The sequence below is a fragment of the Fodinicola acaciae genome (assembly GCF_010993745.1).
Taxonomy (GTDB): domain Bacteria; phylum Actinomycetota; class Actinomycetes; order Mycobacteriales; family HKI-0501; genus Fodinicola; species Fodinicola acaciae.
Genome location: NZ_WOTN01000003.1, coordinates 1 through 916,319 on the forward strand (window position 1 = coordinate 1; position 916,319 = coordinate 916,319).

Consider the following 916,319-nt stretch of genomic DNA (forward strand, 5'->3'; position numbering starts at 1 on the left):
CCTGTCTCCATATTCCGCGGGGCGATAGCCGAGCCGCTTTCACATCTTTCTCGGGCCGCCTGACGGCACTTGGATCTCGACTCTCTCATCACCCCGGAATATGCAGACAGGCCCTAGGCGATGCGCTGGCGGATGCCGTCGAAGTGGCGCTCGGTCGCGGCCATCGCGCGTGGCACGTCGCCGGCGCGTACGGCCTCGTAGATCTCGCGGTGCTCGGCGGCGATCCCGGCCGCGTCGGCGTCCAGCTCGCCGAACTGGCGGCTCAGCTCGTGGTAGACATCCCAGAACGCGCCGAGCAGCTGCGCCAGCAGCCGGTTGTGCAGCGGCGCGTAGAGCTGGTCGTGGAACCGCCGGTCGGCCTCCGGCGCGGTGTGTCCGGCGGCGGCCGCGGTCTCCAGCTCGGCAAGAGCGGTTGCGACCCGCTCCAGGCTTTCCGGGTCGCTGGCCGCGATGACGCGTGGCACCAGACCGGTCTCCAGCGCGCTGCGCACCTCGACCAGCTCGCGGATCGCCTGCCGGTCCGTACGCAGCGACAGCTGGCCGCGAAACGCCAGGCCGTCGGCGAGGGCCTCCAGCTCAAGCTGTCCGACGTACGTGCCGAAACCGTGCCGGATCTCCACGATGCCGACCGCCTGCAGTGCCTTGAGCGCCTCGCGCAGTGAGTTGCGGCCGACGTCGAGGCGGTCCATCAACTCGCCCTCGGTCGGCATCGGGTCGCCGGGGTTGAGGCCGTCATCGAGGATCAGCTGCTTGATCTGGTCGCGGATCGCGCGCTGACTGGCAGCCGCCGTCGACCGCGGGGCGCGAGTGGACGTTGGCACTGTCTCCCAGCCCTTTCGACGATGGTCGTCGGAAACTCTACCCGCTCGCCCCGCCAACCTCACCGTACCTCCGGCGAGGGTGATGTTTCAGCGGTTGCCGAGCGCTGTTTCGACCGTCAAACGTCACCTTCGCATAGTAGTTGTGGCGGCTATTGCGACCAACGCGCACAATGCGATTTACGTTCCTACGCAAAGGAAACAGGCTCCACTCGACAATCTGCTGGTCAGTTGTGTCAAGGACGTAACGAAAGTACGACGCCACACCTCAGGAGCCGCACTTTCGTTACACAATTCAACTCCGATCCTGGACCGCCAAGCAGAAACTTTCCTTGGTCTCTCTTGGCAAAATCGCACACCCGCCATCCAGCGCACACCCTTTTCCACGCTCACAAAGAGCTGACGCGTTCCCACGCTTCGAGTGTGTGCACGAAATCGAATTTCGGCCTAGGGCCAAGCCGCGATCGTTTGGCCACGGAGGCGACGGCGGTCGGTCCATTGCCACCATCCCGGAGTACGGAAGGCGCAACGTGACCATCCTAGTGACCAGCGCGACCGGAAACACCGGACGCTGTGTGGTGGACCGCCTGGTCGGTGCCGGCCAGTGGGTGCGTGTGATGTCGCGCGACCCGCGCAGGGTCCGGCCGGATGTCGAGGCGGACCGGCCGGACCGCTGCGCGACCACCTCAACAGGGAGCGGATCGCACACCGCACTCTCGAAGAACACGTGGAAAACAGCGGCGCCGCCTGGACGCACGTACGGCCCGGCCTGCTGGCCGCCAACGCGCTCGGCTGGGCCGAGACCGTACGCACCAACCAAACCGTCACCGAGCCTACGCGGACGCCGGCTATCCGTGGGTCCACGAGGCGGACGTGGCCGAGATCGCGGTGGCGGCGCTGCTGACCGACGACCACCTCGACGCCGCCTACACCGTGACCGGGCCGGAAAAGTGACGCTGCGGGACCAGGTCAAGGCGATAAGTGCGACCATCGGCAAGGAAATCGCCTTCGAAGAAGCGACACCGGACGGCCATCCCGACTGGCTCGTCGAGCTGCAGGCCGGGTCCGTCGACGGTCCGGGATCGCTGCCACCGGCCGACACGTTCTGGCGGATCACCGGCAGGCAACCACGCACTTTCCAGCAATGGGCCGCAGATCACGCGAAGGACTTCCAGTCATGACGATCCTGGTGAGGCGGAGCGACCGGTCTGGTCGGCCGCCATGTCGTGACGGAGTCGCTGGCGGCACGCCAAAAGGTCGCGCACTGAGCCGCCGGCCGACCGATGCGGGGCAGGGCGGAGGCGAGGAATGGGCAGCGACCGTGCCGAGGGTGACCGGCCGGGCGGGTCGCACGTTTCGCAGTGGGCCGTCGATCACACCGCCACCTTCCTGTGACACAACCGACAAAAACCTACAGAGAATGACAAATCAGCGAGGAATTCGATCCAGATAGGCTGTCTCGGTGGACCAAGCGGGGAACGGCGACGGCGGCGCCGAGGGCCGACTCGTCGCGGACCGCTATCGGCTGCGGAAATGGATCGGCAGCGGCTCGATGGGTGAGGTCTGGCAGGCCCTCGACGAGCGGCTCAACCGGATCGTCGCGGCCAAGCAGCTGCTGCTGCCGGTCGGACTGAGCGAGGCGGACGCGGAGATCCTCCGGCAGCGCTCGTTTCGCGAGGGCCGGATCGCGGCCAGGCTGCACCATCCCAACGCGATCGCCGTGTACGACGTGGCCAGCGACGGCGGCCGGCCGGTGCTGGTGATGGAATACCTGCCGTCCCGCAGCCTCGCCGAGGTGATCGACGAGGACGGGCCGCTGCCACCGGAGCGCGTCGCCGACATCGGTGCGCAGGCCGCCGACGCACTGGCGGCCGCACACCGGGTCGGCATCGTGCACCGGGACGTGAAGCCGGCCAACATCCTGCTCGGCGACGACGGCACGACCAAGATCACCGACTTCGGCATCTCGCGGGCCAACGGCGACGTGACGGTGACCAAGACCGGCGTGCTGACCGGCACGCCGGCCTACCTTTCGCCGGAGGCCGCGCGCGGCCAGCCGACCGGACCGCCGTCGGACGTGTTCGCGCTCGGCGCCACGCTGTTCGCCGGCGTCGAAGGCGAGCCGCCGTTCGGCCGCGACGACAACACGATGGCGCTGCTGCACCTGATCGCGACCGGCCGGATCAACCAGCCGCACAAGGCCGGCCGGCTCGGTCCGGCGCTGCTGCGGATGCTCAGCGACAACCCGGAAAACCGGCCGACGATGGCCGAAGTCGCCAAGGAGCTCGCGGCACTCGCCAAAGCCGAGCCGGAGCCGACACCGCAGCCGCCGAGCCTGGTCAAGAAAAACCCGCCGAAGCCGGCGCTGCCCAACATCCCGAAGTTCATCAAGTCGTCGATCCCGCCGCCGCGCCGCGGCGAGCACACGCGAGCCGACCTCCCGCCGGCGCACGCCGCAGCGAGCAGCTGGTCGGTGACCAACCGCTGGCTGGTGATCATCGCGCTCGGCGCGGTCGCGGTCATCCTGCTGTCGGTCGGCGCGGCCCGGCTGCTGGCCGGTCCGCGTACGGTCACACCGCCGCTGCCGACACCGTCGCCGACGCTCAGCAGGAAACCGCAGCCGTCAGCGCCGGCCGCGCGGCCGAGCGCCTCGACGATCGCCTCCGGTCTGCTGGAGTCCGTGGTCACGCGGTATTACGGACTCGTGCCGGACGACCTCGACAGGGCGTGGGCGATGCTCGGTCCGAGGCTGCAGGCGCAGGGCCGCAAGGCGTACGACAACTTCTGGCAGCGGGTCAACGACGTGCGGATCGTGACGCCGCCGCGGGCCGCCGACTCCGAGGTGACCGTCACCATCGAATACAACTACGACGGCAAGGGCGCGTTTCGCGAGCAGCACCGGCTCGGCATGATCACCCGCTCCGGCCGCCCGCTGATCGACTCCGACCACGTGGTCGGCTCGCGGCGCACCGCGGACGCGACGCCGACGCCGAGCGCGTACTAGGGACGTTCGAGCAACGCGTCGAGGCCGACCGTCAGGCCCGGACGGCCGAGGATTTTCCGTACGGCCAACAAAACTCCGGGCATGAACGACGCGCGGTCGTAGGAGTCGTGGCGGATCGTCAGGGTCTCCCCCTCAGTGCCGCACAACACCTCCTGATGCGCGACCAGGCCCGACATCCGCACCGAATGCACCGGCACCTCGTCGACCCGCGCGCCACGCGCACCGTCCAAAGCGGACGTTGTGGCATCAGGCATCGGTCCGAGCTCGGCCTTGCGCCGCGACTCGGCGATGGCGGACGCGGTGTGCCGCGCGGTGCCGCTCGGCGCGTCGAGCTTGTTGGGGTGGTGCAGCTCGATGATCTCCATCGACGGAAAGTACGGCGCGGCCATCGCGGCGAACCGCATCATCAGCACCGCGCCGATGGCGAAGTTGGGCGCGATCATCACGCCGACGCCGGAGGTCGGCTTGAGCCAGTCGCGTATGGTCTGCAGCCGCTCGGCGTCGAAACCGGACGTGCCGACGACCACCGAGATCCCCTGGTCGATGCACCACCGGATGTTGTCCATGACCACGTCGGGGTTGGTGAAGTCGACGACCACCTGCGCGCCGGCGTCGGAGATGTTGAACAACCACTCGCCTTCGTCGACCATCGCCACCAGGTCGAGGTCGTCGGCGGCGTCGACCGCCTTGCACACCTGCGAACCCATCCGGCCGCGGGCGCCGAGCACACCGACGCGCAACGACGACTCGTTCATCGACGCACTCCCACATCGGCGAAGTCCTGGTCGCCGACCGGTCCGATGACACCGAGCGACATCGGCCGGTCGAGTATCTCGGAGGCTATCGAACGGACCTGCTCCGGCGTCACCGCGTCGATCCGGCCGAGCAGCCCGTCCACCGACAGGAAGTCGCCGTAGACCAGCTCGCTCTTGCCGATGCGGCTCATCCGCGAGCCGGTGTCCTCCAGGCCGAGCACTGTCGAGCCTTTCAGCATGCCCTTGGCGCGCCGCACCTCGTCGTCGGTCAGGCCTTTCGCGGCGACCTCGGTGAGCTCGTCGGACACGATCCCCAGCACGTCCTTCACGCGGCCGCGCGCGCAGCCGGCGTAGACCCCGAAGACGCCGGTGTCGGCGTACTGGCTCGCGTACGAGTAGACCGAGTACGCCAGACCGCGGCGCTCGCGTACCTCCTGGAACAGCCGGCTGGACATGCCGCCGCCGAGCGCCTGGTTGAGCACACCGAGAGCGAACCGCCGCTCGTCGTTGCGGTGGATGCCGACCGTGCCGAGCACGATGTGCGCCTGCTCGGTGTCCTTGTCGACGACCCGCAACGGCACCGACTCCAGCGCCGCCGGCTTGGACCCGCGGGGCTCGCGTACGGCCGCGTCGCCGTCCAGCAGCGGCTCGAAGGCCTTGCGCACCAGGCGTACGACGTGCTGGTGGTCGAGGTTGCCGGCGGCGGCGATCACCATCGTGTCCGGCGTGTAGCGGCGCTTGTAGAACGAGTGGATCTGCTTGCGGCTCATCTCGGTGATCGTCTGCGGCGTACCGATCACCGGCCGGCCGAGCGGATGCGCGCCGAACACCGCTTCGGAGAACACGTCGTGCACGACGTCACCGGGGTCGTCGTCGTGCATGGCGATCTCCTCAAGGATCACGCCACGCTCGGTCTCGACGTCCTCCGGCGTGATCAGCGACGAGGTGAGCATGTCGCAGACCACGTCGATGGCCAGCGGCAGGTCGTCGTCGAGCACACGCGCGTAATAGCAGGTGTATTCCTTGCCGGTGAAGGCGTTCGACTCGCCGCCGACCGCCTCCAGCTCGGCCGAGATGTCCAGCGCCGACCGCCGCCGGGTGCCTTTGAACAGCAGGTGTTCGAGGAAGTGCGACGAGCCGGCCAGCGCCGTGGACTCGTCCCGTGACCCGATGCCGACCCAGATCCCGAACGATACGGAACGCTGCGTCGGCATCGACTCGGTCACCACCCGCAGGCCGCCGGGCAGGACCGTACGGCGGACGGTGCCGCCGTACTGTCCCTCGGCCAGCGTGGTGGTCTGGGCCCGGCCTCGGCTCACGCCTGGTCGGCGGTTGCCGTGTCGTCGGCCGCCGGCGCGTCGGCCGGCTTCTCCTCGTCGCGGACCGGGATCAGGCTGATCTTGCCGCGGGCGTCGATGTCGGTGATCTCGACCTGCAGCTTGTCGCCGACCTTGACCACGTCCTCGACCTTGCCGATGCGCTTTCCGTTGCCGAGCTTGGAAATGTGCACCAGCCCGTCCTTGCCGGGCAGCAGCGAGACGAAGGCACCGAAGGCCGCGGTCTTGACGACCGTGCCGAGGAACCGCTCGCCGACCTTGGGCAGCTGCGGGTTGGCGATCGCGTTGACCTTGTCGATCGCGGCCTGCGCCGAGATGCCGTCGGTGGCGCCGACGTAGATCGTGCCGTCGTCCTCGATCGTGATGTCGGCGCCGGTCTCGTCCTGGATGCCGTTGATGACCTGGCCCTTCGGACCGATCACCGCGCCGATCTTGTCGACCGGGATGGTGATCGAGATGACCCGCGGAGCGTACGGGCTCATGTCGTCCGGCCTGTCGATGGCCTCGGCCATCACCTCCAGGATCGTCAGCCGGGCGGCCTTGGCCTGCTGCAACGCGGCGGCCAGCACCTCGGACGGGATGCCGTCCAGCTTGGTGTCCAGCTGCAGCGCGGTGACGAACTCACTGGTGCCGGCGACCTTGAAGTCCATGTCGCCGTACGCGTCCTCGGCGCCGAGGATGTCGGTCAGCGTCACGTAGGTGGTCTTGCCGTCGACCTCGTCCGAGATCAGCCCCATCGCGATACCCGCGACCGGCGCCTTCAGCGGCACACCGGCGTTGAGCAGCGACAACGTGGACGCGCAGACCGATCCCATCGAGGTGGAGCCGTTGGAGCCGAGCGCCTCGGAGACCTGCCGGATCGCGTACGGGAACTCCTCGCGGCTGGGCAGCACCGGCACCAGCGCGCGCTCGGCGAGCCGGCCGTGGCCGATCTCGCGACGCTTCGGCGAGCCGACGCGACCGGTCTCACCGGTCGAGTACGGCGGGAAGTTGTAGTTGTGCATGTAGCGCTTGGTGGTGTCCGGCGAGAGCGTGTCGAGCTTCTGCTCCAGCGCCAGCATGTTGAGCGTGGAGACGCCGAGGATCTGCGTCTCGCCGCGCTCGAACAGCGCCGAGCCGTGCACCCGCGGCAGCACGTCGACCTCGGCCGACAGCGTGCGGATGTCGGTCAGGCCGCGGCCGTCGATGCGGACCTTGTCGCGCAGCACGCGCTGGCGGACCTGCTTTTTGGTCAGCGCCTTGATGGCGCCACCGATCTCACCCTCGCGGCCTTCGAACTGCTCGCCGAGCTGCTCGTACGCCTCGGCCTTGATCTCGTCGAGCTTGGCCTCGCGCTCCAGCTTGTCGGCGATGGTCAGCGCGTCGGCCAGCTTGTCCGTGACGATCTTCGCGACCGCCTCGTACACGTCGTCGGTGTAGTCGGGGAAGACCGGGAAGTCGGCGGTCGGCTTGGCGGCCAGCTTGGCCAGCTCGGACTGCGCCTGGCAGAGCGACTTGATGGCTGGCTTGGCGGCCTCCAGGCCGGCGGCCACGATCTCCTCGGTCGGCGCCTGCGCGCCGCCCTGGACCAGGCCGTACGCACCGGCGGTGGCCTCGGCCTCGACCATCATGATCGCGACGTCGCCGTCCTCCAGGACGCGACCGGCGACGACCATGTCGAAGGTCGCCTTCTGGACCTCTTCGTGGGTCGGGAAGGCGACCCAGTCGCCGTCGATGAACGCGACGCGCGTGCCGCCGATCGGGCCGGAGAACGGCAGGCCGGCGAGCTGCGTCGACATCGACGCGGCGTTGATCGCGACCACGTCGTAGAGCGAGCCGGGCTCCAGCGCGAGCACGGTGCAGACGACCTGGACTTCGTTGCGCAGGCCCTTCACGAACGACGGGCGCAGCGGCCGGTCGATCAGCCGGCAGGTCAGGATGGCGTCCTCGGACGGCCGGCCCTCGCGGCGGAAGAACGAGCCGGGGATGCGACCGGCGGCGTACATCCGCTCCTCGACGTCGACGGTCAGCGGGAAGAAGTCGAAATGGCTCTTCGGCTGCTTGGACGCGGTGGTCGCGGACAGGATGACGGTGTCGCCGAACTGGGCGGTGGCCGAGCCGGCGGCCTGCCGGGCGAGCCGGCCGGTGCCGAACACGATCTCGCGGGTGCCGTGCTTGCCGTTGTCGATCACGGCGGTGGTGCTGTGGACCTCACTCGAAGTGAGATTGTCCGTCATGGGCGATGCCTCTTTCGTACGAGCCGGACCGCTCGCCTTCCGAGGTGGATCGCTGCCGGTCTTCGATCGAGGCACTCGGGGATTCTTTGGCCCGGATGCCACTACCGAGGACCGGCCACTTGCGTATTCCTACGTCAGCGGATGGCCCGGCGGTTGTGTTCGCGTACGACCAGGTGGCCGCACGAGTGGGGGGAGCGGCCGGTGGCCACTCCCCCGCTGGGTCTAGCGCCGCAGACCGAGCCTCTCGATCAGCGACCGGTAGCGCTCGATGTCGACGCGCTTGAGGTAGTTGAGCAGCCGGCGGCGGCGGCCGTTGAGCAGCAGCAGACCGCGGCGGCTGTGGTGGTCGTGCTTGTGCGTCTTGAGGTGCTCGGTGAGGTCCTTGATGCGCTTGGTCAGCATCGCGACCTGCACCTCTGGTGAACCGGTGTCGCCCTCGACGGTGGCGTACTCGGTCATGATGGTCTTCTTCTCTTCACTTGCCAGTGGCACAGGCTCTCCCTTACCGAATGCTCTGGTGTGGCCTCCGGTCCACGTCACGAAGGCAGGCAGTCACACGTCAAAACACACGCCGCACGTGCGGCGCACCACCAGGTTACCAGCCGGTGATGGACATGCCACCAGCAGTACACCGTCGGCGCGTCACCCGAGCACGGGACCACCTTGGCGCAGGCCCGACGACCTCGCAAATCATGCGCTCGCGGCCAGCGTCCAGGTGCGCCGGCGGTCCGCCGCTGAGCCGACACCGGTGTGCGCCAGCAGCACTTCCGTCGCCCCCGCGTCGAAGTATGCCCGTACGCCCGCGGCGACCGTCTCCTCGTCGCCGACGAGCGCGAGGTCAGCGGCTCGGCTGACCCCTTCGGCGGCGACGACGCGCTGGTAGCTCGGGAGCTGGTCATAGAAGGCGAGCAGCTCGGCCATCCCCGCCTTCACCTTGGCCACGTCGGAGGTGACGACCGCCGGCACGGCGGCGACGATGCGTGGCGGCTGGGCGGAGGCGGCGGTGATGGCCGGGACGATCTGCTCGGCGAGCGTACGCGGACCGGCGAGCCACCTGGCACGACGGTCGAGAAGCCGTCCACCGACCCGCCCGCGAACGTTGATCGCAGCACGCTCAGAGTGTCGCGCAGCCGCCGGATCGGTCGGTCGTACGAGACGCCGAACACGCTCTCCACCACCGGTTTCGCCGACAGCCCGACGCCGAGCGTCAAGCGGCCGCGCTGGCCGCCTGCACCGTCTGCGCCTGATTGGCGAGCACGATCGGATGGCGCGGACAGATCGGTACGGCGGCCGTGCCGAGTGCGATCTGCGGCACCTCTCGGGCGATCGCGGAGACGGCCGTCAACGCGTCGATGTCGAACATCTGCGAGATCCAGACGCCGCGTACGCCCAGGCTGGCGGCCTCTCGCGCGTAGTCGACCAACATGTCGACGGCATTGCCGCTTTGCCGGACGTCATTCGGCCCGAGTGGCAGCGTGATGCCGACGGTCATCGCGCTTTTCCTTCCAGGACAACGGTTTTCTCCTCGACGCGTACGCTCCGGCCGGCGACGACCGCGACGGCCAGGCTGGCGATGGCGAGCGCGACACCGATCCACGCCGGCGCGACGAAGCCGTATCCACCGCCGATCGCCAGGCCGCCGAGCCACGGCCCGAGCGCGATGCCGGCGTTGAACGCGGACGTGTTGGCGCTGGCGCCCAGTGGCGAGTCGCCGGCGAGCGCCATCGCGCGTGCGGTCATCGGCGGGTTCGTCGCGAAGGCGACGAAACCGAAGGCGAGAAAGACGACGACGGTGGCGATCTGGTTGTGGATCACCAGCGCGAAGCCGGTGAGTACGACGATCGAGGCGGCCATCATCGCGTACAGGCTGACGTCCGGCCGCCGGTCGGCGATCCGGCCGCCGAGCGCGATGCCGGCGATGCAGCCGAGGCCGTACAGGAACTGCAGGACCGGGATGGCGGCCGGTGAGAATCCGGTCACCTCGGTGAAAATCGGCGAGATGTAGCTGAAGATGCCGAGAAAAGCGGCCAAGGCGAGCGCGTTGGACGTGAGTGTCAGCCAGAGCCGGCCGCGCCGGAAAACGCGCAGACCGTCGATGACGCCGACCGCGCCGCTGGTCGATCGCGACGGGACCCAGACAGCCACAGCGATCCAGCTGAGCGCGGCGAACACCGACACCATCCAGAAGCTCGTACGCCAGCCGAACCGCTCACCGACCACGGTCGCCGCCGGCACGCCGATCACCGTCGCGATCGTCAGGCCACCGACGAGCACGGACAATGCGCGAGCGCGCTTTTCCACGCCGGCCAGTCCGACGACAACCGAGGCCGCGACACCGAAAAACGCACCCATCGCCATGGCGGCGACGACCCGGGAGACCATCAGGACGGCGTATCCAGGTGCGATCGCGCCAAGCGTCTGGCCGGCGACGAACAGCGCGAGCAGGCCGAGCAGTGCGCGTTTTGGCGCTATTCTCAGCGAAAGTACGGTCAGGACCGGCCCGCCGAACATCATGCCGAGCGCGAACCCGGACACCAGCAGACCGACCGCCGGAATCGACACGGCCAGGTCCTGTGACAGCAACGGCAGCAAGCCGGAGAGCATCATCTCGGTCGTCCCCATGCTGAAGATCGCCATCCCCAGCACGTACACGGCAAACGGCACGCCGACTCCATTCTTGACCTGTGGTTACAAAATTGGCGGAAAATTTTTAGAGGACGGCCACCGCCGCTTCGACCACGTCGCGAAGTCGCCGCCGGTCGGCGAACACGTCGTTGAGCACGGTCATGCCGTACATGGCACTGATCACCAACCGCGCCAACCGTCGCGCCGGCACATCGTCACGGATTTCCATCTCCGCCTGACCAAACTCGATCGCCGCGACCAGCGCCGTCTCGGTTTCACTGAACCGCTTACGCAAGACTGCCGTCAGCTGGTCATCGTTGCCACACATCTGCACAGCCGTACTCACCGCCAGACAACCCGCACGCCGTACGCCCGCCTGGTCGTTGTGCATGGTGAGCATGAGCAGGTCGCGGATGCGCTCCTTCACTGGCTTTGGGCCATCGAGAACGTCCAGTTGAGCAACCGCGCCACGCTGGTTGTAGCGCTCGAGGACACGGTCGAAGAGCTCGCGCTTGCCGGCGAAGGCGTTGTAGAGGCTGCCACGGCCGAGGCCGGTGGCGTCACAGAGGTCCTGCGGGGTGGTCGCGGCGTAGCCCTTGCGCCAGAAGACGTCCGTGGCCGCGTCGAGGACCTGCTCGACGTCGAAGGTGCGTGGTCTGGGCATGGGGTCGAGGCTACGACGTTTTGGAACTGGGAGTCAAGAACGGGGGGCTTGGAGGGGTGCGGTGGAAGGGGGTTTCGGGGTGCTGGAGGTTTGCGGTGAGAGGGGGTTGCGCGGCGATGGAGGTTTGAGGTGAGGAGGTGGGTGCGATTTTTGGTTGTCGCGTTGGCGAGGTGGTCTGGGTTTTCTGTTTGTTGCATTGGGTGGGTGGTTACGTCTTCAGCATTGTTGCGTTGGTGAGGTGGTTGGGCCTTCATGTTTGTTGCGTTGGGTGGGTGGTGGGTTTTCGCCTGCACGGCGGGCGCTCCTGCGCGGAGGGCGACCTCAAGGGAGGGGGCGCGGGAACGCCAATCATGTGCATTGAGGGTGCGGGCGGCGGTTTGTGGGCGGGGCTGGGTTCTCCAGGCTTGCTCGGTCACGTATGGAAGCAACCCGTCGGCATGCACGCCAATCACAGCGTCCGGGTGGTGTTGGTGTGACTGGTGTGGCTGATAATGCGGGTGAGGCAGCTTGACTGCGTAGTACTTGTCTAACAAGACATCAAAACGGACATCTGTTACAGCCGAGCGATCACAGCAGCATTACCAGCCTCAGTAGTCACACCCGCCACGGCCTCCGGTGATCACTACGGTGTGAAAGCCTTGTTTCTTGCGTCCAACGCTAGTAACTCGACATTCATGCCACCTGCGACTTTCTCAAGCCGGACATTTAGCGCTCCACACGTCTGTGCATCCCACATAGTGGACCTTCTCGCCACAGGCCGGGACGCCACGGCACCTGCGGCGCCCCAGCCAACCACAAACAAGACCCCGCGCCTCCCCTTGAGGTCGCCCGCCGCGAGGCGCAACCACCCACCCGACGCGACAATCAGAATTCAACACACTATGAAAACCTAGTGTTGCTCGAAAATGTCCCGGGTCCGCCGCACATCCTCGTCAATAGCCGCCACCAGCGCCTCGCGAGACTCGAACCGCTCGGTCCCCCGCAGCCGCTGCACAAATTCAAACCCTACGTGCTCGCCGTACAAATCCTCGTCGAAGTCGAGGACGAAGGCCTCCACGGAGAGGGCCTGACCATCGAAGGTCGGGTTGGTGCCGATGCTGATGGCGGCTGGCGAGGCGGTGGTTTTGTTGCCGCGGCCGCGGATGAGGCGGCCGGCGTAGATGCCGTCGTCTGGTACGGCGGAGTGTGGCATCGGCTCCAGGTTGGCGGTCGGATAGCCGAGCTCGCGGCCTCGGCGGTCGCCGCGTACGACGATGCCTTCGACGCGGTGGTCGCGGCCGAGGGCGGCGGCGGCCGCGGTGACGTCGCCGGCGGCGATGCAGGCGCGGACGTACGTGGACGAAAACGTCGTGCCGTCCGAGGCGACCAGCGGCACCGTCCGCGCCGTGAAGCCAAACTCCTGGCCCGACTGCGCCAGCGACTCACCGTCGCCGGCGGCCTTGTGGCCATAACGGAAGTTGGCGCCGACGACGACCTCGGCCGCGTGCAGGCCGTCGACCAGGATGTCGTGGACGAACTCCTTCGGCGCCAGCCGGGACAGCTCGGCGGTGAACGGCAACACGCACATGCCGTCGACGCCGAGCTCGGCGACCAGCTCGGCCTTGCGGGCCTGCGGGGTCAACAGCGCCGGATACGTCCCCGGCCGTACGACCGAGGCCGGATGCGGCTCGAAGGTGACCAGCACCGACGCGAGACCGGCCGTCGCGGCGCGGCCGACCGCGTCCTTGATGATCTGCTGATGTCCGCGGTGCACACCGTCGAACACCCCGATGGTGACCACCGACCGACCCCATCCGCGAGGCGTCGCCTCGATCCCGCGCCAGCGCTGCACCGGTTCCTCCTCGAGTCCCGGTGATCAGCGTAACGACTACGCCTGCCGCGTCGGCATCGCCACGATGTGCGGCAGGTTGACCCGCCGCGGCCGGCTGGTGGTGAAGGCGACCACGTCGGCGATGTCGCCGGCGGTCAGCGCCTCCATGCCGTCGAACATGCCCTCGACCTGGCTCTGCAGCTCGTCGGACGAGATGTGTTGTGCCAGCTCGCTGGCGGTCAGGCCGGGCTCGATGTTGGTGACGCGTACGTTGCGCGGGCTCAGGTCCGCGCGTACGTGCCGCGAGAACGCCGTCACCGCGGCCTTGGTCGCGCCATAGACCGAGTACGCCGGAAAGGTCATCCACGCGCCGATCGAGGAGACGTTGACCACATCGGCCGGTCCGTCGGCGGCCGCGGCCAGCAGATCCGGCGTGAACGTACGGAACGCCGCCAGCAACCCGGTCAGGTTGAGGTCGATCATCCGCTGCCACTCGTCCATCCGGCCGTCCTCGATGGGCGCCGGCAGCATCACACCGGCGTTGTTGACCAGCAGGTCGACGCGACCGAGCCGGTCGTTGACCGTCGCCTTCGCCGCGTCCAGCGCCGCCTGGTCGGTGATGTCGACCTCGACCGCGACCGCCGTGCCGCCATCCGCGGTGATCTTCTGCACCAGCTCGTCGAGCCGGTCGGCGCGGCGCGCCAGCAGCGCCACCTTCGCGCCATCGGCGGCCAGCCGCTGTGCGGTAGCGGCGCCGATGCCGCTCGACGCACCAGTGACGACCGCCACACGACCGGCCAGCGAGATCTCGTACGTGCCCATGATGTCGTTCCTTCGATCGGATTTCCGCTTACGACAACGACAATGCCTCGACTCGCGAGCCATGCCCAGGCTCCGCTGTGCATGGGTCGCCGGTGCCTAGTCCTGGCATTACCAGGCGCAAAGCGGCCGCACATCGCAGAATCGGTGGCATGGACGCACGCACCGAGCTCGGCGAGTTTCTCCGCACCAGGCGGTCGGCGCTGAATCCCGCGGACGTGGGGTTGACGCCGTTCGGCGGCCGGCGGCGGGTCGCCGGGCTGCGCCGCGAGGAGCTGGCGCAGCTGGCCGGCGTCAGCGTCGACTACTACACGCGGCTGGAGCAGGGGCGCGGCCGCAATGTCTCCGACGCCGTACTCGACGCGCTGGCTCGTGCTCTGCGGCTGGACGACGCGGAAACGCGCCACCTGCGCGATCTCGCCCATCCGACCCGCGTGACCCGCCGCACGAAGACGCAGCGCGTACGGCCGCAGGTGCAGCAGATCATGGACGCGCTCGTCGAGGTGCCGGCGGTGGTGCTCGGCCGGCGGATGGACGTCCTCGCCTGGAACGGTCTCGCCGCCGCGCTGATCACCGATTTCGGTGCGCTGCCGGCAAAAGAACGCAACATGATCCGGCTGTCCTTCGGCGACGACGAGAGCTTCCGCGACCTTTATCCGGACTGGCCGACGGTCGGCAAAGAGACCGTCGCGTATCTCCGCCAGGACGCCGGCCGCTATCCGGACGATCCGCAGTTGTTGGCTCTGGTCGGCGAGATGTCGGTGCGCAGCGCGCAGTTTCGCAAGTGGTGGGCCGCGCATCCGGTGCACAGCAAGACACATGGCACCAAACGTTTCGACCATCCGCTGGTCGGCCTGATGACGCTGACGTACGACGCTTTCATCGCCGCCGACGACCCCGACCAGATGCTCATTTCCTACACCGCCGAGCCAGGCAGCGCGTCGGCGGCGGCGCTGTCCCGCCTCGCCGCTCTCACCTCCGACGCGAAAGCCGAGCGCGCGGCGCTCTAGGATTCGGCCGTGGCTGAGCGCAGGTTTGGCGTACCGACTCCGGAGACGACCTCGACGGTGTACGACCGCGACTGGGACACCGCCGACGTTTCCGGCCAGACGTACGAGAACATCGCGTTCAGCCACGTCGACATGACCGACTCGACCGGCGACGGCGCGACGTTTTCCGAGTGTGTGTTCCGAAACGTGGACTTCAACGTCTCGACCTTCACCAACTCGGCCTTTCTCAACTGTACGTTCACCGGCTGCAACTTCTTCGACGCCAGCTTCACCGACTGCAAGCTGGTCGGCAGCATGTTCGAGCGTTGCGAGTTCGACCTGCTCAAGGTGCGCGGCGGCGACTGGTCGATGGCCGGCCTGCCTGGCGCCGACCTGCGGCGTGCCACGCTCACCGGCGTACGCATGCGCGAGGCCGACCTGACGGGAGCGCGATGTGCCGGCGCGACGCTGACGCGGCTCGTGTTGACCGATGCCGTGTTACACAACGCCGACCTGTCCGGTTGCGACCTGCGCGGCAGCGACCTGTCCGCGGTCGATCCGTTCAACGTCAAGCTTCAGGGCGCCACCATCGAGCCGGACCAGGCATTCGTCCTGGCCTCCGCTCTCGGCGTCGACATCCGCTGAAAGTGCGGTGAAACCGCGGCGTTTCCTACTCTCCAACCGGCGGATTTTGTTCCTGGCAGGGGAACAAAATCCGCCTTTTATGCCGGCGGGTCGAAGCGGCCGTCGACGGCGGTCCAGCCACCGTCGACGGCCAGCACCGAGCCGGTCACGAAACTTGCCGCGTCCGAGGCCAAAAACACGACAGCGCCGGCCAGCTCCGACGGCGCGGCCCACCGGCCGAGTGCTCCTTTCGCCGCGTACGCGTCATACCAGGCCGCGTCTTCCTTGATCTGCGCGGTCAACGGCGTCTCGACGACACCGGGCGCGACGGCGTTGGCGCGTACGCCGGACGGCCCGAACTCGGCGGCCGCGGTTTTGATCAGCTGCACCAAACCGGCCTTGGTCGCCGCGTAGACACCCTGCCCTGGCTCGACAACCGTGCCGCGGATGGAGGAAAAGCCGATGATGCTGCCGCGCTCGCGCTCGACCATGCCGGCGCCAAACGCGCGGATCAGCTCGAAGGTCGCACGCAGGTTGAGGTCGACGACCCGCTGGTATTCCTCGGTGGTGTAGGCCAAAAGCCGCTTCCGCACGTTGGTGGCGGCGGTGAAGACGAGGATGTCCGGCCGCAGTGAGCTGGCGGCGGTGCTGATCGCGGCGGCGTCCAACACGTCAAGCTCGTAGGCGTCGGCGGAGATCGGTCGCGCGGTCTCGGTCGCGGCCGACAGATCCTTGTCGGCGACGGTGACTTTCGCGCCGTGCGCGGCCAAAGCGCGCGCCGACTCGCGGCCGATGCCGCTGCCGCCGCCGATCACCAGGGCGTGCCGGCCGTCCAGCCGGAAGAGATCGACATAGTCCACTGTGGACACTCCCCTCTACGACGGCCGGATGACCGCCATGCGAGTGACGGTCAGCTCCTCGATGGCAAACCGGGGCCCCTCGCGGCCGACGCCGGAGTCCTTGACGCCGCCGTAGGGCATGGTGTCGGACCGAAAACCTGGCACCTCGTTGACGATCACGCCACCGACCTCGAGCGTTTCGATGGCCTCGAAAGCGGTGGCCAGCGACCGCGTGAAAACCGAGGCGTGCAAGCCATAACGCGACGCGTTCACGGTCTTCCATGCCTCGGCGAGCGACGAAAACCTCCGCACCGACACGACTGGTCCGAAGATCTCCTCGTCCCAGGCGGCCACCCCGTCGGCGGTGCCGACGAGTACGGTCGGCTCGATCGACCGGCCGGCACGGCCGCCGCCGGCGACGACCTGAGCGCCAGCGGCCGAAGCCTCGCCGATCCACGACAACACACGGTCGGTCGAGGCCGGGTCGATCAGCGCCGACACGCGCGTACGCTCGTCGCGCGGGTCGCCGACCACGACTTCCGTCAGCCGCGCTGCCAAAAGCTCGACGAACCGATCAACGATCGACTCGTCGGCGAGGATCCGCTGCACCGAAATGCAGGCCTGCCCGGAGGCGTAATAGCCACCGCGCAGCACGGCGTCGACTGCCGCGTCGAGATCGGCGTCGGCCGCGACGACCAGAGCGGCGTTGGATCCGAGCTCCAGCAACACTTTCCGCGGAGCCGCGTCCTTCGCGATCCGATGACCGACCGCGGCCGAGCCGGTGAACGACACGGCACCGATCCGCGGATCGGTCACCAGCGCCGATCCGACGGCCGCGTCGCCGGTCACCAGCTGCACGGCCGCCGGCACGGATTCCAGTGCCTGCCGGAAAAGCTGCACGAGCCACAGCGTCGCGAGCGGTGTCTGCGGCGCCGGCTTCACCACGATCGGACAGCCGGCGGCCAGCGCCGGCGCGATTTTGTGCGCTGCCAGCAAAAGCGGGTAGTTGAAGCCGGCGATCCCCACCACCACACCGATCGGCCGCCGTGTCCAGAAGCCGATCAGGCCGTCGCCGGACGGCAGCAGGTCGAGCGGCACTGTCTCGCCGTGCAGCCGCGCCACCTCCTCGGCGGCCGCCTCCAGCGTCACGAGCGTACGCGCGACCTCCACCCGGCAGTCGACCAGCGGCTTGCCGGTTTCCAGCACCAGCAACGATTCGAAGTCACCGCGACGCGCGGCCAGCTCGTCGCGTACGGCCAGCAACGCCTGCCGGCGTACCCGCGACGGCAGCGCGGCAACCTCCGGCCGCACGGCCACCGCGGCATCGATCGCCGCGTGCGCCAGCTCGACCGTGGCAACCGGCGCGGTGCCGATTTCACTGCCGTCGTACGGAAAACGCACCGACGCCGAGTCGGTCTCGACCCAGCCGGCACCGATCGGCAGTCCGCTCGGGAAACTCATGAGCTCAGGAACTCTCGCGCTGCGACCGCGTAAACCCGCGCGGCCGAGACGATGTCGGCGAGCTCCACGAACTCGTCGGCCTGGTGCGGGATCCACTTGCCGCCGGGACCATAGACGACCGTCGGAATCCCGGCGCGTACGGTCAAAATCGTGCCGTCGGTGGTCCCCGGCACACCACCGAAAACCGGCTCCGTGCCGGTCACCGCGGCATGCGCGCGAGCCAAGGACGCGACCACCAGAGCGTCCACCGGTGTGTCGACCGGCGGCCGGTTGACCGGCACCGTCACCGACGCGCGCAGCTGGCGCTCGCTGGCGATCCGCTCGGCGTGATCGGTCAGTCGTACGACCAACTCTTCGTGGTCGACGCCGGGAATCGTGCGGATGTCCGCGGCGACCGTGGCGGAGGCCGGGATGACGTTGATCTGGTCCAGATCACCGGCGTTCAACACGGTCGGCGTCACGTACGTCGGACCCAGATGCGGATGCGATCCGTGCCGTGCGGTGAAATCGGCCTGCAAATGATCGAGTACGCGCAGGAAATCCGCGGCCGCCGGGATCGGGTTGCGCGCGTGCTGCGGCATCGCGCCGTGCGCCATCGTGCCGGTGAAGGTGACCCGGAACCGCATGGCGCCTTTGGACACCGGACAGATCTCGCCGCCCTCCGGCTCGCAGACGATCGCACCGTCCACATCTGACACCACGCCGCTGTCGACCAGGTGGTGGACGCCGATCATCATGCCTTCCTCGTCGGCGAGCGCACACACCTTGACAGTGCCGGAAAATCCGCCGGCCAGCTGCAACGCGCGTACGCCGTAAAGCATCGCCGCCACACCGGATTTCATGTCCGCGGCACCACGACCGTAGAGCCGGCCGTCGCGGATCTCGCCGCCGTACGGATCGACCGTCCAGCCGTCCAGCGAGCCTTCCGTGACGACATCGGTGTGGCCTTCGAACAGCAGCGTCCGGCCGGGTCCGTCGCCGGTGATGGTGGCGACCACGTTCGGCCGGCCGGGCGCCGGCTCGGTGACGACCGGATCCCAGCCAAACTCGCGCATCTTCGCGGCGACCAGCCCGGCGGCCGGCGCCTCGCCGAAACCGGGCTCGTTGACCGTACGCAGCCGGACGAGGTCACGCGTGAAGGCGACGACGCCGTCGGCGTCGACCGGGATCTGCACATCGAGCCGTTGAGTCGAGGGTGGCGTCATCGGCGCTCCTTCGGTTCACTGGTCCGACCAGTACACTAACGTGATGGCCGCCACGAACAAAGTGCGATTCCAGGCAGTCGAGCCGGTACGCGCCTACCAGCGGGTCGTGGAGCAGGTCGAACAGGCGATGTTGACCGGCGCGCTGAAGCCCGGCGAGCGGCTGCCGAGCGAGCGGGAGCTGATGGCGCAGTTCGGCGTCAGCCGATCGACTGTCCGCGAGGCGCTGCGGGTGCTGGAGAGCGGCGGGCTCGTACGCTCACGGCCCGGCGACCCGCACGGACCGCTGGTGTTGCCGTACTCCCCCGCCGGCCTGCGAAAGTCGATGAGCCGACTGGCCCAGCTCGACCAGCTCAGCCTCGCCGAGCTGCTGCAGTTCCGGATCATGCTGGAGGGCCCGGCCTACCTGCTGGCCGCGCGGATGCGTACGGACGAACAGCTGGCCGAGATGGACGCGGCGCTGGCCGCGATGGAGCAGGCGAGCGAACTGGCCGCCTTCAGCGAGGCCGATCTGGCCTTCCACGACACGATCGCACGCGCGAGCGGCAACATGCTGATCGTCGTCTGCAGCCAGGTCGTACACGGTGTCGTGCTGGACATGATCGCCGGAAAGCTGGCGCAGTCGCCGCAACCGGAGTCGGTGATGGCGGAGACGCTCGACCATCATCGGCAGGCGCTGGCCGCCGTACGAGCCGGCGATGGCGCGCTGGCCGCACGGCTGGCGCGGGAGAAGCTTTACGAGTACTACGCCGACCACCTGTCGGCCGATGAGCAGACGGCGCTGAAGTGGCTGGTCAGCGAGGCGTGAGCCACGGCCGCAGGGCCAGGTCGGTGGCCGCGTAGAGCCGCCGGTTGACCTCGTCCGGATCGCCCGGAGGACTGGCGAGGAGCACCTGGAGCGCGCCGCTCACGGCACCGACGAAGGCGCCAACCAGCGCGGCGGCTGACACCTCGTCGAGGTCGTCAGGAAACGCCGGCTGCAGGGCCTGCGCGATCTTCTGCTGCGCCTCCAGCTGGATCTGCAGACCGCGACCGCGTACGGCCGGGACCGTACGCACCAGCCGGAGCCGCAGCGCGGTGACCCGGCCGACCATGTCGTCAGGACCGTTCAGGCTGCGCAGCGCGCGGAGCAGCACGTCGGCCGGCCGCTCGTCCGGCGCGTGGTCGGCGATCGCCGCGAGCGCGGCCTCGACCCGGCCGTCGGCATCCGGGAACAACACCTCTTCCTTGCTGGCGAAATAGCTGAAAAACGTCCGCGTGCCGATGTCCGCGGCCGCGGCGATGTCGGCGATCGTCGTGCCGTCATAGCCATCGCGCTCGAACAGCTCGACCGCGGCGTCGACGATCGCCTGGCGAGTGCGTCGCCGCTTGCGTTCACGCAGGGTGGCCATGCGCGCAGCCTATCGCAACCAGTGCCGATCTGCATTCATTGCAAATCTGCACTGAGTGCGGATACGCTGTCGACATGCGTACGGTGCTGATCAGCGGAGCCGGCATCGCCGGTTCGACGCTGGCTTACTGGCTGGCGCGCCACGGCTTCCGGCCGACCGTGGTGGAGCGCGCGGCGGGGCTGCGCTCCAGCGGCAACCCGGTGGACGTGCACGGCCCGGCCACCGAGATCGCGCGGCGGATGGGGATCCTGCCGCGGCTGCGCGAGGCCGCGACGCGGGCACCCGAGCTGGCGTTCGTCACCGCGTCGGGACGCCGGATCGGACCGCTGCGGCTCGGCCGGCCGAGCGGTGACGACGTGGAGGTGCCACGAGCCGACCTCGCGACGATCCTGACCGAGGCAGCCCGCGACGACACCGAGCTGATCTTCGGCGACCGGATCACCACCCTGCGGCAGGACGACCACGGTGTCGACGTGACCTTCGAGCGAGCCGCGCCGCGCCGGTTTGACCTGGTCGTCGGGGCGGACGGCCTGCACTCGGCCGTACGAGCGCTGGCCTTCGGGCCGGAGGAGCGGTTTGTCCGCCACCTCGGCCTCTACATCGCCACGCTGTCCTTCGGCCGGCCGGCGGCCGACCCGTCGGCCGTGGTGATGTACAACCGGCCGGGCCGGTCGCTGGCGGTCCACCCCGTACGCGGCAACGCCGGTGCCGGTTTCATCTTCCGCGGTCCGGCCGTCGACGGCCGCGACCCGCGGCAGGTCGTGGTCGACGCGTACGCGACCGAGGACTGGCGGGTGCCCGAGCTGCCGGACCTGACCGCGCAGGTGCGCGCCGCCGACGACCTCTACTTCGACTCGGTCAGTCAGGTGCGGCTGCCGGCCTGGTCGCGCGGCCGCGTGACGCTGATCGGCGACGCGGCGTCGTGCGTGTCGTTGTTCGGCGACGGCTCCAGCCTGGCGATGGTCGGTGCGACCACCCTCGCCGAGGCGTTGGCCAGCAACGAGGTCGGCACGGCTCTGCGCGCGTACGAGGCGAAACACCGCCGGCTGGCCAGCTCCCGTCAGCGCGGCTTCCGGATCGCCGCTGGCCTGCTCGTCCCGAAGACCTCCGGTGGCCTGGCGTTTCGCAATCTGGTCACCAGCGCGCTGCGGTCGCGTTCCTAACCGTCGTTCAGGCCCAGCGGGTCAGCCAGAATCGGCCGCGGCTTTTTGTAGAAACACGCAACTGCGCCGACATTGGCCGCTGGCTAGCGTCGAACCTAAGATGAGCGACAACGTCCAGATGGTGAGCGCAGCACCCCATGGCCACAAGCCGGCGGGGTGTCGTCCACCCCGGAACGCGGCCAGCACCCCGGTCGCGGGAGGAGCAGCCGTGTCCATCTCTTTCGACGTTCCCGTGTCAGCGACGCATCCGATCGACTCGCTGAACGAATGGATCACCCTCGGTCACGCCGCCGACGCACCGGCGATGGTGGCCGCGGATGGCACGCTCACCGGAGCTGCCGCTCATCTGCTCACTCCCGACCCGGCGCTCGCGCGTACGGTCTATCGCGACATGGTGCTGGCCCGCCGGCTCGACCACGAGGCGACCGCGCTGCAGCGGCAGGGCGAGCTGTGCATGTGGATCCCCAGCCTCGGCCAGGAAGGCGCGCAGGCCGGCGCGATCCGGGCCGTACGCGACACCGACATGGTCTTCCCGACCTACCGCGAGCACACCGCGGCGATCGCCCGGTCCGTGCCGGTGTCGGAGTTTCTGCACATGTTCCGCGGCGTCGGGCACGCCGGCTGGGACTCGCACAAGCACCGCTTCCAGATCTACACGGTGGTGCTGTCGGCGCAGCTGCTGCACGCGGTCGGCTATGGCATGGGCATCCAGCGCGACGGCGCCGACGAGGTGGTGCTGGCCTGCATCGGCGATGGCGCGACCAGCCAGGGCGACGCCAACGAGGCTTTCGTGTGGGCCGCCGCGCAGTCCGCGCCGGTAGTGTTTTTCGTGCAGAACAACCAATACGCGATCTCCGTGCCGGTGCGTTCGCAGTCCACGCAACCACTCGCGCGGCGCGCCGACGGCTTCGGCTTCCCCGGCCTCCGCGTCGACGGCAACGACCCACTGGCCGTACACTCCGCCGTCAGCGCCGCCGTCGAGTGCGCGCGTACGGGCGCCGGACCGGTGCTGGTCGAGGCCGTCACGTATCGCCTCGGCCCGCACACCACCGCCGACGACCCCCGCCGCTATCGCGACTCCTCCGAGGAATCGGTGTGGGCCGGGCGCGACCCGTTGGCGCGTACGCGCACGTTCCTGCTCAACCAGGGCTGGGCCGACGAGGCATGGTTGTCCACTGTGGACACTGACGCGGACGACTTTTCTGCCGAGATCCGATCCGCCTGCCTCGGCCTGCCAGATCCGTCCGCCGACAACATCTTCTCGCACGTGTTCGTCGAGGAAACGCCGGACCTGATTCGTCAGCGCAAGGACTTCGCCGCATACCAGGCAGGTTTCGCGGACTGAGCCGCTGCGGTGCCCCGGTGTCCGCTAGGTAGCGAGATGGTCCACCATGTGAGATCCATGAACATGGGTAGCGCTAAATGTCCCCCTTGTGAAGTTCGCAGATGGTGTGCATCTCGAGTTACTAGCGCTGGACGCAAGAAACAAGGCTTTCACGCGTCCGCGATCGCCTGAGGCTGTGACGGGTGTGGCTACTGAGGCTGATAATGCTGTTGTGACTGCGCCTTTGCAATAAATGTCCGGTTTGATGTCTTGTTAAGTCACCCGCCACAGCACGATCGTTTGGCGCCCACGCCGACGGGTTGCTTCCCACACGTGACCTGGCGTGCCCGGAAAACCCAGCCCCGCCCACAACCGCCGCCCGCACCGCTCATGCACACCGATTGGCGTTCCCGCGCCCCTCCCTTGAGGTCGCCCTCCGCGCAGGAGCGCCCGCCGCGCAGGCGAAAACCCAACCACCCACCCACGGAACAACCAAGAGACCCGGCCACTTTCCCAACGCAACAAAGGGAAGACGCAACCACCTCCTCGACGCAACAAGGGACGACGCACCACTTCGCCACTCAGCACACAGAAACCCACCCACCAAGACAGGCATTACCATTACACGGTTTCAGCGAACACTGCGACCGGTCGCGCCTTGCCACCCTTATCCTGCACCAGGGCCAAAAACCGCCCGTCCGGCCCGAACACGGCGACCGGCTCGGCCCCACCGGACGCGGTCAGGAAGCGACCATGCAGCACGTGCTCAGCGTCCTCCGCGTCCAGATCACGTCGTACGAACGTCTGCGCGGCCGCGTCGGCGAGCGGCACGGACACCGGATTTTCGCCTGCCTCAAGAAGATCGTCCAACGGCACGGCCTGTTTCAGGGTGAAAGCACCCACGGCCGTACGTCGCAATGCCGTCAAATGGCCGCCGACTCCCAGCGCGGCTCCGAGATCGCGCGCCAGCGCACGGATGTACGTGCCCGACGAGCAGCGAACGCTGACGTCCAGGTCAAAACACGATCCGACCACACGCGATGCCAGCAGCTCGAACGAAAACACCGTCACGGGCCGAGCCGGCAGTGACACGTCCTCACCGGAGCGGACGCGCGCGTACGACCGCTGGCCGTCGATCTTGATGGCGCTCACCGCCGACGGCACCTGCATGATGTCACCGGTCAGCACCGACATCTGGGCTCGTACGGCGTCCAACGAGGCACCGGAGGCGTCGGCCGAGGTGACGACCTCACCCTCGGCGTCGTCGGTGATCGTCGACTCGCCGAGCCGGATGGTCGCGTCGTACGCCTTCTCCGTCAGGGTCAGATGGCCGAGCAGCCGGGTCGCCTTCTCCACGCCGAGCACGAGTACGCCGGTCGCCATCGGGTCGAGCGTGCCGGCGTGACCGACGCGGCGCGTGTGCGCCAGCCGGCGGATCCGGCTCACCACGTCGTGCGAGGTCATCCCGCCAGGCTTGTCGACGATGACGAGCCCGCCCGGGCCCGCTGGTTGTTTGGCCACAGCACCGCAGTCAACCACACCGCGGTCAGCCGGTGCCGGTCTCGTCCGGGAGGTCGGTCTCCAGGTGGGTGAGCCGGCGCGAAGAGACGCCCCAGATCGCGACGGCGACGCAGGCCAGCCCGAAGACGACGAACTCCAGGCCGATCCCCCGACCATGTCCGGCGCCCAGAATCTGGCCGACGGTGCCGGCCAGCGGCCCGCCGGTGCGCATCAGCGGTTCGAACACATAGTCGGCCAGCGGACCCGAGGCGAGAAATCCGACCGGCGCGGTAGCCGTCGCGACGGTACGCCGTAACGCGAAAATCCGGCCCTGCACCTGCGGTGCCACCTTCAGCTGCCAGATCGCCTGGCTGCAGCCGTTGAGAACCGGTACGGCAAAGGAAAAACAGAAGAGTGCGACGGCGACCAACACGGGCGCGGGCCGCAGACCCGCGACGAGCGACGAAAGACCGAGGACAGCGCCGGCGCCGATCACACCGTAGACCTTCGTTTTGGGCCCACCCCACACACTCATCACCACACCGCCGGCGATCAGCCCGGCGGCGCTGGCCGACATGATGGCCGCCAGCACGCCACCGGTCGCGAACGATGCCACCAACGGCACCGCGAGCACCAGCGGAAATACCACGAAAAGGTTGTTCACCAGGAAAAACAGCAGGAGCCGGACGAGCCCCGGCCGGTCGGTCAGATATGTCCAGCCCTCCCGGATGTCGGCGCGGATCGACGACTTCTTCGGGTTTTTGCGTTCCGGCGTCACGATCCGTACGACCAGCAGCGCGGCGATCGCGATGAGGAACGAGGTCATGTCACTGAGCAGCACGCCGGCAAGCGCGAACAGTCCGACCAGCAGCGTCGCCAGCGACGGTGCGATCGTTTTGGCCACCGCGCTGGAAAGTTCGACCATGCCGGCCGCGCGGGCCATGTGCTTTTTCGGCACGGTCAGCGGCGGCAGTGTGGCGAAGGCCGGCCAGTGCAGCGCGTTGGCGACCGCGACCAGGCCGATCGTTGGATAGATGAACCACAGTTGGAAATGGCCGGTCAACACCAGCAACGCGAGCGTACCGACCGCCGCGGCGGCGAGCGCGTTCGCGCCGATGAGCGTCCGCCGGCGGTCCCACCTGTCCACGTACGCACCCATGATCGGTGCCAGCAGCACGATCGGAAGCTGCGCGAACACCATGATCAGGGTGAACGCGGTCGCCGAGCCGGTCCGCTGATAGGCCCACACACCGAGCGCGTACGCGGTCAGCTCCGACCCGATCAGCGACACGAACTGACCGGCCCAGATCGTCAGGAAAACCGGGAACCTCTTGGTGTCGACCTGCGCCGGAGCGGCCGCGGTGTCAGCCGTCATGGTGTGTCATCCGATCGGTTCGGCGGCGGCAGCCAGCCGCGGCGGGTGAAATAGTCCAGGACAGTACGGAAATAGCGGTCGTCCAGCACCGGCCTCGGCAGCTCGCCGGCCAGCGCCGCGTCGACGTTCTCGGTGCCGAAACGCGGCATCCGCCGGTCGCCGGTCGCCGCGGACAGGTTGCCGGCCAGTGGCTCCAGCGCGTTGTCGTCGCCGGCTTCCAGCCGCTGCGCCAACATCTGCCGCCACTCGTCGAACGGCACACTGCGCACCGGATAGCCGGCGGCACGCACGTGGTCGAAAAGCTCGTTCCACGGCAACGGTCGCGGATCCAGTGGATGGAAGGTGGCGCCGTTTGCTGGCGTACGCAGCGAAATCGCGACGATGACCCTGGCAACGTCATCGACGGAGGCCACCGACTGGGGATAGTGGCGCAGCGGCGCGAGGCCCAGCCGGACGCATCCGGTCACCATCGCGGTCATGTAGTCGTCCACATTGGACACTCCGGTGCGGCTGTCCCCCAGCACGACGCCGGGACGATAGACCGATGCCGGCACACCGCGCTCGGCCGCGATGCGCACCAGTTTTTCGGCGACCCACTTGCTTTCGCTGTACGCCGTGTCGTGCCCGACCGGCGGCGGCAGCGGCCCGTCCTCGGACAGTTCATCGGCGCCACCGACGACTCCGCCCGCGAGCACCGCGAGTGTCGACACGTGATGCACCGGGGTGCCGTGTTTGGCCGCCATCCGCAGGATTTCCTGCGTGCCGAGCACGTTGGCGGCCTTCAACGCACGATACGGTCGTACGAAGTTCACCCAGGCACCGCAGTGATAGATCGCGTCGACACGCCTGCCCAACGCGTCATAAGCCTCAGTCGGCAATCCAAACGCCGGCACAGCCAGATCACCGGGGACCGCCACGATCCGGTCGGCATCGGGCACCGGGAGCCCGGAGTCGGCCAACCGCGCCAAAATCCGCTCGTGGCCGGCGGCCGCGTCCGGTGCGCGTACGAGGCAGTGCACGACAGCGTCGGTCTGTGCCAGCAACTCGGCGCAGAGAAAAGTGCCGAGAAATCCGGTCGCGCCGGTCAGCAAAACCGCACCGGGTGGTCCGCTACGCACCGGCGCGGCCGGCACTATCGACGGATCGAGGACGGCCTCGGCGACGAGATCGACGGCCGGGCGCGGCTCGGCCTCGCCAGCCGATCGCCGGGCCAGCAGACCGCCGAGTTCGGCGACCGTGGGATGCGCGAACACGTCGCGTACAGTCAACGACCAGCCCTCGTCCGCACGCAGTCGCTTGACAAACTGCGCCGCCAGCAGGGAATGTCCACCCAACGCGGCGAAATCGTCATAGCGGTCGAGTTTTTCCTGTCCCAGCAGCTCCTGCCACAGCCGAGCGACGGCAGTCTCGTGGCGACCGACGGGTGGCTCGTACTCGTCACCAGCCTCGGCGGGCTCGTCCACGACCTCGTCGTCAGCAGGTGCGGAAGCGACCAGCCGGCCGGGTGGGATCCAGTGCCGGCGGCGTTGAAACGCGTAGGTCGGCAGCGGTACGCGGCGCGGCAGCGGATCACCGTGCACAGCCTCCCAGTCCGGTTCGACGCCGGCCTGCCAGAGCCGGCCGAGCGATCCGAGCAGGAATTTCAACGCCGGCTGGGGATCGGTGGCGCGCGGCAGGGACGCGACCGCCACCGGCGGCGGCGCCAACCGCTGCGCACCGATCAGCGAGGTCAGCGTCTGTCCCGGTCCGACCTCGAGCATCACCGCACCCGGTGTCCGCGTCGCTTCCCTGACACAGTCGGCAAAACGTACGGGCTGCCGCAGATGCCCGGCCCAGTACGCCGGAGAGGTCGCTTCCTCGGCCGTCAGCCAGCGGCCGGTAACACCGGACAGCACCGGAACGGCCGGCGCTGCCAGCGCGTACTTTCCCACTGCCGCCTCGAAATCGGCGAGATAGGGCTCGACCATCCACGAGTGGCTGGCCACGTCGATGTGCACGAGCCGGCTGTCGACGCCGTCGGCTGCCAGCTTGCCGGCGAGTCGCTCGATGTCCAGCCGCGGGCCGGAAACCAGCGTCAGCTCCGGGGCGTTCACCGCCGCGACCGACAACCGGTCGTCCAGCCGGGATCGCAGCTGCGCCTCGGAAAGCGCAACGGACAGCATGCGGCCGGCCGGCATCGCGGCGAACAGTTCGCCGCGCCGCACGGTCAGGTCCAATGCGTCCGGCAGCCGGAAAACACCGGCCAGGCAGGCCGCCGCGTACTCGCCGAGGCTGTGACCGAGCAGCGCGGCCGGCTCGATCCCCCACGACATCCACAGCTTCGCGAGGGCGTACTCGACGGCGAAGATCCCGGCGAGGACGACCGGCGGGTCGTCCCGCAGCACGGCCGAGAACGCCGATGGGAAAAGGAATCCGCGGATGTCGGCGCCGAGCATCGGCCGCAACAACTCGGCGCATCGGTCCACCTCGGACGCGAAAACCGGTTGATGCCGATAGATCTCCCACGCCATGTCCGGATGTTGGCTGCCACCACCGGGGAAACAGAAAACGACCCGACTGCGGTCGGACGGCACGACCCGCGGTCTTCCCAGTGACCGCAACAGATCCGCGGCCTCGACTGCGTCGCCGGCCACGACGTAGGCACGCCGGTCGAACCCACGCCGGCCGACCTGCAGTGTGTACGCGGTGTCCCGCAGGTCCGCCACGGCGTCGGCCAGCCGGCTCGCCGACGCGGTGACGGATGCGTTGGTGCGCGCGGAAATCGGCAGCAGCTGCCACGGCTGCTCGGCTGGCCGCCTGACCTGGGCCGGCGGCGCCTCCTCAAGGACGACGTGGGCGTTCGTGCCACCGACGCCGAAAGAACTGACGCCGGCGCGGCGGGCCGCGTCACCGGCGGGCCAGGCGAGCGCCGAGGTCGGCACGTAGAACGGCGACTCGTCCAGGTTGAGCTGCGGATTGGGCGATCGGAAGTTGACCACCGGTGGCAGTGTCTTGTTGCGCAGAGCCAAAACCGCTCGCAACAGGCCGGCCACCCCGGCGGCGGCGTCAAGGTGTCCGATGTTCGCCTTGACCGAGCCGAGCGCACAGAAACCGCGCCGGTCGGTAGAAACCCGGAACGCGTCGGTGAGCGCGGCCACCTCGATCGGGTCTCCCATCGGCGTGGCCGTGCCGTGCGCCTCCAGGTATCCGATGCTGTCGGCCGAGACTCCGGCGACCGCCTGCGCGGTCGCGATGACCTCGGCCTGCGCGCGGACGTTCGGCGCGGTGAAGCTGACCTTTGCGGCTCCGTCGTTGTTGATCGCCGTGCCGCGGATGACCGCGCGGATGTCGTCGCGATCGGCGATCGCGTCCGACAGCCGCCGTAACATCACCACCGCACAACCAAAGCCCGGCACGGTGCCACCGGCATGCGCGTCGAACGGCCGGCAATGGCCGTCCGGCGCCAACAAACCACCATCCACCTTCGGATATCCGCTTTTCAGCGGCACATTGACGGCCACCCCACCGACCAGGGCGGCATCGCATTCGTAGTTCAGCAGGGCCTGGCAGGCAAGGTGGGTCGCCACCAGCGACGTCGAGCACGCGGTCTGCACGGTCACCGCCGGTCCGCGCAGGTCGAACAGATATGCCACCCGGCCGGCCAGGAAGTCCTTGTCGTTGTAGTTGCGCGCGAAGTACGCGGCCGCCGAGCTCATGAACCGCTCGTTGGTGTAGAGGTTGATCGGCAGGTATTTGTTCATGAAGCTGCCGGCGTAAACGCCGATAGCGCCGTCGAACCGCGCCGGGTCGTGGCCGGCATCCTCCAAAGCTTCCCAGGCACACTCCAGAAACAGCCGGTGCTGGGGATCCAGCAGCGCGGCCTCGCTAGGGCTGAAGCCGAAAAACTCCGCGTCGAACAGGTCGGCACCATCGACGGCCCCGCTGACCGGCACGAAGTCCGGATCGGCGACCATCCGTGGGTCGACGCCCGCCGCGACCAACTCGGCCGGGTCGAACCGCGAGATCGACTCGACGCCGTCACGCAGGTTTTCCCAGAACTGTCGCACTGTCGCCGCACCGGGGACCCGGGCGGCGGTGCCGATCACCGCGATCGGTTCGAGCTGGTCGTCGCTCACGGCAACTCCCGCGCTGAGGCGCGTGCCGCGTTGCGCCGCGCCGCGCCGGCACGCACCGCGGCGTTTCGGCGATCCGACTCGACGCGAAGGGCCGGCGCCGAGGATCCGAGAGCGGCGGCCAGCGCGCGTACCGTCGGATAGCGGAAAATGTCGACCAACGAGACCGCCAGCCCGTGCTGCTCCACCAGCCGCGCGCGCACCCGCACGGCCAGCAGCGAATTTCCACCGATATCGAAGAAACTGTCGGCGCCGCCGACGTGGTCGACACCGAGTACGTCGCACCAGACGGCGGCGACCAGCCGCTCGCGCTCGCTTTCCGGCTCGACCGGGCTCGTGCGCGCGACCTGCTTGCGATCTGGCAACGCACCCCGGTCCAGCTTGCCGTTCGGCGTACGCGGCAACTGGTCCAGCCGGACATAGCGCGACGGCACCATCGCGGCCGGCAGAAACGCGGTCAGATGCGTACGCAGCTCGTCCGGCTCCGCCGCTCCCACATACCACACCACCAGCTGCTCACCGCGGATTCCCGCCGCACCGGCCGAAATCGCCGGATGCGCCTGGAGCGCGGCCTCGATTTCGCCGAGCTCGATGCGATATCCGTGCAACTTCACCTGATCGTCAAGGCGGCCCAGAAACTCCAGCTCGCCGTCGTGCCACCGCACCCGGTCGCCGGTGCGATACAACCGTCCACCCGGTTCGCCGGAAAACGGATCGGGGACGAACCGGGAAGCGGTCAGGCCGGGCTGGCCACGATAGCCGGCCGCCACGTACGGGCCACCGATCAGCAGCTCACCTGGCGCCCCGGTCGGCACCAGGCGCAGCCGGGAATCGACCACATAGGTGGAAACTCCGGCGAGCGGCCGGCCGATAGCGGCGGAGCTGCCGGTGGTGGCCCAGATGGTGGCCTCGGTCGGGCCGTACATGTTGTGCACCGATCCGTCCACTGTGGACACCAGCGCGTCGGCAAGGTCGGCCGGCAGCGCCTCGCCACCGACCAGCAACCGTTGCAGCGGTCGCAAAGCCACTGCGGTCCGTGGATCGGCGCAGAGCATCCGGGCCAGCGTCGGCGTACATTGCAGGTGCGTCACCCGATGGCGGCCCAGCTGGTCCGACACCGGCTCCTCGGTGCGTTGCGCCAGCAGTGCCGGCACCTCGGCGAGGCTTTCCAGGCCGGCAAGCACATCATCCGCGGCCAAGCCGAAATCGATCAGGCAGGCGACCTCGTCGACGCCGATCGCCGCGAGTCCCGCCACCGTGTCGGCGACCTTTTCCGGCGTACCGATCAACGCGGCGGTCTCGGTGAAACGGCCCACCGCACGGTCGACCAGCGCGTCCAGCTCGGCGGCCGGCAACGACCGCAGATCCCCCTGCGCGCCGGAAAATCCCGACAGCAGGTCCCACGACGTCCTCAGGTAGTCGGCGAGCGGTCCACGCGCTTTCTGCGTCGACGGGCCGACGAACGTGTGCACCATGACGGCGACGCGGCCCTCGCCGGGATGTCCCGCCCCGGCCCACGCCTTGCGATAGATCTCGATCTTGTCCGCAAGCTCGTCGATTCCGTGCCCGAGCAGGTGGGTGAGCAGCCCGGCGCCGAGCTCGCCGGCGAGCCTGAAGGTGTCCGGATGCCGCGCACTGGTCACCCACACCGGCAGCTCCGGCTGCACCGGACGCGGATACGTGCCAACCTCGGTGTCACCCCGCCGGACCGTTTCGCCGCGCCAAAGCCTGCGGACCTCCTCGATGCCGCGCAGCATGACGTCCTTGCGGTCCTCGTACGCATCCGGCGCGAGCACGAAGTCGCGCGGATTCCAGCCGGAGGCAAAGGAAATGCCGACCCGGCCACCGGACAGGTTGTCGACCAGCGACCATTCCTCGGCCACCCGCAACGGATCGTGCAGCGGCAGCACGACGCTGCCGGCGCGAATCGCGATGTTCTCCGTTATTCCCGCCAGCATGCCACCGATGACCGAAGGATTCGGGTAAAGACCGCCAAACCGATGGAAGTGGCGTTCCGGTGTCCACACCGCGGTGAATCCATTGCGGTCGGCGAACGTCGCGCCCTCGCGGAGCAGCCGGTAGGGATCGGGATCCGCGCTCGCACCGTCGGCGGCGTTGCCGAAGTAGAACAGGCTGAAGTCCACCGGCCGGACCGGCTCACGCTGGCCACGCGTTGGCTCGGTGGCACGTACGACCACCTCGAACCCGCGCGCCAACGTCCACAACAGCTCCAGAATCGAGATGTCGAAGGACATGCTGGTCAGGGCGAGCCACACGCCCGGGTCGTCGGCGCCGAGCAGATCGTCCATGCCAGCAGCGAAGGACGCCAGGTTTCGGTGCGTGACCGCCACGCCCTTCGGCCGGCCGGTCGAGCCGGAGGTGTAGATCAGGTAGGCCGCGTCGTCCAATGTGGACGGACGCGGTGTCGCCGACGTTTCGCCCGCATCGGCCACATCTATGACTGTCGCCAACCGCGCCGCGCGACGCAGCAGCCGGCCGCCGCTGACCACCAGCGGCACCGCGGCATCCTCGGCGACCATCGCCAGCCGGTCCGCCGGATATGCCGGATCCAGCGGCAGATACGCGGCCCCGGCTCTCAGTACGCCGAGCAGCGCGATCGGCAGATCGACAGAGCGGTCGAGCAGAATGCCGACAACCGTGCCGGGACCAGCGCCGGCGCCCGCCAACCGCCGCGCCAGCTTTTCCGCGGCACAGTCCAGTTCCGCGTACGTGAGCCGCCGATCCCCTGACGTCACCGCGAAAGCATCCGGCGTGGCCGCCGCCTGCCGCGCGATCTGGTCGTGAAGGGGGGCGAGCGGCCCGATCGGAGCACCCGTGCCGGCGGCAAGCAGGTCCGCGACTTCGGTGGCCGGCAACACCGGCAGCTCGCTCACCAAGGTGTCCGGCGCCGCGATCGCCGCAGTGACCACGGTGACATACTGTTCTGCCAGCCGTACGGCGGTTTCCCGGTCGAACAGGTCGGTGCTGAACTCCAGCCTGGCCCGGTCCGCGGCGATGCTCAGGCTCAGGTCGACCTTGGCCGTGCCGGAATCGCCCGCCCTGGCGCGTACGCGGCAGCCCGGCAACGACCACCCGGTCGAGTCGTCGTCGCGATAGCTGAACAACACGCCGAAAAGCGGGTTGCGAGACAGGTCCCGTCCAGGATGCAGCCGGTCCACCAACAGCTCGAACGGCACGTCGGCGTGCGCCAGGGCCTGCCGTACGAGGTCGCCGGTTTTCTGCACCAGATCGGCGAAAGTGCCGCCTTCGGTGGCCAACCGGAGCACGAGGGTGTTGGCGAAATATCCGATCAGCGGCTCGAACTCGACCCGGTCACGGTTGGCCACCGGCGTGCCGACCACGACCTCGTCGCCGCCGGTGTAGCGGCCGAGCAGGACCGCGAAGGCGGCAAGCAGAACGGTGAATCTGGTCGTGCCGGTCTGCCGGGCAATCGCGTCCACCGCCGGAATCTCGAAAGAGATGGCTTGGCCTCGATAGGTCGCGACGGGCGGGCGCGGCCGGTCGGTCGGCAGCGCCGGAATGTCCTCGACATTGTCCAGACGGCGCCGCCAGTAGCCGACCGACTGGTCGAATTCTCCCACCAGGCGCGCGAAATCGCCGTACTGGACCGCCAGCTCCGGCAGGGTCTCACCGCGATACAGCGCACTGATCTCCCGGCCAAGCACCTCCAACGACGGCCCGTCGCAGGCGATGTGGTGCACCGTCAACAAAAGGCGATGTCGTTGCGGCGCAAGCCGTAACAGGGTCGCTCGCAGCACCGGATCCTTTTCCAGGTCGAACGGCGATGCCGCGGCCTGTGTCGCATGTTCCTCGGCCGCCGACTCCGGCTGGCCGGACAGGTCGACCACCGGCAACTCGATCGGCTGGACGGCACGCACCACTTGTTCCGGCACACCGTCTTTGCCGCGATAGACCGTACGCAGGATGTCGTGCCGGGCGATGACGGCATTCAGCGCATCGGTCAGCGCGACGACATCCAGCGGCCCGTCGATCTGATAGTCCAGCGGCACGTTGTAGACCGCGGCTTCCGGCGCCAGCTGGTCCAGAAACCAGAGTCGTTGCTGCGGATAGGAAAGCGGATGAGTCGGCTCGGCCAACTGGGCCCGCAGGCGCGCGGCGAGCAGCTTTCTCCGGTCGCTCACAGCTGTTCCTCCCGCAGCAGTTCCTCGACCTGCTCGTCGGACAGTTCGTCGAGATTGTCGAGCAGATCCCGCAACTCCTGCCGATGTGGCGCCGGCGCCGCATCCCGCGTGGCCGATCCGACCGCGGTGGCCAGGTCGGCGATCCGTGGCCGGAGCAGGAACTCACCGAGCCGTACGCGGACGCCGAAAGCCGCGTTCACCTGTGCCACCAACCTGCTCGCCAGCAGCGAGTGACCGCCGGCGGCGTAGAAGTCGGTGAACACGCCGACGGTTTCGACGCCGAGCAAGGAAGCACACATGTCGGCGATCCGGCGCTCGGTTTCGGTGCGCGGTGCGGTCGCCTCGGCGATCCGCGCCGGTGGCGCGGCCGGCAGCGCTTGCCGGTCGACCTTGCCGTGCGGGGTCAGCGGCATGCTGTCCAGCCGTACTATCGCCGCCGGCACGAGGTAAACCGGCAGCCGTTGCACCAGAAACTCCCGCAGTCCGGCGGTTTCCTTGGCCACGACGTACGCGACCAGCCGGCGATCGCCGTCGCCATCCACCACCACTGCTGCCTCCGCGACGGCGGGGTGCTCGGTCAGCATCGCGGCGACCTCGCCCGGCTCGACCCGGAAACCGCGGATCTTCACCTGTTCGTCGACCCGGCCCAGAAATTCCAGCTCACCGTCGGACCGCCAGCGCACCAGATCGCCGGTGCGGTAGAGGCGGCCGCCGTCCGCGTACGGATCCGGTACGAACCGGTCCGCCGTCAACCCCGGTTTGCCGACATAACCGCGCGCGACACCGGGGCCGCCCACATACAGTTCCCCGGGAATTCCGCCGCCGACCGGCTTTCCGGCCCGGTCCATCACGTACGCGGTCGTGTTGGCGATCGGCGACCCGATCGGCACTGTCGTCACCCCGGCCGCGACCTCGTCGATGCGTGCCGCGTTCGTGCAGGTGGTCGCCTCGGTCGGACCGAAGTAGTTCACTATCCGATCGGGTTTGTGCTGCCGTGCCAGCAAAGTTCGCAACCGCTCCGGGCTGGCCGCCTCGCCACCGAACAGCACCGCGTGCATGCCGTCGAAAGCGTCGGGCGCGGTCGCGACCACCTCGTTGAAAAGCGCGGTCGTCAACAGCGTCGTCGTGACCGCCAGCCGACGCAGCTCGGCGGCGAACTCGGCTGGGCTCTGCACCACTTCGGGGTCGATCACGCACAGGCAGCCGCCGTGCAGCAATGGACTCCAGAACTCGAAGGTGCTGCCGTCGAAGGACGGGTCGAGAGCCTGCGAGATTCGTTGGTGCGGACCGAAATCGATGTAGTCCTGACCGAAGATCAGGCGCAGAACGGACCGCTGTTCGACCATCACCCCCTTCGGCCGGCCGGTCGAACCCGAGGTGTAGATGACGTACGCGAGACCGCGCGGATGCGCCACTGGGGCGATCGGCCGCAGCATTTCCGCGTCAGGAAAGACGATCGGCAGGCCGTCGACCTTCTTCGCCAACGTCCGGTCGGTGACCACGGCCCGTGCACCCGAGTCCGCCAGCATCCAGCGGATCCGGTCCGGTGGATTGGCCGGATTGATCGGCACGTACGCGCCGCCGGCTTTCAGCGCGCCGAGCAGGCCGACGACGAACTCCGGACCGGGTCGCAGCAGGACCGCCACTGGCATGTCGCGGCCCACACCGTAGGCCTGCAACTGGCTGGCGACTGCCTCCGAGCGCGCATCCAGCTCGGCATACGTGAGCTGCACCTGCCGATGCCGGACAGCGACCGCCGACGGGTTTTTGGCCACCTGCCGAGCAAATATCTCCGCGATGGTCGCGTCCTGCGGATACGGTTTGGCCGTACGGTTGACCGCCCGCACCAACCGCTCTTCGTCGTCCGCGGCGAGCATCGGCACCAGATCGACCGGCCGGTCGGGCTCGCTCAATGCCGCGCCGAGCAAGGCAAAGTAGTGATCGACCATCCGTCGCGCGGTCGCGCGATCGAACAGATCGGTGGCATATTCCCAAATCAGGGTGATGCCGTCCGCGCCGGCGGGGATCGCTACGACGTTGATGTCGGTCTTCGCCGAGCCGTTGTGCCGATATGTCAGCTCACCGGCCAGGCCGCCAAACCGCAGGTCGGGGATCGGCGAGTCGTGAAAGCTGAACATGACGCCGAAAAGCGGGTTGCGGGACGGGTCGCGGGCGATCTTCAACCGGTCGACCAGCCGGTCCAGCGGCAGGTCCTGCCAGGCATCCGCCTCGACCGTGACATCCCGGGCCCGGCGGGCCAGCTCGGCGATTCCGGCGGCACCGGCGACATCCAGTCGCAGCGGCAGGGTGTTGACCACCATGCCGAGCAGTTGTTCGGTCTCGGCCAACCGGCGGTTGGCGATGCCGGTGCCGACGACGACGTCGTCCTGTCCGGTGTATCGCTTCAGCAGTGCGGAGAAACCGGCCAGCATGACGCTGAAAAGCGTCACCTCGTTGGTGTGCGCGAACGTCCGTAGTCGCTTCACCAGCTCCGGCGGCACCGGCAGTTGGATGGCGTCACCACGGAAACTCTGCCGCGCCGGCCGGGGCCGGTCGGTCGGCAGCTCCAATGTCGCCGGCGCGCCGGCCAGTTTTCCGGCCCAGAAGCCAAGATGCCGCTCCAACACCTCGCCACGCATCCAGTCGCGTTGCCACGCGGTGAAATCGCCGTACTGGATCGTCGGCTCCGGCAGCGGGCTGGCCCGTCCACCCGCGTACGCCGGATAGATCGCGGTCAGCTCGCCAAGCAGCCGGGCCAGCGACCAGCCGTCGTGGACGAAGTGATGCTCGACCTGCACGAGCGTGTGATCGGTCTCGCCGTGTCTGAGCAGCGTCCATCTCGCCAGCGGCGGCTTGCTCAGGTCGAAGGAGGTCCGTACGGCGGCGGCGACGAGACTTTCCGACTCTGTCGCGCCGACCTCGATCACCGGCAGGTCGACCGGCAGCGGCGGCACGACCTGAGCCACGCCGACCCCGTCGACCTCCCGAAACCTCGTACGGAAGATTTCGTGCCGGCGAACGATCTCGGTCAGCGTCCGGCGCAGCGCATCGACGTCCAGCGCGCCGGTCAGCCGGATGGTGACCTGCGCGTTGTACGCGAGGTTTCCGGGCACCAACTGTTCCAGGAACCAGACTCGTTGCTGTGGCAGCGAAAGCGGCATCGGACCGGTGCGGTCGGTAGGCCGGATCGGCGGGATCGTGGGCCGGCCCGCCGCGGCAATCTCGGCGACCAGCCGCCCCACTGTCCTTGCCTCGAACACCGCTTTCGCCGGCAACTCCACGCCGAAGGCCGCGCGTACCCGCGACACCAGCCGAGCCACCGCGAGCGAGTTTCCGCCCAGATCGAAGAAGTCGTCGTCGACGCCGACCTTTTCCGCTCCGAGCAACGCCTTCCACACCTGGCAGAGCGTCTTTTCCGTCTCGGTACGCGGTGGCACGTACGGCGTGCTGCTGCGCGCATTCGGCATCGGCAGTGCGGCACGATCCAACTTTCCGTTGGTGGTGACCGGAAGCCGCTCCAGCAGGGTCCAGGCGGTTGGCACCAGGTGCGCCGGCAGTGTCTGCCTCAGCGCCGCGCGGACATCGGCGAGCAGCTGGTCGCCGCTGTGCCAGCCGGAGTCGTTTTCCCCGCTCTGCGGCAGTTCGGTGGCCGGGAGCCGGGTGGCGTAGACGTTGTGGAGGTCGGTGCCGGCCAGCTGAGGATCGCGTTTGGCGACAGTCCGATAGCCCTGTCTGGTCAGCAAATTCGTCACCGCGGCCAGCCGGCCGCCGGTGTCGTGCACCTCGACCACGAGTTGGTCGATCCGTGCGAAGTCGTCTTCTTTGAGACCGGCGAGCACATCCAGCTCGGCCTTCTCCACGTCGATCTTCAGCAGGTCAATATGCTCCACACCGCTGTCGGCGATGACGTCGCTCAATGTGCGCACGGCGCACTCGTAGGTCTCGGTCCGCAACCGGTCGGACAGCAGGTCGTCGATCACGCCGTCGGCCAGGTTTTCGGCCAACTGCCCGGAAACCAGCGAACGTACGACGCCGGCCTCGGCCCGCGGATCGGCATACCGGCCGGACAGCACGGTGGCGTGCGGATAGTAGGAGAACGTCGCGGTCCCGTCCACTTCTCCCAACGCGTACGGGAAAACCTCGGCGGTCACGCCGTGGACGGCCAGGTTGCGCCGCAGCAACTCGACCAGCGGTGGCATCGGCTCGAACGCGAAAATCCGGGCTCGCGGGCAGTTCTGCGCCACGAACAACGAAAACAGGCCCGCGTTGGCACCGACGTCGAACACACACGCGTCCTGCGGCAACCGGATGCCGCCGTCGGCGTACACCCGGTCGGTGAAGATCTCCTCGACCATGAAGTCGGCTTCGGCGCGGTTGGCGACGAAAGCCGTCATCCCACCCGGCAGCTCGACCCTGGTCTGTTCATCGTCAAAGGCGAGGAGACGACGGACCGCGGCCGCTCGCTCGCTGGATGGCACGACGTACGCCGCCAGCCGGTCCTCGCGCAGGACGACGGCCGCCTCGGCCACACCTGGATGGGCGAGCAGTGCTGCCTCCACCTCGCCGAGCTCGATCCGGAAGCCGTGCAGTTTCACCTGCTGGTCGGTCCGGCCAAGGTAGGCCAGCGTGCCGTCCGGCCGCCAGCGGACCAGGTCGCCGGTCGCGTACATCCGCTCGCCGGCCCGCGTCGGGTGGGGCCGAAAGCGATCGGCGGTCAACCCGGGGCGGTCGTGGTAGCCGCGGGCGAGTTGGGCGCCGGCCAGGAAAAGCTCGCCGGACTCGGCCGGCCGCAGGTCGTCGTCGAGGACGAGGACCTCGGTGTTCCACACCGGGCGGCCGATCGGCACCTCGACCGCGCCGCGTTCGTACGGCCACCACGTGACATCGATCGCGGCCTCGGTCGGACCGTAGAGATTGTCCGGTGATACCTGCAAAATCCGGTCGCAGTCGGCGGCCAGAGGGGCCGGCAACGCCTCGCCGCTGCACAGTACGCGGCGCAGGCCGCCACATCGACCGGCAGCCGGGTCATCCAGAAATGCCCGCAGCATCGACGGCACGAAATGGACGGTGGTGATGTCCTCGGCGACGATGGTTTCGGCCAGGTAGCGGGGATCCCGCTGTCCGCCGGGCCGGGCCAGCACCAGCCGCGCGCCGGCCATCAGTGGCCAGAGGAACTCCCAGACCGACACGTCGAAGCTCGCCGTCGTCTTCTGCAGCACGCGATCGCCGCTGTCCAGCCGAAAAGTCTCCTGCATCCAGCGCAGATGGCCGGCGATGGCGGCGTGCTCGACGACGACGCCCTTGGGCAGACCGGTCGAGCCGGACGTATAGATGACGTACGCGGCATCGCCGGGCCGCACCCGCACGAGCGGTTTTTCCTTGGACTGGCCGGAAATCGCCGGGTCGTCCGGACGTACGACGACAACGCCGTCGGCGGGCCGGTCACTGATCAGGATCCCGGCGCCGCAGTCGGCGAGCAGATAGCGGATCCGTTCGGCCGGATACTCCGGATCCACCGGCACGTACGCGGCACCGGCCGCGAGCACGCCGAGAATGGCCACCACCAGATCGAGCGAACGCGGCAACCGGATCGCCACGTATGCCTGCGGGCCAGCCCCCACCGCTCGCAGCTGGTGCGCGAGTTGGTTGACACGCACCGCAAGCGCAGCGTATGTCAGCTCGCCGTCCTCGCCGCGAACGGCGATCTCCTCCGGCCGGCCAGCGAGCAACCCCTCGAGCAGGGTCAGGCCGCGGACCTCCGGCCGGTCGGCACCGACCGCTGTGTGTTCGGTCGCCACCTAGTTTTCCCACCGATAGGGGCTAAACGACCACCCGTCCGGCCCGAGCGCGCAGCCGGCGCCGAGTGTCAACGGGTCACCCTTCCACGGCTGACGAAGCTCGGCACCCATCGCCACCACGCCTTCCGGTGCTCCGTCGTCGACCACGATCCGGATCGCCACGTCCGTGCCGGCCAAGACCTGCTCGCCGTTTTCCCGCGATGGCTGGAATCCGATCGTCTCGAGCGTGCCGATGATGCGCTTGGCGCGCTCGGCGCGGACCCGCAGGGTCACCGCGCCGATGTCGGCCAGCGCCTTGCCGGCCGAGTTTTCGGCCCCCAGCACGGCATCCAGATAGCCACGGCGGGTACGCCGGCCGTCCGCCTCCGGAAGCGCGCCGATATGTTCGTAGTAGACCGGTGAAACCGCGACGAACATCAGCGTCACCGGACTGTTCTCCCCCAGATTCGGCCGCACCAGCCGATACCACGGCAACGTGAGGTCACCTTCGACGGTGCGCTCGACGCGCCGCTGCTCAACCTCGGTCACGCCGGCGTCGAGCAGCCGCTGGTAAACGTCGTCCAGCGCGGCTTCCTGCTCGTACGAGAGCACGACACCACCGCTGATCCCCGGCAGTGGCGGCACCGCCGCGTCGAACAGTTCGAAAAGTGTGTTGGTGCCGGCGACGCAGACGCTGCCGTATTTGCCGCTGAGGTTGCTGCGCGCCTCCTTGACCTTGACCCGCGCGTAGTTTTCCCGCAGAAATGCGGAATCGCGGGCACGTTCGTACGTTTCGGTGTCCACCGTGACAAAGATGTGGTCGAGCAGTGCGTTGTCCATGCGGGTCCTTCAGTATGTGACAGGCAGGGTGCTCAGCTGGCGGAGCGAACCGGTGGCCAGCCATTCGGCCGGGCCGGCAAGCGCCAGGCCGGGGAGCCGCCGCAACAGCCGGTCAACCGCGATTTCGGCTTCCAGGCTGGCCATCGGACCACCGAAGCAGGTGTGGATGCCGGCGCTGAATGTCTGGTGTGACTGCCGACGGCGAGCGATGTCGAACCGGTCCGGTTCCGGATAAACCGCCGGATCGCGGTTTGCCGACGCCAGGATCGCCAGCACCGAGTCGCCTTCGGCGATGCGCTGCCCAGCAAGCTCGACGTCCGCTGCCGCCGTCCGGTTGGTCATCTGCAACGGCGGTTCGAGCCGCAGGACCTCGTGCACCGCGGCCGGCAGCAACGCCGGATCGGCGGCCAGCTTGGCTTTCTCGGCGGGATGGGTCAGCAACAGCCGTACGGTGGTCGCCACCAGCGCCGTGGTCGTGTGCAGCCCGGCGGAGGCGAAAACCAGGAAGAGTGCGTTGGCGACCAGTTCGTCGTCATCGACGAACGCACCGGCCTCCCGCGCCTCGACCAGCCTGGTGAGCAGGTCGTCGGCCGGCTCCTTGCGCCGGCGTTCGACGAGTTCTCCCAGATACTGGCCGAAATCCGTCACCGCGGCACTGGCCTGCCGCCAGGTCTGCTCGGTCGTACCGGTGCCGACGTTGCGCATCGGGATCGACCAGTCGACCAGTCGGGGCCAGTCAGGCTCGGGCACGCCCAACAAGCCGGCCACGACGTGGAAAGGCAGCACCGCCGCATAGTCGGCGACAAGGTCGGCCGCACCGGTGTCGAGCCGGTCGATGAGATAGTCGGCGATCCGGTTGACCACCGGTCGAAGCCGTTGCACTGCACCAACGGTGAAATGCGGCCACAACAGCTCGCGCAGCCGAGTGTGGTCGGGTGGATCGCGATGCGCGATCCAGGTGCGCGCCATCGCGAAATACGGCTTCGCGGCGTCCGGAATCGGCCGGGTCACCGGCTGGCCGCCGGTCGGCGACGGCGCCGACCGCCGTGCCTTCGCGAACCGTTCGTCCTTCAGTACGACCAAAGTGTCGGCGTGCCGGAAGACATACCAGGCGCCTGGATAACCGGCGAGTGCGGACACACCCCAGTGCACCGGGTCACGTTCGCGGTAACGCTGGTAGGTCGGATAGGGATTGCTGATGACATCCGTCGATGACGGATCGAACGGCGCAAGCGTTTCCTCGTCGGTCGAGACATCCGTCATCACGACCCCGCTCGCCGCAGGCTCGCCGGACGCATGTCCGTCCACACCTGGTCGATATGCGCCAAGCAGTTTTCCTTGCTGCCAACTGTGCCGTCCGCCGTCCAACCCGGCGGCAGATCCCGGTCGGCCGGCCAGATCGAGTACTGCTCCTCCCGATTGCGGACCACGACGAACTGTTGCGCCAACTCCATGCCACCGTCCCGACAAACAAGTGTATTCATGACAAAATCGCTCGCGACGACCAACGGAAAGTCTCCGTCCGGTCACCGCAAGCCAGGCCGGCCGTGGACTTTAGTGCGGAGATTCAGGAATGGGAATGCCGAACGCGAGACTTTCTGCCATCCGGCACCAACTTGACGCATCCAGTCGGTCGCAGTGAGAACTTTGTGGCCATTTCCGCGATTCAGGTCCCGGCCGACGAAGAGTCACCTAACCTTTACCTCGCCGACGCTTGTCGGAAACCCGTCAGGTCGGGACCGTCGCCACGATCAGGTCGCGGTTGATGGCTTGGTCGACGCGGTGGGCGAAGCCGCGGTAGGCATCGCCGGAGAGTACGCAAAAGCCAGCGCTGGCCAGGATCTCGGCGACCTCGTCCCACGAGCCGCCGTAGGTGTTCCACGAGATCCCGACGGCGCCGCCGGGTCGTACGAGCTTCGACCAGGGGCTGACGGCCTCGGCCAGCAGAGTCAACGGACTCCGCGACAGTGCCCCGGACTGCCGGCTGCCGTGCTGCACACCGTACGGCAGATCCGTGACCAACACGTCGAAGGACGCCGCCTTGAAGATTTCCGCGCTCCGCAACGTATCCGCGTTGACGAAGCAGATTTTCTGCGGCTCACCGGCTTTCCGGTCGCCGACCAGCGCGTCGAACCGGCGGCCGAGCCGCGCGCGGTTGCGACGCAGCGGCGTGATCTCGGCGGTGTGCTTGAGCCGCTTGGTCTTCAGCCAGGTGCGCAGAAATCCCGCGTACGCCTCGAAATCCTTGCCGTCCAGGTCAACGCCGGTGGCGTCGAAACCGTATGTCATCGCCTGGTTGAGTGTCGTACCGCGGCCGCACATCGGGTCGAGCACCCGCAGCCGGCGGCTAAGGAAATCGGCCGGCCGGTCGGTGGAGACGGCCGTGACGTTGAGCAGCAGCTTGGTGAACTGCTCGTTGGTTTTGCCGGCGTACTTGGGAATGCTGACCAGGTCGCTGGAAAACCGGTCAAGGCCGGTCGCCGGCACCGGCCTGAGCAGATCGCCGTGCAGCTCGAAAAGCGCGTACAGCGACGAAAGATTGGCCAACGCACCGATGTCCACATCGGACAGTGTGCCGTCGAAAACCAGGTACGGAACGCCGGCGAGACGCTCCTCGCGGATCGCCGACAACCGGCCGTCCAACAGCGTGGACGCGAAGACGCCCAGCTCTGCGGTCAGCAACGACACCGACGCCTCGGCATAGACGCGGTTCGCCGACGGTGCGATCAGCACGGCGTACATAGGGATTACGCCGCCACCTACTCGTCGTCCTCGTCGTGCTTGTACGGGTCGGCGTCACCGGCGTACGTGGCGCCGGCGGCGGTCGCGCGTACGGCCGCGTCGGACTGGCGGGCCTTCTCCAGCAGCTCGTCGAGCTGGCGAGCACCCTCCGGCACCTTGTCCGCGACGAACGCCAGCGTCGGCGTGTAGCGCACACCGGTCTGCTTGCCGACCGCGCTGCGCAGCACCCCGGTCGCCGAGTCGAGCGCGGCGCCGGCCTCGGCCCACTGCGTCTCGTCACCGAAAACCGTGTAGTAGACGGTGGCGTCGCGCAGGTCGCCGGTGATCTTCACGTCGGTGATCGTCACCATGTCGACCCGCGGGTCCTTGATCTGCCGCCGCACCATGTCGGCGACGATCTCCTTGATCCGCACCGCGAGCTTGCGTGCCCTCGCTGCGTCAACCATGACCGCTCCGTTCAGTCGTCTTCCCCGTACCAACGCCGCCGCGCGGACAACAGCTGGAGCTCCGGCCGCGCGGCCACGATGCGCTCACAGGCGTCGATCACGTCGCGCACCTGCGCCGCCTCCCCGGACACCACGGCCACGCCGATCTCCGTACGGCCGTGCAGGTCCTGGCCACCGACCTCGGCCGCGGAGACCTCCAGCTTGCGCAGGGCAGCCAGCACCGGACGGACGTACGACCGCTTGACCTTCAACGACCTGGAGTCCGACGGCAGCAGCACGTCGAAGACACACACTCCGGTGAACATGTTCTCCATATGTGGAAAAGCCCGGCGCCACCAAGACATCATCGGAACGCCGGGCCTGTTTCGGTTACGTGCGTGGCTTCTCGCGCATCTCGAACGTCTCGATCACGTCATCCACCCGGATGTCGTTGAACGAGCCGAGTCCGATGCCGCACTCGTAGCCCTCGCGCACCTCGGTCGCGTCGTCCTTGAACCGCTTGAGCGACTCGACCGTGAGGTTGTCCGCGGCCACCGCACCGTCCCGGATCAGCCGCGCCTTGGCGTTGCGGCGGATCAGGCCGGAGCGGACGAGGCAACCGGCGATGTTGCCGAACCGGCTGGACCGGAAGACCTCGCGGATCTCCGCGGTGCCGAGCTGGACCTCCTCGTATTCCGGCTTGAGCATCCCCTTCAGCGCCGCCTCGACATCGTCGATCGCCTGGTAGATGACCGAGTAGTAGCGGATGTCGACGTTCTCGCGCTCGGCCAGGTCGCGCGCGTTGCGCTCGGCCCGGACGTTGAAGCCGATGATCACCGCGTCGGCCGTACGCGCCAGGTTGATGTCGTTCTGGGTGATCGCGCCGACGCCGCGACCGATGATGTCCAGCTGGACCTCGTCGGCCACCTCGATCTTCAGCAGCGAGTCCTCCAGCGCCTCCACCGAACCCGACACGTCGCCCTTCAGGATGAGCGACAGGGTGGTCTTCTCGCCCTCCTTGAGCCGCTCGAAGATCGACTCCAGGGTCGGACGCGCCCGGCTGGCCGCCTGCTGAGCGTTGCGCTCGCGCGCGGCCCGCTGGTCGGCGATCTGCCGGGCCACCCGGTCCTCGGGTACGACCAGGAAGTTGTCGCCGGCGTCCGGCACCGCGGTCAGACCCAGGACCCGGACCGGCCGGGACGGACCCGCCTCCTTCACCGGCACCAGGTGCTCGTCGAGCATCGCGCGTACGCGGCCGTGCGCCTCGCCGGTGACGACCGAGTCGCCGACCTTGAGGACGCCGCGCTGCACCAGCACGGTGGCCACCGGACCGCGGCCGCGGTCCAGCCGGGCCTCGATCACGGTGCCCTGCGCCGGCACGTCGACCGGAGCGGTCAGCTCCAGCGCCGCGTCGGCGGTCAGCAGCACCGCGGACAGCAGGCCGTCGATGTTGATGTTGGCGCGGGCGGACACGTCGACGAACATGGTGTCGCCGCCGTACTCCTCCGGCACCAGGCCGTACTCGGTGAGCTGGCCGCGCACCTTGGCCGGGTCGGCGCCCTCCTTGTCGATCTTGTTGACGGCGACCACGATCGGCACCTTCGCCGCCTGCGCGTGGTTGAGCGCCTCGATCGTCTGCGGCTTCACGCCGTCGTCGGCGGCGACCACCAGCACCACGATGTCGGTGGTTTCGGCACCACGCGCACGCATGGCGGTGAACGCCTCGTGACCCGGGGTGTCGATGAAGGTGATCGCGCGGTCCTGGCCGTCGTGCTCGACGTGCACCTGGTATGCACCGATGTGCTGGGTGATGCCACCGGCCTCGCCGGCCACCACGTTCGCCTTACGGATGGTGTCCAGCAGGCGGGTCTTACCGTGGTCGACGTGACCCATGACGGTCACCACCGGCGGTCGCGCGACGAACTCGTGCTCGTCGTACTCGCCGTCGAACTCCAGGTCGAAGCGCGCGAGCAGCTCGCGGTCCTCGTCCTCCGGGCTGACGATCTGCACGTCGTAGTTGAGGTGCTCGCCCATCAGCTGCAGCGTCTCGTCCGAGCACGACTGCGTCGCGGTCACCATCTCGCCGAGGTTGAAGGCCTCCTGGACCAGCGAACCCGGGTTGGCGTTGATCTTGTCGGCGAAGTCGGCCAGCGACGCGCCGCGCGCGAGCCGGATCGTCTCGCCGTTGCCGCGAGGCGCACCGGACTGCATGGTCGGCGCGGACAGGTTGTCGAACTCTTGACGCCGCTGCTTCTTGGACTTGCGGCCACGGGTCGGCCGGCCACCGGGACGGCCGAACGCACCGGCCGTACCACCGCGGCCGCGACCGCCGCCACCTGGACGACCGCCGCCACCGCCACCGGAGCGGAAGCCGCCGCCAGCCGGCGCGCCGCCACCGCCGCCGCCACCTGGACCGCCACGGAAGCCGCCGCCACCGCCACCGCCGCCGGGACGACCGCCGCCACCACCGGGACGGCCACCGCCGCCGCCGGACCGCGCCGGTCCGCCGCGGCCACCGCCGCCGGGACCGCCCGGACCGCCACCGCCGGGACGCGGCGCGCGCTGCGGCATGCTGCCGGGGTTGGGCCGCGGCGGCATCATGCCGGGGTTGGGGCGCGGACCGCCGGGGCCACCCTGGCCGCCACCGGGACGCGGCGGCATGCCGGCACCGGGGCCGGGACGCGGACCGCGGTTGGGCGCATCGCCAGCGGACGGCGGGCCGGGACGCGGTGCACGCGGCGGCGGCGTACCGGCACCGACGCCGAACGGGTTGTTGCCGGGTCGCGCCGGACCGCCACGGCCACCGCCGGGACGCGGGCCGCCCTGGTTCTGGCCGGGACCCGGCGCCGCTGGCTTGGGGCCGGGACGCGGACCCGGCTTCGGCGCGTTGGGCGCGGTCGGAGCCGCGCCGGACGCGGCGGCCGGCTGTGCCGGCTTGGCCGGAGCCTCGGTCTGCGACTCGGCGGCGCGAGCCGCCGCGGCGGCCTCCTGAGCGGCCTGCATCTCGGCGAGCCGCGCCTCGGCGGCCTTCGCCTCCACACTCTGCGCGCTCGGCGCCGGACCGGGCAGCGGGCCACGGGCCGGTGCGCCCGGCTGCGGCCGCGGACCCGGCTTGGGGCCGGGCTTGGCCTGCGTACGCGGCGACGGTGCCTTCGGCTTGGCCGAGGAGCTCCTCGTCGACCCGGCCGACCCAGCCGACGCGGCGGCCGGAGCCGCCGGAGCCGACGCGCTGCCGCCACCGCCGGAAGTCTGCTGCTGGAAGGACTCGCGGAGCCGTCGCGCGACCGGTGCCTCCACCGTCGACGACGCCGACTTCACGAACTCGCCAAGGTCCTTCAACTTCGCGAGTACGGTCTTGCTTTCCACTCCGAGCTCTTTGGCGAGCTCATGGACGCGGGCCTTGCCTGCCACTGGTCTCCTTACCGGGACCGGCGGCGAACCCGCTCGATCCCACGGTTAGTGCTGAAGCCTGTTCATGCTGGCGACTTCATCGCTTGCTCATACCGGATCGACCTACTTCTTCCTCGCGTACGAACCGGTTGGTCCGCACTGTGTCCCCGTTGCCGTTGCCACGTACCGGTGGACCTCGTCTGTCGCGGGTTGGAACCCGGACACACGCAACGCGCGCGCGAACGCGCGCCGCCGTTCCGCCGATGCGAGACAGCCCGGGTCGGGGTGCAACCAAGCCCCTCGTCCCGGACGCCTGCGCGCCGGATCGGCCACGACCTCGTGACCGACCATGACGACGCGCAGAAGGTCTGCGGCTGGAGCCCTCTCCCGGCATCCGATGCACGTACGAACCGGAGCGTTCGTGATCTCAACTCCTGCAGGCACGCTGAATGGCGGGCTTGGTCTCCAAGCTTCCTCAGAGTCTACCCCGCGGTCGCGTTGGGGGCATGACCGGACGGAGACTCCGGTGCCGGGCTTTGCGCGTCGCTGCGGATGTCGATGCGCCAGCCGGTCAGTCGCGCGGCGAGCCGGGCGTTCTGTCCCTCTTTGCCGATCGCCAGCGACAGCTGGTAATCCGGCACCGTGACGCGCGCCGACTTCTCGGTGGCGCTGATCACCTCGACCTTGAGCGCCTTGGCCGGCGACAGCGCGTTGCCGACGAACTCGGCCGGGTCCTCGGAGAAGTCGACGATGTCGATCTTCTCGCCGTTGAGCTCGCTGGTGACGGCGCGTACGCGCGAGCCCATCGGACCGATGCAGGCGCCTTTGGCGTTGACGCCTTCTGCCTTCGTACTGACCGCGATCTTCGACCGGTGGCCGGCCTCGCGCGCCACCGCGGCGATGGTGACCGTGCCGTCGGCGATCTCCGGCACCTCCAGCGCGAACAGCTTGCGGACCAGGTTGGGGTGGCTGCGGGAGAGCGTGACCTGCGGACCGCGCATTCCCTTGGTGACGCCGATGACCAGGCACTTGATCCGCGAACCGTGACCGTACTGCTCGCCGGGCACCTGTTCGGCCGGCGGCAGCGTCGCCTCGATCTTGCCCAGCGACACCTGGACGAGACCGCGCTCGGCACGAGCGTTGTCACGCTGCACGATGCCGGCGATGACCTCGCCCTCCTTGCCGGCGAACTCGCCGAAGGTGACGTCGTCGGTGGCCTCGCGGAGCCGCTGCAGGATGACCTGCTTGGCGGTCATGGTGGCGATCCGGCCGAAACCGGCCGGCGTGTCGTCGTACTCGCGCAGCACCTCGCCGTCCGGACCGGTCTCGGCGGCCCACACGGTGGCCGCTCCGGTCTTGCGGTCGATCTCCACCCGCGCGTGCGGATGCGCCTCGTCGGTGTGCCGATAGGCGGTCAGCAGTGCGCTCTCGATGGCGGCGATGATCGTGTCGAACGAGATCTCCCGTTCGCGTTCCACGGCCCGCAGCGCGGCGATGTCGATGTTCACGTGGCCTCCCCTTCACTGCGCTGGCCGCCGGTGAACTCCACCTTGACCTTGCCAGGTCCCAGCTGCGCGTACTCCCAGTCCTGCGAGCCGCCATCGGTCCGCAGCGTGACTCCGGCGTCGTCGGCGGCCACGATCCGCGCCGTCAGCGCGCTGCCGCCGGCGGTCACCGCGACCAGCCGGCCGATGTTGCGGCGCCAGTGCCGCGGCTCGGTGAGCGGCCGGTCGACGCCCGGCGAGGTGACCTCCAGCGTGTACGGCGGACCGTCGAACTCACCGTCGTGGCCGTCCAGTGCCTTGGAGATCTGCCGGGACACCTCCGCCACCGCGTCCAGGTCGACACCGCCGTCGCGGTCGACCACCACGCGCAGCACGTCCCGCCGGCCGGCACGGCTGACCGTCAGGTCCTCCAGGTCGTAGCCGGCCGCCTCCACCACCGGCCGTACGGTCGGCTCGACGCCGTCGGCCGTACGCCGTGCCTGCTCCGCCGGCCTCGGGGATCCCGCACGCGTCCGGCCCCCAGCCGCCTGCCTGGACGTCCTACCCGCCACGGACACCTCCCCTGTCATAGGCACCAACCGACGAAAGAGCCCCGGCCGGACAGCCTCCGGCCGGTGCCTCCTCCGGCCACTGTGCAGTTATGGCCGCTCACACCACCTGCGGCGAGGATATCCGTTCCGGCCGCAACCGGCTCGTACGCCAGACGTCGATCATCGCGGGGCGGGCGTGGTATGGGAGGGGCCGCGCGTGTCACCGCGTCGCTCTCCCTGGAAGAATGATGGCCTGGTACGGGACGGGGGAAGGCGGGACGGTGGGTCACAGCCGGCGAGCGGTGCTGCTGGCCGGCGCCGGGTTGTCGGTGGCCGGGGTCGCGGCGTGCACGGGCCAGCCGGCGCCACCTGACCCGGTCACCACCGCGCTGAAAACGTTGCTGGCGGCCGAGAAGGCGTTGGCCGCCAGCTATGACCAGGCGGTCGGGCGGTTCGGTGTGCTCAACGAGCGCGTCGGTGGCGTACGCACCGATCACGCCGCGCACGTCAAGGCGCTCACCGCGCTGATCGCCAGGCGCGACCCGGAGCCGAGGCCGTCCGGGTCGGCTCAGCCATCCCCGGCGGGGTCGTTGTCGGCGAACTCGGCGAGTGGCGCCCGGCAGCAGTTGGCCGCGTTGGAACGTAAGCAGGCGGCCGCCGCGGTCGCGCTCTGCCTGACCGCCAATGATGAGGACGCGACGCTGTTGGCCAGCCTGGCCGCCTCCGAGTCCAGCCACGTCGAGGTGCTGACATGAGCGACCTGCCCGGCGCGTCGGCGCTGCAGGCCGCGCTGTCCGGCGAGCACGCGGCGATCTTCGGCTACGGCGTGGTCGGCGCACGCACCTCCGGCAACGACCGGTCGATGGTCATGGACTGCCAGGCCGCGCACCAAAAACGGCGTGACGCGTTGACCGCCCGGCTGACCGCCGCCGGCGTCGACGCGCCGGCAGCGAGCGCCGCGTACGGGCTGCCGTTCCCGGTCACCTCGGCGGCAGACGCGCGCAAGCTGGCGGTGACCATCGAGGAGCGGATCGCCGCGCTGTGGCGCGCCGCGGTCGCTCCGACCTCCGGCGACGACCGGCGTACGGCCGTCGACGCGCTGACCGACGCGGCCGTACGCGCGACGACCTGGCGGCAGCGCGCCGGCTCGCCACCAACCGTCCCTTTCCCTGGCTCTTAGAGACTGTTGGGGAACTGAGGCATGCGATAGCCGAGCCCAAACGTCGACTCTCGCGCACCTCAGCTCCCCAACAGTCTCTTAGGCGTGTCGCACGACTCGCCGGGAGATTTCCACCGCAAACCGGACATAACCTGATCCACAGGGTAGCCCCGCGATCACCAACCGATACGCACGTTGCAGACTGGTCAGCGATGCCTCTCCATTCCATGGTCACCGAAGCGGTCCTCGGCTATCTGGAAGCCGTCGACGAGCGAGCGCCTGGCCTGATCGAGGGCTTCTACCTGGAGGGATCGGCCGCGCTCGGCGACTTTCAGCCGCACGCCAGCGACATCGACTTCGTCGCCGTCACCGCCGCACGGCCGGACACCGCCGCGCTGGCGGCGCTGGCCGAGGTGCACGACCGGCTCCGCGACCGGCGCCGGCCGTATCTCGACGGTGTCTACGTGACCTGGGACGACCTGCCGCGCGGCGGCACCGACGAGCGCCGCCGGCCGCGCAGCCACGAGGGCCGGCTGACCGCCGACGGCAGTCCGCCCAACCCGATCACCTGGCACACGCTCGCGCGTTACGGCGTGCCGCTGCGCGGTCCGCAGCCGGCCGAGCTGGAGATCTGGACCGACCCCGAGCTGCTGGCACGATGGACCACCGGCAACCTCGACTCGTACTGGCGCCGCCGGCTCGACCGGACCGGCCGGCTGCTCAGCCGCGGCGGCGTGGTGTCACTGAGCGACTTCGAGGCCGCTTGGACGGTGACCGGCGTGACGCGGCTGCACTACACGCTGGCCACCGGCAACATCACGTCGAAGCAGGGCGCGTGCCACTACGCGATGGGAACGTTCGCGACGGAGTGGCACCGGATCGTCCGTGAGGCGCTGCGGCTGCGGCTCGGCAACAGCGGCTCGCTCTATCACAACAACCGGTTCGCGCGGCGCAACGACCTGCGCGCGTACGCGGCGATGGTCATCGAGTCGGCTCACGACCTGGTCAAGCGCTAGACCACTTGTCGATGACCGGCAGCAGCTCGGAGAGCCGCTGCAACACCGCGTCCGGCTCGCCCTCGGTGTGGCCGCGCTGCCAGTCCGGGATCGTGGAGTGCGGCACCCAGGCCGCCTTCATGCCGACGGCCTGCGCGCCGTACACGTCGTCGAAGAGCCGGTCGCCGACGAACACACACCGCGTCGGGTCGCTGGCGCCGACCGCCGACACCGCCGCCTTGAAGACCTCCGGATGCGGCTTGGTCCACGGCACCTCGCAGGTGTAGACGGCGCCGTCGATCTGGTCGAGCACGCCGTCCCTGGCAAACACGCGCTCGTGGTCGGCGCGCGGCCAGATCGTGTTGGACAGGACGCCGATCCGGATGCCGCGCGCGGCCAGTCCGGCGAACACCTCGGGCACGTCCGGGTCGAGATAGGTGTGCGGCTCGAACCACTCGTGATAGGCGGCCACCGCCACCTGGTGTGCCTCGCTCCCGGGGTCGAGGCCGGCGGAGCGGACGATGTCGGCGTACGTGGTGCTGCGGTGCTCGTCGCGGCTGCGCAGCCACGCGGCCTCCTCGGCGGCGGCCAGCGCCTTGGCCACCTCCGGGTCCGCAGCGGTGTCGCTCGCGGCCTGGTAGGCCTGCGCGTACGCGGCCCAGGATTCGGCCACGTCGATCACGTGCCAGGGAGTCAGCGTCCCACCCCAGTCGAAAATCACCGCGTCAATCAAGGGGGCAATAGTCATCTGGACATCATGCCGAGAGGGGCCGACATCGCACAGATTCATTAACCGACGTCACCCTCCGGAATGATGGACACGGGCAGGCTGGGGCCGTACGGTCAGGCAAGCCCGACATATCCCTGATCTCGAGGACCGCGCTCAGCCCCATGACCTACCCCGCGAACAAGATCATCATCCGGCACGGGATCGAGCATCCGACCGGCGCCGGCACCATCACCGGCGTGAGCGTGACCAGGGAGGACGACGGCACGCCGAGCGTCGTGCTGGCGGTCCGGCCGACCGACACCGCGCCGACCAACCGCGACCTGCGGCCCGGCGAGACGTTCGTGATCGGGCCGGAGAAGTGGCAGATGGCCGACCTGCGGCGGGTCGACACGCCAGACTGGTACGCGGTGCTCACGCGCGTCCGCTGACGCCGCCGGGCTCTTACGGCAGCGTCAGGATTTCGTAGCCGTCGTCGGTGACCACCAGGGTGTGCTCGAACTGCGCCGTCCAGCTGCGGTCCTTGGTGACGACCGTCCAGCCGTCGGCCCAGGTGTCGTGCCGGTAGTCGCCGAGGGTGATCATCGGCTCGATGGTGAAGGTCATCCCGGTCTCGATGACCGTCTCCAGGTCGGGGTTGTCGTAGTGCGGCACGTAGAGCCCGCTGTGGAACGTCTCGCCGACACCGTGGCCGGTGAAGTCGCGCACGACGCCATAGCCGAACCGTTTCGCGTACGAGGAGATGACCCGGCCGATCACGTTGATCCGCCGGCCCGGCGCGACCGCCTTGATGCCGCGCATGGTGGCCTCGTGCGTACGCTCCACCAGGAGCCTCGCCTCCTCGCTCACCTCGCCGGCGAGGAAGGTGGCGTTGGTGTCGCCGTGCACGCCGTCGATGAAAGCGGTCACGTCGATGTTGCAGATGTCGCCGTCCTGGATGACGGTCGAGTCCGGGATGCCGTGGCAGATCACCTCGTTGAGGCTGGTGCAGCACGACTTCGGGAAGCCGCGATAGCCGAGGGTCGACGGATAAGCCTTGTGGTCGCAGAGAAACTCGTGCACCACGCGGTCGATCTCGTCGGTCGTCACACCGGGCCGGACCTGCTCGCCACCGACCGCCAGCGCCTGCGCCGCGATCCGGCCGGCGACCCGCATCCGCTCGATCACGTCGGCCGACTTGACCTCGCTGCCGCGAAACGGCTTCGGCGCCTTCTTTCCGACGTACTCCGGCCGCGGGATGTCACCAGGCACCCGCCGGGCCGGCGACAGCTGGCCAGGAGTCAGTGGAGGTCGAGTCTGGGTCGGCATGCGCACCAGCCTACGACCTGGAGGTCGCGCAGATCCGGGGTGTGGGTGAGAGTCGAGATCCAGCGTCGGCTGCCGCCCGCTCCCCCGATCTGCGCGACCTCTCACGTCAGGCTGGGCCTTTCCAGACCGAGGTGCGCCGCGTCGGCCGCCGCCCTGCCGGCACCCCAGCCGTCGCGGTTGCTCACGCTGATGTCCAGCGGCCGCAGCCGCGGATAATGCTCGGCCACCGCCGCGTCGATCGCCTCGCGGCGGCTGGCCAGCACCGGCAGCAGCTCGGTGCCGGTGACGACCTCCTCTGTCACCTGCTCGGCGGCCGCGGCCAGCCGCTCGCCGATCCGGCCGGCGTACGCGACCAGGAACGACTGCCGGAACGACCGCGTACGCGACTGGCCGGTGCGGGTGACGTGCCGGCCGGCGGTGACCATCGCCCTGGTCGCCTGCACGAGCAGCGAGGTGGCCAGCAACACCGTCGCCTCCACGTCGACCGGGTCGCCGACGATCTCGGCGAAGCCGAGCGACGCGGTCACCACCGTGCGGCAGCGGTTGGCCGAGGCGACCACGCCGACCAGGCTTGCTTTCGCGGTCAGGTAAGGGTTTTCCAGCCACATCCGATGGGTCGTGGTGGCGGTCGCGGCGCCGCGCTCGTACTCCACCATGGCGCGCGACAGCGCATAGCGGCTCATCAGCTGCTGCGCCTTCGCCGACAGGGCCTCGGCCTCCTCGTCGAACTCCGTCGACTCGGCCTTGGCCAGCAGGCCACGGACCCGGCCGAGGATCTTCTCGTCGACACCGGCCGGCGGCCGCGTACCGACGACCGCCTGGCCAGGCGGCGCCGCGATGACCGGCAGCTTCGGCAGCGAACGGCACAGCGCCAGCAGCTCGATGACGACCGCCACCGCGTCGGTCAACGTGCGGCCGTGGCGCGCGCACCAGGACGGCAGGTGCGTGGACCCGCGGCCCCACCACACCGTGGCATCCAACTCCCGGAGCTGACCGGTCCAGCGATCGTCCAGCGTCGCCGGCGCATGCCTGGCACACTCGGTCGCCACCGCGTCGGCAAGATAACTCGCCGCATGCCGATCGAGCCGCCGCCGGCTGATCTCCACCATGTCGACCGGCAGCCAACCGCAGGTCGCGAGCATGCGTACGCGCACGCCCAGCAGCCAGCCCACCGCCTCGTCGAGCACGCGCGGCTGGTCACAGCCGTGCGCCACCAACCGCGCCATGCACCGCCGCAGCACATCCGGCATCCCCGCGTACCGCTGGTCGCCGGCGTCCCCGATCAACCTAGCCGCCAGATCCACCGGCGACAGCCCACCGCTGTTGGTCGTCACTTGTTCCTCCTGTCCGACCGGCTGCTGACAAACTCCCAGCCTCCCGGCCACCCCCGACAGTTTCGGCGACCCCTACCCTTTCCTCTCCCGCCGGTCCAGGTATTCCTCCAAGGCTTCGGCCACCAGCGCCGAGAGCGAGGTGTCGACATCGATGGCGTGGTGTTTGATGCGGCGGATGAGAGGTGGGGGGAGGTAGACATTGAACTGGATCTTGGTGGGGGGTTTGGAGGTTGGCATGTCTAGGATGCTAGCAATCTAGGGGTAGGTGGTTGTGGCTGTTGGTTGGTGCGTTGAGGAGGTGATTGCGTCGCCGGTTTGGTTGCGTTGGTGAGGTGGTTGCGTCCTCATGTTCGTTGCGTCGAGGGGTGGTTGGGTCTCCATGTTTGTTGCGTGGATGGGTGGTTGGGTTTTTCGCCTGCGCGGCGGGCGCGCCTACGCGGCGAGCGACCTCAAGGGAGGGGGCGCGTGGCCGCCAATCGTGTGCATTGGGGGTGCGGGCGGCGGTTTGTGGGCGGAGCTGGGTTTTCTGGGCTTGCTCGTATGGGAAGCAACCCGTCGGCATGCATGCCATCACAGCGTCCCGAGTGGTGTTGGTGTGACTGGTGTGGCTGATAATGCGGGTGAGGCAGCTTGACTGCGTAATACTTGTTAAACAAGACATCAAAACGGACATTTGTTGCAGCCCAACAATCACAACAGCATTATCAGCCTCAATAGTCACACTCGCCACGGCCTCCGGTGATCGCGGCGGCATGAAAGCCTTGCTCCTTGCGTCCAACGCAAGAAACTCGACATTCACGCCATCCACGACCCTCACAAGCCGGACATTTAGCGCTCCACATGCCTTCGCATCCCACATAGTGGACCCTCCCGCCACAGACCGGGACGCCACCGCAGCTCCGGCGCCCCAGCCGCGCTCCTGGTTCGCACCCCGTACGAAACCGCACACGCCGCACTCAACCGGACCAACAGCGAACCCCGCGCGCCCCTCCCCTTGAGGTCGTCCTCCGCGCAGGAGCGCCCGCCGCGCAGGCGCACCACCCCCAAAAACGCAACAAAATGAAGGCGCCACCAGCCCCCCAGCCGCAACAACCAGGAAAACGCGACCACCTCACACGCAACAAAATTGAAAACTGAACCACTTCTCCGTACCACCAAACGGAAGCGGCGCCGACAACCGACGACGCCGCTTTCACCAAACACCAACAAAATCAGGCAGGGTCACGCCACATTGGGTACATCCGCTCGCCCTCGTACGGCAAATCCAGCGGTTCCGCGCAATCGACGAAACCGGCCCGTTCGTAGAAGCGGCGGCTGTTGGAGTTGCTTGCTTCCAGATACGCGGGTTTACCGGCCTTGTCGAGCGCATCGCACCACGACTGTAGCAAAACCGTGCCAAGACCCTTGTTCTGAAATTCTGGCATGACACCGAAAAGCGCACAGTATTCATGGTCACCGCGACCGGTTGGGTGCGCATGATGCATCGCTTCGTCGAGGCGCTGCACTCGTGGTGTCCACTCGCCGCACGCCTCGGCCAGGCGTGCGTCGTAGTCTTCCGGGTCCGGGCCTGGTACGACGAAGTTGACGACCACGCCGGACAGGTCGGGGCTCACCAGCACCTCGCCGTGCTCGATGGCGTGGTCGACGGCGATGCGGAAGTACGACGGGAAAATCCGGGCTCGCTCGGCGTCGTCGGGGACGAGCCATCTGGAGACGTCGAGATGATGGAAAGAGGTCGCGATGACCTGAGCGACCGCGGCGCTTTCGGTGGCGTCGGCGCGGCGTACGTCTATGTCGCTCACGCCGCACCTGCCTGACGGCGCGGCTGCGGGTCGGAGCCGAACGGATTGGCGTTGGCGCCGGCGCCGAGGCCGATCGCGTTGTAGACGCCGGGCTTCGACCGGCGCAGGAACAGGCCCCACACGATGCCGCCGATGCCAAGCAAAAGGTAGACGATCGGGAAGACGAACCGCAGCGGCGAGTCCGGCGCGCCAAGCAGGGCACCGAAATTCGACAGGATCAGGATGACGACCGTGATCAGACCGAGGGTGGCCAGGATCGGCGCCACGATCCGCTGCCAGACCGACTCGCCGTCCGGATTGCGGTTGAGGAAGCCGACAACGGCCATCGACGTGCACGTGACCAGGATCAGTACGCCGAATCCGCCAACGGTTCCCAGCGTGAAGAAGAAGTTCACCAGCGGGTCGCCGTTGAAGACCGCGAAACCGATGATGAGCAGCAGGCCGATCGAGCTCTGCATGATCGAGGCCATGTACGGCGCGTTGGTCCGTACGCTGGTGCGGCCGAGGAACGCCGGCAGCACCCGCTCACGACCGAGCGCGAAGGTGTAGCGCGAGCATGTGCCGTGGTACGACAGCGCCGCCGCCACCAGCGAGGTCATGAACAGAATCTGGCCGATGTCGACGGCGAGGGTGCCGCCGAGGTTCTGCGCGACGATCGCGCCCGGCAGCGCGCTCTGGTATTTCTCCGCCGCGGTGTGCAGGTTGTCCGGGCCGATCGCGACCGACATGGCCCACGCCGAAATCGCGTACAGAACCGCCATGACGACAAGCGAAAGGTAGGTCGCCGCCGGCACCGTACGGTCATGTTCCTTGGATTCCTCGGAGAAAACCGCCGCCGCCTCGAAACCGACGTAACCGGTCACCGCGATCGCGAACGCGATTCCCAGGCCTGCACCGGAAAGGCTGGCCGGCGACAAGGTTTCCAGGCTCACCGATCCCTTGAACGGATGCGCTACGTCGACGATGTCATAGATCACCACGACGATGACCTCGGCGATCAGCGCGACCGCCAACACCTTGGAGTTGAGGTCGACGCGAAGCACACCCATCACCGCGACCGCGGCCCAGGCGATCAGCGAGAAAACCCACCACGGCACGCTCGCGCCGGTCTTGTCGTGCACCAGCGTCGCCAGCGTGAAACCGATGCCGCCATAGGTGGCCCACTGCATCATCCCGTACGCGAAGAGAGCGATGAACGAGCCGCCCACCCCAAGCGGCTTGCCCAGACCCTTCGCGATGTAGGTGTAGAACGCGCCGGCGTTGCGGATCCGCCTGGCGACCGCGACGTACCCGACGCAGAACAGTGCGAGCACGACGGCGACGATCAGGAACGCCAGCGGCAGGCCCTTGATGTCGGTCACCAGCCAGCCGGTGGACACCACGCCGGCGATGACCGTCAGCGGCGCGGCGGCGGTGATGACGAAGAAAACCACGTGCATGATGCCGAGCCGGTTCGCGGCCAGCGATGACGACACGATGCTCGATCGTGTGCCGAGAGTTGGCGGAGATTGGGCCATCGTGGAGAGCTCCAGTGAACGAGGGTGGGTGTGGGGTTGGACGAGGTCAGTGCCGCATTCGCAGTACGGCCTCGCCGATGAGACTGTGCACGGTCGCGGTGATCTCCCGCAGGGACGGGTCGGCCTTGGCGAGAATGCCATGGACGAACTCGGAAATCCTGGGCCCGTCGTCCCAGAGGTCCAGTTGCAGCATGCCGACCGCGCCGAGCAGCCCGCCGAGGAAGATCTCTCCCCAGGTGGTCTGTCCGCGTTTGCCGGCCAGTGCCGCCTCCAGCCGGCCGGACCGCCAGAACGCTCCTTCCAGGTCGGTCGGCCGGTAGACGATCACGGTTTTGAGCAGCCGCCGGGTTTCCTGTGGCTCCAGCATGCCGTTGCGAACCAGCCGGTTGGTCACCGTCGTGGTCGCGTTCTGGCTCAGGTACGTAAGCCAGGTCCGCACGTCGTGGTGCGGCTCGGCGAGCATGTTCTCCAGTATTTCCAGCGTCGCCGCGTCGTCCGGAAGTTTTCCGGTCAGTACGTGGATGCGACCGTCGCGCACCTGGATGTTGCGGGACAGCACCAGCTCCCCCACCAGAGCGCCGGCCAGCCCGCAGTCCAGCGCGACGGGACTCACCCGCGGCTTGCCCGTGCGGTCATCGTGTGCGATGAACCACAGGTCGTCGGCAACCCGCAGATGTTCGGCCCACAGGCGCTGATCACGTCTCAGCGTCATGAGCTCTCCGGCATCAGTAGCGTCCAGCCTTTCTGCGAGCGCATTCGCGGCCGCAGTGGTCATCCCGTTGGCGCGAAGACGACACGTCCCCGACATCGAGGCGATCCGGTGCGCTTTCCCACCTGCCGGGTCGGAGGGCAACCAACCAAGATCGCTCGCGGAGACCATACCGTTACGGCGTTCGCTGGACAATATCGCTCGGCGACGAAAACAACACGGAGGTCCGAGGAAGTACGGCAACCTGCGGCGTTATCTTCTACACCGCACCGAAATTCGAACGCGCGTTCGAATTTCGGTGCGGATTTTCCCGCCGGCTCAACTACGTCCTGTAGGGAACTGGACTACTTGCTGATAGGTAGGACGGTTTTGCCAGCTGATTTTCCCGTCCGTGATGCCGCCCAGCGGCCGCTGGATGATCGAATCCGCGCACCACTGGTCGCCTGCCGAACAATCCGCGTCCGCCGCGTACACCTCGTTGGCCGGTTGCGCGGCTGCCTGTTTGAGGCTGGCGGTCAACGCCTGCCGACAGGCCGATAGTTCGCCGTTTCCGCAATAGGTCGCGCCCAACCGGCTCGGCAGCGGCTGACCGAGCACCTGGTGCAGGTCGGCGTTGACATAGCTCCACCAGCCGTACTGGAAGGAGGAACCCTTGTGCGGCTGGGCCTCGTTGAGGCTCCCGCCACCGCCGGCGTCGCCGTTTTGTTGGCCGGAGGGCGATTCGTTGATCTGCAGCGTACGCGCGAGCGCGTCGTACAGGCCGTCCCCCATTCCCGGGGCGAACTCGGCCTTGACCAGAAGTGGCCACCAGGCGTCCAAAATCCGGATCGCCTCGGCGTTCACATATTTGTGGCTGCCGTAGCTGGTCTCGACCCGCTTGGCGCCGGCCTGCTGCCAGGCACGCAGGGTGGCCACCGCCGCCGACACGTCCGGGTCGGTGATCGGCGCGCTGTCCAGCACCCGCAACAACACCGGCAGCACGTCCTCGCCGCGCAGGTCGGTCTGTGCCGCGTCCTGCATGGCTTTGGTCAGCGACACGCGTGTCACTTTCTGACCACTGGCCACCATTGCCTTGACACGACTGTCCAGCAGTGCCACCCGGTGCACCGAACCCTGGCCGTAATCGGCCACGGTGAATCCGGCCGCCTGCTTGTTGTTCCAGCTGACGAAGTAGTCCTGGTCGATCGCCTGCGGATGCTGCGCCGCCGGTGTGTACTGTGCCGTGTTGGTGTCCGGGTCCCAGCCCCGCCACTGGTACGCCGGCTGGCCCCACACCGGCAGGTTACCGTCCACATTGGACGGACGGACCGGGTTGTGGCCGGAGTTGAAGTAGGCGGTGTGCTTGGCGTCCACGTAGAACCAGTTGAAGGTGAAGTTGATGTCGCCGGCGGCCTGCTGGAAGGCCTGCGGCGAGGTGATCGCCGACGGGTCGTTGAACTGCATGAAACCCAGGATCGAGTCGGCCTCGTGCCGATAGCTGGACCGCAGGCTGGTGAAGGCCACCGGTTTCCCACCGGACAGGCCCCGATACGTGACCAGACCGTATTTCGTCCGATAGCGCACCAGGTCGTACGACCCGGCCGGCGTCGAGTCGGCCGTCGTGGGCGACCAGGCATTGTGCACCGCCAGCCGCTCCATCGGCGTGCACTGTCCGTTGTAGAGATAGGAAAGTGAGTCCTTCGTCGCCGGCTTGCCGTCCGGCTCACACAGCTCGACGGCGAAGGTGTCGGTCACGTCCTGGCCCGCCGAGGTGGCGCTCCACGAGTAGTCCTGGCCACGGCCGATCAACACATACATGCTGATGCCGGCAAAGGAAATGCCGCGCGCGCTGATGCCCGGCCCCTGCAGCTCCTGGAGCATCAGCAGCTGCGGCGCGAAATATCCGGTCTGCGGACCGTAGACGGCGATCGGATGGCCGCTGTCGGTGTACGCGCCGGAGACCACCAGCGCGTTGGACATGCTGTGTTTCGTACTGGCGACGAACCCAGGACCGAACACGCCGTCGTTGAAGATCCCCCTGGCCGGCGAAAGATCGCGCGGATCAGGCTTCTTGCCAGACTTCGGTTGCGTCGTTTTCGGGCGTACGGCCAGAGTTTTCGCCGTTGTCGCGGAGCCCTGCGGATTTTCCACGATCGGCTGCGCGGTCAGCGAGCCGCTGTCCGGCATCGCCGCGCCCACCGGGTTTGCCGGCGCCGCGCCGTACGGGAACTGCTGTCCATTGTGGACGGTGAGGACGGCGGACGGGTCGTTTTCCATCCGCAACGAGCGCCAGATCCGGTCGCCTTCGGCAACGCCATAACGTGCCCGCGCGGCCTGGCGCACCTGCGCCGAGGCGATCTCGTTTCCGCCACCTGTCCCGAAAAGAGCGCCGATGACCGCCGCGATCGCGATCATGTCGGTCGGCTTGAACGGCTCGATGGTGCCGGCGTTGGTGATGGCGTCCATGTGACCGGTCAGCACGTACTCGCCGGGAAAGTTGCGGTTGGCGACCGACTGCGAGATGTAGGCGTTGATGCCGGCGACATAATCCTTGACGTCCTGCAATGCCTGCTGTCCGCGCGCGGAGCCGGACGCGAGCCGGTCGATCTGGCTCTGCAGATCGGCTTCGGTGTAGGGCGCGCCAGCCCACAAACTCTGCTCGAACGACCGGTTTGCCGGTGCGCCGCCAGCAAAAGTCGTCAGCGTCGCGCGGCCGACATGGCGCAGCAGGTCCATCGTCCAGAGCCGGTCGGCGGCACCGGCATAGCCGGCGCCGAACTCGGTGCCGGAGCGCGTTGTGCCGGTGATGTGCGGGACGCCGGTCGCCTTGTCGCGCACGATCGTCACATCCGGCCGCGGCGAGACCGTACTGGCGACCTGGTCGGCCGGCACGCCGAAGGACGCGTCGTTGAAGAAGGTGTTGAGCTGTGCCGTGGTGAGTCCGGTGTATTGGCTCGCCAGCTTCGCGTACGGTCCGAGCTGGTCGTCGGTGTGCGGCGGCCGCGTGCCGATCGTCCGGTTGCCGAGGATGTCGAGCAGCGTCGCGTTGCCGTTTTCCCCCGGCGGCAGGACGTCGCCGCACTGTCCCTGGCAATAGTCGGTGACCGCCGCCGGCCTTTTCGCCGCGTCGGCCGGTGTGGTGGCCGGCATTCCGGCCGCCAGGCAGGCGACCGCCAGGGCCGCGATGAGCAGGATCCGCAGTCGGGTCACGAGCCGCCTCCTCGCCGGTTTCCGCACACCTTGCCACTCTGTGTGACCTAGCGCACACATCGTGCGGAGTTTGTCACTCTTCGCCGCGAAGGGTGGACAAGGCGGCAAGTTGGACGCCATGCGCGTCCAAGTCAAACCGGCCATCTCTGGCTCATGTCACTACTTTCTGCTATCGTACAACTACATTGCGTAATTGATGATGTGGAGGTGTGGCATGAGCCGACCAGTGGTCGCGAGAGGTCGCGACCTCTCGTCGTACGACAGCAACGTCAACTACGGCGCGTACGACTTCATCATCGGCAAGTTCACCGAGTCGGACAATTTCGTCTCGCCCGGCGCGCTGGACCGGGCCAGAGCGACCCGCGCGGCCGGCAAGGTCTTCTCCGCATACCACTTCGCCAGGCCGGGCAACGGTGCCGCGCAGGCCGATTTCCTGCTGTCGGTGGAAATGCCGAAAGCCGGCGACATGCCCGGCTGGCTCGACTACGAGGTGAGCGGTCTGGGCATCGGGTTCGTCAACGCCTTCAGCGAGCGCTATCACGCGCGCACCGGCTGGTGGCCCGGTGTGTACGCGAATCTCTCGACATTCCAGGGAGAACTGCAGTCCGGTCGTGGCTGGCGGCGACCCGGCCAGCGCCTGTGGCTCGCCCGCTATGGCGCCAACGGTCCGGGCGTCGCCTGCGACATCTGGCAGTACCAGGGCGGCCCGGACCTGAACGTCGCGTACACGCCGCTGCCGGAAATGGTCATCCAGTCCGCCGGAAGGAGCGCCGAAATGGCCATGGTGACACTGTCCGACGAACGGGTCGCGGTCGTCGTCCGCGGCACCGATCGCCGTCCGTACGTCCGCGTGCTCGGCAGCGACGGAGGCGCGCGCACCGATTGGCAACTGATCGCCGACGTCGTGCTCGGCTCGGCGGTGGGCGCGACCACTCGCGACGGCACCGGACTGGACATGGTGGCGCTGGACAGCGACGACCGCTCGGTGCTGTTCATGGCGATGGCCGACGCCGAGCGGCCGCAGGAGGTCTACGTGCAGGACCTGCAGGGCACCGGCACCGGTGGCGCGCCGGGCATCACCGCCGTCGACGGCAACCTGATCGCCTCGGTCGCCGGCGTGCTGCCGCGGACCGGCGAGGTCTATCTCAACCGGTGGGACCGCGCCACCAACACCTGGCGCGGCTGGTGGGACGCCACCGGCCAGGCCAGCTGAGGCGGAGGTGCACCATGTCCGCCCAGGCATTGTGACCAGGCACCGATGACTTTCGTCTTCCTCGGACGTCCAATGATGGACGTCTGAGAGGAGACAGGATGGAGAAGGTTTCATCGGCCGACGGCACGGTCATCGCGTACGAGCGCACCGGCAGCGGCCCGGCGTTGGTGCTGGTGACCGGCGCTTTCTGCGATCGCCAGTCGAGCGCCACGCTCGCCGAGAAGCTGACCGGCTACACGGTCTACCGCTACGACCGCCGCGGACGCGGCGACTCCGGTGACACGCAGCCGTACGCGACGCAGCGCGAGATCGAGGATCTGGCCGCGATCGTCGAGGCTGCCGGCGAGCCGGCATATGTGTTCGGTCACTCGTCCGGCGCCGTGCTGGCGTTGGAGGCCGCCGCGTACGGCGTACCGATGCGGCGGCTCGCCGTCTACGAACCGCCCTACACCGGCGGCGGCGAGCCGGCCGAGCCGACGGCCGCGCGGCTGGCCGAGTTGGCGGCGACCGGCCACCGCGACCAGGCCGCCGAGGAATTCCTGCGGCTGACCGGCATGCCGGCCGAGGTCGTCGGCCACATCAAGACCAGCCCCGGTTGGCAGCCGATGTTGGCGATCGCGCACACGCTGGCATACGACGTGCGGCTCTGCGACGACGGCTTGGTGCACGCCGACCGGCTGTCCCGGATTTCGGTGCCCACCCTGGTGATGGCCGGCGGCAACAGCGCTCCGTGGGCGGAGCAGGCCGCTGACGCGGTGGCCGCCGCGGTGCCCGGCGCGCGTACGCGCGTCGTCGACGGCCAGGACCACGGCGTCGCCGACGAGGTGCTCGTGCCGTTGCTCGAGGAGTTCTACACGTAACGGTAGGTGGTGATCAGCTGGTCGACCGGCGCGCGGTCATCGGTGAGTGGCCTCGCGTCGCCGACCAGCGCGGCGAGCTGTGGCGCGCTCGCCACGTCGTCCGGCTCGCCGCGTTTCGCGCCGGCGGCGAGCAAAGTCTGCCGGTCGGGCAGGTCGCCGGCGACGATGACGAAGTTGCCACCTTCCTTGCCGTGCAGCGCTTTGCGGGTCCCCATCACCGTGACCGTCCCGAAAACCGCGCGTACCGTCGCGATTTCGGCCCCCAGCAAGGAAAGGGGCGGCAGGTCGATGACGTTGAGGACATAGACCCCGCCGGGACGCAGCACCCGGCGCACTTCGGCGGCGAACTCCTTCGTGGCCAGGTGCCACGGCACCGCGGTCGAGCCGAACGCGTCGCCGACCACCAGGTCATAGCCGGCGGCCGGCTCCGACCGGATGCTGACCCGCGCGTCGCCGACCCGCACCTGCAGGCTGTCGGACGTGCGCAGACCGAGCCGTTCGCGGCCGAGCCGTACGACCACCGGATCGACCTCTAGCACGCGGCTCGTCGACCCCGGCCGGGTGGCCGCCAGCCAACGCGGCATGGTGAAACCACCACCGCCGATGTGCAACGCACGCAACGGTTTTCCGACCGGCGCCATCGCGTTGACGACATCGCCATATCGTTGGGTGTACTCAAAACCGAGATAGCGATAGTCGTTGATGTCGACGTACGAATGGCGCGCGTCATCGAGCCAGAGCGTACGGCCACCAGGGCGCTGTGGATCATCGGTGACACGAGCGCAGTAGTAAGCCGTTTCGTAGTCGCACGGCACCGGCAGCGCCGCCGCACCACCGACTGCCAGCAACAGCACCAAAACCACGCCGACGACGGCTTGTTTGGTTGCCAGCCAACGTGATCCGACCAGCTGCCAGATCCCCATCGCGACCAGTACGACGCCGGTGCCCACCAGGATCACCGACACCGGCAGCGTCGCGAGCAGGACGTAACCGGTGAGGAACGTGCCGGCGAGGCCGCCGACCGTACCGAAAGCGCTGAACCGGCCGACAACCGTGCCGCTGTCTTTCAGTGTCCACAGCTGGGTTTTCACCACCACCGGACTGATCGCGGACAGCACCGCCACCGGCAACGCGGCCGCCAGGCCGATCAGAATGATGCTGCCGGCCGGACCGGTGTCGCGTACCAGCGGACCCACGGCCAGCACGATCGGCTTGCTGGCCAACACCAGCACGCCGCCGAGCGCCAGCAGCGGACCGATGATCGCCTTCGCCGGCCAAGTGTCCGCGGCCCAGCCGCCGAGGTTGGCGCCGAGCGCGATCGCCGCCAGCGTCACGCCGATGGAGGCCGTGTAGGTCTGGAAGGTGTTGCCGACGTACGGCGCCGCGAGCCGTACCGAGATCAGCTCAAGGACCAGCACCGCGGCGGCGGACACCACCACCAGCGCGATGGCCCACCAGCGTGCCATCACCGGCGTGCCTTCGGCGACCGCCACCTTCTCGCGAGTCTGCTGCATAGCCGCCATCTTGCCGAGCGGCCGCCGACGCACGGCAGACGGCCTGGAGACTACCTATTTATGTCCGCAAAATTGTGGCTTGGCCGGCTCTGAATCGAAGAGCCCGTGATAAGGGTTTGCGCACACTTCGTACGAGGGAGCCCCCATGTCCATCGCTGGTACGTTCCGTACGCTGGCGGCCGCCTGTCTGGCCGCGGCGGGGTTGGTCGCGTTCGCCGGTCCCGTGCAGGCGGCCACGAACTATGTCGCGCTCGGCGACTCCTACTCCTCCGGCACCGGAGCCGGCACCTGTGGCCGTACGACGACGGCCTATCCGGCGGTCTATGCCGACAAGACCGGCGCGACGCTGAACTTCCAGGCCTGCTCCGGCGCGAAGACCGGCGACGTACTGAACAACCAGGTCGGTGCGCTGACCGCGAGCACCAACCTGGTGTCGATCACCATCGGCGGCAACGACGCCGGCTTTGCCAACATCCTCATCTCGTGCCTGCTCGGCGGCGACTCCGGCTGCAAGTCGGCGACCGACCGGGCCAAGACCTACATCCACGACACGCTGCCGGGACAGCTCGACCAGGTCTACGCGGCGATCAGGAGCCACGCGCCGAACGCGAAGGTCGTCGTGCTCAGTTATCCGCACATCTTCACGCTCGCCGCGTCGTGTCCCGGCCAGCCGTCGCAGACCTCACGCGGCTATGGCAACTCGGTCGCCGACGCGCTCGCCACGACGACGCAGTCTTCGGCCGCCAAGGCCGGATTCACCTTCTCCGACGCGCGTACGACCTTCGCCGGACACGAGATCTGCTCCAGCGACCCGTACCTCGACGGCGGCAACTACCACCCCAACGTGAATGGCCACGCCAAGGGTTACGTACCGGCGCTGGAAGCCGGCGTCGGCTGATCTCGCGCGCCGGCTCTCCACTGCGGAGAGCCGGCGCGTTCTCAGCTGTCGAGATCGGCCAGGCTGGCCGCGTTCATCGCCGTGCGGAACGCCACTTCGGGATCGCCTTCGGCCAACCGGCCGGCGATGCGATCGATCCGCGGGTCGTCACCGAACCGCGACCGCAACATGATGCCGACCATTTTGGCCCCACCACGGGCTTCGCCGAGCGCCACACCGCGTGCCTCACCGTCCGCGTGCGCCTGGATGATGCCTGGCGACGGCGGGAACTCACTCAGGTCGAACGGCATCCGAGCTTCCCTCCCGGTCGCGGTGACCACGTCGAGCGGCAAGCATATCCGCGCGAGCGTCTCCGCGATTTCCATCAATGTCTTGGTATGCGGCGCGCCGGACTTCGCGATGGCTTCCAACGCGTCGCGCAACAACTGGCGACGGCCGCCCCGCGAACACTTCGCCAACACGGCCAACGGAGCCGCGGCCGGCCGCAGCAACAACTCGGCCGGGTCGCATTCGCGGAGCTTGATGACGTGGAAGTGCACCGTGAGCGCGTCACGCCGAAACTCCTCCTCGATCTCTCCCGCGCCGAGCAGCAGAATGAACTGCTCGATGCTGAAACCCGGAAAGCGCTGCCCCGCTCGAGCCAGGTATTCGACCATGCGCGCCGCGGCGTTTCGGTCGCCGCGACGAAAGAACTCGATGTGCGCCAACCGCCGGTCGCCGATCCGCACCAACAGGTCGACCCGCTGGCCGTGTGCCGGCAACTCCTCCGACTCCGCGACCACGTCGACCGGCGAACCCAGACCAAGCCACTGGCAGATGTCGCCGAGATGGTGCGCCGTCAGCCGCTTCAACGCGTTGTCGTAGATCGGTCCCGGCTGCTGTTCCCCCATGTGCCACCTCCTGCGATTGACGCTAGGAAGCGGGTCTGACAGAAATCGTGAGGAGCGTTGGATGGCGCGCCTACGGGCCGGCCGGACACCAGGACGCGGCTGGGATGCCGGTAGCGGTGCCGCAGAAGGCCTGAATGGTCGGCAGCACTTCGCCGTTCTCAACGCGCATGATCGCGATCGGCTTGTTGAGCGGTACGTGCCGCGCGATGTCGCCGCCGTAGTCGATCGCACCGGTAACGCCGTCGATGTGCTTGTTGATCTGCGCCGCCGCCGCAGACGTGTGGATCGCGGTGATCTCCCGCCAGACCGCACCGGGACTCACCGGGATGTCCGCGGACGACTCGCGCAGATACGCCGTGGCGCTGATAAACACCAGCGACGCGTCGTACGCCAGCGCGGCGTGACCGTCGAGCGACCGGCCGTCGGCGGAGTCCTCGAAGCCGAACATCTCGTTGAGCCCCAGGTAGAAGTCCCTTGCGACTCCGCGCGCCTGCGCGACCGGCGCCGGTGCCGCGGCGAACGAGGCGTAGTAGTACGGCAGGGCGCGGTTCTGTCGCCGTGTCGGCTGGTCGGCGACATAACGCGAAACGTCGTCGTCGCCGATGATCGTGGCGTCGCTGCCGCACAAGGCGGCGGCGCTGACAAAGTCGCCGAAGTCGGGGACGCCACGGCCGGCGAAGAAGACGACACCGCCGTACGAGCAGGTGGCGCGGCCGGCCGCCGCGGCATTGCCGAACAGCGGCTCCGCGTAGTGGACGTGCGCGGGATCCGCGCTGCCTGGGTCATTGGGCCGGAACGCCGCAGCGCTGACCGGAATCCCTCTCCGCCGCAAGGCTCGAAGCAGGTCCTCGCGAAGGTTGCTGCTGTATTTGTCGCTTCCGTCGTCAGAGTAGTAAACGCGTGCTGACGGCAGCTTCGGCTGCCGCTTGACGAACTCCGCGACCACCTCGGCCTCGCGCTGGTTTTGCGGCGCCACCTGGAAATACAGCGGGCTCTGACCGGCCAGCTCGTCGGCCGAGAGGGTCGAGGCGACCATGGGAATGCCGGCGTCGGTGATGGCCTGGATCGTGTCGCTGGTGGCGTTGCTGCTCATGTCCAGGCCGACGACTCCGACAATGCCGCGATCCCGCGCCGCCATCACGGCGAGCTGGCGGGCGACCCGTACACCTTCCCGCATGCCGCGACCGGCGTTCGCGACCAGTACGCGGACGATCGGATCGGCGGTCCCCCGCGCGACCAACTGGCGCCGCTGCGCCACCGCGACGCCTTCCAGCCCTTCCCGCGCCGCGGTCAGACCGTCGGCCGTGCCATTGGACGAGGTCAAGGCCTGCAGGCTGACCAGGGTGATGTACGGCCGCGCGGGATACGCGTCATGGAGTTGCGCCGCCTGCCTGTTCTGGTCGGCGATCCGATCCTCGACCTGCCGGATGTGATCGTTGGACGGTTGGAACATCGGGAAGGTGCCGTCGGCGACTCCGACGCACTCGAAGCCGGTCCAGGTCACCGAGTCGATCAGCGATCCGCAGTGGCTCTGCCGGGTCGCGGCCACCGCGTACGCACCACCGCCGACAACACCGCCAAGGAGGATCGCCGCCATGCTCAGCCGCATCCACCGCCTGGTCCACAGGAGCGGCCTGTCCAGCTGGTAGTCGCCGTGGTAGCCGCCGAGCGAATTCCACGCGCTGACGGCGACGGCCGGATCGGGAAGGTCCATGGTGTCGATCCGCAGTGGGAGAAACCAGGTGATCTTCCGGCGCGCCAGCCGGTCGATCGGCAGCGCCGCCTGCCAGCTACGGTAGGCCGTACCGGCGGCATCGGCTGTGGACTTCAGCCGGGCTCCTCGCACGGGGGCGGAAAGCACCGCCCGCACCGGCGGCGGATACTCGGATCCGCTGGTGATCAGCAACAACGGGTCGAAGTCGCCGAGTTGGTTGCGCACGGCGTTCACCAGCCGGAGCAGTTCGTAGCCGCCGTTGTCGGCGTCCGCTCCGTCGAGTAGGAGCATCGGATAACCCATGCGGCGCTTGCGCCAGACCTTCCAGAGACCGATCCGGTACGCCCGCCGCAAGTCCTCCAGGAACGCGTTGACCAGCAGCCGGCAGACGTATTCGGGATCCTCTTTCTGCCAGTGACCGTCGGTGAGGCGACGACCGAACCGCAGGAAGTTCCGGCCGGACAGCTTCGGCGCCAAATGCGGTTGGCGGACAAACCAGCGGTATTTCCCGGAAATGACAGGCACCCGACCGGGCACGGTGATCCAGAACCAGAGCAGGCTCACCACGAAGCAAAAGAAGAGAAACAACCGCAGCACCGGCGGCGCGTCCGGCAGCGAGCCGTCGATTTCTTGGACCGCGTGCCGAAAACGATGGTGCAGGCTGATTTTCTGGACGCGGAAAGCCAACGTCCGGTCCGGATGCTGATCGCCGTCGTCGATGCGCTCACCCATGAGCCACACCAGCAGCGTGAAGAGCGGAAAGCGCGGCAGCCGGCCACCGGTCGACTGCTGCACAAGACCTTTGCGTGCACTGACGAGGATGTCGCGTACGGGCTCGACATAGCCGTGCCGGCGAACCGGCGTCGGCTGCACCGCCAGATCGCGATAGACGTACGGCGTGGGTTCGGGCTCCGCGCTCTCGTGGAGCAGCTCGCAGATGACCTGGAGGGCCGGAAACCGGGCCCGGTCGGCGTTGACCAAGCAGAGCATTGGCAGTCCACGAGACCCGTCGACGTCCACCGGGTTGCGACGCCTCCAGCGCACCTCGGACTCGTGCAACTGCCGGGCCGGATCACCCGCCCTCGGTCGTTGCCGCAGCGCTCCGACGAGCTTCACCAGCTCGACAGCGCCCTTGAAAAGTAGTGGACCGGTTTTCCCCTCTTGCCCCCGCAACGTAGAGACCATGGCGCATCATGACACGCCGCGTCGGGACCGCTCCCCGAAGTCTGCGAACTGCGGCCGCGATCAGAACAGCACCGAGGCGAAGGTGCCGACCTGGCGGAAGCCACACCGCGCGTAGACGCGGCGGGCGGCGTAGTTGAAGTCGTTGACGTAGAGGCTCACGACCGGGGCGACCCGGCGCAGTGCGTGGTTGACGACGGCGGACATCGCGGCGGTGGCGATGCCTTCGCCGCGGCGCTCGGGGTGGACCCAGACGCCCTGGATCTGGCAGCACGACGAGGTGACCGCGCCGAGCTCGGCCTTGAAGACCACCGCGCCGTTCTCGACGCGTACGTACATCCGGTTGGCGGCGATGGCGCCGGCGACCCGGCCGCGGTAGTGCGCGCCGCCGTCGCGACCGATCGGCGAGACGCCGACCTCCTCGTGGTACATCGCCACGCAGGCCGGCAGCACCAGATGCATGTCGGCCGGCTCGGCCAGCCGTACGGTCGGGTCCGGCGACACCGGCGAGGGTCTGTCGGTGGCCAGCAGAGGTTGGCAGGCCCGAATGTCACGCGCCGGTCCCCAGTGCGGCCGCAGCGTCCCCCACAGCTCCAGCACGCTGTCCGCCTCGCCGAGGATCGACGAGCAGATCCGGCCCTGCATCAGCGCGCGGTCGGCGAAGGCACGCAGGTCGGCCGTGTCGGTGCCGAACGGCACCAGGTTGCCGCTGGACAGGCAGATGGCCCGCAGCTGCCGGCCGCGCCACGACCCCCACAGTTGCGCGCCGAGATGTTGCTCGGCCAGGCCGGAGGTGGTGAGCTTGGCCGCCACCACCGCGCCGCCCACCGGGTCGCGCTCCAGCAGCGAGCGTACGGCCGGCAGGTCGGGGCCGGTGAGTACGCTCGCGCGCTGCCTGGTCAGCATCACCGCAATCTATCGCGAGGCGGTTATTTCACCTCTACGACAGGCGCGAGTCCGCGCAGCTCCTCGGGCAGCTCGGTGCCCATCTCCTCGGCCAGCCGCAGAGCCTCCTCGATCAGGGTCTCCACGATCTGCGACTCCGGTACGGTCTTGATGACCTTGCCCTTGACGAAAATCTGGCCCTTGCCGTTGCCGCTGGCGACTCCGAGGTCGGCCTCGCGGGCCTCACCTGGACCGTTCACGACACAGCCCATAACGGCCACCCGCAGCGGCACCGGCAGGCCCTCCAGACCGGCGGTGACCTGGTCAGCGAGCGTGTAGACGTCGACCTGCGCGCGGCCGCACGACGGACACGACACGATCTCCAGGCCGCGCTCGCGCAGGCCGAGCGACTCCAGGATCTGCGAGCCGACCTTGACCTCCTCGACCGGCGGCGCGGACAGCGACACGCGGATCGTGTCGCCGATCCCCTCGGCCAGCAGCGCACCGAAGGCGACCGACGACTTGATGGTGCCCTGGAAGGCCGGACCGGCCTCGGTCACGCCGAGGTGCAGCGGATAGTCGCACTGCGCGGCCAGCTGCCGGTACGCGTTGATCATCACCACCGGGTCGTGGTGCTTCACCGAGATCTTGATGTCGCGGAAGCCGTGCTCCTCGAACAGCGAGCATTCCCACAGCGCCGACTCCACCAGGGCCTCGGCGGTGGCCCGGCCGTACTTCTCCAGCAGCCGCTTGTCCAGCGAGCCGGCGTTGACGCCGATCCGGATCGGCGTGCCGGCGGCGCTGGCCGCCTTGGCGATCTCGGCGACCTTGTCGTCGAACTGCTTGATGTTGCCGGGGTTGACGCGTACGGCCGCGCAGCCGGCGTCGATCGCGGCGAACACGTACTTCGGCTGGAAGTGGATGTCGGCGATCACCGGGATCTGCGACTTCTTGGCGATCGCCGGCAGCGCCTCGGCGTCGTCGGCGCTCGGCACCGCCACCCGTACGATCTGGCAGCCGGCCGCGGTGAGCTCAGCGATCTGCTGCAGCGTCGCGTTGACGTCGGCGGTCAGCGTGGTGGTCATCGACTGGACGCTGACCGGCGCTCCGCCGCCGACCAGCACACCGCCGACGTTGAGCTGGCGGCTCGCCCGGCGCTTGGCCAGGGTCGGCGCCGGCGGCGCCGGCATCCCCAGGTCAATGGACACGAGAACGACTCCCTTTACTGGAAGATCTGGATCGGGTTGACGATGTCGGCGGCGATGGTGAGTACGCCGAACACCAGGAGCACGAGCACCACGGCGTAGGTCAGCGGCATCAGCCGGGCGTAGTCGACCGCACCGGGGTCCGGCCGGCCGCGCCGGTTGGCCCACCAGGACCGGATCCGCTGGAACCACGCGACGACCACATGGCCGCCGTCCATCGGCAGCAGCGGCACCAGGTTGAAGATGCCGATGAAGATGTTCAGGCTGGCCAGGATCGACAGGATCAGCGGCAGGCCCTGCTGGCCCTGGCTCTCCAGCGCCTCGCCGCCGAGCCGGCTCACGCCGACCACGCTGACCGGGCCGTTCATGTCGCGGTGCGCGCCGGTCAGCGAGGCGATCAGGTTGGGCACCTTCTGCGGGATGGTGCCGAGCGCGGCGAACGTGCCGGTGAAGACCATGCCGGTGATCTGCGCGGCCTTGCCGGCGCTGCCGATGGGGCCGTAGTACTCGGTCTTGTCCAGGTTGCCGTAGAGGCCGATGGTCGGCGTCGGCTGCGCCGGCGCGCCGGCCTTGGCGCCAGGTGGGGTGCGCTGCGCGCTGATCAACGTGACCTTGCTCGAGACTGTCTTGCCGGCGCGCTCGTACGTGATCGGCACCGGACCGGTGGTCGGTGCGCTGCGCAGCGCCTGCTGGAAGGCCGCGTACGTCGGCGTCGCGACGTTGTTGACCGAGAGGATCCGGTCACCGCCCTTCAGCCCGGCCGCGGCCGCCGGGCTGGCCGGGTCACCGGCCTTGCAGGGGCGCAGCGCGCCACTGCTGTCGACCTCGTTCTGGACCACGACGCAGGTGGCGACCGACTTGACCAGCGCCGGCGCCTTGTCCGGCGCCTGCTGGACGGTGATGCCGTACACGCCGACGGTGATCCACAGCAGCACGAAGGCGATCAGAAAGTGGGTGAGCGAGCCGGTGACCAGCACGATGGTGCGCTTCCACACCGGCTGCCGGATGAACGAGCGGTGCTTCTCGTTCTCCGGCATCTCCTCCTCTTCCTCCGGCGTCATGCCGGAGATCTTGCAGTAGCCGCCGAACGGCAGCATGCCGATGCCGTACTCGGTCTCGCCGCGGTGAAAGGACCACAGCTTCGGGTTGAAGCCGACGAAGTACTTGGTGACCTTCATCCCGAACATCTTCGCGGTGAGCATGTGGCCCGCCTCGTGCACGCAGACCGAGATCAGGATGCCGATCGCCACCAGCACTACACCGAGTACATAAGCCCACATGCGCTATTGGTCTCCGGTCCTCATGGTCCTGCCGGTGAGCTCGCGAGCCCGCTTACGAGCCCAGTCCTCGGCCGCCAGTACGTCGTCCACGTCGGTCGGCTCCGCGCTGCCCAGGGTGGCCCGCGGTGCCTCGTCCAGTATTGCCGCAACAGTGTCCACGATGCCGGTGAACGGCAGGCTTCCGGACATGAACGCGCCGACGCACTCCTCGTTGGCCGCGTTGTAGACGGCCGGCAGCACTCCGCCGGCCTGGCCGGCGGCGCGGGCCAGCGACACGGCCGGGAAGCGCTCGTGGTCCAGTGGCTCGAACCGCCAGCTCTGCGCCCGCGTCCAGTCCAGCGGCACGATGGCCCGCGGGATGCGGTCGGGCCAGCCGAGCGCCAGGCTGATCGCCAGCCGCATGTCCGGCGGGTTGGCCTGCGCCAGCGTGGAGCCGTCGGTGAACTCGACCATGGAGTGCACGATCGACTGCGGATGCACGACCACGTCGATCTGCTCGTACGGCACGCCGAACAGCTCGTGCGTCTCGATGACCTCCAGGCCCTTGTTGACCAGGGTCGCGCAGTTGATCGTGATGACCGGCCCCATGTCCCAGGTCGGATGGGCCAGCGCCTGCTCGACGGTGACGCCGGCCAGCTCGTCGCGCGTGCGGCCGCGGAACGGGCCGCCGCTGGCCGTCACGATCAGCTTGGCGACCTCGGCGCGGCTGCCGCCGCGCAGGCACTGCGCGAGCGCGGAGTGCTCGGAGTCGACCGGCACGATCTGGCCTTCGCCAGCCACCCCGCGTACGAGCGGACCACCGGCGACCAGGGACTCCTTGTTGGCCAGCGCGAGCGTACGGCCGGCCCGGAGTGCGGCAAGCGTCGGCCGCAGGCCGATCGAGCCGGTGATCGCGTTGAGCACCACGTCGCACGGCAAGGCGGCCAGCTCGGTGGCCGCGTCGGGGCCGGCGATGATCTTCGGTACGGCGAACTTGCCGGACTCGTAGCCACTCGCCGCGGCCGCCTTGTAGAAGGCCAGTTGGAGGTCCTGCGCCATGGTCGCGCGAGCGACCGCGACGACGTCGACCTTGAGCTCCAGCGCCTGCGCGGCGAGCAGCTCGACGTTGCCGCCGCCGGCGGCGATGCCGACCACCCGGAACCGGTCGGGGTGGCGCCTCATCACGTCGATCGCCTGCGTACCGATGGAGCCGGTCGAGCCGAGCAACACCACCTCGCGAACCGTCACCGCTCCATTGTCCCGCACCGCCCGGCGCGACGCTGGCGCGGCCGCCGGAGGGGTCGGCTGGGTCACGTCGACGGCGGTCACCAGGCCGTTCACCTCTCCTCCACGCCGGTTGCCGGACGGTGGGCCGGACCGCGTACGATTGCCGCCAATTGCCGACACCAGCGGTAAACCTCAAGGAAACCATAAGATTTCCGTAAATAGCGCGCCGATGTGGACAATTAGCCACGGACCCCCTTAACGTATCGCCACGCGAACGGCCGGGATAGGACTTTTGTTGCCTCCCACCCGGCTGTGATCTGTCCCGCGCGTACAACGGCGCCACCACCTGCGAAAGGCCGGTATGAAGAAGCTCTCCCGTTCCCTGGTCGCGCTCGCCGCCGCCGGTGCGCTGGTCGTGCTGGCGGCGCCGGTGGCCTACGCCGGTGTGCTCGGCGGCCACCATCCCAGCGAACCGGCCGTGGACCTGGGTGAGGTCGTGTCGACCGCACTGCACAGCGACGCCACTTACTGGACACCGCAGCGGATGCGCAAGGCCAAGCCGGCCGACGTGCTGGCCCGGCGCGCGTACGACCGGCAGCGCAAGGCCGGCCTGCTCGGCGGCGTCGGCGACCTGGTCGGCACGCCGTTCAGCCTGCCCTCGACCAAGGCGGCCGCACCGGGGATCGCGCCGGTGGCGCACGTCGGCAAGGTGTTCTTCACCTTCGGCGGCGTCGACTACGTGTGCTCCGGCAACTCGGTCAGCAGCCGCAACCACGACGTGGTCGCCACCGCCGGCCACTGCGTCAACGAGGGTCCCGGCGCCTACGCGTCGCACTGGACCTTCGTCCCCGGTTACGACGACGGCAGCGCGCCGTACGGCAAGTGGACGGCGCGCAGGCTGGTGACGACCAGCCAGTGGGCCAAGAAGGGCGACCTCAACTTCGACACCGGTTTCGCCGTGCTCGCGACGCGGAGCGGCCGGCACATCGGCACGGTGGTCGGCGGCTCCGGCGTGGCGTTCAACCAGCCCAAGGGCCAGACGTACACGCTCTACGGCTATCCGGCGGACAGTCCGTTCGACGGCGAGAAGCTGCAGAAGTGCACCGGCAAGGCGGTCAAGGACTCCTACGGCAGCGCGGACCAGGGCGTCACGTGTGACATGACCGGCGGCTCGTCCGGCGGCCCCTGGCTGGTCGGCAGCGGCTCGCGCGGCACCCAGCAGTCGGTGAACAGCTTCGGCTACGACTCCGACCCGGACCGGATGTACGGACCGTACTGGGGAAGCGCCATCCAGGGCTCGTACAACTCGGCTAGCGCCGGTTGAACCGGCCACGGACGAACATGTAGGCCATCAGCAGGCCGAAGACGACGAGCAACACGATGAGCACGATCTTCACCACCCCGGCAGCATAGTCGCCGGCGGCCGTGCCAGACTTTGCGCAGGATGCCTTCGCGGCCTGCATAAGGAGGATGTTGCACGTGGCGGAAGAGGAGATGGTCACCTCCCCCGACCAGCACAAGCCTGGCCCGAAGAAGGCGGCCCGCATCGGCCTGCTCGTCGTCGCGGTGATCCTGCTGCTGATGAACTTCGGCAACCACCGCGGCCACGTCGAGGATCTCTGGCTGTGCGGCATCGCGGCGGGCCTGATCGCGATCCTCCTGGTCGACTGGGCCCTGCGCAAGAACGGCCTCAAGCGCGACAGCTAGTACGACAAAACCGCAGGGACCCCTTACGTCGCCAAGGGGTCCCTGCGGTTTTGTCGTACGGAAGGGTCAGCCGCGGCGGCCGAGCATGTTGCGGACCTCGCCGAGGGCCGCGTCGACCTCGTCCTCGTAGTAGCCACCCTGCACCAGCTCGAAGTGCGGCACCAGGTCCTCGGGGTCGATCCGACCGCCGGAGCGGCCGGTCACCACGGCGCTGATGCCGTCGAAGAGCCGGTCGACCTGGTCGACGTCATAGCCCGAGCCGAAGCGGCGCTGCTTGAAGGTGGAACGCAGCTGGTCGACCTTGGTAGCGTCCTGCGGCGTGTACGGCGAGGAGTTGCCGTACTGCGGCATCTCCGCGGTCATCTCCGACTTGCCGTGCCGGCCGTCCCTGCTGCCGACGCCGGGCAACGGGATGTCGGCGGCCCCGCCGGCCCCCTGGTTGCTCCACATCACCGTCGCGCCGGTGTCCCAGCTGCCGGGGTCGCGGCTGCCGCCGCCCTGTGTCTCCCAACCCTGGGTCTCCCACTGCCGGCCGTCGCGGTCCAGCTGGGCGGACCAGCTCTCCTCCTCGGCCGGCTGCTGCTGGCCGCCGGCGTACCCGGCGGCGCCGCGGTAGGAACCCGCTCCGGTCGGCTCCTCGCGGTAGGCCGGCTGCCCGTACGGCTCCTGGTAACCCTGCTGCTCGGCGTACGGCTCCTGATAGCCCTGGTCGTAGCCGGCCTGCGCGGCATAGCCCTGCTGCTGGTCGGGGTAGTCGCGCTGGTAGGGACCCTGCGGCTGGGCCGGCTCCTGGTAGTCGTCCTCGGGGAAGTCGTCGCGGAACTCCGACGGCGTGTCGAACTCGTCGGTCGGCGGGCCGCCGTCGGACGGGTCACCGTACGGGCTGGGCCGTACGGCCGGCATGAACTGCGTCGAGGCCTCGTCGGTCGGCGACGCCATGCCGACACCGCCGCGCGAGGTGCCGCGCGTGTTGCCGACCCGCGACGGGCTCGGCACGGCGGCCCGGCTGCCGACCGGCGTGGCGACCGCGGCCGCCGCGCCGCCGACCAGCGCGCCGGCTCTGGCCGCCGCCGGCTCCCGCCGCATCTCCCGGGACGGCAGCGCGGCTGGGTGTGCGGCCGGATGCGCCGCCGGCTGGTTCTCCATCTCGGTGAGCTGACGTTCGAGCCGGTCGAGGTGCTTGTCGACCTCCCACTCGTCGTAGCCGCCGAACCGTACGCGGAAGACCACGTTGTGGACTTCCTCCGCGGTCACCGGCGGGCCGTCCGGGTTTCCCACCAGGGTGGCGTCCACCCGTTCGAGAAACTCGTCGACCTCGTCGACCTTGTAGCCCCGGCGCAGCGCACGTCGCCGGAACCGCTCACCCGGATCAGATCCCTGCACCGTCACACCTCCGCCGCGGCCAACTGCCCGCATGCCCCGTCGATCTCTCGACCACGGGTGTCTCGTACCGTCGTCGATACGCCGCTAGCCCGCAACCGCCGGACAAACTCCCGCTCCGCTCCAGTGTTGCTCGCCGACCACTCGCTGCCCGGCGTCGGGTTCAGCGGTATCAGGTTGACATGCGCGAGCTTCCCAGCCAACCGGCGGGCCAGCAGATCGGCACGCCAGGGCTGGTCGTTCACTCCCGCGATCATCGCGTACTCGATGGAAATGCGCCTCCCTGTCGAATGCGCATAGTCCCACGCCGCCGCCAGTACGTCGTCAACAGGCCACCGCTGGTTGATGGGTACGAGCGTGTCACGCAGCTCGTCGTCCGGCGCGTGCAGGCTCACCGCGAGCGTCACCGGCAGCTTCTCGGCGGCCAGTTTCGCGATCGCCGGCACCAGCCCGACGGTGGACACCGTCACCCCGCGGGCGCTGATCCCCAGCCCCCGCGGCACCGGCTCGGTCAGCCGACGCACGGCGGCGACGACCCGCTGGTAGTTGGCCAGCGGCTCACCCATGCCCATGAACACGATGTTGGAGACCCGGCCCGGACCGCCGGGCACCTCGCCGGCGGCCAGAGCGCGCGCTCCCGCCACAACCTGTTCCACGATCTCGGCGGTCGAGAGGTTCCGCTTGAGCCCACCCTGGCCGGTCGCGCAGAACGGACAGCCCATAGCACATCCGGCCTGGCTGGACACGCACATCGTGACACGATCCGGGTAACGCATAAGTACGCTCTCGAAGAGCACTCCGTCGTACGCGCGCCAGAGCGTCTTGCGGGTCGTGCCGTCGTCGCAGGCGATGTCGCGCACGGTGGTCAGCAGGTCCGGCAGCAGCGCGGCGCCGAGCGTCTCGCGGGCCGCGGCCGGCAGGTCGGTCATCGCCGCCGCGTCGCCGGAGAGCCTGCCGAAGTAGTGGCGGGAGACCTGGTCGGCGCGGTAGGCCGGAAAGCCCAGCTCAGCCACCGCGGCGCGGCGCGCGGCGGTGTCCAGGTCGGCAAGATGGCGTGGCGGACGGCCTCGGGTCGCCTTGCCAGCGAGCCCGGGTCCGGTCAACGGCTCGGTGGAACCCGTTGCGGTCACGTCGGCTTCGAGATCGTCCAGGAGGGGCAGCGTCGTCATCGTGTGGCCCATTCTCCCATGGCCACCCACGAGAAGTCGCCGGTATGCAGGTGAGCCGGGTCATCCAAGGCATCCCCCACACAACCCAAAGTCGCGACCCGGTTGCTGACAGCAGAACATCTTACTCGGGTCGTATCGGTGGGTCACAGGCAGTGGTCAGCCATCGTTTCGGCGCCCTCAGTGCGGCGGTGCCAGCGAGGCCAGCAGGACGTACGCCACCGGCGCCGCGACCAGCACCGAGTCGAGCCGGTCCATGAAGCCGCCGTGGCCCGGCAGCAGGCTGCCCATGTCCTTGATGCCGAGGTCACGTTTCAGCATCGATTCGGCGAGGTCGCCCAAAGTGGCCGCGATCGCGATCGCGAGTCCGAACAGGACGCCGTACCACCACGGCCGGTCGAAGAAGAAGTGCATGAACAACGCGCCGGCGATCGCACACGCCAGCAGCGAGCCGGCCAGGCCTTCCCAGGTCTTGCCGGGGCTGGCCAGCGGCGCCATCTTGTGCCGGCCGAACAACACGCCGGTCGCGTACGCGCCGGTGTCGCTGCAGACGACCGTCGCCATGAAGGCGATCACCCGCAACGCACCGTCGCCGGGCACCAGGAGCAGGACGCAGAACCCGGCCATCAGCGGGATGTACGCGGCGATCAGCGCCGCCGAGGTCACGTCGCGCTGATAGCCGACCGGCCCGTCGCCGAGCCGCCAGAGCATCACCGCGATGATCGTCAGCACGAAACCGACGGCGAGCATCGAGGCGCCGGCGAACCAGGCCAACGCGATCATGCCGACACCGCCGGCCAGCAGTGGTACGAGCGGCGGCCGCGCCTCCAGCGGTCGTACGGCCCGGACCATCTCGATGACCGACAGGACGACCGCGACGGCCGCCACGACGGCGAAGACCGGCCGATAGATCAGCAGCGACGCGAGCACCAGCGCGCCGAGGCCGCAGCCGACGGCGATCGCGACCGGCAGGTTACGGCCGGCCTTGGGCGCGGCGGTCGGCTGGCGCTCGCGCGTGGCCCGGTGGCGACCCCGGCCGCCGGCCGGTTGCGGCTCGGCTGGCTGCGGTGTCGTCACAAGGTCATTAGACCTCAAGCAGCTCCGCTTCCTTGTGCTTCATCAGGTCGTCGATGGCGGCCACGTACTTGTGCGTGGTCTGCTCGAGCTCCTTCTCCGCGCGGTTGACCTCGTCCTCGCCGGCCTCGCCGTCCTTGCCGATGCGGTCGAGCTCCTCCTTGGCCTTGCGGCGCACGTTGCGGATGGCCACCTTGGCCTCCTCGCCCTTGTGCCGCGCCACCTTGACCATCTCGCGCCGGCGCTCCTCGGTGAGCTGCGGGAAGACGCAGCGCAGCACGTTGCCGTCGTTGGCCGGGTTGACGCCGAGGTCGGAGTCGCGGATCGCCTTCTCCAGCGCCGCGATCTGGGACTGGTCGTACGGCTTGACCAGCGCCATCCGCGGCTCGGGCACGTTGATCGAGGCGAGCTGCGGCAGCGGCGTCATGGCGCCGTAGTAGTCCACCATGATCTTGTTGAACATCGACGGCGCGGCGCGGCCGGTGCGTACCGAGCCGAGGTCCTCCTTGGCGACCTCGACGGCCTTTTCCATCTTCTCCTCGGCCTCGAGAAGTGCATCGTCGATCACGTTGGTCGCCTCCTGGAAATGCGGGACTGGCATTATGCCGCGTCCAACCGTATCGGTGCGCGGGGAACGCGGGGTGGGGAGCCTATCGGTTGGTGAGCAGCGTGCCGATCTTCTCACCGGCGATGACCCGGCCGATGTTGCCTTCGGTCAGCAGGTCGAAGACGACCATCGGCAGGCCGTTGTCCATGCAGAGGCTGATCGCGGCGGTGTCGGCCACGCCGAGCCCCTGGTTGAGCGCCTCGGCGAAGCTGATCTCGTCGTATCGCTTGGCGTCCGGGTTCTTCTTCGGGTCGGAGTCGTACACACCGTCGACCTTGGTGGCCTTGAGCACCACGTCGGCGCCGATTTCCAGCGCGCGCTGGACCGCGACGGTGTCGGTGGTGAAGTACGGCATGCCGGCGCCGGCGCCGAAGATGACGATCCGGCCCTTCTCCAGGTGGCGCATCGCGCGGCGCGGGATGTAGGGCTCGGCGACCTGTCCCATCGTGATGGCGGTCTGCACGCGCGTCTCCACACCCTGCTTCTCCAGGAAGTCCTGCAGCGCGAGGCAGTTCATCACGGTGCCGAGGATCCCCATGTAGTCGGCCCTGGCCCGGTCCATGCCGCGCTGCGACAGCTCCTCGCCGCGGAAGAAGTTGCCGCCGCCGACGACGATCGCGACCTGCACGCCGCTGCTGGCGACCTCGGCGATCTGCCGCGAGATGTCGTGCACGACGTCGGGGTCGACCCCCACCTCGCCGCCTCCGAAGACCTCGCCGGAGAGCTTGAGCAGCACTCGCTTCCAGCCCTGTCGGAGGTCGACCGCGGTCGGCGAGGGGTCGGCGGCAGTGGAGGTCATGAAGGTCTGGTCCCTCTCATCGGCAGATGTGCACTCACCGCAATGTATCGGCCGGCACCTGGTGACCAGGATCCCACCCCGCGTACCGCCTCACCTAGCCGGCGATCCGACAAGTTCATCGTTCTTGACAAATATTTCTGTCGGTGCGACGGTGGGACCATGCTGGAAATCGCGGTGATTGACGACCCGGCCGCGGCCGGGGTCTCGCTGGATCCGATGCGGTCCCGGTTGCTGGCCGAGCTGGCCGAGCCCGGGTCGGCCACCATGCTGGCCGCCAAGGTCGGCCTGCCCCGGCAGAAGGTCAACTACCACCTGCGCGAGCTGGAGAAATACGGCCTGGTGGAGCTGGTCGAGGAGCGCCGGAAGGGCAACGTCACGGAGCGGCTGATGCGGGCCACCGCGTCGTCGTACGTCATCTCCCCCGGCGCGCTGGAGGCCGTACAACCCGATCCGGACAGGGCACCCGACCGGCTGTCGGCGCGCTGGCTGCTGGCCCTCGCGGCCCGGCTCGTACGCGATGTCGGCGACCTGATCAAGGGCGCCGACCGGGCCGGCAAGCCGGTCGCCACGTTCGGGATGGACGGCGAGGTGCGCTTCGCGTCGGCGGCCGACCGGGCGGCCTTCGCCGAGGAGTTGGCCACCGCGGTCGCCAGCCTGGTGAGCAAATACCACGACGAGCGGTCCGAGCACGGCCGCCACCACCGGATAGTCGTGGCGATCCACCCCATCAAGAAGCCGAAGGAGCAACCTCGTGGGTGACGAGTTCGACATCAGCAAGGAAGTAGAGATCCCCGGCACGCCGGAGCAGGTCTGGGACGCCATCGCCACCGGACCCGGCATCTCGTCGTGGTTCATGGGCCCGCACGAGGTCGAGCCGCGCGCCGGCGGCCGGATCACCATGACCTACGGCGACTTCTCCGACGCCTCCACCATCACCGGCTGGGACCCGCCGAAGCGGCTCGCCTACCGCGGCGACCCGGCCGAGGACGGCTCGTTCCACGCGATGGAATACCTGCTGGAGGGCCGCGACGGCGGCAGTACGTGGCTGCGGTTCGTGCACAGCGGCATCACCTCCGACGACTGGGGCGATGAGTTCCTGGTGATGACCAGCTACGGCTGGGACCTCTACCTGTTCACGCTCGGCGAGTACGTCAAGCACTTCAGCGGCCGCTATGCCACGTACGAGGAGGTGCCGCTGCCGCCGGTCCCGGACGGGGTCGACATGTGGAGCACGCTGTCCGCGGCGCTCGGCCTGCCGGTGATGTCGCAGGTCGGCGATCGCGTACGCATGAGGCTCGACGGCGCCGAACCGGTCGACGGTGTCGTCGACTTCGCGCCCGGCTTCCCTGGTGTGCTCGGCATCCGCGGCGAGGACGCCTTCTATCGCTTCCACGGCCCCAACGGCATCGGCCTGCATCTGTTCGACGGCGATCCGCAGCAGGCCAAGGCAGCCTGGCAGCGTACTTTCAACAACGCTTTCGCCTGATCCAGCACAAAGCCGGTTTTGCCGCAACGCCCCGCTACTGGCACCTGCCAGTAACGGGGCGTTGCGGCAAAGGCGTGGCCTACGGCTGGCCGGCCTCGAAGCGCGCGAAGCGGGTGACGGTCACGCCGGCGTCGGCGAGCACCTGCTTGACGGTCTTCTTCTGGTCCTGCACGGAGGACTGCTCGACTAGCACGACCTCCTTGAAGAAGCCGTTGACCCGGCCTTCGACGATCTTGGGCAGCGCCGCCTCCGGCTTGCCCTCCTCCTTGGCGGTCGCCTCGGCGATGCGCCGCTCGTTCTCGACCACGTCGGCCGGCACCTCGTCGCGGGTGACGTAACGCGGACGCATGGCGGCGATGTGCATCGCGACGCCGCGCGCCACCTCCGGCTCGTCACCGGTGAACTCGACGATCACGCCGACCTGCGGCGGCAGGTCGCTGGAGCGGCGGTGCATGTAAGCGGTGGTCTTGCCGTCGAAGACGGCGACCTTGGCCAGCTCCAGCTTCTCGCCGATGACCGCGGACGCCGACTCGACGCTCTCGGCCACCGTCTTGCCGTCGGACAGCTCCAGCGCCTGCAATGCCGGCAGGTCGGCCGGCTTCTGGGCCCATGCCACGCCGGCGATGTCGGCGGCCAGCTGCTGGAACTGCTCGTTCTTCGCGACGAAATCGGTCTCGCAGGCCAGCTGGATCAACGCGCCGTCGACCGCGGCGACGATGCCGTTGCCGGCGGTACGCTCCGCACCCCGCTTCGCCGCCTTCGCCGCGCCCTTGACGCGCAGCAGCTCGATGCCCTTCTCGTGGTCGCCGTCGACCTCTTCCAGGGCCTTCTTGGCGTCCATAAACCCGGCGCCGGTGGCGTCCCGGAGCCTCTTCACGTCAGCGGCGGTGTAGTTCGCCATCTCTTTTCTCTCTCGTTTCGATGGTCAGGCGGGGCCACCCGGCCGTACGCGGTCCGGCCGGGTGATGATCATGCCGGGATCAGGAGTTGTCGGCGCCGACCGACGCGGTCTCCGGGGCGGGCGTCTGTCCGGCGGCCTCGGCTTCCTTGGCGGCGTTGCCTTCCAGCACCGCGCGCTCCCACTCCGGCATCGGCTCGTCGGCGCCGATCGCCGCCTCCGGCTTGTCCTCGCCTTCGGGCGCGTTGGACCGGCCGGCGCGCGCGATCAGGCCCTCGGCCACCGCGTCGGCGATGACCCGGGTGAGCAGCGCGGCGGACCGGATCGCGTCGTCGTTGCCGGGGATCTTGTAGTCGACCTCGTCCGGGTCGCAGTTGGTGTCCAGGATGGCCACCACCGGGATGCCCAGCTTGCGGGCCTCGTCGACGGCGATGTGCTCCTTCTTGGTGTCCACGATCCACACCGCGGACGGCACCTTGTTCATGTCGCGGAGGCCGCCGAGCGTACGGGACAGCTTCTGCCGCTCACGCGACAGCACCAGGGCCTCTTTCTTGGTGAGCACGTTCTCGCCACCGGTCTGCTCGATCATCTCGAGCTCCTTGAGGCGCTGCAGCCGCTTGTGCACGGTCTGGAAGTTGGTGAGCATGCCACCCAGCCAGCGCTGGTTGACATACGGCATGTTGACCCGCTGCGCCTGCTCGGCGACCGCTTCCTGGGCCTGCTTCTTGGTGCCGACGAACAGGATCGTGCCGCCGTGCGCGACCGTCTCCTTGACGAACTCGAACGCGGTGTCGATGTAGGTCAGCGTCTGCTGCAGGTCGATGATGTAGATGCCGTTGCGCTCGGTCAGGATGAAGCGCTTCATCTTCGGGTTCCAGCGCCTGGTCTGGTGCCCGAAGTGGACCCCGCTCTCCAGCAGGTTCCGCATGGTGACGACGGCCACTTCTGGTCCGCCTCCCTCTTGTCTCGCACGGCCTGAGCCGCGCTGGCTCGGTTGTCGCAGGTCACCGGGTTGGCGCCCGCCCTGGCGTCCCAGCGAGAAGGCGAACCGTCCAGGACCTGGACGGACCGAGACCTCGATGCTGCCGGCTGGCCGGCTGAGGACGCGCGTAGTCAACCCGCACACACGGGCTGCGTTATCAGTGTACGCGCCGCTCTGGCGCCTTTTAAGTCGGCCTACGCGGCGATGGCGGCGAAGAGCATCAGCAGGACGCCGGCGACGACGAAGACCAGCGGCGGGCTGACCAACCGCTGCAGCACCGGCTCCTCGGCTGGTCCGCGGCGCAGCAGCTGCGCGATCAGGCCGCCGGCCAGCGTGGCCGTACCAGCGAGCAACAGCGCTCCGCCGATGACCCCGTTGCCGTCGGCGGCCGGCAGGTGGCCGGCCGCGCGCCAGGTCAGCAGGCCGGCCGGGATGCCGATCACCAGCAGGCCGACGGCCACGGCGGCGACGCCGACGATGGCGCCGGCGCTCAGCGCCGCGCCCGGCAGGCCGCGCGGCGGCTGCGGCTGAGGCGGTGCCGGCGGAACAGGCGGGATGATCTGCGGCGGGACTGGGCCGGCCGGCGGCGACGGCTGCTGCTGCTGAGGTGGCACGTCCTGCGCGGAGTGCGCGCCCTGGCTGTATCCGGCCGGCTGGCTGACCGATCCGCTGCTGTAGACGGTGCCACCGGTGTTGGGCAGCTGCGTACGCCGGGTGGCGTCCGGGTCGAGCTGGCGGGTCGGGTCGTTCAGGTCGTCACGCTGGTTGGCGTTCGGCGGATAGCTCATGGGTCCCCATCCAACCGCACGCCGTCCGGACATGTGACCGGTTCATCGCGAGTCAGATGTCCGCGAGGTGCGCGATGTTGGCCTGGTCACCGGGATCGTCGCTGGCGGCGGCCGCGAACCACGCGTCGAGGATCTCGGCCAGCTGCGCGGCGGAGGTCAGGCGCAGGCTCAGCGCCAGTACGTTCGCGTCGTTCCACACGCGCGCTCCGCGAGCCGTCTCCGCATCGACGCACAACGCGGCGCGTACACCAGAAACCTTGTTGGCGGCGATCGACGCGCCGGTGCCGGTCCAGCAGCAGACGATCCCCTGCTCCGCGCGGCCATCGGCGACATCGCGCGCCGCCGCCTCGCTGGCCCAGGCCCAGTCGTCCCTCTCCTCGACAGACAACGCGCCATGCACGACGACCTGATGACCGCGCTCTTCCAGCAGGCGTACGACGTCACGCGCGACGCCGGTGTCCTCGTCGGCGGCGACCGCGATCCTCATCGGCCGAGCCATGCCAGCGCCGCGGTGGTCAGTGTCTCGACGCCGGTCGTCAGCGTCGGCTCGATCAGCGGCGCGAACTCCGGCGAGTGGTTGCTCGGCAGCGAGCCGAGGTCGCCGGACTGGAAGGCGGCGAAGACGCGCTCCGGCTCCAGGCCGCCCCAGAACCAGAAGACGGTCGGCACGCCGGCGGCGGCGCCGAAGTTGCCGACGTCCTCGCTCGCCGCCACGGTGGGCATCGGGATCAGCCGCTCGGTGCCGAAGTGCTCGGCGAACGCGGCGACCGTCCTCCTGGTGGCGTCCGGGTCGCTGACCAGCAGCGGCGCGCTGACACCCCAGGTGATCTCCGGCTCCGGCGCTCCGCCGGCGGCCGCCTCGGCACGTACGATCCGCTCGACCGCCGCGCGTACGCGGTCGCGCACCGCGGCCGAGTAGGTGCGGATGTTGACGCCGAGCTCGGCCTCGTCGGGGATGATGTTCTCCTTCGTACCGGCCTGCATCCGGCCGACCGTCAACACGGCGACCTCGCTCGGTGGCACCTCGCGCGAGACGATGCTCTGCAGGCGTACGACCGTCGAGGCGGCGATCAGCACCGGATCGACGGTGGCCTCCGGCCGCGAGCCGTGGCCGCCACGACCGCGGATCCGGATCTCGGCCGAGTCGGAGCTGGCCATCAACGGCCCCTCTCCGTGACCGACGAAGCCGGCCGGCAGCGGCGCGACGTGCTGGCCGAGCACGACCGACGGCTTCGGAAAGCGCTCGAACAGCCCGTCGTCGATCATCGCGGTCGCGCCGGCGGCCAGCTCCTCAGCCGGTTGGAAGACGACGTTGAGCGTGCCCTTCCACGACATGTCGGCCAACAGCGTCGCGGCGCCGATCAGGCAGGTGGTGTGCATGTCGTGGCCGCACGCGTGCATCAGCGGACCGGTGGCGGCGTACGGCAGGCCGGTCTTCTCCGCGACCGGCAGCGCGTCCATGTCGGCGCGCAACATGACGACCGGCCCGTCACCGCGCCGGAGCACACCGAGCACACCGGTGCCGCCAACCCTGGTGGTCACCTCGTAGCCGAGCGGCCGGAGCGCGTCCTCGACCACCGAGGCCGTCCGGTCCTCGTGTCCGGACAGCTCGGGGTGGCGGTGCAGGTCGCGGTAGACGTCCGCCAGCTCCTCGGCCAGTCCGGCCGGCCAGGTCATCGATTCTCCCGCCACATCAGCAGTCTGCCCCATCCGTACGCGCGCGCGGCGGTCATGAAACGGCGGGTCGCCAAAACTGTCGGCCACCGCTGGAAGAATTGAGGACGGGGGTCCCCAGGGGGCCCCGGGGGCGCGAGGTCCCCTGAGTCAAGTCTTCCAGGTGGGTCCGACAGTTTCGCCGACCAGCGCGGTGGCGGCTTGACCTTGTCGCAGTGACAAGGTTTCTACTGGCGGCATGACGCTCCTGCGGATCGGCGAGGTCGCGAGAATCGCCGGCATCTCGCCGCGGGCGGTCCGGCATTACCACCGGATCGGCCTGTTGCCGGAGCCGGCGCGGCGGCCGAACGGCTATCGCGGCTATGACATCGCCGCCGTCGTACGCCTGCTGCGCATCCGCCGTCTGATGGACCTCGGCCTGAGCCTGGAAGAGGTCGGCGCGGCGCTCGCCGATGACGACGGTCGCGAGCTGCGCGAGATCATCGCCGACATCGCCGCCGAGCTGGCCGAGCGGGAGGCGCGGATCCGCCGCCAGCGCGAGCGCCTGCTGGAGCTGGCCAGCCGCGGCGGCGACCTGACCGTCGACGCCGGCCTTGCCGAGGTTTTCGCTTTCTGGGACGAGAAAGCCGGCGACCATCCGGCGTACGCACGTGAGCGCCGCGTGGCCGAGCTGATGGCCGCGACCGGCTCGGGCGACGCCGTCGACAGGGCCATGCGCGGCGTCATGGACGACACGCGACTGGTCGAGCGCGGCCTCGCGATCTCCCGGCGCTTCGAGGAACTGGCCGACGACGCCAGCCAGCAGGCGATAGACGACGTGGCCGTCGAGCTGATCGCCTACGCGCGGGAGGTGACGGCACACTTACCGGCCGGCGACGACCAGGCGACCGACGTCGAGGTGTTCCTGAAGGCGGTCGGCTCGGACCTGAACGCCGCGCAGCGACAGGTCTTCCAGCGGCTGACCGGCGAGATCCGGAGATGGGCACAGCGATGACCGCCAACGTCCTCCTGCTGCAGCCAAAGATCGTGGTCGCGCTGGTCCGCTGGATCCTCCGCAGGCCTGACGTTGCGGGCGGCGTCCCGTTCGGCTGTCCGCGGGACACGTTCTTTCTGTGGGCGATCGTGGCCGGTACGGCGGTCGAGTTGGGGGTCGTCGAGTTCCTGCTGGTCATGCTGCGCGTGCCAGTGGGATGGACGGTCGCGGCGGCCGCCCTGCACGCGTACGCGGTGTTCTGGCTGCTCGGGATGATGGCCGGCTTCGCGGTGCGGCCACACCTGCTCACCGCCGAGCACGTCATCGTCCGCGACGGCCTGTTCACCGAGCTGACCTTTCCGTACGAGTCGGTCGCCGGCGCGGTCGCGGCGGTGAAGCGCGCCGACGGGTTCGGTGGCCGCACCGGCCTGAAGGTCCGCGACGGCGTGGCGACCCTGGCGTACGACGACGCGACGGTCCGGATCGACTTCCGGCCGGACGCGGTCATCTTCCGCGACGGCGTACGCGTGGCGACGCCGTACAAGAGCCTGTGGATCAGCGTCGGCGACGCGCCCGGGTTCGTTGAGTGGTTTTAAGCTCTCCGCATGACGGCAGGGCTTGTGACGCGGATGCGGGAGTTTGGCACGACCATCTTCGCCGAGATGTCGGCGCTGGCGGTGCGGACCGGAGCGATCAACCTCGGTCAGGGTTTCCCGGACACCGACGGACCGGCGGAGGTGATCGAGGCGGCCGTCGAGGCCCTGCGGACCGGACAGAACCAGTATCCGCCCGGCCCCGGCATCCCGGCGTTGCGCGCGGCGATCGCCGACCACCAGCGGCGCTGGTATGGCCTGGACTACGACAGGGACTCCGAGATCCTGGTCACCGCCGGCGCCACGGAGGCGATCACCGCGGCGATCCTGGCGCTGTGCGAGCCAGGCGACGAGGTGCTCTGCCTGGAGCCCTACTACGACTCGTACGCAGCCTGCATCGCGCTCGCGCAGGCGGTCCGCAAGCCGGTGCTGCTGCACGCGCCGACCGAGGAGGGCGGCCGGTTTTCCTTTGATCCGGACGAAATGCGTGCCGCGATCACGCCGCGGACGAAGGTGCTGCTGCTGAACTCGCCACACAATCCGACCGGATTCGTGGCCACCCGGGCGGAGTTGGCGGCCATCGCGGAGATCTGCGTCGAACACGACTTGGTGGCGATCACCGACGAGGTCTACGAGCACCTGGTTTTCACCGACGCGGCGGCCTATCGCGACGATCCCGCGGTCGCCGGTGTCCAAAGTGGACATATCCCGCTGGCGACCTTCCCCGGCATGCGGGAGCGTACCGTCCAGATCTCCTCGGTCGGCAAGACGTTTTCCTTCACCGGCTGGAAAGTCGGCTGGGTCTGCGCGCGGCCGGAGCTGGTTTCCGCGGTCACCAAGGTGAAACAGTTCATGACGTACGTGAACGCCGCGCCGCTGCAACCGGCGGTCGCGGTCGCGCTCAACCTCGGCGCCGGCTACTACCCCGAGTTCACCGCCGGCATGCAGACGCGGCGCGACCTGCTGCGCGCGGGCCTGGCCGACGCCGGCCTGACCGTCTTTCGCACCGAGGGGACGTATTTCGTCACCTGTGACGTGTCCAGCCTCGGCGTGACCGACGGCCTGGAGTTCTGCCGGTCGATGCCGGAGCAGTGCGGCGTGGTGGCGATCCCCAGCCAGGTCTTCTACGACCACGGCGACGAGGCGAAACGGCTCGTACGCTTCGCGTTCTGCAAGCGACCGGAGGTGTTGACCGAAGCTGCGCGCCGGCTCGGCAAACTCGGCCACCGCTAGCCAGATATCCTGAGAGTCATTATATTGAGGTCATGGCATCGCGTGACATGACCGAGCCGGCGTTCTTCGTGCTCACCGCGCTCATACCCGGCCCACGACACGGCTATGGCATCGTCGGAGAGGTCCTGGACCTGTCCGGCGGCCGGGTGAAGCTGAAGATCGGCAGCCTCTACGGAGTGCTCGACCGGCTGGTCACCGAAGGTCTGGTCGAGCTGGACCGCGAGGAACCGGAGAACGGCCGGCTGCGCCGCTACTACCGGATCACCAGCACCGGCCGGCACACGCTGGCCGCCGAGGCCGAGCGACAGGCCGCCAACGCGCAGCTCGCGAACGCGCGGCTGGCGCTCGGTGGTGCCTCGTGAACACTCTGGAATGGCGTTATTGGCGCGTCCTGCGGTTGCTGCCGGCCGCGTACCGGCAGCGGTGGCAGGACGACATGGTCGACGCCTTCCTGGAAAGCACCCGGACCGGCGATCCGGAGGCCGACGACTACCAGCGCGACTATGGCCGGCCGAGCCTTTCGGAGACCGGCAGCGTGGTCGCGTTGGCCGTGCGGCTGCGGCTCACCGGTTCGGCCGGCAGCTTCGGCTGGGGTGCGGCCGTACGCCTCGCGGTGCTGGTCATCCTTGCCGTACAAGCCGCTTATGGGCTGGTCACGCTGTCGAACGCGGTGTGGATGACCGGGTGGATTCACTGGCTGCCGACGCCGCCGATGACGGCACCGTCGCTGCTGCCAGCGATCTTCCACGCCGGCTGGTTGGTGGCGTTCCTGTCGTTGCTTCTCGGCTATCGCCGTACGGCCGTGTGGCTGATCGCCGGCGCTCCGGTCTTGAGCGCGATCAGCCAGCTGGCATTCGGCCACGTCGTGGCCGTCGGCACGATCTTCGATCTGATGCCGGCAGCCATCCTGGCGGTGGCCGTCGGATGCGCCTTCCAGGACGGCGTGCCGGCGCCGCGTCCCCTGCCATGGCTGCTCGCGCTCGCCGGTGGCGTCATCGTCGCTGTCGTCCCGTCGGTGACCGGCGGGTTCTGGGTGACGGGCGACAACGTGCTCGCCGGCCTGCTCATCGCCGGGTTGGTCGTCGCGCTCTGCCGTCCGTCGATCCCGGTGTCCCGGCAGCTGGCAATGGTCGTGCTCGCCGTCGCCCTGGTTGGTGCCCGGCTGCCGGCGCTGACCCTCATCGGCTATCAGGTGGTGTCCGAGTCCAGCCTGGCGCTCATGCCAGCCGTGTCCATCTACCTCGCGCAGAGCGTCGCGGTCGCCGCACTTGGCCTCGCCTGCGCGTACCGACTCCGCGGAGTGCTCTCAGCGGAGCCGCTTGGCCACTGACCTGATCTGTGCGCGTGGCGGCGAACCGCCTGCCAGGTCAGACGTGAGGTTGTGTTGCCGGCGGCTCATTGAGTGTGGGGAAATCCCGGTAGAACCGGGCCTCGATTGCGGGATTTTCCCGCACTCGACGCGCAAGTGACGCGACGGCGCGGAAAAGTCGGCCCTCCATGTGAGGCTGATTTCCGGGGGCCCATTTCTCGCGCCCGCGCGTGGGGGACCCCCCGAATTCCATTCTTCCAGCCGGTGCCGACAGTTTCGGCGAGCGCGACGCCTTGCATAGCACGGAAAACGCACCGAAAACAGTTGTCCACAGCCCGATTTTCTGTCCACAGATTCGCGATCCGACCGGTTCCCGGCCGCCGCCGGCCGGCAGGCTGGACGCATGCGCCACCTCCCGCCTCCGCGCTCCGGCCGCGCCGCCTTGGCGGCCCTGCTGTCGCTGGTGCTCGCCCTCGCCGGCTGGCCGGCCAGTGCGGCCGCCGCCGGCACACCGACGCTGATGTGGCCGCTGGACGGCACACCGCAGGTGACCCGCGGCTTCGACCCGCCGGACAGTCCGTACGGCGCCGGTCACCGCGGCGTCGACCTCGCCAGCACGCCGGGCGCGGTGGTGCGCGCCGCCGCTCCGGGACGCGTCGTGTACGCCGGCGACCTCGCCGGCCGGCCGCTGGTGTCGATCGAGCACACCGGCGGCCTGCGCACCACGTACGAGCCGGTCCAGCCGGCCGTCCACGCCGGCGACCAGGTCGGCTACGGCACCGTCGTCGGCCACCTCGTCGCCGGTCACCTCGGCTGCACGCGCGCGGCGTGCCTGCACTGGGGTGCCAGGCTCGGCGGGCAATACGTCGACCCGCTCTCACTGATGGAGGGACTCGGCGTGCCGGTCCGGCTGCTGCCGCTCAACGGCCACGGCCGGCGCGACATCGCACCGGCACGCGGCCTCGCGGTGGTGGCGGCCGCGCGACGCTGGCTCGGCACGCCGTACGTGTTCGCCGGCGGCGACGAGCACGGCCCCACCGGCGGCACCGAGCCGGGGATCGGCTTCGACTGCAGCGGCCTCACGCTCTACGCCTGGGCTCAGGTCGGCGTACGGCTGCCGCACACCGCCAGCGGCCAGCACCGGCTCGGCCGGCCGGTGCCGCCTGGCGCCGAGCGACCCGGTGACCTGGTGTTCTTCCACACCACCGGCGACCCACCCGACTACTACCACCACGTCGGCATCGCCATCGGCGGCGGCCTGATGATCGACGCGCCGCACTCCGGCGCCACCGTACGCATCGAGCCGGTCTGGCCAGCCGAATACGCCGGCGCGCGCCGATACTGACGAGGCCGCCCTGTCGGTTATCAAAAGAAAAGAGTCTCGGTGCATCGCGACGACAAGCGCTCGAACATATGCATCCGTGCACCGACAATCGCGCCATGGCGCAGGTGCGTCTTGCGGATGCTGCGTGACCCTCGGCTGGTCTGGCCGCAGGTCCCCCGCCGACGTGCCCTCTTCGATGTCATCGCTGCGCCCTTCGGTCGACATCGAGGCGCTCAAGGGCGAAGCGGGCGAGGATTTCGCCGCAGGCTGAGCAGATTCCCGGTGGGCACATCTGCTGGCCGGCGAAGGACACCCCTGGGTATTTCTCAGCCGCCTCGATGAGGTTTTCGGCCAGCTGACCGCGGCGCTGTAGCCGTGCCCCGCGTGAGGCGATCCGCCTCGGCGAGAAGGAGGTTGCCAAAGGGCTGGAAGCCGACTCTGACGCCGTTCAGCCCGCCGATCACGCGATGGATCGTTCCCCACTCCCAGATCGCGGTGGCGTCGACGCCAGTACGAGCGGCCAGACGTTCCGTCCTGACCCGCAAGTCGTCGCCGGAGTCGGGGGTGCAACGGACGATGGTCCCGAGGTCACATGCCGGTTCCGCCCTGAGGCCGTCGGGATCTATCAGCTTGAAGGTGGCGCCTTCTGCTTGGAGTGCGTTCGCTTCATGGACGTCGCCGTGCACCAGCACGGACGTTCGACGGTGGTAAGCGCGCTCGCGGCGATCGGCACATTCGACGGCGTCGTCGATCGTCGCCGCCGAACAGGGTCGTGCCAGCTCCTCCCAGAGCCGCGGTATGCGGTGCCGCATCCGATGTGCCAAGTCGGCGCCGGTCGGCAGGTCGATGTCGTCGTCGAGCGGGCGCCAGAGTTGCGCTACGAGGTCACACAACAGGTCGTGTTGCGCGTGATGGTCCACGATCACGTCGTGCATCGCCGGCCCGAGCCGCTCAAGCAGGAGTGCGTCTCGGGCAAGGTCGCGGCGGATCAGCCGTACGCAGCTCTTCCCCGCGGCGAGCTCGAGCGCGGTTGCTTCGTGGCCGAGCTGGCCTCGCCGTCCCGGCACCGCGACCTTCAGGACCGACGGGGTCCCGTCGGCGAGCGTGGCTTCGACGACCAGGGCACCGTGTCCTCCGCGCATCGTCGCGCCGATCGTCAGCGACCAGTCCTGGGCCAAGGAGTCCAGGACAGACGGCAGGCCGTCGAGCCATGCCGCGTGCCCGTCGGCGAGCGCGCTGTTCCGGACCTCATCGGGGATGTCGAGTGTCATCCGATTCATTTTCTCGCACCCGCCGCGGCACGAGGGCAGCACTGCTTGACGCCGGCCGACAAGTACGCTGTCCGGATGGCCTCCACCTCCGAGCACGTCGAGCTGCGCGACGACCTGCTCCGGCTGGTCACCGGCCGGCTGGTCGACCCGCTCGGCATCCTGCTGCAGTCAGAGGCGGCGGTCGCAGGCGTACGGCGGCAGCTGCGCAGCGACGCCGAGATGTGGGCCGCTCAGCTGCTCGGCGACGACCAGGAGCAGGCGAAACGGCTGGCCATCCGGCTGCTTGCCGCGCTCTATCCCAGCGACGAGCCGTTCCAGCCTCCCGACCAGTGGTGGCGCACGCCGCTGGGCCGCGTGGTCGCGCGTACGGTCGGCCATCCGGCCGCCGAGAGCCTGTCGCTCGCGGTCGCCGGCGCCATGCTCGGCATCAGCCGGCAGGGCGTACACGACCTGGTACGCCGGCACAAGCTCGACCGCCATCCCGACGGCGGCGTCACGTCGGAGTCGGTACGCCAGCGACTGCGCGGCTGAGAGGGCTCAGGAAGTCGGCGACGATCGGCGCCAGAATCTCCGGCGGCACCACGTGGCCGTGGCCGGAGACGATCCGCTGCCGGCCGTCCGGGATCGCCGCGGCGACCAGCCGACCGGCCTCGATCATCCACGCCGCACTCTCGCCGCCGGCGAGCACCAGCGTCGGCACCCGTACGTCGCGAGCCTGCTCCACCGGCGCGCGTCCGCCGCGACCGCGCGCGCTCAGCACCTCGTAGTCATACGGGATGGTCGCGGCATTGGCCTCCATCCAGCCCCACCACGGCCCGGACCGCATGCCGTCCACGACCTCGGCCGGCATCCCGGTACGAGCCAGGTGCGCCGCCACGGCGTCACCGAGCCGGCCGTCGGCGATGAGCGCCGCCACCTCGCCGTCCGGCTCGTCGTCGCTGAACGGCGGCTCATGCAGCACGAGCCGATCGATCGGCAGGCCAGCGGCGGCGGCGTGCAGCGCGAGCGCGGCACCGGACGAATGTCCATAGACCGCCGCCTCGCCGCCGACCGCCGCGATCAGCGCGGCCAGATCCTCGATCTCGCGACGCACCGCGTACGGCGCCGTGTCAGCGCTCGCACCTCGCCCCCGCCGGTCATAGTTGACGACCGCGAAACCGCCGGCGAGTGCCTCCGCGTACGGCAGCATCCCCTCACGTCCACACAACGCGCCGCCGATCAGCACCAACGGCGCGCCGGCACCGATCACGTCGTACGCGATGCGCGTGCCGTCAGCGGATGTCACGGTCTGGGTCATGTCCAGCTCCTCTCGTCACCAACGAATCGGAGCCGGCGCCGCGGTTTCGACATCGAGGATTTACGTTCGACGCGATCCTGCCGGCCTGACAGGATCGGCGCCGTGATTCCACTGGACACCTCACCGCGCGCGTTGGCTTTCCGCGCCGCGTACGACCGGCAGATCCGCCAGCGGCCCGGCAGCGCCAACGGCGGCACCATCGACAGGATCGGCCCGCTGGTCCGCAAGATCGGCTTCGACGGCGACGGCCTCCTGCTCTATCAGGGTGGCGCGAGCGGCGGCGAGCTCGACGAGCTGATCGCCAGCCAGATCGAACACTTCGGCAAGCTCGACCGGCAGGTCGAGTGGAAGTACTACACGTACGACGAACCGGCCGACCTGCCGGACCGGCTGGCCGCCGCCGGTTTCGTGCCGGACGAGCCGGAGTGCCTGCTGATCGGCGAGGTCGCAGAGCTGGCCGGCGAGTCGCCGCCGCCGGAGGGCGTGACGCTGCGCGAGGTGACCGGCCGGGCCGACCTGGAGCGCATGCGGGCGATGGAGGAAGCCGTCTGGGGTGTCCCGCACGACTGGCTGCCGGACGCGCTGACCCGCGCGATCACTGACGATGACCCGGCAACGGTCGTACTCGCGGAGGCCGGCGACCAGGTCGTCAGCGGCAGCTGGATCCGCTATTACACCGGCACGGAGTTCGCCTCGTTGTGGGGTGGCTCGACGCTGCCGGAGTGGCGCGGCCGCGGCATCTACCGGTCGCTGGTCGCGCACCGGGCGCGGCTGGCCGCCGAGCGCGGCTATCGCTATCTGCAGGTCGACGCGTCACCGGACAGCCGCGGCATCCTGGCACGGCTCGGCCTGCTTCCGGTCGCGGTGACGGTGCCCTACATCTGGCGGCCGCGCGGTGACTGACCGTACGCCGCTGCCGCTGGACGGTCCCGGTGTGAAGGTCGGCGACCCGCGCGAGCTGCTGCTCGGCTATCTGGACTGGTATCGCGAGGCGTTGCGACGAAAACTGGCCGGCCTGACCGACGCTCAGCTGCGCGCGCCGGTCGAGCCGTTCGGCTGGTCGCCGATCGGCCTCGTGCAGCACCTCGGCTGGGTCGAGAAACGTTGGCTGCGTTGGGGGTTCGCGGCCGCTGACGTGGTCGCCTATCCGGCCGGTGGCGACGCCGAGGAATGGGCCATCGACGCACCGACCGACGAGGTGTGGTCAGCGTACGAAGAGCAGGTGCGGCAAGGAAAAGCGGCGATCGGCGACGCCGGCCTGCAAACCGTCGCGAAAACCGGCGGACGCTTTCCGACCGAGGCCGACGCACCGCCGCTGGGCCGCATTCTTTTCCATCTGCTGCAGGAATACGCGCGCCATGTCGGCCAGCTCGACCTGCTGCGCGAACTCATCGACGGCACGACCGGAGAGTGACCCGGCACGACACCCGCGCCTCCTCGGCGCATACGCTCCTGACGTGCTGGTTTTGCTGCCACCGTCGGAGACCAAGGCGTCAGGCGGTCGTGGCCGTCCGCTGGATCTGGACAGGCTGTCCTGGCCGGAGCTCACCCCGGTCCGCCGCAAGCTCGCGGACGCGCTCGTCGAGCTGGCCGCCGACCTGCCGGCGAGCCTCGCGGCGCTGGAGCTGTCCGAGCGCCAGCTCGACGAGGTCGCGCGCAACGCCGTGCTGTGGGTCACGCCGACCATGCCGGCACTGCACAGATACACCGGTGTCCTGTACGACGCACTGGACCTCGGCACGTTCAGCCGGCAGGAACGGGTAAAAGCGCGCCGCCGGCTCGCGGTGGCGTCGGCGCTTTTCGGCATCGTCGGCGCCGCCGACCCGATCCCGGCATATCGACTGTCCGGCGGCAGCACGCTGCCGGCGATCGGCGGCCTGCGCGCCCTGTGGCGGCCGGTGCTGGAGCCGGTCCTGGCCGCGGTCGACGGCCTGGTCGTCGACCTGCGCTCCGGTGTGTACGCCGCGCTGGCGCCGGTCGCCGGCGCGGTGACCGTACGCGTCGTCACCGAGGACGACACCGGCCGGCGGCTGACCGTCAGCCACCACAACAAAATGTACAAAGGACGGCTCGCGGCGGCGCTGGTCCGCACCGGTCGCGAACCGTCCACTGTGGACGGTCTGGTGCGTACGCTGTCGCGGGCCGGGTTTCGCATCGAGCGATCCGGGACACACGACCTGGAGCTGCTGACCGATTAGGCTTGCCGCATGCCGCTCACGATCGCCGTCGCTCAGCCGGAGTGCGTCGCGTACGGCGTCACGAAAAACGCCGAGACGCATGCCGCGGTGATTCGCCAGGCGGATGCGCGGGTCGTGGTGTTTTCCGAGCTGTCGTTGACCGGATACGAGCTGGACGCGCCGGCGATCGCCGCCGACGACCCGCGGCTGGCGCCGATGGTCGACGCGTGCGCCGCGACCGGATCGATCGCACTGGCCGGTGCTCCGCTGCGTGGCGACGGCGACACGGCACACATCGCGACGCTGGCGATCGACGGCTCCGGGGCTGCCGTCGCCTATCGCAAGATTCACCTTGGTGGCGGCGAAAAACGCTTCACCGCCGGTGAGAAACCGGCCGTGCTGGCGGTCGACGGTTGGCGGCTCGGCCTGGCGATCTGCCGGGACACCGGCATCGCGCGGCATGCCGCCGACACCGCCGCTCTCGGCATCGACGCGTACGTCGCCGGGATCGTCGAGGACGACCTGCCTGCGCTGGACGACCGCGTCCGACGGATCACCACCGACCACAGCGTGTGGGTCGCGATCGCCAGCTTCGCCGGCCGCACCGGCGGCGGTTACGACCGGACACTCGGCCGGTCCGGGATCTGGTCGCCGGCCGGTGTCGCGGTCGCGCGCGCCGGCGCCGAGCCCGGCGAGTTCGTCCGCGCGGAGATCAGCCGACCTGCGACATGATCGCCAGCGGATGGCCGTCCGGATCGGCGAAGAAAGCCATCCACTCCTGCACGCCGGATTCGTGCCGGAAGATCATCTGCGGCGGCCGGATGAACTCGACACCGCGCGTACGCAGGTCGTCGTAGGCCGCCTGGATGTCCTCGACCCGGAAATAGAGCACCGACTGCTCGTCTTTCGGCTGGTCGGCGCGGCTGAGGAACAGCCGCGTCCCGGCGCAGTCGAAGAAGGCCAGATCGCCGAAGGTGTAGAGGTGCGGCAGGCCGAGCACCTCGCCATACCAGGTGACGGCTCGCGGGATGTCGCTGACCGTACGGGAAACCTGGCCGAGCTCACCGAGCATGACCGCTCCTCTCGCCGCGACCAGGTTAGCGGCGGCTACCAGCGCACGGGGAGAGCCTGCAGGCCGAAGACGGCCGCGTTGTACTTGAACGGCAGCTCGGCGACCGGCGCGTCGAGCGCCAGCGCCGGCACGCGGTCGAAGAGCGTACGCAACGCGGTGTCGATCTCCGCACGCGCCAGGTTCTGGCCCAGACACTGGTGAATTCCATAGCCGAAGGCCACGTGCCGGCGGCCCGACCGGTGGATGTCGAAGTCGTCCGGCCGCTCGAAGGCCCGCTCGTCGCGGTTGGCCGAGGCTGCCAACACGAAGACCGCCTCGCCGGCCTTGATGGTCTGGCCGCCGATCTGGATGTCCTCCACCGCCATCCGGTCGAAAGCGGCCCAGTCGACGATCGAGTGGAAGCGCAGCAGCTCCTCGACCGTGCCAGACCATTGCCGCGGATCGCCGGTGAGCTCCGCGAGCGTTTCCGGCCGTTCGATCAGGGTCAGCGCGCCGAGCGAGAGCAGATTGGCGGTGGTCTCGTGACCGGCCACGAGCAGCAGAAACGCCATGCCGACCAGCGCGTCGCGGTCGAGCTGGCCGGTCCGCAGCCGCTCGGTGACCAGCCGGCCGATCAGGTTGTCACCGGGCTCGCGCTCGGCGGCAGCGACCAGATCGTCGAGATACTGCCGGATCTCGGCTATCGCCTGGAAGCCTTCGGTCGGGTCGGCGTCGAGCTGGACGAACTTCTGCGTGCGCGACTGGAAGAAGTCGTGGTCCGCGTACGGCACGCCGAGCAGCTGGCAGATCACCAGCGACGGCACCGGCAGGCAGAAGGCCTTGACCAGGTCGGCCGGTGAGCCGGCGGCGAGCATGTCGTCGATCAGGCCGTCGACCGTACGCTGGATGCCTGGCTGCATCTTTTTCAGTCGTGGCACGGAAAACTCGGAGATCAGCATCCGGCGCAGCACGTCGTGCTCCGGTGGGTCCATGTCGATGAAGAAGCCGGCGCTGAGCGGCCTGGCCGTCGGTTCGTCGTCCATCACCCGCGGAAAGTCCGGCCGGCTGCTGTCGGTGCTGATCCGGCGGTCGGTCAGCACCTGCTGCGCCTCGGCGTGCCGGGTCACCACCCAGCCGGTCAGGCCGTTCGGAAACAACACTCGCACGACCGGACCGGCCGCACGCAGCGCCGCGTACTCGGCCGGCGGCTCGTACGGACAGCGGCGCATCATCGGAAAGGTCTGCGTGGCACCCGTGTCGGGCTGGATCGTCGTCATAATGTGGCCTCTGGAAGGAGTCGCCTTGATTGCTTACTTACACGAAAGTAAGCAATCAATCAGCCGGCGTCAAGGGACCGAACAGGCAGGAGCGGATGAGCGGCCGCCGTACCGACACCCGTGAACGGATCCAGCAGGTGGCGCTGGAACTGTTCTCCGAGCGCGGCTATGACAAGACCTCGCTGCGCGAGGTCGCCGAGCGGCTGGAGATCACCAGGCCGGCGCTCTACTACCACTTCCGCACGAAGGAAGACATCCTGGTGAGCGTCATCGACGACCTGAACGCGTCGATGGACGAGCTCATTGCCTGGGCCGCTGACCAGCCGCGCGACCGGGCCGGCCGGCTGGCCACGCTGCGACGCGTCAGCGCGCTGCTCAACGACAAGTGGCGGCCGATCCTGCGCTTCGCTCAGCTCAACCAGAACGCGATGCGGGACCTGCACAGCGGCATGCAGATGGAAGACCGCATGCTGTCGTTGATCTCGATGGTCGCCGACCCGGACAGTCCCCCGGAGCGGCAGTTCGAGTCGTGGCTGGCGATCATCGCGCTGCTGATGGGGACGATGCCGTTCGTCGTCCCGGCTCTGCGGGACGACGAACGCGCGCGGATCGCCATGGAAACGGCGATCCGGCTGATCGATCAACCCAAGGCCTGATTCATCGGCGCGAAAATCCGGTCACGCTCACCCGGCCACTGTCCATTGTGGATCATCAGCGGCGCCTCGTTCACGGCCTCCGGACCGTGCGCGCCGACCCAGTCGCACAGCCATGGATGCCGGTGGTCGACGTCGATCCTGACCGGTCCTCGCCACCGCTCGGTCAGCGCGGCGACAAGCGACGCGGCGGTGCGTACGTCCGGCGCGACCACCGGACCGACGACCAAGGTGTCCACATTGGACCAGGCGGCGCCGTACGCGTTGTCCGTCGCCAAAAATCGATCGGCGTTGCCGGCCAGCCATCGCAATGCCGGCGCGCGGTCGGCGCCGTACGCCGCCAGATCCAACGCGCCTACGCTGGTGGCAGCCGGCAGCTCTTCGGTCGCGTCGGCCTGAAACTCGCCGACGAAGGTCGTCACCGCGCCTGCGACGCGGAAGCCGATCCTTTCGTACAATGGCCGACCTTGCGTTGTGGCGTAAAGGAAAACCGTGGCGCCGCCAGCCGTTGCCAGCAGGTGCTCCATCAGCCGCCGGCCGAGGCCGCGCCGGCCGAAGCGCTCGGCGGTCAGCAACATGCCGATCGCCGCCAACTCGCCGCCGTAGCGGGTCAACGTGCCGGTGGCGGCCAGGCCGCCATCCGGCGCGTCGATGCCGAAGACCTCGCCGACGTCGAACATCATCGGCCACTTGCGGTCGTCGGGCGGCCAGTCGCGGTCCGCCGCCAGCGCTTGGCAGGCCGGCAGGTCGGCGGGCGTCAGGCGGCGCAGGCTCCAGTCAGCGGTCAACGGCGTAGCCGGTCACCCTGGTCGGCGTGACGCGTACGATCACGCGGACGAAACCCTCCGGATCGGGGTCCTTCGGTTTTCCGTCGTATTTCCAGGAAAGCTTGTCGTCGAAGGCGAAGGCGTCCTGCTCGGTGATCGTCGCCGTGCCGCGGATTTCCGCGTAGTTTTCCGGATCGCGCAGGTCGAAGACAGTGATGCTGACCCGCGGGTCGCGCCGCAGGTTGAGGTCCTTGCGCCGGCCGGCGACCGTACAGAACAGCACGTCGTCGCCGTCGCGGTCGATCCACATCGGCGAGGTCTGCGGCGCGCCGTCGGGATTCACCGTGGCAAGCACGGCGTAGTTCCTGCCGTCGACCAGCGCGCGGACCTTGTCGTTCAACGTCACTGCCATGACGGCAGCTTAGGCGCGGGACAACTCCATGATCCAGTTCGTTTCCCAGTCCTGGCCGCCGTCCGCCGAGAACGCCTGCTGCCAGCGCGCGCTCCTGTCGGTGATGTCCGACCAGGTGTAGCGAACCAGGATCGGCCTGCCGTCGTAGGTGTCCTCGCCGTAGAAGAGCCCCACTCCGTCCTGGAACCCGCCGCGTACCGGACTCGGCTCGAAGCGACCGAACCGGCTGTTGGCCCAGTCGATCGTCCACTGGCGCTTCTCGGGGTCGAACAACCGCACGGACATGCCGGAAAAGCCGCGGTCAGGCGCCTGGAACTCGTCGATGCTGACCGCACTGCCGGTGCCTTCGAACAGTTTCCAGGCCCTGGCTCGGCTGGGGAACTCGTCCCATTCGTTCCCACCGGACAGGATCGCCGTCAGCTTGCGGTTGTGCACTGTCCAGGTGCCTGGCAGGAAGTCGAAGTCGGCCGGCGAGCCCTTGATCTCGAACATGTGAGCCTTTCGTGTCGTTGGTGGACGTCAGCCTGGCCGCCATCACTGCCATCTACTGTCAGTGGTCCGCGGTATTTTGCCGAAGTGCGTGCGAGCCGACTGGTGTCACTGCTTCTGCTGCTGCAAAACCGTGGACAGCTGACCGCGCAGCAGCTGGCAGACGAGCTTGAGGTGTCGATCCGGACGATTTATCGGGACATCGAGGCGTTGTCGGCCTCCGGCGTGCCGGTCTACGGCGAGGGTGGGCCGAGCGGCGGCTATCGGCTGGTGGCCGGTTATCGGACCCGGCTGACCGGGTTGACCGGCGCGGAGGCCGAGTCGCTGTTCCTGTCCGGTGTGCCGGTGGCCGCCGCCGAGCTGGGGCTTGGCTCGATGCTGGCGGCCGCCGAGCTCAAGCTGCTGGCCGCGTTGCCCGCGGAGTTGCGGGATCGCGCCGGTCAGATCCGGCAGCGGTTTCACCTGGACGTGCCGGGATGGTTTCGGGAGGCCGAGCCGACGCCGTTCCTGGCGGCCGTCGCCGACGCGGTGTGGAAGCAGCAGCGCGTACGCGTGGACTACGAGCGGTGGTCGGGCCGGGTCGTGCGTACGCTCGAACCGCTTGGCGTCGTGCTGAAAGCCGGACTTTGGTATGTGGTGGCGGCTTGTCGTGGCGAGGTGCGGACGTATCGGGTGGCCAGCATCCTCGGCCTGGAGACGCTCGACGAGGTTTTCCAGCGGCCTGAGGGTTTCGACCTGCCGGCGTACTGGTCGGCGTGGGCTCGGCGTTACGAGGCCAGCGTGCACGAAGGCGAGGCGGTCGTCCGGCTGTCGATCGAGGCCGTCGCCAAGGTGCCGATGGTGCTTGGCCGAGCGGTCGCCGATGCCGTGGAGCTGACCGGTGTGGCGGACGGCGACGGCTTCGTACGCGCGAGGATTCCGGTCGAGAAACCGGCGGTCGCACACGATTTCCTGCTGAAGCTCGGCGCCGGCGTCGAGGTGCTGGAGCCGGCGGAGCTGCGCGGACTCATGGCCGCCACCGCGCGAAAACTCGCCGAGGCCTATCGGGTGGCGCCGACGACGGCCCAGTTGCCGTAACGCTGGCGAGCCAGCAGCGCGACCAGCCGCACCAGCATCATCAGCGACAGGCCGGACCAGATGCCGACCAGGCCCCAGCCGAAGAACAGCGACAACAAAATCAGGGGCAGATAACCCAAAAACGCCGCCGCGACCGTCGTCGTACGCAGATAGGCGGCGTCGCCGGCGCCGAGGAACACGCCGTCGAGCGCGAAGACGACGCCGGCGATCGGCTGCAGCACAACGAAAAACCACCAGGCCAGCGGAATCTGCTCAAGCACGCCGGTGTCGGAGGTGAACGCCTGCGGCAGAATGCCGGCCAGAGCCGCGAAAACGACGCCGACGGCGGTGCCGAGCAGCAGGCCGTAGGCGGTGATCCGCCGGGCCGCCTGTTTGGCCAGCGGCGCGTCGCCAGAGCCGAGCGCCGCGCCGACCAGCGACTGCGCGGCGATGGCGAGCGAGTCCAGGACCATCGCGAGAAATCCGTACAGCTGCAACACCACCTGGTGCGCGGCCGCCGCCTCGGCGGACGTACGCGCCGCGACCGAGGTGGCCGCGACGCCGGTGACCTGGAAGGCCAGCGAGCGGATCACCAGGTCACGACCGACCTTCAGCTGCGCGACCATCGTTTTCGCGTGTGGTCGCAACGAAACGTGCTCGGTGGTGAGCGCGCGGAGGAACAGCGCGGCGCCGACCAACTGGCAGACGACGTTGGCGACCGCGGAGCCTTCCAGGCCCCAGCCGACCGGATAGACCAGGATCGGACACAGGATCGCCGACGCGACGTTCGCGGCGAGCACGTAGCGGAGCGGCTTGACGGTGTCCTGGACGCCGCGCATCCAGCCGTTGCCGGCCATCGTGACCAACACGAGCGGAGCACCAAGCAACGCGATCCGCAGCCAGCCGGTCGCCGCCGCCGCGACCGGTCCGTCACCGGCCAGCGCGCGGGTCACCGGACCGGCCAGCAGCTCACCGATGACCAGCAGGATCACGCCGATCGCGAGCGCCAGCCAGGTCGCCTGTACGCCTTCGGCCACCGCCTCCGACCGCCGGCCGGCACCGTGCAGGCGCGCGGTGCGCGCGGTGGTGCCGTAGGAGAGGAAGGTCAGCTGGCTGGACACCAGCGTGAACAGGACACCGCCGAGCGACAGGCCGGCCAGCGGCACGGCACCGAGGTGGCCGACCACCGCCGTGTCGACCAGCACGTACAACGGCTCGGCGGCGAGCACCCCGAGCGCCGGGACCGCCAGCGCGAGCACACGACGCGGCCCTGCGTCCACCTGGGTGGCGGTCATCGACTCCTCTAACCGTAAGGGGCAGATGTGCTTTCTACCCCTGACACGCTAACACGCCGTCCACCACCTGCCGCCTCCCCATGTGGCCACCGCGACACGGCCGGAAAATGGACCCCCGAAACCAGTCTTCGCCGCGCGTACGACATTTCCTGCCCGCTCCGCATCTGCGGCCCGCTCCGCGGGGTCGCCGAAACTGTCCGCCGGTGGAGGCAACGTGGAACCCATCGGGGGGACCAAAAGTGACTACGCGTGTGAGCAGATGGTCAGGCGCGGGGGTGGGCCTGGCGGTAGGCGGCGCGGAGGCGGTCGGCGGTGACGTGCGTGTAGATCTGCGTCGTGGCCAGCGACGCGTGGCCGAGCAGCTCCTGCACCGTACGCAGGTCGGCGCCGCCTTCCAGCAGGTGCGTGGCGGCGGAATGGCGCAGGCCGTGCGGGCCGATGTCCGGTGAGCCGTCGACGGACCGCGCCGCCGCGTGTACGACGCGGCGCACGGTGCCGGCGCTGATGCGGCGGCCGCGAGCGCCGAGGAACAGCGCCGCGCCGCTCTCCGGGATGCGCAGCTCGGGACGCGACCTTTCCAGATATGCCTGCAAAGCACGCTCGGCCGGCACGCCGTACGGGACGGTACGCTCTTTGCCGCCTTTGCCGAACACGCGGACCAACCGGCGGCCGGCGTCCACCGACGGCAGGTCGAGGCCGCACAGCTCGCCGACGCGGATGCCGGTCGCATAGAGCAGCTCCAGGATCGCGCGGTCGCGGATCGCCACCGGCACATCCGGCTCGACGGTCTGGACGACCTCGGCGGCCTGGTCGCGACGCAACACCGCGGGCAGGTCACGGCGGGCGCGCGGGCTGCCGAGCAGAGCGCCGGCATCGGACGGCATGACACCGGTGCGGTGAGCCCATGCCGTGAACACGCGCGCCGCGGCGGCACGGCGGCCGATCGAGGTCTGCGCCGCTCCCCCGCTGCGCAGGCGCGCCAGCCAGCTGCGCAGATGCTGGAGCTCCAGGCCATCCGGCGAGGTGATGCCGAGCCGGTTGGCGTGGTCGAGCATCGACACGATGTCGGTGACATAGGCGCGTACGGTGTGCTCGGACCGCGCACGCTCGGCGGCGAGATAGCGCTCGAACCGGTCCACCGCCGCGCGATGGCCGGCCGGCAGTTCCTGCCGCATCACCTTCGTGCTGGTCGCCACCTCACGACGTTAACCCGCGCGCCGGGTCGGTTTTCCCCGTCGACACGCCGGAAAGCTCGCGTTCCAGTGGCGTGCGGAAGGCCGGCGTGATCCGCCGGTCGCCGATTGCGGTGGCCAGCTTCGCCACCTCCGCCTCGATCGTCTTCACCGCGTCGGAGCCGACGTCCTCCAGCAGCTCGTACGCGATCTCGCCGGTGTCGCGCTGAGCCCAGCCGCCGACGATCCGGCCGTCCCACCAGACCGTCGGACCGATGTTGCCGTTGTTGTCGAACAGCCGCGGACCGTGGTCGCCGAGAAACCAGCCACGCTCCTGCCAACCCATCGGCGTCGGATCGAGGCCCGGCAGCAGCGCGGCCCATGGGCGTACGCGCGGCGCCGGCTCCAGGTCGTCGGCGAGCGCGACTCCAGGCTGGCCGTCCAGGTCGACCTCCACCACGTCGAGGCTGGCCAACACCTTCCGCGTCTGTGTCAGCGGCCAGCCGGTCCACCACTTGAGGTCACCGACCGGCGCCGGACCAAAGGTCCTCAGCCAGCGCCTCGCCAGCTCACGGTTTGCCTCGTCGGCGTCGATCGGTGGCGGCGGCGCGCCGAGCCAGTCGCGCATGGTGGACCACGTGTAGAGCCGCGACGACCACGAGCTGCCGCCGGTCGGTCCGCGTACGATCCGGCCGTCGGCGGCGAGCAGGATCAGCACGCGGCCGGTGATGTTGACCTTCGCCTCGTACGGCTTGCCTTCGGACATCACGATCGGGGTCCGCAGCCGTGGCACGGCCGCCGACAACTGCGCCGCGGTCGCCTGGCCGCGCTCGTGCAGCGCCTCGTAGGTGGCCTCCTCGACCTCGTTCAACCAGGTCGCCTTGTCGCCGTCGATGTCGACCTGATCGAGCAGCTTGACGAGCAGTTTTCGTTGCTGTTCACCGACTTTTCGGGCAGCGGCTTCGTGGATCACCGGCACCGTCGCGACCGGCACGACGAACAGCGTGCGGCGCATGCCGAGGATCCGCAGCACGGACCGGTCGTCGTACATGGCGCGGTCGACCTCGTCAGGGTCTGGTTTGCGGATCCGGGACAGCACCGACAGATAGACCGTCGCCGGATCGCTGGCGTGCAACGCGACCATGGCCTCGGCGATCTCCGCCGTGCCGGCGACGCGCGCGGCCGGCGCCAGGCAGTGCCTGGTCGCGAGCCGCGCCCGTCGTTGCTCGACGCCAATCCGTACGCTCATCGGCCTGAGCCTACGGTGAGGCTCCGACATTTCCGGGCCAGACGCGGGTGTCAGGTCGCTGCGGGGAACGGCACGGTGTCCTGACCACAGCGGGAGCCAGGATCGGGCAGCTGTTGAGTCAGCAGGTATTTCGCACGAGCGTTGGCCGAGCAGACGCTTGCCTGCGAACAGTGGCCGAACCCGTCGATGGTCAACAGCTGCGCGTTGCCGAGCTCGAAGGCCAGATGAGTGGCCATCGTGTAAGGCGTGGCGGGGTCGAACGTCTGGCCGATCACCAGCACCGGCGCCGAGGTCTTGCGGTCCCACGGCCCGGCATAGCGCTCCTTCGTGACGACCGGCCAGGTCGCGCAGGCCACCTCGCCGTAGAGCTCGGAGCGGCCAAACGTGCGGTGCGCGGTCTCGAAAGCCGCCGCCAGCGGCGGATATTTCCGCTGGTCCCGCGGCATCGGCGCGTCGACACAGTTCACCGCGTAGTTGGCGTCGACGCTGTTGTACGAGTACGCGTCACCGGTCGCGGCGAGCGGACCCGGCTGCTGGTCGAAGCTCGGACCGACCCGCCGCTGGGTCAGCATCGACAGCGGCGCCGCCTGCGCCGAGCGCTTGGACGCCGCCGACCCGAACGCGAGGTCGTACACCCGGTTGAGCTCGGTGGCCAACGGCTTGAGCCGGTCGAGCCGGTAGAGCGCCGAGCCGACCGCGTCGGTGAAGCTGGAGATCGTCACCACGCCGGTGCCACCGGCCGGCAGTGGACCGGTGCGCAGCCTTTCCCGCAGCTTGTCGAACTTCTGCCGCGGAGTCAGCGATCCGCCGTACAGCGGACAGGCGGTGGCCGACGACTGGCAGTTGGCCAGAAAAGCGGCGAGCGCGGTCTCGAAACCGCCGGCGCGGTCGAGCTTGTTGGGGATCCGGTCGTTGGTCCGGCGATCGGCGTCCACCGGCCCGTCGAGCACCAGAGCGCGGACCTTGTTGGGAAAGACGTTGGCGTACGTCGCGCCGATCAGCGTGCCGTAGGAGAAGCCGACGAAGTTGAGCTTGGCGTCGCCGACCGCCTGACGCATGACGTCGAGGTCCTTGACCACGTTGAGCGTGCTCATGTGCCGGAGGAGCGGGCCGGCGTTCCTGCCGCAGGCCTGCGTGTATTTCCGGTTGGCGGCAAGCGTGTCGGCGATCTCGCCGCTGCTCAGCGGCACGCTCGGCACCGCGCCGAGCACCGCCTCGAACTCCGCGTCGGTGGCGAAACACCGCAGGCCGGAGCTCAGCGAGATGCCGCGCGGGTCGAACCCGATCACGTCGAACCTCGCCACCACGTCCTTGCCGAACACCCGCTCGGCGTTGCGGCCGTAGGCGCGGCCGGAGCCACCGGGACCGCCGGGGTTGACGAACAGGCTGCCGATCTTGTGCGCCTGGTCGTCGGCCTTGCGCCGCTCCAACGCGAGCTTGATCGTGCTGCCGTTCGGACGCTGGTAATCCAGCGGCACGGTCAGCGTGCCGCAGTCGACCTGCGGAGCGTCCGCACACGCCGTCCAACTGATCGTCGGCGCCGCTGGCGCGGCTCCGGCCGCATGCGGCACGGCCGCGCCGGCGATGACCAAACTTCCGGCGACCGCCATCGCTGCGGCCGCACACCTCCGCGTCCACCGCTCCACGCCAGCTCCTGTCTGCCGAACGCCAAAGGAAAAGAATGGTAAAGCTCGGGCTGACATTAGACCAGGACGACCTCTCTTATGGCCGCAAAGGAAACTTTTCCGCTTCATCTGACCACCGGTTTCACGACCCGCGGCTGGCTGTCGGCACGGCCGGCGGCGGCGAACCGTACGCGCGTGCCGTCGCGCTCCAGACGGCCGGCGACGGCGAGGCCGGCGACGATCTCCTCGATGCGAGCGGCGGCGACTGGGACGGCGGCCCGCAGATCGTCGAGCGGCATCCAGTCGACGGCCGGCATCGCTTCCACGACCGCTGACGACATCGCGTCGAGCGTGTCGCGCCAGTCCTTCGGCGCGCGCAGCGGTGCGGTCAGGTCGGCGCCGATCCGGCCGACCTCCTCCAGCACCTCCTCGGCCCTGGTCACCAGGCGAGCCGCCAACGGGCCGCGTACCAGCTCGTGGCAGCCGACCGAGCCGGCCACCGTCACCGGGCCAGGCACCGCCATGAGTGCGCGACCCAGCTCGTACGCCCGCCTGGCGGTCTGCTTGGCGCCGCTGCGTACGCCGGCCTCCACGACGACCGTGCCGGCGGTCAGCGCGGCGATGACCCGGTTGCGGACCAGGAACCTCGGGCGCTGCGGAGTGGTGCCCGGCGGCCACTCCGACAACAGAAGGCCGTCGACCGCGATCTTTTCGAAGAGGCTCGCGTGTCCTGGCGGATAGGGCACGTCGGCACCGCTGGCCAGCACCGCCACCGTCGGGCCGTCGGCGGCCATCGCACCTTTGTGCGCGGCGCCGTCGATGCCGTACGCGCCACCGGACACCACCGTCCAACCGCGGTCGGCGAGGCCGTAGGCCAACTCGCCGGCGACATGAGTGCCATAGCCGCTGGCCGCGCGCGACCCGACGATGGCCACCGACTTGGCGACGGTCTCGGCCAGCCGCGGCTGACCACGCAGCCAGAGCGCGACCGGCGGAGCGACCGTGCGGTCGATGGTCGGCAGCGACTCTCCGCCAGCCACCTTCCGCTGCTGGCGGTTGGCCAACGTCAGCAGCGCGTCCAAGCCGTGCGGCCACTCTCGGTCACCCGGCAGGACGAGCCGTACGCCCGCCTTGCCCGCTCGCTCGAGCAGCCGGTCGGCCAGGTCGAACGGCTCGAGGTGACGGTCGGAGTTGGCGGCGATCCGCCGTACCAGCTCCGCCGCGCCGACCCGCTCCACCGCGTCCCAGACCTTCAGGTCGCCGGGCTCCACCAACGCCGTCAACGCGGCCCTGGCCCGCCGCTCCTCGCCGTCGGTCATCACGCCGCCTTGCCGACGCGCAGCTCGACGGCCCGGTCCACGTCTTCGGCCGCCGGGATGGTGCGGCCGGCCAGGTCGCAGATCGTCCAGGAGACCCGCAGCACCCGGTCGTAGCCACGCGCGGACAGGTTGCCGCAGTCGAAGGCCACGTCCAAGCCGCGACGGATCTCGTGCGGCAGCTTGAACCTGCGGCGCAGCGCCGGACCCGGCACGTCGGCGTTGGTGGCCCAGCCGTACGGAGCCCACCGCTCGGCGGCGGCGTCCCTGGCCTGCCGGACCCGCTTGCGTACCACGGCCGAGGACTCCAGCTCCTCGGTCTGGCCGAGCAGGGCCGCCGGCCGGACCGGAAACAGGTTGATCCGCAGGTCGACCCGGTCGAGCAGCGGACCGGACAGGCGGCTGACGTACGCGCGGCGAGCCCGCGGCGTGCACTCACAGGCCGCGTCGCCTTTCGGCGAGGCGCACGGACAGGGGTTGGCCGCCAGCACCAGCTGGACCTTGCACGGATAGCTCATCGAACCGCCGGCTCGGGACAGCCGCACCTGGCCGCGCTCCAGCGGCTGGCGCAGCGCGTTGAGCACCGGCGACTTGAACTCGGTCGCCTCGTCCAGGAACAACACGCCGTGATGCGCCAGCGACAACAGGCCAGGACGCGGCATGCCGGACCCGCCGCCGACCAGCGCCGGCTCGGTCGCCGAGTGATGCGGCGCCTGGAACGGCGGCCGGCGGATCAGGCCGGTGCCGGGCGGCAGCACACCGGCGATCGAATGCACAGCGGTCACCTCCAGCGACTCCGTCTCGCTCAGCGCGGGCAGCAGGCCAGGCATCCGCTCGGCGAGCATGGTCTTTCCGGACCCCGGCGGCCCGATCATGGCCAGGTGATGTCCGCCGGCCGCAGCGATCTCGACCGCCGTACGGCCCTCCGGCTGACCCACCACGTCGGCCAGATCCGGGCCGTCGTCCAACTGCTCTCCGGTGACCGGCGCGGGTTCGTCGTCGAGGTCGAGCGTGCCGCGGGCCAAGCCGATCAGCTCGGCCAGGCTGTCGATGCCGGTCACCCTGATCGCCGAGCTCGCCAGCCTGGCCTCGGCGGCGTTGCCAGCCGGCACGATGGCCCACTTGACCCCGGCCTGGCTGGCCGCCACCACGGCCGGCAGCACACCGGGGACCGTACGCACCCGGCCGTCCAGCGCCAGCTCGCCGATCAGCACCGCGCCGGCCAGCGCGTCCGGCGGCAACGCCTCGGCGGCGAGCAGGATCGCCGCGGCCATCGCCAGGTCGAACCCGCTGCCGTGCTTGGGCACCGCCGCCGGCGACAGGTTGACCGTGATGCGGCCCGGCGGCCACTCCTCGGCCGAGTTGACCACCGCCGACCGGAGCCGGTCGCGCGCCTGGCCGAGCGCGGTGTCGGGCAGGCCGGTGATCACCAACCGCGGCAGGCCCTGGCTCAGGTCAGCCTCGATCTCCACCAGATGTCCCTCGATCCCGACCAGGCCCACGGAGGCGATCCTGGCGACGTTCACAGCACACCTCGCAAGTGCTGCACCTGCGTGCCGCGGTTGCTGGACAGCCGCACCTCGACGACGTCGAACCGCAGCTCATGCGCGTGGTTGCCGGAGTCGGCGAGCCACTGCAGCGCGAGGTTGCGCAGCCGCTGCGCCTTGTCGGCGCTCACGGCCTCGGCCGGTGTGCCGCAGACAGCGCCGCGGCGGGTCTTCACCTCGCAGAACACCAGCGAGTTGCCGTCTCTGGCGACGACGTCGATCTCGCCCATCCGGCAGCGCCAGTTGCGGTCGAGGACGGCCATTCCGGCGCCGCGCAGATGCTGCACGGCGACCTCCTCGCCGAACCTGCCGACCGCATTTCGGATCCTCATCGCTTCCGTCCCCCAGCCACGTCGCCGCCGGCAGGTGGTGCCGGCACCGGAAATCCTGCCTGGCGTGACCGGGACGTGGCGGGGGCCGGCGGAAATCTGTGGACAACAATTCGACCTGTGGAAAACGGCGCCACGGCACGAAAATCTGGTATTTAAGGCGTCCGTTTCGCTTGGCGCAGCTCGCGGCGGGGCCGTCGCGAACTCGACGTTTTCGTCGGTCTACAACGATATAGAGCACCAAAACGTCGAGTTCGCGAGCTTGCCGGCTCTGAACCTTCTTGTACGACACGAAACTGTCGTACATACGAGCAAGAATGGCCCCCACCCAGTCCGGGGCGGGGGGTGGGTGTGAGGCTCCGCCACCTTGAATTTTTTCTTCAGGTGGCAGAGCCGCGAGCCACCCCCGCCCCGAACTGGGTGGGGGAAGAATGGCAGGTGCGTACGACAATTTCGCGCCGTAGCGGGTAAAGCTGCTTACGCGGATTCGCCGGCGGCTCGGCGGGCGAAGAAGCCTTCGGCGTTTTCGTCGGTGAGTACGACCCGTCCGGCTGGCTGTGCGACCGGGCGTGCGGTGCCGGCGTCGGAGTGGCTCTGCCATTTGGTCGTACGCCACGGACTGTCCGGCTCGGTGGCCAGGATCTCGTGCACGTTGAGCATGTCGCGGTAACACGAGCCGAAGTCGCCTTCGTCGAAGCGCAGGACGCGGCCGAGGGCGTAGCCGGCGGAGAAGTCCGGCCACGAGGCGTACGCGGCCTGGCTCAGCTCACCGGCCTGCCTGATCAGGTTTTCGGCGGCGTCACGCGTGCAGTAGCGCGCCGCGAGTCCCCAGCGCGTCAGGTTCACCGCGCGGCCGTAGTCGTAGCCGGCAACGGTCGCCACGACCTGGTTGGCGTCCAGCATCCGCGCGTCACGGAAGGCGGCCTCGTAGTCGATGATCATGCAGAGCAGATCCAGCGTTTCCTCCAGCACTTCCTCGGGGATCTGCCGATCACGGGCCCACGCGATGAACTCGTTGCGCCACCGCTTGACCGACAGCGAGGCGGCCGCCGCACCGCCGAGCCGCTGGCGCATCCGCAGCAGCGCGTCGATCGCCGGGTCGCTGTTCTCCGCGTTGAGCAGGTAGGTGAGCTGTTTGGCCCAGTCCTCCGGGCCGTTGATCGACCAGTCGCCGCGAAGGCGCTCCATGTCGGAGCTGTAGTCGCCGCTGTAGGTGTTGATCGTGGTGTTCCAGATGGCACCGTTGCCGATCGCCAGATGCGCTCCGCAGGCCAGGCCGTGCGCCAACGGACCACGCGTCGGGCCACGGCGGGTCGTGATCAGCTTGTCGTGCGTGAACCGCCCAGGCGGTCGGCCGGGCAGCCGCAACCACTGCTGGATCATCTCGTAGCTGAACGCCGCCTCGATCGGCGTGCCGCGGTTGACGACGAACCAGCGATAGTCGTACGCGTCCTGCTCGGCCAGGTTTTCCCAGCGCGCGCAGTACGTCACCCAGTCGTCGTCCAGCTCGTTCAGCTCACCGACCGTGCAGACGTCCATGAACTGCCGGCCGAGCTCGGTGCGCAGCGGCAGCGGATAGCCCTTGGCCTCGCCATTGACCAACGCGTCGCCGTCAGCCTTCGGCACCCGCATGTAGACCTCGCCGCGGCCAAGGATGCGCTGGTACGCGGCGAGGTCGCCGCGGCGCTTCGCGACCTCGAGTTCCTTCTCCAGATATGTCGGCGGTTGCCAGGACGACACCGGCGGGCCCCTCTCCCATCGGGAACCCACCAAGACTATTCGGCGTCGTCACTCACTTTCTCCACGACCTCGCGGCCGGGCGACGACGTCCGGTAACGACCCGGCGCGGCCGTACGGGACGTGTCGACGTCGTCACCGCCCGGCCCCACGTCCGGCGTGAAAACACCTTCGGCCGGCGGAAAACTCTCCGAGGTGTAGTCGGCGGTGACGCCACCGGGATCGACGCCGTCCGGCGCGCCACCGTCCCGCGGCTGACCGGCGTGCAGGTCCGGATAGGCCTCCTGCGGCGTCAGCCGGTCACGGTCGGCCGGCACCTGCGCACCGTTCTGCTGCGCGGCACTGTCGTACAACGGCTCACTCATGCGGGCCGGTTACCCGTACGATGTGACCGCTATTCGCCGAACGGTGCCGAGCCGTCCGACGGCAGCGAGATGTCCGGCTTGTCGAGCTCCTCGACGTTCACGTCCTTGAACGTGACGACCCGTACGTTCTTCACGAAGCGGGCCGGCCGATACATGTCCCAGACCCAGGCGTCGGACATCTCCAGCTCGAAGTACACCTCGCCGTCGGCGTTGCGCACCTGCAGGTCCACCGCGTTGGCCAGGTAGAACCGCCGCTCGGTCTCCACCACGTAGGAGAACTGCCGGACGATGTCCCGGTATTCGCGATAGAGCTGGAGCTCCATCTCGGTCTCGTACTTCTCCAAGTCCTCTGCGCTCACTCGGCTAACACCCCCTCCAACTGCATATCATCGCTTACCGCGATCGACACGTGACGCTGCGACCCCAGCAACGTCGACACGTTGACGAACGACGAGCGATGGATCTCGCACGGTCCGTGTTCGGCCAGCGCGGCCGTGTGTTCGGCGGTGATGTAGCCCTTGTGCCGAGCGAAATCGTACTGCGGCCACGACTCGTGCAGCTGCATCATCAGCCGGTCTCGGGTCACCTTCGCCAGCACGGAGGCCGCCGCGATGCACGCGACGACCCGGTCGCCCTTCGGCACGGCCAGCGCGGGCGCGCACAGACCGTCGACCCGGAAGCCGTCGGTCAGCACGTACTGCGGCTCCGGATCGAGCATGCCGACCGACCTCCGCATGCCGTCGAGGTTGGCCGCGTGTACGCCGCGGTGGTCGACGTCCGGCGTGTCGATGACGACGATCGCGTACGCCTGAGCGCGCTTGACGACCTCGGCGTAGACCTCCTCGCGGCTGGCCGGGGTGAGCAGCTTGGAGTCGGCCAAGCCCGGCACCTCGCCGCGGCGCCCCGGCGGCAGCATGCAGGCGGCGACCACCAGCGGCCCCGCGCAGGCGCCACGGCCGGCCTCGTCGGCACCGGCGATGCGGTCGAAGCCGCGGCGGCGCAGCGCCTGCTCGATCGCGTACATGCCGGCCTCACGGCGGACGACCGTGCGGGGAGGTGCCAGCATCAGGCCACGCTCCGGATCAACTCGGCGAGGTTCGGTGGATAGATGGTCTCGCTGGTGGCCGACAGTTCCTCGGCCGACCACCATTCGTACCCGTGACAGGACGCCCGCTCCACCTCGTCCCAGCCACTCGTGTCGACCTCGATGTGGTCACACCGTACGACGTAGAAGACGTTGGCCTGCCGATAGGTCCTGCCGTTGAACGGGAAGTCCACCACCTCGCGAAAGACGGGCCCACGCAGGTCGTCGACCGTCACCCGCAGGCCGGTCTCCTCCGCCAGCTCGCGTACGGCGGCCTCGGAGGGGTCCTCGCCGTCCTCGATGCCGCCGCCGACGGTGATCCAGTACGCCGGCGTGTCCAGGTCAGCCGGATCGAAGGCGTTCATGAGCAACACCCGGTCGTCCGGGTCGATGAGCAGCACCCGGGCCCCGGCCCGGTCGATCACCCTGTCAGTCATCGCATCCCAGCGTAGATCCCTAGTGTCCCGACACTAGCGACTCGGTGGTGGTATGTGTTCGAAGGTCTCCGGCACCGGCAGGCCCGACCAGTGGTTCACCGGCCAGTAGATGGCGAAGGCCGGCCCCACCACGCTGCCTTCCGGGATCGTGCCTGAGTTCTCGTCGAGATGGATCCGCGAGTCGCCGGACAGGCTGCGGTGGTCTCCCATCACGAACAGCCGGCCAGCCGGTACGCGTACGTCGAAACGCCGGTCGGAGGGGTGGTTACCGGGATAGAGGTACGGCTCGGTGAGCGCATACCCGTTGATCGTCACCTGGCCGGTGGCGTTGCAGCACACCACGTGGTCGCCGGGCAGCCCGATGAGCCGCTTGACGAAGTCCTTGTCGGCCAGGCTCTCCCTCCAGGACGCCGGCGGCTCGAAGACGATCACCTCGCCGCGGTGCGGCGGACGCAGGTGATAGATGATCTTGTTGACCAGGATCTGGTCGTTGACCCGCAGCGTGTTCTCCATCGACGGAGACGGGATGTAGAACGTCTGCACGGCGAACTGGCGTACGACCAGGGCCACCACCAGCGCGATCACGACCAGGATCGGCAACTCGATCCAGAACGGCAGCCGTCGCCTGGACCGCTCCCCCGAGGCCATCGCCGCCGACTCAGCCGCCGGCCGGCTTCGGCACGCTGCCGAATATGTCTGGTACGCCGAGCGCCGTCCACCGGTTGACCGGCCAGTAGATCGCGAACGCCTCGCCCTCGACGCTGCTGATCGGGATCGTGCCCGAACTGTCCCGCAGGTGATAGCGCGAGTCGCCGGAGATCTCCCGGTGGTCACCGAGGACGAACAACCGGCCGGCCGGCACGGTCACGTCGAACCGGATGGTCGACGGCGCGTTGCCGGGATAGAGGTAGGTCTCCTTGAGCGGATAGCCGTTGACGGTGACCGCACCGGCGGCGTCACAGCAGACCACCCGGTCGCCGGGAGTGCCGATCACCCGCTTGATGAACTCCTTCTCGTTGGCCGGCGCGTTCCAGCTGGCCGGTGGCTGGAACACGATGATCTCACCGCGGTCCGGCGACCTGAAGTCGTAGATCAGCTTGTTGACCAGCAGTTTGTCGTTGAGCTCCAGGGTGTTTTCCATGGAGCCGGACGGGATGTAGAACGTCTGCACGACCCACGTGCGAACGACGAGCGCCACCACCAGGGCGATGACGATGAGGATCGGCAACTCGATCCAGAACGGGAGGCGCTTACGTTTCGGCTCAGCTCGCACCGAAACAGCCTACGATGCCGCCGCCGGCCGCCGCCGCCAGGTCCACGTCCTGTTCCAGTCGTGTTACCGCGCGCCATGATCGCTTTACTCCGCCTGTACGCGGCCAATGCACGCATGGCCACCATGCGTGCGTCCAGCGCAAGCATGGTGGCCATGCGAACTTAGGAGCGGCGACGGCGGCGGTACGGCAACATCAGCAGCAACGAGGAGTTGAGGCCGCCGAAGGTGTCCGGCACCTCCAGCGAGCCCGCGTGCGGGATCGGCCAGACGATCAGGAAAGCCCGGCCGATCACGTCGCTGACACTGATCGTGCCGTGCCACTTGTCGGCGATGTGATAGCGCGAGTCGGCCGACACGCCGCGGTGGTCACCGAGCACGAACAGCCGGCCGTCCGGCACCTTCACCGGACCGAAGGCGCGCTGCTCGACCGGCGTGTTGTCATGGACGTACGGCTCGTTGAGCCCCAGGCCGTTGACCGTGACCCGGCCTTGCCGGTCACAGCACCTGACCGTGTCGCCGGCCACCCCGACGACCCGCTTCACCAGGTCTTTCTCGCCTGGTGGCGTAGCACCGAAGAGGCTGCCGACGTACGCGCCGACGGTCGGGAAGAAGCCGGACGGCGGCGGCTCGGCGCCTTCCTCGTTCCAGTCGTCAGCGCCTTTGAACACCACGATCTCGCCGCGATGCGGCTCGCGTACGGTGTAGATGATCTTGTTGACCAGGATCCGGTCGCCGATCCGGAGGGTCTCCTCCATGGAGCCGGACGGCACCGTGAACGCCTGGACGAGAAACGCGCGCACCAGGATGGCGACCGCCAGCGCGACGCAGGTCAGCAGGATCGTTTCCTGAAACAGCGACAGCGGACGGCGCTCCCGGATCGCCCGATGCCGACCGCCACGGTGGCCGTGGCTGGGCACCGGGCTCTACGCCAGACGACCGCGCTCAGCGCGCGGTGGTCTCGCGCTTCTCCTTGATCTTGGCGGCCTTGCCCCGCAGGTCGCGGAGGTAGTAGAGCTTGGCACGGCGTACGTCACCGCGGGTGACGACCTCGATCTTGTCGATCACCGGCGTGTGCACCGGGAAGGTGCGCTCGACGCCGACGCCGAAGCTCATCTTGCGGACCGTGAAGGTCTCCCGGACACCGGCGCCCTGCCGGCGGATGACCACACCCTGGAAGATCTGGATCCGCGAGCGGTTGCCCTCGACGACCCGCACGTGCACCTTCAGGGTGTCGCCGGGACGGAATTCCGGGATGTCGGACCGCTTCTGGGCGGCGTCGAGCGCATCCAGGGTGTTCATCTCAGATCGCTTCCTTGTCTTTCACCGGGTCAAACGCGTCAATGCTGGCCCAGCGGCTAACGCGGGCTCATGCTGGCCCGGGAGCGGGCGGCAACCTGTCCATGGTGCCACAGGCCCGCGTGGCCGGTAAAACCGCCCGGTCCGCTTCGCTCAGCGCCTCCGGCGGCAGCGCCGCGAGCAGGTCGGGACGCCGCGCCGCCGTCCGGGTCAGGGCCTGTTCACGACGCCAGCGCGCGATCCGTCCGTGGTCGCCGGAGAGCAGGATCGGTGGTACGTCCCGGCCGCGCCAACTGGACGGTTTGGTGTAAACCGGATATTCCAGCAGGCCGTCCGCGTACGACTCCTCCTCCAGCGACGCCGGGTTGCCGAGCACGCCCGGCAGCAGCCGCGCCACCGCCTCGATGATCACCAGCGCCGCGACCTCGCCGCCGTTGAGCACGTAGTCGCCGAGTGAGATCTCGGTCACGCGCATCCGCGTCGCGGCCTCCTCGGCTACTCGCGCGTCGATGCCTTCGTACCTGCCGCACGCGAAGACCAGCCGCTCCTCCTCCGCCAGCTCGTGCGCGAGCCGCTGGCTGAAGACGGTGCCGGTCGGCGTCGGGACGAGAAGGCGGGCGTCGTCAGGCGCGAGCTCGTCGAGCGCCTCACCCCACGGCTCCGGACGCATGACCATGCCGGCGCCGCCGCCGTACGGTGTGTCGTCGACCGTACGGTGCCGGTCGTGCGTCCAATCGCGCAGGTCGTGGACCTGGATGTCGAGCAGGCCGCGGTCGCGCGCGCGACCGAGCAACGACTCGCGCAGTGGCGCGAGGTAGCCGGGGAAGATCGTGATCACATCGATGCGCATGGCGGCATCGACGCTACCGTTTGGCGATATGCGCAACGAATGGAGCCTGCTGGCGCCGTTGGGTCTCGCGCTGCTGCTCAGCTCGGCCATCGGACTGGAGCGCGAGATCCGCTCGAAGAGCGCCGGACTGCGGACGCACAGCCTGGTCGGCCTCGCCTCGGCGCTGATCGTGTTGCTGTCCGCGTACGGCTTCAGCTCGGTCCTCAGCCCCGGCCACGTCGTGCTCGATCCGTCCCGGGTGGCGGCGCAGGTGGTCTCCGGCATCGGCTTCATCGGCGGCGGCCTGATCTTCATCCGGCGTGACCTGGTGCGCGGTCTGACGACGGCAGCGACGATCTGGGTGGCGGCCGCGGTCGGGATGGCGTGCGGCGCGGGGTTGCCGTTGCTCGCGACCGCCACGACGGTCGGCCATTTCGTGGTCGTACTCGGCTATCCGCCGGTGGTGCGGTGGCTGCTCGGCCGCGGTCACGAGCCGCGGATCCTGCGTGTCACGTACGAAGACGGTCGCGGTGTGCTGCGGCGGCTGCTGTCGGTGTGTACGGACACCGGCTGGCTGGTGCGGCGGGTCGCCGTCGACAGCGAGGAAGGCGTGACCGCGGTGGTGGTGCTCACGCTGTCCGGACGCGGCTCGATGAACGACCTGATGGCGAAGCTGGGCGCGATGGACGGGGTCGTACACGTGGCGGCCGGCGACGACGAGGCCGCCTGATCCCACACTCCGCGGTGCGCCGGCCCGTGGCCGCGCGCGGTGACCGCCGCACGCATCGAATGCGCAAAGGAAGACCACTTTTGTCGCGGAAAGTGGGCCTACTTTGCACATTCGACTCAGAGCCCGTAGCGGGTGGTTCAGAGGTCGAAGAGGCCGGCTGGTGGGTCGATGGTGACCGTACGCGCGTCGACGGCGGTCACGATCGCCTTCACAAACGGCACCAAGTGAGTTCGGCCGTCGAGGCCGGTCAGGATCAGCAGGTCGCCGCCGGGGCCGTGGTCGACGGCGGTCACCGTGCCCAGTGGCGCGCCGGTGGGGTCGACGGCGGCGAGGTCGATCAGGTCGTGGTCGCGGAACTCGTCCGGATCGTCCAGCTCTGGCAGGTCGTCGGACTCCACGACGAGCAGGACGCCGCGGAGGCCCTCCGCGGCGTCCCGGTCGTCGACGTCCTTGAAGTGCAGCACCAGCCGGCCGCCGTGCCAGAACGCGTCCTCGACGGACAGCGGTCCGGCCGACTCGGGGTCGGTGGCCAGTACGGAGCCGAGCGCGAACCGGTCGTCCGGCTCGTCGGTGCGGACCTCGACGGTCACGTCACCGCGTACGCCGTGCGGACGACCGATCCGAGCGACGACCAGTTGCACAGTGTCAGTGCCGGTCGGTGTCGACCACGTCGACGCGTACGCCACGGCCGCCGACGCCGGTCATCACCTGGCGCAGCGCACGAGCCGTCCGGCCGCCGCGGCCGATCACCTTGCCGAGGTCGTCGGGGTGGACGCGCAGCTGCAGCGTCGAGCCGCGGCGACCGTTGACGACACCGACGCTCACCTCGTCGGGATGGTCGACGATCCCGCGTACGAGGTGCTCGAGTGCTTCTTCCAGCACTTAGGACTCCGAGGCGGCGGGCTCAGCGGCCTTCTCGTCAGCCTTGGCGTCGGCCTTCTTGGCCGCCTTCTTCTTCGGTGTGGTGGCCGCGCCCTTGCCGTCGGCGTTCTTGTCCGACTCGGCGAACACGGCACCGATCTCCGGACGCGGGGCCTTCGGCTCGGCGACCTTCAGCGGAGCCGGCGCCGGCTCGCCCTTGAACTTCTGCCAGTCGCCGGTCAGCTTCAGGATCGCGGTGACCGCCGCGGTCGGCTGCGCGCCGACGCCCAGCCAGTACTGCGCGCGGTCGGAGTTGACCTGGATGAAGGAGGGCTCCTCCTTCGGGTGGTACAGGCCGATCGCCTCGATCGCGCGGCCGTCGCGCTTGGTGCGCGCGTCGGCGACGACGATGCGGTAGTGCGGCGAGCGCATCTTGCCGAGGCGCATCAGCTTGATCTTGGTAGCCACGGGTGTGGTGTCTCCTACGACTGTCGAGAGCTGGTGGGCCGCGCCGGCACATGTGGGGACCTGGCCTGCGCACCCGGTGGACCCGGCCACGGCGGTTGAGAGGGTCCGCGCGGTCAGGTTCAGCGGTCCATTGTGCCAGATCCGCTGACCAGCAGCGCCGCCGGCCTGTCCCAGCCGGCCGGCAGCGACGGTACGGGCCAGGACGGGTCCGGCCGGAAGTCGGTCCAGGTGCCGTCGTACGGCCACCGGCCGGCCTCGGCGTCCTCGATCGCGGCCTGCGCCTCGACCCGCGCGCGCTCGGCCCAGGCGGCGCTGACCTGGCCCACCTCGTACGCGGCCGCAGCCTCGTCCTCGTCCTTGAGCTGCCAGCTCCGGTCCGGCGCCACGACGACGTCGAGTTCCAGGTCGTCGGTGTCAAAGCCGGCGGCGTCACCGTCGTCCCAGCGCACGTACGGCGTCTCGGTGTTGACGTACCAGTTGCGAAACGAGCCGTCCGGCGTGAAGAACCAGTGGACCGAGTGCCAGGTGTCCGGCCGCATCAGGATCAGCGTGCTGGTCCCCCGCCAATGGTCGTCGACCGTGTGCCACGGCTCGCGAAAGCGCTGCTCAAGTGGCACGTCCCTGACCTCGCGGCCGTCGGCGTAGCGGGGAAACCGCACCGGAGTCCCGTGCGCGAGCCACAGCACCGTACGGTCCGGCGTGTCCTCGACGACCGTGCATGGCCGTACACCTCTGAGCTCGCCATCGCGGTGATAGCGCACAAGCATCGTCTGCGGCATGCGACCAGTCTTTCAACCGACCGGTACGCGCCTGCCGGACAGCTCGTACAACCGCGCCAGCAGTCCCTCCGGATCGACACCGGCCGGCACCGGCAGGACAGCCGCGCCACGCTGCCGGATCATCAGCGCCAGCGGCCCGTCCCACGGCCAGCGCGAGTCGGTGTCGAAGGCCACATAACGTACGCGCGCGCGGAGATACGGGCGGATGTGCCGCACCGATTCCCACGGCACGAAGACCGCCTTCGCGGAGAAGACCGTGCGCCTCAGCCACAGGCCGCTGTCGTCGGCGGCGAGCATCGGCCCGCGCATCGCCAGCCGCAGCCAGCACCAGGTGAAAGCCAGCGCGACGGCGACGCACACCACGGACACGATCGACCATGGCGTGCCGACCCCCCGGCCGGCGAGCAGATCGGCGAAGCGCGGCAGCGAGTTGAGGATCCACACCGCGAGCACCAGGACCGCGATGGCGAGCAGGATCGCCAGCTGGCCGCGATGTGGTCGTACGACCAGCGATGCCGACTCCGGGATCCGCCTCACCCCGTCAGTCAACCAGCTCCGCGGTCACGTCGGGCGTCCAGTCGAGCTGGCCGAGCCGGTCGCGGGTCGCCAGCGCGCTCACGTACGCCTGCACGTCACGCAGCGGCAGAGCCGCGCCTTCGGTCCGCAGCCGGGAGATCACCGGCATGACCTCCTCGTCCCACCACTGGCTCGCCATCCGATCGCGGTCGGTCAACCGCCGGCCGGCCAACATCGACCGATAGGCCCAGGCCTCGGCCGCGTCGGCCAGCCGCATCCACTCCTCCGGAGCGTCGAGCCACAAGTCGGTGCGTACGGCGTCCGGCAGTGGCACGCGCTCCAGGAACAGCCGCTCCGCCGCCTTGTTCTCCAGGTGCGCGAGCGTCAGGCAGGCCATCGCGTACGCGGTCGTGCAGATCCACTGGACGCGCGCGGCGATCGTCGGCCGTCCCAACGCGCGCGACACTGACACGCGGTGGTGGCCGTCGCGGACGAAGTACATGTCGCCGAGGCGTACGAGGTCGACCGGCGGGAAATCGGAACCCGACTGTGCGGCTCGCGCCAGCGACTGCCAACGGTCGGCGAGCGCCGGGTTGAGCAGCCGGAAGCCGCGGTCGAAATCGCACGAGCGGCTGACCGTGCCGACCACCTGGTCGACCGGCACCTCGCAGCGCCCGACCTCGGTGACACCTTGCCTGCCGAGCGCCGCGACGGCGTCCTCCAGCGTCATGATGGCGTCCGGATTGTCGGCCCGGTCGCCAAGCGCCAGCCGCACCTTCGCCAGCACGGCCTTCAGCCGCACGTCGTAGTAGCCCATGACACAACAACAGATGCCGCGTTCACGATCTTCCCGTGCGGTAGTCGCGGGGTGGGACGCCGAAGTGCGCGCGGAAGCGTTTGGACAGGTGGAACTCGTCGGTGAAGCCGAGCGTACGAGCGATCTCGCGCAGCGTCATGTCGGTGAGCCGCAGCAGCGTCGCCGCGGCCTGCAGGCGGCGGCCGTTACGGAATGCGAGTGGTGGCTGGCCGACCTCGGCGACGAAGCGGCGGCGGAAGACGTCGTACGGCAGGCCGACCTCGGCAGCGATGACGCGCAGGTCGACGGCGCCCGCGAGATCCTCCGCGAGCCGTTCCGTGGCGGTGGCGACGGCCGGACTCAGGCCGCCGTCGTCCGGCGCGGTCGCGTCGAGCAGCCAGTCGGCCAGCGCCATCAGCTGATGTTCGGCGGCCAGCGGCGAGCGTGGACTAGCCCGCAGGACCGTACGCAGCGCGCTCGGCGACGGCGTGGCGCGCGGCTGCCGTGGTCCTGACCTGCCGACGATGCCGGCCAGCGTGTCGAAAAGCGGACCGGTGACGACGGCGAACAGCTCCGACCATCGCTGTCCTGGCGCCGTGCCATACCAGTGCGGCTCGCCGGGCAGGACGATCGTGACCGAGCCGGCGACGATCGGGTCGACCTGACCGTCGGCATACCGATAGCGACCGCGGCCATCGGTCACGAACGACAGGATGTACGCGTCCATCACCCGAAGCGGCGCCGGCACCCACGGCTCGTCGTCGTCGACCTCACCGGCCAGCACCAGCTGTCCGATCCGGGTCGGCGGCACATCGGAGGCGAGGATCCGGGTGTCCATCCGCCAAAACGTACATGGATCCGCCACCGTCGCCATTCCTGATCGCGCGGCGTTTTCCTAGCATCGACACCGGCTGAGTGGATGGAGGCGGAAAGATGGCGGTCACGGCCGAGATGTGCGAGCAGTACGCGAACGAAGGCTATTTCGTGCTGGAGCGCGCGCTCGACGACGAACAATTGGAGCTGCTGCGCGGCGGCGCGCAATATTCGATCGAGAAGATCGAGCGACAGATGGACGAGGCCGGAGTCGACCGGCTCAACATCAACGCGCGCGGCAAACGCTATTTCAGCCACATGATCTATCAGGACCGACCGGAGCTGCGGCGGTTTCTGTTCGGCGAGACGATGGCGCAGATCTGCCGCGCGACCCTCGGCGAGGAGGCATACCTTTTCTGGGAACAGTACGTCATCAAGGCCGGTGACCCGGACACTTCCTTTGCCTGGCACCAAGATTCGGGATACGTGCACGAAAACCACCGGCCGTATCTGACCTGTTGGATCGCTCTGGACGACGTGACCGAGGAAAACGGCTCCGTCTATCTCTTGCCATACTCACGATCCGGCATCCGGTCGTACGTGAAACACATCCCCGATCCGGTGGTCAACGACAAGGTCTGCTATTTCGGCTCCGATCCGGGGATCCCGGTCGTCGTGCCGGCCGGTTCGATCGCGGTTTTCTCCAGCGTGGTGATCCACCGCAGCGGCCCCAACCTCACCGACCAGCTGCGCCGTGTCTATCTGGCGCAGTATTCCGGTGAGGTCATCAGGAAGCAGGACGGCGTGCAGCCGTGGGGGTCGTACGAGCAGTTCCTCTCCGGCGGAAAGATGGTCGCCGGCATTTAGGCGGCGTGCCAGGACGGAGGAAGCGTGGGCAGCGGCCAGGACGGGTCCGGCCGGAAGTCGGTCCAACGGCCGTCGAACGGCGGCGCGCCCGCCTCGGCCAGCGCGATCAACCGCTCGCCGGCGGCACGGATGTGCACAGCGCTGGAGGCGTCCCAGTAACCGGGCAGGCCGGTGAGGTCGGCGAACTCGTCCTCGTCCTTCCACGACCACGTCCGGTCCGGCTCGAACCAGATGTCCAGCGCGTTGTCCGCGGTGTCGACGTATTGCACGCCGTCGACCACCTGCCGCACGTGCCGCTCCTCCAGGTTGCCGTACCAACCGGCGAAACCGCCGTCGGCGCGGAAAAACCACCACACCGACCAGTCCTCGGCCGGCGGGATCAGCATCAGGATGCCGGTGCCTCTCCATCGCCGCGGCCGCAATGACCGCGGCAACGACGCGGCCGCCACCACCCCGACATCACGTACGGACCGGCCGTCGGCGAGCTGACCGCGTACGACCGGAGTGCCACCGGCCAGCCAGAGCAGCAGACCGGTGGCATCCTCCGTGACGATCGTGGTCGGCAGCGCCGCATGCGGCTCACCGGCACGAAAATGCCGTACGACGACCTGACTTCCCGACTGCCAGGCCACGGTCTAGTACGACCGGCCGACCCACGCGGTCAGGCCTGACTCGTCAGGACTTTCCGGCACGCTGCCGTCCGCACGGGTCAGCACGCGTACGCTCACCGCGTCCTTGGCCAGCTCCGCCTCGCCTTCGACGCCGAGCACGTCCCACGGGATGCGAGCCCAGCCGGTCTTGGCCGCCTCGACGGCATCGCCGAGCGTCTTCACGTCCACAGTGGAGGATTCGCGGCGCTCCAACGCCTCCGAATACAAGGCGTCCTGGTCCTCGGTCAGCGCCGCCTTGGCGCCCTCGACCGCGGCGGACAGCGCGATCGGCGTCTTGGTGCCCGGCACGCGCCGCACCAGCGTCACTTTCTGCTCGGCGAGGTCGCGAGGACCGACCTCGATCCGCACCGGGATGCCTTTCAGCTCCGCGTCGACCGCGCGCCGGCCGAACGGCGTGTCGACCCGGTCGTCGAGCGCGGCGCGCACGCCTTCGCGGCGCAGGTCGTCGACCAGGCCCTCGGCGGCCGCGGCGACACCGTCACCGGCCTTGACGACGGTGACCAGCACCTGCGTCGGCGCGAGCCGCGGCGGCACGCGCAGGCCGTTGTCGTCACCGTGCGCCATCACGAGTGCGCCGATCATCCGCGTGGTCGAGCCCCACGAGGTCGTCCACGCGTGCTCGCGCGAGCCGCTGTCGGAGGTGAACTCGATGCCGAAAGCGCGCGCGAAGTTCTGGCCGAGCTCGTGGCTGGTCCCCATCTGCAGCGCCTTGCCGTCGCGCATCATCGACTCGAGCGTCATCGTGTTGATCGCGCCGGCGAAGCGCTCCTTGGCGGTCTTGCAGCCGGGCACCACCGGAATGGCCAGCACACCGGTCATCAGGTCCTGATACGCGTGGTGCAGGATCCGCCGCGCGTACGCCGCCGCGTCGGCCTTCGTCGCGTGCGCGGTGTGACCTTCCTGCCACAGGAATTCGGTCGTACGAAGGAAAACCCGCGGCCGCAGCTCCCAGCGCACCACGTTGGCCCACTGGTTGAGCAGCAGCGGCAGGTCGCGATAGCTCTGCACCCACTTGGCCATGAACTCGCCGATGACCGTCTCGGAGGTCGGCCGTACGACGATCGGCTCGTCCAGCTCCTTGCCGCCGGCGTGCGTGACGACGGCCAGCTCCGGCGAGAAGCCCTCGACGTGCTCGGCCTCGCGGGACAGATAGGACTGCGGGATGAACAGCGGGAAGTACGCGTTTTCCGCGCCGGCCGCCTTGATCCGGTCGTCCATCTCGCGCTGCACGCGTTCCCACAGCGCATACCCGGTCGGTCGGATCACCATGGTGCCGCGGACCGGGCCGTTGTCGGCCAGCTCGGCCTTGGCAACGACGTCCTGATACCACCGAGGAAAGTCCTCGGCCTGCGGGGTGAGCACTCCGGGTTTGGCCATGCGGCGAATTCTAGTGAACCGGGTTTGGCCGCCTACACACCGCAGTCAGGTGAGCGACGACCTCACCCAGTGGCACGTCCTCGCGGTCGCCGCTGGCGCGGTCGGTGACCTCGATCGTGCCGTTGGACAGGCCGCGTCCGACAACGGCGATGGTCGGCACGCCGATCAGCTCGGCGTCGTTGAGCTTCACGCCGGGACTGATCCGCCGTCGGTCGTCGAACAAGACGCGCAGGCCGGCGTTTTCCAGGTCTTTGGCCAGTGTCTCGGCGGTCTCGAAGACGGCGTCGTCCTTGCCGGTGGCGACCAGGTGGATGTCGGCCGGCGCGATCTCGCGCGGCCAGCACAGGCCGGCGCCGTCGTGGCTCGACTCGGCGATCGCCGCGACCGCGCGGGAAACGCCGATGCCGTACGACCCCATCGTGACGGTGACGCGTTTTCCGTTCTCGTCCAACACCGACAGGCCCAGCGCCTCGGCGTATTTGCGGCCCAGCTGGAAAATGTGGCCGATCTCGATGCCGCGCTGCAGGCTGAGCGGACCGGAGCCGTCCGGCGCCGGGTCACCGTCGCGCAGCTCGGCCGCCTCGACGGTGCCGTCCGGGGTGAAATCGCGGCCACAGACCAGATCGAAGACGTGCCGGCCGGCCTGGTTGGCGCCGGTCAGCCAGCGCGTACCGGCGACGACCCGCGGATCGACCAGATAGCGGATGCCGGTCACCGACTCCGCGCCGAGCGCCTGCGGGCCGATGTAGCCGCGGACGAGTGCCGGATGCGCGGCGAAATCGGTGTCGGCGAAGACATCGACTGTCGCCGGCTCCAGCTGTGCCTCGAGCCTTTTCAGGTCGACCTCGCGGTCACCCGGCACGCCGACCACCAGCGGTTCGCGCTTCCCGTCCGGATGGGTCAGCATCACCACGACGTTCTTGAGCGTGTCGGCCGCGGTCCATTTGCCGTTCTCACGCGGAAACTTCTCGTTGGCCAGCGCCACCAGCGACTCGATCGTCGGCGTGTCCGGCGTGTCCTCGACATGTGCCGCCGGCGCGTCGTCGTACGGGATCGGCTCAGGCGCAGGCGTACGCACCGCCTCGGCATTGGCCGCGTAACCGCCAGGCGAGCGTACGAACGTGTCCTCGCCCACCGGCACCGGACACAGGAACTCCTCGCTGCGCGAGCCACCCATCGCGCCGGACATCGCCGACACGATCACGTATTCCAGCCCCAGCCGGTCAAACGTCCTGATGTAGGCGCGGCGGTGGTTTTCGTACGACCGCTCCAAACCGGCGTCGTCGATGTCGAAGGAATACGAGTCCTTCATGACGAACTCGCGGCAACGCAACAGGCCGGCGCGCGGCCTGGCCTCGTCGCGATATTTGGTCTGGATCTGATAGATCGACAGCGGCAGGTCCTTGTACGAGGAACACAGGTCCTTCACCATCAGGGTGAACATTTCCTCGTGCGTCGGGCCGAGCAGATAGTCGGCCTGTTTGCGGTCCTTCAGCCGGAAAAGCGTGTCGCCGTACTCGGTCCACCGGCCGGTCACCTCGTACGGCTCGCGCGGCAGCAGCGCCGGAAAGTGCACCTCCTGGCAGCCGGCCGCGTCCATCTCCTCGCGGACGACCCGCTCGACGTTGCGATAGACCAGATAGCCCAGCGGCAGCCAGCTGTAGACACCCGGCGCGGCCCGGCGGATGTAGCCGGCCCGCACCATCAGCCGGTGGCTGGGGACCTCGGCGTCGGCCGGGTCGTCGCGCAACGTCTTCACCAGGAGCGTGGACATCCGAATCAACACCACGGCAGGGTAACCGGCGCGGCCGCCGGCGCTCGCTCAGGCCTCCGCGAGAGCCGTCTGGTAAGTCCCGAAACTCCAGATATTGCCTTCGAAATCCTTGGCCACGTACTCGCGCGAGCCATAGTCCTGGTCGGTGAGGCCGCGCACGATCACCGCGCCGGCCGCCTTGGCGCGGTCGTGATGCGCGTCCGGATCGGCGACGACCACATAGACCGAGGCCGCGCCGGCCGGTGTCGCCAGCGACTCGTCACCGCAGTCCTGGCCAAACATCACCAGGCCGTTTCCGTACGCGAGCTCCGCATGGACGATCGCGCCGTCGTCGTCCTGGTAAACACCCTTGGCTTGGAAACCGAACGCCTCGCACAGCCATTCCACCGCTTTCTGCGGGTCCTTGTATCGCAGCGTCGGAAAAATCGTCGCGAGCGCCATTGCCGTCCTCCTCGGGTCGCGGTTGTACGTCCTGAGTCTGCGCGACCGCGACCGACGGCTATTGCAAAAATCTGACCCGCTCTCAGACGTGCTGTGCGTCGAGTTCCATGTCGAGCTGCGGCCAGACGCTGTCCAGATAGGTCCCCGGCGTACAGCCGCCGAGCGCGCGGAAGTCTCGGACCATGTGCGCCTGGTCGTAGTAGCCGCACTCGGCGGCGAGCGCGGCCATGCCGTGCGGATAGCCGCTGGCCAGCATCCGCGTCGCGCGGTGGAAACGCAGGATGCGGCCGACCAGCTTCGGGGTGACGCCGACGCGCTCGCGGAACAGCGAGATGAGGTGCCGGTGGCTGTAGTCGGACTCGGCGACCACGCGGTCGATGTCGACCCGGCCCTGCGAGGCGGTCAGCAGGTCCCAGGCCCGCAGTACGCCGTCGGCGCGCATCGGATCCCGCTCGAAAGCCCTGGTCAGGCGGTCGGTGAGGAGCCGGTCGACGAGGTCGAAGCGGCTGGTCCAGTCGGGCTCCTCGGGCAGCCGCGCGGCCAGCTCCCTGAGCTCCAGGTCGCCGAGCTCGTCGAAGTCGATCATCCGGTCGGCGACCTCGTGCATCGGGATGCCGAGCAGCAGGTAGGCACCGATCGGCCGGAAGTCGAGCTGGAAACCGCCGGTGGCGCCGTCGTACGCGGTGCCGGCCCAGGTGCGGCGAAGGCCGGCCAGCAGCGACTGGTAACGCCGGGTGCCGGGCTGCAGCGGGTCGTCGATGATCAGCGGAGCCGCGAAGTTGATCACCACGACCACGTCGGCGTTGGGCATCACCCGCGGGTGGATCTGTGCCGCCGGTGAGTTCCAGCCGGAGTATCGGCGCAGGTAAGGCCGCAGCGCTGGCGGTGGCACACGGGTCACCAGCTCGGTGTCGTCACCACCGAGCACCTGCAGGTCCGGCCGTTCCATGCCTCCACCGTACGTCCTGGTTACCGGATGACGCGGCCGCGCAGGATCATGCGTGCGGGCTTGGCGAGCGTACGCAGGTCGCGGCGCGGGTCTTCGGCGTAGACGACCAGGTCGGCGAGGCCGCCCTCGACCAGACCGGACAGGCCGAGCCAGTCGCGGGCCTTCCACGACCCGGCCGCCAGGGCGTCCACTGTGGACATTCCGGCCTGGTGGAGTCGTACGATTTCCCGCGCGATCAACCCGTGGTCGATGCCGCCACCGGCGTCCGTGCCGGCGAAAATCGGCACGCCGGCCTCGTGCGCCGCCGCGACCACGCTCGGGAAACCGGCCATCAGCCGCCGCATGTGGTCGGCGTACGTGGGGAACTTGGCCTGCGCTTTCTCCGCGATGCCACCGAAAGTCTCGATGTTGATCATGGTCGGCACCAGCGCGGTGCCGGCTTTTGCCATGATGTCCAACAGATCCGGCGACAGGCCCGTACCATGCTCGATGCAGTCCAGGCCAGCGGCCAACAAATCCGGCAGCGCGTCCTCACTGAACGTGTGCACGGTGATTCTGGCGCCGTTGTCGTGCGCGGCTTTTACCGCCGCTGTCAACGATTCGCGGTCGTAGTTGGTGCCGAGATCGCCGGCCGCGCGATCGATCCAGTCCCCCACCAGCTTCACCCAGCCGTTGCCGGCCTTGGCCTGCTCGGCGACCGCCGCCGCCAACTCCGGTCCGGCCGCGTCGACCGCGATGTTGGGCAGATAGCGCTTCGGCGGCGCGATGTGCCTGCCGGCGCGCAGAAGTCGCGGCATCTCCGGCTCGTCGTCCAGCTCCGCGTACGGCGTCGGCGAGCCGGCGTCGCGGATCGTCAGCACACCGGTGGCGCGGTCGACCATCGCCAGCTCGCGCGCCTGCTCGACGGTCGCCGCGACACCAGGCGGCACGAGGCCGAGGTGGCAATGCGCGTCGACCAGACCCGGGACGGCCCAGCCGGACCGTACGACCGTCTCGGCGCCCGCCACCGGCTCGTAGGTCAGCCGGTCGCCGACAACGTAAATGTCGCGCTCGACCTCGTCCGGCAGCGCGACGGCCCGTACGTGCAGCGCCATCAGGCCGTGACGGCGACGCCGGCCTCGGCGGTGTGCACGAGGAAAGTCAGCGTTTCGTGGAAATAGAGGTCCACAGCGGACACGTCGTGGCTGAGATAGCCGATCGACAGGTCCTGGCCGAAGTACAGCTCGAAATCGCCGCCACGACAGGAAACCAGGCACGCGCCTTCGATCGCCGGCGTCCAGATGATGTCGCCGGAGACGATCTGGTTGAGGTGGTCGATCACCGGATATCCGTGGTCGGCCGCCTCGATCGCCGCCGTGTACGCGGTCGCGCTGAGCAAGAGACTGTAAGGCCCTTCGACACCTTGCGAACGCAGCCTGTTCAGTGCGTCACCGACCGCGTTGGGATAATCGCGCGCCTCGGTCGGCAGCGCGATGGAGTCCACAGTGGACGCCGGCCGGATGCCTTCGATGCCGGCGTCGGAAAAGCCGTCGAACACCAAGCGATCCTCGGCGTACGCGATGGTCTGCGCGGCGTCCTTCACCGGCTGCCAGTCGGAATCCTTGGCGCCACGCTCGACGTCGTCGACCGCGTCGCGCGTCACCGTGAACGGCACGCGCAGCTCGACGATCGGCTGAGCCGTGCGTACGCGTGCCTGCACACCACTCGCCGGCGCGGCGATGGCCTTGAGATGACCGGTGCCGACCGCGGACAGCGACGCCTCACCGGTGACGGTCACGTCGACGATCCGGCGCGCCGAGGCGTACGTGGCGAACGTACGCTTGGCCTCCTCCTCGATCTCCGACCAGGCGGCGGCCGAGATCGGAGCGAGTTCACGGTGCAGGTTGTTCATGGCTGGCTCCTTCGCAGGCTGCCGATTCCCAGTGACTCCGGCTGGGTTTCCGGCTGGTTGTCGAGGAATTCCGCGGTCGGCACGTAGAAAAGGGTGCCGGTGACCGGGGTGGAGAAATCGAGGATGCGGTCGTAGTTTCCCGGTGGGGAGCCGACGAACATGTTTTCCAGCATCCGCTCGGTGACGCTCGGAGTTTTGGCGTATCCGATGAAATAGGTGCCGAACTCGCCGTACGCCGGACGACCGAACGGCATGTTGTCGCGCAGGATCTCGCGTTCCGTACCGTCCGGCTCGGTGATCGTGTTGAGCGCGACGTGCGAGTTGCTCGGCTTTTCCTCGTCGGACAGCTCGATGTCGGAGAGCTTGCGGCGGCCGATGACCATTTCCTGGTCCTCCGTGGACAACGCGTTCCACGCGGTCATGTCGTGCAGATATTTCTGTACGATCACATAACTTCCGCCGTCGTCGGCCAGGACCGCGTCAGACGCGTCCGGACCCGTCGGGTTTTCCGTACCATCGACGAAACCCAGCACGTCACGCGCGTCGAAATAGCGGAAGCCCTGGGTCTCGTCGGCGACCGTGACCGCGCCGGCGAGCCGCACCATCAGCTGCGTCTCCAGCTCGAAGCACAGATCCATCCGCTCGGCGCGGAGGTGGAAGAGCAGGTCACCTTTGGTCGTCACCGACTTGTGCTGGTCGCCGGCGAACACCGGCAGCTCGTGCAACTCGGGCGGCTTGGGTCGGCCGTACAACCGGTCCCAGGCTCGCGACCCGATGCCCGCGACGCACGACAGGCCGCCGTCCAGCGACCGGAAGCCGACCGCCTTGACCAGGCCGGACAGATCGGCGAGCAGGCCGCGTACGGTGTCCTCGCCGCCGGCGTCGACCGTCACGACCAGGAAGATCGCGGCCCTGGTCAGCGGCCCCAGCACCGCCTGCGGCCGCGGCGGCACCTCAGCCGACCCCGCCGAAGTCACCACACCATCCCCATACCACACCCGTCCTTCTCCGGCCGTCGCTCATCCACACACCACCCCTCATCCTGCAGCCTCCCCCACTTCCCCGCTCCCCGACCCTCCCGCCTCTTTGGTCGCATGGCCACCATGCGTGCGTCCAACGCAAGCATGGTGGCCATGCGACCAACCGGTTATCCACAGGTGAGAAATTAGGTCAGCGCGGCCAGAGGCGCACGGTTCAGGATGTAGCTCATGAAACGGGGCCGATGGGCTGACCAGCCGGAGCTTCTGCGCAAGCGCAGCAGGCTCAACGTGATCAAGGCAAGCACGCTTCGCGAGCTTGGCATGAAGGACAGCACGATCTATCGCCGCTGTCGTCCGGACGGGCCTTGGCGTCGACTGCTGCCAGGCATCATCCTTCTCCAGTCGTCACCTCCGACCGCGGACCAGCGTGCGGTGGCCGCACTCCTGTACTGCGGGCCACTGAGCCAGATCACTGGCGCCGAGGCGTGTCGCCGCCACGGTCTGCGCCTGCCAAAACTCGGGGACGACCGTCTCCACCTTCTCAATCCGCACGAGACGAAGGTCGGCAGCAGCGGCTTCGTGCTGATCGAGCGAACGGCTCGCCTGCCGGAGCCGGTGGTGCGCGAAGGCATCCCGCTGACGCCTCTCACCCGAGCCGTACTCGACCTCACCAGGCGGATCCCGGAGGTCGAGCCGGTTATGCAGCTGGTCATCGAAGCGATCCAGCGGGGCCACTGCGTGCCAGAGGCGATGTCGAAGGAGTTGGAGATCGGTGGCCGACGCGGCTCCGCCATTCCTCGCCAGGTGCTCTCGCGGATCACCGACCTCCGTTCCGTCGCGGAATCTCACGGTCGCGACCTGAGCATGCGGATGAAGGTGCCTCCGTCGGACTTCAACGTCGACGTGTACGACGCCAACGGCAGGTACATCGGCAGGCCTGATCAATGGTGGGACCACATCGCCTTGGCACACGAGATCGACTCGTTCGACTTCCACTTCTGGAAGGACGACTACGCACGTACCGTTCAACGCGACACTCGATACGCGGCCGCTGGGATCATCGTCGTACGCACGCTGCCATCGCGGATCCTGCAGGAACCGGACGAGGTGCTGGCCGAGCTGGAAGCGGCGTATCAGGCGGCGCTCGCGCGACCGCGGCCCACCGTCCGCGCGATTCGTCGCGCCGCCTAGTTCGCATGGCCACCATGCTTGCGTTGGACGCAAGCATGGTGGCCATGCGGACTTTAACCACGTGCGGTGATGAATGGGATCGGAATCTTGTGTTGGACGGGGGCGGTAACCGAGGCGGAGGGTGATGGCACAGGCCACGTGGAGGAGTGAGATGGAATTCCGTACGCTCGGCGGCACCGGGACGATCGTGTCGACGCAGTGCCTTGGCACGATGACGTTTGGCAACGAGAGCAGCGAGGAGGTGTCGCACGCCCAGCTCGACCGGTTCGTCGAGGCGGGCGGCAACTTCATCGACACCGCCAACGTCTACTCGCGCGGCGTCTCCGAGGAGATCGTGGGCCGCTGGCTGGCCGGGAGCGGCCGCCGCGACGAGGTGGTGATCGCGACCAAAGGCCGCTTCGCGATGGGTGACGGACCCAACGACGTCGGCCTCAGCCGTACGAGCCTGACCCGCGCACTCGACGCGAGCCTCAAGCGGCTGCAGGTGGACACCGTCGACCTCTACCAGGCACACGCCTGGGACGCACTGACGCCGATCGAGGAGACGCTGCGATTCTTCGACGACGCGGTGAAAGCCGGCAAGATCCGGTACGCCGGCGTCAGCAACTTCCTCGGCTGGCAACTGCAAAAGGCCGCCATGCTCACCGACATCCTTGGCCTCACGCCGATCGTGACGCTGCAGCCGCAATACAACCTGCTGGTACGCGAGATCGAGTTCGAACTCGTCGACGTGTGCGAAAACGAAAACATCGGCATCCTGCCGTGGTCGCCGCTCGGCGGCGGCTGGCTGACCGGCAAATACCGCCGCGACCAGACGCCGACCGGCGCCAGCCGGCTCGGGGACGATCCCGAGCGAGGCATGGAGGCGTACGCGCCGCGCAACGCGCAGGAGCAGACCTGGCAGGTCATCGATGCCGTGCGCAAGATCGCCGAGTCGCGTGGCGTGAGCATGGCGCAGGTGGCGCTGGCCTGGACGGCCGACCGGCCGGCGGTCACGTCCGTGATCCTCGGCGCGCGGACGGTCGAGCAGCTCGACGACAACCTCGCCGCCGCCGGGCTGCACCTGAGCGACGAGGAGACCCGGCTGCTCGACGACGTGAGCGGCCCGATCGTCGGCGAATACCCATACGGTCCACAGGGTCGCGCGCAGCGCGCCTCCGGCCGCGAGCTCTGAGCGTTTTACGACGAGGTTTGGCGCACAATCCGGTCACCGCGCGAAAGACGGCCTGCCAAGCAAAGCGGTGAGCCGAGTGGTGAGGTCGTCGAGGTCGACAGGTCCTGACGTGTCGACCTCGACGAGGGGTCCGATCCCCACCGGCTGCCGGTATTCGTCGAGCGACGACGCGGCCAACGTCGTCAGGGCGTGCGCCGGATGAGCCGTACGCGCGCGTTCGGCGTAGCGGCGGATGATCTCCGCATCCGAACAACGGCAGCGAACTTCGACGAACCGGGCGTCGAGCCGGCGCAGGTGCTCCTGCTCGATCGCGCTGCCAGGCCGGAAATTCGCCTCCAGGATCACCTCCGGACACTGCGCGGCGACCAGCCACAGCACTTCCATGGCCGCCGCGCCGATCCGGCGCGACCAGGCGAGGTCACCCGCCGGTCCGCCCATTGCGTCGAAGATCGTTTCCTTGAGGTCGTCCTTGCTGATCAACGGCAGGTCCAACCGCTTGGCCAGCGCACGCGCCAATGTCGTCTTTCCGGCCGCCGGCGGGCCGGATACCAGAAGCACCAACCGCACGCGCCCAGCCTACAACGACGGTTGTCAGGGCCCGATGATCTCGCGGCAGGTAACGTGCTTTCGAGAGATCGCGGACAAGCTGCGGTGGACGTAGGAGACAAATTCGCATTGGCGCAAGTCCAGCTTCAGTGGCGTGCTGACGTCCGTCGCGGCCGTGAGGGCCGATGCGCTGACCGCGTGAGGTTCAACGACCGCTGGCTCTCCTGGGTCCTGGCGATCGCCGTCACCGCCATCGGCGGCGTCCTCCGCTTCGCATACCTGGCGCGACCGCACGACCAGAAGGCCGGCGCGCTGGTCTTCGACGAGATCTACTACGTGCCAAACTCCTGGTCGTTGCTGCACAAAGGCTATGAGCTCGGCGGCTATGACCTGTCCAAGCACGGCGAGTTCATGGCCCATCCGCCGATGGGGAAATGGTGCATCGCGGTCGGCCAGGCGCTGTTCGGCAACACGCCGTTTGGCTGGCGGTTCAGCGCGGCGGTCGCCGGCACCGTTGCGATCCTGTTGCTCGTACGCATCGCGCGGCGGCTGTTCGACTCGACGTTGCTTGGCTGCGCCGCCGGTCTGCTCCTGGCACTGGACGGCCTTGCCCTGGTGGAAAGTCGCACGGCGCTGCTCGACATCTTCCTGATGACCTTCGTGCTGGCGGCTTTCGGCTGCCTGCTGCTCGATCGCGATCGACGCCGTACGACCAACACACGTGTGCCTTGGTGGCTGTTGGCGGCTGGCCTGCTCACCGGCGTGGCCACGGGAGTCAAGTGGAGCGCGATCTACTTCGTACCGGTTTTCGCGGTTTTGGTGGTGTGGTGGGAAATCGGCCGGCGGCGGCTGGCCGGTGCCGACCGGCCGGTACGCGGGGCGTTGCTTTTCGGCACCGGCTGGATCGCCGTTTTCGTTGGCTGCGCGCTGATCGCGTACGTGGCGACCTGGACCGGCTGGCTGGTGACCAGCACTGGCTATGACCGCAATTTCTACGCCGACCACAACGGCCATCCGCTGCCGCCGGTCGTCAACGCGCTTTACAACCTCGGCGTCTATCACTACGAGATGTACCATTTTGGCGCCACGCTTGACAGACCGCACACCTACCAGTCGCAGCCGTGGAGCTGGCTGGCGATGCTGCGACCGGTGGCGTACGGCTATTCGACGGCCGGTCCGTGTGGTTCCGCTGAGTGTTCCGCGGAAACTCTGGCGCTCGGTACGCCGACACTGTGGTGGAGTTTCCTGCCCGCGCTGGCCGCCTGCTGCTGGCAGTGGATCGCGCGACATGACTGGCGCGGTGCGGCGGTGGTGATCTGCGCAGCCGCCGGCATCGTGCCGTGGCTGGCTTTCCCCAACCGTACGATGTTTTTCTTCTACGCGTTGCCGTCGCTGCCGTTCCTGATCCTGGCGGTGACGCTCGTACTGGGGATCGTGCTCGGCGACTCCTCCGCGAGCCTGCAGAGAAGGCAGGCCGGCGCGCTCGCCGCCGGCGCGTACGTCGTCATGGTCACGCTGACTTTTGCCTTTTTCTGGCCGGTCTACACCAGCGAGATGCTCACGTACGCCCAATGGCGGCTGCGGATGTGGCTGCCGTCCTGGATCTGACGCGCATGCCTAAGGCTTCTTGCGGTTTTGCAGTTGGTTGAAGTCGATCTGCGGCATTTGGAAGTTGGTCGGCAGGCCGCCGGCGCCAGGCGGGACCGGGCCGCCGGGTGGCAGCTGACCGAGCGGGTTGGCGGCGCCGCGCCGGACCGTACGACCGGCCTTGCCACCTTTGCGTTTGTTTTTCGGCGACTTGGTGGCCTTGCGGCGGCCGCCGAGGCCCGGCAGCCCCATCTGGCCACCCATCTGCTTCATCATCTTGCGCATCTCGAAGAAGCGGTCGACCAGCTGGTTGACGTCGGTGACCGTGACGCCGGAGCCGTTGGCGATGCGCAGCCGGCGCGAGCCGTTGATGATCTTCGGATCGGCGCGCTCGGCCGGGGTCATGCCGCGGACGATCGCCTGCACGCGGTCGAGATGCTTCTCGTCGAGGTCGGCGAGCTGGTCCTTCATCTGCGCGGCGCCGGGCAGCATGCCGATCAGGTTGCCGAGCGGGCCGAGCTTGCGTACGGCCAGCATCTGCTCCAGCAGGTCCTCCAGCGTGAAGTCCTCGCCACCGGTGATCTTGGCGGCCATCCGCTGCTGCTGCTCGGCGTCGAAGGCGGTCTCGGCCTGCTCGATGAGCGTGAGCACGTCACCCATGCCGAGGATGCGCGAGGCCATCCGGTCGGGGTGGAAGACGTCGAAGTCCTCCAGCTTCTCGCCGGAGGAGGCGAACATGATCGGCTGGCCGGTGACGTGGCGTACGGACAGCGCGGCGCCACCGCGAGCGTCGCCGTCGAGCTTGGAGAGCACGACGCCGGTGAAGCCGACGCCGTCGCGGAAGGCCTCGGCCGTACGCACCGCGTCCTGACCGATCATCGCGTCGACCACGAACAGCGTCTCGTCCGGCGACACCGCGTCGCGGATCGCGGCGGCCTGCGCCATCAGCTCCTCGTCGATGCCGAGGCGGCCGGCGGTGTCGATGATGACGATGTCGCGCATCGCGCGCCGCGCGTGATCGATGGACGAGCGTGCGACCTGCACGGGGTCGCCGACGCCGTTGCCCGGCTCGGGCGCGTACACCTCCACGCCGGCGCGCTCGCCGACGACCTGCAGCTGCTGCACCGCGTTGGGGCGCTGGAGGTCGGCCGCGACCAGCATCGGCTGGTGGCCGTTCTTGCTGAGCCAGCGGCCGAGCTTGCCGGCCAGCGTGGTCTTGCCGGCGCCCTGCAGGCCGGCGAGCATGATGACGGTCGGCGGGTTCTTGGCGAACTGGAGCCGGCGCGTCTCGCCGCCGAGGATGCCGATCAGCTCCTCGTTGACGATCTTGATGACCTGCTGGGCCGGGTTGAGCGCCTGCGAGACCTCGGCGCCGCTCGCGCGCTCCTTGATCGCCTTGATGAAATCCTTGACGACCGGCAGGGCCACGTCGGCTTCCAGCAGCGCGACGCGGATCTCGCGGGCCGTACGGTCGATGTCGGCGTCGCTCAGCCGGCCCTTGGAGCGCAGCGACGAGAAGACGGCGGAGAGCCGGTCGGAAAGTGTGTCGAACACGTGGCAGCAGTCCTCGGATCGCGAGCGGGCTAACTCCCTAAGCCTAACGACCTCTGGCCGTACGCGATGGCGGCATGGCCGTACGCGGCGATCGGGCCGGATGGTCGCATGGCCACCATGCGTGCGTCTGACGCACGCATGGTGGCCATGCGGCTAGGCGAGCTTGAAGGCGAGGTCGGTCTCCCACTTGGTCACGTCCGGCTGCGTGGTGGGGTCGGTCTGGTAGATCTCCAGCCGGCAACCCCAACGCTCACCGTCGCGGTCCCAGGTCAGTCCCTGCTGGTCGGCCCACGTCAGCAGGGCCGCCGTGGCGTCGACGAGCTGGCTCGGCGGACCGACGTGCGTGACCGTCGCGTACCGGCCGGCCGGGATGACGCCGCTGATCATCTCCGGCGCCGGGTCGACCGGGGTCTGGGTCGGTACGCCGGCCTCCATCTCCAACTCGCGGCCCATGTCGATCACGTTGTACTTGAGGAAAGGCGCGCCGGCCAGCGGGATGTCGTTGGCCATCAGCCAGCCGACGACGTCACCGATCCGGTCGGCGATGGCCGGGATGGAGGCCATGGTGACGGTGGCCCGGTAGGCGACGTACGGCTGCTCGTCGCGGGTCACGATGGTGGGTTGTGGAGTAGTCATGACCACACAGACCGTCGCACGCGGCGAAACTCATCGACGACCCTCCGACAAGATTTTTTGTCATGCGGCCTCTCAACCCACCCCCCACCCGACTCTGGGTGGGGGCCCAGATTGGCAGGTGGGTATGACAGTTTCGAGCCGTAGCAGGTAGTCAGGCGGTGGGGTCGGCGGCGGTGAGTACGGCCTTGTCGACCAGGTCGCGGGCGGCCGGGTCGGCGTAGGAGCCGTCGAGGTAGAAGGTGTCGACGGCGTCGACACCGAAGGTGGATACGCGCGCGCGGTCGACCTTGGCGCCGACGGACTCCAGCGCGGCGGTGACGCGATAGAGCAAGCCGGGCGAGTCGGCTGCGCGCAGCTCCAGCACGGTCCCGGCGCTGGCGGCACCGGCGACCCAGACGACGCGCGGTGGTGGGGCGGACGAAGGGCGGTACGAGCGGCGCATCGCACCGATCCGGCGGGACACGTCCAGCTCACCCCGGATGGCGCGGCGCAGCTCGCCGGACAGCAGCGTCGCGTCCGGCCACGAGCCAAACCGTGGCTGTGCCACCAATACGACGACGGCCATGCCGGCGACGGTACGCGCGTCGGCCGACAGCACCTCCAGACGATGGACGGTCAGGACGCCGGCCGCGGCGGCGAGCAGGCCACGCGAGTCCGGCGCGACGACGGTGACGGCACTGTCGTCGACCCACACGGCCAGCTCGCCGGAGTCGGCCAGGGCCAGCAGCTGCGACCCCAGCGGCGGCGGATCCGGCAGCTCACCTTCGCCGATCAACGCGTGCGTACGCTCCACCAGCGTCGACACCAGGCCGGCGCGCCAGTCGGTCCACACGCCGGCGCCGGTGGCGACCGAGTCGGCCTCGGTCAACGCGTACAACAGATCCAGCACCTGCTGGTCGTGACCGACCGCCTCGGCAGCGGCCTGGATCGTCACCGGATCGTCCAAGTCGCGGCGGGTGGCCAGCTGCGGCAGCGTCAGATGCCGGCGTACGAGCCGCCGGATCACCTCGACATCGGCGGCGTCGAAGCCCATCCGTTGCGCGTACGCGGCGGCGATCGGCGCACCTTCCACACTGTGGTCGCCGGGCAGGCCTTTTCCTATGTCGTGCAACAAAGATCCGACCAGCAGCAGGTCCGGCCGCGACACCCGGCGGGTGTGCCGGGCGGCCTGCGTCGCCGCCTCGACCAGATGGCGGTCGACGGTGAAGCGGTGCATCGGATTGCGCTGCGGCAGCGACCGTACGCGGCTCCACTCCGGCAACCACCGCTCGACCAGGCCGTGCCGGTCGCACGCCTCCCACACCGGTACGGCGGCCTCGCCGGTCCCGAGCAAGGACACCAAAGTCTGCCGAGCGGCAGCCGGCCACGGGACGGGCAGCTCGGCCCGCGACCGAGCGAGCCAGCTCAGCGTGTGCGTACTGATCGGCAACCGCGCATGAGCGGCCGCGGCCGCGACTCGCAGCGGCAGCAACGCGTCGGTGTCCGGCCGGGCCTCACGCGCCAGCACGACCTCACCGTCCTGCTCGACGACACCGTCGGCCAGCGGCCGCCGGTCGGGCTTGCCTCTGCGCAGCAGTCGCCGCCGGCCGGCCGACCATCTTTCCACCGCCAGCCAACAGGTTTCCGCGGCGTAGGCGATGCTGCGCGCGTCGTCGGCGACCCGCCGCAACAAGGCGTCGGAGTCGGCCAGGCCGAGCCGCTGAGCGACGTTTTCCTGCTCCTGCAGGCGCAACGTGTCCTTGCCGCGACCGGTCACCTCGTGCAATGCGTGTCGTACGTCCAAAAGTCGCTCGTACGCCTCGCGCGCGGCCGGCGACGGTCCCTCGGCGACCTGCGCATAGCCGGCACCGCGGATCGCCAGCAGGTCACGCAGGCCACCACGCGCTTCTTTCAGGTCGCCTTCAAGCAAAAACGCCAGCTCGCCATAGCGTTCCCAGCGCTGTAAGGAAGACTCGCGCAGCGCGGCGAGGTTGCGGGCCGCGTCGGCGCGCCAAGCCGCGCGCAATCGGGCCCCGAATGTGACGGCCAGGTCCCGGTCGCCGGCCACATAGCGCGCGTCCAGCATGCCGAGCGCGGCGCGTACGTCCTCGCCGGCGACCTTGGCCGCCTGCTTGAGCGTACGCACCGAATGGTCCAGACCGACGCCGGAATCCCAGACCGGATACCAAACCTTGTCGGCGATCTCGGCCACATTGGACAGTCCATCGTGGACGAGGACCAGGTCGACGTCGCTGCCCGGCACGCAGTCGCGGCGGCCGAGGCTGCCGACCGCGACCAGCGCGACGCCCGGCACGTCCGGCAGCAGCCCGGCCAACCACGCGTCCAGCCGGTCGGCGATCGCGCGCCGGCCGGCCGGACCGACCGCTTCAGAGTGCGTCAAAATCCCGCTCGCCGGTGCGTACGCGCACCACCTGCTCGACCGGGGTGACCCACACCTTGCCGTCACCGATCTTGCCGGTCCGCGCCGCGGCCACGATCGCCTCCACGACCTTGTCTGTGTCGTCCTCGTCGACCAGCACCTCGATGCGCACCTTCGGCACGAAGTCGACGGTGTACTCGGCGCCGCGATAGATCTCGGTGTGGCCTTTCTGCCGGCCGTAACCCTGCACTTCGGACACCGTCAGGCCGTTCACGCCGAGCGCGGCGAGCGCGTCCTTCACGTCGTCCAGCCGGAACGGCTTGACGACCGCGGTCACCAGTCTCACGACTCCTCCTTGCCAGCCTTGACCGGCTCGGCCTTCGGCGGCGCCACCGGCACTGGCGCCGAGTTGATCCGGCCGGCCAGGCCGCCGCCGGTGACGAAGAACTCGTACGCCGACTCCGCGTGCGAGGTGGTGTCGACGCCAGTGGCCTCGTCCTCCTCGGTGATCCGGAAGCCGATCGTCTTGTCCACGATCTTGCCGAGTATCCAGCTCAGCACGAAGGAGTACACCGCGACCAGCACGACACCGATCGTCTGCTTGCCCAGCTGGGCGAGGCCGCCGCCGTAGAACAGGCCGGCCGCGCCGGGCGTACCGGGATGCAGGATGCCGGTGACCCAGCCGTCGGCCAGGAAGCCGATGATCAGCGAGCCGGCGATGCCGCCGACCAGGTGGACGCCGACCACGTCGAGCGAGTCGTCGAAGCCGAGCTTGTATTTCAGGCCGACCGCGACGGCACACAGCGCGCCGGCGACCAGGCCGACCACGATGGCCCCCATCGGACTCACCGAGGCACAGGCCGGTGTGATCGCGACCAGGCCGGCCACCGCGCCGGAGGCCGCGCCGAGCGTCGTCGACTTACCGTCGCGCAGCTTCTCCACCAGGATCCAGGCGAGCAGCGCGGCACCGGTGGCGACCTGCGTGTTGATGAACGCGACACCGGCCTGGAAGTTGGCGGCGACCGCGGAGCCGGCGTTGAAACCGAACCAGCCAAACCACAGCAGGCCGGCGCCGAGCAGCACCAGCGGCAGGTTGTGCGGTTTGAACTTCTCCTTCGGCCAGCCCAGCCGCTTGCCGAGTACGAGCGCGAGCGCCAGGCCCGCGGCGCCGGCGTTGATGTGGACGGCCGTACCGCCGGCGAAGTCGAGTACGCCGAGCCGGTCGCCGAGCAGGCCACCCTTACCGCCGTCGAACATGAAGACCCAGTGCGCCACCGGGAAGTAGACGATGGTGACCCAGAGGCCGACGAACAGCATCCAGCCGCCGAACTTGGCGCGGTCGGCGATCGCGCCGGAGATCAGCGCCGGCGTGATGATCGCGAACATCAGCTGGAACGCCGAGAACACCAGCGTCGGCAGCGTGCCGGAGGTGCCGTCCAACGCGCCGCCGGCCAGGCCGACGTACTTCAGGTTGCCGATCAGGCCGCCGAACGCGTCCGGCCCGAAGCTCAGCGAGAACCCGTAGAGCACCCACAGGATGCTGACCAGGCCGATCGTCGCGAAGCTCATCATCAGCATGTTCAGTACGCTCTTGACGCGTACCATTCCGCCGTAGAAAAACGCCAGGCCGGGCGTCATCAACAGCACCAGTGCAGAGCTGGCCAGCAGCCAGGCGGTGTCGCCAGAGTCGATCTTCACAGGCATCCTCCTCGTGAGGACACGGTGGCTGCTGGCTGTTTCGGCTCCGGTTCACCGGCATTTCGTTGATGTTCCGCAATGTTTCGATCCTGTAACGACACCGGTGCGCGTTCGACATATCACCGCAAGTGCACGATCGGTGGCCGTTCGGCCAGACCTGCCGGCGATTGTCGGCGGTCGCCGGCACACTCGGGACATGGAGTATGTGAGCGCGGCCTTCGGCGTCGCGGCCGGGGCGTTGGTGGCCATGTCGCTGCTGGCCGCGGTCGCGCTGGTCGTGCTGGCGACGATGTGGCGGATCGCCGAATGGGTGCGGGTCGAGGCGGCCAGCCGGATCGACGCCGGCCTGACGCCCGACCTGGTCGGATATCTTCGCGGCGGCGGTGAAGCTGCCTTGCTGGCGTCGATCGCGCGGCTGCACGCGTCCAACGCCATCGGCCAGCCGGGTTTGGTGGCGACCGGGCCGTACGCCGGCGGCACACGGCTGGACTCCGCCGTCTACGCGGAGATCAGCGCGAAACCCGGGCGCGGCTTCGGCGACCTGGCGCGGTCGGCGAGCGTGGTCGCCGCTGTCGAAGCGGTCAGGGACACGCTCAAAGCCGGCGGCTATCTCGGCAGGCGGTCCGGGCGATGGCTGCGCCGCTGGGGCCGGCTGGTGTCCGTGCTGATCGGGATGTCCGGGTTGGCAGTTGGGCTCTTCAGCGTGTACGGGCGGTCCAGCGGCGGTGAGCTGACCGCGTTTCTACTGGTCGGGTCGGCGGTCGCCAGCTTCGTCCTGTTGGGGGTGCTGATCAGGGACCGCCGGCTCAGCGCGCGCGGCGAAGGTGCCGTGCGGCACCTGGCGCGCCGAGCACCGGAGTGGCCGTACGCCGTCGCCATCCACGGTGGGCCGGCCATCTGGAGCGTCGATCCGGCGTTCGCGGCGGCGGCCGGCATTCCGGGCCAGGTCTGACCGGAAAGCCGGGGACTCCCGCTGGCATGGTTGCGGCACACTGTGCTCACGAGCAGATCGGGGGTCGACAATGCCGACGTACGCAGCCGCTGGTGACACCTGGGGGATCTCCGGACCGGCCTTCCTTGGCCTGTACGCGTTCCTGCTCCTCGCCGGGATCGTCGTGGTGGTGGCCGCCAACATCCTGATCCGGCAGTGGAGCCGGCCGGCCGGCGAGGTGACGCTCACGCCGAGCGAAGCCGCGGTGTTGCGACACCGCGGCCAGCTGACACCGGTGTTGGCGGCGCTGGCCTACCTTCGTGCCGCCGGAGCGATCGCGACGACCGGCACGACGGCTCTGCGCGCGACCGGACCGCTGCCGGCCGGGTCTGGTCCGGTGGAAGCGGCCGTCCATCACGCGATCGCCAGCGGCGCCACGAAACTGTCGACGCTGCAGCACGACCCGCGGGTGGCGAGCACGATCACCGGCGTACGGGCCGACCTGGACCGGCGCGGCATGATCGAGCCGTTCGTGCTGGCGGTCTATCGGATGACGGCCAGCCTGGGGCTGGTCTTCGTCCTCGTGCTCGGCATCGTGCGCATGGTCGCCGGCACGCTCAACGGGAAGCCGGTCTCCAACCTGCTGGTGTTCGTCTTCCTCACCGGCGCCGCGATCGTGGTGGCGCTCATCGTCGGCGCGCGGAAGCGGCTGCCGGCCGCGGCGAAGGCCGGCCTGGACACGCTGCGGCGGCGTACCGGCGCCGACCGCCGCTATGCCGGCGCGTCGCAGCTCGCCGGACCGCTCGGCGCCGCGGCGTCGGTGGCGTTGTTCGGCGCGGCGGCGATCTGGGCCACCGATCCGGAGATGGCCGCCGCCGCCGGCGTACCGCGCATGACGAGCGGAGCCAGCGGCGGTGGCGACAGCGGTGGAAGCGGTGGCGGCTGCGGTGGTGGAGGTGGCTGTGGCGGCGGTGGAGGCTGCGGAGGCTGAGCGCTGCCTGAGAGGATCGAGGCATGGGACCGCTGAGCGGACGGGGACTCGGGATCGGCTGGCGGCCGGAGATCCACGCGTACGTCTCCAGGCTGCCAGGCCTGCGCTGGTGCGAGATCATCGCCGAGTCGGCGCGGCACACCGTGCCTGAGGGTCTGGACACGCTGATCGACCGCGGCGTCGCGGTCGTCGCGCATGGCACGCGGCTGTCGCTCGGAGGCGCCGAGCCGCTGGAGCCGGGTCGCGTCGCCGGGCTCGCGAAGGCCGCCGAGCTGCTGGGCTCGCCGCTGGTCAGTGAGCACATCGCATACGTACGCGCGGATGGCACCGAAGCCGGCCACCTGCTGCCGGTCCCCCGCAGCCGCGACGCGCTCGAGGTGCTGGTCGACAACGTGAAGCAGGTGCAGGCCGAGCTGCCGGTGCCGATCGCGCTGGAACCGATCGCGGCGCTGTTGGAGTGGCCCGACCAGGAGTTCACCGAGCCGCAGTTCCTGACCGAGATCTTGCAGCGTACGCAGGCATATCTGCTGCTGGACGTGGCCAATCTCTATGCCAACGCACGCAATCACGGTCGTGACGCGCTCGCGGAGCTCGACCAGCTGCCGCTCGAGCGCATCGCATATTGCCATGTCGCCGGTGGATCCGAGCGCGGCGGCCTCTATCACGACACGCACACCGATCCGACGCCGCCGGAGGTGCTGGAGCTGGTCGCCGAGCTGGCACGCAGGTCGCCGCGGCCGGCGCTGATGCTGGAGCGCGACGGCAACTATCCGCCGGCCGCCGAGCTGACCGCCGAGCTCGACTCGATCGCCGACGCCGCCGGCTGGGACCGGATCACATGACGCCACGCGAGCGGCTGGCGGCGAGGCAACGCGAGCTCGTACGAGCCCTGGTGGCCGGTGCCGCGGCGCCGGCCGGCTTCGATGAGTCGCGCGTACGCGCCACCGCTCGCGCGCTGCTTTCCAAGCGTGCTGGCGAAATCGCGGCCACCTGGCCACGGCTGCGGGTCGGCCTGGACGACCGGTTTCGCCAGCTGTTCTTCGACTGGGCCGACGGCCGGCCACCGCTCGGCGCTCTGGTCGACGGCTTTCTGTTCGCCGGCGACCTGGCCGACGCCGACGCGCTGCCGCAGCTCGGAGCCGAGGAGCTGGCGGACGTACGCGCGTGCCTTTTCCTTACCTCGCGCCAACATCTGCACCGGCGTCCCGGTTTCGCGGTCGGCCGCGCGACGATCGCGTCGTCCGATGGCGGCGGCACGGCGATCACGTACGCTGTCCGCGGCCGCATCCTGCACCGTCGCCGCGGTCACGGGGTGAGGTCGCGGCGGCGCCAGGAATAGAGGCCGATGGCGACCAGGGCGGCGGCGATCAGGGTCAGCCAGAGCAGGTTGACCGGCGACGCGCCGCCGGCCACCAGCACACTCGGCGTCGCCGCGTACGGCGACAGGAACGACACGTCGTCGACGATCCGGAACTCCGCCAACAGGTCCAGCAGCAGGAAAACGCCGAGCACGGTCCAGGTCAGCGCCGCGGCAAGCCGTGGCAGCAGACCGAAAAACGCGACGCCGAGACCGACCAGGATCCAGGTCGCCGGCACGTACGCCAGCGTCGCGAGCACCGAGGCGGCCAGTCGGCCGGAGGAGATCCCGGCACCGATTCCCAGCGCCAGCAAGGCAATCACCGCGCTGGCGAGCGCGACGACCAGGTGGCCGGCGATCCATCGCAGCCGGCCGACCGGCGCCGCCAACAGCGGCTCGGCCCGGCCGGCCGCCTCTTCCGACCGTGTCCGCAGGACACCGATGATCGCCACGCCGGTCACGATCTGGCTGATGACGTAAAGGACGACGGCGAAGAAGACGGCGGAGATGCGTGCGCCAGGACCGCCAAGAGCCGCCGCGTACGCGCGCATGGCCGGCGTGTTGAGCTGCTGGTCCAGGCCGCTGGACGCGAAACCGAGCAACAGACCCAAAAGCGCGAAGCTCACACACCAACCGACCAGCTGGCCACGCTGCAACCGCCAGGCCAGCGCGGTCGATCCGGTCAGCCAGTGCGTCGCACGTTCGCGGCCGAGCCGTGCCGGCAGCAGGCCACCGGCCACGTCACGACGCACAGACAGCGCGTACGCGCCGGCCGCCAGCGCCGCTGTTGCCAGGACCGGCAGGGAAAGCACCCACCAGTCGTCGGTGGCGTACGGTTTCGCCAGCCGCGACCAGCCAAACGGCGACAGCCACACCAGCCACGTGCCGGTCACGTCGCCGAGGCCGCGCAGCACGAAAAACGCGGCGGCGACGGCCACCGCGATCGACCGTCCGGCCGCGGCGCTCTGCGAGATCTGCCCGGTCATCCCCGCGAGCGCGGCGAAAACCCAGCCGCCGATGCCGATCGCCAGGCCGAACAGGAACGAACCGCCGGCCGGCTGTCCGACCGCGATCAGTCCGATCGCCGCCAACAGGCCAAGCGCGAGATTCGCCGCCATGACAACCAGAAGTGCGGCGGTCAGTGGCGCGTGCCGGCCGACGACGGTGGCGCCGACCAGCTCGCGCCGACCGGCCTCCTCCTCGACGCGTGTGTGCCGGATGACCAGCAGGATGCTGATCAGGCCGCCGATGATCAACGACGACGAGCTCAGCGTCCACGAGGTCAGGCCCCCGACACTGGACGAGAAGACCGTGCCACGCGTGAAAAGCTCTGCCGGGCTGCCGGCGACGCCGGCAGCGAACGCCGCTCTTTCGGCCGCGTTCTTGTAAAGGCCGTTCGTCGAGACGGCGACCGTCATCGGCAGCAGCGCGGTGATGAGGATCCACGCCGGCAGGATGACGCGGTCACGCCGTACGACCAGTCGCACCAGCGAGCCGGTGCCAGCCAACGCGTCCATCAGACGCCCACCTTCTCCGGCTCGGCGTCGTGGTAGTGCCGCAGGAAAAGCTCCTCCAGCGTCGGCGGCTGGCTGGTCAGGCCGCGTACGCCGGTCGACACCAGCCGGCCGAGCAACGCGTCCAGAGCGGCGGAGTCGACCTGGCACCGCAACCGGTCGCCGTCGACGTGGATGTCATGTATGCCAGGCAAATCGTCCAATGCCGGCACCGGTCCGGCCAGCTCCGCCGTCACCGACGTGCGCGTCAGGTGTCGCAGCTCCGGCAACGTGCCGGACTCGACCGTACGACCCGACCGTACGATGCTGACGCGGTCGCAAAGTGCCTCGACCTCGGACAGAATGTGGCTGGACAGCAACACGGTCCGCGATCGCCGGCGCTCCTCTTCGATGCACTGGTTGAAAACCGCCTCCATCAGCGGGTCGAGCCCGGAGGTCGGCTCGTCCAGGATCAGCAGCTCCACGTCGGACGCGAGCGCCGCGACCAACGCGACCTTCTGCCGGTTACCCTTGGAATAGGCGCGACATTTCTTCCTGGTGTCGAGCTCGAAACGCGTCACCAGCTCGGCGCGCCGTTTCGGGTCGATGCCACCGCGCAACCGACCGAGCAGATCGATCACCTCGCCACCGGACAGCGTCGGCCACAGCGTGACGTCCCCTGGCACGTACGCGAGCCGGCGGTGCAACTCGGTCGCGTCACGCCACGGATCGCCGCCGAGCAGCCGGACCTCGCCGTCGGTCGGCCGCATCAGGCCGAGCAGGATGCGGATCGTCGTCGTCTTGCCCGCGCCGTTTGGACCGAGGAAACCGTGCACCTCCCCCGCGCGCACCGACAGGTCGAGGCCGTCCAATGCGCGCGTACGTCCGAAATGCTTCACCAGGCCGCTGATGCTGACAGCCTCACTCATCGCTTTCCCCTTGCTGGTAACGGCTGATTCCGTCGCGCGCCAGATCGACGATGTCTTTTCCGACGAACTCCGGCGAAATGATGTCCAGACCGGCGCGTCCGACCCGATGGATCGCGTCGCCGTTGAGCGCGTCGGCGCCGAGTGCGCGCGCGACGTGGTTGTGCAGCACCGTGACGCCGAGCTTCATCGCGGTGAAGACGGCCGCCTGTGCGCGATTGTCGCTGAGCGGTTTTTCCGCGTGCTGCTTGAGATATCGCTCGGTTATGTCGACGATCTCGTCGAACATGGCGGCCGCCGCCGGCGATCCGTCGACCAGCGCGCGGCCGAGATAGGCCATCACCGGCGGTGCGGTTTCGTAGGTGGACGACAGAAACTCCGGGTCGTCGAGGTGCCGGTCGTCGATCGCCGTCCTGGTCGCGCCGCGGATGTAGTCCATGACGTACTCGTCGCAGGCCTCGCGCAGCTTCTCCTTCGAACCGAAGTGATGCTGGACGAGCGCCGGCGACACGCCAGCCGCCTCGGCCACCGCGCGGATCGTCGTGGCCTTGATGCCGCGCTCGCTCAACATCGCCAGCGCGGCATTGCGGATCCGCGCTCGCGCCGTCAGGTCCTCATCGCTCACTGAACGCACAACCAGCATCCTATACATACGTACAGCCATTTGTACAGTCGACCAGCTCGACCGCGTTCAGCGTTGGAAAGGCATATTTCGGGTCGCGTTTAACGACCGCTGAATCGCAGCTTGGGTGGAAGCCTTCCACTGTTAATGGTTTGTCGGTAAAAATCGTCATCGAAGCCGCCAGCAGGAGGACGCCATGACCGGTCTGCGAAGGTTCACGCTCACGGCGGGACTTGCCGCCGCCATCCTCGCGGCCGGCGCTCCGGCGTACGCCGACAGCAGCCGCTGCACGTCGGACAGCGGCTGCGCCGGCAAGGCGACGTTTGCCTCCTACGGAGAAGTTTTCACGGTGTACGACCAGAAAGCCGACGGCCACTCGGCCGCGCTGCTCTACTGGCTGCCGGACGGCGTCGGGCCGATCTACGTGTGGAACCACAGCGGCAACGGCACGTCCGTCAAGGCCGACCTGGAGCTGCCCGAAGGCAGCTGGGTCACCTATCGGGTCTGCCTCGGCGAATACGGCACGAAGCAGATCATCGCCTCGACCTGCGGCGCCACCATCACCGACTACGCCTAGAAAGGCCGCTGTGATGCCAAAACTCAGTCGCCGTACGTTCATCCTCGGCTCGGTCGCGGCCGGTCTGCTGACGATGCCGGGGATCGCCACCGCCGCCTTGCGCTATCCGTTTGAGCTCGGCGTCGCTTCCGGCGATCCACGGCCGGACGGCATGGTGCTGTGGACCCGGCTGGCGCCGGCGCCGTTGGACGTCGGCGGCGGCATGGGCACCGCGAATGTGGCCGTACAGTGGGAAATCTCCAAGGACGCCAACTTCGCGACCATCGCCGCCTCCGGCACCGAGACCGCGGTCGCCGGCGAGGCGCACAGCGTGCACGCCGAGCCGCGCGGCCTGGCCGCCGGCACCGAGTATTACTACCGTTTCAAGACCGGCGAGCACGTTTCTCCGGTCGGACGCACCAAAACCGCGCCGGCCGCCGGAGTCGAGCCGGCGTCGGTGACGTTCGCGATGGCCTCCTGCGCACATTTCGAGGAAGGCTGGTATCACGCGTATCGCGGCATCGCCAACGACGACCCGGACCTGGTGCTGTTTCTCGGCGACTACATGTATGAGAAGCAGTCCGGTCAGTCCACCAAGGTGCGCGGCTATGTGGACTTCGACGAGACCGACACACTCGACGAGTATCGCGTACGCTATGCGCAACACAAGACCGATCCCTATCTGCAGGCCGCACACGCGGCCGCGCCATGGCTGGCGGTTTTCGACGACCACGAGCTGAAGAACAACTGGTGGGGCTATCAGTCCGATGTCACCGCCACCCGGAAACAGGCCGCATTCCAGGCATTCTGGGAAAACATGCCGATGCCGAAGTCGATGAAGCCGGCCAACGCGGCCATTCCACTCTATCGGCGCGTCGGTTGGGGATCGTTGGCGCGTTTTCACATGATGGACACCCGGCAATATCGGTGGAAGCAGGCGCCAAACAACAACAACACAAACTGCACCGAGCTGAACCGCACGGACCGTACGCTCACCGGCGTGGCACAGGAGAAATGGCTCCTCGACGGCCTCGCCGCCGGCGGCTCGCGCTGGGATTTCCTCGGCCAGCAGGTGTTTTTCGCCTCGCAGGACAACGACGGCGCCGCGAGCACCTGTGACGTCAACGAAGACGCTTGGGACGGATATCCGGCCAGCCGCAAACGTATCGCCCAAGGCATCGTCGATCGGCACGTCCGCAACCCGATCGTGCTGACCGGTGACGTACACCGCCACTGGGCCAACGACCTGCGCGTCAACTACTTCGACCACGCCTCACCGCTGTTCGGCTCGGAGCTGGTCACCACCTCTGTCACGTCCAACGGCGGCACCGGTACGCCGGCGGGATTGGACAAGAATCCACATCTGCATTATGTGGCCAACAAGCGCGGATATGTGCGGGTCACGTTTACTCCGGCGCAGTTGACGGCCGAGTTCATGACGGTGTCGTCGGTGTTTGAGAAGGATCCGGCGAAGGTGACGATCGGTGTGGAGAAGCGGTATGTGGTGCAGGACGGTGTGGCTGGGTTGCATTCGGCGTAGGCGCGGGGCTCCCTGCGTGCGATAGATCAAGCGTACGTTGGGTAAATGGGTTGCGTCTCTTGTTTGTTGCGTCGGGTGGATGGTGGGCTTTCTAGTTGTTGCGTTGGGGAGGTGGTTGCGTTTTCTGTTTGTCGCGTCAGGGGGTGGTGGGTTTTTCGCCTGCGCGGCGGGCGCTCCTGCGCGGAGGGCGACCTCAAGGGAGGGGCGCGTGGATGCCAATCGGTGTGCATGGGGGTGCGGGCGGGGGTTTGTGGGCGGGGCTGGGTTTTCTGGGCAAGCCAGGTCACGTGTGGGAAGCAACCCGTCGGATGGAGCCGATGATCTTTGCTGTAGCGCTAAATGTCTGCCTTGCCGGTTTGTGTTGTGGTGGTAAGGCCTCCTTACGTGCGTCTGACGCACGCATGGGGGCCTTGCGAACATCGAGTGGCGGCGGGGGTGGCGCTGGTGTGACTGGTATGGCTGACAAGACATCAAAACGGACATCTTTGCCGGCCAGCAGTCATGACAGCATCCGCGAACCTCTCAAGGCGGACATTTAGGCCGCGCCCTCCCCTTGAGGTCGCCCGCGCGAAGGGGAGGGCGCAACCAGCAACCAGCTACACCTTCTCGGTCGACAAATACAGGGAATTGAACAGGAGCTTGAAAGTGCCGTGCGCCTGCGCGCGATGCTGGACGCTGAGGCCCAGCAACACGACCCGTCCCTTGCCAAACGGCGCATTGACCACGCTGCTCCGGCCGGCGACGACGTCCGCGCCCAGGAGCCAGCCGCTGCGCAGAATGCCAGCCTCAGGATAGCGTACGGGAGTCGAAATGCCGTCGGCGTTCGGGACGAAGGCGGGGCTGTGGTCAGAGTACGCGTCGAGATTGGCCGGCAGACCGTAGGTGACCGGGTCGGTCTCCACACGGTTGGCCACCACCGAACCAGGAGAATAGTATTTCGTCGACGGCAGGCCGGAAGTCACATCGGTGACCGGCAGGCCAAAGCCCTTGATCGGCAGCTCCGACGCGCCGTCGACGGTCACGATCGTGCCGCCGTCGGCGGCGAACTTGCGGAGGTTTTCCACGCCGGCAGCTGTCATGCCACCGGCATACTCCGGCGGGATGGTGCCGGCTTTCAGGCCGTCGCGCATCCGAGCGTACGTCGCGTCCGGGAGCACGATGACGTCATATTTAACGGAAAGATTGCCTGCGCGTACGTCCGCGTCGTGGACCTGCTGATAGCCGAAGGAAAAACCTTCCAGAACATAACGCGTCCAGCCTTCGTCGGCATTGCCGCCCCAGCCGTGATAGAGACCGACACGCGGCGCTTTCACCGCGACGGCACCGGACGGCTCGGCGTCGACAGCGGCGACGGTCAGGCCATAACGCTTGGCCTCGGCCAAAACCTGCGGATCGCGTACGAGGAACGTGCCGGCCGGCCACTGGCCGAGTGAGGTCGCCACCGGTGCGGTCGTACGCGTGACGGCGACACCGCGAGCCATCAGCCGGTTCATCGCGGCGAACGAATCATTCTGCCGCGTGTCCACGGCGTACGCGTATTTTGGCAAACCGGAGGGCACGACGGCCGGCGGCACCGGCGCTGTCGTCACCGTGCGGCTGTTCACGTTGAACGGAGCCGAAATCTTGTCGACGGTCACACCCATCTGATACTGCAGCGTCCAGCCGGCCATGTCGTATGGCCGTTCCGGCGAGCCGTCGGGGTTGCGGCGGTCCGGATACACCTGCGGATTGAGCAGGTCGACCACGGCGGCCCGGTACGGTTGCGCCGCGCGTATGACAAAACTGCCGGCTGGATAGGTCTTTCCGCCGGCGTCAAAGGAAGACAGCGCCTGCTCGACGCGGATGTTGCTCTGCCGTAACACGTTCACCATCTTGGTGGCGGTCGCCGGATCGGCCTGGTCGGCCGGGATCACGTACGACTCGTCGCCGCCGGCCACCACCGCGCGCTTGGCCATCCGATACGAGCCATAGAGCCACTGGAACCGGTCGACGTCGGCCTGGTGCAGATAGGCCCAGCCGGTCGACTCGATGTACGCGCAGCTGTCCGACTGGTGCCACCAGCCGCCTTTCCACGGCGACGGGTAGAAAGCCGACGGCTCGCTGGTCGACACGCCCTGGTACGGGAAGGTCTTGGGGAAGGTCGCCGGATCGTAGTACTTCGGCGTGGCCGAGGCGTGCGAGGTCTCGGTCAGGATGCCGACCTGGTTGTGGAAGGCCGGCGCCGAACGCAGGCCGCCGTTCCACCACTGGTCATACTGCTGGCGCGAGACCGCGCCGACCTTGCCTTCGCGGTCGAGCCGCTGCGTCATCGCGTCGCCGACCGAGTTGATGTCCCGGATGATCTCCGGCGGAATGTTGGGGTTGCTCGGATCCTTGAACGGTGGCACGAAAATCCGCGCCGGGAAGGCGGCCTCCTGGTGGGTGTTGTAGACCAGCTGCGGCGTCCAGTCGTGGAACAGCACCTTGCCGAGGTTGCGGGTTTCGGCCAGGTTGAACATAAACCAGTCGCGGTTGTCGTCGTGACCTGCGTACTTCTGGTAGAGCTCCGGATAGGTCGAGTCACGATAGGGCGTGCCGACGTGCTGCATGTACCAGTCGGAAATCTTGGTGGTGCCGTCCGGGTTGATGTTCGGTACGAACAGCGTCACGACGTTGCGGCGGATCGACCGCGCCTCGTCGGTCTCGGTGGTCACCAGGTCGTATGCGAACTGCGGTGCGGTCTGCGTCGGCGCGACTTCCGTCGAGTGGATGCCGAAGTCGACCCAGGCGATGGTCTTCCCGTCGCTGGCCAGCTGCCGCGCGGTCTTGTCACTGACCGTGCCCTGCGAGAGCTGTTGCGAGATTCGTTGGTATTTGGCCAGATTCTGCGGGGTCAGGTTCTGCGGGTCGGACACGATCGCCATGATCTGGTCGCGGCCCTCGGTGGTCTTTCCGAGGCTGACGATCCGCATCCGGTCCGAGGCCGCGTCCAGTGCGCGGAAATAACGGGTGATCTGCTCGTACGTCGAGAGTTTGTAGTCGGCGCACGGCTTCCAGCCGAGCACCGACTCCGGCCGCGGCGCGACCGACGCGGCCGCGATCGAGCCACTCAACAACGTGCCGCTCAGCGCCAGGCCGATCGCTATCGGCACGGCCACGGCACGTACGTGTTTCCGGCGCATCTTTCCCCCTAGCAAGAGAAATGACGGGCCTGTCGGACCGCCTCAGGCGGCTCGACAGGCCCTGGTCAAACTAATCAAAAACTCATTACTTAGGGAGAGGTTTTCTTTGGCCGGTATCAGACGTCGAGATCGACGACCACAGGCGCGTGATCGGACGGCGACTTGCCCTTGCGCGCCTCGCGGTCCACGTACGAGTCGGTGACCGCGCCGGCGAAAGCCTTGTTCGCGAGCACCAGGTCGATGCGCATGCCGCGGTTTTTCGGAAAGCAGAGCTGCCGATAGTCCCAGTACGTGAACGGATGGTCGTATTTGAGCGGACGCGGCAACAGATCCTGCAGCCCGGTGCCGACCACACCGGCCAGCGCCTCGCGCTCGGGAGCCGTGACATGCGTGTCGCCGGCGAACGCCGCCGGATCCCACACGTCCGCGTCGGTCGGCGCGATGTTGAAGTCACCGAGTACGGCGAACGGCCTCGTCCCCGAGGCGTCGTCGGCGACCGCCGCTCGCAACGCCTCCAGCCAGCGGAGTTTGTAGTAATAGTGCGGATGCTCGACCTCGCGGCCGTTGGGCACGTACACCGACCAGACGCGCACCGGACCGCAGGTGGCCGCGATGGCGCGCGGCTCGGCGATCTCCAGCATCGAGTCCTCGGCCTGGAAACCCGGCTGCTCCGGCAGGTCGCGGACGACCTCGGCGAAGCCGACCTTGGACAGGATCGCCACGCCGTTCCACCGGCCGGTGCCGTGCGCCTCCACCTCGTAGCCGAGCTCGCGCACGTCCTCGTACGGGAACGCGTCGGCCGCACACTTGAGCTCCTGGACACACAACACGTCCGGTTCCGCCTTGCCCAGCCAGTCCAGCACCTGCGGCAGGCGTACGACGATGGAGTTCACGTTCCAGGTGGCGATCCGCACAGCCAGAACCCTAACTGGTCAGGACGACCAGCCGTTGGGTCGCTCGGGTCATCGCCACGTACCGGTCGACCGCTCCTTCGATCCCTGTGCCGAAACGCTCAGGATCGACCAGCACCACCAGGTCAAACTCCAGTCCCTTGGACAGCACCGGCGTCAGCGACCGTACGCGCGGGCGCTCGGCAAACGCCGGATCGCCGATGACACAGGCGGTGCCGTCGGCGTTCTCGGCCAGCCACTCGTCCAGGATCGCGTCCAGCTCGGACACCGATCCGTGCCTGACCGGGATGCCGCTGGCCCGGATCGAGGTCGGCACGTTGGCGTCCGGCAGCGCGGCCCGGATGACCGGCTCCGCCTCGGCCATCACTTCCTCCGGCGTCCGGTAGTTGATCGTCAGGCCCGCCATCGTGACCCGGTCGAGGCCGACCCGCTTGAGCCGTTCCTGCCACGACTCGGTGAAGCCGTGCCTGGCCTGCGCGCGGTCGCCGACGATCGTGAAGCTGCGTGACGGACAACGCAGCAGCAACATCTGCCACTCGGCGTCGGTCAGCTCCTGCGCCTCGTCCACCACGACGTGTGCGTACGGACCGGCGAGCACGTCCCGATCGGAGGTCGGCAGGACGTCCTCGTTGACCAGGCTGACCTGCGCGTCCTCGCCGCGCAGCATGTTCACCAGGCCGATGCCGTCGTCAGGATCGGCGCCGGAGTCGCGCGCGGCCGAGATCAGGTTGTCGACGACCAGGTCCATGTGTGCGCGCTGGTCGGCGAGCGCGGCGGCGCGCCGGCGCTTCTGCCGTGCCGCCGCCGGATCGCCGAGCCGCTGCCGCGCCGCGTCCAGGTAGGGCAGGTCCGAGACCGTCCAGGCCTGCGGATCGCGCCGTTGCAACGCTCGCACCTCCTCGACGCTCAGCCACGGCGCGCATTTGCGCAGGTACGCCGGCACCGACCAGAGATCGCCGACCACATCGGCGGCCTCCAGCAGCGGCCAGGCGGTGTTGAGCGCTGCCATCAGCTCGTTGTTACGCAGCAACGACCGCCGAAGAAGGTCGTCGTCCAGCTCGCCTTCGTACTTGTCGGCCAGGATCTCCAGCAGCTCGCCCAGGATCAGCTCGCGCGCGTCGTTGTGCGGAACGCCGGCCTCTGCCGCGTCGAACGCCTGCGCCCAGTCGGCAGCGGTCAGCCGGATGCCGACACCGTCGACGGTGACCGTCGTGCCTTCCGCCGGCGGCTCCTCGTAGAACCGTACGGCCGGCTCGATCGCCTTCACCAGCTCGGCCGACGCCTTCAGCATCGCCACGTCCGGATCGGTCTCGACGGTCGCGATCGCGCCTTCCGTGACGAGGTCGCGCAGCGTGCAGGTGCGTACGCCCTCCTCGCCCAGACTCGGAAGCACGTCGGCGATGTAGGCCAGATACGGCCGGTGCGGACCGACGAACAGCAGACCGCCGTGCCGGTGGCCGAGACGCGGATCCGAATAGAGCAGGTACGCCGTGCGGTGCAGCGCGACGACGGTCTTGCCCGTACCAGGGCCACCGTCGACGACGAGCGCACCGGACGACCCGGCACGGACGATGGCGTCCTGGTCGGCCTGGATGGTGCCCAGTACGTCCCGCATCCGCGGTGACCGGCTGCTGCCGAGGCTCGCGATGAAGGCCGACTGGTCGTCCAGAGCGGCGGCGTGGCCGACCAGGCCGTCCGGCGTGAAGACCTCGTCCCAGTAGTCGGTGACCTGGCCGCGCGTCCAGCGATAGCGGCGCCGGCTCACCAGGCCCATCGGGTTGGCGTGGGTGGCGCCGAAGAACGGCTCGGCGGCCGGCGACCGCCAGTCGATCAGCAGCTGGCGGCCGGCGCTGTCCTTCAGGCCGAGCCGGCCCACGTACACCGGCTCGGGGTTGTCGGCGCTGACCATGTGACCGAGGCAGAGGTCCACACCGAAGCGCCGCAACGCGCGCAGCCGCGCGGCCAGTCGGTGGACCGCCAGGTCGCGATCGAGCGCGGCCTGTCCCATGCCGCCAGGTGCCCGGCGCTCGGCGTCGAGCTCCGCGGAGATCTCGGCGATCGACCGCTGCAGGCTCTCGGCGATCGCGGCGAAGTGCCGCTCGTCGGCGGCGACCAGCGCCGGATCGGCCTTGGCGGCGAGGTTGTCAGGAAGGTGGAACACGTGCACGCAGTGACTCCGATGTCCGCGGTTTGCTTACGGTCGGTGATTCTGCGGCAGCACCGGGGTCTTGTGGCAAGGCCTATGTTGCGGTATACGTTAAAAATGGAGGGAGGTCGTCCCTCCTTTTTTGTTGCGCTAGGCGCGCAGCGCGTGCTCCCAGTGTGCCCGCTCAGCGTCGAGAATCCGCAGGTCACGCATCGGCCGGCGAAGATGGCCGCGCTGCACGATGCGTACGAACGCCGGCTCACCGGCCGCCGCCATCCGCCGGATGCCCTCCACGTGATCGACGATCCGGCGGCGGATCACCCGCACCAGCCGCTCCCGGTCACGCGGCGTGAGGCCGTACGCGTCGGCGAACAGGCGCAGCCGCCGCGCCCGGTCGGGCTGCTTCCAGCCGAGCGTCGCCGAGTCGCGGTCGGAGAACAACGGGACCCAGGTCCACGCCGAGTACGCCACGTCGTAGATCCGCGCGCCGGGACTGGCCAGGTCGAAGTCGATCATCGCCAGGCTGCCGTCCGGCCGCCAGACCACGTTGTGCGGCGCCGCGTCGTGATGGCAGATCACCTCGGTGTCCGGCGGCGGTGGGCCGAACGACCGCCAGGTCGCGCCGGCCGGCGGCACGAAACCGCGCTGCGCGTCGTGGAAGAGCCGCAGCATGGTCGCGACCGTGGTCAGCGCCTCGTCGGTCGTCCAGTGCTCGGCCAGCGGATAGTCGCCGCACTCCCCCTCGACGAAGGAGAGCACCTCACGGCCCTTCTCGTCGATGCCGAGCGCGCGCGGGGCGCCGGTGTAGCCGACGGACTCCAGGTGCCGCAGCAACGCGTGCACGGCCGGCGTCCAGGGACCGGTGCTGCGGCGTACGGTGTCGCCGACCTTGACCACGGTCGAGACGTTGCCGCCGTGCAGCGGCGTCTCGTTTTCGTCGCGTTGCTGGGCCGGCGGCTGGCCGTACTGGTTGTGCGGCGGCGTCACCTGCTGCGCGATCGAGGTGTGCGGATGCTGGTAAGGCTGCGGTTGGTAGGGCTGGTAGGGCTGTTGCGGCGGATAGCCGGGCCATCGCTGGCCATTCTGTGGTGACTGGCTTTGGGGTGCCTGGTTCTGCGGCGACTGGTTGGGAGGCTGGTTGTAGCCCGCACCCGGCGGTGGCGGCTGGCTCACGCGGTCTCCCCCAGTAGGGCATCGACGAACTGCTCGGCGTCGAAGGGTGCCAGATCGTCCGGTCCTTCGCCAAGACCAACCAGTTTGACCGGAATGCCAAGCTCGCGCTGGACGGCGATCACGATGCCGCCCTTGGCGGTGCCATCCAGCTTGGTCAGCACCACCCCGGTCACGTCGACGACCTCGGTGAACACGCGTGCCTGCGCGAGGCCGTTCTGGCCGGTCGTGGCGTCGAGCACGAGCAGCGTCTCGTCCACGTCACCGTGCCGCGACACCACCCGCTTGACCTTGCCGAGCTCGTCCATCAGGCCGGTCTTGTTCTGCAGCCGGCCGGCGGTGTCGATCAGTACGGTGTCGACTTTGTCCTCGATGCCGCGTTTGACGGTGTCGAACGCCACCGACGCAGGGTCGGCGCCCTCCGGGCCGCGTACGACCTCGGCGCCGACCCGGGAGGCCCAGGTGGTGAGCTGGTCGGCGGCGGCCGCGCGGAAGGTGTCGGCAGCGCCGAGCAGCACGCTGCGGCCGTCGGCGACGAGTACGCGCGCGAGCTTGCCGCAGGTCGTCGTCTTGCCGGTGCCGTTGACGCCGACCATCAGCAGCACCGCCGGACGGTCGTCATGCGGCGCCGTGTGCAACGAACGGTCGACGTCCTTGCCGATCGCGTTGACCAGCTCCTCGGCCAGCAACGCGCGCAGCTCTCCGGTCTCGCGGGTGCCGAGCACGCGCGTACGCTCGCGCAGCCGCTCCACGATCTCGGAGGTCGCCTTGACACCGACGTCGGCGGTGAGCAGCGAGTCCTCGACCTCTTCCCAGGCATCGTCGTCGAGCCTGTCACGGGACAGCAGGCTGAGCAGGCCGCGGCCCAGCGTCGACTGCGAGCGAGCCAGCCGGGCGCGCAGCCGTACCAGCCGGCCGGCGGTCGGCTCCGGGACCTCGATGACCGGCTCTGGTGGCGCCTCGACCGCTGCCGGTGCCGGTCTCGTCGCTTCCGGCTCGGCGGTCGCCTCTGGTGTGCTCGTGTCCTCCAACTGCCGCTGAGCGTTGCGCCGCCGCAGCGCCGGCACGGCGTACGCGACACCGCCGGCCACCGCGGCCAGCACCACGATCGCGGCCACCACAATCGTGACGAGCACCCAATCCATGGCCGTAATCCTCCCAGATTGGAGCCACGGGGCTCGCCAAGGGCTCGGCCGGGTTGGCGCATGCGCTAGACATGGGGGATGCCGAACCTGCGCCTTGGACCCGTTCTTCGTTACGTGTCCAGCACGGAAGCGACCATTTGGGTGGAAACCGACGAGCCGTGCGAGGTGGACATTCTCTCGCATCGTGCGCGTACGGTGACGGTCGGCGGCCATCATTTCGCGCTGGTGTCGGTGGCGGATCTCACGCCCGGTTCGCGGACCGCGTACGAGGTGCGGCTGGACGGCGACCTCGCCTGGCCACTGGCCGAGTCGCCCTATCCGGCCAGCGTGATCCGCACGCCACTGCCGGAGCAGAAGCTGCGGTTCGCCTTCGGCTCCTGCCGGCACGCGACGCCGATGGCCTTCGGCGAGCAGAGCCCGCACGATCCGGACGCGCTGGACACGTACGCGCGGGATCTCGCCGCCGGCACGAAGACCTGGCCGGACGTGCTGATGCTGCTCGGCGACCAGGTCTACGCCGACGAGACCTCGCCGGACACCAAGGCCTTCATCGCGACGCGGCGCGACATCGAGCGGCCGCCTTATGGCGAGGTGGCCGATTTCGAGGAATACACGCGGCTTTACCTGGAGTCGTGGGGTGACCCGGACGTACGTTGGCTGCTGTCGACGGTGCCGAGCATGATGATCTTCGACGACCACGACGTACGCGACGACTGGAACACTTCCGAGTCCTGGCGCCGAAAGATGGCCGCGACCGACTGGTGGCACGGCCGGATCACCGGCGGGCTCGCGTCGTATTTTCTCTATCAACACCTGGGAAACCTGTCGCCGGCGCAGCTGGCCGCCGAGCCGACCTGGGCCGAGGCGCAGAAAATCAGCGCCGACGGCGCAGATGCCTGGGACCTGCTGGAAGGTTTCGCCGAGCGCGCCGACGCCGAGGCCGACGGCGGACCCGGCTATCAGTGGAGTTATCGCCGTGATTTCGGCCGTACGCGCGTGTTGGTGATCGACACGAGGTGTGGACGCGTACTGACCGACGGACACCGCTCGATGGTGAGTCCGCCAGAATGGGCCTGGATCAAGGAACAACTGGCCGGCGACTACGACCACCTGCTGATCGGCTCGTCGCTGCCCTGGTTGATGCCGCAGGCGATTCACGACATCGAGGCCACCAACGAGGCGATGGTCGCCGGCGTCTGGGGACCATCGTGGGCCGCCCGCGGTGAAAAGCTGCGACAGTTGGCCGACATGGAACACTGGGCCGCGATGCGCGAGTCTTTCGAGGCTTTCCTCGACCTCGTACGCGCCGTCGGCCGCGGCGACTACGGCCCACCGCCGGCGACAATTTGTGTGCTGTCAGGCGATGTTCATCACGCGTACGTGGCCGAGGCCGACATCGCCGGTGTTTCTTCGAAGGTCTATCAGCTGACCTGCTCGCCGGTGCACAACGACGTACCAGGATTCATGCGCGTCGGCTTCACCGCCGGCTGGTCCCGCTGGGCCGCGCGACTGACCCGGCTTTTCACTCTTGGCGCACGGATTCTGCGGCCGCGGCTGACCTGGCACAAGCTGGCCGGTCCATACTTTGGCAACATGCTTGCGGTTTTGGAGATCGACCGGCGTGCTTCCCGGATTACGCTGAACAAGTCGTACGCCGGCACCCGCGCCGCGCTGAAACCGGCGGCCGCCGTACCGTTGTCATGGCACAACAACCTGCCGCCAGCCAAGCCTCGCCGCGCCCGCCGCTAACCGGCCAGAGCCAGCACCCCGACCGCGAGCAGCCCGATGATCTTCGGGATTTCCAAGGCGATGTAGGCAAAATGCAGTCGTGACCGCGGCAGGTCCTCGCCGGCCAGCACGCGATCCGACCGGCGGTTGAGGCCTGGCCGTATGGCGATCAGCTGCACCAGCAAAACAACATCGATCGCGACGATCCCACCGACCAGCCGGGTGGCCGCGAACGCGGCGGCCAGCAGGACCAGCCCGAGGACCAGCTCGATCGCATTGAGCGCACGAAAAACCACCCGCCCGATGCCAAGCCCGATCGCCGTCGTCACGCCAGGCGCACGAAACTTCAGCGGCGCCTCGACGAACGAGATCCCCACCACCAGCCCAAACCACACGAAGCACACAGCCGCGACAACCGCCATAGCCCCTATTGTCCCTCCCCGTCTCGGCAGGTGACGGCACGGTCCACTATGCGACACCCGGCCGAGCCCGCCTCACCCGTATTGCCAGCCACACCAGTCACCGCCCGGGCCGCCACTCAATGTTCGCAAGGCCCCCATGCGTGCGTCAGACGCACGTAAGGAGGCCCTACTACCAAAACCCCAACGCACCAAACAGAAAACCCAACCACCCTCCACCGCAACAACCGCATGGCCACCATGCGTACATCCAGCGCACGCATGGTGGCCATGCGACCAAACCTACGAAACAGGCTCCGGCTCGCGGATGCGCTGGCTGATGACCTGCGTGATGCCGTCGCCGCGCATCGATACGCCGTAGAGCGCGTCAGCGATCTCCATCGTCCGCTTTTGGTGCGTGATGATCAGCAGCTGCGACGTGTCACGCAGTTGCTCGATCAGTGTCAACAGCCGACCGAGGTTCGTGTCGTCCAAAGCCGCCTCGACCTCGTCCAGCACGTAGAACGGCGAAGGCCGCGCGCGGAAGATCGCGACCAGCAGGGCCACCGCGGTCAGCGAACGCTCGCCGCCGGACAGCAGGGACAGCCGCTTGACCTTCTTGCCCGGCGGCCGCGCCTCGACCTCGATGCCGGTGAGCAGCATGTCGTCAGGATCGGTGAGGATCAGCCGCCCCTCGCCGCCGGGGAAGAGCGTACGGAAGACGACCTCGAACTCGGCCGCCACGTCGTTGTACGCCTCGGTGAAGACCTCCAGGATCCGCTCGTCCACGTCCTTGATGACGGTCTGCAGGTCCTTGCGGGTCTTCTTCAGGTCCTCCAGCTGTGTCGACAGGAACGTGTGACGCTCCTCCAGCGCGGCGAACTCCTCCAGCGCCAGCGGGTTGACCTTGCCGAGCAGCTGCAGGTCGCGCTCGGCCTTGGCGGCGCGTTTCTCCTGTACGGCGCGGTCGTACGGCTTCGGCTCCGGCGGCTCCTTGCCGTCGGCCTCGGCCTTGGCGAGCTCGGCGGCCGATGGTGGTACGAGCTGCTCGGGGCCGTATTCCTCCAGCAGCGTCTCGATCTCGATGCCGTGGTCCTCGGCGGCCTTGGTCTCGAGCGCGTCGATGCGCATGCGCTGTTCGGCGCGCGCCATCTCGTCCTTGTGTACGGCGTCGGTCAGTTTGTCCAGCTCCGAGGCCAGCTCACGCGTACGCGCGCGCAGGTTGACCAGCTCACCGTCGACGGCTGCTCGCCGGTCGTTGGCGGCGTCGCGTTCGGCGGAGGCGATCTCCAGCGACATCGCCACCTTCTCGGCGGCCTTTCGCGCGGCGACCGACACGGCCTTGGCGATCTGCGCGCCACGGATACGAGCGGCACGCGCGCGCTCGGCACGTTCGCGCGCGGCGCGCTCAGCGGCGGCGGCTCGTTCCAGCGAGTCGGCGCGACCGTGCAGCGCACGCACGCGTTCCTCGGCCGTACGCACCGCCAGCCGCGCGTCCATCTCACGCTGGCGCGCCAGCACGACCTCGGCGCTCAGCTCGTCCCGCTCGTCGGTCGACGGCTCGTCGTCGACCGGCGTGTCCTCGGCCGCGAACAGCCGCTCCTCCAGCGCGTTCAGCGCCTCCAGGTCCTGGTCGCGGGCCTCCTCGGCCTTGCGGCGAGCCGCCGTCAGCCGCTCGGCCTCACCGGTCGCCGACCGCGCCGCCGCGCCGAGCTGCGCCAGCTGCTCGGTGACCGCGTTGAGCCGCGCGTCGGACTCGTGCAGAGCCTGCAGGGTGGTCTCGACCTGCTCCTTCGCCGCCGCCGACGCGGCGGTCGCCGCCTCCAGCTCGGCGGCCAGCCGGCTGGCCTGCTCCTCGTATTCCTTGCGGTGGTGCTCGGCCTCGTCGACCGCCGCCTGCACCTCGATCAGGCTCGGCGCGGACGCCGAACCGCCGGCGGCCCAGTCGACACCGAGCTGGTCGCCTTCTGCCGTCACGGCGCGTACGGCCGGGTGATACGCGACCAGCGAGCGAGCCGCCGCCAGGTCCGGCACGAGCGCCACGCGATCCAACGCGCGTACGAGCGCACGCTGCAGATGCTCAGGAGCGCGGATCGCGTCGACCGCCCAGCGCGCACCGGCCGGCAGCGGCGGCCAGCTGTTGCGGTCGACCGGCGGACCGGAGCTGCCGATCAGGATGCCGGCCTGGCCGGCGTCCTCCTCGCGCAGCAGCTTCAGAGCCGTGATGGCGTCGTCGGCGGTGGCCGCGGCGACCGCGTCGGCGATCGGACCGAGCGCGGCGGCCAGCGCTGCCTCGGCGCCGGGCTCGACGGTCAGCAACGCGGCGACACTGCCGAGCAGTCCCGGCGCGCGCTCGCCGGCGGCCAGCAGCGCGGCGGCACCGTCCTTACGGCGCAGGCCGAGCGCCAGCGCCTCCTCGCGCGCCTTCCACTCGCTGGCCGACTTTTCCGCCGCACGCAACGCGTCTTTCAGCTCGTCGACACGTGCCTTGGCGGTCTGGTATTCCTCGCTGGCGGCCTCGTGCCGCTCGTCCAGGCCCAGCTCGCCCTCGTTGAGGCCCTCGATCTGCGCCTGCAGCGTGTCGAACTCGCTCTGCGCCTGCTGCGCGCGATCGACCGCCTGCGCGATGGTGGCCGACAGCCGCTCGATCTCGTCCGCCTTGGCGGACGTACGGCTGCGCGCCGCGTTGACCTGGCCGGTCAGCTTGGCCAGCCCCTCACGCCGATCTGCCACCGACCGTACGGCCGCGACCAGCGCTTTCTCCGCCTGCTGCAACCGGCTCTCGAACTCGCGGCGCGCCTCGATGGCGTCCTCAAGACGCTCGCTCTCGGTCTCCTGCAGTGCGGTGAGCTCGGCTTCTTCCTCGCGTACGGCGGCGGCCTCGCGTTCCAGCTGCTCCGGGTCGCGGCCGCTGCGCGTCTCCTCCGGCTCGCTGGACAGAAACCGTACGCGCTCGTCGGCCAGCTGCGCGGTGCCCCGGAACCGCTCGGCCAGCGACGACAGCTTGTACCAGGTCTCCTGCGCGCGAGCGAGCGCCGGCGCGAGGTCGGCGACCACCTTGTCCAGCTCGCCTTCGCGCTGCCGCGCCTCGCCGAGCTCGCTCTCCACGTACGTCCGCCGCTCCCGGATGGCCGCCTCGTCGGCGACCTCCTTCTCCAGCGTCGTACGCAGGCTGATGAAGTCGTCGGCGAGCAGTCGCAGCCGCGCGTCGCGCAGGTCGGCCTGCACGGTGGCGGCGCGGCGGGCCACCTCGGCCTGCTTGCCGAGTGGCTTGAGCTGGCGGCGCAGCTCGGCGGTGAGGTCGGTCAACCTGGTCAGGTTGGCGCTCATCGCCTCCAGCTTGCGGACCGCTTTTTCCTTGCGCTTGCGGTGTTTGAGCACGCCGGCGGCCTCTTCGATGAAGCCGCGGCGGTCCTCCGGCTTGGCCTGCAGGACCGAGTCGAGCTTTCCCTGGCCGATGATGACGTGCATCTCGCGGCCGATGCCGGAGTCGGACAGCAGCTCCTGCACGTCCAGCAGCCGGCACTTGTTGCCGTTGATCTCGTACTCGCTCTCGCCGGAGCGAAACATCCGGCGGGTGATCGAGACCTCGACGTACTCGATCGGCAGCGCGCCGTCGGCGTTGTCGATCGTCAACGTGACCTCGGCGCGGCCGAGCGGCGCCCGGCCGGCCGTGCCGGCGAAGATGACGTCCTCCATCTTGCCGCCGCGCAACGACTTGGCGCCCTGCTCCCCCATCACCCAGGCGAGCGCGTCCACCACGTTGGACTTCCCCGAGCCGTTCGGCCCGACGACACAGTTGATGCCGGGCTCGAACTTCAGGTGCGTCGCCGACGCGAAGGACTTGAACCCCTTCAGGGTAAGGCTCTTGAGGTGCACACCATCTCCGGATGTCGCAGTCGACTCAGCCGTTTAACCCGGACACTTTTCGCGATGACCGGGTGGACGGGGGATGAGAAGGCCGACGCCGTGTGAGTGGAGGTGCACCGGCGGGGGAAAGGGCCTGTCGCACAGGCCGCCTTGGAGGCGAAAGTTAGGTCAGGGCTGGTTCTTCCAGTCGGATCGCGTCCTCGGATACGGCTACCGCCGCGTGCAGCCGGTCGTTGTCGGCGCGCAGCCGAGCGACCTCGAACTCCAACGCACGTACCCGAGCGCGCAGCCGATGTACCTCATCGGTGAGACGCCGGTCTGGCGCCGTACCGACGTGGCCGAGCAGGGCCTTCGCCATCATGACTCCTCGTTGCAGCGCCAGCTGGTTGCGGGCGCAGACTTTTGAACCTCGGCAGTTGTACGTCACTCCAAGGCGGTCACCCCAGTGTCCGCCGGGTGGCACGACCGGTCAAGTTGGTCCCCCCACAGCCCGGTCGCACCTTGCTGACCAGCACAAACACTCTCCTAGGCACTTTCGCGCCCTCCCCGCGCCGGTCAGCGCTCCACAAATCCTACCGCCATCCCCCGGGCCGGTGACCAGCGCTCCACCACCGCGTCGACCCGGCCCGGCGTACGGCCGCTGTTGAGCGCCACCAACAGCCGCTCACAGTCCGTTTTATCCCCTTCGGCGACCACCTCGACGCGGCCGTCCCGAAGGTTTGACGCGTAACCCCGCAGGCCGAGTTCCAACGCGCGAGCACGCGTCCACCAACGAAAACCGACGCCCTGCACGTGACCGCGCACCCACGCGGTCAGCCGTACGACCTCCTGCTCCGCCACGCTCGCGACCTTATCGCCGGTCCGCTTAGGGGTGATCAGGAGATTGCTATGCGTGTCGCGTATAGCTGTCACGACTCGACGACCGACTTGAGGCGGTCGAGGGTGCGGCTGATGTTGCGCGTGTTCTCGGCCGTACGGTCGCGGACGCCGGTGACCGGGATGCTCGCGTATCGCAGCCACGCCGGCCGGCGGTCCCAGGTGCTCTCGGTGACCGTGCAGCCGTCGCCGGTCGCGACCAGGTCGAACTGCCAGCGCGCCACCGGCGTGCCCATGGTGATCACCTCGAACGCGAACCGCTTCCCCGGCTCGGCGTCGGTCACCCGGCTGACCGTCGACCAGCCACGCCGGCCGCGCCTGTTACGACCGCGAAACCGCGCGCCCACGGCCGCGGTGCCGCCGTCCAGCCACTCGCAGCTGACACATTCGGCCGAATACTCACCGGTCCGCGTCACGTCGCTGACCAGGTCGTACACCGCCTGCGGGGAGGCGCTGACGGTGACGGCGGCGCTAGCGGTGGGTGGGGTGGAAGGCATCGGTCTGCTCCTGTCCGGCGGCCTCGTCGGAGGACCCAGCCCACGCAGCGTACCGACGCGCGAGCACCGCGCAGGCCATCAGCTGGATCTGGTGGAAGAGCATCAGCGGCAGCACGATCAGGCCGACACCGTGCGCGGCGAACAGCACATTGGCCATCGGCAGACCGGTCGCCAGGCTCTTCTTCGAGCCACAGAACACGATCGTGATCCGGTCCTCGCGTGAAAACTTCAGCAGTTTCGCGGAGAAGTTGGTGATCGCGAGTACGAGCGCCAGCAGCACAACGTCCACGGCCAGCAGCGCGCCGAGCTGCCAGCCGGACAACCGCTGCCAGATGTGCGCCGCGACCCCGGCGCTGAACGCCGTGTAGACCACCAGCAGGATCGAGCCACGGTCGACCAGCATCAGGATTTTGTTGTGCTTCTGGACAAAGTCCGCGGTCCAGCGACGGGACAGCTGACCGATGACGAACGGTACGAGCAGCTGCAGAGCGATGTCCGGAATGGACGACGCGCTGAATCCGCCGCTCGCGGAAAGGAAAATCCCGACCAACAGCGGAGAAACGACCACACCGACCAGATTGGACAGTGACGCGCTGGTGATCGCCGCGGCCACATTGCCACCGGCGATCGAGGTGAACGCGATCGACGACTGCACGGTGGATGGCAGCACACACAGGAAAAGAACGCCGGCGTACAGCTGCGGGCTGAGCACCCCGGGCACCAACACCTGCGCGGCCATGCCGAGCAACGGGAAAAGCACGAACGTGGAGGCGAGTACGACCGAGTGCAGCCGCCAGTGTTTCAGGCCTTCCCACGCGGTCGCGGTCGACAACCGTGCGCCGTAAAGGAAAAACAACAGTCCAATCACGATGGTCGTCGCGTGGCTGGCGATCGTGGCGGCCAGGCCGGTCGCCGGCAGCACGGCGGCCACGCCGACGGTCGCCAGGATCGCCAGAATGAACGGGTCGACCAGCCGGGAAAGCCGTTTCACCAGCGCGCTCGCCGTGGCCTCGGTTGGCATTTCGGGCACGTGTAGCTCGACCTGTTCATGAACGGATCGCGGCGGATCGCGGTGCCACAACGCGGACACGGCAGGCCTTCCTGGCCGTACGCGTTGAGCGACCGGTCGAAATAGCCGCTGCTTCCGTTGATGTCGACGTACAGGCTGTCGAAGCTGGTGCCGCCTTCCCGCAGCGCTGCCTCCATGACATCGCGGACATGGACGACGATCGAGCGGATCGCCGGCGCCGTCATCGTCTCGGTCGGCCGCGCGTAATGCATTTTGGCGCGCCACAACGCCTCGTCGGCGTAGATGTTGCCGACGCCGGAGATCAGCGACTGGTCGAGCAGCGCACGCTTGAGTCCAGTGCGGCGGGCGCGAATGCCGGCGATGAAAAGCGACTCGGAGAACAGCTCTTCGAGCGGGTCCGGTGCGATGTGCTGCAGTGTCGCCGGCACGTCGGTGTCCGGATACAGGTCGTACGGCACGAGAGTGTCGACGAACATGCCGCCGAACGTCCGCTGGTCGACGAACCGCAGCTCGCGGCCGCCGTCGGTGAACGTCCAGCGGATCCGCAGGTGCGTCTCGTCCGGCGCGTCCGGCGGCTGCACGAGCAGCTGGCCGCTCATGCCGAGATGGCCGACGATCGCCTCACCGGAGTCCAGTGGCATCCACAGGTATTTCCCGCGTCGCCGCGCGGATAGCACCTTGCGACCGGCGACACGGTCGGCGAAGCCGGCGGCGCCACCGACCTCACGGCGTACGGCCCGCTGGTGCAGCACCTGCACGGCGTCGACCGTCCGGCCGGCGACCCACTGCTGCAACCCGGCGCGTACGGTCTCGACCTCGGGCAACTCTGGCACCGGAAAACCTTATCCAGGCCACACCGCCGCCGGTCAGCACGCACCGCGCGTATTTGCTCACACCCTTGCCGCGGTGCGGCGAAACTACGAGGTGGTGGCGGAGCCGTCGGCGATGGCCGGCACCGAGGCCGCGTCCGGCTGGCGGGAGCGCAGCAGCCGCCAGGCGGCTTCGGCGGCCTCCTGCTCGGCCTCCTTCTTGCTGTGGCCGGTGCCGCTGCCGACGTCCTCGCCGCTCACCACGGCGACCGCGGTGAACGTCTTGTCGTGGTCGGGCCCGGTGGCGGTCACCTTGTATTCCGGCACGCCGAGCGAGCTGTCCGCGGTCAGCTCCTGCAGGCTGGTCTTCCAGTCCAGGCCGGCGCCGCGCTCGGCGGCGTCCGAGATGACCTGGCCGAACAGCCGCTCGACCACCTCGAAGGCGGTCGGCATGCCGTACTGCTCGTAGACCGCGCCGATGACGGCTTCGAGCGTGTCGGCGAGGATGCTGGACTTGTCCCTGCCCCCGGTGGCCTCCTCGCCCTTGCCGAGGTAGACATGCGCACCCAGGCCGCCCGGCCCGAGCCTGCGGGCAACGGCGGCCAAGGCGCGCATGTTCACCACCGAGGCGCGCAGCTTCGCCAGCTGGCCCTCCGGCAGGTCGGGGTAGTCACGGTAGAGGCGGGTGGTCACCACCACGCCGAGCACCGAGTCGCCGAGAAACTCCAGCCGTTCGTTGGTCGGCAGGCCACCGTGCTCGTACGCGTACGAGCGATGGGTGAGCGCGCGTATCAACAGCTGCTCGCCGACCGGCACCCCGACCGCGTCGGTCAGGTCACTGGTCGGCGGACGCTGGTAGGTCTGCGCGGCGCGCTTTCCGGCTAACGGGGCATCTGATCCCTGGGCTACCGGCATAGGCTCTACGCCGGTCAGACCGCGATGACCTGGCGGCCGTTGTAGCGACCGCAGACGCTGCACGCGGTGTGCGGCAGCTTGGGGGAACGGCACTGCGGGCACGGCTGGGTCGCGACGGCCGTGGTCTTCCACTGCGATCGACGCGAACGGGTGTTGCTGCGCGACATCCGGCGCTTCGGGACGGCCACGGTCAGTTCTCCTTCTGGCGATGCGGCCGCGCGTCGCGACCCTGGTCTTCTGATCCTACGGTTGGCTCGGCCAGCGTCTGCAACGCCTGCCACCTCGGGTCGGCCTGCTGGTGGGCGTGACCGGCCGGCAGGTCGTCCAGCCGGCCGCCGCAGTCCGGGCACAGGCCGGCGCAGTCGGGCCGGCAGACCGGGTTGGCCGGCAGCGCCAGCACGATGGCCGTACGCACCGGCTCCTCGAGGTCGAGCGTGTCGTCGTGCAGCCGAGCGACCTCCTCCTCGTCGGTGGTCTCGGCCGTGGTGCTGGTGTCGAAGACGTACAGCTCCTGCAGGTCGACGACCAACTCGGTGTCGATCGGCTCCAGGCAGCGGCCGCACTCGCCGACCACCTGCGCGGTCACCGTGCCGGAGGCGTACACGCCCTCGCTGACCGCCTCCAGCCGCAGGTCGAGATCGAGCTCGGACCCCTCCGGCACGCGGATCATGTCCAGGCCGAGGTCGGCCGGCGCCGGCACCCGCAGCTGCGTCTCACGCATCTCGCCCGGCTGGCGGTCGAACTGGCGCACGCCGACGACGAACGGCGACCGGTGGTCGACGCCGGTCCGGCCGTGGCCAGTCCTGTTCTCGGGCATAGCGGTTTCTTGGCGGCTTCTCTGTGATTGGTGACAGCGCTGAGCGGCCCGCTGCATGCAGACCGAAGAAAGAGGCTACCTCAGCAACCCGTCCGCGTCGAAATCGGCCTCAAGGTCGCATGGCCACCATGCGTGCGTCCAGCGCACGCATGGTGGCCATGCGAGCTTTTAGAACGGCAGCGGGCCGGCGTCGTCGGAGGCCTCGTACGGACCGATCTCGGAGAGGGCCTTGAGCTTGTCGCGGCTGCGCTCGACGAAGGCCAGGTTGCGCTGCAGCGTCTGCTCGAAGTTGGCCAGCGCGGTGTCGATCAGCTGGTCGGTCTCCTCGCGGCGGCGCTGCGCGGAGGCCTTGGCCTCGGCGCGGATCCGGTTGGCCTCGTGCTGCGCCGCCACCGTGACCTCGGCGGTGGAGACCAGCCGCTGGTGCTCGGTGTGTCCCTCGGCGATGATCCGGTCGGCCTCGCGCTGGCCGGCCGCGACCAGCTTGTCGCGCTCCTCCAGCAGCGCCTGCGCGCGGCGGATCTCGGTCGGCAGCTCCACCCGCAGCTCGTCGAGCAGGCCGAGCAACTCGCCGCGGTTGATGATGCAGTTGGACGACATCGGAACGCCGCGCGCCTGCTCCACCATCGCGGTCAGCTCGTCGATGCGGTCCAGCGCCGCCTCGGTGCTGCCGCGCCGCTCCGGCTCGGCCGGCTCATAGCCGTACGGCTGCTGCTCGTAGGCCTGGTCGTACGGCAGCGGCCCGGTCGGCTGCTCGGCCACCGCCTCGCCACCGGCGAAGAACTGGTGCCGGCCGGTCTGGTCGGTCTCGCTCATGTCAGATCCCCCCTCGCCGGCTCAGCCGGACTGTCCGAACTGCTCGACGAGCCGCTTGCGCACCGCGTCCGGCACGTGCTCGGACACGTCGCCACCCCAGCGTGCCACGTCCTTGACCAGGCTGGAGGACAAGAAAGAGTGCACCGGGTTGGTCGGCATGAACAGCGTCTCGACACCGGCCAGCTCGTGGTTCATCTGCGCCATCTGCAGCTCGTAGTCGAAGTCGCTGACCGCGCGCAGGCCCTTCACCACCACCGGGATGTCCTTGGCCCGGCAGTAGTCGACCAGCAGGCCACGGAACGAGTCGACGACCACGTTGCCATAGGACGAGGTGACCTCACGCAGCAGCTCGATCCGTTCCTCGACCGGGAACAGGCCCTGCTTGCTCGCGTTCATCAGCACCGCGACCACGACCTCGTCGTAGAGCCGGCTGGCCCGGCCGATGATGTCGAGGTGACCGTTGGTGACCGGGTCGAACGAACCGGGACACACCGCACGCCGCACGCGTGACCTCCCTAACCTGGGACGGCCTGACCGTACCAAAGGGTGCACTCTCCGTACGCACGCTGGCGCACCGCGACGAGTGGATCAGGCCACATCCACGGCTCGTCCCGCGAGGAGCGTTCCACCACGATTGTCGCGTTTTGCCGCAGCCAGCCGTTTTCCCGCAGGTCAGTGAGCACCTTGCGCAGATCGTCGGCCGGCAGCGCGTACGGCGGGTCGGCGAAGACGACGTCGTACGCGCGCGGCGCATGGCTCGCCGCCAGCCGCTCGACGGCGGTCGCCTCGATGGTGACTTCGAGGCCGAGGCTGGCGGCGTTCTGACGCAGCGTGACCAACGCCGGTCTCGCGTTCTCGACCAGCGTGACCGCGAGCGCGCCGCGCGAGGCCGCCTCCAGGCCGATCGCTCCGGAGCCGGCGTAGAGGTCGAGGAAGCTGCAGTCGGCCAGGTCGACCAACGAGTTGAGGGTCGAGAAGAGGGCTTCGCGCGTGCGGTCGGCGGTCGGTCTGGTGTTACGGCCAGGTGGCACTTGTAGCCGGCGGCCACCGGCCACACCGGCCACGATTCTTGTCACGGGGGTGAGCCTAGGTGGTGCGGTCTTGGGCTTGGGGAGTGGCGCGGTGGGGCATGGGTGAGCTGTGGGCTGGCGGGGGCGGTGGCGGGGCAGTTGGCTGAGGCGGGGCAGTTTTGGTGCGTTGGGCAGGTAGTTGCGGCGTGGTTGCTGCATGGAGTGAGGGTGGTTGCATCTCCTGTTTCTCGCGTTGTGGAGGCGGTTGCGTCGTCCCTTGTTGCGTTGGATCGGTGGTGGATTCGCCCGTTTGTTGCGTCAGGGGGTGGTGGGTTTTTCGCCTGCGCGGCGGGCGCTCCTGCGCGGAGGACGACCTCAAGGGAGGGGCGCGTGGATGCCAATCGTGTGCATTGGGGGGTGCGGGCGGGCGTTTGTGGGCGGGGCTGGGTTTTCTGGGCCGACATTTTGGAAGCAACCCGTCGGTCTGGATGCCAGCGATTGCGCTGTAGCGCTAAATGTCTGTCTTGTCGGTTTGCGTTTGGTAATGGGGCCTCCTTACGTGCGTCTGACGCACGCATGGGGGCCTTGCGAACATCGAGTGGTGGCCGGAGTGGTGCTGGCGCGACTGCTGTGGCTGACAATGCAGGTGAGGCGGGCCGACTGCGTAATACTTGTTAAACAAGACATCAAACCGGGCATTGTTGCGAGCTGCCAATCACGGCAGCATCACTGGCCTCTTCAGTCGCATTCACCACACGACATTTAGCGCTACACACGCGCTCCTGGTCCATATACTGGATCTTCTCGCCACCTATCGGGACGCCGACGGCTCCTCGGCCGCGCAGGCGCCTTTTACCGAGCGAGAGCGCCCATCGGGTCCCAGGCTGGCAGGACGATCGGGTCGGTGTCGAGGGCGGCGGTCAGGTTGGCGGGCAGGGCCGAGCGGCGGGCGGCGATGACGAAGACGTATTCGCCGAACCAGGAGTCGTTCATGGTCCAGAAGCCGTCGTTGCCCTTGTCCTCGCCCCAGCTGTTCTCGACCCGCCACCGCCGCGGCGCGCCGTCGACCACGTCGACGCCGGTGAACAGCATCGCGTGGGTCATCTGGCTTTCGTGGTGCAGCAGCCGATCGGCTTTGCCGAGGCCGAAATCCGTATCATAGACGGATTCGTAATCGTAAAGCCGCACGTCCCACATGCCGAGCTCGGTGCTCATCTGCTGACCGACATCGCAACCGAACCAGACTGGCTCGCCGCCCACGAGGCTGTCCATCGCGAGCTTGCGCAGCACGTCGATCTCGGTATTCACATACACGACCGGCGGAGCCTCGACGATGTTTCCAAGGTATTGCACGGTAAACAGCCGCCCGGCGGGACTGGACGGTCGCGGGTCGTGCACCAGGCAGACATAGTCGTCCAGCGGCAGTTGGACGTACGTGTCGGCGAACTCCGCCGGCGTCAGCCAGCCGTCGCGGTGGAAGACCTTGTCGTCGTCCTTCCACTGCCACAGAAACGTCCGCGGCGGCGTGCCGAGGTGAATGCTCAGGACGCGGTGTACGACCTTGAGGATCTCTTCCTTGCGCTCGCGCCGCGCCGGCTCGTCCGGCAGCGCGCGCAGCGCGCGGGCACCTTCGCGCAACACCTTGCGCAGGATGCCGTTCATCGCGCCGGTCGCCGCGGCGCTGTCGGTCTCCGGCATGGCGACCTTGGGCACCAAGCCATATTTGCGGACCAGCGCGGCGAACATGTGCCACTGGCCGCCGTCGTCGATCGGCGACGACAGCAGGTGCGCCACCGTACGGTCGTCGACGTCGCGGTCGGCCGTCTCGATGATCGCCTCAAGGAAGTAGTTGGCGCGCTCCAGCTTGTCCCACCACTGGACGTACGCCTGGGAGAACTCGAAGTCCTTCACCCCGAGCTTGGCGGCCGCGCCGACCCGCAGCAGGTTGAGGCCGGCGAACATCCAGCAACGGCCGGACTTTCCCTGGTTGGTGACCTTCCAGTCGTCCAGCAGGTGCGACACCGAGCCGTCGATGCCGGTCACCACCCGCCGGTCCAGGGCGATGTCGGCGACCGCGGTCTGGGTCACCGCGTTCTGCATCAGCCGGTAGGCCGGCCTGGCCGCGAAATCCTTGTCGAAGAGTTCGAGGTGTTCGGTCCGCAGAGTGCGCTCCATGGTGAGGAACGCTATATCAGCGAACAAACTCCGCGTAGTCCTCGCATCACTGGACGTCCGGCATCGTCCACGTCGGCCCGTGGTCGCCGACCGGTACGAGATGCGTGACCGGATCCGGACCATCGAAGAAATGCAGCAGGAAACCCGGTGGCTCGGACCGGAAGGTGACCTCGGTGGCGCCGGTCAGGTCGAGGGTGACCTGGCGCGCCGTGCTCGGCGACACCGTCACCGTCGTGCCGCCAAAACGTGCGCTGACGGACCGGTGGATGTGACCGGTCAGCACGCGTACGACGTGCGGATGGGCCGCCAGCACCTCGGCGAAACCGGGAGCGGTCAGGCCGATCGCGTCCATGCCGGCGATGCCGGTCGCCATCGGCGGATGGTGCAGCGCGACCAGCGTCGGCGTGTCGGGCCGCTCGGCGAGGGTGGAGTCCAGCCAGGCCAGCCGGTCGGCGGACAGCTCGCCGGCGGCCGAGCCGGGGATGAGCGAGTCGAGCACCACCAGCCGCGTGTCGCGGATGTCCACCGCATACTGCACGAACCCCTCGCCCGGCAACGAGAACACCTGCCGAGCGGCGGCGCGATCGTCGTGGTTGCCGAGTACGAGGTGCACCGGCCACGGCAGGCCGGCCAGCAGCGGCCGCAGCCGTTCGTACTCGGCGACCTGGCCGTTGTCGACCAGGTCGCCGGTGATCACGACCGCGTCAGGTGCGTACGCGGCGACGGTCCGCAGGGCCGTACGCAGGCCGGCCTCCGGTCCGTCGCCGGCAGGTCCGACCGTGAGGTGCGGGTCGGACAGGTGCGCTATCAGCGTCATCCTTTGGAAAGATAGTCGGCCGAGTCCGGGTTGAGGAACGCGTCGACGGCGACCGCCAGTGCCGTGTGCTTGGCCAATGTCGGATCCTCGTTGACGATCTGCGTCGCGTCCTCGCGCGCGTGAAGGATCATCTTGCGGTCGCGCTGCAGCGACAGCAGCCGCAGCTGCGACCGCCGGCCGGACTGCGCGGCGCCGAGGATGTCGCCTTCCTTGCGGGCCTTCAGATCCAGCTCGGCCAGCTCGAACCCGTCCAAGGTGGACGCCACGTCGGTCAGCCGGGTGTGCGTCTTGGTGCCGTACGGAATGGTCGTCACCAGGAAACACATGCCGGCCGCCGAGCCACGGCCGACCCGGCCGCGCAACTGGTGCAGCTGGCTCACGCCGAACCGGTCGGCGTCCAGGATCACCATCACGGTCGCGTTGGGGACATCGACGCCGACCTCGATGACCGTGGTGGCGATCAGTACGTCGACCTTGCCGGCGGCGAAGGAGGTCATCACCGACTCCTTCTCGTCGGCCGGCATCCGGCCGTGCAGGATCCCGCAGCGTACACCGGCCAGCTCGCCTCGCATCAGCGCCGGCGCGACCTCCAGCACGGCCTGCAGCTCCTGCTTCTCGCCGCCTTCGTCGTCGTCCAGGAACTCCTCGTCGACGTCGTCGTCGGCGCCGCGCTCCTCACCGATGCGCGGACACACGACGTACGCCTGGCGGCCGGCGGCGACCTCGTCGCGCACCTTCTGCCAGGAGCGCTCGATCCACTTCGGCTTGTCGGCCGGCACGACGTGGCTGGTGATGCCGGCGCGGCCGGCCGGCAGCTCGGACAGCGACGACGTCTCCAGGTCGCCGTACACGGTCATCGCGACGGTCCGCGGGATCGGGGTCGCGGTCATCACGAGTACGTGCGGCGGTTTGTCGGACTTGGCGCGGAGGACGTCGCGCTGCTCGACACCGAACCGGTGCTGCTCGTCGATCACCACGAAACCGAGGTCGGCGAAAGTCACGCCTTCGGAGAGCAACGCGTGCGTGCCGACGACGATGCCGGCCTCACCGGAGGCCGCCTCGGCCTCGGCGGCGCGGCGGGCCGGCGCGGACAGCGAGCCGGTCACCAGCGTCACGCGCGTGGCGTTGTCGTCGGCACCGAGCTCTCCGGCGGTCGCCAGCGGACCGAGCAGCTTGCGCAGCGACCGCGCGTGCTGTGCGGCCAGCACCTCGGTCGGGGCGAGCAGCGCGGCCTGGCCGCCGGAATCGACGACCTGCAGCATCGCGCGCAACGCACACACCGTCTTGCCGGAGCCGACCTCCCCCTGCAGCAGCCGGTGCATCGGAAACGGCTCGGCCAGCTCGGTCGCGAGCGTCTTGCCGACCGCCAGCTGGCCGTCGGTGAGCCGGAACGGCAGCCGCTCGTCGAAGGCGTCGAGCAGGCCGCCGAGCCGGCCGGGCCGCGGCGTGGCCGGGTTGTCGCGAGCCGCGTGCCGGCGCTGCGCCAGCGTCACCTGCAGGGCCAGTGCCTCGTCGTACGCGAGGCGCTTGCGCGCCTCGTTGAGCGAGTCGCGCGTCGTCGGCCGATGGATCTCCTTGAGCGCGGTGGCCAGGTCCATGAAGCCGTGCCGCCGGCGTACGGCCTCCGGCACCGGATCCTCCGGCGGCGCGAGCATCTTCAGGACGAAGTCGACCGCCTTGGAGATGTCCCAGGTGGTGACCTCCTTGGTGGCCGGATAGAGCGGGATCAGGCCGGCCGCGAACACCTCCACCGGATCCTCGCCGTCGGCCAGGTCGGTCACGTCGATCGGCTTGAAGTCGGCGTTGGTCAGCTGGTAGGCGTTTTTGAACTTACCGACCCGGCCGGCGAACAGGGCCCAACCGCCGAGCTGCAGCGCGTGCACCCGCTTGCGCTGGTTGAAGAAGGTGACCTTGAGCCGGCGCTGGCCGTCGCCGACGGTGAACTCGGCGATGTGCAGCGGCTTGTCGTCGGTCTTGCGCCTGGTCTGGCGTACGTTCTTGGACACGATCTTGGCGATGATCGACACGTCCTCGTTGACCTTCAGGTCGCCGAGGTCGGTGGCCTCGCCGCGCTCGCCGTAGCGACGGGGGAAGTGATAGATCAGGTCGCCGACGGTCAGCAGGCCGAGACCGTCGGCCAGCTTGCGGGCCTGCGCCGGCTTGAGGATGCTCTTGAGCGGCTTGTCCATCGCATACATGACGGCTACGAGTCTGTCACTCGACACCGACAAGAACCGGCCGCGACACCTGACCGCCGGCGAACACCTGCGCCTCGGCCAGCGGCCACCGCGCGGCGACGTGCTCCTCGACCAGCTCGGCGAGGCCGTCCGGCGCGTCCGCTCCGGTGACGACGGTGACCAGCTCGCCGCCGGCGCTCAGCAGCCGGTCGATCAGGTCGGTCAGCGCCGACGCCAGCACCTCCTCGGCCGACCCGTCGGTGACCGCGATGACCTCGCCTTCGACCAGCGCCACGACGTCACCGGCACGAGCGCGGCCGGCGACCGTCAGCGACTCCTTGGTCGCCACCACCAGCTCGGCCCACCGCGTCGCGCCGGCCGTCTCCGCCATCGTGATGACGACGTCGTCGAAGCGGCGCTCCGGATCGAAGACGGCGGTGGCCGCCAGCGCCTGGACCGGCGACGCGACCGGTACGACCGTGACGCGGCGGCCGTCCTCGCGCGCGCCGTGAGCGGCGGTGTCGACGGCCGCGTGGCCGCTGCCTTCGCCTTCGACATCGGCCAGGCAGACGATGATGACCTCGGCCGCGCCGGTCGCGTCGATCGACGCGCGTACGTCCGCCGCGCGCACCGGACTCGCCGCCAGCACCGCGGCACCGGCCTCCTCAAGCACCTGCGCGAGGCCCGTGCCAGCGATAATGACCAGCACCGCGCGACCGGCCGGCCGCTCCGGCTCAACCGGCGGCTGGTGCACGTGGCCGGCGTGCGGCGCGTGGTCGAGCTGGTCGGCGAACCGGGTCACCGAGATGTGGTGTGGCCGGCCGGACTGGATGCCGGCCTCGATCGCGGCGCCGATGTCGTTGACGTGTACGTGCACGTTCCACGTGCCTTGGTCGGCGCTCACCACGGCCAGCGAGTCGCCCAGCGGCGCGAGCTTGCGGCGGAGGTGGTCGACCGCCGACCTGGTGGCGTCGAGCAGATACTGCACCTCGTACGCGGGTGGTCCGGCCGGCTTGGTCTCCTCCGGCTCGTCGGTGTCGTCGTCGAGGATCGAGCCGCCGGTGGCGACCGTCGTGAGCGCCTCGAACAGGACGAGCAGCCCGCGGCCGCCGGCGTCGACCACGCCGGCGGCGGCCAGCGCCGGCAGCTGGCTGGTCGTGCGCTGCAACGCCTGCGCCGCGCCGTCGGTCGCCGCTTCGCAGACCGACGCGAGGTCGCCGGCGGCCTTCGCCGCCTCGGCGGCGGCGCGCGCGACGGACAGGACCGTGCCCTCCAGCGGCTGCTCGACCGCCGCCGTACAGGCGTCGGCCGCCACTGTGAAGGCCTCCGCCAGCTCGGCCGGTGTCGCGACCCTATGGCCGGCCAGCGCGTCGGCCATGCCGCGCAGGAACTCGGCGACGATCACACCGGAGTTGCCGCGCGCGCCGAGCAGCGCTCCTCTGGCAGCATGCCGGAGCACCTCGCCGACGCGCTGCGCGTCCTTGCCGTCGGCCAACGAGCGGCAGGCGGAGCGCATGGTGAGCACGAGGTTCGTACCGGTGTCGGCGTCCGGCACCGGAAAGACGTTGAGGCCGTTGATCTCGTCGCGGTGCCGTCGCAGCTTGGCCAGACCGGCTGCACACCAGCGGCGCGCGATGGCCGCGTCGAAGACGCCGTCTGGTGTCGACACGGTGTGAGAGCCTAGCCTGCGGACCCGGTTTGGCCGTGGCCAATGGTGCTGGTTATTCTTGACAGGTTGCCTGCCGCACCCGATGGTGTCGCGTCACCGATCATGAGCTTGAGGAGAGAGTCAGTGTCCGCACATTGTGACGTCTGCGGCAAGGAGCCCGGCTTCGGAAACACCGTCGCCCGGCTGGGTAAGAACGCGATCAAGCGGCGGGTCAAGGGTCGCTCGGCGCGGATGTTCCGGCCGAACATCCAGTCCGTACGGACTGTCATCAACGGCACCCCCAAGAAGCTCAGCGTCTGCACCTCCTGCCTGCGCAAAGGCAAGGTCCAGCGGCGCGCCGCCTAGCACTTTTCGCCAGTGGGCCCGGTCGCTCGGCGACCCGGGCCCACTGCTGTCTCGGCCGGCGGTCTCAGGGGTTGGTGAAGTGGTCGTGTCCCGGCGGTCCGTCGTATGTGCCGCCGTCGACGGTCACCGCCGGACCGTGCGCGCCGGCGGCGACGACGTGGCCGACCGGCCGCCAGGACGCCGGCAGCCTCACCGCGGCCGGAAAGGTGGCCAGCAGCGCGTGGTCGTCGCCGCCGGTCAGGATCCAGCGCAGCGTGTCGTGGCCGAGCGCGGTGGCGGCGTTGGCCATCGCCTCCGGCACATCGAACGCCGCGCTCTCCAGGTCGATCGATACGCCGGACGCGCTGGCGATGTGTCCGGCGTCGGAGAGCAGGCCGTCGCTCACGTCGCACATCGACGTGGCACCGAGCGCCGCAGCGGTCGGCCCGGCGGCGTACGGCGGCTCCGGCCTGCGGTGAGCGTCGACGAGTACGCGCGGCGAACGGAAGCCGCGGGTCAGCGCGGCGATGCCGGCGGCGGCGTAGCCGAGCCGGCCGGCGACCGCCACCGTGTCGCCGGGTCGCGCGCCGGCGCGGGTCACCGGCGGTATGCCGGCGAGGTCACCGAGCGCGGTCGCCGAGAGCATGATCACATCGGCACGCGAGATGTCGCCGCCGACCACCGACGCGCCGATCCGCGCGCACTCGTCACGCAGGCCGTCGGTGAACTCCTCGACCCAGGCCACCTCGATGTCCGGCGGACAGGCCAGGCCGACCAGCAACGCGGTCGGCGCGGCCCCCATCGCGGCGATGTCGGCGAGGTTGGCGGCGGCCAGCTTGTGGCCAACGTCTCGGCCGGACGACCAGTCCCGGCGGAAGTGCCGGCCTTCCAGCATGAGATCGGTGCTTGCCACCACGCGACCGTCGGTCGCGCGTACGACCGCGGCGTCGTCGCCGGGTCCCAGCAGGCTGGTGGCCCCTTGCGGCAACCGTGCCAGAATGCCGGCGATCAGCCCGAACTCCCCCACATCCCCCACCGACACGCACCCTCCCCGACGGCTGAAGCCCCCCGCAACCGATCAACGCATGACGCGCATACGGTAGCGTCCGGTCGTTGAATGCCGTCGACGACAGCGTCAATAGAGGAGGTCCCGTTGGTCCAGGCCTACATCCTGATTCAGACCGAGGTCGGCAAGGCGCGTGATGTCGCGGCCACCATCGCCGAGATCAGCGGCGTCTCGAAGGTCGACTCGGTGACCGGCCCGTACGACGTCATCGTGCTCACCGAGGCCGACACCGTCGACGAGCTCGGCAGCCTGGTGGTCTCGCGCGTGCAGAACGTGCCTGGCATCACGCGTACGCTGACCTGCTCGGTGGTGCACCTGTAGCGACTGGTTTCCTTTCTCGCGTGTCCGACTCAGAGCGGAAACCACCAGCCACCGACCGGCGCGGCGCCGCGCGGCTGGCCGCGTTCATCGCGGTGCCGATCGCCGTCGTCGCCGGCATCGCGTTCTTCGCGATCCGATCCGCGACCCTGCCGCAGCCGGCGGCGTCGGCGACCCCATCCGTCGCGGCCAGCGGACCGGTCACGGTGACCGCGCCGCCGTCCGCGCCGGCGGACGTCGTGGCACTGTGCGGCAAGATGATCGGCTCGCTGCCGATCGTGCTGGACGGCAAGCACTCGCGCGCGGTGAGTACGGCCCCGGACCGCGTGGTGGCCTGGGGCGACCCGGCCGTCGTGCTGCGCTGCGGCGTCGCACCGGTGACGTATCCGCCGGACGCCAACCTGCTCGGCATCAACGGCGTCACCTGGTACGGCAAGGCCGTCGGCCGTGACGTCGTGTTCACCAGCATCGACCGTAAGGTGCCGATCGAGATCACCGTGCCGGCCGCCAAGGGCAACCCGTCCGACCCGATCGCGACGCTGTCGACGCCGATCGGCCACATCGTCCCGCCGAAGTGAGGAATGCGGGGCACCTGGCTCGCTGTTCACCCATCAGACATCCGATCGACGTCCGGGCCACCGGACGTCGATTGCTGCGAGTGGGGAGGGGAAACATGAGCGACCAGCCAGCCACCGAGGGCACCGCCGAGGTCTACGCGCGTGCCGAGCGGTTCCGGTCCGCCGGACAGCCGGCGGAGGCCGCTCGCATCCTCGAGCCGGTCGCCGCCGAGCACCCGGACAACGCCCAGGTGCTGACCACCCTCGCGCAGGCGTACTTCTCCTCCGCGCAGCTGGGCCGCGCCGAGGAGACCCTGCGCCAGCTCGTCGAGGTGGCCCCTGCCGACCACTGGGCCCGCTTCGTCCTCGGCCGTACGTTGGAACGCCAGGGCCGCTATCCGGAGGCCCTCGGCCACGTACGGCTCGCCGCCGCGATGCGCGACCATCCCGACTACCAGGCCACCCAGAACCGCCTCGAGGGCATGGTCCGCGACAACGTCTAAGAGGTCGCGCGGATAGGGGAGTGGGTGACTCCGCTATGGCCTCTCCGGCTGCGGCCGCTGCCGTGGCACGTCGGGTTTTTCCTTCAGTTCCCCGGCGATCTCGGTCGCCAATGCCGCCGCGCCCTGCAGTTGTCGGCTAGCGAAGCGCACGTCGTCGGCGAGATCAACTGGCCGGCGCGCGGCGGCCAGCCGGTGTGACTCGGCCAGCAGCGGGAGCGCTTTGCTGAGCAAGTCCGCCCGCTCGGCCGCCAGCAGTGCGTTTTCTCGTTGCAGCGCTCGTGTGTCCGCCGTACGCCCGAGCGCCCGCCCGCGCTGGAGGTTGCGCAGGATCCGCGAATCGTACGGCGACTCCGTCGGCGTACGTTGCAACCTGCGGCTCTGCCGCCTCGTCTCGACCCTGACCAGGGCGACGTCGACCACGAAGGCGACGGCGACCAGCACCAGCGAGCCGAGGACTCCTGGCAGCAGCCGCTGGCCCGCCACCTGGAATCCGGCGAATATCACCAACGTGCGTCCCCAACGCCATCTCCGCCGATCCCAGATGCTGTCCTCGGCCCACGCCCGTGCCGTCAGGCGTTCATCGGCCGAGCGCACGAGCGACCGCGCCGGGCCTGTGTATCGACGGAGGCCGGCGCCACCGTCGTCGATTCGGTCGAGGTAGCGGATGATGTCCATCATGTCGATGGTGAGTTGAAAGAGATCGGTCGCGGTTTGCCGGCGTTGCTGGCGATTTCGCATCAGCGGGCTTTGGTCAGCGCGTCGACCAGGGCGTCGGCGACCGGCAGGTCGAACTGCATCGCATACCAGCTCCACTCCGCGGTCGGGTCGATCTGCGTCAGCACCCACGGCCCGTCGCGCGGCACGGCGAAATCGAGAGCCGTGTAGCCAAGGCCGGTGTCCTCCTGGAAATCCCAGATCGAGCTCGCCACCTCGTCGGTGACGGTGGTCAGGTCGTACGCGTCCTCGTGCGTACGAAAGGCGAAAAGCCGGTTGCCGGCGACGATCACGTGGACGTTGACCTCGCGTTCGACGTATTCCTGGAAGAGAAATCCGTCCAGCCGGTGGTGCTGGTATTCGGCTCGCAGCACCGGCCGGCTGTACGCGGCGCCCGCTTCGGGGTCGACCAGCGGCACGCAGAGCACGTTTTTGCCATGTTTGCAGGCAAAGTCGGTGACGCCCTGCCGGTTGTTGGCCAGCAGGCTGGCGGGCAGCCGGAATCCGCTGTTCGCGGCCGCGGTCAGCAGCGGAAGCCGGTGTTCGTCGGTGTAGCGGCCCGGATGGTTGACCCACCGGCACGGCAGCGACGCGAGCATCCCGTACAAGGTGACGCGCGCGTGCGCCTCACGGCTGAGCGCACGCGGGCCGGGAACCATCCGGCGTACCGGCCCGGTGATCGAGTTGCCGCCCGGCTCGCGCACCCACAGCCGCGGCGGCCGGTAGTAGATCGCCGACACGTCCTCGACGGCGATCGTGTGGTCGATGGTGCGCAGCTCACCGGTCCAGCGGCCGTCATCGCCGTTGTCGCAGCGCAGCCGTACGTCCAGATGCATCGAATGCTCGAACTGGCTCGGATCCACCGGCGCGTAGCTGATCCCGCGCCGTGCCAGCGCATCACACATCGCCGTCGCGTCGGTGTCGCCCGCCGGCCCCACCACGACCACCATCGGCTCGCCCGGCACGTGCGACAGCGCCGGCTCCCTGTTGTCCAAGTCTTCTCCCGTACAGTGATTGCCCGATCTCGAAGTGCGACACGAGCTAACTGACACGGGCACTCGATACGCAAGTTGCGCTAGCCTCGTTTCGCCGGAAATGGCCGAAGATGTCGGATGAGCGCGGCGGCCGTTTCACAACGAGCGCTGTTCGTGGCTCGCTTCGTAGGGAAAAGTAGGAGGGGCCATGCCCACCACCGAGATCGGCTCGACCGTGCCTCGCCGCCAGCTCGGCCGCGAGCTGCGCAGGCTGCGCGAAGCCGCCCGGATCACCGTCGACGAGGCGGCCGAGCAGCTGGAGCTGTCGCGGGTCAAGATGTGGCGGATCGAGAAGGGCGCGTCGGCGATGCGGTCGCTGGACGTCGAGCACATGTGCCGCCTGTATGGCCACGGCCCGGACGCCGAGATCACCAAGGCCCTGATGGCCCTCGCCAAGGAAACCAAGGAAAAGGGCTGGTGGGTCAGCTACGCGGGTGTCATTCCGCGAGGATTCGAGGCATTCATTGGCTTGGAAACCGCTGCGTCGTCGATGTCCGCGTATGAGCCATCAATCGTGCCTGGCCTTCTTCAGACCGAATCGTACGCGCGAGCGATCGTGGAGAAGGGTGGGCCTGCCGAGCTTTCGCCTGCGGAAGTCGAGCGCACGGTCGAGCTGCGCATGGAGCGTCAGAAGATCTTGACGCGCACCAAGAAGCATCCAATACAGCTGGATGTGGTGCTGGGCGAAGAAATTCTCCATCGCCTCGTGGGCGGCCGAGCGGTCGTGGCGGAGCAGCTGCGCCACCTGCTCGTAGTCAGCGAGCGAGTCGACACAATCCGCATTCGGATCGTCGACAACGCGAGCGGCGCCCATGCCGGGTTGTCTACCGGCGGCTTCGCGTTGCTGGACTTTCCGCGTAGCGGGACGGGCAAGCCGACCGAGCCGACCACTGTCTATTTGAGTATCGGTTCGGCGTCTCTGTACCACGACAAGCCGCGAGTTCTCGGCTACTACCAGAAGACCTGGCGTGCCCTGGATAAATCTGCGCTTGACGAAGAAGCAACACGTGTCCTTGTCCGCGCTGCAATACAGGAGATGGAGAAGCCATGAATCCTGCCCTGACGTGGCGGAAGAGCTCCCGTAGCAATCAGCAGACGAACTGTGTTGAGATCGCGGACGCTGGCGATTTCACATTCGTACGGGACTCCAAGCTTGGGGATGACTCACCAGTCTTGAGCGTCGCTTCGTCCAGTTGGCGGTCATTTGTCGTAACCATCCGCGAGGGGACCCTCACTTGATAGCCTGACGCCTGCTGCGTACATACACGGGTGGAGTCCTAATGACCAAGATCATCGTTCCCGTCGGCTTCGACAACGGCCCGCGTTACGCGGCCTCCGAGTCAACGTCCAGTTACTACGAGCTCCTCTTGTCACACGATGAAGGCCTTGAGCTTCCTGCCGACGCGTATCGGGCGTGGACCCTTGCGGCGACAGACCTCCAAGCCCATCAAGACTTGGCCTTCACCCGCGAGCGGCTCATCAAGCTCGCGTCAGCCGGCCCGGAGAACGTGGAGCAGGCCGAGGGAATCATTCAAGGTCTGGTCGAGGCCGGCGCACTTGCCGAGTATGAACCGGGCACGCAGTCGGCAATTGAGATCCTGCGCCGACACCGGATGTTTCCGTTCGCCCAAGGCATGGGAAACACGCCAGATCGGCCGGACATGTTCAGGATCGGCCGCAACGGCGAAGTGTTGCTCGAAGTTTACTCAGATATCTACTCGGTATGGAGTCTCAACCTCGACAACTCGAACATCTGGGAGATGATCGAGGAATTCTGCCAACCGCCAGCGCCGCTGAGCGCCGAAGAGACGGCATACATGTTCGCCCAGGCATTGCCGACGTTGGTGACTCTGCAACTCGGTTATCTGATGCCATCATGAGTCAGCCAACGTTCACAAGAACCCCGACCAAAGGCAGACATCGCGTTGATCGGCCGGCGCGGTGGTGGCAGTTTTTACGCCGGAACAAGCTGACTGATGCGAAGGCCAAGGAGTCGCTGCGGGTCGAGAACCTGATCAATCGCGACAAGGCGTTCTGGGACATACCGACGAGGCTCGCGTTCAGCGGCGCGGTGACGGTCGCGACCTGGGCGCTGGGCAAGTACGTCGGCGCCCTGCCGATCAACGGGGTCGAAGTCTCGCAGTATCTCACCGCCATCGCCGCGCAGATCCAGGCGCTCCCGGGCGGCCGGGCGCTGACCGGCGCCATCGGGTACGCATCCGCCGCCGGGCCGCTGGCAGTCGGCACCGTTGCCGCCAGCTATGTCGGCGATCGCTACAAGTCCGGCCGCAAAGCCCAGGTCGAGCAGCAGAAAAACCAGGCGGAACAGCAGAAACGCGCGGAGCAGCGGCAACGCGGCGTTGACGTCGACACCGACCCGTACGAGCAGATTCACGCGCTGAAGACACAAAACGCCGCTCTCCAGAACGAAAACGCCGGATTGCAGGCGCAGGTGTCCGAGCTGCAACAGTTCAAGGCGTACGTGGAAGGGCAGTTCGCCGCGATCAACGACAGCCTTCGCGACGCCTACGGGGCACACGTCGCCACCAACCAGCGCATCGACAACCTCGAACGACAACCTGTTCCGTGGTCACGGCCCGACGATGATGATCCCGGCTTCGGCCCCGACGGGCCGCGCCCTCCGGCAGCACCCCCGCCTGGCGCCGGCCCGAAACCACCGGCGCCACCTCCAGCCGCGCCGTCGCAGATGCTCTCGCGCGAGACCTCCAACCAGGCGCGCAACCTGCTGTCGCGTGCTCAGCAAACCCAGCAGACACTGGGAAAGTCGAAGGCAGAACCACCGACTCCGCCCGCCGACCGGCAGCGCGGCGCGACGCCGTACCAGGCACCCGCCACCCCGAGTCGCCCCCGCCGATAGCTCCACCAGATTCTGACCATCTGTGCCTGAGCTATCACGTGCCGTGGATAACGATCTAGGAAATAAGCGACAATAGGTGGTGGTGGAGTCTGCGCGGCTGAGGGGAGCCGGAGCCATGACAGAAGCACCGCCCGCCACCTATCGCAGCGTTTTCGCGGTTGCCGAGTTTCGGAACCTGTGGCTCGCGCACATCCTGTCTGTCGCCGGTGACCAGCTGGCGCGGGTCGCGCTGACCGTGCTGGTCTTCGACCGTACGAAGTCGGCCGGCCTGGCGGCGTTGACGTACGCGATCTCCTTCGTCCCCGACCTGGTCGGCGGCGCGCTGTTGTCCGGCGTCGCCGACCGCTATTCACGTCGCGCGGTCATGGTCGTCGCCGACGTGGCGCGCGCCGCGTTGGTGGCGGTGATGGCGCTCGGCGGGCTGCCGCTGGCCGGCCAGGTCGTGTTGCTGGTCGCCGTACAGCTGTTGGCCGTGCCGTTCTCCGCGGCCCGGTCGGCGACGCTGCCCAACGTGTTGGAAGGCGACCGGCTGATCGTCGGCGTCGGACTGATCAACATGACGTACCAGCTCGGCCTGGTCCTCGGCTTCGCGGCCGGCGGCGCGGTGGTCGCGGCAATCGGTGTGAACGGTGCGCTGCTGGCCGACGCTGGCACCTTCGTCGTGTCGGCGTCGGTGATCGGTCTGGGGATCCGGCGGCATCTGCCGTCGCGTACGGCCGAGAGCCGGCCCAGCTGGTGGCATACGACGACGGCCGGCCTGCGGATCGTGGCCGGTCATCCGCGGCTGCGGCTGTTGGTGAGGTTCGCGTGCCTGTCCGGCTTCTTCGTGGTGCCGGAGGGCCTCGCGGTGCCGTACGCGGCGCAGATCGGCGTCGGCGCGGCTGGCGTCGGGTTGCTGTTGGCGGCCAATCCGGTCGGGACGGTGGCCGGGATGCTGGCGTTGAAGGCCGTACGGCCGGATCGCCGGCTTCGGCTGCTGGGACCACTGGCAGTGGCGACCTGCCTGGTCCTGCTGCCGACCTGGCTGGCGCCAGGACTGGCGCTGTCGGCACTGCTGTGGACGGTGAGCGGCGTGGCGAGCGCCCACGACATGATCACCAACGCGACCTTCGTGCAGACCGCACCGGATCACGTACGCGGCCAGGCGGTCGGCTTCGCGGTCGCGGCGTTGCGAGCCAGCCAGGGCTTCGCGATCGTGATCGGCGGCCTGCTCGCCCAGCTGTGGCGGCCGGCCGCGGTGATCGGCCTGGCGGCGGCCGCCGGCGTGGTGACGGCGTCCGTGATCGCCGTACGTTGGTCGCGCGTCGTAGGGCGTGGCGGCTGACGCGGTGCTGGCCTGTCGCACGCCGCTGGACGACAGGCGGACCGGGGCCGGTCACCAGTTGGAGTCGCGCATGGCTGTTCACCTCCTCCGGGCCAAGGATGTGAATAGCTCGCAGCAACGGGCTGCTCTCTCAGAGTGTTTTCTCCCACAGGATTCGTCAAATCAGCGGAAAGTAATTTACTTTCCGTGCTCACTCGACTACTCTTAGCTGCGGATTTGCATCCATCACGGGGCTGTAGGTGAGTACAGTGGGGGCACTGGAGCATCCGCGAACATGGTTCGCTAACTGGCGGCTATGGCAGGCGTCACGACAAGTCCTGATCTTTGTGGCGGTGATCGAAGCTGTCGCGGTCATCGCGTCGGCCGGTACGGCCATGCTGCTGCCGGTCAGCGGGGCCGACTGGGCCCGGTTCGGCGTGTTGGCCGTCGGAGCCGCGATCTACATCGAGCTGACCCGGTCGATCGAGCGGCAACGCGAGTTCGTCGCCGGCGCCGGGCCGTACGTCGACACCAAGTCGGTGTGGTCGTTCGCGGCCGTACTGGTCTGTCCGCCGGCGCTGGCCACGCTGATGGTGGTCTTCACGTACGCGCTGGCCTGGTTCCGGATCTGGCCGCGCCGGCGACCAAGCCCGCTCTACCGGTGGATCTTCTCCGCCGCGACCGTACTGTGCGGCACGCAGCTCGCGGTCGCCGTCCTGCACCTCGGCATGAGCCACTACCCCGGCATCCCCAGCGCACAGCTGCCGGCCGGCATCATCGACGTCGGCATCGTGGCGCTGGCCGGACTGGCGCGCTTCGCGGCCAACTACGGACTGGTCATCGTCGCGGCCCTGATGGCGTCTCCTGACCTCAAGCTGGCGAAGCTGATGGAGACCTTCGGCGAGCAGTCCCTGGAGGCCGCCGCGCTCGGCCTCGGACTGGTCGCCGCCACGCTCGTCACCCTGCAACCGGTCGTCCTCGTCGGTGTCGTCATCGCGCTGGTGGCGCTGCACCGCTGCGTACTGCTGGCGCAGTTTCGCCAGGCGGCGCGGATCGACGCGAAGACAGGGCTGTACGCGTCAGGCTGGTGGCCGCAGCTGGCGGAGCGAGCGCTGGACCGCGCCAAGGTGCGCGGCACCGGCCTGGCCGTACTCATGCTGGACCTCGACCATTTCAAGGACGTCAACACCAACTTCGGCCACCTCGGTGGCGACGAGGCCCTGCGCGCGGTGGCGCGGGAGATCGCGGCTGAGACCCGCGACTATGACATGACCGGCCGTTTCGGCGGCGAGGAGTTCATCGTCTTCCTGCCGGAGGTCGACACCAGCGAGGTGCACCGCATCGCGGAGCGGATCCGGCGCCGCATCCATGGCCTGGCCATCCCGAACGGCGCGTCGGACGAGCCGATCACCGGGCTGACCATCTCGATCGGCGCGGCGATCTATCCGGACGAAGGCATCGCGACGCTGGACGACCTGATCCGCGCGGCCGACAAGGCGCTGCTGCTCGCGAAGGACAGCGGCCGCAACCAAACCCGTATCGCCAACACCTTCTGAGTCTCAGGTTCGCATGGCCACCATGCGTGCGTCTGACGCACGCATGGTGGCCATGCGAACCTGTGGTCAGCGCAGGCCGGTGCCTCGGCGCAGGGCCGCGCGGACCAGCCGCGCCAGCAGCTCCGGATATGGCAGGCCGGTGGCGGCCCACATCGCCGGATACTGCGAGATCGAGGTGAAGCCGGGCATCGTGTTGACCTCGTTGACCAGCAGCTCACCGTCGTCGGTGTAGAAGAAATCGACCCGCGCGAGGCCGGCGCCGTCCAGCGCGGCGAAGGCGCGGCAGGCCATGTCCTGGATGCGGTCGATCACCTCGGCCGGCACGTCCGGCGGGATGTCGAACTCGGTGGCGTCGTCGAGATACTTGGTCTCGTAGTCGTACCAGCCCTGCCGCGAGCCGATCACCCGGATCTCGGACGGCAGGCTCGCCTCCGGACGGCCGCCGTCCTCGCCTTCCAGCACGGCGCATTCCATCTCGCGGCCGACGACCGCGGCCTCGATGAGCACCTTCGGGTCGACCTGGCGGGCGGTGGCGATCGCCGTCTCCAGCTCGGCCCAGTCGGACACGCGCGAGATGCCGATGCTGGAGCCGCCGCGCGCCGGCTTCACGAAGACCGGCAGGCCGAGGCGGTCGCGGTCGGCCTCGGACAGCGTCTTGTCGTGCGGCCGCAGCACCGCGTACGGTCCGCTGCGCAGCCCCTCGGCGGCGAGCAGCTTCTTGGCGTATTCCTTGTCCATGGCGACCGCAGAGGCCAGCACGCCGGCGCCGACGTACGGGATGTCGGCCATCTCCAGCAGGCCCTGGATGGTGCCGTCCTCGCCGTACGCACCGTGCAGCACCGGAAAAACGACGTCGACGCCGGACAGCGCGGCGACGCCCTCGTCCGGCCGTACGGCGAGGAAGGCGCGGGTCGTCGCGTCGGCCGGCAGCACGACCTCGGTGCCGGTGGACACCTCCGGCATCTCGCGGCCGGTCAGCCGCAGCTGCTCCGGGTCGCCGCTGGTCAGCAGCCACTGGCCGCGCCGGTTGATGCCGATGGGCACGACCTCGAACGCCGGGTTGGAGGCGAGGTGCTCCAGCACGCTCGCCGCGCTCAGTGCCGACACACCGTGCTCGGTGCTGCGACCGCCGAACACGACCGCGACCCGGATCTTGCGCTGACCATTCATCGCTGCGAGGTTACCTGGACGCCGTGTGTAATCGGCTCCTACCCCGGCGCGAGTCCGGGAAATCGGGTCCCGATTGCGCGGGTGACGGTCGTTACAGAGCGTGATCCAGCGCGGCGCTGACGTCGGCGACGAGGTCGGCGGTGTCCTCGCAGCCGGCGGAGAAGCGTACGAACCCATCGGGCACGTCGTCGCCACCCCACTGCGCGCGGCGGTCGACGGTGGAGTGCAGGCCGCCGAACGAGGTGGCGGCGCTGACCAGGGCCGACTCGGCGACGAACCGCGCGACGGTCTCCGCCGATGGCAGCGTGAACGACACGACGCCGCCGAAGCGGCGCATCTGGCGAGAGGCCAGCGCGTACGCCGGATCCGCCGGCCAACCGGGATAGCGCAGGCCGCTGACGCCATCGGTTTTTGCCAGCACCTCCACCAAAGCGAGCGCGTTGTCGGCCTGCCGGCGCAGCCGCAGGTCGAGCGTGCCGAGCGAGCGGTGCGCCAGCCACACCTCGAACGGCCCGGGCATCGCGCCGGCGGCCCGCCGCCAGGCCGCCAGCCGGTCGGCCAACCGCTGGTCGCGGCAGCCGACATGGCCGAGGATCAGGTCCGAATGGCCGGTCAACGCCTTGGTGTCGCTGGAAATCACCAGATCGGCGCCGAGTTCCAGCGCGCGCTGGCCGAGCGGGGTCGCCGTGGTGTTGTCGACTGCCACGAGCGCGCCGGCACGATGTGCCGCGGTCGAGATTTCGGCGATGTCACAGACATCCAGGCCGGGGTTGGACGGAGTTTCCAGCAACACCAACCGAGCGCCGTCGACCGCGGCCGAATGATCGGCGGCCGTCGGCACTTCTCGCACCTCGACACCGCGCGGCGCCAGATAGTCCGCCGCCAGCTGCCGAGTCGTGTAATAGCCGTCCGACGGCAGCACGACCGCGTCACCAGGCCGGAGAGACTCCAGCAGTACGGCCGAAACCGCGGCCATGCCGGTGGCGAAAGCGACCACCGGTCCGCCCTCCAGGCCGGCCAGCGCGGTCTCGAAATGCCGGATCGAGGGATGGCTGATCCGGCCATAGCCGTCGGCGGTGCCGGCCGGCTGGTCGCCGAGATGGAAAGGCGCCGCGAAAACCGGGCTCGGCAGCAGCGGCTGACCGGCCTGCGCCGGTGCCATGCCGCCGGTGACCACCCGCGTGCCGTCACCCCACTCGTTCACGCCGTCTCCGACTTCGTCTCGCGTCCCATCAGCTGTTTCACCGCCACCGCCGGCAAAACCCCGGAATGGCAGACGCGTACGACCTGCTCGGTCAGCGGCATGTCGACGCCGTTCTTGATCGCCAGGTCGAGCACCGAGCGGCAGCTCTTGACGCCTTCCGCGGTCTGCCTGGTGGCCGCCGTCGCCTCCGCGAGGCTGGCACCTTTGCCAAGCCGTACGCCAAAAGAGTGGTTGCGGGACAGCGGCGACGAGCAGGTGGCGACCAGGTCGCCGAGGCCGGCCAGGCCGGCGAAGGTGAGCGGGTCGGCGCCGAGCGCCTGGCCGAGCCGCGCGGTCTCGGCAAGTCCGCGGGTGATCAGCGTCGCCTTGGTGTTGTCGCCGAAACCCATCCCCTCGGCCATCCCGCAGGCGAGCGCGATGACGTTTTTCACCGCGCCGCCAAGCTCGCAGCCGAGCACGTCGTTGTTGGTGTACGGGCGAAAATACGGCGTTGTGGTGGCACGCTGCAGCCGCTTGGCGCGCGCGTTGTCGGCACAGGCGATGACCGTCGCGGCCGGCTGCCGATCGGCGAGCTCACGTGCGAGGTTGGGGCCGGACACGACCGCCACCCGGTCGGCCGGCACGCCGGTGACCTCGACGATCACCTCGCTCATCCGCAGGGTGGTGCCGAGCTCGATGCCCTTCATCAGGCTGACCAGCGTCGCGTCCTCGTCGATCCAGTCGCGCCAGCCTTCCAGCTGGCCGCGCAGCGTCTGCGACGGCACGGCGAGCACCACCAGCTCCGCACCGCTGATCGCCTCCTTGGCGTCGGTGGTCGCGGTGAGCGTCGCCGGCAGGCCGATGCCCGGCAGGTATTCGTCGTTACGGTGCGTCGCGTTGACCGCATCGGCGACCTCCGGCCGGCGAGCCCACAGCGTGACGTGGTTGCCGGCCTCGGCCAGGATCTTCGCGAACGTCGTGCCCCACGAACCGGCTCCGATGACGGCGCTGTGTTGCGTCACGAGGTTGCCTCCCGGCGGCGTCGCAGTCGGAACAGCGGTCCGGTCGGCGCCGGCTCGCCGCGCAGCTCGGCGACCATGTCGCGGAGCCGGAACATCACCTTCTCGGTGATCTCCTCGAGCAGCTCGGCGGTGACCGGCCGGTCCGCGTACGCGCTCAGGTCGATCGGGTCGCCGACGACCACCGACACCGGCGTACGCCACCGCGGCCGGAACTTGTTGGTGATCGGATGGTGGATCCGCTGCGCACCCCACTGCACCACCGGCACCATCGGCGCGCCGGTCAGCAACGCGAGCCGCGCGGCGCCGGTCTTGCCGACCATCGGCCACAGGTCGGGGTCCTTGGTACAGGTGCCTTCCGGATGCATCAGTACGAGGCTGCCGTCCTTGACCGCGTCGACCGCCGCCGCCAGGGCGAGCGCGGCGTCGGTCGTGTGCCGGCGTACCGGGATCTGGTGTGCGCCGCGCATCACCGCGCCGACCAGGCCCTTCTTGAACAGCGTGTCCTTGGCCAGGAACCGTGGATTGCGCGGCAGGTCGACGATGAAGTGGCCGAGCACCAGCGGGTCGACCTTGGAGATGTGGTTGGTGACCACCACGCCGCCGCCGGCCGGCACCTTCTCCTGACCGCGCCACTCGCGCCTGGTCATCAGCACCATGACCGGCCGGAGGAGGACGATCGCCAGCCCCAACCAGAACCCACGCTTCACTCTGGTCACACGGCCACCCCTGTCGACACACCCATCGACCGATCATTGCTCAGCCGGCGTACGGGTGTCGAGGCAGGCGGTCAGCCGGTCGGCAGGATGGTGACCTGACTGGCCGTACGCGAGGTGCCACCGCTGCCGGGCTCGCTGGTGACCGACACCGTGCTGCCGGCCTTGAGGTCGGTGGCCGCGCCGGCCGCCGGCTTGTAGACCTTGGCGCCAGGCGCGAGCGTCACGGTGACGCTGCCGGCGCGCGTCTGGAGCACCACGGTGTTGCCGGACACCGAGGTCACGGTGCCGGTCAGCGCCACGTTCCGGCCGCCGCCAAAGCCCTGGCCGCCGCCAAAGCCCTGGCCGCCCGGTCCGTAGCCGCCGCGCTGGAACTGGCCGCGCCCGAAGCCGGCCGGTGCGGTGAACCGGCCGGCCGCGAAGCCGCCGCCGAAGACGACGACCAGCGCGACCACCGCCGCGACGATCAACAGCGGCTTACGGTTTGCCGGCGGCTTCTGGCCACCGAGAGCTTCGCCGACCAGTGGTGCGGGCTCAGACATGGTTTCTCCTCGTTTTCACTCGTGCCGGAGTGCTTCGACCGGGTCGAGCCGCGCGGCCTGCCGGGCCGGCCAATAGCCGGCGACGATGCCGACGACCACGGCGGCGGCCACCGCGAGCGCGACACCGGACGCACTCGCGTGCGCGGATACGTTGATCGCCCGGCCGACCAGGCTGGTGGCGACCGCGCCGACCACGGCACCGACGGTCGCGCCGCCGATGGTCACCAGCACCGCCTCGACCAGAAACTGCAGCCGCAGGTCGCGCTGCCGAGCGCCGATGGCCTTGCGCGTGCCGATCTCACGCGTACGTTCGCGTACGGCCACCAACATCGTGTTGGCGATGCCGATCCCGCCGATGAGCAGCGCGATCGCGGCGATGCCGATCAGGAAGTTGCTGATCACCGAGGCCTGCTGGTCGGCCACCGCGAGCAGCTGGTCCTGGCTGACCACGGTGAAGTCGTCCGTCGCCGTGCCGGTCAGGCCGTGCCGCTGGCGCAGCAGCGCGGTGATCTGCGCGGTCGCGATCGTCGTCTGCGACGGATCGCGCAGCGACAGCGACACCGAGCGCAGCGAGTTGCCAGAGACCAGCCGGTCTGCGGCGGTGGTCAGCGGGATCAGTACGTAGTCGTCGGGGTTGAGACCGCCGCCGCCCTTCGGCTGCGTCACGCCGATGACGGTGAACGGGATGCCGTCGATCTTGACGCTGGAGCCGACCACGGTGGCCGGCGTGAGGCCGAGGTTGGTCACCGTCGTGGGACCGAGCACGGCGACCGGCAGCTTCCTCGCGTAGTCCAGCGCGGACATGAACGTGCCGACCTGCAGCGTGTAGCCGCGTACGGTCGCCTCCGCGGCCGTGGTCGCGGTGACGGTCGTCGTGAGGTTGTACTGGCCGCGTACGACCACACCGTTCAGCGCCACTTCCGGCGCGTACGCGGACACCGTCGGCAGCCGGCCGAGCGCCTGCGCGTCCTGCAGCGTCAGGGTGGTGGCCGAGCCGGCCGCCTGCCGTACGCCGCCGGTCGTCGTCGCGCCGGCCTGCACCGACACCAGGTTGGTGCCGAGGCTCGCCACGCCCTGGGTGAGCTGCGTACGCGCGCCGTCGCCGACCCCGAGCAGCGCCACGACGGCCGCCACGCCGATGATCACGCCGAGCGCGGTCAGCGCCGTGCGCAGCTTGTTGACCGCGAGCCGCCGCAGCGCCAGCCGGAGCGCTTCGGAGACGCTCACCGGACGAACCGGCCGTCGACCAGCTCAAGCCGGCGGGTCGCGGTCGCCGCCACGCTCGCGTCGTGCGTGATCGTCACCATCGTCATGCCGGAGGCATGCAGCTCTCCGAGCAGCTGGAGGATCGACGCGCCGGCATGCGAGTCGAGGTTGCCGGTCGGCTCGTCGGCGAGCAGCAGCTGTGGCCGCGTCACCAACGCGCGCGCGATCGCGACGCGCTGGCGCTGACCGCCGGACAGCTGCGACGGATCGTGGCTGAGCCGATCGCCGAGCCCCACCGAGACCAGCGCCTCGGTCGCGCGCTGCATCCGCTCCGCTCTGCGTACGCGCGCATAGACAAGTGGAGCAGCGACGTTTTCCAACGCCGACTCCCCCGCGACCAGGTTGAAGCTCTGGAAGACGAAGCCGATCGCGCGGTTGCGCAGGATCGCCAGCTGGTCGTCGGTCAGCGTCGCCGTGTCGACCCCGTCCACGTACAACGTGCCGCCGGTCGGCCTGTCCAGCAGGCCGAGCAGGTGCAGCAGCGTCGACTTGCCGGAGCCGGATGCCCCCATCACCGCGACCGACTCACCGCGCAGGACGGCGAGGTCGATCTCGCGTACGGCGTGCACGACCTCGTCGCCGACCTCGAAGTCGCGGCTCAGCCGTACCGCCTGGAGCACCGGCAGCGGCTGGGGCGGCAGCTCCATGGTGATGGCGCCGTAGGGGTCAGCGGCCACCGGTGCCTCCGCCATTGCCGGTGAACCGGCCACCGCCGCCGCCTCCTCCGAAGCCACCACCGCCACCGCCGAAGCCGCGGGTGTTGCCACCGGTCGTACCGGTGCTCTGCTGCGGGTTGACCACACCGGTGACGACCGTCTGGCCGACGCGCAGGCCGACCACGATCTCAGTGAGCTGGCTGGTGGTCAGGCCGATCTCCACCGGCGTGGACACCGGCGTGCCGTCCGGGCCGAGGATCTGCACGGTCGGCTCGGAGTCGGTGCCGCCGACCGCCGAGGTCGGCACGGCCAGGACGTTGGCATGCGAGGTGATCGTGATGTTCACCGCCGCCGACATGCCAGGCAGCAGGCCGGGCGGCAGCGTCGAGAGGCTGAGCGAGATCGGGAAGGTGACCACCGACGACGTACCACTGCTGGTGTTGGCCTGCACCGGCCTCGACACCACTGTCGCCGGCGTGGAGGCGCTGCCAAGCGCGGTGAAGGTGACGCTCGCGGACTGGCCGGCGGTCACGTGGCTCACGTCTGCCTCTGGCACGGACGCCTGGACCGTCATCGTGCTGGACCGCACGTCGATCGCGTCGGAGCTCGGCGGCGGCACGCCGGCGCTCAGGTTGACCGCGGTGACGACGCCGTCGAACGGCGCCTTGAGAGAGGTCGCGGCCAGCGCGTTCTCCGCGTCGGTGACCGCCTGCTGCGCCTGCTGGACGGCCACGGCGTCGGCGACGGTCTGCACGACGTACGAGCCGGTGCCAATGGCCGGACGTGCGCTCATCGACGTCGATGGAGTCGGCTGCGGACTCTGCGTCGGCTTCGGCGGCGGTTTCGCGGTCGTACGGCTGGGGCTCGGCTGGCTTTGGCTCTGGGTGGTCGCGCCGGCCTGCGCCTGCGCCAGCTGTGCCTGGGCCAGCGTCAGCTGCTGTCGCTGTGTGGTGTCGTCGAGCTTGGCCAGCTGCTCGCCTTTGCTGACCGTGTCGCCGACCGCGACCGAGACGCTCGTCACTTTCGCCGCGCCGCTGGCCGCCGACAACGCCGAGTTGCCGCTGCCTTGGCTGGAGCCGTTGCCCTGGTTCGAGCCGGTGCCTTGGCCACCACCGCTGCCGAAGGACAGCGCGACGTTTTGCGACGCCTGCGCCGTACCCGTCGCCTGGATCGTCTCGGACACCGTCGTCCTGACCACTTTCGCGGTCAGATAGCTGGTTTTGTCGGTGCCGCCGGACCGGGTCGCCACCGCCCACGCGCCACCGCCGACCGCGACCACGACGATCACGGCACCCGCTACCACCCATGCCGGCCTCAGCCGGATGCGACGTTGCATGTGCTGTTTGTAGGGAGCGTGGCTGTGATTGTGATGTGAATCGGCTGAGCGCGTACTGAGAGCGCTGTCGTCGGCTGGTGGGACAATCGAGATCGTGGTGTCGTCCCTGCGGTGGTCGGTGGTCATACCGGTCAAAAGGCTCGCGATCGCGAAGACCCGGCTCCGTCCGGGGCTGCCTGGCGTCAGCCATCTCGAACTCGTCACGGCGATCACCGCCGACACGGTCGCGGCCTCCATCGCCAGCCGCGCGGTCGGACGCGTCGTCGTGGTGACCGACGACGACGAGATCCGGCCGTCGCTGGCCGCGCTCGGCGCGATCTGCGTACCCGACCTGCCGGACGCCGGTCTCAACCCGGCGCTGGAGTACGGCGCGTCCGTCGCCGCCGAGCTGGCGCCGGAGGATGGCGTCGCCGCTCTCGGCGGTGACCGGCCGGCGTTGCGGCCAGCCGAGCTGGCGTCAGCACTGGCCGCGGCCGCCGGCGCCGACCGCTGCCTGGTCGCCGACACACCCGGCGACGGCACCGCGCTGCTGACCGCTGTCCCCGGCACGCCGCTGAAACCGGCCTTCGGACGCGGGTCGTACGAGGCTCATCTGGCCTCCGGCGCGGTGGCGCTGACCGGCGCGTGGCCGTCGCTGCGGCGCGACACCGACACGCTGGCCGACCTCGCCGACGCCACCGACCTCGGCCTCGGCCCGCGTACGGCCGCACTCGTCGCCGCGGTCTCGGTGGTCAGTTCCTAGTGTGTCCACCCTTCCGACAGCCTTGCTTGTCGGTGTGGCTTGCGGAGTCCATATATCCACGTTTGATGTCTTGTTAAAGCGGCCTCACCACCGTCACCCAAACCGGCAGGGCGGACATTTGGCGCTGCACGGCCCATTTTTGCGACGGTGACGCCCCGACTTGGCTTGAACTCAAGACCCCAGGCGATTTGTCCGTGTGCGACCTTGTTGCCCGTACGGATCGATTCAGCAGGTCAAGAAGGTGACAATGGGGCGCGCCCGGGCCTGTCCGAATGTCACCCGGCCAACTGTTTCCGCAGGTCAGCCCACCGCAGACGACGCAATCGGAATCCGATTGCGTCGTCGCTGGCGGGCGGTCAGGAGTCGCAGGCGAGGGACTGCTTGGCGCCTTCCGGTGTGCCGGCCGGGAACTGGTCGGGGCGCAGGCACTGCGGGCCGTACGCGGCGACGGTCACCTTCGAGCCGTCCACCTTGAAGATCATCGCCAGCGGGTCCAGGTCGTTGCCGCCGGCGTCCTGCGCCTTGAGCACTCCCCACGCGTACGAACCGCCGTCGCACAGCGGACCCGTGACGAATGCCACGTTCTTGACGTCGGGCGCACCGATAGCGCCGTTCGCGGCCGTCACCAGCCGCGGTTTGAGCGAGCCGACCGACTGCGGGCAGGCACCGGTCTTCACCGGCTTCGGAGACGGCGACGCGGCGGTCGGTGCCGACGCCGCGGCGGACGCGCTCGGCGTCGGCGTGGCCGTCGTCGTCGTGCTCGGCCGCAGAAGGAAAAACGCCGCCACCGCGCCGACCACGACCACGACCGCGGCGATCGCGCCGACAATGATCCAGCGCCGTCCACCGGAGCGTGGTTCCGGTCTGACGTGGGACATGCGACATCACTCCTGATCCGGCGGCGGCAACCCGAACCACATTACTGAGCCTTCGACACCGGCCGACGCCGGCCGAAGCGTTCCGGAGTTGGTGGTGTGGTGTTCACCAAACCGGGGGATGATGGCCGCCGTGAGTACGACTACCGAAACCGCCGACCAGAGCGTCGCGCCGGAGCCGGCCAGGCCGGTGCCGGCGCCGCTGCCGGACGACCGGTTCATCAACCGCGAGCTGTCCTGGCTGGACTTCAACGCCAGAGTGCTGAGCCTGGCGGAAAACCCACGGACCCCGCTGCTGGAGCGCGCCAAGTTCCTGGCCATCTTCGCGTCCAACCTGGACGAGTTCTACATGGTGCGGGTCGCCGGCCTGAAACGCCGCCAGTCCACCGGCCTGTCCGTACGGTCCCCCGACGGCCTGTCGCCGCGCGAGCAGCTGGAGCGGATTTCGGTACGCGTACTGGAACTCGTGGCCAGGCACGCCAACTGTTTCGTCAACGAGGTGCAGACCGCGCTGGAGACCGAGGGCGTCCGGATCGTGCACTGGGACGACCTCGACTCGACCGAGCAGGACCGGCTGCACACCTATTTCCGCGAGCAGGTCTTCCCGTTGCTGACCCCGCTCGCGGTCGATCCGGCGCATCCTTTTCCGTACATCTCCGGGCGTTCGCTCAACCTCGCGGTGACGGTACGCGACCCGGACGACGGCGCCGAGCGGTTCGCCCGGGTGAAGGTGCCGAACAACGTGCCGCGCTTCGTTTCGGTGGCCGACGGCGGATTCCTGCCGCTGGAGGACATCATCGCGGCACACCTTTCGCAGCTTTTCGAAGGCATGGACGTGGCCGAGCACCACGTCTTCCGAGTCACCCGTAACGCCGACCTGGAGGTCGAGGAGGACCGCGACGAGGATCTTTTGCAGGCGCTGGAACGCGAGTTGGCGCGCCGCCGGTTCGGCCCGGCGGTCCGGCTGGAGGTCGCCGAGACGATGACCGAGCGGATCCTGGACCTGCTGGTGCGCGAGCTCGACGTGAGCACCGCGGACGTGCAGCGGGTGCCGGGTTTGCTCGATCTGACCGCACTTTGGCAGATCTACGACGTGGACCGGCCGGAGCTCAAGGACAAACCGTTCGTGCCGGCGACGCATCCGCGCTTTGCCGAAGGCGAGACACCGCGCAGTGTTTTCGCCACGCTGCGGGACGGGGACGTGCTCGTCCACCATCCGTACGAGTCGTTTTCCACCAGCGTGCAGCGGTTCATCGAGCAGGCGGCCGCCGATCCGAACGTGCTCGCGATCAAACAGACGCTCTACCGCACGTCCGGCGACTCGCCGATCGTGGACGCGCTGATCGACGCGGCCGAGGCCGGCAAACAGGTCGTGGTGCTCGTCGAAGTGAAGGCGCGGTTCGACGAGCAGGCCAACATCACCTGGGCCAAGACGCTGGAGCGCGCCGGCTGCCACGTCGTCTATGGCCTGGTGGGCCTCAAAACGCACTGCAAGACCTGTCTGGTGGTACGCCAGGAGGGCTCGCAGATCCGCCGCTATGCCCACGTCGGCACCGGAAACTACAACCCCAAGACCGCACGCCTGTACGAGGACCTCGGACTTTTCACGGCGGATCCAGCGGTCTGCGCCGACCTCACCGACCTTTTCAACGTGCTGACCGGATATTCGCGGCAGACCCACTACCGGTCGCTGATGGTGGCGCCGTACGGCATCCGGTCCGGGATCATCCGGCGGATCGAGCGCGAGGTCGGTCACGTCCGCGCCGGCCGGCCGGGGCTGATCCAGATCAAGGCCAACTCCATTGTGGACGAACAGATCATCGACGCGCTCTATCGCGCCTCGCAGTCCGGCGTACGCGTCGACCTGCTGATCCGCGGCATCTGCGCGCTGCGCGCCGGAGTGCCGGGGTTGAGCGAAAACATCCACGTGCGGTCGGTGCTCGGCCGGTTCCTGGAGCACTCGCGCGTGCTGCGGTTCGGCAACGGCGCGTCGCCGGACCAGCCGGAAAGCTCGGCCTACCGGGAGGAGTTCTGGATCGGCTCGGCGGATCTGATGCACCGCAACCTGGATCGCCGGGTCGAGGCGCTGGTCCAGGTGACCGACGGCAGCGCGCGCCGGCGGCTGCGCGAACTGCTGGATCTCATGCTACGGCCGGAAACCGGCGGCTTCGACCTGCTGGCCGACAACACCTGGCGGCTGCGCACCGGAGCCGACGGCGAGCCGAGGCGCGATCCGCAGGAAGAGCTGCTGCACCGTACGGCATCGCGCGCGGACTGACACTTTGCCAGCAGACGCCAGCAATCCCCACTCAGCGCCACCGAGCCGGCCTGAGCGGGGTTCTCACGCGCGTTGGAGTGGCGAGCGGCTTTTGTTGCCGCTGCGGCGCTCTGCGCGCCTTCCTGTTAGTCGGAGGTCCGTCCCGTGAGTTCTGAGGCTGCCACCGGAGCCGCCGTACGCGCCGCCGGTGGTGTGCTGTGGCGGCACACCGGCGGCCCGACCGAGATCGCTCTGGTGCACCGGCCGCGTTACGACGACTGGTCGCTGCCGAAGGGAAAACTGGCCACCGGCGAGCATCCACTCACCGCCGGCGTACGAGAAGTCGTGGAGGAGACCGGCATCCGGCCGGTGCTCGGCCGCCGGCTGGTCTCCACCACCTATCCGGTCTCGGTCCGCGACACCATCGTCGACAAGCTCGTGGACTACTGGGCGATGCGCGCGGAAAGCGGCGATTTCCAGGTCAACGACGAGGTCGACGAGCTGCGCTGGCTGACCGTCGCGAAGGCGACAGAGACGGTTTCCTATCGGCACGACCGCGCCGTACTCGCCGACTTCGCGCGGATCGCGGCCGGGACGACCACGATTGTGTTGGTGCGGCACGGAAGTGCCGGCGACCGGCACCAGTGGCGCGGCGACGACCGGCTGCGTCCGCTCGACCCGACCGGCGCGAAGCAGGCCGGCCGGGTGGCTGGCGTGCTGCCGGGTTTCGGTCCGCGGCGGGTGATTTCCGCGGACAAGGTGCGGTGCACCCAGACCGTCCGTCCACTTGCGACAGTGCTGGGCGTGCCGGTGGAGGTCGACGACGACTTCGGCGAGGAACGGCACGCGCGCCGTCCCGGCCACGCCGCACAACTCCTGCGCGCGTTGGCCGAGGCCGGCGAACCGGTGGTCATTTGCAGCCAGGGTGGGGTGATCCCGGACAGCGTCGAGGAGCTGGCCGACGCCGACGGCGTACCACTCACGGATGTCCCGGCACGCAAGGGAAGTGTGTGGGCCCTCAGCTTCGCCGGCCGGCGGCTGGTGTCGGCCGACTACTACCGCAGCCTCAAGGCACCGAAGTAACGCACGAAAAACGCCGGACCGGCCGCGCGGCCGATCCGGCGTTTGGTGTCGTGCCTTGCGTTCCTACCGCTTGCGGGCCGGCGCCTTGCGGGCCGGGGCCTTCTTGGCGGCGGCCTTCTTGGCCGGCGCGGCCTTCTTGGCGGCAGCCTTCTTGGCCGGAGCAGCCTTCTTGGCGGTCGCCTTCTTCGCGGCCGGGGCCGGTCCGCGGCTCGCGCCGACGGCGGTGGCCTTGGTGGTGGCCTTGGCGCCCGGCGTCTTCGGCAGCTTCTTCGGGTCGGCGACGACCGTCTTGAAGCCAGTGCCGGGACGGAAAGCCGGCACCGCGGTCTTCTTCACCTTCACCGACTCGCCGGTGCGCGGGTTGCGAGCGGTACGCGCGGCACGCACGCGCTTCTCGAAGACACCGAAGCCGGTGATGGCAACCCGGTCGCCCTTGGCGACCGTGCGCTGGATCTCGTCGACGATCTGCTCGAGAGCGTTCGCCGCGGTCTTCCGGTCCTCGAAGCGCGTCGTCAGCGCCTCGATGAACTCGGCCTTGTTCACCATTGTCCCCTCCAGGGTACGTGTATCGGCCCCATCGAGGCCGTTCACCGAGGAACGGTAAGGCCTAACGGCCGAAGACACAAATATTCGTCGGCCGGATGTCGTTGCCAGACAAGGCTTTGGAGGGGTCCGTGGGGGCCTATCGGGGCCCTCGCTGACAAAACGGGGCGCCAGTTCCGGTGGCCCTTGGAGAGCCCGAAAAGATGGCTCGGCGGCTCGGAGGTCACGCAAAGATCGTATATATATTTGGAAAATCGGCGCAACGGCCGAACCAGTGACCGGCGTTCGGCGAGGTCGGTGCGGGACCTCCGGAGGCGCCGGCCGAAGCGACCCGCCAGCGTGTCATGCAGGCCACCAAAAAATTTTTCCCACTCTGGCGTGTCGCGAGGTCGTTCGGCGCGTCGCACGGCCCGGTCGGACCCCCTTGGTGGCCCCAAAACCGGCCTTCGCCGACCGCCGCGGCACGACCGGACGGCCCCGGTCTGTCCCGATCCGCGCTCTGCAAAGCAAAGTGCCCCACCCGCTTTCGCGGGCAGGGCACATCAACCGTTCGGGCTACTCAGGCGTCGACGGTCGTACGAGGCAGATATCCCGGCCGGTTGCGCTCAAACTCACCGATCTGGTCGGTGTGCCGGAGCGTCAGTCCGATGTCGTCGAGGCCCTCCATCAGCCGCCAGCGGGTGTAGTCGTCGATCTCGAAGGGAACGCCCTCCGATCCCCACCGCACCTCACGCGCGACCAGGTCGACGGTCACCTCCGTTTCCGGGTGGTCGACCAAATCGGCCTGCAGCTGCTCGATGTGCTTCTGGTGCAGCGCCGCGGCGAGCAGACCCGCTTTACCGGCGTTGCCGCGGAAGATGTCGGCAAACCGAGAGGATAGTACGACCCGGAATCCGTAGTCCATCAGGGCCCACACCGCGTGCTCGCGGGACGAGCCGGTGCCGAAGTCGGAGCCGGCGACCAGGATCGAGGCGCCGGTGTAGCGCTCATCGTTGAGCACGAAGGACGGATCGTTTCGCCAGGCCGCGAACAGCCCGTCGGCGAAACCGGTGCGGGTCACCCGCTTCAGGTAGACCGCCGGGATGATCTGGTCGGTGTCGACATTGGATTGCAGCAACGGCACGGCCCGGCCGGTGTGCACGGTGATCTTTTCCACTTAGGCCTCCAGATCCGCTGGCGCGCTCAGGTGTCCGGTCACCGCGGTGGCGGCCGCCACCAACGGCGAGACGAGGTGCGTACGGCCACCCTTACCCTGCCGTCCCTCGAAATTCCGGTTCGAGGTGGATGCCGACCGCTCACCAGGCGCGAGCTGGTCGGGGTTCATGCCCAGACACATCGAACAGCCGGCGCCGCGCCATTCCGCGCCGGCGGCGGTGAACACGTCGTGCAGTCCTTCTTCCTCGGCCTGCAGGCGCACCTTCGCCGAGCCAGGAACCACCAGCATCCGCACCGAATCGGCGACCCGCCGGCCGCGGATCACCGCGGCCGCCGCGCGCAGGTCCTCGATGCGGCCGTTGGTGCACGACCCCAGAAAGACGGTGTCGACGGCGATCTCGCGCAGCGGCGTGCCGGGTTTCAGGTCCATGTAGGCCAAAGCGCGCTCGGCGGCAGACCGGTCGGACGGATCGCTGAAGGACTCCGGGTCCGGCACCGCGCCGCCGAGCGGCAGGCCCTGGCCGGGATTTGTCCCCCAGGTCACGAAAGGCGTGAGGCTGGCCGCGTCCAGCTCGACCACCTGGTCGAACTCGGCGTCGACGTCGGTGGCCAGGTCGCGCCAGGCTTTCACCGCCTCGTCCCAGTCGGCACCTCGCGGCGCGTGCTGGCGCCCCTTCAGATAATCGAAAGTCGTGTCGTCGGGCGCGATCATCCCGGCTCGCGCGCCGGCCTCGATGCTCATGTTGCAGACCGTCATCCGGCCTTCCATCGACAGCGACCGGATCGCCTCGCCGCGGTATTCGATGACATATCCCTGGCCGCCGCCGGTGCCGATCTTGGCGATCAGCGCGAGAATGATGTCCTTGGCGGTCACGCCGTCGGCGAGCGCGCCGGCGACCTCGACCGCCATTGTCTTGAACGGCCGCAAAGGCAGCGTCTGGGTGGCCAGCACGTGCTCGACCTCACTCGTGCCGATGCCGAAAGCGAGCGCGCCGAAGGCTCCGTGCGTGGAGGTGTGGCTGTCGCCGCAGACCACCGTCATTCCCGGCTGGGTCAGGCCGAGCTGCGGTCCGATCACGTGCACGATCCCCTGCTCGGCGTCGCCGAGCGGATGCAGCCGTACGCCGAACTCCTCGCAGTTTCGGCGAAGTGTCTCCACCTGCGTGCGGCTCACCGGGTCGGCGATCGGCTCGTCCACGTCGACCGTCGGCACGTTGTGGTCCTCGGTCGCGATGGTGAGATCGGGCCGGCGTACCGGCCGGCCGGCCATCCGCAGGCCCTCGAAAGCCTGCGGACTGGTCACCTCGTGGACGAGATGCAGATCGATGTAGAGCAGGTCCGGCTCACCGTCGGCCGACCGTACGACGTGGTTGTCCCAGACTTTCTGTGCCAGGGTGCGACCCATTTTCCTGTTCCTAATCTCTGATAGACTTCCTGCATAGTGGGATGATAGTTTCGTACTGTGGGACAGACTATCAGTGGAACAGCGGCCGCGGGCAGCGCGTCCGGCGACGGATCCCGACGTCAGACCGCCAGCGGCGTCGGGGTACTGGACAAAGCGGTCGCCATTCTGGCCGCCACGGTCGATGGCGCGAGCCTCGCCGAGTTGGTCGACCGCAGCGGCCTTCCGCGCGCGACCGCGCACCGGCTCGCGCAGGCACTGGAAGTCCACCGGATGCTCATCCGCGACGCGCAGGGTCGCTGGCGGCCGGGTCCGCGGCTGGCCGAGCTGGCCAACTCCGCGCCGGACGTGCTGCTGACCGCCGCCGGTCCGGTGCTGAGCGCGCTGCGCGACGCGACCGGCGAGAGCGCGCAACTTTACCTGCGCCGCGCCGAAGAACGCATCTGCGTCGCCGCCGCCGAGCGCGCGAGCGGCCTTCGCGACACCGTGCCGGTCGGCGCTGCGCTGCCGATGACGGCTGGTTCGGCCGCGCAGATCCTGCTGGCCTGGGAGCCGCCGGAGTCGGTGCTTCCGTTGCTGCCGCGCGCGAAGTTCTCCGCGCGTACGCTCGCCGAGGTGCGCCGCCGCGGCTGGGCCGCGACCGCCGGCGAACGCGAGCCGGGGGTCGCCAGCGTGTCCGCCCCGATCCGCGACCGCGGCGGCCGGGTGATCGCCGCGGTCAGCATCTCCGGCCCGATCGAGCGCCTCGGCCGCCGGCCCGGCGACCGGCACGCCGTCTCGGTCGTACGCGCCGGCCACCGCCTCTCCGGCCTCTGACCCGGAGGATGTCCGGATCGAATGTGCTAACCAGGCCCACTTTTCGCGGCAACGGTGGGCCAACTAGCACATTCGACGGCCCCGCACCAAAAGGTGACGGTCAGCCGAAGGCCTTGCCTTCGCCGCGATAGGTTGGCGCGACCGCCACGACGGTGCCGTTGTCGATCAGGTGCAGCTCGTTGACGTGCTCGCACAGCTCCCCGGCCTTGCCGTGCCGAAACCACACCCTTTCCCCCACCCGCAACGAATCCGCGGCCGCGCCGCGCAGCGGTGTCTGCACCTCGCCGGCGCCCTCGGACGGGATCATCCGCAGTCCGGCAGGAAAAACCGGCGCCGGTACGCGGTTGGGCAGCTGCGGGCCGGAGGCAATCCAGCCGGCGCCGCCGACGGTCACGATGCCGGGCGCCGGCCGGCGGGTCACGGCGAGCGCGAACAGCGCCGCCGGATACGGCGTGAAAGCACGGTATTCGTCGAAGAGCCGCGGCGCGTAGAGGCCGGAGCCGGCGGCGACCTCGGTGATGGCGGACTCGCGTACGGTCCGCTCGACGCTGCCGGTGCCGCCACCGTTGACAAACTCCAGGTCGGCGAGCGCCGAGACGGCGGCGACGACCGCGGCGCGACGGTGGAACAGCTCGGCCGCCGAGGCCGCCTGTACGGCGCGGATCGCCAGGCCGCGCAACGGATTTCCGGCCGGCCGGTCGCCGAGGCCGGCGATCTGTCCCTCGTACGACATGATGCCGACCAGCAGGAAACGCGACCGTTGCACGATCCGGCGGGCCAGCGACACCGCCGACGCCACGCTGTGCACCGGCGAGCGGCGCGTGCCGAGATGGACGCGTCCGCCGGCCAGCCGGAGCGAGGCGTCCAGGTCCAGGCACAGTCGCAGCGGTGGACCGGAAACTCCGGCGATCGCGGCGTCGATCAGGTCCAGATGCTCGACACTGTCGACCATCAGGGTCACCCGCGCGGCCAGCCGCGCGTCGGATGCCAGCCGGCGCAACGATTCGGCGTCGGTCGTCGGATACGCGACGACCACGTCGTCGAAGTCTTCGGCCAGCCACAGCGATTCGGCCAGGGAGTACGACAGGATGCCGGCGAAACCGTCCATCGCGAGCACCTGGCGCAGGATCTCCCGGCAGCGCACCGATTTGCTGGCGACCCGGATCGGCCGGCCGGCCGCACGGCGCACCAGATCGGCGGCGTTCGCGCGTAAAGACGGCAGATCGACGACCGCGAACGGCGGCGCCAAGCCGGCGGTCGCGACGTCGAGAGCGGCTCGGGTGAGGTGCGGCACGCGGCGAACGCCGGTCTCGGTCATCTCACGCCCTGCCGGCCGCGGCCGGCACGCGCCGCCGCGACGACCGGCGCGGCCGCGCCAGCGAAGCGAAATGTTCGGCGCTGGCGTCCAGGACGGCAAGCGCCTGCTCGGAATCCCGGTCCACCAGCCAGTTGAGCGTGAGTCCGTCGACCAGCGTCACCAGCATCCGCGCCAAAACCTCGACCGGCAGCCGCCAGTCGACCTCGCACGCGTCACCGATCCGCTCGATCATCTCGCGGCAACCGGCCTGATATCGCGCGTATTGGCGCTGCGCCAGGTCTTCCAGGCCGGGAGTCCGCAGCGCCACCTGGGTCAGCTCGTACAACACCTGGTGCTCGCCCGGTGCTTCCTCTACGAGTTTCCAGTACGCGCGCAATGCGGCGCGGATGGTCGCCTGCAAACCCTCGCCGAGCAACAAAACCGTGGATGCCGCGTTGACCTCGCGCGCGACCATCTGGTCGGTCAGCTCGCCGAGCAGCTCGTTTTTCGACCGGAAACAGTAGTGAAAGCTGGACAGCGGCATGCCGGCCTCGGCGGCGATCGCGCGCGTGGTGGCGGCCCCGATGCCGTCGGCCGCCATCACCCGGAACGCGGCGGCGACCAGCTGCCGGCGGCGCTCGTCGGCCGGGATTCGCACCACGGTGGCCTCCTTCGTGACGAAGTCCCAGCATGCGGCCGATCAGTTGTCCAAGTCAAGCGTTCCGGACAGTTGACTTGGACGTATGACCCAGTCACACTGGCCGGAACCCAGCGAGAGGAAATGCCTGGTGAGAGCGTTGCGACTGCCGGCCGGCTTCGAGTGGGGGATCTCCACGTCCGCCTTCCAGATCGAAGGCGCGAGCGCCGCCGACGGGCGTACGCCCTCGGTCTGGGACACGTTTTGCGCGCAGCCGGGCCGGATTGCCGGCGGCGACCGTCCCGACCCCGGCTGCGATCACTACCACCGCTGGAAAGACGACGTCGACCTGCTCGCCGGCCTCGGCGTCGACAGCTATCGGTTCTCGGTTTCGTGGTCGCGGGTCCTCGCCGGCGGCCGCGCCGCCAACCCGCGGGGTTTCGCCTTCTACGACCGGCTGGTCGACGCGCTGCTCGCCGCCGGCATCGAGCCGGTCGTCAACCTCTTCCACTGGGACCTGCCGCAGGATCTGCAGGACGCCGGCGGCTGGCGGTCCCGCGACACCGCGTACGTTTTCGCCGAGTATGCCGAAAAACTGGCCACCGCGCTGGCCGACCGGGTGACCCGCTGGTCGACGATGAACGAGCCGTTCGAGCACTTCGGCCTCGGCCACGTGCTCGGTTTCCACGCGCCAGGCCAGAACCTGACCGGTGTCGCCGCGTTTTCGGTCGCACATCACCTGTTGCTGGCACACGGCCTCGGTGTCCGTGCGGTGCGCGCCGGCGGCGCCCGGCAGGTCGGCCTGATCAACAGCTATGCGCCCGTACGACCCGTCAACGGCGGTGGCGACGGCGCCGCTGCCTGCGCGCTGGACGCGATCCAGAACCGCCTGTTCACCGATCCGGTGCTGCTCGGCGAATATCCGGCCGGGCTGGACGCCTTCGAGATGGATCCGGCGAGCAAGCCGGTGCGCTCCGGCGATCTGGAGATCATCGCCGCTCCGCTGGATTTCCTCGGCGTCAACTACTACAACGTGCTCGCCGTGTCGGCACCGGAGCCGGCCGACCCGCTGCCCTTCCGGCTGGCCGAGCTGCCTGGCTTCGACCGGACGGCGTCCGGCTGGCCGGTGGTGCCCGACGGCATGCGCGAAACGCTGGTCATGCTGAAAGATCGCTATCGCGACGCGCTGCCGCCGTTGTACGTCACCGAAACCGGCGCCGCCTACGACGAGAAGCCGGACGCTGACGGCTTCTGCGACGACTTCGAGCGGGTCGCCTTTCTCGCCTCGCACGTCGAGGCGATCGCCGAGGCGGTCGCCTCCGGTGTGGACGTACGCGGCGCGATGTTGTGGAGCCTGCTGGACAACTTCGAGTGGGCCGAAGGGTTTTCGCAGCGGTTCGGCCTGGTGCACGTCGACTTCCAGACCGCGCAGCGTACGCCGAAAGCGTCCTATTACTGGTATCGCGACCTGATCCGCGGGGTGACACCGTGACCGAGCTGCGAGTCGAGCGTCCGTCGGCACTCACGGAGCCGCGCGCACGCGTCGGCAAACTGTGGATCGCGTTGCTGTCGCTGTCCAACATCGGCCTGTGGCTGGCCTTCCTGACCCCGGTCGAGGTGCTGCTGCCCAAACAGGTCGCCCTGCTGGATCCGACCGGCAAGGTCGTCGCGCTCAGCTGGGTGACCGGTGCCGGCGCGGCAGTGTCCATTGTGGCCAATCCGCTGTTCGGCGCGCTGTCGGATCGTACGGTCTCGCGCTTCGGCCGGCGGCATCCGTGGACGTTCTGCTCGATCCTGGCCGGCGCGGCCGCGGTTTTCCTGGTGAGCCTGCAAACCAGCGTGCTCGGCGTCGCGTTGTGCTGGATGGCCGTGCAACTCTGCCTCAACGCGATGACCGCGACCCTGACGGCGGCGGTGCCTGACCGCGTACCGACCGAACAGCGCGGCGTGGTGTCGGCGTGGGCCAGCCTGCCGCAGGTGATCGGACCGCTCATCGGCATCGCCATCGTGACCGTGTTGGTCACCGCGATCGTCCCGGCGTACGGCGCGTTGGCGCTCATTCTCGTCGCGCTGGCGATGCCTTTCGTGTTTCTCACCAAGGACGATCCGCTGCCGCGCGAGTCTCGGCCGGCCTGGTCGTGGCGCGGTTTTCTGGCCGGATTCTGGGTCGACCCGCGAGCCTACCCGGATTTCGGCTGGGCCTGGATCTGCCGGTTTCTGGTGCAGCTCGGCAACTTCATGATGACGCTCTACATCCTCTACTTCCTCACCGACGCCGTGCACTATCCGGACCCGGACACCGGTTTTCTCATCGTCACGGCCACGTTCAGCGCAGGCATCCTGGTGACCTGCGTGGCCGGTGGCGCGATCAGCGACCGGCTCGGCCGGCGGAAGATCTTCGTGTTCGGCTGTTCGATCGTGCAGGCGATCGGCTCGCTGATCGTCGTTTTCTGGCAGACCTGGCCGGCGACGCTGGCCACCGGAGCCGTACTCGGCCTCGGATTCGGCATGTATCTCAGTGTCGACCAGGCACTGATCACCCAGGTGCTGCCGGCCGCCCGCGACCGTGCCAAGGATCTCGGCATCATCAACATCGCCAACTCGGCGCCGCAGGTGCTCGCACCAGCCGTCGCCGGCGTCGCGATCACCTATCTGGGTGGCTATCGTGGCATGTTCCTGCTGGCCGCCGTCGTCACGTTGCTCGGAGCCTTCGCCGTCGTACCGATCCGGAGTGTCAAATGACCAGCGACCGTTGGAAAAACTGGGCCGGCAACCAGCGCGCGACCGGCCTGACGGTCCATCATCCACGTGGTACGGCGGAAATCGTCGACGTCGTCGACGCGACGCGTAAAGCCGGCGGCCGGTTGAAGGCGATCGGCAGCGGCCACTCGTTCACCGCGATCGGCAAGCCGGACGGCGGCCAGGTCGCCTTCGACCGGCACGCCGGACTGGTCTGGCTGGACCGGAAAACCGGCCTGGTCACCGTCGAGGCCGGCATGACGATCCGTACGCTCAACGGGATCCTGCGCCAGGCCGGCCTGTCGATGACCAACCTCGGCGACATCGACAAGCAGACGATCAGCGGCGCGGTCTCCACCGGCACGCACGGCACCGGCGCGGCTTTTGGTGGCATCGCGACCCAAATCCGCGGCATGGAGCTGGTGCTCGCGGACGGCTCGGTGCTGACCTGCACACCGGAGGAAAACCCCGAGGTGTTCGCGGCGGCTCGGGTGGGGCTCGGTGCGCTCGGTCTGGTCTCCACGGTCACGCTGCAGACCGAGCCGGCTTTCGCGCTGTGCGCTGAAGAAGGACCGATGCCGCTGGCCGACGTGCTGTCCGGCTTCGACTCGCTGGCCGAGGGCACCGACCACTTCGAGTTCTACTGGTTTCCGCACACCGATCTGGCGCTGACCAAACGCAACACCAGGCTGCCGTTCGACACCGAGCTGGCGCCGCTGCCGCGCTGGAAGTCCATTGTGGACGACGAGGTGCTGTCCAACGGCGCCTTCGGTGCCATCGTGGGGATCTCTCGCCGCGTGCCGGCCGGCATCCCGCGCTTGAACCGGATATCGGCCCGCGCGCTCGGTTCGCGTACGTTCACCGACTACTCGGCGGAGATCTTCGTGTCACCGCGGCGGGTCCGGTTCGTCGAGATGGAGTACGCCGTACCTCGTACGGACATCGTTGATGTAGTCAGCGAAATCCAGGCCACCATCGACCGCGACGGCCTGCGCGTACCGTTTCCGATCGAGGTGCGAGTGGCCGCGGCGGACGACATTCCGCTGTCCACGGCGTCCGGCCGCGCGTCCGGCTATGTGGCCGTACACATGCCGGCCGGCACCGACTTCTGGCCGTATTTCCGGAAGGTGGAGGCGATCGCGGTCGAGACCGGCGGCCGGCCGCACTGGGGGAAGCTGCACACGCTGGACGCCGCCGCGCTGCGCGAGCGCTATCCCCGCTTCGACGAATTCGTTGCGCTGCGCGACAAGCTCGACCCGATCGGCCTGTTCTCCAACGCCTACCTGGATCGCGTGCTCGGAACAGGCCCTAACGCGGAGGCCGCATCCCGTCGGTGAGTACGTCGACGATGTGGTTGGCCTTTTCGCGCTCCAACTGGTCCTGCGCGCGTACGCAGCCGACCATCAGCGCACGCACGTCGTCGGGGTCGAGGTCGGCCCGCACGGCGCCGGCTTGTTGCGCACGCCGCAAAAGCTGACCCATCAGGACCCACAACGTGTGCACGGTGTCCGGCTGGTCGCGGCGACCGCCGGCACCGCAGGAAAGCTCGATCGCGTCGGACAGCGCCTTGTTGAGCGAGGCCTGCTCGACCTTCATCGCGAAGAACTCGAAAAACGCGGCGCCGGCGTCCTCGGCGGACAGCAGGCTGGTCGCGTCGCCGAGCAACTGCTCCAGCCGCTCACCCACCACCGCCTCGAAAAGCGCCTCTTTGGTGGGAAAATGCCGATAGACCGTGCCGGCTCCGACGCCGGCGCGACGAGCGATCTCGTCCAGCGGCACGGCGATCCCCTGCACGGCGAACACTTCCTCGGCGGCGCGCAACACGCGGAGTCGGTTGCGACGAGCGTCCGCGCGCATCGGCGGACCAGCCTGGTCCGATGCTGACCGGACGGCCGACCGGACATCTGAAACCGCGGTTTCTTCGGCCATCACCCGAGTATCCCCTCTTTTCGCGCTTTGACAAACGGGGCCACCGATCCGTATGGTCGAACTAAGCGGGGCGATCGTTCCGCTTTGCTGTCGCCCACGTCCTCAGGGAGAACCATGACCACACCCAACCCTCCGACCCCGGCCGAGGTGGCCGCGCAGCTGCGCCGAGTTTTCGAGATATCCAACGGGTTCGAGATCTTCCTCGGGCTGTTCGCGGAGGACGGCGTCTTCGAGCTGCCGTTCGATCCGCCGGACCGGCCGACCCGTTTCGTCGGCCGGCAGGCAATTCGCGACGGCCTGACCGCACGCGTCAGGTCGAGCCGTGCGCGGCTGGACACCCGCGGTGCCGAGATTGTCGTGCATGAGACAACTGATCCCGAGGTCGTCGTGGTGGAGTTCGAGGCGTACGGCAGTGTAAAGGAAACCGGCGAGGACTACCGCTTTTCCTCCTCCATCGGGATCATCCGGGTTCGCGACGGCCGGATCGTGCACTATCGCGACTTCCAGAACCCACGCGTCATTTCCGTCGACTGAGCACAGTTTGGAGTGTGTCCGATGAGTCAGCCAACCGCTGTCGTAGAACGTTTCATCGAGGTTTCCGCCGCCGGGGCGTACGACCAGCTCGCCGATCTCTACGCCGAGGACGCGGTCATCGAGATCCCGTTCGCGCCGCCGGGAGTGCCGCGCCGGTCACAGGGACGCGAGGAGTTTCGCGCTCGTTTCCAGTCGGTGCGGGGACTGTGGACCATCGACGGGATCGAGCCGGTGCGGATCTACCAGACCACCGACCCGGAAGTCGTCGTCACCGAGTTCACCCTTCAGCGTACGGTCACCGCGACCGGCGCTTCCTTTGCTAGCGACTACATCCTGGTGATGACGATCAGGGACGGCCTCATCGCGCATTCGCGTGACTACGCCGATCCGGTGGCGTCGGCGCGCGCTTTTGGCCGCCTGGAGGAACTTGTCGCGGCCTACCGTTAGCTCGGGGCGACGACCCCGCTGGTCGCGCGGTCGTACAACAGTTGGATGTCGTCACCGAAATACGGACTGTATGACACGTCGTCGGTGTCGCCGCCGCCTTCGTAACCGCCGATCAGGCCGACGATCGCGCCGGTCTCGGTGGCCGGGTCGAAGGCCGCCTGCCACGGACTCCCGCTGGTGCCGCCGCTGAAACCGGCGCAGGCGAAACGTAACTGCGACGCGCTCAGCCGAGATGACCTGTTGACACAGGTGATCGGCGCGTCCTGCGACGACGGATAGCCGGTGACCCGGACGATCTGGTCGGAGTCGGCGTTGAACACCAGCTCGTTGGCGCCGATGACATCGGCGATCCGGCGGCCGTTGTTTGGCGCCAGCTCGACGAAAGCCACGTCGACGTCGGGATCTTCGTTGGATTTCCAGCGGTCGTCGACGACGATGTTGGTCGGCGTCCACACACCGTATGGCATCTGGCCGGCGTTGTAGTCCGGCACGAAGGCGATGTCGCTGCGCGGCGAGCCCTCGCTGTAGACGCAGTGCGCGGCGGTCAGGATCATGTCGCGGCCAGGCGAGTCGACCACGCTGGCCGTACAGAAGTGGCCGCCGTCCACGTCGTGGTAGAACAGGCCGCCGACCCGCAGCTCGGTCGCCGCGCGCTCCTCCTTGGCGGCCTGGCCGTCCCGCGCGGTGTGTGCGCGCACCGGCCGTGCCTCGCGCAGCCGGTGCGCGTTCCAGTATGCGGAGGCCTCCGAGTGCGGCGCTTCCAGCCGGTGCGCCGCCGGCATCGCCGGAGGGGTGGACAGGCCGCAGGTTGCGAGCACTGTCGCGGACAACGCCGCCATGATCACCATGAACCGCCTGCGCATGCGCCTCCTCCCCGGCCTCCAAGACGGTACCTCGGCCGAGCCCGCGACCACCAATCCGACAACTGTGATTATCGCAGGTCAGCGGCCATTGGCCGGATCGAGACGAAACGCTGGCGGCCGGTTGGGAGATCCTTTGGCCGCGACGCCTCGTCACTGGCGGCCAGGGCCGGTAACGAGGCGTTGCGGGTCGTCGGGGACGCCCGGATAGGCGCTGGTGCCGTCCGGCAGGTACGCGGCCGCCGGTGAGCCGGCCGGCACGAACACGGCGACCTCGACGATCGGCGTGTCACCGGTGTTTTCCACCTGGTGCAACGTACGCGCCGGCAGGTGCACGCAGGTGCCTGGGCTCAGCGGGTTGTGTTCGTCGTCGACGTGCAGGATTCCGTTGCCGCGCAACACGTAGATGACCTCGTCGTAGAGGTGGTAGTGCACCGGCGCCGGCTCGCCGGCCGGCACCTCGCCGACGAAATGCGTGCCGGAGCCGAAGCCGGTCGACGGATCGGCCAGGATCCGGTATTGGCGCCCGGCGGTGGCGTGGCCGATGTCGCGTGCGTGCAACGGAGAAACCCTGCGCCGCTCACCGACGGCCACGTCGCCGGCCGGCCGCATGACGCGTACGCACACGATCTCGACCGGATCGGCGATCTCCAGCTGACAGGTCTCACCTGGCGCGATGTGGATGCCGGTCTGCGGACCGAACTCCTGCCGTGTCCGGCCGACCAGGAGGTGGCCGCCGCCGCGTACGACGAACAGCAACTCCTCGTGGCCGCCGGGGTCGAATGACGCGGTTGTGCCGGCCTGGAAGGAAAACACCGACTCGGTGAGCAGCCGGCAGCCGAACTCCTCGGTCAGCACCGCTCCGTCCGGCCGCGCGGCGGACCGGTGCACGACGAACCGCGAGGCCATCGCGCCCTCCTTTCGCCGGCATTTCCAGGGTAATCTCCGGATCAGCGCCGCGCGATGACCGGATGCGGAATCGCGCGATAGGCCGCGACCGAGGTGAGCGCCAGCCACAACCAGGTGGCGACCACGGTGATCCAGATGAGGCCGACGCCGCCAGGAAACGCGGAAAGCGCGCCGCCAGCGACAAAAGCGACGATGATCACGACGCCGGCGAGCCGAGACCACAGGCCGCGTGTGTGCCATGAGCCGGCGATGATCGCCGCGACGCCGACGCTGAGAAATCCGATGCCACCGAACACGAAATGAAGCATGCCGGCGGCGGTGAACGCTCCGCCTCCGGCGCCGGGCGGAAAGTCTTTGGTCGCGTCCGGCGGGAAAATCGCGCTGAGCACCAGGCAGATGCCGTACGCGCCGACCAGCGCCGCCGCTGTGCGCGACCATCGTGGCGTACGCAGAAGGCCGATCGCGGCCACGACGGTCATCAGGCCGGACAGCACCAGGTTGCACCACTGCAGCCAGCCGAGGTTTCCGATCAACAGCAGGCTCAACGCATCGCGTGTGAGGTCGAAGCCGGCTCTGGTGAACGCGAGAACGAGGCCGAATACGAGATAGAAGGGGCCGGCGACCACACCCCAGCCGAGCATCGAGCGGGTCACCGCGGCGCCGCGGTCGAAGCCGGACGCGGTCGGGTCTGTCATGTCGTCACTCCCGTCGGGTCAGCGGCCGTACGCCGCCAGGAACATGGATGCGGCGGCCTTGGCGATTCTGGTCCGCTCCGCCGGCCGCGGTGTCTGTCCGGATTGGAAAAGCGCGTGATCCTGGCTGCTTCCCAGCACCAGATAGGCAAACTGCGATGCGGCCAGCCGCAGGTCCGGCGCGGCCAGCAGACCCTGCTCGGACCAGCGGCGCAGCGCCGACTCGATCAGGTCGAGCCCGCGCTGAGGACCTTGTTGGTAATAGTGCGACGCCAGCTCGGGAAACTGGTCTGCTTCGGCGATGATCAACCGCCGCAACGAAAGCACGGGTTGCTCCATGACGGCGTCGAGATATCGCCGCGCCAGGCGTTGCAGGGTCTTGCGCAGGTCGTCACCGGTGCTGACCGGCGTCTGCGCGATCGCGGTGAGCTCGTCCAGGATGTGGTCGGACTTCCCGGTCACGCCACGGGCGATCTCCTCGAACAGCGTTTCCTTGTCCGCGAACTGCTTGTAGACGGTCTGTTTGGAGACACCGGCATCAGCCGCGATCTGGTCCATGCTCGTCTTGTCGTATCCGTTGCGCAGGAACAGCGCGAGCGCCGCGTCGGTGATCTGCCGGCGCTTGAGTGCCGTCCGTCCCCGCGCCAACTCGGCAGGACCGAGCTCGTCCATGTGACCTCCTCGTAGAACTGGACCGTACAGTACTCCTCCAGTACTGTACGGTCTAGTTCTCAGACAGGAGGTCAGCGATGAGATTCGACGCGGAGCTTCGGCTCAACGGGAAGACGGCGACCGGCATCGCCGTGCCGGAAGCCGTCCTGGACGGACTGGGTGGCGGACGCCGGCCGCGCGTTTCGGTGTCGTTCAACGGATACACGTTTCAGACGACGCTCGGCACGATGTCCGGCGAGGTGCTGATCCCGGTCAGCGCGGCCGTCCGCGAGGCGGCCGGCGTACGCGCCGGCGAGCGGCTGACCGTCGAGATCGAGCTGTGCCACGAGCCGGCGCAGGTCAGTGTGCCGGACGACCTGCGAACCGCGCTCGCCGCCGAACCGGACGTACGCGCGTTTTTCGACGGCCTGACCGCCAGCCAGCGGCGCGGCTACACGGAGTGGATCGAGCAGGCGAAGAAGCCGGAAACCCGGCAACGCCGGCTGGAGCAGGCGATGGAGGCTCTGCGCGCACGCCGTACCCGCCGATGACCGATCGGCCGGCCGCATATGTCGGAAATGACAAGCGACCAGCCGTACGTTGCCGTAGACCAGCGGCCTGCCGGACGGATCAGTCCTTGCCGGTCGGCTCGCCGCGATCGGCCGGATGGACTAGACACCTGGTCTAACCGGATTGCCATCCCCCCTGGTGAGCAGGTCGTTCGTCACCCATGGTGTTGTGCACGTCATCGTGACGCAGGGTTTCTCAGCACCACCTGGAGCGGACATGGCACGTTGGAAGACCGCGCTCGCCAGCGCACTCGCCGCGACTCTGGTCGCCGTCGGCCTGACGGCCTGCAGCGGATCGGGTTCCAGCGGCGTGACGACACTGACCTTCTGGACGCACACACATCCGCCGATGATCGAGCTGAACAAGAAGATCATCGCCGAGTACGAGAAGGCGCATCCCACCGTCAAGATCGACTACCAGACGATCCCCAACGACGAGTTCGGCACCAAGATGCTGACCTCGCTCAGCAACGGCACCGGTCCGGACGTGCTCAACATGGACGACAGCGCGTTGCGCGGCGAGTACATCCCCAAGCGGCTGCTCGCGCCGCTCGACGCGGCCGCCTACGGCGCCGGCTCGGTGCCGGCCGTACGAGCGAAGTACAACGCCGGCACCCTCGGCGGCGCGACCGGTGACGACGGAACGCTCTATGGCGTACCGAGCGAGTTCAACGCGACCGCGTTTGCCATCAACACCAAGCATTTCACCGACGCCGGCCTCGATCCGAACAAGCCGCCGGCGACCTGGACCGAGGTGATGGCCGACGCGAAGAAGCTCGTCGCGGCCAAGCACACCCAGGCTTTCAGCTTTCTCTACCTGCATTCGGGCTGGTACACGCAGCAGCTGCAGACGCTGCTCAACCAGACCGGCGGCACGATCACCGATCAGAAACACGAAAAGTCGACGATCGCCTCGCCGGCGGCGGTCGCCGCGCTGAAGATCTGGGTCGAGCTGGCGACCGGCGCCAACCGCGCGGCCGATCCGAACAAGTCGTCGCGTGAGGCGACCGCGCCGTTCAGCGACCTCGCGACCGGCCGGCAGTCGATGGCGATCGTCTATCCGTGGGCGATGGAACAGATCCGGCAGAGCAACCCCGACACGTACAAGCAGCTCAAGGTCGTGCCGCTGCCGCAGGTCGATCCGGCCAAACCGGCCGGCCGCTGGTATGGCTACTACTGGTGCGTCAACGGGGCGAGCAAGCATCAGAAGGAGGCGTGGTCCTTCATTTCGTACCTGTCCAGCCAACACGACCGCTGGCTGTCCGATGTGGACTTCATCCAACCGCTGAAAGGCTGGGAAAGCAGCGCGGCGGCGAAGGCGGTGCCGGCGCTGCCGGTGTGGTCAGCGGCCTACCAGAACGGAAAGTTCGACCAGGTCGCGCCGCATTACGCGGAGATCCAGGACGCACTGACCGCGATGGTCAACGACGCCGTCTTCAACGGCCTGGCACCACAGGCCGCGGCGGACAAGGCGTCCGGCCAGATCCAGCGAAGTCTTGGCAGCTGATTCGATGGCTACGCTCAGCGTCCTTCGGCCGGTCCGCCGGCCGAAGGATCCCGCGCAACGGCACCGAAACCTGGTCGGCGTGACGCTCGCCGCGCCGGCACTGGTGTTGTTTGCGGCGTTCGCGATCTATCCGATGTTGCGGGTCTTCTACCTGTCCGTCTTCGACTACAGCCTGACCGCGCCGCCGGAGTTCGTCGGCCTGAAAAACTTCCAATATCTGGCAACGGATCCGCGCTTCGGCGCGGCGCTGGCGCAGACGATCTGGTATGCCGCCGGCACGTACGTCCCGGCGCTGGTGCTCGCCCTAGTGCTCGCGCACGCGTTGAACAGCCGGATGCGCGGTCTCGGACTGGTGCGGCTGCTGTATTTCCTGCCGGTCGCGATCAGCTGGGTCGCCGTGTCGGTGATCTGGCGGGTCGTGCTGAATCCGGACGGCATGCTCAACCAGACGCTGCACCTGAACGTGAACTGGCTGACCAGCTCGACCAGCGCGATGTGGGGCCTGGTGCTGATGAGCGTGTGGAAGGAGACCGGCTTTTTCCTTATCCTGTTCTTGGCCGGCCTGCAGACAATCCCGGACGACGTCTTCGAGGCGGCTCGGCTGGACGGCGCCGGCTGGTGGCACCGCTTCTGGTATGTGACGCTGCCGATGCTGCGGCCGGTCACCGCGGTGTGCTCGGTGATGGCGGTGATCCGCGGCTTCCAGGCGTTCAGTCCGCAGGCCGTGCTCACCAACGGCTCCTTCGGCACCGAGGTCGTCAACCTTTTCGTCTACAAGACGGCTTTCGAGAACGCCCGGATGGGTCGCGCGTCCGCGGTAGCGGTCATCATGTTTCTTTTGTTGCTGGCGTTGACGCTGCTGCAGCTGCGAGTTTTCGCGCGGAGGGACCGATGACGGATCAGGCGACCCGGCCGGCGCGGACTCCGGTCGTCGAGGTCCCCGCGGAGCCGGTGCGGCGGCGGTCGTACCGGCACCGCCCGGCCGCCATCGCCGGACGTACGCTCGTGGTGCTGCTGGCCACCGCCGGCGGGCTGGTTTTCCTTTCTGTGCTGGCGTACGCGGTGCTGACCGCGCTCAAACCCGCCGGTGAGGTGCTGGCCGTACCGTTGAGCTGGCTGCCGAGCCACTTCGACTGGGGAAACCTCGCGTTGCCTTTCACTCAGACGCCGTTTGCGCGCTATTACGGCAACAGCGTGTTCGTCGGTGTTTGTGTGACGGCTCTGAACGTGCTGACCTGCACTGCGGCCGGCTACAGCTTCGCGAAGTTTCGTTACCGGGGACGGAATGCCGCCTTCGTGATCGTACTAGCGACGCTGATGGTGCCGGTCGAGATCATCTACGTGCCGCTCTACACCCTGGTCTATCAGCTCGGCTGGGTCGACAGCTTCGCCGGCCTGATCGTGCCGGCCGGCACCAGCGCCTTTGGCATTTTCCTGATGCGGCAGGCGATCGACGGCGTACCGGACGAGTTGCTGGAGGCGGCGCGGCTGGACGGTGCCGGCGAGTTGCGAACGCTGGTCTCGATCGTGGTGCCGGTGGTCCGCGGTCCGATGGCCGCGCTGGCGTTGTTTGTGTTCATGACAAACTGGGACTCGCATTTGTGGCCGTTGTTGGTGGCTTCGGACGATGACCACCGGACGTTGCCGGTTGGGTTGGCGGCGATGCAGGCCAACAACCTTGGCAGTGCCGGCGTACCCATGATGATGGCGGCGGCGCTGCTGGCCTTGCTGCCGACGGTCTTGTTGTTTGTCACCCTGCAGAAGCGGTTTGTGGAAGGGGTGACGATGTCGGCCGGGATCCGGTGAGCATTTGGCGGTGGCGTGGTTTTGTCGGTGCGTTAGATGAATTGATGTGGCTCGCTGGATGGCGTCGGAGAGCTGCGACGGCTGGGATGGCCGCTCGAAGCGCCAAACACCGCCTCGCAGTGGCCATATATCGCGACAGCGGCAATGGGAGTGCGACGACCGATCGCGGACTACGATTTCGCTTGCGGCGAAGGAAAATAGCCAGGTTTGGCGGCCGGTTTTGTCGGCAAGGCCGGTATTATTGGAGGCATGACCACTCCTTCCGTCGCCACCGCGCCAGTCGGTGACCCGTGGCCGGAGGAAGACCCGAACGTGCTGGCCGCGATGCTGCGTGTCGCCGAGCGGGAGTATCGCGAGGCCGCGGCCAGTCGCCGGGTGCAGCGCGCTCGCGCGTTCTGTCCGGGCATGGCGTTGAACGGTGAGATGTTGGCGCCGAAGCTGGACCTCGCCGCCCAAGCCATGCGCCGCGGCGACCTCGCGGACTCGCAGTTGGACGCGATCCGTACGGTGATCACGAGGTTGCCGGCGCACGTGGACTTCCAGCAGCGCCGCGAAGCCGAAGCGGCCATCGTGGAAGGCGCCAAGCATATGGATGCCGGCCGGCTCTATCGGCTCGGCACCCGGCTGCATGCCTACCTGGACCCCGACGGCGCCGCGCCATCGGAGAAAGAAGACGCCAAGCCGCGCCGGGAGCTGCACTGCACACCGGTCGCGACGGCCGCCTCGCGTTGCGCGGCATTCTCGACGCCGAGACCGGCAGTCTGTTGCAGGACGTGCTCTCGCCACTGGCCAAACCAGAGGGTGAGGACGGTAAGCCCGATCCTCGATCAGCTGCCGAGCGTAACGGTGACGCGCTTGCCGACATCCTGAATCTCGTGGCTGATGCGGGGAAGTTGCCGATCCAGGGCGCCGAGCGGCCGCACCTGACGGTGACGATCTCCTGGGAGATGCTCCGCGACTGCCTGGGTGTGGCGCGCGCGTACGAGGGCCCGACCATCAGCCCCGAAACCGCCCGCCGCCTCGCCTGCGACGCGGACATTATTCCGGTCATCCTCAACTCCGAAGGCGTACCACTGGACGTCGGCCGCAAGGAACGGCTGGCCGGCCCAGAGCTGCGGAAAGCGTTGATCGCCCGCGACAAAGGCTGCACCCGGCCCGGATGCACGCGGCCCGTCCGGCACACGCGGTCGACCACATCGTGTCGTGGGTGGACGGTGGCACCACCTGTCTGGAAAATTGCGTGTTGCTCTGCGACCGGCACCATCGCGAAATTCACCACACCGACTGGACCATACGGATGAACAACGGCCACCCTGAATTCACCCCACCAATCGACGTGGACTACGAGCAAAAGCCGCTCCGAAATGCCTATCACCTGTACGGCTGAACCGAACAGGTGGACCACCAACCAACAACACAAACGCTCGCTCCTCGCCTCAGCAAACCGAACGCTGAGGCGAGGAAAGGCATGTCTCGTGCGGCTCGATGAAGCGGCCGAAACCACCAGGTCGCTGTTGCTTGCGGACGCGAAAGTTGGACACAACCCACGCCGCGTCAGAAAGCGTTGGATTGTCATCGTGTCGCGTTGACTCCGGCGCGGGTCACGGCACGCTTTCCCGGCACGCCCAGCCGCCTTCTGGATCACCGGACCCGGCATCCCATTTCAGAAACACACCACTAGGACGTACGGGTGAAGGTGACGTGGGTGATGCCGCTCGGCGCGGACGTCGCCTCGACCTGGTAGTCGTTTTCCAGGCCCTCCAAGCCATCCCACAGACGTACGCCACGGCCGAGCAGGATGGGGACGATGGCGACGTGCAGGTGGTCGACCAGGCCGGCGGCGAGGAACTCGCGGATGACGGTGGCGCCGCCGCCGAGGCGCACGTCCTTGCCGTCGGCGGCTTTCCGCGCGGCCTCCAATGCCTCGGCCGGTGAGGCGTCCAGGAAATGGTACGTCGTGCCGCCTTCCATTTCGATCGACGGCCGCGTGTGGTGCGTCAGGACGAAAACCGGCGTGTGGAACGGTGGATTGGGGCCCCAGGCGCCTTTCCAGTCGGGGTCCTCGTGCCAGCCGGGGTGACCAAACTTGCCGGCGCCCATGATTTCCGCGCCGATGCCCGGATCGTGCTGCTGGACGAAGGCGTCGTCGACACCACCGCTGCCGCCGGCCTGCCACCAGCGGGTCGCGAACATCCATTGGTGCAGGCGCTCACCGGCGTGACCGAAATGTGCGTCGGCGCTCTGGCCGGCGCCGGTGCCGAAGCCGTCGAGTGAGATGGCGAAGTTGTGGACGCGCAGGAGTGACATCGTCGCCGTTCCTTCGTGAGATCGGGATGGGTGCCAATGAGCCTGCGACGGATCGGCTCATACGTCCAATGCCAAAGTTCATGCGGTTCCATAGATAAGGTCAATACGCGCTGGACAGCGATTGGAGAATGACGGCATGTTGCGGGTTCTGGTCGCCGAGGACATGCGGATCCTGCGCGACACGCTGGTTGCCGTCATCAACCTGGAGGACGACCTCGAGGTGGTCGCCGAGGTGGCCAGCGGAGACCAGATCGTGGCAGCGGCGCTGGAACACCGGCCTGACGTGGCCGTGCTGGACGTCGACCTGCCCGGCGTGGACGGGCTGACCGCCGCGGCGACGCTGCACGACGAGCTGCCGGCCTGCCGCGTACTGATCCTGACCGCGCTCGGCCGGCCGGCCCATCTGCGGCAGGCGGTCGCCGCGCACGTCGCCGGGTTCATGGTCAAGGACACGCCGTCCGACCAGCTGGTCGCCGCTGTACGCCGAGTCGGCGCCGGTGAGCGGGTGTTCGACCCGGCGCTGGCGGTGGCCGCGCTGGAGACGGCGACCAGTCCCTTGTCCGATCGCGAGCGCGAGGTCCTCAAACGACATGCCGAAGGTGCGTCGGCGGTGGAGATCGCGGCCGCGCTCCACCTGTCGTACGGCACCGTACGCAACTACCTGGCGGCAGCCGTGACCAAGCTTGGAGCGCGCAACCGCGTCGACGCGGCACGCATCGCGCGCGAAGCCGGCTGGCTCTAGTGCAATCTGCACATTGACGTCGTGCCGGTGACACTGGCTGGCCGGCCGCGGCGCGGCCGAGACTGAGGCCATGGGTACGAGGGTCCTGATCGCCGAGGACGTGGCCGTGCTGCGGGAGACGCTGGTCGCGCTCCTGCAGCTGGAGGCCGACCTGGACGTCGTGGCCGCGGTCGCCGGCGGCGATCACATCCTGCCGGCCGCGCTCCGCCACCGGCCCGACGTGGCGCTGCTCGACATCGACCTGCCGGCCGTCGACGGCCTCACCGCCACCGCCGAGCTGCGCGTACGGCTGCCGGCCTGCCGCGTCCTGATCCTCACCGGGCTGGCGATGCCGGACCGCGTCGACCGGTCACGTGCCGCCGGAGCCGCCGGCCTCCTGGTCAAGGACACTCCGGCCGACTTCCTCGCCGACGCCGTACGACGCGTCGCGCGCGGCGAGCGTGTCTTCCCCGGCTGATGGCACGCGTACGGTCAGCTCGAACCGATCGCCGTCGCGGCTCGCCGACACCTCGCCGCCGAGCGCCGAAGCTCGGCTGGACATGTTGGCCAACCCACGGCCCCGCCGCTCAGTCGCCTCATCGCGTACGCCGTCGTTGACGACTCGCACGCCATCGATGGCGACCTCGATCTCGCACCATCTGGCATCAGAATGGCGCAGCACGTTGGTGACCGCCTCGCGCAACACGGTGGCCAGCACCGCATCGACCTGCTCAGGGAGCGCCGCCGTGCCGCGTACGTCCACCGACACGCCGGCGGAGGTCAGCAGCGTACGAGCGGCCGCCAGCTCGCTCTGCAACGAGACGGCGCTCTCACCGACGGTGACCGAGCGGAGATCGGCGCGCGCCTGTCCGGCCAGCCGCAACATCGCCGCCAGCTCACCGGATGCACGCTCGTCGTCGCGGCCGACCAGCTTGCCGGCCAGGTCGCTTTTGAGTGCCAGCGCGGACAAACCGAGGCCGAGCAGGTCGTGCGTGTCCTGCGCGACGCGCTCTCGCTCGCGGGCCAACGCGGCACTGGCCAGCTGCCGGCGGACCGCCTCGACCTGCTCGGCGAGATCCGGCAGCCGTGACAGTCCGTAGACGACAATGCCGGCGGTCGCCGCCGCACCGGCCTGATAGAGGACGGTCGCGCTGTCCGTGGCGACCCCGTAGACGGCCCGGTTGCCGATGCCGTAGTAGAGACCGAGCACCGGCAGGCTCCACGCCACGCCGACGCCTGTGACGACCGCGACGAAGGCGCTCCACCCCCAGCGTCGTGGCAACAGCAGAACGGCCGAACCGGCCGCGAAACCGGCCAGCGTGAGGATGTTCCAGTCGTACGCGGGAAACCACGCGAACGGCAGCAACGTCTGGACGGCCAGCGTGAAAGGCCAGCCGCGTGGCCGGGCGGCGGCCCGCCAGCCGAGGCTGTGATGGAGCTGCAGCGCGACCAGCACGGCGATGCTGGCGATCGCCACCGCGGAGCCGCCGGCGACCAGGACGTTCGCGGTCAGGATCACCGCCTGGCCGGCGAGTACGACCGCGAGCGTCACCCTCGCCAGCCGAGGCGCGACGCCGGAGGTCGACGGCAAGGACGCAGGTCGCGGCTGGTCGGCGGCGACGGCCGTACGCACCTGCTCGAGACCGCGGCGCGCCGCCTTCGCCGCCGCCGTCAGCTCGGCACGAGCCGCGTCACGGTCGGTCGGCAGCACCGCGATGGCCGCGCGGACGTGCTCGGTCGTCGCCTCAAGGTTGTCGCCGATGGCCGTACGCAGCCGGTCGGCCGACCAGCGCCGCTCCGCTGCGACAGCCAGCTCGGCGAGCTCGGTCCTGGCCGCGCGCAGCGTGGCGACCAGGTCGGCCGGCCGCACCAGTCCAAACAACGCCAGGCCGGTGACGACCGGCGCGACCAGCATCCAGGTGTAGAACGCGCTTTTGGGACCATTCCACGGAATTCCCAGCACCGCGATGCGTGCGGCCTCGACGACGACAACCGCGCCGAAGAGCGGCCACGACCTCGGCGCTCGTACGGTCAACAGCAACAGACCGGCCAACAGACCGGCCGCCGCGTTGATCCAGCGTTGACCGAAAACCGCGAGCGGCGCGTACGTCAGCATCGCCTGCACGGCCAGCAGCCAACCGGCATGCCGCGCCCAGAACGCGCGACCGAGCGGCACCGCGTAGAGCAGCGGCAACACGAACAGCGCCGCCAGCACCGCGCCACCGCCGGGGCCGCTCCAGTAGATCGCGTTGCCGAGCCGGGTCAGCAGCGTCAGGCCGAGAAACGCCACCGGAAGCACCTGCACGAGTCGGTACGCCGGCGTGAGCCGCTCGCTGTCCGTCAACCGCACTCCTCACCGATCGACCTGACGATACGGCCTGATGTGCAAAGTGCACACCAACTCCGATGCACATTCCACGCGCTCCTGATGATCGCAGGCACTGGTCGCGTATCCGCAGGTCAGAAGACACTTACGGCACACAGAAGAACGCACTGAGGAGTCAGCGATGCGAGGATGGCGCAGGTTTGCTTTCCACTATCTGGAAATGACCGTGGCGATGCTGGTCGGCATGGCCGTGCTCGGCGGCGCGCTGCGGCTCGCCCTGGCAGCGGCCGGCGTGCCGTACTCGATGGACCGCTATCCGGTCCTGGTCACCCTGGAGATGGGCGTGACCATGGCGGTCGCGATGGCGGTGTGGATGCGCGTACGCCGGCACGGCTGGCCGCCGACGGTGGAGATGAGCCTGGCAATGCTGGTGCCGGCGGTCGCGGTCGCGCCGCTGGTGGCGTGGAACGTGCTGGACGGCATGTCCTCGATGGTCGTCGAGCACACCACGATGTTCGTGCTGATGCTTGTCGTGATGCTGCGGCGGCGCGACGAATACCTGGCGCATCACCACGGCAGCGGCCGGCTGGCGAAAGCCGTACGACGTGTGCTGCCGGCGTTTGGCCGTGGGCTGTTTGTCCTGCTCTCCATCGCGATCCTGCCGTCCGCGGCGTTCGCCATCGGCTCGGTCAGCTACGAGCACAGCCGCTATGCCCCTGCCGCGTCGAGCGCCGTCGTCAATGTCGCGGCGCCGGTGTACGACCCGAGCAAACCGACCGTCGCGATCGTCGTCGGCAACGATGGCGCCAATGTCGCCGACACTCTCGTGCCGTACGCGGTGCTGTCGGCCACCGGCAAGGTCAACGTCTACACCGTCGCGGCCGAGCGGCGTCCGGTCACGCTGCTGGGTGGGCTCGACCTGGTGCCGGATCTCAGCTTCGACCAGCTCAGGCAGCGCGTCGGCGCGCCGAGCGTGACGATCGTGCCGGACATGCCGCCGTCGGACACGGCAGACGCCAAGGTGGCGGCGTGGCTGCGGAGTGTTTCCGGTCACGGCCTGGTGCTCGGCGTGTGCACCGGCGCGCGGCTGCTCGCCAAAGCCGGCCTGCTCGACGGCCGCCCGGCGACCTCGCACTGGTATCGGCTTTCCGAGCTGCAGCACAAATTTCCGGCGGTCAACTGGCAGCGTGGAGTGCGTTACCTCGATGACGGCGACCTGATCACCACCGGCGGACTGTTGTCGTCAGTGGACGGTACGCTCCGCGTCATCGAGCGGCTGCTCGGCACCGACGCCGCTTCGAAGGCCGCCACCACGGTCGCCTGGCGCTATTACTCGCCCGGCAAGCCGGCCGCGCTGCCGGTCGAGCGGCTGACCGCCAGCGACGCGATCACCCACATCCTCAACAGCGGCTTTCGTGCCAACGACACCACTGTCGGCGTCGTGCTCTCCGACGGCGTCGACGAGCTCGACCTGGCCGCCGCCTTCGACCCGTACGGCGAGATCAAGGCCGCGCGTACGCTCGCCATCAGCGCCGACGGCGGCACCGTACGCTCGCGGCACGGCCTGACCTTCGTGCCTCGCGCCGGCATGGACGCGGCCGGCCGCGTCGATCACCTGCTGATTCCGCGCAGCGACAAGGATTCCGATCTCTCCGCGGCGCGGCGAGCGCACGTGCCGGTCGCGTATCTGGCGCACCAGTCCGGCTTCGCGTTCGACGCGGCGCTGCGCGAGCTGGCGCTCACGACCGACACGACGACCGCGCACTGGGCCGCAAAAATCCTCGAATATCCCAGTGCCGACCTGGACCTGGCCGGACCCGGCTGGCCGTGGCTGCCGACCGTACGGCCGGCGCTGCTCGGCCTGACCGGACTCGCGATCGCCCTGCTGGCTGTGTTCCTCTGGCGACGCGGTCATAAGTCGACGGTCTGACCGTCAGTCCGACGATGTCTTGGACGACTGGCAGCGTGCGAGCCAGTGTGGTCGTCGTACCGATAGTGGAGGAGTCGACGTGGACCGCGGTTCGTACGCCGTCAACAGCATCAGCCTGGACAACCACGAGACGCTGGCCGCGTCCGTCGGCGACCGCGGTCCGACGGTCGTCCTGGTGCACGGCCTCGGCCTCGACTGGCGGATGTGGCGGCCGGTGATGGACCAGCTGGCGCGCGGCCGCCGTGTCATCGCCTACGACCTTCGCGGCGACGGCGAGCCGTTCACGATGACGGACGCGGCGGCGGATTTGTTCGGCGTACTCGACGCTTTCGATGTCCCCCAGGCACATGTCGTCGGCCTTTCCTTCGGTGGTGCGATCGCCCAGACCGCGGCCGTCACCAATCCGGGCCGCTTCGCCTCGCTGTCACTGCTGGCCACCACCGACATTCCGTTTGCCGGCTTCGAAAACCGCGCCCGGTCGGCCGAGGTCGATGGCATGGCCGCGCAGCTGGAGCCGTCGCTGAGCCGGTGGTTCACGGCTTCGGCACTCGCCGCCGACGGTGCGGGCGTACGTTATGCCCGCGAGCAGGTGCTGCGCGGCAGTCCGGCGGCCTGGGCCGCGGCGTGGCGCGCGTTCAGCGGATTGGACGTACGCGGCCGGCTGGCCGATTTTCCGGCGCCGGCGCTCGTACTCGCCGGCGAGGCCGACGTGTCCACCACGCCGGAGCTGATGCGTCAGATCGCCGCCGGCATTCCCGGCTCCACGTTCCGTGAGCTGCCGGCCGCTCCGCACATGCAGACACTGGAATGTCCGGACGCGGTCGCGGCGGCACTTGACGAATTCCTGCCGCAACGCTGACGAACCGTTGACACAGTCGCCCCAGTCGGTAATGTAGCGCTAAACCTCGACGATCTTGACGAGGTCTTCTCCACCAACTTTCAGGAGTGACGTGACAAACAACGAACAGCTGGCATTTCTCGACAACATCGAGGCCGACCTGGCCACCACCCCGGCGAAGAGCCGCACCCCGGGCGGGATCCGGCGGCGCATCGGCATGGGGCTGGCGATGGCCGCGACCGGCATCGGATTCCTGGCCATGACCGGCACCGCCGCGCACGCCGACAATCCTTACTGTGGCGTGCCAAACCCGGTGACCTACGACCACACCAAGTATTGCACCGCGCTCGCCTACTATCATTTCGAATATCTCGGCCAGACGACCGCCGGACCCGGCGGCCAGCGGACGTGTTATCAGTTCTGGCGTACGTTCGTCGACTGGGGCTGCGGTTCCGACCCCGGCCGGTTCGCGTCGGTCTGCGTTTAGCCTACCCGGAGGCCGCGTCTCGATCAGGGACGCGGCCTCTTCGCGTGAACGGAATCCAAAGTGGACACTCCAGTCACCGTCATCGTTGTCGCCAAAGACGAACAGCGGTGCATCGGTCGTTGTTTGGACAGCGTGGCCGGCCTCAACGTACTCGTCGTGGACACCGGCTCGACCGACCAGACACCGGGAATCATCGCCGACCGGGGCGTACGCCTGGTCCATCAGCCGTGGCCCGGTTCGTTTGCCGAAGCGCGCAACGGCGCGATCGACCTCGTCCAGGACGGCTGGATCTTCTTCCTCGACGCGGACGAATGGCTGGCCGACCGGAACATCCATCCGCTCCTGGCGTCGGCGGCACGGACGTACGATCCGAGCCGTACGGTCTTCGCGCCGGTCATCCAGCACGTCGGGCGCGACACCGCGATGACCGACGTACCAAGGATTTTCCTTGCTTCCAGCGGCATTCGCTATCACGGGCGGGTCCACGAATATCCGGTGGCATCCGGTCCGCTCGAGCTGGTGGGGCTTGGCATCCAGGTCAACCACGACGGTTACCACCCGGACGTGCTGACAGAAAAAGACAAGCTCACTCGCAACCTCGAGCTGCTGCGCGCCGCGCGGCAGGAAGATCCCGACAATCCGCGCTGGTGGTATTTCACCGTACGCGACGGCCTGCGCACCTACGACCGCGACCAACTGGTCGACCTTTGCGCTGCCTCCAGGGATCTCGCCAAGCGCAGTCCGGTCACCGGCGACCGTCTCGACGCCGTCGACTACTACCGCCGGACGCTTTTCCAGGCCTGCCAGGCATTCGCCATGATGCAGGACTGGAACCAGGTGCTGCGATCCTGCGCCGAGCTCGACCGTGTCCATGACGGCGACAGTCCGGACGCGCACTATCTGCGCATGGTCACCGTACTTTTCAACGATGCCGCGGCGGCCGCCGATCTGGTCAAGACAATCCAGCTCCGGCGCGCGTCCGACAACCTGGCCACCAGCGTCATCGATCCAACCGGCCGCCACCTGGACGCCGTCATCGTCGCTTTGCTGGCACGTCTGAGAACCGAGGACGAGGCCGACCAGTATCGCCGGCTCAGCAAGCCATGGACCGATCTCTTCTTCGAGAACTCACACCTGCGCGCCTTGCACGATACATAGATCATCTTTATATTGGTCGACGTGGAAGCACTACGCGAGCCGACTTTCCTGATCCTGACCGCGCTGGCTGACCGGCCGTTACACGGCTATGGCGTCATCCAGGAGGTCTGCGCGCTGTCCGACGACCGGGTGCGCCTGCAGGCCGGCACGCTCTACACGGCGCTGGACCGGCTGGTCGCCGAAGGCCTGGTCAGTCCCGACCGCGAGGAAATCGTCGACGGCCGCAAACGGCGCTATTACCGGTTGACCGACGACGGCGCCGCGGCGCTGGCCGCCGATATCGCCCGACAGCGCGCGAACGCGGCCGCGGCCGCTCGCCGGCTGAGAGCTCGCGCCAGCGTACGCACCGCATAGAAAGGACCCCGATGAGCAACGACGCCGCCGGGTTGGACAGGCGTTATCGCCTGCTGTTGCACGCTTATCCGCGCGCATATCGCCGCGACCGTGGCGAGGAAATCCTCGACACCCTGCTGGCCGCCGCGCCACCTTCTCGCCGTTTTCCGGCCATGCGCGAAACTTTCAACCTGCTGCGCGGCGGAATGCGCTGCCGGCTGGGCCGGCCACGCAGCCGGATGATCGTGGTCGTCGCCGCGCTCGCGGTCATCGTCGGCGCGTTTCTCGGCGCCTCCGCCGCTTCGTGGCTCGGCTGGCAAACCGCACGTGCGTTGCCGGATTCGGCGCAAACCGCCGGCATTTCCCGGCTCATCGGCGATGCACCGACGAATCTCACCCGGCACGACGAGCTTTTCTACTATCCGTACACCGGTCCGGACACGCCGCTGTTCGGCGAGGACGACTACAACGCCGGCGAGATTTCCTGGGGATATCAGGTCAACGTCACGCCGGCCAACTTCCCGGCGATCGCCGCCGCCGCGCGCGACCGTCTCGCCGCGGCGGGATGGCAGGTCAGCGGCGTCATCCCGCAGCAGGAAGGCACGATGCCGGAGGCGAGATTCCTTGCCAGCAAAGACGGACTGACCTTGACGTACTCGGTGCAGCCGGACACGACACCGCCAGGACCGCAGGTGTCACTGGAGCGTGCGGAGCCGTGGCCGGTCTGGCCGCTGACCGCGCTCGGCATCCTGCTCGGCGGTCTCGCCGGCTGGCTGTTCGCCGGCTGGGTGAGCCGGCGTACGCAAACCCGCGGCTGGTTCATCCAGGCGCTGACGCTGTCCACCGCGGCCGTCAGCATCGCGCTGACACTTCTGTTCGTGGCCATCATCGTTTCCTCGCAGCTGACGATGTGGACGGACCCGGCGACCTGGACGCCGGCCTTCCGGCCATTCGCGCTGTGGACGCTGTTCATGGTTTTTCCGTTCCGGCTGCCGCTGCTGATCGACCTGGCCGCCATCCTGGCCACCGCCGCGCTGGCCGCGCTGCCACACCGGTCGCGACGCCGCACGGCCGACGCGGCGCGAGCGTGAGCATCAGGCACCGGTTTCATCAGATCTGGTGACGAGTTCCGCTGCCTCTGCGACCAGACTGAAACGCGTCACCGGCCGTGACGTTCGCGGCCCATGGCGGAAAGGGACAGCTTGATGGACAGGCGAACGCTTTTGACCGGCGCTGCCGCGGTTGGCGCGTCGATAGCGGCCGGCGGTCTGGCGACCAGTGCTGCGCCAGCCTCGGCAAGCAGCGCCGGCACACTTGGCGACCTGCGTGAGGCGATGGCGGCGCGAGTCGCGCGCGGCGAACTGGTCGGCATGGTGTACGCGGTCGCGCGGCAGGGCCGCGTACATGTCGACACGGTCGGCACGATGTCGCTGGACAGCGACCAGCCGATGCGGCGCAGCACGCCGTTCCGGATCGCCTCGCTGACCAAGCCGGTCGTCTCGACGGCCGCGATGATGCTGGTCGAGGACGGCCGGCTGGCGCTGGACGAACCGGTCGACCGGCTGTTGCCGGAGCTGGCCGGCCGGCGCGTACTGACGAAAATCGACGCGCCGCTCGACCAGACGGTGCCGGCTCGGCGGCCGATCACCCTGCAGGACCTGCTGACCCTGCGGATGGGCTACGGCATGATCTTCGAGCCGAGCTTCGAGCCGTCGTATCCGGTCATCAAGGCCGCGAGCGACCTGCAGCTGGTGATGGCGCAACCGGATCCGCGTACGCCGTGGCGTCCGGACGAGTGGATCCGCCGCTTCGGCACGCTGCCGCTGATGGACCAGCCCGGCGAGCACTGGCGTTACAACGCCGGGATGCTCGTGCTGGGCGTACTGGTCGCGCGGGCCGCTCGCCGTCCACTTGGCGACTTCCTGGCCGAGCGGATCTTCCGGCCGCTCGGCATGCGACAGACCGGTTTCTGGCTGCCGGCCGCGCAGGCACGCCGGTTGCCGGACCTCTACGTCGGCGACCCACAGACCGGCAAACTCCAGAAAGACGTCAGCTCGCCGCCGCAGGTGTGGTCGCGGCCGCCGGCTTTTCCGTCCGCTGCCGCCGGTCTGGCCTCCACCATCGACGATTACCTTGCTTTCAGCCAACTCCTGCTCAACAGGGGCGTCAGTCGGCACCGGCGGCTGCTGTCGGCGGAGTCGGTCGACCTGATGACGACCAACCACCTCACGCCGCAGCAGCTCGCCGCGGTCGGGCCGGGACCGCTGGGCAACCGCGGCTGGGGATACGGCATGTCCGTGTCGGTGACACCCGACGCCGTCTCCGCTCCTGGCCGCTATGGCTGGGAAGGCGGCTATGGCACGCTGTGGTTCAACGACCCGCACCGCGATCTCACCGTGATCGCCATGACGCAGACCGTCGACTTCCTGTTCAACGGCGGAGCCGACGAGTTTCAGCGGCTGGCGGTCACAATCTAGGCCAGCCGTACGTCCTTGACGGCGAGCGAATGTTGGCCTTTCTGGTAGGAAACCTCGCGGATGCCCAGCGCCTGCCCGAGCTTTCCGGCCGGCAGCACCACCGGTGTCGGCGCCGGTCCATGACCCGGCGCCGGCAGCGGGTACGCGGTGGTCGTCGCGCTGTGGAAGGTCACGTTTCCCTCTGTTTTGGTGAAAAGCTGGTGCACATGACCGTTCAGGCAGGTGACGGAGGAAAACCGGCGCAGATAGCTGAGGGCCTGGGTGGCGTCGTCGGTCCCCCAGCCCCAGGCCGGATACATCGCGAACAGCGGAATGTGGCTGAAAACCACGATCGGCGTGTCGGAGGACAGTGACGCCACGTCTTTACGAATGAACTCCAGCTGTTCGGCGCCGAGATGTCCGAGCTTTTCCAGGCTCAGCGTGTTGACCAGCGACAGGAAATGTACGCCTTTAACGTCGAAGCTGTACCATCCGTCGCCGCGCGTACCGGCACCGAAGAACTGGCGATATTTCTGTCCGGTGTCGTCGATCGAGTCGTGCTCGCCGGGGACGGTCATCGCCTTTCCGGTGCGCAGTCCGCTCATCATCTGCTTCACCTGGTCAAACTGCGCCTTGGTGGCCAGATGCGTCAGGTCTCCGGTGTGCATCACGAAATCCGGCCGGCGCGGCAGCGCGTTGATCTGGTTGATCGCATGCGAAAACGACTCGGTGACGGCGGTGTTGGCCGCTCCGGTGAAACCGAGATGGCTGTCGCTGACCTGTACGAACCGCAGCGCGTTCGGATCGTCGGCGGCCGGCGGCGCGGACTGGCCGGCCACATGGCTGATCACCTCACCACCGGCGACCACCAGCACGACCGCGGAGCCGAACCAGGCCGTGTGCCGCAGCAACTGCCGGCGGCTCATGCCGTGCGGATCCTGTTTCTCCTCCGTGTTTTCCTCTGTGGTCATCGCGTCACCACCACGGTCCCGGTCATGAACGGGTGGATCGTACACAGATACTGATATGTCCCCGGAGCGGTGAAAGCGTGCCGGTAGACGCCGCCGGTGTTCAGCGTCGGCGACCGCAGCTGGCTGGCCGGCGGCACCGACGTGACCGTATGCGCGTCCTGGTCTGCGTTCGTCCACGTCACGGTCACACCGGCCTTCACGGTGATCGTCGCTGGCACGAAGGCGAAGTTCTTGATCGAGACGGTGTTCGTGGCGACCGGTGCGGCGTTCTGGGTCGCGCTCGGCGCCGGCATGGACATCCCCGGCATCGGCTGGCTGGCGCCGGCCGGAGCCGCCGGCGCGGTCGACCCGCAGCCGGCGAGCAGTCCGAGGCTCACCCCGCCGGCCGCGCAGGCGACCCCGATGGCAGTTATCCGCATGGTGGTTTTCCTCTCCTGGACCGGTTTTTCGGTTCATCTACCGATAGCCGGCCGGGTTACGCGTGCGGAGCGAAAACCTGGATGGCGCCGTCGATCTCACGGACCGCGAGGCGCGGCAGCGGCGGCAGCTGGGTCGGCAGCTGGTGCCGCAACACCTGTCCACCGACCGAAAACGCGGCGCGATGGCACGGACAGTTGAGCTGGCGGTGCGGCAGGTCCAGCACCAGCCGGCAGCCCAGGTGCGTACACACCCCGGAAACCGCGCGCAGTTTTCCGTCCGTACGCTGGACGAATCCCAGCACGGTCCCCAGGTCGAACGGTTTCACGCCACCGTCGGGCAGCTCCGCGCTGGCGGCGACCGTACGCCACTGGCCGTCGTTGGGCTGCAGTGTGTCGCCTTGGTCGGCCAGCGTTTCCTGCTGGCCCAAGGTGAATCCGGCGGCCGCACCGACCGCCGCCGAGCCGGCGGCGACACCGGCCACCATGCCGGCCGCCTGCACGAACCGCCGCCGGCCGGTGGTCAGCCTCACCGGCTCGGCGGACTCGTCCTCCATGGCGGCGCTGAGGCGTTTGCGCAGCGCGTCCACGAACTCCTCGGACGGCCGGTCACCGGCTGCCGAGCGCAACTCGATGGCCGTACGCACGTACGCCTCCTCGTCCGCGTCGGCGGCAAACCTCCGTGTCCGCCGGCCACGGAGCAGATCGGCGACGAACCGCCGCAGCTGTCGCGTCCTCACGGCCTCATCCCCTCCGCAACCACCGCCGCCTGACGTAAGGCACGGTGCTGCAGGACCTTCACGTTGCCAACTGTCACGCCGAGCTCGGCGGCGGCCTCTTTCAGCGTGTACGCACGCAGAAACCGCAGCTCCAGCACCTGCCGATAGCGCGGCGGCAACGCGGCCAGGATCATCTCGGCACGCGCCGACGCCACCCCGTTGGGCCGCGCCGGCTCGAAGACGTCCTCGATCTGCTCGGTGTCCAGCGTGGTGACCGGCCGGCCGAGCGTACGCCGCCAGTATCCGGCCAGCACCGTCCTGGCCACGGTGAGCAGATACGCGCGCACCTCGCCGACGCTCGCCGACATGCGCAACGGTCGCAGTGCCGCCAGAAAAACCTCCTCGGTCAGGTCCTCCGCGTCCGGCCGGTTGCCGACCTTGGCGAACATCAGCCGATACACCCGGTCCACATTCTCTCTATAGATCGTCTCCCAGTCGGGATACACGTCGTCACCGACCACGCGCAGCCTCGGTGGACCGGTGACCACGTCCGTCGTGGTCCGCTCCGCCTGCTCCGCCGGCCCGCGCCATGCTCGAAACCGGTGCGGCGCCACCTCTCACCATCCCCGCAAGTCGCCTGCGGTCCATAACCGCTTCCATGACGAGATACACGGTCGGGTTACACCCATGGGTTCAAGACGCATCTGGGTGAGGTGTCGACAGCTCGACGGCTCGACGGCTCGGTCGCGGCAACGCCGCCGCCGCGGGCGACCGCCGGTCCTCCGGTCGGACCTCACGCGGCCGAGATCAACATCCTCGCAGTCACCCCACGCGGTGGTGATATCGCGTTGGCGGCGAGGAGGGGCACGACGTACGAGGTCGACTATTTCGCTTGTAGCGAAGGAAAACAGTTATCACAGATGTGTTTGGTGGCGTGGTTTTGTCGGTGTGGCCGGTATTATTGGAGGCATGACCACTCCTTCCGTCGCCACCGCGCCAGTCGGTGACCCGTGGCCGGAAGAAGACGCGAACGTGCTCGCGGCGATGCTGCGTGACGCCGAGCGAGAGTATCGCAAGGCCGCGGCGCGGGTGTTGAAAATCGTCAAGGCGATCGAGCACAAAGAGGCGTACGAGCAGCTGCAGGCCAAAAACATGCAGCAGTTGCCGGAAGATCAGCTGTTGCTCTCCCCGACCGAAGCCAGTCGCAGGGTGCAGCGCGCCGGCGCGTTCTGTCCCGGCATGGCGCTGACCGGTGAACTGTTGACGCCAAGCATATGGATGCTGGTCGTCTCTATCGGCTCGGCACCCGGTTGCATGCCTATCTGGACCCGGATGGCGCGGCGCCGTCGGACAAGGACGATGCGAAGCCGCGCCGGGAGTTGCACCTGCACACCGGTCGCGACGGCCGCCTCGCGCTGCGCGGCATTCTCGACGCCGAGACCGGTTCCCTGCTGCAGGAAGTGTTGTCACCGCCGGCAAAGCCGGAAGGTGAAGACGGCAAGCCCGATCCTCGATCAGCTGCCGAGCGTAACGGTGACGCGCTTGCCGACATCCTGAATCTCGTGGCTGATACCGGGAAGTTGCCGATCCAGGGCGCCGAGCGGCCGCACCTGACGGTGACGATCTCCTGGGAGATGCTCCGCGACTGCCTGGGTGTGGCGCGCGCGTACGAGGGCCTGACCATCAGCCCCGAAACCGCCCGCCGCCTCGCCTGCGACGCGGACATTATTCCGATCATCCTCAACTCCGAAGGCGTACCACTGGACGTCGGCCGCAAGGAACGGCTGGCCGGACCAGAGCTGCGGAAAGCGTTGATCGCACGAGACAAAGGTCGCACCCGGCCCGGATGTACGCGGCCGGTCCGGCACACGCGGTCGCATCACATCGTGTCATGGGTGGACGGTGGCACCACCTGTCTGGAAAATTGCGTGTTGCTCTGCGACCGCCATCATCGCGAAAATTCACCACACCGACTGGACCGTACGGATGAACAACGGCCACCCGGAGTTCATCCCACCACTCGATGTGGACTACGAGCAAAAGCCGCTCCGAAATACCTACCACCTGTACGGCTGACCCGAACAGGTGGACCACCAACCAACAACACAAACGCTTGTTTCCTCGCCTCAGCTATCGGAATGTTGAGACGAGGACCAAGCGTGTCCCATGTCTTTCAGCCTCACACAGCAGGGGCGAAGCACTGCCCGCCGTCGCGCTGGTGCCATACCTGCCACCAAATCCTACGAACACGACAACGCACCACTAGTCGTCGATGGCCTGGTAGACCGTCGTCCAAAAATCCTGTGAGCTCGGCAGCCGCTGGTCGCCGGCGTGCGCTCGTTGCATGAACAGGATCGTCGTCAGGTCCTCGACCGGGTCGTTGTACCAGACGGTGCCGTAATAACCAGGCCAACCATAGCTGCCGACCGAAGGGCCGAGATGTGTACGGCGAGTACGCACCGACAGGCCAAACCCCCACCCCATGGCACCGAAGTATCCCGGCCAGAATCCGGAAACCGCCTTCTGCGCCGGGGTCAGCTGGTCTGTGGTCATCAGCGCCACCGCCGGCCGGGAGAGCGCTCGGCCACCGGCGAGCAACGCGGACGCGAAAGCAAGGTAGTCCGCGGCGGTGGACACGAGTCCACCGCCACCTGACTCGAAGAGCGGCGGCCGGCTCCATCGTCCGTCGGGACGGTCGTCGACGACCAGCTCGCCGGTGGCTTCGTCGCGCGCGTACGCGGTCGCCAAGCGGTCGAGGTGTTCGCTGCTGAAGCCGGTGTCGGGCATGCCGAGCGGTTCGCAGATCCGTTGGCGTACGGCCGCGTCGAGGGACGTGCCGGTGGCGCGCGCGATGAGTACGCCGGTCACGTCGGCGGCGGTGTCGTACATCCAGCGCTCACCCGGCTGATGGACCAGCGGCAGCGCGCCGAGCCGGCGCATCCACTCGTCCGGCGCCGGCTCGCCGATGGCATCGAGGGCGTCGGCGATTGGAGCCTCGGCAACGACCATGCCAGTGCCGAAGGTGAAGGTCAGCAGGTCCCGCAGCGTGACCGAACGATTCGCCGCGACCGTGTCGTCCAGCGGTCCGTACGGGTCGGCCAGCACTCGCATGCCGGTCAACTCCGGCAGAAGGTCGTCGACCGGATCATCGAGGCGCAGCGTGCAGTCCTCCACGAGCGTCATCGCGCACGCGGCGACGACCGGCTTGCTCATCGAGGCCATCCGGCAGATCGTGTCGGCGGCCATCGGGGTCGTCGAGCCGGCGCCTTCAAAGGCGAGGTTGCCGACTGCCGCGATGTGGACGTGGCCTTTGCGTGCGAGCACGACCAGCGCACCGGGGACGAAACCGGAGTCGACCTGACGCGCGAGCAGATCCCACAGCCGCGCCAGCCGTTTCGACGAGAAGCCACCAGAAGTCACCGGTCGAATATGGCCGTAAAGCAAGGCTGTCGCTACTGCGACTCCGCCAGTCGCGCTCGCCGCGTCCGCAGGAAGGTCCGCTCGGTGTCGTTGGTGGCCAGGGCGATCGCCTCGTCGTACGCAGTGACGGCCTCCTCGGCCCGGCCGAGGCGGCTGAGCAGGTCCGCCCGGGTCGCCGGCAGCAGGTGATAACCGGGCAGGTCCAGCTCGTCGATCGCGGCCAACGCCAGTGCGGGTCCGTGCACCTCGGCCACCGCGACCGCGCGGTTGAGCGCGACGATCGGCGTCGGGGTGTGCGCGAGCAGCTGGTCATAGAGCGCCAGCACCTGCGTCCAGTCGGTGGCCGGCCCGTCCGTGTGTACGGCGTTGATCGCGGCCTGCAGCTGATATGGCCCCGGCTGATCGCGGCGCAGGCAGCGGCGCACCAGCTCGTGCCCCTCGGCGATCAGCCGCCGGTCCCACAACGAGCGGTCCTGCTCCGGCAGTACCAGCAACTCGCCGGACGGCCCGACGCGCGCCGGCCGCCGGGCCTCGGTGAGCAGGAGCAGCGCCAGCAGGCCGAGCACCTCGGGTTCGTCCGGCATCAGCTCGGCCAGCGCCCGGGCCAGCCGTACGGCCTCCAGGCACAGGTCCGTACGCAGCAACTCCCCCGAGGTCGAGGCGTAACCTTCGTTGAAGACCAGGTAGACGACCGTGAGCACGGAGGCCAGCCGGTCCGGCAGGTCGGCGTCCGCCGGCACTCGGTAGGCAATGCCGGCGTCGCGGATTTTTTTCTTCGCGCGGGTGATCCGCTGGAAGACGGTCGCCTCCGGCACCAGGTAGGCGCGGGCGATCTCGGCCACCTCCAGACCACCGATCAGCCGCAACGTGAGGGCCGTCCGCGCGACCGGCGACAGCGCCGGATGGCAGCAGGTGAAGATGAGGCGGAGCTGGTCGTCCCGCACCGGTCCCACCTCCACGGGCTCGTCGGGTTGGTGCAACAACATCGCCTGTACGTGCCGGGACTCGCGGGTGGACTCGCGGCGCAGGCGGTCGATCGCGCGGTTGCGCGCGGTGGTCACGATCCACGCACCCGGGTTGGGTGGCAGCTCGGTCCACCGCTGGACGGCGACCGCGAACGCGTCCTGCACGGCCTCCTCGGCAAGCCCGATGTCGCCGAGCAGGCGGGTCAGCGTCGCCACGCACCGGCCGTACTCGGCGCGGTAGACGCCGTCGAAATCGAGCGCCATCTAGTCCTCGGAGCCGTCGTGAAACGGACGCACCTCGACCGGTTGTCGGCAGGCCAGCGCACATTTGCTGGCCCACGACAGTGCCTCGTCGAGGTCCTCGCACCGGACCACCCACAACCCGCCGAGCTGCTCCTTGGTCTCGGCGAACGGGCCATCGGTCATCGTGGTCGTGCCGTTGCCCGGTCGTACGACAGTGGTCGCGTGCGAGGGCAGCAGGCCGCCGACGAACACCCACGAGCCGGCGGCCTTCATGTCGTCGGTGACCTTGCCGGTCCTGGCCATCTGCTCGCGCAGCTCGTCCCCGGTCTCCGGCGGCGCGCTCTCGTCGTACTGGACGGCGATCAGATATTGCTTCACGGCGGTCTCCTTCAGGCGTGCGGAACGGGTCGATAGATGAGTTCCTGGGTGTGGCCGTCGAGCGTACGGGCCCGCAGCAGCTCGAGGTCGAAGTCGGCGCCGCCGTGGAAAACCGGGTCCGCTCCGGTCTGGCCGGTGATCACCGGGAACAGCGTCACCTGCACACGGTCGACCAGGCCGGCGGCCATCAGCACGCGGTTGACCGACAGGCTGCCGTGCGAGCGCAGTGGCACGTCCGACTCCTCCTTGAGCCTCGCGACGATGTCGACAATGTCACCACTCACGACGGTCGCGTCCGGCCAGTCAAGCGGCTCGCGCAGTGTGCTCGAGATGACGGTCGCGGGCATCTCTCTCATGAGCGTGACCCACGCGTCGAGCGCCTCGGACGGTGGACTGCCGGCGGCCAGCATCTGGGCGTGCGCGCGGTAGGTGTTGGCACCAAAGACCATCCGCTGCTTCCGCGCGTACAGCTGGCGGCGGTGTTCCAGCAGCTCAGGGCCCTGTTTCCCCCAGTAGCCACCCCAGTCGCCAGTGTGCGCGCCGAAGCCGTCCAGGCTGGTGAACACGTCGAAGGTGTAGGTCGCGGTCATGATGTCTCCTCATAGGTACGGCGGCGCAATTGCGTGGTCATGACGACAATCTCCTGGCACTAGGGCAGCCGGCGGGCGATGGCCGGGATCACGATCGCCGCGGCGACCAGGTGCGTCACCATCAACAGCACCTTCGTGACCACGGCGGCGTCCACGAGCAGATCCGGCACCAACGACAGGGCGGTGAGCACCACCGTCGTACGGACGAACGCCGCGCGCGGATGGCGGACCGTACGCCGGAGGACCACGGCGAGCACCAGGCCGACCGCGGAGAAAATGGCGGTCAGCATGGCAAACCCGGGCGCCGGGATCGGCGCGCCGCCGACGGCGAGGCTGATTCCGGCGAACTCGCCGGCCGCGGCGATCAGCGCGGTCGCCCCGGCGGCTGCCGCCGCGGCCAGCAGACCGGTGGTGACCAGGGGTTTCGCGGCAGTGATGGCGATGGTGGACATGTGCGCCTCCAGGTGGCGGACGGCCGGCCCGGTGCCGGCCTCTCACCCTGACTACGAACGCGCGTCGCGCCATTCGACATCGCCGGGAAAAAGTCCGCGGCCGGGTCGAAACGGCATGCCCGTTGCCGGACAAGAACGGGTATGGGGACGAGCAAGCCCGACAGCCAGGACACGGACAGTCGCCTCGACGACATCTTCCGCACCACGCATGGACGGCTGGTGCGTACGACCGCGGCCTTCACCGGCAGCCTCGCCGAGGCTCAGGACGTGGTGGCCGAGGCATTCGTCAGGGTCGTCTCACGGCCGGAGAAGCTGCTGGCCACCGACCGTCCGGACGCCTGGCTGCACACTGTCTGCCGGCGGATCGCCATCACGCGGTGGCGGCGAGCGCAACGCCAGGCCGGCATCGCCGAGCGGATCGCCGACCGCGAGCCGGTGGAGGACCGTACGGCCTCCGACCGGGTGGCCGTCATCGCCGCGATCCGGCAGCTGTCCTCGATTCACGCCGAGGTGCTCGCTCTGCATTATTTCGCCGACCAGCCGGTCAGGGAGATCGCCGCCAGCACCGGAGTCTCGGAGAACACCGTCAAGTCCCGCCTGCTGCGAGCGCGTGACGCGCTTGGCAAGGTGCTCGCCTGCTGAGTGCGTACGAAACCGGACACGTCCGCAATCGGCAACTCCCTAGCCAGCGCGGACGCCGCCTTTTTGAATGAACTGCAGCTCGACGTGTTGGTGACCACCTGAGAGGCAGTCCGCATGCCCGACCGCCGCGACCTCTTCCGTATGGCCGGCCTCGGTGCCGCCGCCACCGTGCTTCCCGAGGCGTTGGCCGGCACGGCGTCGCCGGCCACGGCGGCGCCGGCTGCCGCGGACCTGCCGTTGATCGGTGGGCCGGAGTTTCCGATCGGCATTTTCTGGCCGCCGCCTCCGTACGAGACGACCGCCAGCCGGTACGCCGAGATCGCCGCCGCCGGTTTTACCTTCGTGGTGAGCGGAAACTACGCCGACGACGGCTACATCATCGGCCGCCTGCTGTCGCTCGCCGACCAGGCCGGGCTGAAGGTGCTGGTGTCCGACGACACGCAGGTCCGCAACATGACCCGCTGGTTCACCATTTCCGACGACCACAGCGTACCGATGTCGATCACCACCGCGGACGCGAGAGAGCTTTTCAAGCGTGCCTTGGACGCATACGGTCCACACCCGTCGCTGGCCGGCTTCAACCTCTTCGACGAGCCCTGGACCGGCATCTTTCCCAGCCTCGGCAAGGCGTTCGACATCGCGCGCTCGATGGCGCCGCAGCTGCTGCCGTACGCGAACCTGCTGCCTGGCAACGGTCCGTCCTATGACGCGTACGTCAACGGCTACATCGCCGCGCTCAAGCCGCCGCTGCTGTCATTCGACCGCTATCCGCTGTTGACCTCAGGTGAGGATCCCGGATATTTCCAGAACTGGGCGCAGATCCGTGCGGCCGGCCTGGCGCACGGGCTGCCGACCTGGACCTACATCCAGACGCTCGCGTACAACGGACACCGCGTGCCGACGGCTGCCGAGCTGCTGTGGCAGGTCAACGTGAGCCTCGCGTACGGCGCGAAAGGGATCCAGTATTTCACTTACTGGACACCGGATCCGGCTCGCGGCGAGGGTTTCGAGCCGGCGTTGATCACCGTCGACGGTCATCGGACCGACCGATACGCGGCGGCGAAGAAGATCAACCTTGACTGGCTGCAACCGGTCGGCCGGCAGCTCAAGCCGCTGGTTTCCGAGTCCGTCCAGCACGCCAACGAGCCGGCGCTGCCGGTCGGCACGACCGGTTTCACCCCCGACGAGCACGTCGCCGGTGTCACCGGCAGCGCCGTTGTTTTGGGACGGTTCACCGAATCCGGCAGCTCGCGGCGTCACCTGCTGGTCGCCAACCGGTCGTCCGCGAACGCGGCCGCCGCGGTCGTGACCCTCGGCTCCGCGGTCACCGGCACGCAGGTCTTCAACCCGCGGCAGAACCGTTGGCAGGCGGCGCCGGCACACGAGCTGGCGGTCGCGTTGCAACCCGGCGAAGCCCAGCTTCTCCGACTGCTGCATTAGGGTCAATCGCCAAATTTTCACCAAGTTTTGGTACGACAACTGGCCATGATCAATTCGCGAACCCGCCGGAATGCCGGCCGATTTACGGTTTTCTTAAGGTTATCGGGAAAATCTGGTCCGTTACCGGCCAATCGCTGGATCGTCGCGGCGGGGTGTGCCAGCATGCCGCTGCGTCGACGGCGGCGCCCGACGGATCGGGGTCAGCATGGCATTTCCGAAGGCAGCAACACGTTCGTCGTTATTCTCCCGAGCGCCCGGAACCGGCCGGTTCCGTTATCGGCATCCCGTTGTCGTTCTGGCGACGGTCGGGCTGACCGTCCTGGCCGGGGCGATGCCAGCGAACGCGGCACGAAATCCGGATCCGTTGCGTGGGGTGGCGAAAATCCAGGCGGCACAGCACGCCCGCGCCACCGGGATCCACCCGTTGCAGCGTGGTGAGGGCGAAGGCGACGCGCTCGAGGTAGCCGACCAGGCCGAGCAGTTCGCGGGTGAACGCAGCGCTCCGGCCGACTCGGTGCCGGCGGCCGCCCTGGTCGCGGCACGCGCACAGGCCGCCGGCCTGCCCCGCGCACAGGGCCGGGCGACCGAGCTCACCGGCCAGCCGCTCGACGCGGAACCAGCCGGCTACACCGATCCGACCTGGTCCAACGACGGCGCCGGCTTCCGCGACGTCGCCGGTCGTACGACCGCGTTGGCGGTCGACGGCAACACCTACTACCAGGGCGCGGCCGATGGCGGCGTGTGGAAGTCCACCGACCGCGGCCGGACCTGGCGCTCGATCTGGGACGGCCAGAGCACACTGTCGATCGGCGCTCTGCTGGTCGCTCCGGACCACTCGCTGTGGGTCGGCACCGGCGAGGCGAACACCAACAGCGACTCCTACCTGGGCACCGGCGTCTACCGATCCACCGACGGCGGGCGCAGCTTCCGCCGCGTCGGCGGCGACGAACTGCTCGACCGCCAGACCTTCCGGCTGGTCGCCGATGGTCAGGGAAACGTGTACGCGGCCACCAACCAGGGCCTCTACCGGCATTCCGCGACGACGAGCGCGGGAGCCTGGACCCTGGTCCTCAAACCCGACCCGAATCCGACCGGTTCGCCATACCACACCTCGATCATCACCGATGTCGTCGTCCGCCCCGGCACCCACGGTCAGACCGTGCTCGCGGTCCTGGGTTGGCGGCTGGGCACGGCGTACAACGGTTTCTACCTGTCCACGACCGGCGGCGGCGCCGGGTCGTACCGGTTGATCAACCCGAGCGGCGCCATCGACACCACCGACATCGGGCGTACGACCCTCGCGTACGCCGCCGACGGCTCGCGGTTGTACGCGATCATCCAGTCGCCGAAGCGACTGGCGGCCAACGGCGCCACCAACCTGCAAGGGGTTTTCGTCTCCACGACCGGCGATCCGACCGGGCCGTACCAGAAGATCGCCGACTCCGACTCGCTCGGCGCTTCCGGCTCGGCGCTGCAGAACCTGGACGGCTATCACGTCGGCATCCAGTCCTGGTACAACGAAGCACTTGCCGTCGACCCGACAAACCCGCTGCACGTCTACGTGAGCCTGGAAGAGGTGTTCCAGAGCAACGACGGCGGCGCGACTTTCCAGACGGCGAGCCAATACTGGAACTACAACCTGAAATGTGGCGACGCGGCCTGCCCACCGGCCACGCACCCGGACCAGCACGCGTTGGCGCTCACCAACGACGGCCAGGTCCTGATCGGCAACGACGGCGGCGTCTATCGGCGGCCGATGACCGACACCGGATACGGCGACTGGACCGATCTCAACGACACCGTCCGTACGCTGCAGTATTACGACGCCGCGGCCGGGCAGAGCGGCCGCGGTTTCGCATACTGGGGCGGCCTGCAGGACAACGGCACCTCGGCGCTTTTCCCGGGCCAGCGCAAGAACATCGAGCCGGCCGGCGGAGATGGCGGCATGGTGCTGGTGAATCCGCGCGACGGCCAGCAGGCGGTCGGCGAATACACCAACCTGGCCATGTATCGCACCAGCGACGGCGGCCACACGTTCACCACGATCAGCCCGGAATGTGGTTACTACGCCGACAAAACCGCCTGTGACCCGTCGGCCCGGTTCATCGCGCCGTTCCAGGCGGACATCCACGACGCCAACCACTGGGTCGCGGCCGGCAACAAGGTCTGGGACTCCACCCGCGGCTGGGACACCACCTGCGCGACGACCTGTGACTGGACGCCGGTGCACGGCTTCGGTCTGGACGCGGCCGGCGGATACAACGTCGGCACCGCGTTGGCGGTCAGTGGCGTCGTCACGTACGCGGCCTGGGTGGACAGTGGCGCGAACCCGTCGCCGTCCTTCGCCAGCGGAATCGACACCAACTACGGCGGCAGCTGGCACCGGATCGCCTCTCCGGTGCTGCCCAACCGGTTCGTCGCCGGACTCACCGTCGATCCGGCCAATCCCGCGCACGTTTATGCCGTCTACAACGGCTATTCGCGACGCTGGATCCCGGGCGGTGGGCTGGGTACGGTCTTCGAGTCCACCGACGGCGGGTCGAGCTGGCGCAACGTCAGCGGCAACCTGCCGGACGCGCCGGGCGACGGTCTTGCCGTCATCGGTGGAAAACTCGTCCTCGGCACCGACATCGGCCTGTTCGTCGCCGACCAGCGCCATCCGGCCGCGTGGTCGCGGCTCGGCGCACTCCCGAACGTGGTCGTCACCAACGTGCGGACCGTCCCGGGGCGCGCCGCCGTCGTGGTCGCCACCCACGGCCGCGGCATCTGGCAGGTAACCCTCTCCTGATGCACTGTGCGCGGTGTGCCGCGAGAGAATTCGGTGGCACACCGCGCATTCAGTCAGCGCGTACTGCTACGGCCGACCCATCGCGACCAACGCGACGACACAGAGCAGGAGAAACGCGACTACGACCGCCGCGGTCGACATCGGCGTCGTGTCACCGAAAGCGCCAGGCAGCGGCGCGGCGACCGCACCGAGGACGAACTGCGCGCCGCCGAGCAGTCCGGACGCCGCGCCGGGAGATTCCTTGCCGATGGCCAGAATGATCGTCGTCGACGCCGGCAGCACGACGCCGAACCCAGAGGTCAGGCCGAAAAAACACAGCCAGGTGGTGACCAGCGTGCTGATGCCGGCCACCAGCAGGACGACGAGCGTGAGCATCGAAACCAACGCCACCGCCAGTCCGGCGGTCAGCAGGACGGGCAGCCGTACCCGTCCGGCCAGCCGCCCGAACACGATGCTGGCGACGACCGTGCCGACGGCGTTCACCGCGAACACGAAACCATAGCTGGTCGGCGACAGCCCGTACGCCTGCTGGAAGACGAACGGCGAGCCGGTGATGTAGGCGAACAGGCCGGCCAGGGCGCAGCCCATGACGAGTAGGCAGCCCACCAGTTCGCGACGCCGCAGCAGGCGACCCATCGCCGGAAACGCCGTGCGCAGGCCGCGGCTTCTGCGTTGGACCGGCAGGGTTTCCGGGACATGCGTGTAAACCGCCGCCATCAACGCCATCCCGGCGGCGGCCAGGACCGCGAACACCATTCGCCACGAGCCGACGCCGAGAATGAGGCCGCCGGCCACCGGCGCGATCACCGGCGCGGTCATCGCGATCGCGCCGAGCGTGGACAGCTGTCGTGCCGCGCTGACGCCGGTGGCCCGGTCGGTGATCACCGCCCGCCCGATGACCAGACCGGCGCCGCCGGCCATCCCCTGCAGCAGCCGGGCGAGGTCGAACGCCTCGATGGTCGGCGCGAGGACACATGCCAGCGACAGCAACGAAAACAATGTGGTGCCGGCCAGCAGGAGCCGTCGCCGGCCGAGCGTGTCGCTGACCGGCCCGAGCACGACCTGGCCGACCGCCGTGCCGACCAGACAGGCCGTCAACGACAGCTGGACCGCCGCCGGCGTCGTCCCAAATGACGCGACGATCTGCGGCAGGCCGGGCGCGTACATGTCGGTGGCGAACGGCGACACGGCCGACAGGCCACCGAGGACGACGAGCAGCGGTCCCGCTTTTTCCGCCACGGCGGGGCGCGTACGGACTGACATCGGTCTCCATCCAGGTTTTCGCGTCACAACCGGCGTGCGCGGCCGACGACCGCGGCGAGGCGACGAATCTCGGCCGCCATCCCCGACCAGCTCAGCACGGGCTCGGGATTCCACTCCCCGACCTGGTGTGCGCGTACGGCCGGCAGCGTCGTCCACATCGGATTGGCCGCCAACTGCACGGCGCGCTGGCTGTATGGCCGCCGGTCCAGAAGCAGCAGGTCGGCCCGGCAGCGATCGGCGTTCTCCCAGGACAGCGAGGTGGAATATCGGGCGCCGGCCGGTTCCAGGGTGGCCACCGGCAAACCTGACTCTCCGGCCAGTGCGACGATCGGATAGGCCGGGCTGGCGACATCCATGGTGTGCGGCCGTGCCGCGACAAACGCCGTACGCGCTGTGGCCGGATTTCTCACGCTCGCCGTGAAATCCGTCAGTGCCGCATGGAATCCCGGGCGCTGCGCGTCGGCGCTGGCTTGCGCGGAACGACCTCCCAGTGACGCCGCGAGATCGGCGACCCTGGCAAGTGTCCGCGACGCCGGATGCGCGTGCATTTCCAGATTGACCACCGGAAGCACGGCGCTGACCGCACCGAGGTCATAGTCGGTGAGCAGCGCCGCGCCGCGCATCCGGCCGACGATCACCAGGTCGATCCCCGCGGCGAGCACCTTCTCGACTTTCAGTTCTCCCCAGCTGTCACCAAAACTCGGCGTGACCGTGCGATCGAGGTTTCCGGAGGTGCTGCGATCGCCTGCCGTCACGGCGTACGTGCCGGCGCACCGAACGCCGTAGTCCCACAGGGCTGCGGCGAGATTCAGGTAACACAGGACTTTTCGTGGCCGGTCAGGCGACACGACGGTTTTACCGAGGTCGTCGACGAAACGCCAGCGATACATCGGCGCGGTCGTGACCGTACGGGCGCCGCAACCGGCGACGAGCAGGCCACCCGCCGCGGCCGTGAACAGTTGGCGACGGCTGGTCATGTCAGCCGACCCCACGTCGCAGCAGCCAACCGCCCAGCGCTCCGGTGACCAGTGCCAGGACCCCACAGCAGACCATCGCGTTGAGCAGCCCGGCTGTCGGCGAAAAATGGCCTGTGGCGGCGAAAATCACCCCGCACAGCGCGATGCCGAGGGCGAGGCCGAGCTGGCGAGCGCCGTTGGCGGCGGCGCCCGCGGTCGCCCCGAAAGCCGGTGGCACGGCGGCGATCGCCACCGCGGGGAACACCGGCGAGACGATGCCGGCGCCGATCCCGGTAAGTACGAAGGCCGGCAGCAGCGCGAGCCAGCTCGGCAGCGCGAGAATCAGCGCCGCCGACAGGCAGCCGACACCGATCAACACCGTGGCACCGCCCAGCACGCGTGCTGGAGACCGGCCATGAAAACGCGCGCTGAACAACGCCGACACGACCACGAAAACGACAACCTGCGAGGCCAGCGCAAGCGACGTGCCGGCCGAGCTGAGGCCCGTACTGTCCTGCAACCACAACGACAACACCGGCAGCGCGCCGAACGCCGCGAAATAATAACCGAAAGCCACCAACAGGACGCCGACAAACCCGCGTGTGCCGAACAAAGCCGGCGGCAGCACCGGCGCGAGCGTACGCCGCTGGATCACGACGAACAGCCCGGCCGCGACGACGCTGACGACCCAGCCGGTCACGGTCGTCGCGGCGGTCCAGCCGGCCTCGCCACCGCTGATGATCGCGTACGTCAACGCCGTCGTGGCGATCGACAAGGTCACCATGCCGGCCACGTCGACCTTGTGGCCGGTCGGCGGGCTCTCCGCGAACGACCGCGCCGCCAGCACGATCGCGACCGCGCAGATGGGCAGCGAAAGCAGGAAAATCCATCGCCAGCCCAGAAACTGGGCGATGACGCCGCCGCTGAGCGTACCGATCGCACTGGCCACGCCGGCCACCGTCCCCCAGACGGCGAAGGCCGTGGCGCGATCCTTTCCCCGGTAGGTCAACGCCACCAGCGGCAGGATCGTGGCGAACATCGCGGCCGCGCAGATCCCCTGCACGGCGCGAGCGGCGATCAGCATGCCGGTGGACACCGACAGCCCGCAGGCCAATGTCGCGAGGCTGAAACCCACCAGCCCGGCCACATACACCCGCTTACGGCCGAGCGCGTCGCTCAGCGAGCCCAAGCCCAGCAGTGTCCCCGCCAGCAACACCGTGAAGACGTCGACGATCCATTGCAGCGCCCCGAAACCGGCGTGCAACTCGAGCGCCATGCGGGGCAGCGCGACGGTGACGATCGTGGCGTACACCAGCAACAGGAAGGTGCCGACGCATGCGGCGACCAGCGGCCACCACACCCGCTCCGGCGTGCCGGTCACGGCCGGCGGCGAGGTCAGCTGAGGCATGCCCTCACTGTGCTGTAATGACCTTGTGCAGGAGAACCATTACTACCGCGATGCGCTCTGTCTTGTGACCGACCTCATCAACGAACCGCCGCGCGACCCGGCCGACCTCGCCCGCCGATGGAACAGCCGTGACCTCGGCCACCGCGTGACCGCCGAGCAAGCCGACCCGCACGACGTCCAGGACATCCTGCGGACCTGGCGCGACATCGTCGACGCGGACACCGAAGCCGACCGCGTACGCCTGCTCAACGCCCTGCTCGCACAGGCCGCGGCGTATCCGCGGATCACCAACCACGACGGTTCCGGATGGCATCTGCACTATCGCGACGACAACGCCTCGCTGGCCGCCACCATCCGCGCGGTCACCGCCGTCGCCGCCGCCCGGCACCTCAGCGAAAACGGCATGCACCGGCTCGGCCGTTGCACACTCGCCGAATGCCGCCGCGCGTTCGTCGACCTCAGCCGCGGCGGACGGCAGCATTACTGCACCAGAGTGTGCGCCAACCGTGACGCCGTACGCCGGCACCGCGCCCGTAAGAGCCTGTTGATGAACGGTGGTGGGTGAGAGTCGAGATCCAAACATCGCTCTGCCGGTGCCGGACGGAGCCCCAAATAGCAGCGCTATGGTGGGGTTTCGTGCGGTGCCGGCAGGCGGCGTTTGGGCTCGGCTATCGCGTGCCACCGTTTACCAACAGGCTCCAAAGGCGAGATCACCGCTGACGCTGGCCCGGATCTCCGGTCTTCGCGACGGAGCCGAGCACCTGGCGGATGGCTTTGAGCGCGGGGTGTTCGCTGGCACCGCGGCGGGTGGCGACGGAGATCCGCCGGGTGGGTTGGCCGGGGAGCGGGTCGAGTCGGATGGCCGGGTCGTCATGGACCGACAGCAGAGCGGGCAGGAACGCCACCGCGTGGCCGGTACGAACCAGGTGGGTGTGGAGCAGCAGATCGGACGTTTCGTAGCGGACGTCTGGTTCGAAACCGGCATTGCGGCAGACGGTGATGGCCCAGGCCCTGGCGAGCGAGCCGGCCGGTTCCATGATCCACGGCCGGTCGGCCAACTCCTCCAGTCCCGAGTACGGATGGTCGCCGGGTTGCGCGAGTTGGATGGGGTCTGCCATCAGGTGGTGGTATTGGATGTCGGGTCGCCGGCGTTGCGGGAGTGCCGGATATTCCTCCAGCAGTACGAGGTCGAACTCGCCGGCGACCAGTGCGGGCAGCGCGGTTTCCGGTTCCCGGTCGCTGACCAGGACCCGGAGCTCGGGAAACGACGCGCCGAGCGCGTCGAGGGCCGGCGGGAGCAGAGCGTGCGCGGCCGTCTGGAAGACGGCGATTCGTACGGTCCCGGCGATCGCGCTGTGCGCGGAGTCGAGGTCGGCGCGCGCTCCCTCCAGGATCGCCAGGATCGCCTCGGTGTGCTCGACCAACCGCTCGGCGGGACGGGTGAGCCGGACCCGCCGCCCGACCGGTTCCAGCAGGGCCACCCCGGCCTCGGCTTCCAGCACCTTGAGTTGTTGGGAGACCGCCGAAGGCGAGTACGAGTGCGCCTCCGCGACCGCGGCGAGGGTGCCGCGGAGGTGGAGCTCGCGGAGCAGCCACAGCCGGTGCAGGTCCAACACCCGAGTCTCCGATCGGCCAGTTTTTCTTATCAGTATTCCTCAGAAACATGCGCTGGACTCACGTATCCACGGGCATTGATCCTTGTTGGGTGCTGATGACCGAATGTGGCTCCTGGTACCACCAGCCGGACGCGCGGTTGTGGCGATGCGCGCCCCCGCCGGAAACGGCGTTCCAGTACCACCGTGGATTACCCGCCTATCGACCGACGGCGTTGGTGGAATGTCCAACGCTGGCAACCGAACTGGGCGTCGGCCGGGTCTTCGTCAAGGACGAGTCGTCGCGGCTGGGACTGGGTTCGTTCAAGGTGCTGGGAGCGTCCTGGGCCGTCGCGCGACTGCTCGCTGCGCGTACGGTCGCCAACGCCTCGCTCACCGTCGACGTGCTGCGGCAGGCCGCCGCTGAGGACCCGTTCGAGCTGGTGACCGCGACCGAGGGCAATCACGGTCGCGCGCTGGCCTACGTCGGCCGCCTCCTCGGCCTGCCGGTACGCGTTTTCGCGCCGGATCGGGTCCCAGCCGCGGCCGTCGCGGCGATCGCGGCGACTGGCGCTGAGGTGAGTACGGTCGCCGAACCGTACGACCGCGTGGTCGACCGCGCCGCGGACTACGCGGCTTTTCGTGGCCGGGAGCTGGTGCAGGACACGGCGTGGCCCGGGTACGAGCGCGTACCGGGGTGGATCGTGGCGGGCTACCAGACCCTGCTCGGCGAGATCGACGGTCAACTGCGGGTGCACGGCGAGCCCGGGCCGGATCTGGTGGCGGCGCCGGTCGGGGTCGGGTCACTCGCGCAGGCCGTGGTGACGCACTATCGCGCCGCGCAGCCGCCAGGGCCGGCCGTGCTGGCGGTGGAGCCGACCACCGCCGCGGGACTGATGGCGAGCCTGCGGCGCGGCACGCCGCAGTCGGTGCCAACCACGCACACCACGATGACCGGGCTGAACTGCGGTCGGCTGTCCAGCGCGGCGTGGCCGGTGCTCGCCGCCGGGTTGGACGCGGCGACCGCGGTGGACGACCAGGCCGCGCAGGCTGCCGTCGAGGACCTGGCCTCCCTCGGCATCAGCTCGGGCCCGAGCGGAGCCGCATCGCTGGCCGGCGTACGCGCCGCACTCAGCGGCACCGGACACGAGCGACGTCGCGAGGAGCTCGGCCTCACCTCCGCGTCGACCGTCGTACTGCTGAACACCGAAGGGGCAACAAACCGATGAAAGGGATGTCATGACGCGTACGAGGTGGGCGATGTTGCCCGCGGCCGCGATGGTCGCCAGCCTGCTGGCGGCCCCAGCCGCGGCGGCCGCCGGCCGGCCGGGTGGACAGTCCATCGGCGATCCATATTTTCCGCACGACGGGAACACCGGTTACCAGGTCGACCACTACGCGCTCGATCTGTCCTACCAGCCCGGTGCCGACAAACTGAGTGGCACGGCGACGATCTCGGCGACGACGACGCAGGACCTCAGCAGTTTTTCGTTCGATTTCGCGCTCACCACCTCAGCCGTACGGGTCGATGGCCAACCGGCGGATTTCGCCAGTAAAAACGACAAGCTGCTCATCACACCGAGGAAAGCGGTGCCGGCAGGCCGGCCGATGACGGTCGCGGTGACGTATTCCGGCGTTCCGTCCAAGGTGCGGATGTACGGCGAACAGGCCTGGTTCGCCAGTCCTGACGGCGCCGCATCGGTCGCTCAACCGCATTACGCCGCGTTTTGGTTTCCCTGCAACGATCATCCCTCCGACAAGGCGACCTGGTCCGCCGCGGTTTCCGTACCGGCCGGCACCACCGCGATCACCAGCGGCAAGCTGGACGGAACGCGGAAGGTCGGCGACCGGGTCGTCTGGAGGTGGAGCACCGACATTCCGTTGGCCACCTACAACTCCTTTATGGCCATTGGAAAGTTCAATTTCAGGAACACCACGGCCCCGGATGGACGGCCGTTTATCCGCGCGTACAGCCAACGCCTCCCGAAGACGGAAATGCAGAACGCGATCTCCGGCATCGAACGTACGCCGGAGGTGCTCGCCTGGGAGTCCAGCCTCTTCGGACCGTATCCGTTCGACGTCGAGGGTGGCGTCGCCGTCAACGCCGGCAAGGTGCAGGACGCCGAGGAGTTCCAGACGAAGCCGGTTTACAGCAACGTATTCACCCACGACAACGACCTGGGCGATGTCGTACACGAGAACGCCCACCAATGGTTCGGCGACGCGGTTTCCCCCAGGACCTGGCGCGACATCTGGCTCAACGAAGGCTTCGCCCGCTACAGCGAATGGCTGTGGGACGAGCACGAAGGCGAAAAGCCGGCGAGCCAGGCCGCTGACGAGGACTACCGGAAATACGCCAGCGGCGACGGGTTCTGGCGGACAGCTCCCGGTGACCCGGGTGCCAGCCATCTGCTGGACGACCCGGTCTACGAGCGCGGCGCGATGACCCTGCAGGCCCTGCGTTCGACCGTGGGCGACGACGCGTTCTTCCGCATCCTCAGACACCGGATCAGCGACAACCGGTATGGCAACGAGTCGACGAGCGAGTTCATCGCGCGCGCCGAGAAAATCTCCGGCAGGTCGCTGAAACCACTGTTCGAAACCTGGCTTTACGCCAAGAAACGCCCGGCCAGTCCACCCAGCAATGGGACTGCAGCTGGATGAGTGGGTGGCCCCTGGCGGTGCCACGGGGTCAGAGCCCTGAGCTACTGACCCGGTTGCGTCTCAATCGTCACAGTGACGGTGATCCATCATGGCGTAGGCTCCGCATTGCAACGTGAGAAACGGGACGGTGGACGAATGACCGACGAACGCGTCGAGGAGTCGAAGGCCGAAGAGGGCCGCTACGACGGACGCTACGGCGCTGCCGAGCCGGCCGGCGATCCGGACAACGACAATGTGCACGTTCCGGGGATGCTGGAGAATTTCCAGACCGTGTTCGGCCGCCATCGCGCGCAGGGTCAGAGCGACGCGGACGGCTCTTGAGGCAAAGTGCCGGTGTCAGGATCTGAGGCCATGTGAGCGGCTAGCGAATGCCATCAGGCCCGCGACGACGTACGTGTAGGCCAGCAGTAGACGAGCCCAGATCCTCGCTCCGAGGGCACCGGTCGTGATTCGAGCAAGAGGTTCACGCTGTCAGCAAAACCGGTTCGGGTCGCCGCGACACCCCGGCATGCTGGGTCTATGGATCTTGGATTTAGCGATGAGGTCGTCGACCTCTATCACAGATACCGGCGCGGTTATCCGGCTCCGGTGATCGCCACAATCGCAAAAGCGTTCGGTCTGGCCGCCGACGACGTCGTCATCGACATCGGCTGCGGAACAGGTCAATTGACGCTGCCACTCGCCCGGCGCGTACGAGCGGCCGTCGGTGTCGATCCCGAACCCGACATGCTTGCCCGCGCACGCCAGACGGCGCACGAGCAGGGCGTCACCAACATCAGCTGGATGCTTGCCGCCGACGCGGACCTGCCCGCGTTTGGCACGCTGGTAGGCAAGCACCGGCTTGCCGCGGCAACCATCGGCCAGGCATTGCACTGGATGACTCCCGAGACGCTGTTTCACGATGTGGCGCCACTGCTGCGACCCGGCGGCGGCGTCGCGGTGGTCACCAACGGCACACCTCTGTGGCTGCAGCAAACCAGCTGGTCCAAAGCGTTGCGACACGTTCTCGAACAGTGGCTGGAAGAACCTGCCACCGATCCATGCGGCACCGACGAGGCCAGCCAGCACCGCTACGCCAACGCCCTCGCCGCCGCGGGAATGCACGTCAACCGGGCCACTGTCAACTACACCGATGAGCTTAACCTCGACCAGGTCATCGGCGGCGTGCTGTCGGCCTTCTCCGCCGAACAACTACCAAGAGCAGATCAGCGCGACACGTTCGCCCAACGAGTACGCGACGCCCTGGCCCCACACCAGCGGTTCTCCGAGCACGTCCAAGTGACCGTCCTGACGGGTATCGTCGGCAACCCTTAGGACCTCACGGATGGAGAGAAACCTGAGCCTCAGTACGTTGTGTAGTAGAGCAATTCGCCCGACTCACCGGCCGCTGCCCCCTCGCTGGGGATGAACAACGTCACCAGAAGCGCGCGGCGTCCGCCCGGTGCGGTCAACACCGTGAGGGTCGGGTTGGCGAACGCTGTGCTGCCGCCGTCGGTGTGGATCGTCGTACGGTCCGCGTTGCCGGTCTGGTAGTCGTAGACGAAGGTTCGCCACGATCCGAAGGCGCCCTTGGTGTATTGCCCTTCGATCAGACCGAAACTGTAGCCGGAAAACATCGCCTGGTCACGGTCACCGATATTTCCGCCGACACCCCAGTAAAGCAGCGCGTTGTCGACGTTCGGCTGGGCCGCCGTCGACCACGACGAGAAATTGCTGAGCCGGCCACGCTGCTGACGATCGCGGTCGCAGTTGGACCAGTAATGACCACCGATGTCGACTGTGGAATGGTCGATGTCCGGCGACAACGTCACCGAATAGATGTTCGGGGTGCCTTCGGCACATGAGGAAAGCGTACGCGCCGCGTCGTAGGATCGGGACACCTTGCCGGCAAGCAGGTCGTCGCGGCTGGCGAAATAGCGGAACGCGAGATGGTTGTCGCCACCGCCGGGTTTTTCCTGTTCCCAGGCGAGGACGAATCCTTCGTTGGGCGCTTGGGCGATCGTCGGCTGCGAAGCCGGGCCGGTGCTGCTGCCAGCCAGTTCCCGCACCCAATGCCAGTTGAGCAGGTCGCTCGACGTTGCCAGATTCACGCGAAAATGGCCGTCCGCGGCCATGAAATGGGAGACCGCGAGATAGCCACCGGTGCGGTCCTGGATGACTTTGACGGTGTCCATCGTGTGTCCGGCGTCGTCATGTACGCCGTAGCGGTGAGCCGTCGACGCACTCACATTTTCCACCAGTCCCCGCAGTTGTGCGCGAGCCGGATCGGACGGCGCGCCCGCCGGCGCCGGCAGCAACGCGGCAACCAGCGCCATTCCCGCGACAAGTTTCAGCATCGACGCCTCCAGTCGACGCGCACGCTATCACCGGATTTGTCAACGTCGTGCGGCCAATTCCGGCCACGACCGTCGATACGTCGTCCGACGTAGCCAGAAATACCGCCGGGAGCGGACGCTCCGTCGCGTCCGCCTCCGGACAGTTGACCCATGAGACGACTCACCGGAACGACGATTCTGACCCTGTTGGCTGCCTTTCTCGCCGGGCTCCCCAGCCCCGCCGCGGCCAGTTCTGACGACCGAGTGCGCACCGACGACGGCTTGCTCCAGGGCAGCGTGACCGCGAAGAACCGGCACTTCCAGGCAATCCCGTACGCCGCTGCACCGACCGGCGCGCTGCGCTGGCGCTCACCCCGGCCGCCGGTGCCCTGGCCGGGCGTACGCGATGCCACCAAGGCCGGCCAGCCATGCGCGCAAATCGGTGCCGAGGGACCGAACCAGCCACTGCATTTCATCGGCAGCGAAGACTGCCTGTTCCTGAACGTGACCACGCCGCGCACCACCAGGAAATCGCTGCCAGTGCTGGTGTTCCTGCATGGCGGCGGCCTCGTCAACGGGAGCGGGTCCGCCTACAACAGCGACCGGATCGCGCAGCGGGACACCATCGTCGTGACTCTGAACTATCGCCTTGGCGCCCTGGGATTCCTGCGTCACCCGGCGCTGTCCGACCCGTACGCGGGCAACTTCGGCACCGCCGACCAGGCCGCGGCCCTGCGCTGGGTGCGCCACAACATCGCCGCTTTTGGCGGCAACGCACACAACGTGACGGTATCAGGCGAGTCTGCCGGCGCCTTCAGCGTCTGTGCGCTGCTCGCCGCACCACCGGCACATGGTCTTTTCGACAAGGCCATCGTCGCCAGCGGGCCATGCGCAAACCCGTTCACCGATCGTCGTACGGCCGATCGGCACGGCCGGGTCTTTGCCGACGAGGTGGGCTGCGCTGATCAGACCTCGGCCTGTTTGCGCCGTGTGCCGGCAAAAGAGCTGATGCGTCAGTCGGACATCGACCAGGTCTATGGTCAGCTGCACCGGCGTACCGCCGACGTGCCCTGGACTCCGGTCACCGGCACCGCGTTTCTGCCTCTCCAACCGCTGCAGGCCCTGCGGCTCGGCGCCTCAGCCAACGTGCCGATCATGCACGGCGGCACCAAGGACGAGATGCGGGGCCATGTGGCCACCGTGTACGACAGCCAGAGCGGGCCGGTGACGGCCGCCGGCTATCCCGCCGCGGTCAGGGCGGTCTTCGGTTCTGACGCCGACCGGGTGCTCGCGGCCTACCCGGCCGGGAAATACCCGTCACCGAGCCTTGCATTGGCGACGTTGCTCACCGACTACGGCAAGTATGTCGGCGCCTGCAGCCAGTTGCCGGCGATCGATGCGATGCGATCACCGGTTTTCGCCTATGAGTACGCGCAATCCTCGGGTGAGCACGTCGGCGACTTTCCCCTCGGTGCCTACCACGGCGCCGACATCGGATATCTGTTCGACGGCAACTTCCCCGGCACGCAACCGCCGAACTGGACTCCCGAAGAGCGGGCGTTCGCCGGCCGGCTGACCGGCTATTGGACCGAATTCGCCCGGACCGGTCGGCCGTGGCCGGCCTACCAGAAAGGCAGCGCGACCGTACTGTCGATCGCGATGGCGCACACCGGGCCGGTGAACATCGCCCAGACCCACAACTGCGGATTCTGGCGCACTATTTCCTAGGGCCTAGCCGCGATCTGGACCCGGCATTCGGGACCACGCCGAGATGGTCGCCAGCCGGCTCGGCCGGACGCCGTACGACCTGAGGCACGCGTGCCTGAGCACCTACGCCCGCTGCCTGGACGGCGAACACGCGGCGAAGGCCCCCTCCCCAGCGTTTCTGCTGGTGAGGGGGCCTTTCTCGGTGTAGCCCCGACCGGATTCGAACCGGCGCTACCGCCTTGAGAGGGCGGCGTCCTAGGCCGCTAGACGACGGGGCCAGAACTGGTGCTGCTTTCCTCTGACACCAATGGCGTTGGTGCCGGTCCCAATAGTGGAACGCTGGGGTACCAGGACTCGAACCTAGACTAACGGAGCCAGAATCCGTCGGGCTGCCAATTACCCCATACCCCACTGGCGTCTCTCAACGCCTGGATAACCATACCGGACGGTCGTTTCGGCTTCCAAAGCGGGTGCCGGTGTTCGGTGGCTCACTCGGCTTGACCCGAGATGTCCGGTCGGGCGATAATTCATCGCAGGATGAATAAAGATCGAGAGGGGTTGCACCATGAACAGCAAACCGCTCGACTGCGTCGTTGTCGGCGGCGGACCGGCCGGCATGATGCTTGGTCTCCTGCTCGCGCGAGCCGGTGTGGAGGTGGCCGTGTTGGAGAAGCACGGCGACTTCCTGCGCGACTTCCGTGGCGACACCGTGCACGCGTCGACCCTCACGTTGTTGGACGAGCTGGGGCTCGGCGCACGGTTCGCGGCGATGCCGCACCGGCTGATGGAGCGGATGAGCCTGGTCTTCGGCGGCGAGACGGCGACGCTGGCCGACTTCTCGCTGACCAACTCGGCGCACAAGCACATCGCGATGGTGCCGCAGTGGGACCTGCTCGACCTGCTCGCCGACGAGGCGCGTACGGAACCGACCTTCCACCTGCACATGAACACCGCGGCGACCGACCTGATCGTCGAGGACGGCAGGGTCGCCGGCGTACGGACGACGGCCGGCGACATGCGCGCCCGGCTGACCGTCGCCGCGGACGGACGGCACTCGAAGCTGCGCGCCGGCGACATGGAGAAGATCGAGTACGCGGTGCCGATGGACGTGTGGTGGTTTCGCCTGCCGCGCGCCGACGCGGACGTGGCCGGCGGCGTAATGACGTTCAACCGCGGCCACGCGATCGTGGCGTTCGACCGCGGCGACTACTACCAGGCCGCCTATCTGCTGCCGAAAGGCAAGGACGCCGAGCTGCGTGCGCAGGGCCTGCCGCGTTTCCTCGCGATCGTCGAGGACCTGCTGCCGTGGACGCGGGGCCGGCTGGACACGATCGGCGGCTGGGACGACGTGAAGTTCCTGGACGTACGGCTCAACCGGTTGAAGACCTGGCACGCGGAGGGGTTGCTGGCGATCGGCGACGCCGCGCACGCCATGTCACCGATGGGTGGCGTCGGCATCAACCTCGCCGTGCAGGACGCGGTCGCGGCGGCCAGGATCCTGGCCGGTCCGCTGCGCCGCGGTGACGTGACGACCGACGATCTCGCGAAGGTGCAACGGCGGCGCGAGCTGCCGACGATCGTCACGCAGGACGTACAGCGGATGATGCACCGCGTCGCGGTCGAGGCGGCGCTGTCCGGCCGGCTCGGCGACAACCCGCCGGCGCCGGCGCGGGTGATCTCACGCTTCTCGTTCCTGCAGCGGCTGCCTGCGCAGTTCGTCGGCGTCGGCGTGCGGCCGGAGCACATCCCGTCGTACGCGCGACGCTCCCCCGCCACCCACGCCGCCTAGCCTCGAACTAGGGGCGGCGGGCGTAGAGGATGGCGCCGGCGACCGAGAAGACCAGCTGGCCGAGCAGCAGCTGCGAGTTGACCGTGCCGAGACCGACGGCGACCCAGGCCGGCAGCGTCAACAGAGCGGCCAGGTCGAGGCCGGACGCCAGCCACACCAGCGGACCGGTCGGGATCAGGCCCATCGGCGTGGAGAGTACGGGCAGGTCGTTGCGCACCGGTCCACGGCTGGCCGCGCGCAGCGCACCGACAGCCCACCCCGGCGCGGCGACCACTCCGAGCCCCAGCCACATCAGCATCGACCCGGAGAAGGAGGCGCCGAGTACGGCGAAGGTCGCCAGTCCCCACAGCACCGCCACGACGATCGGCAGCACCAGCCTGACCGTACGCAGCTGACCAGCCGGCATCGCCAGCAGCCGGGACAGACCGGCCGCGTTGGCCTCGCGGCCGGCCGGACCGGTGGTCAGGCCAGCGGCCCAGGTGCCGCAGATCAGCAGCACCAGGCCGGCGAAGATGGCCGACGCGCGGCCACCGCCGGTCAGCGCCAGCGCCAACCCCGGACCGAGCGCGATCACGACGGCCGCCGCCGCTCGGTCGAGCCGCCGGCGCAGCACCAACAGGTCCTGGCCGATGAAAGCCGGCAGGCCGCGCCACTTCGGCAACCGGCCGCGCGGCCGGCGCCGGCCGACCCGCCGCGCCTCGGCCGCGGGCGCCAACGCACCAGGGTCGAGCACGGTCGCGGCGCCGACGATGATGGCCGTACGCGCCGAGGCGTCGGCGACCGCACCGAGCCGTACGCGGGGCAACGCGAACACCAGCGCGACAATCGCCGCCACCGCGAGCACAACGGCCGCGCCAAGGCCGCCGATGGCCAGCGCACCACCATGGCCGGCGAGCGCGAACCAACCCCACGGCCCCGACCAGTCCAGTACGTCGCGAACGGCCGCGATGACCGAGGTCGACGGCACCAGGATGGTCGCGGAGGCGATCACCCCGAGACCGGCCAGCACGCCACCGACGACGCCACCGATTCGCTCGGCGGTCTCGCCCGCGAACTGCAGCAGCACGCCCACCGCGACCAGCAGGAGACCGGTCGCGACGCCGAGCGCGCAGACGGCCACCAGGCCGATCGCGGTGATCGGCGGCGAGACGGCCGCGACGATGCTCGCGACCGTACCCATGAAAAGCGCGGTCACGATCGCGGCCGCCAGCAGCCGCGCGAGGAACAGGCCGGCGCGGCGGACCGGCGCGCGCAGCAGCCAGGCGACCTCGACCGCCGGCAGCCAGACCGGACCGATCCGCAGCAGTACGCGCAGCGTCGCACCGACCAGCGCCAGCGTCGCCGCCGGAGCCACGACGGAGGAGTACGCGCGCGCGACGCCGGCAGCCGCGGTCGTACCGCTCAGGACGACGCCGAAGAAGCCGAAGATCGGCTGTCCGAAGACACCGAGCGCGATGGCCACGACGACGATCGCGTAGTAGATCGCGCCGGCGATCTTGACGATCGACCGCTGCTCGTTTTGGTAGTCGCGGATCTGGCGGCGGATCTGCCGCGCCGACACCGCAGCGGCGGCTGGTACGTCGACGGTCGTCACTCCGGCACCTTGTCCAGCGACCGTACGCGCGCGCCGACACCGTCGATCAGCGTCTTGTCGTGGCTGGCCAACAACAACGCGGCACCGGCGTCGACTCGCTCGCGCAGCAGCTCGGCCAGCACCGGCCGAATGTCGGTGTCCAGGCGCTGCTCCGGCTCGTCGAGCATCAGCACCTTGGACGGCCGGCAGAGCGCGGCGGCGAGCATCAGCCGCTGCCGCTGTCCGGACGACAGCACGGCCGGCACGACGTCCGCGCGCTCGGTCAACCCCATCGCCTCCAGCAGGTCGGCCGGCTCGGGGATGTCGCCGGGGACCGGCGCGTGTACGGCGCGGAGCAGCTGCAGATGCTCGATGACGGTGAGGTCGGGATACCAGGCCTCGTCGCCGAGCAGCATGACCACGTCACGCCACAGCTGCGGACCGGCACGGCTCGGCTCGACGCCGGCGATGCGTACGGTGCCGGCGTCCGGCTTGAGCAGGCCGCCGATGGCGCGCAGCAGCGTCGACTTGCCGCTGCCGTTGCGGCCGACCAGCGACACCGCCTGGCCGTAGTTGACCTTGACGCTCACACCGTCCAGCACCGGCGTGCCGCCGAAGGCGATGACGACGCCGCTCGCCTCGATGGCGGCCGGCGCTTTCCTCGGCTTACTGGTCATGGGAGACGACCGGGTTGGTCAGCTCGCCGAGGCCGTCGACCGCGACCGTCACCTTCTGGCCGGCCTCGATCGGCCCGACGCCGGCCGGCGTACCGGTCAGCAGCACGTCGCCCGGCAGCAGCGTCATCACCGAGGAGACGTACGCGATGAGGGTGGCGATGTCGAAGATGAACTGGCTCGTACGCCCGTCCTGCTTCACCTCGCCGTCGACGGTCGCGGTGACCCGCAGGTCGGCGGGATCGAGCGTGGTGTCGATCCACGGACCGAGCGGACAGAAGGAGTCGAAGCCTTTGGCCCTGGTCCACTGGCCGTCGCTGCGCTGCAGGTCCCGCGCGGTGACGTCGTTGGCGACCGTGTAGCCGAAGACCGACTTCATCGCGTCCTCACGGCTGGTCATCCGCGCTCCTGGCACGCCGATCACCACCGCCAGCTCGGCCTCGTGCTCGACCCGCTTGGACTGCACCGGCAGCCGGATCGCGTCGCCGGGGCCGATGATCGAGGTCGACGGCTTAAGGAAGAGCAACGGCTCCTTCGGCACCTCGTTGCCCAGCTCGGCGGCATGCGCGGCGTAGTTGCGGCCGACGCAGACGACCTTGCTCGGCAGGATCGGAGCGACCAGGCGTACGTCCCCCATGGCCCATCTCTGGCCGGTGAAGGCGATCTGACCGAACGGATGGCCGTCGATCTCGGCGACCGTCCACGCCTCCTGGCCAGCCCCGCTCTCCCCCTCGATGACCCCGAACGACATCCCGCTCTGGTGAGCGAAGCGCGCAATCCTCATGGAACAGCAGCGTACGCACGCGCTGCCTGCGGCTTTCGTAGGGACTGGCCGCACGGCCGCCATACGTGCACTGGACTCGGGTTTCACGCTTGCCGGTTGTCGGGGTCGGGTTTTCTGATTGTTGCGTTTGGATGGGTGGTGGCGCCTTCGCGGCGGGCGACCTCAAGGGGAGGGCGCGGGTTTGGTTGGTGGTCGGGTTGGGTGCCGCGGTGCGGTTGGGTTTGTGGGGTGGTCCGGTTTGTTCGTTCTCCCCCGTCGGCGAACGAACAAACCGGACAGCCGCGAGTCGGGAAGCCCGTCGCGTCGGCGGTGTGACTGCCGGCTCTGCTTGCTGTGGTTCGGTAACAGCCTCGGTGCAAGCAAGGCCTCCATGCGTGCGCTGGCTGCACGCATGGGGCCATGCGGACATTCCGAGCGTATAGGGTCGCCTGGGACCATCAGAGGTAAGGAGACTGGATGCTCCGCACGAAGTTCCTGCTGACCACCGCCATGACCAGCGCGGCGGTCCTGCTGGCGCCGGTCGCCGTCACCGCCGCGCCGACGCCGGGCGCGCCGGGCATCGGCGACCCCTACTACCCCACGTACGGCAATGGCGGTTACGACGTCAAGTCGTACGACATCGGCGTCCGCTACCAGCCGGACAGCAAGAAGCTGACCGGCACGACCACGCTGGTCGCCACCGCCACCCAGGACCTGTCCAGCTTCGACCTGGATTTCGGCCTCACCGCGAGCAAGGTCACCGTCGACGGCCGGCCGGCGCAGACGCGTACGGACGGCTTCGAGCTGATCGTGACGCCAAGCCGTCCGCTGCACCGGCACGCTCCTTTCGTTGTGACGGTGGAATATTCCGGCACGCCGAGCAAGGTGACCATCCCCGGCACCACCAGCACGCCATGGGTCACCACGCCCACCGGCGCGGTCGGCCTGGGCGAGCCGGAGGCGTCGGCCTGGTGGTTCCCGGCCAACGACCATCCGCTGGACAAGGCGACGTATCGGGTCGCCATCACCGCACCGAGCGATCTTTCCGCGCTCAGCAACGGAAACCTGGTGTCGAAGCAGACCACTGGCGCGGACACCACGTGGACCTGGGTGGAGAAGCTGCCGCAGGCCACCTATCTGGCGTTCATGGCGATCGGCAGGTACGACGTGCTCTCCGGCCGGTCCGCTTCCGGCCTGCCATACACCACCGCCGTCGCGCAAGGGACCTCGCCCGAATACACCGCGGCGAAGAAAAACCTCGCACAGACCGGCGAGGTGGTCGACTGGCTGAGCAAGCAGTGGGGACGTTATCCGTTCGACGCGATCGGCGGTGTCGTGCCGGACGGCGAGATCGGCTACGCACTGGAGGATCAGACGCGGCCGGTGTACGACACGGCCTTCTGGCGCGGCGGTCGCGACAACATTTCCGTTGTGGTGCACGAAAACGCGCATCAGTGGTTCGGCGACAGCGTGTCCGTACACCACTGGCGGGACATGTGGCTCAACGAGGGTTTCGCCTCGTTCTCGGAGTGGCTGTGGTCCGAGCAGCACGCCGGAAAGACCGGGCAGCAGGAGTTCGACGCGCTCTACGCAAAGCCGGCCAACGATTCCTTCTGGTCGATGGTGATCGGCGAGCCCGGCGCGCACCACGAGTTCGACGGTCCCGTGTACGACCGTGGCGCGATGGTCGCGCAGGCGCTGCGCAACCGGGTCGGTGACGCGACCTTCTTCCGGATCATCCGGAGCTGGGTCGTCAAGCACCGCTATGGCAACGCGCGCATCGAGGATTTCGTCGCGCTGGCCTCGAAAGTCGCCAAGCAGGACCTGCGGCACTTCTTCCAGGTCTGGCTGTTCACCGGCGAGAAACCCGCGCCGACGGTGGAAAACGGCTTCCCGCCGGACTACAAACCGGCGGCACCCAAGGCGGCGCAGCAGCGGTCGCTGCCGCGCCGCTGACGGTCACTCGACGGTCTGGATCACCCAGAAGTCGTCGGCGAGCCCAGCGTCGGTCAGATAGTCGTACGGCAGGGTGAAATATCCGTGATCGCCCCAGCCCTCACCCCAGGAGTTGCGGACCAGGAACCGGCCGGTCGCGTCGTCATAGCCGACGGCGAGTACGGCGTGACCGCCGAGCAGCTTCTCGTCGTGGCCCGGCATCGGCGCGTCGCCGGTCCGGGCCACCTCGGCCGACTCGAAGCTCTCGTAGACGCTGAAGCCGAAGACGAACGGATAGCCGGCGGCCAGGCAGCCTTTGAGCTGGTCCGCCTGTTGGCTCAACCGCTGGTATTTCAGCGACTGGTGCAACGAAGCCTCGTCGTACGCGCGTTTCGGCGGCTTCTGGGTGAACTTTCCGATGTCGTAGGCCCAGTCCTCCTCCGGCGGCGCACCGAGCCGGTTGACACATTTGATGCCGTCGCGGATCATCGCGCCGCTGTCGCTGTCGATGGTCCCCTCGACCTCGCGCTCGCAGTAGTAGACGAACAGCCGCGACGGCACGAAATCCTTTTCTTTCTGCTTGATCTGGTCAAACTGCAGCGCACCGCCGATCGCGTTGGCCGTGCAGGATCCCAGCTTTCCCTGGTCGTACACGGCCGGACAGTGCTCGCGCAGGTCGACGCTGGCCGGCAGCGCGGCGAGCGTGGCCGCCGGCGCGGCATAGCGCAGGTCCCGGAAATCGGGAAGGTCGGGAATCCAGCCATAACTCGGCATCGGACACCTCCGTAAAAGGAAAAGAATCTTGAATACGGGTTGAGATGTGCGGAGCACTCAGTGTGAAACTCGAGCGCGCTGACGCCGGGGGATACGGCACAGCGGTGTCCGGCCGAGCCCGGTATCCTGCCCGAAAGTGCGCCAACCGCTGGAGTTGACGTGGACAGTCCACCGAGCCTGCGCGCCGCGCGGCCGCTGACCGAGCCGCCGGCGCGGGTGGCCGGCACGATCGCCGCGCGGATCGCGGCCGGCCTGGCGCCGGTCGGGCGTGACCATCCGCGCCGGCGCCGGTGGATCGGCCTGGCCGGCGCCACACTCGTCGCGGCGCTGGCCGCCAGCCTGGTCCTCGGCTGGTACGCGGTGCTGCTCGCCTTCGCCGCGACCGTCGCCGTTTTCCATTACGTACGAACGGATCCGCTGCGCCTGTCGGCCAGCCAGTGCGGAGCCTACGTGGCCTCCACCAGCTGGCAGAGCGAGCAGCCGTGGAACGCGCGGAATTGCGCCGGGCCGCAACGCCGGCTGGTGGCGGTCGCCTGCGACGCGGTCGACCGGATTGTTTCCAGCCGCAGCTGGCCAACTCCGGCGCTCGACGAGCACCGGCTGCGGCTCGACCTGGCCGCCGAGCTGACCGACATCGACCGCCGCGCCTACCTGCTCACCGAAACCAGCCTGCCGCCGGCGCTGGAAGCCTTGGAGGCACGCGTCGCCGCGTTGGCCTGCTATGCCGACGAGCTCGCGGTGGCCGACCGGAAACTGGCCGTACGACCAGAAAATCCGGAGGCCGAGCTGCTGGCCGGAGCGGTCCGCGACGCGTACGCGACCGGTCAGCTCACCGAGCTCACCGAAGAGCTGCGCGGCCTCAGCGACGCCGACTGATCGCGCCGCCGCAAGGAAAGCGTGAATCCGCGCGGCTTGACGGTCAGCAGTTCGGTGACCCGCAGCCGATAGTCCGGATCCGGTGTCATCTCATAGCGGTGCAACAACATGCCGAGCACCAGGGTCGCCTCGTGGATGGCAAACTGGCGGCCGATGCACGCGCGTTCGCCGGTGCCGAAAGGCTTGTACGCGTGCGGCGGCCGTTCTTTGGCTCGGCCTGGTGCGAAACGGTCCGGGTCGTACGCCTCCGGGTCCGGACCCCACACGGCCGGATCGCGATGCAGCAACGGAAGCGGGACGATGACGAAGTCGCCCTTGCGCATCTGGTAACGGCCGCCGAGCAACACGTCTTCGCGTGCCTCACGGAAAAACGCCGGCGCGGTCGGCCACAGCCGCAGCGCCTCGTCGAGCGCGCGGCGTACGTATCGCAGCTTGGTCACCTGCTGGAAAGCCGGCGCCGGATCCGGGTCGTCGCCCCAGACGCGGTCCACTTCGGCCCGCGCCTGCGCCAAAGCCTCCGGATGGCGGGTCAGGTAGTAGAGCGCGAACGACAACGCACCGGAGGTGGTTTCGTGGCCGGCGACCAGAAAAGTGTGCACCTGATAGCGGATGTTGATCGGGTCGAGCCGCTCGCCGGTCTCCGGATGCCGCACGGTCAGCATCATGCCGAGCAGGTCGCTGGTGTCGGTCACGGCCGCCTTCGTACGCTCCGCGATCACGTCGTCCACCAGCGCGTTCATGGTCGCCACGTCGGTCTCGTGCTGCCGGTCGGCCTTACGGCTCAACAAAGAACCCACCACCGGGAGCCGGAACACCTGCTGCTGCGCGTAGCTGAGCGCGCCGACCATGGCCGACACGTACGGATGCGGCTCGTCGCGCTGGAAAGAGCCAAAGGAATAACCGAAACCGGTGCGGCCGATGGTCTCCAGCGTCAGCCGCGTCATGTCCGCGGCCACGTCCACCGGCTCGCCCCCGACGCGTTTGTCCCACGCGCCAACCAGTTGCCGCGCCACGTCGAGCATCACCGGGTGATAGCTCTGCATCGCTTTCTGGGTGAACGCCGGCATCAGGATGTCGTGCGCGCGTTGCCAGTTGGGTTCGTCGTTGTACGCGGTGAAAAGTCCGTCGCCGCCGATCCGGCGGAGCTGGTGGAGCCCCATGCCGACGAACTTGGTGAACCGCCGCTCGTCGCACAGCTCGCCGACCAGGTCGGCGCCGCAGACGATGACGATCTCGTGGTTGAGGAACTTCCTGGTGAAAATCGGACCCAGACCGGTGCCGAGCCGCACGGTGTCCTGCACCGGCGACCGTCTGCGCAGGTCGACCCCGACGAAGTCACCGAGCAACGGGATCCGCCGCGGCGGATGCGGCAGCTTCGAGGTGTCCACGGATATCCCTCACGCTATTGAATCGAGGTCCAATAGTGTCAGCATTCGCTCGTACTGAACCGATGTCAAGTAGAGTCGCCAGGATGCGGACCAGGCTCAGCACCGAGGAGCGCCGGCGACAGCTGCTCGCCATCGGCGCCGAGCTGTTCGCCAGCCGGCCGTACGAGCAGGTGTGGATCGAGGAGGTCGCCGAGATCGCGCAGGTCTCGCGCGGCCTGCTCTACCATTATTTCGCCACGAAAAAAGACTTCTACGCGGCGGTCGTCCGCACCGAGGCCGACCGGTTGCTGCGCCTCACCGAGCCGGATCCGGCGCTGCCACTGGCCGAACAACTCGCCGCCGGCCTCGACGCGTATCTGGACTATGCCCGCGAGCACCGCCTCGGCTTCCAGCTCATGCACAACACCGCCATCCCGGCCGACGAGGACATCCGCGCGGCGCACGAGGAGGCGGTGGCCAGGCAGTGCGCGCGGCTGCTCGACGCGCTGCGGCAGCGGATGCCGGTCGACGAGGCGACCCGGATCGCGGTCGCCGGCTGGCTCCGGTTCGTCGCGACGGTGAGCCTGGACTGGCTCGACCATCCCGAGGTCGACCGCGCGCAGATCCGTGACATCTGTGCACGTGCGCTGCTCGCCGCCGCCAATCTGCCGTCAGCCTGAGGTCCTCCGGCGTACGGCCGTCGCGGCGTCGAGCGTCTGCCCGTGCCCGTACGCGAGGTCGAAACCCAGGTCGCCGACCGACGCGCGTACGACCGCCGAGATGCGGTCGATCTCGGCCTGCTCCGACGGACCCGGCGGCAGCGACATCGCTTTTCGCAACGCGGCAGCGGCACCGAGCAACTCCGCGGCGCCACCGCTGTCGCCGGCCAGCGCGCAAGCGCCGGCCAGGCCTTCCAGGCAGCCGACCCGGTCGCGATCGGCGTCCAGCTTTTCGGCGAGATCAAAGGCTTCCAGCTGCAACGTACGCGCCAGCGCGGCATCGCCTCGTTGCTCGGCAAGGAAACCCGACTCGACCAGCAGCATCGACAGGTGCAGCGGCACATCGCCGTCGACCGCCTGCCGCCGCGCCTCGTCCACCAGCCGGCCGAGATGCCGCTCCGCCAGCTCGAGGTCGCCCCTGCGCCGGGCCGCATAGCCGAGCCCGGTCTCCGCCATCGTCTGCACCATCCGCGAACCATGTTCGCGCGCCATCCGCAGCGCGTACGTGCACTGCTCGACGCCTTCGGCGAAACGGCCTTCCTGCATGGCGATCCAACCGAGCCAGGCCAGCCGCATGGCGATCTCCGGTCCGAGATCGAGCGACTCGGCGATCGGCAGAGCCTCGCGATGCAGTCGTACGGCCCGCCGGTAGTCGCCGGTCATCTCGGCGTGGCCGGCCAGCCACTCGTTGGCTCGCAGCTCACCCCACAGGTCGCCGATCTGGCCAAACGCGCGCGCACTCCGCTCGGCCGCCGCGCGCAACGCCGCGACATCGCCGCGGATGTGCGCCAGTTTCGCCTTGGTGAGCAACGCGCAGGCCTGACCCCAGCGATCGCCGGCCTCGGCGAAACCGGCGTTTGCCTTGTCCAGCAACGCTTCCGTCGCCTCGATGTCACCGAGGTCGCTGCCGGCCTCGGCCAGAAACCAGGCCTCGCGCGGTCCGCTCGCCGGCAGGTCCCGCCAGCGCGTGTCTTTTCCTTCCAGCAAAGCCATTCCGGCGTGCCAGGCGGCACAGCGATCGATCAGCGCCGGATCGCCGCCGTCGACGGACAACGCCTCGCCGAGCGACCGGTGCGCCTCGGCCAGCCGGCCACGCAGATACCAGTACCAGGTCAGCGCGTACGCCAGCCGCAGCGCCACCTCCGCCCGGCCGTCGGCCACCGCGCCCTGCAGCGCCAGCCGCAGGTTGGCCACCTCGGCATCCAGCCGCAGGAGCCATTCGCGCTGCTCAGGGCCGCGCAGCTCGGCCGCCTCGGCGAGCGCCAGACAGTGGTCCTGGTGCCGCCGGCCTACGTCGGCGAGCTCGCCGGCATCGCGGAGGCGGTCGAGGCTGTAGGCGGCGACCGACTCCAGCAGGCGATAGCGCGGCCCCCGTTCGCCGTGCACCGCGACGACCATGCTGCGGTCGACCAGGCGGGTCAGCAGGTCGAGCGTGTCGGGCCGGCCGGCGACCGCCTCGGCGGCCTCGGCCGTACAACCATCGGCGTGGATCGCCAGGCGCCGCAACACGATCCGCTCCGGCTCGGACAACAGCTGCCAGCTCCAGTCGATGACCGCTGACAACGTCTGCTGCCGCGCCGGCTGGCCGCGAAGTTTTCCACCGAGCAAACGGAAACGGTCGTCGAGGCGGTCGAGCAGTCCGCGTACGCCGAGCGCGGCGACCCGGGTGGCCGCCAGCTCCAGCGCGAGCGGCAGTCCGTCCAGCCGGCGACACAGCTCGGCGACCGCCGCCTGGTCCAGCGCCGCGTCTCTTGGCGCGCGAGCGGCGAAAAGCCGCGCCGCGTCCGGCTCCTCCAGCGCAGGCACGGTCCAGACGACCTCGCCGGCGACGGCGAGCGGCTCGCGGCTGGTCGCCAGCACGCGTACGTCCGGCGCGACGTGCAGCAACCGGTCGACCAGCTCGGCGGCCTCGTCGATGACGTGCTCGCAGTTGTCGATCACCAGGAGCAGCTTGCGATGGCGCAGCGCGCTCGCGAGCGGGTCGCTCTCCCCCGGCGTCTCGCGCACGCCAAGCGCTGCCAGCGCCGCGTCGGCGAGCCGACCCCGCTGGCCGGCGAGCTCGACCAGCCAGGCGTTTCCGTGCTCGCGGGCCACCGCCAGCGCGAGGCCGGTCTTGCCGACTCCGCCAGGCCCGGTGAGCGTGACGAGGCGGTGTTTTCGCAACTCGGCGAGGATTTCGGAGCGCGCCGCGTCGCGGCCGATCAGGTCCGTACGGGCCGGCGGCAGGTTGCCGTGCCGTTCGGGCGCGGCCAGCGACGCGTCCTGCGTCAGGATCGCCTGCCGCAACGCCACCAGCGCCTGACTCGGATCCAGCCCAAGCTCCTCCGCCAACTGGTCGCTGAGCTGCTGGAAGCTGTCCAGCGCCTCGGTCTGCCGGCCGGCGCGATAGAGCGCGCGCATGTGCGCCGCGCGCAGCCGCTCGCGCAGCGGATGACTGGCCAGCAGGCCACCGAGCTCGCCGGCCAACGCCGTGTGTTCGCCCAGCTCAAGCCGCACCTCGGCGTGTTCCTCGTACGCGGCCAGCCGCTGCTCGGCGAGCCGGGCGATCACCGGCTGCGCGAAGGTCTCGTCGGCGACGTCCGCATACGCGCCGCCACGCCACAGCGCCAACGCGTCGCCGAGCAGCTTCGCCTTCGTTCTGAGGTCGTCGGCCTGCTCGGCTTTCGTTGCCAGATCACGGAAATCGTACGCGTCGACGGCGTCGGTCCGCAGCGCATAGCCGGCCGGACCAGACGTGACGAGCGACTTGCCGCCAGCTTCGGCGTCCTCCAGCGCGCGACGCAGCTGCGACACCTTGACGGCGAGCGCGGCTGCCGGATTGCTCGGCGCCCGCTCGCCCCACAGGTCGTCGATGAGCCGGTCGGCGGTCACCGCGCGGCCTTCCTCGCTGAGCAGGACGGCGAGCAGCGCGCGCACCTTCGCACCGGGGATCGCCACCTGCTCACCCCGGTCGGTCCACGCCGTCACCGGCCCCAGCACGCCAAACCGCATGTCGTCACCATACGATTGGTGGAGTGCGGATGGTGACGGAGCTGCAGTGGCGCGACCGCCGCGCCGCGTACGAGGCCGCCGTCGACGACCTCACCGCCGCGCACCGCAAACGCTCACAAAACGGCGAGAAACATCCGGTTTTCGACTTCCTTTTCACGTATTACTCGCCGCGACCGAGCAAACTCCGCCGCTGGCACGCCGGAAGCGGTGTGGTGCTGGAAAACGCCGACGAGTTCCTGTCGCAGGCCGGTTACGTACGCACCGATGCCGGTGTCACGGTCGAGCGAGCGGCGCTGCCGGAAAGGCAGCAGAGGGCGGCGGCGAATGTCCACCGGCTGCTCAAGGCGACCGCCGGTCGCGCGCCGCGTTTCGGCTGCTCCGGCCTGCACGAGTGGGCCATGGTCTATCGCCAGCCCGCGGAGCGCCGTCATGCGTACGTGCCGCTGCGGCTCGGCGCTGCCGGCACCGACGCGGTGGTGGAACAGCTGCCGATGTGCTGCAGCCACTTCGACGCGTTTCGTTTCTTCACCGAGCAAGCGCGGCCACTCAACCCGGTGCAGCTGACCCGCGAGTCCACAGTGGACAACGAGCAGCCGGGCTGCCTGCACGTCACGATGGACCTCTACAAGTGGGCGTACACACTGACGCCGCTGGTGCCCAGCGAGCTGGTGCTCGACTGTTTTCGGCTGGCGCTGGACGCTCGCGAGCTGGACATGCGCGCGTCGCCGTACGACCTGAGCGCCTTCGGCTATCAGCCGGTGCCGATCGAGACGCCGGCCGGCCGCCGCGCATACGCGCAGGCGCAGGCCGCGCTCGCCGAGCGAGCCGTGCCACTGCGCGAGGAGCTGATCCGGCTCAGCTCACCCTGAACGGGTCGAAGCACACGCGCGTCTCGGCCGCGTCGCTCCAGCGGACCTGGACCGTCGTGTCCTCGACGACCACGTCGGACACCGCACCGGCCAACGAGTTTTCAGTGGAAAGACTGGCCAACGCGACGAAGATGCCGGTCCGGCCGGACGACAGCCGCGGCATGACCGCCCATGGTGTGTACGCCGTGCCGTGCGGTGCACGCACCTCGTCCTGCGTTTCCCAGCCATGCAACGGAAGCAGCGCGGACACCAGCGACTCCTCAGGTCCGACCGCCCAGCCGGTCTGCTCGAAACGCGCGCCGTGCGGCGCACCGACGACCCGATGGACACGCAGCTCGTACGCGCCTCGCGCGACCGTCACGCTCTCGACACGCAACCCCGGCACCATCGACGGACCAGCACCAAAAACCGGCAGGTGCCAGGACGCGGCCCACCCCCAGTCGTCGACGTTTCCGGCTCCGAGCGGCCGGATCCGCCGGCGGACGCTGCGTACGCCGTCCACCACGACGCAAAAGTGGTTGTCCGCCGCGTTGACCTTCGAGGTCGGCCCGGTCCGCGTCGAATACGCCAGCCGGCCATAATGCGGGTCGTCGTCGGCCGCCGACTCGCCTTCCTGCGGCCGCACGTGGTCGCTGCCGTGGTTGTGCAGCCGTACGATCCCGTCGGCCTGCGTGCTCTGCAACAGAAAACCCGGCGCCGGCACGGCCAACACCCGGTCGGCGCCGTCGCTGGAGGGCTCCGGCTCCGTCCACAGTGGATGGTCGGCGGCGGCGAGCAGGCAGACGAAGGCTTTCGAGGCCCAGTAAGGCGAGCCGGGACCGGAGTAATCCTGCAGCGTCGGCGCGTGCGTACCATGCCAGCCAAGGCTCAGCACGTCGCCGGCCGCCGATCCGCGATCGAGGAAATACCGTAAAGATCCGCTGATCAACCGCCGAGAGGCCGCCGGACTGAGTGGGGTGTCGCCGGTGACCGCACCAAGCGCGACACCAGCTGCTGCGGCAAAACGGTAGGTCAGTGACCGGCCATAATGCATCGGCGCGCCATCCGCACCGAACATCAAGGAAAAACTCCTCAGGTGCTCGCGCAGCCGGTCACCGTACGGCGTGCTCTGGCCGGCCAGAAACGCGTCCAGCACCGGATAGAGATGCAGGGCCCAGCCGTTGTAATGGTCGAATGCGCGCCCGTCGCCGTCGGCATACCAGCCGTCGCCGCGATACCAGGTCTCCATCAGCTCCAGGGCACGCTCGCGCGACCGTGCGGTGTCGGCGTCTCCGCGACCGACCGACTCCAGGAAACCGGCCACCGTGAACGGAAACAGATACCAGTTGTTCGGCGCCGGCACGTGCCGGATCGAGCCCCGCAGCCATTCCTCGGCGCGGTCCTGCGCCCCACTGTCCAGCTTGTCCCACAGCCACGGCCGGGTCAGCCGAAGGCCGAGCGCGACCGACGCGGACTCGACCATTGGCTGTCCCTGCACGGAATGATCCAGGATCAGCGGCCACGACTCGGCGTCGTCACGGCCGGGCGTACGGGTGCCGGCCACCAGACCGTCAGCGTAGCGACCGAGCCAGCCGTGCGGATCTTCGCCGCCAGCCGTACGAAAAGCCGCGGCGAGAAACGTACGCGCATAGCCTTCCAGGCCGTCGGACCGCACGCCGCTTCGGGACGGCGGACCCGGCAGATCCAGCAACGCACCCCGCGGTGTCGCGTAACGCCAGGCACCGGCCAGCAGCCCGTCCGCCACGGCGACCCAGTGATCGCGCGTGAAACCGGTGTGCGGACTGAGTTTCCGGTCCTCGGCGGGAAGTTTCATGCGGTCAGGTCCAGCCTTTCGCGTCGTACCGGATGAGCGAAGCCGACTCCCTCGGCCCAGCGGCGCAGCTCGGCGGCGGCCAGCTCGGCCAGCCGCCGCCACTCGTTTCCCTGCGAGCCGGCCAAATGTGGCGTGATCAGCACGTTGTCGCAGTCCCACAGCGGGTGGCTGGCCGGCAGCACCTCCGGATCGGTGACGTCCAGGACGGCGCGTACGCGACCCTGCTGCGCCGCCTCGGCCAGCGCGTCCTGGTCGACGACCGCGCCGCGAGCGGTGTTGACCAGCACGGCGTCCGACCGCATCGCCGCGATCAGCTCGCGGCTGACCAGGCCGGTCGTCGCCGGCAACAGCGGCGTGTGCACGCTGACGACATCGCTTGTCCGGAACAGCTCCTCGAGGCCGACGAGTGGCACGCCAAGCGCGGCCGCGTCTTCGGTGGAAACGTACGGATCGTGCAGCAGCACGCGCAGGTCGTAGGGCCTGAGCAGGTCGATGACCCGCCGGCCGATCAGCGATGCGGACAGGATCCCCACCGTACGGCCGAAATTGCCGACCTCGCGCGGTGTCGCCAGCCAGTTGTCGCGCGCTCGCCTGACCTGATATTCGCGTGCGCGCTCGAAAACGCGTTTCCCGGTCAGCAGGATCATCGCGACGGTGTATTCGGCGACCGGCAGCGCGTTGGCGGCGGCCGCCGACGACACCGCGATGCCGCGATCCCAGCATGCCGCGGTGATGTGCGCGCGGATCGAGCCGGCGGTGTGCACGACCGCGCGTAATCGCGGCGCCGCGGCCAAAACCTCGGCGTCGATCGGCGGACAACCCCAACCGGTGATCAACACCTCCACGTTGGCAAGGACAGCGCGCGCGTGCGCGGTGCCGAAATCGTCGAGGATCGGGCCAGGCAGCAACTCGCAGGACTCGGCGAATGCTTTGAGCGCGCGGTCGTCGATGACCGCCGCGGCGGCACCTGGCGACATCGCGAGCGCGGCACGCGGCCGGTGGCCGTTTGACGTGACGGACATCTACTTGACGGCTCCCGCGGTCAGGCCGGACCGCCAGAAACGTTGCAGCATAAGGAAAGCGACGATCAGCGGCAACACAGCGAGCAGGGATCCCATGACCACCACCGGATAATACTCCGGCGACACGGTCGCCTGGCTGTTCCAGGTGTAGAGACCCAGGCTGACCGGATAGAGGTCCTGATCGGACAGCATCACCATCGGCAGGAAGAAGTTGTTCCAGATCGCGGTGAGCTGGAACAGAAAGATCGTCACCACGCCGGGTCCGAGCATCCGCAACGCGACCCGGCCATAGCGCGCCAACTCGCCGGCGCCGTCGACGCGCGCGGCTTCCAGCACCTCGTCGGGGACATAGCCCTGGCTGAAAATCCGGCCGAGATACACGCCGAACGGGTTGAACAGCACCGGAATGAAGACGGCCCAGAACGTGTTGACCAACCCGGCCGCCGAAGCCATCAGATAGAGCGGCAGCGCCAGCACGGTCTGCGGCACCATCACCGCGCAGAGCACCAGGCCGAAGAGTTTTTCCTTGTGCCGGAAGTCGTACTTGTCGAAGGCATAGCCGGCGGCGATGCTCACCATCGCGCTGATCGCCGCGCCGACGACGGCGTAAAGCAGGCTGTTGAGATACCACCGGCCATAGATGCCGTCGTCCATCGCGAACAGGTCGGCCAGGTTCTGGAAAAACGAGAAGTCGCCGAGCGACAGCACATTGCTGCCGAACAACGCGTCGCGGTCCTTGGCGGCGGCCAAAACCAGCCACAGCACCGGCAACACCGTGTAAAGCACGGCGATCCCGACGACGAGGTTGACCGCCGTACGACCGAGCAGTCGCGGACGAAGCGCGTTCACGAGGTGACCTCCTGGCGGGCGTCGGTGCGGTTGGTCCACTTCGTGATGCCGTATGACAAGGCGATCGTGAAGACCAACAGGACGACCGCGGCGGCCGCCGCCAGGCCGTAGTTGTTACGCGTGAACGCCGCGTCGAAAATGTACATGCTGGGGGAAAAACGCGTGTTGATCATCGGCGTGGACTGGCTGAGCAACATCGGCTCGGTGAACAGCTGCAGGGCCCAGATCAGGGTGAACATCGCGACCATCACGATCGCGGCGCGTACCAGCGGCGTCTTGACCCGCAGCGCCGTGCGCACCGGACCGGCGCCGTCGACCACCGCGGCCTCGATCACCTCGCGCGGCACCGCCTGCAAAGCCGCGTAGAAGACGACCATGTTGTAGCCGAGGTTGCTCCAGATGGCGATGTTGACGATCGACGGCAGAACCGTGTGGACTCCGAGAAAGTCGACGGTGATGTCGGCCCTGCCGAGCAGCTCGATGACCGGACTCAGGCCCGGTGTGTAGAGATAGAGCCAGATGATGGCCGCGATGATGCCCGGGATCGCGTGCGGCACGAACAGCCCGAGCTGCGCCCACGCGCGAAGTCTCACCACGCCAGAGTCCAGCAGCAGAGCCAAAAACAGTGCGCCAACCAGCATCAGCGGGATGTAGAGCAGGCAATAGACGACAACCACGCCGAGGCTGCCGAGGAAGGTCGGGTCGGTGAGGACCGCGAGGTAGCTGCGCAGGCCGACGAAGATGTTGTGCTCCGGACCGAATCCGAGGCCCGGCTCGTCCTGGCCGAAGAAGCTCAGCCACACCGCGGTCGCCACCGGAACGAGAAAGACGATGGTGAAAAGGACGAAGAAGGGTCCGAGCAAGGTGGCGCAAGCCAGCCGTTCGTTGCGGTGCGAGCGACGGCGCGTACCCGACCGCCTGGTGACTTTTGCCTCGCTGGCAAGGGTTGGTGGCGCCGCCGTGGTCGTCATCGGTTGCCCCTAACTGCTGTGTTCGGAGGTGGCCAGGCCGAGCGCACGCAGGTCCGGCATCGTGCCGCTCTGCGCCGCGCGTACGGCGTCGATCAGCGTGTCCTGGTGAGCGCCGGCGCGCGCGAAACCGTCCTGCATGACGCGCTGCGTCGCGCTCATCCGCGGTCCCCAGATCCAGCCGTCGCGGATTTTGTGTGCCTCCTGATCGAAAAGCGAGTAGATGTCCTGGTGGTTGTAGTAAGCACCGGGAAACGCCTTGCGGTCGACCGAAACGAGCTCGGGCACCGCCGGATATTGGCTGCTGGCACCACTTTTCAGCCGGGCGGTGAGCGCCGCCGGGTCGGCGACCTGCCAGGCGATGAACTCCATCGCCGCCTCCGGATGCCGGCTGTCCTTGGTCACCGCGAAAGTCGAGCCGCCCTGCGTGCCGACCGCCGGATGCGCGAGATCCCACTGCGGCATCGGCGCGATGGCCCATTTTCCTTTCTGTTTCGGCCGTGCCTTCATGTTGGCGCCGGCATCCCAGGCGCCGCTGAGGCGTACCAGCACCAGTCCCTGGCCGAGCCGCGCGTCGTTCTGCCGTCCGCCGCCGGGGCCAGCCCACACCAGGTCCTCGTCGATGAGCCGCTGCCAGAACGCGGCGATCCGGCGGGTTTGCGCGTCGGCCATCGAGACGTTCCAGACGCCGCCTCTGATGTCGAACCATTGCGCGCCGGCCTGCCAGCAGTAGGAGGCGAAGTTGAGCGCGGCGTCGGTGGCGAAGACGGCAAGCCGGCGAGTTGGTGCCTTGGCCCGGACCGTACGCGCCAACGCCTCGAACTCGTCCCAGGTGCGCGGCAGTTTCAGGCCGTACTGCTGGAAAAGGTCGGTGCGATAATGCATCACCATCGGCTCGACGTCGATCGGCACGCTGAAGACCTTGTTGTCGAAGGTCGTCAATCGCAGCGATGCCGGCAAAAGTTTCGCACGCAGCTTGTCGTCGAGCAGCGAACTGAGGTCGGTGGCGACGCCGTCGATCGCGAAACCCGGCACCTGCGGATATTCGATGGTCGCCACGTCCGGCGCGTTGCCAGCTCGCGCCGCGTTGCTCAGCTTCGCGTATCCACCCTGGTCGCCGGACGGGATCTGCTGGAAGTCGACCTGGATGGTCCGGTGCGTCTTGTTGAACTCGGCCACCACTTCCTTGCTGCCGCGCAACGCCGACCAGAAGGTGATCCGCGCGGCTTTTCCGCCGGTTGTGGCGGTTTGACCGGCGGCGCAGGCGCCGAGCGGCAGAGCGAGGCCGGCGGCGAGCAGCGAGCGACGGCTGAGGTGTTGTGGCATGGATGACTCTCCTCGCGACAACCGCATCCTGATCGGCTGAGCGTTTTGAGTCAAGAGATCGCTCAAAAGATCTCCACAACGATCAAACGGTCAAAGCTTTTGTGTCGATTCGCGAATTTTCAGCTCCGGCAGCAACTGCACGCGCCGCGGCTGGCCGTGCTGGCCGTCGAGCCGCTGCAGCAGCAGCTCGGCCGCGACCCGGCCGACCTCGGCCTTCGGCGGCGCGATCGCGGTCAACGGCGTGGTGCCGAGGCCGGCGACGGTGTCGTCGTACGCGATGACCGAGAAGTCGCGCGGGACGCGGATGCCACCCTCGGAGAGGTGCTGCGTGAGCATCAGCGCATCGGTGTCGCCGTGCAGGATCGCCGCTGTCGCGCGGCGGTCGCGTACAAGGCTGGCCAGCGGCGGGAGCGTGTCGACCGTGTCCGGCTCGGCCGTGGCCGACGGCGAGCTGAGCACCACGGTCGCGTCCTCGATCCCCGGCCTGGCGGCGGTGATCTCGGCGAACGCCGCTCGGATCGCGCGCGCCGTCGGACTGTCGTCGCGGGCCGCCAGGATGATCCGCCGATGACCGAGTGACACAAGATGATCGATCGCCAGATGCACGCCGTACCAATGATCGGAACAAACCGAATCGGTCGCATGCAGCACGCTGCCGAGCCGCGGCCGCCGCTCGACGATCACGACCGGCACCGGCACGTCGACCAGCCAGGCATAGTCGGCCTCCTCCGCCGCCACCGACCGCCAACGCGGCGAGATCAGCAGGCCGCGTACGTCCTCAGCCAGCGCACGCTCGACAATCGGCCGCTCAGCACCGCCAACCGGCGGCGCGATATGCAACACGATCCGAAGACCGGCCGCCTCCAACGTCGTACGCGCGCCGTGGACGACCTCGAACAGATACTGGTGCCGCTCCGGCACTATCAGACCAACCGCGCCGCCTTCGGCCCCGCTGCTCGCCTGCGGCTGCTCGACCGGAACGATCGACCGCGCAAACCCGTGCCGCCGCTGCAACCTCCCCGCACGTGCCAACTGCTCGACGTCCCGGCGCACGGTCACCACGGAAACTTCCAGCTCAGCGGCCAGATCGCTGACCCGCACCGCACCACGCGACAGCACCACCGCCAAGATCCGCCTACGGCGGACGTCGCCCGGCTCGCGCATCTCTCGACGCCTCTCGTGGTCGTTTGATCGTTTGGGTGAGCATATCGATCGAGGGGGAAGCGGCAAGGGGTGTGGCGAGGGTGTTGTGGTTGCGGTGAGGGGCGGCGGCGGGGTGCGGTGAGGGGGCGGCGTTTTGTGGTGGGGGTGGCGGCGCCGTTTTGTGGTGATGGAGCGGTTTCGTTTTCCGTTTCGTGTTGGGGAGGTGAATGGGTTTTCTGATTGTTGTGTCGGGGTGGTGGGTTTTTCGCCTGCGCGGCGGGCGCTCCTGCGCGGAGGGCGACCTCAAGGGAGGGGCGCGGGAACGCCAATCTGTGTGCATGGGGGTGCGGGCGGCGGTTTCGTGCGGGGCTGGGCTTTCCGGGCCACATTAGTCACAACGGCATTGTCGGTCTCAATAGGCGCAGTCGTTACGACGTCCGACGAGACTGGGCTGTGAAAGCCTTGTTTCTTGCGTCCAGCGCTAGTAACTCGACATTCACGCCATCCGCCAACCTCGCAAAGGTGGGCATTTAGCGCTACGCATCGCTTTTATCTCACGTAGTGCGCCTTTTCGCCACCTGCCGGGACGCGACCGCCCTCCGGCGACGCCAGTTACGACTCTTGGCCCGGTTTGCCCGTTCTTGCCGCCAGAATTTACAGAGCCGCCACGCCGGGCTGCGCCTCGGACAGGGTCCGCAAGGCCTCATCCGACCAGGCGTCCGTCACGATGACCATCACGTGATCAAGACCGTACGACCGCAGCACCGCGCAACGCTCCACGAAACTCGCGGCGGACTCGTCTGCTCCGAGGCGTGTGCTCACGGTTTTGTCGATCGCATCGTACGGTCGGCCGACGTCCTCGCAGTGGCCGGCGAGCACTTCGAGTTTGTGTTTGATGGTCGTGCCGCCGTCGGGGATATCGAAGACATTGCAGGCATCCCCATACTGCGCGACGAAACGCAGCGTCTTTTTCTCGCCGGTGCCGCCGATCAGGATCGACGGGTGCGGGCGCTGCAGGCTGTTGGGGCTGTTGACCGGATTGTCCAGCCGATTGTGCTTTCCCTCGAAGGGCGACGCGTCACCTGACCACATTCGCAGTGCGAGCTGGAGGGTGTCCTCCAGGTGCTCGAAGCGGATTTTGGTCTCTGGCAACGGAAGTCCCATCGCCTTCGCCTCCTCGAGATGATAGCCGGCGCCGATGCCGAGCCAGGCGCGACCGCCGGAGAGTACGTCGAGGGTGGTGACGGCCTTGATCAACAGCGCCGGGGGGCGGAAGGTGACGCCGGTGACGGCGGCGCCGAGGCGTACGCGGGTGGTGCGGGCGGCGAGGAAGCCGAGCGTGGTGTACGCCTCCAGCATCTCGTCCTCCGGGCCGCTTCCGGGCGCACCCTGCAAAAGGTGGTCCGGGACCCACACGGTGTCGATGCCGGCGTCGTCGGCCGCGCGTACGACGCGGTCCAGGTGGCCGGCGAGCCGGTCGGCGCCGTCGCCCCAGCTGAAGTTCGTGATCGACAGACTCAAACGCATCAGGGTTCTCCTTCGACAGTCAGGAACGCGGACCGAAGGCCGGCGCGCCGATGGGGCTGAGATGGATGCCGGCGAGCAGCCACTGGCCGTCGCGGCGCAGGTAGATGTGCGTGCCGCGGAAGGCCGCGTCGGCGCGGTTTCCCTGGAACGACGCCTCCTGTGTGTGCCGGCCGATCGCGACGGCGGTGTCGCCATAGTCGCGGACCGCGACCTCGTCCCACACCAGCTTCTCGGTGGTCAGCCCACCGCTCTCGTAGCGGTGCAGCCACTGGTCGCGGTCGAGGATGAAGCCGAGCGGCCCCACCAGCGTGAAGTCGTCGACGACCAGACTGGCCAGCGTCGCGGTGTCGCCGCTCTGCTCCGCCGTGGCCCAGCGCTCGCCAAGGTCACGGATCTGCTGCTCAGTCGCACTCATGATGTCTCCTCCTGAATCGGTGTGCCGCAAACGCTAGCTACCAAATCGTTCGACGTCAATACGTTCGATGTCGAAGGATATGATACGGTGGTTGTCATGCCACCACGCTTCACGGGTCCGCCGATCGGCGTACAGCTGGCCACCACGGCTCGTGCGGTCAGCCGCGCGTTCGACGCCGCGCTGGCTGCCGCGGACGGGTCGCTGCCGGTCTGGCAGGTGTTGCTCGCGCTGAAGACACGGCCGACCGCCAACCAGCGCGAGCTGGCGGCGGCGGTCGGCATCGGCGGCGCCACGCTGACCCATCACCTCGACGGCATGGAGTCGGCCGGCCTGGTGACGCGGCGGCGCGATCCGGCGAACCGGCGGATGCACCTGGTCGAGCTGACCTCGCTCGGCGAGCAGGCCTTCCTGCGGCTACGAGACATCGCGATCGCGCACGACCGGCGGCTGCGCGACGGCATCCCGGAGGAAGACCTGGAGGTCGTACGCCGCACGCTCAGCCGGATGTCGGAAAACGTGACACCAGACTAAAAAACCGCATGGCCACCATGACATCGCATGGTGGCCGTGCGGCCACGTCAGCTGACGGTGAGCAGGTATTCCGTACTGCCGGCGGTGCCGGCCGAGTCGGTGGCCGTGACGACGATCTTGTACGAGCCGGGGGTGAACGGCGCGAACACGGTCATCGTCGAGGTGCCACCACCGCTGACCGTCTGCGGGCTGAAGAACGGGTTCAGCTGCAGGCCGGCACCGTTGGCCGACAGGTTGACGCTGCCGGTGCCTCCGCTGACGGTGATGGTGGTCCTGGCCACGCCGCCGCGGCTGGCGGTGCCGGCGGCCGGCGACGCGGTGACCTTGAGGTTGCTCGGCGAGCCGGCGCCGACGGTCAGCTTGTACGTCGTGGTTTTGGTCGTGGAGCTGCCTTTTCCGGACACTGTGATCGTGTAGTCGCCGTCCGGTGTGGAAGACGTCGTCTGTACGGTCAGTTTCGCGTTGGCCCCGGAGTCGACCGTGGCCGGCTGAAACGTCGCGGTCGCGCCGGCCGGCAGGCCGGTGGCGGTCAGGTCGACCTTCTCCGAGCCGGAATCGGCCGCAGTGCTGGTGATCGTGGTCGACACGTAGTCACCGGCGCGCACCTGGCCGGCGGCCGGCGACGCGGCCAGGCTGAAGCCGCCGCTGGGCTGGTCGCCGAGCTGCTGGTGAGCCCAGTCCCCCATTTCGTTGGTGAGCCGAGAAAAGATGCTGTAGCGGTTGCAGGCGCTGGCGCCCCACGAGGTGAGTCCGACGATGATGCCGTCGACGATCAGCGGTCCACCGCTGTCACCGGAGCAGATGCCGTCATGGCCGTCGTCGTAGCCGGCGCACACCATGAAGTCGGGATTGACCTGTACGTCGAAAACCTGGCAACCGCTCGCGTCGTTGATCGGCAGCGTCGCCTTTTTCAGTACGCCGGCCGCCGTACCGGTGCCGGTGCTCTTGCCATAGCCGATCGTGATTCCCTGTTTGCCGGGCTGGGTCAGCGCACTGTCGGCGGAGGTGGCGAACTTGGCCCATTTCTCCGGTGGCACCGGCAGGTCGTCGGCGACCGTCACGACAGCCACGTCATAGCCGGTCTTCCAGCTGCCGGGACCGGTGTATTTCGGATGCACCTTGTAGTCGGTCACCTTGGTGCGGAACGACTCGCTGCCGACGACGTTCAGGTCGTTGCTGCCATACCAATAGCTCTTGTCGCCGCCGACATCGATCATGCAGTGCGCCGCGGTGAGGATTTTCCGTTTGGCGACAACGGAAGCAGTGCACGACTGGCCCTGCGGATTGCCGCCGCCCACGCGCATGCCGGCGATGATGAACGGGTTGTCGGCGACGGTCGTCGGCTGGCCGCCGATGATCGACGGGCGTACGCCGCCGGCCGGCAGCTGGTCGGTCGGATTCGCAGCCTTTGCGCGTATCTTCGCCAAGGACGGCGTGATCGACCACGAGGTCAGCGAGCCGACATCGAAACGATAGACGTCCTGGATGGACAGTTTCCAGGTGCCGTTGGCGTTTTCGGTCGACGCGTTCACCGTGTACGTCGTGTGGACGCCGGAAGACGAGCCGAGGTCACCTGACTTTTTCAGCACGTACGACCTGCCGCTCGGACCGATCAGCGAGATCGCCAGGTCACCGGTGTAGGAATGGTCGATGTCGACCTTCACCGGCAGCGACGAGGCCGCGGTCCCCTGGCAGCCGGAGACCTGGATCTCGCTGGTCACCGTGGCACCGGCGTCCGGAATGGCGAGCCTGTCGCTGTTGGACTTCACGCCACAGGCCGGATTTCCACCGCCACCGATGAAACCGGTGAAGAGCAGCTTGTTCGGCGAGCCGCTGCCGGGATTCCTCACCACACCGGCAGTGGCATTGCTGACCAGCGCGTCCTGCACCTGCGCCGGCGTCGCGCCGGGGTTGGCGGCCAGATAGAGCGCCGCCGCGCCGGTGACGTGCGGCGCCGCCATCGACGTGCCGGACATGTTGGACGTGCTTCCGTTGCTCAGACCCAAAGACGTCACGTTGACACCCGGCGCGAACAGGTCGACGCAGGAACCGTAGTTCGAGAACGACGCGCGGTTGTCGCCGTTGTCAGTCGCGCCGGCGGTGATCGCCTCCGGCACGTGCGCCGGACTGGTGTCGCACGCGTCCGCGCTGGAGTTCCCTGCCGCCAGGCCGAAAACGAAACCGGCCGCGATGGCCTTCTTCAACGCGTCGTCACCGACACCGAGTTGGTCCATGGTGAGGCTCATGTTCGCGACGCCCGGCTTGCTGCCGTTTGCGGTCAGCCAGTCCAGCGCGGAGATGATGGCCGAGTCCGGTCCGTTGCCGCTGCAGTCGTTGCCGAGCACCTTGAGCGCGACGATCTTGACTTTCTTTGCCACGCCGTACGTCTTGCTGGCGATCGTGCCGGCGGTGTGCGTGCCGTGGCCGTTGCAGTCGACGCCCTGGCCGCCGACGAAGTCCTTGCCGACGCTGGCGCGTCCCTCGAAGTCGGGGTTGTCCGCCTTGATGCCGGTGTCCAGATCGTACGCGGTGACGCCTTCGCCGGCGTTGGCATAGGTGTATTTGTTGTCCAGCGGCAGGTTCTTCTGGTCGACCCGGTCCAGTCCCCAGGTCGGGTTGTTCTGCGTGTCGGCGACCTTTGCCGTGCCGTCCTCGTAAACGATGCGTACGGCCGGGTCGGCGGCCAGCCGGCGCGCCTGCCGCGCGGTCATTCCCTTCACGGCGAATCCGTGAATGGCGGCCGTGTACGTCGCCGCCACGGTGCCGCCGTATTGCGCGGTCAGCGACTTCGCCGGCTGCACTCCGTCTTTCAACACCACGATGTACTGGTCACCCCAGTGGTGTTTTGCCGGCACCACAACGCCTTCCGGTGGTGCCGCTGTCGCCGGCACGCCGGCGACGGTCAGCGCGGCGACCGCGACACCGATCGCGACTCCGAGCAGTCGGGTTCTCCAACGCATGGCGCTTCCCCTCTCAGTCGGCCAGCGTCACTATGGGATCGGCGGATATGCCGAAACAACCGGTGCGCGGGTCCGTAGGGGTACTTATTTATTGGTACGCCTCCCGCAGCGTCGGCCACTGCGTGAGATCGTGGTTGTGGACCACCAGTCGCACCTCGCGCTCGCGCGCGATCGTCATGAGTTTTCGTTGCGCGGCACGCGTTTTCGCCTCGTCGAGATCAAACGGCGTGATGTCTCTGGTGTCCGGATCGGTGTCCCGCATCCAGGCGTCACCGGCCAGCATGACCAGGCCGGTCCGCGGCAGGTCGACCAGGACGGCCTGATGTCCCGGCACGTGGCCACCGCACTCGACCACCGACAGACCGGGCAGCAGCTCGGTGTCGCCGTCGACACACCGATAACGCAGCCGCGGATCGTCCCAGTGCGCGCGCATCCACTCATAGCGATGCAGACCGGACGAACGCGCGTGGTCGAGCTGCGCTCGCTGGACGACGAACTCGGCGTCCGGAAACTCGTCGTGCGCGCCGCAGTGATCGGGGTCGAGGTGACTGACGATGACCATCGAGATGTCGCCAGCTGCCACACCGAGCTCGGCGAGCCGCGTGCGCACGTGTACGGCCGCGAACGGCGACTCCGGATCGCCGACCATTTCCTTCGGACAGCCGGAGTCGACGAGCACCCGCCGGCCGTCGGCGAGTGTCAGCAGGTAAGCGGCGATCGGCACGCCGACGCCGCGCACCGTACCGAGATCGAGGACGCGCAGTTCGGAGATCATGAGCCAGAGTAAACATGAACGACTTCAAGTTTGCAACGACTCAGGACCGGCTATGCTGAGGGCATGGAGACCGGCCGCCGCGAGCGGAAGAAGCAGCAGACCCGTACGGCGTTGAGCGAGGCCGCGAGCGCGTTGTTCGCCGAGCGCGGCTTCGACGAGGTGACGGTCGCGGAGATCGCCGCCGCCGCTGACGTGGCGGTCGGCACCGTGTTCAACTACTTCGCCAGCAAGGAGGAGCTGTTTTTCGACCGCCTCGACGGCATCGTCGCGGCACTGACCACCGCCGTACGCGACCGCGCACCTGACACCAGCGTCGCCGCGGCTTTTCGCGGCTGGCATGAGAAGGAGCTGGCGTTTCTGTTGCATCCCAGGGGTTCGCGCCGGTCGATACGGTTTTTCCGTACGATCGCCGCCAGCCGGTCGTTGCAGACCGCCGAAATCGGTATCCATCAGCGATTGGAGACCGCGCTCGCGGAGGCGATCGGCTCGGACGACACGGCCTCGCTGCTCGCCGCGCAGTTGATGGCGATTCACCGCACGGTCGTCGCGAAGTGCCGGTCGCTGCTGCTCACCGGCACGTCTCGCCCGATCGTCGCCAGGAAAGTGGAAGCACTCACCGTTGGCGGATTCGAGCTGCTGTCCACGGCAGCGCTCGACTATCAGCCGGTGCGCACCGACAGCAGGTTGCCGCGCCGCTCATCGAAAGGCAGCGGCAGCGACAGGTGACCGTTGGCCGGATCGTTGACGTAGTCGAGATAGTCGGCCGAGTCGGCCACCGCGTTCTCGCCGAGCACGATCGCGCCGGGCCGCAGATGCGGCTCCAGCACTCGCAAAACTGGCAGGTAGAGGGTGAACACGCCATCGAGATGGACCAGGTCCACCGGTTGGTCGATGCCGGACCGCAGCGTCTCCAGCGCGTCACCGGACCGTACGTCGACTAGGGTCTGTTTCGAAGTCCCACGTGGATGAGAGTCGAGATCCAAACGTCGTCTGGCGGTGCGCGGCGCTGCCCGGCGTGGCAGCGCCACGTGGGCGGTTTCGCCGTGCCGTCAGGCGGCCCGAGAAAGATGTGACAGCGGCTCGGCTAGCGCCGCGTGGGACTTCGAAACAGACCCTAGTTGGCCGACTGACCGATGATGGCCAATGATGTCCGTGAACTGACCAAGGAGACACCATGCTGGTCGCCGTCGACGCGGGAATGGACCGCGGAGATTTCCTTCACCAGCACCAACATGCCCAGCACCTGCTGGCCTGGACGACGACGGCCAGCATGCTGATCCGGACCGGCGACACCGACTGGCTCGTCCCGCCGACGCACGCGCTCTGGCTGCCGGCGCGTACGTCCCACACCACCGAGGGTCATCCGGTCCGGCCGCGACCACGCCGTGCTGTTCGAACCGGACCGCTGCCCACTCACCTGGACCGAGCCGACCGGCGTACTGATGACGCCGCCGCTGCGCGAACTCGTCATCCATCTCGGCGAAACGTCGCACGCCAGGCCGCTGGCCGAAGCCCTGCTTTTCCAGCTACTCGAACCCGCGCCGAGCAACACTTTTCCGGTGCCGCTGCCGACGGACCCGCGCATCCGTATGATCGCCGAGACATTGATCGCCAACCAGGCCGACGGCCGCGAGCTGCCGGCCTGGGCCAGCCACGCGCACACCAGCGTACGCACCATCACTCGGCTGGTTTCCGAGGAAACCGGCCTGACCTTCGCACAGTGGCGCACGCGCGTACGTATCCGTGCCGCCCTCACGATGCTGGCCAACGGCAGGCCGGTCGGCGCGACGGCCAGGGCGCTCGGATATCGCAAGCCGGCGGCCTTCTCGGCCGCGTTCCACCGGGTCACCGGCCAGCATCCGAGCATTTACCTGGACGCCGGCTGAAACAGTTTCGCAACACCGCGCGTGGCAGACTCGTCTGCGTGCGCATTCTGGTGGCTGAGGACGAGGCGGTGCTCGCCGACCTGCTCGGCGCCGGCCTGCGCTCGGAGTATTTCGCCGTGGACGTCTGCTATGACGGTCTGGAGGCGGAAAAGTTGTTGACCGTCAACGATTACGACGTGGCCGTGCTGGATCGCGACCTGCCCGGCGTGCACGGCGACGACCTGTGCCGCGGCATCGTCGAGTCCGGCGGGCGTACGCGCGTGCTCATGCTGACCGCGGCGGCGTCTCTGGACGACCGCGTTTTCGGCCTGGACATCGGCGCCGACGACTATCTCACCAAGCCGTTCGAGTTTCCGGAGCTGCTGGCGCGGATCCGCGCGCTGAGCCGGCGCAACCGGCCGGCGCTGCCGACCGTGTTGTCCACCGCCGACCTGCAACTCAACCCGGCGACCCACACAGTGACCCGCGCCGGGCGGCCGATTCGGCTGTCCCCCAAGGAATTCGCCGTGCTGGAGGTGCTGCTGCGCGCCGACGGCGACGTGGTCAGCGCCGAGCAGATCCTGGAACAGGCATGGGACGAGAACGCCGATCCGTTCACCGCGGCCGTACGCGTCGTGCTGTCGCGTCTTCGCGCGCGGCTCGGCTCACCGCCGCTCATCGAGACCGTGCCAGGCGTCGGCTATCGCCTCTAGCTGACGTGGCCATCAGGTTGGTAGCAGTCGGTGATTGGTGCTTGTCCTCCGAATGCGCTGCGGCGGAAGCGTGCGGTATTTGTAAAACTGAAGCCATGTGCGGGTCGTCATCAGCGGCGTAATGGTCGATCCAGGTCCCTCACCCACACTTGTCGGACACGCCCATCGCAACGGCGATGTGGGCCTTCTTTCCAGCCAGCCGCCGAACGCCGAACAATCAGTCCTCGCCGCTACCAACGTCCGGGCATGCCCGAAAGCGACGCCAAATTAGTGGGCCACGTGCCGGAGTTGCCGGATTTACCTCGGCCAGTTTGCGAAAACGGCGATCACCATCCACTTCGGAGCCGATTCTCGCGCTTGCGCCAGAAAAACCTATCCGCGGATGTGTTTGGTGGCGTGGTTTTGTCGGTGTGGCCGGTATTATTGGAGGCATGACCACTCCTTCCGCCACCACCGCGCCAGTCGGTGCCAGCTAGGCGTCGAACTTTTCGCTTCTGTCCTCGGAATATCTTCCGGTGATCGAGCCGGTCGAGCCGAGCCACAACTCGAAACCGTTGAGCAACACGTGATATTGCACATCACCACCGGAGTGGCTGTAGCGCAGCCGCCACGTGCCCGACACACCACGTTTCGGCACGGTGATCGCCTTTCGCCACGGCAACCTCAGGTTTTTCAGCGTTGTCGGCTGTCCGTTGACCACGTACGTCAACGACGTCACCGTTGTGTTGCCAGTCAAGTAAAACTGCAGCGTCACGGTCGGAGCCGCACTGGGCGAAGGCGACGAAGAAGGCGACGAAGAAGGCGACAAGGACGGCGACAAAGACGGCGACGGTGGTGGATTGGCGCCACGTAAGCCAAACCACGCGGCAAGCGCACCAACGCCAACCACGACACCGCCGCCACCACCAAACAGCAGTGCACGCCGGCTCAGCTTCGGCGACGACGCGACAACACCGGCGACCGGCGGATTCTCCGCCTCGAGCGCGCGCCGCTGCACCTCGGTCACGATCGGCTCCGGCAGCCAGCTCCGGTGCTCGGTCGGCAACACCGTCGCCAGATAACCGCGCAACTGCGTCGCCGTCGGCCGAGCCGCCGGGTCGCGGGCCATCAGGTTGGCGATGAGTACGCGCAACGGCAGGTCGGCGACGCCGTCCAGCTCCGGCGCGCCGTGCTGGATGCGATACCTCTTCACGTAGTCCACGCCGTCGCCATACGGCTCGACGCCGGTGCTCGCATACGCGAGCGTCGTACCAAGGGAGAACACGTCGCTGGCCGGTCCGGCCTCGGCACCGGCCGCCTGCTCCGGCGACATGTAGCCGGCCGAGCCGGCGATCGGCATCGCGTTGGTGACCGTGCCGGCGCCGGCATCCGCGGCGCGCGCGATGCCGAAGTCGATGACGCGCGGCCCGTCCAGCGTGAGCAGCACGTTTGCCGGCTTCAGGTCGAGGTGCGCGATGCCGGCCGCATGGATGGCGGCGAGGGCTTCGGCGACACCGGCGGCGAGCATCCACACGGCGGCGGCCGGCAGCGGACCGAAGTCGCGTACGGCCTCACGCAGCGACACCGCCGGCAGGAACTCCGAGACCAGCCACGGCATCTCGGCGTCCGGATCGGCGTCCAGCAGCGCGGCGCTGTACGCACCGCCCACCCGCCGCGCCGCGGCGACCTCGCGGCGGAACCGGTCACGATAGCCGCGCTCTCCGACGTACTCGCGGTCGATCAGCTTGACCGCGACCGGCCGGCCACCGCGGGACCGGCCGAGATAGACCGTCCCCATCCCGCCGGCGCCGATCCGCGCGAGCAGCCGGTAGTCACCGACCCGCGCCGGGTCGCCCGGCTCAAGGGCCCGCACCGGCACCCCCGGGCGGCCGCAGCGCGATGATCTGGCTGTTGGCGTCGCCGATGACCACCAGGCCGGCGACCGGCAGCGGCGCGAAGAAGCGCGTCATCGCCGTCTGGTATGTCCACAACGTCCGTCCGGTGGCGCTGTCCAGCGCGTACGTGGCCGTGTCGGTGCCGACGAAGACCGTCCGGCCGACCGCTCTGACCTGCGGCGCACGGCCGGAGTTGGGTCCGAGCGTACGGTCCCAGACCAGCTTGCCGGTGGTGCCGCGTAGTGCCAGCAGCCGGTCGGAGTCGGCCATCACGTACAACAGACCGCCGGTGTATTGCAGGTTGAGGCTGGCCAGCACCGGCTGGCGCCACACCGGCCGACCGGTGGCCAGGTCGACGGCGTGCAACATGTCGGCGTCGTCGGAGCAGAAGGCCAGCGAGTCGCCGATGATGGCGTCCCAGCCGGCGGCGGTCGGATACGTCCAGACCTGCCGGCCGTTGCCGCCGCCGATGCCGGTGAGCCGGTTGTTCGACATCGCCAGCAGCCAGCGTCCGCCACCGCCGATGCCGCGGTTGGCGGTCACCGTCGAGGTCCACGCGGTCCGGCCGTTGGCGAGGCTCAGCGCGCGGACTGGATTGTTGGCGAAGCAGCCGACCGAGCCGAGCAGGACCGGGCCGAGCAGCTGCCAACCGCCGGTGGTGTCCGGGCCGTACGACCAGATCACCGAGCCGTTCTCCGGCCGGATGGCGCTCAGCGTGGCGGTGTTGTCGTACTCGAAGACCAGGTTGCCACCGGTCGCGTGCAGCATGCTCTCGCCGGCGTCGCCGTTGCGGCTCCAGCGCAGCTTGCCGGTGCGCGGATCGAGCGCGCGCAGGTGCTCCTCCGACCAGGCGACCAGCGATGATCCGGCCACGTCGACCTGCGGAAAGTAGTCGGTGACCCTGGCCTGCCAGGCGACCGTCGCGACCGGCGGCGGCAGGCTGCGGGTCGGGGACGGCTTCGGCGACGCGCTGGTGGACTGCCGCGGTTGTTGGCTCCACCACAGCAAACCGCCGCCACCGGCGGCAGCGACGACACCGGCGCCGACCAAGCCCGCCACCAGCTTGCGGCGCGACGGTCCGCGCGCTGGCGGCGGAAGGGTCGGCTGAATCGTCGGCACGTCGACGACGGCCGGATCGATCGGTGGCACGACCGGTGCGAGCGCCGGCAGCAGGAACGCCTCGGAGGTGCGCCGGTCGACGGCGTCCGCGACCGCGGCCGGCAGCCAGCTCGTACCCTGCAGCGACAGCTCCGGCCCGCCGAGCCAGCCGGCCAGCGCGGCGGCCGTCGGCCGGGTCAGCGGATCGGCCCGCAGACAGTGGTTGACCAGGTCGAACATCCATTTCTCCCGGATGCCGGACAGGTCGGCCTGGAGCGTCGCGACCCGGCCGAGCCGCGAGTCCGGCGTGCCGGAGCCGAAGACCTCGACACCGGTCGCCGCGTACGCGAGCACCGCGCCGAAGGTGAAGACGTCGCTCGGCGGCCCCACCTCGTGGCCGAGGACCTGCTCCGGCGACATGAACCCCGGCGAGCCGATCCAGCCGCCGGCGCGGGTGATCGCGGTCGCGTCGGCCGGCCGGGCGATGCCGAAGTCGATCACCCGCGGACCGCCGGCGGTCAGCATCACGTTGCTCGGCTTGAAGTCGCGGTGCACGACCTCGGCGGCGTGGATCGCCGCCAGCGCCTCGGCGAGGCCGGCGGACAGCGCGTGCATGGTCGGCGCCGGCAGCGGACCGTACGCGGTGACCGCCTCCAGCAGCGTCAGGCCCGGCAGGAAGGCGGTGACCAGCCACGGCACCTCGGCGTCCGGGTCGGCCGCCAGCACCGGCGCGGTGAACGGGCCGGTGACGCGCCGCGCCGCGTCGACCTCGCGCCGGAAGCGCGCCCGAAACTCCGGGTGACGCGCGTACGGGCCGCGGATCAGCTTCGCCGCGACCAGCCGGCCGCCGGCCGAGCGCGCGAGATAGACGATCCCCATGCCGCCGACGCCGAGCCGTCCGAGCACCCGGTACGGACCGACCTCGGCCGGGTCGTCCGGCTGCACCGGCCGCACCTACACCTCCACCTGGACACCAGCGACTCTCAACCAGTGGCGAGAACCGTACTCGGTGCCAGTTTGGCGGCTCGTGCGGCCGGAAACCAGCCGGCGAGCGCACCCGTGAGGACCGCGGCGCCCAGCCCCAGGCCGACCGCGGCCCACGGCACCACCGGTGGCCAGTCGCTGACCAGCGCGTACGCCGTGCTGATGGCAAGGCCAAGCAGCACACCGAAAACGCCGCCGGCGGCGGAAAGCAACACCGCCTCGGTGAGAAACTGCGCACGGATTTGCCCTTTGCGGGCGCCCAAAGCGCGGCGCAGGCCGATCTCCGGTCGCCGTTCCAACACCGAGATGACCATCGTGTTGGCCACGCCGACGCCACCGACCAGCAGGGCGACGGCCCCGAGGCCGAGGAAGAGCTGGACGAAGGTCGCGCCGGCGGTCAGCTGCGCCTGCAACGCGTCCGACGGCCGGCTGACCGTCACCTGGTCCGGGTTGGCCGGGTTGACGCTGGCCGCCAACACCTCGCGTACGTCCTGGACGGACTCGTCCGGCGACCGCTCGTACACCGTCGTCGGATGTCCGTCGAAACCAAGGACACTCTGCGCCGCGTCCCAGCCGACGAACGCGGCGCGGTCGAGATTCGGCGCCAACGTGAGCGGAGCGAGAATGCCGACCACGGTGAACCAGCGGTGGCCGAGATAGATCTGGACACCGGGAGTGTCGATGCCGAGTTGCTGCGCGGCTTTCGCGCCGAGCACGACCGCCGGGTATTTCGCCGTCGCGGCGTTGAGCCACTGGCCGCCGGACGGCCTGCCGGCGAGCGTATCGAGCAGGTTGAGTTTCGCCGCGTTGACACTGATTCCGCCGGTCGCGCGCGGATCCACCTGGTCGTTGCGGTAAACCGGACACTTGTCGAGCTCACCGACCGCGCTCGCGGTCTGCACCGGACCGATGCGCCGCACCATCGCGACCGCGTCCTTGGGAAGTGTGGTGTCGCCGCCGAAAATGTCCTTGCCTGGCCCGACACTGAGCAGGTTGGTGCCGAGTTTGCTGAGTTCCTCGGCCAACCGGGCGTGGCTCGCGGTGCTGATGCCGAGCACCGCGACCATGGCGGCGACGCCGATACCGATCCCCAGGGCCGACAGGACCGCGCGGGTCGGCCGGCCGATCAGGCCGGCGAGGCCGGCGCGTACCAGGTCGGTGGGGGCCTGCCGGGTCCGGCCGGGCAGCACGGGCAGCACGGTCACGCGGCGCGTCCACTGTCGCGCCGGATCCGTCCGTCCAAAATGGACACCCTGCGCGGCATGCTGTCGGCGATGGCGTTGTCGTGGGTGATGACCGCGATCGTCGCGCCTTCGCGGTGCAGGTCATGGAAAAGTCCGAGTACGCCGCGACCGGACGCCGAGTCCAGCGCGCCGGTCGGCTCGTCGGCGAGCAGGATCGACGGCCGGCCGGCGAGCGCGCGAGCGATCGCGACGCGCTGGCATTCGCCTCCGGACAGCTCGGCCGGCCGGTGCCGCAGCCGGTGGCCGAGGCCGACCCGCTCCAGCGCCTCGATCGCGCGCCGTCGGCGGTCGGCCGGCCGTACGCCTTGATAGAGCAGGCCGGCCGCCACGTTGTCGATCGCGGACAGGTGTGGCGTAAGGAAAAACCGCTGGAACACAAAGCCGATCCAATGTGCGCGTATGGCCGCGACCGCTCGGTCCGGCAGGTCCGCCACCGGGTGGCCGTTGATGCGTACGGCGCCATCGGTCGGATGGTCCAGCGTCCCCATCAGCTGCAGCAGCGTCGACTTTCCGGAGCCGGACGGTCCGACGACGGCCACCAGCTCGCCTGGATGGATCCGCAACGAGACCGATCGCAGCGCGTGCACGTCGCCTGGATATCGCTTGCTCACCTCGGAAATGTCGATTACCGGTATCACGCTCGTGCTCATTCTGAGGCCACCGTCACTTTCATGCCATCGCGTACGCCTGCACCGGAAACCTCGACTTTTCCCTGTGCGTACATGCCGGTCGTCACCGCGACGATCTTTCGTCCGCCGCCAGGAGTGACGGCCTGCAGGCCATAGCCGCCTTCGGCGAGCGCCAGCAACGCCGACACCGGCACGGTCAGCACGTCCTCCTTTTTCCGCGCCACGAAAGCGACCTGCACCGGCGCCTGGTCCAGGACCGGCGCGCCGGCGCCGAGGTCGACGGTGACGTTCACGGTTGGTCCCGTGCCGGCGCCCGGCCCATTCTGGTCGGGTTTGCTGGCGACCGTACCGATCGCCGAGACCTTCCCCTGCACCGTGCCGCCGTCCGGCATCGTGACGGTGACCATGCCGTTGAGCTTTGCCTCCGCCTGTTTGTCGACCGGCATCCTGACCGTGACGATCCGCCGCGTGCCGGACGCGTCGAGGATCTTTCCCTGCGCCGGCTGGCCAAGCATGCCGGTGACCGAGGTGACCCGGATGTCACCTGGCAACATGACCACCGCACCTGGCTCGACGCGCCCGGTTTCCGGCAGGTCCAACGACTTCTGCCACTTCCTGATCGCCGTCGCGGTCGCCGCGGTGAACGCCTTGTTGGGCGTACGGTGGAAAAAGCCGAGATCGGCCAGGTTTTGCTCCAGCTCGCGCACGTCCACGCCGTCGCTTGTTCCGCTCGCCAGCGGCCGCCAAAACGGCGTAGTGCCGCGAAACAGCGGCACCGGCACGTTGTTTGCCTTGTAGACGGCCTCGCCCTGACCGATGACCCTGCCGGCGGACGGCAGCCAGGTGAGCAGGCCGGCGCCGGTGCCGGTGCCGGCGATCGAATATCCGCCGGCATACCCGAGCGTGCCGTCGATCGTGTCCTGCTGGACGAGAGTCTGCCTGGTTACCGACGCGGTCTGCGCCGGAGCCGGCGCCGGACTCCGCGCGCCGCCGGCGGCGCCGCGGCCAAGCACCGCGGCGACTCCGGTGCCGCCGACGGCCAGGGCGGCCCCAACCGCGATCAGCACGACGTTTCTGCGGCTCGTCACTTCTTTCCGCCTACCTCTTTCTGGCACTTCGCATAGATTTTCTGGGTTTTCGGCGTCAGCTCGATCGTCTTGCCCTGTTTCGGATCGTCCGACACGTCCAGGCCATTGGCGCGCAGGCATTTGTTGAGCTTCAGCACATACTGCGGATCGTCGCCACCGACACGGTTCTGCTGCGGCATGTATTTCCGGCAGACCGCCACTGCCTTTTCCACCTTGCCGTTGTCGCCACCGATCGGAATCCCCGGCACCGCGATCGGTCCGCCGTTCTTGTCCGGTGGCTGCGGATCGGCGACGTCCACGCCGTGTTGGCGCATGCACTGCGAAAACTTCAACGCAAGCTGGTACGGGTCCGTTGGCACGCCGTTCGCCGCCGCGCCGGCGCTGGCGCTCGCACTGCCACCGGCGCTGGCCACCTCGCTCTTCTTTCCGCCGCCGCAGCCGGCGAGTGCGATGACGACGGCTACCGGGAGAACGGCGATCGCTGCTCTACAGGTCGTTTTCATGCGCCGATTCGTACCGGTCCGGCTGTTTCACCGGCGTTACAGCCGGTTGGAACATTTCTGAAACAGGCCGGCTGCCACCCTCTTCGGAGGGGACATCTAGTGTCCCGAGTCGGGACACTAATAGGGGATGCTCATGCCGACCGGCACACTGGTGTCATGCGACTGACCGCACGCGTACGCCTGGCGGCGACTTTCGGCGCGCTTTTCGTGATCGGCGGCCTGGTGCTCACCACCGCGATCTATCTGCTGGTCCAGGCCGATCTGGTGGCACAGCTGCAGAAAACCATCACGGTGGCCGCGCTGCCGGCCTGCACCGAGACGCCGGCCGGCACGGTGCACGACGGCTGCGTGACAGTCGTGCCGGGGACCCGATTCGAGCCCGCCATGCCGGCCAGAACGGTGCCGCGGGCTGCCGCGGCGTCCGGCGCGACCGTACTGGACAAGTTGCTGGCCACGTCCGGAGTTTCGCTGCTGCTCATGACGATCCTGGTGCTGCTGATCGTCTGGTGGCTGTCCGGCCGGATGCTGCGGCCGGTGCACGAGATCAGCGCGCTGGCTCGCCGGCTGTCGTCGGAAAGCCTGCACGAGCGGATCCACCTGAACGGACCGAAAGACGAGCTGAGTGAGCTCGCCGACACCTTCGACGACATGCTCGAACGGCTGGAGAAAGCGTTCGAGAGCCAGCGAAGGTTCATCGCGAACGCCTCGCACGAGCTGCGTACGCCGGTGTCGATCCAACGCACCGCGATCCAGATCGGCCTGGCCGACCCGACCGCGAGCAGCCTGGCCAAGACCCGCGCCAACCTGCTCGACGCCAACCGGCGGATCGAGCGGCTGCTGGACAGCCTGCTGGTGTTGGCGCGCAGCGACCGCGGCCTCGACCATCGCGAGGACGTCGACCTGGCCGCGACCGCGCGAAACCAGCTCGGCCAACATCGCGCGGCCATTGCCTCGCACGACCTGGAAATCCGTGCGCGCCTTGACGACTGCACGGTCGACGGCGATCCGGCATTGCTGACGCAGCTGGTCGACAACCTGGTCGGCAACGCGATCCGGCACAACACCAACGGCGGATACGTCGATGTGCGTACCAGCGCGGGCAAACTCGTCGTCACCAACTCCGGACCGGTCGTCACCGGCGAGCTGCTGGACCGGATTTTCCAGCCGTTCCAACGCGGCGAAGGCCGCGTGGCTGCCGGTGGCAGCACCGGCCTAGGACTGTCCATTGTGGAGTCGATCGCCGATGCGCACAAAGCCGCCGTCCAGGCCAGACCCGGCCCGGACGGCGGACTCGAAGTGACGGTTACTTTCTAGCTACGGTTGGCGTCCGGTGGTTGCGGGGCGCGCGCGATCGGCCTGGTGGCGATGTGGATTTTCTCGTTGTCCGAGAGATCCTTGTACGGCACGAGCAACGCGACCGACGGGTCGCCGGCGATTCGCTTGTCATTGCTCGGGTTCTGTGTGCTCACGGTCAGCGTGCCGCTGCCGATCCGCACGGTGCCACCGGTCGGCTCGCTGACCCACGGATCGCGCGAGTCCGGGAAGGTGAACTGCGTTCCCAAGCCGATCGCGATGCGGTGGCCCTTCAACAGGTTCCACTCCGCGGACCGCAGCGGGATCGAGTAACTTCCCTTGCGCACCAACGCCATCCGCTGGTCGAACAGGACGGCGATGCCGTCCGGACCGACATCCCACAGCTCGATGTGGACGTTGCCGGTGTTGTCCGGACTGCTCTTGCCGTTCTTGTCCACCACACCGGTCACATTGAGCGTCACCGCCGGCGTGCCGGTCACCCGTACGTCCGACTTCACCGGCGCCAACCAGGTGAACTGCGTGTTCAGCGTCGGCCAGACAGCGTTGGGCTCCGGCGGGCCGCTGGACGGTGGCGGCGGATCGGTGACCGTACGCGCCGCGGAATGCGAGTCGAGATCCTCGATCCTGGCCAGCCGCTTGGCCCGCAGGCTGGCACCAGGCGTCGCGACACCGGTGTCGGTGTAGCTCGCCGGCGCGATCGCGTAAGTCGCGCTCTTGGTCGCCCTCGGCCAGTCGTTCTGGCTGCGCCAGCGGCCGTTGCTGTCCTGGATCGCGAAGGTCGGGTCGTGCACCTGCGACGACTTTCCCTTCAGCGTACGGTCGAACAGCCGGACGACCTCGTCGAACCAACCCTGGCGGCCCATCTCCAGCTGGCCGAACTCGTTGGTCTCGTTGCCGCGTACGTGGCCCCACTGGCCGATCCAGCCGCGGACTTTGCCGCCGTAGTTGTAAAGATAGTCGTGCATTCCCTGCGCCGGCGTGCGGTCGTCGATCACGCCTTGCGTGTAGAGCAGGTCGGCGCGTGCGTTTTTGGCTCCCGCGATCAGATCGCGCGCACGCCAATATGGCGCGGTCGCGCGCGGTGTGTCGTGCCCGACCGTCGTCAACGCCACACAGTTTTTCACTCGCTGCTCGAAAGTCGCGTTGTTCCGATAGCGGGCGGTGTCGTCGGCGTAACCGGTGAAGTCGGTGGCCTCCTCCGCGTACACCTGCGGCAACGAGCTTTGCCACATCGGCACGCCAAAGCTGAACGCGGTGCTGAAGGTGTCCCACACCGGTTCCTGCGCGACCGCGGCCTTCAGGTAGGGATCGCCGAGGTTGGCGGCGATCAGCGAGGTGCTGGCGTCGTACGACTTTCCGTAGATGCCGACCCGGCCATTGGACCACGGCTGCTTGCCGGCCCAGTCGATCGCGGCCTTGATGTCGGCCTGCTCACCCTGGCCGAAATAGTCCGTACAACCGGTGCTGCCGCCGAAGCCGCGCAGGTCGACCTGGACCCAGGTGTAGCCGCGCTTCATCAGCTGCGCGCCGTCGATGAAGTCGCGAAACCGCTCGTTGGGTCCGGCGATTTTCAGGTCGGGATAGCCAAGGCTGCTGTCGAAGTCGTCGTGGCCGAAGTACGGTCCGATGGTGAGCACCACCGGTGTCTTGGCCGTTGCCGGCAGATTGGCCGGACGGAGGATGTCGGCGTGCAGTTCGACCGCCGAGCCGTCGGCGGATGGCCGCGGCGAGGCGAAATACTGCTCGGTCCACAACGCACCGACCGGCACGCGGCCGTTCTGGTCATGACCGGTCGGTGGCCGGTTGCCGTCCGGCGGGTCCGCGTACGCCGGCGCCGCGCCGCCGGCCAGGATCGCGATCGTCGCGGCCGCGGCAAGGAAACTACGTCTCATCTTTACCTTCGCTGTCCGTTGGATGAGCCGATGGCTCGCTCGTCATTCGAGGCACTTCGATGAAACTCACAGAAAAACCAGGCGCTCTTCGACCTCCCCGTAAAAAGCCAGCATGGTAATCTGCGAATCCTTGCTCTCGGATACACGCGGCGTCAAGCAGCTATTGCCGGTTGTCACGGCAGGTTTGCATCGGCTGGCCGGTTGCGGACAGCAAAGTGCCGTATTTCCGCCGGCAGCGGAAATACGGCACGCGTCGGTCGGGCTATCGCATTGGTTTCAGCGGATCATGGCCGATCGACATCATCCGGTGGCGCCACGCCGGGTCGCCCGCCGTGGCGGCAAGGTCGTCGCGCCGCTCCGCGTGCACGCGGTCGACCACCTTGCGGATGACGCGTACGTCGTCGTCGGTCAGGTCGGTCCGCCGCTTGCCGAGGATGCTCAGGACATGCTGGCCGGTCGGCGGCCCGGCCTGGTCCGGAAGCGCCTCGGTCCGCGGTCCGGCGGCACGCGTTCGCAACCACTCGGCCAACTCGCGTGACGACATGTTCACCACCCGGTGGAACTCGTCCCACAGCTGCGTGTCGATCGCACTCTGCGCCATCAGACCATCACCTCCGTTTTCCGGCGTACCCCGCGACGGCCGCCGGTAAACCGGGTTTGATCGGCCGGCGGCGCGGGTAGATCGCAGCTGTGACGGTGGAAACATATCTGGCCGGCCTGGTTTTTCCGGTCGACAAACGACAGGTGCTCCGGCACGCGGCCGAACGCGGCGCGGACGCCGGCATCCGAGCGCGCCTGGAAGCTATTCCGTGTGTCGTATATTGCACGCTCGGTGAGTTGATGGCGGCCGTACGCCGTCATTCGCCGTCGGCCAACATCGCCTCGCGCAACTGATGAAGTGTCCTGGCCAGGATGCGTGACACCTGCATCTGCGAGATGCCGACCTGCTCGGCGATCCTGGTCTGGCTCATGTCCTGGAAGAAACGCAACATCAGGATCCGTCGCTCGCGCTCCGGCAGCGCGGCCAGCAGTGGCTTGAGCGCTTCGTGGTTGTCGATGCCGTCCAGCCGCTCGTCCTCGTCGCCGAGCGTGTCGGCCAAGGTGATCCCGGCGGTTTCTCCCGGCACCTCCGCCGACAATGACTCCGGATGGTAGGCGCGCCCGATCTGCAAGCCCTCGTAAACCCGCTCGATGTCGATGCCAAGATGGTCGGCGAGCTGCGCCGGCGTCGGCGCGGAGCCGAGCTTCTGCGACAGCTCACCGGCCGCTGCGTGCACTGCGAGGTGCAGCTCCTTCGCACCACGCGGCACGCGCAGAGTCCAACTGCTGTCGCGAAAATAGCGCCGCACCTCCCCCATCAGCGTCGGCACCGCGTACGACAGGAAATCGTGGCCGAGCGACGGATCGAACCGGTCGACCGCTTTCACCAGGCCGATTCTGGCGACCTGCACGAGATCGTCATGTGCCTCACCGCGATTGCGAAATCGCGCCGCGATATTGTCGGCGAGCCGCAGATAACCGGTCACCAGCCGCTCGCGCAGCTCGGCACGGCGCGGATCCGACTCGTCCAGGCCGGCCAGCTCGGCGAAAAGCGGCTCCAGTCCAGCGTATTCCGGCTGCGGCTCGGAACCGCCGGTCACTCCGGCACCACCCGTTTCCTGACCAGCTCGATGTGCACCTCCGGCGGACTGTCCGCCAGCCAGGTGCGCGCCGAGTCGACCAGCGTCGACAACACACGCCAGCCAAACGACGCCGTATTCGGCGCCAGCTGGCCGGCGATGCTGCCGTGCACGACGAGACAATCCGGTCGTAGAAGGAAAGTGCAGCGCAGCGTACCGTCGGACTTGGCCATCAACTGTGAGCACAGCTCGTCGATCGCCATCGTGATGTCGGCGATCGCGTCGAGGTCGAAGTTGGCGCGCATCGCGATGGTGTGGGCGACGGCGCGTGCGACCGGCAGCTGGTCCGGCGCGGCCGGCAGCGACAGCTGGATCGGGGTGGCATCCATGGCGGCTCCAGACAGCAGGACAGGACAACGGCTGCCTGCTGAACCGCTGACCTCACTCTATCCCAGGACCGTCGTCCATGACGCGACTGGCATCTCTGGTGCGCGGCGGCTGGCGTGAGGGCGACGTTTTGACGGTTGCCGAGCGTCGGACGACCGCCAAACGTCACCCTCGACATGGCCGACACCGGCCTGACTGTCGGCCCAAGTCTTAATGGCGGTAGCTGTACGCGTGCGCGTTGCGGCCGACGCACGCCTTGGAGATTTCTTTTGCGTTGATGGAAAATAGTTATCCACAGATGTGTTTGGTGGCGTGGTTTTGTCGGTGGGGCCGGTATTATTGGAGGCATGACCACTCCTTCCGTCACCACCGCGCCAGTCGGTGACCCATGGCCGGAAGAAGACGCGGACGTGCTCGCGGCGATGCTGCGCGAGGCGGAGCGGGAGTATCGCAAGGCCGCGGCGCGGGTGTTGAATATCGTGAAGGCGATCGAGCACAAAGAGGCGTACGAGCAGCTGCAGGCCAAGAATATCCAGCAGCTGTTGGAAGACCAGTTGCTGCTCTCCCCGACCGAGGCCAGTCGCCGAGTGCAGCGCGCCCGCGCGTTTTGTCCGGGCATGGCGTTGACCGGTGAGATGTTGGCGCCGAAGCTGGACCTCGCCGCCCAAGCCATGCGCCGCGGCGACCTCGCGGACTCGCAGTTGGACGCGATCCGTACGGTGATCACGAGATTGCCGGCGCACGTGGACTTCCAGCAGCGCCGCGAAGCCGAGGCGGCGATGGTGGAAGGCGCCAAGCACATGGACGCCGGCCGGCTCTACCGGCTCGGCACCCGGTTGCATGCCTATCTGGACCCGGATGGTGCCGCGCCGTCGGACAAGGACGATGCGAAGCCGCGCCGGGAGTTGCATCTGCACACCGGTCGCGACGGCCGCCTCGCGCTGCGCGGCATTCTCGACGCCGAGACCGGCTCCCTGTTGCAGGAAGTGCTCTCCCCGCTGGCCAAACCAGAAGGTGAGGACGGCAAGCCCGATCCCCGATCAGCCGCCGAGCGCAATGGTGACGCGTTGGCCGACATCCTCAACCTGGTCGCTGATACCGGGAAGTTGCCGATCCAGGGCGCCGAACGGCCGCACCTGACCGTGACGATCTCCTGGGAGATGCTCCGCGATTGTCTGGGTGTGGCGCGTGCGTACGAAGGCCTGACCATCAGCCCCGAAACCGCCCGCCGGCTGGCTTGCGACGCGGACATTATTCCAGTCATCCTCAACTCCGAAGGCGTCCCGCTGGACGTCGGCCGCAAGGAGCGGCTGGCCGGCCCAGAATTGCGGAAAGCGTTGATCGCACGAGACAAAGGCTGCACCCGGCCCGGATGTACGCGGCCGGTCCGGCACACGAGAGCGCATCACATTGTGTCGTGGGTCGATGGTGGCACCACCTGCCTGGGAAATTGCGTGTTGCTCTGCGACCGCCACCACCGCGAAATTCACCACACCGACTGGACCATACGGATGAACAACGGCCACCCCGAATTCACCCCACCAATCGACGTGGACTACGAGCAAAAGCCGCTCCGAAATACCTACCACCTGTACGGCTGACCCGAACAGGTGGACCACCAACCAACAACACAATGCGCTCGCTCCTCGCCTCAGCAACCAGAAAGCCGAGACGAGGAACAAGCGCGTCCAACATTCGAAATGAGCCGTTCCTGCTGCCGTGTCAAGGTGTTGATCGTGATCCACGCAGTGGATGGCCAGATAGTCGGCCAACTTGCTCAGGCTCCACACGCTGAACGACAGTTTCCAGTTCTTGGGTTTGCCGCAGGCGATGCGGCAGATCCGCTCACGCGCCTCGGCCGACCATCTTCGGCGCCCCGCTGCGATCTCGCCGATCCGTCGCCCCTGCCCGAAGCCAGCACGAACCTGGCCCGCCGCAACCGAACCAGGGCGCGCGACGTGTCACGACTCCATGGCGAGGTTGCGCACTCTCTCCGTCCACACCCGGTGCGTCGGCCGCCGCCGCATCCAGATCGTCCACGCGGTCAACAGCGCGATCACGGCGAGCAGCACCGGCGCCGACAACGCCACCACCACGTCCACCGGCAACACCATCACCGCGACGATCCGCGCCACCGCCTCGGCCAGCAGGCCGACGCCCCACACGGTCGACCCGAGGACGTAGATCCGCCGGAACTTCGGCTCGGTGGACCACAAAAGGTCCCAGCGCCGCTCGCTTTCCGCGTCCAAAGCACGAAACTTCTTCGAGATAAGATACATCACCGGCCGACCGACCAGCGCCGTGACGATGAACGTCCCGCCGACGAAAATCGTGGTGATCGAGTCTTTCGCGGCCAGCACGCGCACGTCGCCGGTCGTCACCAGACCGAGCAGGCCGAGCAGCAGAATGCCGATCATGAACGCGGCAAGGCCATCCAGGCGCCGGTGCCGGACGAGCACATAGAGCAGCCGCAGGCTGGCGACCCCGGTGCCACCGAGCAGCGACGCCGTCTCGTTCAGGCCGGCCAGCCGAAACCCGAAATACGGCAGCACCGACAGGCCGATGTCCCACAGCAGAAGGCTAATCAACGCTTTACGCGCGGCGCGGCTCACACGTCCTCCTCGTCGGCGATCCAGCTGCCGTGAAATCCGGCCGGCACCCAGCGCGGCAGGTGTACGGTGGCGACCGGCGCCGCGCGGACGTCGGTGGCATCCAACACGACCAGGTCCGAGGTCGCGGTGTTTCGGTTGCTGACAATGGAAATCAGCCAGCCGTCGTCCTCGTTGACACCGTCGGCGGCGGGTACGAACACCGCCTCGCCGGCCAGCTCACCGGGACGCAGTGAATGCACCTCGCGTACGCCGGAAGCCGTGTCGAGTCGTACGATCCTCTGCTCATCGGTGCCGTCCGGATGGCCGACCAGATAGAGAAAACGATATGGCAGACCCACGCGGTTGTCGTTCACGGTCGGAAACTCCAGCAGCCAGTCGTCGACCGGCGACTCGCTCGCACGACCGGTGACCGGGTCGAGCGTCCAACGATAGAGCCGGCGCGACGGACCGGGAGGTGCGGCCTCGACCTCAAGCGCGCGTACGCTCCATTCCCTGGCGAAAGCCACCGGCTCATAGCGCACCGCGTCGAGTACGACGCGACCCTGCGCGTCCTGGCGTGCGTTGCCGACATGGAAGACATAGCAGGGATCGATGGAAAACCAGCGTACGGCACCACCGGCGCGCGGCATCACGCCCAACCGAGCCTCGTGTGTTTCGCTCCAGCGAAACCGAAGACCGCGGATCGCCTTGTCGTGTACGACCGGCAGGTCCAACCACACGACGTAATCCTCGGTGATGGCGAAATCGTGCATCATCGTCGCCGCCGGCACGTCGACTTCGCGGCTCTCGACCAGCTCACCGGCGGCGGAAAGCCGGTGGTAGGTAAGAAAAGGCGGCTCAGTGCCGTAACCGAAGAAATGCAGCTCGCCGGTGACCGGATCGGCCTTCGGGTGTGCCGTCATCGCGGTGGTGAGCCGGCCGCCGAAGTCGTACGCGCCGACCGTGGTCAGGTCACCGTCCAGCTCGTACGGCAAACCGCTTTCCACCAGCGCGAAAATCCGGCCGGCGTGCTCGATGACGTGCGTGTTGGCCGTGCAGGCGGCGAGGTCGCGGCTGCCGTCGGCACGCTCGCGCGGCGCGCCGGCCAGCAGGCTGGTGCGGACCCAGCGGTTGCGATACCAGAGCGCACGGCCGTCCCTGATCCGTACGCCGTGCACCATGCCCGGCTCGGCGAACGGATGCCGCGGCGGCGCGCCGGGCACCGGATTGGGGCCGTTGCGCAGATAACGGCCGGACAGCTCCGGCGGCAGCACACCGTCGACGGGCAGGTCGAAGGCGTCGATCTCATCGACCACCGGTGTGTAGTGACTTTCGACAGTCAGCGTCACGACGGCTCCTTATTTAGCTCAACTGTGCTACGTCAAGCTAGCACGGTCGTGCTATAAAAAGTCAATGCCGAAGGTGGTGGATCCGGTCGAGCGCCGGCAACACGTGGCAGAGGCGGTCTGGCGAGTGATCAGCCGGGACGGCCTCGGACGTGCGTCGATGCGCCAGGTGGCGGCCGAGGCCGGCCTGTCACTGGGGTCGTTGCGGCACTATTTCGCCACGCACACCGAGTTGCTGACGTTTTCGATGCGGCTGGTCATGGACCGCGGCGCCGCGCGGTTGCGCGCGTTGGAGGAGCAGCGACCGGCCGACGGCGTGTTCCGGCGCGACCCGGTCGAGGTGGTCGAGACGGTGGTCAGCTCGGTGCTGCCGCTGGACGCGGAGCGGCAGCTGGAGTCGCAGGTGTGGTTGGCGTTCCTCGGCGCCACGGTCGCCGATCCGCAGCTGCGCGCGATCAGCGACGAGATCTATGACAACGTGCTGGCCATGGAGCGGATGATGCTCCACCAGCTCGTACGCTCCGGCGCCGCGTCCGGCCTGGATCTCGACCTGGAGGCGATGCGGCTGCACTCACTGCTCGACGGCCTGTCGGTCGGCGCGGTCACCCGGCCGGAGCGCGTCACGGTCCGGCGGATCCGCGCGGTCGTACGCCGGCACCTGCGTTCTCTCTGTCAGGAGGGCGACGTCAGCGTCGCCGCGATCGCGCCAGCCGTGCAGACGACCGCGAGAATGCCGAAGAGCACGGGATAACCACCGACGCCGGTGGCGATCACCGCACCGGCGCCGGGTGCGATGGCGGTGGCGATAGTGACCGGCGCCGAGAGGATGCCGTTGAGCCGGCCGTACGCGGCCGCACCCCAGCGGTCGCTGATCGCGGTGGCCTGCACCAATGTGTAGAGGCCGCGCGCCATGCCGGCCAGGATCGCGACCGCGACCAACACGACCGGCGGTCCCGGCACCAGTGCGAGCAAAGCGGTCGTCGCCACCCCGGCCGCGAGGACCGCGACCGTACGCGGCACGGCCGAGACCCGCGCCAGCACCGGAGAGTAGAACAGCCGGCCGGCCACCTGGCCGGCACCGCCGAGGCCGAGGGCCCAGGCCGCCATGGTGGCGTCCATGCCACGCGCGATCAGCAGCGGCACCTGGTTGACCACCACCGCGTACATCGCGAAACCACCAAGCGTCACCGCGGCCAGCAACGCGACGAAACCACGGCTGACCACCACCGCGCCGACCGATGGGCTCGCGTCGGTGTCATGGCGCGGCGCCGGCGGCCACGGCAGCCGCAACACCGTGAGGTGGATCGGGATCGTCACCGTCGCGAGCACGACGGCGAGCACCAGGTACGCCCCGCGCCAGCCCAGCCAGCCGTCCAGAGCGGCGGCGAGCGGCGCGAACACGGTGCTGGCGAAGCCGGCGACCAACGTCAACGCGGTCAGCGCCTTGACCCGGTCGGGTCCGTACCACCGCGTCACGGCGGCGAACGACGGCGGATAGAAGGTGGCGGCCATCGCCGGACCGGCCAGCAGCCAGGCGGCGACGAACACCGGCAGCGTCGGCGCCAACGCGATCGCCACGACGGCAACGACACCGAGCACCGACCCGGCGCTCATCAGGCCGCGCGGACCGTGCCGGTCAAGCCACCGGCCGGCCGGGATGCCGACCAACGCGGACACCACCAACCCCGCGGAAAACGCGGCGGCCACGACCGACACCGGCCAGTGCGTCTGCGCGGTGATCGACGGCGCGAGCACCGGAAAGGCGTAGAAAAGCACGCCCCAGCTGGTGATCTCGGTCGTACACAGGCCGACCAGCGCGGTCCGCCGCGACGGCTTGGCCGTGACCAGGTCCTCGACGGAGGCATCGCTCATCGCTCCAGACAAACCCGCCGGCGCGGCCACCGGCCGGCGGTGTCGCCAAAGTCACGGCGGTTGTCCTGATACGGCCCAAAATCACGGAGAGCCTTGTTATCGTTACGCGACACCCTCGGAAAGGACCGCGATGGCCGGACCCGGGTTCGAGGAGCGTCCGGCGAGGGCCGCGGCGCGCAGACCGCGACAACGACAGCTGCCGCCAGAGGCCGGCGTGGCCGGTTTTCTCGCCGCCGTCCAACGTACGGCCGGCAACCGCGCCGCCGCCGCACTGGTCCGGCGGGTCCCGGTGCAACGCTGGCTCGAACGCACCGCCGACGGTTGGCAGGAAAACAACCGGCCACCGGTCGGCATGTATCGCTACACCGAGATGGTCGAAGGCGAAATGCACGGCTTCGAAAGTCCGGCGGCCGGCGGTCCGTTCGTGATGACCGACTGGCATCGTGACCGTACGACCGTGCCTGGTCCCGAACGTGGACGGTCACCGGCTCGCGACGCGCCGGCCGGCCGTGGTGAGAAACGCCGCCGCAGTCCGAGCCCGCCGAGAAACGAGAAACCGAAACGTATCCGTGGCGGCAGCGACACCGAAGCCGAGCCGGAGCCGCAGTGGTACGACGACAGGCGCGGTCGTTGGCGCACCGGCCAGCCGGATCCGCGCCGTTATCGACCGGCGACGCCGGACGATCGCCTGCGCAACGCCACCGACATGGAGCGGACCGCTGCCGAGCACGGCTATCCCGACGGTCGACGGCCGCCGGTCTTCGTCCGGCGGAAGTTCCGCCGCGTAGTGACGCCGCAGGCGCCCGATCCGCGCGGCCCCGGCCTGCGGATGCGCGACCGCGTCGGACGCGTCGCGTACGTGGACCGGCGCGGCGGCACTCCGCATCTCTCCGTCGTCATGCGACCGGGCGACGACCGGCTCACCCTCGCCGGCAACACCGGCAAGCGGCACGTCACGACGGCCGATCGGGAGGCCGGTGAACGGCAGCTGGACGATGCGTACGGCGCCGGGCCGCTGCCGCGGGACCGGCGCCGCCGGCAGGATTATCTGAAGCTGCGTGCGCTCAAGTCGGGCGACTATCAGGCGACGCACGGTGGAATTCCCTCACTCGGCGACACCAGGCGCGCTCTGACGAAGTCGTCGAGATGGCTCAACGTCGACCGCGGCGGTCGCGGTCAGTCCGAGCACGGAGAGATGACCACCATCGGTGTCCTGCTGGCAGACCTGCGCCGCCGGCCGCCGGCCCCGCCAGGCCAGGTCGAGGAGCTGCCGGTCGGCGGGGTGAAATGCAGCTGCCGCGCCTGCCAGTGGGCCATCGACGCGTTCAACGCACACATCGGCCCGCGCTACGGCTGTCGCCTCGCGGTCTCCGGAACGCACGGCTTGTTGTTTCCTGGCTGGAAAATGCCCGACTGGCTGCGCGACGACCGGACGGCCCGGGACGCGGTCGTCGAACAGGCTCGCCGAGCCGGCTGGCGCTTCGAGGACGGGGTCCTGGTCCCGCCGCGCGACTTCCGACAGGTGGACCGGGACCAGAATCCGGCCGATTCCGAATCCGAATGGGAGGAAATGTCAGACTAGCGGATTTCCCTGATTCCACAGTCCTTTCCGGCTGATGGCTGGCTCGTTGCGACCAGGTCGAGCAGAAATCCCTTGTGGTCGGTGTGTCCTACGACGTGCACCTCGCCACAGCTGTCCCTGGTGAACTGCCGCGAATAGTAAATGTGCTGCAGTCCACTTTGCGGGGTCCGATCGCCGGCGGCCCAGTCGAGGTCTTTCAGGCCCCAGTAGCGATCCGGTGCACAATGCTGGTTGGCGGCTTTGCGGTTGACATCGCCGGCGAAGACGGTCGGATACGTGCTTTGGTCCAGCAGCGTACGCAGGACCGAGCATTCCGCCGGGTTATGGTAATAGCCGCCGTCGTTTTGGGTCGTGAGCGACAGGTGCGCGGTGCAGACACGTACGCCCGAACCGAGCACGGCGCAGACGAAGGACCGATAGCCGTAATATGACGGCCCCGCCTCGAAATATCCGGCGGTGACCGAGCCGCTGGTCCCTTTCACCAGGATAGCGTTGACCGAGTCGCCACGTCCGACCGTACACTGCCGCGCGGCGGTGCCGTAGCCGGACGCGCCATTTCCGCGACCGGTCTCGAAGGCCTGATATGCGTACGGCAGGCCGAGATTCCGCAGCCCGGCGGCGATCGCCACCACGTCGGCACGGCAGCCTTCGCTGATGGTGACCGCGTCCGGTTGGAAGTCCCGCACCCGCGAGATGACCGACTGCCGCTTCGCCTCGGCCATCTGGGTTTCCGCCGGCTCGTAGCCGGCATCGCCAGGATGAAACTGGTTGGGGAAACAGCTGTCCGCCGGATGGGCGGGGTTGTAGATGTTCGAACCCCACATGCACATGTTCAGCTGGAAAACCCGGACGTGAGCCGGCGTGGCCGCCACGGCGGCCACGCCGGAAATCGACGTCAACAGTGCGGCGCCGATAATTCCGGCAATCGGCGCGTACCTTCGGACGAACATTCACTCCTCCTCGTGCGACAGATGCGTGGACGGCTGCGGACGTTACGTCCGGAGGCGATCGCCGGTCAGCATCTTTCAGGCTCAGCCAAAACGCTCGCGGATTCTTGACATGGAACGCCGTGTCGTTTTCCCTTGCTGCGGGGATCAGCGGAGAGGACATTGGTGATGGCTCACCGAAAAGGCCGGCTGGCGCTGCTCATGGCTCTGTTGCTGGCAGGAATGACGGCGAGCCCGCCGGCGGTCGCCGAGCCCGCCGGCGATCCGATCGTCGCGGCCGACGGCAACATTGTCGCCAATGGCGGCTTCGACGCGGGCGATCCGGCCGGACGGCCATCGCGGTGGATTCTCGGCGCCGCGCCGAGCCTGCAGAGCGCGAAACTGTCGACGACGGTCCACTCCGGACACGCGTCGTTGCAGATCTCGGACAACGCGACCGACAACAACATCACCGTACGCAGCGAAAAACGCCTCGCCACCGCCGGCACGACCTACGCGGCAACGGCGTGGGTTCTCGGTGGCAGCGGCACGACCGCCTGGTTCTACCTGGAGTTCTGGGACGTGACCGGCGCCAGGTTGATCGCGGTCGACAAGCAGCCGGCGTTTTCCACCAGCTGGCAGAAAGTGCAGCTCAGCGCGACCGCACCGGCCGGCACCACACACGTGACCGTGGCAATATACGGCGCACAGGCGACTACTGGCGTTTCCTATTACGACGACGTGTCGCTTGTCGCGCAACGCGCGTACGATCCGCGGATCGGCGTCAACCGCGAGCTTTTCGTCGACGGCTACCGGATCGACTCGATGAGCGACGTCGGCCGCGTCGTCCATGCCGGCACCACCGGAAAACCGGTCATCAAAGCCGACCGGCCGTGGGAGAAAACCGTCTACATCTACGGCACGGTCGTGCAGGACGCGTCGACGTACAAGATGTGGTACATGTGTTTCTCGCCGGCAGGTACGTACAACCTGTGTTATGCCACCAGCGCGGACGGCATCACCTGGACCAAGCCTGTCCTCGACATCGTCGACTACGACGGATCCACGGCCAACAACATCGTCCTTCCCGGCGGCGGCACCGTCGTCTACGACCCGGACGCCACGGATGCCAACCGCCGCTACAAGGCGATGAACTATGTCGCCAAGCCGCAGGGATATGACGTCTATTTCTCGCCGGACGGCCTGCACTGGACGGCGTCGACGGCAAATCCGGTCCTGCCGTACGGCGATGTGTCCAATGTGGCCTATGACCGCGTCAACCACCAGTTTGTCGCCACCACGAAACAGCGTATGTTTCTCAGCCAGACACCCGGCACCAACGACCGCGCCGCTTTCGTCTCGACCAGCAAGGATTTCGAGCACTGGACGACACCGACGCTGGCGGTGGAAGGCGACGCCGCCGACACCGCCGCGGCGGTTTCGCACGGCTCCATCGAAACGCAGATCTACGGCATGCCGGTGATCCCGTACGCCGGCACCTACCTCGGCCTGCCGTGGAGGTTCGAGATCAACAACTACGCCGACGGACCGTCCGGACCGGGCTATGGCGACGGCCCCGTCGACGTCGGCATCGCCGCATCGCGTGACCTGACCACCTGGAGCAGCCCCGACCGTGACCCGGTCCTTCCGGTCGGGACACCGGGCAGCTGGAACGACGGCACGATCTACACGGCGACGACCATGCAGGTGACGGACAACGAGTTTCGGCTCTACTACGGCGGTTTCAACGTCGGTCATGGTGGCGGTGACGACCAGCGCGCCAGCATCGGAATCGCCAGCTGGCGCCGCGACGGTTTCGTATCCCTCACCAACGGCGGCGACGACCCCGGCACCGTCACCACCAAACCGATCACCGTCCCGTCCGGCGGTCTTCATGTCAACGCCAAACTGCAGGCCGGCGGAAGCCTGTCGGTCGAGGTACTGGACGCGTCCGGCGCTCCGGTCAGTGGCTTCGAGCACGGCAATCCGATCAGCGGCGACCAGCTTTCCGCGACCGTCTCGTGGAAATCCGGCAGCACGATCGACTCGCTGGCAGGCAAACAGGTGCGCCTGCGTTTCCATCTCGACGGCGGAGACCTGTATTCGTACTGGTTCGCCTGACCACCGATCACCGCCGGCTCACGGTCAGCCGCCGCTGAGCAGCCAGTTGCGCCAACTCTTACGGGTCAGCGGGCGGCCCGGGTGGGCGGCGACGTACAGCACGAATCGCGCACGCGCGGCGACCGGCGGATCGGTCTCGTGGACAAGTCTGCCCACACGCGCGCGAAAAGTCGCGTCGACGACGTGATCGACCAACCGCGCATACAACCAGTCCTTGCATCGGTACGGCCGGCGGATCGCGGCGAGGACGAGGCCTGCGGCGGTCGGGCGCAACGAGTCGGGGACGCCGACCTTTCCGAGCCTGGCCAGCACGAGCTCCTTGGTCGTCCAGGGCGACCACAGGTTGACCTCGGGCGTTCGCCACTCCTGCGGAAATTCGGCTTCCCAACGCAGAAAGAGCAGCGCGTACGTGGTGGAGTCGAGCTCGGGCTCGGATCGCAGGAAGGCCACGATCGGCCCGGTGAAACCGCGCCGCTCGTGCCAGTGATAGTCCGTTTCGGCCTGGTCCCACTCGGCGTGCAGATGTGGCGGCGCTGCCGGCGCGGGCCGGCCGGCCCGCCGCCACACCCGGTTGGACCACTGCCGCGCCTGGACAGCGGCCGCGACGTAGGCGCGTTGACGGTCCAGCGCCCGCGCACGTACGCGCTCGTCGGGATCGACCAGATCGTGCAGCCACGTGTGGTCCAGCGCGTCGGGACGATCGCCGATGCTCATCGCGTCCCTCCCGCCGGTCCACCTGACCGTACGACAGCCGCGGGAGGGGTGTAAGAGCCGTTGACGCAAAAGCGCCGTTCCCGTGGCTTCGGCGGCAAGCCTGTCTTGAAGAGAGACAGAGGTGACGGCAGAAGTTTCGGCGATCGTTGCACTTTTCATGCCAGCGGCGCCCTAAGAGACTAAAGGATCTCGGTAACGTGGTAGGCGACTCCACCATCGACCAGATATCCGGATCCGACCGAGACAATGTCGTTGAGCCACGCGTATTCATTGGCGCCGGTCTCGAACAGCGGGTTGGTCCGGAAGTAGTATTCCGACGGGTCGATCTGATATCGCCCGACCGGGTCCGCCATGTCGGCACGCAGCGAGGTTGGCACGGTCCAGCGTCCGCTGTAGGTCATGCGCACCAACGCCTCGTCGTGCGTACGCAGAGTCAGCCGGACGTCCAAGGTCATCGTGCCGTCCGGACGAAACAGTGCCCAGTCGCCGCCGCCAGGCAGCACTTCACCTCTGAGCTTGGGGCCCTGGAACGAACCGCCGGCGGCACCGAAAAGAACGCGTCGACCGTACGGCCCCTGACCGATGTCCAGCCGTGGCTGCAAATCGACCACGATGTCAAACAGATGTGCCGTCTTGATCGCGCCAACGTCGCGTACTCGCGCGTCAACGGTCATGCCGCCGCTCCGAAGATGTGTCGACGTACGGCATCGGTGGACACCCCCGACTGAGCACACAGCTCGGAGAGGTCGAAATGAAACCGTTCGCCGGCAATCAGGTCGTCGTTGAACGAGAACTGGATGAACACCGGCAGCTCGACGCGCCGGCCGTTGGGGACAACGCCGAACCGGTCACCGGTCATCGTCATCCGCGCGCGGCCCCAGCAGACCAGCGTCTCCCCATCGCTGGCGTGTCCCTCCAGCGCGACGTCGTAATCAGGAAAGGTCGAAAAGAATCCGGTCAGCACCCTGGCGTTCGCGGCCCGGCCGCTTGCCTGGGTCCCGAACGCCGGAGTCACCAACACCATGTCGTCATGCATCAATCGGACCGCCGCCGACACGTCCCCTCTGCTCTTGGCGACCGCCAACGCCTGGGCCAGTTCGAACATTCGCTCGATGTCCATGCATTCCTCGTCTCATCAGCTCCACCTGACACAAAACATACGATCGATCGTATGGTTTGACAATCGGTGTGACGGGCGAGACGCGCGGAAGTGTACGATCGATCGTACGTATAGGCTGTCCGCTCACACAGACGAGGGAGGATGCGGGATGGAGTCGGATGCGGCTGTCACCGACCAGCGACGCGTACGCGGCGCGAGGACCAGGCACGCGGTCGCGCGCCGAGCGGTCGACGTGGCCTCGGTCGACGGTCTGAGTGGCCTCAGTATCGGTCAGTTGGCCGCCGACCTGGGATTGAGCAAGAGCGGGGTGCAGACCCTGTTCGGCACCAAGGAACAGTTGCAGCTTGCCACCATCGAGTGCGCGCGGAGCATGTTCGCCGAGGCGGTCATCGAGCCTGCGCTGAGCGCCGACCCTGGCATGGCCCGACTTCGCGCACTGATCGAGCGCTGGCTGGCGTACGCGCAGACCCCACTGTTTCCGGGTGGATGTTTCTGGGTGGCCAACTACGCCGACTTCGACAGTCGACCCGGACCGGTCCGCGACACCCTCTTTCGCCAGCAGGCACACTGGCGCGCACTCCTCGCTGCCGAACTGCGCCACCTGCAAGAAGAGAAAAAGGTCGCCAACCTCGATCCCGAGCTGGCCGCGTTCCAGATCGACGCCGCGCTGTGCGCGACGAACATCGGACTACGAATCGACGACAAGAACGCTGTCGGCAACGCTCGCCGGACGATCGAGCAAATACTACAAACCGCCGACAGGACCTTCAACGTATGACATCCTCCGCCATCGACGATTGTCCGGATGGCGGATCCGAGCGGTGATCAGCGCGGCCAGGCTGTCGACGGTCGAGGTTGCAACAGCTAGCCGTCCGTCAATGTTTGGCTTGGGTGAGGGTGGCGAGGGTCGCGCGGATCTGGCCGGCGTCGGGATGGTTGAGTTCGGTGAGAATGACCAGAGCTGTTCGGTACGCGTTGATGGCGCTCGGATCGTCGCCGACGGCGTGCTGGGCGTCGGCGAGGCGGGTCCAGGTGGCGGCCATGCCGTGCCGGTCGCCGAGTTGGCGGAACATGCCGATGGCCCGCCGATAGCTGTCGATGGCGGCGTCATGGTCTCCCAGGCGGTGGTGGATGAACCCCAGGCTGTCCCAGGTGTGTGCCAGACCATCGCGGTTGCCGAGTCGTTCGTGGAGGGCCAGCGCTTGTTGGCAAGCGGTACGAGCTTGCCGGTCGTGACCAAGTTGCGCGTGGTGCCAGCCGATCGCGTTGAGGTCATCGGCCTGTCCGACCAGGTGACCGGTGGCCTCGTGGAGCAGGAGTGCTTGTTCGGCGTGCTTGAGGGCTTGAGCGTGGTGGTTCTGTCGACCCCAGACGAACGCGAGTGTGTAGTGGATGCCTGCCTGGCCGGTCAGGTCGTCGATGCTCTCGTACAGAACTCGCGCTTGCTCGAGTTCGGCGTGCGCCGACGGATACAGCGTCAGTTCGGTATAGGCAGCGGCAAGGTTTCGATGGGTCCGTGCCTGCACGGCTGGGTCGCCCAGTCGATCGGCGGCGGTGACGGCGAGGTGGCTGGTGGTGACCCAGTCGTTCCACAGACCACGCCGGTCCAGATAGCTGAGCAGTGTCCAGGCCAGTTGCCAGGCGTGTGTGTCGTGACCGGTGGCCACGGCGTGCTCGACGGCCGCGACCAACACGGGGTGTTCTGCGTTGAACCACACCAAAGCGTGATCCGGGTCGACAACCCGTTCGGGGACCACGTCCGATCGAGCTCCAGCTAAGGCGATCGGGTCCCGGGTGGGATGGAGCATGCGCTCAGCGGCGTACGCGGTGTGCAGGTAATGGTCGAGCATTCGGTGGCTGGCCTCGGGGTCGTCGCCGGTCAGCTCCATGGCGTAGGCACGGAGCAGATCATGGAAGGCATAGCGCCCGTGCCGATGCTCGACGATCAGGTTGGCGTTGCTCAGCTCGGTCAATGACTGGCGTGCGGCGGTGACTGCCATACCGGCGAGGCTGGCGGCGGCCGGTGCCGAGATGTCCGGGCCGGGGTGCAGGCCGAGCAATCGGAACAGTCTCGCCGTCGGCGGCGTCAACGCCTGGTACGACCAGGAGAAGACCGCGCGCAGGTCCGAGTGCTCATCGTCGCCGGCCAGCAGGTCGAAGCGGTGGTCTTCCAGTTCGGCGGCGAGGACGTGCAGCGGCAAGTGCGGCCGCAGGGCAGCGCGCGCGGCGACCACCGCCAAGGCCAGCGGCAGCCGCGCGCAGCGGGTGACGATGTCCGCGACCGCCGCCGGCTCCGTCTGGACGCGGCCCTGACCAAGACGATTGGTCAACAGCCGCCTGGCATCCGGCTCGGACAGCAGGTCCAGCGACAGCGGACGGGCACCGTCCACCGCGACCAGGCCGGTGAGTTGGTTGCGGCTGGTCACCAGCACGAGGCAGGACGGCGTACCGGGCAGGAGCGGCCGAACCTGTCGGCTGTCGCGCGCGTTGTCCAACAGGATCAGCATCCGCCGCCCGGACAGTTCGCTGCGATATCGGGCCGACTGCTCGTCGAGTCCGAGCGGCATCCGTTGTGATGTGACACCGAGCGCCTCCAGGAAGCCTCGGATCGCCTCGGCTGGATCGAGTGGTCCGGCCGGATCGAATCCACGGAGGTTCACATACAGCTGACCATCCGGGAATCGCTCGGCGATCCGATGGGCCCAGTACACCGCCAACGCGGTTTTGCCGACCCCGGCGGTGCCTTCGATTGCCGAGATCACCACCGTGCCGGCCAGGTGCGCCTGGCTGGTCAACGCGTCCAGCTCAGCACGTCTGCCGGCGAACTGCGGCACCGCCGGCGGCAGCTGGCGTGGTCCGGTCGGCGCGCTGGCCAGCGATACGGTTGGCGCCGATCCCGACTGGCCGCGCAGGATCCGCTGGTGTGCCGCTCGCAGCTCGGCACCGGGGTCAGTGCCCAGCTCGCCGACGAGCCGCTGCCGTACGGTCGCGTACAGGTTCAGTGCGTCGGCAGTTCGTCCGGTCGCGCTGAGTGCCTCCATCAACGCCGCGCTCACTGACTCGGCCAACGGAAACTCGCCAGCCAGTTCGCTCAGCGGGCCGACCACCACGGCCGGGTCGCCGACCCGTACCTCGGCCAATCCCCAGGCGACCATCGCGTCCACGTACTGCTGGCGTAAGGCCAGCCGGGTGCTGGCAACCCACGAGCCGGACAGGCCGGTCAACGGCTCACCTCGCCAGAGCGCCACCGCCTCGCGCAATAGGCCAAGTCGTTCGACGTCGGTGGACTGCGGGATACGGGCCCGATTCACGAGTTGTCGCATTCGCAACGCATCGACTCTCGCGGGGTCGATGTCCAAGAGGTACCCGCCGGATTGGTGAGCCAAATGGGTTCCGCTTCCGACGTCGGCCAGGATCCGACGAATACGGGATAAATGTGCGTTCAGGCTGCCGCGCGCGTCCCGCGGAGGTGCCTCACCCCACACCCGATCGACCAGGCCCTGGACGGAGACGACTCGACCGGCATCGATGAGCAGGGCGGCCAGGACGGTGCGCTGCCGTGGCTGCCCGGCGTCCGCGCGCCGCCCGGCAGCCCAGATCTCCACCGGTCCCAGCAGCCGAAACTCCATCGCGTGCCCCCGTCACCACCGCATCTACCAGCATCGCAAGGATTCCACAACCGCGCCAACCATCGGCTGCCGCGATCCTGCTCTGGTCACAGCCGGCTGGTCAGCAAAAAAACGTTGTCTAACGGGAGGAAGTCAATGAACAAGACCAAATTGGCGATGTTCGGGACCGTCCTTGCGGCCGCCGCGATCCTCGGCGCCGCCGGCGCGGGTCCGGCGCAGGCGCAAGAGTCGAGCGCCGCCCACAGCGGTCTCGCGATCGCGCGGACCGTCTTCGCCTCGTCAGATCCGGCGAGCTCTTACGCCAGACTCTCGGCTTCGGACCGCGCCGCTTTCGACGCCGTAGAAAAACCGACCACCGAGTTCACCGACACGACGATTCTCAAGCACCAGACAAACACCGGCGCATGGGTGCGTACCGACGCGGCCGCCGCGCCGGCCGCGACCGGATGCTGGGACGCCTGGGTCCGCTACGGCTGGAAAGCCGCGGCCGGAAACACCGTCTACACGGCATGGCAGGGTTTGACCTGGTGCAGCCGCTCAGGGACCGTCTACGGCTGGCGTGTCTACGATCGCGGCGGGGAGACGAACACGCCCGGCTGGAGCTATCGAGGACACGACGGACAGGGAATTCGTAGCGTCGGATGGGAAGTCCGCTCCTACACCAAGGAAAAATTCCACTTCGGCGCCGGCCCGATCGGATTCGACAATTCACGTTGCGTCCAGATCCGCGGCGGGCAAGGCCTGTACTCGTCGCGCGCATCCTGCACCCTTGCCTAGCCTGCTGGCTCGAGGGCAGTGGCTTTGAATGAATGATTGCCCTCGCCGCGGGTCGGCGAGGGCAATCAGCGTGGAGCGCGCATGAGTATTCGCCTACTCAGATGCGGCATCGGCTCCTTCCCGCGGTGTCGTCATCGCAGCGACAGAGCGAGAATTCCGGCGCCAGGTACGGTCGCCTCGAGGCCACGGCCGGTTTGTGTCAGCGTCGCCCGCACGGGTTTGCCGTTCAACGTGGCCGATATCAGCGTCGTGCCGGCTGGCAGGACGGCACCGATGGTCATCTTGAGTGGGCCGGAGGCGGTGACGGTGAGCGTACGCGCGGAAAGAACGGCGCTCACCGAGACCTCGCCGGGCCCGACCCGGATGTGCCCGCCGGCGATGCGTTGCTGGCCGGTCGGGATCTGTGGCACGACACGGACGCGGCCGTCGCCGGCGTCCGGGTCGACGCCGAGTTGCTGGTGCACGACCGGCCACAGGATGCCGTAGGCACCCCACGCCTGCAACACCATCGACCTCTCGATGAGCTTCTTGTCGATGTTGGCACCGAAATCCGGACTCGGCGAGATCTCCGGCATGGCACCGGGCATCTCCCACACCGACGGATCCAACTGCACACGCGCGTTACCGGTCGTGTACGCCCGCGCCGAACGACCGTAGTTTCCCTCCGCCACCGCGATAATCGACGTGTTCAACGTGAACACCGAACGCTCCGACGGCACACTCGACACCGCGGAATCACACGCGGGCCCCGGATTGGACGGACCCGTGCCCGTGTGGAACAACCCAAACTCACCCGTGTAACACGGCTTCTCATGCTGCACCAACGTCGCCACACCATGCTCCGGCGACGCCAACGGCACATTGCCCGGCAACTCGACCTCCGCCGGCGTCAACCCGATCCAGTGCCGCTGGAACACCTTGGCATTGGCGTCAGTCAACGAATCCGCATACGAAGCCGTATCGCCACCAAACCACCACGCATCCTCAAACCGCTTCCGCACATCCGCCGCTTTCGCCGCCGCCCAACCAGCCGTCACCCGGTCACCCTTCGCGACCGCCAAATCGGCCAGATCCGCGTAACCACGGATCGCATACACGGCGTTGTCCAGCTTCTCCGGGCCCATCCCCGGCCGCTCGACATTGCCCAGCCCCTCCGGCCAGCCATCATGGTCGGCGTCCAAAGTGGACACGTAACGCATCGCGCGTACGGACGCGTCATACATGTCGTTCAGGAACCGCCGATCCCCACTCCACCGCCACAACAACGCCACCGCACTCGGAAACTTCGCCGTCTCGTCCGTGTTACCGGGATCGGAATTCGCACCGAAATACACCTGACCATCCGGCGTCACCTCGTGCACGATCTTGCCGCTGCGTTTGTTCACCTTGTCACTGATGTCGCGCAGCGTACGCAAATGCGCCGCCACATCCTCGAACTGACCAGCGGCCACCGCCGCAAACGCGGTGTACTCACCATCCGTGCCGAAAATCCAACTGTAGTCAGGAAAACCCGCGCCATACCAACGTGCGGTGTCCAACGTGCCGACCGGCGGTGGATAAACCGTGCCGGCCGCCGTCGGCCGCAGCCGCAGATTGTGCGCCTCCTGCACCGAATCCGCCAGATTCTGCTTCGTCCACGCCACACTCCGCGCGAGAAGCGGATCACCAGGCAGATCCACCACCGTACGACCGGCAACCGCCTGCCGCGCACGAATCTTCGCCGCCAACAACCCCGCCGGATCCTTCAACACCCGACCCAACGTCGACTGCGCCGCAGCCGGACCAGTGTCCGAACCAGCCACACCAAACCACACGTTCACCGGCTTCCACGCCGGCAACATCACGCTGTACGCCAACTGACCACCAGCACCCTTGCCATATGCACTGTCGTCACACCGAGCCGGCGGGTCCGGCGTGCCAGGACCAGACGCCGGACAGATCACCGGCGGATCCTGCGGACCACGAAAATCCTTTCCCACAGCCGAAGAAGAAGGCTTCAAGGACGTACCAACCGCAGCGGCCCAGTCATGCCGCACCTGATTCTCCCCCGGCGGCGTCCCCACATCACGGAACAACAAAGAACTCCCGGAAACACTGGCCGTGTCCGGGAGATTCACCGTCGACTGCGAAGGTTTCGTCTCGCCCCACGGATACATCCCCATGAGCTCGGAATGCGCGTCAGCAGCCAACTTGATCGTACGCGTGTGGTCGCTGACCAAGGTCAGGCCGATGAGACCGGCGCGTTCACCGTCCGGCGAGAAATCCGTACGCGTGACCCGCAAGCCGCTGGATGCCGGATATTCCGTGCGTGCGTAGCCCCAACCGGATCGCATCCGGTTCGCCGCCGGCAGCCATTGTCCATCGACACCGAACCACAGGCCGTCGAGGACTTTGATGGGTGGCGCGAAGAATCCACCCATTTCTCCGCGGGTGTGCCAGCCGGCCGCCGGAAAACGGCCATCGGCGGTGCCGAGTGACCAGAACCGGTCACCGGTCACCACCACTCGGCGGTCGGCCAGCCGCGTCGTCACGGACAATTCCGGACTGCGCGCGGCAGCCACCATTACCGGCGGTGGAGCCAAAATCGCCAGGACGACAAGGACGACGAGACCTGCGTAGCGCTTCGCGACGGCCATGACTCCGGGACTTTACCCGCGCGCAGCCGGATCCGCTCGCCCACGTCAGCGGTGAATACGCGGAAAAGGCCGAGCCTCCTCCAGCGCGTACGCCGTCTCCAGCAGCGTCCGTTCGTCACCGTACGCGGCGGAAAGCTGCACACCGATCGGCAGGCCGTCGTCGGTCAGACCCATCGGCAGCGACATCGCCGGACTGCCGGCAACGTTGTTCAACGGCGTGAATCCGACGTACGCGAGCAGCCGCTCGAGCAGCTCCCCAAACGGTACGGTCGGGCTCAGGTGGCCGAGTTTCGGTGTGGTGTGCGCCAAAACCGGCGACAGAACCAGCTCGTGATGGGCGAACATCCGCGCGTACGCGTGTTTCGTGCGGGTCAGCCGATAGATCGCCGCGGGTGTGTCGCGGATGTTGCGCAGATAGTGCTGGCGCAGCCCGAGCGTGAGACCGTCCAACGCCCGCCGGTCGTACGCGCGATCCTGCAGCTTGCCGGTGCTCACCGCGAGCGCGGCCAGCATTCCCCAGTAGAGAACGAAATCCCGCGCGAACCGCGGGCCGACCGGCGCGGCGATCGGGTCGATGACGTGGCCCTGGCGCTCCAACAGGCCGGCGGTGGCCTCCAACGCGGCTTTGGTCTGCGGATCTGTCTGCGAGCCGGTGACACCGTCGACGATGAGGCCGACGCGCAGCCGCCGCCGCGCCGGCCCGGTGACCAGGCCGATCGGCGGCAGCGCCGGATTGCGCCAGCGGTCCTCCGCCGCGGCAAGGTATGCGGCGGTGTCGCGCACCGACCTGGTCAGTACGCCCTCGGAGATCACGTTGAGCGGCATCGCGCGCGCCGTCGGACCGTCGACGTGCCGGCCTTTGCTCGGCTTGAGGCCGACCAGGCCGGCGCACGCGGCCGGGATGCGGATCGAGCCACCGCCGTCGTTGGCGTGCGCGATCGGCACCACGCCGGCCGCGACCAGCGCGGCGGCACCGCCGGACGACGCGCCGACCGAATAGTCGGTGTGCCACGGATTGCGCACTGGCTCTCGCGTCATGAACTCGGTGGTCGCGTTGAAGCCGTATTCCGGCATCGCGGTCTTGCCGAGCACGGTCAGGCCGGTGCCGATGAACTGCCGCGCGTACGGTCCGTCGACCTTCGCCGGCGGCGCCACGTACGCGGCGGTGCCGTGGTTGGTCGGCATGCCGGCGACATCGGTGTTGTCCTTGACATAACTCGGCACGCCGAAGAGCGGCACCGCCGGATCGCGACCGAACCTCGGCTGGTCGGTGTGGACGACGGCGTTCAGCGCGGCGACCTCGGCGGCGCGCTCAACGGCGGCGGCCGCCACCTCCTCCGTGCTCAGCTCGCCCTTGCGTACCAGCTGCGCGATCCGGACCGCGTCGTGATCACTCAGGGCGTCGTCGCCGAAAGCGTGTAAGCGCATGTCAGCCATCATCACCCGCGGCGACGCGGGCGTCAGCGAGCAGGCCCTCCAGTGTGTCGTGGACGACTTTGGGCTGCCGGCCGATCGCGGCCACGCCCGTCTCGGTCTGCTGATCGAGCTGCACACCTCAGCGGAGGTCCTGTCCGTCGACGTCGGCCGCAAGGAGCGGCTGGCCGGACCCGAGTCGCGGAAAGCCTCGATCGCACGCGACAAAGGCTATGGCAAGGCCCACGGTGAAAAACGCCGCGGACCTTGACCCGACTTTCTAACCGCGAGCGCGCGACTTCGGCAGGACGAAGCCGACGTACGTCAGCCAGATCAGGCTGCCAAACCTGGCCACCGGCAACAGGAAATACAGCGGCGACCAGACCATCCCGACCAGCGCGAGCGCATCCACCGCCGCCAGCACGAAGCCGATCTGCAGCACAATGCCAGGAACAATGCCGGTGTGACGTGCCGGACCGGCGACACCGAGCAGGATCACCCCGAGAAAGAAGGCAAAACCGAAGCCGCCACTGGCAAACGCGAGCACCTGCAACGCGCGTACGACCACCAGGTCACCGACGATCTCCGGACGTGTCAACGTCCACAGGAAAAACCCCGACAGCACCGTCAGGATCACCGCGCCGGCGCCACCGATCTGCACCAGTCCGGCGCCGCCGCGGGTGATGCCGAGCAACCGGAGCCGAGAGGCCAGCGCACCAGCGAAAATCGCCAGGAACGCCGAGGCGGCCAACGCGAACGCGCTGGTGACGAGTACGGCGGTGGAATGCTGCGAGAAGTAGGTCCTGACCACGTCGTCGGGCGAGGTCGGCGACGGGATCACCCCACCGGCGATCGCACTGGCGGCGACGCCGGCGACGAACATCAGGGTCGACAACAAAGCGAGCGCACCGGTCGGCGGGCCGACCTGCGGACCACTCGTCCGGCGTACGACGGTTTCGGTCATGTCAGCCTCCCGCTGCCGGTGAGATGGCGGTGTACTGCGTCGCGGCGAGCTGCCAGCCGCTGGTCGTACGCAGCCAGACGCTGAGCACCCGGTAAAGGCCGCCGATCCGCTCGCCTTGGAAGACGCACGCCGACCGCTGCATGTCGCTGCGGATCGCCGTGTCGCCGTGGTCGATGACCTCGGACTCCACCGTCTCCAGACGCACCTGCTCGTACACACCGCTCGCGTGTACGTCGATCCACTCGTCGGTGGCGACCATGAACCCCTTCGGTCCGATGATCCGGCAGTCGTCGGCCACCAGCTCGCGCAACGCCGCCGAGTCGCCGTCGACAAGTGCCTGGTTGAGCCGGATTTGGACCAGCTCGATGGTGTCCGTGACAGTCGCTGTCATTCCGGTCCCCTTTCTCCCGTGCTTTCGGTCCGGCGCCGACCCGCCTGCGCCGAGCCTGCCGGCCGCGGCCAGCCGAAACATTGACCAGCTGGTTGATCCGCAACGCCGAGGTGGCTATTTGTCTGCCGATACGATCCCCGGCATGACGGCGCACAACCTCCCGGTCGAGCTGACGCGGTTCGTCGGCCGCGCCGAGGAGCTGGCCGACATCGAGCGGCTGCTCGCCGACCGGCGGCTGGTGACGCTGGCCGGTGTCGGCGGCGGCGGCAAGACCCGGCTCGCCGTCCAGGTCGCCAGCCGTCAGCTGGACCACTGGCCGGGCGGCGTCTGGCTGGTCGACCTGGGCCCGGTGACGGACCCGGATCAGGTGGCGCGCCAGGCCGCGACGGCCCTCGGTGTGCTCATCGAGCCTGGTGGCGACCCGGTTCAGGCGCTCGCGAGCCAGCTGCGGCAGCGCCGGCTGTTGCTCTGCCTGGACACCTGCGAGCACCTGCTGGACGCGGCCGCCGCGCTGGCCGAGACCGTGCTGCGCGGCTGCCCTGAGGTGTCCGTGCTGGCCACCAGCCGCGAGCCGCTCGGCGTGCCGGGCGAGACGGTGTGGCGTACGCCGTCGCTCAAGGAGGACGAGGCGGTCGAGCTTTTCGCGGATCGGGCAAACCTGGTGGCGCCGGGCTTCGACATCCGTGCCGCGCAGACGGACGTACGCGCCGTGTGCTCGCGGGTCGACAACATCCCGCTGGCCGTCGAGCTCGCCGCCGCCTGGGTCCGCGCGTTGTCGCCGGCGCAGATCGCCGCCGGCCTCGACGACCGCTTCCGGCTGCTGGCCGGCGGCGCGCGGCGCGCGGTGCCGCGCCACCAGACGCTGCAGGCGTCGATGGCCTGGAGCCACGCGCTCCTCGACGCCGACGAGCAGACGGTGTTCCGGCGGATGGCGGTCTTCTCCGGCAACTTCCCACTCGCCGCGGTGGAGGCGGTGTGCGGCGGCACGCTCGCGATCGTCGGCCGGCTGGTCGACAAGTCGTTGGTGACCGTACGCGAAACCGCCGGCCGCGCACACTATCGGCTGCTCGACACGGTCAGGCAGTATGCCGCGGAGCGGCTCGCCGAGGCGGCGGAGACGACCGAGACCCGCAGCCGACATCTGGATTTCTACCTTGCCAGCGTGGAAAAAGCCGAGCCGGGGCTGGATGTACAGCGGGACAACGTCAACGCCGCGCTGGACTGGGGACTGTCCACATCGGACGGTCGTGGCCGGCAGCTGGCCGCGGCGATGGCGCGCCGCTGGTTCGTCGACGGTCAGGTGCACGCCGGCCTCGGTTTTCTGCGCCGCGCTCTGGATCCCGACGACCGCTCGGCGCTGCAGGCGCAGCTGCTGGCCGGCATCGCGATGCTGCAGACGATCAGCGGCCGGCTGTCCACCGCGGAAGCGACCGCACGACGCGCGCTCGAGCTCGCCGACGAAAACGGTGACGAGATCGCGCGCGGCCGCAGCCTGGCCGCACTCACCTTCTGCCATTTCTTCACCGATTTCGAGCTGTGCCAGGACACCGCACGCGAGGCACAACGCGTCGCCACGGAGCCGTTTTTCCATGACTGGGCCGCGATCATCGAGGGATACTCGCTGACCACGCGCAACCGGCACGAGGAGGCCACCGCGATCGCGCGCCGCGTGTACGAGCGCGGCGACCGGTTTTGCATGGCGTTCGCGCTCGGCATCCAGCAGTGGGCCGCGCTGGAGACCGGCCGGCTGCGCGAGGCGGCCGAGATCGGCGAGGAACAGCTGGAGATCGTGACCGCGATCGGCGACTATTTCGCGGTCGGCACGCTGGTCAGCCCGATCGCGCTGGTCAGCGGCATGACCGGGCACCTCGCGGTCGGCCGCAAGATGATGGACGCGGTCGTACGCTCCATTGACGAAATGCCGGACGCCGACGCCGTCGGCTTCGAGCACACCATGGGATGGCTGCACCTGTGGGACGGCGACCTGGACAACGCCGTGCGGTGGTTCGGCCGCGGCATCGACCGGATGGCCGGCAACACCCGCGAATGGACCGCCGCGCGGTGCCTGCCCGGCATGACCGCGGCGCTGCGGCACCTCGGCCGCCTCGACGAGGCGTGGACCCAGGCCGAGCGCGCCGCGGAGATCGCCACCGCGTACGGCGCGCCGTATCTGCTGGCCGAGGCGCTCGACGAGCAGGCCCTGCTGATCGCCGCCCGCGACCCCGGCCGCGCTCGCGACCTGTGCCACGAGGCGCTGGCGCTGCGCCGCGACAACGGCCTGCGCACGTATCTGCTGAAAAGCCTCGACGTGCTGATCAAGCTGGAGCTCGACGCCGGCAACGAGGCCGAGGCCGCGCGGCTGCTGGCCGCCGCGAAAGCCGCTCGCGCCGAGATCGGCTATCCGTGGCCACCGCTGGAAAATCCGCCGGAGCTGGACACCGACACGATCGACCCGCCGTCACTGGACGACATTCTCGCCGTGGTGACGCGCGGCCGCGGTCCGCGCAACCGGCCGCAGGTCGGCTGGTCGAGCCTGACGCCGGCCGAGCTGGAGGTCGTACGGCTCATCCGCGAGGGACTGTCCAATCCGGACATCGCCGCCCGGCTGTACGTGAGCCGCGCGACCGTCAAGGCGCATCTGACGCACATCTACGCGAAGCTGAGCGTCGCCAACCGCACCGAGCTGGCGACCGTCGCCGCCGACCGGGAAAACCGGCTACCGCCGGCCTGACCGGCGAAACGTACGCGCGTTGCGAGCCGTCGTGGTGATCAGCACCGAGACCACGACCCCCATCACCAGGTCCATCGACGCGGTCGCGACGCGGCTGTTGAACCCGACGTCGAGGGTCAGCGGCGCGAGCGTACCGATCAGCGTCGCGACCCCGACCAGCCAGCCGAAATACCAGGTCGGCCGGGGCACGACGACGGACAGCAGCTGCAGAATGCCGGCGGCGATCAGCGTCAGGATCGCCGCCGCCAGCGCGTACGCGCCGGTGTTCACGCTCCCCCACGCGCCGGCGGCCGTCGGCGCGAGCAGCGGCACGCCGAACGCCGAACGAGCGATCAGGATGCCGGCGACCGCGACCAGCGCGGCGATGACCGCGCTCACCACCGCACCGGCCCACAGCCGGCGCGGATCCAGCCGCGAGTCGTCGCCGCCATAGCCACCGTCGCTCATCCGGGCCCCTTCGCCGCCAGTTCCCCCAGAATCGTAGCGAAACGGCGGTCGTGGAGCAGGTCAGCGGTAGCCATGCCGCACGCGGCGCCAACGCCGCCAAAAACACGACACTCACCGAACGCCGCGATCCTGACGACGCTCGCCGAACGCCGCACCTCCCGCAGCCGCCACCGAACGCCGCACTTCAGGAGACACCCGACCGCCGGCGCCGCCAAAACCCGACACACACCGAACGCCGCACCTCCCGCAGCCGCCACCGAACGCCGCACTTCAGGAGACACCCGACCACCGGCGCCGCCAAAAACCCGACACACACCGAACGCCGCACCTCCCGCGGCCGCCACCGAACGCCGCGCTTTTGCCGACATTGGACCGCCGACGCCACCAAAAACCCGACACTCACCGAACGCCGCACTTCCCGCGGCCGCCACCGAACGCCGCGCTTTTGCCGACATTGGACCGCCGACGCCACCAAAAACCCGACACTCACCGAACGCCGCACTTCTCGCGGCTGCCACCGAACGCCGCACTTCTCACGGCACGCACCGAACGCCGCACTTCAGGCGACACTCGACCGCCAACGGCACCTAAACCGCGGCGCTCGCCGAGCGCCGCGGTTTAGGTGACAGTCGGTGCGACGGGCCTACATCTGGTACGCGGCCGAGGCGGACACACCGAGGCTCGCGGCGGCTACCTTCGCAGGCCGTACGTCAACGCGTCGACCATCGCGCGCCAGGACGCCTCGACGATGTTTCCGTGTACGCCAACGGTCGTCCAGTCACGCTCGGCGTCGGTCGTCTCCAACAAAACGCGCGTGACCGCGTCCGTGCCGGGGCGGCCTTCCAGGATCCGCACCTTGTAGTCGGACAGCTCCATGCCGGACAGGCTCGGATAGCGGCTCACCAGGCCTTCGCGCAGCGCCTGGTCCAGTGCGTTGATCGGACCGTTGCCCTCCGCGGTGGCGATGATCCTTTCGTTGCCCACCAACAGTTTCACCGTCGCCTCACAGGCGACCCTGCCGTCGTCGCGGTGCTCGATCAACACGCGATAGGACTCCAGGGTGAAATAGCTCGGCTTGCGACCGTCCAGCTCCGAGCGTACGAGCAGCTCGAAGGAGGCGTCCGCGGCCTCGAACGACCAGCCTTCGGCCTCCAGGTCCTTGACTTTCTCGACCACCCGTCCGGCCGCCTCCGGATGACCGGCCAGGTCGACACCGAGCTCGCGACTCTTCAGCTCGATGGAGGCCCGGCCGGCCATCTCGGTGACGAGAATGCGCATGTCATTTCCGACGGTGGCCGGCTCCATGTGGTTGTAGAGCTCCGGACTCACCTTGATCGCGCTCGCGTGCAACCCCGCCTTGTGGGCGAAAGCGCTGGACCCGACGTAGGCCTGGTGGGTGTCGGGTGCGATGTTGGCGATTTCGGCGATGGCGTGTGACACCCTCACCAGCTCGGTCAGGCATCCGTCTGGGAGCACCGACCGACCCATTTTCGTCACCAGACCGGCGACGACGGGGAAAAGGTCGGCGTTGCCGGCCCTTTCCCCGTAGCCGTTGGCGGTGCACTGGACGTGTGTGACACCGGCCTCGACGGCGGCCAGCGTGTTGGCGACGGCGCAGGCGGTGTCGTCCTGGCAGTGGATGCCGAGCCGGAATCCGCCGCGTTCCAGCACTTCCCCGACGACCTTGCCCAGACCCATCGGCAGCATTCCACCGTTGGTGTCGCACAGCACGCCGACGCTCGCGCCGGCCTCGAAAGCCGCTTCGAGTACGCGCAGGCCGTAATCGCGATCGTGTTCATAGCCGTCGAAAAAGTGTTCGCAGTCGAGGAAAACCCGGCGGCCTTCGGCGACCAGGAACGAGACCGTGTCCCGCACCATTTCCAGGTTTTCCTCCAGTGTCGTACGCAACGCGCGCTCCACGTGGCGTACGTCGGATTTCGCGACCAGCGTGACCACCTCGGTCTGCGCGTCGCGCAGCGCCAGCACCTGCTTGTCCTGGCTGGCTTTCGTGCCGGCTTTCCTGGTCGAGCCGAAGGCGACGAGCTTGGCGTGCTTGAGGACCAGCTCGCCTTTGGCCGCACGAGCGAAAAACTCGGTGTCCTTCGGCATCGCGCCGGGCCAGCCGCCTTCGACGAACCCGACGCCCATCTCGTCGAGCAGCCGCGCCACCGCGAGTTTGTCGTTCACCGAGTAGGTGATGCCTTCCCGCTGCGCACCATCTCGCAGGGTGGTGTCGAAGACGTGGAAGCTGTCGTCCATCACGGGACTGGTGTCCTTTCCAAAGGATTATCCGGCCCAACGAAAAAGACCCCCCACGGTGTGGGAGGTCTGCGCGTACGCGGTGCGGCTGCGTGCGCGCTAGGTGCTAATAATCAGTCGGCCGATGTGCATGGAGGCGAGTCTGCCACGCCAACCGCGTGACGAGAAATTCTTCTCACTATGTGAGATCCGCACGCGCACGGAATGCGCGGCGATAGGCGGCCGGCGAGGTCCTGGCGTGTTTGGCGAAATGTTGCCGCATGGTCATCGAGGTGCCGAAACCGCTCTGTTGCGCCACCGTTTCGATCGCCAGGTCGGTGGTCTCCAGCAGCTCCTGCGCGTACGACAGGCGTTGCTGCAGGATCCACTGCAGCGGCGTTTTCCCGGTCTGGTCGCGAAACCAGCGATAGAGCGTCCGTTCGCTGACGCCGACGTGGTCGGCGATGCGGTCGGAGGTGATGACCTCGGCGAGGCGTTCGCGGATCCACCGCATCGTCGGCTCCAGCGAGCCGTCGCCGTCGCCGGGATCCCGATGCCGGATGAACTGCGCCTGGCCGCCTTCGCGCTGCGGCGGCACCACCATGTGCCTGGCCGTCTCAGCGGCGATCGCCGAGCCGTAGTCGCAACGGATCATGTGCAGGCACAGGTCGAGGCCGCTCGCGGCACCGGCCGAAGTGAGCACGTCGCCGTCGTCGACGTACAGCACGCCGTCGTCCATCTCGACGCCGGGGAAACGCTCCGCGATCGACGCGGTGGAGGTCCAGTGCGCGGTCGCGCGCCGTCCGTCGAGCAGTCCCGCGGCGGCCAGGATCACCGCGCCGCCACAGATCGACGCCACCCTGATGCCTCGTTCGCGCGCCTCGCGGAGCACGGCGATGATCTCGTCCTGCGGCTGATGAGAACCCGAGCCCGGGACGATGATCGTGTCGGCGGTCAAGGCGTCGGCGAGCGGATGCGCCGGCGTGTAGCGATACATCTCGACCTGGCCGACACCGACCGCTCGCAGGTCACGGCCGTCGCCGCACACCATGACGCGATAGAGCGGCTCGCCCAGATTGGAGTCCGACGACGGGTCCAGCGAGTGCGCCGTCGTGAACACCTGCAGTGGCGTGGCCATGTCGAAACTGTGGACGCAGTCCAGTGCGAGTACGGCGATGACGTGCATGGCGGTAATCTATCGCAACTGGGCATTCCCGCCACTGGTCCCGCGATGGCCACCCATGGACGATCGTCGATGTGTTGACATTCCTGAATCTCGTCGCCGCACTGGCGGGCCTCGTTCTGTTGGTTTTCGTTGGCTGGCTTACCGATCGACTGTTTCGTTCGGAGCGCACCCGGATCGAGTGTTATGGTCAAGCATGCATACAGGCTTGGATGCAGAAGTCGCGGTCGTTGGTGTCGGCACGATGGGCTCGATGGCGTTATGGCGGCTCGCCAAGGCCGGCGTCGCGGTCATCGGACTGGAGCGATATGCGCCCGGCCACGACCGTGGAGCGGCCGGTGGCGACACCCGGATCTTCCGCACCGCCTACCACGAAGGCGCCGACTACGTCCCACTGCTACGCCGCGCGTACGACCTCTGGCGGGCGCTGGAGGCCGAGGCCGGGCGGGAGATCCTCACGATCACCGGCGGCCTGATGATCGCGCCGCCGGACCATCCCTCGACGCTGACCGTGCTCGAGTGCGTACGCCGTTTTGGCCTGGCACATGAGATCCTGAGCACCGCCGAGCTCGCCGAGCGCTATCCGCAGCACGCCGGCCTCACCAACGAAACCGTCGTGCTGGATCGCTATGCCGGTGTGCTGCGGTCGAATGTGGCGACGTTGACCGCCGCCGAGCGTGCCGTCGCGGCCGGTGCGACGCTGCGGACCTACACGCGAGTGACCGAGGTCGTGCCGGACGCGCACGGCGTGACCGTACGCACCAGCGACGGCGATCTCCGGGTGGCGAAAGCGATCGTGGCCGGTGGACCGTGGAGCGGACAGCTGGATCCGTGGCTGGACAAGCGAATCTATCCACGCCGGCTGGTCAGTGCGTGGTTTTTGCCGCGGGAGCCGGCCGAGTTCGGACCCGACCGGTTTCCGATCGCATTACGCCGCGGCGCTGTCGACACCAGCGTGCTGCCGGCGGTCGACGGCGGTTTCGTCAAAGTCAACGGATACACACCACAAGGCGAGGATCTGCATCGCCAGGACGCGGATTCCATCGACTACACGGTCGAGGCATCGGATTACCAGCCGCATCGGCTGGTGACGCGGTTTCTGCCGGGACTTTTTCCTGAGCCCGTACGCGTCGGTGTCTATCGCGACGGTTACACCGCCGACGGCCAGTCGCTGGTCGGTTGGCTGCCGACCAGCGACCGCGTCCTGTCGCTCAGCGGATTTTCCGGCCACGGCTTCAAACTCGCACCGGTGTTCGGCGAGATCGCCGCCGCGCTGGTCACCGAGGGCCGCACGGACCTGCCGATCGGCCACCTCGATCCCGGCCGGGTCCAATGAGGACAGTCGGACTTTTTCTCGTCCTGCTGGTGGTCGCCGGCTGCAGCTCGCCGGCGATCGATCCGAACGCTCAGGTCATCACCGCGGCACCGGTCGCCTCGGTGCAGCGGCTCGTGCCGCCAGGCACGCGGACGATCAACGCGGTGATGAGCATCGGAAACGCGCCGCTGCACTATCCCGCGCCGGACGGTTCCGGTGACATGCTCGGCGTCGATCCGGATCTGGCCAAGGCGCTCGGCGGCGTGATGGGCGTAGGTGTCAACGTCGTCGGCGTCACCTTCGACCAGATCATTCCGGGGTTGCAGAGCGGTCGCTATGACCTGTCGGTGAGCCAGATGGGGATCACCGACGAACGGCTCAAGGTGCTGGATTTCGTGGAATACTTCAATTCCGGCACCGGCATCGGCACGCGCGCCGGCAATCCGTTGCACCTGACGGTGAATTCGCTGTGCGGCCACCAGGTCGCGGTGTCCAACGGATCCATTCAACAGGCGAAATATCTGCCTCTGCTGTCCACGCAGTGCGTACGCGCCGGCCGCGCGCCGATCGCCATCCGTGGCTTTCCGGACCAGCAGAAAGGCGTACTGGCGCTGGTCAGTGGCCGGATCGATGCGGTGATGGTGGACCTGCCGGTGCTGCAGTATGCGGTGCGTAACGTGCCGGACATCGTGGTCGCCGACACCTACGACGCCGGCAGTCCGGTCGGGATCGGCCTGGACAAAGGTAACAAGCTGGCGCCGGCCGTGCAGGCGGCGCTGGTGGAGCTGCGGCGCAGCGGAATCTATCAGAAGATCCTGGCCAAATGGGCCGTACAAGGCAACGCACTGTCCACTTTCGCCGTGAGGACCGGCAAATGACCGAGCTTCGTGTGGTGCCGCGACGGCGGCCGTACCTGTGGGTCAGCTATGCCGTGCTGGCCGTCGTCGTGGTCGCTTTTCTCTATTCGGCCGCGGTCAATCCGCGGTTCGGCTGGGACGTGGTCGGCACGTACTTCCTGTCCGGCGCGATCCTGCACGGCCTGCTGACGACGATCGGCCTGACGGTCGTCAGCATGCTGCTCGGCATCGTCCTCGGTGTGGTGCTGGCCCTCATGCGTACGTCCGGCAGCCGTGTGCTGTCCGGAGTTTCTCAGCTGTACGTGTGGTTTTTCCGTGGCGTACCGCTGCTGGTGCAGATCCTGTTCTGGTTCAACCTCGCCGCGCTCTATCCGAAGCTCGGACTCGGCGCGTTTTCCGTCAACGCCAACGAAGTCATCAGTCCGTTCGCGGCAGCCGTGCTGGCGCTGGCACTGCACGAGGCGGCGTACATGGCCGAAATCGTCCGGTCTGGCGTGATCGGCGTCGACCGCGGCCAACGGCAAGCGGCGCTCGCGTTAGGCATGCGGCCGGCTCGGGTGATGCGGCGAATAGTGCTGCCGCAGGCGATGCGTATGATCATCCCGCCGACCGGAAACCAGACGATCTCGATGCTGAAGACCTCGTCTTTGGTCAGCGTCATCGCGTTGAGCGATCTGCTCTACACGGCCCAAAGCATTTACGGCATCAACTACCGGGTCATTCCGTTGCTGTTGGTCGCCAGCACCTGGTATCTGATCGTGGTCTCGATCCTGTCGGTCGGACAGGCGTTTCTGGAGCGCCGCTATGGACGGGGTGCGTTGCTGTGACGCCGATGGTGGAGATCCGGGACGTACGCAGGAGTTACGGACCGCTGGAGGCGTTGCGCGGTGTCAGCCTGGACGTGCGTCACGGCGAGGTGGTCTGCCTGATCGGCCCGTCCGGATCGGGGAAAAGTACGCTTCTGCGGTGCGTCAACCATCTGGACACCGTGGATTCCGGGTCGATCCTGGTCGATGGCGAGCTGGTCGGATATCGGCAGCACGGCAACCGGCTTTTCGAGCTGTCCGCCAAGGAAGCCGCCCGCCGGCGCGCGTCGATCGGCATGGTCTTCCAGCAGTTCCACCTGTTTCCGCACATGACCGTACGACAGAACATCATCGAGGCACCGGTCGGCGTGCTGCGGCAGCCGATGCCGGCAGCCGTCGAGCGCGCGCGGGACCTGCTGGCCCAGGTTGGCTTGGCGGACAAGGAAAACGCTTATCCGGCCGAGTTGTCTGGCGGTCAACAGCAGCGGGTCGCGATCGCGCGTGCGCTGGCCATGAGTCCGAAGTTGATGCTTTTCGACGAGCCGACGTCGGCGCTGGATCCCGAGCTGGTGGGTGAGGTGCTGGCCGTTATGCGCGATCTCGCCGCTGATGGCATGACGATGCTTGTGGTGACACACGAAATGGCTTTCGCGCGGGATGTGGCCAGCCGGGTGGTGTTCATGGATCGCGGTCAGGTGGTCGAGACCGGCACTCCAGACCAGCTTTTCCGCGCACCGGCACACGATCGTACGCGCGCATTCCTCTCCCGCATCCTCTAGACCCACCCTGCCGTCGAGGAATATTTGTGTGTCCACGCCGAAAGTCAGCACCGGAATTGTCGGTGCAGCGGCGTACAATTAGCGGCATGGGAGTAAACTTGGGGAAGCCGTCGTCGACTGCGACGACGTCGGCGGCATCGGGATCCGCGGTTCGCGTTGGATTTCTGTGATGCGCCGCCAGATGCCGACACCGTGCGCCGGCTGTTGGGGCTGGATCTGAGCCAGGCCGACCGGTATGAGTGCCTGGCCGTGCTGGAGGTGACCAACCGGCTGATCGCCGCGATGCAGGGAATCCAGCTCACCGTGATGGGTCGGTTCATCACGCAGTACGACCCGTTGATGCGGCGGCATGCCACTGCCGAGGCGGCGGCCCTGAAATGGAGCCAGCAGGCCGCCGCCAAGCCGGTGTCACTGCCGGAGAAGATCCAGTTGAACGACGCGTAGTGGTGCTTGATCGACTTCAGTGTGCCGCCGACGTCGCCGAAAAGCCGGCCGATCTCCGCTTTTCCGTCCGCCAGGCCCCATTTCGGGAAATACACCTGCGCGTCGTCGGCGAACAGGTCGAGGATGCCCGCGCCGGTGCTGGTGACGCCGCCGTTGTCGAATGCCTTCAGATATTCCAAAGCCACCGATTTACGCTGCTCGTCGGTCATCGTCTGGGTCGTGAGCGCCATCGGTCAAGCAAACCGCATCCGCGCGCGGTGAGCACGGGCTTTCTCCCGGTTTCCGCATCGGGCCATCGAGCACCACTGCCGACGGCCGGCCTGCGACCGGTCGACGAACCGCAGACCACAGTCGGCGCTGCCACAAATTCGCAGGCCACCGCGCTCCTCGCCGCTGAGCAGGTCGACGGCGTCGGCGGCGATCTCGGCCAGCGCCGCGGCGACCGGATCTGCCGGCGGCTCGGTCTCGGCTGAGCCGTCCGGATGCAGCCGTACGATCACCGGCCGCCGGCGCGCGGCCCACTGGTTGATGAGGTCGACGGCAGGCAACCGCTCGCCGTCGATCGCAGCCGTGACGCAGTCGTTGATCGCCTCGCGCAGCTCGATCGCCTGCCGCAGGCGAGTGGCCGAAACCTCCGGCAACGCCAGCCATTCGGCCAGGTCGGCGGGCGTACGCAGCAGCTCGCGGCCACCGGTCTTGCGGTCGCGGTAGGTGTTCACCAGATCCACCGACGGCCGCCCGCCGTCCCACACCCAGTCCGTCGCCATAACCCCATGATACAGTTACGCACGTAACTCGTTGAACAGGTTATGGAGGCGATCACGGATGGGTCGTACGGCCAAGGTCAACGGCATCACGCTGCATTACGAGAAGGCGGGCAGCGGTCCGACGATGGTGCTGCTGCACGGCTGGCCACAGAACAGCCACTGCTGGCGGCGGGTGATCGGACCACTGAGCGAGACGCACACGGTGATCGCGCCGGACCTGCGCGGCTATGGGCTGAGCGACAAAGCACCGACCGGCTATGACAAGCGTACGATGGCCGCCGACATTCGCGCGCTGGTAAGGGAAATCACCGACGACTCCGCCATCACGCTGGTCGGCCACGACCGCGGCGCGCGCGTGGCACACCGATATGCCTTGGACAACCCGGAAAACGTCGCCAGGCTTGTCGTACTGGACATCGTGCCGAGTCGCGAGGCCTGGCGCGGCGTCGACAGGCAAACCGGGCTGACCGCGGTGCCCTGGCACTGGCAGTTCCACCTGCAGCGCGACCTGCCGGAGCTGCTGGTCGGCCAGAACATCCGCGGTTATCTGGAGTATTTCTTCGAACGCTGGACCCACCAACGCGCCGGCCTCGACCCCGCGGCCGTCGACGAATACGTACGCGCGTTCTCACGGCCCGGCGCACTGCGTGCCGGTTTCGACGACTATCGAGCGTCTTTCCCGTACGACGACGACCTCGACAACGCCGACTTCGCCGCCGGCAAACGCCTGACCATGCCGACACTGGCCCTCTGGGGCGACACCGGCATCCCGTCGCAACTCGACGTCCTGGACGCCTGGCGCCCGTACGCCAAAGACCTCCGCGGCGAACCCATCCCCAACTGCGGCCACTTCATCCCCGAAGAGGCCCCCGAGGCGCTGCTCACCTTCCTGAGGTGAAAATGCCGCGACGCCTCGTTACTGGCGGACCTGCCAGTAACGAGGCGCCGCGGCAGTCAGGACGCGAGGACGACCAGGCCCGGCTCGGAGGACGACGACAGGAGCTCGTGCCGCGGCAGCACGCGTACGGTGTAGCCGAAAGCACCGGCGCGCTGCAGCGGCACGTCACCCTCGAACAACTCGAACTCGCCGCCGTTGTCCGAGTGCGTCATGTCGACGCACATCACGTCGTGCAGCTCCTCCGTCGCGTCGACCCGGCCGTAACACGCCTGTACGGTCACGTCCGACGGCGACAGCGACCCGAGCACGATCTCGGCACGCAGGTGCAGCGAGGCCCCCAGCTCCGGCGTGTCACCGATGCCGGACGCGTCGACGTGCGCCACGCGTACGGAGTCCCAGCCGCCGCGGATCCGCGCATACCAGGCGGCCAGCTCGCGAGCGCCGTCGTACGAGCCGCCGAGCCGCCGAGCGGACACGGCGGCCGGGGCGTACAGCTCCTCGACATAGTCGCGCACCATCCGCGTCGCCTGCACCAGCGGCCCGAGCGACTTGAGCGTGTGGCGGACCATGTCGATCCAGCTCTTCGGCACGCCGTCGGCCGCGCGGTCGTAGAAGCGCGCGCGTACGTGCTGCTCGACCAGCTCGTAGAAGGCGGCGGCCTCCAGGTCGTCGCGGCGGTCCGGGTCGGTGACGCCGTCGGCGGTCGGGATGGCCCAACCGTTGCCGCCGTCGTACATCTCGTCCCACCAGCCGTCCCGGATGGACAGGTTCAGGCCGCCGTTCAGCGCGGCCTTCATGCCGGACGTGCCACAGGCCTCCAACGGCCGCAGCGGGTTGTTCAGCCACACGTCACAACCGGCGTAAAGGAACTGCGCCATGCCGATGTCGTAGTCCGGCAGGAACACGATCCGATGCCGTACGGCCGGGTCGTCGGCGAACTGCACCATCTGCTGGATCAGGTGCTTGCCACCCTCGTCGGCCGGATGCGACTTGCCGGCGATGACGATCTGGATCGGTCGCTCCGGGTCGGTCAGCAGCGCACGCAGCCGCTCCGGGTCGCGCAGCATCATGGTGAGCCGCTTGTACGACGGCACCCGCCGCGCGAAGCCGATGGTCAGGATGTCCGGATCGAAGACGTTCTGGACCCACCCCAGCTCCGCCTCGGTGTGACCGCGGTGCAGCATCGACAGCCGTACGCGCCGGCGCACCTCGTCCACCAGCCGCGACCGCAGCTCGCGACGGATGCTCCACAGCTGGTCGCCCGGCAGGTCGCCGACGACCTCCCAGGTGGAGTCCGGACCGACGCCGAGCAGGCCGGTGATCTCGCGCGCGACCCACGACGGCGCGTGTACGCCGTTGGTCACCGAGCTGATCGGCACGTCGACCGACCCGAACCCCGGCCACAGGCCGGCGAACATCTCCCGCGACACGTGACCGTGCAGCTTCGACACGCCGTTGGCGCGCTGGCCCAGCCGCAGGCCCATGTGCGCCATGTTGAAGACGCCGGGGTCGTCCTCGGCGCCGAGCGCCAGCACGCGGTCCACCGGCACGCCAGGAGCCTCGTTGTCGCCGCCGAACGTGTGCTCGATCAACGCGCGCGGAAAGCGGTCGATGCCGGCCGGAACCGGCGTGTGTGTGGTGAAGACCGTGCCGGCGCGTACGGCCTGCAGCGCCTCGTCGAAGGACAGTCCGGCACCTGCGACCAGCTCGCGGATCCGCTCCAGGCCCTGGAAGCCGGCGTGGCCCTCGTTGGTGTGGTAGACCTCCGGCTCGGCCGCGCCGGTCAGCTTGCAGTACGCGCGTACGGCCCGGACGCCGCCGATGCCCAGCAGCAGCTCCTGCCGCAGCCGGTGCTCGGCGCCACCGCCGTACAACCGGTCGGTGATGGCACGGATCTCCGGGTCGTTGGACTCGATGTCGGCGTCCATCAGCAGCAGCGGTACGCGGCCGACCTGTGCCTGCCAGATCTGCGCGCCGAGCGTCTTGCCGTCCGGCAGGCCGACGGTGATCTCCAGCGGCGACCCGTCCGCGTCGCGCAGCAGCGCCAGCGGCAGGCCGTTGGGGTCGAGCGAGGGATAGTGCTCCTCCTGCCAGCCGTCCGGCGACAGGGACTGCGAGAAGTAGCCGGCGTGGTAGAGCAGGCCGACGCCGAGGATCGGTACGCCGAGGTCGCTGGCGGCCTTGAGGTGGTCGCCGGCCAGGATGCCGAGGCCGCCGGAGTACTGCGGCAGCACCTCGGTGATGCCGAACTCCGGCGAGAAGTACGCGATCTGCCGCGGAGCGTCGGTCAGCGACTGATACCAGCGCGGCTCGCTCAGATAGCGCGCCAGGTCGGCGTGTACGCCGCCCAGCTGCGCCAGGAAGGCCGGGTCGCGGGCCAGCTCGTCCAGCCGCTCGGCGCTCACCTCACCCAGCAGCCGGACCGGGTCGCCGTCGACGGCCCGCCACAGCTGCGGGTCGACGGCGGCGAACAGGTCGGTGGTCTCGGTGTGCCAGGCCCAGCGCAGGTTCATCACCAGCTCGGACAGCGGTGCGAGCGGCGCCGGCAGAGAGGCACGGACGGTGAATCGGCGTAGTGCTTTCACGCCGGCGAAGATACCGAGAGCGACAAGCGGTCCGGTCACTGACCGGTCGACTGTCCAGATTTGTCCGTACGAGATCATCGCGCGATGCGAGGTCACGCACGCCGGGTTACCATCGAAGTTGTTCTTGATCGACCAAGGAATCCCGGCGTCCGGGAGCGCCGCCACGGACAGGTCGAACAGGTGGTGTCTGCTTCCAGGCCGACGTTGGCATACAGCTACGGTGGCGTGCGATGAGCGGACGAATTCCCATCGAAGACATCTCCCCCTCCGTCGCGTGCGGCCGTTACCCCGCGCGCGCGGTGGTCGGTGAGTACGTACCCGTCGCCGCGACCGTCTACCGCGAGGGTCACGACGCCGTCGGCGCCAACGTCGTCTGGAAGGGCCCGGACGGCCGGCGCAGACGGTTCGTCCGGATGGAGCAGGGGCCGGCCTGGACCTCGCGCTGGTACGCCGGCGTGATTCCGGACGAACCCGGCAGGTGGACCTTCGCGATCGAGGCGTGGTCGGACCCGTACGCGACCTGGCGGCACGCCGTCGAGGTCAAGATGGAGGCCGGCCAGGGATCCATCGAGCTGGCCAACGACCTGGCCGAGGGCGTGTCGCTGATGCAGCGTGCGTCGCAGAGCATCATCCGGATCGGCGGTGACCTGGCACGCGACCACCGCGGCGCGCTGGCCGACGCGGCGCGCTCGCTGGCCGACACCTCGCTGTCGCTGGAACAGCGGGTCAAGCAGGCGCTCGACCTCGGTCCGCTGCTGCACGAGATCCCGTTGCGCGAGCTGATCACGCGGTCGGCCACGCACACCATCTGGGTCGACCGGCAGCGCGCGCTCTACGGCTCCTGGTACGAGTTCTTCCCCCGCTCCGAGGGCGCGCTCGTGCCCGACCCGACGCATCCGGAGTCCATCCAGACGCCGGTGCACGGCACGCTGCGTACGGCCGCCGAGCGGCTGCCGGCGATCGCCGACATGGGTTTCGACGTGGTCTACCTGCCGCCGATCCATCCGATCGGCGAGGTCAACCGCAAGGGACCCAACAACACGCTGCACGCCGGCCCCGACGACGTCGGCTCGCCGTGGGCCATCGGCTCCAAGGACGGCGGCCACGACGCGATCCATCCGCGGCTGGGCACGTTCGACGACTTCGACGCCTTCGTCGCGCGTACGCACGAGCTCGGCATGGAGGTCGCGCTCGACCTGGCGCTGCAGTGCGCGCCGGACCATCCGTGGGTCACCGAGCACCCACAGTGGTTCACCACCAAGGCCGACGGCACCATCGCGTACGCGGAGAACCCGCCGAAGAAATACCAGGACATCTATCCGCTCAACTTCGACAACGACCCGGACGGCATCTACCAGGCGGTGCTTGCCGTCGTACGCAAATGGATCTCGCACGGGGTGAAGATCTTCCGGGTCGACAACCCGCATACCAAGCCGGTCAACTTCTGGCACTGGCTGATCGCCGAGGTCAAGTCGACCGACCCGGACGTGCTGTTCCTGGCCGAGGCGTTCACCAGGTCGGCGATGATGCACGGCCTGGCCAAGATCGGCTTCACCCAGTCCTACACCTACTTCACCTGGCGCACCGGCAAACAGGAGCTCATCGACTACGCCAACGAGCTGGTCGCCGCCGCCGACTACATGCGGCCCAACTTTTTCGTCAACACGCCGGACATCTTGCACGATTCACTGCAATACGGCGGCCCGCCGATGTTTAAGATCCGCGCCGTGCTGGGAAGTCTGCTGTCACCGAGCTGGGGGGTCTACTCCGGCTACGAGCTCTACGAGCACGTGGCCGTACGACCCGGCAGCGAGGAATACCTGGACAGCGAGAAATACCAGCTGCGGCCACGGGACTGGGCGCGTGCCGCGGCCGAACACCGTACGCTCGCGCCATACCTGAAGATCCTCAACGAGTTCCGGCGTGAGCATCCGGCGACGCACTGGTTGCGGAACCTGCGTTTCCACCAGATCGACAACGATGTCATCATGTGTTGGTCCAAAGTGGACCATGCCACCGGTGACACCGTCCTGGTCGTGGTTTCGTTGGATCCGCACGATGTCCAGTGGGGGAACACCGCTCTGGACATGCCCGCGCTCGGCCTCGACTGGAATGACCGCTTCCGGGTCGTGGACCGGGTGACCGGCGCGGAGTACGACTGGGGGCAGTTCAACGCCGTCCGCCTCGACCCGCACGACCAACCGGCACATCTTTTCGCCGTGCACAAGTACTGACCCAAACTTCCCCGTACCCAGAGGTAAAAATGAGCTCCATTCCAGCCGCGGTGTCCCCTCCGGCCGTCGTCGCCGAGGACTTAGCGGTCGATACGCGGCCGGAGCAGGTGACCGAGCAGACCCAGCCCGATCACGTGGAGCACACCGGCGACGCGCAGATGCCGGACGGCACGTTGCTGGAGCCGTTGGCCGAGGACTTCGCGCACGCGCGGCCGGCCCGCGAGGAACCCGAGTGGTACAAGACCGCGGTGTTCTACGAGGTGCTGGTCCGCGCGTTCCGCGACTCCAACGGCGACGGCACCGGCGACCTGCGCGGCCTGACCGAGCAGCTGGACTACCTGTCCTGGCTCGGCGTCGACTGCCTGTGGCTGCCGCCGTTCTACGCCTCGCCGCTGCGCGACGGCGGTTACGACATCAGCGACTTTCGTGCCGTGCTGCCGGAGTTTGGCACCGTCGACGACTTCGTCCGGCTGCTGGACGCGGCGCACAAGCGCGGCATCCGGATCATCACCGACCTGGTGATGAACCACACCTCCGACCAGCACCCGTGGTTCCAGGAGTCGCGCCGCGACCCGGAGGGCCCGTACGGCGACTTCTACATGTGGAACGACGACGACCAGAAATATCCGGAAGCGCGGATCATCTTCGTCGACACCGAAAGCTCCAACTGGACCTACGACCCGGTCCGCGGCCAGTTCTACTGGCACCGGTTCTTCAGCCACCAGCCGGATCTCAACTACGACAACCCCGACGTCTGCGACGCGATGATCGACGTCCTGCGCTTCTGGCTGGACCTGGGCATCGACGGCTTCCGGCTGGACGCGGTGCCCTACCTGTACGCCAGGGAAGGCACCAACTGCGAGAACCTGCCGGAGACGCACACGTTTCTCAAGCGCTGCCGCAAAGTCGTCGAGGACGAGTATCCCGGCCGGGTGCTGCTGGCCGAGGCCAACCAGTGGCCGGCCGACGTCGTCGAGTACTTCGGCGACCCCAACACCGGCGGCGACGAGTGCCACATGGCCTTCCACTTCCCTTTGATGCCACGGATCTTCATGGCCGTACGGCGGGAGAGCCGGTTCCCGATCTCGGAGATCCTGGCGCAGACACCGGACATCCCCTCGCGTGCCCAGTGGGGGATCTTCCTGCGCAACCACGACGAGCTGACGCTCGAGATGGTCACCGACGAAGAGCGCGACTACATGTATGCCGAATACGCGACGGATCCGCGGATGCGCGCCAACGTCGGCATCCGGCGCCGGCTCGCGCCACTGCTCAACAACGACCGCAACCAGATCGAGCTGTTCACCTCGTTGCTGCTTTCGCTGCCGGGGTCACCGATCCTGTACTACGGTGACGAGATCGGCATGGGAGACAACATCTGGCTCGGCGACCGCGACGCCGTGCGTACGCCAATGCAGTGGACGCCCGACCGCAACGCGGGTTTCTCCACCGCCGACCCGGGCCGGCTCTATCTGCCGCCGCTGATGGACACGCTCTACGGTTTCCAGTCGATCAACGTCGAGGCGCAGTCCAACGACACCTCCTCGCTGCTGCACTGGACCCGGCGGATGATCGAGGTCCGCAAGCAGCACCCCAGCTTCGGTCTCGGCACGTTCACCGACCTCGGCTCGTCCAACCCGTCGGTGCTCGCGTACGTGCGCGACTGGGAGGACAAGGTGCCGAGCGAGGACGGCACCGTTATGGTCGAACACAGGGATCGGGTGGTCTGCGTGAGCAACCTGTCCCGATTCCCGCAACCGGTGCAGCTGGACCTGTCCGCGTATGCCGGCGAGGCGTTGCGCGAGCTCACCGGTGGCGCCCTGTTCCCGCGGATCGGCGACCTGCCGTATCTGCTGACCCTGCCGGGCCACGGTTTCTACTGGTTCCAGATCGTGCCGGCCGAGGACGAACTGTGACCGCTTCCGAACCGGCGAAAAACCCGTCCTCCGATCGTCTCTGCGACGATCTGGCCGAGCAGCTGGCCGGGCCACTGGCCGGCTGGCTGCCTGGACAACGCTGGTTCGGCAGCAAGGGCCAGAAAATCCTCGGCGTCCGGCCGGTCAGCGCGTACACGCTGCAGGACGCCGAGCCGCAGCTCGACCACGTGCTGGTCGCGGTGGACAGCCAGGACGGCGAGCAGCTCTACCAACTCCTGCTCGGCGTACGCCGAAACCTGCCGGAATACCTGGAACACGGCCGGATCGGCTCGGTGCGGGGACCGCATGGCGAGGCGGTCGCGTACGACGCCGTGCTCGACCCCGACCTGGCCGGCCGGCTGGTCGAGCTGATGGCGGCCGGCGCGCACGCCGACGGCCTGTCCTTCGCCGCCGAGCCGGGCGTCGAGCTGGAAACCGGCCTGTCCAGCCGGCCGGTGACCGTCGAGCAGAGCAACACCTCGCTGATCTTCGGCAACCTCTACATCCTCAAGCTGTTCCGCCGGATCACCGCCGGCCTGTCCGCCGACGTCGAGCTGCACCGCGCGTTGCGCGACATGGACAGCTCGCACATCGCGCGGCCGCTCGGCACGATTTCCGGACAGCTGGACGGAAAACCGGTCACCTACGGGATGTTGCAGGAGTTCCTGGACAACACCTCGGACGGCTGGGCGATGGCCGAGACCAGCATGCGCGACCTGATCGCCGAGGCCGACCTGCACGCCGACGAGGTCGGCGGCGACTTCGCGTCGGAGGCCTTCCGGCTCGGCGAGGCCGTCGCGTCCGTCCACCAGGATTTGGCGCGAGCGCTGGGATCCTCGCGGCTGGACCGGTCCGGACTGGAGCGTACGGTCCGGCTGATGCACGAGAAACTGGACGCCGTCGCGCGGTCGGTCGAGGAGGTCGCGCAGTATGCCGAGTCGCTGCACCGCGCGTACGACGATCTGCTGGCGATCGAGCATCCCGTCGCGGTGCAACGGATCCACGGCGACCTGCACCTCGGCCAGGTGCTGCGTACCGTCAACGGCTGGATCCTGATCGACTTCGAGGGCGAGCCGGCGCGGCCGCTGGCCGAGCGCAGCGCGTACATGTCGCCGCTGCAGGACGTGGCCGGCATGCTGCGGTCTTTCGACTACGCGGCACGGCATCTGCTGGTCGGCAACGACCCTGACCCGCAGCTGGACTATCGCGCCAACGAGTGGGCCAGCCGCAACCGCGGCGCGTTCTGCGACGGTTACGCGACAGTCGGCCCCGATCCGCGTGACCAGCCGGTTTTGTTGCGCGCGCTGGAGTTGGACAAGGCCGTCTACGAGGTCGCGTACGAGCACAACAACCGGCCGACCTGGCTGCCGATCCCGCTCGGCTCGGTGGCGCGGCTGGCCACCGAAGGAGCGGATCTGTCCCGATGACTACCGCCGTATCGCTCGGACCGGTCCCCGACCGCGTCGAGCTCGACCGGCTGATCGGCGGTGCGCACCACAATCCACATTCGATCCTCGGTGCGCACCCGATCGGCGACGGACGCACGGTGGTGCGCACTTTGCGGCCGTACGCACGACAAGTCGTCCTGGTGGCGGCCGGCGCCCGGGTCGAGATGCACCGCGTGCACGGCGGCGGCATCTTCCAGGCCACTGTGGACGGTGCGCTCGGCGACTACCGGCTGTCGGTGAGCACGGCCGACGAGGTGCGGATCGAGGACGACCCGTACCGCTGGCTGCCCACCCTCGGCGAGCTCGACCTGCACCTGATCGGCGAGGGACGGCACGAAAAACTCTGGTCCGTGCTCGGCTCGCACGTGCGGACGTACGAGACGTCCTCGGGTCCGGTGACCGGAACGTCGTTCGCGGTGTGGGCACCGAACGCGCAGGGTGTCCGGGTCACCGGCGAGTTTTCCTTCTGGGACGGCCGTGCCCTGCCGATGCGGTCGCTCGGCTCGACCGGTGTGTGGGAAATTTTCCTGCCAGGAGTCCAGGCCGGCTCGCTGTACAAGTTCCAGGTGCTCGGCCGGGACGGAGTTTGGCGCGAGAAGGCCGATCCGCTGGCCTTCGCCACCGAGGTGCCGCCGGGGACGGCGTCGAAGATCCACCAGTCGTCGTACGAGTGGGCCGACGCCGACTGGATCGCCGCGCGCGCCGAGACTGCCTGGCACGCACGGCCGATGAGCATCTACGAGGTGCATCTGGGCTCGTGGCGGCAGGGCCTCGGATATCGCGAGCTGGCAAGCGAACTTGTCGACTACGTCAGGGAAACCGGCTTCACGCACGTGGAGTTCCTGCCGGTCGCCGAGCACCCGTTCGGCGGCTCGTGGGGATACCAGGTGTCGTCGTACTACGCGCCGACGGCGCGCTTCGGCTCACCGGACGAGTTTCGTTTTCTGGTCGACAAGCTGCACGAAGCCGGCATCGGCGTGATCGTCGACTGGGTGCCCGCGCATTTCCCGAAAGACGATTGGTCGCTGGCGCGTTTCGACGGCACGGCGTTGTACGAGCACGCCGACCCACGTCGCGGCGAGCAGCCGGACTGGGGCACGTACGTCTTCGACGTCGGCCGCAACGAGGTGCGTAACTTCCTGGTCGCCAACGCGCTTTACTGGCTCAGTGAGTTTCACATCGACGGCCTGCGCGTCGACGCGGTCGCCTCGATGCTCTATCTGGACTATTCGCGGCGCGAGGGCGAATGGCTGCCGAACAAGTACGGCGGCCGGGAAAACCTCGACTCGGTGGCCTTTCTCCAGGAGGTCAACGCGACGGTCTATCGCGAGCATCCCGGTGTGGTGATGATCGCCGAGGAATCCACCGCCTGGCCGGGAGTCTCCCGGCCGACGCACCTGGGTGGCCTGGGTTTCGGCTTCAAATGGAACATGGGGTGGATGCACGACACCCTGTCCTACCTGTCGCACGAGCCGGTCTACCGGCAGTACCACCATCACGAGATGACCTTCTCGATGATGTACGCGTACAGCGAAAACTTCGTGCTGCCGATCAGCCACGACGAGGTCGTGCACGGAAAGGGTTCGCTGCTGCGGAAAATGCCGGGTGACCGGTGGCAGCAGCTGGCCAACGTACGCGCGATGCTCGCGTACATGTGGGCCCATCCCGGAAAACAGCTGCTTTTCATGGGATGCGAGTTCGCGCAGGAGTCGGAGTGGGCCGAGAGCCGCTCGCTCGACTGGTGGCTGCTGGAAAACCCGGACCACGCGGGCGTACAACACCTGATGCGTGATCTCAACGCCGTCTACAAGGACACTCCGGCACTGTGGGAACGCGACACCGATCCGGCCGGTTTTGCCTGGATCGACGCCAATGACTCGCTCGGCAACGTGCTCTCCTTCGTCCGCTATGGCGCCGACTCGACGTTGGTGTGTGTCGCCAACTTCGCCGGCGTACCGCACAACGACTACAAGCTCGGCCTGCCGCTGACCGGTCGCTGGGACGAGATCGTGAACACCGACGCGCGCGACTACTGCGGCTCCGGTGTCGGCAATCTTGGTGGCGTCACCGCGGTAAAGGAGCCTTGGCACGCGATGCCGGCGTCGGCGACCGTACAGTTGCCGCCGCTGGGAACGGTTTGGTTGCGTCACGTTTCGCCGCCGGCCGACGATAATGCCTGAATGAGCAGCAGTCACTCACCGGTTGGACAGACCGGCGTACTCACGTTGGGGACGCGCGGAGCCGACGGGGCCGGTGAGGTGCTGGTGCGGATCCGCGGCGGCACCGAGACGTTCATCGCTTGGTCGGACGAGCCCTTGCCAAAGGGTGTAAGAGTCTTAGTTGTCGAATCACGCGGAGCTCGGACGGTTCACGTGGTGGAGTGGTCCCCACACGATCCGAGCGAGGTGGTTTAGAGAGAAGGTCGACACAGATGTTCGGCTATCACGTTCCTCGGCCAGACCAGGCAATGTTGATATCCGGCGGCCGCAGCCGGCGCTCCGGCACCCCGTTTCGGGTGGTGACCGGTCACGGCGCCTTCGCGATGCCGATGTTCCGTAAGGTTCGCTATCTGACGCTTTCCATGAACGAGGCGGAAATCACCGAGAACTGCGTGACCAAGCAGGGCATCATCCTGCAGGTCCGCGCGGTGATCGCCTTCAAGGTCGGCAACGACGACGAGAGCATCGTCAACGCCGCGCAGCGTTTCCTGTCCGACCAGGACCAGATGTCGGTGCTGACCGGCCGGATTTTCGCCGGTCACCTGCGGTCGATCGTCGGCTCGATGACCGTCGAGGAGATCATCCGCGAGCGCCAGCGCCTGGCCACCGAGGTGCTGGACGGATCGACCGCGGAGATGGCGAAGATCGGCCTCACCGTCGACTCGCTGCAGATCCGTTCGATCGACGACATGAAGCTCGGCTACATCGCCGCGATGGCCGCGCCGCACAACGCCGCGATCCAGCAGCAGGCCAAGATCGCGCAGGCGCAGGCCAACCAGCTGGCCGCCGAGGCTGAGCAGGAGGCGCAGCGTAAGCAGGCCGAGTACGCGCGGCAGACCGCGATCCTGCAGGCGCAGTACAAGGCCGAGATCGACCGCGCGCAGGCCGAGTCGGCGCAGGCCGGCCCGCTCGCGCAGGCACAGGCGCAGCGCGAGGTGCTGTCCATGCAGACCGAGCTGGCCGAGCGCGCCGCCGAGCTGCGCCAGCAGCAGCTGGTCGCCGAGGTGGTCAAGCCGGCGGAGGCCGACGCCGAGCGCGTACGCATCCTGGCTCAGGCCGAGGCCGAGCGGATCCGCATCCAGGCCGAGGCGGCCGCGTCCAACAACCGGGTGGCGCTCGACCGGATGCTGATCGACCAGCTGCCGGCGCTCGTACGCGAGGCCGCCGGTGGCCTCGCCAACGCGAACATCAACGTACTCAACGGATCCGACGGGCTGAGCGAGATCGCCGCCGGCCTGGTCGGTCAGGGCCTGGCCATCCTGGAGTCGGTCAAGAACGGCCTGCCCGCCGCCAAGGAGACGACCCGCAACCTGGAAGCCGTCAAAGAACAGCAGTGACCCGTGTGCATCCCTTTTCGCGAACTTGACGTTTTGGTGGTCGACACGCCGGTAACGACCACCAAAACGTCGAGTTCGCGAACTAGGCGGTTGCCGATATCAAAGGGTTTACGCGACCTCGGCTGCCGACTCGAGGTTGGCGTCGCGGCTGGCGAGGGTGCGCTGCCGGGCCGCGGTGGCGGCCGGCGTACGCGGCCGGGCCAGCACCAGCTGCACGGTCAGCGACAGCAGCGTCAGCGCGGCGATGAAGCCGGCCATCGGGATCGCGGTCGCGCTGCCACCCAGACCCATCAGCGCGGTCACCGCGCCACCGAGCACGAACTGGTTGGCACCGATCAGCGCCGCGCCGGTGCCGGCCGCCTTCGGATAGTCGTTGAGCGCCATCGCCATGCCGTTTGGCATCACCAGGCCGATGCTGGCCACCATCAGGAACAGCGGCACCGCGATCCACCAGACGCTGGCCGGCCGGGTGAAGGCGATCGCCAGCAGCAGCACACCCCAGGTGGCCGCGCTGACCAGGCCGGTGATCAGCAGCCGACGGGGGTGGAAGAAGCTGACCAGCCGCCCGTTGAGCTGCGTCATCGCCACCATGCCGAGCGCGTTGACGCCGGCCACGATCCCGTACTGCTGCGGGGTCATGTGGTAGATCCCCTGGTAGACGAACGAGGCGGCCGCGACGTAACCGAACACCGCGCCGAACATCAGGCCGTTGGTCAGCGCATAGCCGACGTAGACGCGGTCGGTCACCAGCGTCCGATAGCTGCGCAGCGCGGCGCGTACGCCACCGACGGTCCGCCGCTCGGCGGTCAGCGTCTCCGGAATCGCGAAGTACGCGGTGGCCAGCAGGCCGGCGGCGACCAGCGCCAGGAACCAGAACATGCCGCGCCAGTCGACGAACCGCAGCAGCTGACCGCCGACCATCGGCGCCAGGATCGGGCCGAGGCCGGTCACCAGCATCATCGTCGACAGCAGCCGCGCCGCGGCGGCACCGGCGGCCAGGTCGCGCACCATCCCCATCGCGACCGCGACGCCGAACGCGCCGGCCACACCCTGCAGGAACCGCGCGCCGATCAGGATCTCGATGTTGGGCGCGACGGCCAGCACGACCGACATCGCCACGAACACGCTCAGGCCGATCAGCATCGGCCGCCGCCGGCCGATCGCGTCGGACAGCGGACCGGAGATCGGCTGGCCGAGCGCCAGGCCGACCAGGAAGCCGGTCAACGTCAGCTGCACCGCCGCCTCGCTCGCGCCGAGCTCGTGCTCGATGGTCGGAAACGCCGGCAGATACAGGTCGATCGACAGCGGCCCCAGGATCGTGATCGCGCCGAGCAGCAACACCAGCCCCACCCGCGGTCGACCCGTCTCGACTGAACTCACCGTCGTGTCCCCTCTCCTGCTCGCCCTACCGACCGTCTCACGGGGGTACGACAAAACCGCCGTGCCTTGATCCTTCCGGTTGAATCGATTCACGGCCATGGGTTATTCCGCCTTAGAAATGGTGACCTGCATTACGTGTCATGAGCTGTACGCCAATACGGACCACCATCGCGGCCAAAACTCATCGCGCCGCGGCAAGCTCAACGGCCGACGGCATAACCCTGCGCGCCTCGGGGGTTGGCGGCGCCGCGCAGGAAGCCATCGCCGGGGAAGTCGGCGTCGCGCGCGACCGCGGACAGCCGGCCAAGCGTCCACGGACCGTCGACGGTGACCTCGTGACCGCGCCGCCGCAGCTCCGCGACCACGTCGTCGCCGATCCGCTCCTCCACCACCATCGCTCCCGGCTGGGCCGTACGCGGATAGAAGGAGCTGGGGAAATGCACGCTGTGGAAGGCCGGCGCGTCGATCGCCTCCTGCAGGCCGAGTCCGCGGTGCACCACGGACAGGAACAGCTGCAGGCTCCACTGGTCCTGCTGGTCGCCACCCGGCGTGCCGAACGCGAGCCACGGTTTGCCGTCCCGCAAGGCAAAAGACGGCGACAAGGTGGTGCGCGGACGTGACCTCGGTCGCAGCGCCGCCGGCAGGTCCTCCTCCAACCGGAACATCTGTCCGCGCGTACCAAGGCAAAAACCGAGCGACGGGATCACCGGCGAGCTCTGCAGCCAGCCACCGCTCGGCGTCGCCGACACCATGTTGCCGAACCGGTCGGCCACATCCAGGTGGCAGGTGTCGCCGCGTACCTGCCCGTCGCTCTGCAACGTCGGCTCCCCCACGCCGTCCGGCATCGGCGCGTCGCTCATGCCGCGGCTCGCGTCGGCGACCAGGTCCCGCCGCACCGCCGGCAACACCGGCTCGCGCCCGTCCGGCCGTCCTGGCCGCAGCTCGGCGCTGGCGGACTCACCGACCAGCGCGACCCGCGATCGCGCGTATTCCTCGGAAAGCAGCGCCTTCAGTGGTACGTCGACAAAGTCCGGATCGCCGTAAAACGCCTCGCGGTCGGCAAAGGCCAGCTTCGAGCACTCGACAACAGTGTGTACGTAATCGGCCGGATCCATCGCGGACAGGTCGAAGCCGCGCAACAATGCCAGCTGCTGCAGGAAAACCGGACCCTGTCCCCACGGGCCGGTCTTGCACACCGTGTAGCCGTGATAGTCCAATGTGGACGGTTCCTCCACGGTCGCCGACCACGCCCCCAGGTCGTCCAGCGTCAGCAAGCCGCCGTGCACCTCGCCGGAGGTGTCGCGCCACGAGGTTTGCGCACAGAACCTGGCAATCTCCTCCGCGACGAACCCGCGATACCAGGCGTCCAACGCGGCCTGGATCTGGCCGTCGCGGTCGCTCGAGGCCGCCTCGGCGTGCGCCAGGACACGACCGTAGGTCTGAGCCAGCGCGGGATTGCGCAGCCGCGCACCGATCGCCGGCACGCCGCCGCCAGGCAGCCACAGCTCGGCCGAGGTCGGCCACTCGGCGGCCAGCATCTCGGCGACGACGCCGATCGTGTTGACGATCCCGTTGACCGCCGGAAAACCGTGCTCCGCGTACGCGATCGCCGGCTCCAGCACGTCGCGCAGCGACCAGGTGCCGTGCTCGGCCAACATTCGCAGCCAGCCACCGAAGGCACCTGGCACGGTGGCCGCCAGCAACCCGGTCCCCGGCATGATGTCGACGCCGAGATCGGTCATTTTCTCGATCGTCGCGGCCGCCGGCGCCACGCCCTGGCCGCAGATCACCGACACGCGCGCGTCGGCCTCACTCCACAGCAGGATCGGCACCTCACCGCCCGGCCCGTTCAGGTGCGGTTCGACGACCTGCAGCACGAAACCGGCCGCCACCGCCGCGTCGAAGGCGTTGCCGCCGCGCTCCAACACGCTCATGCCGGCGCCGGAGGCGAGCCAGTGCGTACTGGCCACCATTCCGTGGTCACCGGTCAACTCAGGACGAGTGGTGAACAAAGTCCGACTCCTCACCTAAATAATCTCTCCGTTACCCGCATCAACCGGCCAAACTATGGAATAAGCGCCGCGACTCTGGTACGCCTATATCAATCAACCGACGGGAGTTCGTATGCGCCGCCGGGCCTTCCTCGCCGCCTCGGCCTCGGTGCTGGCCGGCACCGTGCCGCCGGTCGGCGGCCTGCTGGACGCCTCGGTGGCCGTCGACCCGCGGACGAGCTGGGGAAGCTGGGACGGGTGGGGCACCTCCCTGTGCTGGTGGGCCAAGGCGTTCGGCACCGACGACACGCTCGCCGATCTGTTCTTCAGCCAGAAAACCACGACATACCAGGGCAAACAATACCCCGGCCTGGCGATGACGGTGGTCCGCTACAACGCCGGTGCCTGTACGTCCGTGCCGGCCAACGGCGAGTCGATGGTGGTGTCGCCGAACATCCGGCCGAGCCGGCAGATGGACGGCTTCTGGCTCGACTGGAACAGCGCGGATCCGGCGTCGGCGAGCTGGAACTGGCAGGTCGACGCCAACCAACGCGCGATGTTGGCCAAGGCGAAACAGCGCGGGGCCAACCGCTTCGAACTGTTCTCCAACTCGCCGATGTGGTGGATGTGCTACAACCACAACCCGTCCGGCTCGCCGGTCGGCATCACCGACAACCTGCAGTCGTGGAACTACAACCAGCACGCCGTCTATCTGGCCACGGTGGCGAAGTACGCGCACGACCACTGGGGGATCGACTTCGAGTCAGTGGAGCCGTTCAACGAGCCGGCCTCGCCGTGGTGGACCGCCGGCGGCACCCAGGAAGGCTGTCATTTCGACGGCAGCACACAGCAGACCGTGGTCACCAACCTGCGTAACGAGCTCAACGTCCGCGGCCTCACCAACACGATCGTGGCCGCCTCCGACGAGAACACCTACGACCAGGCGCGCGCGACCTGGGGCTCGTTTTCCGCGCAGACACGCGGAAACGTCGGCCGCATCAACGTGCACGGCTACCAGCAGGGCAACGGCCGCCGCGACCTGCTCTACCAGGCCGCGGTGCGGGACGGCAAGAAACTGTGGAACTCCGAGTACGGCGAAAACGACCCGTCCGGGCTGACCATGGCCAGCAACCTCAACCTCGACATGTACTGGCTGCATCCGACCGCCTGGGTTTACTGGCAGGTGCTGGACGGATCCAACTGGGGCCTGGTCGATGCCGACAACGACGCCGGCACCACCGGCCTCGTCCAGCCGAAGTTTTTCGTGCTGGCGCAGTACAGCAGGCACATCCGGCCCGGCATGCGGATCCTGCGCAGCACCGACGTCAACACCGTCGCCGCCTACGATCCGGTGGCCCGTCGGCTGGTGCTGGTCGCCACCAACTACAGCAGCGCGCAGCGGATTTCCTATGACCTGTCGGCATTCAGCACGGTCGGCGGCGGCCCCGGCGGCCTGGTCCGGCGGTGGACCACCCAGACCGGTGGCGGCGACGCGTACACACCGCACGACGACATCACCTTGGACGGCAAGCAGTTCACCGCCTGGTTCACGCAGAACACCGTGCAGACGTTCGAAATCGACAACGTCGTCATATGACATTCGGGACGCTGACCTTCGTCACCAGATGACAGGCCGCCAGATGTCGGGGCGTACGCTCGTCGGTCAACGCCGGTTCCTTCGTGCGGCATTTCTCGATCGCGACCGGGCAGCGCGTGTGAAACCGGCATCCCGACGGCGGCGCGACCGGTGACGGCACGTCCGAGCTGAGGACGACGCGGCGGCGCTGCCGTTGTACGGCCGGGTCCGGCACCGGCGCGGCGGACAGCAACGCCTGGGTGTAAGGATGTTGCGGCGCCTGGAAGATCTGCTCACGCGGGCCGTACTCGACGATCTGGCCGAGATACATCACCGCGATCCGGTCGGCCAGAAACTCCACCACCGACAGGTCGTGCGTGATGAACAGGCAGGAAAACCCCATCTCCGCCTGCAGATCGGTGATCAGGTTGAGCACCGCGGCCTGCACCGAGACGTCCAATGCCGACACCGGTTCGTCGGCGATCACCAGCGCCGGCTCCAAAACGAGCGCGCGAGCCAGCCCGACGCGTTGCCGCTGGCCGCCGGACAGCTCGTGCGGATAGCGGTTCCGTACGCTGGAAGGCAAACCGACCCGCTCCAGCATCCGCACGACCCGGTTGTCCAGCTCCGCTCCGGACGCCAGTCGGTGCCGGCGGACCGGCTCGGCGACGATCTGTCCGACGGTGAACCGCGGATTCAACGAGGAATACGGATCCTGGAAGACGATGTGGATGTCCCGGCGGATCGGCCGCATCGTCCGGCGCGAGGCACGGCTGATGTCGCGGTTGATGTCACGGCATTGCAACCGGATCGTGCCGGCGGTCGGCTCGGTGAGCCGCACCAGGCAGCGGCCCACGGTCGACTTTCCGCTGCCTGACTCGCCAACCAGGCCGAGCACCTCGCCGGGACCGATGTCGAAGGACACTCCGTCGACGGCACGTACGCGGCCGTAATGCTTGACCAGGTCTCGCACCTCCAGCACGGTCATGAGGCCACCTTGTCCCGCTCTGGATGGAAACACGCGAACTCGTGCTCCGGACGGTCCACTGTGGACAGTGCCGGTCTGGCCGCCACACAGTCGGCCTCGCGCAGGTGACAGCGCGCGGCGAAGGCACAGCTGTCCGGATCGCCGCGCGGATCCGGCAGCGTGCCGGGAATTTCGGCCAGCCGGCCGCGTTTTCGAGCTGCCGGCAGCGCACCGAGCAGGCCGACCGTGTACGGATGCCGTGGATGCGCGAACAGTTCGGTCACCTCGGCGCGCTCGACCACTCGTCCGGCGTACATCACCGCGACCTGGTCGGCGACCGCGGCCACCACGCCGAGATCGTGCGTGATGAGGACGATCGCGGTGCCGAGCCTGGTTGCCAGATCGCGGAAAATCTCCAGCACGCCGGCCTGGATCGTCACGTCCAGCGCGGTGGTCGGCTCGTCGGCGATCAGTACGCGCGGCGAACACGCGACCGCCATCGCGATCATCACGCGTTGCCGCATGCCGCCGGACAGCTGGTGCGGATATTCCCCGCAGCGCCGCCGCGGATCGGCCACGCCGACCGAGTCGAGCAGCTCGACCGAGCGCGCACGTGCCTGCCGCCGCGTCATCTTTTCGTGCTTGCGAAGGACTTCGTCGATCTGGAAGCCGACGGTGAACGACGGGTTGAGCGAGGTCATCGGCTCCTGGAAGACCATCGAGACGTCCTTGCCGCGCACCTGCCGCAGTTCCCTGTCCGGCAGCGTGGTCAGCTCGCGGCCGTCCAGCATCACCGAGCCGGACACCGTCGCGGACGGCGGCAACAACCGGTTGACCGCCATCGCGGTGACCGACTTACCGCAGCCGGATTCCCCGCACAGAGCCAGAATCTCGCCGGCGCGTACGCTCAACGACACGTCCTTCACGGCCAGCACGTCACCGTCCTCGGTGCCAAACCGTACGGCCAGCCGCGACACCTCGAGCGCGGTCATCGCGCCTCCCGCGGATCGAGTACGTCGCGCAACCCGTCGCCGAGCAGGTTGAATCCGAGCGTCGCCAACGCGATCATCACGCCTGGCCACACCGCCAGCCACGGCGCCTGGCTGAGAAACTGCTGCGCGTCGGTCAGCATCACACCCCACGACGGCGTCGGCGGTTGGACACCGAGTCCGAGAAAGGAAAGGGTGGCCTCGCCGATGATCGCCACCGGAATCGCCACGGTGGCCTGCACGATCAGCGCGTTGGCCGCGTTTGGCAGGATATAGCGGAAAAGGATCACGCCGTCACCGGCACCGTCGGCCACCGCGCCGGCGACGAAATCCTCCTCGCGCAGAGCCAGCGTCTCGCCGCGCGCGATCCGTACGACTCCGGGGATCTGCGAGATTCCGAGCGCCAGCACGACATTGCGCAACGACGGCCCGAGGATCGCGGCCAGTCCGACCGCGAAGACCAGGAACGGAAACGCCAGCACGACGTCGACACCACGCATCAGGATCGGATCGACCCAGCGGCGGTAATAGCCGGCGACGAGTCCGATCGGCACGCCGATGACCATCGCGAGCAGCGTGGAAAGTACGCCGGCCGTCAACGAAATCCGCGCGCCGCTGGCCAGCCTCGCCAGCGCGTCGCGGCCAAGATCGTCGGTGCCGAACCAGTGCGCGAGCGACGGCGGCGCGAGCACGTTGTCGAAGTCGGTGGCGGCCGGGTCGGCGGTCACCATCGGACCGACGATCGCCAGCAACAGGAAGAAAACGACGAGCACCAGGCCGGTCAGCGGCAACGGACGACGGCGAAACCGGCGCCACAGGCGCGACCACTGGCGTTGCCGCGCCAACGGCGTTGCCGGCAGGGCGATCTGTTCAGCCATTGGCGCTCGCCACCAACCGCGTACGCGGATTGAGCGCGGCATAGGCCACGTCGACCAGGAAGTTGACGACGACATAGCCGACGACCGTGACCAGCACGACGCCTTGGATCACCGGATAGTTGCGCGCCAGCACCGCGTCCACCGTGAGTTTTCCGAAGCCTGGGATGACAAAGATCTGCTCGGTGACCACCGCACCACTGATCAGCGCGCCGAGCTGCAGGCCGAGGACGGTCACCACGGTCGTCAGGCTGTTACGGAGTGCGTGCAGGCCCACGACGCGCGACTCGGCCATTCCTTTGGCGCGCGCGGTGCGTACGTAGTCGGCAGACAGCGACGTGAGCATCGCCGACCGCGTCTGTCTCATCAGGACGGCCGCGAATCCGGTGCCGAGCACCAGGGCCGGCAGGATCATCCGCCGCAGGTTGTCCAACGGGTCGGTGGTGAACGCCACGAACCCGGACGCCGGCAGGATCCCCCAGCCGACCGCGAAGACCAGGATCGCCAACAATCCCAGCCAGAAATGCGGCACCGACAGGCCGATCAGGCCAAAGGCGTTGGCCACGTAGTCGGCCGGTTTGCCGCGCCGTACGGCCGCGATCGTGCCGGCGCCGACGCCGACCAGCACCGCCACCAGGATCGCCAGCGCGGCCAGCTCCAGGGTGATCGGCAGCCGTTCGCCGATGATCTGCGTGACCGGCAGCTTGTCCTGTGTGGACACTCCCAGGTTTCCGCGGAACAGCTGCGAAACATAGTCGAAGTATTGCACCGGCAGCGGGTTGTTGAGGCCATACTGCACGCGTACGGCCTCGATCAGCTGCGGGCTGGCCTCCTCACCGGCCAGCGCCACCGCCGGATCGCCTGGAAGTGCACGTACGCCGAGGAAAACCAGGATGCTCGCGACGAAGATGACCAGGACCGCGGCCCCGGCGCGACGCAGCAGATACCAACCCATCACGTGTCCGCCTTCGCATAGCCGGCGGTGGTGAGCCGCGGCAGGCCGTCGGCGTAGTAGCGGATGCCGGCGACTTTGTCCGAGACACCGAGGAAATATCGCTCGTGATAGAGATAGATGTTGCCGTCGATGGCCATCAGCCGGTCGACGACTTTCTTGTACAGCGCCTGCCGTTGCGCCACGTCGGCGGTCGCGGCCGCGGCCTTGATGCCGTTGTCGACCTCCGGGTCGTGGATCAGACCGTAATTGGTGGTGGCACCGGTGTTCACCTGGCCGTTGAGATTGCCGTCCGGATCCACCCGCCCGGACCAGCCGACCTGGATCGCGTCGAAGTTGCCGGCTTTGGCCAGTGCCAACGACGTCACGAACTCGGTCGGCACGATCGTGACGTCGAAACCGGCGTCCTTGGCCATCCCCTGGATCACCGCGCCGAGCCGCTCGTTGATCGGCGTCGCGGTCACCAGCATCCGCACCGGCACCGGCGTAGGCGCGCCGGTGCTGGCGACCAGAGCCTTCGCCCTGGCCACGTCGCGGGTCGTACATTTCCGGGCCGGATCACGGAAAACGCTCTTGCGCGGCAGCGGCGAGCAGTCGGGGTCGTACAGTCCGTTGAAGACGACCCGGTTGATGACCTGGCGGTCCAGCGACAGCTCGAACGCCTGGCGCAGCCGCACGTCACGGGCCAGCGGTGTGTTGACCACACCGGGTTTTGCCGTGGAACCCTTGACATTGGCCAGGTTGATGGTGATCGCCTGGTAACCGATCGTGCCACCGGACAGCACCTTGACCTTGCCGTCGGCGACCAGCAGCGGCACGTCGCTCGGCGCGACCCGCTCGGCCAGCTGCACGTCGCCGGACTTCAGGTTGGCCGCGCGTACGTTGGCGTCGGTGATGACCGTGTAGACGAGCTTTTCGAGCCTGACTTTCGCCTTGTCGTAATAGAACGCCGACCTGGTCAGCACGATCTGGCTGCCGGAGACCCTGCTGGCGAAGGCAAACGGGCCGACGCACACCGGGTGAGCGCCGAAGTTGTCGCCGTAGCGGTCCAGCGCGGCCGGCGACATGATCATCCCGGCCCGGTCGGCCAGTTGTGCGGTCAGCGGCGCGAACGGCCGCGACAGGTGCAGCCGTACGGTCAGCGGGTCGACCACGTCCACCGACTCGACCGCACCGAGCTCCTTGCTGCGCGCCGAGTCTTTCTTGCTGCGATGGCGATCCAGCGAGCGTTTGACGGCCGCGGCGGTGAGCGGTGTGCCGTCGTTGAACAGCACACCCGACCGCAGCCGGATGGTCGCTGTCTTCTGGTCCGCCGACATTTCCGGCAAAGCGCTTGCCAACTGCGGCACGATCGCCAGCTTGCCGTCGACGTCGTACAGCTTTTCGCACATATTGATGAAAACTTCGCGGCCGACGAAGGTCGTGCTGGTGGTCGGGTCCAGCGCGTCGGCGTCGGAGGTGATCGCCACCGCGAGCGTGCCGCCGCTGGCGACCGGCCGCGAGTCGTACGGCGCGTCCGCCGGAATCGACACCGCCGCACCGGTGCGGCCGGCGCATCCGGCCGCCAGCGCCATCACACAGAGGATCGCCACCACCTGGCGGGTGGCTGACCAAGTGCCGGAGGCCTGAGCGCGCATCGTGTGGATACCGTATATGGCATTCCCTGTCGCTGAAAGGTCCGGAAATCCTCCGATGCGCTCCGGTGGCCGGCACCGGCCATCAACGCACCTCCAGCACCGCCTTTCCGCGTACCCGCCGGTCCAGCAGCGCCGCGATGACCTCCGGCGCGCGGGTCCACTCGCCCCGCCAGCCGATCTGCGGATCGAGCTTGCCGGCCGCCACCGCGCAGCCGCTCGGCCTCGACATCGATGGTGAGCGCGCAGCTCGGCCCAGCCGGCTTTCCCGCCAAATCCGACGATTCTGGCGCCGTCATCGGATCGTCTCGGTCAGCACCTTGTCGACCGCGTCGACGCCGTCCAATCCCATCGTGTGCACCAGAAACTGGTCGACAAGTCCGTCGTACGCGGACACGTCCAGCGTTCGTTCGAACGGCATGTAGATGATGTCCAGCGGTCCCAGCCATTGCGGCCGCTCCACCTGGTCGGCGGCCTGCCGCAGCCCGGCGAGGTGTTCGCGCAGGTCGTCGATCGTGTTCCCGTTGCCAAACCAGCCGTGAGCCCGCGACACGGCTCTGCGGAAGGCGCCCGGACTGTTGCCGCCGACGATGACCGGCGGCCCGGACAATGGCTTCGGATAGGCGTCGACACCGGCCACTGAGACGAAGTTTCCTTCGTACGACGGCGTTTCCGTGCTCCACAGCGCACGCATGGCGTCGATGTATTCGTCCGTACGCGCGCCGCGCTCCGACATTTTCACGCCAAACGCGGCAAGTTCGGGTTCGAGCCAGCCGACGCCCACCCCGAGCCTGAGCCGGCCGCCGCTGATCACGTCCAGGCTCGCCGCCTGTTTGGCCAGCACCAACGGATCGCGCTGCGGCAGGATCAGCACACCGGTGCCGAGCTCGATCCGCTCGGTCACCGCCGCGACGGAAGCCAGGTGCACCAACGGATCCAGGACCGGCATGGTCGGTTCGTAGTTGACCTGCGGCGGTTTCGGGCTCGGCAGGACGACGTGGTCGGCCGCCCACCACGAGGCATATCCCAACTCCTCGGCACGCCGCGCCAGCGCCAGGCCGTCCGCCGCGCTGAGAGTCGGGTTGATGTTGATCGGATGTACGCCAAGTTTCATGTGGCCATCGTTCGGCGCGCGCACTGGCCGCGTCCAAGACCCGTTGTTATAACCGATGGCTATGGACGTACACGTGCGGGACCTCCGGTATTTCGTCGCGGTCGCCGAGGAACTCAGCTTCACGCGAGCCGCGGCCGAACGGTTGTTCGTCTCGCAACCCGCGCTGAGCAAGCAGATCCGCCAGCTCGAGCGCACGCTCCGCACGCCACTTTTCCGCCGCGACCGCCGATCCGTCGAGCTGACCGCGGCCGGCCGTGAGCTGCTGCCGCGCGCCAGGAAAATGATCCAGGAGTGGGAAGGCGCGACCAGAGCGGTCGCCGCGGCGGGATGTTCGTGCCTGGTGGTCGGTTTCCAGACCCGGATCGGCCGCGGCCTGATCCCGGCGGTGAGGCGACGGATGGCCGAGCTGCTGCCGGACTGGACACTGTTCTTCCGGCAGGTGCCGTGGGAGGACCCGACGGCCGGCCTCGCCAGCCGGCAAAGCGACGTGGCGGTCGCCTGGCTGCCGGTGCCGGACGGATACGCGTACAAGGTGGTCGCCGTCGAGCAACGCTGGGTCGCGTTGCCGGCCGGTCATCGATTGGCAGCCGAGGAAGCGGTAGATTTCAGTACTATTGCTGATGAACCGTACATCGCGCTGCCACTGTCGGCCGGTCCGCTGCGTGATTTCTGGCTCGCCGCCGACCATCGGCAACGGCCGGCGCGAGTGATCGCCGCGGCGCGTACGGCCGACGAGATCTTCGAAGCGGTCGCCTCCGGGCTCGGCATCACGCTGTTGTCCGCCGGAAACGCGGACATCTACCGCCGCGACGACATCGCCTTCCGGCCGGTGCACGGACTCTCACCGAGCCAGTTGGCCGTGGTGTGGCGGCCGGACGACGACCGCGAGGCGGTGCAGATCTTCGCCGAGTCCTGCGCGGCCTGCCTGTGCGTGCCGTCCTGATGAAGACAGGCACCTTGTTTCGGAGCTAAATTTTTGCTTCGTTATAAGTCGGCAGAGACGCTGACCTAACAAGGGACCCCAGATGTCCAGACACACGCGCGTACGAGGATTGCTGGCCGCCACCGGCATCGCGGTCGCGGTCGCGATGACCAGCGCCGGAGCGCAGGCGTTGCCGGCGACCGCTCCGCCGGCCACCGAGGCGGCGTCGACCGCGGTCGACGCCTGGATCACCATGCCCGGCGTGACGACTCCGACCGAGGCGCAACTGCCCTTCCGGTCATCGTCTGCGCAGGGCCCGGTCGTCGTCGGCGTCGAGCCGCAGGTGCGTTTCCAGAGGGTCACCGGATTCGGCGCCGCGATCACCGACTCGTCCGCACACGTCCTTTACTGGCTTTCGCAGCAACAACGCGACGATGTCATGCGCAAGCTGTTCGACCCGGTCGCCGGCGCCGGCATCAGCTTCCTGCGGCAGCCGATCGGCGCCTCGGATTTCGTCGCGGACAAGGCATACAGCTACGACGACATGCCGGCGGGCCAGAAAGACTATGCGCTGCGCCATTTCAGCATCGCGCACGACGAGGCGCAGATCCTGCCGCTGTTGCGCCAGGCCAAGAAACTCAACCCCGCGCTGAAGATCGTGGCCAGCCCGTGGAGTCCGCCAGGCTGGATGAAGGACGGCGACTCGATGATCGACGGCAAGGTCATCGACTCGCCGGCGATCTATCGCGCGTACGCCGGATATCTGGTCAAGTTTGTGCAGGCATACCGGAAAGCCGGCATCAAGGTCGACTATCTCACCGTGCAGAACGAGCCGCAGGCGTTGCGGCGTAAGGACTATCCCGGCACCGACCTGCCGTGGTGGCAGGAGGCGCGGATCGTCGACCAGCTCGGTCCGGCGCTGCGGGCCGCCGACCTGGACACCAAGATCCTTGGATTCGACCACAACTGGGGCCTGCATCCCGGCGATGTCACGTCTTATCAGGCGGTCCATGAGGACCCGATGTACAGCTATCCGTACGATCTGATGTCCACCGGCGCCGCGCGCTGGATGCCAGGCACGGCGTATCACTGCTATTACGCCGACGCGAGCGCGCAGACCGCGCTCAAGGCCTCTTTCCCCGGCAAAGACGTGATGATGACCGAGTGCGAAGGCGCGTACGTCGAGACATTCCTGTCGGTGATGCAAAACTGGGGAACCGGCGCGATCGCCTGGAACATCGCGCTCGACCAGAACCACGGGCCGCACGTCGGCGGCTGCGGCACCTGCAACGGCACCATCACGGTCAACTCCACGACGAAAGCCGTGACCTACAACGACCAGTATCGGGACATCGCGCATTTCGCGAAGTTCGTGCCGGCCGGTTCGGTGCGGATCGCCAGCACGTTCCGGGACACCACCTACGGACCGGATCCGGTGCGTACGGTGGCGTTCGCGACACCTGATCACCGGACGGTCGTCGTGGCGTGGAACCCTGGCAAGTCAGCGAAAACGTTCACCGTCGTGAGCGGCGACCGTGCTTTCGACAGCACGCTCGCACCAGGCGCGGTCGCCACCTACCACTGGCGCTAATCGAGGCAGAACTCGTTGCCTTCGATGTCCTGCATGTTGATGCACGACTCGTTGAAACCGTCGGCGAGCAGCACCTGCGTGCACACCGCTCCGAGCGCGACCAGCCGGTCGCGCTCGGCCTCGAGTTTGGCCAGCCGCTCGTCACCGACCAGGCCGGTGCCGACGCGTACGTCCAGATGTTGCCGGTTCTTGACCACCTTGCCTTCCGGGACGCGCTGGAAGAACAGCCGTGGTCCGACACCGGTGGGATCGACGCACGCGAACGCCGTTCCCTGTCGCTCCGGCGGCAGGGAACGGTTGAAATCGGCCCAGCTGTCGAATCCTTTCGGTGGCGGCGGGACGACATATCCCAACACCTCACACCAGAAACGGGCGACGCGCTCGGGATCGGCACAGTCGAAGGTGACCTGGAACTGCTTGACCGCTGTCATGGCTCCACCATAGCCGCGACACCGGTTGCCGCTCACTCGCTTTCGTTGAGGGTGAGCGAGCGCAGCCGCTGTCCGGCATACCAGGTGGTCGCCACGACCGCGACGACCAGCAACGGGATCCCGGCCGCCGGCGCCACCACCGACGGCCCGCCGGAACCGGTGACCAGGTCGGTGACCGACAGGGCCCACCGCTGGATGCTCAGCACCTGCGCGCCGGAGATGAAGTTGCCGACCAGGCTTTCCCAGATCAGCGCGTAGAGCAGCCCGACCACCACGGCGTGTTTGGTGAGGATCGCGAGCAGAAGAAAAAGCGCGCAGTATGCGATGCCGGCGAGCAACGCGCCGATCGAATAGCCGACCGCGAGACCTCCGTGGGTGCCGGCCAGGATGAGCCCGGCGACGAACACCGGGATCTCCGCGAAAACCACCACACAACCGACCGCGACCGCGAGCTTGCTCACCACGATCGTGGACCGGCGCACCGGTTTGGCGAGCAGATAGACGATCGAGCCGTCGTCGATCTCCGGACCGATCACCCCGGTGCCGATGATCAGGCCGAGCAGCGGCACCACCGTACCGATCGCGAAGGTGGCCAGGAAAGTCGTGGCGACCTCGGCGTTGACACCGGCGACGGCGCGTACGCCGGCCGCGAGCAACACCAGGATGACCGGCAGGATCAACAGGAACAATCCGCGGCGGCGGCCCAGCAGGACCCGCGCCGTGAGTGAGACAACCGTCAGATTCACCGTGCCCACCTCATGCCTTGACCAGATAGGAAAAGACGCTGCCGAGCGACTCGTCGGCCGGCGACACCTCATAGAGCCGGATGCCGGCCGCAGCCGCCAGTCGCGGCAGTTTCCGGCTGAACTGGCCGAAATCCACCGCCTGCACCTGCAGGCCGGCCTTCTCGTCCAGCTGGACTCCGGAGCTGGAGCCGTCCGCGATGAGCGCGGCGGCGAGCGCGCGGTCGTCGCTGGAGCGGATCGAATAGCGGTGCGGCCGGTCGGTCATCAGCCGGCGGATCTTGCGGAAATCGCCGGATGCCGCGTGCCGGCCGGAAACGACGACCTCGATGTGGCTGGCGACCCGCTCGACCTCCTCCAGGATGTGTGAGCTGAACAGGACCGTACGGCCGTCGGCCCCCATCCGCCGGATGAGCTCCATCAGATGCAGCCGCTGCCGCGGATCCATGCCGTTGAACGGCTCGTCCAGCAGCAGCACGGCCGGGTCGTGCACGAGCGCGGACGCCATCTTTATCCGCTGTTTCATGCCTTTCGAGTACGTGCCGACCGGCCGTTCGGCGGCCTCGATGAGGTCGACGATCGCCAGCGCGCGATCGGCCGCCTCGCCGGGTGCCTCCAGGCCGTGCAGTTTCGCGTTGGCCTCGATGAACCTGCGCCCGGACAGCGTGTCGTACAACGCCTCGCGCTCGGGCACCAGACCGATCTTGCGATAGATCTGCTCGTTGTGCCAGATCCGTTCGCCGTCGAGTGTCACGGATCCGGTCGACGGCGCCAAAAACCCGGACATCAGATGGATGAGCGTGGACTTGCCCGCACCGTTTGGTCCCAGCAGGCCGGTCACGCCGGGGCCGATCTTCATCGTCACGTCGTTGACCGCGACGACGTTTCCGTACCAGCGCGAGACACCGTCGATGCTGATCTCGGTCATGCCGCCACCACCTTCCGGTAACGGGCCAGCAGGAGACCGAAACTCGCGGCGATCACCGCGACCGCCACCAGCGCGAAGACGACGCCGCCGGCGAGTCCCGGACTCGCGGAGTCGCCGAACGGCTGGGCGCCGAGCAGTCCGGTCTGGATGCCGTCGACGAGCGTGAACGGCGAGAAAAGTCCCGCGTACGTGCCGACCGCGGCGGCACCGAGGTGCGCAGCCAGGCCCTGCACGACCGTCGCGCCAGCGGAGCTGATGAGCAACAGCGCGATGATGATGGCGACGCCAAGGCCGCGGCGCGGAGTCAGAGATGCCAGCAACAGAGCCAAAACCGAAAGCACCAGCGAGAACAGCAGCACGCCGGCCAGACCGGTGAGCAGGCCGACGGCCTGGTCGCCGACCGGCAGCTTGGACAGCAGCGCGCCGGCGAAGAGCACCAGCAGCGGTGCGGCCATCAGGACGAAGAGCGCACTCACCATCGCGCCGAGTTTGGCCACCACGTAGTCGAACCTGGTGAGCGGCCGGGAGAAATAGAGCGTGGTGGTGCGAAACCGCAGGTCTCGCGACACCAGCTGTGGTGCCTGCGCCGCAACGAAAATCGACACGACCGTCTGCATGACGATGGCATAGGCCGTGTATGGGATCGGCAGCTTCTGCAGGTGTGCGATGTTCATGACGGCGACGATCACGACCGCCGGCAGGAGCATCAGCGCCAGAATGCCGGCCGGCAGGATCTTCGACTTCATCGAGCGACCCAGGCCGTACGCGGATCGCAGGCTCTGCACGAAAAGCGAGCGTCGCACATAGCCGCGGCCGAGCCGCGTGCCGGCATAGTGGCGATAGCCGATGTTGTGAATGACGTCGGTGCGTACGGCCGAGTCAGACAAGGGTGGCCTCCTCGGTCCGGAACACGTCCTCGATGCGGTGGCGCCGTTGCTGCATCCGCACCAGGCCGAGGTCGAGGCCGATCACGGTGTCGCGCACCTGGTCGTAGGTGCGGTCGTCGTCGATGTCGACGGCGACCAGCCGGCCGTCCGAGTGGATCCGCAGGCCGGCGGTTTTCAGTGCTCTGGCAAGGGTTTCGGTGCCGTCCAACACCTCAACGACGAGCGTACGCGTCGCCTTGGTCAGGTCACCGATGTCCGAGGACCGCAGGAGTTTTCCGGCGTCCAGCACGACGACGTGGTCGCAGATCTGTTCCAGCTCGCCCAACAGGTGTGAGGTCACCAAAACCGTGATGCCGAAGTCGGCACCGATCCGGCGGACCAGGTCGAGCATCGCGTCGCGGCCGGCCGGGTCGAGGCCGTTTGTCGGCTCGTCCAGGAAGACCAGATCCGGATCGTGCACCAGCGCCTGCGCCAGCTTCACCCGCTGCCGCATTCCGGTGGAATATCCACCGATCTGCCGATAACGCTCCTCGTGCAGGCCGACATGGCGCAGTGTGTCGGCGGCACGCTCGCGTGCGGCGGTCGCCGGCAGCCCCGACATTCGCGCCAGATGCACGACAAGCTCGGTCGCGGACACGTCCGGCGGCAGGCAGTCGTGCTCGGGCATGTAGCCGACCCGCGCGCGTACGGCCTCGCCTTCGGCCACCACGTCATGGCCGAGGACCTTGGCCGCGCCGAAGCTGGCCGGCTGCAGGCCGAGCAGGATCTTTATCAGCGTCGACTTTCCGGCGCCGTTGGCGCCGACCAGCCCGGTCACGCCGGTCCCCACGTCGAGGGTCAGCTGGTCCAGTGCGGTGACCCGCGGAAACCTTTTGGTGAGGTTTCTGACTTCTATGATGCTCACGGTCCGACCGTACGAGCCATCGCGGCCGGCCGCGTCCGTCCGCGGTCGCATGGCCGGCACCTCTCCCGTAGGGGGTTGGCCCTAGGCGGCTAATTCTCGCGTATGGCGGTGAACACGTCCAAGTCCGCGAGCTGATCTCTGGTCACCGCGCCGAACCGGTCGCGGATCGCCGACCCGATCCGGTCGAGATGGTCGGCCGGCAGCGCCAGGCTCCTGGCGATCCGGCCGGCCGAATGTCCGCCATGCCAACAAATCACCGCGCGACCACCGATGCGCAGGACGCGGTGGATCTCGCCAATGCCGGCCTCAAGATCGGGCCAGATCGCGACATTGTTGACCGACACGGCACAGTCGACGCTCTCCCCCGGCAGGCCGATGTCATCCGCCGCGCCAATCCGCAGCGTCACCCGGCCGGCGGCGACCGCGGCGGCGTTGAGTTTGCCAGCGGCATCGACCATTTCCGCGGACGGATCGACGCCGTAGATGTGATCGGCGTCGGTTTTCTCCGCCAGCAGCCGGATCAGTCCACCGGGTCCATGGCCGATCTCCAGCACGTCGTCCCCGGCATTGACCCGGAGAACGTCGAGCAACTCGTCCTGTTTGTTGGTCAGCAGCATGAACCGTCCGGCCAGCCGACCGGAAAGGCCGCGCGGCGCGGCGAACGGCGATGTGACGGGTTTGCCGGTCGTCCAGGAACGCTGCGTCTGTCGCATACGTCCAGCCTCGCACCTCAGGTCGACCTGAAGTCAACTCGTACCGGCAAAAATCAGGGTTATCCCCTACGACCCGCTCGGATCCCCTCCGGGAGAAATTCGACACAGCCCACCGTTCAACCGACACCACAGGCACTTCTCACCGTGGCGCGCCGTGACAAATGGCTAAATGTCGACACTGTCGCTACCTACAAATGAATCCTTTTGGGAACCCCCAGTACCCACCGACCACGAAGAGCACATCCGGACCATTGCCCGATCGCCACCACCAACGTCGGCGGCGAACCCGCGACCGGTCCAAGTGCGGCTGCCGCGCATACCACGGCCATGTCGTACGCCGATCCCGCGCGAACTGCCACCGGACACAGCCGGGCTGGCTCGCCTGGTCACCAGGCCGTCCCGTTCCAGTCGGCCCACGGCATGCGTGATCCGACTGGGCGCCGACCTGGTGCCACGGGCCAGGTCGGTCAACCGCATCCTGTTGCTCGGCGCTTCGCCAACCACGAACAGGACCTCGTAGTAGGTACGCGGGATCCCGACCTCCCGCTTGAGATCGCAATCGAAATGGTTGAACAACTCCCTACTCATCGTGGAAAAGTCGCTGTAGACCCGTTGCTCATCTTCGGTGAGCCAGTCGAGCTCGGTCATCGGCACACCTTGACATGTTACTTCAACACTGAACTATTCTACTTCAAGACTTAACTATCTGCGATGATCGGTTGAGCCACCGCGTGGATGCCCCACCTGGGAAGCAGCTGACGGCACGTACGTAGCGCTAATACGACGTTGCGTCGACGGATGTTTTACGGCAGTACGCGACACTGCACGTCGGCCAGCAGTCCAGTGCGACCGATATGCAACGGCGTCAGCTGGACGTGTTTGTCGACGGCGCGTTCGCGCCAGTGGTAGGCGTGGTTCAGGTCGGGCGGATCAGATCGGGGGTTCGTTTCTGGTTGCTCGGCGCTGTGGTTTGGTGAGGACGGCGAGCAGCAGGGTGGCGGCGATGAGGCCGGTGGTGCAGATGGCCGACATGGCTGTCGCGGTGTTCCCCAGCAGACCGACCAGGGGCGAGACCAGTCCGGCGGCGCCCCACCGTACGGCTCCGAGCAACCCGGCTGTGGTGCCGGCCGTTTCGCCGTGTGCGTCCAGTACGACGGCTGGTGCGTTGGGCATGAGCAGGCCGGCGAAGAACAGCATGGTCCACAACGTGGCCAGGAGGCCGAACAGTCCGCCGGCACCTGTTGCTGCAACGGTCAGCATCGCGATCCCGGCTATGCTGGCGCCGGCCCCGGCGCCGATGAGCACCTGCAACGGCTGGTAGCGGCGCAGCAGCCAGGTGTTGAGCTGGCTCGCGAGGAACAGCCACGCGACGCTGACACCGAACAGCACACCGAACTGGCGCTGGTCCAGGTGATACTGATGCTGGAACACGAATGGCGCGCCGGAGACGAAGCCGAACGGTCCGACCACGGTCAGGCCCGCGACGACGAGCAGACCGATGAATCGGTAGTCACGGAGCAGGCGTGCGTGGACGGCGACGGTGTCCCTGAGATGCAGCGGCACGCGGCCGGTCACGGGACTGGTCTCCGGCAGCAGGACGACGGTGAGCACGGTGAGCAGCAGACCCAGTGCGGCCAGGATCGCGAACAGCCAGCGCCATCCCATCGCGCCGAGCAGTGCGGTGCCGATCGACGGTGCCAGGATCGGGGACACGCTCATCACCAGGATCATCCGGGACAGCGTTTTCGCCAACGCCCTGCCAGCGTAAAGGTCGCGTACGACGGCAAGGCCAAGGACCGCGCCGGCGGAGGCGCCAAGTCCCTGCAGGATGCGCGCCAGGTCCAGGACAGCCACGTTCGGCGCGAGAAAACACGCCAACGAAGCGGCGGCATGTAGAGCGCTGCCGGCGATCAACGGCGTACGCCGGCCGATCGCGTCGGAGACCGGCCCGACCAACACTTGGCCGACGGCCAGGCCGATCAGCATGCCGGTCAGGGTGAACTGGATGTCCGCTTCGGTCGCGCGTAGAGAGTGCGCGATCACCGGCAGCGCGGGCAGGTAGAGGTCGATGGACAGCGGACCGAGTGCGGTCAAGCCGCCGAGCAGGATGATCAGGACCGCTCCGCCTCGCCGGTCGAGACGTCCGCGGAACGCCGAGGTGTCGGCGCTGGAGGTGGCTGTACGGTGTGGCGGTCTGGACGTTGCGCAGTCTGTTGATGACACGTCTATCCTCTCGCTCCGGCCGGGAACGGTCCGGGCGTCAGTGGTTTAGAAATGAGCGGCATAGGTCCAGAAGTCGGTCAGCCAGGCGGGTGTCGTGCCGGGACCGGTCGCGCCGCGTTGGGTGAGCAACACGGCGGTGGTGGAGGTGGACGGGATGATGTGGGCCGTGGTGCCGGTGCCGCCGACCCATCCGTACCGGCCTGGAATCCGCCACGGCTCGGTGGCCTCGACGTCGACGGAACCGCCGAAGCCCCAGCCTTGGCCGTCCAGGAACAGCCTGCCGCCGTCGCGCTGGGCCGGGCTGAGATGGTTGGTCGTCAGCTGGCGTACCGACTCCGCGGACAGCAACCGGCGGCCGCCACTTACCAGCATCCCGGCGAAGGCGGCCCAGTCGAGCACGGTGGACACCAGCCCGCCGTGACCGAGCGGGAACGCCGGCGGTGTGCTCCACTGTCCGTCCGGGCCGTCGGCGAGCTGCAGCCGGCCCGCGGAGTCAGGCTGGTAGTAACTGGTCATCCGGTCCCGTTTGGTTGCCGGTACGTGAAATCCGGTGTCGGCCATGGCCAGCGGCCCGAACAGCCGCTCGGCCAGAAAGTCGGACAGGGACTGGCCGGTGACCCGCGATATCAGCACCCCCTGCAGGGTGGAGCAGGTGTCATACAGCCATGCCTCGCCCGGCTGGTGCAGCGCCGGGACCGTGGCCAGCTCGGCCATCCACTCGTCCTGGGTCGGGTAGGTCCGTGGCTGCCGGCCATCGCGCTGGACGGGGAACAACGCCTGCACCGCCGGATAGGTGAACTCCGACGGCCATCCGTACCCGGCGCGTGAGCTGAGCAGGTCTTCGACCGTGATCGCACGGCGGGCCGGCACGACGTCCTCGACCGGGCTCTGCGGAGTGCGTACGACATTGGGCCGCGCGATCTCCGGCAACCACGCCTCGACGGTGTCCTCCAACGCCAGACGCCCGTCCTCGACCAGCATCATGACCGCGGCGGCCACGACCGTCTTGGTGATCGAGGCGACACGGAAGATCGAGTCCGGCCGCATCGGCGCACCGTTCTCAACGTCGAGCGATCCCACCGCGGCCACCTCGACCTGGTCACCACGCCCCACCAGTGCCACCGCTCCGGGAAACACCTGCTCCGCGACGTACTTGCCCAGCAGCTTCTCAAGCCTGTTCAACGTGCTGCTCCATCTCTAGTCGTTGCGCTGTTCCTCATCGTGCTGTTCCTCGTCTCGCGCTTTAGTCGATGTGGCGATCCGGTTCTTGACATCGCCGCGCACCATGCCGCCGCGAAATCCTCTGGATGGGTCGTGATCGCGTTGTGGTCGCCGGGGAAGCCGACGACCGGTTCCCGGTGCCAACGAGCAAGCTCGACCGTGGCCCGGTGGCACGGCAAGCCGCTGGAGGCCGAACCCGTGGCCCACACGACAGGAACACCGGTCGCCCGCAGCGCGTCCATGTCAGGAATGTGCGCGAAATGGGTGAACTGGTATTCGAAGAAGAACCTCAGGTTGCGGCGCGACCGTCGCGCGGCTGCATCGGTGTTCACCTCGCATTTCGCGCCAGGATCCAGACCGGTCAGCTCTCTCAGCGCGGTGGCCGCCGCGAACGGACCCTCGCGGTGGTAGGTGGCGACGATGTCGTCGTAACACCTGCGCCAGCTGGCCGCGTCGTCCAGGACATCCATCACCGGGGGCTCGTACGCCAGCAGCGTGCGCACCTGTCTCGGGTGGCGGATCGCCAACTCGATCCCGGTCAGGGCTCCGCCGCCGATGCCGATGACATGCGCGGGTTCGGCGGTGAGCGCGGCAAGAAGCCGATGCGCGTCGTCACCATGTGTGCCAACGTGCTGCTCGACCGGTCCGTTCGCGAGTTTGCTCCGCGTGTAACCGCGCGGGTCGTACGTGACGACGGTGTGACGACGCGCGAGGACCGGTGCGATGGCGGCGAACTGGGTCGCGTCCGCCGGCGCACCGGCCACCAGCAGGACCAGCGGACCCGAACCGGTCACCTGGTAGTAAAGCTCGGCCGCTGGAACCGCTAAAACCGGCATTCTATGATCCTTTGTCGTTTATCTCTGCGAACTGGCCTCGGTGTGGCCTGGCCTCATCGTTTCCCCGGCACGTCACCGTGATCAACGACGATCTTTTTAGCGCTCGCATTAGTGGGAGTTATGGATCGGTACGATCAGCTGATGGAGATGCGCGAGATAGAGATCTTCCTGACACTCGCGGATGAGTTGCACTTTGGTCGAACGGCGCAGCGGCTCTATCTCACCCAGGCGCGGGTCAGCCAGACCATCCGCGCACTGGAAGAACGGTTCGGCGGCCAGCTGTTCGAACGGACCAGCCGACGCGTACGACTAACCCCCATCGGAGAGCGACTACGCGAAGAACTGCGGCCCAGCTACGAACAGATCCAACACGCCATCGCGCTGGTGACCGAGCTGGCCGCAGACGTCACCGGCGTCCTGCGCGTCTGTGTCCCCACGTACTCAATGGCCGGACCCTCCTTCACCGCGATAGCCCGAACGTTCCAGGATCGCTACCCCGGCTGCCGGCTGATCGTCAGCGAGGAGTTCCCCGGCGACTTCGACCGGCTCCGCAAAGGAGCATGGGACATCATGTGCCACCGCCACCCGATCCGCGATCCCGACCTGACCATCGGCCCAACATTGAGCACCGAGGAGCGTGTCCTGCTCGTCCGAGTCGGACACCCCCTGGACAAGCGCGGATTCGCCACCACAGAAGACCTCGCCGACAACGCCGTCATCCAACGCAGCGGCATCCCGTCGGAACAATACGAAGAGTTCTTTCCCACCCACACACCCACCGGCCGGCCGATCCCGCGAGGGCCACAGATCACCGTCACCAGCGAAGTCCTGCAGCTCGTCGCTCGCGGCGAAATCGTGCATCCGACCGTGGCATCATTCCTGGTTTACTACCGCCACCCAGAAGTCACCGCGATACCGCTGCGCGGCCACCCGCCCATCCAAAGCGCACTCGTCTGGGTGACCAGCCGGGAAAACACCGCCATCCGCGCATTCGCTCAAACCGCGGCGGAAACAATCACCGCGAGCACATCCAAGAAAATAGAACAACCGTCGCACACCAGGGCACGACAAGCGTCCGCGTCTACCAATCAAACCAGCGGACCATCCGCTCATGTCACTGATCGGGGAGATCAAATCGCGAGCGGCGAGTAGGCAAGGAAATTCCCCCACTTCCCTACTTCCTGCCACCCGCCTACATCACCCAACCCGCACACCCATACGCCACAATCCTGCCTGATGACAGCGCACCTACGCTTCGGCTCGGAAAGCCGACCCTTCGCGTCGGTCGAACGAACCGGTCGACCAGTTGGCACCATGGCCGCACAGCCCTACGGCGTGGTGTGTTTCTGAAATGAGATGCCGGGTCCGGTGATCACGCCACTAGGGCAAGGGCAGGAGAACGACTTCGCCGTCGGGTTCGACTACGGCGAGCGCGTCGGCCAATGCCAGCCCCCGCAACATGGCACTTCCGCCGTGCGCGACACCTCGGGCCACGCCGTCGCGGACCTGCACCGGCACCAACCGGGTACGCGACGGGTGTGCCGCCAGGTCTGGTGCGGCTACGGTTTCCAAGGCAGGTAACGGGAGTCCGCGCATCGCGGCGCAGACCGGCACGGCGAGCGTCAGGTAGGCGACCACCGCCGCCAGCGGATTTCCCGGCAAGCCAACCAGAAGCCGGCCGTCACCGAGCCGTGCCAGGCTCTGCGGATGGCCGGGGCGGCAGTCGACCCGCTCGACCAGCATCGTGCCACCGAGACCGTGCAACACGCGGCGCAGCAGATCGGCCGGACCGACCGATGATGAGCCGGAAACCAAAAGGAGCTCGCCAGGCGAGGAATCCAGGGCACGGATCAGGTCTTTTTCGGTGTCCGCGGCGAACTCGGTCTCGATCAGCGTGCCACCGGACCAGGCGACGAAACCCGGCAGGAGCGGACCGATGGCGTCGCGTACGCAGCCGTCCTCCGGCAGGCCACGCGTACGCACCTCGTCGCCGGTGATGACGGCACCGATCCGCGGCATTGGACGGACCCACAGCTGGTCGTGACCGACGGCGGCCGCCAATCCCTGCACCTGCGCGGAAACCACCGTGCCGGCGGCCAACAACTCCTCGCCGCGGCGGCATTCCTCACCGGCGCGGCGGATGTGTTCGCCGGCCGACACCGGTCCGCTCACCGACGTGCCAGCGACTCGCGCGTATTCGTAAGGGAGGACAGCGAAACAGCCGGCCGGCACGGCCGCACCGGTGGCGATTTCGTACGCCTGGCCGGATGTCAGCGGCGACGGTGCCGGCTGACCGGCCAGCTGCCGGCCGCGTATGGTCCACGGCCCGGCGCCGCAGACCGCGTAACCGTCCATCGCCGACCGGTCAAACGATGGCAGCGAGGTCAGCGCAGTCAACGGTTTTGTCAGCACTGACCCCAAAGCTTCGGCCACCGGCACGGCACACGGCGGGATCGGCGCGGCGGCCGCGTACGCCGCCTCACGCGCCTGCCGCCACCGCATCAGTGCACCGTTTGCTTCTGCAGGATCTGCGCCGCGGCGGTCGCGATCGGATGCAGGCCGTGACCACCGGCGACGACGTGCGCGAGCAGCTGTGTCCGCATCCGCGGCTCCCAGAAACGGCGGATGTGCTTGGCAACCTCGGCCGCGGCCTCCTCCATCGGCAGATGGGTGAACTGCACCGCGATGTCGTTGGCCAGCCGCACGTACGGCGGAGTCCCCTGCATCGACACCTCAATCCTGAGCCAGCGCCGGCATGCGCACCTCGTCGCCAGTTTCGGCCGGCGTGGCCGGTTTCCGCAACCGTACCTGCACCGCGGTCACCTTGTATTCCGGACAGTTGGTGGCCCAGTCGGAATTGTCGGTGGTGACGACGTTCGCGCCGGTGACCGGATGGTGGAAGGTCGTGTAGACCACACCGACCGGCATCCGGTCGTCGATTTTCGCGTGCAGCGTGGTTTCTCCGACCCGGCTGGCCAACGTCACCTCGTCGCCGTCGGAAATGCCGCGCACTTCCGCGTCATGCGGGTGCAACTCCAGCACGTCCTCCGGATGCCACGCGATGTTCGCCGTACGCCGCGTCTGCGCGCCGACGTTGTATTGCGACAGGATCCGGCCGGTGGTGAGGATCAGCGGGAAACGCCGCGTGCTGCGCTCGCTGGTCGGCACATAGCGCGTCTCGACAAACCTTCCCTTGCCGCGTACGAAACCGTCGACGTGCATGATCGGCGTGCCGCTTGGCGCGTTGGCGTTGCACGGCCACTGCACACTGCCGACGCGGTCAAGCATGTCGAACGAAACTCCGGAAAACGTCGGCGTGGTGATGGCGATCTCGTCCATGATCTGGCTCGGATGGTCGTACGTCATCGGATAACCCATCGCCTGCGCGATCTCGCAGACGATCTCCCACTCGTGCTTGCCGGTCCGCGGCGCCATCACCGGCCGTACGCGGTTGATCCGTCGCTCGGCGTTGATGAACGTGCCGTCCTTTTCCAGGAAGGACGTGCCAGGCAGCAACACGTGCGCAAACTTCGCCGTCTCGTTGAGGAAAAGGTCCTGCACCACCAGCAGGTCGAGGGACCTGAGCGCGGCCGTGACATGCGAGGTGTTGGGGTCGGACTGCGCGATGTCCTCACCCTGCACGAAAAGTGCCTTGAACGAGCCGTCGACGGCCGCGTCGAACATGTTCGGGATGCGCAGTCCCGGCTCGTTCTGGATCTCGCGCCCCCACAGCGTCTCGTAGATCTCCCGTACGCTGTCGTCGGCGACGTGCCGATAGCCTGGCAGCTCGTGCGGGAACGACCCCATGTCACACGAGCCCTGCACGTTGTTCTGACCACGCAACGGGTTCACGCCGACGCCGTCGCGGCCGATGTTGCCGGTGGCCATCGCGAGGTTGGCCATCCCCATCACCATCGTCGAGCCCTGGCTGTGCTCGGTGACGCCGAGGCCGTAGTAGATCGCGGCGTTTCCACCTGTGGCGTACAAACGTGCCGCCGCGCGCAGGTCCGCGGCCGGCACTCCGGTGACGTCCTCGACCGCCTCCGGGCTGTTTTCCGGGCGGGCGATGAACTCGGCCCATTCTTCGTATCCTTCGCACCTCTCGGCGACGAAGTCGTCGGCCACCAGGCCCTCGGTGACGATGACATGCGCGAAAGCGTTGACTACGGCCACATTCGTGCCGGGAGCCAGCTGCAGGTGATACTGCGCCTCGACGTGCGGCGACCGGACCAGGTCGATCCGCCGCGGGTCGACGACGATCAGCTTGGCGCCTTCGCGCAGCCGTTTCTTCATCCGCGACGCGAAAACCGGATGGCCGTCGGTCGGGTTCGCGCCGATCACCACGATCACGTCGGCCTTGGCGACCGACTTGAAGTCCTGGGTGCCGGCGGACGTGCCGAAAGTCTGCTTCAGGCCATAGCCGGTCGGCGAGTGGCAGACCCGCGCGCAAGTGTCGACGTTGTTGTTGCCGAAGGCCGCGCGCACCATTTTCTGTACGACGTAGACCTCTTCGTCGGTGCAGCGCGAGGACGTGATGCCGCCAATGGAGCCGATGCCGTGCGTGTCCTGGATCTCGCGCAGGCGGCGCCCGACGAACGAGATCGCCTCGTCCCACTCGACCTCACGCCACTCGTCGGTGATCTTCTCGCGCATCAGCGGCTTCAGCACCCGGTCGGGATGACTCGCGTAGCCAAAGGCAAACCGGCCCTTCACGCAGGAATGTCCTTCGTTGGCGCCGCCGTCCTTGTATGGCACCATGCGCACGAGTTCGTCGCCGCGCAGCTCCGCCTTGAAGGAACAGCCAACGCCGCAGTACGCGCAGGTGGTGATGACCGTACGCGTCGGCATGCCGAGGTCGACGACCGACTTTTCCTGCAGTGTCGAGGTCGGACAGGCCTGCACGCAGGCGCCGCAGGACACACATTCGGAGCTCAGGAAAAGCTCGTCCTGGCCGGGCGAGACCTTCGAGTCGAAGCCGCGGCCGGAGATCGTCAGCGCGAAGGTGCCCTGCACCTCCGAGCACGCGCGTACGCACCGCGAGCAGACAATGCATTTGCTGGCGTCGAAATCGAAGTACGGGTTGGAGCTGTCGGTCGGCGCGTCGAGGTGGTTCTCACCGTCGAAGCCATAACGCACGTCGCGCAGGCCGACCACGCCGGCCATGTCCTGCAACTCGCAGTCGCCGTTGGCCGGACAGGTCAGGCAGTCCAGCGGGTGGTCGGAAATGTAGAGCTCCATCACACCGCGGCGGAGTTTTTCCAGTTTTGGCGTCTGTGTCCTGACCTTCATGCCCGCGGCGACCGGAGTCGTACACGACGCCGGTGTGCCCCGGCCACCCTCGACCTCCACCAGGCACAACCGGCAGGAACCGAAAGCCTCCAGGCTGTCGGTCGCACACAGCTTCGGAATGTCGACGCCAGCAAGTGCCGCGGCGCGCATCACCGACGTGCCGGCCGGCACGGTCACCGGCTGGCCGTCGATCTCCACGTCCACCAGGGTGTCGGCCTGCACCGGCGGCGTGCCGAGGTCGGGTTCCTTCATCAGCGTCATCGGCCGGCCTCCAGTGACTGCGTGGCCTCCAGGATCGAGAAGCCCTCGGTCGGAAGTTTGTTGAAGTCTTCGGGAAAATGCTTCACCGCACTGCGCACCGGCATCGGCGTCAGGCCACCCATCGCGCACAGCGACCCGTCGGTCATCAGGTCGCATAGATCGTCGAGCAGGACCAGGTTTTCGGATCTGTTGCGGCCGGCGATGATCTTGTCGATCACCTCGACGCCGCGTACGGACCCGATCCGGCACGGCGTGCATTTGCCGCAGGACTCCACCGCGCAGAACTCCATCGCAAACCTGGCCTGCTTGGCCATGTCGACGGTGTCGTCGAAAACCACGACGCCACCGTGGCCAACCATCGCGCCGGCCGCGGCGAACGCCTCGTAATCCATCGGAAGGTCAAACTGCGAGACCGGCAGATACGCGCCGAGCGGTCCGCCGACCTGCACCGCGCGCACCGGCCGGCCGGAACGGCTGCCGCCGCCGTAATGGTTGACCAGATCTCCAAGCGTGACGCCAAAAGCCGTCTCGACAATGCCGCCGCGCGCGATGTTGCCAGCCAGCTGGAAAACCTGCGTGCCACGTGAGCGGCCCACACCGTACGCGGCGAACGCCTTGGCGCCATCGGCCAGGATCATCGGCACCGATCCCAGCGACAGCACGTTGTTGACGATCGTCGGCTTGCCGAAAAGGCCGTGCAGAGCCGGAATCGGCGGCTTGGCACGGATCACGCCGCGCTTGCCTTCCAGGCTCTCCAGCATCGAGGTTTCCTCGCCGCAGATGTACGCACCGGCGCCGACCCGCACGGCGAGGTCGAACGTCAGTCCTGAGCCGAGGATGTCGTCGCCGAGCCAGCCGCGCGCGTACGCGAGCTCGATCGCCTGGCGCAGCACCGAAACCGCGTCCGGATATTCGGACCGGACGTAGATGTAGCCCTCGGTGGCGCCGACAGCGTACGCGGCGATGGTCATGCCCTCGATGAGGGTGAACGGGTCGCCTTCCATCAGCATCCGGTCGGCGAACGTGCCGCTGTCGCCCTCGTCGGCGTTGCAGCACACGAACTTCAGCGGCGACTGCGCGTCAAGCACGGTTTTCCACTTGATGCCGGTCGGAAAACCGGCGCCGCCGCGGCCGCGCAGACCCGACTCGGTGACCTCGGCGATGACCTCTTCCTGAGTCATCGACAGCGCCTTGTGCAGGCCGGCCATGCCGCCGTGTGCCACATAGTCCTCAGTGGACAGTGGATCGACCACGCCGACGCGCGCGAAAGTGACGCGGGTCTGGCTGGCCAGCCATTCCAGTTGGTCGACCGGACCGAGCCGGAGCCGATGGTCGGCGCCGTCCAGAAAACCGACCGCGAACAAGCCCTCCACGTCTTCGGGCGCCACCGGTCCATAACCGATGCGGCCTTCCGGAGTGACGACCTCGACCAGTGGCTCAAGCCACAGCATGCCGCGCGATCCGTTGCGGATCAGTCGTACGCGCGGATCTTCGGCGATCGCGGCGGCGATCTCGTCGGCACCGACGGATTTCGCGGCCGAGTCTCGTGGAACGTAAACGGTGACGGTCATCGGCCCGCCTCCAGCACTCCGGCGAGCCGGTCGGCGTCCATCCGGCCATACAGTTTCTCGCCGACCTGCACGGCAGGTCCGAGCGCGCAGTTGCCGAAACAGAACACCTGCTCGAGCGTGACGCCGCCGTCCGGCGTGGTCTGTCCGAAGTCGACGCCGAGCCGCGATTTCACCAGCTCGGTCAGCCGTTCGGCGCCGACCGACTGGCAGGCCTCGGCGCGGCAGATCCGTACGGTCGTCGCACCGGCCGGATTTTTGCGGAAATCATGATAAAAAGTCACCACGCCGTGCACGTCAGCTCGCGACAGGTTGAGCTCCTTGGCCAGGATCGGTACGACCGTGGCGTCGATGTAACCGAGCTTTTCCTGGATGTCGTGCAGAATCGGCAGCAGCGCGCCGCGATCGTCGCGATGTGCCTCGACGGCACCGCGGACGACCTCCTCCACGTTCTCTTGCAACAAGGCCAACGCAGCGCTCCCGGGTCATGCGACAGGTGACGCACCTCATGCTCCGCCGCGGCGGCGGCCGAGTCAAAGTGTTGCTCTCTATCAACTCATAGGTAACGTCTATCAGCACTGCTCAGAGGGCCTTATTTTGGATTGGATTCTGTCTGCAATCCGCTGTCGTCGGACCAGGAAGCGGCCATCGCGGTGACCTTGGCGGCCGCCTCGGCCAGCGGCAGGCCGCGGCCGACCGCCACTCCGACGAGGAAGGTGGTGAGCGGTGCGGCCGGCCGCGCCACGTTGTGTGCGGCTTCCTTTGCCAGATCCAGAAGAACCGTTTGATCCATGGTGTCCGGATCCAGCTCCAGCTCGGCGCTGACCCGCTTCGTCCACTCCGCCAACGTGTTCATCGGACCCTCTCGTTCGCACATTCCCGCGTTTGGTGCTTACTGTAGGTGGGATTCCTCCGACCGGCAGGCGGTGAGCGATGGGACGCGTGACGACCCGGCGACGGGTGATCCGGCTGCGCGACGGCGAGCCGACCGGCCGTCCGGACACGTTGGTGGCCGAGGAGCCGTTGGAAATCCGGGTAAACGGCAAGCCGTTGTCGGTGACCATGCGGACACCGGTCGACGATTTCGACCTGGCGGCGGGCTTTCTGGTCAGCGAAGGCGTGATCAGCGCCGCGAGCCAGCTCGTCTCGATCCGTTACTGCGCCGGCGCGACCGCGGACGGGCAAAACACCTACAACGTCCTGGACGCGACCCTCGCCAACGGCGTGCCTGGCCCGGATCCCTCCATCGAACGCAATTTCTACACGACCTCGTCGTGTGGCCTGTGTGGGAAAGCCAGCCTCGACGCGGTGCGTACGAACGCGGCGTACTCGATCGTCGACGATCCGCTGCGCGTCACCGCGGATGTCATCGTGACACTGCCGGAGACTTTGCGCGCGGCACAGAAGGTTTTCGACCGTACGGGCGGACTGCACGCCGCCGGTCTTTTCGACGCGGACGGCAACCTGTTGTGTCTTCGCGAGGACGTCGGCCGGCACAACGCCGTCGACAAGGTCGTCGGTTGGGCCGTACGCGATGGCCAGTTGCCGTTGTCCGGCACCATTCTGATGGTCAGCGGGCGCGCTTCTTTCGAGCTGGTACAAAAAGCCACCATGGCCGGCATCCCGATGATGACCGCGGTCTCCGCGCCGTCGTCGCTCGCGGTGGACTTGGCGGTGGAAATGGGTCTGACGCTGATCGGTTTTCTCCGCGGCAACTCAATGAACATCTACTCCGGCGCGCACCGGCTCGACCTCGAACCCGCTCCGGTCGGCTAGATCCGGATCAGGACGTGGAAACCGGCGGTGCTGGTGGGTTCGTCGATTGGCTCGCCGTCGACCTCGATCCAGGCGTGAGCGGCGAAAGGTGCCGTGCGTACGCCGGTGCAGAATGTCGGCCAAGCGCCGCCCAACCGGCACAACAACGCGGCGGCGATCGATCGCTGCAGGCAGTGTTCGGTCGCGCAACGCAGGCTGACCGACGTGACTTTCGCGCGTGCGGCACTTGCCTGCGCGACCGTGGCCGGCTTGGCCCGACGCGCGACCGTCCGCAGCACCTGTCGGAGGCGATCTGGTCGCAGGCGTGCCAACAGAAACGCGAAGCCGACCGCCAGCAGCGGAGCCGCCCGCCGCCAGACCGGGAGCCGCGGCGGGCGCCGGAAAACGACCGGCGTACTCATCCGGTCACCAGCCCGGCCGAGCGCAGCTGCGCCACCAACGCGGCCACGTCGTCGGCTGCCTGCTGCGTGGAAACCCGATAGCTGCGCACCAACTGACCGACGGCAGCGGTTTGGTCGTTTCCGGCCAACAAAAGCTGCACGACCATCCGGCCCGAACCGTTGACCTGCCAGAAAATCCCGGTCCGCTGGTTGAGCAGGACCAGGCCGTCCGCGGTGTCGGTCGCCGCGACTCCATCAGCCAACCGCATCCGGCACCCCCGAACGGCTCCGCAGCCAGGTCTCGACGGCGAGTGTCGAGTCCAGCGCGAAAAGTGGGACATGCGGCGGAAAGAGACCGGTCGCCGCTCGGCGCAATGCGTCGCCGTCAACGAGTCCGAGATCGGCCAGCAGCGGTGCCTCGAAGACCGCGGCGAGTGCGGCCCGTTGCCGACGCCTGCCGCCGTGTACGTCCGCGCTGAACTCACCTTTGGTCGTACGCCGCAGGATCTCCGGCGGCACGACACCGTTCATCGCCTCGACCATCAACGGTTTGTAAGCATCGGCCCGGTTCCGTTCGGCCGGATCGACCGCCAGGCAGATGTCGAGCACGCGGTCGTCCAGAAACGGCGCCTCGATCCGTAAACCCGTCTCGGCGCCGCACAGCTGGCTGGCCAGCCGGACCGAAGAACCGAGCTGGCGCACCTGGTGGATCGCCATGTGACCGCCACGGTCGGGCGCCACAGCTTCGTGAGAGAGCTGCTGGAGCGCGCCGCGTGCGGCGTCGACCGCCGTTGGGCTCACCCATGGCGGCATCCGCATTGGTGTCGACCAACCAAACATCGCCTCCGGACCACCGAGATCCGGTGGCTGGGTCAACATTCGCGCTGTGTCGGCCAGCCATTGGCCGTATGGCCGGGAATCCTTGATCGCGCGGGCCGCATCAGTTGCGTTCCAGCGATATCTCGCCGCGCAGACGCGGAGCCGGCGGCGAGCCTGCGACCGGCCGAGCTTGCGAGCGAGCGTGTGCAGATGCGCCAGCGGCGCGTGGATGACCTCGTCGCCGCCGTGACCGGTGATGCGGATCGACGCACCGCGGTCGGCGCAAATGCGCGCTATGGCGAGGTTTCGCTGCCTGGTGCGCGTCCACAGCATCGGCTCGTCAAGCCGGCAACCGAGGTCGTCGACGCCGGCGAACATGTCCGGCAGCGAATCTGTGTCCAGCACCAGATGGTCGGCCGTGGGCAATGCGGCGGCGGCAGCGCTGGCCCAGTGCGCGTCGTCGTGGTCCGGGCTCTCGGCACCCATCGTGACGGTGATCAGCCGGTCGGCCGTTTTGGCCGCCAGAAAGGAAAGTGGCGTCGAGTCGAGGCCGCCGGACAGGTCGGTGGCGACCACGCCACCGCGCGTACGCGCGTCGAGGGCGTGGGCCAGCTCCTCGCGCAGCAGTTTGGCACCCTCGGCCAACGAAAGTGTCGGATCGGGTGGGCTCCACCGGCGTACGCAGCGAGTGGCCCGATGCGCGTCGATCCGCAGATAGCTGTCCGGCGGCACGGCCCGGACACCTGGCCACAGATCCGGCCGGTCGAGCAGGGCGGTCGGAATCGACGGATAGAGCAGCCGGACCGCCAGCTTTTCGGTCGGGACACTGGCGACTCCGGCGATCGCCGCCAGCACGTCGGCGCGGTCGCTGACCACCGGAAGGTCCGCGACGCGGCGGTGAAACAGACGGCGTACGCCGGAAACGCTGCCCTGCACGCGGACCTCGCCGCCGACGGCGGCGATGAGATGGAAGCTTCCGGACACCGCCGCGCCGATCCGGTCGAACTCGTCGATGCTGTCGATTCCGTTGGCCAGCGCCGCCAGCTGGCCGGCCGACGCGTCGTGACAGCCGATCAGGACGACCCGCACGGGCCCCGCCTGGACGGCCAACAGTCGCGCCGGCGGCCAATGTCCGATGATCCACGGCCGCCCGGACGGGTGAGCGATCTGGTCACTCACCCCTCCGGCGAATCCCCAACCGGCACCGCGATCGGCGTCAGGCAGCACGACGAACCAGTCGCCGCTCCACTCTTTCCCCGATATTCCGGTGAAACCGGTCAACTGGTGTAGCCGTTGCCGGTGTCGGCGTCGTAGAGCAGGTAAGCCGATCCCCTGGTCAGATCCGCGAAGGTGCCCACCTCGGCGACCATCGGCGGCTCGTACGCTTCCCGCTGCTCGGCGGTCTTTTCGACTTCCTCGTGCATCCGCGTCCTCCTCAGGCGTCGATGACGACGCCAGACGATACCCCGCACAGGACGCTTCGCGGTAGACCAGTTTTAGCGCAACATCGTTATCGTCACTCGGCTATCGAGGTCAACGGCACCGGCGACGGGCGCTGACAGGTGCTCTCGACGCTGACGGCTCGGCCGGAATTGGCCGAGGACAGCAGCGATTCCATGATGTCCAGGACGTGGAAGGCCAGCCGGCCGCTCGCACGCGGCTCGGTCTCGGTCGCCATCTCGGCCAGGCCATAGCCGCGCGCCGCGTCTCGATAGCCGGCGCTCACCTCGAGCCGCCGCCAGTCGGGCTCGCCGATCTCGCGTACGAGCACGTCTCCGTCGAAGGTGTTGGGGTCCGGGACGACCAGCGAGCCTTCGGTGCCGTGCACCTCGATCGGCGACGACCGGGTCGCGGCCACATCGAAACTCATGAGCAGCGTGGAAAGCGCGCCGGACCGGTGCGTGAGCACGCCGGTGACATGCGTGTCGGTCGAGACCGGAATTGTCTCGCCGGCGCGCGACCCCGATCCGATGACGCGCTCCGATTTCGGCCGGCTGGACGCGCCGACCACCGAGACGACCGGACCGAGCAGTGTCACCAACGCGCTCAGGTAATACGGTCCCATGTCCAGCAGCGGACCGCCGCCTGGCAGATAATAGAAATCCGGGTTCGGATGCCAGCGCTCGTGTCCTGGCGTGACCATCGTCGCGGTCGCGGCGACCGGAACGCCGATCGCACCACTGTCGACCGCCTGCCGCGCGGTCTGCGTGCCGGTGCCGAGCACGGTGTCCGGGGCACAGCCGACGCGTACGCCGGCGGCATCGGCCTCATACAACACTTTCCGCGCGTCCGCGACGGTCGCCGCCAACGGTTTTTCGCCATACACCGACTTTCCGGCCGCGATCGCCTTCAGCGCCACCTCGGCGTGCGCGGCCGGCACGGTAAGGTTGAGGACGACCTCGACGTCGGTGTCGTCAACCAGCTCGCTGACGGCCAACACTCGCACACCGGGTCGGCTGCTCGCCACCGTTTCCGCGCGCGACCGGTCGAGATCGGCGACGGCCGCCAGGCGTACGCCGCTCAGCCGGTCAAGTGTCGCCAGATAATGTCCGGAAATCGCGCCGCAGCCGACGATGCCGACACTCAGCGGCTTGCCCACAGCAAACCTCGCTCGATAATGGTCCGTACGCTCGGATTTTCCAGCACGTCCATGCTGTGTCCAGGTGTGGCCACGAAAATCCGGCCGTCCCCCCACTGCCTGGTCCAGACCGCCGGCGACGTGACCTCGCGTTTCCACGGGTCCCATGGGCGCACTTTCTGGGTGGTGGTCGCGAGAACGTCGACGTAGTCGTCGGACAGCACCCAGTATTGTTCGGTCACCAGATCGAAATCGTCGATACCTTCGGTGATCGGATGCGTCTTTCCGGCTGGCAAAACGTTGATTCTGTACGGCACGTAGTTGTCGTCCGGCAGACCGGCCGGCTCGGCGCTTTTGCCAGGATGGCAGGCAAACTGGCCGCCGATCAGATGCAGATAATCTGACGAGTTGCGAAACGAGTCGGCGATGCCACCATGCCAGCCGCCGAGCCCGGTGCCGGCCTGCACGGCCTGTCGCAGCCCGGCGAGCTCGGCCGGCTCGATCGTCCCCATCGTGTAACACTGCACCACGAGATCGACGGTCGCCATGTAGTCGGCATCCGCGTACGGCGCCGGCGAGCCCGCCGTCCGCACCGAAAAACCGTTGTTCTCAAGGAATGGGATGAACATGTCGGTGGCCGGAACGGGTACGTGCCCATCCCAGCCACCCCGCACGACCAAGGCATTTCGACTCACACCACGACCCTAATATCGCCGGTTTCGGAAAACCAGCACCCGCCACATCCGGTCGCCAGCAGCGGAGCACAAGTCCGCTTGATATCTTGTTAAGCAACTATTACGCGCCCGCCGCGCAGGCGAAAAACCCAACCATCTCCCCATCGCACCATGCAGCACTGCGACCACCGCCCCACCCCAACACCACCACACGCCGACTCGCTGATCCCGCCGCACCCCCCGCGGCTGGATCAGCACAGCCGACTCACCCAGAGGCCGAGGCCCGGATGACGGTGCGGATCTGGCGCAGCAGCACGGACAGGGTCGCCAGGTCGCTGCCGAGCTCGTCGATGTCGCGCAGGCTCGCCTGTACGCGCGCCAGCGACGGGCGGTTGGCGGCGATCCACTCCTTGACCCGCTCGTGCGGACCCAGGTTGTCCGGGGTGGACTGGATGACCTCCGCGGTGAACTCGGCCATCGCGGCGTAGAGGTCATAGCGCAGCGCCATCCTGGCCAGCGACTTCCACCGGTCGTCGCGTTTGAGGTCGGAGATCCGGTCGAGCAGTGCCTCCATCTCGAAGCGTTCGGCGACCGCGAAATAGACCTCGGCGACCTCGGTCGGCGGCTGGCCGCTGCGGTTGGCGACCTCGACCACGTCGAGCAGGCCGAAAGCGTAGATCAGCCGCACCGCCTGCCGGGAGACCTCGGTCGGTACGCCTTCCGCGCACAGCTGCGCGACCTCGGCTTCGATCGCCTCGCGTTCGCGCGGACCGCGCATCTGCTCGACTTTCGGCAGCAGCTCGGCGACGGCGGGGCGGAAGCGCGCGACCTCGGCGCTGACGTCGATCGGTGGCCGCCGGCTCTGCAGCAGCCAGCGGGTCGCGCGGTCGACCAGCCGGCGGCTGCGCAGATAGAGCTGCGTCTGCGCGGCGGTCGGCACGTGTACGTCGAGTTTTTCCGCCTCGGCCCACACTTCCCGCAGTCCGAAGACCTGCCGGACGACCTCGGCGGCGCGTACGACGTCGACCACGTCGGCGCCGGTTTCCTCCACCGCACGGAAAACGAACGACGTGCCGCCGCGGTCGACACAGTCGTTGACGACCCGCGTGGTGATGATGTCGCGCCGCAGCGGATGCGACTTCATCAGCTCGGCGAAGTTTTCCCGCAGCGGCGTGGGGAAATAGTCGACGAGCGTCGGCATGCACCAGTCCTCGTCCGGCAGGTCGGACGCGGCGATGTCCTGTTCCAGGCCGATTTTCACGTACGCCAGCAAAACCGACAGCTCCGGCGAGGTGAGGCCGCGGCCGGCCGCCTCGCGCTCCCGCATCTCCTCGACCGACGGCAGAAACTCCAGTGCGCGGTCGAGCCGGCCTTCGGCTTCCAGCGCGCGGAGTTGCCGCTCGTGTACGGTCACCATCGGCCCGGCGCCGGAGCGAGCGTTGCCGAGCGCGATGTTCTGTTCGTAGTTGTCCTGCAAAACCAGGTGTGCGAGCTCGTCGGTCATCTGCGCCAGCAGCGAGTTGCGCTCCTGTTCGGCCAGCTGGCCGGAGGAAATCGCGCCGTCCAACAGGATCTTGATGTTGACCTCGCGGTCGGAGGTGTCCACGCCGGCGGAGTTGTCGATCGCGTCGGTGTTGATCCGGCCGCCGGCGAGCGCGTACTCGATCCGGCCGCGCTGGGTGAAGCCGAGGTTGCCGCCTTCTCCGACGACCTTGCAGCGCAGGTCACGACCGTTGACGCGGACGCCGTCGTTGGTCTTGTCGCCGACGTCGGCGTGTGTTTCGGTGCTGGCCTTGACATACGTGCCGATGCCACCGTTCCACAGCAGGTCGACCGGCGCCATCAGGATCTGCCGGATCAGCTCGGCCGGTGCCAGCTTGGTAACGGTCGGGTCGGAGATCCCCAGCGCGGTGGCCATTTCCGCGCTGATCGGGATGGATTTGGCCGTACGTGGGAAAACTCCACCGCCGGCCGAGATCAGCGAGGTGTCATAGTCGGCCCACGACGAGCGCGGCAGGTCGAAAAGCCGGCGCCGCTCAGCATACGAGGTGGCCGCGACCGGCTTCGGATCGACGAAGATGTGCCGGTGGTCGAAGGCGGCGACCAGCCGGATGTGCTCGGACAGCAGCATTCCGTTGCCGAAAACGTCACCGGACATGTCGCCGATGCCGACCGCGGTGAAGTCCTCGGTCTGGGTGTCGTGGCCGAGCTCGCGGAAATGCCGTTTCACCGACTCCCAGGCACCGCGCGAGGTGATCCCCATCTTCTTGTGGTCGTAACCCTGCGAACCACCGGAGGCGAACGCGTCTCCCAGCCAGAAGCCGTATTCCTTGGCGATCGAGTTGGCCAGGTCGCTGAAGGTCGCGGTGCCTTTGTCCGCCGCGACAACCAAATAGCTGTCGTCGTCATCGTGTCGTACGACATCTGTCGCCGGAATGACCTCGGTGGTGCCGTCGGTGTTGGCGTTACGGTTGTCGGTCAGGTCCAGCAGACCGGAGATGAACATCCGATAGCAGGCCTGTCCCTCGGCCAGGAAAGCCTCCCGGTCGGTGCTCGCCGGCGGCCGCTTCAGTACGAAGCCTCCCTTGGCGCCGACCGGCACGATCACCGAGTTTTTCACCATCTGCGCCTTGACCAGGCCGAGCACCTCGGTGCGGAAGTCGTCCCGCCGGTCCGACCAGCGCAGGCCGCCGCGGGCGATCGGCCCGAACCGCAAGTGTACGCCTTCAAACCGTGGTGAGTAGACGAAAATCTCGTACTTCGGCCTCGGCGCCGGCAGGTCGGGCACCATCGACGGGTCGATTTTCAGTGCCAGATAGGGCTTTGGCCGGCCGTCCCGGCCGCGCTGGAAGTAGTTGGTGCGCGTGGTCGCCAAAATAGTGGCGAGCAGGCTGCGCATGATCCGGTCGGCGTCCAGGCTCTCGACCGAGTCCAGCTCGGCGGTGAGCTTGGCGACCAACTCCTCGGCGCGCGTGTTTCGCTCGTCCATCGGCAGCTTCAGGCCGGGGTCGAACCGCAGCAGGAACAGGTCGACCAGGCCGCCGGCGATGCCGGGGTTTTGCGCCAGGGTGGTGGAAACCAGCCGGTCGGAATAGACCTGACCGACCTGCCGGCGATATTTCGCGTACGCGCGCAACACCGACACCTGCTGCCAGGTCAGGCCGGCGCCGAGCACCAGCGCGTTCAGACCGTCCACTTCGGACTCTCCGCGCCAGCACGCGGAAAACGCGTTTTGCACCGGACCGCGTACGGCGTCGGCGTCGACCCCTATGCATTCCCCGAGACCGAAGTCATAGACCCAGGCGGTGTCCTCCGGACGGTTGTCGCCATTCGCGTCCAGCCGGTGGAAGCGGAACGGCCGCTCGTCGAAGACCTTCACTCCCATCGACTGCAACACCGGCAACACGTCGGACAGCGACATCGGCTCCAGCAGCCGGCGTACGGTGAAGCGCAGCTCGTCGTTTTTGCGATAGAGATGCGTGCCGAGATCTCCCGGCTCTTCCAGCATCTCCAGCCGCGACACGTCCTCGGCCGCCTCCAGGACGGTGTGTTCTTCCTTGTACGCCTCGGGAAAAGCCGGCCCATAGCGGCGCACCAGCACGCGCGCCTGCTCCTCACCGACCGATTCCTGCATGGCGGCGGCGAAGTCGTCGTCCCAGGAGCGGGTCGCGGCGACGAGCCTTTCCTGCAGCGCGGCCACGTCGATGTGGTCCGGTGGGTCGGTCGGGTCGGTGCGTACGGTGAAATGCACGCGCGCCATCAGGTCTTCGGTGACCCGCGTGGTGTAGTCCAGCCCGACACCGTTGAGCGCCTCGGTCAGGATTTCCTGCATCCGCACCCGGTTTTTGGTCGTGTAGCGGTCGCGCGGCATGTAGACCAGGCACGAGATGAACCGGCCGTACGAGTCGCGCCGGACGAACAGCCGCAGCACGCGGCGGCCGGCCATCCGCAACACACCCATCGAGGTGTCGTAGATCTCGTCGGTCGGTGCCTGGAAGAACTCGTCGCGCGGATAGGTCTCCAGGATGGAGATCAGGTCCTTGCCGGAGTGACTGTTCTTGGACAGCCCCGATCTGGTCAGGATGTCGGCGACTTTCCGCCGCACGACTGGGAGTTTCTTGACACTTTCCAGATAGGCCGCCGAGGAGAACAGACCGAGGAAACGGCGTTCGCCGATGACTTCTCCGTCGTTGCCGAAGACTTTGATGCCGATGTAGTCCAGATAGGCGCTGCGGTGCACGGTCGAGCGCGAGTTGGCCTTGGTGATGACCAGCAGCCGTTTTTCCTTGATACGGTCGCGCGCGGCGGCCGGCATCGACTTCAGCGAGCGGACCTGCGTCTGGTCCTGGCGCAGGATGCCGAGGCCGGTCGACGGCACGGCGGCCAGATACGGATGGCCCGCGCCGTCCTCCCCCAGCTCGTACTCGCGATAGCCGAGAAAGGTGAAGTGGTCGTCGGCGAGCCAGCGCAGCAGCTCGCGGCTGTCCTCCACGTCCTTGGCCGGCACCGGCAGCAGGCCACCGCCGTCGTCCAGCTCGGCGGCCAGGTTGAGCGCGGTGTCGCGCATCCGCGGCCAGTCCTCGACCGCCTCCCGTACGTCGGTGAGGACTTCCTGCAGGTCGTTGTGGATCGCGGTCAGCTCGGCCTCGTTACGGGTCCGGTCGACCTCCAGGTGCATCCACGACTCGGCCAGGCCCTCGTCAGCCGGCACCTCGGACAGCGCGCCGAGCACCTCGCGCCGCACCACCAGCTGCGGATGGACGACCAGGTGCACGGTCAGGTTGTGGCGGGACAGCGCCGCGGTGACCGAATCGACCAGGAACGGCATGTCGTCGGTGACGATCTCGACCAGCGTGTGGCCACCGGCCCAGGTGGCCTTGGCCGGGTCCGGTGTGTGAATGCGCATCCGCAGCTCGCCAGTGACCCGCTGCTCGGCCAGCTCGCGGTGGGAACGTACGGCGGTGAGCAGGTCCTCCGGAGCGCGGCCGGCCAGGTCGTCGGCCGGCACCATCCCCCAGTAGCGCCTGACCAGTGCCGCCGTCCGCGCGTCGGGTGCGCGCTCGGCGGCGGCGCCGACCAGATCGCTCACACCCTCCAGGTTGCCGTCTCTTCCAGCGTCGTCCAACGGCGCTTCGGTACGCATCGGTCCGCTCCTTCGACATCCACGCCTTTGTGGTGACGCTTCAACCCTACTGACCGTCCCGTCAAGACCCACGGCCACTCTGCATCGGTCATTGTGCCTTGACCCGCTCGCGCCACACCTCTACCTTACTAAGTACGGCTTACTTAGTAAGGGAGAGAGTCGATGAACTGGACACTTCTCGCTGCCGTCGCAGCGATGGCGATGCTGACCTGGGAAATCGTCACCGAATGGGTGCCGATGTATCCGCTCAACGACCTGTCGGCGCAGCCAACACGGCTGCGGCTGATCGCGGCGGCGGCCAACTACCCGGTGATGGCCGCGATCGCGGTCCTGTTCGCGGTCGGCAACGTGGTGACGACGCTGATCGGCGCCGGGCTCTGCCTGGTGGTGCTCGGCGGCCACCTGCGCTCGTGGTGGATCCCCTACCTGACCGGCCGGGCCAGCGCGTCGTGGCAGGTGCACTACGAGCGCGACTACCAGCGCACCCTCAAGCTGCTGCCACGGCGGCCGTACATGCCCGATGCGCAGCACATGGTCGTCGGCCTGATCGCGGTCGCCATGGTCGTCACCGGAGTTGCTGCTAGCGTCCAGGTGTTGTGAGCCTGAGTCGAGACAAGATCGTGGCCGCGGCGATCGAGGTGATCGACGCGGCCGGGGTCGAGAAGCTGACCATGCGGCGGCTGGCGGCTCAGGTCGGGGTGGAGCCGATGTCGCTCTATCACCACTTCCCCAGCAAAGCCGATCTGCTGGACGCGATCGTCGATGCCGCGACCGAGTCGTACGCGTCGCACCTGACGGTCGCTCCGGCGGCCGACTGGCGCGATGGCCTGCTCGCGTTCGGAGCCGGGATGCGCGCGGCGCTGCTCGCCCATCCCCGGCTGCTGCCGCTGGTGTCCACCCGGCCGGCGACGCCGGACACGGCCGAAAGCCTCGGACATCCGCTGCTCGGCCCACTCGTCGCGGCCGGTTTCTCGCGGCGGCGGGCCGAGTTCGCGGTGCAGTCGGTGGCGGTGTTCGTGCTCGGCCACGCGATGGCGCAGGCCGGCTCCACGCCCGGCGCCGCCGACGTGCCGAACCGGTCGGCGGTCGAGGCGTATTACGACGAGTGGTTCGAGCTTGGCCTGACCGCCTTGGTCAACGGCCTGGCAGGTTGATGTCCAGCGCGGCGAAGTCGTACGGGTCCCACAGTGCGCGCTCGGCGTCGTTCGGCGCGTACGCGACCTTGGGTGTGAGGTTCCAGACCATCGTCGCCCGGGCCGGCGTACGGTAGGCCGGCCAGCCAGGATTTCCGTTTCGCGCAAACGACGTCCACGCCGTGACCATCCGGCCGGACAGTGCGGTCATCCGCGCGCGGTCGGTCGACAGCGACTCAGCGCCGCCGGGGATGCCGGTGAACCGCAGCGTACCGAAGACGAACGGCAGCTCGGCCGTGTGAATCGCACCGAGCCCCTTCGCCGGAGCCCAGTCAAACTGGTAGAGATAGCTGCGAGCCCAGCGCGACTGCGCCGCCGCGAGCCGCGTCGCCGGCACGCGCATCGTCTGGTCGTTTGCCATCGCCAGCGCGATGTCCCCCTCGCTGGCGTGTGGCCGCGCCGCCGCGTACGCGCCGACCATCGCCGACCGCCGGCTTGCCAGCGGTGCCGGGAAAAGCAGGCCATACTGCGGTTGGCTGAGCCGCAACACCGACGGATCGAACTGCGCGAAATAGCGGAGCTCGTCGCGGTTGGTGCCGGTGATCAGGTCGATCCCGCGGGCGTAACCGGCTCGTACGCGCTGGATGAGCGGCGCCTTCACGAGGTTTCCGTCAACGTACGCACCGAAATACACCGCGCGCGTGAAGGCTCCCGGCAGCGACTCGAGCGTCTTTTCCTGCAATGTCAACAACTGCGTGGTGGTCATCGACTTCAACGCGGCCACGCTCTTGGCGACCGACAGGAACGGCGCGGTGAGCTCCTTTTCCAATGCCGCCGAGCGATCCATGTAGCCACTGCCGCTTTCCAGCACGACGCGGCGGAAAAGCCGCTGCGGATGGTCGGTCGCCAGCAACGCGCTCAGCGAGAACGCCCCTTCCGACTCGCCGACCGCGGTGACATTGCCGGGATCGCCACCGAAATCCGCGATGTGCTGGCGTACCCAGGTGAAGGCGGCGATCTGGTCGCGCAGGCCGTTGTTGCCGGAGCCGCGATACGCCGGGTCGAGATCGCCGAGCTCCGACCAGCCGAGGATGCCGAGGCGATAGTTGATCGTCACGACGACGGCGTCCCCGCGCGTCGCGAGTGTCGTGCCGTCATAGCGGGCTTCGTTGGCATTGCCGAAAATCGCCGCGCCGCCATGGACGAAGACGATCACCGGCCGGCGCGCGCTGCCGCCACGCGGAGCCCATACGTTGAGATAAAGGCAGTCCTCGTCGGCGTAGACCTTGCGGCTGTCCGGATAGTCTTCCGAGCTACGGTCCGGAAACTGCGGACAGACGCGGCTGCCGTCGGTGGCCCGGAGCGTGTCCTCCCACGGAGGCGCCGGCTGCGGCGGACGGAAGCGACGGTCACCGGTGGGTGGCGCCGCATACGGAATCCCCTTGTACGTGCAGAGTTTTCCGGCGGACGTGCCGGAAATCTCACCGACCGAGGTGTCAGCGACACAACCGGCCGCGGTCGGCTCCATCGACGTACATCCGGTCAACGAAAGAGCTGCCACCACAACGGCGGCGAGGATGCGTTTCATGATCGCCATCGTGCCGGCAAAACACCGGTCCGCGGATCGCCGGCGCGAGCCAACCGCGGCTCACTCGGACGACTGACCGGCCACCACGAGGCCCGACTCGTACGCGAAAACGACAGCCTGCACGCGGTCGCGCAGGTCGAGCTTGCTGAGCAGGTTGCTGACATGCGTCTTGACCGTGTGTTCGCTCAGCGTCAGCTCGGCGGCGATCTCGGCGTTGGACAGACCGCGCGCGACCAGCTGCAGCGTCGCCGATTCTCGTTCGGTGAGACCGGAAAGCTTGGCCGCCAGCCGCGGCACCGGCTGTCCGCGCCGGACCAGGTCGGAGATCAGCCGCCGTGTCACGGTCGGCGCCAGCAACGACTCGCCGGCGGCCACGACGCGTACGGCCGCGACCAGGTCGTCACGGCGGATGTCTTTCAACAGAAAGCCGCTCGCGCCGGCACGCAATGCGTCGTAAACATATTCGTCCAGGTCGAACATCGTCAGCGCGAGCACTTTCGCGTCCGTACGGTCGCAGATCTGCGCGGTGGCCGCGACGCCGTCCAGATTTGGCATCCGGATGTCCATCAGGACGACGTCCGGGCGCAGCGAGATCGCGGCGCGTACGGCCTCGGCACCGTCGGCCGCCTCGCCGACCACCTCGATGTCGGGTTGAGCGTTGAGAATCATGGCGAAACCGCCACGGAACAGGTCCTGGTCGTCGACCACGAGTACGCGCAGCACGGGGAAATTCCTACCCGATCGGCAGCGTCGCCGCGACCGCAAAGCCATCGGCGCGCGGACCGGCGCGCAGCGTGCCACCGCACGCGAGTACGCGCTCGCGCATGCCGACCAAGCCGAAGCCCGGTGTGGTCGGACCGGCTTTCGCACCGTTGTCGGTGATCTCGACGGACAGCTGGTCGACAGACCAGCGCAGGCTGACTTCGACGCGGCTGCCCGGCGCGTGCCGTACGACGTTGGTCAGCGCCTCCTGGACGATCCGGTAGGCGGCCACGTCCACGTCACCTGGCACCGGCCGGGATTCGCCGGCCACGGCCAAAGTCGCCTCGACACCGTGCACTCCGGCCACCAGGTCACCGATCGCGGCGATGCCCGGCGGCGGCTGCCGGTCGGCGCCGGACCGAAGCACGCCGAGCGAGCGCCGCAGCTGCGCGATCGCCGAGCGCCCGGTGTCGGCGATGGTCGCGAAGGTTTCCTCGGCACGCGGCGGATCCGCACGTACGGCGAGGCCACCGGCCTCGGCCTGCACCACCATGATGCCGAGCGAATGCGTGACGATATCGTGCAGATCACGTGCGATCCGCGTTCGCTCACGGTCGACCGCGGCGGCCTCCGCCTGTTTCAACCGGCGTTCTCGCTCCGCCGTCGCCTCCGTCTGCAGCCGCCGCGCGCGGACACCGATCCCCAGCGCGTACGCGGCGACGTACGCGGCGCCGAGATACTGCGCCACCGTGAAGTCTTCTCCCGGCACCACAACGGAAATCGCGACGCCGATCCCCGCGCCTGCGACTCCGAGCCAGCGCGCCAGCGGCTCGCCGTCGGCCGCTATCGTATAGAGGAACACGAGTCCGCCGAGCGGCACCAGCGGCGGCACATGCGCCACCGCGAGCACGATCGTGGCAACACCGACGAGGATGCCGAGCCGTACCGGTGCGCGGCGGTGCCAGAAAACCGGCACCGAAGCCAGCAGCGCCGCCGGCACCGTCCACAGTGGACCATGGAGGACCGGATAGAGCGCCGCACCGACCGCGAGGACGGTCAGCAGGCCGTCGATCATTCGCCACACTCTCGCATTATGCCGCGTCGATGGCGCGGCGCGCGTCCCGCGTACGAGTGAACCGTCGCTCACTCTCGCGACCTAGCCAGGTGCTTCATGCTGAAGGTCTGTTTCAAAGTGATAGCCACTCGTTGATGGTCGACCTCGTAATAGTAGTGACTATTGCAGTCCAATGCGCGATGCGATTTACGGTGGAAGACAACAGAAAACGGCGGAGCCGGTGGCATGGCCTTGTCGGTTGATGAGGTATCATTAATGGCATGTCAACTCCTCCTCTTCAGCCGGCGGGTGATCCGTCGTTGCTGTCGGGTAAGGAGGAGTTCGCGGCCGCGTCGCGGCACGCGGAGCAGGCGGTGCGTGCGGCCAAAGCCGCACTTCTGGCGGTGGTGAAAGCCGCTGATGATCAGAACATCGCGTCGAAGTTCGGTCACGCTGATACTGCCGCATTCCTGGAGGATTTCCTGAAGTTCTCCCCCACCGAGGCCAGCCGGTGCGTGCAGCGCGCACGGACATTCTGCGGCAGCCGCGCGTTGGCCACCGGTGAGAAGTTGGCGCCGCAGTTGGAATACGCCGGTGATGCCATGCGCCGCGGTGAGTTGACCGACTCGCAGTTGGACGCGATCCGCACGATTATTACCAAGTTGCCGCGTCGGATCGGTATCCAGGAGCGGCGGTTCGCCGAGAAAACGTTGGTCGACGCGGCGTCGCAGTTGCGTGCGCGTGAGTTGCACCAGCTCGGCAACCGCGTCCACGGCCACCTCGACCCCGACGGAACACAGCCCTCCGAAGAAGAAAACGCCACGCCACGCCGCGAGCCGTATTTGCGCACCGGCACCGACGGCCGGCTCGCCTTCCGCGGCAGTTTCGATGCCGAGACCGGCAGCCTGATGCAGGAAATCCTCTCGCCGCTGGCCAAGCCACGCACCGACGACAAAGGCAAAACCAAAGACCGCCGCTCAACCGCCGAACGCAACGGCGACGCGTTGGCCGACGCGCTGAACCTGATCGCCGACAGTGAGAAGCTGCCGATCCAGGGCCGCGAGCGTCCCCACCTGACCATCACCTTGTCCTGGGACATGCTCAAGGACAAGCTCGGCCAAGTCCGCGCGTACGAAAACACCGTCATCAGCCCCGAAGCCGCCAGAAGGCTCGCGTGCGACTGCGACATCACCCCGCTCGTGCTCGGCACCCAAGCGAAGCCTTGGACGTCGGCCGCACCGAACGGCTGGTCACCGATGAACTGCGTAAGGCGTTGATCGCGCGTGACCGCGGCTGCGCGATGATCGGCTGCACCCGACCCGTACGCTGGACGCGGGCTCACCACGTGCGGCACTGGGCCGACGGAGGTGAAACCTCCATCGACAATTGCGTGCTGCTGTGCGAATTTCACCACCGACAGATCCACCACGGCGACTGGCAAGTCCAGATCGTCGACGGCGTACCGGAATTCATTCCACCGCAGTACGTGGACTTCAAGCAAAAGCCGCTACGAAATACCTACCACCTGTTCAACTGAACCGAACAGGTGGCCCCAAACAAACCACCATCACCGGGCTAGCTGGACCCGCTGCCGTACGGCCGCGTCAGGATCTCCAGCGCGTGGCCGTTGGGATCGTCCCAGTAGACACCGCGGCCGCCGTCTCGCGTGTTGATCTCACCTGGCGTGCCGTGACCCGGATCGGCCCAGTAGTCCAGGCCGCGCTCCTTGATCCGGCCGAAGATCTCGTCGAACTCCGCCTCGCTGACCAGGAAAGCGTAGTGCTGGCCACGGATTTCCTCGTCGGTGTCCATAAAGTCGAGGGTCACGTCGTTGCTCGGCTGGACCGTCACGAACGGACCGAACGATCCCGGCTCCGGCAGGCCGAGGATCTCGGCCATGAACGTGGCCGACGCGCGCTTGTCCTTTGACAGGACGATGGTGTGGTTGAGCTGTACGGCCATGATCGCACCTCCCGCGTCCAGCCTAGACCTCACACCGACCACGGCGGTCATTCGCAGGCGATGCCGTCGTGGTCGCGGTCGAGGCCGGCGCGATAGCCGGGTTGGCCCGCGTACAGTGGCGCCTTCCCGGCGGCGCGGACCTCGCTGCAGTTGGCGTAGTAGACCGAGCCGCCGTCATCACCCGAACTCGAGCCGCTGGACGAGCTGGAGCCACCGCCAGAGCTGGATCCGCCACTGGAGCTGGATCCGCCACTGGAGCTGGATCCGCCACTGGAGCTGGATCCGTTGTCGTCATTGGTAAAAGCCGTCGTCGGCGGCGGCTGAGGCGGTTCCGACGACGGCGAAGGTGACGGCGATGGCGACGGCGACTCGGTTGGCGATGGCGGCGCGGAGGACGGTACGGCCGACGGCGTCGGCTCCGGCGCGGCCTCGGGGTTGCCGAAAACCCTGACCAGCAATCCGCCGCAGCAACAGAGCAACACCAGGCCGGCGACCGCGGACCCGACGCCGATGAGTACGTTCCGCGTTTTTCTGTCCATGCCGCCAGAGTGCGGCGGCGCTCAGCCGTCCGGACCCGCTTTTCGCACTGTCGAGCCGGAAAGCCGCGGGCCTAGGGTAGAAGGGCCTAACCCTTCTTACCCGGTTGCCACAACACGTCCCCCACCTCGAGGTTGGCCGTACGCGCGAGGATGAACAGCAGGTCGGACAACCGGTTCAGGTACGCGCCGGTAAGCGGGTTGGTCGTGTCCGGCTCGGCCTCCAGCAGCGCCCACACCGACCGCTCGGCGCGGCGGGTGACGGTACGCGCGGCGTGCAGCAGCGCGCCGGCCGGCGAGCCGCCTGGCAGGAGGAACGACCGCAACGTCGGCAGGGCGTCGTTGAACGCGTCGCAGTGGCCTTCCAGCCTGGTCACGTACGCCTCGGTGACCCGCAGCCGCGTGTCGCCGTCGACGATCGGCACACACAGGTCGGCGCCGACGTCGAAGAGGTCGTTTTGTGCCTCGACGAGCACCGCACGTACGTCGTCGGACGGGTTTCCGAGCGACAACGTGACACCGATCGCGGCGTTGGCCTCGTCGGTGTCCGCGTAGGCGGAAAGGCGTACGGACGTCTTCGGCACGCGGCTGCCGTCGCCGAGCGCGGTCGTGCCGGAGTCACCGACCCGCGTGTAGATGCGGCTCAGGACAACGTCAGCCATGAGATCTCCTCTAGAAGAGCGCGCTCGCGAGGTCGCGGCGGGCCTTGACCACCGCGGGGTCGTCCGGCGCGGCGACCTCGAAGAGCTTCAGCAGGTGCATACGCGCCGCGTCGCGTTCGTCGCCGGCGACCTTACGGATCGTCGCGATCAGCCGCGCGAAGGCCTGCTCGGCCTGTCCCTGCACCAGCTCGGCGTCGGCGGCGGCTGTCTGCGCGGCCACGTCGGTCGGCGATGCGTCCGCCTTGGCGATCGCGTCGGCCAGGTCGAGGCCGTCGATCCGCTCCAGCAGATCGACCTGCGCGAGACCCGACCTGGCCAGCGGATCCTTCGGCGTCTCGGCCAGCAGCTGCTCGTACAACGCCTTCGCGCCACTCAGGTCACCGGCGCTCATCGCCTCGTCGGCGGCCTCCAGCCGTGGGTCGACGGCCGGTCCGGCGGCGCCGGCCTGTGCCGCGTCGACGCCGCCGGCCTGCAGCACGGCCTGGATGAACTGCCGGGCCTGCGCCTCGCCGATGGCCCCCTGGAAACCCTCCATCAGCTGGCCGCGGATCACCGCCATCACCGTCGGGATGCTCTGGATCTGCAGCGCCTGCGCCAGCCGCTGGTTGCTGTCGACGTCGACCTTCACCAGGACCCACGAGCCACCACCTTCGGCGGCCAGTTTCTCCAGCGTCGGCGACAGCTTCTTGCAGGGTTGGCACCAGTCGGCCCAGAAGTCGATGACGACCGGCGTCGTCATCGACCGCTCGATCACCTCGGCCTGGAACGTCGCCTCGGTCGCGTCGATGACGGTGACCGGGCCATCCTGTGGCTCCGCGCGGTGCCGGCCGGCGTCCGGCGCCGCGGTCTTGGCACCGTTGTCCGCCGGTGCCGGGCTGGCGAGCGCGGACAGGTCAACCGCTCGCGAGAAGGCCGCCGACATCGCCGCGGCCTGTCGAGGATCAGGACGAGTCATAGTGCAATTCTTCCACTGTCACCGGCTCGGTGTTCCAACGGTCAGCCGTACGCCCACCGACCAGGGCCAACGAGCCTTACCGAGCGTGATTGATCGTACGAGATGATCACCGACCGTGTTCACAGCGACACCGGGTGCGGGGACTCCTCGCTGGCAGCCACGCAGGCTCTGCGGCATTGCGGCCGCGTGCGGATGTGGTACGCGTAGACCGCGCCGCCGAGCGCGATCCCCCAGACCGGCAGCGAAAGCGCCGGCAGCTCGAACAGGACGTTGGTCTGGAACCCGTAGAACATCATGCCGCCGGCGAAAAACGCCGGGACCTCGCGAAGGAGCGCCACGCCGAAGGCCGTCAGGCTCACCGAGACGAGTCCGCCGAAGACGATCGGAAAGGCACGTGGCACCCGCCAGCCGAAGAAATTCACCCCCCACGGACGGATCAGGCCGGCGGTCAGCACCGAACCGCTGATCGCGAAACCGGCGAGCACCAGCTCCATGATCGTGGTGCCGTTGCCGGGGTTCGCCGCGTTGATGTGACGGAGAAACTCCGGTGTCACGCCCAGCGGAATGCCGGCGGCCCACGCCAACCGCTCCGACGCGTAGACCCACGGACTCGCGATCGCCACGTACGTGATGACGCGGCCCCATCGCAACCACCATCGTTCCCACCGCGAGTCGCCGGTGCGGCCGCAGCTCTCGCAGGCGTTCCGCATCGCGCGCCAGTACGCGACGGTCGCGGCCAGCCACAGGAATCCGACCAGGATCAGGATGAGGTGGTGGACGGTCGGCCAGTCCGGCGGCCGGAGGAACGCGAACAGCCCCAGCGGCGGCAGGTATTTGATCGCGCGGTCCTCCGGCAGCACCAGGGTGAGCGTGAGCGCCAGCAGCAGGCCGCAACCGATGACCGGCCAGCGCAGCGAGCGGATCCGGCAGATCATCGCCATCGCCGCGGCCGCGCCGACCAGACCGACAGCGGCGATCCACGGGCCGGCGGTCGGCCCGGTGGCCGCCTTCAACAGGGTCTCCGGCGCGTCCGCGGTGGCGCCGAACGGAAACCCGCCGCCACCGGCCGTCCAGAAGATGCCGAGCCCGAGATATGCCAACGATGAGGCCAATGCGGCGCACGCCGTCCACTTCGGCCACGACGCGAGAAATCGCATCACGTTTCCTTTCGTGTGGTTGTCGATCCGAGCGTCGGCGACCGGCGTGGGCGTTGGCTATCTGCCGTTTGGCAGACGCGTACGCCCGTCGGCGCGGTTACAGTCGGACCGTGCGAACCTTCGTCGCGGCGGCCGTCGTGGTCCTCACGCTGGCGGCCGCCGCGGCCGTGCGGCCGGTGCCACATCCGTTGTTGGTGTGGCCGGCCGCCGTGGCGCTGGTCATGCTCGGCGCGGCCGCGGCCGGCTGGCTCCGCGCGCCGTTCTGGCCGGTGGCCGTCGCCGCCGTCTCGTTGGTCACGACAGCGACGTGGGCGCTGACCTCGCCGTGGACGCCCGGCGGCGGCCCGTGGCCGTTGCTGCACACCGCCGTGCTGATGGTTTTCGCGGTGTTGGCCTGCCGGTCCGCACCGGCGCGTTGGGCCGTCGCGACCGGCGTTCTGGTCATCCTGGCCGAAAGCGCGCTCGCTTTTCCGGTCACCGCGGTGTCGCCGCGGACCTGGTGGGAACCGATCATGCTGGCCGGTTTCTGGTCGCTCACCGGTGTTGTCGCCGTCGCCGCCGGCGTTTACCTGCGATGGCTGGATTCTCGCCGGGACGCCGCGATCCGCGACGCACGGCACGCGCAGCGCGTACGCCTGGCCAGCGATCTGCACGATTTCGTGGCGCACGACGTCAGCGCGATGGTCGTGCAGGCGCAGGCCGCGCGAGTTTTGCTGCGTACGGACGCGAAGAGCGCCGGCGAGGCGCTCGACCGCATCGAGGCCGACGGCAGCCGAGCGCTGGCCTCGATGGACCGTACGATCCGGATGTTGCGCGAGCTCGACGCGACCGGGCCACCGGCCACCGCGACACCTGGCATCGACGACCTGCCGGAGCTGGTGGCACGTTTCCAGCGAGCGGCGCGCGGACCGGTCACCGTCGACATTCCGGTTGGTCTCGCGGAAAAAGCCGGCCGGGAGACGAGTACGGCGGCTTACCGGGTGGTCGTGGAGGCGTTGACCAACGTACGCCGGCACGCTCGGGCCGACGCGTCCGTGTCGGTCTCGATTTCCTTGGAACAAAACGACATTGTCGTCGAGGTGCACAACTCGTCGACGTTGCCCGGCCGCCGCGACGGCACCGGACTGGTCGCCTTGCGCGAACGTGTCGAAGCGCTGGGTGGAGAGTTTTCCGCCGGAGCGCACGGCGACAGTTGGCGCGTACGCGCCGCGATGCCGGCGGAGCCAGGATGACGATCCGGGTGCTGGTGGCCGACGACCAGGAGCAGGTGCGCTTCGGTTTCCGGACGATCCTCAACGCCGAGTCCGACATCTCCGTCGTGGGGCAGGCCGCCGACGGCGTCGAGGCGCTGGAGCTGGCACGTGAGCTCAAGCCGGACGTCGTGATCGCCGACATCCGGATGCCGCGGATGGACGGCCTCGAACTGACCAGGCAGCTGAGTGGTTCGACGCGGGTCGTGGTGGTGACGACGTACGACCTGGACGCATACGTCCACCGCGCTTTGCGTTATGGCGCCAGCGGTTTCCTGCTCAAACACTCCGGAGCCGCGCTGCTCGCCGAGGCCGTACGCGCGGCGGTGAAAGGCGATGCGCTGATCAGCCCGGCGATTACCGTACGGTTGCTGAAAGAACTGTCACCGCCGCGGCACGAGCCCGCTCCGCTGACCGACCGCGAGCTCGACATCGTCGCGCTGGTCGCCGCCGGCCGCACGAACGCCGAGATCGGCGCCGAGCTGTATGTCACCGCGGGCACGGTGAAAACGCACCTCGCGCACATCCAGCGCAAGCTCGGCGTCGGCAACCGGGTCGGGATTGCCGCCTGGGCCTGGGAAACCGGCCACGTGGCGCGTTAGGGCCTGTTTCGAAACAGACCCTAGCTCGCGGCGCGGCGAGCGCGCGCGACCGCGTCCGGCAACGCGGCCGCCAAAGCGTCGATGTCGGCCTCCGATGACGTGTGGCCAAGCGAAAAACGCAGCGACGAACGAGCGCGCGCGTTGTCGGCCCCCATCGCGACCAGCACGTGCGACGGCTCGGCGACGCCGGCCGAGCAGGCCGAGCCGGTCGAGCACTGAATGCCGGCGGCGTCGAGCAACATCAGCAACGCGTCGCCTTCGCAGCCAGGAAAGGAAAAGTGCGCGTTGCCGGGCAGCCGCTCGGTCGGATGGCCGTTGAGGATCGCGTCCGGCACCAGTGACCGTACGCGCGCGATCAGGTCGTCGCGGAGCGCGCGCACTCGCTGCGTACGCTCCGCCTGCGACTTGACCGAGGCCTCGACAGCGACCGAAAAACTCACGATGCCGGCGGCGTCCAGCGTGCCCGAGCGTACGTCCCGCTCCTGGCCGCCGCCGTGCTGGACCGGCATACACGGCACCTCGCGGCCGAGCACCAGCGCGCCGACGCCGACCGGTCCGCCCAGCTTGTGGCCGGTCAGCGTGAGCGCGTCGACCGCGGTGGTGTCGACCGCGACCTGCGCGATCGCCTGCACCGCGTCGGTGTGGAACGGAATGCCGTGCCGGCGCGCCAGCTCGCTCAGCTCGGCGATCGGCTGGACCGTACCGACCTCGTTGTTGGCCCACTGCACGCTGATCACCGCGACCTCGCCGGCGCGGTCGGCGAGCGCCTTCCCGAGCGTGTCGGCGGTGACGCGGCCGTACTCGTCGACGTCGAGAAACTCCGCGTCCGCCGCCTCGTGCTCGCCAAGCCACTCGACCGCCTCCAGCACGGCGTGGTGCTCGATCGTGCTGGTCAGTACGCGTTTTTTGGCCGGATCCTGCGCATTTCGGGCCCAGTAAAGGCCTTTGACGGCGAGGTTGTCGCTTTCCGTACCGCCGCTGGTGAAGATCAGCTCGCTCGGCCGGCAGCCGATCGCCGCGGCGATCCGCTCGCGAGCCTCCTCCACCGCACGCCGCGCCCGCCGCCCCGCCGCGTGCAGCGACGACGGGTTGCCGACCTCGCCCAGCGCCTCCATGAGCGCGTCCCGCGCCTCCGGCAGCATCGGCGTGGTGGCCGCATGATCCAGATACGTCACATGCTCAAGCCTAGGCGCTGGCCTGGCCGGCGCCAGGTAAGAGTAGGAAAGTATTGCTCTTACTGGCATGCGGATTACCGCCAAGGGTCAGGTGACCATCCCCCACACTCCACGAGGCGGTCCCGCCGACGCGTTCGTACGTGCGCCGATTCCATGGCCCGCGGCGTTTCTGGCCGCGAAGTGCTTTCAGGAATACCGACGCACCGGTGGCTCGAACACACGACGGAGGTGACGTTTTGGCGGTCGCCGTCAAAACGTCACCCTCGCGTACGCGTGTCAGCCCTTGCGGGCGTTGATCTCCTCGGTCGCCTGCGGCACGACCTTGAACAGGTCGCCGACCACACCGAAGTCGGCGAGCTCGAAGATCGGCGCCTCCTCGTCCTTGTTGATGGCGACGATCGTCTTGGAGGTCTGCATGCCGGCGCGGTGCTGGATGGCACCGGAGATGCCGACCGCGACGTACAGGTTGGGCGAGACCGTCTTGCCGGTCTGGCCGACCTGGAACTGGTGCGGATAGAAGCCGGAGTCGGTGGCCGCGCGCGACGCGCCGACGGCGGCGCCGAGCGAGTCGGCCAGCCCCTCGATGAGCGCGAAGTTCTCCGCGCTGCCGACACCGCGACCGCCGGACACGACGATCGACGCCTCGGTCAGCTCAGGGCGGCTGCTCTTCTTCTCCGACACGCGGTCGACGATCTTGGCCTTCTTCGACGCGTCCGAGACGGTGGCGTCGACGGCCTCGACCGACGGGGTGGCCGGCGCCGGCTCCGCGGTGACCGCGTTGGTGGCGATGGTGATGATCGGCGTGCCCTTGCGCACCTTCGACTTCACGATCACCGCGCCGGCGAAGACGACCTGCGTGGCCGTGCCGTCGGCGGCGACTTCGGTGGCACCGGTGAGAAAACCGCTCTCGATCTTGACCGCCAACCTGCCGGCGATCTCCTTGCCGTCGGTGCTGGAGGCGAGCAGTACGGCGGCCGGACTGGCCTGGCCGACCAGCTGCGCCAGCACGTCCGCCTTCGGCGCGACGAGATAGTCGGTGACGTCCGCCGACGACACGTCGTAGATCTTCTGCGCGCCAAACTCGGCGAGCGTGTCCTTCAGCTTGTCTGCGTCGCCGGCCGCGCCGAACACGACGGCCGACGGCTCGCCAAGCGTACGAGCCGCGGTCAGCAGCTCGGAGGTGATCTTCTTCGCCGCACCACCGGAGTGCTCGACTACGACGAGGACCTCTGCCATATCAGTGGACCCTTCCTATCTGGTGCGTACGATCAGACGATCTTCTGGCTGGCGAGGAACTCGACGAGCTTGCTGCCGCCATCGCCCTCGTCCGGCACCTTCACGCCGGCGCCCTTGGGCGGCCGGCCGGAGAACTCCAGGACCTCCGACCAGGCGCTGGACAGGCCGACCTGGTCGGCGGAGATGCCGAGGTCGGACAGCGACAGCGTCTCGACCGGCTTCTTCTTGGCCTGCATGATCCCCTTGAAGGACGGATAGCGCGGCTCGTTGATGGTGTCCCACACGCTGACGATCGCCGGCGTGCTGGCCTCGACGACCTCATAGCCGTCGTCGGTCTGCCGCTCGACGGTCAGCTTGTCGCCGTCGACGGCGAGCTTGCGCGCGCCGGTCAGCTGCGCGATGCCGAGCCGCTCGGCCAGCATCGCCGGCAGCGCGCCGGTCTGGCCGTCGGTCGACTCTGCGCCGGCGATGACCAGGTCATACTCCAGCTTGCCCAGCGCGGCCGCGATGATCGCCGAGGTCGCGACGCTGTCCGAGCCGTGGATCGCCGGGTCGCTGACGTGTACGGCCTTGTCCGGCCCCATCGACAGCGCCTTGCGGATCGTCTCGGTGGCCTGCTCGGGTCCGACGGTCAGCACGGTGACCTCGCCGCCGTGCGCCTCCTTGAGCTTCAGCGCCTCCTCGATCGCGTACTCGTCCAGCTCACCGATCACCAGGTTGCCGGCGTCGCGGTCGACGGTCTTGTCGTCTTGTCGAAGGTTGCGCTCCAGGCCCGAGTCAGGCACCTGCTTGACGAGTACCACGATGTTCACTGCTGGCTCGACCTCCCGACGCTCTGTTCTGTGAAGCGAAACGCTTCCGGTTCGGTGGGCCGGGGTCAACGTCGAACGACTGTTGAATCCGACACCTCCATATGTTACTTACCAGTAGCTTGCCGGACACCTGTGCGAAGTATGGCTCATCTCACCAGAACCGGCCCGCTCAGCCGAGCTCGGCGGTGAGATAGCGCTGGATGGTGGGGCCGAACCGCGCGGCCAGCGTGTCGATCTCCAGCTCGACCAGCGGCGGTACGCCGATGACGTAGCGGCACGCGCCGAGGCCGAGCAGCTGCGTCATCACGGCGGCGGCGCGCTGCTCGGCCTCGGCCGGGTCGGCCAGCAGCGAGGCCACGTGTGGGATGACCTGCTCGCGAAAGACCGCACGCATCCGCTCGGCGGCGATCTCGTTGGTCATGGCCGTACGGAACAGGAAGATCGACGCCTCACGGAAGGTCTCGTCCTCCCACTTGCCGGCGAAATGCCGGATGACCTGCTCGCCGAGCCGGTCGGCCGGCACCGCGGTCAGGTCCGGCAGCTCCAGCCGGATGTCCAGCGCGGCCTGGAAAAGCTGTTCCTTGGAGCCGAAATAGCGGATCACCAGCGCCGGGTCCACACCGGCGTCGGCGGCGATGGTGCGTACGGTCGCACTCTGGAAGCCACTCTTGGCGAACTCGGCTCTCGCCGCGGTCAGGATGGCCGCGCGCGTACGGTCCGACCTGCGCGTTTCGTCCATCGCGTCCTTTCTGTGTCAACAGGCGTTGATATTACCTCTGGGACCGAGCTACGCTCGAGGTCAACGCGCGTTGACCCTATCGAGAGGAGTCCGGCGTGGACTGGCCGCTGGCCGTCGCGGGGCTGGTCACCGGCCTGTTGGTCGGCCTGACCGGGACCGGCGGAGGCGCATTGATGACGCCGATCCTGACCCTCATCTTCGGCGTCCCGCCGCTGGCCGCGGTGTCGACCGACCTGGTCACCGGCGTGTTCATGAAGCCGGTCGCGGTCGCCGTCCACCTGCCGCGGCACACCATCCGGTGGCGGATCGCCGGCTGGCTGTGTGCCGGCTCGGTGCCGGCGGCGTTCGCCGGTGCGGTCGTGGACGGCCTGCTCGGCTCGGCCGGCATCGAGCAGGTGCTGAAGCTGGCGCTCGGCGCCACGCTGCTGGTCGCGGTGGCCTCGACGGTCGTACGGATGTATCTCGATCTGCGCCGTGGTCCGCAGCTGGATACCGAGCCGGAGATTTCGGCCGTACGACTGGCGATCGTCGGCGCGGTCGTCGGATTCGTGGTCGGCATGACCTCGGTCGGCTCCGGATCGCTGGTGATGGTCACGCTCCTGCTGATGTATCCGGGACTGTCCGCCGGCCGGCTGGTCGGCACCGACCTCGCGCAGGCGCTGCCGCTGATCGCGTCCGCGGCGCTCGGCCACCTGTTGTTCGGACAGGTGCAGTTCGCGATGGTCTTCGCGTTGCTGGTCGGCGCGATTCCCGGCGCGATCGCCGGCGCGTTGCTCTCCTCGCGCGCACCGAGTCGCATCATCCGGGCCGCGCTGGCCGTGGTCCTGCTGTCCAGCGGCCTCAGCCTGCTCGGCGCGCCGGCGTTGGTCACGGTGGCGGTTGCCGTGGTGGCGACCGGAGGCGCCGTCGGCTGGCTCGTACTGGCCTGGAAATCCACCCCGACAAAGGAAAGGGACCTGGTATGAAGGTCATCGGCGCCGGTTTTCCGCGCACCGGCACGTCAACTCAGCAGGCGGTGCTCAACCAGCTCGGTTTCGGTCCGTGCTATCACATGCGCGAGGTGATGGAAAACCCCGGTCACGCGGCCGGCTGGGTCGACGCGATCAGCGGCCGGCCGTACGACCTGGCCGAGCTTTTGGCCGGATATCAGTCGACCACCGACGCTCCTGGCTGCTTCTTCTGGCGCGAGCTGCTCGCCGCCAATCCGGACGCGAAGGTGTTGCTGAGCGTACGCGACGCGGACAAGTGGTATCAGAGCATGATCACCACCGTGCTCAATCCGGAGCTTTTCGCGAAGATGGGGGACATCGCGAAGCGGGATCCGGAGATGGCCGACCGGCGGCGGCTGCCGGAGACGATGTTCGACAAGGTTTTCGGCGCCAGCAGGGACAAAGACCATCTGATCGAGATCTACCAGCGGCACAACGCCGACGTACGCGCCGAGGTGCCCGCCGATCAGTTGCTGGTCTACGAGGTGAAGCAGGGCTGGGGACCGCTGTGCGAGTTTCTCGGCGTCCCGGTGCCGGACGAGCCGTATCCGCACCTGAACGACTCGGCCAGCTTCGTCCAGACGGTCAGCCAGTTCGCCGAGCAGGCTCAGAAGTGAGCAGGTCGGCCGGCTGACAGTCCAGCGCCGCGCAGATCGCCGCGAGCCTCGCGAAACGGATGGCCTTGGCCGCGGCCCGCACGGCGCGCAGCGACGGCAGGATCACCCCGAGCACGACACCCCCGCCGGCAGTGTCAATGGAGAGCGAGGTGGTCGTCGACGAACGCGCGGCAGGTCGCGCGCATGGTCGCGACCTGCATGTTTTTCGAGCGCAGCAGCACTTGTACGGCCAGGCCGTCCATCATCGCCACCAGCATGTTGGCCAGCCGCGTCGGATCGCCTGGCCGCGCGACGCCGGTGTGCTGAGCCGCCTCGATCGCATCGCGTACGACCTCGCGCCACTGGCCGTACAACTCGTCGTTGACCTTCTGCAGCGCCGGATCGCGCGCGCCTTCGGCCCACAGCTCGGCCCAGACTCGCCACGCCTGCAGGGATTTCCGCGTCGTCGGCAAATAGGACTCGACGATGTCGTGCAGTCGCCGCAACGGGTCCACTGTGGACTCGCGCAGCCACCGCCGGCGGCGCACAGACGCGGCGAAGTTGTATTCGAAAGCGGCCGCGACGAGATCTTTCTTGCTGTCGAAGTAATAGTGGATCGTCCCGGAGCTGACGCCGGCTTCCGCCGCCACGTCCGACACGCGCAGCTGCTGCAGGCCGGCCTTCGCGATCACCGCGCAGGCCGCCTCCAGGATCTGCTTGCGGCGCTCGGCCTCGACGTTGGGACGCGGCATCAGGCCAGGTTACGGGAGATGACCAGGCGCATGATGTCGGACGTGCCTTCCTCGATCTCCTCCAGTTTCACGTCGCGCATCCACTGCTCGACCGGAAACTCGCGCGAATAGCCCCAGCCGCCGAGCGTCTGCACCGCGGCCCAGGTGACGAACATCGCGGTCTCGGAGGCGGTCAGCTTGGCCATCGCGGCCAGTCCGGTCGCGGTGTGTCCGGCGTCGATCGTACGCGCCGCGTGCTGCACCAGCAGCCTCGCCGCCTCGATTTTCGTTGCCATGTCGGCCAACCGGAAGGCAACCGCCTGGTGCTCGATGATCGGCACGCCGAACTGCTTGCGTGTTCTGGCATATTCCAGGGCGAACTCGTACGCCGCACGAGCGGCGCCGACAGCCGCCGCGCCCAGGATGACCCGCGAGATGTCGAACGTCCCCATCAAACCGCGGAAACCCTGGCCTTCGTCACCGAGCCGGTCGCTCTCCGGCACGAACACGTCGTCGAAGAAGATCTCCCGGCAGACGATCGCGCGCTGACCCATCTTGCGCATCGGCTCACCGAACCGGAGCCCGTCTTTGCGCATGACAAAGGCGCTCACGCCGCGCGACCGCTGGGTGCGGTCGGTTTTCGCGAAGACGACATAGAACTCGGCCGCTCCGGCGTTGGAGATCCAGGCTTTCTGGCCGTTGATCAGATATCCGCCGTCCACGCGGGTGGCCGTTGTGACGATCGACGCGGCGTCCGAGCCGGCCTCGGGCTCGGTGGTGGCGAGTGCGGTCATCGGCGCGTCCCTGCCGGCGAGCGGCGTCAGCCACCGCTTCCTCTGGTCCTCGGTGCCGAGCACCAGGATCGGATCGGCGAAGAACCCGTTGGAACACACCAGGTTTCCGATGCCGGGGTCGCCCCAGCACAACTCCTCCTGGACGAGGCACTGCGTGAAGACATCGGTCAGGCCACCGCCACCGTACTCGACCGGCAACATGAAGTCGGTGATGCCGACCTCGGCCGCCTTCCGGAAGATGTCCATCGGCGTCACGACATCCGCCTCGTCCACCTCGCGAGCGCGTGGCCGGATCTCGCGTACGGCGAAATCCCTGCACAGCTCGACGATCTGTCGCTGTTCGTCGGTCAACGGCCACGCTTGGACGGTCATGCCTCTCCTTTCGGCACGAGCAGCGCGTCGACGGCGAGCACACCGTCGACGCCGACGCGTACCGGATTCAGTTCGAGCTCCGCGAGGTTCTCGTACGCCTGGAAAAGACGCGACAGGTCGGCCACGAGTCCTGCCAGCGCCGCCACGTCCTTGGCCGGCCGCCCGCGCCAACCACGCAGCAGCGCGGCGATTCTGAGCCGACCGATCATCTGCATCGCCGTGTCGACGGTGACCGGCGCAAGCTCGACGGCCGTGTCACGATGCATCTCCGCCGCCGCGCCGCCGGCGCCGATCACCGCCACCGGGCCGAAATCCGGGTCGCGTCGCATGCCGATCAGCATTTCCACGACATCCTCGCGCGTGTCCTGCTCCTCGACCAGGTAATCGCCAGGCCCCAGCCGCTCACGCATTTGCGCGTACGCTTCGAAAACCGTGTCGAGGTTGGTCCTGACTCCGCCAACCTCGGTCTTGTGGTCGAGCCAGCCGGCTTTCAGCACGTACGGCGGCGCCAGACCGGCGACCGTCTGGAGGTCGCGTTCGGATCGGATCAGCCGGGCCCTCGGAAATCGGACACCGCTGAGGAACTGCCGCGCTCTCCAATACCCAGGGCCGATTTCCGCGCGCCTTGCGGTGGCTTTTGGCGCTGGTTTCGTCGGTTGGAAGGCCGCCAGGCCGGCCAACGCGTCGACGGCTTCCTCGATGGTCGGATAGGTCGGGACGCCGACGTTCCAGAGTTCTGCCGCAGTCGCGCTGTCAGCGGTCATGGAGTGCACGATGACCGGTTTTCCGCTGTTGCGCACGACCTTTCCGAGCCGCCTCGCCTCGTCGGACTCGCGCTCGGCCAGCGTCTGCGTGTCGGTGCCGTAGGATCCGAAATAGCCAGTGAGAATCGCCGCGTCCACATTGGACAACGCACGCTCGACGGTGTCCGCGTACGTGCCGAGGTCACGCTCACCGGCACCGGCCAGGTCGATCGGATTGGCGGTCGCCGCGCCGGCCGGAAGCCGCAGCGACTCCCGCGTTTGCCTTGGCAGTGGCGGAATCGCCAGCCGATCCGCCGCGAGATCCGCCGCGATGCCGGCCTGACCACCGCTGTCCGCGATGATTGCGACGCGCCGACCTGCCGGTCTTTTCGTCGCGAGACAAGCTCTTGCGACCGTGACGAGCTGCGCCGGCGTACGCACTCGCAGCACGCCAGCCGCTCGGCAGGCCGCGTCCACCACATCCATCGACGAGGTCAACGCGCCGGTGTGTGACCTGGCCAACCGGCTGCTCGCGGCGCTGGCGCCGACCGTCAGCAACATCACCGGTTTGTCAAGCGTCGCCAAGGTATCCAACAAAAGCTCGCCGCCGGTGAAACTTTCCAGGTAGAGCGCGACGATCCTGGTGCCGCGGTGTCCGGCGAGGTCAGCGAGCAGCTCGGTCGCGGTCACGTCGGCCTGGCTGCCGACCGAGACGAACCGTGAGACACCGAGGCCGTGCCGGGCCGCCAGCGCGGCGATCTCCGACCCGAGCTGGCCACTCTGCGAGACGATCGCGAGCGGTCCAGGCGTGAAGTTTCCCCACGCCAGCTGCAGTGCGGAGTCGGCGTCGTAGAGGCCGAGGCTGTTCGGTCCGACGATCCGTGCGCCGGCCGCGCGGATCCGGTCGACCAGCCCCGCCTCGCCGGCCACACCCGCCGTGATGCCGACGAATCCGCGTACGCCGAGCCGCAATGCCTCCTCGACGACGTCCTCGATATCGGGAACGCACAAGGCGACCAGCTCTGGCACCGCATTGAGATCGCTGAGGCGACGCACAGACGCCCGGCCGAAAATCGTCGCGCCGCCGCGGTTGACGAGATCGACGCGCCGCCGGTGCGCGCCTTTGAGCGCGCCGGCAGCCAGCCAGTGTCCCCATTTCGCCGGGTCGGCGGATGCCCCGACCACGGCCACCGAGGCGGGGTCGCGAAACACCGTCAGATCGCTCATCCGGCTCCAATAACTGATTGGCGAGTCAACTACCGGAACGATGGTGACCAGCGGATAGCCACTTGTCAACACCGACCGGATGTCGCCGGTGTTCGGCGCGCGGGACCCTGCGTGACCGGTCCGGCACGTCGGCGTCGTACGCTGGGACCGACGAGCGCGAAGGAGGCGGGCCGATCAGCATTTCCACAGCTCAAGGGGCGACGCTTCCGCTGACCGGCGAGCGTACGGTGCCGGGCATCGCGCACGAGAACTACTGGTTCCGCCGCCACGAGATCGCCTATCTGCACGCGCGACGCTGGCTGCGCGGCGCGGACGTGCTGGAAGCCGGAGCCGGCGAGGGATACGGCGCCGCCGTGCTGAGCCAGGCCGCGCGGCGCGTGTTCGCGTTGGACTACGACCAGGCGGCGATCGGCCACGCGAGCCGCAAATATCCGGCCGTGCCGGCGATGCGCGGCAATCTCGCGGCGCTGCCGGTGCGGTCCGCGGCCGTCGACGCGGTCGTCAGCCTGCAGACCATCGAACATCTGTGGAACCAACCGGAGTTCGTCGCCGAGTGCGCGCGAGTCTTGCGACCGGCCGGCATTCTGCTGATGTCCACGCCCAACCGGCTGACCTTCTCCCCCGGCCTGGACACGCCGCTCAATCCCTTCCACACTCGCGAACTTTCCGCCGCCGAGCTGGCCGAGCTGCTGGAGCCGCATTTCCGCGTGTCACGGATGTTCGGCGTGCACCACGGCCGGCGGTTGCGCCGCGCCGACCGGCATTTCGGCGGGTTCGTCACCGCGCAGCTGTCCGGTCCGCCGGCGACCTGGCATCCGGAGCTGCGGCGCGCCGTCACGGCCGTACGAGCGAACGATTTCGTGGTCACCGAGGCCGACATCGACGCGAGCCTCGACCTGTTCGCCGTCGCGGTGAAGACGTGACCCGGCCGGTCGGCACGTTTTGCCTGGTGCTGCACACACATCTGCCGTGGCTGCCGCACGCCGGCACGTGGCCGGTCGGTGAGGAGTGGATCTATCAGGCGTTCACCGCGTCGTGGCAACGGGTCGTACGGGTCATCGAACAACTCGACCGTCCGGACACGCTCACCCTCGGCATAACGCCGACCGTCGCCGCGATGCTGGACGACCCGTACACCTTGCGACAGCTGCACACCTGGATCGCCAACTGGCAGCTGCGCGCCGCCGAGCTGGCCGGCCGGCCGGATTTTCCCGACCTGGCAACGTACGAGTGGCGGGCCGCCTCGGCTTCGCTGGCGGACTTCGAAAATCGCTGGGCGACCGGCGGGTCGCCGGTTTTTTCCCAACTGCCGGTGGAACTGCTCGGCGGTCCGGCCATGCATCCGTTCCAGCCACTGCTGCCGTCGCGGCTGCAGCGTTTCGCCTTGTCCGTCGGTCTGGCCGACGCGCGGCTGCGGTTCGGTGCCGCACCGGCCGGCATCTGGGCTCCGGAGTGTGGATTCCGGCCCGGGCTCGAACAGTCCTATGTGGACGCCGGAGTCTCGCGGTTTCTGGTCGACGGTCCGGCCGTACGCGGCCAGACGCACACCGCCTATCCGGTGGCCGGATCGGACGTGGTCGCGTTCGCCCGCGATCTTGAGGTCACTTATCGCGTGTGGTCACCGAAAGCCGGCTATCCCGGCGCCGCGCCATACCGCGACTTTCACACCTTCGACCACGCCTCCGGTTTCCGGCCGGCGCGGGTGACCGGCAAACACGTGCCGCCGGAACAGAAGAAGCCATGGGATCCGGCGGCCGCTTTCGCGCAGGCGTCGGTCGACGCCGACGACTTCGTGACGCGCGTACGCGATCGCCTGCTTGGCCTGGCCGACCAGCACGGCCGCGAATGCCTGGTGGTCGCGGCCTACGACACCGAGCTTTTCGGTCACTGGTGGCACGAAGGCCCGGCCTGGCTGGAGGCGGTCCTGCGCCGGCTGCCGGAGGCCGGCGTACGCGTCACGACGCTGCGCGGCGCGGTCGAGGCCGGACACGTCGGTGCGGCGCGCGAGATTCCGGCCTCGTCGTGGGGATCCGGCAAGGACTGGCGGGTCTGGGACGGCGAGCAGGTCGCCGATCTGGTCGCCGGTAACGCAAAGGTCGCCGATCGGCTGTTGTCCACTGTGGACGATTTCCGAAGCGCTCGTCGCGATCCGGTGCTGGATCAGTTGGCGCGCGAGGCGATGCTGGCGTTGTCGAGCGACTGGGCCTTCATGGTCACGAAAGACTCGGCCGCGCACTATGCTCGGCGGCGCGCGGCAAGACACTCGGAAAACGTCCACCGGCTGGCAGACCTGCTTTACGGCGGCGGCCGGGAGACCGCCGAGGCACTGGCCGGCGAACTGCGCACGGTCGACGGGCTGTTCGGCCACCTCGACGCGCGCCAACTGTGACCTATTCTCCACGGAAAACCGCGGCCAGCTGCCGCAGCGCAGGAGGAATCAGCTCGGCGTCGATGCCGCCGTATCCGAGCACGAGTCCGTCGACCGCCGGCTCTTCCGAACAATAACCGGCCAACGACTCCAACGCGATGCCGCGTTTGGCCGCACGTGTGATCACATCGGGAATGTCGACGTGTGCCTCCGGACGCACGGTCGCGCAGACGTGCAGGCCGGAAACCGACGGGACGATCCGCAGCCAACGCGCCAGTTGTCCTTGCAAGGCATCGAGGACCAGCTCATAGCGAACGGCGTACGCGCGAGTCGCGCGGCGAATGTGGCGCGCCAGCAGGCCGTCGTCGACGAACCGCGCGAGCGCCGCCTGTGTGCTCAGCTCGGCGTGCCAGTCGGACAGTTGCCGCGCCATCCGCAGCGCCGGCTGCAGCGAGGCCGGCGCGACCAGGAACCCGAGCCGCAGCATCGGAATCAGCGTCTTGGAGAACGATCCGACGTAGACGACCCGGCCAAACCGGTCGATGCTCTGCAGTGGTTCCAGCGGCCGGTCGGAAAACCGGAACTCGCTGTCGTAGTCGTCCTCGATGATGACGGCGTCGTTGCGCTGCGCCCAGTCGAGCAACGCCGCGCGGCGCCGCAACGACATGGTGATGCCGAGCGGAAACTGGTGCGACGGAGTCGTGTAAACCAGCCGCGCGGATTTCGGGATGGCCGTCACGTCGATCCCCTCCGCGTCGACCGGCACACTCACGATCCGTGCGCCGAGCGACCGGAAAAGCATGCGTACGGGCGGATATCCGGGTTCCTCGACGGCGACGCAGCCACCTGGCTCGACCAGCACTCTCGCGGCCAGGTCGACGGCCTGCTGCGCGCCGTTGGTCACCACGACGTCATCGGCATCGGCGCGTACGGACCGGGAAACGCCGACGTGCCTGGCGATCGCGGTGCGCAGCGGCTCATATCCGGACGGATCGGCGTATTGCCGCGCGAGCAGCAACCCCGGCCGCAATTCGCGGGCGACCAGCCGGCGCCAGCTTTCCAACGGAAACAGCCGCGGATCCGGCATGCCGACCCGGAAGTCGTACGGACCGGCCGCGGTCGGCGTGCGCGCGGCCAGTCCGCGCCACAACGGCCGTGGCTGGACCGAGCCGCCGCCGGGAGCCTGCCGTTTTTTGGCCGGACCAAGCGCATCCGCCTGCACGTACGTGCCGGCGCCGACCTTGCCGACCAGGAATCCCTCCGCGGTCAGCCGTTCGTACGCGGCCGCCACGGTGTTGCGCGAGACCTCCAGCCGCGCCGCCAGCTCGCGCGCCGACGGCAACCGCTCGCCCGGCCGCAGCCGGCCGTCCAGGATCGCGTCGTGCAGCTGCCGGTAGATCCGCGCGGCGAGGTCGCCACGACCGGCCAGGCTGACGTGGAAGTCCATCCGATTGACCCAATCAGATTCCGCGGAATTGGCCCTTCTCGCTGGCCAATCTACTCCTTAGTGTCCATGGTGAACACGGAACGACCTGAGGAGACCTCGATGACGACCACCGCGGACATGTGGTTCGACCCCAAATGTCCCTTCGCCTGGATCACCTCCCGCTGGCTGCTGGAGGTCGAGAAGGTGCGCGACGTGACGGTCCGTTTTCGCGTGATGAGCCTCAACGTCCTCAACGACGGCCGCGAGGGCCTGGAGGAATGGTATGCGGAATGGCTCAAGGACACCCGCGGACCGGTGCGGGTGGCGATCGCCGTCGAACAGAAGTTCGGAAATGCCACCTTGCGTGACTTCTACAACGCGATCGGCAGGCGGATCCACCACGAGAAGGCGAAAATCGGCCGCGACCTGTACGTCGACACGTTGACCGAGCTCGGGCTGCCGACCGACCTCGCCGACGCGGCCGACAGCGTCGAACACGAGGAAGCGTTGCTGGCCAGCCATCACGCCGGTCTGGACCCGGTCGGCGCCGATCTCGGCACGCCGACCATCCACCTGCCCGGGCCGGACGGCAAACCGAACGCGTTTTTCGGTCCGGTGATCTCGCCGATCCCGCGCGGCGAGGCGGCCGGCCGGCTGTGGGACGGCGTCGTGCTGGTCACCGGCACTCCTGGTTTCTACGAGCTGAAGCGCAGCCGCAGCGGCCCGCTCAGCTTCGACTGAGAAAGGTCCACAGTGGACAGTGAGACGCTGAACGAGGCGTACGGCCGGCTGCATCACGCCGGCCCGGAATGGGGCGAGGACCGGCTCACCAACCACGGTCCGATGGCCGTCGAGGTGCTGGTCCGGCGCGGCCGCGCCGACCGCGTGCACCGCTGGGTCGACGCGTATCTGCGCCGGCTCGACGACATGCCGGCGGCCGGCGATCCGATCACCGCCGGCAACTGGCGCGAGGCCATGGGAGACGGCCGGCGGATCGCCGACTGGACGGCGTTTTTCCAGCGCCAGCTTGCCGAACGGCCGTGGCGGGACGCGCTGGCGCAGTGGTGGCCACGGCTGCTGCCGGGAATCGCCGCCGGTGCGACGCACGGTGTGATCCGGGTGAGCCATGCCGTACGCGCGTTGCTGGCCGGTGATCAGGACGCGGCGGCGGTGACGGAATTGGCGCATGGCCTGGCTTTCTGGGCCGCGCGCATGCAGCACGTGCCGGGATCGACCGCACCAGCCGGAAAACTGCCGGCGGCAGAGGCGTTCGACGCGATCCCGCGCGTGCCGTCACAGGCCGGCCGGATCGCGGATCGCTTTGGCCAGCTGGAATCCCTGCCGAGTTGGGGTCAGGCCCTGGCCTCGTTGCGCGCGCCGGCCGGTCCCGACGAGGCGGCGAAAGTGCTGGCCGACCTCGTCGCGGCGGCCACCGCCGGCTATCTTTCCTACGGACACGGCAGTCCGGTGCTGCTCGTCCACACCGCCACCGCGCCGAATGCCGTGCTGCACACGCTGCCGGCTCTTCCGCGCGAGCTCTGGACACCGAGCCTGGCCGCGGTGTGGTCCACCAGCGCGGCAATCACGGCGTCGTACGCGCCGCCGCAACCGGCCGATGACCTGCCGGCCGCGAGAAGTGTCGAAGACACGCTCGCCTACGCGGTCGACCACGGAGACGAACACGTCATCAAGTTCGCCGACACCGCCGTCGATGCCTTCAGGCACAACGGCGATCCAGCCTCGCTCGCCGCGGCAGCACGCGTCGGTTTGCTGATCCCACAAGGAGAATCATGACGTACGACAGCGAGCTCACGTGATCATCCCGCCGGCCGGTCCGCCGCGCCAGCTTGCTCAGGCACAGCTGACAAACTCCATCGGCGACGGCGCCTATTACGTCTCCTCGGCGCTGTATTTCACGCTTTTCATCGGTCTCTCGCCGACCGAGGTCGGGCTCGGCCTGACGCTCGGCTGGGCCGTCGGATCGGTTCTCGGCGTGCCGCTGGGACATCTGGCCGACCGGCGCGGACCACGTGGCGTGGCTGTGCTGCTGGCCGTGGCGACCGGTGTCGCGGTCGCCTCTTTCCTTGTCGTACGGTCCTTCCTGCCGTTCATGCTGGCCGCCTGTCTCTACTCCATCTGCCAGTGCGGCCTCGGCGCGGCCCGCCAGGCGCTGCTGGCGGGCTTGGTGGACAGGGGAAAGCGCACCGAGGTGCGTGCGTATCTGCAGTCGACGGTCAACGCCGGCCTGGCGGTCGGCGCCGCGATCGGTGGCCTGGCACTCGCGATCGACACGCGACCGGCGTTCCTTGCCGTCTTCGCCGTCGACGCGGCGAGCTTTCTGTTGTCGGCGCTGATGTTGCTGCGGCTGCCGACCGTGCCGCCGACACCGGCCGCACCGGCCGGCGAGCCGGCTTTGGCCGTGTTGCGCGACAAGCCGTACGCGCTGATCACGCTGCTCAACACGGTCATGTTGTTCTATATGCCGTTGCTGAGCCTGGTGATCCCGCTGTGGCTGGTGCAGCGTACGGCCGCACCGCATTGGATGGTGTCCGCGTTGTTGGTGCTCAACACGCTCAGCGTCGTCCTTTTCCAGGTGCGCGTGGCAAAGCGGGTGACCAGCCTGGACTCGGCCGCGCGGCTGGTCCGGCTCGCCGGCGTGGCGATGCTCGCCGCCTGCGCGGTTTTCGCCTTCTCCGGCGCCGGTTCCTCGGCCTGGCTGGCCGGAATCGTGCTGCTGGCTGGCGCGATCCTGCAGGTTGTCGGCGAGATGATGCTCGGTGCCGGCTCGTGGGAGATCAGCTTCGACCTGGCGCCGGCCGGCAAGCAGGGTCAGTATCAGGGATTTTTCGGCACCGGCACGGCGATCGCGCGAATGGCCGGCCCGCTCGTGCTCACCACGCTCATCATCGGCTGGGGAACACCGGGCTGGATCGTGCTTGGGTTGCTGTTTCTCGGCGCCGGAGCCGGCATGGTGCCGGCCGTACGGTGGGCTCGGCGGCGCGCGGCGAATTCGGTTGAGGCCGTACGCGTCGGCGCCTAACTTGAGGTCATGCCCGTCTTGCTGTCATTGAATGTCGGTCGCCGGACGGCGGTCACGGTGAAGTCCGGCTCCAGCGGCATCGACAAGCGGCCGGTCGACGCGGTGCGGGTCCGGGCGCCGGGGCCGAAACGCGGCGGTCTCGGCAGCGGCCTGGTCGGCGACACCATTGTCGACGTGGCCAACCACGGCGGCGACGACCAAGCCGTTTACGCGTACGCGCGAGAAGACCTGGACGCTTGGCAAAACGAGCTCGGCGAAGACCTGCGTAACGGCTTTTTCGGCGAAAACCTGACCACGTCCGGTCTCGACGTCACCGGCGCGCTGGTCGGCGAACGCTGGCAGGTCGGCGACCAGGTCGTGCTGCAGGTGACCGCGCCACGAATTCCGTGCGCGACGTTCGCAGTCTGGATGCGGCGCACCGGTTGGCTCGGCGACTTCATGCGCCGTGGCGTCCCCGGCGCCTATTTGCGCGTGGTCACGCCGGGCGACATTCGCCTGGGCGACCCGATATCGGTCATCCACCGACCCGACCATGACGTCACGATAGGCTTGGTTTTCCGGGCCGTGACGCTGGAACCGGATCTGTTGCCCCGACTGCTCGAGGCCGATGACCTGCTCGAAGAAGTGCGAGAGCGAGCCACCCGGCGGATCAGCGGCGCCAACTGAACTCCACTGACCGGATGTGGCCAGCCGTCCTACCGCTTGTACGTCACCAAATTCGGTCGCCGGCGCGATGCGGCCACCGAGGATTTCCCGCTCAGCGGCAAACTCGCGCACAGAAAGGTTTAGCCTGCTAACTGTGTGCCAGCTCACCTCTAGGGTCTGTTTCGGAGTCCCACGTGGATGAGAGTCGAGATCCAAACGTCGTCTGGCGGTGCGGCGGGACCGCCCGGCGTGGCAGCGCCACGTGGGCGGTTTCGCCGTGCCGTCAGGCGGCCCGGGACAGATGTGACAGCGGCTCGGTTATCGCCGCGTGGGACTTCGAAACAGGCCCTAGGCGGAGCACGGGGAAGGAGCACGGTGGCAGCGAAAGTGCATGATGCCAGCAAAACGACCAGCCCGCCGCCTCGGCAGCTGCGGCAGCTGGCCGAGACGCTGCGGCCGGAGCTGCCGAGCCTGGCCGCCGAGATCATCGACGAGATCCGCCGGTCGATTCCGGAGTACGCGCAGCCGCTGGACGGGCCGTACGGACACTCGCTGCGGGTCGGCACGGCCGAGACGATCACCAGTTTTGTCGACCAGCTCAGCGGAAAACCGGTCTCCACCGACCACCTGGAGGAGATCTGCCGCCGGCTCGGCGAAAACGAGGAGCGGGTCGGCCGCAGCATGGACCAGCTGCAGGCGGCCTATCGGATCGGCGCGCGGGTCGCCTGGCAGCGGATCATGAAGGTCGGCCGGCGCTATCCGTTTTCCAGCCAGGTCGTCTCGATGCTGGCCGACCGCATTTTCGCGTACATCGACGAGCTCGCCTCGCTGTCACTGGAAGGATATCTGCGCGCCAAGGCCGGATCGGCGCAGGCGCGCCGCGAGCTGCACCGGCGGCTCCTGCGGGCCATCCTGGCCGACTCGGCCGAGCTGCCCGAGCTCGCCGAGGCGGCCGGCTGGCCGTTGCCGGAGGCTGTCACGATGATCGCTGTCGACGGCGAGGACCTGCCAGAAGATCCCTTGCTGCCGCCGGTTCTGCTCGCCGACCTGCATCCCGGTGATCCCTGCCTGCTCGCCCCCGGAGAAGTCGGCGCGGCCGACATCGACGAGGTGCATGAGGCGCTGTGCGGCGTACGCCTGGCGATCGGTGTGACCGTGCCGCTGCAGCAGGCGGCGGATTCCCTACGCTGGGCCAAACAGGCGCTGCAGATGGCCGCCGCCGGCGCGTTGCCGAATGCGAAAACCCTGCGTTGCGAGGAACATCTGATCACGCTGTGGCTGGCCGCCGATCCGGCCCTCGTCGAACAGATAGGTGACCGCGTCCTCGGTCCGCTGGCCGAGCTTCCGGTGCGGCAGCGGGAAAGGCTGAGCGAGACGCTGCTGGCCTGGCTGCGAGCGCGCGGCAGCGCGGCACTGATGGCCGAGCAGCTGCAAATCCATCCGCAAACCGTGCGCTATCGGATCCGGCAGCTGGAGGACATGTTGCCGGGACAGCTGCGGGATCCGGACAGTCGGTGGGCCATGGAGGCGGTGCTGCGCAGCCGCGCGATGTCCGCCTACCACGACCCGGACGTCAACCGCTGAAAATGGTCAGGTGCGAGATTTTCCAGCTGTCACCGGCACGTACGGCGTCGACCGCGAACTGAGCGCCGGCATAGCTGGCCTCTCCGGTGTCCGAGCGTACGTTTCGCTGGTCGGCGAAGACCAACAGACGCGCGCGATCGCCTTGCAGCATCACCACTCCGGCCGACACGACCGTCGTCGTGAGCACCAGTTTCTGTTGTGGCGCCTGCTGTTTCACCGTGCCGATCAGCTGCTCGTACTCGGCGCGGGCCGATCCGGTCAGCAGCCGCTTCGCCGCCTGCTCGGTCTTGCCGATGTTGGCGTGGTCGTACGAGAAGACCGCGTTGATCGCACTGGTGACCTGCCGTTTGACCTCGGCGGTCGCGGTCGCGTCGGTCAGCGCGGAGTTCGCGGCGGCAGGACTGCTGCGTAATTCCGCCGCGGCCACGCCAAACCACGCGGCCGCGCTGCCGAGCAGCACCGCGACGACCGCGAGCACAGCTGGCAGCAACCAGCGCCTCGGCGGCGGTGTTTTCTGGCGGTCCTTGGTCAGCTTGACCACCGGCACCTTCCCGCCGTTGGTCGCCGGCTGGACGGTCGCGGACTTTTCCTTGACAGGCATCGGCAATCCTCTCCGCTCAGCCGGCGCCAGTGCCGATCGGCACCGGGCCGACCGCAGACAGCTTCCAGCCGGCCGCGGTCCTGGTCAGCTGTCCCTCGAACCGGTTGCTCTTGTCGGCCGGCGCACCGTTGGCCGGAGTGACGGTGATTTTCAAGGCCACCAGGATGGTCGCGGTGCCGGCGCGCTCGTCCAGCGTGGTGAGTGCCGCCTCCAGGACGCGCGCCGTGGTGATCGTCTGCGCTTTCTGCAGCTGGGCAAGCACTTGCGCGCGGTTGCTGGTGAGCTGCTGGTTGAGGTCGCCGGTCGTCGACTGGCTCCAGATCGCCAGGCCGGCCGACGCGTTCCGGTAGTCGAGCGTGTTCAGGTTCTGTACGGCCTGCTCTCCGGCCTGCAGCACGTCCTCACGCAATGCCGAGTATCGCAGCGATTCGTCGGAGGCGGCCTGTTGGTAGGACCAGCCGAACCAGCCGGCCGCCGCCGCGGCGACCACCACCAGGGTGATCGCCGCGGCCAGCACGGGATTTGCGCGTATCCGGGAGAGCAACTCGTTCATTGGTCAGCCTTTTTTGTTTTCCGGCGCGGTGATGACCGGCGGGCCGAGGGTCAGGTCGATGGTGTTGCCGGGACCGGGGATGAGCTGGTTGATCAGCAGCTGCTGGAGCAGGCAGTGCGCGAACGGCGGGATGGTGAAGGTGCCGCCGACCGGTCCGCCGAGCACCGCGTTGAAGCCGTCTTTTCCGGCCAGCTCGACGGTTGCCGGATAGGCGCTCTGGCAGTGCGGACCGACCACGATCGGCAGGCCGCCGACTTTCACGTTGCTGAGCCGAAGGGTGATCTTGGTCGTGCTTTTCATGTCACCGGTGGAAAGGTCGACGCTGCCGGTGGTCGGGCCCTCCTGGATGAACTCCGTCGTCGCCGACACCGGCACCAGACCGATCACTTTGAACTCCGCGGAAACCGGCGGCAGCGGCAGGTCCGCGGTGAACGTGCCGTCGTCGATGTTCATGTCCGCTGTCAGCTTGGTCGGGCCAAGGTTGAGCACCGAGCCGGTTTTCTTGAGTTTCGACGTGCCGGTCACGTCATAGACGGCGTGCAGGATCGTCGCCGCGTGCACCGGCGGCGTCAATGCGAAGACGGTCGCGAACAACGCGGCGACGGCGACTCCGATACGTACCGACAAACGCTTCACGTCGGTCCTTTCCCTCTAAACCGCACGTATGTCGCTGATGAGCCATCGACCGTCCCGCTGGTTGGCGGTGACCAGCAGGTCGGCGGCGGCTGTGGTCGGCTGCTGGCCGGCGCGTACGGCGCGCTGGTCGCAGAACAGCAGGACGACTGCCTTTGTGTCGTCCAGATAACTGACCGCGGTGGTGCCGACGGTCGTCGTGACGCTGAGCCGCTGCGTCGCGGCCTGCGCCTGCACCTGGCCAAACAGGAGCTGATACTGGCTGGCCGCGTTGCCAGTCAAGACCTGCGCCGCGAACCGGCCGGTCGCCGCCGGATCGGTTGCGGAGTAGGAGAAAATCCGGCTCACGGCGGCCGCGAGCTGGCTCACGGCCTGTTGTCCACCCGCGTCCCGACCAGCTCGGTTTGTCAAGAGCGGGTCACCGCGTACGTCCGCCGCGCGCACCTGGATCCACACGCCAGCAACGAAAATCAGCGTGACGAGGACCGCGACGGCAGCGTACGCGCGCCACCGCCGTCGCTGCGCGACCGGCTCGGTCTCTGGCCGGGTTTCGGTGAGCGTCACCGGACCTCACCCCTTTCCGGTTGGTACGGCGCTGAGCGAGCTCACCTTCCAGGTGCCGTTTTCGGTGCTGAGCACGGCACGATAGCGGTGCCGCTCGGTGGTCGGCGCGCCGATGTCGGGGGTGATCAGCAGGCTGACCGTCGTCAACAGCGTCGCGCTCTGGTCGTCGAGTTTCTGGACGGCGACAGCCGTCACCGTCCCGACCGCGGTGGCTTTGGCCTGGCGCAACTGACTCAGCGTCTGGGCCTGGTTCTTTGCCAGATCCTGGTGCAAAACGCCGGTCGTGCAGCCGAGCCAGCGGCGCACGTCGGCGGCAGGATCGGCCTTCCGCGCGGTCGTCAGCGTCGCGACCGACTGCTTCGCCGCTGTCAACGCGCTTTCACGCAACTGGCCGTACGCGCGATCGCTGCTGCTTTCGGCCTGATAGAGCACAAATCCCGACCAGCCCGCGAACGCCATTGCCAGCACCGCGACGAGGCTGAGCAGCTGCCAGCGCCGGCTCATTTCGTCACTCCGAGCAGGCCCGCCATGTCACCGGGACTGGCCTCCGGAGTGGCCGGCGCGGCGGCGGTGCCGGCGAGCGGAGAGGGCGGCGGCACGGCTGGCGGCACGCCACCTCCGTATGGTGCGTGTGCGGAACCACGGACGAGGATGCCGGTGCTGGCCGGTGTCGTACATTTCGCTGCGGTGTTGAGCGGTGTCTGCGGACTGGTGTCCAAGCCGTTGCGATATTGCGTGCCACCATAGCCGTCGACGCACGGCATCGGCGTGAAAAACGTGACGGCCATGCCGAGGTTGAGGGTGCCGCCTCTGGCCACCGACGATCCGATCGCCACGGCCGCCGGCTGTTTCAGCAAAAGCTGGTTGAGCGCGTTCGTACGCGTCCGCAGCACGTTCGAGGTGGTCAGCAGATTTGCCAGCAGCGCGCCCAAACCAGGGTCGGTGTCGGCGAGCAGCGCGGAAATCTGGACGGCCGCGCCCGGGCCGTTCGCGATGATGCGGCGCAGATCGTTGTCCGAGCTCGCCAGCTGCCGCGCGAAAAGCCGAGCGTCGCGACCAAAGGAGACCAGGGCGTCGCTCTGCGCGGCCTGAGTTTGCAGGACCGTCCTGCTGTCGACGATCAACGCGGTGGTGTCCGGCAGGTTGTCGTTGGCGGCCTGGACGAACGAGCCGGTGCTGTCCAGCAGCACCTGCAGGTTCGGTCCCTGGCCGGCAAAAGCGGTGTCCAGCTCGTCGACGACGGTACGCAGCGAGTCCGGCGGCACCGACGAGACGAACTTGTCCACGCTCAGCAGCAGGTCCTGCACCGGCACCGGCGTCTTCGTCCGCTGGACCGAAATCCGTGCTCCGTCGGCGAGGTACGGACCTCTGTCGCTGGTCGGCCGCAGGTCCAGATACTGCTCGCCGACCGCGGACAGGTTGGTCACGACCGCCTGCGTGTTGGCCGGAATGTCCGGGCCACCGCTGGTGAGCTGGAGGTCGGCCTGGATGCCGTCACCGGTCAGCCGGAGCGGGCCGACCCTTCCCACCGACACACCGCGATAGGTGACGTCGGCGTTGGTGTAGATGCCGCCGGAGCTCGGCAGGTCGACCGTCACCACGTAATATCCGCGCAGGCCGACCAGAAACCCGAGGCCGGCGTAGCGATAGCCGATGAACGCAATGACCAGCAGTGCGATCACCGCGAACGCGATCACCTTGAGGCGTACCGAAACCGTCAGCATCAGCGACTCCCGGACGGGCTCGGACTGGACGAGGTGCTGCCGCTCGCCGACGGCGACGGCGAGCCGGACGACGGCGTGGTGCTCGGTTTTCCGGACGGTGACGGAGAAGTCGACGCCGGTCCGGTCGTCGTCGGGTTCACCGGCGGGAGCGGAAGCGGCGGCGCCGAGGAGGTTGTCCGCGGCTGAGCCGTCTGTGGTTTCGGCTGGACCGGCGGAATGATGACCGTGCCAGGCAACGCCGCGACCGACAGGTAGACGTTGAGATAGTCGCCACGGATCGCGTTCAACGCGTAGTCGGTGAACGGATACGTGAACAGCACCTGCAGCGCCTGCGGCAGCGCGTTTCCGGACGCGGCAAGCTGTTTCAGCGTCGGAGCGAGCGCGTTGAGATCGGCCACCAGGTCGGCCTTGCTGCGGTTGACCGTGGTCACCGCCACGCCGGAGAGCTTGTTCAGCGCGGTGAGCATGCTCACCAGCTCCGGCCGTTGCTGGTTGATCTCCTGCAGGCCGGGCGGAAGATCCCGCAGGATTCCGGAAAGCTGCCGGCGCTGGGTCGCCAGGTTGCCGGCGAGCCGGTCCAGCGCGTCGAGCGCGTCGACGATGTCCTGCCGATGTGCGTTCATCGTGCTGACCAGCGCGTTGAGATTTCCGAGCAGCTCACGGATCTGCGGCTCGTTGCCGTTCAGCGCCGAGTTGAGCTCGCGGGTGATCGTCTGGATCTGGCCGATGCCACCACCGTTGAGCAGCATCGACAGCGCACCGAGGACTTCCTCGACCGACGGGTTGCGGTTGGTACGGTTGAGCGGAATGGTCGCGCCGTCGAGGAGTTTTCCGGTGCCCGCACGGTCCGGTGGCGCGCCGAGCTCGACGTACTTCTCCCCCAGCAGGCTGGATTGTTCCAGCCACGCATAACTGTCCGCCGGCAGTGTCACGTCACCGTTGATCAACAGCGTCAGGCTCGCCGTCCAGCCGTTGGCCGGCAACGCGATGCTCTCGACGCGGCCGACCGCGACCTCGTTGACCTTGACCGCGGACTGCGGCACCAGATCGAGGACGTCGGCGAACTGCGCGGTGACACGGTAGGGATGGCTGCCGACATCCGCGCCGCCTGGCAACGGCAGGTCGTAGACGCCCTTTGAGGTGCCGCAGCTGGCAAGCAGCGCCCCTGCGACCGCGACGGCGGCGAGTTTTCGGAGTGTCATTTGGCACCGCCGGAGCTGTACGCCTGGCCGACCGGCGGCAGCGGCACCGGAAGCGTCGGTTTGCGCACCGGTGTGAGCGTCGGCGGCGGACCCATGCTGATCTCGTTGAGGTTGGCGCGGCCGGCCAGTGTGCCGCTGACCGGGTCGTACGCCTGCACCAGGTTGGTCACCGCGAGACCGCCGGTGTCCAGCGCCTCGGCCAGCGATGCGCGCTGGTTGACCAAAATCTGGCTGATCTGCGCCAAGGCGTCCACATCGGACTTCACCGCGGCGCGGTGTGTCTGGATGAATGTCTTCACCTGAGCCAAAGCCGTCGCGAGCTGGTTGAGCGCGGCGGTCAGGTCCTGCCGGTCGGCGGCCAGGAACCCGCTGACCGTGGCCAGCTGCTGCTGGACTTTTCGCACGTACGCGTCATTTGTGCGCAGCATCGCGGTGAACTGCTTGAGGTTGGTGATCGTGCCGAAAAAGTCGTCCTTGGAGTTGGCCAGCGTGCGGGTTGCCTTGCCGAGCTGCGACATCATCGTGCCGAGCGCGCGGCCGTTGCCGTCCAGGTTTGCGGCGGAGGTCTTCAGCAGGTCGGACAGCGCGCCGTTGGCGTTGGCACCGTTGGGACCGAGCGTGTCGGCGAGCTTGGACAGACTGGTGTAGAGCTGGTCGATTTCCAACGGCGTGGCGGTCCGGCTGAGCGGAATGGTGGTGCCGTCGGTCATCACCGGTCCGCCGGTGTAGGCCGGCGTCAGCTGGACGTAGCGGTCGGCGACCACACTCGGCGAGACGACGACGGCGCCGGCATTGGCCGGAGCATTGACATCCCGGTTGAGGGTCATGGTGACCTTCACCTGTGCGCCGACCGGCGTGATGGTGTTGACGATGCCGACGCGTACGCCCAGGATCCGCAGGTCCGAGCCGGGATAGACGCCGACCGTCTGGTTGAAGAAGGCGGTGAGGTGTTTCGAGCCGACGTCGGCGAAAACCCACCACACCGCGGCCGTCGCCACCAGCACGAGCGCGACCGCACCGCCGACCAGCAGGCTGATCCTGTTGCTGGCGCGCATCACTTGCTCCCCACTTTTGGTGGCTGGCAACCGGTTGCCGGCCCGCTGCCGGGTGGCAGATAGGACTTCGGCACGACGCCGCAGACGTACGAGTCGAGCCACCGGCCGCTTCCCATGCTGTTGCCCAGCAGCCGGAAGTACGGCCCGGCCAGCGCCAGTGCCTGGTTGAGGTTGGCCTGGTTTTTCTTCAGCACCGCCAAAACCGTGTTCAGCGACTTCAGCGCCGGTCCGAGCGCGGCGGAGTTGTCCCTGATCAGGCCGGAAAGCTGCGTGGCCATCTGTTGCGTGCCGCTCAGCAGCGCGCCGATTGCCTGGCGGCGCTTGACCAGCTCGGTCAGCAACAGGTTGCCGTCGGCCAGGAGTGCCTGAAACTGGCTGTTGTTGGCCGCGAGCGTGCCGGAGATCTGCCGGGTGTTGGCCAACAGGCTGGCCAGTTGCGCGTCCCGGGAGGCGATGGTGGTGGACAGTGCGGCGAGCCCGGTCAGCGCGGATCGCACGTACGGTGTGGCGCCGGCGAAGGCCGTCGAGATCGCCTGAAAACTCGCCGCCAGCTTGGCGGTGTCGATGTCGCCGATCGTCTCGGACAGGCCGTTGAAGGCCTGCACCACGTCGAAAGGCGAGACCGTACGGCTGCGTGGGATCGTCGCGCCGGAGTCCTGGTCACCGGTGCCGAGCGGGTCGATGGCCAGATATTTGGCGCCGAGCAACGTCTTGATCTTGATGGCCACCGTGCTCGCGTTGCCGACCCAGGCGTTCTTCACCCGGAAGGTCGCCTTCACCTGCGCGCCGTCCAGCGCGACATCGGTGACGTCGCCGACTTTCACGCCGGCCACCAGCACGTCGTCGCCGGGTTTGAGGCCGGCCGCCTCGGTGAAGGCGGCGCTGTACGCGGTGCCGGCACCGACCACCGGCAGGTTGTTCCAGTAGAAGACCAGCAGCCCGACCAATGTCAGCGACAGCAGGCCGACCAGCGCCACCACGATCGGATTTCGTTCGCGTAGTGGCTTCATCGCGTCCCGACCCCGTTGTCTGTCGGCGAGGCCAGGCAGCGCGCGTCCTTGATCGGAACTCCGGTCGGTGGCGGGATGCCCGGCTCCGACGAGGAAACTCCGGTCACGGTGGCCTCGCACAGATAGAAGTTGAGCCAGGAGCCGTACGAGCCGAGCGTGCCGATCTTGCTGAGCTTGGTCGGCAGGTTGGTGAGAAAACTGTCGACCGTCGGCGTGTTGTTGGCCAGTGTGTTGGAAAGTTTGCCGAGCGAGGCGATGCTCTGCCGCAGTCCCGGCCGGCCCAGCTGCAGCAAACTGGCCGTGCTGGTGGAAAGTGCGGCGATGCCGCTCACCGCGTCGCCGATCGGCTGCCGGTCCGCGGCCAGTCCGGAGACCAGCTGGCGTAGCGTCACGATCAGCTCGGAGAGCTGGCCGCCACCGCCGTTGACGGTGTCCAGCACGGCGTTCAGGTTGGTGATGACCTGGCCGATCACCCGGTCGCGGCTGGCCAGCGCGGTCGTCAGCGTCGCCGTGCTGGCGATCAGGCTCGTCACGGTCGTCCCGTCTCCCTGCAGCACGGCGACGATCTCGGTGGACAACTTGTTCACGTCTTTTGGTGACAGCGCCTGGAAAAGTGGCTGGAACCCGTCGAAAAGGGCGGTCAGGTCGAGCGCCGGCGTGGTCTGGCTGAGCGGGATCGTGCCACCGAGCGGCATCGTCTCGTCGACCGCGCCGGTGCCGCGGCGCAGGTCCACGTATCGCTGGCCGAGCAGGTTGAGGTATTTCACCGCCGCGGTCACCGAAACCGGCAGCCGGCGGCCCGGCTCGACGGAAAACCGCACCTCGGCCAGCCTGCGGTCGGCGATGCGGATGTCGGTGACCTGGCCGACGCGTACGCCGGCGATGCGCACGGTGTCGCCAACCTGAAGGCCGGTGACATCGGTGAAAACCGCGGAGTAGTTGGCACCGCCGCCGACGTTGCCGTTGACGATCGTCAACGCCAGCACCGCGGTCGCGGCCAGTGTCACGACCGTGAAAAGCAGACTTTTGACGATCGCGCCGACCAAACTCGGCCGCCTCATCGCAACGTCACCTCCGCTCCGCGGTAGATCGGTCCGACCAGTACGCTGCTCCAGTCCGGCAGCTGCGCTGGCGTTTTCCCCAGCTGCGGCGCCAACAGCTCGTTCACAAACTGGTTTTCCGCCGCCGAGTTGGGCAGTCCCAGACCCCCCGATGTGGTGCTGACGGTCTGAGGCTGGCCGGATCCGGTGGTGAACGGCCGGTCGGTCGGATAGCAGTGCGGTCCGCCGCCGGACTGGTACGCCGGCGTGTCCTTTCCTGGCACGTACGCGCCGCGCGAGGGCACCGACTTCACCGTGATGTGCAGTCCCGGCTCGTTGGTGCCCTTGCCGAGCAGTTTGTCCATCACCGGAACGAAAGCCGCCAGCTCGGCGAGGACGCACGGATACTGCGGCGAATATCGGGCCAGCACCCGCAGCGCCTGTCTCGAGTTGGCCGACAGCCGGATGATGGTGTTGTGGTTCTTGCGCAGGAAAGTCTCCAGGTCGGTCGAGGTGGCGCTGATCGACTGGTAGAGCGCCTGCAGGTTCGCACGCTGGTCGATGACCGTCTGTGTCGTGACGCGGAAACTGTCCAGCGCGTCGACGATGTCCGGCGCCGCCTGCGAGTACGCCCGTGCCACCGTCACCAGTTGCTGGATGTCGGTGGTCAGGTCCGGCAGGTTCTGGTTGAACCGCGCCAGATATTGGTTCAGCTCGACGAGCGTGTGGCCGAGCAGCTCGCCTCTGCCCTGCAGCGCCTGCGAAATCGCCGTCAACGTGGTGGCGATCTTCTCCGGTTGTACGGCGGTCAGCAGCGGCATCATGTCGGCCAGCACCTTGTCGACCTGCAATGCGGCGGCACTGCGGTCGAGCTGGATTTTCGAGCCGTCGGTGAGCCGTTCGCTGCTGGCATCCGACGGCATGATCAGCGCGACATAGCGGTTGCCGAAAAACGAGGTCGGCAAAAGCTGCGCGGTCACGTTTGCCGGCAGCATCGGCACATAACGTCGCTGGATCGCCAGCTGCAGTGAGGCTGTGCTGCCATTGCTGGAAATCTGCCGCACCTGGCCGACCACCACGCCGCGCATCTTCACATCGGCGTCGCGATGCATCTGGTTCCCGGCCGTGCCGGCCAGCAACGTCACCGCCAGGTCGCGGCTGAATGCCTTCTGGTAGACCGCCACGGCGAGGCTCATGAGCAGCGCCAGCACGAGGAGGAACACCACCCCGACCAGGCGGCGACCGAGCTTGGAACCGGTCATCCCGCGACCTTCACCGTCGTGGTGGCACCCCAGATGGCCAGGCTGAGGAAAAAGTCGGTGACGCTGATGGTGACGATCGCGGTGCGTACGGCACGGCCGACCGCCACGCCGACACCGGCCGGTCCGCCGCTCGCGCGATATCCGTAATAGCAGTGCGCGAGGATCACCATCACGCTGAAGATCAGCACCTTCATGAACGACCACAAAACGTCTTCGGGCGGCAGGAAAAGCGCGAAATAGTGGTCGTACGTGCCGGCCGACTGGCCGTCGCCGAAGACCGTGATGGCGCGCGACGCCGCATACGAGGTGAGCAGTCCGAGCGCGTACAACGGCACGATCGCGATGGCTCCGGCCAAAATCCGCGTTGTGACCAGATACGGCACGCTCGGCAGCCCCATCACCTCAAGAGCGTCGACCTCCTCGGAAATCCGCATCGCGCCCAGCTGCGCGGTGAAACCGGCGCCGACCGTGGCCGACAGGGCGAGGCCGGCGACCAGCGGCGCGATTTCGCGCGTGTTGAAGTACGCCGAGACGAAACCGGTGAAGGCGGCGGTGCCGATCTGGTTGAGCGCGGCGTAACCCTGCAGGCCGACCACTGTGCCGGTGAACAGCGTCATCGCGACCATCACACCGATCGTGCCGCCGATGACGCCGAGAGCGCCGCTGCCGAAGCTGACCTCGGACAGCAGCCGGATGATTTCGCGCGTGTAGCGATGCAACGTACGCGGTGTCCAGCCGAGTGCGCGCAAGTAGAAGATGAGCTGGTCTCCCAAGGCGTCCAGCCAGGCCAGCCGGCGATCGATCGCACCGCCGACTCGTTGCGGGAAATACGGGTTCGCCATCAGCCACCCCTCGGCGGGACGATCTGCAGATAGATCGCCGTCAGGACCAGGTTCACGAAGAAGAGCAGCAAAAACGTGATGACGACGGACTGGTTGACCGCGTCGCCGACACCTTTGGGGCCACCGCGCGGATGCAGGCCGCGATATGCGGCCACCACGCCGGCGATGTAGCCGAAGATCAACGCCTTGATCTCACTGATCCACAGGTCCGGAAGCTGCGCCAGCGAGGAGAAACTCGACAGGTACGCACCCGGTGTGCCGCCTTGCATGATGACGTTGAAGAAATAGCCACCGAGCACGCCCACCACCGACACCATGCCGTTCAGCAAAACCGCGACCAGCATGCAGGCGAGCACGCGCGGCACGACCAGTCGCTGGACCGGCGACACGGCGAGCACTTCCATCGCGTCGATTTCCTCGCGGATCGTACGCGCACCGAGGTCGGCACACATCGCCGATCCGCCCGCTCCGGCGATCAGCAGCGCGGTGACCAATGGACTCGCCTGCTGGATGATCGCCAGAACGCTTGCCGCGCCGGTGAAAGACTCCGCGCCGATCTGCTGCGTCAGCGATCCAAGATGCAGGGCGATCACCGCGCCGAACGGGATCGACACCAACGCCGTCGGCAGGATCGTCACGCTCGCGATGAACCAGAACTGCTCGACGAACTCGCGGGTTTGGAACGGGCGCTTGAAAAACAGTCGCGCGACACTACCACCGAGCGCGAACATCTGACCGGTCTGCCGCAGGCCGCCGACCAGTTTGCCGATCAGTGGAATCTCCAGCGCGATCCGCAGGAGATCCCGCTTCGGTGACACCTGTTGCGTCATCACACCACTCCAGCTCTCATCGCCGCGGCACCGGAATGGTCGGCGGACAGTTCAACGGCGGTGTCTGGTCGGGGAAACAGGCAACCCCCTGGGTCATCCGGACCAGGTTGTCGGTGCCGGAAATCGACGCGGTCAGCAACGGATCCAGGTCTTCGGTGACGCCACAACCGGTGAACGCCGGGATCGTCATGGTGCCGACCAGCGTGCCGCCGAGGTCCGGCGTGTAGTCGCCTTCGCGGTGCAGGACCAGATGAATGTTGGCCGAGGCGTGGCAGTTTGCTCCCACGTCCAGCGGTGTGCCGTTGACTTTCAGGTCGGAGAGCCGCAGCGCGAGGTCCGAGGTGGCTTCCACCGTGTAGTCGGTCGGATCGGTGAGGCTCGCGTCGACCATGATGATGGTCAGGCCGATCTGGCTCAGCCGCATCGTCGCCGTCGTCGGCATGAAACCGAAACTCAGGAACGTGCTCCTGGACGGCGGGATGGTGAGCAGGCCGGTGTTGGTGATGAGAATACGGGTGAAGTCCGGGTTGATGACGTATTCGGTGCCGATCCGCAGGTCGACCTTGGCCGGCCCGACCAGGCTCGCGCCGTTGAGCTTCTTGACGTTGGAATAGCCGGCCATGTACGCGAGCGCCGGCGTCCCCGGTTGGTCGTCGGCCGGCGCGGACCGGCCGGCTTTCCGAGCGCCAGCACCTGGTCCGACGCGCGGACGATCACCCTGACCAGCATTGCCATGCGGTGCGCCAAAAGCGCCGGCGATCTGGCTGGAGGCGACCTCCACACCGGACGGATCGACCGAGGTGCAGGCGATCTCGAGCGTGTGGCCGTCCGCCGACTCCAGTGCGAACCTGAGGCGTACGGCCACATAGGACAGTCGGCCAGGCAGCGACGAGACGACCGGCGGCGCCGCACCCGCTCCGCTCAGCTCGTATTCGGTGGCGGAGGGGTTGGCGACGGCGAGCGAGGCGTATTTCCAGACGGCCGGCTGGCCGACGCCGGCGATCGCCGGCGACACGGTCAGCTCCGCCGATCCCCGCGCCGGCACCGCACCATCGACGGGGATTTCGGTCCGCAGGCTCAGATCCTGTGGCCGCATCGACTGGCCGGTGGTGCCGGTGGCCGGCACGCGCGCGGTCAGATCGACGGACACCTGCTTTGCGCCGGAAGGAAAATCACAGCTGAACATGACCGTACGCGACGTCTCGCGATCGGCGATCGCCGGCGCGGCGCCACTGACCAGTCCGACGGTCAGCGCGGTCGCCGCGACGACGGCCAGGCGGCGCTGCAATCCTTCACACTCCTTCGTCTCGAACGGCATGCTCGAACGGCATGGTGGCGTCGGAAAACCTCGCCCGGCGCCACCAGCCGCTCATTTCGCCAGACCGCTGCGACTTACGGGCTGGTGATGTGGATCGTGGCCGGGCTGACCTGATAGCTGGCCGAGAAGGTCGGGTGGTCGCCGTTGTGCATCAGGCCGAGGCAGTTGACCACATTGGACACCGTGAGCTGCGTTCCCTGCGCACCGTTCAACGCCGGGTCGACCTTGAGCACGGCGGTCGAGTTGGTGTACGTGCCGGCGACGGATCCGGTCACGTCGGCGGTGCAGGCCGGGCCCTGCAGATGCGCGGAAACATTGGTGATCGTGCCGGTCACCACGTCGCTGCCGTCGTACGACACCGCGTTCAGCGACCACGGAAGTCCTGGCTGCACGGTGAAAGTCAGGCCGGCCGGGCCGGAACAGGTGTTGAACGCCGCCGACGTGATCGAGGCGATGCCGGCGCCGGCCTGTCCGGAGCCGTTGGCGATCGTGCCGCCGGCGGTGGCCGACTGACAGGTCAGCGTCACGTTGCCGTCTTTCAGCGTGGTCACGCCGGCGGTCGCGGTCAGCGTTCCTGGGCTGCCGGTGACCGTCCACGTGTCGTCGGCCTGTGCCGGCGCCGACGCGAAGGCCAGCGCGGCCGTCGCGATTCCGGTTACCAGCACACTTGCTAGTCGCTTGCGCACTTGGGTGCTCCTTTGCTGCGGGGCTTCGACGGCTTGCGCATCACGGTCGTACGGCCCTGCACCACCACGCCGTTTGGCCGACAGACAAGGAAAACTGTTGCGCCATCACCTCCTGTGACAGATCGCCGGCGCGCGGCGGTCCTCCGCCGACCTTGCTGCGCTGTGTGACCGTAGACACCCCGGCCTGGTTTTTCCAAGGTCGGCGGCGATTTTCTTTTCCCCGGCGCCGGATGTCCGGTTTTGTTCATCCGCCAGTAACAAAGAGCCGGATCCGCGACTGTCGGCCGATGACAATTACTGATCGGTCTACTGATCGGTAGCCGGTCATTCCGTACCGATTCAGGCCCAGGACAGGAAAACATCGGCGTTGTCACCGGCGGACAGTACGGTCACGGCGCTTTTGTCAGCGGCTGACAAACAACACTCTGGCGGCCGCGGTCCAGTGCAGGCTGGAAATCCCCAGCCGTCGCGCCGCGCGTACGTTTTCGGTGCGGTCGTCCAGGAAGTACGTCGACGCGTACGTGCCGCCGAGCAGCCGCAACGCGGCGGAGAACGCACGCGGATCCGGCTTGGCCAGGCGCAGGTCGCAGGAGAAGACGAAAGCGCTGACCACCGACCGCCATTCCGGCTGCTCGCGTACGTGATCGGCCAGCTGCAACGGAAGGTTGCTGAGCACACCGAATCTTCACCCCGCTGGCGGCCCATTCCGCCGCCTGCCGCGCGACCGGCGCGCGTACGCACGTGTTGACCTGGATGTCCGCGGCAACCAGCTGCTCGACCAACGAGTCCGCGACAGCCAGGCCGCAGTCGATGCCGACGGATCGCCAATATGACCGGACATCGAGCGTGTCGCGGTCGTAGCCATAGCGGTGCCGCCAGTACGCCGCGCGGAAAATCACCGGATCCGCGCCGGCGATGGCGGCCAGCCGGCGGAAGTCGGCCGCTCCGGCGAGCCGCGCCAGCACACCGCAGTAGTCGAACAGGACCGTACTCGTGCCATCCGGCAGCGCGATCATGACCGGACCGGCGACGCGGCCGGCTCGGTCGTCGCGGCTGGCGCTGGCCGCAGGATCGGTGCCAGCACAGCGATGACGACGACCAGTACGACGGGAATGCCGAGAGCGAGCGGCAAACCGATCAGTGAGGCGGCCGCGCCGATGCCGACCGGCCCGAGCAGCATGCCGGCATAACCGGTGCCGACCACCGCGCCGAGGTCACGGCCACCGCGCTCCGGATTGCGGTTGGCGGTGGCGGTGAAGATCTGCGGCACGATGCTGGCCAGTCCGAAACCGAAGACGCCGAAGCCGATGGCGGCGCCGACCGGATGGTTGACCAGCAGGCCGACCGCCATGCCGAGCGCGCCGACACCGGCCGACAACTGCACCAGTCGTACGGGTCCGAGCCACATCGCCAGCCGGTCGCCGATGAACCGGCCGATCGTCATGGTGACCGAGAAAACGCCGTAACCGATCGCCGCGACACCGGCCGACGTGCGCAGGTTCTCCTGCAGATAAAGCGAACTCCAGTCGGCGACCGATCCCTCGGCGAGGAAACAGAACATCGCCAGCAGCGCCAACACGACCACGGCGAACGACGGTCCGCGGCGACGCGGCGCGGCGGCGGCCGGCTCGGCCGAGACCGTACGCGTGCCGGGTCGCGGCAGCAGCCAGAACGGCGCGAGGCAGGCGATCACCAGCATCAGCACCGTGCCGGCGGCGAAAGTCGGCAGGGCCGGCACCCCGAGAGCCGCCAGCGCGCCACCGAAAAGCGAGCCGGCGAAACCGCCAACGCTGAAAACCGCATGGAAAGAGGTCATGATCGGCCGGCCGTAGGCGCGCTCGACCTCGACCGCGTGCGCGTTCATGCCGACATCGAGCGAGTTGAACACCGCGCCAAAGCAGAAAAGGCCGACGACCAGCCAAAAGTACGTCGGCGCGAGTGCCGGCAACATGAGCACGACGCAGGCCAGCAGCCCGGCCGGCACACAGACCGCTCGACTGCTGAACCGGTCAACCAGCCGGCCGACAAAGGGAATGCAGAAAATCGAGCCGATGCCGAACGCGAGCAGCGCGAAGCTCAGCTGGCTCTTGTCGATGCCCAGACCGGCCTTGATGTCGGGAATACGAACGGCCCAGGTGGCCGCGACCGTCCCCATCACGAAGAAATAGCCGTTGACGGCCCACCGGGCCTTGCGGAAACGCAGGTCCACCGGCGCGGTGGCAAACAGCTTGCGCAGGTCAGACACGGCGCACCTCGACTCCGGCCGACTCGAAGTCGGCGACGATGCGGTCCGGCGCGTTGGTGTCGGTGATCAGCATGTCGATCCGCGACAGCGAGCAGACGTGACCGAGCGCCGTGCGTGAGAACTTGGTGGAGTCCGCGACCGCGATGACCCGGCGGCTGGAGTCCATTGCCGCCTGCTTCACGTCGACGTCGTCCAGGTCGTACGTGGTCACGCCGTGCTCGGCGGAAATGCCGCAGCAGCCCATGATCACGGTGTCGAACCGCAGCGACCGCAGGGCACTTGTGGTGAGGTGGCCGGTGAAAACCAGCTCGGCGGCACGTACGGTGCCACCTGGCATCAGCAGTCGTACGCCGTTGACATCGCACGCCGGCGAGGTCAGCACGTTGGCGACGTGCATGCCCAGCGGCATCGCGGTGATCCGCCGGCCGTACAGCGCGCGGGCGACCTCGCGGCCGGTGGTGCCGCCGTCGATGACGACCGCCTCGCCGTCGGCGACCAGCTCGGCGGCCGCCGCGCCGATCCGCTTCTTGGCGTCCAGCTCCTCCAGCTCGCGCAGCGCGAACGGCGTCTCGTCGCCGCGCGGCAGCAGGCTGACCGCACCACCGCGTACCCGCCGGAGCACACCCTGGGTGGCCAGCTGGTCCAGGTCGCGGCGGATGGTCATCTCCGAACAGGCGGTCTCGCGGGCCAGGTCGACCACGCTGATCCGCTCCGCCGCGCGCAGCGCGGTGAGGATCGTCAGCACGCGTTCGTCACTCGTCACAGCCTCATTCGAACATCGATCATGTTCTGAACACAATGTTCTGAACAACGAATGTGTGCGATCCGATAACTCCGACGTGCTGTGTGCGTACGGTCGTCTAACGTGCAGGACATGACTGATCGACTGCGCGCGGTGACCGACCTGCACGTCGCGACCGCACGGGAACTCGCCGGCCTACACGACTACGACGGACAGATCCAGGACCTGTCCGTCGAGGGCGTACGAGCCGGCCTGGCCGCCATCGAAACCGCCGGGAAATCCGGAAAACTCGCCGACGCGCACGACGAGGCGCAGCTGGCCGCCGCCGAGCGGAGCACGGCGGTGGAGTTTGGCGAGCTGCAGATGCACCGCCGCAACCCGCTCTATCACCAGGCCAACCTCGACCTGACCGGCTACGAACGCGAATACGCGCCCCAGCCAGAGCGCGACCAGGCGCGGCTGCGGCACCTGGCGCTCTGGCCGGAAGCGGTCGACATCGCCGTACGTACGCTCGACCAGGTGCCGGCCCCGGTCGCCGCCTCCACCGTCGGCGCGGCACGCGGCCTGGTCGCCGACCTGGACGCCAGCCGCTCGGAGACCGAAGCGAAGGCCGTCGAGGCGCACGCGAGGCTGATCGCGCATCTGCAGAAGGTCGCCGAGGAAGGACCGCAGGAGACCGCGCTCGGCGGACCGGCACTGGCGCGGCTGCTGTCCACCTCCGAGGCGGTGGACCTCGACCTCGACGACCTGAGCAAGCGGGCCGACGCCGAACGGATCCGGCTGCAGGAGATGCTCACCGAGGCGGTCGGCCGGCTGCTGCCCGGCACGCCGGTGCCGGAGGCGGTCCACCGGCTGCTCACCGACCACCCCGACCCCGATGGCGTGATCGCCGAGGCCACCGCGCAGACCGCCGAGGTGCTGGCGTGGACCCGCGAACACGACTTCGCGCCGACCGACGCGGAGTGCTTCGTACGCCCGTCGCCGCCGCCCTACCGCTGGTCGGTGGCCTCGCTGTCGCCGGTCGCCGCGTACGAGCCGATCAGCCCGTCGTTCTACAACATCACGCCGCCGGACGTCGAGTGGCCGGCCGACGAGCAGGCCGAGTGGCTGTCGATGTTCAGCCGTACGACGCTGCCGGCGATCACCATCCATGAGGTGGCGCCGGGCCACTTCAGCCACTTCCTGTCGATGCAGCAGCTGACCAGCGACGTACGGAAGTCGCTGCACAGCGAGGCGTTCATCGAGGGCTGGGCGCATTACTGCGAGGAGATGGCGCTGGAGGAAGGTTTCCGCGACGGCGACGCGCATTATGCGGCCGGTGTCGCGATCGAGGGGCTCGTACGCGTGACGCGGCTCGCGATGGCCATCGCGCTGCACACCGGCGCGGCGACGGTCGAGGAGGCCGCCGCGGAGTTCACCAAGCACGCGTATCTGCAGGGTCCGGCGGCGCTGTCGGAGGCTCGGCGCGGCACGTTCGACCCGACGTACGGCCGCTACACCTGGGGAAAGCTGGAGATTCTGCGGTTGCGGGAGAAGGCGCGGCAGGCCTGGGGCGCCGAGTTCTCGCTGCCGCGCTTCCACCGCGAGCTGTTGGCGTTGGGGTCGCCGCCGCTGGGCCTCATGTCGGATGTGCTGGCTGACGCGTGACCGCCGCAACGCCTCGTTACTGGCAGATTCCGCCAGTAACGAGGCGTTGCGGGCCTCCCGTCCTACCCAGTGGTAACTTCGGCGGCCGGATCTGGCACCATGATCCTCGGTGCGGACTCTGGTGCTCTCCTGGGAATACCCGCCGGCGGTGGTCGGTGGGTTGGGTCGGCACGTGCACGCACTGTCCGAGGCGATGGCGGCGGCCGGTCACGAGGTGACGGTGGTGAGCCGGCACGCGCCGGACGCGCCGGCCGACGAGGTGGTCAACGGCGTGCGGATCGTACGCGTGCCGGACGACCCGCCGGTGTTCGCGTTCACCGAGGAGACGCTGCTCGCCTGGACGATGGCGTTCAACCACGCCGTGACGCGCGCAGCGCTGCGGGTGTGTGAGGACGCGCGGCCGCAGGTGGTGCACGCGCACGACTGGCTGGTCGCGCACGCGGCGGCGACGATCAAGCATCACCATGAGATTCCGCTGGTCGCCACCATGCACGCCACCGAGGCCGGCCGCCATCAGGGGTGGCTGCCGGGGCCGCTGAACCGATCGATCCACTCGGTGGAGTGGTGGCTCACGTACGAGGCGCGGCGGGTGATCACCTGCAGCGACTACATGCGCTGGCAGGTGACCCAGCTGTTCGACCTGCCACCGTCCAAATTGGACACCGTGCCCAACGGCGTGCATCCGCAGGACTGGAAGGTGCCGGCGGCCGCCGTACGCGCGGTCCGCGAGCAGCATGCGTCCACAGTGGACAGTCCGCTGCTGCTGTTCACCGGCCGGCTGGTGTACGAGAAGGGGTTGCAGGACATCCTGGCCGCGCTTCCCCGGCTGCGCCGCCGCCATCCCGGCATCCGGCTGCTGGTCGCCGGCGACGGACCGTATCTCGACGAGTTGCGAGCGCAGGCGAAGAAACTCCGGCTCGGCCGTGCGGTGCGGTGGCTCGGTTTCGTGCCGGGCCGCGAGTTGGCGGCGTTGGCCGCGGCCGCCGACTGCGCGATCGTGCCGAGCATCTACGAGCCGTTTGGCATGGTCGCGTTGGAAGCGGCCTGCGCCGGCGCGACGCTGGTGTTGTCCGACACCGGCGGTTTGGCTGAGCTGGCCAAAAACGGCGTGTCCGCGCTGCAGGTGCAGCCAGGGAGTCCGAGCGACATCGCCGACGCGGTCAGCCGGCTGCTGCAGGACGAGGTGCTGTCACGGCGGCTGTCGCGGCAGGCGCGATCGGTGGCGACAAAGGAATACGCGTGGTCGCGGATCGCCGGTCAGGTCATCGACACGTACGAGCGCGCCATCCGTGAGGAACGCGAGCTGGCGGCCACCCTGCGGCGCACCGGCCGCGGTCCGGCACCGTTGCGGATCGTCGTGCCGGAAGGCAATCTTTTCGCCTGACGTCAGCCGGCGCGCGGACGGCGCAGGCGTTCGTTGCGCAGCGTGGACAACGTGCGCTCCTTGAGCGGACCGGCGGACACCTTTTGCAGCACGGCGAAGAAAACCTCGCGGTCAGCGCGGGAAATGCCGAAGAACATCTCGTCCTCGTTGCGCTGCAGCTGCGCGGCGGCCGCGGTCATCGCCGCCACTCCGCTGTCGGTGGCCCGCACGATCCGCATCCGCCGGTCGCCGGGATCGCGGTGGCGACAGACAAAACCGGCGGCCTCCAGCTCGCCGAGCACCTCGCCGAGCGCGGTCTTGCCGAGTCCCAAGGTGGCCGCGAGATCGGCCTGCGCGCGGTCCGGCCGGCCGGCGATCTCCACCAGCACCTCGTATCCGAGCACGGTCAGGCCGTGCTGCCGTACGGTCTCGTGGTCCAGCGCCGCGATGCCGCGGAACAGCCGCATGGCCAGCCAGTGCAGGTCGTGGCGCGACCGAAGTGGCGCCTCGATGTCCGCGGGCGCAGCGGCCTGAATCCCGTTTCGGCGAGGCATAAAACGAATCGTAATGGCGCCACGGGACGGCCGCAGATCAGCGCTCGGCGGCCTGCTGCAGTGCCTCGACGGCGGCCGCCTGCTTACGCGCCATGTCGGCGACATCGGCGCGCTGCTGAGCGGAAAGTTCCCAGGCCCGCGCGATGTCCTTGACCACGCGGCCAGGCACGCCGGCCACCACACTGGCCGCCGGGATCGCGCCTTTCACCACCGTGTGCGCGGCAAACACGCAGTTGGGACCGGTGAGCGCGCCGCGCAACACGGTCACCTTCACGCCCAGCCAGCTGCCGGGGCCGATCCGTACCGGGGACTTCACCAGGCCCTGGTCCTTGATCGGGACGGTCGGATTCGCATACACATGGTCGAAATCGGTCACGTAGACCCAGTCGGCGACCAGCGTACCGGCGCCGAACTCCACGTCGACGTAACAGTTGATGGTGTTGTCACTGCCGAAAACGCACTTGTCGCCGATCCGCAACGTGCCTTCGTGCGCGCGCAGCTTGGTGCCGTGTCCAATGTGGACCCAGCGGCCGACGACGATCCGGCCGTAGCCGCGGCGCACCTCGAACTTCACCTTCTTGCCGAGGAAAACCATGCCTTCCAGGACGACCTGCGGCTGGGTCAGCCGGAGCCGCACGAGGCGCAGGTAGCGGACCAGATACCACGGCGTCCAGGCACGGTTGCGGATCACCCAGCGCAGCGACGCGAGGGTGAGGAAGCGTGCCTGCCGCGGGTCTCGCCGTCTCACGTCGTCGGACGTTACCGCACCGACAACCGGTCAACCTGGTTGACGACCTCGGGTCGGCGCGCCATACTGAGTTAGTCAACCATATTGACCATTTGGAGTTGCCGATGTCTGTCATCAACGCGCCTGACAAGCCGACGCACGAACTGCCTGGCACTCGCTTCACCTCGCTGGCCACACCGAGCCGCGGTTCACAGCGGACCAGCGTCTGGCAGGTGGACATCGAGCCGGGTACGCCGGCCACGCCGCACGAGCTGCTGACGGAGGAGGTTTTCGTGGTGTTGCGGGGCGAGGCGACCGTCGAGCTGGGCGGCGAGACCAGCGTCGCCAGGCCCGGCGACGCGATCGTCGTACCACCGGCGACGCTGTTCGCGCTGTCCAGCACCGGCAGCGAGAACCTGCGCGCCATCTGCTGCATGCCGGCCGGTGGCCAGGCCAAGCTGGCCGACGGCGCCGCCTTCACCCCACCGTGGGCCGAATAGCCTGTTGCCGTGACCGATCCGGTGCCGCTGGCTCGCCTGTTCGCGATGGGTTTCGACCACATGATCGACAACCTGCACACGCGGCTGGCCGAGCGCGGCTGGCGGGACGTGCGGCCGGCGTTCGGTTTCGTCCTCCTGGCCGTACGGTCCGGCCCGCGCACGGCGACCGAGATCGCCGCTCTCCTGGGCACCACCAAACAGGCCGCGTCCAAGCTGGTCATGGCGATGGACGAGGCCGGTTTCGTCAGCCACGCCGCGCATCCCGGCGACAGCCGCGCCAAGCTGGTCGGCCTGACCGAGCGCGGCGAGCGGCTGCTGGCCGCGGTCGACGGCATCTACCGCGACCTTGAGGACGAGTGGGCCGCGGTCATCGGCTCCGACCGGCTCGAGCGGCTGCGCACCGACCTGACGACGGCCCTGCGCGCCAGCCACGACGGCCAACTGCCGCCCGTACGACCCGCCGCCGAGTAGTCCGCATGGCCACCATGCTTGCGTTGGGGCGCTTATGCCAGGAACTTCGTGGCCGGGGTGTCGCGGTCCGTCAGACTTGGGTTTCAACTCACGGACTGCTTGATGTGTAGTGCTGCGGTTAGGGGTGCCGGGTTGTCGGGGTGGGTTCTGTTCGTCGCGGTTGGGGATGGCGGGTTTTCTGTTGGTCGCGGTTGAGGGCTGGTGGGGTTTTCTGATTGTTGCGTTTGGGGGTGGTTGCGCCTTCGCGGCGGGCGACCTCAAGGGGAGGGCGCGTTGTCTGTTTGTGGTTGGGTTGGGTGCCGCGGTGCGGTTGGGTTTGTGGGGTTTGTGGGGTGGCCCGGTTTGGCCAGGGAGCCCGTCGTGTCGGCCGGTGCGGCTGTCGGCGGGCTTGCGGTGGCGAAATGTTCAGGTTTGATGTCTTGTTAGGCAAGTAAGGAGGCCTTACTTGCATCATCCAAACCGGCAAGTCGGGCATTTGGCGCTACAACAGCGAGGGCGATCGACGCCAGACGCACGCATGGTGGCCATGCGGGCATCTAGCTCACAGTGACGGACGCGATCTGCACCTTGGTGTTCGGCGTGTCCTGCTGGGGTCCGCTGGTGCCGCCGGCGGCGATCTTCAACAGCACGTCCAGGCCGCGGGTGATCTGACCGAGCACCGGATAGTTCGGACCGTCGAAGCTGGAATCCTTGTATACGAGGAAAAACTGGCTGCCGTTGGTGTCGGGCGAGGCGGCGTTGGCGATCGCGACGGTGCCGGCCGGATACGGTGGCGTCTGGCCGGTCGGCAGGTTTTCGCTCGCGTACTGGTAACCCGGTCCCCCGGTGCCGGTGCCACTCGGGTCACCGCACTGCAGCATGTACGCGCCGGTGACCAGCAACCGATGGCACGGCGTGTTGTCATAGAACTTCTTCCCCGCCAGGAAAGTGAAACTGTGCGCCGCGCACGGAGCTTTGGCCGTGTCCATGGTGAACTCGACGACGCCCTGGTTGGTGGTGATCGTCACCTTCTGCTGGCCCGACCGCGGAATGTCCGAGGTGGACGGTGTGCCGACCGGCCGGGTCGCCGGCGACCCGCTCGGCTGGTACGCGCAACCGCCGCCGGTCGCCGGCGCGGACGCGGCGGCCGACGTGGCGACGGTCGACGGCTTGCCGGCCGCCTGGAATCGGCTGCTCACATAGAAACCGGCGCCGACGACCGCCGCGCACAGCACGAGCACCAGAACGCCTCCACCGACCGACAGACCGATGATCAGGCCGCGATTGGAGCGGCGCGGCGCGCTCACCGCGGCTTCACACCGGTGATCAGCAGGTTGTAGAACAGCTCCTTCGGGATCACCTGGCTGAAGAAGTGCTTGTCGACCGCGGACAGGGCCAGCCAGCCCTTGTACGCGAACATGGCCCAGTTCCAGCCGAGCTTGTCCGACGGCACCGCGCATTCGAACGTCCGCACCGGCCAGCCGAACCAGGCCGCGGTGAACTCCTCTGTTTTCACCGAAACGTCGCGCGCGCCGGCGCGTACGGCCCGGACCGCCAGCTTGTGCGGATCGAACGTGTGCAGGTCGACGACGGCCTCCAGCGCGGCCGCCTGGCTCGACTCGTCGAGCTCCTGCTGTGGCCGCCGCCAGTCCGACAGCGCCGGCAGTTTGGTCAGGTTGGTGGTGGCCCACCAGGTCAGCTGCGACAGTTTGCGCGCCACCACGTCGCCGTATTTTGTCGGCTCACCGGCGAAAACGAACCGGCCACCGGGCTTGAGCACCCGCAAAACCTCGGAAAAGGCCTGGTCCACGTCCGGGATGTGGTGCAGCACAGCATGTCCGACGACCAGGTCGACCGACGAGTCCTCGACCGGGATCGTCTCCGCGTCGGCGACCTTGCCTTCGACGTCAAGGCCAAGCTCTTTGGCGTTGCGGGTGGCGACCTCGACCATGCCGGGCGAGATGTCGGTGACGATCCCCGACGTCGCGACCCCGGCACGCATCAGGTTGAGCAGGAAAAAGCCGGTGCCGCTGCCGATCTCCAGCGCCTTCTCGTACGGCCAGCCCTCCTCGCCGGCGATCCCGGTGAACCGCTCCCTGGCGTACGTGGTGCAGCGGTCGTCAAAGGAGATCGACCATTTCTCGTCGTACGTGCCGGCTTCCCAGTCGTGGTAGAGAATGTTGGCCTGCTTGGGATCGCTGCGCGCAGCGTCGACCTCTTCTTTGGTTGGAGTCATTTGTGCACCAGCCATGACGTTCTCCCCCTACTTACCGGTGAAAGTGGCCTTGCCCGGCCCGTTCTCGACGAAGGACTCCATGCCGGCCGTACGGTCCTCGGTCGCGAAGGTGGTCGCGAAAAGCTGGCTCTCCAAGGCCAAACCCGACGCCAGGTCGACCTCGATGCCGCCATCGATCGCGGCCTTCGCCGCTCGCAGGGCCAGAGACGCGGCGCCGACATACGGCTTCACCATCGCGACGGCGGCGTCGTAAACGTCGTCCGGTGCCACGACCTTGTCCAGCAACCCCAACGAAAGTGCTTCCTCGGCACCGACGAACCGGCCGGAGAAGATCAGGTCCTTGGCCTTGGCCGGACCGACCAGCCGGGTGACGCGCTGCGTGCCGCCGGCGCCGGGGATGATGCCGAGCAGGATCTCCGGCTGGCCGACCTTCACGTTGTCGCCGGCGACCCGGAAGTCGGCGCACAACGCCAGCTCGTGGCCACCGCCGAGCGCATAGCCGGTGATCGCCGCGACCACCGGCTTCGGGATCTTGGCGACCGCGGTCAACGACGCCTGGAGCTGGTGCGCGCGCACGGACATGTACGCGTACGACCGCGTCTTCATCTCCTTGATGTCCGCGCCGGCCGCGAAGACCTTCGGACCGCCGTAGATGACCACGGCCTTGACGTCGTCGCGCGCGGAGGCCTCGGTGGCGACGGCCAGCAGCTCGTCCTGCATCTGCTCGTTGAGCGCGTTCATCGGCGGCCGGTCGAGCCGGATCGTGCCGATCCCGTCAGCTACCTCAAGCCGTACGAACTCACCCAACGCGTTGCCTCCTCAGATCGCGCGTGCAGCGTACCTGTCACCGTCCGTGGTGGTCTGCCGGTCGACGGTCAACGGCATGCCAAACGTCTTGGTCAGGTTGTCCGCGGTGATCACGTCCGGCGTCAGGCCGGCCGCGACGGCCTGCCCATCGGCCAGCAGCAGCGCGTGCGTGAAACCCGGCGGGATCTCCTCGACGTGGTGCGTGACCAGCACCAACGCCGGCGCGTCCGGATCGGCGGCGAGCGCCGACAGCCGGCGCACCAGGTCTTCCCGGCCGCCGAGGTCGAGGCCGGCGGCCGGCTCGTCCAGCAGCAGCATCTCCGGGTCGGTCATCAGCGCGCGGGCGATCTGTACGCGCTTGCGCTCGCCTTCGGACAGCGTCCCATAGGTGCGGTTGGCCAGCTGGCCGACGCCGAACGCGTCCAGCAGCTCGCGGGCGCGGGCCTCGTCGACCGGGTCGTACGACTCGGTGAACCGGCCGACCACACCCCAGGCGGCGGTCAGCACCACGTCCAGCACCCGCTCGGAACCCGGCACGCGACCGGAGATCGACGCGGTGGTGAAGCCGATCCGCGGCCGCAGCTCGAACACGTCGACCGCGCCGAGCCGCTCACCGAGCACCTGCGCGGTGCCGGTGGTCGGATGCATCTGCGCGGCGGCGACCTGCAGCAGGGTCGTCTTGCCGGCACCGTTGGGGCCAAGCACGACCCACCGCTCGTCCAGCTCGACCTGCCAGCTCAGCCCGTCGAGCAGCATGGTCTGGCCGCGCCGGACGACCACTCGATCCAGCGCGATCACGGTGTCCGGACCCGGCTCAGCAACCACCTCACCATCCAACAACATGCACCGGCCGCGACCCCCGCGAGGGTCGCCGGCCAGCGGTCGTACGCGACGACGTGATCACGCTCGGCAGCGGGTGATCTATCCGGCTTGGACTGATTTCTCCGCAGCCGGCTATGGTGTGCGTACACCCGCAGTGGTGCCTCCGTGGCAAGGGGTGGTCTTGCCACGGCCAGGAGGGGGTCAGATGGCTGGTTTGGCGAGCGCGGTGGAAGGGCTGCCGGCGATCGAGATCAGTGGCCTGCGCAAGGAGTTTCGCGGCCTGCGCGGCGGCCGAAGAGTCGCGCTGCACGACATGAACATGATCGTCGAGGCCGGCAAGGTGCACGGCTTCCTCGGCCCGAACGGCGCCGGCAAGACGACCACCATCAGATCGCTGCTCGGCCTGATCCGGCCGGACGCCGGCGAGATGAACATCTTCGGCCACGTCGTGCCGCGCGACCTGCCGAAGGTCATCGGCACCATCGGCGCGGTGGTGGAGGGCGCGCAGTTCTTCGGCAACTTCTCCGCGCGGCGCAACCTGCGGATGCTGGCCACGCTGGCGAACGTACGGATGAGCCGCGTCGACGAGGTGCTGGAGCTGGTCGGCCTGCGCGACCGCGCGCGCGACAAGGTCAAGGGCTATTCGCTCGGCATGCGACAACGCCTGGCGATCGCGGCGACGCTGCTCAAGGAGCCGCTGCTGCTGATCCTGGACGAGCCCAACAACGGCCTCGACCCGGCCGGCATCCGGGAGATCCGCGACCTGATGCGGCTGCTCGGCGACGGCGGCGTGACCGTCCTGCTGTCCTCGCACCAGCTGCTGGAGGTGCAGCAGGTCTGCGACAGCGTCTCGATCGTGGCGCACGGCCGGCACGTGGTGACCGGTCCGGTGTCCGACGTACTCGCCACCGCGGCGCGCGGCGAGGTGCTCGTACGCGTCGACGAGCCGCAGCACGCGGCCGAGCTGCTGCGCGAGGGCGGCATGACCGTCACGCCGCGCCCCGACCACCTGATCGTCACCGACTGCGACGACCCGGCGCGGATCACCCAGCTGCTGTCCCGGCGGCGGTTGTACGTCTCCGAGCTGACGCCGCTGGAACCGGACCTGGAGGACGTGTTCCTGGAGCTGACCGGCATGGCGGCGCGTACGGCCAACGAGGCGGTCGAGAGCTACGAGCCGCAGCACGCGCCGGCGCCGGCGCTGCCCGGCCGGCACGCCGCGCCGGAGGAGATCCAGCCGGTGCTGGCCGGCGACTTCGGCCGGATGGACCTGCGCGATGAGGCCAACGACCTGCTGGACCAGACGATCGGCGCGCAGCCGAGGGGTGAGGCGTGATGGGGGTCGCGCGGCTGGTACGCGTGGAGGTGCGGCGGCTGCTGGCGCGCCGGATGACGCTGGTGGCGGTGTTGGTGGCGCTGGTGCTGATCGGCGTGCTGATCGGTACGAACGCGTACAACTTCCGCGGCCATTATGTCTTCACCGCCACCGCGCCGACGCTCATCCGGATCTGCGCGGCGCTGCTCGCGCTGGTCGCGCTGGTGATCGGCGCGAGCTTCGTCGGCGCGGAGTGGCACCACGGGGCGATGCACACGCTGATGACCTGGGAACCGCGGCGGCTGCGACTGTTCACCGGCAAGCTGGTCGGCCTGTGGATCGGCAGCGCGCTGCTCGGCCTGTTCGTTTTCGGGGTGGCGCTCGGCATCAACTACCTGGCGGCGCGCAGGTTTGGCTCCATCGGCGCGATGCCCTCCGCGGTGCAACGCGACCTGTTGCTGGCCGGTGGCCGCGGCCTGGCGCTGGCGCTGGTCGGCGGCGCGGTCGGCTTCGCCATCGCGTACGCGACCCGGCTGTCGTCGGCCGCTCTCGGGGTCGGCCTCGGATACGTCGTCGTCGGTGAGATCGGCGTACGGCTGGTGACGCCGAACGCGGATCGCTGGCTGATCTCGACGAACGTCAACGCGTGGCTCAACGACGGCACGATGGTGGCCAGCCACGGCGCGCTGAGCGAGCTCACGCTCTGGCAGTCGGGCCTGTATCTCGGTGCCATCACGCTCGGCCTGCTGATCGTCGCCGCCGCGCTGTTCTGGCGCCGCGACGTGGCCTGACATTTTTCGGAACGAGCCTTTGCGCGCATCCCGTGCACGGAGAGGGGCGTTCCGAAAAGGGCCTGGCGGGTGGTCGGGACGGGTTAGAGTGCTCTGCATGGATCTTGTTCGGGGGCTGGGCGGCGACCTCCGGGCCGGGTTCTAGCCTATGACGGTCGACATCGTCGGCCCGGGCGATCCGGGTGCGCTCGGCGTGCGGCTGACCGGCAGCCGCGCCACCTTCTCCGTGCACAGCTCGGTCGCCGAGTCGGTCGATCTCTGCGTTTTCCATCCCCGCCAGGGCGAACGGCGGCTGCCGCTGCGCCGGACCGGCGACCGCTGGCACGCCGAGATCGACGGCGTACGAGCCGGCACGCGCTATGGCATCCGGGTCGCCGGCCGCTACCAGCCGCGCAACGGCCTGTTCTGCGACCAGGCCAGGCTGCTGGTCGACCCGTACGCGCGCGGCCTGGCCGTCGACCCGCTCATCTCGGTGATGGTGCCCGAGCCGGAGCCGCTGGCCGTGCCCGGCCACGCTCGCATCGGCTGGCCGGACACGGTCATCTACGAGCTGCACGTCGCCGGTTTCACCAAGCTGCATCCGGACATCCCGCCACACCTGCGCGGCACGTACGCCGGATTGGCTCATCCGGCCGCGATCCGGCACCTCACCGAGCTCGGAGTGTCCACCGTGGAGCTCCTGCCGGTGCAGGCACGCGCCACCGAGGCGTCCGTCGCCGCGCGCCACCTGACCAACTACTGGGGCTACAACACCATCGGATTTTTCGCGCCAGACCCGCGATTCGCGTCCTCTGACGACGTCGTCGGCGAGGTTCGCGAGATGGTGCGTACGCTGCACGACGCCGGGCTGGAGGTCGTCCTGGACGTCGTCTACAACCACACGGCCGAAGGCCAGCCCGGCGATCCGATTCTTTCCTGGCGCGGCCTGGACAATCCGGCCTACTACCGACTGGATCCGTGGAACCGCCGGCAATACTGGGATGTCACCGGCTGCGGCAACACATTGGACGTACGCCAGCCGGTCGTACGCGAGATGATCCTCGACTCGCTGCGCTACTGGGTGACGGTCATGGGGGTCGACGGCTTCCGGTTCGACCTGGCGACCGCGCTCGGCCGGCTCGACGGCGACGACTACACCCCCGACGCGCCGCTGCTGGCCGCCATTCAGGCCGATCCGGTGCTGAGCCGTACGAAGCTGATCGCCGAGCCGTGGGACCTGGGTCCCGGCGGCTATCGGCTCACCGGTTTTCCGCCCGGCTGGGCCGAATGGAACGACCGCTTCCGCAACTGCTTCCGTGACTTCTGGCTGGGCGGCAGCGGGATTTCCGAGCTGGGCACCCGGTTGTGTGGCTCGACCGACCTGTTTTCCGCGCGTACGCCCTCCACCTCGGTCAACTTCGTGACCGCTCACGACGGCTTCACCATGGCCGACCTGGTCGCGTATTCGCACAAACACAACGAGGCCAACGGCGAGAACAACGCCGACGGCACGGACGACAACCGTTCCAACAACTTCGGCGTCGAAGGACCGACCGACGACCCTGCCGTGCTCGCGATTCGCAAGCGCAGCATACGAAACCTGCTGTCGACGCTCATCCTGTCCGTCGGCACACCGATGATCTGCCAGGGCGACGAGTTCGGCCGTACGCAGCGAGGAAACAACAACGCCTACTGCCAGGACAGCGAGATCAGCTGGGTCGACTGGACCAACGCCGATCTCGACCTGCTCGCCTTCACGCGCCGGCTTTTGGCCGTACGCCGGTCAATCGCCGCCTTCCGGCCGGCTGCTTTCTACACCGGCGAAGGCGATCCGCCGGACGCCTGCTGGTTCCGGCCGGACGGTGCGCTGATGCCGCCGGAGGACTGGAACGACCCGGCCTGCCGGACGCTTGGCATGTACGTCCGCGACGATCACGACCCGGCCACCGCCGGCTATCTGTTTTGGCTGCACGGCGGGGAAAGCGACCTCACCGTCAAGCTGCCGGCCGACCCGTACGCGGCCGGCCACGAGCTCGTCCTCAGCACCGCCGGCACGCCGGACGTCACCGACTCCGTCCTCTTGGTCGCTCGCTCGGCCACCCTCCTGCGCTGCCTCGCGCACTGATCGGTCCTGCGGCGCCGAGGCGTGACAGTGCGCTGCCAGTGAGGTGACAGCCGCGCGTGTTTGACTCGCCTCACTCCGCCGCGACCACGCGGCCGAAGGCAACCGAGGGGAGAGAAATGGGCCTGATCAAACGCCTTGTCGTCGGAGGTGCGCTGATGGCCACCGCGATTCTGCCGGTGGCGGCCGGCGCGCCGGCCAGTGCCGGCACTGTCTCGCACTCCGTCCGGACGGAGGCCACCTGGCACACCTCCGGTCCCTATCTCGACTTCGCGGAATGCGACTACAACAGGCGGGTGTCGGCGAGCCTCGGCTACGGCACCCTGCCATGCGAGCAGAATCCGCACACGACGCAGTGGTTCTTCCTGATCTACTGGTGACGCACGCGGCCACACGGTCGCTCGTACGCACTCTGGACGGAGTGTCCAGCGCTGGACACTCCGTCTAGAGTCCGCTACACGCGAGCGCCGCCGGACCGGCGCGTGGCGGCGTTGGTGCCGCGGCCGCCGGGTCCGAAGATCGGTGGAATGCCGCCACCGGGGAAACCCGGCAGCCGGTGGTCGGCCGGCTGGCCGTCCTGGCCATGCTGGTCGGGCGTCGTCTTGGGTTTCTTCGGCTTCTTCGGCCGGTCGGAGCCATCGTCGGCCGACCCGTCGTAGATGCCTCCGGAGACCAGGTTTTCCGGCGGTGCGACGAAATCCTGCACCGGGGTGCCGTCGAGTACGCGCGCCATCGTCGAGCTGAAGATGTCGTTGGCGACGCGCGAGTCACCTTGGCCGTAGTCGCCGTGCGGCGCGTCCGGGTCAGTCGAGAACGACGCACCGGCCAGCTGCGGCACGAAGCCGGCGAACCACAGCTGCTTGTTGCCCGGTGTCGAGCCGGTCTTGCCGGCCGCCGGCCGGCCGATCCGGCTGCCGACGCTGCCGCCGGTGGGTCCGAAACCGTTGCTGCAGCTGCCGGTCAGCGGCGACTGGCCGATCGGGCAGCGAGCCGCGTCGGTCGCCGCGTCGGCCACGTCCGGCGAGATCACCTGCGAGCATTTCGGGTCGCCGACCGGCAGCTTCCTGCCGTCCGGCCCGACGATCGACTGCACCGGCGTCGGCTCGCAGTATTTTCCGTGCGCTGCCACGGTCGCGTACGCGTTGGCCATGTAGAGCGGCCAGGTCTGACTGCCCTGGCCGAGGGTCAGCGACAGCCGCTGACTGCGTCCGTTGCCTTCTCGTACGATCTGCGCCAGGCTGTTGACGCCGGTCGGCGCCTGTTTCGTCTTGGGGCCAGGGAAAAACGAGATGCCGACCTTGGCGGCCATCTTGGCCACGTCGGCCGCGCCGACCTTCTCCTCCAGCTGCACGAAGTAGGTGTTGACCGAGGAACCGAAGCCGGTCCACATGTTCTGCCGGCCGTCCATGCCGTGGTCGGCGTTCTGCGCGCAGTAGTAACCGCCGCAGCTGCTGTCGCCGCCGGCGTCCTGCGGCACCCGGGAAACGTACACGTAGGGCGCGTAGAAGCCGGTGGACAGCGGCATCCCCTCGTTGAGCGCCGCGAGCATGGTGAACATCTTGAACGTGGAGCCGCTCGGATAGCCGGTGTTGGTGCCGATCCGCGGATCGCCGGTCAGCAGCGGGTTCTGCGTCCACTCGTCGCGCGCGTCGCCTTTCGCGCCTTTCGGTGCCGGTCCGAACAGGCGGTTGATCGCCATCGCCTTGATCTGACCAGTGCCGGGCTGCACCAGCACGATGCCCTGCGCGAGGCGACTGCTGCGCGACTCTCCGCGCGAGTTGACCACGTCCTGGGCGATCGACTGCATCCGCGAGTCGAGGCCCAGGGTGATGGTGTAGCCGCCGGTCTGCAGGTTACTCCACCGCTCCGCCGGCGTCTTGCCGAGCGAGGGCTGCTGCTGAGCCCAGATCCGCAGGTAGTCGCAGGCGAATCCCCAGTTGTTGCCGGCGGTGATGGAGCCGTTGGGGAAGCACGAGTTGGGCGTCACCGACGGATGCAGCACCGGAGGATGCTTCATCGCGTCGGCGACCTGCGCAGGCGTGGCATAGCCAAACTCCTGCATCCGGTTGAGGACGAACTGCCGCCGCTGCTCGGCCTCGGTGGCGTGCACCGGATAGTACGACGGGCTCTTGATGAAGGCCGCCAGCAGCGCGACCTCGGACAGCGTCAACTGGCTCAGCGGCTTGGAGAAATACCGCTGCGCGGCCGAGGCGATGCCGTACGCGCCGCGACCGAAGTAGACGATGTTGAGATAGCGGTCGAGGATCTCGCCCTTGCTGTACTGCTTTTCCAGCGCCACCGCGAGCCGCGCCTCACGCAGCTTCCGGCCGATGGTCGCCTCGGTGGCGCGCTGGCGCTCGTCGGCGTTGGTGGCCGACGCGATCAGCTCCTGCCGGACGTACTGCTGCGTCAGCGTCGACGCGCCCTGCGAGTTCTCGCCGGACTGCTGGTTGGCCACGAACGCGCGGATGATGCCGCGCAGGTCGACGCCGTGGTGCTGGTAGAACCGCGTGTCCTCGGTGGCCACCACGGCGTGCTGCATGATCACCGGGATCGCCGACAGCGGCACGCTCGTCCGGTCCTGCACGTACAGCGAGGTGACGTACTTCCCGTCCGCGGTGAAGATCTTGGTCGTCTGTTGCAGCGGTTTGGCTCTCAGCTCGCTCGGCAGGTTCTGGAACATCTCGGCACCGGCCTTGGCGGTCAGGCCGGTCACGGCCGCTATCGGGAAAGCGGCAGCCGCCACCACGATTCCAGCCAGCATCCCGCACAGAAGCAGCGAAGCGATGCTGTGCGGAATGCTGGTTGACACGCCGCGTTTGAGTCCTCGCGCCACCGACCCAGCCTACGGGCTCGACTCGCGCCACGCGTGCGACAGCCGGGAAGTTATGCGACTTTCTTCCGAAACCATGCCGCGCTTTACCGGTCAAAATACGGACACTACTCTCCGAATCCGTCTGGGCACCGGCTGTTTGGACGATGTCACGCCGTGTACGGCCAGATCCGCTCGCCGAACGACCGATTGTGCGCGCGGACCCCTTCCACCGACTCTTGGTTGTCCCCGTTTGGACGCACAGTTTCCCCTTGTTCCAAGCAAACACCGGCGATAGCGCAGGGGGTGCGCAGTCTTGTCCGTGCTGACCGCGTCGTCGTCTGGCAGGTCGTGCGCACCGATCGGCGCCGACGTACGCGTCCGCACCCTCGGCCGCTTCGCGGTGACTCGCGACGGCCAGCCAGTCCAGGTGCGCGAATGGCAGTCCCGCAAAGCGCGCGAGCTGCTCAAGATGCTGGTGTCGCGGCGCGGCGTGCCGGCGACCAGGGAGATGCTCGGCCAGACCCTGTGGCCAGGCGCCACGCGCGTACAGTGGACCAACCGGCTGTCGGTCGCGCTGTCCACCATCCGCGGCGTCCTCGACCCTTACCGGATGCGAGAGGCCGACCACTTCATCAGCACCGGCAAGTACGCCGTCACCGTCACCAACCTGGCCGTCGACATCGACACCTTCCTCACCGACGCCGACCGCGCACTCTCCCTGCACCGCTGCGGCACGCCAGCGCTCATCGCCCTCGAGGCCGCGGCCGCCAGCTACCACGGTGACTTCCTCGCCGAGGACCTCTACGCCGACTGGGCCGTGTCGCTGCGCGAGGAAGCCAAACTCGCGTATCTCCGACTCGTCCGTACGCTCGCCGTCAGCGCCACCACCTCCGGCGACCACGACCGGGCCGTGCGCTATTGGCGGCTCGCGCTGACCCGGGACGCGTACGACGAACAGGCTCACCTGGGGTTGATCACGTCGTTGACGTCGGATGGTCGGCATGGCGAAGCGACGCGGCATTACGTCATCTATGCCAACCGTATGGCCGAAATCGGAGTGGTCCCGACGCTGCCAAGTCGGTGAGTCCTTGGTTGCGAGGGTTTCTGGTGCGGTCGCGGCGGAGTGGTTGCGGGCGGCTTGGGGTGGTGATGGAGTGGCGGCGGTCCTTGACTGGTGCGGGTGAAAGTAGTCAGGCCTTCTGGTTGTTGCGGTTTTGGGGATGATTGGGATTTCTGGTTGTTGCGTTGGGCGGGTGGTCGGGTTTTCTGGTTGTTGCGTTGGGTGGGTGGTTGGTTTTTCGCCTGCGCGGCGGGCGCTCCTGCGCGGAGGGCGACCTCAAGGGAGGGGGCGCGTGGACGCCAATCGTGTGCATTGGGGGTGCGGGTGGCGGTTGTGGGCGGGGCTGCGTCTTCCTGGCTTGCTAACAACAGCATTGCTCGCCTCAGCAGTCACGCCAGTCACAGCATCCGGTCGAGATGCGGGTGTGAAAGCCTTGTTTCTTGCGTCTAGCGCTAGTAACTCGGCATCCACGCCATCAGCGGACCCCTCAAGGCGGACATTTAGCGCTGCATGTCGTCCTCGGTCTCACATAATCGACCTTTGCGCTTACATAATGGAACGCCGTAGCCCCTTCGGCCATGCGAAGCCTCGCGCTGCCAGCTGGGCCAGATGAACTGGCTCACGACCACTCGCCTGCCGGATCTGCGTACGGCAGCTGAAGCCGTCCGCCAGGATTTCGGTGTCAGCGCTGGCATCTCGCACAGCCGGCAGCAGTTTCCGCTCGGCGCACGCCATCGACACCTCGTAATGGCCGCGCTCGAAGCCGAAGTTTCCGGCCAGGCCGCAGCAGCCGGAGTCCAGCACGTCCAGGTCCACGCCCAGCGCGGAAAGCACCGAAGCATCCGCCGAAAAACCGGTTTCGGCGTGTTGATGGCAGTGCACCTGCGCCATCGCTTTCACCGGCACCGACGGAAGGCTGTCGAGGTGTCGGTGCAGGAGTTCGGCGAAGGTCAGCACCGAGGCGGGATCGAAGTCGTACGAAGGCAGCAACTCACCGACATCGGAGCGCAGCAGAGCCGTACAACTCGGCTCCAGACCCACGACGGGTACGCCGTCGGTCAGCCATGGCCGCAAAACGTCCAGCGAGTGTCGCAAAACCCGGCGAGCGGTGTCGAGTTGGCCGGTGGACAGCCAGGTGAGGCCGCAGCAGACCGGACGGTCCGGCACCTCCACGTGATAGCCGAGCCGGTGCAGGACGGACACGGCCGACACGGCGATCGACGGGTCGAAGTAGTTGGTGAAAGTGTCCGGCCACAGCAGTACGCGCGGCCGGCCGTCCGGTGGCGCGACGCGCGTACGCCGCGTCGGACGCAGAAACGGTTTCGGCGCTAGCTTGGGTACGACCCGCTCAGGAGCGATCCCGCCGAGCGTCTTCGCCACCGAGCCGCCGGCCAGCCGGTTGAAAATCGCGGTGGCGCCGGGAAAAGCGGACACACCGGCGAGGGCGAGCGGCAGGAATCCCATCGAATAGTGTGAAGCCGGCCGCAGCCGGCCGGCGTAGTGCCGGTGCAGAAACTCCGACTTGTACGTGGCCATGTCGACGCTGACCGGACAGTCGCTCTTGCATCCCTTGCACGACAGGCAAAGATCGAGCGCCTCGCGCACCTCCTCCGACCGCCACCGGTCGGTCAGCACCTTGCCGCTGGCCAGCTCGAAAAGCAGCCGCGACCGGCCGCGGGTCGAGTGCCGTTCCTCGCCGGTCGCGCGATAGCTCGGACACATCACGCCCCCGTCGGCGGAAAGGCATTTTCCGACGCCGACGCACCGGCGGGTGGCGGACGCGAAACTGCCGGAATCGGCGGAAAAAGCCAGCGACGGCGGTCCGACCGTCGGCGTCCCGACGAAGACCCGCAGGTCCTGGTCCACCGGCGCCGGATCGACCAGCCGGCCCGGGTTCATCATCCCGTCCGGGTCCCAGATCCGTTTGAACGCCGCGAAAGCGTCTATCATGGCCGGCGAGTACATCCGCGGCAGCAACTCGGCACGAGCCTGTCCGTCACCGTGCTCGCCGGACAGCGACCCGCCGTACGACGCGACCAGGTCAGCCGCTTCCTCAAGAAACACCCGGAAATTCCGGACCCCGGCGATGGTCAGCAGATCGAAGTCGATGCGTACGTGCAGGCATCCTTCGCCGAAATGGCCGAAATACGCGCCATTCCTGCCGTGCCGCGCCAACAGCGCGTCAAAATCGCGCAAATAACTGCTCAGCACCTCCGGAGGCACGGCCGCGTCCTCCCAACCCGGCCACGCCTCACCGCCGGACGGACTGCGCGTCACGATGCCGGCACCGTCCTCGCGGATCCGCCACAGCGCTTTCTGCGCCACCGGATCGGTGATCACCGCCGACGACGGCGGCCGTACTGCACGTACGATCGCCTCGGCCGCCGCTTTCGCCCCGGAAACCGAATCGCCGCCGGTCTCGACGTAGAGCCAGCCACCACCGGGCGGCAGCGCACGCGACGCCGTCTCCGCCGGCCGAGCCGACCGCAACGCGGCGATCAACCCCGAATCCATGCCCTCGATGGTGAGCGGTCGCAGGTCGCGAACCGACAGCACCGCGTCAGCGGCCGCGTACGCGTCGGGAAAACCGAGCACGGCAAGCGCGCGGTGCGCGGGGCTCGGCACCAGCCGCACCTCGGCCTCCAGTACGGTGACGCACGTCCCCTCACTGCCGACCAGCGAGCGTGCGACGTGAAAACCGTTCTCCGGCAGCAGTTGGCCCAGGTTGTAGCCGGACACGCGACGGGTCAGCGGCGACAGTTCGCGGACCGCCGGCGCGACCCGGTCCACAAAGGAATCCAGCGAATACAACGTTGTAGCCGGCCCCACCACGCCACGGTCGCCGCGGTAGGTCACCACGTCCAATGTGGACACGTTGACGTCGGTTTTCCCCCAGGCGATCGAATGCGAGCCGCACGAGTTGTTGCCGATCATGCCGCCGACGGTGCATCGGCTGTGTGTCGAGGGATCCGGCCCGAAAGTGAGTCCGTACGGCCGCGCCGCCGCCCGCAGATCGTCGAGCACCACACCTGGCTGGACGACCGCGGTCGCGGATTCTGGATCGATCCGCACGACTTGGTTCATGTATTGATGGAAGTCGAGCACCACCGCGGTGTTCGCGGCCTGGCCGCAGATGCTGGTGCCGGCACCGCGCGACAACACCGGAGCGCCGAACCTCCGGCACACCTCCAGCGCCGCGAGCACGTCGTCGGCGTCGACCGGCGCCACCACGCCGATCGGCAGATGCCGATAGTTGGAGGCATCGGTGGAATACACGACACGGGTCGCCGCGTCAAACCGCACCGAGCCACGTACCGCCGCGCGCAGGGCCATCGCCAGTTCCCGGTCGGTCATCCCACCATCCTGCCGGCAACCCCGGCCGGGGACACGCCGAAGACACGCGGCGAAAGAGTCAATGCCTCAAAAGGGATCGGTGAACCTCCGACATTCCCGCGCAGTCCACCCAAGCCGGACAGCGCTGTTCGCCGTTCCGGTCACGCAACGACAAAACTCCCTTACACTACGGGAAATCAGCCGCCGGATCCCGAGGTTTCGGTGGGATTTCCATCCGACGTACCAACACGTTAAAGGCGAATGTACTGACACGTTAAGACCACCCGCCTGGGCATTTCCTCGGACAACACTTGCCAAAGCGCGGACGTAGTGACTGTCCATGGACTATTTTCGGGCCACCTGCGGCAGGGGAAATCCCCGGTCCGCGAAGATCTGGAGGGGAACAAAGTGCACCATCGTGGAATCGTCCGTGTCGGCGCGCTGCTGGCTGCGGCCACGCTCGCGCTCACGGCCTGTGGCAGCCGGGGCGGCGACACAGGTACGGGCAACACCGGAGGCAAAGTCGCCAAGATCGGTGTCATCTCTCCGCTGTCAGGTGACCTGGCCGCGATCGGCACCGGCATCCGCGACTCGGTCGCGCTGGCCATCAAGCAGGCCAACGCCAACAAGGCCGTGCCGGGCTGGACCTTGCAGATGGAGGACCTCGACGACGAGGCCAAGCCGGACACCGGAAAGAACGCGGCCACCAAGCTGGCCAACGACCCTGCCGTGGTCGGCGTGGTCGGCCCGCTGAACTCCAGCGTGGGCCAGAGCGTGCAGCCGGTCCTGTCGGCGGCCAACATCGCGGAGATCTCGCCGGCCAACACCAACCCGACCCTGACCCAGGGCGCGGACTGGAAGACCAGCAAGAAGCGGCCGTACGCCAACTACTTCCGCACCTGCACCACCGATGCCGTGCAGGGCCCGTTCGCGGCGCGGTACGTCTACAACACGCTGAAGTTCACCAAGGTCGCCACCGTGCACGACAAGAAGACCTACGGCCAGGGCCTGGTCGAGACGTTCACCGCCGAGTTCAAGAAGCTCGGTGGCACGGTCGTGTCGGCGCAGACGGTCAACCCGGACGACAAGAACTACAGCTCGGTGATCTCCAAGATCGCACCGTCCAAGCCGCAGCTGCTCTACTTCGGCGGTGAATACCCGACCTCCGGACCGCTGACCCAGCAGATGAAGGCCGCCGGCCTGAACGTCCCGCTGATGGGTGGCGACGGCATGTACTCGGCCGACTACCTCAAGCTGGCCGGCAACGCGGCCCCCGGCAACTACGCCACCTCGGTCGGCGCTCCGCTGGACCAGCTGCCGGCGGCCAAGCAGTACATCGCCGACTACAAGGCCGGCGGCTACAAGGGTGACAACTCCTCCTACGGCGCGTACGCCTTCGACGCCGCCAACGCGATCATCGCCGCGCTGAAGACCTCGCTGGCCAACGCCGCCGACGCCAAGTCCGCCCGCGAGGCGACCGTCAAGGCGCTCGGCTCGGTGTCCATCGACGGTGTCTCCGGCAAGGTCTCCTTCGACCAGTACGGCGACACCACCAACAAGACGCTGACCGTCTACCAGGTCGACAAGAGCAACGCCTGGAAGGGTGTCAACACCGGAGAGTTCAAGGACTGAGCAGCACCACCGAAGGGGCCGGGCCGACCGTCCGGCCCCTTCGTCCGCCAACCAACTCCAGGCCCACATCCCGGGCTGTACCACGGAGGTCACACGTGCAGGTAGTGGAGCAGCTGCTCCAGCAACTCGTGAACGGGTTGTCGCTGGGTGCGTTGTACGCGCTCATCGCGGTCGGCTATACCGTCGTCTACGGCATCATCCAACTCATCAACTTCGCGCACGGCGAAGTCTTCATGATCGGCGCGTTCAGCAGCCTGACGGTGTGGCTGGCGCTGTTCAAGGACAACACCGCTCTGTGGGTGTTCCCGTTCATGATCCTCGGTGCCATCGGCGGCTCGGTCGGCATAGCGGTACTGATGGAACGCGTCGCGTACCGACCGTTGCGCAACGCGCCACGGCTGGCGCCACTGATCACCGCGATCGGCGTATCGGTCTTCCTCCAGGAGGCCGTCCGGCTGTTCTACGGCGAGATCCCGGGATTTCCGAGCGCCACCAGCGCCATCCCGTTCCCGCAGATCGACGTGATCACCGGACCGGCGATCAACGTCGCGGGCGTCGACATCCAACGCGCGTCGATCTTCACGCTCGGCGCGCTGATCATCTGCACGGCGTTTCTCTACTACTTCATCAACAAGACCAAGACCGGCCGGGCCATGCAGGCCACCTCGCAGGACCCGGACACCGCACGGCTGATGGGCATCAACGTCGACCGGATCATCGTCATCGCGTTCGCGCTCGGCGGCGCGCTGGCCGCGATCGCCGGCATCGCGCACGGCCTGATCAACACCAACATCGACTTCCGGATGGGCTTTCTGGCCGGCCTGAAGGCGTTCACCGCCGCGGTGCTCGGCGGCATCGGCAACATCAACGGCGCGGTGGTCGGCGGCCTGGTGCTCGGCCTGGTCGAGACGATGGCCACCCAGTACATCCCCGGCCAGTTCGGCGGCAGCGCCTGGAAGGACGTGTGGGCCTTCGCCATCCTCATCCTGGTGCTGGTCTTCCGGCCGCAGGGCCTGCTCGGCGCCCGGGTGGTGGACCGCGCATGACGAACCGCATCGACGGATGGCTGCGCGCCGGCCTCGGCAAGGTCGCGTGGCCGCTCTCGCTGGCCGGCGCGATCCTGGTCGCGCTCGGTGGCCTGCTGCGCTGGACGTACGACCGGACCATCCTGGGCGACCTGACCCTCTACTTCAACCCGGCACCGCTGCAGTACTGGACGCTCGCGCTCGGCGTGCTGGCGGTGTTCTTCCTGGTCGTGCAGCGCACCAAGCTGCGCGACACGCTGCCTGGTGGCGCGGCGACCACGCGTACGCTCGGCCTCTTCTCGTTCCTGGTGGTCTGGCTGGTCATGGCGGCCATCACCATCCAGCTCGGCGGCCTGGTCAACCTGGAGCCCGGCGCGTACGTGCCGGCGGTCGGCGCGTTGGTGCTGCTGCTGGCCAGCCGGGCGCTGCCGGACGAGCCGCCGGCGCGGCTGCGCTGGAACGTGCCCGGCTGGGTCCAGATCCTGATGATCGCCGTCGCGCTCGGCGTGGCGCTGTACGCGGCCGCGTACCTGCTCAACCAGGACGACGCCTGGGTCTTCGTCACCTTCCTGGTGTTCGTCACCGGGCTGGTGCTGGTCACCCGGTCGTTCGGCCTGCTCGGCTTCCTCAACCTGGCCTTCATCACCTACCGCCGCGTCACGCTGCTGGCCGCGGTAGTCGCCGCGTTCGCCTTCCCGTTCACCCAGAACGGCAGCGACGCCAACATGTCGATCGCCACCCAGGTGGTCATCTTCGCGATCACCGCGATCGGCCTGAACATCGTGGTCGGCCTGGCCGGCCTGCTGGACCTGGGCTACATCGCCTTCCTCGGCACCGGCGCGTACGTCGGCGCCATGATGTCGGCCTCGGCCTTCGCCACCATCGGCTGGCATCCACCGTTCATCGTCGTGATGGTCATCGGCGCGCTGGTCGCGGCGATCTTCGGCCTGATCATCGGCAGCCCGACGCTGCGGGTCAGCGGTGACTACCTGGCCATCGTGACGCTGGCCTTCGGTGAGATCTTCCGGCTCACCATGAACAACCTGGACGGCACCAACGGTCCGAACCTGACCCACGGCCCCAACGGCATCCCGAACATCCCCGACCTGAACGTGTTCGGCTTCGACTTCGGTCAGCCGCACGTGATCTTCGGCATCAGCCTCGGCCGGTTCGCCAACTACTACTTCCTGCTGCTGGTCGTGGCCGGCCTGGTCGTACTGGCCTTCAGCCGGATGAACGACTCGCGGATCGGCCGCGGCTGGGTGGCGATCCGCGAGGACGAGCGAGCCGCCGAGGCGATGGGGGTGAACACCTTCGCGCTCAAGCTGCTGGCCTTCGCCGGCGGCGCGTTCCTGGCCGGCCTGGCCGGCACCATCAAGGCGCATCACGACGTGTCGGTGACGCCTGACCAATACCAGTTCCTGGAGTCGGCCTTCCTGCTCGCCGCTGTCGTACTCGGCGGCATGGGTACGGTCGGCGGCGTCCTGCTCGGCGCCGTCATCCTCAAGCTGCTGCCCGAGAAGCTGCGGTTCTTCCAGGACTACCGGCTGCTGCTGTTCGGCCTCCTGCTGGTCGTGATGATGCGGTTCCGGCCGGAAGGCATGATCGCCAGCCGCCGGCGGCAGCTGGAGCTGCACGAGGAGGACGAGGAATTAGCGAGCGAGCTGGACACCCAGGTGGCCGACACCGAGCTCAAGGACGTGGAGGCGGTGGTGAAGGCATGACCGCGCCAGCCACCGCGCCCACCGGTCCGCCCCAACCACCGAATCAGCCGGCCGACCCCTCCGCCGTCCTTGAAGCGCAAGGTGTGACGATGCGGTTCGGCGGCCTGGTGGCCGTCAACAACGTCGACTTCGCCGTACACCCGGGCGAGATCGTCGGCCTGATCGGCCCGAACGGCGCCGGCAAGACGACGTTCTTCAACTGCCTCACCGGCCTCTACCGGCCGACCAGGGGCGTCGTGCGCTACAAGGGCCAGGTGCTCAAGCCGCAGCCGGCGGCGGTCACCCGAGCCGGCGTGGCGCGTACGTTCCAGAACATCCGGCTGTTCGGCAACATGAACGCGCTGGAAAACGTGATGGTCGGCCGCTATTGCCGGACCAGGTCCGGGGTCCTCACCTCGATCCTGCACGGGCCGCGTTACCGGCGCGAGGAGAAGGAGACGCTGGAGCGCTCGCGCGACCTGCTGTCCTTCGTCGGCCTGACCGACTCCGCCGACCACCTCGCGCGCAACCTGTCCTACGGCGACCAGCGGCGGCTGGAGATCGCCCGCGCGCTGGCCACCGAGCCGGGCCTGCTGCTGTTGGACGAGCCGACCGCCGGCATGAACCCGCAGGAGACCGGCGAGGCCACCGACCTGATCTTCGCGATCCGCGAGCGCGGCATCGCGGTGGTGGTCATCGAGCACGACATGCGCTTCATCTTCCGGCTCTGCGACCGGATCAGCTGCCTGGTCCGCGGCGAGGTGCTGGTGGAAGGCACGCCGGACGTGGTGCAGTCCGACGAGCGGGTCATCGAGGCGTACATCGGCAGCGGGCCCACGCACAACCAGGAGGCCGGCCGATGAGTACGTACCTCGACACACCACCTGACAAGCCGCCGTCCGACCCGCCGGCCCGCGAGCCGATCCTGCAGGTCAAGGACCTGCAGGTCGCATACGGCAAGATCAAGGCCGTCAAGGGGATCAGTTTCAGCGTCGGCGAGGGTGAGCTGGTCAGCCTGATCGGCACCAACGGCGCCGGCAAGACGACGACGCTGCGGACGATCTCCAACCTGCTGCCGACCGCGGCCGGTTCGATCACCTTCCAGGGTGAGCGGATCGACAAGGTGCCGGCACACCGGATCGTCGAGCGCGGTCTCGCGCACGTGCCGGAGGGTCGGCACATCTTTCCGCGGATGACCGTGGAGGAAAACCTGCTCCTCGGTGCGTACGCGCGTAAAGGCGGCTTCAACTCCGAGCTGGAGAAGGCGTACACACTGTTCCCGGTGCTGGCCGAGCGGCGCAAGCAGGCGGCCGGCACGTTCTCCGGCGGCGAGCAGCAGATGCTGGCGATCGGCCGGGCCCTGATGTCGGCGCCGAAGCTGCTGATGCTCGACGAGCCGTCGATGGGCCTGTCGCCGATCATGATGGCGCGGATCATGGACACGCTCGCCGAGCTGCGCAGCCTCGGCACGACGATCCTGCTGGTGGAGCAGAACGCGCAGGCCGCGCTGGAGCTCGCCGACTATGGCCACGTACTGGAGATCGGCCGGATCTCGCTGTCGGACACCGGCTCGGCGCTGCTGGGCAACCCCAAGGTCCGCAAGGCCTACCTCGGCGAGGACTGAAAGTCCGCATGGCCACCATGCGTGCGCTGGACGCACGCATGGTGGCCATGCGACCTATCGATAGGGCCGACTACGCGCTTGTAGCGATAAATGTCTGGCTTGCCGGTTTAGGCGATGCTAGCAAGGCCTCCTTGCGTGCATCCAGCACACGCAAGGAGGCCTTACTTGCATCGAGGATGTTGCGGATGTGACTCCTGTGGCTGAGGACTCGGTTGAGGCGTCCCGCAGCTGCAATACTTGCCTAACAAGACATCAAATCTGGACGTTTCGCCACCGCAAGCCCCGCCGACAGCCGAACCGGCGGACACGGCGGCTGCTCAGCCACACCGATGTCCAGTTTGTTCGTTCGCCCCCGTCGGGGAGAACGAACAAGCCGGACCACCCCACCTACAAAACCGCACCGCGGCACCCAACCCAGCCACAAACAGACCCCGCGCCCTCCCCTTGAGGTCGCCCGCCGCGAAGGCGCCGCCACCCACCCAAAACGCCAGCACCAACCAAGCAATCAGTGCAAGCGCCTAACGACACATGCCTCCTCCGACAGAGCGCCCCTAGCGCCCAGCTATCGGACACCAGGTCACCCCCGCCGCCTCTACGCCAGACCCCGCGCCTTACGGATCTGCTCGACGACGCGGTCGAGTACGCCGGTCAGGTCGAAGTCCTTCGGTGTGAAGACCTCGGCGACGCCGATCCGGCGCAGCTCCGCGGCGTCGGAGTCGGGGATGATCCCGCCGACGACCACCGGCACGTCGTCCATTCCCGCCTCGCGCAATCCGGCCAGCACGTCCGGCACGACGGACAGATGCGAGCCGGAAAGCACGGACAGCCCGACGACGTGTACGTCCTCCTGCACCGCGGCCGCCACGATCTGCGCCGGTGTCAGCCGGATGCCTTGGTAGACAACCTCGAACCCGCAGTCACGCGCGCGTACGGCCACCTGCTCGGCGCCGTTGGAGTGGCCGTCCAGACCGGGCTTGCCGACCAGCATCTTCAGCCGCAGCCCCAATTTCGCACCGGTCGACCGCACCTTCTCCCGCACCGCCTCGATATCGGCGCTCACCGCGGTCCCCGCTCCGCCGCTGACCCCGGTCGGCGCGCGATATTCGCCGAAAACCTCGCGCAAAGCACCGGCCCACTCCCCTGTCGTGACACCGGCCCGCGCACACGCGAGCGTCGCCTCCATCAGGTTGGTCGAGCCCTTCGCCGCTTCGACCAAGCCGCGCAACGCCTCGTCGACGGCCGCCGCGTCACGTTGCGAACGCCATTCGCGTACGGCCTGAACGCACCGCTGCTCCACGGCCTTGTCGACCGTCTGGATCGCCGTGTCGAGGTCGGCGGTCAACGGATTCGGCTCCGTGGAAGTGAACTTGTTGACGCCGACGACCACGTCCTCGCCGGTCTCCATCCGCGCACGGCGAGCCGTCAGCGAGCGTACGAGCTCGGACTTCATGTAGCCGGACTCGACCGCGGCCACCGCGCCGCCCACTTCCTGTACGCGCTTCATCTCCTCGCGCGCACCGTCCACAATGGACTTGACGATCGCCTCGACCACGTGTGAGCCGGTGAAAAGATCGTCGTATTCCAACAGATCCGTCTCATACGCGAGCACCTGCTGCAACCGCAGCGACCACTGCTGGTCCCACGGCCGCGGCAGTCCGAGCGCCTCGTTCCAGGCCGGCAGCTGTACGGCCCGTGCGCGCGCATCGCGGGACAGCGTCACCGCGAGCATTTCCAGCACGATCCGCTGCACGTTGTTCTCCGGCTGCGCCTCGGTCAGGCCGAGCGAGTTCACCTGTACGCCGTAACGAAAACGCCGCTGCTTCGCATCGGTCACGCCGTAACGCTCGGCGGTGAGCTCGTCCCACAGCTGGACGAACGCGCGCATCTTGCACATCTCTTCGACGAAACGTACGCCGGCGTTGACGAAAAACGAGACGCGCGCGACGACTTTGCCGATGTCGCCGGGATCCACCTGACCGGAGTCGCGGACCGCGTCGAGCACCGCGATCGCCGTGGACAAAGCGAAAGCGACCTCCTGCACCGGCGTGGCGCCGGCCTCCTGCAGGTGATACGAGCAGATGTTGATCGGATTCCACTTCGGCACCGCGTTCACCGCGTACGCCACCGTGTCGGTGATCAACCGCAGGCTGGGCCCGGGCGGGAAGACGTATGTGCCGCGGGACAGGTATTCCTTGATGATATCGTTCTGGGTCGTGCCGGCGAGTTGCCGCGCATCGGCGCCCTGCTCCTCCGCGACCACCTGGTATAGCGCGAGCAGCCACATCGCCGTCGCGTTGATGGTCATCGAGGTGTTGGCCTCGGCCAGCGGGATCTGGTCGAAGAGCGCGCGCATGTCGCCGATGTGCGCGACCGGCACGCCAACCTTGCCGACCTCGCCGCGGGACAGCTCGTGGTCGGGGTCGTAGCCGGTCTGCGTCGGCAGGTCGAAGGCCACCGAGAGGCCGGTCTGGCCCTTCTCCAGGTTGCGCCGGTAGAGCTCGTTGGACTCCTTGGCCGTCGAGTGACCGGCGTACGTGCGCATGACCCACGGACGGTCGCGCTCACCTGGACTGCTCGGGTAGGGCACTGGACGTCACCTTCCGTGCTCGACTGGCCGGAAGTCTACTGACGGGTAACGATTCAGATCGGCGGCAAGGCGCATCGGATCACTCCGTGAGGTTGGGCACAGGCCCCCTCAGCGGTGGGACCCGATTGGCCCGCGGCCGGCTCAGGACACCTGGCTGAGCTGCGGTTTCGTGACCTCGTCGAGGATCGAGCCGAGCCGGTCGCGCGTCTGGGTCAGCTCGTCGATGCGCCGGTTGAGCGACGCGAGCCGGCGCTTGACGACGGCGACCCCCGGCGGACACGGATGCGAACTGGCGACGTCACCGTCCAGGCACGGCAGAAACCGCTTCACGTCCTCGACGGTCAGCCCGGCCTCGATCAGAAACCGGATGTTGCGTACGCGGTTGACGGCCTCGACGCCGTAGTCGCGATAGCCGTTGTCGGCCCGAGCCGCCTCCAACAGGCCATGCTCCTCGTAGTGCCGCAACGCGCGCGGTGTCGTACCCGCCAACTCGGCCAACTCACCGATCCGCATAACTCCACACTAGGCACGCGCGCGGCGAGCGTACGAACGAGCGGCTCGCGCGCGATCGCCGCAACGCACCGAGCACCACTGCCGGCGACCGTGACGCAGCAGATAGCGGTTGCACGGCGGCGAGCCGCACATCGCCAGCCGTTCGGCGTCCTCGCTGGTCAGCAGGTCGGCGGCGTTGGCGGCCAGCGCGGCGAGCGCGTGGTCCAGGATCTGGTTGGTCGGACACGGCACCTCGCGCCGTGGCCCCTCCTTGTCGTCCCACAGCAGCAGCGCGACCGTCGGCACCTGGGTCATCGCGTCGTTGACAGCCGCCAAGGCAGCCGGCAGAGCCGGCGCACCGGCCACCCGCGCGGCCAGCAACGACCGGATCTGTTCACGCAGGGAACGCAGCTGCGCCGTACACATCTCGGCCAGGCCGGCGTCCTCCGGCGCCAGGCCACGCTCGGCCAGCCACCGGTTGGCCTGCGCCGGCGTGCCGAGCAGGTCGATGAACTGGCCGCCAGGCAGCGCGAGCGCGCTGTCCGCGAAGTCGAGCGCCACGTACTGCTCGGCGCCGGCCGCCGGCACGATCTCCTCCACCTTCTCATGTTAACGCTTGCCTTTATCCGTGAGGTACGGCTAGCGTCTTCTCACGGATAGACCGTGACTAATCCGTGAGGAGCTTCCATGACGTTTCCGGTGCGCGTGATCGGTGGACCGACCGCCTTCTTCGAGTACGGTGGCCTGCGGTTTCTCACCGACCCCACCTTCGACGGGCCGGGCGACTATCCGGCCGCCGCCGGTACGGGCCTGACCAAGACGGCACCGGCGCCGGTCACGCCGGCCGAGCTGGGAGCGGTCGACGTGGTCCTGCTCTCGCACGACGAGCATCCCGACAACCTCGACCACTCTGGCCGCGCACTGCTCGCGGACGTGCCACTCACGCTCACGACAACGAGTGGAGCCGTACGCCTCGGCGTCACCGGACTGGCCAACTGGCAGGCGATCGAGCTGGCCGGTGGTCGTGTCACGGTGACCGGCGCACCGGCGGTCCACGGCCCCGGCACGGCCGAGGAGGTGGAGCCGGTCACCGGCCAGGTCACCGGTTTCGTGCTGACCGGTAAGGACCTGCCGACCGTGTACGTCAGCGGCGACAACGCGTCACTCGTCGCGGTCAAGGAGATCGCCGAGCGGTTCGGCCCGATCGACACAGCGATCCTGTTCGCCGGCGCGCCGCGCTTCACCAACCTGTTCGACAACGAGCCGCTCGTGCTGGACAGCGCACAGGCCGCCGAGGCCGCGCGGATCCTGGACGCGCGCCGGGTCGTGCCGGTGCACTGCGACAGCTGGGCGCACTTCACCGAAGGTCGTGACGTGTTGGTCGCCGCCTTCGCCGAGGCCGGCCTCGCCGACCGGCTGGCATGACGACTGTCGCGGATCCTCCGCGCGCGCGTACCCAACGCCGCACGCTGACCGTGCTGGTCGTCGCGCAGGTGCTCAGTGGCGCTGGCCTCGCCGCCGGCGTCACCTCCGGCGGGCTGATCGCCCAGCAGATGCTCGGCTCGACCGGCCTGGCCGGCCTTCCCAGCGCGCTCGGCACGGCCGGCTCGGCGCTCGCCGCGATCGCGGTCGGACGCATCTCGCAGGCGCGCGGCCGCCGGCCGGGACTCGCGGCCGGCTATCTGGCCGGCGCGGTCGGCAGCGCCGGCGTGGTCGCCGCCGCGGTGATCGGCAGCGTGCCGCTGCTGTTCCTCACACTGTCCATCTACGGCGCCGGCGCGGCGACGAGCCTGCAGGCGCGCTACGCCGGTGCCGACCTGGCCGCTCCGGCGCATCGCGCCAGAGCGGTGTCGATCGTGCTGGTCGCGACCACGATCGGCGGCCTGGTCGGCCCCAACCTGGCGGCCCCGACCGGCGACCTCGCGCACGCCGTCGGCGTGCCATACCTGACCGGACCGTTCCTGCTGGCCGGCACCGTGTACGGCGTCGCCGCGCTGGTGCTGACGGTCTGGCTCCGGCCGGATCCGCTGCTGCTCGCGCACGACGATCCGCCGGCGACCGACGGTGGCGTGCGGCGGCGTTCCGGCGTACTGACCGGCGCCCTGGTCATGGTCGTGACGCAGCTGGTGATGCTCGGCGTCATGACGATGACGCCGGTCCACATGCACGACCACGGCCACGGCGCGGCGGCGTCCGGCTTCGTCATCGCCGTGCACTTCGGCGCGATGTACCTGCCGTCGCCGCTGACCGGTTGGCTGGTCGACCGTTATGGCCGCCTCGCGATGGCGGTCGCGTCGCTGGTCGCGCTGCTGGCGGCCGGCATCCTGGCCGCGGCGGCGCCGTACGACTCGGTCGCGCTGCTCACCGTGGCGCTCGCGCTGCTCGGTCTGGGCTGGAACTTCGGCCTGGTCACCGGCACGGCGATCCTCACCGACTCGGTGCCGCTGGCCAGTCGGGCGAAGACGCAGGGGCTGGTCGACGTGGCCATCTCCATCGCCGGTGCGTCCGGCGGGATGGTGTCCGGCCTGGTCGTCGCCGCGAGCAGCTTTCCGGTGCTGGCCCTCGCCGGTGCGGCGGTGTCGCTGGCGCTCGTGCCAGCCATCGCCGCGATCGCTAGGGACCCTTACTCACCGCGACGCCACCGTCGACAGCCAGTACGAAACCGGTCGCGAAGCTGGCCTCGTCGCGGCACGCGTTGAGGATCCACCAGGCGATCTCCTCCGGCTGACCGATGCGGCCGAGCGGCGTGAACTCCTCGGCGGCGGCGCGCATCGCGGCTCGTTGCTCGGCCGGCACGCCATTGTTGACCAGCACCGGAGTCGCGATGATGCCTGGCGCGATGCCGACGACGCGGACGCGCCGCGGCGCCAGCTCGACGGCCCACGTACGGGTGAGAAACTCCAGCGCCACCTTGGACGCGCCGTAGATCGACGCGCCCGGCCACGCGCGCAGGCCGTGCATGATCGCCGTACTCAGGTTGACGATCGTGCCGCCGTCGGACAGGTGCGGCAGCGCGGCCTGGGTGAGGAAGACCGGCGCGAACAGGTTGGTCTGGAAGATCCGCTCAACCTGCACACGGTCGTGCTCGCCCAGCGCGCCGCCACCGATGATGGCCGCGTTGTTCACGATGATGTCGATGTGGCCGTACGCGCCGACCGCGGCATCGACGACCGCGTCCGGCTCCTCGGTGATGTCGGCCGCGTACGGCGTGATCCGCGGATCGTCGCCGGCCGTCTCGACCAGCCGTTCCTTCGTACGACCAACGGCCAGCACCTGCGCTCCGGCGCTGGCGAAGGCGCGTGCGGTGGCTCTGCCGATGCCCGATCCGGCGCCGGTGACGACCACGGCCTTGTCCTGCAGGGAATCCGTCATGACCGGACGCTAAAACCCTGCCGCAGGTGGCAAGGTCAACCGCCGCGTACGGAAAAGGCCGCTGGAGTCCCGAGACTCCAGCGGCCGTTTTCATTTTCGGTTGCCCCCGTGTGGGGCTCTGCGTCCCCGTGAGAGCTCTATGTGGTGGTGCATTCTCCAGGTGGTGGTGCTGTCAGATGTCGTGCTCAGGCTGCCGTGCGCACCGACTCCGACCGGAGCACCCGGTCGAAGCCGATGATCCGGAGCAGCCGCGCCACCCGCGGCGGCGTGCCGCGCAGGGTCATGGTCCGGCCGCTGCGGGCCGCCAGCCGCTGGGTGCCGGCCAGCACCCCGAGGCCGGTGGCGTCCACCAGCTGTACGTCGCTCAGATCGACCACCAGGGTGCCGCTGCCGACTCCGACCGCGGCGTGCAGCCGTTCTCGTATGTCCGTGGCCGTCGACGCGTCCAGACGGCCGTCTATGCACACGACGGTGAGTCCACCGTCGTAGCGCTGACGGGGAATGGTCGCCAAGGTTGCCGTCCCGTCCACCCTGATCCCCCGATCGTCATCGTTCGAGTCCCGCTTCGCCATGCTCGTGTCCCCCTCCGTCGCCGGCACCCCTTGCGGTAGTGACGTGCCAACGGCCGATCGGTGACGCGGTCTTGCCGACTCACTTACTCAGACGCTCGCGGCGGCCAACCGGTTGCGTCGGTAACCAACATCTTGCCAACCACCACCGACAAAACCATCGCTCTGCGGGTTGAACGCGTCCCCTAGGGGCTCCTACTGGAGGTCTAGGGTGGCCTCCCCATCTCGTCCGTATGGATTAGGCCGCTCGATCAGGCAGCAATCGCCGACTACTGCGCGCACGGCGAGCGTCGCGGTGCCACACTGTGGGGATGGACCTGGTGGTGGCGCTCCTCGTGGTGGCCGTCCTCGCCCTCATCCTGCGGTGGGCGTACGGCTCGCCACGGCCGAAGGACTCCGAGCTGGCCGACTTCCTGGCTGAGCAACAGCCGCTGGAGTTCGACGACGAACCGGACTCCGCCGTGCCGCCCGGCCGCTTCGGCCTGCTCGTGTCGGTCGCCAGGGTGGGCACCGAGGCCGACGGCCGCGCGCTGAAGTCGATGCTGGCCGACGCCGGCATCCGGGCCACCACCAGCCAGGACGACGGCGCCACCGTGGTGCTCGTCTTCCCGGCCGACGCGCCACGCGCTCGCCGCCTGGTCGGCCACGGTCAGGTCTGAGCCGCCTTCCGCAGCCGGCCCCACGGCTTGAAGACCGACAAAACGGCGGAAAACCCCAGAAGGCTGAACGAGACGATCGGCGGATACAACAGCGACTGCGCCGACGAGCCGATCACCGCGCGTACGGCGTCACCGGTCGCCGCCACCGGCGTGGCCGCGAGCTCGCCCACACCGGGGATCAGCGCCACGTAGACGAGCGTGACCAGCAGCAGACCGATCGCCAGCTTGCTCGCCACCCACCAATAGCGGACCAGCCCCCACTTGGTGCCGAGCCCCAGCAGCACGCCGGTGCCGACCATCAGCAGGCTGAGCGCCCCGACGCCGAGCGGCACGGCCACCGTGAGCGCGAGGAAGCAACTGGCCGCGAGCGTGCCGCTGGAGGTCGTGAGGCCGGTCAGCACCAACGCGAAGAACGCGAGGTCCATCCCCATCCAGCCCACGCTGGCGAAGATGTGCAGCAACAGGACCGACTTGCGTGCGGCTCGAGGCAACTGGCGTGACATGACGATTCCTTTGGATGAGGAGAACAACCAGGTCGAATCGTCGCCGCCGCGGCGGCCTCGCGCGTCGCACCGACAGCGGCTCCTCGCGTACGTCAGCGGACGTACGTTGATGTGTGCGCGCCGGCCTGGAAGGCTGCGTGCGTGACTGCTGATGGTGTCCGGCTGAAAGAGCCGCGTGGCCGGTGGATCCTCGCCGCGACGGTGCTCGGCTCCAGCCTGGCGATGCTCGACTCGACGATCGTCAACGTCGCCCTGCCGGTGATCGGCGACGACCTCAAGGCCTCACTCGACGGCCTCCAGTGGACGGTCAACGCGTACACGCTGACCCTGGCCGGGCTGATCCTGCTGGCCGGTGCGCTCGGCGACCGGTACGGACGGCGGCGGGTCTTCCTGATCGGGGTGGTCTGGTTCGCCCTCGCGTCCGCACTGTGTGGCGCCGCGCTCAACGTCGAGATGCTGATCGCCGCACGCGCGCTGCAAGGCGTCGGCGGCGCGCTGCTCACACCAGGTGCGCTGGCCATCATCCAGGCCTCCTTCACGCCTGACGACCGCCCGCGCGCGGTCGGCGCGTGGTCCGGTCTCGGCGGCGTCGCCGGCGCGATCGGCCCCTTCCTCGGCGGCTGGGTGATCGCGGCGGCCGGCTGGCGGTGGGCCTTCCTGCTCAACCTGCCGCTGGCCGCGGTCATCCTGCTGGTGACGCTGCGGCACGTGCCCGAGTCGTCGGACGAGTCGCTGCGCGACGACGGTCACCGCGGCTTCGACACCCTCGGGGCCACGCTGGCCGCCGTGGCGCTGGCCTGCATCACGTACGCGCTCACCGAGGCGCCGCAGGGCAACCTGCCGCTCGTGGTGGCGACCGGCGCCGCCGGCATCGCGGCCGGCGTCGCGTTCGTGTTCGTCGAGCGGCACCGCGGCGCCGGCCGCGGGCCCGACCCGATGCTCCGGCTGGACATCTTCCGGTCGGCGCAGTTCACCGCGGTCAACATCGTCACGTTCATCGTGTACGGCGGGATGGGGATCCAGTTCTTCCTGCTGATGCTGCATCTGCAGGTGGTCGCGAAGTATTCGCCCATCGTCGCCGGCACGGCCCTGCTGCCGGTGACCGTACTCATGCTGCTGCTGTCGGCGCGGGCCGGCGCGCTCGCGCAACGCATCGGTCCGCGGCTGCTGATGACCGCCGGCACGCTGGTCGCCGCCACCGGCATGCTGCTGACCCTGCGGATCAACGAGCACGCGTCGTACGTCCTGGACGTGCTGCCGGCGATGATCGTCTTCGGCCTCGGCCTGTCCGCGGTCGTCGCGCCGCTGACCGCCACCGTGCTGGCCACCGCCGACGTGCGCCATGCCGGTGTGGCCAGCGGCGTCAACAACGCGGTGGCCCGCGCCGCCAGCCTGTTCTCGGTCGCCGCGATCCCACCGCTGGTCGGCCTGACCGGCGACGCGTACCAGTCGGCGGCCACCGTCAACGCCGGCTTCGACAAGGCGATGCTGATCGCGGCCGCGTTGCTGCTGGTCGGCGCGGTGCTGACGTTCTTCACCGTACGAGACGACGCGCTGCGCCCGAAGGTCGCGACCCCGGAGTGCACCTTCAACTGCGGCATCGGCGCCCCACCGCTGGAGCCCGGCACGCGTACAAAATCCATCCAGCAGGCGTAGAGCTCAGGTCCAGGGATCGCGGCCGAGGAGCGCCACCAGCTGGTCGCCCGGGCTCGCCAGCAGCGGCGGCGTGACGGCCGGGCCGAACAACACCGGGCGGTCCGCGTCGCTGATCACCATCGGCACGATCGGCAGCAGGTCACGCGCGAGCGGCGCCGGCACGGGTTGTCGCCGTCCGGTCGCCTGCGACACGTCCCAGCCGTGTACGGCCACCTCGATGGCGCCGGTCGTCGCCACCGTGATCGCGGTCAGCGGGCAGCCGGCCACGGTGATCGGTTCGCCCTCCGAACGGGCCCAGCAGCCGAGCAGCCGCGTCGCGGCCTGCCGAAACGCGATCACCGGGTCGGCGGCGCCGACCTCCGGCTCCGGTGGGCTGATGCTGCCGCCTTCGATGCCTTCCTGCAGCGCGGCCAGCGACTCGTTGAGGTGGCACACCAGCTGCCGCAGGTTCCACCGCTGGCAGGGCGTCGGGCCGATCAGCGGATCCCCGGCCAGGTCTCGTACGGTCCCCAACGCGTAGCTGAGCGCGCGCTCCAGCAGTCCGATCCCGTACGCGAGCTCCGCGGCCGGGTAGGCGACGGTCATGTCCCTGCGGGGACAGCGGCGGGCAGGTCGTCGGGGTGCACGTCCGGCAGGCCGAAGGTGGGAAACAGCGTCAGGTCGAAGAACACCATCATCTTGGTGACGTGGTCACCGTCGGTGGTCGGCACCTGCAACGAATGCGCGCGGTGTACGCCGTCGCCGGTGTCGATGTAGACGGCCAGCGCGTTCTGCCCGTTCGCCTGCGTCGGCACCATCTTGATCGCACCGGGGCCGTTGCCGGGACACTGGTCCTCGATCAGCCGGCGTACGTTCTCGCGGCCGACGAACCAGGCCAGGAACGGCGGCATCTCCCAGACGATGTCCTGCTTGAGCAGGCCCATGATCGCCTCGGTGTCATAACGCTCGAAGGCGTCCACATAGCGCGCCAGTAGCGCACGCTCACGCGGGTCCTCCGGCTCGACGACCTCGTCCTGGGCCGGCGCCGCGTCCTTCAGCTCCGCGCGCGCACGCTGCAACGCGCTGTTGACCGCCGCGGTCGAGGTCTCCAGCAGCTCGGCCACCTCGGCGGCGCGCCAGGCCAGCACGTCGCGCATGATCAGCACCGCGCGTTGCCGCGCCGGCAGGTGTTGCAGAGCCGCGATCAGCGCCAGCCGCGTGCTCTCCTTGGAGGTGACGATCGCCGCCGGGTCGGACGGGCTCTCCTCGCTGCCGCCGGCGGTCGGAATCGGCTGCAGCCACGCCACCTCGGTCGACTCACGCAGGTCGCCGGTCGGCTCGTCGCTGGGACCGCCGAAGTCCGACGGCATCGGCCGCTTGCTGCGGCTTTCCAACGCGGTCAGGCAGGTGCGCGTGGCGATCTTGTAGAGCCAGGTACGCAGCGACGACCGGCCCTCGAACGCGTCGTAGGCCTTCCAGGCACGGATGTAGGTCTCCTGCACCAGGTCCTCGGCGTCGTGCACCGACCCCAGCATCCGGTAACAGTGCGCCAGCAACTCACGCCGGAACGGGTCCGTGAGCCGTACGAACTCGTCGTTGTCCGACATCGCTCTCCCTTGGTCGACCTGCGTCTACTCTTGCAGACCGGCCAACGTTGGAAAACTCATCGCGCCCGGATCAGAATTCCAGCGCGAGCTCGTCGTCCGGCACGGTGACCCGCTCGATGTCGGCGCCCAGGCTCTGCAGCTGCGGCACCATCGCCGGATAGCCGCGGTCGACGTGCTTGATCTCCGACACCTCGGTCACGCCGTCGGCGCACAGGCCGGCCAGGATCAGGCCGGCACCGGCGCGGATGTCGTGGGCGGTCACCGGGGCACCGGAGAGCTGCTCGCGGCCGCGTACGACCGCGTGGTGGCCGTCTGTGCGTACGTCCGCGCCGAGCCGCGCCATCTCGTTGACGAACATGAAGCGCGCGTCGAAGACGTTTTCGGTGACCATCGAGGCGCCGTCGCTGATCGCCGCCAGCGCGATCGCCATCGGCATCAGGTCGGTCGGGAAGCCGGGATAGGGCAACGTGACGACGTCGACGGCACGCGGCCGGCGGTTCATCCGTACCCGGAAGCCGTCCTGCTCCGGCCGCACCTCGGCGCCGGCGGTGGAGATCTTGTCCAGCGCGATGTCCAGGTGCCGGTGATCGGCGCCGCGGATCAGCACGTCGCCGCGGGTCATCGTGGCGGCGACGGCCCAGGTGCCGGCCACCATCCGGTCGCCGACGGTGCGGTGGCGCACCGGTTTGAGCTCGGGCACGCCTTCGACCACCACGGTCGACTCGCCAGCGCCCTCGATCCTGGCGCCCATCTCGGTCAGCATCTGGCAGATGTCGACGATCTCCGGCTCGCGCGCCGCGTTGTCGATCACCGTCGTGCCGTTGGCCAGCACCGCGGCGCTGACCAGGTTTTCGGTCGCGCCGACGCTCGGGAAGTCGAGCCAGATCGAGGCGCCGTGCAGCCGGTCGGCCTCGGCGATCACGAAGCCGTGCTCGCTGGAGACCTTGGCCCCCATCCGCTCCAGGCCGTCGATGTGCATGTCCAGGCCACGCGAGCCGATCGCGTCACCGCCCGGATAGGCCACCTTGACCCGGCCGCGCCGGGTGATCAGCGGGCCGAGCACGCAGATCGACGCGCGCAGCCGGCGCACCAGGTCATAGTCGGCCTCGGTGCCGGGCTCGGCCGGCACGTCGATGGTCAGCTCGTCATCGGTCCAGTCGACCTCGCAGCCGAGCCGGCGCAGCAGCTCGGCCATGATCGTCACGTCCAGGATGCGCGGGACGTTCTCGATGACCGTACGGCCTTCGGCCAGCAGCGCGGCCGCCATCAGCTTCAGGACGCTGTTCTTCGCGCCGGCGACATTCACCTCGCCGGACAGTCGAGCGCCGCCTCGGACCCTGATGATTTCCACCCGCGCCATGGTATGCGGCTCTCCATCACGTCGTTGTGTCCGGCCCAGGAAATGTCTGAACGCGCACAGAGTTACCGGTTCAGCCAGGTTTCAATCTCGACATAAAGGCCCTTCCTGGTCGCTTCCGGCGCGAACGACGCTTCGACACCGGCGCACGCGATGTCCGCGAGCACGTCGTCCTGATAACCGAACGTGTCTTTTACCCGCGAATATTCGTCGGTCAGCGTGACGTCGCCGATGACGTTCGGGATGTCGGTGTTGAGCGTCACGGCGAGATCGGCGTCGAGGAGCCGCGGTAACGGATGTTCGGCGTACGACGGCACCAGGCTGAGGCCGACGTTGGACGACGGACAGACCTCGAGCGCGATGCCCCGCTCGCGTACGTCCTCGACGAGCTCGTCGTCCTCCAGGACGCGAAAGCCGTGGCCGAGCCGCTCGGCGCGGCCGACGACGAGCGCCTCGCGGATGCTGTCGGCACCGCCTGCCTCGCCGGCGTGGTGCACGACATGCAGACCGGTGTCGGCCGCCGCCGCGAAAATCTCCTTGAACGGAGCCAACGAATACGCCTCGTCACCGGCCATGCCGATCGCGACCACGCCCCGCTCGGCGTGACGCTTCGCGAGTTCCAGCGTCCGCCACGCGCGCTCCACTGACCGCCGGCGCGAGTGGTCGAGGATCACCTGGCATTCGACGCCGCACGCCTCCTGGCCCTCGTCCAGGCCGTCCAGCACCGCCGCCAGCGGCATGTCGAGGTCGCCCAGCCGCTCGCCATGCGAGGCGGCCGTGAACGTCACCTCCGCATAACGCACACCGTCCGCCGCCTGGTCCGCGCAGAACTCCACCGCGATACGCCGAAAGTCGGCCGGCGTCCGCAGTGACTCGCGGATCCGCGTGTTGAAGTCGGCGAAGTCCCGGAAATCCCTGAACCGCTGCCGCGGATCCGGTGTGCGTACGCCGAAGTCCGCGAGCGTCGCCGGCCGGACCGTGCTCTCCAGATGGATGTGCAGATGAGCCTTCGGCAGCGTTCGCAGGTCGCGCATTCCTTCAGCGTACTTTCTTTTCCGGACAACAAAAAACCTGAAAGCCGCTCGCGGGTCGCGAGCGGCTTTCAGGTAAGAAGTCCGGCGGCGTCCTACTCTCCCACACCGTCACCAGTGCAGTACCATCGGCGCTGAGAGGCTTAGCTTCCGGGTTCGGAATGGGACCGGGCGTTTCCCTCTCGCTATGACCACCGAAACACTATGGAGTTCTCGCCGTTCTGGATGGGCGTGCCTCCAGAACCGCACAGTGGACGTAGTAGCAGCAGAAATCTGTGTATGTGGTCAAGTCCTCGGCCTATTAGTACCGGTCAGCTCCACGTGTTTCCACGCTTCCACTTCCGGCCTATCAACCCGGTGGTCTAGCCGGGGGCCTTACCCAGTTAACCTGGTGGGAAACCTCATCTTGAAGCGAGCTTCCCGCTTAGATGCTTTCAGCGGTTATCCCTTCCGAACGTAGCCAACCAGCCGTGCTCCTGGCGGAACAACTGGCACACCAGAGGTTCGTCCGTCCCGGTCCTCTCGTACTAAGGACAGCCCTTCTCAAGTTTCCTACGCGCGCGGCGGATAGGGACCGAACTGTCTCGCGACGTTCTAAACCCAGCTCGCGTGCCGCTTTAATGGGCGAACAGCCCAACCCTTGGGACCGACTCCAGCCCCAGGATGCGACGAGCCGACATCGAGGTGCCAAACCATCCCGTCGATATGGACTCTTGGGGAAGATCAGCCTGTTATCCCCGGGGTACCTTTTATCCGTTGAGCGACACCGCTTCCACCAGCCAGTGCCGGATCACTAGTCCCAGCTTTCGCTCCTGCTCGACACGTCCGTCTCACAGTCAAGCTCCCTTATGCACTTACACTCACCACCTGATTGCCAACCAGGCTGAGGGAACCTTTGGGCGCCTCCGTTACCCTTTAGGAGGCAACCGCCCCAGTTAAACTACCCACCTGACACTGTCCCTGAACCGGATCACGGTCCGAAGTTAGATATCCAGTACGACCAGAGTGGTATTTCAACGATGACTCCACCAACACTGGCGTGCCAGCTTCACAGTCTCCCACCTATCCTACACAAGCCGAACCGAACACCAATATCAAGCTGTAGTGAAGGTCCCGGGGTCTTTCCGTCCTGCCGCGCGTAACGAGCATCTTTACTCGTAGTGCAATTTCGCCGAGTCTGCGGTTGAGACAGTGGAGAAGTCGTTACGCCATTCGTGCAGGTCGGAACTTACCCGACAAGGAATTTCGCTACCTTAGGATGGTTATAGTTACCACCGCCGTTTACTGGCGCTTCAGTTCTCAGCTTCGCCCACGAATGGACTAACCGGTCCCCTTAACGTTCCAGCACCGGGCAGGCGTCAGTCCGTATACATCGTCTTACGACTTCGCACGGACCTGTGTTTTTAGTAAACAGTCGCTTCTCCCTGGTCTCTGCGGCCATACCACGCTCCAGCAGCAAGTGCCTTCACGCGTCCGGCCCCCCTTCTCCCGAAGTTACGGGGGCAATTTGCCGAGTTCCTTAACCACAGTTCACTCGATCGCCTCGGTATTCTCTACCTGACCACCTGTGTCGGTTTGGGGTACGGGCCACTCGAAGCTCGCTAGAGGCTTTTCTCGACAGCATAGGATCACTGACTTCCCCTCAATCGGGTCGGCATCACGTCTCAGACACATGAGGTACGGATTTGCCTATACCTCGTCCTACACGCTTACCCCGGCACTACCATCCACCGGGCTCAGCTACCTTCCTGCGTCACCCCATCGCTTGACTACTACAACCCGGGGTCACCCGCTCCACCACCTCACCCCGAAGGGATCCGCGGCTTTGGGGGCTTAGCACAAAGCTGCCTCATCATGGACGCTTCTTCGCGGGTACGGGAATATCAACCCGTTGTCCATCGACTACGCCTGTCGGCCTCGCCTTAGGTCCCGACTTACCCTGGGCGGATTAGCCTGGCCCAGGAACCCTTGGTCATCCGGCGGACGGGTTTCTCACCCGTCTTTCGCTACTCATGCCTGCATTCTCACTCGCACGGCATCCACGACTAGGTCACCCTGCCGCTTCACCCGCCGCACGACGCTCCCCTACCCACCCACACACCTAGACCCACACTCGAAAGAGTGGGCCAAGCTAACGTGTGAATGCCACAGCTTCGGCGATGTGCTTGAGCCCCGCTACATTGTCGGCGCGGAATCACTTGACCAGTGGGCTATTACGCACTCTTTAAAGGGTGGCTGCTTCTAAGCCAACCTCCTGGTTGTCTATGCAACTCCACATCCTTTTCCACTTAGCACACGCTTAGGGGCCTTAGCTGGTGGTCTGGGCTGTTTCCCTCTCGACTACGAAGCTTATCCCCCGCAGTCTCACTGCCACGCTCTCACTTACCGGCATTCGGAGTTTGGCTGACTTCAGTAAGCTTGTCGGCCCCCTAGGCCATCCAGTGCTCTACCTCCGGCAAGAAACACGCAACGCTGCACCTAAATGCATTTCGGGGAGAACCAGCTATCACGAAGTTTGATTGGCCTTTCACCCCTACCCACAGCTCATCCCCCAGGTTTTAAACCCTGGTGGGTTCGGTCCTCCACACGGTCTTACCCGCGCTTCAACCTGGCCATGGGTAGATCACTCCGCTTCGGGTCTAGAGCACGCGACTCAAACGCCCTATTCAGACTCGCTTTCGCTACGGCTACCCCACCCGGGTTAACCTCGCCACGTACCACTAACTCGCAGGCTCATTCTTCAAAAGGCACGCCATCACGAACAACCACAAAGGGCTGAGGACGCTCTGACGGCTTGTAGGCACACGGTTTCAGGTACTATTTCACTCCCCTCCCGGGGTACTTTTCACCTTTCCCTCACGGTACTTGTCCGCTATCGGTCACCAGGGAGTATTTAGGCTTGACAGGTGGTCCTGCCAGATTCACAACGAGTTTCACGAGCTCGCTGCTACTTGGGATCCCACTCAGGAGACTCCTCGTTTTCGTCTACGGGGGTATCACCCACTACGCCCACCATTTCCATGATGTTCGACTAACGAAGAATTTTCTAACTCCCCGACCATCCGGCAGAATGATCAAAATGGTCCCACGACCCCCAACACGCAACGCCCGCCGACTATCACACGTGCCAGGTTTAGCCTCATCCGCTTTCGCTCGCCACTACTCACGGAATCACAATTGTTTTCTCTTCCTACGGGTACTGAGATGTTTCACTTCCCCGCGTTCCCTCCACACGCCCTATATATTCAGACGCGGGTGACTGGACATAACTCCAGCCGGGTTACCCCATTCGGACACCCTCGGATCAAAGCTAGGTTGGGAACTCCCCGAGGCTTATCGCACCCTCCAACGTCCTTCATCGGCTCCTGGTGCCAAGGCATCCACCGTGTGCCCTTCATAACTTGGCCACAAAGATAAAAGATGCTCTACGTCCACTGTGCAGTTCTCAAGGTACGCCCGGACACCAACCGTGCTCACCGCATACTCGTTCGCCGGACTTGTCGAAACGTCCGGCGAACGGGCTGTTCGGTGCGGATGGGATCCACTTCGGTCACAACCTTGCGGTTGTTCCCTCAGGACCCAACAGCGTGTCAGAAGATCGAAACGACATCCCCGCGCACGTTCCACGCTCTGTAGGGAGCAGTACTGGTTACGCGGCTCTATCGAGCCGATCCGTTGTCAGCGTTCCACCCATGAGCACCGTCCGGACACGTTCGGCCCGGGAACGGTATTGCTCCTTAGAAAGGAGGTGATCCAGCCGCACCTTCCGGTACGGCTACCTTGTTACGACTTAGTCCTAATCGCCGATCCCACCTTCGACGGCTCCCTCCCAAAGGGTTAGGCCACCGGCTTCGGGTGTTACCGACTTTCATGACTTGACGGGCGGTGTGTACAAGGCCCGGGAACGTATTCACCGCAGCGTTGCTGATCTGCGATTACTAGCGACTCCGACTTCATGGGGTCGAGTTGCAGACCCCAATCCGAACTGAGACCGGCTTTTTGAGATTCGCTCCACCTTACGGTTTCGCAGCCCTTTGTACCGGCCATTGTAGCATGCGTGCAGCCCAAGACATAAGGGGCATGATGACTTGACGTCGTCCCCACCTTCCTCCGAGTTGACCCCGGCAGTCTCCTATGAGTCCCCGGCATAACCCGCTGGCAACATAGGACGAGGGTTGCGCTCGTTGCGGGACTTAACCCAACATCTCACGACACGAGCTGACGACAGCCATGCACCACCTGTACACCGCCCTTACGGACCCCGTGTCTCCACGAGTTTTCGGTGTATGTCAAGCCTTGGTAAGGTTCTTCGCGTTGCGTCGAATTAAGCCGCATGCTCCGCCGCTTGTGCGGGCCCCCGTCAATTCCTTTGAGTTTTAGCCTTGCGGCCGTACTCCCCAGGCGGGGCGCTTAATGCGTTAGCTGCGGCACGGATCCCGTGGAAGGGAACCCACACCTAGCGCCCAACGTTTACGGCGTGGACTACCAGGGTATCTAATCCTGTTCGCTCCCCACGCTTTCGCTCCTCAGCGTCAGTTACGGCCCAGAGACCCGCCTTCGCCACCGGTGTTCCTCCTGATATCTGCGCATTTCACCGCTACACCAGGAATTCCAGTCTCCCCTACCGCACTCTAGCCAGCCCGTATCGACTGCAGACCCGGGGTTGAGCCCCGGGATTTCACAATCGACGCGACAAGCCGCCTACGAGCTCTTTACGCCCAATAATTCCGGACAACGCTCGCACCCTACGTATTACCGCGGCTGCTGGCACGTAGTTAGCCGGTGCTTCTTCTGCAGGTACCGTCACTCACGCTTCGTCCCTGCTGAAAGAGGTTTACAACCCGAAGGCCGTCATCCCTCACGCGGCGTCGCTGCGTCAGGCTTCCGCCCATTGCGCAATATTCCCCACTGCTGCCTCCCGTAGGAGTCTGGGCCGTGTCTCAGTCCCAGTGTGGCCGGTCGCCCTCTCAGGCCGGCTACCCGTCGTCGCCTTGGTAGGCCATCACCCCACCAACAAGCTGATAGGCCGCGGGCCCATCCCCAACCGAAAAACTTTCCACCCCACACCATGCAGTGCAAGGTCATATCCGGTATTAGACCCAGTTTCCTAGGCTTATCCCAGAGTTGGGGGCAGGTTGCCCACGTGTTACTCACCCGTTCGCCGCTCGAGTACCCCGAAAGGCCTTTCCGCTCGACTTGCATGTGTTAAGCACGCCGCCAGCGTTCGTCCTGAGCCAGGATCAAACTCTCCGTAGATGCATATAAGAATCCCCCACCCAACAAAGAGCAGGATCATCGACACAACGAAGCGCCAAGCAAAACTTGGCAGAACCCGGCAATCAAACAAGCTGACACTTGTTCTCATACCAAAGGAATCCGACCCGACCTGCGACACACCCCAGAAAGAGGCTTGCCAACATGCCAGGCACGGGATAATTTGGCACTGACAATCCAACACGCTGTTGAGTTCTCAAAGAACAACCGCTTCCGGTTCTGGACTCTCGTCCGTCTCCGGGGCAACTTCTCCAGCTTAGTCCTGGGCTTTCCCCTTGTCAAGTGCGATCTTTTCGATCGTGGCTTGAACTGGTTGTTTCCCGCCGGACTGGCTGTTCCACTACCTTAGCGGACCGATTTTCGCGGTCTCACCGGGGGGTGGGAGCTTCTGGCCGGCCAACCCGCTGCCTTGATCTTGACGACCTGGCACCTTGGTTTCTGTCCGGTATCCCGTCAGCGACAACGAAGTTACGACGTCCGACCCACCCGCGTCAAATCCATTAACGGTGACCGTGCCGTGGTGAGCGGCACGGTCACGTTTCGGCTTCAGCGCTTGACGCGTACGCCGGCCACGTTGCGCCGGCCGCGGCGCAACACCAACCAGCTTCCGAACAGCAAAGACTCCGCCGGCGGCGGCGCATCCGCGTCGGTCGCGCGTACGTTGTTGACGTACGCACCGCCCTCTGCGACGGTCCGCCGGGCATCGCCAAGTCCCTTGCACAGCCCCGAATCCCGCAGCAGCTCGGCGAGCGTGGGCACCGGATCGGGCACCTCGACCGAGCCGGCCTCGGCCAGCGCGGACGCCAACGTCTTCTCGTCCAGCTCGGCCAGCTCGCCCCGCCCGAACAGCGCCTGGCTCGCCGCGATCACCTGCCGGCACGCGGTCTCGCCGTGCAACAACGTGGTCAGATCCTCGGCGAGCGCACGCTGCGCCTCTCGCGCACCTGGCCGGCTGGCGACCGCCTCCTCAAGCGCCTCGATCTCCTCGCGGGACCGGAACGACATCGTCTTGAGGTAGTCGATGACCTTCACATCGTCGGCGTTGACGAACACCTGATAGAAGGCGTACGGCGAGGTCAGCTCCGGATCGAGCCAGACCGTACCCGTCTCGGTCTTGCCGAACTTGGTGCCGTCGGCCTTCAGGATCAGCGGCGTGGCGAGCGCGTGGACGCTCACCCCCTCCACCCGGTGGATCAGGTCGACGCCGGCGGTCAGGTTGCCCCACTGGTCCGAGCCCCCGGTCTGCAACACGCAGCCATGTCGCCGGTACAGCTCCAGGAAGTCCATCCCCTGCAGGATCTGGTAGCTGAACTCGGTGTAGTTGATGCCGGCGTCGGACTGCAGCCGCGCGGCGACCGCCTCCTTGGCGAGCATCTTGTTCACCCGGAAGTGCTTGCCGATGTCGCGGAGGAAGTCGATCGCCGACATTGGCGCCGTCCAGTCCAGGTTGTTCACCACGGTCGCCGCATTGTCACCGGTGAAGTCGAGGAACGGCTCGATCTGCGCCTTGATCTTCTCCACCCAGCTGGCCACCACCTCGGGCGGGTTCAGCGTCCGCTCGCTCGTCGACTTCGGGTCGCCGATCAGTCCGGTCGCGCCGCCCACCAGGGCGAGCGGCCGGTGGCCGGCCAGCTGCAGCCGGCGGGCGGTGAGCACCTGCATCAGGTTGCCGAAGTGCAGGCTCGGCGCGGTCGGGTCAAAGCCCACGTAGTAGGTGATCGGGCCGGTGTCCATCGCGGCGCGCAGCGCGTCCAGGTCGGTGGACTGGGCGATGAGTCCGCGCCAGGCCAGGTCGTCGAGAATGTGGGTCACCCGGCAATTATCGCGTACCGGCTCAACGACTTTCTTCGCCGACCAGCCGCAACGCCGCGACCAGGTCGCCGGCCGACGGCGCGTGGTCGGGATCGATCAGCCACTGGATCATCACGCCGCTCATCAGCGCCTGGTAGAACGAGCCGAGCGCGCGCCCGGTCTTCTCGTCGGTGCGTACGTCCACGTCGTGCAGGGTCTTCGCCCACCAGCCGCGGGTTTCCTCGATGCCGTCGGCGAACGCCGCGCGCAGGTCCGGCATCCGGTCCATCTGGCCGAAGATCTCCAGCGTCGCCGCGTACACCTGCCGGTCCGCCTGGAACGAGTCGATGATCGACCGCCAGATCACTTCGAACCGCTGCAACGGCGGACCTTCGGGGTCGCCGGCCGCGGCCAACGCGGCGGCCATCTTCTCCCCCATCTCGCCGATCGCGTCGTAAAGCGCCAGGTTGAGCAGCGCCTCGGTGGACTTGTAGTGATAGCCGATCGCGGCGAGGCTCGTCCCCGCCGCGGCGGCGATGTCGCGTGCGGTCGTACGCGCGTAGCCCTTCTCGTAGAGACAACGCTTCGCGCCGGCCAGCAGATCCTCGCGATTTCCCATGCCAGTGATGCTAGCCGATGTTCGTACGTTCGTCTTGCACACTTGTACTAGACGTATGTCTGAGACTGTCGTATGGTCATCGCCAACGACGACGAGGAGTTGGACATGAGCCGCAGTGTTTTGATTTCCGGCGCGAGCATCGCCGGGCCGGCGCTGGCGTACTGGCTGAACCGCCACGGTTTTCGGGTGACCGTCGTGGAGCGCGCCGCCGAGCTGCGATCCGGCGGCTACAAGATCGACCTGCGCGGCGTCACCGTCGAGGTCGCCGAGCGGATGGGCATCATGGACCGGGTCCGCGAGCTGAGCACCGACATGCGCGACGAGACCTTCGTGGACCGCGACGACCGGCCGTTGCTCACCATGCCGGCCGACTTCTTCGCCGGTCGCCACGGCCACGACGACGAGATCATGCGCGGGGACCTGAGCCAGATCCTGTATGACCTCACCAAGGACGACGTCGACTACATCTTCGACGACTCGATCACCGAGCTGGTCGACGACGCCGACGGCGTGAAGGTCAGCTTCGAGAAGTCACCAGCGCGCCGCTTCGACCTGGTGGTCGGCGCCGACGGCCTGCACTCCAACGTGCGGAAGTTGGCCTTCGGTCCGGAGCCGGACTTCGTCCACGAGATGGGCTACTACGCCGCGATCTGCGGCACGCCGAACCACCTTGGCCTGGACCGCTCCGAGCGGCTGTATGTCGAGCCCGGTCGTACGACCAACGTCTACAGCACCAGCCGGATGGCCGGCGCCAAGGCGCTTTTCCTGTTCTCCTCGGAGAAACTCACATATGACCACCGGGATGTCGCCACTCAGAAGAAAATCGTGGCCGACACCTTCGCCGGCGTAGGTTGGCGCGTACCGCAGCTGCTCGAGTCGATGTGGACAGCGCCGGACTTCTACTTCGACAGCCTCAGCCAGGTGCGGATGGACTCCTGGTCCCGCGGCCGCGTCGTCCTGCTCGGCGACGCCGGCTACTGTCCCTCACTCGCCTCCGGCCAAGGCACCGGCCTCGCCCTGGTCGGCGCGTACGTCCTCGCCGGCGAACTCGCCGCCGCCGGCGGCGATCACGTCGCCGGCTTTGCTGGATACGAGCGCGAGATGCGGCCGTATGTGGAGAAGAACCAGAAGCTTGGGTCGCAGGCCGTCAAGCAGATGGTGGCGCGGTCGAACGCGGCCATCCGGATGCAGCTGCTGATGCTCAGGGTGATGCCGAAGCTGCCGGGGAGTGCGGCGATCATGCGGAAAGTTATGCAGCCGATCCATGACGCGGCGAACGGGATCACGTTGAAGGATTACTGAGGAGGGGGAGGGTGGGGCGCGGCGCCTGGTGGTGCGGTGGAGGGGCTGCGTTCCGCCTTGGTGGTGGGAGGGGCCGCGTTCCACGTTGGTGGTGGTGATGATGGGAGGGCTGCGTTCCGCCTTGGTGGTGGTGGGTTTCTGGTTGGTGCGTTGGGGAGGTGGTGGGTTTCATGTTTGGTGCGTTGGGGAGGTGGTTGCGTCTCTTGTGTGTGCGTTGGGTGGGTGGTTGCGTCTTCATGTTTGTTGCGTCAGGGGGGTGGTTGGGTCTTCATGTTTGTTGTGTTGGTGGGTGGTGGGTTTTTCGCCTGCGCGGCGGGCGCTCCTGCGCGGAGGGCGACCTCAAGGGAGGGGGCGCGGGAACGCCAATCGGTGTGCATTGAGGGTGCGGGCGGCGGTTTGCGGGCGGGACCGGGTTCTCCAGGCTTGCTCGTTCTCCCCGTCGGCGCCCTGAAGGGAACCACATTTTCGGAGGGGCCGCCGAGCCTGGGAGGGTGGTTGCGTTTGTTTGGCGGCGGCCCCTCCGACAATGTGGTTGGCTGCGCCCGCCGACGGGGAGAACGAGCAAGCCAGGTCACGTGTGGGAAGCAACCCGTCGGCATGGACGCCATCACAGCGTCCGGAGTGGTGCTGGTGTGACTGGCGTGGCTGATAATGCGGGCGAGGCGGGCCGACTGCGTAATACTTGTCTAACAAGACATCAAAACCGACATTTGTCGCAACCCAACAGGCACAACAGCATTATCAGCCTCAGTAGTCACACCCGTCACAGCCTCCGGTGATCGCGGCGGCGTGAAAGCCTTGTTTCTTGCGTCCAACGCAAGTAACTCGACATTCATGCCATCGGCGAGCCTCGCAATCCAGACATTTAGCGCTCCATACGCCTTCGCATCCCACATAGTGGACCCCCACGCCACCCACCGGGAGGCCACCGCACCTCCGGCGCCCCAGCCACACTCCCGGTCCACCCACCCAACCGCACACGCGGCACCCAACCGGACCAACGACGGGACCCCGCGCCCCTCCCCTTGAGGTCGCCCTCCGCGCAGGAGCGCCCGCCGCGAAGGCGCCACCACCCCCAAAACGCAACAAAAATGAAGAGCCCGATCCCTCCCAACGCACCAATCATGAGAGCCAGCCACTCCCAATGGCACCACCCATGAAAACCCAACCCACAAAACCAAAAAAGCCGACCCAAACTGGGTCAGCTGGCGGCTCGGTCGGAGATGAAGGGGGCTCCGGGGGCGGCGGCTTCTAGCCACGACAGGAAGCCGGTGAGGGCCGCGTCGGCCATCGCTACTTCGACGCGGTGGCCGCGGTGGGTGCAGGTGAGGACGATCGCGCCGGGCGGCAGGGCGAGGGTCTCTGGGCCGGTGGGAGAACGGCGGCGTACGACCTCCATGGAGGGCCGCGCATAGGTACGCTTCGGGCCGGGCCACAGGCTGAAGATCCGGAACCATTGAAGCTGGTCGCCGGTGAACCGCGCGACGCCGAAGGCCCAGCCCCAGCCGCGGCCGCCGGTGTGCAGACGTACGCTCATCTCAATGGTGCCGCCGGACCGGCGCAGCAGGTGGCGGCGCAGGTAGATCGCGGCCAGCAGCAGCACCGCGGCCGCGATGACGATCGCGACGATCTCGATGAGCTGCATGCCGGCCGCTTTCCGCAGATCTAGTTGGTCGTTGCCGCTGGCGTTTCGGCCGGCTGCCCGGCCGGTTCGGCTGTCTCGGCCAGGATCGACACACCGTCGGAGTCGACCGACAGGAATCCACCGTGCACGATGAACGTCCTGTCGCCCTCGCGGGTCCTGATGATCACCTCACCGGGGTCGACCAGCTGGCCGAGCAGCGGAATGTGTCCAGGCAACACTCCGAGCTCGCCCTCCAGGGTCCGCGCGCGGACCATCTCGGCCTCGCCGGAGAAGATCATCTCCTCCACCGCGACCAGTTCCACGTGCAGTTCGGCCACTTGAGCTCCTTTACCGCGATTTAGCGTGAGTCTATCGGCGTTCCAGCAAGTTATGTACGACAGGAATGATTGTCACCAGACGTACCGCTGGCTCACCTATGACTGCTATTTGGCGAAACGTCGTGTTGGCTCCAGGCGCGTGACGGCCCGGCAGTCCATCGCGACTGCCGGGCCACCACGCGTACGAAACATCGGGCTATCCCTGGAGTTCCTTGGCCTTGCGCTCCACATCCTCCAGGCCACCGCACATGAAGAACGCCTGCTCCGGCACGTGGTCGTAGTCGCCGTTGCAGAGGCGCTTGAACGAGTCGACGGTCTCGTCGCGGGACACGAACGATCCGTCCAGGCCGGTGAAGGCCTTCGCGACGAAGGTGTTCTGCGACAGGAACCGCTCGATCCGGCGGGCCCGCTGCACGGTGACCTTGTCCTCCTCGGACAGCTCGTCCATGCCGAGGATGGCGATGATGTCCTGCAGGTCCTTGTACTTCTGCAGGATCTGCTTCACCCGCGAGGCCACGTCGAAGTGCTCCTGGCCGATGTACTGCGGGTCCAGGATCCGCGAGGTGGAGGTCAGCGGGTCCACCGCCGGATAGATGCCCTTGGCCGAGATCGGCCGAGACAGCTCGGTGGTGGCGTCCAGGTGCGCGAAGGTCGTCGCCGGCGCCGGGTCGGTGTAGTCGTCGGCCGGCACGTAGATCGCCTGCATCGAGGTGATCGAGTTACCGCGCGTCGAGGTGATCCGCTCCTGCAGCTCACCCATCTCGTCGGCCAGGGTCGGCTGGTAACCCACCGCGGACGGCATCCGGCCGAGCAGCGTGGACACCTCCGAACCGGCCTGGGTGAACCGGAAGATGTTGTCGATGAACAGCAGCACGTCCTGCTTCTGCACGTCGCGGAAATACTCCGCCATGGTCAGCGCGGACAGCGCCACCCGCAGACGCGTGCCCGGCGGCTCGTCCATCTGGCCGAACACCAGCGCGGTCTTGTCGATGACGCCGGTCTCGGTCATCTCCTCGATCAGACCGTTGCCCTCACGCGTACGCTCACCAACGCCGGCGAACACCGACACGCCACCGAAGTTTTCCGCGACCCGGTAGATCATCTCCTGGATGAGCACCGTCTTGCCCACACCGGCGCCACCGAACAGGCCGATCTTGCCGCCGACCACGTACGGCGTGAGCAGGTCGAGCACCTTGATGCCGGTCTCCAGCATCTCGGTCTTGGGCTCCAACTGGTCCAGCGCCGGCGCCGACCGGTGGATCGGCCACCGCTCAGTGATCTCCAGCTTGGACTCGTCCACGTCCAGCGGCTTGCCCAGCACGTTGAACACGTGGCCCTTGGTCACGTCACCGACCGGAACGGTGATCGCGTCGCCGGTGTTACGCACCTCGGCACCGCGGACCAGACCGTCGGTCGGCTGCATCGCGATGCAGCGCACCATGTTGTCGCCGAGGTGCTGCGCGACCTCCAGCGTCAGCGTGTGCTGCTCGCCGCCGAGCTCGACGTCGACCTGCAGCGCGTGGAACAGCTCCGGCAGGCCCTCGCGCGGAAACTCCACGTCGACGACCGCGCCGATCACCTGTACGACCCGGCCGTCGGCCAGCTCCTCGGCCGGTTTGGCGGCCTGGTCAAGAGTCGATGTCACTTAGTCCTCACTCCCTGATGCCGCGAGCGCGTTCGCGCCACCGACGATTTCGCTGATCTCCTGGGTGATTTGCGCCTGCCGCGCCTGGTTGGCCTCACGGGAGAGCGACTTGGTCAGCTCCTCCGCGTTGTCCGTCGCAGACTTCATCGCCTGCTGCCGGGCCGCCGACTCCGACGCCGCCGCCGAAAGGAGAGCGGCGAAAATCCGGGTGTTGACGTATTTGGGAAGGATGGCCGCGAGCAGCTCGTCGGCCTCCGGCTCGAACTCGTAGTCGGCCAGCAGCTTGCGCTCGCCGTCACCCTCGGCGTACTCGACCTCCATCGGCGCGACGATCCTGGCCGCCGGGGTCTGGCTCACCATCGAGTTGAACTCGGTCGACACGACGTGCAGCTGGTCGATGCCGGGAATGTCGTTGGACGCGTTTCCCAGCTCCGCAGCCGGTACGACCGCGTCACCGCCGGCGTTGAACGCGGCGATCAGTGCCTCACCTGCGGCCTGCGCGTTCTCGAACCCCGGCCGCTCGGAGAAGCCGGTCCACACGGCCGCGATCTCGCGGTTGCGGAAGGTGTAGTACGCCCGGCCCTTGCGGCCGATCACGAACAGCACCGGCTCGACACCCTCGTCGCGTAGCCGGCTGATCAGCCGCTCCGCCGTACGAATGACGTTGGCGTTGTAGCCACCGGCGAAACCGCGGTCACTGGTGACCACCAGCACGCCGGCGCGGCGTACCCGCTCGCGCGGGACCAGCAGCGGATGGCTCAGGTTGCTCGCGTTGGTGGCCAGCGCGGTGAGCACCCGGGTGATCTCCCGGGTGTACGGCAGCGCCGCCTCGACCCGCTGCCGGGCCTTCACGATGCGGGAGGCCGCGATCAGCTCCTGGGCCCTGGTGATCTTCTTGATCGACTGGACCGACCGGACCCGGTCGCGGATGACCCGTACGTTGGCTGGCATGGCTCAGCTGTCTTTCGGCTTCGGCTTGTTGACCTGGACGGACTCGGTGCCTTCCTTGCCGGTCAGCGCCTCGGCCCTGGCCTCGGTGCCGGCCTTGACATCTCCGAGACTGCCGCCGGAGCCGGCGAAACCCTTCTTGAAGTCGTCGAGCGCGGTCTGCAGCGTCTCCAGGCCGTCGTCGGGCATCTTGCCGGACTCGTCGATGGTCGAGATCAGCCCGGCATAGTGCGTGCGCACGTAGGAGATGAACTCCTGCTCGAACTGGTGGATGTCCCCGACCGGTACGTCATCGACGTTGCCGGACGTGCCGGCCCACAGCGAGATGATCTGGTCGGGCACCGAGTAAGGCGCGTACTGGCCCTGCTTGAGCAGCTCCAGCAGCCGCTCGCCGCGCTCCAGCTGCTGGCGGGAGGTCCGGTCCAGGTTTTCCGTGCCGAACTGGGCGAAGGCTTCCAGGTCCCGGTATTGCGCGAGGTCCAGCTTCAGCGTCTTGATGACCGCGCGCATGGCCTTGGTCTGCGCGTCACCGCCGACTCGCGACACCGACAGACCGACGTTGATCGCCGGGCGCTGACCCTGGTTGAACAGGTCGGACTCCAGGAAGATCTGGCCGTCGGTGATGGAGATGACGTTGGTCGGGATGTACGCGGAGATGTCGTTGGCCTTGGTCTCGATGATCGGCAGGCCGGTCATCGAACCCGCGCCGAGGTCGTCGGACAGCTTCGCGCAACGCTCCAGCAGCCGGGAGTGCAGGTAGAACACGTCGCCGGGATAGGCCTCGCGGCCCGGCGGGCGACGCAGCAGCAGCGAGATGGCGCGATAGGCCTCGGCCTGCTTGGACAGGTCGTCGAAAATGATCAGGACGTGCTTGCCGTCGTACATCCAGTGCTGGCCGATGGCCGAGCCGGTGTAGGGCGCGAGGTATTTGAAGCCGGCCGGGTCGGACGCCGGCGAGGCGACGATGGTGGTGTATTCCATCGCGCCGGCCTCTTCCAGCGTGCTCCGGATGCTCGCGATGGTCGAGCCCTTCTGGCCGACCGCGACGTAGATGCAGCGCACCTGCTTCTTCACGTCGCCGGACTTCCAGTTGTCCCGCTGGTTGAGGATGGTGTCGATGGCCACCGCGGTCTTGCCGGTCTTACGGTCACCGATGATCAGCTGCCGCTGGCCACGGCCGATCGGGGTCATCGTGTCGATGGCCTTGATGCCGGTCTGCAGCGGCTCGGACACCGGCTGCCGCTGCACCACCGACGGCGCCTGCAGCTCCAGCGCGCGGCGCTCGGTCGACTCGATGTCGCCCTTGCCGTCCAGCGGGTTGCCCAGCGGGTCGATGACCCGGCCGAGGAAGCCGTCGCCGACCGGCACCGACAGGACCTCGCCGGTGCGGCGGACCTGCTGGCCCTCCTCGATGTGGCTGTAGTCACCCAGGATGACGGCGCCGATCTCGCGCTGCTCCAGGTTGAGGGCGAGGCCGCGGACGCCGTTGCCGAAGTCCAGCAGCTCGTTGGTCATGGTCGACGGAAGGCCCTCGACATGCGCGATGCCGTCGCCGGTGTCGGCCACCACGCCGACTTCCTCGCGGGACACGTCCGGCGAGTACGACGAGACATAGCGTTCGATCGCCCCGCGGATCTCCTCCGGCGAGATGGTCAGTTCGGCCATCGGTATCTACTCTTTCTCTTTGTTTGTCGCCACGTCTTCAGGTGCTCTATCGCGCGAGCTGACCGCGGGCTTCGAGGATGCGCCGCAGGATGCTGCCGTCGTAGAGATCGTCGCCGACGCGTACGACAGCGCCGCCGAGGATCGACGCGTCGACCTCGACGCGTACCGATATCTCCCGACCGTAGATCCGGCGCAGCGCCTCGGCCAGCCTCGACTCCTGCTCCTCGGACATCGCCGTCGCCACGCGTACGCGCGCGACGGACCGGTCGCGCCGCTCGGCGGCGAGCTCGACCAGCCGCTCGATGCCGGTGGTGAACGGGCGGCCACCGAAGCCGGCCACCGCGCGAGCCACCAGCGCCGCGGTCTGCTCGGCGACCTTGCCCCCGAGCAGGCTCTCGGCCAGCTCGATCCGCTTGGCGACCGGACGGGTCACGTCTTCCAGCTCGACGGTGAGCCGCGAGTTGGCCTCGGCGATCCGGGCGAACCGGAACAGCTCGTCCTCCACGTCGGCGAGCCGGCCGGCCCGCTCGGCGGAGATCAGCGTCGCCTCCACCGAGGCGACCTCGGCGGCGTCGATCAGGTCGTGCGGGGTCGACCACTTGGACGTGGCCAGGCCGCGCATCAGCTCGACCACCGCAGCCGTCAGCCGGCTGCCGAACAGGTCGTCCACCAGCCCGGTCCTCGCCTCGTCCGGCTTGGACGAGTCGGCCAGCGCGCGGCGCAGCGAGATCTGGCTGGTCAGCAGGTCGGCCACCGCGCCGAGCTGGTCGGCGAAGATGTTGACGGTCGCGTCGTCGGCGTCGGCCAGCAGCCGCTCCAACAGCTCCCGGCTCTGCGCGAGCGCACCCCGGCTGGCGGCCCGCATCAGCGGCCCGCCGTCTGGGTCTCGGTGGACTCGATCTCGGTCAGGAAGCGGTCGATGGTGCCGCGCTTGCGGGCCTCGTCGGCCAGCGACTCGCCGACGATCCGGCTGGCCAGCTCCACCGACAGCTTGCCGATGTCGCCACGCAGCTCGCGTACCAGCGAGTCACGCTCGGCGGCCAGCTGCTCGCGGCCCCGCTCGATGACCCGGTCGGACTCGGCCTGCGCCTTGGCCTTGAGCTCCTCGAGGATCTGCGCGCCCTGAGCGCGCGCGTCGTCGCGGATCTTCGACGCCTCGATACGGGCTTCCTCGATCGCCTCGTCGTACTTGGCTTGCGCGGCCTGCAGCTGCTCCTCGGTCTGCTTGGCCTGCTCGACCTGCTTGCGGATCATCTCCTGCCGGTCGTTCATCGCCTTGGACAGCGGTGGTACGACCCATTTCCACAGGATGACCAGGATGATGACGAACGCGATCAGCTCGACGAAGAACGTACCGTTGGGCAGGATCGGGTTGGACGTCTCCGCCGCGAGGATCGCGGTGGTGGGAGCGGCCATGGGAATGCCTCCGATCGCGATGACTACTGAACGCCAGCGGCGACGACGTAGACGAAGACGATCATGAAGGCCAGGTTGATGAAGTACATGGCCTCAACCAGACCGATCGTCAGGAACAGGACGGGGAACAGCTGGCCGCGGGCCTCCGGCTGACGGGCGATGCCGGAGATCGTCGCGCTGCCGGCGAGGCCGTCACCGACGGCGGCGCCGATCGCGCCACCGGCCAGAGCCACACCGCCACCGACCAGAGCGCCAGCCACGGCGATCGCGTTCTGCATCGTTGCCATTTTGGGTTCCTCTCGGATTTGCTCGTACTGCTTACGAAAAACGGTTGCTTCGGTGCCTGAATCAGGTTGTCGCGAGGCGTTGCGTCAGTGGCTTTCCTCGCGTTCGTGTTCGAACTGGAATCCGAAGTAGAGGATGGTCAGCAGGGTGAAGATCACCGCCTGCAGCACCCCGATGAACATGTCGAAGAGCTTCCAGGCGATGTTCGGGGCCCAGAAGATCCACCACGGCATCAGGCCGATGATGCTGAGCATGATGCCGCCGGCGAAGATGTTGCCGAAAAGTCGCAGCGCGAGCGTGAACGGCTTGAGGATCTCCTCCAGCAGGTTGATCGGCGCCAGGAACGAGGCGTGGCCCTTGGCGTTGTCGACGAACCAGCGGCCCGGACCCTTGCGCCGGATCACGATGATGTGCATCAGCACGATGGTGAAGATGCCGAGCGCGTACGTCAGGTTGACGTCGGCGGTCGGTGCCGGCAGCAGGTGGTTGGTGGGGATCAGCTCCAGCCAGTTACAGATCAGGATGAAGCTGCCCAGCGCCAGCGCCAGCGGCACCACGAAGGGCGCGACCTTGAGGCCGACGTTCTCCTCGACCTGGTCCTCGACGACGCCGACCACGGTCTCCCACAGCAGCTGCGCCTTGGACGGCACGCCACTGGTCGTACGCCGGGCGATCACCAGGCCGAAGATCACCACGATGGCGCCGGCGATCGCGGTCGACCAGATGGTGTCCAGGTTGAACACCCAGCCACCGATGGTCGCCTGGATGTGGTGACCGATCTCGATCTGGTTGCCGCCCTCGGCAGCAAGAGGGGTGACGATCATGCCCTACGGAACTCCTTGATCAGTGGCATGGACGCGACGATGAGCATGATGACCTGGAACACGGCCAGGCCGCCGATGACCCCCAGCCCGTCCGGCCGGATCAGCAGCACCGGACCGATGCCGAGCACGGTGATCAGGGCGAGCCGGGTCAGCGCGCTGGTGATGAACTTCTTCTTCGCGACCAGTACCCCGTCTTTGGCGTACTGAACAACCGCGCGCTGGGTCAGGTGCGTGTTGAATGCGCCGAGCGCCAACCCGACCAGGCCGAGCAGGCCGGCGATCGGGTGGCCGAGCACGGAGAGCGCGACCATGGCGATGCCGCCGACCGGCATCGCGATGATGGCGCCGATACGCAGGTTGCGGGCGGCGTGCCGGGGAATGGCCGGCACGGCGGTGGCCAGCGCCTCTGCGGTGTCGTCGTCCTGGGTTTGCGGGGGGATGGCTTTGTCGTTGTCAGTGGCGTTCATCGTCGCTGCCCGTACTAGCCTTTCAAGAAACGGCGAATCTGAAGTCCTGCCGTGAGCAGACCGCCCACGATCCCGACGCCAAGCCCGATCATCAGGAACACCGGGCCTGCGTGCGTCCAGTTGTCGATCAGCAGCCCGATGACCAGGCCGCCCACGACGAACCCGAGCAGAGTTGACCCCAGCGTAACCAACTGCCAGAGGCCCGGCCCGTCAGGGCTCGCTCCACTCACTGCACCTCGATCTCAGCTCACCGGGGGAATGGCGGCTCTTCCATGTCGTCGCTCCCTCGTGCTGTCCGCGGCGCCGTTTCTGGTACGGGACGCAGATCACACCTCAGTCCGTCGAAACATCGGCTGACCTGCGGCGATCCGCCTGGCCGTACGATGTCATCCCACCCTTCCGGGGACTTTGAGAACGCTATCACAAAGTCCTCCGAGAGCCGTTCACGGGATGGTCAAAACCCCTGCGTGCGGGGCTCTTGCGCGGATACTTTCCGGTCATCGACGCAGGACAAACTACACATCAACCCCGATTGCCCCGCAAGCCGGGCCGGGTTTCGCTTTTAGCGAACGCTCATCCTGTTACGTTACGTCACCGGATACGCCGGATGGCGGCTGACGAGATCGTGCACCTGCGCGCGGATGTGCGGCGCGGCGGCGCCGCCCTCGTCGCGTACGGCCTGACCGATCAGCGACGCCACCGACTTCATCTCCGACTCGGTCATCCCCTGCGTGGTGACCGACGGCGTACCGACGCGGATGCCGGACGCGATCATCGGTTTCTGCGGGTCGTACGGGATCGCGTTCTTGTTCAGCGTGATGCCGGCGGCGTCGCACCGCGCCTCCGCCTGGGCGCCGGTCACCCCGACCTCGCGCAGGTCGATGAGGCACAGGTGGGTGTCGGTGCCACCGGAGACCGGCCGCATCCCCTCGGCGGCCAGCCCGTCCACGAGCGCCTGCGCGTTGGCGACGACCTGACGCGCGTACGCGCCGAACTCCGGCCGGGCCGCCTCGGCCAGCGCGACCGCCTTCGCGGCGACCGCGTGCATCAGCGGACCGCCCTGGCTGAACGGGAAAACCGCCTTGTCGATGCGCGGCGCCAGCTCCTCCGTACACAGGATCATGCCGCCGCGCGGACCGCGCAGGACCTTGTGGGTGGTCATCGTGACGACGTCGGCGTAAGGCACCGGCGACGGGATGGCCTTCCCGGCGACCAGGCCGATGAAGTGCGCGGCGTCGACCATCAGGTAGGCACCGACCTCGTCGGCGATCTGCCGGAAGGCGGCGAAGTCGATCAGCCGCGGATACGCTGTCGCGCCGCAGATGATCAGCTTCGGCTGGTGTTCGTGCGCCAGCTCGCGTACCTCGTCGTAGTCAATCAGCTCGGTGTCCTCGCGTACCGAGTAGCCGACGGTGTCGAACCACTTGCCGGAGAAGTTGACCTTGCTGCCGTGGGTGAGGTGGCCGCCATGTGGCAACGCCATCGCCAACAGCGTGTCGCCGGGCTTGAGCAGCGCCGCGTACGCCGCCAGGTTGGCCGAGGCGCCGGAGTGCGGCTGCAGGTTGGCGTGCTCGGCGTCGAACAACGCCTTGGCGCGCGCGATGCCGATCCGCTCGGCCTTGTCGACCTCGGCGCAGCCGCCGTAATAGCGCCGGCCCGGATAGCCTTCCGCGTACTTGTTGGACAACGTCGACCCGAGCGCCGCGAGCACCGCCGGCGAGGTGAGGTTTTCGCTCGCGATCAGCTGGAGGCCGCCGCGCAGCCGGTCGAGCTCGCCGAGGACGACGGCGGCGATCTCCGGGTCGGTGGCGCGCAGCTGGTCGAAGTCCGGACCCCAGAAAGGTGTGTCGTCGGCCATGGTGACGGCTCCGGCTCGGTGCGGCTCGGGACGGTTCAGTGTCTGGTGAGTCTAAGCCGCGTCGCGCGAGTCGGCCCGCCGTGATTTTCAGTGCGACGTGAGAGCGCGTACGAGGGCTCGGATGGGGTCCTCGATGGAGTCGGCCACGGTGCTGAAGAAGGACTGCGGTCGCGCGTACGGGTCGGCGATCTCGTCCTCGAACCGCGGCTCTGCGCCGGCGCGCGCGGCGTCGACGGCGGCGACGAGCGCGACGCCGCGCTTCTCGAGGACCGCCGGATCGTCCTGGTAAGGAGGCAGAGCCGCGAGGTCGACGCGCGGCAGCAGCCGGCCGAACTCCCCCAGCACGAACGTGCGCGCGGCGGCTCCGGCGACCAGGTGGCCGACGTACTGCGACTGCTCCACGGTCGCGGTCAGCACGAGGTCGCTGGACTCGACGTGCTCGGTGCGCAGGTGGCGAGCGCGAAAGCCGCTCGGGTCGGCGTCGCGGTGGCGCAGCTCGCGAGCGGCGTTGCGCTCCATCGGCTCACCGGCGTGCCACGGACCGACGCCGGCGCTGTGTGAATAGACGGCGTCGCCCATCCGCGCGGCGAGCAGCCGCTCGGCCATCGGTGAGCGGCAGATGTTTCCCATGCAGACGTGCAGGACGGTGAACGGCGGCATCTATGCCTTCGCCTGTTCCTCGGCGACCAGGTCAGGGGCCACCTCGCGGAGCTGCTCCAGACTGACCGCGCCAGGCCGGCGCAACAGCGGCGGACCGCCGCTGGAGCAGGCGGTGACGTCCACGATCGTCGACGCGACCGCCAGCTCGGACCGGCCGGCCTCCAGATAGACGTCGACGGAGTCGCCGAGCATCGCCTCGGCGTCGGCGGCGGTCAGCGCGGCCGGCGAACCGCTGGTGTTGGCGCTGGACACCGCCATCGGTCCGACCTTCTGCAGCAGCTCCAGCGCCACCGGATGCAACGGCATGCGTACGGCCACCGTGCCGTAGGTGTCGCCGAGGTCCCAGTCCAGCGTGGAGATGTGCTCGACGATGATGGTCAGCCCGCCCGGCCAGAATGCCTCGACCAGGTCGCGCGCCACCGCCGGCATGGTCAGCACCAGGCCGTCGAGCGTGCGCCACGACGGCACCAGCACCGGCGGCGGCATCACCCGGCCACGGCCTTTCGCGGACAGCAGCCGGGACACCGCGTCGCGGTTGAAGGCGTCCGCGCCGATGCCGTAGACGGTGTCGGTCGGCAAAACCACCAGGTCACCGCGGCCGGCCGCGTCGGCGGCCGCCTCGATCCCCAGCTGGCGGGTGGCTTCCTCGTTGGTGTCGTACGTGACGCTCACGCCGCCATTTTCGCATCCGGCCAGGCGGGTCCGGTCGCCGGTTTCCTGGCTAGATGGTCTCTTCCAAGGGCTGGAGTAGGACGCGCGTCGCGGTCGGGGAAACGAGCAAGCAACCCACATGAGTCACACCAGCATTGACGGCCTCAACAGTCACAGTGAATGGCGGTCGAGTGGGAGCGAAAGCCATTTTTCTTGCATCTAACGCTAGTAAATCGGCCTTCATGCCTATTTAGACACGTCGAGCGGTAGTGAAGCGCGGCCGGCCGGTCAGGTCGGGGTTGTCGGCGATCGCCGACCAGCCGCCGGCCGCGGCGAGCACGGCAGGCACGGATTTTCCCTGAACGTCGGCGTGTTCGATGCCGACCCAGCCGCCCGGCCGGAGCAGCGCGCGCATCCTCGGCACGAGTTTGCGTACGGTGTCGAGGCCGTCGGCGCCGCCTCCCCACAGCGCCATCGCCGGGTCGTGGTCGGCGACCTCCGGCGGCGGCGCGAAGTCGTCCGGCACGTACGGCGGATTGCACACCACCACGTCGACCTGACCGTCCACATTGGACAACATGGCCGGGTCCGTGGCGTCGCCGACGGTCAGCGTGACGCGGCCGTACGCGTCGATGTTGCGCCGAGCCCAGGCCGCGGCCATCTCCGACCGCTCCACCGCCAGCACGGTCGCGGCCGGACACTCGCCGGCGATGGCCAACCCGATCGCGCCAGAGCCGGCGCACAGGTCCACCACCAGCGGACTGTCCATTGTGGACACCAGATCGATGGCCCACTGCGCGAGCATCTCGGTTTCCGGTCGTGGCACGAAAACTCCGGGGCCGACCGCGAGATCCAGATGCCGGAAGGCCGCGACGCCGGTGAGGTGTTGCAGCGGAATGCGGGCCGACCGGTCCGCGACCAGGTCCTGGAACCGCTTCAGCTGCTCATCGTCGAAATCGCCGGCGAGCAACAGCCCGCTCCGGGTCGTGCGCAGCACGTGCGCGGCAAGCAGCTCGGCGTCGACGCGCGGCGAATCCACGCCGGCTTGGGCCAGCTGCCGCGTCGCCGCGGCGATCTCGGCACGTACGCCGGTCACTTCGACGCCGCTCGCCGCGCACGCAGCGCTCGTACGCGTGCGCGGCTGCCGCAGACGGCGTCGGCGCACCAGCGGCGCTTGCCGGTCGGGTCGTGAAAGTACATGCGGCAATCTTCCCCGGCGCACTGCCGCAGCGCCGCACTGGCCGGTCCGGTCAGATCGTCGACGGCCTGCGCCGCCAGGATCGCCAGCACGACGGACGTGTCGGCCGGTCGCACGCGGCGCACTCCCCCACCTGGTGCGGGCTCGAGTCCGATTGTCACCTCGCGGAATGTTTCCCCAGGTGAAGCGCCGTCGGACGACGCAATCGGAAACCGATTGCGTCGTCCGTCAAGGGTGGCGTTGACGGTGGCGATGGCGGCCGGCGGCGGCTTCCTGGTGGTGAGGATGGAGCGCAGGGCCTCACGGAGCGTACGGAAGGCGGCGAGGTCGTCGGCCGTCGGCGCGGCGACCGGGATCAGGTTTTCGACGCACAGCCATTCGACGAGGTCGTCGAGGTCGCCGACGCGCTCGACCGGCGCCGGACCGTACGCCCGCGACACGCTCGCCAACAGGTCGAGCCACTGGCGGCCGGTGTCAAACCATGGCTGCTTGCTCACACCTCAACCGTAACGGCTTGACTCGTTACGGGCTATCCGGCAGCGTAACGACCTGAGTCGTTACAAAGGAGATGGGATGCGTCTGCTGTTTCTGCTGCTGTGGTCGAGCGCCTTTCTGGTGGGCTCCGCCGGCGTGCGCGCGGCGCCGCCGCTGACGCTGACCAGCTATCGTTTCGCGCTCGCCGCCGCCGTCCTCGTCGTGCTTGCGTTGGCCGCGCGAGCCAGGTGGCCGCGAAACGCGAAGGTCTGGGGACATCTGATCGTCGGCGGCTTGCTGCTGCAGGCGGTGCAGTTCAGCGGCACGTACGTCGGCCTGTCGCTCGGCGTGCCGGCCGGACTTTCGGCTCTGTTGCTGGGATGTGCGCCACTGCTGGTCGCCGCGGCGGCCGGTCCGGTGCTCGGTGAGTGGATGCGGCCGGTGCAGTGGATCGGCTCGGCGCTCGGCATCGCCGGTGTCGTGCTGGCCTGCCTCGACCGGCTGCACGGCGGCCTGAACCTCGCCGGTGTCGCGTTCACGTTGCTCGGCGCGGCCGGATTCGCCGCAGGCACGGTCTATCAACGAAAGTTCACGCCGGACACCGACCTTCGCGTCACCGGCGCGGTCCAGCTCGGCGTCTCAGCCATCGCCATGACGGCGGTCACCGCCATTTTCGGCGAACCACTTCTCCTGCCGGTCAATCCGACGAGCATTGGCGCGGTTTTGTGGCTGGCGCTGGTGAATTCGATCGGCGCGATCACGCTGCTGTTCGTACTCATGCGGCGCCGCGGTGGCGCGAAGGCGACCGGCGTGATCTACCTCGCGCCGCCGCTGACGGCCGTCGCCGCCGTGCCGCTGCTCGGCCAGCCGCTGTCGATCGGCGCGATCGCGGGACTGGCGGTCGCGGCGATCGGCGTACTCCTGGTGAACAGAGCTCAGCCGGCCGAGCCGGCGGCCGCGGCCAGCCGGTCCTGGCCGTCGCGGGTCACCAGGGCGTCGATGACCCCGTCGAGCTCACCGTCCAGGACCGCGTCGAGGTTGTAGGCCTTGTAGCCGACGCGGTGGTCGGAGATGCGGTTTTCCGGGAAGTTGTAGGTGCGTACGCGCTCCGAGCGGTCGACCGTACGCACCTGCGAACGGCGTTCCGCGCTGGCCGCCGCGTCGGCCTCCTCCTGCGCCGCCGCGAGCATCCGCGACCGGAGGATGCGCAGAGCCTGTTCCTTGTTCTGCAGCTGCGACTTCTCGTTCTGGCAGGAGACCACGATGCCGGTCGGCAGGTGGGTGATCCGTACGGCCGAGTCGGTGGTGTTGACGCTCTGGCCACCCGGACCCGACGAGCGGAATACGTCGATGCGCAGGTCGTTGGGGTCGATCTGCACGTCGATCTCCTCGGCCTCGGGCAGCACCAGCACCCCGGCGGCGGACGTGTGTACGCGGCCCTGCGACTCGGTGACGGGTACGCGCTGGACGCGGTGCACGCCGCCCTCGTACTTGAGCCGAGCCCACACGCCGTCGCCAGGCGCCGGCACCCCGCGTGCCTTGACCGCGAGCGCCACGTCCTTGTAACCACCGAGCGCCGACTCGGTGGCGTCCATGACCTCGGTCTTCCAGCCGCGGCGCTCGGCATAACGCAGATACATCCGCAGCAGGTCGCCGGCGAACAACGCCGACTCCTCGCCGCCTTCGCCGGCCTTGATCTCCAGGATCACGTCCTTGGCGTCGTCCGGGTCGCGCGGCATCAGCAGCTCGGTGAGCCTGGCGTTGAGCTCGGGAAGGCGAGCCGCGAGCTGGTCGGCCTCGGCGGCGAACGACGCGTCCTCGGCGGCCAGCTCCTTCGCGGTGGCCAGGTCGTCGCGTGCCGACTCCAGCTCGGTGGCGGCGGCCACGATCGGACCCAGCTCGGCATAGCGCCGGCCGACCTGGCGCGCCCTGGCCGCGTCGGTGTGCAGCGCCGGGTCGGACATCTGGCGCTCCAGCTCGGCGTACTCAGCGCGGATCGCCGGCAGCGACTCGAGTGGATCGGACATGGTTTCCGCCTTATGCGAAGGAAAAGTTGGCAAGAAAGAAGGCGCGCCCGGAGGCGGGCAGCCTCCGGACGCGCCTGGACGTAGCTAGCGAGCGCGCTTGCCGAACCGACGCTCGAACCTCGCGACCCGGCCACCGGAGTCCAGGATCTTCTGCTTGCCGGTGTAGAACGGGTGGCACTGGGAGCACACCTCGGCGTGGATCTCGCCGTTACGAGCGGTGCTGCGGGTGGTGAACGTGGCACCACAGGAGCAGGTCACCGTCGTCTCGACGTACTTCGGGTGGATGTCGGCCTTCATGATCTCCTCATTCTCGACTGGGTCGCCGGGTCAGCCGTGGCTGTGAACCGGAACCCTGAACCGCCCATCATTATGACAGGCGACCTCACGTACGCCGTAACCGCAGGCCCCCGCCGGCTATTCCGCCGGCGGATCAGTCGATGCCGGCCGGCAGGCGCGCGCCAATCACCGAGAAGACGGCGGTGCCGGCACCGAACAGGAGCAGGCCGGCCAGCACGATGAAGGCGGCCGCCGTCCAGGTCCAGTCGGAGCCGGCGGTGGCATGGATGGCCAACGCGACGACGGCGATCACCGCGGCGACCGTGGCCGGCACGCCGAGCCGCCAGCTGCGCGACAGGTCGAACGGGTTGGCCGAGGTCAGGACGAGCACCGGCAGGGCCCACCACGGCAGCGGCGGATCACCGGCCGCCGAGGCCGTCACGCTGGCCAGCGCCAGCACGGCACCGAGGCCGCCGCCGGCGGCCATCAGCGCGAACGCGCGTACGACGCTCATCGGCCCGATCTCGGCCTGCCGGCGCTGGACGGTGAGCACGCCGAGGCAGATCGCCAGCGCGGCCAGCACCAACAGCAGCTGGTCCTCGGCCCGCGCCGGCGCGCCGTCCATCCCCGGCACCGGCATGCCGCGCGCGGCGGCCGGCTGCAGATTGGCGGCCGGCACGGCCAAAGCGAGCGCGCCGAGAGCGACGAGCGTGGCGAAGGCCGTACGGCGGAGGGTCGCGACGAGCGCCGGACCGGCGGCCAGCAGCGCGACGAAGACACCGGACAACACACCGGTCATCAGCAGCGTGACCAACGCGACGGCGAAGGTCGTCCAGCGGAGCACCTTCTCCGTACGCGCCGACAGCGGGTCGAAAACGGCCAACGAACGGATCCTGGCGTTGCGCGCGCGTCTGATCTCCTCGGCCGCCGCTGACCCGTACGCCGTCACCCATGCCCTCCCCACGCCGTCGACTGACAGCCTATGGAGGGGCACCGACAACGCTCGAGGCATTTATGAGCCCGGTCACGCGAAAAGCCCGGCCGAGATCCGGCCGGGCCTTGCGCTATCAGGACATTGAGAGGTCGCACAGATAGGGGAGCGGATGAGAGAGTCGAGATCCAGGCGCCGTCTGCCGGTGCCGCGGGGCCGGCCGTCGTAGCAGCGCTACTTGGTGGTCCCGTTGGTGCCAGCAGGCGGCGCCTGGGCTCGGCTATCGCCCGCTCCCTATTTGCGCGGCCTCTCAGAGAGTGTTGGGGAACTGTGTCTTAGTCGGAGCCGAACGAGCCCGGCGTCGTCTTCTGGATCTGCATCAGGAACTCGACGTTTGTCTGCGTCTTCTTCAGTTGCGCGAGCAACAGCTCCAACGCCTGCTGCGAGTCGAGCGCGGACAGCACGCGGCGCAGTTTGATGACGATCCCCAGCTCCTCGGGGCCGAGCAGAATTTCTTCCTTACGCGTGCTGGACGCGTCGACGTCGACCGCCGGGAAGATCCGCTTGTCCGAGAGTTTCCGGTCGAGCTTGAGCTCGGCGTTGCCAGTGCCCTTGAACTCCTCGAAAATCACCGTGTCCATTGTGGACCCGGTCTCCACCAGCGCGGTCGCCAGAATGGTCAGCGACCCACCGTTTTCGATGTTGCGCGCGGCGCCGAGGAAACGCTTCGGCGGATAGAGGGCGGTCGAGTCGACACCACCGGACAGGATCCGGCCGGAGGCCGGCGCGGCCAGGTTGTACGCACGGCCGAGCCGGGTGATCGAGTCGAGGAGCACGACCACGTCGTGCCCCAGCTCGACCAGCCGCTTCGCGCGCTCGATGGACAGCTCGGCGACCGTGGTGTGGTCGGACGGCGGCCGGTCGAAGGTGGAGGCGATGACCTCACCCTTCACCGAGCGCTGCATGTCGGTGACCTCTTCCGGACGCTCGTCGACCAGGACGACCATCAGGTGGCACTCGGGGTTGTTGGTGGTGATCGCGTTGGCGATCGCCTGCAGCACCATCGTCTTGCCGGCCTTGGGCGGCGACACGATCAGCGCGCGCTGGCCCTTGCCGATCGGCATCACCAGGTCGATGACCCTGGTGGTGAGCAGGTTGGGCTCGGTCTCCAGCCGCAGCCGCTGCTGCGGATAGAGCGGCGTGAGCTTGGTGAACTCCGGCCGGTTGCGGGCCTCCTCCGGCGGCACACCGTTGATGGTGTCCAGCCGTACGAGCGCGTTGTACTTGTCGCGGCGCTCGCCTTCGCGCGGCTGGCGGACCGCACCGGTGACGTGGTCGCCGCGGCGCAGGCCGTTGCGGCGGACCTGCGACATCGACACGTACACGTCGGTGGGGCCGGTCAGATAGCCGGAGGTGCGTACGAACGCGTAGTTGTCCAGCACGTCCACGATGCCGGCGACCGGGATCAGGACGTCGTCCTCGCGGATCTCCGGCTCGTTGGTCTCGAACCGCTCGCCGCGGTCGCGGCCACGGCGGTTGCGGTCGCGGAACCGGCGCGGCCGCCGCCGGCCGTCGCCGTCCTCGTCGTCGTCGGAGGAGTTGTTCTGGCCCTGCGGACCGCGGCCCTGGTTCTGCTGGTTGCGGTTGCGGTCACCACGGTTGTCACGGTCGCCGCGGTTGTTGTCGCCGCGGTTGTCACCACGGTTGTCGTTGCGGTCGCGGTTGTCGTTGCGCTCGCGGTTACGGCCGCCACCTTCCTGGCGCTGCTGCGGCTCGGTGGCCGCCGGCGCGGCGGCGCGCGGCTGCTCCTCGGCCGGCGTCTCGACGGCCGGCTCGGTGGCGGCTGCGGCGGCCTGCTCGTCGCGGCGCGGACGGCCACGGCGGCGGGTCGGAGCCGGGGTCTCCCCCGACTGCGCGGCCGGCTGCGCTGCTGGCAGCTCGGCGCTCTCGGCGGCCGAGGACCGCGGTGCCGGGGCCGACCGCGGCGCCGGCGTACGGCTGGCGGCCGGCTCCTCCGCGCTGGTCGCGGCCTCGGCGGCCGAACCGGCGGCGCGGGTCGCGACCCGGCGGCCGCGCCGGCGTGGCGCCTCCGCGGCCGGTGTGTCGTCGACCGGCAGCAGCGTGTCCTGGGACGCCGCCGCGCCCTGCTTGGCCTTGATCGCGGTGATCAGGTCGCTCTTGCGCATCCGCGCGGTGCCGGTGATGCCGAGCTCGCTCGCGAGGGTCTGCAATTCCGGCAGCTTCATGCCGGTCATCCCCCCGGCCGTACGGCGCCGCGGCTTTGCCGCCGTGCCCGACTCGTCCAGGAGGTCAGTGGTGTCGCTCAATGGGGATTCCTTCCCTACGACGGCGACGAGAAATGGCCTCGACGCCGGTGTACCGCGACCGGCTCCGGGACCAGATCGTCCCGACACCGGAGACCCGCGTGCTCACGGAAAACAGACAGCCGCGGAACGCATCGAGATGCGACCGGATGGCGCGCCTGCGGTCAACCCGACCAAGGATGCAGTCACCACCACCGATGAACCAACGCCGCGTGCGGACGTCTGGTGCGGTGAGAGGAACCCCCGGAACGAGAAATCGGCCCAAAGACACTGGCCCGGTGGCGCTCACGCGCCAAAAGGGCGGCTGTACTGCTGCAAAGCGTAGACTGCCCGGTCAACGACGGCAACAACACCCCTCCGGCGTGTCCTGAATCACCGGTCGGAGATCCACCGTTGGGATGATGTCGCGGCCAGCCGGGAACGGTTCGCACCAGTGGCTCGTTGACAGCGCCGTCATCAGACCGGCTGTGCCACGGATCCACTCAGGTCAACGGGAAGTGGTACGACGGATATTCCTTTCGGTGCGTAACTTTCCAGCACCTCGACGGCCGGGCCGTTTCCGCTGGTCAGCGCCAGTACGGTGGCGCCGGCGCCGCTGATGACCGCAGGCACGCCGGCCGCGCGCAGCCGGTCGACCAACGCCATCGACTCCGGCATCGCCACCGCGCGATAGGACTGGTGCAGACGGTCCTCGGTCGCCGCGTACAACACCGACAGGTCGGCGGTCAGCGCGTACGCGAGCAACGCCGCGCGACCCGCGTTCGCCGCCGCGTCGGCGTGTGGCACCTCGGCCGGCAGCAGTCCGCGGGCCGTCTCGGTGGCGAACTGCCCGGTCGGGATGAACGCGACCGGCGCGAGGTCCGCATGCGGCTCAAGGCGTACGGCCCGGGCCTGGTCACCGTCCATCCAGGCGATGGTGGCCGCGCCGAGCAGGCAGGCCGCCACGTTGTCCGGATGGCCTTCCAGCTCGTTGGCCAGGCACAACAGCTCGTCGTCGGGCAGCTCGCCGCGCGCGTGACCGGTGCCGGCGAGCGCGCTGGCGCCGACCAGGCCGGCGACGATCGCGGCGGCGGACGAGCCGAGGCCGCGGCCGTGCGGGATCCGGTTGTGGCAGCGCAGCCGCAACCCGGACGGCTGCCCGCCGAGCCGGTCGAAGGCATGCCGGGCCGCGCGTACGAGCAGATGTTTTTCGTCGTTGGGCAGCTCGCCGGCGCCTTCGCCGGTCACCTCGATGTCCAGCCCGGACGGCACGATCGCCACGTCGACCTCGTCGTGCAGGCCGAGCGCGAGGCCGACGGCGTCGAAACCCGGCCCCAGATTCGCGCTGCTGGCCGGCACGCGCACCCGTACGCGGGCCGGTTCGTATGCACGAGCCACCTGATCCCCCCAACAAATTTTCCGGTCGATGCGGTTTGTCACCTCGTCGCCAAAGCGGCTCTTTGCCGACCGCGAACACTTCTTTGGCCAATGCCGCCAAACCGCCACTGAGCAGGCTACCTATCGACCATGATGTCCCTGCTGCGGCGGGGTCTCACACCCGTCGACACCGGTGCACTAACACCATTCGCTCTCAGAAAGGGTCACAATGGCAGAAGCACCGTCTCGGGGCTTACCCCACAAGCCTCGCAACGGACTCAAACGCGGCCTGGTGGCGTCGATCTCGGTCGCCGCACTGGTCACGGCCACCGCTCCGGCGGCGGTCGACGCGGCGCCGGCCAAAGGTGCCGGCGAGTCGTCGGCGGCCAGCAGCCAGGCCAACACCGGCCGGGAGAAATACGACTTCTACGACTCGCGGCAGGTCGCCGCGGCCGCGCCGGCCGCGCAGAAGCGTGCCGCCGCCAAGTCCGCCGCGCCGTCGGCCGGGATCAAGTCGCTGCGCTCGCAGCTCGGGCCGCAGGGCGTCATCGACCTCGACCCGCTGACCAGCACGCCGCGTACGCTCGCCAAGCTGGACGGATTTCTCACCGCGCCGAGCCGCAAGCCGGCCAAGGACGTGGCGCTCGGCTATGTGTCCGCGCATCCGGACGTGTTCGGGATGTCCGCCGCCGACCTGTCCGCGCTGACGCTGCGCCGCGACTACGTCGACATCGCCGGCACGCACCACCTCAGCTTCATCCAGACCGTCGACGGCGTACCGGTCTTCGGCAACGGGCTGCAGGCCAACGTGACGAAGAACGGCCAGATCGTCAACTTCAACGGCGCACCGGTCGCCGGCATCCACAACGCGTCGCTGCCGGCCGCGGCGGTCAGCGCCGACAAGGCGCGCTCGCTGTCCGCGTCGAGCGTACGGTCGGCGCCGATGAAGGCCAGCGCGGCCGCCCCGCAGGGTGCCGCGAAGGTCACCTCGTACAGCAACGGCGACAAGGTCAGCCAGGTCGTCTTCCACACCGCCAACGGCCCGCGCCGCGCCTGGCAGACCGTCGTGACGACCACCGGCGGCACCATGTACGTGCACGTCGTCGACGCGCAGACCGGCGCGGTGCTCTATCGGCAGAGCCTGACCGACAACGACAGCGCCGACGTCTACGACAACTACCCCGGCGCGCCGGTCGGAGGCACGCCGCGGCACGTGAACCTCAAGCCGGGCTGGCTGCCGAAGAACTCGCCGAAGCTCGCCGGCAACGTCGGCCACGTCTACGCCGACATCAACGACGACAACGTCGCCAACCCCAACGAGGAGATCCCGCCGAGCTCTCCCGGCAAGTTCGAGTATCCGCTGAAGACGTTCAACGTCCCCGGCTCGGCCTGCTCCGCGTCCTACCCGTGCACCTGGGACCCGAACGTGCCGAACTCGTGGCGCACCAACGTCAACCAGGGCGCCACGCAGGTCATGTACTACCTCGGCAAATACCACGACCACCTGGAGGCGGCGCCGATCGGCTTCACCCGCGCGGCCGGCAACTTCGAGGCCGTGGACGACGACGCCGTACAGGCGCAGGTCTTCGACGGCGCCGCCACCGCCGGTGGCTCGATGCCGGACGCGGCGCACATCAACAACGCCAACTTCGGCACGCCGCCGGACGGCCAGAAGCCGACCATGCAGATGTACCTGTTCCGGCTGCCCGGCAACCCGGCCGACCCGTTCATCCCGTCCTTCGGCGGCGACGAGTCGGACGTCGTCTACCACGAATACACGCACGGTCTGTCGCACCGGCTGGTCGTCGACGCCAACGGCCTGTCGCACATCGGCAGCCAGCAGTCCGGCTCGATGGGTGAGGCGTGGAGCGACTGGTACGCGATGGACTTCCTGGTCGACGACAAGTTCATCAAGGACACCGCCGCTCCGGGCGAGGTGCGGGTCGGCAACTACGTCGGCGCCGGCAAGGACCGGATCCGTACGCAGCCGCTGGACTGCCCGGTCGGCAGCACGTCGCCGCTGTGCCCCGGCAGCCCGCGCGGCGCCGGCCCCGGTGGCTACACCTTCGGCGACTTCGGCCTGATCTCCAGCCGCGGCGCCGAGGTGCACGCGGACGGCGAGATCTGGGGCGAGACGCTGTGGGACCTGCGTACGGCCATCGGCTCCCGGATGGCGGAGTCGCTGATCACGCGCGCCATGGAGCTGTCCCCGATGGAGCCGTCGTACCTGGACATGCGCAACTCGATCCTGCAGGCCGACACCGTGCTCAACGGCGGCAAGCTCAACCAGAAGATCTGGCAGGTCTTCGCGCACCGCGGCATGGGCTGGTTCGCCAGCGTCGTGGACGCCGGTGACGTCCAGACCGTCGAGGACTTCTCGATGCCGCCGGCGGCTGGCACGCCGACCGGCACGGTCACCGGCACCGCGACCGACGTCGACACCGGCAAGCCGGCGGCCGGCGTACAGGTCGGCTTCGGTGGCCACAACTCCGGTTTCCCCGGCGACTACCAGGCCGTCACCGACGCCAATGGCAAATACACGATCAGCGGTGTCTACGCCGGCACGTACCCGGCGCTGATCGCCGGTCGCGGCGGCTGGGACCTGCAGGTCAAGCGGGGTGTGTCGGTGCCGTCTCGTACGCTCACGGTCAACTGGCAGATGCGGCGCGACTGGGCCGCGCAGGCCGGCGGCGCGCAGATCACCAGCTACAACGGGCCCGACTACAGCAGCTTCGGCTGCGGGCCGACCGGTGACATCGACCAGTCGTTGAGCACCGGCTGGGGCAGCGAGACGAACGCGGCCAACGGTGTGCCGTCGCCGAAGAACATCGTCATCAAACTGCCCAAACCGGTGACCATCAGCGAGCTGTCGATCGACCCGAGCAACACCTGCGGCGACGACCCGACGGCGGCCACCAAGGACTACAAGGTGGAGACCTCCGCCGACGGCCAGACCTGGACCGCGGCGGCCTCCGGCGCGTTCACCTCGGCCGACCGCGGCCGGCTCAACAAGGTGACGCTGGCCGACGGCAGCTCGCAGAACGTGTCCTACGTCCGGTTCACCATGGTCAGCCCGCAGGTGCCCGGCGTGTTCGGCACCAGCTGCGCGGCCAACCCGGCGCAGAGCGGCTGCCAGTTCCTCGACTCGTCCGAGGTCGCGATCTACGGCGGCTGATGTCCCGTACCACCGAGCGGTGCCTCCAGCAGGAGGCACCGCTCTCTTATTGTGGTGCGAATGGACGTCCGAGTCGTTTACACCAAATTCGACGGCAGCCGACACTGGCACGAGACCATGCGGATGCTCGGCACCGACCACCACGGCACCTGGCTCGGCGCCGGCCCCGGCACCATCCTGCAACGCGGCGACGAACCGCCGATCGTGTTGCCGCAGGCACATCTGTGCCTGATCACCGCCGAACCGCATTGGTGGACAGTCGTTTTCAACGCCCCGCCCGAACCACACGTCGAGGTCTACTGCGACATTTGCACCGTACCGTCGCCGACGACCGAAGGATTCACCATGATCGACCTCGACCTGGACGTCATCCGCCGCTGGGACGGCACGGTCGAGATCGTCGACGAGGACGAGTTCGAGGAACACTCCGCCAAATACGGCTATCCGCCCGACGTCATCTCCTCGGCTCGCACCTCCGCCGACGAACTCGCCGCACTCATTCGCTCCGGCGCCGAGCCTTTCGCCTCCGACTACCGGAAATGGCTTTCCCTGGTCTAATACGTCGTGCTGTCGTTCGGCTCCGGCTCGGTGTAACCGCCACCATCGTCGTAACTCGGCCCGCCGTCGTACGTGGTGGTGTCGTTCGGCTCGTCGTAGGAGTAGTCAGAGCCCGAGTCGTAGGTCTCGCCACCGTCGTAAGTGGTGGTGTCGTCGTACGACTCGTCGTAGCTTCCCGCCATTGGGTAAATTTTCCTTTCTGGTTTTAGCGCTCTTATGCGGTTTCTACGGTAAAGGGGGTGTCGGCGGGGCGCATCTCGGTGTGGGTGGGGTGGCCGTTTGGGGCTTGTTGCGGCGTGGTCTGGGAGTAATGGGGTTCCTTTGTTGGAGCTGGGTGGTTGGGTCTTTATGTTTGTTGCGTGGGGAAAGTGGGCGGGTGTTCATGTTTGTTGCGTTGGGGAGGGTGGTGGGTTCGCCCGTTTGTTGCGTGTGTGCGTGGTTGGTTTTCGCCTGCGCGGCGGGCGCTCCCGCGCGGAGGGCGACCTCAAGGGAGGGGGCGCGTGGCTGGGTCTCCTGGTCACGTATGGGAAGCAACCCGTCGGGATGGACGCCAGACGATCGTGCTGTGGCGGCTGGCTGCGTAATACTTGTTTAACAAGACATCAAAACGGACATTTTTTGCCGACCGGCAGTCACAACAGCATTATCAGCCTCAATAGTCACACCCGTCACAACATCCGGAGATCACGGCGGCGTGAAAGCCGAGTTACTTGCGTCCAACGCAAGTAACTCGACATTCATGCCATCCGCGACCCTCGCAAGCCGGACATTTAGCGCTCCACACGCCGTCGCGTCCCGCATACTGGACCTTCACGCCACCCACCGAGACGCCACCACAGCTCCGGCGCCCCAGCCACACTCCTGGTCCACACCACAACACAACCGCACCCGCGGCACTCAAACCCAACCAACAGCGAAACCCCGCGCACCCCTCCCCTTGAAGTCGCCCTCCGCGCAGGAGCGCCCGCCGCGAAGGCGAAAACCCCCAAAACGCAACAAAAATGAAAACCCAACCAGCTCCAACTCAGCCACCTGAATCGGCCGCCCTAAATCAGCCGCACTAATCAGCTGCCTCAGCCAGCCAATTTCAGCCAGCTAATTCAGCCAGCCCAATTCAGTCAGCCAGTTCAATCGGCCAATTGCAGAGCTTTGGCCGCCGCGTGTGGATCCGTGGGGATGGTGATTGGTTTCGGGGCGCCGTCGATGGCCCAGTCTGGGTCCTTCAGGCCGTTGCCGGTGACCGTACAAACGACCCGCAGTCCGGCGTCGAGGGTGCCCGCTTCGCGGGCGGCGAGGAGGCCGGCGACGCTTGAGGCGCTGGCTGGTTCGACGAAAACGGCTTCGCGGCGGGCCAAAAGGCGGTATGCCGCCAAGATTTGGCGGTCGGTGACGGATTCTATGGCGCCGCCGGACTCGTCGCGGGCGGCGAGGGCTTTGGTCCAGGAGGCGGGGTTTCCGATCCGGATGGCGGTGGCGATGGTGGTCGGATGTTCGACTACGTGGCCGAGGACGATCGGGGCGGCCCCGGCGGCCTGGAAGCCGCGCATGACGGGCCGGCGCGTTGACACCTTGTCGTCAGCGTATTCCACGTAACCACGCCAATAAGCGGTGATGTTGCCGGCGTTGCCGACCGGCAGGCAGTGTACGTCGGGCGCGTCGCCGAGCACGTCGATGATCTCGAAGGACGCGGTTTTCTGGCCTTCGATACGAAACTCGTTGACCGAGTTGACCAGGCTGACCGGATATTCGATGGCCAGCTTGGAGGCCAGCGCCAGGCAGTCGTCGAAGTTGCCGTCGACCTGGAGCAGCCGCGCGCCGTGTACGAGTGCCTGCGCGAGCTTGCCGAGCGCGATTTTTCCGCGCGGCACAAGGACAGCGCAGACGATGCCGGCGCGGGCCGCATATGCGGCGGCGGATGCGGACGTGTTGCCGGTCGACGCGCAGATGACCGCTTTCGCACCTTGCTCGACAGCCTTGGAAATGGCGACCGTCATGCCCCGGTCTTTGAAGGAACCGGTCGGATTCGCGCCTTCTACCTTGAGAAAAACCTCGCAGCCGGTCATTTCCGAGATGACCGGCGCGGGCAGCAGCGGCGTGCCGCCTTCCAGCAGCGTGATGCGTGGGGTGGCGTCGGTGACCGGCAGCCGGTCGGCGTATTCGTCGATGAGCCCGCGCCAGCGTACGCGGGACAGCTCCTCGGTCATGTCTCCCCCTCGACTCTCATCACGGAGAGTACGTTGCGCACGGCGTCGAGCCGGCGCAGTCTGTCCACTGTGGACGATAGTGCCGCGTCGGTCGCGACGTGCGTGACGACGACCAAGGTCGCGTCGGCGCCGCGGCCCTCCTGTTTGACCGTACGGATGGACACGCCGGTCGCGGCGAACTCCGAGGCGACAGCGGCCAGAACGCCGGCACGGTCGGCGACCTCCAGCGACAGGTGATAGCGGGTGATCGCCTCACCGATCGGCCGCACCGGCAGCCGCGCGTAGGAGGTGTCCCCCGCCGCGCGTACGCCGGTCAGCTTGTGCCGCGCCACCGCGACGACATCGCCAAGCACCGCGCTCGCGGTCGGCGCACCACCGGCGCCACGACCGTAGAACATCAGTTCCCCGGCCGCGTCCGCCTCGATGAAGACGGCATTGAAGGCACCGGTGACTCCGGCGAGTGGATGGCTGCGCGGGATCATCGCCGGATGCACGCGTACGGCCACACTTTCCGCGCCGTCCGCGCCGACTTGCCTTTCCGCGATGCACAAAAGCTTCACCGTGCAGCCGATCGTCTGCGCACTGGCGACATCCGCGGCGGTGACTTCCGTTATTCCTTCGCGATAAACGTCCGCCGCCGACACCGGCGTGTGGAAGGCCAGCGAGGCCAGGATCGCCGCTTTCGCGGCCGCGTCATAGCCTTCCACGTCGGCGGTCGGGTCGGCTTCGGCATATCCGAGAGCGGTGGCTTCCTCCAACGCCTCGGCGAAACCGGTGCCGTTGGAATCCATCGCCGAAAGGATGAAGTTGGTCGTGCCGTTGACGATCCCCATCACACGAGTGATGCGGTCGCCGTGCAGCGACTCGCGCAGCGGGCCGAGCAGCGGAATGCCTCCGGCGACGCTTGCCTCGTAATAAAGATCGGCGCCTCCCTCGGCCGCCGCGGCCTGCAGGGAAGCGCCGTCCTCGGCCAGCAGGGCCTTGTTGGCGGTCACCACGCTCTTGCCGGACTTCAGCGCCGCGACCAGCCATTCGCGCGCCGGCTCGATGCCGCCGACCACCTCGATCACCACGTCGACGTCGTCACGTTCGATCAGCGACATCGCGTCATCGGTGAAAATCTCACCCGGCACTGGCAAATCCGAGCGATCGACGCCGAGCCTGCGTACGGCGATCCCGGCAAACTCCAGCCGCGCGCCGACGCGCGCGGCAAGCTCGTCACCGTGCTGGTGCAGCAGCCGGACGACCTCGGCGCCGACGGTGCCGCAGCCGAGCATCGCGAGCTTGAGTGTCCTCATCCGGCGTCCAACCGCAGCAGGTCGTCCTCGGTTTCCCTGCGCAGCAACACTTTCGCCTGCCCACTGCCGACCGACACGACCGGCGGACGGGGCACCTGGTTGTAGTTGCTGGCCATGCTGCGGCAGTATGCGCCCGTGCCGGCGATCGCCAACAGGTCGCCGGGCTGCACGTCGGCCGGCAACCAGGCGTCTTTCACCACGATGTCACCGGATTCGCAGTGTTTGCCGACCACGCGCGCCAGCATCGGCTCGGCGTCGGAACCGCGCGAGGCGAGCGCGCAGGTGTAGGCGGCGTCGTACAAGGCCGTGCGGATGTTGTCGCTCATGCCGCCGTCGACCGACACGAAATGCCGGACCGCGCCGGCGTCGAGCTGCACGGGTTTGACCGTGCCGACCTCATAAAGGGTGATCCCGGCCGGACCGACCAGCGCACGCCCCGGCTCCACCACGATTTTCGGCATTTTCAACCCATGCCGGCCACATTCGTACGCGACGATCGTGCGCAGATCGGCGGCGAATCGGTGCAGCTGCGCCGGATCGTCCTCCGCCGTGTACGCGACACCAAGGCCACCACCGAGATCCAGCTCGGCCAGCTCGACATCGTGTTCCTCGCGAATGTCGGCCAGCAGCTGGACGACGCGCTTGGCGGCCACCTCGAAACCGGCCGTGTCGAAGATCTGCGAGCCGATGTGGCTGTGCAGGCCGACCAGCTCCAGCGACGGCAGCTTGAGCACCCGGCGTACGGCTTCTGCGGCCGCTCCCGAGGAAAACGAGAACCCGAATTTCTGGTCCTCGTGCGCGGTCGCGATGAACTCGTGCGTGTGCGCCTCGACGCCGACGGTCGTACGCACCATCACGCGCTGCCGGATGTCCGCTTTGGCAGCGATATCGGCGAGCCGGACGATCTCGGCGTACGAGTCGAGCACGATCGTGCCGACACCGGCCTCGACCGCTCGTGTCAGCTCGCGCTCGCTCTTGTTGTTGCCGTGCATGGCAATTCTGTCGACCGGAAAGCCGGCGCGCAACGCGATCGCCAGCTCACCGCCACTGCACACGTCCAAGCCGAATCCCTCGGACGCGACCCAACGCGCGAATCCGACGGACAGAAAAGCCTTGCCGGCGTAATAGACCTCGGCGCCGGCGAACGCCTCTCGCAACGCCCGAGCGCGTGCCCGCAGATCGGCCTCGTCCAACAGATAGAGCGGACTGCCGAAGTCACGCACCAGGTCGCGTACGTCCAGACCACCGATCGACAGCACACCGTCGGAACGCTCGGCGGTGGCCGGCCACACCGATGGATGCAGGCCGTTGAGGTCCTCCGGCGGCAGGTTGGGCGCCGCCGGGTTGATCAGGTCGCCGTGGGCCGGCCCGGCCGGATGCGCCCTCACATCCGCTCCGGAGCGGTCACGCCGAGCAGCCCGAGCCCGTTGGCCAGCACCGTACGCGTCGCCTCCAGCAACCAGAGCCGCGCGCGGTTGGTCGCGGTGACCTCCTCGTCGCCTTGCGGCAGAACCCGGTGCACGTCATAGAAACGATGGAAAACGCCGGCCAGGCTTTCCAGATAGCGCGCTATCCGGTGCACCTCGCGCAGCTCGGCCGCGGTCGCGACGACGCCGGGAAACTCCGCGAGCGCACCGAGCAGCGTGTTCGTCTTTTCCTCCGAAAGCAACGAAGGGTCGAGCTCGCCGCGGTCGATGCCCAGGTCGGCGGCGTTACGCAGCACCGAGGAAATCCGCGCGTGCGCGTACTGGACGTAATAGACCGGATTGTCGTTGGTGCGCTTGGTCAACAGATCGACGTCGAGCACCATCTCCGAGTCGGTGGAGAACCGGCTCAGCTGATAGCGCGCCGCGTCCACACCGACCAGGTCGACGACCTCCTGCAGCGTGATGATCGTGCCGGCGCGCTTGGACAGCTTCATCTCGGCGCCGTTCTGCATGACCTTGACCAGCTGGCCGATGAGGACGTCGACCGAGTCGTCCGGATTGTCGCCGGCACACGCGGCGATCGCGCGCAGCCGGTTGACGTAACCGTGGTGGTCGGCGCCGAGCAGGTAGAGACACCGGGTGAAGCCACGGCCGCGTTTGTTGACGTAGTAGGCCGCGTCGGAACCGAAGTAGGTGTATTCGCCGTCGGACTTGACCAGCGGCCGGTCCTTGTCGTCGCCGAACTCGGACGTACGCATCCACACCGCGCCGTCCTGTTCGTAGACGTGGCCGGCCTTGCGCAGCGCGGCCATCGCCTCGTCGATCGCACCGGAGGAATGCAGCGACCGCTCGGAAAACCACACGTCGAAGTGCGTGCGGAACTTCGCCAACACGGCCTCCTGCTCCTCGAGCTGCCGCCGGTAGCCCTCCTCGCGGAAGGCCACCAGCCGCTCGTCCTCAGGCAGGTCGACGATCTCCGGCCGGTCGGCGACGATCGCGCGCGCGATGTCGGCGACGTACTCGCCGTGATATCCGTTCTCCGGCGTCGGCTCGCCGAGCGCGGCGGCCACCAGCGACCTGCCGAAGTTGTTGAGCTGCGCACCGCGGTCGTTGATGTAGAACTCGCGAGCGACCTCGGCGCCGGCCGCGGCGAAGACGCGCGCGAGCACGTCACCGACCGCGGCCCACCGCGTATGGCCGAGATGGACCGGCCCGGTCGGGTTGGCCGACACGAACTCGACGTTGACGCGCTGGCCCTTGAGCAGGTCGACCCGGCCGTACGCGGCGCCGGCCTCGACGATGGTCCGGGCCAGCTGTCCGGCCGCGGCGGCCTCCAGCCGAATGTTCAGGAACCCGGGGCCGGCGACCTCGGCACTGGCGATGCCGGGCTGCTGCGCCAGCCGCTCCCCGATCCAGCCGGCCAGCTCGCGCGGCGGCACGCCGACCTTCTTGGCCAGCTGCAGCGCGATCGTGGTGGCGTAGTCGCCGTGGTCCCGGTTGCGAGGTCGCTCCACCGTCGTCGTCTCCGGCAGCGCGGAGGTGTCCAGGTCGTGGGCGACGAACGTTGCCCGTACGACGTCGAGTACGGCGGCGGATACAGCATCGGGAGTCACGGTGACGATGCTACCGACGTGGTGTTGAGCACCTGAAACGCATTAGGGACGCACCACTGTCTGGGATCTGACATTGTGATCCGCATGACCATGGACGAGTTGGCCGCGATCGTCGGCGAGGCTCATGTGCTGGCCGGCGAGGCGATTCCCGAGGACTACGGCCACGACGAGTCGCTGGACCTCGCGCCGGTGCGTCCCGCGTACGTCGTCAAGCCGTCCTCCGCCGCGGAGGTCGCCGACGTGCTCAAGCTGGCGACCGCGACGCGTACGCCCGTGACCGCGCGCGGCTCCGGCAGCGGCCTGTCCGGCGCGGCGATCCCCCGCGCCGAAGGCATCGTGGTGTCCTTCGAGCGGATGGACGCGATCGTCGAGATCGACACCGCCAACCACGTCGCGGTGGTGCAGCCCGGCGTGACGCTGGCGGCGCTGGACGAGGCGACCGCGGCCGTCGGTCTGGCCTATCAGGTGCATCCTGGCGAGTTGTCCGGCAGCCTCGGTGGCAACGTCAACACCAACGCCGGCGGGATGAGCGCCGTACGGTATGGCGTCACCCGCCACCACGTGCTCGGCGTCGAGGCCGTGCTGCCGACCGGCGAGATCGTCCGCAGCGGCGGCAAGGTGGTCAAGGTCAGCACCGGTTACGACCTGACGCAGCTGATCACCGGCTCGGAAGGCACCTTGGCGCTGGTCACCGAGGCGACGCTGAAGTTGTCGCCGCGGCTGACCCAGGCCACCACCGTCCTCGCGCCTTTCGCGACCCTTGACGAGGTGACGCGTGCCGTGCCGCAGGTGGTCGCCTCCGGCATCGGCCCGTCGATCCTGGAATACATCGACATGCTGACCATGGCGGCGATCACGTACAACGCCGACCTCTCGCTCGGCATCCCCGACTCGGTACGCGACTCGTCGCAGGCTTATTTGGTCGTGTCGCTGGAAAACCGGTCCTCCGAGCGGTTGGAGGAGGACGTCGAGGCGCTTGGCTCGCATCTGCTGGAGTTGGGCGCCGTCGACATTTACGTGCTGCCGGGACCGGCCGCGCGCAAGCTCATCGAAGCGCGCGAAAAGGCTTTCTGGACGGCAAAAGCGGCCAACGCGCACTGCATCATCGACACCGTCGTGCCGCGCGCGTCGATCGCCGAGTTTCTGGCCAGGGCCCGGTCGGTGGCCGAGGAACACGGGTCGTACGTCCTCGGCTGCGGTCACGCCGGCGACGGCAACGTGCACCTGGCGCTCTTCCAGCCGGACGCGGAGGCACGATATCGTACGCTGAAGGCGCTGTTCTCGGCCGGAATGGCCGTCGGCGGCTCGATCTCCGGTGAGCACGGGATCGGTCAGGAGAAGAAGAAGTATTTCCTGGAGCTGGAGGATCCGGCCAAAATCGCGTTGATGCGGCGGATCAAGGCCGCTTTCGACCCCAACGGCATCCTGAACCCCGACGTACTCTTCGCGGAAGGCGACGCATGAACGGCGCACAGGCACTGATCCGTACGCTCGTCGACTCCGGAGTCGACGTCTGCTTCTCCAACCCCGGCACGTCCGAGATGCATTTCGTGGCCGCGCTGGACTCGGTGCCGGACATGCGCGGCGTACTGGCGCTTTTCGAAGGTGTGGCGACCGGCGCCGCCGACGGCTACGCGCGGATGGCGGACCGGCCGGCCGGCGTGCTGCTGCACCTGGGACCCGGTCTCGGCAACGGTTTCGCCAACCTGCACAACGCACGCCGCGCCTCGACGCCGATCGTCAACATCGTCGGCGACCACGCTCTGACGCACAAACGCTATGACGCGCCGCTCGAATCCGACATCGACGCGGTCGCCTCGGCGGTTTCGGCGTGGCAGCGGCGAAGCGAGAAGACCGCGGATGTCGGCCGCGACGCCGCCGACGCGGTCTCGGCCGCCTGCTCGCCACCAGGTGGCGTCGCGACGCTGATCCTGCCTGCCGACGTTTCCTGGTCTGACGGTGGAAAACCGGCGACACCGGTGCCGGCCGCGGAGCGTACGCCGGTGGCCGAGGAAGCCATCCTCGATGCCGTCAACGCCCTGACGTCCGGCGAAAAGACCGTGCTGTTGCTCGGCGGTGTCGGCACCCGCGAGGAGTCTTTGCTCGCCGCCAGCCGCATTTCGGCCGCCACCGGCGCGACCGTCTTCGTCGAGACCTTCCCGGCTCGGCTCACCCGCGGCGCCGGCCTGCCGACCATCGAGCGGCTCGGTTACCTGGCCGAGCAGGTCGCGTACCAGTTGCAGGACACCGAAAACCTCATCCTGGCCGGTGCGCGGTCACCGGTGTCTTTCTTTGCGTATCCCGGCAAACCCAGTGATCTGGTGCCGGACGGCTGTGCCGTACACACGCTGGCCGGTTCCAGTGAGGACGTGGCCGGCGCGTTGAGCCGCCTCGCCGACGCGGTCGCCAAGGACACCGAGCCCGTACGCGCATCGCCGTCGCGACCCGCTTTGCCCAGTGGCGACTTGACGCCGCAAAACTGGCCGGACGTGATCGGCGCGCTGCTGCCGGAAAACGCGATCATCGTTGACGAAGCCAACACTTCCGGCGTACTGCTGCCGGCCGCGACCGCCGGCGCTCCGCGGCACGACATCTTGACGTTGACCGGTGGCGCGATCGGCTATGGCCTGCCGGTCGCCACCGGCGCCGCCGTCGCCTGCCCTTCTCGGCCGGTGCTGTGCTTGGAAGCCGACGGCAGCGCGATGTACACGATCTCCGCACTTTGGTCGCATGCACGGGAAAACCTGGACGTCACGACGATCATCCTGAACAACTCGGCGTACGCGATCCTGCGGATGGAGCTGCAACGAGTCGGCGCCGAGGCCGGCGGGCCGCGAGCCAAGGAGCTGCTGGACCTGTCCCGGCCGGATCTGGATTTTGTGTCTATTTCCGAGGGAATGGGGGTGCCGGCCGTACGCGCTGCGACGGCTGAGGAGCTGGCGGAGGGGTTGCGTCGGGCCTTTTTGGAGCCGGGGCCGCATTTGATCGAGGCGATTGTGCCGGCGCTGATTCCGTGAGTTGGAGGGGTACGGGTTGTTGCGGTGGGTGAGTGGTTGCGGCGCCGATTGTTGCGGCGGGGAGGTGGTTGCGTTTTCTGTCTGTTGCGTGGGTGGGTGGTTGGTGGGTTTTCGCCTGCGCGGCGGGCGCTCCTGCGCGGAGGGCGACCTCAAGGGAGGGGGCGCGGGAACGCCAATCGGTGTGCATGGGGGTGCGGGCGGTGGTTTGCGGGCGGGGCTGGGTTTTCCGGGCTTGCTCGTTCTCCCCGTCGGCATGGACGCCATCACAGCGTCCAGGGTGGTGCTGGTGTGACTGCTGTGGCTGATAATGCAGGTGGGGCGACCTGGCTGCGTAATACTTTGTTTAACAAGACATCAAAACGGACGTTTTGCCGACCGGCAGTCACAACAGCATTATCAGCCTCAGTAGTCACACCCGTCACAGCCTCCGGTGATCGCGGCGGCGTGAAAGCCTTGTTTCTTGCGTCCAACGCAAGAAACAAGGCTTTCACGCCATCCACGACCCTCACGAGCCGGACATTTAGCGCTCCACACGCCTCCGCATCCCACATATTGGACCTTCACGCCACCCACCCAACCGCACACGCGGCACCCAACCGGGCCAACAACGAAACCCCGCGCCCCTCCCCTTGAGGTCGCCCTCCGCGCAGGAGCTCCCGCCGCGAAGGCGCACAACCCGCAAACGCAACAAAAATGAAGAGCCCGCCCCCTCTCAACGCAACAATCAGAAACCGCAACCACTTTCGCAACGCAATAGCCAGAAACCCCAACCGCACAACCAAAACCGCTACTCGATCGGCCCACCGCGACGCCAGTACCCCAGAAATGTGACCTGCTGCTTGTCCAGCTTCCGCTCCCGTACGAGATGCCGCCGCAGCGCTGTCACGGTGCTCGACTCGCCGGCGAGCCACGCGTATGGCCGGCCGTTTGGGAACGAGGCCTCGGTGACGGCTCGGCGCAGGGACAGGCCGACGCCGTCGCCGGCGCCGTGGCGGGGCAGCCAGGTGACGGACACGTCGCCGCGGGTGGCCAGGGGTTGCACGTCGGCCTCCTCCGGCACCTCGACGAAGACCATCGCCTTCTCGTCGGGGCCGAAGGACTCAAGGATGCCGGAGATGGCCGGCAGCGCGGTCTCGTCGCCGACGATCAGCCGCCAGTCGGAGTCGGCGACCGGACGGTATTCGTAGCCGACGGTCGGCGGTACGGCGGCGTTGGGGCCGCAGATGACCACGCGGTCGCCGGCACGCGCCCGGCCGGCCCAGCTCGATGCGGGGCCGGTGTCGCCGTGCAGCACGAAGTCCACGTCGACCTCGCCGGCCTCCGGACGGTGGTTGCGGATCGTGTACGTGCGCATCGGCGGACGTACGGCCGCCGGCATGGCCCGATAACGCTGATACCAGTCGCTGCCGGTCGGCACTTCCGGAGCATCCTGGCCAGGCAACGGAAAGAACAGCTTGATGCGGTGGTCGATGCCGACCGTCGTGAAACCGTCGAGGTCGCCGCCGAAGGTGATCCGCGCCATGTGCGGCGTGACGACCTGGCGGTCGACGACGTGCGCCGAGAACATCCGGTACGCGTCGGCGGTCGGGCTCGGCGCAGCGACGCCGCTGTCGGCCATGGTCCCCCCACATCTGTCTGGTGCTGCTCACACCATACAGGAAGGTAAGCCTTACCTTCACCCGGACAAGCATCACAACCTCATTTAGACCAGTGGCCTCCCAAGCCGTACGGTTGATCCAGCACGTACGGCCGTCCGTCGATGGCCGGCTGGACAACTGGTCTATCCATAATTGCCAAACCTCTGGTGTGTGGGATGACCGGTCACGGATGGTGTGTGCACGTCCGGCGGGAAAGAGAGGGTCACCGATGGCCACTGCGGCACCCGGCAAGATCGCCGAGATCCGGGCCCGGCTGCTGGACCTGATCGACCAGCAGCCCGAAGGCACCATCCTGCCGTCCGAGCGCGAGCTCGCGGCGCGCTGGCAGGTCGCCAGGATGACGCTGCGCCGCGCGATGGACGAGCTTGTGTTGCAGGACCTGTTGGTACGCCGGCAGGGCAGCGGCACCTTCACCTCGCGGCCGAAGATCAGCCGCCGGCTGGCGATGACCTCGTTCACCGAGGAAATGCTGCGACGCGGGATGAAACCGGCCAGCCGTACGCTCGAGCTGCGGCGCCACCGCGCCGACCGCGCGCGCAGCCGGCAGCTGCGCATCCCGCTCGGCGATCCGGTGGTCGAGTTCGTCCGGCTGCGGCTGGCCGACGACGCGCCGATGGCAGTGGAGCGTACGACCGTGCCGGAGCGCTATGTGCCCGGGCTGACCGCCGACGATCTCAACGGATCGTGGTATGAGCTGTTGGCCAACCGCTACGGCGTCGAGATCGCCAGCGGCACCTGTCACCTGGAGCCGGCGATGCCGGACCAGAAGACCGCCGAGCGGCTGCAGATCCCGGTGACCCAGCCGTGCCTGGCGATCCGCGGCATGAGCCTGGACGTACGCGGCCGGGTGATGGAGAGCTGCATCGCCATGTATCGCGGCGACCGCTATTCCATCACCGCCGAGCTGCGGCCGCCGCGGCCGTCCACCGTACGCGGCGCCATCGGCTAGTTTTTCGCACCACCACAGGCATTGTGACGTCCACTTCGTGCTGCGCGGCAACGCGGCAAAAGAACTGAAGGGCTAAAGGATTCGATGAGCGATCCGAGCTGGGTGGCCGTCGACGGGGGCCAGTCCGGGCTCCGGCTGGCGGCCGGTCCCGAACCGCACAGCGGCACCGGGCCGGGTTTCAGCTACCACAGCGGAGATCCCGTCGCAGCCATCGCCTCCGCCGTACGCACCGCCGCCACGCACGCCGGCCTGACCGGACCGGTCGAGGTGGCCTGCCTCGGCCTGACCGGATATCCGGCCAAGGCCGAGGACCGCAGGCGGCTGGCCGCGGTCGTCGCGTCCACATTGGACGCGACCGAGGTGCGGCTGTGCGAGGACATGGTCACCGCGCACGCCGGCGCGCTGCCCAACGGCACCGGCCTGGTGGTGGCGGCCGGCAGCGGAGTCGTCTGCCTCGGCATGGATTCGGCCGGCGAAACCTACAAAATCGACGGCTCCGGCTATCTGCTCGGCGACGTCGGCAGCGGCTTTGCCATCGGTCGCGGCGGACTGCGCGCCGTGCTCGCCGCGATGGACGGCCGCGGCCGCGCCACGAAGTTGACCGGTGTCGCCGAACAGATCTATGGCGATGTCCGTACGCTCGCGCAGCGACTTTATGTTTCGCCGTCACTGGTTTCCGACGTCGGCCGGTTCGCCACCGAGGTGTTCGCCGCGGCGGCCGACGGCGACCGGGTCGCGGCGGCCATCGTCGCCGACGCGGCCGCCGGCCTCGCGCACACGATCGCGACCGGCGTACGCCGCGTGTCCGGCGACGATCCGATCACGGTGGCCTACACCGGCGGCCTTTTCTCCGCCGGTCCGGCCTTGCTCGACCCGATCCGGCGCCGGCTCGCCGAGACCGTGCCACAGGCCGATTTCGTACCGGCCGCCGGCACTCCGTTGGATGGCGCCAAAAAACTGGCGCGAGGACCACTGGGGACGTACGAGAAGGTCGTCAGCGTCTATCGGCCGGACCGCTCCGTACCGGTGTCCACAGTGGACAGCCTTCCGTTTCCGGCCGGTTCCCTGCTGGTCTCCTGCCAGGCACGGCCGGACAATCCGTTGCACGGCCCCACCCCGATGTCGCTGATGGCCGCGGCCGCCGCGGCCGGTGGAGCACTCGGCATCCGCGCCGACGGACCGGCCGACATCGCCGCGATCCGGTCCACTGTGGACCTGCCGATCATCGGCATCAACAAGGTCGGCGATCCCGGCGGCGTCTACATCACGCCGACGATCGAAGCCGCCACGGCGGTCGTGGAAGCCGGCGCCACCATGGTGGCCATCGACGGCACGATGCGGCCACGTCCGGACGGCGGCACGCTGGCCGAACTTATCGCGCGGATCAAGAGCGATCTCGGTGTGCCGGTGATGGCCGACGTGGACGATGTCGAGGCCGGTCTGGCGGCCCGCGCCGCCGGTGCCGACATCGTCGCGACGACTTTGTCCGGCTACACCGGCGGTCCGGTGCCGGACGGACCGGATGTCGACCTGGTCGGCGCGCTGGTCGACCGGCTCGACTGCCCGGTGCTGGCCGAAGGCCGCTATCGCACTCCTGAGCACGTACGCGCGGCGATCTCGGCCGGAGCGTACGCGGTCATCGTGGGGACGGCGGTCACCAATCCGATGGCGATTACCAGCCTACTTCTGAAGGCGACACGATGATTTCCGTTGGACACGGTGCGGTTTCTCTGGACGTCCCGCTTGGAACGCCAATGGGAGGCTACGCGGCGCGGACCGGTCCGAGCACCGGCACGATGGACGGCCTCGAGCTGCACGCGGTCAGTTTTTCGGTGGCAGAGCGGCGATTTCTCTGGCTGGTTGGCGACCTTCCGGCCGTCAACACCGATCTCGCCGATGCCGTCGCGGCCCGGTTGTCCACTTTGCCGGGCGTCGCACCGGAACTCGTGTGGCTCGGCGCCACGCACACGCACTCCGGTCCGGAGACCGGTTGCCAGCCCGGCGGTGGCGCGACTCCGTCACCGCTGCTGTCTTCCTTGGTGGAAGCCGCGTTCGACGCTGCGGCGGCCGCCATCGAGGCCGAAGAGGATGGTTCGCTGACCGTCCACAGTGGACAGCTGGACGGTGTGGCCGGACAACGCAGTGGTGTCTCGCCCCGGCAGTCCGTGCCAGTTACGGCACTGGCTTTCCGGCTTCCCGACGGACATTTACGCGGCCTGCTGGCGATCCTGCCGGTGCATCCGACGGTTCTCGGCGCCGACAACCGACTGCTGAGCGCCGATCTGGCCGGCTCGGTGCGTCGCGCGCTGACCACTGACTGGGCCATGGTCGCCACCGGTGCCGCCGGCGACGTCAGCACCCGTCCACATCGCCACGAGCAGACGCAGGCCGAGTTGGCGCGCCTCGGTTCGGTGGCCGCGGCACAGATCCTGGACCTCGTCGACACTCCGTCGTCCACATTGGACATCGGTGACGCGCGCGGTTCGCGTACGCCCGACTTCGCCCTGCCGTCCCGGGTCGCCGAGGACGGTCCCGATCTCGCGGCAATCCGGTCGCGCTTCGACGCCGTACGCTCCTCCGGTGACGCGGTCGCCATCCGGGAGGCGGAAACCGCCGTACAGGGTGCCGAGCTGTCCGCGAAAGCGCGGACCGCCGACCCGCGGCTGGCGATCAGCGCCGTACGCCTCGGACCGCTGCGGCTGGTCGGCTTCGGCGGCGAACCGTATCTGGCGCTGGAAAAACAGCTCGCCGACGCGTTGAGCGGACCGGTGGCGCTGGTCGGCTACACGCAGGGATATCTGGGCTATCTGCCGACCCGCGACGCGTACGACACCGATGTCTACGAGGTCAACATCTCACCGGTCGCGGCCGGCGCGGCCGAGCTCGCGGTCGCCGAGGCCGTACGCCTGGCTCGACAACTGGATTAGGGTCTGTTTCGAAGTCCCGCGCGCGTTTCGGTCAGCTGTGCGAGATCTCGGTGGATGCCTATCCGGCCGGCCTGCCGGGACTGAACGCCATCGTGGCCGCGCTCGGCAACTCCTGCGATGCCGAGCAGGCCGCGATCGACACGCTCGGAGCCGGACGATCCGCAACCTACCGGCGATTCCTGGCCGAGCGAGTCACCGCGGTCGGCCGCTGGCTGCGGACGGCCGGACGCAGGACCAGGTGGATCGAACCGGCCGTACGCGGCACTTTCCGCGATCCGGAACCACATCGACTGGCCGCGGTCGTGGACAGCGGGCTGGCCGAGGCAGGACGGCGAGACTATCCGGTGCTGATGCGCGCTCTGTTCGGCACCGACCGCGGACCGGCTTTTGCCAGCCTCCGCGCGGTTTTCTCGGACACTCAACTGCTGGAAGCGGTGAAAACGTTCCGCGACACCGGTGAACGACCGTTGCTCTCATGGGCTGTGCGTCAGGCCGGAGAGGTGCCGGCGCGGCTCGAGGAAGCGATGCGATGACCAGGAGATGGGACTGTGGATATCGGCACCGGCTGCGCCAGGCCGTACGCACCGTGCCGTTCTATCGCGAGCTGTGGCAGCCTGGCGGCGGTGACGACCACACCGTACCGGTGGCCACATTGGACGGTGAGGAGTTTCGGCTCTGTCCGTTCGTACGTCCGTGGCGCGCGAGCCGCGAACCGTCGCTGTGGTCCGGCGATCCGATCGTGCTGCGTGCTGTTTCGAAACCTAGGGCTCGACCGGGCGTACGCGGTCACCGAACTGCTGCCACAGCTGCGCGTTGTGCGCGTCGCCTTCTGGCACGTTGTTGGACACCATGACCGGTGGGCGTACGCCTTTTTCCAGCAACCGTCCGCAAACCTCGGTGACGATCATCTGCACGATCACCGCTCCTGCGATGGTCGACATCGGAGCCGTCGCCGCGCCATCCGGCAGCGCGACAGAAGCGTCGCCGTAGAAACCGCAGTTGTCGATCACCACGTCGGCCAGCTCGAAGAGCCGTTTGCCACTGGGGTGGCGCGAGGTTATCCGCCGGCTGTGCTCCAGCGAGGTGATCGCGACGACCTTGTGGCCGCGAGCTCGGGCCAACGCGGCCATCTCGACGATGACGCCGTTTCCGCCGGACTGCGAGGCGATCACGAAGATGTCCCGCGGATCCACTTCGGCCAAGCCGAGAATCCGCTCGGCGAGCGAGGGATCGCGCTCGCACAACGGATCCAGGATCTCCTTCGGGTTGGTGTCCCCGAACATCACCAGGTCCTTGACCGCGAGCATGTTGACCGGCAACAGGCCACCGGCCCGGCCGGTGAACTCCTGCGCGAGTGACCTGGAGTGGCCAGTGCCAAATGCCTGGACGATCGCGCCGCCGGCGATCGCCGTGGCGATCAGCTCGGCGGCTTGCTCGACGGCCGGCCCCTGGGTCGAGGTGACCCGGTCGACCACAGAGACAGCCTGCTCGGCACAGGTCTTCCAGCTCGCCGTGGGGTGGGTCACATCGCCTCCGTGCCGTCGGATTCCTCGACCCTGACCGTATGCGCGCAGGCGTCGCTTGAGAAGCGATTGCGCGGTTTCGACCAGACCACTGTGGACAGTGGAACCGTTCTCAGCAGCAACAACATGAACCTGTCTGCCGACAATGGTCTAAGAAATCAAATAACTTCGCATAACCACAGAAAGGTGATGAATAGCGAATAACGATTGACCGTACCGCTGATGCAACTTCCTTGCATCTACCAGATAATGGAGAGGCGTACCGACCGACCAAGAGAGGGTGGCGATGGCTGCCATTTCCAGCCGCTTCCGGCTGACCCCCGGCGAGTGGCGCAGTGCCGCCGGCATGCTGACCACCATCGCGATCCTGCACATCGCCGGTTGGGGGACGCTGCTGCTGCTCGTCGTGCCAGGCGGTTATCACGTCGGCAGCGGGATTTTCGGCGTCGCGCTCGGTGTCACCGCGTACACGCTCGGCATGCGGCACGCCTTCGACGCCGACCACATCGCGGCGATCGACAACACCACGCGAAAGCTGATGGCGGACGGGAAACGGCCGATGTCGGTCGGTTTCTGGTTTTCGCTCGGCCATTCCAGCATCGTCTTCATCCTGTGCGTGCTGCTCGCCTTCGGCATCCAGGTCGCCGGCCAGCTCAGCAACGACAGCTCGGCACTGCACCAGGTCACCGGCCTCATCGGCACGTTGGTCTCCGGTGTTTTCCTGATGGTGCTGGGAATTATCAACCTGGTCGTGCTGATCGGCATCGTCCAGGTCTTCCGCCGGATGCGGACCGGCTCCTACTCCGAGGCAGAGCTCGAAGACCACCTGAACAACCGCGGCTTCATGAACCGGATCCTGCGCGGTGCCACCAAAGCGGTGACCAAGCCGTGGCAGATGTATCCGGTCGGGCTGTTGTTCGGCCTCGGCTTCGACACCGCGACCGAGATCGGCCTGCTGGTGCTGGCCGGTGGCGCTGCAGCTTCTTCGCTGCCGTGGTACGCGATTCTGACGCTGCCGGTGCTGTTCGCGGCTGGCATGTCGTTGCTGGACAGCATCGACGGCTCGTTCATGAACTTCGCGTACGGCTGGGCCTTCGCCAAGCCGGTGCGCAAGGTCTACTACAACATCACCGTCACCGGCCTGTCCGTCGTGGTCGCGGTGGTGATCGGTGGCATCGAGCTTATCGGCCTGCTGGCGGACAAACTCGGCATCACCACCGGTCCGCTGGCGTGGATCGGCGGTCTGGACCTGAATTACGTCGGATTCATCGTCGTCGGCATTTTCGTCCTGACCTGGATCGTCGCGCTCGCGGTGTGGCGATTCGGCCGTATCGAGGACCGCTGGAGCCTCAACGTCGACGACTAGGGTGTCCCGAGTCCGAAATTCGTTGCTTAGCTCGGGGATCCAGACGCCGTCTGGGCGCCGAGATAAGTGACGAATTTCTGACTCGGGACACTAGCGTTAAACGTGAGTTCAACCTGTGGTCGGGGTTGGGTGGCGCGCCCCGACATTGAGCCTGGCCTGGCGAGCAGTCACAACAGCATTACTGGCCTCAGCAGTCACACCCACCACAAAGGGCTGACGATCACGCAGGCGTGAAAGCCTTGCTTCACGCATCTGGCGCCAGTAACTCGACATTCACGCCTCCGATAAATCACACAAGACAGACGTTTAGCGTTACCCGCGCCATGTAGTGGACCTTTTCGCCACCTACCGGGACGCCATGACACCTTCCGAGCCGGTCCGCGCAGCCGATGGCCACGTACATCACCCGGTCGCGGCGCTGCCGGACGATGACCGGATGGGCAGCTCTGGGAGCAGGGTAGGCCAGCCGAGGATCCTCACGTTGCCAGCCGTCGGGCGTCCAGCGGCGTGGAACCAGCCACCAACCAGAGGGTAAAACTCAAGTTAAATGCCCGGTTTCTTGGTTCGCGCGGAATCGAATGTGCAAGTGTGGGCCACTTTCAGCGCCAAAAGTAGCCCACACTTGCACATTCGATCCGCCGCACAGGCGCGCCCAGCCTCTAACGTGCCATCCAGCCGCCGTCGACCACCAGCACGTGGCCATTGACGTAGTCGGAGGCGCGGCTGGCAAGGAAAATCGCCGCGCCGACCATGTCGCGTGGCGAGGCCCAGCGGCCGGCGGGAATACGGTCGCGGATGGACGCATAGCGCTGCTCGTCCTCGATCAGCGGCCGCGTGTTGTTGGTTTCCACATATCCGGGCGCCAACGCGTTGACCTGCACGCCGCGCGAGGCCCACTCGTTGGCCAACGACTTCGTCAGTCCGGTGACGGCGTGTTTGGTCGCGGCGTACGCGGAAACGTTCAGTCCGCCTTGGAAGGACAGCACCGACGCCACGGTGATGACCTTGCCGGCGCCGCGTTGCAGCATCTCGGCACCGCACGCCTGTGACAGCAGGAAAACCGCGTCGAGGTTGACCGACGACACGGTGCGCCACTCGGCGAACGCGAAGCGCTCGGCCCGGCCGCGGAGGATGACGCCGGCATTGTTGACCAGAATGTCGATTTGGTGGCGGTCCAGGATCCGACGTGCCACATCGGCGACCGCGGCCGGATCGCCAAGATCAGCGCCAAAAGTGTCGGCGTCGCGGCCGACCGCGCGTACCGCGGCCACCGTTTCGTCCATTGTGGACTCGCGACCGAGCAGCACCAGATCCGCGCCGGCCTCGGCCAGTCCGACGGCGATGGCCTGGCCGATGCCACTGCGCGCTCCGGTGACCAGCGCGCGTTGTCCCGTCAGGGAAAACATGTCCAGCATCGGCCGTCCCTTCCACCCGTCGCACGAAGATGCCATCATAGGTCTTTCAGATATGTGTTCCATGTCACATATGTGAACGTGGAGGTGGCCGGTGTACCAGCAGGACTTCAATCCGACCGGATCGCTCGCGCTGTCGGCGTTGCTCGCTTCGTTGCCGTTGCTCGCACTCCTGGTCACCCTCGGCGTGTTCAAGTGGCGCGCGCACTGGGCCGGCGCCCTGTCACTGGGGATTTCGGTGGTGATCGCGATCGCCGCGTATCACATGCCGATCGGCCAAACCCTGGACGCCGGCGTGTTCGGCGCGGCGCTCAGCGTGCTCGCGATCCTGTGGATCACCTTCAACGCGATCTGGATTTACAACCTCACCGTGAAAACCGGCCACTTCGCGGTGCTGCGCCGGGCTTTCGCGGCGATCAGCGACGACCGGCGGATCCAGTCGATCGTCATCGCGTTTTCCTTTGGTGCGCTCATCGAGTCTCTCGCCGGCGGCGGTTCCCCCATCGCCATCTGCGCGGTCATGCTGATCGCGATTGGCTTCAGTCCGTTGAAAGCGGCCGCCGTCGCACTCGTCGCGAACACCGCTCCGGTCGCGTTCGGCGGACTCGGCAACCCGATCACCATCATGGGTCAGGTCACCGAGCTGCCGGCCGAGCAGTTCGGCGCCATGGCCGGCCGCCAGGTCGCCGTACTCGCTGTCCTTGTGCCGTTTGTGCTGGTCGGCATCGTCGACGGCTGGAAGGGCGTACGCGAGGTCTGGCCGGCCGCGTTGACCGCCGGCCTGTCCTTTGGCGTCGCGCAGTTCGCGTTCGCCAACTTCGTCAACTACAAGCTGTGCGACATCTTCGCCTCGCTGGTCTCGGCCGGCGCGGTGATTTTGCTGAACCGGCTGTGGAAACCGAAGGCCGGCTCGGTCGCCGCGCGGCCGGTCGTGGCCGGCGGTGCCACCGACGACCCGGCTTTCACGCGCCGGGTCGGCAGTCCGGACGGTGACTCGTGTGCCGACGTTTTCCTTGCGTTCGCACCGTACGCGGTCGTGGTCGTGCTGTTCTCGCTCGCGCAGATCCCGGTGATCGCGGGTGTGCTCAACGCGCCGACGATCACCTTCGACTGGCCGGGTCTGGACATCACCGGGCCGACCGGAAAGGCCGTTTCGGTGGCGTACAAGCTCAACTGGCTGTCCGCGACCGGCACGCTGCTCTTCCTGTCCGGTGTGGTGACCGCGCTGATCCTGCGGATCACACCGCTGACCGCCCTCAGGACGTACTGGGAGACCCTGCGCCAGTTTGGCTGGGCCATCGTCACGATCCTGCTGGTTTTCGCGCTGTCGTACGTGATGAACCTGTCCGGCCAGATCTCCACCCTCGGCCTGTGGCTGGCCGGCACCGGCGCGTTCTTCGCCTTCATCTCCCCGGTGGTGGGCTGGTTCGGCGTGGCGGTCACCGGCACCGACGCCGGATCCAACGCACTGTTCGGAAAACTGCAGATCACCGCGGCACAGCAGCTGCACGCCAGTCCGATCCTGTTCGGCGCGGCCAACACCTCCGGCGGGGTGATGGCGAAGATGATCTCGCCGCAGAACCTCGCCATCGGCACCGCCGCGGTCGGCGAGGTCGGTGCCGAAGGCGTGCTGTTCCGCCGGGTTTTCGGCTGGAGCCTGCTGTTCCTGCTGGCGATGTGCCTGCTGGTCTTCCTGCAGTCCACGCCGGTGCTCGGCTGGATGCGGGTCGGCTAACGCAGCTCCTCTATCACGGCGGCGAAGTCGGTCAGGTTTTCCTCCAGTACGGTGAAATGCGTGACGCCGGCCTCGTCGGCGATGCGACGCAGCCGCTCGGCGATCTCCTTGGCCGTGCCGACCTGCACGATCGGCGCGTCGTCGATCAGCTTCTCGTCGGTGAAGTCCGGCGCGTACGGCTTGAACGCCTGCACGGCCGACCGCGCGTCATCGGTGATTTTCACCTGCTGCAACAACAAGTTGTGCTCGACGTCGCGACCGCCCGCGGCGTTTTGCGCGTATGCCACGCGTTCGGCCAGCTTGGCCGTGTCGCCGGCGGCGAGCACGCCGGTGCCGCTCATGCCGGGGTGACCGACGATCGCCGCGTTTTCCGCCGCCAACCGCAGGATCCGGTTGCCGACTCCGGCGATCAGCAGCGGTGGCCGCGGTGTCTGGAGCGGTTGTGGCTGGTGCTCAGGATCGGCGAGCAGCCGGTCGAGCTCGCGGATGGTGTGCTCCAGCCGGTCGACGCGTTCTTTCGGCGTCCCGAACGCGATCCCGGCCGCCTCGAACTCGGCTTGCACGTATCCGGTGCCCAGCCCCAGATCCAGCCGGCCGCCGGTGTACTGGTCGAGCCCGGCGACCTCGCGCGCCAGCAGCGTCGGGTTGTAGAACCCCACATTCAGCACGAAAGGCGCGATCCTCGGTCGCTCGGTCACCTCGGCGGCCAGCAGCAGGCTGGTGAACGGCGCCGGCATGCCGAGGTGGTCGGGCACCATGATCAGGTCGTATCCAGCGGATTCGGCCGTACGCGCCTTGCGCACCCACTCCTGCCGGCCGCAGGCCGCCAACAGGTTGACCGAAAAGCGAAGGCTCCGGGTCACGCCACTTCCTTCCGTCATGCGTCTCGTAATCTCCTCAACAGCAACGCCAGATGCAGCCGCGATCTTCCGGCCGGCGTGTCGACGGCGAAGCCGAGCACCGACTCGGCGTGCGCCAGTCGGGCGGCAACCGTGCTGTGGTGCCGAAACACCGCTGCGGCGGCCTTCCGTACGGACTCGGTCGTCGCCACCGCGAGCAGGATCTCCAGCAGGTCGGTCTCGCCGGCGAGCCTGTCCAGCAACTGCACGTCGCGTACGCCGGCGATCTCCGCCGGCGTCAGTTTCTCCGCGAGCAAGCCGAACCCGCCGAGATCTGCGGCGCGTACGACCGGATCTCCCGGATATGCGAACCGCAGTGCGCACAATGCGGCACGCCACGACTGCGGCGCGTCCATCGCCGGCACATTGTCGCCGACTCCGACGAGCGCCTTTCCGTGCGGCGGCAACTGCTCTGGCACCGCCGCGACGAGCAGGACCGCATGCCTGGCACCGAAATCCGCCGTCCGCACGCCAGCCGGACGGCCACCGAGCTCCTCGACCAGCCGGTCCAGCTCCGCCAGCTCGGCCCGCACCGCCAACACCACAACCTGGGCGGTCGGCCGGATTCCGAGCAGTTGCAGGGCACGGGAGCGGTCCGCGCTGCCGGCCGTCTCGGACAGCACCAGCTCCACCAGCGCCGGATCTCCGAGCTCCGGCTTGGGTGGCCGCGAATGGTCGAGCGCGGCGGCCGCGGCGATGCCGAACCGCTCAAGCACCATCGCGTCCAGCGGCAGCGGATTTCCGCCTCGCTCCAACCACACCAGCGCACCGTCGGCGAGCTCCATCCTGGCGGCCGCGTCCGGCACGCGACCGGTGTTGGCGATTTTTCCGGCCGCATCGGCGCGTACGAACAGACCCTTGCCGGTGACGCCGGCCGGACACTCGGCCAGTTGCGCGGCGTGGCGTACCAGCGAGTCCAGATCCGCCTGACCGGTGATCAGCCGGTCGAAGAATCCGATCACCCGCAACGCGTTCTCCGCGTCCGCGTCCAGCGCGGACAACCGCAGGATCAACCCCTCCATGGCCGGAGACTACCGCCAGTTGGCGAGAACGGCCGGCTCGATGTCCGCCAGTTGTCGGCTGCGACGCCGGCCGGCGTCGGCGATCCTTGGACGATGACATACGCATTCGATCCGGAACTCGCGCCGTGGGTGGAGATGCTTCCGAAGATCGACCTCACCGGCGTCGACATTCCCGCCATGCGCGCCGCGCAGCCGCCGGACTTCGCCGAGCTTTTCCAGAACGGCGCGTACGAGCCGGCGAACCCGCTGGACGTGCGCGACCTGACCATCCCCGGTCCGGCGGACAACCCCGACCTGCGTGTGCGGATTTACTCGCCGGCGAACGAGGAAACCGCGCGGCCCGGCCTGGTTTACATCCACGGTGGGGGTTTCGTCTTCGGCAGCATCGAGCAGATGGACCCGGCGACAACACAGATCGCTGACCAGCTGGGTATCGTCGTGGTGTCGGTCGAATATCGGCTCGCGCCGGAAAACCGGTTTCCGGCCGGTGTCGAGGATTGCTATGCCGCACTGCAGTGGACGGCGGCGAAAGCCAGCGAGCTTCGCATCGATCCGGACCGGATCGGCGTCGCCGGTTCGAGCGCCGGCGGCGGCCTCGCGGCCGCGGTCGCGTTGCTCGCAAGGGATCGCGGTGGTCCCCCGCTGAAAATTCAGGTGCTGGACGTGCCGGAGCTCGACGACCGGTTGGAAACCCCGTCGATGCACGCCTATCACGACACTCCATTGTGGAACCGGCCGAACGCCATCGTCAGCTGGCGCAGTTATCTGCCGGAGGGCGTGACACCTGGCAGCGACGGAGTTTCACCGTACGCGGCGCCATCTCGCGCCACCGATCTGTCCGGCCTGCCACGCGCGTATGTCAGCGTCTGCGAGTTCGACCCGCTCCGCGACGAGGGCATCGACTATGCTCAGCGGCTCGTCCAGGCTGGCGTGGCCACCGAGCTCCACCTCTATCCCGGCACTTTCCACGGGTCCGCGCTGATCGCGGCGGCCGCGGTGACCAAGCGGATGAACGCCGACAACCTGGCCTTTATCCAGCGTCATCTCTGACGTGGATGAGCGTCGGGCGGTCAGCGGCCAAGGCGGTGGCGACAAGCGGCCCGATGTCGCCGCCGGCTGACACGCCATGGCAGCCGAGTGCCGTTGCCAGCGCCGGAAAATCCGGCCGGTCGAGATCGACGGCGTGGACCGGGTCGCCACGTTCGGCCATTTCGCGGCGAATTTCGCCGTAGCCACCGTTGTCCACCACCACGACCGGCAGCGGAAGCCGCAACTGCGCGGCCGTGGCCAGCTCCGCGACACTGAACATCAGGCCGCCATCTCCCTCGATCGCGACCACCGGAGTGTCCGGCTCGGCGAGTTTCGCGCCGATCGCGGCCGGCAGCCCATAGCCGAGAGTCCCCAGTCCGGTCGGAAATAGGAAACACCCCGGCCGATAGCCCGGCAGATTGGACAACGCGCCGTAATAGCAGACCATCGCGTTGTCCGCCGCGACCACACCGCTGCGGCCGATGGCACTTGCGATGCCGTCCACAATGGACAACCAGCGCGAGCCCTCCGTACGCGCCTGGTCGCCGACGCGCCGTCGCCAACTGTCGGCGCGCTCGCGTTGACTTCCCTTTGGCTGGAGTGTCGCGGACAATGCGTCCAATGCGATCGACGCGTCCGCCACGATCGACAGGTCCGGTGACGCGTTTGTCAGCAGCTGCGCCGGATCGACGTCGACCCGGATCAGCTTTCCGGAGAACGTCAGGCCGCCGTAGAAGAGATCGGCAGGTGCGAGCTCGGTACCAATCGCCAACACCACATCGCAGTCCTCGACGAAATCGCGCACGGCCGCACGGTGCAGGCCGGCGCCGAGAGACAGCGGATGATCGTACGGCAGGATTCCTTTGCCGTTGGTGCTGGAAATCACCGGTGCCTGCAGCAGCTCGACCAACCGCCGCAACTCGTCCGCGGCATGTCGTACGCCGCCGCCGACAATGACGCCGGGTCGCCGCGCCGCGGCGAGAATGCCAGCCGCGGCACCGATAGATTTCCCGTCGGGCGGTGTCACGGCCACGTGGATCGGCCGCACCGCCCGGACGTCTTCGCTGCGGTCCAACAGATCCAGTGGCAGGTCCAGATGCCGTGGCCGTGGCCGGCCGGTGCGCAGGTCGGCGAACGCCTGAGCCACCGCGACCGGAATCTCACCTACACTGCGCACACGATGGCTGCCGGCGGTGACGGCAGCCATCGCCGCGCGTTGGTCCTTGACCTCGTGCAGCAGACCGTTGCCGCGTCCGGGATGGTCGACCGGCATCGCCGGTGAAACGAACAACACCGGCACCGAGTCCGAATAAGCCTGTGCCGCGGCGGCGACCGCGTTCAGGATCGCCGGACCGGTGGTGGTCAGCACGACACCTGGCCGGCCGCTGACTCGTGCGTATCCATCGGCCGCGTATCCGGCACCTTGTTCGTGGCGCGTCAGCACGTGGCGGATGCGGTATTTGCGCAGGTACGGATAGATCGGCAGGCTGTGCGTGCCGGGGATGCCGAAGACGGTGTCGACACCGTGTGCGGCCAGGCCGGCGACCAGCGCCTCGCCACCGGTCATGGTTGCCATTCAGGTCCCCAAATTTTGGTTTATCCGGTCCAGGTTGTCCTGCGCCAGAGCCAAAGCCGCCTCGCGTGGCGTGCCACCGCGCGCCAGCGTCGCCTCGACCAACGCGTGCATCTGCTTGTGAATCTTGCCAAACGCCGACTCCGCGGTCGGCTCGATGTCGCCGAACAACGTCCACCACCACCAGGCGTTGGTCGCCGAGTTCGCGAGGAAATCGGGGATGACAATGACGCCTCGCTCGGCCAGCCGGCGCTCCGCCGCGATCGTCACGGGCAGATTCGCCGCCTCGACAATGAGCTTCGCGGCGACTCGGTCGCAGTTGTGCTCGTCGATGCAGTAAGAAACGGCCGCGGGCACCAAAATGTCCGCCGGAATCGACAACCAGTCCTCGGCCGGCCGCGTACGGTCACCGGAGCACAACGCGGAGCGGTCGACGTCGCCGAGCGGATCCCGGTGCCGGAGCAGGTTTTCCACATCCAGGCCGGCTGGATTCGCGACGACGCCGTGACGATCGGCGACGGCCACCACGGAAACGCCGGAAGCGGCCAGATAGCGCGCGGTGGCACCACCCATCGAGCCGAAACCCTGCACGACGGCGCGCACTGGTTTCGTGCTTTCGACAAGTGAAATCGCCGCCAGCGTCGCCTCGGCGACGCCGTAGCCGCCGACCAGCTCGTCCAGTGGCACGCCGTCGACGCGTACGCAGAAGGCCGTCGCCAGCCTGGCACGTGCTTCGGATTCGTTGTCGAGCAACGGATAGACCGCCTGCACCGAGCTTCCGATGCCGAGCTCGGCCAGCACCTCGTCGATGGTGTCCTGCCGCAGACCGAAATCCTCACCCATCGTCCACTGCCGCTCGATCAGCGGCCGCATCGCGGTGAGATAGCGCGCCAGGATCTCGCGCGCACGCGGATCGTACGGGTCGAAGTCGATGCCACCTTTCGCGCCGCCGAGCGGCACATAGCGACCGGCCGGATCGTAATGCAACGCCTCCTTCAGCGTCATGCCTTCGGCCAGGCCGCGCACTTCTTCGAGCGTGCAACCGGCCCGCATCCGCAGGCCACCACTGGCCACGCCGCGCACCAGCCGGTCGATCACCAGGAAACCGGTCGTGCCGGTGGCCGCGTCGGACCAGCGGAGCTCCAGGTAGGCCATCCGTTCCCCTCATCTGCTACTGACTCGCCAATCAGTATGCGCCGAGACGACTCAGATGCCCAACTCGGCTTTCAGCGCGGTCTCCAGCCAGGCGGCGACCTCACGTTTGGTGACGGCGCCGCGACGTACGACCAGCTGCACGGCGAATCCGTCCAGCAGCGAGGTGAGCCGCCAGGCCGCACCTCGCGGGTCGTCGCAACGAAACTCGCGCGTCGCAACGCCCTCGACGATGAGCGCGGCGACCGTCTCGCGCCAGCGCATGTCCAGTCGTTGCGCCACCCCGCCGAGCTCCGGGTCGCGCAGGCCGGCGGCCCACGCCTCGATCCACAGCGTCCAGCCGGCCGCGTCGCCGGTCGGACCGTATTGCCGGAGCACCGCGCGCAGCCGTTTTTCCGCGCTGCCACCGGTCCTTTTGAGCGTACGTTCCAGCGCGGCAAGATCGGCCTCGGCCGCGGCCGCGAACGCCTCGGTGACCAGGTTTTCGATGGTGCCGAAGTGATAGAAGATCAGCGCCGTACTGATGCCGAGCGACTTGGCGATCTCCGCCGCGCGCGTGCCGGCGATGCCGCGCTCGCGCACCTGGTCGAGCGTCGCCGCGAGGATCTCGTCGCGCCGCACCGACACGGCCTTGCGTTCCCGTTCCACGCCATGACGATACGTGCAGACCTTGACAACGGCAGGTCCGACCCGCAGAGTGGGCCTCCAAGTTACTGATTACGCAATCAGTAGTGAGAGGTGTCAGATGGCCACCAGCCAGATGGACGAGACCACCACCAGCACCGGGCTCAGCCGGCGGTGGAACGCGCAACGAGCCAATCTCCGCAAGACGTTTCGCCGCTTCGACATCCTGTTTTTCCTGGTGTGCACGTTGGTCGGCCTGGACACCATCGGCTCGGTGGCGGCGCACGGTCCGCAGGGACTGACCTGGATGCTCGTGCTGGCGGTGGTGTTTTTCCTGCCGTACGGCCTGTTGGTGACCGAGCTGAGCACCGCGATCCCGGTCGAAGGCGGGCCGTACGTCTGGTCCAAGCTCGCCTTCGGCAAGCTGGTCGCCGCGGTCAACCAGGTGCTTTTCTGGCTGTCCAACCCGATCTGGGTCGGCGGCTCGCTGACCATCCTCGCGGTGACCACGTTCCAGACGTTCTTCTTTCCACTGGAAGGGCCATGGAAATACGTCGGCGGCCTGGTCTTCATCTGGTCGACGGTGCTCGGCGTCCTCGCCGTCCTGCGGATCGGCAAATGGATTCCGACCGTCGGCGGCTTCGCTCGGATCATCATGCTCGCGTTTTTCGCCGTCACCACGGTCATCTACGGCATCCAGCACGGCTTCCAGCCGCTGACGGCCGGCGGCTTCGCACCGACGTACGTCGGATTCATCGCACTCGTGCCGGTGCTCATCTTCAACTACGTCGGTTTCGAACTGCCGAGCAACGCCGCCGAGGAGATGACCAATCCCCGGCGCGACATTCCGTTCGCCGTCCTGCGTTCGGGCATCGGCGCCGTTCTGCTTTACGGCGCACCCATTCTCGGCATCCTGCTGGTGCTGCCAGCGAAACAGATCAGCGGACTCGGCGGCTTTCTCGACGCGGTGAAGGCGGTTTTCACCGTGTACGGTGGAAACGTACACACCGACGGCACGGTGACCCTGTCCGGAGCCGGCCAGCTGCTCGCCGGCATCTGCGCGGCCGGCTTCATCATCGGCCTGATCACCAGCGGCGTCACCTGGTCGATGGGTGGCGACCGCGCCCAGGCCGTCGCCTGCACCGACGGCGCCGGCCCGGCCTGGCTCGGCGCGATCTCGCCGCGTTTCGGCACACCGGTGCGGATCAACATCGTCTCCGGCATCGGATCGACCGTCGTGATGGTGCTGGCCTTCCTGCTCACCTCCGGCGACGGCCAGAAATACTTCGCGGCGGTGCTGGGGCTGGCGATCTCGACGACTTTCTTCACGTATCTGGCGATGTTTCCTGCTCTGGTGGTGCTGCGCCGGAAAATGCCTGACCTGCCGCGACCGTATCGCGTGCCCGGCGGCATGGTCGGCGCGTGGATCACCTCGACCATCACCACGGTCATGGTCGTCATCACCGTGCTCGTCCTGCTGTGGCCGGGTCTCGGGGTCGGTTGGTTCGGCAGCGGTGGAAACGCCGACGACTCACTCCCGACATCCTTTGCCGGACAACGGGTACCGTACACGCTGAGTCAGGTCGTACCGCTGCTGGTCATTGTCCTGATCGGTGTGGCATTCTATTTCGTCGGTCGCTACCAGACGCAGAAAGCGGACCGCGACCTCCTTCCCGACTAGACCCTCCGTCTATAGACGGCTGCGCTGGAAATTGTGTGACTTGTCGCGGCCGTATCGTGTGTCCAGCGCGGTGGTCGGTGCGTCGATCACCACTGTCATGGCCGTCATCACCACGTTCACCAGAAACCGGACCGCGACCTCCTTCTGGCCAAGCCATGCCGACAACCGACGATCCTGTCTTTGATGCGTAGTGGTCGTACGCGCGCGTTGGAGATTTCACTTGCAGCGACGGAAATGGTTATCCACAGATGTGTTTGGTGGCGTCGTTTTGTCGGTGTGGCCGGTATTATTGGAGCCATGACCACTCCTTCCGCCACCACCGCACCAGTCGGTGACCCATGGCCGGAAGAAGACGCGAATGTGCTGGCCGCGATGCTGCGTGACGCCGAGCGGGAGTATCGCAAGTCCGCGGCGCGGGTGTTGAATATCGTGAAGGCGATTGAGCACAGAGGCGTACGAGAAGCTGCAGGCCACAAACATCCAGCAGCTGTTGGAAGACCAGTTGTTGCTCTTCCCGACCGAGGCCAGTCGCCGGGTGCAGCGCGCTCGCGCGTTTTGTCCGGGCATGGCGTTGACCGGTGAGATGTTGGCGCCGAAGCTGGACCTCGCCGCCCAAGCCATGCGCCGCGGCGACCTCGCCGACTCGCAGTTGGACGCGATCCGTACGGTGATCACGAGATTTCCGGCGCACGTCGATTCCAGCAGCGCCGCGAAGCCGAAGCGGCCATGGTGGAAGGCGCCAAACACATGGACGCCGGCCGGCTCTACCGGCTCGGCACCCGGCTGCACGCCTACCTGGACCCCGACGGCGCAGCACCATCAGACAAAGAAGACGCCAAGCCGCGCCGGGAGCTGCATCTGCACACCGGCCGCGACGGAAGGCTCGCGTTGCGCGGCATCCTGGACGCCGAGACCGGCAGTCTGTTGCAGGAAGTGCTCTCGCCACTGGCCAAACCAGAGGGTGAGGCCGGTAAGCCCGATCCTCGGTCAGCGGCCGAGCGCAATGGCGACGCGCTGGCCGACATTCTCAATCTGGTGGCTGATGCCGGGAAGTTGCCGATCCAGGGCGCCGAGCGGCCGCACCTGACCGTGACGATCTCCTGGGAGATGCTCCGCGACTGCCTGGGTGTGGCGCGCGCCTACGAAGGCCTGACCATCAACCCCCAAACCGCCCGCCGCCTCGCCTGCGACGCCGACATCATCCCAGTCATCCTCAACTCCGAAGGCGTACCACTGGACGTCGGCCGCAAGGAACGCCTGGCCGGACCAGAGCTGCGGAAAGCGTTGATCGCACGAGACAAAGGTTGTACGCGGCCGGTCCGGCACACGAGAGCGCATCACATTGTGTCGTGGGTCGATGGTGGCACCACCTGCCTGGAAAATTGCGTGCTGCTCTGCGACCGCCACCACCGCGAAATTCACCACACCAACTGGACCATACGGATGAACAACGGCCACCCCGAATTCACCCCCACCAATCGACGTGGACTACGAGCAAAAGCCGCTCCGAAATGCCTACCACCTGTACGGCTGAACCGAACAGGTGGACCACCAACCAACAACACAAACGCTCGCTCCTCGCCTCAGCAAACCAGAAAGCCCAGACGAGGAACAAGCACGGGTCCTGCGGCTCTTCCGGCTGCCACAGCCCACCAACCCGCCGCACCCTCGCCAACTTCCCCCGTTACCTTCTTCGTAGTTCCTGATGAAGGTGCTGTGGTCGCCGGGTCCGGCTTGGCTTGCGCCTCCAGTCGCACGCATGATCTGGGCGGTGGTGTCACCGAGGTCTCGTCGTAACGTGGGTGCCGGCGCTCGATGCCTGGTGAACACCACGCCATTGGCCTGAGCCTCGACGGGCAGCGATTGCATGACCGGCCACGATCGGGCGTTGCCGGTCGCGTTCATCATCGCCGACGCCGCGCGCTCGCTGCCGCACACACTGCGCCCGATCGACGACGGCGACGACGCCCTTGCCGAGCTGGACGTACTGCTCGGGTTCGACGACGACCTGGCCGGCGAAGCGACCCGCATCGCCAACCGGATCCGGGGCCTACTCACCGCTTGACAACCGCATAGGGACACCCCGCAACGAGCTAGCTCACCTTCACCTCGCGGAATTCCAGGCCGACCAGGTCGGCGACCGCGCGCAGGTCGGCGCTTCGGTGGCCGGTCCCCAAAGACCAGTGGTGATCGACGCCGGAAGCGCTCCACGCATCGGTCCATTCTCCTGGATCACAGCCAAAATCGACGCGTGAGGTCGTGTTTCCGATACGCAGCAACGGACCCGGCACGACATTGCCTTCCGAGGCGACCATCACATAACGTCCGTCGCGCTCCTGACCGAGGCCGAAAACCGTGACCGGTCCAGGTTGTACGTCGAACTCGACCGACACACCCCAGCCGCGCTTGCCATGGTAGACACCGAGACCGCGCAACAACGGCCGGCGAGCGCTGATGGCGAGGTGCGCCGGACCGTCGTGACCCATTTCCACGACGTTGTCGAGGAAGTTCAAGGCCTGCAGCTCGGTGAAGGAACCACCGGCGCCGAGCCGGTCCATGATGAGCATGGCGAGCGAGTTCCGCAGCTCGTACTCACCGGCGGCGGGAATGCCGCGCGCGGTCAGCAGGGATGCGCCGAGAATCAGGCCGGCACCGAGCCGTTCGTGTTGTTCGCCGTCCAGGCCGCGGTGATAGTACGCGAGCGAGTCGATGGCGAAATCCTCAACGAGCCGGTCCAGACCGACCGAAACCCGCGCGCCCCAGGCGAAATCCACGTCGTCGACCGAGTCGTCCAGCTCGAAGATCGACCGCGCGTGCTCCATTCGTGCGGTGGTCTCGGCGTCGGTGACCTTTTCCACGCGTACGCGCAGATCGTCCAGCTCCAACACCTCGACGTGGCCGCCGAGCTGAGTGGACACCGAGGTCAGGTCGGTCGACACGTCCAGCATTCCCGGATAAAGATGACCCATCAGGCCGTGCCTGGCATGCCGCAGCGCACCGCGTACGGCGGCGGCACGGACCCAGCGGGTGATCCGCGTCCAGGCTCGCTCGTCCTCCAGATAGCCGGAGACACTGCGAAAATCGATGCCGGCGCGGCGGAAGGTGTTGGCCATCTCCGGCAGCGGACAGGAGCCGCAGTAGGCCAGCCAGGCGCCGGTGTCGAAGGTCTCGTGGTCCATTTTTTCGGTCGGCTGCAGGTTGATCAGCAACACCGGCGCGCCACTTCGTCGCGCGACCGGGATCAACATCGACGCGGTCATATAAGTCGTGAGAAAACCGACGATGAGATCGCAGCCGGCCGCGCGCAAAGTTTCGGCCGCGGCAGCGCCTTCGTACGGATCGGAGATGAATCCGGCGTCGACGACCTCGATGTCGCCGACCACACGCAGCCGCTCGGCGACCCGCGCGGCCGAGCGCCGCAGCTGCGGCAGAAGATCCGGAAACTGCGGCCAGTACGCGCCGAGACCGCCGGCCACCAGTCCGATTTTGGCCTGCCGCGGCGTGACCCGCCGCAGGATGTCTGGCCGCTGTTCCGAAACCGTGGTCATGGGACCCTCCACGCGCACGCCATGAAACCTTTCACTGCAAGGTAGGGTCCACCCGATTCCGCGTCAACCCAGGCCAGCGCCGCTGAAAAGATTCAGACGTGTCCGTCATCGGTCACCGACTGCCTTGTGATTGCGCAGGTCAGTAACTAGCATCGCCGCTTAATACGTTTCAACGCACGGGGTCGTCATCGCCTCCCTCCAGGAGATTCCCGATGTCCACACAAGAAACCGTCAGCGGAACAGCGAACAACGACGACACCACCATCACCAGGCAACAGTGGAAGTGGTCGGTCCTCGCGGCGATGGCGTCCTATCTGGACGCCGGATCGATCGTCGCGCTCGGCACCGGCCTGGCGCTTTTCAAGAGCCAGATGGGGCTGACCGAGTTCGGCGTCGGCGCGCTGGCCGCGCTGGGGCCGAACGCCATCGGTTGCGCCGTCGGCTCGTTCGTCGGCGGCCGGCTCGGAGACCGGCTCGGTCGTAAGCGGATCTACAAATGGGATCTCATCGTCTACGCCTTCGGCATCCTGCTGATCGCTTCGGCGGTCAACCCGGTCATGCTTTTCGCCGGCACGTTCATCGTCGGCGTCGCCGTCGGCGCGGACGTGCCGACCTCACTCGCACTCGTCGGTGAGCTCGCTCCGGCACGCGGCCGCGGCCGGCTGATCGGACTGACACAGGTCGCCTGGGGCCTCGGCCCGGTCGTCGTGCTGGTGATGGCGTTGGTGCTCACGCCGCTCGGTCTGCTCGGCACGCGCATCGTCTTCCTGCAACTTTTCGTGGCAGCACTGGTCACCTGGGCCCTGCGGCGTGGCATAGCCGAGTCGGCGAGATGGCAGGCCGCCAAGGCACAGGCCGGCCGGTTCCTGGAGATCTTCCGCGGCGCCAATCTGCGCGCGCTCGTGTGGACCGCGACCATCTATACGTTCTGGGGCCTGGCCGCCGGCACCGCCGGCATTTTCACGCCGTATGTCATCGAAACGTTGCACGCCGGATCGCAGGCGGCTGGTGTGGCGTTGTCCTGTGCGGGATTCGTCACCGGCATTCTCGCGACCGTCTTCATCTTCATGCGTGTCAACGACATCAGCTTCCAGGCACGCCGGTGGATGTGGGGAATCGGTGCGCTGCTGCAGGTGCTCGCGTACGGCCTCTACCTTGTCCTGCCATTCACCATTCCGACCGTTATCGCCAACATCGTGCTCTTCGGCATTGGTGCGTCGCTGGCCGGCGAGCCGACCTACAAGGTGTTCAGCCAGGAACTGTTCCCCACCAGGGTCCGGACCACCGCGCAGGGGTTCACTTTTGGCCTGGCGCGTACGTTGTTGGGGATCTGGAGCTTCTTCGTGCCGGCTCTGGCGGCAGTCAAGATCGGTCCGGTCGCCGCGCTGCTCACCGCCTTCCTCGCGGTCAGCGGTCTGGTCGGATTTTTCTTCATGCCGAAGACGGCCGGTAAGACGCTGGAGGACATCGAACGCGAGCGGGCCGTGGTCTGATGCGGCCGGAGACCGCCGAGCTACTCGACCGTTTCGTCCAGCCAGCGCCAAAGTACGGCCCGCTGCCGATCTGGTGGTGGAGCGGTGCCCCGGTCACCAGGGACCGGCTGCGCTGGCAGATGGAACAGTTGGTGGCCGGCGGTGTCCGGCAGGCGGTGGTGCTCTGCCTGGCGCCGACCGGTCCGATGTTCGGTTCGGTCGCCGACGATCCGGCCTTTCTCAGCGACGAATGGCTGCGGCTGTTCGACAACGCGTGCGCGGACGCCAAGGAACTCGGTTTCACGCTGTGGCTCTATGACCAGATCGGCTTTTCCGGTGCCAACTTCCAGGGCCGGCTGATCGCCGGCAACCCGGATTTCGCCGGGCAGGCCTTGGCTCGGCTGGAAACCGACGGACCTGACGCGCGGCTGGCGGTGGCGCCGGGACAGCGGGCACTCAGCGCGTACGCCGTGCTGGCTAACGGAGAACGCGTCGACGTGTCCATTGTGGACGGCGCGGCGCACTGGCCAGGTGCCGGTCGGCTGGTCCTGACATACGCGCACACCAGCGGTTTCGACTATTTCAACGAGCAGGCTTGCGCAAGCCTGTTGGACCAGGTGCATGGCACGCTCGAACGCGCGGTCGGTCACTGGTTCGGCAGCAGCATCGGGGGCTTCTTCCAGGACGAGCTGCCGCCGATGCCGACCTGGAGTGCCGACTTCGCCGCGACATTCCAGGAATCGTACGGATATGACCTCGTGCCGCGGCTGTGGGCGCTGTGGGAGGCGGATTTCTCGGCTGAAGCAGCCGGCATCAGACGCGACTACCAGGAACACCGCGCACGTCTGGCGCGCCGCGGGTTCTTCGACCAGCATGACTCCTGGTTCGCCGAGCGCGACCTGGTCTGTGGCTTTGACCAGGCATCGCCGGCACGCGAAGGCGATCCCCTCGGCGGCGTGCAGATCTACGGCGACTACCTCGGCCTGCACCGCGGCTATCGCGCACCGGGCAGCGATCACTGGGGTGATGCCAAAGTTCACAGCTCACTGGCACACGCCAATGGTCACGAGCGGGTCTGGATCGAGGCGTTCCACTCCTCCGGCTGGGGCGGCACGCTCGAGGAGACGTACGACTGGCTGTCACCGTTTCTGCGCCGTGGCGCCAATCTTTACGACCCGCATGCGGTCTATTACGCGACCGTCGGCGGCTGGTGGGAATGGGCTCCGCCGTCGACCTGCTGGCGCCAGCCATACTGGCCGTCCTACCACGTCTTCGCCGGCGCGGTCGCACGGCTCTGCTCGGTGCTCACCGCCGGCGCGCACGTCTGCGATGTCGCCCTGCTCTCCCCCACCGCCAACGCGCAGGCCTTCCTCACGCTCGCCGGACCACTGCCGCAGGTCGACCGCTCGGCGCGTGCTTTCCGTGCACTCAATGGGATAAACAGCTGGTTCAACCAGCATCGCGGTGTGTTGGAACAGGCCGGCATCGACCATGACGTGCTCGACGAGGCGACCGTCGCGGCGGCCGAGGTCACCGCTGACGGCCTCAAGATTGCCGCGGAGACATACAAAACCGTCGTCGTCCCGGCGGCCACGGCCGTTCACGCCGACGCCGCCCGGCGCCTCGTCGACCTGGTACGCGCCGGCGGTCGCGTCATCTGTGTCGGCGGTGCGCCTGAGCTTTTCCTCGGCGGCAACGACATCGCGGAAGACTTCGCCGGCAGGGTCGAAGTTGTCGATGCGGTCGACGATGTGCCCGACGCCATCCTGACTGAGCCGGTGCGCGTACGTGCGGACGCGCCGTTTCTCCATCGCCGCCACGGCGACACTCATGTCCTGACCCTGACCGCGCACGACGAGCGCAGCGGTACGGCGAATCCGATCCTGAAGCTGGCCGGCGACTCCTGGATGGAGAGCGGCTTCAGCTGGCAGGACTACAACCGGCAACTGCGCGAATCCGGCTATCGGTTCGTCGGTCTGCGCGACCGGGTCGCGCAGGTCTCGGTGCGTGGACTGGGTCGGCTGCGCGCGCAAAGCTGGTCGCCAGGCACCGGAGAGCGTGTCGAGTTGGCGGTGACCGAGGCCGGCGGCGAACTGTCGTTCGAGGTGCCGTTCGACGACGGTGCGGTCGCACTCGTCGTGCTGGCCACTGACCTGCCAGAGCCGACCACGGCGGCTTTGACACCAGTGAAAGAAACCATCGCGGTCCCAGGGCCGTGGACCGCTACGGTGGCGTCCACATTGGACAACCGGTGGGGTGACCTCGCCAATGCCGACCGCACCGGTGTCCTGCCGATCGAGGTGTGGCGCTTCGATCACACCGTCTCGCCTGACGATGACACGACCTGGACGCCGGTCGTCGCGAGTTTCGGCCCATACGCGGACGTACGCGACGACCCGGACGGCGACTGGCGTCCCGCGCGGTGGTCGCTGGCGCGGGGATTACCGAAGGATCCGGCACATTCGGAGACGCTTGGTCCGAAAGGCTATGTGCCGGAGCACTTCCTCGACTGGCGTCACACACGCGCGGGCCAACGCGTCGCCGTGCGTACGCACCTACCGTTGCCGGACAACGAAAACCTCCACCTGGCCATTGGCGCGACAGCGACTCGGCGAGTCTGGGTCGACGGCGTCGAGCGGTCCGTCGACGGCGACGGCCACCAATCCTTCAGCGCACTGCCATCCGGTCGTACGGTCGAGGTGCTGCTGGAATTCACCGCGGACCACGACGGACCGTTGCGCGCATATTTCGCGGTCGTCACGGACATCGCCGGATTTCGCCGTCCGGAGTGGATAAAACCGGACCGCCAGCTGGCGCGTGGCGTGACCGCCGACCTGCTCCTGCCGTTGCGGCTGGAAAACCTGCCCGCGGACACCACGGTGCACGTGTCGTCCGCCGGAGTCTGCCACCTGATCGTGAACGGCGTCGAGGCCGGCCGGCAAGGCGATTTCGAGCCATATCCGGAACATCCGGAGATCCGGGTGCACACCTACGACATCGGTCGCTTCCTTCGCAGTGGCGACAACGAGATCGTCCTGCGAGTCGGCGGCTCGGCCGCCCTCGACTCGCCGCCGCACGGACTGGCCATTCGCAGTGGCGCGCACTGGACCGGCGCGGTCGAGCAGCGCGCGATCCAACGCGATCCGCACGTCATCTGTCAGTGGATACGGCCACATCCGCTCACCGGCGCGCATTGGCTCGAACCGGCGGCGGCACCTGGTGAGGTCGTCGTGCCGCTGGTTCCAGACCGCGAACCAGGCGGCGAGCACGTCGAGTGGCTGCGGCTGAATGTCCCTCCTGGCACCAAAGCTCTGCGCGTGCCGACCGATCTGCCGGTCGTCGCGGTGATCGACGGCCAGGAGGTCAAAGCCGACGCCGGCGTGATCACCGTCTCCGGCGGGGCTCGTACGGTTTTGCTGCGAATAACGGCGATCGACGGCCGGCGCGGCGGCGCCCTGCTGTCCGGCCCGGTCGAGCTGACCGTCGGCGAGGCCGAGTTTCCATTGGTCAGCTGGGAAGAGCTCGGACTGCGGGCGCTCGGCGGCGAGGTGACCTATCGCACCACCGTGGACCTTCCGGGCTGGTCCGGCCGGACCAGCATCGACCTCGGAGAGGTGCGGGGCACGGCGGACGTACGGGTGAACGGCCGGCTGGCCGGACAGCTCGTGTGGGGTCCGTGGCGGACCGAGGTCACCGATCTGCTGCGAAGCGGCGAAAACCGGATAGAAGTCGTCGTACGTGGCACGCTTGCCGGCTATCTGGACGACGCGTCGCCGACTTCCGGGGTCTACGCCGGACAGGTGCGTACGGGGTTGTTCGGTCCGGTCACACTGCGCCGGCACTGAGCCCAGCAAACAGCCGTGGAACACTGTGAACATGGGGGAACGGAGACACACATGACCGGTGCCGGGTCGCCAAGCATCAAGGATGTGGCCGCCGAGGCCGGCGTCTCGCTCGGCACCGTCTCCAACGTCCTCAACCGTCCACACCAGGTCAGCGCGCAGACGCGCGCGAAGGTCGAGGCGGCCATCGCCGCGCTTGGCTTCGTACGCAACGAATCGGCTCGCCAGCTGCGCTCCGGCCGCAGCCGGACCATCGCCTTCGTGGTGCTGGACGGCGGAAATCCGTTCTTCACCGATGTGGCGCGCGGCGTGCAACAGATCGCCGACACCGCCGGGATGGCGGTTTTTCTCTGTAACAGCGGCGATGACCAACAGCGACAGGCGGCCTACGTCGACCTGCTGGAGGAGCAACGGGTCGGCGGCATGCTGATCACGCCGCTGGACGGCGACGGCGAGCGCATCGACCAGCTGCGGCAGCGTGGCATGCCGGTCGTCTACGTGGATCGTGCCGCCGGGCCGGCGAACTGCTCGGTCACCGTCGACGACGTGCAAGGCGGCGAGCTGGCGGCCGCGCACCTGCTCGACACCGGCCACCGCCGGATTGCCTTTGTCGGCGGGCCAATCGGCATCGGCCAGGTCGCCGATCGACTGGCCGGCGCGCGTACGACGCTCACCGGAAACGCCGAGCTCGTCGTGCTGGAAACCGGGGCGCTCAATGTCGCCGAAGGTCGCCGCGCCGGCGAGCGGCTGGCCGGCCTGCCGGCTTCGCGCCGCCCGACGGCCGCCTTCTGCGCCAACGATCTGCTCGCTCTTGGCCTGCTCCAGCAGATGGTACGGCTCGGCCGCCGCGTGCCGGACGACCTGGCGATCGTCGGCTACGACGACATCGAGTTCGCCGGCGCGGCCGCCGTGCCACTCACCTCGGTGAGCCAGCCGCGCGAGCTTTTGGGCCGTACGGCGGCAGAACTGCTGCTCGCCGAGGTGCGCGGCGACCCGGAACACCAGCACCGGCAGGTGGTTTTCGCGCCAGAGCTGGTCGTACGCGCCTCGACGACCCGCTGAAAGCGGTCTATTCCAGCTGGTACGCAGAAGCCTGCAGCTTGAACAGCGTCGCGTAGGTGCCGCCTTCGATGGCGATCAGCTCGTCGTGGGTGCCCTGTTCGACGATCTTTCCGTGGTCCAGCACCACGATCTGGTCCGCGTGCCGCACGTTCGCCAGCCGGTGCGTGATCAGGATGGTCATCGTGGTGCCGTCGCTCAGTCGGCGCAATGCCTGGAAAACCGCGTGTTCGGCGCGCGCGTCCATGGCGGCGGTCGGCTCGTCCACGACCAGGACGGGCGCGTCACGATAAAGGCCACGTGCGACACTGATGCGCTGCCACTGCCCACCGGACAGGTCACGGCCGTTGCGGAATTCCCGCGACAGCACGGTTTCGCCGGCGGACGGCAGGTCGGCGATCACCGCGTCCGCACCGGATTCGCGTGCCGCGGCGGCAAACGCGGCTCCGCCGAGGTCGACCCGTTCCAGCCGGCCGATCCGGATGTTGTTGTCGGCGGTCATCGGCCAGCGCGCCGGATCCTGCAGCACCATCGCGATGTGCTGATAGATCGAGTCCTCGTCGGCGGTGGTCAGGTCCAGGTCGTCCCAACGTACGGCACCGGCGGTCGGCTGGTAGAGGCCGGTGAGCAGCCTGGCCAGCGTGCTCTTGCCCGACCCGTTCTCACCGACCAGCGCGATCGTCTGTCCTCTGTGGACGGTCAGGTCGATGCCGCTGAGCGCCGGCTCCGGCTGACCGGGATAGCGAAACGACACGCCGCTCGCGGTGATCTGGCGCGGCTGCGACGGAGCGCTGACGCCGGTCCGCGGGCGCGTACGTTTCCGTGACTCTTCCAGCAGGTTTGTGTATAGGTCGAGATAGAGCGTGTTCTCGTAAAGGCGGTTGACGCCGAACATCGTATTGGTCAGCGCGGAGGCGGCCATCCGCATCGCCACGACGGCGGCGCCGGCCAGCGCCAGCGGCAGCGTGCCGACATAGAGCAGCAGGCCAAGCACGGCGAACGCGACACCGGCGCCGATGCCGGCGATCGCCCGGCCGATCAGCTGGACGCGCGTACGCGCGACCCCGACCCGCTTCGACTCGTTGGTGATGTCGGTGCTGATCCTGGAAAACTCGGTGCGCAGCGCCGGCCCGGCCGTGCAGGCACGCATCTCCGCCGCGTTCTCCCGGTCGGTCAGCAGCTCGCTGGCCACCGCGTGCTGCCGGCTCCGCGAGACCATCCGCAGAAAGGAGCGATACGACAGTTTCGCGGCGCGCGCCGAGGCCCAGACGTCCGGCACCACCGAAAGCAAAACCAACGGCGCCAGCACCGGATGCAGCAGCCCGGCCGTCACGACCGCGGACACCAGATAGATGACCGAGCCGGAGATGTCGGCGATCGCCTTGATGCTGGTCTCGATGCTCCGGATGCCGTGCGACAGCGCCTGGCGGAGCAGGTCGGAATAGTCGGCGTCCTCAAAGGCGATCAGCGCCACCCTGGACACCGCGGAGTGCACTTCTTCCTGCGCGGCCTGCTCAACCTGCGGGGTGAGCGCCGCCTGCGCCGCGCCGTTCAGTGCCTCCAGCAGAGCACGCGCGGAAAACGCCGCCACCACCTGCAAAACGGCCGGCAACGAGGCGAGCACGCGCGCCGGTGTCGGTCCGTTTGCCAGCAGTACGGTCAAAACGTCGGCGGTCGCCAGCAGTCCGAAAGCGGTCACGCAGCCACTGACGACGGCCAGCACACCGGCCGCCGCGGTCAGCCAGCGCGACGACCGCCACGCCAGGCCGATCACCAGCCGGATGCCGGCCGGCAGCGCGCGTAAGGTGCGCCAGATGCCGGTGGTGGCCACCTGCTGCTCGACGACGGTCCAGGTCGGCAGGGACAGGTCCTCCATCCCCACCAGCGCTCGGCCGGCCATCAGCTGGCTCGCGGTCGCCAGCCGGCGCGTGCCAGGCTTTCCCTGGTCCGCAGCGCGAGTCCGAGCACGCGCTGCTCCGGTGGATGGCCGCAGCCGAGCAGCCGGTTGTTGTGCAGATGCAGGAAGCTGCGGGCCAGCTGGAAAACGGTACGGTTCACCGCGCCATTGTCGGCCATCTCGCGCAGTTTCGTGGCGATCGGTGCGAGTTTTCCGCGGCGCGCCGCCAGGATCCCGGCGACCGCGGCGCCGCCGTCCTGACCGGTCAGCCAGTCGGGATCGCCGAGCACCGCGCGCAAAGTCGACTGCTCTTTGCGGAATTCCTCCGAGGTGTCCTTACGGTCCAGCAGTCCGGCGGCATAGAGTCGCGCGCGTTCGGCCGGGTCGAGGCCGAGAGCGGCCAGCAGGTCGTCCCCGGAAAGGACGCCGAGCAGCGGCCGGTCGATGCCCATTTCCCGTTTCCGGCAAAGGTCCAGGATGTCGGCGACCGCCGCGCTGTCCACCGCGAACAGCTGTTCGGCCAGCGCCATGCCCGCCGGTCCGCCATAGCGCTCGACCTCCTGGTCGTAGGTGTCGAGGCAAAACCGCTCGCAGAATCCGTCCGCGACCAGTTTCGCCGCCCACTCAAGCAGACCCGGCGCGAGCTCCCGGCGCAGCACCCCGGGATCACCGTGCCAGCGCACGCGTACGTGCGGCTCGGGGTCCTGGTATCGCATGAAAAACCACGAGTCCGCCAGGCCGTTGGCGGTCGTCTCGGCGGCGAGCGTACGCAACGGACCGCCGATCAGGTCTTCCTCGTACGGGTCGAGGAAATACAGCTTGGCGAACAGCCAGTCGCTGCCGGGCGGCCGCAGCCGCGACCGTGCGATGGAGCCGGTCGCCGGCGACCGTCGCGGCGCCGGCTTTTCCTCGTGGTCCAGGATCAACGGCACCACGAGCTCGCTCAGATGGCCGCTGACCCACGCGTGCTCCGGTCCGGGCAACGCCTCCTGCAACACGACCTCGGTCTTCTGCAGCCGGAGCTGTTCCACGTGGTCCGGCTCGTCCAGGTCGAGCAGCAGCCGGTTGTCCGCGTACGTCAGGTAAACGTGCCGCGGCACGTGCCACCTTTCCCGCCACCGCGCGACATCGCTGGCGTCCTCCAGCCGCCAGCTGGCCGGTGCCAGCACGGTGCGACCCACCTGGACGCGTGGCAGGAACGGAAACCCGCTGGCCGGTCCCCAGTCGAAACCGCCGAAAACGGCGCGCCGGTCGGCCTTGATCTCGTCCAGAAACCGGACGATAGCCGGCGCTCCGGCCGAGTTGAGCATGTGGCCGGCGCACGGCACGACCTCGTGTTCGCGCCACCGCAGGACAAACCGGCCGTCCTGCAGTCCGACCATCAGCTCGTCCAATGGCAGCACACGATCGCAGCCCGCGGTCGTCCCGAGCGGCAGCTCCAGATCGCGCACCATCGGCCGGACCGCGACGTTCGCCGACCTGGTGGAGCGCGGCAGATACGACACCTCGACGCGAAGTTTTCCTTTGCTCCTGGCGGCTTCCGCGTCCGCCGCCGCCCGCAGCGCGGCCGTCGCGTCCGGACCGAGCAGGTCGGCGAACCGGCCGAGCACCCGTCCGGCGACACTGGCGCCGAGGTTTGGCCCAAGTACGACCAAATAGTCGCCGGCATCCACCGCGGCCGGCGAACTCGCGACGACAAACGCCGACACATCCAGCGAAGGCGGCGCGTTTTCGGCCGACAACGGCTCGATCTGGAGCTTGTCGATCATCGCTGGAGACAGCTCGACGACCTGCTGGCCGTCCTTGATCGCGTTCAACGCGAGATTGGTGAGCGTACGCTCGCGCTCGGAGTGCCCGGCGTCGCTGTGGCCGTGTTCTGGCGGTCCGAGGCCGATCTTCGGATCCAGCAGCTCGACCAGCGGCACCTCCCGGTCGTGGCCGTAGTGCTGCTCGAAACGCTGCCGATATCCGTCCAGGTGCGCCATTCCGCGTGGCCAGACCGAAAGCCGCAGCACCGTCTCGGCTAGCCCGGCGACTTCCGCAGCGACCCCGGCGCTGACGTGACGGCCGGAAAGCGGCATCGCCATGTCCGTCTGCAGTGTTGTCTTCGCCGGCTCGTGAATCGCGTGCGCGCGAGCCGCCAGCCCCGCGTAGTCCGATCCGTCCCAACGCGCGATTTCGGCAAGAAAATCGGAAAGTGCGGTCGCCTCAGCGCGTGCCGCCGGCACGGTCGCGAGCCGGTCGGCGACATACCGCGCCGGCTCGGCGACGGTCAGCGGCGGCCGCAGGTCGGTCAGCAGGACGGTCTGTTCCCACAGTTGCTGGAGAAACGACTCCACCTTCTCCGCCGGCGCACCGCCGGCGGTCAGCTTCTCCACGATCTCCTCGTACGGCACCGGCCGCCGCGCGAGTTGCAGGACGGTCCGTACGGCATTGGTCGCACGCAACGAAACCGCGCGCGGGCCCTCGTCCAGGTCGCCGATCGTGCCGCGCTCGCTGAGAAAGATCCGGTCGGCGCGGACGAACGCGGCCGGGTTGGCAAACCACCGCAGGCCGGCTCGCACCTCCGGCCGCTTTTCCAGCACCGCCACGAAATCCAGCAGCCACCCCATGTCCGGTCGGGTCCGCGTGTGCGGCGGCTCACCGGACAGCGACAGGTCCGTACGCTCACCCCAGCCGGCCAGCGCGACGCCGGCGAACATGCCATATGGCGTCGGCCGGGTCGACATCCGAATGAGATAGCGCAACAGCTTGCCGGCGATCCTGCCTCGCGCGGCCGCACCCTCAGGTGGCTTTTCCAACGCGCGTACGAGATCGCCGGCACCGACCGCCAGCGCACGCTGGATCCGCTGATCCGCCGGCAAAGCCGTGCCGGCGACGGTCGGGACCGACCAGTCGCCGCGCAGCGCGAGGTAGTCCTCGACCGGCAGCAGCGGCGTACGCACCATCAGCCAGTCCAGCGGCCGGTAGAGTCGCTTCACCCCGTTTTCTCCTTCACGCCAGCAACAACAGCCGGTCCCAGCCTGGCTCGACCGCGGCGCCGGCGGCGAGAAGCGCGAGTGCGGTCCCGGCCGCACCATCGAGCAGACCGGGCCGGTCGACCCGGGCACCGTCGTCTTCGATCGTGGCGAAGCCGATCGTGCGTTGCGGCTCGTACATCTCCAAAAGCCGCTCGGTCAGGTCGATCGCGGCCTCGGTGAACACCGGATTGCCGGTGTCGTTGGCAAATCGGAGCGTGATCTGCAACAGGCCACCGACTCCGTGACAGAGTCCGGGCGAGGCGCCGATCGCGCGCTCGCGCCATGGCCGCCGATAGACCGCGGTCATCGTCTCGACCGCAAACGTGCGGATTTTGGCGTCGTCCAAGGCAACACCGGCCAGCCACAGCGCGCGTGCGATGCCAGGGCTGCCGTAACACCAGCCGCTCTGCGCCAGCGGTCCCTGGCGACCGGTCGGCGAGACACCGAACGGCCAGTTCGGTCCCCATTCGTCGTCGGCGCGATTGTCCAGCAACCACGAAGCGCCAGCCAGGATCGCTTCCTCCTGGCCGGCAACGGAAACTCCGGCCCGCGACGCAAGAGCCAGCGCCGCGAGCGGACCCGGCAGGCCGTGCGCCAGGCCGCAGTTCAGTACGCCGTCCGGAAACTGCCTGGCGATCGGGCTGTCCGGAAAGATCACGTCGGCCGGGGTGAACCAGTTGGGTCCACCCGGTCCGTGCTGGCACAGCCGCACCAGGCCGGTCAGTACGCCGAGCGGTTCCTCGGCCCTGGACAACAGATATCCAGCCGTGCCGGCCAGTCCGACGATCGTGTCCCAGGCACGGGCCGGCAGGCCGTACGGTCGCGCCGCCAACGCTTCGCCACGGTCTCCAGCCGCCGCGACGATCCGAGTGTCCAATGTGGACATCAGTCGGCGGTATCGCGTGCCGTCGCGGGAAAGCCACGAGGCCGCGAAAGCCGCCCCACCGAGGCCGCCGAACATGCCGGGATGCGCGCTCCACGCACCGTTAAGGTCGTCCGTGGCGTCCGCGAGCGCCGCGTGTGCCGTACGGTCCCAACCGTCGTCCGGCCGCAGCCGGTCAAGCTGTCCGTAGAGCACCGCGACGCCGGCGGACGCCTCAAGGCCGGCCTGCGTGCCGGTCACCGTACGGTCGCGCAGCCGCTCGGCCACCTCGACCGCGGTGGCCACCGCCGACTCCGCGAGCGGCGCCGGCAGCCGGATTTTCCACGCAGGCCGGCCATCCACTAGTTGCAGGTCCAGCCGTGCGTGTTGCACACGCCGCAGGTCGCGTCGTGCGAGTCCTCGCAGCCGATCGGGCCGGAGGTGTGCTGCGGGCCGCTCCACGGACGCAGCGTCGGCGGCTCGTCGAGCCGGATGTCCAGGTCGAACTCATCGGTGCTGTGCATGAAACCTCTCCTTTCGTCGTCTCCAGCGTCGGCGGCTGGCCGGCGGGTGGGCAGAGCCAGCGGCCGGGAACATCGGGGAAAGATTCCTGGGACATAGACTGTGGTTATGGCTCTCCCGCCGCGGGTCAGCGACCTGACCAGCTTTGACCTGCTGCTCAGCGTCGCCAGGCTCGGCAGCATCGGCCGCGCGGCGGCGGCGCACCAGATGTCGCAGCCGGCCGCCAGCGCGCGGCTGCGGCAGCTCGAACGCCAGCTCGGCGCGCGGCTGTTGGAGCGTCAGGCGCGTGGCACGCAGCTGACGACGGTCGGCGAAGTCGTGGCCGGTTGGGCTCAGCCGGTGGTGGACCGGGCGGCCGACCTGGAGGCCGGCATCGCGGCGCTGCGGCGCGATCGCGCCACCCAGTTGCGGATCGCGGCCAGCCTCACCGTTGCCGAATATCTGTTGCCGGGCTGGCTGATCGCGCTGCGTACGGCCGATCCGGAGACGGTGACCACGCTCAGCTGCGGCAACTCCGCCGAGGTCGCCGTGCAGGTGCTCGGCGGCCAGGCCGACATCGGCTTCGTCGAGGGTCCGGCGGTGCCGGCCGGCGTCGAGGCGCGGGAGGTCGCGCGCGACGAGTTGGCGGTGGTGGTCGCGCCATCGCATCCCTGGGCTCGGCGGCGGCGCGTACGCCCGGCGGAGCTCGCGGCCACACCGCTGCTGAGCCGCGAGGCCGGCTCTGGCACGCGGGAGGCGTGGGAACGGGCCGTACGCGCGCAGGTCGACATCGAGCTGGCGGCCCCGATGCTGGAGATGTCGTCGACGACCGCGATCAAGGCGGCGGCCATCGGCGGGATCGGTCCAGCGGTGCTCAGCGTGCGCGCGGTCGCGGCGGAGCTGGCCGCCGGCACGCTCGTACGCCTGAGCGCACCCGGTCTCGACCTCACCCGCCGCCTGCGGGCGATCTGGCCGGCCGGCCAGCCGGTCCGCGGCGCGGCCGGCGACCTGCTGGCCATCGCGCTGCGCACATAAGAGGTCGCGCGGATAGGGGAGCGACCTCTAAGCCCCGGTTATGCATCCATCGGAGACTGGTGTCTGGTGCGACTCGCCGACCAGGCTCAAAGTGGCCTTATGGCCTCACACCGGATGCTGCGCGACCTCGACGACCCGGCGCAGCTGTTCGCCAACCTCGGTCCCAACTGGTACGCGTCGATCATGGGGACCGGCATCGTCGCGGTGGCCGCCACGACGCTGCCGGTGCGGTTCGCCGGCCTGCGTACGGCCGCCACCGTGGTCTGGGCCTTCGCCGCGGTCATGCTGGTGGCGCTGACCTGTGCGTGGGTCGTGCACTGGATCCGCCATCCGGCCACCGCGCGCGGCCACGCGCACGATCCGGTGATGGCGCAGTTCTGGGGTGCGCCGCCGATGGCACTGATGACGGTCGGCGCCGGTGCGCTCGTGCTCGGCCGGGACTGGATCGGCCTGGACGCGGCACTCGCCGTCGACTGGACGCTGTGGACCACCGGCACCGCCCTCGGCCTGGTCACCACCGCGTGGATCCCCTACCGCATGATGACCAGCCACGACATCGCGCCGGACAGCGCTTTCGGCGGCTGGCTGATGCCGGTGGTGCCGCCCATGGTGTCGGCCGCCAACGGCGCGCTGCTCATCCCGCACCTGCCGGCGGGGCAGGCTCGGCTGGACATGCTGATGGCCTGCTATGCGATGTTCGGCGTCAGCCTGTTCGCCACGCTGTTCATCGTGCCGCAGGTCTGGCAGCGGCTGGTGCGGCACAAGACCGGCCCGGCGGCGACCGTGCCGACGGTGTGGATCGTGCTCGGGCCGCTCGGCCAGTCGATCACCGCCGCCAACCTGCTGGGCGGTGACGCCGCGGCTGCCGCGCTGCCTCGGCCGTATCACCAGGCCGCCGCCGCTTTCGGCTTCGTCTACGGCGTGCCGACCTGGGGTTTCGCCGTCGTCTGGCTGGTGCTCGCGGCAGCGCTGACGGCACGTACGGCCCGGCGGCGGTTGCCGTTCACCCTCGCCTGGTGGAGCTTCACCTTTCCGGTCGGTACGGTCGTCACCGGCACCAGCGCGCTCGCCGGACGGCTGCATTCCGACCTGTTCACGGTCGGCGCGGTCGCGCTCTATGTGCTGCTTCTGGTCGCGTGGAGCACGGTCGCCGCCCGCACCGCCTACGGCAGCTATCGCGGCCGGCTTTTCCAGGCCAGGCCGCAAGGGCCTGTTTCGGAACAGACCTTAGCCGGCGCGCCGTCGTGAGAACAACGCGCCGCCGATGGCAAGCACCACACCGAAAACGAAGATCAGCGTCCCCATCACGTTGACCTGTGGCGGCAGGCCGACGCGCGTCGCACCCCAGATCCACAGCGGAAAGGTCTCGGTGGAGCCGGCGTTGAAGCTGGTGATGATGAAATCGTCAATGGACAGCGCGAAAGCCAGCAACGCGCCGGACATGATGCCCGGCAGGATCATCGGCAACGTGACCAGCCGGAAGGTCTCCCACGGCCCGGCGCCGAGATCTCGAGCCGCTTCCTCCAGCGACGGATCCAGCGTCGCCGCGCGCGCTCGTACGGTGATCGCCACGAAGGACAACGAAAACATGATGTGCGAGATCAGGATCGTGAGATAGCCGCGCGGAATGTCGAGGTTGAGGAACATCGACAGCAGCGAGGCGCCCATCACCACCTCGGGAGCGGCGATCGCGGCGAACATGACCGTGTCGAGGATGCCGGCGCCGCGGAAGCGATAACGCGCGAGCGCGAGACCGATCAGAGTCCCCAGCGCACCAGCGAAAATCGCGGTCAACAACGCGATCGTCAGCGAGTTGAGCAACGAGATCGTCAGGTCCGGGATCGCGAACACGTCCCGATACCAGTGCAGTGTGAAACCCTGCCAGGTGTTGTTGAACTTTCCCCTGGTGTCGTTGAAACCAAAGACGATCATGCCGGCAACGGGTACGAACAGCCAGGCCAGCACGACCCAGGTCCAGACCCGCAGATAGCGGCCGGAGCGCTGCACGCGTGCGGCCGGCGGAGCGACGGCGGTTTTCTCGGCTGTTGCGGTCATCGCGCGGCCGCCTCCATGATCTCCTTGGTGCCGAGCGCTCGCGCGTACGCGAAAATGCCGATCAGCAGCAACGCCATCAGGGTGAACGAGAGCACGGACGCGATCGGATAGTTGCTGGCGACGAAATACTGCGACTGGATGACGTTGCCGATCATCGTGTTGGCGGTGCCGCCGAGCACCTGCGCGTTGACGAAGTCCGAGCTGGCCGGCACGAACGTCATGATGACGCCGGCGAAAACGCCCGGCAGCGACAGCGGCAGGATGATCTTTCCGAAGATCGCGGCCTTTCCGGCGTAGAGGTCGCGGCCGGCCTCGACGACGCGGTGGTCGACGCGGTCCAGCGCGAGGTAGATCGGCAGCACCATGAACGGCAGCCAGTTGTACGTCAGCCCCAGGATCACCGCTGGAGCCGTCGCCAGGATGTGGAAGTCCTCGGGCAACAGGCCGATCGCCTTGAGTGGCCCGAGGAGGACGCCGTTGTCGGAAAGCAGAAAGCTCCACGCGGTCGTACGCAGGACGAAGGACACGAAGAACGGCAGCAACATCAGCAGCAGATACGTCGATTTGCGCGCGCCGCCGTGGAAAGCGATCCAGTATGCCATCGGATAGGCCAGCACGATCGCGATGACCGTCGCGGCCAGACCGTACAACAGGGATCGGATCAGCTGGGTGTGATAGAGCGAGATCGCGTGGGTGTAGTTGGAAAAGCTCCACGTCGGCGTGAAGCCGGTGACCACGTCGCCGGTCTGCAGCGACAGCGAGAGCATGAAGACCGCGGGGATCACGAAGAAGATCGCCAGCCACAGACCACCTGGCAGGATCAGAAAGTACGGCGCGAGCGCCGCGCGCAGCCTGTGCATCGGCTCACCCCTGCGTGATCGGCTGGAAGATGTCCTGGAACGTACGGTCCTCTGTCGGTGTCAACGGCCGGAAACTGTGCAGCCGCGCGTAATCCGAGGCGGACGGATAGACCAGCGGGCTGCTGGCGACCGCCTCCAGCGACTCCTTGTCGTCGCCGGTCGCGGCGGCCGCGTCCGCGCGGATGACCTGCTGTGTGCTCGGCACCGGCGTCACGTAGTTGATGTATTCGGTGAGCCCGGCGGCGATTTTGGGGTCGTAGAAGAAGTCCATCAGCTCAAGCGCGTCCAGCGGGTTCTCCGCCGAGATCGGGATGCACATGTTGTCGGTCCACAGCGAGCCGCCTTCCTTCGGGATGACGAACTTCAGGCCGGTGCCCTCCGACACGTTCTGCTGGAAGATGTCGCCGGACCAGGCCATGGTGATCCACAGGTCGCCGTTGGCAAGTGACTTGATGTAGGTCTGGTCGTAATAGGCGCGGACGATTCCCTTGTCGCGCTGCTCTTTCAGCGTCGCCGCGGCCTTCTTCCACTCGGCCGGTCCGGCCGTCGCCGGGTCGATGCCGGACCGGTACATGCCGAAGTAGCCGAGCTCGTCGGTCGCCGAGAACATGCCGACTTTCCCGGCGTACGCCGGATTCCACAGCTCCTCGATGCTGGTGATCTCCTTCTTGACGTACTTGGGGTTGTAGCCGATGCCGGTGATGCCGGAGGTCCACGGGATCGTGTAGACGTTGCCCGGGTCGAAGACCTCCCTCTTGTAGGTCGGACCCGCGTTTTTGGCGTAGTTGGGCAGCTTGCTGTGGTCGAGCGGCACCAGATAGCCGAGCAGCTGCAGCTTGGTCAGCTCGATGCCGTTGGTGACGACCATCAGGTCATAGCCGATCGACTGGCCGGCGGCCAGCTGCGGCTGGATGCGGCCGAACCAGGACGGGTCGTCCTGGATGACCTCCTGGTAGTTGACCTTCGTGCCGGTCGCCCTGGTGAACTCCTTGAGCTGCGTACGCTGCTCGTCCATGTAGAGCGGCCAGTTGGCGAAGTTGACCTTGCCGTGCCGCTCCTGGCCGGACCAGAAGGTGGCGATCTCCTGCCGGGTCGGCGGCGGTTTCTGCTTCCCTTTCACACCACAGGCTGCCAGCGAAACCCCGCCGGCCAACGCGAGACCGAGCACCGACCGGCGGGAAAGCGTTGCTCCGCGCAGGAAAGCGGCGCGGTTCACGACTGGACCGCCAGCGCGTACGAGTGCCGCGGTTGCCAGCAGAGCCAGACGCGGTCGCCGCGCTCGGCGACGTCGGAAGCGTCCGAGCCGTTCTGCAGGAAGACGGTCATGTCGGCGCCGGACTCGGTGCGTACGGCATAGTTGGTGGACGTGCCGAGATAGACGACCTCGGTGACTTCGCCGCGAATACGGGAAAAGTCGCCGTCCGGCTCGGTCGCGGACAGCCGCACCTTCTCCGGCCGTACGGTCAGCTCGACCTGCTCGCCGACCGTCGCATGTGGACTCTCCACGACGATGCGCTGACCGTCGCCTGGCTCGATGACGGCGTGTCCGTCGACAACTTTGGCCACCGGCCCGGACAACAGGTTGGAGGTGCCGATGAATCCGGCGACGAAGCGCGTCGCCGGCCGTTCGTAGATGTCTCTGGGGTCGCCGAGTTGTTCGACCACGCCGGTGTTCATCACGGCGATCCGGTCGGACATCGTCAGAGCCTCGCCTTGGTCGTGTGTCACGTACACGAAGGTGATGCCGACCTCACGCTGGATGCGTTTGAGCTCGATCTGCATGGACTGGCGCAGCTTCAGGTCGAGCGCGCCGAGCGGCTCGTCGAGCAGCAGCGCGCGCGGCCGGTTTACCAGTGCACGCGCCAAAGCCACGCGCTGCTGCTGGCCGCCGGAGAGCTGGCCGGGACGGCGTTTCTCCATGCCGGTGAGCTCGGTCAGCTCGACGATGTCCTTGACGCGGCGGGTGATCTCCGCTCGGTCGATCCGCTTGCGTCGCAGTCCGAACGCGATGTTCTCGAAGATCGTCATGTGCGGAAACAGCGCGTACGACTGGAAAACCATGTTGACGTCACGGCGATGCGCCGGCAGCGCGGTGACGTCTTCGCCGTACAGGTGCACGGATCCGGTGCTGGGGACCTCGAAACCGGCGACCATCCGCATGGTCGTGGTCTTGCCGCAGCCGGACGGGCCGAGCAGCGAGAAAAACTCGCCCTGGCCGACCTGCAGGTCCAGCTGGCGGACCGCGGCCACGTCACCGTGTGCCGAGGCGTAGGTCTTGCTGACCCCGACCAGGCCGATGGCCGGCCGGTCGTCAGCGTCCGGAGCCGCCGTCGCGGCGGTCGATGTCGTTGCCGTGTCAGCCATGCGAACGCTCCTGCCAGATCAGTCCCCGAAGTAGCTCATGACGTGCTTGACCCTGCTGTATTCTTCCAGCGAGTAAAGGGAAAGGTCCTTACCGTAGCCGGAGTGCTTGAAACCGCCGTGCGGCATCTCCGCGACGATCGGGATGTGCGTGTTGATCCACACGCAGCCGAAGTCCAGCCGCCGCGAGACCCGCATCGCGCGCGCGTGGTCGCGCGTCCAGACGCTGGAGGCCAGACCGTACTTGACGCCGTTGGCCCAGGTCACCGCCTCGTCCTCGTCGGTGAACCGCTGGACCGTCACGACCGGACCGAAAATCTCGTCCTGGATCAGCTCGTCGTCCTGCCGCAGGCCGGAAATCACCGTCGGCGCGTAGAAAAACCCGCGATCGCCGACCCTTGTGCCACCGGTCGTGACCTGTGCGTGCGCCGGCGCGCGGTCGACGAAGCCGCTCACGCGCGCGAGCTGGTTGGGATTGTTGAGCGGACCATAGTCGTCGTCCGGACCGCCGGTGGTGGTTTTCGTTGCGGCTTCGGTCAAAGCGGCGACGAAGTCGTCGTGCACGCGCGGCGCCGCGAGCACGCGTGTGGCGGCCGTACAGTCCTGGCCGGCGTTGAAATATCCGGCGCCGGCGATCGCCTCGGCGGCCTTTTCCACGTCCGCGTCATCGAAAACGACGACCGGCGCCTTGCCGCCGAGCTCCAGATGCAGCCGCTTGAGATCGCGCGACGCGGACTGCGCGACCTCCATGCCGGCGCGTACGCTGCCGGTCACCGACACGAGCTGCGGGATCGGATGGTCGACCAGGGCGCGGCCGGTGTCGCGATTTCCGGTCACCACGTTGAAAACTCCGGCCGGCAGAAACTCAGCGCCGATCTCGGCGAGCAGCAGTGTGCTGGCCGGCGTGGTGTCGGAGGGCTTGAGCACGGTAGCGTTGCCGGCCGCCAACGCTGGCGCGAACTTCCACGCCGCCATCACCATCGGATAGTTCCACGGCGTCACCTGGCCGACGACGCCGATCGGCTCACGCCGGATCCAGGACGTGTGGTTGGCCAGATACTCACCGGCCGCGCGGCCCTCCAACGTACGCGCGGCGCCGGCGAAGAACCGTACGCAGTCCAGGATCTGCCAGATTTCCTCCGTACGCGTGACTTCGCGCGGCTTGCCGGTATTCCTGCACTCGACCTCGACCAGCTCGTCGGCGCGCGCTTCGATCGCGTCGGCAAACCGGAACAACGCGAGACTGCGCTCGGCCGGCGTCGCCTCACCCCACCCAGGCGCCGCCTCCGCCGCCGCCCGGAAAGCCGCGTCGACATCCTCGGCCCCCGACCTCGGCGCCTGCGCGTACACCTCCCCGGTCGCCGGATCGACAACGTCGTCAGTCCGCCCGTCCAGCGCCTCCACGTACGCGCCGCCGACGAAGTTACGCAGCTGCAGCACCGCACCAGCTCCCTCTGGTTGGTGGTTGATGACTGTCGACTTTGGCAGAGATGCGACGCTTGGACAAGTGATTCCGTTGAGAAAGTTGGCGAGAGGTACGGAATCGCTTGTGATGGGAGGAGAGCGCGGAGGTAGGAGGGTGCGTCTTCCCTTTTCTTGCCTTGGGGAGGTGGTCGCGTCTCTGTTTGTCGCGTTGGGGAGGTGGTTGCGTCTCTTGTTTGTTGCGTTGGGGAGGTGGTCGGGTTTTCTGCTTGTTGCGTCAGGGGGGTGGTTGGGTTTTTCGCCTGCGCGGCGGGCGCTCCTGCGCGGAGGGCGACCTCAAGGGAGGGGGCGCGTGGACGCCAATCGGTGTACATGGGGGGTGCGGGCGGCGGTTGCGGTCGGGGCTGGGTTCTCCAGGCTTGCTCGGTCACGTATGGGAAGCAACCCGTCGGGATGGACGCCAAACGATCGTGCTGTAGCGGCTGACTGAGTAATACTTGTTTAACAAGACATCAAAACGGACATCTGTTGCAGGCCAGTAGTCACAACAGCATTGTCAGCCTCAGCGGTCACACCCGTCACAGCCCGTAGTGATCGCGGCGGCGTGAAAGCCTTGTTCCTTGCGTCCAACGCTAGTAACTCGACATTCATGCCATCCGCAAACCTCACAATCCCGACATTTAGCGCTCCACGCGTCTTCCCGTCCCACATAGTGGACCCTCTCGCCACCCACCGAGACGCCACCGCGGCTCCGGTGCCCTAGCCACACTCCTGGTCCGGTTTGTCCGTTCCACACCACGTACGAAACCGCACCCGCGGCACCCAACCGGACCAACAACGAAACCCCGCGCGCCCTCCCCTTGAGGTCGCCCTCCGCGCAGGAGCGCCCGCCGCGAAGGCGAAACCACCCCCCAAAACCCAACAATCATGAAAACCCAACCCCATCCCACAACCAACCAAAAAGCAGGTACGCGGCCACCCGGCTGCGTACCTGCCCCCAAAACCCAACCCCTATGACTGCGGCGTAATCAAGGTGTACGAGAAAACACCACTCTCCCGACAGGTACCGCCGCCCTGTTTCTGGTTGTTGACAGTCAGCGGATCCCCGGCCTTCACACAGTTGATACGCAGCTGAAGACGCTGCGGAGGCGCCGGGTTCGTTGTCGTTGTCGGGCGGCTGAGGGTCAGGGTCGGGTTGAATTCGTATTTGAGCTCGAAAAGGTTGTCCAGGGCCTGCGGACCCCAGACGCGCTGGCCGTCGACCAGGATCTCGACGGTGCCGGAGTCCTTCTGCGGGTTCTGGATGGTCACCGACGGGACGATGATGGTCTGGCCGCTGCCGGGCCGCAGTACGGCGGAGTTCGTGGTGAGGCTGCTCTGCTGGCCGTTCACCGCCGCGACGCTCAGATAGCCGAACTCGACGGAGGTGACCGGTGCCTTCTTCGCGCCGCCGGGGCCGGTCGACGGCGCGGGGCTGGCCGGGCCGCCGGCATCCGGGGGCGCGCCGGGGGTGCGGTCGAGGCGCTGGTTGGCTTTCTTCGCGTCGGCCGCGGCCTGGTCGACGGCGGCCTTCTGCTGTGCCGCGGCGGTCTGCGCGGCGTTGTTGGCGACCTGCTCCAGCGTCGGCTTGGCCAACAGAAACCATGCTGCCACCAACAAAACCAGCAGAGCCAGGATGGCGGCGATCCACCGGAAGATGTTGCGCGGCAGGATCGGCAGCTGCAGCATGTTGGCGTCCAGCACGATCGGCTGACCGTCGGCCGGGGTCACCATCAGCTGGAACGGCCGGGTGATCGGCTGGCCGCGCCAGTGTGCGTGCCGGGACCGCAGGTCGACCGCGGAGAACAACGCCTGACCCGGTTGTACGGTCAGCGACGACGGCCGTGGCCGCACGTCCAGCTGCCCGTCCGGGTCGCCGCCGGTCAGGTCGACGTGGACGGGGACGTTGCCGGTGTTGTCGACGGCGACCTCGTGGCGCGCCTTGCGCCGCCCCCTGGACGTACGCGGCGTGATCTCCGCGGTCGTCTGGAAGAACGGCAGCACCCGCACCAGGCCCTCGACCGCGGTCGCCGCGCCCGGGTTCTCGGCCGGCAGCACGCGTACGGCATAGGGATGCTCTCCGGCGCGTACGCGCGAGGACCGCGGCGGCGCGAACGTGACCGACACCTCGGCGTCGTTGTCGGGGTAGATGTTGACCACCGCCGGCTCGACGGTCGACCAGCCGGCCGCCGGCCCGACGACCTCGAAGCGATACTGCTCGATGATCGGGCTGTTGTTCCGGATGGTCACACCGGTGGATGCGGTGGCGCCGGGCTCGATGTCCAGAGTCGGCGCGTCAAGGGTCGCGTGAGTGCTCACGAAGGGCACCGTAGGGGCTGATCCGCCACAGGACACCCGACGCAGGGGAACCCCTTCGGGCAACGTGGAGCGCACTTTAAGGGCACGTTAATCCCGCTGAGGATGCTGGTCGCACAACGTCGGCGCCACATGGGTGAGCGCTCATTTCGGCAGGTGGTTGACATGATCGAACGGCTTCCAGTCCTTCTGCACGCACGCGACCCGATCTCCTACGCCGGGATCAAGGGGCAGCTGGCACCGCGGCCGGAGGTACGCATCGTCAGCAACGACGAATGGCAGACGGCCAAGGTCGCGCTGGTGGTGACCGACCGGATCGACGAGGCGGCGATCCGTGCGCTGCGCGGACTGCGCGCGCGTGCGATCAACCGGCTGGTCATCGTCGCGACCCAGATCGAGGAGTCGGAGCTGGTCGCGGTGGTGGAGATCGGCGTCGCCGGCCTGGTACGCCGCGCGGACGCGACCGCCGAGCACCTGGTGACCGTGCTCAAGTCGGCCGCCGCCGGCGACGGCGCGGTGCCGCCGGACCTGCTCGGCCGGCTGCTCAACCAGGTCGGTCAGCTGCAGCGGCAGGTGCTCGGGCCGCGCGGACTGACCTTCTCCGGGCTGGCCGAACGCGAGGTCCAGGTGCTCCGGCTGGTGGCCGACGGCTTCGACACCGAGGAAATAGCCCAGAAGCTGTCGTATTCTCAGCGTACGGTCAAAAACGTCCTCCACGACGTGACCAGCCGCCTGCACCTGCGCAACCGCAGCCACGCCGTCGCGTACGCGCTCAAGCACGGACTTATCTGATCGGGCAACCAGAAGTGCCCCATGGGGCAGTTCTCCCTGCCCCATTGCATGTCCAACATCTGGTCCCAATTACCGGCCCGTCAAGCGACGGTAGGTGCCGGTGCCAGCCGGGGTGCCCCGACACGAGTGGGTGAAGAGCAGAGTGTCTAGACGCGGCACGTTGTGGTCACGTGTGCGTATGGCGGCCTGCATGTCTGGTGCAGCGTCGCTTGTGTTGGCTTTGGCGGTCGCACCGACGACGCCGGCCCTCGCGGTCGCGCGTCCCGGTGCACCGGCGCACCAGAGCGGAAATCCGAGCTTCGACACCAGGCTCGGCTACGCCGGCGGCGGCGTCGAGCAGCTGGCCGCCGGCACGGCGGCGACGCGCGTACTGCCGTCGACCGACACCACGATCACCCGCGACACGGACGCTTTCGCGCGTGGCGCGGCCGTCACCTGGGTGACCAAGACTGCGACCGGCGGCGGAGTCAAAGCCGACGGCGACATCGCCTACTGGAGTGGCGGCGTCGCACCGATGGTCCGCCTCACCAGCGACGCGTACGACGACCGCCATCCGGTGCTCAACCCGGCCGGTACGCAGATCGCCTTCGCGTCCAACCGGTCCGGCAACTGGGACATCTGGACCATCGGCGTGGATGGCACCGGGCTGCACCAGGTCACCACCAGCCGCGCGGTCGACGACTATCCCAGCTACAGCCCCGACGGCACGCAGCTGGCCTTCAGCAGTACGCGCGACGACCCGTCCGGCGACATCTACACCGTCACCATCGCCGACGGCACGGTGAAACGGCTGACCACCACGGCCGGCGTCGACACCGAGCCAGCCTGGTCGCCGAGCGGCACCAAGGTCGCCTTCGCGACCGACCGCTATCGCCGCGGCGACCGGCTGGCAGACGTCGTCACCATCACGCTGTCCAACAACGCGATCACGCGGCTGACCACGCCCACTACCGACGGCGACGAGCCGGCCTGGTCGCCGGACGGTACGAAGCTCGCCATCACCTCCCGCACGGCCGACCTCTCCGGCGACATCTACACGATCAACCCCACCGCCGGTAGCGCGCGTACGGCCGTCGCCGTCACCACCAAGCCGGAGTCGCGGCCGTCGTGGTGGACCTTCAACGGCACCACCTCGGTCATCTACTCGACCTTCGTCGCCAAGGACAGGGGCGACATCTGGACGGCCGGCTGGACCGACCACCCGGACCAGGCCGACTACGACCGTACGGACGTGACCAACACGATCAACGCGGACGAGGCCGACCCGGAGTTCTCCCCCGACGGCAGCAAGGTCGCGTACGCGGACTGGGACAACACCAACAACCGCAGCCACATCGTGGTCGCCAACGCCGACGGCTCCAACCCGCAGGACCTCACGCCGCTGGTGAGCGGCCGGCAGGACACCCAGCCGACCTGGTCGCCGGACGGCACGCTGGTCGCCTTCACCCGCGGCGGTACGCCGGCCGGCACCGGCTTCGTCACCAACCATCCGCAGCAGATCGTCATCGTGGACGCGGCGACCGGCGCGGCGCGTACGGGCATCGGCGACCCGTCCTCCGGACGGCCACGGACCGCGCTGTGGGACAGCTCGCCGTCGTGGTCCGCGGACGGCACGCGGATCGCGTTCGGCCGGGTCGGGGCGACCAGCGCGACGGCGACGCCGGACTACTACCGGATCTGGCTCGCCGACCTGTCCATCGGCGACGGCACGGTCGAGGTCGACAACCAGAGCCGCTTGCTCGGCACCGCCGACAACCACGGCACCTGCACCGTGAGCGGTGCCACCACCGCCGACTCCAGCCCGTCGTTCCAGCGGGACGGCGGCACCAACTACATCGCGTTCGCGATCGGTGGTGGACGAGGCATCTGCCGTACGGACGCCGACGGCACCAATCCGTTGAAGATCCCGACGCCGACCAGCGCCGGCACGATTTCGGATCTCGCGTGGGCTCCGGGCGGCAACACACTGGCGTTCACCTTCACGCCGGCTCCGCCGCCAGTGATCCGCTCCGCACCAGCGCCGAAGACCACTCCCAAGACGACACCCAGCCCCAAGACGTCGCCGACCCCGACGCCGTCGCCCAGCCGCAACACCGGAGTCAGCCTCGGACAACCGGCCTCGACGGCGGACAGCGCCTACACGGCGGTGCCGGCGCTGCACAGCGGTGGCGTGACCGCGAACCTGAGCACCGCGCAGATCTACACGGTCTTCGCGGCCGGCGACGGCGCGCCGGGTTACCTGACCAAGTCGGTCGACGTCCCCGGCGGCGCGGTGTCGCCGACCTGGCAGCGTACGAACGGAAACCCGCAGGTCACGGTGACCGCAGGACCGCAGCCGGCGACCGTCGGCAACGACCTCACCGTCACGTACGCGGTGAAGAACAACGGCACGACGCCGGTCAAGCAGGTGTGGACGAAGATCACCGCACCGGCCGGCCTGCAGGTCAAGTCGGTCACGCCGGCACAGTGCGCGAGCAACGGCAGCGACTGCTTCGTACCGACGCTGGCCGCCGGCGCGACCTTCACCGCGACCATCACGTACACGATCACCGCACCGCTCAACTCGGCGGTCAGCGCGACCGCGCAGATGCAATATCCCGACGGCGCGGCCAGCTCCAGCGACTCGGCGACCGTGCTGGCGGTCTCCGGCGGCCTGAACTACCGGATCGCGTACGCGAGCAACGACACCACCCAGGTGCTGCACGCGGCACCAGACGTCTCGCCGCAGCCCGCGCTGCCAAACGCGGAAGGCAAGTTTGGCAGTGACGCCAGCGGTCACGGCACCGCGATCGCCTGGGTCAGCCGCGACGCCGCGGTCGGCTCGGCGGAGACGGATGGCGAGCTCATGTACGCCGCCAACGCCAATGCGACACCGGTGCGGCTGACCAACGACCTCAACAACCTCCGGCATCCGGCGATCTCGCCGGACGGCACCCAGATCGCCTTCGCCGACGACCGGTCCGGCAGCTTCAACATCTGGGTGATCAACGTGGACGGCACCGGCATCCGCCGGATCACCACCAGTCCCGGCATCGACGACTATCCGACCTGGTCGCCGGACGGCCTCACCATCGCCTTCGCCAGCAACCGGTCGACCAGCGGCAACTTCAACATCTACAGCACGCCGGCGGCCGGCGGCGCGACCACGCAGCTGACCGGCACCACCGCGGCGAACACCGCGACGGTCAACACCCAACCGGCCTGGTCGCCGGACGGCACGCGGATCGCGTACGCCACCAACCTGTTCCGCGGCACCACCGCGGCCGGGCTCACCGACGTGGCGGTCATCCTGGCCAACGGCACCGGCTCGCCGGTGCGGCTGACCAGCGCGATGGACTCCAGCGAGCCGGCCTGGTCGCCGGACAGCCTGTCGATCGCGTACACGACGACCCGCTTCGACGGCGCCGGCGACATCTACACGCAGGCGCTCGGGGGCTCGGCCCCGCAGGCGGTCGCCGCCAGCAACGCGCCCGAGTCGCATCCGTCCTGGTGGACGCCGTCGGCCGGCGCCGCGGCGGACGTGCTCTACACCTCGATCACCAACCTCGGCAACGGCGGGGACATCTGGAGCTCGGAGCTGACCGGCGGCGGCCGCTACGACCACAGCGACCGGCCGGTACGCGACGAGGCTGAGCCGGCGTTCAGCCTGGACGGCAGCAGGCTCGCCTACGTCGAGTACGACGAGCGCGGTGACAGCCGGATCGCGGTCTCCGACTTCGACGGCCGCAACAACCGGTCGATCGCCGACTTCGGTGACGCGATGACCAGCGACTCGTCGCCGGCCTGGGCTCCCAACGGCCAGGTGCTCGCCTTCACCCGGTCGCAGTACGAGGCCGGCGACGAGGGCCGGACACTGGTCGACTCGTGGATCGTGATCGTACGTGTCGACGCCACCGGCGTGACCACGCTGCTCGACCGCGTGCCGCTGCCGGAAGGCCTGTCCGCGCAGGACTCGCAGCCGGCGTTCTCGCCGGCCAACGGCAGCCAGCTGGCCTTCACCCGCGCCACATACGACGACGAGGGCCGCCAGCAGCGGACGATCTGGCGGGTCACCGTCACGGTCGCCGGCAACACCGCGACGGTCGGCGATCAGACCGAGCTGACCGCCACGACGCTCGGCAACTGCCAGGGCGGCAGCAGCTCGGCGCCGTACGACCACTACTCGCCGGCCTGGTCGCCGGACGGCAGGAGCATCGCGTACGTCTCCTACCGGAACCTCGGCGAGGGCTACAGCCAGCAGCTGTGCGTCGTGAACACGGCCGACCTGAGCTTCCGCTCGGTGATCAGCAACGTGAACAACTACAACGGCTATCTGGACAACCCGGCCTGGTCGCCGGACGGCAGGTACCTCGCGTACGACTTCACCGAATACAGCTCGACGACCTATTCGGCGATGGCCGCGGCCGCCGCCGACGTGAGCCCGTACGCGTCGATCTACCTGGTCGACGCGGCCGGTGGACCGGGGGCGAAGGCGCTGAGCACGCCGGGTGGAGCGCAGCAGCCAGCCTTCCAGACGCGGTTTACGCCGCCCACCAGTGCGCGTCCGCCGCTGAATCCCAACGACGCGACCAACCAGCCGTTCTCGCTGCAGATCGCGCCGCAGCCCGGTGTGGTCGGCGGCTCACCGCTGGTCGCCACGTACACGATCCGCAACCTCAGCGACACCGCGAAAACCGCCGCGGTGTTGACCACCGGCCTGCCGGCGGCGCTGCCGGTGACCGGCAAACCGGTGATCGGCGGCGCCACCGATCCGACCGCCGACTGCAGCGCGGACGGCACGACCTGCCATCTCGGCATCATCACCAAGAACACGGTGATCACGGTCAAGGCGACTATCGATCCGCGGGTGAAGATCGCCACCACGGTCAACGCGAAGCTGGACTACGTCGACGCGTCCGGTGCCAAACAGACGCTGCCAGCCAGCTCGCCGCTGGTCGTCGGCGAGCCGACGATCGCACTGCTGCCGTCGGTCGGTCCGCCCGGCCTGGTGCCGACCGCGCGCGGCGCCGGCTTCCCGCCGAACACCAAGGTCACGCTCGACTGGCAGTTCGGACTCGGGCAGAAGCCGCTCGAGGTGACGACCGACGGCAAAGGCAACTTCACGGTGCCGATCGTCGTGCCCTACCACGACATCAAGAACAAGCGGCTGGCCGGCGTACGGCTGACCGGCACCGGCCCCGGGTTCAAGCCGGTCACCAGCCTGCAGTACCAGGTCGGCGGCGTGCCGGACTTCCCAGGACCGAACCAGTAATCGGGAGCGATCGATGATCCACGAGGTAGACGAGGCCCTCCGCGAGCTGGTCCGCAACCGGGCACTGCCGGGAAGCGACGTGGAGGTCGCCTTCGAGGCCCCGACCAAGGAGTGGGCCGCTCGGCGGAACGCGCCGACGGTCAACGTCTACCTCTACGACATCCGCGAGGACCTGCGCAAACGCAACCGTGGCATGCTCAACTCCTACGACGCGCAGGGAAAGATCGAGGCTCGTCACCTGCCGCCGCGCTATATCAAGTTGTCGTATCTGCTGACCGCCTGGACCCAGCGGCCGGAGGACGAGCACCGGCTGCTGTCGTCGCTGATGGGGTCGCTGTTCTTCTACGACGCGCTGCCGAAGGACATCCTGACCGGCTCGCTGGCCGACCTCGGCATGGACGTGCAGATCACCACGGCCCTGCCGCCGCCGGAGGACCGCTCCTTCGCCGACGTGTGGACGGCGCTCGGCGGCGAGCTGAAGCCGTCGCTGGACGTGGTGATCAGCGCGCCGATGATGACCGGGCGCGTCTGGCCGGCGGCGCCGATCGCCAGCACCGGCATGACGCTGGCCGGTGTCGACACGCAGACCGGCGAGGTCGACGAGCCGCTGCGGCACCACGTCGAATACATCGACGACGAGGACATCGTGGCGGCTGGCGGCGATGGCTCGGGCCGGCGGGTTTCGATGGCCAACGCGCGCGGTGGTGGCTCGGGTCGCGGTGGCAAGGGTCGGCGCGGTGGCTCGGATGGTGCTGACGGTTCGCCGGAGGGCGAAGGCGGCGGCGCGTCCGGTGGCGATACTGGCGCCGCTGGCGGCGGCGCGGCTGGGGCCGCGGCTTCGGCTGGTGGTACGGCTGCCGGCGGTGCGGCTGGTGGTCTGCGGCGTACGTTCCCCGCCGCGGGCGGAAGCGGTGGCAGTGTCGGTGTCGGTCCGAATGGCCAGCCGATGCCGCGGATCACCATGCGCCGGCGGCTGCGGATCGCGCAGCGGGACAAGCCGGCCGACGGCGGCTCGACCGGTAAGGGGTCTGGCCAGAAGTGACGACCGAACAGTCGGTGCTGGATCGGCTCGCCGTCCTGGAAAGCCGCGTCCGGCACGTACTCGCCGCGCGGCAGAGCGCGGATCCGCGGGCGGACGACGCGTTCCGCGGGCTCTACCTGTCCGACGAGATGATCGAGTCGCTGCTGGACGAGCCGCGCGAGCCGTTGACCGACGGCGCGCCGACCGGTCCGGCGGCGGCCGGCGATCCGAGCCGGCTCGGCCGGCTGGCCGCGCGGGCCGGACTGTCCGATGTGGACACCGAGCTGCTGCTGATCGCGGTGGCACCGGACCTCGACAGCCGGTTCGAGCAGTTTTACGGCTATCTCAACGATGACGTGACACGGCGGCGCGCGACCGTCGGCCTCGCGCTGCGGCTTTGTGGTCTCCCGGAAACGTCCGCGGCCGGTCGCGCTCGGCTGACCGGTGACGCTCCTTTGTTGCGTACGGGCCTGCTGGCGCTCGAGGACGCCGACCGGCCGCTGCTCAGCCGGCAGTTGCGTGTGCCGGACCGGGTCGCGGCGTATCTGCTCGGCGACGACCGGCCGGACGCCAGCCTGGCCGCGGTGTGCTGGCCGGACGACCTGTCCGGCCTGCCACCGCTGCCTGGTGCACCGGAGCTGGCGCGAGCCGTGGCGGCCGGCACGGCGTTGGCGTACTTGCGCGAACTGGCCGGCGGCAGCGGCCTGGCCGTCGCCGCGGCGGGGCTCGCGCTGGCCGGCCGGCCGACCCTGCCGGTCAATGCGGAAGTGTTGGACAACAACGAAACCGATGCGTCGGTCGTACGCGCGCTGATGCTGGAGGCACTGCTGACCGGCGCCGGCATGGTGGCCGGACCGATTGGCGCGGACGGACAACGCGGTCTGCGCAACATCGTCGAGTTGCTGGCGCACGCCGGCGTACCGCTGATCCTTTACGGCCCGGGCCGGTGGGATCCGCGCTGGGCCGACCGCGCGCCGCTGCGCGCCGACGCCGAGCCGGTCGGTCCGCAGGTGCGTGAGGTGTTGTGGCGCGGCATGCTCGACGGCACGCTCGGCACGGTTGATCCGGCCGAGGTGACGGCCCAGTTTATCCTTTCTCCAGTGCAAATCCGGCGTGCCGCGGCGGCTGCCCGTACGCTCGCCGTCGCCGAAGGTGGCCGCGAGGTGACCGCCGACCACCTGCGGCAGGGCTCGCGCGACCAGAACGCCGCCGGCCTGGAACGCCTCGCCCGCCGCATCGAACCGGCGGTCGGCTGGCCGGACCTGGTGTTGCCGGAGCAGGTCGCCGGCCAGCTTTCCGAGCTGTCCGCGCGGGCACGCCACCGCGAGCAGGTCCTCACCGACTGGCGCATGCGCCCCGGCGGCGGCCGAGGCCGCGGCGTCACCGCCCTCTTCGCCGGCGACTCCGGCACCGGCAAGACCATGTCCGCGGAGGTCATCGCCGGCGACCTCGGATTGGACCTCTACACGGTCAACCTGGCGACGGTCGTGGACAAATACGTCGGCGAGACGGAGAAAAACCTCGAACGCATCTTCACAGAGGCGGCCGGCGTCAACGGCGTACTGTTGTTCGACGAGGCCGACGCGATCTTCGGCAAACGCTCCGAAGTGCGCGACGCGCACGATCGCTATGCCAACATCGAAAGCGCGTATCTGTTGCAGCGCATCGAAACCTTCGACGGGCTGGCCATACTGGCCACCAACTTACGCGCCAATCTCGACGAGGCATTCACCCGCCGCCTCGACATCGTCATCGACTTTCCCGTACCAGACGAGCCGCTTCGTCGGGCGCTCTGGGATCGGTGTCTGGGCAAGAGCTTGCCGCGAGCGGCCGACGTTGACCTGGATTTCCTGGCGGATTCCTTCGAACTGGCCGGAGGTCATATCCGGTCGGCCGCGGTTACCGCGGCGTATTTGGCGGCTGAGGCAGGTCGACCGGTGAACATGGCTGATCTGGCCGGAGCGGTGGCGCGCGAATACCGGAAACTGGGGCGGCTCGTACTGGAGCGGGAATTCGGGAAGTACGTGGGAGTTTTGGCGCCGCGAGCGCAAAACGCCTTCTGAAGCACCGCCCGTTTTGTCCGTGCCGTTTTTCGCGAACTCGACGTTTTGGTGGTCGACACGCCGATAACGACCACCAAAACGTCAAGCTCGCGAACTGGCCAGTTACCAACTTCCGTGGCACGCAAGGAAAGCATCCCCACACCGCGCGAGGCCTGAAAGACCAACGATCGCTGCCCTTTGAGGCACAAAGTGGTTCCCGAGAACCCATCCGGTTGGCCGTGTCCGGAGACTCTTAGCCGGACGAGGATTTCTGCGAGACAAAACCCTCGAGCGGGAGGCCTAATGCCAACCTATCTGTCCCCTGGCGTGTACGTGGAGGAGGTCGACGCTGGTCAACGCCCGATCGAGGGCGTGGGCACCGCGGTGGCCGCCTTTGTGGGATTCGCGTCGCAGGGGCCGTTCAACACTCCGACGCTGGTGTCCAACTGGAGCCAGTACGTGCAGACCTTCGGCGAGTTCGTCGAGGGCACGTACCTCGCGCAGGCCGTCTACGGCTATTTCCTGAATGGTGGCGGCAACTGCTACGTGGTTCGGATCGGAGGTGCGGCCTCCAACGGGAAGGCGGCCCTGCCGGCCGGCCCGCAGGCGCAGCTCGGCGCGTACCAGGTGGTGGCGAAGGAGCTCAACGCCGGCGACGGCGAGATCACCGTCGAGGTCGCGCCGGCAGCCGGCGAGAACCCGCCCGACGACCGGTTCACGCTGAATGTCAAGCGTGGCAACAAGGTCGAGGAGACGTTCGAAAACGTCACCAGCAAGCGCGGCAAGGACAACGTCGTCACGCAGGTGCGCGAGCGGTCGAAGCTGATCACGCTGACCGAGCAGTCCGCCGGCCCCGGCGTCGTCGCGAAGCCGGCCGGCAACGCGACGTTGAAGCTGCCGCCGCCGGCGCCGGCCGTGCCGGAGCGGGTCAACGCCAACGACTACGTCGGCGACGTGGCCGACCGCACCGGTTTCGGTGGCCTGGAGACGGTCGAAGAGATCACCATGGTCGCGGCCCCTGACCTGATGACCGCGTACGAGGCCGGCGCCATCGACGGCGAGACGCTCAAGGCCGTGCAGCTGGGCATGATCGCGCACTGCGAGCTGATGGGTGACCGGATCGCGATCATCGACCCGCCGCCGAACCTCAACGCGCAGCAGGTGCTCAACTGGCGCAAGAACGAGGCAGGGTACGACTCGAAGTACGCCGCGCTCTACTACCCGTGGCCGAAGGTTTTCAACCCGGCCAGCGGCAAGAACGAGTTCATCCCGCCGAGCGGTCACGTGGCCGGGGTGTGGGCCCGCAACGACAGCGAGCGCGGCGTGCACAAGGCGCCGGCCAACGAGGTCATCCGCGGCGCGGTGGCGCTGCAGAACACGCTGACCCGCGCCGAGCAGGAGCTGCTCAACCCGGTCGGCGTCAACTGCATCCGCACCTTCCCCGGCCGCGGCATCCGGATCTGGGGCGCTCGTACGCTCTCCTCCGATCCGGCGTGGCGCTATCTGAACGTACGGCGGCTGTTCAACTACCTCGAGGAGTCGATCCTCGGCGGCACGCAGTTCGTCGTCTTCGAGCCCAACGACGACGCGTTGTGGGCCCGGATCCGGCGCACCATCTCCGCCTTCCTGGTCAACGAATGGCGAAAGGGCGCCCTGTTCGGCCTGACGCCGGACGAGGCCTTCTACGTCAAGTGTGACCGCGAGACCAACCCGGCCGAGGGGATCGACGCCGGCCAGGTCGTCTGTGAGATCGGCGTGGCACCGGTGAAACCGGCCGAGTTCGTGATTTTCCGGCTCGCCCAGTTCTCCGGCGGCACCAGCCTGGTGAACGAGTAAGACCGACCGCTACCACTGAGAAAGCAGGAGAACCAACATGGCACTTCCCGATCTCGACAGAGCGGTCGGCTGGTCGTTTGGCCTGGAGATCGACGGCATCCAGGTCAAGGAGATCCAGGAGATCAGCGGCCTGAAGATGGAGCAGGACGTCATCGAGCTCAAGCACAACGCATCGCAGGACGGCAAGTACATCAACAAAAAGATGCCTGGCCGCCAGAAAGCCGGCGAGATCACCGTCACCCGCGGCCTGTCCGACGACAAGTCGTTCGAGCAGCTGGTGAAGGACGCCCGCCTGGGCAACATGCCGGCCGCCCGCAAGAACGGCGCGGTGCTGGTCTTCGACTACCAGGGCGCGCCGATCAAGCGCTACAAGCTCACCAACATGTGGGCCAAGAGCCTGGAGATCGGTTCGCTGAAGGCCGGCGGCACCGACGTACTCACCGAGAAGCTCACGCTGACCTACGAAACGATGGAAGTGGAGTAGCGCGATGCGCCGCACCATGGCCCTCCCGGACGCCGCCGGGCCGGTGGCGTCCGGGTCGCCGGAGGCCGCCGCACCAGCGGCGGCGCCACCGGCGGCCGCAGCCGAGCCGAAGCTGCGCACCGAGTTCGCCTTCGAGCTGCCACGTGGATACGTGGACGAGGACGGAAAGGTGCACAAGCACGGCGTGATGCGGCTGGCGACCGCACGGGACGAGCTGATCCCGCTGCGGGACGACCGGGTACGCGAGAACCCGGCCTTCCTGACCGTGGTGCTGCTGGCCAGGGTGATCGTGCGGCTCGGTGACATCACCGACGTACACGCCATGATCATGGAGGACCTGTTCGCCTCCGACCTGGCCTTCCTCCAGGACCTCTACCGCCGGATCAACAGCGAGGGCCACACCCGCGCCGCGGTGACCTGCCCGGAATGCGAGCACCGGTTCACCGTCGACGTGGCAGGTGGTCGCCTGGGGGAATCGTGACGTACGCGACCGACCGGCTGCACGAGGAGATCGCGTACGTCGCCTACCACTTCCACTGGTCGTGGGACGAAATCCTCGACCTGGAGCACGGCGACCGGCAGCGCTACGTGGCGGAGATCGCCAGGATCAACACCAGGATGAGTGAGGAACGGTAACACGCATGTGGCCATGGTCGTCACGCGTCCAGCGGGCCGCTCGGGACACCCCGAGCGGCCCGGCGGTGCCGCCTGACAATACGATCCGCGCTCGCGGACCCGCCGACTGGCAGGCGTTGCCGCCGATCGTCCCGGCGATCCCGTACCCACCGCTGGTCAACCCGGTGCAGCGCTTCACCGCCGGCCTCACCAGCTGGCAGAGCCCCAGCTATCTGGGGACGCTCGGACACAGCATCGACCCGGACGGCCCGTCCGGTGTCATTCCGGCGACACCCGTCGCGCCGGCTCAGCGGCAGACCGCGCTGCCGACCGGCGGCTCGGACCTGCCGCTGGCCATCCCGCCGGCGCAGCACCAACCCCGCCGCGGCGGGGCTTTCACCGTGCTGCAAAGGCTTTTCGGCGGTGGTGACAGCACGCCACCAGACTCCTTAGCGCCTGTTGTCGCGCGTACGCCGGCGGAGCTGCCGGTGAGCGCTCCGGCGGCGGTGCAGCGCGCCGCCGACACCTCAGCACCGGCGGCCGTCGGCTCGTCGATCGTTGAGACACAAGCGAATACGCCGTCGTACGAGGCGCCGACTGAGGCGCCGACGGTTGGTGCCGCGACGCCCGTACCGGTGCTGGACCCGCCGTCCGCTCCGGTCGCCGAGCCCGTCACCCGTACCAACCACACCGACCTGGTGCTCGCCGCTCCGGTGCAGCGCTCGACACCCCTGACGACCTCGACGTTCACGCCGCCGATCCGTACGCTCACGCCGTTGCCGGCCGACACACCGCCGGTCGTGCCCGTCTCACGGGCGGCCGCCGACACGCCGCTGCTGGGCATGCCGGAAGCCGTCACGGAGACCGACGACTCCGGCGACGCGCCGACGAGCCAGCTCGGCGAGCTGCCGACCGCGCAGCGCTCCACCGGGACTTCCGTCGCTGGCACCGAAACTTTGGCGTCCTCCCCGGTGTCCATTGTGGACAGTGCGGCGCCGACGCTCGGCCTCGACAGTGAGCCGGCGGACACCGCCGGGGCGCCGCAGCCGACCACCCCCAGCGGTCCCCCGCCGGCGATGCCGGTCGTGCCGGCCGTCCAGCGCGCGGTCGACACCGACCCGCCGCGACCCGGCCTGGGGACACCTTTTTTCGCTGGTACGCCCGCTCCGCACGTCCAGCGGTCGGCCGCGGCCACGCCGAGCGTGACCCCGCGACCGCGCCGGCTCGGCCTCGGCGCGCCGCTGAACCCGCCGAGCGACGGCAACAACGAACCGCCGCCGTCGTCGACGCTGCCGACGGTTTCGCGCGCCGCCGAGGACAACGCGCCGCTCATCCCGCCGGCCGTACAACGGCTGATCAGCGGCGATATCAACGAAACTCCAGCGATCACAGAGCCGACGCCGGAAGCACCAAGCGCCGAGACCCCAGACCCTCCGGCGACGGCTCCGGACGGGCCGGCGACTCCTGATTCGCCGGCCACCCCTGACCTGCCGGTCGCGCCGACGCTGAACGCCGGCCAGCTGGCCGAGCCGGCGCCGGTCACCGCGTCCCCGGCGCCGGTCCAGCGTGCGGCGGCCGGCGTCGACATGCCGGTCGCGCCGACGTTGAACGGCGGCCCGACGGCCGAGCCGACGCCGCTCGACGCAGCCACCGCACCGGTCCAGCGAGCGACGACCGGCGTCGGCACACCGGCACGCACGACCGCGTCCACAGTGGACAGTGCTGCCAGCGTTTCCCACGGCAGCAACGGATCCGACCCGTACGCTGGCCTGCCAGTCCTGCCCGTCGCGCAGACGTCGTCCGTCGACACACCGACGCGTACGCCCGGCGCGCCAGCAACCAGCGTCACGCCGACGACCAGCACACTCGGCACCCAACCGATCGCCACCACCGACGCACCGACCGACACCGTCGAGACACCGGATTTTGGTGCGCCAGAAGCAATGCCGGTGGTCCAACTGATCGCCGACCGGTCCCCCATGCCGATCCTGCCGGCGGCCGCCACGACCGCGAGCGCCGGCGGCTCGGGACCGCACGCCGTGCCATCGACCAACACGTGGAGCACCGCCACGCCGCAGGTGTACGTCGCCCGATCCGCAGCCACCACACCAAAAACCACGTACGCACCGACGCCGGGCATCGACGTGTACGCGCCGGTGCAGCGGGCCGTCGCCACCGACGCCCCAACAGGCGCGGCACCGAGCGCAACGCCAGAGACGACCTCAGCATTCGACATCGCCTTCGGCACGACGCCGGCCGCCAGCCCGACCGCCAACGGCCGCAGCGCCACTTTTGCCGAGACAGCACCGAAAGTCGACCTGCCGACCGCACCGCGCGCACAGCAGAGCGTGCAGCGTACGCCGACCGGTACGCCACGGCTTGGCGCCGGCAGCCGGCAGCTCGTCCTGCCGCCGACGCAACAACAACTCACCGCCGAAGCCGTGCAGCGGATGGCCGCGCCGATGATCGCCGTACAGACGGAGCCAATCACCGTGCAGGCGGTGGAGACCGGTGAGCCGGCTCCGGCCGCCGAGCCCGCACCGGCAGCCGCACCGGCCGACGCAGCCCATCCGGGTGCCACGCCAGCTGCCGCGCAGGCACCGGAGGAGCTGCTGAAAACGCTGTTCGACCCGCTGCTGCGCCGGATCAAGGCCGAGCTGCGCAACGACCGCGAGCGCCGCGGCCTGATCACCGACTACCGACGCTGAGGGAGACGAACAGATGGCCGACGACAACGCGGACGCTCCGGTGGCGGTGTGTTTCTTCGTGAAGATCGACGACGCCAACCTCGGCTCCTTCGACAGCTGTGACGGCCTCGGCCTGGAGGTCGTGATGGAGACCCGCGAGGAAGGCGGTCAGAACGGCATGGTCTGGCAGCTGCCGACCCGGATCAAGTGGTCGAACGTCAAGCTGACCAGGCCGGTCAGCCCGGACACCCAGAAGGTGCTGCAGTACTTCTCCAAGTACGCGAGCGGTTTCAAGCGGCAGACCGCGGTGATCGAGGCCCGCACGCTGGACGGCAAGGCGGTCACCAAGTGGTCGTTGTCCGGCGTGCTGCCGGTCAAGTGGAGCGGGCCGCAGCTGGGCATGGACAGCAACAAGATCGCCATGGAGACCCTGGAGCTCTCGCACCAGGGCTTCCTCAACGCGGCCGGTTAAGGGGAAACACAGATGTCGCAGGCAGTCACGTTCAACTCGCCGGGAAGCCCAGCCAAAGGCGGCTATGCCTCGTCCCCGCCGGCCAACCTGCAGCGCGCCACGCTGAAGGTGCTCGAGCCGCCGTCGGACGCCACCCAGACCAAGCCGGGCGGCCCGATCGACGAGATCAAGTTTCAGTTCAACCCCAAGGAACTGACGCTCACCAAGACCGCCAACTGGGGTCCGGTCGAGCAGCGCAACGCCAAGAAGGGCGGACCGACCCAGTTCAAGGGGGCCCAGCCGGGAAAGCTCACGCTGGAGATGTTCCTGGACGCCACCGAGAAGATGGACAGCTCGGTGGTCGACACCGTCGAGAAGCTCTTCCAGTGCTGCGTGCCGACCGACAAGAGCCAGTCCAAGAGCAAGGCCTCGCCGCCGTGGGTCCAGTTCCAGTGGGGCGGCATGCTCAGCTTCCCCGGCTGTATCAAGAGCGTCACGGCCAAATACACGCTGTTCGCCTCGAACGGTACGCCGATCCGCGCGGTGTGCACGATCAACCTGGAGGAGATCTCCGGCGAGGAGAAAGGCCAGAACCCGACCTCCGGCTCGCTGGCCGTACGCGACGTACACACCGCCGTCGAAGGCGACACGCTCGCCTCGATCGCCAACAGCGCGTGGGGAAACCCGGAGCTGTGGCGCGAGCTGGCCAAGGCCAACGACATCGACAACCCGATGCACCTGCCGCCGGGGACCCGGCTGCTGGTGCCGGCGCTGGAGGAGCTCGGCCTCGGCGAGGACGGCGGCGTCCGTGGCTAACGAGAGCTTCGCCAACACGCTGCTGGTCGAGATCAACTCCACCAAGTTGCCGGCAGACCTGGCCAACCTGCTCGTCTACGCGTACGTGGACGACAGCCGCAACCTGCCGGACATGTTCATGCTGCGGTTCAAGGACCCCGACCAGGTCGTCGTGCAGAAGGCCAACATCCAGATCGCCGCGCCGATCAAGCTCAAGGTGCAGACCGCCGACCCGGCCGGCCCGGAGGTGCTGCTGGACGGCGAGATCACCGCGGTGGAGCTCAACGCCGACAAGTCCGGCACGTACACCGAGATCCGCGGCTATGACAAGGCGCACCGGTTCACCCGCGGCCGGCGCGTCGCCGCGTACCCGAACATGACGATCTCCGACATCGTCCGCAAGGTCGCGCAGCGCGCGAAGATCCCGGCCGGGGACATCGACAACATCAAGGGCTTTGGCGGCGACCCGCAGGCCCAGCTGAGCCAGGACAACGTCAGCGACGCCGACTTCCTGCAGCGGCTCGCCGATCTGGTCGGAGCGCAGTTCGCGGTGGTCGACGGCAAGCTCAACTTCAAGCTGCCGGAGCCGCCCAAGGACGCGCCGTCGGCGACCGCCAAGGCCAGCAAGAACCCGCAGGTGCTGGAGCTGGGCCGCAACCTGATCGCGATACGCGCGACTGTCACCGCCGCCGAGCAGGTGCCGGAGGTCGAGTCGCGCGGCTGGGACCCCAAGCAGAAGAAGTTCGTCAGCCAGAAAGGCACGCCGAAGCCGTCCGGCATCGAGGTCGCCGGCCTGGATCCGGTCGGCATGGCCGGCAAGGTCGGCGCGCCGCCGCTGCTGGCCGCCAACTCCGCCTGGCGTACGCAGGCGACCGTGCAGGCCAACGCCGACGCGCTGGCCGCGCAGTTCGGCACCGCGGCCGCGGAGCTGGAGGGCGTCGCGCAGGGCAACCCCAAGCTGCGGGCCGGCGAGGCGGTCAGCCTGGCCAACGTGGCGCAGATGTTCGCCGGCAAGTACACGCTGACCACGACCCGGCACCTGTTCAGCCCGGAGGCCGGCTACACGACCGCGTTCACCGTGTCGCACCGGCAGGACCGGTCGTTCTACGGCCTGACCTCCGGCTCGACCGACGCCAGCGCCACGGTCAGCGGCCCGGTGCCCGCGGTGGTGACCGACCTCAAGGACCCGGACAAGCTCGGCCGGGTCAAGGTGAAGTTCCCGTGGATGTCCGACGACTACAACAGCGGCTGGGCGCGGACCGTGCAGGCCACCGCCGGCAACACGTACGGCTCGGTGTTCCTGCCGGAGGTCGGCGACGAGGTGCTGGTGGACTTCGAGAACGGCGACTTCGACGCGCCGTACGTGCTCGGCGGCCTCTACAACGGCAAGGACGCGCCGCCGAAGCTGGCGGCCGAGCCGGTGGACAGCGCCGGCGGCAAGGTCAACGTCCGCGCGCTGGTGTCGCGTACGCACCACCGGCTGGAGCTGATCGACGACCCGCAGGTCGACGCGATCCTGCTGTCCACCGGCGACGACAAGCTGCTCATCAAGCTCGATCACAAAAACCAGAACATCGAGGTCACCAGCAGCAAGACGATCGCGATCAAGGCGCAGAGCGGCATCAAGATCGACTCCGGCACCGGAACGCTGGAGATGAAGGGCCAGAAGGTCACCATCAACTCCCAGACCGACTACCAGCTGGACGCCAACGCCGGCATCAAGATGAAGGCCAACGCGGCGGCCAGCCTGGAAGGCGCGACGGTCAAGGTGGCCGGGCAGGGCACGGCCGAGTTCTCCGCCGGCGCGATCAACACCATCAAAGGTGCCATGGTCAAGATCAACTGAGTACGACTTTTTAAGAGGAGACAAGGAAAAATGCCACCAGCCGCGCGTCTCGGCGACCTGACACCGCATCCCGGTGTGGTCGCCGGACCGTGCGTACCCACCGTGCTGATCGGCGGCCAGCCGGCCGCGGTCGCCGGCGGAGCGAGCCTGCACACCTGCTCGATGCCGCCGCCGGCCGGACCGCATCCGCCGTCGCCGTTCGCCCCGGGCTGCCCGACCGTGCTGATCGGCGGCTCGCCGGCCGCGCGCGTCGGCGACATGTCCGGCTGCGGTGCGCCGATCCTGCCACCCGGCTGCCCGACCGTGATGATCGGCTGAGAGGCGTACGAGGATGCGACACGAGTTCATCGGCTCCGGCTGGGCCTTCCCGGTGCGCACCGACGCCACCGGCTCGATCGCGCTGGTCAGCGGCGAGCGCGAGGTGGCCGAGAGCATCCGGCTGATCCTCGCCACCGTCCCCGGCGAGCGGCCGATGCGGCCGGCCTTCGGCTGCAACATCCACGACCTGGTCTTCGCGCCGGCCGACGCCGCCACCGCCGGCCAGATCGCGTACGAGGTGCGGATCGCGCTGGACCGGTGGGAGCCGCGGATCGTGCTGGACGACGTGATCATCAGCTTCGACCGCGTCGAGGACGGCATGTTGCTGATCGACATCCGCTATCGGCTGCGGGACACCAACGACCCGCGCAACCTGGTTTTCCCGTTCTACACGATCCCCGCCCATGAGGGACCGGACGGCATCTCCGCGGAGGACCGACCGGCCGAAATCGCCGCCGCCACCGACGCGGTCGCGCTCAGCAAGGGAGATGCCTGATGGCACTGCCGACCCCCAACCTGGACGACCGACGGTTCCAGGACCTGGTGGACGAGGCCAAACGGATGGTGCAGCAGCGCTGTCCGGAGTGGACCGACCACAACGTGTCCGACCCGGGGGTGACGCTGATCGAGACCTTCGCGTTCATGGTCGACCAGCTGCTCTACCGGCTCAACCGGGTGCCCGACCTGCACTATCTGAAGTTCCTCGACCTGATCGGCGTGCAGCCGTTTCCGCCGACCGCGGCGACCGGCGACGTGACCTTCTGGCTGTCCGCGGCGCAGGAAAACCCGATCCGGGTGCCGGTCGGCACCGAGGTGTCCAGCGTACGGACCGAGTCCGAGGAACCGGTGATCTTCACCGTCACCAAGAAGCTGGACATCGTGCCCTCCAGCCTCGTACGGCTCGCGCTGGCCAGCCCGCAGACCGCGCCGGTCGACCGTACGGACGAGCTGGAGGCCGAGGGCAACCCGATCCCGGTCTTCTCCCCCACTCCGCAACCCGGCGACACGGTGATGTTCGGCCTGTCGTCGGCCGTACCGAACTGCGCGATCCTGCTCCGCGTCGAGGCGCAGGCCGAAGGCGTCGGCGTCGACCCGCGCGACCCGCCGTGGACCTGGGAGGCGTGGGACGGCCAGGGCTGGGCCACCTGCGAGGTCGACTGGGACACCACCGGCGGCTTCAACAAGCCGGGCGACATCGTGTTGCACGTGCCCGGCTCGCACACGCCGTCGGTCGTCGGTCGCGCTCGCGCCGGCTGGATCCGCTGCCGGGTCACCGAGCCGGAGGAAGGCCAGCGGTTCTATTCGCTGCCGCCGAAGCTGTTCTCCGCGTCGGCCAGCACGATCGGTGGCACGGCGGCGGTCGCGCACGCGGACATCATCGTCAACGAGATCATCGGCGAGTCCAACGGCGCCGCCGGCCAGCAGTTCACCTTCGGCCAGCTGCCACTGGTCGCGCCGGACGGTCCGATGACCGTCGAGGTGTCCAGCGACGACGGCTGGCAGGAGTGGACGCAGGTCACCTCCTTCGCCGAGTCGCGGCCGGCCGACCGGCACTTCACCCTGGACCCGGTGGCCGGCAAGCTGCAGTTCGGTCCGGCCGTACGGCTGCCGGAGGGCGGCATGCGCAACTACGGCGCCATCCCGCCGAAAGGCGCCGTCATCCGGGTGCCGGAGTATCGGACCGGCGGCGGCCGGCGCGGCAACGTGGCGCGCGGCGTGCTGCAGGTGCAGCGCGAGCCGATCCCGTTCGTCAGCAGCGTCATCAACCGCCGTCCGGCGACCGGTGGCGTGGACGGCGAGTCGGTCGAGGACGCCGCCGTACGCGGACCGTTGCTGCTGCGTACGAAGGACCGCGCGGTCACCGCGGAGGACTACGAGGCGCTGGCGATCGAGGCGGCTCCGGAGGCGGCGCGGATCCGCTGCGTGCCGGTCGAGGAGGCCGGCACCGCCGTACGCGTGCTGGTCGTACCGGCCGTCGGCGACACCAACGACCTGCAGTTCGCCGACCTCAAGCCGAGCGAGGAGCTGCTGAAGAAGATCGCCGGCCACCTGTCCGGCCGGCGCTGCGTCGGCGCGCGGGTCGCGGTCGAGCCGCCGTTCTACCAAGGCGTCACGGTCGTCGCGCAGCTGACGGCACGCAACCGTACGTCCGCCGACGCCTTGCGAGCGCGCGCGTTGCGGACGCTGGACACGTATTTCAACCCGATCACCGGGGGCGCTGACGGCAAGGGCTGGCCGTTTGGCCGTCCCGTACAGGCCGGCGAGGTCTTCGCGGTGCTGCAGCGGCTGCGCGGCGTCGAGATCGTCGAAGGCGTGCAGCTGTTCGCGGCCGACCCGGTGACCGGCGACCGCGGCGAGCCGGTGCAGCGGATCGACCTGGCGGCCAACGCGCTGGTCTTCTCCTACCGGCACCAGATCAGGGTGCGGTGAGGTCGATGCGTAACGCGGTGACCGAGCTGCCGACCGCCTACCCGATCGGCGCGCAGCTGCCGGCGGTCTATCTGGAGGACGAGTTCACGCAGCGGCTGACCGACGCACTCGACCAGGTGCTGGCGCCGGTCTTCGCGGTGCTGGACTGCTTCGCGGTCTACATCGACCCGCGGCTCGCGCCACCGGACTTCCTGGACTGGCTGTCGGAATGGGTCGCGGTCCATCTGGACGAGGGCTGGACGCCCGAACAGCGGCGTACGTTGGTCACCCACGCGGTGCACCTGCACCGCTGGCGGGGCACGGCGCACGGCCTGTCGACGGTGACGAAGCTGTTGACCGGCGGACAGGTCGAGGTCGCCGACTCCGGTGGCTGCTCGATCTCGCAAACCGCCAACTCGGCACTGCCTGGCTCGTCGCCGGCGCAGGCGGTCGTCCGGCTGCGGGTCCCCGACCCGGACCAGGTCGACCTGCGACGGCTGCGGTCGGCGGTGGCCGAGACGATCCCGGCGCACGTCGCCGTACGAGTCGAAGTCTCCTCGTCCAATCCTGCGGGCCCCAAGAAGACAGGTGCTTCCGGATGATCGTGTGCAAGACCTGCGGCGAGCAGAACGAGAACGACGCGCGGTTCTGCGCCAACTGCAGCTCGTACCTGGAATGGGACGGCCAAGCGGTGCCGACCGGGCCGGTGCCGGTGCACATGCTGGACCGCAACCAGCCTGCGCCGACCCAGGGCGGCACGCCGCCAGCCACCCCGAGCACGCCGACTCCGCCGGCCGGTGGCGGCAGCGACACGCCGTACACACCGCCGCCGACGACCGTGATCAACGTGCCGCGCGAGATGCTCAACCGGCCGGCCAGCGGCCTGGCCGGCGATCCGGGCGCGCCGCCACCGCCGCCTGCGCCACCGCCCGCTCCGCCTACCGGTCCGGCTCCTGGTCCGCCCGCTGGTCCGCCGGCGGGCTACAACCCGTATCCGGCCGGCGGTTATCCGGCTCCGCAGAACCAGCCGGCACCTGGTCACCCCGCGGGTCCACAGCCGCGGATGCCCGGGGCGCAGCAGCCGTCCGAGCCGGTACGACGGCGCCGCCGCCAGCCGACCCCGACGCCGGAGCCGGGCGTGGCGCCGGGCGAGATCGCCTGCCGGGTCTGCGGCACCGGCAACACCCCTGACCGCCGGTTCTGCCGCACGTGCGGCACCGCGATGCTGCAGGAACAGGCACCGCCACCGGAGCGGATCGGCTTCTGGCGCCGGCTGTTCGGCGGCCGGAGCGCGCGCGAGGCAGCCGAGGCCGGCACGCGGCACCGCAACGTACGGCAGCCGATCCACTGGGTCCGTCCGGTGGTCATCCTCGCCGTCATCGCCGGGCTGCTGTTCGTCGGTCTGGGACCGGCACGGCCGTACATCGTCAAGGGCATCGACCTCGCGCGCGACCGCTTCGCCACCAAGGTCGTGGTCAATCCGCAAGGCTGGAAGCAGTCGTCGTCGTACGCCTCGCCGGCGACAGCGCTCGGAGACAAGAATGGCGCGACTTTCTGGGCTCCGGGTAAGAAGGCGCCGAACGGCGGCATCGGCTCGTGGTTCGAGGCGTCGTTCTCGCCGGCCATCGGACGGCTGACCAGCATCCAGGTGCTCAACGGCATTTCGGCCAACCCACCGGACTACGCCGCCAACCGGAGACCGTCCGTCCTCAACTGCACGCTGACGAACGCGGCTGGTGACACCTTCACCTCATCGGTCGACCTGACGCTCGACGACGTGCCAGGAGCGAAGGAATACACCTCCGTCAACGGCAACAACGTCACTGACGTCAAGTGCGTGATCAAGGCCGCGTACCAGGGTGACGCGACGAAGCCGCTGGCGATCAACGAGGTGACCTTCTTCGAGGACAAGAGTCGCAAGGTCACCATCGGCAAGTGAGCTCAGCTGGTTTTTCGGCGTAACAGCTCGAAACTCACGACGGCGGCGGCGGTCGAGACGTTCAGCGACTCGACCTCGCCGGCCATCGGGATGCGGACCCACATGCCCACGTACGGCTTGACCTGCTCGCTGAGGCCGTGGGTTTCCCCGCCCAGCACGAACACCACGCGCTCGGGAAATTCGGCCTCGTACAACGAAAGTGGCCCCTCCGAGTCGAGACCCACCAGGACGTAGTTGGCCTCCAGCAGCTGCGCGGCGGCCTCCTCGGCCGTCGAGCAACGCAGAATTGGTGCGCGGAAAGCGATCCCGGCCGACGCCTTGACAACCAGCGGCCCCAGACCTGCGACGCCGTGGTGCGGCACGACGATGCCGGCGACGCCGGCAGCGGTGGCGGCGCGGATGATCATGCCGACGTTGGCCGGCGTGGTGATGCCGTCAAGGAGCAGCAAGGCGTCCGGCTGCTGCCGGTAGTCGACGTTGACGGCGGCGCCGAGCGTACGCATCCGCGGCGCCAGCACGTCGGCCATCACGCCCTGGTCCTGCTTGCCGTTGCCAGCCAGCCGCTTGATCCGGTCCGCGTCGACGCGGCGTACCGGCACATCACGGGTCTTCGCCGCGCGCAGGATGTCGTTGACGGAGTCGCCGCGTGCCTGGTGCGCGAGCAACACCTTGTCGACCTTGAGGTTGGCGTCGTGCAACGCCTCGACCACCGGCTTGCGGCCGTACACGGTCACGAACCGGTCCCGCGGCGAGTCCTCCGTCACGGCTGTCAGCATTTCATCCCTGTGATTTCGGCGGCGTCGAGCCCGGCAGCGGAGGAGAGTCCGCGCGTACGGCCGGATGCAAGCGGCGTGGTCAGCTTCGGCGGGTTGGCGGCCTGAAATTGCGTTGGGAGCTGGTTGCATCTCCTTTTGTTGCGGTGAGTGGGTGGTTGGGTTTTCTGTTTGTTGCGTGGGGTGGGTGGTTGGGTTTTCGCCTTCGCGGCGGGCGACCTCAAAGGGAAGGGGCGCATGGACGGCGGTCTGTTTGTGTGAGGGTGCGGGCGGGTCGCTCGCGAACTCGACATTTTGGTGGAGTTTTAACGCTACAACACCACCAAAACGTCGAGTTCGCGAAACCACATCTCAATTCAGACCGGTAATCGGACGTGCTGCGGGTCAGCTTTCGTTGAGGTGGGGGCCGATCAGGGTGAGGTCGGCCGAGCCGAGGCGGTGGAAGCCATCCGGCGACGCGCCGCGGTCGGCCTGGGCGATGCCGAGCTGGTGCCAGTACGGATAGAGCAGCCGCGGTCGGCTGACCTTCTCCAGCCGCGCGACCTCATCGTCGGTGAGCTCCAGGTCGGCCGCCGCGAGGTTGTCGGCCAGCTGCTCGCTCGTACGCGCGCCGACGATCACCGACGACACCGCCGGCCTGGTCAGCAGCCAGGCGATCGCCACCTGCGCAGCCGATACGCCGTGCGCCTCACCGACCTCGACGAGCACGTCGACGATGTCGTAGAGCAGCGCCTCGTCGTGCACGGGCGGCTCGCTCCAGTCGCTGAGGTGCCGGCCGGACTCGGGTTTGCTGTCCCTGCGGTATTTTCCGGACAGCAGGCCGCCGGCCAGCGGACTCCAGACCAGGATGCCGAGGCCCTGGTCGACCGCGGCCGGTACGAGCTCGTACTCGGCGTCGCGGCTCTGCAGCGTGTAGTGGATCTGCTCACTGACCGGCCGGGCCCAGCCGTTGCGTTCGCTGATGCCGAGCGCCTTGAGCAGGTGCCATCCAGAGTAGTTTGACACACCGACGTAGCGCACTTTTCCGCTGCTCACCAGGTGATCGAGCGCGCCGAGCGTCTCCTCCAGCGGCGTGACGCCGTCCCACTCGTGCAGCTGGTAGAGGTCGATGTGGTCGACGCCCAGCCGGCGCAGGCTCGCCTCGGCCTGGGTGATGATGTGCTGCCGGGACAGGCCGACGTCGTTGACACCGCGGCCCATCGCAAAACGTACCTTGGTCGCGATCAGCGCCGCGTCACGCTTGCCAGCGAGCGCTTTTCCCACGTATTCCTCGGAAACACCGCCAGAATACATGTTGGCGGTGTCGATGAGGTTGCCGCCGGCGTCCAGGAACTGGTCGATCTGCCGCGCCGCCTCGTCCGCACCGGTGGTGCCGACGTTGGCGAAGCCGCCTCTGCCGCCGAAGGTCATGGTCCCCATCGTCAACGTGGAGATCCGCAGGCCTGAGTGTCCGAGCTGTCGATAGCGCATGCGCCTACCGTACGTCCGGCGCGCGCCTGTCCGACACGACCGGGGTGGATTCCAACACCCTGGCCAACAACGCTCGGGCCTGTTCCTCGTTGAACGGGCGGTCGGTCCACGCGACACCGGTCGCCGGACCCCAGTGGATGCCATAGCGCTCGTCCGCGTTGACCGCGAGCCTTCGCCACCACAGCCGGATGATGGCGGCGACCTCGTCGGCCGGCAGGTCCGCCGGCAGCGCCGCGTGAGCACGTTCGCGCATCTGCCGCGGGCTGAACGGCGCCGCGAGATAGAACCAGGTTCGCATCGTCACTCCTTGTCGTACAGGTGTGACGCTGCGAGGCGCGGCTTATGACGCGGTTTCTGGTCAGAGGTCGTAGTCGGCGCGCCTGGACTCCGGTACGAGGTCGACATAGTCCGGATGCTTGGCGATCCAGCCGCGTACGAACGGACACTCCGGCAGGACGGCCAGACCACGCTCGCGTGCGGTGTCCAGCGCCGCGCGTACGAGCTGACCACCGACGCCCTTGCCTTTGTGCGCCGGATCGACCTCGGTGTGCGTGAAGGTGATCCGGCCGGGACCGGTCGTGTACGCGGCGAAGCCCGCGACCTGGTCGCCGTCCTTGACCTCGAAGCGGTGCTTGCCCGGGTTGTCGGTCACATCCATGCGGCCGACGTTACCCCCGGTCAGCTGGCAGCGGTCGCGAGTTTGGCGCGCAGCTCGGTGAGCCGCTCGCGATAGCGTTCGACGTTGGCCAGCTTGATCTGCTCGTAGCCGCGCACCAGGTCCGGCAGACCGGCGATCTCGACCGCGACCACGTGTCCGTCGCCGAGCCGGTCGAGCGTCTCCTCCACCGCTTCGCGATATTCGGCGATCAGCGCGCGCTCGACCCGGCGTACGTGTGCGTAGCCGAAGACGTCCAGCGGCGTGCCGCGCACCTTGCGCATCGCCTTCAACACTGAGAAAGCCGGCCGCGCGGTGGCGCCGAGCGTGATCTTTCGCTTCATCCCGAGCGCACGCAGGATCGGCGGGTGCAGCTTGTACGCGTGCCGCGCGCCGGGTCCGAAGCGAGCGGTGATTTCCTGCCGCAGAGCCGGATCAAGCGACAGCCGTGCCACCTCGTACTCGTCTTTGTATGCCATCAGCTTGTAAAGGTTGCGCGCGACGGTCTCGGTGAGCTCGGTCGAGCCGACCGCCTCCTCGGCCTGGCGTACGCGCTCGACGAAGTCCACATAGGACTTCGCGTACGCCTCGTTCTGGTAGGCCACCAGATCCGGCACACGGATCGCCAGGATGTCGCGCAACGCCGACCCCGGCGCGGCCTTGACCTGGTCGGTGAGCGGCGAGATTTCCTCGCGGCGTACGGCATCCGGCACGCTGGTCAGACCGTCCACTGTGGACTTCAGCGCGGCCGGGTCGGCGACAGCCTGGCGGCCGCGGCGGAATGCCTGCTTGTTGGCCTCCACCTTGACGCCGTTGAGCTCGATCGCCTGCTCCAGCGCGTCGGCCGGCAACGGCAGGCAACCGGCCTGATAGGCGGCGCCGACCAGCAGCATGTTGGCATACTGGTCGTCGCCGAACAGCGACTCGGCGAGGCCGCGCGCGTCCACGTACACGGCCTTCTCCGCGCGGCTGGCCTCACCGATCCTGGTGAGCACTCCGTCCGGATCGGGGAACGTGACGCCGGTGTCCATGATCATCTTGCCGGTCGGTACGCGCGTCGTGGACACCACCGCGACCGTCCTTTGTGGACTCGCGGCGGCCAGGTTCTTCGGATCGGCGGCGACCAGAAGGTCGGCACCAAGATAGAGGTCGCACTCGCCGGCGGCCAGTTTGTTGGCGACCTCCATGGGTTCTTCGCTGAGTTTCAGATCGGAGACGACCGCGCCTCCTTTCTGCGCCAGGCCGAGCTGGTCGAGGCCACGTACGTGCCGGCCGGCGATCACCGCGGCCGCGCCGAGCACCTGCGACAGCGTGACCACGCCCGTACCACCGACGCCGGTGATCCGCATCGCGAAGTTTTCCCGCGAGACCTGGATTTCCGGCTCCGGCAGGTCGTCGGTGAGGTCTGCCGCGACCGGCTTCGGCCGGCCGGCTCCCGGCTCCACGGTGAGAAAAGACGGGCAGTCGCCGGCCAGGCAGGAGTAGTCCTTGTTGCAGGACGGCTGGTGGATCTGTGTTTTCCGGCCAAACTCGGTGTCCACCGGCTGCACCGACATGCAGTTGGATTTGTCGCCGCAGTCGCCACAGCCTTCACAAACCCGCTCGTTGATCATCACGCGGGTGGTCGGATCCGGCGCCAGGCCGCGCTTTCGCTTGCGACGCAGCTCGGTCGCGCACTCCTGGTCGTGGATCAGCACGGTCACGCCCGGCACTTTCGCCAGCGTCTCCTGCGCTTCGGCGAGCCGGCGGCGCTGCCAGACCTCGGCTTTGGTCGGCAGCCACACGTTTTTGTAGGTCTTGGGATCCTCGGTGGTGACGATGATCCGCTTGACGCCCTCGGCCAACAGCATGCGGCAGATCTCCGGGATCGACCGTACGCCGGCCGCCTGCTGGCCGCCGGTCATCGCGACCGCGGAGTTGTAGAGCAGCTTGTACGTGACGTTGACGCCGGCCGCCACGGTCGCGCGCAGCGCGAGGCTGCCGGAGTGGTGGAAGGTGCCGTCGCCGAGATTCTGCACCAGATGCCGGTGTTCCAGAAACGGCGCCATGCCGATCCACTGCGCACCCTCGCCACCCATCTGGGTGACACCGGTCAGGTTGCCGAACTTGTCGGAGTCCATGACCAAAACCATGGCGTGACAACCGATGCCGGCACCGACCAGCGAGCCGTCCGGCGATTGGGTGGACGAGTTGTGCGGGCAACCGGAGCAATAGAAGGGCGTACGCGCCAGCAACGGCAACGAAATCCGCGCGCGCTGCTTCGGCTTTTCCTGCCAGGCCTGGACACTGGGCAGGTCGCCGAGCCTGGTCGCGATCGCCTTCGCGATGATGTCCGGGTCGAGCTCGCCGGAGCGCGGCAGCAACACGCGGCCGTCCGGCGTGAGCTTGCCGGTCACCAGCGGCGCGTCTGGCCTGCCGTACAACCGATCCTTGACGGCCGTCTCGATGAACGGCCGTTTCTCCTCCACCACCACGATCTCGGCCAGGCCGGCGGCGAAGGTGTCCACAATGGACGGTTCGAGCGGATGGACCATGCCCAGCTCCAGCAGCCGTACGCCGCGGCGCGCCAGCTCCGCGTCGTCCAGGCCGAGCATCCGCAACGCCTGCCGCAGGTCGAGATAGGTCTTGCCGGCGGCAACGAAACCGATCCGGTCGCCGGCCGTCCGCGCGGTGATCCGGTTGAGACCGTTGGCGGCCGCATAGCGCCTGGCCAGCTCGATGCGCGGCCCGAAAAGCGACGCCTCCAGACCGTCGAGCGTCGGCCGTACCAGGTTGCCGGTCGGCCGGTGCAGATACGACGAGCCGTCGACGACCAGGTCGGGCAGCACCGGCACGATCCGGTCCGGATGCACCTGCGCGGTCGCCGCGCCGTCGGCCACGTTGGTCGCCATCTTGACCGCGACCCACAGCCCGCTGACGCGCGACATCGCGACCGCGTGCTGGCCGAGGTCGAGTACGCCCTGCGGATCGGCCGGTGACACCACCGGCATGCCGAGATCGGCCAGCGCCATCTCCGAACTGCTCGGCACCGTCGACGACTTCGCCACCGCGTCGTCACCGACGAACGCCAGCGCGCCGCCGTTGGGATGGGTCCCCATCAGGTTGTTGTGCCGCAACGCATCGCCCGCGCGGTCCAGGCCCGGCGCCTTGCCGTACCAATAGCCGGTGACGCCGGAATATTTCAGGCCGCCGACGATCCCGGCCAGCTGACTGCCCTGCACGGCGGTCGCGGCCAGCTCCTCGTTGACGCCCGGCTGGAAGACGATCTGGTGCTCGTCCAGCAGCCGGCGTTCGCGACCGAGCGCCAGGTCATAGCCGGCCAGCGGCGAGCCCTCGTAGCCGGAGATGAAGGCCGCCGTGTTACGGCCAGCGCGCGCGTCCGCACGGCGTACGTCCAGCGGCAGGCGGACCAGCGCCTGCACTCCGGTCAGGTAGATCAGTCCGTCCGTACCCGCGTATCGCTCGTCCAGCAGGCGTCCAGCCACCCCACACCTCGCTCAGCTCACGGCATTTCCTGCACCCTAACCCGCGGATTGCCGCGAATCACGGCCCGCCGGATTCGCTGTTCCGCCACCCAAAACGTCAGAGCCTGCTGGTAAACGGTGGTGCGTGAGAGTCGAGATCCAAACGTCGCTCTGCCGGTGCCAGGCGGAGCCCCCAATAGCAGCGCTATGGTGGGGTTTCGGCCGGTGCCGGCAGGCCGCGTTTGGGCTCGGCTGTCGCGTGCCACCGTTTACCAACAGGCTCTCGGAGATTGTCGATGATCAGGGTGAGCGTGAAGTCGAAGCGGTCGTGGCCGGTGCCGGAGGTCAGCTCCTGCGCGTAGCGCCGCGTGTACGGAAAACGGTCGGCCGGCAGGGCGGTGAAGCGGCTGATCAGGTCCTGCTGGCCGACCACCCAACCGTCGCCGTGATTTTGTTGTCGTTGCTGGACAAGCGAGCGCTCCAGGGCATAGCCGCAGACGTAGAGGGTGAGCGCGTCGCGAGCCCAGGCGGCGGTCCGCGGCCGTACGCCGCCGGCCAGCAGGATCGCCAGGATCCCTTCGCCGACCCGCAGGGTTTCCAGGTGGGTGGGCACCATGGCCAGGGCCGCGCGCGCGACACCGGGATGTTTCAGGTACTGATCGCGCATCTGCGCGTACACCTCGCGCAACTGCTCGCGCCAGCTGGCCGGATCCGGCTCCGGCAGCTCGATCTGCGCGCTCAGCCGGCCGATCAGGAGGTCGTCGAGGTCGTTCTTGTTGACGATGTGGGCGTACAACGAGGACGGACCGGTGCCGAGCACAGCTGCGACCCGGCGGATGGTCAGAGCGTCGTATCCCTGCGTGGCGACGACCTGCAGTGCGGCGTCGGTGATCCGGTCGAGCGTGATCGGCGTCTTGCGTGGCGCCGGCGTCGGGTCCGCCGGCGGTTGCGCGTGACGAGCCGCGCGGCGCTGTCTGGGATCGGCTGGCACGTACGCCACCCTACCCGGCCACACGAACTTAGTTCGTGACGTCAGGTCGCATGGCCACCATGCTTGCGTCCAGCGCACGCATGGTGGCCATGCGACCACTCGGCCTAGAAGTCCACCTCAGGAGTCGCCGGCGGCTCCTTGTCGGGGATGTCGGCGACCACGGCCTCTGTCGTCAGGAAAAGCGCGGCGATCGAGGCCGCGTTCTGCAGCGCCGAGCGCGTGACCTTGGCGGGATCGATGACACCGGCGGCGAGCAGGTCCTCGTACGCACCGGTGGCCGCGTTGAGGCCGTGGCCGGCCGGCAACGACCGCACTTTCTCGACGACCACACCGCCTTCCAGGCCGGCGTTGACGGCGATCTGCTTGAGCGGAGCCTCCAGAGCCAGCCGTACGATCGCCGCGCCGGTCTCCTCGTCGCCAGTCAGGTCGAGCTTGGCGAGCGCGTCGGCGGCCTGCAGCAGCGCGACTCCGCCGCCGGCGACGATCCCCTCCTCGACGGCGGCTTTGGCGTTGCGTACGGCATCCTCGATGCGGTGCTTGCGCTCCTTGAGCTCCACCTCGGTGGCCGCGCCGACCTTCACGACCGCCACGCCGCCGGCCAGTTTTGCCAGCCGTTCCTGGAGTTTCTCCCGGTCATAGTCGGAGTCGCTGTGGTCGATCTCGGCCCGGATCTGGTTGACCCGGCCGGCGAGCTGCTCCTGGTCGCCGGCGCCGTCCACGATCGTCGTCTCGTCCTTGGTGATCACCGCCTTGCGCGCGCGGCCGAGCAGCGGCAGGTCGGCGTTTTCCAGCGTCAGCCCCAGATCCGCGCTGATCACCTGGCCGCCGGTGAGGATCGCCAGGTCGGTCAGCATGGCCTTGCGGCGGTCGCCGAAGCCCGGCGCCTTCACCGCCACCGACCTGAACGTCCCCTTGACCTTGTTGAGGATCAGCGTGGCCAGCGCCTCGGTTTCCACGTCCTCCGCGACGATCAGCAGCGGCTTGCCGGTCTGCATGATCTTTTCCAGCAGCGGCAACAAATCCTTCACGGTCGAGACCTTGGTGTCGGTGACCAGGACGTACGGGTCGTCCAGCTCGGCCTCCATCCGGTCGGAGTCGGTGACGAAATGCGGCGCCAGATAACCCTTGTCGAAGCGCATTCCCTCGGTCAGCTCCAGCTCCAGTCCGAAGGTGTTGCTTTCCTCGACGGTGACGACGCCTTCCTTGCCGACCTTGTCCAGCGCCTCCGCGATCAGCTCCCCGATGGCCTCGTCGGCGGCCGAAATCGAGGCGGTGGCGGCGATCTGCTCGCGTGTCTCGACCTCGTGCGCCACGTCTCGCAGGTGATGCGTGACCGCGTCGACGGCTTTTTCGATGCCTCGCTTGAGCCCGAGCGGGTTCGCGCCGGCGGCGACGTTACGCAGGCCTTCGCGTACGAGTGCCTGCGCCAAAACCGTCGCCGTCGTCGTGCCGTCACCGGCCACGTCGTCGGTCTTCTTGGCGACCTCCTTCACCAGCTCGGCGCCGATCTTCTCGTACGGCTCGACAAGCTCGATCTCCTTGGCGATGCTCACGCCGTCGTTGGTGATCGTCGGCGCACCCCACTTCTTCTCCAGCACGACGTTGCGTCCGCGCGGCCCGAGCGTGACCTTCACGGCGTCGGCGAGGATGTTCATGCCGCGTTCCAGGCCGCGGCGGGCCTGCTCGTCGAACGCGATCTGCTTGGCGGTCATCCGGTCTGTCCCCTCATGTCGGTCGGCGTTGGCACTCGCCGCGGCCGAGTGCCAACACCACCATACACAAAAATTGCGTGCACGCATTAATGCGTACGCGCATCTTGGGCTACACTGCCGGCATGGACCTGACGTTCCGCAAGCACAACGGGTTGGTCATCGTCACCCCTGAGAACGACGCTGACCTGGGATTACGTGATCGAAAGAAGATCGCGACGCGAGACGCGCTGAGCGCGGCGGCACTGCGCCTCGCGCTCGTGCACGGACCGGAAAACGTACGCGTCAACGACATCGCGGAGGAGGCAGGCGTCTCTCCGCGCACGTACAACAACTATTTCCAGAACACGCTGCAGGCGATCTGCATCGCCATCGCCTCCGACCGCGCGCTGCGCGTCGGCATGGCGCTGCGCGAGCGTCCTGCCGACGAGCCGCTGGCGACCGCGGTGATCGGCGCCGTGATCGAGCAGTATGCCAGCAATCCCGATCTCACAAAGGAAACCGTGAAGCTGATCGCGTCGGCGCCGGCGCTCAGCGAGGAATACGCGAAGACCGTCGCGGCACTGGAACAACCACTGGCCGCGGCGATCGAGGCACGCATCGGCTCCGGCCTGACCGCTCGCGTCTCGGCCGCCGCGGTGTCCGCCGCCGCGCGCGTGGCGACCGAGAACTGGCTCGAACCAGACGAAAAACGCGACTTCGCCGACGTACTCGGCGAGGCACTCGACCTGGTCAGGCCACTGGTGGAGGCGGTCGATCAGCGGACCTGAGCTTCGACGAAGCGCAGCAGGGCGTCGCGGTCGTCACGCGCGCCGCGAGGTGGCACGACGATCAGCCGATCGACGCCGGCACGTTCGTACGCCTCGACCAGCTCGCGGCTCAGCGGCTGGTCCGGTGTCACCGACACCTCGACTTTTCCCAGCTCCGCTGGCCTTTCGCGAGTCTCGGCCGCCTCGCGCAGCTGCCGTACGCAGTCGCCGGCCGCCGCCGGGTCGAGCCAGAAGCCATACCAGCCGTGTCCCCGCTCGACCACCCGCGCGTACGTCTGCGGCGCCTCGCCACCGAAGTGGATCGGCGGCGCGTCGATCGCCGGCTCGGCGCGCATGTCGCGGAAGTCCACGTACGTGCCGGAATAGCCGGTCTTTCCGGACCACAACGCGGACATCGCGTCGAGATATTCGACCGTACGCGCACCACGGCCGGCCAGCGGCACGCCGAGCGCGCGGAACTCCGGCTCCAGGTAACCGACTCCGACGCCGAACAGGAACCGGCCGCGGCTGGCGCGTACCAACGTGGCGACTTCTTTGGCGAGTATCAACGGATTGTGCAGCGGCACGACGGTGACACCGGTGCCCAGCTTCAACGTCGTGGTGTGCGCGGCCAGGAACGCGAGGCTGACAAAGGGATCCAGGAACGGCGTCCGCGGACTGGTGATTCGCGGCTGCCGGCCGGTCGGCGGATCGGGCAGCACATAATGCTCGCCGGTCCAGGCACTCTCCCAGCCACTCGCCTCGGCGGCCTTCACCACCTCGGCCGCGACCGCCGGATCCGCGCAGACAAAGCCGTTCACCATGAAGAGACCGAATTTCACAGCCCCAACCTAGGCCGAGCCACCGGCGGCGACCAACGACACTTCCGGATCGCCGCCATGCCGCCCCAGCATGTCAACCACCGCCCGCCGGTCGCATGGCCACCATGCTTGCGTTGAACGCACGCATGGTGGCCATGCGGCCAAAGAGAACTCAGCCGGCGCGGGCGGGCCGAAGGCGGCCGCGGTGCCAGCCGTAGTTGACATCCGCCATGTAGAACGCGCTCGCCAGGATCGGCTTGGTGCCGGAGAAAAGGCCGTGCTGGAAGTACGAGACACGGCGTACGTCCACCGCGACCGGACGCGGTTCCCAGTTGCTGCGATAGGTCCGTACGACCACGATGCCGCCGTCACGGCCGGGCGCGAACGTGTAGCCGCGCGGACCGGCGTACCGCCTGGCGTCGTCCGGGTTGGCGAAAACCGTGTCCCAGAGCGGAGTTTCCTTCAGATTCGCCACCACGTCGACATCGGCGGTGCCGTCGGCGGAGTGCGCGACGAAGCGTACGGCGTCGTCCTGCTCCTCGGTCCACGCCTGGATGCGCTGGTGGTCGTAATCGGTGAACACGTTTCCGGTCCTGGTCAACAATGCGCTGTCCGCATCGTTTCGTAGATGGCGCAGTCCGCGCAGGATCCGGCCGCCAGGTGTCTGATAGCGCGCGAAAACCCTGTATCCGGTCATGATCGTGCGCAGGCCCATCATCCGCGGCAGGCCCGGCAGTCGCAGGTGACGCAGGCTGACCAGCGCGACGGCGACCAGTGCATGCCGTTCTCCGTAAGGAGAACGATAGATCTCCAGGTCGAGTCCGGCCGGCAGCAACGGCTGCACCTGTTCCGGCGGTAAGGCGTAGGTGATCACCAGTGAGTGGTCGAAATGTGCATGTACAGGCAGTGGATGGCGGCTCAGCGCACGAAAAAACGACACGTTCAGCTTTCTCTGTCCAATGTGGACACCGACGGCTGGACAATAGCGCAGCGGCCGATCGGAGGGTGACAGGCCCCGGTGGACGTGGTAATCCGGTGGATATGACCGATGAACGGATCGACCCCGCGTGTGCGGTCGCACACGGGATGACAACCGAGCTGGCCGGCGACCGGCTGTTGGTGGCCGTGTTCGCGTCGCCGGTCGCGGCATTCCTGGTGCGGTACGCGACCGACGCCGGCTTCCAGACCGTACTCGTCGAGCCGGACGCGGAGCGACGCGGCCAGGCCGAGAAGGACGGCCTGATCGCGGCGGCCGACGTGCCGGCGCTGGACGGCACCGCGGACGTGGTCGTCACCGACCATCACCGCGCGGAGCTGGGTCAGGTGCTGGCCGACTCGCTGAAGCACCCGGCGCGGTGGATCGGCGTGATGGGCAATCCGCGCCATCCGGGGCCGCATGTCCAGGCGCTGCGCGAGCTCGGCGTGGCGCAGGCCGACATCGACCGCGTACACCGGCCGGTCGGCCTCAACATCGGCTCGCGGCGGCCGGCCGAGATCGCGGTGGCCACGCTCGCCGGCCTGCTCGCCGACCGCAACAACCGGCCGGGCGGCTTCCACTTCTGACCACCGCGAGGGTCAGACGAAGCAGTCGGCGTACGGGTCGGGGAACTCCAGCCACGCCTCCTGGCCGAGCGCCAGCTCGTCGTCGGTCAACAAGCAGGCGGTCAGCAAGGCACGCAGGTGCGCACGGTCGCCGCCCACGTCGACGAAGACCAGCTCGACACAGCGGTCGCCGAAGTACTCGTCCCAGCCGAGCGACGCCGCCGTACGACGGCCCGGCGACGCCTCCGACCAGTCGGCCTCGGCGGCGGCCAGCCACAGGCCGGCGGCCCCCATGCTGACGCCGCAGCCGTGCGACTCGTACGCGATGACCGTGTCCGGTTGGGTGGCCAGCCACAGATGGCCGCGGCCGCGTACGGTGTGCTCGATCAACTGCGGCAACGCGGCGTCCAGCCGGCCGGGATGGAAAGGCCGCCGCGCGGTGAAATGCAGCGCGCTGCCGAGCGCGACGGGCAGCCCTTCGAGACCTCGCAGCGCGGCGGTCGGCGTGGCCAGGTCGCGATGCGGACCGCGCAACACCGACGCCGCCTCGCTGACCGGCCGCCGCGAGACCCACGGCACCAGCGACGCGAGCAGGTCGGCCACGGCCAGGTCAGCGGTGTCGACCAGTACGACGTCGGCAAACTCCAGCTGCCGCAGGATGACGCCGGCGACCGCGCGGTCGTCGTCCGGCGCGGTCTGCCGGCCGCGGTCGGCCAGGTCGTCCTCGCCGGTCAGGTCCGCGACGAACGTCCCGCCGTCGATGGCGGTGACGAACGCGCCGAGCCGCACCCAGTCGAGCAGAGGCCGTCCGTCGATCACGCAGGCGACGCAGGCGGAGGCGATCTGCTCCGGCTCGACGATGTCCGGCAACACCAGCAGCTGGTCGGCGTCCGGCCGGGCGCGCGCCAGCCGTACGAGCGTCGGCAGTACGTCCTCACGCAGCGAGCACGACACGCAGCCGTGCACGAGGTCGACCGTCTCGGACTCCAGCACCTCGTCGGCGGTGCAGACGAAGCGGTGCAACCGACCCTCTGCCAGCGCGGACAGGTCGTGACGGATCACGACCAGCGACCGGTCAGCCGTCAGCAGCTCTTCGGTGGCGGCCCGGGTGGCGCGACGGCTGAACCCGGACAGCACCGTCACTCGTGGCATGCACCCTCCAGATCGAGATGAAAACCATTTTCATTACGGTCTGGAAGCGAGGCTACGCCAGGACGTTCGGTAGAGCTAGAGCAACCCCCGCCGCGCGGCCCACACGATGGCCTGGACCGGCGCGCGTACGCCCAGGTGGTCGCAGATCGCACGGGTCCGCCGGCGGACCGTACGCGCGGACAGCTGCAGCCGGCGGGCCACCGACTCCAGTGGCAGGCCGTCGGCGAGCAGCCGCAGCAGCACCACGTCGTCCTCGGTCAGCGGCTCGAAGCTCCGCAGCACCGCCGCATCTTCGGTCATAACGCTCACATCGGCCTCCTCACGCCGTTGGAGATCTGGTCACCCTGACCCGGTCTAACGCAGGAACGCGGCTGCGACCCCGGCGTCGACCGGGATGTGCAACCCGGTGGTGTGTGACAGTTCGTTGCCGGCGAGTACGGCCACCGCAGCGGCCACCGTCTCCGGCAATACCTCTCGTTTCAGGAGCGTGCGCTGCGCGTAGAACTCGCCGAGTTTCTCCTCGGGAACCCCGTAGACCGCGGCTCGCTGTGCCCCCCACCCCCCGGCGAAGATCCCCGAACCCCGGACCACCCCATCCGGGTTCACGCCGTTGACTCTGATGCCAAACTCACCCAGCTCGGCGGCCAGCAGCCGCACCTGGTGAGCCTGGTCCGCCTTCGCCGCGCCGTACGCGACGTTGTTCGGACCGGCGAAGACCCCGTTCTTGCTGGAGACGTAGACGATGTCGCCGCCGAGCCCCTGCGCGACCATCACCGCCGTCGCCGCTCGGGACACCAGGAACGAGCCGCGCGCCATCACCGCGTGCTGCACGTCCCAGTCCTGGTCGGTGGTGTCCAGCAACCGCTTCGAGATCGACAGGCCCGCGTTGTTCACGACCAGGTCGACCCCGCCGTACGCGAGGCTCGCGGCGGCGACCATCTCCGCCACCGCCGCGGCGTCCGACACGTCGGCGGCCACCGCCACCGCGACATCGGCCTCACGTAAAGCTTTCTGTTGTTCGCCGAGCTCGGCGGCCACCTCGGCGGCCCGCTCGGCGTCCCGGTCGGCGACCACGACGCACGCGCCGTCGGCGGCCAGCCGCACGGCGGTCGCGCGGCCGATGCCGGAGGCACCGCCGGTGACCAGCGCGACCCGACCGGCCAGCGCCTTCGGTTTCGGCCGCCGCGCCAGCTTGGCCTCCTCCAGGGCCCAGTACTCGATCCGGAACTTCTCCGACTCGTCGATCGGCGCGTACGTCGACACTGCCTCGGCGCCGCGCATCACGTTGATCGCGTTGACATAGAACTCGCCGGCGACCCGCGCGGTCTGCTTGTCGGCGCCGTAGGAGAACATGCCGACGCCAGGCACCAGCACGATCGCCGGATCGGCGCCACGCATCGCCGGAGAGTCGGCGTCGGCGTACTTCTCGTAGTACGCGCGGTAATCGTCGCGATAGGCCGTGTGCAGCTCGCGCAGCCGCTCGACGACCCGCTCCAGCGGCGCGTCCGGCGGCAGGTCCAGCACCATCGGCCGCACCTTGGTGCGCAGGAAGTGGTCGGGACACGACGTGCCGAGTGCGGCCAGCTCCGGCATCCGTTGCCGGCCAACGAAATCGAGGACGACCTCGGTGTCGGTGAAGTGGCCGACCTGACGGCGGTCGGTCGAGGCCAGGCCGCGCAGCACCGGCGCGAGCTCGGCCGCGCGCGCGTGCCTCGCGTCGTCGCTCAGCGGCGCGTGTACGAGTGCGCCGAACGGATCGGCCTTACCGTGCTTGGCGAGGTAGTCGGTGGCCGTACGGATGATCTCCAGCGAGTGCGCCTCACAGCGTGCCGAGTCCTCGCCCCATGCGGTGATCCCATGGCCGCCGAGTACGACGCCGATCGCCTGCGGATTGTCACGTTTTATCGCCGCGATATCGAGGCCGAGCTGGAATCCCGGCCGCCGCCACGGCACCCACAGCACGCGGTCGCCGAAGCAGTCGGCCACCAGCCGCTCGCCGTCGGCCGCGGTCGCCAGCGCGATGCCGGCGTCAGGGTGCAGGTGGTCTACGTGAGCTGCGTCGACCAGGCCGTGCATCGCGGTGTCGATCGACGGGGCCGCACCACCTTTGCCGTGCAGGCAGAAGTCGAAGGCGGCGACCATCTCGTCCTCGCGCGCCACTCCCGGATAGCTGTCGACGAGCGCGCGCAGGCGGTCGAGCCGCAGCACGGCCAGGCCGTTCTCGGTGAGCGTGCCGAGGTCGCCACCGGAGCCCTTCACCCACATCAGGTCGACCGGCTGGCCGGTCACCGGGTCCACCGCGCTGCCCTTCGCCGAGGCGTTGCCGCCGGCGAAGTTGGTGTTGCGCGGGTCGGCGCCGAGCCGGTGGCTGCGCGCGAGCAGCTCGGCGACCTGCGGATGCGTACTCATGTCTCGCTCTCTGTCAGCCCCGAAACGTTGTTGACGGCATCGTTGCCGAAGTTGCACAACAAAGCGGTTTGCTATGCGCCCCAGCCCATAGCCGACCCGCCGACCCGCTCCGCCTCAATGCGTTTCTGGTAGCCGGACCGGTGGTACGCCCCGATCGGATCCGGATCGACCCCCATGTCCTCACGCAGCTGCGCCAGCAACGGACGTACGTCGGTGGAGAACGCGTCCATCAACACCGCATGCGCTCCAAGCACATCACCAGATGCCTGCGCCTGAGTCAACGCTTCCCGGTCAACCAATAATGCTTTCGCCGTCGCCTCCTGGACGTTGAGCACGGAGCGCAACATCGCCGGGATTTTTGGCTCCAGGTTGTGACATTGGTCGAGCATGAACGCGACGCCGGCGTCGGCCGACAATGCACGTGCACCGACGATCTCGTTCATGATCCGGAAGAGCTGGAACGGATCGGCGGCGCCGACCATCAGGTCGTCGTCGGCGTAGTTCCGGCTGTTGAAATGAAAACCGCCGAGCTTGCCCTGGCCGAGCAGCACCGCCACCAGGAACTCGATGTTGGTGCCGGGAGCGTGGTGGCCGGTGTCGACCAGCACCTGCGCGCGGTCGCCGAGGCGTACGCAGTGCGCGAACGAGGTTCCCCAGTCCGGCACGTCCATCGTGTAGAAGTGCGGCTCGAAGAACTTGTATTCCAGCAGCATGCGCATGCCGTCCGGCATCCGGTCGTACGTCTCGCGCAGCGCGGTGTGCAGCCGCTCCTGGCGCGCCGAAATGTCGTCCTGGCCGGCATAGTTGGTGCCGTCGGCAAACCACAGGGACAGCAGCGTCGAGCCGGTCGCCTCGCCGATCTGCACACATTCCAGCAGGTGGTCGGTCGCCTTACGCCGTATGCCGGGGTCGGGATTGCAGACGCTGCCGAGCCGGTAGTCGTCCTCCTGGAAGACGTTCGGATTGATCGCGCCGATCCTTATGCCTTTGTCGATGGCATATCGCGCGAGTTCCGAGTAATCGTCCACTTTGTCCCAGGGTATGTGGATCGCCACGCTCGGTGCCACGCCGGTCAACGCGTGCACCATGGCCGCGTCGTCGATCTTCTCGTACGGCGTGCGCGGCACACCTTCCTGCGCGAAAACCTTGAAGCGCGTGCCAGAGTTGCCGTAGGCCCACGACGGTGTCTCGATCCGCTGCGCGCGCAGGGCGGCGACGACCGCCTGACGGCGGGCCGGGTCGAGCTCGGTCATCGGCGGTCTCCTCCAAGGCAGCCGGCACAGGTGCGTAAATCGTTTCAATCCCGTGCTGTGACGTAGCCTTGGCCCTGACGAGGCATGATGTCAATAGTTGGCGCCCAACCCGTGTGAGTTGGGCAACGAGCCACGCGACGCTTCCGGACCGGTCAAGGAACCGGTGAATGATCACGCCAAAACGCCAAAAGCGCCGGTAAAGCCGTGGATGCCGGCGGGCCGGCGCAGCGCGGGAGGATCTTGTCCCGGCGGTTTCGACAGCAAATATCAAATTGGATCCAACCACTGACCATGCGGTCAGTGGGATCGGTTCGCGCGCCCGGCGCCGGCTATTTACGAGCCACCGCAGCGAAACTAACCAATCGGACTTATCCAGCTAATTACGATAATTACCATTTACCAACTATGCGGCGAGGAGGAGGCCACTGCCGTCACCGAACCGCGTGGGGTGGCCTCCTTACAAGAACCTGACCGGTTTCAGCCAGTGATCTGACCGCTACAGGTCAGTTTTCCGGCAGTTTTCCTTCCAGCACCATCTCCCGGAAGGAGGCGCCGTCGTTGACGCGCGGAAAATCCTCGTCCGGCACCGGCGCGCCGAGGAAGTCGCACAGCCGCTGCCATCCCTCCCCGACCTGGTATTCCAGCAGCCGGTCGGCCGGGATCGCGTCGCGTACGGCCTGATTGTGCTGCTCGAACACGGAAATCGCGTACGCGCGGTCCTCGAAGCGGCCGCCGAAGGTGCGCTGCCAGATCAGCTCGTCGACCAACTTGCGGCGGTCGTCGCGCGGCAGGCCGGCGAGCCGCTCCCGCATCGCCGGTGGCATCGTCTCCGGGTTCATCGCCAGCTTGCTGACGTAGTAGATCGTGTTGGCGACGCTGTCGTACCACTTTTCCGGGTCTCGCACCGAAAGCAGCACCTTGGCCCGCGGATAGCGGTCGGCCAGCTCGCGCCAGTACGTGCAGCCCGGCCAGTCGACGGTGGCCTGATAGCCGGCGAAGGTGCGGTCCCAGTCCGGCTCGCCGGCCATCGCGGCCGTCCAGTCGTCGATCCGGTCGAGGTTGTCGATCACCTCCACCATGTGATAGCACGGCCCGAAGCCGAGCGTCTCCAACGCGGTTTTCAGCGACAGCGTGCCGGTCCGTCCGAACCCGGCTCCGATGACCTTCAGCATGCCGGGAAGTCTGCCAGATGCCTCGGTGTCCGAGCTTTCGGAATTTCGGTTGCCGGCATGATCGATCGACCGCACCATGACCGAGTGACCACACCAGTGAGCAAGCTGCAGACCCGCGTCCGTACGACCACTCGTACGACGCGACAGCAGCGCTGCTCCGGTGGCGGTCACCGCGCGCGCTTCCGACGGTGATCGCCGCGATCGTCGCGGGGGCCGTCGCCGGCTGGGCCGTGGCGATCCCGATCGGTGCGATCGGGACGCTGCTGATCAGCCTGTCCTCGCGGGTCTCGCTGCGCGTCGGCGCGGCCGCCGCACTCGGCGTCGCCACCACCGACGGCGCTTATGCCCTGCTGGCAACCCTTGGCGGCGCCGCGGTCGCCGCCGCGATCGTGCCGGCCGCACCCGTGTTGCGGTGGGTCGCGGTCGTCATCCTGATCGTGATCGCGGCGCGTACGGCATGGACCGCCACCCGGCACTTCCGTGAGAAGACCGTGCCGCCGCCGGGAGCGCCACTGAGCACGCCGTTGCGCGCGTACGCGAGCTTCGTCGGCCTGACCGCGGTGAACCCGACGACGGTGTTGACCTTCGCCGCGTTGGTCATCGGACACTCGGCGGCGTTGGCGTCGGTGGCCGAGCAGGTGGCCTTCGCGTTGGCGGCCTTCGTCGCCTCCGCGGCCTGGCAGCTGCTGCTCGCCGGCGGCGGCGCGGTCGCGGGACGGTTTCTCGGCACGCCGAGCGGCCGGCTGGCCAGCGCGTACGTCTCCAGCGTCGTCATCGTCGCGCTCGCGGCCAAAACCGTCCTCGGGTAGTGGTCGCCGTGGTTCAATCTGGGGCCATGGCGACAGCCCTGCAGGAGGCGACCACACCGGCCACCGGTGGCTGGATCGCGAAGTGGACGTTTGCCAGTTTCGGCTGGCTGATGCCCTATTACGCGGCCGCTCAGGTGCTGCTGCCGAAGCAGGCCGACCAGGTCGCCGGCAACAGTCGCGAGGCGGTCATCGGTGTCGTCACGGTGGTCGCCTCTGTCGTGACGATCGTCGTCAACATCGCCGTCGGCGCCTGGTCCGACCGTACGCTGCACCGCCGCGGCCGCCGGCAGGTCTGGGTCCTCGGCGGCACCCTGGTGACCGGTGTTTTCCTTGCCGCGCAGGGTTTTCAGACCACGGTCGTCGGCATGGTGCTGGTGTGGGCCCTGGTCCAGGTCGGCCTGTCGATGTCCAGTGCGGCGCTTTCCGCGGCGATCCCGGACGACGTGCCGGTCAACCAACGCGCGTTCGTGTCGGCTTTCTGGGGAGTTTCCAGCACAGTCGGTCCGCTGATCGGCATCGCGTTGGTCAGCCTGGTGCTCACCGAGGTGCTGCCGGGCTTTCTCGGCATCGCGATCCTGGCCGTACTGCTGTCGTTGCCGTTCGCATTCGGCACTCGCGGCGTGCCACTGACCAAGGACCAGCGGCCGCCGTTTTCGTTGCGGCGTACGCTGATCGGCATCGTCGAGCCGCTGCGGCACCGCGACTTCTCCTGGGCCTGGAGCGGCCGGTTTTTCATCCAGCTCTCCAACGCGCTCATCCAGGTCTATCTCTACTATTTGTTGCAGGACCGGCTGCACGTCGACCCGCAGCTGTGGACGCTGATCCTGGTCGGCCTCTACACGGTTTTCGCGGTGGCTGCGGCGATTCCGGCCGGCCGGTGGTCCGACCGTACGATGCGGCGCAAGCGGCTGGTGGTCATCGCCGCGGTCCTGCAGGGCCTGGCCGGACTGGTGTTCGCCTGCTTCACCAACCTCCCGTCCGCGATCGTCGCGGCGATTTTCCTCGGTCTCGGCTGGGGAGCGTATTCGGCCGTGGACCAGGCGCTGATCACGCAGGTGCTGCCCAAAGCCGAGCATCGCGGCAAGGATCTCGGCATCATCAACATCGCCAACAATCTGCCCTATGTCTTCGCCGGCGCGATCGGCGGCCTCGTCCTGTCACTGCTCGGACGTGACCAGTTCGGCTATCCGACCATCTATGTTCTGGCCGTCGTGGCCGCGATCATTTCCGCGCTGACCGTACAGCCGATCAAGAGCGTGCAGTGATTTCGCTTCTGACCTTCAACGTCTTGCAGCTGCCGTTACGCGGCTCGGCACGGCGCGCTTCTCTTGCGTTGCAAGTGATCCGTGACGCCGACGCCGACATCGTGGTGCTCAACGAAGCGTTCAACCGGCATTCTCGCGCGCTCATTTCCCAGCTGACCGGCTATTCCGTGACGGCGGCCGCTGGCGGCACCGGACGGCGTGGCTATCTCAGCCGGATGGTCGGCAGCGGCATTCACGTGCTGAGCCGGTTGCCGATCCTGGAGTCGTACGCGCACACGTACGAGGCGTATCAACCGCTGACCACCGACGCACTCTCCGACAAGGGTGTCGCGCTGCTGTCGTTTGACGTGCCCGGCGGACTTTGGCTCGCCGCAACGCATCTGCAGGCCGACGAGCGCGGCCACCGGCACGGCGTACGGCTGGTGCAGCTGGCCGAGTTGCGCGCGTTGGTGTCGGCGAAAGCGCCGGCCGACCAGCCGGTGCTGATCGCCGGCGACCTCAACACCGAGCCGGCCGACCGCCGCAGCGCCAACGCCGCGATCGACGGCCGGATCGAGCCTTCCGGCAGACTGCACGCCGCCACGTACGACGGCCGCAACCCGCTCACCGGTCGGCGCTATGCCGCGTACGCGGAAGTGCTGGACTATGTCGGCTATCTGGACGAAACCGGTCGCCGGCCACATCCGAAGATCAGCACGGAAACGCTGGTTTTCCCACCAGGCCGCGAAGCCTCCGACCACTACCCCGTCCTCGCCCGCATCACCGTTTAGCCTCGACGACCACGTGTTGGCACCCGAGAGGCGTACGCGCTGGAGCCGTCACGTACCGGCGGCGGCGTGACTTTAACCGGACCGTAAACGGGTGCAGCGGCTCAGACTGGACGAGCAGCGACGGCCGGTTCGCCGTGAAATTGACGGGTCTGGGAAATGACAAAAGCGATCTCCGGCTAGGTATGGGGCTGATAGAGCGCCTCGACCTCGGGTATGTAGCGATCTTGTCTTGTTGGTTGGGGTTGTCGGCGGAGTCGGGTGCGGTGGTGGAACCACCGGGCGCGGGCTTGGTGGCGTCGTCGCTACAGGGTCCGGTGCGGATGATGCGTTGGGGGCCAGATCTGGCGGGTGAGCAGGGTGTATGGGTGTTTGATCTCGGCGACGGTCAGTGTGATCGGGCCCATGTCCGGTGGTGGCTGTTGGTCAGGTGTGTGGGGAAGGACGGGCGCTGGCGCGCGGGTTTTGGCGTGAGCGGCGGTGATCGCGCAGACGGCCAGCGCGGCCGTTGTCAGATCGATATGCCGGAACAGGGCGGTGTAGGGGCGGGCCTGGGAGTGATCCAGCCCGAAATGGTCTTGCCGAATTCGACGTCTTCCTGGACTGGCCAGCGCAGGCAGGCCACCCGGACCGGTGTCGTGAAGGCGATCGGCTCGGTCGGTGGAATGTAACAGTAGTGATTGGCAGCTCACCGGTGTCCAAATGCCTGCGGATCAGCAGGAAATGACGGGGACCGGTCGTGCTTACCCAGGCCCACGCGTAGGGCGTGTCATAACAACTGTGTAAGTCGGAGGTGGACCAAGATTGACTGGCTTGTTGGCTGGTCGGAAGGGACACCGAGTGACTCAGAAATCATCGCCTGGTGATCGGGACGAGGCGGCGGCTGCGCGGCTGGCGGAGGCGTTCTCGGCGGAGACGATCGACGCGTTGTTGACTGACGCGAAGGCCGCTGGGACGCCGTTGGATGGCGTGGATGGTCTGCTGAACCAGATGACCAAGGCCGTGCTGGAGCGAGCCTTGCAGACCGAGATGACCGACCATCTAGGCTATGAGCCAGGCTCATCCGAGGGTCGCGGGACCGGGAACTCACGCAACGGTCGGACCCGCAAGACGGTGTCCACGATCAGCGGCCCGGTCCAGATCGAGGTGCCGCGAGATCGGAACGGATCGTTCGAGCCGACGATCGTGCCCAAACATGCCCGTCGCCTCAAGAATATCGACGAGATGATCCTGTCTTTGTATTCACGTGGCTTGACAACGCGGGACATCGAGGCTCATTTGCTTGAAACGTATGGGATAAACGCGTCCCGGGAGTTGATCTCCAACGTCACCGACGTGGTCGTCGATGAGATCAAGGCGTGTGTCACAGTGGGGTCAGTCACGTCCGCTGGATGAGGTCTACCCGATCCTCTACGTCGACGGCATCCGGCTGCGGATCAAGGACAACGGTGTGGTCACCACCAAGGGTCGCCTACCTGGCCATCGGGGTGGACGTCGATGGTCGCAAACACGCGCTGGGCTGCTGGATCCAGGACAGCGAGGGTGCCAAGTTCTGGGCCAAGGTCCTGTCCGACCTGCGCAACCGCGGCGTGAAGGACATCCTGATCGCCTGCTGCGACGGCCTGACCGGTCTCCCGGACGCGATCCGCTCGATCTTCCCGGACACCGTCGTGCAGACCTGTGTCGTGCACGTGATCCGCAACGCCATGCGGTTCGTTTCCTACAAAGACCGCAAACCGCTGGCCCGGTCGATGCGCGAGATCTACACCGCGCCTAACCTGGAAGCCGCCGAGCTCGCCCGCGAGGAGTTCGCCAAACAACACGGAAAACAGTACCCCGGCGCCGTCGAGGTCTGGAACAACGCATGGAACGAGTTCACTCCGTTCCTGGACTACCCCGCAGAACTCCGCAAGGTCGTCTACACCACCAACCAGATCGAGTCCATCAACTTCCAACTCCGCAAAATCACCAAAAACCGCGGACACTTCCCCGACAAAGACGCCGCCATGAAACTCATCTACCTTGGACTACGCAACATCACCACCCAACGCGGCGGAGAATCCGGAACCGGCACCTGGGGCTGGAGAATAGCACTTAACACCCTCACCCAAATATTCCCGGGAAGACTACCTTTCTGATAAAATAGGGAAAGTAGGCCAATCACCTTCGACTTACACATAAGTTGTGACAGGCCCCACGCGTACTCTCGTTCGCCTTTGGAACCGTTGACCGAGCAGACCTGCCACGAGGCGGGCGGGAGAAACCGTCTCACCAACTCGTCGGCGCGTATTCTCAGCCCTTGGGCGGCGTCGACACCGAAGGCGCACCCGACCCGCACGACGTAGCCGGTTCCGTTGTTCTCAAGGAAAGTTCGGGACTCGCTCGCCCTGCCGTAGACCTCGTCGCCGGCGCACCAGGGCGGCATCGTGCTATCAGCAACCATGTCAGTCAGAATGTCGATGACCAGCTGCGGCTTCGTTGGAAAGACCACGTCATCGCCGATTCCCAGCGCGACACGGCGGTCTGCGTCATCGAGCTGCCCGGCGGGCAGCCAGATCTTGGCGCCCACCAGGGCATGGCCGCCGCCTGTGGCGTACGACCAATAAACGGTGTTGACGCCATTGGCGACCCGGCCCGCGCAGCCCATATAGTGCCGTTGCGTGCCGGCCGTCGCGCTTCCCTGTTTCCCGCCCGGACTCATCCACCGCAGCCACTCGCAGCGACTGGTCCTTCAAAACCCCACCACGAAACCGCGGATCACCGCTATCGCGGCGTCGTGATCCCACGCCGCGTGATTCAGCAGCCGCTGCATCCGGTCCAGCGTGGCATCACCAGCATGCTCGGCCAGCGACCACCCATCCTTGCGCGGCAGGTCAGTCACCAACCCCACCGCGTACGTCCCCGCCTGCGTAAACGGTTCCACCCAGCCAACACACGGCCACAACAAGCCATGCAACCTGGCCAAATTCGACCTCGCCAACTCACCCCCTCTACGATGGCAGCAGCAGCGCCTATTCCAGCTCAACGCGCGCGCCGCGATTTACGTTGCATGGCAAAGGAAACACCTGACCCCGGCGGTGCGGCGTTGTCGGCCGATGGGGTATTATTGGCGGCATGACCACTCCTTCATTTCAGCTGGCGGGTGATCCGTCGTTGCTGTCCGGCAAGGAGGAGTTCGCGGCCGCGTTGCGGTTGGCGGAGCAGGCGGTGCGTACGGCCAAAGCGGCGCTTCTCGCAGTGGTGAAAGCCGCCGATGACCAGACGATCGCGACGAAGTTCGGGCACGCCGACACGGCCGCGTTCCTGGAGGATTTCCTGAAGTTCTCCCCCACCGAGGCCAGCCGGTGCGTGCAGCGCGCACGGGCGTTCTGCGGCAGCCGCGCGTTGGCCACCGGTGAGAAGCTGGCGCCGCAGTTGGAATACGCCGGCGAGGCCATGCGCCGCGGCGAGCTTGCCGATTCGCAGTTGGACGCGATCCGGACGATTATCACCAAGTTGCCGCGTCGGATCGGTATCCAGGAGCGGCGGTTCGCCGAGAAAACGTTGGTCGACGCGGCGTCCCAGTTGCGTGCACGTGAGTTGCACCAGCTCGGCAACCGCGTCCATGGCCACCTCGACCCCGATGGCACCATGCCGTCGGAAGAGGAGAACGCCACGCCGCGCCGCGAGCTGTATTTGCGCACCGGCACCGATGGTCGGCTCGCGTTCCGCGGCAGTTTCGATGCCGAGACGGGCAGCCTGATGCAGGAGATCCTCTCCCCGCTGGCCAAGCCACGGACCGACGACAAAGGCAAAACCAAAGACCGCCGCTCGGCCGCCGAACGCAACGGCGACGCGTTGGCCGACGCGCTGAATTTGATCGCGGACAGTGAGAAGCTGCCGATCCAGGGCCGCGAGCGTCCCCACCTGACGATCACCTTGTCGTGGGAGATGCTCAGGGACAAGCTCGGGCAGGTCCGCGCGTACGAAAACACCGTCATCAGCCCCGAAGCCGCCCGCCGGCTAGCGTGCGACTGCGACATCACTCCACTGGTGCTCGGCACCCAAAGCGAAGCATTGGACGTCGGCCGCACCGAACGGCTGGTCACCGACGAGCTGCGTAAGGCGTTGATCGCGCGTGACCGCGGCTGCGCGATGATCGGCTGCACCCGACCCGTACGCTGGACGCGGGCTCACCACGTGCGGCACTGGGCCGACGGCGGTGAAACCTCCATCGACAATTGCGTGCTGCTGTGCGAGTTCCACCACCGAATGATTCATCATGGTGACTGGCAGGTCCGGATTGTTGACGGCGTTCCGGAGTTTATTCCACCGCAGTACGTGGACTTCGAGCAAAAGCCGCTACGAAATACCTACCACCTGTTCAACTAAACCGAACAGGTGGACCACCAACCAACACAACACCCGTGCTCGTCCAACCAGGCCGACAACGCCATCGACGGCGCGCGCCCGCTGGCGTCCGCCGCTGGAAGCCTAGACGAGTGATTCCTAATTAGTGGTCGTAGGCGGTCAGGGATCGTTTGATGGGTACGTTGATGGCGCAGTTGTGCCAGATCGCGGCGGCGAGGGCGAGGAGTCGCTGGCTGATGCGTGCGTAGAGGCCTTCGGCGGTTCGAGCACCGTGTCGTTCCAGGGAGAGTTGGCCTTTGCCGGTGTCAAAGACGGACTCGATGAGCTGGCGGATGCCGCCGAGGTTGCCGAACCGGTGTTTTTCGTTTTTGCGGTCGGGACGGATGAAGGTGATGCTCAGGTCAGCGGTTTGGGTGCGGAAATCGGTGCCGGCGAAGCCTTTGTCGCCGATGAGCACGCATCGGTCGGGGAGCAGGTGCTGGTCACGGGCGTGCCCGAGCAGTTCGATCGCGACCTCGCGTTCACCCAGTTTGGGGTTGGCCAGGCACCAGGCCCGATTGGCATGCCGTGCGCGGTCGTGACCAGGTAGAGCTTGACTGCCCAGTACCAGCGTGAGTGGCTGGCGCAGTAGCCGTATCCGGCGATCCCAGCCAGTGCGGACCGCTTGACGGTGCTGACCGAGCAGCCGCACGGGATCGGTGTGGCGTCGATGAACCGGTACTGATCCGATTCGGCGGACACTTGCCGCGCCAACTGGGCGATGACCTCGGCGATCACCGGCCCAGCCGCCGTGAGCCGCTTGGAGTACCCCGGCTGCTTGGGCAACCACGGGAACAAGTGACCCAACCGGCCGTAGCAAGCCCGCAACCAGTGATGTTGAGACGGATAACCCAACAACACCTGCGCGACCGCCAGACACACCAACTCCGCATCGCTGAGCCGCTTGGGACGACCAGGCCGCCGCGCTGGCGAGCCCCCTCGTTGCGCGGATACCGGAACAACCTGGTCATCGACGAACACGTACAGTGCCGTCAGAAGGGTATCGAGGTCAGTCTTCACAAACCGGCATCGATACCCTTCGCCACGTCTACAGCCCAGCCACCACGCCGAGCATGATCAATTAGGAATCACTCGTCTAGTAGAGTGTCGTCGCTAAAATTTGAAAAGGTCGGTGTCGATCCGCAGACGATCGCGAACGTGGCCAGGGCGTATGTCGAGCATGACGGTGATGTCGGGGCCACGATCCGGCGTAAGAGGCGGTCCACGCCGCCGGTCGAGCCGATCGTGACCGGTGAGGTCGAGGCCCGGCTGATCGCGCTGGGATGCTCGACGCCCCCGGAGGGCAGGTCGCGGTGGACGCTGCGACTGTTGGAAAAGCACATCGCGCTGATGCGGGACATGCCGAATCTGGATCACTCGACTATCGGGAAGGTTGTCAAAAAACGGCGTTTCGTCCTCACCTGAAGGAGTGCTGGACCATCCCCGCCGCGGCAACGGCGAGTTCGTCGCGCGAATGGAAGACGTCCTGGACGTCTACGTTCGCCCCTACGATCGGGCCGTTCCGGTGGTCTGCATGGACGAGAAGCCCTACCAACTCCTGGATCACGCCCGCGACCCGGTCCCGGCCGCCCCTTACCCAGAAAACTTGACAAGCAGCGTGTGCGCCCGCCGGGTGCGGCAGAGGCCATTGACACTGTTGCGGCGCGGCTCAGGGCCGTCCGTGGCGCCGCGCACTCCGGCTCAGCGGCGATCCGCGCGACCGAGACATTCTCGCACCGCCACCGAATACGCCTCTTCGGCCGCGCCCCCTGCGTCAGAAGCGCGCTATTTGGTGGAGCCCATCAGGAGGCCGGAGACGAAATGGCGCTGGAAGGCGAAAAACACGATCGCGGTCGGGATCGCGGCGAGGATCGCGCCGGCGGCCACGACGTTCCAGTTGCTGACATAGCCACCCTGCAGGTTGAGCAGGGCGGCGGTGACCGGAAACTTCGCCTGCGTACGCAGCACCGTGATCGACCAGATCAGGTCGTTGAAGATCCAGGTGGTGGCGAGCGCGCCGAGAGCGGCCAGCGACGGGCGGCAGAGCGGCAGGATGATCCGCCAGTACGTCTGCACCACGCCGGCGCCGTCGATCTTGGCGGCATCGGTGATCTCCAACGGAATCGACCGCATGAAGCCGTGCAGCACGAACGTGTAGAAGCCGAGGCCGAAGCCGACGTGGATGGCGACCAAGCCGACCAGCGTGTCATAAATGCCGAGGCCTTCGCTGATCCGCGCGACCGGGATGAGCAGGATCTGCGGCGGCAGCAGGTTTCCGGCCAGCATGGTCAGCAGGATCGCCCGGCGGAACGGAATGTGATAACGGCTCAGGGCAAACGCCGCCATCGACGCCAGCCACAGGCTCAGGATGACAGCCGGCACGGTCACCTCAGCGCTGGTCAGCAAGGCCAGACCGATGCCGCCCTCCCCCACCGCGGTGACGAAACCGCCGAGACCAAAGGAATCCGGCAGTGCGGCCAGGCCACGCCGCGAGATGTCGTCGAACGACCGCACCGAAATCAGCACGACGAAGACCATCGGCGCGACCCACAGCAGCGTCAGCGGCGTCATGATCGCGTGGAACAGCCAGCCACCTCGCCGCCGGCGCCGGGCCGGTGGGCGTACGGTCGCGGACACCGCCGGTTTTTCCAGCACTGGCGCGGCCATCAGTCCTCCTGCCGGGTCGCGCGGACGAGGTAGGTGATGATGAACAGGATCGCCAGCGCGAAGATCACCACCGCGATCGCCGACGCATAACCGAGGTTGAGGAACGTGAAGCCCTGCTCGAACATGTAGGTGCTGAGCAGCTCCGACGAGTGGTACGGACCGCCGCCGGTCATGGCCCACACGATGTCAAAGGTACGCAGCGAATCGATCACCGTCACCGCGAAGACGACGGTGTTGACGCCGCGCAGCTGCGGCCACACGACATACCAGAATCGTTGCCACGCCGTCGTTCCGTCGACGGCGGCGGCGTCGTCCAGCGACGGGTCGCAGCCTTTCAGGCCGGCCAGATAGAGCACCATGACATAGCCGACCTGTCGCCAGACGGCGGCGACGAGTACGGCGTACAGTGCCGTTTTCGGGTCGGCGAGCCACTGGTGTTGCCAGCTGGTCAGGCCGACCAGGCCGAGCGTGGCGTTGATCGTGCCGTCCGGCTGGTAGAGCACGCGCCAGAACAGTCCGGTCACCGCAAGGGAAAACACCATCGGCAGATAGATCGCGCTGCGATAGATGCCGACGCCGCGGCGCGGGCGGTTGAGTGCGACCGCGAGCGCCAGGCCGCCAGCCACCGACAGCGCGCCGAAGCCGATGGCCCAGATGACGTTGTTTCCGAGCGCCTGCCGGAAAACATCGTCGGCGAACAGATCGGTGAAGTTTTTCAGGCCGACCGACAGCGGCGCGCCCAGACCGTTCCACTTGGTCATCGACAGATAGAAACTGTTGATGCCGGGCCAGAAAACCCAGCCGAGCTCGACCGCCGCCGGCACCAGCAGGAAAAGCCAGACCGGCCACGGCACGCGTCCGCGGACCGGCCTGCGTACGACACGGCTGGCGGCCATCGTCATGAAGACAACACCTTCTGCGCCGAGGCCTGCCACGCCGCGAGGATCGTCGAGACGTCCTTTGGTGAGTCGAGAAACTTCGTCAGCGCGGTGTCCGCGGTGGTCTGCAGCTCGTCGCTGGAGTCGCGGTTGAAGAACTGCGTGATCGCCTTGGCGCCGTTGAGCAGCTTGACGCCTTTCTGCACCAGCGGGGAGAAATCCGCCGTACTCACCTTCGACGAGGTCGGCAGGTTGGACGAGTTGGCCAGCTTGATGTATTGCTGCTGCGCGGCCGGCGAGGCCAGATACGTCATCAGATCCTTGGCGCCGGCCACGTTCCGCGACTTGGCGCTGGCGAAGAAGCCGTCGGTCGGCGCTTCCTCGGCCACGGGTACGGCCGGATCGACGATCGGCACCTGGAAGAAGTCGATGTCGTCGAGGACGTCCTTCGGCACCGACTGCGTGACGAACGCGCCGATCAGATACATCCCGGCCGAGCCGTTGACCAGCGGCGTCACCGCGTCCTGCCAGGAGTACGAGCGACCTTTCCGGTCGAAGAACGGCACGATCTGCTTGTAGTAGTCCATCACCTTGCGCACTTCGGGGCCGTCGAAGGAATGTTTGCCGGCCAGCAGGTCACGGTGGAAGGTCGCGCCGTTGATCCGCAGGTTGAGATAGTCGAACCAGCCGGAGGCGACCCACGCCGTGGAGCCGGTCCCCATCGTCAGCGGGTTGACGCCTTTGCCTTTCAACGTGTTGCACAGCGCCAAAAACCCCGGCCAGTCGGTCGCCGGCCGTACGCCCCACTTCGCAAACATCGACTTCCGGTAGAACACGCCCCACCAGTAGTAGCTGGTCGGTACGAAAATCTGCTTGCCGTCGGCCGCCGTCGACAGCTCGCGCAACGCCGGCGAGAAGCCGGCGCATGGCCCGTTTCCCTTCCACAGGTCGGAAACGTCGAGCAGGAAGCCTTTTTTGGCGTAGTCACGGGCAACCGAGCCGGCATACCAGGTGAGTACGTCCGGCGGGTTGGCCGAGTTGAGATAGGTCGGCAGCTGAGCGCGGAAGGACTCGATCGCGATGGTGTTCAGCGTGACCTTGGTTTTCGTATAGCCCTCAACGACTTTCGTCAGCGCGGCCTTCGGCGCCGCGTCCGACAGCGACGACTGCAGGGTCAGCGTGTCGGTGCCACCGCCACCGCCGGTCGGTGTGGTCGCACAGCCACCGAGTGCTGCCGCCGCACCGAGTCCGCCGAGACCGGCCAGAAATCCGCGCCGACTGATGTCGTTCATCTGAAGAGAACCTCCCGGCTCGGGAACTCGTGTTCCGGCAAGGTTGCCGGCCCGGAGAACCAGCTGTCAAGATATCTTCGTAATTAATGGTTACAGCTAGCGGGAGGAACGGCCGGAATGGGACGATCCGTACGACGTGGCATCCACGGCCAGACCGTGGAGACCATGGCGCGGCGCATCCTGTCCGGCCAGCTCCCGGAAGGCGCGACGCTGGACATCGCGGCGCTGCAGGCCGAACTCGACGTGAGCCTCACGGTCATCCGCGAGGCGTTGCGCGTACTGGCCGCGAAAGGCATGGTCGACGCGCGGCCAAAGCGCGGCACGTACGTCCGGCCGCGCGCCGACTGGAGCCTGCTCGACGGCGACCTGTTGCGCTGGCGCTTCGGTCCGCGGCCGCAACCCGGCCTCTTCCAGGACCTGCACGACCTACGCGAGATCGTCGAGCCAGGAGCCGCGAAGCTGGCCGCACTCCGGCGTACGGACGCGGATCTGCGGGCGCTGGAGGAAAAACTCGGTCAGATGGCGGCGGCCACCGACCCGGCCGGCGCGGTCGAGGCCGACCTCGCCTTCCATCGCGCGCTTCTCGCGGCGACGCACAACGAGCTGCTCGTACGCCTGGAGGTCGTGATCGAGACCGGACTGGCCGAGCGCGACCGGATCGTGCACGGCGCGCTCGTCGACGACCCGGTCCCCAGCCATCGCGCGGTCGTCGACGCCATCAGGGCCGCCGACCCGGAGGCCGCCGCTGGTGCGGTGCTGCGCCTGCTGGTCAAAGCCGCCGAGGACGTGACCCGCGCACAGTCCGCCTAGGGCCTAGCCATTTTTCGGAAACTAGACGGCGAAGGTGGTGCGGCGCTCGGAGCGGCGGTGGCGGCCTTTCGGCGCGGCCTTGCGGGACAGGTAGACGTTCGTGCCGAACAGGCCCATCGTGACGATGACCAGCGCGAACCCGGCGGCGACCAGGATCAGGCCCCAACGCGTCCAGTCCCTGGTGTCGTACGCGGCGGCCCGGTTGTCCGGCAGCTTGCCGCCGATGCCGGTGCCGCCAGGGGTGGCCGTGCCGGCGTTGCCGGCGTCGACCGCACCGGGGGCGCCGGGATAGCCGCCGCCGGGGTAGGACGGCAGCGTCGGCTGGCCGGTCGGCGTCTGGTACGACGGCTGTGTGTAGTCGGTGCCGGGGTTGGATCCGCTGCCGGGCGCGCCGGTCGTGCTGCCGGTGGTCGGTGTGTGCGACGGAGTCGGCGACTTGCTCGGCGTCTTGGACGGCGTCGGCGTCACCGTGGAACCGGGAGGACAGATCGTCTCGATCTTCGGCATGATCGCCGGCGTCTGCTGCGCGCCACCGTCGGCGATGTACTTCCACCCCACGACAGTGGCGTTGCCGATTTTCAGGTCCTGGCTGACTGTCTTGTCCTGCTGGACCCAGGAACCCTTGCCGTCCGAGGTCGCGAAGGCCCAGTAGCCGGCGTTGGCCGGCGGGGGGCTCTGGCAGCCGCCGGAGGGATAGTTGTCGATGAAGCAGGCCCGGCCGTCCGCGCCGAACTTCGCGTCCTTGTACGCGGCGACCAGCGCGTCCTTGGCGGTCATGCCGCTCCCCCAGCCGACGCACCTGAACTCGACCGCCTTGCCGGGGATGCCGTTGTCGACGACGACGCCGACGTGGTTGGGGTTGGCCGGCGCCGCGTACGCGCAGCCGGAGGCGAAGCCGAAGCTGGCCAGCGGTGTCCACGGTCCGACGATCAGCAGCGCGGCGGCGATCAGCGCCACCAGCGCGGCCGGAGACCACCACACACGGCGCGTACGCGACTGCTCCGGCAGTGTTGGGCCGGCGTCGGCCATGGCGTGGACCCTCCCTCGGGCTGCGGACAACATCTCCTCGTGAGGCGCCATTATCTACGAGAGGCCGCCAGCTCCGGTAGGAAAGTTGCGACTCGATTCGGCTTTATCTATACAAAATTAAGACGTCGGCCCGATCGTGCACCGGATAAATATGCTTTTGTCCGGACGTTTTAGTTTTGCGCGACAAATGCGTCTCGGGCGCCTTTCATGTGGTCGGTCATCTCCTGGCGAGCCTGCTCCGGGTCGCCGGTACGGATCGCGTCGAGCAGCCGGCGGTGCACGTCCAGCAGCGCCGTCGGGCCGGGATAGGTCGACTGCAGCTGCGCGAGGCAGAGCTGCATCTCCTCATGTACGCCGGCGTACGCGCGGCTCAACCGCGGACTGCCGACCGCGTCGACCAGTCCGACGTGAAAGTCGGTGTGCGCCTCCACGCGGTCGGCCCAGCTCGCCTCCGGCCCCATCGCCGCGAGCCCGGAGAGCAGCCGGTCTGCGTCCGCCCGCGAAAGCCCGCGGCGCGCGAGCGTGGTCACCACGTGCAGCTCGAGCGGTTCGCGCATGAAGAACAGGTCATCGACGTCCTCGACGGTCAGCACCGGCACACGTGCCGACTTGCCGTGCTCACGTATGAGCAGGCCGCGCGCCACCAGCGACTGCAGCGCGGCACGCACGGTCGGCCGCGCGACCCGGTATTTGTCCGCCAGCGCCAGCTCCGGGATCGGTTCGCCGGGCCGCAGCTCGCCGCCGAGGATGCGCTCGCGCAGCTCGGCGACCAACGCGTCGGTCGTACTCGTGATCCGCAGGACGCTCACTCCGGGATCGGCCTTCCGTCGGCCAGGCCGGCCAGCGGCCACAGGTCGCGCCACACGTGGTCGGCCGCGACGCCGGCCCGCTGCGGCTCGTTGTGCCGGTTGACCCAGGCGGTCGTCAAGCCGGCGCGCTTGGCCGGCGCGTTGTCATATTTGAAGCCAAAAGCGACGTGGATGATCCGGTCCGCCGGCACCCCGATCTCGGCCAGCGCGTACGCGAAGAAGGCGTCGTCCGGCTTGTAGGTCCGGGTGTCCTCCGCGGTGATCACGAAGTCGAACGCTACCCGGTGGTGGCGGATGCTGTGCGAGATGATGTCGCGGTCGGTGTTGGACAGGATCGCCAGCTTCATGCCGGCCGCCTTGGCCCTGGTCAGCGCGGGGTTGGTGTCGAGAAACGACGACCACGAGCGCATCGCGTCGGCCAGGTCGCGGCCAAGCCGGTCGTCGTACGGCCAGCCGTGCCGGTCGCAGAAGGTCGCAAGGCTCTCCGCCAGCACCTGCTTGTAGCTGCGATAACTGCCGCCGATGAGGTCATACTGGATCGCCTCGAACTCCTGCTGCAGCTCGCTGCCCGGCACCAGCAGCCGGTCGCCGTTGCGCAGCGCGAGCCGATAGAGGAACTGCGCGATGCCTCCTTCCCAGTCGGTCAGCGTCCCGTAGTTGTCGAACGTCGCCACCTCGTACGGCGCCATAGCTCCTCCTGTCTGTTTGCCACTCTGTCTGACAATATGACACGCTCTTCGATCGCGGCAACCGGTCGGCAGCCTCCGCATCAGTCATGGGGGTGGAGATAAGTGCAGGTCAAGTCGGCAACCAACGCCAGTGACGGTGGCCGTACGGTCGGCGAGGCTCAGCCGTATGACAACCCAACTCCTCGCCACCGGCTGGCGGAAATACGGATGGCTGACGGCCGGGGCCGTGCTCGGCATGTTCGCGCTGCACAGCGAGTGGTCGATTCCGGTCGCCGGCTGGCTGTTCGCGATCTGCCTGATGCGGTTCACCCGCGGCACCGGCGTACTCGCCGGATTCGGCTGCGTCTTCCTGTCGTCCGCGGCCGCGACCATCACCTTCCTCGCGGCCGCCAACCGGCTCGACGCCTGGCCGATTTTGGCCGGATGCCTCGCGATGAGCCTGATCCTCGACCTGCCGCTGCTGGCCGACCGACTGCTTTTCCGGCGGTTCAACCCGTTTCTCGGCACGCTGGTGTTTCCGGTGTGCCGCGTCGCGGCCGAGTTCCTGATCGCGGTGGTCAGTCCGTTCGGCACCATTTTCGGTCCGCTGGCCACCACGCAGTCGAGCAGTCTTCCGGTGCTGCAGCTGGCATCGGTGACCGGCATCTATGGCATCAGCTTCCTGATGGCGTGGCTCGCCCCGATCGCCAACCTGGCACTGGAACGCCGGTCTTTCCGTACGGTAACAGTGGTTTACGCGGCAGTCCTTGGCGTCGTCCTCCTCGGCGGCGGCGTACGGCTCGCGGCAGCGCCGACCGCGGACAATCTGGTGCGCGTCGCCGGCATCAGCCCGTCGAAAGCCGCCAAGGAGCGGCAGCGGCAGATCGACAACTTCCACACACCCGAGCTGCGGCCGGAGCAGAAACCGGTGCTGCGCAAGGCATTCGCGATCGTCAACGACGACCTCTTCGCGCGTACGCGGGTCGAGGCGGACGCCGGAGCGAAGATCGTCGCCTGGCCGGAGGCGGGCGCGCTCGTCCTGCACGACGACTACGCCGATTTCCTGACGAAAGCCGGACAACTCGCCAGCGAGAAACACATCTATCTGGACACGGGGATCGCGGTCGTCCTGGATGGCCAACCCGACCTGCGCGACCTCGCCGTGCTGGTCGGGCCGGACGGCCGGGTGCTGTCCACCTTCGACAAGGCGCACCCGGTGCCAGGACTGGAAAACTTCCCCGCCGGCGACGGCATCGTGCCGGTGACCGCCACACCGTACGGCCGGCTGGCCAACGTCGTCTGCTATGACGCGGATTTCCCGGGTACGCTGCGCACCCGCGCGGACATCATGTTCGTGCCGGCCAACGACTGGAACGGCATCGAGCACACGCATTCGGAGAACGCGGTCTTCCGCGCGGTCGAAAACGGCTACACGGTTTTCCGGCAGACCAGCAACGGCATCGCGATCACCGTCGACCCGTATGGCGGTCAGCTCGGCAGGACCAACTATTTCAGCGCGCCGCAGCAGACCATGGTGGCGTACGTGCCGATGACCGGCACCTGGACGGTCTACGGCATTGTCGGCGACCTGTTCGCCTGGTTGTGTGTCGCCGGCATGCTCGTGCTCACCGGTGTCGCAGTGTCGCGCCGCGTCTGACCGGCATGCGGCCACTTTATCCTGGTGCCATGTCGACAACCTCGCCGCGCGGCGGCCGGATCGCCACAGCCGTGCTGCTGGCGCCGGTCCGCGCGGCGGGTTGGCGCGCCACCGCACATCTGGCCGCCGGCCTGCCGATCGCCACCACCGCATTCTTCATGATGGTGTTTTTCGGCGTACTCACGGTAGGACTCGCGGTCACCGTGGTCCCCGCGCTGCTGACGCTGGTCACGTTGGCCTGGTGCGCGGAGGCGCTCGGCCATGCGCAACGGTCGCGTTTCGCGGCCATTCTCGGCATTCGGATCGAGCTGGCCGCGCCGCCGCGGTCGGATCCGGACGCCGGCCGGTTTCGCCGGCTTTTCGACCGCGCGCTGTCGGCGCGCACCGGCCGGCAGGTCGCGTATCACCTGTTGTCGTTGCCGTTGTCGGTGTTCGGTGTCGCTGTCATGGTGACCACGTGGACGATCGGCATCGCGCTGACGCCGGTCGTCGCGTACGGCTGGTCGCTGGCGTTGTCACCGGAGGAGCTGGCCGCGTACACCTGCGCCGGCCTCGCCTGCCTGTTTTCCGCGCCATGGCTGGCTCGTGGACTGTCCCTTGTGGACACCTGGCTGGCCGAGCGGCTGCTCGGTCCGCGGCGCGCCGACACATTGCGACAGCGGTTGGAAAACCTGGCGGCGAGCCGGGCCGGCGCCATCGATGCCGCCGACGCCGAGCGCCGGCGGATCGAGCGCGACCTGCATGACGGCACGCAGCAACGGCTCACCGCGCTGGCGATGAGCCTGGGCATGGCAAGGGAGAGCCTCGGCGACCCGACCGATCCGGCCGCTCAGGCGATCGCCGCCGCACATGAAGAGGCGAAGCAGACTTTGGCCGAGCTGCGGTCGTTCGTACGCGGGCTGCATCCCGCCGTGCTCTCCGACCGCGGCCTGGACGCCGCGCTGTCCGGCCTCGCGAGCCGGTCACCGGTGCCGGTGCGGCTCAACGTCTCGGTCGACCGGCGGCCGTCGGCGACCGTGGAGTCGGTGGCCTATTTCGTGGTTTCCGAGGCGTTGACCAACATCTCCAAGCATGCGAGAGCGTCCACTGTGGACATCACCGCGCGCCGCGACGGCGACCTGCTCCGACTGACCATCGTGGACGACGGCCGCGGCGGAGCGGTGGAAAACGGTGCCGGCACGGGCCTACGCGGCCTCCGGCAGCGGATCGCCGCGGTGGACGGCACACTCCACCTCGACAGTCCGCCGGACGAGGGAACGACGATGATCGTGGAGCTGCCATGCGGATCGTGATCGCCGAGGACTCGATCCTGCTGCGCGACGGTTTGGTGCGGTTGCTGGAAAGTCACGGCGACGAGGTGGTCGCCGACGTTGGCGACGCCGAGGCACTGCTGGCCACCGTACAGGCCGACCAGCCGGATCTGGTCGTCGTGGACGTACGCATGCCGCCGACGCACACCGACGAAGGCCTGCGCGCCGCGCTGGTTTTACGCAGCCAGTTTCCGAAGCTTCCGGTCCTGGTCCTGTCGCAGTACGTCGAAGAACGCTATGCGACCGAGTTGCTGTCCGGGCCGACCAGCGCAGTCGGCTATCTGCTGAAGGACCGCGTCGCCGACGTGTCCACCTTCCTGGACGCGTTGCGGCAGGTCGCGGCCGGCGGCACCGTGCTGGATCCGGAGGTCGTGTCGCAGATTTTGGTGCGGCATCGCGGCGATCCGCTGGATCGACTGACAACGCGCGAGACCGAGGTGCTGGCGTCGATGGCCGAGGGACGGTCCAACTCCGGCATCGCCAACGCCCTGGCGATCAGCGAAAGCGCGGTCGCCAAACACGTCAACAGCATCTTCACCAAGCTGGACCTGCCGCTGGTGGACAGCGACCACCGCCGCGTACTCGCGGTGCTGCGGTTCCTGCGTGTCAAATAGGAGTTTTCCATGACCGTCACGAAGACGGAGTCGGGCGGCCGGGTGATCTGGTGGATCGCCGGCGGCGTCGTCATCCTCATCGGCGCCGTTGCGGTGGCGATTTTCGGGTGGGGGTTGCTGGCGACGCAGACGACCAACCAGACGAAGACGTATCTCCAGCCGATCACCACGTTGCGAGTCGACGGCAATGCCGCGTCGGTGTCCGTGACCGCCGGTGCCGCCAATCAGGTGTCCAGCCGACGCGTCGTCGAGGCGACGCAAGGCTGGACGCCGACCGTCACCGAGATCTGGTCGGGCACCACGTTGCAGGTCACGCTTCGGTGTCCCAGCAGCGTTTTCGGCCGCAAGTGCCGCATCGCGTACGCGATCACGGTGCCGCCGCGGACCGTGCTCGACCTCCACACGGACTCCGGCGTGGTGACCGCGCGCGGCCTGTCCGGCAAGGTCGCCGTGGCGGCTTCTTCCAGTGACGTCACGACTTTCGGCCTGTCCGGGCCGCTGATCGTACGCGCCGACTCCGGCAGGGTCAGCGCGAATGCCTTGCGCAGCACCAATGTGGACGTGGCGGCCGAATCCGGATCGGTGACGCTCGGATTCAGCGCGCCGCCGGCATCGGTGAACGTGTCGGCCGATTCCGGTGGCGTCGGCATCACCGTGCCACGCACCGGTACGTCGGCGGACGTTTACGCCGTGCAGCTCACCATCGACTCCGGACAAAGCTCCGTCGGCGTCAAACAGGGTGCCGGCGCGAGGATCTCGGTGCGCTCCGACTCCGGTGACGTACGGATCGATTATCGGCATTAGAAAAGGTCGGCGATCGTGGCGATGCCTTCGCGGATCGTACGCTCGCCGATGTTTCCGAAGCCCAGCAGCAACTGTCCCGGCAGGACGGCATGGTCGGAGCGGCACTCGGCCATGCCGTAAAGGCCGACCGAGCGTTCGCGCGCGGCGGCGATCACCGAGGTTTCGTCAACGCCAGCAGGCAAATGCGCGACCGCGTGCAGGCCAGCGGCGAGACCGGTGATCTCGATCGACGGTGCGTGCTCGGCGAGCGCCTCCACCAGAGCCGCCCGCCGAGCCGCATACACGCTGCGCATGCGCCGCAGGTGCCGGTGAAAACGGCCGGACTCCATCAGCTTCGCCATCGCCAGCTGTTCGAAGACCGGCGTACCACGGTCGCTCTCGTGTTTTGTCTCCGCCACCAACGAAGCCAGCGACGGCGGACAGACGGCCCAGCCGATCCGGATCGCCGGAGCCAGCGACTTGCTGGCCGTGCCGAGCGCGATGACGCAGTCCGGCGCCAGCCCCTGCAACGCGCCGACCGGGTCGCGGTCGTAACGAAACTCGGCGTCGTAGTCGTCCTCGACGATGAATCCGCCGGTGCGTTTTGTCCACTCCAGCAAGGCATGCCGGCGCTCAGGTGCGAGTACGACTCCGGTCGGCCACTGGTGCGCCGGCGTGATGACCACCGCGTCGGCGCCGGAGGCCGCCAGCGCGTCCACGTCGATCCCCTGTTCGTCGACCGGCACGCGGACCGCCTCGAAACCGTGCAACCGCTGGCGATGGGCGATGCCGGCCTCCTCGTAGCCGGGATCCTCGAAGGCGACCCTCCGCACTCCTTTTGCCATCAATGCCGTCAAAACGACCGTCAGTCCCTGCGCGAAGCCTGAGCACACGACGATGCACTCCGGTGAGGCGACGATTTGCCGTACGCGCCGCAGATATGCCGCCAGTACGCCGCGAAATTCCAGGTTTCCCTGTGGATCGCCATAGTCGAAGGTCTCGTTTGCCGCGTCACGGCTGATTTCCTTCTGTGTCCACAGCCAGTCGGCGCGCGGAAAGCTGGCCAGGTCCGGCACACCGTGGCGGAAGTCCGCGCGCAGCCTGGCTGGCGGCGGCGCCGGCGCGGCCGGTGCCGGCACGTCGCAAGCACCGGCCGCGACGCGAGTGGCCGAGCCGACGCGCGTACTCAGATAGCCCTCCGCCTGCAGCTGACCGAAGCACTCCTGCACCAGACCGCGGGAAACTCCCAGCGCTCGCGCCAACTCGCGGGACGACGGCAGCCGCTCGCCGACCTGCAGCCGGCCACATCGGATCGCCGCGCGCAACGCGTCCTCCAGCTGTGACCGCAGCGGCACCGCGGACGTGCGGTCCATCGACAGCAACAGCTCCGGACTCAAACCGGACCACTCGATTGGCATGGAATTGGAGCTTAGCGCCGATCCGGTTGCCGCCTAGCGTCCTTGGCATGACAACCGCGACGCTCACTCGGCCACGGCTCCTCAGCCGGGGGCTGGTCCTGGTGGTGGCCGCCAACTTCGGCGCGCTGACCAGCTTCTACCTGCTGCTTTCGGTGGTGCCGCTGTTCACCGCCACGCTCGGCGACAGCGGCGCCGCGGCCGGCCTGTCCACCGGCCTGCTGATGACCGCGACCGTCGTCGCCGAGCTGGTCACGCCGCGGTTGGTGATCCGGCTCGGCTATCGCCGCGTCTTCGCCGCCGGCCTCACGCTGCTCGGTCTGCCGGCGCTCGTGCTGGCATTTCCGTCGACGATGGCGACGGTGATGATCGTCAGCCTGGTACGCGGCGTCGGCTTCGCGATCATCATGGTGGTCGCCGGCGCGCTGATCGCCACGCTGCTGCCGCCGGAGCGCCGCGGCGAAGGACTCGGCATCACCGGCATGGTCGCGTGCCTGCCGGGAGTGCTCGCGCTGCCGGCCGGCATCTGGCTGGCCAACGTGGCTGGCTTCGCCGCGGCGTTCACGATCGGTGGTGTGGCGGCTCTGGTCGGCCTGCTGGCCATTCCGTGGATCCCGGTCACCGCGCCGGGCGACGACAAACCGGTCGGTGTGCTGGCCAGCCTGCGTACGCCCGCGTTGAACCGGCCGGCGATCGTGTTCGCCACCACCGCGATGGCCGGCGGCATCGTCGCCGGATTCCTGCCGCTGGCCATCACCGGCGGCTCGGTCGCCGCCGCCGGCCTGTTCGTCCAGGCCGCCGCCGCGACCGGTTTCCGCTGGCTGGCCGGCCGATACGGCGACCGCTACGGCGCCGGCAAGCTGCTCGTACCAGGTGCGACAGTCGCCGCCATCGGACTGTTGCCGCTGGTCGTCACGCACAATCCGGTCACGGTCCTCGCCGGCATGGCGGTCTTCGGCGCCGGCTTCGGGGTCGCGCAGAACGCCAGTATGACCCTCATGCTGAGCCGGGTTTCGCCGGCCAGCTTCGGATCCGTGAGCGCGGTGTGGAACATCGCCTACGACGCCGGCTGGGGCTGGGGCGCCGCCGCCTTCGGCCTGGCCGCCACCCAACTAGGCTATTCTCCAGCCTTCGCCGCGACGGCCGCCCTCATGCTGATCATCATTGCTGGTTTCCGCCGGGCGGCGCGGTAGGACGAAAGCGGTTTGGGGGCTGTAGGGGGTCGGTTTTAGGCTGTTGCGTTTTCTGGTTGTCGCGTTCTGAGGGTCGGGGGTTTTCCTAGTTGTTGCGTTGGGAGGGTCGGGGTTTTCCAGATTGTTGCGTTGGGAGGGGCGCAGGCTCTTCATTTTTGTTGCGTTTTGAGGGTGGTTTCGCCTTCGCGGCGGGCGCTCCTGCGCGGAGGGCGACCTCAAGGGGAGGGGCGCGCGGGGTCCCGTCGTTGGTCCGGTTGGGTGCCGCGGGTGCGGTTTCGTACGTGGTGTGGTCCGGTTTGTCCGTTCTCCCCCGTCGGCGTCCGGAGGATGAGCACATTCTGGCCGGGCCTGCCGAGCTTGGGTGGGTGGTTGGTTTGCGTACGCGGCAGACCCGGCCAGAATGTGCTCAAGCAGAGCTCGCCGACGGGGGAGAACGGACAAACCGGACCAGGAGTGTGGCTGGGGCGCCGGAGCTGCGGTGGCGTCTCGGTGGGTGGCGTGAAGGTCAAGTATGTGGGACGCAAAGGCGCATGGAGCGCTAAATGTCCGCCTTGCGCGGTTCGCGGATGGCATGGATGTCGAGTTACTTGCACTGGACGCGAGAAACAAGGCTTTCACGCCGTCGCGATCCCTGGAGGCTGTGACGGGTGTGACTACTGAGGCTGATAATGCTGTTGTGACTGCCGGGCTGCGATAAATGTCCGGTTTGATGTCTTGTTAAACAAGTATACGCAGTCAGCCGCCACAGCACGATCGTTTGGCGTCCATCCCGACGGGTCGCTTCCCAAACGTGACCTGGCTGGAGACCCAGCCCCGCCCACAACCGCCACCCGCACCCCCCATGCACACCAATCGGCATCCACGCGCCCCTCCCTTGATGTCGCCCTCCGCGCAGGAGCGCCCGCCGCGCAGGCGAAAACCCAACCACCCACAGACTCAACAAACAAGAGACGCAACCACCCACCCAACACAACAACCAGAAACCCCAACCACCTCCCCACCCAACAACCCCCGCCCTCTCCGACCACCACCCCCCACCCGCTCTCACCCCGCAGCCCGCTCCAACTCCACCAACGCCGCGTCGAGATGACCCAGAAAATGCTGCAGATGCGGCAAACTGCGCCGACATCCGACCACCCCGAAGTCGAGGCTGCCGGCGTGTGAGGTGAGGGTGATGTTCAGCGCCTGTCCGTCCAGCAGGAACGACACCGGATACGTCCCGGTGAGTTTGGCGCCGTCGAAATACATCTCTTCGGTCGGGCCGGGTACGTTGGAGATGATCAGGTTGAAGGCCGGCGGCGTCAGCTGTGTCATGCCGGGGATCGGTGCGAGCGCCGCTCCGCCGGCCATGAGTGCGGACAGTGCGGTGATCTGCAGCGGGGTCAGCTGCGCGTACGTCCGCTTGCTGGTCAGCATCGTGGTGACGATCTGGTCGAGGCGTACGGCCGGGTCGGGGATGTCGGTGGCCAGCGAGCACAGGATCGTGCCGACGGAGTTTCCGGTCGCGTCCGAGGAAAGTCGCGCGCCGCGCAGCGACACCGGCACCATCGCGACCAGCGGCGCCGCCGGCAGCGCGTTGAGTTCCAGCAGATAGCGGCGCAGCGCGCCGGCCGACATGGCGAGTGCGATGTCGTTGACGGTCGCGCCGGTTTTCCGTCCCAGGTCGCGGATCCGGTCCATCGGCCAGGACTGCGCGGCAAACCGGCGGGCGCCGCCGATGTTGACGTTGAGTACGGTTTTCGGTGCCTGGAAAGGCATTGTCATGGCCTGTTCGCGGAGCGTCTGCAGGCCGGTGCGGACGACCGCCGGCGCGATCCCCAGGGCGTCGGACACGCCGGAAGTCACCGCCGACAGCGAAAATTCGGTGCCGTTGACCGGTTTGCTGGGCGTTTTCGGCCGTACGGACCAGAAAGGCCGGCAGTCCAGGTCGGCGGGGTCGGTGGTCAGCATGCGTACGAGCTGACGCGTCGCCGAGGCTCCGTCGACCAGCGCGTGATGGACTTTCGTATACGTGGCATAGCGATTGCCTTCCACCCCATCGATCAGGTGGAACTCCCACAGCGGCCGGTGCCGGTCCAGCAGCGAGCCGTGCAGCCGCGACACCAGCTCCAACAATTGCCGGATCTTTCCTGGCCGCGGCAGTGCCGACAGCCGTACGTGATATTCCAGGTCGAGATCGTCGTCGGACTGCCAGGCCCACTGCCCGAAGGAGGTCAGGCCGCGCCGCGGCCGCCGCCGGAACAGCGGTTGTATGTCGGCCGCGGCGAGCATCTTTCGGTGCAGGTCATAGACATAGTCCGGGCCGGCGCCGTCCGGTATGTCGTACAACTGCAGGCCGGCGACGTGCAGCGGATGCTCGCGCGACTCGAGCAGCAGAAACATCGAGTCGGTGATCGGCATCGGCATCATCGCACGACCTCGTTTCGGTTAGAGCACAAGTCCGATCGGATTGGGGAACGGCAGGCCGGCCGCGGTTTTCGCCACCACCGGACGCAGCGCGTCGACCAGCCGCGCCACCCCGAAGCGATCGTCGATCGCGCGGTCGGCCGGTGCGGCGAGGCGGTCGGTCAGCGCCTCGACCTCGGTGCGTGCCCGCACGCCGCGATCGGTGAGTCGACCGTCCGCGTCGAGCCAGCCGCGACCGCGAAGGCGGTCGATGGCGTCGTCCCACTCCGGCTCGGTCCAGCCACGAAACTCGCGCTGCTCCGGCGGCACCTGACCGGCCGCGACAGCCAGCACGTTCGCCGCGCACCCGTCGATTTCCGCGCTGAGCAAGGCGGCCACGTGGCCGTCGCCGCGAAACTCGCGCAACGCCGTGGCGGCCCACCACAGCGCGAGGTGCGGCTCGTCCGGTACGGCCAGCGCGGCGTGGCCGGCGAACAGCGGCCGGCCGGCGGCGTCGAGCTCGAGGATCACCTCGCCGAGCGCCTCGGCGAGTGTCTCCAGCGCCGGATCGCCCGCCGTCTCGCCGAGCAGCTCGCGCAAGCGTACGTCCGCGATGCGCTGGTGCGCCGCGACCGCCTCGGCCGGGCTGGACAGGCTCCAGGCGTCCGGCAGCGCGCGGTCGATCCGCGCCGGCGCGAAGTTGTAGAACATCGCCGTCACCGCGCCGGGTGGCACCGCGCCGAGCGGCCCGGACCGCGCCGCGACGTATCCCATCCAGAAGCCCTTGAGCCCGGCCGCCGCGTACTCCTCGCGCGCCTGCGGCGCGAAATACACCGGCGCGTGACAGGCCTCGATCAGTCCCCACAACTCGTTCACGCCGCCAGCGTACGCACCGCGGCCGTCCTTATGCGGCCTGGATCACAATTTCTCCCTCGCTGCCTGTTGACGGCTGGCTACGGCCTGCGTTTAGGTGACACGCCGGAATTTTGTGGGAGGACATGTGCGCAGGTTGGTGGCCGGTTTCGTGACGGCGGCGCTTTTCGTGCCGCTGGCCTTGTTCAGCACGCCGACGGTCGCGCAGGCGGCGCCGGGCGAATTCCAGTCGTCGTTCGAATCCACCGATCCGCCGATTACCTGGACAAACACGGTCGAAACCGATCGAGCCGGACGTCCGCGTGCGGCCAACGTCAACTCCGCGTTCTCGACCGGCATTCCCGGCAACATCTCCGACAAGATCGCCAAGATCACCGCCAGCGCGGAGAACACCGGCGGCGGTGAGGTGAAGGAAAACCTCGCCGACGGTGACGTACACAGCAAATGGCTGGCCTTCGCGCCGACCGGCTGGGTTCAGTACGAGCTGTCCGAGCCGATGGCGATCGTCAAATACGGCATCGCGTCGGCCAACGACGAGCCGACCCGCGATCCGAAGGACTGGAAGGTCGAGGGATCCACCGACGGCTCCGCATGGACCACTGTGGACAGTCGCAGCGGCGAGAGTTTTTCCAGCAGGTTCCAGATGAAGCAGTACGATGTCGCCAACACGACGGCGTACAAGTTCTATCGGCTGACCATCACGGCCAACGCCGGCGCCGACATCCTGCAAGCCTCGGAATGGCAGCTCGCGATCGACCCGAAAAACGATCCGCCGCTGCCCAACATGCAGACCTCGCTGTCCACCGGACCGGCGAGCGCGCCGGCCGCCAAGGCCAACGTCGGCTTCACCGGCCTGCACTCGTTGCGCTACGCCGGCACGCAAACCGCGGCCGGACGCGGCTTCTCGTACAACAAGATCTTCGACGTGTCCGTGCCGGTCAACCGCGACACGTCGCTGTCCTACCTGCTGTTTCCGGAGCTGACCGGCGACGATCTGCGCTATTCCAGCACTTTCGTGGCGGTCGACCTGGCCTTCAGCGACGGCAGCTACCTGAGCTCGCTCGGCGCCGTCGACCAGCACGGTGTCCGGCTCGACCCGGTGTCGCAGGGCAGCTCGAAGGCGATCTATGCCAACCAGTGGAACAACATCTCGGCGGACATCGGAAAAGTGGCCGCCGGCAAGCGGATCGTCCGCATCCTGCTCGGATACGACAGTCCCAACGGCGCGGCGATGTTCCGCGGCTGGGTCGACGACATCACGATTTCCGGTCATCCGGCGCGAAAGTGCTACCAGCGGCCGTCCGACTACGTGGTGACGACCCGCGGCACGCAGGCCAGCGGCAATTTCTCGCGTGGCAACAACTTCCCGGCGACCGCGGTGCCGCACGGCTTCAACTTCTGGACTCCGGTGACCAACGCCGGCTCGACCAGTTGGCTGTACGAGTACAACCGCGCCAACGACGCGCAGAACCTGCCTGAGCTGCAGGCCTTCAGCCTCAGCCACGAGCCGAGCCCGTGGATGGGCGACCGGCAGACGTTCCAGGTCATGCCGTCGGTGGCGACCGACACGGGTCGTACGGCCCGCGCGCTGCCCTTCCGGCACGCCGACGAGGTCGCCTCGCCGGACTACTACGGCGTGAAGTTCACCAATGGCGTACGCACCGAGCTGACGCCGACCGACCACGCGGCAGTTTTCCGGTTCAGTTTTCCTGGCACAGCCGCCAACCTGATTTTCGACAACGTCAACAACGGCGGCGGCCTGACCTTCGACCCGGCGGCACGTACGCTCACCGGCTATTCCGACGTGAAGAGCGGACTTTCCATCGGTGCCGGGCGAATCTTCGTCTATGCCACCTTCGACAAGGCGGTGACCGGCAGCGGCAAGGCGGCCGGCTCCAACGTCGCCGGCTATCTGTCCTTCGGGTCGGCGAGCACGGTGACCATGCGGATCGCCACCTCGCTGATCAGCGTGGCGCAGGCAAGGAAAAACCTGGACCTGGAGGTCGGCTCGGCGAGCTTCGAGCGGGTACGCGCGGCCGCGAAAGCCCTGTGGGACGCCAAACTTTCCGTTATCGAGGTGTCCGGCGCGAGCACCGACCAGCTCACCACGCTGTATTCCAACCTCTACCGGCTCTTCCTCTATCCCAACTCCGGCTTCGAAAACACCGGCACGGCGGCCAAACCCGTCTATCGCTATGCCAGTCCGACCGCACCGCGTACCGGCGCCGACACACCGACCGAGACCGGATCGGCCGTACGCGACGGAAAAGTCTATGTCAACAACGGTTTCTGGGACACCTACCGGACGACCTGGCCGGCGTACTCGTTGCTGACGCCAAAAGACGCCGGCGAGATGATCGGTGGATTCCTGCAGCTCTACGCCGACGGCGGCTGGGTGCCGCGGTGGTCGTCTCCCGGCTATGCCAACCTGATGACCGGCACCAGCTCCGATGTCGCCTTCGCCGACGCGTATCTCAAGGGTGTCGACAACTTCGACGTGAAGGCCGCGTACGACGCGGCGCTGCGCAACGCGACCGTCACGCCGCCGAACGAGAGCGTCGGCCGTAAAGGCCTGGCCAGCTCCATTTTCCTCGGCTACACACCGACCAGCACCGGCGAAGGCATGTCGTGGGCCATGGAGGGCTATGTCAACGACTTCGGCATCGCCAACCTCTCGAAGGCGTTGTACGACCGCAGTTCGGCGAGCGATCCGCGGCGCTCGGAATACCTGTCCAACTATCGGTATTTCCGCAACCGGGCGCAGAACTACGTGCACATGTTCGACAAGAGCGTCGGCTTTTTCCAGGGACGCAAGGCCGACGGCACGTGGAACAAGGCGCCGGAGGCGTACGACCCGAGGGACTGGGGTGGCGACTACACCGAGACCAACGGCTGGGGAATGGCCTTCACCGTGCCGCAGGATGGCCAGGGCCTGGCCAACCTCTACGGCGGCCGCGCCGGGCTCGGCAGGAAACTCGACCAGTTTTTCTCGACGCCGGAAACCGCGACCCATCCCGGCTCGTACGGCGGCGTCATCCACGAGATGACCGAGGCACGCGACGTGCGGATGGGCCAGTATGGCCACAGCAACCAGCCGTCGCACCACATCATCTACATGTACGACTACGCCGGCCAGCCGTCGAAGACGCAGGCGCTGGTCCGCGAGGCACTTTCGCGGCTGTACATCGGAAGCGAGATCGGCCAGGGTTATCCCGGCGACGAGGACAACGGCGAGATGTCGGCCTGGCAGATCTTCGGCTCGCTCGGCTTCTATCCGCTGCAGATGGGAAGTCCGTCGTACGCGATCGGCTCGCCGCTCTACAAGCGCGCGGTCATCCACCTGCAAAACGGCCGTCAGCTGGTCGTCGACGCGCCGAACAACAGCGCGCGCAATGTTTACGTACAAGGCCTGCGGGTCAACGGAAAGCCGTGGGACAGGACGTATCTGCCGGCGGATCTGCTGTCCCGCGGAGGCACGCTGGACTTCGTCATGGGTCCGACGCCGTCGCGCTGGGGCACCTCCCCGTCGGCCGCGCCGCCGTCGATCACCACCGGCGACGCGGTGCCGACGCCGTGGTCCGACAAGCTGACGAGCATCACCTCGGACGACGGCACGGACGTGAGCTCGCTGGTCGACAACACGACCGCGACACGTGCGACTTTCGCCTCCGCGACACCGACGTTGACGTTCGGCTCCGGCAAGGCGGCGGCGTACACGCTGACGTCCGGTGCGGTGCCGGGCGATCCGAAGTCGTGGGTCCTGGAGGGATCGTCAGATGGCACGCATTGGACGGCCGTCGACACCCAGACGAACCAGACCTTCGCCTGGCGGTTGCAGACGCGCGCCTTCGCGTTGGCGCATCCGGCGGACTACTCGTCGTACCGGCTGCGGATCACTGAGTCAACAGGGTCCACCGGCACCCTGTCATTGGCCGAGGTCGAACTGCTCAGCTGACCCTGCCGAGGGTGACGTTTTGACGGTCCAGCGGCCGGAGGACACCGTCAAAACGTCACCCTCGGCGGGGGTTAGGCGCTGTCGCGTACGACCAGTTCGCAGCGGGCGCGCCAGACCTGCGGGGTCGCGGTGTCGTCGCTCAGCCGCTTGTCCAGCGCGTCGATGGCCAGCTCGGCGAGCTGCGCCTTGTCCGGTCGCATGGTGGTCAGGCTCGGCGTCAGGTATGCGGAGTCCTCGATGTCGTCGAAGCCGACGACGGCCACCTCGTCCCCGACCCGCCGGCCGCTGCGCTGGATCGCGCGCATCGCACCCATCGCGAGCAGGTCGCTGAGGCACACCACGGCGTCCGGCGGCGTCTTCAGCGCGAGCAGCCGCTCCATCGCGTGCTCGCCGTCCTCGCGACTGTAGAGGCCACCCTGCTCGGTGTAGTCACGTTCGACCGCGATGCCGGCGGCCTTCAACGCGCGCCGATAGCCGGCGACCCGTGGCGACTGGCGGCGGCTGCGCGGCTCGTACGACGGACCGATCAGCGCGACCCGCCGCCGGCCCGACTCCAGCAGGTGTGCGGTCGCCTGCTGGCCGGCGGCGGCGTTGTCGATCACCACGTGGTCGACGACCGGCTCACCGGCCGGGTTGCCGAACAGCACGGTCGGCAGCGCGGACCCGCCTTCCGGGATGTCCTCCGCCGACACCGCGGACGGAAACATCAGCACGCCGTCGATCAGGTGTCCGCGACCACCGGACAGCAACGCCATCTCGCGCTCGCGGTCGTAGTTGGTCTGCTCGACGGCCAGCGTCCAGTCGCGCTTCTCCGCCTCCACCATCATGTGCCCCGCCAGCTCGGCGAAGTACGGGATGCTGATCTCCGGCAGCGCCAGCGCGACCACGCCGGACCGGCCGCGCGCCAGGTTGCGCGCGGACAGGCTCGGCCGATAGCCGAGCTCAGCCACCGCGGCCTGCACCCGCTCTCTGGTCGCCGGCGCCACCGACGCCTTGTTGTTGAGCACGTTGGAGACGGTCATCGTGGACACCCCGGCCCGGGCCGCCACGTCTTTCAGGCTGGCACGCATGTGTTGATTCTGCACTGTCGCGCGAGTTTAGGTGTCGACCGGCGCGCATCTTTGGCCGAAAGTCCTCTGTGGACTGCCGATTTTGTCCGTTGAATCGGGGGTTTCCGGGCTCGGCGATATCAGTAATCGATTACCGGTGGAGCGCTCAACTCGAGAAACTCCAGGACGGCGGCGGCGAAGTCGTCCGGCCGCGTCGCGTGTACGTCGTGTCCGGACGGGATGGTGACCAGCAGGCTGTCGGCGATGCGCTCGGCGATCAGCAGGAACTGCTCCTGTGGCAGGGTGCTCGCGGTGCCGCCGCAGACCAGCAGCGTCGGCGCGCTGACCCGGTCCAGCGCGTCCAGCCAGCACGGATCCGGCTGGTCGCGCTGCGCGTACAGCGCCACCACCGCGGCCCAGTCGACCTCCAGCGGACCGGCCGGACGTGCGGGCTCGCCGCGCGGCGGGTCGACCGGCACCGGCGCCGGCGCCTCCTCCAGCACCAGCCGGCCGACCAGATCCGGACGCTTGGCGGCGACCAGATAGCCGACCATGCCGCCGAGCGAATGTCCGACCAGGTGTGCGCCGGCGAGGCCGAGCGCGTCCAGGAATCCACAGACGTCATCGCGCATGCCGTCGATCGAATAGTGCGTGGCCCGGTCGCTGCCGCCGTGGCCGCGAAGGTCGATCGCGAAGACGTGGAAGGAGTCGGCGAGCCGCGTCGCCACCGTCTCCCAGTCGGCGGCGGTGTCGCCGAGCGCGTGCAGCAAGACCACCGGCGCGGCCGCCGGGTCACCCCATTCCCGGAACGCGAGTTTGACCGGTCCGACCTCCACCGTCCGCGCTAAACCCATTTCTCGAAACTACCCGTGCGATTATCGTCCGACCAAGACGTTTCTCAGCCGGCGTACAGTATTCGCAGAGGAGATTCACCGGAAGGGGGGCCAGATGCGGACGTTGACGACATTGTTCTCGGTGTTGCTTCTGGCCCAGCTCGCCGGCGGGTCGTCGGCCTGGATCGCCGGTGCGGTGCTGGCGACCGTGCTGGCCGCGGCCGTCGCATACCAGTGGGCCCGGCGGGTGCCGCCGGCGGCTCCGGCCGCACGCGGCGTCGCGATCCGCGAGCTGTTCCGCCGGCCGTCGGTCGTACGGCTGCGTGACCCCGGCACCGCTGGCCGTCGCCGTCCCCGAGCACCGGCGCCGCGCGTTTCGGCTGCCTGAGTCTGTCCTCGCACCAGGTCGAGGCAGACGCCAGACGCGGCCAACGCGGCCCTGTTCGATTCGAGACGCCAAGTGGTGGATGAATGCCTGACCTTCTGGAGTGGCCGGTCGCCGGCGCTCACTTCCTGTTCAGCGCGCTGGCCGGCGCGCTGACCCCGTTGCTCGGCGTGACCGCCGCGGCCGCGGCGGTTGTCCTGTTCACGATGGCCATCCGGCTGGTGCTGCTGCCGCTGAGCTGGCTGGCGATCCGCGGCGAACGTGCGCGGGCGGTCGTCGCTCCGCAGTCGCAGGAGATCTATCGCAAGCATCTGACCGACCCTGAGCGGCTGCAGCAGGAGTTGTCCAAGCTGCACAAGGCAAACGGCGTGTCGATGTACGCGGGATTCCTGCCGCTGCTCGCCCAGATGCCGTTTTTCATGGTGACCTATCGGCTGTTCACCGCGCCGACGGTGGCCGGCCAGAGCAACGACCTGCTCGCGCACACGCTTCTGGGAACGCCGCTGCGTGCGGTGTGGATCACCGACCTGTTCGGTCACGGCCTGGCCAACACCCCGGTTTTTCTGTGCCTGTTCGCGGTGTTGGCGGTCATCGTCTGGCTGACGATCCGGCGGCAGCGGCGGCTGGTGCCGCCACCGGACAGCCAGACGGTGACGCAGCGGCTGCTCCGGCTGCTGCCGTACGGGACGGTCGTCTTCGCGATGTTCCTGCCGCTGGCTGCCGGTCTCTACGTGGTCACCACGATGGCGTGGTCACTGGCCGAGCGGACGATGTGGCTTCATCCGGTGGCGACCGCCGGCCGCGGCGACGCGACGGTCCAGACGTCGTTGCCGTCCGGCAATGGACCGAAGCCCACGTAGATGCCAAGCAGCAGCCGGCGCGCCGCGTCGGCTCTGCTCTCGTCGCTGACGCCGTACATCGGCACCGAAACGTCCAACCCCGGCAGGTGCGGCGCCAGCGCGAGATGCGGCAGCAACAACACCAGCAGCGAGATGAACGCGTCCAGGTCTGCCTCCGGATAGAGGTCGCCACGACACACCGCGCGCTCCGCGAAAGGCCGGATCGTGTTGACATAGATGCGGTTGACCGGTGCGCGTACGGCCGTGCGCACCTGCGGATCCAGCTCCAGGTTGGTCGCCGCGGTGACGCCGCGCTCCAGCGGATGCTCGGCGTAATAACGCATCCACGCGTCGACCAACTCCAGCAGGAACTCGAAAAACGGCCGCTCCGGGTCGATGCTGGCCAGCCAGCGGGTCATCTGGTTGCGGACCCGGATCGAGGTGTATTCGGCGACATAGGAGAAGAAGTCGAGCTTGTCGGGGAAATACTGGAACAGCGAGCCCTTGGCGACCCCGGCCTCGCGCGCCACCGCGTTGAGGCTGCCGGCCGAATAGCCGCACCGACCAAACTCGCGCATGGCCGCGGCCAGCACCCGCTCGCGCCGCTCGGCGGACAGGTTGTCCCAGGTCGATGTCGGCACCGTACTCCTCACTGAGTAATCTTCCGATCATGGTGCGTGACGGCCACAATCGTTGTCAATCTCCGCTTGTCGCGCACGTTTGACAGTGCGTCGCCGGTTGCCGTACATCTAAGCGACCACCCGGTCATGGAGGGTCATGAGCACCGCTCGCCGAAAGGCCTGTGTCGTCGGCGCCGGCTCGTCCGGGATCGCCGCGTGCCAGGTGCTGCAGGCTCGCGGCGTCGACTTCGACTGCTTCGAGTCCGGCTCGGAGGTCGGCGGCAACTGGCGCTATCTCAACGACAACGGCATGTCGTCGGCATACCGGTCGCTGCACATCAACACCTCGCGGCAGATCATGCAGTACGCCGCGTATCCGATGCCCGAGGACTATCCGACCTATCCGCACCACACGCAGATCGCCGCGTATTTCGACGACTTCGTCGACCATTTCGGCCTGCGGGAACGGATCGCTTTTCGCACCACCGTGGAGTCGGTCGAGCCGTGTTCCGGCGGCGGTTTCGAGGTGACCACGCGCGACGCGGACGGCCGGCAGCAGACCCGGACGTACGGCGCCGTACTCGTCGCCAACGGCCACCACTGGGACGCGCGCTGGCCGGAGCCGCCGTTTCCCGGCGGTTTCACCGGCCGGCAGCTGCATTCGCACGACTACAAGACGCCGGACGAGTTCGCCGGAGCGCGGGTTGTGGTGCTGGGGATCGGAAACTCGGCCTGTGACATCGCGGTCGAGACCTCGCGGGTCGCGGCGCGCACCTTCCTGGCCATCCGTCGCGGCGCGCACGTGGTGCCGAAATACCTGTTCGGCATGCCGACCGACCATCTCACCTCGTCGCCGCTGTCCTTCGGTCCACTGTGGACGAAGCGGCTCGGACTGCGGCTGATGCTGCGGCTGGCGCGCGGGTCGGTCACCGCGTACGGCCTGCCGGCGCCGGACCACAAGGTGCTGTCGGCGCATCCGACGATCTCCGACGACCTGCTGACCCGGCTCGGCCACGGCGACATCGCGGTGAAGCCCAACATCGACCGTTTCGCCGGCGACAAGGTGCGTTTCGTGGACGGCAGCGTCGAGGAGGTGGACGCGGTCGTCTACTGCACCGGTTACCGGATTTCGTTTCCGTTCCTCGACTCGAGGGTCATCTCGGCGGCGGACAACGAGGTGTCGCTGTTTCACCGGGTCGTCTCGCCGGAGTTTCCTGGGTTGTTCTTTCTGGCGCTGGTGCAGCCGCTCGGCGCGACGATGCCGATCGCCGAGGCGCAGGCCGAGTGGATCGCCGACCTGCTGCTCGGCCGGGCCGTACTGCCGCCAGCCGCCGAGATGCGCGCCGAGATCGCCGCCTACCACGCGCGTACGCGAAAACGTTACGTCGCCTCGAAAAGGCACACCATCCAGGTCGACTTCCGTGAACATCTGGCGGAAATCCGCGCGGCCCGCCGCACCGGCGCCCGCCGCCGCGGCCGTTCGGTGGCGCTGTAGGGGACACACGAGCGCATGTAGCGCTAAATGTCTACCTTGCGAGCTTCCCGAATGCCGTGAATGCCGCGTTACTAGCGCTCGATGCAAGTAATGCTGTTGTGACGACTTCCCCGGACGAGAAGAGCGACAAATGTCCGGCTTGATGTCTTGTTAAACAAGTATTGAGCGATCAGATCGCCTCACCTGCATTGCTAGCCGCAACAGTCACACCAGCACCACCCCGGCCGCCACCCAATGTTCGCATGGCCCCCATGCGTGCGTCAGACGCACGTAAGGAGGCCCTACTACCAAACACAAACCGGCAAGACGGACATGTAGCGCTACAGCTCCGTGATTGGCGTCCTTGCCGACGGGGAGAACGAGCAAGCCCAGAAACCCAGCCCCGCCCGTAACCCCCACCCGCACCCCCGTGCACACCAATTGGCGCCCACGCGCCCCTTCCCTTGAGGTCGCCCTCCGCGCAGGAGCGCCCGCCGCGCAGGCGAAACCCACCACCCACCCAACACAACAAACATGAAGACCCAACCACCTCACCACCGCAACACCCGGCGCCGTACCAACTCCCCCACACGAGACCCACCTGACCAGGCCGAACCCGCACTCTAGACAAAGAGTCCAACGGTAGACAGACCGTCTAAAGCACCCAAAGAGAAGCCCTCACGCACCCAGCCGGCGCGCCGCCTCATCCGAGGCGACCGGCGCAACGACCGGCGGCTCGGTGGACCATGGAAACTCGATCCACCGGTCGGTTCGCTTCCACACGTACTCGCACTTCACCAGCGACCGCGGCTTCTCGTAGAGCACCGCGCACCTGGTCTCGGCCACGTGGTCGGCGCAGAAGTCGCGTACCAGCCGCAGCGTCTCGCCGGTGTCGGCCACATCGTCGGCGACGAGTACGCGCGCGCCTTTGAGGTCGACGGCCTGCGGCACCGGCGGCAGCACGACCGGCATCTCCAACCGCTGGTCGACACCGGTGTAGAACTCGACGTTCATGGTGTGCAGGTTCTTCACGCTCAGCGCGTAGCCGAGCGCGCCGGCCGGGAACAGGCCGCCGCGGGTGATCGCCAGGATCAGGTCGGGCCGGAAGCCGTCCGCCGCCACGAGCTCGGCCAGCCGCCGGCTGGCCTGGCCGAAGACCTGCCAGGTCAGGATCTCGCGCTCGTCCATCTCTCCCCCTCGCCGGTGTCGGACCAATCCTCGCATCGAGCCGGAGGACAACGGGGACGAGCCATATCAGGGACCAATCAGGGTCAATCCCGATGCCGGAACGGGCCTTTCGGCGCGATGCTGGAAGCACAAAAGAAAGCGCCTGATGCACCCGAAAGGACACATAGCCATGGACTCCGTGCACGACTCGTTTCGCAGCCAGGGCCTCGTACGTCCGCGCGAAGGCCGCCTGCTCGGCGGTGTCTGCGCCGGCCTGGCCCGCCGGTTCGGCCTCGACCCGTGGCTCGGCCGGCTGCTGTTCGTCCTCATCCTGCTGGCGATCCCCGGCAGCCAGATCCTGATCTACCCCGTCCTGTGGATCCTGATGCCGTCCGAGGAGACCACCACGGTCCCCTCCACCCCGGTCGCCAGCTGACCCCACATAGACGTTTTCGGAACGACCCTTTCCGCGCGTGGAAAGGGTCGTTTCGATATTCACGCGCGTCGCGGTGTCAGCACGTCGTGTGCGAGGCCGACGAGCTCGGCGGCGAAACCGGGACGCGCGCGCAGCCGGCCGGATCGCGACAGGTCGTTGATGATCGTCAGCGCGGCGTGTACGGCGATCTTCGCCTCCGGCGCGGTCGCCCCGGACAGCTCGACCTGCAGCTCGACCCACTGCGCCACGTACGCGCGCTGGATCCGCAGCGACTCCTGGCGGTTGCGTTCGGGCAGGTGCGCCAGCTCGCGGTTGTAGACGTGCAACAGCTCGCCGTGCTCCATCACCACCTCGACGTACGACCCGATCAGCCGATCGAGCGCCTCCGCCGGTGACGCGGCGCCGGACAGCGCCCGCGACGCGCCGAGGCTGAGCTGATCGGCCAACCGGCCGCAACCAGCCATCAGCAGGTCGGCCTTGCTGGCGAAATGCCGGTAGACACTGGGTCCGGCGATGCCGGCCGCGGCGCCGATGTCCTCCATGCTGACCGATCGATAACCACGCTGGACGAACAGCTCGGTCGCGGCGGCCAGGATCTGCTCGCGGCGTGTCGACGGCGTGACCGGTGCCGTCGCGTCGACCACCTCGGCAGCCACCGCCGGCACGCGCGTACTCGCGCAGACCGCACCCGCCAGCTGCGCCAACAACCAGACGAACCGGCGTTTTGGCAGGCTGGCGTGGTGGTCGGCGACACTGCCGAGCACGCTCAACGCGGCCGTACACAGCAGCTCGGCGTCGACCGCCGGCAGCTCCGGCCGCGCCAGCGCCAGCTCACCGGCCCACCGCTGGATGAACTTGCGTCCCCGTTGCCGCACCTCGTTGCGCGCGGCCTCGTCCAGATGCCTGGCCTGCCACCGCCAGAGCGCGGCGATCCCCCGCCGTTGTACGGAAAGCTCGGCGAGTGCCAGCACGACCGCGTCCAGCCGCCCGGCCGGCGCACCACCGCCGGCCAGCGCCTCCTCGACCGCCTCGTCCATGGTCTCCTGGCCGGTCAGCAGCACCTGCGCCAACAGGTCCTGTTTACCGGCGAAATGGCGATAGAGCGCGGGGCCGGTGATGCCGGCCGCGGTGGCGATGTCCTCGATGCTGACCGCCTGATAGCCGCGCTGTGCGAACAGGTCGGCGGCCAGCTCGACCAGCTGCCGCCGCCGGTTGGCCGGACGACGGCTCGGCCGCACTGAATCCATTCCGCCTCCCCATCCCGCCGAAGTGAACGACTGTGGAGCTCACCATAGCTGTCCAGATCCCTTGACAGCCACCAGAACTCCGGCGCTATGTTAATCCGCATTAGCGTCATGCAGGGAGAGGCCGAGGTGACTCAGACGTACGGAGCTTCGCATCCGGCGGCCTATCGGTCGCCGTGGCTGGACGACGACCTGCGCGCGGTCGGCGAGTTGGCGCGCACGTTCTTCACCAAGGAGGTGGCGCCGCGCGAGGAGGAGTTCGCCGAACAGGGGTTTCCGGACCGCCAGCTCTGGCGGCGCGCCGGCGAGCTCGGCCTGGCCGGCATGTCGATCCCGGAGGACTACGGCGGCGGTGGCGGCACCTTCGCGCACGAGGCCGTCCTCTACACCGAGCAGATCAAGGCCGGCGCGCCATCGCTGCAACTGGCGGTGCATTCCGGCATCGTGCCGCATTACATCGTCGCGTACGGCACCGAGGAGCAAAAGCGGCGCTGGCTGCCGAAGCTCGCCAGCGGTGAGTACGTCGGCGCGATCGCGATGACCGAGCCGGGCACCGGATCGGACCTGCAGTCGATCACCACGCGCGCCATTCCGGACGGCGACGAATACGTGATCAGCGGCGCCAAAACCTTCATCACCAACGGCCACCTGGCCGACCTGGTGATCATCGCGGCGAAGACCGATCCCGGCGAAGGTGCCAAAGGCGTGTCGCTGATCGTCGCCGAGGTTTCCGACGACACCGAGGGTTTCCAGCGCGGCCGGCTGCTGAGGAAAATCGGCCAGCACAGCCAGGACACCGCCGAGCTGTTCTTCGACGGTTTGCGCGTACCCAGGGAAAACCTGATCGGCACCGAGGAAGGCCAGGGCTTCTTCCAGCTGATGATGCAGCTGCCGCAGGAAAGGCTGATCATCGCGGTCGCCGCCATCGGCGTCATCGAGGCCGCCGTGGAGGCGGCCACCGCGTACACGAAAGAGCGGCAGGCCTTCGGAAAACCGTTGTTCGCCATGCAGAACACGCGATTCGAGCTGGCCGACTGCGCGACCATCGCACGGATCGGCCGCGTTTTCGTGGACGACTGCATCGTCAAGCACCTGCGCGGTGAGCTCGACGTGTCCACCGCGGCGATGGCCAAGTCGTGGCTGTCCGAGCAACAGTGCGAAGTGGTCGACCGGTGCCTACAGTTGTTCGGTGGATACGGCTACATGCTGGAATATCCGATCGCCCGGATGTTCACCGACAGCCGCGTCCAGAAGATCTACGGTGGCGCGAATGAGGTGATGAAGGAGCTCGTCTCCCGTACGCTCTGATTCGCCTTGCCTGGAAGGAAAAGGTCATGCCTGAAGCATTCATCTACGACGCCGTCCGTACGCCTCGGGGACGCGGCAAGAAAACCGGCTCGCTGCACGGCGTCAAGCCGATCTCGCTGGTCGTCGGCCTGATCGACGAGCTGCGCCGGCGCCATCCGGATCTGGACCCGGCGGCGATCGACGACATCATCCTCGGCGTCGTCTCGCCGATCGGCGACCAGGGCTCGGACATCGCCAAGATCTCCGCGATCGCCGCCGGCCTGCCGGACACCGTCGCCGGCGTACAGCTCAACCGGTTCTGCGCGTCCGGCCTGGAGGCGGTCAACTCGGCGGCACAGAAGGTACGCGCCGGCTGGGACAAGCTGATTCTCGCCGGCGGTGTCGAGTCGATGTCGCGCGTGCCGATGGGCTCGGACGGCGGCGCGTGGGCGATGGACCCGGAGACCAACTACAACACTTCCTTTGTGCCGCAAGGCATCGGCGCCGACCTGATCGCCACGCTGAAGGGTTTCAGCCGCGAGGACGTGGACAACTTCGCGTTGCGGTCACAGCAGCGCGCCGCCGCCGCCTGGTCCGGCGGCTATTTCGCGAAGTCGGTCGTGCCGGTGAAGGACCGCAACGGCATCGTGTTGCTCGACCACGACGAGCACATGCGGCCGGACTCGACGCTGGAAGGTCTCGGCAAGCTGCCGGCCTCCTTCGAGGCGATCGGTGACTTCGGCGGTTTCGACGCGGTGGCACTGCAGAAATACCACTGGGTCGAGAAGATCAACCACGTACACTCGGCCGGCAACTCCTCCGGCATCGTCGACGGTGCCGCGCTGGTCATGGTCGGCAGCGAGCAGATCGGCAAGGACTTCGGCCTCACGCCGCGCGCTCGCGTCGTCGCGACCGCGGTCTCCGGCGCCGACCCGACCATCATGCTCACCGGACCGACGCCGGCGACCGAAAAGGTGCTGGCCACCGCCGGACTCTCGCCGGAGGACATCGATCTGTTCGAGCTCAACGAGGCTTTCGCTTCGGTGGTGCTGAAATACGTCGACGACTTCAAGATCCCGGACGAGAAGATCAACGTCAACGGCGGCGCCATCGCGATGGGTCATCCGCTCGGCGCCACCGGCGCGATGATCACCGGCACCATGGTCGACGAGCTGGAGCGCCGCGAGGCGCGCTATGCGCTGGTGACCCTGTGCATCGGCGGCGGCATGGGTGAAGCGACCATCATCGAGCGCGTCTGAAGCCGGAGAGAAACCTTGACCACTGAAGTGAACATGATCCGCTGGGACCAGGACGCCGACGGCATCGTCACGCTGACGATGGACGACCCGGACGCCTCGGCCAACACGATGAACGAGCTGTTCGGCACCTCCTTCGCGGCCACCGTCGAGCGGCTGGAGCGCGAGAAGGACACGATCACCGGCGTGATCGTGACGTCTGCCAAGAAAACCTTCTTCGCCGGCGGCAACCTGCAGATGCTGATGGCCGTCAAGCCGGAGGACGCGCGGGAGTTCACCGACCGCGTCGAGGAGATGAAAAGCTATTTCCGCCGGCTGGAAACGCTCGGAAAACCGGTCGTGGCGGCCATCAACGGTGCCGCTCTGGGCGGTGGGTACGAGATCGCGCTGGCATGTCACCACCGCGTCCTGCTGGACGTCAAAGGCACCGAGGTCGGCCTGCCTGAGGTGACGCTCGGCCTGCTGCCCGGCGGCGGCGGCATCACCCGTACGGTCCGGCTGCTCGGCATCCAGAACGCGCTGCTGAACGTACTTCTGCAGGGACAGCGGCACAAACCGGCGAAGGCGCTGGAGCTCGGCCTGATCGACGAGGTGGTGTCGACGCCGGAAGAGCTGATCGCACAGGCGAAAGCCTGGACCAAGGCCAACCCCGAGGCCACCCAGCCGTGGGACGTGAAGGGTTACAAGATCCCCGGCGGCACGCCGTCCAGTCCGGCGTTCGCGGCCAACCTGCCGGCGTTTCCGTCCAACCTCAAAAAGCAGCTCAAAGGCGCGCCGATGCCGGCGCCGCGCAACATCATGGCGGCCGCCGTCGAGGGCGCGCAGGTCGACATCGACACGGCGACCAGGATCGAGACGCGCTATCTGTTCGACGTGGCCTCCGGCCAGGTGTCGACCAACATGATCAAGGCGTTTTTCTTCGACCTGCAGACCATCAACAAGGGTGGCAGCCGGCCGGACGGGTATGAGAAATGGTCGGCGAAGAAGGTGCTCATCCTCGGCGCCGGCATGATGGGCGCCGGCATCGCCTACTCCGCGGCCCGCTCCGGCATCGAGGTCGTGCTCAAGGACGTTTCACTTGAGGCCGCGCAAAAAGGCAAGGCGTACTCGGAGAAGATCCTCGGCAAGCAGGTCAGCCGGGGCAAGCTGACGCAGGACAAGGCCGACGAGGTGTTGGCCCGGATCACGCCGACCGACCAGGCCGCCGACGGAGCCGGTGCCGACCTGGTCATCGAGGCGGTTTTCGAGAGCGCGGAGCTGAAGAAGAAGGTCTTCGGCGAGATCGAGGACGTAGTCGCGCCGGACGCGCTGCTCGGCTCCAACACCTCGACGCTGCCGATCACCGGCCTGGCCGGCGGCGTCAAGCGCCAGCAGGACTTCATCGGCATCCACTTCTTCTCACCGGTCGACAAGATGCCGCTGGTGGAGATCATCGCCGGCGAGAAGACCGGCGACGCGGCGATCGCCAAGGCCGTCGACTTCACCTTGCAGATCAAGAAAACCCCGATCGTGGTCAACGACAGCCGTGGCTTCTTCACCAGCCGGGTGATCGGTACGTTCATCAACGAGGCGGTCGCCATGGTCGGCGAGGGCGTCGCGCCGTCGTCGATCGAGCAGGCCACCACGCAGGCCGGCTATCCGGTCGGCGCGCTCGCGCTGATGGACGAGCTGACCTTCACGCTGCCACGGAAAATTCGCGAGGAGACCAAGGCAGCGGTGGAGGCGGCCGGCGGCACCTGGCAGCCGCATCCGGCCGAGGTCGTGCTGGACCGGATGATCGACGAGTTCGGCCGTAAGGGCCGCTCCACCGGCGCCGGCTTCTACGACTACGTCGACGGCAAGAAAGCGGGTCTGTGGCCCGGCCTGAAGGACGCGTTCGCCTCTGGTACGGCCGAGATCCCATTCGCCGACATGCAGGAGCGGATGCTTTTCGCAGAGGCGCTGGAAACCGTCAAGTGCTTCGACGAAGGCGTCCTGCGGTCGATCCCGGATGCCAACATCGGCTCCATCCTCGGCATCGGCTTTCCGCCGTGGACCGGTGGCGTCATCCAGTACATCAACCAGTACGCCGGCGGCACGACCGGTTTCGTGGCGCGCGCCAAGGAGCTCGCGGACCGCTACGGCGACCGGTTCACCCCGCCGCGGTCGCTGATCGAGAAAGCCGAGCGCGGCGAGTCGTACGAATAACCCGACAAGGAGACGAAAACGGTGCTGGAAGACGAGAAGCTGGTCGCGCTGGAGGTCGAGGTCGCCGACCACATCGCCACCGTGACGCTGGTCGGACCGGGTAAAGGCAACGCGATGGGTCCGGACTTCTGGCGCGAGCTGCCGATCGTCTTCCGTGCCATCGACGCCGAGGAGGACGTACGCGCTGTCGTCCTCACCGGCTCCGGGAAAAACTTCTCGTACGGCCTGGATCTGCCGGCGATGGCACCCAACTTCGCGCCGCTGCTCGCCGACGGCGCGCTGGCCAAGGCGCGGACAGAGTTTCTCCGGCATCTGCGCGGATTGCAGGACTCGGTCAACGCGGTCGCCGAGTGCCGCAAGCCGATCGTGTCGGCGATCGCCGGCTGGTGCATCGGCGGCGGTGTGGATGTCGTCGCGGCCACCGACATCCGACTGTCCACAGTGGACGCGAAGTTCAGCGTACGCGAGGTGAAGGTGGCGATCGTCGCCGATCTGGGCAGCCTGCAGCGGCTCACCGGCATCATCGGCGACGGCCACCTGCGCGAGCTGGCCCTGACCGGCAAGGACATCGACGGCGCGTACGCGGAGAAGATCGGCCTGGTCAACCACACCTACGCCGACCAGGAGTCGCTGCTGACCGCCGCGCGCGAGCTGGCCGCCGAGCTCGCCACCAATCCGCCGCTGGTCGTCCAGGGCATCAAGGACGTGCTCGACGCCAGCCGCGGTCCGCAGGTCACCGCCGGTCTGCGCTATGTCGGCGCCTGGAACGCCGCCTTCCTGCCGAGCCGCGACCTGCAGGAAGCCGTGCAGTCCTTCGTCGAGCGCCGCTCCCCCGACTTCCGCGGCGAATAGCCGCATGGCCACCATGCGTGCGCCTGACGCACGCATGGTGGCCATGCGAACATCTCGACCGCGTGGTGCGCGTACGACGGTGAACGACCTCGATGGTGGACAGATAGCGGGAGCCGGTTAGAGTTAGCCCCACTCGTGCTTCGGAAGGAGGTTGGACGTGCGCATTCCAAACACTTGGGTCACTGCAAGCTGGCAAGAGGGCCGTGCGAGCTGGCGTCAGTCGTCGCCGTCCGCTCCGACCGGGCCCGGCCGGTGATCCGGCAAGACGCCACCAGCTCCAGCACGACGACCGTGGAAGTCCGCGGCACGTCGCGCTCTGTGGCGTTCTTCGATCCACTGGCCAGCTTTGTCGCGCTTCGTGAGGCGTATGGCGACAACGAGGTCTATCTGCTGGAGTCGCTGTCCGGTCCGGAGACCGACCGGCGCAGCTCGATGATCGGCATCGGCCGCATCCTCACGCTCACCGTGACCGTCGACCAGGTGACGCTCGACGGCGCTCCGGCGCTGGTCGAGAAGGTCAACCGGGCCTGGGACGGCATCCTGGTCGACGGCCGGCTCAAGACCCGCAAGCACCTGTGGGATCTGCTCCGCGCCGTGCAGGGCGTTTTCGACGTGTCGGCGCTGACGCCGGAGCAGCACGCCGGCTTCGGCCTGTTCGGCTACTACGGCTACGACACGACCTGGGCCGTGGAAGACCTGCCGATGCTGATCGAGCACACCGGCGACACACCGGACATCGTGCTCGCCATCTACCAGGGTTATCTGCTGCTCGACCTGGCCAAACGCCGCGCCCGCATCGACACGTACGCGGGTGACTGGTCACCGCTGGACATCGACGGCGTGCTGGACAAGCTGACCGGCATCCCGCTCGACGACGGCACGCCGCGCGTACCGAAGCCGGACAAGGTCGAGCAGCCAACCACGCGCGAGCACTACGTCAAAGGTGTCGAGACCAGCCTGGAACACATCCGCGCCGGCGACATCTACCAGCTCCAGCTCGGCCACGAGCTGCGGGTGACGACCGCGGCCGATCCGCTGGCGGTCTATCGGCGGCTGCGCGCGCGCAACCCCTCGCCGTACATGTATTTCGTCCCCAACGGTCCGCAGACCCTGGTCGGCGCGAGTCCGGAGCTGTTCGTACGGATCGAGGACGACCTGATCACGATGCGACCGATCGCCGGCACCGTACGCCGCGGCCGCGACCTCGCCGAGGACGAGATGCTCGCCGCGCAGATGCTGCGCGACGAGAAGGAGGTCGCCGAGCACATCATGCTGGTCGACCTGTGCCGCAACGACATCGGCCGGGTCTGCCGGACCAACACCCTCGAGGTGCCGGCGCTGCTCACGGTCGAGGCGTACTCGCACGTCAGCCACCTGGTCTCGACGGTGACCGGCCGGCAGACCGCCACCGCCGACGTGTGGGACGTGATCGCCGCGACCTTCCCGGCCGGCACGATGACCGGAGCGCCGAAGGTGCGCGCGATGGAGATCATCGAGTCGCTGGAGACGACCCGCCGCGGCCAGTACGCCGGTGCCATCGGCCAGGTCAGCTTCGACGGCTCGGTCAACCTGGCGCTCAACATCCGCTCCACGCTCTACGACAGCGGCGTCTACCACATGCGCGCGTCGGCCGGCGTGGTCGCCGACTCGCGGCCGGACCGCGAATGGGCCGAGACCTGGCAGAAACTCGGCGCGCCGTACTGGGCCATCACCGGTGAGGAGGCCGCCGATGCGGGCGTTCGTGATTGACGCGTACGACAGTTTCGTCTACGTCGTCGCGCAGTATCTGCGGCTGCTGGACGTCGACGTGCAGGTGCACCGTAACGACAAGATCGACTTCCACGACGTGGTGGCGGCCAAGCCTGACCTGGTGATGCTCGGCCCCGGTCCCGGCCATCCGGCCGACGCCGGCTATGTCGAGATCGTCCGCGAGGTCTCCAAGGACATCCCGACCATGGGGGTTTGCCTGGGACAGCAGGCGATCGGCCTCGCGTTCGGGGCGCGGGTGACCCGCGCGTCGCACCTCATGCACGGCAAGACCAGCGTCATCGAGCACGACGGCAAGGGCTGTTTTCGTGAGTACGACGAGCCTTTCAGCGCGACGCGCTATCACTCGCTGATCGTCGAGGACGTGACCGGCGACCTGGAGATCACCGCGCGGTCCAAGGACGACGCGTACGTGATGGGCCTGCGGCACCGCGAGTGGCCGGTCGAGTCGGTGCAGTTTCACCCGGAGAGCATCAGCACGGAGGAGGGTCTGCGGGTTTTCCGCGGGTTCCTCGACACGTACGTCGGCGTCTCGGTTTCCTAGGGTCTGTTTCGAAGTCCCACGTGGACGATAGCCGACCGTACCTAACCCTCGTGGGCAGTACACCTAGGGTTGGCCGGCCACCGCGGTGGCCGGCCGCTTCGGCCGCGCGACGGCGGCGACGATCCAGCCGGTGAGGATCGCGACCGCGCTGATGAGAACGGCGTACGCGACGTTGATCGACGTCGTGAACAGGACGCTCTGCGAAAAGGAGTCCCGGACGACCGCGGCCGTGAAGCCGGCTGGGACAACGCCGAGGACGGCCGTGACCATCCGCAGCGCGGTCACCACCACACCGGTGAGCGCGCCGGCACGCACCTCCTGGCGCTCGACCTCGCCGGACCGTACGAGCAGCCAGACCACCGGCGCCACCGCGAGGGCGACCACGACCACGCATTCCACCGCGCTCAGGCCGGACGCGATCAGGCCCGCGACGGCGGCTCGCAGGTGACCGGCGCTGATCAGCAGACTGCTGACGAATCCGTTGACAACGCTGAAAACCAGGAGCACCAGCGTGATCACAGCGGCGGCCAGCACCCCCGCCGTGACCACGCGCGACGGCCGGATCAGCACGACCAGTCCGCCGAGAGCACCGGCGATCAGCACGATCAGCAGGTGCAGGAATGCCGGCCCGACGGCCACCCGTACGACCAGGACTCCGATCGCACCGAACACGATCCCGGCCAGCAGACCAGCCACCGCGCCGACGCCGATGGACAGCGGCAGGTGTGGCTGGCCGCGGCGCAACGCGGTGATCAGCACCGCAGCGGCAGCGGCCAGCACGGCGGCCGACATCGCGTGCGCGCTCGTCGTCGCGACGAACGTCGCGAGAAGCGCCCGGCTGCTGTGCCCGGCGAACGCGCCGCTGAGTGCGAGCGAGCCGAAACCGATGAGTACGGCGAGCACGGCCAGCACGAGCGCGACGATCGGCCCGACGCGGTTCGCCATCGATGACGAAGAGGTCATGTGGAGTCCCCCAACCTGAGATCCATCGGCGAGTGTAGGACCCCCGCGCACGGCCTAGGCTGCTGCGTATGAGTCCACAGATCGCCACCAACAGCTCCGTCGACCGGACCGCTCTGACCGAATTCCTGCGTACGCGCCACAACGCCATCGTGATCACCCGCCGCCGCGACAGCGGACCGCAGGCCTCGCCGGTGACCTGCGGCGTCGACGGCGACGGCCGGATCGTCATCTCGACATACCCGGAGCGCGCGAAGGTCCACAACGCGCGCCGCGACAACCGCGTGAGCGTACTGGTGATGTCGGAAGGCTGGAGCGATCCGTGGGTGCAGGTCGACGGTGAGGCCGAGGTGCTCGACCTGCCGGAGGCGCTGGAGCCGCTGGTCGACTACTACCGCGCGATCTCCGGCGAGCACCCCGACTGGGACGAATACCGTGCGGCCATGCGAAAGCAGGGAAAGTCGCTGCTGCGCATCACGCCGCAGCGGTGGAGTCCGGTCGCGACCGGCGGCTTCCCGGCCCGGCTCGCCGAGTGAGAAGGCCGTCGCCGCAGGTCGCCGGCCTGTTGCTGGCCGCCGGCGCGGGCCGGCGCTTCGGCATGCCGAAGGCGCTGGTCGAGCACCGCGGCTCGCTGCTGGTCGAGTCGGCCGCGCGCGTACTCGCCGACGGCGGTTGCGCGCCGGTGTACGTCGTGGTCGGTGCCGCCGCCGACGAGGTGCAGGCGAAGGCGGATCTCGGCGACGCGCGCGTGGTCGTCAACGACGACTGGCCGACCGGCATGGGGTCGTCGCTGCGGCGCGGCCTGGAGGCGGTGACCAAGCAGGTCGACACCGTGGTCGACGCCGTGGTGATCCTGCCGGTCGACACTCCGGGTGTCACGGCGGCGGCCGTACGCCGCGTGGCCGGCTTCGCGACTCCGCGCGCGTTGGCCGCGGCGAGCTATGACGGCGTACGCGGTCATCCGGTGCTCATCGGTCGCGACCACTGGCCTGGCGTACGCGAAACGGCCGTCGGCGACCGCGGCGCGCGTGACTATCTCAAGGCGCATACGGTCGCCGAGGTGCCGTGCGAGGACATCGCCGTCGGCACCGACGCCGACCGCCCCGAGGACCTTCCGACCTGATTTCCGCATGGCCCCATGCGTGCGTCGACCTTGAGTTTCGAGCTCTGGGTTGGTGACTTGGTTCCGCGCCACTGGACGCCCGACGGCTGGCAACGTCAGAATCCCCGGCTGGCCTCCCCTGCTCCGAGAGCTGCTCACCTGGGTCATCGTCGGGCAGTGCAGCGACCGGATGATGCGCTTCCAGCCATCGGCTGCGCGGACCGGCGCGGAAGGTGTCGTGGTGTCCCGGTAGGTGGCGAAAGGGTCCACTCAATGGGATCCACGGGGCGTGGAACGCTAAATGTCTGCCTTGTGACGTCTACCGGAGGGGTGAATGTCGAGTGGATGTTCACAGAGACTCCCTTACGTGCGCCTGGATCGCGGCGGCGTAGGAGTCCCTGCGGCGTCTACGTTCGAAGGGCTGCTGGTGGCAGGTGGCCTTCGACGAAGTGCATCGCGACCGCGGCGGCCAGCGCAAGCACGACCAAGGCGATCCATGGCGCGGCCGGAGCCAGCGAGAACAGCTGTGTGAACATCACCGGTGCCAGTACGTTGGCGAACGCGAACGAATACTGGAAAGCGCCGAGATAGCGACCGCGCGCGGCCGGCGGACTCGCGCCGGCGGCCAGGCCCATCGAGGTCGGCGCGTGCATCAGCTCGGCGGTCGTGAAAGCAAGCGTCAGTACGAAAACGAACGCGGCGGTCAGAAAGGCCGGCAGGTAGAACGCGATCGCCAGACAGCAACTCCACAGCGACCACACGACACCGGCGACAAACAAAATCAGCACGCGGCGGCGGCCGCGCAGCCGGCGTACGACCATCGTCTGCAGCAGCGCGATCGCAGCCGTGTTGATAGCGAAGACGACACCATTGACCCAGCCGGGTTGATGCAGGCCGAGCCGCAGATAGACCGGCCCACCGACCACGAACATCGTGACGCACAAAGCGAAAACCGTGTTGATGCCGATCAGCGCCAGATACGGCCGGTTGCGGCCGAGCGGCTGCGCACCGCCGGTGTCCTGTTCGCGTACGACCGGCCGCGCCGATCGTCCGGCGAACGCCAGGATCAGGATCGCGGCCAGGAAGGACACCGCGTCGAGGCCGACGATCAGCTGGTAGGCGAATTTCTCCCCGATGGCCACCAAACCGGCGCTCACCACCGATCCGATGCCGACACCGGCGTTCTGCACCGCACCGACCACACCAAACCAGTGATCGCGCCGCTCCACCGCACTGCGCTCGGTGACCAGCGTGAAGATGGCCGACCAGAAAAACCGCTGTCCGAACGCGGTCGTCATCACCGTGACGACAAGCAAAACCGGTTCGCGTACGAACAGATAGCCGGCGAATCCCAGGCCCTGCAACACAAAGCTGACCAGCACCACCTGGCGCGCGCCGATCCGGTCGGCCAGCATGCCGATCAGCACCGGCAGCGGAACGGAAACCAGCGTCGCGATGCTGACGCACGCGCCGACCGTGCCGACCGGAATGCCGGCGACCACGATGAAATACAGCAGTGACACCGGCAGATAGATCCCGGTGCCGATCGAGTCGATCACCAGTGTCGCGATGACCGGCGCCATCGACGCCGTGTCGGAATCTTCCTTTGCCGTGGTCACGCCATGCCAGCGTACGTGAGTCAGCGCAGCAGCGCGTGCCCCTCCGCCAGTTGCTCGGCCTGCCGCAACCAGTCGTCGCCGTCCAGCGCGAGCGCGACCCGGTGCGCGCCGGCCTCCGCGTAGCCGGCCAACCGCTCGGCGATTTCCTGCGGTCCGCCGAAAATCGGCACCGCGGGCGCCTCCTCCGGTGGGATGCCGAAGGTCGAGGTGAGGTCGCGTACGAACGCGTCGAAATACGCCCTGTCCGCGATGTGATGGCCGCCAACGGTCACCATCGGCTCTTTCCCGGCCAGGTCACGCAGCTTGGCGACACCGTCGGCGAGTACACCGTGTGGCACCAGGGAAGGAAACCACTCCGCGTCGTACTTCACGACGCGGTCGAGCGTACGCGGCGCGGCGCTGCCACCAATCAGGACCGGCGGCATCTTCGCGGCCGGCGCGATCGTCACGGTCACGCCCCGAGTTTCGGTCGGAGCACCGGAAACCAGGCTCGGCAGCAGGTCGAGCGCCTCGTCGGTCAGCCGGCCACGATCGGCCGGCGCGACGCCGAGCGCCGGCCAGAACGGCGCCCGCGGAAAGCCACCCGATCCGACGCCGAACAACACCCGACCACCGGAAACGTATTGCAAACTCGCGATTTCCGCGGCCGTACGGACCGGCGCGTGCAGCGGCAGCACGTAGACGCTGAAGCCGAGGTTGATCCGCTCGGTCGCCTCCGCCGCGACGCCGAGCGCCATCACGCTGTCCAGCGCCGGCGTGCCGTCTCCCATGTCGAAGTCGGCGACCCACACCGACTCGAAGCCGAGTTGCTCCGCGTGCCGCGCGGCGGCGCCAATGCCGCCGGCGGCACGCAGGTTGTCCAGGTTGGCGATGGTCGGCAGGCAGAGCCCCAGTTTCAGATCCGTCATGCCACCGACGCTAGAACCTCAACTTATGTCGAGGTCAACAGACTTTCCAATCGGAATCCGATTGCGTCTTCGGATGCCTCCCGACCCGCATATTTGTCATAACGCGTGCCAATCGGACCCCAGGCTCGGGTCCCCAGCCAGACCCCAGAACCAGGAACCAGGACCTACCGGTGCAGGAACTCGTGGACGCGGTCGACGTAGGGCTGGCGGTCATAGCTGCCGACCAGCGCGCCCGCCATCCGCACCGGGTCACCGAAGAAGTAGTACTCGTACAACGCCTGCCGGCCGCCGAAAGCTGACACCGCCAGGTCCCAGGCCAGCCGGAACAGCCGTACGCGCTCCGGCCCGTCCAGTGCCGCGGACTGCAGATACCGCGCGATGTCGCTGGCCGCGGTGCCGTTGACGTCGGCCTCGGTCGGCAGCGACATCAGGCCGCTCGCGCCGAACTTCCGGATGATCTCGGGGAAACGCTGGTAGAGCTTGGGATAGTAGTTGCGCGCTGCGTTCAGCGGCTCCCATTTCGGCGTCATGACACCGAAAGAGTTCACCGACGCGTCCGCCTCGGACGCACGCAGCAGTCCACGCAGCACCTCCAGTGCGACGATGACCTCGGCCACGTTTTCCTGGATATGGCTGAACTTGTCGATGCCGATCGCCTCGGTCATCGCGGTCAGCAGGCCGAGTACGAACTCGGTTTTCGCCGTCGTACGCGTGACGACCTGGTGCGTCATGTGGACGACCGCGCTGGTGTCAGTGTAGAAGTTGTTGCACAGCTCCGGATGCCCGAGCATGAAGACCCGCTCGTAGGGCACGTGCACCTTGTCGAAGACGACGACCGCGTCCATCTCCTCGAACCGCGTCGACAGCGGATGATCGAAATGCGTGCCGCCGTAGTCAAACGACTCACGACAGATGAACCGCAGGCCGGGAGCGTCGCACGGAATGGCGAAAGCAAAGGAGTACGGCGCGTCCTCCGGCGTGCCGCGCAGCACGGTCGACGGAAACACCAGCAGCTCGTCGGCGGTCGGGCCGATGGTGGCCAGCATCCGCGCGCCTTCGACGACGATGCCGTTGTCGTCCTCGGAAACCACGCGCGCGGTCAGTTTTCCGCCGAGCTGCTGGCCTCCGCCGGTGGCGCGGTTGGCCTGCGGCGGGATCAGCGTGTGTGTGGTGAGCAGGTCCTGCTCGCGCACCATCTCGTAATAGCTGCGGATGTTCTCGGCGAACCGATAGTCGGCTTGCGCGAACCACTGGCCGGCGGTCGAGAGTGCCATCAGCGCGCTGTTGAGATAGTCACCGGTACGGCCGAGCGTGCCGAGGCTGTGGTCGGCCCAGGTCTTCATCATCGTCCGGCGCCGGACCAGGTCGTCGGCGGTTTTCGGCACCAGGAAAGAGGTCCCGACCCGGTCGCCGGTGATTGGCGAGGTGTATGTCAGCTTGTCCCGATAGCGCTCGTCATGCTGCATGTCGAAAAGCTCCGCGTACGTGCGCACGACATTGCGAAACGCCGGATGGTCCGGGATGTTGTCGGTGACCTCCTCGCCGTTGACGTGCACGCTCGGCCGCGTGGCGGCCAGCCGCTCGACGTACTCCTTGCCGGTCCTCGCACCCATTTTCCGCTCCTAAATGAGAAACTCCATGCCGGTCTCCGGCTCCGCCACACTGGTGAACCTGCTGTTCGCGTACGCGAGCGCCTCGCCGTCGCGATAGGCGACGTCGACCACCTCGCCGACCACCAGCGTGTGGTCGCCGCCGTCGTAGCAGCGCCACGGCCGGCATTCCAGGCAGGCCAACGCGCCGGCCAGCCGCGGCGCCGCGACACCGTCGGACCAGACCGGCTCGATCGGCTGTGACCGGCCGGAGAAATGCCGCGCCACCCGCTCCTGCTCGGCGCCGAGCACGTTGACGCAGAATTCCGCGCCACACAAGGCATCGTGCGAGCGGGCTTGCTTGGCGATGCTGACCAGCACCAGCGGCGGATCCATCGACACCGAGGTGAACGAGTTGACCGTGATGCCGCGCGGCCCGTCCCCGACGAAGGTCACGACGACGACGCCGGTCACGAACCGACCCAGACACGCTCGGAAGTCACCGGCGGAGAACTGCGGTGTGTCCCGCGTCATATTCGATAGTGTAGTACGAAAAACGTACGCTGTGAACCCTTAGCGTACATAGAGGTTCGGAGCTTTTTGTGCAGATGCGTGCTCGCACCGGATATCGTGCGGTAATGAATACGCCGGGTAAGCCGACGCCAACCGAACACGCCGGAGCCCACTCCCTCACCCTCGAGCGGGGGTTGCGCGTCCTGAAGACTCTCGGTGACCATCCGGACGGTCTTTCGGTCTCGCAGCTGGCGCAGACCCTCGACACGCACCGTGCCGGCATCTACCGGCTGCTCGGCCCGTTGGTGGAGCAACGTTTGGTGATACGGCTGGAAAACGGGCGCTATGTGCTAGGTCCTGGACTGATCGAACTGGCCAGCAGGGTGCGGTCGCGGCTGCGCGAGGTCACCGTACCGATCCTGCAGCGGCTGGCCGACGCGTTGCGCGCCACCACCGCTCTGACGCTGCGTGACGGCGACGAGGCGGTGGTCGCCGCCGTCCTGCAGCCCCGCAGCACCGACCTGCACATCGCCTACCGGACCGGTCTGCGCCATCCGGTCACGGTGGCCGCCTCCGGCATCGCGTTGCTGGCCGGCCGGGCACCGCGTCCGGACGAGCGAGATGTGGTGACCCAGGCCAGAAAAGTCGGCTACGCGATCTCACACGGCGAGCTGTTGGTCGGCGCCAGCGGCGTCGGCGCGCCGATCCAGCTGCCCGGCCGCGAGGTCGATGCGAGCATCAGCGCGGTCTGGGTCGACGATCGCGACCCGCACCTGGCCGGCCGCGAGCTGGTGAAGGCCGCCCGGCAGATCACGTACGAACTTGGCTGACCGCCGCGAGGGTGACGTTTGCCGGTCGTTTGTGGCCTGACGACCGGCAAAACGTCACCGGCGGCAGGTTTTTGCCGTTGGGGCGTACGCTGCCGCCATGCCGACGCTGACCGCGGACCTCATGCTGCTGCTGTCCAATGACGGCCTCACGCCGGTCACCGAGTGGCGCGACCTGGCGGTCGCCGGCGGGTTGCTCTTCGATCTGCTCGCCGCCGACCGCGTTGCGATCAGCTCCGACGCCGTCACCCTCAAGGACAACCGGCCGACCGGCTTGGCGGCCAGCGACGCGGCGCTCCGACAGCTCGCGTTTCTCCACCAGGCGCCTCCTGACCAGGTCGTCGAGACGTTGCGGGCCGCGGTGAGCCAGCAGGCCAACAACCAGATGGCACAGGAGGAGATCGCACGCGCGCACCGACTCTCCAAGAAGACGGTGGTGTGGCAGGTGATGCGACCGGAGGAGCGGCAGTCGCTGACCGACCGGATAGCCGCGGCGATCGTCGCCGGCGAAACCGACGATGATCAGGTCAGGTCGCTGATCGCGGTGCTGCGCGGCGTACACGTCGGCGACCAGCTGTTGCGCATGTCCATCCGCGAGTTTCAGGCCGTCGCCGGTCACATCGTGTACGCACGGCATTGGCCGGGTGTGCTGATGGCGGACTCACTGGACCTGGCCCGTAACAGGATAACCTGCAAGGCGTACGAGCAACGGATCGTGCAACTGACGGACCAACTGGCCGCGCACATCAACTACTAGCCTGGCTGGCCTGCCACTCGCGGAAGCTGGTCACCGTGTTGAGCTTGTGAGCGCGCGCCGCCGCCTCGATCGCGGCCGAGTCGTCGCCGCCGAGCAGGTCGATGATCCGGTCGTGCTCGGCGATGGAAGCCTTGCCGCGATAGGGAATCTGCACGAAGACCGTACGCCGGATGCGGTCCAGCCGCGCCGCGGTCGCCTCGATCAGCTCGACCAGATAGGGGTTCGGGCAGCGCGCGTAGATGGCCGCGTGGAAGTCGCGGTTGAGCGAGCCGAAGCCGAGCGAGTCCATCCGGTCCAGGCATTCCACCATGCCGGCGTTGATGTCGCGCAGCTTCTGGATGTCGGCCGGGGCAAGCAGCGGCGCGGCGAGTGCGGTCGCATAGCCTTCCAGCACCGCGAGCACCGACAGCTCCTCGACGAACTGGCCGGGGTCGACCGGCGACACGCGCGCGCCGACCTGTGGCTCGAAGATCACCAGGCCTTCGGCCTCCAGCCGACGGATCGCCTCGCGCGCCGGCACCGCGCTGACCCCGAGCTCGCCGGCGATCGCGTCGATGACCAGCCGGAACCCCGGTCCGTACGTGCCGGACAGGATGCGTTTGCGCAGCTCGTCATAGACCAGCTGCTGCTTGGTCGGCCGCTGTTCTGCCACCCTCCTACGTTAGCTGGCCGGATGCCGCGACGACTCGTCACCGGCAGCTGGCGCCGGTAACGAGTCGTTGCGACCTTCACGGGATGTGCGGACGGGTGCCGGGTTCCTGTTTGGGTGGGGTCTGGTCGGCGCCGGGCAGCGTGGGCGCCGGCAGGTTGGCCACCTCGTACTGCGCCTCCTGCAGCTTGCGGCGGGTGTCGGGCAGCCGCGGCGGGTACGGTCGCGGCGAGCGAAACCGGAAGGCCGAGGTGAGGTCACCGAAGGTCTTGCGCCGCCAGTCGCTGATGTTCGGCTCCTCGACACCGGTCAACTTCTCGACGAACCGCAGGCACGAGGTGTGGTCGAAGGTCTCGGTGGCGACCCAGCCGCCGGCCGTCCACGGCGAGACGATCACCAGCGGCACGCGATAGCCGCCACCGATCGGCAGGCCGCCGACGAACTCGTGCGGTGTGCCGGCCGGCGGGGTCGGCGGCACGACGTGGTCGAAAAGGCCGTCGTTCTCGTCGTAGTTGAGAACGAACGCGGTCTTGCGCCACACGCGCGGATTCGACGCGATGGCCTCGATCTTGCGCGCCACGAAGTCCGCGCCGGCCGCCGGGATGTAGTCAGGATGTTCCGACTCGTACGACGTGCAGATGATCCACGAGACGGTCGGCAGCCGGTCGTTTCGCGCGTCCTCCTCGAAATCGTTGGGATGGCCGTAGGTCAGGCCGCGGTCGAACAGCGGCTCGCCGGGCTTGCTCTGCTGGAAGTTGTGGAAGTTTTCCAGCATGTTGCAGCCGTAGTTGTCGATGGTCTGGTAGACCTTCCAGCTGATGCCGGCCTTCTGCAGCCGCTCGGCGTACGTCGTCCAGGTGTAGCCGCCTTTGGGCACCACGTTGCTGATGATCGGACCGCCACCAGTGCCGTCCGGGTCGATGGTGCCGGTCATCCAGTACATCCGGTTTGGCCAGGTGGGGCCGAAAACCGAGCAGTGGTAGTGGTCGCCGACGGTGAAGGACTCGGCCAGCGCGTACTGGAACGGAATGTCCTCGCGCGTGTAGTAACCCATCACGTACGGCCCGTTGGCCTTGTCGGCGGCGCGGTGCGCCGGCAGCCAGTTGTCCATCTTTCCGTTGTTCCAGGCCTGGTGCTGCACCGACCAGGCGTGGCTGGTGGACGGGATGGCCTGCGCGCTGCTCGCCCTGGTGTCCAGGTGGAACGGCAGCAGATAGCCTTTCGGGTTGACCGAGTCAGGCTGGTAGAACACCGAGTTTCCGTTCGGCAACTTGATCGCGTCCGGGTCGTCGAAGCCGGCGACGCCTTTCATGGTGCCGAAGTAGTGGTCGAACGACCGGTTTTCCTGCATCAGGAAGACCACGTGTTCGATGTCGTGCAGGGAACTGCGTTTCGGCGCCTCGGCGGCGAGCGCCTTCTGTACGTTTGGCGGCAACAACTGCGATGCGGCGGCCGCTGCTCCGGTCGCCGCGGCCGCACCGAGCAGTCGCCGACGGGTCAGTTCGGTCATTCTCACTCCGTCATCGGTGGAATGGGTCCGCAGGAATCTTCAGTCCCACCGATTGTTTCGCAGGCGAATTCCAGGTCAACATTCGGCGACACTTTTTCGGTGACCTGATTTGGCCGCCAGCGCACCAAGAACTCGTTACGTTGTCAGCAGCGGTCGAGCATTCCGGAGAGCGCGCTCTTTTCCGCCGAGGTGACGGTGAGTTTGTAGTAGTACTTGACCGCGACCCAACGCGTCGCGTACGTGCACCAGTAGGAGGTGAGCGGTGGCTTCCAGGTGTCCGGCGACTGGTCGCTCTTCTCCTGGTTGACGTTGTCGGTGACGGCGAGCAGCTGTGGCCGGGTCAGGTCGTTGGCGAACTGTTCGCGTTTGGCCGTCGTCCAGCTGCTCGCACCGGTCTTCCACGCGTTGGCCAGTGGCACCATGTGGTCGATGTCGATGTCGGAGGCCCTGGTCCAGGTGGCGCCGTCGTACGGACTCTTCCAGCTGCCGGAAGTCGGATAGCAGTCGCTGCCGACCCGGACGTTGGTGCCGTCGCGTTTCAGCACGGTCTCACGCGTGTCGCAGGTGCCGGACACGATGTGCCAGTGCGGAAACTTGTCCCGGCTGTAGCCGGAGGACGAGCCGTTGGGTTTCACGGTCAGCGCGTTCAGCTCGCTCCTGGCGTCGGCCGGCGCGGCCTGTACGGGTGGGGTGATCGCGAGCGCCAACAGGATGGATGTCGCGGTCGCGGTCAGGACGGCGAAGATTTTTCGTCTCATGGCCCGGATCCCTCGAAATCGGCGGCCACCTGGGCCAGCTCGGCTCTGTGGACGATTTTTACCGTCGCATGACCGCGTACAAAATAGCTACAGCCGCCGGGTAAACAGTCGGTACCCAATTAATAACGTGCGAGACCTACCCACTGATGTCCAGTCGCGGACGCATGGTTTGCCGTGCCGCAGCTGCGAATTAGCGTCAGATTGATCAACTCTGCCTGATGCGGGAGGCATCGATGGCGTCGGTGGCGGCGAGGCTCGACCGGCTGCCGCTGTCGCGGCCGCACTATGCCCTGCCGATGATCGGCGGTCTGGGCTACACGTTCGACGGCATGGACGCGGCGGTCGTGGCCTTCCTGCTGCCGAGCGCGCAGACCGCCTGGCCGCTCAGCAACGGCGAGCTCGGCCTGATCGGCTCGGCCACACCGTTCGGTTGTCTCATCGGCGCGACGCTGGCCGACTGCTCGGCGACCGGATCGGCCGGCGCCGCGTGATGATGTACGCGCTGGCGTTCTACGCGTTCTTCTCGGTCGTCGCCGCGCTCGCACCCAACTATCCGTCCTTCGTCGGAGCGCGGATCCTCTGCGGTTTCGGCACCGGTGCTGAGAGCGCGATCATCGCGCCATTCCTGGCGGAGTTCGTGCCGGCTGCCCGGCGTGGCTGGTTCGTCGGCGCGCTGGCTGGCTTTTTCTCGTTCGGATACGTCGGTGCCGCGCTGCGCGGCCGGTTCGTCGTGCCGACACTGCCGGAAGGCTGGCGGATCGCGCAGTGCTGACGGCCATGCCGGTGCTGATGCTGTTGTGGTGGCGCCGGTCGCTTTCCGAGTCGCCGCGTTATCTGGTCTCTCGCGGCCGCCTGCCGGGCCAGCCGGCGCACTCGGTCGGCTTGTTGCTTTTCGGCCTCACCACGGCGGTGTTGGGGGTCGGCGTAGTGTGCACGGTGGCGTTTGGCCTGTCGACGGCGGGCCGGTCGCTGGAGGAAGTCAGCAGGTCGTGACGGAGGTTTGCCTTGTTGCTGCGCAACGCTTTGCTGTTGGACGTACGGACCGGCGCGTTGACCGAAGGCGATCTTCGTTGCTCTGACGGCAAAATCGCCGAGATCGGTCGCGCGCTGACCGCACCTGACGACGTGCCCGTCATCGACGTCGCCGGCGCGGTCGTGATGCCCGGACTGATCGATGCGCACGTCCACGTCACGGCGGCGACCGCCGACCTGAGCGAGCTCTCGACCTGGTCGCCGGCCTATCTTGCCATGCGCAGCGCCAAAATCATGGGTGAGATGCTGGACCGCGGGTTCACCACCGTACGCGACGTGGCCGGCGCCGACTTCGGCCTGGCCGACGCGCAGGCAGAAGGTCTGCTGCGCGGACCGCGGCTGATCTTCGGCGGTCGCGCGCTGAGCCAGACCGGCGGACACGGCGACGGCCGGAGCCGCGGCGACGACGGCATTCCCTGCGGTGCGGGCCTCAGCCGCCTCGCCGACGGCGTCGACGCCGTACGCACCGCCGCTCGCGACGAGCTCCGCAAGGGCGCGCACCACCTCAAGGTGATGGCCTCAGGCGGCGTCGCCTCACCGACCGACCGCATCGACTCGACACAGTATTCAATGGACGAGCTGCGCGCTGTCGTCGCCGAAGCCGAGGCCGCGAACCGCTATGTGACAGGACACGCATACACGGCTCGCGCGGTCAACCGCGCGTTGGAGGCCGGCCTGCGGTGCATCGAGCACGGCAACCTGATGGACGATGAAAGCGTGTCGCTTTTCCTTGAGAAGCAGGCATTCCTGGTGCCGACGCTGGTCACGTACTGGGCCCTGAAAGAGGAGGGCATGACCTTCGGCCTGCCGGAAGCCAGCTGGCGCAAGGTCGACGCCGTACTCGACGCTGGCCTGGGATCGCTGGAAAAAGCTGCTCGCGCCGGCGTGAAGTTGGCCTATGGCACCGATCTGCTGGGTGGCATGCACCGGCACCAGAACCACGAGTTCCGGATCCGTTCCGAGGTCCAGCCGCCGATCGACGTCATCCGCTCGGCCACGGTCGTCGGCGCCGAACTTGTCGGCATGGCCGGCCAGCTCGGCACGCTCGAGGTCGGCGCGTACGCGGATCTCCTCGTGCTGAACGGAAACCCACTCGACGACATCTCCGTCCTCGCGGATCCCACCAACATCCGCACCGTCATCCAGTCCGGCCAACCAACGCGAAGGTGACGTTTTGGCGGTCGACAAGGCTGCGACGACCGTCAAAACGTCACCCTCGCGTAGTAATTGGACTTCAGCCGGTGGCGCGACTGGTGCCGAAAGCGGTGTCGAGCGTCACCGGCTCCAGTTTCCGTGTCTTGATCAGATTTTCGATCTTGTCGAACATGTGCGTGATCGTCGGATGGTTGGCGTGTCCGAGTATGATCCGGCCGGCGGTCAGGTATTCGTTGGCGAAATACAGCAACCGGTCCGGCGTCAGCAGCTTGGAGTCCCCCAGCGTGCCGTCCCACAGCAGGATCTTGGTATAGCCCAGACTCGCCACCACGCCGTCGGTTTCCTTGTTGTGCGCGCCGAAAGGCGGCCGGAAGTACGGTCGCGACGTGATGCCAAAGGTCTTGTTGATCCACGCCTCGTTGCGCTCGATGTCCTCGCGGATCGCCGCCGCCGGCCGGCCGAGCAGGTTTTTGTGCGTGAACGTGTGGTTGCCGATCTGCACCTGGCCTTTTTCGATCAGCGGAGCCAACGCCTTGGCGTGCGGGTTCCACACCGACTGGTAGGTGCCGTTGGGGTTGAAGGTGAGCGGGATTCCGGTACGGGACGCGAACTCAGCGTACGCGGCGACCGTCGCCGCGTCGTAGCCGTCGTCGACAGTGAGGATGACCCGAGGCGTGTTTTTTGGGGGCTCCCAGGCTTTTCCGGCCACCGAGTTGACCAGCTCCGGCACGCCGGGCCGTGGCGGCGGGATGGGTGGCAGGCCGGTGGCGGCCGGCGTCGGCGCGGCGGCCGGATGGCTCGGGGTCAGCCGCGCCGGCGTCGCGGCGGTCGGCGTGCTCGTCGGCGACGCGCCGCAGCCGGCCAGCCCGAGCAGGCCGAGCGCCATCACCCCGAGGAAGCGACGGCGGTCCTGGGCGAGTGCGTCAGCGGGTGAACTCACGGCCATGGCAAACGTACGCCGCGCCGCCGCGGTTCCAAAAACCCACAGCCTTTACCAAACTAAGAACCAAACGTTTTCCGCAGCTCGGTTTTCAAAACCTTTCCTGACGGATTACGCGGCAGTTCCTCGGCCACCACGACCGACCTCGGACACTTGTAATGCGCCAGGCGTTCGCGGCAGAACGCGATGATCTCAGCCTCGTCGATCGACTGACCGGGCACCGCGACGACGACGGCGCGTACCGTCTCTCCCCATTTCTCGTCCGGCACTCCGATCACCGACGCGTCGGCGACGGACGGATGCGCGGCGACCGCGTTTTCCACCTCTGACGAGTAAATGTTCTCGCCACCGGAAATGATCATGTCCTTCAACCGGTCGTGGATGAACAGATATCCGTCCGCGTCCACATAACCGATGTCGCCGGTGTGCAGCCAGCCGTCCGCGTCGATCGTCTCCGCGCTGGCCTCCGGCCGGTGCCAGTATTCCGACATCACCTGCTCGGTACGCAGCCACACCTCGCCGGACGCGCCGGCCTCGGCCGGCGTGTCAGTGCCGAGGTCCTGGATCCGCACCTCCACACCGGGCAGCGGCACGCCGGCGGACAGCAGCCGATGGCGTACGGCCGGGTCGCGGTGGTCGGCGTCCGGCAGGTACGTCGCCACGCCGCTGACCTCGGTGAGGCCATACACCTGGAGGAAGTTCACCGACTCGGGCAGCGTCGCCAGGCAGCGCTCCAGCAGCGGCAACGGCATCGGAGAGGCACCGTAGGCGAGCCGCTGCAGCTTCCCCAGCGCCCGTACGGCCGCCTCGCCGGCGCCGAGCAGCATGCCGATCAGCGCCGGCACGAAAAACGTCTGGTTGGCGCCGTGCTCCATGATCGCCGGCAGCAGGTAAGCCGGATGCGGCTCGCGCACCATGACCGTCGGAATGCCGGGATAGAAGCCGGTCAGCGCGTACGACGAGCCGCCGACGTGGAACAGCGGCATGGCCAGCAAGTTGACCCGGTCGTCGTTGACGCCGAGGATCTCGCAGACCGCGCGCGTGTGCGCCAACAGGCCGCGATGGCTCAGCACGGCGCCCTTCGGGAAGCCAGTCGTGCCGGAGGTGTAGAGCTGCAGCGCGGCGCTCTCGGCCGAGCCGTCCGTCTCGCCGGCGAAATCCGGTGCGGAGGCGAGGAAACTCTCGTACTCGTCGCCGTCACCACCGACCACGATGACCTTCTGCACCGTCGGCACCCGGTCGGCGATCCGCTTCCACACGCCGGCGAACTCGTGGCCGATCAGCAGCACCTTGGCCTCGGCGTCGTTGAGGACGTACGCGACCTCGTCCGGCGCGAGCCGGAAGTTGACGACCGTGTTGACCGCGCCGATCCGCGATCCGGCCATGGTCAGCTCCAGGCAGAACGGGTGGTTCTTGTCGTACGACGCGATCCGGTCGCCGACACCGGCGCCGAGATCGGCCAGCGCGGCCGCCAGTTGACGCGTACGCCGCCGGAAATCGGTCCAGGTCAGGTGAAAGTCGCCGAAGGTGAGCGCGCTCGCGTCGGGTTTCTCCGCGGCCCAGTGGTCGACGATCTCGTGAAGGCGGCTGACGCCTGCCGGCGCGCTCATGGTCGACCTCCTGGCCAGCGTGACGTGACCTGTGGGTCGTACCACATCCCGGTCGGCAGGTCATCAGGTCGATTTAAGTCAGCTGTTTGACTTAGCAATGTGAACGCGTTTAACTGAGATCGCAAAGGTGGCGAAACCCGACGGAGGCGTACGTGACCGCAGCGAGAGCATTTCCCTTCAGCGCACCGGAGCGGCTGACCGTCGATCCGTTGTTTGCCGAGCTGCGCCGCGACCAGCCGCTGTGCCGCGTGCAGCTGGCCTACGGCGAGCCGGCGTGGATGGCGACCCGCTATGACGACGTGAAGCTGGTGCTCGGCGATCCGCGCTTCAGCCGCGCGGCGGCCGTCGACCGCGACGAGCCGCGGTCGCGTACGCACAAAGGCGCGCCGGGCAACATCCTCAGCTATGACCCGCCGGAGCACAGCCGGCTGCGGCGACTGGTCACCAAGGCCTTCACCGTACGCCGCGTCGAGCAGCTGCGAGCCCGCGCCGAGGAGATCGCCGGTGGGCTCGTCGACAACCTGACGGCACCGGCCGACCTGGTGGAGGACTTCGCGCTGCCGCTGCCGATCACCGTCATCTGCGAGATGCTCGGTGTGCCGTACGAGGACCGGGTCGACTTCCGTACGTGGTCGGACGCGTTTCTGTCGACCACCCGGTTCACCCCGTCGGAGGTCGCGTACAACGTCGGTCAGCTGCGCGAATACATGGCCGGCCTGATCGCGCAGCGACGCGAGGCGAGCCGGGACGACCTGCTCAGCGGTCTGGTCGCGGCGCGCGACGACGAGGACCGGCTGTCCGAGGACGAGCTGCTGGCGATGGCCGAGGGCCTGCTGGTCGCCGGCCACGAGACCACCGCGTCACAGATCCCGAACTTCGTTTACACGCTGCTGACACATCCTCAGCAGCTCGCCGAGCTGCGCACCGATCTCGGCTTGGTGCCGCAGGCGGTCGAGGAGCTGATGCGCTACGTACCGCTCGGCGCCGGTGGCGGCAGCGCTCGTTATGCGCTTGAGGACGTGGAGGTCGGCGGTGTCGTGGTGAACGCCGGCGAGCCGGTGATCGCGGCGATCGCGTCGGCCAACCGCGACGAGGCGGTCTACACCGATCCGGACCGGCTCGACCTGCATCGCAAGGAGGCCTCGCACGTCGGCTTCGGGCATGGTCCGCACCACTGCCTCGGCGCTCCGCTGGCGCGGATGGAGCTGCAGGTGGCGCTGCGTACGCTCCTCACCCGGCTGCCAGGCCTGCGGCTCGCGGTCCCGGCCGAGGAGGTGGTGTGGCGCGTCGGCTCCGCGACGCGCTCGCCCGCACAGCTGCCGGTCGTCTGGGACTGACGGCCGCATGGCCCCCATGCGTGCGCTGGACGCACGCATGGGGGCCATGCGGACTTTCTAGGCCGTGTACGGCGAGCGCTTGCGGTCGCCCATGGTGCGGCGGCGGTTGATGGCGATCTCGCGGTTGGTCACCGCGACCTGGCCGCGAGCGCGCGGCGGCTGCTCCGGCGGAAACTGCCGGGTCGGTTTGCGCAGGTCGATGACCTCGTCCTCGGCGTACGCCGGCGCGTACGGGTCGGCGTCCAGCGACACCGGACGGTGGTCGAGCTCCTCGGGGAAGGCCGGCAGCGACACGTCGTATGGCATCACGCCGCTGACCAGCCACTCGCCGAGCGCCTCGCGGTCGATGGCGACCATCTCCAGGTCCTCGACCAGCACGGCGGCCGACGACAGCACCTCGCGGTTGGTCACCAGCACGGCCACGTCGGCGTCGTACACGTCGGCGGCGTCGCGGTCCAGCGCTTTCACGACCTTCGGGCCGATGTTCTCCACGACATATTGCTCGCAGCGTACGAGCACGCGGCGGCCGAGCCGGTCGATGCCGACGATGTCAGGGACGTCGCGATCGATCTGGTCGTCGGTGACGATCTCCACGTCGGTGAACCCGGCGCGCGGCAGCCGGCAGGCGATCTCGGAGACGAAGATCGGCGGGTCGAGGTCGTCGAACTCGTCCAACGCGGCATTCACCATCGAGCGTCTGCGGCGCGACGGGGACGTGCGGAGAAGGAAGAGCATCACCCCGACGGCCACCACCGCCAGACCCGCGAAGGCAAGCTGCCAATGCTCGGCGAGCCAACGGACAACGACAAGAAGCGCGACGAGTCCGAGGACCGCGCCACCTGCGTACAGCAGCGGGGCATATTTCCCCGCGCCTTTCTTCCGCCCTGCCACGACCGGCCTCCCGGTGCACACACCACGTCGACAGTCCGAATACTGACAGAACTGCTGCGCTGCAGCCCAGATGACCCAAAACTACCCTAATCACCCCAAAACGTACAGGCCCGGAGTGAAAAGTGGCTCACTGTCAGTGAGCCACCATGAGTTTACTGTGGGTTGTCGGCATTCGAAAGCCTTGCCAGCAAAGGATCTTACTCGATCCTGATGCCAAGTGGCCGTGCCAGACCGGTCACAGTCGCGTCCAACCGGTCCAGATGGTCGAGCAACCTGGTCGTACGCTCGTCCAGCCGCGCGCCGCCACCGGCCTTGCTCGACGGGCTCGCACCGCGCCGCAGCGGCCGGTCCGGCTGGCCGTAGTCGGCGCGCAGGCTGTCCACCAGCAGCCGCAGGTTGTCCCGCATCCGGCCGGCCGTGGCTACCAGGCCGTCGTCGCCTGCCAGTGCCGCGACCTCGGCGTTCGCCGCCATCGCGCGTACGTGATAGGCCGCCGAATCCAGCAGCGCCAAGGAAAGTCGCGTGTCACTGCGGCGCGCCCGGAGCGGGCTCGCGCGGTGCACGATCGGCTCGGCGACACCGTGCAGATCGGCCAGGTCCGCGTCGATGTCGCGCGCCGCGTCGATGAGGTTGATCGAGTCGCCGTCGGCCAGTACGGCGACCGCGTCACCGACGAACTGGTGGATCCGGTCAAGCACCTTGGCGGTCGCCTCGCGCGCGGCCGACGTGGCCGTTGTGGGCACCACCAGGACCGCGGCGGCCATGCCGGCGAGCGCGCCGATGGCGGTTTCCTCAAGCCGCAATAGAAGCAGCTCCGGAGTGAAGGTGCCGAGCAGGCTGTAGAGCATGCCGAGCATGACGGTGATGAAGAAGGTCATCAGGCCGTACGACAGCGACAGCGCGTAGAAACCCGCGAAAACACAGAGAAACGTCACCGCGACGACCAGCCCGAGGTGGCCGGCCAGCAGGCTCGCCACGACCGTGCCGGCCACCACGCCGATCAGCGTGCCGACCACCCGGCGAAAGCCCTTGACCAGCGTCTGCCCGGCCGAGCTGGTGCCGACGAAGGTCATGAAGGCGGTGATGACGGCCCAATACCAGCGCTGGTCGGAGAGCAGCTCGCCGGCCACGATCGCCAGGCCGCAACCGACGGTCGCCTGGATGGCGCGGCGTACGGTCGGTGGCAGCTTCTCCGCGGCCGTACGCTCCGGCGGCTCGGTCGGCGGTGTGTACGCGCTCAGGTCGACGTCCTCAGCCGGCCGCCGCGCCAGCTCGATCGCGTCCACCACCTCGGCGATGGCCCACATGGTGGAACGCGCCGGTCCGGCCGGGCCGGCATCGAGCCACACCGACTCGGCGGCCAGCCGCTGCGGCGGTGCCGGCGTGCCGGAGACGATCCATTCGCGCAGCTCGACGAGCTGGTCGGCGACTGGCCGACGCTCGGCCAGCGGCGCGGCCGCGCGGACCAGCTCGCCGATCTCGCCGGCCAGCCGCTGCACGGCCAGCTCCGAGCCGAGGATCCGGCGGCGCAGGTCGGCGGCGGCGCCGTCGGCGACGCTGGCCAGCTCGCCTTCGATCGCCAGCGCCGCGTCGTGCAGCCGCGTCACGCGTCGTTGCAGCCGTTTGGTGTCGGCGCGCGTCGGCTGCGGCGCCTCCAGCAGCTGGACCGCCGCGCTCAGCGCCTGCGCGAGGCGAGCACGATACGAGCGGCGTACGAACCCGAGCATCGGCACGGCCGTCGACCGCGACAACACACCGGTGACCACGGCCGTGGCGGTGATCGCGATCGCCAAGGCGAGATAGAGCTCCGGCAGCTCGCTGCTCTTCGCGCGGATGAACAACGCGAAGAAAAACATCATGAAAGCGACCGTGCCGACCGGCTGGCCGAAGAGCTTGATGCCGAAAAGGCACAGCGCCGCGAAAATCACCGCCAGGAAGACCAGATCGGCGATGATCTTGCGCTCAGCCAGCAAAGTGGCCACCGTCAACGAAAACGCGGCCGGCGCGAAAAGCAACGCGATGACGGCGACGCGTTTGAGCCGGGTCGCGTCGAAGCGCTGCGACGATGACACCATCGCCGCGCTGGCGCCGAGCAGGACAACCTGCGGCGTCGGATGCAGCGTCAAGAAGATGACACCGACGGCGACGCCGACACTGGCGACGACCCCCAGCGCATACCGGAGCCGGCTCAGGCCGGGATCGGAGGAGACCAGCCTGCTGGCCGCGGCACCGGCGAGCTCACGGACCCGCGGCGCCGGACCGTACACATCGCCGACGACCCCCACCCATGGAAGTCTAGGAGCGTCTCTGGAAACTGTGGTGGTCGAGAGTCGAGATCCAAACGTCGTCTGCCGGTGCCGGACGAAAGCCCAAATAGCAGAGCTATGGTGGGTTTTCGTCCGGTGCCGGCAGGCGGCGTTTGGGCTCGGCTATCGGCTGCCACAGTTTTCAGACACGCTCTAAGGACGTGGCAGCGAGGTGATCTCCTTGACCTGCGCGAGGTCGACCTTCGGTACGCGCTCGAAGGTGAGCAGGCCGTTGATCTCCTGCTCGACATCGGTCAGCTGCGTGTAGCAGAAGCCCTGCACGGCGTGCGTGTTGACCAACGCCTCGACCAGATCGCGATAGCGCTTGAGGAAGTCCTCCGGCGTCTCGGCCGTCGTGTAACCCCAGCCACCGCCATCGACCGCGAACGCGATTCCGCCGCATTCGGTCACCAGGATCGGTTGCCCGCCGTACGAGCTGCCCGGTACGAACGCCGGCATGCTGGCCGCCTCGGCCGCGACGGCCTCGTCGGGATCGCGGTAGTTCACCGCGACGATGTCTCCGGTGCGATAGTCGTGCAGCGTCAGCAGATCGGTTTCCGCGTGTTGCCAGCCGTCGTTGGAAATGACCAGCCGCGACGGGTCGAGCGATTTCGTCAGGTGATAGAGCGCGCGCAGATGCGCACGCTGCTGCGGATTGGTGTCGAGCTGCGGCACGGCCCAGCTCTCGTTCATCGGCGTCCACGCGATGATGCACGGATGGTTGTGGTCGCGGCGCAGGACTTCGGTCCATTCGCTGGTGATCCGGCCGACGTAGTCGCGTGAGTACGCGTACGCGTTGGCCATTTCGCCCCACACCAGGAAACCGAGCCGATCGGCCCAGTAGAGCCAGCGCGGATCCTCGACTTTCTGGTGTTTGCGCGCGCCGTTGAAGCCGAGCTCCTTGGCCAGCTCGATGTCGCGGCGCAGGTCGTCGTCGCTCGCCGCGGTCAGCACACCGCCGGGGAAATAGCCCTGGTCGAGCACCAGACGCTGGAAATACGGCCGGCCGTTGAGAAAGACGCGACCGTCACGCGCTTCCACGCTGCGCATGCCGAAATAGCTGTCGAGCTCGTCGACCAACGTGTTTTCGCTGTCGTAGACCCGGATTCTCAGGTCGTAGAGGTCCGGCTGCTCCGGGCTCCACAGCGCCACACCGTTCCAGCCGCCGACGTTTCCGCCCGGTGCCTCCAGATTCAGCCGGCGTACGGTCAGCGTGTGGTCGGTGCGCGCGCCGTCCGCAGTGAACGACTCGGTGCGTACGACGTCGCCGCGGAACGACAGCTCCAGCTCGATCCGCGCGCCTTCCGGGTTTCCGGCCAGGCTCAGCTCGAGCTCGGCGGCCCCACTGTCCACATTGGGCGTGAGGTGCAGTTCGGCCAGGTGCAGCGCGGAAACCGGCTCCAGCCAGACGCTCTGCCAGATGCCGGTGGTCGGCGTGTAGAAGATGCTGTCCGACTGCGGCAGCCAGTATTGCTTGCCACGCGGCAGATCCAGCGCCGTCATGTCGTCCTCGACGCGGACGACCAGCGTCGACTCGCCGTCGCTCAGCGCGTCGGTGATGTCGGCGCTGAACGGCGTGTGGCCACCGCTGTGGTCGGCCACCTGTACGCCGTTGACCCACACCGTCGCGTGATAGTCGGCGGCGCCGACGTGCAGCAGGACGCGGTCGGTTGCCGCGGCACCGTCCGGCCGCGCGACCGTACGCGCATACCAGACGATGTCGTGCCGGTCGTCGGCGCCGATCCCGGACAGCTTCGACTGCGGCGCGAACGGCACGACGATCCGCTGGTCGAGCGCACCGGCGGCCAGTTCGGCCACCGTCGAGGCGAACCACCGCTCGGCCAGCCCGGCGCCTGCGTCGTCGAACCCGAAGGCCCACTCGCCGTTGAGGCTGGTCCACCGGTCCCGGCGCAGCTGGGGCCGCGGATATTCGGGACGGGGCTGGTGTAATGGAGGGTGAGTCACCACGAAAACCTTGCCTGCCTAGCTTCGCCGGAATGAGGTCCAACCACGGATCATTGCAACGTTGTAACGGTACGGCAATGGTAACGCGCACGCTGGCCACATGCGGTTTCCCGTTCGTGCATCTCGACTCAACGGCGTTGGATACCCGACGGTAGGCACCGTCAAACGGTCATACGTCGGGTTTGGTGGCGAGGATGTCGGTATGCGGCGCGCCGGAGCCGGTGTACTGCCGCATGAAGCTGACCCAGCCGTCCGCGCACGACACCGTCGTCGTGGCCGACAGCTCCTCCCCCGGGCTTCGATAGACGACCTCGACCGCGCTCCCCGGCCGCCAGCGGCGGATCTCCACGCTTGTCGGAGTCTCGCGATGGTTGTAGTAGAGCCAGCCGTCGCACGTACGCAACGACCCGGTCATGCCGTCGTCGACACGCTGCCGGGTCCCCGCGACCGCCGCGACGACCGGCGAGTGCTCGACGTCCGAGTCCGTGTCCGAGGCATCTGACCAGGCGCTCCACGACCCGGCGCTGGCGCCGGCGTACTGCCGGCACGGCGAACCGGAGAAACGCGTGACAGCGCCGGTGAAAGCCAGCCGGACCAGCCGCCGGCAGCCGGCCGGTTGGCCTGTCGTCGACGGCCGCTCGGAGTTTTCCACGAAGGTGACCGAGGTCGGGTCCGTACCCAGGAAACCCGGCAGCCAGCCGGCCGGCGAGCAGTACGCGACGGCGGCAGTCACCTGGCTGACCTCGCCGACCGCCACGCATCCGCGGCCGTTCCGATCCGTGACATACGCATAGTGGCCGTCGCCGGCGGTGACCTCGGGGTCCACGGTGGACACCGGCGGCCGGAGCGCGAGCGGTGTCGCTTTTCCGTCGCTCAGCTGGTAACGCGTGACGACATACCAGGGTTTTGGCGCGTACGGCGGCTCCGTGTCGGAGTCGACCGCGATCGCGAAGCCAGCGGTCAGAAAAACGTCCTCGACGTGCCATCCGTCGGAGCGATGCGCGGCGCGATGGCGTACGACCACCTTGCCCGTCCGTGTGTCGACGACCGTGGAGTCATCGTGATGCGGACTCGCGTAATAGCGGCCGTCGTAAAGCAGCGGACCACTGTCGCCGTTGACGACGGTTTCCGTACGCTGGAAGGGAAAGGTCCACAGTCGTACGGTCGGCGCGGCCTCCGCGGCCTGGCGCTTGGGCACCGGCTGCGGCGCGGCCGTACAACCGGCCAGCAGCACCAGGACCGCGGCCGCGAGGAGCCAGCATCGCCTGCTCACATCACCAGCCGTCCGAAAACTCCCGGCATCGCGCGATAACTCGCCTGGTTGGCGGCGAACGCCAGGGAGACGGCCAGTTCCTTCTGGCCGGCGGTCTGCGCGCCGCCGGAGGTGAAGGTCGCCTCGTTGTAGACCTCGTCGTAGATGACCGTCCGCCGGTCCGTGTCATAACCGTTGACGGCCTGGAAGTGACCGCCGTGATTCACCCGCAGATAAGGAAAATACGCCTTGTAGAGCTTGACCTGCTGGATGGCCGGATGGTTGCGTTCGTAGATCGCCGCGCGGACGTACGACAAATAGGTGTTGGCGTCGGTGTCACCGGTCGACACCGCCTGATAGGGCCCGGCGCGGCCGCGGTCGGTGAAATAGTTGAGCACCGCCGGGATGTCGGAGACCGAGGTTCCGCCGGACTCGGTCACGTGCAGCCGATAGGCCCAGGTGCCCTGCGACGCGGTGGCGCTGTGTCCGTATGCGACGGCGGCGACGCTGGCCGGTCCGCAATACCAGTAGGTCTCCTGCTCGACCATGGCCATAGGCATGACGCGGCGAGCCGGCGCCGCGCTGGCGCTCATCAGCCTTACCCTCGGCGCGCGTACGGCGGCGGCGATCTCGTCGCGCTCGGCGGCGACCCGCTGGTCGTACGGCATCGCCGCGAACCGCCGCGCCGTGCCGAGCAGCGTCGCGACGCCACCATCGATCTCCGGACCGGCCGCCGCCTTGCGCAGCATCGCGTCCAGGTCGCCGTCGGACAGCGGTCGCGGCATCAAGCCGATGTGCATGCAATATTGCCGGCCAGCGGCCACCTGCTCACACCGGATCACCGCCTTGAGCAATGCAAACGGTGAGGCGTTGGCCAGTTGCGCGTCGGTCGGCGTGGTGCGCTCGACCGCCGCGATGGCCACCTGGCCGTCGGCCGCGACGGCCGGTGTCGTGCTCGCCAGCAGCAGCATCGCCGCGGCCAGTGTTGCGACTCGTGCGTACATGCTCCCCTCCCGAAAAAGGAGCATAAGCCTCATTAGTTCATTTTCACCACATGAGCCTCATATGCCTCCAGTGCCTCCGGTGATGCCGGCAGCAGCGGCAGGCGTACGGCCGGTGTCGCGAGCTGGCCGGCGGCGTGCAGGGCGGCCTTGATGACGGTCGGATTGGGCTCGGTGAACAGCGCGGCCGACAGCGGAGCGAGCCGATGGCCCAGCTCACGGCCGCCGGTCGCGTCGCCGTCGAGCCACGCGCGTACGAGTGCGGCGAACTGGTCGGTCGCGAGGTGCGCGGACGCGAGGATCGCGCCGGAACCGCCGAGCGCGAGCAGCGGTGACGCGTAGAGATCGTCGCCTGCCAGCACGGAAAACTCTCGGGGCTTCGCCGCCATCAGCCCTACGGTGTCGTCGTCGATCGCGCCGACCGCGTGTTTCGTGCCGATGATTCCGGGGATGTCGGCGAGCTGGCAGATGGTCTGCCAGCTGAGCGTTTGGCCGGTGCGGTAAGGAATGTTGTAGATCACCAGCGGCACCGGACTTTCCGTTGCCAGCATGCGGAAATGCTCGACGACACCGGCCTGTCCCGGCCGTGTGTAGTACGGCACGACCGTCAGCGCGGCGGTGACCTCGGGTGTCTTTGCCAGCGCTCGCAAGGCTTCCACGGACGTACGCGTGTCGTTGCCGCCGGCTCCGACGACCAGCTCGGCGCCGTGGTCACGGCAGATTGTGGCCGCCAGACTGAGAATGTCGCGCTTCTCGCCGGCGGTCAGCGTCGCCGGCTCGCCGGTCGTACCGAAGACGACGAGGCCGCGCGCTCCGTCGCCGAGCAGGCGGTCGGCGAGTTTTTCCAGCGCGGCAAGGTCGATCCGGTCATCGGCGGTGAACGGGGTGATCAGCGGGATGTAGAGGCCTTCCATGCCGCTCAGCGTCCCGCGCGCCGATTCGGTAGGTCCAGTTCAGGTTTGTTGCGTTGACCGTAAGCTGAGCTGATGCTGGACGTACGCAGGCTCCGCCTCCTCCGCGAGCTGTCCCATCGCGGCACGATCGCCGCCGTCGCCGAAGCGCTCGCCTACACGCCGTCGGCGGTGTCGCAACAGCTCACCGCGCTCGAACGCGAAGCAGGCGTGCCCCTGCTCCGGCGCACCGGCCGGCGTGTCACTCTCACTCCGGCCGGCGCGCAGCTCGTCGACCACACCGAGTCCGTACTCGCCACTCTCGAACGCGCCTCGGCCGCGCTCGCCGCGACCCGCGAGACACTGACCGGTCACCTGCGGATCGGCGCTTTCCCCACCGCCATGCGGACTTTGCTGCCGCCAGCACTGGTCGCACTCGGCTCGGCGCATCCTGCCCTTGAGCTCACCGTCCGCGAACTCGACCCGTCGGCCGTCGCCGACGCGCTGCGCACGGACCGGCTCGACCTCGCCTTGGTCAACTCATACGATTTCGTACCGGCCGATCCGGAGCCCGGCGTGGAAACCGAACATCTCCTCGACGAAACCATCTATCTGGCCGCCACAGCCGCGCGTACCATCGCCGACTGCCGCGACTCCCCCTGGATCCTCGCCAGCCCCGAAACCCTCTGCCACACCATGGCCGTACGCGCCTGCCAGGCCGCCGGTTTCACCCCACAAGCCCGCCATCACGCCGACGATTTCGTGACAGTGTTGGCTTTGGTGGCCGCTGGCCAGGGAGTGGCGCTGGTGCCGGAGCTCGGTGCCGTCCACCCTCCTGCCGGGGTTGTCCTGTCTGCCTTGAAAAGTCGCCGGCGCACACTCGTGGCGTACCGGAGCGGGACCGGTCAACATCCGGCAGTCGCCGCGGCGGTGGCCGCCTTGAAGGAGAGTCGCTGACCGTCATTTTTGTTGATGTGGCTGGGGTTTAGGGGTTCGGACTGCGTGGCGGGTTGGATGAGGGTGGAGTGTGTAGAGGCGAGGTGGATGGGGTTGCGTTTTCTGATTGTTGCGTTGGGCGAGTGGTTGGGTTTCTTGATTGTTGCGTTTTGGGGGTGGTGGCGCCTTCGCGGCGGGCGCTCCTGCGCGGAGGGCGACCTCAAGGGGAGGGGCGCGGGGTCCCGTCGTTGGTCCGGTTGGGTGCCGCGTGTGCGGTTGGGTGGGTGGACCGGGAGTGTGGCTGGGGCGCCGGAGGTGCGGTGGCCTCCCGGTGGGTGGCGTGGGGGTCCACTATGTGGGATGCGAAGGCGTATGGAGCGCTAAATGTCTGGATTGCGAGGCTCGCCGATGGCATGAATGTCGAGTTACTTGCGTTGGACGCAAGAAACAAGGCTTTCACGCCGCCGCGATCACCGGAGGCTGTGACGGGTGTGACTACTGAGGCTGATAATGCTGTTGTGCCTGCCGAGTTGCAACAAATGTCGGTTTTGATGTCTTGTTAAACAAGTATTACGCAGTCAGCCCGCCTCGCCCGCATTATCAGCCACGCCAGTCACACCAGCACCACTCCGGACGCTGTGATTGGCGTCCATGCCGACGGGTTGCTTCCCACACGTGACCTGGCTGGAGAACCCAGCCCCGCCCGCAAACCGCCGCCCGCACAGGAGACGCAACCACCTCCCCACGCAACAACCAGGGGACCCAGCCACCTCCCAACGCGACAACCAGAAACCACAACCACTCCACCCCGCCGCAACCACCACCGCCGCAACCACCTCCCGCCACCACACCCAGCACCACACCACCTCCCCCACAACAGACCCGCGCCTACCCCACACCGCCACGATCTGAAAAGCCTTCTCCCCACACCAAATCCGCCCCAACTGTGGGTAGCGGAATGGATGCGCAGCCATGCCGCCTCCGACTACCCTTGGACCATGACAACCCGGGCCGCTCCTCTGAAAACGGCGGCCTCGGAAGCCGTCCAGCCGGCCAGCATTGCCGCGCTTGTCACGGCGTTGGTGCTGTCGGTCCTGTTGATCGTGGTGCTGGGGCTGGTCGCCGCCGAGGTCGGACTGTACGCGTGGGAGAGCGTCGGTGGTGCGAAGCCGTCGCCCAACCAGTTGACGACGATGGCCTGGCTGGTGCTGATGTCCGGCGGTGTCGGTGGGCTGGCGGCGAACCGGCTGGTACGGCGGGTTTTCCGGATCGGCGCGCCGGGGCCGATCTGGTACAGCTGCGCCGGTGTGGCGCTCGGCGCGGTGCCGGCCGGCATCTGGTTGGCGATCCACGCGGCCAACCAGGCGGCGGCGACGGCCAACATGCCGACGACGGCTGGTGCGACCGCGCAGCGGCTGCTCACGGTGATGTTCGCGGCGCTCGGTGGTGTGCTGGTGGTGGCCGTACGACCGTATCTGCGGCTGGTCGGCGCGAGCCTTGGCGGCACGGCGGTGGTGGTGTTGGCGTTCGCGATCGTGTCGCTGTTCGCCAAGAACGGCAACGTACGGCTCGGCCTGCTGCAGTTCGGCGCGCTCGGCGACGCGGAGATGGCGCCGAGCTATTTCAGTCCACTGTTCATCGAGGCCGCGATCGCGGCGGCGCTGCCGGCGACGATCGTCGCCTGGCTCGGCCGCCACCGCGACCAGCCGTGGGGTGAGGCGGCGCTGGCCGGCGTGGCCGGTCCGTTCGTGGTCGGCCTGTCCTACCTGATCGCCGGCAACGGCATCAAGGACACCGTCGACTCGGTGCGTCCGTGGCTGTACGTGCAGGCCGCCGCGGCGCTGGCCTTCCTGCTCGCCGCGTACACGGGGCGGATGACCGCGCGCAACGACCACATCGCCGTGCGTCCGATGCCGCACCGCTATCTCTGGTGGGTCGCGGGCGCGATCGTGGGCGCGCTGATGGGGATGATCGCCTCAATCGTATTCTTCAACCTGGGACCGTTTCCGTTCAGCATCGGCGCGGCCAGCGAACAGGTCACCGGCAACATGCGGACGAACGACAACTCGGTCCTGGTCAGTGCCAGCGCGACGCTCATCGGGCTGGCGGTGGCCATCCCCGTCCTGATCGAGGCGGTCTGGTCCGTGGTGGCCAGCCAGCGGAGGCGCGCGTGAGTCAACTGCCGGCCGACAGCATGCAGGCAGCAAGGTGGTACGGCCGACGTGACGTCCGCGTCGTCGACGTGCCGGTCCCCACAGATCCGCGGCCGGGCTGGCTGGTCGCCAAGGTCGACGCCTGCGGATTGTGCGGCACCGACATCGAGGAATATCTGCACGGTCCGCTGCTCACCCCGGTCGACGAGCCGTTTGCGCTGACCGGCGCGACCGCGCCGCTGACCCTCGGCCACGAGCTGGTCGGCACGGTCACCGAGGTGGTCGGCGACGGCGTGACGCTCACCCCGGGCACGCGGGTGGCGATCGAAGGCAACCTGTTCTGCGGCGAGTGCGACTGGTGTCGCCGCGGCCAGACCAACGTCTGCCCGCGCTCTGGCCAGCTCGGCCAGCGTACGGACGGCGGCCTCGCGCATTACGTGGCGACACCGGAATACTGCTGCATCCCCTACTCCGCCGACCTGCCGCCGGGGCAGGCCGCCCTCGCCGAGCCGTTGTCGGTGGCCGTACGCGCGATCCGCCGCGGCCGCGTCGGCGTCGGCGACCGCGTCGCAGTCGTCGGCGGTGGCACGGTCGGCCTGCTCACCGCGCAGGTGGCCCGGATCGCCGGCGCCGACACGGTGATGCTGGTCGAGCCCAACCCCGTACGCCGCGCACTGGCCAGCTCTTTCGGCGCCGATGTCGCGGTCACTCCGGAGGAGGCGCAGGCGGCGGCGACCGCGAGCACCGGCGGCCACGGCCTGGACGTCGTGCTCGACTGCGCCGGCGTACGCCAGGCGACGCCGCAGGCCATCGAGCTGACCAGGCGGGCCGGCCGGACCGTGCTGGTGGCGATCTATCCCGGCGACCTCACCTTCGACGCGCTCGACTTCCTGGCCAGCGAGAAGGAACTGATCGCGTCGATGTCGCACACCTACACCGCCGACTATCCGGACGCCGTACGGCTGCTGGAGACCGCGAAGGTCGACGTACGCCCGCTGATCACCGACCGCGTGGCGCTGCCGGACGTCGTACGCGACGGGTTCGAGGCTCTGGTCGCCGAGCCACAGAAGCATCTCAAAGTGGTCGTAGAGCCGCATCCGCGAGATAACTGACGGCGGCACCGCGTAGGCTCGGCCACACGGGCGGCGAGATGTGAACCAATCCCGGCTTCGGTGCGTCTAACCCGAAGTGATGACGATAGGACCGCGCATATGACGGACGTGAGCGTGCAGCAGCCGGCTGAGCGGCCCAACTCGCGCGCGCTGCCGCCGTGGTTGTCCACCGCCCAGCCGTGGGTGTCGCTGGTGCTGCGGCTGGCGCTCGGGATCATCTGGCTGGCCGCCGCCCTGCCGAAGATCACCGACGTCGACGGCAACGTCCGCAGCGTACGGGTCTACGAGCTCGGCGTGCCGGACGTCGTCAACCAGGTCATCGGCATCGGCCAGCCGTTCCTCGAGCTGCTGCTGGGGTTGCTGTTGATCGTCGGAGTCGCGACCAGATGGGTCTCCGCGTTCTCCGGCCTGGTGTTCCTGATCTTCATCGGCGGCATCGCCTCGGCCTGGGCACGCGGCCTGCGGATCGACTGCGGCTGCTTCTCCAAGGGTGGCCAGCTGGCCGCCGGCGCCGACCCGGCCTACCTGCAGGAGATCGTGCGAGACAGTGGCTTCCTGCTGATCGCCGTGCTGCTGGTGATCTGGCCGCTGTCGAAGTTTTCGGTGGACGCCCTGCTCCGCCGGTTCAGTGTGACCGCCGCCGATCTGGAGGACGGCGACGACGACGAGGAGAACGTGTGAGCAAGAACAGCCCCCGCTCGACCGTGACCACCAAGGGCAAGGGGAAGGCCGCGCAGAGCCGGGCCCGGCAGGTCGCCGCGCAACGGCTCGCCGCGCAGCGCCGTAAGCAACGGATCATCACCTTCTCGATCGTCGCCGTCGTCGTGGTCGCCGTGCTGGCCGTGGTCGGCGTGGTCGGCGTGACGGTGTGGAACCAGACGCACAAGCCGGCGCCGCCGCTGGCCGCGCCCAAGGGTGGCACCACCAGCGGCATCTACGTCGGCCCACCGACCGCCAAGGTGACCGTCGAGCTCTACATCGACTTCATGTGCCCGATCTGCAACCAGTTCGAACAAACCACCGGTCCGACGCTGGACAAGATGGTGCAACAGGGCCAGATCCGGATCTACTACCACCCCGTCGCCTACCTTGACCGCTCGTCGCAGGGCACCATGTACTCGACCAGGGCCTCCGGCGCCGCCGCGTGTGCCGCCGACGCCGGCGTCTTCGACAAGTTCCGCTCGATCCTCTACCAGAACCAGCCGCAGGAGAACACGCCCGGCCTGACCAACCAGCAGCTGATCCAGTTCGGCCAACAGGCCGGCGTCAAGGACACGGCGACCTTCGAGAAGTGTGTCAACGACGGCAAATACAGCACCTGGACGGCCAACCTGACCGACGCCGCGTCCAAGGGCGGGGTCAGCGGTACGCCGACCGTCAAGGTCAACGGCACGCTGGTCGGCGCCAAGGACACCGTGCCGAACACGCAGACCGTCACCGACGCGATCAACAAGGCGCTCGGCACCAAGAAGTAGGGTCCGGCGGCCGATTGTCGCCAGCCTGGTCGTACTGTTGCGCCATGACGGATACGGCCAGGCTGGCGCCGGGTGACGCGGCGCCCGACTTCGATCTCGAGACCGACTCCGGCGACCGGCTGCGGCTCGCCGACCTGCGCGGCAAGCGCACCATCCTGTACGTCTACCCCACCGCCCTGACACCGGGCTGCACCACGCAGGCCTGCGACTTCCGGGACAGCCTCGACGCGCTGCAGACGGCCGGCTACCAGGTCGTCGGGCTGTCCCGCGACCCGGTCGCCAAGCTGGTCAAGTTTCGCGAGAAGGAGCACCTCACCTTCCCGCTGCTGTCCAATGTGGACACCGACGTGCTGAAGGCCTACGGCGCGTTCGGCGAACGCAAGCTCTACGGCAAGACGGTGACCGGTCCGATCCGCTCCACGTTCGTGATCGACGCGGACGGCAAGATCGAGAAGGCCATGTACAACGTCAAGGCCACCGGCCACGTCGCCAAGCTCCGCCGCGACCTAGACATATAGCGCACGTCACGGGAACTCCTCGGTGCGACAGGACGACCTGCACAGCAGAGAGTCGGACCCTAAGAGGAGTTGGGACCAGTGACGTTCCCCCACCGCACCGTCCGCCGGACCGGCGCGCTCGCGCTCGCAGCCGGCATCGGCGTCGCCGCCTCGCTGGCCATCGCCGCGCCGGCTGCCGCGCACGTACACGTCTATCCGGACGCCACCGCGGCCGGCAGCTACGCCAAGCTGACCTTCCGCGTCCCCAACGAGGAGGACGGCGCCGACACGACCAAGATCGTGATCACCGTGCCGACCGACCACCCGCTGCGGTCGGTGCGTACGAAACCGCACGCCGGCTGGACCGCCACGACGACGACCGTCAACCTGCCGAAGGCGGTCAACGTCGGCGACGCGACCATCACCAAGGCGGTCAACTCGATCACCTTCACCGCCGCCGCCGGCCAGGGGATCAAGCCGGGCGAGTTCGACGAGTTCGACGTGTCGGTGGGGCCGCTGCCGGAGGGCGCGAAGCAGCTCGTCTTCCCAACCGCGCAGTATTACTCGGACAACAAGGTAGTGAACTGGAACCAACCGACCCCGGCAAACGGCCAGGAGCCGGAGAATCCCGCCCCGGCCTTCGCGCTCACCGCCAAGACGGCCGACCACGATATGGCAGCATCGGAGCCAACCCCCACCGCCACCGCCAGCTCGGACGGCCTCGCGCGTGGCCTTGGAGTCGCCGGCCTCGTCTTCGGCCTCCTCGGCATCGGCGTCGCCGGGTGGGCCGTGCTGCGCCGACCCTCTGGAGCCAAGTCGTCGTGAGACTCGCACTGCGCTTTCTGGTCCTGCTGGCCGCCATCGCCGGCCTCGCCGTCACAGCACCTGCGTACGCGCACGACGTACTCGTCTCCTCGACGCCGGCCAGCGGCGCGTCCGTACCGGCACCGCGGATGGTCACCTTCGTCTTCAACGACGTGGTGCTCAACAAGTTCGCGGCCGTCGTGGTGACCGGTCCGGACGGCAAGCAATACCAGGACGGCGCACCGCGAGTGGTCGACACCTCGGTGTCGGTCAACGTCAAGCCGCTGAGCGCGAAAGGCGCCTACACCGCGTCCTACCGGATCGTGTCAGCCGACGGCCATCCCGTGTCCGGCGACATCACGTTCACCGTGACGAGCACGACCCCCGGCAGCCTCGACCCCAACGCGCCAGGCGTGACCCAGACAACCGCGCCACCGGCAGCGGCCGCCAGCGGCGGCGACGCCACACCATGGGTGATCGGCATCGGCGTGGCGATTCTGGTGCTGGCGCTCGGCGCCGTCTTCCTGGCCACCCGCCGCCGCCAACCAGTCGAACAGCCAGAGCCCATCGACGACAACGAGCCAGCCGCCACCGGACCCGACTCAGGCCGTACGGCAGAATAAGCCTCGCGCCGGGGTCGTAGCCCAATGGCAGAGGCACACGGTTTAGGTCCGTGACAGTGTGAGTTCGACTCTCACCGGCCCCACTCGTTCCTTGGCTTGGCGTGCTCGGCGGGCACGCCTTCGGGGGGCGCGGAACATCGTAATTGCCCTGGGGGCGGAGCCCCCAGACCCCGCCCCGGGGGCGAGCCCCCGGACCCCCATCCATGTGGTCCAGTTGTGCGGGCGGCGTTGGCGTCCGCGGCAGGCACACCTTCGCAGGTAGCGGAACATCGTTGTTGTCCTGCGGGCAGAGCCCCCAGACCCCATCCATGTGGTCCAGTTGTGCGGGCGGCGTTGGCGTCCGCGGCAGGCACACCTTCGCAGGTAGCGGAACATCGTAATTGCCCTGGAGGCGGAGCCCCCAGACCCCATCCATATGGTCCAGTTGTGCGGGCGGCGTTGGCGTCCTCGGCGGTGAGGGGGGAAACGTGGAGTGGCCGCGTACGGTGGGCGAGGCCGACGAGATGCAGCGGCGGTTGGCCGCGCAGGTACGGCTGATCGACTGCCCGGCACCGGAAACGGCCGCCGGCCTCGACGTGTCGTACGCGGTCGGCTCCGACCGGCTGGTCGCGGCGGCGGTGCTGGTCGAGTTGGCCAGCGGCGACATCCTGGCCCAGTCCATCGTGGACGGTGCGGCAAACTTTCCGTACGAGCCGGGCTATCTGGCCTTCCGCGAGATGCCGGTCCTGTTGCAGGCACTGGAAAAACTGGACCGTCGGCCGGACGTGCTGCTGGTCGACGGACAGGGCCTGGCGCATCCGCGGCGCTGCGGATCGGCGTGCCAGCTGGGCATCCACACCGGCCTGCCGGCGATCGGCTGCGCCAAGACGCATTTCGTCGGCGCGTACGACGATCCCGGTCCGCGCCGCGGCGACCGCCAGCCGTTGGTCGATGCCGGCGAGGACATCGGCTTTGTGTTGCGTACGCAGCAAAACGTCAAGCCAGTCTACGTCTCGCCCGGACATCTTGTCGGCATGGACCAATGTTGCGAGATCGTGTTGCGAGCGTGCACGGCATATCGGCTGCCAGATCCGATCCGGCACGCCGACCGGATTTCCCGCGCGGCACTCAAAAACTAGGCCAGCTCGGAGACTGGTGCCCGGGCGGCGATGAGCGGGCGGAGTTTCATGACCCGGCCGGCGCGCCCGCAGCCGACCGCGCCGGCGACGTGGCCGTCATGCACGTACGCGGCCAGGAAACGGCGGCCGTCGTCGTCCAGGATCCGCACCTCGTCGGCCGGGTCGATGTCCCCCAACGCCTGGATTTTCAGGCCAAACTGGTCGCTCCAGAAATACGGTACGACCGGCGGCTGGTCCGGCCGGCCGGTGCCAAGCATGTCGTTGGCCACCACCAAAGCCTGCTCGCCGGCGCTCGTCCAGTGCTCGACGCGTACGTGCTTGTCCAGCGCCGGCCGATACCAGGCGGCCACGTCGCCGACGGCCCACACGCCGGGAATGCTGGTGCGGCCGTACGCGTCGCACAGCACACCGTTGCCGACCTCGACCGGCGTGCCGGCGAGCCACTCCACCTCCGGCCGCGAGCCGATGCCGCTGACCACGACCGGTGCGGCCAGCTCGGCGCCATCGCTGAGCCGCACGCCGCGTACCCGACCGGCGCCGTCGTCGAGGATCGCGTCGACACCGACGCCGCAGCGCAGGTCGACGCCGGCTTCGGTGTGCAGGCGCGCGACCAGCCGGCCGATCGTCTCGCCGAGCGCGCCTGCCAGCGGCGCCGGCAGCGGGTCGACCACTGTGACCTCGACGCCCTTTCCGCGCAGGCTCGCGGCCACCTCGCAGCCGATGAAACCGGCGCCGACCACCACCGCCGGCCCCGCGCCGACGGACTCGCGGATCCGCAGGCAGTGGTCGAGCGTACGCAGGACGTGCAGGCCGGCGAGGTCGCCGGCGCCGGGCAGCTGGCGCGGCTGCAGGCCGGTGGCGATGACCAGTGAGTCGTAATGCACGGCCGGCCCGTTTTCCACCAGCACCAGGCGTTTCTCGACGTCCAGGCCGGTCGCGCGTACGCCGGTGCGCAGGTCGACGTGGTTGTCCGCGAAAAACGCGGCGTCTCGCAGCACGACGTCGGCCGGCTGGCGGTCGCCGCGGAGGATTTCCTTGGACAGCGGCGGCCGGTCGTACGGTGGATGCGGCTCGGCGCCAAGCATGGTGATTGGTCCGCGGTGTCCGCCGCGGCACAACTGCTCGACGGTCCGTACGCCGGCCAGGCCAGCGCCGACCACCACGATCTCGCCGGCCTCCTCGACTGTCATGACCGGCAACATTATCAAGCGTTCAAGCAGTTGGTGTATACAGTGGACAGCCGGCCGCCGTCCAGAGTGGACAGTGCGGCCGGTTTTTCGTTGCCAGCAAAGAGCCGCCGTGCCGGTGTGGTGTCCCCCAGACCTACGGCCATTCCCGTGCGCGGGAGCACGAGCATGGCGGACCCCCTCGGGTCCGGCGGGACCACCGAAGCTCCGGCATCGGCGGCTCGTCGTTGACCGTAAGGCACCACGCGCTACCGCGCAATAGCTTTCGGTAAGAATTCTTATCAGATACCCGCTACATTTCGAAAAAACCTAATTGGTCGGCGGAAACGACACGCCGCGCACGCGGGATTCCAGGAGCATAGCAGACTATGCGCCAGGCGCATCAATACAAACGTTCGCAGCAACAAAAGTTAGAACGTGTTTCTTGAATTTGGGCGTCGGCGCAACGAGTCCAGCGCCATTACCGCAGCGTGGAGGGACGTGCGCGTGTCGGCCGAACCGAGGTCGACGTCAAGCAAACGCTCGATCTCGGTGAGCCGCGCGTAGAACGCCGGCCGTGACACGTGCGCTTCGGTGGCGGCGCGCGACTTGTTGTCCGGGTGCTGGAGAAAAGCGCGCAGCACGGCGAGCAGGTCACGGCCGGTGCGGCGGTCGTTTTCCAACAGCGGCGCGAGCGTACGCTCCACGAACGCCTGCAGCCGCGGGTCGTCGCGCAGCACGTAGAGCAGGCCGGGCAGTTGAATGTCCGGCAGTTCATAGAAAAGCTTGTGCTCACCCGCACCGCGCGCCGCGTCGGCGACATGACCCGCCTCGGCAAAGGAGCGGCGCAGCTCGGCCAGGTCGGCCACCGTCGTACCGACGCCGACACACGCGCCTTCGCCGCGCTCGTGCCGGCTGTTTGCCTGCAGTCGCTGGCAGAGCCGGCGCAGGACCACCGGACGGTCGGCGGCCCGCTCGACCGGCAACAGGATGCCGACCCGGCCTTCCGACATCGCCGCGACGACACCGGAAACTTTGGCGGCACGCAACGCACCGGCGACCAGCTCGCCGTCGTAATCGCGCAATCCGGCGGATTTTCCGGCCGGCAGGTCGACGACGACGGCGACCAGGAACTGACCTTTGGTGCGTACGCCAAGTGCGGCGGTGCGCGCGTGCATGTCGGCTTCGGAAACGAACCGGCCGTGGATGATGTCGGTCAGGATCGACCGCTGTGCCTGCTGTTCCAGCGTCTCGCGGTCGCGTTCCATCAGCCGGTTGAGCGTGAGCGCGGTGGCCGCGCGCTCCAACAACATCGGATGGTCGGCGGCCGGCGCGCCGGGCGGGATCATCACCAGCCGGCCGAAAACCTCGCCGCGCGCCGCGACCGCGGTGACCAACCAGCCTTCCGGTCCGCACACCGCCGTACGCGCGTCGGCCGCGGCGGCCCGCGAGCGGCCCTCCCAATCGGCCAGCAGATCGTCGACCGGCAGGCCGGCCGCGTCGTACGCGAGCACCTGGTGCGCCAGGTTTTCGAACACCACCGGACATCCGGTCGCGCGGCACACCTCGCGGACGATGTCGGCCGGCTCGGCGCCGTCGACGGCCAGCGCGGTGAAAATCTGGTGCGCCTGCTCGGATGAGCGCAACGCCGCGGTCTGCGCCTCGATGATCCGGGCGTGCGCCGCCTCGGTGATGCGGACGAAAGCCACCTGCCGCCGTAACGCGACCAGCGGCAGGCCATGCCGTTCGCACGCGCGTACCAGCGCGGCCGGCAACGCGGTGAACCGGCGGCCGAGCTCCACCACCAATGCCACCGCCTCGGCGCCGGCGAGCGCGTCCGCGTATGCGCGGAGTTTTGCCGCGGAGTCAGGCAAAGCGATGCCGGTGGAGAGGATCACTTCGCCGCCGGACAGCAGACCGGCGATGTCGTCCAGCTCGCTCACATGGACCCAGCGCACCGGCCGCGCCAGGTTTTCCCGCCCGGCAAGCACTTCCGGCCGGCCCGCGCGTACCACCGGCAGGTCGAGCAGGTCGGCGACGGTGAGCGGGGCGAGCACGTCAGTGCGCTTCGGTCGCCAGTTTCGCGCCGAACCCGAGCATCGCCACGCCGGTCGCCGCGTCCAGCGTACGGCGGACCCGCCGGCGACGCAGGAACGCGCGGATCTGGTGCAGGAAGGTCACCAGCACAACGAGCCAGGCGAACCCGAAGAACGCGTGCGAATACGCGAGCAACAGCGCGTCCGGGAGCGCGGCGGAGGTGCCCAGAAACTGCGGCAGCACGGACAGATAGAGTGTCAGCACCTTCGGATTGGTGATATTGGACAGAAAACCCTGCTGAAAGCGCAACCAGGCCGGCGCTTTCCTGCCGCCGTTGACATCGGCGGTGTCGTCGATCGCGTACTGGCCTTTGATCGCCGAGCGGATCGTCTGCACGCCGAGATAACAGAGATAGGCGACACCGGCCCAGCGGATGACGTTGAACGCCAGCTGTGAATGCACGATCAGCGCACCGAGGCCGAGCGCGGCGGCCGTGCCCTGCACGACGTTGCTGGTGGCGATCCCCAGCGAGGTCAGCATGCCGCCGGTGCGTCCACCGCGCAGCGTGTTGGCCACCGTCAACGCAAAATCCGGACCCGGCGCGACGATGACCACGATCGCGAAGGCCAGATAGGAAAGATAGCTGGTCAGGGTCATGTGCTCAGCTTATGTCGTCAGGCGCCATATACGTCCAGCGCGGCTGGCCGTGCGCGGAACTCGAAACGTTTTCCGACCGGTCCGATCTCGCCGTCGGTCGCCACCGTCAGTGGACGCTCGCTGTGCACCACCAGATCGGTGACGTCACACTGCTGGTACGAGCGGCTCCGGTCCAGTGTGCCGGTCAACAGCGACAGGAAAAACCGCGCACGCGAAAACCGAACGTCCGCGCGTACGTAACGAACGTCGAGCACACCGGTGCCGAGGCTGGCGCGCACCACCGGCGCCATGCCTTTGGGCCGGTAGTCGTCATTGCCGATGTAGATCATCCAGATTCGCCGTTTTTCCCCGTCCAGGCTGACATCCAGCGGCCGCGCGCGGCGCAGCGTGCGGACCGTGGCGATCGCGCCGGCCAGCCACCGGCCCCAGCTTGGCTCGAGTTTTTCGCGTAACCGCACCATTGGCGGATAGCCGCCGAGACTCGCCGTGTTCACGAACCAACGCTCGGCGCCGCCGTCGACTGTGACCGACCCGAGGCCGATCCGGCGCGCTCTGCCGGACTCGGTGGCCATGGCGACCGTACGCGCCTCGAAAATGCCGAGATCCCGGGCGAAATGGTTGAGCGTGCCGGCCGGCACGACGGCGAGTGGCAGGTCGTGGCGCGCCGCCACGGTGGCCGCTGCCGCCACCGAGCCGTCGCCGCCGGCGACGCCGATCGCCAGTGTGTCGCCGGATATCTCGGATTCCAGCTGCCGGACGATGTCCCCGTCCGAGGTGACGATCCGCGCCTTCGGCCACAGTGCGGTCACCAGCTCGGCGACCGGATGGCTGCCGGATCGCGGATTCACCAGGAAAACCAGGCCGTCTCCGGCCTCCAGCCGCGGCACCTCGACGCGCGGCGCCGGCAGGTCGGCGCGGATCGGCAGTTTTGGCCACCAGTGCAGCGTCGCGAGTCCGACCGCCGCGCCGGTCGCGGCACCGAAAGCAACGTCCGACGGCCAGTGCACCCCGACATGAATCCGCGAATACGCCACCGCGGCGGCCAACGGGATGACGATGGCGCCGGCGGCCGGTGACTCGATGGTGACCGCGGTCGCGAAGGCGGCCGCCGAAGCGGCGTGACCGGACGGAAACGACGACGAGGTCGGCCGTCCTTCCAGCCGGCGGCCGGGCGGCAACAGGTCGGCGGCCGGCCGGCGCCGCGGCAGCAGCCGCTTGGCCACCAGGCTCGCGGTGAAGCTCGCGCCGGCCAGCGCGGCCACGCCCCGCACCGCCGCGCGCCGGCTCTGTCCCTTGCGCAGAGCCAAAACCCCGGCCGTCGCGAGCCACAGCAGGCTGTGGTTGGCGGCGCCGGACAGCTCCAGCATCGCGCGGTCGAGCCGGTCGTCACGCAGCCGTCCGCTGGCGCGCATCAACACGCTGTCGGCTCTGCCGATCCGCGATCGAATTCTCACGGACTCCAGATTATGAGCCGGCGGCCGGTTTCGCAGTCGGGACCCAGAAGCGCAGCTTTCCGCGCCGCTCGTCCTCCAGCACACCGCCGTTGCGCTCGATCACCTTGCGCGAGGCGACATTGTCGACGTCACAGGTCACCAGCGCCGACTCGATGCCGAGGGTGGCGGCTACGCTCAGCGCCTGCCGGAGGATTTCCGTGGCATAGCCGCGCCGGCGCGCGGATTTCCGTACGTCGTAACCGATGTGTCCACCTTCCTCCAGCAGATGCGGAGTGAGGTGGTGCCGGATGCCGACGCGGCCGAGATAGTCGTCCCCGTCCACATACCACAATGTCGTCTGCGGCACGAAACCAGGAAACATCGGGGTCTGCGCGTCGGCGACCACAGCGGCGACATAGCGCGCGAAACCGGCCGGCTCTGTCCACGTTGGACCGAACTCGAGCAGCTCGCGGCCGATCATGCTGTGGTCACCGGCGCGTCCCTCCGCTCGAAACTCCTCCATCGCCGCCAGAAACGACTGGTGTACGCGGACGGTCGGCGTGACCAACTCAGGCATACGTCAGATTGTCGACCGTCGCGGCGTACGTCCGCATCCGAGTTTTCCGGCCGGCTTGTTCGATCCAGGTTCCGGCGACTCGCGGTAGTCGTGCACTCACCGTGGTTTACTGTCGCGGTCACTGGTGACCTTTTGGGGGTTCTATGCGTACGTCCTGGCTGAAGGCGGCGTTTGTCGCCGTTGTGACCGGCGGACTGCTGGCCGCTGCCGCGCCGGCCGCAGCGGCACCGACCTCCGGTTTCGACGACTGGTCATGCCGGCCGTCGGCGAGCCATCCGTCGCCGGTCGTGCTGATCCACGGCCTCGGCGGCAACGGGCCGGGCAACTTCGCGCTCCTCGGGCCATATCTGGCGTCCGCCGGCTATTGCGCCTTTACTTTCACCTACGGCCAGGCATCGCCGTCCATTCCGGTCGGCGGCACGATCGCGATCGCCGACTCGGCCAAGCAGATCGTCGCATTCTCCGAGCGCGTACGGCAGGCCACCGGCGCGGCCAAGGTCGATTTCGTCGGCCATTCCGAAGGCGCATTCCAGTCGCTCTATATTCCCAAGATCCTCGGCTACGCGGGGAAAGTGCACCGGGTCGTGGCGATCGCGCCGCCGACGCACGGCACGACGTTCGCCGGTCTGGTGAATGTCGCCTATCTGCTCGGCGCGCGCGACCTGGTCGGCCAGGTGCTCAACACGTTCGGCTGCGCCGCCTGCGACCAGCTGATCGTCGGTGGTGCCGCGGTGAAACAGCTGACCGCCGGCCAGATTTCCCAGCCAGGCGTGGGTTACACGATCCTGGCCAGCCGCGCCGACGCGATCGTGACGCCGACCGGCACCGCCTTCGTCAACGAGTCCGGCGTCCGCAACGCGTACGTCCAGGACACCTGTCCGCTCGACCCGGTCGGCCATGTCGGCCTGGCTTTCGACACCGGTGTCGCGCAAATGGTCGCCAACGGCCTGGATCCGGCCCACGCCAAACCGGTCATCTGCTCAGTCGGCCCGGTGATCTGAGGTTAGCGTACGAGCCGGGGCAGCAGTGCGGACGCGACCGTGATCATCGACGCCGCGGCAACGACAAGCACACCGAAGTCCAACAGAAGATTGGTGGACGTGCCGATGAGTAGTCCGCGCAGCGCGTCCACCTCATAGCCGAGCGGATTGATCCGGTTGACGACCTGCAACCAGCCCGGCATCAGGTCGGCAGGATAAAGTGCGTTGGACGCGAAAAACAGCGGCATGGTGATCGCCTGGCCGATCCCCATCAACCGGTCGCGGGACAGCACGAGTCCGGCGATCGCGATGGACAGGCAACAGAAAAACGCCGAGCCGAGCAGCACGGCCACCACGGTTCCGAGCAGTTTCAACGGATTCGCGGTCATGCCCACACCGAGTACGAGCGCCAGCACCAGCACGACGGCCGCCTGCACCAATGCACGTACGCCCGCGGCGAAGGCTTTTCCCGTGATGATCGCGAATCTCGGCGTCGGCGTGACCAGCAGCTTGGACAGCACACCGGCGTCGCGTTCCCAGATGATCTGGATGCCATAGAAGATCGCGATGAACAGTGCCGACTGCGCGATGATGCCTGGAGCCAGGAAATCCAGGTAGGGCACGCTGCCGGTAGGGATGATCCGCAACCGGTTGAAAGTCTCGCCGAAAACCAGCAGCCACAGCGCCGGCTGGATCGCTCTGGTCACCAGCTCGGTGCGGTCGTGCCGCAGTTTTTGCAGCTCCACCAGGCACATCGTGTATGCGCGGGAGAGGATCAGCGACAGCAGACCGCGCCGCGGTGGCTCAACCAAGCCGGCGGGCCGTACGGCGGGCCGAACGGACATCTCGCATCCCCTCTCCGGTCGCCGCGGACAGGTCATCGCCCGTGGTGGCACGGAAAACGTCGTCGAGCGTGGCGTCCGGCCCGACCATCGCCTTCAGCTCGTCCGGCGTCCCGCGCGCACCGATCCGGCCGTGGTTCATCAGCGCGATCTCGTCGCAGTTCTGGTCGGCCTCGTCCATGTAGTGCGTGGTCACCAGGATCGTCATGCCGGTTTCGGCTTGTACGCTGGCCAGCCGCTGCCACACACTCGCGCGACCGACCGGGTCCAGACCGATCGTCGGCTCGTCCAGGATCAGCAGTTTCGGTGCGCTGACAAGGGCCTGTGCCAGCTCCAGCCGGCGGATCATGCCACCGGAATACGTCGAAGCCGTGCGACCGGCGGCATCGGTGAGGCCGACCGACTCCAGTGCCGAGCCAACCACCGCACGCCGTTTCCCGCGCGGCACGTCGAAAAGTCGCGCGAACAACGACACGTTCTCCCATCCGCTCAACGCGCCGTCCGCGGACAGTTGCTGTGGCACATAGCCGATGAGCCGGCGTACGGCCATTTTCTGCCGCGCCACATCGACGCCGAAGACGCGGATGTCGCCGGACCGCACCGGCAGCAGTGTCGTGATCATCCGGATCGTCGTGGTCTTGCCGGCGCCGTTTGGCCCGAGCAGGCCGAAAACGCTGCCGACCGGGATGCTCAGGTCGACGCCGTCGACCGCTTTCGTGGCGCCGAAACTGTAGGCAAGGCCGGCACATTCCACCGCGGGTGGGGCCATCTACTCACCGCCTTCTTCGGTCAGTCGGTCCAGAAGTGCGTGCAGAGCGGGCAAAGCGCGCTGGATCGCCCTGCGGTCGGCGGCCGGCAGGGCATCGATCCCGGCGGCCACCAGGTCCACCCGGATCCGCCGCCACTCGGCCAGTCGTTTGCGCGCCGCGTCGGTCAGCCGCAGCCGGATCGCGCGGCGGTCGGCCGGATCGGTCTCGCGCACCAGCATGCCGACATCGGAAAGCTGGTTGACCAGCGTACTCACCGAGTTTCCGGCCATCTGCAGCTCGCGCGCGGCCGCGGCGACCCCAATGCCGGGACGCAGGCCGACAACGCGCAACAACTCGATCTGCGCGCCGCGCAGGTCCGGCCAGGCGGCCATGTGTGGCCGCACCCGGCGCCGCAACAGGCGGCGCATCGCCGCGTTGTTGGCCATCAACTCGTCGGCGATCAGCACCGACTCGCGCTCCGTCACGCGACCACAGTATCTCTTATTGAGAGTTACTCTCAATGGGAGCTTGCTGCCGCTGTGATATGAAGGCTGCGGAGGTGCGAGCCGGATGAAGAAACTCATCAACGATCCCGCCAACGTCGTCGCGGAAGCCCTGGCCGGCTTCCAAGCCGCGCATCCGGACGTACGCGTCGACCACGACAACCGCGTCGTCTATCGCGCCGACGCGCCGCGGCTCGGCAAGGTCGGCCTGGTCTCCGGCGGCGGCTCCGGACACGAGCCACTGCACGCCGGCTTCGTCGGCGCCGGCATGCTCGACGCGGCCTGCGCCGGCGAAATCTTCACCTCACCGGTCCCCGACCAGATGGTTGCCGCGACGCAACTCGTCAACGGTGGCGCCGGAGTGCTGCACATCGTGAAGAACTACACCGGTGACATCATGAACTTCGAGATGGCCGCCGAGCTGGCCGACGACATTCCGGTCGAGTCGGTCGTCACCAACGACGACGTGGCGGTGGAGGACAGCCTCTATACCGCCGGCCGGCGTGGCGTCGGAGTGACCGTACTGGTGGAAAAGATCGCCGGCGCCGCCGCCGAGGAGGGCCGGTCGCTGGCCGACGTCGCCGCGATCGCCAGGCGGGTCAACGAAAACGGCCGCAGCCTCGGCGTCGCGCTGACCTCCTGCACGGTCCCGGCCGCCGGCCGGCCGACGTTCGAGCTGGCCGACGACGAGATGGAGGTCGGCATCGGCATCCACGGCGAGCCGGGCCGCCGCCGCGTCCCGCTGGCCACCGCCGCCGAGATCGCCGGCATGCTGGTGGAGCCGGTGGTGGCGGATTTGCCGTACGAGCGCGGCGACACCGTGATCGCCTTTCTCAACGGCATGGGCGGCACGCCGTTGATCGAGCTTTACCTGATGTACGGCGAGATCTCGAAGCAGCTGGCCGGCCGGGGCCTCACCGTGGCGCGGTCGCTGGTCGGGCCGTACATCACCTCGCTGGAGATGGCCGGCTGCTCGCTGACCCTGCTGCGCGTCGACGACGAGCTGCTTTCGCTGTGGGACGCACCCGTCCGCACGGCGGCGCTCCGCTGGTGAATCCGCATGGCCACCATGCGTGCAACGACGCGCCGCCATTGAGCCGGCCCGGCGAGCAGCCACAACAGCATTACTGGCGTCAGCAGTCACACCCACCACAAGGGCTGACGGTCACGCAGGCGTGAAAGCCGTGTTTCGTGCATCTAGCGCCAGTAACTCAACGTTCACGCCTCCGGCAAACCTCACAAGACAGACATTTAGCGTTACATGGAGCTGCGGATCCCATTGAGTGGACCCTTTCGCCACTTACCGGGACGCCATGACACCTTCCGCGCAGCCGATGGCCGGAAAGACATCACCCGGTCGCCGCGCGACCGGCCCGATATCCCGGATGGGCAGCCCTCGAAGCAGGGTCGGCCAGCCGTCGGGCGTCCAGTGGCGCGGAACCACTCACCAACCCAGAGGTTAAACTCAAGTCGGATGCACGCATGGTGGCCATGCGGACCTAGGGTCTGTTCCGAAGTCCGACGCGGCGATAGCCGAGCCGCTGTCACAGCTTTCTCGGGCCGCCTGTTTGGTTCTCGACTCTCATCCACGTGGGACTTCGAAACAGACCTTAGGCGCCGAGCAGGTCGACGGCGACGGATTCGGCGTGACGCAACGCTTCGTCGAGCCGCGTTACGTCTCGGCCGCCGGCATTGGCGAGTGGCCCGCTGCCACCGCCGGCGCCACCGCCGATGAGTTTCGCCGCCGAGACAAGCAAAGTCCGCGCTGGCTGACCGCGATGCAGAAGCGTGTCGTTGATCGCCGCCACCAGCTGTGCCTTGTCACCACTGGAGGTCGCCAGCACGACAGCGGCCGGTTTGTCGCCACCGTATGCCAAAACCGATGTCGCGACCGGCCGCAGCTCGCTGGCCGACAGCTCATCCACGCGCGCCACGACCAGCCAGCCGGAGCCGACCGTACGGGCCTGCCGGCTCAACGACAGCGCCAGCGCGTCAAGCTCGCGTTGTCGGTGCCGGCGCAACGAATCCTCGGCCTCCGCCAATGCCGCGAGCCGTTTGCGCAGCGTCGCCATCGCGTTTTCCGGCCGTGTGCCCAGCAACGCGCTGACCTCGCGCAGCACGCGCCGTTCGGTGTCACCAAACCGCAGCGCGTCACGACCGGTCAGCGCCTCGATCCTGCGTACGCCAGAGCCGATCGACGACTCGCCGAGAATGCGGATGGGACCGGCCTGCGCGCCGTGACCGACATGCGTGCCACCGCACAGCTCGCGCGACGCGTCGCCAATGTCCACGATCCGTACACGATCGCCATATTTCTCCCCGAAGAACGCGGTCGCGCCGGCCGCCTCGGCTTCGGCACGGGTCGCGTGCCACACGCGTACGTCCGGATCGTCGAGCAGATAGTCGTTGACCAGCTGACCGATCGTCTCCAGCGCCTCCGGCTCGACCGGTGTGAAATGTGGGAAATCGAAGCGCAGCCGGTCCGGCGCGACCAGCGATCCCTGCTGCCGCGCGTGATCGCCGAGCACGCGCCGCAGAGTCGCGTGCAACACGTGCGTCGCCGAGTGCGAACGCGCCGTCGCCGACCGCCGCGAGATGTCGATCACCGCCTCCACCGACTGTCCACTGTGGACCTCACCGCTGGCGATCCTGCCGGTGTGTACGCGAAAACCGTCCACGCCATATCGCGTGTCGAGCACGTCCACGGCGTTGCCGGACGAGTCGCGGATGGTGCCGGTGTCACCGACCTGACCGCCGGACTCCGCGTAGAACGGACTGCGGCGCAGGACGATCTCGACCTCCTGGCCTTGCGACGCCGAGCTCACCGGCTCGCCGTCCCGGAGGATCGCCAGGACTTCGGTTTCCGCGGACGTCGAGCAATAGCCGACGAAATCCAGCTCGCCAACGGTCCCGGCGAGCCGCCGATAGACCTCCTGCCGGCGCAGCGCCTCGGAAGTTTTGCCTTTTCCACTGGACTTCGCCCGCCGGCGCTGGTCGTCGAGCAGCGCCGCATAGCGGTCGCCGTCGACGGTCAACCCCGCCTCACGCGCCGCGTCGACGGTCAGGTCGACCGGAAATCCGTACGTGTCATGGAGTTCGAACGCCGTCTCACCTGACAACCTGGTGCCGCCGGCCGAGGTCGTACGCGCGATCGCCGCGTCCAGAAGTCGAGTCCCCTGCCGCAAAGTCGCGCCGAACGACTCCTCTTCCTGCGTCGCGATCGCCTCGATCAACGACGCCGACCGCGTCAGCTCCGGCCAGGTCTCCCCCAGATTGCCGACAACGCTGGACATCGCCGCCGGCAACACCAGCTCGCCGACGCCGAGCTTTCGCGCGTGCCGCACCGCACGACGCATCAGCCGCCGCAGCACGTAACCGCGACCCTCGTTGGAGGGCACCACACCATCGGCGATCAGAAAGGCCGCACACCGCGCGTGGTCCGCGATCACCTGATACGACACGGAAGTGTCGCTGCCATCGCGGCCGGGAAACCGCCGGCCGACCACATCGCCGACAACCTCCAGCGTCGGGGCGACCAGGTCGGTCTGGCAGATGCCGTCGACGTCCTGCAGGACCATCGCCAACCGGTCCAGGCCGAGGCCGGTGTCGATGCTGCGGCGCGGCAACGGCCCCAGCACGGGAAAATCGTCCTTCCCGTCGCCGTCGCCGCGCAGGTCCTGCATGAAGACCAGGTTCCACAGCTCCAGATATCGCTCGCCGTTCACCGCCGGTCCGCCGGACTCGCCAAAAGCCGGACCGCGGTCGTAGTTGATCTCGGACGACGGACCGGCCGGTCCCGGCACTCCCATCGACCAGTAGTTGTCGGCTTTTCCGAGCCGCTGGATGCGGTTTTCCGGGACGCCGAGCCGACGCCAGATCCGGACCGCCTCGTCGTCATCGAGATAGACGGTGATCCACAGCCGGTTTTCCGGCAGTTGGTAGACCTCGGTCGCGACCCGCCAGGCGTACTCGATCGCCCGCTCCTGGTAGTAGTCGCCGAAGGAGAAGTTGCCGAGCATTTCGAAGAAAGTCACGTGCCGAGCGGTGCGGCCGACGTTTTCCACGTCGACCGTACGCGTGCATTTCTGCACGCTGGTCGCGCGCCGCCAGGGCGGTGTCCGGTCGCCGAGATAGTACGGCTTGAACTGGTTCATGCCGGCGTTGGTCAGCAACAGCGTCGGATCGTCCGGCACCAGCGGACTCGACGGCACGCGCGTGTGGTCGTGTGAGGTGAAGAAGTCGACGAAAAGACGCCGAATATCGAGCGAACGCATGACAGAGGCCTTTGCGGAGAAGGTGAGAAAGTGGACAGCGTCACGCCGAGCCGGCAGGTCAGTCCCGCTCGGCGCGGCTAGCTCGCCGTCCCGCCACCTTCATCTGTCTCGACATCCTCGGATCAGGCCACCAGAATGCGCACCATGATAGCTCGGCCGTCCACCTCCGCGCGACTGCGGATCGGCGTGTGCCTGTCGCTGTCCGGCCGGTACGCGCGTTTCGGCCGCCAGGTCGCCGAGGCGTTGCGCGACTGGCAGGACTGGGACGGCACGGTCGAGGTCCTCATCGAGGACGACGCGAGCACGTCCGCCCGACTGCCATCGGGATGTGACATCCTGCTCGGCCCGTATTCCACCGGCCTGACCAGAAAAGTCGGGCGGATCGCCCGCGATTCGGGACGGTTGCTGTGGAACCACGGCGGCTCCGGCGACGACGTACAGACCGGATTCGCCGGCCACCTGATCTCGGTGTTGACACCGGCCAGCCGATACGCGCTTCCGTTCCTGGACTGGAAAGCCGATCGCGCGCCGCTGGCGATCCGCCAAGGAAAGGGAAGTTTCGCACGGCAGCTGGTCGAAGGCGCGGTCCGGGCGGCGAAACAGCGTGGCATCCCGATCGTCGAGGACCCGAGCGGACACGATCTGCTGTGCGCCGGGTCCTTCGAGGAGGACGTGGAAGCCGTACGGCAGACGAAAAACGCGAGACGGATCTGCGCGGTCGCCGCCGGCGTGGCCGACTTTGCCAAGGAGGTCAACGCCACCGGCGTATTCGGCATCGGTCAGTGGCTGCCTGGCACGTCACCAAAACCAGAGATCGGACCAGACGAGACGATGTTCACCGCACTCGACTATCCGGCGATCCAGGCCGTGGCGGCCGCGGCATTGGCCGTACATTGCGTGAAAACCGCTGGCAGCACCAAAGACGTGTGGCAGGTGGCGGCGCGACTGCGTACGACCACGATGTTCGGCGCTTTCCAGATCGACCCCGTCACCGGCGCGCAGCTTGGTCACGAGGCGGTTTTGGGACGCTGGAACGGACGTTATCGCGCCTTGAGGCCGTCGAAGAGCACCAGCATGAAATAGTCGTCGGCGCGCGCACCCGGCCGGCAGACCGCCACACTCAGCAGCTCGCGCACCTGCGCCGCCGGTACGTCGTCGCGCAACGAACCCTCTTTCTGCGCGTCGCTGATCACAGCGGACAGCAGCGCGTTGATCTGTTTCTCCAACGCGCGTACGGCCGCACTCTGACCTCGCTCCGGCCGCGCGCGTACGAGCGCCAGCGGTCCGTCGATGCACTCGGCCATCAGCCGGCGCAGCACTTCCCAACGGCTCACGTCCTCGGCGGCAGCGGCCCTGCCGACCTCCAGCATGCGGGTGAGGCCGGTGATCGCGATCTCCTCCAGCAGCGCCGCGCGATCCGGAAAATGCCGGTAGAGGGTGCCGACGCCGAGACCGGCCGACCGCGCGATGTCCTCCATCGACACACCGTCGCCGTGCCGCGCGGACAGCTTCAGCGCCGCGCTGACGATCCGCTCGCGGTTACGCACCGCGTCCGCCCGCATCGCCACCTCCCCTAACCGGAATCTAGGATTCATATTACTCTCGAAACCGGAATCTGCCATTCACGTTAGGAGTCGGGATGCGAGTCGGGTTGTTCGTCAGTACGGCGGCGCCGTCGCTGGAGTCGATGACAGGTCAGGTGCGCGCCGCCGCCGAGGCCGGCCTGGACAGCGCCTTCTTCACGCAGCTGACCTCGTGGGACGCGCTGACCGTCGCCGCACTGGCCGGCCAAAGCGTGCCGGAGATCGAGCTGGGGACGGCCGTGGTCGCGACGTATCCGCGCCATCCGCTGGCGCTCGCCGGCCAGGCGCTCACCACGCAGGCGGCGCTCGGTGGCCGGCTCACGCTCGGTGTCGGACCGAGCCATCCGGCCGTCATCGAGGGCCAGTTTGGCCTGTCGTACGCCCGTCCGGCGCGGCACATGCGCGAGTATCTGAGCGCGTTGGTGCCGCTGCTCCACGGCGAGACCGTCGACTATCGCGGCGAGACGTTGACCGCGGCCGGCAACGTGGACGTGCCGGTCAAGCCGCCGTCGGTGCTGGTCTCGGCGTTGGGACCGGCCATGCTGCGGATCGCCGGCGAGCTGGCCGACGGCACGGTCGCGGTGTGGACCGGCCCGGCCGGGATCGCCGACCTCGTACGGCCGGCGTTGGGTTCGGGCAAGCGGGTCGTGGCGGTCGTGCTGGCCTGCGTCACCGCGGACGCCGATGCCGCGATCGCTCCGGTCGCCGGTGCGCTGGCCGCGTCGTCCGACCTACCGGCCTACCGTGCGCACCTCGACCGCCAGGGGCTGTCCAGCGTGACCGACCTGCTGGTCGCCGGCGACGAGTCGACGGTCGCCGCCGCGCTGCGCCGCTATGCCGATGCCGGCGCCACCGAACTCCTGGTCAGCCCCTTCGGCTCGCCGGCCGACCAAGCCCGCACGCTCTCCCTCCTCCGCTGATTCTTGCCGCAACGCCTCGTTACCGGCATCCTGCGCCAGTAACGGGGCGTTGCGGCAGATCAGCGACCGAGGGCCTGGCGGACGACCTTGTCCAGCTCGGCGTGGAGTTTTTCGCAGTGGCGTACGGGGTCGGGTCGCGGACACGACATGACGTGCTCGAGCAGGCGCTGCGCGCGGCGCAGGCTGGCGATGCGCGTCTTGATGTCGCCGATGGACCGCTCCAGCACCTGCCGGCTCTCCTGCCGCGGCTCGGCCGCGAGCAGCGCGGCCGTGTCGGCCAGGCTGACCGTGCCGTCGTGGTGCAGCCGCCGGATCCACGCCAGCCGGCGCAGCTGCGCCTCGCCGTAATAGCGTACGTTTCCGCGCCGCTCGGCCGGTTTGAGCAGCTCGAGCTCGTCGTAATAGCGCAGTGTCGACACCGCGATGCCAAACGCCCGCGAGACCTCACTGATCGAATAGCGCATGCGTCCATCTTGCGCTCAAGTCGGCTTGAGCGTGCACGGTGGAGGCATGAAGACTTCGGTTCTGGTCGTCGGCGCCGGCCCGGTGGGGCTGGCGACCGCCGTTTTCCTTGCCCACTGGGGTGTCGACGTGTTGGTCATCGACAAACGCGACCCCACCACCGCGCCGCCCCGCGCCGGCGCGAGCGTACGTACGCTGGAGATCCTGCGATCGGTGGGTCTCGGCCAGGAGATCGCGGAAACCGGCTGGATCGCCGGCTCGGCGATGCGCACGGTGTTCCGCGCCAGCGCTTTCGGCGTCACGCTGTACGAAACCGCGCTGCCGGAGGCGTACGACCAGCGGATCCGCACCTGCGGCCCGGTCGACTCGCGAACCAGCCTCACCCAGGTCGAGGTGCAGCGGATGGCCCTGTCGCGGCTGACAAACGTACGCTTCCACACCCGGTTGGTCGATTTCGCCATGTACGACAACGAAATCGTGGCGACTCTCGACGACGGCAGCGACGTCCGGTGCGATTACCTGATTGGCGCCGACGGCGCCAACAGTGACGTACGCCGACTGCTCGGCATCGACATGCCGGACCGCGAGGTCATCGCCCATCTGAACACCGCTTTCTATCGCGCCGATCTCGGACCGATCATGCGGGAATGGAAAACCAGCGCCTGCGTGGTGCGCAACGACGAGGTCTACGCCACGGTGTTTTCCAAGAACGGCCGCGATCAGTGGTCGTCGCACATCATGGACCACGAGGAGAAACTGTCTCCGGAGCATACGGTCGAGCTGCTGCACGCGGCGATCGGACGCCCGGTGCCGATCGAGCTGCACGCCGTCAACGCCTGGCAGGCGGCGATCGGCATGGCGACCAGTTTCCGCCGCGGACGCGCGTTTCTGGTCGGCGACGCGGCACACGTACAAAGCTCCGCCGGCGGTCTCGGCATGAACACCGGCATCCAGGACGGCCACAACCTGGCGTGGAAACTCGCCGAGGTGCTGCGCGGCGAGGCCGGAGTTTCGTTGCTGGACACGTACGAACCGGAGCGCCAGTCCGCGGCGCGGCAGTCTTTGGCTCTGTCCCGGGCGATGCATCGTGGCTATCAGACGTTGTCCGGCGATCCGGCGGAAATGTGGGAAGAGGTCGCCGTCGACTATCTGCACGCGATGATGTTCTACGGCTATCGGTCGCCGGCCATCCTCGGTGACGTGCCGGAGGTCGACGTGCTCGCCGACGACGTACGCACCGGTTATCGGGTGCCGCACCGCTGGCTGTCGCCGTCACTGTCCACAGTGGACACCACTGGTTGGACGTTGTACGGCGACGCGTCCTGGCTGCCGGTCGCCGACCGGCTCGGCATCCGCGCGTTCGACCTCGGCTGGTCGCCGGCCGCGCTCGTACGTCCGGACGGCTTCGTGGCCTGGCAGTCGTCGTCGCCAGCGGAGTTGCCTGGCGCATTTGGCCGGCTCCGGAGGTAGGCTGCTGGTGGCGCGCAGGGTGCCACCGGGTCCGCGGGAAGGGCTGAGCCCACCTGTGGACTGATCGTGCACGGCGCACCACGCCTCCTTTCAGCCTGGCGACGCGGACCGCGGGCACACCGAAAGGAGGTCGCGATGCCGACCGTTCCGCTGCCGGACAACCCCAACCTGGAGCACCTGCGCAAACGCGCCCGTGAGCTGCAACGGGCCGTACGCGCACGGGATCCACAGGCGCTCGCGACGATCGCCGAGCACCGGCTCGCACCCGAGAACTTCCAGCTCAGCACGGCTCAGCTGGCGATCGCCCGGCACTACGGCTTCGCCAGCTGGCCGCGGCTCACCCGGCACCTCGCCATTGTCGGCACGTACGCGCGCGATCCACAGACCTCGCCGGCGACCGGCGACGTAGCGGACGATTTCTGCCGGCTGGCCTGCCTGATCTACACGGACGAGGACGGTCCGGAACGCTGGTCGCGGGCTCGCCAGCTGCTGGCCGAGCATCCGGACCTCCCGCGGCGGTCGATCTGGGCCGCGGCGGCCGCCGGCGATCCGGTGGCGATGCGCGAGCACCTCGCGAGGACGCCGGCCGACGAGCAGGGCGGGCCGTTTCGCTGGGGACCGCTGTTCACTCTGGCGTACGCGCGCGTCGGAGGCGATGCGCTCGCGACCGCACGGCTGCTGCTCGACGCCGGCGCCGACCCGAACGCCGGCTATCTCTGGAAGGGCCTGCCGAGTCCGTTCACCGTGTTGACCGGCGCGTTCGGCGAGGGCGAGCAGGGTCGTGGCCGCCAGCCGCGACATCCGCGTTCGATCGAGCTGGCGACCATGCTGCTGGACGCCGGCGCCGAGCCGAACGACGGTCAGGGCCTCTACAACCGGATGTTCCATGCCGACGACAGCCATCTGGAGCTGCTGTTCGCGCGCGGGCTCGGCGGTGGCGACGGTGGCGTGTGGAAGGCGCGGCTCGGTGAGGCCATGCAGTCGCCGGCCGAGATGCTGCGTTATCAGCTGCAATGGGCCGTCCGCCATGGCTTCACCGCGCGCGTACGGCTGCTGGCCGAGCACGGCGTCGATGTGTCGGCGCCGATCGACGGACGTACGCCTGCGCAGCTGGCCGCTGCCGAAGGACACCGCGACATCGTCGATCTGCTCGTATCACTCGGTGCGCCGCGGCCTGCGATGGCGCCATCTGAACAGTTGGTCGCCGCGTTGCTGGCCGGCGACCGGTCGGCATTGAAGTCCGACCTGCTTGCGGACGTACGCCGGTCGCAGCCTGGCCTGGTCGTACGCGCGCAGCGTCCGGAGCTGGTCGCCTTCCTGGTCGAGGCCGGCTTCGATGTCGACGGCCGGCACGAAGGTCACACGGCGTTGCATGACGCGGCGTGGCGCGGTGATGTGCCGATGATCGAGGCGTTGCTGGCGGCCGGCGCCGACCGGTCCGTACGCGACGACCGCTTCGACGCGACTCCGCTCGGCTGGGCCGAGCACGGCTGTCAACCGGCGGCGATCGACGCGCTCGGGTTGTAGAAGATCCGTCACGTCGTACGCTCAGCGGGTGGAAACCGTCACCTTGGACGAGATCGACCGCGGTCTCGTGCACGCACTGCAGATCGACGGCCGCGCCGCGTTCGTACGGATCGCTGAGGTGCTCGGCGTCTCGGAGAACACCGTCGCGAGGCGTTACCGGCGGCTGCGCGCGGCCGGCGTCCTGAAGGTCGTCGGCACAGTCGCCGGACCGCTGCTCGGCTATGCGTCGTGGACGATCCGGCTGCGCTGCGCACCTGACTCCGCAGGCGCGATCGCCGCCGCGTTGGCTCGCCGCGCGGACACGTACTGGGTCCATCTGTTGTCCGGCGGCACCGAGATCTCCTGCAACACGCAGGCGCGTACGCCGGCCGAGCGCGACGCGCTTTTGCTGGACAAACTCCCAAGGACCAGCCGCATCGTCGCCATCACCGCACACTCGATCCTGGAAGGCTATGCGACGCCGATGACCTGGCGCGGCGCGCATTGCCTGTCAGGAAGCCAAATCGCGCGGCTCCAGCCGGACCTGCCTCGACCGCGCGGACGGCGGTTCACCGCCGCCGACCAGGTTTTGGCCGACGCGTTGGCAAAAGACGGCAGGCTGAGCTATCCGGAGCTGGCCAGGGCGACCGGCTGGTCGCCGTCGACGGTCAAGCGGCGGATGGACGAGCTGCGGGCCGACGGCCTGCTCGCGTACGCGGTGGACATCGCGCCGGCGGCGCTCGGCTTTCAGGTCGAGGCGCGGCTGTGGATGTCCGTGCCGCCGTCCCATATTCGCTCGGTCGGCCAGGAACTGGCGCGGCACAAGGAAATCTCGTTCGCCGCGCTGACGACCGGGCCGACGAACCTGGTCGCCAGCGTGATCTGCCGGGACAGCGCCCACCTCAGTGCCTACCTGACCGACCGGCTCGGCACCATCGAGGCGATCCGGCACCTGGAGTCGGCGCCGGTCATTCGTACGCTCAAAGGCGCCGCCTGAAGTCCGCATGGCCACCATGCGTGCGTCCAACTTGAGTTTGACCTCGCTTCGATAGCCCGGTTTGCCCGAAGGTGAGACCGCCTGACCGGGTAATACTTGGTTAACAAGACATCGAACCGGACAATTGGCACGCCTCGACATCGAGCCCCGCCCGGCGAGCAGTCACAACGGCATTACTGGCCTACCGGGACGCCATGGCACCTTCCGCGCAGCCGATGGCCGGAAAGACATCACCCGGTCGCTGCGCTGCCGGACGATGACCCGGATGGGCAGCCCTCGGAGCAGAGTAGGCCAGCCGTCGAGCGTCCAGTGGCGCGGAACCGCTCACCAACCCAGAGGTCAAAAACTCAAGTCCAACGCAAGCATGGTGGCCATGCGGCCAGAGCGACAAATCAGGCCAGGCTCTGCCGGAGCAGCTGCGCGCCGAGCCGCATGATCCGCGTCGCGGCCGGATTGTCGCTCTCCTGCTTGGAAAGTTGCTCGACGCCGGCCCGCAGGACGGCCTTTTCGCCGCCGGCCTGTGCGTACAACCGGCGAGCCGCCTCGTCGGCGGTGACGTTCTGCTGCACCACCTCACCGGCCAGCCGGCATGCCTCGCTGACGACCGGCACGAGCGCGTATTTGCCGGCGGCGGTCAGCTCGCCGTCGTCGTCGACGAGTTTTCCGGTCGCGGCCGGCGGCGCGGCGGCGACATGTACGGGCATCCGACGGCTGAGATGGTAAAGAAAACCGCCGGCCGCTCCGGTGAACACGCCGGGGACGATCGTCTCCACGGCCGCCGTCCCCCAGCCTGCCTCGCCGATGTGCTCGGTCAAAGCCTTGACCACCAGGGCGCCGAAAACGACAAGCGGCACGAGGGAAAGCCCGGCGCCGAGCGTCGCACCTCGCTGCTCACCGCGCGACAGCCAGCGCGCGCCGACACCGAAACCGGCGGCGAAGCCGAGCGGAATCAGCATCAGAATGAACGTACAGATATAGACAAAGGGATTGGCGACAGGTTTTTGGATGACGTTGGCAATCCAGGCGACGACGAAACCGACGCAGACGAGTGCCAGCGCGATCATGACGGCCACTCCGGCAACACGCTGCCAGGCCGGGACGGGTGCGGATGAGGACATGGTGCCAGACCGTACGAAGGCGTGCTTATTCCTCGGTATGGCCTTCGAAGGAATTCGAATCAGTCGGAGGCCTGCTCGGTCAGCGGCAGCCGCACCTGGAAACGGGTGTCCCCTGGCACCGACTTCACCCGCAGGTCGCCGTGATGCCGGTTGGCCACGATCCGGAAAGAGATGTCCAAGCCGAGTCCGGTGCCCTCGCCGACCCCCTTGGTGGTGAAGAACGGCTCGAAAATCCGCTGCTTCAGCTCCTTCGGCACGCCCGGTCCGGTGTCGCACACCTCGACCAGCAACTGGTCTTTCTCCAGCGCCGTACGGATCGTCAGCGTGCCGCCGCCCTTCATGGCGCCGACCGCGTTGTCGATCAGGTTGGTCCACACCTGGTTGAGCTCACCCGCGTACGCCGGGATGTTGGGCACCGACCGGTCATAGTCCTTGACCACCTCGATGTGCGCCTTGTGGAGTTTTCCGCTCAGCATCACCAGAGTCGAGTCGAGGCCGTCGTGCACGTCGATCCACTGGTATGGCGCGCGGTCCATCTGCGAATACTGCTTGGCGGCACCCACCAGTGTGGAGATCCGCGTCGTCGCGTCCTCGATCTCCCCCATCAGCGACTCGGTTTCCACCGCATAGCCAAGCCAACGCAAAGCGCCGTCGAGGAGTTCGTCGCCAACGGCGGACAAAACCTCGTCGAGCTCGTCTGTGCCGATGCCGGCCTGGACGAAAACCGCCGCCAGGTCCCAGCCCTGCTCGATCTCGTGGTCGTCGAACCAGTCGGTGAGCTGGTCCTCCAGATCGGAGGCCTGCACGGCCGACAGTTTCGGTGCGCTGCCGACCCGTTTGACCAATGTCTCCTGGATGTCGAGCAGTTTCTCCAAAAGATCGGGGTCGATGTCACCGCGGGCGAGCTTGGCCAACTTGGACCGCATGCCGGCGACCCGCTCGCGCAGCGACGCCGTCGCGCGTACGGCCGCGGCCGCCGGATTGTTGAGCTCGTGGGTCAAACCGGCCGACAACGACCCCAACGCGAGCAGCCGCTCGCGCTGGCCGATCACGAAATCGGTGTTTTGCCGGCCGAGGAAGGCACCCTGCAGCAGGTGCGTCGCCATCGGAAACCACTCGCGGAACTTCGCCGAGAACTCCTCGGCCGGCAGCTCCAGGAAAGAAGCGTCCGTCACCGCGAAGACGCTGGCGCTGTAGTTTTCGCCGCCGCGCTGGATCGCCAGCTGGGTGGCACCACAGTAGGAGCCGCGATAGTCGGTGCGGTTGATCTCGATGAGGTCGCCGCGGACCGTGCGGCACATCCGCAGTGTGCCGCTCAGCAGCACGAAAAAGCAGGTCGACGGCTCGCCTTCCTGCGCGACCGTGGCACCGGCCGCGTACGACCGCACCGTGCCGTGCTCAGCGATCCAGTCGAGCTGCTCCTCCGAGAGCTTCTCGAACAGAAAGAGCGTACGCAGCTCATCGTGTGACAACGCACTCATGACGTCCTCCTGAGACGACACTAGCTCTAACGCCCGTCGACCAGATATTGATGTACGAGAGTGACCGCCATCGCACCCTCGCCCACCGCGGAGGCGACCCGCTTCACCGACTGCGACCGCACGTCGCCGGCGACGAAGACGCCCGGCATCGACGACTCCAGATAGAACGGGTCGCGGTCCAGGCTCCAGCCTTTCGGCCGCTGGCCGTCGACGAGCAGGTCCGGGCCGGTCCGGACGAAGCCGTACGCGTCGCGCTCAAGCGTGTCGCCGAGCCAGTCGGTCCGCGGCGCCGCGCCGATGAAGATGAAGACGTGGTCGGCGGCGACCCGCTCGGTCGACTCGTTGGCCGCGTCGCGCAGCGTCAGCGCCTCCAGGTGCTCGCCGCCGTGCGCCTCCTCGACGGACGTACGCAGCCGTACGGTCACGTTTTCGATCGCGTCGAGCTGCTGGATCAGATAGTGCGACATCGACGCCTCGAGCGACTTGCCGCGTACGAGCAGGGTCACCGTCTTGGCGTAGCGCGAGAAGAAAACAGCGGCCTGACCAGCGGAGTTGGCGCCGCCGACGATGTAGATGTCCTCGCCGCGGGTCTCCGCCGCCTCGGTCGTCGCCGAGCCGTAGTAGACACCGCGGCCGGTCAGGTCCATGCAGCCAGGCGCTTCGAGCGCGCGGTAGGAGACGCCGGTCGCCAGCACGACCGCGTGCGCCGCGATCTCGCTGCCGTCGCCAAACCGTACGACCCGCGCCGAGCCGCGTGCCTCCAGGCCGACGACATCGCGCGCGGTCAGCACCTCGGCGCCGAACTTCTGCGCCTGCCGCCGAGCGCGGTCGGTCAGCTGCGCGCCGGACACGCCGTCGGGAAAGCCGAGGTAGTTCTCGATCCGCGAGCTCTGGCCGGCCTGGCCGCCGGTCGCCTGGCGCTCGACCAGCACCGTACGCAGGCCTTCGGACGCGCCGTACACCGCCGATCCGAGACCGGCCGGCCCGCCGCCGATCACGATCAGGTCATAGAACTCCGCCGCCGGCTGCGTCGACAGCCCGACCGCGTCGGCGATCTGGGAGCCGGTCGGATTGCGCAGCGCCTGGCCGTCCGGCGTGATGACCACCGGGATGTCGTCGGCGTCCGCGCCACAGGCGTCGAGCAGCCGGCAACCCTCCGGATCGTCCACCGAATACCACCGGTAGGGCACGGAGTTGCGCGCCAGGAAGTCGCGCACCTCGTACGACGGCGCCGACCAGCGGTGGCCGACCACCTTGGTCTCCTCGACCGCACGCTCGCCGGTCGCCTGCCACAGCTCGACCAGCGCGTCGACCACCGGATAGAGCTTTTCCTCCGGCGGTTCCCACGGCTTCAGCAGATAGTGGTCGACGTCGACGACGTTGATCGCCTGAATCGCCGCGTCGGTGTCCGCGTACGCGGTGAGCAGTGCACGCCGCGCGCGCGGGAACAGGTCCATCGCCTGCTCGAGGAACTGGATGCCGTCCATCTGCGGCATCCGGTAGTCGGCCAGGATCGCCGCCACCGTCTCACCGCGCAGCTTGATCTCGCGCAGCGCGTCGAGCGCGTCGGCGCCGGAGTCCGCGCGCATGATCCGGTAGTCCGCGCCGTACTTCCGGCGCAGGTCGCGCGCGACCGCACGCGAGACGGCCGGATCGTCGTCAACGGTCATCAGGATGGGCTTGCTCATGGGCTCGATTATCCTGGCGTCATCAGGGTCAGTGCCAGCACGATACTGATGTCGCCGAAGATGTGGATTGTCAGGTTCCAGCCGAATCCACGGGTTTGCACCATTGCCAACGCGCAGATCAGGCCGTACGCGGTCGTGTACGTGACGCCGAGCCAGCCGCCGGGGTTGCCGGTGAGATGGCCGAGGCCGAAGACCAGCGAGGTGAGGACGACCGCCGCCGGCACGCTCATCGTGTCCCTGAGCGCGCGGATCGCGGTGTGCCGATAGAGAAACTCCTCGCTCGCCGCGTTGACGAAGGCGGCCAGCACGAAGACCGGGATCCAGCCGGCGACGTTGCTCCACGGCACGCCGATCGTGAAGAGCCCGAAGACGACGAGGATCACCAGCGGACCGAGCACCGGCCAGCGCAGCCAGCCGACCACCTTGGCGTTGAGGTCGCCGACGTGCACGTTGAGGTCGTCACGACCCCAGCCGAGGCGCCGCGCGGCGACCACGGCGAGCACCACGGAGACGAGCTTGAGCGCGTTGACGATGAGGAAGGCGACCGGGATCGGCGCGGTCTGCAGCCAGTCGCCGATCAGGCTGGTGACCAGCGCGGAGAACCAGCCGAAGACGGAGATGGCGGCGAAGATCAGCAGCGCTGGCGTGCGTACGACCGCGTAGAGGATCGTCAGGATCACCGTCGCGGCGATGCCGGCGGCGACACCGGTGGCCGGCGTCCACACCGCGCCCAGTTGCAACGGCAGCCCGCTGGCCAGCAGCAGGCCGGTGATCCAGATGAGAGCTTTTTGGTTGGTCATCGCAGGCAAGTCAACCCGGTCGGCGGCGCCGCGGCATCCTGCGCGCGTACGACCGCCGGCTGAATCTTTCGGCCTACGCGTGCTTGGCCACGACCTCGCGGACGATGTCGGGGATCGGCACCGGACGGCGCGTCTGGCTGTCGACGTACACGTGCACGAAGCGTCCGGTCGCGGCGAGCTCGTCCTGGCGGTGGATCTTCAGGTCGTACACGATGCTGCTGTTGCCGAGTCTCTCGATGTCGATGGCGACCTGGAGGATGTCAGGGAAGCGGATTTCCTTGAGATAGCGGCAGGAAACCTCGGCGACGATGCCGATCGCCGGCAGCTGGCGGATGTCGACACCGGTGGCCTCGATCAGCCAGCCGTTGACGGCGGTGTCGAAGTACGAGAAGTAGACCGTGTTGTTGACGTGGCCGTACACGTCGTTGTCGATCCACCGTGTCGCGATCTCCCGGATAACCGTCATGCTCGGCAGTATTCACGCCATCACGGCGGCCAGCTCCACGAACTCGCCGTTTTCGTGGTCGATATCGGCGTTTCGACCACGAAACGTCAAGATCGCGACGATTCGAGTCGCCAAACCGTCGCGACCGCAACGCCTCCGACGCCTCTTCCAGGCCGATCGACTGCGGCGACTTGCTGAACGCGTATTCGACGGCGGCGAGCGCAATGTCACGCTGCTTGGCCTCGCCGGCGTCACGCCGGAGTGGTTTTCGCTAGTTCCACGAACTCGACGTTTTCGTGGTCGGCATCGGCGTGTCGACCATGAAAACGTCAAGATCACGAAGGTCAGCCGCGAGCGAGCACCAGTGGCAGTACGGTCGTCAACCCGACCCAGTCGGACGTGACCACCGACGCGTGCTGTGCGGCCAGGTCCGTGACCCGCTGCGTCGCCTGCGCCACCGTCGGGTTGCGGCTGTCGATGGCCGGCGCGACGTTCTGCGCGTCGGTCATCACCAGGAAATAATGGTTGGCGTCATACCATCCCGGCCCGGTGCCGGTGACCCACGCGCTCGCATCGCCGTCGAAGAACACAAACCACGGCCTCAGCGCCGCCGCGTACTTGTCGCGCGGGTCGCCGCCGGCGGCACCGTGTACGGCCGGGAAGACCTGCGCGTCGCCGAGCCTGCCGGAGTTTTCCAACGCCTGCAGATATTGTGCCTCCTCGACATCGGTGTGCAGCGTGTCGGTCGGGTTGCCTTCTTCGACGGTGCCAGGGATGACCTCGACGAAGACCTTGCCGGCGAGCTGCGCGCGCGTCGGCCAGTTGTTGGCTTTGGCGGCATCGTCAAGGGTCGCGTACGAGCCAAGCAAATCAGCCGGCCGGAAGACGTGACCGGCCAGATGCGCGCGAAAAGCCGCGTCCAGCTCGTCCGGTCCACGGCCGTGGTTGTCCGAAAAACCGGTCTTCATCTCCAGTTTCAGCATGATCGGGCCGTTGCCGGGATGCGCGTCCAGCCACACGCGGATGTCGTCCAGGCACGACTCCAGGTCCTTGTTGGCGCCACCGGTGTAGAGATCGGCCGGTGAGCTGGCGGTGACGCAGTTGTTCTTGTTGCTGGTCAGGCTGTCGTGGCTGACTTTCCACTCGTTGGTGAAAAAGTCCGGCCAGACGTCCAGCTCGATCAGTGACGAGCCGGCGTCCAGCGCCTGTGCGAGATAGCCGTACGCGCCAGGATCGTAGGTGTTGTGCACTCCCACGACCGTCGTTTGGGAGATTTTCGGGGAGTCCGCGTACGCCGCCGGAGTCGCGACGGCAGCCACCGCGAGCGCCGCGACGGCCAGCGCCTGAGCCTTGCCAAACATGGGTCTCCTTCGCCGGGACAAGGGTGAAGTAACGACCCATAACGTCTATCACATGATCGGGTGCCCGTAACCCCCGCAGATCTCCGCTTTCTCCCGCGGATCCTCGACCACCAGCGCGGCCACGATCTCCCGTGCCTGCTCACGGGCCGGCTCCGCGGTGACCGGTATGCGCAGCCGAAACTGCCGATGTTCCATCGGACGCTCGAAAATCTCGTAGAACTCGTTCACCGTCGGGCGTGGTGGCGAGGTGAACACCAGCTCCACCTCCGACTCACGCCCAGGTGGACTCTGGATGAAATCCAGGCTGCTGTTGCAGGCACCGAGGATCCCCGGATCACCGGCGATCGCCTTACGCACCAAGCGTGCCACCGTACGCCCCGGCCATTCCCAGTCGCGGTCGCCGTCGGCGCGCGCGAGCTCGGCCTCGTATTGCTCGGCGGCAAACCGAAAAGCGCTCAGCTCGACCCCGACCACGTCCGGATTTCGCCAGCTGTCCCAGACAATCTCGTCGCCGTCGCGGACGATCCGCACATAAACCGCACCACAGCAGCCTTCGGTGCAGTCGGCCTCGGCCAGCCGCACCTCCTCGGAGTGCCGCGCCGGCAGCAACGGGCTGCGCGGTCCGAGCAGCTCGTCGGGGTCGGCGTTGGGTCCGGCATCGAAGACCTCGGCCAGAATGTCGCGGCCGTCGACCAGCAGCCTCAGCTCCACGCTCTGCCACCGCGAAGCCGGTGGCGTGCGTACGGCAAGAGTCAGCTGGTTGCGCATCCGACAAGCGTACGCGCTATGGCAGCGGAGGCAGTGAGGTCTGCCAAAGCCAGGCCTCGAAAAGCTCGTGCAACGACTCACCGGCGCAGGCCTCGGCAACCGCCACGAACTCCTCGGTCGTCACCGGACTGTGCCGGCGAGTGGTGCTCCATTCCTTCACCAGCGAGAAAAACCGCTCGTCGCCGAGTCGCTTTCGCAGCGCGTGCAAGGTCAGTCCGCCGCGCTTGTAGACCTGCGGGTCAAACAGCCGGTCCACTCCTGGGTCGGCCACGACGACGTCATTCGGTCCGGCGGCGAGGAAATCGTGCCATTCGCGCGCGTGCGCGTCGGCGGGCCGGCCGCCGGACGTCTCCGACCAGATCCACTCCGCGTAGGTGGCGAAGCCCTCGTTGAGCCAGATCTGCCGCCAGTCGGCGACGGTCAGGCTGTTGCCAAACCATTGGTGTGCCAGCTCGTGCACAGCCAGCCGCTCGTGCGTACGCCGGCCGTCCAGGTGGTTGGCGCCGAAGATCGACATGCCCTGCGCCTCGATCGGATCGTCCAGGTCGTCGTCGGTCACCACGATGACGTACTCGCCAAACGGATACGGCCCGAAAAGGCCTTCCAGCGCGCTCATGATCTGCCGCTGCCGGCCGAAATCCTTGCCGAAGACCTTGCGCAGCCGCGCCGGCATGGCCGCGCGCTGGCCGTCGGAAATGCGCACCTCGTCGTACTGTCCAATTTGGACACTCATGAGATACGTCGGCGTCGGCTCGGGGCGTTCGTACGTCCACGTGGTGCTGGTCGCGCGCTGCCGCCTGGAGACCAGGTTTCCGGTCACCAGCACCACATATGGCGAGTCCACGGAGATCGCCACGCGATAGCTGGCACGGTCGCTCGGGTGGTCGTTGCACGGAAACCACGACGGCGCGCCGATCGGCTGGCTCGCCACCAACACGCCGTTGGTCAGCTCGTCCCAGCCGATGTCACCCCACCGGCCAGGCACCGGCCGCGGATTGCCGGAATAGCGGACCTCCACGCGAAAACTCGCGTCAGCCTGGACCGCCTTCGCCGGCTTGACGTGAAGTTTGCCACCACTACGCGAAAACTTGGCCGCCTTGCCGTCGACCAGCACGCGGTCGACGCGAAATCCGGACAGGTCAAGGCTGAGACGCGACAGCGCCTGCGTGGCCACGACCGAGAGCCGCGCCACTCCGGACAGCCGATTGGGTCCGACGCGATAGTCGAGATCCAGGTCATAGCGCTCGACCCGATAGCCGCCGTTGCCGTGCTCAGGCAGATACGGGTCGGTGGACCGGTCCGCGCCGGGAGCCGGCGTGGACCGCGAAGCCTTGGACCTCACCCGCGTTGCGCCCAGGCCGCGATCGGGTTGCCGAGCCACGCCGAGTCGGCCGGCACCGCGTCGCCGCGGGTCACCAGCGAGCCGGGGCCGACCGTCGTACGCGCACCGATCCGCGCGCCGGGCAGCACGATGCCGTGCGGGCCCAGCGTCGCGCCGTCGTCGAGTGCCACCTCGTCCATCCGCATGATCCGATCATGGAACAGATGCGTCTGCACCACACATCCGCGGTTGATCGTGGTGCCGTCGCCGAGCCGGACCAGATCCGACTCTGGCAGCCAATACGTCTCCAGCCAGGCGCCACGGCCGATTGTGGCACCCATCGTGCGCAGCCAGGCCGGCAGCAGCGGCGTGCCGGCGACCGCGCCGACCAGCCACGGCACCGCGACCACCTCGACGAACGTGTCGGCCAGCTCGTTGCGCCAGACGAACGCGCTCCACAGTGGACGCTCGATCGCCCGGAAACGGCCGACCAGCAGCCATTTCACCGCCGTGGTGATCAGGCATCCGAGCACACCGACGGCGACGAGTACGACGCCGCTGAGCACGGCGGCCAACCAACCGCCGAGCACCAGAAGTGTCGACAAGGTGAGCACGGCGAGAAAAGCCGAGGCCATCACCGGCAGGATGCGGCAGATTTCCACGGCCGCACGCGCGATCCTCAGCCGCCGCGCCGGCCGGAACGTACGCCCGGCGTCGGTCTGCTCGACCGCGCGGCGCAACGGAATCGGCGGCATGCCGAGCCAGGACGAGCCTTTCTTGGCCTTGCGCGGCGTCGACGAGAGCACGCCGACCAGGCCCTTCTTCGGCACCGCGTGGCCGGCGGCGGTGATGCCTGAGTTACCAAGGAAAGCCTGCTTGCCGATCCGCGCCGGCGCGACGTGCAGCCAGCCGTGGCCGAGCTCGTACGTGGCGACCATCGTGTCGTCGGCGAGGAAAGCGCCATCGGACACCTTGGTCATCTTCGGCACCGCCAACACGGTCGACGCCTCCACCCCGCGACCGACCTTCGCGCCGAGCAGCCGCAGCCACACCGGCGTGAAAAGGCTCGCGTAGATCGGGAAAAGGCCGACTCGCGCCAGGTCCATCAGCCGCTCGGTGGCCCACACCTGCCAGGCCTTGCGGCCGTGGACGGGGTGATAGCCGGCGGTCATGCCGAGGCTCAGCGCCCGTACGCCGGCCAGCACTATCAGCGCGTACGTGAGGAAATACGCCACCGCGGCGGCCGGCGAGACGGCGAGCGCGCGCACGACCGCGCCGGAAACCGTTGCCTGACCGGAAACCGACCAGCCGAGCAGCGCCAATGCCGGCAGTGCCGCGAAAGCCGGCACCAGGCCGAGCAGGATCGAGGTCAGGCCGAAGATCGCGGCCCACAGCCGCTTGCGCTCGGAGGCGCCGGCCGGCCATTTCAGGCCGTCGCCACCGGTGCGTACGGCCGGCGAACCGGACCACCGCTGGCCGGCCGGCACCGCGCCGGAAACCGTTGAACCGGCGGCGATCTCGGCGCCCTTGCCGATGCGCGCACCTGGCAGCAGGGTCGTACGACCACCTACGCGTGCACCAGCGCCGACGCGGATTTTGCCGACGTGCAGCCGATCTCCGTCGACCCAGTAGCCGGACAGATCGACGTCCGGCTCAATCGCGGCGCCACGGCCGAGCTTGAGCAGGCCGGTCACCGGCGGCGGCGAATGCAGGTCGACATCCTTGCCGACCTTGGCGCCGAGCGCCTTGGCGTAATGCGTCATCCAGGACGCACCGGAAACATTGGTGACACCGCTGAGGTCCGCGAGCCGCTCGGCGAACCACAGTCGCATGTGGACGGAGCCGCCGCGCGCGTACGTGCCGGGACGTACGCGCCGCAGCAACAGACGCGACACACCGGCGGTCAGCGCGATGCGGCCCGGTGGCGTGAAAAGTGCCAGCCAGCCGGCCGCTATCCACCACCACGAGGTCGTCGGAGACCAGGCGGCACCAAGGAAAGCCAGCACGTTGCCGATCGCGGCGGCGACCGTGACCCATCGCAGACCGACCACCGTCATCAACGGGATCATCAGCAGCGACTGCAAAACTCCGGTGAGGCGCGGCGTCGGCCGGACCTCGCGGCGAGTCGTCTGAGCGCAGTCGATCGCGTCCAGCACGGCGGCGAGCGCGCCGAGCTTCGGGTTCTGGTAGATGTCGACGATCGCGACGCCGGGGTGCTTCTCGCGTATCCGGGCGACCAACTGCGCCGCCGTCAGGCTGCCGCCGCCGTGTGAGAAGAAGTCGGCGCTGGCGTTTTTCACCTGTACGCCAAGGATGTCGGCCCAGCACTCGGCCAGCCACCGCTCGGTCGGCGACAGGTCGATCGCCGAAGTGTCCACTGTGGACAGTGGCCAGGGCAGCGCGGCGCGGTCGACCTTGCCGGACGTACGAGTCGGCAGATCGTCGACGACCGCGATCAACGGCACCAGCGCCGCCGGCAGTTGCTCGCGCAGCGTCTCCGCGGCCGCATCTGTGTCAAATTCACCGCGCGGCACGACGTATCCGACCAGGATGTGGTTGCCGGCAGGCGTTTTCTGCACCGCGCAAGCGGCGCCGGCCACGTGTGGCAACGCCTGCAGCGCCGCGTCGACCTCGCCGAGCTCGATGCGCCGGCCGCCGAGCTTGACCTGTTCGTCAGCGCGGCCAACGAAAAGCAGGCCCTCCGGCTCGGCGCGTACGATGTCGCCGCTGCGATAGGCGCGCTGCCAACCGAGCGAGTGCAGCGGCGCGAACTTCTCCGCGTCCTTCGCCTCGTCCAGATAGCGAGCGAGGCCGGCGCCGCCGATCACCAGTTCGCCGCTCTCACCCATCGTGACCGGCTCGCCGTCGGCGCCGACCACCGCGAGCTGCCAGCCGTCCAACGGCAGGCCGATCCGGACCGGTCCGTCGCCGGTCAGCTGGGCCGCGCACGCGACCACAGTGGCCTCGGTCGGACCGTATGTGTTCCACACCTCTCGGCCTTCGACCGCCACGCGTTCGGCCAGCTCAGGCGGGCACGCCTCGCCGCCGAAGATCAACAGCCGGACCTCGTCCAGCGCGTCCGCCGGCCACAGCGCGGCCAGCGTCGGCACCGTGGAGACGATCGTGATGCCCTGCGCGACCAGCCACGGACCGAGGTCGACACCGGTGCGTACCAGCGACCGCGGCGCCGGCACCAGACACGCTCCGTGACGCCAAGCCAGCCACATCTCCTCGCACGACGCGTCGAAGGCGACCGACAGGCCGGCCAGCACGCGGTCGCCGGGTCCGATCGGCTCGTCCGGCAGGAACAGCCGGGCCTCGGCGTCCACGAACGCGGCGGCGGCGCGGTGGCTGACCGCCACGCCTTTCGGCTTGCCGGTCGAGCCGGAGGTGAAGATGATCCAGGCGTCGTCACGTACGGTAGGCGGCAGCTGCTGACCGAGCGGTGCGCCGACCATGTCGATCCGACCGTCGTCGCCGACCACCGCACACACGCCTGCCTCGGTGAACACCACCTCGGCGCGCTCGTCCGGGTCGTCGGCGTCCACTGGGACGTACGCGGCGCCGGCGGCGATCACCGCGAGGATCGCTACGTAGAGTTCGGCGCGGCCGGACGAAATCCGTACGCCGACCCGCTCGCCGGCGCCGATGCCGGCGGCCGCGAGCTTGCCGCGCATCGTCTCGACCTCGTCGGCGAGCTGCCGGTAGGTGAGCACGGTGGTGCCGTCGTCGATCGCCTCGGCGCCGGGGTGGCGCGCGACCGTCGCGCGGAAAATGTCCAGCAGCGTCCGCGGCGGCGCTGCATCGATCGAGGCGTAAATCGCGCGTCGTGACGGAGTTTCCGCCGGAGAAACGGTGGAGTCGAGCGTGACGGTCACCGTGAACCGGCCGGTTCAACCCGCATTCTTCACCTTCTCCAGATCCCCCCAACCAGGCAGAACACCTGGCGCAGACCGACCAAGTGTACGGCAGGTGAACGAAATGCCGGGTATTCGCTGCACTTTAGTGTCCAAACACACGTCCGGTAGGTTGCGGTGATGAGAGCTTTTGACCTGAGTGGACATGTCACGGTCGTCACAGGCGGCAATTCCGGAATTGGCCTGGCAATGGCCGGCGGACTCGCCGAAGCCGGCGCCAATGTCTGCATTTGGGGGACAAACACCGAGCGCAATGCCGCGGCCGCCGAGCAGTTGCGCGCACACGGGCACGGCGTGCTCGCGCTTTCCTGCGATGTGGGCGAAGAAGACCAGGTCGAGGCCGCGATGGCGCAAACCGTCGAGCATTTCGGCCGCCTCGACTCGTGTTTCGCCAACGCCGGCGTGACCGGTGGCGGCACGCGTTTCGTGGAAACGGATCTGGCCGCGTTCCGCCGGGTGACGCGCGTCAACCTGGACGGCGCTTTCCTGACTTTTCGCGCGGCCGCTCGACAACTCGTCGCACAGGGCGAAGGCGGCAGCCTGGTGGCGACCGCGAGCCTCGCCGCGGTGCAGGGGCCGCCGCGCGGTCAGGCGTACGCGGCCAGCAAAGGCGGCCTGATCTCGATGGTCAAGGCGATCGCGATGGAACTGGCCAAACACCGTATTCGCGCCAACGCGATCCTGCCTGGCTGGATCAGCACGCCACTGGCCGATCCGGCCCTGAACTCCGAGCCGTTCCACCGCCGCGTGCTGCCGCGCGTGCCGGCCGGACGATGGGGCGAGCCGGCCGACTTCGCCGGCTTGGCGGTCTATCTGGCCAGTCCGGCCAGCGCGTACCACACCGCCGACACGATCACCGTCGACGGCGGATACGTGGCCTTCTGACGGTTGGGACCGGTCCCCCGTTGGTTGTGTCAGACTGACCTGCCATGCGGACCCCTGCCGGAATGCTTGTGGTGCTGGCCGTGCTCGCCGGCTGCGGCGCGTCGAGCGGGGTGACCGTTGACTGTCACGGCGCGAAACCCGGATCGGTCTATGCGGAGCCAATCCTGGTCGAGCGCGCCGACAACCCCAGCAGGGTCGAGCCGTATCTGCTCTATGTCGCCTGCAAAACCGACGACGAGGCGGCGATCGTCGACAGCCATGGAAAACGCTATCGCGACTTCGACGACTTTCGCGCCAACAACAGCGACTTCACCGCCAAGGACCAGCTCTCGGTGGCTCGCCGGATGCCGTCGCGCGGACAGCACACCGGGACGGTCAACCTGTCCGGCCACACCTCGCCGCCGGTCAACTGGTGGCTGGTCGGCGGCGGCGTCATCGCACTACTGGCGATCGGCGCGTTCGCGTACTGGCGAATCTTCCGCCGGCCAACCGGTCCGCCGGTGTACTAGGGTCCGTTTCGAAGTCCCACGCGGCGATAGCCGGGCCGAACGCCGCCTGGATCTCGACTCTCATCCACGTGGGACTTCGAAACAGACCCTAAAAGCGGATGCGAGCGCGGCGGCCGGATCGGCGGCCCTGGTGATCGAGCGACCCAGGACGATGTGTGTGGCACCTGCTCGAAAAGCCTCCGCCGGTCCGGCCGTGCGCGCGTGATCGGCGTTGCCGTCACTGGCAAGGCGCACACCTGGCGTGACGATCAACGGCTCGTGACCGAGCTGGGCACGGATTTTCGCGGCCTCTCTCGGGGAAGCGACAACGCCGTCACATCCGGCGGCGCGTGCGAGCGTCGCCAGTCGTACGACCTGATCGTCCACCTTCGCCGCGACACCGACCCGCGCGAGCTCGTCATCGGTCACACTCGTGACGACGGTCAACGCGATCACTTTGAGGCGTGGAAAGTCCGTCGCCGCCTCGACCGCGGCCGCCATGATCCGCGGACCCGCCATCGCGTGCACGGTTACCATCGACGCGCCGACGCGGCCGGCGGCTCGTACGGCCGCCGCCACCGACGCCGGGATCTCGAACAGCTTCAGGTCGAGGAAGACGTCTTTTCCTTGCACCGCAAGGCGCGCGGCCAGGTCCGGACCAGCGGAGGTCAGAAGCTGCAGTCCGATCTTGTAAGCACGCGCATTGTCGCCGAGCCGATCGACGATCGCCTCCGCTTCGGCATTGCTGTCAAAGTCGAGAGCGACGAAGACGCGTCCGCTGTCCATGGTCCTATCTTCGCCGACCGGCGAGACGGAGCGTACGCGCGGCCAGGTCGTCGATGCCGGACTCTCCGAAACCGAAGACCGCGCTGCTGATCCGGCCACGCAACGGCTCGACCAGCGCGGCCGGAATCGCGTCGTAGCCGAGAAAGGCGCCGGCCCATGAGCCGGCGGTCGCGCCAATCGAGTCGGTGTCCAGCGCGGCCTGCACGGCAAGTCCTGTGGTGGCACCGAAATCGCCGTCACCCCACAACAGCGCGGCGGCCAGCGCACCGGCGTTGTTGATCGTGTGGACCCAGCTCATCGTCGGATAGCGCCGCTCGAGCGCCTCCATCGCCTCTTCCCAGCTGGCGCCTCGCTCGAAGTCGGCCAGCACCGCGGTGATCTCGGTCGCGAGCCGCGAGGTCGGCGGAATGTGTTGCAACGACTCGACAACGGACGCTTTCGCGCTGGTGGCGGTGAAGGCAGAGGCGACCAACGCGGCGGCCCACATCTCGCCGTAGATGCCGTTGGCGCGATGGCTCAGCGCCGCGTCCGCGTACGCCAACATCGCGGCTCGACGGGGATTTCCCGGTGCCACATAACCGAAAATGTCGGCGCGGATCAGCGCACCGATCCATTCGCGATAAGGATTGCGAAACTCACCGACCCGTTCGAAAGGGATCTCGCGTACCAGATTCTGGTAGGTCGCGCGCTCGGCCGTGTAGACCTGGTAGACCGGGAAACGGTAGAGCCACTCGGTCGCCACGTCACGGCTGGTGTAGCCGTCACCGTAGTTTTCCAGGATGTGCAGGCCAAGGACGGTGTAGTCGACGTCGTCATCGCGTATCGATCCGTCGATCCGGCCTTCGGTGACGCCGTCGAAACCCCACGATCCGAAGACACTCGTGGCGCCGCCGTCCGCATACGGCACATAGCCGGTCAACGGATACGCGTCGTAGGACAGCAGATATTCCTTCACGCCAAGGCGTCTGGCCCCGCCCTCGAACGGTTTTCCCATCATGTTGCCGACGACCCGGCCGGCCCAGGCGCCGCGTACGCGATCGTCGAGCCGGTCGGGCCGCTGGCTGGGACCGGCCGGCGCAAGCTCGGCGAGGATGTCCGCCAGCCGCGATCCTTCGAAATGCGGCCAGTCGGGCGGTTCTGGCCGCGCGAGCGCCGCCTCGTACAAGGCGATCAGCGCGGCATCGTGGTCGGCGTCGACCCGAGTCAGCTCCTCGCGCAGGTCCGCGACCTCGCGGCCACTTTCGGCCGCCTGCTCGATCTCGTTGCGCGCCAACGAGATCGGCGTCTGGGTGGTCGCGGCCGCGGACTCCTGCACGAAGGTGTATTCCATCCGCCGATGATCACCCCTGCAGGGACCCCTGGACAAGGTTGGCGTAGGCGGCCTGGCCGCTGGTGTTGGGGTGGTAGGACTCGGTGACCGGGTTGGACAGGCCGTTGATCCACTCCGGGTTGTCGCAGACCGCGTGGCCGGTGAAGGCGGATCGTACGTCCACGAAACCAAAACCGTGTGCGCTCGCGCGGCCGCCGATCGTCGTGGCCAGCAGGTCGCTGGTCTCGTTGAGCCGCGACTGCTCGTCCGGACTGATCCGCGCGCCGGCGTTGCACTGCTGGCCGTTGAAGATCCGCGGATAGCCGACCACGGTCACCTTCGCGTTCGGCGCCAGTGAACGGATCTTGCTGTAGAGGCCGTCCAGCGAACCCGGCAGCGTGTTGCGGATGTAGTTCTGGGCGTTGTCGATGTCACCCCAGCAGGTGTACGGCCACGGCTTGGCGCATTGCGTGATGACACTGGAAAAACCGGCGTCGTTGCCGCCGACCATGACGGTCACGTAGCGCGTACCCGACGACAGGCTTCCCAGCTGGTTGTTCAGCACGTCCGGCACCCGCGCGCCGGAGCAGGCCGCGAATGTCAGCGACAGCTCCAAACGCTGCGAGTCGAGCACCGGATAGGCGTAGTTCGAGCGCTTGCAGCTCGAGTTGTCGTACGTGTAGGAGCGCGTACCAACTCCGGAGGTGTAGGAGTCGCCGAGCGCCGTGTAGGCCGGTCCGGCGGCGTGTGCCGGTCCACTGCCGAGTCCGATGCAGGCGAGCGCGACGCCGCCTGCGAGCAATGCCTTTGCCAACCGCGCGAACCGTGCCATCTCCAGCCTCCGCTGCCGAGGGGGTGTCGCAATGCCGGACAAAGGATGGCGTGTAGGAGAGGTACGACACAAGAGTCAGTTCGGAAAATGATTGCCAAACGGGTCCAGGCCGACACGCGGTGGTGACGGGAAGTTTTGCGCACTGACAGGGCAAGTCCCGGACTGGTTGCCGAAAACACAATGTTCGCAAGGAAAAATTATCGTTCAGTCGGTGACTGGTTTCCGCATCCGGCCGCGTTGAGCGTACGTCCGACCGGGGAGGTGATATCGGATCGATAACGGCGGGCCAGGTGGACCACGTCGGAGGGAGGAAACACTTCCTCCCATTCTCAACGTATAGCCGAGATGGGGGCTTGCGGCAAGACCCCCGTCGTCCTGCAGAATCGCTCGCCGTGGCCATTACCAGCGAAAACAGGAGTCGCGAAGTGCAGGTGTTGTTGACGACGTGGGGATCGCGCGGGGACGTCGAACCGCTGGCCGGCCTGGCCGTGGCGTTGCGTGAGCTTGGCGTGGACGCGCAGGTGGCGGCGCCGCCGGACGACGACTTCGTGGCGCTGCTGGCGCGCGCCGGCGTGCCGCACGTACCACTCGGTCCGACCGTCCACTCGGTGGTCGCCGGCACCCGGCCGCCATCCGCCGACCTGGCCTTCGAGCTCGCTCGCGAGCTGGTCGCCGCGCGGTTCGAGACGCTCGGCGCGGCCGCGCGTGGATGTGACGCGCTGCTCGCGACCGGCCTGATGCCGGCCGGCGTACGCGATGTGGCCGACAAGCTCGGCATCCGCTACATCTGCGCGTGCTTCCACCTGGCCGGACTGCCGTCGCGGCATTTCCCACCTGGCCGGCGACCGGGCCGGCCGTCGTCGCCGGACGAGACCGACCTGGCGGTGCTGTGGCGCGACGACGCCGAGCGGGTGAACGAGTTGTACGGCCCCGCGGTCAACAGCCACCGAGCCGCGATTGGCTTGCCACCACTGGAAAACGTGCGCGACTACGTCTTCACCGACGCGCCGTGGCTGGCCGCGGACGCGCTGCTGTGCCCGTCCGAGGGCATGACGGAGCTGGACGTCCAACAGACCGGCGCGTGGATCCTGCCTGACACCCGTCCGCTGCCGGCTGACCTGGAGGCGTTTCTGGCGGCTGGTGCGCCGCCGGTTTTCGTCGGCTTCGGCAGCATGGCCTCGCACGCTCCGAAAGACGTCGCGCGAGTCGCCATCGAAGCGATCCGCGCGCAGGGCCGGCGCGTACTCCTCGGCCGCGGCTGGGCGGAGCTTGCCGCCATCGACGACGCCGACGACTGCTTCGTGGTCGGCGAGGTCAACCAGCAGGCCCTCTTTCGCCGCGTCGCCGCCGTCGTACACCACGGGGGCGCCGGCACCACGACAACGTCCGCGCGCGCCGGCGCTCCCCAGGTGATCGTGCCGCAGATCGCCGACCAGCCGTACTGGGCCGGCCGGGTCGCCACGCTCGGCATCGGAGCGGCGCACGAGGGCCGTACGCCGACCTTCGAGTCGCTGTCCGTGGCACTCAAGACGGCCCTGGATCCCGGCATGCGCGTACGCGCGAAGGCCGTCGCGCAGTCGCTGACCGGCAACGGCGCCACCGCGGCCGCGCGACGACTGGTGGACGAACTCACCTCGTAAGCCGTCCGTACACGCAGAAGGTCCGGGGTGTCCCGGACCTTCTGCCTTTGTAGCGGGGGCAGGATTTGAACCTGCGACCTCTGGGTTATGAGCCCAGCGAGCTACCGAGCTGCTCCACCCCGCGTCGGTTTCTCCAGTCTACCTCGACCGTCGCCACCACCAACGCGGCGGCTACCCGGTTTCGCCGACCATGGTGTGCTCGCGACTTTCCATATCAAGTGCGGATTCCGCGCGGCATTTGCCTGGCAAACTGTCGGATATCCCGCAGTCTTGGGAAGAGTCGCTTGCCAAGCTCCAGCGAATCCAGAACCGCTACCGCGGCATGCTCGTTGGCCAGGAACGCAACGACTGGCCCGCTCGCACCGCGAGCGAGCCGCGGAAACCGGATTGCAGGCGCCAAGCCAACACCCGAAACCATCACAGAGGCCAAGACGATGACCGCCAGCCGACTCCGTGTGCTCGATGCCGACCTCTGGAAGAAAGTGGCTGCCGTCGACGCTGGCACTCAGCGCCGGCTGGTTGCCGAGTTGCTTCGCCTGGTGATGGACGCGGCACCTGTCACGACCGGTCGCGCGCAAATAGAAGCCGCTTTGGCAGCCGGCAGCTATGGTGACGAAGCTCTCCGCGACTGGCTGAGCCAGTCCAGTACAGCGGCAACCGCGGCCAGTCTCGACGCCGACGAACTCGATGGCGACCAAGCCGAGGCGAAGCGGATCGCTCAGCAGGCGCGCGGCTACAAGGCCGCATACCTGGCGTTGGACACTGATCCAGCCAGAGCTGCCGGCGAAGTGGCGTACGAGGCCATGGCATTGCTTGGACAAGATCCGATTACGGCGACGACGAAGGCGATCCTCGACGATCCGTCGCGGTGAGGACACCTGCGCGCGGCAGGCCAGTCCAGATGCAGCGGCCAGCGACAACGAGAAACGGCTCCGAAGGCTTTCGCCTCCGGAGCCGTTTTCCTTTGTAGCGGGGGCAGGATTTGAACCTGCGACCTCTGGGTTATGAGCCCAGCGAGCTACCGAGCTGCTCCACCCCGCGTCGGTGAAACCAACGATACACGGCCAGGAAAGCAGGATGCAAAGCGGGTCGGGTGATGGTGGTCATCAAGTGGCCACCATCACGCCACCCTGCGGAAACGGCCCGCTCACCCGGGCGCCTTCGGTGAGCCGGTCGGTGTCGGGGTGCCGGACGGCGTCGGCGTGGGCGATGAGGTGGCCGACTGGAGGCGTTCGAAGTTGCGTACGGCCGCCTCCAGCCGCGCCTGCGCCTGGCCGATCGCGACGAAGTTGCTCTCCTTCTGCGCCTTGTGCAGCGCGTCGATCGAGTCCTGGATTTCCTTGACGGCAGCCGCCAGCTCGGGGTTGACGCCGCCGGTGGTCGGTGGCGGGTTGCCGGTCGCCGGTGGTGCGGTCGTGTTGGGCGGCGCTTGGCCGGTGAGCGACTGGATCACGTCGGCGACCGTGTTGCCGAAGACGACTTTCCCGTTGTACGAGGCGAAAACCAGCTGCATCGTCGGATACGTGGCGTTGCCGGTCTTGGGTTGGATGTAGACCGGCTCGACGTAGAGCAGGCCGCCGGTGGAACCGCCGATCGGCAGGATCAGCAGATTACCGAACTTGATGTCCGATCCGCCGGCGGTGTTGGTCAGCTGTGCGGTCTGTCTGGCGACCGCGGAGTCGCCGGTGATGTTGTTCTGCGCCTGGTTGGGGCCTAAAGCGTTGGACGCGGCCGGCAGCGGATAGACGCTGAGCGCCGGGTTGCCGGCGTCGTCGTACGACGCGGAGAACAACGCGGCGAGCGAGTCGCCCTTGGCGACCGACAGTGCGCTGGTGGTCTGGAACTGCGGCGCGTTCTGGCCCGGCAGCTGCGCCAGCAGGAAGTACGGCGGCTGCGGCGGACCGGAGTTGGCGTTGTTGTTACGGGTCGGGTCGGCCGGCACCTTCCAGAAGTTTTGCTGGCCGAAGAAGGCGACCGGATTGGTGACGTGATAGCGCGCCAGAACCTCGCGCTGCACCTTGAAAAGGTCCTCCGGATAACGGAAATGCGAGGCCAGTTCCGGCGAGATGTCCTTCTTCGGCTGGATGAGGTTGCCACCGAAGGCGTTGTTCCAGGTGGTCAGCAACGCGTCGCTGCCGTCGTCCCAGCGATAGAGCTTGACCTCACCGGTGTACGCGTCGACCGTCGCCTTCACCGAGTTGCGGATGTAGTTGATCTGGTCCTTCTCCTGCGCGGTGGTGCCGTTGCCGGTGAGCGAGTCCTGCGTCGCGTCGCCGAGAGTTTCCCTTTGCGCGTACGGATAACCGGACGACGTGGTGTAGCCGTCCACGATCCACAGGACCCGTCCGCCGACGACGGCCGGATACGGGTCGCCGTCGACGGTCAGGAACGGCGCGACCTTTTGTACGCGCTCACGCGGATCGCGTACGTAGAGCAGCTTGGAGCTGGAGTCGACCGCACCCGGCAGGATGAAGTTGATCGCGTGCAGGTTGATGGCATATGCCAGCTGCCGCAGGAAAGATCCGATCGGCACGCCGCCGGGTCCCTGGTAGACGGTGTTGACCGTCGAGCCGTTGGCGTCCACGTGGTCGAACTCGTTCTTGGCGCCGGAGTCGGAGCCGACGATCGAGTAGTTGTCGCCGAACAGCTCGCCGTAATAGATCTGCGGCACCGAAACCGGGATCGGCTGCTCGTTGCACTGCGGTGGCTGGTTGGACATGAAGCCGGACACGTAACACGGCAGGCCGTTCTGCACCTTGTTGGCCGGCGCGGCCACAAAACCGTAGCCGTGCGTCAGGACCTTGTGCTGATAGGCCCAGTTGGTCTGCGTGCCGGTCAGGCCGGCGTAGTTGAGCTCGCGTACGCCGACGACGTATTCCTGTGTCTTCTGGCCGATCTTGTACTGGTCGACGTCGAGTTTCTCGTTGAACGTGTACTGACCGCTGCCGCGCTGGTTCTGGATGAAGGTCTGCGCGACGACACTGGGGTCGAGCAGCCGGATGTTCGGCACGTTCTGCGTGTCCGACCGCAGCAACGAGGCCGGCGCCGCGTTGGACGGCGTGTATGCGCTGGACTGCACGTTGGACAGGCCGTACGCGTCGCGGGTCGCGTCGATGTTTTGCTTGATATACCTGGCTTCCAGCGTCGAAGCGCTGGGACGTACGTACACCTGGTCGGCGACGAAGGGCACGATGCCGCCGGCGATGATCGCCGACACACCGAGCAGGGCGATCGCGACGACCGGCAGCATCGCGTTGCGAACCCAGATCGCGATCACGAACATCGCCGCCACGAACACCGCGATCAGCAACAGGATGTTCTTTGCTGGCAACAAATAGTTGATGTCGGCGTACGAGGCGCCGTCCAGACCGGTGACGTCACTGGAGGAAAACGTCAGGCCGAAGCGGTCGAGGTAGTAGGCCCAGGCCTTCAGCAGCACGAAAGCCGCGAGCAGCAGCCAGATGTGCAGCCGCGCGCGGTCGCTCATCCGCTCGCCGGCACCCTGCAGGCGCACGCCGCCGTAAAGCCAGTGCAGGAAAACCGCGCCAACCAGCGCGAGCACGACAGCGGTGAAGGCCACGCCGAGCACGTACCGGAAGAACGGATATTGGAACATGTAGAAGGAAATGTCCTGGTGGAACTGTGTATCGGACTTGCCGAACGGCTCGGCATTGGCGAACTGCAGCCAAACCTGCCACTGTCCCTGCGCGATCAGGCCGGCGACGACGCCGCAGGCGCCGGCCACCAGCGAGATCAGCAGCCGCAATCGAGGCGTCAGCCACAGCCGATAGCGCTCCAGGTTTTGCTGCTCCAGCGACATCGGCCGGTAGGCTGGTTGCAGCCGGTAGGCCAGCCACAGGTTGAAACCGACGAAGGCCGCCATCGCGACGCCGACGATCACGAACATGGTGACCCTGGTGCGCAGCATGACGCCGTAGACGTTGCCGAAGCCGACCGAGTCGTACCACCACACGTCGGTCAGCACGGTCACCAGGCTGGAGCCCAGCAGTGAGATCGCCAGCAGCACCACCACGACGACCAGCAGCACCCGGCTGCGACGGCTCACGGCGGGCATGGGTGCGCGCATCGCCACGCTTGACTCCCGACTTCGCTCTTACCTGTTACGTACCGCTACTATCGCTCACTCGCACCCCGCCCGGGCCAGCGACCCGCTCCTGCGACGGTAGCCCGCTGCGCGGCCGACCGCCGGCAGGTCGTTTGCAAAGATGACCGGATGCCTTCCCAAGCCAACGAGGGACCGGCGGCCGGGGGTTCCGCGGCCGGCCGGCTGCCAGCGGTCGTCGCCGAGATCGAGGAGCACGCCGACACGCTCGGCTGGGACCGGCCGCCGACGCTGTTCGCACTGGTGCCGACCGCTGACCTGGTACGCGCCGAGCCGGACCTGGCGGCCGCGCTCGGACTCGCCGGCACCGACCCGGATCCGGCCGACCTGACGCCGGTCGAGCAGGAGCCGCTCGGCGACGCACCGCTGGACGAGGCGCTGGCCAGGATCGAGTGGCCGGTCGAGGTCGCCGGCTGCGCGCTGGTGCACGAGGTGCTCGTCCTGCCGCCGTCTGCCGGTGACGCACCGGCCGAGGTGGACGCGGTGCGGTGGGCCAGTGGACATCCGGAGCGTCGCGAGGTGCGGATGGTGGTCGGTGTGCTGCGCGACGGCAGCCGCGCGTCGCTGCTGCGGATCCGGCCGACCGCGCTGGACGCCGAGCCGCAGCTCGTACCAGGCCCCGATCTGGCCCCCAACCTGGCCGCCGCCCTGCTGGCCACCCTGGCCTAGCTTCGCGATGTCCGACTGTCACCTTGTTGCCCATCTGAATCGATGCGTACGGTCAACAAGGTGGCAATCGGACCGCTGGCGTGGTGTCCGATTGGGGAGTGCTATGACAAAGTCGCAGGCCGGGGGGTGGCCGACGACACAATCGGATTCCGATTGCGTCGTCGGTGGATTTGGGCCGCCGGAAACTAGCGTGCCGGGTGGCACTGACAGGAACGGCTAGCAGGCGGGTACGGGGCCGTTGCGGCGCAGGGTTGCCAGGGCCGTCACGGCGCCGTGCAACGTGTCGATCTTGACCAGGCGCAGGCCGGCAGGGGCGGCGCCGCTGGCCTCCTCGCAGTTGCCGGCGGGTACGAGGAAGACGGTCGCGCCGGCCTTGCGTGCGGCGATCATCTTCTGCTGGATGCCGCCGATGACACCGACGGTGCCGTCGTCGTCGATGGTGCCGGTGCCGGCGATGAACTTGCCGTTGGTGAGGTCGTCAGCGGTGGTCAGGTCGATGATGCCGAGCGCGAACATCAGGCCGGCCGACGGTCCGCCGATGTCGGACAGCTGGATCGTCACGGTGAACGGATGCGGCTGGCTCTGGTTGAGCCGTACGCCGAGGATCGGGTGCCGCTGGTCGTCGGCGCCGAGCTTCACGGTGGCGGTGGCCGGCGCGTTGCCGCGCAGATAGCCGATCCGTACGGTGTCGCCCGGCTGGTGCGCCTGCAGCGTGCGCTGCAGGAAGCCGTTGCTGGTGATCTGCTTGCCGTCGACGGTCGTGAGCACGTCGCCCGCGGCCAGCTTGCCGGTCGACGGCGAGCCGGCGGACAGCGACTCGACCTTGACGATCACCGGATAGCCGATCTCGCGCAGCGCGGCGGTCTCCGCGGACGTCTGCGACTGGGTGAAGTCGTCGGCATTACGCGCCTCGATCTGCTTGCGCGACTGGTCCGGCGGATAGACGAACTCGCGTGGGAGGACCGCGGTGTCGCCGTCGATCCAGAACCGGATCGCCGTCCCCAGGTCGATCTGGTCGATCGCGCTGACCGTGGTCAGGTTGAGGTGGCCCTTCGGCTTGGTCGTCGCGCGGCCGGTGATCTGGATGATCTGCTTGCCGTTGGCTTTGCCGAGCGTGTCGATGGTGGGGCCGGGCGCTTCCGCCACGTACGGGACCGGCAACCGCGCCAGCCCGATCCCCAACGCGATCAACACCAACGCTCCGGTCAGCACCGTCCAGCCACGCCGCATCACCCGGCCAGTCTGCCTTATGGGCGTACGGGCTGGTCACGCGCCAGCCGTTCGGAGTGCGCGCGATAGAGGCCGGTGCTCATCCTCAGGTAGTCGAGCAGGCTGGCCAGCGTCGCCGCGTCGAGGCCGCGCAGATATGCCGTCCCCTCCTCGACCATCGGCCCGTACATCCGCGTGGTCAGCTCGATCACCCGCTCGGTCGGCTGTACGAGCACACGCCGCCGGTCGGCGCTGTCGCGTACGCGCGTCACATAGCCGGCGCGTTCCAGCCGGTCGATCGCGGTGGTCACTCCCCCGGTGGTCAGTCCGGCGGCCGCGGCGATCTCGCCGGGCGTACGGCCGGACGCCTCCATCGCCAGCTCCAGGCAGAGCATGTCGGTGCGGTTGAGGCCGAGACACTCGGCGACACGCTGGTCGAAGCCGTCGAGCGCGCGTTGGAACTCCTGCATCGCCGGGCCGAGCCGAGCGACCAGCTCCTCGCGATCACCGGACACGTTCTCTCCAAAATCTAGTCTCTTGACAATCTAGAGATCGATCCTTAGATTCTCTAGCAGATCATATTACTAGAAACTCTAGAGGAGTTGGAGATGACACACGCACTGATCATCGGAGGCGGCGTCGCCGGCCCCACGCTGGCGATGGCGCTGCAGCGGGTCGGCATCGACTGCACCGTGTACGAGCGCGACCCGGCCGGCGCGGAGCAGCGCGGCGCCTGGCTCACCTTCCAGGCCAACGGGATGGACGCGTTGCGCGCCATCGACGCCGCCGGTCCGATCGAGAACCTCGGCTATGACGTGGACACGATGCGGTTCGTCAACGGAAAAGGCCGGCAGCTGGGCCGGATGCCGATGGCGGCGCCGCGTGCGGACGGCCAGTTGTCGCAGATGCTCCGGCGCGCCGATTTGTACGCGGCGCTCGGCACACTGGCGCGCCAACGCGGCGCCACGGTGCACTACGGCAAGGAGCTCATCGACGCGACGACGACCGACAACGGTGTGGAAGCGCGCTTCGCCGACGGTACGACCGCGACCGGCGACCTGCTGATCGGCTGCGACGGCATCCATTCGCGCGTACGCCGGCTGATCGACCCACAGGCGCCGGCGCCGCGCTACGTACCGGTCCTCAACCTCGGTGGCTACATCCCCGGCTTCACCGTCGACGAGCCGGCCAGGCAGTGGTGCATGCAGTTTGGCAAGCGGTGCTTCTTCGCCTGGATGCCGACGCCGGACGGCGGCACCGTGTGGTTCGCCAACCCGCCGATGGCTCAGGAGCCGGAGCGCGGTGTGCTGTCGACGATGACCGACGCGCAGTGGCGGCACTGGTTGCACGAGCTGATGGCCGGCGACACCGGTCCGTCACACGACATCATCGACGCCGCGCCGGGGCCGCTGGCCCACATACGACATGCCCGTCGTACGCAACTGGCACAACGACCGGATGGTGATCATCGGCGACGCTGCGCACGCCACCGCTCCATCGTCGGGCCAAGGTGCCTCGATGGCCCTGGAAGATGCCGTAATCCTGGCCAAATGCCTGCGCGACCGTACGGACACGGCCAGCGCCTTCGCCGCCTTCACGGAGCTGCGGCGCGACCGCGTCGAGAGGATCGTCAAGCACGGCGCGCGAGCGGCCAGCGAGAAGGCCGCCGGCCCGGTCGGACGCGTCATCCGCGACACGATCCTTCCGATCATGTTCAGCCGCGCGGCCAAGGACGGCGGCCGGTCGATGAGCTGGCTGCAGGGCCACCACATCGACTTCGCCGAGCCGGTCGGCTAGCGATACGCGCATGGCCACCATGCGTGCATCCAGCGCAAGCATGGTGGCCATGCGGACCAATTCGATTGCGCGCGTTGGCAGACTGGGCGCGTGACAGGTCTGACTGCGGAGCTCATCGTGGATGGCCGGACACCGCAGACCCCAGCCCTCGCACCAGACGGACAGCAGCTCTGCCACGTCCTCGCCCCGCTCAGCCAGACCGGTGACCACCTCGACACCGAGCTCTGGCTCGTCGACATCGACGGCGCCGGCGGGCGCCGAGCGACCACCGACACCGCGACAGAGTCCCAGCCGCGCTGGTCCGCGGACTCGACCACCCTGTTTTTCCTGTCCGACCGCACAAACCGCGGCACCTCGCAGGTCCACAGGCTCGCCAACGGTGCGGTCACCGCGGTGACCAGCTGGCGCGCCGGCATCATCGACCACCTGCCGCTCGCCGATCCGGACCGGGTCGCTCTGCTGGCCGAGGACGAGCCGACCGAGCAGGACACGCGCCGAGCACTGGACCGCGACGACGCCATCGTCGTCGGCGAGCGCGAACCGCGTGCTCGGTTACGTCTGCTCGACCTGCGTACGGGCGAGGTCACCACGCCGAACGTGCTCGCCGGCCGGCACGTCGTGGAGCTGCGGCAACGGCCCGACGGCGGCCCGCTCGCCGTCCTCACCCAGTCCAGCGCCGATCCGGACTATGGCCCTCGTACGGGCCAGCTGCATCTGGTCGACCCCGCGACCTGGACCGAGGAAGACCTCGGACCGGTCGAGGCCGACGCGCACTCGCTGGCCTGGTGGCCGGACGAGGGCGGTTGGCACCTCGGCTACGTCGCGCTCACGCCACCGGTGCTCCAGGCCGGCACTGCCGTGTTCGACGTGGCCATCGGCAGCCGCGTACGCCGCAACCGTACGGCCGACCTGCCGATGTGCCCGACCGAGCTGCGCCAGACCGATGCCGCTCCTCTGGTCGTCCTCGCCGACGGCCTCAACACGACTTTGGCTCGGCTCGACTCCGGCGGTCTCACGCCGTTGTCGCAGCACACCGGCGGCCTCGACGCGCTCACCACCACGCCGGCGGGCACCACGATCGCGGCGCTGACCGGCACTCGTTACCAACCTCCGAACGTCCACGTCGGGCCGCCGGCCGGGCCGCTGCGCAGGATCACCGACACGCGTCCCGAACTGGACGGCATCACCGTCGGCACACAGCGACCGCTGGCCTACCGGGCCGCCGACGGCCTCGATCTGGACGGCCTGCTCGTACTGCCGGCCGGAAAAACCGCATCGGCCGGTCCGTTTCCGCTCGTGACGATCGTGCACGGTGGCCCGTATCACCGGCATACGGACGATCTCCAGCTGTTCTGGCATCCCAGCGCGCAGTGGCTGGCCACCGCCGGCTATGCGGTGTTCCTGCCCAATCCGCGCGGCGGCCAGGGCCACGGCCACCTGTTCGCCGCCAGCGTCGCCGGCCGGGTCGGCCAGGAGGAATGGACCGACATCCTGACCGGCATCGACCTGCTCGTCGCCGAAGGCGTCGCCGACCCCGACCGGCTCGGCATCGCCGGCGGCAGCCACGGCGGTTTCATGGCGGCGTGGGCGGTCGGGCAGACCGACCGGTTTCGCGCAGCGCTGGTCAGCGCCGGCGTCGTCGATTGGGGGATGCTCGCCGCGACCGGGGAGAACGGCCAGTTCGAGGCCGCACTCGGTGGCAGCACCGGCTGGTCCGGCATCGGTCCACACCCGCATGACGCGGTCAGCCCGGTCTCCTACGCCAGCCGCGTCCGCACGCCCGTACTCATCCTGCACGGCGCCGAGGACACCAACGTGCCGCTCGGGCAGGCGGTGTATTTCCACCGGGCATTGCGCCATTTCGGCGTCGAGCACGAGTTCGTGATCTATCCGCGGGAGGGCCACTCGATCCGCGAACGCAACCACCAGCTCGACGTCCTGCGCCGGACCCGTGCCTGGTTCGACCGCTGGCTCCGGCCCTGACCAATGTGCGCATGGCCACCATGCGTGCGGTGGACTTGAGTCTTAACCTGTTTGGCTCTGGCGGTCTTTGCGGCTGTGTCTGTTTGTGGTCGGTGCCGGAGTACCGCAGCCGCATGGCACGTCCTCGGTTGTCATCGCGTGAGCTGTCGCGGCGGACCAGCATGGGAGCAATGACTCCCACGCCGCCGCGATCCAGGCGTGCGTCAGGAGTCTCTGTGAACATCCAGCGGCGGCTAGGGCGGTTCTGGTGTGACTGCTGTGGCCAACCATGCAGGTGAGACGGCCTGACCGGTAATACTTGGTTAACAAGACATCAAACCGGGCCACGACAGCATTACTCGCCTCAGCAGCCACACCCACCGCAGCGGCTGGCGGTCACGCAGGCGTGAAAGCCGTGTTTCGCGCATCTAGCGCCAGTAACTCGACATTCACGCCCCGATAAACCTCATAAGACAGACATTAGCGTTACACGGACTGCGGATCCCATGTAATGGACCTTTTCGCCACTTACCGGGACGCCATGACACCTTCCGAGCCGGTCCGCGCAGCCGAGGTGAAACTCAGGGTGGACGCACGCATGGGGCCATGCGGACATCTACTTGCCGGAGGCGCGGCGCTTGCGGGCACGGCGTACGAGCGCGGCCGTGCCGATGAGCGCCACGGTCGCGCCCGCGGCGGCGGTGGCGGTCGCAGCGCCTTTGGGGTCGACCGGCAGCCGGTACGCCCGCGCCGGCCGGCCGTCGGCGTAGTCGGTGAGCGCCTCGAGGTTGGAGTACGCCGGCTTCCAACCGGCCTCGCGTAATCGCTCGCTGCCGACAACCCACGGATAGACCAGATACGCCAGCTCCGACGGCGAGCTGGTGACGCCGATGGCATGCAACCGCGCGGCCGTCTCGAAGGCGATCGTCGCCGGCAGCTCCAGCGGCCGCCGCTTGAGCACCTTCTGCACGTCCGCCTGCTCGATCCAGCCTTCGGACGCGACCGTCGCCGCGCCGACCATCCGCGTCGTCACGGCCGTGCAGACCGCCGCGGCGAGATCATCGACGTGGCAAAACTGCCAATGCGGCTTCGTGCCGCGTACGACCAGCAGGCGCGGACCGTCGAGCAGGCCGCCGGCCGGGTTCGGCAGGCCCGGCGCGAGCAGCCAGGCCGGCCGCAGCACGCACACCTCGGTCTGTGGATAGGCGTGGTCGAGCGAGCGCGCGATCCGCTCCAGCGCCAGCAGGTCGGCGACGTCGCCTTCGGCGGTGGCCTGCAGCGGAGCGTCCTCCGGCAGCGGTACGGGGTTGTCCGGCGCCGCCCCGTAGACGCGCGCACTGGAGATCAGCACCACCTGGCGTACGCCCGCGGCCGCGGCGGCCATCAGCGCGACAGACACACCGAGCTCGTTGGCCTTACGCCGCGCCGCGCGATCGGCCGCGTCGTCGACCTCGTTCGGCGCGTACACCAGCGCGTGCACGCCGCGCAGCGCCGCGGCCAGCGAGGCGTCGGTCACGTCGACCCGCCGCAGCGTCACGCCGGGCACCGGCGGCCGTACGGTGCCCAGCGCCACGACCTGCCTGATCGACTCGGTGGCCAGCAGCTCGCGACAGATCGCCGCGCCGGCCACGCCGGTCGAACCGATCACCGCGACGACCCGTGGCTGGTCGGACCGGCCGGTCACCGCGACAACCCCCGCGAGGGGACTACCGTTGACGTTATGACCGCCGCCGCTGTGAGCACGCCGTGAGCACTCCTCCCACCCCACCGGGGGGTTTCCCCGGCATGCCGGATCCCAACGACCCGGCCCAGATGCAGGCGTTCCTGGCCCAGATGCAACAGATGTTCGCCGCCGCCGGGACTCAGGACGGCCCGGTGAACTGGACGCTGGCCCGGCAGGTCGCCGAGCAGGTCGCACGGTCCACCGACCGATCGCTGACTGCCGCCGAGCGTACCTCGACAACCGACGCACTCCGGCTGGCCGACGTGTGGCTCGACCCGGTGACCAGCCTGCCGTCCGGTGCGCGTACGACCACCGCGTGGACGACGCTGGAGTGGATCGACCAGACGCTGCCGGTCTGGAAACAGCTCTGCGACCCGGTCGCGTCGCGGGTGGTGGCGGCCACCTCGGGATCGCTGCCCGAGGAGATGGCCGCGCAGCTGGGTCCGATGCGCGGCCTGCTCGACGGCATCGGCGGCATGGCCTTCGGACAGCAGGTCGGTACGGGCCTCGGTCAGCTGTCCGCCGAGGTGCTCACCTCCTCCGACATCGGCGTGCCGCTGGGTCCGGCCGGCGTGGCCGCGCTGCTGCCGGCCAACATCGAGGCCTTCGCCGAGGGCCTGGAACGGCCGGTCGACGAGGTGCGGCTGTACGTGGCGCTGCGCGAGGCGGCCCACCAACGGCTCTTCGAGCACGTGCCGTGGCTGCGCTCGCACCTGCTCAACGCCGTCGACGCGTACGCGCGCGGCATCGCCATCGACCGCGAGGCGATCGAGGACGCGATGTCGTCCATCGACCCCGGCGCGCTCGACCCCAACAACCTGGAGTCGCTGCAGGAGTCGCTGGCCGGCGGCATGTTCACGCCGAGCGACACACCGGAGCAGAAGGCCGCGCTGGCTCGGCTGGAGACCGCGTTGGCGCTGGTCGAGGGGTGGGTCACCGCGGTCGTCGAGGCGGCCGCCGGCGAGCGGTTGCCGGGCCTGTCCGCGCTCGGCGAGGCCTTCCGGCGGCGGCGCGCGTCCGGTGGCCCGGCCGAGCAGACCTTCGCGACGCTGGTCGGCCTGGAGATGCGGCCACGCAAGCTGCGCGAGGCGTCGGTGCTGTGGCAGAAGCTGGCCGAGGCGCGCGGCGTGGAAGGCCGGGACGCGATCTGGGGCCACCCGGACCTGCTGCCGTCCTCCGACGACCTCGACGACCCGGACGCCTTCGTACGCCGCCAGGACGACGGCGGCATCGATGGGATCGACGGCATCAACCTGGATGACCTGAAAGACCTCTAACCTCTTGCCACGGATTGCCACTTCTCTTACGCTGCGAGCGATTTTGCCGGCGTAGGAAGGCATTCCGATGGCTCGTACGTCCCGACGCGCCGCGCTCGCACTGGTGGTCGGCCTGCTGCTCGGCATGGCCGTCGCGGCGACGCCCGCGCAGGCGGCAACCCTGCCTGCGGTCATCCCGGCCCTGCGTCAGTGGACGGCCGCCGGCGGCACCGACTTCCAGCTGACGCCGTCCAGCCGGCTGGTCGCCGACGCGGCCCTGTCGGCGACCGCCAGCACCTTCGAAAGTGATCTCGAGGCGCTGCTCGGGCGGGACGTACAACGCGCGGTGACCGCTCAGCCTGGCGACATCGTGCTCAGTCTCGACGCGAACGCGCCGGCGCAGCCCGAGGCGTACGCGCTGACCGTCGGCTCGACGCTGGTCATACGTGCGCGCGCCGATGCCGGTGTCTTCAACGGCACGCGTACGGTCCTGCAGCTCCTGCACCAACAGGCGACACTGCCGGCCGGCACCGCGACCGACTGGCCGGCGAGTCCGGAGCGCGGTTTCAGCATCGATCTGGCGCGAAAGTTCTTCACCGTGCCGTGGCTGCAGCGGCAAATCAAGGATTTGGCCTATCTGAAGCTCAACCTGCTGCACCTGCACCTGACCGACAACGAAGCCTTCCGGTTGGAAAGCACGACCGTGCCGGCCGCGGTCGCCGCCGAGCATTACACGAAACAACAGATCGCCGACCTGGTCGCGCTGGCCGGCCGCTATCACCTCACCGTGGTGCCGGAGATCGACATGCCGAGCCACCTGGCCGCGGTCATCGACAAATATCCGCAGTATGCCGTGAAACCGGCGACCCGCGGCGCGATCGACATCGGCAACCAGGCGGCCCGGGATCTGTTGGCGAACATCGTTCGCGAATATCTGCCACTGTTTCCGGGGCCGTACTGGGACATCGGCGCCGACGAGTACGTGTCGGACTATTCGGCCTATCCGTCGCTGGTCGACTGGGCTCACCAGCATTACGGAGCGAACGCGCCGGCGATCGACACCTTCTACGACTTCGTGAACTCGATGGCGGCCCTGGTGAAACCGTACGGCCGGACCCTGCGGATGTGGAACGACCAGCTGACCACGGCGGCACATCCGGAAGTGGCGCTGACACCGGGGATCGTGGTCGACTACTGGACCGGCGCGCGCGCCGACCTGCTCGGCCCGGACACCCTTGTGGCCAACGGACATCCGGTGATGAACGCCAGCTGGGCGGCGACCATCGACGGTGTCGCACACACCGTTTTGTATTACGTGCTCGGAAACGCCAAGCCGGACACCGCGATTCTCTACGAGCGCTGGAATCCGCTGATGTTCGACGGCGGACGTACGCTCAGCCAGGCCAATGCCGGCGGCCTGCGCGGCGCGCAGCTCAACGTGTGGTGCGACTCGCCGCGCGAGCAGACCGAGGACCAGGTCGCCGACGGCATCCGGCCGACTTTGCGTGTGCTGGCACAACAACTGTGGGGCTCGGCGAAACCGGCCGGCACGTACGCGGCGTTCCAGGCGATCATCGACGCGGTCGGCGGCCCGTCGCCGCTCGGCCAGTCGATGGCGGCCGTACGCCCGCCGGACGGCCGCATGCTGGTCTTCGCCGCCGGCTCGTCGGTGTCATTCCGCCGGCAGACCGCCGCCAACTCCGGCTTCGGTCCGTGGACGGACCTCGGCGGCACCGACTTCAGTGCGCTCGCCGCGGCGGTCGGTCCCGGCGGTCTGGTGTCGTTGTTCGCGGTCGGACCGTACGGCCGCGTCTCGGTGCGGACCCAGACCTCGCCGGAGGCGTGGGGGCCGTGGTCGGACGCACCAGGCGGCCGGGACGTCCGCGGCGTCGCGGCCGCCGCGGACGCGCAAGGCGTGCTGCACCTTTTCGCGCTCGGCGGTGACCGGCAGCTCTACACGAGCGTGCGGGGCCCCAACGGGTCGTGGAGTGCGTGGGACAGCTCGCTCGGCGGCTCGCAACTGCGGTCGATCGCGGCCGCGTCGAGTCCGTCCGGTGAGCTGCGCGTCTTCGCGGTCGGCGGTGACGGCATCCTCTACCAGCGCGTCCTGTCCGGCGGCTCGTGGACCGGCTGGGACGGCTCGCTGGCCGGCACCGACCTGCGCGCGACGACCGCGAGCACCGGCGCCGGCATCGACGTCTACGCGCTCGGCGGCGACACCGCCGCGTACGGCCGCTTCGGTGGCACCAACGGCGTCTTCCAGCCGTGGGCCTCCTACGGCGGCTCCGACCTCGAACAACTCGCCGCCAGCCGGAACGCCGACGGCCGCCCGGAGCTGTTCACCCTCGGCGCCGACGGCGTCTACTACACGAAGTTCCAGCAGACCGGCGGCAGCTGGACCGACTGGCTCGCCTCCTGGTAGCTCAGAAGAGCTTGTCGGCCTGTTCGTCGGCGTCGCCGCCGACGTTCAGGCCGGCCGCCGCGGCCACACCTTCCAGATAGCCGCGCGCTCGCTCCGTACGCGGATAGGACTCCAGCAGCCGCCAGAACCGCGCGCTGTGGTCCGGGATCTTCAGGTGCGCGAGCTCGTGCAACAGCACGTAGTCGACGACCCAGGCCGGCATGTCGGCGAGCCGGTCGGACAGCCGGATCGTCCGGTCGGACGGCGTGCACGAGCCCCAGCGCGTGTGCTGGTTGGAGACCCACCGCACGCTGGCCGGACAGTCGCCGTCGAGGTAGCGGCGGCTCAGCTCGGCGGCTCTGGCCAGCAGGGCGTCGTCGCTCGGCGGCCGGCGGCGGCGCCGTGCGGCGAGGCGAGCCACCATCCGGTCGACCCACTCGCGCTCCTGCGCCTTGCTGAAGCTCGCCGGCAGCAGCACCACGACCCGGCCGCCGTCCTCGTACGCGGACACCGTCCGACGGCGGCGCCGGCTCCGGCGCACCTCGACCGGCAGGTCGGCCAATGGCACGTCCTGCCCCGCTGACCCGCCGGCGTGCGGCCTGGTGGCGGTCACAGGCCCACCGTAGTGGCTCAAATCGCACTTCATCGATCCACCAGGCCGGCGAAAACCCGAACTTTTTCTCGTGCACAGCCGGTGGGTAATGTTTTCGCAGGTCAGCGTGCTCGTTGTTGACAGTCCAGGCAGCCGTCCACAGGGTCGTGCACCTCTTCGTCCACAGTGGCCTCGGTCACTGTCCCCACTCCGTCCACAAGGTTATCCACAGGCTGTGGAGGTCGTCGATTGACGTTGCCGGGTCCGGCCCCTAGCGTCGGTCGCGGAGCCCTCGGAAGAGGTCACCGGCCCGATGCAAGGGGAAGGCAGCGGGAAGGTGGTCGACACCGAGGGCTCCGTGGTGTCGATGGCGGCTGTCCGTAGCGAGAACGCTATTCGCCTTCCGGAAAACCAAAATTCCGCCACATTCACCCGCGGTTCGTCGTTGTCGCAGGTACGCCGTACGGTAATGGGGCCGTCGAAATGCGACACGTCCCGCGTTTCGCGACCGTCCTGAGCGGCCGGAGCGCGGAAACGACGGTACTGTGCGTGAGGCCCTGTCACACCGTGGCAGCGGGGGAATCGAGAGGTAGAGGAGGCGACGTGGCCGAGACCTACAACGGTTACTGCGTCAAGTGCAAGGAGAAGCGCGACTTCTCCGGCGAAGTCAGCGTCAGCGACTCAGGTCGTCGGATGGCCAAAGGCACCTGTCCGGTGTGTGGCACGAAGATGAACCGCATTCTGGGTAAAGCCTGAGGTCAGAGCCTGTTTCAGTGCTGAAATGGGCTCCAGCGGGGACGGGTCCGTGAGGGCCGGTCACCGCGTACGGATGACTGGTCGGCGGGTGGTCGCACCGCTCGCCGACAGTCGCCGAAAAAGTGCACCTGTGGACAACCCCGGAACGGCCCTTCGGAGCTGGCACGCTCAGAGCGTGACCACCAGCTGACGAAGGAGGCCTCCCGCCGTGGGACGCACCTTGATTCCGTTCCGGGCCCTGTGGCGGGACGCCGGCACGCTGCAGTTCGGCACCGATCCCGACCACGCGATCGTGCTCACCGGTCTGCCGGCCGGCACGGCGGACGTGCTCGCGCTGCTCGACGGCGCGCACAGCGACGAGGCCGTACGAGCCGCCGGCGCCGAGGCCGGCCTGTCGGCCGACGAGGTCGACTCCCTGCTCGCCGCCCTTGAGCGGTGCTCGGCGGTCACCGACCGCGACCCGGCCAACGACCTGCCTGGCAACCTTCCGGTGTCGGCACGTCGTCAGCTGCGCGGTGAGCTGGCGACGCTGACCCAGCGGCACGGAGCGTGGGCCGGAGTGGTGTTGTCCCGCCGGATCGACCGCCGCGTGGTACTCACCGGCGACCACCGCTTCGTCGTACCGCTGGCGACCGTGCTGGCCGCCTCCGGCGTGCGGCGGCTGTGGATCCCGGCGTCCGGCCGCGTACGGATCGGCGAGACCATGCCGAGCGGACTGCGGGCCATCGACGAGCGCCAGCCGCGCGGCACCGCGATCGCCGAAGTCGTGCTCGCGGCGGCGCCGGACGCGGACCTGCGGCCATTTCCGAACTCGCTCGTCCCCGACCTCACCGTGGTCGCCGGACCGGTCGGCGCACCCGCGCCCGACCTGCCGACTCCGGCGCGCAAGGCTCGTGCACGGCTTGAGCTGGGCGTACGCGACGGCCTGGCGGTGGTCGGGCCACTGACCGTCCCCGGCCGCACCGCGTGCCCGACCTGCGTCGAGCTGGCGCGTACCGACCGCGACCCCGACTGGCCGGCGCTGGCCGCACAGCTCGGCGGGGCGCCGACAGACCCGTGCTCGGTCGCCAACACGCTCGCCGCGGTGGCGCTGGCCGGCGCGCAGATCCTGGAGCACCTCGACGGTGGCCGACCGGCCGTACGGTCCGCGTCGCTGGAGCTGGCCGCGAGCGGCGCGATCGTCCGGCGCCGGCAGTGGGACCCGCATCCGGCCTGTCCCTGCACCAGTCCCTCCGCCGCCTGAGCGCTGGAAGTGGCTTCGGCATCTGGGATAATGGACCGGTGACGGACATTCCCCGCTGGGCCGTGACCCGGACGGCGAAGCTGGCGTCGCTTCCGTTGGGCATCGCGGGACGGGCGACGCTGGGCCTCGGCCGCCGGCTCGGTGGCAAACCGGCCGAAGCGGTGGCCGCGGAGATCCAGCGGCGTACGGCCGAGCAGCTGTTCTCGGTGCTGGGGCAGCTCAAGGGCGGCGCCATGAAGTTCGGCCAGGCGCTGAGCGTGTTCGAGGCGGCGCTGCCGGAGGAGATCGCCGCGCCCTACCGGGTCGCGCTGACCAAGCTGCAGGAGGCCGCGCCGCCGATGCCGGCGGCCACCGTCGAGAAGGTGCTGGCCGAGGAGCTGGGGCCGCGCTGGCGGGAGAAGTTCGCCGAGTTCGACGAGAAACCGGCCGCGGCGGCGAGCATCGGCCAGGTGCACCGCGCGATCTGGTCGACCGGCCAGGAGGTCGCGGTCAAGATCCAGTATCCGGGCGCCGGTCCGGCGCTGATCAACGACCTCAACCAGCTCACCAGGGTCGCCCGGCTGTTCGGCGCCGTACAGCCGGGCCTGGACATCAAACCGCTGATCACCGAGCTGAAGTCGCGGGTCGCCGAGGAGCTGGACTACCAGTTGGAAGGCCGCGCGACCAGGGCCTTCGCCAAGGCCTACGACGGCGATCCGGAGATCGCCGCGCCGAAGGTGCTGGCCAGCACGGACAAGATGCTGGTCACCGAGTGGATCGAGGGCAAACCGCTGTCCGCGGTGATCGCAGACGGCACGCAGGAGGAGCGCGACCGGTGCGGCCGGCTGATGGCCACGCTGCACTTCTCCGCGCCGACCCGCGCCAAGCTGCTGCACGCCGACCCGCATCCGGGCAACTTCCGGCTGCTCGCCGACGGCCGGCTCGGCGTACTGGACTTCGGTGCGGTGGCGCGGCTGCCGCACGGCCTGCCCGAGCCGGTCGGCCGGCTGACCAGGCTGGCGCTGGAAGGCGACGCCGAGGCGGTGATGGACGGCCTGCGCGCGGAGGGCTTCATCCCCGACTCGGCTGACGTCGACGCCGAAGGCATCCTGGCCTATCTGCGGCCGATGCTGGAGCCGCTGGCCGCCGAGGAGTTCCAGTTCACCAGGAAATGGCTGCAGGCGGAGGCGCGGCGGATCGGCGATCCGCGCAGTCCGGCGTACGCGCTCGGTCGCCAGCTCAACCTGCCGCCGTCGTATCTGCTGATCCACCGGGTGACGCTCGGCTCGATCGGCGTGCTCTGCCAGCTCAACGCGCGCGCTCCCTATCGCGCGATCGTCGAGCGGTGGCAGCCGGGTTTCGCCGCGCCGGTCACCGAAAAGGGCTGACTCACCACCATTCGGTGTCGAGTTTGGCCTCGATGCTGCGCAGGTTGTCGCGTACGCACGTGTCGCACAGCCAGACGCCGTCGCCGTCACGGCTCCACCCCAACGCCGGCGGCGTCGCCTGCCGGCCACAGCCTCGGCAACTGACGGGTTCGCCGTCGTCTTCGGTCTGGGACATGAACCCCGTCATACTCGCGCCGGCGGTGCTCCGCAATACCGTGTCCGATTGTCGCCGGCAACGGCATTTCCGCTGCTCATCGGAGTGGTCAGCGGCCGAAAGAAAACACCCGCCACGCCGGATGTGTCCGGCATGGCGGGTGTGTTTGTTGGTTGCCTGTTCAATTATTCGCCTCGTTGCGAACAGTGCTCACAGAAGGCCAGTCACTGCCGTCGAAGATAACTGCGTACACTTCGGGCCACCTCACGTGCGGGCCGTGGCGCTGGATATCGCACCGTGTGTTCCTCGCGCATTCGCGCTCGTGCATAGGCTTCGTGCATAACTAACATTTCAAGACTCCTGGTCAGTTCGTAGTCGGTCGTACCGAGACCATGCGCCGCGGTCATGCCGCAACCACCGGTGTGCGAGCGGCGTCCGCCTTGCGCGGACGTCCACGTGGACGCTTGCGGGCGATGACGGTGCCGCGCTCGAAGATCTCGCCACCCCACACCCCCCACGGCTCGCGCCGGTCCAGGGCGCCGGCCAGGCAGGCGGTGCGAAGCGGGCAGTCGCCGCAGAAAACCTTGGCGCGCTCCAGGTCACGCGGGTTTTCGGCGAACCACAGGTCGGGGTCCTCGCGGCGACACGGCACGTCCGCGTCGTCGTCGATTCCCGGCTCGAGAACGGCGGCGGTGGCGCTCAGTGTCGGGTAAGACATGCCGGGTTTCACCTCTCTCGGAAGTCTGTTACGTGCGATCGGCTCGTAGGTGGACGGTTGAGTAGTGGGTTTGGTCGAGGACAAACAAAAAGGCCGCGAATCCCGGGTTCGGGATCCGCGGCCTCGAAGTGAGCCGGCGAGGTGTGGTGACCTCACGTTCGCCTACTTCGAGGAGGGATGCCCGGGACGTACCGGCGCTGCGCCGGGATGGCGTCATCGCCGACACCCATGCCCGGCTTGGTAACCAGAACGCTGGTCAGCTGGACGGTGGTGAAGGCAGACGTCTCCCGCGACACGCCGGCGTCGGGACCGCACGTACGAAGAGCGCCTCCATACATGGGAGCCACGTGTGCGCGCGCAGCAGCAAGGATGGTCGACGCCTCGTACATCAACTCGTTACCGCTCACGTCGCCCACCTCCTTTTTCCGCTGATCGTTGACACATGGCCGCCCCAAATTGGCGACTCTGGCAGGTTACGCTTCCGGCCGCGGGAAGCACAACGTATTTTCGCCGAAGTTTTTCAACGTCGGCAAGATCACGCGTGGCACGCATGAAAACCACCGCAATATCCACGATACGCGTCACCCGTACGGCCGATGCCGACCGTACGGGCAACGCCGCGTGCAACCCTCTCAGCCCGGCTGGCTCGCGCCCGGCGGAATGTGGACCGGCTGGAATGTCACGCCGTCCGCCGACACCAACGTACGTACGCCGTCGTCGTTGTTCCCGGTTACGCCGGACAACTGATAGCCGCCTCCCGGGAGTCGCTCGATCTGCGTCAGGTTGGTCGGCAGACCTGGCACGGCTCGAAACGTCCTGCCGCCGTCGGTCGAGGCCATCAGCGGGCCGCCGAGCTCTCCGTCGGTCCACGGCGCCACCGCCAGCAGCGAGCCGTCGGCGCGTACGACCAGTTGCAGCTCACCTGACGCACAAAGACGGGTCGGCGCCGGTTGGTCGACGAGGTGCCAGGAGACACCACCGTCGGTCGTGCGGAACATCCTGTCAGGACCTTTGTTCGTCATGTCGTCGCCGCACGCGTAGGCCGTTTTTCCGTCCCGGCTGGCGACCGTGAACGCGCCGCTCCTGGACAGTGCCGGCGATCGCCGCCAGCTCCGGCCGTGATCCCGGCTGACCGCGACCGCGTAGTGGTTGTTGTCGTCGGAGACCGCGACCCACAGTGATCCGTCGGCCGCCGGCAGGACGAGATGCTGTCCCTGCGCCAATGACGACAGGCCGGCGTTGGGCTGGCTGGTCAACGGATATCTCTGGCCGGTGGCCGGGTCGACCGCGACGTACTGCCGGCCGCTGCGCTCCATGTCGACCCACGCCAACGGCCAGCCGGCGGGGATCTCGGCGACCGTGGGACCGGTCTGCGGGACCGACCGCCAGGTGCGGCCGCCGTCCCTGCTGATCACCTGACGCCAGACGAGCGTCGAACGGTCGAGCAGGAACGGCGGCAGCTCCTCACCCTTTCCCACCTCCGGCATCCACCAGGTCTGCCAGGTCCGGCCGGCGTCCGGCGAATGGGAGAGGATGAAGCCCGTCGTCCGGTAGCAGTCCCAAAGCGTGTTGATCACGTAGTAGACGTCCTTGGCGTCGTACGCGACGGTGTCGCAGACAACGCCATACGGCGAGGCAGGTCGCGGCGTACTGATCAGTGCCATCGGCTCGCCGGCGTGCGACCGCAGCTGGCTCAGGCCAAAGCCGCCGCCGACCACCAGCGCCAGCGCCAGCACGCTTGCGGTGATCGACATCGATCGGTGCGTGCGGCGGCGCCTGCGGCCGCGCTCGCGCAGCACAGCCGGGTCCGGCAGCCGCGTACGCGCGGCGACCTCGGCACGTACGCCGGCGAAATCACGCACATTCATGGCGGCCTCCGGTGATCAGTGGCAGCGGCTGGAGGTCGCGGTCGCCGAGCTGCTCGGCCAGCGCCAGGCGCCCGCGGTGCAGCCGCGACTTGACGACGTTCGGTGAGACGCGCAGCGACTCGGCGATATCGGTCACCGGCAGGTCGGCCAGGTAGAACAGCGCGATCGCCTCGCGCTGTTTCCGCGGCAGCCGGCGTAATGCCTGCACCAGGACGACGTGGTCGGGCTCGAGGCCGGGCAGCCGGTCCTCGGCCGGCCGCAGCCGGCGCAGCAGGTGGTCGAAGCGCTCGCGCCGGCGAAACCGGCTGCGCGCGATGTTGAGCGTCACCACCCGCATCCAGGCCACCGGGTTGTCCGCGTGCGCGACCTTCTCCGGCCGGCTGAAGGCGCGGATGAAGGCCTCCTGCACGACGTCCTCGGCCTCGGTGAGGTCGCCGGTCAGCGCGTACGCGGCGGTCACGAGCGCACCGGAGGAGTCCCGGTAGAGCCGCTCCACGAACGCCTCGTCAGAGGTGGTCGGTCTTCGCACGCCAGTCCCTTCGCTGGTGTTGCCGTCATCTCACTGACCACATGAGCCGGGGAAACGGTTACGCGGCATACGGTAGAGATCATGGATGCCCGACGAGCCACCGTCGCCGACGCCGCCGCACTGACCCGGATGCGCGCGCTGATGCTGGAGGCGATGGGCGCGGACGTCGGCGCGCCGGACGCGCCGTGGCGCAAGGCCGCGGAGGACTGGTTCGCCGAGCAGCTGGCTCGTACGGACACCTTCGCCGCCTTCGTCGTCGACGACCCTGACCTGGGCGTCGTGTGCAGCGCGGCCGGCATCTGCGACCGGCACGCTCCGGGGCCGGCCAACCTCGACGGCCTGAGCGGCCACGTGTTCAACGTCAGCACCGACCCGCGGCGGCGACGGCGTGGACTCGCACGGCTGTGCGTGACGGCGCTGCTCGGCTGGTTTCGCGAGGAGAGCGGGGTGGCCGCCGTCGGGCTGCACGCGACCGGCGACGGCGAGGCGCTCTATCGCTCGGTCGGCTTCGCCGAGCCGCGCTTCCCGGAGCTGAAGCTGCGCCTGACCTGACCAGCGCTTCCGGCCGCGTCGCACAACAAGCAGGGTCGCCCTACGTGCGGTTGGCGGGACGGTCAGGCGCCGGCGGTGGGTTCCGGTATGGAGTCGGGCAGCGCGCCGCCGACCAGGGCGAGCACGGCCGGTCCGTAGCGGGACAGCCGCGCCGGGCCCATGCCCGGCACCTTGCCGAGCTCCTCCAGCGTGTCCGGCTGGTCCTCGGCGACCGCGGTCATGGTGGCGTCGGTGAAGATCAGGTATGCCGGGATGTCCAGCTCGCTGGCCGCTCGCTCGCGCCACTCGCGCAGCCGGTCCAGCAGCTCCTCGTCAGCGTCCGGTGGCGGACAGCCGCCGCAGCGGCGCAGCTTGCGCTGCGTCGGGTCGAAGAGCGCCACACCGCAGATCCGGCAGGTCGGCAGGCCGCGCCGCGCCTTGCCCGCGGTCTTGCCGTTGGACGTACGCGGCGCGGAAGCCGGCGCGCTGTCGGCCGGCAGGAACCGGCTCGGCCGCCGGCTGGCCCGGCCGCCCGGCTGCCAGGCCGCCGACCAGGACAGCCACAGCCGCTCCTTGGCCCGCGTCACGCCGACGTAGAACAGCCGGCGCTCCTCCTCGACCTGCTCCGGCGTCTGCGCGTACGCGATCGGCAGCGTCCCCTCGGTCAGGCCGACCAGGAACACCGCCTGCCACTCCAGGCCCTTCGCCGCGTGCAGCGACGCGAGGGTCACGCCTTCGACGGTCGGCGCGTGCTGCGCGGCGGCACGGCCGGCCAGCAGCTCGTTGAGCGCCGGCAGGCCGTCAACGGCACCGGCCGGCACGGTCTGCGCCGCGACCGCGTCCTCGACCAGCCGTACGAGCGCGGCCAGCGCCTCCCACCGCTCGCGCGCGGCACCGCCGGACGGCGGCGCGCCGGGCGCGAAACCGGTCGCGGACAGCGCGTCGGTGACCGCGTCGACCAGCTTCTGACCGGCCTCGGCGGCATGCGCGGCACCGCGCAGCAGCACCATCGCCTCGCGGATCTCCGGCCGCTCGAAAAACCGCTCGGTGCCGCGTACGACATACGGCACACCGCGGTCGGCCAGCGCCTGCTCGTAGTTTTCCGACTGCGCGTTGGTGCGAAACAGCACGGCGATCTCGGACGCCGGCACACCGTCGTCGATCAGGTCGGCACACCTGGCCGCCACCGCGGCGGCCTCCGCCGGCTCGTCCTCACAGCGCAGCACCTGCGGCGCCGGACCGTCCGGACGCTGGCCGACCAGCTTCAGCTTCGCCGCCGCGTGCTGGCCGCGTGCGCCGGCGATGACCTGGTTGGCCAGCCGTACGACCTGCGGCGTCGACCGATAGTCGCGCTCCAGCCGTATGACGGTGGCACCGGGCCGGCGTGCGAAGCCGAGCAGGAAGTCGGCGCTCGCGCCGGTGAACGAGTAGATCGTCTGGCTCGCGTCACCGACGACGCACAGATCCTCGCGGCCGCCGAGCCAGGCCAGCAGCAGCCGCTGCTGCAGCGGGTTGACGTCCTGGTATTCGTCGACGACGAAGTGCCGGTATTGCGAGCGGATCTGCTCGGCGACGTCCGGATGCTCCTCCAGTGCCCACACCATCGCGCGCAGCAGGTCCTCGAAGTCGATCCGCTGCGCACGCCGTTTGAGCTGCTCGTACGCGGTGTAGACGGCGGCCAGTGCGGCCGGCTCGACCGGCAGCTCGCGGTCGGCCTTCGCGGCGGCCGCGACGAAGTCGGCCGGCTCCACCATGGTGGCCTTGGCCCACTCGATCTCGGCGGTCACGTCGCGTACGCCGGTGCCGGCCAGCCGCAGCCCCTCGCGCGCCGCCGCCTGGCCGACCAGCCGGGCCTTGCTCTCCATCAGCTCCGGCATCGACCGGCCGTCGAACAGCCGCGGCGCGAAATAGCGCAGCTGGCGCAGCGCGGCCGCGTGGAACGTGCGGGCCTGCGCGCCAGGCACGCCGAGCTCGATCAGCCGGCCGCGCATCTCACCGGCGGCGCGCGCGGTGAAGGTGATCGCCAGCACGTGGTGCGGCGCGGTCTCGCCGGTCAGCGTCCGGTAGGCGATCCGGTGCGTGATGGTCCGCGTCTTGCCGGTGCCGGCACCGGCCAGCACGCACACCGGGCCGCCAGGCGCCACCACCGCCTCGCGCTGCGTCTCGTCGAGACCGGCCAGCACCGCCTTCGTCCGCTCCCCGGTTGTCCTCACCCCCTGATCCTCGCAGCCACCCCTGACCAAAACGCGGCGGACCCGCGGCGTGGACGCGGCATGATTTGGTGGTACGCACCACGGAAGATCGGGGCCGTCCGTGGTGTTGTGTTAGCGGATCGACTGCCGAGACAGAGGTGGATGATGTCTGACCAGCAAGCCAGCGTCACGATGTACTCGACGCCGTGGTGCGGCTACTGCAAGCGGCTCAAGGCCCAGATGAACCGCGAGGCGATCCCGTTCGCCGAGGTCGACATCGAGCGGGACCCGAAGGCCGCCGAGTTCGTGATGAGCGTCAACGGCGGCAACCAGACCGTGCCGACGCTGCTGTTCGCCGACGGCACCGCGATGACCAACCCCAGCCTCGCCCAGGTGAAGGAAAAACTGGCTTCCGCGGCATAACGTACGTGTCACCGGGCCGTTATTTCATCCAGAGGCTGTTGGCTGTCGGTGAGCGTGTCTGAAAACTGTGGCGGCCGATAGCCGAGCCCAAACGACTCTCGACCACCACAGTTTCCAGACACGCTCTATCGTCGGACAACAGACGTCGCTTAACCCGGTAGGTGGCCCACAGATGCGTACGCAGGACCCGCCGTCCACCGTTGTCCGCAGGACGGCCAGCGGCTGGGTGGTCGACGGTGACACGCCGGAGGAAGTCGACGGCCTGGTCGAGGCCATGGTGCTCGCCGACCTGGTGGCGGCCGACTCCGGCGGACCGACCCGGCCGCGGCAGCGGCCGGGACCGGCCGACAAGCAGCAGGACGAGACCGAGCAGCTGCGGGTGGCGGTCAGCCAGCTGCAGCACGCGCTGACCGTACGCGTGACGATCGAGCAGGCGATCGGCGTGCTCGCCGAGCGTACGGGCCGGCCGCCGCGCGACGCGTTCGAGCATCTGCGCAAGGTCGCGCGGTCGCACGGCAAGCGCGTACACGACATCGCCGCGGCGGTCGTCGCGTCGGTCACCGACTCGAGCGTCGTGCTGCCTGGCGATCTCCCCCGCCGCCGCTGAATGCGACCGACACCTGTCACGCCGCAGGCGCTTGTCGAGTTGCTGGCCGAGCTGTGCGCGGCCGCCGGCACCGGCGCGCGGCTCCGAGTCGCCGTGGACGGTCACCCGGCGACCGGCACCGCGCGGCTCGCCGATGACGTGGCGTCGGCGTTGCGGTCCAGCGGCCGGCCGGCGTTGCGCGTGTCGACGGATTGGTTCCTGCGGCCGGCGTCCCTGCGCTTGGAGTACGGCAAGCAGGACGTGCAGGCCTATGGACAGACCTGGCTGGACACCGCGGCGCTGCGCCGCGAGGTGCTGGATCCGGTCGTCGACTCCGGCCGGTGGCTGCCGACGCTGTGGGACCCGCGGGCCGACCGCGCGACGCGTGCCGCCTATCAGCAGGCGCCGGAAAACGCGGTGCTGCTGGTCGACGGCACGCTGCTGCTCGGCCGCGGCCTGCCGTTCGACCTCACCGTCCACCTGCGCCTGTCGCCAGCCGCCAGGCGGCGCCGGACGGCTGACGACCTGCGCTGGACGCTGCCGGCGTACGACGACTACGACCGGACGGTCGATCCGTCCGAGGTGGCCGATGTGGTCGTACGCGCCGACGATCCGCGGCATCCGGCCGTGGTGGTCAGGAAATAGCCGACCAGAAGCCGCAGTGGTGCTCGGCCGTCAGGTCGACCGGACCGACCGCACCTGGCACGAATGACTGTACGGTCGGAAACGCACGCCAGCCGGGCCGGCCGGTCGCGGCGAAGCTGGTCACGTATCCGATCATCTGGCCGGACAGTTTTCGTTGTGCCGCGTTGAGTACGGACGAGGTCGTGCCGTCGACGTCGAACAGGTAGACCAGGTCCGAGCCGTGCGACGCGCCAGGGGGCATGTCCGCCGGAAACTCCGCGATCGGCGGCGCGGTGCGGTCGCCGAACTCATACGCGTACGTCCGGGTGTGCCGCGCGAATCCCTTGTCCGCCACCAAAGCCGGACAGATCCACGACCGGTCCGTCCACACCGCCGACAATGCCGTCGCCGGCGTCGCGTACCCGCTGGCCGGATATTCTCGCTCGACTTTCGCGGCATTCCGCCCGAAACTGGCCGCCAACATCGACCGATAGCGACCGAGATCGATTTTCTGCCGCATGTCGGTGTAGGCGACCCAACTGCTGTGTTCGTCGCGCGTGTTTCCCTGCATCACCGGGATCCGATGGAAATGTCCGGCCTCGACCGCCGCGGCCGGCGCCTCCGGCAGCGTACGGTTGCCGTAGGTGACCAGCGCGAAATCCATGAAATACTTCATCAGCTCGGCGGCTTTCTTGCCGCGTAGGCACTTCAGGTCGTCGCAGCCGAGCTTTTGCATGTCTCCGGCGCCAATCCCCTGCGACATGCTGGCCGGGATCCACGGCGCGATCGCCGGAAGACCGGGACCGAGCGCCTCCTTCGGCCAGTTCATGGAGCACGAACCGCTCATCACGATCGCCTTGTCGAAAAGACCGGCGGCCGCCGGCGAGACCAACTGCGAGCACGTACTCATGCCACCGGCCGACTCGCCGAACAACGTCACATTGCTTGCGTCACCACCAAAACGCGCGACGTTGGCGCGTACCCACCGCAGCGCGGCCTGCTGGTCCTGCAGTCCGAAAGCGCCACCGTCGCGACCGAGCGAGGGATGGTTGAAAAAGCCGAAAATGCCGAGCCGGTAGTTGACCGTGACAACGACGACGTTGCCGCCACGGATCAGCCGGCGTGGATCGTAGTCACTTCCTTGTCCTTCGAAGAAACCGCCGCCGTGCAGCCACACCATGACCGGCAACCGGTGCGCCGATTTCGGTGCGGTGACGTTGAGATAGAGACAGTCCTCGCTGACCAGCGACTCCGGAGTGCCGGACGGCACGTCCTGGCGACAGGCCGGACCGGGTTTGGTCGCGTCACGCACCTGCGACCACGGCCGCACCGGCCGCGGCGCCGTCCAGCGCAACGACCCCACCGGCGGCGCCGCGTACGGAATCCCCTGGTATGCACGGAAACCGCCGTCGTCCACACCCCGGACCGGACCACTGGTCGTAGGCACGACCGGACCGGCCGAGGCGTTTGCCGGCGACAGAAGAGAAAACAGCAGCGCAAGCGCCGCGACGACTCGCAAGACATCCTCCTCATCGTTTTGATACGATCGCATCATAAACACGTCGACGCGGCGACGGCAACCGACATGGAAAGCTGGAGAGGTGCCCAGACAGGTGGACCACGAGCAGCGACGGCGGCAGATCGCCGAGGCGGTGTGGCGGATCGCCAGCCGCAGCGGGCTGGAGGACGTGACGATGCGGCGGGTCGCGACCGAGGCCGGCGTGTCGATGCGGCTGGTGCAATACTATTTCGGCACGCGCGACGATCTTTTGCTGAAATCGCTGGAAATCCTCAACAAAATGGCGGAGGGGCGCGCGCAGGAGAAGATCCGCGCGACGATCGGCGAGCCAACCCCGCGCAACATCCTGCGCGGCATCATGACCGAGATGCTGCCGTACGACGACGACCGCCGCACGATGTATCTGGTGCACATCGCGTACTTCGTGAAGGCGCTGACCGACGACTCACTCGGCGCCGCGCTCCGCAACGTCGAGCCGCTGCTGGAGGAGTTCATGGCGAGCCTGATCCGGCAGGCACAGGAGGCCGGCGAGGTGCCGGCGAGCGTCGACCCGATGCGCGAGGCGACACTGATGATGTGCAGCGTCGACGGCATGCAGACCGCGATGTTGCTGGGACAGCGTACGGAAAAGCAGACCCATGAGCTGATCGACTACCAACTCGACCGCATCTTCTCGACGCGGGCGTAGGGCGTGGTGGTCCGGTCGTACGGCTCCCGTGTTGTGCCTTGGGAGGTTGGGTTTCTGCGCGGCGGGCGCTCCTGCGCGGAGGGCGACCTCAAGGGAGGGGCGCGTGGCCGCCAATCGGTGTGCGTTGGGGGTGCGGGTGGCGGTTGTGGGCGGGGCTGGGTTTCCGGGCTTGCTCGTTCTCCCCCGGCCGTGGCGGCTAGGGCCTAGGTGCCCTCGTCGAGCCAGTTCGAGATCAGGTGATAGGCGATCGACGTACGCATCGGCAGTCGCGTGACCGCCTCGCGCTGCGCACGCACCTGGTCACGGGTGAACCACTGCGCGTCGTCCAGCTCCTCGTCCACGCGTACGATCGGCTGCGAAGGATCGGCGAGCGCGGTGAAGCCGAGCATCAGCGACGCCGGATACGGCCACGGCTGGCTGCCGACATATCGTACGTCGGTGACCGTCACCCCGGTCTCCTCGCCGACCTCGCGGATCACCGCCGCCTCCACCGACTCCCCCGGCTCGACGAAGCCGGCCAGCGTCGAATAGCGGCCCGGGGGCCAGGACGCCTGGCGGCCGAGCAGCGCGCGGCCGGACGGGCCGGAGACGCCGTCGTGCACCAGCACGATCATCGCCGGGTCCGTACGCGGAAAGATCGGGCCGGAGCCGTCGGCGGTCCGCACCCAGCCGGCGTCGTGGGCGACGGTGGGCGCGCCGGTCACCGGGTCGTACAACGAGTTGTCGTGCCAGTTGGCCAGCGCGACCGCCTGCACGAACAGGCCGGAGTCGCGCGCGTCCAGGTCGGCGCCGACGGTGCGGATGTCCAGCGCCTTGACCGAATCGCTCGATGGCGACAGCTCACCGCGTACGGCGAAATACACCTCGTCGGCGTCTTCGCCGAGGAACAGCCGCTGGCCCTCCGGTGCCTGGTCGGCGGTGACGAAGACGAGGCGATGACCGTCGGACAGATCCACCAGGGCGCGGCCGTCGGAGCTGATGACCAGCACGCGAGCACGTTTCCACGCGTCGGCGAGCCAGTCCGGGTCGCGCCGCCGGTGCGCGGCGCGGTCCACGGTCGAGCGGCCCAGCGGCAGCACCCGGTCGGTCATCCCTCTTCGTCTTCTTCGTACTCTTCGACATCGGTGATCGCGCTCAGCGGCTCGACGATCCGCTCGGCCTCACCGACCACCACGGTGACCGCCTCGGATGGCCGCAGATATTCAAGCGCGGCCGCGCGCACCTGCTCGAGCGTCGCCGACCGCAGGTTGGCCGCGTGTTGGTAGAACCAGTCGAGATCCAGCCCGACGCCGGCCAGCGCGCTGATCGTGCTCGCGAGGCCGGACTGCGAGGCCACCGACAGCGCCTGTGTGCCGACCGCGTACTGCCGGGCCTGCTCCAGCTCCTCGGTGGTGATCGGCACGGCGGAGATCCGGCCGAGCTCGTAGAACACCTCCAGCAGCGCCGGCGCGGTCACCTCGGTGGCCACGTCGGCGTCGACCGAGACGATCGAGCCGGCCACCGAGTGCGAGAGCGTGGCGTGCGGCGAGTACGTGTAACCCTTGTCCTCGCGGATGTTTTCCACCAGCCGCGAGGAAAAATAGCCGCCGAAGGTGAGGTTTGCCAGCTGCAGCGCCGGATAGTCCTCGTGCGCACGGCTGACCGCGAGCAGGCTGAGCCGCAGCGACGACTGCACCGAGCCGGGCCGGTCGACGACCAGGACCGGGCCGAGCTCCGGCGGTCGTACGGCCTTCACCGGCGAGCCGCTGGAGCCACCGGTCCAGTCGCTCAGCGCCTTCTGCGCCGCGTCGAGCGCCCGTCCCGGTGCGGTGTCGCCGACGATGACCAGCGTGCTGCCGTCCGGCACGACCCTGGTGTCGTGCAGCCGGCGCAGCGCCGCCGGCGTGATGCCGCGGACCTCGTCGGGCTCGGGCACCTGCACCGCGTACGGGTGGTTGCCGAAAAACCGCCGCTGCATGGCCTTGCGGGCCACCTGTGCCGGCTGGCTGTTGGCCATCTCCAGCCGGTCGCCGAGCCGGTCGCGCTCGGCGGAGACCTCCTTGGTCGGGTACGCCGCGTCGGTCAGCACGCCACCGAGCAGCTCCAGCAGCTTGGGCAGGCCGGAGGCCAGCGCGTTGCCGGCGACCATCAGCCGGTCGGGGTCGGTCGAGACGGACAGGCCGCCGCCGACCGACTGCAGGTCGGCGGCGATCTCCACCGACGACCTGGTCGACGTGCCCGACAGCAGCGTCTCGGCGAGCACCGCCGACCGCGGCAGGAACGTCTTTCCGGTGCCGGCGAACGGGATCCGCAGCCGCACCTCCACCAGCGGGACGCCAGGACGGCGTACGGCGATGACCCGCAGGCCGTTGTCGAGCACCCGCTCGGACACCGCCGGCCGCTTGGCCTTCCGCGGCGGCGCGAGATCGGGCAGGGTCGTCGGATAGGACCGTACGACCGGCTCGGACTCGGCGACCGGCTCTGGTCCCGGCTCGGTGACGGCCGGCACCGGCGGCGCCTCGGCAGGAGACTCGGTCACCGGTTCGGCGACGGCGGCCGGCTCGGCGGTGATCTGGGCGGGCTGCTCCACCACGTTTTCCACCTCGTTGTCCACCTGGGTCGTCTCAGGCGTGGTCACTGCGCACCTCCGGGGTGGACCTCGACGACCGCGCGGCGCTCCGGCGTCAGGCTGGCGGCCGCGGCCACCACCTGCTCGGCGGTCACCTGGGTCAGCAGCGTCGGCAGCTGGCCGATCAGCTCGGCCTCGCCGCGCTGCTGCTCGAGCACGGCCATCGACAGCGTCCGGGACAGCACCGGGTCGACGTCGCGCAGCAACTGCGCCGCCAGCCGGGCCTGCACGCGGCTCAGCTCCGCGGCCGGCAGGCCGTCGGTGGCCAGCCGGTCCAGCTCACTGTCCATTGTGGACAGTACGGTGTCCGCGTCGACGCCGGGCGGCGAGTGCACCTGGGTGATCATCGCGGTCGGGTTGCGTACGTCGAAGGGGTCACCCATCAGGCCGCAATATGCCGCGACGCTGGTGGCGATCCGGTCGGTCTGCACCAGCCGCTGGATCAGCCGCGACGCGTCACCGTCGGTCAGCACCTCGCCCAGCACCACATATGGCAGATAGTCGGTGAGCTTCTCGATCGGGTCAGGCACCCGCCAGGCCGCGGCCACCGCCGGCATCGGCGCCTGCGGGTCCACGTAGCTCTCCCGCCGCTCACCGGTCAGGTCCGGCTCGTCGAAGTCCGGTCGCCGCGGCGTCGGGCGGCCGGCGATCGCCCCGAAGTGCCGCTCGACCAGCTCGGCGGCCTGCGCCACCTCGAAGTCGCCGGCGACCGCGAGGACCGCGTTGCTCGGAGCGTAATAGCGGTCGAAGAACTCGGCCGCGTCGTCGACGGTCGCCGACTCCAGGTCGACGAACGAGCCATAGCCGTCGTGCGAGTTGGCGAACGTGCTGAAAAGCACCGGCGGCAGCTTGAGCCAGGGGAAGCCACCGTACGGCCGGTTCAGCACGTTGACCCGGATCTCCTCCTTGACCACCGCGATCTGGTTGGTCAGGTTTTCCTCGGTCAGCCGCGGACCGCGCATCCGGTCGGCCTCCAGGAACAGCGCGCGTTCCAGCGCCGCCGACGGCATCAGCTCGTAGTAGTCGGTGTAGTCCAGGTGGGTCGACCCGTTGAACACGCCGCCGGAGGCCTGGACGTGCCGGAAGTGCGCGAGCTTCTCCAGGTTTTCCGAGCCCTGGAACATCAGGTGCTCGAAGAGGTGCGCGAACCCGGTCCGGCCCTCCGGCTCGCTGCGGATGCCGACGTCGTAGGTCACCGCGATGCCGGTGACAGGTGCGCTGCGGTCTGGTGCCAGCACCACTCGCAGGCCGTTGGACAGAGTGAGCCGCTCGACGTCGTACGACACCGGTTTGACGGTGACCGGACGAGCGGCGCGCCGCGACGGCGCTATCGCAGAGCTTGTTTGACGGGCCACCGCACGACCCTAACCGGCCCGGGCGACGATTCGCTTGCGGGCCGGGGATATTGGCCCTGTCTGGTTGCTCTCAGGACTGTCCTAATCGGACAGTGGCGCACAGTCGACGACCACCACGGTGACGTTGTCCGGGCCGCCACCGGCCAACGCGGCCTCGATCAGCTGGTCGGCGCACCTGGTGGCGTCCGGCTCCGCGGTCAGGATCGCGGCGATCCTGTCGTCGGCGGCGGCCGCCGGCAGGCCGTCGCTGCACAGCAGATAGCGGTCGCTGGGCTCGGTCAGCAGCTCGGCGTAATAGACCTCGACCGGCTCGCCGCGCAGCACGCGCGTGACGATCGAGCGCTGCGGATGGTCGTGCGCCTGCTCCGCGCTGATCGCGCCGAGCTCGACCAGCATCTGTACGAACGTGTCGTCGGTGGTGAGCTGGTCGACCTGACCGGCGCGCAGCCGGTAACAGCGCGAGTCGCCGACATGCGCCAGCAGCGCGCGGTGGTCGTCGGAGAAAACCAGCGCGGTCAACGTCGTGCCGGCCGAGCCGATCGCCGGGTCGGCGTTGAGCTGCTCGGCGATCTGCTGGTTGGCCGTCTCGACCGCGGCGCGCAGCAACGGCTCGATCTGCTCGTACGGCCGCGGCTCGTCCAACGCCGTGAGCGCGCCGACCGCCAGCCGGCTGGCGCGGTCGCCGGCGGACAGGCCGCCGACGCCGTCGGCCACGGCCAGCACGTACGTCCCCTCGTGGAAGGCGTCCTCGTTGGCCGCGCGCACCAGCCCGGGGTGCGTCGCGGCGGCCGAGGTGAGACGAGGCATACAGCAAGAATGCCTCTTGACCATGGGGACAGGTCACCGAACCGGCACATCCGGTCGCCGGCCCGGACCGGACGTGCGAGAAATCTCTTCTCAAATCATGACTTTTTACCTTTGGCCCAATCAAAAACTATCTTCCGTCCACAACCTGGCGAACCTCCCATTCGTCACCTCTTTGTGTGCCGCACACACACAGCTCACTCACAGGAAACGGGAGGCGTGGATGAGGAAGCTGCCAGCTGTGTTGATGATGGCGATCGGCCTGTCCGGAGCGCTGGTGGCCGCTCCGGCCGGCGCCGATCCGGTGCCACCGCGTCCGACCGTCGTCGGCGGCGTACCGGTGCCGGACGGCAAATATCCGTTCATGGCGTCGCTGCAGGACGACCGCTATGGCTCGACGGCGTACGACCGGCACTTCTGCGGCGGCAGCCTGATCGCGCCGGCGGTCGTGCTGACCGCGCAGCACTGCGTCAGCGCGGACCCGCGCGAGATCAAGCACTATTCGGTGATCGTCGGGCGTACGCGGCTGACCGACGGCTCGCAGGGCCAGGAGCGCAAGGTGGCCGGGGTCGCCGTGCCGGACACCGCCGATCACGACGTGGCGCTGCTGTATCTGGAAGCCCCGGTGACCGGCATCAAGCCGATCAGGATCGTCACCGCCGGCACCGACGTGCTGGAGCGGCCCGGCACCCTGCTCACCGCCTCCGGCTGGGGAAGCACGGTCGGCCAGGACCCCGGCGACCCCGGCGGCAACCCGCCCTCCTCCCCTGACCGGATGCAGGAGGTCGACGTGCCGGTCGTGTCCGACGACGAGTGCCTCATCGCGTATCCGGACCAGTACCAGCCGGCGACCCAGATGTGCGCCGGTCACCACGGCAAGGACACCTGCCAGGGCGACAGCGGCGGCCCGCTGTTCAAGAAGGTGCCGGGCCGCGACGAGTACGTCCAGGCCGGCACCACCTGGTATGGCGCCGGTTGCGCGGCGCTGGGCTATCCCGGCGTCTACACGCGGCTGTCCAACCCCGACCTGAACGCCTTCATTCACGGCCAGCTGCTCACGCACTGACTGGTCGCATGGCCACCATGCTTGCGTTGGACGCACGCATGGTGGCCATGCGGACTCTCAGAGCGGGCGTACGGAGTTGATCACGTCGTTGACGACGTTGTCGTACTGCTGGTGCGTGTTCGGGATCGACAGGTAGAGCACCGCGGCCGTCGGCTTGCCGACATCGACGAGTACGACGCCGACCAGCTCGGAGGTGGCGCGCAGGCCCTCGGTGTGGAAGTGCAGCCGGAACACCGAGACCCACGCCGGCCGGCCGCCGAGCGAGGTCAGCTCGTCGCGCATCATCTCGGTGGTGTTGGGGTTGGGATAGAAGTTGGCGCGTACGTCCTCGACGACCTGCTTGCCGGTGCACTTCAGGTCGACCTCGGTGCCGTCGTTGACGGTCGCCGGCACCGCACCGGACAGCACCGAGGCCAGGTAGTCGCGGCCGGGCTGGTAGTCCGGCTCGGTGACGAAGTAGTAGCCCGTCTTGAACTCGACCCCGAGCGTGCCGGCCTGCCACACCTGGTGCCACGGTTCCCACGGCCCGTCGACCTTGGCGTAGGAGATGCCGGCCTCCTGGTCACTGACCCGCGGCCGGTTGTCCGGCGGCGCCTTGCCGGGTGGCAGCGACGGATCGGCGGTCGGCGGCGGACACAGCTGTGCCAGCGGCGGCTTGCTCGACTCGGGGCCGCCGAACGGCCCCACGCCGCCGGAGGCCAGTCCGCTGGTCGCGTTGACGATCACCAGGACGATGACCACGGCGACCACCACGGTCGCGGTGATCCCGGTCGTCCACAGCACGGCCGGACGCCGCCACAGCGACTTCGGGGCCGGCGGCCGCGGATCGGCCGGCTGGTTGGGCCGCCAGGAGCCGAACGGATGCGCCGGGCCGGCGGCGAGCGCGTCCGTGTCGCTCGCGGCCGCGGCGGCCTCCGCGCTCGGCTCGCCCGGTTTGGTCGACGACGACCACCCCATGCCGTCCCACCACCGCAGCTGTCCGGCGGTGCCGTCCGGGTCGGCGTACCAGCCCGGCGAGCGGCGGCGCGGTCCTGTCATGTGTCCATTGTCAGGCCCGTACGCCAACATGGTCGCCGAGAGGTGGTGCGGTGCTGGCTCAAGTGGGCCCCCACTACAGTCGTGCCATGCGGCTGGCCAGCTTCAACATGATGCACGGCCGGACCCTGAGCGACGGCCGGATCGAGCCGGGCCGGTTGGCCGCGGCGATCGCACGGCTCGACGCCGACGTGCTGGGCCTGCAGGAACTCGACCGCGGACAGCCGCGGACGAGCGGGCGCGACCTCACCGCCGAGGTCGCCAAAGCAACGTCGGCCGACGCGCAGGCCCGGTTTCTTCCGACCGTCACCGGGGTGCCGGGTGAGGCCTGGACACCGGCCACCGGCGGTCCGCGCACGGTCGACGAGGCGACGCCGGAGCGACCGGAGTACGGCATCGGACTGGTGTCGCGCTGGCCGGTCCGGTCCTGGCACGTGCGGAGGCTGACGCCGACCAAGCTGCGCTCGCCGGTGCTGATGCCGGGCCCCAAGGCGCAGTCCGGCAAGCTGCTGGTGCCGTCGGCGCGGCCGGCGCTGATCCGGGACGAGCCGCGCGCGATGCTGGCCGCGGTGATCGACGCGCCGTTCGGTCCGGTCACCATCGCGACCACGCACCTGTCCTTCGTGCCGGGGTGGAATCTCAAGCAGCTGCGCGAGATCTTCGCGGCGTTGGCCGAGCTGCCGGGTCCGCGCGTCCTGCTCGGAGACCTGAACATGCCAGTGCACGGCGTACGGCTGGCGATCAGCACGCTCGGCGCGGCCGGCACCGGCTGGCGGATGCTGGCCAAGCTGCCGACCTTCCCCACCAAGGGGCCGCGGCTGCAGCTCGACTATGCGCTCACGGACGGTGACGGCCACCTGCCCGAGCTGCTGCACGCGCACAACCCGGTGCTGCCGCTGTCCGACCACCGGCCGCTGCTGCTGGAATTCACGTCCTGACCTGCGCCGACACAGTGGACGGTCCGTTGCGTAGCGACCGGGAAGCCGGGGGCGCTGGCAGACATCGCGAGGGGGGTTCGGGATGTCCTCTTTCTCCGGCTGACTCGACCGTACGTAACGGACCGCGTACAAAAAGTAACTGATTGTGGCCGAGAAGGGAAGACCTTCGGCGGATTTATCTCGACACAAAACCGGAACCGCGCACCCGACGATGATCATCTAGCCGCGACTTATCACCATGGCCAGCGCGTCAGGTGTCGGCGTCGGCGACCGGTACGGAGGCGATGAGCGCGGCCAGGCCGGCCGCGTCCAGCAGGTCGGCCGGCCGGACCGTACGGTTGGCGCGTACGTAGTGGAAGGCGGCGCTGACCCGCTCCAGCGGCACCCGCCGCAGCCGGGCCCAGGCCAGCCGGTAGGCGGCCAGCTGCACCGCGGCCGCCTCGGCGTCCTTGCCGGTCGGCGGCCGGCCGGTCTTCCAGTCGACCACCTGCCAGCCGTCGTCGTCGCGGAACACCGCATCCATCCGGCCGCGGATCACCGTGCCGTCGACGACCATCTGGAACGGCACCTCGACGGCCTGCGGCGTACGCATGGCCCACTCGCTGCTCTCGAACGCCTTCTGCAGGGCGACCAGCTCGCTGTCCGGCTCGGCGTCGGCGTCGGCCGCGCCCGGCATGCTGTCCATGTCGAGCAACACGTCGGCGGTGAACCGCTTCTCCAGCCAGGCGTGGAAAGCCGTGCCTCGGCGGGCCAGCGGCGCCGGCTTGTACGGCATCGGACGGCGCAGCCGGCGAGCCAGCTCGGCCGGGTCGCGGCGCAGCGCCACCAGCCGCGACACCGACAGCTCACCGGGCAGCGTCACCACGAGGTCGTTGCGCCGCGCTCGTCGCGCGCGCTCGGCGAGCAGCAGGTCGACATCGCGGCGCCAGCCGTCGGCGACCGCCGCCTCGACCGGCTCCAGCATGTCGGTCATCGAGAACAGGCTCGGCTGCAGCGACGCGTCCGCCATCTGCCTGGCGTTGCCGACCCCGAGCTCGGCCATCGCACCGCGGACCAGCTCCGCGCCTTCCTCGACGGCCGGCCGGCGGGCCGCCAGCGGGTCGTACGGCCATTCCCTGGTCTGCGCCTCGGCCAGCAGCGGGTTCTCGTGCTCCTCGGACGGCTCCTTGGCCCACTCCAGCACGGTGCCCGCGCCGTCCTCGCAGGCCTCGCGCACTTCCTCCAGGAACACCGACGGCCGTACCGGCTGCTTGCCCTCACCCCAGCGATAGCCGGTGCACACCAGCACCGACCGCGCGCGCGTCAGCGCCACGTACGCGAGCCGCCGCTCCTCGGTCAGATCGCGCTGGCCGCAGGCCGCGCGGAAGGCCTCACGTGCCTCGTCGGCGTCCTTCTGCGTGTCGGCGGTGGTCAGGTCGAGCACCGGCAGCGAGTCGCGGTCGCCGCGCAGCGGAAACGGCAGCTGCGAGATGTCGGTCAGCCAGGCCGACTCCGGCGTGCCGGCCGAGGCCGGGAAGAAGCCGTCGACCAGGCCGGGCACGAACACCGCGTCCCACTCCAGGCCCTTGGCGCCGTGCACGGTCAGCAGCTGTACGCGGTCGGGGTCGACGTCGACCTCGCCGGCCTCCAGGCCGCGCTCGGCCTTCTCGGCGGCCTCCAGATAGGCAAGGAAGGCCGGCAGCGTCACCTGGCCGGTCTCGGTGACGAACTCCGCGCAGACGTCGGCGAAACGGTCGAGGTTGCTGCGTGCCGTACTCGGGCTGCGGCCCGGCCGCGCGGCGACCTCCACGTCGAGCAGCAACGTACGCTCCACGTCGGCGACCAGGTCCGGCAGCGGCTGGCCGGCGCGGCGGCGCAGGCCGCGCAGCTCGGCGGCCAGCGACTTGAGCCGCGCGTAACCGTCGGCGGAGAACCACTCCGACCCCGGCAGCTGGTCCAGAGCGTCCACAATGGACACTTCGTCGAGCTCTCCAGGGACCGGGCTCTGGCCGGTCTCGCCGCGGGCCTGCCGGACGAGTACGCGGGCCCAGCGGCCGAGCGCGTCGATGTCGCGAGCGCCGAGCCGCCAGCGCGCGCCGGTCAGCAACCGCATGAGGGCGTCGCCGGCGCGCGGCTGGATGACCACCCGCAGGGTGGCGACCAGGTCGCGTACCTCCGGTGTGGCCAGCAGGCCGCCGATGCCGACCACCTCGACCGGGATGCCGGCCAGCCGCAACGCCTCGGCGACCGGCTCCAGGCGCGTGCGTTTGCGGCACAGGACGGCGATGCTGCGGCCCGGCTGGCCGGCCGCCCGCCGGTCGGCGTCGACGGCCCACAGCTTGCTCACGCGGTCGACGATCGACGCGGTCTCGTCGGCGACCGTCTCGTACACGGCGCAGCTGACCTGGCCGGCGCCGGTGTTCGGACCCGGCATCAGCTCGTCGACGTCCAGGCCGCCGCGGCGCAGCGGACCAGAGAGCTGGTTGGCGACCGCCAGCACGCTGGCGCTGTTGCGGAAGCTCGTACGCAGGGCGTATCGCGGTGCCGGCTGGTCGTTTTCGGTGCGGAACTCGGTGCGGAAGCGGGCCAACGTGCCGGCGCTCGCGCCGCGCCAGGAGTAGATCGACTGGCACGGATCGCCGACCGCGGTGACCGGATGGCCGCCGCCGAACAGGCCTTTCAGGAGCACCAGCTGGGAGTGGCCGGTGTCCTGGTATTCGTCCAGCAGCACGGCGGCATACCGGGACCGCTCGACCGCGCCGACCTCCGGCACCGCGCTGGCGATCTCGGCGGCCAGCCGCATCTGGTCGCCGAAGTCGAGCACCTCGCGCTCGCGCTTGAGACGCTGGTATTCGGCCAGCAGCGGCAGCAGCTGCACGCGCGCCTTCTGCCGGTTGAGGACCCGCGCCATCGGCGCGAGCGGGGCGTCCGGCGGGCCGCCGTACTTGCGCGGGAGGCCCTCGACCTGGCCGACCAGTGCGTTGGTGAAGTCGTCCAGCTGCTCGGGGTCGACCAGGTGATCGGCCAGCTCGCCGGAGAGCGCGACGATCGCCTGCACCACCGTGGCCGGCGACAGGTCGACCGCGTCCATCGGACCGTCCCAGCTGTGCACGACCTTGTAGGCGAGCTGCCAGCAGGCCGCCTCGCCGAGCAGCCGGGACGACGGCTCGACGCCGATCCGCAGGCCGTGCTCGGCGACCAGGCGGGAGGCGTACGAGTGGTACGTACTCACCATCGGCTCGCCGTCGACCGTCTCCGGCGCCAGGCCGAGCGCTCTGACCTGCGCGAGCCGGCGGCGCAGGCGCTGCGCCAGCTCCGCCGCGGCCTTGCGGGTGAAGGTCAGGCCGATGACGCCGTCGGCGCGTACCGCTCCGCTGGCCACCAGCCACACCACGCGGCTGGTCATCGTCTCGGTCTTGCCGGACCCGGCGCCGGCCACCACCAGGCTCGGCTCCACCGGCGCACCGATCACCGCCGCCTGGTCGTCGGTCGGCGCGGGCAGCCGCAACCGCTCGGCCAGCTGGAACGGATCCAGCGCCAGCGTCGCGGTCATGCCACTAAGGGGACCACGCCAGCCGGACAGAACCCGCACGCCCCTCCGGCGTGTCGCCCTCCCAGGTCACAATCGGATTCCGATTGTGCGAACCGTAGCCATCCAGTTACCTGCTACAGCCCGAAACTGTCGTACCTGTGTCGTTAAGTTGCCCCCACCCAGATCGGGGTGGGGGGTGGGTCTGAGAGGTTGCCAACATAATCAGAAAATGATCTTGGTCGCCCGCCTCGTGAGTCACTTTGGTCCCGTACGTCACACGGCCTATGCACGCAAGGGGGCCTTGCGTGCGCCAGACGCACGCATGGTGGCCGTACGTGCGAGCAGTATTCCGGCATAGCAGGCATTTAGCGCTACATCGCGCTCGCTGGTGCGGCGAGAGGCCGACCAAGATCAACTTTCTATGTAGGTAAGTAACCACGCGAACCCACCCCCCGCCCGATCTGGGTGGGGGCCCAGACTGGCAGGGGGGTACGACAGTTTTGAGCTGTAGCGGGTAGTTAGTCGGTGACCTGGCCGCCGTGTGGGTCGGCGGGACAGGACGTGCGGACCGGGCACATGGAGCAGTAGTCGTTGACCGAGGCGGTGAAGACGGAGCCGGCCATCCCCTCGGCGACACGGTCGAGGAGTTCGCGGGCCCACTCGGGGTTGTCGGTGTCGGGCAGAGGTGGCTGCGTACGTTCCACGAACGACTTGGCCGACGTGCCGAGGTGCACGAGTACGGCGCCGCCGGGCCGGTGGCCGTGTGACGGGTACGCGCCTTCGGTGATCGCCAGCTGATAGACGCCCAGCTGCGGGTTCACCGCCGCCATCTGTTTGGACGGCGCACTGCTGCCGGTCTTCAGGTCGACGATCACCAAGCGGCCGTCGGAGTCGCGCTCCAGGCGGTCGATCCGGCCGTGCAGCGCGACGCCGCCGATCTGGATCTCGAAACCCTCCTCCAGGGCGACCAGCTCGCGCTGGTTGGCGCGGATCCAGGCGATCAGCTTGCGCACCATCTTGCGGGCGCGCTCGCGCTGCTTCTCGGCCACCCACGGACCGCCGACGTCGATCGAGTCCCAGCCGGCGTCGATACGCGCGTCGAGCTGCTCAGACGTGACGTTCTCGTCGACCGCCAGCGTCGCGGCGTCGTGGACCAGCATGCCCAGCCCCTGCGCGCCGCCGGGACCGGTCGTGCCGCCGGCGCCTTCCAGCAGCCAGCGCAGCGCACAGGTGTCGAACGACTCGACCCGCGACGGCGAGACGCGTACGAGCTCGCCCTCGCCTTTCAGCGGCGCGTCGGTGGACTGCGACAGCAGGCCATACCAGTCGTCCGGATGCGCACCGGGAACGCCGTCCGCGGCCAGGCGCGCCAGCTGTTCGGCGGCGGCCTTGCGTACGGCCGACGGCCTCCCGCCGTCCACGACCACCGACCGCAGCTCGGCCACCAGAGCCGGCAGCGACAACGTACGCGGCACCGAGGTGACCGGCCGCGGCCGCTCCTCCCAGGTGGGGACGAGCTCGTCCAGGAACCGCGACGGCTCGTTCTCCGAGTCGCCGACGGCCGTCACCAGCAGCAGCTGGCGAGCGCGCGAGCAGGCCAGATAGAACAGCCGCCGCTCCTCGTCGAGCAGCCGGACCAGCGCGCCGGCCGAGCTCAGCGCGGCCGGTCCGTCCCCGATCGCACCGGAGACCACGTCGACCAGCATCTCCGAGCCGAGCAGCGAGCCACGCGGGCGAAGGTCGGGCCAGTTGCCTTCCTGTACGCCGAGGACGGCGACCACGTCCCACTCGCGGCCGAGCGCGGCGTGCGAGGTGGTGACCGTGACGGCGTCGGCGGTCGGCGCGCGCTCGGCGAGGCTGTCGCCGGGCACCTGCTGGCCGAGCAGATGGTCCAGCAGCGCGTCCGGGCCAGACCGCGGCAACCGGTCGACCAGCCGCGCGGCCGCGTCGAACAACGCCACGACCGCGTCCAGGTCTCCGTCGGCGGCCGCACCTCGGCGGCCACCCGCGCGGCTGTCGGCGGCCCACCTGTCGGCCAGTCCGGTCGCCGACCACACCTCCCACAACACGTGCTCGGCGTCGTCACCGCGCGCGGTGGCCTCGCGGGCGACGCGTACGAGTTCGGCGACCCGCTCGGCCGGCGCCGCGACCTGGTCCGGCACGTCGAGCAGCTCGGCCGGGTTGTCCAGCGCGGCACGCAGCACCTCGGCCGAGCCGCGCAGGCCACCGTCGGCCAGCTCGACCCGGCGCAGCCACTTGCGCAGCCGGTGCAGCGACAGGCTGTCGGCGCCACCGACCGGCGAGGCCAGCAACGCGATCGCGTCGTCCACGGTGAACTGGTCCGGCCGGCTGGCCAGCCGCAGCACCTCCAGCAGCGCGTGTACGGCCGGCTGGGCGACCAGCGGCAGCTCCTCGGCGTGCGCGGTCATCGGCACGCCGGCGGCCAGCAGCGCGCGCCGCAGGCCGGGCAACGACTGCGTGGTGGACCGTACGATCACCGCCATCCGGTTCCACGGCACGCCGGCGGTCAGGTGTGCCTGGCGCAGCCGGTGCGCCACGTAGGACGCCTGCTGGCTGGCCGACCGCAGCACGTGCGCTTCGACCTGGCCGTCCGGATGCGGCGCCGCGGACGGCAGCGGCCGCCGGTCGACCCGGCCGCGGATCCCCATCGCGACCCTGGCCCAGGCCTCGGTCAGCTCGGCGCCGGCGCGATAGCAGGTGTCCAGCGTGACGGTCGGCACCGGCTCGTCGCCGCGCGCGAACCGGTCCGGGAAACGCGCCAGGCAGGCGGTCGTGCCGCCGCGGAAGGCGTAGACCGCCTGGTCGGGGTCGCCGGCGACGACGACCGACTCGGCGCCACCGGCCAGCACACGCAGCAGCGCCTCCTGCGCCGGATCGGCCTCCGCGTACGAGTCGACGTAGAGATGCGTGAACCGCTGGCTCTCGCGCTCGGCGAACTCCGCGTCGGCGGCGAACGTGTCCAGCACCGCCCTGACCAGCTCCGCCGGGTCGTAGGCGGCATCGTCGGCGAGCGCGGTGACCGCCGCGTACTGCGACATGAACTTCGCCGTGGCGCCCCAGTCGGCGCGGCCGTGCTCGCGGCCCCAGCGACGCAGCGTCGACGCCCCGACGCCACGCTCGGAAGCGCGCATCAGCAGGTCGCGCAGCTCGCGCGCGAACCCGCGCGTGCCGAGCGCCGGATGCAGCCAGGCCGGCCAGCGTTTCGGGTCGTCCTCCAGGTCGCCGGCGACCAGCTCCCGGATCACGTGGTCGTGCTCCGGACCGGTCAGCAGCCGCGGCGCGCGCTCGCCGAAGGAGGCCGCGCGGCGGTGCAGGACGGCGAAGGCGTACGAGTGCCAGGTGCGGGCCGTCGGCTCGCCGCTGACCCCGCCGAGCCGGCGCGCGATCCGCTCACGCAGCGCCGCGGCCGTACGCCGGTCGAAGGCCAGCAGCAGGACCTTTTCCGGCGGCACGCCCGACTCGATCCGCGCCACCGCGGCCTCGACCAGCGCGGTCGTCTTGCCGGTGCCGGGACCGCCGAGCAGCCGCAGCGGACCGCTCGCGTGGTCGATGACCGCACGCTGGCCGGGATCGAAGATGAGCGGCTCGACCGCCGGACGCGGCGCATCGCCGTCGGGCTCTCGCGCCGGCGGCTCCGGCGGCACAACCGGCGATGCCGCGCGCACCAGCCGGTAAGAAGCCTTCTGGCCACTCACACCAGTGATCGAACCACGCCGTGCCGACCAAACCTCGCAGGACCCGCCGCCCACGCTTTGACACCGGTTGGCGCGGAGGCGACGATGCGATGACCACCGCCCGAGAAGGGGGGAGCGAGATGATCACGGTGATCGACGGCTTCTCGTTCCTGGAAGGCCCGCGCTGGCACGACGACCGGATCTGGTTCTCCGACTTCTACACCCACCAGGTGGTGTCGGCTCGGGAGGACGGATCCGACCAGCGCGCCGAGGCGACCGTCGAGCACCAGCCGTCCGGCCTCGGCTGGCTGCCGGACGGCCGGCTGCTGATCGTCTCGATGCGCGACCGCAAGCTGCTGCGGCGCGAGCCGGACGGCACACTCGCCGAGCACGCCGACCTCGGCGCGTACGCGACCGGGCATCTCAACGACATGACCGTAGACGGGCAGGGACGCGCGTACGTCGGCAACTTCGGCTTCGACCTGATGGCCGGCGCGGCGGTCGAGCCGGCCGCGCTGCACCGGGTCGACCCGGACGGCACGGTCACCGAGGTGGCCACCGACCTGTGGTTCGCCAACGGCAGCGTGATCACCAACGACGGCGTCCTGCTGGTCAACGAGACCTTCGGCAACCGGGTCAGCGCCTTCGACCTGACCGCGGACGGGCAGCTGGCCAACCGGCGCATCTGGGCCGAGTTCGGACCGCTGCCGACCCAGCGGGCCATCGACAAGGTGCTGCCGCAGCTCGCCGTCGCGCCGGACGGCAGCTGCCTGGACGCCGAAGGCGGCCTGTGGATCGCCGACGCGACCGGCGGACGGCTGATCCGCGTGGTCGAAGGCGGCCGGATCACCGACGAGGTCAGCCCCGGCAGCGCCGTCTTCGCCTGTGCGCTCGGCGGCTCGGACGGGCGGACGCTGTTCGCCTGCACAGCGCCGGACTTCGACGAGCACGCGCGGTCTGCCGCGCGCGAGGCACGGCTGTTGGCGATCCCGGTCGCCGTACGCGCCGCCTGACCGGCAACCAACGCGAGGGTGACGTTTGGCGGTCGCCAAACGTCACCCTCGGCGTGGTCTAGTTGCCGCCGGTCGTGGTGCCGGTGTCGTTGCCGTCGGTGGTGGTGCCGCCCGTGTCGTTGACCTTCGGCCGCACCGACACCGAGCGCGACTTGCTCTTCGTGCCGTCGTCGGCGATCGCGTAGATCGTGTAACGGTGGCCGACCTTGTCGCAGGGGAAGCTCACCTGCGGCGGGCTGTCGGCCGGATAGTCGTCGATCTTGTTGCCGTCGATCCGCACCTCGACCTTGGCGGCGTTGCGCACCTCCCACTGCAGCTGCACCTGGGTCTCCGAGCCGCCGCTGCAGTCCACCCGCGCCGGCGCGCTGAACGAGATGACCTTCGGGCCGAGGCCGGACGGGCTGCTCGACGGGCTCGGGCTCGCGCTCTGCGTCGGCGCGGCCGAGGTCGCCGCGATCGTCGGCGTCGGGGACGGCTGCGCCTGCGGACCGCCGAAGAACGCCGTACCGGCGATCACGCCGAGCGCGGTCACCAGCACGATCGCCAGGATCACGCCGATGACGATCAGCGCGATCCGGCCGCCGTTCTTCTTCGGTGGCCGGCCGCCGAAGTCGTCGTCATCGCGGTCGTCGTATCCGCCGCCATAGCCGCCGCCATAGCCGCCGCCGTAGTCGTCACCACCGCCGCCGCCATAGCCGCCACCGCCGCCGTAGCCACCGGCCGGCGGCACGGAGGCGCTGGCGCGTACCGGGCCACCGGAGGTCGGCGGCATCACCGACGTGCGGCCGCCGGCCGGTCCACCGGACGTCGGCGGCACGCTCGCGGTCGCGCGCGTGGCGCCAGGCGGCACCGGCGGCAGGTATTCGGTGCGGTCGCCGGCCGGGAACATCTCGCGCTGGCCGGCCCCCGGCGACAGCGGCTTGGTGAACTCGTCGCCGGGACCGGCCGACGGCATCATCGTCGTACGGTCGTCGTTGCGCGGCCGTCCGGCGGGGCCGCCGGGGCCCTGCGCCGGCGTGACCGGTCGGGTGACGTCCGACTCACCGAGCCCGTAGCGCGCGGTGGCGTCCGGATCCGGCCGGCCGGCCGGCGGGTCCGTCGGCGGCTCGTACGGCGGGTCCGGGTCCTGGAACGGGTCGAACAGTTGAGTGCCGTCGGAGCCGCCGGAAGGCGACGACTCGCGACGGGTACGATCCACAGCGGACTCATCGTCCCTAAACGGGTCGAATCGCTGCGTGCCGTCCGGCTCGTCGCGGTGGGGTGGCTGACTCACGCCTGAAACGACAGCACATGAACCTGAGGTTCGTCTAATCGGGGTCGGTTTTCAGGCTCCGTTCGGCGCCGCCGCCGACCGTCCCTGCACCGCCGCGCCGAGCAGTTCGACGATCGCCTCGGTGTCCCACCCGGGCATCCCGAGGTGGGTACGGTTGGCCCCCTGCAGCAGCGACGACACGAAGCAGTCGGCGAGCGCGGCCAGCCGTCCCGGCTCGATCGCCACCAGCGCCGCGGCCGAGACGCTGTCGCGTACCAGCTGCGCGAGCGTGTCGTGCACCGCGGCGAGCGCGCTGCGCACCTCCGGATGCGTCTCCGCCTCGCGGGTCAGGATCCGCCGCGCGGTGTAGGACGACGCGTTCCACTCGTCGAACTTGCGGGCCACGCGACGCAGTGTGGCCACGATGTCACCGCGTACGGTCAGCCCGGCCGCCTCGTCCAGGTGCGCCTGGTTGGACCGCTCGTTGACCAGCGCCACCAACAGGTCGGTCTTGGCCGGAAAGTAGTAGAAGACCAGGCCTTTGGGGACGTGTGCCGCCTTGGAGATCTTCGACACCGCGGTCGCGTCGAAACCGTTGGCAGCGAACAGCCGCTCGGCGGCGTCCAGGATGCGGGCCCGGCTGTCCACGTCGGTCTCGGTCGCGGTGTCCGGCCGCCGCGGCGGTTTGTTGGCCATGACAACCCTCCTGACAACAGCCGGCGGGGCCGGCAACGCCGGCCCCGCCACCGTAGGAACCCTGACTGACAGACGCAACTCGCTCAGTGCTGGGCGAGTTCCTTGTGAGCGCGATTGCTGTAAGGCAGAGCCCAGATGCTCGCCGCGACGGTCAGAATCGCGCCGATGAACGAGACCCAGGCCGCGCCGGCCAGTGCCGTGTAGGTGAACACGAACGGGGCCAGGAACAACAGCACGCCGAGCACCACGTTGACGTACTCCGTGGCGACCGTCCCCGGTGAGTAGAGCGAATACAGCGACACGAGCGCGATCAGCACACCGAGCACGATCATCGTGGCGAGCGCGCCGGGTTCGCCGGCAGTGCTGACCACGATTGTCGAGAGCGCGACGAGCGCCCCGACGACGAGAGCAACCCAGTCCTGCCACCGGGTCCACTTCTTCGCCATGACCGACCACCTCCAGAGGATGAGCATCGGGCCAGCGCTTGACTGGCCGTCCGGTCAACTCCAGTATGCATCGGAATTATGCGTGTGACAGCTCGCCATTCGGGTGATCATCACCACCTGCCGGATCAGGAGATTCGTCCTGACACCATCATGTTTGTAGTGGTTGGCAATGAAAAGCGGCGAGTGTCGGCGGAAAAACGCGGCCAGACAACGGTTACGCATCGTGCGTCGCTTGGTACGGTGCGCAGGAACACGCGTACGTCGTCACCGGAGGAGCACCGCGATGGCCGGACAGTCCAGGCAGCTCAGCGAGGCCGGCGACGAGCCGACCAGCCGGCGCGGGCTGATCGCCGGGGTGGCCGGCGTGACAGCAGGCGTGGCGGCCGGCGCGCTGATGCTGCCGGGGGCCGCCTCGGCGGCGGCCGGACAGCCGGTCGTACAAGGTGCCGGCAACAACGCCGGCACGTCACAGACGTCGCTGACCTCGGCGACGACCGGCAGCACACTCGCCGTCGTCAACTCCGCAGCCGGCACCTCCGGCCGCGCGCTGACCTGCAACGGCGGCACCGGCACCGGCGCGGCGATCTCGTCGGCCGGCACCAACGCGATCATCGCGACGGCGTCCAACAGCAACGCGTACGGCGCCATCGTCAACGCCTCGACCACGACCACCGGCAACGGCGGCGCGATGCTGCTGCAGAGCAACTCCAGCCGCAACACCGCGCTGAAGGTCGTCGGCAGCGGCGCCACCACCGCCAATCTGGCGCTGCCGTTCTCCATCGGCGTGGACGTCGCGGCCGACTATCCGGTCAACCTCACTGGCACCCGCGCCGACTTCTACACGTTCACCACGGTCGGCGGCAAAGGCGTCTACTCGCGCAGCAACACGGTCGCGATCACCGCCGACGGCGACGGCCAGTTCAACGGCGACGTCGACATCACCGGCACGCTGACCAACCAGCTGGCCACGATGACCATCGACGACCCGGCCGACCCGGCCAACAAGACCCTCAACCACGGCCTGGTCGCCTCCCCCGACGCCAAGACCGTCTACGACGGCGTGGTGACCACCGACGCCGACGGAAACGCGACCGTCAGCCTGCCGGCGTACTTCGGCCTGCTCAACGGCGACTTCCGCTATCAACTCACCGCGATCGGCGCCCCGGCGCCCAACCTGCACGTCGCGGCCGAGATCGCCGACAACCGCTTCACCATCGCCGGCGCACCGGCCAACGGCAAGGTCAGCTGGCAGGTCACCGGCATCCGCAAGGACCCGTACGCGCGCGACCACCCCATCGTGGTGGAGAAGCCCAAGCCGACCGCCGGCACGTACCGCTGGCCCTCCGGCTATGGCCGGCCCGCGTCGTCATCCACCACGGCCACCGAGCGCCGCCTCCACACCCAACACTCCGGCCAGAAACTCGGCTGAGTAGGTGCTACAACGCGAAACTGTCATACCCGCATGAGTAGATGTCCCCCTCCCTAACGGGGTGGGGGGTGGGTCTGAGAGGTTGCAAGCAATTGCAAAATTCGCCTCGCCAGCCACATCAGCCACATCCTGCGGTCGGCCGGTGGTCGCATGGACCCCTTACGTGCGTCCAGCGCACGCATGGTGGCCATGCGACCAACAACGAGACCGACAAAAGGTGCGTTTAGCGCTCCACAGCCATGATGTCCTCGGCGTCAGGCCACCAGCGCGTCTCGTCGAGGACCACGTGCTGTCCGCGGAAAGGCACGTCCTCCGACATCAGCCGGGCCCTGGCCTCGGCCTCGTGACCCGGAGGCAGCCGGCCGTTGCTGGCCACCACGCGGTGCCACGGCACGCCGCCGCCATAGCGGGACATGACGGTGCCGACCGTACGCGCCGAGCCACGGCCGAACACCTCGCGGAGCACCTCGGCGATCATGCCGTAGGTCATCACCCGGCCCTCCGGGATCCGGTCCACGATGTCCAGCACGGCCTCGGCGTACTCGGTCGGCAGCGTCACGTCTCACCCCTCGCGTCGTCCACCGGATCGTACGGGTCAGTACTCCGGCAGCGAGGGGTCGATGTTCTTGATCCAGGACAGCACTCCGCCCTGGACGTGTACGGCGTCCTTGAAGCCGGCCGCCTTCACCGCGGCCAGTGCCTCGGCGGAGCGCGCCCCTGACTTGCAGTGCAGCACGATCGGCTTGTCCTGCGGCAGCTCCGACAGCGCCTCGCCGCGCAGGATGCGGTCCTTGGGGATCAGCACCGAGCCGGGGATGCGGACGATCTCGTACTCGTTGGGTTCGCGTACGTCGATGAGCTGGAACTCCTTGCCGGAGTCCATCATGTCCTTCAGCTCGTTGACGGTGATCGTCGAGCCCTTGACGGCGTCAGCGGCCTCCTCGGTGACCACGCCGCAGAAGTCGTCGTAGTCGATGAGCTCGGTGACCTTCTGCGCGTTGGGGTCCTTGCGGATCGGCACCTCGCGCCACTTCATCTCCAGCGCGTCGAAGATCGTCAGCCGGCCGAGCAGCGTGTCACCGATGCCGGTGATCAGCTTGATCGCCTCGGTCGCCTGGACGGCCGCGATCGACGCGCAGAGCACACCGAGCACGCCACCCTCGGCGCAGGACGGCACCATGCCGGGTGGGGGCGGCACCGGGTAGAGGTCGCGGTAGGAGGGACCCTGCGAGTCCCAGAAGACGCTGACCTGGCCGTCGAACCGGAAGATCGAGCCCCAGACGTACGGCTTGTCCAGGATCACGCAGGCGTCGTTGACCAGATAGCGGGTGGCGAAGTTGTCGGTGCCGTCCACGATCAGGTCGTACTGGCTGAAGATGTCCAGCACGTTGTCGTTGTCCAGCCGCGTGTCGTGCAGGACGACGTTGACGTACGGGTTGATCTCGCGGATCGAGTCGCGCGCCGACTCGGCCTTGGAGCGGCCGATGTCGGACTGGCCGTGGATGATCTGGCGCTGCAGGTTGGACTCGTCGACGGTGTCGAACTCGACGATGCCGAGCGTGCCGACTCCGGCGGCGGCCAGGTAGAGCAGCGTCGGGGAACCGAGGCCACCCGCGCCGATACACAGCACCTTGGCGTTCTTCAGCCGCTTCTGCCCGGCCATCCCCACGTCAGGGATGATCAGGTGCCGGGAATACCGGCGGACCTCGTCCACGGTCAGCTCGTCGGCCGGCTCGACCAGTGGTGGCAATGTCGCCACGACGGCTCCTCCTATGTCGTACGGGTGCCTTTACGGGGCAACCACCCCAGGTGCCGCTATCTTCCCACCGCTGATGCGCTGTGGGTGCAGGCGTGAGTCCGGCGGCACAGTCGGCGCCGCCGTGTCCCTTGCTCATCGAGTGCGGGAAAATCCCGCATCTCACGCCGCGTTCGACCCGGATTCCCCACGCCATAGGTCAGACCGCGGACATGCGATGTCGAGAGATGTCGATCTTGGAATACGGGCGCCAGACACGCGCGGGATCCCTTGCGTGCCCCCGGACACGCCGAGGGGTCGCCGAAACTGTCGTACCCCTCGACCAAAGTTGCCCCCACCCAGTGGTCGGGTGGGGGGTGGGTCGAGAGGCTCACCATGACGCAAATTTTCGTCAAGGCGAAAGGCCTCTCACCCACCCCCCGCCCCGATCTGGGTGGGGGCCAAGATTGGCACGGGGGTACGACAGTTTCGCGCCGTAGCGGGTAAATCAGGGGACCGGTGGGCCGGTGACCAGTTGGCCGTTGACGTACGGCCACGGGTTCATCCGGCAGCCTTTGAGGCCGAGGGTCTGCTGTTGCATGACCGGTGCGAGCTGACCGGCGGCCGGGCAGGCCATGTGGCCGTGGCCGAGGCGGTGGCCGACCTCGTGGTTGACCGCGTACTGGCGGTATTCGGTGAGGTGGCCGGCGAAGTCGGGGACGGCGGTGAGCCAGCGGGCCAGGTTGATCACCACGTTGTTGCCGACCCGGCAGGACGTGTAGCCCTCGGTGTCGAGCGGATAGCAGAGCCGGTCGGTGGTCTTCGGTGACGCGAGGCGGATGGTCACGCCCGGCGTCCCGGTGCTGATCCGCTGGAAAGCCACCTGGCGCGTGGCCGTCCAGGACCGCGGGTCGTCCAGGATCCTGTCGACCGCGGCGGCGAAGGCGGCGGTGTCCTGGTTGGTGCCGTTCTCGACCTCGACGCGGTAGGTCAGCAGCTTGCCGGCGCCCACCACACCGGTGCCACCAGGCGCGACGGTGAAGGTGCCGGCGCCCTGGTCGACCACCGTCGCGGGTGCGGGGCTCTCCCCCGCCGACGGTGCGAGAGACGGCGTCGGCACGCCGGCGGCCGGCGGTGGCGCGGCCTGGCGTGACGGCGCCTGGCTCGGAGTCGGTGTCGGCTCGCCGGACGCCGAACCGCCGCGCAGACCGTTGGTCAGGTCGACACCGACCAGCAGGAGGGTGACCGCGAGCAGCGCGAGTACGGCACCGCGCCGGCGTTGCCGGACACGTTGCTGCTGGCGGCGCTCGACCCGATCGCGTACGACCCGCTCGCGGCTGGTCCGCGAGCGGCGCGCCGACGCCGGCCGGCCGGCGCCTCGATCGACCCCCCGGTCGGTCACCTGAGTCACCGTCCTAGGGTGCCATGGCGTGACCGTTCTGTTCCGTTAGGGACAATCTGGGCGAGTCGCATCAGGCAGCGACGGCCGACGGCACCGCTTCCCGCAGAAGTGCGACGGCGGCCCGCGCGACCAGCCGCGGGCGTTCCATCTGCGCCGTGTGGCCGGCGTTTCCGAGCACCATCAGCCGGCTGTCCGGAATGGTCCGCGCGGTACGCATGGCCAGCCGTACGTTCACCAACTGGTCGGCGCGCCCCCACACGACCAGCGTCGGCGCCTCGATCCGGCGGGCCAGCCACCACAGCGACCGGTTCGGGATCGCCGCGTAGCTGGCCATGTAGCTGGCGACCAACTGGCGGAAGCTGCGGATGTACGCCTCGGTGGCCCACGGCAGCTCACGCCGCGCCACGACGGCGGCGATCGCCTCCTCGACACGCTCCGGCGGTACGACCGCCGGGTCGGCGTAGCAACGCGCCATCACCTCGCGGACGACCGTCGCCGGGTCGCCGGTCCTGGCGACCTTGTCGATCCACTGGCCACGTGACGGCAGCGCCACCGCCGGCAGCATCCGCAGCTGCAGCGGACCGATGCGAAGCGGCGGCATGGCCGGCGAGATGAGTGTGAGCGTACGGACGAGGTCGGGTCGCGTGGCGGCCACGCGTACCGACACCGCACCACCGAGCGAGTTGCCGAACAGATGCACCGGGCCGCGGCCGGCGAGCTCGATCGACCGGATGACCGTCTCGGCGAACCGCGCCGGACTGTAGTCGCCACCCGGCGGCCGGCCGCTGCCGCCAAACCCCGGCAGGTCGATCGCCTGGCCGTCCAGCCACGGCGAGAGCAGGCCGGCGAGGTCGGTCCAGTTGGTCGACGATCCGCCGAGTCCATGCACGTACAACGCCGGTTCGGCGCCCGCGCGGCCCGGGGTCTCCCGGATCACCACAGGCGTACCGTCGACATCGGCGGTGCGGGCCGGCCACGGCGGGAGCGCGCGGCCGTTGGCAAACTGGGTGAGGTCGGGGAGTTCCTCGTCGGCGATCAGCGGCGCCGGCCGCGGCGCGGGGCCGGATACGGTCGCGGGTCGGTAGAGGAGCATCTCGCGATGATAGCTACCCATTAGTAATGTCGTGTTCAGTTCGTGTTACCCGTTCGGCCGGCCGGCCGCGGAGCAGCAGAAGGAGCAGGTGGGAGCCGGATGAGCACCGAGCCGCTGACCAACGGCGTGTCGGCCCGCACCGCGACGCCGGAGAACGGCGAACGCACGGCGCCGGCGCGGATGCCGCGACCGGCGCGCCGCGCGCAGCTGCTGCAGGCCGCGCGAGAGGTGTTCGTCGCGCAGGGCTATCACGCCGCCGCGATGGACGACATCGCCGAGCGCGCCGGCGTCAGCAAACCGGTGCTCTACCAGCACTTTCCCGGCAAGATGGAGCTCTATCTGGCGCTGCTGGAGACGCACACCAACCAGCTGGTGCAGCAGGTGAAGCGGGCGCTGGACAGCACGACCGACAACAAGCTGCGCGTCCACCAGGCGGTCGAGGCGTACTACGAGTTCGTGGACAACGAGGACGGCTCGTTCCGGCTGGTCTTCGAGACCGACCTGGGCAACGACCCGGCGGTACGCGAGCTGGTCGACCGCGGCAACCGGGTCTGCGCGGAGGCGATCGCCGACACGATCGCGGCCGACACCGGCCTGCCGCGCGAGCACGCCGAGCTGCTCGCCACCGGCCTGATCGGCGCCGCACAGGTGTCGGCGAGGTCCTGGCTGGCCACCGACCGCGCCGTGCCCAAGGCCGAGGCGATCGAGCTGATGGCGGCGGTCAGCTGGCGCGGCATCTCCGGGTTTCCGCGGCATCCGTAGCCTGTTCGCTCAGGGCTGCTGCCTGTTTGCGGTCACCGGGTGGTTGACTGGTAGCGGACAACGCACGTCACGGAGGAGGCCGCACAGGTGGAGGTCAAGATCGGCGTCCAGTTCGCCGCACGCGAGCTGGTGCTGGAAAGCGCGGAGTCGGCGGCCGAGGTGGAGCGGGCGGTCACCGCGGCGGTGTCGGACGCCGACGGCGGCGTGCTGGCACTGACCGACGAGAAGGGCCGCAAGGTGCTGGTGCCGGCCGGCAAACTCGCGTATGTGGAGATCGCCGCCGAGTCGGCGACCCGCCGGGTCGGTTTCGCGGCCAGCTGAGCTCGTACGTCCAGACGCCACCACGCGCGCGTGGTGGCGTTTTGGCGTGCTCGTTTTTATGTATGTGAGTTTCCACGCGAACCCACCCCCCGCCCCGATCTGGGTGGGGGCTCAGATTGACGTACAGGTACGACAGTTTCGCGCCGTAGCGGGTATCCGACCGGCATGACATGTGCCACCTTTCGGTCAGGGAGGTGGGGCGGCGGGCGCCTGAGGTGGACCAAGGCGACCCTTACCCGGAATGATGCGGAACGTGCTTGGCGGAACCGCCGCCGACGAGCTGGTCGGTCGCGAGAAGGAGCTCGACCTGCTGGACCGGGAGCTGGACGCGCTCGGCGGCGGGTCGGCCGCGCGTACCGTCGAGGTGGTCGGCGAGCCCGGCATCGGCAAGACCCACCTGCTGCGCAGCGTACGGTCGTCGGCGCGGCGACGCGGGCATCTGGTGCTGGCCGGACGCGCCACCGAGTTCGAGCAGCCGATCCCGTTCGCGGCGATCGTGGACGCGCTCGACGACCACCTGGCCGAGCTGCCGCCGGACGAACTGGCCGGGCTCGGTGCCGACCGGCTCAGCCTGCTGGCCGCGGTGTTTCCGGCGGTGGCGGTGAGTACGCCGGCGCCGGCCGGCAACGAGCTCATCACCGAGCGATACCGGATGCACCGCGCCATCCGTGCGCTCCTCGAACAGCTGGCCGCCGACCACGGCCTCGTCCTGACGCTGGACGACGTCCACTGGGCCGACCCAGCGTCGATCGAGCTGCTTGAGCACCTGCGCCGTCATCCGCCGCGCGCTCCGCTGCTGCTGGTCACCGCATACCGTCCCAGCCAGGTGCCGGCACGGCTGGTCGCCAGCATGGCCGGTGAGAACGCCGGCCTGACCCGGCTGGAGCTCGGTCCGCTGTCGGTCACCGACGTGAGCCAGCTGCTCGGCCCGGACGTGAGTCCGGCGCGCGGTCGCGTGCTGCACCGCGAGAGCGGCGGCAACCCGTTCTACCTGCACGCGTTGCGGTCCGCGCCGGCCGACCCGCTGACCGGCATGCCGGCGGTCTCCGGCGCCAGCCGGCAGGTGATCAGCGCGGAGCTGTCGGCGCTGTCGCCGGCGCAGGCACTCGTGGCGTACGCCGCGGCCGTCGCCGGCGACCCGGTCGATCCGCAGCTGGTCGCCGTGGTGACCGAGCTCAGCCAGGCCGAGGCGATGGAGGTGCTCGACCAGCTGCTCGCGCGCGACCTGCTGCGGGTCACCGAGGACGGCCGGCGGATGCAGTTCCGGCATCCGCTGGTGCGGCACGTCGCGTACGTGTGCGCACCGGCCAGCTGGCGGCTCGGCGCTCACCGCCGCGCGGCGTCGGCACTCGCGGCCCGACCCGGCGACACGGCCGCGTTGCTGCGCGCGCAGCACCTCGTACGCTCCGCCGACCCCGGCGACACCGAGACCGTCGAGGTGTTGCGTTGGGCGGCGAAGCACACCGGCGCGTACGCCCCGGCGGCGGCCGCGCACTTTCTCGCCGCGGCGCTGCGGCTCACACCGGACGCGCCTGGAGCGGCCGCCGAGCGGCGGGAGCTGAGCATCGATCTGGCGACCGCGCTGACCGCCGACGGCCGGTTCGACGAGGCTCGCGGCCTGATCGGGGACGTCCTGCGGTGGCTGCCAACCGGACACAGCGAGCAGCGCGTCCGTGCCGTGCTGCTGGCGGCGCAGATCGAGCGCCTGCTCGGCCGCAACGAGGTGGCGCGGCTGCTGCTGACCGGCGAGCTGAGCCGGCTGGCGGCCGGCGTACGGGTGCCGGGTGAGCCGGCCGGTCCGGCCGAGATCGCCACCGCGGAGCTGAAACTCGAGCTGGCACGCAGCGCCGTCGACGGCGTGATCACCAGCCGCGACCGTCCGCTGCTGGCCGAGATCGCCGGCTTCGCGCGCGCTCACGGACTGGCCTCGCTGGAGGCCGCCGCGGTCGGCGTACACGCCGTGGCCGCCAACGCCGTCGGCGACCGGCTGGAGGGCCGGCGGCTCACCGATCTGGCCACCGAGCTGGTCGACGCACTGCCGGACGAGGAGCTGGCGCGCCATCCGCACGCCGCGTCCCGGGTCGCCGCCGGCGAGCTCGACCTCGGCCGGCTGACCGCCGCGGTGACCCATGCCGAGCGGGGCCTCGCGGTGGCGCGGCGCAGCGGCCGCAGCTATCTGGTGATCCAGATGGGGGTCACGCTGACGGTCGCGTACCGGCTGCTCGGCCGGCTGCCGGAGGCGCTGGCGTGCACCGAGGACATGGTCGACGCGGCCGAGCTGACCGGCAGCCATTACCTGCGCGGCATCGCGCACTGCCTGCATGCCGGGGTCAACGCCGTACTCGGCGTCGCGCCGGACCGGCGTGCGCTGGCCGAGCACGCCAGGATGGTGATGGCGAGCCCGAGCTGGTGGTCGCGCGCGGCGCTGATCCTCGCGGCCGAGGCGATGCTGGTCGACGGCAGCGACACCGGCGCCGACGAGTGCCGGCGGATCATGATGTCCGGACACGACGAGTCGACACTGCATGCGCTGTTGCCGCGTCCATTTGGCTATCGGCTGCTCGTACGCGCCGAGCTGCGACGCGACGACCCGGAGGCGGCGGCGCGCTGGGCCGAGCTGGCCGAGTCGACCACTGACCCGGCACTGCCCGGTCAGGTCGGCATGGCCCGGCTCGCGCGCGCGAACGTCCTCCTGTCGGCCGGCGACGCGACCGACGCGGCGACGCTGGCCGGCGAGGCGGCGGTCCTGTTTCGCGAGGCCGGCATGCGGCACGAGGCGAGCCGGTCGTTGCTGATCGAGGCCGACAGCCTGCTGGCCGCCGGCGACCAGCCGGCCGCGCGCGTACGCCTGGAGGAGGCGGCCGAACTGCTGCACAGCTGCGGCGCGCGGAAGCTGCACGGCATCACGGTCCGCAAGCTGCGCCGGATCGGCCGCCAGCGCCGCGTCACCGACCTGCCCCGCGGCACCGCCCCTGACCAGCCGGCCGAGACCCTGACCACCCGCGAGACCGAGATCGCACGCCTGATCGGCGCCGGCCTGACCAACCAGCAGATCGCCGACCGCCTGGTGGTGAGCGTCCGTACCGTCACCACGCACGTCTCCAACATCTTCCGCAAACTCAACGTCACCTCCCGAGCCGAACTGGTCGCCCACCTGACCGACTGACCTACCCGCTACAACGCGAAACTGTCGTACCTATGTGGGTAAATTGCCCCCTCCCTATCGGGGTGGGGGGTGGGTCTGAGAGGTTGCAAACATAGGCGAAAATGATCTTGGTTGGCATCGTGGGTCACTCTGACCCCAGGAGCCACACGGCTCATGCACGCAGGGCCTCCTTACGTGCGCCAGACGCACGCAAGGCGTCCTTGCGTGCATTCACTATTCCGACATAGCGGGCGTTTAGCGCTACAGCAAAGGTTCAGACCAAGATCAACTTTGAAAACTTGGACAAGCAACCACGCGAACCCACCCCCCGCCCGTTTTGGGTGGGGGCCCAGATTGGCAGGGGGGTACGACAGTTTCGCGCCGTAGCGGGTAGTTAGTTGCTGAGGCCGAGTGCCTTCATGCGGGACGAGTGTGCGCTGGTGAGGCGTTTGAAGAGTTCGCCGATGCCGTTGATGTCGCCGGAGCCCTCGATGATCAGGTCGGTCAGGGCCTCGCGTTCGGCGGCGACGTGTTGGGCCTGGCTGAAGGCCTCGCCGACCAGGCGGCGGGCCCACAGTGCCAGCCGGCCGGCGACCATCGGGTCGCCGTCGATCGCGGCGCGGACCTCGGCGACGGCGAAGTCGGCGTGCCTGGTGTCGTGCAGCACCTGTCGGACCAGCCGCCGGTCGGCTTCCTCCGGCAGGAACTCGGCGACCTCGCGATAGAAGTCGTCGGCGATGCCGTCGCCGACGTAGGCCTTGACCAGACCCTCCAGCCAGCTGCGCGGAGCGGTGGCGCGGTGGAACGCCTCCAGCGGGTACGCGAACGGCGCCATCGCGGACTCCGGATCGGCGCCGATCTCCTCCAGGCGCCGCGCCAGCAGCTCGTAGTTCCTCATCTCGTCCGCGGCCATCACCGACAGCACCGCGCGGCGGCGCAGATCCGGCGCCAGCCGAGCGTCGGCGGCCATCCGGTCGAAGCCGATCAGCGTGCCGTACGCGAGCACACCCAGCAGATCCACGACTGCGTTCTGCGGCCCGGTCAGGTCGTCCTCCAGCGTTCGCAGCTGCACGGTCCGAGCGCAGGCTACACCCTTGCGCGGGCGTCGCCGGGCCGGCGATCCGCACGGCGTACGATGGATGCCAGATTCAGAGTGAAAGGTAACCTTCTGAGCACCGAAAACACGCTTCCAGAGGCCGAGACCGCCGCGCGCGCACTCGACCACTCCACCACTGGCGCACCCGAGGTCGAGGAGGCCGAGGAGCTGGCGGCCCGCGCACCCGTCTCGGAGTCGGCGCCGCTGTTCGCCTCTCTCGGCGTACGCAAGGAGACCGTCGCCGCGCTGGAGAAGGTCGGCATCAGCCGCGCGTTCGCGATCCAGGAGCTGACCCTGCCGATCGCGCTCGGCGGCTCCGACGTGATCGGCCAGGCCCGCACCGGCACCGGTAAGACGCTCGGCTTCGGCATCCCGATCCTGCAGTCGATCCTGGCGCCGGCCGAAGGCGCCGACGGCGTGCCGCAGGCACTGGTCGTGGTGCCGACCCGCGAGCTGTGTGTGCAGGTCAGCCGCGACATCGCGGCCGCCGGCAAGACACGCAAGGTGCGGGTGCTGTCGGTGTATGGCGGCCGGGCGTACGAGCCGCAGGTGAGCGCGCTGCGCTCCGGCGTCGACGTCGTCGTCGGCACGCCGGGCCGGCTGATCGACCTGGCCGAGCAGCGCCAGCTGGTGCTCGGCAAGGTCCGCACGCTGGTGCTGGACGAGGCCGACGAGATGCTCGACCTCGGCTTCCTGCCGGACATCGAGAAGATCCTCCGGATGATCCCCGACCAGCGCCAGACGATGCTGTTCTCGGCGACCATGCCGGGTCCGATCGTGACGCTGGCGCGGCAGTTCATGAAGCAGCCGACGCACATCCGCGCCGAGGAGCCCGACGAGGGCCGTACGGTGCCGGCCACCGCGCAGCACGTCTTCCGCGCCCACTCGCTGGACAAGCTGGAGATGCTGGCCCGCATCCTGCAGGCTGACGGCCGCGGCCTGACGATGGTCTTCTGCCGCACCAAGCGGCAGGCGCAGTCGCTGGCCGACGACCTGGAATACCGCGGCTTCGCGGTCGCCGCCGTGCACGGCGACCTCGGCCAAGGCGCACGGGAGCAGGCGCTGCGCGCGTTCCGCTCCGGCAAGGTCGACGTACTCGTCGCCACCGACGTGGCGGCCCGCGGCATCGACGTTGCCGGCGTGACCCACGTGGTCAACTACGAGTGTCCCGAGGACGAGAAGACCTACCTGCACCGCATCGGCCGCACCGGCCGGGCCGGCGCCAGCGGCGTCGCGGTGACCTTCGTCGACTGGGACGACCTGCCGCGCTGGCAGCTGATCAACAAGACCCTCGAGCTGCCGTTCGACGACCCGCCGGAGACGTACTCGACCTCGCCGCACCTCTACGAGGAGCTGCGCATCCCCGAGTCGGCGACCGGCGTGCTGCCGCGCGCGCAGCGTACGCGCGCCGGGCTGGACGCCGAGGAGGTCGAGGATCTCGGCGAGACCGGCCGCGGCCGGCGGCGCGGCCGTGGAAAGCCGGAGACGGCCGCGAAGGCGAAGACGGAGGCGGCGCCGCGTACGCCGCGGACCCGCAAGCGGACCAGGGGTGGGAAGCCGGTGGAACAGGCGCCGGCCGACGGCACCGAGCAGGCTGAGTGACCGGTCCCGACGAGGTGTGGCGGCGACCGGACGCGACGGCCGAGCCGGACGTCGCGCCCACGCCGCCGCCGGTGGTCGCGTACGAGCCGCCGCCGCGCATGCAGTTGCCGCCGCCGTGGGTCGGGTCGGGTCCGCTGCTGGCACAGCAGCCGCCGCCACCACCGCTGCCGGAGCAGGACCACGCCGCCATCGACGCCGAGGAGGCGCGAGCGCTGACGGTGACCGTCGGCTTCGCGATCGGAGCGGCCGCGCTGGCCATCATCCTGGTGATCTTCCTGCTGGTCCGGCAGCTCTTCTGAGCCTCCGCGTGACAATCGGAATCCGATTGTCACGCCGGTCGATGCTCGCCGAAACTGTCGGCGCCGGCCGGTAGCGTTGATTTCGGGGGTCCCCCAGCGGCCGAAGCCCCGGGGGAACCCCCGATTTTCACGCTATCAGCGGCATCCGACAGAAATGGCGATCAACGATCGAGAAACAGAGCCGAGGCCAGCTCGCGATACGCGCGCGCACCTTTGCCGGAGCTGTCGGTGGACAGCAGCGTACGACCCGCGGCCGGCGCCTCGGCGAAGCGGATCGTCCGCGGGATCGGCGGCGACAGCACGGCGACGCCGTACCGGTCGGTGATGTCGGCCAGCACCTCACGCGAGTGCGCCGTCCGGCCGTCGTACAGGGTCGGCAGCACGCCGAGCACCTTCAGGCCGGGGTTGGTGATGCCGACGACGTCGATGGTGACCGTGTCGAGCAGCTGGCCGACGCCGCGATAGGCCAGTGTTTCGCACTGCAGCGGGATCACCAGCTCGTCCGCCGCGGTCAGTCCGTTGATCGTCAGCATCCCCAGCGTCGGCGGGCAGTCGACCAGCACGACGTCGTACGGCTGCCTCTGCCCGGCGATCCTGGTCAGCGCCTGCCGCAGCCGGTATTCACGGTCCTGGACCGGCAACAGCCGCGCCTCGCAGCCGGCCAGCTCGATCGACGCCGGCAGCAGGTCGGGCCCCTCCTCCGTCGAGACGATCGCCGCGCGCGGGTCGACCTGACCGAGCATCACCTCGTACATCGACGGCTCGATGTCGTCCGGATCCAGGCCCACCGAGAAGGTCAGGCAGGCCTGCGGATCGAGGTCGACCAGCAGTACGCGCCGGCCCCGCTCGGCCAGAGCGGCGCCGAGGCAGGCGACCGTGGTCGTCTTGCCGACGCCGCCCTTCTGGTTGGCGAAGGTGACAACCCGGGGATCCACGCCTGCCATCCTGTCCCCTCACGGCCGGTGCCGGCAAAATAGTCCACCGTGAGCCAGATCTCCGCACACCACGCGGTGGCGCGTCGCGTCGGCGACACGGCCGTGTTGGACAGCCGGCCGGCCGGCGAGCCGCGCGGCACCGCGCTGCTGGTCCCCGGCTACACCGGATCCAAGGAGGACTTCGCCGACCTCCTCGACCCGCTGTCGGCACGCGGTTTCCGCGTGGTGGCGATGGACCAGCCGGGCCAGTACGAGTCGGCCGGACCAGACGACGTGACCGCGTACACCACCGACTGGATGGGGTCGGTGATCCGCGAGGTCGCGCGCACGCTCGGTCCGGTGCACCTGCTCGGCCACTCGTACGGCGGTCTGACCGGCCGCGCCGCGGTGATCGCCGAGCCGGCGTTGTTCCGGTCACTGACCCTGCTGGCCTCCGGACCGGCGCGGCCGGACGGTGCGCGTACGGCTCAGATCGACGTCCTGGAGTCGGTGCATGCCAGCGGCGGCATGGACGCGGTCTTCGACCAGCTGGAGCGGCTGGCGATGGCCGACCCGGCCTGGCAGTCACGGCCGCGGGAGCTGCGCGATTTCGCCCGCCGGCGGTTCGTGGCCTCGTCCTGGGCCGGCCTGCGCGGCATGGGGCACGGCCTGGTGACCGAGCCGGACCGGGTCGACGAGCTGCGCGCGACCGGCGTACGGCTGCTGGTCGCCTACGGCGAGCATGACGACGCCTGGTCGCCGGCCGCGCAGGCGGCGATGGCCGAGCGGCTTGGCGCGCGCAACGAGATGATCGCCGGTGCGATCCACTCCCCTGCCATCGAAGCGACGGAGGCGACGGTGAAACTGCTCGACGACTTCTGGTCGCCGGCATGACGGCGGAGCTGTTCGGGCCGGACAGCGTGACCTGGCGCGTACACCGCGACCCGGCGCTGATCCTCGGTGGCCTGCGCGCGCTTTTCCTGCAGGCGTTGCTGCCGGCGGCGATGCGCGGCGTGGCGCAGAACTCCGACTTTCGCGCCGATCCGTGGGGCCGGCTGATCCGTACGGCCGAGTTCGTCGGCGTGACGACCTTCGGCACGGCCGAGGCGGCGCGCCGGGCCGCGGCGCGCGTACGCGGCATCCACCGGCGGCTCACCGCCGTCGACCCCGACACTGGCGTGACCTACCGGATCGACGAGCCCGACCTGCTGTTGTGGGTGCACTGCGCGGAAGTCGACTCGTACCTGAGCGTCACCCGCCGCGCCGGCCTGCGGCTGTCGGGGGCCGACGCCGACCGGTACGTCGCCGAGCAGGTCGTGTCGGCGGAGCTGGTCGGCATCGACCCCGGCCATCCTCTGCTGCCCCGGTCGGTGCGCGACCTGGAGCGGTATTTCTCCTGGAAGCGCGGTGAGCTGGCACTGACCGACGAGGCGGTCGCGGCGGCCAGGTTTCTGCTGTCGCCGCCGATGCCGGCCTGGGTCCGCTTCGGCACGCCGGCCGCGCCGGCCTGGGCCGGCCTGGCGACGCTCGGTTTCGCGCTGATGCCGCGGTGGGCGCGGCGGCTGTACGCACTGCCTGGCCTGCCGACGACGGACGTGGGCGCGGCCGCGATCACCGCCGGCCTGCGGATGGCCGCGCTGGCGATCCCGCCGAGCCTGCGCGACGGCCCGCACTACAAGGCCGCGGTGGCTCGTACGACCGCCGCCTGACCACCGCGAGGGTGACGTCTTGACGGTCGGCCGCCGGCTGGCGACCGTCAAAACGCCACCCTCGCCGGGTCTCCCTGTGGTCGCCGAAACTGTCGGTGCCACCTGGAAAAATTATTTCAGGGGACCTCGTTTCCCCAGGGCCCCGGGGGACCCCCGTTTCCATTCTTCCAGCGCGGGCCGACAGTTTTGGCCTGGAGGCGCGGGCGGCGGGATGCACGCATGGTGGCCATGCCTGCGGTGGACGCACGCATGGTGGCCATGCGTGCATCTGGGCGCGCGACCGGAGTCACTTTAAAAGTGAAATCGTTGCACTTTTAGAGTGAGTGTGCTGCCATGGAAGGCATGACGAAGAACGAAGCACGGATTGCGATAGTCGGTGGCGGCCTCGGCGGACTCGCGTGTGCGCGCGTGCTGCAAAACCACGGCATGGACGTGACGGTCTTCGAGCAGGAGCCGTCGCCCGACGGCCGCTCGCAGGGTGGCACGCTCGACATGCACAGCGACACCGGTCAGGTGGCCCTGCGCACGGCCGGCCTGTACGACGAGTTTCGCCGGCTCTCGCGGCCGGAAGGCCAGCAGTGGCGCCTGCTCGACCACCGGACGGCGGCCGTCCTCACCGACGTGCCAGCCGAAGGCGAGGACCGCCCGGAGATCGACCGCGGTGACCTACGCGGCCTCTTCCTCGACGCGCTGAAGCCGGACACCGTCCAGTGGGGTCGCGGCATCGAGTCGGTGGCCGAGCTCGACGCCTTCGACCTCGTGGTCGGCGCGGACGGCGCCTGGTCGAAGGTACGCGCGGCGATCACCGGCGCGAAGCCGGTCTACAGCGGTGTCACGTTCATCGAGACGCACTTCGACCGGATCGACGAGCGGCATCCGATGATCGCGGCCATGATCGGCAACGGCACGATGCTCGCCAAAGGACCGCGGAAGGCGGTTTTCGCGCAGCGCAACAGCAACGGCCACGTACGCACCTACGTGGCACTGCGCGGCGACCAGAGCCACCTGGATTTCGCCGACACCGCGGCGATCCGCGCCTACCTGAGCGAAACGTACGAGGGATGGCACGAAAATCTGCGAGCGCTGTTCATCCACAACGACGGCGGCTTCATCCACCGGCCGATCCACGCGCTGCCAGTGCCCCATGTCTGGCAACACAAACCCGGCCTGACGCTGGTCGGCGACGCCGCACACCTGATGGCGCCCCTCGGCGTCGGCGCCAACCTGGCATTGCTGGACGGCACCGAGCTGGCGACCGCGCTGGCCACCGAACCGACCATCGACGAGGCGGTGCGCGCGTACGAGGCGGTCATGCTGCCGCGCTCGGTCCAGACGGCCAAAGAGGTCCACGAAGGCCTGGAAACCCTTATGCCGTAACAACTATTCGACCGCGACCCACGGATCCTTCGGCGGCGCGGCGGCCTGCCCCTCCGGACAGTGCCGCCGCCAGTCGCACCACGAGCACATCGGACCCGGCGTCGGCCGGAACACCTCATCGGCGTCGGCGCCGGCCGACACCGCGCCGGTCGCCGCCACGATGTCAGCCGCGGTGTCCTCGGCCCGCCGCACGTGCCGAGCCAGCGACTCCTCCGTGTGCTCGTGCGCGTGTACGGACCCGGTCGGCACGTGATGGAGCTCGACCCGCATGCACGGCCGCCGGAGCGTACGACGAGCGGCCAGCGCGTAAAGCGCCAACGCGCGCGATCCCCGCGTGTCGTCGCTCGACAACGGCGACCGGCCGGTCTTGTAGTCGACGATCACCAGCTCCTCGCCGCGCTGGTCGATCCGGTCGACCCGGCCGGACACCGCCAGCCGCTCGGTCGTGGTGGCGACCGTCCGCTCCAGGCCGACCGGGTCGAAAGCCGGGTCCACATCCTCCACGTACGCCTTCAGCCAGCCGGTCGCGCGTGCCTTCACCGCCTCGGACTGCTCGCGGTCGCGGAAGCCATCGGTCAGCCAGCCGGTCGCCAGCAGGCCGGCCACACCGGTCGGCGTACGCAGGTCAGGCGGCAGCTCGAACCAGCTGCGCAGCGCGTTGTGGATGCTCGCGCCGAGCGAGTTGTGCGCCCACGGCGGCCCCTTCGGCAGCTGCGGACGGTCGACGTAGGTCATCCGATAGCGGCGCGGACACTGCTCATAGGACGCCAGCCGGGACGGCGTGCAGCTGAACAAACGCGTTGGCATGCCTTCGAAACCGAGCTGTTGCACACCACCGATCGTGCCAGACCGGTGTGACAGAACCGGCTACGGATGGTTCTCGACGAACCCGTAGACCGAGCTGGCGATCAGCTGTACGGCGATCGCCGACACCAGCAGACCGGAGATCTTGGTGATCAGCACGATCCCGCTGTCCCGCACGATCCGCACGATCACCGTGGAAAACCGCAGGAACAGATACAGCGCGAGGTGCACCGCCACGATCGCGGCGGCGATCGCCAGATAGTCGGCGAGGCTGGTGGCGCGCTTGGTGAACACGATCGTGGCCACGATCGCGCCGGGACCGGCCAATAACGGCGTGCCGAGCGGCACCAGCGCGACGTTGACGTCGGCCACCTGCTCCGGCGGTTTTTCCGTACCGGTCAACAGTTGCAGCGCGACCAACAGCAACAACAGGCCGCCGGCGCCCTGCAACGCCGGCAGGCTGATGCTGAGGTAGGCGAGGATCTGCTGGCCGGCGACCGCGAAGACCGTGATGACCGAGACCGCCACCGCGACCGCCTGCCAGGCCGCACGCGACCGCGCCGCACTCGACTGAAGTGAGGTGAGCGCGAGGAAAAGCGGCACGGTGCCAGGCGGGTCCATGATCACGAACAGCGTCACGAACGCCTCGCCGAACAGCCGGACGTTCATCCCCGCACCGGCGCGACGCCGCTGGCCTGCGCGACGAGCCGTTCGTACGCCTCCGGGTCGGTGGTCTCGGCGCCGATGGCGACCTGCTTGTTGGCGCCGTGAAAATCGCTCGAGCCGGTGACGAAAAGGCCGAGCTCGGCGGCGATGGCGCGGATCTTCTGCCGCGTCTGCGGCTCGTGGTCTGCGTGGTCGGCCTCGATGCCGCCGAGGCCGGCGTCGGCCAGCTCGGCGTACGCGGTGTCCGGCACCACCCGGCCACGCTTGGCGGCCATCGGATGCGCGAACACGGGCACGCCGCCGGCGGCGCGTACCAGCGCGATGCCGTCGAACACGTCGGTGTCCGGCTTGGCCACCCGATAGCGGCCGCCGGTGCCGATGAAGGCCGGCGTGAACGCTTCGTCCATTGTGGACACGATGCCGGCTTTTATCAGCGCTCGCGCGACATGCGGCCGGCCGATCGGCGCGCCGTTGGCCTCCGCGACCACGTCGTCCCAGCTGACCGGATAGCCGTCGGCCACCATCAGCTCCACCATCCGCCGCGCGCGGCCGATCCGGCCGTGCCGTACGCGGTCGCGCTCGGCCTTCAGCCGCGGCTCGTCCGGGTCGAACAGATAGGCGAGCAGGTGCAGGCTGATCGGCGGCTGGTCGCGGGCCGGCCACCACACGCAGGACAGCTCAGCGCCGCGTACGAGCGTCAGGCCGGCCGGCAACACGGCCACCGCCTCGGACCAGCCAGCGGTCGTGTCGTGGTCGGTGAGCGCCACCACGTCCAGGCCGCTGCCGGCGGCCGCGCGCACCAACGCGGCCGGCGACAGGGTGCCGTCGCTGGCCGCGGAATGAGTGTGCAGGTCGATGCGCATGTCCCCGGCAGCTTAGCCGGCGACCGTGACTGGACCGGTCAGTCGGCGCGCCAGGGGCCCGGCGTGGTGGACGACTCGCGCTTGCGCGTGCGCGTACGCTTCGGCGGCGCGGCCTCCGGACTGCCGTACATCTCGTCACACATCAGCAGGTAGAGCGCGTTGGGCCGAGGCAGTGTGGAGATCTCGCGCAGGGCCTGGTCCTGGCCGGCGGACTCGACGATGAAGGTGCCGTAGTTGAGCATCCGGCCGAGCACGGTCTGGTTGTAGGCCATGTCCGTGACGCGACCGAGCGGCATCATCGCGACCTTGCGGGTGACGATGCCGGAGACCTCCATGATCCGCTTGTTGGTGAGCACGAAGCGGTCGTAGTACCAGTCGGCGACACCCCACAGCACCCACAGCAACAGCAGCACCCAGAGCAGCAGGATGATCCGCAGGATGATCGGGTCGGCGTTGGACAGCACACCGCCGAGATAGCCGACCACGAACGGCGACACCGCCGCGGCCAGGATCTGTTTCCACAGGTAGACGGGGTGCTTACGCCACTCGCCACGGAACGTCTCGCTGCCGAACAGGTAGTTGGAGACGACCTTGCTCGGCACCTGTTCGCCGGAGCCGACCTGACCCGGCAGCGTCATCCGCCGGTCGACGCGGCGGCGCCGCCTGCTGGTGCCACCGGCGCCCCGGCCGGTGCCGCCGCTGGTGCGGCGCGGGCCGGGCGGCCGCGTGGAGGACGATGGTGGTGGCTTGATGATCACCGGCGGCAACGGCTCGGTGGTCTGCTCCTCGGTCGATCCGGTGCCGTCGCCGTCGTCTGGTTCGGAAGCCGAGCCGGACGGATCAGACGGGTCGCGATCCATCAGCGCCACCTCCTCACCAGCAGTGACCCCCAGTTCATCACAACGTGACGCCAGTTTCCACCTTCAGCGTACCGGTCGGCGGCACCTGGAGGCACGTGTCTTCGCGCGCGTCATTTGCTGGGTTTGGCCAAATACGGCGACGGAGCGCCGTACACCAGCTCGCCAGGCAACCGCTCGCGGCCGTCGACCAGCTCCACGTCGTCGGCGGCCAGCAGATAGCCGGCCTCCGCCGGCCACAGCACGGCCCACAGCCACAGGCCGCCGGCCTCGCCGACGTACGCGCAGCGGTCGTCGGCGCTGTTGACCGACCAGAGCGGGGTCGGATGGCCGCCGACCTTGAGCTTCGCGTGCGCGCTGGTCGTACGCGCCGCCTCCGCGAGCGCCGGGCCGGGGTCCGTACCGACGACCCCGGCGTAGTGCGCACCGAGGCCAATGCCCAACTCCTCGGCCACCAACACGATGTCCGCCGCGCCGCCGAACGGCGCCGGCCCGGTGCACGCGACCGCCGTCGCGCGGCCGCCGCTTCGTTCGTCGCCGACCCAGCCGAACCCGGTGATCGTCCACCCCGCCGGCAGCGGCCACGGCACCCACATCGGCACCTTGGCGACACCGCGCAGCATCTTGAGCACGTCGGTGTCGGCATGGCCAGGCAGCCGCAACGGCAGGACCACGCCATGCCGCTCGCACCGCCAGTCCGACGACATCAGGCCTGGCGCGCGGAGCTCGCCCCCGCAACGAGGACAGCTGGCCGGAATCGACATGTCGCAACGGTGACCCCACCGCCAGCCCCCGTCAAGTCGAGGCCCGGCCCACCGGTTACCCGCTACGGCGCGAAACTGTCGTACGTCTCGGGTTGAGTTTCCCCCACCCATTTCGGGCGGGGGGTGGGTTGAGAGGTTGCAAACATAGGAAGATGATCTTGGTCGGCGCCTCGGCGGTCACTCTGGTCACATGAGTCACATGCGGCTTGCACGCATGGCCCCCATGCTTGCGCTGGACGCACGCATGGGGGCCATGCGTGCACGTTACATTCGGGCAAATGGGGCGTTTAGCGCTACATGAGCGCACGTTGTCCGACCAAGATCAACTTCTAACTTATGTAAGTTTCCACGCGAACCCACCCCCCACCCGATCTGGGTGGGGGCCCAGATTGGCAGGGGGGTACGACAGTTTCGAGCTGTAGCGGGTAGTTAGTCGGGTGGCGGGGTGGCGTGGGTGCGGATCCAGGTGTGCATGGCGATGCCGCTGGCGACGCCGGCGTTGATGGAGCGGGTCGAGCCGTACTGGGCGATCGAGCACACCAGGTCCAGTTGCTCGCGTGCGCTGTCGGACAGGCCAGGGCCCTCCTGGCCGAACAGGAACACGCAGCGGCGTGGCAGCGGCGTGGTCTCCAGAGGCACTGAGCCGGGCAGGTTGTCGATGCCGACGACGGCCAGCGACTCCGCGGCCGACCACGTCAGGAACTCCTCGATCGTCGGGTGGAAGCGCAGGTGCTGGTAGCGGTCGGTGACCATCGCGCCGCGGCGGTTGAACCGGCGTTTGCCGACGATGTGCACCTCGCGAGCGAGGAAGGCGTTGGCGTTGCGGATGACCGTGCCGATGTTCAGATCGTGCTGCCAGTTCTCGATCGCCACGTGGAAGTCGTGCCGGCGCAGGTCCAGATCGGCGACGATCGCCTCGTGCCGCCAGTAGCGATAGCGGTCGACGACGTTGCGCGCGTCGCCGTGCGCGAGCAGCTCGGGGTCATAGCGCGGCTCGTCCGGCCACGGACCGTCCCACGGACCGACGCCGACCGTCGGCAGCATGCCGACCGCGCTCGCGTCCTCACTCACGGCCGCGGCGTCGGCCGGCCCGGCTGCTCACCGCCGCGGGCCTCACCGTACGACCGCTTCGGCACCATGACCTTCCGGCGGAACGTACACACGACCGTGCCGTCCTGCTTGTAGCCGCGCGTCTCGACGTACACGACACCGCGGTCGTCCTTGGACCTCGACTCGGTCTTGTCCAGCACCTCGGTCTCGCCGTAGATCGTGTCGCCGTGGAAGGTCGGCTTGACGTGCTTGAGCGACTCGACCTCGAGGTTGGCGATGGCCTTGCCGGAGACGTCGGGTACGGACATGCCGAGCAGCAGCGAGTAGATGTAGTTGCCGACGACCACGTTCTTGCCGAAGTCGGTCGTCTCCTCGGCGTAGTGCGCGTCCAGGTGCAGCGGATGGTGGTTCATCGTGATGAGGCAGAACAAGTGGTCGTCGTACTCGGTGACCGTCTTGCCCGGCCAGTGCCGGTAGACCGCGCCGACCTCGAACTCCTCGAAATACCGGCCGAACTGCATCGAACGCCTCCCCTTCCGACTCCGCGCATCTTGCCTCAGCGGCCGTACGAGGTGCACGGCGAGGTGGGATTCCGCACGCGTGAACAGTGTCACTGGCAGACTGTCGCGGTGCCTGATTCCTGGACGCTGCGACCCCGGCCGATCCACCTGCTGCCAGCCGGTGTCCTGTGTGTGCTCGCGGTGGCGTTGCTGTGGTGGCTCGGTGGCTGGCTCATCGGCGTCGTCGCCGCCGTCGTGTGCGTCGTCTACCTGGCTCGCGACCTGCGCGGGGCGCAGGTGACCACCGAGGGGTTGTACGTCTGGGGGCTGCTCAACCGGCGGATGATCGCCTGGGAGCGGATCGAGCGGATCGAGGCGCCCGGTACGCGCGTGTCGGTCACCGGCGCCAACTGGGCCGTGACGCTCCCGGCGCCGCGCAAGGGCCTGTTCGCCGACCCCGACTTCGACGACCAGTTGGCGCGCATCCGCGACGCCTGGCGCGCGCACCTCTGACGCTCCGTGCCTCGCGTCCCGCAGACCTACTGAGGGTTGCGGAGGGACTGGGGCAGGGAGCACTGCGGCGTGCCGCCGGGCAGGCGGTGACGGTTGCGTGCGATCAGGCGATAGACCGGGTCGGCCAGCCAGCGCACCGGCCGCAGCGCGAGGACGTGGCCGAGCGGACGCCACCACCGGCCGGCGTCGACCAGCAGCCGCGCGAAGGCCGCCGGACCAGCGGCGCGTACGCCGTCGGAACCGGACCACTGGACGGCCTCCTCGCACTGCTCCTGGGTGAGGCCGAGCGCGTCCAGGTCGGTGTGCTGCCAGGCGACCAACGGCGTACGCGGCCGAACCCACCGCTGGATCCACCGCGCCGAGCTCGAACAAAACGCGCAGTCGCCGTCGTAAACGAAAACAGCGCTCATGACTCCATTGTCGACCCGTCCGGCACGACGGTGAGGAACCGTACGGCGTCACGTCCGTCACCCAACGGCAGGTCCGGCACGAGCGACGGCTCCTCGATGCGCACGGCCCGCGCCGCCGCTCCGGACCACAGCGGCTCCCCCAGTCGCACGGTCCCGCCGGGACGCAACACCAGACCCTCGACCGACGGCGTCGCGGCCAGTACGGCCAGCGTGCGCAGCACGGAGTCCCGCGGCTCGTCCAGCCGCAGCACCAACTCGGCGCGTGGACCGGCGACCGGGTCGGCGATCATCTCGGTCGGCTCGACCATCGGCGCACGTGAGGCGCCGAGCGTCGCGTACACCACCGACCCGTCCGACCGCGGCCCGAAGCGCAGCACGTCGATCCGTTGCACGCCGAGGAAAGTCACCGACGCGCGGCCGGAGTCGCCGCCGAGAGCGGTCAGCAGGTGCGCCTCGACCGCCACGAGTACGTCATCGCCGGGTTGCACGCGCCGAGCCTATGCCAGCAGCACTCCGGGCCGTTTGTCCTCCACCACATAGCTGGCGCGCGTGGCGATCGGCGCACCCGGCCTGGTCACGAACGGCAGCACGCGAAAGTCGCTCTGCCAGCGCTGGCGGTCGACGTGCACGCGCACGTATCCGCGCTGTGAGTCGAAAAACTTCAGGTGCCGGTTGGCCTGGAGAAACCGCTGGCCTTCCGCGGTCATGTCGGCGCCGTCCCCGCCGCTGGTCACCGACGAGCTCGCTGGCCACCGTCGGCGAGCCGGGATCGGAGTAGTCGCGCTTCAGGTCCCACGAGTAGTTCTGGTGCCGGTCGCCGGTGATCACCACGAGATTGCGTACGCCACGGTCCTGTGCGGCCGCCAGCACGCGGTCGCGGTCGGCCACAAAGCCGTCCCACGGATCGTAGAAGACCATCACCGCCGGCGCCGGATCCTGGTCGGTCCGGCCGATCGGCGCCTGGTTGCCGAGGATCCGCCAACGCGCGTGCGACCGGCTGAAGCCGTCGAGCAGCCATTTCCGTTGCGCGGAGCCAAGAATCGTACGCTTGGCGTCGAACCGCTCAGCGCAGCCCGCACCCGATCCGTCACCGCGATACAGATGAGACAGAGCAAATGTTCGCAGCCGGCCGCCCCGGACTCGCCGCATGTCCGGTTGTCAACTTGTTGACCCTCTGAATCGAAAAACCGGGTCAAGGAAGTGACATTCGGACGCGAATGGTGGTGTCCGAATGCTGCCTGTTATGACAAAGCCGCAGGTCAGCAGCCATCCAAAGACGCAATCGGAATCCGATTGCGTCGTCTGACGCGTCGGCTGGGGGCTACGACGGCAAGGGTTGGCGGAGGACGATGAGGGACTGGCCGCTTTGGGTGTACGCCTCGCCGACGGCGACCAGGTCGTTGCCGATGGCGGCCACGGTCGACAGGTGCTGGTAGCCGGGCCCGGTCAGCCGGCTGTCCTTGAGCGGCTCGAAGCGCCACGACCTGCCGTCCGCGGTCGACCAGACCGCCGCGTCGGGGTTGCCGCGGCTGCCGAGCGCGCCGGCGACCACCAGCCGCGAGCCGACCACCGTCGAGTCGGTGACCGCGGCACGCTCGCTCTGGCCAGCCGCGGCGCTGGCGGCCGGCAGCGTGAGCGACGACCAGGTCTTGCCCTTGTCGGTCGAGGTGTACGCGACGGCCGACTGCTTGCCGTCCGCTGTGCCGGCGACACCGGCCGCGACGAGCGTGCCGTTGGGCAGGGCCGACACGGTCTTCAGCTCGCCGCCGACCGAGCCGTTCGGCGGCGCGAGCACCTGCGCCGACCAGTGCAGTCCGTCGGTGCTGGTGTAGATCGTCGGCTGCGACGTGCCGTTTTTCTCCGCGCCGCCGACCGCGTACGCGGTGGTGCCGGCCGCGACCACGTCGTTGATGGTCCGCTCGGTGGTGTCGCTGGTGGCCAGCAGGTCGTCCGGCTTCACGCCGCTGCCCGGCAGCCAGCTCACGCCGTCGGCCGAGCGCCAGACCGCCGCCGACACCTTGCCGTTGTCGCGCCGATAGCCGACGACCAGCCAGCCTTTGCCGTACGCGCACACGGCCAGCGGCGACGAGCCGTAGTAGATGCTGTTGCGGCCATAGACGGTCGGATGCCGTACGACCGGCGGTGTCGCGTCCGTCCACGACGAGCCGTCCTTGGACGACACGAACACGCCTTCTGGCGTCGGTCCCGTGGACACCGAACCGACCGCGAGCCAGCCGGCCGGACCGTTGGCCAGGTCGGACAGCTGCGGACGCGCGGCCGGCGTGCCGGTCGCGCCGGCCGGCAGGTCCACCATGGCGAACTTGTCGGCGTCGCCGGACTGCCAGAGCGCCGGCTGGCCGCGGCTGTCGCCGATCGCCAGTACGCCACCACCCGGCCTGGCGCGGACCGCGGCGATCGACAGCGCCGGCCGTACGCCGGAGGCGTCCGCCGAGATCGTCACCGCCGACCACGACCCGCTCGACCCGCGGACCCACGTGGCCGCCGTGGCGTCCGATCCGGACGCGCCGTTGCCGACCGCCACGACGCTCGAGCCATCGGTCGCCAGCGCCCAAATGCGCTGCGTACCGGCACCGGTGAGGCCACCGACCGAGACGTTGCCGACCGAGTTGACACTTCCCTGGGTCAGCATGCCGTCCAGGTCGTCGACGCCACCGCGCTCGTCCGTACGGTGTCCGGCCACCACGATCCGGCCGCCGACCTGCACCACCGCGGCCGGGATGTCGTCCTGCGCGGTGGCCATCGCCGGCTGCTTGTGCACCTGCCAGGACAGGCCGTCGCCGGAGGTCAGCACCACGCCGTCCCAGGTGTTCTGGCCGCCGGCCTGAGCGACCGCGACGAAGCCGGAGTCGGTGGCGGTGATCGCGTTGACATAGCCGAAGAGCTTGTTGGCCAGCGTCAGGTTGGTGCCAAACTCCGGGCCGACGACCAGCTGGTAGGACTTGCCGGCGTCCCGCGACACCGCGAAGAAGTGGCCGTACTGGTTCTTCGCGTCGGCGAACCGGCCGCCGACGACGATGGTCTGGCCGCGTACGGCGACCGCGTCATATCGCACGTCGTGGCTGTTCGGCGGCGCCTGCGTGGCCGGCGCGCGCGTCCAGGTCACGCCGTCCGCCGAGGTCCACACGACCGCGCCGGCGGCACCGGTCGCGCCGCTGTAGCCGACCGCGAGATAGCCGGTCGAGGTGGTCGTCAGGTCGGAGACCCGGTCGTTGTTACGAAACGCCGCCGGACTCGGCCGGCGCAGCCAGCTCGACCCGTCGGAGCTGGTCCACAGCGCCGTGCCGAAGTCGGCGCTGCCGAGCGCGACCCAGCCGCGCGGTCCGAAGGCGACCTGGTCCGGCTCGTCGCTCGGCGTCGTGGCGGCGATGCCGGCCGGGTCGGGACGCGCCGGCTGCCATTTCCTGCCGCTGTCGGTGCTGCGCAGGAACAACGGCTGCGTGCTGGCGCCGCTGGCCACCCCGACCGCGACGTACTGACCGCGGTGACCGGCGGCCACGTCGTACAACCGCTGGTCGATGCCGGCGCCGGCGGACGCCGGATACGCGGCGAACCGGCCGCCGTCGTCGCTGGCCTGCGTCGCGCCGGTGTCGGGCTGGCGGTTGAGATACCAGACGCCGCCGACGGCGAGGCCGCCGAGCACGAGCAGGCCGACCACCACACCGGCCACGATCGAGAGCAACCGGCGGCCGCGGCGTTTACGCGCCGGACCGGCCGGCAGCGGCGGGATCGGCTCGCCGTATGGCGACACGTGCCAGTCGGGAGTGCCCGGCTGAGCGTACGGCTGGCCGGACGACGGTTGGCCGTACGGACTCTGCGTCGGCTGACCGGAGGTCGGCTGCGGGTAGGGCTGACTGGAGGTTGGCTGTGGAGACGGCTGGCCGGACGACGGCTGCGGATACGGCTGGCTCGAGGTCGGCGCCTGGTATTGCTGGCCGTACGGGTCGGCCTGCGGCGCGCCGGCGTAGTAGCCACCGGCGGCCGGCTGGCCATAGTACGGATTGTGCTGCGTCTCCTCGACCGGCGGCGGCTCCTGCTGTTGGTACGGCTGGGGCTGGTACGGCTGAGGTTCGTACGGCTGCGGCTGATACGGCGCCGGCTCGTAGACGCCGGGCGGGTCCGGCACCTGCTGCGGCGGCTGCTCGAACGGCGACCGCTCCCTGTCCGGCTGCTGCTGAGGTGGCTGCCCATACGGCGACTGCCCGTAAGCCGGCGGCTGGGCCTGCGGACTCTGGAACGTCGTCGTCTCGTCCGGGTCGGGCCGCTGCCCGCCCGGTTGTCCCCACTGGCCGTCGGTCATCGCTCTCCACACTCGTGTCGACCCGATTATTTCCGATTGCGGCCAGCGCCGGGGACGGTAGGAGGCAGTTCGACAAATCGTCGTACGCGTGTTCGAATGACGTCATGCGGTGGGAGGCACAACTGGTGAACCGGCCGGCCGGCGCGTCCGAGGAGGCGCTGCCGCTGGACCTGCCGCCGCAGCTCACCGGGCCGCTGTCGGGGGCGGTCCGGCGTACGTTCGACACGCCGGAGTTTCGCGGCGTGACCTTCTACGAGGTGCTGGCCAAGTCGGCGCTCAACAAGGTGCCGGCGGTGTCGCAGGTGCCGTTCGAGTGGACGGTCAACCCGTATCGCGGCTGCACGCACGCCTGCCGCTATTGCTTCGCGCGCAAGACGCACAGCTATCTCGACCTGGACACCGGCCGCGACTTCGACACGCAGGTGGTGGTCAAGGTCAACATCGCCGAGGTGCTGCGCCGCGAGCTCGCCTCGCCGCGCTGGCAGCGGCCGCACGTGGCGATGGGGACCAACACCGATCCCTACCAGCGCGCCGAAGGCCGCTATCGGCTGATGCCCGGCATCATCGAGGCGCTGGCCGACTCCGGCACCGGCTTCTCCATCCTCACCAAAGGCACGCTGATCGCGCGCGATCTTCCACTGCTGAGGAGTGCGGCCACCGGCGCCGGAGCCAGCGCGGCGCAGTCGATCGGCTTCCTCGACCGCGAGCTGTGGCGCGCCGTCGAGCCTGGTACGCCAAGTCCGCAAGCCCGGCTGCGGGTCTGCGGCCAGCTGTCCGACGCCGGCCTGCGGGTGAGTGTGCTGATGGCGCCGGTGCTGCCGTATCTGACCGACTCCGACGAGGCCATCGACGCGACCGCCGCGGCGATCGCCGACGCCGGCGCGACCCAGCTCACCGGCATCCCGCTGCACCTGCGGCCCGGTGCGCGCGAGTGGTTCATGGCCTGGCTGTCCCGCGAGCATCCGCGGCTGGTGGCGCCCTATCGGCGGCTCTATCGCCGCGGCTCGTACGCGCCGGAGGACTATCGCCGCGACCTGTCCGCGCGGATCCACGCGGCGGCTCGCCGGCACGGCCTCGACCGGCCGGGTCCGGCGCGCTGGATGGGCCAACCTGAGTCGCCAACGGAGCCCTCGCCACGGCCGGAGCAGCTCACCCTGTTGTGACGGTCGTCACATCCGGTCGCGGCCAACCGTACGCGGTGGTCGGCCGTCTCAGGGTTGTGCGCTCTACAACGAGGTGGAGTGTGCGGGGTGGGGAAACCGGGGATCGAGGCCGGTCGAGGCCCGGGCGCGCAGGACGGTCGACCACTGCTGGGGGTGGTACGTCGATCGCCGCGGCCGGGCCTCGATCGTGCCGATCGGAGCTTCCCCTTATCGGAGCTTGTAGTCGCGCAGCAGGCCGCGGCTGATGATCGTCTTCTGGATCTCGCTGGTCCCCTCGCCGATCAGCAGGAACGGCGCCTCGCGCATCAGCCGCTCGATCTCGTACTCCTTGGAATAGCCATAGCCGCCGTGGATGCGGAACGCCGCCTGCGTCACCTCGGCGCAGTACTCGCTGGCCAGCAGCTTGGCCATGCCGGCCTCCACGTCGTTGCGCGCGCCGGAGTCCTTGAGCCGCGCCGCGTTGACCATCAGCGCGTGCGCCGCCTCGATCTTGGTCGCCATCTCGGCGAGTGAGAAGGCGACGGCTTGGTGCTCGGCGATCGCCTTGCCAAACGCCTTGCGCTGCTGCGCGTACGCGATGGCCAGCTCAAACGACCGGATCGCGATGCCGCACGCGCGCGCGGCGACGTTCACGCGGCCGACCTCGATGCCGTCCATCATCTGGTAGAAACCACGGCCGGTCTGGCCGCCGAGCACGGCGTCGGCGGAGATCCGGTAGTCGTCGAAGACCGCCTCGGTGGTGTCGACGCCCTTGTAGCCCATTTTCGCGATCTTGCCGGGGATGGTCAGTCCCGGCGCGACCTCGCCGAAGCCGGTCGGCTTCTCGACCAGAAACGCGGTCATGTTCCGGTATGGCGACTCCGCGCCTTCGTCCGTACGCACCAGAAGCGCGATCAGGTTGGACGAACCACCGTTGGTGAGCCACATTTTCTGGCCGTTGACCACATATCCGTCGCCATCCTTCACCGCCTTGGTGCGGATCGCGGCGACGTCGGAGCCCAGCTCCGGCTCCGACATGGAAAACGCACCGCGCACCTCACCGGCCGCCATCTTCGGCAGCAGCCGCCGCTTCTGTTCCTCGGTGCCGTGCCGGGAAATCATGTACGCGGCGATGAAATGCGTGTTGATCACGCCGGACACGCTCATCCAGCCGCGCGCGATCTCCTCGACCACCAGCGCGTACGTGAGCAGCGACTCGCCGAGGCCGCCGTACTCCTCGTCGATGGTGAGGCCGAACAGCCCCATCTCCTTCATCTTCTCGACGATCTCGGTGGGATATTCGTCGGCGTGCTCCAGGTCCTGCGCGGCCGGGATGATCTCCTTCTCCACGAAGGTGTGGACCGCGTCCAGGATCTCGGTCTGCACGTCGGTCAGTCCGTGGGTCTGCGCCAGCCGCGCCATCGTCGCTCCCGCCGGTCGGATGTGGTTACTGCGCAGTATTAGCGACCGGTCACCGTGAGCGCACGTCCATGTGGACGTTGTCACGTGCTGAACCGATCTCCGCGTCTGACGCGGGGGTCACCCTTTCGTGCCACCTCGGCCGCGGATGTCCCCACCGCGCGATAGATGCCACGACACTCATGGTCAAGAGAACGACGGGGATCTCACCGAGGAGCACAGCGATGACCTACCAGCCACCGACCACCGGTTACCCGTACGGACAGCCGTACCAGCCGTACGCAGTGCGCAAGACCAACACGATGGCGATCCTCGCGCTGGTCTTCGGCTTCGTCTTCTTCCCGCTCGGCATCTACTTCGGCCACCGCGCCAAGAAGGAGATCGCGGTCACCGGCGAGGACGGCGAGGGCCTGGCCACCGCCGGCATCATCGTCGGCTGGATCCACGCCGGCATCTGGGGCGTGGCGGTGGCGTTCATGCTCGTCTGGCTGGTCTTCGTCATCCTCTACTTCGTGTTCGCGGTCAGCCTGATCGGAGCCAGCGCCAGCACCGCCGGCACAAATGCGCTGACCTTCGCCCTCTCCCTCCTTTAGCCGAAATTCCTCAACGCCTCGTTACCGGCGCCTGGTGCCGGTAACGAGGCGTTGTGGCGAGAACTAGCGGCGGCCGGAGTCGACGCTGTTGCCGCCGTCCACGACCAGCAGCTGGCCGGTGATGTACGAGGCGCCGGGCGAGGCGAGATAGCACACCGCCGAGGCGACCTCCTCCGGCGTACCGGGCCGGCCGACCGGCGTCAGCCGGCCGTATTCCAGCTCGGTCGCGGTCGAGGACGACGTGCGGATCCAGCCGGGCGCGACCGCGTTGACCGTCACCCCGTCCGCGACGACCTCCATCGCCAGGGCCCTGGTGAGGCCGACCATGCCGGCCTTGGCCGCCGCGTAACCGGCCTCGGCGGGCACCGCGTTGACCGGGCCGGTGGTGGAGGCCACGTTCACGATCCGTCCCCAGCCGCGCTCGGCCATCTGTCCGACCAGCGCTCGCGACACCAGGAACGCGGTGGTCAGGTTGCGGTCGATCTCGGCGCGCCAGTCGGCGTCGGACAGGTGCGCGACCGGCCGCAGCACCTCCGGGCTGGCCAGCGACGCCATGCCGGCGTTGTTGATCACGATGTCCGGCTCGCCGACCGTCTCGTTGAGCGCGTCGGACAGCGCGGCCACCTCGGCCGGGTCGGCCAGGTCGGCGACGAAACCCGACGCGTCCAGCTCCTGTGCGCGCTCGTGGATCCGCTTCGTGGTCGACACGATCGCGACCGTGGCCCCCATCGACCGCAGCCGGTAGGACACCGCGAAACCGATGCCGTGCGGGCTGCCGGCACCGGTGACCAGCGCCACCCGTCCGCTCAACTCGTCGCTGATCTTCTCGACCACTCCCACTCCCCGATTCGCATCCGGCTGCACCGACGCCGCCGGCGCGATCGCGCCGTACGGTCAGGCTTGTCACGCTACCCTGACCTCCTGGCGCGACGGGGAGCGAACCAGTGACAGATCCGACCGATCCACCACCAAACCCCGGCATTCCGACGAGCTGATCGCAAGCGATCCGGGAGAGCATCGACGATGACCAATCCATACGATCCGTACGACCCGTACCAGCAGCAACAGCCGCAACCGACGACCGGATACGGCTACGGCGGCGGCTATCCGCCGACCCGGTCGACCAACGCGCTGGCCATCGTGTCCATGGTCCTGTCGATCCTGGGCATCTTCGCCTGTGGCGCGCTCTCGCTCGCCGGGGCGATCTGCGGGCACATCGCGATCAACCAGGTGCGCGAACGCAACGAGGAGGGCGAGGGGTTCGCCAAAGCCGGCATCATCGTCGGCTGGATCGCCACCGGCCTGTGGGTGGTCGGCGTGGTCCTCTACATCCTGTTCATCGTCGGGCTGGTGGTGTGGGGCGTCAGCCAGACGCCGACGCCGTACACGACGTATTAGGCCGTGCGTCTCACCTTGGGGGCGGGCGGCCACGACCGTGACCTGCGGTGAGGTAGATTCCGGCTGCCGGTGACCCGTCGCCGGTGACGCAAGGCCAGCGAAGCCGGTGCGAGTCCGGCGCTGTCCCGCAACTGTGAGGCCGTCCGGCCGAGCCAGGTCGCCTGTCCTGCGTCCGTCCCGACTGCCGGGACGCGGGTCGAGCGCCGGCGAGGGACCGGCATCCGGCCGGCGCGTCCCCTTTGCCGACAGGAGTTGGCATGTTCACGAGAGCGCGCCGGTATGCCGCCGCATTGCTGGCAACCGCACTGATCGCCGGCTGTGCGCAGACACCGAGCACCCCCACCACTGGCTCGTCCGGCGGCGCGTTTCCGGTGACGGTGAAGGCCAGCAACGGCACGGTCACCATCGCGGCCAAGCCGGCGCGGATCGTCTCGCTGTCGCCGACCGCCACCGAGATGCTGTACGCGATCGGTGCCGGCGGCGAGGTCAAGGCGGTCGACGACCAGTCCGACTTCCCGGCCAACGCGCCGCGGACGAAGCTGTCCGGTTTCAAGCCCAACGCCGAGGCGGTCGCCGGCTACAAGCCCGACCTGGTGCTGATCCAGAACGACACCAACGGCCTGCTGGCCGCGCTGACCCGGCTGAAGATCACCGTGCTGGTGCTGCCGTCGGCCACCACGCTGGAGGCGTCGTACGCGCAGACGCTCGCGCTCGGCACCGCCACCGGTCACCTGCCGCAGGCGCGACAGGCCGTACAGGCGGAGAAAACCAAGATCGCCGCAGCGGTTTCCACCGCGAAGGACCGCGGCAAGGGCCTCAAGGTCTATCACGAGGTCGACCCGACGTATTTCTCCGCGACCTCGCGCACTTTCGCCGGTGACATCTACAAACTCTTCGGCATGGTCAACATCGCCGACGCGGCGAAGGCCACCGCGCCGGACTATCCGCAGCTTTCCGCGGAGTTCGTCGTGCGGTCGGCGCCAGACGTCATCGTGCTGGCCGACACGCAATGCTGTGCGCAGTCGGCGGCCGTCGTCGCGAAGCGACCGGCGTTCGCGAACGTGCCGGCCGTACGCACCAACACGATCGTGGCGATCAGCGACGACATCGCCTCGCGCTGGGGACCGCGGGCCGCCGACCTCGCCGCCGCGATCTCCACCGCGATCGTGAACCGGAAGGCATGACGACACGCGCCGTCACCGACCGCGTCCGGCCGTCCCGGCCGGCGATCGCGGTGATCGCCGTCGTTTTGTTGCTGGCGCTGGCGATGCTGCTCGCGGTCTGCGTCGGCTCGACGGTGGTCTCGCCGCTGGCGCTGCTGACCGGCCGGCTGTCCGATGTGGACGCCGAGGTGATCCTGCAGCTGCGGCTGCCGCGGGTCCTGCTGGCGGCGCTGGTCGGCGGCATGCTGTCGCAGGCCGGCGCGGCCTATCAGGGCGTTTTTCGCAATCCACTGGCCGATCCGTATCTGCTGGGCGCGGCGGCCGGGGCGGGTCTGGGCGCGACCGCGATGATCGTGCTGGCGCGAGGCACTTTCGCGGTGGCGGTGCCGATCGGCGCGTTCGTCGGCGCGATGATCGGGGTCGGCAGCGCGTACGTGCTCGGCCGCGCGGCCAGCCGTACCGGTGGCACGGCCGCCCTGTTGTTGGCCGGTCTGGCGAGTACGGCGTTCTTCACCGCCGTCCAGACGGCGCTTTTGCAGGCCCACAACAGCGATCTGCTGCAGGTCACCGCGTGGATCCTCGGCCAGCTCGGCACCGCCAGCTGGGACTCGCTCGGCCTGATCGCGCCGTACGCGGCGGTCGCGGCGGTGTTGCTGGCCTTCGCCGGCCGCTGGCTGGACGTGCTGTCGGTCGGCGACGACGAGGCCGCCTCGCTCGGCCTGCGGCCGGAGCGCGTACGGTTTGCCATCCTGCTGGCCGCGTCGCTGTCGACCGCGGCGGCCGTGTCGGCGGCCGGCCTGATCGGCTTCGTCGGCCTGGTGGTGCCGCACATCCTGCGGCGATTGGCCGGCACGTCCTATCGCCTGCTGCTGCCGCTGTCCTTGTTTGGTGGCTCGATTTTCCTTGTGTTGTCCGACCTTCTGTCGCGTACGGCGTTGTATCCGGCGGAAATACCGATCGGTGTGGTGACCGCTTTCGTCGGGGCACCGTTCTTCGCTTTCCTGCTGTTGGTGGGAAACCGGCAGTGAAGGTCGAGATTTCCGGGCTGTCGGTGGCTTTGAGCAAGGCCACCGTGTTGCGTGACGTGGACGTCAGTGTGCCGGCCGGCTCGTGGCTGGGGCTGATCGGACCCAACGGTGCCGGCAAGTCGACGTTGTTACGAGCACTGCTCGGCCTGGTGCCGTCGACCGGCCGGATTTTGCTGGGTGGCAAGGAAATCGGCTCGCTGCGAGCGCGTGAGCGGGCTCGGCTGGTGGCGTACGCGCCGCAGTCGCCGCTGCTGCCGACCGGCATGTCGGTGCTCGACTACACCTTGCTGGGACGCACGCCGTACCAGTCGCTGCTCGGCGCGCCCGGTCGCTCCGACCGCGTGCTGGCGGACGGGATCCTGCGCCGACTCGACCTCGACGGCCTCGGCGGCCGGCCGCTGCAGACGCTGTCCGGCGGCGAGCGGCAGCGGGTCGTACTCGCGCGGGCGCTGGCTCAGCAGCCGAGCCTGTTGCTGCTGGACGAGCCGACCGCCTCGCTCGACCTCGGTCACGCGCAGGCGGTGCTCGAGTTGGTCGACCGGCTGCGCGTCGAGGACGGCATCACGGTCGTGAGCGCGCTGCACGACCTGTCGCTGGCGGCGCAGTATCCGGTGTCGCTGGTGTTGCTGGCCGGCGGATCGGTGGTCGCGACCGGTCGGCCGTCGGCGGTGCTCACCGCCGAGAGCCTGGCCACGTACTATTCCGCGCGCGTCGCGGTCGACACGGGACCGACCGGCCTGCCGCGGATCACTCCGCTGCGCCGCTGACGCGACCCGTTTCCGGGGCAATCGGGGCCCGATTGCCCCGGAAACGGTGGTGATCAGGCGACCGTGCCGCCGAGGCCGGTCCAGGTCTGCGTGCCGGTGTTCCACATGTAGAGGTGGCCGTCAGTGCCGCGGGCGAAGACGTTGACCCGGTCGGGCTGGTCCGGGATGCCTTCGTCCAGCGCGAACGGCGTGCCGGTGATCGCGCCGGTCGGGATGCGGATCGGGGCACCCCAGGTGGCGCCGTTCTCGTACCAGAGACCGTTGTCGTTGCCGCGGTAGTAGTAACGGTGGCTGCGCTCGGCCAGCGAGGCCGACGACCCGACGTTGCTGGCGATCTTGGACGGAGCGGTGAAGTAGTACGGGTCGTTGTTGTAGCCGTTGAGCATCCGGTAGAGGCTGCCGTCGGTGCCGCGGTACATCAGCGCGGTGCGACCGTATGCCGTCGTGTAGGACAGCGTCGGCGGCGCGGTGATCTGCGCGCCGAAGTTGACGCCGTTGAGGTAGAGGATGCCGTCGGTGCCGCGGCCGGTGAAGAAGTTCACCGGCTGGTCCGGGGTGGAGTAGTTCTTGTCGTAGCTGGCGCCGATCGAGGTGGTGTAGACGCCGCCGAGGACGTTCCACGGCTCCCACGCGCTCAGGTCGTCGTTGTCGTTGATGGTGTTGATCGCGTTACGGGCCGCGTTGGTCGACAGCAGATAGACGTCTTTGGTCGGCGCCGCGGCGAGCGCGGCCTTGTTGGCCGTACGCTGGCGGATCAGCGGGCTCTTCTTCGTGCTCTGCTTCGCCGTGCCGGAGGTCGGGATCGGTGGCTGCACGACGACCGCCGGGCCACTGCCCGCGATGGCCTGCGCGGTCGTGTCGATCCACTGGCTGCCCGGTGCGATGTTGCGCATGTAGATGTGGTTGTCCGGGCTGCGGATGAAGGCGTAGGTGCCGGCCGGCAGCGACGGGCCGCCGGGCAGCACGGCCGCGGACACCGTCCACGGTGCCACCGGAGGCGCCGGAGCGGCGCTCGCCTGCGTTGTCGGAGTCAGGAGGGCCGTGGCCATTACGGCGACGGCCCCGATTCTGACGGCGGACTTGGTGCGCATGTCACTTCACTTTCCTGGCTGTCGCCAGCACTCGTGGGGAGCCAGGGCCACCACCCCCCGGCCAGTAGCGCCGCTACTTTATCCCCGCCGTACGACAGATCCGGAGCGAATCCGCGCGGATCACGCCAGCCGCCGCAAGCCGATCCGTACAGGCAGATTTTCCTGCCCTTTCAGGCAATGGCGATCGCCCGGCCACGCGTATGGCGGTGGCGCGGGGTGTCCGATTGAGACCTTGTTGCGTTCTGGATCGATCCGCCCGGTCAAGAACCTCGTATTCGGACACCAAACCGCGTGTCCGGATGGCGGCTGTTATGACAAAACCGCAGGTCACCACACATCGGAGGACGCAATCGGAATCCGATTGCGTCCTCCGATGGTGAGGGGGTCAGGGGCGGATGGCGACGATCAGCTCGATCTCCACCGGCTGGTTCAGCGGCAGGTTGGACGTGCCGATCGCCGACCTGGCGTGCTGGCCGCGGTGCGCGCCGAACACCTCGACCATCAGGTCGGAGAAGCCGTGCACCACGGTCGGCTGCTCGTGGAAGTCATCGGCGCTGTTGACGAACGCGAGCGCCTTGACGATCCGCTCGACGCGGTCGAGGTCGCCGAGGTAGTCACGGATGCTGCGCAGCAGCTGTACGCCGGTGGCGCGAGCCGCGTCGTATGCCTCCTCCAGCGACACCTCCGCGCCGACCCGGCCGCGGTAGAGCAGGTTGCCGTCGTTGTCTGCCGGGCCGTGGCCGGAGACGAACAACAGGTCACCGTGCTGGACACAGGGAATGAGGCCGGTCCCGCGCGCCAGTTTCGTCGGCAGCTCGATGCCGAGGTCGCGCAGCTTGGTCTCGATGGATCCCACCAATTACTCCTTTGTTTTCAGCAGCCGGCGGATTTCGCCGAGTACGATGTCGTCTTCGCCTTCCAGCAAAGTCTGCGGGTTCAACGCGATCGCGTCGGTTTCGTGTGCGCTGACCGCGATCCGCGGGTCGAGGTCCCAGAGTGCGGCGACCAGGTCGTCGCGCGTCCAGCCGCTGTCCGGTCCAATGTGGACGATCGCGCGGCCGTGCGGTTGGCCGGCCTCGCTCGGATAACCGCGTTCGACGGTCACGCCGGCGAAACCGGACAGGCCGTCGATCCATTTCCGGACCGATGCCTCGTACGCACCGATAATGGCCGGCTCGTCCTGCTGCATTGTCCATTCGATCGCCGCCACCAGGCCGAGCAGTTCCTCCTTGCCGGTCTTCAGGCCGCGGCCGAGCGAGTGGTTCGGTGCGCCGTTGGCTCGTGCCGCCGCGATCAGCCATTCCTTGCCGACCAGCAGCCCGGTCGACTGCGGACCCCGCAATCCCTTGCCACCGCTGAAAAGTGCCGCGTCGGCGCCGGCCTCGGTGGTGAAATGCCACAGCGAGGACACCGGCGGGATCTGCGCCGCCGCGTCGACGACGACCGGCACGTCGTGGCGGTGCGCGAGCTCCACCACCTGTTCCAGCGGCGGAGATCCAATCGACAGCACGCCGGCGAACCACAGCACGCAGGCCGTACGCTCGTCGATCGCGGCTTCCAGCTCGTCCAGCGTCGGGCCGATTTCGACGATCCGTGCGCCGACCTGCCGCACCGCGTAGTCGTATGCGTTGCGCTGGCTGCCATAAATAATGACCGTCTTCTCACCGGTCTTGTCCAGATACGGCAGATCCTCCAGCGCCACCGGGTTTTTCCCGCAGATGCACCCGATGACGGCCAGCGTGATCGCCGCGGCGGCGCCGCTGGTGATCAGCGCGTCCTCGTTGCCGGTCAGCTTCGCGAGCTTCTGGCCGACCGCGCGGTGCAGCTCGAAAACGTCAACGAAGTTACGCGAAGCGGCTTCCATCGCCGGCAAAACCGGCGGCGCGACGATCGATCCACCGAGTTTTGTCAGCGTGGCGGCGGCATTGATGACCGGACGCAGGCCGAGCTCGGCATAGGCCTCGTTCACGTACGTGGTCATGCGTAGACCTTGTCAAACTTGGATAATGGCCGCACACCGAGCTTTCCGGCCAACCACGCGTCGACCGCGTCGTTGTCGGTCTGGCCTTCGTGCGTCGGCGCGTATGTCTCCGCCTTCAGCACCTTGGCCAGGCCCGCCATCGTGCCGGCCTCGTCGGCGACCTCGGCACGGACCGCTGCCCGCACGGCCGCGGCATGGCGCTCGACGTCGAAGAATCCCAGCGTACGCGCCACCGCCGCGGCCCTGTCCGGATGAGTACGCAGGTAGTCGTTGAACTCCTCCACTGGATACGCCACCGTGTTCTGGCGCCGTTTGTCCCACTGGTAAAGCAGAACGTCCGGCACCTGTACGGCCGCGAACACCGGTCGCCGCGCCGCGGTGATGACCGCGAAGTCGTCGCCGACGACCCCGATCCGCGAGCTGTCGACCTCCGGCCGGTCCAGCAACAGCTCGGCCGCACGCAGGCAGTCGGCCGCGACGCCGCGATAAATGTAGGAGTCGGGGTCCTCGATGCCGTCGGTCAGCAGTCCCGGATACGCGGCAGCGTAAGGAGAATCCGCCAGTCGCTGGCCGCGGTGCATGATCGTCAGCGTGACGTAACGCAACCGGTCGACCCAATGCGGTGGATTGTTGACGCTGCCATAGCGCGGTGTCGCAAGCAGCGCCGGAAAAGGTCCATCGCCTGTCGGTACGCTCAGATAACCGAAAATCCGGTACGAGCCGAGGCTGGTGAACCGCACCTCGTAGCCGGTGAAGTCGTCGGTCGTCCGGCCGGGAATCCGCCGGATCTCCGGTCGCGCCGGCAGCAACGCCAGCTCGGTGTCGATCTTTTCCCAATACGCGTCGAAATCCGCCATGTCAGCGACCCACCGCCGCCGGCGTCAGGTGCGATGCCAAGAATTCCTCCACTTTCGGCATGGCCCAGTGATGTCCGGCGTCATGGCCGCACCGCTCGTAGGTGAGCAGCTCCTTGGGGCAGGCCATCGCCTCGTGTACGGCGAAACCGGTCTCCGGCGGGCAGACGTCGTCCTGCAGGCCGATGTAGGTGAGCATCGCGGCGCGGATCCGCGGCGCGAAGTTGACGCCGTCGAAATAGCCGACCGTCTCGGTGACCTGCTTCTCGTGCTCGGGGAAGACCCGCAGGTATTCGTTGATTTCCTCGTACGGATAGGAATGCGTCAGCTTCGCCGAGTCCATGAAACCGCACAGGTAGGGCGCGCCGGCGGCACCACACTTGATGACGTCCGGCATCAGGCCGGCGGTGGTGATGGTGAGCGCGCCACCCTGGCTCGAGCCGTGCAGCCCAACGCGGTCGGCGTCGACCTCCGGCCGAGTCAGCGCGGTTTCCACGGCACGCACGGCATCGACGTAGAAACCGCGATACGCGTAGGTGTTCGGGTCGATGATGTTCTCCACCAACAGCCCCGGATATCCGGGGTTGAAACGCTGGTTGGAGCGCAGTTTTCCGCGTGGCGCCACAGCAAACGCCGCATACCCCTGCCTGGCCCAGCTTTTCGGGATCACCGGCTCGGAGATGTAGCCGGGCAGCAGCATCAGCACCGGATACGGCGGTGGCAGCACCTCCGCACGCGGCACCGCATACCAGCCGGAGATCCGTACGCCGGCCCAGCTGTCGTAATGCACGTCGTAGACGGCGATCTCGTCGGTCGACCGCTCCGGCACGTAGTCGAAGACCGGCGCGAGCGGAATGCGCCGCGTCTGCTCCAGTGTGCCGGCCCAGAACTCGTCGAAATCGTCCGGTCTGTGCACGTCGACGGTGTAACGCTGTGGTTCCCGCACGCGCGTCACGCGGTATCACCCTCCGAAACTGCTGGCGAATCCTTGGCTGTCAACGAAGTCTCGCGGTTGAGCGGAGTCGCCGAACGCGCCGCCAGCACCGCGCGTCCGTCGGACGGGTCGAACAGGTGCACCTTGTCGGCCGGCAGGCCGATGCCGATCGAGGTGTTCACGCCGCCGGTGAACGGCGCCGGTACGCGCGCCTTCACCAGGTCATCGCCGAGGCTGATCGTCACCAGCACGTCGGCGCCGAGCAGCTCGGCGACGAAGATCTTCGCCGGGTGCGCCTCTTTCGCGGTCGCGTCGGCCAGTTCCACGTCCTCTGGCCGGATCCCCAGCACCGCCTCGCGACCGGACAGCTCGTCGACCGCCGGCCCGGCGTGGTCAGGCAACCGTACGGTCACCGACCCGTGCTGGAAAAGCAGCTCGTCGCCCTCGCGTTTCACTTCTCCGGTCAGGAAGTTCATCGGCGGGCTGCCCATGAACGAGGCGACGAAGACGTTCGCCGGTCGCGCGTAGATGTCCTCCGGCGAGGCGCATTGCTGCACCACACCGTCCTTCATCACCGCGATCCGGTCGGACATCGTCATCGCTTCGATCTGGTCGTGCGTCACGTAGATGAACGTCCGGCGCAGGTCGGCGTGCAGCCGCTTGAGCTCGGCGCGCATGCTGACCCGCAGCTGAGCGTCCAGATTGGACAGTGGCTCGTCCAGCAGGTACGCGCCGGCGTCGCGGATCACCGCGCGGCCGAGCGCGACCCGCTGCCGCTGGCCACCGGAGAGCGCTTTCGGCTTGCGCTCCAACAGGTTCTCGATGCCCAGCGAGGCGGCCACCTTGTCGACCCGCTCGTCGATCTCGGTCTTGGGCACCCGCATCATCTTCAGCGCGAAACCGATGTTCTGCGCGACCGTCTTGTGTGGATAGAGCGCGTAGCTCTGGAAAACCATCGCCACGTCGCGTTTGTTCGCCGGCAGGTGCGCGACCGGCTGGTCGTCGAAGAAAACCTCGCCGCTGGACGGCCGTTCCAGGCCGCACACCATCCGCAGCGTGGTGGACTTTCCGCAGCCGGACGGTCCGACCAGGGTGAGAAACTCGCGGTCGGCGATCGTCAGGTTCAGGTCGTCGACGGCGACCACGCCGCCGAAGTCCTTGCGGATGTTCTCCAGCCTTACCTCAGCCATCTGCGCGTTATCCCTTCACCGAACCGGCGGCCATACCCTGCAGGATGAGGCGCTGGAAGAACAGCACCAGGATCAGCGGCGGCGCCACCGCCACCACGCCGGAGGCGGCCATCAGGGTGATCTGTGTGTTGAGGTCGGTCGCGAAGTTGGCCGCGATGACCGGAATCGTCTGCGACGAGATCGTGGAGGTCATGAACAGCGCGAACATGAACTCGTTCCACGCGGTCATGAAGGAGAAGATGGCCGCGGCGACCAGGCCCGGTGCCGAGATCGGCAGGAACACCGACCACATCATCCGGAACCAGCCGCACCGGTCGACCCGCGCCGCGTCCTCCAACTCCCTTGGTACGGAACGGAAATAGTCCTTCAGGATCCAGATCGTGATGGGCAGCGCGAACGTCGTGTACGACAGGATCAGCGCGCCGTAGGTGTCCAGCAGGTGCAGCGTACGCATCACCAGATAGAACGGGATGATGATGGCGATGCCCGGCACCATCCTGGTCATCAGGTAGACGATCAGCAGCACCTGGCTGCCCTTGAACTTGATCCGGGAGAACGAGTACGCCGCGAACGTCCCCAGCACCAGGTTGAAGACCGCCGTGCTGAACGCCACGATCAGGCTGTTCATCAGCGCGTACGGCGTGTCCTGCACGGCACGCGAGCCGACCAGCGCCTGGTCGGCGGTCGGGTTCACGAAACCGAGGAAGTTTTCCAGCGTCGGATGGTAGGGCAGGAAATGCGGCGGCACCGAGGCCGCGTCCACTTCGTGCATGAAGCTGAGGTTGACGATCCAGTAGAACGGCAACACCAGATACAGCACGAAGAACAACGCGAGCGTGTACAGCACGATTTTCCGCCACGGCAGCCTGGCCAGCAGCGGTCGCGAGGGAACAGCGGTCGTCATACCTCGATGCTCCCTTTCTTGTAGAGCGAAGACACGTATCCGATGGAGACCAGCAGCGTGACCAGCGTGATCACCCACGAGTACGCGCTGCCCAGGCCAAAGTCGGTGTAGGTCAGCACGGTCTTGACGTTGAGCACCGCGATGACGTTCGTGGCGTCGCCAGGCCCGCCGCCGGTGAGCACGTAAATCGTGTCGAAGGCGCGGAAAGCGTTCATCGTTTCGAGGATCAGAACGATGAGCAACGGATGCAGCAGCCACGGCAGCGTCACCTGGCCGAACCGCTGGAAGACTCCGGCGCGGTCGACCTTGGCCGCGTCGTAGAGCTCACCGGGGATGGTGGACAGGCCGGCGAGCAGGATGATGACGGTGAACGGCAACGTGTTCCAGACCTGCGCGAGCGCGGTGATCAGGAACGCCCCGGTCGGCGAGGTCAGCCACGCCTGGTAGGAGTCGATGACGCCGAGCTGGTAGAGCAATCCGTTCAGCGGGCCGGTTTTCGCGTCGAAGATGGTCCGCCACATCAGGCCGTTCACCACGCCCGGCATGGCCCACGGCAGCAGGACGAGGCTGCGTAACACACCGCGGCCGAGGAAGGTTTCGTTGAGCACCAAGGCAAGCGTGGTGCCGAGCAACACCGTCAACCCGAGCACCACGACGACGAAGGCGATGGTGACGCGTAACGAGGTGAGAAACTCCGGGTCGGTGACCAGGTTGACGTAGTTGCGAAACCAGACGAACTTCTGCAGCGCCGGCAGTTTCAGGTTGTACTTGTGCAGGCTCAGCCAGAACGAGTATCCGATCGGATACGCCACCAGGACGCCGATCACCACCATCGCCGGGGTGTTCAGCAGATAGGCCCGCAGGTTGTCGGTCAGGCCACGCGGTTTGCGCGGGCCGGCGCCGCCGCCGGCCGGTGTGCCGGACCTGGCGGCGGTCTTCACGACCGTTGTCGTCGACACGGCGTCAGGAGTACTTCTTCTTGAGGCCGCCGACGAAACTGGCCAGTGCCTTGACCGCGGCGTCCGGTGTGGTCTGGTTGTTGAGCAGCTGCTGTACGGTTTTCTGTTGCTGGTTCTCGTACTCGCTGTACCACGGCTGCTTGATCACCGACCGCGGCTTGGCCACCGAGGCGAGCTTGGCGTAGATCGCCGGGTCGGCGAACTTGGCCAGCTCGCTCTGCACCTGCGGGTCCTTTTCCAAAGCGCGGAACGGAAAGCCGAGCCCCTTCTGGTCGAACCAGAACTTCGCGGTGTACGGCACGCCGGTGGAGTCGAAGCCGCCGAGGTAGGTGAGCAGCTTGAACGCCTTGTCCTTGACCTGGGTGTCCTTGGCCAGACAGTACATCCGCGTGTTGCTGACCGTGCCGACCACGTTTCCGTCCAGGCTCGGGAAATAGCCGATCTTGAGTTTGCCGGCCTGCTGCGACTTCTTCGGGTCGTTGTAGTCGCGCAGGGCGTAACGCGCGCCGAGGGTGAACGCGTAACGGCCGGCCTTCATCGCGTTGTCCAGCGGCACCGGCAAAAGCTGCAGAACGGCGGGGTCGATGACCTTGCTGCTGGTCGCCGCCTTCTGCAGCCAGGTGAACACCGCCTTGGTGGCGGCGTCCTTGTCCATCGTCGGATTGCCGGCGTCGTCGAAAAGGTCGCCGCCGCTGGCGTACACCAGGCCCCAGACCCAGGCCCACCAGGTGTCCTGCAGCTGCGCGGTGATGCCGATCGGATACTGCAGGATGCCGGCGTTCTTGATTTTCAGCGACTGCTGCTCAAGCTCGTCCAAACTCTTGGGTGGCGCGGAGATCCCGGCCTTGTGCAGGATGTCGGCGTTGTAGATCAGGCACTGCGAGTCGGTGTAGTACGGCAGGCCGTATTTCTTGCCGTCGACGGTCATCGCCTTGGCGTTGGACGGATAGATGCCGGAATAGACCTGGTCGACGCCGGGCAGTCCGTCGATCGGCTGCAGGTACTCGGCGGCGACCCAGCCGGCCAGCGAGTCGTCGTAGACGTAAAGCGCGTCCGGGCCGCCGCCGGTGCTGAACTGCGCGACGGTTTTCTGCACGTACTGCGCGCTGGTGATCGGCGTGTACGCGACCTTGATGTCCTTGTTGAGGCTCTGGAACCGGTTGACGTTCTGCTGGACGAGCGCGGACTCGTAGTCCCAGCCGGCGAACTTCACCGCGCCGGTCCCGCTGTTCTCGCCGCCGCCGCAGGCGGCCAGCGTCGAGCCGAGCAGCGGTGCGCCGGCGGCGAGAGCACCGAGCTGGAGTACGCGCCGGCGGCTGAGCGAGGTTGACCGTGCGTCCATGGTGATCCTCTCTGTTGTCCCGGGGAGGGGGACGGACCTCGGGACGGGTGGTTCGGCTTTCAGTTGTCGTTGATCGTGGCCGAAATCGTGAGCTGATAGAGGTTGGTGGGCCGGCCCTTGCGGTTGACCTGCGCGCTGCCGCGCTGGACGGCCAGGCCGCTGGCGATCAGCTTGCGGATCAACCGCCGGCCGCTGGGATCGGTGATGCATAACGCATCGGCGAGGTCTCCCGGCGACAGCGGTTTGCCAGCGAGTTTGCGGTCCACCGCGGCCAACCGGGAGATGGTGGCGGCACTCAGGCCGGCTTTTCGGGCCAGCCGCTCAAGATCGGCGCCGTGCTCCCGGTAGGTGAAGCTCAGCGGCGTCGCGCCGGGCCGCAGCGGCCCGACCATCAGGCCGTCCTCGTCCATCAGGCAGCCGCACGGCGCACCGTACTGCTCGGCCTGCGCGGCCGCCTTTTCCGCCAGCAGTACGCATTTGCGCGCCGACGAGCCGATGCCGAAGCCGGCCGCCACCCGCAGGCCGAGATTGGCGTGTGCGGTGCCGACGACCGGCAGAGACGACCAGTTTTCGGTCACCTCGTTGAAAAGCGCGCGATGGGCCAACACGACCACACCGCGCCGGCCGCGGTTGTCGACCCACGCGTCGGCGAACTCCGGCGTGTTCAACAGCATGTTGAGCAGGCCGACCCTGGCGCGGTCCAGGTTGGAGTCCTTGTCGAAGCCGACGACGGAGAAAATGCCGGCCGCGAAGGAAAGCTCTCGCGCGCGATGGGACTGGATGCGCAGGATCAGCTCGTGCAGCTCGGCGCGTACGCTGGACTCCAGTGGTGCCACGTTGAGCAGCTGGTATTTGTGGCCGAGCCGCTTGGTCACCTCGCTTCGAACCGTGATGATGTAGCCACCGGGGTTCTCGGCCTGGAATTTCTGGTGGAAATCGATGATCTGGTCGTAGGAGATGTCCGGGTCGTACGGCAGGCAGGCGATCCGGTCCGGGTCCATGCCGAGGGCGCGGGTCACGTCCTGCACGACCGAGCGGTCGAAGGTGTCGATGCTGACCGGCACCGGGTCCCACCCCTGGCGCAGCGCGCGGCTGAGCGTCAGCGTCAGCTCCAGCGTGGTGTAGCGCGTGACGGTGAGCGGCAGGTCGGCCGGCAGGAAGTCGCGGCAGGCGTCGTGCGGCACCAGGCCGAGGATCATGCCGTCCAGGTGGACGCGCCGCAGCAGCGCCTTCACCTTGGGCCGGATCTCTCGCTCGTGGTCGTAGATCACCAGCTCCAGCTGCACACCGGTCAGCGTGCCGGCGGCCTCCACCAGCCGGTCCTGGTGGGAGCTGTGCAGCACGAGCCCCAAAACCATCCGCATGCGGCCGCCAATACGATCCATGTCCGTAAATAGCTCGTTGATCGATTGCGGGTACGCTTCCACCTCTCGGCGGCCCGGTCAAGGCTTCAACGGAACCAGACTGATTCAGTCCACATCCGGCAATCACAAAGCCGGACAAAGCCATCAATTGCGGTTACGGACCGTGATCAGGCCGACCGCGCCAGCCGCCATCGCGAGCGCCAGCGGAACGACGTACGCCGTCGTCGCGCCGAGAAAAAGCGTTCCGCCGACCAAAATGCTGGCCAGTCCGTAGCCGGCGCCATTGACAGCGTAGAGCGCGCCAAAGCCGGCGTCCCAGTCACTCTCCGGAAGGTCCTGCTGCAGTGCCATCGACCGCGTGGTGATCAGCGGTGCGGCGAACAGACCGGCCAGCACGGTCGAACCAGCAAGGACCGGAACACTGTTCGCGACAGCCGCCGGCAGCAGAGCGAGCGGGAGGGCGATCAACAGGACCGAAGCCTGCCGCTTCGGCGTCAGCGGCCACCGGCGCAGTCCATACGCGACACCGCCGAGCACGCTGGCGACCGAATAACCGGCGAAGAGTAAGCCGGTCAGGTTGGGGTCGGTGTGCAGGTCGACGAGCCGCGGCGGCGTCGCCACGTCCAGCGCGCCACCGATCGAGCCGGCGACCAGGCCGAGCGCCAACGTACCGGCCGCACGCGGCAGTTTTCCCATGCTCGCTGCTGTTTTGTCGCGTACGCGACCGGCCGTCGCGGCGGCGACCGCGTTGACCACCGCCATCACGGCGAGCGCCAGCCGCGGATCGGCGACCGCGGCCAGGCCGGCGACCAGCGCCGGCGCGACCGTCCAGGCGACCTCGAGGATGACCGTGTCGAGGCTGAACGCCTGGTGCCGCAACGATTTCTCCGACATCCGCGCCAGCGCGCCGCGCAGCAGGCCCTGGACTCCGGCGCCGGCCACGCCGGCAGCCGCGGCGAGCGCGACCAGGGCAGCGGCCGGCACGACGGTCGCGGTCGCCGCCGTCACCGCGTACAGGACCGCCCTGACCAGCAAGGCCACAGTCGGCCTGGACCATTTGGTGACGAACGGAGCCGCGACCGCCTCGCAGAGCATGTGGGCGCCGGACGCGAGGCCGCCGACGGTGAAGCTGCCGGCCGCCGAGGCGCCGAGGAGGACGAACGCGAGCGGCGCCATCGCGTCCGGAAAGCGCGAGCTGGCGGCGGTGGCGCACCACCATCCCCAGCCGCGCGTACGCACGACCTCTCGGTAGCCGACCAGACCGTTACCAGTCATATCTTTAGACGGTAACCGTCAGCGCCGCGCAGTTCAACTCGTACGCGGATAACGACAATCTCTGAATCCGAGGTAATTCCTCGCTGTTTCGTGGTGCGCGACTCAGCGGATTGACACTCCCGGATCGCTGCGGTTGTCTGGAGAAATGCACCGGTCACCGGCACTGACCAGGCGGCGGCACGTGGACTTCGCCCGTGTCACCGGCCAGGCCTGTCCGCGCTAAACCGGCGTTTTTCTCCCTTTTCTCGGCCGATCGTGGCCGCCTTTTCCCATGTCCGCACGCGTTCCGCGTGACGAAAGGACGAGTTCCGATGGCGTCCCCATTGGCGATGCACTGGTTTCTCCCCACCTACGGCGACAGCCGGCAGCTGGTCGGCGGCGGCCACGGCGTGCCGGTCGGCACGGCCGGCGGCGCGCGGCCGGCGACTCTCGGCTATCTCACCCAGATCGCGCGAGCGGCCGAACAACTCGGCTTCACCGGCGCGCTCACACCGACCGGCGCGTGGTGCGAGGACGCCTGGCTGACCACCGCTTTGTTGGTGGCACACACCGAAAAACTCAAGTTCCTGGTGGCTTTTCGGCCAGGTCTGGTGTCTGCGACGCTGGCCGCGCAGATGGCCGCCACCTACCAACGGCATTCCGCCGGCCGGCTGCTGCTGAACGTGGTGACCGGCGGCGAGCCGGCCGAACAGCGCGCATACGGCGATTTTCTCGACCATGACCAGCGTTACGCGCGTACCGGCGAATTTCTCCAGGTCATCCGCGCGTTGTGGCGCGGCGAGGAAGTCAGCCTGGACGGCCGGCACATCCAGGTCAGCGGCGCGAAACTGGACCGGCTGCCTGACCCGGTGCCACCGATCTATTTCGGCGGCTCGTCATCGGCGGCCGGACCCGTGGCGGCCGACTTTTCCGACGTATACCTGACCTGGGGCGAGCCGCCGGACAAGGTGGCGGAGAAGATCGGCTGGATCCGCAAGCTGGCCGCCGACCGCGGCCGGACCGTACGGTTTGGCATCCGGCTGCACGTCATCACCCGGGACACTTCCGACGAAGCCTGGTCACACGCACGAAAACTGCTGGACGCGCTCGACCCGGACGTTATCGCGAACGTCCAAAAAGGACTGTCGCGCAGCGAGTCCGAAGGCCAGCGGCGGATGCGTGAGCTGCATTCCGGATCCACCGACAACCTGGAGATCTATCCCAATCTGTGGGCCGGTGTCGGACTCGTACGCGGCGGCGCCGGCACCGCACTGGTCGGCAGCCACACCGAGGTCGCCGACCGGATCGCCGAATACCACGCGCTCGGCATCGACGAGTTCGTCCTGTCCGGCCATCCGCATCTGGAGGAATGCTGGTGGTTCGGCGAAGGCGTCCTTCCGCTGCTGCGCCAACGCGGGCTCTGGTCGGCGCCGGAGCAGGAGCCGGCGGCGTCGATCCCGTTCGCGAGCGCGCGATGAACCGCGTACGCACGGTCCTGGTCGCCAGCCTCATAGGCACCACCATCGAGTGGTATGACTTCTTCCTCTACAGCACCGCGGCCGCCCTGGTGTTTCCCGACTTGTTCTTTCCTGGCAACAATCCGGTCGCTTCGTCGCTGTTCGCCTTCGGCACCTTCGCGGTCGGCTTCGTGGCCCGCCCGGTCGGCGGTGTCCTCTTTGGACACATCGGCGACCGGCTCGGCCGGAAACGTACGCTGGTGACGACCATGGTCGTGATGGGGGCTTCCACCGCGCTCATCGGACTTTTGCCGCCGTACCAACAGATCGGCGTGGCTGCCCCCATCCTGCTGGTGCTCCTGCGCATCCTGCAGGGACTCGCGGTCGGCGGTGAATGGGGTGGCGCGGTGCTGCTCGCGGTGGAGAACGCGCCGGCCGGCCGGCACGGGCTTTTCGGCAGCGTGCCGCAGATCGGTCTCGGCCTCGGCCTGGCGCTGGGCACCGGCGCCTTCACTTTTCTGGGCCGGTGGCTCGGAAACGACGCCTTCCGCTCGGTGGGATGGCGTGCCGCTTTCGTGCTGAGCCTGCTGCTGGTGCTCATCGGTCTGGTCGTACGGATGCGCGTACTGGAAACGCCGGCATTCCGTGAGCTGAGCCAGACCGCGGCCGTACCGGTGCGGGAGCTTTTCCAGCTGCCGCGACACCGCCGCAACGTGTTGCTCGGCCTGCTGGCCAGGTGGGCCGAAGGCGCGTCGTTCAACACCTGGGGTGTTTTCGTCATCACCTACGCGACGGCGACGATCCATCTGCCGCGCACGGACGTCCTGGTGGCGGTGACGATGTCGGCGCTGGTGATGGCCGCGGTGGCGCCTTTCGCCGGCCGGCTGGCCGACCGGTATTCGCGCCGGCTGGTGTTCGGCATCGGCGTCGCCGGCTTCGGTCTCACCGTCGTGCCGTCCTTCGCCGTGCTGCGGCCCGGCCAGTCGTGGCTGTTTTTCGCTGTGGTCGGCCTGCAACTCGGCGTGTGGTATGGCCTGATGACCGGTGCCGAGTCGACGCTTTTCGCGGAGCTGTTCGACACGCGCGTCCGCTACACCGGAATGTCGTTGGTGTTCCAGGGATCGGGCATCTACGCCTCCGGCCTCACGCCGATGATCCTCACCGCGCTGCTGGCCGCCGGAGGCGCGACTCCGTGGCTCGCGGCCGGATATCTGGCGCTCACCGCGCTGATCAGCCTGCTGGCCGTCGGCCTCATCCGGCCGGCGGACACCACATTGGCGCCACCGAAGGAAAAGGAGCTCGCGCCGACCGGCTGATTGAGAACCGCCGATGGCGGGTACGCGCACGTCATATGACACGCAGACAGCTGCCACCGCGACTGTCGATGGCGGCCGGCGCGGTCGGTGTCTCGGCGTCGGCCATTTTCATCGACCTGTCCGGCGTCTCCCCCGGCACCGCCACGTTTTTCCGTTGTCTGCTGGCGTTGCCGGTGCTGTGGGCGCTCGCGGCATGGGAACGCCGGCACGGCGACAAGCCGTCGTGGCGCCAGCGCGGCATCGCGGCGGTCGCCGGTGCGTTGTTCGCCGGTGACGCTTTGCTGTGGACACAGGCGATTTTCGAGGTCGGCGCCGGACTTTCCACCGTATTGGTGAACGCGCAGGTCGTCATCGTGCCGCTGCTGGCATTGCTGGTCGATCGCGAACGGGTTGGGCGTACCTTCCTGGCGATCATGCCGGTGATGGTGATCGGCATCGTGCTGACCGGCGGCGTACTGGAGTCCGGTGCGTCCGGCCGCGATCCCTTGTGGGGGACGATCCACGCCGTACTCGCCGCACTGTGTTATTCCGGATTTCTGTTTTTGCTACGCCATGGCGGCCAGGACGGCATGGTGATCCAGTCCTACCGCGACGTGATCGTGACCGCGGCGGTCGTCGGCCTGCTGGTCGGCGCCGGGTGGCAAGGCGTCACGCTCGCTCCCGGTTGGAGCGCGCTCGGTTGGCTGGCCGCGACGGCGATCTGCGGCCAGGTCCTCGGCTGGCTGTTGGTGGCGCTCGCGACGCCTCGGCTGAGCAGCACGGTCGGTGCCGCGTTGTTGATGCTCACGCCGGTCGGCGCGCTGGTGTTGTCCGCGTTCGCGCTCGGCGAGCGGCCGACCCCGCCGCAAGTGGCCGGCTGTGTCCTCGTGCTCGGCAGCGCGTACGCCGTCGCCTCGCGGAAGCGGGCCGGCCGACCCCGGATTACGCTCTACAAACGTGACGACGGCGACGCGGATCTTCCTGGCCAGGCTGGCCGGCATCGCGGTGTTCGATCCGAACGCCGAGCCGGTCGGCAAGATCCGTGACGCGGTCGTCCGGCTCGGGTCGCATCCGCCCCGGGTCACCGGCCTGGTCGTGGACATCACGCAGCGGCGGCGGATCTTCGTGCCGATCGACCGGATTTCTTCTCTCGACGTGGACGCGGTGGTGTTGCGCAGCGGCACGGTCTCCCTGAAACGCTTCGAAAAACGGCTCGGCGAGACGCTCGTACTCGGCGAGCTGCTGGACCGGCGCGTCACCATGGCCGGCACGGGCACGGCGGCGACCGTCATCGACGTGGCGATGGAGAAGTCGCGCGGCGGCGACTGGCTGGTCAGCCGGTTGGCCGTACGACAGGCGGCGCCGAGTTTCCTGCAGCGCCGGCGCGGCCAGCTGCACCAGGTGGAGTGGGACGACGTGACCGGCCTGGCGCCGGCCGACGAGGACCAGGCCGCGGACACGCTGATCGAGATGCTGTCGGACATGAAGCCGGCCGACGTGGCCAACCTGCTGCACGATCTGCCGGAGAAACGGCGTAACGAGGTGGCCGCCGCGCTGGAGGACGAGCGGCTGGCCGACGTGTTGCAGGAGATGCCGGAGGCCGACCAGATCGCGATCCTGAAGTCGCTGGACACCGAGCGCGCCGCCGACGTGCTCGAGGCGATGGACCCGGACGACGCCGCCGACCTGCTGGCCGAGCTGCCGGAGCAGGAGAAGGAGAGCTTCCTCGGCCTGATGGAGGCCGACGAGGCGGCCGGCGTACGGCGGCTGCTGCTCTACACCGAGGGCACCGCCGGCTCGATGATGACGACCGAGCCGGTGATCGTGCCGGCGGACGCGACGGTCGCCGAGGCACTGGCGCGGATCCGGCTGTCGGAGCTGCCGCCGGCGCTGGCCGCGCAGGTCTACGTGTGCCGGCCGCCGGTGTCGACGCCGTCCGGGCAGTATCTGGGCCTGGTGCATTTCCAGCGGCTGCTCCGCGAGCAGCCCAGCGAGCTGGTCGGCGGCATCGTCGACACCGACATCGTGCCGCTGACCCCGCACACCTCGCTGCCGGACGTCACCCGGCACATGGCCACGTACAACCTGGTCGCGATGCCGGTCGTGGACGGTGAGCAGCTCGTCGGAGCGGTCACCGTCGACGACGTACTCGACCACCTGCTGCCGGACGACTGGCGCGAGAGGAGCCTGCATGGCTAGGAGGCCGCTGACCAGCCCAGGTGCGCGAGAGTCGGGATCCAAACGTCGTCTGCAGGTGCCGGACGAGGGCCCAAATAGCGGAGCTATGGTGGGCCGTCGGCCGGTGCCGGCAGGCGGCGTTTGGGCTCGGCTATCGCGTGCCTGGGCTGGTCAGCGGCCTCCTCGAGGACGGCGGCTGGATCAGCCCCGCGGGTCAGACCGCTTGGTGCTGCTCTCCGATCCCGACCTGTTCGGGCGGTTCGCCGAACGGGTCGCGCGGTTCTCCGGTACGGCGCAGTTCCTCATCTACATGACGGTCTTCATCGTCGCCTGGCTGCTGTGGAACACGCTGGCGCCCAAAGACCTGCAGTTTGACCCGTACACCTTCACGTTCCTGACGCTGCTGCTGAGCCTGCAGGCCAGCTATGCGGCGCCGTTCATCCTGCTGGCGCAGAACCGGCAGGCCGACCGCGACCGCGTCGGCCTGGAGGAGGACCGGCAGCGCGCCGCCGCCGCGAAGGCCGACACCGAGTATCTTGCGCGTGAGATCGCCGCGCTGCGGATCGCGCTCGGCGAGGTCGCCACTCGCGACTTCGTACGCTCGGAGCTGCAGCGGCTGCTGGAGGAACAACGCAGCGACGACAAACCGCGTCGTAAGCGAGAGCGGGTGGGATCCTCGCCATGGACGAGCCCAACGCCCCCAACGACGACTGGATCGGCTGGCTGACGATCGCCGGCGGGGTGGTGTGCTGCCTCGTCGTCCTGACCGCGATCGTGGTAGGAATCGTGTTGTTGGTGCGGCGAACGCGCAAGAGATAGGACTCTGACGGTGGCAGAGGTCACGGCATCGGCGGCCCGGGTGCTCGACGCTCCGGCCAACCGGGTTTTCGCCGCGGTGCGCGACTATTCCGGCGTACGGCAGCGGATCCTGTCGCCGCAGTTCAGCGACTACGAGGTGCAGGACGGCGGCACCGGCGCCGGCACCTCGGTGCACTGGAAGCTGCAGGCCACCAAGAGCCGCGTACGCGACTGCCTCCTCGACGTGACCGAGCCGGCCGCGCAACAGCTGGTCGAGACCGATCGCAACTCCAGCATGGTGACGACGTGGACGGTGTCCGCGGCCGGTGACCGTACGGAGGTGCGCATCGACACCCGGTGGAACGGCGCCGGCGGCATCGGCGGCTTCTTCGAGAAAACCTTCGCGCCGCTGGGGCTGCGCCGCATCTACGACGAGCTGCTCGGCAACCTGGCCACCGAAGTCGGCAAGTGACTCTCCTTACCTGTGGACAACGCTTTTCCACGATTTTTCGCCGGTAAAGTTGGCCCCCTCCCAACCGGGTGGGGGGCGGGTTCGCGTGGCAACGTAACAAAGTAGAAAAACGATCTTGGTCCGCCGCGGCCGGACGCGCGCATGGTGGCCATGCGCGCATCAGCCGTCAGAACAGCAGGCGTACGAGCGCGGCCACCACAGCCGCCACCACCACGATCACGATGAACGGCGCGCGCAGAGCCAGAGCGATCACCGCCGCCGCGAGACCGGCCGTACGGGCGTCGATCACCAGCCGCTGACCGCTCGCGAACGCCTCCACCGCCAACAACGCGGCCAGCAGCGCCACCGGCAGCAACTCGATGGCACGGCGTACGCGCGGCCGCTCCAGCACGGCGTTGACGCGGGGGACGCCGGGCAACAGCAGGCCGGTCACCTTGATCAGATAGCTGCCGACCGCGGCGACCACGATCGCGATCCACAGGGTCATCGCCGCATCACCACCGGCAGGATGACCAGGCCGGCCAGCAGCACCGGTACGCCTGGCGGCAGCAGCGGCGTCGTCACCAACGCGACCGCGGCCCCGGCCACCGCGACCAGCCGTTCGACCCGGCCAGCGCGCAGCCGCGGCGCCAGCAGGCCGAGGAAGGCGGCCGGCGCTGCCGCGTCCAGGCCGAAGGTCGCCGGGTCGCCGAGTACGCTCGCGCCGGCCGCGCCGACCAGCGTCATCGCGTTCCACAACAGGTAGACCGAGCCGCCGGTCAGCCAGAACCCGAGCCGCGACAGCTCCGGCGTCGGCTGGACGACGGCGACCGCGGTGCTCTCGTCGATCGTCACCTGCGCCGCCGCGAGCCGCCGCCAGCCGCGTACGTCGAGCAGCCCGGCCAGACGTACGCCATACATCGCGTTGCGCGCACCGAGCAGCAGCGCCGACGCGACTCCGCTGGTCAGTCCGGCCGCCGGACCGGCGGCGGCGATCACGCCGACGAGCGCGAACTGGCTGCCGCCGGTGAACATCAGCAGGCTGAGCGCGCAGGTCTGCCAGACGTCCAGGCCAGCCGCGGTGCCGGCGGCACCGAAGGCCACGCCGTACGCTCCGGTCGCGGCACCGACGGCCAGCGACGCGCGGACGACCGACCGCCGGTCGGCGGTCGTGGTTGGAGCGGTCATGCCGGCGACGCTACGTACGCGCCGGCGCCGGCTCTTGAACGTTCTTGCGCAGCCGCTCGGCCCGGTAGGCCCCCGGTGGTACGCCGACGAACTGCTTGAACTGCCGGCTCAGGTGCGCCTGGTCGGCGAAGCCGGCGAGCGCCGCGGCCAGCGCCGGTGGCTCACCGGCGTCGAGCAGCGCGCGCGCCTTGTTGACCCGCTGCTGGACCAGCCACCGGTGTGGCGGCAGGCCGGTCTCCGCGCGGAAGGCGCGTACCAGCGCGTACTGTGTCATGCCGGCCACCTCGGCCAGCTGCTCCAGCGACGGCGGGTCGACGAGCCGGTCGGCCAGCATCTCCTGGACCAGCCGCACCTGCGCCGGCCGCGGCCGCGGCGGCCGGAATCGTACGCCGGCCGCGTGCCGGCGCACCAACGTGCCGAAGGCCTGCAGGAGAAGGCCGCTGGCGGCCAGCGGCGAGCGTTCGTCGTGTGCGGCACGGTGTGCGGCGCGCAGCAGCATGCCGGTCACCGGATCGTCCATGACCGCGGCGGGGAAGGCGGGCAGGCCACGCTGCGCGGTCACCTCGGTGGCGACCGCGGCCAGCACGTCGGCCGCCGGATAGAACATCTGGTAGGACCAGCCGTCCGGGTCGCCGGCCTGACCGGTGTGTACGCGGTCAGGCTCGATGGCCACGATCGCGCCGTGGCCGGCGACATGGCTGTCGCCGCGATAGTCGAAAGCCTCCAGCCCGCCGGTGATGACGCCGATCGCATAACCGGAGTGGGTGTGGCGGCCGAACGAGTGCGTGACATACCTCGCACGCAACAGGTCCGTCCCCGGCACGCCGGGGTGGCGCCAGTGCCGTGCGACCTCCTTCATGACCTCGATGCTATGTCGCCGCGACCAAGATCATTTTCATTACATATGTACATTCCACGCGAACCCACCCCCCACCCGATCTGGGTGGGGGCCAACATTGGCAGGTGGGTACGACAGTTTCTGGCCGTAGCGGGTAGTGGCGGGAGGAGCCGTCCGTACGTGCGCCGCCTAGCATGAGTGGCATGTCCGCACCGACAACGAACGCGCCAAGCGAGGACGCGGTCCGGCAGGCGCTGGCCGGGGTCAACGACCCGGAGATCCGCCGGCCGATCACCGACCTCGGCATGGTCAAGGACGTACGGGTCAGCCCGGACGGCAGGGTGCAGGTGGCGATCTACCTGACGGTCGCCGGCTGTCCCATGCGCGACACGCTGACCCGCGACATCACCGCGGCCGTCGGCACGCTCGACGGCGTCGCCGAGGTGACCGTCGACCTGGACGTGATGAGCCAGGAGCAGCGCAGACAGCTGCAGGAGAAGCTGCGCGGCCCGGGCCGCGCCGAGCCGGTCATCCCGTTCGCGCAGCCGGGGTCGCTGACCCGCGTGTACGCGGTCGCGTCCGGCAAGGGCGGGGTCGGCAAGTCCTCGGTCACCGTCAACCTGGCCGCCGCGCTGGCCGCCAAAGGCCTGTCGGTCGGGGTCGTCGACGCCGACATCTACGGCTTCTCGGTGCCGCGCATGCTCGGCGTCGACGGCAAGCCGACCAAGGTCGAGGAGATGATCATGCCGCCGCAGGCGCACGGCGTGAAGGTCATCTCGATCGGCATGTTCACCCCCGGCAACACCGCGGTCGTCTGGCGCGGACCGATGCTGCACCGCGCGTTGCAGCAGTTTCTGGCCGACGTCTTCTGGGGTGACCTGGACGTGCTGCTGATGGACCTGCCGCCGGGCACCGGTGACATCGCGATCAGCGTCGCGCAGCTCGTACCCTCCGCCGAGATCCTGGTCGTCACCACGCCGCAGCAGGCCGCCGCCGAGGTCGCCGAGCGCGCCGGTTCGATCGCTCTGCAGACCCACCAGCAGGTCGTCGGCGTCGTGGAGAACATGTCCTGGCTGGAGCTGCCGGACGGCCAGCGGATGGAGGTGTTCGGCTCCGGCGGTGGCGAGGCGGTCACCGAGGCGCTGAGCCGGTCGCTGGGGACCAAGGTGCCGCTGCTCGGCCAGATCCCGCTGGACCCGGTCGTACGCGAGGGCGGCGACGCCGGCATGCCGGTCGTGCTGTCCGACACCGACAGCGCGGCGGCCACGGCACTGCGCGCGGTGGCCGACAAGCTCGCCGCGCGCAAGCGTGGCCTGTCCGGGATGTCCCTCAAGCTCTCCCCGGCCTAGCCCATTTTCGGAACGCCCTTTCCGTGCGTTCCGAAAAGCGGTCAGGTGGCGTCGAGGTCGTACGGGGCCGCGCTGCCGGCCGGCTGCTCCGCCTTGCTCAGCGACACCGTCGAGGTGCCCTTGCTCAGGCTCAGCGGCTCGTCGTTGATCGAGTCGGTCACCGACTGCACCTCGCCGAAGGCCTGCCGCAGCGGCGCGGACAGGTCGCTGACCTCCTCGTCGGAGAGCAGGTGCTTGCGGACGAACGTACGCGGGTTGAGGTCGGTGATGTCGATGTCGGTGCCGAGCTCGTTCTGCAGCTCGCTGGTGGCGTTGCGGGCCATCTGTCGCGCCGACCGCAGGAACCTCGCCGCATCGCCGATCACTTTCGGCAGCCGCTCCGGCCCGAAGATGAACAGGCCGATGAGCACCAGGCAGATGATCTCCATCCAGCCGAGATTCTCGAACACCTGGCACTCCTTTTTTCGGTCTGGAGTCCAGCGTACGTGCCTGCCGGCGGCTGTCTACCAAACTCCGGTCAAGTTAGCGGAACAGGTCAGGAAGTCTCGTCAGGACGTCTCGGCCAGGACGATCGTCGCCTTCACCGTGCTGCCGCCGCGGACGTACTCGACCGGCACCGACGTGCCGGCGGCGAGCTTGCGGGTCAATGCGATCAGCTCCACCTGGTCGGCGATGAACTTGCCGTTGAACCTGGTGACGACGTCGCCGTCACGCAGCCCGGCCTTCTGCGCCGGTCCGCCGGCCTGCACACTCTTGAGCCGTACGCCGCCGTTGGGCAGGTCGGCCGGGTCGAGCGTCGCACCCATCACGGTACGTTTCGCGGTGCCCTGCCGGCCCGGGCCGGAGGTGGCGATGATCTGGCCGGCGACCCGCTTGGCCAGGTTGATCGGGATGGCGAAGCCGATGCCGATGCTGCCCTTGCCGCCGGAGCCGGGGACCTGCGCGATCGAGCTGTCCACGCCGACGACCCGGCCGCCGCCGTCGACCAGCGGGCCGCCGGAGTTGCCGGGGTTGATCGACGCGTCGGTCTGCAGCGCCGCCGTGTAGACCGGCTCCGCACCAGTGGAGGTGCCGTTCTGGTCACCGCCGGTCACGACCGGCCGGTCGAGCGCGCTGACGATGCCGGAGGTGACCGTGCCCTGCAGGTCCAGCGGCGAGCCGAAGGCGACGACCGGATCGCCGACGGCGACCTTGTCCGAGTCGCCGAACGGCAGCGTGACCAGGCCGGTCTTGGCGACCTTGATGACCGCGATGTCGGAGTTGGGGTCGCGGCCGACGATGGTCGCGTCCAGGCTGGTGCCGTCGGAGAAGACCGCCTTCAGCGTGCCGCCGTTGGCGGCCGGCTCGGCGACGTGGTTGTTGGTGATGATGTAGCCGTCCTGGCGTACGACGAAGCCGGACCCGTTGCCGGACTCGGTCTGGCCGCGGATCTCGACCGACACCACCGCCGGCTGCACCTTCTGCGCGATCGCCGCGATGGTGCCGGGCGACCGGTTGGCCAGCGGCGGCGTGCCGCCACCACCGCCGAAGACGTTGCCGACACCGGCGCCGCCACGAGAGGCGGCCACGTAGCCGAGCGCGCCACCGAGCGAGCCGGCCAGCAGCGCCACAACCACGGCCACGATCGCCAGCAGGCCGAGGCCGACCTGGCGCGACGGCCGCGCGGCCGGTAGGTCGGCCGGCGGCGGTGCCGGTGGTGTCGGCGGCTGCGGCGGCAGCCAGGCCGGCGCCGAGCCGGGGTCGCGCCACGGGTCGCGCTGCGCGTCCGGGACCCACCACGGCGACTGGTCCGCCGACCCGGTCGCCTGACCGGTCGCCTGACCGGTCGCATAGCCCGCGGTGGCGCCATACGACTGCGGCGCTGCGGCGCCGTAACCGTTGGTGCCGGCCGGAGCGTACGACGACTGTCCGGCCGGGCCGGAGCCGCCGCCGGGCGCCGCGGAGCCGTAGCCGTTGCCGGCCGCCGCTGAGCCGTACGGCACCTGCTGCGTGGCCGACTGCTGCGGCTCCGGTCGCGTTGTCAGATCGGGATCGGTGGCTTCCGGAGCCCACTCCGACCGGTGTGTCCCCGGCTGCGGTGTCCCCGGCTGCGTGCCAGCGCCGTCTCCAGCCTGCGGCTGACCCTCCTCAGGCACGGAAGGGCACCTCCTGCTCCGAACTCGTTCGCGTCATCACAATCCATCTGGAGCACGACGGCGTGCCGTCCCCGTCACACCATCAGTCGAACGGGTTGATCCAGGATGCCACCCGAGAGATGCCACGTCCGATCCGACCGAGCACGCTGGTGTCCGGCGCGTGGTGCGGCAGCGCGATGACCGCTCCGTCCACGACCGTCTCCGGCGCGTCCGACACCAGCGTATAGACGGTGTCACCCCCGGCCCATACAACCGTTCGATACAGCCCGGAGTTGGCGTACACCGTAGCGTCGCCGACCTTGTCCTGGTGGAAGCCTTTCAGGTTCTTGCCATCGAGTTGGCCGCGCTGGACGAACAGCGAGGTCGAGAACAGCCCGTCCGAGAAGCTGAGCTGGACGACCTGCCGGCCGTCCCAGGTCAGCTGGTACGCGCGATAGCGCTGCATGTGGCCGGGCAGCACGTCCGGCAGCGGCCAGCCGTCGGCGCGCAACGCCACGACCTGCGCGTCGGTCAGCTGCTTCGGCTGCGACACGTGCTGTTGCCTGGTCGAGGCGGTCGGACTCGGCGCGCGGCCGGTCGAGTTGGCCGCGCCGTCCGGCGCCGGCGGGCCCTCCATGCCGGGGTTGTCGGCGTCCGCGCCCACGGCCAGCTCGACGTACACCGACGTACGGATGACGTGGCCGCCGGCGTACAGCTGCCGGCGCAGCATCAGGCCGGTCGCCTCGTCGAGCCACAGCTTGGCCGCCACCATGCCGTCGTCGCGGTCGCGGACGGCGACCACGTACGTGGACCGGCCGATGCATTGGTCGCTGCCGAGCACGGCGAGCGTGTAGCCGTGCGTCAGGGTCGCCAGCACCAGCTCGTCCATGCCGTCGTCGACCGGGTCCTGGGTCGGCTCACCCGGCACCTGGGCGAGGCTGTCCTCGACCCTGGTGACCGTGCCGCGGCCGGGATAGTGCCAGACGTCGACTGTCACGTCGGGCCCCGGCCCGGTGAGGACCTTCGCTCCGGAGTAGATGACCTGGCGGCTCGCGGTGACCGCACGCTGCAGCAGCGCCATCGCCGGCTCTTCGGCCGTGGTGAGCGCGCGCTGCGTACGGTCGATGACGCCGGGGTTGACGAGCTGGTCGTCCGCGTCGTGTCCCGGTCCGGCGGCGTACACCAGGCCGGCGCACAACGCCGCGCCGAGGACGCCGGCACTGATAGCGATGACGACGCGCCTCGCCCCGCCCCACGGTGCTGGTGGTCCGGTGCGGGGCCTGCGTCGGGGCCGGCGCGGGAGCAACGACTAGCGACCGCCGCGACTGTCGAAGGCCGCGGGGTCGAGATTGACGGCGGGGTCGCCACCGGGCAGCAGGTTGGCGCTGCGGCTGTGTTCGACCGTGTATGCCATGACCGGGGGACGGACGATGTCGGCCTGCTCCGGCGCGCCAACCGCGGCCACCACCCCCATGCTCACCGCGAACGCGGCGAAACCGCCGGTGGCGCCGACGACCACGGTGCGCCGCACCGGGCCGGGACGGTGCCGGCGGTCGCGCACCGGGACGGTGCGGAAGGTCGCCTGCATGCGTACGTCTGGCAGCGAGAAGCCGGCGTGCCCGCCGTAGCCGGGATCGTCGTCGTCGCCGGGGTTGGCGTCCGGGATGGCCCGCAGGCGGTCGGCGAGGCCGCTCGGTGCCTCCGGTCCGCCGAGGCCGCCGAGCATGTTCTTGAGCCGGCGCTGCGCCTCGACCTCGGCGCGGCAGGCCGGACAGCTGGCCAGGTGGGCGAGCGCGCGGTCACGCGCGTGGTGGCCGAGCGTGCCGTCGGTGACCGCCGCGGCCAGCTCGCCGAGGTGGCGCTCCGATGCCGGGGAACTCACAGCTCGCCTCCGAAACCACCGCTGGTGAATGCAACGCTACGCCGGAGGAGGAAGGGACACGTCACGTACGTCCCCCCACCACCCCGTCGTCTCGATCGCCGACCGCGCGCAGCCGGCGCGGGGTGCGGTGTTCGAGCGCCGAACGCAGCGCCGCGCGGCCTCGGTGGATCCGACTGCGGACCGTACCGATCTTGATGCCGAGCGTCGCCGCGACCTCTTCGTACGACAGGCCCTCCACGTCGCAGAGCACGACCGCGACACGGAAGTCAGGTGAGAGGGAGTCCAGCGCGGCCTGGATGTCGTCGTCGAACCGCTCGTCCGCGTACGCCTCCTCCGGCGTACGCGTGCTGCCGGCCAGCCGCTCCGCGTCGTCGGGCAACGCGGAGAACCGGATCCGGGCCTTGCGGCGGACCTGGTCCAGGAACAGGTTGGTGGTGATGCGGTGCAACCAGCCGGCGAAGGTGCCGGGCGAGAAGCCGTCCAGCGACCGGAAGACCCGGACGAACACGTCCTGCGTCAGGTCCTCGGCGTCGTGCCGGTTGCCGGTCAGCCGGTAGGCCAGCCGGTAGACCCGCGCGGAGTGCTCACGGACGATCTCGTCCCAGCTCGGCGGCTGCCAACCGTCGATGACGTTACCCGGGAGCGCGTCGGGCACGGCGTACCCCTTCCAGCCGAGGCTTGCGGTCGCATCCATCGTGCACCGCCTTCCTCCGGCCGACATCATCCCCGAGTCGCGTCATGCGTCCCACCCATGACCGATCTCGTCCCCTCTCAAGTGCACGAACGGCCGAGACCCCGGCAGCGTTCCCGATCCGGCCGATTCACCCTCCGATAGCACAGATCTGCCCCTCCGGCGCACCGCCACTCGTCCGTCCGGCCACCACCTACCCGCTACGGCTCGAAATTGTCGTACCCCCCTGCCAATCTGGGCCCCCACCCAGATCGGGCGGGGGTGGGTTCGCGTGGTTACTTACCTAAGTTCAAAGTTGATCTTGGTCCAGCACTGATGTAGCGCTAAACGCCCGATGTGTCGGAATAGTGGACGCACGCAAGGACGCCTTGCGTGCGTCTGTTGCACGTAAGGAGGCCATGCGTGCGTGGGGCGCGTGACGCCTGGGGTCAGAGTGATCCACGATGCTTTTGAGGCGGCGACCAAGATCATTTTCGCGTATTGGTTGCAACCTCTCAGACCCACCCCCCACCCGACCACTGGGTGGGGGCAATTCTTCGGAGTAGGTACGACAGTTTCGGCCTGGTCGGCCTGAGTTGGACGATCGGCACGGCGTGTCGCGGCCGTGGACGCGCCGTGCGGCCGGTGTGCTGGCTCTAATAGGCTTGCGCGCGCTCACCGCGCACGCGGGGACGTAGGCGGGAGGTGCGCCATCACCGGTTGGGTGTCGTCGGTCACCACGATCGCCGACAGCATCGAGTACGTCGAGGGTTACATCGGCGAGGACGAGGTGCTGGCGGCGGCGCGTGGCCGGGCCGCCGAGGTGGGGTGCCGCGCCGTCGGTCCCGGAGCCGGCGCGGCCCTGCGGCTGCTGGCCAGCCTGGTCTCGGCGCGCGCGGTGGTGGAGGTCGGCACCGGCACCGGGGTCAGCGGGCTCTGGCTGCTCCGCGGCCTCGGCACCGCCGGCATCCTCACCAGCATCGACACCGAGTCCGAGCACCAACGGCTGGCTCGCCAGACGTTCGCCGACGCCGGCGTCGCACCGGGTCGCTTCCGGCTCATCAACGGCCGCGCCGGTGACGTCCTCCCCCGGCTCGCCGACGGGTCGTACGACGTCGTGTTCATCGACGCCGACCCCGGCAACTACTCGACCTACCTCACCCAGGCGGTTCGCCTGCTGCGCGCCGGCGGGGTGCTGGCGGTCAACAACGTGCTCGCCGACGGGCGTACGGCCGACGCCGCGGCACGCGACCCGGAGGCCGTCGCGCTGCGCGGGATCGCCTCCGCCGTACGCGACGACGACCGTTTCGCCGCCGCGATGCTGCCGGTCGGCGACGGCCTGCTCGCCGCCACCCTGCTGCACACCGGCTGACTCACGAGGCCAGCAGGAAGCCGAGCAGGCCGGTGAGCACCAGCCAACACAGCAGCAGCCCGATGATCGCCGGCCGTCGCGGCGCGCCGCGAAACATCCCGTAGCCGATCAGTCCGGCACCGACCAGCGCGAGCGTCGCGGCGACACCGCTGAGAAACCCGTCGACGACGGTCATCAGGACGTCGGTGTTCGGCGAGCCGGCGGTCAGCGCCAGCCGGACGAACTCGAAAAGCACGATGACCGCGGCGGCCGACGCCAGGATCAGGCCCAGCCGGACCCGGCGGGTGCCGGTGGTGAGAGAGTCGTACGGCAGCCTCACGGCTCGACTCGTTCCCCTTTCCCCAGCACGACGATCCCCGACTCGGTGACGCGGTGCCGCAGCCGGTCCCGGTCGGCCTCGACTCCGAGGGTGGCGCCGGGTGGTACGAGCACATTCTTGTCCACAATGGACCGTCGGACCACCGCACCGGGGCCAATGCGTACGCCGGGCATCAACACCGAGTCCTCGACGACGGCGCCGTCGGCGACGTGTACGTCCGGCGACAGCACCGAGTTGCGGACCGACCCGCTGATGATGCAGCCGGTCGACACGATCGAGTCGGCGGCCATGCCGCCCAGCACAAACTTCGCCGGCGGCAGCTGCGGCGGGTTGGTCAGGATCGGCCACTGCCGGTTGTAGAGGTTGAAGATCGGGTGCACCGACACCAGGTCCATGTGCGCCTCGAAATACGAGTCGAGCGTGCCGACGTCACGCCAGTAGCCGCGGTCGCGCGGCGTCGCTCCCGGCACCTCGTTGCGGTCGAAGTCGTAGACCTCGGCGTCGGACTTGCGCACCATCATCGGAATGATGTTCGCACCCATGTCGTGCGCTGAGCCGGGGTCGGCGGCGTCGACGCGTAATGCCTCCAACAACGCCTCGGTGCGAAAGACGTAGTTGCCCATCGACGCGAAACTGCTGTTCGGGTCGTCCGGCAGACCAGGCGGATCGGCCGGTTTCTCCAGAAACCCGGTGATCGTACGTCCGTCGTCGGCGGTGTCGATGACGCCGAAACCGGTGGCCTGCTCGCGGGGTACGCGGATGCCGGCGACCGTCACGCCGACGCCGGAGTCGATGTGCGCGTCGACCATCTGCCGCGGGTCCATCCGGTAGACGTGGTCGGCGCCGAACACCACGATGTGGTCCGGGTCCTCGTCGTACACCAGGTTCAGCGACTGGTAGATGGCGTCCGCCGAGCCGGTGTACCAGCGCGGGCCGAGCCGCTGCTGCGCCGGCACCGGTGTGACGTAGTCGCCGAGCAACGCCGTCATCCGCCAGGTCTGCGTGACGTGCCGGTCCAGCGAGTGCGACTTGTACTGGGTGAGTACGCAAATGCGGCGGAAGCCGGCATTGACCAGATTGGACAGCACGAAGTCGACGAGCCGGTACTGGCCGCCGAACGGCACCGCCGGCTTGGCGCGGTCGGCCGTCAGCGGCATCAGCCGCTTGCCCTCGCCGCCGGCCAGCACGATTCCGAGCACCGAACGTCCTGTTCCCACGCCAAGCACCCTAGTGTGATGACCATGCGGGTGGCATTGCTGACGAACGAATATCCGCCGACCATTTACGGCGGCGCCGGCGTACACGTGGACTTCCTGGTCCGGTCACTGGCCACCATGCTGGACGTCGACGTGCACTGCTTCGGCCCGGACCGTGACGGCGCCGTCGCGCACCGGCCGCCGACCGAGCTGGCCGATGCGAACGCCGCATTGCGCACGGTCGGCACCGACGTGCTGATGGCCGCGGCGGTCGACCCGGCGACCGACCTGGTGCACTCGCACACCTGGTACACCGGCCTCGCCGGCCACCTCGTGTCGTTGCTGCACGACATCCCGCACGTGGTGACCGCCCATTCCCTGGAGCCGTCGCGGCCGTGGAAAGCCGAACAGCTCGGCGGCGGCTACGCGTTGTCGACGTGGGCCGAGCGCACCGCCTTCGAGGCGGCCGACGGCGTCATCGCGGTGAGCGCCGGGATGGCGTCCGACATCATCCGCGCCTATCCCGGCGTACGGCCGGAGCGGATCCACGTGATCCACAACGGCGTCGACACCGACTTCTACGCGCCGGACCCGGCACCGGAGAGCGTACGCGCGCTGGGGGTCGACCCGGACGTGCCGTACGTGATCTATGTCGGCCGGATCACCCGCCAGAAGGGCCTGCCACATCTGCTGGCCGCCTGCCACGAGCTGCGGCCCGGCGTACAGATCGTGCTGTGCGCGTCGGCGCCGGACACGCCTGAGATCGAGGCGGAAGTCCGGTCCGAAGTGGACAGTCTGCGCGCGGCGCGCGGCGGTGGCGTTGTGTGGCACGAAAAAATGCTGCCGCGGCCGGATCTCATCAAGCTCCTGTCGCACGCGCGCGCGTTTGTGTGTCCGTCTGTCTACGAGCCACTGGGGATCGTCAACCTGGAGGCCGCGGCCTGCGGCACGGCCGTCGTCGCCAGCGACGTCGGTGGCATCCCGGAGGTGGTCGCCGACGGCGAGACGGGCCTGCTGGTGCACTATGACAGCGCTCTCGTGCCCGCGTACGAGGCCGGACTCGCCGCCGCCATCAACCGACTGATCGACGACCCCACCGAAGCCAAGTCGATGGGCGCCGCCGGCCGGGAACGCGCCGTCCGCGAATTCCGCTGGTCGATCATCGCCGAACAAACCCGCGCCGTCTACCAGTCCCTCCTCGCGACCCGCTGATTACCCGCTACAGCGCGAAACTGTCGTACCCCCCTGCCAATCTGGGCCCCCACCCACATCGGGTGGGGGGTGGGTTCGCGTTGGAAACTCAGATAAGTTCGAAATTGATCTTGATCGTACGACGCCGGGCGCCGATGTAGCGCTAAACGCCCCATTTGCCGGGCCGGCAGATGCACGCAAGGCCACCTTGCGTGCATCCAGTGCAAGCATGGGGGCCATGCTTGCAGCCGTGGCGTGACTCCTGTGACCAGAGTGACCACCGAGGCGTCGACCAAGATCAACTTTGAATTACCTGTGCAACCTCTCAGACCCACCCCCCACCCGGCCACTGGGTGGGGGCAATTTTTCGGGGTGGGTACGACAGTTTCGCCCTGTAGCGGGTAAATGGTGGGGTCGGCGGGAGAATGTCAGACCCGGCGGCCATGCTGGGGTGGTGACTGAGAGCATGCAGCTGCCCGCCGCGCAGCCGTTCGATCTCCGGGCTTCGTTGCGCGCGATGGCTTACTTCCGGCCGGCCGATATTGACGACCAGACCATCGACGGCGACCGGGTGCGCAAGGCGCTGGCCGTCCGGCGTGGCGCGAAGGACGCGGCGGTGGTCGTCGACGTGTCGCCGGAAGGTGACGGCGTACGGGTCGAGGCGCACAACGCCAGGAAGGCCGAGTTGCCGGCGATCGGCCGGATGGTCGCCGACTGGCTGTCGCTGGACGACGATCCGGGGCCGTTCCTGCGGATCGCCGCGAAGGATCCGCCGATGCGCGACATCCTTGCGGCCACCAGAGGTCTGCATCAGGTGCGCTTCCCCAGCCTCCCGGAAGGTGTCTGCTATTTCATGCTGACCCACCGCACCTCGCAGGCCGTGGCGGCCGGTCGCAAGCGGCGGATCGCGGCGGCGTACGGTCCGCGGCTGACCGTCGGCGGCGCCGAGCATGTGGCCTTTCCGACGCTGGAGACGTTGGCCGGGTTGACCGCCGGCGAGCTGCGTCCGTACGCGGCCAACGACCAGCAGGCCAACCGGCTCGCGGCGGCGATCGCCGGCGTCAACGACCTCGGTGAGGAGTGGCTGCGAGAGGCGCCGACCGGCGAGGTGCTGACGGCGTTGCGGCGCATTCACGGCATCGGCGAGTTCACCGCGAGCGCGATCGCGCTGCGCGTGCTCGGCCGGCCGGTGTCGCCGCCGCTGACGATGCCGCAGTTCGCCGGGGTCATCGAGCAGGTCTACCAGGGCCGGCGGACGGCGGACGAGCTGACGAAGGCGTACGGCGAGCAGGTGGCGCACTGGACGTACGTGAGCCGCACCGGGCTCGGCTGGCTGGAGCGGACATGAGTCGGCCCCGGCACCAGGCCGGGGCCGCGGATCGTATGTGGACTCAGCTCTTGATGTTCTTCAGCGCTTCTCCGAGGTCGTTGGCCTCGTCGGCCGACATCTCGACCACGAGCCGTCCGCCCCCCTCCAGTGGGACCCGCATGACGATGCCGCGTCCCTCCTTGGTGACCTCGAGCGGACCGTCACCCGTCCGCGGCTTCATGGCCGCCATGTCGAAACTCCCCTCGACCGGTGGCCGCACCGGTGCGACGGCCACTCCCTTACCACCCGGTATCCCGACCTACACCGCCGACAGCGCCAGCGCAAGCTGCGTGAATGCGGACCGGTTCCCGGAGACAACGGCCATTATTCTCCTGCATGACGGCCTTCGCTCCCAAACCGGGTCGGCGATGCCGGCGCGTCGGCGATACTGGGGAACACCATCGCGTCAGGAGGGGAAACCGTGCCGGACTCGCTCACCGTCGACGTTGCCGAGGCCGTCGCCACGGTGGTTTTCAACCGTCCCAAGGCAATGAACGCGCTCGACCGTGAGCTGAAGGAAGCGCTGAAGGCGACCCTGCCGGAGCTGTCCGCCGACCGGAAGGTGCGCGCGATCGTCCTCACCGGCGCCGGCGACCGGGCCTTCTGCGTCGGACAGGACCTGCGTGAGCACCTGGCGCTGATCGAGGCCGGCGACCCGGCGCCACTGTCCACTGTGGCCGATCACTACAACCCGATCACGCTGGCCATCGCCGAGGCGCCGAAGCCGGTGATCGCGGCCGTACGCGGCACCGCCGCCGGTGCCGGCGCGTCTTTCGCGTACGCGGCCGACATCCGCTTCGGCGGTCCGTCGACGTCGTTTCTGATGGCTTTCGCCAACATCGGCCTGACCGCCGACTCCGGCGCGTCGTGGACGCTGCAGCGGCTGGTCGGCTATGCGAAGGCGACCGAGCTGATGATGCTGGCGACCAAGGTCGGGGCGGAGGAGGCCGCCCGGCTCGGCCTGCTCACCACCCTGGTCGACGACGACGAGAAGGTGCTGCCGGCCGCACAGGAACTGGCGGCCCGCCTCGCCGCCGGCCCCACCGTCGCGTACGCGCAGATCAAGCGCAGCCTGGCCTTCTCGGCATCGCACTCACTCACCGACAGCCTGGCCGTCGAGGACGCTGCCCAGACCGCCGCCGGCGCGACCGCCGACCACGCCGAGGCGGTGGCCGCCTTCGTCGCCAAACGCCAGCCGGTCTTCCGGGGCGAGTAATCCGGCGAGTCCACTTCCGACACGCCGAGCCCACTTCGAAACTGTCGTACCCCTCGACCAAAGTTGCCCCCACCCAGTGGTCGGGTGGGGGGTGGGTCGAGAGGCTCACCATGACGCAAATTTCGTCAAGGCGAAAGGCCTCTCACCCACCCCCCACCCCGTCCTGGGTGGGGGCCAAAACTGCCACCTGGGTACGACAGTTTCGCGCTGTAGCGGGTAATCCGTGCTCAGCGTTCGGCCGGTACGTGGCAGCCGGCGACGTGGTCGTCGACCATGCCGGTGGCCTGCATGAGGGCGTAGCAGGTGGTCGGGCCGACGAAGGCGAAGCCGGCCTTCTTCAGCCGCTTGGCCATCGCCACCGACTCGGCGGTGATCGTCGGCTGGTCGTGCACCGACACCGGTCGCGGCGGCCGCGGGTCGGGCGCGTACGACCAGAGCAGGTCCGAGAGCCCGCCGTCGAGGTCGGCGGCGGCCCTCGCGTTGCGGATGGCGGCGTTGACCTTGGCGCGGTTGCGGACGATCCCGGTGTCGGCCAGCAGTCGCGCCACGTCGTCGCCGCCGAAGTCCGCGACGGCCTTGATGGAGAAACCGGCGAAAGCGGCGCGGAAGTTCTCGCGCTTACGCAGGATGGTGATCCACGACAGGCCGGACTGGAACGCCTCCAGGCTCAGCCGCTCGAACAGCGCGTCGTCGCCGGTCAGCCGGCGGCCCCACTCGGTGTCGTGGTAGGGCCGGTAGTCCGGCGCGCTGTCACCCCACGAGCAGCGGACCAGGCCGTCGTCGGCGAGGACGAGGCCGTCCGGCAGGTCACGCTTCGTCACGGGCCGCGAACTCCGTCTGGTCACCGGTCTTCTCGTACACCGAGTCGTGCAGCGTCTTGGACATCCTGCCGAGCTCGTCCTCCAGTGCCTGGATGTGCGTGTCGCGTACGTCGATGTCGTACGCGAGCCGCGCCAGGGTCTCGTCGACCTGCGCCATCCGGTAGCCCCGGATGACCACGTCGAAACGCAGTCCGTGCACGTCGGTGCCGGTCGCCGGCCGGTCGTCCGGCAACGAGGTCGGCGTCGTGTCCGGCCGCGGGTCGGACATCCCCGGCGTGCGGCCGAGCGTATAGGCGGCGCCGGCGAACAGCACCGCGGCCAGGATGACCGCGACGAGGACGGAGATCAGCACTGCATCCACCGCTTCATGGTGTCATGCGCCGCGACGCGACGACCGGCCGCAGGGCCACCCGCGCGGGCTCGCGGCCTTTCGTAGGTAAGTCACGGGTAAAGCGAATACCGTGGTCGCCGGAGGAGATGCCGATGGCCATCCGGACCGGGACGGGTGCGTTCGTCGGCCGGCGCGAGCAACTGGCCGCCGGCACCGCGCTGCTGGACGACGTCCGCGCCGGCGCCGGCGCGGCGATGCTGCTGGTCGCCGGCGAGGCGGGCATTGGCAAGACGCGGCTGCTGGCCGAGATCCGCGAGTACGCCAGCGGCACCGGCACGCGCGTGTTGACCGGCGGTTGTCCACCGGCCAGCGACTACCACGTGCCGTACGCGCCGCTGGTGGAGGCCTTCCAGCGCCTGCCGTCCAGCGCGGCGATCGACCAGGCGCTGGCGGTGATGATCGGTACGGGCCGGGACAACCCGTCGCTGCGTGTCGACCCGGCCGCTCGGCAGCAGCTGTTCCACCTGGTCACGCGTACGCTCGGCGGGCTCACCGCGATGACACCGGTGCTGCTGGCCGTCGAGGACCTGCACTGGGCCGACCGGTCCACCCTCGGCCTGCTCGCGTTCGCCGCGACCCAGCTGCGCGACCGGCCGCTGCTGATCGCCGGCAGCTATCGCGACGACGAGCTGGAGCCGGCTCATCCGACCCGCCGGCTGCTGGCCGAGCTGTCCTGCCGTGAGCGGTGTACGACGATCACGCTGCCGCCGCTGGACCGCCAGGACACCGCCGCGCAGCTCGCCGGCCTGCTGCCGGCACCGGTCGACCAGCGGCTGGTGACCGCGGTTTTCGCGCGCTCAGGCGGAAATCCGTTCCTGACCGAGGTGCTCGCGCCACTTGGTGGCGGCGGACCGCTGCCGGTGGCCGTGCACGACCTGATCCTGCGTACGGCCAACGACCTGCCGTCGGACAGCCGCGCCGTGCTGCGCACCGCCGCGGTCGCCGGTGCGCAGGTCAGCCACGATCTCCTGGCTGCGCTGCACAAAGACGACGACCAGTTGACGACCGCGTTGCGAGCGGCCATCGATCGCCATCTGCTGGTGCCGGACGCCAACGGATACCGGTTCCGGCACGCGCTCATCGCCGAGGCCCTCTACGCCGACCTGCTGCCGGCCGAGCGGCGCCGTACGCACGCGCAGGCGGCCACCCTGCTGACCGCGCATCCGTCCTGGGGTGAAGTGTCGACGGCGGTGCGGGTGGCGCACCACTGGCGTGCCGCCGGCCGGCTGCCGGAGGCGTTGGCGGCCGAGATACGTGCCGGCCAGGCGGCCGCCGCCGTGCACGCTCATCAGGAGGCCCTGGAGAGCCTGGAACGCGCCATCGAGCACTGGCCGGCGGTCCGTGACGCCGAGCGGGTCGCCGGCATGGATCGCGCGACGCTGCTGAGCGGCGCGGCCGACCTGGCCGATCTGGTCGGTGACGGCGTACGCGCGATCGAGCTGATGCGCCAGGCGACCGACGCGGTCGACGCGGCGCGAGAGCCGAAGCGTGCGGCCCGGCTTTTCGCGTTGCTGGCCGAGCACGAGCTTTGCGAGAGCCACGACGACGAGGCGCAGGCCGCGCTCGACCGTGCTGGTGAGCTGCTGGCCGGCACGGAGGCGGACGGCGACTCCGCGTACGTGCTGTCGGCGACCGCTTGGGCCGCGCTGCGCCGGGAGCTGGCGGAGCCGGCGGTCACGTACGGCGCCCAGGCCGTCGACCTTGGCCGGCTGACCGGCGACCTCACCGCTGAGGCGGTCGGTCACATGGCGCTCGGATTTGGCCTGGCCGAGCGCGGTCGGCTGGACGACGGCATCGCCGAGCTGCGCGCGTCTGTCGCGCTGCTCGACGGCCGGACCGACGTCGAGGCGCGCTGGCCGGCGTACTTGTATCTGGCCGCGGCGTTGCGCACCGCCAACCAGCTCGACGAGGCGATCGCCGTGGCCGCCGACGGTCACACGCGGGCGCGGCTTTGTGGACTGGAGCAGGCGTACGGCTCGCGGTTGCTCGACGAAGCTGCGCGCGCCGAGCTGCTGAGCGGCCGATTCGACCGCGCCGCTGAACGGGTCGAGGCAGCGTACGCCTGCGGGCCGACGCCGTATGTCGCACGCGCGCTGGACCTGACGTTTGCCGAGCTCGCCTTGCTGCGCGGCGACCTCGCGGCCGGTCGTGAGGCGCTGGCGCGGGTGGACGTGGACGGCTGTCTGTCGTCGCGGCGGCCGGCGAAGATCCACCGGATGCTCACGGTGCGCGTCGACTATGCGTTGCGAGAACGGCGGTTTGCCGACGTACGCGCGGATCTGGACGCGGCGCTGGCGTTGCTGCCTGCACAGCGGCTCGGTCAGTTGCTGGCCTCCGGCGTACGCGCCGAGGCCGAGCTGGCGGCGGCGGCGCGGGCCATGCGTGACGCGCCGGCCGAGGCCGAGGCCGCGCGGCGGATCGAGGACCTGCTGGCGCACGTGCCGGACCTGCTCGACGAACCTGAGCAGGCGGCGTTCGCGGCCGTGTGCCGCGCCGAGGCCGGCCGGCCCGGTTGGCCGGCGGCGGTGGCTGGCTGGCGCGCGCTGGCACGGCCTTGGCAGGTCGCGTACGCGACGTGGCGGCTCGCCGAGGCGACGATCTCCGGCGACCGCGACGAGGCCGCGCGGCTGCTCCGGCAGGCTCACCGGCAGGCGGAGACACTCGGTGCCGGACCGCTGGTCGGCGACATCCGGTCGACGGCACAGCTGCACCGCGTCCCGCTCGGCGAACCGTCCGCCGAACCGGCTGTACCGCGCGCGCGTACCGACCTGACCGTCCGCGAACTGGAGGCCCTGCGCCACCTGGCCGTCGGCCGGTCCAACCGCGAGATCGCGCACGCGCTGTTCATCAGCCCGAAGACAGCGAGCGTGCACGTCACCAACATCCTGCGCAAACTCAACGTCGACCGCCGCGCCAAGGCCGCCCAGGCCGCCCGCCTACTCGGCCTCATCGACCCCTAGCCACCCGACTTACCTGCTACGGCGCGAAACTGTCGTACCCCTCTGTCAATCTGGGCCCCCACCCAAAACGGGCGGGGGGTGGGTTCGCGTGGTTACTTACCTAAGTTCAAAATTGATCTTGAGATTCCGCCTCATGCGGCTCAGTGGTCACAATGATCACACGGGTCACACTGCGTGATGCACGCATGGGGGCCTTGCCTGCACTGGACGCACGCAAGGGGGCCTTGCGTGCATCCGACAACCAGACAAAGGCCGCATTTAGCGCTCCACTCGCAACCGCGACCAAGATCAATTTCGCATTACCCAGGTAACCTCTCAGACCCACCCCCCACCCGACCACTGGGTGGGGGCAATTTTTCGGGGAGGGTATGACAGTTTCGGCGACCCCTTGGCGTGTCGAGCTAGCCTTCGACGGGTTCGGCGGTCGGGTCGGCGCCGGACGGTAATTCGGTGTCCAGTGACGCGGCTAGTTCCAGCTCGGAGTCGACGATCACCTTCACCGCCTCCTCGACCGAGTCGGTCAGCGTGATCAGGTCGAGGTCGGTGCGGTTGATCTTCGCGCCGGACAGCATCGGGCCGCGCAGCCAGTCGACCAGGCCCTTCCAGTACGCGGTGTCCATGAGAACGACCGGGAAGCGCGTCACCTTGCGGGTCTGCACCAGTGTCAGCGCCTCGAAAAGCTCGTCCATCGTGCCGAAACCGCCCGGCAACACACAGAAAGCCTGCGAGTACTTGACGAACATCGTCTTGCGCGCGAAGAAATACCGGAAGTTGATCCCGATGTCGACGTACTCGTTGAGGTGCTGCTCGAACGGCAGCTCGATGCCGAGGCCGACCGACGTGCCGCCGGCCTCGACGGCACCGCGGTTGGCGGCCTCCATGATCCCTGGGCCGCCGCCGGTGATCACCGCATAGCCGGCCTCGGCCAGCGCTCCGCCGAGCCGCCGCGCCATCGCGTAGTCGGGGTGGTCGGCCTTGGTACGCGCCGAGCCGAAGACGGCGACCGCACTGCCGAGCTCGGCGAGCGCGCCGAAGCCCTCGACGAACTCCGACTGGATCCGCAGCACGCGCCACGGGTCGGTGTGCACCCAGTCGCTGGGACCCCGGCTGTCCAGCAGCCGCTGGTCGGTCGTACTGGCCGAGATGTGATGCCGGCGCAGCGTGACCGGACCGCGCTGCCGCAAGTCACGCCGTACGCCGTTTTCCTCGTTCATGTCCCCACGGTAGACAAGCCCACCCAACGGCCGCCGACCAGCAGGCGACGTCAGCCGGCCAGGAAGCGTACGAGCGCCTCCGCGGAGGCGGTGATGAGCGGCATCCGGCAGTACTCGTCGCGCTTGTGCGCCATGTTCGGGTCGCCGGGTCCGAAGTTGACCGCCGGGATGCCGAGCGTCGCGAACCGGCCGACGTCCGTCCAGCCGTACTTCGCCACCGGCGTGCCGCCGATCGCCGCGACGAACGCCCGCGCCGCCGGCTCGGACAGGCCCGGCGGCGCCGACGGCGCGGAGTCGGTGATCCGCACGTCGAAGCCGGCGAAGACCTCGCGTACGTGCGCCGCCGCGGCCGCCTCGTCGCGGTCGGGCGCGAAGCGGTAGTTGACGGTCACCGTGCACTCGTCCGGGATGACGTTGCCGGCGACGCCGCCGGAGATCCACACGGCGTTCAGGCCCTCGCGATAGACGCAACCGTCGATCGGCACGACGCGCGGCTCGTACGCGGACAGCCGGGTCAGGATCTCGCCGGCCGCGTGGATCGCGTTGGACCCGAGCCACGACCTGGCCGAGTGCGCGCGAATGCCGCTTGTCGTGACGACCGCGCGCATGGTGCCCTGGCAGCCGCCTTCGATGGCGCCGTTGGTGGGTTCGAGGACGACCGCGAGGTCGCAGTCGAGCCAGTCGCGGCGGGTACGCGCGATCCGGCCGAGGCCGTTTCGCTCGGACTCGATCTCCTCGCAGTCATAGCAGACCAGCGTGAGGTCGTACGCCGGATCCGGCAGCACCGCCGCCGCGTGCAGCATCACCGCGACACCGGACTTCATGTCCGAGGTGCCGCAGCCGTACAGCCGGTCACCATCCACTTTGGACGGCAGGTTGCCGGCGACCGGCACGGTGTCGAGATGGCCGGCCAGCAGGATGCGCCGCGGCTTGCCGGTGTCCGTACGCGCCAGCACGGCATCGCCGTCGCGCACTACCTCGAAGCGGCCGATCGCACGCAGCGCGGCCTCCACCTCGTCGGCGAGCGCACGCTCGTTGCCGGACACCGACTCGATGTCGACGATCGCGCGGGTCAACGCGATGGGGTCGGAACTCAGGTCGAGGGTCACACCAGTCGACGTTAGTCGCTCACGATCCTGCACATCCCGACACGCCGAGGGCTCGCCAAAACTGTCGTACCCTCCCCGAAAAATTGCCCCCACCCAGTGGTCGGGTGGGGGGTGGGTCTGAGAGGTTGCATAGGTAATGCGAAGTTGATCTTGGTCGCGGCGCACCTGGAGCGCTAAATGCCGCCTATGCCCGATTGTCGAATGCAAGCAAGGCCACCTTGCGTGCGTCCAGCGCAAGCAGGGACCCCATGCGTGCGTAGCGCTCAGTGGGCCAGGTTATCCGCGTGACCAATGTGACGAAAGGGACGCATGATTCAAATTTTTGAACTTATGTAAGTAACCACGCGAACCCACCCCCCGCCCGTTTTGGGTGGGGGCCCAGATTGGCACAGGGGTACGACAGTTTCGCGCTGTAGCGGGTAACTGGCGCTAGGCCGGTGGGAAGGCGCAGAATTCGTTTCCCTCCGGGTCGGCCAGGATCGTCCACCACTGCTCGCCGGCGGCGGGGCGCAGGATGGTGGCGCCGAGGCAGGACGGGTCGGTGCCGGCCGGCAGGTCGATGTCCCAGTGCCAGCGGTTCTTCGCCCGTTTCGGCGCGTCGGACGGGGTGAACGCGAGGCCCCACGGCATCGTCGGCGCGCGTACGGTCGTGCCGTCGACATCGCCGTCGAGGATCCGCGACCACCAGGCCGCCTGAGCGTACGGATCGCGCGCGTCGACCTCCAACCCCGCGAAGCGCAGCGGTCCGGCCGACGAGCTCAGCAGAAACTCGTTGCCTTCCGGATCCGGCGGGCCGTCGAGGGCGGTGGAGCCGCGCAGCCTGGCGCGGACGCGGTTGGGGCCGACCCGCGGCTCGGGCACGTCGTTGAACCACATCCGCCGCGGCGGCAGGCCGTCGAGCGGCAGCTCCAGGAAACCCTCGTCGGACAACGGAAAACCGAGCGCGGCACTCCAGTACGAGCCGACCAGCGCGGCGTCGGCCGCGTCCACGACCAGCGCGCGAAACGTGCTCACTCGGTCGTCTCGAAAGCACAGAACTCGTTGCCCTCCGGGTCGGCCATGATCGTCCACTGGATGTCATCGTCTCGCTCGCGCAGCACGGTGGCGCCGGCGGCGACCAGCTTCGACACGTCCTCGCCAGGCGGCAGCTCGACGTCCCAGTGCCACCGGTTCTTCACCGTCTTGGGCTCCGGTACGTCTCCGAAAACGAAGTAACGCCAAGGAAAACCGGCCGCACCCTCGACCCAGGCGAACGTCGGTTTCGAGCCGACGGTGCCGCCGAGCACCTCGGCCCACCAGGCCGCCTGCGCGTGGCCGTCGACGCTGTCCACCACCATCTCGAACACCTCGTACGTGTCCGGACGGTGGAAATCGACCGGCGCAAAGGCGCAGAACTCGTTGCCTTCCGGATCGCGCATCACCCACCAGCGATCGTCGGCGGTCGGCTCGCGATCGATGGTCGCGCCGAGCTCGACCAGCGGCTTCGGGTCGTCGTGCGGCATCCGGAGGTCCAGATGTACGCGGTTCTTCACGGTCTTGGGCTCCGGCACGTCGTTGACCCACAGCGTGGGGCCGCCGACCAGCGCGACCACGTCCTCGCGGATCGGCTGTCCGAGGACCCGCGACCAGAACCGCGCGGACGCCGGAGCGTCGATCGCGTCGACGATGTGGTCACGGAACGTCGCGATCGCCACCGGCAGGTCCCCTTCAGGTCGAAGTCTCCGGAGCCATCATGGCGCACCGGTACGACATCCGGCGCCGCAGCAACCAGTAGCCGACCGCCACCGCCGCGACCGCGACACCGGCGACCGTGAGCACCAGGTTGAGCTGCTGCGTGACCTGTACGCCGACCAGATAGCCGATCCCCACCAGGCCGGTCGACCAGGCCAGCGCCGAGGGCAGGTTGGCCAGGGTGAACCTCCGCCAGCCGATCAGCCGGCCGGCCAGCCACGGCGTGAGCATCCGCGCGCTGGCCAGCCACTGTCCACAGGCGACGGACAGCAGCGGCCGGCGCAGTAGGCAGTCCTCGACGCGTACGAACAGGCCGCCAGGCAACCGGTCGAGCCACCGCGGCCGTACGTGCCGGCGCATCCGGCCGCGCAGATAGCCGACCTGCGGCCCGAGCACGGCACCGACCGCGGCCGCCGGCATCGCGGCCCACAGCGGCACCAGACCGGCGTGCGCGGCGAATCCGAGCGCGAACAGGACCGTCGTACCAGGCAGGAAGAAGCCGATGGCCAGCCCCGACTCGGGGATCAGCAGCAGCGCGGCGACCAGCAGCACCAGCGGTCCCGGCAGTCCGGCCAGGAAGGCGGTCACCGCGGCCTGCGGCACACGTAGTTGAGCGCCGGCGGGATGTTACGCCACACCGTGCTGGTCACCATGACCTCGTCGAACGTACGGTGCAGCCGGCGCCGGAAGCGACGGCCACGCGGCGCGACGACGCCGGTCAGGTACGCGATCGTGCTGAACGCTCCACCAGGTGCCAGCGCGCCGGCGATCTCCTGGAGGATCTTGTCCTGCAAAGCCGGCGCGAACAGTGTCCACGGCAGCGCCGAGACCACCGCGTCGACCGGCCCGGCACCCGCGTCGGCCAGCAGTTTACGCAGGTCGGCGGCGTCCCCTTCGATGACTTCCAGATCCGGCTTGGCGGCCCGCAGATGGTCGACCAGCTCGGTGTCGATCTCCACGGCCAGGTGCCGGCCGCGGCCGGCCATCCGGTCGGCGATCGCCTCGCTGACCGCACCGGTGCCCGGTCCGAGCTCGACCACGACGGGGTCCGCGGAGCGCGGTACGACCTGGGCGAGCACCTCGGAAGCGGCCGGCGAGGTGGCCAGGAACGTCCCCATCGTGGCCGGCGAACGGAGTGCGGCGGCGGCGAAAACCCGAAAATCGGACGTCGTCGGCACTATGTCTCTCCTTAGAGTAAATCGGCTGTGGTCTCTACGCTGCCAAGTCAACGGAGTACCCGCCACCATGACGGCCCACCGGAATCCGGGGGGATATCACCACGGACAGAGGTAGGGATATCCCGACGTAACGCGATCCGGGCCGCGGTCCAAGAGCGTGCGTAAGGAGGCAGGAGGAAGGGGAACGACCTTGAGTCAGCCATCCGAGGGGGACGTGGCCGGAATCGGCACCGACCCGGGCGCGTTCGAGATCTTCTACCGCGCGCACGTCGAGACGATCCAGCGGTTCGTCGCGCGCCGCGTCGAGGATCCCTACCTCGCCGCGGACCTCACCGCGGAGGTGTTCCTGGCCGCGATCGACTCGGCGCACACCTATCGCGCGAGCCGCGGCCGGCCGGTCGGATGGCTCTACGGCGTGGCCCGCAACGTCATGGCCGCCGAACGACGCCGGTCGGCCCGCGAGCTGCGGGCCGGCAACCGGGTCGCCGGCCGGGCCTTGGTCGACGCCGACGACCTCGTACGGCTGGAGGAGCGCATCGACGCCGAAGCGCGCTCCCGGTCGCTCTATCGCGCGATGGACGAGCTGTCCGACAGCGAACGCGCGGTGCTCGAGCTCGTCGCACTGGACGGCCTGTCCGTACGCGAAGGCGCCAAAGCACTCGGCATCAGACCGGTGACCGCGCGCGTACGACTACATCGCGCCCGCCAGAAGCTCAAGGACCAGCTGTCCCCCTCGACCGGCCAACTCACCCCGATGCCGGAGGCAACGTCATGACGTACGAGGACCGACTCCTCACCCAACTCAAGCAGGTCGTCACCGAGAACGCCGCACAACCACCCACGCGCGCGCGGCGCCTCGGCTGGAAGCCGCGGCTGGTCGTCGGCGGCGTGGCCGCCGCGCTGGTCGCCGGCGGCGCGGTGATCGCCGTCGAAACCACCACCCCGCCGGCTTTCGCCGTCACCAAGCAGCCCAACGGGATCATCTCGGTCACCATAAACCGGCTGGAGGACGCCGACGGCCTGGCCCGGCAGCTCACCGGCGCTGGCATACCGACCGTCGCGAAATTCCTGCCAGAAGGCAAGAAATGCGCCGACGGCTGGTACCAGCGCGCGACCGACGTACGGGTGAGTGGCGACCGTATGTCGCTCTCCGGCGAGAGCATGACGTTCACGATGCGGAAAGGTCAGCTCAAGCCGGGTCAGACGCTGATCATCTCGACCCAGTACGCGACGGTCGACGGTCCGGACGGCAAGCCGACCAAAGTCCACAGCCTCGGCCTGGATTACGCCCAAGGCCCGATCGGCAGCTGCCGGATCGTCGCCGCAGCGCCCTTCAAGCCGGCCGGCGGCACCGGTGGCGCCGGTGGCGGCCCGTACGCCTCCGCCGAGCCCCTCCCCACCAAGTAACGCCAACGGTCGCATGGCCCCCATGCGTGCACTGGACGCACGCATGGGGGCCATGCGACCCATCCAATACGCTCACAGGCATGACTGCGACCAGCGCGTGGGGAATCGGCATCGCCACCGTGACCAACGGCGGCACGGTGCTGGACACCTGGTATCCGAGCCCGGCACTGACCGTCGACGAGCGCGCGGTCCAACAACTCGGCATCGGCGACGGCGGTACGGTCGCGCTGGACGACGAGCAGGGCGAGGCGATGCTCGGGGTGTCCGGCGACCTGCTCGGCGCCGACCCGCGCCGCGGTGTGCACCGCGACCTGGTCGTCACGCACGTCAAGGATCTGAGCATCCCGCCGGTCGACACCTACGACGCGTACCTGCGCCTGCACCTGCTCTCACACCGGCTGGTGCGACCGCACGGCCTGTCGATGGACAAGATCTTCACCGTCCTGTCGACCGTGGTGTGGACCAACATCGGTCCGTGCGCGGTGGAGAAGTTCGAAACCACCCGGCTGCGGCTGCGCGCCGCCGGCACGCCGGTGCAGGTGTACGGCGTCGACAAGTTTCCGCGGATGACCGACTACGTGGTGCCGTCCGGCGTACGGATCGCCGACGCCGACCGCGTACGCCTCGGCGCGCACCTGGCCGAAGGCACGGTCGTCATGCACGAGGGTTTCGTGAACTACAACGCCGGCACGCTCGGCGCGTCGATGGTGGAAGGCCGGATTTCCGCCGGTGTGGTGGTCGGCGACGGGTCCGACATCGGTGGCGGGTCGTCGATCATGGGGACGCTTTCCGGCGGTGGCACGGAAACCATCACGATCGGCCAGCGCTGCCTGCTCGGCGCCAACGCCGGCATCGGCATCTCGCTCGGCGACGACTGTGTGGTCGAGGCCGGCTGTTATGTGACCGCCGGCACCAAAGTCCTGTTGTCCGACGGCCGTGTCGTCAAGGCACGCGAGCTGTCCGGTGCCGCCGGCATGCTTTTCTGGCGCAACTCACAGACCGGCGCGATCGAGGCCCGCGACCGCACCGGCGCCGGCATCGCTCTCAACGAGGACCTGCACGCGAACTGATGGTCAGCGAACAGCGGCGTACGGCGGCGCGACGCGGCAGCGAGCGGTTCCTCCAACTGCACGGACAACCGTCGATGTCCGACGACCTCACCGCATTGGCCGCGCTCGCCGGTGACCGGCAGCGCGACACCTACGGCGGCGGCGAGCTGATCGACGAGCTGGAAGGCCGGCTGGTCGAGCTTTTCGGCACGGAGGCGGCGGTTTTCCTGCCGAGCGGCACGATGGCACAGCAGATCGCGTTGCGTATTTGGGCCGAGGACGGCAAAAACGACACCGTGGCCTTGCACGGCCTCAGCCACCTGGAGATCCACGAGCTCGGCGCGGTCTGGGAGATGCATCGCCTGCGGCCGCGGTTTCTCACCCGCGAGCCACGCCAGCCGACCGTCGACGACCTGGCCGCGGTCACCGAGCCGCTCGGCAGCGTGACCCTCGAACTTCCGTTGCGGGACGCCGATTTCCTGCTGCCGACCTGGGACGAGCTGGCCGCTTTCGCCGCGGCCGCCAAGGAACGCGGCACCCGGCTGCACATCGACGGCGCGCGGATCTGGGAAAGCGTGGCATATCTCGGCCATCCACTGGCCGAGGTCGCCGCGCTGGCCGACAGCACCTACGTCTCGTTTTACAAGATCCTGCGCGGCATCTCCGGCTCCGCGCTGGTCGGCCCCGCCGATTTTGTCGCACAGGCACGCCGCTGGCAACGCCGCCACGGCGGCACGCTCGTGACGCAATATCCGGCGTTGCTCGGTGCCTTGCGCGGCCTCGAAGTCCATCTTCCGCGCGTGCCGGCCTACGTCGAGCACGCTCGCGCTCTCGCCGCACGGCTCGCCGAGGTTCCGGGCGTACGCGTCAACCCGTCGCCCCCGCACACCAACGGTTTCGTCGTCTACGTCGACCGCGCCGCCGACGACCTCGACGAGGCGACCGTTTCGTACGCGGAGGAACGAAAAACCAGCACCTTCTCGTGGTCGGCGGCGGCCGTGCCCGGCTGGTCGCGGGCCGAGCTGCACGTCGGCGAGGCCACCATGGCCTGGAAACCCGACGACGTCGCCGGCGTGCTGACCGAGATCATCGACCGCGCAGCCACGCACGCATCGCGTCCCCGATGAACGACCGCGACTCCTCCTCGTCCAGCGATCGGCGCCAAAGCTGGACGAAATGGCTGCCGTACTCGCAAACCTGGTCGCGGTCCTGGATGAACCGGAATCCGGCGTGCGTCTCCACGTGCACGACGGTGTCCAGCTCCTCGTCGAACACCAGCAAAGCCCACATGCACGTACTCGCGAAAACCGGAGCGGCCGAGAACGGCAGGACCCGCAACGCCACGTGCTCCGGCAACGTCAACAACGCCGCCAGCTGCTCGTGCACGATCCGGCCCGACCCGACGAACTGGTGGACGGCACACTCGTGCATCACCGCCTCCAGCCGCAACGGCTCGCGGTCCCGGCGCGCCAGCACTTCCTGTCGCCGTAACCGAAGTTTCACCAGCTGGTCGATGTCCTCCGCGCTGCGCCACGGCTCGATGGAGCGGTAAAGCGCGCGAGCGTACGCCTCGGTCTGCAACAGCGCCGGGACGAACGGGATCGTGTAGATCCTGGCGACCACGGCCTCCGACTCGTATTCGACGTGCGTCTTGAGATCTGACGCGAAACCGCTGTCGTCGTACCGATAACCGCTCCACCACGCGGTCTGTGTGGTGGAGCGGGCCCACCGCATGAGGTTGCCGGCCTCCGGAGTGCCATCGACGCGATACAGCCGGATGAGATCGCGTACGTCCCTGGCCTGCGGATTGCCCTGCGCGTTCTCCAAACGCGACAGTTTCGACTTGCTGATCATCAGCTCGTCGGCGACCTCGGTCAGGCTGAGCCCAGCCGACTCGCGCAGCCGGCGAAGCGCCGCGGCCAGCCGGCGGCGCGGAATGATCGGGCCAGTGACCGATGGCACGGGTCGCCTCCGCGGGGAATGGCCCCGGTCACGACGCTGTCCACTGGGAACCGTTGACGCCTTCGTTGCCATTGTCGCAAACACGCGGATGGGAATCCCAACTTCGGCTCACCGCGGGCCATCGCCGTCGTCGGTGTGCCATCATCGGCAGCATGCCGCCCATGTCGGCCGGCCCCTCATCCGCTCGGACAGTTTTGGGGAAACCGCCATGAAAATCTTCGCAGACCTGACGTCCCTGCTCAAGCTCGCCGGCATGTTCCTGTTGGCCGGCCTGATCCTCGGCGCCGCCCTCGGCATCTACGCGTGAGTTTGATGCGAGCCCTCACCACCGTCCAGCCGCGGAGTCCAGCATCCCCCGCGTGTCCTGTTGGCCGAGGGCTCGCCGCCACAGCTCGGAGAAATGCCGTTGGTATTGCCTGACCTGCCCTGACGACTCGATGTGACGAACACCGGCGTGCGTTTCGATCAGCACGACATCGCGGTCGAGAGAGTCGCCGAACTCGAAATGTGTCCACGCGCAGGTGATGGTGAACACCGGCAAGGCGTTGAACGGCAATATCCGTAGCTCCACGTTCGCGTTTTCGTTCTGGCGGATCAGATGCTCGAACTGTTCACGCATGATCTCCGGTGATCCAACCAACTGATGGACCGCGGTCTCGTGCATGACCGCGGTCAGATGCAGCGGCTCGGGATCGCGCTCCTTCAAGACTTCCTGGCGTCGGAGAAGAGAGCGTACGACTCGTTCGACACCTTCACTGCCACGCCAAGGCTCCACGGATCGATGGAGCGCACGTGCGTACGCCTCGGTTTGTAGCAAACCAGGCACGAACGAGGCCGCGTAGACCCGCGCCACGTCGGCGTTGGACTCGTGCGCGACGCGTAGCTCGGACTCGTACGCGATGTGTGCGTCGAGCCCGGATGTGAAGCCTGTGCTGTCGTAGTCATAGTCGGTCCACCAGTCTTGCTGACGAGCGGCATAGGTCCATCGCATGAGCCTGCCGGCATCCGGCTTCGTCACCTCGTAAAACCGAAGAAGGTCGCGCACGTCGCGGGCCTGTGGACTGCCTTGCGCGTTTTCCAGGCGAGACAGCTTCGAGGTGCTGATCATCAGCTCCTCCGCTACTCGCTCCAAGCTGAAACCGCGCCGCTCTCGGAACTCACGGAGTGCGTTACCCAGCTTCTGCCGTCTGACGATCGGCCCCGGCGCGGTCACCATCGGCGTGCCTCCATGTGGGTGCGCACACGCGAGAATGTCTTACCCGGAGCCTACGGGGCCGATCGTGCCGGTGTGCTCGATTCCGGTCAGGCCACCGCGCGGTCGCCGAGGGGGCGGCGCCGCAGGGCGGCGTTGGACAGTGAGTCCGGAGTCCAGGTGACCGGATACAGGTCGGTGCCGGGTGGGACGATTTCGTCGATACGGTCCAAAGTCGCGTCGTCCAGCGTCACCGCGGCGCCTTTGAGCACGCTGTCCAGATGCTCCATCGTGCGCGGGCCGGTGATCACCGAGGTGACCGCCGGATGCGTGGCGGCGAATGCGACGGCGAGCTGCGGCAGCGTACAACCGATGCCGTCGGCGAGCTCGATCAGCTGCTCGACCGCGTCGAGTTTCACCACGTTCTCCGGGACGGACGGGTCAAACCAGTGGGGCCGCAACGCGGCGCGACCGGAGGTCAGGTCGATGTCCTGGCCTTTGCGGATCCTGCCGGTGAGGAAACCGCCGGCCAGCGGGCTCCAGGTGATCACCCCCATGCCGTACTGCTGGCAGGTCGGCAGCACCGAGCGCTCGATCCCCCGCGCCAGCACCGAATACGGCGGCTGCTCGGTGCGAAAGCGCATCAGGCCGCGGCGCTCGGACACGTTGTGCGCCTCGACGATCCGCTCGGCCGGGAAGGTCGAGCAGCCGAATGCCCGGATTTTTCCTTGCTGGACAAGGTCGGTCAGCGTCCAGAGGGTTTCCTCGATGTCGGTTTTCGCATCCGGACGGTGGATCTGGTAGAGATCGATGTAGTCCGTCCCGAGCCGGCGCAGGCTTTCCTCGACCTCGCGTACGATCCAGCGCCGCGAGTTGCCGCTGAGGTTGCGCCATTCGTCGCCGAGCGGAAAATGCACCTTGGTCGCCAACACGACGTCGTCGCGGCGGTCTTTCAGTGCCTTGCCGACGATTTCCTCGGACTCGCCGGTGGAATACATGTCGGCGGTGTCGACGAAGTTGATGCCCTGGTCGAGTGCGGCGTGGATGATGCGGATGCTGTCGTCATGGTCGGGGTTGCCGACGAAGCCGAACATCATGGCGCCGAGGCAGTAGGCACTCACCTCGATGCCGGTGCCGCCGAGTACGCGGTATCGCACGGATTTGCTCCTTGAGATCGGGTTGATCGCGCGCACCGACGGTAGAAGCTAGAGTCGGCTCTATGTCAAGCGAAACCTGGCTGAGCATCGGTGAGGTCGCCGAGCGCACCGGCCTGAGCGTGCACGCGCTGCGGTTCTACGAGCGCGAGGGGATCTTCGCCGACGCCGTACGGCGCGGGTCCAACGGACGGCGGCTCTACAGCGAGGACGACGTGGAGTGGCTGCACATCTGCACCAAGTTTCGCGCCTCCGGCATGCCGCTGGACACCATCCGGCAATACGTCGACCTGGTCCGGCAAGGCGGCGGCAACGAGCATGAACGGCTGGCTTTGCTCAAGCAACACCAGCAAAACGTCGTCGCGCAGATCGAGGAACTGAAGACCTGCCTGGACGTGATCACCTACAAAGTCAACGTATACGAGGAATATCTGGCGCGCGGCACGGCCGACCGGCTCTGGACGACGACTCCGCTGACCGACGATCCGGACGTCTGCGACACCGCCTGATCCTAGAGGTCGCGCAGATAGGGGCCTCTTATGGCGGGCTGAGCACGGTCAGCATTTGCTGGAGCTTCCAGGGCCGGCGGCCCCAGGCGGCGAGTTTTCCTTCCACCAGCGGCTTCCAGATGCCCTGCCGGCTCATGAAAAGCAACATGAGGGCCACCGGGTCGACGCTGATGTGAGCGTCGACGTCGCTCGCGCCTCCTGCGTGCAACGTCAGCGAACCCTGGTCGAAGGCCATCAGCGTACGTCCGCCGCCACGCAGACGCAGGTCCACGCGAGCGCGGAAGGACGCGGCTTTTCCCTGATCCACGAAGGCGGTCGGCGAAAGGGCCGAGATCAGCACCAAAGCGCCGTTTTCGACGGTGAGCAGAGCGTGCTCACGCCGTATCGACCAACCGCGTCCGGTGCTTTTGGCGATGTCGTGGCCATGGATCAGGCACTCGTTGAGCAGGTGGCACGCCACCGCCGACGGTGGCAGGCGAGTGCCCTGCAGCCAGTCGACAGTGGCTGACCGCGAACGGGACGCCACGTCGTCGAACTCGTCGGCCAGCGTGACGATGCGATCGGCGAGCCTGGCCGGGTCTCGTTCGCCGTCCTCGGCCAGGAGTTTCCCGGTGGCCTCGGCGATTCCGGCCTTCGTCACGACGGCCCGCGGGACCGGCCGTCCGGCGATGGCGTCGGTGTCGACGCGCAGGACATGCGTCAGGTGAGCCGCGACCTCACCGACCGTCCAGGTGCCCACCGACGCGGCGTTGGCGTCCGGGATGTCGCGTACGAGCGCGGCCAGCCGCGGCACGACTTCGCGCACCGCCGTACGCACGCCGGCCATGGTGTCGGTCATCGCTTCCTTCCGCTGGCGCGCGCGTCTTTGGCCGCGGCCGTGCCGACGGCGACCCAATGCGAAAGCTGGCGCTTGGTGCGCAGGCTGTCGCCGTCGACGTACAACCAGCCGCAGACCACCCGGCCTTTCATCTCCATCGGCCGCGCGGTGGTGGTCGCGACGAGCTCGTCGGCGCGCACCGGATCGGCCCGCACCAACAGGCCACCTTTGCCGCTCGCCGCCACCGCCAGCTTGCCGCCGACGAGGAAGGCGAGTCCGCCAAACATCGGCTGCTCGGTCACCGGCGAGCCATCGGCCAGCAGCTCTCGGATCCGGTCGGCCAGCTGCACGTCGTACGCCATCATGACTCCTTCGCGAACACCGAACGCCACTCGCGGACCGCCGCCGCGAACTCCTCCGGCGCGTCGGACTGCACGAAGTGTCCGGCGCCTTCGACAATCACGGTGCGGTGGTCGGCGAAGGTGCGTTCCCAACGCTCGCGCTCCTTGGCGCGGAAGGCGAAGTCGGCGTCACCCCACACGATGAGCGCCGGAAGCGAGGCGAGATCCGCCAGTCCGGCCTCGACCTCGGCGAGAAACGCATGGCTGGCGGTGATACGCCGCGGCAGCACGGCCGACGCATGACGCCGGTCGTACGTGCCAAGCGCGCCTCGGTAGTGCGCCATTTCGCCGGCGGTCGGCTTTCGCCGCCGGTGGCCGGCCGGGACCATCGCGTTGACGAGGACGTTGAACCGCCGGGTCAGCTCGCGCCCGACCGGCCCGCCCAGCAGGCGGGACGCCAGCTCGATGGGAAGGTCGCCGCTGACCGGCCAGGCCCAGGTGTTGGCCAGGACCAGGCGTACGAACCGGTCCAGCCGCCGCTGGGCCGCGGACAGGCCGATCGGACCTCCCCAGTCGTGCGCGACGAGGGTGACGTCCGACAGGTCCAGGTGATCGATGAAGTCCACGACGACCGCGGCGTGCTCCTCCGGCAGATAGCGGTAGTCCGGCGCCGCCGACGACAGGCCGAAACCGGGATAGTCGAGCGCGACGCAGCGGAACTCGTCGCGCAGTGCGCCTATCACCTCGCGATAGTCGAACGACCAGGTCGGGTTGCCGTGCAGCAGCAACAACGCCGGGCCCGATCCTTCGTCGACGTAGTGAACCGTGTGCCCGCCGAGGTCGACGAAGCGGCTCTCGTACGGGAAAAGCTCGTCGTCCACCCACTCCGGTCTGATCATCTCTTACAAATATCAAGCGCGGTTGATATTGTAAAGCTGTGAGTCGAAGCTATCGCCAGTACTGCGGCCTCGCGCGGGCCCTCGATGTCGTCGGCGACCGGTGGAACCTGCTGATCGTTCGTCAACTGTTGATCGCACCGGCTCGCTATCGCGAGCTGCTGGACGGCCTGCCCGGAGTGGCCACGAACCTGCTCGCCGACCGCCTCCGCGACCTCGAGGCCGCCGGAGTGGTCGAGCGGCGGCTGGCCGAGGACGCCAATGCCGCCGTGTACGCGCTGACGCCTTGGGGTGCCGAGTTGCGCGGGCCGATCGAGGGCCTGGTCCGCTGGTCCACACCGCTGATGGTGACCGGGCCGGCCGACGACGACTACTTCCGCGCCGACTGGCTCGTCGTACCTCTCCGGGCCCTGCTCAAGGGATCGTCGCGCCGGTCGTCGACGGTGGGGATCGCGGTCGACGACGAGCTCGTGCAGGTGCGGACGACACGCTCAGGCGTCGAGGTGCGTCCGCACGACGGTGGCGAGCTCGACGCGGTCGTACGCGCTGACGGCGCGATCGTCCTCGGCCTCGCGGCCGGTGTGCTCAGCCTCGACACACCAGGACTCGTGGAGATCGAAGGCGACGAAGCCGCCGTACGATCCCTTTTCGGCCAACAAAAAGGCGACCGCTGACCATCGGCATGACGGTCGCTACTGCTTGGGTCGACGCGGCTTGCGAGAGGTGCGCTGGGTGTCATATCGGGCGCCAAAGCCGGGGTCGAGCGACCGACTTCCGGTCTCAGGCGACGGCGTGGACCTCGCGGACGTGGATCGCCGCAGGGCCGCGTCGGCTCGCTCCCGCAGGCTGGTCGTGCGTCGCGCGGTCTCGGCATCGAGTGGCGGGTTGAGCGGCTCGACGAGCGGCGACAGGAACTCGCGCATGCGCGGCGTTTTCGGGTCCACGTTGGAAAGGATCGATGCCTGAACGTTGGCCTTGGGATCCATCCGTTCCCAGGCGACATGCCAGCCGGCGTCGTGCGCGAGTTGTCGGAGAAAACGCGCGCTGCGTACGTCCGTTGCCTTCTCGGAACGGGTGCAGGTTGTTGAGGTTGGCCAGATGTTCGGCCGCCGCGGCGACGAACTGTTCGTGGCCGAGACCGCGCAGGTGGTTCTGCGCGCGGATCTGGCCGAACAGGTAGTCGGCGGCCTGCGGGATCAGCGTGTGCGGCAGGAACTGCGTGCTGCCTTAGGCGATCTCGACCGTCCGCACCTGTCCGGCCCAGGGATACACCTTGCCGAAGATCCGCTTGTGGATCGCACACAGGTGCGCGAGGTCGAAGTTGCCAGCCAACGGCTGGCGATCCAACCGGATCATGGCTACGCGCGTCAGCTCGGTCTCGATCTGCGTCAGAACGGCCGGATCGCGCTCGTCCAGCAGGTTTCGGAGTGTTCGCGTGCCGGGGTAGCAGAACGGATCCTGCAACCCCGGCGCGGTCATCGCGATCGCCGGGCCAGGATCGCTCGCACGCGTTCGTCCGCACGCGACTCAAGCTCGTCGAGCGTGATCTCGCCGCGCACGTACGCCTCCCCGTCAGCGACCGCATCGGCGCTGGGCTCGAGTCCTTCAGCCCGCAGCGACGCATCAACATAGGCGATGGTCGAGGCTCTGTCCGCGTCCGCGCGATCGGGCATGGTCAGCTGGCGGGTTGGGGTGGCAGCGGCGGCAGGTTGCCGTCCTCGTCGAGGTCGAACTCGCCGTCCTTGGCGCCGAGTACGAACGCGTCCCACTCGGCCTGGGTGAAGGTGAGCACCGGGCCGTCCGGGTCGGCTCCGTTGCGCATGCAGATCATGTCCTCGACGAACGCGATCTCCACGCGGCTCTGGTCGGGGTCGACGTCCGGGCCTTCGGCGCTCTGCCAGACCGCGTTGGTCAGGTCCGGCTGGATCTTTTTCTCACTCTGCGGTGCTGGTTCGGTCACGTCTCAAACCTACCGTCGAGGGACTCCGCGGCCGAAAGCAGACCATGGCACCGGATGGCACCGAACGGCCCCGGACGGCGAGCGCCGTCCGGGGCCGTGGGATGAGAGGGTCAGGTTGTGCTTGTGCTGCCGCCGCGCATCTTCGGGTAGATGGCCGCGACGATGGCGACGAGTACGACGCCGATCACGATCGTGATGGCCCACCGGATCCAGTCGACGCCCGGCGTTGTAGCGACGCCGAAGAAGCCGGCGACGACGCGTCCGATGATCATCGCGACGACACCGACCACGATGGTCAGCCACCACGGCATGGCCTGCCTACCGGGCAGAATCAGCCGCGCCAAAGCACCGATGATGATGCCGCCGATCAGCGTTCCGATGATGGTCCAGAACATGTTTGGATACCCCCTCCTCGAGCAGCGACGTGCCTTGGCGATAGTTGTACCGCTTCCGGCCAGGTTCCGCCGCCTGAAGATAAGTCGGCCATGTCGGAAACATCCTGGTTCTGCTGACCGGCCGGCCAATCGATTTCCGAGTCCTCGCAGCTCAGCGGCGTGGCCACAGCCTGAAGAAAAAGTTGCCTAACTTTTGGACGCGAGCCGGATGGCGGCCGCTTCGACGCGTTCGTCGGTCGCGGTGAGCGCGATCCGTACGTGCTGAGCGCCGGTCGGGCCGTAGAACTCGCCAGGCGCGACCAGGATGCCGCGCTCGGCCAGGAAGTCGACCGCGGACCAGCAGTCGTCGCCGCGGGTGGCCCACAGATAGAGGCCGGCTTCGGAGTGGTCGACCCGGAATCCGGCGGCGGTCACCGCCGCACGCAGCACCTCGCGCCGCCGGCGATAGCGGTCGCGCTGCTCGGCGACGTGCTGGCGGTCGCCGAGCGCGACGGTCATCGCCGCCTGGACCGGCGCCGGCACCATCATGCCGGCGTGCCGGCGGACCTCCAGCAGGCGCTGGATCAGCGCCGGGTCGCCGGCCACGAAACCGGCGCGATAGCCGGCGAGGTTGCTGCGCTTGGACAGCGAGTGGATCGCCAGGATGCCGGTGTGGTCGCCGTGGCACACGTCCGGATGCAGCACGCTGACCGGCTCGGTGTCCCAGCCCAGCTCCACATAGCACTCGTCGGAGACGACGGTCGTGCCGCGTTCGCGGGCCCAGCTGACGACCTTGGCCAGGTGCTCGCGCGGCAGGACGCGGCCGGTCGGGTTGGACGGCGAGTTGACCCACATCAACGCCGGAGCCTGCGGTCCGAGCGCGGTGGTGCTGTCGGAGCGTACGGCCGTCGCACCGGCCAGTCGCGCGCCGACCTCGTAAGTTGGATAGGCCAGCGCCGGCACGACGATCGTGTCGCCGGAGCCGACGCCGAGCAGCGTCGGCAGCCAGGCGATGAGCTCCTTGGAGCCGATGCTCGGCAACACGCCGTCGACGCCGGTCGGCGCACCGAGGCGGTCGGTGCACCACTCCGCCATCGCCTCGCGCAACGCCGGCGTCCCGACCGTCGCCGGATAGCCGGGCGCGTCGGCGAACTCGGTCAGCGCACGTCGTACGACCGCGGGCGTCGGGTCGACCGGCGTACCGATCGACAGGTCGACGATGCCGTCCGGATGCGCGGCGGCCTTCTGCTTGGCCGGTGCCAACCGGTCCCAGGGAAAGTCGGGGAGGTTCACTCGCCCTGTGGCGGCAGCGCGGCCACCGTGGGGTGATCCTTGTTGATCTTGCCGAGCTTGGACGCACCGCCGGGCGAGCCGAGGTCGCTGAAGAACTCGACGTTGGCGGTGTAGTAGTCCTTCCACTGGTCCGGCACGTCGTCCTCGTAGAAGATGGCCTCGACCGGACACACCGGCTCGCAGGCGCCGCAGTCGACGCACTCGTCCGGGTGGATGTAGAGCATCCGTTCGCCCTCGTAAATGCAGTCGACAGGGCATTCCTCGATGCATGCCTTGTCCAGCACGTCGACGCAGGGCTCGGCGATGACGTAGGTCACGGATGCGGTCCTCTCGCAGCGGTTACAGCACAAACCGTACGCGATAACGCGTTCTTACTGCTTAGTATCCTGCTCGGCCGTGTGTGTTTGAGGGTGGGGGTTGGTGGTGGCGTTGGACACATCCGTCATCGAGCTCGAGCGGATCGCCATGGCCGGTTGGCCGGGGCTCGAGCTTGCGACGCTCGGCGAGTGGCGGCTGCGCGCCGCGTCCGGCTTCACCGGGCGAGGCAACTCGGCACTGCCGCTGGGCTCACCGGGCCTGCCATCGGCCGAAGCGGTGTCGTACGTCCGCGACTGGTATTTCTCCCGTGGCCTGCCGGCGATGGTGCAGGTGCCGCTGCCGGCTCGAGCCGACCTCGTCCCGGTCCTGGAGGACGCCGGTTTCACGCGTGCGTGGGGTGCGCTGGTGCTGACCGCGCCGGTGTCGGCGGTGTTGGCGTTGCCAGAGCGTACGGACCTGCCGGCGGTGTCGTGGTCGGCCGAGCCGGGCGCCGACTGGCTGTCGCTCTACCACTATCGCGGCGGCGAGCTGCCGTCGTACGGCGTCGACGTGCTGAAGGCCGGCGCCTCGCCGGCTTTCGGGACGCTGGTGAGCGACGGTGAGGTGGCTGGGATCTGCCGTACCAGCGTGTCGGAGGGGTGGGTCGGGTTGACCGCGGTCGAGGTGTCGGCGGCCTACCGCCGGCGCGGCCTGGCGACGCACCTGCTCCGCTCGGCGGCCGCGGTGACGCCGGCCACGTCGGTGTATCTGCAGGTGGAGCACTCGAACGAGGCCGCGCTGGCGCTCTACAAACGTACCGGCTTCACCCAGCACCACGAGTACTTCTACTGGCGCCTCCCCCGCGCCTGACGTTGCGGCAGAACCCCCACTAGGAGCGCTTGCCGGACTTGGCCGGCTTTGCGGTGGACTTCGTGGCGGTGGACTTCGTGGTGTGGTGCGTCTGCGTGTGCCGGCGCGCGACGGTCGGCTTGACCTCCGACTGCGCCTTCCAGGCGCGGCTGACCGGGTCGCGGCCGAGCGCGATGGCACCGAGTACGCCGGCGGCGAAGCCGACCGCCAGCAGGCCGGCGTGCAGGCCGAGCTGCAACAGGCTGGTGGTGGGGTCGAAATCCGGCTTGCCGCTGACGAACGCGGCCGCGAAGACGACCAGCAGCGTGGACAGCACGGTCACCGCGAGCGCGTCGACCACGACCGGCAGCAGCCGCTGCAGGCCGGCGAACCAGAAGCCGATCGCGGCCGCCGCGACCACCGCGACCAGCAGGGAGATCAGCGCCGGTGTCAGCGTGTCGACGGTCTTCGGCAGCGCGAACCGGGTGACCAGCCGAGCGAGCACGTTGACGACGACGATGACGGCCGTCGCGATGCCGATCCGGATCAGCCGCGATGACAGCGCGGGGGACATGCGCACCTCCTCGGCCGCCGCACGGCCGTGGCTCGAACGTGGGAAAGTACGCAGATCGTAGGCGCTCGAGTCAGCCCCGGTCAGGCGGACCGGCAGACTCGGCCGGCGCCGGACCGGGCCGCGCGGCCAGGAACAGGCCGATGGCATAGCCGATCGCGCCGACGAAGACGGTCGTCAGCGCGACCCAGTCGGAGCCGACGATGACGATGTCGCCGGCCGGCGTACGCGTGCCGAGCACCGCCACCGCGGCGAACCAGGAGATCGCCGGCACGATCGGCGCCAGCCGGCTGCCGGTTACGTACCGGGTCCACAGCGCGATGCCGACGTGCACCACCAGCGCGACCAGCACGGCGACTGGTAGGCGCACCACGCCGGCCCGCAGCGGGATCAGGAAGGCCTCAAGGACACCGGCACCGAACCCGGCCAGCACGGCGACCACTCCACCGCAGATGGCGATCAGCCGACTCACCCGCGGAGCGTACCTGTTGCCGGTTGTGCCTTCAGACGCCCTCTCAGACGCCGAGGCCGGCGAACAGGTCGGTCTCGCGGCCGTCCGAGCCGCGCTCGCCGACCGCGAGCGTGTAGAACTCGGTGGCAGCGCCACCCATCTCGGAGATCTTGAACAGCCAGTCGTCCGGCGAGATCTGGCTGGCGTGCGCGCGCATGCCGGCGAGCTTGGCCGGCACGTACGCGGTGCCGTCGATCGCCGCGGCGATCTGCTCGTCCGGCGTGCCGAACGGCAGGTCCTCCGGCTTCTGGACGTCCTTGAACGGGTTGTCCGCCGAGTCGCGGAACTGCCGGAAGCTCTCGAACATCTGCCGCTTGGGCACCGCCGTCCAGTAGACCTTGGAGACCTGCCACGGCTCGCCCTCGCCGCCGTCCTTGGCGGCCAGCTCCACGCCACGCATGGCGACCCGGTGCGCCTGGATGTGGTCGGGGTGGCCGTAGAAGCCGTTCTCGTCGTAGGTGATGACGACCTGCGGGCGGATCTCGCGGATCACCGGCACCAGGTGGTCGGCGGCCGCCTGGTCGACGTCGGCCTGCCAGAACGCGCGCGGGTTCTTGTTTGGCGGCGTGTCCATCATGCCGGAGTCGCGGAACCGGCCGGCGCCACCGAGAAACCGGTGGTCGGTCACGCCGAGCGCGGCGCAGGAGGCGGCCAGCTCGCCGATCCGGTAGCCGCCGAGCTGGTCGGCCTGGTCGGCGGCCAGCTGCGCGAGCGCCGGCACGCGCACCTCGCCCTCCTCGCCGAGCGTGCAGGTGACGAGCGTGACGTGGGCGCCTTCGGCGGCGTATTTGGCCATCGCCAGGCCACTGCCGCTCACCTCGTCGTCCGGATGCGCGTGGACCAGCAGGAGGCGGCGTGCGGGGAGCTGCTCACTCATGCCGCCGAGACTACGTCGTCAGTACGACAGTCTGGCTCAGCAGCGGGTGCGCGGCGCGAGGCCTTCGACGGTGGCCTGGCGGTCGCGGTACGTACGGTCGACGAAGCCCACCAGCCGCTCCACGTCCTCGACCGTGGAGACCAGCCCCAGCGACACGCGTACGGCGCCGCCAGTAGGGAGGCCGAGCAGCGTCAGGTATTCGTCGATGCCACGCGGCCGCCGGCCGACGCGGCCGCGCAGCGTACGGCGGCTGATCGAAAACGCGCCTTCGCCGGCACCGGGGTTACAGAAACAGCCGGTACGCAACGAAAATCCGGCTTCCGCCGATTCGGCCGACACCAGCCGTTCGTCGACGAGTACGCCGTCCGGATCGACGACGTTGAAGGTGACCGTGCCGCCGCGCATCTCCAGGTCGGCAGGACCATAGATCCGCACCATCGGCCGGCCGTTGCCGTGCCGGAGGCCGCCGAGTTTTCCCAGCAGCCAACCGGTGAGGCAACGCACCCGCAGCCGCACGGTCTCCAGGCCGATGCCGGCGATCCACCGCAGACCGACCTCGATGTCAGGAACGGCAAGGAAATTCAGCGTGCCGTCCTCGAAGGCCGACTCGTCGTCGGCCAGCAGGTGCCAGCCGCCCTGCACGCTCACCGCCTGGATCGTGCCGCCGGCGAACCACGGTCTTTCCAGCCGCGCCAACGCTTCCCGGCGCGCCACCAGGCAACCGACGCCGGTCGGATAGCCGAAGACCTTGTACCAGCTCACCGGCACGAAGTCCGCCCTGACCGCGGTCAGGTCCAGCGGGTTGGTCGGCGCGTACGCGGCCGCGTCGAGCAGGACGTCGAAGCCGCGCCGGTGCGCCAGGTCGACCCAGTCCAGCGGATGTTGGACGCCGGTGAAGTTGCTTTGCGCCGGATAGCACAGAAGTCCACGGCCACGCAGCGCCGCGACCAGGTCGCGCTCGGCGACCCGCAGGTCGGCGGTCAGCGGCACGTACCGTACGCGGCCGCCGCGGTCGCGCGCGAACTGCCGGATGCCGTTGACCGAATTGTGGTTGTCGAAGGTGAGGACGCACCGGCGGCCGCGAAACCGATAGGCCTCCCCCACCAACCGGCAGGCGGCCGAGGCGTTGGCGGTGAAAATCGCCGCGTACTCGGCAGGATCGGCGCGGAAGAAGGAAAGTACGGCGCGGCGAGCGCTCTCCACCAACTCGGTCGACGCCTGCGAGGTCGGGTTTTCCGAGTGTGGATTGCCAAAAGACGTGCGCCGCAGCCGCTCGTAATGGGCGCGAAACTGCGACTCGGCGGCGACTCCCGCGCCGGTGTAGTCGAGATAGACGCCGCCGTCCGCGTCCAGGTGGCGATATTCGGTCGCCCGCAACCGATCGAGCGCGTCGGTCGCCGCGTATTCCGGATAGGCGACCGAAAACTCCGTCATCGCGCCGGTCTGGACCCGCGCCGCGCCGCCTTCGTGCGCAGCACCAGCCAGCAGGCACCGAGAAACACCAGCGTCATCCCGGATACGATCAGCCAGTCGACCCACGCCGGCGAGGAGAAGGTGTCCTCGTACGAGGCCAACAGCGGCGGTCCGAGCGGCGACTTTCCGTTACGCCACAGCTCTTCCACGCCGGCGGTGTGGCCGAGCGCCTCGAAGGCCCACCGGTTGGACATCAGATAGCTGAGCCACCGGCCGACGTCGGCCATCACCGGCACCGGCAGGAAGGCGCCGCCGAAAAGCACCTGCGGGAAACACAGCATCGGCAGCATCAACGTGGCCTGGCCGGGCTCGGTGACCGCCGCGGACGCCAGCAGCCCGAGCGCCATCGCGCACACCGATGCCAGCAGCAACGTCAGGAAAAGCTCAGCCAGCTGGCCGAAACCGCCTTTCGGCAACCGGTCGGTCAGTCGCAGCACGACCAGCAGCAATGCGTCGACCAGGACCAGCAACGGCAGTAGCGCGGCGAGTTTGGAGAGCACATAAGGCCAGATGCCGACACCGGCGAACTTTTCCCTGAAGAAAATCGGAAACTCCGAGCAGATTTGCAGCAGGCCGTACGTCAGGCCGAAGAAGAAACCGCCGAAGGCGATCCAGAACAGGATCATCGCCGAGGTGTTCGGGCTCGGCGTCGCCGGATCGAACGCTCCGGACTTGAAGAGCATCAGAAACATCAGCAGGATCGCCACCGGCGACCCGAGCACGATCGACAACGTCAGCCGGTTGTGCGCCAGGATGTCCAGCGATCGCGTCGTCAGCAGCGTCCACTGCCGCAGTGGCGCGACCGGCGGCTGAACCGTCGGCGATGCTGACGGAATTGCCGGTACGGCCCGTTTTTCGCCTGGTGGCGCGGAAACCGGCAGCGCCGGAATGGCGAACAGGTCGGTCTTGCTGGCCCGCTCGTCGGCGAAGCGGCGCAGCCAGTAGTCGCGGTTGTGCTCGTCGAGCCTGGTGTAGATGCCGGCGACCGTTGGCGTGTCGAAAAACTCGCGCGCCTTCATCGGATCGCCGGTGAAGGCGAGGCCACCGCCGGCGGCGACCACGACGACCTCGTCGCACACGTCGACGTCCGGCGGATGATGGCTGGTCAACACGACCGTACAGCCGCTGTCGGCGATCCGCCGCAACGCGCGCATCACCTCGGCCGAGGTGGCCGGATCCAGGCCGGAGGTCGGCTCGTCGAGGAAGAAGAAGCGTGGTTTGGCAAGCAACTCCACCGCGATGCTGGCGCGTTTGCGCTCACCACCGCTGAGCCGGCCGACGCGTACCTTCTCGCGTTCGGTCAACCGCAACACGGTCAGCACGTCGGCCACCGCGGCGTCGACGTCGGCGTCGGCCGGCAGCCGCAGCCGCGCCGCGTATCGCAGCACCCGGCCGAGCGGCAGCTCGCGGTGGATGATGTCGTCCTGCGGCACGAAGCCGAGCGACCCCACGCCGCCGGCGCGGTGCACCGAGCCGGTGCTCGGCGTACGCAGGCCGGCCAGCGTCTCCAGCAACACGGTCTTGCCGGCGCCGCTGGGACCGATGATGGCGACCAGGTGACCGGGCTCGACGGTCAGCGAGAGTGTCCGCAGGATCGTCTGGCGCCCGCGTACGACCTGGCTGATCCGGTCGGCGGTGAGCCGGCCGGCGTCCGGGTCGACCGGCGGCTCGGCCGGCTCCACCGGCGACGGCGGCGGCAACTCGACGTCTGGCACGACCGGGATGACGACCGGCTGCGTCTGCTGGTCGGCGGCGTCGTCCACCGGTTGCGGAGGCGCCGGCCAGTGCGGCAGTCCGGCCGGATCCGCCGGCACCACCGGACGCACCACCGGCCCGGTTTCCGGCCGTTCCGGAGAGTCCGCCGGACCCGGCGGCGAAGAGCTCATGGCGGCGAGACTACGGACAGAACGGTCACGTGTGGATCGGTTGTCCGGCCGGATGCGGACAGAATCTACGATCTTGAGCACCATGCTGCTGTGGTACGTGAGCTACGGCTCGAATCTGAATTCCGCGCGTTTCGGCTGCTATCTGTACGGCGGACGGCCGGACGGTGCGCGACGCGTCTATCCGGGCTGCCGCGACCGTACGCCGCCGGCGCGTACCGAGCCGGCGTGGCTGGCCGGTGCGGTGTACTTCGCCTGTGAGTCGCCGACCTGGACCGGCGGCATCGCCTTCCTGGACACGTCGGTGACGACCACCGCCGCGGCTCGCGCGTATCTGATCAGCGCCGGACAGTTCGCCGATGTGGTCGCGCAGGAGATGCGCCGCGAGCCGGACGGCGACCTCGACCTGACCGAGGTGCTGGACACCGGGCGGCAGCGGTTGGGCGACGGCCGCTACGAGACCCTGGTGCAGGTCGGCGCGATGGCCGGTCATCCGATGCTGACGTTCACCGCGCCGTGGTCGATGTCCGATGTGGACGGTCGCAGGCCGGCGCCGGCGTACCTGCGGATGATCGGCCGCGGCCTGGTCGAGGCGCACGGCTGGGACGCCGGGAGGGCCGCCAGCTATCTGGTGGCGCTCAGCGGCGTACGCGGCGCGTGGACCGCCGAGGACATCGTTACCCTGCTGTCGCGCTGAAAGTCCGCATGGCCACCATGCGTGCGTCGAACGCACGCATGGTGGCCATGCGGACTATCGCGGCGGGCGGTTGCGGCGACTGCGCAGCTTTTCCCGGTCCTGCTGGGAAAGCACGACCTTGCGGATGCGTACGGCGGCGGGCGTGACCTCGACGCACTCGTCCTCGCGGCAGAACTCCAGCGCCTGTTCCAGCGAAAGCACGCGGTGCGGGATCAGCGGCACCAGCACGTCACCGGAGGACTGCCGCATGTTGGTCAGCTTCTTTTCCTTGGTGGGGTTGACATCCATGTCGTCCTGGCGGGAGTTCTCCCCGACGATCATGCCTTCGTACACCTCGGTGCCGGGTCCGACGAACATCGTGCCGCGTTCCTGCAGGTTGGCCAGCGCGAAGCCGGTGGTCGGGCCGCGCCGGTCGGCGACCAGCGAGCCGGTCGGCCGGGTCCGCAGCTCACCGACCCACGGCTCGTAGCCGTCGAAGACGTGGTGCATCAGGCCGGTGCCGCGCGTCTCGGTGAGGAACTCGGTGCGGAAGCCGATCAGGCCACGCGCGGGCACCTTGTATTCCATCCGGATCCAGCCGGTGCCGTGGTTGATCATCTGCTCCAGCCGCGACTTGCGCAGCGCCATCAGCTGGGTCAGCACGCCGAGGTATTCCTCCGGTGCGTCGATGGTCAGCCGCTCCACCGGCTCGTGCACGACGCCGTCGATCGTACGCGTGACGACCTGCGGTTTTCCGACCGTCAGCTCGAAACCCTCACGGCGCATGATCTCCACCAGGATGGCCAGCTGCAGCTCGCCGCGGCCCTGCACCTCCCAGGTGTCCGGCCGCTCGGTCTCCAGTACGCGCACCGACACGTTGCCGATCAGCTCCGCGTCGAGCCGGTTCTTGACCAGCCGCGCGGTGAGCTTGTCGCCGGACTGGCCGGCCAGCGGCGCCGAGTTCGTGCCGATCGTCATCGAGATCGACGGCTCGTCGACGGTGATCACCGGCAGCGGACGCGGGTCCTCCGGGTCGGCGATGGTCTCGCCGATGGTGATCTCCGGGATGCCGGCGATGGCGATCAGGTCACCGGGACCGGCGCTGTCCACCTGTACGCGGTCGAGCGCCTCGGTCATCAGCAGCTCGGTGATCTTGACCCGCTGCACCGACCCGTCCGTGCGGCACCAGGCGGCCTGCTGGCCCTTGCGGATGCTGCCGTTGTGGATGCGGCACAGCGCCAGGCGGCCCAGATACGGCGAGGAGTCGAGGTTGGTGACGTGCGCCTGCAGCGGCGCGTTGTCGTCGTACGCTGGCGGCGGCACGGTCTTCTTGATGACGTCGAAGAGCGGCTCGAGGTCGGGCGAGTCGGGGCTCTGGCCGTCGGCCGGCCGGTCGAGCGAGGCCTTGCCGGCCTTGGCGTGGCAGTAGACGATCGGGAAGTCGATCTGCGACTCGTCCGCGTCCAGGTCCAGGAACAGCTCGTACGTCTCGTCGACGACCTCGGCGATCCGCGCGTCCGGCCGGTCGACCTTGTTGATCACCAGGATCACCGGCAGCTTCTTGGCCAGCGTCTTGCGCAGCACGAACCGGGTCTGCGGCAGCGGGCCCTCGCTGGCGTCGACCAGCAGCAGCACGCCGTCGACCATGGACAGCGCGCGCTCGACCTCACCGCCGAAGTCGGCGTGGCCAGGCGTGTCGACGATGTTGAGCGTCAGGTCGCCGTGTCTGACCGCGGTGTTCTTGGCCAGGATCGTGATGCCCTTTTCCCGCTCCAGGTCCATCGAGTCCATCACCCGGTCGTCGACCGCGGAGCCGGCGCGGAACGCGCCGGACTGCCAGAGCATCGCGTCGACCAGCGTCGTCTTGCCGTGGTCGACGTGCGCGATGATCGCGACATTGCGCAGGTCATCACGAGTTGGCATGGGTTTTCTCGTTCCTGGTGGAGGGGACCGCAATGGATGATGGCCGGACTGAGTCTACGGATGGTGAACCAGCCGGATCGTCAGCGCGTCGACTGGCGACGCAATTCAGATCAATCATAGGAACGGCGTACGCGGCCTCGACAGTGGTCACCGCCGTGGTGACCGGCGACACGTCACATGCGTACGGTTTTCGGTCGGTTCGTTGAGGTGCGTACGCCCGTCGGCATATCGTTACGACAATTAACGTATTCGAAAGGACACGGATAGTGACGACTGCCGAGAGCCTGCCCCAGCTGCCGTTCCAGCAGGACCACATCCTGCAGGTGCCGCCGGACTATCTCCGCCTGCTGCGCGACGAGCGGCCGATCACCCGGATCCGGTCGGCCGTCGGCGACGAGGTCTGGCTGGCCACCCGCTATGCGGACGTACGCGCGCTGCTCGCCGACCCGCGGCTCGGCCGGTCGCATCCGGAGCCGGAGAATGCGCCGCGGTTCACCGGCTCGGTGTTTCTCGGCGGCCCGGAAGGCAGCTATGACACCGAAAAACAGGAGCACACGCGGTTGCGCAGAGTGCTGACGCCGTCGTTTTCGGCGCGCCGGATGACCGCGTTGCGACCACGCGTACGCGGCCTCGCCAACGAGCTGCTGGACCAGATCGAGGCCGAGGGACCACCGGCCGACCTGCACGAGCGGCTGGCCTTCACGTTGCCGGTGCTGGTGATCTGCGAGCTGCTCGGCGTGCCGGCCGGCGAGCGCGCGCGGTTTCGTACCTGGTCGACGAAAATGGCCAGCCTCACCGACGTGAACCTGGCCGTCGAGGCGTACGTGGAGTTCGCCGCGTACATGCGCCAACTGGTCGAGGTCAAGCGCGCGGAGCCGGCCGAGGACGTGATCAGCGACCTGATCGCCGCCGACGAGCAGTGGCATTTCGGCATCGACGAGATCACCCGCCTGTCGGTCGCGCTGCTGTTCGCCGGCCACGAGACGACGATGACGCGGATCGATCTGGGCACGGTGCTGCTGCTGAGCAACCCCGACCAGATGGCGGCGCTGCGCGCGGACGAGTCGCTGGTGCGGGGTGCCGTCGAGGAGATCCTGCGGATGACGATGGGTGGCCAGACCGGCGTACCGCGCTATGCGCACGAGGACATCGAGATCGGCGGCGTGACGATCAGGGCCGGCGACGGCGTCGTCCTCAACACCGACGTGTCCAGCCGCGACGAGCGCGTCTTCGCCGAGCCGGACCGCTTCGACATCACCCGCGCGGCCGGCACCCCGCACCTGGCCTTCGGCCACGGCGCACATTTCTGCATCGGCGCCAGTCTGGCGCGTATCGAGCTGCAGGAGGTTTTTTCGTTGCTGTTGCGGCGATTCCCGTCGCTGCGGCTGGCCGTACCGGTGAGTGAGCTGCGGCCGCGGACCGGGACGATCACCGCCGGTTTGCGGGAGCTTCCGGTTGCCTGGTAGCCATGCTTCATGGCATTGCTCAGTGACCCGGAACTCACCACGGCACTGGCCGGACTCACCGGCTGGGAAGGCGACGGCTCGGCGATCCGGCGGACGGTGGAGGCGGCCGACTTCCCGACCGCCATCCGGATCGTCGACGCCGTCGCGGAGGCGGCCGAGGCGGCCGACCACCACCCCGACATCGACATCCGCTGGCGCACGCTGCACTTCACCCTCTCGACCCACTCCGAGGGCGGCGTCACCACCAAGGACGTGGCCCTCGCCGGCACCATCAACGAGATCGCCGGCCGCCACGCCCGCTAAATAGGTGCTACAGCGCGAAACTGTCGTACCTGTATGAGTAGATGTCCCCCTCCCTAACGGGGTGGGGGGTGGGTCTGAGAGGTTGCAAGCAATTGCGAAAAAATTGCCTCGTCAGCCACGAGTCAGGGCACACGTCACCGCGAAGTTGCCGCTGTAGCGCTAAATGCCCGTCTTGTCGGTTTGAGTGATGGTCGCAAGGCCCCCTTGCCTGCATCCAGCGCACGCAAGGAGGCCTTGCTTGCATCGGGAGTGTTACCAATGTGACTCCTGTGGCTGACGACTCAGGTGAGGCGGCCACGGGGTGCTGCGCGGCGCCGACGCGCCGTACGATCAAGATCAACTTCTAACTTACGTAAGTTTCCAACGCGAACCCGCCCCCCACCCGATCTGGGTGGGGGCCAAAATTGCCACAGGGGTACGACAGTTTCGCGCCGTAGCGGGTAACTGGGGGCCCAAAAGTGCATTGAGCGCAGATCCACCCAGGAGTTGATGAAGACGGACGGTTGCCGGCCTAACGTGGGATCGTCGTCAACCTGGGAAGGACGCCACTTCGGTGACTACGACTGAACCGCTTCCGCAGCTTCCGTTCACACCTGGCGCGACCGTACTCGACGTGCCGCCGGCATATCGGCAGTTGCTTGCCGACCGCAGGATCACCAAGGTCCGTACGACGTTGGGCGACGTCGCCTGGATCGCCACGCGCTACGACGACGTCAAGGCGCTGTTCGCCGACCCGCGGCTGGGCCGGTCGCATCCGGAGCCGGAGAAGGCGGCCAAGATCTCCGCGTCGGCGGTGCTCGGCGGCGCGTCCGGCGACTACGAGACCGAGCAGCGCGACCACACCAGGATGCGCCGGCTGCTCACCCCGGCCTTCTCCGCGCGCCGCATGAACGGCCTGCGGCCGCGGGTCAAAGGCCTGGTCAGCGACCTGCTGGAGCGGATGGCCGCGGCCGGCCCGCCGGCCAACCTGCACGAGAGCCTGAGCTTCCCGCTGCCGGTGCTGGTGATCTGCGAGCTGCTCGGCGTGCCGTACGAGGACCGCGAGCGGTTCCGCAAGTGGTCCGGCGAGGTGTCCAACCTGCTCGACGAGCAGCTGGCGCAGGCCGCGCTGGCCGAGTTCTACGGCTACATGGTCGAGCTGATCGGCCGCAAGCGCGACGACCTCGGCGAGGACGTGATCAGCGACCTGATCCGCGCCGAGGACGAGTGGCAGGTCGGTGTCGAGGAGACCGCGGCGCTCAGCGTCGGCCTGCTCTTCGCCGGCCACGAGACGACGATGACCCGCATCGACATGGGTACGACGCTGCTGCTCAGCAACCCCGACCAGGCCGCGCGGCTGCGCTCGGACGCGAGCCTGCTGCCGACCGCGGTCGAGGAGATCCTCCGGCTCAGCGGTGCCGGTGGTGGCGGTGGCGGCATCCCGCGGTACGCGCACGCCGACATCGAGATCGGCGGCATCACGATCAAGGCCGGCGAGGCCGTGCTGCTGCCACCCGGCGTCGCCAACCACGACGAGTCGGCCTTCGACGACCCGGACACCTTCGACATCACCCGCAAAGGTGGTACGCCGCACCTGGCCTTCGGCCACGGCGCGCACTTCTGCATCGGCGCCAGCCTGGCGCGCATCGAGCTGCAGGAGGTCTTCGCCCAGCTGCTGACGCGCTTCCCGTCGCTGCGGCTGGCGGTGCCGGTGGAGGAGCTGCAGCTGCGTACGAACACGCTCACCGGCGGCCTGCAGGCACTGCCGGTCACCTGGTGAGCCGATGACCACCACACAGGATCTCCCCAAGCTGCCGTTCCCACCGGCCGACACCGTCCTGCGGATCCCGCCGCGCTTTCGCCAGCTGCTCGCCGACCGCGCGATCACCAAGGTGCGCACGTACGCCGGCGACGTCGCCTGGATGCCGACCCGCTACGACGACGTGAAGGCGCTCTTCGACGACCCGCGGCTCGGACGCGCGCACCGCGAGCCGGATAAGGCGGCGCGGATGAACGAGTCGCAGGTGCTCGGCCGGCCGTCCGGCGACTTCGACGGTGAGGAGCGCAACCACACCGCGATGCGCCGGCTGCTCACGCCGGCGTTCTCGGCGCGGCGGATGAACGCGCTGCGGCCGCGGATCGGCGGCATCATCACCGACCTGCTCGACCGGATGGCGGCCGACGGTCCATCGGCCGACCTGCATCGGCATCTGTCCTTTCCGTTGCCGGCGCTGGTGATCTGCGAGCTGCTCGGCGTGCCGTACGAGGACCGCGAGCGCTTCCGCACCTGGTCCACGGACATGGCCAACATGGTCGACGGTGACCTGGCGGAGGCCGCGTCGGCGGAGTTCACCGCCTACATGACGGCGCTGGCCGACCGTAAGCGCTCCGAGCCGGCCGACGACGTGATCAGCGACCTGGTCGCCGCCGACAGCCTGAGCCCCCAGCTCGTCGCGCGGCTCGGTGTCGGACTGCTCTTCGCCGGTCACGAGACGACGATGACGCGGATCGACATGGGCACGGTCTTCCTGCTCAGCAACCCGGAGCAGGCGGCCGCGCTGCGCGAGGATCCGGCCCTGTTGCCCGGCGCGGTCGAGGAGATCCTGCGCTTCACCTCGACCGAGAGCAACGGCGGAGTGCTGTCGCGCTACGCACGCGAGGACATCGAGCTCGGCGACGTGACGATCGCGGCCGGCGACCTCGTCCTCATCCCGGCCGGCATCGCCAACCGCGACGCGGCCGCCTTCGACGACCCGGACACCTTCGACATCCGGCGGCGCTCGAGCGTGCCGCACCTGTCCTTCGGCCACGGCCCGCACTTCTGCATCGGCGCGAGCCTCGCGCGTATCGAGCTGCAGGAGGTCTTCTCGGTGCTGCTGACCCGCTTTCCGACGCTGCGCCTGGCCGTGCCGGTCGAGGAGCTGCGGCTGCGTACGGCCACCGTCACCGGCGGCCTCGCCGCCCTGCCCATCACCTGGTGACTCGCGTCTACTGCTGGACGAAGCGTGAGCCGTTCCACTTGAAGCGGAACGTGGTGCTGTTGAAGTTGACCACCGCCACGCCGCCGCTCACCGACAGGTTGTTGATCCCGCCGGCGCCGAAACTGTAGACGCCGCTGAGCAGCGTCAGCCGGCCGTCGTCGGTCAGGCCGTACGCGAGCACGTCCGGCTGGCTGAACGTCTCGTTCGGCCGCTGCTGCTGGCAGTAGACGGCGACCAGCGCATCGTCGCGGCCGTCACTGTTCAGGTCGCCGAAAGCGATCTGCGCGTCCAGCTGCCAGGCAGCCGACTTCAGGTCGCCGGCCTGGTAGTCGGTGAACGTCACCCGCTTGGCCGGGCAGACCGACATCTTGCCGAGCGACAGCGTCACGTTGGCCCAGTTCACGTCGCGGATGCTGGAGCTGGCGGTCGCGCTGAACCCGTCGCCGTTCCACCGATAGCGCAGCGTACGCGTGTTGTTGGCCAACGGATTGGTGATCTGCACGACGACGTACCCGCCGGACAGCCGCGCCGACTTGATCGTCTCGCCGTTGTACGAGGTGGTGCCGGCCACCTTGTAGACGCTCGTCGTGCCGTCGCCGTGCACGATCGCGGCGACCACGTTGAACGACGACCCGCCGCCGCTGCCGCTGGTGCAGTCCAGCCGCAGCAGCGCGTCCTTGACGCCGTCGCCGTTGATGTCCGCCACGTACGGCCCGATGAACCCCGTGCCGCCGTTGAGTTTCCAGCTGGTCGATCCTCTGCTGGCCTCACCGGCGCTGAACTTCACGCCGCCGCGGGCCGGACACGGCGACAGCGCCGGCAGGTCGTACGTCGCGTTCGGCCAGTCGACCACGGTCGACCGCGACGCCGAAACGCTCGGCGACGGCGTGGGACTCGGCGACGGCGACGGCGACAGGGAAGGACTCGGTGTCGCGGTCGATATGACCGTGTTCTCGGCGGTGCGGAAGTACGACAGGACACCGGCGATGCCGCCGGCCATGAGTGCGACGACGACCGCGGCGACCAGGCGCTGCCTCATGCGCCGGCGGCGTACGGTCCGGCGGACGGCGTCCTGGCCAGGCGGCTCGATCTGCGGCAGCGCGCTCTCGCGCAGCTCGCCGAACAGCTCGTCAAGGTCGGGGTCAGGCATCGGCCACCCCCTCCCGCTCGGTCAGCTCCTGCGCCAACGCCGTACGCGCACGGGACAGCCACGACTTGACGGTGCCTTCGGCCACGCCGCTGTCGCCGGCGATCTCGGCCACCGACATGCCGCCGAGGTAGTGCTGCACGACCGCCTTGCGCTGGTTGTCCGGCAGCGTACGCAACGCGCGTACCAGGTCGACCCGCAGACCGTCGACCGCCGGCTCGTGCTCCTCACGCTGGCTGGCCAGGTGGCGCATCGCCGTTTTGACGCGCCGCCAGCGGCTGATCGCCAGCCGCCAGGCGACCGTACGGACCCAGGCGACCGGGTTGCCGTAGCCGCGGACCGTCGACCAGCGCTGCCAGGCACGGGTGAACGCCTCCTGCGTCACGTCGTGCGCGTCACCCATGTCGCCGAAGTACGCGTACAGCTGCACCGCGACCGGGCGGAAGTTGGCCGCGTAGAAGTCGTCGAAGTCCAGCTCCTGCTCGGCCTCGGCCGACGAGGACGCGACCGCTTCGGCCACCCCGTCACCTCCGCGTGCCCCCGTGTGTCCCGGCGACACTGTGACGACGCTGGACCCGCTTTGGTTCGGCGGGATCGCGACGACGTAGGTCATGCCGTCGCGACCCGGATTTCAACGCTGTAAAAGGTGTCCACGGGGTGCTTTCGGTCGGTGTCTCGCGCGTCTGTGTCAGGTCTTACGGGACGAGCACGCGCCAGGCCGCCGGCAGGTTGCGCTCGACGTCCGCATGGCCACCATGCGTGCGTTGGACGCATGGTGGCCATGCGGCCAATCCGTCGAAAGGCGGCACACCGGACAGTTGTCGACCGGCAGGCTATGCGTTGGCCGCATGCGGCGGAGAGTGACGAGCACAATACGGCTCGTACCGATTGGTGCCGGCCCAACGCGGCCCGGTTGGCCGCCGTCAGCCTGGTGTTTGCGCATCTCTCCTGCCTCGGCGGAACGGTCGGTGGGGTGACGTACTGTCCGGGTACGGGTGCAGCGAGGGGAGACAGGTGACCGCAGGTTCTCATGCGCGGCACGAGTTCGACGTGGCCGCCGCGGCCGTACAGGCGGCGCTGGACGCCGGTGCGCGCTATGCCGACGCACGGCTGATGCACCGGCGGACGGAGTCGATGTCGGCGCGCGACGGCGTCGTCGAGGCGCTGGTCCAGGACGAGTCGACCGGCCTCGGCATCCGCGCACTGGTCGGCTCGTCCTGGGGTTTCGCCGCGATGCCTGACCCGACCGACGCCGAGGCGCGCGCCACCGGCACACAGGCCACCGCGATCGCGGCGGCCAGCGCGCAGGTGCCGGGCTCGGCGGTCAACCTGCTCGGCCTCGCACCGGTCGTCGACAGTTGGTCCAACGCGTACGAGCGCGACCCGCTGACCGTGTCGCTGACCGAGAAAGCCGACCTGCTGACCGGCGTGACGACCACGATGCGCGAGCACGGCGCGACCATCGCGGAGTCCTCGTACGACATCTGGTCGACCGACAAGTGGTTCGTCTCCAGCGAGGGACACCGGATCCACCAGCGGATCGTCGAGTGCGGCGCCGGCATGAGCGCGACCAGCGTCGGCGAGACCGAGACACAGCGCCGGTCGTATCCGAGCGTACGCGGCCAGTTCGGCACCGCCGGCTGGGAACAGGTGGAGCGGCTCGACCTGCCTGGCAACGCCGCACGGATCGCCGATGAGTCACGCGCGCTGCTCACCGCGCCGGCCTGTCCGTCCGGCGAGACCACGCTGATCCTCGGCTCCGAGCAGATGGCGCTGCAGATCCACGAGTCGGTCGGCCACGCGGTCGAGCTGGACCGGATCCTCGGCTGGGAGGCGGCCTACGCCGGCACCTCCTGGCTCGACCTGGCCAAGCTCGGCAGCCTGCGCTTCGGCTCCGATCTGATGACCATCACCGCCGACGCGACGCTGCCCGGCGCACTCGGCTCCTTCGGCTACGACGACGAGGGCACGCCGGCGACTCCGGTGGACATCGTCCGCGACGGTGTCTGGACCGGCGTACTCGCCGGCCGCGACTCCGCGTCGGTCGCCGGCCTGGACTACGCCGGCGCGGTGCGCTCGGACGGCTATGGCCGGCTGCCGATGGTACGGATGACCAACGTCGGCCTGCTGCCGGGCGAGTCGACGCTGGAGGAGATGATCGCGGCCACCGACGACGGGGTGTACATGGACACCAACCGGTCCTGGTCGATCGACGACCGCCGGCTCAACTTCCAGTTCGGCTGCGAGATCGGTTACGAGATCAAGAACGGCAGGCGCGGCCGGATGCTGCGCAACCCCACCTACACCGGGATTTCGCCGAAGTTCTGGGGATCGATGGACATGCTCGGCGGCCGCGACGAGTGGATCTTCTGGGGCACGCCCAACTGCGGCAAGGGCCAGCCGAGCCAGATCGGCCACACCGGCCATCCGGCTGTGCCGGCGCGGTTCACCGGAGTGCGGGTGGGGGTGACCGGATGACCACCGACGCGGTGCTGGCCGAGCGGATCCTGGCCGAGGTGCGGGCGATCGCGCCGGGCGCCGAGGCCGACGTCTCGGTCACCACGACGACCCAGGCGCTGACGCGGTTCGCCAACTCGGTCATCCACCAGAACGTCTCCGAGACCGGCACCGAGCTGTCGTTGCGGGTGCACGTCAACGGTCGTACGGCGTCGGCCAGCCAGACGGTGTCCGGCGACGACGCGCCGGTCAGCGCGCTGGCCGAGCGGGCCGTCGCGGCCTGCCAGGTGCTGCCGCCGGATCCGGGCTGGCCGGGACTCACCTCGTCGGGGAAGCTGGAGCACAGCGGAAACTTCGACGAGGAGACCGGCTATGCGGCGCCGGCCGTACGCGCCGACATGGTCCGCGCGTTCATCGACGGCGCCGACGGTCTGCCGGCCGCCGGCTATTGCCAGACCAGCGCGGTCGCCCGGACCTACCTGAACACCGCCGGCCACGAGGTGAGCGCGGCGTTCAGCGAGTCCACTGTGGACGGCATCGCGCGGGCACCTCGCGAGGACGGCAGTTTCGCCGACGGCGTCGCGAAACTGACCGCCGTACGGCTGACCGACATCGACCCGGCCGCGCTGGGCGCGACCGCGGCGGCGAAGGCGCACGCGAGCGTACGTCCGGTGTCGCTGCCGCCAGGCCACTATCCGGTCGTCATCGAGCCGAGCGCCGGTGCGCAACTGCTGCAATACATCGGGTTCTTCGGCTTCAACGGGCGCGCCGTGACCGACGGGCGGTCGTTCGTACGCGTCGGCGAGGAGCAGTTCGACCCGTCGCTAACGCTGCTCGACGACCCGGTGTCGGAGGAGGCGGTCGGCCTGCCGTTCGACGCCGACGGCACGGTCAAACGCCGGATGACGCTGGTCGACGCCGGCGTGACGGCGGCTGCGGTGCACTCACGGCGTACCGCCGCCGAGGCCGGCACCGACAGCACCGGCCACGCGCTGATCGGCGGCGACCGCTTCGGCGCGGCGCCGATGCACCTGCGCGTGCCGGCTGGTCCCGCCGGCACCGTCGACGACCTGGTGTTCGAGGTCGCCGACGGCCTGCTGGTGAGCGACTTCTGGTATGTCCGCATCCTCGACCCGCGCACGCTGGTGTGCACCGGCCTGACCCGCAACGGCGTCTGGCGGATCCAGGACGGCCAGGTGACCGACGCGGTCAGCAACCTGCGCTTCACCCAGTCGTACGCGGACGCGCTGGCGCCCGGCAACCTGCTCGGCATCGGCTCGCAGCCGGTCGGCATCAACCCCAGCGGCGGCATCAACCGCATCGAGGTGCCGCCGATGCGCCTTGCATCCTGGAACTTCACCGGCGACAGCTCCGGCTGACTTACCGCCTTGCCCTTGGACGAGTCGACGGCCGCTGAATGTCCTAGTTTGATGTCTTGTTAACCAAGTATTACGCATCCGGTCGCCTCACCCGTATTGTCAGCCACGGCAGTCACACCAGCACCACCCCGACCGCCACTCGATGTTCGCAAGGCCCCCATACGTGCGTCAGACGCACGTAAGGCCTCCCTACTACCAAAAGACAAACCGACAAGCCGGGCATTTAGCGCTACAGAGGCTGTGGTGGCGTCCAGCCCGACGGGTTGCTCCCAAAACGAGGGCTGGCTTGCTCAGAAAACCCAGCCGCCGCGAACCGCTGCCCGCACCACTCTGCACACCGATTGGCATCCACGCGCCCCCTCCCTTGAGGTCGCCCTCCGCGCAGGAGCGCCCGCCGCGCAGGCGAAAAAACCAACCAACCACCCGCCGCAACAAACATGAAGACCCAACCACCCGCTCACCGCAACAAACAGGAGACGCAACCACCCACCCACCGCGACAACCAGCAAACGCACTCCCCACCGCACCAACAGGAAGACGCCCACACAACAAACAGAAGCCGCAACCCCCTCGACACGCCGAGGGGTCGCCGAAACTGTCGTACCCCTCGACCAAAGTTGCCCCCACCCAGTGGTCGGGTGGGGGGTGGGTCGAGAGGCTCACCATGACGCAAATTTTCGTCAAGGCGAAAGGCCTCTCACCCACCCCCCGCCCAGATCTGGGTGGGGGCCAAGATTGGCACGGGGGTACGACAGTTTCGCGCCGTAGCGGGTAAATCAGCGGCCGGGATAGATCGCCGGCAGGCCGAAGTGGGCGAACAACGCGGCGTCGCCGAAGACGGTGATACGTGAGATGCCGTCCGGTGACACGGTCAGCACCGCGATGCCGTAGGCGTGGCGCAGGCCGTCGGGGCCGAGGTAGTACGCGGCCGCCGCCGGTTGGCCGTTGGCGCGCACCGGCAGCATGCGGCAGGCGTCCGGAGAGAGCAGGACGCGGTCGGTGAAGTACGGCATGCAGACGGACATGCCGGCAAACCACGTACGCGACGGGGTGACCTCCAGGACCAGGTCAGCGCGCAGCGCCTTCTCCAGGGTGGCCGGATCGGCCTTCTCGAAGGCCTCCATGTAAGTGGCCAGCAGCGCACGAGCCGACGCGTCGGAAGGCTCGACGACTCGCTCGGGCGACGCCTCCTCCAAGCTCGAACGCGCGCGTTGCAACGCACTCTTGACCGCGGCGACAGTCATGTCGAGCATCACCGCGACCTCCGCGGCGGGGATCGCCAGCACGTCGCGCAGCAGCAGCACCGCGCGTTGGCGCGGCGGCAGATACTGCAGGCTCGCGATCAGCGCCAGCCGCATGCTGTCGCGCGTCGCCACGATCGCCGCCGGGTCCTCGACCAGCGCGTCCGGCATCGGCTCCAGCCACGACGCGTCGGCCGGCTCCGGTGTCGCGTACGGATCGTCGGCCGGACCACCGAGGCCGGACGGCAGCACGCGCCGCTCACGGCTCCGCAATGCGGTCAGGCAGGCGTTGGTGGCGATCCGATAGAGCCAGGTCCGCACCGACGATCGCCCCTCGAACCGCTCGTACGCCTTCCACGCGCGCAGATAGGTCTCCTGCACCAGGTCCTCGGCATCAGCCACCGAGCCGAGCATCCGATAGCAGTGCGCCAACAGCTCGCGCCGGTACGGCTCCACCTCAGCCTCGAAGTCCACGGTCATATCAGAGCAGACCCGCCTCACCCCGCGGAGGAATCGGTGTAGCGGCGGGTACGCGGTGGCAGCGTGCCGGCCGCCGCCTCGGTGTCCAAATAGGACAACAGGGTCGACCGCAGCTCGGCGGCGGCACGCGGCAGGCGTACGTCCCGGCGGTGCGCAAGCGCCACCACCCGCGACGGACCCGGCGGCGCGAACGGCGTGACCCGCAGGTCGGTGCGATGCGCGACCACGGTCGCCGGCACGACCGCGGCGCCAAGGCCCGCCGCGACGAAGCCGAGCACCGCGTCCATCTCGCCGCCTTCGATGGCGATGGTCGGCTCGAAGCCGGCTCGGTGACACGCGGTCATCGTGTATGTCCGCAGGTCATAGCCGTGCCGGAACATCACCAGCGGCACACCGTCCAGATCAGGCAACCGCAGGCCATCGCCGCGCGCGGCCGGCGCCGGCACGGCGAACGAGGACGCCACGATCAGCTCCTCGACCAGCACCGGCGTCACGACCAGAGCGCGCTCGTCGGCGGCCGTGCCGGCGGACGGGATCACCAGCGCCACATCCAGCGAGCCGGCGGACAGCTCACGCACCAGGTCGCCGGACCCGGTCTCCTGCACCAGCAGCTGGATGCCGGGATAGCTGCGGTGAAAGTCGCGCAACACGGTCGGCAGCAGGCCCGTACACACGCTCGGTGTCGCGCCGAGGCGTACGCGTCCGCGCCGCAACTGCGCCAGCTCCTGCACCTCGCGGGTGGCCGTGTCCACGTCGGCGAGGATCCGCCGGGCCAGCGGCAGCAGCGCCTCGCCGGCCGCGGTGAGAGTGATATTTCCCCTAGCCCGGCTGAACAGCTCGGCACCGAGCTCGCGTTCCAGGGTGGCGATCTGCTTGGAAAGGGCCGGTTGGGACACGTTGACCCGCTCGGCGGCCCGGGTGAAATGGCGCGTTTCGGCCACCGCGACGAAATACGTGAGGTACTGCAACTGCATAATAGCCTCAGGTTATCATCACGAGAGAAACGATCGCTTTTTCAAACCGTCGCACCCCGGCGTACCGTGACCGCTTGTGGTACGTACGGGAACTCTGGAGCGGGCCAGCTCGTTGCGACTTTTCCCGCACGCACAAGGTAAGGCTTACCTAACACTCGCTGCCAGCCCCCGCCTCTGCGGCGCTGGCAATACGGGTTTAAGTTGCCAATGCTGACGTTCGGTCAAACCAGTCTTGGAGGGATGCGGTGAGCGCACCCGCAGCAGTACGGGACATCGCGCGTAAGCGAGCGACCATCCCCGGTCGCACGCTACGCACCGACCGGTGGTGGCTGTCGCCGCTGATCACCGTCGTCGGCCTGGTCGCCTGGGTCCTCTACGCGGTCGTCCGTACGGCCACCCAGCAGTTCTACTGGGTCCCGGAATACCACTACCTGACGCCGTTCGCGTCGCCGTGCATCAGCGCCTCGTGCATCCCCGAGGCCAGCCACCTGGGCCAGTGGCTGCCGGCGTTTCCGCCGCTGATCCCGTTCGCGATCATCACTTTGCCGTTCCTGCTGGGATTCCGGCTCACCTGCTATTACTACCGCAAGGCGTACTACCGCTCGTTCTGGCTCTCGCCGCCGGCCTGCGCGGTGTCCGAGCCGCACAAGAAATACAGCGGCGAGACGCGTTTTCCGCTGATCTTCCAGAACGTGCACCGCTATTTCTTCTACGCGGCCGGCCTGATCGCGCTTCTGAACACGTACGACGCGATCGTCGCCTTCCACGGCAAGACCGGCGGTTTCGGCTTCGGCCTGGGCAACGTCATCCTGCTGGTCAACGTCATCCTGCTGTGGGCCTACACCGCCTCCTGCCACTCCTGCCGGAGCCTGGTCGGCGGCCGGCTCAAGCACTTTTCCAAGCATCCGGTGCGTTACTGGCTCTGGCAGCAGGTGTCCAAGCTCAACGAGCGGCACATGGCGCTGGCCTGGATCACGCTGGGGACGCTGGCACTGACCGACGCCTACATCGGCCTGGTGTCCGCGCACGTCATCTCTGATCTGCGTTTCTTCAACTAAGGCGGGGGGACCGATGAGCTCACCTAACAGCGAGGACATTGAGCGCCTGTCGTACGACGTGGTGGTGGTCGGTGCCGGCGGCGCCGGCCTGAGCGCCGCCATCGCCGCCCGCCAGGCCGGAAAACGCGTCGCGATCGTGTGTAAGTCGCTGTTCGGCAAGGCGCACACGGTGATGGCCGAAGGCGGCGCGGCCGCCGCCATGGGAAACGTGAATCCCAACGACAACTGGGAAGTGCACTTCCGCGACACGATGCGCGGCGGCAAGTTTCTCAACCACTGGCGGATGGCCGAGCTGCACGCGAAAGAGGCGCCCGACCGGATCTGGGAGCTGGAGACCTACGGCGCGCTTTTCGACCGTACGAAGGAAGGAAAGATCAGCCAGCGCAACTTCGGCGGACACGAATATCCGCGACTGGCGCACGTCGGTGACCGCACCGGCCTGGAGCTTATCCGCACGATGCAGCAGAAAATCGTCTCGCTGCAGCAGGAGGACAAGCGCGACCACGGGTCGTACGAGTCGCACATCCGGGTTTTCGCCGAGTCCACGATCACGCGGCTTCTCACTGACGGCAACAAAATCTCCGGCGTCTTCGGCTACAAGCGGCAGACCGGCGAGTTCTTCTGCCTGGACGCTCCCGCGGTGATCCTCGCCGCCGGCGGCATCGGCAAGTCGTTCAAGGTCACCAGCAACTCGTGGGAATACACCGGTGACGGCCACGCGATGGCGCTGCTGGCCGGCGCGACGCTGATCAACATGGAGTGCATCCAGTTCCACCCGACCGGCATGGTCTGGCCGCCGTCCGTACGCGGCATCCTGGTCACCGAGTCGGTGCGCGGTGACGGCGGGGTGCTGCGTAACTCCGAAGGCAAGCGCTTCATGTTCGACTACATCCCGGACGTCTTCAAAAAGCAGTACGCCACGACGGAAGAAGAAGGCGACCGCTGGTACGAGGACCCGGACAACAACCGGCGCCCACCGGAGCTGCTGCCGCGCGACGAGGTCGCGCGCGCGATCAACGCCGAGATCAAGGCGGGCCGCGGGTCACCACACGGCGGTGTCTTCCTCGACATCGCGTCGCGGCGTACGCCCGAGTACATCCGCAAGCGGCTGCCGTCGATGTATCACCAGTTCAAGGAGCTGGCCGACGTCGACATCACCGCCGAGCCGATGGAGATCGGCCCGACCTGTCACTACGTGATGGGTGGCGTCGAGGTCGACCCGGACAGCCAGGCAGCGCGCGGCACCATCGAGGGCCTGTTCGCGGCCGGTGAGGTGTCCGGCGGCATGCACGGATCCAACCGGCTGGGCGGAAACTCGCTGTCCGACCTGCTGGTGTTCGGCCGCCGCGCCGGTGTCGGCGCGGCCGACTACGTCGACAAGCTCGGCGACCGGCCGGCGGTCGCACAGTCCGATGTGGACAGTGCGATCACCGAGGCGCTGGAGCCCTTTACCCGCGGACAGGGGGAAAACCCGTTCGCGCTGCAGGCCGAGCTGTCGCAGAGCATGCACGACCTGGTCGGCCTGATCCGTACGGCCAGCGAGCTGCAGGAAGCGCTGAAGCGGCTCGACGACCTGCGCGCCAGGGGCAAGAACGTGTCCGCGACCGGCGGACGGGTCTACAACCCGAGCTGGCACCTCGCCCTCGACCTGCGCAACATGCTGCTGGTCTGCGAATGCGCCGCGAAGGCCGCGCTGATGCGCGAGGAGAGCCGCGGCGGTCACACGCGCGACGACTTCCCGAAGATGGATCCGGTGTGGCGCAAGGTCAACCTGGTCTGCTCGCTGGAGGACGGCGGCGTACAGGTGCGCAAGCAGGACATCCCGGAGATGCCGACCCGGCTGCTGGACCTGTTCGAGATCGACGAGCTGCACAAGTACATGACCGACGAGGAACTCACCCGCCACCGGGACGGCGGCTCGCGCGCCAAGGCCGAGCCCGCCGAGAGGAGTCAGTAGATGGGATACGACGCCAAGCTCCGCGTCTGGCGCGGTGACGACGACGGCGGCGAGCTCAAGGACTTCACCGTCGAGGTCAACGAGGGCGAAGTCGTCCTGGACGTGATCCACCGGCTGCAGGCGACACAGGCGCCGGACCTGGCCGTACGGTGGAACTGCAAGGCCGGCAAGTGCGGCTCGTGCAGCGCCGAGGTCAACGGCCGGCCGCGGCTGATGTGCATGACGCGGATGAACACCTTCGCCGAGGACGAGACGATCACCGTCACGCCGCTGCGTACCTTCCCGGTCGTACGCGACCTGGTCACCGACGTGTCCTTCAACTACCAGAAGGCGTTGGAAATGCCGGCGTTCCAGCCGCCGGCGGACGTGAAGCCCGGTGACTACCGGATGCAGCAGGTCGACGTGGAGCGGTCGCAGGAGTTCCGCAAGTGCATCGAGTGCTTCCTGTGCCAGAACACCTGCCACGTCGTACGCGACCACGACGAGAACAAGCCGGCGTTCTCCGGCCCCCGGCTGTTCATCCGCGCCGCCGAGCTGGACATGCATCCGCTCGACGCCGCCGAGGACCGCAAGGAGTTCGCGCAGGAGACGCAGGGCCTCGGCTATTGCAACATCACCAAGTGCTGCACCGAGGTGTGTCCGGAGGGCATCCACATCACCGACAACGCCATCATCCCGATGAAGGAACGGGTCGTGGACCGCAAGTACGACCCGCTGGTGTGGCTCGGCAGCAAGATCTTCAAACGCGCCGGCGCGTAGGCGGTTTTGGTCGCATGGCCCCCATGCGTGCGCTGGACGCACGCATGGGGGCCATGCGGCCTTTGGACCTCAGTGTGGCTGACTGATCGTCGAGACATCGCGGACAGGCCGGCGGACCTTACCGCCGGCCGGTCAGCGGCGACCGGATTCGTCCATCCACGACCGGTCGCTCGCGCACACTCCGAACAAGCTCACGCGGCTTGTCTTCGGAGGCGATCACCATGTCCCATCTGTTTTCCCCGCCAACTCTGGCGACCGCTACTTTGGCCGGTCTGCTGGCGCTCGGCGCAGCCGGATGCGCTCCGGCCGACCCGCCACCGGCGCCGCCGCCGACGAGCAGTGCACCGGCGCCTGCCGATCCACCATCTCCATCTCCATCGGCCTCGCCGTCTCCTTCGCCGACTCACCGTGCGACGTCGGCGCCGAGCAGGAAACCCAGTGCTGGCAAGAGCACCAGCCGAAGCACTGGCCATGGCTCCGGCTCGACTCATTCCAGCGGTTCGTCCAGCAGTGGCGGGCAGCGCGGCAGTTCGACATCCGGTCCGACCGCGATCTGCCGTGACGGCACGTACTCGTATTCGCAGCATCGCAGGGGCACGTGCTCACATCATCACGGCGTCGCCACCTGGCTTCGGTCGGTCCCGACCTGATGTCGATCCCCGTGGTGGGTGTGACTGCCGAGGCCAGTAATGCTGTTGTGACTGCTCGCCAGGCCGAGCTCAATGTCCAGGGTGCCAATTGCCCGGTTTGATGTCTTGTTAACCAAGTATTACCCGGTCAGGCCGTCTCACCCGCATGATTGGCCACAGCAGTCACACCAGCACGGCCCTAGCCGCCGCTGGACGTTCACAGAGACTCCTGACGAGCGCCTGGATCGCGGCGGCGTGGAAGTCGCTGCGTCCCATACTGGTCCGCCGCGACAGCTCACGCCATCGCAACCCAGGCCCCCAGCCAGCGCACCAAAACCATCCGACCCGACCAGGCCGCCCACCAGGATCACCCAACACCCCCACGACACACCCCACTCAACAACCGCAAAACAGACACAGCCCCAAAGACCGCCAGAGCCAAACAGGGTTAAGACTCAAGCTGGACGCACGCATGGGGGCCATGCGGACTTTCCGGCGAGCTGAGCGACCCTACGTGCCCTGGGCGCGGATGAGCTCGAAGTGCATCGAGTCGGTGGTCTCGCCAGTCCACGCCATGCCGAGATCGAAGCCGTGTCTGGCCATCGCCACCATGAACTCGGCGTTGAACTGCTCGTGGCCTCTGGCCGGGTCCTTCGGACTGAAATAGCCGCTTTCCAGCAGCTGCGCCGCCGACGGGTCGCTGACCACCCTGTCCGTGGTCGGCCGGGCCGGCGTCTGGCCCCTCTTGGGCTTCTTTTGCGGTTTCGGGTTGCCGAAAAGGAAATGCGGGTCGGCGAGCCGGCCGCGCAGGGTCGTCAGGTTGGCCAGGATCTCGTGACCGCCGAGCAGGGGCGTCAGTACGGCCACCCGCAGCGGCGCCTCCGCGACGACCTTTCCGGCACGCTCGGCGAAGGTGCCGGCTCCATCGAGGCCGAGCGTCTTCTCCCAGCCGGCCAGCTTCCTCCAGACGGCGGCGTTTTCCTTCGGTTCCACGCCTTTGGCGGCCTTCAGCGCGGCGGTCGCCTCGGTTTTGGCGCGTTGTACGGCGGCGATGCGAGCAGGCATCGTCTTCTTGTCCGGCAGCGCCGCCGGGTCCAGGCCGGCCGCCGCCGCCAGGTCGCGTACGCGCTGTTCCTCGGCGCTGATGGCCTCGGTCCACGGCTTGATCAGCGCCGGGATCTTGGCCAGGATCGTGGCTTTCTCGGCCGGGTCCCTGGTCTCGAAATACCGCGTACGCAGCTCCAAGAACTCGTCCCTGGCAGACCCCAAGCTCGCCTGGAATGCCTGCGACGACTCGGAAAGCCGCTGCGACTCCGACCGGATCTGGTCGAACATCGCGTTGGCTTCTGGCGACGGTTCCTCGCCAGCCGCCGTCGCGTCGCCGGCCTTCTCCAGCAGCGGCCGCCTGGTCTCGTACGCGCCCAGCTGGGCGTTGGCCGGACCGTTGCCGCCGGCCAGCCGCAGCAGCTCGGCGGTGGCGTTGCTGCCGACCCGCACCATGTTGTACGCGTCGTAGTCGATCGCATAGCCGATCGTGTGCATCGACCCCGAGCTGTACTTGGTCTTGGCGGTGAACTGGTTGCGAAACGAAAACGCGACCGTGGTCGTCGGCGCAGGGCCCGAGAGCGTCGCGATCGCCGCCTCCAGCCGTTCCTTGGCGTTGCGGTGCATGTACGGCTGGCCCGGCGCGGTGGTCTGCTCGATGCCGCGGAAATGTTCCAGCGTCGCCTCGTACGAGCCAAACCATTCCTTGCCGGCACGCAGAAACTCGCGGCGTTCGGCGTCGCTGGACAGGGCGTGGCCGCCACCACCGGACAGCACGTGCGCCGGCAGCGTGCCGACCGCTGCCAGCGCGGCCTCGTCGTCCAGGTCGCGTTGGATGACCGGCTTCGCCAGCAAGGCGGCGGTGGCGGCGTTTCCGGCGGCCCGCTGCAACCGCAGCAGCGCCGCGGCCCGCGCTTCCTCTGACGGGGTCGGTGCAGGCCGGGCCGGCCGCGGCTCGGACCCGCCGCGCGTACGCATCTGCCGCATGACACCGACGCTAACAGCGCGATCGACGGCTCGACCAGGTCGTTTGGGGCAATGTCCAGGGTACGGTCAGGCCGCCAGCAGACCGCGCAGCGCGGCGACGAACGGGATGTCGGCCGGCATCCAGTTCACCGAGTCCAGATCGCCGGCGGCCAGCCAGCGCAGCTCCGCGTGCTCACGCGCGACCGGCTCGCCCGACACGATCGTGGCCGCGAACACCGACAGAACCCCACGGTCACCAGGCAGCGGCACGTCGTCGGCCAGGGGGTCGTGTACGTCGATGCGTACGCCGAGCTCCTCCTCGCATTCGCGCACCAGCGCCGCGACCGGCTCCTCCCCCGGCTCCACCTTGCCGCCGGGAAACTCCCACCGCGCCGGAGTTTTCCGTTGCGCGGCAAGGACACGGCCGTCGCGGAGGATCGCGGCGCCGACGACGAGCACTACGGGAAGAGCGTTTTCAGCTCGGTGTTGACGGCTTTCTCGGCCTTGGCCAGCTCGGCGGCGGGATTGGCGCCGTTCTGGATGACGTTGGTGATCAGGTCACCGTACGCGGTGTCCATTTTCGGCGTCCAGGCGGCCGGCGACGAGGTTTTGGCGTATTGCTTGCTGAAGTTTGCCACGTCGGCGCCGATCGGTGTCTTCATCGCGGCGGCCTTGTCCAGGATGCTGTTGCGCACCGGGATGTGGAAACCGTAGCTGGTGGCCCATTCTTCCTGATACTGCTTCTGGTCGATCCACAGCCATTTCACGTACGCCTTGGCCGCCTCGAGGTTCTTGCTCTTCGCGTTGACCATCGCGCCCCAGGTGCCGATCGGCACCGACGGCGTGCCGCCGGCGGCCTGCGACGGCCATGGCAACACGCCGAAGTCGTCGCCGAAGGTCTGTTTCACCGCGGGAATGGCCCAGATGCCGGACCACTGCATCGCGGTGAGGCCCTGGTTGAACGCGGACGGGTCGGACCAGTCGGTCGGCGCGCCGAGCAGCAGGTGGCCGCTGGTGAAAAGCTGCCGCAGCGCGGTGAGCGTCTGCGCGACGCCCGGCGTGTTGAAGCCGGCCTTGTGGTCCTTGGTGATCAGGTCGCCGCCGGAGGCCCAGATGGACAGCGGCGAGACGACCGTGTTGGCGTTGGTACGGCTGAAGTTGCCGAGGAACAGGCCCTTGACCTGCTTGGTGGTCAGCTTGGCCGCCGCCTCCACCAGCTCGGGGATCGTCTTCGGCGGCTGCACGCCGGCCTTCTGCAGCAGGCTCTTGCGATAGAAGAGCACCTGCATGTCCAGGATCATCGGGATCGCGTACATCTTGCCTTCGAAGATGTTCTCCTCGATGGCGGCCGCGGTGAAGTCGCTCTTGACCGCGTCGAAGATGTCGTCCAGCGGCACGATCTGGTTGGCGCGGATCTTGTCGACGGTCACGCCGCCTTCGAAGACGTCCGGGCCATTGCTGGAAAGCAGGCCGGTGGCGAGCTTCTGGTCGTAGTCGCCGGGCGTCCACGTCACGTTGACAGTCGCCTTGGTGTAGGCCCTGGCGAACTTCTCCGCGGCCTGCTGCGTGCCTTTCTCGCCGTACTGGTGATACCACTGGCTGACCGCCGAGCCGCCGGACCGGCCGGTGTTGGAGCCGCAGGCGGCGAGCATGCCGGCCAGGGTCAGCGCGCCACCGGCGCGCAGGACATCACGACGACTGTATGGACGCATCGGCCCTCTTCTCTCCTGGAGACAGCCCGTAAAGGATATCCCCGGTCGTCCGCATGGCCACCATGCGTGCGTTGGTCGCACGCATGGTGGCCATGCGGACTTTCCCCTAGAAAGCGGTGATACGGGTGAGGGTGGGTACGGGGACGCCGGTCGCGCCGGCGGCGGTGAGGTAGTCGGCGAGCGCGTCGATGTCCTGCGCGCCACCGAGCGCTTCGGTGCCCTCGTTGAAGACGGTGAAGCCGTCGCCGCCGGTGGCCAGGAAGCTGTTCATCGTGACGCGAAGGCTGTCGGTCGGCTGCAGCGTGGCCCCGTTGACCTTGATCTCGCCGATCTTGTCGGCGCAGTTGGCGGCGGCCGGCTTGGCCTGGAAGGTGATCGAGGCCGACGGCTGCAGCACGCGCTGGGTGATCTGGCCGCCGCAGCCGACGAACTGCTGTTCCAGCAGCCGGCGGATCATCGCGCCGGTCATCGTCTTGGTGACCAGGCTGTTGCCGAACGGCTGCACGGTGAAGGCCTGGCCGTACGTGACGTTGCCGGCCTGCAGGTCGGCGCGTACGCCGCCGGGGTTCATGAAGGCGACCTTGGCGGCACCCTTGTCGGCGGCCGCGGTGGCGGCCAGCTGCGCGTCGGCGATCACGTCACCCATGGTCGACTCGCCGAGCGGGCTGAGCGTCCGGTTGAGATCACCCTGGATCTTGCCGATCACCCGGTTGGCCAGCGGCGCCGACGCGTCGACGTACTGCTTCACGATGGCGGCCATCTGCGGGTCGGCCTTGGACGGGTCGTCCTGCCGTACGACCCCGGCGCCGGGGGTGTTCAGCGCGTTTTCGACGATCGTGTTGGTGGCGTCGGCCGACACGAGCTGGCCGGTGAAGTTGTTGACCTTCAGCGTGAGGTCGCTCAGGATCCGGCCGTACGACGCGGCGCTGGTGATCAGCCGCGTGACACCGTTGGTGGTGATCGTGCAGCGATATTCGTTGTGCGTGTGGCCAGAGACGATGATCTTGATCGACGGGTCGAGCCGCTTGGCGATCGCCTCGATGTCGCTGCCGGCCAGGTTGCCGGCGCAGCCGCCCGGCGTGATGACCGGTCCGGTCTGCGCGCCACCCTGGTGGATGACCAGCACCGGGATCTTCACGCCACGCTTGGCGAGCTCACGCGCCGCCTTGTTGGCCGCGTCCGCCTCGTCGGTGAACGTCAGGCCGGCGACACCGCTCGGTGTCACGATCGTCGGCGTGGCCTTGAGGACCTCGCCGATGAAGCCCACCGAGATCGGCAGGCCGATGCTCGAGCGGAAGCGCTTGATGCCGTACGCCGGAAACAGCGTCTTGCCGGTCTTCTCGTCGATGACGTTGGCGGCCAGATACTGGAAATCGGCGCCGGGATAGGTGTCGGTCGTCCGCGGCTTCTGGCCGGGATGGCGCGGCGGCAGCGCGTACGGCGCGCCGTTGCAGCCGGCCGGGTTGCAGCCGCCGTTCTGCATGCGCAGCAGCTCGACACGCCCTTTGTCGAACTCGTGGTTGCCGACCGAGGAGAAGTCGACCTTCATGAAGTTGTCGGCGATGATCGCCGGCTCCTCGTGGAACAGCCCGTTGGCCAGCGGGCTCGCGCCGATGTCGTCGCCGGCCAGCACGGTGGCCTGCCGCGCGCCGTACTTGCGCTGCTTGTCCTTGACCATCTTCGCCAGATACGCGGCGCCGCCGGCGAACTTGTTGTAGACGGTCATGTTGGCCGGCTCGAGGTTGCCGTGGAAGTCGTTCCAGGCGATCAGGTGCAGGTCGGTCGTACGCCAGCTGGCGCGGTCGCCGTCCCAGTTGACCGAGACCTTGTCCGAGAGCGTGGTGGCGCCGGAGATCTGCACCGCGTCGGCCGGCCGTGCGGCGACGACGGCGACCGAGGCGACGGTGACCGCGACCGCGGTGGCGGCGATCAGCTCCCAGCGCGCGAACCTGGAGCGGGTGGTGGCGGCGATGACGGACCCCCTACGTAGCAAGACCTGCATATGACCAGCCGACAGGGTACGCGTGGCCTCGGGCGCGCGCCGGCCATTCGCCGCCAAAACCCCGGTGAACTCCCGGCGAAGGCTCACTGCGAAAGGGTGTTTTTGGGGTTATTGTCGGAAGGGTAGGCGCGGCCTGTGGGTTGGTGAGTGCGACGTGGTTGTTGCCGCAGGTGGGGTGCGGCTCTTGTTTGCTGGGCCACTCATGGTGGTTGGGGGTCTCTTATTTGTTGGGCCGCTGGCGGGGTGCAGCTCTTGTCTGTTGCGGTGGGTGAGTGGTTGGGTTTTCTGGTTGTTGCGGTGAGTGGGTGGTTGGGTTTTTCGCCTGCGCGGCGAGCGACCTCAAGGGAGGGGGCGCGGGAACGCCAATCGGTGTGCATAGGGGCGCGGGCGGCGGTTTCGTGCGGGGTCGGGTCTTCCGGGCTTGCTCGGTCACGTGTTGGAAGCAACCCGTCGGTCTGGATGCCAACGATTGTGCTGTAACGCTAAATGTCCGCCTTGCCGGTTTGTGTTTTGGTGGTAGGGACGCATTACGTGCGTCTGACGCACGCATGGGGGCCATGCGAACATCGAGTGGCGGCGAGGGTGGTGCTGGTGTGGCTGACAATGCAGGGGAGGCGACGCAATCTGCGTAATACTTGTTTGACAAGACATCAAACCGGACATGGCGCCGGAGGACAACATCAGCGCGAGGCGGCCGCAGGTGTCGCTGGAGCTGATCGGCGCCGGGTCCTACGGTCTGCTTCGCCGCTGAGGTCGTCCAACCGGCGCGCGCCAGGCCCCACCGCGCCTAGCTTGTCGTCGAGGTTGAGCAGCCGGCACTTGCTCATCGACAGGCAACCGCAGCCGATGCAGCCGGTGAGCTCCTGCTGCAGCTGCTCGATCGCGCGTTTGCGCGCCTCCAGCTCGGCATCCCATTTTTGCGAGATGCGCTGCCATTCGCGCATCGTCGGCTTGCGGTCGGCCGGCAGGCCGGCGAGGGCGGCGCGGACCGACTCCAGCGGGATGCCGAGCCGTTTCGCCACCCGGATCAGCGAAATCCGGCGCATCATGTGCCTGGCGAAGCGACGCTGGTTGCCGGACGTACGCTGCGAGGAGATCAGGCCCAGCTGCTCGTAATAGTGCAGCGCGGAGACGGCGACACCGGTCCGCCGCGAGACCTCACCGATCGGCAGCAGTTGTGTCGGACTCAGTTTGGGCACCACTTCTCCTCGCGGTTGACCTCAAGCTCACCTGAGATTTTATCGTTGCCGCATGACAGAGAAAGGCACCTGGGGTGAGCTGCTGGGCTCGCGATATCTCGGCACGGCGACCGTCCTGGCCGGTGGCGTGTTGCTGGAGGCCAGCAACGTCTACCTGACGACGAGCCTGCTGCCGACCGCGATCGCCGACATCGGCGGCGCCCGGTTCTACGCGTGGACGATGACGGTTTTCCTGCTCGCCTCGGTGGTGTCGGCGATCCTGGTCAGCCGCGTGCTGGCGCGGCTCGGCGCGCGCGGCGCGTACGCGGTCGGCTTTGGCCTGTTCGCGCTCGGATCCGCGGTCGCCGCGGTCAGTCCGGCGATGGAGGCGCTGCTGGCCGGCCGCGTCGTACAGGGCCTCGGCGGCGGTCTGATGGCCGGTCTCGGTTACGCCGTGATCCGGTCGGCACTGCCGGCGCGGCTGTGGGCTCGAGCCGCGGCGCTCGCCTCGGCGATGTGGGGTGTCGGCAACCTCGCCGGTCCGGCGGTTGGCGGCCTGTTCGCACAGTTCGGCGCGTGGCGGCTCGCCTTCGTCCTGCTCGCGGTCACCGCGGCCGCCGCGATCGCCCTGGCTTTTCGTACGCTGCCGGCCGGCGAGCGCTCGTCGGACGCTTCCGGCCGGATTCCCGTTGTGTCGCTTGGGCTCCTGACCGTCGCGGTCGGTGTCGTCAGCGTGGCCAGTGTCGTGCCGCCGGGTCCGTTGACGGTCGCCGGCATCGCCGTCGCACTCGTGCCGGTCGCTGTTTTCGTCGCGTACGAGCGGAAATCCGCCGCTCGCGTGCTGCCGGCCACGACGTACGCACCCCGGTCGGACCTGAAGTGGATCTATCTGACGGTCGCGTTCCTCTCGCTCGGCATCGGCACCGAGACCTTCATCCCGCTGTTCGGCCAGGATCTCGGCGGCCTGCCGCCGCTGGCCGCCGGTTTTCTCGGCGCCGCACTGTCTTTCGGCTGGTCGATCTCGCAGCTGGTGTCATCCAACGCCACGAGTCCGCGGCTGGTACGCGGCCTCCAGATCGCCGGTCCGGCGCTGCTCACGGTCGGTCTCGCCGCGTACGCTTCGCTGCAGTCGACCGGTCCAGGCGCCGCCATCATCGCTCTGTGGGTCGTGGCATTGATGGTGAGCGGCGCCGGCATCGGCATCGCGTTTCCGCACCTGACGGTCGCGGTGATGAGCGCGTCCTCCGACAAGACGGAAGGCGAAAAAGCGGCGGCCGGCATCAACACGGTCATGCTGATCACCAACGGCTTCGGCACGGCTTTGGCCGGACTGCTGGTCAATCTCGGCGCACCGTCCCTTGTGGACTCCGCGCACTACCTGCTGATCGGGTTTGCCGCGATCATCGCTTTCGGTGTGCTGACCGCGATCCGCGCCGGATCCGCCGGCTCACCCGGCTCTCGATCGCTGACCGGCCAGCACCAGAATGACGATGGCTCCGGCACCGAAGACGACGTTGCCGATCAACGCGGTCGCGCGCGACACGTCGAGCGAGGCGGAGTTGACGAAGCCGAGCCACACGTACGTGAGCAGCAGGCCGCCGGCGACCGCGAGGCGATGCGCGCGACCCCAGCCAACACGCCGTGAGAACCGGACCAACACATACGCGCAACCGGCCGCCACGACGACACATCCACCGACCACGACCCACGGACCGGCGACCGCCGGACCCGTCGTGTCGACCAGCCAGTAGAAACTGGCCAGTCCGAAGGCGGCCGCCGCGGCTTTCCACGGTTTTGGCGCCGGCACACGAGAATCCACGGTGACCGGACGCCGGCCGACGTACGACGCGGCCGCGATCAGGCCGGCGATCGCGACCGCCATGACCCCGAGTTGCAGTGGACTCGCGAAAAACTGGAACTGTTCGTATTGCATCCAGGTCAGCAGGATCGAGCCGAGCACGAAGATGGCGGCCGTCACCGTCAGGCCGACCCTGCCGAGCCAGGGACGCGGCTCCTCGCGGTCGAAAGCCTCGACGATCGCGATCGGCACGCAGATGCTCCACACAGTGTGCAGCGCCAGTGACGCCTGCGTGAGCGTCATGCTCAGGCCGAGGCCCGGAATCGGCGCATACTCGGCAAAACTGTCCAGCCCGAGATAGCCGGGATTGAACAGCATCTGGTCGATGACGCCCTCCTCGGTCAGCGCATATGCGGCCGCCAGCAGCACCATCGCCGGCCACCCGGCGGCCGCACGCCGGCCGACCTCCCGGACGAGTAGCGCACCGGCGCCGTACATCGGCGCGAGCAACAGCATCGACGGGAACGCGGTGATCGGTTGGTTGCCGAGCAGGAACTCGCCGACATACGGCGCGAGCAGGAACAAACCGACGGACAGCGCGACTTTGCGGAGCATGCGCGTTACATTAGCAGAATGCGTGTTCTAGGAAAGGGCGTCGATGCGTACGGTTGACCCGCAGAAGCACGCCGCGCGTGTGCGGCAGATCCGCGAAGGTGCCGTCGACGCGTTCGCGGAGAACGGCTATGCCAACTGCACGGTCGCGGACCTGCGGCGCGCGACCGGCGTCAGCTCCGGCGCGCTGTTCCACTATTTCGCCGACAAGGCCGCGATCTTCCGCGCGATCGTCGAGGAAGGCTGCCACCACCAGCGCGAGCAGGTCGAGGCGATCGACACGGCCGACCCGCTGGGCGCTTTTTGGCGGCTGGTCGACGTTCTTTGCGAGGATTTCGACGATCCGCGTACGGCCGGCATGGCGGTCGCGATCCTGGAACGCGTCAGCGCCGACGCCGGGCTGGCGGCCCTCCTCGCCGAGCAGGAGGCCGTCGTGCTGACACTGGCGACCAGGATTGTCGAGCGGTTGCAGGAAAAACGGCTGATCGACGCGACGACACCGGCGCGGCGGATCGCCAAGTGGATCGTCACCGTCGTCGATGGCCTCTATTTGCACTGTAGTGACGACGACTTCGACGCGGCGGCCGAGACGGATTTTCTCCGCCAGGCACTGCGGCGTACGTTTCTTCTGCATGAGCGACGAGCTTGACGAGGTGCTGGCGGCGGTGGGCCCGCGGCTGCGGACGCTGCGTCGCCGGCGCGGTCGTACGCTGGCCGAGCTGGCCACCACCACCGGCATCTCGGAAAGCACCTTGTCCCGCCTGGAAAGCGGCCAGCGGCGGCCGACGCTGGAGCTGCTGCTGCCACTGGCGCGCGCGTACGCCGTGGCGCTCGACGAGCTGGTCGGCGCGCCAGCGACCGGCGATCCGCGCGTGCACATGCGTCCGGTCCACCGGCACGGCATGACGCACATTCCGCTGAGCGAGCGCGCCGGTGGTCTGCGCGCGGTCAAGATGATCATCCCCGGCCACCTGCACGACGCGACGCCGGAGCCGCGGACACACGCCGGTTTCGAGTGGCTGTACGTGCTCAGCGGCCGGCTCCGGCTCGTCCTCGGTGACCAGGACGTCGAGTTGGCTCCTGGTGAGGCGGCGGAATTCGACACGCAGGTGCCGCACTGGCTCGGACCGGCCTCCGCGGCCCCGGTGGAGGTGCTGATTCTCTTTGGTCCACAAGGCGAACGCGCTCACCTTCGGGCGCGGACCCGATGACGCACACGCAACACGTTGTCCTTGCGGGTGCCTTGTCGTCCGTCCGGACCGGTCAGCTCCCGCACGATCGTTTCGTCTGTTTCGACCTGCCAATCGCCCGGAATGAGCGCGAGAACCTCGGCAGTGGTCGGAAAGTGGTAGTCGAAAGGCGGGTTTTCCAGCCAGGACGGCCATCCGGCGTGGCCGGCGACCAGCAGCCGTCCGCCCGGCGCCACGGCTTTCGCGGCACCGCGCAGAATGTCGTCGCGTTCGCCGTCGGCGGCGACCGGCGAGTGGAGGAACTGCGCCGACACCAGGTCGTACGACCCGGCTGGAAACGACCGCGACAAGTCGTGTCGCTGCCAGTCGATGTCGGCGCCGGCAGCGCGTACGGCCGCGCGGCGCAACACGGTCTCGGACACGTCGACAGCGGTGACCCGCCATCCCTGCCCCGCCAGCCAGATCGCGTCGCCACCTTCGCCGCAGCCCAGATCGAGCGCACCGCCTGGCGCCAGATCCGCGGTTTCGCGTACGAGCAACGGGTTTGGCTCGCCGCTCCACGCCGGCGGCTCGCGGTAGAAGTCGTCCCAGTATTCCTGCGCTGTGCTCGTCATGCGTCGCAGCATCGGTCGCCTGCCGGCGCTTCGGCCAACTTTCTTGCCATTCCGGCAAGAAACTAGACCTCGATGTGCGAGCCGAGGATGACCGTACGATCCAGTGGCAGGTTGAAATAGTCGGCCGCGTCCGCGGTGATGAAGGACGTGGCGATGAAAAGATGTTTGCGCCACGCCGCCATCGTCGGCTTGTGTCCTCGCTCCAGCTCGATTTTCGACAGGAAATACGAGGCGTTGTCCAGGTCGAGCGGTCCCTCGGTGTCGGCCGGGTCGAGCAGGCTCAGCGCGGCCGGCACGTCCGGTGAGTCCATGTAGCCGAAACGCGCCGTGACGTGGATGATGCCGTCGTCGTGATAGCCGAGGTGGTCGATGCCGATCCGCCGGTCGTCCGGCACACGCGGCACCGGCTCGGTCTCGATCGACATGATCACGACCTGCTCGTGGCGTACGTGGTTGTGTTCGACGTTGGCCCGCAACGCCAGCGGTGCGGTTTCCTTGCCACGGTTGAGAAACACCGCGGTGCCGGGGACGCGCTGCGTCATCGCCGGATTGGCGCGCAGATCCTCCACGAACTCGCGCAGAGCGCCTTCCTTGCGCGCTCGCGCCTTCGTGACGATCTCGCGGCCGCGCTGCCAGGTGGTCATCACGGTGAAGGCGGTCAGGCCGATCAACAACGGCAGCCAGGCGCCATGGATGAGTTTTGTCAGGTTGGCCGCGACAAAAAGCAGGTCGAGGCCGACCAGGACGGCGGCACCGACGCCGATCAGCCATCGCGGCGTCCCCCACCTCGCCCTGGCGATGAACAGGAACAGGGTGGTGGTGATCGTGATCGTGCCGGTCACCGCCATGCCGTACGCGAACGCCAGCGCCGCCGAGCTGCGGAAGGCGAACACCAGTGTCAGCACCGAAACCAGGAGCAGCCAGTTGATCCACGGCACGTAGATCTGGCCGATCGTCGACTCGGACGTGTGCGCGATCCGCAGTCGCGGCAGATAGCCGAGCTGCGCGGCCTGCGAGGCGACCGAGTACGCGCCCGTGATGACGGCCTGCGAGGCGATCACCGTCGCCGCGGTCGCCAGGAACACCAGCGGGATGCGGGCCCATCCCGGCGCCAGCAGGAAAAACGGGCCGCTGAGGTTTTTCGTGTCGGTCAGGATCAGCGCGCCCTGACCGAAATAGCTCAACGTACAGGCCGGCAACACCAGGAACAGCCAGCCACGGGTGATCGCCTTGCGACCGAAGTGGCCCATGTCGGCGTACAACGCCTCGGCGCCGGTGACCGCCAGGGCGACTGTCGCCAGTGCGAAAAACGCGATGCCGAAGTGGCCGAGCAGGAAACCGACCGCGTACGTCGGCGACAGGGCCCGCAGAATCGACGGGTTTCCGGCGATGCCACCGATGCCGAAGGCGCCGATCGTCACGAACCAGAGGATCATCACCGGCCCGAACAGCCGGCCGACCACGGCCGTACCTCGGCGCTGCACGAGGAAAAGCACGATGATGATCACCGCGGTGATCGGCACGATCCACTCGGTCAGCGACGGTTGGACGACCTTGACGCCCTCGACCGCGGACAGCACCGAGATGGCCGGCGTGATCATGCTGTCGCCGAAAAACAGCGACGCGCCGAAAATACCGACCGCCGCCAGCAGCAACGCCGCGCGCCGGCCGCGCTGCCCGCGCCAGCGGCGCAACATGGTGATCAGCGCCATGATGCCGCCCTCGCCGTCGTTGTCGGCGCGCATGGCCAGCAGGACGTAGGTGACGGTCACGATGATCATCACCGACCAGAAGATCAGCGACACCACGCCGAGCACGTTGTCGACGCTCACCGGCACGGGATGCGGATCTTCCGGACTGAACACCGTCTGCAGTGTGTAGATCGGACTCGTGCCGATGTCGCCGAACACCACACCGAGCGCCGCGACGACGACCGCGAGCCGCACCGTGTCCGTCGCGCGTGAGCCATGGGCAGCCTGCTGATCGGTCACCGCGGTCCTCTCCGTCGACCCCGTCGGATCGTAACGATCAGCTCGTACGGCCGCATGGCCACCATGCGTGCGTTCAACGCAAGCATGGTGGCCATGCGACCGGTCACGTCAACGTGCGTAAGGCCTCGGCCACGTCGGCGATGCAGGTCGCGTAGTGCGGCGGGTCGTCGGCCGCGATCCACCGCTCGAACGCGACGGCGAAGACGGTCACCGCGCTGTGAGCGGCGAGGCTGGCCGCCGGTTCGGCGACGCCGCGTACGCGCAGAGCGTCGGCGGTGGTGGCGGCCAGCGCCGCGAGCTTGAGCAGCTCACGCTCGTGCAGGCTCGGGTTGCCGGCGATCAGCGCGGCCCGGCTGACCGCGAAGTCACGCGGCCGGCTCTCCAGCAGCCGGCCGGCGGCGACCATGCCGGCCAGCGCGGCGTCCAGCGGTGACGCGTCGGCCGGCGTCTGGACGATCTGCTCGTACGCCAGCTTCTGCAGCGTCGCCGAGCCGTCGAAGAGCACCTCGCGCTTGTCCGGAAAGTGCCGGAAGAAGGTGCGCTCGGTCACGCCGGCGCGCTCGGCGATGTCGCCGGCGGTGGTCCGGTCATAGCCGCGCTCGGCGAACAGCTCCATCGCGGCACGGATCAGCCGTCCCCGCGCGTCCGGCTGCCAGCGTCCCATGCGGTCGAGTCTAGTGATGACAGTTGCTGACATCGAGTGTTAGAGTCGATGTCAGTCACTGACATGCTTGGAAAGGACCTCGTCATGCGCGTATTCGTCACCGGAGCCTCCGGCTGGATCGGCTCAGCGGTCACCGACGAGCTGCTCACCAACGGCCACCAGGTCGCCGGCCTCGCCCGCTCCGACCAGGCGGCCGCCGCGCTGGCCGCCAAAGGCGCCACGCCTCACCGGGGCGACCTGGACGACCTCGACGGCCTGGCCGCCGCGACCGCCGAGGCCGACGCCGTCATCCACCTCGCTTTCAAACACGACTTCTCCGACTTCGCCGGCGCCGGCCGCAGCGAGCATGCCGCCGTACGACGAATGCTCGACGAGCTCAAAGGCAGCGACCGGCCGTTCCTGATCGCCTCTGGACTGGCCGCCGGCGACCTCGGCCGGCCGCTGACCGAGGACGACCCGTCGCCGTTCCGCGGCGTCGACTCGATGCGCGGCGGCAGCGAAAACCTCGCACTCGACTACGCCGACCTCGGCGTACGGTCGGTGGCGCTGCGGTTCTCGCCGAGCGTGCACGGCATGGGTGACCACGGCTTCGTCTCCGTGCTGACGAAGGTCGCGAAGGACCGCGGAGCGGCCGGCCAGGTCGGCGACGGCTCGCACCGCTGGGCCGCCGTACACCGCTCCGACGCGGCGCGTTTGGTCCGGCTGGCACTGGAAAAAGCGCCGGCCGGCACGCGCGTGCACGCCGTCGCCGAGGAAGGCGTCCCGACGCGTGACATCGCCGCCGCGATCGGCGATTTCCTCGGCGTACCAACGACGTCTGTCGCTCCGCAGGACGCCGAGTCGCACTTTGGCTTCATCGGCCACTTTTTCGGCATGGACATCGCCGCCTCCAGCGCGCGTACGCGTGAGCTGTTCGGCTGGACGCCGACCGGTCCGACCCTGCTGGAGGACATCCGCGCCGGCGCGTACGCGCTCTAACCGGCCGGTAACGCGGTCGCGAAGGCGAATTTTCGCCGGTATTCGGTCGGCGGGATGCCATATGTGGCGCGAAATCTGCGTGTGGCGTAGTTGGGATCGGGCCAGCCGACCGCTCGGCCGATCTCGGCGACCGGTGCGTCGGTCGCGGCGAGTCGTACGGCCATCTGCTCGGACCGATACTGGGCCAGCCAGCCGAACGGACTGACCCCGAGCTGCCCGGCAAACTGGTGCTGCAGATGGGAGGACGAGACGCCGGCGAGCGCGGCAAGCTCGGTGGCGGTCCAGGCGCGCGCCGGATCCTGTGCCATCGCAAGCAAAACCGTGCGCGTGGCCGGCGTGACCGTACGACCGGCTGGTGACGCGCCGGAAGCCGCGCCGGCGAACTCGGCGAAGACACAGCCGAGCAGGCTGCGCAGTTGCAGTGACTGGTTTGCCTCCGGATGAGTGCGGCACAGCGCCAACTGCTCCAACCAGCAACGGGTCCGATCGGTCGCCGCCGGCGACAACCTGAGCCGCATGTCGCCGGTGCCGAAAAGCAGGTTGGTCAGTCGCGGATGGTCGAGTATCCAGGCCACGTCCGCGGCCAGCAGCTCCGGGCCGAGATAGACGTTGAGCACGTCCAGGTCGGCGACGGCGCGATATTCGTGCCAGCTTCCCGGCCGTACGGCCACCACGTCGCCGCGCCCGACCCGGCGGTTTCCGTGCCTGGTGCGATAAGTCGCGTGGCCCGAGACGATCACCGCCACCTCACAGAAATCGTGCGCGTGCGGTGGCACCGGCAGGTCCACCCGGCGCCGGTCACTGTGCAGCGGATACGCGTCGCGCGCGAACACCTGTGTGCGGCGCATCCGCGGAACGCTCATGGCCGAAGTGTACGGAGCAGGATCGTGCTAGTCACCGGCCAGAAGTGTCCTAGCCACCGCGAGCCTACGCATCGACGATGTACCAATGAATCCGCTCACCGACAAGATCGTCGCTCGATATCGCGCCGGCGGTTTCGTCCACATCGCCGGCGTGCTGTCACCGGAGGAAGCCGGCCGGTTCCGAAATGCCGCGCGGGCGGCTTTCGACCGTGAGCGGGGGCTGGATCCGGACAACCAAATGTTCAAGCAGATCGTCAACATCTGGCAGCGCGACGACGTGCTCAGCGAGCTGACTTTCCATCGCCGGCTCGCCGAGCTGGCCACCGGGTTGGCCGGCATTCCGTTGCGGATCTGGCACGACCAGCTGCTGATCAAGCGGCCGCACAACCGCACGCCGACCGAGTTTCACCAGGACGCGCCGTACTGGCCGCATGCGGGCTGCCGGCATTCGCTCTCGGCCTGGGTCGCGTTGGTCGACGTACCGGTCGAGCGGGGCTGCATGACTTTCATTCCAGGACAACACGAGCGCCGCGACATCCGGCCGATCGACATCGCCGACGCGCACGACCTTTTCGACGCCGCGCCGGATCTGGCGTACCAGCCGCGCGTGACCATCCCGCTGCATGCCGGCGATGTCACCTTTCACAACGGCTACACGCCGCACACCGCGAATGCCAACGACACCAACGAATTCCGGTTGGCACACGTCAACATCTACGTCGATCGCGACCTTCGCTATGACGGGAAACGGCACGTCTGCACCGATCCGCTCGGTCTGGAACCAGGCGTACGCCTCCCGGACGACGTCTTTCCACCTGTCCCGCGCTGAGGAGTCGTCCGCTCACCGAGGATGTCCCGAGCGACGCTGACAAACTGGTCGTTGCGCGGGTTTTTCCTTGACCGCGGCCACATCAACGCCGAGGTGAGCGCGGGCAGGTCGACGATCCGGCGATAGACGATGCCGGGCTCGCCGAAATAGCTGTCGAACGACGGTACGGTCGGATGGACGACCTTACCCAACGCCACCAGCGCGGCGACCTCGTACGGCCGGACCGGGCTGGCGTCGATCCGGTTCAGCGGCCGGCCCGCCGGCGTCACCGGCGGCACGAAAGCCTCCATCACCGACCGAGGCACACCCGCGCAGTCGGTCACCGGATAGGCGGCGACATCCTCGATGGACACCGTGTCGCGAGTGGCCAGCGGATGACTGGCCGCGACCGCGACCACCCGCTCGTCACGTGTCAGGACCGGGCCGACGACCAGGTCGGCCTCGTCCAACGGCTGCCGGATCGCCAGCAGATCGACGTCACCGTCGCGCAGCCGCGCCAGCGGGTCGTCCGCGTGCGGGATGTCGCGGACGATCGCCTCACAGTCCGGATGGCGCCGCTCGAACTCCTCGACGATCGCCAGCAGATGCGGTCCGGCTGCGCAGGGCTCGAAAACACCGAGCACCAGCCGGTGCGGCTCGGCCGCGTTGTCCGCACTTTCCCGCAGGACGACGGCCAGCTGACCGTACGCCTCGGTGACCCGCCCGAGAAACCGCTGTCCGTCGGCGGTCAACGCGACCGTCCGGCTGGTACGCCGCACCAGCTGCCGGCCGAGCTTGCGCTCCAGCTGCCGCAGGCTCTGGCTGACCCTCGCCTGGGTCAGGCCCAGCCGCTGCGCGGTGCGGGTGAAATGCAGCTCCTGTGCCAGGGCCAGGAAAACGCGGATCTCCCGGAGCTCGATCGACTCCCACATCGCCGACACGCTACCCGCTGGACGATCAGTCGCGCTTATCGCTGCGATCCGCGATCGCCCGTTGATCCAGCGAGATCGCGGCTGGCAGTCTCTACGGCGGCTGTGGACCCAGACGAGGAGAGTGCATGAACGAGCCCGCGCCAGGCCGGTTGGTCGACGCGTCCTGTACGCGCCGAGTGCTGCTCGCCGGCCTGGTCGCCGCGGCGGCGGCCGGTTGTGCGCATACGACGGCTCAACCGGAGGCCTCGACGGTCGACCGGTATGCCTCCGCCAATCCGGGGTCGGTGAACGTGTTCTGGCTGCGTACGCCGCGCGGCTTGGTCGTGGTCGACACCGGTCGCGCGCTGTCCGACGCACGGAAGGCACTCGCGCGGATCCGCCAGACCGGCCGGCCGGTCTCCGCGATCCTGATCACGCACTCGCATCCCGACCACGTCGGCGGGATCGGCGTCTTCCACGAGGCCTTCCCGAACGCGCCAATCTACGCCTCGCGCGCGACCGCCGAGATCATGCGCACCGATCCGCTCGGCTTCTACCCGCTCACCCGCCAGGGTCTGGGGTCGGACTATCCGGCGACGATCACCCAACCGACCCGGCTCTTCGGCGCCGGCGCGACGATCACGGTCGACGGCGTCAGCTTCCAGACGGCGCAGTTCGGACCTGGCGAGTCGGAATCGGCGACCGCCTACTACGAGCCGGTGAGCCGTTCGCTGTTTCCCGGTGACCTGATCTGCAACAAGGCGACGCCTGCGCTGCTGGAGGGACACAGCTGCGGCTGGCTGACCAACCTCGACCAGCTGCAGCGGCGTTTCCCGCAGGCGAAGACGAGCTATCACGGCCATGGCGCGCCGGCCGACGCGCGTACGCTCATCAACACGCAACGCGCCTACATCCAGCGGCTTCGCGCACTCGTCCAGCAGGCGACGGCGGCCGGCTCGCTCGACGGCGTACGCATCACCCCGGCCGAGCAACAGTCGATCCTGGCCGCGGTCAACAGCAGCTATCCCAACTATCCGTCGGTCGCGTCGATCCCGGACATGCCGCAGCGCAACATCGCCGCGGTCGCCGGCGAACTCACCAAGACCGCCGGCCAGACCCACTGCTGCTGCGGATCCTGACCATGTCCACGCCGACCGTCAGACGTTGAAGCGGAACGTTGACTATAAGGCTGCCACCAGCTCAAGCGACGTCTGACGTGAACGAAACCAGCACAGAACCAGCACGGTCCCGCAGTCAGCACATACGCGGACGCCGTCGGACTGGACGTAGCGGTCACCTTTGCCGTAGAAACACGCTGGTAAGTCGGCCTGTTCGAGCTGGTCCCGATGGTCTCGAACGATTCGCAGCCTAGATGCTTCGTCACCATGAGTAACGAGACGCAATCGCTACTCGTCTGGCTGGGAGATCCGTTGTAGCGCGTCGCATGAGCTGAACAGCCTGATGCCGTTCTCTGTGAGTCCGGCCCAGTACGGATGGTCCATCAGCTCGGCCTTCAAGCGTGTCCAGCGCTCCCAGGCAGCCTCTCGCTCAGCCGCATCGGTCCGAACGTATCGGTGACCCGGCTGATGTTCGACCGGAGCGGTCTGCGTGTGTCATGAGGTGGTTGACTTCTGGCTGGTCAAGGCTAGATTCGAACATGTGTCCGATGGCGACTGGAGCTTTCCCGCTGACCTGGTGGCCCTACGCGTCGCGTTCATCAAGGCTGAGGCCGACACCGCCGCGGTCGCCGCCGAAGGGCCAGCGTCTGCGGACGTGCTCGCGGGACAGGCAGTCGATGATTCGGCGTACGCGGTGCGACTTCACGCCGCCTGGGAACGCTGGCGGGTGATCGCTGAACGGTTGCTCGATCACCCGTACTGGGCTGGCGTACCGAAGGACCGGCGGGTCGACGCGCGGGAAGCTCTGCAGCGGTTGGCGCGGCATGGTGAGAGTCGATGACGGGGTCGGCTTCACGACCGCGACCGCCAACTATGAGACCGCGCTCGCCGCGTACGTCCGCGCGGTGAACGCCTTGGACATGATTGGCTTGCCGTTGTGTCTGGCCGATCCGCCTTACCTGACACGACCATGGAGCGAACCGCAGTTCCAGTCCGTCCGGGCCGTGTACCAGACACTCGGTCGGTTGCTAATCACGCGACGTGCCTTCGAGGCAACCAGGATCGCCACCTTCAACAACAGCGACCGGCCACGCCAAGCGCCGGTCTCGTCACCGCGCGGGTCGGCCGGCCTGGTCGGCCCTTTCCAGCCTGGTCGGACGCCAGCGACCTCCGGCTTACCCATCCCCGCACCGGTCGTTGACCTGGTCGCCAACCTCGCCGGCCCGGCCGGCGCGTACGAGCAGGCTTTGACCGCGTACCTCGCGGCTTCATGGCGCCGCAAGCTTGCCGGCACTCCGTTAGGGGTGCTGACGCCGGCGCACACCACGCCGATCTGGACGGACGAACACGTCCGCGCGACCGTCACCTACCGCGAGGCGCTGTGCCGGCTCGGCGTCGCGCGTCGGAAATTTGAGCAAACGCAGGCGCCGATCATCGCTGCCATCCGCGCCAGCGTCGCCGAGAAGGCCACGGCCGCGCGGCGTGAGCGATACCGCGCCGAAGACGCGGCCGACCAGCCGTACTAGGCCGACTCGAACCGTTGCACGGAATCTCTGTCCTGCAGCTGCCAGGCGCTGAAGTCCCGCGGCATCGCCAGCCGGTTGCAGAGTGCAAACGCCCCAGCCTGTTTGCGAGAACGCCAAGCCTTACGCGGCTCCTTCGCAGTCATCTACCTCGATCGGTGCGCAACTCCTAGCGTCTACTACGGCGGGCCGCATCGCCTTCTGCATGACGTCGCGGCAGCGGTTCCAGGCGCCAGGCACCAGGTGTCCGTAGATGTCGACGGTGGTCTTGATCGACTTGTGCCCGAGCCAGCTTGAGACCTCGTGGATCGGAATGCCGTTAGCAAGTGCAGTTGACGCGAAGAAGTGGCGGAGGCTGTGAGGGGTGTACTTCGGTTTGCCGTTCGCGAGGATCAGTCCTGCCGCCTTACACGCCTTCTTGAAATGATAGCTGTACGTTGTCGCGGTGGGCATGGTGCCCTTGCCTCGTTCACGAGGCGCAAAGAAGACGTCCAACTGCCGGTCCTTGTCAGCTTTATCCTTGAAGGTGACAGGGATCGGCGCCAAATGTTCTACGTGATCGTCGATTTCTTCGTCGAGGAACGGGGCGATAGGTATATCTCGGTACTCGCCTTCTGACCGGTGTTTCAGCGGAACGAATGTGGTTCGACAGTCGCCACGATTTGCCTTCGCGCTGACCTGCCAGCGAATGCGAATGAAATCCTGGCGTCGGCATTCGCTCGCGAATGCGAGTGTCTCGCTGATCCTCAGACCTGCGCCGCTCTGCAGGTAGACGGTGAGCCGATACTGAGACGAGATGTGCGCCGCGAGGAGTTCGACTTCCTTCAGCGTCGGGATCTCGTCCTCATCGACAGCAAGGGTGCTGGTCCTCGAGATCCGTACGCCCGCAGCCGGGTTCTCGGGAATGATCCTCTCGGCGACAGCCGCTTCAAGCATGGCTGTCACAAATTTCATTCGATCGTTGATCGTCGATGCGGCGAGCCCTTTGCCTTTCTGATGCAGAGAAGAGACAAATCGCTCAAAGTCCGTTCTTGCTAAACCAGCGAGAGTCTTACGCCCAAGATGTGGTATGAGATGATTCTCTGCGAAGCCTTCGTAATTCCGAATAGTCCCCTCGGCAAGGACCTGAAGTTCGAGCCATTCCTTCGCCCACACCCGCAGTGTTTTTGTGCCGCGCTGCGGGTCAAGGTAGATCCCCATACCTTTGTCATGCTCGGCCTTCGTGGCGAATGCGTCGGCCCCGTCATGCCCGGTCTTCTTCGCAAAGGTCTTCTCGCGTTGACGTGCAGTTCGACCTCCCGGTTCTCGATATCGAACCGTCCAGGGATGACCACATCGCGTGCTCTCGCAAGGGTAATGTGAGTTGCGTTCGTCGGTTTTGCATTTCTGAAATACGCTCGCCATCTCTCCCCCAATCAGTCGTAGTTGCGATCGAGGTAGGCGACAATGTCTCGCTCGCGGAAGCGAAGCAGGCGACCAACCTTCTGCGCCTTCAACCCCCAGTGTCGATACTTGTTCTTGATGGTCGCCTCGCTAACCTTCAACCAATCGGCGACCTCCGCTGGGGTAAGGATCGTGTTGCTACCACCGCGCATTGGTGATCCTTTCGTCGCACGCCGCCGGTCTTGTTGTGAAAGGCTCGTCGTGACCTCGGTTCCGCGCGAACGCGACCCCGCGACACCGACTCTGCCGACGATGTCGCTATCGGAAACAGCCGTGGATTCTCTTGCCATACCACTCCCTCAAGAGAAACGAGGAATTCTCGGCGCTAGCTCACCACGAAAGACGCAGTCGCGTTGCGAGGGGGTGTATCGAATTTTCACCCTCGCCACTGCTGACATCTACCGTACTGAGCCAAATATGGATGTGCCAAGACCAAACTGCCGCAGCCTTAGCAATCGGCGTTCGGATCCAAAATCGAGGAATCGCCGGGTACGACATGAGACGACCGTCGACAGCAGCGGCCACGCTCGACTTCTTCTTTCGCTCCCGGTGCTGCTGCGGCGGTCGAGGTAATGTCGATCCAGCACTCCGGCGCCGGCGACGGCGGTACGATCGGCACCGGCGGGTTGGTACGCCATTCGCCGCCGGTCGACCGGCGGCGGTCCGCAGGGTTTAGCGGCGGTCTGGATCGAGCAGTGCATCGGGTTCAGTTGACGACGGCGTCGCCGGTGCCCGCAGGCATTGACGCGCGCTTTGCTTAAACGGTGAATATGGGCGTGGCCGACATGGCTCGTTGCTGCCGAGGGCGCGCACGGACTGCCGTCCTGGTTGACGTGGGGGAATTTGAGTGACGTGTCATTGCCGCCTGCTTTCGTCAGCGCGGGACGCGGTCGCGCGCAAAGTTGCTGTCCTCACCTAACAAATGCGTGCCGAAACGCGAAAATGGCGAAGGCGGATCTGAAACTTTCTCAACATGGTCGAACCCGTGGCGCTGCGGTTGCGCCGGATCATCGGCCAGGAGATTGTGTCCTGCGGCGCTGACCTGCAGACTCGGGACGAGTGGAACCACGAGTCGGCTGCCGCCTGCCGCGGCAGGCTTCGAGCAAACCGGCCAAGCGAGAGACAGCCGTCGCCGAACGGCGCCGCTGGTGGCCGCGCTCTAGACCGACGTTGTATGGACGCATACGGCGCAGTTGCATCGTATCGGCGCCAGAATGCATCAGGTACCCGCCGACGCAACATCCAGCCGTGTCAGCGTTTGGTCTCTGCTCCGGCGGTATCGGTCGCGCGAATCAACCGCCGTCTCCGACCTCCGGCGGTGGGCTTCAGCCCGTCCGGCGTACGCGGATGCTGGCCGCCGCTGGTGGTTCGGCGGTCTCGGCGGGTGCAGCGGCGGTATCGGCGTCGCGAAGAAAGCTGTCGGGCTCAGGCAGCCCGGACTGGTGGAGAATTGCGGGTGATACCCCGCCGTTGATCAGAACCTCGTACTTCGCGGAGTAGGCGGTGAGGGCCTTCTGTGCGGGCCTTTGCGTGGACGTCTTCCAGCTTGGCCCGTTCTTTGTCGTAGCCCTCGTGGAGCATGGTGAGCCGTTTGGCGTAGTCATCGGCGACGGCGGCGTACGTGTCGAGCGCGGCGCCGGCGGCGTCGACTTGCGACAGTTGGCGGCTCATGGGGCGTTCCGCACGCTGCCGGTACGAGGTGCGTCCTTTGCCTTTCGAGGTGGACATCTGGGTCCCTTTCCCCGTGCCCTTACCTTGACCGTCTGCCACGGTAGCCGCTTTGACGTGCGATTTCGACCCCTTTGTCGCCCGCGGCGCCTGCCAGCGGCAGCCGGACATTGATGAGGGCTCCTGGACTGTCTCAACGCGACCTTGATAGGACCTTGGTCTGGCTAGTGCAGTGCCGGCGCTTTGGGCAGCCGCATACCGGCGGCACCCATGACCCTTGGTCAGCTCAGCGGCGGCGGTGACAGCGCGACCGGCGGCGGTCGGATCACCAGCGGCGGCGTGTACGCGGACCAGCAGTCCGAGCGCGCAGGGGCCCGAGCCGGTAGCCGGTCTCGTGTCCGGTAGGTACCGCTTCGGCGGCGGGCTCGACGCCGTAGCGGCGGTCCTGTCAGCGAGGGGCGACGGCGATGGCGGTGAGGATATCGGCTTGCTTGGTGCAGTAGCCGCCGGCGGTGGCCAGCAGCAGGGCGGTACCGACTGGCGGCGGTCGTGGTGGAGAAGGACCGAGCCCGATCCGCGCTTCGATCTGCGCATGCCAGTATCGCGGCCGTTCCGCTCTGGCGACGCGTTCGTAGATGGTGCGGACCACGCCGCGAGCCCGGAGATATGATTCCAATCTCACGCAGCAGGGCGTCCGACGCGAGCACGCACTCGCTGGCCACTCTGTGGGCGAGACCGGAGACACCGCAGGGGCGGACTGTGGCTGCGCACCGCCGGCCGTCTCGGCGGCAGGCGGCGGTGGTGGTGCGCCATTCCACCAAATGTTTGCGGTGCAGAAATAGTGGCCGCAGCAGGTCCGTCAACGTCCACACTGTTTCCCCCGGACCATAGGCCGGCGGCGTACGCGACGAGCGCCGTGAGCGTCGCGCGTTCGGCGTCGCCCCCCTTCCAACACCTACGCAGAGTCCCGGTACATCGGCGCCGGGCGCGGCGAGTCGTCCAAAGCAGGTAGCCGGAGGCGGATACGCAATATTTACCGCCGCCCGGCAAGCGCCCGTTTACCCCGCGCGCAATCGCACCAGCGCTTGCTGGTGCTCCTCAATGGCGTTCTCCTGCACGGTCGATCGGAGATGGACGTATGAACGCCCGGTCAGGCGGTGGAGTGGACGAACATATGGTGCGCGTAGCCACCGGTGCTCAGCCGGGATATGGCCGGCAGTCCGGCCACCGCGGTCGGTGTCGTGACGCGCGGGTCGGTACTGCCGAGTCCGAGTTGGCCTTGTTGGTTGTTTCCCCAGGTTTTCAGGGTGCCGTTGGAAGCCAGGGCTGCGCTGAATTCGCTGTAGGCGCGTACGGTGGTGACCCCGGTCAGGCCGGGTACGGCTTTGGGTGCGTTGATAACGCTGCCGGACGTGCCGTCGCCGAGTTGGCCGTCCAGGTTGACACCCCATGACCAGACGGCGCCGCCGCGGGTGAGTGCGAGTGTGTGGTTGAATCCTTGGGAAACCTGTGCCATGGCGGGAATGCCCGTGATGAGGGTTGGAGTGTCGTGTTCGAAGACGCCGCCAAAGGTTTCGGGACTACCCCAGGCGTACACGGCGCCAGTCGCGGTCAGCGCGCCGGTTTTGGACTGCGCTGCAGTGATGGCGGTCGCGCCGCTCAAGCCGGTAGCGGCGGCTGGCACCGGGTTGCAGACGCAGCCAGCGGGGTCGCCGGTTTTGCCGCGGCCCAGTTCGCCGTAGACGTCTGATCCCCAGGTCCATACGGTGCCATCCGTACGCAGCGCAGCCATGTGCCGGCCGCCGGCCGCGATCGCCGTGACACCGGACAGACCGGGTACCTGCTGCGGACGGTCGACGGCGACGCCGTCGCCGAAGCGGCCATCGCCGAGTTGGCCGGCGGACCCGTCGCCCCAGGCCCACACCGTGCCATCGGTACGCAGCGCCATCGCCGTTCCGGTGCCGGCGGCGACGGCCGTTACCGAGGTCAACCCCAGAACGGTAACCGGCACAGAGGTGTCCGGTGTGCCGCCAGTACCGAGCCGGCCGTACGCGTTGGAGCCAGCCGCCAGCACCGTTCCGTCTCTGTTGCGGAAGATCGAATAGCCGTCGCTGGCCGCGATGTCGCTGACGTTCGGCAGGCGTGTGATGTTGACTGGCCCGTTGTGGCTCGTGGTGCTGTTGTCGCCGAGTTGACCGTACGCGTTGTCGCCCCAGCCCCACACCGCCGCGGCGTCCGCGTGCGCCGCGGTCATCACCATGAGCGATGCGAGCGAACCGACAACGAGCGAGATAAACGTACGACGGAACATGCGCCGATAATCGACAGAAGTCATTGGCGTGGTCAAGGGCCGATAGCCGGCATGCCAGATTTAGCGTGGCGTTGCTGTGTCGGGGACGAGGTCGTCGCGGACGGCGCGTACGACCTCGATGGGTTGACCGGCGGGGTCGGTGAGGTCCCAGTCTTCGTAGCGTTTGCCGGCGACGATCGGGCAGGCGTCGCCCCAGTCCATGGTGATGACGGCGTCCGAGGCGTGGACGGCGTCAGTGGTGAGGATTTTCGGGGGCTGGTTGGGGATGCGGCTTGTACGCCGTGGCCAGCCGACCAGGCAGCGGCCCGGACGGTCGGCGGAGGCCAGGTGCTCGGCGAATCACGCCGATGCGCAAGGACTGCCAGCGCCTACCGTCGTGCCACCCCATCACCGGCGTCGCGTACACGTCCCGCACCGGCGGCGCCTCGTGTCAACGGACACTTGTGTCTGGCTCTGGCGCAAAGTCCGTGATCGGGTTGGTGTCGTCGTCGTGGTCAGATACGGAGGAGTACGCATCGGCGTAGGAGGTCGAAGTTGGCTCGGCCGTACATTTGTCGTTTGATGGCTTTGATGCGGCAGACTGCTCCTTCGACGGCTCCGCTGCTCCAGTGCAGGGCGATGCCGTTGCGGACGGCGTCGTAGTCCTTGAGCAGTCCGGCGGCGAAGCCTTGGATGTGGGTGATGGCGCTGGTTTTCGCGTTGGCGATCCAGGTGTCGAGGTGGTTGGCGCGGTGTTCGCGGAGCATTCCGGCGAAGTCGCTGACCAGCTTGTTCGCGTTTCGCAACGTGTCGCATCGATCGAGGATCCGGGTGAGGTCTGCTCGTTCTTTGTCGGTGGTTTTGTTGGCGGGAAGGATGATCCAGCCGGTCACCTCGCGCGGTGTGGGTGTCGCTGGAGGGATCGCGCTGGGCGGGGTAGCGGTTGTCCGCCATTCCTGCAGCTGTCGGCGTACGGATCGTTCGGTGCCTCGGTAGCCGATCGCGCGCAGTTCTTCGGTGAGCCGGGCGGCGTTGGTCCAGCCTTCCTCCCAGCGTCGGATGAGGTAGTCCAGGTGGGCGTCGAGCTCGCGGCCACGCCGCGACGATGGGATCAGTAATTCGTCGGCGGTGGCTGCGCGGACGTAGCGGCGGACGGTATTTCCGTCCAGATTCAGTGCCTTGCAGATCGCCCCGGTTCCCACTCCTCGCTGGTGCAGAGCGTGGACTTCGGCGTGCCGCTGGCGGGTCAGTTCCGCGCGTCGCCCCTCAACCGCCGGCACCGCCGGCGCCGGTTGGGCAACGGCGGCTTCGGCGGGCTGGTCGCGGAGGCAACCGCGGTGGGCGCGGACGACCTTGTCCACGGCCTCGGTGAGATTCTTCAGCAGGTGCCAGCGATCGGCGACCTGGATAGCCTCGGGAGCGCCGAGCCGCGCGCCTTCGGCGTATCCACCTGCCCGGTCACGGCAAATCGTCTCGGCTCCGGGATGTGCACGTAGCCACTGCGCGAACGTGTCGCCGGCCCGGTCAGGCAACATGTCGATCGGCTGGTGATTGTCCATGTCTACCAGGATCGACCCGTATTTGCGGCCACGGCGGAACGCGAAATCATCGACCCCGACCACCGACACCGAGCCAGGCTCGGGCACCGGCAGTGCCCGGACCAGCCGCAACAGCGTCGACCGGGATGCCTCAACGGCCAACCGCCGCGTCAGCCGATGACCGGGCCGGCCGCCCAGCGTCAGCGCGATCATTTCCAGCATGCGGCGTTGCAGCGGAGTACGCCGCGCATACGGCGTGGTCACGCCAGCCACCTGCTCGACGAACGTTACCTTCTCACATTCGGTGTTATGGCAGAGAAAACGTCGCACCCGTAGTCGGATCACCGTCTCCTGCCCACCAATAGCCGGCTCCGACAGCGACCGCTCGTATCGGGAATGCACGCGGCGCGACCTCGCCCCGCATCCCGGACAGGTCGCGTCAACGTCGGCAACGCTGGCCTGAAGGTGCAGCACCGATCCGCGCCGCACGACCTCCTCGATGCGCAACGGCGCCAAATGAGGAAGAAGCACCTTCAAACCAAGATCATCATCGCACCCGAGTCATGATCAACTAACCATGGGCATGCCGACGTCCGACGCGCTCGTCGGAATCAGAAATCTTTGCACCAGAACCAAAAAGACGCCCCTCCATCCATTGACGAGCGGGGGTGCGGGCCGGGATCGAGGACAACTGTCCGCCCATGGCCACTGCGGCGTGGTGCGCGCCGCACGGAGTGGGTTGACTGCCTGCCAGCTATACCAAGAATGCCATCAGACTGTGGCCAAATACGCCAAAGTCCGCCAACTCTTTCAAAACGTACCGAGCACGAGATTCATCACGGACTTTGCGCCAGAGCCATTTTTTCATGTCCGCTGGCACCTCGAACTCCTCAAAACCCGATCGCCGCCCCCGCGCCGCGT

Annotated in this window: 836 protein-coding genes, 5 tRNA genes, 3 rRNA genes, 10 pseudogenes and 1 riboswitch (1 of these 855 running past the window's edge); of the genes and pseudogenes, 321 read left to right on the forward strand and 533 right to left on the reverse strand. The window is 68.3% G+C overall.

The genetic code is table 11. The annotated features are described in order from the left end of the window. Positions 1 to 113: 113 nt before the first annotated feature. Positions 114 to 821 (reverse strand): FadR/GntR family transcriptional regulator, encoded by a 708-nt coding sequence (locus GNX95_RS26370; RefSeq protein WP_163510246.1) that lies wholly within the window; start codon positions 819 to 821, stop codon positions 114 to 116. 645 nt (positions 822 to 1,466) lie between these two features. Here GNX95_RS26370 and GNX95_RS42655 point away from each other — a divergent pair. From GNX95_RS42655 to GNX95_RS26380, 3 genes are all read left to right on the forward strand, one after another. Further along, on the forward strand, positions 1,467 to 1,772 hold the full coding sequence (locus GNX95_RS42655) for a hypothetical protein (RefSeq protein WP_222853958.1): 306 nt from the start codon (positions 1,467 to 1,469) through the stop codon (positions 1,770 to 1,772). Next, positions 1,769 to 1,999, forward strand: a complete 231-nt coding sequence (locus GNX95_RS42660) for a Rossmann-fold NAD(P)-binding domain-containing protein (protein ID WP_222853959.1) — start codon at positions 1,769 to 1,771, stop codon at positions 1,997 to 1,999. The genes GNX95_RS42655 and GNX95_RS42660 overlap by 4 nt, the downstream gene beginning before the upstream one ends. 281 nt (positions 2,000 to 2,280) lie before the next feature. Continuing rightward, positions 2,281 to 3,822, forward strand: coding sequence for a serine/threonine-protein kinase (locus GNX95_RS26380; RefSeq protein WP_246281767.1), 1,542 nt, complete (start codon positions 2,281 to 2,283; stop codon positions 3,820 to 3,822). Here GNX95_RS26380 and dapB read toward each other — a convergent pair. The 10 genes and pseudogenes from dapB to GNX95_RS26425 all read right to left on the reverse strand — a co-directional run bounded on the left by dapB (position 3,819) and on the right by GNX95_RS26425 (position 14,051). Next, a complete protein-coding gene (gene dapB / locus GNX95_RS26385; RefSeq protein WP_163510247.1) occupies positions 3,819 to 4,577 on the reverse strand; it encodes a 4-hydroxy-tetrahydrodipicolinate reductase in 759 nt (252 codons plus the stop codon). The genes GNX95_RS26380 and dapB overlap by 4 nt on opposite strands. Further along, positions 4,574 to 5,896 carry a M16 family metallopeptidase gene (locus tag GNX95_RS26390; protein WP_163510248.1) on the reverse strand — a complete coding sequence of 441 codons (1,323 nt, stop codon included), beginning with the start codon at positions 5,894 to 5,896 and terminating at the stop codon, positions 4,574 to 4,576. Before GNX95_RS26390 ends, dapB begins: the two co-directional genes overlap by 4 nt. After that, positions 5,893 to 8,130, reverse strand: a complete 2,238-nt coding sequence (locus tag GNX95_RS26395; RefSeq protein ID WP_163510249.1) for a polyribonucleotide nucleotidyltransferase — start codon at positions 8,128 to 8,130, stop codon at positions 5,893 to 5,895. Before GNX95_RS26395 ends, GNX95_RS26390 begins: the two co-directional genes overlap by 4 nt. A gap of 222 nt (positions 8,131 to 8,352) precedes the next feature. Beyond that, positions 8,353 to 8,622 carry a 30S ribosomal protein S15 gene (gene rpsO / locus GNX95_RS26400; protein ID WP_163510250.1) on the reverse strand — a complete coding sequence of 90 codons (270 nt, stop codon included), beginning with the start codon at positions 8,620 to 8,622 and terminating at the stop codon, positions 8,353 to 8,355. A 198-nt stretch (positions 8,623 to 8,820) separates the two neighbouring features. Then, positions 8,821 to 9,096, reverse strand: coding sequence for an LLM class oxidoreductase (locus tag GNX95_RS42665; RefSeq protein ID WP_222853960.1), 276 nt, complete (start codon positions 9,094 to 9,096; stop codon positions 8,821 to 8,823). Next, positions 9,060 to 9,622, reverse strand: a pseudogene (locus tag GNX95_RS44415) (LLM class flavin-dependent oxidoreductase). The gene GNX95_RS42665 and the pseudogene GNX95_RS44415 overlap by 37 nt, the downstream one beginning before the upstream one ends. Continuing rightward, entirely contained in the window at positions 9,619 to 10,794 is a 1,176-nt protein-coding gene (locus tag GNX95_RS26410; RefSeq protein WP_163510251.1) for an MFS transporter, read from the reverse strand. The pseudogene GNX95_RS44415 and the gene GNX95_RS26410 overlap by 4 nt, the downstream one beginning before the upstream one ends. A gap of 46 nt (positions 10,795 to 10,840) precedes the next feature. Continuing rightward, positions 10,841 to 11,419: a TetR/AcrR family transcriptional regulator gene (locus tag GNX95_RS26415; RefSeq protein ID WP_163510252.1), complete on the reverse strand. Its 579-nt coding sequence runs from the start codon at positions 11,417 to 11,419 to the stop codon at positions 10,841 to 10,843. Between the two features lie 889 nt (positions 11,420 to 12,308). Continuing rightward, entirely contained in the window at positions 12,309 to 13,250 is a 942-nt protein-coding gene (locus GNX95_RS26420; protein ID WP_163510253.1) for a bifunctional riboflavin kinase/FAD synthetase, read from the reverse strand. 36 nt (positions 13,251 to 13,286) lie between these two features. Then, entirely contained in the window at positions 13,287 to 14,051 is a 765-nt protein-coding gene (locus tag GNX95_RS26425) for an SDR family oxidoreductase (RefSeq protein ID WP_222853963.1), read from the reverse strand. A 149-nt stretch (positions 14,052 to 14,200) separates the two neighbouring features. Between GNX95_RS26425 and GNX95_RS26430 the strand changes: the two genes are divergently transcribed. Continuing rightward, positions 14,201 to 15,058, forward strand: a complete 858-nt coding sequence (locus tag GNX95_RS26430) for a helix-turn-helix transcriptional regulator (protein WP_163510255.1) — start codon at positions 14,201 to 14,203, stop codon at positions 15,056 to 15,058. A 9-nt stretch (positions 15,059 to 15,067) separates the two neighbouring features. Then, positions 15,068 to 15,682, forward strand: coding sequence for a pentapeptide repeat-containing protein (locus tag GNX95_RS26435; RefSeq protein WP_163510256.1), 615 nt, complete (start codon positions 15,068 to 15,070; stop codon positions 15,680 to 15,682). A 77-nt stretch (positions 15,683 to 15,759) separates the two neighbouring features. Here the strand turns inward: GNX95_RS26435 and GNX95_RS26440 are convergent, their stop codons facing one another. The 3 genes from GNX95_RS26440 to GNX95_RS26450 are packed head-to-tail and all read right to left on the reverse strand — an operon-like array spanning position 15,760 to position 19,166. Beyond that, entirely contained in the window at positions 15,760 to 16,521 is a 762-nt protein-coding gene (locus GNX95_RS26440; protein WP_163510257.1) for an SDR family NAD(P)-dependent oxidoreductase, read from the reverse strand. A 15-nt stretch (positions 16,522 to 16,536) separates the two neighbouring features. Beyond that, the gene (locus tag GNX95_RS26445) at positions 16,537 to 17,961 is read right to left on the reverse strand and encodes an aldehyde dehydrogenase family protein (protein WP_163510258.1); all 1,425 of its coding nucleotides are present in this window, start codon (positions 17,959 to 17,961) and stop codon (positions 16,537 to 16,539) included. Then, entirely contained in the window at positions 17,958 to 19,166 is a 1,209-nt protein-coding gene (locus tag GNX95_RS26450) for a M20 family metallopeptidase (protein WP_163510259.1), read from the reverse strand. The genes GNX95_RS26445 and GNX95_RS26450 overlap by 4 nt, the downstream gene beginning before the upstream one ends. Positions 19,167 to 19,209: 43 nt before the next feature. Between GNX95_RS26450 and GNX95_RS26455 the strand changes: the two genes are divergently transcribed. Beyond that, entirely contained in the window at positions 19,210 to 19,971 is a 762-nt protein-coding gene (locus GNX95_RS26455) for a FadR/GntR family transcriptional regulator (RefSeq protein WP_222853965.1), read from the forward strand. Here the strand turns inward: GNX95_RS26455 and GNX95_RS26460 are convergent. Beyond that, positions 19,958 to 20,554, reverse strand: a complete 597-nt coding sequence (locus GNX95_RS26460) for a TetR/AcrR family transcriptional regulator (protein WP_163510260.1) — start codon at positions 20,552 to 20,554, stop codon at positions 19,958 to 19,960. The two genes, GNX95_RS26455 and GNX95_RS26460, sit on opposite strands and share 14 nt — an antisense overlap. Before the next feature lie 74 nt (positions 20,555 to 20,628). Here GNX95_RS26460 and GNX95_RS26465 point away from each other — a divergent pair, with 74 nt between their 5' ends. Beyond that, positions 20,629 to 21,717, forward strand: coding sequence for an FAD-dependent monooxygenase (locus GNX95_RS26465; protein WP_163510261.1), 1,089 nt, complete (start codon positions 20,629 to 20,631; stop codon positions 21,715 to 21,717). Positions 21,718 to 21,925: 208 nt separating this feature from the next. Then, positions 21,926 to 23,062 (forward strand): thiamine pyrophosphate-dependent enzyme, encoded by a 1,137-nt coding sequence (locus tag GNX95_RS26470; RefSeq protein WP_222853966.1) that lies wholly within the window; start codon positions 21,926 to 21,928, stop codon positions 23,060 to 23,062. A 600-nt stretch (positions 23,063 to 23,662) separates the two neighbouring features. Here the strand turns inward: GNX95_RS26470 and truB are convergent. From truB to rimP, 15 genes are all read right to left on the reverse strand, one after another. Beyond that, positions 23,663 to 24,562, reverse strand: coding sequence for a tRNA pseudouridine(55) synthase TruB (truB, locus tag GNX95_RS26475; RefSeq protein ID WP_281356963.1), 900 nt, complete (start codon positions 24,560 to 24,562; stop codon positions 23,663 to 23,665). Between the two features lie 25 nt (positions 24,563 to 24,587). Then, positions 24,588 to 25,916, reverse strand: coding sequence for an MFS transporter (locus GNX95_RS43405; protein WP_163510263.1), 1,329 nt, complete (start codon positions 25,914 to 25,916; stop codon positions 24,588 to 24,590). After that, positions 25,913 to 30,031, reverse strand: a complete 4,119-nt coding sequence (locus tag GNX95_RS26485) for a type I polyketide synthase (RefSeq protein ID WP_163510264.1) — start codon at positions 30,029 to 30,031, stop codon at positions 25,913 to 25,915. Before GNX95_RS26485 ends, GNX95_RS43405 begins: the two co-directional genes overlap by 4 nt. Then, on the reverse strand, positions 30,028 to 34,191 hold the full coding sequence (locus tag GNX95_RS26490; RefSeq protein ID WP_163510265.1) for a MupA/Atu3671 family FMN-dependent luciferase-like monooxygenase: 4,164 nt from the start codon (positions 34,189 to 34,191) through the stop codon (positions 30,028 to 30,030). The genes GNX95_RS26485 and GNX95_RS26490 overlap by 4 nt, the downstream gene beginning before the upstream one ends. Next, positions 34,188 to 39,989 (reverse strand): non-ribosomal peptide synthetase, encoded by a 5,802-nt coding sequence (locus GNX95_RS26495; RefSeq protein WP_163510266.1) that lies wholly within the window; start codon positions 39,987 to 39,989, stop codon positions 34,188 to 34,190. The genes GNX95_RS26490 and GNX95_RS26495 overlap by 4 nt, the downstream gene beginning before the upstream one ends. Continuing rightward, on the reverse strand, positions 39,990 to 40,808 hold the full coding sequence (locus tag GNX95_RS26500) for a DUF5829 family protein (protein ID WP_163510267.1): 819 nt from the start codon (positions 40,806 to 40,808) through the stop codon (positions 39,990 to 39,992). Positions 40,809 to 40,817: 9 nt separating this feature from the next. Continuing rightward, positions 40,818 to 42,071: a cytochrome P450 gene (locus tag GNX95_RS26505; protein ID WP_163510268.1), complete on the reverse strand. Its 1,254-nt coding sequence runs from the start codon at positions 42,069 to 42,071 to the stop codon at positions 40,818 to 40,820. After that, entirely contained in the window at positions 42,071 to 42,262 is a 192-nt protein-coding gene (locus GNX95_RS26510; RefSeq protein ID WP_163510269.1) for an MbtH family protein, read from the reverse strand. The genes GNX95_RS26505 and GNX95_RS26510 overlap by 1 nt, the downstream gene beginning before the upstream one ends. Positions 42,263 to 42,536: 274 nt before the next feature. Next, entirely contained in the window at positions 42,537 to 43,550 is a 1,014-nt protein-coding gene (locus GNX95_RS26515) for a TRM11 family SAM-dependent methyltransferase (RefSeq protein ID WP_246281769.1), read from the reverse strand. A 17-nt stretch (positions 43,551 to 43,567) separates the two neighbouring features. Then, the gene (gene rbfA, locus GNX95_RS26520) at positions 43,568 to 43,996 is read right to left on the reverse strand and encodes a 30S ribosome-binding factor RbfA (protein ID WP_163510270.1); all 429 of its coding nucleotides are present in this window, start codon (positions 43,994 to 43,996) and stop codon (positions 43,568 to 43,570) included. Between the two features lie 11 nt (positions 43,997 to 44,007). Next, a complete protein-coding gene (locus tag GNX95_RS26525) occupies positions 44,008 to 44,301 on the reverse strand; it encodes a DUF503 domain-containing protein (protein ID WP_163510271.1) in 294 nt (97 codons plus the stop codon). A gap of 64 nt (positions 44,302 to 44,365) precedes the next feature. Beyond that, a complete protein-coding gene (gene infB, locus GNX95_RS26530) occupies positions 44,366 to 47,386 on the reverse strand; it encodes a translation initiation factor IF-2 (protein WP_163510272.1) in 3,021 nt (1,006 codons plus the stop codon). Positions 47,387 to 47,488: 102 nt separating this feature from the next. Beyond that, the gene (locus GNX95_RS26535; protein WP_163510273.1) at positions 47,489 to 47,809 is read right to left on the reverse strand and encodes a YlxR family protein; all 321 of its coding nucleotides are present in this window, start codon (positions 47,807 to 47,809) and stop codon (positions 47,489 to 47,491) included. 38 nt (positions 47,810 to 47,847) lie between these two features. Then, positions 47,848 to 48,873 carry a transcription termination factor NusA gene (gene nusA, locus GNX95_RS26540; protein WP_163510274.1) on the reverse strand — a complete coding sequence of 342 codons (1,026 nt, stop codon included), beginning with the start codon at positions 48,871 to 48,873 and terminating at the stop codon, positions 47,848 to 47,850. Further along, complete coding sequence (gene rimP, locus GNX95_RS26545; protein ID WP_246281770.1) at positions 48,870 to 49,421, reverse strand: ribosome maturation factor RimP; 552 nt, start codon at positions 49,419 to 49,421, stop codon at positions 48,870 to 48,872. The genes nusA and rimP overlap by 4 nt, the downstream gene beginning before the upstream one ends. Positions 49,422 to 49,681: 260 nt before the next feature. Here rimP and GNX95_RS26550 point away from each other — a divergent pair, with 260 nt between their 5' ends. The 3 genes from GNX95_RS26550 (at position 49,682) to GNX95_RS26560 (ending at position 51,575) form a co-directional block, all read left to right on the forward strand. Then, positions 49,682 to 50,155: a hypothetical protein gene (locus tag GNX95_RS26550; protein ID WP_163510276.1), complete on the forward strand. Its 474-nt coding sequence runs from the start codon at positions 49,682 to 49,684 to the stop codon at positions 50,153 to 50,155. Further along, entirely contained in the window at positions 50,152 to 50,580 is a 429-nt protein-coding gene (locus GNX95_RS26555) for a ferritin-like domain-containing protein (protein ID WP_163510277.1), read from the forward strand. The genes GNX95_RS26550 and GNX95_RS26555 overlap by 4 nt, the downstream gene beginning before the upstream one ends. A 191-nt stretch (positions 50,581 to 50,771) precedes the next feature. Further along, complete coding sequence (locus tag GNX95_RS26560; protein ID WP_163510278.1) at positions 50,772 to 51,575, forward strand: nucleotidyltransferase domain-containing protein; 804 nt, start codon at positions 50,772 to 50,774, stop codon at positions 51,573 to 51,575. On the opposite strand, the gene GNX95_RS26565 is transcribed toward GNX95_RS26560, so the two are convergent. Further along, the gene (locus GNX95_RS26565) at positions 51,565 to 52,302 is read right to left on the reverse strand and encodes an HAD family hydrolase (protein WP_163510279.1); all 738 of its coding nucleotides are present in this window, start codon (positions 52,300 to 52,302) and stop codon (positions 51,565 to 51,567) included. The two genes, GNX95_RS26560 and GNX95_RS26565, sit on opposite strands and share 11 nt — an antisense overlap. A 143-nt stretch (positions 52,303 to 52,445) precedes the next feature. On the opposite strand from GNX95_RS26565, the gene GNX95_RS26570 reads away from it, so the two are divergent. Further along, positions 52,446 to 52,712: a DUF6406 domain-containing protein gene (locus GNX95_RS26570; protein WP_163510280.1), complete on the forward strand. Its 267-nt coding sequence runs from the start codon at positions 52,446 to 52,448 to the stop codon at positions 52,710 to 52,712. Positions 52,713 to 52,725: 13 nt separating this feature from the next. On the opposite strand, the gene map is transcribed toward GNX95_RS26570, so the two are convergent. The 7 genes from map to GNX95_RS26605 all read right to left on the reverse strand — a co-directional run bounded on the left by map (position 52,726) and on the right by GNX95_RS26605 (position 62,140). Further along, positions 52,726 to 53,589: a type I methionyl aminopeptidase gene (gene map / locus GNX95_RS26575; RefSeq protein ID WP_163510281.1), complete on the reverse strand. Its 864-nt coding sequence runs from the start codon at positions 53,587 to 53,589 to the stop codon at positions 52,726 to 52,728. 101 nt (positions 53,590 to 53,690) lie between these two features. Further along, positions 53,691 to 54,923 carry a DUF2786 domain-containing protein gene (locus GNX95_RS26580; protein ID WP_163510282.1) on the reverse strand — a complete coding sequence of 411 codons (1,233 nt, stop codon included), beginning with the start codon at positions 54,921 to 54,923 and terminating at the stop codon, positions 53,691 to 53,693. 72 nt (positions 54,924 to 54,995) lie between these two features. Then, positions 54,996 to 55,160, reverse strand: a complete 165-nt coding sequence (locus GNX95_RS26585; protein ID WP_163510283.1) for a ribbon-helix-helix protein, CopG family — start codon at positions 55,158 to 55,160, stop codon at positions 54,996 to 54,998. 974 nt (positions 55,161 to 56,134) lie between these two features. Next, complete coding sequence (locus GNX95_RS26590; protein WP_163510284.1) at positions 56,135 to 56,725, reverse strand: GNAT family N-acetyltransferase; 591 nt, start codon at positions 56,723 to 56,725, stop codon at positions 56,135 to 56,137. Further along, on the reverse strand, positions 56,722 to 58,200 hold the full coding sequence (locus GNX95_RS26595; protein WP_222853967.1) for an APC family permease: 1,479 nt from the start codon (positions 58,198 to 58,200) through the stop codon (positions 56,722 to 56,724). Before GNX95_RS26595 ends, GNX95_RS26590 begins: the two co-directional genes overlap by 4 nt. Before the next feature lie 88 nt (positions 58,201 to 58,288). Beyond that, positions 58,289 to 58,954, reverse strand: coding sequence for a GOLPH3/VPS74 family protein (locus tag GNX95_RS26600; protein ID WP_163510286.1), 666 nt, complete (start codon positions 58,952 to 58,954; stop codon positions 58,289 to 58,291). A 315-nt stretch (positions 58,955 to 59,269) separates the two neighbouring features. Next, on the reverse strand, positions 59,270 to 62,140 hold the full coding sequence (locus GNX95_RS26605; protein ID WP_222853968.1) for a penicillin acylase family protein: 2,871 nt from the start codon (positions 62,138 to 62,140) through the stop codon (positions 59,270 to 59,272). Between the two features lie 214 nt (positions 62,141 to 62,354). On the opposite strand from GNX95_RS26605, the gene GNX95_RS26610 reads away from it, so the two are divergent. Then, entirely contained in the window at positions 62,355 to 63,353 is a 999-nt protein-coding gene (locus GNX95_RS26610) for a glycoside hydrolase family 25 protein (protein WP_163510287.1), read from the forward strand. A gap of 98 nt (positions 63,354 to 63,451) precedes the next feature. Continuing rightward, complete coding sequence (locus tag GNX95_RS26615) at positions 63,452 to 64,213, forward strand: alpha/beta fold hydrolase (protein WP_163510288.1); 762 nt, start codon at positions 63,452 to 63,454, stop codon at positions 64,211 to 64,213. Here the strand turns inward: GNX95_RS26615 and GNX95_RS26620 are convergent. Further along, a complete protein-coding gene (locus GNX95_RS26620) occupies positions 64,204 to 65,727 on the reverse strand; it encodes a fused MFS/spermidine synthase (protein ID WP_222853969.1) in 1,524 nt (507 codons plus the stop codon). The two genes, GNX95_RS26615 and GNX95_RS26620, sit on opposite strands and share 10 nt — an antisense overlap. 145 nt (positions 65,728 to 65,872) lie before the next feature. Here GNX95_RS26620 and GNX95_RS26625 point away from each other — a divergent pair, with 145 nt between their 5' ends. Next, positions 65,873 to 66,625 (forward strand): SGNH/GDSL hydrolase family protein, encoded by a 753-nt coding sequence (locus GNX95_RS26625; RefSeq protein ID WP_163510289.1) that lies wholly within the window; start codon positions 65,873 to 65,875, stop codon positions 66,623 to 66,625. 41 nt (positions 66,626 to 66,666) lie between these two features. Here GNX95_RS26625 and GNX95_RS26630 read toward each other — a convergent pair whose 3' ends face one another. The 6 genes from GNX95_RS26630 to dxr form a co-directional block, all read right to left on the reverse strand. Next, a complete protein-coding gene (locus GNX95_RS26630) occupies positions 66,667 to 67,515 on the reverse strand; it encodes a hypothetical protein (RefSeq protein WP_163510290.1) in 849 nt (282 codons plus the stop codon). A 70-nt stretch (positions 67,516 to 67,585) separates the two neighbouring features. Then, the gene (locus GNX95_RS26635) at positions 67,586 to 70,402 is read right to left on the reverse strand and encodes a type 1 periplasmic-binding domain-containing protein (RefSeq protein ID WP_222853970.1); all 2,817 of its coding nucleotides are present in this window, start codon (positions 70,400 to 70,402) and stop codon (positions 67,586 to 67,588) included. 72 nt (positions 70,403 to 70,474) lie between these two features. Then, positions 70,475 to 71,317, reverse strand: coding sequence for a GNAT family N-acetyltransferase (locus GNX95_RS26640; RefSeq protein ID WP_163510292.1), 843 nt, complete (start codon positions 71,315 to 71,317; stop codon positions 70,475 to 70,477). 23 nt (positions 71,318 to 71,340) lie between these two features. Continuing rightward, the gene (gene ispG / locus GNX95_RS26645; RefSeq protein ID WP_222853971.1) at positions 71,341 to 72,504 is read right to left on the reverse strand and encodes a flavodoxin-dependent (E)-4-hydroxy-3-methylbut-2-enyl-diphosphate synthase; all 1,164 of its coding nucleotides are present in this window, start codon (positions 72,502 to 72,504) and stop codon (positions 71,341 to 71,343) included. Between the two features lie 14 nt (positions 72,505 to 72,518). Beyond that, positions 72,519 to 73,781, reverse strand: coding sequence for a M50 family metallopeptidase (locus GNX95_RS26650; RefSeq protein ID WP_163510293.1), 1,263 nt, complete (start codon positions 73,779 to 73,781; stop codon positions 72,519 to 72,521). A 3-nt stretch (positions 73,782 to 73,784) separates the two neighbouring features. Continuing rightward, positions 73,785 to 75,008: a 1-deoxy-D-xylulose-5-phosphate reductoisomerase gene (gene dxr / locus GNX95_RS26655; protein ID WP_246281857.1), complete on the reverse strand. Its 1,224-nt coding sequence runs from the start codon at positions 75,006 to 75,008 to the stop codon at positions 73,785 to 73,787. Positions 75,009 to 75,348: 340 nt separating this feature from the next. Here dxr and GNX95_RS26660 point away from each other — a divergent pair, with 340 nt between their 5' ends. Both GNX95_RS26660 and GNX95_RS26665 read left to right on the forward strand, forming a co-directional pair. After that, positions 75,349 to 76,311 carry a trypsin-like serine peptidase gene (locus GNX95_RS26660; RefSeq protein WP_163510294.1) on the forward strand — a complete coding sequence of 321 codons (963 nt, stop codon included), beginning with the start codon at positions 75,349 to 75,351 and terminating at the stop codon, positions 76,309 to 76,311. Between the two features lie 155 nt (positions 76,312 to 76,466). Continuing rightward, on the forward strand, positions 76,467 to 76,694 hold the full coding sequence (locus tag GNX95_RS26665) for a DUF2631 domain-containing protein (protein WP_246281771.1): 228 nt from the start codon (positions 76,467 to 76,469) through the stop codon (positions 76,692 to 76,694). A 66-nt stretch (positions 76,695 to 76,760) separates the two neighbouring features. Here GNX95_RS26665 and GNX95_RS43410 read toward each other — a convergent pair whose 3' ends face one another. From GNX95_RS43410 to pyrH, 5 genes are all read right to left on the reverse strand, one after another. Next, positions 76,761 to 78,077, reverse strand: coding sequence for a DivIVA domain-containing protein (locus GNX95_RS43410; RefSeq protein WP_163510296.1), 1,317 nt, complete (start codon positions 78,075 to 78,077; stop codon positions 76,761 to 76,763). A 2-nt stretch (positions 78,078 to 78,079) separates the two neighbouring features. Next, entirely contained in the window at positions 78,080 to 79,243 is a 1,164-nt protein-coding gene (gene rlmN / locus GNX95_RS26675) for a dual-specificity RNA methyltransferase RlmN (protein ID WP_163510297.1), read from the reverse strand. 177 nt (positions 79,244 to 79,420) lie between these two features. Further along, positions 79,421 to 80,317: a phosphatidate cytidylyltransferase gene (locus tag GNX95_RS26680; protein WP_222853972.1), complete on the reverse strand. Its 897-nt coding sequence runs from the start codon at positions 80,315 to 80,317 to the stop codon at positions 79,421 to 79,423. 7 nt (positions 80,318 to 80,324) lie between these two features. Then, positions 80,325 to 80,882: a ribosome recycling factor gene (frr, locus tag GNX95_RS26685; protein WP_163511944.1), complete on the reverse strand. Its 558-nt coding sequence runs from the start codon at positions 80,880 to 80,882 to the stop codon at positions 80,325 to 80,327. Between the two features lie 82 nt (positions 80,883 to 80,964). Further along, positions 80,965 to 81,720 carry a UMP kinase gene (pyrH, locus tag GNX95_RS26690; protein ID WP_163510299.1) on the reverse strand — a complete coding sequence of 252 codons (756 nt, stop codon included), beginning with the start codon at positions 81,718 to 81,720 and terminating at the stop codon, positions 80,965 to 80,967. A gap of 159 nt (positions 81,721 to 81,879) precedes the next feature. Between pyrH and GNX95_RS26695 the strand changes: the two genes are divergently transcribed. Together GNX95_RS26695 and GNX95_RS26700 are read left to right on the forward strand one after the other, a co-directional pair. Continuing rightward, on the forward strand, positions 81,880 to 82,479 hold the full coding sequence (locus GNX95_RS26695) for an ArsR/SmtB family transcription factor (protein WP_163510300.1): 600 nt from the start codon (positions 81,880 to 81,882) through the stop codon (positions 82,477 to 82,479). Further along, complete coding sequence (locus GNX95_RS26700) at positions 82,472 to 83,206, forward strand: SRPBCC domain-containing protein (RefSeq protein ID WP_163510301.1); 735 nt, start codon at positions 82,472 to 82,474, stop codon at positions 83,204 to 83,206. Before GNX95_RS26695 ends, GNX95_RS26700 begins: the two co-directional genes overlap by 8 nt. A 79-nt stretch (positions 83,207 to 83,285) precedes the next feature. On the opposite strand, the gene tsf is transcribed toward GNX95_RS26700, so the two are convergent. From tsf to GNX95_RS26725, 5 genes are all read right to left on the reverse strand, one after another. Further along, the gene (gene tsf / locus GNX95_RS26705) at positions 83,286 to 84,107 is read right to left on the reverse strand and encodes a translation elongation factor Ts (protein WP_163510302.1); all 822 of its coding nucleotides are present in this window, start codon (positions 84,105 to 84,107) and stop codon (positions 83,286 to 83,288) included. Positions 84,108 to 84,186: 79 nt separating this feature from the next. Then, the gene (rpsB, locus tag GNX95_RS26710; RefSeq protein WP_163510303.1) at positions 84,187 to 85,047 is read right to left on the reverse strand and encodes a 30S ribosomal protein S2; all 861 of its coding nucleotides are present in this window, start codon (positions 85,045 to 85,047) and stop codon (positions 84,187 to 84,189) included. Positions 85,048 to 85,280: 233 nt separating this feature from the next. Next, positions 85,281 to 85,874 (reverse strand): hypothetical protein, encoded by a 594-nt coding sequence (locus GNX95_RS26715; protein WP_163510240.1) that lies wholly within the window; start codon positions 85,872 to 85,874, stop codon positions 85,281 to 85,283. 52 nt (positions 85,875 to 85,926) lie between these two features. Continuing rightward, positions 85,927 to 86,361 carry an RpiB/LacA/LacB family sugar-phosphate isomerase gene (locus GNX95_RS26720; protein ID WP_163510304.1) on the reverse strand — a complete coding sequence of 145 codons (435 nt, stop codon included), beginning with the start codon at positions 86,359 to 86,361 and terminating at the stop codon, positions 85,927 to 85,929. Beyond that, positions 86,358 to 87,551, reverse strand: coding sequence for an amidohydrolase (locus tag GNX95_RS26725; protein ID WP_163510305.1), 1,194 nt, complete (start codon positions 87,549 to 87,551; stop codon positions 86,358 to 86,360). Before GNX95_RS26725 ends, GNX95_RS26720 begins: the two co-directional genes overlap by 4 nt. A 235-nt stretch (positions 87,552 to 87,786) precedes the next feature. Between GNX95_RS26725 and GNX95_RS42685 the strand changes: the two genes are divergently transcribed. The 6 genes from GNX95_RS42685 (at position 87,787) to GNX95_RS44085 (ending at position 93,001) form a co-directional block, all read left to right on the forward strand. Beyond that, the gene (locus GNX95_RS42685) at positions 87,787 to 88,542 is read left to right on the forward strand and encodes a helix-turn-helix domain-containing protein (protein ID WP_222853973.1); all 756 of its coding nucleotides are present in this window, start codon (positions 87,787 to 87,789) and stop codon (positions 88,540 to 88,542) included. Continuing rightward, positions 88,539 to 89,117 (forward strand): hypothetical protein, encoded by a 579-nt coding sequence (locus GNX95_RS26735; protein WP_163510306.1) that lies wholly within the window; start codon positions 88,539 to 88,541, stop codon positions 89,115 to 89,117. Before GNX95_RS42685 ends, GNX95_RS26735 begins: the two co-directional genes overlap by 4 nt. Positions 89,118 to 89,126: 9 nt before the next feature. Beyond that, positions 89,127 to 90,347 (forward strand): pyridoxal phosphate-dependent aminotransferase, encoded by a 1,221-nt coding sequence (locus GNX95_RS26740; protein ID WP_163510307.1) that lies wholly within the window; start codon positions 89,127 to 89,129, stop codon positions 90,345 to 90,347. Between the two features lie 32 nt (positions 90,348 to 90,379). Next, the gene (locus GNX95_RS26745) at positions 90,380 to 90,709 is read left to right on the forward strand and encodes a PadR family transcriptional regulator (RefSeq protein ID WP_222853974.1); all 330 of its coding nucleotides are present in this window, start codon (positions 90,380 to 90,382) and stop codon (positions 90,707 to 90,709) included. Beyond that, complete coding sequence (locus GNX95_RS26750; protein WP_163510308.1) at positions 90,706 to 91,677, forward strand: hypothetical protein; 972 nt, start codon at positions 90,706 to 90,708, stop codon at positions 91,675 to 91,677. Before GNX95_RS26745 ends, GNX95_RS26750 begins: the two co-directional genes overlap by 4 nt. Positions 91,678 to 92,059: 382 nt before the next feature. Then, entirely contained in the window at positions 92,060 to 93,001 is a 942-nt protein-coding gene (locus tag GNX95_RS44085) for an NlpC/P60 family protein (RefSeq protein ID WP_163510309.1), read from the forward strand. Between the two features lie 305 nt (positions 93,002 to 93,306). Here the strand turns inward: GNX95_RS44085 and GNX95_RS26760 are convergent, their stop codons facing one another. After that, on the reverse strand, positions 93,307 to 94,251 hold the full coding sequence (locus GNX95_RS26760) for an aminoglycoside phosphotransferase family protein (protein WP_163510310.1): 945 nt from the start codon (positions 94,249 to 94,251) through the stop codon (positions 93,307 to 93,309). Between the two features lie 75 nt (positions 94,252 to 94,326). Here GNX95_RS26760 and GNX95_RS26765 point away from each other — a divergent pair, with 75 nt between their 5' ends. Next, a complete protein-coding gene (locus GNX95_RS26765) occupies positions 94,327 to 94,782 on the forward strand; it encodes a hypothetical protein (protein ID WP_163510311.1) in 456 nt (151 codons plus the stop codon). Here GNX95_RS26765 and GNX95_RS26770 read toward each other — a convergent pair. Then, positions 94,745 to 95,548, reverse strand: a complete 804-nt coding sequence (locus GNX95_RS26770) for an alpha/beta fold hydrolase (protein WP_163510312.1) — start codon at positions 95,546 to 95,548, stop codon at positions 94,745 to 94,747. The genes GNX95_RS26765 and GNX95_RS26770 overlap by 38 nt on opposite strands. A gap of 102 nt (positions 95,549 to 95,650) precedes the next feature. Here GNX95_RS26770 and GNX95_RS26775 point away from each other — a divergent pair, with 102 nt between their 5' ends. Genes GNX95_RS26775 through GNX95_RS26790 form a run of 4 tightly spaced genes read left to right on the forward strand, consistent with a single transcriptional unit; the run spans position 95,651 to position 98,457 of the window. Further along, positions 95,651 to 96,451, forward strand: coding sequence for a GNAT family N-acetyltransferase (locus tag GNX95_RS26775; protein ID WP_187369707.1), 801 nt, complete (start codon positions 95,651 to 95,653; stop codon positions 96,449 to 96,451). Beyond that, the gene (locus GNX95_RS26780; protein WP_222853975.1) at positions 96,444 to 96,962 is read left to right on the forward strand and encodes a DinB family protein; all 519 of its coding nucleotides are present in this window, start codon (positions 96,444 to 96,446) and stop codon (positions 96,960 to 96,962) included. The genes GNX95_RS26775 and GNX95_RS26780 overlap by 8 nt, the downstream gene beginning before the upstream one ends. A gap of 43 nt (positions 96,963 to 97,005) precedes the next feature. Next, complete coding sequence (gene yaaA, locus GNX95_RS26785; protein ID WP_163510313.1) at positions 97,006 to 97,746, forward strand: peroxide stress protein YaaA; 741 nt, start codon at positions 97,006 to 97,008, stop codon at positions 97,744 to 97,746. A 9-nt stretch (positions 97,747 to 97,755) separates the two neighbouring features. Beyond that, positions 97,756 to 98,457 carry a carbon-nitrogen hydrolase family protein gene (locus GNX95_RS26790; RefSeq protein WP_163510314.1) on the forward strand — a complete coding sequence of 234 codons (702 nt, stop codon included), beginning with the start codon at positions 97,756 to 97,758 and terminating at the stop codon, positions 98,455 to 98,457. Here the strand turns inward: GNX95_RS26790 and GNX95_RS26795 are convergent. After that, positions 98,438 to 98,797, reverse strand: coding sequence for a VOC family protein (locus GNX95_RS26795; protein ID WP_163510315.1), 360 nt, complete (start codon positions 98,795 to 98,797; stop codon positions 98,438 to 98,440). The two genes, GNX95_RS26790 and GNX95_RS26795, sit on opposite strands and share 20 nt — an antisense overlap. A 35-nt stretch (positions 98,798 to 98,832) precedes the next feature. Then, positions 98,833 to 100,053 (reverse strand): cytochrome P450, encoded by a 1,221-nt coding sequence (locus GNX95_RS26800; protein ID WP_222853976.1) that lies wholly within the window; start codon positions 100,051 to 100,053, stop codon positions 98,833 to 98,835. Positions 100,054 to 100,148: 95 nt separating this feature from the next. On the opposite strand from GNX95_RS26800, the gene GNX95_RS26805 reads away from it, so the two are divergent. Next, complete coding sequence (locus tag GNX95_RS26805) at positions 100,149 to 100,709, forward strand: TetR/AcrR family transcriptional regulator (protein WP_163510316.1); 561 nt, start codon at positions 100,149 to 100,151, stop codon at positions 100,707 to 100,709. On the opposite strand, the gene GNX95_RS26810 is transcribed toward GNX95_RS26805, so the two are convergent. The 3 genes from GNX95_RS26810 to GNX95_RS26820 are packed head-to-tail and all read right to left on the reverse strand — an operon-like array spanning position 100,694 to position 102,377. Beyond that, positions 100,694 to 101,494, reverse strand: coding sequence for a GNAT family N-acetyltransferase (locus GNX95_RS26810; RefSeq protein ID WP_163510317.1), 801 nt, complete (start codon positions 101,492 to 101,494; stop codon positions 100,694 to 100,696). The two genes, GNX95_RS26805 and GNX95_RS26810, sit on opposite strands and share 16 nt — an antisense overlap. Further along, positions 101,484 to 101,885 (reverse strand): PPOX class F420-dependent oxidoreductase, encoded by a 402-nt coding sequence (locus GNX95_RS26815; RefSeq protein WP_163510318.1) that lies wholly within the window; start codon positions 101,883 to 101,885, stop codon positions 101,484 to 101,486. The genes GNX95_RS26810 and GNX95_RS26815 overlap by 11 nt, the downstream gene beginning before the upstream one ends. Before the next feature lie 9 nt (positions 101,886 to 101,894). Continuing rightward, positions 101,895 to 102,377, reverse strand: coding sequence for a hypothetical protein (locus tag GNX95_RS26820; RefSeq protein WP_163510319.1), 483 nt, complete (start codon positions 102,375 to 102,377; stop codon positions 101,895 to 101,897). An 84-nt stretch (positions 102,378 to 102,461) separates the two neighbouring features. Between GNX95_RS26820 and GNX95_RS26825 the strand changes: the two genes are divergently transcribed. Then, a complete protein-coding gene (locus GNX95_RS26825) occupies positions 102,462 to 103,451 on the forward strand; it encodes a helix-turn-helix transcriptional regulator (protein WP_163510320.1) in 990 nt (329 codons plus the stop codon). On the opposite strand, the gene GNX95_RS26830 is transcribed toward GNX95_RS26825, so the two are convergent. From GNX95_RS26830 to trmD, 17 genes are all read right to left on the reverse strand, one after another. Next, positions 103,415 to 104,725 (reverse strand): MATE family efflux transporter, encoded by a 1,311-nt coding sequence (locus tag GNX95_RS26830; protein ID WP_163510321.1) that lies wholly within the window; start codon positions 104,723 to 104,725, stop codon positions 103,415 to 103,417. The genes GNX95_RS26825 and GNX95_RS26830 overlap by 37 nt on opposite strands. Positions 104,726 to 104,988: 263 nt before the next feature. Then, positions 104,989 to 105,900: a tyrosine recombinase XerC gene (locus tag GNX95_RS26835; RefSeq protein ID WP_163511949.1), complete on the reverse strand. Its 912-nt coding sequence runs from the start codon at positions 105,898 to 105,900 to the stop codon at positions 104,989 to 104,991. Positions 105,901 to 105,922: 22 nt separating this feature from the next. Further along, positions 105,923 to 107,146 carry a winged helix DNA-binding domain-containing protein gene (locus tag GNX95_RS26840; protein WP_163510322.1) on the reverse strand — a complete coding sequence of 408 codons (1,224 nt, stop codon included), beginning with the start codon at positions 107,144 to 107,146 and terminating at the stop codon, positions 105,923 to 105,925. A gap of 50 nt (positions 107,147 to 107,196) precedes the next feature. After that, entirely contained in the window at positions 107,197 to 108,792 is a 1,596-nt protein-coding gene (locus tag GNX95_RS26845; RefSeq protein ID WP_163510323.1) for an alpha/beta hydrolase, read from the reverse strand. A 104-nt stretch (positions 108,793 to 108,896) separates the two neighbouring features. Then, the gene (gene dprA, locus GNX95_RS26850) at positions 108,897 to 110,090 is read right to left on the reverse strand and encodes a DNA-processing protein DprA (protein WP_163510324.1); all 1,194 of its coding nucleotides are present in this window, start codon (positions 110,088 to 110,090) and stop codon (positions 108,897 to 108,899) included. After that, entirely contained in the window at positions 110,090 to 111,613 is a 1,524-nt protein-coding gene (locus GNX95_RS26855) for a YifB family Mg chelatase-like AAA ATPase (RefSeq protein ID WP_163510325.1), read from the reverse strand. The genes dprA and GNX95_RS26855 overlap by 1 nt, the downstream gene beginning before the upstream one ends. Then, the gene (locus tag GNX95_RS26860; protein WP_163510326.1) at positions 111,610 to 111,966 is read right to left on the reverse strand and encodes a YraN family protein; all 357 of its coding nucleotides are present in this window, start codon (positions 111,964 to 111,966) and stop codon (positions 111,610 to 111,612) included. Before GNX95_RS26860 ends, GNX95_RS26855 begins: the two co-directional genes overlap by 4 nt. Before the next feature lie 474 nt (positions 111,967 to 112,440). Next, the gene (locus GNX95_RS26865) at positions 112,441 to 113,703 is read right to left on the reverse strand and encodes a DUF1266 domain-containing protein (protein WP_163510327.1); all 1,263 of its coding nucleotides are present in this window, start codon (positions 113,701 to 113,703) and stop codon (positions 112,441 to 112,443) included. Positions 113,704 to 113,738: 35 nt separating this feature from the next. After that, on the reverse strand, positions 113,739 to 114,065 hold the full coding sequence (locus GNX95_RS26870) for a hypothetical protein (RefSeq protein ID WP_163510328.1): 327 nt from the start codon (positions 114,063 to 114,065) through the stop codon (positions 113,739 to 113,741). 29 nt (positions 114,066 to 114,094) lie between these two features. Then, a complete protein-coding gene (locus GNX95_RS26875; protein ID WP_163510329.1) occupies positions 114,095 to 114,424 on the reverse strand; it encodes a DUF2469 domain-containing protein in 330 nt (109 codons plus the stop codon). Continuing rightward, positions 114,421 to 115,131, reverse strand: coding sequence for a ribonuclease HII (locus GNX95_RS26880; protein ID WP_163510330.1), 711 nt, complete (start codon positions 115,129 to 115,131; stop codon positions 114,421 to 114,423). The genes GNX95_RS26875 and GNX95_RS26880 overlap by 4 nt, the downstream gene beginning before the upstream one ends. Continuing rightward, positions 115,131 to 115,586, reverse strand: a complete 456-nt coding sequence (locus GNX95_RS26885) for an NUDIX hydrolase (RefSeq protein WP_163510331.1) — start codon at positions 115,584 to 115,586, stop codon at positions 115,131 to 115,133. The genes GNX95_RS26880 and GNX95_RS26885 overlap by 1 nt, the downstream gene beginning before the upstream one ends. A 33-nt stretch (positions 115,587 to 115,619) precedes the next feature. Continuing rightward, positions 115,620 to 116,234, reverse strand: a complete 615-nt coding sequence (lepB, locus tag GNX95_RS26890) for a signal peptidase I (protein ID WP_163510332.1) — start codon at positions 116,232 to 116,234, stop codon at positions 115,620 to 115,622. 10 nt (positions 116,235 to 116,244) lie between these two features. After that, positions 116,245 to 116,859, reverse strand: a complete 615-nt coding sequence (gene lepB, locus GNX95_RS26895) for a signal peptidase I (protein WP_163510333.1) — start codon at positions 116,857 to 116,859, stop codon at positions 116,245 to 116,247. A gap of 161 nt (positions 116,860 to 117,020) precedes the next feature. After that, positions 117,021 to 117,776 carry a signal peptidase I gene (gene lepB, locus GNX95_RS26900; protein ID WP_163510336.1) on the reverse strand — a complete coding sequence of 252 codons (756 nt, stop codon included), beginning with the start codon at positions 117,774 to 117,776 and terminating at the stop codon, positions 117,021 to 117,023. Positions 117,777 to 117,801: 25 nt separating this feature from the next. Further along, positions 117,802 to 118,158: a 50S ribosomal protein L19 gene (gene rplS, locus GNX95_RS26905; protein WP_163510339.1), complete on the reverse strand. Its 357-nt coding sequence runs from the start codon at positions 118,156 to 118,158 to the stop codon at positions 117,802 to 117,804. A gap of 67 nt (positions 118,159 to 118,225) precedes the next feature. Further along, entirely contained in the window at positions 118,226 to 119,005 is a 780-nt protein-coding gene (gene trmD, locus GNX95_RS26910; RefSeq protein ID WP_163510342.1) for a tRNA (guanosine(37)-N1)-methyltransferase TrmD, read from the reverse strand. Here trmD and GNX95_RS26915 point away from each other — a divergent pair. After that, complete coding sequence (locus GNX95_RS26915; protein ID WP_222853977.1) at positions 118,998 to 119,714, forward strand: MgtC/SapB family protein; 717 nt, start codon at positions 118,998 to 119,000, stop codon at positions 119,712 to 119,714. The genes trmD and GNX95_RS26915 overlap by 8 nt on opposite strands. A gap of 137 nt (positions 119,715 to 119,851) precedes the next feature. Here GNX95_RS26915 and rimM read toward each other — a convergent pair whose 3' ends face one another. The 7 genes from rimM to GNX95_RS26950 form a co-directional block, all read right to left on the reverse strand. Next, a complete protein-coding gene (rimM, locus tag GNX95_RS26920) occupies positions 119,852 to 120,355 on the reverse strand; it encodes a ribosome maturation factor RimM (RefSeq protein ID WP_163510347.1) in 504 nt (167 codons plus the stop codon). A 4-nt stretch (positions 120,356 to 120,359) separates the two neighbouring features. Beyond that, a complete protein-coding gene (locus tag GNX95_RS43425) occupies positions 120,360 to 120,593 on the reverse strand; it encodes an RNA-binding protein (protein WP_425483925.1) in 234 nt (77 codons plus the stop codon). Between the two features lie 3 nt (positions 120,594 to 120,596). After that, on the reverse strand, positions 120,597 to 121,043 hold the full coding sequence (gene rpsP / locus GNX95_RS43430) for a 30S ribosomal protein S16 (RefSeq protein ID WP_163510353.1): 447 nt from the start codon (positions 121,041 to 121,043) through the stop codon (positions 120,597 to 120,599). Positions 121,044 to 121,162: 119 nt separating this feature from the next. Next, positions 121,163 to 121,822: a ribonuclease FAU-1 family protein gene (locus tag GNX95_RS26935; RefSeq protein ID WP_222853978.1), complete on the reverse strand. Its 660-nt coding sequence runs from the start codon at positions 121,820 to 121,822 to the stop codon at positions 121,163 to 121,165. Between the two features lie 12 nt (positions 121,823 to 121,834). Continuing rightward, positions 121,835 to 122,371, reverse strand: coding sequence for a hypothetical protein (locus GNX95_RS26940; protein WP_163510356.1), 537 nt, complete (start codon positions 122,369 to 122,371; stop codon positions 121,835 to 121,837). Continuing rightward, a complete protein-coding gene (locus tag GNX95_RS26945) occupies positions 122,364 to 123,155 on the reverse strand; it encodes a ParB N-terminal domain-containing protein (RefSeq protein WP_187369708.1) in 792 nt (263 codons plus the stop codon). Before GNX95_RS26945 ends, GNX95_RS26940 begins: the two co-directional genes overlap by 8 nt. Before the next feature lie 22 nt (positions 123,156 to 123,177). Next, positions 123,178 to 123,972 (reverse strand): AraC family transcriptional regulator, encoded by a 795-nt coding sequence (locus tag GNX95_RS26950; RefSeq protein ID WP_163510358.1) that lies wholly within the window; start codon positions 123,970 to 123,972, stop codon positions 123,178 to 123,180. 95 nt (positions 123,973 to 124,067) lie between these two features. On the opposite strand from GNX95_RS26950, the gene GNX95_RS26955 reads away from it, so the two are divergent. Then, positions 124,068 to 124,814 carry a phytanoyl-CoA dioxygenase family protein gene (locus GNX95_RS26955; RefSeq protein WP_163510361.1) on the forward strand — a complete coding sequence of 249 codons (747 nt, stop codon included), beginning with the start codon at positions 124,068 to 124,070 and terminating at the stop codon, positions 124,812 to 124,814. Here the strand turns inward: GNX95_RS26955 and GNX95_RS26960 are convergent. The 8 genes from GNX95_RS26960 to GNX95_RS26995 all read right to left on the reverse strand — a co-directional run bounded on the left by GNX95_RS26960 (position 124,811) and on the right by GNX95_RS26995 (position 132,894). Beyond that, positions 124,811 to 125,446 (reverse strand): ribonuclease FAU-1 family protein, encoded by a 636-nt coding sequence (locus GNX95_RS26960; protein ID WP_163510364.1) that lies wholly within the window; start codon positions 125,444 to 125,446, stop codon positions 124,811 to 124,813. The genes GNX95_RS26955 and GNX95_RS26960 overlap by 4 nt on opposite strands. A 3-nt stretch (positions 125,447 to 125,449) precedes the next feature. Continuing rightward, positions 125,450 to 126,862, reverse strand: coding sequence for a proline--tRNA ligase (gene proS / locus GNX95_RS26965; protein ID WP_163510367.1), 1,413 nt, complete (start codon positions 126,860 to 126,862; stop codon positions 125,450 to 125,452). Between the two features lie 10 nt (positions 126,863 to 126,872). Beyond that, positions 126,873 to 128,636: a proline--tRNA ligase gene (locus tag GNX95_RS26970; protein WP_222854152.1), complete on the reverse strand. Its 1,764-nt coding sequence runs from the start codon at positions 128,634 to 128,636 to the stop codon at positions 126,873 to 126,875. Positions 128,637 to 128,684: 48 nt separating this feature from the next. Next, positions 128,685 to 129,077: a VOC family protein gene (locus tag GNX95_RS26975; RefSeq protein ID WP_163510371.1), complete on the reverse strand. Its 393-nt coding sequence runs from the start codon at positions 129,075 to 129,077 to the stop codon at positions 128,685 to 128,687. Positions 129,078 to 129,159: 82 nt separating this feature from the next. Beyond that, positions 129,160 to 130,026 carry an AraC family transcriptional regulator gene (locus GNX95_RS26980; RefSeq protein WP_163510374.1) on the reverse strand — a complete coding sequence of 289 codons (867 nt, stop codon included), beginning with the start codon at positions 130,024 to 130,026 and terminating at the stop codon, positions 129,160 to 129,162. Between the two features lie 20 nt (positions 130,027 to 130,046). Further along, positions 130,047 to 131,120: an amidohydrolase family protein gene (locus GNX95_RS26985; protein WP_163510376.1), complete on the reverse strand. Its 1,074-nt coding sequence runs from the start codon at positions 131,118 to 131,120 to the stop codon at positions 130,047 to 130,049. Next, entirely contained in the window at positions 131,120 to 131,917 is a 798-nt protein-coding gene (locus tag GNX95_RS26990) for a family 1 encapsulin nanocompartment shell protein (protein WP_163510379.1), read from the reverse strand. The genes GNX95_RS26985 and GNX95_RS26990 overlap by 1 nt, the downstream gene beginning before the upstream one ends. Further along, the gene (locus tag GNX95_RS26995) at positions 131,914 to 132,894 is read right to left on the reverse strand and encodes a Dyp-type peroxidase (protein ID WP_163510381.1); all 981 of its coding nucleotides are present in this window, start codon (positions 132,892 to 132,894) and stop codon (positions 131,914 to 131,916) included. The genes GNX95_RS26990 and GNX95_RS26995 overlap by 4 nt, the downstream gene beginning before the upstream one ends. A gap of 231 nt (positions 132,895 to 133,125) precedes the next feature. Here GNX95_RS26995 and GNX95_RS27000 point away from each other — a divergent pair, with 231 nt between their 5' ends. Continuing rightward, positions 133,126 to 134,088 (forward strand): hypothetical protein, encoded by a 963-nt coding sequence (locus GNX95_RS27000; RefSeq protein WP_222853979.1) that lies wholly within the window; start codon positions 133,126 to 133,128, stop codon positions 134,086 to 134,088. 151 nt (positions 134,089 to 134,239) lie between these two features. After that, a complete protein-coding gene (locus GNX95_RS27005; RefSeq protein ID WP_163510383.1) occupies positions 134,240 to 135,262 on the forward strand; it encodes an aldo/keto reductase in 1,023 nt (340 codons plus the stop codon). Between the two features lie 33 nt (positions 135,263 to 135,295). Here GNX95_RS27005 and GNX95_RS27010 read toward each other — a convergent pair whose 3' ends face one another. Further along, positions 135,296 to 135,829 carry a P-loop nucleotide/nucleoside kinase family protein gene (locus GNX95_RS27010; RefSeq protein ID WP_163510385.1) on the reverse strand — a complete coding sequence of 178 codons (534 nt, stop codon included), beginning with the start codon at positions 135,827 to 135,829 and terminating at the stop codon, positions 135,296 to 135,298. Positions 135,830 to 136,006: 177 nt separating this feature from the next. Between GNX95_RS27010 and GNX95_RS27015 the strand changes: the two genes are divergently transcribed. Further along, positions 136,007 to 137,416, forward strand: coding sequence for a dolichyl-phosphate-mannose--protein mannosyltransferase (locus tag GNX95_RS27015; RefSeq protein WP_163510394.1), 1,410 nt, complete (start codon positions 136,007 to 136,009; stop codon positions 137,414 to 137,416). A 9-nt stretch (positions 137,417 to 137,425) separates the two neighbouring features. On the opposite strand, the gene ffh is transcribed toward GNX95_RS27015, so the two are convergent. From ffh to GNX95_RS27040, 5 genes are all read right to left on the reverse strand, one after another. Beyond that, the gene (gene ffh / locus GNX95_RS27020; RefSeq protein WP_163510396.1) at positions 137,426 to 138,949 is read right to left on the reverse strand and encodes a signal recognition particle protein; all 1,524 of its coding nucleotides are present in this window, start codon (positions 138,947 to 138,949) and stop codon (positions 137,426 to 137,428) included. 153 nt (positions 138,950 to 139,102) lie between these two features. After that, entirely contained in the window at positions 139,103 to 139,585 is a 483-nt protein-coding gene (locus GNX95_RS27025) for a GyrI-like domain-containing protein (RefSeq protein WP_163510399.1), read from the reverse strand. 151 nt (positions 139,586 to 139,736) lie between these two features. Then, complete coding sequence (locus GNX95_RS27030) at positions 139,737 to 141,965, reverse strand: [protein-PII] uridylyltransferase (RefSeq protein WP_163510400.1); 2,229 nt, start codon at positions 141,963 to 141,965, stop codon at positions 139,737 to 139,739. Continuing rightward, entirely contained in the window at positions 141,952 to 142,290 is a 339-nt protein-coding gene (locus GNX95_RS27035) for a P-II family nitrogen regulator (protein WP_163510403.1), read from the reverse strand. The genes GNX95_RS27030 and GNX95_RS27035 overlap by 14 nt, the downstream gene beginning before the upstream one ends. Continuing rightward, entirely contained in the window at positions 142,287 to 143,648 is a 1,362-nt protein-coding gene (locus GNX95_RS27040) for an ammonium transporter (RefSeq protein ID WP_187369709.1), read from the reverse strand. Before GNX95_RS27040 ends, GNX95_RS27035 begins: the two co-directional genes overlap by 4 nt. Before the next feature lie 190 nt (positions 143,649 to 143,838). Here GNX95_RS27040 and GNX95_RS27045 point away from each other — a divergent pair, with 190 nt between their 5' ends. The 4 genes from GNX95_RS27045 (at position 143,839) to GNX95_RS27060 (ending at position 146,903) form a co-directional block, all read left to right on the forward strand. Next, positions 143,839 to 144,594 carry a DUF2207 domain-containing protein gene (locus tag GNX95_RS27045; RefSeq protein ID WP_163510404.1) on the forward strand — a complete coding sequence of 252 codons (756 nt, stop codon included), beginning with the start codon at positions 143,839 to 143,841 and terminating at the stop codon, positions 144,592 to 144,594. A gap of 70 nt (positions 144,595 to 144,664) precedes the next feature. Then, the gene (locus tag GNX95_RS27050) at positions 144,665 to 145,564 is read left to right on the forward strand and encodes a TIGR04222 domain-containing membrane protein (RefSeq protein ID WP_163510406.1); all 900 of its coding nucleotides are present in this window, start codon (positions 144,665 to 144,667) and stop codon (positions 145,562 to 145,564) included. Positions 145,565 to 145,587: 23 nt separating this feature from the next. Continuing rightward, positions 145,588 to 146,406: an MbnB/TglH/ChrH family RiPP precursor modification enzyme gene (locus GNX95_RS27055; RefSeq protein ID WP_163510408.1), complete on the forward strand. Its 819-nt coding sequence runs from the start codon at positions 145,588 to 145,590 to the stop codon at positions 146,404 to 146,406. After that, complete coding sequence (locus tag GNX95_RS27060; protein ID WP_163510410.1) at positions 146,403 to 146,903, forward strand: SCO6045 C-terminal-like domain-containing protein; 501 nt, start codon at positions 146,403 to 146,405, stop codon at positions 146,901 to 146,903. Before GNX95_RS27055 ends, GNX95_RS27060 begins: the two co-directional genes overlap by 4 nt. Here GNX95_RS27060 and GNX95_RS27065 read toward each other — a convergent pair. Genes GNX95_RS27065 through GNX95_RS27075 form a run of 3 tightly spaced genes read right to left on the reverse strand, consistent with a single transcriptional unit; the run spans position 146,870 to position 149,974 of the window. After that, complete coding sequence (locus tag GNX95_RS27065; RefSeq protein WP_163510412.1) at positions 146,870 to 148,438, reverse strand: ABC transporter permease; 1,569 nt, start codon at positions 148,436 to 148,438, stop codon at positions 146,870 to 146,872. The two genes, GNX95_RS27060 and GNX95_RS27065, sit on opposite strands and share 34 nt — an antisense overlap. After that, positions 148,438 to 149,343: an ABC transporter ATP-binding protein gene (locus GNX95_RS27070; RefSeq protein WP_163510414.1), complete on the reverse strand. Its 906-nt coding sequence runs from the start codon at positions 149,341 to 149,343 to the stop codon at positions 148,438 to 148,440. The genes GNX95_RS27065 and GNX95_RS27070 overlap by 1 nt, the downstream gene beginning before the upstream one ends. Next, positions 149,336 to 149,974 carry a TetR/AcrR family transcriptional regulator gene (locus GNX95_RS27075; protein ID WP_246281772.1) on the reverse strand — a complete coding sequence of 213 codons (639 nt, stop codon included), beginning with the start codon at positions 149,972 to 149,974 and terminating at the stop codon, positions 149,336 to 149,338. The genes GNX95_RS27070 and GNX95_RS27075 overlap by 8 nt, the downstream gene beginning before the upstream one ends. Before the next feature lie 184 nt (positions 149,975 to 150,158). On the opposite strand from GNX95_RS27075, the gene GNX95_RS27080 reads away from it, so the two are divergent. Then, on the forward strand, positions 150,159 to 150,539 hold the full coding sequence (locus GNX95_RS27080; RefSeq protein ID WP_163510417.1) for a hypothetical protein: 381 nt from the start codon (positions 150,159 to 150,161) through the stop codon (positions 150,537 to 150,539). Positions 150,540 to 150,552: 13 nt separating this feature from the next. After that, positions 150,553 to 152,058 carry an alkaline phosphatase D family protein gene (locus GNX95_RS27085; protein ID WP_163510418.1) on the forward strand — a complete coding sequence of 502 codons (1,506 nt, stop codon included), beginning with the start codon at positions 150,553 to 150,555 and terminating at the stop codon, positions 152,056 to 152,058. A gap of 596 nt (positions 152,059 to 152,654) precedes the next feature. On the opposite strand, the gene GNX95_RS27090 is transcribed toward GNX95_RS27085, so the two are convergent. The 5 genes from GNX95_RS27090 to ftsY form a co-directional block, all read right to left on the reverse strand. Beyond that, positions 152,655 to 155,219, reverse strand: coding sequence for a M14 family metallopeptidase (locus GNX95_RS27090; RefSeq protein ID WP_163510419.1), 2,565 nt, complete (start codon positions 155,217 to 155,219; stop codon positions 152,655 to 152,657). Between the two features lie 116 nt (positions 155,220 to 155,335). After that, positions 155,336 to 156,133, reverse strand: coding sequence for an exodeoxyribonuclease III (locus GNX95_RS27095; RefSeq protein ID WP_163510422.1), 798 nt, complete (start codon positions 156,131 to 156,133; stop codon positions 155,336 to 155,338). 10 nt (positions 156,134 to 156,143) lie between these two features. After that, positions 156,144 to 158,297: an RNA polymerase recycling motor ATPase HelR gene (helR, locus tag GNX95_RS27100; RefSeq protein WP_163510424.1), complete on the reverse strand. Its 2,154-nt coding sequence runs from the start codon at positions 158,295 to 158,297 to the stop codon at positions 156,144 to 156,146. Between the two features lie 129 nt (positions 158,298 to 158,426). Further along, positions 158,427 to 159,449 carry an aminoglycoside phosphotransferase family protein gene (locus GNX95_RS27105; protein WP_222853980.1) on the reverse strand — a complete coding sequence of 341 codons (1,023 nt, stop codon included), beginning with the start codon at positions 159,447 to 159,449 and terminating at the stop codon, positions 158,427 to 158,429. Then, complete coding sequence (gene ftsY, locus GNX95_RS27110) at positions 159,446 to 160,591, reverse strand: signal recognition particle-docking protein FtsY (RefSeq protein ID WP_163510425.1); 1,146 nt, start codon at positions 160,589 to 160,591, stop codon at positions 159,446 to 159,448. Before ftsY ends, GNX95_RS27105 begins: the two co-directional genes overlap by 4 nt. Positions 160,592 to 160,669: 78 nt before the next feature. On the opposite strand from ftsY, the gene GNX95_RS27115 reads away from it, so the two are divergent. Beyond that, positions 160,670 to 162,340: an alkaline phosphatase D family protein gene (locus GNX95_RS27115; protein WP_163510427.1), complete on the forward strand. Its 1,671-nt coding sequence runs from the start codon at positions 160,670 to 160,672 to the stop codon at positions 162,338 to 162,340. On the opposite strand, the gene GNX95_RS27120 is transcribed toward GNX95_RS27115, so the two are convergent. The 17 genes from GNX95_RS27120 to GNX95_RS27200 form a co-directional block, all read right to left on the reverse strand. Continuing rightward, a complete protein-coding gene (locus GNX95_RS27120) occupies positions 162,337 to 162,741 on the reverse strand; it encodes a hypothetical protein (protein WP_163510428.1) in 405 nt (134 codons plus the stop codon). The genes GNX95_RS27115 and GNX95_RS27120 overlap by 4 nt on opposite strands. Positions 162,742 to 163,020: 279 nt before the next feature. Next, positions 163,021 to 166,596 (reverse strand): chromosome segregation protein SMC, encoded by a 3,576-nt coding sequence (gene smc / locus GNX95_RS27125; protein ID WP_163510430.1) that lies wholly within the window; start codon positions 166,594 to 166,596, stop codon positions 163,021 to 163,023. Positions 166,597 to 166,750: 154 nt separating this feature from the next. Beyond that, entirely contained in the window at positions 166,751 to 166,948 is a 198-nt protein-coding gene (locus tag GNX95_RS27130) for a hypothetical protein (RefSeq protein ID WP_246281773.1), read from the reverse strand. 194 nt (positions 166,949 to 167,142) lie between these two features. Next, positions 167,143 to 167,427, reverse strand: a complete 285-nt coding sequence (locus GNX95_RS27135) for an acylphosphatase (protein ID WP_163510432.1) — start codon at positions 167,425 to 167,427, stop codon at positions 167,143 to 167,145. Positions 167,428 to 167,495: 68 nt separating this feature from the next. Continuing rightward, on the reverse strand, positions 167,496 to 167,960 hold the full coding sequence (locus tag GNX95_RS27140; RefSeq protein ID WP_163510434.1) for an SRPBCC family protein: 465 nt from the start codon (positions 167,958 to 167,960) through the stop codon (positions 167,496 to 167,498). Next, on the reverse strand, positions 167,935 to 168,981 hold the full coding sequence (locus GNX95_RS27145) for a bile acid:sodium symporter family protein (protein ID WP_163510436.1): 1,047 nt from the start codon (positions 168,979 to 168,981) through the stop codon (positions 167,935 to 167,937). Before GNX95_RS27145 ends, GNX95_RS27140 begins: the two co-directional genes overlap by 26 nt. Next, on the reverse strand, positions 168,948 to 169,823 hold the full coding sequence (mutM, locus tag GNX95_RS27150) for a bifunctional DNA-formamidopyrimidine glycosylase/DNA-(apurinic or apyrimidinic site) lyase (protein WP_163510438.1): 876 nt from the start codon (positions 169,821 to 169,823) through the stop codon (positions 168,948 to 168,950). Before mutM ends, GNX95_RS27145 begins: the two co-directional genes overlap by 34 nt. Positions 169,824 to 169,907: 84 nt before the next feature. Next, positions 169,908 to 170,714 carry a ribonuclease III gene (rnc, locus tag GNX95_RS27155; RefSeq protein ID WP_163510440.1) on the reverse strand — a complete coding sequence of 269 codons (807 nt, stop codon included), beginning with the start codon at positions 170,712 to 170,714 and terminating at the stop codon, positions 169,908 to 169,910. 14 nt (positions 170,715 to 170,728) lie between these two features. Continuing rightward, positions 170,729 to 170,902, reverse strand: a complete 174-nt coding sequence (gene rpmF / locus GNX95_RS27160) for a 50S ribosomal protein L32 (RefSeq protein ID WP_163510442.1) — start codon at positions 170,900 to 170,902, stop codon at positions 170,729 to 170,731. A 2-nt stretch (positions 170,903 to 170,904) separates the two neighbouring features. After that, a complete protein-coding gene (locus GNX95_RS27165) occupies positions 170,905 to 171,531 on the reverse strand; it encodes a YceD family protein (protein ID WP_163510444.1) in 627 nt (208 codons plus the stop codon). A 168-nt stretch (positions 171,532 to 171,699) separates the two neighbouring features. Continuing rightward, positions 171,700 to 172,347, reverse strand: coding sequence for an ATP synthase subunit B family protein (locus GNX95_RS27170; protein WP_222853983.1), 648 nt, complete (start codon positions 172,345 to 172,347; stop codon positions 171,700 to 171,702). A gap of 21 nt (positions 172,348 to 172,368) precedes the next feature. Continuing rightward, positions 172,369 to 172,851 (reverse strand): pantetheine-phosphate adenylyltransferase, encoded by a 483-nt coding sequence (coaD, locus tag GNX95_RS27175; protein ID WP_163510446.1) that lies wholly within the window; start codon positions 172,849 to 172,851, stop codon positions 172,369 to 172,371. An 11-nt stretch (positions 172,852 to 172,862) separates the two neighbouring features. Then, a complete protein-coding gene (gene rsmD, locus GNX95_RS27180) occupies positions 172,863 to 173,423 on the reverse strand; it encodes a 16S rRNA (guanine(966)-N(2))-methyltransferase RsmD (RefSeq protein ID WP_163510447.1) in 561 nt (186 codons plus the stop codon). Between the two features lie 786 nt (positions 173,424 to 174,209). Beyond that, the gene (locus tag GNX95_RS27185) at positions 174,210 to 175,532 is read right to left on the reverse strand and encodes a C1 family peptidase (protein ID WP_163510450.1); all 1,323 of its coding nucleotides are present in this window, start codon (positions 175,530 to 175,532) and stop codon (positions 174,210 to 174,212) included. A 46-nt stretch (positions 175,533 to 175,578) separates the two neighbouring features. After that, entirely contained in the window at positions 175,579 to 176,349 is a 771-nt protein-coding gene (locus GNX95_RS27190; protein WP_163510452.1) for a phosphodiesterase, read from the reverse strand. Continuing rightward, positions 176,346 to 178,547, reverse strand: a complete 2,202-nt coding sequence (gene recG, locus GNX95_RS27195) for an ATP-dependent DNA helicase RecG (RefSeq protein ID WP_163511956.1) — start codon at positions 178,545 to 178,547, stop codon at positions 176,346 to 176,348. Before recG ends, GNX95_RS27190 begins: the two co-directional genes overlap by 4 nt. 16 nt (positions 178,548 to 178,563) lie before the next feature. After that, positions 178,564 to 180,195 (reverse strand): DAK2 domain-containing protein, encoded by a 1,632-nt coding sequence (locus GNX95_RS27200; protein ID WP_163510454.1) that lies wholly within the window; start codon positions 180,193 to 180,195, stop codon positions 178,564 to 178,566. 123 nt (positions 180,196 to 180,318) lie between these two features. Between GNX95_RS27200 and rpmB the strand changes: the two genes are divergently transcribed. Then, positions 180,319 to 180,540, forward strand: coding sequence for a 50S ribosomal protein L28 (rpmB, locus tag GNX95_RS27205; RefSeq protein ID WP_187369710.1), 222 nt, complete (start codon positions 180,319 to 180,321; stop codon positions 180,538 to 180,540). 64 nt (positions 180,541 to 180,604) lie between these two features. On the opposite strand, the gene GNX95_RS27210 is transcribed toward rpmB, so the two are convergent. Beyond that, complete coding sequence (locus GNX95_RS27210; protein ID WP_163510458.1) at positions 180,605 to 181,561, reverse strand: thiamine-phosphate kinase; 957 nt, start codon at positions 181,559 to 181,561, stop codon at positions 180,605 to 180,607. Between the two features lie 111 nt (positions 181,562 to 181,672). Between GNX95_RS27210 and GNX95_RS27215 the strand changes: the two genes are divergently transcribed. The 3 genes from GNX95_RS27215 (at position 181,673) to GNX95_RS27225 (ending at position 182,963) form a co-directional block, all read left to right on the forward strand. After that, positions 181,673 to 181,906: an Lrp/AsnC ligand binding domain-containing protein gene (locus GNX95_RS27215; protein ID WP_163510460.1), complete on the forward strand. Its 234-nt coding sequence runs from the start codon at positions 181,673 to 181,675 to the stop codon at positions 181,904 to 181,906. 20 nt (positions 181,907 to 181,926) lie between these two features. Next, the gene (locus tag GNX95_RS27220) at positions 181,927 to 182,481 is read left to right on the forward strand and encodes a DUF3515 family protein (protein ID WP_163510462.1); all 555 of its coding nucleotides are present in this window, start codon (positions 181,927 to 181,929) and stop codon (positions 182,479 to 182,481) included. A gap of 95 nt (positions 182,482 to 182,576) precedes the next feature. Beyond that, positions 182,577 to 182,963, forward strand: a complete 387-nt coding sequence (locus GNX95_RS27225; RefSeq protein ID WP_163510465.1) for a tetratricopeptide repeat protein — start codon at positions 182,577 to 182,579, stop codon at positions 182,961 to 182,963. A gap of 33 nt (positions 182,964 to 182,996) precedes the next feature. Here the strand turns inward: GNX95_RS27225 and GNX95_RS27230 are convergent, their stop codons facing one another. Next, positions 182,997 to 183,701, reverse strand: coding sequence for a hypothetical protein (locus GNX95_RS27230; protein ID WP_163510467.1), 705 nt, complete (start codon positions 183,699 to 183,701; stop codon positions 182,997 to 182,999). Next, a complete protein-coding gene (locus tag GNX95_RS27235; RefSeq protein ID WP_163510469.1) occupies positions 183,701 to 184,672 on the reverse strand; it encodes an MvdC/MvdD family ATP grasp protein in 972 nt (323 codons plus the stop codon). Before GNX95_RS27235 ends, GNX95_RS27230 begins: the two co-directional genes overlap by 1 nt. 187 nt (positions 184,673 to 184,859) lie before the next feature. On the opposite strand from GNX95_RS27235, the gene GNX95_RS27240 reads away from it, so the two are divergent. From GNX95_RS27240 to GNX95_RS27265, 6 genes are all read left to right on the forward strand, one after another. Beyond that, entirely contained in the window at positions 184,860 to 185,762 is a 903-nt protein-coding gene (locus GNX95_RS27240) for a helix-turn-helix domain-containing protein (protein ID WP_163510471.1), read from the forward strand. Further along, complete coding sequence (locus tag GNX95_RS44420; protein ID WP_163510473.1) at positions 185,759 to 185,950, forward strand: DUF397 domain-containing protein; 192 nt, start codon at positions 185,759 to 185,761, stop codon at positions 185,948 to 185,950. Before GNX95_RS27240 ends, GNX95_RS44420 begins: the two co-directional genes overlap by 4 nt. A gap of 41 nt (positions 185,951 to 185,991) precedes the next feature. Next, the gene (locus GNX95_RS27250; protein ID WP_163510475.1) at positions 185,992 to 186,591 is read left to right on the forward strand and encodes a hypothetical protein; all 600 of its coding nucleotides are present in this window, start codon (positions 185,992 to 185,994) and stop codon (positions 186,589 to 186,591) included. A 191-nt stretch (positions 186,592 to 186,782) separates the two neighbouring features. Continuing rightward, positions 186,783 to 187,589 (forward strand): hypothetical protein, encoded by an 807-nt coding sequence (locus GNX95_RS27255; RefSeq protein WP_163510477.1) that lies wholly within the window; start codon positions 186,783 to 186,785, stop codon positions 187,587 to 187,589. Between the two features lie 115 nt (positions 187,590 to 187,704). After that, a complete protein-coding gene (locus tag GNX95_RS27260; protein WP_163510479.1) occupies positions 187,705 to 188,913 on the forward strand; it encodes an MFS transporter in 1,209 nt (402 codons plus the stop codon). A gap of 332 nt (positions 188,914 to 189,245) precedes the next feature. Continuing rightward, complete coding sequence (locus GNX95_RS27265; protein WP_222853984.1) at positions 189,246 to 190,448, forward strand: GGDEF domain-containing protein; 1,203 nt, start codon at positions 189,246 to 189,248, stop codon at positions 190,446 to 190,448. 66 nt (positions 190,449 to 190,514) lie between these two features. Here the strand turns inward: GNX95_RS27265 and GNX95_RS27270 are convergent, their stop codons facing one another. The 8 genes from GNX95_RS27270 to GNX95_RS42260 all read right to left on the reverse strand — a co-directional run bounded on the left by GNX95_RS27270 (position 190,515) and on the right by GNX95_RS42260 (position 198,336). Beyond that, positions 190,515 to 191,618 carry a D-alanine--D-alanine ligase family protein gene (locus tag GNX95_RS27270; protein ID WP_163510481.1) on the reverse strand — a complete coding sequence of 368 codons (1,104 nt, stop codon included), beginning with the start codon at positions 191,616 to 191,618 and terminating at the stop codon, positions 190,515 to 190,517. Positions 191,619 to 191,709: 91 nt separating this feature from the next. Next, positions 191,710 to 192,822, reverse strand: coding sequence for a cystathionine gamma-lyase (locus GNX95_RS27275; RefSeq protein ID WP_163510483.1), 1,113 nt, complete (start codon positions 192,820 to 192,822; stop codon positions 191,710 to 191,712). Next, entirely contained in the window at positions 192,819 to 193,823 is a 1,005-nt protein-coding gene (locus GNX95_RS27280; protein WP_163510485.1) for an NAD(P)H-dependent glycerol-3-phosphate dehydrogenase, read from the reverse strand. Before GNX95_RS27280 ends, GNX95_RS27275 begins: the two co-directional genes overlap by 4 nt. Beyond that, positions 193,820 to 194,539 carry a lysophospholipid acyltransferase family protein gene (locus GNX95_RS27285; protein WP_163510487.1) on the reverse strand — a complete coding sequence of 240 codons (720 nt, stop codon included), beginning with the start codon at positions 194,537 to 194,539 and terminating at the stop codon, positions 193,820 to 193,822. The genes GNX95_RS27280 and GNX95_RS27285 overlap by 4 nt, the downstream gene beginning before the upstream one ends. Positions 194,540 to 194,610: 71 nt before the next feature. Continuing rightward, positions 194,611 to 195,078 carry a hypothetical protein gene (locus tag GNX95_RS42255; protein WP_187369711.1) on the reverse strand — a complete coding sequence of 156 codons (468 nt, stop codon included), beginning with the start codon at positions 195,076 to 195,078 and terminating at the stop codon, positions 194,611 to 194,613. Positions 195,079 to 195,093: 15 nt separating this feature from the next. Next, positions 195,094 to 196,305, reverse strand: a complete 1,212-nt coding sequence (locus GNX95_RS27295) for an ABC transporter permease (protein ID WP_163510488.1) — start codon at positions 196,303 to 196,305, stop codon at positions 195,094 to 195,096. Further along, entirely contained in the window at positions 196,302 to 197,021 is a 720-nt protein-coding gene (locus GNX95_RS27300; protein ID WP_246281776.1) for an ABC transporter ATP-binding protein, read from the reverse strand. The genes GNX95_RS27295 and GNX95_RS27300 overlap by 4 nt, the downstream gene beginning before the upstream one ends. Then, the gene (locus GNX95_RS42260; protein WP_187369712.1) at positions 197,011 to 198,336 is read right to left on the reverse strand and encodes an efflux RND transporter periplasmic adaptor subunit; all 1,326 of its coding nucleotides are present in this window, start codon (positions 198,334 to 198,336) and stop codon (positions 197,011 to 197,013) included. Before GNX95_RS42260 ends, GNX95_RS27300 begins: the two co-directional genes overlap by 11 nt. A gap of 94 nt (positions 198,337 to 198,430) precedes the next feature. Here GNX95_RS42260 and cofC point away from each other — a divergent pair, with 94 nt between their 5' ends. Then, positions 198,431 to 199,078 carry a 2-phospho-L-lactate guanylyltransferase gene (gene cofC / locus GNX95_RS27310; protein ID WP_222853985.1) on the forward strand — a complete coding sequence of 216 codons (648 nt, stop codon included), beginning with the start codon at positions 198,431 to 198,433 and terminating at the stop codon, positions 199,076 to 199,078. A gap of 356 nt (positions 199,079 to 199,434) precedes the next feature. On the opposite strand, the gene GNX95_RS27315 is transcribed toward cofC, so the two are convergent. Continuing rightward, positions 199,435 to 199,956 carry a hypothetical protein gene (locus tag GNX95_RS27315; RefSeq protein WP_163510490.1) on the reverse strand — a complete coding sequence of 174 codons (522 nt, stop codon included), beginning with the start codon at positions 199,954 to 199,956 and terminating at the stop codon, positions 199,435 to 199,437. Positions 199,957 to 200,077: 121 nt separating this feature from the next. Between GNX95_RS27315 and GNX95_RS27320 the strand changes: the two genes are divergently transcribed. Next, a complete protein-coding gene (locus tag GNX95_RS27320) occupies positions 200,078 to 202,231 on the forward strand; it encodes an RNA degradosome polyphosphate kinase (protein ID WP_425483926.1) in 2,154 nt (717 codons plus the stop codon). Positions 202,232 to 202,375: 144 nt separating this feature from the next. Further along, the gene (locus GNX95_RS27325; RefSeq protein ID WP_222853986.1) at positions 202,376 to 203,293 is read left to right on the forward strand and encodes an NUDIX hydrolase; all 918 of its coding nucleotides are present in this window, start codon (positions 202,376 to 202,378) and stop codon (positions 203,291 to 203,293) included. Between the two features lie 63 nt (positions 203,294 to 203,356). On the opposite strand, the gene GNX95_RS27330 is transcribed toward GNX95_RS27325, so the two are convergent. The 3 genes from GNX95_RS27330 to leuC form a co-directional block, all read right to left on the reverse strand. Then, positions 203,357 to 203,839 (reverse strand): HU family DNA-binding protein, encoded by a 483-nt coding sequence (locus GNX95_RS27330; protein ID WP_281356965.1) that lies wholly within the window; start codon positions 203,837 to 203,839, stop codon positions 203,357 to 203,359. A 556-nt stretch (positions 203,840 to 204,395) separates the two neighbouring features. Beyond that, complete coding sequence (gene leuD / locus GNX95_RS27335; protein ID WP_163510494.1) at positions 204,396 to 204,992, reverse strand: 3-isopropylmalate dehydratase small subunit; 597 nt, start codon at positions 204,990 to 204,992, stop codon at positions 204,396 to 204,398. Continuing rightward, entirely contained in the window at positions 204,993 to 206,396 is a 1,404-nt protein-coding gene (gene leuC / locus GNX95_RS27340) for a 3-isopropylmalate dehydratase large subunit (RefSeq protein ID WP_163510496.1), read from the reverse strand. Positions 206,397 to 206,465: 69 nt separating this feature from the next. Here leuC and GNX95_RS27345 point away from each other — a divergent pair, with 69 nt between their 5' ends. Further along, positions 206,466 to 207,209, forward strand: a complete 744-nt coding sequence (locus GNX95_RS27345; RefSeq protein ID WP_163511962.1) for an IclR family transcriptional regulator — start codon at positions 206,466 to 206,468, stop codon at positions 207,207 to 207,209. A 100-nt stretch (positions 207,210 to 207,309) separates the two neighbouring features. Here the strand turns inward: GNX95_RS27345 and GNX95_RS27350 are convergent, their stop codons facing one another. Together GNX95_RS27350 and GNX95_RS27355 are read right to left on the reverse strand one after the other, a co-directional pair. Next, positions 207,310 to 208,527, reverse strand: coding sequence for an amino acid deaminase/aldolase (locus GNX95_RS27350; protein ID WP_163510498.1), 1,218 nt, complete (start codon positions 208,525 to 208,527; stop codon positions 207,310 to 207,312). Position 208,528: 1 nt separating this feature from the next. After that, a complete protein-coding gene (locus GNX95_RS27355; RefSeq protein WP_222853987.1) occupies positions 208,529 to 209,167 on the reverse strand; it encodes a TetR/AcrR family transcriptional regulator in 639 nt (212 codons plus the stop codon). 127 nt (positions 209,168 to 209,294) lie between these two features. On the opposite strand from GNX95_RS27355, the gene GNX95_RS27360 reads away from it, so the two are divergent. The 3 genes from GNX95_RS27360 to GNX95_RS27370 are packed head-to-tail and all read left to right on the forward strand — an operon-like array spanning position 209,295 to position 213,219. Further along, on the forward strand, positions 209,295 to 210,635 hold the full coding sequence (locus tag GNX95_RS27360) for a GH1 family beta-glucosidase (RefSeq protein ID WP_246281777.1): 1,341 nt from the start codon (positions 209,295 to 209,297) through the stop codon (positions 210,633 to 210,635). Further along, positions 210,632 to 211,885: an MFS transporter gene (locus GNX95_RS27365; protein WP_163510500.1), complete on the forward strand. Its 1,254-nt coding sequence runs from the start codon at positions 210,632 to 210,634 to the stop codon at positions 211,883 to 211,885. Before GNX95_RS27360 ends, GNX95_RS27365 begins: the two co-directional genes overlap by 4 nt. Beyond that, positions 211,882 to 213,219 carry a D-arabinono-1,4-lactone oxidase gene (locus GNX95_RS27370; RefSeq protein ID WP_163510502.1) on the forward strand — a complete coding sequence of 446 codons (1,338 nt, stop codon included), beginning with the start codon at positions 211,882 to 211,884 and terminating at the stop codon, positions 213,217 to 213,219. Before GNX95_RS27365 ends, GNX95_RS27370 begins: the two co-directional genes overlap by 4 nt. On the opposite strand, the gene GNX95_RS27375 is transcribed toward GNX95_RS27370, so the two are convergent. Beyond that, positions 213,191 to 213,739, reverse strand: coding sequence for a TetR/AcrR family transcriptional regulator (locus GNX95_RS27375; RefSeq protein ID WP_163510504.1), 549 nt, complete (start codon positions 213,737 to 213,739; stop codon positions 213,191 to 213,193). The two genes, GNX95_RS27370 and GNX95_RS27375, sit on opposite strands and share 29 nt — an antisense overlap. Positions 213,740 to 213,925: 186 nt before the next feature. Here GNX95_RS27375 and GNX95_RS27380 point away from each other — a divergent pair, with 186 nt between their 5' ends. After that, positions 213,926 to 214,345 (forward strand): nuclear transport factor 2 family protein, encoded by a 420-nt coding sequence (locus tag GNX95_RS27380; RefSeq protein ID WP_163510506.1) that lies wholly within the window; start codon positions 213,926 to 213,928, stop codon positions 214,343 to 214,345. Positions 214,346 to 214,366: 21 nt separating this feature from the next. Further along, a complete protein-coding gene (locus tag GNX95_RS27385; RefSeq protein ID WP_163510508.1) occupies positions 214,367 to 214,792 on the forward strand; it encodes a nuclear transport factor 2 family protein in 426 nt (141 codons plus the stop codon). Here the strand turns inward: GNX95_RS27385 and GNX95_RS27390 are convergent. The 4 genes from GNX95_RS27390 to GNX95_RS27405 form a co-directional block, all read right to left on the reverse strand. Continuing rightward, positions 214,789 to 215,655 (reverse strand): trypsin-like serine peptidase, encoded by an 867-nt coding sequence (locus GNX95_RS27390; RefSeq protein ID WP_222853989.1) that lies wholly within the window; start codon positions 215,653 to 215,655, stop codon positions 214,789 to 214,791. The genes GNX95_RS27385 and GNX95_RS27390 overlap by 4 nt on opposite strands. 150 nt (positions 215,656 to 215,805) lie before the next feature. Further along, a complete protein-coding gene (locus GNX95_RS27395) occupies positions 215,806 to 216,561 on the reverse strand; it encodes a cupin domain-containing protein (RefSeq protein ID WP_163510510.1) in 756 nt (251 codons plus the stop codon). A gap of 41 nt (positions 216,562 to 216,602) precedes the next feature. Beyond that, positions 216,603 to 217,256, reverse strand: coding sequence for a DUF998 domain-containing protein (locus GNX95_RS27400; protein WP_222853990.1), 654 nt, complete (start codon positions 217,254 to 217,256; stop codon positions 216,603 to 216,605). A gap of 18 nt (positions 217,257 to 217,274) precedes the next feature. Beyond that, on the reverse strand, positions 217,275 to 217,925 hold the full coding sequence (locus GNX95_RS27405) for a TetR/AcrR family transcriptional regulator (protein WP_163510511.1): 651 nt from the start codon (positions 217,923 to 217,925) through the stop codon (positions 217,275 to 217,277). A 77-nt stretch (positions 217,926 to 218,002) separates the two neighbouring features. Here GNX95_RS27405 and GNX95_RS27410 point away from each other — a divergent pair, with 77 nt between their 5' ends. From GNX95_RS27410 to GNX95_RS44425, 6 genes and pseudogenes are all read left to right on the forward strand, one after another. Next, the gene (locus tag GNX95_RS27410; RefSeq protein ID WP_163510513.1) at positions 218,003 to 218,455 is read left to right on the forward strand and encodes a YdeI/OmpD-associated family protein; all 453 of its coding nucleotides are present in this window, start codon (positions 218,003 to 218,005) and stop codon (positions 218,453 to 218,455) included. A gap of 235 nt (positions 218,456 to 218,690) precedes the next feature. Then, a complete protein-coding gene (locus GNX95_RS27415; RefSeq protein ID WP_163510515.1) occupies positions 218,691 to 219,980 on the forward strand; it encodes an ABC transporter substrate-binding protein in 1,290 nt (429 codons plus the stop codon). Positions 219,981 to 219,984: 4 nt separating this feature from the next. Beyond that, a complete protein-coding gene (locus GNX95_RS27420) occupies positions 219,985 to 220,875 on the forward strand; it encodes a carbohydrate ABC transporter permease (protein WP_163510517.1) in 891 nt (296 codons plus the stop codon). Beyond that, the gene (locus GNX95_RS27425) at positions 220,872 to 221,786 is read left to right on the forward strand and encodes a carbohydrate ABC transporter permease (RefSeq protein WP_163510519.1); all 915 of its coding nucleotides are present in this window, start codon (positions 220,872 to 220,874) and stop codon (positions 221,784 to 221,786) included. The genes GNX95_RS27420 and GNX95_RS27425 overlap by 4 nt, the downstream gene beginning before the upstream one ends. A 405-nt stretch (positions 221,787 to 222,191) precedes the next feature. Further along, positions 222,192 to 222,865, forward strand: a pseudogene (locus tag GNX95_RS43435) (DUF222 domain-containing protein); the annotation flags it as partial. Positions 222,866 to 222,945: 80 nt separating this feature from the next. Continuing rightward, entirely contained in the window at positions 222,946 to 223,173 is a 228-nt protein-coding gene (locus GNX95_RS44425) for an HNH endonuclease signature motif containing protein (protein ID WP_425483919.1), read from the forward strand. 290 nt (positions 223,174 to 223,463) lie between these two features. Here the strand turns inward: GNX95_RS44425 and GNX95_RS27445 are convergent, their stop codons facing one another. After that, on the reverse strand, positions 223,464 to 224,093 hold the full coding sequence (locus tag GNX95_RS27445) for a dihydrofolate reductase family protein (RefSeq protein ID WP_163510526.1): 630 nt from the start codon (positions 224,091 to 224,093) through the stop codon (positions 223,464 to 223,466). Positions 224,094 to 224,229: 136 nt separating this feature from the next. On the opposite strand from GNX95_RS27445, the gene GNX95_RS27450 reads away from it, so the two are divergent. Both GNX95_RS27450 and GNX95_RS27455 read left to right on the forward strand, forming a co-directional pair. Then, positions 224,230 to 224,835 carry a response regulator transcription factor gene (locus GNX95_RS27450; RefSeq protein ID WP_163510528.1) on the forward strand — a complete coding sequence of 202 codons (606 nt, stop codon included), beginning with the start codon at positions 224,230 to 224,232 and terminating at the stop codon, positions 224,833 to 224,835. 70 nt (positions 224,836 to 224,905) lie between these two features. Then, positions 224,906 to 225,292: a response regulator gene (locus GNX95_RS27455; protein ID WP_163510529.1), complete on the forward strand. Its 387-nt coding sequence runs from the start codon at positions 224,906 to 224,908 to the stop codon at positions 225,290 to 225,292. Here the strand turns inward: GNX95_RS27455 and GNX95_RS27460 are convergent. After that, a complete protein-coding gene (locus GNX95_RS27460) occupies positions 225,185 to 227,158 on the reverse strand; it encodes a sensor histidine kinase (RefSeq protein WP_163510531.1) in 1,974 nt (657 codons plus the stop codon). The two genes, GNX95_RS27455 and GNX95_RS27460, sit on opposite strands and share 108 nt — an antisense overlap. 163 nt (positions 227,159 to 227,321) lie before the next feature. On the opposite strand from GNX95_RS27460, the gene GNX95_RS27465 reads away from it, so the two are divergent. The 7 genes from GNX95_RS27465 (at position 227,322) to GNX95_RS27495 (ending at position 234,363) form a co-directional block, all read left to right on the forward strand. Beyond that, positions 227,322 to 229,070, forward strand: coding sequence for a DJ-1/PfpI family protein (locus tag GNX95_RS27465; protein WP_163510532.1), 1,749 nt, complete (start codon positions 227,322 to 227,324; stop codon positions 229,068 to 229,070). Positions 229,071 to 229,149: 79 nt separating this feature from the next. Continuing rightward, positions 229,150 to 229,929, forward strand: a complete 780-nt coding sequence (locus GNX95_RS27470; protein ID WP_163510533.1) for an alpha/beta fold hydrolase — start codon at positions 229,150 to 229,152, stop codon at positions 229,927 to 229,929. 91 nt (positions 229,930 to 230,020) lie between these two features. After that, complete coding sequence (locus GNX95_RS27475) at positions 230,021 to 230,395, forward strand: hypothetical protein (RefSeq protein ID WP_163510534.1); 375 nt, start codon at positions 230,021 to 230,023, stop codon at positions 230,393 to 230,395. 60 nt (positions 230,396 to 230,455) lie between these two features. Then, positions 230,456 to 231,553 (forward strand): glycosyltransferase, encoded by a 1,098-nt coding sequence (locus tag GNX95_RS27480; RefSeq protein WP_163510535.1) that lies wholly within the window; start codon positions 230,456 to 230,458, stop codon positions 231,551 to 231,553. Positions 231,554 to 231,574: 21 nt separating this feature from the next. Next, complete coding sequence (locus tag GNX95_RS27485; protein WP_163510536.1) at positions 231,575 to 231,907, forward strand: PadR family transcriptional regulator; 333 nt, start codon at positions 231,575 to 231,577, stop codon at positions 231,905 to 231,907. An 11-nt stretch (positions 231,908 to 231,918) separates the two neighbouring features. After that, entirely contained in the window at positions 231,919 to 232,977 is a 1,059-nt protein-coding gene (locus GNX95_RS27490; protein WP_163510537.1) for a hypothetical protein, read from the forward strand. 114 nt (positions 232,978 to 233,091) lie between these two features. Next, entirely contained in the window at positions 233,092 to 234,363 is a 1,272-nt protein-coding gene (locus GNX95_RS27495) for a serine hydrolase domain-containing protein (RefSeq protein WP_163510538.1), read from the forward strand. Here the strand turns inward: GNX95_RS27495 and GNX95_RS27500 are convergent. The 4 genes from GNX95_RS27500 to GNX95_RS27515 are packed head-to-tail and all read right to left on the reverse strand — an operon-like array spanning position 234,360 to position 236,996. Further along, positions 234,360 to 235,313, reverse strand: coding sequence for a metallophosphoesterase family protein (locus GNX95_RS27500; protein ID WP_163510539.1), 954 nt, complete (start codon positions 235,311 to 235,313; stop codon positions 234,360 to 234,362). The two genes, GNX95_RS27495 and GNX95_RS27500, sit on opposite strands and share 4 nt — an antisense overlap. Then, positions 235,310 to 235,732, reverse strand: coding sequence for a cupredoxin domain-containing protein (locus GNX95_RS27505; protein ID WP_222853992.1), 423 nt, complete (start codon positions 235,730 to 235,732; stop codon positions 235,310 to 235,312). The genes GNX95_RS27500 and GNX95_RS27505 overlap by 4 nt, the downstream gene beginning before the upstream one ends. A 56-nt stretch (positions 235,733 to 235,788) precedes the next feature. After that, positions 235,789 to 236,469, reverse strand: coding sequence for a Rieske (2Fe-2S) protein (locus tag GNX95_RS27510; protein WP_163510540.1), 681 nt, complete (start codon positions 236,467 to 236,469; stop codon positions 235,789 to 235,791). After that, a complete protein-coding gene (locus GNX95_RS27515) occupies positions 236,466 to 236,996 on the reverse strand; it encodes an RNA polymerase sigma factor (protein WP_246281860.1) in 531 nt (176 codons plus the stop codon). The genes GNX95_RS27510 and GNX95_RS27515 overlap by 4 nt, the downstream gene beginning before the upstream one ends. A gap of 726 nt (positions 236,997 to 237,722) precedes the next feature. Here GNX95_RS27515 and GNX95_RS44430 point away from each other — a divergent pair. Next, positions 237,723 to 238,796 carry an HNH endonuclease signature motif containing protein gene (locus GNX95_RS44430; protein ID WP_163510541.1) on the forward strand — a complete coding sequence of 358 codons (1,074 nt, stop codon included), beginning with the start codon at positions 237,723 to 237,725 and terminating at the stop codon, positions 238,794 to 238,796. Here the strand turns inward: GNX95_RS44430 and GNX95_RS27525 are convergent. From GNX95_RS27525 to GNX95_RS27545, 5 genes are read right to left on the reverse strand one after another with little or no spacing between them, the layout of a single operon-like run. Further along, positions 238,711 to 239,868 (reverse strand): serine hydrolase domain-containing protein, encoded by a 1,158-nt coding sequence (locus GNX95_RS27525; RefSeq protein WP_163510542.1) that lies wholly within the window; start codon positions 239,866 to 239,868, stop codon positions 238,711 to 238,713. The two genes, GNX95_RS44430 and GNX95_RS27525, sit on opposite strands and share 86 nt — an antisense overlap. A gap of 32 nt (positions 239,869 to 239,900) precedes the next feature. Then, entirely contained in the window at positions 239,901 to 241,097 is a 1,197-nt protein-coding gene (locus tag GNX95_RS27530; RefSeq protein ID WP_163510543.1) for an RNA polymerase sigma factor, read from the reverse strand. Then, entirely contained in the window at positions 241,098 to 241,454 is a 357-nt protein-coding gene (locus GNX95_RS27535) for a YciI family protein (protein WP_163510544.1), read from the reverse strand. Positions 241,455 to 241,465: 11 nt separating this feature from the next. Next, positions 241,466 to 242,044: a dihydrofolate reductase family protein gene (locus GNX95_RS27540; RefSeq protein WP_163510545.1), complete on the reverse strand. Its 579-nt coding sequence runs from the start codon at positions 242,042 to 242,044 to the stop codon at positions 241,466 to 241,468. Positions 242,045 to 242,103: 59 nt separating this feature from the next. Beyond that, positions 242,104 to 242,496 (reverse strand): DUF6069 family protein, encoded by a 393-nt coding sequence (locus GNX95_RS27545; protein ID WP_163510546.1) that lies wholly within the window; start codon positions 242,494 to 242,496, stop codon positions 242,104 to 242,106. Positions 242,497 to 242,637: 141 nt separating this feature from the next. On the opposite strand from GNX95_RS27545, the gene GNX95_RS27550 reads away from it, so the two are divergent. The 3 genes from GNX95_RS27550 to GNX95_RS27560 all read left to right on the forward strand — a co-directional run bounded on the left by GNX95_RS27550 (position 242,638) and on the right by GNX95_RS27560 (position 247,366). Next, a complete protein-coding gene (locus GNX95_RS27550) occupies positions 242,638 to 243,138 on the forward strand; it encodes an RNA polymerase sigma factor (RefSeq protein ID WP_163510547.1) in 501 nt (166 codons plus the stop codon). A 114-nt stretch (positions 243,139 to 243,252) separates the two neighbouring features. Beyond that, positions 243,253 to 244,578: a hypothetical protein gene (locus GNX95_RS27555; RefSeq protein WP_222853993.1), complete on the forward strand. Its 1,326-nt coding sequence runs from the start codon at positions 243,253 to 243,255 to the stop codon at positions 244,576 to 244,578. Between the two features lie 331 nt (positions 244,579 to 244,909). Beyond that, positions 244,910 to 247,366: a beta propeller repeat protein gene (locus tag GNX95_RS27560; protein ID WP_163510548.1), complete on the forward strand. Its 2,457-nt coding sequence runs from the start codon at positions 244,910 to 244,912 to the stop codon at positions 247,364 to 247,366. A gap of 66 nt (positions 247,367 to 247,432) precedes the next feature. Here GNX95_RS27560 and GNX95_RS27565 read toward each other — a convergent pair whose 3' ends face one another. Genes GNX95_RS27565 through GNX95_RS27575 form a run of 3 tightly spaced genes read right to left on the reverse strand, consistent with a single transcriptional unit; the run spans position 247,433 to position 250,993 of the window. Next, positions 247,433 to 248,629: a multidrug effflux MFS transporter gene (locus GNX95_RS27565; protein ID WP_163510549.1), complete on the reverse strand. Its 1,197-nt coding sequence runs from the start codon at positions 248,627 to 248,629 to the stop codon at positions 247,433 to 247,435. A gap of 23 nt (positions 248,630 to 248,652) precedes the next feature. Continuing rightward, complete coding sequence (locus tag GNX95_RS27570; protein WP_163510550.1) at positions 248,653 to 249,606, reverse strand: substrate-binding domain-containing protein; 954 nt, start codon at positions 249,604 to 249,606, stop codon at positions 248,653 to 248,655. Position 249,607: 1 nt separating this feature from the next. After that, on the reverse strand, positions 249,608 to 250,993 hold the full coding sequence (locus tag GNX95_RS27575; protein WP_163510551.1) for an MFS transporter: 1,386 nt from the start codon (positions 250,991 to 250,993) through the stop codon (positions 249,608 to 249,610). A gap of 64 nt (positions 250,994 to 251,057) precedes the next feature. On the opposite strand from GNX95_RS27575, the gene GNX95_RS27580 reads away from it, so the two are divergent. Then, complete coding sequence (locus GNX95_RS27580) at positions 251,058 to 251,558, forward strand: CGNR zinc finger domain-containing protein (RefSeq protein ID WP_246281781.1); 501 nt, start codon at positions 251,058 to 251,060, stop codon at positions 251,556 to 251,558. 145 nt (positions 251,559 to 251,703) lie between these two features. Here the strand turns inward: GNX95_RS27580 and GNX95_RS27585 are convergent, their stop codons facing one another. After that, the gene (locus tag GNX95_RS27585) at positions 251,704 to 252,609 is read right to left on the reverse strand and encodes a LysR family transcriptional regulator (RefSeq protein WP_163510553.1); all 906 of its coding nucleotides are present in this window, start codon (positions 252,607 to 252,609) and stop codon (positions 251,704 to 251,706) included. A gap of 95 nt (positions 252,610 to 252,704) precedes the next feature. Here GNX95_RS27585 and GNX95_RS27590 point away from each other — a divergent pair, with 95 nt between their 5' ends. From GNX95_RS27590 to GNX95_RS27605, 4 genes are all read left to right on the forward strand, one after another. Continuing rightward, positions 252,705 to 253,814 (forward strand): diaminopropionate ammonia-lyase, encoded by a 1,110-nt coding sequence (locus GNX95_RS27590; protein WP_163511970.1) that lies wholly within the window; start codon positions 252,705 to 252,707, stop codon positions 253,812 to 253,814. A 31-nt stretch (positions 253,815 to 253,845) separates the two neighbouring features. Then, positions 253,846 to 255,249 carry a M1 family metallopeptidase gene (locus GNX95_RS27595; protein ID WP_163510554.1) on the forward strand — a complete coding sequence of 468 codons (1,404 nt, stop codon included), beginning with the start codon at positions 253,846 to 253,848 and terminating at the stop codon, positions 255,247 to 255,249. Between the two features lie 135 nt (positions 255,250 to 255,384). After that, positions 255,385 to 255,570, forward strand: a complete 186-nt coding sequence (locus GNX95_RS27600) for a hypothetical protein (protein WP_163510555.1) — start codon at positions 255,385 to 255,387, stop codon at positions 255,568 to 255,570. Positions 255,571 to 255,768: 198 nt separating this feature from the next. After that, positions 255,769 to 256,563, forward strand: a complete 795-nt coding sequence (locus tag GNX95_RS27605) for a class I SAM-dependent methyltransferase (protein WP_163510556.1) — start codon at positions 255,769 to 255,771, stop codon at positions 256,561 to 256,563. A gap of 29 nt (positions 256,564 to 256,592) precedes the next feature. Here GNX95_RS27605 and GNX95_RS27610 read toward each other — a convergent pair whose 3' ends face one another. Continuing rightward, positions 256,593 to 257,585, reverse strand: coding sequence for a hypothetical protein (locus GNX95_RS27610; RefSeq protein ID WP_222853995.1), 993 nt, complete (start codon positions 257,583 to 257,585; stop codon positions 256,593 to 256,595). Positions 257,586 to 257,735: 150 nt separating this feature from the next. Between GNX95_RS27610 and GNX95_RS27615 the strand changes: the two genes are divergently transcribed. After that, on the forward strand, positions 257,736 to 259,292 hold the full coding sequence (locus GNX95_RS27615; RefSeq protein WP_163510557.1) for a carboxylesterase/lipase family protein: 1,557 nt from the start codon (positions 257,736 to 257,738) through the stop codon (positions 259,290 to 259,292). A 184-nt stretch (positions 259,293 to 259,476) separates the two neighbouring features. Here GNX95_RS27615 and GNX95_RS27620 read toward each other — a convergent pair. Both GNX95_RS27620 and GNX95_RS27625 read right to left on the reverse strand, forming a co-directional pair. Then, positions 259,477 to 259,549, reverse strand: a tRNA-Glu gene (locus tag GNX95_RS27620). A gap of 61 nt (positions 259,550 to 259,610) precedes the next feature. Beyond that, positions 259,611 to 259,682: transfer RNA gene (locus tag GNX95_RS27625), tRNA-Gln, on the reverse strand. A gap of 154 nt (positions 259,683 to 259,836) precedes the next feature. On the opposite strand from GNX95_RS27625, the gene GNX95_RS27630 reads away from it, so the two are divergent. Next, positions 259,837 to 261,060: an FAD-dependent oxidoreductase gene (locus GNX95_RS27630; RefSeq protein WP_163510558.1), complete on the forward strand. Its 1,224-nt coding sequence runs from the start codon at positions 259,837 to 259,839 to the stop codon at positions 261,058 to 261,060. Between the two features lie 7 nt (positions 261,061 to 261,067). Here GNX95_RS27630 and GNX95_RS27635 read toward each other — a convergent pair whose 3' ends face one another. Genes GNX95_RS27635 through GNX95_RS27645 form a run of 3 tightly spaced genes read right to left on the reverse strand, consistent with a single transcriptional unit; the run spans position 261,068 to position 264,091 of the window. Further along, positions 261,068 to 262,654 (reverse strand): DUF6297 family protein, encoded by a 1,587-nt coding sequence (locus GNX95_RS27635; protein WP_163510559.1) that lies wholly within the window; start codon positions 262,652 to 262,654, stop codon positions 261,068 to 261,070. Continuing rightward, positions 262,651 to 263,310 carry an ABC transporter ATP-binding protein gene (locus GNX95_RS27640; RefSeq protein WP_163510560.1) on the reverse strand — a complete coding sequence of 220 codons (660 nt, stop codon included), beginning with the start codon at positions 263,308 to 263,310 and terminating at the stop codon, positions 262,651 to 262,653. The genes GNX95_RS27635 and GNX95_RS27640 overlap by 4 nt, the downstream gene beginning before the upstream one ends. Then, positions 263,300 to 264,091 (reverse strand): fumarylacetoacetate hydrolase family protein, encoded by a 792-nt coding sequence (locus GNX95_RS27645; RefSeq protein ID WP_163510561.1) that lies wholly within the window; start codon positions 264,089 to 264,091, stop codon positions 263,300 to 263,302. Before GNX95_RS27645 ends, GNX95_RS27640 begins: the two co-directional genes overlap by 11 nt. 456 nt (positions 264,092 to 264,547) lie before the next feature. Here GNX95_RS27645 and GNX95_RS27650 point away from each other — a divergent pair, with 456 nt between their 5' ends. Then, the gene (locus GNX95_RS27650) at positions 264,548 to 266,026 is read left to right on the forward strand and encodes a M1 family metallopeptidase (RefSeq protein ID WP_163510562.1); all 1,479 of its coding nucleotides are present in this window, start codon (positions 264,548 to 264,550) and stop codon (positions 266,024 to 266,026) included. A 3-nt stretch (positions 266,027 to 266,029) separates the two neighbouring features. Here GNX95_RS27650 and GNX95_RS27655 read toward each other — a convergent pair whose 3' ends face one another. After that, on the reverse strand, positions 266,030 to 266,779 hold the full coding sequence (locus GNX95_RS27655; RefSeq protein WP_163510563.1) for a C1 family peptidase: 750 nt from the start codon (positions 266,777 to 266,779) through the stop codon (positions 266,030 to 266,032). 159 nt (positions 266,780 to 266,938) lie between these two features. On the opposite strand from GNX95_RS27655, the gene GNX95_RS27660 reads away from it, so the two are divergent. Next, the gene (locus GNX95_RS27660) at positions 266,939 to 267,655 is read left to right on the forward strand and encodes a hypothetical protein (RefSeq protein ID WP_163510564.1); all 717 of its coding nucleotides are present in this window, start codon (positions 266,939 to 266,941) and stop codon (positions 267,653 to 267,655) included. On the opposite strand, the gene GNX95_RS27665 is transcribed toward GNX95_RS27660, so the two are convergent. After that, a complete protein-coding gene (locus GNX95_RS27665; RefSeq protein ID WP_222854157.1) occupies positions 267,604 to 269,049 on the reverse strand; it encodes a cytochrome P450 in 1,446 nt (481 codons plus the stop codon). The genes GNX95_RS27660 and GNX95_RS27665 overlap by 52 nt on opposite strands. 77 nt (positions 269,050 to 269,126) lie before the next feature. Between GNX95_RS27665 and GNX95_RS27670 the strand changes: the two genes are divergently transcribed. Further along, positions 269,127 to 269,702, forward strand: coding sequence for a TetR/AcrR family transcriptional regulator (locus GNX95_RS27670; RefSeq protein ID WP_163510566.1), 576 nt, complete (start codon positions 269,127 to 269,129; stop codon positions 269,700 to 269,702). Here the strand turns inward: GNX95_RS27670 and GNX95_RS27675 are convergent. Further along, positions 269,694 to 272,732, reverse strand: coding sequence for an AfsR/SARP family transcriptional regulator (locus GNX95_RS27675; RefSeq protein WP_163510567.1), 3,039 nt, complete (start codon positions 272,730 to 272,732; stop codon positions 269,694 to 269,696). The two genes, GNX95_RS27670 and GNX95_RS27675, sit on opposite strands and share 9 nt — an antisense overlap. Positions 272,733 to 272,761: 29 nt before the next feature. On the opposite strand from GNX95_RS27675, the gene GNX95_RS27680 reads away from it, so the two are divergent. Continuing rightward, entirely contained in the window at positions 272,762 to 273,601 is an 840-nt protein-coding gene (locus tag GNX95_RS27680) for a 3-methyladenine DNA glycosylase (protein ID WP_222854158.1), read from the forward strand. Here the strand turns inward: GNX95_RS27680 and GNX95_RS27685 are convergent. From GNX95_RS27685 to GNX95_RS27720, 8 genes are all read right to left on the reverse strand, one after another. Then, the gene (locus tag GNX95_RS27685; protein WP_163510568.1) at positions 273,588 to 275,414 is read right to left on the reverse strand and encodes a DUF2264 domain-containing protein; all 1,827 of its coding nucleotides are present in this window, start codon (positions 275,412 to 275,414) and stop codon (positions 273,588 to 273,590) included. The two genes, GNX95_RS27680 and GNX95_RS27685, sit on opposite strands and share 14 nt — an antisense overlap. Next, a complete protein-coding gene (locus GNX95_RS27690; RefSeq protein ID WP_163510569.1) occupies positions 275,411 to 276,436 on the reverse strand; it encodes a hydroxyacid dehydrogenase in 1,026 nt (341 codons plus the stop codon). Before GNX95_RS27690 ends, GNX95_RS27685 begins: the two co-directional genes overlap by 4 nt. After that, positions 276,437 to 277,285, reverse strand: a complete 849-nt coding sequence (locus GNX95_RS27695) for a carbohydrate ABC transporter permease (protein ID WP_163510570.1) — start codon at positions 277,283 to 277,285, stop codon at positions 276,437 to 276,439. Then, positions 277,282 to 278,256 (reverse strand): carbohydrate ABC transporter permease, encoded by a 975-nt coding sequence (locus GNX95_RS27700; RefSeq protein WP_163510571.1) that lies wholly within the window; start codon positions 278,254 to 278,256, stop codon positions 277,282 to 277,284. The genes GNX95_RS27695 and GNX95_RS27700 overlap by 4 nt, the downstream gene beginning before the upstream one ends. Positions 278,257 to 278,265: 9 nt before the next feature. Continuing rightward, positions 278,266 to 279,579, reverse strand: coding sequence for an ABC transporter substrate-binding protein (locus GNX95_RS27705; RefSeq protein WP_163510572.1), 1,314 nt, complete (start codon positions 279,577 to 279,579; stop codon positions 278,266 to 278,268). 90 nt (positions 279,580 to 279,669) lie between these two features. Next, entirely contained in the window at positions 279,670 to 280,743 is a 1,074-nt protein-coding gene (locus GNX95_RS27710; RefSeq protein WP_163510573.1) for a substrate-binding domain-containing protein, read from the reverse strand. A 633-nt stretch (positions 280,744 to 281,376) separates the two neighbouring features. Next, positions 281,377 to 282,249: an LLM class F420-dependent oxidoreductase gene (locus GNX95_RS27715; RefSeq protein ID WP_163510574.1), complete on the reverse strand. Its 873-nt coding sequence runs from the start codon at positions 282,247 to 282,249 to the stop codon at positions 281,377 to 281,379. A gap of 19 nt (positions 282,250 to 282,268) precedes the next feature. Next, a complete protein-coding gene (locus GNX95_RS27720; protein WP_163510575.1) occupies positions 282,269 to 282,664 on the reverse strand; it encodes a nuclear transport factor 2 family protein in 396 nt (131 codons plus the stop codon). 96 nt (positions 282,665 to 282,760) lie between these two features. On the opposite strand from GNX95_RS27720, the gene GNX95_RS27725 reads away from it, so the two are divergent. Further along, positions 282,761 to 283,195 (forward strand): MarR family winged helix-turn-helix transcriptional regulator, encoded by a 435-nt coding sequence (locus tag GNX95_RS27725; protein ID WP_163510576.1) that lies wholly within the window; start codon positions 282,761 to 282,763, stop codon positions 283,193 to 283,195. A 47-nt stretch (positions 283,196 to 283,242) separates the two neighbouring features. On the opposite strand, the gene GNX95_RS42695 is transcribed toward GNX95_RS27725, so the two are convergent. Further along, a complete protein-coding gene (locus GNX95_RS42695) occupies positions 283,243 to 286,155 on the reverse strand; it encodes a S8 family serine peptidase (RefSeq protein WP_222853997.1) in 2,913 nt (970 codons plus the stop codon). 88 nt (positions 286,156 to 286,243) lie between these two features. Beyond that, the gene (locus tag GNX95_RS27735) at positions 286,244 to 286,930 is read right to left on the reverse strand and encodes an N-acyl homoserine lactonase family protein (protein WP_163510577.1); all 687 of its coding nucleotides are present in this window, start codon (positions 286,928 to 286,930) and stop codon (positions 286,244 to 286,246) included. 63 nt (positions 286,931 to 286,993) lie between these two features. Between GNX95_RS27735 and GNX95_RS27740 the strand changes: the two genes are divergently transcribed. Beyond that, positions 286,994 to 287,656 (forward strand): TetR/AcrR family transcriptional regulator, encoded by a 663-nt coding sequence (locus tag GNX95_RS27740; protein ID WP_163510578.1) that lies wholly within the window; start codon positions 286,994 to 286,996, stop codon positions 287,654 to 287,656. On the opposite strand, the gene GNX95_RS27745 is transcribed toward GNX95_RS27740, so the two are convergent. After that, positions 287,590 to 287,913 carry a class I SAM-dependent methyltransferase gene (locus GNX95_RS27745; RefSeq protein WP_163510579.1) on the reverse strand — a complete coding sequence of 108 codons (324 nt, stop codon included), beginning with the start codon at positions 287,911 to 287,913 and terminating at the stop codon, positions 287,590 to 287,592. The two genes, GNX95_RS27740 and GNX95_RS27745, sit on opposite strands and share 67 nt — an antisense overlap. A gap of 402 nt (positions 287,914 to 288,315) precedes the next feature. On the opposite strand from GNX95_RS27745, the gene GNX95_RS27750 reads away from it, so the two are divergent. Next, positions 288,316 to 288,816 (forward strand): helix-turn-helix transcriptional regulator, encoded by a 501-nt coding sequence (locus GNX95_RS27750; protein WP_163510580.1) that lies wholly within the window; start codon positions 288,316 to 288,318, stop codon positions 288,814 to 288,816. Positions 288,817 to 288,854: 38 nt separating this feature from the next. Beyond that, positions 288,855 to 289,508 (forward strand): response regulator transcription factor, encoded by a 654-nt coding sequence (locus tag GNX95_RS27755; RefSeq protein ID WP_163510581.1) that lies wholly within the window; start codon positions 288,855 to 288,857, stop codon positions 289,506 to 289,508. A 472-nt stretch (positions 289,509 to 289,980) separates the two neighbouring features. On the opposite strand, the gene GNX95_RS27760 is transcribed toward GNX95_RS27755, so the two are convergent. The 6 genes from GNX95_RS27760 to GNX95_RS27785 are packed head-to-tail and all read right to left on the reverse strand — an operon-like array spanning position 289,981 to position 296,928. Next, positions 289,981 to 291,360, reverse strand: a complete 1,380-nt coding sequence (locus tag GNX95_RS27760) for a serine/threonine-protein kinase (RefSeq protein ID WP_163510582.1) — start codon at positions 291,358 to 291,360, stop codon at positions 289,981 to 289,983. Continuing rightward, positions 291,347 to 293,434 carry a serine/threonine-protein kinase gene (locus GNX95_RS27765; RefSeq protein ID WP_163510583.1) on the reverse strand — a complete coding sequence of 696 codons (2,088 nt, stop codon included), beginning with the start codon at positions 293,432 to 293,434 and terminating at the stop codon, positions 291,347 to 291,349. Before GNX95_RS27765 ends, GNX95_RS27760 begins: the two co-directional genes overlap by 14 nt. Before the next feature lie 29 nt (positions 293,435 to 293,463). Continuing rightward, entirely contained in the window at positions 293,464 to 294,669 is a 1,206-nt protein-coding gene (locus GNX95_RS27770) for an ABC transporter permease (RefSeq protein WP_163510584.1), read from the reverse strand. After that, complete coding sequence (locus GNX95_RS27775; protein WP_163510585.1) at positions 294,666 to 295,358, reverse strand: ABC transporter ATP-binding protein; 693 nt, start codon at positions 295,356 to 295,358, stop codon at positions 294,666 to 294,668. Before GNX95_RS27775 ends, GNX95_RS27770 begins: the two co-directional genes overlap by 4 nt. Next, complete coding sequence (locus GNX95_RS27780) at positions 295,355 to 296,425, reverse strand: peptidoglycan-binding domain-containing protein (protein ID WP_163510586.1); 1,071 nt, start codon at positions 296,423 to 296,425, stop codon at positions 295,355 to 295,357. Before GNX95_RS27780 ends, GNX95_RS27775 begins: the two co-directional genes overlap by 4 nt. Further along, positions 296,422 to 296,928 (reverse strand): hypothetical protein, encoded by a 507-nt coding sequence (locus GNX95_RS27785; RefSeq protein ID WP_163510587.1) that lies wholly within the window; start codon positions 296,926 to 296,928, stop codon positions 296,422 to 296,424. Before GNX95_RS27785 ends, GNX95_RS27780 begins: the two co-directional genes overlap by 4 nt. 156 nt (positions 296,929 to 297,084) lie before the next feature. Between GNX95_RS27785 and GNX95_RS27790 the strand changes: the two genes are divergently transcribed. Further along, entirely contained in the window at positions 297,085 to 298,242 is a 1,158-nt protein-coding gene (locus tag GNX95_RS27790; RefSeq protein ID WP_163510588.1) for a sensor histidine kinase, read from the forward strand. Here the strand turns inward: GNX95_RS27790 and GNX95_RS27795 are convergent. Beyond that, a complete protein-coding gene (locus GNX95_RS27795) occupies positions 298,239 to 300,134 on the reverse strand; it encodes a CocE/NonD family hydrolase (RefSeq protein ID WP_163510589.1) in 1,896 nt (631 codons plus the stop codon). The two genes, GNX95_RS27790 and GNX95_RS27795, sit on opposite strands and share 4 nt — an antisense overlap. A 262-nt stretch (positions 300,135 to 300,396) precedes the next feature. After that, complete coding sequence (locus GNX95_RS27800; protein WP_163510590.1) at positions 300,397 to 300,735, reverse strand: DUF3140 domain-containing protein; 339 nt, start codon at positions 300,733 to 300,735, stop codon at positions 300,397 to 300,399. A gap of 89 nt (positions 300,736 to 300,824) precedes the next feature. Between GNX95_RS27800 and GNX95_RS27805 the strand changes: the two genes are divergently transcribed. Further along, positions 300,825 to 301,028 (forward strand): DUF2795 domain-containing protein, encoded by a 204-nt coding sequence (locus tag GNX95_RS27805; RefSeq protein ID WP_163510591.1) that lies wholly within the window; start codon positions 300,825 to 300,827, stop codon positions 301,026 to 301,028. Here GNX95_RS27805 and GNX95_RS27810 read toward each other — a convergent pair. Both GNX95_RS27810 and GNX95_RS27815 read right to left on the reverse strand, forming a co-directional pair. Beyond that, positions 300,992 to 301,774 (reverse strand): RNA polymerase sigma factor SigF, encoded by a 783-nt coding sequence (locus GNX95_RS27810; RefSeq protein ID WP_163510592.1) that lies wholly within the window; start codon positions 301,772 to 301,774, stop codon positions 300,992 to 300,994. The genes GNX95_RS27805 and GNX95_RS27810 overlap by 37 nt on opposite strands. Then, positions 301,771 to 302,142, reverse strand: coding sequence for an ATP-binding protein (locus tag GNX95_RS27815; RefSeq protein ID WP_163510593.1), 372 nt, complete (start codon positions 302,140 to 302,142; stop codon positions 301,771 to 301,773). Before GNX95_RS27815 ends, GNX95_RS27810 begins: the two co-directional genes overlap by 4 nt. 345 nt (positions 302,143 to 302,487) lie before the next feature. Between GNX95_RS27815 and GNX95_RS27820 the strand changes: the two genes are divergently transcribed. Continuing rightward, positions 302,488 to 303,741, forward strand: coding sequence for an HNH endonuclease signature motif containing protein (locus GNX95_RS27820; RefSeq protein ID WP_163510594.1), 1,254 nt, complete (start codon positions 302,488 to 302,490; stop codon positions 303,739 to 303,741). A gap of 360 nt (positions 303,742 to 304,101) precedes the next feature. On the opposite strand, the gene GNX95_RS27825 is transcribed toward GNX95_RS27820, so the two are convergent. Beyond that, the gene (locus GNX95_RS27825) at positions 304,102 to 304,752 is read right to left on the reverse strand and encodes a VC0807 family protein (protein ID WP_163510595.1); all 651 of its coding nucleotides are present in this window, start codon (positions 304,750 to 304,752) and stop codon (positions 304,102 to 304,104) included. Continuing rightward, complete coding sequence (locus tag GNX95_RS27830; protein ID WP_163510596.1) at positions 304,749 to 306,080, reverse strand: carotenoid oxygenase family protein; 1,332 nt, start codon at positions 306,078 to 306,080, stop codon at positions 304,749 to 304,751. The genes GNX95_RS27825 and GNX95_RS27830 overlap by 4 nt, the downstream gene beginning before the upstream one ends. Before the next feature lie 64 nt (positions 306,081 to 306,144). Here GNX95_RS27830 and GNX95_RS27835 point away from each other — a divergent pair, with 64 nt between their 5' ends. Then, positions 306,145 to 306,828 (forward strand): TetR/AcrR family transcriptional regulator, encoded by a 684-nt coding sequence (locus tag GNX95_RS27835; protein WP_163510597.1) that lies wholly within the window; start codon positions 306,145 to 306,147, stop codon positions 306,826 to 306,828. Here the strand turns inward: GNX95_RS27835 and GNX95_RS27840 are convergent. Continuing rightward, positions 306,750 to 307,949, reverse strand: coding sequence for an MFS transporter (locus GNX95_RS27840; protein ID WP_163510598.1), 1,200 nt, complete (start codon positions 307,947 to 307,949; stop codon positions 306,750 to 306,752). The two genes, GNX95_RS27835 and GNX95_RS27840, sit on opposite strands and share 79 nt — an antisense overlap. Before the next feature lie 130 nt (positions 307,950 to 308,079). On the opposite strand from GNX95_RS27840, the gene GNX95_RS27845 reads away from it, so the two are divergent. Continuing rightward, positions 308,080 to 309,531 carry a hypothetical protein gene (locus GNX95_RS27845; RefSeq protein ID WP_163510599.1) on the forward strand — a complete coding sequence of 484 codons (1,452 nt, stop codon included), beginning with the start codon at positions 308,080 to 308,082 and terminating at the stop codon, positions 309,529 to 309,531. Here the strand turns inward: GNX95_RS27845 and GNX95_RS27850 are convergent. Beyond that, positions 309,528 to 310,481, reverse strand: coding sequence for a hypothetical protein (locus GNX95_RS27850; protein WP_163510600.1), 954 nt, complete (start codon positions 310,479 to 310,481; stop codon positions 309,528 to 309,530). The two genes, GNX95_RS27845 and GNX95_RS27850, sit on opposite strands and share 4 nt — an antisense overlap. 165 nt (positions 310,482 to 310,646) lie before the next feature. On the opposite strand from GNX95_RS27850, the gene GNX95_RS27855 reads away from it, so the two are divergent. Further along, positions 310,647 to 312,578, forward strand: a complete 1,932-nt coding sequence (locus GNX95_RS27855) for a carbohydrate binding domain-containing protein (RefSeq protein WP_163510601.1) — start codon at positions 310,647 to 310,649, stop codon at positions 312,576 to 312,578. 24 nt (positions 312,579 to 312,602) lie between these two features. Here GNX95_RS27855 and GNX95_RS27860 read toward each other — a convergent pair whose 3' ends face one another. The 3 genes from GNX95_RS27860 to GNX95_RS27870 form a co-directional block, all read right to left on the reverse strand. Further along, positions 312,603 to 313,292 carry a hypothetical protein gene (locus GNX95_RS27860; protein ID WP_163510602.1) on the reverse strand — a complete coding sequence of 230 codons (690 nt, stop codon included), beginning with the start codon at positions 313,290 to 313,292 and terminating at the stop codon, positions 312,603 to 312,605. A gap of 179 nt (positions 313,293 to 313,471) precedes the next feature. Next, on the reverse strand, positions 313,472 to 313,966 hold the full coding sequence (locus tag GNX95_RS27865) for a DUF3237 domain-containing protein (protein WP_163510603.1): 495 nt from the start codon (positions 313,964 to 313,966) through the stop codon (positions 313,472 to 313,474). Beyond that, positions 313,963 to 314,412: an ester cyclase gene (locus GNX95_RS27870; RefSeq protein WP_222853998.1), complete on the reverse strand. Its 450-nt coding sequence runs from the start codon at positions 314,410 to 314,412 to the stop codon at positions 313,963 to 313,965. Before GNX95_RS27870 ends, GNX95_RS27865 begins: the two co-directional genes overlap by 4 nt. A 274-nt stretch (positions 314,413 to 314,686) precedes the next feature. Between GNX95_RS27870 and GNX95_RS27875 the strand changes: the two genes are divergently transcribed. Next, positions 314,687 to 315,190, forward strand: coding sequence for a TetR/AcrR family transcriptional regulator (locus GNX95_RS27875; RefSeq protein WP_343035006.1), 504 nt, complete (start codon positions 314,687 to 314,689; stop codon positions 315,188 to 315,190). A gap of 97 nt (positions 315,191 to 315,287) precedes the next feature. Here the strand turns inward: GNX95_RS27875 and GNX95_RS27880 are convergent, their stop codons facing one another. Next, positions 315,288 to 317,957 (reverse strand): AfsR/SARP family transcriptional regulator, encoded by a 2,670-nt coding sequence (locus GNX95_RS27880; protein WP_425483927.1) that lies wholly within the window; start codon positions 317,955 to 317,957, stop codon positions 315,288 to 315,290. Here GNX95_RS27880 and GNX95_RS27885 point away from each other — a divergent pair. Continuing rightward, the gene (locus GNX95_RS27885; protein ID WP_246281784.1) at positions 317,847 to 318,818 is read left to right on the forward strand and encodes a hypothetical protein; all 972 of its coding nucleotides are present in this window, start codon (positions 317,847 to 317,849) and stop codon (positions 318,816 to 318,818) included. The genes GNX95_RS27880 and GNX95_RS27885 overlap by 111 nt on opposite strands. Before the next feature lie 131 nt (positions 318,819 to 318,949). Here the strand turns inward: GNX95_RS27885 and GNX95_RS27890 are convergent, their stop codons facing one another. Next, entirely contained in the window at positions 318,950 to 321,454 is a 2,505-nt protein-coding gene (locus GNX95_RS27890; protein ID WP_163510607.1) for a glucosidase family protein, read from the reverse strand. Between the two features lie 45 nt (positions 321,455 to 321,499). Further along, positions 321,500 to 322,882, reverse strand: a complete 1,383-nt coding sequence (locus tag GNX95_RS27895; RefSeq protein WP_246281785.1) for an amidase — start codon at positions 322,880 to 322,882, stop codon at positions 321,500 to 321,502. Between GNX95_RS27895 and GNX95_RS27900 the strand changes: the two genes are divergently transcribed. Continuing rightward, a complete protein-coding gene (locus GNX95_RS27900; RefSeq protein WP_163510609.1) occupies positions 322,881 to 323,138 on the forward strand; it encodes a hypothetical protein in 258 nt (85 codons plus the stop codon). The two genes, GNX95_RS27895 and GNX95_RS27900, sit on opposite strands and share 2 nt — an antisense overlap. Positions 323,139 to 323,147: 9 nt before the next feature. On the opposite strand, the gene GNX95_RS27905 is transcribed toward GNX95_RS27900, so the two are convergent. Both GNX95_RS27905 and GNX95_RS27910 read right to left on the reverse strand, forming a co-directional pair. Further along, on the reverse strand, positions 323,148 to 323,831 hold the full coding sequence (locus tag GNX95_RS27905; RefSeq protein WP_163510610.1) for a hypothetical protein: 684 nt from the start codon (positions 323,829 to 323,831) through the stop codon (positions 323,148 to 323,150). 1 nt (position 323,832) lies between these two features. Further along, positions 323,833 to 324,222 carry a nuclear transport factor 2 family protein gene (locus tag GNX95_RS27910; protein WP_163510611.1) on the reverse strand — a complete coding sequence of 130 codons (390 nt, stop codon included), beginning with the start codon at positions 324,220 to 324,222 and terminating at the stop codon, positions 323,833 to 323,835. 142 nt (positions 324,223 to 324,364) lie between these two features. On the opposite strand from GNX95_RS27910, the gene GNX95_RS27915 reads away from it, so the two are divergent. Continuing rightward, complete coding sequence (locus GNX95_RS27915; protein WP_163510612.1) at positions 324,365 to 326,953, forward strand: helix-turn-helix transcriptional regulator; 2,589 nt, start codon at positions 324,365 to 324,367, stop codon at positions 326,951 to 326,953. Here the strand turns inward: GNX95_RS27915 and GNX95_RS27920 are convergent. From GNX95_RS27920 to GNX95_RS27930, 3 genes are all read right to left on the reverse strand, one after another. Then, on the reverse strand, positions 326,939 to 327,400 hold the full coding sequence (locus GNX95_RS27920) for a DUF6069 family protein (protein ID WP_163510613.1): 462 nt from the start codon (positions 327,398 to 327,400) through the stop codon (positions 326,939 to 326,941). The genes GNX95_RS27915 and GNX95_RS27920 overlap by 15 nt on opposite strands. Before the next feature lie 690 nt (positions 327,401 to 328,090). Further along, on the reverse strand, positions 328,091 to 329,659 hold the full coding sequence (gene cimA, locus GNX95_RS27925) for a citramalate synthase (RefSeq protein WP_163511974.1): 1,569 nt from the start codon (positions 329,657 to 329,659) through the stop codon (positions 328,091 to 328,093). Positions 329,660 to 329,837: 178 nt separating this feature from the next. After that, positions 329,838 to 330,824, reverse strand: coding sequence for a GlxA family transcriptional regulator (locus GNX95_RS27930; protein WP_163510614.1), 987 nt, complete (start codon positions 330,822 to 330,824; stop codon positions 329,838 to 329,840). 205 nt (positions 330,825 to 331,029) lie between these two features. Between GNX95_RS27930 and solA the strand changes: the two genes are divergently transcribed. Genes solA through GNX95_RS27950 form a run of 4 tightly spaced genes read left to right on the forward strand, consistent with a single transcriptional unit; the run spans position 331,030 to position 334,578 of the window. Next, positions 331,030 to 332,157: an N-methyl-L-tryptophan oxidase gene (gene solA, locus GNX95_RS27935; protein ID WP_163510615.1), complete on the forward strand. Its 1,128-nt coding sequence runs from the start codon at positions 331,030 to 331,032 to the stop codon at positions 332,155 to 332,157. Continuing rightward, entirely contained in the window at positions 332,154 to 333,014 is an 861-nt protein-coding gene (locus tag GNX95_RS27940; RefSeq protein WP_163510616.1) for an ABC transporter substrate-binding protein, read from the forward strand. The genes solA and GNX95_RS27940 overlap by 4 nt, the downstream gene beginning before the upstream one ends. After that, on the forward strand, positions 333,011 to 333,820 hold the full coding sequence (locus tag GNX95_RS27945) for an amino acid ABC transporter permease (protein ID WP_163510617.1): 810 nt from the start codon (positions 333,011 to 333,013) through the stop codon (positions 333,818 to 333,820). Before GNX95_RS27940 ends, GNX95_RS27945 begins: the two co-directional genes overlap by 4 nt. A 5-nt stretch (positions 333,821 to 333,825) precedes the next feature. Next, entirely contained in the window at positions 333,826 to 334,578 is a 753-nt protein-coding gene (locus tag GNX95_RS27950; RefSeq protein ID WP_163511975.1) for an amino acid ABC transporter ATP-binding protein, read from the forward strand. 44 nt (positions 334,579 to 334,622) lie between these two features. On the opposite strand, the gene GNX95_RS42700 is transcribed toward GNX95_RS27950, so the two are convergent. Together GNX95_RS42700 and GNX95_RS27960 are read right to left on the reverse strand one after the other, a co-directional pair. After that, positions 334,623 to 335,231, reverse strand: coding sequence for a nuclear transport factor 2-like protein (locus GNX95_RS42700; protein ID WP_222853999.1), 609 nt, complete (start codon positions 335,229 to 335,231; stop codon positions 334,623 to 334,625). Between the two features lie 24 nt (positions 335,232 to 335,255). Next, positions 335,256 to 335,789: a CGNR zinc finger domain-containing protein gene (locus tag GNX95_RS27960; RefSeq protein WP_163510618.1), complete on the reverse strand. Its 534-nt coding sequence runs from the start codon at positions 335,787 to 335,789 to the stop codon at positions 335,256 to 335,258. A 58-nt stretch (positions 335,790 to 335,847) separates the two neighbouring features. On the opposite strand from GNX95_RS27960, the gene GNX95_RS27965 reads away from it, so the two are divergent. Then, positions 335,848 to 336,687, forward strand: a complete 840-nt coding sequence (locus GNX95_RS27965) for an alpha/beta fold hydrolase (protein WP_163510619.1) — start codon at positions 335,848 to 335,850, stop codon at positions 336,685 to 336,687. 56 nt (positions 336,688 to 336,743) lie between these two features. Here GNX95_RS27965 and glgP read toward each other — a convergent pair whose 3' ends face one another. Beyond that, positions 336,744 to 339,272, reverse strand: coding sequence for an alpha-glucan family phosphorylase (gene glgP / locus GNX95_RS27970; protein ID WP_163511976.1), 2,529 nt, complete (start codon positions 339,270 to 339,272; stop codon positions 336,744 to 336,746). Between the two features lie 230 nt (positions 339,273 to 339,502). On the opposite strand from glgP, the gene GNX95_RS27975 reads away from it, so the two are divergent. The 5 genes from GNX95_RS27975 to GNX95_RS28000 all read left to right on the forward strand — a co-directional run bounded on the left by GNX95_RS27975 (position 339,503) and on the right by GNX95_RS28000 (position 348,426). Next, the gene (locus GNX95_RS27975; RefSeq protein WP_163510620.1) at positions 339,503 to 341,506 is read left to right on the forward strand and encodes an alpha-1,4-glucan--maltose-1-phosphate maltosyltransferase; all 2,004 of its coding nucleotides are present in this window, start codon (positions 339,503 to 339,505) and stop codon (positions 341,504 to 341,506) included. A 158-nt stretch (positions 341,507 to 341,664) separates the two neighbouring features. Then, a complete protein-coding gene (gene treS, locus GNX95_RS27980; protein WP_222854160.1) occupies positions 341,665 to 343,422 on the forward strand; it encodes a maltose alpha-D-glucosyltransferase in 1,758 nt (585 codons plus the stop codon). Next, on the forward strand, positions 343,419 to 344,849 hold the full coding sequence (locus tag GNX95_RS27985) for a maltokinase N-terminal cap-like domain-containing protein (RefSeq protein ID WP_246281786.1): 1,431 nt from the start codon (positions 343,419 to 343,421) through the stop codon (positions 344,847 to 344,849). The genes treS and GNX95_RS27985 overlap by 4 nt, the downstream gene beginning before the upstream one ends. Next, positions 344,846 to 347,050: a 1,4-alpha-glucan branching protein GlgB gene (glgB, locus tag GNX95_RS27990; RefSeq protein WP_163510622.1), complete on the forward strand. Its 2,205-nt coding sequence runs from the start codon at positions 344,846 to 344,848 to the stop codon at positions 347,048 to 347,050. The genes GNX95_RS27985 and glgB overlap by 4 nt, the downstream gene beginning before the upstream one ends. 251 nt (positions 347,051 to 347,301) lie before the next feature. Beyond that, positions 347,302 to 348,426, forward strand: coding sequence for an SPFH domain-containing protein (locus GNX95_RS28000; RefSeq protein ID WP_163510624.1), 1,125 nt, complete (start codon positions 347,302 to 347,304; stop codon positions 348,424 to 348,426). 108 nt (positions 348,427 to 348,534) lie between these two features. Here GNX95_RS28000 and GNX95_RS28005 read toward each other — a convergent pair whose 3' ends face one another. Next, positions 348,535 to 349,806: a multidrug effflux MFS transporter gene (locus GNX95_RS28005; protein WP_163510625.1), complete on the reverse strand. Its 1,272-nt coding sequence runs from the start codon at positions 349,804 to 349,806 to the stop codon at positions 348,535 to 348,537. Positions 349,807 to 350,006: 200 nt separating this feature from the next. Beyond that, entirely contained in the window at positions 350,007 to 351,818 is a 1,812-nt protein-coding gene (locus tag GNX95_RS28010) for a gamma-glutamyltransferase family protein (RefSeq protein WP_246281787.1), read from the reverse strand. A gap of 112 nt (positions 351,819 to 351,930) precedes the next feature. Between GNX95_RS28010 and GNX95_RS28015 the strand changes: the two genes are divergently transcribed. After that, positions 351,931 to 353,394, forward strand: a complete 1,464-nt coding sequence (locus GNX95_RS28015) for a glycoside hydrolase (protein ID WP_163510626.1) — start codon at positions 351,931 to 351,933, stop codon at positions 353,392 to 353,394. Here GNX95_RS28015 and GNX95_RS28020 read toward each other — a convergent pair. The 7 genes from GNX95_RS28020 to GNX95_RS28050 form a co-directional block, all read right to left on the reverse strand. Further along, positions 353,387 to 354,361, reverse strand: coding sequence for an ABC transporter ATP-binding protein (locus GNX95_RS28020; protein WP_163510627.1), 975 nt, complete (start codon positions 354,359 to 354,361; stop codon positions 353,387 to 353,389). The two genes, GNX95_RS28015 and GNX95_RS28020, sit on opposite strands and share 8 nt — an antisense overlap. After that, positions 354,358 to 355,332, reverse strand: coding sequence for an ABC transporter ATP-binding protein (locus GNX95_RS28025; RefSeq protein WP_163510628.1), 975 nt, complete (start codon positions 355,330 to 355,332; stop codon positions 354,358 to 354,360). Before GNX95_RS28025 ends, GNX95_RS28020 begins: the two co-directional genes overlap by 4 nt. Then, positions 355,329 to 356,207 (reverse strand): ABC transporter permease, encoded by an 879-nt coding sequence (locus GNX95_RS28030; protein WP_163510629.1) that lies wholly within the window; start codon positions 356,205 to 356,207, stop codon positions 355,329 to 355,331. Before GNX95_RS28030 ends, GNX95_RS28025 begins: the two co-directional genes overlap by 4 nt. Further along, positions 356,200 to 357,159 carry an ABC transporter permease gene (locus GNX95_RS28035; protein WP_163511979.1) on the reverse strand — a complete coding sequence of 320 codons (960 nt, stop codon included), beginning with the start codon at positions 357,157 to 357,159 and terminating at the stop codon, positions 356,200 to 356,202. Before GNX95_RS28035 ends, GNX95_RS28030 begins: the two co-directional genes overlap by 8 nt. After that, complete coding sequence (locus GNX95_RS28040; RefSeq protein WP_163510630.1) at positions 357,159 to 358,793, reverse strand: ABC transporter substrate-binding protein; 1,635 nt, start codon at positions 358,791 to 358,793, stop codon at positions 357,159 to 357,161. Before GNX95_RS28040 ends, GNX95_RS28035 begins: the two co-directional genes overlap by 1 nt. Positions 358,794 to 358,875: 82 nt before the next feature. After that, on the reverse strand, positions 358,876 to 359,022 hold the full coding sequence (locus GNX95_RS28045) for a hypothetical protein (RefSeq protein ID WP_222854000.1): 147 nt from the start codon (positions 359,020 to 359,022) through the stop codon (positions 358,876 to 358,878). Between the two features lie 63 nt (positions 359,023 to 359,085). Next, positions 359,086 to 359,904, reverse strand: coding sequence for an LLM class F420-dependent oxidoreductase (locus tag GNX95_RS28050; protein ID WP_163510631.1), 819 nt, complete (start codon positions 359,902 to 359,904; stop codon positions 359,086 to 359,088). A 73-nt stretch (positions 359,905 to 359,977) separates the two neighbouring features. On the opposite strand from GNX95_RS28050, the gene GNX95_RS43885 reads away from it, so the two are divergent. Together GNX95_RS43885 and GNX95_RS28060 are read left to right on the forward strand one after the other, a co-directional pair. Then, entirely contained in the window at positions 359,978 to 360,847 is an 870-nt protein-coding gene (locus GNX95_RS43885) for a LysR family transcriptional regulator (protein WP_281356967.1), read from the forward strand. An 82-nt stretch (positions 360,848 to 360,929) separates the two neighbouring features. Further along, a complete protein-coding gene (locus GNX95_RS28060) occupies positions 360,930 to 362,417 on the forward strand; it encodes a glycoside hydrolase family 30 protein (RefSeq protein WP_163510633.1) in 1,488 nt (495 codons plus the stop codon). Here the strand turns inward: GNX95_RS28060 and GNX95_RS28065 are convergent. The 10 genes from GNX95_RS28065 to GNX95_RS28110 all read right to left on the reverse strand — a co-directional run bounded on the left by GNX95_RS28065 (position 362,414) and on the right by GNX95_RS28110 (position 371,303). Then, positions 362,414 to 362,848 carry a VOC family protein gene (locus tag GNX95_RS28065; protein WP_163510634.1) on the reverse strand — a complete coding sequence of 145 codons (435 nt, stop codon included), beginning with the start codon at positions 362,846 to 362,848 and terminating at the stop codon, positions 362,414 to 362,416. The genes GNX95_RS28060 and GNX95_RS28065 overlap by 4 nt on opposite strands. Before the next feature lie 32 nt (positions 362,849 to 362,880). Then, a complete protein-coding gene (locus tag GNX95_RS28070) occupies positions 362,881 to 363,594 on the reverse strand; it encodes an ABC transporter permease subunit (RefSeq protein WP_222854001.1) in 714 nt (237 codons plus the stop codon). A 10-nt stretch (positions 363,595 to 363,604) separates the two neighbouring features. Next, on the reverse strand, positions 363,605 to 364,519 hold the full coding sequence (locus tag GNX95_RS28075) for an ABC transporter ATP-binding protein (RefSeq protein WP_163510636.1): 915 nt from the start codon (positions 364,517 to 364,519) through the stop codon (positions 363,605 to 363,607). Next, a complete protein-coding gene (locus GNX95_RS28080) occupies positions 364,516 to 365,406 on the reverse strand; it encodes an ABC transporter permease (protein ID WP_163510637.1) in 891 nt (296 codons plus the stop codon). Before GNX95_RS28080 ends, GNX95_RS28075 begins: the two co-directional genes overlap by 4 nt. Further along, the gene (locus tag GNX95_RS28085; RefSeq protein ID WP_222854002.1) at positions 365,399 to 366,310 is read right to left on the reverse strand and encodes an ABC transporter ATP-binding protein; all 912 of its coding nucleotides are present in this window, start codon (positions 366,308 to 366,310) and stop codon (positions 365,399 to 365,401) included. Before GNX95_RS28085 ends, GNX95_RS28080 begins: the two co-directional genes overlap by 8 nt. A gap of 89 nt (positions 366,311 to 366,399) precedes the next feature. Then, positions 366,400 to 367,023, reverse strand: a complete 624-nt coding sequence (locus GNX95_RS28090) for a class I SAM-dependent methyltransferase (protein ID WP_163510639.1) — start codon at positions 367,021 to 367,023, stop codon at positions 366,400 to 366,402. Positions 367,024 to 367,188: 165 nt separating this feature from the next. Next, positions 367,189 to 367,671 (reverse strand): MarR family winged helix-turn-helix transcriptional regulator, encoded by a 483-nt coding sequence (locus tag GNX95_RS28095; RefSeq protein ID WP_163510640.1) that lies wholly within the window; start codon positions 367,669 to 367,671, stop codon positions 367,189 to 367,191. Positions 367,672 to 367,953: 282 nt separating this feature from the next. Next, positions 367,954 to 369,246 carry a multidrug effflux MFS transporter gene (locus tag GNX95_RS28100; protein WP_222854003.1) on the reverse strand — a complete coding sequence of 431 codons (1,293 nt, stop codon included), beginning with the start codon at positions 369,244 to 369,246 and terminating at the stop codon, positions 367,954 to 367,956. 45 nt (positions 369,247 to 369,291) lie between these two features. After that, positions 369,292 to 370,428 (reverse strand): serine hydrolase domain-containing protein, encoded by a 1,137-nt coding sequence (locus GNX95_RS28105; protein ID WP_163510641.1) that lies wholly within the window; start codon positions 370,426 to 370,428, stop codon positions 369,292 to 369,294. Continuing rightward, on the reverse strand, positions 370,425 to 371,303 hold the full coding sequence (locus tag GNX95_RS28110) for an alpha/beta fold hydrolase (RefSeq protein ID WP_163510642.1): 879 nt from the start codon (positions 371,301 to 371,303) through the stop codon (positions 370,425 to 370,427). Before GNX95_RS28110 ends, GNX95_RS28105 begins: the two co-directional genes overlap by 4 nt. A 141-nt stretch (positions 371,304 to 371,444) precedes the next feature. Between GNX95_RS28110 and GNX95_RS28115 the strand changes: the two genes are divergently transcribed. Next, entirely contained in the window at positions 371,445 to 372,455 is a 1,011-nt protein-coding gene (locus tag GNX95_RS28115) for a LysR family transcriptional regulator (RefSeq protein WP_163510643.1), read from the forward strand. Between the two features lie 228 nt (positions 372,456 to 372,683). Here GNX95_RS28115 and GNX95_RS28120 read toward each other — a convergent pair whose 3' ends face one another. From GNX95_RS28120 to GNX95_RS28145, 6 genes are all read right to left on the reverse strand, one after another. Beyond that, complete coding sequence (locus GNX95_RS28120; protein ID WP_163510644.1) at positions 372,684 to 373,805, reverse strand: molybdopterin molybdotransferase MoeA; 1,122 nt, start codon at positions 373,803 to 373,805, stop codon at positions 372,684 to 372,686. Continuing rightward, entirely contained in the window at positions 373,805 to 374,029 is a 225-nt protein-coding gene (locus tag GNX95_RS28125) for a formate dehydrogenase subunit delta (RefSeq protein ID WP_163510645.1), read from the reverse strand. The genes GNX95_RS28120 and GNX95_RS28125 overlap by 1 nt, the downstream gene beginning before the upstream one ends. A gap of 7 nt (positions 374,030 to 374,036) precedes the next feature. After that, the gene (fdhF, locus tag GNX95_RS28130; RefSeq protein WP_163510646.1) at positions 374,037 to 376,853 is read right to left on the reverse strand and encodes a formate dehydrogenase subunit alpha; all 2,817 of its coding nucleotides are present in this window, start codon (positions 376,851 to 376,853) and stop codon (positions 374,037 to 374,039) included. Next, positions 376,850 to 378,424 carry a formate dehydrogenase beta subunit gene (locus GNX95_RS28135; protein ID WP_163510647.1) on the reverse strand — a complete coding sequence of 525 codons (1,575 nt, stop codon included), beginning with the start codon at positions 378,422 to 378,424 and terminating at the stop codon, positions 376,850 to 376,852. The genes fdhF and GNX95_RS28135 overlap by 4 nt, the downstream gene beginning before the upstream one ends. After that, entirely contained in the window at positions 378,421 to 378,891 is a 471-nt protein-coding gene (locus tag GNX95_RS28140; RefSeq protein ID WP_163510648.1) for a formate dehydrogenase subunit gamma, read from the reverse strand. The genes GNX95_RS28135 and GNX95_RS28140 overlap by 4 nt, the downstream gene beginning before the upstream one ends. Before the next feature lie 122 nt (positions 378,892 to 379,013). Next, entirely contained in the window at positions 379,014 to 379,277 is a 264-nt protein-coding gene (locus tag GNX95_RS28145) for a DUF6457 domain-containing protein (RefSeq protein ID WP_163510649.1), read from the reverse strand. Between the two features lie 77 nt (positions 379,278 to 379,354). On the opposite strand from GNX95_RS28145, the gene fdhD reads away from it, so the two are divergent. Then, positions 379,355 to 380,197 (forward strand): formate dehydrogenase accessory sulfurtransferase FdhD, encoded by an 843-nt coding sequence (gene fdhD / locus GNX95_RS28150; protein ID WP_163510650.1) that lies wholly within the window; start codon positions 379,355 to 379,357, stop codon positions 380,195 to 380,197. Here the strand turns inward: fdhD and GNX95_RS28155 are convergent. The 7 genes from GNX95_RS28155 to GNX95_RS28185 form a co-directional block, all read right to left on the reverse strand. Further along, complete coding sequence (locus GNX95_RS28155) at positions 380,194 to 380,598, reverse strand: lasso peptide biosynthesis B2 protein (protein WP_163510651.1); 405 nt, start codon at positions 380,596 to 380,598, stop codon at positions 380,194 to 380,196. The genes fdhD and GNX95_RS28155 overlap by 4 nt on opposite strands. Continuing rightward, on the reverse strand, positions 380,595 to 380,846 hold the full coding sequence (locus GNX95_RS28160) for a lasso peptide biosynthesis PqqD family chaperone (protein ID WP_163510652.1): 252 nt from the start codon (positions 380,844 to 380,846) through the stop codon (positions 380,595 to 380,597). The genes GNX95_RS28155 and GNX95_RS28160 overlap by 4 nt, the downstream gene beginning before the upstream one ends. Further along, a complete protein-coding gene (locus tag GNX95_RS28165) occupies positions 380,833 to 382,677 on the reverse strand; it encodes an asparagine synthase-related protein (protein ID WP_163510653.1) in 1,845 nt (614 codons plus the stop codon). Before GNX95_RS28165 ends, GNX95_RS28160 begins: the two co-directional genes overlap by 14 nt. Then, entirely contained in the window at positions 382,674 to 382,820 is a 147-nt protein-coding gene (locus GNX95_RS28170; protein ID WP_163510654.1) for a lasso RiPP family leader peptide-containing protein, read from the reverse strand. The genes GNX95_RS28165 and GNX95_RS28170 overlap by 4 nt, the downstream gene beginning before the upstream one ends. A 92-nt stretch (positions 382,821 to 382,912) precedes the next feature. Next, positions 382,913 to 383,995 (reverse strand): Gfo/Idh/MocA family protein, encoded by a 1,083-nt coding sequence (locus GNX95_RS28175; RefSeq protein ID WP_187369715.1) that lies wholly within the window; start codon positions 383,993 to 383,995, stop codon positions 382,913 to 382,915. Continuing rightward, complete coding sequence (locus GNX95_RS28180) at positions 383,980 to 384,603, reverse strand: ThuA domain-containing protein (protein WP_425483928.1); 624 nt, start codon at positions 384,601 to 384,603, stop codon at positions 383,980 to 383,982. Before GNX95_RS28180 ends, GNX95_RS28175 begins: the two co-directional genes overlap by 16 nt. Before the next feature lie 310 nt (positions 384,604 to 384,913). Beyond that, a complete protein-coding gene (locus tag GNX95_RS28185) occupies positions 384,914 to 389,791 on the reverse strand; it encodes an NAD-glutamate dehydrogenase (RefSeq protein WP_163510657.1) in 4,878 nt (1,625 codons plus the stop codon). 162 nt (positions 389,792 to 389,953) lie between these two features. Between GNX95_RS28185 and GNX95_RS28190 the strand changes: the two genes are divergently transcribed. Continuing rightward, complete coding sequence (locus GNX95_RS28190) at positions 389,954 to 390,391, forward strand: hypothetical protein (RefSeq protein WP_163510658.1); 438 nt, start codon at positions 389,954 to 389,956, stop codon at positions 390,389 to 390,391. Continuing rightward, entirely contained in the window at positions 390,388 to 390,945 is a 558-nt protein-coding gene (locus GNX95_RS28195) for a TetR family transcriptional regulator (RefSeq protein ID WP_163510659.1), read from the forward strand. The genes GNX95_RS28190 and GNX95_RS28195 overlap by 4 nt, the downstream gene beginning before the upstream one ends. Here the strand turns inward: GNX95_RS28195 and GNX95_RS28200 are convergent. The 3 genes from GNX95_RS28200 to GNX95_RS28210 are packed head-to-tail and all read right to left on the reverse strand — an operon-like array spanning position 390,926 to position 394,298. Then, complete coding sequence (locus GNX95_RS28200; RefSeq protein ID WP_163510660.1) at positions 390,926 to 392,512, reverse strand: carboxylesterase/lipase family protein; 1,587 nt, start codon at positions 392,510 to 392,512, stop codon at positions 390,926 to 390,928. The two genes, GNX95_RS28195 and GNX95_RS28200, sit on opposite strands and share 20 nt — an antisense overlap. 60 nt (positions 392,513 to 392,572) lie before the next feature. After that, positions 392,573 to 393,283: a response regulator gene (locus tag GNX95_RS28205; RefSeq protein ID WP_163510661.1), complete on the reverse strand. Its 711-nt coding sequence runs from the start codon at positions 393,281 to 393,283 to the stop codon at positions 392,573 to 392,575. Beyond that, entirely contained in the window at positions 393,246 to 394,298 is a 1,053-nt protein-coding gene (locus GNX95_RS28210) for a sensor histidine kinase (protein WP_222854005.1), read from the reverse strand. Before GNX95_RS28210 ends, GNX95_RS28205 begins: the two co-directional genes overlap by 38 nt. Positions 394,299 to 394,549: 251 nt before the next feature. Here GNX95_RS28210 and GNX95_RS43465 point away from each other — a divergent pair, with 251 nt between their 5' ends. Both GNX95_RS43465 and GNX95_RS28220 read left to right on the forward strand, forming a co-directional pair. Continuing rightward, the gene (locus GNX95_RS43465) at positions 394,550 to 395,545 is read left to right on the forward strand and encodes a DUF222 domain-containing protein (protein ID WP_163510662.1); all 996 of its coding nucleotides are present in this window, start codon (positions 394,550 to 394,552) and stop codon (positions 395,543 to 395,545) included. Beyond that, positions 395,491 to 395,805, forward strand: coding sequence for an HNH endonuclease signature motif containing protein (locus tag GNX95_RS28220; protein WP_163510663.1), 315 nt, complete (start codon positions 395,491 to 395,493; stop codon positions 395,803 to 395,805). The genes GNX95_RS43465 and GNX95_RS28220 overlap by 55 nt, the downstream gene beginning before the upstream one ends. A 38-nt stretch (positions 395,806 to 395,843) precedes the next feature. Here GNX95_RS28220 and GNX95_RS28225 read toward each other — a convergent pair whose 3' ends face one another. The 5 genes from GNX95_RS28225 to GNX95_RS28245 form a co-directional block, all read right to left on the reverse strand. Further along, positions 395,844 to 396,230, reverse strand: a complete 387-nt coding sequence (locus GNX95_RS28225) for a VOC family protein (protein ID WP_163510664.1) — start codon at positions 396,228 to 396,230, stop codon at positions 395,844 to 395,846. 47 nt (positions 396,231 to 396,277) lie between these two features. Further along, on the reverse strand, positions 396,278 to 396,769 hold the full coding sequence (locus GNX95_RS44435) for an excalibur calcium-binding domain-containing protein (protein WP_425483921.1): 492 nt from the start codon (positions 396,767 to 396,769) through the stop codon (positions 396,278 to 396,280). 86 nt (positions 396,770 to 396,855) lie between these two features. Then, on the reverse strand, positions 396,856 to 397,428 hold the full coding sequence (locus tag GNX95_RS28235; protein ID WP_163510665.1) for a cob(I)yrinic acid a,c-diamide adenosyltransferase: 573 nt from the start codon (positions 397,426 to 397,428) through the stop codon (positions 396,856 to 396,858). A gap of 10 nt (positions 397,429 to 397,438) precedes the next feature. Further along, on the reverse strand, positions 397,439 to 398,383 hold the full coding sequence (locus GNX95_RS28240; protein ID WP_163510666.1) for a tetratricopeptide repeat protein: 945 nt from the start codon (positions 398,381 to 398,383) through the stop codon (positions 397,439 to 397,441). 119 nt (positions 398,384 to 398,502) lie between these two features. After that, positions 398,503 to 399,540, reverse strand: a complete 1,038-nt coding sequence (locus GNX95_RS28245) for a hypothetical protein (protein WP_163510667.1) — start codon at positions 399,538 to 399,540, stop codon at positions 398,503 to 398,505. A 110-nt stretch (positions 399,541 to 399,650) separates the two neighbouring features. Between GNX95_RS28245 and GNX95_RS28250 the strand changes: the two genes are divergently transcribed. Continuing rightward, positions 399,651 to 400,772: a sensor histidine kinase gene (locus GNX95_RS28250; RefSeq protein ID WP_163510668.1), complete on the forward strand. Its 1,122-nt coding sequence runs from the start codon at positions 399,651 to 399,653 to the stop codon at positions 400,770 to 400,772. Beyond that, positions 400,769 to 401,392: a response regulator gene (locus tag GNX95_RS28255; RefSeq protein ID WP_163510669.1), complete on the forward strand. Its 624-nt coding sequence runs from the start codon at positions 400,769 to 400,771 to the stop codon at positions 401,390 to 401,392. Before GNX95_RS28250 ends, GNX95_RS28255 begins: the two co-directional genes overlap by 4 nt. 20 nt (positions 401,393 to 401,412) lie before the next feature. On the opposite strand, the gene GNX95_RS28260 is transcribed toward GNX95_RS28255, so the two are convergent. The 4 genes from GNX95_RS28260 to GNX95_RS28275 all read right to left on the reverse strand — a co-directional run bounded on the left by GNX95_RS28260 (position 401,413) and on the right by GNX95_RS28275 (position 405,354). Next, entirely contained in the window at positions 401,413 to 402,567 is a 1,155-nt protein-coding gene (locus tag GNX95_RS28260; RefSeq protein ID WP_187369716.1) for a cysteine desulfurase family protein, read from the reverse strand. A gap of 276 nt (positions 402,568 to 402,843) precedes the next feature. Further along, positions 402,844 to 403,803 (reverse strand): electron transfer flavoprotein subunit alpha/FixB family protein, encoded by a 960-nt coding sequence (locus GNX95_RS28265; RefSeq protein ID WP_163510671.1) that lies wholly within the window; start codon positions 403,801 to 403,803, stop codon positions 402,844 to 402,846. A gap of 32 nt (positions 403,804 to 403,835) precedes the next feature. Continuing rightward, positions 403,836 to 404,615, reverse strand: a complete 780-nt coding sequence (locus GNX95_RS28270) for an electron transfer flavoprotein subunit beta/FixA family protein (protein WP_163510672.1) — start codon at positions 404,613 to 404,615, stop codon at positions 403,836 to 403,838. A gap of 169 nt (positions 404,616 to 404,784) precedes the next feature. Next, entirely contained in the window at positions 404,785 to 405,354 is a 570-nt protein-coding gene (locus GNX95_RS28275; protein WP_163510673.1) for a TetR/AcrR family transcriptional regulator, read from the reverse strand. 95 nt (positions 405,355 to 405,449) lie between these two features. Here GNX95_RS28275 and GNX95_RS28280 point away from each other — a divergent pair, with 95 nt between their 5' ends. Then, positions 405,450 to 406,319 (forward strand): sulfite exporter TauE/SafE family protein, encoded by an 870-nt coding sequence (locus GNX95_RS28280; RefSeq protein ID WP_163510674.1) that lies wholly within the window; start codon positions 405,450 to 405,452, stop codon positions 406,317 to 406,319. Further along, positions 406,316 to 406,960 (forward strand): sulfotransferase family protein, encoded by a 645-nt coding sequence (locus GNX95_RS28285; protein ID WP_163510675.1) that lies wholly within the window; start codon positions 406,316 to 406,318, stop codon positions 406,958 to 406,960. Before GNX95_RS28280 ends, GNX95_RS28285 begins: the two co-directional genes overlap by 4 nt. On the opposite strand, the gene GNX95_RS44440 is transcribed toward GNX95_RS28285, so the two are convergent. From GNX95_RS44440 to GNX95_RS28305, 4 genes are read right to left on the reverse strand one after another with little or no spacing between them, the layout of a single operon-like run. Further along, positions 406,929 to 407,075 carry a helix-turn-helix domain-containing protein gene (locus GNX95_RS44440; protein WP_222854006.1) on the reverse strand — a complete coding sequence of 49 codons (147 nt, stop codon included), beginning with the start codon at positions 407,073 to 407,075 and terminating at the stop codon, positions 406,929 to 406,931. The genes GNX95_RS28285 and GNX95_RS44440 overlap by 32 nt on opposite strands. Positions 407,076 to 407,094: 19 nt before the next feature. After that, the gene (locus GNX95_RS28295; protein WP_163510676.1) at positions 407,095 to 407,691 is read right to left on the reverse strand and encodes a TetR/AcrR family transcriptional regulator; all 597 of its coding nucleotides are present in this window, start codon (positions 407,689 to 407,691) and stop codon (positions 407,095 to 407,097) included. Beyond that, on the reverse strand, positions 407,691 to 408,836 hold the full coding sequence (locus GNX95_RS28300; RefSeq protein ID WP_163510677.1) for an acyl-CoA dehydrogenase family protein: 1,146 nt from the start codon (positions 408,834 to 408,836) through the stop codon (positions 407,691 to 407,693). The genes GNX95_RS28295 and GNX95_RS28300 overlap by 1 nt, the downstream gene beginning before the upstream one ends. Then, on the reverse strand, positions 408,833 to 410,806 hold the full coding sequence (locus GNX95_RS28305; RefSeq protein ID WP_163510678.1) for an acetate--CoA ligase family protein: 1,974 nt from the start codon (positions 410,804 to 410,806) through the stop codon (positions 408,833 to 408,835). Before GNX95_RS28305 ends, GNX95_RS28300 begins: the two co-directional genes overlap by 4 nt. Before the next feature lie 173 nt (positions 410,807 to 410,979). Here GNX95_RS28305 and GNX95_RS28310 point away from each other — a divergent pair, with 173 nt between their 5' ends. Both GNX95_RS28310 and GNX95_RS28315 read left to right on the forward strand, forming a co-directional pair. Next, a complete protein-coding gene (locus GNX95_RS28310) occupies positions 410,980 to 411,729 on the forward strand; it encodes a class I SAM-dependent methyltransferase (protein ID WP_163511983.1) in 750 nt (249 codons plus the stop codon). Next, positions 411,726 to 413,195 carry a 1,4-alpha-glucan branching protein domain-containing protein gene (locus GNX95_RS28315; protein WP_163510679.1) on the forward strand — a complete coding sequence of 490 codons (1,470 nt, stop codon included), beginning with the start codon at positions 411,726 to 411,728 and terminating at the stop codon, positions 413,193 to 413,195. Before GNX95_RS28310 ends, GNX95_RS28315 begins: the two co-directional genes overlap by 4 nt. Before the next feature lies 1 nt (position 413,196). On the opposite strand, the gene pdxR (GNX95_RS28320) is transcribed toward GNX95_RS28315, so the two are convergent. After that, on the reverse strand, positions 413,197 to 414,621 hold the full coding sequence (gene pdxR / locus GNX95_RS28320) for a MocR-like pyridoxine biosynthesis transcription factor PdxR (RefSeq protein WP_163510680.1): 1,425 nt from the start codon (positions 414,619 to 414,621) through the stop codon (positions 413,197 to 413,199). Between the two features lie 99 nt (positions 414,622 to 414,720). Here pdxR (GNX95_RS28320) and GNX95_RS28325 point away from each other — a divergent pair, with 99 nt between their 5' ends. From GNX95_RS28325 to GNX95_RS28345, 5 genes are all read left to right on the forward strand, one after another. Continuing rightward, a complete protein-coding gene (locus GNX95_RS28325; protein ID WP_163510681.1) occupies positions 414,721 to 415,341 on the forward strand; it encodes a DsbA family protein in 621 nt (206 codons plus the stop codon). 12 nt (positions 415,342 to 415,353) lie between these two features. After that, the gene (locus GNX95_RS28330; protein ID WP_222854007.1) at positions 415,354 to 416,394 is read left to right on the forward strand and encodes a questin oxidase family protein; all 1,041 of its coding nucleotides are present in this window, start codon (positions 415,354 to 415,356) and stop codon (positions 416,392 to 416,394) included. A 19-nt stretch (positions 416,395 to 416,413) separates the two neighbouring features. Continuing rightward, complete coding sequence (locus tag GNX95_RS28335) at positions 416,414 to 417,640, forward strand: MFS transporter (protein ID WP_163510682.1); 1,227 nt, start codon at positions 416,414 to 416,416, stop codon at positions 417,638 to 417,640. A gap of 9 nt (positions 417,641 to 417,649) precedes the next feature. Further along, positions 417,650 to 418,306 carry an MOSC domain-containing protein gene (locus tag GNX95_RS28340; protein ID WP_163510683.1) on the forward strand — a complete coding sequence of 219 codons (657 nt, stop codon included), beginning with the start codon at positions 417,650 to 417,652 and terminating at the stop codon, positions 418,304 to 418,306. 354 nt (positions 418,307 to 418,660) lie between these two features. Then, a complete protein-coding gene (locus GNX95_RS28345; RefSeq protein ID WP_222854008.1) occupies positions 418,661 to 419,869 on the forward strand; it encodes a PucR-like N-terminal domain-containing protein in 1,209 nt (402 codons plus the stop codon). Here the strand turns inward: GNX95_RS28345 and GNX95_RS28350 are convergent. The 18 genes from GNX95_RS28350 to GNX95_RS28435 form a co-directional block, all read right to left on the reverse strand. After that, positions 419,859 to 420,470, reverse strand: a complete 612-nt coding sequence (locus GNX95_RS28350; protein WP_163510685.1) for a nuclear transport factor 2 family protein — start codon at positions 420,468 to 420,470, stop codon at positions 419,859 to 419,861. The two genes, GNX95_RS28345 and GNX95_RS28350, sit on opposite strands and share 11 nt — an antisense overlap. 16 nt (positions 420,471 to 420,486) lie before the next feature. Next, positions 420,487 to 421,023 carry a hypothetical protein gene (locus GNX95_RS28355; RefSeq protein WP_222854009.1) on the reverse strand — a complete coding sequence of 179 codons (537 nt, stop codon included), beginning with the start codon at positions 421,021 to 421,023 and terminating at the stop codon, positions 420,487 to 420,489. A 3-nt stretch (positions 421,024 to 421,026) separates the two neighbouring features. After that, a complete protein-coding gene (locus tag GNX95_RS28360) occupies positions 421,027 to 421,659 on the reverse strand; it encodes a hypothetical protein (RefSeq protein WP_163510686.1) in 633 nt (210 codons plus the stop codon). 15 nt (positions 421,660 to 421,674) lie between these two features. Continuing rightward, positions 421,675 to 422,220 carry a hypothetical protein gene (locus tag GNX95_RS28365; RefSeq protein WP_163510687.1) on the reverse strand — a complete coding sequence of 182 codons (546 nt, stop codon included), beginning with the start codon at positions 422,218 to 422,220 and terminating at the stop codon, positions 421,675 to 421,677. Between the two features lie 6 nt (positions 422,221 to 422,226). Next, complete coding sequence (locus tag GNX95_RS28370) at positions 422,227 to 422,724, reverse strand: hypothetical protein (protein WP_163510688.1); 498 nt, start codon at positions 422,722 to 422,724, stop codon at positions 422,227 to 422,229. Further along, on the reverse strand, positions 422,721 to 423,944 hold the full coding sequence (locus GNX95_RS28375) for an MCE family protein (RefSeq protein ID WP_163510689.1): 1,224 nt from the start codon (positions 423,942 to 423,944) through the stop codon (positions 422,721 to 422,723). Before GNX95_RS28375 ends, GNX95_RS28370 begins: the two co-directional genes overlap by 4 nt. After that, positions 423,944 to 425,146: an MCE family protein gene (locus GNX95_RS28380; protein ID WP_163510690.1), complete on the reverse strand. Its 1,203-nt coding sequence runs from the start codon at positions 425,144 to 425,146 to the stop codon at positions 423,944 to 423,946. The genes GNX95_RS28375 and GNX95_RS28380 overlap by 1 nt, the downstream gene beginning before the upstream one ends. After that, entirely contained in the window at positions 425,143 to 426,201 is a 1,059-nt protein-coding gene (locus GNX95_RS28385; protein WP_163510691.1) for an MCE family protein, read from the reverse strand. The genes GNX95_RS28380 and GNX95_RS28385 overlap by 4 nt, the downstream gene beginning before the upstream one ends. Then, entirely contained in the window at positions 426,201 to 427,211 is a 1,011-nt protein-coding gene (locus GNX95_RS28390) for an MCE family protein (protein WP_163510692.1), read from the reverse strand. Before GNX95_RS28390 ends, GNX95_RS28385 begins: the two co-directional genes overlap by 1 nt. Continuing rightward, positions 427,208 to 428,272 carry an MCE family protein gene (locus tag GNX95_RS28395; RefSeq protein WP_163510693.1) on the reverse strand — a complete coding sequence of 355 codons (1,065 nt, stop codon included), beginning with the start codon at positions 428,270 to 428,272 and terminating at the stop codon, positions 427,208 to 427,210. Before GNX95_RS28395 ends, GNX95_RS28390 begins: the two co-directional genes overlap by 4 nt. Further along, positions 428,269 to 429,513: an MCE family protein gene (locus GNX95_RS28400; RefSeq protein WP_163510694.1), complete on the reverse strand. Its 1,245-nt coding sequence runs from the start codon at positions 429,511 to 429,513 to the stop codon at positions 428,269 to 428,271. The genes GNX95_RS28395 and GNX95_RS28400 overlap by 4 nt, the downstream gene beginning before the upstream one ends. Then, entirely contained in the window at positions 429,510 to 430,355 is an 846-nt protein-coding gene (locus tag GNX95_RS28405) for an MlaE family ABC transporter permease (protein ID WP_163510695.1), read from the reverse strand. Before GNX95_RS28405 ends, GNX95_RS28400 begins: the two co-directional genes overlap by 4 nt. Continuing rightward, positions 430,355 to 431,086, reverse strand: coding sequence for an MlaE family ABC transporter permease (locus tag GNX95_RS28410; RefSeq protein ID WP_222854164.1), 732 nt, complete (start codon positions 431,084 to 431,086; stop codon positions 430,355 to 430,357). The genes GNX95_RS28405 and GNX95_RS28410 overlap by 1 nt, the downstream gene beginning before the upstream one ends. Before the next feature lie 115 nt (positions 431,087 to 431,201). Next, entirely contained in the window at positions 431,202 to 432,503 is a 1,302-nt protein-coding gene (locus tag GNX95_RS28415) for a hypothetical protein (protein ID WP_163510697.1), read from the reverse strand. Between the two features lie 74 nt (positions 432,504 to 432,577). Next, the gene (locus GNX95_RS28420; protein WP_163510698.1) at positions 432,578 to 433,189 is read right to left on the reverse strand and encodes a hypothetical protein; all 612 of its coding nucleotides are present in this window, start codon (positions 433,187 to 433,189) and stop codon (positions 432,578 to 432,580) included. 403 nt (positions 433,190 to 433,592) lie between these two features. Next, positions 433,593 to 433,865, reverse strand: a complete 273-nt coding sequence (locus tag GNX95_RS28425; RefSeq protein ID WP_163510699.1) for an HAD-IA family hydrolase — start codon at positions 433,863 to 433,865, stop codon at positions 433,593 to 433,595. A gap of 336 nt (positions 433,866 to 434,201) precedes the next feature. Continuing rightward, positions 434,202 to 435,434 (reverse strand): MFS transporter, encoded by a 1,233-nt coding sequence (locus GNX95_RS28430; RefSeq protein WP_163510700.1) that lies wholly within the window; start codon positions 435,432 to 435,434, stop codon positions 434,202 to 434,204. Then, complete coding sequence (locus GNX95_RS28435) at positions 435,427 to 436,197, reverse strand: DeoR/GlpR family DNA-binding transcription regulator (protein ID WP_163510701.1); 771 nt, start codon at positions 436,195 to 436,197, stop codon at positions 435,427 to 435,429. The genes GNX95_RS28430 and GNX95_RS28435 overlap by 8 nt, the downstream gene beginning before the upstream one ends. A 111-nt stretch (positions 436,198 to 436,308) precedes the next feature. Between GNX95_RS28435 and GNX95_RS28440 the strand changes: the two genes are divergently transcribed. Together GNX95_RS28440 and GNX95_RS28445 are read left to right on the forward strand one after the other, a co-directional pair. Then, the gene (locus GNX95_RS28440) at positions 436,309 to 437,823 is read left to right on the forward strand and encodes a DUF885 family protein (RefSeq protein WP_163510702.1); all 1,515 of its coding nucleotides are present in this window, start codon (positions 436,309 to 436,311) and stop codon (positions 437,821 to 437,823) included. A 109-nt stretch (positions 437,824 to 437,932) separates the two neighbouring features. Further along, the gene (locus GNX95_RS28445) at positions 437,933 to 439,207 is read left to right on the forward strand and encodes a glycosyltransferase family 4 protein (RefSeq protein ID WP_222854010.1); all 1,275 of its coding nucleotides are present in this window, start codon (positions 437,933 to 437,935) and stop codon (positions 439,205 to 439,207) included. A gap of 2 nt (positions 439,208 to 439,209) precedes the next feature. Here the strand turns inward: GNX95_RS28445 and GNX95_RS28450 are convergent, their stop codons facing one another. Both GNX95_RS28450 and GNX95_RS28455 read right to left on the reverse strand, forming a co-directional pair. Continuing rightward, entirely contained in the window at positions 439,210 to 439,740 is a 531-nt protein-coding gene (locus GNX95_RS28450) for a MarR family winged helix-turn-helix transcriptional regulator (RefSeq protein WP_163510703.1), read from the reverse strand. Between the two features lie 37 nt (positions 439,741 to 439,777). Next, the gene (locus tag GNX95_RS28455; RefSeq protein ID WP_163510704.1) at positions 439,778 to 440,488 is read right to left on the reverse strand and encodes an acyltransferase; all 711 of its coding nucleotides are present in this window, start codon (positions 440,486 to 440,488) and stop codon (positions 439,778 to 439,780) included. A gap of 104 nt (positions 440,489 to 440,592) precedes the next feature. Between GNX95_RS28455 and GNX95_RS28460 the strand changes: the two genes are divergently transcribed. Both GNX95_RS28460 and GNX95_RS28465 read left to right on the forward strand, forming a co-directional pair. Beyond that, positions 440,593 to 440,967 carry a cupin domain-containing protein gene (locus GNX95_RS28460; protein ID WP_163510705.1) on the forward strand — a complete coding sequence of 125 codons (375 nt, stop codon included), beginning with the start codon at positions 440,593 to 440,595 and terminating at the stop codon, positions 440,965 to 440,967. A 9-nt stretch (positions 440,968 to 440,976) separates the two neighbouring features. Beyond that, positions 440,977 to 441,438, forward strand: coding sequence for a MarR family winged helix-turn-helix transcriptional regulator (locus GNX95_RS28465; RefSeq protein ID WP_163510706.1), 462 nt, complete (start codon positions 440,977 to 440,979; stop codon positions 441,436 to 441,438). Positions 441,439 to 441,974: 536 nt separating this feature from the next. On the opposite strand, the gene GNX95_RS43470 is transcribed toward GNX95_RS28465, so the two are convergent. From GNX95_RS43470 to GNX95_RS28485, 4 genes are read right to left on the reverse strand one after another with little or no spacing between them, the layout of a single operon-like run. Further along, a complete protein-coding gene (locus tag GNX95_RS43470) occupies positions 441,975 to 442,724 on the reverse strand; it encodes a peptidylprolyl isomerase (protein WP_246281788.1) in 750 nt (249 codons plus the stop codon). Then, positions 442,721 to 443,653, reverse strand: a complete 933-nt coding sequence (locus GNX95_RS28475) for a class I SAM-dependent methyltransferase (protein ID WP_246281789.1) — start codon at positions 443,651 to 443,653, stop codon at positions 442,721 to 442,723. The genes GNX95_RS43470 and GNX95_RS28475 overlap by 4 nt, the downstream gene beginning before the upstream one ends. A gap of 27 nt (positions 443,654 to 443,680) precedes the next feature. After that, on the reverse strand, positions 443,681 to 444,460 hold the full coding sequence (locus GNX95_RS28480; protein WP_163510708.1) for an enoyl-CoA hydratase/isomerase family protein: 780 nt from the start codon (positions 444,458 to 444,460) through the stop codon (positions 443,681 to 443,683). 12 nt (positions 444,461 to 444,472) lie between these two features. Next, positions 444,473 to 445,303, reverse strand: a complete 831-nt coding sequence (locus tag GNX95_RS28485) for an ABC transporter ATP-binding protein (protein WP_163510709.1) — start codon at positions 445,301 to 445,303, stop codon at positions 444,473 to 444,475. A gap of 184 nt (positions 445,304 to 445,487) precedes the next feature. Here GNX95_RS28485 and GNX95_RS28490 point away from each other — a divergent pair, with 184 nt between their 5' ends. The 4 genes from GNX95_RS28490 (at position 445,488) to GNX95_RS28505 (ending at position 449,869) form a co-directional block, all read left to right on the forward strand. Further along, positions 445,488 to 446,618, forward strand: a complete 1,131-nt coding sequence (locus tag GNX95_RS28490) for an ABC transporter ATP-binding protein (protein ID WP_222854011.1) — start codon at positions 445,488 to 445,490, stop codon at positions 446,616 to 446,618. After that, positions 446,618 to 447,388 (forward strand): hypothetical protein, encoded by a 771-nt coding sequence (locus GNX95_RS28495; protein ID WP_163510710.1) that lies wholly within the window; start codon positions 446,618 to 446,620, stop codon positions 447,386 to 447,388. The genes GNX95_RS28490 and GNX95_RS28495 overlap by 1 nt, the downstream gene beginning before the upstream one ends. A gap of 148 nt (positions 447,389 to 447,536) precedes the next feature. Then, a complete protein-coding gene (glgX, locus tag GNX95_RS28500) occupies positions 447,537 to 449,492 on the forward strand; it encodes a glycogen debranching protein GlgX (protein WP_163510711.1) in 1,956 nt (651 codons plus the stop codon). A gap of 155 nt (positions 449,493 to 449,647) precedes the next feature. Further along, positions 449,648 to 449,869: a hypothetical protein gene (locus tag GNX95_RS28505; protein ID WP_163510712.1), complete on the forward strand. Its 222-nt coding sequence runs from the start codon at positions 449,648 to 449,650 to the stop codon at positions 449,867 to 449,869. Positions 449,870 to 449,943: 74 nt separating this feature from the next. Here the strand turns inward: GNX95_RS28505 and GNX95_RS28510 are convergent, their stop codons facing one another. After that, positions 449,944 to 452,325, reverse strand: a complete 2,382-nt coding sequence (locus GNX95_RS28510; RefSeq protein ID WP_163510713.1) for a transglycosylase domain-containing protein — start codon at positions 452,323 to 452,325, stop codon at positions 449,944 to 449,946. 298 nt (positions 452,326 to 452,623) lie between these two features. On the opposite strand from GNX95_RS28510, the gene GNX95_RS28515 reads away from it, so the two are divergent. Continuing rightward, the gene (locus GNX95_RS28515; protein WP_246281864.1) at positions 452,624 to 453,388 is read left to right on the forward strand and encodes an AfsR/SARP family transcriptional regulator; all 765 of its coding nucleotides are present in this window, start codon (positions 452,624 to 452,626) and stop codon (positions 453,386 to 453,388) included. Between the two features lie 522 nt (positions 453,389 to 453,910). On the opposite strand, the gene GNX95_RS28520 is transcribed toward GNX95_RS28515, so the two are convergent. Continuing rightward, the gene (locus tag GNX95_RS28520) at positions 453,911 to 456,718 is read right to left on the reverse strand and encodes an FAD-binding and (Fe-S)-binding domain-containing protein (protein WP_163510715.1); all 2,808 of its coding nucleotides are present in this window, start codon (positions 456,716 to 456,718) and stop codon (positions 453,911 to 453,913) included. Between the two features lie 387 nt (positions 456,719 to 457,105). Here GNX95_RS28520 and GNX95_RS28525 point away from each other — a divergent pair, with 387 nt between their 5' ends. The 5 genes from GNX95_RS28525 to GNX95_RS28545 all read left to right on the forward strand — a co-directional run bounded on the left by GNX95_RS28525 (position 457,106) and on the right by GNX95_RS28545 (position 462,681). After that, positions 457,106 to 458,329 (forward strand): branched-chain amino acid ABC transporter substrate-binding protein, encoded by a 1,224-nt coding sequence (locus tag GNX95_RS28525; RefSeq protein ID WP_163510716.1) that lies wholly within the window; start codon positions 457,106 to 457,108, stop codon positions 458,327 to 458,329. Positions 458,330 to 458,424: 95 nt separating this feature from the next. Continuing rightward, positions 458,425 to 459,375 carry a branched-chain amino acid ABC transporter permease gene (locus GNX95_RS28530; RefSeq protein WP_222854012.1) on the forward strand — a complete coding sequence of 317 codons (951 nt, stop codon included), beginning with the start codon at positions 458,425 to 458,427 and terminating at the stop codon, positions 459,373 to 459,375. Next, positions 459,372 to 461,078: a branched-chain amino acid ABC transporter permease gene (locus GNX95_RS28535; RefSeq protein ID WP_163510717.1), complete on the forward strand. Its 1,707-nt coding sequence runs from the start codon at positions 459,372 to 459,374 to the stop codon at positions 461,076 to 461,078. Before GNX95_RS28530 ends, GNX95_RS28535 begins: the two co-directional genes overlap by 4 nt. Positions 461,079 to 461,167: 89 nt before the next feature. Then, complete coding sequence (locus GNX95_RS28540; RefSeq protein ID WP_246281790.1) at positions 461,168 to 461,920, forward strand: ABC transporter ATP-binding protein; 753 nt, start codon at positions 461,168 to 461,170, stop codon at positions 461,918 to 461,920. Continuing rightward, on the forward strand, positions 461,917 to 462,681 hold the full coding sequence (locus tag GNX95_RS28545) for an ABC transporter ATP-binding protein (protein ID WP_163510719.1): 765 nt from the start codon (positions 461,917 to 461,919) through the stop codon (positions 462,679 to 462,681). Before GNX95_RS28540 ends, GNX95_RS28545 begins: the two co-directional genes overlap by 4 nt. 592 nt (positions 462,682 to 463,273) lie before the next feature. Here the strand turns inward: GNX95_RS28545 and GNX95_RS28550 are convergent. From GNX95_RS28550 to GNX95_RS28560, 3 genes are all read right to left on the reverse strand, one after another. Then, positions 463,274 to 465,268 (reverse strand): protein meaA, encoded by a 1,995-nt coding sequence (locus GNX95_RS28550; RefSeq protein WP_163510720.1) that lies wholly within the window; start codon positions 465,266 to 465,268, stop codon positions 463,274 to 463,276. A 141-nt stretch (positions 465,269 to 465,409) separates the two neighbouring features. Next, a complete protein-coding gene (locus GNX95_RS28555; protein WP_163510721.1) occupies positions 465,410 to 465,781 on the reverse strand; it encodes a MerR family transcriptional regulator in 372 nt (123 codons plus the stop codon). A gap of 9 nt (positions 465,782 to 465,790) precedes the next feature. After that, the gene (locus GNX95_RS28560) at positions 465,791 to 466,360 is read right to left on the reverse strand and encodes an ABATE domain-containing protein (RefSeq protein WP_163510722.1); all 570 of its coding nucleotides are present in this window, start codon (positions 466,358 to 466,360) and stop codon (positions 465,791 to 465,793) included. An 87-nt stretch (positions 466,361 to 466,447) separates the two neighbouring features. Here GNX95_RS28560 and GNX95_RS28565 point away from each other — a divergent pair, with 87 nt between their 5' ends. Together GNX95_RS28565 and GNX95_RS28570 are read left to right on the forward strand one after the other, a co-directional pair. Continuing rightward, positions 466,448 to 467,185 (forward strand): MBL fold metallo-hydrolase, encoded by a 738-nt coding sequence (locus tag GNX95_RS28565; protein ID WP_163510723.1) that lies wholly within the window; start codon positions 466,448 to 466,450, stop codon positions 467,183 to 467,185. Then, entirely contained in the window at positions 467,182 to 468,459 is a 1,278-nt protein-coding gene (locus tag GNX95_RS28570; RefSeq protein WP_163510724.1) for an MFS transporter, read from the forward strand. Before GNX95_RS28565 ends, GNX95_RS28570 begins: the two co-directional genes overlap by 4 nt. Here GNX95_RS28570 and GNX95_RS28575 read toward each other — a convergent pair. Further along, positions 468,374 to 469,132: an SDR family NAD(P)-dependent oxidoreductase gene (locus tag GNX95_RS28575; RefSeq protein WP_187369717.1), complete on the reverse strand. Its 759-nt coding sequence runs from the start codon at positions 469,130 to 469,132 to the stop codon at positions 468,374 to 468,376. The two genes, GNX95_RS28570 and GNX95_RS28575, sit on opposite strands and share 86 nt — an antisense overlap. A gap of 185 nt (positions 469,133 to 469,317) precedes the next feature. Then, on the reverse strand, positions 469,318 to 469,704 hold the full coding sequence (locus tag GNX95_RS28580) for an STAS domain-containing protein (protein ID WP_163510725.1): 387 nt from the start codon (positions 469,702 to 469,704) through the stop codon (positions 469,318 to 469,320). Positions 469,705 to 470,012: 308 nt separating this feature from the next. Here GNX95_RS28580 and GNX95_RS28585 point away from each other — a divergent pair, with 308 nt between their 5' ends. Continuing rightward, positions 470,013 to 470,360: a hypothetical protein gene (locus GNX95_RS28585; protein WP_163510726.1), complete on the forward strand. Its 348-nt coding sequence runs from the start codon at positions 470,013 to 470,015 to the stop codon at positions 470,358 to 470,360. Here GNX95_RS28585 and GNX95_RS28590 read toward each other — a convergent pair. Beyond that, the gene (locus tag GNX95_RS28590; RefSeq protein ID WP_163510727.1) at positions 470,351 to 470,863 is read right to left on the reverse strand and encodes a hypothetical protein; all 513 of its coding nucleotides are present in this window, start codon (positions 470,861 to 470,863) and stop codon (positions 470,351 to 470,353) included. The two genes, GNX95_RS28585 and GNX95_RS28590, sit on opposite strands and share 10 nt — an antisense overlap. 141 nt (positions 470,864 to 471,004) lie before the next feature. On the opposite strand from GNX95_RS28590, the gene GNX95_RS28595 reads away from it, so the two are divergent. Beyond that, positions 471,005 to 472,519: an MFS transporter gene (locus tag GNX95_RS28595; protein ID WP_246281791.1), complete on the forward strand. Its 1,515-nt coding sequence runs from the start codon at positions 471,005 to 471,007 to the stop codon at positions 472,517 to 472,519. 3 nt (positions 472,520 to 472,522) lie between these two features. Here GNX95_RS28595 and GNX95_RS28600 read toward each other — a convergent pair whose 3' ends face one another. From GNX95_RS28600 to GNX95_RS28640, 9 genes and pseudogenes are all read right to left on the reverse strand, one after another. Next, the gene (locus GNX95_RS28600) at positions 472,523 to 473,104 is read right to left on the reverse strand and encodes a TIGR03086 family metal-binding protein (RefSeq protein WP_163510728.1); all 582 of its coding nucleotides are present in this window, start codon (positions 473,102 to 473,104) and stop codon (positions 472,523 to 472,525) included. Beyond that, positions 473,101 to 474,108, reverse strand: a pseudogene (locus GNX95_RS28605) (sigma-70 family RNA polymerase sigma factor); the annotation flags it as partial. The pseudogene GNX95_RS28605 and the gene GNX95_RS28600, both read right to left, overlap by 4 nt. Before the next feature lie 67 nt (positions 474,109 to 474,175). Further along, positions 474,176 to 475,456 carry a UDP-N-acetylglucosamine 1-carboxyvinyltransferase gene (gene murA / locus GNX95_RS28610; RefSeq protein WP_246281792.1) on the reverse strand — a complete coding sequence of 427 codons (1,281 nt, stop codon included), beginning with the start codon at positions 475,454 to 475,456 and terminating at the stop codon, positions 474,176 to 474,178. A 71-nt stretch (positions 475,457 to 475,527) separates the two neighbouring features. After that, complete coding sequence (gene add / locus GNX95_RS28615; protein ID WP_163510731.1) at positions 475,528 to 476,496, reverse strand: adenosine deaminase; 969 nt, start codon at positions 476,494 to 476,496, stop codon at positions 475,528 to 475,530. Between the two features lie 79 nt (positions 476,497 to 476,575). Beyond that, a 5S ribosomal RNA gene (rrf, locus tag GNX95_RS28620) occupies positions 476,576 to 476,692 on the reverse strand. Positions 476,693 to 476,774: 82 nt separating this feature from the next. Then, positions 476,775 to 479,900: ribosomal RNA gene (locus tag GNX95_RS28625) — 23S ribosomal RNA — on the reverse strand. 334 nt (positions 479,901 to 480,234) lie between these two features. Next, positions 480,235 to 481,749: ribosomal RNA gene (locus GNX95_RS28630) — 16S ribosomal RNA — on the reverse strand. Together the 16S, 23S and 5S rRNA genes form the textbook arrangement of a ribosomal RNA operon. Positions 481,750 to 482,313: 564 nt before the next feature. Continuing rightward, on the reverse strand, positions 482,314 to 483,579 hold the full coding sequence (gene tyrS / locus GNX95_RS28635) for a tyrosine--tRNA ligase (protein ID WP_163510732.1): 1,266 nt from the start codon (positions 483,577 to 483,579) through the stop codon (positions 482,314 to 482,316). Between the two features lie 22 nt (positions 483,580 to 483,601). Then, positions 483,602 to 484,177, reverse strand: coding sequence for a TetR family transcriptional regulator (locus GNX95_RS28640; RefSeq protein ID WP_163510733.1), 576 nt, complete (start codon positions 484,175 to 484,177; stop codon positions 483,602 to 483,604). Positions 484,178 to 484,282: 105 nt separating this feature from the next. On the opposite strand from GNX95_RS28640, the gene GNX95_RS28645 reads away from it, so the two are divergent. After that, on the forward strand, positions 484,283 to 485,479 hold the full coding sequence (locus tag GNX95_RS28645; protein WP_163510734.1) for an FAD-dependent monooxygenase: 1,197 nt from the start codon (positions 484,283 to 484,285) through the stop codon (positions 485,477 to 485,479). 1,201 nt (positions 485,480 to 486,680) lie between these two features. On the opposite strand, the gene GNX95_RS28650 is transcribed toward GNX95_RS28645, so the two are convergent. The 16 genes from GNX95_RS28650 to GNX95_RS28725 all read right to left on the reverse strand — a co-directional run bounded on the left by GNX95_RS28650 (position 486,681) and on the right by GNX95_RS28725 (position 499,555). After that, complete coding sequence (locus GNX95_RS28650) at positions 486,681 to 487,124, reverse strand: DUF2550 domain-containing protein (RefSeq protein ID WP_163510735.1); 444 nt, start codon at positions 487,122 to 487,124, stop codon at positions 486,681 to 486,683. Positions 487,125 to 487,144: 20 nt separating this feature from the next. Next, a complete protein-coding gene (locus tag GNX95_RS28655) occupies positions 487,145 to 487,441 on the reverse strand; it encodes a F0F1 ATP synthase subunit epsilon (protein WP_163510736.1) in 297 nt (98 codons plus the stop codon). 196 nt (positions 487,442 to 487,637) lie between these two features. After that, positions 487,638 to 489,086: a F0F1 ATP synthase subunit beta gene (gene atpD, locus GNX95_RS28660; protein WP_163510737.1), complete on the reverse strand. Its 1,449-nt coding sequence runs from the start codon at positions 489,084 to 489,086 to the stop codon at positions 487,638 to 487,640. After that, positions 489,087 to 490,037 (reverse strand): F0F1 ATP synthase subunit gamma, encoded by a 951-nt coding sequence (locus GNX95_RS28665; protein WP_163510738.1) that lies wholly within the window; start codon positions 490,035 to 490,037, stop codon positions 489,087 to 489,089. It lies immediately after the preceding gene. Positions 490,038 to 490,040: 3 nt separating this feature from the next. Then, positions 490,041 to 491,699, reverse strand: a complete 1,659-nt coding sequence (gene atpA / locus GNX95_RS28670) for a F0F1 ATP synthase subunit alpha (protein WP_163510739.1) — start codon at positions 491,697 to 491,699, stop codon at positions 490,041 to 490,043. A gap of 46 nt (positions 491,700 to 491,745) precedes the next feature. Then, positions 491,746 to 492,564, reverse strand: a complete 819-nt coding sequence (locus GNX95_RS28675; protein ID WP_163510740.1) for a F0F1 ATP synthase subunit delta — start codon at positions 492,562 to 492,564, stop codon at positions 491,746 to 491,748. After that, positions 492,564 to 493,115, reverse strand: a complete 552-nt coding sequence (locus tag GNX95_RS28680) for a F0F1 ATP synthase subunit B (RefSeq protein ID WP_163510741.1) — start codon at positions 493,113 to 493,115, stop codon at positions 492,564 to 492,566. The genes GNX95_RS28675 and GNX95_RS28680 overlap by 1 nt, the downstream gene beginning before the upstream one ends. 23 nt (positions 493,116 to 493,138) lie before the next feature. After that, complete coding sequence (gene atpE / locus GNX95_RS28685) at positions 493,139 to 493,393, reverse strand: ATP synthase F0 subunit C (protein WP_222854165.1); 255 nt, start codon at positions 493,391 to 493,393, stop codon at positions 493,139 to 493,141. A 93-nt stretch (positions 493,394 to 493,486) separates the two neighbouring features. After that, positions 493,487 to 494,224, reverse strand: coding sequence for a F0F1 ATP synthase subunit A (gene atpB / locus GNX95_RS28690; RefSeq protein WP_163510743.1), 738 nt, complete (start codon positions 494,222 to 494,224; stop codon positions 493,487 to 493,489). Continuing rightward, a complete protein-coding gene (locus GNX95_RS28695) occupies positions 494,221 to 494,691 on the reverse strand; it encodes a hypothetical protein (RefSeq protein ID WP_163510744.1) in 471 nt (156 codons plus the stop codon). The genes atpB and GNX95_RS28695 overlap by 4 nt, the downstream gene beginning before the upstream one ends. Before the next feature lie 14 nt (positions 494,692 to 494,705). After that, a complete protein-coding gene (locus GNX95_RS28700) occupies positions 494,706 to 494,921 on the reverse strand; it encodes an AtpZ/AtpI family protein (RefSeq protein ID WP_163510745.1) in 216 nt (71 codons plus the stop codon). 356 nt (positions 494,922 to 495,277) lie between these two features. Then, positions 495,278 to 496,549 (reverse strand): serine hydroxymethyltransferase, encoded by a 1,272-nt coding sequence (locus GNX95_RS28705; RefSeq protein ID WP_163510746.1) that lies wholly within the window; start codon positions 496,547 to 496,549, stop codon positions 495,278 to 495,280. Between the two features lie 87 nt (positions 496,550 to 496,636). After that, positions 496,637 to 497,209, reverse strand: coding sequence for an arsenate reductase/protein-tyrosine-phosphatase family protein (locus tag GNX95_RS28710; protein WP_163510747.1), 573 nt, complete (start codon positions 497,207 to 497,209; stop codon positions 496,637 to 496,639). Beyond that, positions 497,210 to 497,881, reverse strand: coding sequence for an L-threonylcarbamoyladenylate synthase (locus GNX95_RS28715; RefSeq protein ID WP_163510748.1), 672 nt, complete (start codon positions 497,879 to 497,881; stop codon positions 497,210 to 497,212). Between the two features lie 229 nt (positions 497,882 to 498,110). Then, a complete protein-coding gene (gene prmC, locus GNX95_RS28720; protein ID WP_163510749.1) occupies positions 498,111 to 498,956 on the reverse strand; it encodes a peptide chain release factor N(5)-glutamine methyltransferase in 846 nt (281 codons plus the stop codon). Then, on the reverse strand, positions 498,953 to 499,555 hold the full coding sequence (locus tag GNX95_RS28725) for a CGNR zinc finger domain-containing protein (protein WP_163510750.1): 603 nt from the start codon (positions 499,553 to 499,555) through the stop codon (positions 498,953 to 498,955). Before GNX95_RS28725 ends, prmC begins: the two co-directional genes overlap by 4 nt. A gap of 76 nt (positions 499,556 to 499,631) precedes the next feature. Between GNX95_RS28725 and GNX95_RS28730 the strand changes: the two genes are divergently transcribed. Next, positions 499,632 to 500,576: a DMT family transporter gene (locus GNX95_RS28730; RefSeq protein WP_163510751.1), complete on the forward strand. Its 945-nt coding sequence runs from the start codon at positions 499,632 to 499,634 to the stop codon at positions 500,574 to 500,576. On the opposite strand, the gene prfA is transcribed toward GNX95_RS28730, so the two are convergent. From prfA to thrB, 5 genes are all read right to left on the reverse strand, one after another. Continuing rightward, the gene (gene prfA, locus GNX95_RS28735) at positions 500,468 to 501,559 is read right to left on the reverse strand and encodes a peptide chain release factor 1 (RefSeq protein WP_163510752.1); all 1,092 of its coding nucleotides are present in this window, start codon (positions 501,557 to 501,559) and stop codon (positions 500,468 to 500,470) included. The genes GNX95_RS28730 and prfA overlap by 109 nt on opposite strands. Positions 501,560 to 501,643: 84 nt before the next feature. Further along, positions 501,644 to 501,856 carry a 50S ribosomal protein L31 gene (gene rpmE, locus GNX95_RS28740; RefSeq protein ID WP_163510753.1) on the reverse strand — a complete coding sequence of 71 codons (213 nt, stop codon included), beginning with the start codon at positions 501,854 to 501,856 and terminating at the stop codon, positions 501,644 to 501,646. 133 nt (positions 501,857 to 501,989) lie between these two features. Continuing rightward, positions 501,990 to 502,784 (reverse strand): hypothetical protein, encoded by a 795-nt coding sequence (locus tag GNX95_RS28745; protein ID WP_163510754.1) that lies wholly within the window; start codon positions 502,782 to 502,784, stop codon positions 501,990 to 501,992. Positions 502,785 to 503,101: 317 nt separating this feature from the next. Beyond that, positions 503,102 to 505,021 carry a transcription termination factor Rho gene (rho, locus tag GNX95_RS28750; RefSeq protein ID WP_425483929.1) on the reverse strand — a complete coding sequence of 640 codons (1,920 nt, stop codon included), beginning with the start codon at positions 505,019 to 505,021 and terminating at the stop codon, positions 503,102 to 503,104. A 525-nt stretch (positions 505,022 to 505,546) separates the two neighbouring features. Next, complete coding sequence (gene thrB, locus GNX95_RS28755; RefSeq protein WP_163510756.1) at positions 505,547 to 506,467, reverse strand: homoserine kinase; 921 nt, start codon at positions 506,465 to 506,467, stop codon at positions 505,547 to 505,549. Between the two features lie 271 nt (positions 506,468 to 506,738). On the opposite strand from thrB, the gene GNX95_RS28760 reads away from it, so the two are divergent. After that, positions 506,739 to 509,621: a M36 family metallopeptidase gene (locus GNX95_RS28760; protein WP_222854013.1), complete on the forward strand. Its 2,883-nt coding sequence runs from the start codon at positions 506,739 to 506,741 to the stop codon at positions 509,619 to 509,621. 60 nt (positions 509,622 to 509,681) lie between these two features. Then, positions 509,682 to 510,179, forward strand: a complete 498-nt coding sequence (locus GNX95_RS28765; RefSeq protein WP_163510758.1) for a DUF402 domain-containing protein — start codon at positions 509,682 to 509,684, stop codon at positions 510,177 to 510,179. On the opposite strand, the gene GNX95_RS28770 is transcribed toward GNX95_RS28765, so the two are convergent. The 5 genes from GNX95_RS28770 to argS form a co-directional block, all read right to left on the reverse strand. Then, complete coding sequence (locus GNX95_RS28770) at positions 510,176 to 510,361, reverse strand: hypothetical protein (protein ID WP_163510759.1); 186 nt, start codon at positions 510,359 to 510,361, stop codon at positions 510,176 to 510,178. The genes GNX95_RS28765 and GNX95_RS28770 overlap by 4 nt on opposite strands. A gap of 945 nt (positions 510,362 to 511,306) precedes the next feature. Then, positions 511,307 to 512,383, reverse strand: coding sequence for a threonine synthase (gene thrC, locus GNX95_RS28775; protein WP_163510760.1), 1,077 nt, complete (start codon positions 512,381 to 512,383; stop codon positions 511,307 to 511,309). Further along, positions 512,380 to 513,681: a homoserine dehydrogenase gene (locus GNX95_RS28780; protein WP_163510761.1), complete on the reverse strand. Its 1,302-nt coding sequence runs from the start codon at positions 513,679 to 513,681 to the stop codon at positions 512,380 to 512,382. Before GNX95_RS28780 ends, thrC begins: the two co-directional genes overlap by 4 nt. Further along, positions 513,678 to 515,069, reverse strand: a complete 1,392-nt coding sequence (gene lysA, locus GNX95_RS28785) for a diaminopimelate decarboxylase (protein WP_163510762.1) — start codon at positions 515,067 to 515,069, stop codon at positions 513,678 to 513,680. The genes GNX95_RS28780 and lysA overlap by 4 nt, the downstream gene beginning before the upstream one ends. After that, on the reverse strand, positions 515,066 to 516,721 hold the full coding sequence (gene argS / locus GNX95_RS28790; RefSeq protein WP_163510763.1) for an arginine--tRNA ligase: 1,656 nt from the start codon (positions 516,719 to 516,721) through the stop codon (positions 515,066 to 515,068). The genes lysA and argS overlap by 4 nt, the downstream gene beginning before the upstream one ends. Before the next feature lie 90 nt (positions 516,722 to 516,811). Here argS and GNX95_RS28795 point away from each other — a divergent pair, with 90 nt between their 5' ends. Both GNX95_RS28795 and GNX95_RS28800 read left to right on the forward strand, forming a co-directional pair. Next, positions 516,812 to 518,185: an FAD-binding oxidoreductase gene (locus GNX95_RS28795; RefSeq protein WP_222854167.1), complete on the forward strand. Its 1,374-nt coding sequence runs from the start codon at positions 516,812 to 516,814 to the stop codon at positions 518,183 to 518,185. Further along, a complete protein-coding gene (locus tag GNX95_RS28800) occupies positions 518,182 to 519,738 on the forward strand; it encodes an acetolactate synthase large subunit (protein ID WP_163510765.1) in 1,557 nt (518 codons plus the stop codon). The genes GNX95_RS28795 and GNX95_RS28800 overlap by 4 nt, the downstream gene beginning before the upstream one ends. A 787-nt stretch (positions 519,739 to 520,525) precedes the next feature. Here GNX95_RS28800 and GNX95_RS28805 read toward each other — a convergent pair. Further along, positions 520,526 to 521,356, reverse strand: coding sequence for a siderophore-interacting protein (locus GNX95_RS28805; protein ID WP_163510766.1), 831 nt, complete (start codon positions 521,354 to 521,356; stop codon positions 520,526 to 520,528). 248 nt (positions 521,357 to 521,604) lie between these two features. Between GNX95_RS28805 and GNX95_RS28810 the strand changes: the two genes are divergently transcribed. The 4 genes from GNX95_RS28810 (at position 521,605) to GNX95_RS28825 (ending at position 525,805) form a co-directional block, all read left to right on the forward strand. Next, positions 521,605 to 522,345, forward strand: a complete 741-nt coding sequence (locus tag GNX95_RS28810) for a GntR family transcriptional regulator (RefSeq protein ID WP_163510767.1) — start codon at positions 521,605 to 521,607, stop codon at positions 522,343 to 522,345. A gap of 84 nt (positions 522,346 to 522,429) precedes the next feature. Beyond that, a complete protein-coding gene (locus GNX95_RS28815; protein ID WP_163510768.1) occupies positions 522,430 to 524,049 on the forward strand; it encodes a putative N-acetylmannosamine-6-phosphate 2-epimerase in 1,620 nt (539 codons plus the stop codon). 50 nt (positions 524,050 to 524,099) lie between these two features. After that, positions 524,100 to 525,272: a hypothetical protein gene (locus GNX95_RS28820; RefSeq protein WP_163510769.1), complete on the forward strand. Its 1,173-nt coding sequence runs from the start codon at positions 524,100 to 524,102 to the stop codon at positions 525,270 to 525,272. Between the two features lie 50 nt (positions 525,273 to 525,322). Beyond that, on the forward strand, positions 525,323 to 525,805 hold the full coding sequence (locus GNX95_RS28825; RefSeq protein WP_163510770.1) for a hypothetical protein: 483 nt from the start codon (positions 525,323 to 525,325) through the stop codon (positions 525,803 to 525,805). Positions 525,806 to 526,033: 228 nt separating this feature from the next. Here GNX95_RS28825 and GNX95_RS28830 read toward each other — a convergent pair whose 3' ends face one another. Beyond that, positions 526,034 to 526,798, reverse strand: a complete 765-nt coding sequence (locus tag GNX95_RS28830; protein WP_163510771.1) for a sugar isomerase domain-containing protein — start codon at positions 526,796 to 526,798, stop codon at positions 526,034 to 526,036. Between the two features lie 283 nt (positions 526,799 to 527,081). Here GNX95_RS28830 and nicT point away from each other — a divergent pair, with 283 nt between their 5' ends. After that, positions 527,082 to 528,161, forward strand: a complete 1,080-nt coding sequence (gene nicT / locus GNX95_RS28835; protein ID WP_222854014.1) for a Nickel transporter NicT — start codon at positions 527,082 to 527,084, stop codon at positions 528,159 to 528,161. A 659-nt stretch (positions 528,162 to 528,820) separates the two neighbouring features. Here the strand turns inward: nicT and GNX95_RS28840 are convergent. Then, positions 528,821 to 529,576, reverse strand: a complete 756-nt coding sequence (locus tag GNX95_RS28840) for an SDR family oxidoreductase (RefSeq protein WP_163510772.1) — start codon at positions 529,574 to 529,576, stop codon at positions 528,821 to 528,823. A 91-nt stretch (positions 529,577 to 529,667) separates the two neighbouring features. On the opposite strand from GNX95_RS28840, the gene GNX95_RS28845 reads away from it, so the two are divergent. Continuing rightward, entirely contained in the window at positions 529,668 to 531,308 is a 1,641-nt protein-coding gene (locus tag GNX95_RS28845) for an L-lactate permease (RefSeq protein WP_163510773.1), read from the forward strand. On the opposite strand, the gene GNX95_RS28850 is transcribed toward GNX95_RS28845, so the two are convergent. Both GNX95_RS28850 and GNX95_RS28855 read right to left on the reverse strand, forming a co-directional pair. Then, the gene (locus GNX95_RS28850; protein WP_246281793.1) at positions 531,305 to 532,171 is read right to left on the reverse strand and encodes a TIGR03621 family F420-dependent LLM class oxidoreductase; all 867 of its coding nucleotides are present in this window, start codon (positions 532,169 to 532,171) and stop codon (positions 531,305 to 531,307) included. The genes GNX95_RS28845 and GNX95_RS28850 overlap by 4 nt on opposite strands. Positions 532,172 to 532,185: 14 nt before the next feature. After that, the gene (locus GNX95_RS28855; protein ID WP_163510775.1) at positions 532,186 to 533,229 is read right to left on the reverse strand and encodes a helix-turn-helix domain-containing protein; all 1,044 of its coding nucleotides are present in this window, start codon (positions 533,227 to 533,229) and stop codon (positions 532,186 to 532,188) included. 93 nt (positions 533,230 to 533,322) lie between these two features. On the opposite strand from GNX95_RS28855, the gene GNX95_RS28860 reads away from it, so the two are divergent. After that, the gene (locus tag GNX95_RS28860) at positions 533,323 to 534,279 is read left to right on the forward strand and encodes an alpha/beta hydrolase (protein WP_163510776.1); all 957 of its coding nucleotides are present in this window, start codon (positions 533,323 to 533,325) and stop codon (positions 534,277 to 534,279) included. Here GNX95_RS28860 and GNX95_RS28865 read toward each other — a convergent pair. Genes GNX95_RS28865 through GNX95_RS28875 form a run of 3 tightly spaced genes read right to left on the reverse strand, consistent with a single transcriptional unit; the run spans position 534,260 to position 537,631 of the window. Then, the gene (locus tag GNX95_RS28865; RefSeq protein ID WP_246281794.1) at positions 534,260 to 535,825 is read right to left on the reverse strand and encodes a thiamine pyrophosphate-binding protein; all 1,566 of its coding nucleotides are present in this window, start codon (positions 535,823 to 535,825) and stop codon (positions 534,260 to 534,262) included. The two genes, GNX95_RS28860 and GNX95_RS28865, sit on opposite strands and share 20 nt — an antisense overlap. Positions 535,826 to 535,834: 9 nt before the next feature. Further along, positions 535,835 to 536,986 (reverse strand): Glu/Leu/Phe/Val dehydrogenase dimerization domain-containing protein, encoded by a 1,152-nt coding sequence (locus GNX95_RS28870; RefSeq protein ID WP_163510778.1) that lies wholly within the window; start codon positions 536,984 to 536,986, stop codon positions 535,835 to 535,837. Positions 536,987 to 537,037: 51 nt separating this feature from the next. After that, complete coding sequence (locus GNX95_RS28875; protein WP_222854015.1) at positions 537,038 to 537,631, reverse strand: TetR/AcrR family transcriptional regulator; 594 nt, start codon at positions 537,629 to 537,631, stop codon at positions 537,038 to 537,040. 97 nt (positions 537,632 to 537,728) lie between these two features. On the opposite strand from GNX95_RS28875, the gene GNX95_RS28880 reads away from it, so the two are divergent. Beyond that, on the forward strand, positions 537,729 to 539,288 hold the full coding sequence (locus GNX95_RS28880) for an APC family permease (RefSeq protein ID WP_222854016.1): 1,560 nt from the start codon (positions 537,729 to 537,731) through the stop codon (positions 539,286 to 539,288). A gap of 9 nt (positions 539,289 to 539,297) precedes the next feature. Here the strand turns inward: GNX95_RS28880 and GNX95_RS28885 are convergent, their stop codons facing one another. After that, positions 539,298 to 539,453 carry a hypothetical protein gene (locus GNX95_RS28885; RefSeq protein WP_163510779.1) on the reverse strand — a complete coding sequence of 52 codons (156 nt, stop codon included), beginning with the start codon at positions 539,451 to 539,453 and terminating at the stop codon, positions 539,298 to 539,300. A gap of 51 nt (positions 539,454 to 539,504) precedes the next feature. Further along, positions 539,505 to 540,035 carry a hypothetical protein gene (locus tag GNX95_RS28890; protein WP_163510780.1) on the reverse strand — a complete coding sequence of 177 codons (531 nt, stop codon included), beginning with the start codon at positions 540,033 to 540,035 and terminating at the stop codon, positions 539,505 to 539,507. Here GNX95_RS28890 and GNX95_RS28895 point away from each other — a divergent pair. Both GNX95_RS28895 and GNX95_RS28900 read left to right on the forward strand, forming a co-directional pair. Then, on the forward strand, positions 540,015 to 541,085 hold the full coding sequence (locus GNX95_RS28895) for an HNH endonuclease (RefSeq protein ID WP_246281795.1): 1,071 nt from the start codon (positions 540,015 to 540,017) through the stop codon (positions 541,083 to 541,085). The genes GNX95_RS28890 and GNX95_RS28895 overlap by 21 nt on opposite strands. Positions 541,086 to 541,185: 100 nt before the next feature. Next, a pseudogene (locus GNX95_RS28900) lies at positions 541,186 to 541,347 on the forward strand (IS110 family transposase); the annotation flags it as partial. Between the two features lie 34 nt (positions 541,348 to 541,381). Here the strand turns inward: GNX95_RS28900 and GNX95_RS28905 are convergent. Then, positions 541,382 to 542,836, reverse strand: coding sequence for an L-fucose/L-arabinose isomerase family protein (locus GNX95_RS28905; protein WP_163510782.1), 1,455 nt, complete (start codon positions 542,834 to 542,836; stop codon positions 541,382 to 541,384). 212 nt (positions 542,837 to 543,048) lie between these two features. Here GNX95_RS28905 and GNX95_RS28910 point away from each other — a divergent pair, with 212 nt between their 5' ends. The 3 genes from GNX95_RS28910 to GNX95_RS28920 are packed head-to-tail and all read left to right on the forward strand — an operon-like array spanning position 543,049 to position 549,212. Beyond that, positions 543,049 to 544,329, forward strand: coding sequence for an MFS transporter (locus tag GNX95_RS28910; protein WP_163510783.1), 1,281 nt, complete (start codon positions 543,049 to 543,051; stop codon positions 544,327 to 544,329). Then, positions 544,329 to 548,153, forward strand: coding sequence for a hypothetical protein (locus tag GNX95_RS42705; protein ID WP_222854017.1), 3,825 nt, complete (start codon positions 544,329 to 544,331; stop codon positions 548,151 to 548,153). Before GNX95_RS28910 ends, GNX95_RS42705 begins: the two co-directional genes overlap by 1 nt. Positions 548,154 to 548,204: 51 nt before the next feature. Next, entirely contained in the window at positions 548,205 to 549,212 is a 1,008-nt protein-coding gene (locus tag GNX95_RS28920; protein ID WP_163510784.1) for a LacI family DNA-binding transcriptional regulator, read from the forward strand. Between the two features lie 7 nt (positions 549,213 to 549,219). Here GNX95_RS28920 and GNX95_RS28925 read toward each other — a convergent pair whose 3' ends face one another. Genes GNX95_RS28925 through GNX95_RS28940 form a run of 4 tightly spaced genes read right to left on the reverse strand, consistent with a single transcriptional unit; the run spans position 549,220 to position 555,512 of the window. Further along, positions 549,220 to 551,109 carry an ABC transporter ATP-binding protein gene (locus GNX95_RS28925; RefSeq protein WP_163510785.1) on the reverse strand — a complete coding sequence of 630 codons (1,890 nt, stop codon included), beginning with the start codon at positions 551,107 to 551,109 and terminating at the stop codon, positions 549,220 to 549,222. Then, on the reverse strand, positions 551,109 to 554,087 hold the full coding sequence (locus GNX95_RS28930) for a lantibiotic dehydratase (protein WP_163510786.1): 2,979 nt from the start codon (positions 554,085 to 554,087) through the stop codon (positions 551,109 to 551,111). Before GNX95_RS28930 ends, GNX95_RS28925 begins: the two co-directional genes overlap by 1 nt. Before the next feature lie 13 nt (positions 554,088 to 554,100). Further along, the gene (locus GNX95_RS28935) at positions 554,101 to 555,351 is read right to left on the reverse strand and encodes a lanthionine synthetase C family protein (protein WP_163510787.1); all 1,251 of its coding nucleotides are present in this window, start codon (positions 555,349 to 555,351) and stop codon (positions 554,101 to 554,103) included. Next, the gene (locus tag GNX95_RS28940) at positions 555,351 to 555,512 is read right to left on the reverse strand and encodes a hypothetical protein (protein ID WP_163510788.1); all 162 of its coding nucleotides are present in this window, start codon (positions 555,510 to 555,512) and stop codon (positions 555,351 to 555,353) included. The genes GNX95_RS28935 and GNX95_RS28940 overlap by 1 nt, the downstream gene beginning before the upstream one ends. Positions 555,513 to 555,618: 106 nt before the next feature. Between GNX95_RS28940 and GNX95_RS28945 the strand changes: the two genes are divergently transcribed. Continuing rightward, positions 555,619 to 556,524, forward strand: coding sequence for a LysR family transcriptional regulator (locus GNX95_RS28945; protein WP_163510789.1), 906 nt, complete (start codon positions 555,619 to 555,621; stop codon positions 556,522 to 556,524). A 99-nt stretch (positions 556,525 to 556,623) separates the two neighbouring features. Next, on the forward strand, positions 556,624 to 557,772 hold the full coding sequence (locus GNX95_RS28950) for a TDT family transporter (RefSeq protein ID WP_163510790.1): 1,149 nt from the start codon (positions 556,624 to 556,626) through the stop codon (positions 557,770 to 557,772). On the opposite strand, the gene GNX95_RS28955 is transcribed toward GNX95_RS28950, so the two are convergent. From GNX95_RS28955 to GNX95_RS28980, 6 genes are all read right to left on the reverse strand, one after another. Next, positions 557,752 to 558,579 (reverse strand): ABC transporter permease, encoded by an 828-nt coding sequence (locus tag GNX95_RS28955; RefSeq protein ID WP_163510791.1) that lies wholly within the window; start codon positions 558,577 to 558,579, stop codon positions 557,752 to 557,754. The genes GNX95_RS28950 and GNX95_RS28955 overlap by 21 nt on opposite strands. After that, complete coding sequence (locus GNX95_RS28960) at positions 558,576 to 559,439, reverse strand: ABC transporter permease (protein ID WP_163510792.1); 864 nt, start codon at positions 559,437 to 559,439, stop codon at positions 558,576 to 558,578. The genes GNX95_RS28955 and GNX95_RS28960 overlap by 4 nt, the downstream gene beginning before the upstream one ends. A gap of 4 nt (positions 559,440 to 559,443) precedes the next feature. Then, positions 559,444 to 560,655, reverse strand: a complete 1,212-nt coding sequence (locus GNX95_RS28965) for a polyamine ABC transporter substrate-binding protein (protein WP_187369718.1) — start codon at positions 560,653 to 560,655, stop codon at positions 559,444 to 559,446. Continuing rightward, positions 560,652 to 561,803, reverse strand: a complete 1,152-nt coding sequence (locus tag GNX95_RS28970; protein ID WP_163510793.1) for an ABC transporter ATP-binding protein — start codon at positions 561,801 to 561,803, stop codon at positions 560,652 to 560,654. Before GNX95_RS28970 ends, GNX95_RS28965 begins: the two co-directional genes overlap by 4 nt. Before the next feature lie 18 nt (positions 561,804 to 561,821). After that, a complete protein-coding gene (locus tag GNX95_RS28975) occupies positions 561,822 to 563,240 on the reverse strand; it encodes a gamma-aminobutyraldehyde dehydrogenase (RefSeq protein WP_163510794.1) in 1,419 nt (472 codons plus the stop codon). Between the two features lie 993 nt (positions 563,241 to 564,233). Continuing rightward, positions 564,234 to 565,580 carry a COG1470 family protein gene (locus tag GNX95_RS28980; protein WP_163510795.1) on the reverse strand — a complete coding sequence of 449 codons (1,347 nt, stop codon included), beginning with the start codon at positions 565,578 to 565,580 and terminating at the stop codon, positions 564,234 to 564,236. 162 nt (positions 565,581 to 565,742) lie between these two features. Between GNX95_RS28980 and GNX95_RS28985 the strand changes: the two genes are divergently transcribed. From GNX95_RS28985 to GNX95_RS29065, 17 genes are all read left to right on the forward strand, one after another. Further along, positions 565,743 to 566,369 carry a helix-turn-helix transcriptional regulator gene (locus GNX95_RS28985; RefSeq protein WP_222854018.1) on the forward strand — a complete coding sequence of 209 codons (627 nt, stop codon included), beginning with the start codon at positions 565,743 to 565,745 and terminating at the stop codon, positions 566,367 to 566,369. A 190-nt stretch (positions 566,370 to 566,559) separates the two neighbouring features. Next, positions 566,560 to 571,620 carry a CARDB domain-containing protein gene (locus GNX95_RS28990; RefSeq protein WP_163510796.1) on the forward strand — a complete coding sequence of 1,687 codons (5,061 nt, stop codon included), beginning with the start codon at positions 566,560 to 566,562 and terminating at the stop codon, positions 571,618 to 571,620. Between the two features lie 13 nt (positions 571,621 to 571,633). After that, complete coding sequence (locus tag GNX95_RS42710; protein ID WP_222854019.1) at positions 571,634 to 572,662, forward strand: Pvc16 family protein; 1,029 nt, start codon at positions 571,634 to 571,636, stop codon at positions 572,660 to 572,662. Further along, the gene (locus GNX95_RS29000) at positions 572,659 to 574,704 is read left to right on the forward strand and encodes an ATP-binding protein (protein ID WP_163510797.1); all 2,046 of its coding nucleotides are present in this window, start codon (positions 572,659 to 572,661) and stop codon (positions 574,702 to 574,704) included. The genes GNX95_RS42710 and GNX95_RS29000 overlap by 4 nt, the downstream gene beginning before the upstream one ends. Positions 574,705 to 574,986: 282 nt before the next feature. Continuing rightward, complete coding sequence (locus tag GNX95_RS29005; RefSeq protein ID WP_163510798.1) at positions 574,987 to 576,519, forward strand: phage tail sheath family protein; 1,533 nt, start codon at positions 574,987 to 574,989, stop codon at positions 576,517 to 576,519. Positions 576,520 to 576,556: 37 nt separating this feature from the next. Then, on the forward strand, positions 576,557 to 577,003 hold the full coding sequence (locus GNX95_RS29010; RefSeq protein WP_163510799.1) for a phage tail protein: 447 nt from the start codon (positions 576,557 to 576,559) through the stop codon (positions 577,001 to 577,003). A gap of 4 nt (positions 577,004 to 577,007) precedes the next feature. Continuing rightward, positions 577,008 to 577,484, forward strand: a complete 477-nt coding sequence (locus GNX95_RS29015) for a hypothetical protein (RefSeq protein ID WP_163510800.1) — start codon at positions 577,008 to 577,010, stop codon at positions 577,482 to 577,484. After that, the gene (locus GNX95_RS29020; RefSeq protein WP_163510801.1) at positions 577,481 to 577,639 is read left to right on the forward strand and encodes a DUF6760 family protein; all 159 of its coding nucleotides are present in this window, start codon (positions 577,481 to 577,483) and stop codon (positions 577,637 to 577,639) included. Before GNX95_RS29015 ends, GNX95_RS29020 begins: the two co-directional genes overlap by 4 nt. Before the next feature lie 65 nt (positions 577,640 to 577,704). Continuing rightward, positions 577,705 to 580,326 carry a hypothetical protein gene (locus GNX95_RS29025; RefSeq protein WP_163510802.1) on the forward strand — a complete coding sequence of 874 codons (2,622 nt, stop codon included), beginning with the start codon at positions 577,705 to 577,707 and terminating at the stop codon, positions 580,324 to 580,326. Positions 580,327 to 580,339: 13 nt separating this feature from the next. Further along, positions 580,340 to 580,777: a phage tail protein gene (locus GNX95_RS29030; RefSeq protein ID WP_163510803.1), complete on the forward strand. Its 438-nt coding sequence runs from the start codon at positions 580,340 to 580,342 to the stop codon at positions 580,775 to 580,777. Positions 580,778 to 580,789: 12 nt separating this feature from the next. Next, positions 580,790 to 581,572: a CIS tube protein gene (locus GNX95_RS29035; RefSeq protein WP_163510804.1), complete on the forward strand. Its 783-nt coding sequence runs from the start codon at positions 580,790 to 580,792 to the stop codon at positions 581,570 to 581,572. Beyond that, positions 581,565 to 583,397: a VgrG-related protein gene (locus GNX95_RS29040; protein ID WP_163510805.1), complete on the forward strand. Its 1,833-nt coding sequence runs from the start codon at positions 581,565 to 581,567 to the stop codon at positions 583,395 to 583,397. Before GNX95_RS29035 ends, GNX95_RS29040 begins: the two co-directional genes overlap by 8 nt. 30 nt (positions 583,398 to 583,427) lie before the next feature. Beyond that, entirely contained in the window at positions 583,428 to 583,715 is a 288-nt protein-coding gene (locus tag GNX95_RS29045) for a PAAR domain-containing protein (protein ID WP_163510806.1), read from the forward strand. 13 nt (positions 583,716 to 583,728) lie between these two features. Beyond that, positions 583,729 to 584,211 (forward strand): GPW/gp25 family protein, encoded by a 483-nt coding sequence (locus tag GNX95_RS29050; protein WP_163510807.1) that lies wholly within the window; start codon positions 583,729 to 583,731, stop codon positions 584,209 to 584,211. Beyond that, positions 584,211 to 586,145: a putative baseplate assembly protein gene (locus GNX95_RS29055; RefSeq protein WP_163510808.1), complete on the forward strand. Its 1,935-nt coding sequence runs from the start codon at positions 584,211 to 584,213 to the stop codon at positions 586,143 to 586,145. Before GNX95_RS29050 ends, GNX95_RS29055 begins: the two co-directional genes overlap by 1 nt. A gap of 5 nt (positions 586,146 to 586,150) precedes the next feature. Then, positions 586,151 to 586,726, forward strand: coding sequence for a phage tail protein (locus GNX95_RS29060; RefSeq protein WP_163510809.1), 576 nt, complete (start codon positions 586,151 to 586,153; stop codon positions 586,724 to 586,726). Further along, positions 586,723 to 588,063, forward strand: coding sequence for an NADase-type glycan-binding domain-containing protein (locus GNX95_RS29065; RefSeq protein WP_163510810.1), 1,341 nt, complete (start codon positions 586,723 to 586,725; stop codon positions 588,061 to 588,063). Before GNX95_RS29060 ends, GNX95_RS29065 begins: the two co-directional genes overlap by 4 nt. Before the next feature lie 2 nt (positions 588,064 to 588,065). Here the strand turns inward: GNX95_RS29065 and GNX95_RS29070 are convergent, their stop codons facing one another. The 7 genes from GNX95_RS29070 to groL all read right to left on the reverse strand — a co-directional run bounded on the left by GNX95_RS29070 (position 588,066) and on the right by groL (position 597,128). Beyond that, positions 588,066 to 588,827, reverse strand: coding sequence for a TrmH family RNA methyltransferase (locus GNX95_RS29070; RefSeq protein ID WP_222854020.1), 762 nt, complete (start codon positions 588,825 to 588,827; stop codon positions 588,066 to 588,068). Positions 588,828 to 589,220: 393 nt separating this feature from the next. Further along, positions 589,221 to 590,306 carry an aldo/keto reductase gene (locus GNX95_RS29075; protein WP_163510812.1) on the reverse strand — a complete coding sequence of 362 codons (1,086 nt, stop codon included), beginning with the start codon at positions 590,304 to 590,306 and terminating at the stop codon, positions 589,221 to 589,223. A gap of 4 nt (positions 590,307 to 590,310) precedes the next feature. After that, positions 590,311 to 590,604, reverse strand: coding sequence for a hypothetical protein (locus tag GNX95_RS29080; RefSeq protein WP_163510813.1), 294 nt, complete (start codon positions 590,602 to 590,604; stop codon positions 590,311 to 590,313). A 60-nt stretch (positions 590,605 to 590,664) separates the two neighbouring features. Beyond that, the gene (locus tag GNX95_RS29085) at positions 590,665 to 590,964 is read right to left on the reverse strand and encodes a GNAT family N-acetyltransferase (protein WP_163510814.1); all 300 of its coding nucleotides are present in this window, start codon (positions 590,962 to 590,964) and stop codon (positions 590,665 to 590,667) included. A gap of 20 nt (positions 590,965 to 590,984) precedes the next feature. Next, the gene (locus GNX95_RS29090) at positions 590,985 to 594,446 is read right to left on the reverse strand and encodes an indolepyruvate ferredoxin oxidoreductase family protein (protein ID WP_163510815.1); all 3,462 of its coding nucleotides are present in this window, start codon (positions 594,444 to 594,446) and stop codon (positions 590,985 to 590,987) included. Between the two features lie 184 nt (positions 594,447 to 594,630). After that, positions 594,631 to 595,416: a TetR/AcrR family transcriptional regulator gene (locus GNX95_RS29095; RefSeq protein ID WP_222854021.1), complete on the reverse strand. Its 786-nt coding sequence runs from the start codon at positions 595,414 to 595,416 to the stop codon at positions 594,631 to 594,633. 104 nt (positions 595,417 to 595,520) lie between these two features. Continuing rightward, positions 595,521 to 597,128 (reverse strand): chaperonin GroEL, encoded by a 1,608-nt coding sequence (groL, locus tag GNX95_RS29100; protein WP_163510817.1) that lies wholly within the window; start codon positions 597,126 to 597,128, stop codon positions 595,521 to 595,523. Positions 597,129 to 597,250: 122 nt separating this feature from the next. Here groL and GNX95_RS29105 point away from each other — a divergent pair, with 122 nt between their 5' ends. Beyond that, positions 597,251 to 597,895, forward strand: coding sequence for a TetR/AcrR family transcriptional regulator (locus GNX95_RS29105; RefSeq protein ID WP_163510819.1), 645 nt, complete (start codon positions 597,251 to 597,253; stop codon positions 597,893 to 597,895). Here GNX95_RS29105 and GNX95_RS29110 read toward each other — a convergent pair. Both GNX95_RS29110 and GNX95_RS29115 read right to left on the reverse strand, forming a co-directional pair. After that, positions 597,883 to 598,716, reverse strand: coding sequence for a TIGR03619 family F420-dependent LLM class oxidoreductase (locus GNX95_RS29110; protein ID WP_163510820.1), 834 nt, complete (start codon positions 598,714 to 598,716; stop codon positions 597,883 to 597,885). The genes GNX95_RS29105 and GNX95_RS29110 overlap by 13 nt on opposite strands. Positions 598,717 to 598,867: 151 nt before the next feature. Further along, on the reverse strand, positions 598,868 to 599,845 hold the full coding sequence (locus tag GNX95_RS29115; protein ID WP_163510822.1) for a DUF2071 domain-containing protein: 978 nt from the start codon (positions 599,843 to 599,845) through the stop codon (positions 598,868 to 598,870). On the opposite strand from GNX95_RS29115, the gene GNX95_RS29120 reads away from it, so the two are divergent. Further along, complete coding sequence (locus GNX95_RS29120) at positions 599,737 to 600,258, forward strand: XdhC family protein (protein WP_163510823.1); 522 nt, start codon at positions 599,737 to 599,739, stop codon at positions 600,256 to 600,258. The genes GNX95_RS29115 and GNX95_RS29120 overlap by 109 nt on opposite strands. 12 nt (positions 600,259 to 600,270) lie before the next feature. Here the strand turns inward: GNX95_RS29120 and GNX95_RS29125 are convergent, their stop codons facing one another. The 5 genes from GNX95_RS29125 to GNX95_RS29145 form a co-directional block, all read right to left on the reverse strand. Beyond that, the gene (locus GNX95_RS29125) at positions 600,271 to 601,389 is read right to left on the reverse strand and encodes a CobW family GTP-binding protein (RefSeq protein ID WP_163510824.1); all 1,119 of its coding nucleotides are present in this window, start codon (positions 601,387 to 601,389) and stop codon (positions 600,271 to 600,273) included. A 75-nt stretch (positions 601,390 to 601,464) separates the two neighbouring features. Next, positions 601,465 to 601,689 (reverse strand): LuxR C-terminal-related transcriptional regulator, encoded by a 225-nt coding sequence (locus tag GNX95_RS29130; protein WP_163510826.1) that lies wholly within the window; start codon positions 601,687 to 601,689, stop codon positions 601,465 to 601,467. A 54-nt stretch (positions 601,690 to 601,743) separates the two neighbouring features. After that, entirely contained in the window at positions 601,744 to 603,798 is a 2,055-nt protein-coding gene (locus GNX95_RS29135; protein WP_163510827.1) for a bifunctional aldolase/short-chain dehydrogenase, read from the reverse strand. Between the two features lie 71 nt (positions 603,799 to 603,869). Then, positions 603,870 to 605,051 (reverse strand): L-rhamnose isomerase, encoded by a 1,182-nt coding sequence (gene rhaI / locus GNX95_RS29140; RefSeq protein WP_163510828.1) that lies wholly within the window; start codon positions 605,049 to 605,051, stop codon positions 603,870 to 603,872. A gap of 503 nt (positions 605,052 to 605,554) precedes the next feature. Further along, entirely contained in the window at positions 605,555 to 606,223 is a 669-nt protein-coding gene (locus GNX95_RS29145) for a sulfotransferase family protein (RefSeq protein ID WP_163510830.1), read from the reverse strand. A 188-nt stretch (positions 606,224 to 606,411) separates the two neighbouring features. On the opposite strand from GNX95_RS29145, the gene GNX95_RS29150 reads away from it, so the two are divergent. The 5 genes and pseudogenes from GNX95_RS29150 to GNX95_RS29170 form a co-directional block, all read left to right on the forward strand. Continuing rightward, positions 606,412 to 607,032 (forward strand): LysE family transporter, encoded by a 621-nt coding sequence (locus tag GNX95_RS29150; RefSeq protein ID WP_163510831.1) that lies wholly within the window; start codon positions 606,412 to 606,414, stop codon positions 607,030 to 607,032. A gap of 26 nt (positions 607,033 to 607,058) precedes the next feature. Beyond that, complete coding sequence (locus GNX95_RS29155) at positions 607,059 to 608,297, forward strand: MFS transporter (protein ID WP_163510832.1); 1,239 nt, start codon at positions 607,059 to 607,061, stop codon at positions 608,295 to 608,297. Continuing rightward, a complete protein-coding gene (locus GNX95_RS29160; RefSeq protein WP_163510834.1) occupies positions 608,294 to 609,067 on the forward strand; it encodes an endonuclease/exonuclease/phosphatase family protein in 774 nt (257 codons plus the stop codon). Before GNX95_RS29155 ends, GNX95_RS29160 begins: the two co-directional genes overlap by 4 nt. 365 nt (positions 609,068 to 609,432) lie before the next feature. After that, positions 609,433 to 609,735 carry a hypothetical protein gene (locus tag GNX95_RS29165; RefSeq protein ID WP_163510835.1) on the forward strand — a complete coding sequence of 101 codons (303 nt, stop codon included), beginning with the start codon at positions 609,433 to 609,435 and terminating at the stop codon, positions 609,733 to 609,735. A 169-nt stretch (positions 609,736 to 609,904) separates the two neighbouring features. Continuing rightward, positions 609,905 to 611,193 (forward strand): annotated as a pseudogene (locus GNX95_RS29170) (IS256 family transposase); the annotation flags it as partial. On the opposite strand, the gene GNX95_RS44445 reads toward GNX95_RS29170, so the two are convergent. Both GNX95_RS44445 and GNX95_RS29180 read right to left on the reverse strand, forming a co-directional pair. After that, on the reverse strand, positions 611,082 to 611,765 hold the full coding sequence (locus GNX95_RS44445; protein WP_163510836.1) for a transposase: 684 nt from the start codon (positions 611,763 to 611,765) through the stop codon (positions 611,082 to 611,084). The pseudogene GNX95_RS29170 and the gene GNX95_RS44445 sit on opposite strands and share 112 nt — an antisense overlap. Positions 611,766 to 611,795: 30 nt before the next feature. Then, the gene (locus tag GNX95_RS29180; protein WP_163510837.1) at positions 611,796 to 611,945 is read right to left on the reverse strand and encodes a hypothetical protein; all 150 of its coding nucleotides are present in this window, start codon (positions 611,943 to 611,945) and stop codon (positions 611,796 to 611,798) included. A 233-nt stretch (positions 611,946 to 612,178) separates the two neighbouring features. Here GNX95_RS29180 and GNX95_RS29185 point away from each other — a divergent pair, with 233 nt between their 5' ends. Then, positions 612,179 to 613,435 (forward strand): HNH endonuclease signature motif containing protein, encoded by a 1,257-nt coding sequence (locus tag GNX95_RS29185; protein ID WP_163510838.1) that lies wholly within the window; start codon positions 612,179 to 612,181, stop codon positions 613,433 to 613,435. A gap of 121 nt (positions 613,436 to 613,556) precedes the next feature. On the opposite strand, the pseudogene GNX95_RS29190 reads toward GNX95_RS29185, so the two are convergent. Further along, positions 613,557 to 614,473: pseudogene (locus tag GNX95_RS29190) on the reverse strand (IS982 family transposase). Between the two features lie 138 nt (positions 614,474 to 614,611). On the opposite strand from GNX95_RS29190, the gene GNX95_RS29195 reads away from it, so the two are divergent. After that, the gene (locus GNX95_RS29195) at positions 614,612 to 614,878 is read left to right on the forward strand and encodes a hypothetical protein (protein ID WP_222854023.1); all 267 of its coding nucleotides are present in this window, start codon (positions 614,612 to 614,614) and stop codon (positions 614,876 to 614,878) included. A gap of 360 nt (positions 614,879 to 615,238) precedes the next feature. Here the strand turns inward: GNX95_RS29195 and GNX95_RS29200 are convergent, their stop codons facing one another. Genes GNX95_RS29200 through GNX95_RS29210 form a run of 3 tightly spaced genes read right to left on the reverse strand, consistent with a single transcriptional unit; the run spans position 615,239 to position 618,290 of the window. Beyond that, complete coding sequence (locus tag GNX95_RS29200) at positions 615,239 to 616,120, reverse strand: carbohydrate ABC transporter permease (RefSeq protein WP_163510839.1); 882 nt, start codon at positions 616,118 to 616,120, stop codon at positions 615,239 to 615,241. Further along, complete coding sequence (locus tag GNX95_RS29205; protein ID WP_163510841.1) at positions 616,120 to 617,022, reverse strand: carbohydrate ABC transporter permease; 903 nt, start codon at positions 617,020 to 617,022, stop codon at positions 616,120 to 616,122. The genes GNX95_RS29200 and GNX95_RS29205 overlap by 1 nt, the downstream gene beginning before the upstream one ends. Continuing rightward, positions 617,019 to 618,290 (reverse strand): ABC transporter substrate-binding protein, encoded by a 1,272-nt coding sequence (locus tag GNX95_RS29210; RefSeq protein WP_163510842.1) that lies wholly within the window; start codon positions 618,288 to 618,290, stop codon positions 617,019 to 617,021. The genes GNX95_RS29205 and GNX95_RS29210 overlap by 4 nt, the downstream gene beginning before the upstream one ends. Positions 618,291 to 618,455: 165 nt before the next feature. Between GNX95_RS29210 and GNX95_RS29215 the strand changes: the two genes are divergently transcribed. Then, entirely contained in the window at positions 618,456 to 619,100 is a 645-nt protein-coding gene (locus GNX95_RS29215) for a FadR/GntR family transcriptional regulator (protein ID WP_222854024.1), read from the forward strand. A 21-nt stretch (positions 619,101 to 619,121) separates the two neighbouring features. Here the strand turns inward: GNX95_RS29215 and GNX95_RS29220 are convergent, their stop codons facing one another. From GNX95_RS29220 to GNX95_RS29230, 3 genes are all read right to left on the reverse strand, one after another. After that, positions 619,122 to 620,129 carry a hypothetical protein gene (locus GNX95_RS29220; protein ID WP_163510844.1) on the reverse strand — a complete coding sequence of 336 codons (1,008 nt, stop codon included), beginning with the start codon at positions 620,127 to 620,129 and terminating at the stop codon, positions 619,122 to 619,124. A 170-nt stretch (positions 620,130 to 620,299) separates the two neighbouring features. Then, positions 620,300 to 620,938 carry a GntR family transcriptional regulator gene (locus GNX95_RS29225; protein ID WP_163510845.1) on the reverse strand — a complete coding sequence of 213 codons (639 nt, stop codon included), beginning with the start codon at positions 620,936 to 620,938 and terminating at the stop codon, positions 620,300 to 620,302. Beyond that, positions 620,935 to 621,627 carry a haloacid dehalogenase type II gene (locus tag GNX95_RS29230; protein WP_163510846.1) on the reverse strand — a complete coding sequence of 231 codons (693 nt, stop codon included), beginning with the start codon at positions 621,625 to 621,627 and terminating at the stop codon, positions 620,935 to 620,937. The genes GNX95_RS29225 and GNX95_RS29230 overlap by 4 nt, the downstream gene beginning before the upstream one ends. A 166-nt stretch (positions 621,628 to 621,793) precedes the next feature. Between GNX95_RS29230 and GNX95_RS29235 the strand changes: the two genes are divergently transcribed. The 4 genes from GNX95_RS29235 to GNX95_RS29250 are packed head-to-tail and all read left to right on the forward strand — an operon-like array spanning position 621,794 to position 625,991. Further along, positions 621,794 to 623,263, forward strand: coding sequence for a nitrilase-related carbon-nitrogen hydrolase (locus tag GNX95_RS29235; RefSeq protein WP_163510848.1), 1,470 nt, complete (start codon positions 621,794 to 621,796; stop codon positions 623,261 to 623,263). Positions 623,264 to 623,292: 29 nt separating this feature from the next. After that, positions 623,293 to 624,555, forward strand: coding sequence for a sensor histidine kinase (locus GNX95_RS29240; protein ID WP_163510850.1), 1,263 nt, complete (start codon positions 623,293 to 623,295; stop codon positions 624,553 to 624,555). Further along, entirely contained in the window at positions 624,543 to 625,187 is a 645-nt protein-coding gene (locus GNX95_RS29245) for a response regulator transcription factor (RefSeq protein WP_163510851.1), read from the forward strand. The genes GNX95_RS29240 and GNX95_RS29245 overlap by 13 nt, the downstream gene beginning before the upstream one ends. A gap of 9 nt (positions 625,188 to 625,196) precedes the next feature. Next, on the forward strand, positions 625,197 to 625,991 hold the full coding sequence (locus tag GNX95_RS29250; protein WP_163510852.1) for a DUF4097 family beta strand repeat-containing protein: 795 nt from the start codon (positions 625,197 to 625,199) through the stop codon (positions 625,989 to 625,991). On the opposite strand, the gene pdxR (GNX95_RS29255) is transcribed toward GNX95_RS29250, so the two are convergent. After that, a complete protein-coding gene (gene pdxR, locus GNX95_RS29255; RefSeq protein ID WP_163510853.1) occupies positions 625,988 to 627,388 on the reverse strand; it encodes a MocR-like pyridoxine biosynthesis transcription factor PdxR in 1,401 nt (466 codons plus the stop codon). The two genes, GNX95_RS29250 and pdxR (GNX95_RS29255), sit on opposite strands and share 4 nt — an antisense overlap. A gap of 47 nt (positions 627,389 to 627,435) precedes the next feature. Here pdxR (GNX95_RS29255) and GNX95_RS29260 point away from each other — a divergent pair, with 47 nt between their 5' ends. After that, positions 627,436 to 628,578 carry an MFS transporter gene (locus GNX95_RS29260; RefSeq protein ID WP_163510854.1) on the forward strand — a complete coding sequence of 381 codons (1,143 nt, stop codon included), beginning with the start codon at positions 627,436 to 627,438 and terminating at the stop codon, positions 628,576 to 628,578. A 1,044-nt stretch (positions 628,579 to 629,622) separates the two neighbouring features. On the opposite strand, the gene GNX95_RS29265 is transcribed toward GNX95_RS29260, so the two are convergent. Both GNX95_RS29265 and GNX95_RS29270 read right to left on the reverse strand, forming a co-directional pair. Continuing rightward, complete coding sequence (locus tag GNX95_RS29265; protein ID WP_163510856.1) at positions 629,623 to 630,987, reverse strand: WS/DGAT/MGAT family O-acyltransferase; 1,365 nt, start codon at positions 630,985 to 630,987, stop codon at positions 629,623 to 629,625. Between the two features lie 18 nt (positions 630,988 to 631,005). Further along, positions 631,006 to 631,839: an SCO6745 family protein gene (locus GNX95_RS29270; protein WP_163510858.1), complete on the reverse strand. Its 834-nt coding sequence runs from the start codon at positions 631,837 to 631,839 to the stop codon at positions 631,006 to 631,008. Positions 631,840 to 631,963: 124 nt separating this feature from the next. On the opposite strand from GNX95_RS29270, the gene GNX95_RS29275 reads away from it, so the two are divergent. Continuing rightward, the gene (locus GNX95_RS29275; RefSeq protein ID WP_222854026.1) at positions 631,964 to 635,791 is read left to right on the forward strand and encodes a GH92 family glycosyl hydrolase; all 3,828 of its coding nucleotides are present in this window, start codon (positions 631,964 to 631,966) and stop codon (positions 635,789 to 635,791) included. A gap of 71 nt (positions 635,792 to 635,862) precedes the next feature. Here the strand turns inward: GNX95_RS29275 and GNX95_RS29280 are convergent, their stop codons facing one another. After that, positions 635,863 to 636,861, reverse strand: a complete 999-nt coding sequence (locus GNX95_RS29280) for a LacI family DNA-binding transcriptional regulator (RefSeq protein ID WP_163510861.1) — start codon at positions 636,859 to 636,861, stop codon at positions 635,863 to 635,865. A gap of 119 nt (positions 636,862 to 636,980) precedes the next feature. After that, positions 636,981 to 637,694, reverse strand: coding sequence for an alpha/beta fold hydrolase (locus tag GNX95_RS29285; RefSeq protein ID WP_163510862.1), 714 nt, complete (start codon positions 637,692 to 637,694; stop codon positions 636,981 to 636,983). A 94-nt stretch (positions 637,695 to 637,788) separates the two neighbouring features. On the opposite strand from GNX95_RS29285, the gene GNX95_RS29290 reads away from it, so the two are divergent. Next, positions 637,789 to 638,061 carry a DUF6412 domain-containing protein gene (locus GNX95_RS29290; RefSeq protein WP_163510863.1) on the forward strand — a complete coding sequence of 91 codons (273 nt, stop codon included), beginning with the start codon at positions 637,789 to 637,791 and terminating at the stop codon, positions 638,059 to 638,061. Between the two features lie 83 nt (positions 638,062 to 638,144). After that, positions 638,145 to 638,918, forward strand: a complete 774-nt coding sequence (locus tag GNX95_RS29295; RefSeq protein ID WP_163510864.1) for a YidC/Oxa1 family membrane protein insertase — start codon at positions 638,145 to 638,147, stop codon at positions 638,916 to 638,918. Here the strand turns inward: GNX95_RS29295 and GNX95_RS29300 are convergent. After that, on the reverse strand, positions 638,837 to 639,538 hold the full coding sequence (locus GNX95_RS29300) for a TetR/AcrR family transcriptional regulator (protein WP_163510866.1): 702 nt from the start codon (positions 639,536 to 639,538) through the stop codon (positions 638,837 to 638,839). The genes GNX95_RS29295 and GNX95_RS29300 overlap by 82 nt on opposite strands. 136 nt (positions 639,539 to 639,674) lie before the next feature. Between GNX95_RS29300 and GNX95_RS29305 the strand changes: the two genes are divergently transcribed. Beyond that, positions 639,675 to 641,012 carry an NAD(P)-binding domain-containing protein gene (locus GNX95_RS29305; RefSeq protein WP_163510867.1) on the forward strand — a complete coding sequence of 446 codons (1,338 nt, stop codon included), beginning with the start codon at positions 639,675 to 639,677 and terminating at the stop codon, positions 641,010 to 641,012. A gap of 657 nt (positions 641,013 to 641,669) precedes the next feature. Here the strand turns inward: GNX95_RS29305 and GNX95_RS29310 are convergent. Then, positions 641,670 to 642,179, reverse strand: a complete 510-nt coding sequence (locus GNX95_RS29310; protein ID WP_163510868.1) for a phosphoribosyltransferase — start codon at positions 642,177 to 642,179, stop codon at positions 641,670 to 641,672. Positions 642,180 to 642,348: 169 nt separating this feature from the next. Between GNX95_RS29310 and GNX95_RS29315 the strand changes: the two genes are divergently transcribed. Beyond that, positions 642,349 to 642,594 carry a PspC domain-containing protein gene (locus GNX95_RS29315; protein ID WP_163510869.1) on the forward strand — a complete coding sequence of 82 codons (246 nt, stop codon included), beginning with the start codon at positions 642,349 to 642,351 and terminating at the stop codon, positions 642,592 to 642,594. A gap of 59 nt (positions 642,595 to 642,653) precedes the next feature. Here the strand turns inward: GNX95_RS29315 and GNX95_RS29320 are convergent, their stop codons facing one another. Continuing rightward, positions 642,654 to 643,841: a TetR/AcrR family transcriptional regulator gene (locus GNX95_RS29320; protein ID WP_163510871.1), complete on the reverse strand. Its 1,188-nt coding sequence runs from the start codon at positions 643,839 to 643,841 to the stop codon at positions 642,654 to 642,656. Positions 643,842 to 643,949: 108 nt separating this feature from the next. Between GNX95_RS29320 and GNX95_RS29325 the strand changes: the two genes are divergently transcribed. The 6 genes from GNX95_RS29325 (at position 643,950) to GNX95_RS29350 (ending at position 651,731) form a co-directional block, all read left to right on the forward strand. Beyond that, positions 643,950 to 645,146 carry an acyl-CoA dehydrogenase family protein gene (locus GNX95_RS29325; protein ID WP_163510872.1) on the forward strand — a complete coding sequence of 399 codons (1,197 nt, stop codon included), beginning with the start codon at positions 643,950 to 643,952 and terminating at the stop codon, positions 645,144 to 645,146. Positions 645,147 to 645,172: 26 nt separating this feature from the next. Continuing rightward, on the forward strand, positions 645,173 to 646,384 hold the full coding sequence (locus tag GNX95_RS29330) for an acetyl-CoA C-acetyltransferase (protein WP_163510873.1): 1,212 nt from the start codon (positions 645,173 to 645,175) through the stop codon (positions 646,382 to 646,384). A gap of 33 nt (positions 646,385 to 646,417) precedes the next feature. Continuing rightward, positions 646,418 to 648,568, forward strand: coding sequence for a 3-hydroxyacyl-CoA dehydrogenase NAD-binding domain-containing protein (locus GNX95_RS29335; protein ID WP_163511998.1), 2,151 nt, complete (start codon positions 646,418 to 646,420; stop codon positions 648,566 to 648,568). A gap of 21 nt (positions 648,569 to 648,589) precedes the next feature. Then, complete coding sequence (locus GNX95_RS29340; protein ID WP_246281796.1) at positions 648,590 to 649,420, forward strand: crotonase/enoyl-CoA hydratase family protein; 831 nt, start codon at positions 648,590 to 648,592, stop codon at positions 649,418 to 649,420. A gap of 252 nt (positions 649,421 to 649,672) precedes the next feature. Then, positions 649,673 to 651,169 carry an anthranilate synthase component I family protein gene (locus GNX95_RS29345; RefSeq protein ID WP_163510874.1) on the forward strand — a complete coding sequence of 499 codons (1,497 nt, stop codon included), beginning with the start codon at positions 649,673 to 649,675 and terminating at the stop codon, positions 651,167 to 651,169. After that, positions 651,150 to 651,731: an anthranilate synthase component II gene (locus GNX95_RS29350; RefSeq protein WP_163510875.1), complete on the forward strand. Its 582-nt coding sequence runs from the start codon at positions 651,150 to 651,152 to the stop codon at positions 651,729 to 651,731. Before GNX95_RS29345 ends, GNX95_RS29350 begins: the two co-directional genes overlap by 20 nt. Positions 651,732 to 651,794: 63 nt before the next feature. Here the strand turns inward: GNX95_RS29350 and GNX95_RS29355 are convergent, their stop codons facing one another. After that, a complete protein-coding gene (locus GNX95_RS29355) occupies positions 651,795 to 652,694 on the reverse strand; it encodes a hypothetical protein (protein WP_163510876.1) in 900 nt (299 codons plus the stop codon). Between the two features lie 68 nt (positions 652,695 to 652,762). Between GNX95_RS29355 and GNX95_RS29360 the strand changes: the two genes are divergently transcribed. Together GNX95_RS29360 and GNX95_RS29365 are read left to right on the forward strand one after the other, a co-directional pair. Next, positions 652,763 to 653,227, forward strand: a complete 465-nt coding sequence (locus GNX95_RS29360; protein ID WP_163510877.1) for a PPOX class F420-dependent oxidoreductase — start codon at positions 652,763 to 652,765, stop codon at positions 653,225 to 653,227. Beyond that, on the forward strand, positions 653,224 to 653,814 hold the full coding sequence (locus GNX95_RS29365; RefSeq protein WP_246281797.1) for a nucleotidyltransferase family protein: 591 nt from the start codon (positions 653,224 to 653,226) through the stop codon (positions 653,812 to 653,814). The genes GNX95_RS29360 and GNX95_RS29365 overlap by 4 nt, the downstream gene beginning before the upstream one ends. 386 nt (positions 653,815 to 654,200) lie before the next feature. Here GNX95_RS29365 and GNX95_RS29370 read toward each other — a convergent pair whose 3' ends face one another. The 4 genes from GNX95_RS29370 to GNX95_RS29385 all read right to left on the reverse strand — a co-directional run bounded on the left by GNX95_RS29370 (position 654,201) and on the right by GNX95_RS29385 (position 658,443). Beyond that, positions 654,201 to 655,412 carry an MFS transporter gene (locus GNX95_RS29370; RefSeq protein WP_163510878.1) on the reverse strand — a complete coding sequence of 404 codons (1,212 nt, stop codon included), beginning with the start codon at positions 655,410 to 655,412 and terminating at the stop codon, positions 654,201 to 654,203. A 20-nt stretch (positions 655,413 to 655,432) separates the two neighbouring features. Further along, a complete protein-coding gene (locus tag GNX95_RS29375) occupies positions 655,433 to 656,320 on the reverse strand; it encodes an LLM class flavin-dependent oxidoreductase (RefSeq protein ID WP_163510880.1) in 888 nt (295 codons plus the stop codon). Between the two features lie 164 nt (positions 656,321 to 656,484). Further along, positions 656,485 to 657,933 carry a 4-hydroxyphenylacetate 3-monooxygenase, oxygenase component gene (gene hpaB, locus GNX95_RS29380; RefSeq protein WP_163510881.1) on the reverse strand — a complete coding sequence of 483 codons (1,449 nt, stop codon included), beginning with the start codon at positions 657,931 to 657,933 and terminating at the stop codon, positions 656,485 to 656,487. A 9-nt stretch (positions 657,934 to 657,942) separates the two neighbouring features. Continuing rightward, complete coding sequence (locus GNX95_RS29385) at positions 657,943 to 658,443, reverse strand: flavin reductase family protein (protein WP_163510883.1); 501 nt, start codon at positions 658,441 to 658,443, stop codon at positions 657,943 to 657,945. 104 nt (positions 658,444 to 658,547) lie between these two features. Here GNX95_RS29385 and GNX95_RS29390 point away from each other — a divergent pair, with 104 nt between their 5' ends. Then, entirely contained in the window at positions 658,548 to 659,252 is a 705-nt protein-coding gene (locus GNX95_RS29390; RefSeq protein ID WP_163510885.1) for an IclR family transcriptional regulator, read from the forward strand. Between the two features lie 97 nt (positions 659,253 to 659,349). Continuing rightward, complete coding sequence (locus GNX95_RS29395; RefSeq protein ID WP_163510887.1) at positions 659,350 to 660,006, forward strand: GOLPH3/VPS74 family protein; 657 nt, start codon at positions 659,350 to 659,352, stop codon at positions 660,004 to 660,006. Here GNX95_RS29395 and GNX95_RS29400 read toward each other — a convergent pair. The 3 genes from GNX95_RS29400 to GNX95_RS29410 form a co-directional block, all read right to left on the reverse strand. Then, positions 659,996 to 660,658 (reverse strand): GntR family transcriptional regulator, encoded by a 663-nt coding sequence (locus GNX95_RS29400; protein WP_163510889.1) that lies wholly within the window; start codon positions 660,656 to 660,658, stop codon positions 659,996 to 659,998. The genes GNX95_RS29395 and GNX95_RS29400 overlap by 11 nt on opposite strands. 76 nt (positions 660,659 to 660,734) lie before the next feature. Further along, positions 660,735 to 662,165, reverse strand: coding sequence for an alkaline phosphatase family protein (locus GNX95_RS29405; RefSeq protein ID WP_163510890.1), 1,431 nt, complete (start codon positions 662,163 to 662,165; stop codon positions 660,735 to 660,737). A gap of 143 nt (positions 662,166 to 662,308) precedes the next feature. Beyond that, positions 662,309 to 662,923, reverse strand: a complete 615-nt coding sequence (locus tag GNX95_RS29410) for an HNH endonuclease family protein (protein WP_163510891.1) — start codon at positions 662,921 to 662,923, stop codon at positions 662,309 to 662,311. Between the two features lie 218 nt (positions 662,924 to 663,141). On the opposite strand from GNX95_RS29410, the gene GNX95_RS42715 reads away from it, so the two are divergent. Genes GNX95_RS42715 through GNX95_RS29420 form a run of 4 tightly spaced genes read left to right on the forward strand, consistent with a single transcriptional unit; the run spans position 663,142 to position 665,125 of the window. After that, on the forward strand, positions 663,142 to 663,414 hold the full coding sequence (locus tag GNX95_RS42715; RefSeq protein WP_222854027.1) for a hypothetical protein: 273 nt from the start codon (positions 663,142 to 663,144) through the stop codon (positions 663,412 to 663,414). Continuing rightward, a complete protein-coding gene (locus GNX95_RS42720; protein ID WP_222854028.1) occupies positions 663,354 to 663,695 on the forward strand; it encodes an MFS transporter in 342 nt (113 codons plus the stop codon). The genes GNX95_RS42715 and GNX95_RS42720 overlap by 61 nt, the downstream gene beginning before the upstream one ends. Continuing rightward, the gene (locus GNX95_RS42725; protein WP_222854029.1) at positions 663,689 to 663,916 is read left to right on the forward strand and encodes a hypothetical protein; all 228 of its coding nucleotides are present in this window, start codon (positions 663,689 to 663,691) and stop codon (positions 663,914 to 663,916) included. Before GNX95_RS42720 ends, GNX95_RS42725 begins: the two co-directional genes overlap by 7 nt. Positions 663,917 to 663,928: 12 nt before the next feature. After that, positions 663,929 to 665,125, forward strand: coding sequence for a metal-dependent hydrolase family protein (locus GNX95_RS29420; protein WP_163510893.1), 1,197 nt, complete (start codon positions 663,929 to 663,931; stop codon positions 665,123 to 665,125). A 64-nt stretch (positions 665,126 to 665,189) separates the two neighbouring features. On the opposite strand, the gene GNX95_RS29425 is transcribed toward GNX95_RS29420, so the two are convergent. Beyond that, complete coding sequence (locus GNX95_RS29425) at positions 665,190 to 666,050, reverse strand: polysaccharide deacetylase family protein (protein WP_222854030.1); 861 nt, start codon at positions 666,048 to 666,050, stop codon at positions 665,190 to 665,192. 59 nt (positions 666,051 to 666,109) lie between these two features. Continuing rightward, complete coding sequence (locus GNX95_RS29430; RefSeq protein WP_163510894.1) at positions 666,110 to 667,660, reverse strand: long-chain-fatty-acid--CoA ligase; 1,551 nt, start codon at positions 667,658 to 667,660, stop codon at positions 666,110 to 666,112. A gap of 152 nt (positions 667,661 to 667,812) precedes the next feature. On the opposite strand from GNX95_RS29430, the gene GNX95_RS29435 reads away from it, so the two are divergent. Then, positions 667,813 to 668,997 (forward strand): cytochrome P450, encoded by a 1,185-nt coding sequence (locus tag GNX95_RS29435; protein ID WP_163510896.1) that lies wholly within the window; start codon positions 667,813 to 667,815, stop codon positions 668,995 to 668,997. Positions 668,998 to 669,054: 57 nt separating this feature from the next. Here GNX95_RS29435 and GNX95_RS29440 read toward each other — a convergent pair whose 3' ends face one another. The 6 genes from GNX95_RS29440 to dapA all read right to left on the reverse strand — a co-directional run bounded on the left by GNX95_RS29440 (position 669,055) and on the right by dapA (position 677,326). Beyond that, entirely contained in the window at positions 669,055 to 669,888 is an 834-nt protein-coding gene (locus GNX95_RS29440; RefSeq protein ID WP_163510898.1) for a restriction endonuclease, read from the reverse strand. Between the two features lie 197 nt (positions 669,889 to 670,085). Next, positions 670,086 to 672,173, reverse strand: coding sequence for an FUSC family protein (locus GNX95_RS29445; RefSeq protein ID WP_163510899.1), 2,088 nt, complete (start codon positions 672,171 to 672,173; stop codon positions 670,086 to 670,088). Positions 672,174 to 672,347: 174 nt separating this feature from the next. Further along, complete coding sequence (locus GNX95_RS29450; RefSeq protein ID WP_163510901.1) at positions 672,348 to 674,159, reverse strand: glycoside hydrolase family 2 protein; 1,812 nt, start codon at positions 674,157 to 674,159, stop codon at positions 672,348 to 672,350. Between the two features lie 169 nt (positions 674,160 to 674,328). Continuing rightward, on the reverse strand, positions 674,329 to 675,432 hold the full coding sequence (locus tag GNX95_RS29455) for a hypothetical protein (RefSeq protein WP_163510903.1): 1,104 nt from the start codon (positions 675,430 to 675,432) through the stop codon (positions 674,329 to 674,331). Continuing rightward, complete coding sequence (locus GNX95_RS29460) at positions 675,429 to 676,415, reverse strand: cysteine peptidase family C39 domain-containing protein (RefSeq protein ID WP_163510904.1); 987 nt, start codon at positions 676,413 to 676,415, stop codon at positions 675,429 to 675,431. Before GNX95_RS29460 ends, GNX95_RS29455 begins: the two co-directional genes overlap by 4 nt. A gap of 32 nt (positions 676,416 to 676,447) precedes the next feature. Then, a complete protein-coding gene (dapA, locus tag GNX95_RS29465; protein ID WP_163510906.1) occupies positions 676,448 to 677,326 on the reverse strand; it encodes a 4-hydroxy-tetrahydrodipicolinate synthase in 879 nt (292 codons plus the stop codon). A gap of 72 nt (positions 677,327 to 677,398) precedes the next feature. Between dapA and GNX95_RS29470 the strand changes: the two genes are divergently transcribed. The 10 genes from GNX95_RS29470 to GNX95_RS29515 all read left to right on the forward strand — a co-directional run bounded on the left by GNX95_RS29470 (position 677,399) and on the right by GNX95_RS29515 (position 686,020). Further along, entirely contained in the window at positions 677,399 to 678,259 is an 861-nt protein-coding gene (locus GNX95_RS29470) for a LysR family transcriptional regulator (protein ID WP_163510908.1), read from the forward strand. A gap of 977 nt (positions 678,260 to 679,236) precedes the next feature. Beyond that, on the forward strand, positions 679,237 to 680,412 hold the full coding sequence (locus GNX95_RS29475) for a hypothetical protein (RefSeq protein WP_163510910.1): 1,176 nt from the start codon (positions 679,237 to 679,239) through the stop codon (positions 680,410 to 680,412). Further along, complete coding sequence (locus tag GNX95_RS29480; protein WP_163510912.1) at positions 680,409 to 681,503, forward strand: zinc-binding dehydrogenase; 1,095 nt, start codon at positions 680,409 to 680,411, stop codon at positions 681,501 to 681,503. The genes GNX95_RS29475 and GNX95_RS29480 overlap by 4 nt, the downstream gene beginning before the upstream one ends. Positions 681,504 to 681,602: 99 nt before the next feature. Then, positions 681,603 to 682,184: a MauE/DoxX family redox-associated membrane protein gene (locus GNX95_RS29485; protein WP_163510914.1), complete on the forward strand. Its 582-nt coding sequence runs from the start codon at positions 681,603 to 681,605 to the stop codon at positions 682,182 to 682,184. Then, positions 682,181 to 682,978, forward strand: a complete 798-nt coding sequence (locus GNX95_RS29490) for a DsbA family protein (protein ID WP_163510916.1) — start codon at positions 682,181 to 682,183, stop codon at positions 682,976 to 682,978. The genes GNX95_RS29485 and GNX95_RS29490 overlap by 4 nt, the downstream gene beginning before the upstream one ends. Positions 682,979 to 683,022: 44 nt before the next feature. After that, positions 683,023 to 683,496: a thioredoxin-dependent thiol peroxidase gene (gene bcp, locus GNX95_RS29495; RefSeq protein WP_163510918.1), complete on the forward strand. Its 474-nt coding sequence runs from the start codon at positions 683,023 to 683,025 to the stop codon at positions 683,494 to 683,496. Between the two features lie 78 nt (positions 683,497 to 683,574). Continuing rightward, entirely contained in the window at positions 683,575 to 684,300 is a 726-nt protein-coding gene (locus tag GNX95_RS29500; RefSeq protein WP_163510920.1) for a YcnI family copper-binding membrane protein, read from the forward strand. Next, positions 684,297 to 684,902, forward strand: coding sequence for a copper resistance CopC family protein (locus GNX95_RS29505; RefSeq protein ID WP_163510922.1), 606 nt, complete (start codon positions 684,297 to 684,299; stop codon positions 684,900 to 684,902). The genes GNX95_RS29500 and GNX95_RS29505 overlap by 4 nt, the downstream gene beginning before the upstream one ends. A gap of 10 nt (positions 684,903 to 684,912) precedes the next feature. Next, positions 684,913 to 684,985: transfer RNA gene (locus tag GNX95_RS29510), tRNA-Leu, on the forward strand. 384 nt (positions 684,986 to 685,369) lie between these two features. Beyond that, positions 685,370 to 686,020 (forward strand): endonuclease V, encoded by a 651-nt coding sequence (locus GNX95_RS29515; protein ID WP_222854031.1) that lies wholly within the window; start codon positions 685,370 to 685,372, stop codon positions 686,018 to 686,020. Here GNX95_RS29515 and GNX95_RS29520 read toward each other — a convergent pair. The 5 genes from GNX95_RS29520 to GNX95_RS29540 all read right to left on the reverse strand — a co-directional run bounded on the left by GNX95_RS29520 (position 686,017) and on the right by GNX95_RS29540 (position 691,890). Then, positions 686,017 to 687,210 (reverse strand): NAD(P)/FAD-dependent oxidoreductase, encoded by a 1,194-nt coding sequence (locus GNX95_RS29520; protein WP_163510924.1) that lies wholly within the window; start codon positions 687,208 to 687,210, stop codon positions 686,017 to 686,019. The genes GNX95_RS29515 and GNX95_RS29520 overlap by 4 nt on opposite strands. 407 nt (positions 687,211 to 687,617) lie before the next feature. Further along, on the reverse strand, positions 687,618 to 689,243 hold the full coding sequence (locus GNX95_RS29525) for a PucR family transcriptional regulator (protein WP_163510926.1): 1,626 nt from the start codon (positions 689,241 to 689,243) through the stop codon (positions 687,618 to 687,620). A gap of 1 nt (position 689,244) precedes the next feature. Further along, on the reverse strand, positions 689,245 to 689,880 hold the full coding sequence (locus tag GNX95_RS29530; protein ID WP_163510927.1) for a LysE family translocator: 636 nt from the start codon (positions 689,878 to 689,880) through the stop codon (positions 689,245 to 689,247). A 17-nt stretch (positions 689,881 to 689,897) separates the two neighbouring features. Next, positions 689,898 to 691,334 carry a bifunctional phosphatase PAP2/diacylglycerol kinase family protein gene (locus tag GNX95_RS29535; RefSeq protein ID WP_246281798.1) on the reverse strand — a complete coding sequence of 479 codons (1,437 nt, stop codon included), beginning with the start codon at positions 691,332 to 691,334 and terminating at the stop codon, positions 689,898 to 689,900. A gap of 10 nt (positions 691,335 to 691,344) precedes the next feature. Next, the gene (locus tag GNX95_RS29540; RefSeq protein WP_163510930.1) at positions 691,345 to 691,890 is read right to left on the reverse strand and encodes a GNAT family N-acetyltransferase; all 546 of its coding nucleotides are present in this window, start codon (positions 691,888 to 691,890) and stop codon (positions 691,345 to 691,347) included. Positions 691,891 to 692,033: 143 nt separating this feature from the next. On the opposite strand from GNX95_RS29540, the gene GNX95_RS29545 reads away from it, so the two are divergent. Continuing rightward, positions 692,034 to 692,891, forward strand: a complete 858-nt coding sequence (locus GNX95_RS29545; RefSeq protein ID WP_163510931.1) for an esterase/lipase family protein — start codon at positions 692,034 to 692,036, stop codon at positions 692,889 to 692,891. 2 nt (positions 692,892 to 692,893) lie between these two features. On the opposite strand, the gene GNX95_RS29550 is transcribed toward GNX95_RS29545, so the two are convergent. Genes GNX95_RS29550 through GNX95_RS29560 form a run of 3 tightly spaced genes read right to left on the reverse strand, consistent with a single transcriptional unit; the run spans position 692,894 to position 694,946 of the window. Then, entirely contained in the window at positions 692,894 to 693,715 is an 822-nt protein-coding gene (locus tag GNX95_RS29550; RefSeq protein ID WP_163510933.1) for an ABC transporter permease, read from the reverse strand. Then, positions 693,675 to 694,481: an ABC transporter ATP-binding protein gene (locus tag GNX95_RS29555; protein WP_163510935.1), complete on the reverse strand. Its 807-nt coding sequence runs from the start codon at positions 694,479 to 694,481 to the stop codon at positions 693,675 to 693,677. The genes GNX95_RS29550 and GNX95_RS29555 overlap by 41 nt, the downstream gene beginning before the upstream one ends. Next, positions 694,482 to 694,946 (reverse strand): MarR family winged helix-turn-helix transcriptional regulator, encoded by a 465-nt coding sequence (locus GNX95_RS29560; protein ID WP_246281799.1) that lies wholly within the window; start codon positions 694,944 to 694,946, stop codon positions 694,482 to 694,484. Between the two features lie 85 nt (positions 694,947 to 695,031). Between GNX95_RS29560 and dhaK the strand changes: the two genes are divergently transcribed. Continuing rightward, positions 695,032 to 696,018, forward strand: coding sequence for a dihydroxyacetone kinase subunit DhaK (gene dhaK, locus GNX95_RS29565; RefSeq protein ID WP_163510938.1), 987 nt, complete (start codon positions 695,032 to 695,034; stop codon positions 696,016 to 696,018). 556 nt (positions 696,019 to 696,574) lie between these two features. Here the strand turns inward: dhaK and alaS are convergent. After that, positions 696,575 to 699,238, reverse strand: a complete 2,664-nt coding sequence (gene alaS, locus GNX95_RS29570) for an alanine--tRNA ligase (RefSeq protein ID WP_163510939.1) — start codon at positions 699,236 to 699,238, stop codon at positions 696,575 to 696,577. A gap of 144 nt (positions 699,239 to 699,382) precedes the next feature. On the opposite strand from alaS, the gene GNX95_RS29575 reads away from it, so the two are divergent. Continuing rightward, positions 699,383 to 700,321: a type 1 periplasmic-binding domain-containing protein gene (locus GNX95_RS29575; protein ID WP_163510941.1), complete on the forward strand. Its 939-nt coding sequence runs from the start codon at positions 699,383 to 699,385 to the stop codon at positions 700,319 to 700,321. On the opposite strand, the gene GNX95_RS29580 is transcribed toward GNX95_RS29575, so the two are convergent. Beyond that, positions 700,279 to 700,800, reverse strand: a complete 522-nt coding sequence (locus GNX95_RS29580; RefSeq protein WP_163510943.1) for a TetR/AcrR family transcriptional regulator — start codon at positions 700,798 to 700,800, stop codon at positions 700,279 to 700,281. The genes GNX95_RS29575 and GNX95_RS29580 overlap by 43 nt on opposite strands. A gap of 77 nt (positions 700,801 to 700,877) precedes the next feature. Here GNX95_RS29580 and GNX95_RS29585 point away from each other — a divergent pair, with 77 nt between their 5' ends. Then, positions 700,878 to 701,741 (forward strand): TIGR03564 family F420-dependent LLM class oxidoreductase, encoded by an 864-nt coding sequence (locus GNX95_RS29585; protein WP_163510945.1) that lies wholly within the window; start codon positions 700,878 to 700,880, stop codon positions 701,739 to 701,741. Positions 701,742 to 701,800: 59 nt separating this feature from the next. On the opposite strand, the gene GNX95_RS29590 is transcribed toward GNX95_RS29585, so the two are convergent. Continuing rightward, positions 701,801 to 702,205 (reverse strand): helix-turn-helix domain-containing protein, encoded by a 405-nt coding sequence (locus tag GNX95_RS29590; RefSeq protein ID WP_163510947.1) that lies wholly within the window; start codon positions 702,203 to 702,205, stop codon positions 701,801 to 701,803. Between the two features lie 46 nt (positions 702,206 to 702,251). Here GNX95_RS29590 and GNX95_RS29595 point away from each other — a divergent pair, with 46 nt between their 5' ends. From GNX95_RS29595 to GNX95_RS29605, 3 genes are all read left to right on the forward strand, one after another. Beyond that, positions 702,252 to 703,673: an FAD-dependent oxidoreductase gene (locus GNX95_RS29595; protein ID WP_163510949.1), complete on the forward strand. Its 1,422-nt coding sequence runs from the start codon at positions 702,252 to 702,254 to the stop codon at positions 703,671 to 703,673. A gap of 135 nt (positions 703,674 to 703,808) precedes the next feature. After that, on the forward strand, positions 703,809 to 705,200 hold the full coding sequence (locus tag GNX95_RS29600; protein ID WP_163510951.1) for an ankyrin repeat domain-containing protein: 1,392 nt from the start codon (positions 703,809 to 703,811) through the stop codon (positions 705,198 to 705,200). Positions 705,201 to 705,228: 28 nt separating this feature from the next. After that, complete coding sequence (locus tag GNX95_RS29605; protein WP_163510953.1) at positions 705,229 to 706,176, forward strand: Lrp/AsnC family transcriptional regulator; 948 nt, start codon at positions 705,229 to 705,231, stop codon at positions 706,174 to 706,176. Positions 706,177 to 706,568: 392 nt separating this feature from the next. On the opposite strand, the gene GNX95_RS29610 is transcribed toward GNX95_RS29605, so the two are convergent. From GNX95_RS29610 to GNX95_RS29650, 9 genes are all read right to left on the reverse strand, one after another. After that, a complete protein-coding gene (locus GNX95_RS29610; protein ID WP_163510955.1) occupies positions 706,569 to 707,294 on the reverse strand; it encodes a hypothetical protein in 726 nt (241 codons plus the stop codon). Between the two features lie 59 nt (positions 707,295 to 707,353). Continuing rightward, positions 707,354 to 708,775, reverse strand: a complete 1,422-nt coding sequence (locus tag GNX95_RS29615; protein ID WP_163510957.1) for an ATP-binding protein — start codon at positions 708,773 to 708,775, stop codon at positions 707,354 to 707,356. Positions 708,776 to 708,801: 26 nt separating this feature from the next. Next, positions 708,802 to 710,463 carry an NAD(P)/FAD-dependent oxidoreductase gene (locus tag GNX95_RS29620; protein WP_163510959.1) on the reverse strand — a complete coding sequence of 554 codons (1,662 nt, stop codon included), beginning with the start codon at positions 710,461 to 710,463 and terminating at the stop codon, positions 708,802 to 708,804. An 8-nt stretch (positions 710,464 to 710,471) separates the two neighbouring features. After that, entirely contained in the window at positions 710,472 to 711,263 is a 792-nt protein-coding gene (locus tag GNX95_RS29625; RefSeq protein WP_163510961.1) for a CPBP family intramembrane glutamic endopeptidase, read from the reverse strand. Between the two features lie 73 nt (positions 711,264 to 711,336). Beyond that, the gene (locus GNX95_RS29630; protein ID WP_187369720.1) at positions 711,337 to 711,729 is read right to left on the reverse strand and encodes an acyl-CoA thioesterase; all 393 of its coding nucleotides are present in this window, start codon (positions 711,727 to 711,729) and stop codon (positions 711,337 to 711,339) included. Between the two features lie 323 nt (positions 711,730 to 712,052). Beyond that, positions 712,053 to 713,069, reverse strand: coding sequence for a phosphatidylinositol-specific phospholipase C domain-containing protein (locus GNX95_RS29635; RefSeq protein WP_163510963.1), 1,017 nt, complete (start codon positions 713,067 to 713,069; stop codon positions 712,053 to 712,055). Between the two features lie 48 nt (positions 713,070 to 713,117). Further along, positions 713,118 to 713,837: a hypothetical protein gene (locus GNX95_RS29640; protein WP_163510965.1), complete on the reverse strand. Its 720-nt coding sequence runs from the start codon at positions 713,835 to 713,837 to the stop codon at positions 713,118 to 713,120. 16 nt (positions 713,838 to 713,853) lie between these two features. Further along, a complete protein-coding gene (locus GNX95_RS29645; protein ID WP_163510967.1) occupies positions 713,854 to 715,179 on the reverse strand; it encodes a M1 family metallopeptidase in 1,326 nt (441 codons plus the stop codon). Then, the gene (locus GNX95_RS29650; protein ID WP_222854171.1) at positions 715,176 to 718,979 is read right to left on the reverse strand and encodes a Pls/PosA family non-ribosomal peptide synthetase; all 3,804 of its coding nucleotides are present in this window, start codon (positions 718,977 to 718,979) and stop codon (positions 715,176 to 715,178) included. The genes GNX95_RS29645 and GNX95_RS29650 overlap by 4 nt, the downstream gene beginning before the upstream one ends. A gap of 216 nt (positions 718,980 to 719,195) precedes the next feature. Between GNX95_RS29650 and GNX95_RS29655 the strand changes: the two genes are divergently transcribed. Both GNX95_RS29655 and GNX95_RS29660 read left to right on the forward strand, forming a co-directional pair. Further along, a complete protein-coding gene (locus GNX95_RS29655; RefSeq protein ID WP_163510970.1) occupies positions 719,196 to 719,960 on the forward strand; it encodes an SDR family NAD(P)-dependent oxidoreductase in 765 nt (254 codons plus the stop codon). A gap of 44 nt (positions 719,961 to 720,004) precedes the next feature. Next, the gene (locus tag GNX95_RS29660) at positions 720,005 to 720,469 is read left to right on the forward strand and encodes a hypothetical protein (RefSeq protein ID WP_163510972.1); all 465 of its coding nucleotides are present in this window, start codon (positions 720,005 to 720,007) and stop codon (positions 720,467 to 720,469) included. Between the two features lie 60 nt (positions 720,470 to 720,529). Here the strand turns inward: GNX95_RS29660 and pyrF are convergent, their stop codons facing one another. Genes pyrF through GNX95_RS29675 form a run of 3 tightly spaced genes read right to left on the reverse strand, consistent with a single transcriptional unit; the run spans position 720,530 to position 723,375 of the window. Then, on the reverse strand, positions 720,530 to 721,234 hold the full coding sequence (pyrF, locus tag GNX95_RS29665) for an orotidine-5'-phosphate decarboxylase (protein WP_163510974.1): 705 nt from the start codon (positions 721,232 to 721,234) through the stop codon (positions 720,530 to 720,532). A gap of 4 nt (positions 721,235 to 721,238) precedes the next feature. Beyond that, positions 721,239 to 722,564 (reverse strand): ADP-ribosylglycohydrolase family protein, encoded by a 1,326-nt coding sequence (locus tag GNX95_RS29670; RefSeq protein WP_163510975.1) that lies wholly within the window; start codon positions 722,562 to 722,564, stop codon positions 721,239 to 721,241. Positions 722,565 to 722,574: 10 nt separating this feature from the next. Continuing rightward, positions 722,575 to 723,375, reverse strand: a complete 801-nt coding sequence (locus GNX95_RS29675; RefSeq protein WP_163510978.1) for an SGNH/GDSL hydrolase family protein — start codon at positions 723,373 to 723,375, stop codon at positions 722,575 to 722,577. Between the two features lie 425 nt (positions 723,376 to 723,800). Here GNX95_RS29675 and GNX95_RS29680 point away from each other — a divergent pair, with 425 nt between their 5' ends. Next, on the forward strand, positions 723,801 to 725,015 hold the full coding sequence (locus GNX95_RS29680; RefSeq protein WP_163510979.1) for a glycosyltransferase: 1,215 nt from the start codon (positions 723,801 to 723,803) through the stop codon (positions 725,013 to 725,015). Between the two features lie 50 nt (positions 725,016 to 725,065). Here the strand turns inward: GNX95_RS29680 and GNX95_RS29685 are convergent. Further along, a tRNA-Met gene (locus tag GNX95_RS29685) sits at positions 725,066 to 725,139 on the reverse strand. A gap of 331 nt (positions 725,140 to 725,470) precedes the next feature. On the opposite strand from GNX95_RS29685, the gene GNX95_RS29690 reads away from it, so the two are divergent. After that, complete coding sequence (locus GNX95_RS29690) at positions 725,471 to 725,887, forward strand: hypothetical protein (protein WP_163510981.1); 417 nt, start codon at positions 725,471 to 725,473, stop codon at positions 725,885 to 725,887. Positions 725,888 to 725,982: 95 nt separating this feature from the next. Here GNX95_RS29690 and GNX95_RS29695 read toward each other — a convergent pair. Both GNX95_RS29695 and GNX95_RS29700 read right to left on the reverse strand, forming a co-directional pair. Then, positions 725,983 to 726,056, reverse strand: a tRNA-Met gene (locus GNX95_RS29695). 106 nt (positions 726,057 to 726,162) lie between these two features. Further along, complete coding sequence (locus GNX95_RS29700) at positions 726,163 to 729,081, reverse strand: UPF0182 family membrane protein (RefSeq protein ID WP_163510983.1); 2,919 nt, start codon at positions 729,079 to 729,081, stop codon at positions 726,163 to 726,165. Between the two features lie 168 nt (positions 729,082 to 729,249). Between GNX95_RS29700 and GNX95_RS29705 the strand changes: the two genes are divergently transcribed. Next, positions 729,250 to 729,807 (forward strand): PPA1309 family protein, encoded by a 558-nt coding sequence (locus tag GNX95_RS29705; protein ID WP_246281800.1) that lies wholly within the window; start codon positions 729,250 to 729,252, stop codon positions 729,805 to 729,807. A gap of 216 nt (positions 729,808 to 730,023) precedes the next feature. Here the strand turns inward: GNX95_RS29705 and GNX95_RS29710 are convergent, their stop codons facing one another. After that, positions 730,024 to 731,037 (reverse strand): YlbL family protein, encoded by a 1,014-nt coding sequence (locus GNX95_RS29710; RefSeq protein ID WP_163512007.1) that lies wholly within the window; start codon positions 731,035 to 731,037, stop codon positions 730,024 to 730,026. 17 nt (positions 731,038 to 731,054) lie between these two features. Further along, positions 731,055 to 731,531, reverse strand: a complete 477-nt coding sequence (locus GNX95_RS29715) for a MarR family winged helix-turn-helix transcriptional regulator (protein ID WP_163510985.1) — start codon at positions 731,529 to 731,531, stop codon at positions 731,055 to 731,057. Between the two features lie 144 nt (positions 731,532 to 731,675). Between GNX95_RS29715 and GNX95_RS44450 the strand changes: the two are divergent. The 3 genes and pseudogenes from GNX95_RS44450 to GNX95_RS29730 all read left to right on the forward strand — a co-directional run. Then, positions 731,676 to 732,092 (forward strand): annotated as a pseudogene (locus GNX95_RS44450) (FAD-dependent oxidoreductase); the annotation flags it as partial. A gap of 349 nt (positions 732,093 to 732,441) precedes the next feature. Then, entirely contained in the window at positions 732,442 to 732,813 is a 372-nt protein-coding gene (locus GNX95_RS43890; protein WP_163510987.1) for an FAD-dependent monooxygenase, read from the forward strand. 90 nt (positions 732,814 to 732,903) lie between these two features. After that, positions 732,904 to 734,796 carry a prolyl oligopeptidase family serine peptidase gene (locus tag GNX95_RS29730; RefSeq protein WP_163510989.1) on the forward strand — a complete coding sequence of 631 codons (1,893 nt, stop codon included), beginning with the start codon at positions 732,904 to 732,906 and terminating at the stop codon, positions 734,794 to 734,796. 595 nt (positions 734,797 to 735,391) lie between these two features. On the opposite strand, the gene GNX95_RS29735 is transcribed toward GNX95_RS29730, so the two are convergent. Beyond that, positions 735,392 to 736,459, reverse strand: coding sequence for an NAD-dependent epimerase/dehydratase family protein (locus GNX95_RS29735; protein ID WP_163510991.1), 1,068 nt, complete (start codon positions 736,457 to 736,459; stop codon positions 735,392 to 735,394). A 62-nt stretch (positions 736,460 to 736,521) separates the two neighbouring features. Between GNX95_RS29735 and GNX95_RS29740 the strand changes: the two genes are divergently transcribed. Both GNX95_RS29740 and GNX95_RS42730 read left to right on the forward strand, forming a co-directional pair. Beyond that, complete coding sequence (locus tag GNX95_RS29740; RefSeq protein ID WP_246281802.1) at positions 736,522 to 737,775, forward strand: zinc-dependent metalloprotease; 1,254 nt, start codon at positions 736,522 to 736,524, stop codon at positions 737,773 to 737,775. A gap of 67 nt (positions 737,776 to 737,842) precedes the next feature. Continuing rightward, a complete protein-coding gene (locus GNX95_RS42730; RefSeq protein ID WP_222854032.1) occupies positions 737,843 to 740,176 on the forward strand; it encodes a family 20 glycosylhydrolase in 2,334 nt (777 codons plus the stop codon). A gap of 1 nt (position 740,177) precedes the next feature. On the opposite strand, the gene GNX95_RS29750 is transcribed toward GNX95_RS42730, so the two are convergent. Beyond that, positions 740,178 to 740,768: a M48 metallopeptidase family protein gene (locus tag GNX95_RS29750; RefSeq protein ID WP_246281803.1), complete on the reverse strand. Its 591-nt coding sequence runs from the start codon at positions 740,766 to 740,768 to the stop codon at positions 740,178 to 740,180. A gap of 582 nt (positions 740,769 to 741,350) precedes the next feature. On the opposite strand from GNX95_RS29750, the gene GNX95_RS43485 reads away from it, so the two are divergent. From GNX95_RS43485 to GNX95_RS29765, 3 genes are all read left to right on the forward strand, one after another. Continuing rightward, complete coding sequence (locus tag GNX95_RS43485; RefSeq protein ID WP_163510995.1) at positions 741,351 to 741,503, forward strand: DUF5679 domain-containing protein; 153 nt, start codon at positions 741,351 to 741,353, stop codon at positions 741,501 to 741,503. Between the two features lie 208 nt (positions 741,504 to 741,711). Next, entirely contained in the window at positions 741,712 to 742,746 is a 1,035-nt protein-coding gene (locus tag GNX95_RS29760; RefSeq protein ID WP_163510997.1) for a hypothetical protein, read from the forward strand. Positions 742,747 to 742,784: 38 nt separating this feature from the next. Continuing rightward, positions 742,785 to 744,113 (forward strand): ABC1 kinase family protein, encoded by a 1,329-nt coding sequence (locus GNX95_RS29765; protein WP_163510999.1) that lies wholly within the window; start codon positions 742,785 to 742,787, stop codon positions 744,111 to 744,113. Position 744,114: 1 nt separating this feature from the next. Here GNX95_RS29765 and GNX95_RS29770 read toward each other — a convergent pair whose 3' ends face one another. The 4 genes from GNX95_RS29770 to GNX95_RS29785 all read right to left on the reverse strand — a co-directional run bounded on the left by GNX95_RS29770 (position 744,115) and on the right by GNX95_RS29785 (position 747,382). Beyond that, the gene (locus tag GNX95_RS29770) at positions 744,115 to 744,288 is read right to left on the reverse strand and encodes a hypothetical protein (RefSeq protein WP_187369722.1); all 174 of its coding nucleotides are present in this window, start codon (positions 744,286 to 744,288) and stop codon (positions 744,115 to 744,117) included. Between the two features lie 382 nt (positions 744,289 to 744,670). Then, entirely contained in the window at positions 744,671 to 744,985 is a 315-nt protein-coding gene (locus GNX95_RS29775) for a WhiB family transcriptional regulator (RefSeq protein ID WP_187369723.1), read from the reverse strand. 632 nt (positions 744,986 to 745,617) lie between these two features. Then, positions 745,618 to 746,853: a WD40/YVTN/BNR-like repeat-containing protein gene (locus GNX95_RS29780; RefSeq protein ID WP_163511003.1), complete on the reverse strand. Its 1,236-nt coding sequence runs from the start codon at positions 746,851 to 746,853 to the stop codon at positions 745,618 to 745,620. Continuing rightward, positions 746,840 to 747,382: an RNA polymerase sigma factor gene (locus GNX95_RS29785; RefSeq protein ID WP_222854034.1), complete on the reverse strand. Its 543-nt coding sequence runs from the start codon at positions 747,380 to 747,382 to the stop codon at positions 746,840 to 746,842. Before GNX95_RS29785 ends, GNX95_RS29780 begins: the two co-directional genes overlap by 14 nt. Positions 747,383 to 747,463: 81 nt before the next feature. Between GNX95_RS29785 and GNX95_RS29790 the strand changes: the two genes are divergently transcribed. After that, entirely contained in the window at positions 747,464 to 747,934 is a 471-nt protein-coding gene (locus GNX95_RS29790; RefSeq protein WP_163511005.1) for a GNAT family N-acetyltransferase, read from the forward strand. 62 nt (positions 747,935 to 747,996) lie between these two features. On the opposite strand, the gene GNX95_RS29795 is transcribed toward GNX95_RS29790, so the two are convergent. Next, on the reverse strand, positions 747,997 to 750,126 hold the full coding sequence (locus tag GNX95_RS29795; protein ID WP_222854035.1) for an ATP-dependent DNA helicase UvrD2: 2,130 nt from the start codon (positions 750,124 to 750,126) through the stop codon (positions 747,997 to 747,999). 141 nt (positions 750,127 to 750,267) lie between these two features. On the opposite strand from GNX95_RS29795, the gene GNX95_RS29800 reads away from it, so the two are divergent. The 3 genes from GNX95_RS29800 (at position 750,268) to GNX95_RS29810 (ending at position 751,759) form a co-directional block, all read left to right on the forward strand. Next, the gene (locus tag GNX95_RS29800) at positions 750,268 to 750,528 is read left to right on the forward strand and encodes a mycoredoxin (protein WP_163511007.1); all 261 of its coding nucleotides are present in this window, start codon (positions 750,268 to 750,270) and stop codon (positions 750,526 to 750,528) included. 172 nt (positions 750,529 to 750,700) lie between these two features. Continuing rightward, a complete protein-coding gene (locus GNX95_RS29805) occupies positions 750,701 to 751,135 on the forward strand; it encodes an ANTAR domain-containing protein (protein ID WP_163511009.1) in 435 nt (144 codons plus the stop codon). After that, a complete protein-coding gene (locus GNX95_RS29810; RefSeq protein WP_163511011.1) occupies positions 751,136 to 751,759 on the forward strand; it encodes a nucleoside/nucleotide kinase family protein in 624 nt (207 codons plus the stop codon). It abuts the gene before it with no gap. Here GNX95_RS29810 and GNX95_RS29815 read toward each other — a convergent pair. Continuing rightward, a complete protein-coding gene (locus GNX95_RS29815; protein ID WP_222854036.1) occupies positions 751,749 to 753,257 on the reverse strand; it encodes a carboxylesterase/lipase family protein in 1,509 nt (502 codons plus the stop codon). The genes GNX95_RS29810 and GNX95_RS29815 overlap by 11 nt on opposite strands. An 82-nt stretch (positions 753,258 to 753,339) precedes the next feature. Between GNX95_RS29815 and GNX95_RS29820 the strand changes: the two genes are divergently transcribed. Further along, positions 753,340 to 753,945 (forward strand): TetR/AcrR family transcriptional regulator, encoded by a 606-nt coding sequence (locus GNX95_RS29820; RefSeq protein ID WP_163511015.1) that lies wholly within the window; start codon positions 753,340 to 753,342, stop codon positions 753,943 to 753,945. A gap of 203 nt (positions 753,946 to 754,148) precedes the next feature. Here GNX95_RS29820 and nudC read toward each other — a convergent pair whose 3' ends face one another. The 4 genes from nudC to GNX95_RS29840 form a co-directional block, all read right to left on the reverse strand. Further along, positions 754,149 to 755,036 carry an NAD(+) diphosphatase gene (gene nudC, locus GNX95_RS29825; RefSeq protein WP_163511016.1) on the reverse strand — a complete coding sequence of 296 codons (888 nt, stop codon included), beginning with the start codon at positions 755,034 to 755,036 and terminating at the stop codon, positions 754,149 to 754,151. After that, positions 755,033 to 756,562, reverse strand: coding sequence for a M16 family metallopeptidase (locus GNX95_RS29830; protein WP_222854037.1), 1,530 nt, complete (start codon positions 756,560 to 756,562; stop codon positions 755,033 to 755,035). The genes nudC and GNX95_RS29830 overlap by 4 nt, the downstream gene beginning before the upstream one ends. After that, positions 756,559 to 757,839 carry a M16 family metallopeptidase gene (locus tag GNX95_RS29835; RefSeq protein ID WP_163511018.1) on the reverse strand — a complete coding sequence of 427 codons (1,281 nt, stop codon included), beginning with the start codon at positions 757,837 to 757,839 and terminating at the stop codon, positions 756,559 to 756,561. The genes GNX95_RS29830 and GNX95_RS29835 overlap by 4 nt, the downstream gene beginning before the upstream one ends. 150 nt (positions 757,840 to 757,989) lie before the next feature. Continuing rightward, a complete protein-coding gene (locus GNX95_RS29840; RefSeq protein WP_163511020.1) occupies positions 757,990 to 758,715 on the reverse strand; it encodes a PP2C family protein-serine/threonine phosphatase in 726 nt (241 codons plus the stop codon). A gap of 220 nt (positions 758,716 to 758,935) precedes the next feature. On the opposite strand from GNX95_RS29840, the gene GNX95_RS29845 reads away from it, so the two are divergent. Then, the gene (locus GNX95_RS29845; protein WP_163511022.1) at positions 758,936 to 759,778 is read left to right on the forward strand and encodes a S1 family peptidase; all 843 of its coding nucleotides are present in this window, start codon (positions 758,936 to 758,938) and stop codon (positions 759,776 to 759,778) included. Positions 759,779 to 759,835: 57 nt separating this feature from the next. On the opposite strand, the gene GNX95_RS29850 is transcribed toward GNX95_RS29845, so the two are convergent. Further along, the gene (locus GNX95_RS29850; protein ID WP_163511024.1) at positions 759,836 to 760,816 is read right to left on the reverse strand and encodes a DUF2510 domain-containing protein; all 981 of its coding nucleotides are present in this window, start codon (positions 760,814 to 760,816) and stop codon (positions 759,836 to 759,838) included. Positions 760,817 to 760,902: 86 nt separating this feature from the next. Between GNX95_RS29850 and GNX95_RS29855 the strand changes: the two genes are divergently transcribed. Next, the gene (locus GNX95_RS29855; RefSeq protein ID WP_163511026.1) at positions 760,903 to 761,751 is read left to right on the forward strand and encodes an endonuclease/exonuclease/phosphatase family protein; all 849 of its coding nucleotides are present in this window, start codon (positions 760,903 to 760,905) and stop codon (positions 761,749 to 761,751) included. A 250-nt stretch (positions 761,752 to 762,001) separates the two neighbouring features. Here GNX95_RS29855 and GNX95_RS29860 read toward each other — a convergent pair whose 3' ends face one another. The 3 genes and pseudogenes from GNX95_RS29860 to GNX95_RS29865 form a co-directional block, all read right to left on the reverse strand. After that, positions 762,002 to 765,283: an ATP-dependent helicase gene (locus tag GNX95_RS29860; protein ID WP_163511027.1), complete on the reverse strand. Its 3,282-nt coding sequence runs from the start codon at positions 765,281 to 765,283 to the stop codon at positions 762,002 to 762,004. A gap of 497 nt (positions 765,284 to 765,780) precedes the next feature. Continuing rightward, positions 765,781 to 766,578: a RecB family exonuclease gene (locus GNX95_RS44455; RefSeq protein ID WP_425483930.1), complete on the reverse strand. Its 798-nt coding sequence runs from the start codon at positions 766,576 to 766,578 to the stop codon at positions 765,781 to 765,783. A 255-nt stretch (positions 766,579 to 766,833) separates the two neighbouring features. Continuing rightward, positions 766,834 to 769,032, reverse strand: a pseudogene (locus GNX95_RS29865) (ATP-dependent helicase); the annotation flags it as partial. A 65-nt stretch (positions 769,033 to 769,097) separates the two neighbouring features. On the opposite strand from GNX95_RS29865, the gene GNX95_RS29870 reads away from it, so the two are divergent. Then, a complete protein-coding gene (locus GNX95_RS29870) occupies positions 769,098 to 769,970 on the forward strand; it encodes an SMP-30/gluconolactonase/LRE family protein (protein ID WP_163511030.1) in 873 nt (290 codons plus the stop codon). A 58-nt stretch (positions 769,971 to 770,028) separates the two neighbouring features. Here the strand turns inward: GNX95_RS29870 and GNX95_RS29875 are convergent, their stop codons facing one another. The 3 genes from GNX95_RS29875 to GNX95_RS29885 form a co-directional block, all read right to left on the reverse strand. Beyond that, positions 770,029 to 771,168 (reverse strand): hypothetical protein, encoded by a 1,140-nt coding sequence (locus GNX95_RS29875; protein WP_163510241.1) that lies wholly within the window; start codon positions 771,166 to 771,168, stop codon positions 770,029 to 770,031. A gap of 126 nt (positions 771,169 to 771,294) precedes the next feature. Next, on the reverse strand, positions 771,295 to 771,918 hold the full coding sequence (locus GNX95_RS29880; RefSeq protein WP_163511032.1) for a TetR/AcrR family transcriptional regulator: 624 nt from the start codon (positions 771,916 to 771,918) through the stop codon (positions 771,295 to 771,297). An 83-nt stretch (positions 771,919 to 772,001) separates the two neighbouring features. After that, complete coding sequence (locus tag GNX95_RS29885) at positions 772,002 to 772,364, reverse strand: SPW repeat domain-containing protein (RefSeq protein WP_222854039.1); 363 nt, start codon at positions 772,362 to 772,364, stop codon at positions 772,002 to 772,004. Positions 772,365 to 772,647: 283 nt separating this feature from the next. On the opposite strand from GNX95_RS29885, the gene GNX95_RS29890 reads away from it, so the two are divergent. Continuing rightward, positions 772,648 to 773,793 (forward strand): hypothetical protein, encoded by a 1,146-nt coding sequence (locus GNX95_RS29890; RefSeq protein WP_163511035.1) that lies wholly within the window; start codon positions 772,648 to 772,650, stop codon positions 773,791 to 773,793. A gap of 223 nt (positions 773,794 to 774,016) precedes the next feature. Here the strand turns inward: GNX95_RS29890 and GNX95_RS29895 are convergent, their stop codons facing one another. The 4 genes from GNX95_RS29895 to GNX95_RS29910 all read right to left on the reverse strand — a co-directional run bounded on the left by GNX95_RS29895 (position 774,017) and on the right by GNX95_RS29910 (position 778,023). Then, positions 774,017 to 774,352 carry an MGMT family protein gene (locus GNX95_RS29895; protein ID WP_222854040.1) on the reverse strand — a complete coding sequence of 112 codons (336 nt, stop codon included), beginning with the start codon at positions 774,350 to 774,352 and terminating at the stop codon, positions 774,017 to 774,019. Between the two features lie 36 nt (positions 774,353 to 774,388). After that, positions 774,389 to 775,552, reverse strand: coding sequence for an adenylyltransferase/sulfurtransferase MoeZ (gene moeZ, locus GNX95_RS29900; RefSeq protein WP_163511036.1), 1,164 nt, complete (start codon positions 775,550 to 775,552; stop codon positions 774,389 to 774,391). Positions 775,553 to 776,036: 484 nt separating this feature from the next. Then, positions 776,037 to 776,930 carry a DUF3152 domain-containing protein gene (locus tag GNX95_RS29905; protein WP_163511037.1) on the reverse strand — a complete coding sequence of 298 codons (894 nt, stop codon included), beginning with the start codon at positions 776,928 to 776,930 and terminating at the stop codon, positions 776,037 to 776,039. Positions 776,931 to 777,000: 70 nt separating this feature from the next. Then, the gene (locus GNX95_RS29910; RefSeq protein WP_163511038.1) at positions 777,001 to 778,023 is read right to left on the reverse strand and encodes an alpha/beta fold hydrolase; all 1,023 of its coding nucleotides are present in this window, start codon (positions 778,021 to 778,023) and stop codon (positions 777,001 to 777,003) included. Positions 778,024 to 778,122: 99 nt separating this feature from the next. Between GNX95_RS29910 and GNX95_RS29915 the strand changes: the two genes are divergently transcribed. From GNX95_RS29915 to GNX95_RS29925, 3 genes are all read left to right on the forward strand, one after another. After that, positions 778,123 to 778,785, forward strand: a complete 663-nt coding sequence (locus GNX95_RS29915) for a TetR/AcrR family transcriptional regulator (RefSeq protein ID WP_163511039.1) — start codon at positions 778,123 to 778,125, stop codon at positions 778,783 to 778,785. 87 nt (positions 778,786 to 778,872) lie between these two features. Continuing rightward, a complete protein-coding gene (locus tag GNX95_RS29920; RefSeq protein ID WP_163511040.1) occupies positions 778,873 to 779,106 on the forward strand; it encodes a DUF3107 domain-containing protein in 234 nt (77 codons plus the stop codon). Between the two features lie 253 nt (positions 779,107 to 779,359). Continuing rightward, positions 779,360 to 782,272, forward strand: coding sequence for a helix-turn-helix transcriptional regulator (locus tag GNX95_RS29925; RefSeq protein ID WP_163511041.1), 2,913 nt, complete (start codon positions 779,360 to 779,362; stop codon positions 782,270 to 782,272). Between the two features lie 373 nt (positions 782,273 to 782,645). On the opposite strand, the gene GNX95_RS29930 is transcribed toward GNX95_RS29925, so the two are convergent. Next, positions 782,646 to 783,323, reverse strand: a complete 678-nt coding sequence (locus GNX95_RS29930) for a ferritin-like fold-containing protein (protein ID WP_222854041.1) — start codon at positions 783,321 to 783,323, stop codon at positions 782,646 to 782,648. Between the two features lie 81 nt (positions 783,324 to 783,404). On the opposite strand from GNX95_RS29930, the gene GNX95_RS29935 reads away from it, so the two are divergent. Further along, entirely contained in the window at positions 783,405 to 784,949 is a 1,545-nt protein-coding gene (locus tag GNX95_RS29935; RefSeq protein ID WP_425483922.1) for a DEAD/DEAH box helicase, read from the forward strand. After that, positions 784,946 to 785,248 carry a translation initiation factor 2 gene (locus tag GNX95_RS29940; RefSeq protein WP_163511043.1) on the forward strand — a complete coding sequence of 101 codons (303 nt, stop codon included), beginning with the start codon at positions 784,946 to 784,948 and terminating at the stop codon, positions 785,246 to 785,248. Before GNX95_RS29935 ends, GNX95_RS29940 begins: the two co-directional genes overlap by 4 nt. Positions 785,249 to 785,409: 161 nt before the next feature. Here the strand turns inward: GNX95_RS29940 and GNX95_RS29945 are convergent, their stop codons facing one another. After that, positions 785,410 to 786,192: a ParA family protein gene (locus GNX95_RS29945; protein WP_163511044.1), complete on the reverse strand. Its 783-nt coding sequence runs from the start codon at positions 786,190 to 786,192 to the stop codon at positions 785,410 to 785,412. 39 nt (positions 786,193 to 786,231) lie between these two features. Between GNX95_RS29945 and GNX95_RS29950 the strand changes: the two genes are divergently transcribed. From GNX95_RS29950 to GNX95_RS29960, 3 genes are all read left to right on the forward strand, one after another. Further along, positions 786,232 to 787,056, forward strand: a complete 825-nt coding sequence (locus tag GNX95_RS29950) for an alpha/beta fold hydrolase (RefSeq protein WP_163511045.1) — start codon at positions 786,232 to 786,234, stop codon at positions 787,054 to 787,056. Further along, on the forward strand, positions 787,053 to 787,871 hold the full coding sequence (locus tag GNX95_RS29955; protein ID WP_163511046.1) for an oxygenase MpaB family protein: 819 nt from the start codon (positions 787,053 to 787,055) through the stop codon (positions 787,869 to 787,871). Before GNX95_RS29950 ends, GNX95_RS29955 begins: the two co-directional genes overlap by 4 nt. 342 nt (positions 787,872 to 788,213) lie before the next feature. Continuing rightward, complete coding sequence (locus GNX95_RS29960; protein ID WP_163511047.1) at positions 788,214 to 789,248, forward strand: FAD-dependent oxidoreductase; 1,035 nt, start codon at positions 788,214 to 788,216, stop codon at positions 789,246 to 789,248. Between the two features lie 3 nt (positions 789,249 to 789,251). Here GNX95_RS29960 and GNX95_RS29965 read toward each other — a convergent pair whose 3' ends face one another. The 7 genes from GNX95_RS29965 to GNX95_RS29995 form a co-directional block, all read right to left on the reverse strand. Further along, complete coding sequence (locus GNX95_RS29965) at positions 789,252 to 790,055, reverse strand: RecB family exonuclease (RefSeq protein WP_163511048.1); 804 nt, start codon at positions 790,053 to 790,055, stop codon at positions 789,252 to 789,254. Between the two features lie 60 nt (positions 790,056 to 790,115). Further along, positions 790,116 to 790,721, reverse strand: coding sequence for a MarC family protein (locus tag GNX95_RS29970; RefSeq protein ID WP_163511049.1), 606 nt, complete (start codon positions 790,719 to 790,721; stop codon positions 790,116 to 790,118). After that, complete coding sequence (locus GNX95_RS29975) at positions 790,718 to 791,581, reverse strand: PHP domain-containing protein (protein WP_163511050.1); 864 nt, start codon at positions 791,579 to 791,581, stop codon at positions 790,718 to 790,720. The genes GNX95_RS29970 and GNX95_RS29975 overlap by 4 nt, the downstream gene beginning before the upstream one ends. A 38-nt stretch (positions 791,582 to 791,619) precedes the next feature. Beyond that, positions 791,620 to 792,441 carry a PH domain-containing protein gene (locus tag GNX95_RS29980; protein WP_163511051.1) on the reverse strand — a complete coding sequence of 274 codons (822 nt, stop codon included), beginning with the start codon at positions 792,439 to 792,441 and terminating at the stop codon, positions 791,620 to 791,622. Between the two features lie 110 nt (positions 792,442 to 792,551). Next, positions 792,552 to 793,202 carry a DUF6758 family protein gene (locus tag GNX95_RS29985; protein WP_163511052.1) on the reverse strand — a complete coding sequence of 217 codons (651 nt, stop codon included), beginning with the start codon at positions 793,200 to 793,202 and terminating at the stop codon, positions 792,552 to 792,554. 429 nt (positions 793,203 to 793,631) lie between these two features. Further along, entirely contained in the window at positions 793,632 to 794,246 is a 615-nt protein-coding gene (locus tag GNX95_RS29990; RefSeq protein ID WP_163512016.1) for a TrmH family RNA methyltransferase, read from the reverse strand. Between the two features lie 23 nt (positions 794,247 to 794,269). Continuing rightward, positions 794,270 to 794,773 carry a MaoC family dehydratase gene (locus GNX95_RS29995; RefSeq protein WP_163511053.1) on the reverse strand — a complete coding sequence of 168 codons (504 nt, stop codon included), beginning with the start codon at positions 794,771 to 794,773 and terminating at the stop codon, positions 794,270 to 794,272. Positions 794,774 to 794,881: 108 nt separating this feature from the next. Between GNX95_RS29995 and GNX95_RS30000 the strand changes: the two genes are divergently transcribed. After that, positions 794,882 to 795,265, forward strand: a complete 384-nt coding sequence (locus GNX95_RS30000; protein WP_163511054.1) for a hypothetical protein — start codon at positions 794,882 to 794,884, stop codon at positions 795,263 to 795,265. A gap of 26 nt (positions 795,266 to 795,291) precedes the next feature. On the opposite strand, the gene GNX95_RS30005 is transcribed toward GNX95_RS30000, so the two are convergent. The 5 genes and pseudogenes from GNX95_RS30005 to GNX95_RS30020 all read right to left on the reverse strand — a co-directional run bounded on the left by GNX95_RS30005 (position 795,292) and on the right by GNX95_RS30020 (position 799,993). Then, positions 795,292 to 795,675 (reverse strand): thiol-disulfide oxidoreductase DCC family protein, encoded by a 384-nt coding sequence (locus GNX95_RS30005; RefSeq protein ID WP_163511055.1) that lies wholly within the window; start codon positions 795,673 to 795,675, stop codon positions 795,292 to 795,294. Further along, positions 795,672 to 796,163 carry a suppressor of fused domain protein gene (locus GNX95_RS30010; RefSeq protein ID WP_163511056.1) on the reverse strand — a complete coding sequence of 164 codons (492 nt, stop codon included), beginning with the start codon at positions 796,161 to 796,163 and terminating at the stop codon, positions 795,672 to 795,674. Before GNX95_RS30010 ends, GNX95_RS30005 begins: the two co-directional genes overlap by 4 nt. A gap of 9 nt (positions 796,164 to 796,172) precedes the next feature. After that, a complete protein-coding gene (locus GNX95_RS43490) occupies positions 796,173 to 796,409 on the reverse strand; it encodes a hypothetical protein (RefSeq protein WP_246281890.1) in 237 nt (78 codons plus the stop codon). Between the two features lie 58 nt (positions 796,410 to 796,467). Beyond that, positions 796,468 to 796,824, reverse strand: a pseudogene (locus tag GNX95_RS43495) (alkaline phosphatase D family protein); the annotation flags it as partial. A 172-nt stretch (positions 796,825 to 796,996) separates the two neighbouring features. Then, a complete protein-coding gene (locus GNX95_RS30020) occupies positions 796,997 to 799,993 on the reverse strand; it encodes a hypothetical protein (protein WP_163511057.1) in 2,997 nt (998 codons plus the stop codon). 104 nt (positions 799,994 to 800,097) lie between these two features. Between GNX95_RS30020 and GNX95_RS30025 the strand changes: the two genes are divergently transcribed. Beyond that, complete coding sequence (locus GNX95_RS30025) at positions 800,098 to 801,156, forward strand: Rv2578c family radical SAM protein (RefSeq protein ID WP_163511058.1); 1,059 nt, start codon at positions 800,098 to 800,100, stop codon at positions 801,154 to 801,156. Positions 801,157 to 801,363: 207 nt separating this feature from the next. Here GNX95_RS30025 and GNX95_RS30030 read toward each other — a convergent pair whose 3' ends face one another. Then, the gene (locus GNX95_RS30030) at positions 801,364 to 802,557 is read right to left on the reverse strand and encodes an acyl-CoA dehydrogenase family protein (protein ID WP_163511059.1); all 1,194 of its coding nucleotides are present in this window, start codon (positions 802,555 to 802,557) and stop codon (positions 801,364 to 801,366) included. Between the two features lie 221 nt (positions 802,558 to 802,778). Between GNX95_RS30030 and GNX95_RS30035 the strand changes: the two genes are divergently transcribed. Continuing rightward, on the forward strand, positions 802,779 to 803,147 hold the full coding sequence (locus GNX95_RS30035; protein WP_163511060.1) for a DUF4190 domain-containing protein: 369 nt from the start codon (positions 802,779 to 802,781) through the stop codon (positions 803,145 to 803,147). Positions 803,148 to 803,210: 63 nt separating this feature from the next. On the opposite strand, the gene GNX95_RS30040 is transcribed toward GNX95_RS30035, so the two are convergent. Further along, on the reverse strand, positions 803,211 to 803,981 hold the full coding sequence (locus GNX95_RS30040; RefSeq protein ID WP_222854042.1) for an SDR family NAD(P)-dependent oxidoreductase: 771 nt from the start codon (positions 803,979 to 803,981) through the stop codon (positions 803,211 to 803,213). 189 nt (positions 803,982 to 804,170) lie between these two features. On the opposite strand from GNX95_RS30040, the gene GNX95_RS30045 reads away from it, so the two are divergent. The 4 genes from GNX95_RS30045 to GNX95_RS30060 all read left to right on the forward strand — a co-directional run bounded on the left by GNX95_RS30045 (position 804,171) and on the right by GNX95_RS30060 (position 807,503). Continuing rightward, positions 804,171 to 804,545: a DUF4190 domain-containing protein gene (locus GNX95_RS30045; RefSeq protein WP_163511061.1), complete on the forward strand. Its 375-nt coding sequence runs from the start codon at positions 804,171 to 804,173 to the stop codon at positions 804,543 to 804,545. A 102-nt stretch (positions 804,546 to 804,647) separates the two neighbouring features. Continuing rightward, a riboswitch (cobalamin riboswitch) is annotated at positions 804,648 to 804,702 on the forward strand. 100 nt (positions 804,703 to 804,802) lie between these two features. Further along, positions 804,803 to 805,729, forward strand: coding sequence for a helical backbone metal receptor (locus GNX95_RS30050; RefSeq protein ID WP_163511062.1), 927 nt, complete (start codon positions 804,803 to 804,805; stop codon positions 805,727 to 805,729). Then, on the forward strand, positions 805,726 to 806,736 hold the full coding sequence (locus GNX95_RS30055; RefSeq protein ID WP_163511063.1) for a FecCD family ABC transporter permease: 1,011 nt from the start codon (positions 805,726 to 805,728) through the stop codon (positions 806,734 to 806,736). Before GNX95_RS30050 ends, GNX95_RS30055 begins: the two co-directional genes overlap by 4 nt. Next, on the forward strand, positions 806,733 to 807,503 hold the full coding sequence (locus GNX95_RS30060; protein ID WP_163511064.1) for an ABC transporter ATP-binding protein: 771 nt from the start codon (positions 806,733 to 806,735) through the stop codon (positions 807,501 to 807,503). The genes GNX95_RS30055 and GNX95_RS30060 overlap by 4 nt, the downstream gene beginning before the upstream one ends. Positions 807,504 to 807,556: 53 nt before the next feature. On the opposite strand, the gene GNX95_RS30065 is transcribed toward GNX95_RS30060, so the two are convergent. From GNX95_RS30065 to GNX95_RS30115, 11 genes are all read right to left on the reverse strand, one after another. Next, entirely contained in the window at positions 807,557 to 808,495 is a 939-nt protein-coding gene (locus GNX95_RS30065) for a PLL family lectin (RefSeq protein WP_163511065.1), read from the reverse strand. A gap of 484 nt (positions 808,496 to 808,979) precedes the next feature. After that, positions 808,980 to 809,450: a RidA family protein gene (locus GNX95_RS30070; protein ID WP_163511066.1), complete on the reverse strand. Its 471-nt coding sequence runs from the start codon at positions 809,448 to 809,450 to the stop codon at positions 808,980 to 808,982. A 3-nt stretch (positions 809,451 to 809,453) separates the two neighbouring features. Then, positions 809,454 to 810,575, reverse strand: coding sequence for an aminotransferase class V-fold PLP-dependent enzyme (locus tag GNX95_RS30075; RefSeq protein ID WP_163511067.1), 1,122 nt, complete (start codon positions 810,573 to 810,575; stop codon positions 809,454 to 809,456). Beyond that, positions 810,572 to 811,432: an acetylxylan esterase gene (locus GNX95_RS30080; protein ID WP_163511068.1), complete on the reverse strand. Its 861-nt coding sequence runs from the start codon at positions 811,430 to 811,432 to the stop codon at positions 810,572 to 810,574. The genes GNX95_RS30075 and GNX95_RS30080 overlap by 4 nt, the downstream gene beginning before the upstream one ends. A 1-nt stretch (position 811,433) precedes the next feature. Next, positions 811,434 to 812,384: an acetylxylan esterase gene (locus tag GNX95_RS30085; RefSeq protein ID WP_163511069.1), complete on the reverse strand. Its 951-nt coding sequence runs from the start codon at positions 812,382 to 812,384 to the stop codon at positions 811,434 to 811,436. Further along, positions 812,381 to 813,553 (reverse strand): ABC transporter ATP-binding protein, encoded by a 1,173-nt coding sequence (locus GNX95_RS30090; protein ID WP_163511070.1) that lies wholly within the window; start codon positions 813,551 to 813,553, stop codon positions 812,381 to 812,383. Before GNX95_RS30090 ends, GNX95_RS30085 begins: the two co-directional genes overlap by 4 nt. Before the next feature lie 7 nt (positions 813,554 to 813,560). Beyond that, complete coding sequence (locus GNX95_RS30095) at positions 813,561 to 814,457, reverse strand: carbohydrate ABC transporter permease (protein ID WP_163511071.1); 897 nt, start codon at positions 814,455 to 814,457, stop codon at positions 813,561 to 813,563. Continuing rightward, positions 814,454 to 815,416 (reverse strand): carbohydrate ABC transporter permease, encoded by a 963-nt coding sequence (locus GNX95_RS30100; protein WP_163511072.1) that lies wholly within the window; start codon positions 815,414 to 815,416, stop codon positions 814,454 to 814,456. The genes GNX95_RS30095 and GNX95_RS30100 overlap by 4 nt, the downstream gene beginning before the upstream one ends. Positions 815,417 to 815,420: 4 nt before the next feature. Continuing rightward, on the reverse strand, positions 815,421 to 816,758 hold the full coding sequence (locus tag GNX95_RS30105) for an ABC transporter substrate-binding protein (RefSeq protein ID WP_163511073.1): 1,338 nt from the start codon (positions 816,756 to 816,758) through the stop codon (positions 815,421 to 815,423). A 59-nt stretch (positions 816,759 to 816,817) separates the two neighbouring features. After that, positions 816,818 to 818,143, reverse strand: coding sequence for a helix-turn-helix domain-containing protein (locus GNX95_RS30110; RefSeq protein WP_222854043.1), 1,326 nt, complete (start codon positions 818,141 to 818,143; stop codon positions 816,818 to 816,820). 123 nt (positions 818,144 to 818,266) lie between these two features. Beyond that, positions 818,267 to 819,397, reverse strand: a complete 1,131-nt coding sequence (locus GNX95_RS30115; RefSeq protein WP_163511074.1) for an MFS transporter — start codon at positions 819,395 to 819,397, stop codon at positions 818,267 to 818,269. Positions 819,398 to 819,708: 311 nt separating this feature from the next. On the opposite strand from GNX95_RS30115, the gene GNX95_RS30120 reads away from it, so the two are divergent. The 6 genes from GNX95_RS30120 to GNX95_RS30145 all read left to right on the forward strand — a co-directional run bounded on the left by GNX95_RS30120 (position 819,709) and on the right by GNX95_RS30145 (position 825,576). Beyond that, on the forward strand, positions 819,709 to 820,854 hold the full coding sequence (locus GNX95_RS30120) for an LLM class flavin-dependent oxidoreductase (RefSeq protein ID WP_163511075.1): 1,146 nt from the start codon (positions 819,709 to 819,711) through the stop codon (positions 820,852 to 820,854). Further along, positions 820,746 to 822,149 (forward strand): MFS transporter, encoded by a 1,404-nt coding sequence (locus GNX95_RS30125; RefSeq protein WP_163511076.1) that lies wholly within the window; start codon positions 820,746 to 820,748, stop codon positions 822,147 to 822,149. The genes GNX95_RS30120 and GNX95_RS30125 overlap by 109 nt, the downstream gene beginning before the upstream one ends. A 35-nt stretch (positions 822,150 to 822,184) precedes the next feature. Then, positions 822,185 to 823,174, forward strand: coding sequence for a DMT family transporter (locus GNX95_RS30130; RefSeq protein WP_222854044.1), 990 nt, complete (start codon positions 822,185 to 822,187; stop codon positions 823,172 to 823,174). Continuing rightward, positions 823,086 to 824,327 (forward strand): magnesium transporter MgtE N-terminal domain-containing protein, encoded by a 1,242-nt coding sequence (locus tag GNX95_RS30135; RefSeq protein WP_163511077.1) that lies wholly within the window; start codon positions 823,086 to 823,088, stop codon positions 824,325 to 824,327. The genes GNX95_RS30130 and GNX95_RS30135 overlap by 89 nt, the downstream gene beginning before the upstream one ends. Before the next feature lie 202 nt (positions 824,328 to 824,529). Continuing rightward, positions 824,530 to 825,033, forward strand: a complete 504-nt coding sequence (locus GNX95_RS30140) for a DUF1003 domain-containing protein (protein ID WP_246281805.1) — start codon at positions 824,530 to 824,532, stop codon at positions 825,031 to 825,033. Positions 825,034 to 825,135: 102 nt separating this feature from the next. Next, the gene (locus tag GNX95_RS30145; RefSeq protein ID WP_163511079.1) at positions 825,136 to 825,576 is read left to right on the forward strand and encodes an SRPBCC family protein; all 441 of its coding nucleotides are present in this window, start codon (positions 825,136 to 825,138) and stop codon (positions 825,574 to 825,576) included. A gap of 166 nt (positions 825,577 to 825,742) precedes the next feature. On the opposite strand, the gene GNX95_RS30150 is transcribed toward GNX95_RS30145, so the two are convergent. Genes GNX95_RS30150 through GNX95_RS30160 form a run of 3 tightly spaced genes read right to left on the reverse strand, consistent with a single transcriptional unit; the run spans position 825,743 to position 827,602 of the window. After that, the gene (locus GNX95_RS30150) at positions 825,743 to 826,063 is read right to left on the reverse strand and encodes an AzlD domain-containing protein (protein WP_163511080.1); all 321 of its coding nucleotides are present in this window, start codon (positions 826,061 to 826,063) and stop codon (positions 825,743 to 825,745) included. Continuing rightward, positions 826,060 to 826,743 carry an AzlC family ABC transporter permease gene (locus GNX95_RS30155; protein WP_163511081.1) on the reverse strand — a complete coding sequence of 228 codons (684 nt, stop codon included), beginning with the start codon at positions 826,741 to 826,743 and terminating at the stop codon, positions 826,060 to 826,062. Before GNX95_RS30155 ends, GNX95_RS30150 begins: the two co-directional genes overlap by 4 nt. Positions 826,744 to 826,753: 10 nt before the next feature. Next, on the reverse strand, positions 826,754 to 827,602 hold the full coding sequence (locus tag GNX95_RS30160; RefSeq protein ID WP_163511082.1) for a helix-turn-helix domain-containing protein: 849 nt from the start codon (positions 827,600 to 827,602) through the stop codon (positions 826,754 to 826,756). 182 nt (positions 827,603 to 827,784) lie between these two features. Here GNX95_RS30160 and GNX95_RS30165 point away from each other — a divergent pair, with 182 nt between their 5' ends. Next, a complete protein-coding gene (locus GNX95_RS30165) occupies positions 827,785 to 828,930 on the forward strand; it encodes an Mrp/NBP35 family ATP-binding protein (RefSeq protein ID WP_163511083.1) in 1,146 nt (381 codons plus the stop codon). A gap of 41 nt (positions 828,931 to 828,971) precedes the next feature. Here the strand turns inward: GNX95_RS30165 and GNX95_RS30170 are convergent, their stop codons facing one another. The 5 genes from GNX95_RS30170 to sigE form a co-directional block, all read right to left on the reverse strand. Beyond that, the gene (locus tag GNX95_RS30170; protein ID WP_163511084.1) at positions 828,972 to 829,379 is read right to left on the reverse strand and encodes a sec-independent translocase; all 408 of its coding nucleotides are present in this window, start codon (positions 829,377 to 829,379) and stop codon (positions 828,972 to 828,974) included. 99 nt (positions 829,380 to 829,478) lie between these two features. Next, a complete protein-coding gene (locus tag GNX95_RS30175) occupies positions 829,479 to 831,065 on the reverse strand; it encodes a S1C family serine protease (protein WP_222854045.1) in 1,587 nt (528 codons plus the stop codon). 82 nt (positions 831,066 to 831,147) lie between these two features. Beyond that, the gene (locus GNX95_RS30180; RefSeq protein WP_163511085.1) at positions 831,148 to 832,242 is read right to left on the reverse strand and encodes a sigma-E factor regulatory protein RseB domain-containing protein; all 1,095 of its coding nucleotides are present in this window, start codon (positions 832,240 to 832,242) and stop codon (positions 831,148 to 831,150) included. Between the two features lie 111 nt (positions 832,243 to 832,353). Continuing rightward, positions 832,354 to 832,926, reverse strand: a complete 573-nt coding sequence (locus GNX95_RS30185) for an anti-sigma factor (RefSeq protein WP_163511086.1) — start codon at positions 832,924 to 832,926, stop codon at positions 832,354 to 832,356. A gap of 61 nt (positions 832,927 to 832,987) precedes the next feature. Then, complete coding sequence (gene sigE / locus GNX95_RS30190; RefSeq protein WP_163511087.1) at positions 832,988 to 833,620, reverse strand: RNA polymerase sigma factor SigE; 633 nt, start codon at positions 833,618 to 833,620, stop codon at positions 832,988 to 832,990. 700 nt (positions 833,621 to 834,320) lie between these two features. Here sigE and GNX95_RS30195 point away from each other — a divergent pair. Beyond that, the gene (locus GNX95_RS30195; protein WP_163511088.1) at positions 834,321 to 834,968 is read left to right on the forward strand and encodes an O-methyltransferase; all 648 of its coding nucleotides are present in this window, start codon (positions 834,321 to 834,323) and stop codon (positions 834,966 to 834,968) included. Between the two features lies 1 nt (position 834,969). Here GNX95_RS30195 and GNX95_RS30200 read toward each other — a convergent pair whose 3' ends face one another. Next, positions 834,970 to 835,287 (reverse strand): hypothetical protein, encoded by a 318-nt coding sequence (locus GNX95_RS30200; RefSeq protein ID WP_163511089.1) that lies wholly within the window; start codon positions 835,285 to 835,287, stop codon positions 834,970 to 834,972. Next, positions 835,284 to 836,504 carry a glucose-1-phosphate adenylyltransferase gene (gene glgC, locus GNX95_RS30205; RefSeq protein WP_222854046.1) on the reverse strand — a complete coding sequence of 407 codons (1,221 nt, stop codon included), beginning with the start codon at positions 836,502 to 836,504 and terminating at the stop codon, positions 835,284 to 835,286. Before glgC ends, GNX95_RS30200 begins: the two co-directional genes overlap by 4 nt. Before the next feature lie 24 nt (positions 836,505 to 836,528). Here glgC and glgA point away from each other — a divergent pair, with 24 nt between their 5' ends. Further along, a complete protein-coding gene (glgA, locus tag GNX95_RS30210) occupies positions 836,529 to 837,695 on the forward strand; it encodes a glycogen synthase (protein WP_163512022.1) in 1,167 nt (388 codons plus the stop codon). A 433-nt stretch (positions 837,696 to 838,128) separates the two neighbouring features. Next, positions 838,129 to 839,022: a DNA-3-methyladenine glycosylase family protein gene (locus tag GNX95_RS30215; RefSeq protein WP_163511090.1), complete on the forward strand. Its 894-nt coding sequence runs from the start codon at positions 838,129 to 838,131 to the stop codon at positions 839,020 to 839,022. A 43-nt stretch (positions 839,023 to 839,065) separates the two neighbouring features. On the opposite strand, the gene GNX95_RS30220 is transcribed toward GNX95_RS30215, so the two are convergent. Further along, positions 839,066 to 839,233: a DUF3117 domain-containing protein gene (locus GNX95_RS30220; RefSeq protein WP_163512023.1), complete on the reverse strand. Its 168-nt coding sequence runs from the start codon at positions 839,231 to 839,233 to the stop codon at positions 839,066 to 839,068. Positions 839,234 to 839,464: 231 nt separating this feature from the next. Here GNX95_RS30220 and GNX95_RS30225 point away from each other — a divergent pair, with 231 nt between their 5' ends. Further along, positions 839,465 to 840,259 (forward strand): enoyl-CoA hydratase/isomerase family protein, encoded by a 795-nt coding sequence (locus GNX95_RS30225; protein ID WP_163511091.1) that lies wholly within the window; start codon positions 839,465 to 839,467, stop codon positions 840,257 to 840,259. Between the two features lie 227 nt (positions 840,260 to 840,486). Here GNX95_RS30225 and GNX95_RS30230 read toward each other — a convergent pair whose 3' ends face one another. Next, positions 840,487 to 841,080 (reverse strand): DNA-3-methyladenine glycosylase I, encoded by a 594-nt coding sequence (locus GNX95_RS30230; protein ID WP_281356971.1) that lies wholly within the window; start codon positions 841,078 to 841,080, stop codon positions 840,487 to 840,489. Continuing rightward, entirely contained in the window at positions 841,067 to 841,441 is a 375-nt protein-coding gene (locus tag GNX95_RS30235; protein WP_163511092.1) for a DivIVA domain-containing protein, read from the reverse strand. The genes GNX95_RS30230 and GNX95_RS30235 overlap by 14 nt, the downstream gene beginning before the upstream one ends. Positions 841,442 to 841,563: 122 nt before the next feature. Between GNX95_RS30235 and GNX95_RS30240 the strand changes: the two genes are divergently transcribed. Then, positions 841,564 to 844,431 carry a helix-turn-helix transcriptional regulator gene (locus GNX95_RS30240; protein ID WP_163511093.1) on the forward strand — a complete coding sequence of 956 codons (2,868 nt, stop codon included), beginning with the start codon at positions 841,564 to 841,566 and terminating at the stop codon, positions 844,429 to 844,431. 401 nt (positions 844,432 to 844,832) lie between these two features. Here the strand turns inward: GNX95_RS30240 and GNX95_RS30245 are convergent, their stop codons facing one another. The 6 genes from GNX95_RS30245 to GNX95_RS30270 form a co-directional block, all read right to left on the reverse strand. After that, the gene (locus tag GNX95_RS30245) at positions 844,833 to 845,645 is read right to left on the reverse strand and encodes an LOG family protein (protein ID WP_163511094.1); all 813 of its coding nucleotides are present in this window, start codon (positions 845,643 to 845,645) and stop codon (positions 844,833 to 844,835) included. A gap of 50 nt (positions 845,646 to 845,695) precedes the next feature. Then, positions 845,696 to 846,754: a succinyl-diaminopimelate desuccinylase gene (gene dapE / locus GNX95_RS30250; protein WP_163511095.1), complete on the reverse strand. Its 1,059-nt coding sequence runs from the start codon at positions 846,752 to 846,754 to the stop codon at positions 845,696 to 845,698. Positions 846,755 to 847,183: 429 nt separating this feature from the next. Beyond that, on the reverse strand, positions 847,184 to 847,768 hold the full coding sequence (locus GNX95_RS30255; RefSeq protein WP_163511096.1) for a VOC family protein: 585 nt from the start codon (positions 847,766 to 847,768) through the stop codon (positions 847,184 to 847,186). Further along, positions 847,765 to 848,448: a VOC family protein gene (locus GNX95_RS30260; RefSeq protein WP_163511097.1), complete on the reverse strand. Its 684-nt coding sequence runs from the start codon at positions 848,446 to 848,448 to the stop codon at positions 847,765 to 847,767. The genes GNX95_RS30255 and GNX95_RS30260 overlap by 4 nt, the downstream gene beginning before the upstream one ends. Positions 848,449 to 848,461: 13 nt before the next feature. Further along, positions 848,462 to 849,073 carry a DedA family protein gene (locus GNX95_RS30265; protein ID WP_163511098.1) on the reverse strand — a complete coding sequence of 204 codons (612 nt, stop codon included), beginning with the start codon at positions 849,071 to 849,073 and terminating at the stop codon, positions 848,462 to 848,464. Then, positions 849,070 to 849,663, reverse strand: a complete 594-nt coding sequence (locus GNX95_RS30270; protein WP_222854047.1) for a class I SAM-dependent methyltransferase — start codon at positions 849,661 to 849,663, stop codon at positions 849,070 to 849,072. Before GNX95_RS30270 ends, GNX95_RS30265 begins: the two co-directional genes overlap by 4 nt. Positions 849,664 to 849,853: 190 nt before the next feature. Here GNX95_RS30270 and GNX95_RS30275 point away from each other — a divergent pair, with 190 nt between their 5' ends. The 4 genes from GNX95_RS30275 to GNX95_RS30290 all read left to right on the forward strand — a co-directional run bounded on the left by GNX95_RS30275 (position 849,854) and on the right by GNX95_RS30290 (position 853,246). Beyond that, complete coding sequence (locus GNX95_RS30275) at positions 849,854 to 850,438, forward strand: RNA polymerase sigma factor (RefSeq protein ID WP_163511100.1); 585 nt, start codon at positions 849,854 to 849,856, stop codon at positions 850,436 to 850,438. After that, the gene (locus GNX95_RS30280; protein WP_163511101.1) at positions 850,435 to 851,070 is read left to right on the forward strand and encodes a hypothetical protein; all 636 of its coding nucleotides are present in this window, start codon (positions 850,435 to 850,437) and stop codon (positions 851,068 to 851,070) included. Before GNX95_RS30275 ends, GNX95_RS30280 begins: the two co-directional genes overlap by 4 nt. An 80-nt stretch (positions 851,071 to 851,150) precedes the next feature. Beyond that, positions 851,151 to 852,140 carry a 2,3,4,5-tetrahydropyridine-2,6-dicarboxylate N-succinyltransferase gene (gene dapD, locus GNX95_RS30285; protein WP_163511102.1) on the forward strand — a complete coding sequence of 330 codons (990 nt, stop codon included), beginning with the start codon at positions 851,151 to 851,153 and terminating at the stop codon, positions 852,138 to 852,140. Continuing rightward, positions 852,140 to 853,246, forward strand: a complete 1,107-nt coding sequence (locus tag GNX95_RS30290; RefSeq protein ID WP_163511103.1) for a threonine aldolase family protein — start codon at positions 852,140 to 852,142, stop codon at positions 853,244 to 853,246. Before dapD ends, GNX95_RS30290 begins: the two co-directional genes overlap by 1 nt. Here the strand turns inward: GNX95_RS30290 and GNX95_RS30295 are convergent. From GNX95_RS30295 to GNX95_RS30305, 3 genes are all read right to left on the reverse strand, one after another. Beyond that, entirely contained in the window at positions 853,206 to 854,081 is an 876-nt protein-coding gene (locus GNX95_RS30295) for a helix-turn-helix domain-containing protein (protein WP_222854048.1), read from the reverse strand. The genes GNX95_RS30290 and GNX95_RS30295 overlap by 41 nt on opposite strands. 322 nt (positions 854,082 to 854,403) lie before the next feature. Then, on the reverse strand, positions 854,404 to 855,297 hold the full coding sequence (locus GNX95_RS30300) for a Scr1 family TA system antitoxin-like transcriptional regulator (protein WP_163511105.1): 894 nt from the start codon (positions 855,295 to 855,297) through the stop codon (positions 854,404 to 854,406). Positions 855,298 to 855,383: 86 nt separating this feature from the next. Continuing rightward, positions 855,384 to 856,430 carry an aldo/keto reductase gene (locus GNX95_RS30305; RefSeq protein ID WP_163511106.1) on the reverse strand — a complete coding sequence of 349 codons (1,047 nt, stop codon included), beginning with the start codon at positions 856,428 to 856,430 and terminating at the stop codon, positions 855,384 to 855,386. A 62-nt stretch (positions 856,431 to 856,492) separates the two neighbouring features. Here GNX95_RS30305 and GNX95_RS30310 point away from each other — a divergent pair, with 62 nt between their 5' ends. Then, positions 856,493 to 856,936: a MerR family transcriptional regulator gene (locus tag GNX95_RS30310; protein ID WP_163511107.1), complete on the forward strand. Its 444-nt coding sequence runs from the start codon at positions 856,493 to 856,495 to the stop codon at positions 856,934 to 856,936. Positions 856,937 to 856,964: 28 nt separating this feature from the next. Here GNX95_RS30310 and GNX95_RS30315 read toward each other — a convergent pair whose 3' ends face one another. Genes GNX95_RS30315 through GNX95_RS30325 form a run of 3 tightly spaced genes read right to left on the reverse strand, consistent with a single transcriptional unit; the run spans position 856,965 to position 858,993 of the window. Continuing rightward, entirely contained in the window at positions 856,965 to 857,774 is an 810-nt protein-coding gene (locus GNX95_RS30315) for a maleylpyruvate isomerase N-terminal domain-containing protein (protein WP_163511108.1), read from the reverse strand. Further along, entirely contained in the window at positions 857,771 to 858,115 is a 345-nt protein-coding gene (locus tag GNX95_RS30320) for a TfoX/Sxy family protein (protein WP_163512025.1), read from the reverse strand. The genes GNX95_RS30315 and GNX95_RS30320 overlap by 4 nt, the downstream gene beginning before the upstream one ends. Then, on the reverse strand, positions 858,115 to 858,993 hold the full coding sequence (locus GNX95_RS30325; protein WP_163511109.1) for an alpha/beta fold hydrolase: 879 nt from the start codon (positions 858,991 to 858,993) through the stop codon (positions 858,115 to 858,117). The genes GNX95_RS30320 and GNX95_RS30325 overlap by 1 nt, the downstream gene beginning before the upstream one ends. 38 nt (positions 858,994 to 859,031) lie before the next feature. Between GNX95_RS30325 and GNX95_RS30330 the strand changes: the two genes are divergently transcribed. After that, a complete protein-coding gene (locus GNX95_RS30330) occupies positions 859,032 to 859,664 on the forward strand; it encodes a winged helix-turn-helix transcriptional regulator (RefSeq protein WP_163511110.1) in 633 nt (210 codons plus the stop codon). 18 nt (positions 859,665 to 859,682) lie between these two features. Here GNX95_RS30330 and GNX95_RS43500 read toward each other — a convergent pair whose 3' ends face one another. From GNX95_RS43500 to fdxA, 8 genes and pseudogenes are all read right to left on the reverse strand, one after another. After that, positions 859,683 to 859,976 (reverse strand): hypothetical protein, encoded by a 294-nt coding sequence (locus GNX95_RS43500; protein WP_246281806.1) that lies wholly within the window; start codon positions 859,974 to 859,976, stop codon positions 859,683 to 859,685. 109 nt (positions 859,977 to 860,085) lie between these two features. After that, positions 860,086 to 860,202, reverse strand: a pseudogene (locus tag GNX95_RS44460) (hypothetical protein); the annotation flags it as partial. Positions 860,203 to 860,217: 15 nt separating this feature from the next. Further along, positions 860,218 to 860,469 (reverse strand): hypothetical protein, encoded by a 252-nt coding sequence (locus GNX95_RS44465; protein ID WP_163511111.1) that lies wholly within the window; start codon positions 860,467 to 860,469, stop codon positions 860,218 to 860,220. Further along, complete coding sequence (locus tag GNX95_RS44470; protein ID WP_163511112.1) at positions 860,466 to 860,663, reverse strand: antitoxin VbhA family protein; 198 nt, start codon at positions 860,661 to 860,663, stop codon at positions 860,466 to 860,468. Before GNX95_RS44470 ends, GNX95_RS44465 begins: the two co-directional genes overlap by 4 nt. Before the next feature lie 2 nt (positions 860,664 to 860,665). Next, complete coding sequence (locus tag GNX95_RS30350) at positions 860,666 to 860,950, reverse strand: DUF397 domain-containing protein (RefSeq protein WP_246281808.1); 285 nt, start codon at positions 860,948 to 860,950, stop codon at positions 860,666 to 860,668. Between the two features lie 110 nt (positions 860,951 to 861,060). Beyond that, complete coding sequence (locus tag GNX95_RS30355; RefSeq protein ID WP_163511113.1) at positions 861,061 to 861,345, reverse strand: GlsB/YeaQ/YmgE family stress response membrane protein; 285 nt, start codon at positions 861,343 to 861,345, stop codon at positions 861,061 to 861,063. 186 nt (positions 861,346 to 861,531) lie between these two features. Next, positions 861,532 to 862,617: a succinyldiaminopimelate transaminase gene (gene dapC, locus GNX95_RS30360; protein WP_246281809.1), complete on the reverse strand. Its 1,086-nt coding sequence runs from the start codon at positions 862,615 to 862,617 to the stop codon at positions 861,532 to 861,534. Further along, positions 862,614 to 862,934, reverse strand: a complete 321-nt coding sequence (gene fdxA / locus GNX95_RS43510; protein ID WP_246281810.1) for a ferredoxin — start codon at positions 862,932 to 862,934, stop codon at positions 862,614 to 862,616. Before fdxA ends, dapC begins: the two co-directional genes overlap by 4 nt. Positions 862,935 to 863,046: 112 nt before the next feature. Between fdxA and GNX95_RS30365 the strand changes: the two genes are divergently transcribed. Beyond that, the gene (locus GNX95_RS30365) at positions 863,047 to 863,784 is read left to right on the forward strand and encodes a GNAT family N-acetyltransferase (RefSeq protein WP_163511115.1); all 738 of its coding nucleotides are present in this window, start codon (positions 863,047 to 863,049) and stop codon (positions 863,782 to 863,784) included. A gap of 19 nt (positions 863,785 to 863,803) precedes the next feature. Here the strand turns inward: GNX95_RS30365 and GNX95_RS30370 are convergent, their stop codons facing one another. From GNX95_RS30370 to GNX95_RS30390, 5 genes are all read right to left on the reverse strand, one after another. After that, positions 863,804 to 864,337 carry a hypothetical protein gene (locus GNX95_RS30370; protein WP_163511116.1) on the reverse strand — a complete coding sequence of 178 codons (534 nt, stop codon included), beginning with the start codon at positions 864,335 to 864,337 and terminating at the stop codon, positions 863,804 to 863,806. 70 nt (positions 864,338 to 864,407) lie between these two features. Next, positions 864,408 to 864,806, reverse strand: a complete 399-nt coding sequence (locus GNX95_RS30375) for a hypothetical protein (protein WP_163511117.1) — start codon at positions 864,804 to 864,806, stop codon at positions 864,408 to 864,410. 43 nt (positions 864,807 to 864,849) lie between these two features. Beyond that, positions 864,850 to 865,722 carry an N-acetyl-1-D-myo-inositol-2-amino-2-deoxy-alpha-D-glucopyranoside deacetylase gene (mshB, locus tag GNX95_RS30380; RefSeq protein ID WP_163511118.1) on the reverse strand — a complete coding sequence of 291 codons (873 nt, stop codon included), beginning with the start codon at positions 865,720 to 865,722 and terminating at the stop codon, positions 864,850 to 864,852. Positions 865,723 to 865,758: 36 nt separating this feature from the next. Beyond that, the gene (locus tag GNX95_RS30385) at positions 865,759 to 867,156 is read right to left on the reverse strand and encodes an aminotransferase class V-fold PLP-dependent enzyme (RefSeq protein ID WP_163511119.1); all 1,398 of its coding nucleotides are present in this window, start codon (positions 867,154 to 867,156) and stop codon (positions 865,759 to 865,761) included. Further along, positions 867,153 to 869,081 (reverse strand): ATP-binding cassette domain-containing protein, encoded by a 1,929-nt coding sequence (locus tag GNX95_RS30390; protein ID WP_222854049.1) that lies wholly within the window; start codon positions 869,079 to 869,081, stop codon positions 867,153 to 867,155. Before GNX95_RS30390 ends, GNX95_RS30385 begins: the two co-directional genes overlap by 4 nt. Before the next feature lie 82 nt (positions 869,082 to 869,163). On the opposite strand from GNX95_RS30390, the gene GNX95_RS30395 reads away from it, so the two are divergent. Then, a complete protein-coding gene (locus tag GNX95_RS30395) occupies positions 869,164 to 869,775 on the forward strand; it encodes a histone deacetylase (protein WP_163512029.1) in 612 nt (203 codons plus the stop codon). A 54-nt stretch (positions 869,776 to 869,829) separates the two neighbouring features. On the opposite strand, the gene typA is transcribed toward GNX95_RS30395, so the two are convergent. Continuing rightward, a complete protein-coding gene (typA, locus tag GNX95_RS30400; RefSeq protein ID WP_163511120.1) occupies positions 869,830 to 871,677 on the reverse strand; it encodes a translational GTPase TypA in 1,848 nt (615 codons plus the stop codon). Between the two features lie 266 nt (positions 871,678 to 871,943). On the opposite strand from typA, the gene GNX95_RS30405 reads away from it, so the two are divergent. The 4 genes from GNX95_RS30405 to GNX95_RS30420 all read left to right on the forward strand — a co-directional run bounded on the left by GNX95_RS30405 (position 871,944) and on the right by GNX95_RS30420 (position 876,406). After that, positions 871,944 to 873,143, forward strand: a complete 1,200-nt coding sequence (locus GNX95_RS30405; RefSeq protein WP_222854051.1) for a cytochrome P450 — start codon at positions 871,944 to 871,946, stop codon at positions 873,141 to 873,143. A 9-nt stretch (positions 873,144 to 873,152) separates the two neighbouring features. After that, positions 873,153 to 873,446, forward strand: a complete 294-nt coding sequence (locus GNX95_RS30410; RefSeq protein ID WP_163511121.1) for a 4a-hydroxytetrahydrobiopterin dehydratase — start codon at positions 873,153 to 873,155, stop codon at positions 873,444 to 873,446. A 553-nt stretch (positions 873,447 to 873,999) separates the two neighbouring features. Beyond that, entirely contained in the window at positions 874,000 to 875,205 is a 1,206-nt protein-coding gene (locus tag GNX95_RS30415) for a cytochrome P450 (RefSeq protein ID WP_163511122.1), read from the forward strand. A 4-nt stretch (positions 875,206 to 875,209) separates the two neighbouring features. After that, positions 875,210 to 876,406: a cytochrome P450 gene (locus GNX95_RS30420; protein ID WP_163511123.1), complete on the forward strand. Its 1,197-nt coding sequence runs from the start codon at positions 875,210 to 875,212 to the stop codon at positions 876,404 to 876,406. Positions 876,407 to 876,413: 7 nt separating this feature from the next. Here the strand turns inward: GNX95_RS30420 and GNX95_RS30425 are convergent, their stop codons facing one another. Then, positions 876,414 to 877,556: a hypothetical protein gene (locus GNX95_RS30425; protein WP_163511124.1), complete on the reverse strand. Its 1,143-nt coding sequence runs from the start codon at positions 877,554 to 877,556 to the stop codon at positions 876,414 to 876,416. Further along, complete coding sequence (locus tag GNX95_RS30430; protein WP_222854052.1) at positions 877,549 to 878,073, reverse strand: RNA polymerase sigma factor; 525 nt, start codon at positions 878,071 to 878,073, stop codon at positions 877,549 to 877,551. Before GNX95_RS30430 ends, GNX95_RS30425 begins: the two co-directional genes overlap by 8 nt. Before the next feature lie 494 nt (positions 878,074 to 878,567). Here GNX95_RS30430 and GNX95_RS30435 point away from each other — a divergent pair, with 494 nt between their 5' ends. Further along, a complete protein-coding gene (locus tag GNX95_RS30435) occupies positions 878,568 to 880,031 on the forward strand; it encodes a TldD/PmbA family protein (RefSeq protein WP_222854053.1) in 1,464 nt (487 codons plus the stop codon). Beyond that, positions 880,028 to 881,389, forward strand: a complete 1,362-nt coding sequence (locus tag GNX95_RS30440; RefSeq protein WP_163511126.1) for a TldD/PmbA family protein — start codon at positions 880,028 to 880,030, stop codon at positions 881,387 to 881,389. Before GNX95_RS30435 ends, GNX95_RS30440 begins: the two co-directional genes overlap by 4 nt. A 776-nt stretch (positions 881,390 to 882,165) precedes the next feature. Here the strand turns inward: GNX95_RS30440 and GNX95_RS30445 are convergent. Together GNX95_RS30445 and GNX95_RS30450 are read right to left on the reverse strand one after the other, a co-directional pair. Beyond that, entirely contained in the window at positions 882,166 to 883,110 is a 945-nt protein-coding gene (locus GNX95_RS30445) for a sigma-70 family RNA polymerase sigma factor (protein WP_163511127.1), read from the reverse strand. Positions 883,111 to 883,127: 17 nt separating this feature from the next. Beyond that, positions 883,128 to 884,084, reverse strand: a complete 957-nt coding sequence (locus GNX95_RS30450; RefSeq protein ID WP_163511128.1) for a LysR family transcriptional regulator — start codon at positions 884,082 to 884,084, stop codon at positions 883,128 to 883,130. Positions 884,085 to 884,329: 245 nt separating this feature from the next. Here GNX95_RS30450 and GNX95_RS30455 point away from each other — a divergent pair, with 245 nt between their 5' ends. The 5 genes from GNX95_RS30455 to GNX95_RS43525 all read left to right on the forward strand — a co-directional run bounded on the left by GNX95_RS30455 (position 884,330) and on the right by GNX95_RS43525 (position 888,508). Further along, on the forward strand, positions 884,330 to 885,142 hold the full coding sequence (locus tag GNX95_RS30455) for a hypothetical protein (protein ID WP_163511129.1): 813 nt from the start codon (positions 884,330 to 884,332) through the stop codon (positions 885,140 to 885,142). A 13-nt stretch (positions 885,143 to 885,155) separates the two neighbouring features. Continuing rightward, complete coding sequence (locus GNX95_RS30460; RefSeq protein WP_163511130.1) at positions 885,156 to 887,099, forward strand: fumarate reductase/succinate dehydrogenase flavoprotein subunit; 1,944 nt, start codon at positions 885,156 to 885,158, stop codon at positions 887,097 to 887,099. Further along, positions 887,100 to 887,858, forward strand: coding sequence for a succinate dehydrogenase/fumarate reductase iron-sulfur subunit (locus GNX95_RS30465; RefSeq protein WP_163511131.1), 759 nt, complete (start codon positions 887,100 to 887,102; stop codon positions 887,856 to 887,858). 295 nt (positions 887,859 to 888,153) lie between these two features. Beyond that, positions 888,154 to 888,420 (forward strand): hypothetical protein, encoded by a 267-nt coding sequence (locus GNX95_RS43520; protein ID WP_163510242.1) that lies wholly within the window; start codon positions 888,154 to 888,156, stop codon positions 888,418 to 888,420. Continuing rightward, a complete protein-coding gene (locus tag GNX95_RS43525) occupies positions 888,410 to 888,508 on the forward strand; it encodes a DUF3761 domain-containing protein (RefSeq protein WP_246281870.1) in 99 nt (32 codons plus the stop codon). Before GNX95_RS43520 ends, GNX95_RS43525 begins: the two co-directional genes overlap by 11 nt. 489 nt (positions 888,509 to 888,997) lie before the next feature. Here the strand turns inward: GNX95_RS43525 and GNX95_RS30480 are convergent, their stop codons facing one another. From GNX95_RS30480 to soxR, 5 genes are all read right to left on the reverse strand, one after another. Further along, positions 888,998 to 890,518 carry a hypothetical protein gene (locus tag GNX95_RS30480; protein ID WP_163511132.1) on the reverse strand — a complete coding sequence of 507 codons (1,521 nt, stop codon included), beginning with the start codon at positions 890,516 to 890,518 and terminating at the stop codon, positions 888,998 to 889,000. A 66-nt stretch (positions 890,519 to 890,584) separates the two neighbouring features. Then, a complete protein-coding gene (locus GNX95_RS30485; protein WP_163511133.1) occupies positions 890,585 to 890,956 on the reverse strand; it encodes a (deoxy)nucleoside triphosphate pyrophosphohydrolase in 372 nt (123 codons plus the stop codon). Further along, positions 890,956 to 892,209, reverse strand: a complete 1,254-nt coding sequence (locus tag GNX95_RS30490) for an ABC transporter substrate-binding protein (RefSeq protein WP_163511134.1) — start codon at positions 892,207 to 892,209, stop codon at positions 890,956 to 890,958. The genes GNX95_RS30485 and GNX95_RS30490 overlap by 1 nt, the downstream gene beginning before the upstream one ends. 106 nt (positions 892,210 to 892,315) lie before the next feature. Then, on the reverse strand, positions 892,316 to 894,298 hold the full coding sequence (locus GNX95_RS30495; protein ID WP_163511135.1) for a bifunctional metallophosphatase/5'-nucleotidase: 1,983 nt from the start codon (positions 894,296 to 894,298) through the stop codon (positions 892,316 to 892,318). A 593-nt stretch (positions 894,299 to 894,891) separates the two neighbouring features. Continuing rightward, positions 894,892 to 895,410, reverse strand: a complete 519-nt coding sequence (gene soxR, locus GNX95_RS30500) for a redox-sensitive transcriptional activator SoxR (RefSeq protein ID WP_343035029.1) — start codon at positions 895,408 to 895,410, stop codon at positions 894,892 to 894,894. Between the two features lie 52 nt (positions 895,411 to 895,462). Here soxR and GNX95_RS30505 point away from each other — a divergent pair, with 52 nt between their 5' ends. The 3 genes from GNX95_RS30505 to GNX95_RS30520 all read left to right on the forward strand — a co-directional run bounded on the left by GNX95_RS30505 (position 895,463) and on the right by GNX95_RS30520 (position 899,010). Then, positions 895,463 to 897,034 carry an MFS transporter gene (locus GNX95_RS30505; protein WP_222854054.1) on the forward strand — a complete coding sequence of 524 codons (1,572 nt, stop codon included), beginning with the start codon at positions 895,463 to 895,465 and terminating at the stop codon, positions 897,032 to 897,034. Between the two features lie 811 nt (positions 897,035 to 897,845). Further along, on the forward strand, positions 897,846 to 898,448 hold the full coding sequence (locus GNX95_RS30515; RefSeq protein ID WP_163511137.1) for a TetR/AcrR family transcriptional regulator: 603 nt from the start codon (positions 897,846 to 897,848) through the stop codon (positions 898,446 to 898,448). Beyond that, on the forward strand, positions 898,432 to 899,010 hold the full coding sequence (locus tag GNX95_RS30520; protein WP_163511138.1) for a helix-turn-helix domain-containing protein: 579 nt from the start codon (positions 898,432 to 898,434) through the stop codon (positions 899,008 to 899,010). The genes GNX95_RS30515 and GNX95_RS30520 overlap by 17 nt, the downstream gene beginning before the upstream one ends. Here the strand turns inward: GNX95_RS30520 and GNX95_RS30525 are convergent. The 3 genes from GNX95_RS30525 to GNX95_RS30535 all read right to left on the reverse strand — a co-directional run bounded on the left by GNX95_RS30525 (position 898,986) and on the right by GNX95_RS30535 (position 902,258). Continuing rightward, positions 898,986 to 899,603, reverse strand: a complete 618-nt coding sequence (locus tag GNX95_RS30525; protein WP_163511139.1) for a class I SAM-dependent methyltransferase — start codon at positions 899,601 to 899,603, stop codon at positions 898,986 to 898,988. The two genes, GNX95_RS30520 and GNX95_RS30525, sit on opposite strands and share 25 nt — an antisense overlap. A 62-nt stretch (positions 899,604 to 899,665) precedes the next feature. Beyond that, positions 899,666 to 901,594, reverse strand: coding sequence for a potassium transporter Kup (locus tag GNX95_RS30530; protein WP_163511140.1), 1,929 nt, complete (start codon positions 901,592 to 901,594; stop codon positions 899,666 to 899,668). A 103-nt stretch (positions 901,595 to 901,697) separates the two neighbouring features. After that, positions 901,698 to 902,258, reverse strand: a complete 561-nt coding sequence (locus tag GNX95_RS30535; RefSeq protein WP_163511141.1) for a TetR/AcrR family transcriptional regulator — start codon at positions 902,256 to 902,258, stop codon at positions 901,698 to 901,700. 84 nt (positions 902,259 to 902,342) lie between these two features. Between GNX95_RS30535 and GNX95_RS30540 the strand changes: the two genes are divergently transcribed. Continuing rightward, positions 902,343 to 903,236 carry an SDR family oxidoreductase gene (locus tag GNX95_RS30540; RefSeq protein WP_163511142.1) on the forward strand — a complete coding sequence of 298 codons (894 nt, stop codon included), beginning with the start codon at positions 902,343 to 902,345 and terminating at the stop codon, positions 903,234 to 903,236. Here the strand turns inward: GNX95_RS30540 and GNX95_RS30545 are convergent. Further along, positions 903,233 to 904,099 carry a helix-turn-helix transcriptional regulator gene (locus tag GNX95_RS30545; protein ID WP_163511143.1) on the reverse strand — a complete coding sequence of 289 codons (867 nt, stop codon included), beginning with the start codon at positions 904,097 to 904,099 and terminating at the stop codon, positions 903,233 to 903,235. The two genes, GNX95_RS30540 and GNX95_RS30545, sit on opposite strands and share 4 nt — an antisense overlap. Before the next feature lie 85 nt (positions 904,100 to 904,184). On the opposite strand from GNX95_RS30545, the gene GNX95_RS30550 reads away from it, so the two are divergent. Further along, positions 904,185 to 904,928, forward strand: coding sequence for a phytanoyl-CoA dioxygenase family protein (locus tag GNX95_RS30550; RefSeq protein ID WP_163511144.1), 744 nt, complete (start codon positions 904,185 to 904,187; stop codon positions 904,926 to 904,928). Here the strand turns inward: GNX95_RS30550 and GNX95_RS30555 are convergent. Then, positions 904,835 to 905,839 carry a LysR family transcriptional regulator gene (locus GNX95_RS30555; RefSeq protein WP_163511145.1) on the reverse strand — a complete coding sequence of 335 codons (1,005 nt, stop codon included), beginning with the start codon at positions 905,837 to 905,839 and terminating at the stop codon, positions 904,835 to 904,837. The two genes, GNX95_RS30550 and GNX95_RS30555, sit on opposite strands and share 94 nt — an antisense overlap. 125 nt (positions 905,840 to 905,964) lie before the next feature. Here GNX95_RS30555 and GNX95_RS30560 point away from each other — a divergent pair, with 125 nt between their 5' ends. The 3 genes from GNX95_RS30560 to GNX95_RS30570 all read left to right on the forward strand — a co-directional run bounded on the left by GNX95_RS30560 (position 905,965) and on the right by GNX95_RS30570 (position 908,462). Then, positions 905,965 to 906,957, forward strand: coding sequence for an MBL fold metallo-hydrolase (locus GNX95_RS30560; protein WP_163511146.1), 993 nt, complete (start codon positions 905,965 to 905,967; stop codon positions 906,955 to 906,957). Between the two features lie 520 nt (positions 906,958 to 907,477). Then, a complete protein-coding gene (locus GNX95_RS30565) occupies positions 907,478 to 907,777 on the forward strand; it encodes a hypothetical protein (RefSeq protein ID WP_163511147.1) in 300 nt (99 codons plus the stop codon). Further along, positions 907,761 to 908,462 (forward strand): hypothetical protein, encoded by a 702-nt coding sequence (locus tag GNX95_RS30570; RefSeq protein WP_163511148.1) that lies wholly within the window; start codon positions 907,761 to 907,763, stop codon positions 908,460 to 908,462. Before GNX95_RS30565 ends, GNX95_RS30570 begins: the two co-directional genes overlap by 17 nt. A gap of 120 nt (positions 908,463 to 908,582) precedes the next feature. Here GNX95_RS30570 and GNX95_RS30575 read toward each other — a convergent pair whose 3' ends face one another. From GNX95_RS30575 to GNX95_RS30610, 8 genes are all read right to left on the reverse strand, one after another. Next, positions 908,583 to 909,863, reverse strand: a complete 1,281-nt coding sequence (locus tag GNX95_RS30575; protein WP_163511149.1) for a tyrosine-type recombinase/integrase — start codon at positions 909,861 to 909,863, stop codon at positions 908,583 to 908,585. 11 nt (positions 909,864 to 909,874) lie between these two features. Continuing rightward, the gene (locus GNX95_RS42740; RefSeq protein ID WP_222854055.1) at positions 909,875 to 910,192 is read right to left on the reverse strand and encodes a helix-turn-helix domain-containing protein; all 318 of its coding nucleotides are present in this window, start codon (positions 910,190 to 910,192) and stop codon (positions 909,875 to 909,877) included. A 1,135-nt stretch (positions 910,193 to 911,327) separates the two neighbouring features. Beyond that, the gene (locus tag GNX95_RS30585) at positions 911,328 to 911,630 is read right to left on the reverse strand and encodes a hypothetical protein (RefSeq protein WP_163511150.1); all 303 of its coding nucleotides are present in this window, start codon (positions 911,628 to 911,630) and stop codon (positions 911,328 to 911,330) included. A 388-nt stretch (positions 911,631 to 912,018) separates the two neighbouring features. Next, positions 912,019 to 912,219, reverse strand: a complete 201-nt coding sequence (locus tag GNX95_RS30590; RefSeq protein ID WP_163511151.1) for a hypothetical protein — start codon at positions 912,217 to 912,219, stop codon at positions 912,019 to 912,021. Between the two features lie 501 nt (positions 912,220 to 912,720). Continuing rightward, positions 912,721 to 913,881 (reverse strand): RCC1 domain-containing protein, encoded by a 1,161-nt coding sequence (locus GNX95_RS30595; RefSeq protein ID WP_163511152.1) that lies wholly within the window; start codon positions 913,879 to 913,881, stop codon positions 912,721 to 912,723. Between the two features lie 60 nt (positions 913,882 to 913,941). Further along, positions 913,942 to 914,082 carry a low molecular weight phosphatase family protein gene (locus GNX95_RS30600; protein WP_222854056.1) on the reverse strand — a complete coding sequence of 47 codons (141 nt, stop codon included), beginning with the start codon at positions 914,080 to 914,082 and terminating at the stop codon, positions 913,942 to 913,944. 293 nt (positions 914,083 to 914,375) lie between these two features. After that, positions 914,376 to 915,929 (reverse strand): ISL3 family transposase, encoded by a 1,554-nt coding sequence (locus tag GNX95_RS30605; protein ID WP_163511153.1) that lies wholly within the window; start codon positions 915,927 to 915,929, stop codon positions 914,376 to 914,378. A gap of 223 nt (positions 915,930 to 916,152) precedes the next feature. Continuing rightward, positions 916,153 to 916,319, reverse strand: partial view of a hypothetical protein gene (locus tag GNX95_RS30610; RefSeq protein WP_163511154.1) — the 3' portion only. The gene runs 109 nt beyond the window's last position; 167 of the gene's 276 nt are visible here — the last part of the coding sequence; its start codon lies off the right edge, out of view; its stop codon occupies positions 916,153 to 916,155.

What these genes read in the sequence shown, in the direction of transcription:
- GNX95_RS30515 (WP_163511137.1), top strand. Translation starts at nt 897,846, where the DNA reads ATGCGTACGGTTGACCCGCAGAAGCACGCCGCGCGTGTGCGGCAGATC.
- GNX95_RS30310 (WP_163511107.1), top strand. Translation starts at nt 856,493, where the DNA reads ATGTCAAGCGAAACCTGGCTGAGCATCGGTGAGGTCGCCGAGCGCACC.
- GNX95_RS29045 (WP_163510806.1), top strand. Translation starts at nt 583,428, where the DNA reads ATGCCACCAGCCGCGCGTCTCGGCGACCTGACACCGCATCCCGGTGTG.
- GNX95_RS26625 (WP_163510289.1), top strand. Translation starts at nt 65,873, where the DNA reads ATGTCCATCGCTGGTACGTTCCGTACGCTGGCGGCCGCCTGTCTGGCC.
- GNX95_RS30525 (WP_163511139.1), bottom strand. Translation starts at nt 899,603, where the DNA reads ATGACGAGCACAGCGCAGGAATACTGGGACGACTTCTACCGCGAGCCG.
- GNX95_RS29205 (WP_163510841.1), bottom strand. Translation starts at nt 617,022, where the DNA reads ATGACGATGGCCGCCAGCCGTGTCGTACGCAGGCCGGTCCGCGGACGC.
- GNX95_RS28110 (WP_163510642.1), bottom strand. Translation starts at nt 371,303, where the DNA reads ATGCCGGTTTTAGCGGTTCCAGCGGCCGAGCTTTACTACCAGGTGACC.
- GNX95_RS30600 (WP_222854056.1), bottom strand. Translation starts at nt 914,082, where the DNA reads ATGGACTGGGGCGACGCCTGCCCGATCGTCGCCGGCAAACGCTACGAA.
- GNX95_RS28580 (WP_163510725.1), bottom strand. Translation starts at nt 469,704, where the DNA reads ATGGCGAAGCGGGACTCGAACGATGACGATCGGGGGATCAGGGTGGAC.
- GNX95_RS27560 (WP_163510548.1), top strand. Translation starts at nt 244,910, where the DNA reads ATGCCAGCGAACGCGGCACGAAATCCGGATCCGTTGCGTGGGGTGGCG.
- GNX95_RS28490 (WP_222854011.1), top strand. Translation starts at nt 445,488, where the DNA reads ATGGCTGGTTTGGCGAGCGCGGTGGAAGGGCTGCCGGCGATCGAGATC.
- GNX95_RS27055 (WP_163510408.1), top strand. Translation starts at nt 145,588, where the DNA reads ATGGGACCGCTGAGCGGACGGGGACTCGGGATCGGCTGGCGGCCGGAG.
- treS (WP_222854160.1), top strand. Translation starts at nt 341,665, where the DNA reads ATGCCGGACGGCACGTTGCTGGAGCCGTTGGCCGAGGACTTCGCGCAC.
- GNX95_RS29675 (WP_163510978.1), bottom strand. Translation starts at nt 723,375, where the DNA reads ATGGCACGGTTCGCGCGGTTGGCAAAGGCATTGCTCGCAGGCGGCGTC.
- GNX95_RS27060 (WP_163510410.1), top strand. Translation starts at nt 146,403, where the DNA reads ATGACGCCACGCGAGCGGCTGGCGGCGAGGCAACGCGAGCTCGTACGA.
- GNX95_RS28375 (WP_163510689.1), bottom strand. Translation starts at nt 423,944, where the DNA reads ATGCTGACGGTTTCGGTACGCCTCAAGGTGATCGCGTTCGCGGTGATC.
- GNX95_RS28305 (WP_163510678.1), bottom strand. Translation starts at nt 410,806, where the DNA reads ATGAGCGATCTGACGGTGTTTCGCGACCCCGCCTCGGTGGCCGTGGTC.
- GNX95_RS29065 (WP_163510810.1), top strand. Translation starts at nt 586,723, where the DNA reads ATGATCGTGTGCAAGACCTGCGGCGAGCAGAACGAGAACGACGCGCGG.
- GNX95_RS27445 (WP_163510526.1), bottom strand. Translation starts at nt 224,093, where the DNA reads ATGTCACTCCTGCGCGTCCACAACTTCGCCATCTCACTCGACGGCTTC.
- GNX95_RS27930 (WP_163510614.1), bottom strand. Translation starts at nt 330,824, where the DNA reads ATGCACGTCATCGCCGTACTCGCACTGGACTGCGTCCACAGTTTCGAC.
- GNX95_RS29375 (WP_163510880.1), bottom strand. Translation starts at nt 656,320, where the DNA reads ATGACGGATCTGAAACTGGGGCTCTGCCTGCCGACCATCGCCAACCTG.
- fdhD (WP_163510650.1), top strand. Translation starts at nt 379,355, where the DNA reads ATGGGACGCGTGACGACCCGGCGACGGGTGATCCGGCTGCGCGACGGC.
- GNX95_RS30115 (WP_163511074.1), bottom strand. Translation starts at nt 819,397, where the DNA reads ATGACTGGTAACGGTCTGGTCGGCTACCGAGAGGTCGTGCGTACGCGC.
- glgX (WP_163510711.1), top strand. Translation starts at nt 447,537, where the DNA reads ATGACGGTCGACATCGTCGGCCCGGGCGATCCGGGTGCGCTCGGCGTG.
- GNX95_RS26720 (WP_163510304.1), bottom strand. Translation starts at nt 86,361, where the DNA reads ATGAGGATCGCGGTCGCCGCCGACGAGGACACCGGCGTCGCGCGTGAC.
- GNX95_RS27740 (WP_163510578.1), top strand. Translation starts at nt 286,994, where the DNA reads ATGGAGACCGGCCGCCGCGAGCGGAAGAAGCAGCAGACCCGTACGGCG.
- GNX95_RS26610 (WP_163510287.1), top strand. Translation starts at nt 62,355, where the DNA reads ATGAGCCGACCAGTGGTCGCGAGAGGTCGCGACCTCTCGTCGTACGAC.
- GNX95_RS27465 (WP_163510532.1), top strand. Translation starts at nt 227,322, where the DNA reads ATGCGAGGATGGCGCAGGTTTGCTTTCCACTATCTGGAAATGACCGTG.
- GNX95_RS28225 (WP_163510664.1), bottom strand. Translation starts at nt 396,230, where the DNA reads ATGGCCGTACAGCTCAACCACACCATCGTCCTGTCAAAGGACAAGCGC.
- GNX95_RS27080 (WP_163510417.1), top strand. Translation starts at nt 150,159, where the DNA reads ATGACCGGTCTGCGAAGGTTCACGCTCACGGCGGGACTTGCCGCCGCC.
- GNX95_RS29135 (WP_163510827.1), bottom strand. Translation starts at nt 603,798, where the DNA reads ATGAGTACGCATCCGCAGGTCGCCGAGCTGCTCGCGCGCAGCCACCGG.
- GNX95_RS29120 (WP_163510823.1), top strand. Translation starts at nt 599,737, where the DNA reads ATGACCGATGAACGGATCGACCCCGCGTGTGCGGTCGCACACGGGATG.
- GNX95_RS29315 (WP_163510869.1), top strand. Translation starts at nt 642,349, where the DNA reads ATGGACTCCGTGCACGACTCGTTTCGCAGCCAGGGCCTCGTACGTCCG.
- GNX95_RS28065 (WP_163510634.1), bottom strand. Translation starts at nt 362,848, where the DNA reads ATGACAGCGGTCAAGCAGTTCCAGGTCACCTTCGACTGTGCCGATCCC.
- GNX95_RS26870 (WP_163510328.1), bottom strand. Translation starts at nt 114,065, where the DNA reads ATGAGTGAGCCGTTGTACGACAGTGCCGCGCAGCAGAACGGTGCGCAG.
- GNX95_RS28575 (WP_187369717.1), bottom strand. Translation starts at nt 469,132, where the DNA reads ATGACGGATTCCCTGCAGGACAAGGCCGTGGTCGTCACCGGCGCCGGA.
- GNX95_RS29235 (WP_163510848.1), top strand. Translation starts at nt 621,794, where the DNA reads ATGACAACCCAACTCCTCGCCACCGGCTGGCGGAAATACGGATGGCTG.
- GNX95_RS30155 (WP_163511081.1), bottom strand. Translation starts at nt 826,743, where the DNA reads ATGACCGCTCCAACCACGACCGCCGACCGGCGGTCGGTCGTCCGCGCG.
- GNX95_RS29295 (WP_163510864.1), top strand. Translation starts at nt 638,145, where the DNA reads ATGCCTGACCTTCTGGAGTGGCCGGTCGCCGGCGCTCACTTCCTGTTC.
- GNX95_RS28045 (WP_222854000.1), bottom strand. Translation starts at nt 359,022, where the DNA reads ATGTCGAGGCCGAGCGGCTGCGCGGTGGCGGCCGGCAAGCTCGATCCG.
- GNX95_RS27270 (WP_163510481.1), bottom strand. Translation starts at nt 191,618, where the DNA reads ATGAATGGTCAGCGCAAGATCCGGGTCGCGGTCGTGTTCGGCGGTCGC.
- typA (WP_163511120.1), bottom strand. Translation starts at nt 871,677, where the DNA reads ATGCCAACTCGTGATGACCTGCGCAATGTCGCGATCATCGCGCACGTC.
- GNX95_RS28030 (WP_163510629.1), bottom strand. Translation starts at nt 356,207, where the DNA reads ATGGCTGAACAGATCGCCCTGCCGGCAACGCCGTTGGCGCGGCAACGC.
- GNX95_RS26560 (WP_163510278.1), top strand. Translation starts at nt 50,772, where the DNA reads ATGCCTCTCCATTCCATGGTCACCGAAGCGGTCCTCGGCTATCTGGAA.
- GNX95_RS29975 (WP_163511050.1), bottom strand. Translation starts at nt 791,581, where the DNA reads ATGCGCATCGACCTGCACACTCATTCCGCGGCCAGCGACGGCACCCTG.
- GNX95_RS26745 (WP_222853974.1), top strand. Translation starts at nt 90,380, where the DNA reads ATGGCATCGCGTGACATGACCGAGCCGGCGTTCTTCGTGCTCACCGCG.
- GNX95_RS30240 (WP_163511093.1), top strand. Translation starts at nt 841,564, where the DNA reads ATGGCCATCCGGACCGGGACGGGTGCGTTCGTCGGCCGGCGCGAGCAA.
- GNX95_RS27190 (WP_163510452.1), bottom strand. Translation starts at nt 176,349, where the DNA reads ATGACGCTGATAGCGCACCTGTCCGACCCGCACCTCACGGTCGGACCT.
- GNX95_RS43405 (WP_163510263.1), bottom strand. Translation starts at nt 25,916, where the DNA reads ATGACGGCTGACACCGCGGCCGCTCCGGCGCAGGTCGACACCAAGAGG.
- GNX95_RS28640 (WP_163510733.1), bottom strand. Translation starts at nt 484,177, where the DNA reads ATGGGAAATCGCGAGGATCTGCTGGCCGGCGCGAAGCGTTGTCTCTAC.
- GNX95_RS30055 (WP_163511063.1), top strand. Translation starts at nt 805,726, where the DNA reads ATGACGACACGCGCCGTCACCGACCGCGTCCGGCCGTCCCGGCCGGCG.
- GNX95_RS27940 (WP_163510616.1), top strand. Translation starts at nt 332,154, where the DNA reads ATGAGGACAGTCGGACTTTTTCTCGTCCTGCTGGTGGTCGCCGGCTGC.
- GNX95_RS27615 (WP_163510557.1), top strand. Translation starts at nt 257,736, where the DNA reads ATGAGACGACTCACCGGAACGACGATTCTGACCCTGTTGGCTGCCTTT.
- GNX95_RS30280 (WP_163511101.1), top strand. Translation starts at nt 850,435, where the DNA reads ATGACGTACGAGGACCGACTCCTCACCCAACTCAAGCAGGTCGTCACC.
- GNX95_RS26725 (WP_163510305.1), bottom strand. Translation starts at nt 87,551, where the DNA reads ATGACCTGGCCGGCCGGACTGGCCGAGGAGCTGGCGGACGTCTACCGC.
- GNX95_RS26915 (WP_222853977.1), top strand. Translation starts at nt 118,998, where the DNA reads ATGCGCATGGCGGCATCGACGCTACCGTTTGGCGATATGCGCAACGAA.
- GNX95_RS29945 (WP_163511044.1), bottom strand. Translation starts at nt 786,192, where the DNA reads ATGGCAGGCGTGGATCCCCGGGTTGTCACCTTCGCCAACCAGAAGGGC.
- GNX95_RS27630 (WP_163510558.1), top strand. Translation starts at nt 259,837, where the DNA reads ATGAACAGCAAACCGCTCGACTGCGTCGTTGTCGGCGGCGGACCGGCC.
- GNX95_RS28870 (WP_163510778.1), bottom strand. Translation starts at nt 536,986, where the DNA reads ATGGCCTACCTGGAGCTCCGCTGGTCCGACGCGGCCACCGGCACGACC.
- GNX95_RS28380 (WP_163510690.1), bottom strand. Translation starts at nt 425,146, where the DNA reads ATGACACTCCGAAAACTCGCCGCCGTCGCGGTCGCAGGGGCGCTGCTT.
- rhaI (WP_163510828.1), bottom strand. Translation starts at nt 605,051, where the DNA reads ATGACCGAGCTCGACCCGGCCCGCCGTCAGGCGGTCGTCGCCGCCCTG.
- GNX95_RS29220 (WP_163510844.1), bottom strand. Translation starts at nt 620,129, where the DNA reads ATGGCCGACGCCGGCCCAACACTGCCGGAGCAGTCGCGTACGCGCCGT.
- GNX95_RS30595 (WP_163511152.1), bottom strand. Translation starts at nt 913,881, where the DNA reads ATGTTCCGTCGTACGTTTATCTCGCTCGTTGTCGGTTCGCTCGCATCG.
- GNX95_RS28990 (WP_163510796.1), top strand. Translation starts at nt 566,560, where the DNA reads ATGTCTGGTGCAGCGTCGCTTGTGTTGGCTTTGGCGGTCGCACCGACG.
- GNX95_RS29980 (WP_163511051.1), bottom strand. Translation starts at nt 792,441, where the DNA reads ATGGATCGCGACCCGTCTGATCCGTCCGGCTCGGCTTCCGAACCAGAC.
- GNX95_RS28050 (WP_163510631.1), bottom strand. Translation starts at nt 359,904, where the DNA reads ATGAAACTTGGCGTACATCCGATCAACATCAACCCGACTCTCAGCGCG.
- GNX95_RS28235 (WP_163510665.1), bottom strand. Translation starts at nt 397,428, where the DNA reads ATGGCTGACGTTGTCCTGAGCCGCATCTACACGCGGGTCGGTGACTCC.
- GNX95_RS30130 (WP_222854044.1), top strand. Translation starts at nt 822,185, where the DNA reads ATGACACGCAGACAGCTGCCACCGCGACTGTCGATGGCGGCCGGCGCG.
- GNX95_RS29595 (WP_163510949.1), top strand. Translation starts at nt 702,252, where the DNA reads ATGAAGACTTCGGTTCTGGTCGTCGGCGCCGGCCCGGTGGGGCTGGCG.
- GNX95_RS29885 (WP_222854039.1), bottom strand. Translation starts at nt 772,364, where the DNA reads ATGGCGAAGAAGTGGACCCGGTGGCAGGACTGGGTTGCTCTCGTCGTC.
- GNX95_RS28960 (WP_163510792.1), bottom strand. Translation starts at nt 559,439, where the DNA reads ATGCACAGGCTGCGCGCGGCGCTCGCGCCGTACTTTCTGATCCTGCCA.
- GNX95_RS29015 (WP_163510800.1), top strand. Translation starts at nt 577,008, where the DNA reads ATGCGCCGCACCATGGCCCTCCCGGACGCCGCCGGGCCGGTGGCGTCC.
- GNX95_RS30385 (WP_163511119.1), bottom strand. Translation starts at nt 867,156, where the DNA reads ATGACGGAGTTTTCGGTCGCCTATCCGGAATACGCGGCGACCGACGCG.
- GNX95_RS29475 (WP_163510910.1), top strand. Translation starts at nt 679,237, where the DNA reads ATGACAACCCGGGCCGCTCCTCTGAAAACGGCGGCCTCGGAAGCCGTC.
- GNX95_RS30020 (WP_163511057.1), bottom strand. Translation starts at nt 799,993, where the DNA reads ATGACCGACGGCCAGTGGGGACAACCGGGCGGGCAGCGGCCCGACCCG.
- GNX95_RS26815 (WP_163510318.1), bottom strand. Translation starts at nt 101,885, where the DNA reads ATGGCAGTGACGTTGAACGACAAGGTCCGCGCGCTGGTCGACGGCAGG.
- GNX95_RS30035 (WP_163511060.1), top strand. Translation starts at nt 802,779, where the DNA reads ATGACCTACCAGCCACCGACCACCGGTTACCCGTACGGACAGCCGTAC.
- GNX95_RS28650 (WP_163510735.1), bottom strand. Translation starts at nt 487,124, where the DNA reads ATGCAGCTCATCGAGATCGTCGCGATCGTCATCGCGGCCGCGGTGCTG.
- GNX95_RS30105 (WP_163511073.1), bottom strand. Translation starts at nt 816,758, where the DNA reads ATGGACGCACGGTCAACCTCGCTCAGCCGCCGGCGCGTACTCCAGCTC.
- GNX95_RS26985 (WP_163510376.1), bottom strand. Translation starts at nt 131,120, where the DNA reads ATGGCGCTGCACGTACGGGCCGTCGCGCTGCCGGACGAGGTCGAGCGC.
- GNX95_RS27330 (WP_281356965.1), bottom strand. Translation starts at nt 203,839, where the DNA reads ATGGTGAACAAGGCCGAGTTCATCGAGGCGCTGACGACGCGCTTCGAG.
- GNX95_RS27260 (WP_163510479.1), top strand. Translation starts at nt 187,705, where the DNA reads ATGACAGAAGCACCGCCCGCCACCTATCGCAGCGTTTTCGCGGTTGCC.
- GNX95_RS43465 (WP_163510662.1), top strand. Translation starts at nt 394,550, where the DNA reads ATGTCAACTCCTCCTCTTCAGCCGGCGGGTGATCCGTCGTTGCTGTCG.
- pdxR (WP_163510680.1), bottom strand. Translation starts at nt 414,621, where the DNA reads ATGGACTTCCACGTCAGCCTGGCCGGTCGTGGCGACCTCGCCGCGCGG.
- map (WP_163510281.1), bottom strand. Translation starts at nt 53,589, where the DNA reads ATGCCGACCCAGACTCGACCTCCACTGACTCCTGGCCAGCTGTCGCCG.
- GNX95_RS28970 (WP_163510793.1), bottom strand. Translation starts at nt 561,803, where the DNA reads ATGGCTGACACGGCAACGACATCGACCGCCGCGACGGCGGCTCCGGAC.
- GNX95_RS44470 (WP_163511112.1), bottom strand. Translation starts at nt 860,663, where the DNA reads ATGCCCGATCGCGCGGACGCGGACAGAGCCTCGACCATCGCCTATGTT.
- GNX95_RS27680 (WP_222854158.1), top strand. Translation starts at nt 272,762, where the DNA reads ATGGTGACGGAGCTGCAGTGGCGCGACCGCCGCGCCGCGTACGAGGCC.
- GNX95_RS44445 (WP_163510836.1), bottom strand. Translation starts at nt 611,765, where the DNA reads ATGAGTCCGGGCGGGAAACAGGGAAGCGCGACGGCCGGCACGCAACGG.
- GNX95_RS30490 (WP_163511134.1), bottom strand. Translation starts at nt 892,209, where the DNA reads ATGCGTCCATACAGTCGTCGTGATGTCCTGCGCGCCGGTGGCGCGCTG.
- GNX95_RS29460 (WP_163510904.1), bottom strand. Translation starts at nt 676,415, where the DNA reads ATGTACGCACGAGTCGCAACACTGGCCGCGGCGATGCTGCTGCTGGCG.
- GNX95_RS29005 (WP_163510798.1), top strand. Translation starts at nt 574,987, where the DNA reads ATGCCAACCTATCTGTCCCCTGGCGTGTACGTGGAGGAGGTCGACGCT.
- GNX95_RS29030 (WP_163510803.1), top strand. Translation starts at nt 580,340, where the DNA reads ATGGCCGACGACAACGCGGACGCTCCGGTGGCGGTGTGTTTCTTCGTG.
- GNX95_RS30425 (WP_163511124.1), bottom strand. Translation starts at nt 877,556, where the DNA reads ATGCCTGACCCCGACCTTGACGAGCTGTTCGGCGAGCTGCGCGAGAGC.
- GNX95_RS30355 (WP_163511113.1), bottom strand. Translation starts at nt 861,345, where the DNA reads ATGTTCTGGACCATCATCGGAACGCTGATCGGCGGCATCATCATCGGT.
- dhaK (WP_163510938.1), top strand. Translation starts at nt 695,032, where the DNA reads ATGAAGAAACTCATCAACGATCCCGCCAACGTCGTCGCGGAAGCCCTG.
- GNX95_RS27725 (WP_163510576.1), top strand. Translation starts at nt 282,761, where the DNA reads ATGCCACCACGCTTCACGGGTCCGCCGATCGGCGTACAGCTGGCCACC.
- GNX95_RS27120 (WP_163510428.1), bottom strand. Translation starts at nt 162,741, where the DNA reads ATGGCGGTTGTCGCGGCTGTGTGCTTCGTGTGGTTTGGGCTGGTGGTG.
- dapB (WP_163510247.1), bottom strand. Translation starts at nt 4,577, where the DNA reads ATGAACGAGTCGTCGTTGCGCGTCGGTGTGCTCGGCGCCCGCGGCCGG.
- GNX95_RS28125 (WP_163510645.1), bottom strand. Translation starts at nt 374,029, where the DNA reads ATGCAGGGGACTCCGCCGTACGTGCGGCTGGCCAACGACATCGCGGTG.
- GNX95_RS27605 (WP_163510556.1), top strand. Translation starts at nt 255,769, where the DNA reads ATGGATCTTGGATTTAGCGATGAGGTCGTCGACCTCTATCACAGATAC.
- GNX95_RS30030 (WP_163511059.1), bottom strand. Translation starts at nt 802,557, where the DNA reads ATGGCGCGGCTGGCGCAGACCCACGGACTGACCGACGTGCAGACCGAG.
- GNX95_RS27380 (WP_163510506.1), top strand. Translation starts at nt 213,926, where the DNA reads ATGACCACACCCAACCCTCCGACCCCGGCCGAGGTGGCCGCGCAGCTG.
- GNX95_RS29215 (WP_222854024.1), top strand. Translation starts at nt 618,456, where the DNA reads ATGGCGCGGCGCATCCTGTCCGGCCAGCTCCCGGAAGGCGCGACGCTG.
- GNX95_RS27400 (WP_222853990.1), bottom strand. Translation starts at nt 217,256, where the DNA reads ATGACAGACCCGACCGCGTCCGGCTTCGACCGCGGCGCCGCGGTGACC.
- GNX95_RS27025 (WP_163510399.1), bottom strand. Translation starts at nt 139,585, where the DNA reads ATGACTACTCCACAACCCACCATCGTGACCCGCGACGAGCAGCCGTAC.
- GNX95_RS28495 (WP_163510710.1), top strand. Translation starts at nt 446,618, where the DNA reads ATGGGGGTCGCGCGGCTGGTACGCGTGGAGGTGCGGCGGCTGCTGGCG.
- GNX95_RS29870 (WP_163511030.1), top strand. Translation starts at nt 769,098, where the DNA reads ATGATCACGGTGATCGACGGCTTCTCGTTCCTGGAAGGCCCGCGCTGG.
- GNX95_RS26695 (WP_163510300.1), top strand. Translation starts at nt 81,880, where the DNA reads ATGCTGGAAATCGCGGTGATTGACGACCCGGCCGCGGCCGGGGTCTCG.
- GNX95_RS27855 (WP_163510601.1), top strand. Translation starts at nt 310,647, where the DNA reads ATGGCTCACCGAAAAGGCCGGCTGGCGCTGCTCATGGCTCTGTTGCTG.
- leuC (WP_163510496.1), bottom strand. Translation starts at nt 206,396, where the DNA reads ATGGGTCGCACCCTGGCACAGAAAGTCTGGGACAACCACGTCGTACGG.
- GNX95_RS27170 (WP_222853983.1), bottom strand. Translation starts at nt 172,347, where the DNA reads ATGAGCGAGACCGACCAGACCGGCCGGCACCAGTTCTTCGCCGGTGGC.
- GNX95_RS29600 (WP_163510951.1), top strand. Translation starts at nt 703,809, where the DNA reads ATGCCGACCGTTCCGCTGCCGGACAACCCCAACCTGGAGCACCTGCGC.
- GNX95_RS28680 (WP_163510741.1), bottom strand. Translation starts at nt 493,115, where the DNA reads ATGGCCGCTCCCACCACCGCGATCCTCGCGGCGGAGACGTCCAACCCG.
- GNX95_RS28390 (WP_163510692.1), bottom strand. Translation starts at nt 427,211, where the DNA reads ATGAAGCCACTACGCGAACGAAATCCGATCGTGGTGGCGCTGGTCGGC.
- GNX95_RS29545 (WP_163510931.1), top strand. Translation starts at nt 692,034, where the DNA reads ATGCGTACGTCCTGGCTGAAGGCGGCGTTTGTCGCCGTTGTGACCGGC.
- GNX95_RS29625 (WP_163510961.1), bottom strand. Translation starts at nt 711,263, where the DNA reads ATGACCAACCAAAAAGCTCTCATCTGGATCACCGGCCTGCTGCTGGCC.
- GNX95_RS28905 (WP_163510782.1), bottom strand. Translation starts at nt 542,836, where the DNA reads ATGACCACGGTTTCGGAACAGCGGCCAGACATCCTGCGGCGGGTCACG.
- GNX95_RS29185 (WP_163510838.1), top strand. Translation starts at nt 612,179, where the DNA reads ATGACCACTCCTTCATTTCAGCTGGCGGGTGATCCGTCGTTGCTGTCC.
- GNX95_RS29470 (WP_163510908.1), top strand. Translation starts at nt 677,399, where the DNA reads ATGCTGGACGTACGCAGGCTCCGCCTCCTCCGCGAGCTGTCCCATCGC.
- GNX95_RS29640 (WP_163510965.1), bottom strand. Translation starts at nt 713,837, where the DNA reads ATGCGCAACCAGCTGACTCTTGCCGTACGCACGCCACCGGCTTCGCGG.
- GNX95_RS27375 (WP_163510504.1), bottom strand. Translation starts at nt 213,739, where the DNA reads ATGCGCGCGGACGCTCGTCGCAACCGACTCCGCGTGTTGCGCGCCGCC.
- GNX95_RS42655 (WP_222853958.1), top strand. Translation starts at nt 1,467, where the DNA reads ATGTCGAGGCGGACCGGCCGGACCGCTGCGCGACCACCTCAACAGGGA.
- GNX95_RS27590 (WP_163511970.1), top strand. Translation starts at nt 252,705, where the DNA reads ATGACCGAATGTGGCTCCTGGTACCACCAGCCGGACGCGCGGTTGTGG.
- GNX95_RS28385 (WP_163510691.1), bottom strand. Translation starts at nt 426,201, where the DNA reads ATGCGCGCCAGCAACAGGATCAGCCTGCTGGTCGGCGGTGCGGTCGCG.
- GNX95_RS30370 (WP_163511116.1), bottom strand. Translation starts at nt 864,337, where the DNA reads ATGTCCCCCGCGCTGTCATCGCGGCTGATCCGGATCGGCATCGCGACG.
- GNX95_RS27600 (WP_163510555.1), top strand. Translation starts at nt 255,385, where the DNA reads ATGACCGACGAACGCGTCGAGGAGTCGAAGGCCGAAGAGGGCCGCTAC.
- GNX95_RS26990 (WP_163510379.1), bottom strand. Translation starts at nt 131,917, where the DNA reads ATGAACAACCTGCACCGTGAACTCGCTCCGATCTCGGCCGCCGCCTGG.
- GNX95_RS30450 (WP_163511128.1), bottom strand. Translation starts at nt 884,084, where the DNA reads ATGCAGTTGCAGTACCTCACGTATTTCGTCGCGGTGGCCGAAACGCGC.
- GNX95_RS28895 (WP_246281795.1), top strand. Translation starts at nt 540,015, where the DNA reads ATGGTGGAAGGCGCCAAACACATGGACGCCGGCCGGCTCTACCGGCTC.
- GNX95_RS29965 (WP_163511048.1), bottom strand. Translation starts at nt 790,055, where the DNA reads ATGCCAACGCGTTTGTTCAGCTGCACGCCGTCCCGGCTGGCGTCCTAT.
- GNX95_RS28155 (WP_163510651.1), bottom strand. Translation starts at nt 380,598, where the DNA reads ATGAGTACGCCGGTCGTTTTCCGGCGCCCGCCGCGGCTCCCGGTCTGG.
- GNX95_RS27845 (WP_163510599.1), top strand. Translation starts at nt 308,080, where the DNA reads ATGGCCGGACCCGGGTTCGAGGAGCGTCCGGCGAGGGCCGCGGCGCGC.
- tsf (WP_163510302.1), bottom strand. Translation starts at nt 84,107, where the DNA reads ATGGCGAACTACACCGCCGCTGACGTGAAGAGGCTCCGGGACGCCACC.
- GNX95_RS27965 (WP_163510619.1), top strand. Translation starts at nt 335,848, where the DNA reads ATGGGTCGTACGGCCAAGGTCAACGGCATCACGCTGCATTACGAGAAG.
- GNX95_RS29310 (WP_163510868.1), bottom strand. Translation starts at nt 642,179, where the DNA reads ATGGACGAGCGCGAGATCCTGACCTGGCAGGTCTTCGGCCAGGCCAGC.
- GNX95_RS28865 (WP_246281794.1), bottom strand. Translation starts at nt 535,825, where the DNA reads ATGACCGGTGGCGAGGCGCTGGTCGCCGGCCTGGCCGCACACGGTGTC.
- GNX95_RS27040 (WP_187369709.1), bottom strand. Translation starts at nt 143,648, where the DNA reads ATGCCTGTGAAGATCGACTCTGGCGACACCGCCTGGCTGCTGGCCAGC.
- GNX95_RS27705 (WP_163510572.1), bottom strand. Translation starts at nt 279,579, where the DNA reads ATGCCACAACACCTCAGCCGTCGCTCGCTGCTCGCCGCCGGCCTCGCT.
- GNX95_RS28585 (WP_163510726.1), top strand. Translation starts at nt 470,013, where the DNA reads ATGGACCTGGTGGTGGCGCTCCTCGTGGTGGCCGTCCTCGCCCTCATC.
- GNX95_RS27395 (WP_163510510.1), bottom strand. Translation starts at nt 216,561, where the DNA reads ATGGCCTCGCGGTTCGTCGTGCACCGGTCCGCCGCGCGGCCGGACGGA.
- GNX95_RS30535 (WP_163511141.1), bottom strand. Translation starts at nt 902,258, where the DNA reads ATGGGACGCTGGCAGCCGGACGCGCGGGGACGGCTGATCCGTGCCGCG.
- GNX95_RS29590 (WP_163510947.1), bottom strand. Translation starts at nt 702,205, where the DNA reads ATGCGCTATTCGATCAGTGAGGTCTCGCGGGCGTTTGGCATCGCGGTG.
- GNX95_RS27315 (WP_163510490.1), bottom strand. Translation starts at nt 199,956, where the DNA reads ATGTCCCACGTCAGACCGGAACCACGCTCCGGTGGACGGCGCTGGATC.
- GNX95_RS28340 (WP_163510683.1), top strand. Translation starts at nt 417,650, where the DNA reads ATGCCCGTCTTGCTGTCATTGAATGTCGGTCGCCGGACGGCGGTCACG.
- dapD (WP_163511102.1), top strand. Translation starts at nt 851,151, where the DNA reads ATGACTGCGACCAGCGCGTGGGGAATCGGCATCGCCACCGTGACCAAC.
- GNX95_RS29800 (WP_163511007.1), top strand. Translation starts at nt 750,268, where the DNA reads ATGATGTCTGACCAGCAAGCCAGCGTCACGATGTACTCGACGCCGTGG.
- sigE (WP_163511087.1), bottom strand. Translation starts at nt 833,620, where the DNA reads ATGGATGCGACCGCAAGCCTCGGCTGGAAGGGGTACGCCGTGCCCGAC.
- GNX95_RS30545 (WP_163511143.1), bottom strand. Translation starts at nt 904,099, where the DNA reads ATGAGCGTTCCGCGGATGCGCCGCACACAGGTGTTCGCGCGCGACGCG.
- GNX95_RS28805 (WP_163510766.1), bottom strand. Translation starts at nt 521,356, where the DNA reads ATGGCCGACAGCGGCGTCGCTGCGCCGAGCCCGACCGCCGACGCGTAC.
- GNX95_RS28015 (WP_163510626.1), top strand. Translation starts at nt 351,931, where the DNA reads ATGCGCCGCCGGGCCTTCCTCGCCGCCTCGGCCTCGGTGCTGGCCGGC.
- GNX95_RS44425 (WP_425483919.1), top strand. Translation starts at nt 222,946, where the DNA reads ATGCACGCGGCCCGTCCGGCACACGCGGTCGACCACATCGTGTCGTGG.
- mshB (WP_163511118.1), bottom strand. Translation starts at nt 865,722, where the DNA reads ATGAGTGAGCAGCTCCCCGCACGCCGCCTCCTGCTGGTCCACGCGCAT.
- GNX95_RS30555 (WP_163511145.1), bottom strand. Translation starts at nt 905,839, where the DNA reads ATGTGGGAGTCGATCGAGCTCCGGGAGATCCGCGTTTTCCTGGCCCTG.
- GNX95_RS28985 (WP_222854018.1), top strand. Translation starts at nt 565,743, where the DNA reads ATGATCGAACGGCTTCCAGTCCTTCTGCACGCACGCGACCCGATCTCC.
- GNX95_RS28665 (WP_163510738.1), bottom strand. Translation starts at nt 490,037, where the DNA reads ATGCCAGCCAACGTACGGGTCATCCGCGACCGGGTCCGGTCGGTCCAG.
- GNX95_RS27070 (WP_163510414.1), bottom strand. Translation starts at nt 149,343, where the DNA reads ATGAGTGAGGCTGTCAGCATCAGCGGCCTGGTGAAGCATTTCGGACGT.
- GNX95_RS29125 (WP_163510824.1), bottom strand. Translation starts at nt 601,389, where the DNA reads ATGCCACGAGTGACGGTGCTGTCCGGGTTCAGCCGTCGCGCCACCCGG.
- GNX95_RS28295 (WP_163510676.1), bottom strand. Translation starts at nt 407,691, where the DNA reads ATGCCGCGTCCCAACGTCGAGGCCGAGCGCCGCAAGCAGATCCTGGAG.
- GNX95_RS28820 (WP_163510769.1), top strand. Translation starts at nt 524,100, where the DNA reads ATGGGAGGCTACGCGGCGCGGACCGGTCCGAGCACCGGCACGATGGAC.
- GNX95_RS27005 (WP_163510383.1), top strand. Translation starts at nt 134,240, where the DNA reads ATGGAATTCCGTACGCTCGGCGGCACCGGGACGATCGTGTCGACGCAG.
- GNX95_RS26955 (WP_163510361.1), top strand. Translation starts at nt 124,068, where the DNA reads ATGGCGGTCACGGCCGAGATGTGCGAGCAGTACGCGAACGAAGGCTAT.
- GNX95_RS29155 (WP_163510832.1), top strand. Translation starts at nt 607,059, where the DNA reads ATGGCGACAGCCCTGCAGGAGGCGACCACACCGGCCACCGGTGGCTGG.
- GNX95_RS30315 (WP_163511108.1), bottom strand. Translation starts at nt 857,774, where the DNA reads ATGACCGACACCATGGCCGGCGTGCGTACGGCGGTGCGCGAAGTCGTG.
- GNX95_RS26650 (WP_163510293.1), bottom strand. Translation starts at nt 73,781, where the DNA reads ATGTGGGCTTATGTACTCGGTGTAGTGCTGGTGGCGATCGGCATCCTG.
- GNX95_RS27565 (WP_163510549.1), bottom strand. Translation starts at nt 248,629, where the DNA reads ATGTCAGTCCGTACGCGCCCCGCCGTGGCGGAAAAAGCGGGACCGCTG.
- GNX95_RS27550 (WP_163510547.1), top strand. Translation starts at nt 242,638, where the DNA reads ATGGGGACGAGCAAGCCCGACAGCCAGGACACGGACAGTCGCCTCGAC.
- GNX95_RS28255 (WP_163510669.1), top strand. Translation starts at nt 400,769, where the DNA reads ATGACGATCCGGGTGCTGGTGGCCGACGACCAGGAGCAGGTGCGCTTC.
- GNX95_RS28025 (WP_163510628.1), bottom strand. Translation starts at nt 355,332, where the DNA reads ATGACCGCGCTCGAGGTGTCGCGGCTGGCCGTACGGTTTGGCACCGAG.
- GNX95_RS42685 (WP_222853973.1), top strand. Translation starts at nt 87,787, where the DNA reads ATGACGCTCCTGCGGATCGGCGAGGTCGCGAGAATCGCCGGCATCTCG.
- GNX95_RS30150 (WP_163511080.1), bottom strand. Translation starts at nt 826,063, where the DNA reads ATGACCCTGTGGATCGCGATCGTGGTCGCCGCGGTCGGCAGCTATCTG.
- GNX95_RS29770 (WP_187369722.1), bottom strand. Translation starts at nt 744,288, where the DNA reads ATGTCCCAGACCGAAGACGACGGCGAACCCGTCAGTTGCCGAGGCTGT.
- GNX95_RS42715 (WP_222854027.1), top strand. Translation starts at nt 663,142, where the DNA reads ATGCGGGAGGCATCGATGGCGTCGGTGGCGGCGAGGCTCGACCGGCTG.
- GNX95_RS28675 (WP_163510740.1), bottom strand. Translation starts at nt 492,564, where the DNA reads ATGCGGGCCGCCAGCCGGGGTGCGCTCGCGCAGAGCCGGGAGCTGTTG.
- GNX95_RS29245 (WP_163510851.1), top strand. Translation starts at nt 624,543, where the DNA reads ATGCGGATCGTGATCGCCGAGGACTCGATCCTGCTGCGCGACGGTTTG.
- GNX95_RS30390 (WP_222854049.1), bottom strand. Translation starts at nt 869,081, where the DNA reads ATGAGCTCTTCGCCGCCGGGTCCGGCGGACTCTCCGGAACGGCCGGAA.
- GNX95_RS28695 (WP_163510744.1), bottom strand. Translation starts at nt 494,691, where the DNA reads ATGAACGCCACTGACAACGACAAAGCCATCCCCCCGCAAACCCAGGAC.
- GNX95_RS30120 (WP_163511075.1), top strand. Translation starts at nt 819,709, where the DNA reads ATGGCGTCCCCATTGGCGATGCACTGGTTTCTCCCCACCTACGGCGAC.
- GNX95_RS30440 (WP_163511126.1), top strand. Translation starts at nt 880,028, where the DNA reads ATGACCACCGACGCGGTGCTGGCCGAGCGGATCCTGGCCGAGGTGCGG.
- alaS (WP_163510939.1), bottom strand. Translation starts at nt 699,238, where the DNA reads ATGCGTTCGCTCGATATTCGGCGTCTTTTCGTCGACTTCTTCACCTCA.
- GNX95_RS30505 (WP_222854054.1), top strand. Translation starts at nt 895,463, where the DNA reads ATGACAGAGAAAGGCACCTGGGGTGAGCTGCTGGGCTCGCGATATCTC.
- GNX95_RS26820 (WP_163510319.1), bottom strand. Translation starts at nt 102,377, where the DNA reads ATGTTCGAGATCAAGGGCTCGCCGGCCGACTTCGACTTCCTGCCAGGC.
- GNX95_RS26555 (WP_163510277.1), top strand. Translation starts at nt 50,152, where the DNA reads ATGAGCGACCTGCCCGGCGCGTCGGCGCTGCAGGCCGCGCTGTCCGGC.
- GNX95_RS29050 (WP_163510807.1), top strand. Translation starts at nt 583,729, where the DNA reads ATGCGACACGAGTTCATCGGCTCCGGCTGGGCCTTCCCGGTGCGCACC.
- GNX95_RS28285 (WP_163510675.1), top strand. Translation starts at nt 406,316, where the DNA reads ATGAAGGTCATCGGCGCCGGTTTTCCGCGCACCGGCACGTCAACTCAG.
- GNX95_RS27085 (WP_163510418.1), top strand. Translation starts at nt 150,553, where the DNA reads ATGCCAAAACTCAGTCGCCGTACGTTCATCCTCGGCTCGGTCGCGGCC.
- GNX95_RS29705 (WP_246281800.1), top strand. Translation starts at nt 729,250, where the DNA reads ATGCCTTCCCAAGCCAACGAGGGACCGGCGGCCGGGGGTTCCGCGGCC.
- GNX95_RS26630 (WP_163510290.1), bottom strand. Translation starts at nt 67,515, where the DNA reads ATGGGGGAACAGCAGCCGGGACCGATCTACGACAACGCGTTGAAGCGG.
- GNX95_RS27820 (WP_163510594.1), top strand. Translation starts at nt 302,488, where the DNA reads ATGACCACTCCTTCCGTCACCACCGCGCCAGTCGGTGACCCATGGCCG.
- GNX95_RS26615 (WP_163510288.1), top strand. Translation starts at nt 63,452, where the DNA reads ATGGAGAAGGTTTCATCGGCCGACGGCACGGTCATCGCGTACGAGCGC.
- GNX95_RS28040 (WP_163510630.1), bottom strand. Translation starts at nt 358,793, where the DNA reads ATGCGCGCTCAGGCCTCCGGCACTTGGTCAGCCACCCGCCAGGTGGTG.
- GNX95_RS42730 (WP_222854032.1), top strand. Translation starts at nt 737,843, where the DNA reads ATGGCTCGTACGTCCCGACGCGCCGCGCTCGCACTGGTGGTCGGCCTG.
- GNX95_RS30075 (WP_163511067.1), bottom strand. Translation starts at nt 810,575, where the DNA reads ATGACCACGTACGTGAACGAGGCCTATGCCGAGCTCGGCCTGCGTCCG.
- GNX95_RS28170 (WP_163510654.1), bottom strand. Translation starts at nt 382,820, where the DNA reads ATGCACGAGGAAGTCGAAAAGACCGCCGAGCAGCGGGAAGCGTACGAG.
- GNX95_RS26800 (WP_222853976.1), bottom strand. Translation starts at nt 100,053, where the DNA reads ATGACGACGATCCAGCCCGACACGGGTGCCACGCAGACCTTTCCGATG.
- GNX95_RS28410 (WP_222854164.1), bottom strand. Translation starts at nt 431,086, where the DNA reads ATGTTCGCGCTCGGTGGTAGTGTCGCGCGACTGTTTTTCAAGCGCCCG.
- GNX95_RS29580 (WP_163510943.1), bottom strand. Translation starts at nt 700,800, where the DNA reads ATGCGGGCGGACGCGGTGCGTAACCGCGAGCGGATCGTCAGCGCGGCG.
- GNX95_RS27775 (WP_163510585.1), bottom strand. Translation starts at nt 295,358, where the DNA reads ATGAGCACGAGCGTGATACCGGTAATCGACATTTCCGAGGTGAGCAAG.
- pyrH (WP_163510299.1), bottom strand. Translation starts at nt 81,720, where the DNA reads ATGACCTCCACTGCCGCCGACCCCTCGCCGACCGCGGTCGACCTCCGA.
- GNX95_RS44430 (WP_163510541.1), top strand. Translation starts at nt 237,723, where the DNA reads ATGGATGCTGGTCGTCTCTATCGGCTCGGCACCCGGTTGCATGCCTAT.
- GNX95_RS27645 (WP_163510561.1), bottom strand. Translation starts at nt 264,091, where the DNA reads ATGAGGATTGCGCGCTTCGCTCACCAGAGCGGGATGTCGTTCGGGGTC.
- GNX95_RS26525 (WP_163510271.1), bottom strand. Translation starts at nt 44,301, where the DNA reads ATGTTCACCGGAGTGTGTGTCTTCGACGTGCTGCTGCCGTCGGACTCC.
- GNX95_RS26970 (WP_222854152.1), bottom strand. Translation starts at nt 128,636, where the DNA reads ATGTCCACGCTCCTGGTGAAGACGTTGCGCGACGACCCGGCCGACGCC.
- GNX95_RS28200 (WP_163510660.1), bottom strand. Translation starts at nt 392,512, where the DNA reads ATGAAACGCATCCTCGCCGCCGTTGTGGTGGCAGCTCTTTCGTTGACC.
- GNX95_RS29350 (WP_163510875.1), top strand. Translation starts at nt 651,150, where the DNA reads ATGCGGGCGTTCGTGATTGACGCGTACGACAGTTTCGTCTACGTCGTC.
- GNX95_RS29230 (WP_163510846.1), bottom strand. Translation starts at nt 621,627, where the DNA reads ATGGCGCCGTACGAGGTGGCGACGTTCGACAACTACGGGACGCTGACC.
- GNX95_RS28350 (WP_163510685.1), bottom strand. Translation starts at nt 420,470, where the DNA reads ATGCCTGTCAAGGAAAAGTCCGCGACCGTCCAGCCGGCGACCAACGGC.
- GNX95_RS27865 (WP_163510603.1), bottom strand. Translation starts at nt 313,966, where the DNA reads ATGACCGTTGACGCGCGAGTACGCGACGTTGGCGCGATCAAGACGGCA.
- GNX95_RS27530 (WP_163510543.1), bottom strand. Translation starts at nt 241,097, where the DNA reads ATGGCGCTCGATTTCGACGGCGTCTACCGCGCCGAGTACGGCCGGTGC.
- GNX95_RS27505 (WP_222853992.1), bottom strand. Translation starts at nt 235,732, where the DNA reads ATGCGGATAACTGCCATCGGGGTCGCCTGCGCGGCCGGCGGGGTGAGC.
- GNX95_RS29780 (WP_163511003.1), bottom strand. Translation starts at nt 746,853, where the DNA reads ATGAATGTGCGTGATTTCGCCGGCGTACGTGCCGAGGTCGCCGCGCGT.
- rpmE (WP_163510753.1), bottom strand. Translation starts at nt 501,856, where the DNA reads ATGAAGGCCGACATCCACCCGAAGTACGTCGAGACGACGGTGACCTGC.
- GNX95_RS27495 (WP_163510538.1), top strand. Translation starts at nt 233,092, where the DNA reads ATGGACAGGCGAACGCTTTTGACCGGCGCTGCCGCGGTTGGCGCGTCG.
- GNX95_RS29320 (WP_163510871.1), bottom strand. Translation starts at nt 643,841, where the DNA reads ATGGATTCAGTGCGGCCGAGCCGTCGTCCGGCCAACCGGCGGCGGCAG.
- atpA (WP_163510739.1), bottom strand. Translation starts at nt 491,699, where the DNA reads ATGGCCGAACTGACCATCTCGCCGGAGGAGATCCGCGGGGCGATCGAA.
- GNX95_RS28505 (WP_163510712.1), top strand. Translation starts at nt 449,648, where the DNA reads ATGGCCACCGCGATTCTGCCGGTGGCGGCCGGCGCGCCGGCCAGTGCC.
- GNX95_RS42700 (WP_222853999.1), bottom strand. Translation starts at nt 335,231, where the DNA reads ATGACCGACGAGCAGCGTAAATCGGTGGCTTTGGAATATCTGAAGGCA.
- GNX95_RS29105 (WP_163510819.1), top strand. Translation starts at nt 597,251, where the DNA reads ATGGACCTGACGTTCCGCAAGCACAACGGGTTGGTCATCGTCACCCCT.
- trmD (WP_163510342.1), bottom strand. Translation starts at nt 119,005, where the DNA reads ATGCGCATCGATGTGATCACGATCTTCCCCGGCTACCTCGCGCCACTG.
- GNX95_RS26945 (WP_187369708.1), bottom strand. Translation starts at nt 123,155, where the DNA reads ATGGGCTACTACGACGTGCGGCTGAAGGCCGTGCTGGCGAAGGTGCGG.
- GNX95_RS29610 (WP_163510955.1), bottom strand. Translation starts at nt 707,294, where the DNA reads ATGTCCTCATCCGCACCCGTCCCGGCCTGGCAGCGTGTTGCCGGAGTG.
- GNX95_RS27690 (WP_163510569.1), bottom strand. Translation starts at nt 276,436, where the DNA reads ATGTCCGTCACGTCAAACGGCCACCGGCCGCGTGCCGCGCTCGCGATG.
- GNX95_RS28950 (WP_163510790.1), top strand. Translation starts at nt 556,624, where the DNA reads ATGGCCTCACACCGGATGCTGCGCGACCTCGACGACCCGGCGCAGCTG.
- GNX95_RS27425 (WP_163510519.1), top strand. Translation starts at nt 220,872, where the DNA reads ATGACGGATCAGGCGACCCGGCCGGCGCGGACTCCGGTCGTCGAGGTC.
- dprA (WP_163510324.1), bottom strand. Translation starts at nt 110,090, where the DNA reads ATGACCGACGGCGAGGAGCGGCGGGCCAGGGCCGCGTTGACGGCGTTG.
- GNX95_RS28545 (WP_163510719.1), top strand. Translation starts at nt 461,917, where the DNA reads ATGAGTACGTACCTCGACACACCACCTGACAAGCCGCCGTCCGACCCG.
- GNX95_RS29290 (WP_163510863.1), top strand. Translation starts at nt 637,789, where the DNA reads ATGCGGACGTTGACGACATTGTTCTCGGTGTTGCTTCTGGCCCAGCTC.
- GNX95_RS28710 (WP_163510747.1), bottom strand. Translation starts at nt 497,209, where the DNA reads ATGCCGCCGTTCACCGTCCTGCACGTCTGCATGGGAAACATCTGCCGC.
- GNX95_RS28590 (WP_163510727.1), bottom strand. Translation starts at nt 470,863, where the DNA reads ATGTCACGCCAGTTGCCTCGAGCCGCACGCAAGTCGGTCCTGTTGCTG.
- GNX95_RS27885 (WP_246281784.1), top strand. Translation starts at nt 317,847, where the DNA reads ATGTGCGTTCAGGCTGCCGCGCGCGTCCCGCGGAGGTGCCTCACCCCA.
- groL (WP_163510817.1), bottom strand. Translation starts at nt 597,128, where the DNA reads ATGACCGCCAAGCAGATCGCGTTCGACGAGCAGGCCCGCCGCGGCCTG.
- GNX95_RS29845 (WP_163511022.1), top strand. Translation starts at nt 758,936, where the DNA reads ATGAGGAAGCTGCCAGCTGTGTTGATGATGGCGATCGGCCTGTCCGGA.
- GNX95_RS27710 (WP_163510573.1), bottom strand. Translation starts at nt 280,743, where the DNA reads ATGCGCGAGCCGGGCGACGTCCGCCGTAGGCGGATCTTGGCGGTGGTG.
- GNX95_RS27655 (WP_163510563.1), bottom strand. Translation starts at nt 266,779, where the DNA reads ATGCCGAGTTATGGCTGGATTCCCGACCTTCCCGATTTCCGGGACCTG.
- GNX95_RS27130 (WP_246281773.1), bottom strand. Translation starts at nt 166,948, where the DNA reads ATGATGGCGAAGGCCCTGCTCGGCCACGTCGGTACGGCGCCAGACCGG.
- GNX95_RS29405 (WP_163510890.1), bottom strand. Translation starts at nt 662,165, where the DNA reads ATGACCGAACTGACCCGTCGGCGACTGCTCGGTGCGGCCGCGGCGACC.
- GNX95_RS29260 (WP_163510854.1), top strand. Translation starts at nt 627,436, where the DNA reads ATGACAACCGCGACGCTCACTCGGCCACGGCTCCTCAGCCGGGGGCTG.
- GNX95_RS28920 (WP_163510784.1), top strand. Translation starts at nt 548,205, where the DNA reads ATGACCGGTGCCGGGTCGCCAAGCATCAAGGATGTGGCCGCCGAGGCC.
- GNX95_RS26950 (WP_163510358.1), bottom strand. Translation starts at nt 123,972, where the DNA reads ATGGACACCCGGATCCTCGCCTCCGATGTGCCGCCGACCCGGATCGGA.
- GNX95_RS27165 (WP_163510444.1), bottom strand. Translation starts at nt 171,531, where the DNA reads ATGCCCGAGAACAGGACTGGCCACGGCCGGACCGGCGTCGACCACCGG.
- GNX95_RS29855 (WP_163511026.1), top strand. Translation starts at nt 760,903, where the DNA reads ATGCGGCTGGCCAGCTTCAACATGATGCACGGCCGGACCCTGAGCGAC.
- pyrF (WP_163510974.1), bottom strand. Translation starts at nt 721,234, where the DNA reads ATGGACAGCGGACGCGTCTTCGTCGCTCTCGACTTTGACAGCAATGCC.
- nudC (WP_163511016.1), bottom strand. Translation starts at nt 755,036, where the DNA reads ATGACCGACCGGGTGCTGCCGCTGGGCCGCTCGACCGTGGACCGCGCC.
- GNX95_RS27675 (WP_163510567.1), bottom strand. Translation starts at nt 272,732, where the DNA reads ATGCGGTTTGGCGTGCTGGGGCCGGTGACGGCGTGGACCGACCGGGGT.
- GNX95_RS28540 (WP_246281790.1), top strand. Translation starts at nt 461,168, where the DNA reads ATGCGGTTCGGCGGCCTGGTGGCCGTCAACAACGTCGACTTCGCCGTA.
- GNX95_RS30290 (WP_163511103.1), top strand. Translation starts at nt 852,140, where the DNA reads ATGGTCAGCGAACAGCGGCGTACGGCGGCGCGACGCGGCAGCGAGCGG.
- GNX95_RS43500 (WP_246281806.1), bottom strand. Translation starts at nt 859,976, where the DNA reads ATGGATCCCAAGGCCAACGTTCAGGCATCGATCCTTTCCAACGTGGAC.
- GNX95_RS27230 (WP_163510467.1), bottom strand. Translation starts at nt 183,701, where the DNA reads ATGCGAAATCGCCAGCAACGCCGGCAAACCGCGACCGATCTCTTTCAA.
- GNX95_RS28645 (WP_163510734.1), top strand. Translation starts at nt 484,283, where the DNA reads ATGAGCCGCAGTGTTTTGATTTCCGGCGCGAGCATCGCCGGGCCGGCG.
- GNX95_RS29805 (WP_163511009.1), top strand. Translation starts at nt 750,701, where the DNA reads ATGCGTACGCAGGACCCGCCGTCCACCGTTGTCCGCAGGACGGCCAGC.
- GNX95_RS26830 (WP_163510321.1), bottom strand. Translation starts at nt 104,725, where the DNA reads ATGACCGCCACCCAGGTGGACGCAGGGCCGCGTCGTGTGCTCGCGCTG.
- GNX95_RS29280 (WP_163510861.1), bottom strand. Translation starts at nt 636,861, where the DNA reads ATGCGTGCCAGCCTGAAAGACGTGGCGGCCCGGGCCGGGGTGTCCACG.
- GNX95_RS29630 (WP_187369720.1), bottom strand. Translation starts at nt 711,729, where the DNA reads ATGACGGTTATCCGGGAGATCGCGACACGGTGGATCGACAACGACGTG.
- GNX95_RS30395 (WP_163512029.1), top strand. Translation starts at nt 869,164, where the DNA reads ATGCTGCTGTGGTACGTGAGCTACGGCTCGAATCTGAATTCCGCGCGT.
- GNX95_RS27090 (WP_163510419.1), bottom strand. Translation starts at nt 155,219, where the DNA reads ATGCGCCGGAAACACGTACGTGCCGTGGCCGTGCCGATAGCGATCGGC.
- GNX95_RS27715 (WP_163510574.1), bottom strand. Translation starts at nt 282,249, where the DNA reads ATGCGTTTGAGTCTGTCGATCACGAACTTCAGCTGGGGCGACGGCGCC.
- GNX95_RS27785 (WP_163510587.1), bottom strand. Translation starts at nt 296,928, where the DNA reads ATGAAAACGACCTGTAGAGCAGCGATCGCCGTTCTCCCGGTAGCCGTC.
- GNX95_RS28955 (WP_163510791.1), bottom strand. Translation starts at nt 558,579, where the DNA reads ATGACCGCAACAGCCGAGAAAACCGCCGTCGCTCCGCCGGCCGCACGC.
- GNX95_RS29285 (WP_163510862.1), bottom strand. Translation starts at nt 637,694, where the DNA reads ATGGGTTTAGCGCGGACGGTGGAGGTCGGACCGGTCAAACTCGCGTTC.
- GNX95_RS29985 (WP_163511052.1), bottom strand. Translation starts at nt 793,202, where the DNA reads ATGTCGATTCCGGCCAGCTGTCCTCGTTGCGGGGGCGAGCTCCGCGCG.
- GNX95_RS26460 (WP_163510260.1), bottom strand. Translation starts at nt 20,554, where the DNA reads ATGGCCACCCTGCGTGAACGCAAGCGGCGACGCACTCGCCAGGCGATC.
- atpB (WP_163510743.1), bottom strand. Translation starts at nt 494,224, where the DNA reads ATGATCGTCACCCCTCTTGCTGCCGAGGGCGGCAACCAGATCGAGATC.
- GNX95_RS30480 (WP_163511132.1), bottom strand. Translation starts at nt 890,518, where the DNA reads ATGCGGCAGATGCGTACGCGCGGCGGGTCCGAGCCGCGGCCGGCCCGG.
- GNX95_RS29410 (WP_163510891.1), bottom strand. Translation starts at nt 662,923, where the DNA reads ATGAGACGAAAAATCTTCGCCGTCCTGACCGCGACCGCGACATCCATC.
- GNX95_RS28415 (WP_163510697.1), bottom strand. Translation starts at nt 432,503, where the DNA reads ATGCCGTTCGAGACGAAGGAGTGTGAAGGATTGCAGCGCCGCCTGGCC.
- GNX95_RS26835 (WP_163511949.1), bottom strand. Translation starts at nt 105,900, where the DNA reads ATGCGGCAGGAACTGCCGGCCGGCCATCGCGCGGCGGTGGACCGGTTC.
- GNX95_RS28570 (WP_163510724.1), top strand. Translation starts at nt 467,182, where the DNA reads ATGACGACTGTCGCGGATCCTCCGCGCGCGCGTACCCAACGCCGCACG.
- GNX95_RS28925 (WP_163510785.1), bottom strand. Translation starts at nt 551,109, where the DNA reads ATGGCCGGCCGAGCGCTGGTGGGGATGGAGGACCTGTCCCTGCCGACC.
- GNX95_RS27790 (WP_163510588.1), top strand. Translation starts at nt 297,085, where the DNA reads ATGCGACTGACCGCACGCGTACGCCTGGCGGCGACTTTCGGCGCGCTT.
- GNX95_RS29550 (WP_163510933.1), bottom strand. Translation starts at nt 693,715, where the DNA reads ATGTCCGTTCGGCCCGCCGTACGGCCCGCCGGCTTGGTTGAGCCACCG.
- GNX95_RS28440 (WP_163510702.1), top strand. Translation starts at nt 436,309, where the DNA reads ATGACTGATCGACTGCGCGCGGTGACCGACCTGCACGTCGCGACCGCA.
- GNX95_RS27840 (WP_163510598.1), bottom strand. Translation starts at nt 307,949, where the DNA reads ATGAGCGATGCCTCCGTCGAGGACCTGGTCACGGCCAAGCCGTCGCGG.
- GNX95_RS29240 (WP_163510850.1), top strand. Translation starts at nt 623,293, where the DNA reads ATGTCGACAACCTCGCCGCGCGGCGGCCGGATCGCCACAGCCGTGCTG.
- rho (WP_425483929.1), bottom strand. Translation starts at nt 505,021, where the DNA reads ATGACCGGCATGAAGCTGCCGGAATTGCAGACCCTCGCGAGCGAGCTC.
- GNX95_RS28325 (WP_163510681.1), top strand. Translation starts at nt 414,721, where the DNA reads ATGACGACCACCGCGGACATGTGGTTCGACCCCAAATGTCCCTTCGCC.
- glgB (WP_163510622.1), top strand. Translation starts at nt 344,846, where the DNA reads ATGACTACCGCCGTATCGCTCGGACCGGTCCCCGACCGCGTCGAGCTC.
- GNX95_RS26740 (WP_163510307.1), top strand. Translation starts at nt 89,127, where the DNA reads ATGACGGCAGGGCTTGTGACGCGGATGCGGGAGTTTGGCACGACCATC.
- GNX95_RS29670 (WP_163510975.1), bottom strand. Translation starts at nt 722,564, where the DNA reads ATGGAATACACCTTCGTGCAGGAGTCCGCGGCCGCGACCACCCAGACG.
- GNX95_RS26715 (WP_163510240.1), bottom strand. Translation starts at nt 85,874, where the DNA reads ATGAGCTATCCGCCGAACGCCAACCAGCGTGACGACCTGAACGACCCG.
- GNX95_RS29860 (WP_163511027.1), bottom strand. Translation starts at nt 765,283, where the DNA reads ATGACCGCGACGCTGGCGCTGGATCCGTTCCAGCTGGCCGAGCGGTTG.
- GNX95_RS26795 (WP_163510315.1), bottom strand. Translation starts at nt 98,797, where the DNA reads ATGCTCGGTGAGCTCGGCCAGGTTTCCCGTACGGTCAGCGACATCCCG.
- GNX95_RS29620 (WP_163510959.1), bottom strand. Translation starts at nt 710,463, where the DNA reads ATGAGCAAGCCCATCCTGATGACCGTTGACGACGATCCGGCCGTCTCG.
- GNX95_RS29810 (WP_163511011.1), top strand. Translation starts at nt 751,136, where the DNA reads ATGCGACCGACACCTGTCACGCCGCAGGCGCTTGTCGAGTTGCTGGCC.
- GNX95_RS26450 (WP_163510259.1), bottom strand. Translation starts at nt 19,166, where the DNA reads ATGACGCCACCCTCGACTCAACGGCTCGATGTGCAGATCCCGGTCGAC.
- GNX95_RS29840 (WP_163511020.1), bottom strand. Translation starts at nt 758,715, where the DNA reads ATGCCTCGTCTCACCTCGGCCGCCGCGACGCACCCCGGGCTGGTGCGC.
- GNX95_RS29960 (WP_163511047.1), top strand. Translation starts at nt 788,214, where the DNA reads ATGACGAAGAACGAAGCACGGATTGCGATAGTCGGTGGCGGCCTCGGC.
- GNX95_RS28880 (WP_222854016.1), top strand. Translation starts at nt 537,729, where the DNA reads ATGGCCACCAGCCAGATGGACGAGACCACCACCAGCACCGGGCTCAGC.
- GNX95_RS26500 (WP_163510267.1), bottom strand. Translation starts at nt 40,808, where the DNA reads ATGGACAACGCACTGCTCGACCACATCTTTGTCACGGTGGACACCGAA.
- GNX95_RS27420 (WP_163510517.1), top strand. Translation starts at nt 219,985, where the DNA reads ATGGCTACGCTCAGCGTCCTTCGGCCGGTCCGCCGGCCGAAGGATCCC.
- GNX95_RS29540 (WP_163510930.1), bottom strand. Translation starts at nt 691,890, where the DNA reads ATGCCTGAGTTGGTCACGCCGACCGTCCGCGTACACCAGTCGTTTCTG.
- glgA (WP_163512022.1), top strand. Translation starts at nt 836,529, where the DNA reads ATGCGGGTGGCATTGCTGACGAACGAATATCCGCCGACCATTTACGGC.
- GNX95_RS30410 (WP_163511121.1), top strand. Translation starts at nt 873,153, where the DNA reads ATGGCATTGCTCAGTGACCCGGAACTCACCACGGCACTGGCCGGACTC.
- GNX95_RS43890 (WP_163510987.1), top strand. Translation starts at nt 732,442, where the DNA reads ATGCCCGTCGTACGCAACTGGCACAACGACCGGATGGTGATCATCGGC.
- GNX95_RS28780 (WP_163510761.1), bottom strand. Translation starts at nt 513,681, where the DNA reads ATGAGGACACTCAAGCTCGCGATGCTCGGCTGCGGCACCGTCGGCGCC.
- GNX95_RS28245 (WP_163510667.1), bottom strand. Translation starts at nt 399,540, where the DNA reads ATGCGATTTCTCGCGTCGTGGCCGAAGTGGACGGCGTGCGCCGCATTG.
- hpaB (WP_163510881.1), bottom strand. Translation starts at nt 657,933, where the DNA reads ATGGGTGCGAGGACCGGCAAGGAGTACGTCGAGCGGCTGGCCGCCACG.
- GNX95_RS28355 (WP_222854009.1), bottom strand. Translation starts at nt 421,023, where the DNA reads ATGAACGAGTTGCTCTCCCGGATACGCGCAAATCCCGTGCTGGCCGCG.
- GNX95_RS28160 (WP_163510652.1), bottom strand. Translation starts at nt 380,846, where the DNA reads ATGCGGTTGGCTGATGGAGTCGCGGCGACCGACACCGCGGACGGCCTG.
- GNX95_RS28115 (WP_163510643.1), top strand. Translation starts at nt 371,445, where the DNA reads ATGGAGATGCGCGAGATAGAGATCTTCCTGACACTCGCGGATGAGTTG.
- GNX95_RS30220 (WP_163512023.1), bottom strand. Translation starts at nt 839,233, where the DNA reads ATGGCGGCCATGAAGCCGCGGACGGGTGACGGTCCGCTCGAGGTCACC.
- GNX95_RS26770 (WP_163510312.1), bottom strand. Translation starts at nt 95,548, where the DNA reads ATGACCCAGACCGTGACATCCGCTGACGGCACGCGCATCGCGTACGAC.
- GNX95_RS29210 (WP_163510842.1), bottom strand. Translation starts at nt 618,290, where the DNA reads ATGAACGACATCAGTCGGCGCGGATTTCTGGCCGGTCTCGGCGGACTC.
- GNX95_RS27385 (WP_163510508.1), top strand. Translation starts at nt 214,367, where the DNA reads ATGAGTCAGCCAACCGCTGTCGTAGAACGTTTCATCGAGGTTTCCGCC.
- GNX95_RS30025 (WP_163511058.1), top strand. Translation starts at nt 800,098, where the DNA reads ATGCGGTGGGAGGCACAACTGGTGAACCGGCCGGCCGGCGCGTCCGAG.
- GNX95_RS29080 (WP_163510813.1), bottom strand. Translation starts at nt 590,604, where the DNA reads ATGCGAACCTGGTTCTATCTCGCGGCGCCGTTCAGCCCGCGGCAGATG.
- GNX95_RS26805 (WP_163510316.1), top strand. Translation starts at nt 100,149, where the DNA reads ATGAGCGGCCGCCGTACCGACACCCGTGAACGGATCCAGCAGGTGGCG.
- GNX95_RS28060 (WP_163510633.1), top strand. Translation starts at nt 360,930, where the DNA reads ATGTCCAGACACACGCGCGTACGAGGATTGCTGGCCGCCACCGGCATC.
- GNX95_RS27920 (WP_163510613.1), bottom strand. Translation starts at nt 327,400, where the DNA reads ATGAGCGACGGTGGCTATGGCGGCGACGACTCGCGGCTGGATCCGCGC.
- GNX95_RS29360 (WP_163510877.1), top strand. Translation starts at nt 652,763, where the DNA reads ATGAGTCCACAGATCGCCACCAACAGCTCCGTCGACCGGACCGCTCTG.
- GNX95_RS27835 (WP_163510597.1), top strand. Translation starts at nt 306,145, where the DNA reads ATGCCGAAGGTGGTGGATCCGGTCGAGCGCCGGCAACACGTGGCAGAG.
- GNX95_RS26790 (WP_163510314.1), top strand. Translation starts at nt 97,756, where the DNA reads ATGCCGCTCACGATCGCCGTCGCTCAGCCGGAGTGCGTCGCGTACGGC.
- GNX95_RS27540 (WP_163510545.1), bottom strand. Translation starts at nt 242,044, where the DNA reads ATGACCGCGACCTACACCTTCGACGTGTTCACCAGCCTGGACGGCTTC.
- GNX95_RS26515 (WP_246281769.1), bottom strand. Translation starts at nt 43,550, where the DNA reads ATGTACGCCGTGCTGATCGCACCGTCGGCGAACCGCGTCTATGCCGAG.
- GNX95_RS29085 (WP_163510814.1), bottom strand. Translation starts at nt 590,964, where the DNA reads ATGGATGTGACCGACAACCCGGGCAAGCACCGCTTCGAGGTCAAGGAC.
- GNX95_RS27795 (WP_163510589.1), bottom strand. Translation starts at nt 300,134, where the DNA reads ATGAGACGTAGTTTCCTTGCCGCGGCCGCGACGATCGCGATCCTGGCC.
- GNX95_RS29575 (WP_163510941.1), top strand. Translation starts at nt 699,383, where the DNA reads ATGATAGCTCGGCCGTCCACCTCCGCGCGACTGCGGATCGGCGTGTGC.
- GNX95_RS29615 (WP_163510957.1), bottom strand. Translation starts at nt 708,775, where the DNA reads ATGAGTGCGTTGTCACACGATGAGCTGCGTACGCTCTTTCTGTTCGAG.
- GNX95_RS29055 (WP_163510808.1), top strand. Translation starts at nt 584,211, where the DNA reads ATGGCACTGCCGACCCCCAACCTGGACGACCGACGGTTCCAGGACCTG.
- GNX95_RS29555 (WP_163510935.1), bottom strand. Translation starts at nt 694,481, where the DNA reads ATGGCCCCACCCGCGGTGGAATGTGCCGGCCTTGCCTACAGTTTCGGC.
- GNX95_RS44085 (WP_163510309.1), top strand. Translation starts at nt 92,060, where the DNA reads ATGCGCCACCTCCCGCCTCCGCGCTCCGGCCGCGCCGCCTTGGCGGCC.
- GNX95_RS29130 (WP_163510826.1), bottom strand. Translation starts at nt 601,689, where the DNA reads ATGACCGAAGATGCGGCGGTGCTGCGGAGCTTCGAGCCGCTGACCGAG.
- GNX95_RS42705 (WP_222854017.1), top strand. Translation starts at nt 544,329, where the DNA reads ATGCGGCCGGAGACCGCCGAGCTACTCGACCGTTTCGTCCAGCCAGCG.
- GNX95_RS30570 (WP_163511148.1), top strand. Translation starts at nt 907,761, where the DNA reads ATGGTGAGAGTCGATGACGGGGTCGGCTTCACGACCGCGACCGCCAAC.
- GNX95_RS30460 (WP_163511130.1), top strand. Translation starts at nt 885,156, where the DNA reads ATGAGCTCACCTAACAGCGAGGACATTGAGCGCCTGTCGTACGACGTG.
- prfA (WP_163510752.1), bottom strand. Translation starts at nt 501,559, where the DNA reads ATGTCCGATCCACTCGAGTCGCTGCCGGCGATCCGCGCTGAGTACGCC.
- GNX95_RS42255 (WP_187369711.1), bottom strand. Translation starts at nt 195,078, where the DNA reads ATGTCTGAGCCCGCACCACTGGTCGGCGAAGCTCTCGGTGGCCAGAAG.
- GNX95_RS29880 (WP_163511032.1), bottom strand. Translation starts at nt 771,918, where the DNA reads ATGGCCAACAAACCGCCGCGGCGGCCGGACACCGCGACCGAGACCGAC.
- GNX95_RS27720 (WP_163510575.1), bottom strand. Translation starts at nt 282,664, where the DNA reads ATGAGTGCGACTGAGCAGCAGATCCGTGACCTTGGCGAGCGCTGGGCC.
- GNX95_RS26505 (WP_163510268.1), bottom strand. Translation starts at nt 42,071, where the DNA reads ATGACGGATGTCTCGACCGACGAGGAAACGCTTGCGCCGTTCGATCCG.
- GNX95_RS28815 (WP_163510768.1), top strand. Translation starts at nt 522,430, where the DNA reads ATGAGCGATCCGAGCTGGGTGGCCGTCGACGGGGGCCAGTCCGGGCTC.
- GNX95_RS44435 (WP_425483921.1), bottom strand. Translation starts at nt 396,769, where the DNA reads ATGGACAGAAAAACGCGGAACGTACTCATCGGCGTCGGGTCCGCGGTC.
- GNX95_RS28185 (WP_163510657.1), bottom strand. Translation starts at nt 389,791, where the DNA reads ATGCGTACCGAAGCGCCGTTGGACGACGCTGGAAGAGACGGCAACCTG.
- GNX95_RS26455 (WP_222853965.1), top strand. Translation starts at nt 19,210, where the DNA reads ATGGCCGCCACGAACAAAGTGCGATTCCAGGCAGTCGAGCCGGTACGC.
- GNX95_RS44420 (WP_163510473.1), top strand. Translation starts at nt 185,759, where the DNA reads ATGAATCCTGCCCTGACGTGGCGGAAGAGCTCCCGTAGCAATCAGCAG.
- add (WP_163510731.1), bottom strand. Translation starts at nt 476,496, where the DNA reads ATGCGCGACCTGCGAACGCTGCCGAAGGCTCATCTGCACATCCATCTG.
- GNX95_RS29385 (WP_163510883.1), bottom strand. Translation starts at nt 658,443, where the DNA reads ATGACGCGGGACACACCGCAGTTCTCCGCCGGTGACTTCCGAGCGTGT.
- GNX95_RS27490 (WP_163510537.1), top strand. Translation starts at nt 231,919, where the DNA reads ATGAGCAACGACGCCGCCGGGTTGGACAGGCGTTATCGCCTGCTGTTG.
- GNX95_RS26600 (WP_163510286.1), bottom strand. Translation starts at nt 58,954, where the DNA reads ATGACGCTGAGACGTGATCAGCGCCTGTGGGCCGAACATCTGCGGGTT.
- GNX95_RS29910 (WP_163511038.1), bottom strand. Translation starts at nt 778,023, where the DNA reads ATGCTCCTCTACCGACCCGCGACCGTATCCGGCCCCGCGCCGCGGCCG.
- GNX95_RS26445 (WP_163510258.1), bottom strand. Translation starts at nt 17,961, where the DNA reads ATGAGTTTCCCGAGCGGACTGCCGATCGGTGCCGGCTGGGTCGAGACC.
- GNX95_RS27570 (WP_163510550.1), bottom strand. Translation starts at nt 249,606, where the DNA reads ATGACCAGCCGTCGCCAACTGTTCACGGCCGCGGCGGGTGGCCTGCTC.
- lepB (WP_163510332.1), bottom strand. Translation starts at nt 116,234, where the DNA reads ATGGCCTCGGGGGAGCGGTCCAGGCGACGGCTGCCGTTCTGGATCGAG.
- GNX95_RS26430 (WP_163510255.1), top strand. Translation starts at nt 14,201, where the DNA reads ATGGACGCACGCACCGAGCTCGGCGAGTTTCTCCGCACCAGGCGGTCG.
- GNX95_RS28075 (WP_163510636.1), bottom strand. Translation starts at nt 364,519, where the DNA reads ATGACCGAGATCAGCATCGACGGTGTCTCGCGCTGGTACGGAAACGTC.
- GNX95_RS29955 (WP_163511046.1), top strand. Translation starts at nt 787,053, where the DNA reads ATGACGGCGGAGCTGTTCGGGCCGGACAGCGTGACCTGGCGCGTACAC.
- GNX95_RS29995 (WP_163511053.1), bottom strand. Translation starts at nt 794,773, where the DNA reads ATGCAGTTCGGCCGGTATTTCGAGGAGTTCGAGGTCGGCGCGGTCTAC.
- GNX95_RS29790 (WP_163511005.1), top strand. Translation starts at nt 747,464, where the DNA reads ATGGATGCCCGACGAGCCACCGTCGCCGACGCCGCCGCACTGACCCGG.
- GNX95_RS28370 (WP_163510688.1), bottom strand. Translation starts at nt 422,724, where the DNA reads ATGAGCCGGCGCTGGCAGCTGCTCAGCCTCGTCGCGGTGCTGGCAATG.
- GNX95_RS27685 (WP_163510568.1), bottom strand. Translation starts at nt 275,414, where the DNA reads ATGAAACTTCCCGCCGAGGACCGGAAACTCAGTCCGCACACCGGTTTC.
- GNX95_RS27390 (WP_222853989.1), bottom strand. Translation starts at nt 215,655, where the DNA reads ATGCGCAGGCGGTTCATGGTGATCATGGCGGCGTTGTCCGCGACAGTG.
- GNX95_RS26975 (WP_163510371.1), bottom strand. Translation starts at nt 129,077, where the DNA reads ATGGCGCTCGCGACGATTTTTCCGACGCTGCGATACAAGGACCCGCAG.
- GNX95_RS26415 (WP_163510252.1), bottom strand. Translation starts at nt 11,419, where the DNA reads ATGCCCAGACCACGCACCTTCGACGTCGAGCAGGTCCTCGACGCGGCC.
- GNX95_RS42695 (WP_222853997.1), bottom strand. Translation starts at nt 286,155, where the DNA reads ATGCGTTGGAGAACCCGACTGCTCGGAGTCGCGATCGGTGTCGCGGTC.
- GNX95_RS29145 (WP_163510830.1), bottom strand. Translation starts at nt 606,223, where the DNA reads ATGCTGAAGGTCATCGGAGCCGGGTTCGGACGGACCGGCACGCTGTCG.
- GNX95_RS28535 (WP_163510717.1), top strand. Translation starts at nt 459,372, where the DNA reads ATGACGAACCGCATCGACGGATGGCTGCGCGCCGGCCTCGGCAAGGTC.
- GNX95_RS27250 (WP_163510475.1), top strand. Translation starts at nt 185,992, where the DNA reads ATGACCAAGATCATCGTTCCCGTCGGCTTCGACAACGGCCCGCGTTAC.
- GNX95_RS28840 (WP_163510772.1), bottom strand. Translation starts at nt 529,576, where the DNA reads ATGCTGGACATGTTTTCCCTGACGGGACAACGCGCGCTGGTCACCGGA.
- GNX95_RS28190 (WP_163510658.1), top strand. Translation starts at nt 389,954, where the DNA reads ATGAACTGGACACTTCTCGCTGCCGTCGCAGCGATGGCGATGCTGACC.
- GNX95_RS29850 (WP_163511024.1), bottom strand. Translation starts at nt 760,816, where the DNA reads ATGACAGGACCGCGCCGCCGCTCGCCGGGCTGGTACGCCGACCCGGAC.
- GNX95_RS26640 (WP_163510292.1), bottom strand. Translation starts at nt 71,317, where the DNA reads ATGCTGACCAGGCAGCGCGCGAGCGTACTCACCGGCCCCGACCTGCCG.
- GNX95_RS30325 (WP_163511109.1), bottom strand. Translation starts at nt 858,993, where the DNA reads ATGATCAGACCGGAGTGGGTGGACGACGAGCTTTTCCCGTACGAGAGC.
- GNX95_RS28555 (WP_163510721.1), bottom strand. Translation starts at nt 465,781, where the DNA reads ATGCGGATCGGTGAGTTGGCCGAGTTGGCGGGTACGACACCGCGCGCG.
- GNX95_RS29430 (WP_163510894.1), bottom strand. Translation starts at nt 667,660, where the DNA reads ATGAGCGCGCCGGCAGGCGTCAGCCGCCTTCACGAGATCGTCGACCAC.
- GNX95_RS27140 (WP_163510434.1), bottom strand. Translation starts at nt 167,960, where the DNA reads ATGCCTTCCACCCCACCCACCGCTAGCGCCGCCGTCACCGTCAGCGCC.
- GNX95_RS29635 (WP_163510963.1), bottom strand. Translation starts at nt 713,069, where the DNA reads ATGTTTGGCAAGGCTCAGGCGCTGGCCGTCGCGGCGCTCGCGGTGGCT.
- GNX95_RS27185 (WP_163510450.1), bottom strand. Translation starts at nt 175,532, where the DNA reads ATGGAGCGCACTCTGCGGACCGAACACCTCGAACTCTTCGACAAGGAT.
- GNX95_RS27890 (WP_163510607.1), bottom strand. Translation starts at nt 321,454, where the DNA reads ATGGCCGTCGCGAAGCGCTACGCAGGTCTCGTCGTCCTTGTCGTCCTG.
- GNX95_RS30575 (WP_163511149.1), bottom strand. Translation starts at nt 909,863, where the DNA reads ATGGCGAGCGTATTTCAGAAATGCAAAACCGACGAACGCAACTCACAT.
- GNX95_RS42260 (WP_187369712.1), bottom strand. Translation starts at nt 198,336, where the DNA reads ATGCAACGTCGCATCCGGCTGAGGCCGGCATGGGTGGTAGCGGGTGCC.
- GNX95_RS27545 (WP_163510546.1), bottom strand. Translation starts at nt 242,496, where the DNA reads ATGTCCACCATCGCCATCACTGCCGCGAAACCCCTGGTCACCACCGGT.
- GNX95_RS26860 (WP_163510326.1), bottom strand. Translation starts at nt 111,966, where the DNA reads ATGAGGATCCGAAATGCGGTCGGCAGGTTCGGCGAGGAGGTCGCCGTG.
- GNX95_RS29530 (WP_163510927.1), bottom strand. Translation starts at nt 689,880, where the DNA reads ATGACCCTGACCAGCTATCTTTCCTATCTGGCCTTCGCGATCGTGGTC.
- GNX95_RS26760 (WP_163510310.1), bottom strand. Translation starts at nt 94,251, where the DNA reads ATGACACTCGACATCCCCGATGAGGTCCGGAACAGCGCGCTCGCCGAC.
- GNX95_RS27370 (WP_163510502.1), top strand. Translation starts at nt 211,882, where the DNA reads ATGACCAGCGACCGTTGGAAAAACTGGGCCGGCAACCAGCGCGCGACC.
- GNX95_RS28000 (WP_163510624.1), top strand. Translation starts at nt 347,302, where the DNA reads ATGTTCGGCTATCACGTTCCTCGGCCAGACCAGGCAATGTTGATATCC.
- GNX95_RS27410 (WP_163510513.1), top strand. Translation starts at nt 218,003, where the DNA reads ATGAGATTCGACGCGGAGCTTCGGCTCAACGGGAAGACGGCGACCGGC.
- GNX95_RS27595 (WP_163510554.1), top strand. Translation starts at nt 253,846, where the DNA reads ATGTTGCCCGCGGCCGCGATGGTCGCCAGCCTGCTGGCGGCCCCAGCC.
- GNX95_RS29390 (WP_163510885.1), top strand. Translation starts at nt 658,548, where the DNA reads ATGAATACGCCGGGTAAGCCGACGCCAACCGAACACGCCGGAGCCCAC.
- GNX95_RS30540 (WP_163511142.1), top strand. Translation starts at nt 902,343, where the DNA reads ATGCGCGTATTCGTCACCGGAGCCTCCGGCTGGATCGGCTCAGCGGTC.
- GNX95_RS29035 (WP_163510804.1), top strand. Translation starts at nt 580,790, where the DNA reads ATGTCGCAGGCAGTCACGTTCAACTCGCCGGGAAGCCCAGCCAAAGGC.
- GNX95_RS30095 (WP_163511071.1), bottom strand. Translation starts at nt 814,457, where the DNA reads ATGACGACCGCTGTTCCCTCGCGACCGCTGCTGGCCAGGCTGCCGTGG.
- GNX95_RS28090 (WP_163510639.1), bottom strand. Translation starts at nt 367,023, where the DNA reads ATGCGACAGACGCAGCGTTCCTGGACGACCGGCAAACCCGTCACATCG.
- fdhF (WP_163510646.1), bottom strand. Translation starts at nt 376,853, where the DNA reads ATGACGCTGATGAAGGAACCCGACCTCGGCACGCCGCCGGTGCAGGCC.
- rplS (WP_163510339.1), bottom strand. Translation starts at nt 118,158, where the DNA reads ATGAACACCCTGGATGCGCTCGACGCCGCCCAGAAGCGGTCCGACATC.
- GNX95_RS30320 (WP_163512025.1), bottom strand. Translation starts at nt 858,115, where the DNA reads ATGGCGTACGACGTGCAGCTGGCCGACCGGATCCGAGAGCTGCTGGCC.
- GNX95_RS29355 (WP_163510876.1), bottom strand. Translation starts at nt 652,694, where the DNA reads ATGACCTCTTCGTCATCGATGGCGAACCGCGTCGGGCCGATCGTCGCG.
- GNX95_RS27320 (WP_425483926.1), top strand. Translation starts at nt 200,078, where the DNA reads ATGGCCGCCGTGAGTACGACTACCGAAACCGCCGACCAGAGCGTCGCG.
- GNX95_RS27815 (WP_163510593.1), bottom strand. Translation starts at nt 302,142, where the DNA reads ATGGATGCCACCCCGATCCAGCTGTCGCTGCCGGCCGCGCCGGACCAG.
- GNX95_RS28450 (WP_163510703.1), bottom strand. Translation starts at nt 439,740, where the DNA reads ATGCCTCGCCGAAACGGGATTCAGGCCGCTGCGCCCGCGGACATCGAG.
- dapA (WP_163510906.1), bottom strand. Translation starts at nt 677,326, where the DNA reads ATGGAAGGCCTCTACATCCCGCTGATCACCCCGTTCACCGCCGATGAC.
- GNX95_RS30520 (WP_163511138.1), top strand. Translation starts at nt 898,432, where the DNA reads ATGAGCGACGAGCTTGACGAGGTGCTGGCGGCGGTGGGCCCGCGGCTG.
- bcp (WP_163510918.1), top strand. Translation starts at nt 683,023, where the DNA reads ATGACGGATACGGCCAGGCTGGCGCCGGGTGACGCGGCGCCCGACTTC.
- GNX95_RS27960 (WP_163510618.1), bottom strand. Translation starts at nt 335,789, where the DNA reads ATGGCGACGGACTGGGTGTGGGACGGCGGGCGGCCGTCGGTGGATCTG.
- GNX95_RS30300 (WP_163511105.1), bottom strand. Translation starts at nt 855,297, where the DNA reads ATGGTGACCGCGCCGGGGCCGATCGTCAGACGGCAGAAGCTGGGTAAC.
- GNX95_RS26885 (WP_163510331.1), bottom strand. Translation starts at nt 115,586, where the DNA reads ATGACTGACAGGGTGATCGACCGGGCCGGGGCCCGGGTGCTGCTCATC.
- GNX95_RS26425 (WP_222853963.1), bottom strand. Translation starts at nt 14,051, where the DNA reads ATGGGCACGTACGAGATCTCGCTGGCCGGTCGTGTGGCGGTCGTCACT.
- GNX95_RS28860 (WP_163510776.1), top strand. Translation starts at nt 533,323, where the DNA reads ATGACATACGCATTCGATCCGGAACTCGCGCCGTGGGTGGAGATGCTT.
- GNX95_RS30050 (WP_163511062.1), top strand. Translation starts at nt 804,803, where the DNA reads ATGTTCACGAGAGCGCGCCGGTATGCCGCCGCATTGCTGGCAACCGCA.
- GNX95_RS29250 (WP_163510852.1), top strand. Translation starts at nt 625,197, where the DNA reads ATGACCGTCACGAAGACGGAGTCGGGCGGCCGGGTGATCTGGTGGATC.
- GNX95_RS28265 (WP_163510671.1), bottom strand. Translation starts at nt 403,803, where the DNA reads ATGGCAGAGGTCCTCGTCGTAGTCGAGCACTCCGGTGGTGCGGCGAAG.
- GNX95_RS27900 (WP_163510609.1), top strand. Translation starts at nt 322,881, where the DNA reads ATGTCAGCCATCATCACCCGCGGCGACGCGGGCGTCAGCGAGCAGGCC.
- GNX95_RS29710 (WP_163512007.1), bottom strand. Translation starts at nt 731,037, where the DNA reads ATGCGGCGTGGCTGGACGGTGCTGACCGGAGCGTTGGTGTTGATCGCG.
- GNX95_RS26880 (WP_163510330.1), bottom strand. Translation starts at nt 115,131, where the DNA reads ATGCTGGCACCTCCCCGCACGGTCGTCCGCCGTGAGGCCGGCATGTAC.
- GNX95_RS29265 (WP_163510856.1), bottom strand. Translation starts at nt 630,987, where the DNA reads ATGATGCCGATGCCGATCACCGACTCGATGTTTCTGCTGCTCGAGTCG.
- GNX95_RS28120 (WP_163510644.1), bottom strand. Translation starts at nt 373,805, where the DNA reads ATGCGGTGGCGGCAGGCGCGTGAGGCGGCGTACGCGGCCGCCGCGCCG.
- GNX95_RS29775 (WP_187369723.1), bottom strand. Translation starts at nt 744,985, where the DNA reads ATGTCTTACCCGACACTGAGCGCCACCGCCGCCGTTCTCGAGCCGGGA.
- GNX95_RS29335 (WP_163511998.1), top strand. Translation starts at nt 646,418, where the DNA reads ATGATCCGCTGGGACCAGGACGCCGACGGCATCGTCACGCTGACGATG.
- GNX95_RS27575 (WP_163510551.1), bottom strand. Translation starts at nt 250,993, where the DNA reads ATGCCTCAGCTGACCTCGCCGCCGGCCGTGACCGGCACGCCGGAGCGG.
- GNX95_RS30245 (WP_163511094.1), bottom strand. Translation starts at nt 845,645, where the DNA reads ATGAACGAGGAAAACGGCGTACGGCGTGACTTGCGGCAGCGCGGTCCG.
- GNX95_RS26565 (WP_163510279.1), bottom strand. Translation starts at nt 52,302, where the DNA reads ATGACTATTGCCCCCTTGATTGACGCGGTGATTTTCGACTGGGGTGGG.
- thrC (WP_163510760.1), bottom strand. Translation starts at nt 512,383, where the DNA reads ATGACCGAGGAGCTGTCCCGCGTACGCTGGCGCGGGCTCATCGACGAA.
- GNX95_RS30125 (WP_163511076.1), top strand. Translation starts at nt 820,746, where the DNA reads ATGCTGGTGGTTCGGCGAAGGCGTCCTTCCGCTGCTGCGCCAACGCGG.
- GNX95_RS27915 (WP_163510612.1), top strand. Translation starts at nt 324,365, where the DNA reads ATGACGGCGCACAACCTCCCGGTCGAGCTGACGCGGTTCGTCGGCCGC.
- GNX95_RS27610 (WP_222853995.1), bottom strand. Translation starts at nt 257,585, where the DNA reads ATGCTGAAACTTGTCGCGGGAATGGCGCTGGTTGCCGCGTTGCTGCCG.
- GNX95_RS29520 (WP_163510924.1), bottom strand. Translation starts at nt 687,210, where the DNA reads ATGACAGTCGAGGAGGCCGGCGAGATCGTGGTGGTCGGCGCTGGCCTG.
- GNX95_RS43520 (WP_163510242.1), top strand. Translation starts at nt 888,154, where the DNA reads ATGCGCTCCGGCCGACCCGCCACCGGCGCCGCCGCCGACGAGCAGTGC.
- GNX95_RS27145 (WP_163510436.1), bottom strand. Translation starts at nt 168,981, where the DNA reads ATGCCAACCGAGGCCACGGCGAGCGCGCTGGTGAAACGGCTTTCCCGG.
- GNX95_RS30420 (WP_163511123.1), top strand. Translation starts at nt 875,210, where the DNA reads ATGACCACCACACAGGATCTCCCCAAGCTGCCGTTCCCACCGGCCGAC.
- GNX95_RS44465 (WP_163511111.1), bottom strand. Translation starts at nt 860,469, where the DNA reads ATGACCGCGCCGGGGTTGCAGGATCCGTTCTGCTACCCCGGCACGCGA.
- GNX95_RS29890 (WP_163511035.1), top strand. Translation starts at nt 772,648, where the DNA reads ATGGCCGGACAGTCCAGGCAGCTCAGCGAGGCCGGCGACGAGCCGACC.
- GNX95_RS29585 (WP_163510945.1), top strand. Translation starts at nt 700,878, where the DNA reads ATGCGAGTCGGGTTGTTCGTCAGTACGGCGGCGCCGTCGCTGGAGTCG.
- GNX95_RS28940 (WP_163510788.1), bottom strand. Translation starts at nt 555,512, where the DNA reads ATGCACAGCACCGATGAGTTCGACCTGGACATCCGGCTCGACGAGCCG.
- GNX95_RS29395 (WP_163510887.1), top strand. Translation starts at nt 659,350, where the DNA reads ATGCCGACGCTGACCGCGGACCTCATGCTGCTGCTGTCCAATGACGGC.
- GNX95_RS28275 (WP_163510673.1), bottom strand. Translation starts at nt 405,354, where the DNA reads ATGGACGAAACGCGCAGGTCGGACCGTACGCGCGCGGCCATCCTGACC.
- recG (WP_163511956.1), bottom strand. Translation starts at nt 178,547, where the DNA reads ATGTATGCGATGGACAAGCCGCTCAAGAGCATCCTCAAGCCGGCGCAG.
- GNX95_RS27850 (WP_163510600.1), bottom strand. Translation starts at nt 310,481, where the DNA reads ATGTTCGTCCGAAGGTACGCGCCGATTGCCGGAATTATCGGCGCCGCA.
- GNX95_RS26620 (WP_222853969.1), bottom strand. Translation starts at nt 65,727, where the DNA reads ATGCAGCAGACTCGCGAGAAGGTGGCGGTCGCCGAAGGCACGCCGGTG.
- GNX95_RS30160 (WP_163511082.1), bottom strand. Translation starts at nt 827,602, where the DNA reads ATGAAGGAGGTCGCACGGCACTGGCGCCACCCCGGCGTGCCGGGGACG.
- GNX95_RS26980 (WP_163510374.1), bottom strand. Translation starts at nt 130,026, where the DNA reads ATGGAACGGCCGGACCTGCAGGTGCTCGGTGGTGACGACACCGAGCTG.
- GNX95_RS28135 (WP_163510647.1), bottom strand. Translation starts at nt 378,424, where the DNA reads ATGACCGTCACCGTTTACGTTCCACGAGACTCGGCCGCGAAATCCGTC.
- GNX95_RS28765 (WP_163510758.1), top strand. Translation starts at nt 509,682, where the DNA reads ATGGACGTCCGAGTCGTTTACACCAAATTCGACGGCAGCCGACACTGG.
- GNX95_RS27735 (WP_163510577.1), bottom strand. Translation starts at nt 286,930, where the DNA reads ATGATCTCCGAACTGCGCGTCCTCGATCTCGGTACGGTGCGCGGCGTC.
- GNX95_RS29915 (WP_163511039.1), top strand. Translation starts at nt 778,123, where the DNA reads ATGAGCACCGAGCCGCTGACCAACGGCGTGTCGGCCCGCACCGCGACG.
- GNX95_RS28795 (WP_222854167.1), top strand. Translation starts at nt 516,812, where the DNA reads ATGGACGAGTTGGCCGCGATCGTCGGCGAGGCTCATGTGCTGGCCGGC.
- GNX95_RS30550 (WP_163511144.1), top strand. Translation starts at nt 904,185, where the DNA reads ATGAATCCGCTCACCGACAAGATCGTCGCTCGATATCGCGCCGGCGGT.
- GNX95_RS26660 (WP_163510294.1), top strand. Translation starts at nt 75,349, where the DNA reads ATGAAGAAGCTCTCCCGTTCCCTGGTCGCGCTCGCCGCCGCCGGTGCG.
- GNX95_RS28405 (WP_163510695.1), bottom strand. Translation starts at nt 430,355, where the DNA reads ATGGCGAACCCGTATTTCCCGCAACGAGTCGGCGGTGCGATCGATCGC.
- GNX95_RS28205 (WP_163510661.1), bottom strand. Translation starts at nt 393,283, where the DNA reads ATGGCTTTGCGGTCGCGGCGACGCTGCCGATCGGGTAGGAATTTCCCC.
- GNX95_RS27670 (WP_163510566.1), top strand. Translation starts at nt 269,127, where the DNA reads ATGCGGACCAGGCTCAGCACCGAGGAGCGCCGGCGACAGCTGCTCGCC.
- GNX95_RS27700 (WP_163510571.1), bottom strand. Translation starts at nt 278,256, where the DNA reads ATGACGACCACGGCGGCGCCACCAACCCTTGCCAGCGAGGCAAAAGTC.
- GNX95_RS30090 (WP_163511070.1), bottom strand. Translation starts at nt 813,553, where the DNA reads ATGGCTGAGGTAAGGCTGGAGAACATCCGCAAGGACTTCGGCGGCGTG.
- GNX95_RS27870 (WP_222853998.1), bottom strand. Translation starts at nt 314,412, where the DNA reads ATGGACATCGAGCGAATGTTCGAACTGGCCCAGGCGTTGGCGGTCGCC.
- GNX95_RS27115 (WP_163510427.1), top strand. Translation starts at nt 160,670, where the DNA reads ATGCCGAACCTGCGCCTTGGACCCGTTCTTCGTTACGTGTCCAGCACG.
- GNX95_RS26935 (WP_222853978.1), bottom strand. Translation starts at nt 121,822, where the DNA reads ATGCCGCAGACGATGCTTGTGCGCTATCACCGCGATGGCGAGCTCAGA.
- GNX95_RS29485 (WP_163510914.1), top strand. Translation starts at nt 681,603, where the DNA reads ATGACGGACGTGAGCGTGCAGCAGCCGGCTGAGCGGCCCAACTCGCGC.
- GNX95_RS30110 (WP_222854043.1), bottom strand. Translation starts at nt 818,143, where the DNA reads ATGGATCGTATTGGCGGCCGCATGCGGATGGTTTTGGGGCTCGTGCTG.
- GNX95_RS26395 (WP_163510249.1), bottom strand. Translation starts at nt 8,130, where the DNA reads ATGACGGACAATCTCACTTCGAGTGAGGTCCACAGCACCACCGCCGTG.
- GNX95_RS29655 (WP_163510970.1), top strand. Translation starts at nt 719,196, where the DNA reads ATGAGAGCTTTTGACCTGAGTGGACATGTCACGGTCGTCACAGGCGGC.
- GNX95_RS27500 (WP_163510539.1), bottom strand. Translation starts at nt 235,313, where the DNA reads ATGACCACAGAGGAAAACACGGAGGAGAAACAGGATCCGCACGGCATG.
- GNX95_RS27905 (WP_163510610.1), bottom strand. Translation starts at nt 323,831, where the DNA reads ATGACCGAAACCGTCGTACGCCGGACGAGTGGTCCGCAGGTCGGCCCG.
- GNX95_RS27350 (WP_163510498.1), bottom strand. Translation starts at nt 208,527, where the DNA reads ATGACCGAGACCGGCGTTCGCCGCGTGCCGCACCTCACCCGAGCCGCT.
- GNX95_RS28035 (WP_163511979.1), bottom strand. Translation starts at nt 357,159, where the DNA reads ATGGGTTGGTATCTGCTGCGTCGCGCCGGGGCCGCGGTCCTGGTCATC.
- GNX95_RS27800 (WP_163510590.1), bottom strand. Translation starts at nt 300,735, where the DNA reads ATGGCGCAGAGTGCGATCGACACGCAGCTGTGGGACGAGTTCCACCGG.
- GNX95_RS30465 (WP_163511131.1), top strand. Translation starts at nt 887,100, where the DNA reads ATGGGATACGACGCCAAGCTCCGCGTCTGGCGCGGTGACGACGACGGC.
- GNX95_RS28600 (WP_163510728.1), bottom strand. Translation starts at nt 473,104, where the DNA reads ATGACCGTCGCCTACCCGGCCGCGGAGCTCGCGTACGGGATCGGACTG.
- GNX95_RS28400 (WP_163510694.1), bottom strand. Translation starts at nt 429,513, where the DNA reads ATGACCGGTTCCAAGCTCGGTCGCCGCCTGGTCGGGGTGGTGTTCCTC.
- GNX95_RS28395 (WP_163510693.1), bottom strand. Translation starts at nt 428,272, where the DNA reads ATGAGGCGGCCGAGTTTGGTCGGCGCGATCGTCAAAAGTCTGCTTTTC.
- GNX95_RS42710 (WP_222854019.1), top strand. Translation starts at nt 571,634, where the DNA reads ATGATCCACGAGGTAGACGAGGCCCTCCGCGAGCTGGTCCGCAACCGG.
- GNX95_RS27895 (WP_246281785.1), bottom strand. Translation starts at nt 322,882, where the DNA reads ATGCGCTTACACGCTTTCGGCGACGACGCCCTGAGTGATCACGACGCG.
- GNX95_RS26840 (WP_163510322.1), bottom strand. Translation starts at nt 107,146, where the DNA reads ATGAGCGTACGGATTGGCGTCGAGCAACGACGGGCGCGGCTCGCGACC.
- GNX95_RS27640 (WP_163510560.1), bottom strand. Translation starts at nt 263,310, where the DNA reads ATGACCAGTAAGCCGAGGAAAGCGCCGGCCGCCATCGAGGCGAGCGGC.
- GNX95_RS26510 (WP_163510269.1), bottom strand. Translation starts at nt 42,262, where the DNA reads ATGGAGTTGGCGCAACAGTTCGTCGTGGTCCGCAATCGGGAGGAGCAG.
- GNX95_RS28855 (WP_163510775.1), bottom strand. Translation starts at nt 533,229, where the DNA reads ATGGAGGGGTTGATCCTGCGGTTGTCCGCGCTGGACGCGGACGCGGAG.
- GNX95_RS28520 (WP_163510715.1), bottom strand. Translation starts at nt 456,718, where the DNA reads ATGACCGACCGGGAACTGGCGATGGCCCTGCGCGCGGCGGTACGTGGC.
- rbfA (WP_163510270.1), bottom strand. Translation starts at nt 43,996, where the DNA reads ATGGTTGACGCAGCGAGGGCACGCAAGCTCGCGGTGCGGATCAAGGAG.
- GNX95_RS27945 (WP_163510617.1), top strand. Translation starts at nt 333,011, where the DNA reads ATGACCGAGCTTCGTGTGGTGCCGCGACGGCGGCCGTACCTGTGGGTC.
- nicT (WP_222854014.1), top strand. Translation starts at nt 527,082, where the DNA reads ATGGCTGCCATTTCCAGCCGCTTCCGGCTGACCCCCGGCGAGTGGCGC.
- GNX95_RS26765 (WP_163510311.1), top strand. Translation starts at nt 94,327, where the DNA reads ATGGCCTCCACCTCCGAGCACGTCGAGCTGCGCGACGACCTGCTCCGG.
- GNX95_RS27860 (WP_163510602.1), bottom strand. Translation starts at nt 313,292, where the DNA reads ATGAGCATCGGCGATCGTCCCGACGCGCTGGACCACACGTGGCTGCAC.
- GNX95_RS28910 (WP_163510783.1), top strand. Translation starts at nt 543,049, where the DNA reads ATGTCCACACAAGAAACCGTCAGCGGAACAGCGAACAACGACGACACC.
- atpE (WP_222854165.1), bottom strand. Translation starts at nt 493,393, where the DNA reads ATGCAGAACGCGATCGCCGTGGCTGGCGCTCTGGTCGGTGGCGGTGTG.
- GNX95_RS27555 (WP_222853993.1), top strand. Translation starts at nt 243,253, where the DNA reads ATGCCCGACCGCCGCGACCTCTTCCGTATGGCCGGCCTCGGTGCCGCC.
- GNX95_RS27950 (WP_163511975.1), top strand. Translation starts at nt 333,826, where the DNA reads ATGGTGGAGATCCGGGACGTACGCAGGAGTTACGGACCGCTGGAGGCG.
- GNX95_RS27240 (WP_163510471.1), top strand. Translation starts at nt 184,860, where the DNA reads ATGCCCACCACCGAGATCGGCTCGACCGTGCCTCGCCGCCAGCTCGGC.
- GNX95_RS29970 (WP_163511049.1), bottom strand. Translation starts at nt 790,721, where the DNA reads ATGAACGTCCGGCTGTTCGGCGAGGCGTTCGTGACGCTGTTCGTGATC.
- GNX95_RS30560 (WP_163511146.1), top strand. Translation starts at nt 905,965, where the DNA reads ATGAACGAGCCCGCGCCAGGCCGGTTGGTCGACGCGTCCTGTACGCGC.
- GNX95_RS26585 (WP_163510283.1), bottom strand. Translation starts at nt 55,160, where the DNA reads ATGCCAACCTCCAAACCCCCCACCAAGATCCAGTTCAATGTCTACCTC.
- GNX95_RS30445 (WP_163511127.1), bottom strand. Translation starts at nt 883,110, where the DNA reads ATGACCGTGGACTTCGAGGCTGAGGTGGAGCCGTACCGGCGCGAGCTG.
- GNX95_RS27910 (WP_163510611.1), bottom strand. Translation starts at nt 324,222, where the DNA reads ATGACAGCGACTGTCACGGACACCATCGAGCTGGTCCAAATCCGGCTC.
- GNX95_RS27450 (WP_163510528.1), top strand. Translation starts at nt 224,230, where the DNA reads ATGTTGCGGGTTCTGGTCGCCGAGGACATGCGGATCCTGCGCGACACG.
- GNX95_RS28460 (WP_163510705.1), top strand. Translation starts at nt 440,593, where the DNA reads ATGTCTGTCATCAACGCGCCTGACAAGCCGACGCACGAACTGCCTGGC.
- GNX95_RS28770 (WP_163510759.1), bottom strand. Translation starts at nt 510,361, where the DNA reads ATGGCGGGAAGCTACGACGAGTCGTACGACGACACCACCACTTACGAC.
- GNX95_RS29305 (WP_163510867.1), top strand. Translation starts at nt 639,675, where the DNA reads ATGAGCACCGCTCGCCGAAAGGCCTGTGTCGTCGGCGCCGGCTCGTCC.
- GNX95_RS27405 (WP_163510511.1), bottom strand. Translation starts at nt 217,925, where the DNA reads ATGGACGAGCTCGGTCCTGCCGAGTTGGCGCGGGGACGGACGGCACTC.
- GNX95_RS29115 (WP_163510822.1), bottom strand. Translation starts at nt 599,845, where the DNA reads ATGCCGCGACCGGCGACGCGAACACGGCCACCAACAGCCGGTCGCCGG.
- GNX95_RS29200 (WP_163510839.1), bottom strand. Translation starts at nt 616,120, where the DNA reads ATGGCCGCGCCAGTGCTGGAAAAACCGGCGGTGTCCGCGACCGTACGC.
- GNX95_RS28020 (WP_163510627.1), bottom strand. Translation starts at nt 354,361, where the DNA reads ATGACCGTGCTGGAGGTGCGAGACCTGGTCAAGCATTACGGCCGCGTA.
- GNX95_RS29075 (WP_163510812.1), bottom strand. Translation starts at nt 590,306, where the DNA reads ATGCGCTATCGACAGCTCGGACACTCAGGCCTGCGGATCTCCACGTTG.
- GNX95_RS26465 (WP_163510261.1), top strand. Translation starts at nt 20,629, where the DNA reads ATGCGTACGGTGCTGATCAGCGGAGCCGGCATCGCCGGTTCGACGCTG.
- pdxR (WP_163510853.1), bottom strand. Translation starts at nt 627,388, where the DNA reads ATGCCAATCGAGTGGTCCGGTTTGAGTCCGGAGCTGTTGCTGTCGATG.
- GNX95_RS28810 (WP_163510767.1), top strand. Translation starts at nt 521,605, where the DNA reads ATGGCCACTGCGGCACCCGGCAAGATCGCCGAGATCCGGGCCCGGCTG.
- GNX95_RS29060 (WP_163510809.1), top strand. Translation starts at nt 586,151, where the DNA reads ATGCGTAACGCGGTGACCGAGCTGCCGACCGCCTACCCGATCGGCGCG.
- GNX95_RS30585 (WP_163511150.1), bottom strand. Translation starts at nt 911,630, where the DNA reads ATGTCCACCTCGAAAGGCAAAGGACGCACCTCGTACCGGCAGCGTGCG.
- GNX95_RS28145 (WP_163510649.1), bottom strand. Translation starts at nt 379,277, where the DNA reads ATGAACACGTTGGCGGAGTGGACGAAGCGGGTCAGCGCCGAGCTGGAG.
- GNX95_RS28300 (WP_163510677.1), bottom strand. Translation starts at nt 408,836, where the DNA reads ATGACCGTCCAAGCGTGGCCGTTGACCGACGAACAGCGACAGATCGTC.
- GNX95_RS30165 (WP_163511083.1), top strand. Translation starts at nt 827,785, where the DNA reads ATGTCCGCACCGACAACGAACGCGCCAAGCGAGGACGCGGTCCGGCAG.
- GNX95_RS30005 (WP_163511055.1), bottom strand. Translation starts at nt 795,675, where the DNA reads ATGAGCGCTGTTTTCGTTTACGACGGCGACTGCGCGTTTTGTTCGAGC.
- ftsY (WP_163510425.1), bottom strand. Translation starts at nt 160,591, where the DNA reads ATGGATTGGGTGCTCGTCACGATTGTGGTGGCCGCGATCGTGGTGCTG.
- GNX95_RS27415 (WP_163510515.1), top strand. Translation starts at nt 218,691, where the DNA reads ATGGCACGTTGGAAGACCGCGCTCGCCAGCGCACTCGCCGCGACTCTG.
- GNX95_RS27045 (WP_163510404.1), top strand. Translation starts at nt 143,839, where the DNA reads ATGGAGTATGTGAGCGCGGCCTTCGGCGTCGCGGCCGGGGCGTTGGTG.
- GNX95_RS29660 (WP_163510972.1), top strand. Translation starts at nt 720,005, where the DNA reads ATGCGGACCCCTGCCGGAATGCTTGTGGTGCTGGCCGTGCTCGCCGGC.
- GNX95_RS30045 (WP_163511061.1), top strand. Translation starts at nt 804,171, where the DNA reads ATGACCAATCCATACGATCCGTACGACCCGTACCAGCAGCAACAGCCG.
- GNX95_RS42740 (WP_222854055.1), bottom strand. Translation starts at nt 910,192, where the DNA reads ATGGCAAGAGAATCCACGGCTGTTTCCGATAGCGACATCGTCGGCAGA.
- GNX95_RS28485 (WP_163510709.1), bottom strand. Translation starts at nt 445,303, where the DNA reads ATGTTGTTGGATGGTGAGGTGGTTGCTGAGCCGGGTCCGGACACCGTG.
- GNX95_RS27225 (WP_163510465.1), top strand. Translation starts at nt 182,577, where the DNA reads ATGAGCGACCAGCCAGCCACCGAGGGCACCGCCGAGGTCTACGCGCGT.
- GNX95_RS28095 (WP_163510640.1), bottom strand. Translation starts at nt 367,671, where the DNA reads ATGACCGAGCTCGACTGGCTCACCGAAGATGAGCAACGGGTCTACAGC.
- GNX95_RS26570 (WP_163510280.1), top strand. Translation starts at nt 52,446, where the DNA reads ATGACCTACCCCGCGAACAAGATCATCATCCGGCACGGGATCGAGCAT.
- GNX95_RS27065 (WP_163510412.1), bottom strand. Translation starts at nt 148,438, where the DNA reads ATGGACGCGTTGGCTGGCACCGGCTCGCTGGTGCGACTGGTCGTACGG.
- rnc (WP_163510440.1), bottom strand. Translation starts at nt 170,714, where the DNA reads ATGCCGGTAGCCCAGGGATCAGATGCCCCGTTAGCCGGAAAGCGCGCC.
- GNX95_RS28475 (WP_246281789.1), bottom strand. Translation starts at nt 443,653, where the DNA reads ATGACTCCAACCAAAGAAGAGGTCGACGCTGCGCGCAGCGATCCCAAG.
- GNX95_RS27000 (WP_222853979.1), top strand. Translation starts at nt 133,126, where the DNA reads ATGAAACGGGGCCGATGGGCTGACCAGCCGGAGCTTCTGCGCAAGCGC.
- GNX95_RS27650 (WP_163510562.1), top strand. Translation starts at nt 264,548, where the DNA reads ATGCTCCGCACGAAGTTCCTGCTGACCACCGCCATGACCAGCGCGGCG.
- GNX95_RS28705 (WP_163510746.1), bottom strand. Translation starts at nt 496,549, where the DNA reads ATGGCCGACGACACACCTTTCTGGGGTCCGGACTTCGACCAGCTGCGC.
- GNX95_RS28240 (WP_163510666.1), bottom strand. Translation starts at nt 398,383, where the DNA reads ATGACTCGTCCTGATCCTCGACAGGCCGCGGCGATGTCGGCGGCCTTC.
- GNX95_RS27975 (WP_163510620.1), top strand. Translation starts at nt 339,503, where the DNA reads ATGAGCGGACGAATTCCCATCGAAGACATCTCCCCCTCCGTCGCGTGC.
- GNX95_RS27455 (WP_163510529.1), top strand. Translation starts at nt 224,906, where the DNA reads ATGGGTACGAGGGTCCTGATCGCCGAGGACGTGGCCGTGCTGCGGGAG.
- GNX95_RS27050 (WP_163510406.1), top strand. Translation starts at nt 144,665, where the DNA reads ATGCCGACGTACGCAGCCGCTGGTGACACCTGGGGGATCTCCGGACCG.
- GNX95_RS29010 (WP_163510799.1), top strand. Translation starts at nt 576,557, where the DNA reads ATGGCACTTCCCGATCTCGACAGAGCGGTCGGCTGGTCGTTTGGCCTG.
- GNX95_RS29990 (WP_163512016.1), bottom strand. Translation starts at nt 794,246, where the DNA reads ATGCTGCCGACGGTCGGCGTCGGTCCGTGGGACGGTCCGTGGCCGGAC.
- proS (WP_163510367.1), bottom strand. Translation starts at nt 126,862, where the DNA reads ATGGCCAAACCCGGAGTGCTCACCCCGCAGGCCGAGGACTTTCCTCGG.
- GNX95_RS26735 (WP_163510306.1), top strand. Translation starts at nt 88,539, where the DNA reads ATGACCGCCAACGTCCTCCTGCTGCAGCCAAAGATCGTGGTCGCGCTG.
- GNX95_RS30080 (WP_163511068.1), bottom strand. Translation starts at nt 811,432, where the DNA reads ATGGCGGATTTCGACGCGTATTGGGAAAAGATCGACACCGAGCTGGCG.
- GNX95_RS28730 (WP_163510751.1), top strand. Translation starts at nt 499,632, where the DNA reads ATGCGTCTGCTGTTTCTGCTGCTGTGGTCGAGCGCCTTTCTGGTGGGC.
- GNX95_RS28945 (WP_163510789.1), top strand. Translation starts at nt 555,619, where the DNA reads ATGGCTCTCCCGCCGCGGGTCAGCGACCTGACCAGCTTTGACCTGCTG.
- GNX95_RS29330 (WP_163510873.1), top strand. Translation starts at nt 645,173, where the DNA reads ATGCCTGAAGCATTCATCTACGACGCCGTCCGTACGCCTCGGGGACGC.
- GNX95_RS29325 (WP_163510872.1), top strand. Translation starts at nt 643,950, where the DNA reads ATGCAGGGAGAGGCCGAGGTGACTCAGACGTACGGAGCTTCGCATCCG.
- GNX95_RS28800 (WP_163510765.1), top strand. Translation starts at nt 518,182, where the DNA reads ATGAACGGCGCACAGGCACTGATCCGTACGCTCGTCGACTCCGGAGTC.
- cimA (WP_163511974.1), bottom strand. Translation starts at nt 329,659, where the DNA reads ATGGACGACAGCTTCCACGTCTTCGACACCACCCTGCGAGATGGTGCG.
- GNX95_RS28180 (WP_425483928.1), bottom strand. Translation starts at nt 384,603, where the DNA reads ATGTTCATCCCATTCCTTGAGAACAACGGTTTTTCGGTGCGGACGGCG.
- rlmN (WP_163510297.1), bottom strand. Translation starts at nt 79,243, where the DNA reads ATGACGACGCTGCCCCTCCTGGACGATCTCGAAGCCGACGTGACCGCA.
- GNX95_RS28565 (WP_163510723.1), top strand. Translation starts at nt 466,448, where the DNA reads ATGACGTTTCCGGTGCGCGTGATCGGTGGACCGACCGCCTTCTTCGAG.